The 922,746-nt window shown below is 36.7% G+C and carries 730 protein-coding genes, 5 tRNA genes, 3 other RNA genes and 5 pseudogenes (2 of these 743 running past the window's edge); 423 read left to right on the top strand and 320 right to left on the bottom strand.

Annotated features, from left to right (window positions below; genetic code table 11):
- The 8 genes from GSB9_00973 to GSB9_00966 all read right to left on the bottom strand — a co-directional run.
- Positions 1-216: the 5' portion of a four helix bundle protein gene (locus tag GSB9_00973; protein UKM64425.1), read on the bottom strand. It extends 150 nt beyond the left edge of the window; the window shows 216 of its 366 coding nt (coding positions 1-216); its start codon is at positions 214-216; the stop codon falls past the left edge of the window.
- A gap of 48 nt (positions 217-264) precedes the next feature.
- The gene (locus GSB9_00972; protein ID UKM64424.1) at positions 265-708 is read right to left on the bottom strand and encodes a molybdenum cofactor biosynthesis protein MoaE; all 444 of its coding nucleotides are present in this window, start codon (positions 706-708) and stop codon (positions 265-267) included.
- 13 nt (positions 709-721) lie between these two features.
- Complete coding sequence (locus GSB9_00971; protein ID UKM64423.1) at positions 722-1,798, bottom strand: HesA/MoeB/ThiF family protein; 1,077 nt, start codon at positions 1,796-1,798, stop codon at positions 722-724.
- A 125-nt stretch (positions 1,799-1,923) separates the two neighbouring features.
- Positions 1,924-2,157 carry a MoaD/ThiS family protein gene (locus GSB9_00970; protein ID UKM64422.1) on the bottom strand — a complete coding sequence of 78 codons (234 nt, stop codon included), beginning with the start codon at positions 2,155-2,157 and terminating at the stop codon, positions 1,924-1,926.
- On the bottom strand, positions 2,141-2,725 hold the full coding sequence (locus tag GSB9_00969) for a molybdenum cofactor guanylyltransferase (protein UKM64421.1): 585 nt from the start codon (positions 2,723-2,725) through the stop codon (positions 2,141-2,143). Before GSB9_00969 ends, GSB9_00970 begins: the two co-directional genes overlap by 17 nt.
- The gene (locus tag GSB9_00968; GenBank protein UKM64420.1) at positions 2,726-3,466 is read right to left on the bottom strand and encodes a sulfite exporter TauE/SafE family protein; all 741 of its coding nucleotides are present in this window, start codon (positions 3,464-3,466) and stop codon (positions 2,726-2,728) included. It abuts the gene before it with no gap.
- 1 nt (position 3,467) lies between these two features.
- Complete coding sequence (locus tag GSB9_00967) at positions 3,468-3,806, bottom strand: LysR family transcriptional regulator (protein ID UKM64419.1); 339 nt, start codon at positions 3,804-3,806, stop codon at positions 3,468-3,470.
- 1 nt (position 3,807) lies between these two features.
- Positions 3,808-4,986: a molybdopterin molybdotransferase MoeA gene (locus tag GSB9_00966; protein UKM64418.1), complete on the bottom strand. Its 1,179-nt coding sequence runs from the start codon at positions 4,984-4,986 to the stop codon at positions 3,808-3,810.
- Positions 4,987-5,157: 171 nt separating this feature from the next.
- On the opposite strand from GSB9_00966, the gene GSB9_00965 reads away from it, so the two are divergent.
- The 19 genes from GSB9_00965 (at position 5,158) to GSB9_00946 (ending at position 24,881) form a co-directional block, all read left to right on the top strand.
- A complete protein-coding gene (locus tag GSB9_00965; GenBank protein UKM64417.1) occupies positions 5,158-5,397 on the top strand; it encodes a hypothetical protein in 240 nt (79 codons plus the stop codon).
- A gap of 2 nt (positions 5,398-5,399) precedes the next feature.
- Complete coding sequence (locus GSB9_00964) at positions 5,400-7,727, top strand: molybdopterin-dependent oxidoreductase (GenBank protein UKM64416.1); 2,328 nt, start codon at positions 5,400-5,402, stop codon at positions 7,725-7,727.
- A gap of 2 nt (positions 7,728-7,729) precedes the next feature.
- A complete protein-coding gene (locus GSB9_00963) occupies positions 7,730-8,422 on the top strand; it encodes a nitrate reductase cytochrome c-type subunit (GenBank protein ID UKM64415.1) in 693 nt (230 codons plus the stop codon).
- Positions 8,412-9,041, top strand: coding sequence for a cytochrome C (locus GSB9_00962; protein ID UKM64414.2), 630 nt, complete (start codon positions 8,412-8,414; stop codon positions 9,039-9,041). Before GSB9_00963 ends, GSB9_00962 begins: the two co-directional genes overlap by 11 nt.
- A 38-nt stretch (positions 9,042-9,079) precedes the next feature.
- Complete coding sequence (locus GSB9_00961) at positions 9,080-10,207, top strand: 4Fe-4S dicluster domain-containing protein (protein ID UKM64413.1); 1,128 nt, start codon at positions 9,080-9,082, stop codon at positions 10,205-10,207.
- A gap of 229 nt (positions 10,208-10,436) precedes the next feature.
- Positions 10,437-11,666, top strand: a complete 1,230-nt coding sequence (nrfD, locus tag GSB9_00960) for a polysulfide reductase NrfD (protein ID UKM64412.1) — start codon at positions 10,437-10,439, stop codon at positions 11,664-11,666.
- Positions 11,667-11,813: 147 nt separating this feature from the next.
- Positions 11,814-12,119, top strand: coding sequence for a NapC/NirT family cytochrome c (locus GSB9_00959; GenBank protein ID UKM64411.1), 306 nt, complete (start codon positions 11,814-11,816; stop codon positions 12,117-12,119).
- Positions 12,120-12,444: 325 nt separating this feature from the next.
- Positions 12,445-13,203, top strand: coding sequence for a Crp/Fnr family transcriptional regulator (locus tag GSB9_00957; protein UKM64409.2), 759 nt, complete (start codon positions 12,445-12,447; stop codon positions 13,201-13,203).
- 268 nt (positions 13,204-13,471) lie between these two features.
- Positions 13,472-13,885 (top strand): globin domain-containing protein, encoded by a 414-nt coding sequence (locus GSB9_00956; protein UKM64408.1) that lies wholly within the window; start codon positions 13,472-13,474, stop codon positions 13,883-13,885.
- A 20-nt stretch (positions 13,886-13,905) separates the two neighbouring features.
- The gene (locus tag GSB9_00955; protein ID UKM64407.1) at positions 13,906-14,718 is read left to right on the top strand and encodes a DUF3365 domain-containing protein; all 813 of its coding nucleotides are present in this window, start codon (positions 13,906-13,908) and stop codon (positions 14,716-14,718) included.
- 87 nt (positions 14,719-14,805) lie between these two features.
- Positions 14,806-15,285 carry a hypothetical protein gene (locus tag GSB9_00954; GenBank protein UKM64406.1) on the top strand — a complete coding sequence of 160 codons (480 nt, stop codon included), beginning with the start codon at positions 14,806-14,808 and terminating at the stop codon, positions 15,283-15,285.
- A gap of 8 nt (positions 15,286-15,293) precedes the next feature.
- Positions 15,294-16,322, top strand: a complete 1,029-nt coding sequence (locus GSB9_00953) for a ferredoxin--NADP reductase (protein UKM64405.1) — start codon at positions 15,294-15,296, stop codon at positions 16,320-16,322.
- 12 nt (positions 16,323-16,334) lie between these two features.
- A complete protein-coding gene (locus GSB9_00952; protein UKM64404.1) occupies positions 16,335-17,042 on the top strand; it encodes a cytochrome c3 family protein in 708 nt (235 codons plus the stop codon).
- A 329-nt stretch (positions 17,043-17,371) separates the two neighbouring features.
- Positions 17,372-18,766, top strand: coding sequence for an ABC transporter substrate-binding protein (locus GSB9_00951; protein ID UKM64403.1), 1,395 nt, complete (start codon positions 17,372-17,374; stop codon positions 18,764-18,766).
- Between the two features lie 28 nt (positions 18,767-18,794).
- A complete protein-coding gene (locus GSB9_00950) occupies positions 18,795-19,901 on the top strand; it encodes an ABC transporter permease (GenBank protein ID UKM64402.1) in 1,107 nt (368 codons plus the stop codon).
- A 77-nt stretch (positions 19,902-19,978) separates the two neighbouring features.
- Entirely contained in the window at positions 19,979-20,824 is an 846-nt protein-coding gene (locus tag GSB9_00949) for an ABC transporter ATP-binding protein (protein UKM64401.1), read from the top strand.
- Positions 20,825-20,835: 11 nt separating this feature from the next.
- A complete protein-coding gene (locus tag GSB9_00948) occupies positions 20,836-21,663 on the top strand; it encodes an ABC transporter ATP-binding protein (protein UKM64400.1) in 828 nt (275 codons plus the stop codon).
- 200 nt (positions 21,664-21,863) lie between these two features.
- Positions 21,864-23,108, top strand: coding sequence for an alginate export family protein (locus tag GSB9_00947; protein UKM64399.1), 1,245 nt, complete (start codon positions 21,864-21,866; stop codon positions 23,106-23,108).
- Between the two features lie 237 nt (positions 23,109-23,345).
- On the top strand, positions 23,346-24,881 hold the full coding sequence (locus tag GSB9_00946; protein UKM64398.1) for a YifB family Mg chelatase-like AAA ATPase: 1,536 nt from the start codon (positions 23,346-23,348) through the stop codon (positions 24,879-24,881).
- A 112-nt stretch (positions 24,882-24,993) separates the two neighbouring features.
- Here the strand turns inward: GSB9_00946 and GSB9_00945 are convergent, their stop codons facing one another.
- Positions 24,994-25,518, bottom strand: coding sequence for a DUF5004 domain-containing protein (locus GSB9_00945; GenBank protein UKM64397.1), 525 nt, complete (start codon positions 25,516-25,518; stop codon positions 24,994-24,996).
- A 139-nt stretch (positions 25,519-25,657) separates the two neighbouring features.
- On the opposite strand from GSB9_00945, the gene pxpA reads away from it, so the two are divergent.
- The 3 genes from pxpA to GSB9_00942 are packed head-to-tail and all read left to right on the top strand — an operon-like array spanning position 25,658 to position 27,974.
- Positions 25,658-26,398, top strand: a complete 741-nt coding sequence (gene pxpA / locus GSB9_00944; protein ID UKM64396.1) for a 5-oxoprolinase subunit PxpA — start codon at positions 25,658-25,660, stop codon at positions 26,396-26,398.
- Positions 26,399-26,401: 3 nt separating this feature from the next.
- Positions 26,402-27,133: a 5-oxoprolinase subunit PxpB gene (gene pxpB / locus GSB9_00943; protein ID UKM64395.1), complete on the top strand. Its 732-nt coding sequence runs from the start codon at positions 26,402-26,404 to the stop codon at positions 27,131-27,133.
- Complete coding sequence (locus GSB9_00942; protein UKM64394.1) at positions 27,126-27,974, top strand: biotin-dependent carboxyltransferase family protein; 849 nt, start codon at positions 27,126-27,128, stop codon at positions 27,972-27,974. The genes pxpB and GSB9_00942 overlap by 8 nt, the downstream gene beginning before the upstream one ends.
- A 2-nt stretch (positions 27,975-27,976) precedes the next feature.
- Here the strand turns inward: GSB9_00942 and deoC are convergent, their stop codons facing one another.
- Both deoC and clpB read right to left on the bottom strand, forming a co-directional pair.
- Complete coding sequence (deoC, locus tag GSB9_00941) at positions 27,977-28,714, bottom strand: deoxyribose-phosphate aldolase (GenBank protein UKM64393.1); 738 nt, start codon at positions 28,712-28,714, stop codon at positions 27,977-27,979.
- 337 nt (positions 28,715-29,051) lie between these two features.
- The gene (gene clpB, locus GSB9_00940; protein UKM64392.1) at positions 29,052-31,658 is read right to left on the bottom strand and encodes an ATP-dependent chaperone ClpB; all 2,607 of its coding nucleotides are present in this window, start codon (positions 31,656-31,658) and stop codon (positions 29,052-29,054) included.
- Between the two features lie 239 nt (positions 31,659-31,897).
- Here clpB and ytxJ point away from each other — a divergent pair, with 239 nt between their 5' ends.
- The 5 genes from ytxJ (at position 31,898) to GSB9_00935 (ending at position 36,063) form a co-directional block, all read left to right on the top strand.
- The gene (gene ytxJ / locus GSB9_00939; protein ID UKM64391.1) at positions 31,898-32,287 is read left to right on the top strand and encodes a bacillithiol system redox-active protein YtxJ; all 390 of its coding nucleotides are present in this window, start codon (positions 31,898-31,900) and stop codon (positions 32,285-32,287) included.
- Between the two features lies 1 nt (position 32,288).
- Positions 32,289-32,684: a gamma-glutamylcyclotransferase gene (locus GSB9_00938; protein ID UKM64390.1), complete on the top strand. Its 396-nt coding sequence runs from the start codon at positions 32,289-32,291 to the stop codon at positions 32,682-32,684.
- A gap of 239 nt (positions 32,685-32,923) precedes the next feature.
- Complete coding sequence (locus GSB9_00937; GenBank protein UKM64389.1) at positions 32,924-33,544, top strand: hypothetical protein; 621 nt, start codon at positions 32,924-32,926, stop codon at positions 33,542-33,544.
- A 196-nt stretch (positions 33,545-33,740) separates the two neighbouring features.
- Positions 33,741-34,379: a hypothetical protein gene (locus tag GSB9_00936; protein UKM64388.1), complete on the top strand. Its 639-nt coding sequence runs from the start codon at positions 33,741-33,743 to the stop codon at positions 34,377-34,379.
- A gap of 244 nt (positions 34,380-34,623) precedes the next feature.
- The gene (locus GSB9_00935) at positions 34,624-36,063 is read left to right on the top strand and encodes a PQQ-dependent sugar dehydrogenase (GenBank protein UKM64387.1); all 1,440 of its coding nucleotides are present in this window, start codon (positions 34,624-34,626) and stop codon (positions 36,061-36,063) included.
- A gap of 904 nt (positions 36,064-36,967) precedes the next feature.
- Here the strand turns inward: GSB9_00935 and GSB9_00934 are convergent.
- Positions 36,968-38,146 carry a hypothetical protein gene (locus GSB9_00934; protein UKM64386.1) on the bottom strand — a complete coding sequence of 393 codons (1,179 nt, stop codon included), beginning with the start codon at positions 38,144-38,146 and terminating at the stop codon, positions 36,968-36,970.
- A gap of 124 nt (positions 38,147-38,270) precedes the next feature.
- A complete protein-coding gene (gene fahA / locus GSB9_00933) occupies positions 38,271-39,554 on the bottom strand; it encodes a fumarylacetoacetase (GenBank protein ID UKM64385.1) in 1,284 nt (427 codons plus the stop codon).
- 214 nt (positions 39,555-39,768) lie between these two features.
- Here fahA and GSB9_00932 point away from each other — a divergent pair, with 214 nt between their 5' ends.
- Positions 39,769-41,040: a serine hydroxymethyltransferase gene (locus GSB9_00932; protein UKM64384.1), complete on the top strand. Its 1,272-nt coding sequence runs from the start codon at positions 39,769-39,771 to the stop codon at positions 41,038-41,040.
- 261 nt (positions 41,041-41,301) lie between these two features.
- Here the strand turns inward: GSB9_00932 and GSB9_00931 are convergent, their stop codons facing one another.
- From GSB9_00931 to galK, 4 genes are all read right to left on the bottom strand, one after another.
- Entirely contained in the window at positions 41,302-43,116 is a 1,815-nt protein-coding gene (locus tag GSB9_00931; GenBank protein ID UKM64383.1) for a beta-glucuronidase, read from the bottom strand.
- A gap of 52 nt (positions 43,117-43,168) precedes the next feature.
- A complete protein-coding gene (locus GSB9_00930) occupies positions 43,169-44,731 on the bottom strand; it encodes a hypothetical protein (protein ID UKM64382.1) in 1,563 nt (520 codons plus the stop codon).
- 122 nt (positions 44,732-44,853) lie between these two features.
- On the bottom strand, positions 44,854-45,876 hold the full coding sequence (locus GSB9_00929) for a UDP-glucose--hexose-1-phosphate uridylyltransferase (GenBank protein UKM64381.1): 1,023 nt from the start codon (positions 45,874-45,876) through the stop codon (positions 44,854-44,856).
- A gap of 12 nt (positions 45,877-45,888) precedes the next feature.
- A complete protein-coding gene (gene galK, locus GSB9_00928) occupies positions 45,889-47,046 on the bottom strand; it encodes a galactokinase (protein UKM64380.1) in 1,158 nt (385 codons plus the stop codon).
- Positions 47,047-47,277: 231 nt separating this feature from the next.
- On the opposite strand from galK, the gene GSB9_00927 reads away from it, so the two are divergent.
- A tRNA-Arg gene (locus GSB9_00927) sits at positions 47,278-47,351 on the top strand.
- A 784-nt stretch (positions 47,352-48,135) separates the two neighbouring features.
- Here the strand turns inward: GSB9_00927 and GSB9_00925 are convergent.
- The 3 genes from GSB9_00925 to GSB9_00922 all read right to left on the bottom strand — a co-directional run bounded on the left by GSB9_00925 (position 48,136) and on the right by GSB9_00922 (position 60,374).
- Positions 48,136-49,119, bottom strand: coding sequence for a type IX secretion system membrane protein PorP/SprF (locus GSB9_00925; GenBank protein UKM64378.1), 984 nt, complete (start codon positions 49,117-49,119; stop codon positions 48,136-48,138).
- Positions 49,120-49,150: 31 nt separating this feature from the next.
- Positions 49,151-58,819 (bottom strand): T9SS type B sorting domain-containing protein, encoded by a 9,669-nt coding sequence (locus GSB9_00924; protein UKM64377.1) that lies wholly within the window; start codon positions 58,817-58,819, stop codon positions 49,151-49,153.
- Between the two features lie 466 nt (positions 58,820-59,285).
- Positions 59,286-60,374 carry a DUF1624 domain-containing protein gene (locus GSB9_00922; GenBank protein ID UKM64375.1) on the bottom strand — a complete coding sequence of 363 codons (1,089 nt, stop codon included), beginning with the start codon at positions 60,372-60,374 and terminating at the stop codon, positions 59,286-59,288.
- 588 nt (positions 60,375-60,962) lie between these two features.
- On the opposite strand from GSB9_00922, the gene GSB9_00921 reads away from it, so the two are divergent.
- The 3 genes from GSB9_00921 (at position 60,963) to acs (ending at position 65,036) form a co-directional block, all read left to right on the top strand.
- A complete protein-coding gene (locus tag GSB9_00921; protein UKM64374.1) occupies positions 60,963-61,217 on the top strand; it encodes a DUF4212 domain-containing protein in 255 nt (84 codons plus the stop codon).
- A gap of 6 nt (positions 61,218-61,223) precedes the next feature.
- Positions 61,224-63,017, top strand: a complete 1,794-nt coding sequence (locus tag GSB9_00920) for a cation acetate symporter (GenBank protein ID UKM64373.1) — start codon at positions 61,224-61,226, stop codon at positions 63,015-63,017.
- A gap of 111 nt (positions 63,018-63,128) precedes the next feature.
- The gene (gene acs / locus GSB9_00919) at positions 63,129-65,036 is read left to right on the top strand and encodes an acetate--CoA ligase (protein ID UKM64372.1); all 1,908 of its coding nucleotides are present in this window, start codon (positions 63,129-63,131) and stop codon (positions 65,034-65,036) included.
- A gap of 8 nt (positions 65,037-65,044) precedes the next feature.
- Here the strand turns inward: acs and GSB9_00918 are convergent, their stop codons facing one another.
- Genes GSB9_00918 through GSB9_00916 form a run of 3 tightly spaced genes read right to left on the bottom strand, consistent with a single transcriptional unit; the run spans position 65,045 to position 68,278 of the window.
- Entirely contained in the window at positions 65,045-65,716 is a 672-nt protein-coding gene (locus GSB9_00918; GenBank protein UKM64371.1) for a 3'-5' exonuclease, read from the bottom strand.
- A gap of 3 nt (positions 65,717-65,719) precedes the next feature.
- A complete protein-coding gene (locus GSB9_00917; GenBank protein UKM64370.1) occupies positions 65,720-67,639 on the bottom strand; it encodes a DUF294 nucleotidyltransferase-like domain-containing protein in 1,920 nt (639 codons plus the stop codon).
- 24 nt (positions 67,640-67,663) lie between these two features.
- Entirely contained in the window at positions 67,664-68,278 is a 615-nt protein-coding gene (locus GSB9_00916; GenBank protein ID UKM64369.1) for a fumarylacetoacetate hydrolase family protein, read from the bottom strand.
- Between the two features lie 139 nt (positions 68,279-68,417).
- Between GSB9_00916 and GSB9_00915 the strand changes: the two genes are divergently transcribed.
- Both GSB9_00915 and GSB9_00914 read left to right on the top strand, forming a co-directional pair.
- Positions 68,418-69,119: an NAD(P)-dependent alcohol dehydrogenase gene (locus GSB9_00915; GenBank protein UKM64368.1), complete on the top strand. Its 702-nt coding sequence runs from the start codon at positions 68,418-68,420 to the stop codon at positions 69,117-69,119.
- 81 nt (positions 69,120-69,200) lie between these two features.
- Entirely contained in the window at positions 69,201-69,425 is a 225-nt protein-coding gene (locus tag GSB9_00914) for a hypothetical protein (GenBank protein UKM64367.2), read from the top strand.
- Here GSB9_00914 and GSB9_00913 read toward each other — a convergent pair.
- The 8 genes and pseudogenes from GSB9_00913 to GSB9_00906 all read right to left on the bottom strand — a co-directional run bounded on the left by GSB9_00913 (position 69,422) and on the right by GSB9_00906 (position 83,436).
- Complete coding sequence (locus GSB9_00913; GenBank protein UKM64366.1) at positions 69,422-69,856, bottom strand: universal stress protein; 435 nt, start codon at positions 69,854-69,856, stop codon at positions 69,422-69,424. The genes GSB9_00914 and GSB9_00913 overlap by 4 nt on opposite strands.
- A gap of 75 nt (positions 69,857-69,931) precedes the next feature.
- A pseudogene (locus GSB9_00912) lies at positions 69,932-70,531 on the bottom strand (YdeI/OmpD-associated family protein).
- Positions 70,532-70,720: 189 nt separating this feature from the next.
- Entirely contained in the window at positions 70,721-71,308 is a 588-nt protein-coding gene (locus tag GSB9_00911) for a nitrite reductase (GenBank protein UKM64364.1), read from the bottom strand.
- A gap of 494 nt (positions 71,309-71,802) precedes the next feature.
- On the bottom strand, positions 71,803-74,229 hold the full coding sequence (locus GSB9_00910; GenBank protein ID UKM64363.2) for a DUF4982 domain-containing protein: 2,427 nt from the start codon (positions 74,227-74,229) through the stop codon (positions 71,803-71,805).
- A 157-nt stretch (positions 74,230-74,386) separates the two neighbouring features.
- Positions 74,387-77,149, bottom strand: a complete 2,763-nt coding sequence (locus GSB9_00909) for an alpha-amylase family glycosyl hydrolase (protein ID UKM64362.1) — start codon at positions 77,147-77,149, stop codon at positions 74,387-74,389.
- A gap of 181 nt (positions 77,150-77,330) precedes the next feature.
- Complete coding sequence (locus GSB9_00908) at positions 77,331-78,680, bottom strand: SusE domain-containing protein (GenBank protein UKM64361.1); 1,350 nt, start codon at positions 78,678-78,680, stop codon at positions 77,331-77,333.
- Positions 78,681-78,699: 19 nt separating this feature from the next.
- Positions 78,700-80,247 carry a RagB/SusD family nutrient uptake outer membrane protein gene (locus GSB9_00907; protein UKM64360.1) on the bottom strand — a complete coding sequence of 516 codons (1,548 nt, stop codon included), beginning with the start codon at positions 80,245-80,247 and terminating at the stop codon, positions 78,700-78,702.
- A 12-nt stretch (positions 80,248-80,259) separates the two neighbouring features.
- Complete coding sequence (locus GSB9_00906; GenBank protein UKM64359.1) at positions 80,260-83,436, bottom strand: SusC/RagA family TonB-linked outer membrane protein; 3,177 nt, start codon at positions 83,434-83,436, stop codon at positions 80,260-80,262.
- Positions 83,437-83,685: 249 nt separating this feature from the next.
- Here GSB9_00906 and GSB9_00905 point away from each other — a divergent pair, with 249 nt between their 5' ends.
- From GSB9_00905 to GSB9_00897, 9 genes are all read left to right on the top strand, one after another.
- Positions 83,686-84,759 carry a LacI family transcriptional regulator gene (locus GSB9_00905; GenBank protein ID UKM64358.1) on the top strand — a complete coding sequence of 358 codons (1,074 nt, stop codon included), beginning with the start codon at positions 83,686-83,688 and terminating at the stop codon, positions 84,757-84,759.
- A 132-nt stretch (positions 84,760-84,891) separates the two neighbouring features.
- On the top strand, positions 84,892-86,250 hold the full coding sequence (locus tag GSB9_00904; GenBank protein UKM64357.1) for an MFS transporter: 1,359 nt from the start codon (positions 84,892-84,894) through the stop codon (positions 86,248-86,250).
- A gap of 14 nt (positions 86,251-86,264) precedes the next feature.
- Positions 86,265-86,942, top strand: coding sequence for a beta-phosphoglucomutase (gene pgmB, locus GSB9_00903; GenBank protein UKM64356.1), 678 nt, complete (start codon positions 86,265-86,267; stop codon positions 86,940-86,942).
- A gap of 69 nt (positions 86,943-87,011) precedes the next feature.
- On the top strand, positions 87,012-89,318 hold the full coding sequence (locus GSB9_00902; GenBank protein ID UKM64355.1) for a glycoside hydrolase family 65 protein: 2,307 nt from the start codon (positions 87,012-87,014) through the stop codon (positions 89,316-89,318).
- Between the two features lie 14 nt (positions 89,319-89,332).
- Positions 89,333-91,444 carry a glycoside hydrolase family 97 protein gene (locus GSB9_00901; protein ID UKM64354.2) on the top strand — a complete coding sequence of 704 codons (2,112 nt, stop codon included), beginning with the start codon at positions 89,333-89,335 and terminating at the stop codon, positions 91,442-91,444.
- Positions 91,445-91,552: 108 nt separating this feature from the next.
- The gene (locus GSB9_00900; GenBank protein UKM64353.2) at positions 91,553-93,427 is read left to right on the top strand and encodes a glycoside hydrolase family 13 protein; all 1,875 of its coding nucleotides are present in this window, start codon (positions 91,553-91,555) and stop codon (positions 93,425-93,427) included.
- Positions 93,427-95,352, top strand: coding sequence for an alpha-amylase family glycosyl hydrolase (locus GSB9_00899; GenBank protein ID UKM64352.1), 1,926 nt, complete (start codon positions 93,427-93,429; stop codon positions 95,350-95,352). Before GSB9_00900 ends, GSB9_00899 begins: the two co-directional genes overlap by 1 nt.
- Before the next feature lie 10 nt (positions 95,353-95,362).
- On the top strand, positions 95,363-96,766 hold the full coding sequence (locus tag GSB9_00898; protein ID UKM64351.1) for an alpha-amylase family glycosyl hydrolase: 1,404 nt from the start codon (positions 95,363-95,365) through the stop codon (positions 96,764-96,766).
- Between the two features lie 24 nt (positions 96,767-96,790).
- Positions 96,791-98,452 (top strand): alpha-amylase family glycosyl hydrolase, encoded by a 1,662-nt coding sequence (locus GSB9_00897; protein UKM64350.1) that lies wholly within the window; start codon positions 96,791-96,793, stop codon positions 98,450-98,452.
- A gap of 35 nt (positions 98,453-98,487) precedes the next feature.
- Here GSB9_00897 and GSB9_00896 read toward each other — a convergent pair whose 3' ends face one another.
- The 9 genes from GSB9_00896 to GSB9_00888 all read right to left on the bottom strand — a co-directional run bounded on the left by GSB9_00896 (position 98,488) and on the right by GSB9_00888 (position 105,170).
- Positions 98,488-98,940 carry a pyridoxamine 5'-phosphate oxidase family protein gene (locus tag GSB9_00896; GenBank protein UKM64349.1) on the bottom strand — a complete coding sequence of 151 codons (453 nt, stop codon included), beginning with the start codon at positions 98,938-98,940 and terminating at the stop codon, positions 98,488-98,490.
- A 190-nt stretch (positions 98,941-99,130) separates the two neighbouring features.
- On the bottom strand, positions 99,131-99,718 hold the full coding sequence (locus GSB9_00895; GenBank protein UKM64348.1) for a CDP-alcohol phosphatidyltransferase family protein: 588 nt from the start codon (positions 99,716-99,718) through the stop codon (positions 99,131-99,133).
- A gap of 17 nt (positions 99,719-99,735) precedes the next feature.
- Positions 99,736-100,032 carry a chaperone modulator CbpM gene (locus GSB9_00894; protein UKM64347.1) on the bottom strand — a complete coding sequence of 99 codons (297 nt, stop codon included), beginning with the start codon at positions 100,030-100,032 and terminating at the stop codon, positions 99,736-99,738.
- 2 nt (positions 100,033-100,034) lie between these two features.
- Entirely contained in the window at positions 100,035-100,922 is an 888-nt protein-coding gene (locus GSB9_00893) for a J domain-containing protein (protein UKM64346.1), read from the bottom strand.
- 72 nt (positions 100,923-100,994) lie between these two features.
- Complete coding sequence (locus GSB9_00892) at positions 100,995-101,669, bottom strand: ABC transporter ATP-binding protein (GenBank protein UKM64345.1); 675 nt, start codon at positions 101,667-101,669, stop codon at positions 100,995-100,997.
- A 1-nt stretch (position 101,670) separates the two neighbouring features.
- The gene (locus tag GSB9_00891; protein UKM64344.1) at positions 101,671-102,933 is read right to left on the bottom strand and encodes an FtsX-like permease family protein; all 1,263 of its coding nucleotides are present in this window, start codon (positions 102,931-102,933) and stop codon (positions 101,671-101,673) included.
- Entirely contained in the window at positions 102,930-104,012 is a 1,083-nt protein-coding gene (locus GSB9_00890; protein UKM64343.1) for an HlyD family efflux transporter periplasmic adaptor subunit, read from the bottom strand. The genes GSB9_00891 and GSB9_00890 overlap by 4 nt, the downstream gene beginning before the upstream one ends.
- A gap of 27 nt (positions 104,013-104,039) precedes the next feature.
- On the bottom strand, positions 104,040-104,738 hold the full coding sequence (gene deoD / locus GSB9_00889) for a purine-nucleoside phosphorylase (protein ID UKM64342.1): 699 nt from the start codon (positions 104,736-104,738) through the stop codon (positions 104,040-104,042).
- 27 nt (positions 104,739-104,765) lie between these two features.
- Positions 104,766-105,170 (bottom strand): hypothetical protein, encoded by a 405-nt coding sequence (locus GSB9_00888; GenBank protein UKM64341.1) that lies wholly within the window; start codon positions 105,168-105,170, stop codon positions 104,766-104,768.
- 349 nt (positions 105,171-105,519) lie between these two features.
- Here GSB9_00888 and GSB9_00887 point away from each other — a divergent pair, with 349 nt between their 5' ends.
- From GSB9_00887 to GSB9_00880, 8 genes are all read left to right on the top strand, one after another.
- Positions 105,520-106,365 carry a universal stress protein gene (locus GSB9_00887; GenBank protein ID UKM64340.1) on the top strand — a complete coding sequence of 282 codons (846 nt, stop codon included), beginning with the start codon at positions 105,520-105,522 and terminating at the stop codon, positions 106,363-106,365.
- 10 nt (positions 106,366-106,375) lie between these two features.
- Complete coding sequence (locus GSB9_00886) at positions 106,376-107,206, top strand: universal stress protein (protein UKM64339.1); 831 nt, start codon at positions 106,376-106,378, stop codon at positions 107,204-107,206.
- A gap of 56 nt (positions 107,207-107,262) precedes the next feature.
- Positions 107,263-108,117, top strand: a complete 855-nt coding sequence (locus GSB9_00885) for a universal stress protein (GenBank protein ID UKM64338.1) — start codon at positions 107,263-107,265, stop codon at positions 108,115-108,117.
- 48 nt (positions 108,118-108,165) lie between these two features.
- Complete coding sequence (locus tag GSB9_00884) at positions 108,166-109,008, top strand: restriction endonuclease (GenBank protein UKM64337.1); 843 nt, start codon at positions 108,166-108,168, stop codon at positions 109,006-109,008.
- A gap of 7 nt (positions 109,009-109,015) precedes the next feature.
- Entirely contained in the window at positions 109,016-110,389 is a 1,374-nt protein-coding gene (locus tag GSB9_00883) for an MBL fold metallo-hydrolase (protein UKM64336.1), read from the top strand.
- Positions 110,390-110,498: 109 nt separating this feature from the next.
- On the top strand, positions 110,499-111,017 hold the full coding sequence (locus GSB9_00882) for an Hsp20/alpha crystallin family protein (protein ID UKM64335.2): 519 nt from the start codon (positions 110,499-110,501) through the stop codon (positions 111,015-111,017).
- A gap of 72 nt (positions 111,018-111,089) precedes the next feature.
- Positions 111,090-111,533 (top strand): hypothetical protein, encoded by a 444-nt coding sequence (locus tag GSB9_00881; GenBank protein ID UKM64334.1) that lies wholly within the window; start codon positions 111,090-111,092, stop codon positions 111,531-111,533.
- Between the two features lie 26 nt (positions 111,534-111,559).
- Entirely contained in the window at positions 111,560-112,201 is a 642-nt protein-coding gene (locus GSB9_00880) for a hypothetical protein (protein ID UKM64333.1), read from the top strand.
- Between the two features lie 117 nt (positions 112,202-112,318).
- On the opposite strand, the gene GSB9_00879 is transcribed toward GSB9_00880, so the two are convergent.
- Positions 112,319-113,209, bottom strand: a complete 891-nt coding sequence (locus GSB9_00879; GenBank protein ID UKM64332.1) for an AraC family transcriptional regulator — start codon at positions 113,207-113,209, stop codon at positions 112,319-112,321.
- 248 nt (positions 113,210-113,457) lie between these two features.
- On the opposite strand from GSB9_00879, the gene GSB9_00878 reads away from it, so the two are divergent.
- The 17 genes from GSB9_00878 (at position 113,458) to GSB9_00862 (ending at position 147,508) form a co-directional block, all read left to right on the top strand.
- Positions 113,458-114,522 (top strand): Gfo/Idh/MocA family oxidoreductase, encoded by a 1,065-nt coding sequence (locus GSB9_00878; protein ID UKM64331.1) that lies wholly within the window; start codon positions 113,458-113,460, stop codon positions 114,520-114,522.
- 254 nt (positions 114,523-114,776) lie between these two features.
- The gene (locus GSB9_00877; protein ID UKM64330.1) at positions 114,777-117,275 is read left to right on the top strand and encodes a right-handed parallel beta-helix repeat-containing protein; all 2,499 of its coding nucleotides are present in this window, start codon (positions 114,777-114,779) and stop codon (positions 117,273-117,275) included.
- The gene (locus tag GSB9_00876) at positions 117,276-119,543 is read left to right on the top strand and encodes an alpha-xylosidase (GenBank protein ID UKM64329.1); all 2,268 of its coding nucleotides are present in this window, start codon (positions 117,276-117,278) and stop codon (positions 119,541-119,543) included.
- 38 nt (positions 119,544-119,581) lie between these two features.
- A complete protein-coding gene (locus GSB9_00875; GenBank protein ID UKM64328.1) occupies positions 119,582-120,331 on the top strand; it encodes a phytanoyl-CoA dioxygenase family protein in 750 nt (249 codons plus the stop codon).
- 110 nt (positions 120,332-120,441) lie between these two features.
- On the top strand, positions 120,442-122,034 hold the full coding sequence (locus tag GSB9_00874) for a sodium:solute symporter (protein ID UKM64327.1): 1,593 nt from the start codon (positions 120,442-120,444) through the stop codon (positions 122,032-122,034).
- A 20-nt stretch (positions 122,035-122,054) separates the two neighbouring features.
- Positions 122,055-122,924 carry a hypothetical protein gene (locus GSB9_00873; protein ID UKM64326.1) on the top strand — a complete coding sequence of 290 codons (870 nt, stop codon included), beginning with the start codon at positions 122,055-122,057 and terminating at the stop codon, positions 122,922-122,924.
- A gap of 15 nt (positions 122,925-122,939) precedes the next feature.
- Positions 122,940-124,313, top strand: coding sequence for an MFS transporter (locus GSB9_00872; protein ID UKM64325.1), 1,374 nt, complete (start codon positions 122,940-122,942; stop codon positions 124,311-124,313).
- Between the two features lie 38 nt (positions 124,314-124,351).
- Entirely contained in the window at positions 124,352-126,481 is a 2,130-nt protein-coding gene (locus GSB9_00871; GenBank protein UKM64324.1) for an alpha-rhamnosidase, read from the top strand.
- Between the two features lie 9 nt (positions 126,482-126,490).
- Positions 126,491-129,346 (top strand): DUF4981 domain-containing protein, encoded by a 2,856-nt coding sequence (locus GSB9_00870; GenBank protein UKM64323.1) that lies wholly within the window; start codon positions 126,491-126,493, stop codon positions 129,344-129,346.
- Positions 129,347-129,422: 76 nt separating this feature from the next.
- Positions 129,423-130,565: a glycosylase gene (locus GSB9_00869; GenBank protein ID UKM64322.1), complete on the top strand. Its 1,143-nt coding sequence runs from the start codon at positions 129,423-129,425 to the stop codon at positions 130,563-130,565.
- On the top strand, positions 130,552-133,836 hold the full coding sequence (locus GSB9_00868; protein ID UKM64321.1) for a DUF4981 domain-containing protein: 3,285 nt from the start codon (positions 130,552-130,554) through the stop codon (positions 133,834-133,836). Before GSB9_00869 ends, GSB9_00868 begins: the two co-directional genes overlap by 14 nt.
- The gene (locus tag GSB9_00867; GenBank protein UKM64320.1) at positions 133,836-137,222 is read left to right on the top strand and encodes a DNA-binding protein; all 3,387 of its coding nucleotides are present in this window, start codon (positions 133,836-133,838) and stop codon (positions 137,220-137,222) included. Before GSB9_00868 ends, GSB9_00867 begins: the two co-directional genes overlap by 1 nt.
- A complete protein-coding gene (locus tag GSB9_00866) occupies positions 137,223-138,650 on the top strand; it encodes a sialate O-acetylesterase (GenBank protein UKM64319.1) in 1,428 nt (475 codons plus the stop codon).
- A 126-nt stretch (positions 138,651-138,776) separates the two neighbouring features.
- Positions 138,777-141,089: a DUF5703 domain-containing protein gene (locus tag GSB9_00865; GenBank protein UKM64318.1), complete on the top strand. Its 2,313-nt coding sequence runs from the start codon at positions 138,777-138,779 to the stop codon at positions 141,087-141,089.
- Positions 141,090-143,546: a T9SS C-terminal target domain-containing protein gene (locus GSB9_00864; protein UKM64317.1), complete on the top strand. Its 2,457-nt coding sequence runs from the start codon at positions 141,090-141,092 to the stop codon at positions 143,544-143,546.
- A gap of 147 nt (positions 143,547-143,693) precedes the next feature.
- Complete coding sequence (locus GSB9_00863; protein UKM64316.1) at positions 143,694-145,715, top strand: glycoside hydrolase family 127 protein; 2,022 nt, start codon at positions 143,694-143,696, stop codon at positions 145,713-145,715.
- A gap of 11 nt (positions 145,716-145,726) precedes the next feature.
- Positions 145,727-147,508, top strand: coding sequence for an L-fucose isomerase (locus GSB9_00862; GenBank protein UKM64315.1), 1,782 nt, complete (start codon positions 145,727-145,729; stop codon positions 147,506-147,508).
- 139 nt (positions 147,509-147,647) lie between these two features.
- Here the strand turns inward: GSB9_00862 and GSB9_00861 are convergent, their stop codons facing one another.
- Positions 147,648-149,117 carry a sodium:solute symporter gene (locus GSB9_00861; GenBank protein ID UKM64314.1) on the bottom strand — a complete coding sequence of 490 codons (1,470 nt, stop codon included), beginning with the start codon at positions 149,115-149,117 and terminating at the stop codon, positions 147,648-147,650.
- A 56-nt stretch (positions 149,118-149,173) separates the two neighbouring features.
- A complete protein-coding gene (locus GSB9_00860) occupies positions 149,174-150,088 on the bottom strand; it encodes a dihydrodipicolinate synthase family protein (protein UKM64313.1) in 915 nt (304 codons plus the stop codon).
- A 240-nt stretch (positions 150,089-150,328) separates the two neighbouring features.
- On the opposite strand from GSB9_00860, the gene GSB9_00859 reads away from it, so the two are divergent.
- The 38 genes from GSB9_00859 to GSB9_00821 all read left to right on the top strand — a co-directional run bounded on the left by GSB9_00859 (position 150,329) and on the right by GSB9_00821 (position 219,177).
- Positions 150,329-153,667, top strand: a complete 3,339-nt coding sequence (locus tag GSB9_00859; GenBank protein ID UKM64312.1) for a SusC/RagA family TonB-linked outer membrane protein — start codon at positions 150,329-150,331, stop codon at positions 153,665-153,667.
- A 17-nt stretch (positions 153,668-153,684) separates the two neighbouring features.
- Positions 153,685-155,667: a RagB/SusD family nutrient uptake outer membrane protein gene (locus GSB9_00858; GenBank protein ID UKM64311.1), complete on the top strand. Its 1,983-nt coding sequence runs from the start codon at positions 153,685-153,687 to the stop codon at positions 155,665-155,667.
- Positions 155,668-155,892: 225 nt separating this feature from the next.
- On the top strand, positions 155,893-157,596 hold the full coding sequence (locus tag GSB9_00857) for a polysaccharide lyase (protein UKM64310.1): 1,704 nt from the start codon (positions 155,893-155,895) through the stop codon (positions 157,594-157,596).
- A 26-nt stretch (positions 157,597-157,622) separates the two neighbouring features.
- On the top strand, positions 157,623-158,291 hold the full coding sequence (locus GSB9_00856) for a DUF3826 domain-containing protein (protein ID UKM64309.1): 669 nt from the start codon (positions 157,623-157,625) through the stop codon (positions 158,289-158,291).
- A gap of 43 nt (positions 158,292-158,334) precedes the next feature.
- On the top strand, positions 158,335-160,023 hold the full coding sequence (locus tag GSB9_00855) for a polysaccharide lyase (protein UKM64308.1): 1,689 nt from the start codon (positions 158,335-158,337) through the stop codon (positions 160,021-160,023).
- Between the two features lie 30 nt (positions 160,024-160,053).
- A complete protein-coding gene (locus GSB9_00854; protein ID UKM64307.1) occupies positions 160,054-163,209 on the top strand; it encodes a DUF6298 domain-containing protein in 3,156 nt (1,051 codons plus the stop codon).
- Between the two features lie 6 nt (positions 163,210-163,215).
- Positions 163,216-164,649 (top strand): glycoside hydrolase family 140 protein, encoded by a 1,434-nt coding sequence (locus GSB9_00853; protein ID UKM64306.1) that lies wholly within the window; start codon positions 163,216-163,218, stop codon positions 164,647-164,649.
- Between the two features lie 11 nt (positions 164,650-164,660).
- A complete protein-coding gene (locus GSB9_00852; protein UKM64305.1) occupies positions 164,661-166,238 on the top strand; it encodes a glycoside hydrolase family 28 protein in 1,578 nt (525 codons plus the stop codon).
- Complete coding sequence (locus tag GSB9_00851; GenBank protein ID UKM64304.1) at positions 166,238-167,167, top strand: glycoside hydrolase family 43 protein; 930 nt, start codon at positions 166,238-166,240, stop codon at positions 167,165-167,167. Before GSB9_00852 ends, GSB9_00851 begins: the two co-directional genes overlap by 1 nt.
- 10 nt (positions 167,168-167,177) lie before the next feature.
- The gene (locus GSB9_00850; GenBank protein ID UKM64303.1) at positions 167,178-169,028 is read left to right on the top strand and encodes an exo-alpha-sialidase; all 1,851 of its coding nucleotides are present in this window, start codon (positions 167,178-167,180) and stop codon (positions 169,026-169,028) included.
- Position 169,029: 1 nt separating this feature from the next.
- Complete coding sequence (locus GSB9_00849) at positions 169,030-171,813, top strand: glycoside hydrolase family 78 protein (protein UKM64302.1); 2,784 nt, start codon at positions 169,030-169,032, stop codon at positions 171,811-171,813.
- Between the two features lie 9 nt (positions 171,814-171,822).
- Entirely contained in the window at positions 171,823-173,247 is a 1,425-nt protein-coding gene (locus tag GSB9_00848) for an acetylxylan esterase (GenBank protein UKM64301.1), read from the top strand.
- Positions 173,231-175,702, top strand: coding sequence for a glycoside hydrolase family 95 protein (locus GSB9_00847; GenBank protein UKM64300.1), 2,472 nt, complete (start codon positions 173,231-173,233; stop codon positions 175,700-175,702). The genes GSB9_00848 and GSB9_00847 overlap by 17 nt, the downstream gene beginning before the upstream one ends.
- Positions 175,703-175,715: 13 nt before the next feature.
- Positions 175,716-177,278, top strand: a complete 1,563-nt coding sequence (locus GSB9_00846; protein UKM64299.1) for a glycoside hydrolase — start codon at positions 175,716-175,718, stop codon at positions 177,276-177,278.
- Positions 177,279-177,382: 104 nt separating this feature from the next.
- A complete protein-coding gene (locus GSB9_00845) occupies positions 177,383-180,130 on the top strand; it encodes a glycoside hydrolase family 78 protein (protein UKM64298.2) in 2,748 nt (915 codons plus the stop codon).
- 186 nt (positions 180,131-180,316) lie between these two features.
- Positions 180,317-182,251, top strand: a complete 1,935-nt coding sequence (locus tag GSB9_00844) for an exo-alpha-sialidase (protein UKM64297.1) — start codon at positions 180,317-180,319, stop codon at positions 182,249-182,251.
- Between the two features lie 60 nt (positions 182,252-182,311).
- Complete coding sequence (locus GSB9_00843) at positions 182,312-184,930, top strand: glycoside hydrolase family 20 zincin-like fold domain-containing protein (protein UKM64296.2); 2,619 nt, start codon at positions 182,312-182,314, stop codon at positions 184,928-184,930.
- A gap of 83 nt (positions 184,931-185,013) precedes the next feature.
- Entirely contained in the window at positions 185,014-188,526 is a 3,513-nt protein-coding gene (locus tag GSB9_00842; GenBank protein ID UKM64295.1) for a malectin domain-containing carbohydrate-binding protein, read from the top strand.
- A gap of 100 nt (positions 188,527-188,626) precedes the next feature.
- A complete protein-coding gene (locus tag GSB9_00841; protein ID UKM64294.1) occupies positions 188,627-191,044 on the top strand; it encodes a DUF4982 domain-containing protein in 2,418 nt (805 codons plus the stop codon).
- Positions 191,045-191,049: 5 nt separating this feature from the next.
- Positions 191,050-192,291, top strand: a complete 1,242-nt coding sequence (locus GSB9_00840) for a ribulose-bisphosphate carboxylase large subunit family protein (protein UKM64293.1) — start codon at positions 191,050-191,052, stop codon at positions 192,289-192,291.
- Positions 192,291-193,673, top strand: coding sequence for a hypothetical protein (locus GSB9_00839; GenBank protein ID UKM64292.1), 1,383 nt, complete (start codon positions 192,291-192,293; stop codon positions 193,671-193,673). The genes GSB9_00840 and GSB9_00839 overlap by 1 nt, the downstream gene beginning before the upstream one ends.
- Complete coding sequence (locus GSB9_00838) at positions 193,670-194,332, top strand: aspartate/glutamate racemase family protein (GenBank protein UKM64291.1); 663 nt, start codon at positions 193,670-193,672, stop codon at positions 194,330-194,332. The genes GSB9_00839 and GSB9_00838 overlap by 4 nt, the downstream gene beginning before the upstream one ends.
- A gap of 164 nt (positions 194,333-194,496) precedes the next feature.
- Entirely contained in the window at positions 194,497-195,753 is a 1,257-nt protein-coding gene (locus tag GSB9_00837; GenBank protein UKM64290.1) for a bile acid:sodium symporter family protein, read from the top strand.
- 95 nt (positions 195,754-195,848) lie between these two features.
- Positions 195,849-197,147, top strand: a complete 1,299-nt coding sequence (locus GSB9_00836; protein UKM64289.1) for a DUF1593 domain-containing protein — start codon at positions 195,849-195,851, stop codon at positions 197,145-197,147.
- Positions 197,148-197,201: 54 nt separating this feature from the next.
- Entirely contained in the window at positions 197,202-198,569 is a 1,368-nt protein-coding gene (locus GSB9_00835; GenBank protein ID UKM64288.1) for a glycoside hydrolase family 88 protein, read from the top strand.
- 21 nt (positions 198,570-198,590) lie between these two features.
- Positions 198,591-200,030, top strand: a complete 1,440-nt coding sequence (locus tag GSB9_00833; GenBank protein ID UKM64286.2) for a pectate lyase — start codon at positions 198,591-198,593, stop codon at positions 200,028-200,030.
- 39 nt (positions 200,031-200,069) lie between these two features.
- Positions 200,070-200,837, top strand: a complete 768-nt coding sequence (locus GSB9_00832; GenBank protein UKM64285.1) for a DeoR/GlpR family DNA-binding transcription regulator — start codon at positions 200,070-200,072, stop codon at positions 200,835-200,837.
- A 111-nt stretch (positions 200,838-200,948) separates the two neighbouring features.
- Positions 200,949-202,364: an L-fucose/L-arabinose isomerase family protein gene (locus GSB9_00831; protein UKM64284.1), complete on the top strand. Its 1,416-nt coding sequence runs from the start codon at positions 200,949-200,951 to the stop codon at positions 202,362-202,364.
- 18 nt (positions 202,365-202,382) lie between these two features.
- Positions 202,383-203,207, top strand: a complete 825-nt coding sequence (locus GSB9_00830; protein ID UKM64283.1) for a transketolase — start codon at positions 202,383-202,385, stop codon at positions 203,205-203,207.
- A 6-nt stretch (positions 203,208-203,213) separates the two neighbouring features.
- Positions 203,214-204,185: a hypothetical protein gene (locus GSB9_00829; GenBank protein UKM64282.1), complete on the top strand. Its 972-nt coding sequence runs from the start codon at positions 203,214-203,216 to the stop codon at positions 204,183-204,185.
- Positions 204,186-204,344: 159 nt separating this feature from the next.
- Positions 204,345-205,844 (top strand): glycerol kinase GlpK, encoded by a 1,500-nt coding sequence (gene glpK / locus GSB9_00828; protein ID UKM64281.1) that lies wholly within the window; start codon positions 204,345-204,347, stop codon positions 205,842-205,844.
- 126 nt (positions 205,845-205,970) lie between these two features.
- Positions 205,971-206,525 (top strand): RNA polymerase sigma-70 factor, encoded by a 555-nt coding sequence (locus GSB9_00827; GenBank protein ID UKM64280.1) that lies wholly within the window; start codon positions 205,971-205,973, stop codon positions 206,523-206,525.
- A gap of 96 nt (positions 206,526-206,621) precedes the next feature.
- Positions 206,622-207,809 carry a DUF4974 domain-containing protein gene (locus tag GSB9_00826; protein UKM64279.1) on the top strand — a complete coding sequence of 396 codons (1,188 nt, stop codon included), beginning with the start codon at positions 206,622-206,624 and terminating at the stop codon, positions 207,807-207,809.
- A gap of 177 nt (positions 207,810-207,986) precedes the next feature.
- Entirely contained in the window at positions 207,987-211,403 is a 3,417-nt protein-coding gene (locus GSB9_00825) for a TonB-dependent receptor (GenBank protein UKM64278.1), read from the top strand.
- 24 nt (positions 211,404-211,427) lie between these two features.
- Positions 211,428-212,909: a RagB/SusD family nutrient uptake outer membrane protein gene (locus GSB9_00824; GenBank protein UKM64277.1), complete on the top strand. Its 1,482-nt coding sequence runs from the start codon at positions 211,428-211,430 to the stop codon at positions 212,907-212,909.
- Positions 212,910-213,098: 189 nt separating this feature from the next.
- The gene (locus GSB9_00823; protein UKM64276.1) at positions 213,099-216,128 is read left to right on the top strand and encodes a TonB-dependent receptor; all 3,030 of its coding nucleotides are present in this window, start codon (positions 213,099-213,101) and stop codon (positions 216,126-216,128) included.
- Between the two features lie 11 nt (positions 216,129-216,139).
- A complete protein-coding gene (locus GSB9_00822) occupies positions 216,140-217,669 on the top strand; it encodes a RagB/SusD family nutrient uptake outer membrane protein (GenBank protein ID UKM64275.1) in 1,530 nt (509 codons plus the stop codon).
- A gap of 362 nt (positions 217,670-218,031) precedes the next feature.
- Complete coding sequence (locus GSB9_00821) at positions 218,032-219,177, top strand: T9SS type A sorting domain-containing protein (GenBank protein UKM64274.1); 1,146 nt, start codon at positions 218,032-218,034, stop codon at positions 219,175-219,177.
- 506 nt (positions 219,178-219,683) lie between these two features.
- Here the strand turns inward: GSB9_00821 and GSB9_00820 are convergent.
- The gene (locus GSB9_00820) at positions 219,684-220,010 is read right to left on the bottom strand and encodes a hypothetical protein (protein UKM64273.1); all 327 of its coding nucleotides are present in this window, start codon (positions 220,008-220,010) and stop codon (positions 219,684-219,686) included.
- A 9-nt stretch (positions 220,011-220,019) separates the two neighbouring features.
- On the bottom strand, positions 220,020-220,295 hold the full coding sequence (locus GSB9_00819) for a DUF2752 domain-containing protein (protein ID UKM64272.1): 276 nt from the start codon (positions 220,293-220,295) through the stop codon (positions 220,020-220,022).
- A gap of 192 nt (positions 220,296-220,487) precedes the next feature.
- Here GSB9_00819 and GSB9_00818 point away from each other — a divergent pair, with 192 nt between their 5' ends.
- Both GSB9_00818 and GSB9_00817 read left to right on the top strand, forming a co-directional pair.
- Positions 220,488-220,682, top strand: coding sequence for a hypothetical protein (locus GSB9_00818; GenBank protein ID UKM64271.1), 195 nt, complete (start codon positions 220,488-220,490; stop codon positions 220,680-220,682).
- A gap of 4 nt (positions 220,683-220,686) precedes the next feature.
- Positions 220,687-221,250 (top strand): DNA mismatch repair protein MutS, encoded by a 564-nt coding sequence (locus GSB9_00817; GenBank protein ID UKM64270.1) that lies wholly within the window; start codon positions 220,687-220,689, stop codon positions 221,248-221,250.
- On the opposite strand, the gene GSB9_00816 is transcribed toward GSB9_00817, so the two are convergent.
- Positions 221,247-222,170, bottom strand: coding sequence for a hypothetical protein (locus GSB9_00816; GenBank protein ID UKM64269.1), 924 nt, complete (start codon positions 222,168-222,170; stop codon positions 221,247-221,249). The genes GSB9_00817 and GSB9_00816 overlap by 4 nt on opposite strands.
- Positions 222,171-222,310: 140 nt before the next feature.
- Between GSB9_00816 and GSB9_00815 the strand changes: the two genes are divergently transcribed.
- On the top strand, positions 222,311-223,453 hold the full coding sequence (locus GSB9_00815) for a cysteine desulfurase (protein ID UKM64268.1): 1,143 nt from the start codon (positions 222,311-222,313) through the stop codon (positions 223,451-223,453).
- Between the two features lie 3 nt (positions 223,454-223,456).
- On the opposite strand, the gene GSB9_00814 is transcribed toward GSB9_00815, so the two are convergent.
- Positions 223,457-225,919 carry a carboxypeptidase-like regulatory domain-containing protein gene (locus GSB9_00814; GenBank protein UKM64267.1) on the bottom strand — a complete coding sequence of 821 codons (2,463 nt, stop codon included), beginning with the start codon at positions 225,917-225,919 and terminating at the stop codon, positions 223,457-223,459.
- Between the two features lie 12 nt (positions 225,920-225,931).
- A complete protein-coding gene (locus GSB9_00813) occupies positions 225,932-227,620 on the bottom strand; it encodes a M23 family metallopeptidase (GenBank protein ID UKM64266.1) in 1,689 nt (562 codons plus the stop codon).
- A 177-nt stretch (positions 227,621-227,797) separates the two neighbouring features.
- On the opposite strand from GSB9_00813, the gene GSB9_00812 reads away from it, so the two are divergent.
- The 4 genes from GSB9_00812 (at position 227,798) to rny (ending at position 230,212) form a co-directional block, all read left to right on the top strand.
- Complete coding sequence (locus GSB9_00812) at positions 227,798-228,088, top strand: hypothetical protein (protein ID UKM64265.1); 291 nt, start codon at positions 227,798-227,800, stop codon at positions 228,086-228,088.
- 15 nt (positions 228,089-228,103) lie between these two features.
- Positions 228,104-228,397, top strand: coding sequence for a cell division protein ZapA (locus tag GSB9_00811; protein UKM64264.1), 294 nt, complete (start codon positions 228,104-228,106; stop codon positions 228,395-228,397).
- Positions 228,398-228,450: 53 nt separating this feature from the next.
- A non-coding RNA gene (ssrS, locus tag GSB9_03270) (6S RNA) lies at positions 228,451-228,578 on the top strand.
- Between the two features lie 59 nt (positions 228,579-228,637).
- Positions 228,638-230,212 (top strand): ribonuclease Y, encoded by a 1,575-nt coding sequence (rny, locus tag GSB9_00810; GenBank protein UKM64263.1) that lies wholly within the window; start codon positions 228,638-228,640, stop codon positions 230,210-230,212.
- Between the two features lie 220 nt (positions 230,213-230,432).
- Here the strand turns inward: rny and xerD are convergent, their stop codons facing one another.
- The gene (xerD, locus tag GSB9_00809; GenBank protein UKM64262.1) at positions 230,433-231,329 is read right to left on the bottom strand and encodes a site-specific tyrosine recombinase XerD; all 897 of its coding nucleotides are present in this window, start codon (positions 231,327-231,329) and stop codon (positions 230,433-230,435) included.
- A 222-nt stretch (positions 231,330-231,551) separates the two neighbouring features.
- Between xerD and GSB9_00808 the strand changes: the two genes are divergently transcribed.
- From GSB9_00808 to aroQ, 3 genes are all read left to right on the top strand, one after another.
- Positions 231,552-232,058: a PorT family protein gene (locus tag GSB9_00808; GenBank protein ID UKM64261.1), complete on the top strand. Its 507-nt coding sequence runs from the start codon at positions 231,552-231,554 to the stop codon at positions 232,056-232,058.
- Positions 232,059-232,324: 266 nt separating this feature from the next.
- On the top strand, positions 232,325-232,930 hold the full coding sequence (locus tag GSB9_00807) for a PorT family protein (protein UKM64260.1): 606 nt from the start codon (positions 232,325-232,327) through the stop codon (positions 232,928-232,930).
- A 76-nt stretch (positions 232,931-233,006) separates the two neighbouring features.
- Positions 233,007-233,423, top strand: coding sequence for a type II 3-dehydroquinate dehydratase (aroQ, locus tag GSB9_00806; protein ID UKM64259.2), 417 nt, complete (start codon positions 233,007-233,009; stop codon positions 233,421-233,423).
- Between the two features lie 5 nt (positions 233,424-233,428).
- On the opposite strand, the gene GSB9_00805 is transcribed toward aroQ, so the two are convergent.
- The gene (locus tag GSB9_00805; protein UKM64258.2) at positions 233,429-233,911 is read right to left on the bottom strand and encodes a hypothetical protein; all 483 of its coding nucleotides are present in this window, start codon (positions 233,909-233,911) and stop codon (positions 233,429-233,431) included.
- Positions 233,912-233,974: 63 nt separating this feature from the next.
- Positions 233,975-235,351 (bottom strand): dihydrolipoyl dehydrogenase, encoded by a 1,377-nt coding sequence (gene lpdA, locus GSB9_00804; GenBank protein UKM64257.1) that lies wholly within the window; start codon positions 235,349-235,351, stop codon positions 233,975-233,977.
- A 106-nt stretch (positions 235,352-235,457) separates the two neighbouring features.
- Between lpdA and GSB9_00803 the strand changes: the two genes are divergently transcribed.
- Both GSB9_00803 and GSB9_00802 read left to right on the top strand, forming a co-directional pair.
- Complete coding sequence (locus GSB9_00803; GenBank protein UKM64256.1) at positions 235,458-236,741, top strand: NAD(P)/FAD-dependent oxidoreductase; 1,284 nt, start codon at positions 235,458-235,460, stop codon at positions 236,739-236,741.
- Positions 236,742-236,839: 98 nt separating this feature from the next.
- A complete protein-coding gene (locus GSB9_00802) occupies positions 236,840-237,775 on the top strand; it encodes a nuclear transport factor 2 family protein (GenBank protein ID UKM64255.1) in 936 nt (311 codons plus the stop codon).
- A gap of 48 nt (positions 237,776-237,823) precedes the next feature.
- Here GSB9_00802 and GSB9_00801 read toward each other — a convergent pair whose 3' ends face one another.
- Positions 237,824-238,375: a DUF1572 domain-containing protein gene (locus GSB9_00801; protein ID UKM64254.1), complete on the bottom strand. Its 552-nt coding sequence runs from the start codon at positions 238,373-238,375 to the stop codon at positions 237,824-237,826.
- 56 nt (positions 238,376-238,431) lie between these two features.
- The gene (gene msrB / locus GSB9_00800; GenBank protein ID UKM64253.1) at positions 238,432-238,908 is read right to left on the bottom strand and encodes a peptide-methionine (R)-S-oxide reductase MsrB; all 477 of its coding nucleotides are present in this window, start codon (positions 238,906-238,908) and stop codon (positions 238,432-238,434) included.
- Positions 238,909-239,060: 152 nt separating this feature from the next.
- Here msrB and GSB9_00799 point away from each other — a divergent pair, with 152 nt between their 5' ends.
- The 3 genes from GSB9_00799 (at position 239,061) to GSB9_00797 (ending at position 242,124) form a co-directional block, all read left to right on the top strand.
- Positions 239,061-239,879, top strand: coding sequence for a M48 family metallopeptidase (locus tag GSB9_00799; protein ID UKM64252.1), 819 nt, complete (start codon positions 239,061-239,063; stop codon positions 239,877-239,879).
- A 63-nt stretch (positions 239,880-239,942) separates the two neighbouring features.
- Positions 239,943-241,259 (top strand): MFS transporter, encoded by a 1,317-nt coding sequence (locus tag GSB9_00798; GenBank protein ID UKM64251.1) that lies wholly within the window; start codon positions 239,943-239,945, stop codon positions 241,257-241,259.
- A 34-nt stretch (positions 241,260-241,293) separates the two neighbouring features.
- On the top strand, positions 241,294-242,124 hold the full coding sequence (locus GSB9_00797; protein ID UKM64250.1) for a hypothetical protein: 831 nt from the start codon (positions 241,294-241,296) through the stop codon (positions 242,122-242,124).
- 81 nt (positions 242,125-242,205) lie between these two features.
- Here GSB9_00797 and GSB9_00796 read toward each other — a convergent pair whose 3' ends face one another.
- A complete protein-coding gene (locus GSB9_00796) occupies positions 242,206-244,752 on the bottom strand; it encodes an ATP-dependent Clp protease ATP-binding subunit (GenBank protein UKM64249.1) in 2,547 nt (848 codons plus the stop codon).
- A gap of 258 nt (positions 244,753-245,010) precedes the next feature.
- Between GSB9_00796 and gyrA the strand changes: the two genes are divergently transcribed.
- The 3 genes from gyrA to GSB9_00792 all read left to right on the top strand — a co-directional run bounded on the left by gyrA (position 245,011) and on the right by GSB9_00792 (position 249,554).
- Entirely contained in the window at positions 245,011-247,575 is a 2,565-nt protein-coding gene (gyrA, locus tag GSB9_00794; protein UKM64247.1) for a DNA gyrase subunit A, read from the top strand.
- Positions 247,576-247,591: 16 nt separating this feature from the next.
- Positions 247,592-248,842: a tetratricopeptide repeat protein gene (locus tag GSB9_00793; GenBank protein UKM64246.1), complete on the top strand. Its 1,251-nt coding sequence runs from the start codon at positions 247,592-247,594 to the stop codon at positions 248,840-248,842.
- A 226-nt stretch (positions 248,843-249,068) separates the two neighbouring features.
- A complete protein-coding gene (locus GSB9_00792) occupies positions 249,069-249,554 on the top strand; it encodes an N-acetyltransferase family protein (GenBank protein UKM64245.1) in 486 nt (161 codons plus the stop codon).
- Here GSB9_00792 and GSB9_00791 read toward each other — a convergent pair.
- Positions 249,551-250,108 (bottom strand): thioredoxin family protein, encoded by a 558-nt coding sequence (locus GSB9_00791; protein UKM64244.1) that lies wholly within the window; start codon positions 250,106-250,108, stop codon positions 249,551-249,553. The genes GSB9_00792 and GSB9_00791 overlap by 4 nt on opposite strands.
- A gap of 48 nt (positions 250,109-250,156) precedes the next feature.
- On the opposite strand from GSB9_00791, the gene GSB9_00790 reads away from it, so the two are divergent.
- Complete coding sequence (locus GSB9_00790) at positions 250,157-250,492, top strand: tRNA-binding protein (protein ID UKM64243.1); 336 nt, start codon at positions 250,157-250,159, stop codon at positions 250,490-250,492.
- A 74-nt stretch (positions 250,493-250,566) separates the two neighbouring features.
- Here the strand turns inward: GSB9_00790 and GSB9_00789 are convergent, their stop codons facing one another.
- Together GSB9_00789 and GSB9_00788 are read right to left on the bottom strand one after the other, a co-directional pair.
- Positions 250,567-250,953: a PUR family DNA/RNA-binding protein gene (locus GSB9_00789; protein UKM64242.2), complete on the bottom strand. Its 387-nt coding sequence runs from the start codon at positions 250,951-250,953 to the stop codon at positions 250,567-250,569.
- 161 nt (positions 250,954-251,114) lie between these two features.
- Positions 251,115-252,872: an ABC transporter ATP-binding protein/permease gene (locus tag GSB9_00788; protein ID UKM64241.1), complete on the bottom strand. Its 1,758-nt coding sequence runs from the start codon at positions 252,870-252,872 to the stop codon at positions 251,115-251,117.
- 199 nt (positions 252,873-253,071) lie between these two features.
- Between GSB9_00788 and nusB the strand changes: the two genes are divergently transcribed.
- The 5 genes from nusB (at position 253,072) to GSB9_00783 (ending at position 255,919) form a co-directional block, all read left to right on the top strand.
- On the top strand, positions 253,072-254,019 hold the full coding sequence (gene nusB, locus GSB9_00787; protein ID UKM64240.2) for a transcription antitermination factor NusB: 948 nt from the start codon (positions 253,072-253,074) through the stop codon (positions 254,017-254,019).
- Positions 254,020-254,099: 80 nt separating this feature from the next.
- Positions 254,100-254,576, top strand: coding sequence for a DUF1573 domain-containing protein (locus GSB9_00786; protein UKM64239.2), 477 nt, complete (start codon positions 254,100-254,102; stop codon positions 254,574-254,576).
- Positions 254,577-254,590: 14 nt separating this feature from the next.
- A complete protein-coding gene (yajC, locus tag GSB9_00785) occupies positions 254,591-254,890 on the top strand; it encodes a preprotein translocase subunit YajC (protein ID UKM64238.1) in 300 nt (99 codons plus the stop codon).
- A 364-nt stretch (positions 254,891-255,254) separates the two neighbouring features.
- Complete coding sequence (locus tag GSB9_00784) at positions 255,255-255,695, top strand: GNAT family N-acetyltransferase (GenBank protein ID UKM64237.1); 441 nt, start codon at positions 255,255-255,257, stop codon at positions 255,693-255,695.
- 32 nt (positions 255,696-255,727) lie between these two features.
- Positions 255,728-255,919: a hypothetical protein gene (locus GSB9_00783; GenBank protein ID UKM64236.1), complete on the top strand. Its 192-nt coding sequence runs from the start codon at positions 255,728-255,730 to the stop codon at positions 255,917-255,919.
- Positions 255,920-255,989: 70 nt separating this feature from the next.
- Here GSB9_00783 and GSB9_00782 read toward each other — a convergent pair whose 3' ends face one another.
- Complete coding sequence (locus GSB9_00782) at positions 255,990-256,478, bottom strand: hypothetical protein (protein ID UKM64235.1); 489 nt, start codon at positions 256,476-256,478, stop codon at positions 255,990-255,992.
- A 144-nt stretch (positions 256,479-256,622) separates the two neighbouring features.
- Here GSB9_00782 and GSB9_00781 point away from each other — a divergent pair, with 144 nt between their 5' ends.
- Positions 256,623-259,544 (top strand): FAD-binding protein, encoded by a 2,922-nt coding sequence (locus tag GSB9_00781; protein UKM64234.1) that lies wholly within the window; start codon positions 256,623-256,625, stop codon positions 259,542-259,544.
- On the opposite strand, the gene GSB9_00780 is transcribed toward GSB9_00781, so the two are convergent.
- On the bottom strand, positions 259,536-260,384 hold the full coding sequence (locus GSB9_00780; protein ID UKM64233.2) for a UDP-2,3-diacylglucosamine diphosphatase: 849 nt from the start codon (positions 260,382-260,384) through the stop codon (positions 259,536-259,538). The two genes, GSB9_00781 and GSB9_00780, sit on opposite strands and share 9 nt — an antisense overlap.
- A gap of 191 nt (positions 260,385-260,575) precedes the next feature.
- Between GSB9_00780 and aroC the strand changes: the two genes are divergently transcribed.
- The 7 genes and pseudogenes from aroC to GSB9_00772 all read left to right on the top strand — a co-directional run bounded on the left by aroC (position 260,576) and on the right by GSB9_00772 (position 270,886).
- On the top strand, positions 260,576-261,634 hold the full coding sequence (aroC, locus tag GSB9_00779; GenBank protein UKM64232.1) for a chorismate synthase: 1,059 nt from the start codon (positions 260,576-260,578) through the stop codon (positions 261,632-261,634).
- 170 nt (positions 261,635-261,804) lie between these two features.
- Positions 261,805-262,254, top strand: coding sequence for a hypothetical protein (locus GSB9_00778; protein ID UKM64231.1), 450 nt, complete (start codon positions 261,805-261,807; stop codon positions 262,252-262,254).
- Positions 262,255-262,480: 226 nt separating this feature from the next.
- On the top strand, positions 262,481-263,806 hold the full coding sequence (locus GSB9_00776) for a hypothetical protein (GenBank protein ID UKM64229.1): 1,326 nt from the start codon (positions 262,481-262,483) through the stop codon (positions 263,804-263,806).
- Between the two features lie 151 nt (positions 263,807-263,957).
- The gene (locus GSB9_00775) at positions 263,958-265,397 is read left to right on the top strand and encodes a gliding motility-associated C-terminal domain-containing protein (protein ID UKM64228.1); all 1,440 of its coding nucleotides are present in this window, start codon (positions 263,958-263,960) and stop codon (positions 265,395-265,397) included.
- Position 265,398: 1 nt separating this feature from the next.
- Positions 265,399-267,999 carry a PorP/SprF family type IX secretion system membrane protein gene (locus GSB9_00774; GenBank protein UKM64227.2) on the top strand — a complete coding sequence of 867 codons (2,601 nt, stop codon included), beginning with the start codon at positions 265,399-265,401 and terminating at the stop codon, positions 267,997-267,999.
- 181 nt (positions 268,000-268,180) lie between these two features.
- Positions 268,181-268,399, top strand: a pseudogene (locus tag GSB9_03265) (type IX secretion system membrane protein PorP/SprF).
- Positions 268,400-268,648: 249 nt separating this feature from the next.
- Positions 268,649-270,886 carry a TonB-dependent receptor gene (locus tag GSB9_00772; protein ID UKM64225.1) on the top strand — a complete coding sequence of 746 codons (2,238 nt, stop codon included), beginning with the start codon at positions 268,649-268,651 and terminating at the stop codon, positions 270,884-270,886.
- Positions 270,887-270,889: 3 nt separating this feature from the next.
- Here the strand turns inward: GSB9_00772 and GSB9_00771 are convergent, their stop codons facing one another.
- From GSB9_00771 to GSB9_00769, 3 genes are all read right to left on the bottom strand, one after another.
- Positions 270,890-271,906 carry a cytochrome d ubiquinol oxidase subunit II gene (locus GSB9_00771; protein ID UKM64224.1) on the bottom strand — a complete coding sequence of 339 codons (1,017 nt, stop codon included), beginning with the start codon at positions 271,904-271,906 and terminating at the stop codon, positions 270,890-270,892.
- Between the two features lie 2 nt (positions 271,907-271,908).
- Positions 271,909-273,213, bottom strand: a complete 1,305-nt coding sequence (locus tag GSB9_00770) for a cytochrome ubiquinol oxidase subunit I (protein ID UKM64223.1) — start codon at positions 273,211-273,213, stop codon at positions 271,909-271,911.
- 104 nt (positions 273,214-273,317) lie between these two features.
- Positions 273,318-274,352 (bottom strand): glutaminyl-peptide cyclotransferase, encoded by a 1,035-nt coding sequence (locus GSB9_00769; GenBank protein UKM64222.2) that lies wholly within the window; start codon positions 274,350-274,352, stop codon positions 273,318-273,320.
- Between the two features lie 89 nt (positions 274,353-274,441).
- Between GSB9_00769 and ffs the strand changes: the two genes are divergently transcribed.
- Both ffs and GSB9_00768 read left to right on the top strand, forming a co-directional pair.
- Positions 274,442-274,540, top strand: an RNA gene (gene ffs, locus GSB9_03260) — signal recognition particle sRNA small type.
- Between the two features lie 55 nt (positions 274,541-274,595).
- Entirely contained in the window at positions 274,596-275,402 is an 807-nt protein-coding gene (locus GSB9_00768; GenBank protein UKM64221.1) for an SDR family oxidoreductase, read from the top strand.
- A gap of 1 nt (position 275,403) precedes the next feature.
- On the opposite strand, the gene GSB9_00767 is transcribed toward GSB9_00768, so the two are convergent.
- The gene (locus GSB9_00767; GenBank protein ID UKM64220.1) at positions 275,404-276,822 is read right to left on the bottom strand and encodes a hypothetical protein; all 1,419 of its coding nucleotides are present in this window, start codon (positions 276,820-276,822) and stop codon (positions 275,404-275,406) included.
- Positions 276,823-277,039: 217 nt separating this feature from the next.
- Here GSB9_00767 and GSB9_00766 point away from each other — a divergent pair, with 217 nt between their 5' ends.
- Positions 277,040-278,665, top strand: coding sequence for an ATP-binding cassette domain-containing protein (locus tag GSB9_00766; GenBank protein UKM64219.1), 1,626 nt, complete (start codon positions 277,040-277,042; stop codon positions 278,663-278,665).
- 101 nt (positions 278,666-278,766) lie between these two features.
- On the opposite strand, the gene GSB9_00765 is transcribed toward GSB9_00766, so the two are convergent.
- The 12 genes from GSB9_00765 to uvrA (GSB9_00754) form a co-directional block, all read right to left on the bottom strand.
- The gene (locus GSB9_00765) at positions 278,767-278,997 is read right to left on the bottom strand and encodes a DUF2007 domain-containing protein (protein UKM64218.1); all 231 of its coding nucleotides are present in this window, start codon (positions 278,995-278,997) and stop codon (positions 278,767-278,769) included.
- Between the two features lie 65 nt (positions 278,998-279,062).
- Positions 279,063-279,293 (bottom strand): DUF2007 domain-containing protein, encoded by a 231-nt coding sequence (locus GSB9_00764; protein UKM64217.1) that lies wholly within the window; start codon positions 279,291-279,293, stop codon positions 279,063-279,065.
- A 79-nt stretch (positions 279,294-279,372) separates the two neighbouring features.
- The gene (locus GSB9_00763) at positions 279,373-280,218 is read right to left on the bottom strand and encodes a phosphatase PAP2 family protein (protein ID UKM64216.1); all 846 of its coding nucleotides are present in this window, start codon (positions 280,216-280,218) and stop codon (positions 279,373-279,375) included.
- A 6-nt stretch (positions 280,219-280,224) separates the two neighbouring features.
- Positions 280,225-282,651, bottom strand: a complete 2,427-nt coding sequence (gene pheT, locus GSB9_00762; protein UKM64215.1) for a phenylalanine--tRNA ligase subunit beta — start codon at positions 282,649-282,651, stop codon at positions 280,225-280,227.
- Between the two features lie 210 nt (positions 282,652-282,861).
- Entirely contained in the window at positions 282,862-283,725 is an 864-nt protein-coding gene (locus tag GSB9_00761; GenBank protein ID UKM64214.1) for a GIY-YIG nuclease family protein, read from the bottom strand.
- A gap of 107 nt (positions 283,726-283,832) precedes the next feature.
- Positions 283,833-284,303: a hypothetical protein gene (locus tag GSB9_00760; protein ID UKM64213.1), complete on the bottom strand. Its 471-nt coding sequence runs from the start codon at positions 284,301-284,303 to the stop codon at positions 283,833-283,835.
- Entirely contained in the window at positions 284,300-284,689 is a 390-nt protein-coding gene (locus GSB9_00759; GenBank protein ID UKM64212.1) for a DoxX family protein, read from the bottom strand. The genes GSB9_00760 and GSB9_00759 overlap by 4 nt, the downstream gene beginning before the upstream one ends.
- Before the next feature lie 16 nt (positions 284,690-284,705).
- Positions 284,706-287,117, bottom strand: a complete 2,412-nt coding sequence (locus GSB9_00758; protein ID UKM64211.1) for a thiamine pyrophosphate-dependent enzyme — start codon at positions 287,115-287,117, stop codon at positions 284,706-284,708.
- Between the two features lie 165 nt (positions 287,118-287,282).
- Positions 287,283-290,075, bottom strand: a complete 2,793-nt coding sequence (locus GSB9_00757) for a metalloprotease (GenBank protein UKM64210.1) — start codon at positions 290,073-290,075, stop codon at positions 287,283-287,285.
- Positions 290,076-290,257: 182 nt separating this feature from the next.
- Complete coding sequence (locus GSB9_00756) at positions 290,258-290,947, bottom strand: TIGR00730 family Rossman fold protein (GenBank protein ID UKM64209.2); 690 nt, start codon at positions 290,945-290,947, stop codon at positions 290,258-290,260.
- A gap of 102 nt (positions 290,948-291,049) precedes the next feature.
- Positions 291,050-291,217 carry a lmo0937 family membrane protein gene (locus GSB9_00755; protein UKM64208.1) on the bottom strand — a complete coding sequence of 56 codons (168 nt, stop codon included), beginning with the start codon at positions 291,215-291,217 and terminating at the stop codon, positions 291,050-291,052.
- Between the two features lie 110 nt (positions 291,218-291,327).
- On the bottom strand, positions 291,328-294,165 hold the full coding sequence (gene uvrA, locus GSB9_00754) for an excinuclease ABC subunit UvrA (GenBank protein UKM64207.1): 2,838 nt from the start codon (positions 294,163-294,165) through the stop codon (positions 291,328-291,330).
- A 109-nt stretch (positions 294,166-294,274) separates the two neighbouring features.
- Here uvrA (GSB9_00754) and GSB9_00753 point away from each other — a divergent pair, with 109 nt between their 5' ends.
- Positions 294,275-294,799, top strand: a complete 525-nt coding sequence (locus GSB9_00753) for a hypothetical protein (GenBank protein ID UKM64206.1) — start codon at positions 294,275-294,277, stop codon at positions 294,797-294,799.
- A 185-nt stretch (positions 294,800-294,984) separates the two neighbouring features.
- Here the strand turns inward: GSB9_00753 and GSB9_00752 are convergent, their stop codons facing one another.
- Positions 294,985-295,707: a hypothetical protein gene (locus tag GSB9_00752; protein ID UKM64205.1), complete on the bottom strand. Its 723-nt coding sequence runs from the start codon at positions 295,705-295,707 to the stop codon at positions 294,985-294,987.
- A 263-nt stretch (positions 295,708-295,970) separates the two neighbouring features.
- A complete protein-coding gene (locus GSB9_00751) occupies positions 295,971-296,567 on the bottom strand; it encodes an acyl carrier protein phosphodiesterase (GenBank protein UKM64204.1) in 597 nt (198 codons plus the stop codon).
- A gap of 78 nt (positions 296,568-296,645) precedes the next feature.
- Here GSB9_00751 and glmM point away from each other — a divergent pair, with 78 nt between their 5' ends.
- From glmM to GSB9_00747, 4 genes are all read left to right on the top strand, one after another.
- Positions 296,646-298,034 carry a phosphoglucosamine mutase gene (glmM, locus tag GSB9_00750; protein UKM64203.1) on the top strand — a complete coding sequence of 463 codons (1,389 nt, stop codon included), beginning with the start codon at positions 296,646-296,648 and terminating at the stop codon, positions 298,032-298,034.
- Between the two features lie 151 nt (positions 298,035-298,185).
- Positions 298,186-299,511: a dicarboxylate/amino acid:cation symporter gene (locus GSB9_00749; GenBank protein ID UKM64202.1), complete on the top strand. Its 1,326-nt coding sequence runs from the start codon at positions 298,186-298,188 to the stop codon at positions 299,509-299,511.
- A 6-nt stretch (positions 299,512-299,517) separates the two neighbouring features.
- A complete protein-coding gene (locus GSB9_00748; GenBank protein UKM64201.1) occupies positions 299,518-300,327 on the top strand; it encodes a sulfurtransferase in 810 nt (269 codons plus the stop codon).
- 29 nt (positions 300,328-300,356) lie between these two features.
- The gene (locus tag GSB9_00747) at positions 300,357-300,968 is read left to right on the top strand and encodes a hypothetical protein (GenBank protein UKM64200.1); all 612 of its coding nucleotides are present in this window, start codon (positions 300,357-300,359) and stop codon (positions 300,966-300,968) included.
- A gap of 3 nt (positions 300,969-300,971) precedes the next feature.
- Here GSB9_00747 and GSB9_00746 read toward each other — a convergent pair whose 3' ends face one another.
- Together GSB9_00746 and GSB9_00745 are read right to left on the bottom strand one after the other, a co-directional pair.
- Positions 300,972-301,388 carry a DUF393 domain-containing protein gene (locus GSB9_00746; GenBank protein ID UKM64199.1) on the bottom strand — a complete coding sequence of 139 codons (417 nt, stop codon included), beginning with the start codon at positions 301,386-301,388 and terminating at the stop codon, positions 300,972-300,974.
- Between the two features lie 62 nt (positions 301,389-301,450).
- A complete protein-coding gene (locus GSB9_00745) occupies positions 301,451-303,139 on the bottom strand; it encodes a tetratricopeptide repeat protein (protein ID UKM64198.2) in 1,689 nt (562 codons plus the stop codon).
- Positions 303,140-303,636: 497 nt separating this feature from the next.
- On the opposite strand from GSB9_00745, the gene GSB9_00744 reads away from it, so the two are divergent.
- On the top strand, positions 303,637-305,223 hold the full coding sequence (locus tag GSB9_00744) for a thiol-activated cytolysin family protein (protein UKM64197.1): 1,587 nt from the start codon (positions 303,637-303,639) through the stop codon (positions 305,221-305,223).
- Between the two features lie 68 nt (positions 305,224-305,291).
- Here GSB9_00744 and GSB9_00743 read toward each other — a convergent pair whose 3' ends face one another.
- The 3 genes from GSB9_00743 to recG form a co-directional block, all read right to left on the bottom strand.
- A complete protein-coding gene (locus tag GSB9_00743) occupies positions 305,292-307,460 on the bottom strand; it encodes a DNA mismatch repair protein MutS (protein UKM64196.2) in 2,169 nt (722 codons plus the stop codon).
- A gap of 248 nt (positions 307,461-307,708) precedes the next feature.
- Positions 307,709-308,716 carry a tetratricopeptide repeat protein gene (locus tag GSB9_00742; protein UKM64195.1) on the bottom strand — a complete coding sequence of 336 codons (1,008 nt, stop codon included), beginning with the start codon at positions 308,714-308,716 and terminating at the stop codon, positions 307,709-307,711.
- A 95-nt stretch (positions 308,717-308,811) separates the two neighbouring features.
- Complete coding sequence (gene recG, locus GSB9_00741; protein UKM64194.1) at positions 308,812-310,962, bottom strand: ATP-dependent DNA helicase RecG; 2,151 nt, start codon at positions 310,960-310,962, stop codon at positions 308,812-308,814.
- Between the two features lie 150 nt (positions 310,963-311,112).
- Here recG and GSB9_00740 point away from each other — a divergent pair, with 150 nt between their 5' ends.
- From GSB9_00740 to GSB9_00737, 4 genes are all read left to right on the top strand, one after another.
- Entirely contained in the window at positions 311,113-312,801 is a 1,689-nt protein-coding gene (locus GSB9_00740; GenBank protein ID UKM64193.1) for a histidinol-phosphatase HisJ family protein, read from the top strand.
- A 45-nt stretch (positions 312,802-312,846) separates the two neighbouring features.
- Entirely contained in the window at positions 312,847-314,802 is a 1,956-nt protein-coding gene (locus GSB9_00739) for a M1 family metallopeptidase (GenBank protein ID UKM64192.1), read from the top strand.
- Positions 314,803-314,987: 185 nt separating this feature from the next.
- Positions 314,988-315,890, top strand: coding sequence for a patatin-like phospholipase family protein (locus GSB9_00738; GenBank protein UKM64191.1), 903 nt, complete (start codon positions 314,988-314,990; stop codon positions 315,888-315,890).
- A 2-nt stretch (positions 315,891-315,892) separates the two neighbouring features.
- A complete protein-coding gene (locus GSB9_00737; GenBank protein UKM64190.1) occupies positions 315,893-316,804 on the top strand; it encodes a patatin-like phospholipase family protein in 912 nt (303 codons plus the stop codon).
- Between the two features lie 12 nt (positions 316,805-316,816).
- On the opposite strand, the gene GSB9_00736 is transcribed toward GSB9_00737, so the two are convergent.
- The gene (locus GSB9_00736) at positions 316,817-317,338 is read right to left on the bottom strand and encodes a hypothetical protein (GenBank protein ID UKM64189.1); all 522 of its coding nucleotides are present in this window, start codon (positions 317,336-317,338) and stop codon (positions 316,817-316,819) included.
- A gap of 6 nt (positions 317,339-317,344) precedes the next feature.
- Positions 317,345-318,925 (bottom strand): FMN-binding glutamate synthase family protein, encoded by a 1,581-nt coding sequence (locus GSB9_00735; GenBank protein UKM64188.1) that lies wholly within the window; start codon positions 318,923-318,925, stop codon positions 317,345-317,347.
- A 143-nt stretch (positions 318,926-319,068) separates the two neighbouring features.
- Between GSB9_00735 and GSB9_00734 the strand changes: the two genes are divergently transcribed.
- The 4 genes from GSB9_00734 to ettA all read left to right on the top strand — a co-directional run bounded on the left by GSB9_00734 (position 319,069) and on the right by ettA (position 324,022).
- On the top strand, positions 319,069-321,405 hold the full coding sequence (locus GSB9_00734; GenBank protein ID UKM64187.1) for a UvrD-helicase domain-containing protein: 2,337 nt from the start codon (positions 319,069-319,071) through the stop codon (positions 321,403-321,405).
- A 15-nt stretch (positions 321,406-321,420) separates the two neighbouring features.
- Positions 321,421-322,041: an L-threonylcarbamoyladenylate synthase gene (locus GSB9_00733; protein UKM64186.1), complete on the top strand. Its 621-nt coding sequence runs from the start codon at positions 321,421-321,423 to the stop codon at positions 322,039-322,041.
- An 89-nt stretch (positions 322,042-322,130) separates the two neighbouring features.
- Entirely contained in the window at positions 322,131-322,313 is a 183-nt protein-coding gene (locus tag GSB9_00732) for a CAL67264 family membrane protein (protein ID UKM64185.1), read from the top strand.
- Between the two features lie 17 nt (positions 322,314-322,330).
- On the top strand, positions 322,331-324,022 hold the full coding sequence (ettA, locus tag GSB9_00731; protein UKM64184.1) for an energy-dependent translational throttle protein EttA: 1,692 nt from the start codon (positions 322,331-322,333) through the stop codon (positions 324,020-324,022).
- Between the two features lie 34 nt (positions 324,023-324,056).
- On the opposite strand, the gene GSB9_00730 is transcribed toward ettA, so the two are convergent.
- Positions 324,057-324,302 carry a hypothetical protein gene (locus tag GSB9_00730; GenBank protein UKM64183.1) on the bottom strand — a complete coding sequence of 82 codons (246 nt, stop codon included), beginning with the start codon at positions 324,300-324,302 and terminating at the stop codon, positions 324,057-324,059.
- Positions 324,303-324,530: 228 nt separating this feature from the next.
- Between GSB9_00730 and GSB9_00729 the strand changes: the two genes are divergently transcribed.
- The 9 genes from GSB9_00729 (at position 324,531) to GSB9_00721 (ending at position 334,367) form a co-directional block, all read left to right on the top strand.
- Entirely contained in the window at positions 324,531-325,874 is a 1,344-nt protein-coding gene (locus tag GSB9_00729; GenBank protein UKM64182.1) for a microtubule-binding protein, read from the top strand.
- Positions 325,875-326,125: 251 nt separating this feature from the next.
- On the top strand, positions 326,126-327,190 hold the full coding sequence (locus GSB9_00728) for a hypothetical protein (GenBank protein UKM64181.1): 1,065 nt from the start codon (positions 326,126-326,128) through the stop codon (positions 327,188-327,190).
- A gap of 55 nt (positions 327,191-327,245) precedes the next feature.
- Positions 327,246-329,210, top strand: coding sequence for an AAA family ATPase (locus tag GSB9_00727; protein UKM64180.1), 1,965 nt, complete (start codon positions 327,246-327,248; stop codon positions 329,208-329,210).
- Positions 329,200-329,784 carry an NUDIX domain-containing protein gene (locus tag GSB9_00726; protein UKM64179.1) on the top strand — a complete coding sequence of 195 codons (585 nt, stop codon included), beginning with the start codon at positions 329,200-329,202 and terminating at the stop codon, positions 329,782-329,784. The genes GSB9_00727 and GSB9_00726 overlap by 11 nt, the downstream gene beginning before the upstream one ends.
- Before the next feature lie 2 nt (positions 329,785-329,786).
- Positions 329,787-331,034: a hypothetical protein gene (locus tag GSB9_00725; GenBank protein ID UKM64178.1), complete on the top strand. Its 1,248-nt coding sequence runs from the start codon at positions 329,787-329,789 to the stop codon at positions 331,032-331,034.
- Positions 331,035-331,073: 39 nt separating this feature from the next.
- The gene (locus tag GSB9_00724) at positions 331,074-331,430 is read left to right on the top strand and encodes a four helix bundle protein (protein UKM64177.1); all 357 of its coding nucleotides are present in this window, start codon (positions 331,074-331,076) and stop codon (positions 331,428-331,430) included.
- Between the two features lie 55 nt (positions 331,431-331,485).
- Positions 331,486-332,001: a hypothetical protein gene (locus GSB9_00723; GenBank protein ID UKM64176.2), complete on the top strand. Its 516-nt coding sequence runs from the start codon at positions 331,486-331,488 to the stop codon at positions 331,999-332,001.
- Positions 332,002-332,111: 110 nt separating this feature from the next.
- On the top strand, positions 332,112-333,806 hold the full coding sequence (locus tag GSB9_00722; protein UKM64175.1) for an energy-coupling factor transporter transmembrane protein EcfT: 1,695 nt from the start codon (positions 332,112-332,114) through the stop codon (positions 333,804-333,806).
- 69 nt (positions 333,807-333,875) lie between these two features.
- Complete coding sequence (locus GSB9_00721) at positions 333,876-334,367, top strand: hypothetical protein (protein ID UKM64174.1); 492 nt, start codon at positions 333,876-333,878, stop codon at positions 334,365-334,367.
- A gap of 85 nt (positions 334,368-334,452) precedes the next feature.
- Here GSB9_00721 and GSB9_00720 read toward each other — a convergent pair whose 3' ends face one another.
- Positions 334,453-335,472: a formimidoylglutamase gene (locus GSB9_00720; GenBank protein UKM64173.1), complete on the bottom strand. Its 1,020-nt coding sequence runs from the start codon at positions 335,470-335,472 to the stop codon at positions 334,453-334,455.
- Positions 335,473-335,582: 110 nt separating this feature from the next.
- Between GSB9_00720 and GSB9_00719 the strand changes: the two genes are divergently transcribed.
- Together GSB9_00719 and GSB9_00718 are read left to right on the top strand one after the other, a co-directional pair.
- Positions 335,583-336,467: a chromosome partitioning protein ParA gene (locus GSB9_00719; protein UKM64172.1), complete on the top strand. Its 885-nt coding sequence runs from the start codon at positions 335,583-335,585 to the stop codon at positions 336,465-336,467.
- A 221-nt stretch (positions 336,468-336,688) separates the two neighbouring features.
- On the top strand, positions 336,689-337,264 hold the full coding sequence (locus tag GSB9_00718) for a Crp/Fnr family transcriptional regulator (protein UKM64171.1): 576 nt from the start codon (positions 336,689-336,691) through the stop codon (positions 337,262-337,264).
- Between the two features lie 170 nt (positions 337,265-337,434).
- Here GSB9_00718 and GSB9_00717 read toward each other — a convergent pair whose 3' ends face one another.
- From GSB9_00717 to nhaC, 4 genes are all read right to left on the bottom strand, one after another.
- Entirely contained in the window at positions 337,435-337,692 is a 258-nt protein-coding gene (locus GSB9_00717; GenBank protein UKM64170.1) for a hypothetical protein, read from the bottom strand.
- Positions 337,673-337,987, bottom strand: a complete 315-nt coding sequence (locus GSB9_00716) for a thioredoxin family protein (protein UKM64169.2) — start codon at positions 337,985-337,987, stop codon at positions 337,673-337,675. Before GSB9_00716 ends, GSB9_00717 begins: the two co-directional genes overlap by 20 nt.
- A gap of 65 nt (positions 337,988-338,052) precedes the next feature.
- Positions 338,053-338,691 (bottom strand): peroxiredoxin, encoded by a 639-nt coding sequence (locus tag GSB9_00715; protein ID UKM64168.1) that lies wholly within the window; start codon positions 338,689-338,691, stop codon positions 338,053-338,055.
- Between the two features lie 194 nt (positions 338,692-338,885).
- Positions 338,886-340,367 (bottom strand): Na+/H+ antiporter NhaC, encoded by a 1,482-nt coding sequence (nhaC, locus tag GSB9_00714; protein UKM64167.1) that lies wholly within the window; start codon positions 340,365-340,367, stop codon positions 338,886-338,888.
- Positions 340,368-340,463: 96 nt separating this feature from the next.
- On the opposite strand from nhaC, the gene GSB9_00713 reads away from it, so the two are divergent.
- Entirely contained in the window at positions 340,464-341,486 is a 1,023-nt protein-coding gene (locus GSB9_00713; protein UKM64166.1) for a metal-dependent hydrolase, read from the top strand.
- Positions 341,487-341,489: 3 nt separating this feature from the next.
- On the opposite strand, the gene GSB9_00712 is transcribed toward GSB9_00713, so the two are convergent.
- A complete protein-coding gene (locus GSB9_00712) occupies positions 341,490-342,689 on the bottom strand; it encodes an aminotransferase class I/II-fold pyridoxal phosphate-dependent enzyme (protein ID UKM64165.1) in 1,200 nt (399 codons plus the stop codon).
- A 152-nt stretch (positions 342,690-342,841) separates the two neighbouring features.
- Between GSB9_00712 and GSB9_00711 the strand changes: the two genes are divergently transcribed.
- The 8 genes from GSB9_00711 (at position 342,842) to GSB9_00703 (ending at position 350,227) form a co-directional block, all read left to right on the top strand.
- Positions 342,842-343,303 carry an Lrp/AsnC family transcriptional regulator gene (locus tag GSB9_00711; protein UKM64164.1) on the top strand — a complete coding sequence of 154 codons (462 nt, stop codon included), beginning with the start codon at positions 342,842-342,844 and terminating at the stop codon, positions 343,301-343,303.
- A gap of 96 nt (positions 343,304-343,399) precedes the next feature.
- Positions 343,400-343,912 carry a hypothetical protein gene (locus tag GSB9_00710; protein ID UKM64163.1) on the top strand — a complete coding sequence of 171 codons (513 nt, stop codon included), beginning with the start codon at positions 343,400-343,402 and terminating at the stop codon, positions 343,910-343,912.
- Between the two features lie 716 nt (positions 343,913-344,628).
- A complete protein-coding gene (locus GSB9_00708) occupies positions 344,629-345,435 on the top strand; it encodes a histidine kinase (GenBank protein UKM64161.1) in 807 nt (268 codons plus the stop codon).
- 74 nt (positions 345,436-345,509) lie between these two features.
- On the top strand, positions 345,510-345,935 hold the full coding sequence (locus tag GSB9_00707; protein ID UKM64160.1) for a PaaI family thioesterase: 426 nt from the start codon (positions 345,510-345,512) through the stop codon (positions 345,933-345,935).
- On the top strand, positions 345,935-347,050 hold the full coding sequence (locus tag GSB9_00706; protein UKM64159.1) for a chorismate-binding protein: 1,116 nt from the start codon (positions 345,935-345,937) through the stop codon (positions 347,048-347,050). Before GSB9_00707 ends, GSB9_00706 begins: the two co-directional genes overlap by 1 nt.
- 52 nt (positions 347,051-347,102) lie before the next feature.
- The gene (locus GSB9_00705; protein UKM64158.1) at positions 347,103-348,863 is read left to right on the top strand and encodes a thiamine pyrophosphate-binding protein; all 1,761 of its coding nucleotides are present in this window, start codon (positions 347,103-347,105) and stop codon (positions 348,861-348,863) included.
- Between the two features lie 98 nt (positions 348,864-348,961).
- Positions 348,962-349,300, top strand: a complete 339-nt coding sequence (locus GSB9_00704; GenBank protein ID UKM64157.1) for a DUF2853 family protein — start codon at positions 348,962-348,964, stop codon at positions 349,298-349,300.
- A 96-nt stretch (positions 349,301-349,396) separates the two neighbouring features.
- Positions 349,397-350,227 (top strand): S1-like domain-containing RNA-binding protein, encoded by an 831-nt coding sequence (locus GSB9_00703; GenBank protein ID UKM64156.2) that lies wholly within the window; start codon positions 349,397-349,399, stop codon positions 350,225-350,227.
- Here the strand turns inward: GSB9_00703 and GSB9_00702 are convergent.
- A complete protein-coding gene (locus GSB9_00702) occupies positions 350,219-350,644 on the bottom strand; it encodes a hypothetical protein (GenBank protein ID UKM64155.1) in 426 nt (141 codons plus the stop codon). The two genes, GSB9_00703 and GSB9_00702, sit on opposite strands and share 9 nt — an antisense overlap.
- 206 nt (positions 350,645-350,850) lie before the next feature.
- On the opposite strand from GSB9_00702, the gene mnmE reads away from it, so the two are divergent.
- The 4 genes and pseudogenes from mnmE to GSB9_03255 all read left to right on the top strand — a co-directional run bounded on the left by mnmE (position 350,851) and on the right by GSB9_03255 (position 354,117).
- Positions 350,851-352,251 carry a tRNA uridine-5-carboxymethylaminomethyl(34) synthesis GTPase MnmE gene (gene mnmE, locus GSB9_00701; GenBank protein UKM64154.1) on the top strand — a complete coding sequence of 467 codons (1,401 nt, stop codon included), beginning with the start codon at positions 350,851-350,853 and terminating at the stop codon, positions 352,249-352,251.
- Between the two features lie 5 nt (positions 352,252-352,256).
- On the top strand, positions 352,257-352,430 hold the full coding sequence (locus tag GSB9_00700; protein ID UKM64153.1) for a hypothetical protein: 174 nt from the start codon (positions 352,257-352,259) through the stop codon (positions 352,428-352,430).
- A gap of 128 nt (positions 352,431-352,558) precedes the next feature.
- A complete protein-coding gene (locus GSB9_00699; protein ID UKM64152.2) occupies positions 352,559-352,957 on the top strand; it encodes a family 43 glycosylhydrolase in 399 nt (132 codons plus the stop codon).
- Positions 352,958-353,260: 303 nt separating this feature from the next.
- Positions 353,261-354,117 (top strand): annotated as a pseudogene (locus tag GSB9_03255) (family 43 glycosylhydrolase).
- Between the two features lie 110 nt (positions 354,118-354,227).
- Here the strand turns inward: GSB9_03255 and GSB9_00696 are convergent.
- Together GSB9_00696 and GSB9_00695 are read right to left on the bottom strand one after the other, a co-directional pair.
- Positions 354,228-354,608 carry a RidA family protein gene (locus GSB9_00696; protein ID UKM64149.1) on the bottom strand — a complete coding sequence of 127 codons (381 nt, stop codon included), beginning with the start codon at positions 354,606-354,608 and terminating at the stop codon, positions 354,228-354,230.
- Positions 354,609-354,672: 64 nt separating this feature from the next.
- Positions 354,673-357,444 carry an LPS-assembly protein LptD gene (locus tag GSB9_00695; protein ID UKM64148.2) on the bottom strand — a complete coding sequence of 924 codons (2,772 nt, stop codon included), beginning with the start codon at positions 357,442-357,444 and terminating at the stop codon, positions 354,673-354,675.
- A 164-nt stretch (positions 357,445-357,608) separates the two neighbouring features.
- Here GSB9_00695 and GSB9_00694 point away from each other — a divergent pair, with 164 nt between their 5' ends.
- The 9 genes from GSB9_00694 to GSB9_00686 all read left to right on the top strand — a co-directional run bounded on the left by GSB9_00694 (position 357,609) and on the right by GSB9_00686 (position 368,762).
- Positions 357,609-358,703: an N-acetylmuramoyl-L-alanine amidase gene (locus GSB9_00694; protein ID UKM64147.1), complete on the top strand. Its 1,095-nt coding sequence runs from the start codon at positions 357,609-357,611 to the stop codon at positions 358,701-358,703.
- 51 nt (positions 358,704-358,754) lie between these two features.
- Complete coding sequence (locus tag GSB9_00693) at positions 358,755-359,717, top strand: MlaD family protein (GenBank protein UKM64146.1); 963 nt, start codon at positions 358,755-358,757, stop codon at positions 359,715-359,717.
- A 12-nt stretch (positions 359,718-359,729) separates the two neighbouring features.
- Complete coding sequence (locus tag GSB9_00692) at positions 359,730-361,043, top strand: (Fe-S)-binding protein (protein UKM64145.1); 1,314 nt, start codon at positions 359,730-359,732, stop codon at positions 361,041-361,043.
- A gap of 110 nt (positions 361,044-361,153) precedes the next feature.
- The gene (locus tag GSB9_00691) at positions 361,154-361,948 is read left to right on the top strand and encodes a (Fe-S)-binding protein (GenBank protein ID UKM64144.1); all 795 of its coding nucleotides are present in this window, start codon (positions 361,154-361,156) and stop codon (positions 361,946-361,948) included.
- A 2-nt stretch (positions 361,949-361,950) separates the two neighbouring features.
- Positions 361,951-362,448 carry a zinc finger Ran-binding domain-containing protein gene (locus tag GSB9_00690; protein ID UKM64143.1) on the top strand — a complete coding sequence of 166 codons (498 nt, stop codon included), beginning with the start codon at positions 361,951-361,953 and terminating at the stop codon, positions 362,446-362,448.
- Positions 362,448-362,933, top strand: a complete 486-nt coding sequence (locus tag GSB9_00689) for an ABC transporter ATPase (GenBank protein ID UKM64142.1) — start codon at positions 362,448-362,450, stop codon at positions 362,931-362,933. Before GSB9_00690 ends, GSB9_00689 begins: the two co-directional genes overlap by 1 nt.
- A 115-nt stretch (positions 362,934-363,048) precedes the next feature.
- Entirely contained in the window at positions 363,049-365,967 is a 2,919-nt protein-coding gene (locus GSB9_00688; protein UKM64141.2) for a serine hydrolase, read from the top strand.
- A gap of 44 nt (positions 365,968-366,011) precedes the next feature.
- Positions 366,012-367,151 carry an N-acetyl-alpha-D-glucosaminyl L-malate synthase BshA gene (gene bshA, locus GSB9_00687; GenBank protein UKM64140.1) on the top strand — a complete coding sequence of 380 codons (1,140 nt, stop codon included), beginning with the start codon at positions 366,012-366,014 and terminating at the stop codon, positions 367,149-367,151.
- Positions 367,152-367,235: 84 nt separating this feature from the next.
- Positions 367,236-368,762, top strand: coding sequence for a GH3 auxin-responsive promoter family protein (locus tag GSB9_00686; protein UKM64139.1), 1,527 nt, complete (start codon positions 367,236-367,238; stop codon positions 368,760-368,762).
- Here the strand turns inward: GSB9_00686 and GSB9_00685 are convergent.
- From GSB9_00685 to GSB9_00679, 7 genes are all read right to left on the bottom strand, one after another.
- Positions 368,759-369,319, bottom strand: a complete 561-nt coding sequence (locus tag GSB9_00685; protein UKM64138.1) for a hypothetical protein — start codon at positions 369,317-369,319, stop codon at positions 368,759-368,761. The two genes, GSB9_00686 and GSB9_00685, sit on opposite strands and share 4 nt — an antisense overlap.
- 144 nt (positions 369,320-369,463) lie before the next feature.
- The gene (locus GSB9_00684) at positions 369,464-371,395 is read right to left on the bottom strand and encodes an OmpA family protein (protein UKM64137.1); all 1,932 of its coding nucleotides are present in this window, start codon (positions 371,393-371,395) and stop codon (positions 369,464-369,466) included.
- A gap of 60 nt (positions 371,396-371,455) precedes the next feature.
- Positions 371,456-373,381: an OmpA family protein gene (locus GSB9_00683; protein ID UKM64136.1), complete on the bottom strand. Its 1,926-nt coding sequence runs from the start codon at positions 373,379-373,381 to the stop codon at positions 371,456-371,458.
- A 12-nt stretch (positions 373,382-373,393) separates the two neighbouring features.
- Complete coding sequence (locus tag GSB9_00682) at positions 373,394-374,320, bottom strand: type IX secretion system membrane protein PorP/SprF (GenBank protein ID UKM64135.2); 927 nt, start codon at positions 374,318-374,320, stop codon at positions 373,394-373,396.
- Positions 374,321-374,422: 102 nt separating this feature from the next.
- Complete coding sequence (locus GSB9_00681; GenBank protein UKM64134.1) at positions 374,423-383,860, bottom strand: gliding motility-associated C-terminal domain-containing protein; 9,438 nt, start codon at positions 383,858-383,860, stop codon at positions 374,423-374,425.
- Between the two features lie 832 nt (positions 383,861-384,692).
- On the bottom strand, positions 384,693-385,598 hold the full coding sequence (locus GSB9_00680) for a type IX secretion system membrane protein PorP/SprF (GenBank protein UKM64133.1): 906 nt from the start codon (positions 385,596-385,598) through the stop codon (positions 384,693-384,695).
- A 21-nt stretch (positions 385,599-385,619) separates the two neighbouring features.
- The gene (locus GSB9_00679) at positions 385,620-389,372 is read right to left on the bottom strand and encodes a gliding motility-associated C-terminal domain-containing protein (GenBank protein ID UKM64132.1); all 3,753 of its coding nucleotides are present in this window, start codon (positions 389,370-389,372) and stop codon (positions 385,620-385,622) included.
- A 411-nt stretch (positions 389,373-389,783) separates the two neighbouring features.
- On the opposite strand from GSB9_00679, the gene GSB9_00678 reads away from it, so the two are divergent.
- From GSB9_00678 to GSB9_00675, 4 genes are all read left to right on the top strand, one after another.
- Positions 389,784-390,269, top strand: a complete 486-nt coding sequence (locus GSB9_00678; protein ID UKM64131.1) for a histidine phosphatase family protein — start codon at positions 389,784-389,786, stop codon at positions 390,267-390,269.
- Positions 390,270-390,392: 123 nt separating this feature from the next.
- Positions 390,393-392,465, top strand: a complete 2,073-nt coding sequence (ppk1, locus tag GSB9_00677) for a polyphosphate kinase 1 (GenBank protein UKM64130.1) — start codon at positions 390,393-390,395, stop codon at positions 392,463-392,465.
- A gap of 1 nt (position 392,466) precedes the next feature.
- The gene (locus GSB9_00676) at positions 392,467-393,372 is read left to right on the top strand and encodes a rod shape-determining protein (GenBank protein ID UKM64129.1); all 906 of its coding nucleotides are present in this window, start codon (positions 392,467-392,469) and stop codon (positions 393,370-393,372) included.
- Positions 393,373-393,555: 183 nt separating this feature from the next.
- The gene (locus tag GSB9_00675) at positions 393,556-394,143 is read left to right on the top strand and encodes a PorT family protein (GenBank protein ID UKM64128.1); all 588 of its coding nucleotides are present in this window, start codon (positions 393,556-393,558) and stop codon (positions 394,141-394,143) included.
- Here the strand turns inward: GSB9_00675 and GSB9_00674 are convergent.
- The 3 genes from GSB9_00674 to GSB9_00672 are packed head-to-tail and all read right to left on the bottom strand — an operon-like array spanning position 394,140 to position 397,028.
- Entirely contained in the window at positions 394,140-394,721 is a 582-nt protein-coding gene (locus GSB9_00674) for a tRNA-(ms[2]io[6]A)-hydroxylase (protein UKM64127.1), read from the bottom strand. The genes GSB9_00675 and GSB9_00674 overlap by 4 nt on opposite strands.
- Positions 394,722-394,732: 11 nt before the next feature.
- On the bottom strand, positions 394,733-395,299 hold the full coding sequence (locus GSB9_00673) for a hypothetical protein (GenBank protein UKM64126.1): 567 nt from the start codon (positions 395,297-395,299) through the stop codon (positions 394,733-394,735).
- Positions 395,292-397,028 carry a DNA polymerase III subunit gamma/tau gene (locus tag GSB9_00672; GenBank protein UKM64125.1) on the bottom strand — a complete coding sequence of 579 codons (1,737 nt, stop codon included), beginning with the start codon at positions 397,026-397,028 and terminating at the stop codon, positions 395,292-395,294. Before GSB9_00672 ends, GSB9_00673 begins: the two co-directional genes overlap by 8 nt.
- A gap of 280 nt (positions 397,029-397,308) precedes the next feature.
- Here GSB9_00672 and rnpB point away from each other — a divergent pair.
- Positions 397,309-397,621: RNase P RNA component class A (gene rnpB / locus GSB9_03250), an RNA gene on the top strand.
- 68 nt (positions 397,622-397,689) lie between these two features.
- On the opposite strand, the gene GSB9_00671 is transcribed toward rnpB, so the two are convergent.
- The 5 genes from GSB9_00671 to GSB9_00667 all read right to left on the bottom strand — a co-directional run bounded on the left by GSB9_00671 (position 397,690) and on the right by GSB9_00667 (position 401,227).
- The gene (locus GSB9_00671) at positions 397,690-398,403 is read right to left on the bottom strand and encodes a hypothetical protein (GenBank protein ID UKM64124.2); all 714 of its coding nucleotides are present in this window, start codon (positions 398,401-398,403) and stop codon (positions 397,690-397,692) included.
- A 54-nt stretch (positions 398,404-398,457) separates the two neighbouring features.
- Positions 398,458-398,976, bottom strand: a complete 519-nt coding sequence (locus GSB9_00670) for a nuclear transport factor 2 family protein (GenBank protein UKM64123.1) — start codon at positions 398,974-398,976, stop codon at positions 398,458-398,460.
- Between the two features lie 163 nt (positions 398,977-399,139).
- On the bottom strand, positions 399,140-399,679 hold the full coding sequence (locus GSB9_00669; protein UKM64122.1) for an RsmD family RNA methyltransferase: 540 nt from the start codon (positions 399,677-399,679) through the stop codon (positions 399,140-399,142).
- Positions 399,679-400,506, bottom strand: a complete 828-nt coding sequence (locus tag GSB9_00668) for a DUF3822 family protein (GenBank protein UKM64121.1) — start codon at positions 400,504-400,506, stop codon at positions 399,679-399,681. The genes GSB9_00669 and GSB9_00668 overlap by 1 nt, the downstream gene beginning before the upstream one ends.
- Positions 400,490-401,227 (bottom strand): hypothetical protein, encoded by a 738-nt coding sequence (locus GSB9_00667; GenBank protein ID UKM64120.1) that lies wholly within the window; start codon positions 401,225-401,227, stop codon positions 400,490-400,492. Before GSB9_00667 ends, GSB9_00668 begins: the two co-directional genes overlap by 17 nt.
- Positions 401,228-401,358: 131 nt before the next feature.
- Here GSB9_00667 and GSB9_00666 point away from each other — a divergent pair, with 131 nt between their 5' ends.
- The 6 genes from GSB9_00666 to GSB9_00661 all read left to right on the top strand — a co-directional run bounded on the left by GSB9_00666 (position 401,359) and on the right by GSB9_00661 (position 407,106).
- Positions 401,359-402,783 carry an AAA family ATPase gene (locus GSB9_00666; protein UKM64119.1) on the top strand — a complete coding sequence of 475 codons (1,425 nt, stop codon included), beginning with the start codon at positions 401,359-401,361 and terminating at the stop codon, positions 402,781-402,783.
- A gap of 20 nt (positions 402,784-402,803) precedes the next feature.
- The gene (locus GSB9_00665; protein UKM64118.1) at positions 402,804-403,379 is read left to right on the top strand and encodes a DUF4126 domain-containing protein; all 576 of its coding nucleotides are present in this window, start codon (positions 402,804-402,806) and stop codon (positions 403,377-403,379) included.
- A gap of 78 nt (positions 403,380-403,457) precedes the next feature.
- The gene (kdsB, locus tag GSB9_00664; protein ID UKM64117.1) at positions 403,458-404,186 is read left to right on the top strand and encodes a 3-deoxy-manno-octulosonate cytidylyltransferase; all 729 of its coding nucleotides are present in this window, start codon (positions 403,458-403,460) and stop codon (positions 404,184-404,186) included.
- Positions 404,177-404,881 (top strand): HAD family hydrolase, encoded by a 705-nt coding sequence (locus tag GSB9_00663; protein UKM64116.1) that lies wholly within the window; start codon positions 404,177-404,179, stop codon positions 404,879-404,881. The genes kdsB and GSB9_00663 overlap by 10 nt, the downstream gene beginning before the upstream one ends.
- 112 nt (positions 404,882-404,993) lie before the next feature.
- Positions 404,994-406,076 carry an iron-containing alcohol dehydrogenase family protein gene (locus GSB9_00662; protein UKM64115.2) on the top strand — a complete coding sequence of 361 codons (1,083 nt, stop codon included), beginning with the start codon at positions 404,994-404,996 and terminating at the stop codon, positions 406,074-406,076.
- A 289-nt stretch (positions 406,077-406,365) separates the two neighbouring features.
- Complete coding sequence (locus GSB9_00661; GenBank protein ID UKM64114.1) at positions 406,366-407,106, top strand: NYN domain-containing protein; 741 nt, start codon at positions 406,366-406,368, stop codon at positions 407,104-407,106.
- Between the two features lie 8 nt (positions 407,107-407,114).
- Here the strand turns inward: GSB9_00661 and GSB9_00660 are convergent, their stop codons facing one another.
- The 10 genes from GSB9_00660 to GSB9_00651 form a co-directional block, all read right to left on the bottom strand.
- Complete coding sequence (locus GSB9_00660) at positions 407,115-408,101, bottom strand: Gfo/Idh/MocA family oxidoreductase (GenBank protein UKM64113.1); 987 nt, start codon at positions 408,099-408,101, stop codon at positions 407,115-407,117.
- A gap of 51 nt (positions 408,102-408,152) precedes the next feature.
- Complete coding sequence (locus GSB9_00659) at positions 408,153-408,872, bottom strand: YebC/PmpR family DNA-binding transcriptional regulator (GenBank protein ID UKM64112.1); 720 nt, start codon at positions 408,870-408,872, stop codon at positions 408,153-408,155.
- A gap of 97 nt (positions 408,873-408,969) precedes the next feature.
- Entirely contained in the window at positions 408,970-409,260 is a 291-nt protein-coding gene (locus GSB9_00658; protein UKM64111.1) for a 4a-hydroxytetrahydrobiopterin dehydratase, read from the bottom strand.
- A gap of 45 nt (positions 409,261-409,305) precedes the next feature.
- Positions 409,306-410,145, bottom strand: a complete 840-nt coding sequence (locus GSB9_00657) for a sugar nucleotide-binding protein (GenBank protein ID UKM64110.1) — start codon at positions 410,143-410,145, stop codon at positions 409,306-409,308.
- Between the two features lie 23 nt (positions 410,146-410,168).
- The gene (gene gcvT, locus GSB9_00656) at positions 410,169-411,251 is read right to left on the bottom strand and encodes a glycine cleavage system aminomethyltransferase GcvT (GenBank protein ID UKM64109.1); all 1,083 of its coding nucleotides are present in this window, start codon (positions 411,249-411,251) and stop codon (positions 410,169-410,171) included.
- A gap of 329 nt (positions 411,252-411,580) precedes the next feature.
- Positions 411,581-412,282, bottom strand: coding sequence for an RNA pseudouridine synthase (locus GSB9_00655; GenBank protein ID UKM64108.1), 702 nt, complete (start codon positions 412,280-412,282; stop codon positions 411,581-411,583).
- A 34-nt stretch (positions 412,283-412,316) separates the two neighbouring features.
- Positions 412,317-413,024, bottom strand: a complete 708-nt coding sequence (locus GSB9_00654; protein ID UKM64107.2) for a hypothetical protein — start codon at positions 413,022-413,024, stop codon at positions 412,317-412,319.
- A gap of 70 nt (positions 413,025-413,094) precedes the next feature.
- Positions 413,095-413,913 carry a 3-methyl-2-oxobutanoate hydroxymethyltransferase gene (panB, locus tag GSB9_00653; protein ID UKM64106.1) on the bottom strand — a complete coding sequence of 273 codons (819 nt, stop codon included), beginning with the start codon at positions 413,911-413,913 and terminating at the stop codon, positions 413,095-413,097.
- 45 nt (positions 413,914-413,958) lie between these two features.
- Positions 413,959-415,257 (bottom strand): acetylxylan esterase, encoded by a 1,299-nt coding sequence (locus tag GSB9_00652; protein UKM64105.1) that lies wholly within the window; start codon positions 415,255-415,257, stop codon positions 413,959-413,961.
- A complete protein-coding gene (locus GSB9_00651) occupies positions 415,257-416,603 on the bottom strand; it encodes a glycosyl hydrolase family 28 protein (GenBank protein UKM64104.1) in 1,347 nt (448 codons plus the stop codon). Before GSB9_00651 ends, GSB9_00652 begins: the two co-directional genes overlap by 1 nt.
- A 124-nt stretch (positions 416,604-416,727) precedes the next feature.
- On the opposite strand from GSB9_00651, the gene GSB9_00650 reads away from it, so the two are divergent.
- From GSB9_00650 to GSB9_00640, 11 genes are all read left to right on the top strand, one after another.
- Positions 416,728-417,186, top strand: coding sequence for a nuclear transport factor 2 family protein (locus tag GSB9_00650; protein UKM64103.2), 459 nt, complete (start codon positions 416,728-416,730; stop codon positions 417,184-417,186).
- Positions 417,187-417,335: 149 nt separating this feature from the next.
- Positions 417,336-419,252: a molecular chaperone DnaK gene (gene dnaK / locus GSB9_00649; GenBank protein ID UKM64102.1), complete on the top strand. Its 1,917-nt coding sequence runs from the start codon at positions 417,336-417,338 to the stop codon at positions 419,250-419,252.
- Positions 419,253-419,383: 131 nt separating this feature from the next.
- Positions 419,384-419,908, top strand: coding sequence for a lipocalin family protein (locus tag GSB9_00648; protein ID UKM64101.1), 525 nt, complete (start codon positions 419,384-419,386; stop codon positions 419,906-419,908).
- Between the two features lie 83 nt (positions 419,909-419,991).
- On the top strand, positions 419,992-421,221 hold the full coding sequence (locus GSB9_00647) for a class I SAM-dependent rRNA methyltransferase (GenBank protein UKM64100.1): 1,230 nt from the start codon (positions 419,992-419,994) through the stop codon (positions 421,219-421,221).
- A 59-nt stretch (positions 421,222-421,280) separates the two neighbouring features.
- Complete coding sequence (locus GSB9_00646) at positions 421,281-422,231, top strand: nitronate monooxygenase (protein ID UKM64099.1); 951 nt, start codon at positions 421,281-421,283, stop codon at positions 422,229-422,231.
- 145 nt (positions 422,232-422,376) lie between these two features.
- Positions 422,377-423,369: a fasciclin domain-containing protein gene (locus GSB9_00645; GenBank protein ID UKM64098.1), complete on the top strand. Its 993-nt coding sequence runs from the start codon at positions 422,377-422,379 to the stop codon at positions 423,367-423,369.
- 390 nt (positions 423,370-423,759) lie between these two features.
- On the top strand, positions 423,760-424,746 hold the full coding sequence (locus GSB9_00644) for an aldo/keto reductase (GenBank protein ID UKM64097.1): 987 nt from the start codon (positions 423,760-423,762) through the stop codon (positions 424,744-424,746).
- Positions 424,747-424,761: 15 nt separating this feature from the next.
- Positions 424,762-426,423, top strand: coding sequence for a DUF5060 domain-containing protein (locus tag GSB9_00643; protein UKM64096.1), 1,662 nt, complete (start codon positions 424,762-424,764; stop codon positions 426,421-426,423).
- A gap of 43 nt (positions 426,424-426,466) precedes the next feature.
- On the top strand, positions 426,467-427,084 hold the full coding sequence (locus GSB9_00642) for a MarC family protein (GenBank protein ID UKM64095.1): 618 nt from the start codon (positions 426,467-426,469) through the stop codon (positions 427,082-427,084).
- Positions 427,085-427,286: 202 nt separating this feature from the next.
- Entirely contained in the window at positions 427,287-427,520 is a 234-nt protein-coding gene (locus GSB9_00641) for a thioredoxin family protein (GenBank protein UKM64094.2), read from the top strand.
- A gap of 90 nt (positions 427,521-427,610) precedes the next feature.
- Positions 427,611-428,588: a permease gene (locus GSB9_00640; protein ID UKM64093.1), complete on the top strand. Its 978-nt coding sequence runs from the start codon at positions 427,611-427,613 to the stop codon at positions 428,586-428,588.
- 70 nt (positions 428,589-428,658) lie between these two features.
- Here GSB9_00640 and GSB9_00639 read toward each other — a convergent pair whose 3' ends face one another.
- A complete protein-coding gene (locus GSB9_00639) occupies positions 428,659-429,372 on the bottom strand; it encodes a hypothetical protein (GenBank protein UKM64092.1) in 714 nt (237 codons plus the stop codon).
- 266 nt (positions 429,373-429,638) lie between these two features.
- Here GSB9_00639 and GSB9_00637 point away from each other — a divergent pair, with 266 nt between their 5' ends.
- The 3 genes from GSB9_00637 to GSB9_00635 all read left to right on the top strand — a co-directional run bounded on the left by GSB9_00637 (position 429,639) and on the right by GSB9_00635 (position 433,845).
- Positions 429,639-430,616 carry a hypothetical protein gene (locus tag GSB9_00637; protein UKM64090.1) on the top strand — a complete coding sequence of 326 codons (978 nt, stop codon included), beginning with the start codon at positions 429,639-429,641 and terminating at the stop codon, positions 430,614-430,616.
- Between the two features lie 30 nt (positions 430,617-430,646).
- On the top strand, positions 430,647-431,285 hold the full coding sequence (locus tag GSB9_00636; protein ID UKM64089.2) for a T9SS type A sorting domain-containing protein: 639 nt from the start codon (positions 430,647-430,649) through the stop codon (positions 431,283-431,285).
- A 1,009-nt stretch (positions 431,286-432,294) separates the two neighbouring features.
- A complete protein-coding gene (locus tag GSB9_00635; GenBank protein ID UKM64088.2) occupies positions 432,295-433,845 on the top strand; it encodes a hypothetical protein in 1,551 nt (516 codons plus the stop codon).
- 16 nt (positions 433,846-433,861) lie between these two features.
- On the opposite strand, the gene GSB9_00634 is transcribed toward GSB9_00635, so the two are convergent.
- Together GSB9_00634 and GSB9_00633 are read right to left on the bottom strand one after the other, a co-directional pair.
- Positions 433,862-434,926, bottom strand: a complete 1,065-nt coding sequence (locus GSB9_00634) for a hypothetical protein (GenBank protein UKM64087.1) — start codon at positions 434,924-434,926, stop codon at positions 433,862-433,864.
- A gap of 263 nt (positions 434,927-435,189) precedes the next feature.
- Positions 435,190-435,570, bottom strand: coding sequence for a LysM peptidoglycan-binding domain-containing protein (locus GSB9_00633; protein UKM64086.1), 381 nt, complete (start codon positions 435,568-435,570; stop codon positions 435,190-435,192).
- 337 nt (positions 435,571-435,907) lie between these two features.
- Between GSB9_00633 and rpsA the strand changes: the two genes are divergently transcribed.
- The 6 genes from rpsA (at position 435,908) to GSB9_00627 (ending at position 441,046) form a co-directional block, all read left to right on the top strand.
- Positions 435,908-437,740 (top strand): 30S ribosomal protein S1, encoded by a 1,833-nt coding sequence (gene rpsA / locus GSB9_00632; protein UKM64085.1) that lies wholly within the window; start codon positions 435,908-435,910, stop codon positions 437,738-437,740.
- 117 nt (positions 437,741-437,857) lie between these two features.
- The gene (pyrR, locus tag GSB9_00631) at positions 437,858-438,397 is read left to right on the top strand and encodes a bifunctional pyr operon transcriptional regulator/uracil phosphoribosyltransferase PyrR (GenBank protein ID UKM64084.2); all 540 of its coding nucleotides are present in this window, start codon (positions 437,858-437,860) and stop codon (positions 438,395-438,397) included.
- Positions 438,398-438,403: 6 nt separating this feature from the next.
- A complete protein-coding gene (locus tag GSB9_00630) occupies positions 438,404-439,333 on the top strand; it encodes an aspartate carbamoyltransferase catalytic subunit (protein ID UKM64083.1) in 930 nt (309 codons plus the stop codon).
- Positions 439,334-439,336: 3 nt separating this feature from the next.
- Positions 439,337-439,669, top strand: a complete 333-nt coding sequence (locus tag GSB9_00629; GenBank protein ID UKM64082.1) for a ribonuclease Z — start codon at positions 439,337-439,339, stop codon at positions 439,667-439,669.
- A gap of 1 nt (position 439,670) precedes the next feature.
- Entirely contained in the window at positions 439,671-440,144 is a 474-nt protein-coding gene (locus tag GSB9_00628; GenBank protein UKM64081.1) for a DUF3291 domain-containing protein, read from the top strand.
- Complete coding sequence (locus GSB9_00627; protein UKM64080.1) at positions 440,141-441,046, top strand: ribonuclease Z; 906 nt, start codon at positions 440,141-440,143, stop codon at positions 441,044-441,046. The genes GSB9_00628 and GSB9_00627 overlap by 4 nt, the downstream gene beginning before the upstream one ends.
- Here the strand turns inward: GSB9_00627 and GSB9_00626 are convergent.
- Positions 441,043-441,408: a hypothetical protein gene (locus tag GSB9_00626; protein UKM64079.2), complete on the bottom strand. Its 366-nt coding sequence runs from the start codon at positions 441,406-441,408 to the stop codon at positions 441,043-441,045. The two genes, GSB9_00627 and GSB9_00626, sit on opposite strands and share 4 nt — an antisense overlap.
- A 133-nt stretch (positions 441,409-441,541) precedes the next feature.
- Here GSB9_00626 and pdxH point away from each other — a divergent pair, with 133 nt between their 5' ends.
- Together pdxH and GSB9_00624 are read left to right on the top strand one after the other, a co-directional pair.
- A complete protein-coding gene (gene pdxH, locus GSB9_00625) occupies positions 441,542-442,189 on the top strand; it encodes a pyridoxamine 5'-phosphate oxidase (protein UKM64078.1) in 648 nt (215 codons plus the stop codon).
- Positions 442,190-442,346: 157 nt separating this feature from the next.
- Complete coding sequence (locus GSB9_00624) at positions 442,347-442,844, top strand: CAP domain-containing protein (protein UKM64077.1); 498 nt, start codon at positions 442,347-442,349, stop codon at positions 442,842-442,844.
- 200 nt (positions 442,845-443,044) lie between these two features.
- Here GSB9_00624 and thrC read toward each other — a convergent pair whose 3' ends face one another.
- The 3 genes from thrC to thrA all read right to left on the bottom strand — a co-directional run bounded on the left by thrC (position 443,045) and on the right by thrA (position 447,807).
- Complete coding sequence (gene thrC, locus GSB9_00623; protein ID UKM64076.1) at positions 443,045-444,337, bottom strand: threonine synthase; 1,293 nt, start codon at positions 444,335-444,337, stop codon at positions 443,045-443,047.
- Between the two features lie 7 nt (positions 444,338-444,344).
- The gene (locus tag GSB9_00622; protein UKM64075.2) at positions 444,345-445,268 is read right to left on the bottom strand and encodes a homoserine kinase; all 924 of its coding nucleotides are present in this window, start codon (positions 445,266-445,268) and stop codon (positions 444,345-444,347) included.
- A gap of 94 nt (positions 445,269-445,362) precedes the next feature.
- Positions 445,363-447,807: a bifunctional aspartate kinase/homoserine dehydrogenase I gene (gene thrA / locus GSB9_00621; protein ID UKM64074.1), complete on the bottom strand. Its 2,445-nt coding sequence runs from the start codon at positions 447,805-447,807 to the stop codon at positions 445,363-445,365.
- A gap of 343 nt (positions 447,808-448,150) precedes the next feature.
- Here thrA and GSB9_00620 point away from each other — a divergent pair, with 343 nt between their 5' ends.
- Positions 448,151-449,713 (top strand): NAD(P)H-hydrate dehydratase, encoded by a 1,563-nt coding sequence (locus tag GSB9_00620; protein ID UKM64073.1) that lies wholly within the window; start codon positions 448,151-448,153, stop codon positions 449,711-449,713.
- Positions 449,714-449,741: 28 nt separating this feature from the next.
- Here GSB9_00620 and GSB9_00619 read toward each other — a convergent pair whose 3' ends face one another.
- Together GSB9_00619 and GSB9_00618 are read right to left on the bottom strand one after the other, a co-directional pair.
- Positions 449,742-451,115, bottom strand: a complete 1,374-nt coding sequence (locus GSB9_00619; GenBank protein UKM64072.1) for a TlpA family protein disulfide reductase — start codon at positions 451,113-451,115, stop codon at positions 449,742-449,744.
- 115 nt (positions 451,116-451,230) lie between these two features.
- Positions 451,231-452,049, bottom strand: a complete 819-nt coding sequence (locus tag GSB9_00618) for a T9SS type A sorting domain-containing protein (GenBank protein UKM64071.1) — start codon at positions 452,047-452,049, stop codon at positions 451,231-451,233.
- A 955-nt stretch (positions 452,050-453,004) separates the two neighbouring features.
- On the opposite strand from GSB9_00618, the gene GSB9_00615 reads away from it, so the two are divergent.
- From GSB9_00615 to GSB9_00613, 3 genes are all read left to right on the top strand, one after another.
- A complete protein-coding gene (locus tag GSB9_00615; protein ID UKM64068.1) occupies positions 453,005-459,112 on the top strand; it encodes a T9SS type A sorting domain-containing protein in 6,108 nt (2,035 codons plus the stop codon).
- Positions 459,113-459,376: 264 nt separating this feature from the next.
- On the top strand, positions 459,377-461,953 hold the full coding sequence (locus GSB9_00614; GenBank protein ID UKM64067.2) for a T9SS type A sorting domain-containing protein: 2,577 nt from the start codon (positions 459,377-459,379) through the stop codon (positions 461,951-461,953).
- Between the two features lie 250 nt (positions 461,954-462,203).
- Entirely contained in the window at positions 462,204-471,983 is a 9,780-nt protein-coding gene (locus tag GSB9_00613) for a T9SS type A sorting domain-containing protein (GenBank protein ID UKM64066.1), read from the top strand.
- A gap of 73 nt (positions 471,984-472,056) precedes the next feature.
- Here the strand turns inward: GSB9_00613 and GSB9_00612 are convergent, their stop codons facing one another.
- From GSB9_00612 to GSB9_00607, 6 genes are all read right to left on the bottom strand, one after another.
- Positions 472,057-473,277: a hypothetical protein gene (locus tag GSB9_00612; protein ID UKM64065.1), complete on the bottom strand. Its 1,221-nt coding sequence runs from the start codon at positions 473,275-473,277 to the stop codon at positions 472,057-472,059.
- 72 nt (positions 473,278-473,349) lie between these two features.
- Positions 473,350-474,210, bottom strand: a complete 861-nt coding sequence (locus GSB9_00611) for a substrate-binding domain-containing protein (protein ID UKM64064.1) — start codon at positions 474,208-474,210, stop codon at positions 473,350-473,352.
- A gap of 12 nt (positions 474,211-474,222) precedes the next feature.
- Positions 474,223-475,092, bottom strand: coding sequence for a nucleoside phosphorylase (locus GSB9_00610; GenBank protein ID UKM64063.1), 870 nt, complete (start codon positions 475,090-475,092; stop codon positions 474,223-474,225).
- Entirely contained in the window at positions 475,082-476,023 is a 942-nt protein-coding gene (locus GSB9_00609) for a DUF1835 domain-containing protein (protein UKM64062.1), read from the bottom strand. The genes GSB9_00610 and GSB9_00609 overlap by 11 nt, the downstream gene beginning before the upstream one ends.
- 3 nt (positions 476,024-476,026) lie before the next feature.
- The gene (locus GSB9_00608; protein UKM64061.1) at positions 476,027-476,356 is read right to left on the bottom strand and encodes a translation initiation factor; all 330 of its coding nucleotides are present in this window, start codon (positions 476,354-476,356) and stop codon (positions 476,027-476,029) included.
- 17 nt (positions 476,357-476,373) lie between these two features.
- A complete protein-coding gene (locus GSB9_00607) occupies positions 476,374-477,324 on the bottom strand; it encodes an isopenicillin N synthase family oxygenase (protein UKM64060.1) in 951 nt (316 codons plus the stop codon).
- Positions 477,325-477,461: 137 nt separating this feature from the next.
- Here GSB9_00607 and GSB9_00606 point away from each other — a divergent pair, with 137 nt between their 5' ends.
- Positions 477,462-479,438 (top strand): dehydrogenase E1 component subunit alpha/beta, encoded by a 1,977-nt coding sequence (locus GSB9_00606; protein UKM64059.1) that lies wholly within the window; start codon positions 477,462-477,464, stop codon positions 479,436-479,438.
- Positions 479,439-479,548: 110 nt separating this feature from the next.
- Entirely contained in the window at positions 479,549-479,875 is a 327-nt protein-coding gene (locus GSB9_00605; protein ID UKM64058.2) for a hypothetical protein, read from the top strand.
- On the opposite strand, the gene GSB9_00604 is transcribed toward GSB9_00605, so the two are convergent.
- Positions 479,876-480,433 (bottom strand): biopolymer transporter ExbD, encoded by a 558-nt coding sequence (locus GSB9_00604; protein UKM64057.1) that lies wholly within the window; start codon positions 480,431-480,433, stop codon positions 479,876-479,878. It abuts the gene before it with no gap.
- Between the two features lie 798 nt (positions 480,434-481,231).
- Here GSB9_00604 and GSB9_00602 point away from each other — a divergent pair.
- Positions 481,232-481,903: a hypothetical protein gene (locus GSB9_00602; GenBank protein UKM64055.2), complete on the top strand. Its 672-nt coding sequence runs from the start codon at positions 481,232-481,234 to the stop codon at positions 481,901-481,903.
- Between the two features lie 31 nt (positions 481,904-481,934).
- On the opposite strand, the gene mgrA is transcribed toward GSB9_00602, so the two are convergent.
- The gene (mgrA, locus tag GSB9_00601) at positions 481,935-482,948 is read right to left on the bottom strand and encodes an L-glyceraldehyde 3-phosphate reductase (GenBank protein UKM64054.1); all 1,014 of its coding nucleotides are present in this window, start codon (positions 482,946-482,948) and stop codon (positions 481,935-481,937) included.
- 216 nt (positions 482,949-483,164) lie between these two features.
- On the opposite strand from mgrA, the gene GSB9_00600 reads away from it, so the two are divergent.
- The 7 genes from GSB9_00600 to GSB9_00594 all read left to right on the top strand — a co-directional run bounded on the left by GSB9_00600 (position 483,165) and on the right by GSB9_00594 (position 489,763).
- Positions 483,165-484,724 carry a DEAD/DEAH box helicase family protein gene (locus tag GSB9_00600; protein UKM64053.1) on the top strand — a complete coding sequence of 520 codons (1,560 nt, stop codon included), beginning with the start codon at positions 483,165-483,167 and terminating at the stop codon, positions 484,722-484,724.
- A 78-nt stretch (positions 484,725-484,802) separates the two neighbouring features.
- Positions 484,803-485,717, top strand: a complete 915-nt coding sequence (locus GSB9_00599; GenBank protein UKM64052.1) for an EamA family transporter — start codon at positions 484,803-484,805, stop codon at positions 485,715-485,717.
- Entirely contained in the window at positions 485,707-486,552 is an 846-nt protein-coding gene (locus tag GSB9_00598; protein UKM64051.2) for a DMT family transporter, read from the top strand. Before GSB9_00599 ends, GSB9_00598 begins: the two co-directional genes overlap by 11 nt.
- A gap of 76 nt (positions 486,553-486,628) precedes the next feature.
- On the top strand, positions 486,629-487,675 hold the full coding sequence (locus GSB9_00597; GenBank protein UKM64050.1) for a glycosyltransferase family 9 protein: 1,047 nt from the start codon (positions 486,629-486,631) through the stop codon (positions 487,673-487,675).
- 335 nt (positions 487,676-488,010) lie between these two features.
- Complete coding sequence (locus GSB9_00596; GenBank protein UKM64049.1) at positions 488,011-488,841, top strand: dienelactone hydrolase family protein; 831 nt, start codon at positions 488,011-488,013, stop codon at positions 488,839-488,841.
- A gap of 12 nt (positions 488,842-488,853) precedes the next feature.
- A complete protein-coding gene (locus GSB9_00595) occupies positions 488,854-489,273 on the top strand; it encodes an OsmC family protein (protein ID UKM64048.1) in 420 nt (139 codons plus the stop codon).
- A gap of 97 nt (positions 489,274-489,370) precedes the next feature.
- Entirely contained in the window at positions 489,371-489,763 is a 393-nt protein-coding gene (locus tag GSB9_00594; GenBank protein ID UKM64047.1) for a hypothetical protein, read from the top strand.
- A gap of 11 nt (positions 489,764-489,774) precedes the next feature.
- Here GSB9_00594 and GSB9_00593 read toward each other — a convergent pair whose 3' ends face one another.
- Positions 489,775-490,599, bottom strand: a complete 825-nt coding sequence (locus GSB9_00593) for a DUF1853 family protein (protein ID UKM64046.1) — start codon at positions 490,597-490,599, stop codon at positions 489,775-489,777.
- 111 nt (positions 490,600-490,710) lie between these two features.
- Here GSB9_00593 and GSB9_00592 point away from each other — a divergent pair, with 111 nt between their 5' ends.
- The 4 genes from GSB9_00592 (at position 490,711) to GSB9_00589 (ending at position 493,000) form a co-directional block, all read left to right on the top strand.
- Positions 490,711-491,271 carry a DUF4251 domain-containing protein gene (locus tag GSB9_00592; protein UKM64045.1) on the top strand — a complete coding sequence of 187 codons (561 nt, stop codon included), beginning with the start codon at positions 490,711-490,713 and terminating at the stop codon, positions 491,269-491,271.
- A gap of 122 nt (positions 491,272-491,393) precedes the next feature.
- On the top strand, positions 491,394-492,017 hold the full coding sequence (locus GSB9_00591) for a hypothetical protein (GenBank protein ID UKM64044.1): 624 nt from the start codon (positions 491,394-491,396) through the stop codon (positions 492,015-492,017).
- A 188-nt stretch (positions 492,018-492,205) separates the two neighbouring features.
- A complete protein-coding gene (locus GSB9_00590; protein ID UKM64043.1) occupies positions 492,206-492,634 on the top strand; it encodes a peptidylprolyl isomerase in 429 nt (142 codons plus the stop codon).
- A 165-nt stretch (positions 492,635-492,799) separates the two neighbouring features.
- Entirely contained in the window at positions 492,800-493,000 is a 201-nt protein-coding gene (locus GSB9_00589; protein UKM64042.2) for a CsbD family protein, read from the top strand.
- A 100-nt stretch (positions 493,001-493,100) separates the two neighbouring features.
- Here GSB9_00589 and GSB9_00588 read toward each other — a convergent pair whose 3' ends face one another.
- A complete protein-coding gene (locus GSB9_00588; GenBank protein UKM64041.1) occupies positions 493,101-493,493 on the bottom strand; it encodes a hypothetical protein in 393 nt (130 codons plus the stop codon).
- A gap of 214 nt (positions 493,494-493,707) precedes the next feature.
- Here GSB9_00588 and GSB9_00587 point away from each other — a divergent pair, with 214 nt between their 5' ends.
- The 4 genes from GSB9_00587 to GSB9_00584 all read left to right on the top strand — a co-directional run bounded on the left by GSB9_00587 (position 493,708) and on the right by GSB9_00584 (position 498,145).
- The gene (locus tag GSB9_00587) at positions 493,708-494,625 is read left to right on the top strand and encodes a mechanosensitive ion channel family protein (GenBank protein UKM64040.1); all 918 of its coding nucleotides are present in this window, start codon (positions 493,708-493,710) and stop codon (positions 494,623-494,625) included.
- Between the two features lie 72 nt (positions 494,626-494,697).
- Entirely contained in the window at positions 494,698-495,363 is a 666-nt protein-coding gene (locus GSB9_00586) for an FAD-binding oxidoreductase (protein ID UKM64039.1), read from the top strand.
- Positions 495,364-495,695: 332 nt separating this feature from the next.
- Positions 495,696-497,429 (top strand): prolipoprotein diacylglyceryl transferase, encoded by a 1,734-nt coding sequence (locus tag GSB9_00585; GenBank protein UKM64038.2) that lies wholly within the window; start codon positions 495,696-495,698, stop codon positions 497,427-497,429.
- Positions 497,430-497,545: 116 nt separating this feature from the next.
- Complete coding sequence (locus GSB9_00584) at positions 497,546-498,145, top strand: CDP-alcohol phosphatidyltransferase family protein (GenBank protein ID UKM64037.1); 600 nt, start codon at positions 497,546-497,548, stop codon at positions 498,143-498,145.
- 86 nt (positions 498,146-498,231) lie between these two features.
- Here GSB9_00584 and GSB9_00583 read toward each other — a convergent pair whose 3' ends face one another.
- A complete protein-coding gene (locus GSB9_00583) occupies positions 498,232-499,134 on the bottom strand; it encodes a DUF6268 family outer membrane beta-barrel protein (protein UKM64036.1) in 903 nt (300 codons plus the stop codon).
- Positions 499,135-499,337: 203 nt separating this feature from the next.
- On the opposite strand from GSB9_00583, the gene GSB9_00582 reads away from it, so the two are divergent.
- From GSB9_00582 to GSB9_00580, 3 genes are read left to right on the top strand one after another with little or no spacing between them, the layout of a single operon-like run.
- Complete coding sequence (locus tag GSB9_00582; GenBank protein UKM64035.1) at positions 499,338-499,838, top strand: MarR family transcriptional regulator; 501 nt, start codon at positions 499,338-499,340, stop codon at positions 499,836-499,838.
- Positions 499,825-500,562, top strand: coding sequence for a hypothetical protein (locus GSB9_00581; GenBank protein UKM64034.1), 738 nt, complete (start codon positions 499,825-499,827; stop codon positions 500,560-500,562). Before GSB9_00582 ends, GSB9_00581 begins: the two co-directional genes overlap by 14 nt.
- Positions 500,563-500,589: 27 nt before the next feature.
- Positions 500,590-500,979: a RidA family protein gene (locus GSB9_00580; protein ID UKM64033.1), complete on the top strand. Its 390-nt coding sequence runs from the start codon at positions 500,590-500,592 to the stop codon at positions 500,977-500,979.
- Positions 500,980-501,336: 357 nt separating this feature from the next.
- Here the strand turns inward: GSB9_00580 and GSB9_00579 are convergent, their stop codons facing one another.
- Together GSB9_00579 and GSB9_00578 are read right to left on the bottom strand one after the other, a co-directional pair.
- Complete coding sequence (locus GSB9_00579) at positions 501,337-501,717, bottom strand: hypothetical protein (GenBank protein ID UKM64032.1); 381 nt, start codon at positions 501,715-501,717, stop codon at positions 501,337-501,339.
- A gap of 19 nt (positions 501,718-501,736) precedes the next feature.
- Positions 501,737-503,863: an elongation factor G gene (locus GSB9_00578; protein ID UKM64031.1), complete on the bottom strand. Its 2,127-nt coding sequence runs from the start codon at positions 503,861-503,863 to the stop codon at positions 501,737-501,739.
- A 273-nt stretch (positions 503,864-504,136) separates the two neighbouring features.
- Between GSB9_00578 and GSB9_00577 the strand changes: the two genes are divergently transcribed.
- From GSB9_00577 to GSB9_00575, 3 genes are all read left to right on the top strand, one after another.
- Entirely contained in the window at positions 504,137-504,754 is a 618-nt protein-coding gene (locus GSB9_00577; protein UKM64030.1) for a VTT domain-containing protein, read from the top strand.
- Between the two features lie 77 nt (positions 504,755-504,831).
- A complete protein-coding gene (locus tag GSB9_00576; GenBank protein ID UKM64029.2) occupies positions 504,832-505,122 on the top strand; it encodes a DUF3817 domain-containing protein in 291 nt (96 codons plus the stop codon).
- Positions 505,122-506,366 (top strand): mechanosensitive ion channel family protein, encoded by a 1,245-nt coding sequence (locus tag GSB9_00575; GenBank protein UKM64028.1) that lies wholly within the window; start codon positions 505,122-505,124, stop codon positions 506,364-506,366. Before GSB9_00576 ends, GSB9_00575 begins: the two co-directional genes overlap by 1 nt.
- A gap of 16 nt (positions 506,367-506,382) precedes the next feature.
- Here GSB9_00575 and GSB9_00574 read toward each other — a convergent pair whose 3' ends face one another.
- From GSB9_00574 to GSB9_00572, 3 genes are read right to left on the bottom strand one after another with little or no spacing between them, the layout of a single operon-like run.
- Positions 506,383-506,835, bottom strand: coding sequence for a GNAT family N-acetyltransferase (locus GSB9_00574; GenBank protein UKM64027.2), 453 nt, complete (start codon positions 506,833-506,835; stop codon positions 506,383-506,385).
- Positions 506,836-506,875: 40 nt separating this feature from the next.
- The gene (locus tag GSB9_00573) at positions 506,876-507,502 is read right to left on the bottom strand and encodes a hemolysin III family protein (protein ID UKM64026.1); all 627 of its coding nucleotides are present in this window, start codon (positions 507,500-507,502) and stop codon (positions 506,876-506,878) included.
- Positions 507,503-508,186, bottom strand: coding sequence for a DUF4294 domain-containing protein (locus tag GSB9_00572; protein UKM64025.1), 684 nt, complete (start codon positions 508,184-508,186; stop codon positions 507,503-507,505).
- Between the two features lie 102 nt (positions 508,187-508,288).
- Between GSB9_00572 and GSB9_00571 the strand changes: the two genes are divergently transcribed.
- Genes GSB9_00571 through GSB9_00567 form a run of 5 tightly spaced genes read left to right on the top strand, consistent with a single transcriptional unit; the run spans position 508,289 to position 513,515 of the window.
- Complete coding sequence (locus GSB9_00571; protein ID UKM64024.1) at positions 508,289-509,377, top strand: M42 family metallopeptidase; 1,089 nt, start codon at positions 508,289-508,291, stop codon at positions 509,375-509,377.
- A gap of 40 nt (positions 509,378-509,417) precedes the next feature.
- Positions 509,418-509,972, top strand: a complete 555-nt coding sequence (locus GSB9_00570) for an NUDIX domain-containing protein (GenBank protein ID UKM64023.2) — start codon at positions 509,418-509,420, stop codon at positions 509,970-509,972.
- Positions 509,973-510,029: 57 nt separating this feature from the next.
- Positions 510,030-510,518, top strand: coding sequence for an acetyl-CoA carboxylase biotin carboxyl carrier protein subunit (locus GSB9_00569; protein ID UKM64022.1), 489 nt, complete (start codon positions 510,030-510,032; stop codon positions 510,516-510,518).
- Position 510,519: 1 nt separating this feature from the next.
- Positions 510,520-511,959, top strand: coding sequence for an acetyl-CoA carboxylase biotin carboxylase subunit (accC, locus tag GSB9_00568; GenBank protein ID UKM64021.1), 1,440 nt, complete (start codon positions 510,520-510,522; stop codon positions 511,957-511,959).
- A 5-nt stretch (positions 511,960-511,964) separates the two neighbouring features.
- Positions 511,965-513,515 (top strand): acyl-CoA carboxylase subunit beta, encoded by a 1,551-nt coding sequence (locus GSB9_00567; GenBank protein ID UKM64020.1) that lies wholly within the window; start codon positions 511,965-511,967, stop codon positions 513,513-513,515.
- A gap of 29 nt (positions 513,516-513,544) precedes the next feature.
- Here the strand turns inward: GSB9_00567 and GSB9_00566 are convergent, their stop codons facing one another.
- The 3 genes from GSB9_00566 to GSB9_00564 all read right to left on the bottom strand — a co-directional run bounded on the left by GSB9_00566 (position 513,545) and on the right by GSB9_00564 (position 515,579).
- A complete protein-coding gene (locus GSB9_00566) occupies positions 513,545-514,198 on the bottom strand; it encodes an acyloxyacyl hydrolase (GenBank protein ID UKM64019.1) in 654 nt (217 codons plus the stop codon).
- Positions 514,199-514,319: 121 nt separating this feature from the next.
- Positions 514,320-514,898: a YceI family protein gene (locus GSB9_00565; GenBank protein ID UKM64018.1), complete on the bottom strand. Its 579-nt coding sequence runs from the start codon at positions 514,896-514,898 to the stop codon at positions 514,320-514,322.
- 96 nt (positions 514,899-514,994) lie between these two features.
- Complete coding sequence (locus GSB9_00564) at positions 514,995-515,579, bottom strand: Crp/Fnr family transcriptional regulator (protein UKM64017.1); 585 nt, start codon at positions 515,577-515,579, stop codon at positions 514,995-514,997.
- Positions 515,580-515,679: 100 nt separating this feature from the next.
- Here GSB9_00564 and GSB9_00563 point away from each other — a divergent pair, with 100 nt between their 5' ends.
- A complete protein-coding gene (locus GSB9_00563; protein ID UKM64016.1) occupies positions 515,680-516,888 on the top strand; it encodes a multidrug effflux MFS transporter in 1,209 nt (402 codons plus the stop codon).
- A 21-nt stretch (positions 516,889-516,909) separates the two neighbouring features.
- Here GSB9_00563 and GSB9_00562 read toward each other — a convergent pair whose 3' ends face one another.
- The 3 genes from GSB9_00562 to GSB9_00560 form a co-directional block, all read right to left on the bottom strand.
- Entirely contained in the window at positions 516,910-517,431 is a 522-nt protein-coding gene (locus GSB9_00562; GenBank protein UKM64015.2) for a DinB family protein, read from the bottom strand.
- Between the two features lie 78 nt (positions 517,432-517,509).
- Positions 517,510-519,282 carry an ABC transporter ATP-binding protein/permease gene (locus GSB9_00561; GenBank protein ID UKM64014.1) on the bottom strand — a complete coding sequence of 591 codons (1,773 nt, stop codon included), beginning with the start codon at positions 519,280-519,282 and terminating at the stop codon, positions 517,510-517,512.
- Between the two features lie 58 nt (positions 519,283-519,340).
- On the bottom strand, positions 519,341-520,498 hold the full coding sequence (locus GSB9_00560; protein UKM64013.1) for a THUMP domain-containing protein: 1,158 nt from the start codon (positions 520,496-520,498) through the stop codon (positions 519,341-519,343).
- A 152-nt stretch (positions 520,499-520,650) separates the two neighbouring features.
- Between GSB9_00560 and GSB9_00559 the strand changes: the two genes are divergently transcribed.
- From GSB9_00559 to GSB9_00557, 3 genes are read left to right on the top strand one after another with little or no spacing between them, the layout of a single operon-like run.
- A complete protein-coding gene (locus tag GSB9_00559; GenBank protein UKM64012.1) occupies positions 520,651-521,382 on the top strand; it encodes a methyltransferase domain-containing protein in 732 nt (243 codons plus the stop codon).
- Between the two features lie 28 nt (positions 521,383-521,410).
- Positions 521,411-522,085 carry a ZIP family metal transporter gene (locus tag GSB9_00558; GenBank protein UKM64011.1) on the top strand — a complete coding sequence of 225 codons (675 nt, stop codon included), beginning with the start codon at positions 521,411-521,413 and terminating at the stop codon, positions 522,083-522,085.
- 5 nt (positions 522,086-522,090) lie between these two features.
- Positions 522,091-522,519 carry a DUF4268 domain-containing protein gene (locus GSB9_00557; protein UKM64010.1) on the top strand — a complete coding sequence of 143 codons (429 nt, stop codon included), beginning with the start codon at positions 522,091-522,093 and terminating at the stop codon, positions 522,517-522,519.
- Positions 522,520-522,532: 13 nt separating this feature from the next.
- On the opposite strand, the gene GSB9_00556 is transcribed toward GSB9_00557, so the two are convergent.
- From GSB9_00556 to GSB9_00550, 7 genes are all read right to left on the bottom strand, one after another.
- Positions 522,533-522,931: a T9SS type A sorting domain-containing protein gene (locus GSB9_00556; protein ID UKM64009.1), complete on the bottom strand. Its 399-nt coding sequence runs from the start codon at positions 522,929-522,931 to the stop codon at positions 522,533-522,535.
- A 136-nt stretch (positions 522,932-523,067) separates the two neighbouring features.
- On the bottom strand, positions 523,068-524,123 hold the full coding sequence (gene leuB / locus GSB9_00555; protein ID UKM64008.1) for a 3-isopropylmalate dehydrogenase: 1,056 nt from the start codon (positions 524,121-524,123) through the stop codon (positions 523,068-523,070).
- A gap of 19 nt (positions 524,124-524,142) precedes the next feature.
- Positions 524,143-525,660, bottom strand: a complete 1,518-nt coding sequence (locus GSB9_00554) for a 2-isopropylmalate synthase (GenBank protein UKM64007.1) — start codon at positions 525,658-525,660, stop codon at positions 524,143-524,145.
- A 30-nt stretch (positions 525,661-525,690) separates the two neighbouring features.
- Positions 525,691-526,290: a 3-isopropylmalate dehydratase small subunit gene (leuD, locus tag GSB9_00553; GenBank protein UKM64006.1), complete on the bottom strand. Its 600-nt coding sequence runs from the start codon at positions 526,288-526,290 to the stop codon at positions 525,691-525,693.
- Between the two features lie 12 nt (positions 526,291-526,302).
- Positions 526,303-527,703: a 3-isopropylmalate dehydratase large subunit gene (leuC, locus tag GSB9_00552; protein UKM64005.1), complete on the bottom strand. Its 1,401-nt coding sequence runs from the start codon at positions 527,701-527,703 to the stop codon at positions 526,303-526,305.
- A gap of 228 nt (positions 527,704-527,931) precedes the next feature.
- A complete protein-coding gene (locus tag GSB9_00551) occupies positions 527,932-528,318 on the bottom strand; it encodes an acyl-CoA thioesterase (protein UKM64004.1) in 387 nt (128 codons plus the stop codon).
- A gap of 18 nt (positions 528,319-528,336) precedes the next feature.
- Positions 528,337-529,224 carry a DUF72 domain-containing protein gene (locus GSB9_00550; protein UKM64003.1) on the bottom strand — a complete coding sequence of 296 codons (888 nt, stop codon included), beginning with the start codon at positions 529,222-529,224 and terminating at the stop codon, positions 528,337-528,339.
- Positions 529,225-529,398: 174 nt separating this feature from the next.
- Here GSB9_00550 and GSB9_00549 point away from each other — a divergent pair, with 174 nt between their 5' ends.
- Positions 529,399-529,815 carry a glyoxalase gene (locus GSB9_00549; protein ID UKM64002.1) on the top strand — a complete coding sequence of 139 codons (417 nt, stop codon included), beginning with the start codon at positions 529,399-529,401 and terminating at the stop codon, positions 529,813-529,815.
- On the opposite strand, the gene GSB9_00548 is transcribed toward GSB9_00549, so the two are convergent.
- The 6 genes from GSB9_00548 to GSB9_00543 all read right to left on the bottom strand — a co-directional run bounded on the left by GSB9_00548 (position 529,812) and on the right by GSB9_00543 (position 533,544).
- Positions 529,812-530,498 carry a DUF2461 domain-containing protein gene (locus GSB9_00548; GenBank protein UKM64001.1) on the bottom strand — a complete coding sequence of 229 codons (687 nt, stop codon included), beginning with the start codon at positions 530,496-530,498 and terminating at the stop codon, positions 529,812-529,814. The two genes, GSB9_00549 and GSB9_00548, sit on opposite strands and share 4 nt — an antisense overlap.
- A gap of 100 nt (positions 530,499-530,598) precedes the next feature.
- Complete coding sequence (locus tag GSB9_00547; protein UKM64000.1) at positions 530,599-531,498, bottom strand: mechanosensitive ion channel family protein; 900 nt, start codon at positions 531,496-531,498, stop codon at positions 530,599-530,601.
- Between the two features lie 39 nt (positions 531,499-531,537).
- Complete coding sequence (locus GSB9_00546; GenBank protein ID UKM63999.1) at positions 531,538-532,044, bottom strand: DNA starvation/stationary phase protection protein; 507 nt, start codon at positions 532,042-532,044, stop codon at positions 531,538-531,540.
- A gap of 245 nt (positions 532,045-532,289) precedes the next feature.
- On the bottom strand, positions 532,290-532,454 hold the full coding sequence (locus GSB9_00545; protein ID UKM63998.1) for a hypothetical protein: 165 nt from the start codon (positions 532,452-532,454) through the stop codon (positions 532,290-532,292).
- Positions 532,455-532,483: 29 nt separating this feature from the next.
- Positions 532,484-532,645, bottom strand: a complete 162-nt coding sequence (locus GSB9_00544) for a DUF1328 domain-containing protein (protein UKM63997.1) — start codon at positions 532,643-532,645, stop codon at positions 532,484-532,486.
- 122 nt (positions 532,646-532,767) lie between these two features.
- On the bottom strand, positions 532,768-533,544 hold the full coding sequence (locus tag GSB9_00543) for a tRNA pseudouridine(38-40) synthase TruA (protein ID UKM63996.1): 777 nt from the start codon (positions 533,542-533,544) through the stop codon (positions 532,768-532,770).
- A gap of 94 nt (positions 533,545-533,638) precedes the next feature.
- On the opposite strand from GSB9_00543, the gene GSB9_00542 reads away from it, so the two are divergent.
- Positions 533,639-534,058, top strand: a complete 420-nt coding sequence (locus GSB9_00542) for a hypothetical protein (GenBank protein UKM63995.1) — start codon at positions 533,639-533,641, stop codon at positions 534,056-534,058.
- 41 nt (positions 534,059-534,099) lie between these two features.
- Here the strand turns inward: GSB9_00542 and hisIE are convergent, their stop codons facing one another.
- From hisIE to GSB9_00524, 18 genes are all read right to left on the bottom strand, one after another.
- Entirely contained in the window at positions 534,100-534,693 is a 594-nt protein-coding gene (gene hisIE, locus GSB9_00541) for a bifunctional phosphoribosyl-AMP cyclohydrolase/phosphoribosyl-ATP diphosphatase HisIE (protein UKM63994.1), read from the bottom strand.
- Between the two features lie 43 nt (positions 534,694-534,736).
- Entirely contained in the window at positions 534,737-535,492 is a 756-nt protein-coding gene (hisF, locus tag GSB9_00540) for an imidazole glycerol phosphate synthase subunit HisF (GenBank protein ID UKM63993.1), read from the bottom strand.
- The gene (gene hisA, locus GSB9_00539; protein ID UKM63992.1) at positions 535,492-536,226 is read right to left on the bottom strand and encodes a 1-(5-phosphoribosyl)-5-[(5-phosphoribosylamino)methylideneamino]imidazole-4-carboxamide isomerase; all 735 of its coding nucleotides are present in this window, start codon (positions 536,224-536,226) and stop codon (positions 535,492-535,494) included. Before hisA ends, hisF begins: the two co-directional genes overlap by 1 nt.
- 48 nt (positions 536,227-536,274) lie before the next feature.
- On the bottom strand, positions 536,275-536,856 hold the full coding sequence (gene hisH, locus GSB9_00538) for an imidazole glycerol phosphate synthase subunit HisH (GenBank protein ID UKM63991.1): 582 nt from the start codon (positions 536,854-536,856) through the stop codon (positions 536,275-536,277).
- Between the two features lie 67 nt (positions 536,857-536,923).
- The gene (hisB, locus tag GSB9_00537; protein ID UKM63990.1) at positions 536,924-538,060 is read right to left on the bottom strand and encodes a bifunctional histidinol-phosphatase/imidazoleglycerol-phosphate dehydratase HisB; all 1,137 of its coding nucleotides are present in this window, start codon (positions 538,058-538,060) and stop codon (positions 536,924-536,926) included.
- A gap of 49 nt (positions 538,061-538,109) precedes the next feature.
- Positions 538,110-539,144, bottom strand: a complete 1,035-nt coding sequence (gene hisC, locus GSB9_00536) for a histidinol-phosphate transaminase (GenBank protein UKM63989.1) — start codon at positions 539,142-539,144, stop codon at positions 538,110-538,112.
- A 31-nt stretch (positions 539,145-539,175) separates the two neighbouring features.
- Positions 539,176-540,459: a histidinol dehydrogenase gene (gene hisD, locus GSB9_00535; protein UKM63988.1), complete on the bottom strand. Its 1,284-nt coding sequence runs from the start codon at positions 540,457-540,459 to the stop codon at positions 539,176-539,178.
- 31 nt (positions 540,460-540,490) lie between these two features.
- Positions 540,491-541,348 carry an ATP phosphoribosyltransferase gene (gene hisG / locus GSB9_00534; protein ID UKM63987.1) on the bottom strand — a complete coding sequence of 286 codons (858 nt, stop codon included), beginning with the start codon at positions 541,346-541,348 and terminating at the stop codon, positions 540,491-540,493.
- 325 nt (positions 541,349-541,673) lie between these two features.
- The gene (locus tag GSB9_00533) at positions 541,674-542,489 is read right to left on the bottom strand and encodes a prohibitin family protein (protein ID UKM63986.1); all 816 of its coding nucleotides are present in this window, start codon (positions 542,487-542,489) and stop codon (positions 541,674-541,676) included.
- Between the two features lie 11 nt (positions 542,490-542,500).
- Entirely contained in the window at positions 542,501-544,444 is a 1,944-nt protein-coding gene (locus GSB9_00532) for a VWA domain-containing protein (protein UKM63985.2), read from the bottom strand.
- A gap of 129 nt (positions 544,445-544,573) precedes the next feature.
- A complete protein-coding gene (gene fabG / locus GSB9_00531; GenBank protein ID UKM63984.1) occupies positions 544,574-545,320 on the bottom strand; it encodes a 3-oxoacyl-[acyl-carrier-protein] reductase in 747 nt (248 codons plus the stop codon).
- Positions 545,321-545,447: 127 nt separating this feature from the next.
- A complete protein-coding gene (gene sucD, locus GSB9_00530) occupies positions 545,448-546,320 on the bottom strand; it encodes a succinate--CoA ligase subunit alpha (protein ID UKM63983.1) in 873 nt (290 codons plus the stop codon).
- 95 nt (positions 546,321-546,415) lie between these two features.
- Entirely contained in the window at positions 546,416-547,351 is a 936-nt protein-coding gene (gene lpxD / locus GSB9_00529) for a UDP-3-O-(3-hydroxymyristoyl)glucosamine N-acyltransferase (GenBank protein ID UKM63982.1), read from the bottom strand.
- 3 nt (positions 547,352-547,354) lie between these two features.
- Positions 547,355-547,921 carry an elongation factor P gene (efp, locus tag GSB9_00528; protein ID UKM63981.1) on the bottom strand — a complete coding sequence of 189 codons (567 nt, stop codon included), beginning with the start codon at positions 547,919-547,921 and terminating at the stop codon, positions 547,355-547,357.
- A gap of 4 nt (positions 547,922-547,925) precedes the next feature.
- Complete coding sequence (gene lpxA, locus GSB9_00527; GenBank protein UKM63980.1) at positions 547,926-548,711, bottom strand: acyl-ACP--UDP-N-acetylglucosamine O-acyltransferase; 786 nt, start codon at positions 548,709-548,711, stop codon at positions 547,926-547,928.
- A gap of 2 nt (positions 548,712-548,713) precedes the next feature.
- A complete protein-coding gene (locus GSB9_00526; GenBank protein ID UKM63979.1) occupies positions 548,714-550,120 on the bottom strand; it encodes a bifunctional UDP-3-O-[3-hydroxymyristoyl] N-acetylglucosamine deacetylase/3-hydroxyacyl-ACP dehydratase in 1,407 nt (468 codons plus the stop codon).
- The gene (gene lpxD, locus GSB9_00525; GenBank protein UKM63978.1) at positions 550,111-551,133 is read right to left on the bottom strand and encodes a UDP-3-O-(3-hydroxymyristoyl)glucosamine N-acyltransferase; all 1,023 of its coding nucleotides are present in this window, start codon (positions 551,131-551,133) and stop codon (positions 550,111-550,113) included. Before lpxD (GSB9_00525) ends, GSB9_00526 begins: the two co-directional genes overlap by 10 nt.
- Before the next feature lie 50 nt (positions 551,134-551,183).
- Complete coding sequence (locus GSB9_00524; GenBank protein ID UKM63977.1) at positions 551,184-552,404, bottom strand: HD domain-containing protein; 1,221 nt, start codon at positions 552,402-552,404, stop codon at positions 551,184-551,186.
- Positions 552,405-552,537: 133 nt separating this feature from the next.
- On the opposite strand from GSB9_00524, the gene GSB9_00523 reads away from it, so the two are divergent.
- The 4 genes from GSB9_00523 (at position 552,538) to GSB9_00520 (ending at position 555,408) form a co-directional block, all read left to right on the top strand.
- The gene (locus GSB9_00523) at positions 552,538-554,085 is read left to right on the top strand and encodes a bifunctional response regulator/alkaline phosphatase family protein (protein ID UKM63976.1); all 1,548 of its coding nucleotides are present in this window, start codon (positions 552,538-552,540) and stop codon (positions 554,083-554,085) included.
- Positions 554,086-554,177: 92 nt separating this feature from the next.
- Positions 554,178-554,582 carry a tRNA (adenosine(37)-N6)-threonylcarbamoyltransferase complex ATPase subunit type 1 TsaE gene (gene tsaE / locus GSB9_00522; GenBank protein ID UKM63975.1) on the top strand — a complete coding sequence of 135 codons (405 nt, stop codon included), beginning with the start codon at positions 554,178-554,180 and terminating at the stop codon, positions 554,580-554,582.
- Between the two features lie 198 nt (positions 554,583-554,780).
- On the top strand, positions 554,781-554,924 hold the full coding sequence (locus GSB9_00521; GenBank protein ID UKM63974.1) for a hypothetical protein: 144 nt from the start codon (positions 554,781-554,783) through the stop codon (positions 554,922-554,924).
- Positions 554,866-555,408, top strand: a complete 543-nt coding sequence (locus tag GSB9_00520; protein ID UKM63973.1) for a hypothetical protein — start codon at positions 554,866-554,868, stop codon at positions 555,406-555,408. Before GSB9_00521 ends, GSB9_00520 begins: the two co-directional genes overlap by 59 nt.
- Here the strand turns inward: GSB9_00520 and GSB9_00519 are convergent.
- Positions 555,405-557,834, bottom strand: a complete 2,430-nt coding sequence (locus GSB9_00519; GenBank protein UKM63972.1) for a TonB-dependent receptor — start codon at positions 557,832-557,834, stop codon at positions 555,405-555,407. The two genes, GSB9_00520 and GSB9_00519, sit on opposite strands and share 4 nt — an antisense overlap.
- Positions 557,835-558,019: 185 nt before the next feature.
- On the opposite strand from GSB9_00519, the gene GSB9_00518 reads away from it, so the two are divergent.
- The 5 genes from GSB9_00518 (at position 558,020) to aroB (ending at position 562,588) form a co-directional block, all read left to right on the top strand.
- Positions 558,020-559,219 carry an alanine dehydrogenase gene (locus GSB9_00518; protein ID UKM63971.1) on the top strand — a complete coding sequence of 400 codons (1,200 nt, stop codon included), beginning with the start codon at positions 558,020-558,022 and terminating at the stop codon, positions 559,217-559,219.
- A 33-nt stretch (positions 559,220-559,252) separates the two neighbouring features.
- The gene (locus GSB9_00517; GenBank protein ID UKM63970.1) at positions 559,253-559,624 is read left to right on the top strand and encodes a DUF4258 domain-containing protein; all 372 of its coding nucleotides are present in this window, start codon (positions 559,253-559,255) and stop codon (positions 559,622-559,624) included.
- The gene (locus GSB9_00516) at positions 559,624-560,220 is read left to right on the top strand and encodes a sugar transferase (protein ID UKM63969.1); all 597 of its coding nucleotides are present in this window, start codon (positions 559,624-559,626) and stop codon (positions 560,218-560,220) included. Before GSB9_00517 ends, GSB9_00516 begins: the two co-directional genes overlap by 1 nt.
- A 94-nt stretch (positions 560,221-560,314) precedes the next feature.
- Entirely contained in the window at positions 560,315-561,379 is a 1,065-nt protein-coding gene (locus GSB9_00515) for a UDP-N-acetylglucosamine 4,6-dehydratase (protein UKM63968.2), read from the top strand.
- Between the two features lie 141 nt (positions 561,380-561,520).
- Entirely contained in the window at positions 561,521-562,588 is a 1,068-nt protein-coding gene (gene aroB, locus GSB9_00514) for a 3-dehydroquinate synthase (protein ID UKM63967.1), read from the top strand.
- Between the two features lie 85 nt (positions 562,589-562,673).
- Here the strand turns inward: aroB and GSB9_00513 are convergent, their stop codons facing one another.
- From GSB9_00513 to GSB9_00510, 4 genes are read right to left on the bottom strand one after another with little or no spacing between them, the layout of a single operon-like run.
- Positions 562,674-565,058 carry a polysaccharide biosynthesis tyrosine autokinase gene (locus GSB9_00513; GenBank protein ID UKM63966.1) on the bottom strand — a complete coding sequence of 795 codons (2,385 nt, stop codon included), beginning with the start codon at positions 565,056-565,058 and terminating at the stop codon, positions 562,674-562,676.
- Between the two features lie 18 nt (positions 565,059-565,076).
- A complete protein-coding gene (locus GSB9_00512; protein ID UKM63965.1) occupies positions 565,077-565,844 on the bottom strand; it encodes a polysaccharide export protein in 768 nt (255 codons plus the stop codon).
- 45 nt (positions 565,845-565,889) lie between these two features.
- Complete coding sequence (locus GSB9_00511; GenBank protein UKM63964.1) at positions 565,890-567,845, bottom strand: polysaccharide biosynthesis protein; 1,956 nt, start codon at positions 567,843-567,845, stop codon at positions 565,890-565,892.
- Complete coding sequence (locus GSB9_00510; protein UKM63963.1) at positions 567,842-568,975, bottom strand: aminotransferase class I/II-fold pyridoxal phosphate-dependent enzyme; 1,134 nt, start codon at positions 568,973-568,975, stop codon at positions 567,842-567,844. Before GSB9_00510 ends, GSB9_00511 begins: the two co-directional genes overlap by 4 nt.
- Before the next feature lie 632 nt (positions 568,976-569,607).
- On the opposite strand from GSB9_00510, the gene GSB9_00509 reads away from it, so the two are divergent.
- From GSB9_00509 to GSB9_00498, 12 genes and pseudogenes are all read left to right on the top strand, one after another.
- The gene (locus tag GSB9_00509; protein UKM63962.1) at positions 569,608-570,606 is read left to right on the top strand and encodes an SDR family oxidoreductase; all 999 of its coding nucleotides are present in this window, start codon (positions 569,608-569,610) and stop codon (positions 570,604-570,606) included.
- 38 nt (positions 570,607-570,644) lie between these two features.
- Positions 570,645-571,925, top strand: a complete 1,281-nt coding sequence (locus GSB9_00508) for a nucleotide sugar dehydrogenase (GenBank protein UKM63961.2) — start codon at positions 570,645-570,647, stop codon at positions 571,923-571,925.
- 27 nt (positions 571,926-571,952) lie between these two features.
- Complete coding sequence (locus tag GSB9_00507) at positions 571,953-573,461, top strand: oligosaccharide flippase family protein (protein ID UKM63960.1); 1,509 nt, start codon at positions 571,953-571,955, stop codon at positions 573,459-573,461.
- The gene (locus GSB9_00506; GenBank protein UKM63959.1) at positions 573,458-574,090 is read left to right on the top strand and encodes a CatB-related O-acetyltransferase; all 633 of its coding nucleotides are present in this window, start codon (positions 573,458-573,460) and stop codon (positions 574,088-574,090) included. The genes GSB9_00507 and GSB9_00506 overlap by 4 nt, the downstream gene beginning before the upstream one ends.
- A gap of 24 nt (positions 574,091-574,114) precedes the next feature.
- On the top strand, positions 574,115-575,266 hold the full coding sequence (locus GSB9_00505) for a glycosyltransferase (GenBank protein UKM63958.2): 1,152 nt from the start codon (positions 574,115-574,117) through the stop codon (positions 575,264-575,266).
- Positions 575,267-575,277: 11 nt separating this feature from the next.
- A complete protein-coding gene (locus tag GSB9_00504; GenBank protein UKM63957.1) occupies positions 575,278-576,384 on the top strand; it encodes a polysaccharide pyruvyl transferase family protein in 1,107 nt (368 codons plus the stop codon).
- Position 576,385: 1 nt separating this feature from the next.
- Complete coding sequence (locus tag GSB9_00503) at positions 576,386-577,495, top strand: glycosyltransferase family 4 protein (protein ID UKM63956.1); 1,110 nt, start codon at positions 576,386-576,388, stop codon at positions 577,493-577,495.
- Positions 577,492-578,613 carry a glycosyltransferase family 4 protein gene (locus GSB9_00502; protein UKM63955.1) on the top strand — a complete coding sequence of 374 codons (1,122 nt, stop codon included), beginning with the start codon at positions 577,492-577,494 and terminating at the stop codon, positions 578,611-578,613. Before GSB9_00503 ends, GSB9_00502 begins: the two co-directional genes overlap by 4 nt.
- Positions 578,614-579,044: 431 nt before the next feature.
- Positions 579,045-579,176, top strand: a pseudogene (locus tag GSB9_03245) (serine acetyltransferase).
- A gap of 13 nt (positions 579,177-579,189) precedes the next feature.
- Positions 579,190-580,278, top strand: a complete 1,089-nt coding sequence (locus tag GSB9_00500; GenBank protein ID UKM63953.1) for an EpsG family protein — start codon at positions 579,190-579,192, stop codon at positions 580,276-580,278.
- 10 nt (positions 580,279-580,288) lie between these two features.
- Positions 580,289-581,182, top strand: coding sequence for a glycosyltransferase family 2 protein (locus GSB9_00499; GenBank protein UKM63952.1), 894 nt, complete (start codon positions 580,289-580,291; stop codon positions 581,180-581,182).
- Entirely contained in the window at positions 581,179-582,267 is a 1,089-nt protein-coding gene (locus GSB9_00498) for a glycosyltransferase (protein ID UKM63951.1), read from the top strand. Before GSB9_00499 ends, GSB9_00498 begins: the two co-directional genes overlap by 4 nt.
- Before the next feature lie 114 nt (positions 582,268-582,381).
- Here the strand turns inward: GSB9_00498 and GSB9_00497 are convergent, their stop codons facing one another.
- Complete coding sequence (locus tag GSB9_00497) at positions 582,382-584,424, bottom strand: right-handed parallel beta-helix repeat-containing protein (GenBank protein UKM63950.1); 2,043 nt, start codon at positions 584,422-584,424, stop codon at positions 582,382-582,384.
- Between the two features lie 591 nt (positions 584,425-585,015).
- Between GSB9_00497 and GSB9_00495 the strand changes: the two genes are divergently transcribed.
- The 10 genes from GSB9_00495 (at position 585,016) to GSB9_00486 (ending at position 597,125) form a co-directional block, all read left to right on the top strand.
- Positions 585,016-586,182, top strand: coding sequence for a glycosyltransferase family 4 protein (locus GSB9_00495; protein UKM63948.2), 1,167 nt, complete (start codon positions 585,016-585,018; stop codon positions 586,180-586,182).
- A 281-nt stretch (positions 586,183-586,463) separates the two neighbouring features.
- Positions 586,464-587,084 carry a sugar transferase gene (locus GSB9_00494; GenBank protein ID UKM63947.1) on the top strand — a complete coding sequence of 207 codons (621 nt, stop codon included), beginning with the start codon at positions 586,464-586,466 and terminating at the stop codon, positions 587,082-587,084.
- Between the two features lie 45 nt (positions 587,085-587,129).
- The gene (locus tag GSB9_00493) at positions 587,130-587,771 is read left to right on the top strand and encodes an acetyltransferase (GenBank protein ID UKM63946.1); all 642 of its coding nucleotides are present in this window, start codon (positions 587,130-587,132) and stop codon (positions 587,769-587,771) included.
- 5 nt (positions 587,772-587,776) lie between these two features.
- On the top strand, positions 587,777-590,443 hold the full coding sequence (locus tag GSB9_00492; protein ID UKM63945.1) for a peptidoglycan bridge formation glycyltransferase FemA/FemB family protein: 2,667 nt from the start codon (positions 587,777-587,779) through the stop codon (positions 590,441-590,443).
- Between the two features lie 75 nt (positions 590,444-590,518).
- On the top strand, positions 590,519-591,199 hold the full coding sequence (locus GSB9_00491) for an acetyltransferase (GenBank protein ID UKM63944.1): 681 nt from the start codon (positions 590,519-590,521) through the stop codon (positions 591,197-591,199).
- A 97-nt stretch (positions 591,200-591,296) separates the two neighbouring features.
- Positions 591,297-592,556 carry a GNAT family N-acetyltransferase gene (locus GSB9_00490; protein ID UKM63943.2) on the top strand — a complete coding sequence of 420 codons (1,260 nt, stop codon included), beginning with the start codon at positions 591,297-591,299 and terminating at the stop codon, positions 592,554-592,556.
- Positions 592,557-592,570: 14 nt separating this feature from the next.
- The gene (locus GSB9_00489) at positions 592,571-593,731 is read left to right on the top strand and encodes a GNAT family N-acetyltransferase (protein UKM63942.1); all 1,161 of its coding nucleotides are present in this window, start codon (positions 592,571-592,573) and stop codon (positions 593,729-593,731) included.
- Positions 593,732-593,772: 41 nt separating this feature from the next.
- Positions 593,773-594,927, top strand: a complete 1,155-nt coding sequence (locus GSB9_00488) for a GNAT family N-acetyltransferase (protein UKM63941.1) — start codon at positions 593,773-593,775, stop codon at positions 594,925-594,927.
- Positions 594,920-596,107 carry a GNAT family N-acetyltransferase gene (locus GSB9_00487; GenBank protein UKM63940.2) on the top strand — a complete coding sequence of 396 codons (1,188 nt, stop codon included), beginning with the start codon at positions 594,920-594,922 and terminating at the stop codon, positions 596,105-596,107. Before GSB9_00488 ends, GSB9_00487 begins: the two co-directional genes overlap by 8 nt.
- Positions 596,108-596,171: 64 nt before the next feature.
- Positions 596,172-597,125 carry a hypothetical protein gene (locus GSB9_00486; GenBank protein UKM63939.1) on the top strand — a complete coding sequence of 318 codons (954 nt, stop codon included), beginning with the start codon at positions 596,172-596,174 and terminating at the stop codon, positions 597,123-597,125.
- Between the two features lie 175 nt (positions 597,126-597,300).
- Here the strand turns inward: GSB9_00486 and GSB9_00485 are convergent, their stop codons facing one another.
- From GSB9_00485 to GSB9_00483, 3 genes are all read right to left on the bottom strand, one after another.
- Positions 597,301-598,752 carry an MBOAT family protein gene (locus tag GSB9_00485; protein UKM63938.1) on the bottom strand — a complete coding sequence of 484 codons (1,452 nt, stop codon included), beginning with the start codon at positions 598,750-598,752 and terminating at the stop codon, positions 597,301-597,303.
- Positions 598,753-598,914: 162 nt separating this feature from the next.
- Positions 598,915-599,394, bottom strand: a complete 480-nt coding sequence (locus GSB9_00484; GenBank protein UKM63937.1) for a winged helix-turn-helix transcriptional regulator — start codon at positions 599,392-599,394, stop codon at positions 598,915-598,917.
- A 70-nt stretch (positions 599,395-599,464) separates the two neighbouring features.
- Positions 599,465-600,610, bottom strand: a complete 1,146-nt coding sequence (locus GSB9_00483; GenBank protein UKM63936.1) for a peptidase M14 — start codon at positions 600,608-600,610, stop codon at positions 599,465-599,467.
- 291 nt (positions 600,611-600,901) lie between these two features.
- Between GSB9_00483 and GSB9_00482 the strand changes: the two genes are divergently transcribed.
- Positions 600,902-601,297 (top strand): helix-turn-helix transcriptional regulator, encoded by a 396-nt coding sequence (locus GSB9_00482; GenBank protein UKM63935.1) that lies wholly within the window; start codon positions 600,902-600,904, stop codon positions 601,295-601,297.
- A 38-nt stretch (positions 601,298-601,335) separates the two neighbouring features.
- Positions 601,336-601,704, top strand: coding sequence for a DNA topoisomerase IV (locus tag GSB9_00481; protein UKM63934.1), 369 nt, complete (start codon positions 601,336-601,338; stop codon positions 601,702-601,704).
- A gap of 3 nt (positions 601,705-601,707) precedes the next feature.
- Here GSB9_00481 and GSB9_00480 read toward each other — a convergent pair whose 3' ends face one another.
- The gene (locus GSB9_00480; GenBank protein ID UKM63933.1) at positions 601,708-602,208 is read right to left on the bottom strand and encodes a hydrolase; all 501 of its coding nucleotides are present in this window, start codon (positions 602,206-602,208) and stop codon (positions 601,708-601,710) included.
- Positions 602,209-602,221: 13 nt separating this feature from the next.
- A complete protein-coding gene (locus GSB9_00479; GenBank protein ID UKM63932.1) occupies positions 602,222-602,983 on the bottom strand; it encodes an MBL fold metallo-hydrolase in 762 nt (253 codons plus the stop codon).
- Between the two features lie 93 nt (positions 602,984-603,076).
- Between GSB9_00479 and GSB9_00478 the strand changes: the two genes are divergently transcribed.
- Positions 603,077-604,540 carry a TonB-dependent receptor gene (locus GSB9_00478; protein ID UKM63931.1) on the top strand — a complete coding sequence of 488 codons (1,464 nt, stop codon included), beginning with the start codon at positions 603,077-603,079 and terminating at the stop codon, positions 604,538-604,540.
- Positions 604,541-604,599: 59 nt separating this feature from the next.
- On the opposite strand, the gene bcp is transcribed toward GSB9_00478, so the two are convergent.
- Positions 604,600-605,055 carry a thioredoxin-dependent thiol peroxidase gene (bcp, locus tag GSB9_00477; protein UKM63930.1) on the bottom strand — a complete coding sequence of 152 codons (456 nt, stop codon included), beginning with the start codon at positions 605,053-605,055 and terminating at the stop codon, positions 604,600-604,602.
- 126 nt (positions 605,056-605,181) lie between these two features.
- On the opposite strand from bcp, the gene GSB9_00476 reads away from it, so the two are divergent.
- Complete coding sequence (locus GSB9_00476; GenBank protein UKM63929.1) at positions 605,182-605,841, top strand: endonuclease III; 660 nt, start codon at positions 605,182-605,184, stop codon at positions 605,839-605,841.
- 228 nt (positions 605,842-606,069) lie between these two features.
- On the opposite strand, the gene GSB9_00474 is transcribed toward GSB9_00476, so the two are convergent.
- Positions 606,070-606,654, bottom strand: coding sequence for a sigma-70 family RNA polymerase sigma factor (locus GSB9_00474; GenBank protein ID UKM63927.1), 585 nt, complete (start codon positions 606,652-606,654; stop codon positions 606,070-606,072).
- A gap of 237 nt (positions 606,655-606,891) precedes the next feature.
- Here GSB9_00474 and uvrA (GSB9_00473) point away from each other — a divergent pair, with 237 nt between their 5' ends.
- From uvrA (GSB9_00473) to GSB9_00470, 4 genes are all read left to right on the top strand, one after another.
- Positions 606,892-609,675, top strand: coding sequence for an excinuclease ABC subunit UvrA (gene uvrA / locus GSB9_00473; protein ID UKM63926.1), 2,784 nt, complete (start codon positions 606,892-606,894; stop codon positions 609,673-609,675).
- 872 nt (positions 609,676-610,547) lie between these two features.
- Positions 610,548-614,588 carry a T9SS type A sorting domain-containing protein gene (locus tag GSB9_00472; protein UKM63925.1) on the top strand — a complete coding sequence of 1,347 codons (4,041 nt, stop codon included), beginning with the start codon at positions 610,548-610,550 and terminating at the stop codon, positions 614,586-614,588.
- Between the two features lie 291 nt (positions 614,589-614,879).
- The gene (locus tag GSB9_00471) at positions 614,880-617,525 is read left to right on the top strand and encodes a T9SS type A sorting domain-containing protein (GenBank protein ID UKM63924.1); all 2,646 of its coding nucleotides are present in this window, start codon (positions 614,880-614,882) and stop codon (positions 617,523-617,525) included.
- Positions 617,526-617,863: 338 nt separating this feature from the next.
- Complete coding sequence (locus tag GSB9_00470; GenBank protein UKM63923.1) at positions 617,864-619,033, top strand: hypothetical protein; 1,170 nt, start codon at positions 617,864-617,866, stop codon at positions 619,031-619,033.
- A 100-nt stretch (positions 619,034-619,133) separates the two neighbouring features.
- Here the strand turns inward: GSB9_00470 and GSB9_00469 are convergent, their stop codons facing one another.
- From GSB9_00469 to GSB9_00466, 4 genes are read right to left on the bottom strand one after another with little or no spacing between them, the layout of a single operon-like run.
- Positions 619,134-620,591 (bottom strand): polysaccharide biosynthesis C-terminal domain-containing protein, encoded by a 1,458-nt coding sequence (locus GSB9_00469; protein ID UKM63922.1) that lies wholly within the window; start codon positions 620,589-620,591, stop codon positions 619,134-619,136.
- A gap of 2 nt (positions 620,592-620,593) precedes the next feature.
- On the bottom strand, positions 620,594-621,874 hold the full coding sequence (locus GSB9_00468) for a glycosyltransferase family 4 protein (protein UKM63921.1): 1,281 nt from the start codon (positions 621,872-621,874) through the stop codon (positions 620,594-620,596).
- 50 nt (positions 621,875-621,924) lie between these two features.
- On the bottom strand, positions 621,925-624,354 hold the full coding sequence (locus GSB9_00467; protein ID UKM63920.1) for a YfhO family protein: 2,430 nt from the start codon (positions 624,352-624,354) through the stop codon (positions 621,925-621,927).
- A 31-nt stretch (positions 624,355-624,385) separates the two neighbouring features.
- Entirely contained in the window at positions 624,386-624,652 is a 267-nt protein-coding gene (locus GSB9_00466) for a DUF4834 family protein (GenBank protein ID UKM63919.1), read from the bottom strand.
- Positions 624,653-624,799: 147 nt separating this feature from the next.
- On the opposite strand from GSB9_00466, the gene GSB9_00465 reads away from it, so the two are divergent.
- Positions 624,800-625,813 carry a transporter gene (locus GSB9_00465; protein UKM63918.1) on the top strand — a complete coding sequence of 338 codons (1,014 nt, stop codon included), beginning with the start codon at positions 624,800-624,802 and terminating at the stop codon, positions 625,811-625,813.
- Positions 625,814-625,840: 27 nt separating this feature from the next.
- Positions 625,841-626,962 (top strand): GNAT family N-acetyltransferase, encoded by a 1,122-nt coding sequence (locus tag GSB9_00464; GenBank protein UKM63917.1) that lies wholly within the window; start codon positions 625,841-625,843, stop codon positions 626,960-626,962.
- A gap of 61 nt (positions 626,963-627,023) precedes the next feature.
- Here GSB9_00464 and GSB9_00463 read toward each other — a convergent pair whose 3' ends face one another.
- From GSB9_00463 to GSB9_00461, 3 genes are all read right to left on the bottom strand, one after another.
- Positions 627,024-628,283: an aminotransferase class I/II-fold pyridoxal phosphate-dependent enzyme gene (locus GSB9_00463; GenBank protein ID UKM63916.1), complete on the bottom strand. Its 1,260-nt coding sequence runs from the start codon at positions 628,281-628,283 to the stop codon at positions 627,024-627,026.
- A gap of 252 nt (positions 628,284-628,535) precedes the next feature.
- Positions 628,536-629,576 carry a cysteine synthase family protein gene (locus tag GSB9_00462; GenBank protein ID UKM63915.1) on the bottom strand — a complete coding sequence of 347 codons (1,041 nt, stop codon included), beginning with the start codon at positions 629,574-629,576 and terminating at the stop codon, positions 628,536-628,538.
- A gap of 77 nt (positions 629,577-629,653) precedes the next feature.
- The gene (locus GSB9_00461; GenBank protein UKM63914.1) at positions 629,654-631,714 is read right to left on the bottom strand and encodes a S9 family peptidase; all 2,061 of its coding nucleotides are present in this window, start codon (positions 631,712-631,714) and stop codon (positions 629,654-629,656) included.
- 85 nt (positions 631,715-631,799) lie between these two features.
- On the opposite strand from GSB9_00461, the gene GSB9_00460 reads away from it, so the two are divergent.
- Complete coding sequence (locus tag GSB9_00460; GenBank protein UKM63913.1) at positions 631,800-632,123, top strand: YbaB/EbfC family nucleoid-associated protein; 324 nt, start codon at positions 631,800-631,802, stop codon at positions 632,121-632,123.
- Between the two features lies 1 nt (position 632,124).
- On the opposite strand, the gene GSB9_00459 is transcribed toward GSB9_00460, so the two are convergent.
- The gene (locus GSB9_00459) at positions 632,125-633,141 is read right to left on the bottom strand and encodes an aminotransferase class I/II-fold pyridoxal phosphate-dependent enzyme (protein ID UKM63912.2); all 1,017 of its coding nucleotides are present in this window, start codon (positions 633,139-633,141) and stop codon (positions 632,125-632,127) included.
- 144 nt (positions 633,142-633,285) lie between these two features.
- On the opposite strand from GSB9_00459, the gene prfB reads away from it, so the two are divergent.
- The 4 genes from prfB to GSB9_00455 all read left to right on the top strand — a co-directional run bounded on the left by prfB (position 633,286) and on the right by GSB9_00455 (position 637,999).
- A protein-coding gene (prfB, locus tag GSB9_00458) for a peptide chain release factor 2 (GenBank protein UKM63911.2) occupies positions 633,286-634,396 on the top strand; the annotation gives its coding sequence in 2 pieces (ribosomal slippage) (positions 633,286-633,348 and positions 633,350-634,396; 1,110 coding nt in all).
- Between the two features lie 3 nt (positions 634,397-634,399).
- On the top strand, positions 634,400-635,020 hold the full coding sequence (locus GSB9_00457; GenBank protein UKM63910.1) for an HAD family phosphatase: 621 nt from the start codon (positions 634,400-634,402) through the stop codon (positions 635,018-635,020).
- Positions 635,017-635,358 carry an arsenate reductase (glutaredoxin) gene (gene arsC, locus GSB9_00456; protein ID UKM63909.1) on the top strand — a complete coding sequence of 114 codons (342 nt, stop codon included), beginning with the start codon at positions 635,017-635,019 and terminating at the stop codon, positions 635,356-635,358. The genes GSB9_00457 and arsC overlap by 4 nt, the downstream gene beginning before the upstream one ends.
- 88 nt (positions 635,359-635,446) lie before the next feature.
- Positions 635,447-637,999, top strand: a complete 2,553-nt coding sequence (locus tag GSB9_00455) for a TonB-dependent receptor (protein UKM63908.1) — start codon at positions 635,447-635,449, stop codon at positions 637,997-637,999.
- Between the two features lie 82 nt (positions 638,000-638,081).
- On the opposite strand, the gene GSB9_00454 is transcribed toward GSB9_00455, so the two are convergent.
- Both GSB9_00454 and GSB9_00453 read right to left on the bottom strand, forming a co-directional pair.
- Positions 638,082-638,261, bottom strand: coding sequence for a hypothetical protein (locus tag GSB9_00454; protein UKM63907.1), 180 nt, complete (start codon positions 638,259-638,261; stop codon positions 638,082-638,084).
- A gap of 94 nt (positions 638,262-638,355) precedes the next feature.
- Positions 638,356-638,997: a peroxiredoxin gene (locus GSB9_00453; GenBank protein ID UKM63906.1), complete on the bottom strand. Its 642-nt coding sequence runs from the start codon at positions 638,995-638,997 to the stop codon at positions 638,356-638,358.
- 211 nt (positions 638,998-639,208) lie between these two features.
- On the opposite strand from GSB9_00453, the gene fumC reads away from it, so the two are divergent.
- The gene (gene fumC / locus GSB9_00452; GenBank protein UKM63905.1) at positions 639,209-640,606 is read left to right on the top strand and encodes a class II fumarate hydratase; all 1,398 of its coding nucleotides are present in this window, start codon (positions 639,209-639,211) and stop codon (positions 640,604-640,606) included.
- Positions 640,607-641,303: 697 nt separating this feature from the next.
- On the opposite strand, the gene GSB9_00451 is transcribed toward fumC, so the two are convergent.
- The 3 genes from GSB9_00451 to katG all read right to left on the bottom strand — a co-directional run bounded on the left by GSB9_00451 (position 641,304) and on the right by katG (position 644,374).
- The gene (locus tag GSB9_00451; protein ID UKM63904.2) at positions 641,304-641,828 is read right to left on the bottom strand and encodes a histidine kinase; all 525 of its coding nucleotides are present in this window, start codon (positions 641,826-641,828) and stop codon (positions 641,304-641,306) included.
- Between the two features lie 4 nt (positions 641,829-641,832).
- Entirely contained in the window at positions 641,833-642,003 is a 171-nt protein-coding gene (locus GSB9_00450) for a hypothetical protein (GenBank protein ID UKM63903.1), read from the bottom strand.
- A 196-nt stretch (positions 642,004-642,199) separates the two neighbouring features.
- Complete coding sequence (gene katG, locus GSB9_00448) at positions 642,200-644,374, bottom strand: catalase/peroxidase HPI (GenBank protein ID UKM63901.1); 2,175 nt, start codon at positions 644,372-644,374, stop codon at positions 642,200-642,202.
- Positions 644,375-644,606: 232 nt separating this feature from the next.
- On the opposite strand from katG, the gene GSB9_00447 reads away from it, so the two are divergent.
- The 6 genes and pseudogenes from GSB9_00447 (at position 644,607) to ribB (ending at position 651,536) form a co-directional block, all read left to right on the top strand.
- Positions 644,607-644,759, top strand: coding sequence for a hypothetical protein (locus GSB9_00447; protein UKM63900.1), 153 nt, complete (start codon positions 644,607-644,609; stop codon positions 644,757-644,759).
- Between the two features lie 22 nt (positions 644,760-644,781).
- Positions 644,782-645,150 (top strand): diacylglycerol kinase family protein, encoded by a 369-nt coding sequence (locus tag GSB9_00446; protein UKM63899.1) that lies wholly within the window; start codon positions 644,782-644,784, stop codon positions 645,148-645,150.
- 107 nt (positions 645,151-645,257) lie between these two features.
- Positions 645,258-647,636 (top strand): DNA translocase FtsK, encoded by a 2,379-nt coding sequence (locus tag GSB9_00445; GenBank protein ID UKM63898.1) that lies wholly within the window; start codon positions 645,258-645,260, stop codon positions 647,634-647,636.
- A 14-nt stretch (positions 647,637-647,650) separates the two neighbouring features.
- The gene (locus GSB9_00444) at positions 647,651-648,292 is read left to right on the top strand and encodes an outer membrane lipoprotein carrier protein LolA (protein ID UKM63897.1); all 642 of its coding nucleotides are present in this window, start codon (positions 647,651-647,653) and stop codon (positions 648,290-648,292) included.
- Between the two features lie 96 nt (positions 648,293-648,388).
- Positions 648,389-649,807: pseudogene (locus GSB9_00443) on the top strand (LptF/LptG family permease).
- 568 nt (positions 649,808-650,375) lie between these two features.
- Positions 650,376-651,536, top strand: coding sequence for a 3,4-dihydroxy-2-butanone-4-phosphate synthase (gene ribB, locus GSB9_00442; GenBank protein UKM63895.1), 1,161 nt, complete (start codon positions 650,376-650,378; stop codon positions 651,534-651,536).
- On the opposite strand, the gene GSB9_00441 is transcribed toward ribB, so the two are convergent.
- From GSB9_00441 to GSB9_00438, 4 genes are all read right to left on the bottom strand, one after another.
- Positions 651,533-652,498 carry a hypothetical protein gene (locus GSB9_00441; GenBank protein UKM63894.1) on the bottom strand — a complete coding sequence of 322 codons (966 nt, stop codon included), beginning with the start codon at positions 652,496-652,498 and terminating at the stop codon, positions 651,533-651,535. The two genes, ribB and GSB9_00441, sit on opposite strands and share 4 nt — an antisense overlap.
- A 361-nt stretch (positions 652,499-652,859) precedes the next feature.
- The gene (locus tag GSB9_00440; protein ID UKM63893.1) at positions 652,860-656,744 is read right to left on the bottom strand and encodes a response regulator; all 3,885 of its coding nucleotides are present in this window, start codon (positions 656,742-656,744) and stop codon (positions 652,860-652,862) included.
- Between the two features lie 42 nt (positions 656,745-656,786).
- A complete protein-coding gene (locus GSB9_00439) occupies positions 656,787-657,983 on the bottom strand; it encodes a DegT/DnrJ/EryC1/StrS family aminotransferase (protein ID UKM63892.1) in 1,197 nt (398 codons plus the stop codon).
- A gap of 127 nt (positions 657,984-658,110) precedes the next feature.
- Positions 658,111-658,740 carry an NAD(P)H-dependent oxidoreductase gene (locus tag GSB9_00438; protein UKM63891.1) on the bottom strand — a complete coding sequence of 210 codons (630 nt, stop codon included), beginning with the start codon at positions 658,738-658,740 and terminating at the stop codon, positions 658,111-658,113.
- Positions 658,741-658,924: 184 nt separating this feature from the next.
- Between GSB9_00438 and GSB9_00437 the strand changes: the two genes are divergently transcribed.
- A tRNA-Ser gene (locus GSB9_00437) sits at positions 658,925-659,009 on the top strand.
- A 157-nt stretch (positions 659,010-659,166) separates the two neighbouring features.
- Here GSB9_00437 and GSB9_00436 read toward each other — a convergent pair.
- The 18 genes from GSB9_00436 to GSB9_00419 all read right to left on the bottom strand — a co-directional run bounded on the left by GSB9_00436 (position 659,167) and on the right by GSB9_00419 (position 675,806).
- On the bottom strand, positions 659,167-659,808 hold the full coding sequence (locus GSB9_00436; GenBank protein ID UKM63890.1) for a DUF6266 family protein: 642 nt from the start codon (positions 659,806-659,808) through the stop codon (positions 659,167-659,169).
- Positions 659,809-659,958: 150 nt separating this feature from the next.
- Positions 659,959-660,384: a hypothetical protein gene (locus GSB9_00435; protein ID UKM63889.1), complete on the bottom strand. Its 426-nt coding sequence runs from the start codon at positions 660,382-660,384 to the stop codon at positions 659,959-659,961.
- Between the two features lie 239 nt (positions 660,385-660,623).
- Entirely contained in the window at positions 660,624-660,920 is a 297-nt protein-coding gene (locus GSB9_00434) for a helix-turn-helix domain-containing protein (GenBank protein ID UKM63888.1), read from the bottom strand.
- A gap of 775 nt (positions 660,921-661,695) precedes the next feature.
- Positions 661,696-662,370: a GNAT family N-acetyltransferase gene (locus GSB9_00433; GenBank protein ID UKM63887.1), complete on the bottom strand. Its 675-nt coding sequence runs from the start codon at positions 662,368-662,370 to the stop codon at positions 661,696-661,698.
- A gap of 12 nt (positions 662,371-662,382) precedes the next feature.
- Positions 662,383-662,538, bottom strand: a complete 156-nt coding sequence (locus tag GSB9_00432; protein UKM63886.1) for a hypothetical protein — start codon at positions 662,536-662,538, stop codon at positions 662,383-662,385.
- Positions 662,539-662,678: 140 nt separating this feature from the next.
- Positions 662,679-663,608, bottom strand: a complete 930-nt coding sequence (locus GSB9_00431) for a restriction endonuclease (GenBank protein ID UKM63885.1) — start codon at positions 663,606-663,608, stop codon at positions 662,679-662,681.
- Positions 663,609-663,677: 69 nt separating this feature from the next.
- Positions 663,678-665,348: a hypothetical protein gene (locus GSB9_00430; protein ID UKM63884.1), complete on the bottom strand. Its 1,671-nt coding sequence runs from the start codon at positions 665,346-665,348 to the stop codon at positions 663,678-663,680.
- A gap of 24 nt (positions 665,349-665,372) precedes the next feature.
- Positions 665,373-665,774: a hypothetical protein gene (locus GSB9_00429; GenBank protein ID UKM63883.1), complete on the bottom strand. Its 402-nt coding sequence runs from the start codon at positions 665,772-665,774 to the stop codon at positions 665,373-665,375.
- A complete protein-coding gene (locus tag GSB9_00428; GenBank protein UKM63882.1) occupies positions 665,774-666,343 on the bottom strand; it encodes a toll/interleukin-1 receptor domain-containing protein in 570 nt (189 codons plus the stop codon). The genes GSB9_00429 and GSB9_00428 overlap by 1 nt, the downstream gene beginning before the upstream one ends.
- Positions 666,344-666,345: 2 nt before the next feature.
- Positions 666,346-669,648: a BREX-1 system adenine-specific DNA-methyltransferase PglX gene (locus tag GSB9_00427; GenBank protein UKM63881.1), complete on the bottom strand. Its 3,303-nt coding sequence runs from the start codon at positions 669,646-669,648 to the stop codon at positions 666,346-666,348.
- Between the two features lie 123 nt (positions 669,649-669,771).
- The gene (locus GSB9_00426) at positions 669,772-670,431 is read right to left on the bottom strand and encodes a hypothetical protein (GenBank protein UKM63880.2); all 660 of its coding nucleotides are present in this window, start codon (positions 670,429-670,431) and stop codon (positions 669,772-669,774) included.
- A gap of 86 nt (positions 670,432-670,517) precedes the next feature.
- On the bottom strand, positions 670,518-670,799 hold the full coding sequence (locus tag GSB9_00425) for a helix-turn-helix domain-containing protein (GenBank protein ID UKM63879.1): 282 nt from the start codon (positions 670,797-670,799) through the stop codon (positions 670,518-670,520).
- Between the two features lie 2 nt (positions 670,800-670,801).
- Entirely contained in the window at positions 670,802-671,098 is a 297-nt protein-coding gene (locus GSB9_00424; protein ID UKM63878.1) for a helix-turn-helix domain-containing protein, read from the bottom strand.
- An 81-nt stretch (positions 671,099-671,179) separates the two neighbouring features.
- Positions 671,180-672,076, bottom strand: coding sequence for a hypothetical protein (locus GSB9_00423; GenBank protein UKM63877.1), 897 nt, complete (start codon positions 672,074-672,076; stop codon positions 671,180-671,182).
- A 17-nt stretch (positions 672,077-672,093) separates the two neighbouring features.
- On the bottom strand, positions 672,094-672,825 hold the full coding sequence (locus tag GSB9_00422) for a hypothetical protein (GenBank protein ID UKM63876.1): 732 nt from the start codon (positions 672,823-672,825) through the stop codon (positions 672,094-672,096).
- 72 nt (positions 672,826-672,897) lie between these two features.
- Entirely contained in the window at positions 672,898-674,199 is a 1,302-nt protein-coding gene (locus GSB9_00421) for a site-specific integrase (GenBank protein ID UKM63875.1), read from the bottom strand.
- 238 nt (positions 674,200-674,437) lie between these two features.
- Positions 674,438-675,373 (bottom strand): L,D-transpeptidase, encoded by a 936-nt coding sequence (locus GSB9_00420; GenBank protein UKM63874.1) that lies wholly within the window; start codon positions 675,371-675,373, stop codon positions 674,438-674,440.
- Between the two features lie 25 nt (positions 675,374-675,398).
- The gene (locus tag GSB9_00419; GenBank protein ID UKM63873.1) at positions 675,399-675,806 is read right to left on the bottom strand and encodes a CBS domain-containing protein; all 408 of its coding nucleotides are present in this window, start codon (positions 675,804-675,806) and stop codon (positions 675,399-675,401) included.
- Between the two features lie 212 nt (positions 675,807-676,018).
- Here GSB9_00419 and GSB9_00418 point away from each other — a divergent pair, with 212 nt between their 5' ends.
- Both GSB9_00418 and GSB9_00417 read left to right on the top strand, forming a co-directional pair.
- Complete coding sequence (locus GSB9_00418) at positions 676,019-676,387, top strand: hypothetical protein (protein UKM63872.1); 369 nt, start codon at positions 676,019-676,021, stop codon at positions 676,385-676,387.
- Between the two features lie 73 nt (positions 676,388-676,460).
- Positions 676,461-678,092 (top strand): AarF/UbiB family protein, encoded by a 1,632-nt coding sequence (locus GSB9_00417; GenBank protein ID UKM63871.2) that lies wholly within the window; start codon positions 676,461-676,463, stop codon positions 678,090-678,092.
- A 203-nt stretch (positions 678,093-678,295) separates the two neighbouring features.
- Here GSB9_00417 and GSB9_00416 read toward each other — a convergent pair whose 3' ends face one another.
- A complete protein-coding gene (locus GSB9_00416; GenBank protein ID UKM63870.1) occupies positions 678,296-678,895 on the bottom strand; it encodes a hypothetical protein in 600 nt (199 codons plus the stop codon).
- A 167-nt stretch (positions 678,896-679,062) separates the two neighbouring features.
- On the opposite strand from GSB9_00416, the gene GSB9_00415 reads away from it, so the two are divergent.
- The 8 genes from GSB9_00415 (at position 679,063) to GSB9_00408 (ending at position 689,731) form a co-directional block, all read left to right on the top strand.
- Positions 679,063-679,827: an ABC transporter permease gene (locus GSB9_00415; GenBank protein ID UKM63869.1), complete on the top strand. Its 765-nt coding sequence runs from the start codon at positions 679,063-679,065 to the stop codon at positions 679,825-679,827.
- 7 nt (positions 679,828-679,834) lie between these two features.
- Positions 679,835-680,614 carry an ATP-binding cassette domain-containing protein gene (locus GSB9_00414; protein UKM63868.1) on the top strand — a complete coding sequence of 260 codons (780 nt, stop codon included), beginning with the start codon at positions 679,835-679,837 and terminating at the stop codon, positions 680,612-680,614.
- Between the two features lie 11 nt (positions 680,615-680,625).
- Positions 680,626-681,597 (top strand): MlaD family protein, encoded by a 972-nt coding sequence (locus GSB9_00413; GenBank protein ID UKM63867.1) that lies wholly within the window; start codon positions 680,626-680,628, stop codon positions 681,595-681,597.
- Between the two features lie 343 nt (positions 681,598-681,940).
- Positions 681,941-684,046 carry a bifunctional aldolase/short-chain dehydrogenase gene (locus GSB9_00412; GenBank protein UKM63866.1) on the top strand — a complete coding sequence of 702 codons (2,106 nt, stop codon included), beginning with the start codon at positions 681,941-681,943 and terminating at the stop codon, positions 684,044-684,046.
- A 173-nt stretch (positions 684,047-684,219) separates the two neighbouring features.
- Positions 684,220-685,500: a sugar isomerase gene (locus tag GSB9_00411; protein ID UKM63865.1), complete on the top strand. Its 1,281-nt coding sequence runs from the start codon at positions 684,220-684,222 to the stop codon at positions 685,498-685,500.
- Between the two features lie 13 nt (positions 685,501-685,513).
- Positions 685,514-686,884: an FGGY family carbohydrate kinase gene (locus GSB9_00410; protein UKM63864.1), complete on the top strand. Its 1,371-nt coding sequence runs from the start codon at positions 685,514-685,516 to the stop codon at positions 686,882-686,884.
- A gap of 97 nt (positions 686,885-686,981) precedes the next feature.
- Entirely contained in the window at positions 686,982-688,271 is a 1,290-nt protein-coding gene (locus GSB9_00409) for a class II aldolase/adducin family protein (protein ID UKM63863.1), read from the top strand.
- Between the two features lie 44 nt (positions 688,272-688,315).
- The gene (locus GSB9_00408; GenBank protein ID UKM63862.1) at positions 688,316-689,731 is read left to right on the top strand and encodes a hypothetical protein; all 1,416 of its coding nucleotides are present in this window, start codon (positions 688,316-688,318) and stop codon (positions 689,729-689,731) included.
- A 99-nt stretch (positions 689,732-689,830) separates the two neighbouring features.
- Here GSB9_00408 and GSB9_00407 read toward each other — a convergent pair whose 3' ends face one another.
- The 9 genes from GSB9_00407 to GSB9_00399 all read right to left on the bottom strand — a co-directional run bounded on the left by GSB9_00407 (position 689,831) and on the right by GSB9_00399 (position 710,817).
- Positions 689,831-692,704: a polysaccharide lyase family protein gene (locus GSB9_00407; GenBank protein ID UKM63861.1), complete on the bottom strand. Its 2,874-nt coding sequence runs from the start codon at positions 692,702-692,704 to the stop codon at positions 689,831-689,833.
- An 89-nt stretch (positions 692,705-692,793) separates the two neighbouring features.
- Complete coding sequence (locus tag GSB9_00406; GenBank protein ID UKM63860.1) at positions 692,794-696,126, bottom strand: hypothetical protein; 3,333 nt, start codon at positions 696,124-696,126, stop codon at positions 692,794-692,796.
- Positions 696,127-696,303: 177 nt separating this feature from the next.
- Entirely contained in the window at positions 696,304-698,094 is a 1,791-nt protein-coding gene (locus GSB9_00405) for a prolyl oligopeptidase family serine peptidase (protein UKM63859.1), read from the bottom strand.
- Positions 698,081-701,056, bottom strand: a complete 2,976-nt coding sequence (locus GSB9_00404; GenBank protein ID UKM63858.1) for a DUF4982 domain-containing protein — start codon at positions 701,054-701,056, stop codon at positions 698,081-698,083. The genes GSB9_00405 and GSB9_00404 overlap by 14 nt, the downstream gene beginning before the upstream one ends.
- A 7-nt stretch (positions 701,057-701,063) precedes the next feature.
- Complete coding sequence (locus tag GSB9_00403; GenBank protein ID UKM63857.1) at positions 701,064-703,964, bottom strand: glycosyl hydrolase 115 family protein; 2,901 nt, start codon at positions 703,962-703,964, stop codon at positions 701,064-701,066.
- Positions 703,964-705,568, bottom strand: a complete 1,605-nt coding sequence (locus GSB9_00402; GenBank protein UKM63856.1) for a family 43 glycosylhydrolase — start codon at positions 705,566-705,568, stop codon at positions 703,964-703,966. Before GSB9_00402 ends, GSB9_00403 begins: the two co-directional genes overlap by 1 nt.
- Positions 705,569-705,657: 89 nt before the next feature.
- A complete protein-coding gene (locus tag GSB9_00401; protein ID UKM63855.1) occupies positions 705,658-706,782 on the bottom strand; it encodes a glycoside hydrolase family 88 protein in 1,125 nt (374 codons plus the stop codon).
- 12 nt (positions 706,783-706,794) lie between these two features.
- Entirely contained in the window at positions 706,795-709,545 is a 2,751-nt protein-coding gene (locus GSB9_00400) for a glycoside hydrolase (protein UKM63854.1), read from the bottom strand.
- A 9-nt stretch (positions 709,546-709,554) separates the two neighbouring features.
- Positions 709,555-710,817 carry an oligogalacturonate lyase family protein gene (locus tag GSB9_00399; protein UKM63853.1) on the bottom strand — a complete coding sequence of 421 codons (1,263 nt, stop codon included), beginning with the start codon at positions 710,815-710,817 and terminating at the stop codon, positions 709,555-709,557.
- A gap of 447 nt (positions 710,818-711,264) precedes the next feature.
- On the opposite strand from GSB9_00399, the gene GSB9_00398 reads away from it, so the two are divergent.
- The 7 genes from GSB9_00398 to rhaM all read left to right on the top strand — a co-directional run bounded on the left by GSB9_00398 (position 711,265) and on the right by rhaM (position 721,601).
- On the top strand, positions 711,265-712,530 hold the full coding sequence (locus tag GSB9_00398; GenBank protein UKM63852.1) for an oligogalacturonate lyase family protein: 1,266 nt from the start codon (positions 711,265-711,267) through the stop codon (positions 712,528-712,530).
- A gap of 220 nt (positions 712,531-712,750) precedes the next feature.
- A complete protein-coding gene (locus GSB9_00397) occupies positions 712,751-715,720 on the top strand; it encodes a TonB-dependent receptor (protein ID UKM63851.1) in 2,970 nt (989 codons plus the stop codon).
- Positions 715,721-715,757: 37 nt separating this feature from the next.
- A complete protein-coding gene (locus GSB9_00396; GenBank protein UKM63850.1) occupies positions 715,758-717,350 on the top strand; it encodes a RagB/SusD family nutrient uptake outer membrane protein in 1,593 nt (530 codons plus the stop codon).
- Positions 717,351-717,540: 190 nt separating this feature from the next.
- Positions 717,541-718,869 (top strand): glycoside hydrolase family 88 protein, encoded by a 1,329-nt coding sequence (locus GSB9_00395; protein UKM63849.2) that lies wholly within the window; start codon positions 717,541-717,543, stop codon positions 718,867-718,869.
- Between the two features lie 14 nt (positions 718,870-718,883).
- Complete coding sequence (locus GSB9_00394) at positions 718,884-720,254, top strand: sulfatase-like hydrolase/transferase (GenBank protein UKM63848.1); 1,371 nt, start codon at positions 718,884-718,886, stop codon at positions 720,252-720,254.
- 13 nt (positions 720,255-720,267) lie between these two features.
- Positions 720,268-721,278, top strand: a complete 1,011-nt coding sequence (locus tag GSB9_00393; GenBank protein UKM63847.1) for a family 43 glycosylhydrolase — start codon at positions 720,268-720,270, stop codon at positions 721,276-721,278.
- Positions 721,278-721,601, top strand: coding sequence for an L-rhamnose mutarotase (rhaM, locus tag GSB9_00392; protein ID UKM63846.1), 324 nt, complete (start codon positions 721,278-721,280; stop codon positions 721,599-721,601). The genes GSB9_00393 and rhaM overlap by 1 nt, the downstream gene beginning before the upstream one ends.
- 61 nt (positions 721,602-721,662) lie before the next feature.
- Here rhaM and GSB9_00391 read toward each other — a convergent pair whose 3' ends face one another.
- From GSB9_00391 to GSB9_00378, 14 genes are all read right to left on the bottom strand, one after another.
- Positions 721,663-723,120 carry a T9SS type A sorting domain-containing protein gene (locus tag GSB9_00391; protein ID UKM63845.1) on the bottom strand — a complete coding sequence of 486 codons (1,458 nt, stop codon included), beginning with the start codon at positions 723,118-723,120 and terminating at the stop codon, positions 721,663-721,665.
- A gap of 124 nt (positions 723,121-723,244) precedes the next feature.
- Entirely contained in the window at positions 723,245-724,891 is a 1,647-nt protein-coding gene (locus GSB9_00390; GenBank protein UKM63844.1) for a T9SS type A sorting domain-containing protein, read from the bottom strand.
- A 93-nt stretch (positions 724,892-724,984) separates the two neighbouring features.
- Positions 724,985-727,972 (bottom strand): fibronectin type III domain-containing protein, encoded by a 2,988-nt coding sequence (locus tag GSB9_00389; protein UKM63843.1) that lies wholly within the window; start codon positions 727,970-727,972, stop codon positions 724,985-724,987.
- A gap of 199 nt (positions 727,973-728,171) precedes the next feature.
- Complete coding sequence (locus tag GSB9_00388; GenBank protein UKM63842.1) at positions 728,172-729,923, bottom strand: RagB/SusD family nutrient uptake outer membrane protein; 1,752 nt, start codon at positions 729,921-729,923, stop codon at positions 728,172-728,174.
- A gap of 35 nt (positions 729,924-729,958) precedes the next feature.
- On the bottom strand, positions 729,959-733,120 hold the full coding sequence (locus tag GSB9_00387; protein ID UKM63841.1) for a SusC/RagA family TonB-linked outer membrane protein: 3,162 nt from the start codon (positions 733,118-733,120) through the stop codon (positions 729,959-729,961).
- 22 nt (positions 733,121-733,142) lie between these two features.
- Positions 733,143-734,561: a fasciclin domain-containing protein gene (locus GSB9_00386; GenBank protein UKM63840.1), complete on the bottom strand. Its 1,419-nt coding sequence runs from the start codon at positions 734,559-734,561 to the stop codon at positions 733,143-733,145.
- 83 nt (positions 734,562-734,644) lie between these two features.
- Complete coding sequence (locus GSB9_00385; protein UKM63839.1) at positions 734,645-736,330, bottom strand: fasciclin domain-containing protein; 1,686 nt, start codon at positions 736,328-736,330, stop codon at positions 734,645-734,647.
- A gap of 12 nt (positions 736,331-736,342) precedes the next feature.
- The gene (locus GSB9_00384) at positions 736,343-737,821 is read right to left on the bottom strand and encodes a RagB/SusD family nutrient uptake outer membrane protein (GenBank protein UKM63838.1); all 1,479 of its coding nucleotides are present in this window, start codon (positions 737,819-737,821) and stop codon (positions 736,343-736,345) included.
- Between the two features lie 23 nt (positions 737,822-737,844).
- Complete coding sequence (locus tag GSB9_00383) at positions 737,845-741,129, bottom strand: SusC/RagA family TonB-linked outer membrane protein (protein UKM63837.1); 3,285 nt, start codon at positions 741,127-741,129, stop codon at positions 737,845-737,847.
- Position 741,130: 1 nt separating this feature from the next.
- Positions 741,131-743,374, bottom strand: a complete 2,244-nt coding sequence (locus tag GSB9_00382; protein ID UKM63836.1) for a fasciclin domain-containing protein — start codon at positions 743,372-743,374, stop codon at positions 741,131-741,133.
- A gap of 353 nt (positions 743,375-743,727) precedes the next feature.
- Positions 743,728-745,230, bottom strand: coding sequence for a rhamnogalacturonan acetylesterase (locus tag GSB9_00381; protein ID UKM63835.1), 1,503 nt, complete (start codon positions 745,228-745,230; stop codon positions 743,728-743,730).
- Between the two features lie 20 nt (positions 745,231-745,250).
- Positions 745,251-748,112 (bottom strand): beta-galactosidase, encoded by a 2,862-nt coding sequence (locus GSB9_00380; GenBank protein ID UKM63834.1) that lies wholly within the window; start codon positions 748,110-748,112, stop codon positions 745,251-745,253.
- 8 nt (positions 748,113-748,120) lie between these two features.
- Positions 748,121-749,419 carry a rhamnogalacturonan acetylesterase gene (locus tag GSB9_00379; protein UKM63833.1) on the bottom strand — a complete coding sequence of 433 codons (1,299 nt, stop codon included), beginning with the start codon at positions 749,417-749,419 and terminating at the stop codon, positions 748,121-748,123.
- A 90-nt stretch (positions 749,420-749,509) separates the two neighbouring features.
- Positions 749,510-750,556 (bottom strand): GntR family transcriptional regulator, encoded by a 1,047-nt coding sequence (locus GSB9_00378; protein ID UKM63832.1) that lies wholly within the window; start codon positions 750,554-750,556, stop codon positions 749,510-749,512.
- 172 nt (positions 750,557-750,728) lie between these two features.
- Here GSB9_00378 and GSB9_00377 point away from each other — a divergent pair, with 172 nt between their 5' ends.
- The 11 genes from GSB9_00377 (at position 750,729) to GSB9_00367 (ending at position 765,753) form a co-directional block, all read left to right on the top strand.
- Entirely contained in the window at positions 750,729-752,201 is a 1,473-nt protein-coding gene (locus tag GSB9_00377; GenBank protein UKM63831.1) for a glycoside hydrolase family 28 protein, read from the top strand.
- Positions 752,202-752,210: 9 nt separating this feature from the next.
- Positions 752,211-753,317 carry a PKD domain-containing protein gene (locus GSB9_00376; GenBank protein UKM63830.1) on the top strand — a complete coding sequence of 369 codons (1,107 nt, stop codon included), beginning with the start codon at positions 752,211-752,213 and terminating at the stop codon, positions 753,315-753,317.
- Positions 753,318-753,325: 8 nt separating this feature from the next.
- Positions 753,326-756,751, top strand: a complete 3,426-nt coding sequence (locus tag GSB9_00375; GenBank protein UKM63829.1) for a DUF4450 domain-containing protein — start codon at positions 753,326-753,328, stop codon at positions 756,749-756,751.
- Between the two features lie 102 nt (positions 756,752-756,853).
- Complete coding sequence (locus GSB9_00374) at positions 756,854-757,933, top strand: glycoside hydrolase family protein (protein UKM63828.1); 1,080 nt, start codon at positions 756,854-756,856, stop codon at positions 757,931-757,933.
- A 14-nt stretch (positions 757,934-757,947) separates the two neighbouring features.
- Positions 757,948-760,113 carry a hypothetical protein gene (locus GSB9_00373; GenBank protein UKM63827.1) on the top strand — a complete coding sequence of 722 codons (2,166 nt, stop codon included), beginning with the start codon at positions 757,948-757,950 and terminating at the stop codon, positions 760,111-760,113.
- A 161-nt stretch (positions 760,114-760,274) separates the two neighbouring features.
- Positions 760,275-761,141: an AraC family transcriptional regulator gene (locus GSB9_00372; protein UKM63826.1), complete on the top strand. Its 867-nt coding sequence runs from the start codon at positions 760,275-760,277 to the stop codon at positions 761,139-761,141.
- A gap of 156 nt (positions 761,142-761,297) precedes the next feature.
- A complete protein-coding gene (locus GSB9_00371; GenBank protein UKM63825.1) occupies positions 761,298-762,080 on the top strand; it encodes a glucose 1-dehydrogenase in 783 nt (260 codons plus the stop codon).
- Positions 762,081-762,105: 25 nt separating this feature from the next.
- Positions 762,106-762,963, top strand: a complete 858-nt coding sequence (locus GSB9_00370) for a fumarylacetoacetate hydrolase family protein (protein ID UKM63824.1) — start codon at positions 762,106-762,108, stop codon at positions 762,961-762,963.
- Positions 762,964-763,012: 49 nt separating this feature from the next.
- Positions 763,013-763,750 (top strand): (Fe-S)-binding protein, encoded by a 738-nt coding sequence (locus GSB9_00369; protein ID UKM63823.1) that lies wholly within the window; start codon positions 763,013-763,015, stop codon positions 763,748-763,750.
- Between the two features lie 32 nt (positions 763,751-763,782).
- On the top strand, positions 763,783-765,159 hold the full coding sequence (locus tag GSB9_00368) for a lactate utilization protein (protein UKM63822.1): 1,377 nt from the start codon (positions 763,783-763,785) through the stop codon (positions 765,157-765,159).
- A 3-nt stretch (positions 765,160-765,162) separates the two neighbouring features.
- Positions 765,163-765,753, top strand: coding sequence for a lactate utilization protein (locus GSB9_00367; protein UKM63821.1), 591 nt, complete (start codon positions 765,163-765,165; stop codon positions 765,751-765,753).
- Between the two features lie 12 nt (positions 765,754-765,765).
- On the opposite strand, the gene GSB9_00366 is transcribed toward GSB9_00367, so the two are convergent.
- The 23 genes from GSB9_00366 to rocD all read right to left on the bottom strand — a co-directional run bounded on the left by GSB9_00366 (position 765,766) and on the right by rocD (position 797,291).
- On the bottom strand, positions 765,766-766,107 hold the full coding sequence (locus tag GSB9_00366; protein UKM63820.1) for an L-rhamnose mutarotase: 342 nt from the start codon (positions 766,105-766,107) through the stop codon (positions 765,766-765,768).
- A 2-nt stretch (positions 766,108-766,109) separates the two neighbouring features.
- Complete coding sequence (gene fucP, locus GSB9_00365) at positions 766,110-767,426, bottom strand: L-fucose:H+ symporter permease (GenBank protein ID UKM63819.1); 1,317 nt, start codon at positions 767,424-767,426, stop codon at positions 766,110-766,112.
- A 40-nt stretch (positions 767,427-767,466) separates the two neighbouring features.
- The gene (locus GSB9_00364) at positions 767,467-768,258 is read right to left on the bottom strand and encodes an SDR family oxidoreductase (protein ID UKM63818.1); all 792 of its coding nucleotides are present in this window, start codon (positions 768,256-768,258) and stop codon (positions 767,467-767,469) included.
- A gap of 11 nt (positions 768,259-768,269) precedes the next feature.
- A complete protein-coding gene (locus GSB9_00363; GenBank protein UKM63817.1) occupies positions 768,270-769,097 on the bottom strand; it encodes an amidohydrolase family protein in 828 nt (275 codons plus the stop codon).
- Between the two features lie 28 nt (positions 769,098-769,125).
- Positions 769,126-770,136 (bottom strand): zinc-binding alcohol dehydrogenase family protein, encoded by a 1,011-nt coding sequence (locus GSB9_00362; GenBank protein ID UKM63816.1) that lies wholly within the window; start codon positions 770,134-770,136, stop codon positions 769,126-769,128.
- 22 nt (positions 770,137-770,158) lie between these two features.
- Positions 770,159-771,706 carry a family 43 glycosylhydrolase gene (locus GSB9_00361; protein ID UKM63815.2) on the bottom strand — a complete coding sequence of 516 codons (1,548 nt, stop codon included), beginning with the start codon at positions 771,704-771,706 and terminating at the stop codon, positions 770,159-770,161.
- Positions 771,707-771,726: 20 nt separating this feature from the next.
- Positions 771,727-774,279: a hypothetical protein gene (locus GSB9_00360; protein UKM63814.1), complete on the bottom strand. Its 2,553-nt coding sequence runs from the start codon at positions 774,277-774,279 to the stop codon at positions 771,727-771,729.
- Positions 774,280-774,291: 12 nt separating this feature from the next.
- Positions 774,292-777,441, bottom strand: a complete 3,150-nt coding sequence (locus tag GSB9_00359) for a DUF6298 domain-containing protein (protein UKM63813.2) — start codon at positions 777,439-777,441, stop codon at positions 774,292-774,294.
- A gap of 93 nt (positions 777,442-777,534) precedes the next feature.
- Positions 777,535-780,336 (bottom strand): T9SS type A sorting domain-containing protein, encoded by a 2,802-nt coding sequence (locus GSB9_00358; protein UKM63812.1) that lies wholly within the window; start codon positions 780,334-780,336, stop codon positions 777,535-777,537.
- 27 nt (positions 780,337-780,363) lie between these two features.
- A complete protein-coding gene (locus GSB9_00357) occupies positions 780,364-781,944 on the bottom strand; it encodes a pectate lyase (GenBank protein UKM63811.1) in 1,581 nt (526 codons plus the stop codon).
- Positions 781,945-781,958: 14 nt separating this feature from the next.
- Positions 781,959-782,597 carry a LamG domain-containing protein gene (locus tag GSB9_00356; protein ID UKM63810.2) on the bottom strand — a complete coding sequence of 213 codons (639 nt, stop codon included), beginning with the start codon at positions 782,595-782,597 and terminating at the stop codon, positions 781,959-781,961.
- A 144-nt stretch (positions 782,598-782,741) separates the two neighbouring features.
- Complete coding sequence (locus GSB9_00355; GenBank protein UKM63809.1) at positions 782,742-783,791, bottom strand: hypothetical protein; 1,050 nt, start codon at positions 783,789-783,791, stop codon at positions 782,742-782,744.
- 49 nt (positions 783,792-783,840) lie between these two features.
- Positions 783,841-784,287: a MaoC family dehydratase N-terminal domain-containing protein gene (locus GSB9_00354; GenBank protein UKM63808.1), complete on the bottom strand. Its 447-nt coding sequence runs from the start codon at positions 784,285-784,287 to the stop codon at positions 783,841-783,843.
- Positions 784,288-784,297: 10 nt separating this feature from the next.
- A complete protein-coding gene (locus tag GSB9_00353; GenBank protein UKM63807.1) occupies positions 784,298-786,577 on the bottom strand; it encodes an extracellular solute-binding protein in 2,280 nt (759 codons plus the stop codon).
- A 3-nt stretch (positions 786,578-786,580) separates the two neighbouring features.
- Complete coding sequence (locus GSB9_00352; protein ID UKM63806.1) at positions 786,581-787,720, bottom strand: CoA transferase; 1,140 nt, start codon at positions 787,718-787,720, stop codon at positions 786,581-786,583.
- Positions 787,721-788,869 carry a CoA transferase gene (locus GSB9_00351; GenBank protein UKM63805.1) on the bottom strand — a complete coding sequence of 383 codons (1,149 nt, stop codon included), beginning with the start codon at positions 788,867-788,869 and terminating at the stop codon, positions 787,721-787,723.
- Positions 788,870-788,873: 4 nt separating this feature from the next.
- Positions 788,874-790,013: an extracellular solute-binding protein gene (locus GSB9_00350; protein UKM63804.1), complete on the bottom strand. Its 1,140-nt coding sequence runs from the start codon at positions 790,011-790,013 to the stop codon at positions 788,874-788,876.
- A gap of 14 nt (positions 790,014-790,027) precedes the next feature.
- On the bottom strand, positions 790,028-791,188 hold the full coding sequence (locus tag GSB9_00349) for a four-carbon acid sugar kinase family protein (GenBank protein UKM63803.1): 1,161 nt from the start codon (positions 791,186-791,188) through the stop codon (positions 790,028-790,030).
- Positions 791,188-792,213 carry a 4-hydroxythreonine-4-phosphate dehydrogenase PdxA gene (gene pdxA / locus GSB9_00348; GenBank protein ID UKM63802.1) on the bottom strand — a complete coding sequence of 342 codons (1,026 nt, stop codon included), beginning with the start codon at positions 792,211-792,213 and terminating at the stop codon, positions 791,188-791,190. Before pdxA ends, GSB9_00349 begins: the two co-directional genes overlap by 1 nt.
- Positions 792,214-792,226: 13 nt before the next feature.
- Complete coding sequence (locus tag GSB9_00347) at positions 792,227-793,375, bottom strand: iron-containing alcohol dehydrogenase (GenBank protein ID UKM63801.1); 1,149 nt, start codon at positions 793,373-793,375, stop codon at positions 792,227-792,229.
- Between the two features lie 16 nt (positions 793,376-793,391).
- The gene (locus GSB9_00346) at positions 793,392-794,933 is read right to left on the bottom strand and encodes a sodium:solute symporter (GenBank protein UKM63800.1); all 1,542 of its coding nucleotides are present in this window, start codon (positions 794,931-794,933) and stop codon (positions 793,392-793,394) included.
- A gap of 31 nt (positions 794,934-794,964) precedes the next feature.
- Positions 794,965-795,813, bottom strand: coding sequence for a dihydrodipicolinate synthase family protein (locus GSB9_00345; GenBank protein UKM63799.1), 849 nt, complete (start codon positions 795,811-795,813; stop codon positions 794,965-794,967).
- Between the two features lie 200 nt (positions 795,814-796,013).
- Complete coding sequence (gene rocD, locus GSB9_00344) at positions 796,014-797,291, bottom strand: ornithine--oxo-acid transaminase (GenBank protein UKM63798.1); 1,278 nt, start codon at positions 797,289-797,291, stop codon at positions 796,014-796,016.
- A 204-nt stretch (positions 797,292-797,495) separates the two neighbouring features.
- On the opposite strand from rocD, the gene GSB9_00343 reads away from it, so the two are divergent.
- From GSB9_00343 to GSB9_00340, 4 genes are all read left to right on the top strand, one after another.
- Positions 797,496-798,671, top strand: a complete 1,176-nt coding sequence (locus GSB9_00343; GenBank protein UKM63797.1) for a mechanosensitive ion channel — start codon at positions 797,496-797,498, stop codon at positions 798,669-798,671.
- Between the two features lie 158 nt (positions 798,672-798,829).
- On the top strand, positions 798,830-800,242 hold the full coding sequence (gene rlmD / locus GSB9_00342; GenBank protein UKM63796.1) for a 23S rRNA (uracil(1939)-C(5))-methyltransferase RlmD: 1,413 nt from the start codon (positions 798,830-798,832) through the stop codon (positions 800,240-800,242).
- 15 nt (positions 800,243-800,257) lie between these two features.
- The gene (locus GSB9_00341) at positions 800,258-800,800 is read left to right on the top strand and encodes a DUF6452 family protein (protein ID UKM63795.1); all 543 of its coding nucleotides are present in this window, start codon (positions 800,258-800,260) and stop codon (positions 800,798-800,800) included.
- Entirely contained in the window at positions 800,766-801,545 is a 780-nt protein-coding gene (locus tag GSB9_00340) for a DUF6048 family protein (GenBank protein UKM63794.1), read from the top strand. Before GSB9_00341 ends, GSB9_00340 begins: the two co-directional genes overlap by 35 nt.
- Before the next feature lie 12 nt (positions 801,546-801,557).
- On the opposite strand, the gene cmk is transcribed toward GSB9_00340, so the two are convergent.
- The 4 genes from cmk to GSB9_00335 all read right to left on the bottom strand — a co-directional run bounded on the left by cmk (position 801,558) and on the right by GSB9_00335 (position 806,817).
- The gene (cmk, locus tag GSB9_00339; protein ID UKM63793.1) at positions 801,558-802,250 is read right to left on the bottom strand and encodes a (d)CMP kinase; all 693 of its coding nucleotides are present in this window, start codon (positions 802,248-802,250) and stop codon (positions 801,558-801,560) included.
- Between the two features lie 45 nt (positions 802,251-802,295).
- Complete coding sequence (porQ, locus tag GSB9_00338) at positions 802,296-803,315, bottom strand: type IX secretion system protein PorQ (GenBank protein UKM63792.1); 1,020 nt, start codon at positions 803,313-803,315, stop codon at positions 802,296-802,298.
- A gap of 223 nt (positions 803,316-803,538) precedes the next feature.
- On the bottom strand, positions 803,539-805,989 hold the full coding sequence (gene lon / locus GSB9_00337) for an endopeptidase La (GenBank protein ID UKM63791.1): 2,451 nt from the start codon (positions 805,987-805,989) through the stop codon (positions 803,539-803,541).
- A 177-nt stretch (positions 805,990-806,166) separates the two neighbouring features.
- The gene (locus tag GSB9_00335; protein ID UKM63789.1) at positions 806,167-806,817 is read right to left on the bottom strand and encodes a rhomboid family intramembrane serine protease; all 651 of its coding nucleotides are present in this window, start codon (positions 806,815-806,817) and stop codon (positions 806,167-806,169) included.
- A 54-nt stretch (positions 806,818-806,871) separates the two neighbouring features.
- Here GSB9_00335 and GSB9_00334 point away from each other — a divergent pair, with 54 nt between their 5' ends.
- Positions 806,872-807,750: a lysophospholipid acyltransferase family protein gene (locus tag GSB9_00334; protein ID UKM63788.1), complete on the top strand. Its 879-nt coding sequence runs from the start codon at positions 806,872-806,874 to the stop codon at positions 807,748-807,750.
- Positions 807,751-807,859: 109 nt separating this feature from the next.
- Here the strand turns inward: GSB9_00334 and GSB9_00333 are convergent, their stop codons facing one another.
- The gene (locus GSB9_00333; GenBank protein ID UKM63787.1) at positions 807,860-809,260 is read right to left on the bottom strand and encodes an ATP-binding protein; all 1,401 of its coding nucleotides are present in this window, start codon (positions 809,258-809,260) and stop codon (positions 807,860-807,862) included.
- A 133-nt stretch (positions 809,261-809,393) separates the two neighbouring features.
- Between GSB9_00333 and GSB9_00332 the strand changes: the two genes are divergently transcribed.
- From GSB9_00332 to GSB9_00329, 4 genes are all read left to right on the top strand, one after another.
- Positions 809,394-810,434: a GMP reductase gene (locus GSB9_00332; protein ID UKM63786.1), complete on the top strand. Its 1,041-nt coding sequence runs from the start codon at positions 809,394-809,396 to the stop codon at positions 810,432-810,434.
- Positions 810,435-810,626: 192 nt separating this feature from the next.
- Positions 810,627-813,956, top strand: a complete 3,330-nt coding sequence (locus tag GSB9_00331; protein ID UKM63785.1) for a transglutaminase family protein — start codon at positions 810,627-810,629, stop codon at positions 813,954-813,956.
- Between the two features lie 6 nt (positions 813,957-813,962).
- Positions 813,963-816,521: a circularly permuted type 2 ATP-grasp protein gene (locus GSB9_00330; GenBank protein ID UKM63784.1), complete on the top strand. Its 2,559-nt coding sequence runs from the start codon at positions 813,963-813,965 to the stop codon at positions 816,519-816,521.
- Positions 816,522-817,412, top strand: a complete 891-nt coding sequence (locus GSB9_00329; GenBank protein UKM63783.1) for a transglutaminase family protein — start codon at positions 816,522-816,524, stop codon at positions 817,410-817,412. It abuts the gene before it with no gap.
- Between the two features lie 12 nt (positions 817,413-817,424).
- Here GSB9_00329 and GSB9_00328 read toward each other — a convergent pair whose 3' ends face one another.
- Positions 817,425-818,393 (bottom strand): family 43 glycosylhydrolase, encoded by a 969-nt coding sequence (locus GSB9_00328; GenBank protein ID UKM63782.1) that lies wholly within the window; start codon positions 818,391-818,393, stop codon positions 817,425-817,427.
- 299 nt (positions 818,394-818,692) lie between these two features.
- Here GSB9_00328 and GSB9_00327 point away from each other — a divergent pair, with 299 nt between their 5' ends.
- Entirely contained in the window at positions 818,693-820,285 is a 1,593-nt protein-coding gene (locus tag GSB9_00327; GenBank protein UKM63781.1) for a BCCT family transporter, read from the top strand.
- Positions 820,286-821,095: 810 nt separating this feature from the next.
- Here GSB9_00327 and GSB9_00325 read toward each other — a convergent pair.
- From GSB9_00325 to GSB9_00321, 5 genes are all read right to left on the bottom strand, one after another.
- Positions 821,096-822,313, bottom strand: coding sequence for an ATP-binding cassette domain-containing protein (locus GSB9_00325; protein UKM63779.1), 1,218 nt, complete (start codon positions 822,311-822,313; stop codon positions 821,096-821,098).
- Between the two features lie 25 nt (positions 822,314-822,338).
- On the bottom strand, positions 822,339-823,199 hold the full coding sequence (locus GSB9_00324) for an N-acetylglucosamine kinase (GenBank protein UKM63778.2): 861 nt from the start codon (positions 823,197-823,199) through the stop codon (positions 822,339-822,341).
- An 82-nt stretch (positions 823,200-823,281) separates the two neighbouring features.
- Positions 823,282-824,283: a type I glyceraldehyde-3-phosphate dehydrogenase gene (gene gap, locus GSB9_00323; protein ID UKM63777.1), complete on the bottom strand. Its 1,002-nt coding sequence runs from the start codon at positions 824,281-824,283 to the stop codon at positions 823,282-823,284.
- Positions 824,284-824,300: 17 nt separating this feature from the next.
- A complete protein-coding gene (gene pfkA, locus GSB9_00322; GenBank protein UKM63776.1) occupies positions 824,301-825,287 on the bottom strand; it encodes a 6-phosphofructokinase in 987 nt (328 codons plus the stop codon).
- Positions 825,288-825,425: 138 nt separating this feature from the next.
- Positions 825,426-829,814, bottom strand: coding sequence for a translocation/assembly module TamB (locus tag GSB9_00321; GenBank protein UKM63775.1), 4,389 nt, complete (start codon positions 829,812-829,814; stop codon positions 825,426-825,428).
- 168 nt (positions 829,815-829,982) lie between these two features.
- Here GSB9_00321 and tsaD point away from each other — a divergent pair, with 168 nt between their 5' ends.
- From tsaD to GSB9_00313, 8 genes are all read left to right on the top strand, one after another.
- Positions 829,983-831,005, top strand: coding sequence for a tRNA (adenosine(37)-N6)-threonylcarbamoyltransferase complex transferase subunit TsaD (tsaD, locus tag GSB9_00320; protein UKM63774.1), 1,023 nt, complete (start codon positions 829,983-829,985; stop codon positions 831,003-831,005).
- A 308-nt stretch (positions 831,006-831,313) separates the two neighbouring features.
- Complete coding sequence (locus GSB9_00319; GenBank protein ID UKM63773.1) at positions 831,314-831,952, top strand: peptidylprolyl isomerase; 639 nt, start codon at positions 831,314-831,316, stop codon at positions 831,950-831,952.
- Positions 831,952-832,656 (top strand): 16S rRNA (uracil(1498)-N(3))-methyltransferase, encoded by a 705-nt coding sequence (locus tag GSB9_00318; protein UKM63772.1) that lies wholly within the window; start codon positions 831,952-831,954, stop codon positions 832,654-832,656. The genes GSB9_00319 and GSB9_00318 overlap by 1 nt, the downstream gene beginning before the upstream one ends.
- A 7-nt stretch (positions 832,657-832,663) precedes the next feature.
- The gene (locus tag GSB9_00317) at positions 832,664-833,305 is read left to right on the top strand and encodes a DUF4159 domain-containing protein (protein UKM63771.2); all 642 of its coding nucleotides are present in this window, start codon (positions 832,664-832,666) and stop codon (positions 833,303-833,305) included.
- 102 nt (positions 833,306-833,407) lie between these two features.
- Positions 833,408-833,905: a TrmH family RNA methyltransferase gene (locus GSB9_00316; protein UKM63770.1), complete on the top strand. Its 498-nt coding sequence runs from the start codon at positions 833,408-833,410 to the stop codon at positions 833,903-833,905.
- Positions 833,906-833,998: 93 nt separating this feature from the next.
- Complete coding sequence (locus GSB9_00315) at positions 833,999-835,087, top strand: AI-2E family transporter (protein ID UKM63769.1); 1,089 nt, start codon at positions 833,999-834,001, stop codon at positions 835,085-835,087.
- Between the two features lie 6 nt (positions 835,088-835,093).
- Positions 835,094-836,272: an RsmD family RNA methyltransferase gene (locus GSB9_00314; protein UKM63768.1), complete on the top strand. Its 1,179-nt coding sequence runs from the start codon at positions 835,094-835,096 to the stop codon at positions 836,270-836,272.
- 3 nt (positions 836,273-836,275) lie between these two features.
- Positions 836,276-836,632, top strand: coding sequence for a hypothetical protein (locus GSB9_00313; protein UKM63767.1), 357 nt, complete (start codon positions 836,276-836,278; stop codon positions 836,630-836,632).
- On the opposite strand, the gene GSB9_00312 is transcribed toward GSB9_00313, so the two are convergent.
- The 6 genes from GSB9_00312 to GSB9_00307 all read right to left on the bottom strand — a co-directional run bounded on the left by GSB9_00312 (position 836,629) and on the right by GSB9_00307 (position 840,288).
- On the bottom strand, positions 836,629-837,087 hold the full coding sequence (locus GSB9_00312; GenBank protein ID UKM63766.1) for an RNA methyltransferase: 459 nt from the start codon (positions 837,085-837,087) through the stop codon (positions 836,629-836,631). The two genes, GSB9_00313 and GSB9_00312, sit on opposite strands and share 4 nt — an antisense overlap.
- A gap of 253 nt (positions 837,088-837,340) precedes the next feature.
- A complete protein-coding gene (locus GSB9_00311; GenBank protein UKM63765.1) occupies positions 837,341-838,060 on the bottom strand; it encodes a pirin family protein in 720 nt (239 codons plus the stop codon).
- Between the two features lie 13 nt (positions 838,061-838,073).
- A complete protein-coding gene (locus GSB9_00310) occupies positions 838,074-838,946 on the bottom strand; it encodes a pirin family protein (GenBank protein UKM63764.1) in 873 nt (290 codons plus the stop codon).
- A 52-nt stretch (positions 838,947-838,998) separates the two neighbouring features.
- Positions 838,999-839,436: a MarR family transcriptional regulator gene (locus GSB9_00309; GenBank protein UKM63763.1), complete on the bottom strand. Its 438-nt coding sequence runs from the start codon at positions 839,434-839,436 to the stop codon at positions 838,999-839,001.
- 32 nt (positions 839,437-839,468) lie between these two features.
- Entirely contained in the window at positions 839,469-839,756 is a 288-nt protein-coding gene (locus GSB9_00308) for a GNAT family N-acetyltransferase (protein UKM63762.1), read from the bottom strand.
- Positions 839,734-840,288, bottom strand: coding sequence for an NAD(P)H-dependent oxidoreductase (locus GSB9_00307; GenBank protein ID UKM63761.1), 555 nt, complete (start codon positions 840,286-840,288; stop codon positions 839,734-839,736). The genes GSB9_00308 and GSB9_00307 overlap by 23 nt, the downstream gene beginning before the upstream one ends.
- Positions 840,289-840,498: 210 nt before the next feature.
- On the opposite strand from GSB9_00307, the gene GSB9_00306 reads away from it, so the two are divergent.
- A complete protein-coding gene (locus GSB9_00306) occupies positions 840,499-842,127 on the top strand; it encodes an acyl-CoA carboxylase subunit beta (GenBank protein UKM63760.1) in 1,629 nt (542 codons plus the stop codon).
- A 58-nt stretch (positions 842,128-842,185) separates the two neighbouring features.
- Positions 842,186-842,608, top strand: a complete 423-nt coding sequence (locus GSB9_00305) for a DoxX family protein (protein ID UKM63759.1) — start codon at positions 842,186-842,188, stop codon at positions 842,606-842,608.
- 44 nt (positions 842,609-842,652) lie between these two features.
- Here GSB9_00305 and GSB9_00304 read toward each other — a convergent pair whose 3' ends face one another.
- From GSB9_00304 to holA, 10 genes are all read right to left on the bottom strand, one after another.
- Positions 842,653-844,980, bottom strand: a complete 2,328-nt coding sequence (locus GSB9_00304) for a von Willebrand factor type A domain-containing protein (protein UKM63758.1) — start codon at positions 844,978-844,980, stop codon at positions 842,653-842,655.
- Between the two features lie 147 nt (positions 844,981-845,127).
- Complete coding sequence (gene sppA, locus GSB9_00303; GenBank protein ID UKM63757.1) at positions 845,128-846,888, bottom strand: signal peptide peptidase SppA; 1,761 nt, start codon at positions 846,886-846,888, stop codon at positions 845,128-845,130.
- Positions 846,889-846,940: 52 nt separating this feature from the next.
- On the bottom strand, positions 846,941-848,017 hold the full coding sequence (locus GSB9_00302; protein ID UKM63756.1) for an AMP-binding protein: 1,077 nt from the start codon (positions 848,015-848,017) through the stop codon (positions 846,941-846,943).
- 1 nt (position 848,018) lies between these two features.
- A complete protein-coding gene (locus GSB9_00301) occupies positions 848,019-848,978 on the bottom strand; it encodes a CPBP family intramembrane metalloprotease (GenBank protein ID UKM63755.1) in 960 nt (319 codons plus the stop codon).
- Between the two features lie 10 nt (positions 848,979-848,988).
- Entirely contained in the window at positions 848,989-850,035 is a 1,047-nt protein-coding gene (locus tag GSB9_00300; GenBank protein ID UKM63754.1) for an o-succinylbenzoate synthase, read from the bottom strand.
- On the bottom strand, positions 850,036-850,713 hold the full coding sequence (locus GSB9_00299; protein ID UKM63753.1) for a metal-dependent hydrolase: 678 nt from the start codon (positions 850,711-850,713) through the stop codon (positions 850,036-850,038).
- Between the two features lie 34 nt (positions 850,714-850,747).
- Entirely contained in the window at positions 850,748-851,650 is a 903-nt protein-coding gene (menA, locus tag GSB9_00298) for a 1,4-dihydroxy-2-naphthoate octaprenyltransferase (protein ID UKM63752.2), read from the bottom strand.
- Positions 851,650-852,489 carry a 1,4-dihydroxy-2-naphthoyl-CoA synthase gene (locus tag GSB9_00297; protein ID UKM63751.1) on the bottom strand — a complete coding sequence of 280 codons (840 nt, stop codon included), beginning with the start codon at positions 852,487-852,489 and terminating at the stop codon, positions 851,650-851,652. The genes menA and GSB9_00297 overlap by 1 nt, the downstream gene beginning before the upstream one ends.
- A gap of 637 nt (positions 852,490-853,126) precedes the next feature.
- Complete coding sequence (locus GSB9_00295; GenBank protein ID UKM63749.1) at positions 853,127-853,795, bottom strand: uracil-DNA glycosylase; 669 nt, start codon at positions 853,793-853,795, stop codon at positions 853,127-853,129.
- 8 nt (positions 853,796-853,803) lie between these two features.
- Positions 853,804-854,808, bottom strand: a complete 1,005-nt coding sequence (gene holA, locus GSB9_00294; protein UKM63748.1) for a DNA polymerase III subunit delta — start codon at positions 854,806-854,808, stop codon at positions 853,804-853,806.
- Positions 854,809-854,936: 128 nt separating this feature from the next.
- On the opposite strand from holA, the gene GSB9_00293 reads away from it, so the two are divergent.
- From GSB9_00293 to GSB9_00289, 5 genes are all read left to right on the top strand, one after another.
- Entirely contained in the window at positions 854,937-855,383 is a 447-nt protein-coding gene (locus GSB9_00293; GenBank protein ID UKM63747.1) for a type I restriction enzyme HsdR N-terminal domain-containing protein, read from the top strand.
- Entirely contained in the window at positions 855,380-856,369 is a 990-nt protein-coding gene (locus GSB9_00292; protein UKM63746.1) for a glycosyltransferase family 2 protein, read from the top strand. The genes GSB9_00293 and GSB9_00292 overlap by 4 nt, the downstream gene beginning before the upstream one ends.
- Positions 856,370-856,466: 97 nt before the next feature.
- Positions 856,467-857,303, top strand: a complete 837-nt coding sequence (locus GSB9_00291) for an OmpA family protein (protein ID UKM63745.1) — start codon at positions 856,467-856,469, stop codon at positions 857,301-857,303.
- 139 nt (positions 857,304-857,442) lie between these two features.
- Complete coding sequence (locus GSB9_00290) at positions 857,443-858,228, top strand: carbonic anhydrase family protein (protein UKM63744.1); 786 nt, start codon at positions 857,443-857,445, stop codon at positions 858,226-858,228.
- A 122-nt stretch (positions 858,229-858,350) separates the two neighbouring features.
- The gene (locus GSB9_00289) at positions 858,351-859,124 is read left to right on the top strand and encodes a DUF1080 domain-containing protein (protein ID UKM63743.1); all 774 of its coding nucleotides are present in this window, start codon (positions 858,351-858,353) and stop codon (positions 859,122-859,124) included.
- A 114-nt stretch (positions 859,125-859,238) separates the two neighbouring features.
- Here the strand turns inward: GSB9_00289 and GSB9_00288 are convergent, their stop codons facing one another.
- Complete coding sequence (locus tag GSB9_00288; protein ID UKM63742.1) at positions 859,239-860,186, bottom strand: phosphoribosylaminoimidazolesuccinocarboxamide synthase; 948 nt, start codon at positions 860,184-860,186, stop codon at positions 859,239-859,241.
- Positions 860,186-861,139, bottom strand: a complete 954-nt coding sequence (locus tag GSB9_00287) for a PhoH family protein (GenBank protein ID UKM63741.1) — start codon at positions 861,137-861,139, stop codon at positions 860,186-860,188. Before GSB9_00287 ends, GSB9_00288 begins: the two co-directional genes overlap by 1 nt.
- Positions 861,140-861,379: 240 nt before the next feature.
- Here GSB9_00287 and GSB9_00286 point away from each other — a divergent pair, with 240 nt between their 5' ends.
- The 6 genes from GSB9_00286 to dnaN all read left to right on the top strand — a co-directional run bounded on the left by GSB9_00286 (position 861,380) and on the right by dnaN (position 866,791).
- Entirely contained in the window at positions 861,380-862,273 is an 894-nt protein-coding gene (locus GSB9_00286; protein UKM63740.1) for an SAM-dependent chlorinase/fluorinase, read from the top strand.
- A 12-nt stretch (positions 862,274-862,285) separates the two neighbouring features.
- Positions 862,286-862,582 carry an antibiotic biosynthesis monooxygenase gene (locus GSB9_00285; protein UKM63739.1) on the top strand — a complete coding sequence of 99 codons (297 nt, stop codon included), beginning with the start codon at positions 862,286-862,288 and terminating at the stop codon, positions 862,580-862,582.
- Positions 862,583-862,639: 57 nt separating this feature from the next.
- On the top strand, positions 862,640-863,359 hold the full coding sequence (gene gldF, locus GSB9_00284; protein UKM63738.1) for a gliding motility-associated ABC transporter permease subunit GldF: 720 nt from the start codon (positions 862,640-862,642) through the stop codon (positions 863,357-863,359).
- The gene (locus GSB9_00283) at positions 863,356-863,841 is read left to right on the top strand and encodes a hypothetical protein (protein UKM63737.1); all 486 of its coding nucleotides are present in this window, start codon (positions 863,356-863,358) and stop codon (positions 863,839-863,841) included. Before gldF ends, GSB9_00283 begins: the two co-directional genes overlap by 4 nt.
- Entirely contained in the window at positions 863,834-865,501 is a 1,668-nt protein-coding gene (gldG, locus tag GSB9_00282) for a gliding motility-associated ABC transporter substrate-binding protein GldG (GenBank protein ID UKM63736.1), read from the top strand. Before GSB9_00283 ends, gldG begins: the two co-directional genes overlap by 8 nt.
- Before the next feature lie 171 nt (positions 865,502-865,672).
- Positions 865,673-866,791, top strand: a complete 1,119-nt coding sequence (gene dnaN / locus GSB9_00281; protein UKM63735.1) for a DNA polymerase III subunit beta — start codon at positions 865,673-865,675, stop codon at positions 866,789-866,791.
- A gap of 121 nt (positions 866,792-866,912) precedes the next feature.
- Here dnaN and GSB9_00280 read toward each other — a convergent pair whose 3' ends face one another.
- Both GSB9_00280 and GSB9_00279 read right to left on the bottom strand, forming a co-directional pair.
- On the bottom strand, positions 866,913-867,251 hold the full coding sequence (locus GSB9_00280) for a DUF4870 domain-containing protein (protein UKM63734.1): 339 nt from the start codon (positions 867,249-867,251) through the stop codon (positions 866,913-866,915).
- A gap of 106 nt (positions 867,252-867,357) precedes the next feature.
- On the bottom strand, positions 867,358-868,197 hold the full coding sequence (locus tag GSB9_00279; GenBank protein ID UKM63733.1) for a universal stress protein: 840 nt from the start codon (positions 868,195-868,197) through the stop codon (positions 867,358-867,360).
- A 377-nt stretch (positions 868,198-868,574) separates the two neighbouring features.
- On the opposite strand from GSB9_00279, the gene GSB9_00278 reads away from it, so the two are divergent.
- The 3 genes from GSB9_00278 (at position 868,575) to GSB9_00276 (ending at position 871,217) form a co-directional block, all read left to right on the top strand.
- A complete protein-coding gene (locus tag GSB9_00278) occupies positions 868,575-869,627 on the top strand; it encodes a M28 family peptidase (protein UKM63732.1) in 1,053 nt (350 codons plus the stop codon).
- Positions 869,628-869,696: 69 nt separating this feature from the next.
- Complete coding sequence (locus GSB9_00277; protein ID UKM63731.2) at positions 869,697-870,698, top strand: M28 family metallopeptidase; 1,002 nt, start codon at positions 869,697-869,699, stop codon at positions 870,696-870,698.
- A 207-nt stretch (positions 870,699-870,905) separates the two neighbouring features.
- A complete protein-coding gene (locus GSB9_00276) occupies positions 870,906-871,217 on the top strand; it encodes an antibiotic biosynthesis monooxygenase (protein ID UKM63730.1) in 312 nt (103 codons plus the stop codon).
- 73 nt (positions 871,218-871,290) lie between these two features.
- Here the strand turns inward: GSB9_00276 and GSB9_00275 are convergent.
- A tRNA-His gene (locus GSB9_00275) sits at positions 871,291-871,366 on the bottom strand.
- A 114-nt stretch (positions 871,367-871,480) separates the two neighbouring features.
- Entirely contained in the window at positions 871,481-872,197 is a 717-nt protein-coding gene (gene bshB1, locus GSB9_00274; GenBank protein UKM63729.1) for a bacillithiol biosynthesis deacetylase BshB1, read from the bottom strand.
- A gap of 292 nt (positions 872,198-872,489) precedes the next feature.
- On the opposite strand from bshB1, the gene GSB9_00273 reads away from it, so the two are divergent.
- On the top strand, positions 872,490-874,331 hold the full coding sequence (locus GSB9_00273) for an SLC13 family permease (protein ID UKM63728.1): 1,842 nt from the start codon (positions 872,490-872,492) through the stop codon (positions 874,329-874,331).
- A 246-nt stretch (positions 874,332-874,577) separates the two neighbouring features.
- Entirely contained in the window at positions 874,578-875,234 is a 657-nt protein-coding gene (locus GSB9_00272; GenBank protein ID UKM63727.1) for an HAD family phosphatase, read from the top strand.
- Here GSB9_00272 and GSB9_00271 read toward each other — a convergent pair.
- A complete protein-coding gene (locus GSB9_00271; GenBank protein UKM63726.1) occupies positions 875,226-875,678 on the bottom strand; it encodes a DM13 domain-containing protein in 453 nt (150 codons plus the stop codon). The two genes, GSB9_00272 and GSB9_00271, sit on opposite strands and share 9 nt — an antisense overlap.
- A gap of 116 nt (positions 875,679-875,794) precedes the next feature.
- Positions 875,795-876,247 carry a large conductance mechanosensitive channel protein MscL gene (gene mscL, locus GSB9_00270; GenBank protein UKM63725.1) on the bottom strand — a complete coding sequence of 151 codons (453 nt, stop codon included), beginning with the start codon at positions 876,245-876,247 and terminating at the stop codon, positions 875,795-875,797.
- A gap of 230 nt (positions 876,248-876,477) precedes the next feature.
- Here mscL and GSB9_00269 point away from each other — a divergent pair, with 230 nt between their 5' ends.
- From GSB9_00269 to GSB9_00265, 6 genes are all read left to right on the top strand, one after another.
- Entirely contained in the window at positions 876,478-877,080 is a 603-nt protein-coding gene (locus GSB9_00269; GenBank protein ID UKM63724.1) for a SatD family protein, read from the top strand.
- Positions 877,074-877,796, top strand: coding sequence for a DUF3307 domain-containing protein (locus tag GSB9_00268; protein UKM63723.1), 723 nt, complete (start codon positions 877,074-877,076; stop codon positions 877,794-877,796). Before GSB9_00269 ends, GSB9_00268 begins: the two co-directional genes overlap by 7 nt.
- A gap of 82 nt (positions 877,797-877,878) precedes the next feature.
- Entirely contained in the window at positions 877,879-878,049 is a 171-nt protein-coding gene (locus GSB9_00267) for a hypothetical protein (GenBank protein UKM63722.1), read from the top strand.
- Positions 878,046-878,300 carry an META domain-containing protein gene (locus GSB9_03240; GenBank protein ID UOR30065.1) on the top strand — a complete coding sequence of 85 codons (255 nt, stop codon included), beginning with the start codon at positions 878,046-878,048 and terminating at the stop codon, positions 878,298-878,300. The genes GSB9_00267 and GSB9_03240 overlap by 4 nt, the downstream gene beginning before the upstream one ends.
- A gap of 2 nt (positions 878,301-878,302) precedes the next feature.
- Complete coding sequence (locus GSB9_00266; protein ID UKM63721.1) at positions 878,303-879,112, top strand: META domain-containing protein; 810 nt, start codon at positions 878,303-878,305, stop codon at positions 879,110-879,112.
- Positions 879,113-879,173: 61 nt separating this feature from the next.
- Entirely contained in the window at positions 879,174-879,641 is a 468-nt protein-coding gene (locus GSB9_00265; GenBank protein ID UKM63720.1) for a DUF423 domain-containing protein, read from the top strand.
- A gap of 157 nt (positions 879,642-879,798) precedes the next feature.
- On the opposite strand, the gene ccsA is transcribed toward GSB9_00265, so the two are convergent.
- Positions 879,799-882,984 (bottom strand): cytochrome c biogenesis protein CcsA, encoded by a 3,186-nt coding sequence (gene ccsA / locus GSB9_00264; protein UKM63719.1) that lies wholly within the window; start codon positions 882,982-882,984, stop codon positions 879,799-879,801.
- Between the two features lie 179 nt (positions 882,985-883,163).
- Positions 883,164-883,571 carry a group III truncated hemoglobin gene (locus tag GSB9_00263; GenBank protein ID UKM63718.1) on the bottom strand — a complete coding sequence of 136 codons (408 nt, stop codon included), beginning with the start codon at positions 883,569-883,571 and terminating at the stop codon, positions 883,164-883,166.
- A 58-nt stretch (positions 883,572-883,629) separates the two neighbouring features.
- On the opposite strand from GSB9_00263, the gene GSB9_00262 reads away from it, so the two are divergent.
- The 18 genes from GSB9_00262 to GSB9_00245 all read left to right on the top strand — a co-directional run bounded on the left by GSB9_00262 (position 883,630) and on the right by GSB9_00245 (position 899,714).
- A complete protein-coding gene (locus GSB9_00262) occupies positions 883,630-884,397 on the top strand; it encodes a DUF2520 domain-containing protein (protein UKM63717.1) in 768 nt (255 codons plus the stop codon).
- Positions 884,378-884,908: an HAD-IIIA family hydrolase gene (locus GSB9_00261; protein UKM63716.1), complete on the top strand. Its 531-nt coding sequence runs from the start codon at positions 884,378-884,380 to the stop codon at positions 884,906-884,908. Before GSB9_00262 ends, GSB9_00261 begins: the two co-directional genes overlap by 20 nt.
- Positions 884,901-885,788 carry an energy transducer TonB gene (locus GSB9_00260; protein ID UKM63715.2) on the top strand — a complete coding sequence of 296 codons (888 nt, stop codon included), beginning with the start codon at positions 884,901-884,903 and terminating at the stop codon, positions 885,786-885,788. Before GSB9_00261 ends, GSB9_00260 begins: the two co-directional genes overlap by 8 nt.
- A 91-nt stretch (positions 885,789-885,879) precedes the next feature.
- Complete coding sequence (locus tag GSB9_00259) at positions 885,880-886,197, top strand: hypothetical protein (GenBank protein UKM63714.1); 318 nt, start codon at positions 885,880-885,882, stop codon at positions 886,195-886,197.
- Positions 886,198-886,239: 42 nt separating this feature from the next.
- A complete protein-coding gene (locus GSB9_00258; protein UKM63713.1) occupies positions 886,240-887,115 on the top strand; it encodes a geranylgeranylglycerol-phosphate geranylgeranyltransferase in 876 nt (291 codons plus the stop codon).
- Positions 887,115-887,705, top strand: coding sequence for a Maf-like protein (locus GSB9_00257; protein UKM63712.1), 591 nt, complete (start codon positions 887,115-887,117; stop codon positions 887,703-887,705). The genes GSB9_00258 and GSB9_00257 overlap by 1 nt, the downstream gene beginning before the upstream one ends.
- A gap of 37 nt (positions 887,706-887,742) precedes the next feature.
- Positions 887,743-888,672 (top strand): septum formation inhibitor Maf, encoded by a 930-nt coding sequence (locus GSB9_00256; GenBank protein UKM63711.1) that lies wholly within the window; start codon positions 887,743-887,745, stop codon positions 888,670-888,672.
- Between the two features lie 52 nt (positions 888,673-888,724).
- Complete coding sequence (locus GSB9_00255; protein UKM63710.1) at positions 888,725-889,279, top strand: mechanosensitive ion channel family protein; 555 nt, start codon at positions 888,725-888,727, stop codon at positions 889,277-889,279.
- Positions 889,280-889,292: 13 nt separating this feature from the next.
- Positions 889,293-890,357, top strand: coding sequence for a magnesium/cobalt transporter CorA (gene corA / locus GSB9_00254; GenBank protein UKM63709.1), 1,065 nt, complete (start codon positions 889,293-889,295; stop codon positions 890,355-890,357).
- 308 nt (positions 890,358-890,665) lie between these two features.
- Positions 890,666-891,028, top strand: a complete 363-nt coding sequence (locus GSB9_00253) for a potassium channel family protein (protein UKM63708.1) — start codon at positions 890,666-890,668, stop codon at positions 891,026-891,028.
- A gap of 30 nt (positions 891,029-891,058) precedes the next feature.
- Positions 891,059-891,250: a VOC family protein gene (locus GSB9_00252; protein ID UKM63707.1), complete on the top strand. Its 192-nt coding sequence runs from the start codon at positions 891,059-891,061 to the stop codon at positions 891,248-891,250.
- Positions 891,251-891,289: 39 nt separating this feature from the next.
- Entirely contained in the window at positions 891,290-891,727 is a 438-nt protein-coding gene (locus GSB9_00251) for a hypothetical protein (protein UKM63706.1), read from the top strand.
- Positions 891,728-891,755: 28 nt separating this feature from the next.
- Positions 891,756-892,931, top strand: a complete 1,176-nt coding sequence (locus tag GSB9_00250) for a P1 family peptidase (GenBank protein UKM63705.1) — start codon at positions 891,756-891,758, stop codon at positions 892,929-892,931.
- A 105-nt stretch (positions 892,932-893,036) separates the two neighbouring features.
- Positions 893,037-893,621 carry a cation transporter gene (locus GSB9_00249; GenBank protein ID UKM63704.1) on the top strand — a complete coding sequence of 195 codons (585 nt, stop codon included), beginning with the start codon at positions 893,037-893,039 and terminating at the stop codon, positions 893,619-893,621.
- A gap of 124 nt (positions 893,622-893,745) precedes the next feature.
- Complete coding sequence (locus GSB9_00248; protein UKM63703.1) at positions 893,746-894,234, top strand: hypothetical protein; 489 nt, start codon at positions 893,746-893,748, stop codon at positions 894,232-894,234.
- 159 nt (positions 894,235-894,393) lie between these two features.
- Entirely contained in the window at positions 894,394-896,919 is a 2,526-nt protein-coding gene (locus tag GSB9_00247) for a PIG-L family deacetylase (protein ID UKM63702.1), read from the top strand.
- A 117-nt stretch (positions 896,920-897,036) separates the two neighbouring features.
- Positions 897,037-898,731, top strand: a complete 1,695-nt coding sequence (locus GSB9_00246; protein ID UKM63701.1) for a sodium:solute symporter — start codon at positions 897,037-897,039, stop codon at positions 898,729-898,731.
- On the top strand, positions 898,728-899,714 hold the full coding sequence (locus GSB9_00245) for a Gfo/Idh/MocA family oxidoreductase (GenBank protein UKM63700.1): 987 nt from the start codon (positions 898,728-898,730) through the stop codon (positions 899,712-899,714). The genes GSB9_00246 and GSB9_00245 overlap by 4 nt, the downstream gene beginning before the upstream one ends.
- Before the next feature lie 93 nt (positions 899,715-899,807).
- Here GSB9_00245 and GSB9_00244 read toward each other — a convergent pair whose 3' ends face one another.
- Positions 899,808-900,314 (bottom strand): hypothetical protein, encoded by a 507-nt coding sequence (locus tag GSB9_00244; GenBank protein ID UKM63699.1) that lies wholly within the window; start codon positions 900,312-900,314, stop codon positions 899,808-899,810.
- A gap of 296 nt (positions 900,315-900,610) precedes the next feature.
- Between GSB9_00244 and GSB9_00243 the strand changes: the two genes are divergently transcribed.
- Positions 900,611-901,306, top strand: a complete 696-nt coding sequence (locus GSB9_00243; protein ID UKM63698.1) for a DsbA family oxidoreductase — start codon at positions 900,611-900,613, stop codon at positions 901,304-901,306.
- 72 nt (positions 901,307-901,378) lie between these two features.
- On the opposite strand, the gene GSB9_00242 is transcribed toward GSB9_00243, so the two are convergent.
- Positions 901,379-902,224: a DUF2911 domain-containing protein gene (locus GSB9_00242; GenBank protein UKM63697.1), complete on the bottom strand. Its 846-nt coding sequence runs from the start codon at positions 902,222-902,224 to the stop codon at positions 901,379-901,381.
- Positions 902,225-902,405: 181 nt separating this feature from the next.
- Between GSB9_00242 and GSB9_00241 the strand changes: the two genes are divergently transcribed.
- The 18 genes from GSB9_00241 to GSB9_00224 all read left to right on the top strand — a co-directional run bounded on the left by GSB9_00241 (position 902,406) and on the right by GSB9_00224 (position 916,170).
- Positions 902,406-903,062, top strand: a complete 657-nt coding sequence (locus tag GSB9_00241) for a TetR family transcriptional regulator C-terminal domain-containing protein (GenBank protein UKM63696.1) — start codon at positions 902,406-902,408, stop codon at positions 903,060-903,062.
- A gap of 7 nt (positions 903,063-903,069) precedes the next feature.
- Complete coding sequence (locus GSB9_00240; GenBank protein ID UKM63695.1) at positions 903,070-904,383, top strand: AarF/UbiB family protein; 1,314 nt, start codon at positions 903,070-903,072, stop codon at positions 904,381-904,383.
- Entirely contained in the window at positions 904,380-905,015 is a 636-nt protein-coding gene (locus GSB9_00239; GenBank protein UKM63694.1) for a flavin reductase family protein, read from the top strand. Before GSB9_00240 ends, GSB9_00239 begins: the two co-directional genes overlap by 4 nt.
- Positions 905,016-905,024: 9 nt before the next feature.
- The gene (locus tag GSB9_00238; GenBank protein ID UKM63693.1) at positions 905,025-906,455 is read left to right on the top strand and encodes an SDR family oxidoreductase; all 1,431 of its coding nucleotides are present in this window, start codon (positions 905,025-905,027) and stop codon (positions 906,453-906,455) included.
- Entirely contained in the window at positions 906,445-906,591 is a 147-nt protein-coding gene (locus GSB9_03235; protein ID UOR30059.1) for a DUF2256 domain-containing protein, read from the top strand. The genes GSB9_00238 and GSB9_03235 overlap by 11 nt, the downstream gene beginning before the upstream one ends.
- On the top strand, positions 906,561-907,871 hold the full coding sequence (locus GSB9_00237; protein UKM63692.1) for a DASH family cryptochrome: 1,311 nt from the start codon (positions 906,561-906,563) through the stop codon (positions 907,869-907,871). Before GSB9_03235 ends, GSB9_00237 begins: the two co-directional genes overlap by 31 nt.
- 1 nt (position 907,872) lies before the next feature.
- Positions 907,873-909,405, top strand: a complete 1,533-nt coding sequence (locus tag GSB9_00236) for a cryptochrome/photolyase family protein (GenBank protein ID UKM63691.1) — start codon at positions 907,873-907,875, stop codon at positions 909,403-909,405.
- Positions 909,395-910,894 carry a DNA photolyase family protein gene (locus tag GSB9_00235; protein ID UKM63690.1) on the top strand — a complete coding sequence of 500 codons (1,500 nt, stop codon included), beginning with the start codon at positions 909,395-909,397 and terminating at the stop codon, positions 910,892-910,894. Before GSB9_00236 ends, GSB9_00235 begins: the two co-directional genes overlap by 11 nt.
- 80 nt (positions 910,895-910,974) lie before the next feature.
- Complete coding sequence (locus tag GSB9_00234; protein ID UKM63689.1) at positions 910,975-911,403, top strand: hypothetical protein; 429 nt, start codon at positions 910,975-910,977, stop codon at positions 911,401-911,403.
- The gene (locus GSB9_00233; protein UKM63688.1) at positions 911,400-911,672 is read left to right on the top strand and encodes a TIGR03643 family protein; all 273 of its coding nucleotides are present in this window, start codon (positions 911,400-911,402) and stop codon (positions 911,670-911,672) included. Before GSB9_00234 ends, GSB9_00233 begins: the two co-directional genes overlap by 4 nt.
- A gap of 35 nt (positions 911,673-911,707) precedes the next feature.
- A complete protein-coding gene (gene folE / locus GSB9_00231) occupies positions 911,708-912,406 on the top strand; it encodes a GTP cyclohydrolase I FolE (GenBank protein UKM63686.1) in 699 nt (232 codons plus the stop codon).
- Positions 912,407-912,408: 2 nt separating this feature from the next.
- Positions 912,409-912,633 carry a hypothetical protein gene (locus tag GSB9_00230; GenBank protein UKM63685.1) on the top strand — a complete coding sequence of 75 codons (225 nt, stop codon included), beginning with the start codon at positions 912,409-912,411 and terminating at the stop codon, positions 912,631-912,633.
- A gap of 165 nt (positions 912,634-912,798) precedes the next feature.
- Complete coding sequence (locus tag GSB9_00229; protein UKM63684.1) at positions 912,799-913,014, top strand: hypothetical protein; 216 nt, start codon at positions 912,799-912,801, stop codon at positions 913,012-913,014.
- 22 nt (positions 913,015-913,036) lie between these two features.
- Positions 913,037-913,720, top strand: coding sequence for an SDR family oxidoreductase (locus GSB9_00228; protein UKM63683.1), 684 nt, complete (start codon positions 913,037-913,039; stop codon positions 913,718-913,720).
- A gap of 20 nt (positions 913,721-913,740) precedes the next feature.
- Entirely contained in the window at positions 913,741-913,917 is a 177-nt protein-coding gene (locus tag GSB9_00227; protein ID UKM63682.1) for a Lacal_2735 family protein, read from the top strand.
- Positions 913,904-914,368 carry a tryptophan-rich sensory protein gene (locus GSB9_00226; protein UKM63681.1) on the top strand — a complete coding sequence of 155 codons (465 nt, stop codon included), beginning with the start codon at positions 913,904-913,906 and terminating at the stop codon, positions 914,366-914,368. The genes GSB9_00227 and GSB9_00226 overlap by 14 nt, the downstream gene beginning before the upstream one ends.
- Positions 914,369-914,372: 4 nt before the next feature.
- Complete coding sequence (locus GSB9_00225; GenBank protein ID UKM63680.1) at positions 914,373-914,834, top strand: SRPBCC family protein; 462 nt, start codon at positions 914,373-914,375, stop codon at positions 914,832-914,834.
- Positions 914,835-914,865: 31 nt separating this feature from the next.
- Positions 914,866-916,170 carry a DNA photolyase family protein gene (locus GSB9_00224; protein ID UKM63679.1) on the top strand — a complete coding sequence of 435 codons (1,305 nt, stop codon included), beginning with the start codon at positions 914,866-914,868 and terminating at the stop codon, positions 916,168-916,170.
- A gap of 317 nt (positions 916,171-916,487) precedes the next feature.
- On the opposite strand, the gene GSB9_00223 is transcribed toward GSB9_00224, so the two are convergent.
- From GSB9_00223 to GSB9_00221, 3 genes are all read right to left on the bottom strand, one after another.
- Positions 916,488-916,562 (bottom strand) — tRNA-Pro (locus GSB9_00223).
- Positions 916,563-916,638: 76 nt separating this feature from the next.
- Positions 916,639-916,722, bottom strand: a tRNA-Ser gene (locus tag GSB9_00222).
- 98 nt (positions 916,723-916,820) lie between these two features.
- Positions 916,821-918,869 carry an HDIG domain-containing protein gene (locus GSB9_00221; protein UKM63678.1) on the bottom strand — a complete coding sequence of 683 codons (2,049 nt, stop codon included), beginning with the start codon at positions 918,867-918,869 and terminating at the stop codon, positions 916,821-916,823.
- A 119-nt stretch (positions 918,870-918,988) separates the two neighbouring features.
- Here GSB9_00221 and GSB9_00220 point away from each other — a divergent pair, with 119 nt between their 5' ends.
- Both GSB9_00220 and GSB9_00219 read left to right on the top strand, forming a co-directional pair.
- Complete coding sequence (locus GSB9_00220; GenBank protein UKM63677.1) at positions 918,989-920,167, top strand: acetyl-CoA C-acyltransferase; 1,179 nt, start codon at positions 918,989-918,991, stop codon at positions 920,165-920,167.
- A 9-nt stretch (positions 920,168-920,176) separates the two neighbouring features.
- Positions 920,177-920,926, top strand: coding sequence for a C40 family peptidase (locus tag GSB9_00219; protein UKM63676.1), 750 nt, complete (start codon positions 920,177-920,179; stop codon positions 920,924-920,926).
- Between the two features lie 96 nt (positions 920,927-921,022).
- On the opposite strand, the gene GSB9_00218 is transcribed toward GSB9_00219, so the two are convergent.
- Positions 921,023-921,955: a peptidylprolyl isomerase gene (locus GSB9_00218; protein UKM63675.1), complete on the bottom strand. Its 933-nt coding sequence runs from the start codon at positions 921,953-921,955 to the stop codon at positions 921,023-921,025.
- Between the two features lie 80 nt (positions 921,956-922,035).
- Positions 922,036-922,746, bottom strand: the end of a protein-coding gene (locus tag GSB9_00217) for an ATP-dependent DNA helicase (GenBank protein UKM63674.1). Its footprint extends 1,494 nt past the window's final position; the window shows 711 of its 2,205 coding nt (coding positions 1,495-2,205); its start codon lies off the right edge, out of view; its stop codon occupies positions 922,036-922,038.

The following is a 922,746-nucleotide window of genomic DNA, read 5'->3' as shown; positions in this document are numbered from 1 at the left end:
TGCTAAGGTTGTAAAATGTGCTTTGTCCTTGTTTGTATTTCTGGAGGTACCCTCTGCTAAATTCGAAGCAATGGAAACTGAAGCACGTCTTAGTTGGTTGATTAGGCCAAATTTTTCTTCGTCAGGAAAGGTTTTCGTAATAAGGTATATTTGCTTTATAAACTCTTTAGAATCTATCCAAACATTCAATTTTTCAAATGAAAATTTATATGCCATTTGCTTTCAGTTCAACTATTAAACAATTCCTCGATTAAACAAAAAAACTTATGTGTTTTTCTTCCATTGATGTGTTTCATCCTCAAAAATTTCCTTGCCAAAAACGGGAACGTGTGCTTTAATTTCCTCTACTATATATTCCAAAGCATTAAAAACGACTTTGCGACGTGGTGACGACACAAAAACAAACAGGCAAATTTCTCCAGCTTTTACCGTACCTAAACTATGGTATATGTGCATGCATGTCATATCGAATTTATCGAAAGCAGCTTCTCTGATTTCGTGGAATTTCTTATTGGCCATGTCTTCATAAGCTGTATATTCTATAGCGGAAACGGTTTTGCCGTCAATATCATCAGCACGAACCTGGCCTAAAAATATGTTGTGGGCACCAATACTGGTTTTGGTTTGGTGTTTGGCAATGGATTCTCCAATAAATGTTGAAGAAATAGCGCCTTCTTTAAATACGTTTTTTGGTTTTTTATCTGACATTTGTCGTGGTTTTTTACTGTGTTTTTAAATAATTATTGATTTCTGGTGCGCCTTCTTTTATGCTGAAACAATGGTCTATTTCCAAAGTTTTTAGCATCGAAACCGCTTTTTTACTGCGAATGCCCGATTGGCAAAAAATAAACTTTTCTTTGTTTAAATCTAATTTTTCAAGGCTGTGCTCTAATTCGCTTAACGGAATGTTGGTCACTTCTAACTTTGCGACTTTTGGAAGTTCATGCGGTTCTCGGACGTCAATAACCTGAATGTTGTTTTTTTCTAAAATATTCTGAATTGAAAATTCAACATTTGGGATGGCACAATTTTCTTCCATTCGCTTTTGGCTGAAATGGTCCTTTTCATTTAAAACTTTTGAAATTTCATTTTCCGACTTACTGATTTTCAAAACATGTGATTGTGCTGTCAACGCATTGTAGCAAAGTAGTTTTCCGGAAAGCGGATGACCTATTCCTAAAATAATTTTCAGGGCTTCGTTGGCTTGCATGCTTCCAATAATACCGGGAAGGACACCTAAAACACCAATTTCAGAACAGTTGGGTACGCTACCTTTTTTTGGTGCGCTGGGGAACAAACAACGATAGCTCGGCCCATTACTATAATTAAACACCGAAAGCTGACCTTCAAACTTAAATATCGCACCAAATACCAATGGCTTGTTGGTGATAACGCAGGCATCGTTCACTAAATATCGGGTTTCGAAATTATCGGAGCCATCTACTATAATATCGTAATTTTTAAACAAACCGACAGCATTTTGGTAGGTTAATTGTTCCGCGTAAGCAGTAATGGAAATTTCAGGATTTAAATCTTCCAAACGTTGCTTGGCTGCCAAGGCTTTATTCTGACCTAAAGTGGCGTTGCCGAACAAAATTTGACGTTGTAAATTCGATGTTTCAACCACATCGAAATCAATAATGCCCAAAGTACCAACACCCGCTGCTGCTAAATACTGTAAGATAGGACAGCCCAAACCGCCAGCACCAACGACTAAAACTTTGGCGTTTGAAATTTTATTTTGGCCCGCTTCACCAATTTCCGATAAAATAATATGTCTGTTGTATCTATTTGTCATTCTTATAAATTTTCGTCATTACTAGCGCAGTGAAGCAATCTTATTGTTATGATAGCAATCTTTTTGAAAGGTTGCTTCGTCGTTTCCTCCTCGTAATGACAATTAAGTATTGCGTCCAAATGTTTCTACCCCCCTGCAAAAGGTGGTAATAAGGCAATATCCTGCCCCGTTAGTTTTTCATTTTTTGAAACCAATTCTTGGTTTTGGGCCACTTGAAAATCTTTGGTTTTCAAAGCACCGTATTTTGAATGGAGCACATCCAGAAGTTCGCCAACTAAGTTTCCTGAAAACTCCAATTGTTCCTCGTTTTGCTGGGTGACTTCAACAATTTGTCCGAAATATTTAATGGTTATGTTCATTTTCAATTTGTTTGAATTCTTCTTTGGTGTTCACGTTCATGGTAGTTTTTTGTTCTTCAATATTTAATGACACCGTTTTAACATTAAAATGGGAAACAGCCACCCGTAATCGCCTTTCATCGGTTTGAAAAAGCGCGTTCAGTTTTCTGGCACAAGCTGTTTTGTACAGGGCGACTAAAGGCATCGATTTTCCGTTGCTTTCCGTTTGAACTATATCCGAGGTGCTATCAACCGCATCAACCAATTTTTTTAAGACTTCGGAAGTGATTAACGGAATATCGCAGCTCAAAATCAAATTGTACTCGGTTTTTGAATGTTGCAAACCAGAGCAAATTCCAGCTAAGGGACCTGCATTTTTTATATTGTCTGTTACTCGTTTTAATCCGAAAATATCATAGGCTTCGTGGTCTGAAACAATAATAATTTCAGAAGTTAAAGACTTTAGGGCATCAATACTGTGCTGAACAAAATGTTTACCGTTGTGAGACAGAAAACCTTTGTCCGTACCCATTCTTGAGCTTTTTCCCCCCGCCAAAATAATACCTGTTATGTCGTTTTTATCAATCATTTAAGTGAAAGCTAATTTTATGCATGCTATAATTAAAACGAACGCCAAAATATATCTTAGGTTTTTGTTGTTTATTTTTTTGCTTCCGAAGTAGCCACCTAAAATTCCGCCAATTAAGGCAATGCCAACCATAATGAATGAAGCACTTTCCAATTGCACTCCGCTACTTATTTGACCAATAAGTCCAGCGGCAGAATTCACCCAGATAAAAAGTGCCGAAACGGCTGCGGCTTCTTTCATTTTCCCCCAGTGAAAGAGTAAAATGATTGGTGTTAAAATGATGCCGCCACCAATACCAATGAGTCCCGAAAAAAATCCGATGATACCACCAACCAAAATACCTTGCCAGAGTTTAACCTCTCTTATGGCTTTGCTTTCTTTTCCAAAGACATTCAACATTTTTAAAATGGCGAACACCAATAGAACCGCTAGTATTTTTTTGTAAAAAGCGGCCTCGATTTCTAAGGTTCCACCTAGAAATGCTAATGGAATGGAAGTTAGCGCGAATGGCAGAAAAAGTTTTTTATTGAAAAAACCGCCTTTATAATAATAGAAAAACGATATGCCGGCAACAAATAAATTAAGTAGTAATGCCGTGGGTTTCATGGTTTCAGGAGGAAATGAAAACAGAGCCATTAGTGCTAAATAGCCACTAGCTCCGCCATGTCCAACGCTAGAATATAAAAAAGCAACAACGGGCAGCATAAACAAAAAGCCGTATAAGTTTTCGGTTTGGAGCATTTTACAGTTCTTTTATTTTAGTTAATTGTTGGTCTAAAAATTCCCAACAGTTTTTGTTGATATCGTCAAACGCAACAATTAGCGATTTTCCGTAATCGGTTAATTCAGCACCGCCGCCACCTTTACCGCCAATACTATTTATGGTTACCGGTTTTTTTGCAGATTTGTTAACCGAATCTATTAAGTGCCAAGCTTTTTTATAGGATAGGTTAAGGGACTTTGCAGCTTTTGAAAGTGATCCTGTTTCATCGATAGCTTTCAATAATTTTACACGGCCTTCGCCTAATAATACGTTGCTATCAGACTCAATCCATATTCTGCTTTTTATTTTGTAATCCATGTTAGACGGGTAATAATATGGTTTCAACGCTATCGTTAATTTCTATTTTAGTGACATGCTCTGGAATAAAAACCAGTGCGTTCGACAAGGCAAAAGTATGTTGTGTGGCCGAACTTTGGCCTTCCAATATCTCAACATTTCCTTTAATATAAATAGCCTTTAAAAATTGCGGGCGGTCTCCCTTTTTCTCAAAATTTGAAAGCGATTTTGCTTTCATATAGGGTAATTGATTGTTCTCGCGACCCATCATGTTTTGTAAAGCGATATATACGTAAACATAAAAACAGGTGAGGGCAGCGGCTGGGTTTCCGGGCAAAGCAAAGATATTGGTGCCCTCTTTTTTTCCAAAGAATAAAGGTTTGCCGGGTTTTTGTTTTACTTTGTAAAAAACTTCTTCAACAGCTAGTTCTTTCAAAGCTTTTCCCACATAATCATAATCGCCAACCGAAATCCCCCCAGTTATCATGACCATATCGTTTTGCTCAATGATGGTTTTTAGTTTTGAGAGGGTTTTTGCGTAATCGTCTGGAACTTTGTGTATTGAAACATCGTAAAATTTTAAGCTGTATAAGGCGCTCAATAACATTTTTGAGTTGCTTTCGTAAATTTTTCCGAAAGGCAAATCAAAACCGAGGTTCACAAGTTCGTTACCAGTTGAAACAATAGCAATGGACGGTTTTTTATATACCGAAACTTCTGAAATGCCCAGTGATGATAGATAACCAATGGCTGCGGGAGTTAACTTCGTGTCTTTTCTTAAAGCTAAGGCTCCTTTTTTTACTTGCTCGCCTAACGGACGTATATTGTATTCTGGTACAATTTGTTGTCCAATGTTAATTTTCGAACCGTTTACCAAAACTTTTTCCTGCATTATAACGGCATTGGCAGAGTCGGGTACGGCAGCTCCCGTGAAAATTCTAATAGCTTCTCCTGGCTTTAGAAAAAGTTGTTTTTCATCACCTGCTTTTATTTCACCTATCAAATGATAGTCTAAGTGGTCATGAAGGTTTAAAGCATAGCCATCCATTGCCGATTGCCTAAACGGAGGCATATTAATAGGCGATTGTATGTCTTCCATTAATTGGTAGCCACCTGCTTTTTCAATAGGTTTTGTTGTTACTCGTAATAGCGGTTCTATATGTTGCTTTACTAGTTGTATGGCTTTTTCAATAGAAATCATGAGTGGGCTTATCGTTATGTCTTTGCAAATATAACGAATTTAAGGTTTTTTTGTATTTTAAAGTATTGGAATTTCATCTTATTTAGATTTATTGTAAATAGTCTAAATATGACAATTGTCAGGTTTTAGGTTTTTTAAGTAAGATAGATTTGTCTTTATTAAATAAAATTTATGCCAATTACAAGTTATTTAGCTCACCCTCAGTTAGGAAGAAAGCATAGTCTTGTTAAAGCTTTGAGTGCTTTACGTAATTGTGAAGTTATCCCAGCCGAAAACGAAGATTTACTCATTGTTGTTACCGAAACTGATAATAAAGAACAAGAAGATAAATTAAAACAGACCATAGAAAGTCTTGATGACTTAAAACTACTGGCTATGGTTTCTGGTTTTTCCACAACAAAAGAAAATTAATTATGTACACTTCATTGACCAATAGAAGGAGTTTTATAAAAAAAATGGCCATAATGTCGGCCATGACGGCTGCTGCCAGCATGTTTCCGGGCATATTGTTTGCCGATGAACAGGAAAAAAATCTTCCGAAAGGTGGGAACTTAGATTGGAAAAAAACACCATGCCGTTTTTGTGGTGTAGGTTGCGGTGTTTTAGTAGGAATTGAAAACGGTAAGGCTGTAGCGGTAAAAGGTGATCCCAAATCGCCTGTAAACAAAGGGCTATGCTGTGTTAAAGGTTATCACTCGGTAATGGCGCTTTACGGAAAGGACCGATTAACTAAACCGCTCGTAAAAAAGAACGGTAAGTACGTAGAAACGTCCATGAAAGAGGCCTTAGATTTGATTGCTTCTAAAATGAAGGAAACAATTACCAATCACGGCAAAGACGCTGTTTCAATTTACGGTTCTGGACAGTGGACGATTCCAGATGGTTATGTCGCTTCAAAATTTTTTAAAGGTTGTATCGGTACTAATAATGTCGAGGCGAATGCCCGTTTGTGCATGGCTAGTGCGGTAACGGGCTTTTTAACTTCATTTGGAATAGACGAGCCAATGGGATGTTACGAAGATATAGACCATGCAAATGTATTTGTGCTATGGGGAAATAACATGGCAGAAATGCATCCAGTTCTTTTTTCAAGACTGTTAGATCAACGTTTGAAAAGAGGGGTTAAAATTATAGATTTTGCTACACGTACAACACGTACCAGCATGGCGGCCGATAAGTCCATTATTTTTAGGCCGCAAACCGATTTGGCAGTGGCTAATGCCATTTGTTACGAAATCATAAAAAATAGGTGGGTGAACAAATCCTTTGTAGAAAAACATTGTAATTTCTGCAAAGGGCTTACAGATATGGGGTATGGTATGGAAGACAATTATAAGTTTAGCGATAAGCCCGAAGGTATTTCGTTTGAAGGTTTTAAAAACTTCTTGAGTGATTATACTCCTGAAAAAGTAGAAAAAATTTCAGGGGTTTCTGCCAAGGACATTAAATATATGGCCGCACATTATGGCAACCCAAACACCAAAGTAATGTCACTATGGTGTATGGGTCCTAATCAGCACACCCGTGGCACCTGGATGAACAACCTTATCTATAATATCCATTTACTTACTGGAAAAATTTCAACCCCTGGAAATAGTCCGTTTTCATTAACGGGGCAGCCTAGTGCCTGCGGTACTGTTAGAGAAGTAGGAACATTAACCCATAAATTGCCACATGGGGTGGTGATGAATGAGGAACACCGTAAGCATGCTGCTGAAATATGGAATGTTCCCGTCGAAAACATTTCGCCAAAGCCCACATACCACACCGTTGAAATGTTCAGGGCTTTAGATAGAGGCGATATTAAATTTATGTGGATTCAGGTTACCAATCCTATGGTTACTATGCCCAAACTAAAGCGTTATCGCAATGCTACCAAAAAAGAAGGTCGCTTTATTGTCGTTTCGGATGTATATCCAACACCAACTACTGATATAGCAGATGTTATTTTGCCTTCTGCAATGTGGATTGAGCGTGAGGGGATGTATGGTAACTCAGAACGCCGTACACAATATTTTGAGAAAATGATAGAACCCGCTGGAGAATCCATGAGTGATACGTGGCAGCTTATTGAAGTGGCTAAACGTTTAGGGTTCGAAGAACAGTTTGCTTATAAAGAAGAAACCCACATTGAAGAAATTTATAACGAATATAGAAGGCACCACGAAGGCAAAAAGCACGCCATGGCACCTTTGGAAGTATTAAAATCACAACCTGGAGCACAGTGGCCTTACGTTGATGGCAAATCAACACAATGGCGTTTTAATGCCGAATACGATCCGGCTTGTAGCAACGGTGAAAAATTCCATTTCTACGGAAAACCAGACGGTAAGGCCGTAATTTGGCAGCGTCCTTACGAACCTGCTCCCGAAGAACCTGATGTGGAATACCCATTCTGGTTATGTACTGGTCGTGTAGTAGAGCATTGGCACACAGGTTCAATGACACGAAGGATTCCTGTGTTGCACAAAGCCATGCCCCATGGTTATGTGGAGTTGAACCCCGAACAGGCTAAGGATATGGGGATAAAAACGGGAGATAAGGTAAGAATATCGTCAAGACGAGGTGAAATTACCTTGCCGGCATCGGTAAACGAAAGAGGGGTGCCCGAAAAAAACCAGGTTTTTGTGCCGTTTTTTGATGAAAATATGTTGATTAATCAAGTTACACTCGATGCTTTCTGTCCTATTTCGAAACAACCTGATTATAAAAAATGTGCCGTTAAAGTAGAAAAGGTGTAATTATGAAGAGACTCGGAATTATATCCTTATTTATCATTTTGTTTGTCGCTTTTATTCTAGTTTGGAACATCAGTTATCAAACGGGAAAAGAAGAAGCTTATATTCCCATAGAAAACAAGAATCCGATAACTTTAATCCCTTCTGAAACAGGAGTGTTCAAACGTTCAGAACATGCTTTGGACTATGCTAATATGCCAGTAGACGAAATCCACCAACGTAGTTTGAAAACTTATTATAAAAATAGAGCGTTCCATGGGGCACCACCAAGTATTCCGCATCCCGTGGCCAATGAGAGAAGCATGGGTGAAGATGTGTGCTTAAAATGTCACCAAAATGGAGGGTTTGTTGCAAAGTTTGACGCTTATGCTCCAGTAACGCCGCACCCCGAAATGATTAACTGCCGCCAATGCCACGTAGCTCAAGTATCATCTGGATTATTTAAAAAGACAAATTTCGAAAAAATAAAAGCGCCAGAGGTAGGTGTGAATAATGCCATGTTGGGTAGTCCACCTGTAATTCCGCACCAAATACAAATGCACGAAAATTGTTTGTCTTGCCATGCAGGGCCAAGTGCACCAAAAGAAATAAGGGTAATACACCCCGAACGGGTAAACTGTAGGCAATGCCATGTGCCAAACAATAAAGAAACAACAGATATTGGAACTTTTAAAAGGGTGAGCGATTATGTACAGTAGCAAATTTTTTACAATAAAAAAAGTATGCCTTTTTATGGTTGTTTTAGGATGCTTGTCGTGCAAGCATGGTGAAGGTGAATATCATGGTGTTATGGACAAAATTGAAGCTGAAAGCCAAAATTATCATGGTACGTCGTTGACTTCTGAACCCTATTTTGAAGGTGTTGAAATGATTGAAATTACCGAAGGCGAGCACACATTCCTAATCCCTGAGCGTAAAGGTGAAATGAACATGTTTGCATGTGCCGAGTGCCACACCAAACCATTGGAACAAATGAAGAATGGTGATTTCCAAAAAGCACACTGGGATATCAAGTTGGACCATGCCAATCAAAACACGATGAATTGTATTACCTGCCACAACCCTGGTAATATGGATGATTTAAAAAGTTTAACGGGCAACCATATCGACTTTAACAACAGTTATAATTTATGCAACCAGTGCCACACCAAACAGTTTGAAGACTGGAAGGGTGGTGCACATGGAAAACGTATTGGTGGCTGGGCACCACCAAGAGCATCGATGACCTGTGTGAATTGCCACAATCCACACAAGCCTCACTTTGAGTCTAGATGGCCGGCACGTTTCAATACGCAAAAAGTAAAAGAAAGAGAATAGCTAGGTAAAATGCCTTTAACGATTTTAAAAATATAGGTATGAGCAATGAAAGGAAAAAATGGTTTTCGTTAAATCTTGGAAGAAAAAAGGAAGAGTTGTACTCAGCTTGCAGCTGTGGAAAAACTTCGGGAGGTTGCGGTTCAAATTCTGTTGAGCATCAAATGTCTGAAGAAGAATTTAACGAAGCTGCTATTAACGCTTCTATTGGAGAGGAACGGGTTAAAGACGGATTCGACCAAGTTTTTGATGTTAAAATGAGTCGTCGTTCAGCCTTTAAAAAACTCACCGCTAGTTTGTTGGTAGGTGCTGGGGCAGTAAGTACGTCGTGCAGTATTATTACTGGCGACGATACCAAGGAAAAAGCACAAATTGATTGGGAAGAACAGTTTAAGGGAAACTATAAACTGATGAATGATGATGAAAAAAAAGCAACGGTAGAGCGCTTGATGCGGTCCTATGAGTTGAGGACCGGAAAGAACATTAGTATGTCTTCCAAAAACGCAGAAGAGGATGTGTTGTATGGCTATGCATTCAATATATCGAAGTGCCAAGGATATATGGATTGTGTAAGTGCCTGTGTTGAGGAGAACAACCAAGATAGAAATTCGCAGATGCAGTACATTCGTATTCACGAAATGAAGGATGGCAAGGGCTTTAATTTTAATGAGGCTGACGATAATTATTATCATGAAGTGCCTGCGGAGGGTCATTTTTATATGGGTACGCAATGTTTCCATTGCGATAACCCGCCTTGCGTGGAGGTTTGTCCTGTACAGGCTACTTGGCGAGAAGATGACGGTTTGGTGGTAGTAGATTATGATTGGTGTGTAGGCTGCCGCTATTGTATGGCAGCATGCCCTTATGATGGGAGACGGTTCAATTGGAGTAAGCCCGAAGTACCCGAGGAAGAAATAAATAAAAATCAGCATTATTTGGGCAATCGCATGCGTAAAAAAGGCGTGATGGAAAAATGTACTTTTTGTGTACAGCGGTCCAGAGCAGGTAAAAACCCTGCGTGTGTTGAGGCTTGTCCAACAGGGGCTCGTATTTTTGGTAATCTCTTGGATCCCAATAGTACGATAAGGTGGGTGCTTGAAAATAAAAAGGTATTTAGGTTAAAAGAAGATTTGGGCACCGAACCTAAGTTTTGGTATTTTATGGATTAAGGCTGTATGGCGTTTGTTATAGGGTTGGAAGTTCTAAGCGCAGTGAGTGTTTGTGGTGGATAGTCTTACTGCAAGCTTAAGGTAAAATGCATAAAGAGGAAACGCACTAAAAGAAATGGATTATAAGAATTTATATGGAACACCCATAGATGAAATTCGATTAGTAAAAGTAAAGGTTGGATTAAATGCATGTTGTATATGGCCTTTTAAAAGTAATTAAAACGAACACATGAAACAGTTAAAGGTTTTTAAAAGTTTGGTAAAAGATAGTTTAGACACCGTTACCCGTGGGTCTTTAAAATACCATATTTGGATGGGGGCGCTCACCTTTATTATGTTGGTGGGCATGTATTGCTATTCCATTCAGTTGGAAGAGGGGCTTAGTGTAACTGGTATGACCGATAGAGTGAGTTGGGGTTTGTACATTTCTAATTTTACCTTTTTGGTAGGTGTGGCAGCTGCCGCTGTTATGTTGGTAATGCCCACTTATGTCCTTAAAGATATTGATTTTAAGCAAGCCGTTTTAATCGGAGAGGGATTAGCTGTTGCGGCATTAATTATGTGTTTGGCTTTTGTGGTAGCCGATATGGGAGGACCGTCGGTGTTGTGGCACATGATTCCAGGTGTTGGAGTATTTAATTTCCCGAATTCGATGTTAACCTGGGATGTTATTGTGCTTAATGGCTACCTATTTCTAAATATTACTATCCCGTTTTATATTCTGTTTAGACACTATCAAGGCAAGGAAGCCAAATCTGGTGTATATGTGCCTGGTGCTATTTTATCGGTATTTTGGGCGGTTGGTATCCACTTGGTAACGGCGTTTTTGTATCAAGGGTTACAAGCTCGTCCGTTTTGGAACAATGCGCTTTTGGGCCCTCGGTTTTTAGCTTCGGCCTTTGCGGCAGGTCCCGCGTTGATAATTTTGGTTTTAGCCATTATAAGAAATTTCACGGCGTTTAAAATTGAAGATAAGACCATAAAGAAAATAGCCATGGTGGTGACCGTAGCGGCACAGATTAATTTGATTATGCTTATTTCTGAATTGTTTAAGGAGTTTTATGCTCCCACCCATCACAGTGAAAGTGCTTACTATCTATTTTTTGGGCTTCACGGAAAAGACGCTTTATTACCTTGGATTTGGACTGCCATTCCTTTGAATGTTTTAGCGACAGTTTTGTTAACTTTTCATAAACTGCGTAACAATTTTAAAGTGCTTTTCTTTGCTTGTTTTATTTTGTTCGTGGCTATTTGGATTGAGAAAGGTTTCGGACTAATTGTTCCTGGGTTTATCCCAGGGCCTTATGGTAAAATTGCCGAATACACGCCTACATCAATTGAAATTGGTGTGACTTTGGGCATTTGGGCATTAGGGGCTTTGGTGTTTACTATTTTAGCTAAAACGGCTATTGGCATTGAATTGGGGGCAATAAAATATAAGAAAAATAACAAAGTTTAATGTGTGCATAACATTAAGGAAAGGTGATTTTTTTATCTTTAAAAAATGATAAATATCAGCATTTTTAAAGTAAAAATACTGGATTTTTGTTTGCGGTCGAGCCTTGAAATATTGCAAGTGATAGGAATATATTAAATAATATAAATTGTGAACCTTCAAAAAAACATACTTCCCGACAAAACATCAAGGTGGAGAACTGTAGCTGTTTTTTTAATTGCTGTTATTACTGGATTAGGTTTTTTTATGGCTAAAGAAGCTGAATTGGTGTCGTATATGTCCGATAATCCGCAAGCTTGTGTGAATTGCCACGTTATGACGCCTGTTTACAATAGTTGGATGCACAGTTCACATCGAGAATGGGCGAATTGTAACGACTGCCATGTACCGCACAATAATGTGTTTAATAATTATGACTTCATTTGGCGTCAACTATTATATGGCAGGGTTGCATAGTTATGCAGCTGGAGACCCGTTACCAATCCCTTCGTTTGTGTATGTACTCATGATTTTTATGGTTTTTGTGGCGATTGTGGCCTTTATTAGAAAACGTAATCTAACGGAAACTTTAAGCAAATAAATTTATTCGCAAGTGTTATAATTAGTTCTATTGGGTATTTCTGAATTTTCGGGAGCATTTTTATAAACGGAATTTATAAGCCGTAAAATTTAGATTCTACAAATTATATGATGCTTATTTTGTGAAGCTACTAAAAATAAGTATTTGTTTCTTTGAATTAAGTATTAATACTTATATTTGCTGCAGGTAATATTTCTTTAATTGCAAGCAAGCCGTTTACATACCGTTTCTTCATCCACCAGAAAGCGAAATTCTCTGGAGGTGACTTGCGATGTTTGTGAAAACAATAATTGTCTTATAAAAAGAAACTTAGCTTCGTTGGAAGAAAGCGGTTTAAACGTAGAAAAAAACAATTTGCGATGCAAAAAAGGACAACAGTTTATTATGGAAGGTGCTCCCGTAAACGGATTGTTCTTTGTGTTAAAAGGAAAGGTTAAGGTGTTTCGGACTGGGATAAATGGTAGAGAGCAGATTGTTCGTTTTGCCAAAGAAGGCGAAATTATTGGGCATCGCGGTTTCGGTACCGAAGAATGTTACTCTATAGGTGCTGTGGCACTCGAGGATAGCGTATTGTGCTATTTTTCGAAGGCTTATCTTCAAAACGCCCTTCAAAACAACCCGAAATTTGCGTACGATTTGATGCTATTTTATGCTAATGAATTGAATAAGAGTGAATCAAAAGTAAAGTCAATTTCCCAAATGGCGGTACGTGAGCGTGTTATCGACACGTTATTGTACATTAATAGAAAGTTTGGAAGCAATAAAGGTTTTTTGGATGTTCCTTTAAGCCGACGTGAATATGCCGAATATGCCGGTACTACAGAAGAGCAGGTCATCAGAATGTTTTCGGCACTTAAAAAGGAAAAACTCATTGTAACAAAAGGAAAAAAAATAGGTATTAACGACATTCAACTTCTTAAGAATGAAATTAGTGAGCATAACTTTTTTTTAGATAGTTAGCCCGCTTAAACTTCTTTTTTAAGTTAATTTTTCTTTAAGCCATACGTATTCTACGTATGGTTTTTTTGTTGCAATAAAATTTTAGTACCCTGATAAACATTTGTTTATATGTAAAACCTGTGTTTTGGCAGAATTTAGTGTGTGCAAAAAGATTATTTCGGGCTATCTTATTTCATACTTAGTTAGTTGTGCATCTTTTAATTTTGTCTCCACAATAAGTATTAATACTTAATTAAAAAAGAAAGCATAAATTTAATACATAAAACCTATGGAGCAGAAAACAATTGCCTTAGTACAAGATTCGTTCGAAAAAGTTAAGCCTATTGCGCCTACAGCGGCACAAATATTTTATTCCAAGTTGTTTGAATTGGACCCTAAATTGAAACCTTTATTTCCAACAGGAGATGAAGCTATGAAAACCCAGGGTAATAAACTCATGACCATGTTGGCGGCTGCAGTTGCTGGGTTGAGTAATTTGGATGCGCTAATACCCGTATTGCAGGATTTGGGAAAACGCCATGTGGCTTATAAGGTTGAACCTTCCCATTACGATACTGTTGGGGCTGCATTGATTGGAACACTTGAAGCGGGTTTAGGCGAAGATTTTACGCCAGAAGTGAAAGGAGCCTGGATTGATGTTTATGGAGTAATGTCTGGAGTAATGATAAAGGCGTCTTATTAATAATTAAAACTGCAATTACAATGAAATATTTTTACAATTTATCTATCATAGCGTTAAGTTCAATTATTTTAAACTCATGCGGAGGTGTTCCGGAGGAAAAATCGGAAGCCAATACAGCTGAGAAAGTGTTTTCTGTGGAAGAAGTTTTAGAAATGGTAGCCAAAGAAAATGACGTCACCAGAACTCTATATACCAAGGCCATTGTTGGAAAAGGAAAAGCACAAGGCATGAAGTTTGACGAAGACTGGAGGAAGGACGATGTTGAGGCGGGACCTTTGCCGGCTTTATTTTTAAGAGGGGTTGCGACAAGTATTAGAAAAAGCCCAGTGCCACTAGGTTTATATTTGGGTTCTGATTTTCCAGTAAATGCAGCCAATAAATTTGAAGGAAAACAGGCTGACTTGTTCAAGCAGATTAAAAAAGACCAAAAACCACAGTATTTTTATGATGAAGACCAAAAACTGCACACGGCTATGTTTGCCGATTTAGCTAGTGCTGGGGCATGCGTGTCTTGCCATAATAAGCATCCGCAAACAACTAAGTCTGATTGGAAATTGGGCGACGTTATGGGAGCTACTACCTGGCAATACCCAAAAGATTCATTGACTTATAAAGAGACCGTCGCTGTTTTAAGTTCTTATGCAAAAGGGACGGTAGATATTTATATGGAATATTTAGATGAAGTGTCGAAATTCGAGGAAAGTGAAAAACCGGTTGTGGGCGATAAGTGGCCAGAAGAGGGTAAGTATTTGCCAACGGCCGAAGTCTTTCTTGATAGCGTAAAGAAACTGTCGTCTTATGAAACCATGAAGCACTTGGTGGCCACAAAATAGTGGTGTTTCGATGTTTGACCTTAAAGGAATCATGAATACAATTCCGGTTTAAAACCAAACCTTCAAAAAAGAAATCTTAAAATATTTATGATAATCAATAATAAGTCTTCACTTGTTGGATTGATATTGCTTTCGGCGTTCTTTTTACAGTTTTTTTTAACCCTTCAATGGGACTGGCTGTTTCAGCTACAGCAGGAAGAAATGTATAAACGTTGGTCGGGGTTAGGGCTGGCATTGTTTATTGTTTTCCAATGGGTGCTAACGCTTACTAGAGTGCTCAAAAAGTTTAGAAAACACGCCATGTCTATGCAAACCATTCACAAATGGGTGGGAGCGCTCAGTCCGCTGCTTTTCTACATACACAGTATCTCTTTAGGGTATGGGTACTTATTGCTGCTTTCTTATATATTTTTTTCGAACACCATATTGGGATATTTCAACCTAGATGTCGTGAAAAATAGTAGCGACGCCTTTTTTAAAGGATGGATGATTTCACATGTGGCATTGTCAATAATCGTTACTATCATGTTAGTGTTTCATGTTTCGATGGTGTTTTACTATAAATAGTTCAATGAATGAAGTTAGAGATTAAGGAGATTATAGAGGAAACCAAGGATGCAGTAAGTATCTGTTTTAAGAATGGAAATTTATTTAGGAAAATAAAATACAAACCGGGTCAGTTTATAACCATTCATGTTACTATAGATAAGGTAGTTCACAAAAGAGCGTATTCATTTAGTAGCAATCCTTACACCGATAAAGATTTAAAAATAACCATAAAGCGTGTTGAAAACGGTTTGGTTTCAAATTATGTGCACGATGTTTTAAACAAAGGCGCCAAGCTTAAGGTAGAGGGGCCAGCTGGGTCTTTTTACGTTGCACCAGAAAAAAATTCCGCGAAGCAATACGTTCTGTTTGCGGGAGGTAGTGGGATTACTCCGGTATTTTCTATTTTAAAATCTGTTTTAACTGAAGAGCCTGGTTCTAAAGTGTTATTGGTATATGCGAATCAAAATATGGATTCAATTATTTTTCATGATGAGATTAAATCTTTAGAAAAATCATATCCCGAAAGGTGTTTTGTTGAGCACATTGTCGCGTCCGGTAAAGCGAATAAAGATAATTATCACGCCGGTTTAGCAACCAAGGAGTTGGTAGATAAAATCTTTCTAAAGCATGATTTGGACTATAAAGATGATGTTTACATGATTTGTGGGCCTTTTGGCTATATGGAAACGGTTAAAAGTATTCTTTGTGACAGTGGCGTAGCACGAGAAAATATTAAGGTAGAGGTATTCAAGCCGGCCGTTGTAAAATTAACTGGCGGTAAATTAATAAGCGATGTTACTATAAAATTAGACGGGCAACAGCACGAGTTAAAGGTTCGGGGTGACAAGTCTATTTTACAGGAGGCCATGTCACAAAATGTTGTTATACCCTATTCGTGCAGGTCTGGCATGTGTTCAACTTGTAAAGCAACATGTGTAGAGGGAGAAGTGAAAATGACGGAAGGTCATTTTCTTCCTGAAACTGAAGTTGATAAAGGTGCGGTACTTACCTGTATTAGTTACCCAGTAAGTGAAAAAGTGGTTTTAGAAATTTAAGATTCAATTTTAATGTTTAAAGTTAGTCCGTTACGTAAAAGGCAGTTTTGGGGTGGTTTGATAGGTGTTTTTCTGGGCGTTTCCCTGTTTTATGTATTAACATGGGATGCCACAGAGCAATATGTTTCCATCGGACCAATGAACACTGGCCACCAAGATTTGTCGTGTTTTGCTTGTCATGCCGATGCCAAGGGTAATTTGGTTCAGCAGGTGCAATCTAATATTTCGCATGCTGTCGGAATGCGAGAACACGGGGTGGATTTTGGGACCCAAGATGTTACTGTAGACAATTGTTTGCAATGCCACGACCGTCCAAACGATCGGCACCCTACGTATCGTTTTTCGGAGCCACGCTTTAAAGAGGCTGTACAGCATATTGATGCTACCACATGTATTACCTGCCATACCGAACATCAGGAAGAACGCGTTTCTGTGGCCTCCATTAATTACTGTATGAATTGCCATCAGGATTTGGAGGTGGAGGGCGATCCATTGGATATATCCCATAAAGACTTAATTGCAAAAGAAGAATGGTTTACCTGCATTCAGTGCCACGATTTCCACGGTAACCATAAATATAAGGTTCCGAATAAAATGGCGGATACTATACCCATGCGTGTAATTCAAAATTATTTTGACGGAGGTGAAGACCCTTACGGAAATGAAAAGAAGTACATAGCCTTATCTCAAGACGAGTGGCTAAAGACGTTGGAAGATTAAACTAACTCTCCTAGTGTTGTTCCTTAGTAAACTACGTAGTAATTCCAGCGTAGTTACAAAGGAATTTTTGTTAATACCTCATTATTTTCCAATAATAGTTATAAATCTAAGTAGTTTTTTGCCTGTTTAAGTAGTTTAAAATACTATAAATAAGTGTTTTAAGTTGCTGTAAACAAGTATTTTGTGTAGTTTTTATGTTTTTTAGCAGGTTTACTTGTGTTGTAAAAAGACGTGTGTACATGGGTAATGTCATAGAACAGAAGGTCGTCTACGTATATCTTTGTCAAAAAATAAGTATTACTACGTAATTAAAACAAAAAACGATAATTATGAAATCTCTACTAAAAAGAACAACTTTAATTTTACCGGTAGCCATATTGCTATTTGCGTGTGGTGGTAAGAAGGAAAAGAAAGACATAGCAGAAACTGTTGTGGCTGAAACTTCAAAAACAAAAACATTGGATATTGAAAAGCCACAATTAACTTTCGGTTTTATCAAATTAACCGATATGGCGCCTTTGGCCATTGCAAAAGAAAAAGGTTTTTTTGAAGATGAAGGCTTGTTTGTTTCTGTTGAAGCGCAATCGAATTGGAAAAACGTATTAGATCGTGTAATTGATGGTCAGTTGGATGGTTCGCACATGTTGGCTGGCCAACCCATTGCGGCTGGTGCTGGTTTTGGTCGCCAAGCCCAATTGGTTACACCGTTTTCAATGGACCTAAACGGAAATGGTATTACCGTTTCTAACGACGTTTGGTCTAAAATGAAGCCTAACGTGCCTGCCGATGAAGATGGAAAACCCATTCACCCCATTAAAGCAGATGCTTTAAAGCCTGTAATTAATGAATATAAAACTAGCGGTAAAGCCTTCAAAATGGGAATGGTGTTTCCGGTATCTACGCACAACTACGAAATAAGATATTGGTTGGCAGCTGCAGGCATCCACCCAGGTATGTATACTGCTGAAAACGTACAGGGGCAAATCGATGCTGAAGTTTTACTGTCTGTAACGCCTCCGCCACAAATGCCAGCAACACTTGAAGCAGGTACTATTTATGGTTATTGTGTGGGTGAGCCATGGAACCAACAAGCCGTATTTAAAGGTATTGGAGTGCCGGTAACCACAAACTACGATATCTGGAAAAATAATCCGGAAAAAGTATTTGTAATGACCAAAAAATTTGTTGAAGAAAACCCAAATACAGCTATCGCTGTTACTAAAGCATTGATTAGAGCAGGTAAATGGTTGGATGAACCATCAAACAGACCAGAGGCTGTAAAAATATTGTCAATGTCTCAATACGTTGGTGCCGATGAAGCGGTATTGGCCAACTCTATGACGGGAACCTTCGAATTTGAAAAAGGTGATAAAAGAGAAATGCCTGATTTCAATGTGTTTTACAAGTACAATGCCACATATCCATTCTATTCAGACGGTATTTGGTTCTTAACCCAAATGAGAAGGTGGGGGCAAATTCCAGACTCTAAGCCAGCGGAGTGGTATTCAGAAACTATTAAGGACATATACCGTCCAGATATTTGGAAAAAAGCAGCTAAGCTTTTAGTTGAAGAAGGGCACATCCCTCAAGAAGATATTCCAACGACTGATGGCTACAAAGCACCAACATCAGATTTTATAGACGGCACTACATACGATGCCAAAGACCCAATTGGATACATCAACAGTTTTAAAATAGGAAATAAAGAAGAAGCTGTACAATAATAAAAATAGGGCATAAAAATTATAAGTCATGAAGCAAAGTATAACATTAGGAAGAGTAACCAAATTTGTAGGATTGGGGTTTTTAACCTCTATTAAAGACCTATTCACAGGGAATCTAGGGAAGGAAGATTATAGAAATTTCTTGCGCAAAGTAGTCGTGCCGCTTGCTTCCGTCCTATTATTTTTAGGCCTGTGGCACTTAGGTGCAAGATCTTTGTACAACATAGAAGCAGAATATAAAATTGAAAAAGCACTTACAGACCAAGGTCCAGCAGCTGCCGATGCTATGCGCGAATGCATAGCATCGGGAGATGTAAGTTGTCAACCCAATACATTACCATCGCCAGCAAAGGTGTGGGAATCTTTTCAGTCTTTATTGAGAGACCATAACATTATTGCAGCAGATAAAGCGGCATTCGTCGAAAAAACAGCAGCGCTTAATGAAAAACGTATAGCAGAAGGAAAAGACCCTATTACTTACACGGGAAGACCCTCATTTGTCGATCAAATTTTCCGAAGTCTAAAAACAGTATTCGCAGGTTTTTTATTGGCGTTGATTATTGCTGTTCCATTAGGTGTTTTTATCGGATTGAGCCCTACTTTAAAAAGTGCGTTCAATTGGTTCATCCAAATATTCAAGCCAGTGTCTCCGGTAGTTTGGTATTTGTTGGTATTTATGATTGTAAAAACGCTACTTATTGATTCTAGCGAAGATAGTTCGTTCACCATTTCATTCATTAGTGTGGGGTTGTGTTCTATGTGGGCCACTTTAGTTAATACGGCTATGGGCGTGTCCTCGGTAGATAAAGATTATATAAATGTGGCCAAAGTATTGAAGCTGGGGTCGTTCCAAAAAATATTTAAGGTGGTATTGCCATCATCATTACCGTTGATTTTTACAGGGTTGAAAATTACCTTATCAGTAGCATGGATGGTATTAATAGCCATTGAATTATTGGCACAGAGCCCAGGTTTAGGATTGTTTGTTTGGGAGGAATTCCAAAACGGTGCGAACGACTCAAACGCAAAAATTATCGTGGCGATGTTTGTTATCGGTATCATTGGTTTCCTTTTAGACCGATTGATGCTAACCATCCAAAACACGGTATCGTTTGATAAAACCGATGCGATATAAATAATGTGGATTTGTTTAAGGGTTTAATCGTGCAAGCGAATAAACGCCTCAACAAAAAACAATAAAATACAAAAGAAATGGCATACTTAGAATTAAATAATATTCACAAAACTTACGGACAGGGCGATAATGCAACAGAGGTATTATCGAATATCAACCTATCTATTGAAGAGGGCGAATTTGTTGCCATTGTAGGTTTTACAGGGAGTGGAAAAACCACTTTGGTGAACTTGATAAACGGACTTTTAGAACCAACCAAAGGCGAGGTTTTGTTTAAAGGCGAACCTGTAACCGGAACCAGCCACGAGCGTGGTGTGATTTTTCAAAATTACTCACTGCTACCTTGGCTAACCGTTGGGCAAAATGTGTATATGGCAGTCAAAGAAGCCTTTCCGAAGAAAAGTAAAAAAGAACTGAATACATTGGTGGCTAACTATGTAGATATGGTAGGTTTAACGCCGGCCATTAATAAGCGCCCAAAAGAATTATCGGGCGGTATGCGCCAGCGTGTGGCCGTGGCAAGAGCGTTATCTATGAAACCAGAGATGATTATTATGGACGAACCGTTAGGGGCATTGGATGCTTTAACACGCGGAAATCTTCAGGATGAAATTTTAAATATCTGGGGAAAAGATAAGCGTACGGCTTTGTTGATTACCAATGATGTGGATGAAGGTATTTACATGGCAGATCGTATTATTCCGTTGCGCCCAGGGCCAAAAGCAACTCTAGGTCCCGAGTTCAAGATCGATATCGAGCGCCCAAGGGATAAAACTGAGTTGAACGATAATGCCAATTTTAAGGAAACTCGAAATGCTATTATCGAATATTTGATGGATATAGGAAACGAGCGAAAATCGGAAGCACAGGCCGTTTATGAACTTCCTGATTTGGCACCAAAAGATTTTGTTAATCAATTTTAAACTCACAACAGATGAATACTTTAGCAGCAAATAAAACAGAAAATTTTACTGATAATGGGTTGTTTCCCGCATCTGATGTGATGTTGGATTTAAAAAACCTTAAAAAAGTATACCCAACACCAAAAGGGGATTACACGGTTTTAGAAAACTTGAACCTTCAAATAAAAAAGGAAGAATTTGTTACCATTATCGGGCATTCGGGTTGCGGAAAAACCACCATGTTAAGTATGATTGCTGGATTGAATGAAATATCTGGAGGAAATATTTCAGTATTAGGAAAGCATATAAAGGGACCGGGGCCAGATCGAGGCGTTATTTTTCAGGCGCCAAGTTTGATGCCCTGGATGACGTCACTACAAAATGTGCTTTTAGGAGTAAACCAAGTGTTCCCTGATGCCACCAAAGCACAGCGTAACGATATTGCCAAATATTATCTTCAAAAAGTAGGTTTGGAAGATGCGTTCCATAAAAGAGCTTCCGAATTATCGCAAGGGATGCAGCAACGCGTGGGTATTGCAAGAGCATTTGCCATTAAACCAAAAGTACTATTGTTGGATGAGCCTTTCGGAATGTTGGATTCTTTAACCCGTGGTGAACTACAGGATATCCTCATCGAAATTTGGAACAAAGAAAAAATTACTGCGGTTATGATTACCCATGATGTGGATGAGGCCATATTTTTGGCCGACCGAGTGGTGATGATGACCAGTGGTCCACGAGCCAAAATTGGTGATGTTCTCGAAATCGATTTTGAAAGGCCCAGAACAAGAAAGGCTGTTTTAGAACATAACGATTATTACAAATACAGAAAACATTTAATTGACTTCCTGGAGCATTAATAAAATGACTTCGATTCTAATATTGTAAATAGGGAGTCAAAAATACAAATCAAATTTAGTGGTTCATTAGGGCTGTAAAACATGAGAAATGTCATAGCCATTGGTAGACTACAGCTATAAATTTGTACAAAAATTAAAAACAAAAACCAATCACAATTATTAACAAAACTCAAAAAAAAACAACTTAAAACGAGAAAACCATGAAAAAACAATATCTATTATTAGCACTTTTATTGGGGTGCTTACAATTTGCACAAGCTCAGTTTACACTAGAAGGAGAATTTAGACCGCGTAGTGAATATTTCGGAAATGGTGGTAATTTTACAGGAGGGAGTTTTCCGGCCCAAACAGCTACAGATGCTGATGAAGGTTTTATAAGAACCTCTGTAAGAGCGGCTTTAAAGGCTCAGTATGCATCGGAAACTTACACCTTGTTTACTAGCTTCCAAGAAGTATTTGTATTTGGAGATAGGCCTCAAATTGCTACTAACGGAAATGGTAACTTTAGAATTCAAGAAGCTTGGGCAGATTTAAAATTAGGAGAGTCTTCAAGTTTAAAAGTTGGTCGTCAGCCATTATCTTATGATGATCAGAGAATACTAGGAGGCCTAGGTTGGGCGCAACAAGCTAGAACACATGATGCTGCTGTGTATAAATACATGAAAAATAAATTTAGTTTAGATATCGGTGGTGCTTTAAACACTACAGCTGATGAGGTATACAATACTTCTGCATTATTTTCTTATAGAGATATGGTATTCTTGAGAGCAAATAGTAAAGGAGAAAAGTTCAATATTTCTTTTTTAGGATTAGTTAATACCTTTCAAGATTCTAATGTGGACGGTTCCAATAAGTCTAGCTTAATTACTGCTGGGGTTCATGCAGATTATAATGTAGCTGACTTGTCATTAGCCGCAAATCTATATCTTCAAGACGGAGAAAGATTAGGAGGAGTAGATGTTAAAGGTGCACTTTTGGCAAGTTTATTGGCTAAATATAAATTTTCTGATAAATTAACATTAGGAGCTGGTTATGAATCTATTTCCGGAAGAAAAGATGATTCTGCAGCATTTTTCCCGCTATACGGTACCAACCATGCTTTTAATGGTTTAATGGATAGATTTTATGTTGGAAACCACGGGAATGCTGGCGGGTTAAATGATTTGCAATTATCTCTTGCTACTAAAATCTCAGGTGTGGCGGTTAGTTTAACAGGTCATTACTTTACGGAAGTTGAGGATGTTGATGCTTTTGATGGAAAAGATTTAGGAACAGAAATAGATTTAGTATTAGCAAAAAAATTCAAGGAATTTAAACTGGTTGGTGGTTATTCTCATTTCTTCGAACCAAGTGAGATAGCTGATGTGCCAGGAGTGAAATCTACTCAAAACTGGGCTTGGGCCATGTTAATTATTAAACCAAAATTCTTAAACGGAACCAACTAAATAAAATTCGTTTATCTGGTTAATTGGAGAAATCATTTTCATTTTAATGTTAATTAGTTTGATTATCCAATTTCAACGGAATCCCACCATTGGTGGGATTCTTTTATGGGACGAAACTAAACAGAAAGCGTGACATTTAACACTAAAAAGAAAGGAAATCCGGCAATCTAATGAATATAATATGACAACGTTTAAAATACATTTCTTACATTTAAGCAGTAAAGGAATAGGAATGTTATGCTTAAAAAAGTTTTTGGAAGTGCTGTTTTTGGTGTTGAAGCGACAACGATTACTGTAGAGGTAAATGTAGATGGAGGTATAGGATACCATTTAGTCGGGTTGCCCGATAATGCGATTAAAGAGAGCAATTACCGTATTGCGGCTGCTTTGCAAAACAATGGTTATAAAATACCTGGAAAAAAAATTACCATCAATATGGCGCCGGCCGATTTACGAAAGGAAGGCAGTGCTTACGACCTCACTTTGGCCATTGGTGTTTTGGCGGCATCAAAACAGATTGAAGCCAAAAATTTAGAAAAATACCTGATTATGGGTGAATTGTCGCTTGATGGCAGTTTGCAACCCATAAAAGGCGCATTGCCCATTGCCGTTAAAGCCCGCGAAGAAGGCTTTAAAGGTTTTATTCTGCCAAGTATGAACGCCAAAGAAGCAGCTATTGTTAACGATTTAGAGGTTTATGGTGTTGATAATATCAAGCAGGTCATAAATTATTTTGATAAAAGCGAACCTCTAGAGCAGACCATAATCAATACGCGTGAGGAGTTTACCAAAAGTTTGGATTTTCCAGAATTTGATTTTTCTGATGTAAAAGGTCAAGAGGGCATTAAGCGCTGTATGGAAATTGCTGCGGCTGGTGGGCATAATATTATTTTGATTGGTCCACCCGGGGCAGGAAAAACGATGTTGGCCAAGCGTTTGCCAAGTATTTTGCCACCCATGACCTTACACGAAGCGCTGGAAACTACAAAAATCCATTCGGTAGTGGGAAGGGTAAAAGACACGGGGTTGATGGCACAACGCCCTTTTAGGAGTCCGCATCACACAATATCGAATGTTGCCCTTGTTGGCGGTGGTAGTTTTCCACAGCCTGGTGAAATATCTTTATCCCATAACGGCGTTTTGTTTTTAGATGAATTACCTGAATTTAAACGTGATGTATTGGAAGTGTTGCGTCAACCTTTGGAAGACCGTGAAGTAACCATTTCGCGAGCAAAATTTACGGTTACATACCCATCGTCGTTTATGTTGGTGGCTAGTATGAACCCGAGCCCTGGAGGCTATTTTAACGATCCCAATGTACCTGTAACATCAAGTCCTGCTGAAATGCAACGTTACTTAAGTAAAATATCCGGCCCCTTGTTAGATCGTATTGATATTCATATTGAAGTGACTCCTGTACCTTTTGAAAAACTCTCGGAAGACCGAAAAAGCGAATCGTCTGTTGAGATAAGAAAACGGGTAACCGCCGCACGACAAGTGCAAACTGAGCGTTTTAAAGATTCAGAAAATGTGCATTACAATGCGCAAATGAACACCAAGCAAATTCGGAAATATTGTGAATTGGACGATGCTTCTAAAGACTTGTTGAAAACCGCTATGGAACGGTTGAATTTATCGGCTAGAGCCTACGACCGTATTTTGAAAGTTTCTAGGACCATTGCCGATTTGGAAGGCAGCGAAAATGTAAACGGCGCGCATATTAGTGAAGCCATTCAATATAGAAGTTTGGACCGAGATGGTTGGTTGGGGTAAGTAAAAGAAGATTCAACAAATGAAAAGAGGCTATTCAAAAGTAATCTTTAATTTGTTTTCAATGATTAGCTTTTAAGAACAACCTCATTAGTTTTCTTCCAAAAAATACTTTTTATAGCGATTTACCAAAAGTAAATGTGGTATTGGTTGTAATGGTGACACCGTTAATATCAGTAAAATTATAAGTACCATCAAAAGAAAATTCGGTGTTTTCTTCGTTAATTTCTAGAGATATTAGTTGTCTGGAACAATTAGCTACAAGTACTAGGTTATTGGTTTCTCCCAATTGCCAAGTGCCCGAAGCTTCCTGTTGGTTATCGCAGTCGGTGGCTGTTTTTCCTAACGAATAATTGTAACTTCTGTCGGTTCCAAAAATATAAACTAAGTTGTTTTCGCAATCGCTAAACTGACTGTATATATCGGTGCTCGGGTTGTCTGTGTTGTCGTCAGTCAAGTCTAGTTCTTCTTCAGATACAATACTTTGCAAAGTCCATGTGCCGGCAAAGGTGTTTTCTGTGTCAGACAAAGCGCCAGTAATGGCTTCAGGACACTGAATATCGTCCGTTCCCGTATCACAACTTACAAACAAAATGCCCATGGCAATTAAACTTTTTACTAATAAAATAGTTTTTTTCATAATTCAATATATTTTTTTAAATCATGTATTAGATGTGAAAATTAAAAATAGTTGCGTGAAAAGGTTTATAATATTTTCTTAAAATAAGTTTTGCTGCTTTAATTCTTGAAATTCCCATTAGAATGGCTAAATTAGTTATGTGGAAAATCTAATTATCGATATTAATGTAGATGTGGGTGAGGGCATGGGCAACGAGGCGGAACTCTTGCCTCATGTATCATCATGTAACATTGCTTGTGGAGGGCATGCAGGGGATTTAAAAACAATGCGCCATGTCGTTAAGTTGGCCAAGCAGTACCGCGTTAAAATAGGAGCACATCCGTCATTTCCAGATAAGGAAAATTTTGGAAGAACGGTTATGGAACTACCCTGTGTTGCACTTTACACGGCAGTAAAAAATCAAATTAAAGATTTGGTTGCGGTTTTAAAGGAAGAAAACGCAACGCTGCATCATGTTAAACCGCATGGAGCACTTTACAATCTCGCCGCTACCGATGAAAAAACAGCGCACGTAATTGTTGAAGTGATGAAAGCCTTGGCAATACCAGCCGAATTGTATGTGCCTTATAATTCGGTGATGGCACGTGTGGCCATTGAAAATAATATACCTGTTTTTTATGAAGCTTTTGCAGACAGGAATTATAATGCCGACTTGTCGTTGGTTTCGCGAACCGATGATAATGCAATAATTCACGATATTGATGCGATGTTTCAGCAAGTATTCAATATTCATGAAAACCAAAAAGTAAAAACAGTTTCGGGAGCATGGGCAACATTAAAAGCCAACACATTTTGTTTACATGGCGATCATCCCAATGCCGTAAATATGGTAAAAAGGTTGTCGGAAAAATTACAGAACAAGGGGTACAAGATAAGATAATAAATGAATTTTCAACTTGTTTACAAGCCTTACGGGGAGCACGTCATTTTAGTGGAATGGCCAGCAGAAATTCGCGAAGATATTCTTACTGATTTATTGCGTTTTAAATCTGATTTAATGTGGTTAAATATTGAAAACATAACCGAGGTACGTACAGCGTATCACTCTGTTTTGGTTGTGTACTCGCATTTTGAAACAGGCCTTAAGGAAGAAATTGAGCGATTGAAGTCTATTTATTCAGCCAAAGGAAATAAGACAAATTTAAAAGCGACATTATGGAGAATACCCGTATGTTATGATGCTTCTTTTGGCATTGATTTAGAGATTATTTCAAAAGTCAATAAACTATCTGTTAGTGATATAATTAAAATGCATAGCGATGCTATTTATAGGGTTTACTTTATCGGGTTTTTGCCCGGGTTTTTATATTTGGGCGGTTTGAACGAAAAATTGAGCATAGGCAGAAAGGCAACGCCTAGGTTGAAAATAGAAAAAGGCGCGGTAGCTATAGGTGGTCATCAAACAGGTGTTTACCCTAGTGCAAGTCCGGGAGGATGGCATATTATTGGCAATTCACCCATCAATTTTTTTAATATGGAAAGCGAAACCCCTTGTTTTGCTTCAGCAGGCGATCAAATAAAATTCTACCCCATATCGATTAAAGAACATCAGGATATTAAAGCTTTGGTTGATGCCAATGTTTACCAAATAGAAAGCGAGGTGATTGATGGTTAAGGTTTTAAAACCAGGCATATATTCGTCTGTTCAAGATTTAGGGCGCTTTGGCTATCAAGAGTTTGGCGTACCGTATTCGGGTGTTATGGATAATTACGCGGCTAAAATGGTGAATCTGCTTCTAGGTAATCATGAAAATGCAGCTGTTATTGAAATGACTATGATGGGGCCTACTTTAGAATTTAAAAGCGATACTTTAATCTGTATTTCTGGTGCGGAAATGAGCCCAAAATTAAATAAAAAGGCTGTTTCAAAAAATGAAGTTATGGAAGTTTATAAAGGCGATGTGTTGTCTTTTGGTAAATTGAAATTAGGTTTTAGGTCTTATTTGGGTGTTTCGGGCGGGTTTAAAACAGAAGCCATTATGCAGAGCAGAAGTATGTACGAAGGCATTACTTCGGTTTCAAGACTACAAAAAGGAGAAGAGTTGCCTGTAGAACACAAAACTATAAGCAATTTGAATAAATATGCCCATTTAAAAGTTAATCAAGATTATTTAAAAACTGATACTGTTGAAGTTTTTAAAGGTCCTGAGTTCGGTATGCTGTCTAAAAAGCAACAAAACCTGTTGATGAAAACAGGATTTTCTATTTCAAAAGAAAATAATCGAATGGCCTACCAATTGGTAGAACCACTCGAAAATGATTTAAAACCCATAATTACTTCTGCCGTAATGCCGGGTAGTGTTCAGTTAACACCGTCGGGCAAACTTATTGTTTTAATGCGCGATTGCCAGACAACGGGCGGTTATCCAAGGGTGTTGCAGTTAACCGAAAATGCCATTAATGTTTTATCGCAAAAGTTTACTGGGCAAAACATTAAATTTAAAATTATCGAATAAAGCTATATGGTTTTTGTCGTAGCGTCTTTTTTGTTATTGCTTGTAGGGTTTGTCTTTTCAATGTAGTGTTTAAAAACCTCGGTGTTTCTTAAGCTAACACCATCATCATTAGGTGCTATTGTAGCCGAAGTGCCAATTCTGTCGGCACCAGCATCAATATATTTAAGTGCTGTTTCAAAGTCTCTAATACCACCAGAAGCTTTTATTTTAGCTCTGTTTTTTATTGTCTTTTTAATAATTTTTACAGCGGTTAAAGTGGCGCCGCTTTTAGAAAACCCTGTTGAGGTTTTTATAAAATCAACATTGGCATCCAAACAGATTTCGCAAGCTTTGATGATTTCGTTTTTACTCAATTCAGAAACTTCAATAATAACCTTTAAGGGGATGTTGCCGGCAGCCAATTTCACATCAGTGATATCTTTTAATACTGCCATGTAATTTTTGCTTTTAAGATAGCTTAAGTTGATAACCATGTCTATTTCATCGGCGCCATCCTCAATAGCTTTTTCTGCTTCGAAAACTTTTGAAGCGGTGGCCATAGTGCCTAAAGGGAATCCTACGGTAGAGCAGACTTTTACTGAAGTTGGTTCTAGCATTTGGCTAGCTAACGCGACATAACAGCTGCTCACGCAAACACTGTAATAATTTTGTTCTTTGGCAGTTTCGCATAATTGAATGATGTCTCGGCTTGTGGCCGTTGGTTTTAATAGGGTATAATCAATGTAACTTGAAATTGTCATTTTTTAGGGATTTTTTAATTTGATTGGTTACAGTAGAGAAAGGGTGTCTACTGTTGCTATTAATTAAATTAGTTAGACAACTAACATAGAAACTAAATTATGTAATTTTTGTTTAAGTTTTGAATGAACTTTTAATTTTTAGATTAACGGTTGCCAAACAATGTATTTAACAGATTTAATGGAAAATTATTTTATAATTAGGCAATTTTTTTTATTGACTAATAATAAAACAAAAAGCAACACGCATCCATAAATGGATTTGTGTTGCTTTTCAACTAACCAACCAAACTAATAGACGTCTTATAACTTAAAATGTTACAAAATGTGCTATTAAATTTTAAAGTTCTTCTTCTACAAGGTCGCCTTGGTTTCTAAAAACCAATTTATCGTCAAACGCATCCAATAAAATGATGCTGTCTGTGGTTACTTTTCCAGAGAGTATCTCTTTGCTTAATGCATTGAGCACTTCTTTCTGGATAACGCGTTTTACGGGTCTGGCACCATACTCTGGGTTGTACCCTTTTTCGGCTAAATAGCTTATGGCTTCCTGGGTAGCATCAAAAGTAATACCTTGTTTTGCAATCATTTTGGTTACGTTTTTAAGCTGTAGACCAACAATGTCAATAATGTTTTCCTTGCTTAATGGTGTGAACATGATTGTGTCGTCAATACGGTTTAAAAATTCTGGACGAACCGATTTTTTCAACAAGCCTAAAACATCAACTTTCGCACCTTCTGTGGCCGTTTCAATATCTTTTGTGTTGTCGAAATGTTGCTGTATCAATTCACTTCCGATATTGGAGGTCATGATAATGATGGTGTTTTTAAAATCGGCCACACGTCCTTTGTTATCTGTTAATCGACCTTCATCCAATACTTGTAACAAGATGTTGAAAGCATCGGGATGCGCTTTTTCAATCTCGTCGAGTAGCACCACCGAATATGGTTTTCTTCTTACCGCTTCGGTTAACTGGCCACCTTCATCATATCCTACGTATCCTGGGGGCGCACCAACCAATCTGCTTACCGCATGACGTTCTTGGTATTCACTCATGTCTATTCGGGTCATGGCGTTTTCGTCGTCGAACAAATATTCGGCCAAGGCTTTTGCCAATTCGGTTTTACCAACACCTGTAGTACCCAAGAACAAAAATGTTCCGATGGGTTTTTGAGGGTTTTGTAAACCGGCCCGACTTCTACGTACAGAATCACTCACGGCTTCAATAGCTTCTTCTTGTCCAACTACTCGTTTATGAAGTTCGTCTTCAAGCTTTAATAGCTTTTCGCGTTCGCTTTGAAGCATTTTGGTTACAGGGATACCTGTCCATTTGGCAACAACTTCGGCGATATCATCATAGGTCACTTCTTCTTTTATCAGTGAATTTTCACTTTGCTCCTGTAGCTGCTTTTGATAAACTTCCAACTGCTCTTGCGCTTGTTTTATTTTACCGTATCGCAGTTCGGCAACTTTACCGTAATCGCCTTCGCGTTCTGCTTTTTCAGCTTCCAATTTATAGTTTTCAATATCCTGTTTTGTGTTTTGGATGTTGTCAACGACTTCTTTTTCACTTTTCCACTTGGCATTGATTTCGTTGCGCTCTTCTTTTAAGTTCGCCAAATCGGAACGTAAACTTTTAAGCTTCGCTTCATCCTTTTCACGTTTAATGGCTTCAATTTCAATTTCAAGCTGCATGATTTTTCTATCCAAAACATCCAGTTCTTCGGGTTTGGAGTTGATTTCCATACGCATTTTTGAGGCCGCTTCATCCATCAAGTCGATGGCTTTATCGGGCAAAAAACGGTTGGTAATGTAGCGTTGCGACAATTCAACCGCACCAATAATGGCATCATCTTTAATACGTACTTTGTGGTGTGTTTCGTATTTCTCTTTAATACCTCGCAAAATTGAAATTGCACTTTCGGTATCGGGTTCGTTAACGGTTACCTTTTGGAAACGACGCTCAAGTGCCTTATCTTTTTCAAAATACTTTTGGTATTCGTCTAAAGTAGTCGCTCCAATAGCGCGTAACTCACCACGGGCCAGAGCCGGTTTTAATATATTGGCGGCATCCATAGCGCCTTGTCCGCCACCAGCACCAACCAAGGTGTGGATTTCGTCTATAAACAGCACAATGTCGCCATTGCTGCTTGTTACTTCTTTAATTACGGCTTTTAGGCGTTCTTCAAATTCACCTTTATATTTCGCACCAGCAATTAATGCGCCCATATCAAGGGCAAAAATTTGCTTGTCCTTTAGGTTTTCTGGAATGTCGCCATCAATTATACGATGCGCCAAACCTTCGGCAATGGCTGTTTTACCTGTACCGGGCTCACCCACCAAAATGGGATTGTTTTTGGTACGACGTGATAAAATTTGGAGAATCCTACGGATTTCTTCATCACGACCAATCACAGGATCCAACTTACCATCTTTAGCCAATTGGTTTAGATTTTTAGCGTATTTATTCAATGAATTATAAGTGTCTTCTTGGCTTTGCGAAGTAACACGTTCGCCTTGTCTTAGCTCATTAATGGCGGCTGTAAGGGTTTTTTCAGTTACCCCTTGGTCTTTTAGCATCTGCGCTATTTTACTGTTCGATTTAAAAACAGCTAAAATCAAATGCTCGATAGACACATAATCATCTTTCATTTTTTTAGCGATGATAGATGCTTCGTTAAGTGTTTTTCCGGCTTCACGAGATAGCATGAGTTCACCACCAGAAACTTTCGAGAAACTTTCTAGCTGTTTATCCAAAGCTTGTTGCAGTATAGAAACGTTAACATTCAACTTTTTTAAGAGGAACGGTAAAACGTTTTCATCAACCTCGAATATTCCTTTAAAAAGGTGTTCGTTTTCAATTTGCTGATGCCCAAAGCCTTGCGCAATTTGCTGCGCTTGCTGAATCGCTTCTTGCGATTTTATAGTATAATTATTCAGGTTCATATCTTTGTTTTTTTATGTTTTTATTCCTGCGTTTTAAACAGGACTATTTTTATTGTTTTACATTTACAACATGAATAAGTCAATTATCTTACCAACTCAATCAAGAAGACAAAATGTCTGCTAATTGCTGATTTATAGTGACTTTTTGTCGGTTTGTAAGTTTGGGTATTTGTTCCGACTTAGTATATTATTAAAAGAGATTGCCGCTTTTGCGGAAAAGAAAATAGAAATTAAAATTAATGGGATTATTAAATAAATTATTCGGTAATTCTGAGACGTCTAAAGAAGAAAAAACATTGTCTTGGATTGCCTTGAACGACTTAACTCAATTGGAGGATATTCAGCAAAAATCAACTGCCAAAACACAAGTCATTTTTAAGCATTCTACACGTTGCGGAATAAGCCGTATGGTAAAAAAGCAATTTGAAGGCGATTACAAATTCAGCGAAAATGAAGCCGATTTATATTATTTGGATTTGATTTCCTACCGAGATATTTCCAACGATATAGCCAATAAATTTCAAGTAAGACATGAATCACCGCAATTGTTGGTCATTAAAAATGGTACGGTAACAGTTCACGACAGCCATGGTGCAATTAACAATATTGATTTAAGCCAACATATATAAAATGGCAATCGATTACCTGTTTGTTTACGGTACGCTTCTTAAGGATTCCAAGCACGACATGGCCCAATTCCTGGAAGCACATTCCGAATGTTTGGGTGATGCTTATTTCAACGGGAAATTATATATGGTGTCATGGTTTCCAGGAGCTGTTTTGAGTGATAACCCATCCGAAAAGGTTTACGGAAGAGTGTTTAAGTTGAATAAAGACCCTAGTATTTTTGAAGCGCTAAATGATTACGAAGGTGTCGGGGAACACTATCCGGAGCCTAACCTATACCGTAAGGAGCGGGTGACCGCTTATTTAAGCGATGGGTCAGAACTTGCAGCTTGGGTTTACATTTATAATTTAAGCGTTTCTAATTTGAAACAAATTGCTTCAGGGAAATTTTTTGAATGATTAATATAAACGATTTGTTCTAAATATTGAAGTTCAGATGTTTGAGTAATCCATTCGTCATTTTAGCTGTTATTTCAAAAAAAACGACTGTACATCATATCTAATAAAACGGTGTTTTGTAAGATTTATAAATGTTTTTAGTAAGAAAATTTTAGTTTAGTGGCCTTTATCATGTAAACGCTCAAAAAGCGACTGTATGTAAAGTAAAAAAATAAAATAATAACCACTAAACAAAACGAATGAAAATTATTAAAGCTGCCTTTTTGTGTATTGCCATTATCTCTTTAACCAGTTGTGCCTCAGGTTACAAAATGATTTCGCCAGAAACTGTTAATTATGTGTCTGCGCACGAAACAGATAATGTAAAGCTTCAGTACAAGTATGATTTATTGGAAAAAAAGTATGCCAAAAAAGAAGTAAAAAAAGGCGTCAAGATTGTTGCGCTTAAAATTACTAATAATTCAGACAGAGATTTGGTGTTTGGTAAAGATGCGGTACTTGTTTATGGTAATGGCTCGGAAATTTATGTTATGGACAACGAGAAGGCCTTTAAAACGTTAAAACAAAGTGTGCCAACGTATTTATTGTATTTGCTACTAACTCCCGTAAACTTATATACCTACCAAACGAACGCTTATGGAGTTGAAGAAACAACCAGCTCAACGCCCATTGGACTAGTGGTTGGGCCTGGGATAACGGCTTTAAACATGATTGTTGCAGGTTCTGGAAACAAAAAGTTTAAGTCGGAGATGCTAAATTATAATATAAACGGAACCCTAATTAAAAAGGGTGAAACCAAATATGGTTTGATAGGAATAAAGACGGATTCATTTGACGCTTTGGAGCTTAAAATTAAATAAACTTTTTAGTGAGCCGACTAAAGCTCGGATAGTCAACAACAGTTTTTTAAAATATATTTAGCGTCCTTTTTGGGCGCTTTTTTATTGATAAAAATTAAAACATAGCTCAAAAAGGTGTAAAACGCTGATATTTATCATGTTTAAGGTTCTAACTATTAATTATTTTTATGCTTAGCGAGCCATAAACTACCTGGCAATGGCATTTTTAAAAACACTTAAAAACCTTGTTTATCCCGTTACGTTGTTAACTGGCATTACGTTTTTAAGTTTTGTTGTTAGCATAGACGCGATATACATCGGTTTTACTCACGAAAGCCCAGCTATTATTTATGCTGTTTTTGCCGTTCCAATTACTATTTTTATTATGAGTTTATACGCAGTAGACAGAATTCTGGTAAAAAAGATGGCCTATTACAAATTACTGATTTCAGAATTGGTAGTTCTGGTTATTATTGCTTTAGCCGGTTACTTTGTGCATAGCTATAACAATGTATATACCAATGTGCGGGTTTCTACCACCGAAGACTATATACTGGTACTGTTTGATACCGATGAAAAAAGTTTAGATAAATTTAGTAAAAAGGGCCTTTTAGGAAGGGAGCGCCTTATAGAGGATGCTAACATCGTCCACTTGGGTAAATCATTAGCTTCAAAACAAGATTTACGGGTTGTGCCACCAGATTCTTGGATGGGTACTTATAGAATCTACGGAACGTATCTGTTTCAAGGTGATTCTATCCATTATAGTTATATTTTAAAAGAAAATTCTGGCAATGATTTTGTACGTGCTTCCCAAGTTTATATTGATAGTTTAATAGCTGGGGCATTGCATTAAATGTATAGCAAATAAGATTCCAAGCACCTAATTCTTAATAGCGCTACGTATTTAATTTTAGCTAGAAAACTGTAACTCCGCTTAATTGTACTTAATTGGTTATAGTATTTATTAATAAAATGAATGTAGGCTAAATTTCATTTTTCTTCTGTGTAATAAGTCTGTTTTTATAAATGGGTCAATAATTATTCTTTATATTAGTCTTTTGTATCTATTGTATCTATATGAATTAACTGCTATGAATATGAATTCTCACTACAGTCATTCACGTGTTCAACGATTTTTTCTATTTTCTATTTTGGTGCTTTTTAATCTGTCTTTATCTTCCCAAGACTTTTCCAAAATGAAGGTAGCGGATATTTACAAGAATCTTTGTTCCAGTTGTCATGATTCAGGTGCTATAGGTGGTAGTTTAACTGATGGTATTTGGAAAAGCGAAAATAGCGACTATGCCATATTAAAGTCCATCAAATATGGTATTCCTGAAAAAGGAATGGTAGCCTTCAATAATACTCTTACAGATGAACAATTAAGGGCTATTGTGGTTTATATAAGAGAGCTGGAAGCCATGGGTGAAAATAATCCAGCCAATAAAAAAAATTATAGTGGTGCCAATGGTATCATTCGTACACAGTATCACACTTATAAGGTTAATAAATTGGTAGAAGGTTTTAGAACGCCATGGTCTATTGCTTTTCTTCCAAATGGTGGAAAGTTGGTGACGGAAAGATTGGGTCCTGTATATCTTATTAATGCAGATAATGAGCTTGATACAATTCCGATTGAAAACACTCCTAAGGTGATTTTTGATGGTCCAGAAGGAGGCATGATGGATATTGCTCTTCACCCTGAGTATAAAAATAATGGATGGATTTATTTAGCATTTGCAGATGGATGGCGGGATACAGATGGTAAGTCATGGTCGCAAACGGCAATAGTTAGAGGTAGAATAAAGAACCATAAATGGATTGACCAGGAATGGATTTATAAAGCAGATTCTAAATTTTATATGAGGTCTGGTGCTCACTATGGCACGCGTATAGCCTTTAAAAATGGTTATTTGTATTTTGTAATTGGCGAGAGGGGAGCTATGGGCCAAGCACAGGATTTAACAAGACCAAACGGAAAAATCATGAGGCTTCATGATGATGGCAAGATACCAACCGACAACCCGTTTATTAATGATGATAGAATACTAGACGCTATATGGAGTTATGGTCACAGAAACCCGCAGGGTCTGGTTGTAAGTTCAAAAGATGAGCTTTATGCCACAGAACATGGAGCGAGAGGAGGTGATGAGTTTAATCTAATAATTAAGGGCAAAAATTATGGCTGGCCAGTAATTACTCATGGAATTAACTACAATGGTCAACCTATAACTTCTAAGACAGAACAAGAAGGTATGGAGCAACCACTGATACAGTGGACGCCTTCAATTGCACCTTGCGGATTAACTCAATATCAAGGAGAAGTATTTCCAGACTGGGATAATGATTTTTTTGCTGGAAGCCTAAAAGCCGAAGAACTCCGTAGGATACGCATTAATGATGGTCAAGTAGTGGAACAAGAAATTATTCTGAAGGGTATGGGGCGTATTCGAGATGTTAGAACAGGGCCAGACGGTACAATTTATATATTAACTGATGATCCGGCGAGGCTTCTTCAGATGGTTCCGGTGAATTGAAATTATTCAGAGTTAACTGATTTTCTAATTTTGAGTAGTGCTACTTTTGAATTTTTTAGTAAGAAAAATCTAACTTAGTTTATTTGTCCTACAGGAGAGATTACCTTAGTGGTGATAGGGATTTTAATTGTACTGCAAGTGAATAACTGGAATAAGCATCAACAATAAAGGGAACTTGAAAAGAGATACTTCTTGAAATTCATAATAATCTTAAGAATGACATTATTACATTAGAGGATGACATGAACGGTTTTCGGAAAATAATGGAGACTGATTCTATCCTTATTAACCATTTTCAATCTAATTACCCATACACCGATTCCATAGGTGCACTTCTCCATGTCGCTTAAATGAGTCCTCATCTTGTCTCATTTAAGAGTAGTTACAAATTATTGGAATCTAAAGGGGTTGAGGTCATATCTGATAATTCGTTACGAATGTCAATCACGCATTTATATGGGTGGAATAAACCTTATTATGGCATCTATGGTGCGGAAAGATTCAATATCATGAAATCTATCATTCAACCCCATTGGGCAATAGCATTTCTACATTGAAGAATATAACAAATTTTATGGTTAAAAAAGGGTGCCAATAAATTATAATTCATTACTGGAAGAAACTGAGTTTATAGTGCTTATTCAAACCATTTTTTACAAGCCGAAATCATAATGGGAAATCTGTAAAACTATACCAAGAAATAGGAAACATACAAAAAAATCGAGGAATATATGGAGACATCTTTTGGTAATGACACTATAACATTGAATTGATGTTAAGCAATACAAATTTCATGTTAAGTATAGGTGAATTTAGAATAAAGGAATCTATGATGTTTTAAATGTAAAGAATAACAAAAGCACATAAAACGCCCAACCTAAGTTGGGCTTTTTTTATGTGTTTATCAATTCAAAGAATACGAATTCATAATATTTTTAAGCTGGAGCTTAAGGTCTTCTCCGGAGTCGTAAATCATTTGCTCTTCGGTTGGGAAGGGCACGGCACGGCGTTGTAAAAAAGGGAGTAATGTGGTTTCCAAAGCACGGCGATCGCCACGGGCATCGGCGTAAATATGTTCGAATACAAATTCGCTATCTACTGGAAAGGCATCGGTTAGTTGTTTGGTGTTTAAATTGTAGTATTCAACATTTCCGGTTACCTGTACGGCTTTAAATTGTGTAAACTCGTAAAACTCGCACCTAACTGTTTTTAGGTTGTCAACCTCAATGGCATTGCCCAAACTATCTTTAACCTGGTTGCCACGTTCGTCCAATAGCAATTTTTTGCCATCAACAATTTGCTTTTCCTTGATGATTTGGCGCTCCTTAACTTGTTCTGGTGAGGTGTTAATTTCACGTAGGTTTACGCGCATATTGTAATCGTATTTAACCGCTTTCGTTGGCGTGTTATGGTACACGGTCCAAAGATTGTTTAATCCGTAAGTGCTAAAGTTCAATAAATCGTCTTCCAAACGTTGTGGAATTACTTTTTGGGTATCATTAATCATTTCAACCAATACAAAATCGGTGCCTTTTTGGTGGGCAACATCCATTAGTTGACGCACATCTTTGTAGTTGGGATTAATGTTTTCAATTTCTTGAAATTGCTCGAAGGCCATTCTAAAATCTAGTTTGTTATTCGATTTTAATAATGCTACAGCATTGTTATAGATTTGGTCTGAAGCACTGTTTTTTGCCGCGATAATATCACTATGATAATTTGAGAAGTTAAAACGCACTTCACGGCCGTTGGCATAAAGCGGCAATATGGGTTTGATGCGTTCTTGCCTGTTATCTAAGTCTACATAAGCGTCGTAGATACGGATGTAATTTTCGGGATTGCTGTCTTTTTTTAGAAAGGCTATATTATCTAAATCTCTTGCTGTAGCTTTATTAAAAGCTTCCTGAAGCATAATAATAAATTCTTCTTTGCTCTTTTTGTCTTTGTTGGTGCGTAGTTTTCCCAAAGCATAAGAAATAGCTTGGTCGTAGTTGCCCACGCTCACCGCTTTTTCAATTTGTTTACTGGTGCTGCAGGCTAACACCGTAAGGGCCATAATACTGAAAAGTAAAAGTTTTTTCATCGGTTATAAGTTTTGGTTTATTTGGGTGTCGTTTCAATTTTGGTGCCAAAATAAACAAATAGCCGATGAAAAACTAATATATCCGATTAAATGAATTAAAAACTAATATTTTGTAAATTAAAAATTACTTTTTGTTAAAAACAGGAAGCAGTTTTGTAGAAACTTCACCAAAACCTATGCGGGTTCCGTCGTTTTCACAATAACCACGCATAATAACGGTGTCGTTATCGTTTATGAATTTACGTTCGCTGCCATCTTTTAGTTTGATAGGTTTTTCGCCTTTCCAAGTCAGTTCCAGCATAGAGCCGTAGCTATCTTCAGTTGGTCCTGAAATGGTTCCGCTCCCCATCATATCACCCGAATTTACTGGGCATCCATTAGCCGTATGGTGCGCTAGTTGCTGCACCATGTTCCAATACATGTACTTAAAGTTACTTTTGCTAACCACAGTTTCTTTAGCGCCATTGGGTTGAATAGATACTTCTAAATTAATGTCGTAGCTTTTTTTGCCTTTGTATTTTAAATAATCCAATTGCGGTTTAAGTGGTTTTGGACCGGCTACGCGGAAAGGCTCTAATGCATCAAGCGTAACGATCCAAGGTGAAATAGAGGTTGCAAAACTTTTGGCCAAAAACGGCCCCAATGGTACATACTCCCACTTTTGGATATCGCGGGCACTCCAATCGTTCATTAATACGAGTCCGAAAATATATTCTTCGGCTTCGGAAATAGGAATGGGTTCGCCCAAATCGTTAGCATCGGTAGTGATAAATGCCATTTCCAATTCAAAATCTACTAATTTACTCGGGCCGAAAACAGGTTCGGAAGCACCGTTTGGCAAGGTTTGTCCTTGTGGGCGACGAACAGGAATGCCGGATGGAATAATGGACGAGCTCCTGCCATGATACCCCACTGGGATGTGGAGCCAGTTTGGCAATAAAGCATTATCAGGGTCTCTAAACATACTGCCCACGTTGGTAGCGTGTTCTATACTCGAGTAAAAATCGGTGTAATCTCCAATTTGTACAGGCAGTTGCATTTCTATTTCATCTAGCCTAAACAAAACCGTTTCCTTGTGGCTTTTATTATTTTTTAAGATATCGTTGTTGCTATCGAATATTTCGGCAATACGGTTTCTAACGGCACGCCATGTTTTTCTGCCGTCGGCAATAAAGTCATTTAGTGTGTCTTGCAGAAAAATATCGTCGGTTAAAGCTATACCATCAAAATATCCCAATTGGTGCAGTGCGCCCAGATCTATGGCGGTATCACCAATGCGCGTGCCAATGGTTATGATATCATCACGCGTTAAAAACACACCAAAAGGAATGTTTTGAATTGGGAAATCTGAATTTTTATCAACGTGCAGCCACGAAGTTCTATCTGGGTTGTTTGCGGATAATGGCATGACTTTATTCTGTTTTATTTAGTGTTTGTTTTTATGTCTTGTTATCAAACCTACATAATTTTTTTATTTTAAATTAAAAAAACATGAAAAATATGAAGCGGAGAGAGTCGTTAATAAAGCCGTTAAAAACTTCCCACTAAATACTGTTTTTTTAGTGTGTTTAAGTAATCTATTTGTTATTTTTGCCGAATATTTAACAAGAACATAATATTATATGCAACGCGACGAACAAATTTTTGAACTTATACAGGCCGAAAAAGAGCGCCAATTACATGGTATTGAATTGATTGCCTCTGAGAATTTTGTAAGCGAACAGGTTATGGAAGCTGCAGGGTCGGTATTAACCAACAAATATGCTGAAGGTTATCCGGGAAAACGCTATTACGGAGGTTGTGAAGTGGTTGATGAAGTAGAACAAATAGCTATAGATAGAGCAAAAACCTTGTTTGGTGCAGCATACGTTAACGTTCAGCCGCACTCTGGTAGCCAAGCAAACACCGCTGTTTTTGCTGCTTGCTTGAAGCCAGGAGACAAAATATTAGGTTTCGACTTATCGCACGGTGGCCATTTAACACACGGATCGCCAGTAAACTTTTCTGGTAAATTGTACAACCCGGTTTTTTACGGTGTTGAGCAAGAAACAGGTGTTTTAAACTACGATAAAATTCAAGATATTGCTACCAAAGAACAACCTAAATTAATTATTGCTGGGGCTTCTGCGTATTCTCGCGACATCGATTTTAAACGTTTTAGAGAAATAGCCGATAGTGTTGGCGCTATTTTATTAGCCGATATATCGCACCCTGCTGGATTAATTGCTAAGGGTATTTTAAACGATCCGCTTCCGCATTGCCATATTGTAACTACAACAACTCACAAAACATTGCGTGGACCTAGAGGAGGTATGATAATGATGGGGCAGGATTTTGAAAATCCTTTCGGAATTAAATTAAAGAATGGCAACTTGCGTAAAATGTCATCTTTATTGGATTCTTCGGTTTTTCCCGGAAATCAAGGGGGGCCTTTAGAGCACATAATCGCTGCTAAAGCAATTGCTTTTGGTGAGGCTTTGACTGATGACTTTTTGAACTACCAATTACAGGTCAAGAAAAATGCTAGCAAATTGGCAGATGCCTTAGTTGAAAAAGGTTATAACATCATTTCTGGAGGAACCGATAACCATTGTATGCTGATTGATTTACGTAACAAAAATCTATCTGGTAAAGACGCCGAGCAAGCTTTGGTTAAAGCCGATATTACAGTGAACAAAAACATGGTGCCTTTCGATGATAAATCGCCATTTGTAACGTCGGGTATTCGTTTGGGGGTGGCTGCTGTAACTACACGTGGATTGATAGAAGATGATATGGTAATAATTGCTAACTTGTTGGATGAGGTTATTGCCAATTTTGAAGATGACGATACTTTAGAAGCTGTAAAAGGTAAAGTAAACGGTATGATGAAAGATAAACCTTTATTTGTTTAGGCTTAATTACATACATATAAAAACAGAAATCCTGCCATCTGGCAGGATTTTTTATTTTTATAGTTGTTAAAGATTACTTTCTGTTCAGTTATTAATTAATTGGAATATATCATCCCTATTTCAAACTAGGAACATGAGTAGGAATTTAATAATTATAAGATTTCTCATTGCTCGTGCTTCATGCTATCGAAATGACAAAACGTTATTTTTAGACTTTTGGAACAGAGAGAACAGCTTTGTACTTATTTAATCGAAGTATGGTTACTTGGTTTTATAGTAGTTCTGTAAAATAAAAAAAGCTTTTTTCTTTTGCCCTTTTTCAGAAATAAGACCTTTTCGATTCCATCCATCTTGAATGCCTCGCAATTGCCTGAGAGGCGACATAAAATCGACAAGAATCCACGGTGTCATACCAGCAAGACCGTCAATTTTATCAAACATCGCAATGCTTTCTTTGTAGTGGTATTCTTGAAATTCTTCACTCCATCGGGTAAATTTATCAGCATGAAAGCCTTGTAAAGCACCGCTGCCAAACTCACTTATTATAATAGGTTTTTCATAACCAGATGTAAACGATTTTTTTCTGGCTTCCTCGGGTAAACCACCATACCAACCCAGATATTCATTTAAACTGATAATATCCAGTTTTTCGATAAGTGGGTCGTTGTAAGTGTAAATGCTGTCTGGATGTCCATCCGTTTTTTGGTCTTTTTTTATGGCTGCGGAGATTAATCGGGTACTGTCTATATTTCTAACATAACTGGCCAGATCAGATAAAAAAGCAGTCCGCTGTTTATTTGGTGCTGTTTCATTGGCTATTGACCAAATAATGGAACTGGCACGGTTATAATCTCGGTTGATAAGTTCAGTATATTGTTTTTTTGCTTTTTTAAGAACTTCAGGGTTGTCCCATTCAATGCCCCAATACAAGGGCAACTCTTCCCAAAGTAAAATCCCTTTTTGGTCAGCAAGACGTACGATGTTTTCTTGGTGGGGATAATGGGCTAACCTTAAAAAGTTACACCCCAGTTGTTCGGCCCAATCCAGCATTAATTTTGAATCGTCAATACTATTGGCTCGGTCTTTTCTCAGTGGATTTTCATCGTGTAAACAAATGCCCTTTAAAAAAATGGGTTCGCCATTCAGTAAAATTTGTTTACCAACGGCTTCGATGCTCCTGAAACCAATTTGATCTTCGAGTGTGTCATTGCCAGCCTTTACAATCACTTGGTATAGTTTAGGATTTTCAGGCGACCATAATTCAATGTTTCTGGCTTCAATTGAAAAGCTCGTTACACCGTTTGGATTGGTTTTAATCATTTGGTTTACATTCAATTCAGGAATTTCTATTTTGAAACTTTCAGGAAAATGGTTGCCAACAAGCTTAATTTTACCTTCTAATTTTTTAGATTTTTTGTTAAGCGTGGTTTTATCAAGTGCTATAAAAAAATTCCCGATAAATGTTTTGGGTACCTCAATTAATTTAACATCTCTAGTAATGCCACCGTGGTTAAACCAATCTGTAACTTCAGCCGGTATATTATCTGCTTTTCGAGTGTTGTTAACTCCAATAATTAAAAAATTATCTTTTGCTCTAAGTAAATCGGTAATTTCAAATGAAAATGGCGTAAATCCGCCCTCGTGTTTTCCAATAATTTTACCGTTAAATGTAACGGTGGAGATGTAGTTGGCGGCACCAACATTTATGAAATAGCGTTTGTTAGGGGAGATGTCGGTTTTGTTAAATGTGCGTTTATACCAAATATTACCTTCATAATACTTAAACTCTGGTTTTTGGGAGTTCCAATTGCCGGGAACCCAAAGGGTTTGACTTGAATCAAAACTATACTCTATGCGGTCAGTCTTATCTTTAGGAGTTGCATTTTTGTAAATAGGCATAAAGCCTAGTCTTCCAGTTTGGTAGCGGTCAAGAATATATTCCCATTTACCGTTTAAACTGGTGTAGGTTCGGTTTTGAGTGTTTGAAATGAAAATATCTTGGGCTTCAACAGAGCCGAAAGACATTAAAATGAATAAGAAAAACAGGATTTTTCTTTGATGCTTAATAGATGCCATGAATATTCTATTTATGTTTGGTTAATGCCATACAGAACGTATTACATTATATTTATTCCTCAGGAAAAATAATATGTTGATAAGCTCCCAAGTCTGGCACACTGGTTCGGTCTATATTCAATATATCATAAGGTACTTGCGTAGCAAATGAAGCTATTCCTTTGTTTATAGCGGCAGATTCTTCGCCAATGATTAACATGTTTTCATTAGCATTTAAAAAATTTGGATCTTGGTTAAAAATATTGCCTTCGTAATGATTGGTGTCGTTTAAGTCGTAATTTGGTCCTGTTAAATTGGTATTTCTGTTATCAAATCGGATAAGGCAATTGGTAAACTTAAAGTTAAACTGAACGTTGTCGTCTTCTAATTCTTCCAACAAAATTTCGGGATTATCATTTCCATAAATAATGCAGTTATTGAAGTTGGCTTCGGTTAAATCAGCCAAGGCTGCATTATTTTCTTCATCTAAGACAAAATTGTTCAGTAATACTGCCGGGAATTGTCTCGCACTGGTATTCCAATAATTGGCAATAGTACTGTGTGTAAAATTGTATTTTCCGCCCAAAGTACCTGCAAAAGAAGATAAACCGGATTTGTTGATAACCACATTTTCGCCTAAAATGGAAGTGTTTCTCCCTATAATGCCAAAACTACTGGAATTATAAATTTGCGAATTCGTTATGGTTAATTTATCATTGCTTTCGTTGGGGTTGCCATCAGATAAAATGCCAATGGTGGCATTTTTTATGGTGGTGTAATTTATGGTGTTGTTTATACTGCCATCCAATAACCAAATAGCACCCCATTGGCCCGGTACATCGCTGTACAAGGGTTCTAAGCGGTCACCTTCAAAAATAACTTCGTTTTCAAGTAATTCTTGGTCGGTACTATAAGCGCCATTTACATTTATGGAAGCCCCGTTAGAAACGATAATGCCCGAGTTATCATGAAAATGAAGTCGCGCACCAGCTTCAATCGTCAATGTTTCACCTTCGGGAACAGCAGCAAACCCATAAATGACATAGGGTTTTTCGTTGGTAAAGATCAATTCTTCTGGAAGCAATTCGCGCCCCTGTAAATCGGTTTCTACCGATTCTCCTCCTATATTAAGCGTAAGCGTTTCAACAATTTTGGTAGTTTCGTCACGGTCAGGATAAATAAAAATGGCGTCTTTAACCAAAGTCACTAATTCAACTTTTTGCAGATTGCTACCAGCATCAAATTCAATTTGATCGGTGTATAAATACTCACCATTCGAATTGGGGAAATTGTTGATGTCGATTGTTGATTCAACAAAAATATACAAACTATCGTTTCCCAGAATTTCAATATTTTCAAAGGATTTACCAGCTATACCATCAACATTTAATCGGTAGTTTGAAGCTTCGCCTAGTGCCAACCGTAAGGAAGGAATGGAAATATCGTTATCACTTTTATTGTACACAGTTAAATTATAGGTGCTGGAGCCAATGTTAGTAAACACAGTATCGAGATAAACAGTATCTTTGGAAAACTCGAGTTGCCCGGTACTGGGAGAAAATTCAAAATCTTTTCGGCAGGAACTCCAAAGTAATAAAAAACTTAAAGTAAGTGTAAAGTAAAAGTAACGTTTCATTAAAGGCGTATGTTTTATAGGCTAAAAATATAACTTTTGAAGGGATGATTTATTATGGAAAGCTGTAAAAATTAAAAACCTGTTGCATTGCAACAGGTTTTTTAGATTATTAAGCTTGTCTTTTACAAAAGGTCCTGAATCATCTTTACAGCACTCTCGGCCGTAATATCGCGTTGTGGCGACCCAAACATTTCGTAACCTACCATGAATTTTTTAACCGTGGCGCTTCGCAATAGTGGAGGATAAAAACTCATATGCCAGTGCCAATGCTTGTTATCGTTTCCATCAGTTGGCGCTTGGTGGATGCCACTAGAGTAGGGGAACGAGGTGTTAAAAATTTTATCGTAGGCTTTGGTAATTATTGAAATAGCCTCGGCGTATTGATAGGCTTCAGCATCATCCATTTCTAAAATGTTGGTTTGATGTTTTTTAGGAACAATCATGGTCTCGAAAGGCCATACCGCCCAAAACGGCACCAAAACTACAAAGCCATCGTTTTCAAAAATGATGCGTTCCTGTTTTTCGAGTTCTTGTTTTAAATAGTCACCTAAAAGACTGGAGTTCTTTTTATTGAAATAATTGAGTTGTTGTGTGTGTTTTTTGTCCACTTCATTGGGCAGAGTAGATTGACTCCATATTTGTCCGTGGGGGTGCGGGTTGCTACAGCCCATAACGGCGCCTTTGTTTTCAAAAATTTGTACGTAGTTAATTTTAGGGTTATCGCCCAATTCCTTAAACTCATTTTGCCATGCCAAAACTACTTTTTCAATCTCTTTGGTAGTCATATCGGCTAAACTTTTCGAGTGGTCTGGGCTAAAACAAATTACCTTGCAAATGCCTGTTTCGCTCTCGGCGGTTAAAAGGCCGTCGCTGAGCGAAAAGGTTTTGGAATCATTTTGCAGTGCTGCAAAATCGTTGGTGAACACAAAAACATCGTTATATTTCGGGTTGACTTCACCATTAATCCTGGTGTTACCAGCACATAGGTAGCAGGATGTATCGTAAGTTGGCCGCTTTTCATTGGAAACCGTTTCTTTTTGTCCTTGCCATGGACGTTTGGCACGGTGTGGCGATACCAATACCCATTCGCCCGTTAAAATATTCAATCGTTTATGTGAGTAATCCTGTAAATCGGTATTTTTCATTGCTATGTTCGTTTAGTCTTGTTGGTTTACTACGTGCGTCCCATCTTCAAGGGCGATAAAATACACCGAGCAATCTTTGTCAAATTGTTTTTTGTATGCTTTTGAAGTTGTTTCGGCAAAATTTTCGGCTTCATCTTTGGCAATTAAATTGATGGTGCAGCCACCAAAACCACCACCCATCATTCGGGCACCGAGGACTTTTGAGTTTGTTTTAGCCTGATCAACTAAAAAATCCAATTCCTCGCAGCTTACTTTATATTGGTTGGAAAGCCCATTATGTGAAGCATAAATAAGTTTTCCCAAAGTATCTAAATCGTTATCTTCAATGGCTTTTGAAGCTTTAAGGGCGCGGTCGTTTTCTTGAATAACGAACAGTGCTTTTTGGAAATTTTCAGGTGTTACTTGGTTTTTGATTTTTTCTAAATCTGATTCAGAAGCATCCCTCAATGCTTTTATCCTAAGTAATTCTGCAATATTTTCACAAGCCGAACGCCTGTCGTTGTAAGCACTATCCGAAAGACTATGTTTAACGTTAGTGTTAATCAACATGAGTTGGTGGTCTTTAAAATCAATTTCGTAAGGTTTGGATTCAACCGTTCTGCAATCCAAGAGCAGTGCGTTGTTTTTAATACCAAACATACTGGCGTACTGGTCCATAATGCCACATTTTACTCCAACATAATTGTGTTCTGCTTTTTGTGAAATCAAAATCATCTCTTCTTTGGAAAGTTCCAAATCAAACAATTCGTTCAACCCAAAAACCACACTGTTTTCCAGGGCTGCCGAAGACGACATACCCGCGCCACCTGGAATATTGCCTTTAAACATGATGTTGAAATTGCCAACTATTTTGTTCCGGTTCTGTATTTCGGCAACTACACCAAAAACATAGTTTTCCCAACTGCCTTCTTTGGATGGCTTTAATTTCTTTAAATTAAACTCAATTTCACTTTCTAAATCCAAAGCATAAGCCACAGATTTATCGTCATCACTTTTTTGAATGGCTGCAGCTATGCCTTTGTCAACCGCGGCAGGAAAAACAAAACCGTCATTATAATCGGTGTGCTCGCCTATAATATTGATTCTTCCAGGCGAAAAAATAAGTATGGGGTCGGTTTTAAAATGCTTTTTGAAGTTAGTTTTCACTTCGTTGACAATAGCTCTATTCATTTGTTTAGCTGATTTCTTGATAATATTTGTGTTACAAATATAGGATAATTAAGCTTTAAAATTTTTCTAGATTTTGAAGATTAAACGGGTGTTAAAGGTGTGTTGTAAGCTTTTTTTAAGATTAAGTAAGTTAATGCAATTATTTATTTTAAAATTATAGCATTTCTTTTGGTTAGATTTACAGTTAATTTTTATATTTGCGCACCGGAAAATAAATGTATTTTTCAATTAGGTCGCGTAGCTCAGCTGGATAGAGCATCTGCCTTCTAAGCAGACGGTCACAGGTTCGAATCCTGTCGCGATCACTTAAACCCTTGCTATTTTAGTAAGGGTTTTTTGTTTTTGATAATTGTCACTATTCTTTATGAAACAATATTAATTAAACTGAAAATACAAGAGGTAACTAATTTCAACTGATATTCCTTGTTTTATATTTTAGAGTGATTTAAAGTTTTAGTTAATAAAATATATTATGGCATTAACTTCGTTTTATAGCTCTGTTTTTTTGCATTTTTAGATGTTTTCAAACTAAGATTCTGTGTAACTTGAAGGATTGTTTGATTTCTGGTATTTTTTCATTGGAAATGTTTTATAAATCCCTGTCCTTTTTCTTTTTTTTCCGCCAAACAAAATATAGAACCAATGCAGCAATTGGCAAGATAATAAACACAATAACATTAAATGGGTCTGTAAGGTCCAATGGTGCATTATCGTCAGGATTTCGCGTGCCAGGTGGTAATTGGAGATAAATATTTAATAAACTGAGTATTATCATGGTAATGTCATTATTTACTCTAAGATACGGAATTTATTATTTTTGTACTAACCGAAACTATGTTATAATGTGCTGCTAATTGTACTTTACATTTTCTATCAAAATGGAAAAGAGCATTGAATATAAGTAAAAGCGCAAGTTGAAAACCAAAAAAAGTTAAAAACCGCGCAAACGATATGATTTGCAAGGTTTTGTAGTTTTTAGTGGTAAAAAGAAATAATCAAACTCTTTTTTTAAAATAAGTACTCCAATTTTACTGCCCAATCATTTATTAAGTAACAGGACGGTGTTTTCCAAAAATAATGCTAGGAATCTTAATGGTGCACTGGGTCCTGTGTACATGGGCAGTTGCTTATGCCCTGCAGGAAGTCGAGGCCTATGGTGACCACGTGCGTTCCGGAGTTGTACCCCGATAGGTCGTTGGTTGTGACCTGGTAGGCGTACCCAAAATATAAAATGGATTTCTTGAATCCCACCATGGGGCCGATGTTGAGCGGCCTAAAAAACTGGTCGTTCAAAAAGCGGTACGATATGCCCGCCCAGTAATAGTCCCCATATCTATTGTATTTTCTGAACTTAAAATTCACGTCGGTACTTGATCGCTTGTCGCTGCTGAACATCTGCATGAACATGCTCGGCTCGAACTCGAGCCCGCTCTTCTTGGGTCCCCTGAAGGTGTACCCCGTGTAGAGCTGGTAGTTGAGCAGCAGGTTGGGCTCGAGCTTCCTCAGGGACTGGTCAAAATCCTTGTCCAGCACGTTGTTGGCGTTAAAGCTCAGGAAGTAGCCCTTGAGCCTGAACAGTGCGCCCACGTCAAAGTTATGGTTGGTGGTCCTGCGGTCGTCGGTCACGTAAGGGTCTATGGTCGGGTTCTCGTAGGTGGTGTTGAAGTTGTTGATGTCTATCCTGAAATTGTTCAGGTTATAGGATATGCCCAAAGACAGGTACATCTTGGAATAATAGTCCAAGATAAGGTGATGGGCGAAGGAGAACTTGGCCCCGGTCTGTATGGTGTTCCCGTTGCGGTCGTTGTAAAGAGACAGTCCCACGCCGGTACGGTCGGCGATCCTGATGTCGCCGTAGAACGACTGGTTGTCTGGGGCGCCCTTGATGCCCACCCACTGGGTGAGCCCGTTGGCCCTCAGCTTGAGGTTGTCGCCAATACCGGCATAGGTGGGCGATACCACAAAGTTGTTGTCCGCCAGGTATTGTGTGAATACCGGCAGGTTCAGTTCCTGGCCAAAAGTATTGGTCAGGGCCAAAAGCAGAAAATATACGGTCAATGTTCTTTTTTTCATCTTGTTCTTTTTTTGGGTCGCGCTGCTTTGATTATCTGTACAGTGTAAAGTGCCCTACGAAGTCACGGTCGTCGTTGGGGTCGTTGAGCCTAACCACGTACCAGTAGTCGCCCGTGGGCAGGTCCTTTCCGTTATAAGTTCCGTCCCATTTTTCATCGACGCCCAGTGTGGCTATCTTCCTTCCGTAGCGGTCAAAGATATCGAAGGTCATGTTCCGGTACTGTCCGGTACACCCGGGCCCCCAACCGCCGTTCTGCGGCACGAAGTAGTTGGGTATGCACACGTCGATGTACTCGAAATAGCGCGTTGCGCTTGCCGTACAGCCGTTGCTGTCGGTCACGGTGACCGTGTAGTCGCCCGATCGGTAGATGGCAAACGTGCTCTCGCTGCCGTAAGGCTCGCCGTTGAGCGTAAATTCATAAGGTTCTGCCCCACCGGTGGCCACGGCCACTATCTGGTTAATCTCCCCGTCATCGATGGCCAACTGCAGCTGTTCGTACTGTTCCACGTCAAAGGCCTGGGTACGCTGGATACAGCCGTTGGAGTGCCTTACGTCGATATAATGGCCCATGCCCGCCGGCACGTCCACAAAAACGTTGTTGGCCTGGTAGGGGGCTCCATTTAGCGAATAGTCCAGTTCGGCAGGGTCTACGGTCTCATCAACGGTAACGGTAACGGTATTGGTCGCTATGTTGTTGACACAATCGAAAACCACCTCTGCAACGGGATTTATCGCCACCGATTCGGGGAAGGTAATGTTCCATTCGGTCTCACAGCCCAGGGCATCGCGCACATAGACGATGTGGTCGCCACCGGCCAGTCCCGAAAAGTCAAATTGGGCCTGTGCTGCTCCACCCGTGGTGTACGTGCCCTCATAATCGTCCAGGCTGATACTGTAGGGCATGTTGCCCCCGGAGATCTCTATACTGAACTCGCCGTTCATATCTCCCGAGCATACTTCTGGGACAATGGAACCCGGTACAATGCTGAGCGCTACTGGAACGGCATCTTCAATGGTAAAATTGAAAAGCACGAAACAGCCCAGCTGGTCCTGTGCCATGGCCTGGTAATCGCCCGGGGCCAGGTTTTCGAAAACCGGTCCATCGAAGAACTGGTTCAACTGTGGCGAAATGGCATATTTTATAATGCCCGTTCCACCAGAGGCCGTAATTTCCAGCCTGCCGTTATTGGTGCCCGGACAGGTCACGTTGGTGGCCACAAAATTGGCCGTCAGCGGCGTCGAAGGCTCTGTTATTGTAACTTGTGCACTTGTAACCAAGCAATCGCCGCTCTCCACCTGCACTTGGTAGTTTCCAACGGGAAGCTCGGTGAACACCCCTGGGCTATCTTGGGTTACGGGATCGATATCGTTCCCGGAAGCGTCCTGGAGGGTATAGACATAATTGCCCAGGCCGCCCTGTGCCTCCGCTACGATAACTCCGGTAACATCGCCGGCACAGTTGATCGTGGCATTGGAGGTATCCAAGTCCACAACAAGTTCAGGCAGGGGGGCGATGGTGATTTCGTTGGAAACGGCTCCCGCACACCCGTTCGCATCGCGCACATAATAGACATAGGTGCCATCGGAGACCGGAAAGGTTACCGATGTTGCAAATGTCCCCAGGACAGTAGCAAAGTTCGCCGTACCGCTATATTCGTAACTGCCCGTGCCGCCCGAGGCGCTCAAGGTCAGTGAAGCGTCCGTTAAACAGGTTGCGGATGTTTCCTTTACCAAATCCACTTCAATGGGCGTCGGTTGGTCGATGGTGATATCGGCTGATAAAAATTCACAGTTATAGCCATCGGTGACCGTTACGCTATAAGTTCCAGCGCCCAGGTTATTGAACACCGGGCTGGTCTGTGGTCCGGAAGCGCTCACCGTTGGCGACACCCTGTTGAGCGTATAAGTGTAATTATCGCCCTGTCCGCCGGTAGCGCTTACCGTTATGGAGGCGTTGTCGTCCCCAAAACAGTCCAGTAAATTGGTGCTTGCGGTAACCGTAGCGTCGATTGGCGCGGGCAGATCTAGGGTAATGGTCTCTGAGACGATACAGCCACCGGCATCCCTTACGGTAACGGTATAGGTGCCTGCCGACAGGTTGTAAAATGTTCCGTTGGGGGAATACCCTACCATTGCCGCTCCAGTGAGTTCGTATTCATAGGAACCCCATCCGCCGTTGGCAACGGCCGAAATCGTACCTCTTCCATCATCACAGGTCACGTTGGAGGTCTCACTTAGTGTTAGATTTAAAGTGCTATTTGGTGAATTTATGGTAACAAAATTGGATCTTGTAGCACAAAAAGGACTATCTGTTTCTATTACTTCAACATAATAATTACCGCCAGGCAACCCTGAAATTACCAATGGGTTTGTTGAAGTATTGGTTGGGGTTGAAGCAATAACAGAAACATTATTACTATCAAATACTTCATAAGTAAAAGCACCCGTATATCCTGTTAAATTAATTTCCAGAGCGCCATCAGAATTACCAAAACATGTAACTTCAGTGGTTGCTGTAGCATCAACGTTAATAGTGTCAAATGGCACGACAGTAAAAACAGAAGTTGTAATCGTACAACCCGTGTCTAAATCATTCACTTGGAAATAATAATCTCCTGGCTCTGAAATACTGAAAGTATTCGAGGCTTGCGGAGTTCCACTTGGTAACATTTCATAAGTAAAATTGCCTGACCCTCCAGTAACATTTATGGTAATTGTACCTGTACCATTACAGTCTATTGGTGTAGCTATTGCTACAGATGCAGCATCCAAAGTTGGTAACGGATTAATGTTTACGGTACTTGTAGCCATACATCCGTTAGCATCAACAACATAGATGTCAATATTTTGAACACTGCCAGTGTCAATTATATCAAAAGTGTTTGATGTAAAATAGTTTGTTCCATTAATACTATAAGTGTATGGAGCTGTACCTCCTGCCTCAGTAATTGTTAATACTGACGTGTTTACAGAATTGTCGGCTGCACAACTGAAATTTGTAGCAACACCTGATACGGAAAGCATTGTGGGTTCTCCAATAACAGCATCATTAGTTGAAGAACAACCTCTGCCTGAATTAACTTGAACTGTATAAGTTCCAGCAGATAGCCCAGTAAATATATTAGAAGATTGTGGGGCAACAACAATTGGCGCTATAATTTCATAGGTATAAGGCGGATTGTCATTAGTTACGGGTAGATTAACGGTTATTGTTCCTTCATTACCTCCATTGCACACTACATCACTTGTGGTTGTTGTAAAGGTTACAGGTGTAGCAGGGTCTAAGGAAACAGGAGCACTTGTTGTGCAGCCTGTAATATCATCGCTAATAGTTATTGTAAAAGTTCCTGAGGGAACTCCAGAAAACACATTCCCTGCTAGATTAACTGACGCAGGATTCGGACTAATACTGTAAGTATAAGTTCCTGAGCCGCCAGATGCTTCTACTGTAACTTCACCGTCATTGTCTAGACAAGTAGTTAAAGCAGTTACTGAAGGTGTAACATTAAGTGGCGGATAAATTATAATATCATCTGTAGCCGTACAGCCATTACCATCCCTAATTGTTACAGTATAAGTGCCGCTAGAAGATACTATAAAAGTTGGGCTCGATTGGAAGCTAACTCCATCGATGCTATACATTACCGGAGTTACTTCTCCGCCTCCAGGTGTAGCGGTAAAGGTATAAGAACTACCATTTGATGAACACTGATCATCAGCCAATGTTGGTAAGGTTACTGAGGGTGCAGAATCTTGGTTGATTACAACATCAAGGGGCATGCTGATGTCGCAGCCGCTACTGTCTCTTACATAAACATCCCAATTGGTGTTGACGTTAACATCTAGATTGGCTAAATTGTTACTAGTCCAATTTCCAGGATTAGGCATTACACCATCTTCCACAAAGGCATACTCATAAGGAGGCGTGCCTCCACTCGCGTTAACAGCAACTTGGGCATTTTGATTACAATTTGCATTTGTATTGATAACTTCTGCAAGTAACAACTCGGTTGGTTGTACGATTTGGAAATAGACTATAGCTGTACATTGTGTTGAAGCTAAATCAGTTTCGGTTACCAATAAATAATAATCTCCTGGTGCTAGGTTTGCAATGGTATCACTATAGTCAGCTCCAGTTAAACCATTGGCTAATCCTGTTATGCCGGTTGATGCATTAGATAAATTATTAAAAACCTCCCAAGATAATTCATTACCATCATAACCAGACACGGTAAAATCGAATATGCCATCATTCAAACCAGGCACTTCATAACAAGTAACATTGGTAACTGAACCTGTCAAGTCAATGGCCGATGGACTATCAACTGCTGGGACTTGCTCTATGTAAGTACAATTTGTGCTAGTATCCAAAACTTCAAAAACATAACTCACATCAAATTGTAAACCTGTAAACTGATGGTTTCTTTCATTTGGTGAAATGTTTGAAGTTGGTAACCCATTAGGGGAAACTCCATCCCCTGGATTAAATACTGGGTTTCCATTGTAAATACGAATTCTAAATGGACCAGTACCATTAACAATACTTAAATCATAGGTTACACCAGCAATACAAGTTCCACCTCCATTGGCAAAAATGTCTAAGTTGTCAACATCTGAAGCCACCAAATATGGACCAAAATTAAACTCACAGCCATTAGCATCGACTATTCTTAAATAATAATTGCCAAAATTCAAGTCATTAAAAGTTACACTTGTGCTGGATGTTGGTCCTAAGGGGTTTGTAGAAGAGGTTGTTGCCAAATTCCCAGAACTATCTAATAATGTGTAGGTGTAATTTGGTGTTCCGCCAGATACATTTGTTAAGGTAATGGCTCCTAAAATGTTTCCAGATCCCCCACAGGTAATTGGTGTAATGGTCTCACTGTCTATATTTACTACGGTAGGCTCACCTACAACTACGCTTCCGTTAAATTCACAAGAATTACTGTCACGAACAATGTAATTATAGCTTCCAGAAACCAATCCATTATAAACTGTTTGAGAAGTAAATGCCGAGCCGTTAAAACTTATTGTATAAGGAGGCACACCTAAGTTTTCATCTATATCAATCGTTACAATACCACTATTGTCGCCATTACAGAAAACGTCAGTCGCAATGGCTGTTGCAGAAGGGTTTGTAATACCTTGAACGGTTACTACATTTGTTGTTGTAGTACAGCCCAACGAATCTGTTATTCTGTATTGATAAGTACCTGTTTGTGCATTATTATAGCTATATGGAGGGTTTCCAACTCCAGTATAGGCTCCTCCGTTATATGAGACTTCATAGTCATAAGGGGCTGTTCCACCATTAACCGCAATGTTTACTTCAGCATTAGGTGTCACTGAACAATCAAGTCCTTTAATCAAGGCTGCAGTAGCAGTAAGTTGATCTGCTATGGTTTGTGTTTGAATATCAAATGTACATCCAAAGGAGTCTCTGATAGTAATATTATAAGTACCTGGTCCTAGGTTGGCAAAGGTATTGCTGCTTACAAAAGTCCCACCATTAATACTGTATTCATAAGGAGGTTGCCCTCCTGTAGCATTTACGGTTATAGTTGCACCATTAGTAGGGTCAAAACAAAAATCAGAAGCTACATCAATAGTTGCTAAAGGGTTTGTAGGAGCGATAAGGTCTATTGTTGCAGACACAGAACAACCATTTACATCTGTTAAAGTTGCAGTATAAGTTCCTATTTGAGTTAATCCAGTAAAAACATTACTGTTCTGTGGTCCAATAATAGTAGCATCGGGTTGTTGTAGTTCATAAGTATAACCTCCCCAGCCACCAGTAGCATTTATGGTAATACTTCCAGAAGCAATGCAGGTTATAGGAGATGAAGCCAATGAAAGCCCTAAAGAAGCTGTTGGTTCATCGATGGTTACTGTATCAGAAGTTGTACAATTGGTTGTTGTATCGGTAATGGTTAAGGTATAATTACCAGCCCCTAAACCTGTTAGGTTTATTGGTGAAGTGCCAGACGTTGAGCTACTACCATTCACTGAATATGTAAAGTTTGTTGTCCCAGAAATTGTAAATGTAGCTTCTCCATCTGTAGTACCAAGACAGCTAATGTTACTGTCTACAATACCCAAAACTGTAATGGCAGGTAATGGGGTTATGGTGTAGGTTTCGCTATAAGTACAATCATTAGCGTCTCTTACTTGAAATGTATAAGTATCTGGAGCTAAATCGGTAAAAATATTTGATGCTTGATATGGCGTAGCTGAACCAGCAGGTGCAATGATTTGATATTCAAGAGGTGTTACCCCACCTGTTGTTGATAAAGTTACCGTTGAAGTATTTTCAGGACAGGCTAATGGTGAACTATTGAAACTTAAATCAGTTGGCGGGTCTAATGAATCGATTGTAATGGGAGCTAGAGCAATACTGCAATTATTAGAATCTCTAATAAACACATTATATGTACCATCTATTAATCCAGAGAAAGTATTGCCTGTTTGAAAATTAACGCCATCAATACTATACATATATGGTGCTGTTCCGCCCATTACGCCGTTAACGGTAATCTCACCGCTACCCGTACAGGTCAATGGTGCCGTTACCGATGCCGTGCCCGTAACCGGAGGGGCAGCGGTTATGGTCACCGCCAGAGGCGACGTTTCGCAGATATCAGGGCCCAGGGTGTAGCGCACAACAACGTTGTATGTGCCCGCAGTGAGCCCGTTGAACACCGGCGAGTCTGCGAAGGTCGCGCCGTTGTCGATACTATATTCTAGGGTATTGCCATTGGGGTTGGACACGTTGACCTCAATAGAACCAGAATTTGCTGCATCTGCACAGGCTATGTCCGTATGAGATACCGTGAAATCAGGGGCGGGAATCGACTCGACCGTGATTGAGGTTGTTGCAATACAGCTATTGAAATCGTAAACTGTAATATCATAAACGCCGGGTGCTGTAACTGTATAGACAGGAGTGTCCTGCGAAATAGAATTACTATTAATGAAATAGGTGTATGGCGGTGTTCCGCCAGTTGGGTATATCGTAATCTCCCCATTGGTACAGGTAAGTGGAGCTGTTAGAGCTGCGGTAACCTCTAATAATGGTGGCTGGATAATTTCTATATCTTCGGTGTAGGTACAGCCGTCTTCCGTGGAAACGTTTACCGTATAAAAACCTGGGTTCAGGTTTTCGAACCTATAATCGCTTTCTGTCACTGGGCCAATACTATTTACTAACGTAACGCCATTGTATATACTGTAATAATATTGTGGAAGCGCATTGTTTACTGCAAGCATAATAGAACCTTTGTCATCATAGCATACTGGTTGAATTACTGTTGATGTTACATTAAAGTCTCTTTGTCTTACGTAAACTTCAGGGGTTTCAAAAATACAAGGATTTGTTTCAACGCCAACTTGTCTAATAAATACAGAATAGTAACCAGCAGCATTAACTTCAAATATATTTGAAGTTTGCCACGGACCATTAGTGTCTAAGCTGTATTCATATCCAGAGGGTGTACCGCCAACAGTAATCTGGCCAGGTGTTGAACATAAAATGTCTTTAGCGCTAATTGTAGGTTCTAAAATATTGGTATAAACGTTAAAATAGAAAATATTAAAACATCCTCCAGGATAGTTGATTACTAATCTAAATTGTCCAGAGGTATTGGCAGTATAATTAGATCCTGTGGCCACTTGGTTCCATGTACAGGTATCGTTTTCGTTGGCACAATCTTCGACACCTACCGCAGGGCAGCTCGTTTCGTCTAGCTGTTCCCATATTATTGAAACGGCATCGCTAACCCCTGTGTTAATGACACGCTCATCATTTGCTCCACAAAGAAAAATGTAAGGTAGTACTTTACCATCGTTAGGGCAAACAGGAAGCAAATCAGCATAAGGTATTACAGGATTTGTTATATCATTGCCGTAGGTAATAACATTAAAAACTTCTTGAACTGAAAGACAGTCTGAATTTGTTGTATTTGTTACGTAGTAGGTTCCGGTTTCTGTAGCAGTGTATGACTGACCATTACCGATAACGGGTGAACCATTAGGGCTTGTAGACCAAGCGTAGGTATCGTAACCATCTAAGGCCGTTAATTCTACACTGTCACCACATAAAACTTCGGTTTGTTCGAAATTACAGTTTGAAATATCTACTAAGAAATTAGTTGGTGCTGGCTCGCTTAAACATTCTGTACTGGCGAAGCTACCTTCTTCTTCAATAATATTTGTGTTTAAAACCCCGCGATAAGTAGCAAAAGCCTGGTTTATTATTTTATTGCTACAAGCTTGAGCCAGATCATAGCAGTTGGGAACAACCTGAACCGCTAGTCGAATAACAAATTCAGGATCGTTTACTTCTACTGAACTATCTGGAACATTAAAAATTATGGTTCTTGTAGCAGGGTCGTATGATTGTAAGGTTGCGCCACCAGCATTGCTTAAATCGATATCTGTACTAGGGTCAAATATAATATTATCGGGTAAGATATCCTTAATGGTAAATTGCGTTACATTATCGTTACCAATACTTTGATAGGTAATTTCATAAAACACGCGCTGCCCTAAAATGACATCATCGCCGTCGATATTATTTCCATTTTCATCAAGTACAATTTTTGTCAATTCAATATCTGGAGCAATAATATCAACTGCAAAAGCAGAAAAAAAGGCAAAAATGGGGTCAGCTTGACCTCGAGCTACTTGTAACCTGAAATCAGCCGAAGTGTCATTGTTTTTAATAAACTCTGGTTCTGAGTTTTTAATTTCTAGAAAACCAGTGTCATAGCCCAAAGTATTTTCACTTGATGGGTTTCGGGGATATGAAACACCGTTATAGTTTTCTATTACAGAACCAAAGAATTTGTTGGCCGGTCTTAAAGGCGTTGTAACCTCTTTACCGTTAATTTCAAGTTTTGTTGCCCTTTTTGTTCTATCTCCGTCTAATGTGCCATAAGCAAACTGTAAGTCTATTGGCCCTGCAGGAGGGGTGGTAAACCCCGATACGGGAACGGTTTCTTGATGACCATCATAAATATGGCTAAAACCGTCATAAGTTGTAAATGATTTGGTGTGAAGGTTTGGGTCTTCGTAAATAACAATTAACGACCAACCAGCAGAAAGCCCTGTTGAATTATTAAAACCCAAACTAGAAGTTACATTGGCAACAGTATATGTACCTTCGATAACGGATAGATTGGATATTAAGTTGGTAACATCTGCATAGCAAGCATAGGGTGTATTACCTGGTTCGCCAGTTTCAGTAACAATTGGGGACACAATGGCATCATATATAATTTCTCCTGTGATGTCGTTATAAGTTGAACTACCGGGTAATTTAAATTTAATGTTGTTTATGTTTGAGCGATCTCCATTTTGTAAAACAGCGCCCCAATAAAGTCCTGCGTATGCAACACGATAACATGTGGTAGGGTCTCCATTTTCTTGCGGTTGTAACAATAAATCTGCATTACTTGAACTAAAAGTCGAGTTATCTCCATCAATATCAATGTATTGCATTGAAATATCTTGGTTGTCACGTGATAAATCGTTAAAAGGTTGGTTGTCTTGCCCTAAAATTGAATTACCAATGACAAGCATACTTCCTTTTACATCTATGTTTTCTCTAACTGTAAAAGGTTTGTAGGTTTGGGCAAAACTACTTATGCTAAGTAAAAAGACTAAAACGAGTAGCGTGATGACGTTAGTAGGTTTTTCCATGGAGATTATTAGCTTTATGAGTTCAAACTTTGATTTAGGGCAGTTTTCAAAACAAAAACTTTTTTCTACCTAGTTCGATAAAAAAATGGCTTCAATTTTAGTTAAACATGTTTTAGGCTCATCTTTTATTTTTTGAACTTCAGTGTTTCTTTTTTTAACAAACCCAAAACTACAATAAAATACGTTTAAAAGCTAATATTTTAGATGAAATACGTATTTATGTTATTTTTTGTAGGTTTTATTGTGTTAAAATTGATATTTAGGATATCTAAGTGTAGTTAAGGTGAATGATACCTATTTAGGGTTAATATAAATAATGGTTGTTTTAATTTTAAATGAAGCGTATTAATGTAGCGTATTATAAGCTAGAAAATGAGAAGTTTATTGGTAAACCTATAAACTACTGGATGAAAAAAACTTTTTCTATTTATGTTGTTATATCTTTTGGGATACGGATGATTTTTATTCAGTTTTTAAACCTATCAATTGCTTTTCTAGTTAGGTTATACACAAACGCATTTGTTTTGGCATAATGGAATGCAATAATGCATACCACAATCATAAATAGAATGGCACCTAAAATGGCCTCAGTTGGATTTAACGATTTGTTTAGAAAGCGCTTTAATCCATAACCTGTAAAGCTTCCGTACAACAGAATAAAATGAATAACGTAAATAGACAGTGTTTTTTCGCCAATTTTAACAATAATAGATTTTTTTAAAAATTGCTCGACAGCATAAAAAATACCAAATAAAATAAGAACATTGCCCAATCTTGTGAAGAGATAATTGTAGTCGGCACTTTGTTTAAAAAGTAAAATATCTGTTAGGTTGTAAAGCTTTGTTAGTAACCATGACGAATAATATATTAAAATATAACCAACTATTAAGAATGATGCCATTGTTATTATCTTAAAACGCTTTCGGTGCACATGCCTAAAAAAAATAGTAGATATAAAAGCGCCCAAGGCCGAGTAGCCAAACCAAGGAAAAATGGTGAAAACGGAACCATTTGACTTGGTCATGTAATTAGCAATAAGCTTTGGGACAGTTTCTAAGTTTAAATCTCTGTAAAGTGGTTCGGTTACAAAGCAAATACTGCCTATTGAAAACAAAATAACAGAAAAAATATAGCTGTGCTTTTTTAATAGGATGTGCAGGCATACCAATAAAATTAACGAAAGACCAATGCATTGCAGTACATCAATTACCAAAAAATATGAATTGAAATACCCGCTAAGCCAACTGAAAACATTAATTCTTAAGCTGTAACCAATTACTATTAAAAATAAGCCTCGGTAAAGTCCTTTTTTTATTCTGGTTTTATCGTCTCCTTTACGGTATGCTCGTAAGAGTAAATAAGTGAAAACTAACCCAGAAATTGTAAAAAAGGTAGGCGCTGTAATACCTCTAAAGTAAGACCAGACATTATAAGCCGTGTAACTATGGTCTCTAAAAATGGGAGCTAACAAAGTATCAATAAAATGACCTTGCAGCATCATTAAAATGGCAAAAGCTCTAACGGCATCAATAAAGTATAAGCGATTGGTTGGCAAAAGGGTTTGGAATTTATGCGATAAATATACTTTTAATTGCGAAAACCGACTGCGTTCAAAGCCATGTTTTTACATCTTAAATAACGTTTAATGACGAATCAATAAAAATTTTTCAGATTTTTTCTGGTTTATACCATTGGTGGCTTTCCTGATAGGAGGTGGCTTGTATCTTTTGGTATCAATTAAGTTTTTCCATTTTTATATTTTGTGCATGGCATTGATGTACTGTGCGGAAAGTATGATGACTAAAACAGTAGGGAAATTATATGATTCATGGGTATTGTCTTCCTAAGCACGACTTCTAAATATTAGTTTTAGTAAATACATGTGCTGGGGATAAATAATCAATAGCGATTGATTTTAACAATCTAAATGTTATATTAGCATTTTAACACCGAGTTTTTGTTGAAGTTTTTAATTTTTCAAGGAATTATTTGTCATAATGACCCAGTCTCAAGCAAGTAGCAATTTAAGTAATATTGATGCTTGGTGTAAGAAGCCAGGTACATGCATGAAAAATCTAAATGGAAACATCTAAATTAATACTTAAAAAAACAACCAATTAAATATCAACTAAACTAAACTAAAATGACTAAAAACAATGCAAAGGCCTATTGGAAAGAAAACCTTAGGTATTTATTTATCCTTTTATCAATTTGGTTCCTCGTGTCTTTTGTGGCCGGAATTTTATTAAAAGATGCCTTAAACGAAATAAAACTAGGCGGCTTTAAACTAGGATTTTGGTTCGCGCAACAGGGAGCAATTTACGTATTCGTAATACTAATTTTTGTATACGTAAGATTAATGAATAAACTGGATAAAAAATACGGATTTGATAACTAATAGATTATGGATGCACAATATTTAACTTATATATTTGTTGGAGTAACATTTGCACTTTACATTGGAATAGCGATTTGGTCCAGAGCGGGATCGACAAAAGAATTTTACGTTGCCGGAGGCGGGGTTTCTCCAATTGCGAACGGAATGGCCACAGCGGCAGATTGGATGTCGGCCGCTTCGTTTATATCCATGGCCGGTATCATTTCATTTTTAGGCTACGACGGCTCTGTTTTTCTTATGGGCTGGACAGGCGGTTATGTGTTGCTGGCATTATTGCTTGCGCCTTATTTGCGGAAATTTGGAAAGTTCACGGTTCCCGATTTTATTGGTGACCGCTATTATTCCAATACGGCCCGAAGTGTTGCAGTTTTCTGTGCTTTAATCGTGTCGTTTACCTATATAGCCGGACAAATGCGCGGTGTAGGTGTGGTGTTTTCCCGTTTTCTTGAAGTCGATATCAATACAGGGGTAATGATTGGAATGATTATCGTATTATTTTACGCTGTCATGGGAGGTATGAAAGGAATAACCTATACGCAAGTGGCGCAATATTGTGTTCTGATTTTTGCATTTCTTGTACCCGCTATTTTCATTTCTATTCAAATGACCAATAATCCTTTGCCAATGTTGGGCATGGGTGATACTCTGGCCGATGGTTCGGGAACCTATATGTTGGATAAGCTTGATGGATTAAGTCAAGAGCTAGGTTTTAACGCCTACACAGATGGTTCTAAAAGTATGATTGACGTTTTCGCAATAACCTTAGCTTTAATGGTAGGAACTGCAGGGTTACCCCATGTTATCGTTAGGTTTTTTACCGTAAAACGAGTAAAGGATGCAAGAAAATCGGCGGGTTATGCTTTATTGTTTATCGCTCTTTTATATATCACGGCACCGGCTGTTGCGGCTTTTGCTAAGCTTAATTTAATGGAAACCGTTAACCAAACGGAGTACAAACAATTGCCAAATTGGTTTAATACTTGGGAAGACTTAGGCTTAATCGCTTGGACCGACAAAAATCACGATGGAAAAGTACAGTATTTAGGTCCTAAATTAGATGGCGGTCCTGCACTTTCTTCTAAATCTCCAGAATTTACTGGTGAAGTTGGTGTGCATGGCGAACGTTTAATTTCAAATGCTTCAGATAATGCCAATGAGTTGTATGTAGATCGTGATATTATGGTGTTGGCAAACCCAGAAATTGCCAATTTACCTAATTGGGTTATAGCACTTGTAGCCGCAGGTTGTTTGGCGGCAGCGCTTTCAACGGCAGCAGGTTTGTTGTTGGTTATTTCATCTTCCGTATCTCACGACCTGATTAAAAAAATGATCAATCCCAATATTTCTGATAAAGGCGAATTAATAGCGGCGCGACTTTCGTCGGTAGTAGCAGTAATTGTTGCTGGATATTTTGGTATAAATCCTCCAGGGTTCGTTGCCGCTGTGGTAGCCTTGGCCTTTGGTTTAGCTGCCGCTTCATTTTTTCCAGCAATTATTTTAGGAATTTTTTATAAAAAAATGAACAAAGAAGGTGCTATTGCGGGTATGGTGGTTGGTGTAATAACAATGCTTCTTTATATGGTGAAATTTAGATTGGGCTGGTTTGATGATGCGGTGCCCGACGAAAGCGAATGGTGGTTTGGCATTTCGCCAGAAGGCTTCGGAACCGTTGCTATGGTGCTAAATTTTGTGGTTTCTATTGTCATTATGCAGTTTACTCCAGATCCACCAGAAGATGTACAAGAAATTGTTGAAAATATTAGAATACCAAGTGGAGCAGGAGAGGCAACGCATCATTAATTAGCAAGAAGCTGTTTAACCATTGAGTAACCATTAAAAAAACTTTGAATTAAATTTATAAAACCTATAATTTAGAGTGCTTTATTTTAGGTTGTTTAAAATTATACAAGAATGAGTAATTATCACATAAAACATTTAGAAGAATATTATCAAGTTTATCGAAAGTCTATAAGAGAACCTGAAAATTTTTGGGAAGAAGTCGCCGAAGAACACTTTATGTGGCGAAAAAAATGGGATAAAGTTTTAACATGGGATTTTAATAAACCCGAAATAAAATGGTTTGAGGGAGCCCAACTGAATATCACCGAAAATTGTATTGATAGGCATCTGTCCACACGAGGAGATAAAACGGCTATTTTGTTTGAGCCCAACAGTCCAGAAGAACCTTCAGAACATATTACTTATAACGAATTATATAAGCGTGTTAATAAATTTGCTAATGTTTTAAAGGCTCAGGGCGTTAAAAAGGGCGACCGTGTTTGTATTTACGTGCCCATGATTCCTGAGTTGGCCATTTCTGTATTGGCTTGTGCTCGAATAGGGGCTATACACTCCGTTGTTTTTGCTGGTTTTTCATCTAAAGCATTAGCGACCCGCATAAACGATTGCGATTGTAAAATGGTTATTACGTCAGATGGATCTTACAGAGGTTCCAAAACAATCGACTTAAAAGGTATTGTTGATGAGGCTTTAGAGCAATGTCCGGGTGTAAAATCGGTATTGGTGGCTAAACGCATCCAGTCTGATATTTCAATGAAGGAAGGGCGCGATTTATGGCTGCAGCCCTTGCTGGATGAGGCTTCAGATGATTGTAAGCCAGAAGTTATGAATGCTGAAGACCCACTGTTCATTCTTTATACTTCAGGTTCAACGGGTAAGCCCAAAGGGATGGTGCATACTACTGCCGGATATATGGTTTACACGGCTTATACATTTAAAAACGTATTTCAGTATCGCGAGAACGATGTGTACTGGTGTACTGCAGATATTGGGTGGATTACAGGCCATAGCTATATTGTTTACGGGCCATTGGCCAATGGCGCCACCTCGGTAATGTTTGAAGGCGTACCCAGTTATCCTGATTTTGGGCGGTTCTGGGAAATTGTTGAAAAGCACAAAGTCAATCAATTTTATACGGCACCCACTGCTATTCGAGCTTTGGCGAAGCATGGTGTAGAGTTGGTTGAAAAATATGATATTTCATCCTTAAAAGTACTGGGCAGTGTAGGGGAACCTATAAATGAAGAAGCTTGGCACTGGTATAACGATGTAGTGGGCAAAAATAGAAGTCCGATTGTAGATTCATGGTGGCAAACCGAAACAGGTGGTATTATGATTTCGCCTATACCGTTTGTAACGCCAACAAAACCAACTTACGCTACATTGCCGTTTATCGGCATTCAGCCAGCATTGTTGGATGAAAGTGGGCAAGAACTTAAAGGTAATCAAGTAGAAGGCCGCTTGTGCATTAAATTCCCTTGGCCATCAATAGCGCGCACCATTTGGGGCAACCATGAGCGCTACAAAGACACCTATTTTTCTGCTTACGAGAATAAATATTTCACTGGTGATGGTGCTATGCGCGACGAAGTGGGCTATTACAGAATAACAGGACGTGTAGATGATGTTATTATTGTTTCTGGCCATAATTTAGGTACGGCACCAATAGAAGATGCTATTAACGAACACCCAGCAGTGGCTGAATCAGCAATTGTAGGTTTTCCTCATGAGGTTAAGGGAAGTGCCTTATATGGCTACATAACTCTTAAAGATACAGGGGAATCTAGAGACCATGGTAACCTACGTAAAGAGATTAATCAATTGATTTCAGATCGTATAGGGCCTATAGCTAAGTTGGATAAAATCCAGTTTACACAAGGTTTACCTAAAACACGCTCCGGTAAAATTATGCGTCGTATTTTACGTAAAATAGCTAGTAAGGATACCAGTAATTTGGGCGATACCAGTACACTTTTAAATCCAGAAGTTGTACAAGATATCATGGATAAATCGTTATAATTTTTATTTTACTTATTCAATAAATACCCCCAATTTAGGTGTTTTCTTTTATCTAAACGGGTCAATAATTTTAAAAATACAAGAGCCGTGATAAGCGCATCGCCCGTGGCGGTGTGCCTATCAATAGGCTGTACATTTAATTCTTTGCATAAATAATCTAAGGTGTATGGCCTTGTGTGGTCTTTGTAAATGATGTGCAGCGATTTTTTGTAGAGCACACCCGTATCGATAAATCTATTTTTTAGTTTGCCTAGGCCATGCCTAGCGAGCATATTGTTAATCATATCTCTGTCAAAACTGGCATGATGGGCAATTAAAACGGCATCTTTAACATAATCTAGGAAAATTTTTATAGCTTCAAGTTCAGTTATTTTTTTTTCAGTTCCCGTCTTTATAATACCGTGTATTTTTACGGTTTCTGGTTTAAATACATCTTGCTTTAAATAAACTTCCAATGTATCGTTTACAGGAATTGTTTTTCCTGTTAAAGCTACGGCACCGATTGATAATACGCGATCTTCTTTTTTATCAAAACCCGTAGTCTCTGTATCAAAAGCAACGAATCTTGTATTTTGAATTTCAGATTTTTTCTTCTTTTTCTTTTTAAATAAGGAAATATAATCTAACCAAAAATCAGGAAGATTCTTTTTCTGTTTTTTAAATGGCCATTTGAACTTCATGCTTTAAACAAAGTTTTTTAAATCAAACCTAACTTTTAGCACTTCCTGAATCTCATGTATGGGTTTAAAGCAACGACGCAGCTTAAGTTGTTCTTCTTTGGTAAGGGTTTCAATTTCTATAAATTTACCTGTGTTGTTATGTAAAAGTCCTTGTTTGGTTTTAAATTTGGACAGCGCCTTGAATGAATACGCACAGGAATGATAGAGTTCTTTGTTACTTGGATCTAAATCGGCCAATTTTTCAAAGCGGTCTGCAGTATTATTAACACCCTTTATCTGTTTTTGTAAAATGAGCAGCCTGGCAGCATCAACCAGAGGCATAATGGCCCTGTTTTTAATATTGAAAAGATCTTTTTGTTCGTTGTCCTTTTCAACAGCAAATTGCTTGAAAAATCCTAATGGCGGTGGGTTTTTTAGAGCGTCTCGACCTAAAAACTTAAAAAATATTGAGGTTTGCCCCAAGGTTTTATAAATAGAGTCCGATAGCTCGGTAACCAAGGCTTTTTTTCCATAAATATGGTTGAAGTCGAAAAATATGGAAGATAACAAAATAGCTTTGTCGTCAGTATTTAAAATCCAGTCGTTAAATTGAGCTTTCCATTCGGTAATGCTTTTGCACCAATCTGGATTACTGGCCATCATATCTGCTTCGCAATATTCAAACCCTATTTTGTTTAGGGATTTGCTAACCAATTTGCCTAATTCTAAAAAATAGGCTTGGGTTTCTTGGTATTGGTTTTCGGGTACGTCTTCAAAAATGATGGCATTATCTTGGTCGGTAAATAATAACTGCTCTTTACGGCCCTGACTGCCCAGCGCAATCCAAGAGAACTTAACCGGCGGTTTGGTAGGCATCTTTTTTAATGCAATTTCTATGGCACGAACGGTTACGGCATCGTTTATCTGTGAAATAATTTTTGAAATATGCCCCAACGGAATATTTTGTTCTAAATAGCTTTTTAATAAATGATTGGCTTTAATTCTGGCAGCTCTTAGCTTTTTTGTGCGTTTAACACGTTTAATTTCTTTTAAAATAACGGTTGGGTTATTCCCCAAAGTAGCCAAAACATCATGATGCGTTAATACGCCCACAAGTTTAGAGTTTTCTGTACCATCTTTAGTAATGCATAAATGCCCAATATTATATTGAATCATTTTTAATTGACCTTCGGCTACGGTAAGGTCCTTTTGGCAAGTAATCACCGGTGCGCTCATAATTTTGCTTACACAGGTTTCAATAGGAAACATGCCCGTCGCTATTTTGTTTTTAATATCGCTGTTTGTAATAATACCGACAGGTTTATTACTTTCGTCAACCACAATGATACAACCAATTTTATGGTTCTTCATTTTTATAGCGGCTTCTTTTAACGACGACTCATGGCTACAGGTAATGGGATTTTTGGTATAGTTTGCCGTTTGAAAATTAACAATATCCTGTGAGGTGTTCGGTAGATAGTCTACAAAAATTCTTTTGTTTTCCTCGGCCGTATAAGGGTCAAATGCATTGGTGGCAAAAGCCATAATCAAAAACTTTGAAACCTCTGTATTGTCTAAGCTAACTTCCCTAAAAATATCAATGGGTATGGCATAAACAATAGACTCTTCGTTGGCCTTTGCAGTAAGTTTATAGGCTTCTTGAGCAATAAGTGGCCTAACACCAAACACATCGCCGCCATCACTAATATTAACAATATGCTGAACATTGTCGTCTGCAGTGTGGTAAAGTGTTATAGCACCATTTCTAACCATATAAAAAACACTTCTATAGTTGTCCCCCTTGGTAAAAACAGCATCGCCCTTTTCGAGATAAATTATTGAAACTTCTTGGGAAATTTTAAGTAAATCATCTTTCTGTAAAAGGTTGAAAGGCGGATAGTTTTTTATAAAATCATAAACGCGATATGCTATAGAGTTGCTCATTGTTGGTCGATTTGTTCTGTTGGATTATATCATTTTAAAATCCAAAAGCAACTCTCCTTCAATAGAAGCTTGCAAATGGTCACCTTTATGGATTTCACCGGTTCCAGAAGCTGGGGTTCCAGTAAAGATAAGGTCTCCAGGTTCTAAAGTCATGTATTGCGAAACAAAAGCAATGATATCGTTAAAGTTATAAATCATCAAGCTCGTGTTGCCAACCTGTTTCTTTTCGCCGTTTATAGACAAATTAAAGTTGATATTGCTTAAGTCTGTAAAATTTGAAATGGGCAAAAAGTTAGATATTGGTGCGGCACCATCAAAGCCTTTTCCTAAATCCCAGGGGCCTTTGTTTTCCCTGCTGGCATTAAAGACATCTTTAGCCGTATAGTCAATGCCAATAGCTATTTCCGAAATATAGGACGCAGCGTCACTTAATGGAATGTTTTTCCCTTTTTTTCCAATTTTAATAACCAATTCGGCTTCGTAATTCAACTGTTTTGTAAAACTTGGGTACACAACATCTTGGTTATTTTTAACAAGACTGGTTTCAGGTTTGGAAAATATAATTTGATTGCCTGTTTTGTTAGCGCTTATTTCATCTTTGTTGGCAACGTAATTTTTGCCAATAGCCAATATTTTCATGATTTAGTTTGTGTTAAAGTTAGCGGTGTAAATTTAATAAAATTACCACGTTAAAAATGTTATTAACTCACCAATCTTAATTAATAAAAGCACGACTTTTTTCGTATCTTCTCTCAAACTATTCAAAAACCAAAAACCCATGAGAAAAATTCACGCATATGCTGCCAAAGAAGCGGGAGCAAAGTTAGAAGCGTTTGAATACGAGCTTCCCGAAATAGGAAAAGAAGAGGTCGATATTAAAGTCCATTATTGTGGTTTGTGCCATTCCGATTTAAGTATGATCAACAATGACTGGGACATGTCTGAATTTCCGCTTGTACCGGGCCATGAAATTGTTGGCGAGGTGTTGGCCGTAGGAAGTGATGTCCAGGGATTAAAAGTAGGTGATAAAGTGGGAATGGGGTGGAACTCTGCGTCCTGTATGCACTGTAATTCATGCCTGGGTGGTGACCAGCATTTATGCGGTAATGCCGAAGCCACCATTGTTGGAAGGCATGGTGGTTTTGCCGATGCCGTAAGAGGGCATTGGTCGTGGGTAATTCCACTTCCTGAAGGTTTGGATATTAAAAAGGCAGGGCCTCTATTTTGCGGCGGTATTACTGTTTTTAATCCCATTGTGCTTTCTGGGGTTCAACCAACCGACAAAGTAGGTGTTATTGGCATTGGAGGATTGGGCCATATGGCTATAAAATTTTTAAAAGCATGGGGGTGTGAAGTTTACGCATTTAGCTCAAACCCTAGCAAAAAAGATATGATTCTAAATATGGGGGCACATCGTGTTATAGATTCAACCAAACCGGAAGATTTGGAAGGCATAGCGGGCTCATTAGATTTTATTTAAAATACTACAAATGTCACTTTAGATTGGAACTCGTTTTTAACCACTTTAGCTCCAAAAGGAAAACTGCATACAGTTGGCGCTGTGTTAGAACCAATGGCTATTCCGGCTTTTAGTTTAATAGTTGGAGAAAAATCGGTTGGCGGCAGCCCTATTGGGAGCATTGCGCTTACGCGGAAAATGTTGGAGTTTTGTGTAAGGCACGATATTTACCCGACGGTAGAGGAATTTAAAATGGAAGATGTTAATAAAGCATTGGAACATTTAGAGGAAGGGAAAGCGCGTTTTAGGTTGGTGCTTAAGGCTTAATCTAAAGGCACGATAAGTACGGGAATTTTCGATTCCTTGATAATTTGCTTGGAAACACTACCAATTACGGCATTGTAAAGAAAACCGTGGTCGTTGTAACCCGCAATGATTAAGTCTATATTTAGGGTAGAGGCCTTTTCCATAATGGTTGAAACAGTAGTACCTTGAATAAGTAACGCTTCTGAATTAATCCCTTTATTTTTGAGTAATGTACTGTACTCTTGAATTTGTTTATGTTCGTCTCTCAACTTATTGGCGCGAAAATCACGTTCTTGTTGTGGACCTGCTTCGTAGCCTACAAAATCAGGGTTTGGTGCGGCAATATGAATGACCCAAACTTTAGAGTTGAATTTTTCAGCAAGTTCAACGGATTTGTCCAAAAGGATTTGTTCATGGCCGTCAAAATCTATGGTAACCAATATATTTTTCATAAAACAGTTTTAAATGAAATGCTAAATAAAAGATACGAATTCTTTAGTTTGAAAGAAAGCACTAATTAACTAAAATTAGCAGTTTTTGTACTTATCGTTTAAACCGATACCTTTAGAAATCAAAGGCGTTATTTTATCGAGGCGCTTTTGTTTGGTTGTTTCGCGTTTTGCGCTGTTGATGTATTCACAATACTCGCGTTGCTTGTAAGGTGTTAAATTTTCAAAAGCTTTTTTTAATGTGTCATTTGAATTTAAAAGTTTTTACAGTAATTCTGGTATAACAGTTTTCTTTTTACTGTGGTCGGGTTTTAATTCCTTGCCCAATCTTTGATTTTCAATAGCTTCCTTTACGTAGGTTAAAACCTTGTTCCTATCGATATCTTCAATCGATTCAAAGCGCATTTGCCGTAGTGCCTTAGTTTTGTTTTCTTGGGCGTTAACCAAAAGGTTGTGTTCGTCTTTTAAAAACACACCGTTAAAAAACCAGATGTCAAAATGGTGTTTAAAAGCCCCCAAACCTAACACATTTTTTCCGTTAACAGTATAAACCGGTGCACCCCATTTTATAGTTTCTTCAACTTCAGTAGAAGCGATAATATCTCGCAGAAGCGTGAATGCGTCATTGAATTTGGAGTGGTTTTCTATATATTCTTCAACGGAACCGAATTTTTTCATTTGAAGTAGTTTTTATGATTTAGTTCTAAATGAAGTTTTGAAAGTGTTCGTTTAAAGGCTCGTTTAACCGTCAGTTACGGGTTTATATGCGTTAATTTTCGTTTAAGCACTGACGCTCGCAATTCCGAGTGGATTCGGACGTAGTCGAATCCGCCGTAATTGCGGTTATACATTGTTGCCAATAGTATTTTATTCAACTGTTTTTTCAATTAGTTTTAATTCTCCGTTTTCAACTTTCCAATGTTCATAATATTCTTTGTCCTCTGAATTATGTCCAATAACAAATCGTTCTATCAGTTTTGGAATTCCGTTTTTCAATTCATAAATATCTCGACCGTGTTCACAGCAACCGTTTCTCCAAGTCGAATTAATTTGCTTTTTTTCGTAATCAAATTCAGGTGATGTTATTTCTCCGTAATCTTTGTTTTCCTCAAAGAGTTCATTTGTCGGATTATAAATCCAAAAAAGAAAAGGAACATTCGGTCCAGCTGGAAGAAACTCCATTAGCTTAAAATCCGTTTTTCCGTCAAAATTCATATCCTCTATTGTAAATAATTGGTCGTTTGGAAAAGTTTTACTGAAATAGTTTTCGCTCGGTTTTATAGTTTGCGTTATGATTCCATTTTTCAGAACCTCAATTTTAGTTATTTCACAGTCATTTTCTCCGCATTTTTTGGTCAGACAAAATTCAAATTCCGCATTCGAAAACTTAATAATTTCTTGTGAATAAAGTTCAAATGAAAGCAGAATTGTTAATATCAGCAGAGTTTTTTTCATATTACTGGCAACTTAAAGATATAGACTTTTTCAATTGTCTATATAGATAGTTAAACGAAGTTCGCCATTTTTTCTCACAAAATCAAATAGTCGTTTAAAGCTGGTTTGTAAACTTATAGGCAGTGTGGTTGGATAGCTATGTGCAAAAGATTAAATAAAAAGTGTTAGTATTTAGCTAACTATTTAAACGGTAGAAAAGCCCTTTTCTTATATTTTAAATTTATGCTTAAGATTAAATAATGGTGTACTGTTCTCAACTTCAAGATGTAATTCGGCAATTGTTTTCATAGAAAAGGCTTAGTTTTATTGTAGAGAAGGTTTTTTAAACTTTTAATTGAATGTTGATAATCAATAATAAAGTTCGATGTCAACCTGAACTCGTTTCAGGTTCTCACCATAAAACATCAACCTTTAAAGTTGTTATGGGATGCTGAAACGAGTTCAGCATAACAGAAAAGGTAACATTTTTACACAAAACGGACAATCAGAAACTTTTAGTATTTTGAAGTAATAGCTACTTCTCCTTTTTTTAAACCTTTACCCATTACAGTTAATTTTATGTCGCCAGGTTCGTTTTCCGATTGTACCAGCACAACCAATTTTCCACTAAACAGTTTCATGGTGGGTAAATGAAATAATTCCAATGATGTGGCATCACCATTACATGCTGCTCTATAAGTTCCCTTTCCAGATACTTTAAATTTTAGCTGATTGTTTGCTGTGGGACAGGGAATGTCATTTTTATCAACTACAGATACTTCAACAAAACTAATGTCCTTACCACTAGCTTTTATGGTTTTTCGGTCGGGCGACAAAACAATTTTATATGGCTTTCCAGCGGTTTTCATGCTTTTTTCTGCAACAGGATTTTGGTTGTCATCAAAAGCTACGACTTTAACGGTGCCCGGCTCATACTTTATGTCTGTCCACATCAATCGATAACGGTGTTGTGGCGATTCATTTGTTTTCTTTTGAACGCCCATGCTCTTTCCGTTTACAAACAATTCAGCACTGTTGTAATTGGTGTACACAAAAATGGGAGTGGTTTCGCCTTCTCGGCCTTTCCAGTTCCAATGCGGTAAAATATGTAAAGTTTCGTCTTTAGTGTTCCATCGGCTTCGGTATAAATAAAAGCGGTCTTTTGGCAGTCCGGCCAAATCTGAAATCCCAAAGTAAGAACTTCGCGACGGCCAATACTCATCGTAGGGCGTAGGTTCGCCCAAGTAATCAAAACCGGTCCAAACAAATTCGCCAATCACCCAAGGTTTATCGTCCTGTAATACGAAATCTTCATCGGGAACATTGCTCCAGCTGCAGGCCTCCAAATCGTATGACGAGCATTGTAGGTCGTCATACTGTTTCATTTTTGCCTGTACTACAGGGAATTTATAAACTCCACGAGAACTGACCGTTGATGCTGTTTCTGAACCTAAAATAAAACCTTGAGGAAATCTATTGTAAGCTTCTTCATAGAGATGAATGCGATAGTTAAGCCCAGGGACGTCGAGTAAGGCTCCAAAGCCCGATTCCATCACTGCTTTTACACGGTCCATGCCCACAGTTACGGGGCGGGTGGGGTCTTCTCTATGAAAAATATCCTGAAGCCATTTAGCCCTTTTTACGCCAGCAGCACCATGTTGGTCGGGTACTTCGTTGCCCGAACTCCACATGACTATGCACGGGTGATTTCTTGTAGCTCTTACCAGATTAACGATATCTTTCTCGGCATATTCATCAAAAAAACGATTATAGCCGTTTTCTACTTTGGGTTTTTTCCATTCATCAAAACTTTCGGCTAAAAATAAAAAGCCCATTTCATCGCAGAGTTCCAATTGTTCCAATGAAGGCATATTATGAGCACTTCTAATGGCGTTGCAACCCATATCCTTTAAAATGGTGAGTTGACGTTTTAATGCAGCTTTATTTACCGCCGCCCCTAGCGGGCCTAAATCGTGGTGTAAACAAACGCCTTTAAATTTGGTGGTTTTGCCGTTTAAACTAAACCCTGTTTTTCGTTTATATTTTATGCTTCGAATACCGAATCGCGTTGAAATTTCGTCTTTTAACTCGTTGTCAACATATAATTTGGAAATGGCGGTGTATAAATACGGGGTATCTGGGCTCCAGAGTTTTGGGTTTTTTACTTTAATATTTTGGTCGTATTCATTGCCAAAAGTGGTGGTTGATTTTAAAGAAGCGACCTCTTTTCCGTCGGCATCAAAAACGGTAGTGATTAAATACCCATTTGTATTTGAAACTTTAGTTTTTACGTTCACTTTGGCAATACTATCGGAAATATATGGAGTTGTAATAAATGTGCCCCACTGGTTGATGCTTTCTTGGTTTTTAACAATGAGGCTTACTTTCCGGTACAGCCCGGCACCAGGATACCAACGCGAAGCAAATTCCCGATTGGTAAGCTTTACCGCCAAAGTGTTTTCGCCTTCTGAAATCAATTCGGAAACATCAAAATAAAAATAACTGTAACCGTAACCCCATTCACCCACTTTTTTACCATTTAAATATACTTGGGGTTCGCTCATGGCACCTTCAAAAAGCAAAATTATTTTTTTATTTTTTTCGGTTTGGGTAATGTTAAATACATTTCTGTACCAAGCCGTGCCAACATGCGGAAGGGCACCGGTACGTCCTGTTTTTTCGGTGGCTATTTCTTCGCCGTTTTGCACAATGGCTACAGTTTGCTTGTCGATTTCTTTATCGAATGGACCGTAGATGGCCCAATCGTGAGGTACGCTTACGGTTTCCCATTTGGAATCGTTAAATTGTATTTTAGAAGCATTTTCATGGTCTCCTTTTTGAAATTTCCAATTGGTGTCTAGGGTTTTTACCGTTCTGGTTTGTGATTGGCTGGTTTGAATAAAACCTAAAAGTAGGATGAATAATAGTTTTAAAATCTTCATTTTTAATTTTTTGAAATTGATTTCACCAAAGCGATGGCCTTCCATTTTTTTAGTGATATCCAAATATAATTTTTTTAAGCTTACCCAAGTTCAAAGGACAAAAAAAAGCCCCTTTTTTACGGGGGCTTTCAACAAACTAAACTAAACAAACTGCAATTTAGAACTTCACAATTTTTTTTGTGATTTTTCTATCTCGATCAGTCGTTATTTTAACTAAATACAAGCCTTTGGGCAATTCTGAAATATTAAAGGCTTGATGTTTTTGCAAGTTCCCAGTAAAAGTTTTTACCAGTTTTCCGGTAACATTATAAATACTGATAGCATCAATCGGTTTGTTGATTGAAAATGTATTATTAACCGGGTTGGGGTATATTTTCATGGTGTTGGAAACTACTGAGCTGGTGCTTAAATTTTCCGTTTTTGCATATAGTCTGTATTCCCCAGGCTGTAAACTTAAAGATGCCGTTGGATTGGTGACGTTAATTGATGTCTCAGAAAATTGCTCGTACCATGTTCCGGTTGATGGGAAGTTTGGATTTACAGATTGTGTGGTTACATCAAAATTGGCCACTATAACCACGTCTAAACTACCAACGTTGTCATACAAATTGATGCGTTTAATCAGGCCGCTAACACTTAAATTATAATTATCCGTATTGAATGTTGAAGGAAACTGTTTTTTCATGGCAATCATTTTGGCGGTAACCTCTTTTAAATCCAAGCGGTCAGCATCATTGTTGTACCCTAGCGTCCATGCTACGGGTTTTTCGTCTAGCCTGCAACTGCCATCATTAATATCATCATCGCAGTTAATGCTTTTGTCGTAACCCAATTCGCCAAATTGCCAAATCATTTTTGGGCCAGGAATGCCATAAAAAACTACAGAAGCCGCTTCTTGTCTATCAAGGCTCGTGGCTAAATCCTTAACGTTATATCCGCCGTTTGAATTCCCGTAAGCCAAATTTTTCACCATTAAGCGCTCTTCGTCGTGGCTTTCCATATAGCCAACAATGTGTGGGTTGTTCCATCCTCTGTTTTGATAAGATAGCCACGATACATCGGCTCCATCGCTATACCCCATAGTATTTTGGTTAAAACTGTGGTTAAGGTTTCCCCAAAGCATAATACCGTAATTGGCCAGTTCGGTTTCTTCGTTGTTATCTGACAAATGTTCGAAAATCACATAAGCTTCATTGCCAGGGTTGTTAGCCCAAACATGGTCGGCATAGGCTTTAAGGTTTTCAATTCTATCGGCATCATAAGCGCTGGCCCAGTTGTTGGCACCCGTATAAATGGTGTTAGAAAGCCCTTTGGTAAAATCGAAACGGAAACCGTCTATTTTGTATTCGTTCATCCAAAAACTCAACACATCGTTAAAGAAATTTACAGTATATGAAGATTCGTGGTTGAAATCGTAGCCCCAATGCGCCGAGGTGTTGTCCACCAAATTATGGTTTTGGTTGTAGTACGGACTATCGGCTGCCGGAATGTTATTAGTGCTGTCCCAATACATTTGTAAAAGTGGCGATTGGCTGTACGAATGGTTAAAAACAACATCGGTTATCACGGCCATACCGCGTTGGTGGCAGGCATCAACAAACGCTTTTAAATCGTTGTTCGTGCCGTAGGCCTTATCCAAAGCCATGTAAAATGAAGGGTTGTAGCCCCAGCTAATATTGCCTTCAAATTCATTAATGGGCATGAGTTCAATGGCATTGACTCCCAAATTTTCCAAATAATCCAAATGCGTCATGGCATCTTGATAGGTGCCATCTTCGGTAAAATCGCGAAGCAACAGTTCATAGATTACTAAGTTTTCTTTGTTGGGTTTGATGAACGAGGTGTTCTGCCAAGTATAATCTGTTTCATTAATTTTAAAGGTTGAAACAATTCCTGTGGTTTCGCCCTTAGGGTATGGCATTAAATCGGGATAAGTAGAGGAGGGGATGTACTGGTCGTTATTGGGGTCCAATACTTTTTTTGCATAAGGATCGGCCACCTTTATGGTGTAATCAATAACGTACTGGTAGGCGTATTCGGAATTGGCATCCAGTCCTGAGACGGTAAGCCAAAAATGGTCGCCATCCTTTTTCATTTGATAGTTTTCACTCAGTTCCCAATTATTAAATCCGCCAATAAGAAATACATCAGTTTTGCCGGGCGCTTCTAAAACAAACGTTACCGTACCATCTTCATTATCGTTAAAGCCATTTAAAATTCCCGTTGGCATCGTGGCGTTTTGGGTGGGTGTTTTTACATATACCGAAACACTTTCCTGTTTGGTTTCGCCACCTTGGCTGGCCGAGGCCTCAATGGTATGTATTCCCGTTGAAGTAAAGGTGTAAGATGTTGAAATAGAAGTTGCATTTGTAGCCGTTTCCACGGAATTTGAATTGACTTTCAATTCTAAATAGGCATTAATGCTCGATGCTGCACTAATGGTAATATTGTCGTTTAAATTAAAAACAGAGTCATCGGAAGGATTTGTTATGTTAATGTTTAAACCTTCAGCATAAATAGGAATAAAAATATCGGGTCTGGATTGGGCATTCCCGGCACTGTTACGAAAAACTATAGCAATGTTGGTAACGACTTCACCAGCAGTGGTTCCGTAATACGTTGGGATATTGGGGGTAATGTTCAATTCGTAAGTATTGGTTCCCGTTCTGTTGAGTTTGGGTTGTGTGGTGTTATTTCCCCAAGATCCAATAACGTGTTTCCAATCGGTGTTGCTAGTTGATGCCGTTGTAATAACTCCTGTATGGGCGTAAACGTCTCCGGTGTAGCCTTCCAATTCTGTTCCAGTGGCATTAAAAAAGATGGTAATGGCATCTGCTTCAGTTGGAATGGCCGGAGAGGTGTTAACCTGACCAAAGGAAAGGGCAGAAGCCAGTAAAAAAAGTAAGTATATGTTTTTCATTTTTTGTTGTGATATTTTTAATTGCTAGATAAAACTTGGAATTCAATCATATTGATGAAGAACCATTTTCTTAGTTCTATTAATGGTTTTTTTATGAAAAGAGGTTGCATTATAACACAACACAACCTCTCACCAATCATTTTAGTTTACAAGTTTTATAAACTTGTGCAGCACTTGCTTTCTATCTTTTTCCTAGATAGTATGCAGGCCCAGAAGGATCGTTAAAATCTATGCTTATAACATAATTTCCAGCTTCAACCGCAATGTTGTTGTCGGCATCTTGGTCCAAAATATTATCGCCATTGGCATCACCGTAATCGCCATTCCACTCGTTGTTAGGTCTGAATTTAAGTTCGCCATCAACTAGCGTTACATTTTCAGCAAACCAAACCCCCGGTTGAATTTCGGTTAAACTGGCATCAGGCGTTTCACCCCAGTTGTTGTATCCAGAGCCTACGGCTCCCCAAACGGTTGCCGGTTCAATGGAATAGGAGTTGTCTTTTAAATCGACGGTAACCAAATAATGTCCTTCGGTAACTGCAATATTGTTGTCGGCATCGGCATCTAAAATACCATCACCATTAGCGTCACCTAAATCGCCACCCCATTCGTTGTTCATTCTAAATTTAATTTCGCCATCAACAAGTCTTACACCAGCTTTAAAGGTGTCGGTTGTGTAATCATAGTAGAGTTTGGCATCAGGCGTTTCGCCCCAATTGTTATAGCCAGAGCCCACAATACCCCAAGAGAAAGGTTCGATGGAATATGAATTGTCATTGGTGTCAATTGTTATTTTGTAATCTCCAGCGGTAACAGCAATGTTGTTATCTGGATCGGCATCTAAAATACCATCGCCATTGGCATCACCTAAATCGCCGCCCCATTCGTTGTTTTCGCGGAATTTAATTTCACCATCTACTAAGTTTATATAAGAAACGATAACACCAGCTGATGAGGTTGTATAGAATTTTCCATCAGCAAAAGCACCCCAATTGTTGTAGCCTGAACCAACAACGCCCCATGATGCTACTTCAAAAGCCCCACCACCTTCAACTATTTCAGGTAAAATAATCGTGAGGGCCTCAGGGCTTGAAAATGTTTCCAGTCCTTCGGTACCTACAAAGGCTTTAATTCTGAAATAGATTTCTCCCGTGTTTGGGTTTTCGGTATTTGGGTCGTTATCTAAACCGGCAGCTTCAGCAAAACTTAACATTTCCCCAATTGTAATTGCCAATTCATTTCCGTTTGTAGTTCCTAATGAAGTAGCATCGGAGAAGTCTCCTGAAACAGAATTTTGCAATTCATAACTAACATTTGTTGGGACACCAAAATTGGCATCTTCCCAAGTAAAGCGTTCACCTATGTTATTGGCTGTGGCGGCGGTTAATGTATATTCAGCTAAAAATGAGTTTGAAAAACTTATACCTTCAGCAGGTTTTTGAGCCGTAAAAACTAACTCGTCATCTTGCTCGCAAGATACAAGGCCGATTACAGCAATTAATAGTAACGATAAAATTTTGATATTTTTCATAATAGTGATAATTAGTTTTTTAATAACCTGGATTTTGAGTTAAGTTGGGATTGGCCTGTAATGCTGAGGCTGGAATAGGGTAAACATTGTATGTAGCTGGAATTGATGCTCCATCTTTTACGCCACCTTTCCAAGGCCATAAGTAGGAACTTCCTGTGAACCTTCCAAACCTTATTAAGTCAGTACGTCTGTGGCCTTCAAGATTTAATTCTCTTCCGCGTTCATCAATTATAAAGTCAAGGGTTAAATCACCTTGTGAAACCGTACTAGCGTTAGATCGTGTTCTAACGGCATTTACATATTGCACTGCAGTTCCCATATCTGTTCCGGCTGCATTTCTAATTGCGCACTCTGCATACATTAAATACGCATCTGCCAATCGGAAAAGGGGAAAGTCGGTATTGGCAAAGCTTGTGGGAGTAGACCCTCCAGAAGAATTGGTATTTCTAAATTTAGTTGATGGGTAGCCGTCAATCCAGGTTTTGTAATCTTCCATTTCGTAGTTGTGCCCTTCGGTCCAAAACAAGCTGGCTCTTACATCTGTTGAAGTTTCTAAATCTCCAAACAAACCATACCAGGCTTTAGATGACCTGTGGCCGCCCCAGCCTTCTGTAGCTCCAAAATCAGCCAATGGCATAGTAGCAGAGTTTAAACTACCGTTGATAATGTAAGTGGTATTTCCAAAACTTTGGCTAACCGCAGCATCTGCAATTAGCGGAAATATAATTTCTGGCGAGGTATCGTTGTCTGCTGAAAAGTTTAAAACAAAATTTGTAGCTAACGAATAGTTGCCGTCTGTTATTACTTTATTGGCATATGTTGCGGCGGCGGCGTATCTAGGTGTACCAGTGTATACTTCGGCGTTTAAATATAGTTTTGCCAAAAGCATTTGTGCAGCAGCATTTGTTGCTCTGCCATAGGTGTTGGTGCTTGGCAAAATGGGCTCGATGGCTAGAAGTTCACTTTCAACGTAATCGAACAGTTCTTGTCGTGAAGCTTCGGGAAGTGATTCCGACTGACCAAAATTGTCTTCGGTAGCCAAAACGCCTTTGCCAAAAACGTCAATTAAATAAAAGTAGGCTAAAGCCCTGATATAACGGACTTCTGAAACAACTTCTTCTTTGTTGTTAACATCTACGTTTGGTAAAATAGATAGCAGATTGTTACACTGCGGAATTGTAAAAAATATCCTGTTGTAAAGGTATCTAAAGAATTTGTTCTGGTCGGTCCAGTCTGTTGTAGTGGTTAACTGATCTAACCCATTGTCTCCCCAGCGGTTTTTCATGGCGTCTGCCGCAAAATCCTGTAAGTTTACAATTCCTCTTAAAAAAGGTGATTCGCCGGCATCGTCACTAATATCTGAACTGCCCGAACCTTGGGCGCCAGAAAGCGCAAACGAACCGTAAAGCCTAGAAAGAATACCTTCTACTGCTTGAGGGTCTTCTGCCAAAAGTTCATCGAGAGAGAGTTCAACCAATGGTTTGGTGTCTAAATCGCTGGTACAGCTTATGGTAATTGTACTGAATACTGCCAATCCTAGCATTAATTTTAATATCTTATTTTTCATCGTTTTCATAGTTTAAAAATCAATATTTACACCTAGGTTATAAATTGTGGCTCGAGGGTAGAAGTTCTTGTCTATTCCAAAAAAGTTTTCTGGATCTTGCCCTGAGTAGTTGGTAATAATAAATGGATTGTTAACCGCTCCATAAATTTTTAATCTGGCATTCTTTATAACGTTAGAAAGTGTGTGGCCCAATACTATGTTTTCGCACCTAAGGAAAGAAGCGCCTTCAATAAAATAGTCTGAGTATTGAACGGGGTCTACAATATCTGTAAACACAGGGTTGGCTTCTCCTGTAAAGAAATTCAACTGGTTAAAGAATGAATTTCCGTCTAGAGATTGGGCGTTCTCAATCGCACCCTGCGACAACCTTCTGGAGTTGTATATGTAGCCATCCAACTGGCCTCTTAGGCTAGCACTTAAATCCCAGTTATTGTAATTCATTGTAAAACCAAATCCGAATGTCCAGTTTGGCTGCATAGGCTTGTAATATCTGTCAGCCTCAGTAATTCTTCCGTCATCGTTCAAGTCTACAAAAGCCCCCAATATTGGGTTTCCTTCTTCGTCATAAACTTGTTTGTGCACATAAGCTGACCCGGCTTGTTCTCCAATGGCATGTCTCAAAAGGAAGTTGCCTGTCCCTATATCCAGTCGGGCTTCATCCTTGTTTACCGTAATTTGTTCAACTCCTTTTAAATCGGTTACTTCGGTAATATTGTACGACAGGTTTCCGTTTAAATTCAAGTTGAAGTTTTCATTTTGGACAGGGTTCAGGTTCAGGTTCAGTTCGAAACCTTTACTTTCTGTTGTCCCCACGTTTTGAATGATTTGGTCACTTAAGGCCTGCCCCGGAGGAACACCTGTTAGTACTAATAAATCTCTGGTGTCTCTTTTAAAAATATCAAACGATCCAGATAAAAAGCTATTCGCAAAAAAGTCGAAATCAACACCAGCGTTGTATGTGGTTGTTTTTTCCCAAGTTAGATCGGGATTAAACTCTTTGGCGTTGTAAAGGTTAACTCCGCTAATGTATTGGCTTTGTTGCGAGCCAATTTCGAACAATGGGATGGAGGGATAAAAACCAACTTGCCCAGAAATATCTTGTTGACCGGTTTCACCCCAACCGATTCGTATTTTAAAATCGTTTACAAAATTGACATCTTTCAGAAAGTTTTCTTCCTTAACCTTCCAAGCTACAGCAGCTGAAGGAAAATAGCCCCATCGGTTTTCTTCTGTGAAGAAGGACGAAGCATCTGCTCTAAATGATGCTGTTAGCAAGTATTTATTGGCCAGATTAATGTTAGCTCGTCCAAAAAACGATTGTAAGTTTAGCTCGTTAAAGTACCTGTTGGTCGGGTTGTTTGGGTTAATATTCCTTACGCGATCTCCAGTAATACCATCATTATCTAGGTCATAAGTTTCACCTTGCGTGCCATCTGCACTAAATGCAGGGTCGGCGGTAAATTCATCTTTGTAACCGTCATTTTTAAAGTTTTGGTACGAATAGCCGGCTTGAATGTCGAAATTATTAATAAAAAAATCATTAAATTCCTTACGGTAGGCTAAATATGATTCCATCGTAGTATTTGTTATATGTTGGTTTTCGCCAAAGCTTTTTCCTGGTTGGATAATGTAAGTGCCGTTTGGTAGTGGGTTATCTGGATCGGCACTGCTTACTTGGGTGTAGCTGTTTACGGCTCCATCAGTAAAACGTTCTTCAATCTCTGCACGAGAGGCTTCCAATCCTAAATTTACAACAGCCCTTAATTCTGGTAGAAAATGGAATTTATAATCCAACTCAAGGTTTCCTAATAATCTTTTAACCTTTTCGGGACGCATTCTTTGAAGCAATACGGCCAATGGGTTTGTTGCCCCTATTCGCTCATTGGGAGCATTCGGGTCGTCATTGGGTCTTAGTTGCTGGTAAAAACCGCCAAAAATAGAATTGCCATCATAAATAGGTTTTGTAGGATCCATGGAGACCGACCCACCAATTGCAGCACCTTCGTCTACCGAGTTTTTATCAACGGCCGTACCTTTTGCGTTTAAATCAATTTTTAAGTGGTCGTCAAAAAGTTTTGGAGATAATCTTACCGACGCTGTAATTCTTTCGTAATCGTTAGTTTTTACAACACCTTCAGTTTCATTGTAACCAACAGAGGCTCTAAAAGGTATTTTTTCGAATAAATTAGCGCTTACACCAAAGTTGTAATCTTTTGTAATGGCTGTTCTGTAAATAGCATCTTGCCAATCGGTGTTATAAATAGCACGATCTCCATTTGGAGTGCTTATGATTTGTGCGGGTGTTTCATTTGTGTCTACACTTCCAACAGGTACTCCTAAACTGTTATAACCATCTGGAAAGTACATGTTAATAAATTTTGCGAAAGTAATACCGTCCATGACTTGGACTTGGTCGTTGGAACTTACGCTACTTAACGATGTTCTCGCCGAAAAATTAAATTTAGCCTCGCCAGAAGTTCCTTTTTTAGTAGTGATAATAAGAACTCCATTTGACGCTCTAGACCCGTAAATGGCAGTTGCAGAGGCGTCTTTTAAGATACTGAAGCTTTCAATGTCGTTAGGGTTAATCAAGCTCAAAGGGTTGCCTACTCCAGCAACACCTCCGTTATCTAGTGGAACGCCGTCAATTACAATTAAAGGTGAGTTGTTTCCAGATAATGAAGAACCACCCCTAATTCTAATGTTTGGGGCAGCATCTGGTTGTCCGCCAGCACTTGTAATCCTTACACCAGCGGCTTTACCCTGGAGCAATTGATCTGGCGATACAACAGCCCCTTGGTTAAAATCTTCAGAAGATACTACGTCAACCGATCCAGTAAGGTCTTCTTTCTTTACGCTACCGTAACCGATAATAACAATTTCTTCAAGTTGTGCGGCATCTTCCACTAATACCACATTTAATGTTTCTTGTCCTGTATAGGTTATTTCCTGAGGTTGATACCCCACAAAGGAATATACAAGAACGTCTCCGTTACTAACTTCAATTTCGTATAGTCCATCAAAGTTTGTTGCCGTACCATTAGCGGTACCTTTTACAACAACATTAACTCCAGGTAGTGGAAGGGAGGTTGATTGCTCAGTTACCGTTCCTTTTAAACTATTCTGCCCAAACATAAATGCGGGCAAGGCTAGTATAAAAAACAGCAAACTTTTAGTAGTTGTTTTCATATAATTTTGTTAAATAATGAATTAAATAGTTTAGTTATATTTTCACTTCTCGCATCAAACGTATGTAAAGAAATCGTTAAGAAATAATTTTATATTACGAAATTTTTAACGAAAACGTTTTCGTGTTGAAAACTTTTTAAATAAAAACCTTAAAAATGATAAAAACGTATAATTAAGCGTTATTAAAAATGTTGTCATAACTTTATAAAATGAAGTAAATAATCGTTATTTTTCGATGAATTTTATCTCATGAAAAAGAAAATAACATTAAAGCAAATAGCGAAGGAACTGGATGTTTCTGTTTCAACGGTGTCTAAAGCCTTAAGCGGAAGCAAGGAGATAAGCGAAGATACCACCCAAAAAATAAAGGCTTTTGCGAAACTCTATAATTATAAGCCCAACAATATTGCGCTGAGTTTAAAGAATAGAAAGACCAAAACCGTTGGTATTTTAATTCCTGAAATTGTACACCATTTCTTTTCAACCGTAATTCGAGGCATAGAACGCGTAGCCAATAGGCGCGGGTATAATGTGATTGTAGGCTTATCTAATGAATCGTTTTCCAAAGAAATAATAAATATGGAAATGTTGGCCAACGGCAGTATTGATGGTTTTATTCTTTCTATTTCAAAAGAGACTTTGCTAAAACAAGATTACCACCATTTTCATGCTACCATAAACCAAGGTATGCCTATTGTTATGTTTGATAGGGTGGTAAATGAGGTAGATTGCGATAAAGTAATTGTTGACGATTTTAATGGTGCTGTAAAAGCTGTTAATAAGCTCATAGAAAACGGGTGTAAAAATATAGCTTTGGTTACCACAATGGATTACGTTAGCGTAGGGAAACTAAGAACACAAGGCTATCTTCAAGCTTTAGAAAACCATAATATAGTTCCAGATCCTAACATGATATTAAAAATTGATGATAGCCTAAATGTAGAAAACCATGTAGAACTTCTTGAAACTGAAATCGCCCAATTTATTCAAACCAACTCCACAATTGATGGGATTTTTGCAGTTAATGAGCTATATGCGGTTACGGCAATGAAAGTAGCCAAAAAACTAGGATATCATGTTCCCGACGATATTCAAGTTATTGGTTTTACCGATGGTGTTCTGTCAAAACACTCCACTCCAAGTTTAACAACCGTAAGCCAACATGGTCAAAAAATGGGAGAGCAGGCAGCAAATTTATTGATTGATCGATTGGAAGCTGATGACGCCGAAAGTGAACGATATTTCAGTAATAACAATCAAAAACGCGACTTTATCAAGGTGGTTATAGAGACCGAAATTATTGAAAGAGAATCAACTAAATAAAAATTTATTTGGAAGAATAAAAATCTTTTCTATATCTTTGATGCGAAATCAAAACTTATATTTTCACTTCTCACGTAAGTTTTGATAAGTAAATATCGCTTATCAAATAGTATTAACAAAACATACTATTTAATGGAAAAGCGTAAATTAAGTTTCTGGGAAATTTGGAACATGAGTTTCGGATTTCTAGGGATTCAGATGGGTTTCGCCCTACAAAATGCCAACGCCAGTAGAATACTTCAAATTTTCGGTGCCGACGTTCACGAGTTGTCGTGGTTTTGGATTATTGCACCTTTAATGGGATTGGTTGTTCAACCCGTTATTGGACATTACAGCGATAAAACTTGGGGGCGATTGGGTAGGCGTAAGCCGTATTTTTTAATTGGAGCAATTTTAGCTTCAATTGGATTAATACTCATGCCCCAGGCCGATATGTTCATTGCATTTTTGCCTCCCCTGTGGGTAGGCGCAGGAATGCTAATGATAATGGATGCTTCTTTTAATATCGCTATGGAGCCATTTCGTGCTTTGGTTGGTGATAATTTAAGAACAGACCAACGAACTTTGGGTTTTAGTGTGCAAACGGCGCTTATTGGTTTTGGTGCTGTAATTGGCTCGTGGTTGCCATATGCATTGGCGAACTGGTTTGGAGTTTCAAATGAAACTTCAGCCGGAGCCGTTCCTTCAAATTTAATCTGGTCTTTTATAATTGGGGCTATTATTTTAATTGCCTCCATTTTAATTACTGTTTTAACAACCAAAGAATATTCTCCAGAAGAGTTAGCATTTATTGAAAAGCAAAAGGCACAATCCGACGAAATTGAAGAAGTAGTTCAAGAAGCAGAATCTAGCTTACTGGATATTTTTGAAGATTTTAAAAAAATGCCCACAACCATGCGCCAATTAAGTTGGGTGCAATTCTTTTCATGGTTTGGTTTGTTCGGTATGTGGGTATTTGCAACACCGGCCATAGCACAACATACTTACGGTTTGCCCTATACAGATAGTAGTAGTGCGGATTACCAAAATGCAGGTGACTGGGTAGGTATACTTTTTGGTGTTTACAATTTAGTATCTGCTTTTTATGCCTTCGCTTTACCGTACATAGCCAAAACATTAGGAAGAAAAAAAACCCATGCAGCGTCTTTAGTTGTAGGGGGGGTAGGCTTGCTTTCCATTTACATTATGCCCGATAAAAACTGGCTTATTGTATCTATGATTGGTGTGGGCATTGCTTGGGCCAGTATTTTGGCCATGCCGTATGCCATTTTAGCGGGATCAATCTCTCCAAAAAAAATGGGGGTTTATATGGGTATTTTTAATTTCTTCATCGTAATACCACAAATTATCAATGCTTTAATCGGCGGTCCGCTTGTCAAATATGCCTATGGTAATCAAGCTATACTGGCTCTGGTAATGAGTGGTTTAAGTTTTTTAATCGCGGCATCTCTTGTCTTTAAAGTTAAGGATGTTGATGATGTTGTACAATAGAATAACAAAATAGAATGGATAACAAAATAGGAGTCATTTTCGATTTAGATGGCGTCATTGTCGATACGGCAAAGTATCATTATTTAGCGTGGAAAAACCTCGCAGACAAATTGGGTTTCGAGTTTACCGAAGAGCATAACGAATTGCTCAAAGGGGTTAGCAGAGTTCAGTCTTTAGAAATATTGCTAAGCATAGGAAATGTTCAGCTTTTCGAAGAAAAAAAGCAAGAATTTCTGATAAGTAAAAATGAAGAATATCTCGAGTATATTCATAAAATGAATTCTGACGAAATTCTTCCAGGTGCAGTTGAACTGCTAGATATTTTGGACGAAATGGGCATAAAATATGTGCTTGGCTCTGCCAGTAAAAACGCACCACTTATTTTAAAACAAGTTGGTCTTTTAGAACGGTTTGCAGGAATTGTTGATGGCAATAGTGTTTCAAAAGCAAAACCAGACCCCGAAGTATTCCTTATAGGGGCAAAAAAGCTAAAACTAGAACCAAAGCAATGTATTGTTTTTGAAGATGCCATTGCAGGAATTGAAGCCGCGAATACTGCAAATATGATGTCTATTGGTATTGGCGATAAAATAACACTTGCTGCGGCCGATTTCAATTTTGAGAATTTAACGGAGGTGACCACCGATTTTATTAAGACGTTAGTAAAAGGAAAAAAGCAACAAAAAGTTTAAAAGAGAGAAAAACGGGTCTGTAACCAGAGCCGTGATTTTTCAAAAATAGACTTTCATATCCTAAAAAATATGAATCAAGATTATATAAAACCAGACAACTGGTCTATCATAGAGGAAGGTTTTGACACAAAGCGTGTAAAGTCTTCCGAAAGCCTTTTTAGCATCGGTAATGGTGCCATGGGGCAGCGAGCCAATTTTGAAGAACAATATTCTGGCGATACGTTTCAAGGAAGTTACATCGCTGGAATTTATTACCCTGATAAAACCCGTGTTGGCTGGTGGAAAAACGGGTACCCCGAATATTTTGCCAAAGTGTTGAATGCACCTAATTGGATTGGTGTTAACGTTACGGTTAATGGTGAAATACTGGATTTATTTACGGCAAAAGAAGTAGAAGGATTTCGCAGGGAATTGAATATGAAGGAAGGTTGGCTATCCAGAAGTTTTACGGCAACACTTCAAAATGAAACAAAAATACAGGTTGAGGTTTTACGGTTTTTGAGTTTGGATTTAGATGAATTGGGAGCCATAAAATATAGTGTCACGGCTATAAATAATGATGCTGAGATTGAATTTCAACCTTATTTAGATAGTGGAATTACAAACGAAGATACCAATTGGGACGATCAATTTTGGAGCACTACAAACATAGAAACATCCAAAAATCAAGCGTTTATAGAAGCGCATACCATGAAAACCAATTTTCATACCTGCACATTTATGGAAACGAGCGTTTTTATTGAAGCAGACCAACAAAACATAAAACCCGAACAAACAACAACTCAAACCTTAGCCGCCTATAATTACAATTTGAAGATTGAAAAGGGGCAAACGGCGACCTTAATCAAGTTTGGAGGCTATACGGTTAGTAGAAATCACAAGAAGTCTAAACTTATTGATGCCGCAAAAGCCGTTTTAGCAAAAGCAAATGATATAGGATTTTCTGGTCTGTTAAATAATCAAAAACAGGCCTGGGCTAATATTTGGAATATGTCCGATATCACAATTGAAGGTGATGTTAAGGCTCAACAAGGCATTCGTTTTAATATCTTCCAGTTAAACCAAACGTATTTGGGTAAAGATTCCAGATTAAACATAGGCCCCAAAGGATTTACTGGCGAAAAATATGGCGGTAGCACTTATTGGGATACCGAGGCTTATTGCATTCCGTTTTATATGGCTACAAAAGACCAAAATGTAGCAAGAAACCTTTTGGAATACCGTTACAGCCATCTAAATAAAGCCATTGAAAATGCTAAAAATTTAGGGTTTAGAAATGGTGCAGCACTATTTCCCATGGTTACCATGAATGGCGAAGAGTGCCATAACGAATGGGAAATCACTTTTGAAGAAATACACCGAAACGGTGCCATAGCCTTTGCTATTTACAATTATTGTCGCTACACTGGTGATTACAGTTATATTCCTGAAAAAGGACTTGAAGTTTTAATTGGTGTCGCACGATTTTGGCATCAACGGGCCAATTTTTCAACTAAGAAGAATCAATACGTCATTTTGGGAGTAACTGGGCCAAATGAGTACGAAAACAACGTAAATAACAATTGGTATACCAACTATTTGGCCAAATGGTGCATTAATTATGCGATTGAAAGTATCAGTAAAATAGAGGAAGATTATGCTTCAGATTTTACGAGAATAATGAACAAAGTAAAGCTTTCAACTTTAGAACTGGCCGAATGGAAAGCAGTTGCCGATAATATGTACTTTCCATTTTCAGAAAAACATCAAGTTTACTTGCAGCAAGATGGGTTTTTAGATAAGGAGCTCATTACGGTTTCTAGTTTAGATAAAAAACAGAGACCCATAAACCAAAAGTGGAGTTGGGATAGAATTTTGCGTTCACCCTATATAAAGCAAGCCGATGTGCTTCAGGGATTTTACTTTTTTGAAGACCAATTTACGAATGAAGAACTAAAACGCCATTTTGATTTTTACGAGCCCTTTACCGTGCATGAAAGTTCGCTTTCGCCTTGTGTTCATAGCATACAGGCAGCTAAATTAAATAGGATGGAGCAGGCCTATAAATTCTATTTGCGTACTTCTCGTTTAGATTTAGACGATTACAACAAAGAAGTGCACGAAGGCCTTCATATAACCAGTATGGCCGGAACTTGGATGAGCATCGTAGAAGGCTTTGGCGGTATGCGCATTCAGGATAATCAATTGGCATTCAATCCAAAAATACCAAAAGAATGGAAGGCATTTTCGTTTAAAGTGAATTTTAGAAACCAAATTCTAAAAGTACAGGTTTGCCATGCCGATACTAAGTTTGAATTGGAAGGGGATAAAGAATTACAGATTTTAGTCAATAACGAACCCATAAACCTTACCCCGAATTGTTTGCTAACGGTATAATAAAGAATAAAAAAATGAAAATAATAAAATTAATTATTGCACTTGTATTAACTGTGTCTATTGCAAGTGCACAGGAGTTAGTATCGCCAAATGGCAACTTAATCATGCAATTTTCGTTAGATGCTGGCGGTATGCCCACCTATAGTTTAGCATATAAAGGAAAACCGGTTATAAAAACCAGTAAATTAGGTTTTTACTTAAAAAATGACGAAAAATCGTTATTGGATGATTTCAAGGTGTCACAAACCGAATCAGCAACTTTTAATGAAACTTGGCAACCTGTTTGGGGAGAAGAAAAAAAAATCTTAAATCACTATAACGAGTTGGCTGTTTCATTGTTGCAAAATGAAACAGAGCGCAAAATGCTGGTACGTTTCCGGTTGTTTAATGATGGTTTAGGGTTTCGCTACGAATTTCCAAAACAGGAAAAGCTCGTTTACTTTGTTATAAAAGAAGAAAGAACACAGTTTGCCATGACGGGCGACCATAAGGCTTTTTGGCTTCCGGGAGATTATGATACACAAGAATACGATTATACGGAGTCTAAACTATCCGAGATTCGAGAAAAATTCGATACAGCAGTAACCCATAACGAATCGCAGGAACAATTTTCAAAAACGGGTGTTCAAACAGCCTTGATGATGAAAACAGAAGATGGCCTGTATATCAATTTGCATGAGGCTGCACTTGTTGATTATTCTTGTATGCATCTTAATTTGGATGATGAAAATTTTGTTTTCGAATCGCATTTAACGCCAGACGCAGTAGGCGATAAGGGGTATATGCAAGCACCATGTAATACGCCATGGCGAACCATTATGGTTAGCGACGATGCTCGTGACATACTAGCTTCACGAATAACTTTAAATTTAAATGAACCTTGTGAAATTGAAGATACATCATGGATAAAACCTGTAAAGTATATGGGTGTTTGGTGGGAAATGATTACAGGAAAAAGTACTTGGGCCTACACCGACGAGCTGCCAGCAGTACAATTGGGGGTTACCGATTATTCTGAAATAGAGCCTAATGGAAAGCACGCCGCTAATACTGCACAGGTTAAGCAGTACATCGATTTTGCTTCAAAACATGGTTTTGATGCACTTTTAGTAGAGGGCTGGAATGAAGGTTGGGAAGATTGGATAGGTAAATCAAAAGATTATGTTTTCGATTTTGTCACACCTTACCCAGATTTTGATGTAGTTGAGGTACGAGAATATGCAAAATCAAAAGGTGTTAAAATAATTATGCACCACGAAACATCTGGTTCCATTAGAAATTATGAACGCCACTTAGATAGCGCCTATCAATTTATGAAAGACAATGGATACGATGCAGTAAAAAGTGGTTATGTGGGTGATATTTTGCCTAGAGGTGAACGGCATTATAGTCAGTGGGTAGTTAATCATTATCAATATGCAATAGAAAAGGCGGCCCACTATCAAATTATGGTCAACGCCCATGAGGCGGTAAGGCCAACGGGGATTTGTAGAACGTATCCCAATTTAATAGGTAACGAGTCAGCTAGGGGAACCGAATTTCAAGCCTTTGGAGGGTCTAAGCCCAACCATGTTACGGTATTGCCATTTACTCGTTTAATAGGTGGACCTATGGACTATACGCCAGGTATTTTCGAAATGGACATAAGCAAGTTAAACCCAAAAAACAATTCACATGTTAATAGCACGATAGCCAATCAATTGGCACTTTATGTTACCATGTACAGTCCTTTGCAAATGGCTGCCGATTTGCCTGAACATTATGAACAGTTTATGGATGCTTTTCAGTTTATAAAAGACGTTGCTGTAGATTGGGATAAAAGTATTTACCTGGAGGCAGAACCTGGGTATTACCTTACCGTAGCCAGAAAAGAAAAAGGCTCCGAGAATTGGTTTGTGGGTAATGTTAATGGTAATGAAGCAAGAACTTCAAATATTATACTCGACTTTTTGGATGCGGGTAAAACCTATAAAGCCACTATTTATGCTGATGGTAAAGATGCGCATTACAAAACCAATCCGCAGGCTTACACTGTCAAAAGCAAAATAGTAACCAATAAATCGAAACTTTCGCAATGGTCTGCTCCTGGTGGCGGCTATGCTATTTGCATTGAAGAAATGAAATAATATACCACCATGATTTATTTAAAAAGACATAATAAGCATTACAAGCTTCTTATTTTTATTATAATGGCTGTATTTACTTTAAATTTAGCCTGCAAAAACAAGAGCGAAATGGGAAATAATAAGGTTCAAACCAACGCATCAATAGAGGAGCGTCATGATATTGAGCGTATTGAGCCATCCAATTGGTGGATAGGTTTTAAAAACAAAAATCTGCAACTTTTGGTGAAGCATCCTAGTATTTCGGAATATACTCCCGAGATGTCATATAAAGGTGTTTCGTTGTTAAAAATTAACAAAGCAGACAGTCCCAATTATTTGTTTCTTGATTTGAATATTTCCGAACAGGCTTCAGCAGGAAAATTTAATATCGTCTTTAAGCACGAACACAAGGAAGAGCTCGTTCAAACATATGAATTAAAATCAAGGGACAGGCCCGCAGTAGATTATATCGGTTTTGACAGTAGTGATGCCATTTATTTAATCACGCCAGACCGTTTTGCCAACGGAAACCCTGATAACGACATTATAGAATCGCTTAACGAAAAAACCATCGACAGAAACGATAATTATGCCAGGCATGGCGGGGATATTCAAGGCATAATAAACCATTTGGATTATATTGAAAATTTAGGGTTTACTGCCATTTGGCCAACCCCCTTGCTTACAAACAACATGTACCACGGTTCCTATCACGGTTATGCTATGACTGATTTTTATCAAATAGACCCGCGTTTTGGTACCTTGGAGGATTACCTCGAATTATCATCAAAAATGACCAATAGAGGAATGAAACTCATAATGGATCAAGTTGCCAATCATTGTGGAATTGAGCATTGGTGGATGAAAGACTTACCGTTTAAAGATTGGATTAACCATCAAGATAACTATCTGGAGAATTTAGAAAAGTGGGAAGCCAGTAAAAGCATTACAACGAACCACAGGCGTACCACCAACCAAGATATTTATGCTTCAAAAATTGATAAAGATAATATGAGTCAAGGTTGGTTTGTACCTGTTATGCCAGACATGAACCAACGTAACCCCTTCATGGCGACTTACACCACTCAAAACAGTATTTGGTGGATTGAAACTGCTAAATTGGGAGGTATAAGGCAAGATACTTATCCGTATCCCGATAAAGATTTTATGAGTAATTGGGCTGGGGAAATTATGAATGAGTACCCTAACTTCAGTATTGTAGGAGAAGAATGGACAACAAACCCGTTACTCATTGCATATTGGCAGCAAGGCAACCCCAATAGAGATGGTTATAATTCCAATTTAAAATCACCCATGGATTTTGCCATGCAAGACGTTATCGCAAAAGGATTAAACGATGAAGAGGGGTGGAGTTCTGGTTTTGTAGAAATTTACAAGGGACTTGCCAACGATTTTGCCTATGTATCTCCGAAAGATATTATGGTTTTTCCAGACAATCATGATATGAGCAGGATATTCACCCAACTGCACGGTAATATTGAAAACACAAAAATGGCTTTGAGCTATATCTTGATGATGCCGCGAATCCCACAAATTTATTACGGCACCGAAATTTTGATGGAAGATTTTGATAACCCGGGAGACCACGGTTTAGTAAGAAGTGATTTTCCTGGTGGTTGGGAAGGTGACAAAATAAATGCGTTTACGGGGGAAGGTATAAGCGATTCCCAAAAAGACATGCAATTGTTCTTAAAGAAAATATTAAACTACAGAAAAACAAGCCGAGCCATACACGAAGGTAAAACAGTGCATTTTGTTCCAGAAAATGGTATTTATGTATTGTTTAGGGTGATGAATGATGAAACCGTTGTATTAATCCTGAATAAAAATAAAGACGAGGTGGAATTGGATTTGAGTCGTTTTGATGAACTTAAATTAAATAACATAACGGTAAAAAATATTATTACCGGAAATCAATTTAAATGGAGTGATAGTTTGCTCCTTTCAGAGAAAGGAAGTGTTATTCTTACCACAAAAATCTGATGAAAAATTCTAAAAATATAAGTTTTTTATCTCAGTGTAAGGGGGTAAATAAGTTTCTGCGGTTATTGTTGGTCTTTTTGCTTGCCACATCTTTCGCATGTAAAAAAGGGAATGAACCCAGGAAACAAGTAGAACCTAAAAGTGTTGACCTTCCTAAAAAGCAGGTCGTTTATCAAGTGTTTACACGTTTGTTTGGTAACACCAATACTACCAACAAACCCTGGGGAACCATCGAAGAAAATGGGATCGGAAAATTCAATGACTTTACAAAAAAAGCATTAAAAGAAATAAGGGATTTGGGCGCTACCCATATTTGGTATACGGGAGTGCCGCATCATGCCGTAATTCGTGACTATACAGAATATGGCATATCAAATGACGACCCCGATGTCGTGAAAGGTCGGGCTGGATCACCATATGCAGTTAAGGACTATTACAACGTAAACCCAGACTTGGCAGTAAATATTGAAAATCGGTTGGGGGAATTTCAGGATTTAATCGAACGCACCCATCAAGCAGGACTAAAGGTTATAATTGATATTGTACCCAACCACGTGGCCCGAAATTATAAAAGTAAGTCTAAACCAAACGCCGTTAAAGATTTTGGTGAAGCTGATGATACCACGATTGCTTACAGTCCAAACAATAATTTTTATTACAATCCGGGAGAAACTTTTAAGGTGCCCGAATGGGAAAACGGTTACTCGCCTTTAGGAAATGAAAAGCATCCTTTGGAAGATGGCAAGTTTTTAGAAAACCCTGCTAAATGGACGGGCAATGGCTCGCGGTTATCAAAACCAAAAATGGATGATTGGTACGAAACGGTTAAAATAAATTATGGTGTTGCACCTGATGGTAAAAAAGATTTCGAATCACTTCCCGAAGGCTTTGAAAACGAAGACTACAAAACGCATTTTGAGTTTTGGCAAGATAAAACCGTTCCGGACTCTTGGGTGAAATTCAAAGACATTGCCTTGTATTGGCTAGAAATGGGAGTAGATGGCTTCCGTTATGATATGGCAGAAATGGTGCCGGTGGAATTTTGGAGTTACCTGAATTCGGCAATAAAAGTAAAAAACTCCAATGCTTTTTTATTGGCAGAGGTTTACAATCCGAAACTGTATCGCGATTACATTAAAAAAGGGAAAATGGACTATCTGTATGATAAAGTTCAACTTTACGATACCATAAAAAACATTATAAAAGGCCACGGAAAGACTGATAATATTCCGCAAATTTTAGATGATTTAAAGGACATAGAGCACCACATGTTGCATTTTCTGGAAAACCATGATGAGCAACGATTGGCGAGCCCAGATTTCGCAGGTAAAGCTGAAAAAGGAAAACCGGCAATGGTGGTTTCGGCCACCCTATCAACATCGCCAACCATGATATATTTTGGGCAGGAAGTAGGTGAGGACGGCTCAGAAGATCCAGGTTTTGGAGCCCCAACACGTACATCAATTTTCGATTATGTGGGCGTGCCAGCACACCAGCGGTGGGTAAATAACAAACAATTTGATGGTGGGCAGTCTACCGAAAGAGAAAGTTCTCTAAGAGATTTTTACAAACGCTTGTTAAATTTCACTATTAATAGCGATGCTTTAATGGGAAACTATGCTGGCATTCACCTTTATAACCGGAAAAATTCTAAAAATTATAATGACAAAGTATTGTCTTTTGTTCGTTGGAGCGATAGTGAAAAGCTACTTGTAGTTTCAAATTTTGATGCTGAAAATAATCAAGAATTCCAATTGAAAATACCTTCAGATATTATTGCAAAATGGAATGCTGCAGATGGAAAATATAAACTTGAAGATCAACTTTATAATCAATATAATACCGAATTATTTGTGGAAAATGGAGTAGCTAGTGTAGCTATTCAATTAAAACCATTGGAATCTTTTATCTTGAAACTAAACTAATTCAAAAGCTATGTGTAAGATTTATTTTTTTATTGGAACACTTTTTTTAATACTGGCATGTAAAGAAGAAAATAAAAAAACATTAGAAGTTTCTATCAAAACTGAAAAAGAAGATGTATATACTCCGAAGGAATACGTAAAAATTAAACATCCAGAATGGTGTAAAAATGCCTCGATCTACCAGTTAAATACTAGGCAGTTTTCACAGGAGGGTACATTTAAATCTGCCCAAACCCAACTGCGAAGGTTAAAAGAATTAGGAGTTGATATTATTTGGTTAATGCCTATTCATGCCATAGGGGAGAAAAATCGAAAAGGTAGTTTGGGTAGCCCATATGCTGTAAAAGATTATTATAGTGTAAACCCTGAATTTGGCACCTTAAAAGACCTTAAAGATTTTGTTAATGAAGCACACGATCTAGGAATGTATGTTATTTTAGATTGGGTCGCCAACCATACATCTTGGGATAATGTTTTAGTTGACAAACATCCTGAATGGTATAAACGTGATTACAAAGGTGATTTTAGACCCACCCCGTGGTGGGATTGGGATGATATAATCGATTTGGATTATTCAAAACCAGGTTTAAGAAAATATATGACTGAAGCTTTCAAATACTGGGTGAAAGAGGTAGATATTGATGGATATAGATGTGATGTGGCAGGTTTCGTTCCTATTGATTTTTGGAATAATCTTCGCAAGGAATTGGACGCAATTAAACCTGTTTTTATGCTTGCAGAATGGGAAGCACGCGATTTGCATGCAGAAGCATTTGATATGTCTTATGCTTGGGACTGGAATGAAAAACTGCACAATATATGCATGGGTAAAGCAGATGTAAATCAACTTTTTATATACTATTCGTGGAATGAAAGTTTTTTTCCTGAAAATTCTATTCGAATGACATTTGTAAGCAATCATGACAAAAATTCTTGGGAAGGCACCATGTGGGAGCAATTCGGTGAGGGTTTGGAAGCCTCAATAGTATTATCCGTTGTGGGTGATGGCATGCCTTTAATATATAATGGTCAAGAAGCAGGTAATACAAAACGTTTGGAATTTTTTGAGAAAGATCCAATTAAATGGAAAGAACATCCAATAGGAGATTTATATTCTAAACTATTTAAACTAATGAAAAATAATACGGCGTTGTGGCATGCCAAATGGGGCGCTACAATGATAAAGGTTCCCAATGATAAACCTAAGGATATTCTTAGCTTCGTTCGTGAAAATGATAAGGATAAAGTATTTGCTGTATTCAACTTTTCTAATGAAAAGCTTTCGGTTCAATTTCAAGAAACGCTTTATCACGATAGCTATATTGATTTTGAAAGCAACACTGCTGTTACCTTGGATAATAAAACAAGCTTATCATTGGACCCTTGGGGATACAAAGTATATATAAAAGAATAGGTAGATTATTATAACAATTTAGAAATGAAATATAGTATACTCATCGCTTTAATAGGATTGTTTTTTTTAGGATGTAATAAAAAAAGAGAGTCCAATGATGTTGAAGAAAAAATAGAGATTCCATTTGTTTGGGAAGGAGCCAATATCTATTTCATGCTGACCGACCGTTTCAACAATGGCGATATTTCCAACGATATCAACTTTAATAGAACAAAGAAAACAGGGAAACTGCGCGGTTTTGAGGGTGGCGATATTAAAGGAGTGACCCTAAAAATAAAGGAAGGCTATTTTACAGACTTAGGCATTAACGCTATTTGGATGACGCCCATCGTGGAGCAAATACATGGAGCTACAGACGAAGGAACGGGGTTAACCTATGCTTATCACGGTTATTGGACCAGAGATTGGACAGCCATAGACCCCAATTTTGGAACAAAGGCAGATTTACATGAGCTGGTGGAAGCTGCGCACGAAAAGGGAATACGTGTTTTATTGGATGCCGTTATTAACCACACTGGTCCTGTTACGGAAATTGATCCCGTTTGGCCAAAGGAATGGGTGCGCACCGAGCCGCCATGTAATTACAAATCTTTTGAAAACACCGTAACTTGCACACTGGTTGAAAACCTGCCAGACATAAGAACGGAAAGTAACGAAGTAGTGGATTTGCCGCCGCAATTAATTAAAAAATGGAAAAATGAAGGACGCTATGATAAAGAATTATCCGAACTCAACGCATTTTTTAAGCGAACAAATTATCCACGAGCACCACGTTTTTATATCATGAAATGGCTAACCGATTATATTGCTGAATTTGGTATTGACGGATATCGGGTCGATACGGTTAAACATACTGAGCCTTATGTTTGGCAAGAATTTAAAGATGTGTGCGATTTTGCTTTTGCCGAATACAAAAAGGAAAATCCAGAAAAGGTATTAGACGATAATGATTTTTATTTAGTAGGTGAAGTGTATAATTATGGTATTTCGGCAGAAAAGTCTTTTGATTTTGGAGACAAAAAAGTAAACTATTTTGATGATGCTTTCAATAGTTTAATAAACTTTGAAATGAAGTGGAATGCGGCTCAGCAGTCCTTGGAAACTATGTTTGAGAGGTATTCTTATGTGCTGCATAACGAGTTGGATGGTTTTGGTCTTCTAAATTATTTAAGCTCGCATGATGATGGTCAACCATTTGATGAGAACCGTGAAAAGTCTTTTGAAACGGCAACCAAACTATTATTGTGTCCTGGCGCGTCGCAGGTTTATTATGGCGATGAATCAGCTAGAAAATTAACAGTTGAAAGTGCTCAGGGAGATGCCAATCTGCGCTCGAAGATGAATTGGAACGCAATTCATGAAAATGAAAAAACAAAATCTGTTTTAAGACATTGGCAAAAACTGGGTCGGTTTCGCGCAAAACACCCAGCTGTTGGAGCCGGAACCCATCAAATCTTAAACGAAAGCCCTTACGTGTTTTCAAGAAGTTTTAAAAAAGATAATTATATCGACAATATTGTGATTGGTTTAAGTTTGCCAAAAGGAGTGAAAAAGATAGATGTTTCAAAAGTATTTGCAGAGGGAAAAGTGCTTTTAGATGCTTATTCTAATTTGACTTTTAAAGTAATCGAAGGGCATGTTAATATAGATTCACCTTATGAAATTGTTTTGTTGGAGGCGAATTAATGCCACAAAATTTATGTTCTCTATATGTTTGGCAATTAGCCCCTAGATTTACCAGTAATTTCCTCGATGTTAATCCTGTAAACAATAGGTTGCGATTCTGGGTGTGTTTTATCTGAAAATTGAGGGATAAAATGATAGTCTTTCTGCTCTTGTTCTGAAATCAAGTCTTTTACAGCAAGTGCAAATTGATGCAGTTCATACTTGGCATCTGGACCTTTAAGTTCTTCGTAAGTACCGTGAACCAAAACGGTTTCCCAATGGTCAATGGATAAAATATTTGCCACTTCTAAGGCAACTGATTTGTTTGATTCAAAAGCTTTTGTTTTATGACCTTCGCCCGTGTAACCAATAATAGCGTTGCTTTTTTTATCGTAGTAATAGGTTATTGGAACCACAAAAGGTGAGTTTCCATACACATAGGCCAAATGCCCAATGTAGTTGTTGGCTAGTATTTTTATACATTCCGTTTTACTTATGCTTTTTATCATGATTTCTATTGTATTTGGTTAGTACAAGGTTATGCTGACGAAATCAGCGGCCTTAGGGGTTGTATATTAAAAAAAGGTATACTGGAGCTGTTGTCCCTTCTTAGAATATCATGATTAAAACTCCTAAATCAACAGTAAATTTATTGTAAGTTGCACGTTAAATAAATGATATTGATCAGTTAGTATAATTTTACTGTTGTTTTTTGTACCGTTTATCTTTTAACGCCCAATAAATACCTTTTACATCAGAAACCCATTTTTGGTGCATAAAAATTAAAGTGATTTCTTCGATGGTTTCTAATATACCAATGACTATCATAATGTAAAAAAGTATGTATTCAGGAGAAAAGAACAGCGACCATAAAATAAATATGCTCTGAATGACTGCAGATGTTTTGGCAAGATAAGTGTGGAATGCTGTTGCTTTTCCATATTTAATGTAAGCTATTAGCATTTGCACGATATATGGGATGAAGGCAATGATGATTAAGGTCGAATTGGTTTTAATAAAATCGGTTTCAAAGTATAGAAGTCCTGCCAAACCAATTATTAAGGTCATTTGGTCTCCAAAGGAATCAAGTTGCGAACCCCGAGCGCTGGTAATATTTAATTTTCTGGCCAAAAAGCCATCAATGGCATCGGTAGCATAACTAATGGCTAGCAAACAGGCAAAAACCAAACGCCAATCTAAGAGAATAAAAACAAACAAAATTGGTGCAGCAATTATCCTGTAAAACGAAAACCAATCGGCAATATTGAAGTTTTTAAAAGTAAGCATAAATGGTTTGGCTATTTTTATAAATCTTCATACAATCGAAGTCTGTTGTGTAAGTTTCGAATTTCTTGTTTCAGTTCTTCTACTTGGCCTAATAAGTTATAGATGGCATCAATCCCTTCTAAATTAATATCGAGGTCGTAGTGCAAACGCGCCATCTTTTCTACTTCTGTCAACTGGGTTTTATGAATGTAACACTCTTCGCTTTCAACGGTCAATTCTATCAGTTCAAATTCCTGCAACGTATTTAAAAAGGAAGCAGGAATATTGTAATGCTTGCAAATTAATTTTATGGGTATTAAATCTCTTGTTTCCATCTTTAACGTTGTTTTTGTAGCTCCTTGATTAATTCTTTTTCTTTGTTAGAAAGTCTTGTGGGTATTTTTAGCTGATAGGTGATGTACAAATCTCCAAATTGTCCTTCTTTTTTATAAACGGGAAAGCCTTTGCCTTTTAGTTTTACCGTAGTGCCATTTTGGGTTTCTGGTTTTATGTTTAGTTTTACTTTTCCATCAAAAGTATCGACCAATAATTCGCCACCTAGGAGGGCTTTGTAAACATCTAAATCGACGTTGGTGTAAAGGTTGGCTTTATCTCTTTTGAATTTTGAGTGGTTTAGTATTGAAAACTGAATGTACAGATCGCCATTGGGACCACCGTTGATGCCTTTTCCGCCGTGTCCCTTTATTTTAATGACTTGTCCGTTTTCAACACCGGCAGGAATAGTTATCCTAATGTTTTTGTCGTTAACTGTTAAAGTGCGTTTGTGAGTGGTATACACATCCTTAAGGTCTAGTTGGAGTTCGGCGTTAAAATCCTGTCCTCTAAATTTTACCTGCCTGCCACTAGTACCGCCCGCTGCACTACCAAACATATTTTCGAAAAAATCGGAGAAATCTTCGGCCGAATAGCCACCAGAAGAACTTTGGTAACTTCTTTGTTGTTGTCCTTGCTGTTGTTTGGCTTTTTCAAAATCTTCGGCATGTTCCCAGTGTTCGCCGTACTGGTCGTATTTTTTACGGTTTTCGGCATTGCCCAAAACTTCGTTAGCTTCATTGATTTCCTTGAATTTTTTTTCGGCAACTGCATCATTAGGGTTGAGGTCGGGGTGGTACTTTCTGGCCAATTTTCGGTATGCCTTTTTTATATCGTTTTCCGAAGCATCTTTAGGAATACCCAATATTTTGTAATAGTCTATAAAAGCCATTTTATATGTGTTTTAGCAGTAAGTTAATGTCCATATAAGATAAAAAAAATGACATAAATCATGATGTAATAATCAAACTAAAATTTTGCCATCGGCCATATCTATAATGCGGTCTGTTTTATTGGCGAAATCTTCGTCGTGTGTAACAATCAATAGCGACAAACCTTGCTCTTCACAGAGCTGTTTAAAAATATTGAAAACGTTTTTGGAGTTGTGGCTGTCAAGGTTTCCAGTGGGTTCGTCGCCCATAATAATTGATGGGTTGTTGATTAATGCCCGAGCAATGGCAATGCGTTGTTTTTCACCGCCAGAAACTCTTGAGGCTCGTTTTTTTGCCAAATGTTGAATGTCCAGTATTCTAAGTTTTTCGTAGGCATCGTGCTCTATTTCTTCAACTGTTTTTTCAGCCAGTTTTTTTGCTGGTAGCATTACGTTTTCTAAAACCGAAAATTCAGATAATAAATAATGAAACTGAAAAACGAAACCGATATGTTTGTTTCTAATATGCGAAAGATGGTCTTTATTTTGCCCAGAAACGAGTTGGTTGTTTAAAAAGAGTTCACCTTCATAATTGGTATCCATGGTTGAGAGAATATAGAGAAGAGTAGATTTTCCACAGCCAGACTTACCCATAATAGAAGCAAATTCCCCTTTTTTAACTTTAAAAGTAACGTCTTTTAAAACATGGAATAATACCGGTTTCTTAAAGTATTTATTGATATGTCTGGCTTCTAAAACAATACTCATACTACTGGCCTCTTATTATTTTTACAGGATCTATTCGTTTTGCTTTTTTGGCAGGCAAGTAGCCAGCCAAAAATGTTGAAAGCATGGCAAACGCAAACCCAATAATAAAAAATACTGGATTTAAATTTATGGGGTAGGTTTCAACGGTTGGTAAGGCTTCAGTTTTAAAAGGGATATGGTCGATAATGTTAACTAAAATAAAGCCAATTATTAAGCCTAAAACTCCACCAACAAAACCAATAATCATAGCTTGGCTCATAAAGATATATTGAACATCTTTTCCAGAAAAACCTGTGGCTTTCAAGATGGCTATATCATTCATTTTTTCATAAATGAGCATATTTAAAATATTATAAATGCCAAAACCAGCTACTATAAGTAAGGTTATTGAAACGGCGTAAGTAATAAGATTTCTAATGGTTGTGCCCGTTTCGAATTGGGCATTGGCCGTTTTTATGTCAATGGCCGTTAAATTGAATTGTTGTTCAATTGTTTTTGATAACGGAACCGCTTGTTCAATATCAAATAGCTTTACGTTTATATCGGTCACATAATTATTAGCTTTGCCTAAAATACGTTGTACCGTTTTGATGTCTGTAAAGCTTTGGATGGCATCTAAATCGGCTATGCCACTTTGGTAAAACCCAACTATTTTTAGAGGGAAAACCCCGCCATTTATAGGGCTTACTTGTACACGGTCACCAACTTTTAGCGACATTTTTTTTGCAATACCAATACCGAGTAAAATACCGTTTTCTGTAGTCTCCAGTGCTTCTGCCGAGCCTTGTATGATATAGTCACCCATGTTGAACAATCTGGCTTCATCAATGGGGTTTATTCCTGTTAGGTTACCACCGAGCTCTATTGACCCGGCCATATAGAAAATTTGTGTTTTTATTTGTGGAAGCGCTCCACGAACTTTAGGGTCTTTTTTTAAATATTGTATTATAGGCAGCGCATTGTGGATTTTCTTTTGTGTTAATTTAGGCTTAACCGAATGCACTACATTAAAGCTCCCACTTGTGTGTTTGTAAAGGGAAATAGGTTGTTTTTCAGAGGGTTCAATCTCGTTGTAAATGTGAATATGAGGTGTTTGGTTAAGTATTAAATTGTCGAGCATAGCGTTTAAGCCCGTCATAAAACAAACTAAAGTAATATAAGCCCCAATACCAAAAGTGACGCCTAGGGCAGCTGTGGCCGTTTGCTTTATTTTGGTCAGCAAATGGGTTTTGGCGATGCTTAATATTACAGTCCAATTTATCATTGATTTGGTTTGTAAATAGGGGTGTCTTTTGTTATTCCGGAGCGTATTTCGATGTGTTCCATGTTTTGCAAACCAGTAGTTACTGCTGTTAGCCCGTTATCAGTTTGTACTTTGTCACCATCAATCAAATAGATTTTAGGTATTGTTAAAACACTATCTTTTTCGGCTATGATTAAATTGGCTTCACCAGATAGCCCAGGATATAAAACTTGGGGAGCATCTTCAAAAACAGCTTCAACTTTAAAGGTTTGGTTGCGCTCATCTTTTTTCGGAAATATTTTTGATACTGTTCCCTTAAAAACCTTTTCGGGGTATGCATCTAAGTGAATGACGACTTTTTGTTCTTTTAAAATCCGTACAATATCAACTTCATCAACCAACATTTCTATTACAAAATTGTTGGCGCTACCAACAGTGGCTAAAGGTTCCATTGTGGTGACAATTTCGCCAGGTTCTTTGTAAAGGGCGTACACTTTACCATTGATTTTACTTTTTATTGTAAAATCCCTTGTAGCAATTAATGCTGTTTTATAGTTGTTTTCGGCTTGATTTACGGCTATTTCCAGTTCGTGCCTTGTTCTGTTGTATTTGTTCTGTAAAAGGCTCAAATTATTTAAAGCTAATTCGTAATTGAGTTTTTGGGAGTCGTAAGCTGATTTCGATCCTATTTTTTGTTCCCAAAGTCGTTTTTGTCTAAAATAATTAATGGAGTCGTTAGTGTATTTTAGCTTAGCCGCAATGATTTCTTCTTTAATACTGCTTAAGATGGCTGAACTGCCAGAGTAATTTTCTTTTGAAAGATCTAAAGCTAGTTTCGCATTTTTAGCATTGAGTTCTGGGGTGTTATTGATAATTTGAATAAGTGGTTCACCTTTTGAAACCATAAGGCCTTCTTCTACCAAATTATTATCTAAAATACCCGAGACGATAGCATAAACCTGATATAAGCTATCGGGTTGGATGGTTACCGAAGAATAAACAGATTCTGTTAAATTCCTTATTTCTGGCATCCTTTTATCCTGATTGTTTGAACAGGATATGGCTAAAAAAAGTAATATTGAAAGTCTGAAAAACTTCATATGATGAATAATTGTTTATAGAATTGGCTAAACTGAGTTTAGAGCGATTTCTATCATAGTCTTAAAGGATCTTTCCCTTTCATTGGCAGTGGTGCTTTTATTGGTAAACAAAGAATCTGAAACGGTTAAAATAGATAAGGCCTTTACGTTGAATTTTGCAGCAATAGTGTAGAGCCCGGCAGTTTCCATTTCAACACAAAGTACACCGAATTCAGCCCATTTTTTATAGGCTTCTTTGTCGTCTTCGTAAAATTCATCAGCTGTTAACACATTACCGGCTTTAATTGGAATGTTGTGTTCTTTGGCGTAAAGCGCTGCTTTTAAAAATAAATCGAAATTTGCCGTTGGGGAATAATCGGCATTTATAAACCGTGAGTTGTTAATGCCCGAGGTTGATGAAGCCGCCATGGCAATTACAATATCACGTAATTTAATGTTTTTTTGATAAGATCCTGCGGATCCAACCCGAATAAGGTTTTTAACGCCATAATCTTTAATAAGCTCATGACAATAAATTAGTGCCGATGGTACGCCCATACCTGTACCCTGCACAGAAACCCTTTTGCCGTTATAAAATCCCGTAAATCCCAACATGCCGCGCACTTTGTTATAACATTTATAATTTTGTAAATAGGTTTCGGCAATCCATTTGGCACGCAAAGGGTCACCAGGCAATAAAATCGACTCAGCAATATCTTCTTTTTGGGCTTCTATGTGTATGCTCATGGACTTTAAAGGATTTTTTGTTGGTGTTTACTTCTTTAGCTCTATTTCGAGTTTTGCCAACATAATTAATTCTGATTTGTTTAAACTTGAAAATGAATTTGCAATGGCGCTTGCGGTTTTTAAAATAAGGTTTATAATGTCTTCACTAAACAGATTGGTATTGTTTTTTTTATAAGTGATAAAATCATTAAAGTAGTGATTTGGGTCATGGTCTTCTTTGCTGATTAAAGCATCAAAACTTTTTTCAATTTGTTTTTTTATTGTTTCATATGGTTTGCTGTTATTGTTTGGTTTTGGCCATTCATTATTTATAAACGTTTTTAATGCATCAATTTCCACTTGTTGTACATGCCCATCGCTGGCTGCTATAGCGTAAAAAAGTTTAGCAAGGTTTTGTGAAAGGCTTGCATAAAGATGTGTTTCAGTTTTCATTGTTGGCCAAAATTCAATAGAATAAAATTACACAATTTATTACTATGGGTTTATGATATAAATCAGTCAATATCAACTCTGAATGCCATTTTTCCCATTTAAGTGTTTTTAAAAGTTACACCTAAATAGTTTCAATAAAATCACTCACTTAATTTTCAAAAGTGACGAATGTCATTTCTCAAGCGATAAAAATTACGTAAGTTATGGGACAATAAAATCAAGGTATGAGATACAAATTGTTGCCTAAATACTCTTCAGTCAGATTCTGGCGTGTTATCAATTTTTAGAAATATTCCATGTTTTTATGACTGAAAATTTAAGAGGCGTTAACCGTTAAAAAATTAGAGTCATGAAAAACATATTACTTCCCACAGATTTTTCAGATAATTCATGGAATGCCATAGAATACGCTTTAAAGCTTTTTAAGGATGAACCATGCAAATTCTATTTACTACATACGTACACACCGGCGGTTTACCATGTGGAGTATGTGTTGGTTAGCCCTGCTCAATTTGGTTTGGGCGATGCCATTAGGGAAAACGTACTTAATCAGTTAAAAACCCTTGAGGAAAAAATAAAAACAACTTTTAAAAATCCTCAACACATTTTTGAACGTATTGCCGCATTCAACACCTTAATACTAGAGATAAAAGATATTGTTCAAGAAAAAGCTATAGATTATGTGGTAATGGGCACCAAGGGGGCATCGGGCGTTAAGGAAGTTTTGATGGGGTCTAATACTGTGCATGTTATTAAAAATGTTAAGTGTCCCATTATCGCCATACCAGATGCTTTTGATTTTGAGAGGCCTAGCGAAATTTTGTTTCCAACAGATTATGAGATTGTTTATAAAGACCATCATTTAAAGCCATTGGTAGATATTGTTTCAATGTATAATTCTAGGGTTAACATCTTAAATGCTTCTTACGGTTATGATTTGTCTGATATTCAAAAAGAAAACAAAGACATTCTGGAGAACTACTTTTCTAAAAGTGCACATTTATATCACAGTGTAAGCAACCAAGATGTTACCGAGGCCATAACCAATTTTCAGTTGAAAACTAAAGTAAATTTGTTGGTTATGATTAACAATAAGCACTCCTTTTTCGAGAATTTGTTTTTCAAGTCGACCATTAACCATATTGGGTTTCATTTAAATATTCCCTTTTTGGTAATCCCAGCAAAAAACACTTAACACGCTAACCATGTTACGTAAAATATTATTACCAACAGATTTTTCAGATAATGCATGGAATGCAGTCGTCTACGCACTTAAATTTTTTAAGGATGTTGAATGTCAGTTTTATTTTTTGAATTCAACTTACATTAAGGTTTCTATGCTTTCAAACCTTTCAAACAGATTATTGAAAAGCATGAAGGACGACGCCATGAAAGAATTGATGGCTTTAAAAACCTTAGCCGAAACCTGTGATGCCAATTCAAATCACGATTTTCAAATCATACTCAGTAGTCGGTCTTTAAAGGAATCCGTTAAGAATGTCGTCACGGAAAAGGATATAGATTTAGTTGTTATGGGAACTCAAGGAGCCACTGGGGCTAAAGAATTTTTCTTTGGCACTAACACCATTCAAGTGATTAAAAACTTAAAGTACTGTCCTGTTTTGATTGTTCCTGAAGACTACGATTTTGTTGAACCTTTGCAAATAGCCTTTCCAACAGATTATAATAGATTTTATAGAGAAAATGAACTTGACCCCATACGGCAATTTGCTGATTTATATGATTCTAAAATCAGGATTGTACACATTTACGATAGGGAAGAACTCAGCAAGATTCAAAACTATAATTTAACAATGTTGCAAAGCTATTTGGACGATTACGAACACAGCTTGCATTGGATGCCAAAATATGCGCAAAAAGCAGTAGAAATTAATGACTTTATTGAAGAATTGGGGGTTGATGTTTTGGCTATGGTAAATTACAGGCACAGTTTTATTGAAAAGATACTTAGAGAACCAGTAATTAAAAAGATTGGGTTTAAAACTAAAATTCCATTTTTGGTCATTCCCGAATAGGGTTAAGCGGTTCTAAAAAGTTGGTGTAGATATTTAAATAGTAAATAAAAAACATCATGAAACGTAAAATATTGTTACCCACAGATTTTTCCAAAAACGCATGGCACGCTATAAATTATGCTGTGGAGCTCTTTAAAAAAGAACACTGTGTTTTTTATATCGTAAATGTATTTTCTGGTTTTGGCGATGTTATTAGTAATTTAATTAACATGGAACCAGGCAGTGAAGTGTATGAAACAGCTAAGCTGGAGTCCGAAAATGGTTTGGCCAAAACTCTAGACATGCTGGCTTTTAAAGATCACAACAACCAAAAACACCATTTTGAAACCATTTCGATTTACAACAATGTGTTAGAAGCCATTAAAAATGTGGTAGAAGAGAAGGATATAGAAATGATTGTTATGGGAACAAAAGGTAAAAGCACATCACAATCTGGAATGTTTGGTAGTGTAGCTATTGAGGTTATGGAGAAAGTTAGAAACTGCCCAGCTATAGTCGTTCCGGAGGAGGCCAAGCATAATTTGCCTAAAGAAATAGTTTTTCCAACCAGTTTCAAAACCCATTTTAAAAGAAGGGAACTCAGCTATTTGGTCGATTTAGCATTAAACTGTAATGCGGTAATTAGATTTTTGCATGTTTCAAAAGAAGAGTGGTTGAGCGAAAAACAAGAAAATAATAAAACCCTTTTAAAGGAGTATTTTAACCGGGTGCCCCATTCATTTCATACACTGAGTAATACAGAAATACCTGTTGCCATAAAATGTTTTGTAGAAAGCCGAGATAGCGATATGGTCGCCTTTGTTAATAGGAAGCATAGCTTTTTTGAAAGTATTTTGACGCATCCGTTGGTTAAGGATATTGGAAGCAATTCCAAAGTTCCTATTTTGGTTATGCACGATTTAAGAAATTAAGATCTTTATAAGATAATTAATGGCGTATTTAAATTAAACAAATAAGCTATGAAAGCTGCTCAAGTAGATGTTTTGAAGTCATCAGGGAAAAAAGTAAGATTTTCACTAGACAAGTTAAGAGCTTCATTGAGGCATACAGGAGCCAATGAAAAAACCATAAACTTTATACTTAATAATGTAAGGGAGGAATTGTACCAAGGTATTTCTACTAAAGAAATTTACAATAGAGCATTCGCGTTGTTAAAAAAGGAAGGAAGTTATTTAGCTTCAAAGTATAAGCTTAAAAAAGCCATTTATGAATTGGGGCCAACCGGGTTTCCTTTCGAGCGTTTTATAAGTGCTATACTTAAATATTCTGGTTACAAAACAGAAGTCGGTAAAATTTTGCAAGGACAATGTGTTTCACACGAAGTAGATGTAGTGGCCCAAAAAAATAGAGAAACTACAATCGTAGAATGTAAATTTCATAGTGAAGCAGGCTTGAACTGTAATGTAAAGATTCCGCTGTATATAAATTCGCGTTATAACGACATAAAAGCACATTGGCACTCAAATCCTAAAAATACATCTAAATTAACAAATGGCTGGGTGGCAACAAACACACGTTTTACCGAAGATGCCATTAATTACGGCAAATGTTCGGGGTTGTATTTGCTAAGTTGGGATTACCCTAAAAATGATGGTTTAAAAGACCGTATTGATCGTTTGGGGCTTTACCCAATTACAGTTTCAACCTTATTGACAAAACGAGAAAAGCAGTTTTTGTTAAGTCGCGATATTGTGTTGTGCAGAGAGCTAATTGGTGATGCTTTTTATTTAGACCACCTTGGTGTCTCAGAGATTAGAAAAGAAAAAATTTTGAACGAAATAAATAGGCTATGCTCTAACTAGAATATTGATGGACAATTTTTGTAAAATAAACTTTTTGGGTGCAGCCGGAGTGGTCACAGGCTCTAAATTTCTTATTGAAACTTCCGAAAAAAATATATTGATTGATTGTGGAATGTTTCAAGGACTAAAGGAGTTAAGATTGCTTAATTGGGAAAACTTGCCTGTTAATGTCGAAACGATAGATGTGGTACTTTTGACTCATGGTCATTTAGATCATGTTGGCTATTTGCCAAGATTATTAAAACAAGGCTTTACAGGGAAAATTATTGGAACAGCACCTACTTTGGCCATTGCGGAAATTATTTTAAAGGATAGTGCCAAAATTCACGAAGAGGAAGCTAAAAAAGCCAACAATGAACAATATACCAAACATAACCCTGCATTGCCGTTTTATACCGAGTTTGAAGCCGAAAAAACCATTGGGTTGTTTCAAGTTGAAATGGCCGATAAGTGGTTGGCGATCTCAAAAAACATATCCTGCCGTTTTCAGTATAATGGCCATATTATTGGCGCTACGTTCATAGAATTGGATGTTAACGGGAAACGATTTGTGTTTTCTGGTGACATAGGTAGGTGGAACGATTATTTGCTTGATGACCCCAAAAGGCCAGAATGGGCTGATTTTTTATTTGTTGAAAGCACATATGGCAATAAGTTGCACCCAAACGAAGATGTAGAAGGTATATTATCAAACCTTGTTAAGGAAACGATTTTAAAAAAAGGAAATCTAATTATTCCAAGTTTTGCAGTAGAGCGTTTGCAAACCATCATGTATTTGCTCTGGAGTCTTTTCAAAAAGAATAAAATCCCCAATATTCCCATTTTTATTGATAGTCCTATGGGGAACAATGTTTTAGAAGTTTTTAAACGGTTCCCAAAATGGCACAAACTATCTGAGGCAGATTATAACGCCATGTGTAACCATGTTAACATTGTACAATCTTATGCAGAAACCTGGAAAACAATTGATGATAAGCGCTCAAAAATTATAATAGCCGGCAGCGGCATGGTAACTGGAGGTCGTGTGCTGACTTATTTACAGCAATTAATTGATGAACCCTCAACAACGGTGCTTTTGGTAGGGTATCAAGCTGAAGGCACTCGTGGGAGGCAGTTGCAGGAAGGTGCCCACGAAATACGCTTTTTTGGAAAGTATTATCCCGTTAAGGCAAGGATAAGGCATATTGAAAGCCTTTCGGCCCATGCCGATCAAAACGATTTGTTGAACTGGCTGGGAAACATAAAGAATATTCCAGAAACTGTTTATTTGATTCACGGCGAACCAAATGCTTTAGATGCCTTTAGGCTAAAGATTAAGGATACTTACAACTGGATTGTTAAAATGCCTAAACTTTCAGATGTTGAAAAAGTGGTGTTATAATGTGAAAATTTTTAAAAAAACTGTAACTAGCTGATATTTATCATTGTATAATGTTTTTTTAGTGCTTAAATTCAAAAGGAATTTAAGTTTAATCCAAATGCGAAATATTATGGAAACACTAGCAAAACACAGAAAGCGTAATAGGTTATTTCCATTTGAAAACCAATTACCAACCCCATGGAGTACAAACATTTTAAAACCTTGGGGGAACAGGCTATTTAACTCAAGATTAAACAATCTATTAGAGTTTGACAACATTATTAACAACGATTTTTTGGAAGAAGATAGTTTAATGCCAGCAATGAATATCCAAGAGCATGAAAATGATTTTGAGATTGAATTTGCGGCACCTAGCTTTAAAAAATCAGATTTCGAGGTTTTTATTGAAGACGATGTGCTTCATGTACGAGGCCAAAAGGAAACTGAAGAAAATAAAGAAGAGGAAGGCTATTCCCGTAAGGAATTTAATTATAGCTCTTTTGAAAAGTCTATGGTGCTACCGTCTTATGTAGATTTAGAGCAAGATGTAAAGGCCGTATATAAAAATGGCATTTTAAAAATCAAGTTGCTTAAAAACGAAGAACCGTTAGAAGACAAAACATCAAAAAAAGTCATTAAAGTTGAATAGCGTAATCACTATAGCAGAAAGCGATACCGCTGTACTGCTTTCTGCTTGTTGTTAATCTTAAAAATGAAAATCATGAAAACGAAAGAAATTAATGTAAAATATCAGCCTTGGTTAAGTGCTGAAATTATGCATCGCGATTCGCTTGGGTGGTTGTCTGAACTCAATTTTATGAAAGATGAGCAGTTGTTTTTTGATGATTTGGTTAAATCGTACACGCTTCAGCTTATAGATTCTGCTCACTTTTCAGAAAGTAAAAACATAATAGCCCGGTTAGGCGATTCACAAAAGAAAACAGCGTCTTTGTTGAGGATTGTAAAAAAACACGAAAAAGGATTGAAAATAATGGTCGACGGCAAAGACCAGCTCGAAGAGGAAGACGCTTATAAAAACGAACACGTGGAACTTATAGCCAAGGTAACGAAGTTTACCGAGGATTATAAATCACTTAAATCACAATTATTTGGATTGGTAAAAGGTATTATAAAAGAAGGCAAACAAAAACGATTATTACAGTAGCAATGAAATGGGTTAAAATCTTTATTATGGCTATACTTGTATCGGGTTGTTCTTCAACAGAGTTGGTAGAACACTGGAAAAACCCCGATATAGAATCGTACAACCCTAAAAAGGTTTTATTGATAGGCATGACATCCAATCTTAAGGCTAGAAAACAGTTTGAGGACTATTTGCAAACACAATATGCAAATAGAGGAGTAGAATCTGTAACAAGCCTCAATTTTTTTGGAACCTCATTTTCTGAAGAAAGAAAAACAGGAGAAGACCTTAAAAACATAGAAAACATGTTGCTGTCTGAAGGTTTTGATACGGTTTTGTTTACAAAAGTTTCGGGTGTTGAAGATGTAATAGCCTACAAAGAAAATTACGATGGCTATGATGAGACCTTTAAAAAGTTCAAAGAAGATTATTTAAAATACCAAGATGCCTATTATAATCCAGATTATTATAACGAATACACTGTATATCATGTTGAAACTTCAATGTATTGTATTTGTCCAGAAAATGAGCGTGAGTTGATATGGAAAGGCTATATAGATGTAGTTGATCCGCAATCAATGAGAGAAACAATAAATAGTTACGTAAATCTTGTTATTGCAGTTTTGGAAGACCAAAAACTTATTGGAGCAAAAGTAGTGGATGAATCTGCAATCGATAAAGTCATTTAACCATCAATTAAAATTGAATAAATTCAATATCTATATTTGCAAAACAAGAAGTTAAACACTGTAAAGCGTAGAAAAGAGTTGCTGTGCCGTATTATAATTACAAAGGTGCAGCAATTTTTATTTTTTATGGTTTTTGTATTTACCGGGGCTAGTACCTATACGTTGCGAAAATGTAGATGTAAAATGCTGGAGAGAAGAAAATCCACAGGCATAGGCAATATCAGACATGTTAGATTCATCTTTCATAATCATTTCAATAGCCTTTTCAATTTTAAGGTTAATGATAAAGCTATTCGGCGGATATCCTGTTAAATTCTTTACTTCGTAAGTGAATTTTGTTTTTCCCATCCCAAATTTGTAGGCAAGATCGTCTATAATCCACTTTTTGTTTAAATCTTGCATAACCAATTGGGTAAGGTTTTCTATAAAATTGTTTTCTTCATGAATTTTTTGTTTCCTGAACGATAAGTTCCTGTGCAGATCAATAAAAAAGTTTTCAATTATATTGCCAACCATTATTTCAAAACCTGGCTCTTTATTACGAAGTTCATTTTCTAGTTCAATAAAGTATTTTTTAAACAATTTAGCTTTTTCAATTACCAAGTTGTTGTCGTCAGCAATCATGGCGCCCAAACTTTCTTGGAATTTAGGAGATAACTTGGTCCAAGAACCGAGATCTAAAGGTGTTGTTTTAGAGTATTGTTTTGGTTTAATAACCATCCAATTTATTTGTCCAATATCCATTTTTCCGGTTGGGCTTCCGTTGAGTTGCCAGGGTGCCGTAATACATAAATTGTCTGGCAATAACTCAATCTCTTTGTCATCAACCACCCATTTGTATTTGCCGCTGTTAACAAAATGTATTTCAATACCATCATTAAAGTGCGGACGCATGGTTTCATCCAGCCTTACTTTTGAAAACTTCATACTGCCAAATTGAATTATAAAAGGCAAGTTCTCTAAAGGGCCGGGGTTTTCTTTGTGCCACCAAATACCAGGATTGCTCATCTTCTTAGGGTTTTAAGCACGCCGTTAATGTGTGCTTTTTGCTTTTTAAAAATTAGGTTTGAATTGGTTAAGTATTCTGCGATTTTAAACAAAAAAATCTACATGACAAAGGGAAATTTATAAAATTGACCATCGCTTAAAATTAATATAATTAAAATGTAAAAGTGTTAATTTTATGTTTAAATAATTACCATTGCCACATACTAGTATGTGGCTTGTAAATCTTCATTTTAAACTGAACTGAAATTATGTTGAAAATAGCTATACTAGGTCTTGGTGAAGGGCGTAGTACCATGTCGGCCGCATTAGAAAGTAATAAATTAGAATTGGTGAAAGTTTGTGATTTAAACCAAGAACTTTGCAAGTTAAGGGCTAAGGAGTTTGATTTTAATAACTGGACTACTAATTATCAAGAGATATTGGATGATGCTTCAATAGACATCATAGCGATTTACACGCCCGATCACCTCCACGCTACACATGTTAAGCAAGCGCTTATACATGGTAAACATGTGGTTTGTACAAAACCATTTATTGATGATTTGTCAAACGCCAAAGCGTTGTTGGAATTAGGAGAAAAAACAGGGAAAAAGGTTTTTATCGGTCAGAGTTCTAGATTTTCAGAGCCAATGAAGCGTCAAAGGAAAGATTTTGATAACGGAGATATAGGAAACTTAATTACTGTTGAAGCGCACTACCACGCCGATAACCGCTGGTTTTTAAAGAAAGATTGGTCGTTGTTGAAATCTTTTAAGTGGTTATACGGTGGGTTGAGCCACCCAGTGGATTTCGTGAGATGGTATCTTGATGATATAGAGGAAGTGATGGGCTATGGTATGATAAGTGAAAACGGAAACGAAGCTGGTTTGAAGAACGAAGATACGATGCACTTTATTTTTAAAGCAAAAAACGGCCATATAGCTAGGGTTAGTGGCGTGTATTCGTCTCCAACACAACCAACAAAACGAGATAGTACATTGAGCTGTATTTTGCGTGGAACTAAAGGTGCCAGTCAAGCTGATTACCATGAACTTAGGTATTCGCTTACCTCAAAAGATGGTGAAGAAAAAATTGTGTATTGGGGCGACGAAAAGCTTAAATATTACTACCGGTTTGAAGGGCAATCACACCATGCTGGTGAATACCAAAACTATTTGGAATATTTTGTTGATAGCATCGAGCAAAACTTTACCGCCTACCCAAATATGACTGAAGGTATAGGTACGATAGCACTTTTACAAGCTATGGACAGAAGTTTGCAAACAGGAAAGCCCGTTAAAATTGCCGATATCAAATCAGAGTATGGATTTTAGTAATAATCTTTATAAAATTGACCGACGCATAAAAATAACATTCTTTTAGTGTTAAAAAGTCAATATTAGCCAATTGTAATAGTTGAAAATGCCAATTTGCCTTTGGTACAGGTTCAATACTATTATTTTGTTTCAGAAATAAATTTTTCAACTGTAATTTATTAAATTAACAAACTTGTTTTTTTGTAAGCATTAGGATTTCAATCTGTTGTTAGTGAAACAAAGCCAAACTGACTATAATTTTAGACATTAAAATGAAGATAAATAACAATCTTAAATGGAGCATTTATCTGTTCTTTTTCTGTGTTGCTCTTGGAGGTAATGCACAAAATATATGGGTGAGCAACTCGGGAGACGATACAAATTCAGGGGAAGAGAATAGCCCGCTTGCTTCAGTAAATATGGCTTTAAGAAAAGTCAGGAACTTGCGCCGCCTAAATAATCCCAAGGTGCAAGGAGGTGTTAAAATCATTTTAAAAGAAGGTAATTACCAACTTGAAGAACCTATTTTTATTAGGCCGGAGGATGCTGGTACTGCGGAAAGTCCAACCACAATCATGGCACAAACGGGTACAAATCCGATTATAAGTGGTGGTGTGGAAATTACAGACTGGAAAAAAGCAGGCGCCATAAATGGACTTAGGGCTGGAGAAGTTTGGGTAGCCGATGCGCCAAGAAAGGCTGGGGCTATATTAGATTTTAGGCAACTTTGGGTTAATGGCTCAAAGGCTGTTCGGGCTAAAAGTACTTCAGGTGATAAAATGGACCGCATTTTATCGTGGGACAAAAAATCAGAAACGTGTTGGATTCCTTTCAAGGACAAATCGATAAAGTTCGAACCAGGAATGGAAATGTTTATTCAGCAATGGTGGGCCATTGCCAACCTTCGTATTAAAAACATGGAAGTAAAAGGCGATAGTGCCAAGTTGTACTTCCACCAACCGGAAAGCCGCATTCAAAGTGAGCACCCTTGGCCAGCGCCTTGGATTTCTAAAAAAACTGGAAATTCAGCGTTCTATTTAAATAATGCTAAATCACTTTTAAACGAACCTGGAGAATGGTATTTGGATAAAGAAAATGCTAAAATTTATTACTACCCTAAAAAAGGAGAAAAATTACGATCACTAGAAGTCGTAGCACCCATTTTAGAAAGTTTAGTTGAAATAAAAGGAACAGTTGATTTCCCCGTTAGTCATGTCTATTTTAAAGGCATTTCGTTTCAATACAGCAATTGGCTACGTCCGTCGCAACAGGGGCACGTACCCATTCAAGCAGGGATGTATCTTTTAGATGCCTACAAGCTTAAAAACCCTGGAACGCCCGATAAAGCTGGACTCGAAAATCAGGCATGGATTGGAAGGCCACGTGCAGCCGTTGAGGTTAATTTCGCAAATCATTTGCGTTTTCAAGATTGTAAGTTTCAGCATTTATCATCTACAGGTTTAGACTTAAACAAAGGAACCAATAACAATTTGGTTCAGGGCAATTTGTTCAAGGATATTGGTGGAAGTGCCATAAATGTTGGTGTTTTTTCAGAAGAAGCCTTTGAAACCCATTTGCCATACAACCCCAAAGATGTGCGAGAAGTTTGCAACAACGAAACTATTATTGATAATTTAATAACTGATGTGACGAACGAAGATTGGGGCTGTGTAGGTATAAGCGCTGGCTTTGTTAAGAATATAACCATAGCGTACAACGAGATTTCCGAAGTCTCATATACCGGTATTGGTTTAGGTTGGGGTTGGACCAAAACGATCAACGCCATGTCGGGCAACAAAGTAATAGCCAACAACATTCACCATTACGGGAAACACCTATACGATACGGCAGGAATTTATACTTTATCTGCCCAACCAGGAAGCGTTATAAAAGAGAATGTAATCGATAGTATTTATTTTAATCCTTATGCCCATGATCCTTACCACTGGTTTTATTTGTATACCGATGAGGGTTCGGCTTATTTAACGGTGAAAGATAATTGGGTGCCAGCCGAAAAATTTCTTCAAAATGCCAATGGTCCCAATAACCTATGGACTAACAATAATGCTTACGTAAGTGATACCATCAAAAAAAATGCTGGTATTCGTAAGCCCTATAAACATTTATTAAAACACGTTATGGTTGATAAAGATTGGCCTATGCAAGAAGTGCCTCATTTTGCCGCAGTAGAATTGATTGGAGAGGGCTTTGATACTGCCGAGATAAAAAAAGTAGCAAAAACCAATGGTGTTATCGATGCGCAAGTCTACCAATGGAAAAACCACACGGTTTTATACGCAAAAATGAACCATATTGGGCATTTAAAGAACGAATTAGCTTTGGTGTATCCAAAGGCTATGATTAAAACCTACGATAAACCTGTTTATAACTTTAACAAATTTGATCGCTGTGAGGATAAGCAGTTGGCTAACGAATGGGAACATGTGCTTTTAACGGCTAATTTGGTTGAAGATGAAGCCCTTCAGAAAGAATATTTACAATACCACAACACTCAATTTGAAGAATGGCCAGAAGTAGCGAAGGGTTTTTGTAATGCTAATTTTCAGCGACTGCAAGTTTTTAAAAATGGGCGGCAGTTAATATTGGTCATCAGTATTCCAAAAGGGGCCAATTTAGATGAGTTGAACCCCAAAACGACAGAAAATAATCCTCGTGTAAACGATTGGAACGAACTAATGAAAAAATACCAAACAGGAATTGAAGGCACTGCAGCAAACGAAACTTGGGTGTTTTTAGAGAAAATACAATAAATGAAACAGACTAACCATCAGTTTTTCGACTTTCTAGATTTTAATACCGACCTCGAGCAAGAGGAAGGTGTTTCTAAACTTTGGAAAGCATGCAAACCCACAGATATTAGTAAAACGGGCTTGGGAGTGGTATTGACTGTGCCTTTTCAATGCCAGTTGCTATCTAACGAAATCGCTCCAGATAAAGAGGTAGCACGAAAAGAATTTCAGCTTTTTGTTAGAGCATTTGGTGACAAGATTTTAAGAGTAAGCATTGGCTTTGAACAGGAAATAGACCAAACATCGCCCATGCTTGAATTGGCACATGATATAGAGGAACAACAGCTTGTTGTCGAAAAATCCGAAAGCGAATGGATAGTAAAAGATACAGCAGATGTAACACGCGCAGTTTTCGATTTATCGGATCCAGAAATAGACCATTGGAGTGACCTGTTGCCATATCCCGAAGAATCAATGCAGGCTACGTTTTACCCAGATGGTAAAAAAGCGATTAAGGTAAGTGCTTACGATCAGTTTTTTCCGGGCAGAATGGATGCCATGTGCTTATCTTTTATTGAGCAACATAGTGAACCGCGTAAGGCATCCATCTCATTTCATGCCAAACCCGACGAAAAATTTGTGGGCACTGGGGAGCGTTTTGGTAAAATGGATTTATCGGGAAACACGTTCCAAATGAGAAATCAAGATGGGCAAGGTGTTAACAACAAACGTACCTATAAAAATATTCCTTTTTATCTTTCCAGTGAAATGTACGGTTTGTTTTTGCATACATCAACTTATTGTAAATTCTCAATGGCCGATTTTTCTACCCGGTCCGTACAATTGCTAGCAGAAGAGCCTGTGTTGGATATATTCCTAATAGGCGATGATACACCAGACAAAATTATCCATCAATATAAAAAAATTACTGGGTTTCCTACGGTTCCACCACTATGGAGTTATGGCGTTTGGATGAGCCGAATGACCTATTTTTCAGAAGAAGAAGTCAATACCATTTGCAATAGATTAAGAGAAGAAGATTATCCTTGCGATGTAATTCATTTAGATACAGGTTGGTTTAAAACCGATTGGCTGTGTGAATGGAAATTTAATGCCGAACGCTTTCCAGACCCTAAACGCTTTGTTTCTAATTTAAAAAAGAATGGCTATCGTGTTAGTTTATGGCAAATGCCATACATTTCTGAAGATGCCGAGCAGTATGAAGAGGCAAAAGCCAATAATTACATTGGAAAGTTAAATGCCGAAGTGATGCGAGGCGGTTCTAATTTTAGTAATCTCGATTATGCAGGAAGTATTGATTTTACGTTTCCCGAGGCCGTTGAATGGTATAAAAATTTGTTGCGCGAACTTTTAGAGATGGGCGTAACTTGCATAAAAACCGACTTTGGTGAAGAGATACATTTAGATGCAAGTTACCATAATATGTCGCCCGAAAAACTCAATAACCTGTATGCGCTATTATATCAAAAAGCAGCTTTTGAGGTTACCGAAGAAGTAACTGGTGATGGTATTGTTTGGGCACGTGCAGGATGGAGCGGTTGCCAGCGTTACCCCATTCATTGGGGTGGTGATGCCGCGGCCTCTTGGGATGGTATGGCCGGCTCGCTAAAAGGTGGATTGCATTTAGGCTTGTCTGGCTTCGGATTTTGGAGTCACGATGTGCCCGGGTTTCACGGCGTGCCTAATTTCATGAATTCTGTAATTCCGGACGATTTATACGTGCGATGGACACAGTTTGGTGTGTTTACCTCGCATATCCGTTATCACGGAACATCCAAACGGGAACCTTATTATTATCCAAATGTAGCCAATATCGTTCGTAAATGGTGGAAGTTGAGGTATGCTCTATTGCCGTACATCTTGCAAGAAAGCGAAAAAACCACATCTTCTGGGTTTCCGGTAATCAGAGCATTACTAATGCATCACCCAAATGATAAGATGGTTTGGCATATTGACGATCAGTATTATTTCGGAGATGATTTTTTAGTGGCGCCGATGATGAATTCAGAAAATAAAAGAGATGTCTATCTGCCTAATGGGAGTTGGATTAACTTTTTTACTGGTGAAAAAATTGTTGGCGGACGCTGGTTGAATGATTTTGAATCACCTATGGAAGATATGCCCGTTTGGGTCGTTGAAGGTGCTGAAATTCCGCTGTACCCAGAGCATGTAAATTGTACAGACGATATGGATTTAGAAAAAACAATAACCATTAAAATAAACGATGATTTCAAAGGCATTTGGGAGCATCTGGATTTTATAAAATAACAAAAACACCAATTAAATAATTAAAAAAACTAGAAAAGATGAGTGCAGTTATAACCGATGAGCAATTAGCCCAGTTTAAGGAAGATGGGTTTTGCATTGTAAAAAACGTAATTCCACAAGAACTTATAGAGCGTTTGCGCGACGAATGTCAAAGATTCATAAAGGAAAAGGATGATGAAATGGATCGTAAAGGCGTTGAGGTTGACGAAATAAACCACAAAGGTAAACGCTATTTTATAGCGCTTCGATACAAAGACAGTGAAACCATGCAAGACCTGATTTTTGGTAAGGAAATGGAAGAAATTACCCGTAAGGTTTTAGGTGAAGAGGTGTATTTATTTTTAGAACAATTTGTGGTAAAAGCGGCCGACAAAGGCATGACCTTTTCGTGGCACCAAGATTCAGGATATTTAGATTTTGATCATAAACCATACCTTTCTGTTTGGTGTCCATTGGACGATGTAACCGAAGAAAACGGAACCGTTTATTTGTTACCTTACAAAGAAGCTGGAACAGATAAGAGAATAGACCACGTATTACAGGAAGGCACTAATGATAAAATTGGATATTTTGGAGACAACCCTGGTATTCCTGCGGTTTTAAAAGCAGGTGATGTAGCCTTATTTTCAAGTACATGTTTTCACCGTAGCGGTTCAAATACCACAAACAAATCAAGACGCGTACTGCTAATTCAATATTCAGCAGAACCCATACTAAAGGCCGAGAAAGAGCCATTGTATTGGGCAGAGCCTTTTTTAAAAGAAGGCAATAAAGTAAGCGCCTACTAACGTATTTTATAGTACCCTAATGCATTGTTTTTTTTAATGTATTTTGGGTGCTCGTTTGTATAAACACCAACTAAACCTCTTCCACTAAACTAAAATTAAGCTTTGTAAACATGAATATATATGACCAATTAGATTTTCTTGATTTTGCCGTAGTAGGCTTGTACTTAATAGTTTTAATCGGCCTCGGTGCTTGGTTTAGTTTAAGAAATAAAAGAGGAGATGATGAAAATTACTTTTTGGCAGGTAATTCTTTGAGCTGGAAAAGTATCGGTTTTAACATGTGGGGTACCAATGTTGGGCCATCTATGTTAATTGCCAATGCCAGTATTGGTTATACAACGGGTATTGTTGCCGGTAATTTTTCGTGGTATGCCTTTATATTCATTTTCCTGTTGGCAGTGGTCTTTGCACCGCGATACCTAGGGGCAAGGGTGCAAACACTACCAGAGTTTATGGGTAAACGTTTCGGGAACTCTACCCAAAATATCTTGGCATGGTACACGATTGTTACCGTATTGTTGAGTTGGCTGTCCTTAACCTTGTTTGCAGGAGGTATTTTAATTCAGCAGATATTAAATTTACCCATGTGGCTTTCGGTAATCGTTTTATTGCTCATTGCGGCATTTTTTACCTTGGCGGGAGGATTAAAAACGATAGTCTATACCAACGTGATTCAAATGGTATTATTGATTATAGTATCATTTGTGCTTATGTGGGTAGGGCTTGATAAAGTTGGTGGTTTCGGGCAACTGGTCAGCGAGACGCCTTCAAACTATTGGAATCTGTTTTTACCGGCAGATGATGCCAATTATCCTTGGGTAGCCATCCTTTTGGGGTATCCGGTTATGGGGGTTTGGTTTTGGTGTACCGACCAATCTATGGTGCAATCTGTTTTAGGGGCTAAAAGTGTAAAAGAAGGACAATTAGGTGCTAATTTTACCGCTTGGTTAAAAATTATTGATGTACCACTGTTTATTCTGCCCGGTATCATGTGTTTTGTTTTGTTTCCTACTCTAGAAAATCCAGATGCAGCTTATATGACTATGGTAACCGAACTCTTTCCAACAGGAATGAAAGGCTTGGTAATGGCTGTTTTAATTGCGGCTCTTGTAAGTACTATCGATTCGTCCTTAAATGCATTAAGTACTGTTTTTACCATGGATGTTTATGTGAAAAAATTTAAGCCCAAAGCAAGCCAAAAACATATTGTAAAAGTTGGGCACATTGTAACTGTAGTTGGCGCTATCATATCCATTTTCATCACCCTTGCCATTGATAGTATTAAAGGTTTAAACCTGTTTGATGTTTTTCAATCGGTGTTAGGGTTTATCGCACCGCCAATGTCTGTTGTGTTTTTGTTTGGTGTACTTTGGAAAAAAACAACTGCAAAAGCCGCAAACAGTATTTTGGTTTTCGGTACCTTGTTCAGTTTAACAATAGGAATTCTTTATTTGTGGGTATTCCCCAATGACCCCGAGAGCGCCGTAAAAATATGGCCGCATTTCTTATTGCTGTCGTTTTACATTTTTGTGTTCCTATCTGTTGTCATTGTCGTTATCAGTTTATTGGATAAAAATAGTAAGCCATTTAAGTCAACTTTAGATTTTAGTAACTTAACTAAAGTAGCTCCAAAAGTAAAAATATTATGGGCGGCACTTTTTGTTACCATGATAATATTGTACCTATATTTTAATGGAAATTAATTGAAAATAATAAATTTAATATGATAAAAAATACCAACGATGGCAGCAACAATGCACCATCATTGCGAATTGACATAAATTACGGGACATGTGAAGATTTACCATCGTTTTCAACAGGACCAAAGCGCAGCGATAGAGAAAAACATGAGGCTATTGCCAATGCCGGTTTTAGTGGCATACAGGATGGCGACCCCAAATTATGTGAGGAGTTTGGTTTGCAGCTAACGGCACATGCCCGTATCAATGAAGTTGGCGATTTAGATGATTTGATGCCCATTTGGAAAAGCGGAAACTATAATTGTGCTTCCATCCACTTAGGATGGGGTATGGAGTCTGACGAAGAAGTTGATGCCTTGGTACAGTATGTTATGGAAACATCTGAAAAATTCGATTTTCCTATTTACATAGAAACCCATCGTGCTACTATAACCCAGGACTTATTTAGAACGGTGGAATTGACAAAACGTTTCCCTGAAGTGCGGTTCAATGGCGATTTTTCACATTGGTACACTGGGCAGGAAATGGTTTACGGTGGTATTGAAAATAAATGGGAGTTTATTCAGCCAGTGTTTGATAGAGTACGTTTTATGCATGGCAGAATAGGTAATCCGGGCTGCATTCAAGTCGATGTAAAAGATAAAAACCATAGTTATGTTCAGCATTTTAAAGAAATGTGGAAACGGTCATTTTTAGGCTTTTTGAAATCGGCAAAACCAGGAGACTATATTAGTTTTACTGTTGAATTGCTTAAAGCTGAAATATTTTACGAAAGAACAGTTTTAAATGCGGATGGTGCCGAACAAGAAGAAGGCGACCGTTGGCAACAAGCATTATTGTACAAAGAAATTATTCAAGAATGTTGGGAAGATGCCCAAAAGGAATTAGTTTAAAATACCACAAAAAATATGGAACAAAAAAAAGGAAGTTTAAAAAGCACGATAACGGTATCGCTTACTAATTATCTAGACGCAGGTGCGATTGTTGCCGGTGCCAGTGGATTAACCCTTTGGCAAAATTACCTCGGACTTACAGAAGGGCATCTTGGTTGGCTTAATGCCATTAGTGCCAACGCTTTTGGAGCTGCCATTGGCGCAATCATGGGTGGTTTTCTTGCCGACAGATATGGAAGAAAAAAGATTTATACCTACAATATGCTGGTATATATGTTGGGGGTTGCCATTATTATGTTCACGGTAAATTTCCCGATGTTATTAACAGGATTTTTAGTTACTGGAATATCCGTAGGAATTGGTGTTCCGGCGTCATGGACCTATATTTCCGAAAATTCTGAAGTGAAAAACCGCGGTCGCAACATGGGGATTTCGCAGTTTGCCTGGGGTGTGGGGCCAACCATTATTTTAATTTTGGGCATGTTATTGGCACCGGGCATAGATGATGCTTCAGCAGGTGTGTTGTTCAAATATGTAAAAGATATTGCAGCATTGTTCATAGGAAGCGATGCGAGTATTGAAGCTGTTAATGTTTTCAGCAGCAGAATTATTTTTGGTTCATTATTTATCGTCGCTTTTATAGCATGGAACCTTCAGCGTAAGCTGGATGAATCAAAAGAATGGTTAGAAGCCAAAGAAAAGCAAAAACAAAGCCAAGAAAAACTGCCCAGTGTTTTTGCATCATTCGGAACACTTTTTACTAATAAAGTAAATGTTCGAACGATGCTTTTTCTAGCTGGAATTTATGTCACTTGGAACATGGTGGCTTCCGTAATGGGCTTTTTTCAACAACATATTTATGAAACGGCGGGCGGACTTTCCAATGAAGCTGCCAATATGGTATCGGCCATTCAATGGCTTATCATTATTGCAGTAACGTATTTTGGTTTTTCGATGCTTATTGATAAAGTGAATCAACGTATGTTATATTTTTTTGGTACGGGAATAGGGATTGTAGCTTGGGGTATCCTCATTTTTATCGGTATTAAAAATTATGTCGCCTTGTGGGCTTTTACCATTCTGTGGGGCATTCATGCCGGAATAAGTGTACAGGCTTTCTACGCGCTTTGGGCTTCAGAACTTTTCCCGGCCAAATACAGGGCAGCTGCGCAGGGCGTTATGTTTTTTGCGGTTAGGGCTATAGCTGCAATCTGGGGATTTGGTTTTGTATTCATTTATGGAGAACACGGCGAAGGATTCCACATGGCCGCTTATGTTATGATAGGATTGCTTATTGTGGCTTTAATAATAGGAACAATTTGGACGCCAAAAACACAAGGAAAAACATTAGAGCAAATTACAGAAGAACGTTACGGAGACGATATTTAAAACAATATTCATATAATTAAAAAAAGAAGTTGAAACAGATGGAAAAATCAAAACTACCGCATACCGATTCTAATGCAACATGGATTTGGTATCCGGGCGATTTCGAAATTTGGTTGAGTAATAAAATGCAAGTACGACGTACTGAGCGCGAAGCGGTTTTTCCACCGCTTTGGCGGTATTACAGTCCGTACCCTTTGGTAACTTTTCAAACAGAGGTCGATTTGCCCGAGGAAGATGATGTGAAAATATATTCTGAAGGGCCTTTTCAATTATTGATTGATGATGTTCAGATTTATGGACAACCTAAATCGATTAAAATTTCTGCTGGAAAACATAAAATTTCCTTTAAAGTATATAACCAAGAAGTGTTGCCAGCCATTTTTATTGATGGCAAATACGTGAAATCGAATGCGTCTTGGAACGTAACTAACGAAGATAAACTTTGGATTGACGAAGAAGGTAAAGCACAACAATCTGGTACACCGTGGGTGCCCGTAGGATTATGGAATTTTAATAAACCAGAAGCTAAACCTTCCGAATTTCAATTGACCACAGAACCTTGGGAAGCCAAGTCCACCGAAAAAGTCAATGGTGCTCAGTTAATCGATTTTGGAAGGGAGACCTTTGGTTACATAAAAATACATGGGCTAAAAGGTCAGGGGAAATTAACTTTGTATTATGGTGAATCGCGCGAAGAAGCATTAAGCACAGATAAATGCGAAACCCTCGATAATTTGTATTTTGATGGTAACCAATCGGAAACCTATACATTAGAAAACTCAAAAGCATTTCGTTACGTTCAGGTGCAAAAAGACGATTCAGTCGAGTACGATTCCATTTCCATGTTGTATGAGTATCTACCACTGGAGTACCGTGGCAGTTTTAAGTCTTCTGATAATTTACTGAACCAAATCTGGGATGTTTCGGCTTATACCATGCATTTAACTACACGCGAATTTTTTATCGATGGTATTAAGCGCGACCGTTGGATTTGGGCCGGTGATGCCCACCAAAGTTATTTAATGAACTATTACTTGTTCTTCGATTCGCCTTCCGTAGAACGTACCATTGCAGCACTCCGTGGAAAAGAACCTGTTACGGCGCATATTAATATTATTATGGACTATTCGCTGTATTGGTTCATAGGTATTTACGATTACTACCTGTATACTGGCGATACTAAATTTATTAAAACGTTCTATCCACGCATGAAAACCTTAATGGACTATTGCTTGGGGAGACGAAACGAAAACGGATTTTTAGAACCTTTGGAAGGCGACTGGGTGTTTGTGGATTGGGCCGATGGTTTGCCTAAAACAGGCGAAGTGAGTTTTGAACAAATGTTATTGGCTAAAAGTTTGGAAGCCATGGCCGTAAGTGCAAAAATTGCAGGTGAAAGGGAAGATGAAAATAAATATCAGCAATTGGCGGTCAATTTAAAAACAAAACTCTTTGATGTATTTTGGGATGATGATAACCAAGTGATGAAACATCAGCGCATTGATGGCAAAATACAGGATATCGTTACCCGCTATGCAAATATGTTTGGTATCTTTTTTGATTACTTTAATGATGCCCAAAAACAAAGCGTAAAAGACAAGGTGTTGTTGAATGATGATATTTTAGAAATTACAACCCCATACATGCGTTTTTACGAATTGGAAGCCCTTTGTGCCATGGGCGAACAAGCGTTTGTTTTAGATGAAATCCGTGATTATTGGGGCGGTATGATAGATTTGGGGGCGACTTCATTTTGGGAAAAATACGACCCTAAACAAAAGGGCACCGAGCATTTAGCAATGTATGGCAGACCTTACGGAAAAAGCCTTTGCCATGCCTGGGGAGCAAGTCCTATTTATCTGTTCGGAAGATACTATTTAGGTGTTGAGCCCACAGCGCCAGGTTATTCAGAATATGCCGTTAAACCCAATTTAGGCGGATTGGATTGGATAGAAGGTAAAGTGCCAACGCCAAATGGAGCGGTGGAGTTATACGTAAACACAAGCGAAATAAAAGTAAAGGCATCAGAAGGTGAGGGCACGCTAATTATCAATAGTGAAACTCAGCCTTCAACAAATAACGGAACGGTATCGGCATGTGGTGAAAATAAATATCAACTCACCATTAAACCAAACACCGAATACGCAATCAAATACAAAGTACTATAAATTTTTATAATGAATACGTTTTTCAAGAAGTTATCTTTTCTATTAGTTTTTACGGGGTTGACTGCATTAGCACAAAACACCGAAATTAAATATTTATCGGGTACGGGATACCAAGACACCAAAGAGTGGGAATTTAAAGTTTCCGATGGCCGTAAAAGTGGCGAGTGGTCAACCATCAACGTGCCATCCGTTTGGGAACAGGAGGGTTTTGGAACTTACCAATACGGTATCCGTTTTTACGGAAAACCGTTTCCCGAAGGTATTGCTGACGAGGTAGGTTATTACAAATACACCTTCGAAGTGCCTAAGACTTGGGAAAACAAACGCGTTAAAATTGTTTTTGATGGCTCCATGACCGATACAGAGGTTCGTATCAACGACCGCTCAGTTACTGGAGACATACACCAAGGTGCTTTTTACCGGTTTAAATACGAAATCACCGATTTGCTGAAATACGGTAAAGAAAATTTACTAGAAGTTACCGTAAGCAAAGAATCTAAAAATGCTGGCGTAAACCTAGCCGAACGTCGCGCCGATTACTGGAACTTTGGAGGTATTTTTCGTCCGGTATTTTTAGAAGCCCTGCCTGCTACGCATATCGATTATGCGGCTTTAAGGGCAGAAGCTGATGGTACTTTTGAAGCTAACTTATTTTTAGGAAGTGGCGCAAAAAACATTGCAGCTGAAATAACAATTACGGACGAAAATGGAAAAAAATTAGGGGCAACAGTAAAAGCAGAAGGTGTTGATGGTGCTGATAAAATTCATTTAGCAGAACACTTCAAAAATGTGAAGCAGTGGACGGCCGAAACGCCAAACTTATACAAAGCAGAAATTAAACTTCTCAAGGAAGACGAAGTCGTGCATCAAATCACGGAAACCATTGGTTTTAGAACGATTGAAATCCGTAAAGGCGATGGTATTTATGTCAACGGGCAACGTGTCTTGATGAAAGGGATTAACCGCCATAGTTTTTGGCCGGAATCAGGCAGAACATTAAACAAAGAATTAAACTACGCCGATGTTCGTCTAATTAAAGAAATGAACATGAATGCGGTACGATTATCGCATTATCCGCCAGACCCAGAATTTCTTCAAGCCTGCGACGAGTTGGGCTTGTATGTGATGAACGAATTGGCCGGGTGGCACGGACATTATGATGATGCCGTTGGAAAAAAGCTGGTTAAGGAAATGGTAACGCGCGATTTAAACCATCCGAGTATCATTTTCTGGTCCAACGGAAACGAAGGCGGTTGGAATACCAATTTAGACAATCAATTTGATATTTGGGATTTACAAAAACGTCCGGTGCTTCATCCACAACAAGAGCACAGTGGTGTAGAAACCATGCATTACCGTTCGTATGGGGAAACCTTGGAATATTTTAGAGACGATAATATTTTCATGCCTACCGAGTACCTTCACGGACTTTACGATGGTGGGCACGGTGCCGGTTTCTACGATTATTGGGAAGTGATGCGCAAACACCCACGCAGCGGTGGCGGTTATCTTTGGGTATTCGCCGATGAGGGAATTGCTCGTACCGACCAAGATGGGCGTATCGATAACCAAGGGAATTACGGTGCCGATGGTATTGTAGGACCACATCATGAAAAAGAAGGAAGTTTCTTTACGGTAAAGGAAGTTTGGTCTCCCGTAATGATTATGGAAAAACGTGAATTACCAAACGATTTTGATGGCACATTTACCATTGAAAATCGTTACGATTTCACGAATACCAATACCTGTACGTTTACTTGGGAATTGGTGAATTTTGCATCATCGCTTGATGGTAAGGAAGCACGTAAAACCTTCAGAAAAGGAACGCTTAAAGCGCCGAATATTGAACCGCACGGAACTGGTGAACTTAAATTGAATTTACCTAATAATTGGCAAGATGCCGACGTACTTTACGTAAAGGTAGTGGATAAAAACGGACATGAACTTTGGACTTGGGATTTCACTTGGGATAAAAAAACGGGAAGAAAATTAGAATCTGGTAAAGTGAAATTGGAGGAAACCGATGAATTCTACACCGTTTCAGCGGCAAAAACCGAAGTGAAATTTGATAAAGCTTCCGGAAAATTAGTTGAAGTAAAACAAAACGGAAATACCATCAGTTTAACCAACGGACCAAAAATCATCATGGCACGTCGTGGTGATAGAACGTTGGACGGAACGGTTAACCCTGATTTCCTCAAAGGTGAAGACCGCATTTATAAGGAATTCGATTGCTGGGATGAAGAGGTAAATTGTTCTGAAAACCTATTGAATATTTCGGCTAAAGAAGAAAAAGGAAGAGTGGTTGTTGAAGCCAATTACCACGGTATTCTTCAAAAAGTGGTTTGGACGATTGATGCGGAAGGTTTAATCCAGTTAGATTATGAATACGAATACAACGGCGTGGTTGATTTGGCCGGTGTATACTTTGAGTATCCTGAGGAAAAAATGAGACATAAAAAATGGTTGGGCGATGGACCATACCGTGTGTGGCAAAACCGTTTAAAAGGAACCACTTTAGATATTTGGGAGAATGATTACAACGACCCTATTCCTGGTGAATCGTTCAATTACCCGGAGTTTAAAGGGTATTTCAATAATTGGCAGTGGGCTGAGTTTACCACCGACGAAGGACAGATTTACATCGAAAATAAAGATACCGACACGTACTTAGGGGTATATTCACCGCGTGACGGTCGCGATGCACTGCTATACACGATTCCAAATACAGGGATTGCGGTTTTGGATGTTATACCGCCTGCTAGAAATAAGGTGAACGCGACAGATCTGGTAGGCCCATCGTCGCAACCAAAATGGTTAAGTGGATTACAAAAACGTACGGTGTATTTAAAGTTTGATAAATAAAATGTTGATCTAGCTTGTCACACTAAGTGGAGTCGAAGTGTTTTTGTGTAAGTTATTATGAAATAAAATTTTCAAAATGAAAACTAAAAATATATTACAATTTGGTGCTGTCATTTGCTTGTTAGTGTCTGTAATAGCTTGCGTTTCTAAACCTGAAAAGTTAAAGAAACGTGAGATTACCGATGCTGTAATGCAAGAGATTTACAACGAAATTAAAACACCATATAAATACGGTTTGGTGATGGTGCCAACCGACAATTCCTATAAAATGGATTGTCCGAGTATCTTCCAAAAAGATGGAAAATGGTACATGACCTATTTAATTTTCGAAGGCCGTGGTTACGAAACCTGGTTGGCCGAAAGTGATGATTTGCTACATTGGAACCACTTAGGAAAAGTGATGTCGTTTTCAAAAGACACCACAGAATGGGATGTAAACCAAAAAGCGGGTTACATAGCCTTGCAAGACCCAACTTGGGGTGGTTCGTACAAGTGGAAAACTTACGATGATAAATATTGGATGAGTTATTTTGGCGGGAATACTACGGGCTATGAAGCCGGAATTTTATCCATGGGAATGGCTTACACCGAAAAGTCACCAACCGAACCGCACGAATTTAAAAGATTACCAAAACCGGTATTGCGACCAAATGACGATAAAGCCAAATGGTGGGATAACAGTACCATGTACAAAAGTTCTGTGATTCGTGATGTGGAAAAAGAAACCGGACACGAATTTATTATGTATTACAACGCCCGTGGCGATAGTATCAATCCTGCTAAAGGTGCAGAACGCATTGCGATGGCGGTTTCAGATGATATGAGAAACTGGAAACGTTACGGCGATGCCCCGTTAATCAATCACCATAGAGGTATTTCTGGTGATGCTTACATTCAGCGCATCAACGATACCTGGGTGATGTTCTATTTTGGTGCTTTTTGGACGGGCTGGGACCAAGGTGCCTTTAACCGCTTCGCTGTTTCTAACGATTTAATCCACTGGAAGGACTGGGAAGGCGATAATTTAATTGAGTCCTCAGAACCTTACGACGATATGTTTGCGCACAAATCATTTGTTGTAAAACACGATGGTATTGTGTATCACTACTATTGTGCGGTTAATAAAGCTGGGCAACGCGGTATTGCTTTAGCCACCTCAAAAGATATTGGAAAAAGTGACATGCATTTTGTAGCACTACCAGAAGATGAAGAAAAGTAGAATTTTTATACTAATCATAATTAGTTGCATTGGGGTTACTCAAGCACAAACAGTAACGGGAGAACCTGCAGGAATTCCTGAAGTACCTAAAAAGTATAGCTATGCGCCGTGGGAAAACCCGTTGGTGACTAGTATAAACCGGCAGCCAGCGCGTGCCACGGCGTATTCATATAAAACCGTTGCCGATGCTTTGGAAGGAAACCGAGACAAAAGTCGATTGGTAATGCTTAATGGTACCTGGGATTTTAAATATTCGGTGAATTTAGACCAAGTACCTAAAGAGTTTTTTAAGACCGAAGTAGAAGGCTGGGATAAAATCGAGGTGCCATCTAACTGGGAATTGAAAGGGTATGATATTCCGATTTACAAAAGTGCGGTATATCCATTTCGACCAATCAATCCGCCGTATGTACCTAAAGATACCAATGGTATTGGCTCGTATCAACGTAAGTTTAAAGTGCCAAAAGCGTGGCAAAAAGACATGACCGTAACGCTTCATTTTGGTGCTGTGAGCTCGGCATTTCAAGTGTGGCTAAATGGTGAATTTCTGGGGTATGGAGAGGATAGTTTTTTGCCTTCGGAATTTAATATTTCACCCTATCTAAAGGAAGGTGAAAATGTATTATCGGTACAGGTGATGCGATATAGCGATGGTTCTTATTTAGAAGACCAAGACCATTGGCGTATGAGTGGGATTCAACGTGAGGTGTTTATTATGGCCGAACCCAAATTGCGTATTCAGGATTTCTTTTACCAGACCAAACTAGATAAGGATTATGAAGATGCCGTCTTTCTGTTACGTCCGAAATTAGAAAACCTTACGGGTGATTCAATAAGAAACGCATCGTTCGAGTTTCAGTTATACAATGATAAAAACGAAGCGCTTTTTGAAAAACCAATAGATACTTTAGCCAAAGCGATTGTTAACGAAAGTTATCCGCGCTTGGATAATGTACGCTTCGGTTTTTTTGAAAAGAAAATTGAAAACCCTAAAAAGTGGAGTTCCGAAGAACCGAACTTATATACTTTGGTGATGACTTTAAAGGATGAAAACGGAAACATTTCCGAAGTGAAATCCTGTAAAGTAGGTTTCCGTTCTATCGAGTTTTCAAAAGAAAACGGCAAACTGTTAATCAATGGTAAAGAAACGTACATTTATGGGGTTAATCGTCACGACCATCACCCGGTTCGCGGCAAAGCTTTGACTCGTGAAGATATTGAGCAAGATGTAAGAACCATTAAGCAATTTAATTTCAATACCATTCGTACCAGCCATTATCCAAACAATCCCTATTTTTATGAATTATGTGACGAATACGGGATTATGGTCATGGATGAAGCGAATCTCGAAACCCATGGTTTAGGTGGGAAATTAAGCAACGACCCCAGTTGGACACATGCTTATGTAGAACGTATGAACCGTATGGTGGAACGCGATAAAAATCACCCGAGTGTGATTATGTGGAGTTTGGGTAACGAAGCGGGTAAAGGACCAAACCATGCGGCTATGGCAGCGTGGACCGATAATTTTGATATCACCAGACCCATACACTATGAGCCGGCTCAAGGTAATCCAAGATTGGATGGGTATATTGACGAGCGTGACCCAAGGTATCCATCAACGGGCGACCACTCGCACCGTTTCGAGAACCCACAAGACGAGCCTTATGTGGATATGGTGAGTCGCTTTTATCCTGGGGTGTTTACGCCTCAGTTTTTAGTGGATAACAAAGCCGATACACGACCTATTCTATTTGTGGAATATTCACATTCTATGGGAAATTCAACAGGAAACCTTAAAGAACTTTGGGATGAATTTAGAAGGCTTCCAAGAATTATCGGCGGTTGCATTTGGGATTATAAAGACCAAGGTTTATTAAAGGTTGACGAAAAAACGGGACAGCAATTTTATGCTTACGGCGGTGATTTTGGTGAAGTACGTCATGATGGTAATTTCTGCATCAACGGTATTGTGGCTTCTAATGGACGCCCAAAAGCAGCGATGTATGAAAATAAATGGGTGTACCAACCGGTAACGTCTCGTTTAGATGGACGTCAAATGACAATTAAGAATAGATATGCAACAAAATCTTTAAACCATTTAATTCCTGTTTTAAGAATAACCTCGAATGGTAAAATCTTTGATGAATTTACTTTGGAGCCATTTGCTTTAAAACCTGGTGATAGTACGGTTTTGGATTTGGATAAGTATATGCCAAGGTTTAAAACAAATTCAGATATTTTTGTTGATATTGAATTTAAACTTTCTCAAGATAAACCGTGGGCCAATAAAGGGTTTGTCGTTGCGAGAGATCAATTTTTAGTAAAGGAAAAAGGTGAGCTTACATACAATTCAGAAGCAAAAAACAGATTAAATTTAGAAGAATCTAATACGGATTATCAAGTAAACGGAGCAGGTCTCAGCATCAAGTTCAGCAAAGAAAACGGAGCCTTAAGTTCTTTTGTGTTTAATGGAGAAGAACAGGTCTTTGCTCCTTTATTACCAAATTTCACACGCCCGTTAACCGATAACGATGCTAAAGGTTGGAAGCCACATAAGAATTTGAAACAGTGGTATGATAATGAATCCAAATTGCTTTCGGTGAGTACTAAAACTTCCAGAAATGATGTTGTAATTGTTTCAGAATATGAAATAATAAAAGATAGTGCTAACGTACATATCACTTACAACATTAAACCCGATGGCGTTATAAAAGTAGATTACGAATTAAAAGCCTCAACCGATTTGCCAAACATTCCAAAAGTGGGTATGCAAATGGGAATAAATAACAATTTTAGGCAAATTTCTTGGTACGGAAAAGGCGAATTGGAGAACTACGTTGATAGAAGTTCTGGTTTCCCAGTTGAACGTTATAGCTTGACTCTAAAAGATTTTATAGAGCCTTATGTAAGGCCACAGGAAAACGGAAACAGAACCGAAGTACGTTGGTTGGCGAGTACTACAGAAAATAAAAATAAAGGTGTTTTAGTGGTAGGAAATCAGCCGTTGAGCATGAGTGTTTGGCCTTACACGGAGGAGAATATAAATGATGCTAGGCATACCTACGATTTAAAAAATCCAGGATATTTAACACTTAATATCGACTTGAAACAAATGGGTATTGGAGGAAACGATAGTTGGTCACCAGTCGGAGCCCCTATCGAAAAATACCAAATACAGGCTAAAGATTATAAGTATAGTTTTTACTTAGTGCCTTTTAACTTCAATAAGGGTGGTTTAGACAGAATACTTGATAAATTTCAGTACTAATGCATTTCAAAATAAAACATATTATTCTGTTTTTTATAGTACTTACTACATTGTCATGTAAGAAAGAACAAGAAGCAGAAATAACTTATTTCCAACCTACCGAAGATACCGCCAAACCATGGGTATATTGGTACTGGATGCGAAGTGCTTATTCTAAAGAAGGCGTTACCGCCGATTTGGAAGCGATGAAACAAGCGGGTATCCGTGGGGCATATTTAATGACCATTAAAGGACCAGGAGAAGAACCGCTAATGGATCCACCTGTGATTCAATTAAGTAAAGAATTTTGGGAATTGGTGCATTGGGCGTTGCAAGAAGCCGACCGATTAGGCTTGAAAATCGCGTTTCATCCTGCCGATGGTTTTGCCGTGGCCGGTGGGCCTTGGATTACTCCAGAAATGTCAATGCAAAAAGTGGTTTGGACCGATACGGTGGTACATTCGTCCGATTTAAGAAACTTGAAATTACCAGTTCCAAAGCATTATAAAGATTACTACAAAGACATTGCGACCTTTGCCATTCCTGTTGAAAGGGCTTTTAAGACATCGTTAGAGATTCAGCCAAAAGTAACAACATCGAATGATGAAAATGCCGATTATTTAACGGACAACTCCACAGAAAACACGCAATTCAGAATGCGCGAACCTGGTTATATTCAGTATAAATTTAACGAACCGTTCGATTGTAAATCCATTCAAATTGAAACCCAAGGCAACAATTATCAAGCCCATCGCATGTTAATTGAGGTAAGTGACGATGGTGAACATTTTACAAGTTTAGGACGTTTGGAAACGCCGCGTTCGGGTTGGCAGGATACCGATGCATTTTACACGCATAGTTTATTAGCGAAAGCGAAATATTTCAGATTTGTTTACAACCCAGAAGGCTCTGAGCCTGGTGCTGAAGATTTGGATATGGCCAAGTGGAATTCCTATTTAAAGGTTACTAAAATTATCCTTTCCGAAGAACCGTTGATTGATAACTACCAAGGGAAATCAGGTGCCGTTTGGCGTGTGAGCTCTAGAACGACTGAAAAACAGATTCCAACTTCCGATTGTGTTGCTACAGATCAAATGCTTAATATCTCAGAATTTGTTGATGCGAATGGAGTTCTCAATTGGGACGCTCCAAAAGGACAGTGGCGTATTATGCGTTTCGGTCATACGTCTACTGGTCATGAAAATGCCACAGCTGGTGGTGGCCGCGGATTGGAAGTCGATAAATTTAATGCCGATGCGGTTAAGTTTCAATTAGACCATTGGTATGGCGAAATGCGACGTGCGGCTGGCGAAGAACTGGCCAATAAGGTTGTAGAAATCTTGCACATGGACAGTTGGGAATGCGGTAGTCAAAACTGGTCGCCCGTGTTTCGAGAGACTTTTAAAATGCAACATGGTTATGATATTGTAGATTATTTGCCTGTGATGGCCGGAATTCCGTTAGATTCTGCTGAAAAATCAGAACAGATTTTATATGATGTTAGAAAAACCATTACTGAATTAACAGTTGAAAATTTCTTCGGAACTTTAAAAGAAGAAGCTGTAAAAACAGGTGTGAAATTCAGTACCGAAAATGTAGCCCCAACCATGACCAGCGATGGCTTGTTGCATTTTAAATATGTGGATTATCCGAGTGGCGAATTTTGGTTTAGAAGTCCGACGCACGATAAACCCAACGATATGCTCGATGCTATTAATGGCGGACACATATACGGGCGCGATATCATTCAGGCGGAAGCCTTTACCCAATTACGCATGGATTGGGATGAGCATCCAGGAAATTTAAAAACCATGGCCGATAGAAATTATGCCTTGGGAATAAACCGGTTTTTCTACCATGTATTTATGCACAATCCGTGGTTGGATAGAAAACCAGGAATGACTTTAGACCCAATTGGTACATTTTTTCAACGCGACCAAACATGGTGGGAACCTGGACGAGCGTTTTTTGAGTACTGTAAAAATGTACAGTTCCAGTTGCAAAAGGGACAACCAGTTATTGATTTTGCGGTGTTTACGGGAGAAGATATTCCATCACGTTCGGTATTACCCGATCGCTTAGTACCGTTTATGCCAAATATTTTTGGCGCAAACCGTGTAGCTTCCGAAGCTATTCGGCTTAAAAATGAAGGCCGACCCTCGACGCGTATGCCAAAAGAGGTAAAATACACTAAAAACAGCACCGATTTATCGGAATGGGTGAATGCTTTAAACGGGTATAAATACGATTCGTTTAACAGTGATGCGTTGCTGAATGCTAAAGTTGTTAATGGCAACGTTGTCTTTAAGGATGCGCTGACCTATAAATTTTTAGTATTTCCAGACCAAAGGAAAATGATGCCAACACAAATCATGTCTGTAGTAGTGGCTCAAAAAATAGTAGATTTAGTAAAAGGAGGTGCTACGATTTTTGTGGGTGAAAAACCAAAGGAGATTGCTGGTTTTGAATCCGATAGTGCGCAATGGCAAAGTCTTGTTGATGAGATATGGTCAGGCAACGGACAAAAACAATGGACTTTGGGTGAAGGAAAGGTGATTCAGTTACCGTACCTGGGAAATGATTTTTCAGGCTTAGGGGTTGTTCCCAATGTTTTAGTTGATAAAAAAGAAGCCAGTACTTTGGCGTGGACACAACGTCAATATGCCGGTGAAGCTATTTACTTTTTGTCCAATCAAGAGGAAGAAATACGGCAGTTAGACGTGTCGTTTAGAATGTCTGGAAAACAACCTGTGTTGTACCATCCGGTTTCAGATAAAATTACCGTTTTGGAAAATTGGAAAGAAGAAAATGGTAGAACGATAGTGCCTTTAAAATTACATCCTAATGAAGCTTATTTCGTAGTTTTTAAAGAAGATTCGAGTAAAAAGTCTGCAAGAGGAAAACCAAACTGGCCAACTTTCGAAACTGTTGAAACACTAGATGAGAATTGGACGCTTCAGTTTGATAAAGCATTTAGCGGACCATCAGAGCCGATTCAGATTAATCAACTCTTCGATTGGACAATATCGACCAACGATAGTATTAAATACTATTCAGGAACGGCGAGTTATATCAAAACCTTTAATTGGAATTCAACGACAACAGGTGATTTATATTTAGCCTTTGACGAAGTAAATTGTATTGCTGAAGTGATTTTAAACGGAAAAAACTGTGGTGTGGTGTGGACCTATCCTTATCGCACCAGTATTTCCAAAGCTTTAAAAACAGGCGAAAACAGATTAGAAATAAAAGTGACCAATACTTGGGCTAACCGATTGATTGGAGATGAAAAATTACCTGAGGAAGACCGTTTAACTTGGACAACCGCACCGTACAGGCTAGATGATACCATGATGGTGAAATCAGGATTATTAGGAGATATTAACATTATAAAAGAAACCGAATAAATGAGAAAATTAGTTATAGCTGTAATATGTGTTTTTAGTGTGCTAACCATACATGCCGAAATAAAATTACCAGCCTTATTTACCGATAACATGCTGTTGCAACAACAAAGCAATACACCTATTTGGGGCTGGGCAAATAAAAATGAACGTGTAACTATTACGACCTCCTGGGATGGAAAAAACTATGAGGTAAAAGTCAACAAAACTGGTAAATGGAATACAAGTTTGCAAACGCCAAAGGCAGGTGGGCCTTTTGAGATTACGGTGTCAACGGAAAATGAAAGTAAAATCATTCGTAATGTTTTAATTGGTGAGGTTTGGCTGTGTTCGGGGCAATCAAATATGGAAATGCCATTAAAGGGGTTTCCAGGGCAACCTGTAAAAGGCGGAAATGAAGCAATTGTGCGTTCAGCAAATAAAAATATTCATTTTATAACGGTGCCCAGAGCCACGGTTTTAGAACCAAAAACTGATTTTGAAGGTCAATGGGAAGTGGCAGGACCACAAACTACAGGTGATTTTAGTGCCACAGCATGGTACTTTGGTTCGTTTCTTCAAGAAGTTTTAAATGTGCCTGTAGGTTTAATTGAGGTATCTTATGGGGGCTCAAATGTAGAAGCCTGGATGAATGAGGAAATGTTAAAAGACTTTGATTTGGAATTAGAATTACCCAAAACCGAAGCGGATTTAAAAAGTAGCCCTAACCGTGTACCAACCACCTTGTTTAATGGCATGTTGTCGCCTGTAATTGGTTACGGTATCAGGGGAGCTATCTGGTACCAAGGAGAGTCGAATTATGTGCGTCCGTTACAGTATACCGATTTATTCAAAAAAATGGTGGACTCATGGCGCGAGCTATGGAATCAGGGCGAGTTTCCGTTTTATTTTGCTCAAATAGCCCCGTTCGATTATGCCCGTTTTCACCCAAATGATAATAAAACCGAATACAATTCAGCATATCTAAGAGAAGCCCAGTTAAAGGCTTCCAAAGTTATAAAGAACTCAGGTATGGCCGTGCTATTGGATGTCGGGGAATTTGGAAATATACACCCTGCCGATAAAGAAAAAGGCGGACAGCGTCTAGCATTCCAAGCCTTAGCTAAAACCTACGGTATCGATGGATTTGAATACGAAAGTCCGGAGTTTAATGCCATGGAAATAAAAGGAAGTACGGTAACCGTGTCGTTCAACAACGTACCAAACGGAATCACTTCCTATAATAAAGAGGTGGTTGGTTTTGAAATTGCTGGCGCGAATAAGGTGTTTTATCCGGCCAAGGTACAATTGAGGAGAAAATCGGTAGTATTGTCGGCACCACAAGTCGAAAAACCAGTAGCAGTACGTTATTTGTTTAAAGATTTTACCAAAGCTGAAATTTTTAGTACGGGAGGTTTACCAATGTCGTCGTTTAGAACAGATGATTGGTAAGTTTTCGCGACAACGATAAAAGAGTTGTTGACACCCTGAATTTATTTCAGGGTCACATATAGTTTATACAGAAATTAAAAGATGCCGAAACAAGTTCGGCATGACAAAAAATAGTTAATAAGAAAATTGAAAAATTTAATATCCTATATATTTCTTTTAGTAGCTTTTTTTTCTGCAAAAGCACAACTGCCTACACTTAAAAATTACAATCAGGTGTGGACGACCCAAAGTAAAAACGCCTCAGAATCTATGCCCTTGGGAGGTGGTGATATAGGTGTGAATGTTTGGGTAGAGCAAGGAAGTTTGTATTTCTATTTTTCAAAAAGTGGCACCTTCGACGAGCATAATACCTTATTGAAATTAGGACGTGTAAAAGTTGAATTGACTCCAAACCCATTCAAGGATAACGACGGTTTCCGTCAGGAATTACATCTTGAAGATGGTTATGTTTCTGTGTCGCAAAATAGTACTGAAATCAAACTTTGGGTCGATGTGTTTCACCCAGTAATTCATGTCGATGTAAAGGGCAAACAGCCTTTGAATATGAAAACGTCTTATGAAATTTGGCGCTATAGAAACCGAAAAGTAGAAGGCCGAGCCAATAATGCCAATTCTTATAAATGGGCACCGCAAGGCGATATCATTACCTATCAAGATTCTATTTCCTTCAACAATAGTGCAGTTGAATTCTATCACAAAAACCGAGAACATACGGTGTTTGATGTTGCCGTGAAGCAACAACAACTGGAATCAGTAAAAGAGCAGATGATGAACCCTTTAAAATACCTGACTTTTGGAGGTGTGATGGGTGGAAAAAATTTGATTTCAGATGGAACATATCAAGGTGTTTATCAAGATACCGACTTTAAAGGTTTTCGATTAAAAAGTAAAAAATCGAGTATACATCACAGTTTAGAATTGTATTTGCACACGGTTCAAAATGAAAATATCGACGTTTGGAAAAAGGGTTTACAAGACTTGATGTCTACATATAAACCAAAAGAAAAGGAAACAAAACAGTGGTGGAATAATTATTGGAAGCGCAGTTTCATTTTTACGCATGCAGAGAACGATTCCGTAAATCAAATTGGTCAGAATTATCAGTTGTTTCGTTTTATGTTAGGGGCAAATGCCTACGGAAAATACCCCACAAAATTTAATGGGGGCTTGTTTACGGTCGACCCAGTTTATATTAAGGAAGACCATACCTTTACACCTGATTTTAGAAACTGGGGCGGTGGCACCATGACCCAACAAAACCAACGACTCGTTTATTTTCCGATGTTCAAAAGTGGTGATTTTGATATGTTGCCATCGCAACTGGATTACTATTTAACGCTTCAAAAGAATGCAGAGCTACGCAGTCAGGTGTATTGGAATCACAGGGGAGCCGCATTTACTGAACAATTGGAAAATTTTGGTTTACCGAATCCAGCCGAATACGCATGGAAACGTCCGGCAGATTATGACCCTGGTATGCAGTATAACGCCTGGCTAGAATACCAGTGGGACACCGTGTTTGAGTTCTGTAAAATGATGTTGGAGCAAAATGAGTATGCCAATGTAGATGTTGAAAAATACAACGATTTTATTTTAAGTTGTTTACGTTTTTTTGATGAGCATTATCAATACTTAGCCAAAAAACGTGGCAGAAAGACTTTAGATGCCAATGGGCATTTAGTGCTGTATCCGGGTTCGGCTGTAGAGACTTACAAAATGGCATACAATGCCAATAGCACGATTTCGGCGTTAAGTGTAATTACAGAAAAGCTGCTAAAAGTGTCTTCCGGAGATTTATCAACAGAAGATGTGGAATATTTAAAAGGGTTTAAAAAACGTATTCCGCCGTTAAACTTTAGGGAAATTGAAAACCAAAAAGTCTTAGCGCCAGCAAAATCATGGGAGCGCATCAATAATACCGAAGCGGCGCAGCTATATCCTGTATTTCCATGGAAATTACACGGTTTAGGAAAACCCGATTTAAAAGTGGCACAAAATACCTATCTTTTAGATGAAGATTTGAAAAAGTTTAGAAGTCACGTTGGGTGGAAGCAAACCAATATTATGGCGGCTCGGTTGGGTTTAACCGATGAAGCTGCAAAATATACCTTGCTGAAAATGGCCAATTCGGGCCGACGCTTTCCGGTATTCTGGGGACCTGGTTTCGATTGGGTGCCAGACCATAATTGGGGCGGTTCGGGTATGATTGGGATGCAGGAAATGCTCATACAGGAAGTAGATGGTAAAATCTTATTGTTTCCCGCATGGCCAAAAGACTGGAACGTACATTTTAAATTACACGCCAAGCAAAACACAACTGTTGAAGCTAAGCTGCAAAATGGTAAGGTGGAGATTATAAAGGTCGTTCCCAAAGCAAGAGCTAAGGATATTCAAAACTTGTTAGAATACACATTAATTGAAAAAATAAATTTAAAGTAAATGAGACGAATAAAACACACATTGGGTTGCATGATATTATCTGTGGTTACCTTTTTAAATGTGCAATGTCAAAGTAATAATAATACTGAAAAACAGACCGTAAAAGTCGATTTCGATTTTTCTGGTCGACGCCTCGATGAGGTTCACGATCCTTTATATCAATCTTGGGTAATTAATGAAGGCACGGCAGATGAAAAGACCTTTAAAGACGTTACTGTTAAAGTTAAAGGTGATTTTTCTTCGGGTTGGGTGAAAATAGGTATGTCGGCACCTCATTATGCACAATTGGAGAGCGATGGTTTGGTATCGGAAGCGCCACTAGAAATGGTAATTAGTGGCTTAAAACCTGGTGAGCATTCCTTGTTAACCTTTCATAATACTTTTAGTAATTTAAGAGGAAGAACGCTAACCCCTGTTAAGGTTTATCTGAATGGTGAATTAGTGGAGACCATTCAACCAAGTAACCGAGCTTTTACAAAAATAGATGCAGCTACGGCATATTTAAATTTTGAGGCTAAAGCGAATAAGGATGTCGTTCTTCGTTTTGAAGGTGAAAATGGCTATGATATTTCTCAATTTGTAATCAACGGATTTGAAATTGACACGCCAAATTTAAAAAAGCAAGCCCATTCACCACAACCCGAAAATGCCAACGAGCATGTTGAGGTCGGTGAAACTTTAAATTTAGAATGGCAATCGCCAGAAGGCACAGTTGTTCACCATGTGTATTTTGGAGAAGACAAAGCAGCAATGCAAAAAGCTGATACATCAAGTGATGTTTATAAAGGAGAACAAACAGAGAATACTTTTCGGGTAGGCGATTTATACAGCATGAATACCTACTATTGGCGAGTAGATGAAGAAGATGCCAACGGAAAAATTACAGCGGGCAATGTGTGGTCGTTCAGACCTGCACAATTAGCGTTTCCAGGAGCCGAGGGTTACGGTCGTCATGCCATTGGTGGTCGTGGAGGAAAAGTGATTGAGGTAACCAATTTAAACGATGATGGCCCCGGAAGTTTCCGAGATGCTGTCAATCAGGAAATAGGTCCAAGAACCATAGTATTTAATGTGTCAGGAAATATCGAGTTAAAATCCAGATTGGTTATCAATCAGCCTTACATTACAGTAGCTGGACAAACAGCACCTGGTGAAGGTATAACCTTTACCAGAGCACCTGTTGGCTTAACGGGCGATGAAGGTATAGCTCGTTTTTTAAGAGTTAGAATAGGTGCTGGAAGAACTTACGATGGTATGGGGCTTACAGGAGCGAACCATAGTATCTTAGACCACTGTTCAATTAGTTGGACTATCGATGAGTCGTTTAGTTCAAGAGGTGCACATAATATCACTTTACAACGTACTTTAATTTCTGAAGCCTTAAATGTGGCAGGGCACGGTAAGTACGAATCAGGAAAGATGCACGGTTATGCAGCGACTATCGGTGGCGATATTGGTAGTTTTCACCATAACCTATTAGCACACAACTACGGACGTAACTGGAGTATGGGCGGTGGATTAAATGGCGATGGTTATTACTCTGGACGTTTAGATATTAGAAATAACGTGGTGTATAACTGGGGGCATAGAACCACCGATGGTGGTGCCCATGAGGTTAATTTTGTAAATAACTACTACAAACCAGGTGGTGCTTCAGATATATTCTTTGCATTAACAGCGAGTCACGAGGGGGTAGGTAAAGGCAGTCAGCGCTATTACTTTAAAGGGAATGTGATGCCAGGTCATTTTGATGAAAGTAACCAAGAAAAAGGCCGCCGATCAATCATTACCAATAATGAGATTGTAGATTATGAAACTTTTGTTGATGAGCCATTTTTCCCATCTTTTGTGAATACGCAATCGGCAAGAGCAGCTTACAAAAATGTATTGTCTGATGTTGGTTCTACACAACCATTTTTCGATAAACACGATCAACGTATAATAGAGGAAACCTTAAAAGGAACCTATAGTTTTAAAGGAAAGAAAAGTAAACTGCCTGGAATGATTGATACGGAGATGGATACTGGAGGTTTTCCAGATTATGCAAGCGAAACGCGTCCTGAAAATTGGGATACTGATCACGACGGGTTGCCAAACTGGTGGGAAGAAACTCATGGTTTAAATGTAAATTCTGCAGCTGGTGATTTTTCAGAATCTAATGCAGATGAAGATAAAGACGGTTTTACACAGTTAGAAGACTATTTAAACTGGATGGCACAACCGCATTATTTTATAACTTCAGAAGATAGTTTTGATTTTAATATAGCCGATTATTTCAAAGGCTATCAAAATAGTCCTGTTTACAATTTTTCAGAAGTTAAAAATGGTGAGATTGAGTTAAGCGGAACCACTATTAAATTTGAGCCTATAGCTAAAGGCTTAGCGTCTTTCAATATAACCGTTAAAGATGCGGAAGGCCATAGTATGACAAGGTTGGTGAACGTATTTATTAAATAGAGCAGTTTCGTCACCCTAAACTTGTTTCAGGGTCTCGTCCTAAAATTATGATTTCCAAAAAAAATATGAGATGCTGAAACAAGTTCAGCATGACAAAGAAGCGTTAAAATTAAAGTTGATTACTGGGTAATTAATTAAATAAAAGACATGATAAAGAACAAAATTTTATTAGGGGCATTGGTGACGTTTAGTACAGTTGCTTTTTCGCAAAACAAGGGCCTCACAGCGAATGCTGAAAGTCCACATACCAAATTAAAAAGTCTCGATTTACAAGATGTAGTTTGGACTGGTGGTTTTTGGAAAGAACAGTTTGATGTTGAAACGCAAAAGACCCTGCCGTATATGTGGGAGCTATACCATAATGATAGCGTGAGCCACGCATATGCCAATTTTAAAATAGCAGCAGGTCTAGAGAAAGGGAAACATGCAGGGCCTTCATTTCACGATGGTGATTTTTATAAAATCATGGAAGGCATGGCCTCGGCCTACGCGGTAACAAAAGACCCCGAATTGGATAAAAGAATGGATGAAGCCATTGCGATGTTCGATAAAGTACAACGTGCCGATGGCTATATCAACACCCCTGTTTTAATTGAAGAGCGCTGGGGAACTTTGGGCCCCGAAGAACTTAAAAAACAATTAGGTTTCGAAAAATATAACATGGGGCATTTAATGACGGCTGCCTGTGTGCATTATCGTGCTACTGGAAAAGAAAACTTCTTAAAAGTAGCCAAAGGGGTGGCCGAATTTTTATATGATTTTTATAAAAAAGCATCGCCCGAGTTGGCCAGAAATGCTATTTGTCCGTCGCACTATATGGGTATTGTAGAGATGTACCGAACCATAAAAGATCCGAGATACCTTGAATTGGCTAATAATCTTATCGATATCCGTGGAACCACAAATGATGGTACCGACGATAACCAAGACCGTATTCCGTTTCGTGAACAAACTACAGCCATGGGGCACGCGGTAAGAGCTAATTATCTTTATGCAGGAATAGCCGATTTATACGCTGAAACAGGAGAAGAAAAACTTATGGATAACCTTAAATCTATTTGGGAAGATGTGGTTTACCGAAAAATGTACATAACAGGAGGATGCGGAGCATTATACGATGGTGTTTCTCCCGACGGAACTTCGTATAATCCTAAGGAAGTACAAAAAATACATCAGGCTTATGGGCGTCCGTACCAATTGCCAAACGCTACAGCACATACAGAAACTTGTGCCAATATTGGTAATGTGCTTTGGAACTGGCGTATGCTCCAGCTTACTGGCGATGCCAAATATACTGATGTTATGGAGTTAGCTTTCTACAATAGTGTACTTTCTGGGGTAAGTTTAGAGGGAACCGAGTTTTGTTACAACAACCCGTTAAATGTTTCGGAAAATCTACCATTTAAACAACGCTGGGGGCATGAGCGCGAAGGTTACATCGCTTGGTCAAACTGCTGTGCGCCTAATGTTACCCGTACTTTAGCTCAAGTGAATAATTATGCTTACAATATTTCTGAAGCTGGTTTACATATCAACCTTTACGGAAGTAATCACTTAAAAACCGAAACTTTAAAAGGTGATAAGTTAGAAATCGAACAGCAAACCAATTATCCTTGGGACGGTAAAGTAACACTTAATGTTAAAAAAGCACCAAGAAAGCAATTTTCAATTTTTGTAAGAATTCCGGGTTGGAGTGAAGGCACTACCATAACAATTAATGGAGATGCTTTTAATGGGAAATTAGATTCGGGAAGCTATGCTGAATTAAGTAAAAAATGGAGAAAAGGTGATGTTATAGAAATTGATATACCGATGCCGGTAACTCTAATGCAAGCCAACCCTTTGGTTGAAGAAACCAAAAGCCAAGTAGCAGTTAAACGAGGACCTATCGTGTATTGTTTAGAGACGGCCGATCTTCCCGTGAAGGCAAATATCAATAACATCGCTTTAGATGTAAATTCAGAATTTTCTACAGAAAAATTCAACCTAAAAGGCAAAGAAGTCATAGCTGTAAAAGGCAAGGCATTTGTAGAAGATACAAATTGGGACAAAACAACGTTATACAAGCCTTTAAATCAAGATAAAAAACAAATAGATATCCAATTAGTCCCGTATTTCTCATGGGGAAATAGAACCGATGGTGAAATGACCGTTTGGATGCCGTATTAATAAATAAAGCAATGAAATTTAAAACGTTAATAGGCGAATTGCCTAAAATAGGAATTAGGCCAGTTATTGATGGCCGTTTAGATGGTGTTCGTGAATCGTTGGAAGATACTACGATGAACATGGCAAAAAACGCTGCCAAATTTTTATCCGATAATTTAAGACATGCCGATGGTAGTCCAGTGGAGTGTGTTATTTCAGACACTTGTATTGGGGGAGTAGCAGAGGCTGCTGCTTCGGCTGACAAATTTTCAAGAGAAGGCGTAGGTGTAAGTTTAACCGTTACACCTTGCTGGTGTTATGGTACAGAAACCATAGATATGGACCCCACTATGCCCAAAGCCATTTGGGGGTTTAATGGCACAGAACGCCCTGGAGCTGTATATTTAATGGCCGCACTAGCGGGGCATAACCAAAAAGGTCTTCCGGCATTCAGTATCTACGGAAAAGATGTTCAGGATAGCGACGATACATCCATTCCAGAAGATGTTCAAGAGAAATTATTACGCTTTGGAAAAGCAGGATTGGCCGTGGCTACCATGAAAGGCAAATCATATTTGTCGATGGGCTCGGTGTCCATGGGTATCGCAGGTTCGATTATTGATGCCGATTTCTTTGAAAGTTATTTGGGCATGCGTTGCGAAAACATCGATATGTCTGAATTCATACGAAGAGTAGAACAAGAAATTTACGATAAAGACGAATATGAAAAAGCATTGGCTTGGACGAAAGCGAATTGCAAAGAAGGAAAAAACTATAACCCTTCAGAAAAATTAAAATCAAGGGAAGCACTTGATAAAGATTGGGAGTTTGTTGTGAAAATGGCATTGATTGGCCGTGATTTAATGATAGGGAATCCAAAGTTGAAAGAAATTGGTTATGCAGAGGAAGCACAAGGAAAGAATGCCATTTCAGCAGGGTTCCAAGGGCAGCGTCAATGGACCGATTATTTCCCTAACGGTGACTTTATGGAAGCCATTTTAACCTCGTCTTTCGATTGGAATGGCACGCGTCAACCGTTTATGTTAGCTACCGAAAATGATAGTCTTAACGGTATTTCAATGTTGTTTGGGCACTTGCTTACTGGAGCCGCACAGATTTTTAGTGATGTGCGGACCTATTGGAGTCCAGAGGCGGTAAAACGGGTTACTGGTCATTCTTTAACCGGCGATGCAGCCAATGGTTTTATCCACTTGATTAATTCAGGTGCGTCGGCTTTAGATGGTACGGGTCAGCAAACTATTGATGGAAAACCAGCCATGAAGCCCTGGTGGGACATTACAGACAACGAAGTAGAAAAGTGTTTGGAACAGACCACATGGGGGCCTGGGATGCTTGAATATTTTAGAGGAGGAGGTTATTCATCAACCTTTAAAACTAAAGGCGGTATGCCTGTTACCATGTGTCGTATCAATTTGGTAAAAGGTATAGGTCCAGTATTGCAAATTGCAGAAGGGCAAACCATCGAGTTGCCAGAAGACGTTCATAATACGTTAAACGAACGTACCAACCCGACTTGGCCTACTACTTGGTTTGTGCCTAATTTAACGGGTAATGGGCCGTTTAAAGATGTGTATAGCGTTATGGCCAATTGGGGCGCCAACCATGGTGCTTTTACCTATGGGCATATTGGAGCCGATTTAATCACTTTAGCATCTATGTTACGTATTCCAGTGAATATGCACAATGTTTCCGAAGATAATATTTTCAGGCCAAGTGCTTGGGCATCCTTCGGAATGGATAAAGAAGGCGCTGATTATCGTGCTTGTGCGACTTATAAGGCACTTTACGGTTAAAAAGCTGTCATTTTTGAGCAGAGCAGCCTTTACTGAGCTTAGTCGAAGTGAGGCATTCTCATAATGGCTTTTAATCTCAATATTAAATAAAAAAGTGGCTTTCAATTATTTTGAAAGCCACTTTTTTGTTTAAATATCTTTAAGATTTCGGCTTCATCAAAGTAGACATTAAAAAGCCCACCAAGAAAATAGCAATAGTACCAAAAACAATTGTTAAATACGTATGGAAGGATGCGCCAATACTGTCTGGGCCAAAGATTTGTTCTGAAATGGTAAGCCATAAAATAACCAAAACACCAGCAATCATCCCAACAACTGCCCCTGTTGTATTTTTGCTCTTAGTGAAAATACCCAATAGAAAAAGTCCTAACATACCACCACTAAAGATGGATGATAGTTTCCACCAAGCATCTAGAGCACTTTTTACATTAATCATGGCAATGGCAATGGCAATACCTATAATACTAATGGTTATAGAGGAAATGTAAAGCACTTGCATCCGCTTTTTTTCTGAAGCATCCTGTTTAAAATACTTGTTGTAATAATCAGTTAAAAAAACGGTGGCCGAACTATTAAAACTCGTGGAAATGGTGCTCATTCCGGCAGCAAAAATTGAAGCTATAAGTAAACCTGTTATGCCAGCCGGGAGCGCATTAACAATAAAATGCGGGAAAACACGGTCTGCTTTTCCAGCTTCCTGTAATGCTTCCGGTAAAACTTCAGCCGAGTTATAGTAGGCAAAAAGCGAGGTTCCTATAAAGAGAAACAGTGCAGAAATAGGTAAATAAATTAAGCCACCAATTAAGGCCGAGCGTTGCGCTTCTTTATCAGATTTTAAAACCATGTACCGTTGTACATAATTTTGATCTATACCAAAATTTTGGAGGTTGATGAAAACCCCATAAACCAAAACCACCCAAAACGTAGGTTTGTTCAGTTCTAAACTAAAGCTTCCTAAGCTAAATTTGTTATGTTCGGTGGCTATCTTGAAAACCTCTGAAGGCCCTTCAGGCATGCTAAAAAACATAAAAGCGATACAGACCACGGCACCTACAATCAAAATAATGCCTTGAATGGCATCGGTCCAAAGCACTGCACTAATACCGCCAAGCATCGAATAGCCTGCAACAATTAGGCCTGTAAAAACAATTATGGTTGCAATGTCCCAACCGGTAATAGCATTTAGGGTAAGCGCCAATAAATAAAGAATTGTGCCAATGCGCATAAGTTGCGTAAGCAAGTAACATATCGAAACATAAATGCGTGCCCAAGGTCCAAAACGCTGTTCCATAAAGGTGTATGCCGACGGACTATTGATTTTTCTGTACAAGGGCACAAAATACTTTACAGCAATTAGCGTGGCTATGGGAAGGGAAAGACTAAACACCAAAGCGTTCCAATTTGACTGAAATGCGTTTCCGGGAAGGGCCAAGTAACTAATGCTACTCACAAAAGTGGCAAAAATAGACATGGTTACCACCCAACTGGGAATATCTTTGTTTCCTAAGGTGTAAGAAGACGATGTTTTGTTTTTTTTAAAGAAAGAGCCTCCAAAAAGGGCAATACCTCCTATGTAAACAAAAAACACAATAATATCTAGCGTATTCATTAATAATGGGTGTTTAGTTTAGTAGGTCAATTTCATAAAAGAGTGGTGGTGGCACTCTAAAGCACTTCGGCTATTTGCTTTTCAATTTCCTTTATATTTTGTTTTACGGCATTCAATTCTTTTTCGTCAAAACAATGGAACGGCGGGGCGATATGTTGGTCTATAATACCCAATACAGAAAGCCCAGCCTTCATGCCTTTTAAATAACTGGAGCCAAAAGATCCCAAGCTGTAAATTTTAGTAGATATTTCCATAACCAAATGTTGAAGCACATCGATGCGCTTAAAGTCCTTTGAAATGGTCGCATTGTATAATGCCACGTAAAGTTCCGGAAACATGTTGGCACCGCCATTAACGCCTCCATTTCCGCCCATTAAAACCGTTTGGGATGTCACTTCTTCCGGTCCTACCAAAAGAGAGAAATCAGTTTTGCTTTTGAGTAAATGGCAAAGTTTTTGAAAATATACAATATTGGCCGAACTATCCTTTAAACCAATAATATTGGGGTGTTCTGAAAGTTTTACGGCAGTATCTAAATCTATATTTATCTTGGTATGCGAGGGCATATTATATAAAAACAGAGGAAGTTCAACTTGGTCGGCCAAACTCCAATAATATTTATATAATTCAATTTGACCAAGACCATAGTAAAATGGTGGCGCAGCAACCAAATAGGAAGCTCCAGCTTTTTTGGCAACTTTAGCTAGTTTAATGCTCTCTTCAATAGAAGTGTCTGAAATACCTACAAAAACGGGAACCCTTCTATTAACATTAGCACAAGTTTCCCTGATAAGTTGCTCTCTTGTTTTGTAGCTTAAACTTGTGGCCTCACCAGTGGTTCCAAGAATAAATAATCCATGAACACCTCCAGAAATTATATGATTTATTAAGTTGTGAACGCCTTTAATGTCTAATGAAAGATTGTCGGACAATAATGGTGTTACCATTGGTGGAATAATTCCATTTACCATTTTAATTTTTGTTAAGTTTTGAATGAGTGATAGATAACACGAAAAGGTCAAAATTTTTATTGACCATAGTCTTTGTCAAAATTGCACAAATAATAAAAAAAAGGTTTATAAAATTGGTCGACGTTCAAAAATTACAGTGAATAATTGATAATTTCAGGAATTTAGCTTAATATTAACTTTCTTTAAATAACAATAGATGGGTGTTACCATCAACTAAATTAATAAACTAAATAAAATAGTATGAAAAAAGCAATTTCTAATGCTTTGATTTTGTTGCTTTTTAGTGTAGTGACCCTCTCGGGTTATTCGCAAGAAACTGGCAACAAAAAAGTTGTAACGGGTGTTGTAAAAGATGATTCCGGTGTGCCGTTGCCAGGTGTTAACGTCATTGAAAAAGGGACTAATAATGGTGTGGTTACCGATTTTGATGGTAACTACAGTTTAAAAGTGGAGTCAGAAAGTGTGATTGTCTTTTCCTTTATAGGAATGAAGACCCAAGAAAAGTTGGTTGGAGACCAAACCACAATAAACTTGGTGCTCCGCGAAGATACAGAGTCTTTAAGTGAGGTAATTGTTGTTGGATATGGAAGCCAAAAGCGAGAGGCGGTAACCGGTGCGGTTGAGAGCATAAAAGGTGAGGAGATTGAAGAGTTGCCTGTGGGTAACATAGCTTCGGCGCTTGTAGGTCGTGTTTTAGGGGTTAGTATATCAGGGGGTGAGTCAAGGCCTGGTGCTCCAGCTCGTATTCAAATAAGGAATCCTGTAACTGGAAATAATATTAGGGCAAAGGACAGGTTGTCAACAGAGCCGTTATATGTTATTGATGGTGTTATGCAGATTGATCCAAACACAGGTTTGAGTGATTCAACTATTTTTAACACGCTTGATGCATCACAAATTGAGAGTATTTCGTTTTTAAAGGATGCTTCTGCTGCAATTTATGGTGCTAGAGCTGCTCAAGGTGTTGTTTTGGTTACGACAAAAAAAGGTAAAAAAGGGCCTGCACAGTTCTCTTACTCTGGTAATTTTTCTGTTGCTGATGAAACTTACAGACACAATATGCTGAATGCTTATGATTACGCACGAGTAATAAACACATTAAATGGTCCTAACGGTCGTAATGAAGCATATGACCCGACAGATCCATTTCCAAATACGCGATGGTTCTTTTCTCCAACCGAGTTAGAGCATTTTAAAACTAATTCTTACGATGCGCTAGATCAATATTGGACTTCCGCATCAACCAAAAGGCATAATCTTAATATGACGGGGGGGACTGAAGACGCGACCTATTTTGGAGGGATTTCATATTACTCGGCTGACGGTAATCTAGGAACATTAGATTATGATCGTTGGTCGTTTAGAGCTGGTACCAATGTTAATTTAGCAAAGGGTTTCAAAGCAGATTTTCAAGTATCTGGTTACTTTACCGGAGAGAGTAAAACAACAAGCAGTGTAGGTAATTCTAATGAAGAAAACGATTTTAGGCAATTACAAAATCGTGCGCCATATTTACCTATGTATATAAATGGTTTGCCAGCCGTTCAGAATGGTTCTAATGCTAATGGATTAATTGGATATCATTTTGGTGAAATACAGCGTTTACAAAATTTAAGAGAAAACAGAGATAATAATGTTTCTGTTAACTTAAATGTAGAATATGAGGTGCCTTTTGTTGAAGGATTAAAACTTAAGGCAAGTTACGCACGTCAAGAATCTGGTGGTAGAGGTAGCCAAATAGGTACCGAATATGAATTGTATGAATTTTTCGGAGCTGATCAGTTAGAAAATAGTGATGTTGGACAGACTTTTATATATTACGAAAATGGTGAGGGGCCTTTGGGGACTAATGATATTAAGCAAATAAATGTTGTTGAGAATGCCGATAGATTGCTTCTAGATAATACCAGTTCTAATAATGAACAAATTCGATTACAGGGTAGTTATGACAGAGATTTTGGGAAGCACAGCGTGTCTGCTTTGCTTGCATACGAAAGATCAGAAAGAGAAGGACGCCAAGAACGCATCATTAAATTTGGTGTGCCAGATTGGGCTGACGGTATGATTTGGCAAACTACAGGAGGCTTTGACACGCAAAATACTTACAATTGGAGGTATGAATCGGCTGATTTAGGTTTAGTAGGTAGATTTAACTACAATTATGATTCTAAATATTATGCTGAATTCCTTTTTAGAAGTGATGTGTCCACCAAATTTGCACCAAAGAATTATTGGGGTGATTTTTATACGATTTCAGGAGGTTGGATTATTTCTAAAGAGGATTTCTTTAAGTCTAATACGATAGATTTTCTAAAGTTTAGAGCCTCTATTGGTATAACGGGTAAGGATGATACTAGGCCATGGCAATGGCGCCAAAATTTTGAGTATGACCAAGGAGATAATAATGGTGCTGTTTTTGGAGGCAATAATGGCCTGTCGAGTGGTTTAACACCAAGTAGAGCGGCAAATCCTGATATTCGTTGGAGTAAGGAGCTAAAAACCAATTTTGGTTTTGAAGCTAGATTTCTTGATAATAGATTATCGGCAAGTGCGGAAACATTCTACAATATAGGTACTGAGTTGTTGATAAATTTAAATGACGGAGTACCTTTTACAGTTGGCGGTTCTTCTCCGGCTTCTAATACGGGTAGAGCCGATACATGGGGTACTGAAATATCTCTAGGTTGGAATGATGACGTTGGCGACGATTTTAGTTATGGCGTAAATTTCAACATTGGGTGGTACCGACAAAATTTTATCGATGCTAATTTTAGAAATGAAATGTTTTGGAGACCATGGGAAACGAATCAGCCAGGTAACCCAAATCGCGGATGGTGGGGTTATGATTACATGGGCATGTTTAGAACGCAAGACGATATAGAGTCCTATTTAGCCGAAACAGGAGTTACACAAATATTTGGAATACCTGCTGCAGAATTAAGACCTGGGATGTTGTATTACAGAGATGTACGAGGCGCTTGGGATCCAGATACCAGAACCTTTGGAGAAAAAGACGGCGTTATTGATTCAAACGATCAAATACAACTAAAGAAAGCCCCTAAAGGGCCACAAGGGTTTGCCACAAATCTTAATTTGCGATATAAACAATTTAGATTAAATACAGTTTTACAGGTCGGTTGGGGCGGTTATAGAGAGGTAGGTAGCGCTAAATCTCCTTTTGAAACAACTGAAATAACAAAGAACTACGAAAACAGACCCGCATTTTGGGGCAATATGTACGACCCACTTACAAACCCTACGGGTACGTTGCCAATTCTTGAACGTTCAATAAACAACAGAGCTGACAACGATGCAGGCGGAGGCATTAATACGGTGAGCTCTAAATTCTGGCAAGTGAGCAGTTTTAGTTTGGTTATGCGTAACATTAATTTAAGCTATTCGTTACCCAAATCATTAACGGAAAAAATGGGGGTTAGAAATTTCAGACTTAATTTAGTGGGTATCAATCCGTTTATTTTATTTAACCCCTATAAAGATTACGGGTTGAGTCCTTACGGTGGTTATAATAGTTATCCAGTACTGCGTACCTATTCATTAGGTTTAAATATTGGATTTTAAAATTTAAAATGAAGAAGATGAAAAATATAAAATTAAATAGGCTATTTATTCCCTTAGTTGCTACTTTGTTGTTAAATAGTTGTGATACGGATTTTATCGAGGAAAAGAAAAATTTTCAGCAAGTTGATGTTGAAATTTATCAAGAAGAGTTCTTGGCAACTTTGTTTGTTGATAATATATACTTTCTTTTTTTACCGGGCGATGATGCGAATATGGCCATGTGGTCCAAGTCGGCTAGAGATAATTCCGATATTCCAGGAAGAGGTGATGCCGCTTTCTTTTCTAAAGCGACAGACGAAGTTGCCGGTGAAGTAGATATCAATACTGAATGGGCTAATATTTCCCCATTAAATAATCATTGTATAAAAACTTTGGGACAGCCCATTGAAACGAATCAACAAAATGATGCTTACACAAGAATTCGTTACTGTAACATATATCTAAACAATGTTGACAATTACTCAGGTCTGGACGAAGATTTTAAGAACCAAGTTAAAGGCCAGTTGTATTTTTGGAGAGCTTGGCAATATTTTGAACTGGTTAGGTTGTACGGTGGGGTGCCTATTGTTTTAGAAGAGCAACCGTTAACAGCTAATTCTCCTGTAAACCAGACCCCTAGAAGTACTTCTGAGGAGGTATTTAATCAAATTGTTTCAGATTTAGATATGGCAAAAACCATGCTAGAAAATGCTAGGCCATATACTGCCGATGAAGCAGGACGAATAACGGCATCAGCTGCGGTAGCCTTAAAAGGTAGAGCATTGTTGACTTGGGCTAGTCCACAATTTAACAGAAATGATGACCAAGCGAGATGGCAACGTGCCTACGACGCTAACAAAGAGGCCTATGATTATTGTTTGGCCGCAGGAAAAGGCTTAGATCCAGATTGGAAAAATATGTGGTTTACTGATAATGGCATGGAGTCTATTTTTGCCTTCGGTTTTAATAATTTTGTAACCAATTCTAATGGTGTACCAAAAAATAATGGAACAGAGAATAGATCAAGGTCTAGAGATCAAGATGGTGAAGGTAGTATATCTCCAACTAAAAATATTGTTGATGCCTTTCCAATGGCTGATGGTACACCTTACAACCCTGATGGTAACTTAAACGAGTTTTACAGAAACAGAGATCCACGTTTCTATTATACCTTTGCTTACAATGGCAGTATTTGGCCGTTTAAAGAAAACCCAAACTACAAACATTGGTCGTACTATTGGTATCCGTTGGAAGCTGGTGAGGATAAACCAAAAATAAGGACTTTCCAGGCAAATAACAATAGTGGTATTTATTTGAAAAAGTTTACCAATGATAATTCGAGCCGAACTTACTCTTTTAATGATAGTGGAGCTGATTACATGGAAATTCGTTTTGCTGAGGTTGTGTTAAATTTAGCAGAATCGGCGATTGGTATCAATAGTCTTGCAGAAGGTAAGGGGTATATTCAGGATATTCGTGAAAGAGCTGGGGTTATTAACAACGATGGTCAATATGGATTGTCTTCAGTAACCACAAGAGACCAGCACTTTGAAGCCGTTATCAATGAAAGAAAAGTTGAGTTTGCTTACGAAAATAAAAGATTCCATGATTTAAGACGTTGGTTGCTCTATAACGATGATTTTGGAACTTGTACGAGGCTAAATCAAGAGCCTATTGAAGGAACAAGGAGACAGGGCTATATTATTTTTGTTAAACAAGATGCAAATACCATTTATGAAAATGGACTCGGTCTTGACCCTTTAAAAGGGCCAGGTGCACCTCTTATCAACAGAGATGCGACAACCTATCCTGATGGTGTAAGTACCTATGAAGAGTATGTGGACTATTTATATGACAATCATTTTGAAGTAAGAGTAAAAGATGATGTTGACCCTAGTGACTTTTCTTTCAAATGGTATAATGAGTATTATTTCTTTGGCATTTACCAACAATTGTTTGAGTCGGCACCATATCTAAGACAAACGCAAGGTTGGGGTGGTTCTTTTAACCCACTTAATTAGTATTTAATGGTTTAAAAAAATTACCTGCGTTTATCTTAAGTGCAGGTAATTTTTTTTTGGATAGATTAAACCATCGTAAATAATTACAGTCTTATATATAAGTGTAATAAAAACATTTGTTAGAATATTTTTGTCTAATCAAATGTAAAACCACTTAATAGAAAGTTAACTCGAAATAAACTTTTGAGTAAAGAATAATTAAAGAATTACAGAAATTAAAAACACATGAAGAAGTTAAGTTTGTCTATTTTATTTCTAACCGTTTTGGGTATTTGCAATGTTTATGCGCAATATCCATCACTTACAGAGGAAGATAGAGCAAAAGAAAAGGCAATTAAGGAAGAGGCCTACAAACATTCAGATGAAGCTTGGGAAAAAGCAAAAATTATTGTTGAAAAGGAAGCTAGAGAGGGTAAACCTTATATTCCTTGGGCTGGCCGTCCAACAGATTTACCACAAGCAGAAATACCGGCTTTTCCAGGAGCTGAAGGTGGTGGCATGTATTCCTATGGTGGCCGTGGTGGTAAAGTAATAACCGTTACCAGTTTAGATGACGACGGACCAGGAACTTTACGTGAAGCATGCGAAACCGGTGGAGCGCGAATAATTGTTTTCAATGTTGCTGGAATCATAAAATTAAAAACACCATTAATTATCCGTGCACCCTACATTACTATTGCAGGACAAACAGCACCTGGTAATGGCATTTGCGTGGCAGGTGAAACCGTTTGGATTGACACGCACGATGTTGTTATCCGTCATATGCGATTTAGAAGAGGAGAAACTTTTGTTGGGCGAAGGGATGATGCCATAGGTGGCAACCCCGTTGGAAATATCATGTTAGACCATATTTCTGCAACATGGGGGCTAGATGAAAATATGTCCATTTACAGACATATGTTTAGCCCAGGAGCTAATTATAAAGACAAGAAATTACCAACCGTAAACATAACTATTCAAAATAGTTTATTTGGCGAAGCGCTTGATACGTATAATCATGCTTTTGGTAGTACTTTAGGAGGAGAAAATTGTTCTTTCATGCGCAACATGTGGGCTAACAATGCTGGAAGAAACCCATCAATAGGATGGAATGGTATTTTTAATTTTGTTAACAATGTGATGTTCAACTGGGTACACAGATCTGTTGATGGTGGCGATTACACAGCTAAATATAACATTATAAATAACTATTATAAACCTGGACCGTTAACTCCCGAAGGTCAACCTATCAGCTATCGTATATTAAAACCAGAGTCTGGTAGAAGTGATTTAGATCATGTTGTTTTCGGTAGGGCTTATGTAACAGGAAACGTCATTCATGATAACTCCAAAATAACAAATGATAACTGGGCTGGAGGTATTCAAATGGAAGGTAAAGATGGTCAACTAATGGAGTTTGAAGAAGCTAAACCATACTTTAGTTTTATGAAATCTAATCGTCCTTTCCCTATGCCATACATTGGCAATATCATGTCGGCTGAAGAGGCTTTCGATTACGTTGTAAAAAACGTTGGAGCTACTCTGCCTGTTAGAGATGTTGTTGACGAAAGAATTGTTAGAACCGTAAAAACAGGTCAGCCCGAATATGTTAAGGGGCTAGATCCAGAATCTTTTTATCACTTTAAACACAGAAGGCTGCCCAGAGATTCATACAAAAAAGGAATCATTACCGATATCGCACAAGTTGGCGGTTATCCGGAATATAAAGGAAAATCATATAAAGATTCAGATGGTGACGGTATGCCAGACAAATACGAAAAGAAACATGGTTTCAACCCAAAAGATGCTTCTGATGCCAATGAAGATTCAAATAACGATGGTTATACCAATATTGAAGGCTATATCAATGGCATAAACCCAGAAACAACTATTGATTGGAAAGATCTTTCAAACAACAAGGAAACACTTAATGCGCCATTGTTGAAATAGAAGAAATAAATTTAAAAAACAAAATAATGTTTTCAAAGAAAATAACCATAGGCTTAATGTTTGTCATATTAGTTGTGACTACCACAAATGCACAACAGCACTTAGACCCTGAATACATAAAAGTGACGGAGCAAAGAGCCGGAGCAATAGTTGAAGGTATGGGTCTTTCGGGTTCAGAAAAAGCCCATGCTGTCACTCAAATTATTGCCAAGCAATACCAAAATTTAAGCAAGTTCCATGATGCGATAGATGCTAAAGTGGATGCAATAAAGGCTGAAGGTTTTGAAGATGCCAAGGAAGAGAGAAAAATTGCTAAGGCAAAACAGATATCAGCAAAAAAAATTAATAAATTACATAAGTCTTATTTAAAGCAGTTAGACAAACATTTAAACGAAACGCAAATGGATGCTGTAAAAGATGGCATGACTTATGGTGTATTGCCTAAAACTTACACAGCTTTTTTGGAAATGATTCCAAGTTTAACCGAGCCCCAAAAACAATACATTTACGACAACCTAAAAGAAGCCAGGGAGCATGCTATGGATGCTGGTTCGTCAAAAGAAAAACATGCTTGGTTTGGTAAATACAAAGGAAGAATAAATAATTTCCTTTCGGCTGAAGGTTATGATTTAGAGAGGGAGAGAGACGGTTGGTACAAACGTATCGAAGAACAAAAAAAACAGTCTAAAAAATAATCTCCTTAAAAAAAGGTAACTAATAAAATTTAATATCCGCTTTATGCAATATTTAAAATCCAACTTTTTTAAACCATTGTTATTGTTAATTACCGTATTTGGAACACTTCAAACGGTATGGGCGCAATACCCAGAGATCCCACATGAGTTACAAGATAAAACGGATGTGGCTTTAGCTAAAGAAGAAGCCCGACTACAAAAAATCTGGGATGAGAACTACCATATTATACTTGAAGAATCCAAACAAGGAAGACCTTATGTGCCATGGGCATCTTATCCTGCCGATTTGATTAAAGCAGAAATCCCTGCATTCCCAGGAGCCGAAGGTGGTGGTGCTTTTACTCCAGGAGGCCGTGGTGGTAAAATATTTGTGGTTACCAGTTTAGAAGACAGTGGAGAAGGTACTTTAAGAGAAGCATTAGAAGCTGTTGGGGCACGAACCATTGTGTTTAATGTTGCAGGAATCATTCAATTGGAAAAACCTATAAACATCCGTGCACCTTACGTAACTATTGCAGGACAAACGGCACCAGGTGATGGTATTTGTGTTGCTGGAGAGTCTATTCTTATCGATACACATGATGTTATTATCCGCCATATGCGTTTCAGAAGAGGCGAAACCGATGTAACCAGAAGAGATGATGCCCTAGGTGGAAATGCTGTAGGTAATATAATTATAGATCATTGTTCGGTAAGTTGGGGACTGGATGAAAACATCTCATTGTACCGCCACATGTTTAAAGCAAATGAACGTTCTAAAAGAGAGAAGCTGCCAACGGTTAATATTACCATCCAAAATACCATTTCGTCAGAAGGACTGGATACTTACAATCATGCTTTCGGTAGTACTATAGGAGGTTTGAATAGTACTTTTGCCAGAAACCTTTGGGCAAACAATATTTCCAGAAACCCTTCAATAGGTATGTATGGGAGTTTTAATTTTGTAAACAACGTGCTGTTCAACTGGTGGAACCGCTCTTTAGATGGGGGCGATTACCGTTCCATGTTCAATATTATAAATAACTATTTTAAGCCTGGTCCAATAACGCCGGCCGATAAGCCAATAAGTTACAGGATTTTAAAGCCTGAAACAGGATATTTAGAACCTAGAAGCTATGGTCGTGCTTATGTGTCAGGAAACATTACAGAGGCCAACTCTGAAGTTACAGCCGATAATTGGAATGGGGGAGTTCAAATTGGCGATAATGAAAAGCTTCAATATATAAAACAAGAAAAACCTTTTGAAATGGCACCAGTTACCATTATGGAAACCCAAAAAGCGTACAATTTTGTTTTAGACAATGTTGGAGCTACTTTACCAAAACGCGATGATGTCGATAAACGTGTCATCAAACAGGTTAGAACAGGAGAAATTAAGTACCCAGATGGTTTGGATAACACAATAGGGAAAGAATTTGTGAAAAGGAGGTTGCCTGATGATTCGTATAAAAAAGGAATATTAACCCATCCTAGTCAAGCGGGCGGTTACCCAGAATACAAAGGAAAACCTTACAAAGACTCGGATGGCGATGGCATTCCAAATAAATGGGAAAAGAAATACGGATTGAACCATGAGGATGCTTCCGATGCCAATGAAGATTTAAATGGCGATGGATATACCAACATCGAAGCATATTTTAACAATATAGATCCGACCGAAAAAGTGGATTGGACAAACCTTGAAAATAATACCGATACACTGGCCGAAGTAGAAAACGGATTGTTACAATAGTCTTATAATTTCCTAAAATCATTAAATAAATTGAATTCAATACTAGGAAACCATAATGCATGCCAAGCAGCTCATAAAATTTTAAGCTGTTTGGCATACGTATTTTTTATAACAGGTTTAAGTGCGCAAAACAACTTCCCCGATATAAAAAAAGATAAAAACGGAAAAATTGTACGTGTTGCCGATAGTTTAGGAAATCTTATCCCTGATTTTTCGTATGCAGGCTACAAGGCTTCAGAGTCGGCTATCCCAATGGTTGAGGCCAAAGTTTTTGTGCCCCAACAAAATGAAGATGCCACAGAAACTATCCAAAATGCTATTGATTACGTAGGGGGCTTAAAACCCAACCATAATGGATTTAGAGGTGCCGTACTTTTAGATAAAGGTATTTTTAAAGTAAGCGGAACACTTTACCTTAAACATTCGGGTGTGGTATTGCGTGGTAGTGGAAACGCGGAAAACCAAACACTTATTTTAGGAACAGGAATAAAACGCGAAGCCATAATTCGTGTTTTGGGTAAAGACGATAGAACATATTCCGATACCTTAGCTCTACGTGATAAATTTGTACCGCTAGGTGCCCAAACACTTCATTTAGAGAGTGCTGAGCCCTTGCAAGTTTCCGATGAAATTATTATCAAAAAACCTTTAACAGAACGATGGATTGAAAAGCTTAAAACAGGTTATTTTGGAGGAGAAAGTGGTTGGATTGGCTGGAAAACCAGAAGTTGGGATATCCGTGCCAATCGTGTTGTTTCTAATATTCAGGGCAATAGCATTACCTTAAATGCGCCCTTAACTTTTGTATCGGACGATTACAGTCAAATAGAAGTTATAAAATATAGTTGGAAAGGCCGAATAAATAACATTGGTGTCGAAAATTTAAGTATCCAGTCCACCTATAACAACTCTAATCTAAAAGACGAGGAGCACCGTTGGTTTGGTATTAGCATGGAAAACGTAAAAAATGCGTGGGTGCGCCAAATAAACTTTAAACACCTGGCAGGTGGAGCGGTTTCATTACTAAAAACCGTACAACAAATTACGGTTGAAGATTGTATTTCAACAGAACCAATTTCAGAAATTGCCGCGCATCGAAGACAAACCTTTTATACTGAAGGCCAACAAACCTTGTTTCAGCGTTGTTATTCAGAATTTGGATACAACGATTTTGCTGTTGGCGGCTACGGTACCGCTGGACCAAATGCTTTTGTACAATGCGAATCATATTTATCGCACAGCAGTAGTGGTGCCATAGGAAGCTGGGCAACAGGCGTGTTATTTGATGTGGCTTATATTGATGGTGCCAGTATTAATTATAACAATCGAGAACAAGCCGGAAGAGGCGCAGGATGGACGGCAGCAAATAGTGTGATTTGGGAGTCTTCTGCTTCAAAAATAGCGTGCTACAATCCGCCAACGGCTCAAAACTGGGCATTTGGTGTTTGGGGTGGTATTATGACGGGTAATGGGCATTGGGATAATGTAAATAACCATATTACGCCCAGAAGTTTGTTTTATGCACAATTGGAAAACCGAATGGAAAAATTACCATTAAATCCATTTGTGTACGATATGGGGTCAGAACCTACCTCGAGTCCAACGGTTAAGCAAGCTGAGCAACTTACGCAAGAGGCGGTTTCGCCCAAAACAACTACAAAAGACTGGATTTATCAGGTTTCAAAAGAAAATAAAATTCCTGTTAATTCAAATAAACTTAAATCCGTTAATGATTTAAAACATAAATCGTTCGGCGGAAGCGAAGGTAAAAAACAAGTTGAAATAAAAAACGGTTGGTTAACTTTCAACGGAAAAGTCATTACAGGTAAAAAAGCCCCCGTAATGTGGTGGCGAGGTAGTTTGCGCGACCATGATGTAAATCGTGCTTCGGCTCATGTTACGCGTTTTGTTCCAGGAAAAACTGGAAAAGGCTACACAGATGATTTAAAAGAAGTTATAGAAGAATTTAAAGAAAATAACGTTGCGGCCTTAGACCACAATTACGGCCTATGGTATGAACGCCGAATGGACGACCATGAGCGTGTTCGAAGAATTGATGCCGATGTTTGGGCGCCATTTTACGAACAACCTTTTGCAAGAAGCGGAACCGATTTGGCTTGGGACCATTTAAGTAAATACGATTTAACTGAGCCCAATAAATGGTATTGGCATCGATTGGGGACATTTGCCAATTTGGCCGAAAAAGAAGGCCAATTGCTCATCCAACAGCAATATTTTCAGCATAATATTTTAGAAGCGGGTGCCCACTGGTCGAGTTCACCATGGCGTTCAGCAAACAACGTAAACGCTACCGATTTTCCTGAACCAGTGCCTTATGCTGGCGATAAGCGTATTTTTATGACCGAACAGTTTTACGATGTTACCCATCAGCACAGAAAAAAATTACACCAACAATTTATAAGGCAGTCTCTAGATAATTTTGAAGACAATAGTAATGTCGTCCATTTTACGAGCGCCGAATATACCGGGCCGCTTCATTTTATGGAATTTTGGTTGGATGAAGTCAAAAAGTACAAAGACGAAACTTCAGGAAACGGTATCATTGGTCTAGGTGCAACAAAAGACGTGCAAGATGCTATTTTGAATGATGACAAAAGAGAACCTGTTGTCGATTTGATTGATATCAAGTATTGGCATTACAGAGAAGATGGGTCGGCTTACGCTCCTGAGGGCGGAAAAAACCTAGCGCCACGACAGCATGCCCGTAAAATGAAAACAGGCAAAGAAACCGAAGAACAAATTTATCGCGCTGTTAGAGAATACCGTCAAAAATTTCCAGAAAAAGTTGTATTTTATTCTACCCATGCAGCACCACGATTTGGGTGGGCCATTTTAATGGCAGGAGGCTCTTTGGCTAATATTCCTAAAATTGATATTTCAGGATTTTATGAGGCTTTAACTTCTATGAAAATGGATAAGAATGAAACCTATAAAAGTGCATATTGGACCTTAAAAAACGATGGTGATTCATATCTTTTTTATTTGAAAGGTACAGATAATGTAAACGTAGACTTATCCAACTACAATGGAAAATTTGAAGCTTATTGGATAAAACCAATCAATGGAAAGGTAATAGAAACATCCACTTTAAAAGGGAAAACCAAACAAATGCTTTCAAGCCCAAACGGCAACAAAGCACTTCTATTTATAAAAAGGAAAAACTAAACAAACATGATTAAAACTAAACAATTTTTTGGCGTTTTGGCATCACTGTCCGTTTTAATGGTTATGGTGTCTTGTAAGGAAACGAAGAAGGAACAGGCAGAAGTTGAAGCCGAAAATGTAGAAATGGCAGGTATGCCCAAAATTGAAGTTTCAGAAAATGGACATTATTTTCAAACCGAAAATGGAAAACCGTTTTTTTGGTTGGCCGATACCGGTTGGTTGGCCTTTAACAAATTGGATAGAAATGAACTAAAAACATATTTCAAGGACAGAAAGGAGAAAGAATATAATATTATTCAAATCATGACAGTGCACTCGTTGGATGTGGCAAATGTTTATGGCGATTCGGCTTTGGTTGCTAAAGATTTGTCGAAACCATTGGTAATCGAGGGCAGCGATTTTAACAATGAAGAAGCCTATGATTTTTGGGACCATGTAGATTACGCTTTGGATGTAGCCGAAGAAGAAGGACTGTTTTTGGCCATGGTTCCCGTTTGGGGTTCGCCTGTTAGCGCTGGCGAAGTAACTTTGGAGCAAGCTAAAGCTTATGCTAATTTTTTAGCAGAGCGCTATAAAGACCGAGAAAATATTATTTGGCTGAATGGTGGCGACACTTTTGGAAATGAAAACACCGAAATATGGAAAGCCATTGGTAGTATTTTAAAAACAGCCAATCCTGAGCGTATGGTAACATTCCACCCAAGGGGAAGAACCGATTCATCTGATAATTTTCATAATGAAAGCTGGTTGGATTTTAATATGTTCCAATCGGGCCACCGTCGTTACGATCAAGACGATACCGAGCGTGCGTACGGTCAGGACAACTACAAATATGTAAAAGTCGATTTCAATTTAAAACCAACCAAACCAACGGTTGATGGCGAACCTTCTTATGAAGGTATTCCACAAGGACTACACGACACGCTTCAACCGCTTTGGAATGATAACGATTTACGTCGCTACGCCTATTGGTCGGTTTTTGCGGGTGCAGCTGGTTTTACTTACGGTAACAATCACATTATGCAAATGCACGAAAATCACAATAAACCTGAGGCCTATGGTAGTAAAAAATATTGGGTTGATGCTTTAGATGATCCTGGCGCAGGGCAAATGAAGTATTTAAAAAACTTGATTTTGGAGTTCCCGTATTTTGAACGTATTCCAGACGAAAGTTTAGTAGCCAATCAAGGTGAAAAATACGATTACAAAGCAGCCACACGAGGTGAAAACTATGCTTTAGTTTACGTTTACAACGGAAAACCTGTTTCAGTAAATATGGGTAAAATTAAAGGTGAAGAAGTTGATGCTACTTGGTTTAATCCAAGAAATGGCGAGAAAACAAAAATTGGAACATTTAAAAATGAAGGCGTTCAAGACTTTAAACCTTCGGGTGATGAAGTTGACGGTAACGATTGGGTATTGATTTTAACCACAAAATAAATTTTTTCAGCATGAAAAAGGTAGTATTAGTATTAATTATAGTTTTAACCTCGGCTTGTGCATCTGTTAGTTCTGCATCAAATGGCTGGTTTAATATATTAGAGCACGGAGGAAACAACAAAGGGGAACTTTGTACCGAAGCCATTCAAGGAGCTATAGATAAAGCAGCTAGTCAAGGTGGCGGAACCATTTATTTTCCAGCAGGTGAATATTTAACTGGCGCTTTAGAATTGAAGAACAATATTGTTTTACATATTGATGCAGGAGCGCTTTTGAAATTTTCTACTAATTTCGACCACTATTTACCATTTACCGAAGTACGTTGGGAAGGTACGGTTATTCAAACCTTTAAGCCTTTATTGCATGCTCGAGATGTCGAAAATATTACTATTACTGGAAGAGGGACTATTGACGGACAAGGGGAAGCTTGGTGGAAAGAAATTTGGAGAATAGAATCGGCTAAGGAAAAATTAGAGTTGACCAAGTATCAAAAAATGACACAAGAGGCCAATAAAGATGTTAAAACGGCCGATTATTACAAACGTACCAGAAGTTATTTGTTCCACAGGCCACCATTGTTTCAGGCTTTTAAGTGTAAAAACATAACCATTGAAGGCGTTACTATTCAAAATTCACCATTTTGGACGATAAATCCAGCGTTTTGTGACAACATAACCGTGGATAATGTCACTATTTTTAATCCATATTCACCAAATACCGATGGTATTAATCCAACGTCTTGTAAAAATATGCACATTTCAAATTGCCATATTAGTGTTGGCGATGATTGTATTACCATTAAATCGGGGCGTGATGCCGATGGTAGAAAATGGGCCACTCCAACCGAAAATGTAACCATTACCAACTGTACCATGTTAAGTGGTCACGGAGGTGTGGTAATAGGGAGTGAAATGTCAGGAAGCATTAAAAAAATCACCATTGCCAATTGTGTTTTCGATGGTACCGATAGAGGGATTCGTCTAAAAGCAGCACGTGGTCGTGGAGGAGTAGTTGAAGATATTCGTGTTAGTAATGTGGTGATGAACAACATACAAAAGGAAGCCTTTATGATGAACTTGTTTTACGACAAAAATACGGTTGAAGGTCCTGTTACCGAAGAAACGCCTATTTTCAGAAACATTCATATTAGCAATGTAACGGCTACCAATGTGAACACAGCGGGGCGGATTTTAGGAATTCCAGAAATGCCTATTCACAACATCACCTTTTCAGATGTGGATATCGATGCCAAAGAAGGGTTTTCAGTTCATACAGCAAGAAATATTGAATTCCACGATGTGAAAATCAATACCACTTTAGGTTCCGCCTTTAAAGTGGAAGATACCGAACAAATTATTTTAGATAATGTCGGCACATCGAAACCAATAGATGGAAAGTCAGTAGTGCATTTTAAAAACGTAAAAACTGCGTTGTTGGGCAACAATTTCCCTATGGTGCCAACCGATACCTTTTTGCATGTTGAAGGGGATGAAACCGAAGCTATTTATTTGAAAAATAATGTGTTTAAGAATGTAACGTTTCATGTAAAATCTACAAGTGCCATTCAAAGTAAAATAACTGAACAATAATGATGCAAATTAAAAACCTATTGGTTATAGCTATTTTGGTGAGTATGTTGAGTTGTGCACCAAAAAAAGAAGCTTATTTGTTTACCTCGTTTAGGGAGCCTGCAACAGATGGCCTCTATTTGGCTTACAGTAAAGACGGTTACCATTGGAACGATTTAAAAGGGCCATACTTAAAACCTAAAGCCGGATCGAGCAAAATTATGCGCGACCCTTCCATTGTTCGCGGTAAAGACGATACCTACCACATGGTTTGGACTACCGATTGGCGAGGAGGTAATGGGTTTGGTTATGCCAGTTCCAAAGATTTAATCCATTGGAGCGAACAGCAATTCATTCCGGTAATGGCACACGAACCCGATGTAGTGAATGTTTGGGCACCAGAGATTTTTTATGATGAAGACGAAGACCGGTACATCATTATTTGGGCATCTACTATTCCTTTTCGGTATGATAAAGGCGAGGAAGAAGAGAAAAATAACCACCGTATGTATTACACAACCACCAAAGATTTTAAAACGTTTACCGATACTAAATTGTTTTTAGAACCTGGTTTTAGTGTTATCGATTGTGTGATTGTAAAACGCGGTAAAGAGGATTATGCTTTAATCATAAAAGATAATACGCGCCCAAATAGAAACCTAAAAGTTGGTTTTGGAACCTCACCAATAGGGCCTTTTAAAAACATTTCGGAACCTTATACCGGGTTTCTTTCTGAAGGGCCAACGGTAATAGAACAAGATGGAAAATACATTATCTATTATGATAATTATGGGGAGAAAAATTACAAAGCGGTTCGTACTTCGGACTTTAAAAATTTTGAAGATATTTCCGCTGAAATTTCACTTCCTGAAGGACATAAACATGGCACGATTACTACTATTTCACAGGATGTTTTGAATGGTTTAATTGAAAAAAGTAAAGAAAAGTAAAGATAAAAATATGAAGCTAGGATTTAAATCACTAATTATAACAGCCTCTTTTTGTGCGGTTTCGGTTTTGAATGCACAACAGGATACTATAAAGTATGTTGGTAAAACCTTATCGAATATCAATTACCACCATGGTATGTTGGCCCCTGCGGTTGGTGTACACGCTACACAAATTATGAGAGCCAGTCGTGAGCATCCTAATAAATCGGATGGGTTTGGGTGGACTTACAACCATGCACCGAATATCGCGTATTGGAACGACACCTTTTTTGTTCAGTATTTAAGCGACCCTGTTGGAGAACATATTCCGCCTAGCCAAACTTTCATGTTAACCTCAAAAGATGGTGAAAATTGGAGTTTTCCGCAGGTTAGTTTTCCAATTTACAATATCCCCGATGGTTATCAAAAAGAAGGTGTTGAAGGTGTTGCCAAAAACTTAAAAGCTACCATGCACCAACGTATGGGCTTTTTTACCTCATCAGACAACCGCTTTTTTACATTGGCCTTCTATGGCATCTCTATGAACGAAAAGGACAGTCCCAACGACGGCAATGGCATTGGTCGCGTAATTCGTGAAATTTATAATGATGGCAGTTTAGGACCTATATATTTTATTCGATATAACCACGGTTGGAATGAAAAAAACACGAATTATCCATTCTATAAAAGTAGCAAGGATAGAGGTTTTAAAAAGGCTTGCGAAGAATTACTGTCGAAACCGCTGTTAATGCAACAATGGGTAGAGGAAGCCGATAGAGACGACCCGTTAATTCCGCTCAAAAAGCAATACAAAGCCTTTAGTTATTACGAAATTCCTGATGGCCGTACCGTTGGATTATGGAAACACGCTTTGACTTCAATTAGTAACGATGGCGGGAAAACATGGGAATATACGCCCACACGAGCACCTGGTTTTGTAAACAGTAATGCCAAAATTTGGGGACAAAAAACATCCGACGGGCGTTATGCTACGGTTTATAATCCTTCGGAATTCCGTTGGCCATTGGCGGTATCTACCAGTGAAGACGGTTTAAATTATAACAACCTGCTTTTGGTACACGGCGAGCTTTCACGAATTCGTTACGGAGGTAATTATAAATCGCACGGTCCACAGTACGTGCGCGGTATTATACCGGGTAACGGTACACCTCCGGATGGCAATATGTGGTTAACTTACAGTGTGAATAAGGAGGATATTTGGGTGGCTTCGGTGCCCGTTCCTGTTAAAAGTACTGTTGAGGACGATGTAAATGACGTTTTCAACAATTTACCCGATGGTGAAGAATTAAAGTTTTGGAACACTTACGATTTACAATGGGCCACAGCGAATATTGAAAAGAAAGATGGTGTTAAGTGGCTCACATTGCGCGACCAAGACCCATTTGATTATCCACGTGTGGAACGCGTTACGCCTTTTGCTGAAAAAATGGAAGTAACTTTTACGGTAAAACCCGAGCAGAACGACCACGGCGTGCTTCAAGTGGAATTACAAAACAAACAAGGTTTACCTTCGGTTAGATTGATTTTCGATGAAGAAGGTAACTTAAAGCAAAAAATGGGTTACCGATTAAGAAATATCATGCCTTACGAAGCAGGAAAGGAATACACCATCAAATTGACTGTTGATGCCAGTACACGTTTGTACGATATTAACGTAAACGATGAAAAAGAAACTAGAGGTATCTTCTTTATGCCCACCGATGGGATTTCGCGTGTCATGTTCCGCACCGGAGAGCAACGCCATTACCCAACTGTTGATACGCCCGTAGATACACCAAATTATGACGATGTGCCGTTTACAGGAAAATTTATTCCAGAGGCGGTATTTTATATAAAATCATTGATTACTAAAAAGCTATAAATTGAAAATTCTAAAAAGCATATTCATTTTTGTTTTAGTGTTTTCGGCGTGTCAATCTGCTGAAAACACCAAATCTGTTTCGGTGACTCAACTCACTTGTAACATGATTACTAACCCGTTGGCTGCTGATAAATATCCAAGGTTTAGTTGGAAAATTCAATCGGAAGGTTTCGATATTTCACAAAATGGTTATCAGGTTTTAGTAGCTTCTTCCGAAGAAAACTTAAAGAATAATAACGCTGATATTTGGGATAGCGGGAAGGTTGAATCTAGCCAAAGTCATTTAGTAAATTATGGCGGTTCCGATTTAAAAAGCGAAATCAAATATTTTTGGAAGGTTAAAATTTGGAATCAAAACAATACGGCATCCAATTGGAGTGAAACAGCTTTTTTTAGAGTTAAACCGAAAACCGAAAGTTTACATCCTACTTGGATTGGGGCCATTACCAAAGCCGAGAGTAATTTGCCCGAAGGTCGCCATTACCACACGGCGTCTTTTAAAAAATCGAGACGACAGGAAATTATTGATGCTTCACATCCGTTATCGCGCCAAAGTATTATGCTTCGTAAGCCGTTTTCGGTTGGTAAACCTATAAAGGAAGCCGTGGTTTATATTTCGGGATTGGGACATTACGAACTGACCATTAACGGTGAAAAAATTGGAAACAGTGAATTTGCGCCTTTGTGGACCGATTATGATAAATCGGTAAATTTTAACACTTATGAAATTCCCGAAGACCTTTTGAATGAAGGCAATAATGCCATTGGCGTGATGCTGGGTAACGGCATGTACAATACGGTTCAGGGACGTTACACCAAATTTTTTGTGAGCTTTGGTCCGCCAACATTGTTTTTCAAAATGAAGTTGACTTTTAACGATGGTACGGAAGAAATTGTGGAATCTGACGATTCATGGACATACAGTGAAAGCCCAATTACCTACAACGGTATGTTTGGTGGTGAGGATTACGATGCAAACTTAGAACAGCCCGGTTGGAATACCCCTGATTTTAGTAATCAAAACTGGAAACCCGTTGTAGTTCAAGAAGCACCACAAGGCGCTTTAAAAGCGCAATCGGCACCGCCTGTTACTATTCAAAAGAAGTATGAGGTTAAGGAAGTGACCAAACCCAACGAAAATACTTATGTGTTCAATATGGGGCAAAACTTATCGGGTTTCCCAACCATAAAAGTAAAAGGCGAAAAAGGACAAAGAATAAAACTTTGGACTGCTGAAAGCTTAAAAGACAACGGTACCATCCGTCAAGGCCGTTCTGGAAAACCCTATTATTTTGAATATACTTTGAAAGGCGATGGGGTTGAGGAATGGCAGCCAAAATTCAGTTTTTATGGTTACCAGTATATTCAGGTGGATAGCATCAATTATAAAGAAGCAACAAATAACAAGTTTCCAACGCTTTTGGAAGTGAGCTCAAATTTTGTATACAACTCTGCAGGAGAGGCCGGTTCTTTTGAAAGCTCAAACGCCATTTTCAATAAGGCCCACGAGTTGATTAATAATGCGATAAAGAGTAATTTTCAAGCGGTATTGACGGACTGTCCGCATCGTGAAAAATTAGGCTGGTTGGAAGAAGCCCATCTTAATGGCCCGGGGTTGATGTTCAATTACAACATGCAAACCTTTATTCCGAGTATCATGGAAAACATAAAGGATGCCCAACGAGACAATGGAATGATTCCAACTATTGCGCCCGAATATGTTGTTTTTGGAGGCGATTTTACCGATTCGCCAGAATGGGGCGTTTCTGGGGTTATCCTGCCATGGATGTACTATGAATATTATGGCGATGATACCTTGATTTCAGAGTATTATTCGGTAATGAAACGCTATGTAGATTACCTCACTTCAAAATCCGACAATTATATTGTATCTTATGGTTTGGGCGATTGGTACGATTACGGCGAGCATGCAGCGGGATATTCAAAAAATAGTCCAATAGCGCTTTCGGCAACCAGCCACTACTATTTTGCAGCCAAATTAATCGCAAAAGCCGCCAGATATTTAGGTAAAACCGAAGACATTTCAACGTACAATACATTGGTTTCAAATATTAGAAAAGCGTTTAACGACGAATTTTTTAATGCTGATACCAAGCAGTACGGTACTAACAGCCAATTTAGTAATGCCGTGGCCATTTTTATGGACATCGTTAAACCTGAACACAAAGCGGCTGTGATGCAAAACCTGTTGGACGATATTAAAAATAGAGGATACCGATTGACCACTGGAGATGTGGGCAATCGCTACTTGTTCCAAACTTTGGCACGAAATGGAGAGAATGAGGTGATGTACAGAATGAATAACCATTACGATACGCCGGGTTATGGCTTTCAAATTAAATTCGGACTCACTACTTTAACCGAGCAATGGGACCCAAGAAAAGGAAACTCTTGGAACCATTTTATGATGGGACAAATAGAGGAATGGTTTTACAGAAGTTTAGCTGGAATAGTGCCCGATACAAAGAACCCGGGGTTCAAGCACTTTTTTATTCAACCAGAAGTGGTGGGCGATTTGTCGTTTGTAAAGGCTAGTTATGAATCCGTTTACGGAGCTATCGTGTCCCATTGGGAAATAAAACAAGGTACATTCGTTTTAAACATTGAAATTCCTGCGAACACTACCAGCACCGTTATCCTTCCAACGGCAAAGGTAGAAACGATTACTGTAAATGGCTCGGCTTTTGATGCGGTTAACACTAAAGCAGAAAAACCATCACTTAAACTTGGTTCGGGAGTTTATACTATTGAATGTGCATTATAAAAAGAGTCTATGTGTAAAATAAACAAACATATAATTGGTCTGTTGTTACTTGTATTTTGCTTCAAGCAAATATTAGCACAAACTTCAGATACTAATTTTACGGTTCCAGTTACGGAAACCATCAAAAAAATTGAAACCATTTTTAATATTAAAGTTAAGGATAACGACCAATTGCTTAAGGATAAGGTTTTGGAATACGGCGATTGGCGTATTCAACAAAGTAATTTGGAGGTCAGCCTGGCTAATGTGTTGGCGCCTTTCAATTTAGTCGCTTTTAACGATGGTAGAGGTGTTTATGAAATTAGAAAATTTCAAGCCCACCGGGTTTCAGAAGATGTCGCCGAGGAGCGTTTGTCGTATTTGTCGCATTTATATCACGATAAGGTAGAATGGAAAGCTCGCAAAACCAAACTCAAATCGTGCATGATAAGTGCCTTTGGCTTGGATAAAGCACCACCCGCACCCAATACAGCGCCTATTTTAACCGAAAAAAGGATTTACGACGGTTATAGCATTGAAAATATCGGATTGGAAATTCTTCCCGGAGTTTACACTACGGGTTCTATTTATAAACCGTATCCACAAATTGAAAAATCAGCTATTGTAATTACCCCTAACGGCCATTTTGGTAATGGGCGTTACCGAGAAAGCGAACAAATACGTTGCGCAATGTTGGCCAAAATGGGAGCCATTGTGATTAATTACGACTTGTTTGCTTGGGGTGAATCTAGGTTACAATTTCCGTCGTGGGCCCACCGAAACAGTATTGCATCAACTATTCAAGTATTGAGCGGTATGCGTTTGTTGGATTATGCCACAATCTTAGAATTTGCTGATAGTACTAGAGTTGGCATTACCGGAGGCTCTGGTGGTGGTTCGCAAACCATGTTTTTGTCGGCCTTAGACGATAGGGTTTCCGTTTCGGTTCCCGTAGTTATGGTATCGGCCAATCATTCGGGTGGTTGCCCATGCGAAAGTGGACGTGGCATTCATTTATGTGCTAATGGGACCAATAATGCAGAAATAGCTGCCATGGCTGCACCAAAGCCTCAATTGATTATTTCTGACGGAAAAGATTGGACAAAAAACGTACCCGAAGTGGAGTTTCCTTTTATAGAGAGAATCTATAGCTTTTACGATAAAAAGGAGGTTTTGAAAAATGCCCATTTTAAAAATGAGGGGCACGATTACGGACTTTCAAAACGATTGGCTATGTATCAATTTATGACTAAGCATTTGAATCTGGATTTGAAAAGAGTAACCAATAAGCAGGGTAAAATTGATGAATCATCTTGCGAAATTGAACCCTATGAAAACTTATACGTTTTTGGAAACAAAGAAGAAAACTTGCCCGAAAATGCCATAAAAGACATTGATAAATTATACGCGCTATTTGGAGAGAAAAATTTAAGAGAACATGACAAAAAAGACTAAGCTATTTTTTTATTTTTTCATACTTACAGTAGGAATTCATACGGTTTCTGCCCAATTATCTAAAGAATTAAAACTTTGGTACGATGAGCCGGCCGAAATTTGGAACGAAGCTCTGCCATTGGGCAACGGTCGTTTGGGGGCCATGGTTTTTGGAGACCCTGCGATAGAACGATTGCAGCTCAACGAAGAAACCATTTGGGCGGGTTCGCCAAACAGTAATGCACACGACAAAGCCTTGGTGGCGTTGCCTAAAGTACGCCAATTAATTTTTGACGGCAAGTATGCCGAAGCACAGGCCTTGGCCACGTCCGATATTCGTTCGCAAACCAACAACGGCATGCCGTACCAAACGTTTGGAAGTGTGTTTATTTCCTTTCCGGGTCATCAAGATTATACCGATTACTATCGCGATTTAAATATTGAAAATGCCTCAGCTAAAGTTAAATATACTGTGGATGGTGTTACATTTACACGCGAGATTTTAACCGCTTTTGAGGATGATGTCATTGTGGTTCGATTGAGTGCCGATAAACCCGGTCAGATAACGTTCAATACCTTCATGAACAGTCCGTTCGATAAAACCAAAACAACTACTGAAGACAATCAAATCACACTTTCCGGGGTGTCCAGTACGGTAGAAGGTCAAAAGGGGCGTGTTAAGTTTCAAGGGCGTATGACGGCTAAAAACAAAGGCGGAACAATAGTGGTTAGAAACGGTATTTTAAGCGTTGAAAATGCCGATGAAGTCACATTATACATTTCAATCGCCACTAATTTTGTAAACTACAAAGATATATCGGCAGATTATGTTGCCAAGAGCAAATCGATTTTAGATAAAGCCATTGAGAATGATTTTGAAAGTATAAAAAAGGCGCATGTAGCCTATTATCAAAAATTTTTCAATCGTGTAACGCTGGATTTAGGAATTACGGATGTTTCAAAAGAAACAACAGATAAGCGTATCAAAAAATTCGATAGTCAATTCGACCCGCATTTAGCAGCCATGTATTTCCAGTTTGGTCGTTATTTACTCATTTCCTGTTCGCAACCCGGTGGTCAACCTGCTAACTTGCAGGGCATTTGGAACGATATGTTGTTTCCACCATGGGAAAGTAAATACACGATGAACATTAATGCTGAAATGAATTATTGGCCATCAGAATTAACCAACCTTACAGAAATGCACGAGCCGTTCATCCAATTGGCACGCGAAGTGGCCGAAACGGGAAAGGAAACGGCAAGAATTATGTACGATGCCGATGGTTGGGTGCTACACCACAATACCGATATTTGGCGCATTACCGGCCCCATTGATATGGCAGCATCAGGTATGTGGCCTACCGGAGGAGCCTGGGTGTGTCAGGATTTATGGGAGCGTTATCTGTACACAGGAAACAAAGCCTATTTAAAAGAAATTTTTCCAATTTTAAAAGGCGCGGCAGAGTTCTTTTTAGATTTTATGATTAAAGACCCTAATTCGGGGTATTTAGTTATTGTGCCTTCAAATTCTCCGGAGAACACCCATGCAGGCGAGGACGGAAAATCCACTATTGCAGCTGGAACCACTATGGACAATCAGTTGGTTTTCGATTTGTTCACCAATATCATGAAAGCCACGAAAATTCTTAATAAAGATAAAGATTTCACCAAAAAGCTTCAGAATGCCTTAGATAAAATGGCACCAATGCAAGTTGGTAAACACGGTCAGTTACAAGAGTGGCTCATAGATTGGGACGACCCCGAAGACCACCATCGTCATGTTTCTCATTTATATGGTTTGTTTCCGAGCAATCAAATTTCACCGTTTAAGACTCCAGAATTATTTCAGGCGGCCAAAACCTCTTTAATGTTTAGAGGCGACGAATCCACAGGTTGGTCTATGGGCTGGAAAGTGAACCTCTGGGCGCGATTGTTGGATGGCGACCATGCTTACAAATTACTCCAGGACCAATTGCATTTGGTATTGCCAGACCAAAAAGATGGTGGCGGCACCTACCCGAATATGCTCGATGCACACCAACCGTTTCAAATTGATGGTAACTTTGGCTGTACGGCTGGCATCGCCGAAATGTTAATGCAAAGTCATGAAAGTGCCATTCACTTACTACCAGCATTACCGAGTGTTTGGAGCCAGGGCGAAATTACTGGCTTAAAAGCTCGAGGTGGATACGAATTGGATTTATCGTGGAAAAAGAATAAAGTTTCTGTTTTGAAAATCACCTCGAAATTTGATGGTAATTGTCGATTACGTTCTGAAAACCCGTTGACATTTTCAAATGGAAAAGCATTGAAACGTGCCAAAGGGAAAAACCTAAATCCGTTATTTTTTGAAGTGGAGGTAAAAAAACCGATTATTTCGGAAAAAGCCGATATCGAAAAACTAAAATTACCAAAGTATTATGAGTACGATGTGCCCATGAAGACCGGAGAAACGTACACATTTTACGGAAAATAAATTTAAAAAAGCTATGACGTTTAATTCAATTTATATCAAAATATCATTCTTAATTTTTACAATCGCTTTGGTGGGGTGTGGTTCAACTTCAACAAAAAATGACCACTCCGCGCAAATTCTAAACGTTGAAGACTACAAACATTATGTAGATTATTTCAACCGAATGGAAGATGAAAACATCGCCAAAGCTGTGCCGAACGACAGTGCTTGGAGCTGGGTGAAGAAAAATATTCCGCTTTTCGAATGCCCGCAGGATAATTTCGAGGAAATGTATTATTACCGTTGGTGGAGTTTGCGCAAACACATTACCGATACGCCGCAGGGTTACGCCATTACCGAGTTTTTGGTTGAGCGGTCGTATGCCGATAAATACAACCTGATTGCCTGTGCATTGGGGCACCATATTTATGAATTCCGTTGGGTGCACAATCCAGAATATATTGAGCAAAATGTGCATTTGTGGTATCGCGGAAATGAAGGTGGCCCCATGGCGCGTTTGCACAAATTCAGTAGCTGGACGCCCGACGCCCTTTATAACCGATATTTGGTAAATAAAGACGAAGACTATTTGCTGGATATGTATCCCGATTTGGTTGAAGATTACGCTAAATGGGAAGAAGAGCGCCAACGTCCCGACGGATTGTTTTGGCAGCACGATGTAAAGGATGGCATGGAAGAATCCTTAAGTGGTGGCCGTCATGTACAAAATGCAAGACCAACCATTAACAGCTATATGTACGCTAATGCTGAAGCCTTGTCTACAATGGCAAAAATGAAAGGTGATGCCGATAAAGCAGCCTATTTTGATGCCAAAGCCGATACGCTTAAAAACTTGGTTGAAACCAAATTATGGAATGAAGGCGATGCGTTTTTTGAAACGCTCACCGAAAAAGATACCTCGGCCAATGTACGTGAAGCCATTGGATTTATTCCTTGGTATTTTAATTTGCCATCAGAAGATAAAGGTTTCGAAAAAGCTTGGGAACAGTACAAAGATGAAGAAGGGTTTGCCGCACCTTTTGGTTTAACAACGGCCGAGCGTCGTAGTCCAAGATTTAGAAGTCACGGTACAGGAACCTGCGAGTGGGACGGTGCAGTTTGGCCTTTTGCCTCCTCACAAACCTTAACCGCTTTGGCCAATCTTATAAATAATTACGACCAAGATATTGTTGGTAAAGATGATTATTTCAAACAAATGAATTTGTACGTGGAGTCGCAATATTATCGTGGTCGACCCTACATTGGTGAGTATTTAGATGAAACCACTGGCTACTGGCTTATGGGCGATAGAGAACGAAGCCGTTATTACAACCACTCAACCTTTAACGACTTGATTATTACAGGGCTTGTTGGTTTACGTCCGCGTGCCGATGAAAAAATAGAAGTAAACCCTCTAATCCCAGAAGATAAATGGGACTGGTTTTGTTTGGACAACGTGCTCTACCACGGTGATATTATAACCATTTTATGGGATAAAACAGGAGAGAAATATAATCGCGGACAAGGATTACGTGTGTTTAGAAATGGTGAAGAAATCGCTTCATCCATGACCTTGGAAAAAGTGATTTCTGAATAACCAGGATTTGTAAACCTGAAAGCGTTTCAGGTTCTCATTAAAAGACGAAAAAATCATTTTATTTTAAAAAAATGCAAAAACTAAATAAGATTCAACTATATAGTATGGCAAAGTTACTTTCAATAGCATTTGCCTTTTTAATGTCGCTTTCGGCTTTTGCCCAAAAAGATATTAAGCTTAATAACCTTCAGTGCGAAATGCTTAACAACCCTCTGGGAATCGATGTGTTAAATCCAAGGTTGAGTTGGCAATTTGATACCAACCAAGTAGAAGTGGAGCAAACCGCTTACCACATTTTAGTGGCGTCTTCTGCAGAAAAATTAAAAAACAATATAGCTGATTTATGGGATTCGGGCAAAGTGGAAAGTAATGCTTCCATTAATATCGTTTACAACGGCGAAGTCTTGGATAGCCGGGATGAAGCCTATTGGAAAGTGAAAGTATGGACCAACAAAGGAGAAACCGAGTGGAGCGAAGCGGCTTTTTGGACAATGGGTATTTTAAGTTATGCCGAATGGAAATCAACACGATGGATTGGTAATAATCACTTGTTTGAAGGGGATAGTATTGGGCAGTTTTCACGACTTTCGGCGCGCTATGTTCGAAAGCAAATCAATCTAGAAAAAAAGGTAAAGGAAGCCAAAGTCTATTTGATGGGCATGGGCCTTTATGAACTATATATTAATGGTAAAAAAATAGGAGACCAAGTGTTGGCTCCCGTGCCTACCGATTATACAAAAAATGTTAAGTACAATGTTTTTGATGTGACTTCGCAACTTCAAAAAGGAGAAAATGTCATCGGTACTATTTTAGGTAACGGACGTTATTTCGCTATGCGACAGGAATACAAACCTTATAAAATAAAAACCTTTGGTTTTCCAAAAATGGCCATGCAGCTATTTGTAGAATATGAAGACGGCTCTAAAGAGCGCATAAAAACTGATGAGAGTTGGAAGTTTACTCCTTATGGGCCCATTCGCGCCAATAATGAATATGATGGCGAGGTTTACGATGCCCGAATGGAGATGCCCAATTGGAACAAAGTAGGCTTTGATGATAGTGATTGGATAAACATGATGTGGGTGCAAGAACCAGGAGGTTTTCAAGAAGCTCAGATGACACCCAATATGAAGGTGATGGATACTGTTATGCCGATTTCAATTACAGAAACTCCAAAAGGTAGCTATATTTTAGATATGGGTCAGAACATGGTAGGCTGGCTACAAATAAAAGTAAAAGGTAAGCGAGGCGATAAAATCACCATGAAATTTGCCGAATCCTTAAAAGAAGATGGAACGCTTTATACAGCAAATTTGCGCGACGCCCGAGTTACAGACGAGTACATTTTAAAAGGTGAAGGTGAAGAAATGTGGGAACCCACTTTTGTATTTCATGGTTTCCGTTTTGTGGAAATTTCTGGATATACTTACAACCCCAGTTTAGACGATTTTACAGGAAAAGTAGTTTACGATAATTTAAAAACTACCGGTTCATTTGAATGCTCAAACGAAACAATGAACCAAATTTTTAAAAATGCGTTTTGGGGCATCAACGGAAATTACAAAGGCATGCCTATTGATTGTCCGCAAAGGAATGAACGCCAGCCTTGGTTAGGCGACCGAACCACCGGTGCTTATGGTGAAAGTTTTCTCTTCGATAACCAAACGCTGTATGCCAAATGGCTGGATGATATTAAATTTTCACAAACGCTTGATGGTGGCATTCCCGATGTTGCACCTGCATTTTGGCGTTATTATGGCGATGGCGTAACCTGGCAAGGGGCGTATATAAAAGTGGCCGATATGTTGCATCAGCAATATGGCGATAAAAGAGGTATTATCCATCATTATCCGTTTATGAAAAAATGGGTGCTGTATATGGAGCAACAATACCTGAAAAACGATTTAATGACGAAGGATAAATATGGTGATTGGTGCGTACCGCCAGAATCATTGGAAATTATCCGCTCAAAAGACCCATCGAGATTGACCGATGGTGAGGTGTTATCGAGTGCGTTTTATTACCATTTGCTTCAGTTGATGAAGAAATTCGCTAAAATAGCCGATGCAAATCCGCAGGATATCAGCTATTATGATGCATTAGCAGAGCGTGTAAAAACCGCCTTCAACAATAAATATCTCAATAAAGAAACCTACAGCTATGCAAACAATACGGTAACGGCCAATGTGTTGCCTTTAGCTTTTGGAATGGTTCCTAAAGATTTGGAGAAAAAAGTTTTCGAAAATATGGCTTACCAAGTCGAAGTGGTTAAAAATGGCCATGTCAGCACAGGCGTTGTTGGCATACAGTTTTTAATGCGCACTTTAACCGAGTTTGGTCGTGGCGATTTGGCTTTCAAATTGGCATCGAACAAAACCTATCCAAGTTGGGGCTATATGGTGGAAAATGGTGCCACCACCATTTGGGAATTGTGGAACGGCAATACGGCCAATCCCGAAATGAATTCGCAAAACCACGTGATGCTTTTAGGTGATTTATTGATTTGGTATTACGAAAATATGGCCGGAATAAAAAGTAGCACTGACAATCCAGGTTTCAAGGAAATTATTATGAAGCCCGATTTTGATGCAGGGCTAACTTTTGTAAATGCATCCTACGAATCGAGCCACGGTACTATAAAAAGTCATTGGAATAAGAAGAGAGACAAACTAGATTGGGAAGTAACCATTCCGCCTAATACAACAGCTGAAATGTACTTGCCAACTGATTCGGCTTCAAAAGTAAAAGTGAATAAAACGAAATTGGAAAAAGCTGAGTTGAATTTTGAAAACGAAGCAGGTATGGTGGTTTTAGAATTGAAGTCGGGCACCTACTCAATTGAAGTTAATTAAAAAATGAATACCTGAAGTCACTCATAAAATTACTTGTCGCCCTGAACTTGTTTCAGGATCTCATTATAAATTGTTCATTTACTAATGTGGTGAGATGCTGAAACAAGTTCAGCATGACAAAAAAGAATTTATGATTGTAATTAGAGAATAACAATTAAGAATCAAAACTAACAAATCATATCAAAAATGAAAATATTCCAATCAGCTTTAATACTATTAAGTATCACCGTTTTAGGAAGCTGCAAACAACAACCTAAGCAGGAAACACCACAAATCGCTTTAGCCGATAAAACTTGGCGTGAAGGTATTGTAGTGGATGAGTTTATTTACGACAAAGCACCATACCCATCCTGCCATGCTTCAACCATTGCTGAAACCACAGATGGCGAATTAATAGCATCGTGGTTTGGTGGTACGCACGAACGTAATCCTGATGTTTGCATTTATGTAAGTAAACGCAAAAACGGCCAATGGACAGAGCCTGTTGAAGTAGCCAATGGGGTTCAAAATGATACTTTGCGTTATCCTACATGGAATCCTGTGTTGTATCAAGTTCCTAATGGCGATTTGTTGTTGTATTATAAAGTTGGACCACATCCTTCAACATGGTGGGGCATGTTAAAACGTTCGTCGGATGGCGGTGAAACTTGGTCGGAAGCAGAAAAATTACCCGACGGATTTTTAGGTCCTATTAAAAATAAACCCGAGTTGTTGGACGATGGCACTTTGTTGTTACCATCAAGCGTTGAGGAAAACGGATGGAATCTTCGTATGGAATCGACGCCAGATTTTGGTAAAACCCATAGCATGCAAGATACCTTACCTAAAGGGTCGCAGGATATTAATGCCATTCAACCAAGTATTTTATTCCATGGCAATGGAAAACTGCAACAGATCGGTAGAACCAGAAACCGACACTTATTCACCACTTGGTCTGAAGATAACGGAAAAACGTGGTCGCCATTGGAATTGTTGAATATGCCCAATAACAGTTCGGGTACTGATGCTGTAACGATGGAAAACGGCAAACACGTGTTAATTTACAATCATGTTTGGCCAAATGAAGATATGAACAAAAGTTACCGTAGCCCTTTAAATATTGCTGTTTCTGACGATGGTATTAACTGGAATGCTGCTTTGGTACTTGAAGATTCTCGAATCAGTCAATATTCATATCCGTCTATTATCCAAGGTTCCGATGGCATGTTACACTGTGTGTATACGTGGCGACGACAAAAAATTAAATACATAAAAATAGATCCTTCAAAATTGGTGACTTTCCCCATTAAATATGGCGTTTGGCCAGGACCTCAAAAAGAGCGCTATAAAGTTGCCGTTTGCGATTGGATGATTTTAAAACGCCAAAAATTAGGTTCTTTTGAGCGAGCCAAAGAAATTGGTGCCGATGGTATTGAAATGGACATGGGCGGTTTGGGCGACCGGGAAACTTTCGATAGTAAATTTGTAAATGGCGATACCGCCAGCATAAGAGTGTTTAAAGAAAAAATGGCTAAAACAGGTGTTGGTATAAGCTCCGTAGCCATGTCCGGTTTTTATGCCCAATCTTTTGCCAAGCGCCCAACGGTTAAACGTATGGTTAATGATTGTATCGAGGTGATGAAAATTTTTAATGTTGAGGTTGCCTATTTACCATTGGGTACACAAGGCGATTTGGTTAAAAATCCAGAGTTACGTCCAGCTATTGTTGAGCGTTTGCGTTGGGCAGGTGAGCAGGTAGATAAAATTAACGGCATTATTGCGGTGGAGACCTCACTTTCGGCTTCCGAAGAGAAAAAACTGTTGGAGGAAGTTGGCAACAGAAATATAAAAATAGCCTTCAATTTTGCCAATGCCATCAAAAACGGACGAGACATTTCAAAAGAATTGAAAACTTTAGGTCGTGATAATATTGGTGAAATCCATGCGTCTAATACCGACGGCCAATGGATTGAAAACGACCCAGCCATCGACTTACCAAAAATTAAAGAAACATTGGATAAGATGCACTGGAAAGGTTGGTTAATTGTGGAGCGTTCGCGCGATACTACAGATGTGCACAATGTGGTTAAAAATTATGGCGCCAACGTAAAATATTTAAAAGAGATTTTTAAGGGCGAGTAAATGAAGCATTTGGTTTTCTTTGTAGCGGCGGTTTTACTGTTTTCTTGTTCAGAAAGGAAAATGGTTTTTATTGTCGGCGATAACAGTATTTCGCGTATAGCTTTTGCTAAGAAGAAGCTTTCAGAAACCCTTTCGGAATTGGATTTTGATATATCGTTAACTTCAAGTCAACCAGAAAATTTCAAAGGGAACATTATTGTCATTTCAGAAAAAAATGATAAAAACAACAAAGAAGGTTTCAAAATAGGTACTTTGGAAAATATCATTTCTATTGAAGGTGCTGATGCCACTGGAGCCTTATACGGTGCTTTGGAACTTTCCGATAGAATTAAAGCTTCAGGCAAGATTCCTTCAAATTTAAATTTTCAAGGTAAACCAGAAATGGTTTTGAGGGGCACCTGTATCGGACTTCAAAAAACCGAGTATTTGCCTGGCCGAACCGTTTACGAATACCCATATACCCCAGAAAATTTTCCGTGGTTTTATGATAAAGCCCATTGGATTGAATATTTGGATATGATGGTGGAAAACCGATACAACTCGTTGTATTTATGGAATGGGCACCCTTTTGCATCGCTTGTTAAGCTAGATGATTATCCATACGCTGTTGAGGTTGATGAAGAAACATTTAAAAAGAATGAAGAGATTTTCAAATTCATCACCGAAGAAGCCGATAAGCGCGGTATTTGGGTCATTCAAATGTTTTACAACATTCTTGTTTCAAAGCCTTTTGCTGAAAAGCACGGTATAAAAACTCAGGAGCGAAGCCGCCCGATAACGCCTTTAATTGCAGATTATACGCAAAAATCCATAACTGAATTCATTAAAAAATATCCCAATGTTGGGTTTTTAGTGACTTTAGGCGAAGCGATGCACACTATTGACGATGATGTTGAATGGTTTACTAAAACTATTATTCCCGGCGTTAAAGACGGCCTGAAGCAATTAGGGCTAACAAACGAGCCGCCCATTGTGTTGCGCGGTCATGATACCGATGCCGAGCGCGTTATGGAAGCCGCTTTGCCGATTTACAAAAATTTATATACCACTTTTAAATACAACGGGGAGTCGCTTACCACATACCAACCACGCGATGCTTGGGAAGCAATCCCCAAAGCGTTGAGCGAATTGGGGTCGGTACATATTTCAAACGTGCATATTTTGGCAAATTTGGAGCCTTTTCGATATAGCTCCCCAGATTTTATTCAAAAAAGTGTGAAAGCGATGCACAATGTTCAGGGTGCTAATGGACTTCATTTGTATCCGCAGTCCTCGTATTGGGATTGGCCATATACCGCCGATAAACCCCCCGAACGATTAAAACAAATAGATCGCGATTGGATGTGGTACGAAGCTTGGGCGAGATATGCCTGGGATTCGAATCGCGATAGAAATGAAGAGATCAATTATTGGTCCGATGTTTTGGGTGATTATTACGATTGTGGCGAAAATGGAAAAGCTGTTTTGGATGCCTACGAGCAAACCGGAGAAATCGCTCCGAAACTTCTTAGAACCTTTGGTATTTCTGATGGCAACCGCCAAACCTTACTTTTAGGTATGTTTATGGGCCAGTTGGTCAATCCGTTTAAATATCACGTTTACAAAAACTTTTTGTCGTCAAACGGCCCCGTTGGCGAAATCCTAATTGATTATGCCGAAAAGGAATGGAAAGGAGAGCCGCACGTTGGTGAAACGCCGCCACAAATTATAGAAGAAGTGGTTGCTCATGGAAAACAGGCTGTAAAGGCTATCGAGAAAGCTTCGGTTTCCATTGGAAAAAACAAGGACGAATTTCAGCGTTTAAAAAATGATGTATATTGCTATGATGCCTTTGCCAATTTTTTTGCCGAAAAAGTAAAAGCGGCCATGTTGGTTTTAAATTATAAATATTCCAATGACATTACTGACCTCGAAAAAGCAATTCCGCATTTAGAAAAAAGTATCGCGTATTATACAGAGTTAACCAATCTTACAAAAGATGCTTACCTGTATGCCAATAGTATGCAAACGGCACAACGCCGAATTCCGATAACTGGGCGAGATGGTAAAAATAAAACATGGGAAGAATTGTTGCCGCACTATCAAAATGAATTGGATGTTTTTAAACGTAATGTGGTCATGTTAAAATCTGAGAAGAATGGTGATAAAAACAATAAAGAATTTAAGGTTTTTGAGCCTGTTGAGGTTACCATTCTTAATAAAGACGTGAAGCGTTTTCCGTTAAAAAAAGGACAAAGTGTTTATAATGATAACGATGCAAAAATTGAAGAGGTTGCCGACGAATTGAAGAACCTCTCTGGCGTACAATTTTCAGATAAAACCCAACAGGAAAAGGGGACTGTTTTGCATTTTGAAACCGAAAGACCTGTAAAAGTATTAGTCGGATATTTTAACACCAATAGTTACACGGTTTTAGAGCCCCCAACATTAGAGACCAACGCCTATGCCAATGATAGAGGGCAGGCCGATATAAAGATTGCCAATGCCATGCTAATTCCTGGTTTGTATCCTGTGAATGTTTACAGTTATCGCTACGAACCTGGTGAACATAAATTGGTGCTAGGCAAAGGCCGCGTTTTAATTTTAGGATATATTGATGGCGATGAAGACATTGTTATTCACGATGCCAGAATTACCAATACCGAAGATGGTATGGCCGTCGATTGGTTGTTTTATTGATTTTGTCATGCTGAACTGTCACCCTGAGCGCAGTCGAAGGGTCTTTTCACCATCCCATAATTAGAAAGTTGAATTTTATTTTAATGATGCAGAAGTTTAAATACATAGTTCTTATAGCCTTTTTTGGCTTTGTTTCCTGTAACACCAACACCGATGTTTATACGGTTAGAAAGGAAATTTCTCTTAACGATAATTGGGAAACCGTCCATTTGGATAGTTTAAAACAACCCGAAACAGAATTTGTAAACAATTTACAAACTGATAGCGTTTGGAAATCCGTTTCCGTGCCTCACAATTGGGACCAGTATTATGGTTACCGCCGTATGAAACATGGAAATTTGCATGGTACTGCGTGGTATAAAAAAGCGTTGTCACTGGATAAGGCGAATTCCGAAAAACAACACTTTTTATTTTTTGAGGGCGTGGGAAGTTATGCTACGGTATGGGTCAACGGACTAAAAGTAGGCAGCCACAAAGGCGGCAGAACGACGTTTACCCTTAATATTTCTGAAGCTATTAATTTTGATTCAGAAAATACCATTGTTGTAAAAGCAGAGCACCCCGCATTTATAGCCGATTTACCTTGGGTTTGTGGTGGGTGTTCCGGTGAATGGGGCTTTTCGGAAGGTTCGCAACCTATGGGGATATTCAGACCTGTTTCTTTAGTGGTAACCAACGATATAAGAATCGAGCCGTTCGGGGTTCATGTGTGGAATGACGAATCAACTTCAAAGGAGAAAGCACTGGTTCATATAACGACTGAACTAAAAAATTACAGTAATTCAGAAAAAAATATCACCGTTGAAAACACCCTTTTAAATCGTGATGGCGATAAAATAACTTCAGTGGAAACGGAAATTAAAAACCTTTCCGGTGTACAGGAATTAAAACAAACGTTACCCGAGTTTTCCAATCCGGAACTGTGGTCGCTCGAAAATCCGTATCTCTATAAGCTTTCAACAAAAATTTATGAAAACGGAAATTTAGTTGATGCTTTAACGACACCTTTTGGTATTCGTTGGGCCAGTTGGCCAGTGACACGAGAGGGTGAAGACAACCGTTTCTTTTTAAACAATCAGCCCATTTTTATAAACGGTACCTGCGAGTACGAACATTTAATAGGGAAAAGCCATGCTTTTTCCGATAAAGAAGTGAAAACGAGAATCGAGCAAATTAAGGCCGCTGGTTACAATGCGTTTAGAGAAGGTCACCAACCACACAATTTACGCTATCAGAAGCATTTAGATGAGGAAGGTATTTTATTTTGGAGCCAATTTTCGGCACATATTTGGTACGATACGCCCGAGTTTAAAGAAAACTTCAAAACACTTTTACGGGAATGGATTAAAGAACGAAGAAACAACCCGTCTATCGTGATGTGGGGATTGCAGAACGAAAGTACCATCCCAAAGGAATTTGCCGAAGAGTGCACACAAATTATTCGTGAACTCGACCCAACCTCGGCCAAGCAACGCATTGTTACGACCTGTAATGGCGGACAGGGCACGGATTGGAACGTGATACAAAATTGGTCGGGGACCTATGGCGGCGACCCGTATAATTACGGTGAAGAAATGACCGAGCAATTGTTGAATGGCGAGTATGGCGCATGGCGTTCGGTTGATCTGCATACAGAAGGCGAGTTCGACCAAAAAGGGAAATACAGCGAAAACCGTTTTGCCCAATTGATGGAAATAAAAGTCCGTGAGGCCGAATCGGTAAGCGATAAAATTGTGGGGCAGTACCATTGGTTGTTATATTCGCATGAAAATCCGGGGCGTTCGCAAAATGGTGAAGGTTATCGTGACATCGATAAAGTAGGCCCTGTAAATTACAAAGGCTTGTTTTCTATTTGGGGTGAACCTACCGATGCTTTCTATATGTACCGCGCCAATTATGTGGATAAAGAAAAAGAACCCATGGTGTACATTGTATCCCACTCTTGGCCTAACCGTTGGAATAAAGCAGGAGTTAAAAATGGCATCGATGTCTATTCTAATTGTGATGAGGTGGAACTGTTCAACGATTTCGAAAATGCTTCGTTAGGAAAACTGAAAAACCCTGGTTTAGGAAAACATTTCCAATGGAATAATGTTAAGGTAAACCACAATGTGCTGTATGCATTAGGTTACGTAAACGGAAAAGTGGTAGCAAAAGATTATGTTGTTTTAGATAATTTACCAGAAGCTCCAAATTTTGGAAAATTAGTAAGTGAATCCAATGAAATTTTAAAACCTGAAACAGGGAACAATTATTTATATCGTGTAAACTGTGGTGGTCCTGACTATACAGATGCCAATGGGAACATTTGGTTGGCCGATGTCCACAAAACAGACGATAATGCATGGGGGTCATTATCGTGGACGGACGATTTTGAAAACCTTCCAGCTTTCTACGCTAGCCAAAGAACTATTTACGACCCCATTGAAAACACCCAAGACTGGAAGCTTTTCCAAGATTTTCGATATGGTGCTGATAAACTAAAATATGAATTCCCAGTGTCTGATGGTGATTACCTAGTGGAACTATTTTTCGTTGAGCCTTGGTATGGCGCTGGTGGTGGCATGAATTGTGATGAATGGCGTATTTTCGATGTAGCAATAAACAACGAAACGGTTGAAGAAAACATCGATATTTGGAGCGAAGTGGGGCACGATACTGCTTTAAAGAGAGTTTACAATGTAAAAAGTAAAGACGGAAAAATAGTCATCAATTTTCCAAAGCAGGCCTCTGGGCAGGCGGTGATTTCAGCTATAGCCATTTCAACAAGAAACCAAGAGGCAAAGCCGGCACAATCTTCTTCAAAAAACATTTTGAATGTGTCTGCCAACGGAAAATATGAACAAGCATCGTGGTTGAATATCACCGATAAGCAATATGTAGGTTCTGACATTAGTTTTATAAAATTACCGCCCGAAGTTTATGGTGCTGATTATTTACGTTTTTCAAATTCAGAAAAAACGAGTTCAGGGTCATTCACATTAAGACAAGATTCAAATGTTTATGTGTTTTCTGAAACTTCATTGCCTTGGCTAAAAGGATTTGAAAAAACAGCAGATACAGTAAAGAATTCGTCAGGTACAAATTTTAATGTTTTTACAAAAGAATTGAGTAAAGGAGAAAAATTTAGTTTGGGGCGCCAAGAAAATGGTAAGATGTATTCTATTGCCGTTGTACCAACCTATTCCATGGAAGAGCAGGACAATAGGCCTATTGTAAAACTTGAAGCTGAAAACACTATAACTACTGGAAGTGGTGTTAAAAAGGCCTTTTTTAAGAAAAGCGATTACATCGAGTTTACCGAAAATACAGAAAACAGTATTACATTTACTGTAAATCCAGGGGTTGCCAATATTTATTTAATGCGTTATCGCTATATGAATATGAACGACCACCCTGTAAAAGTGCGGTTGAAAATTGAAGATGCCAATGGCATTTTGTTAAGAAATGACGATATAGAATTTCCAGTGAGAACCAACAAATGGAAATTGTTAAATACAACCTCTGGCGGGTTTATCAATGCCGGAACCTATAAAATTACTTTAGAATCTAACCAAATGAAAGGCTTGCGAATAGAATCGTTTGAATTTCAGTAAAAAGAATAAAGATGCCAAAACGATCCCGATAGCTATCGGTGCGGCATGACGAAAAATAATAGTGATTATAATAGACAAAAAACAAATTGAATAAAATATAATGAGGCGATATTTATTAATACTAAGTATTCTAACTTTAATAACTGGCTGTAACAAATCCGAAGAAAAGGAAGTTAGGATTGTTGAAGATTTTAATTTCGATTGGCAATTTAGCATTGGTGATTTTCCAGAAGCCATCGATTCCACTTTTAATGCTGAAAATTGGCGTACGCTAAATTTACCTCACGATTGGAGTATTGAAGGCGAATTTAGTGAAGGCCATCCTGCAAAACCTGAAGGAGGGGCACTTCCAACGGGGGTTGCTTGGTACCGAAAGACGTTTAAACTGCCCGCCGATTATAAAAATAAGTCCATTTCTATCGAGTTTGACGGTATTTACCGAAAAAGTGAAGTGTGGATTAATGGCGAATATTTGGGCATACGTCCCAACGGCTATATTTCGTTTGCTTACGATTTGTCGGAGCATTTAAATTTCGGAGAAGCGAAAAACATCATAGCCGTTAAGGTTGATAATTCCGAACAGCCCAATTCGCGTTGGTACTCCGGGTCGGGTATTTACAGAAATGTGCGTTTGGTAGTTGCTGAAAAACTGCACGTAGCGCATTGGGGCACTTACGCCACAACTCCGGAAGTTTCAAAGGAAAAGGCCACTGTTAATTTGGAGGTAACGCTTCAAAATGATACTGGTTCTGAAAAAGATTTTAAAGTAATAAGTTCAATTTTAAATGCAGATAACATTGAAGTGGCTCAATCACCCTATCAAGGTAAAATAAAAGGGCACGCTTTTGTGAAAATACCTCAAAATTTTGAAGTCTTAAATCCGGATTTATGGGATACCAAAAACCCGTATTTATATAAAATTGAAACCAAGGTTTACGAAAATGATAAGCTGGTTGATAATTACGAAACACCGTTGGGCTTCCGTTACTTTAATTTTGACCCCGAAGAAGGTTTTTCTTTAAACGGTGTTCCAACAAAAATCCACGGGGTGTGTTTGCACCACGATAATGGGGCTTTGGGCGCTGTAGCCAATTATGCGGCTATTAAACGGAAACTTCAAATAATGAAGGATATGGGCGCTAATGCCATTCGCGTGTCGCACAACCCTTCCTCTTTGGAATTGTTAGAATTGTGCGACGAAATGGGCTTTATCGTTCAGGTGGAAGCGTTTGATGTTTGGAAAAAGAAAAAGGTAAAAGCCGATTACAATATGTATTGGGATGATTGGCATGAGCAGGATTTGAAGGATTTTGTGAAGCGCGACAGAAATTATCCGTCGGTAATGATGTGGAGCATTGGTAACGAAATCCGCGAACAGTTTGACAGTACAGGAATTGCCCTGACCAAAAAATTGGTAAACATTGTAAAAGATTTGGACAAAACCAGACCCGTAACTTGCGCACTGACCGAAAATGTGGTGGAGAAAAACTTTATTTACCAATCCGGTGCGTTGGATTTGTTGGGCTTCAATTACAAACACAAAGATTATTACGATTTTCCCGAAAAGTTTAAAGGTGAAAAAATATTGGCTTCAGAAAGTGTTTCTGCGCTAGAAACCCGTGGCCATTACGATTTGCCTTCCACAGAAATTAAACGTTGGCCACCAGCCCACAACGAACCGTTTGATGGCAATGACGATTTAACCGTTTCAGCCTACGACCAAGTGTCGGCTTATTGGGGTGCTACCCACGAAGAAAGTTGGAAAACGGTTAAAGAACTGGATTATATGGCAGGAACTTTTATTTGGACAGGTTTCGATTATATTGGCGAGCCTATTCCGTATCCGTATCCGGCGCGCAGTTCCTATTTTGGAATTGTCGATTTGGCTGGTTTCCCGAAAGATGTGTATTTCATGTACCAAAGTGAATGGAGTGATAAGGATGTGCTGCATATTTTTCCACATTGGAACTGGAAACAAGGTCAGGAAGTTGATGTTTGGGCTTATTACAATAATGCCGATGAGGTGGAATTATTTTTAAACGGTAAATCTTTAGGGACAAAATCAAAAGAAAACGACGATTTGCACGTGATGTGGCGTTTACCTTTTGAAGCAGGAAAGCTAAAGGCTATTTCTAGAAAAAACGGTAACGTGGTTTTGGAAAAGGAAATCCATACCGCAGGAGCAGCTTCAAAATTAGAAATGAAAGCGCATAAGGAGAGCATTAAAAACGACAACTACGATTTGGTTTATATAACCGTAAACGTATTGGATGATGTCGGAAATTTAGTGCCAAAAGCAGATAACCTTGTTAACTTTGAGATTTCTGGTGGCGGAAAAATTGTAGGTGTCGATAATGGTTACCAAGCCAGTTTAGAGCCTTTCAAAACCAATTACAGAAAAGCTTATAATGGAAAATGCTTAGTAATCATACAATCTAACGGAAAGGCAGAAAATATTAAATTGGTAGCGTCATCCGAAGGGTTGCCGTCAGAAACCATTGAAGTAACAATGAATTAAAAGTAATGGAAAGAATTTTTGCAGAATATTATATTGAAACACCGTACGATGTAGAACATGCAGCAGCGGTTTTGGCCGGCGAACAATCGTCGGGCACCTTTGTTTCCGTTCCAGGTGAAACGGAAGAATTAAAGCAACGTTTTGCGGCGCGTGTGGAGGATTTACAATTGCTTGATGTAGCCGATAATCCTTCCATCCCCGGAAATAGTATCCTAGGGAAAAAATACCAACGGGCTAAAGTTAAGGTGAGCTGGTCGATTGAAAATTTTGGTTACAATCTGCCTGTTATGGTAAGTACCTTACAGGGTAATTTGTATGAAATCAGTCAGTTTACAGGATTAAAATTAATGGATTTAGACGTGCCAGATTCGTTTAAAAAACATTATTCGGGGCCAAAATATGGAATAAAAGGGTCAAAAGCATCCTGTGGTGTTGGCGATAGACCGATGATCGGAACGATTATCAAACCCAGCATTGGTATGTCGGTCGCTGAAACAGCCAAATTGGTAGGTTCGCTTATTGAAGCCGGTATTGATTTTATAAAGGATGATGAGTTGATGGGCTCGGCGGCCAATTCACCTTTTGAGGAGCGTGTAAAAGCTATCATGAAAGTGATTTGTGATAGTGAGCAGAAAACAGGAAGAAAGGTGATGTATGCCTTCAATATATCAGATGAAATCGACCAAATGCAACGTAACTATGATACGGTTGTAAAGGAAGGCGGTAGTTGCGCCATGATAAGTATCAATAGTGTAGGCTTGGCAGGAACAAAAAAAATATGCGATAGAGGTGAACTCGCCATCCACGGACACCGTAATGGTTGGGGTATGTTGAACAGGCACCCATTGTTGGGAATTGAGTTTCCAGCTTACCAAAAAATTCAGCGATTGGCAGGGGTAGATCAACTGCACGTTAATGGTATTCAAAATAAATTTTGGGAATCGGACGATTCGGTAGTAACCTCCATAAAATCATGTTTAATGCCGATGTTTGGCGATGATAAAATTTTGCCAGTGGTATCTTCTGGTCAGTGGGGTGGACAAGCATTTGAAACTTACAGACGAACACAAACTACCGATTTGCTCTATATGGCGGGTGGCGGCATTTTAGCGCATCCTATGGGGCCAAAAGCAGGAGTAACGGCCTTGCAACAAGCTTGGAAAGGCGCAGTGGACGGTTTGTCTCTAGAGGAAACCGCAAAAAAACATGAAGAATTTGCTGCTTCGGTAAAGAAATTTTCTAAATAATGGCAAACAATAACGACTTATTATTAGCCTATTATGGTGACGACTTTACGGGCTCTACGGATGCTTTGGAATTTTTGACTTTAGCCGGAATAAACACTGTTTTGTTTTTAAAGAAACCGTCTTCTAAAGATTTAGATAAGTTTCCTGATATCCAAGCGGTAGGAGTGGCAGGCAAAAGTCGTTCTATGTCACCAAAAGCGATGAAAAACGAGTTGTTTCCTGTTTTTAAGACTTTGAAAGATTTCGGCCCAAAGCATGTTCACTATAAAGTGTGTTCCACTTTTGATTCTGCACCACACGTGGGCAATATGGGAAAAGCCATAGAAATAGGTAGTGACGTGTTTGAGCAAAAAACAGTTTTTGTATCGCCGTCAGCACCGCATTTAGGGCGCTATTGTGTTTTTGGCAATTTGTTTGCTAAAATGGGAACGTCGGGCGATGGTGAAATCTATAGAATAGATCGCCATCCCTCCATGAGTAAACATCCCGTTACACCAGCTTTGGAAGGTGATTTAAGATTGCATTTGGCCAAGCAAACTTCAAAATCGATAAGTTTGGTTAACGTAACAAAAATTGAAGAAGGGAAAATGCAAGTGATTTCTAAAGTTAATAATAACGATTCAGAAATCTTATTTTTTGATGGTTTGAATACATCACATTTAGAAACCATTGGTCATGTTTTTAATGCATATGCAAACGAGAAGCCCTTGTTTTCGGTGGGGTCTTCCGGAATAGCCATGGCACTTGGGTTGGCATGGAAAAAGGAAGGTGTTATTGATGGAGAAAAACAATTTGACAACCGTGGAGAGAATGGGCCTATTTTAGTGCTTTCGGGCAGTTGTTCGCCAGTCACTCAAGGGCAAATTGAATTTGCGGTGGATTCTGGTTTTGAAGAAATTGCTTTGAGAAGTAGTGCCGTGAGTACTTCCGTTCAAAATAAAATTATAAATGAGACGGTAGACAGAATAGAGACGCATGTCAAAAATGGTAAAAGTGTGGTTTTACATACCAGCAAAGGTCCTGATGATCCAAGAATTTTAGAAACGGAACATATTTTTAAAGTACAAAATGTGCCTTCCGAAGACATTCAAAATGCTTGTAGTTCTAACTATGGTTTTGTTTTAGGGCAAATCACCAAGCAGGTTTTAAAGAAGGTTTCTTTAAAACGCATTTTGTTTGCTGGAGGCGATACATCGAGCTATGCAGCTTCAGAATTAAATATTTCAGCATTGCAAATGATAGCGCCATTGGCACCAGGTGCCCCGCTTTGTAAAGCCATTTCGGATGACGATTTGGTAAACGGACTCGAGCTTAACTTTAAGGGCGGTCAAGTAGGAACAAAAGATTATTTTATAAAAGTATTAAAAGGAGAAAAATTATGAAGGGAAAAACATTAGGATTTGTGCATACATCGGCAACATTAGTGCCTTTGTTTCAGCAACTAACTAACGACTATTTAAAAAACGTCGACACATTCAATATTGTTGACGACAGTTTGATTAAAGATGTTATTAAAAAAGGCGAATTAAAGCCCAATACAGCAGCACGTGTGGTTCAGCACGTGCAAGCGGCCGAAGACGCCGGTGCCGATGTTATTTTGGTAACCTGTTCGTCTATTGGCGTTGCCATTGAAACAGCAGCTACTTTGAGTACGGTACCTGTAATTCGCGTGGATCAAGCGATGGCTGATGAAGCCGTAAAAACCAGTAATAAAATAGGAGTGATAGCAACATTGCCAACCACTTTAGAGCCGACCACCGATTTGGTAAAGCGCAGAGCGGAATTGGCTGGAAAAAACGTTAACATTACCTCTAAATTATGTGATGGTGCCTTTGAAGCGTTAATGAGCGGAGACGGTGCAAAGCATGATGAGATGGTAGCTTCTGCTTTAAAAGAATTAATGAAAGAGGTCGATGTGATTGTTTTGGCGCAAGCCTCGATGTCTCGTGTAGTTGATGGATTAAGTGACGATGAAAAAGTCGTGCCTATTTTGGCCAGTCCAGCCATTGCCATGAAAAAACTGTCGGAAGATTATTTTTAATGCCTGTTTAAAAAAACGTCATTCCGAACAGCGTGAAGGAATCTTTAAAAATCAAGATTCTGATTATGTGATTGCTTAGAAATAAAATTTCTCGCAATGACGTTTATTTGTTACTTTTTAGACCAATTCGTCTCAATAAAACCAAACCAACTAAACTAAAAACTATGCGTAAATACGTCTTCTATTTTGCTATTCTTTTAATTTTCACTTCTTGTATTGGATGGCTTTTGGACGTCGTTTGGCTCAGTAAACTGGGATTGGTTTTAGGCTTGTCTTGTCTTTCTGTAGGTGTAGGTGCTTTAAAATCGCTTTCTGGTTACCAATATACGTTTTGGATTGTTACTGCTGTAGCGGCAGGACTGGTCTATCCCAATACTTTTTTAAATATTGGTGGCATCGATTTGCGTAATAAATGGCTCATTTTAATAATTATTCAATTAGTAATGTTTGGAATGGGCACCCAAATGAGCATTAAAGATTTTGTGGGCATTAAAAAGTCAGGCCGAGGTGTTTTGGTAGGCTTGCTTTGTCAGTTTACCATTATGCCCATCGTTGGTTTTATAATAGCAAAAGTATTTAGTTTTGAACCAGAAATAGCTGCAGGAATTGTGCTTATTGGTTCGTGCAGTAGCGGATTGGCTTCTAACGTAATGACCTATATTGCTAAAGGTGATTTGGTTTTATCGGTTACGGTTACGGCCATTTCAACGTTAACGGCACCACTTATGACGACATTTTTGATGAAAATGTTCGCTGGAACCTTCATTGAAATTGATTTTTTCAGCATGATGATGAATATAGTAAAAATCGTTTTGGTGCCATTAACGGCCGCTATGATTCATGATGCCTTGAAAATCTATGGACATAAGATTCAAAATACTATAAAAACGATTTCCATTCTTTGTGGCTTATGGTTGTTGTTTATGATATTCTTTGGCGCCAATATTATTGGAGAAGCCAATGCAGGCATCGAAATTTTAAACTTTCTATGCGCTGCTTTTGTAGTAGGGGTTCTTTATCATTATTTATACAAAGAGCTACCCAAGGTTGACGATTTTATGCCGTTGTTCTCTATGTTTGGTATTGTTTATTTTACTTTGGTCACTACGGCGGCAGGCCGGGATAATTTAATCGAAATAGGTGTTTTACTATTTTTTGCAGCTATACTTCATAATTCTGCTGGTTATATCTTTGGGTATTGGATAAGTCGTGCCGGTGGTTTGGATAAAAAACAAAGCCAAACCATAGCTTTTGAAGTAGGTTTGCAAAACGGTGGAATGGCTTCAGGACTGGCAGGAGCTATGGGTAAATTGGCTACTTTAGGCTTGGCTGCTGCGGTGTTTAGCCCGTGGATGAACATTTCTGGGTCTGTATTGGCGAATTATTGGCGGAAGCAACGCGAGAAAAACACATCAGAATAAAAAGTATTAATTTTTCGTTTGTTTTCATTTATTTTTATTTATTTGTGTTTGTGTAAGTGTTTGATTTGCTTTCCGATACCAATAAACTAAACAAAATGAATAATTTTATTAAGCAACAATCTTTTCGGATTGTGGTTTTGATTTTCTTCGGAATGCTGTATGGTTGTGGGGAAACTCAACCTAAAAAAGCTCAACCTCGAATTTTAATTAGTACCGATATTGGGGGTACGGACGCTGACGACAATCAGTCGATGATTCATCTATTGATGTACGCTAACGAATTTCAAATTGAGGGATTGGTGTCCACTTCTTTCCAAACGGGCACTACTAATAATATTTTTGAAATGATTAATCTTTATGAAAAAGATTTTCCGAAGTTAAGAGCACATGCTCCAGATTTGCCCAATCCAGATGACTTAAGGGCTGTAACCAAACAAGGCGCCACTAAAGAGGCACCGTATAAAGGGTATCGTGAATCTTCCGAAGGATCGGATTGGATAATTAACTGCGCGAAAAAGCAAAGCGACCAACCGCTATGGGTGCTGGTTTGGGGCGGTATTGAAGATGTGGCCCAAGCACTGCACGATGCTCCTGAAATTGAAGATAAAATAAGGGTGTACTGGATTGGCGGTCCGAATAAAAAGTGGGGAGCCAATGCGTATGCCTACATTGCCGAAAATCATCCGAACCTTTGGATGATTGAAAATAACGCCACGTATCGGGGCTGGTTTATGGATTCGGAATCTCCAGAACACTTAAAGGCCAATGCCTTTTTTGAAAACCATATTAAAAATGTGGGCAACATGGGCACCGATTTTATGAATTACTACGAAGGGCGTATTAAAATGGGTGATACACCGTCATTGGCCTATGTTATGAGTGGGAATCCCGATGATCCGACTACCGAAAGTTGGGGTGGTGAATTTGTTAAAATCAACCACAGTTCGCGTACCATTTTTGAAGGTAAAAGTACGATTGCTGATACCGTAAAAGCGTACGGCATTCAAGAATGGCGTTTTAAAGGGCCAGAATTGGATATTCCTCAGGATTCTGTATGCTTTACAATGGAAATTTCAAACCAAATTTGGCCTGGGTATTATTTGGGCAACGGTGTTTACGCCACCAGATATTCATCCAAAAAACCAGAAACAGCCAATTATAAAACCTCGAGTACCATCCCTGAATTGGATGGCCATACTGGACAATATGTAAGCATCAAACCATGGCCGGGTAAAAAAGATAAGGACGATTATGTTTTGGGTGAAAACTGGTATGGTGACCGCCCAGACGATGATTTATTTTTAAAAGACCAGCAAGGGGCGAAAACCATTTCGAAACATCGTGAAGCCTTTTTAATGGATTGGGCAAAACGCTGGAAATGGCTTAACAATTAAAGTAATTACTGCTCTTTTGAAAACTAAATAGTCAAAAATTTAAATAAATTAAAGATGAAAAGACATTTCGTAATAAACCTTGTGTTAATTATTGTTTTTACCACAACAATTTGTGCACAGCAAAAATTAAGTGGTAGAATTCCTGAATATGAAATTCCGTATACCATGCCGAGTGTTGAGATTGTGAAGGAAGTGCTGAACAAGATAAGAGCGTATTATGAACAATCTAGTAATCAAACTATAATCAACTCCAAAACTGGAAATCAAATAACCGATTTTAAATCGTTCAATATTAATGCTGTACCGTCAAAAGGATTGTCTAGTGAGTGGTCTTATACGCATGGTGTGGTGCTTTCGGCTTTTGAGTATATTGATAATGTACTTGACGACGATGCGTTCTTCAGTAACAATATAAAGTTTTATGACTATGTAGTTGATAATTTACCGTATTTTAAGGAAAATAAGGGCAAGATTCATAAAGAAAAAATTGGAGGGTGGGGTAGAATTTTAAATTTCCATGCATTGGATGACTGTGGGTCTATTTCTGCGGCCATGATAAAAACCTATTTAAAACATAAAAACAACAAATACTTGCCTTTAATCTACCGTACGGCAGATCATATTTCAAACAATCAATACCGTTTGGATGACGGTACTTTGGCTCGAAACAGGCCGCAATATCAGTCGGTTTGGGCAGACGATATGTATATGAGTGTCCCGTTTTTAGTTAACATGGGTGTGCTTACTGGAGACCACAAATATTTTGACGATGCGGTAAAGCAGGTGCTTCAAATGGCAAGTTATCTGTATATTGAAAAAGAAGAAATTTTCGACCACGGATGGAATGTTACTTCGGGAGATTACGACCCTCGATTTTATTGGGGGCGCGCCAATGGATGGGTGTTAATGTCTATGGCAGAAGTTTTAAGTGTATTGCCTGAAGGGTATAAAGGACGCGAAAAAGTGTTACACTTGTACCGTTCTATGGTTCGTAGTTTAGCCAATCTCCAAGATGGAACGGGCTTTTGGCATAATTTATTGGATAAAACCGACACCTATTTAGAAACCTCATGCACGGCCATGTTTACGTTTGCTATAGCCAAAGGGATTAACGAAGGTTGGATTAATTATGTTTACGGTCCAATAGCTTTAACTGGTTGGAATGCTACTCAGACAAGGGTTTTAGATAATGGCGCCGTTGACGGTACTTGCGAAGGCACTACATTTGCCCACGATAACACCTATTATTATCATCGTGGAAGAAGTGTTTACGCTACCCATGGTTATGGTCCGGTACTTTATGCGGGGGCCGAAATTATTCGTCTCATACAAAACGATAAAATAGAAATAAAACCAACAAAAAGTAATTCGCGTAATAGTACGTTTCATTTTCTTTTAAAAAGTGAATGGCCAAAAGAATAATTGAATCTAAACAAACAAAAGGTGAAAAAACTAATTTTCAATGTGATGCTTTTAATGGTAATGGTAGCGTGTCATTCAAATAAGAAAAGTCAAAAAGCAGATTATGACGATATTGCTTTGGCTGATGTTAGGCAAAAGGGGCAATTGGCTTTTCCATCGGCAGAAGGCTATGGTAAATATACCAAAGGTGGAAGAGGTGGTGATGTTTATGAAGTCACTAATTTAAATGACAATGGTAAAGGAAGTTTAAGATCGGCTGTTGAGGCAGAAGGGCCACGTACAGTTGTTTTTAGGGTGTCTGGGAATATAGAGTTGGAAAGCCCAATCCGGATTAAAAACCCTTACATTACCATTGCTGGTCAAACCGCACCGGGCGACGGTATTTGTTTTAAAAACCACCCTTTAAGCATCGATGCCGATGAGGTAATTATTCGTTATATTAGGATAAGGCCGGGCGATGTGTCTGGTAAAGATTACGATGCGGTATCTTCAAGATATGTTAACAACATTATTTTAGACCATGTTTCAGCAAGCTGGAGTATTGACGAATGCATGTCTATTTACCATTGTAGTAACATTACAGTGCAGTGGTGCCTTATTTCCGAAAGTTTAAGCGGCTCTAATCACGAAAAGGGCGCTCATGGTTTTGGAGGCATCTGGGGTTCTAATTATGGAACATATCATCACAATTTATTGGCCCACCATTCCAGTCGTAATCCTCGAATGGCATCAGGTTCTGGATATACCGACTACAGAAATAATGTAATCTATAATTGGGGGTATCAAAGTTTATATGGTGGAGAGGCACACCAAAAGGGCAATGAAAAATTCAATTTCTCAACCTTCAATATTGTAGCCAACTATTACAAACCGGGGCCTGCTACAAAACCGGGTGAAGTCTCTTATAGAATTGCCAATCCAGGTTTTAGGAATAAAATTGATGATTTTGGTAAATGGTATGTTGCAAAGAATATGGTAGAAGGAAATGAAATGGTTTCAGCCGATAACTGGAATGGCGGTGTACAAACCGATATTGTTTTAGATAGTGTTAAAATCGATGCACCTTGGGATGCCATGCCCATAAAAGAACAATCTGCGGAAAAGGCTTATGGACTCGTGTTGCAGGAAGCTGGTGCAAGATTACCTAAAAGAGACCCGCTAGATACTCGTATAATTGAAGAAGTTAAGGGTGGTTTTGCAACTTATGAAGGAAAGGGATATAAAAATATTGTTGAAGCTGTTAACACTTCCGAAAAGACAGGAATCATTGATTCGCAAGAGGATGTAGGAGGCTGGCCAGAGTTAAAAAGTGAACCGGCCCCAAAAGATTCCGACCATGACGGCATGCCTGACATGTGGGAAAACAAAAACGGGCTCGACCCAAATCATGCCGAGGATAGAAACTATACAGGCAAGGATGGGTATACTATGCTAGAATTATATTTAAATAGTGTACGTTAAAGTTGTTTTTATTTTCGATTATTTTCGTTTATTTGTATTATGGCTTTGTTACCTAATAAAAGAAGAGAAAAAATAATTGAACTACTGAACGAAGATGGTTCTGCAAAAGTTGTGGATTTAGCCAAGTTATTCAAGGTTACAGAAGTGACTATTAGGCAAGATTTAGAGAAACTAGAATCTAAAGGTTTGATAATCAGAGAGCATGGAGGGGCGTTTCTAAAGGATATTGAAGATAGTGTAAAGAACTTTTCATTAGTTAATCAAGAGAATTTAGAGCTCAAAGAAGCCATAGCTTTAAAGTGTTTGGATTTTATTGAAAGTGGCGATACCATTATTTTAGATTCAGGAAGTACTACAACAGAAATAGCAAAAAAGTTAAAGGGGTATACTAACTTAACCGTGATAACCAATGCCTTAAATATTGCATTGATGTTGGGTACAGAACCGGGCATTGATGTTATAATGACTGGCGGTGAATTTAAGCCGCCAACCTTATCACTAACAGGGCAAAAAGCAGCCGATTTTTTTGAGGGGTTAAATGTTCAGAAGTTGTTTTTAGCCACTGCCGGAATATCGCTCAAATCAGGGTTAACCTACCCCAGTATCAGCGATTTGGTGGTAAAGAAAGCAATGATTGATGCTGCAGAAATAACGTATTTGGTTGCAGACAGTACCAAAATAGGCAAAACAGCTTTGGCCAGTCTTGGTGCCTTGTCGCTAATTGATTATCTTATCACAGATTTCACCATAAAGGTAGAAGATAAAAACGTATTTAAAAGACATGAAATTGAAGTGGTTATAGCTTAATGAAGAACTACTTTATATAATCGACCAGCGTTTAAAAGTAAATGCAGATGATTATTTGTTTACTAATTTTAACGAAATATAAAAAAATATAAATAAACTAAAATAAATAACATGCCAAAAGAAGCATTAAGCATTGGAGTAATAATCGGAAATCGCGATTTTTTCCCAGATAGTTTAGTTGAAAAAGCCAGAACAGAAATTATCGAAGTTTTTGGAAAATTGAACATTAATCCCATTTTGTTGGAAACGACAGATACAAAGTTGGGTGGTGTTGAAACGTACAAGGATTCTCAAAAGTGTGCCGAACTGTTTAAAAAACACAGCGAAGAATTGGCAGGTGTTTTAGTGTTATTGCCCAACTTTGGAGATGAAAGAGGTGTGGCCGATACTTTAAAATTGGCTAATTTAAACGTGCCTGTTTTAATTCAGGCCTACCCAGACGAATTGTCTAAAATGAATGTGGCTAACCGTCGCGATTCATGGTGTGGTAAAATTTCAGTTTGCAATAACTTGTATCAATACGGGATAAAATATTCATTAACAAGTCAGCATGTGTCATTTCCTTCAGAGGAAGCATTTCAAAAAAATTTAAAAGACTTTTTAGCTGTTTGCCGCGTTGTAAAAGGATTGAAAAATATTAGAATTGGAGCTATCGGGGCACGTCCAGGCGCATTTAATACGGTACGTTTTTCAGAAAAAATATTACAAAGAAATGGCATTACTGTAGTAACTGCTGATTTATCTGAAATTCTTGGAAAGGCAGAAAAGCTTTCAAAAGACGATGCCTCGGTAAAACAACATATCGAATCCATAAATGCTTATGCGCCAAAGGGTAAAACGCCAGATGCTGCAATGATTCAAATGGCAAAACTGGATGTGGTTTTAAAAGAGTATGTTGAGGAATATCAATTGGATGCCACAGCAATTCAATGTTGGACGTCGTTACAGCAAAATTATGGATGCAACGTGTGTACCAGCATGAGTATCATGTCTGAAAACATGTTGCCATCGGCTTGTGAGGTTGACGTAACAGGTACTTTGAGTATGTACGCCATGCAATTGGCTTCGGGTTCACCAAGTGCCTTGGTAGACTGGAACAACAACTACGCTAACGACCCAGAAAAATGTGTGCTTTTCCATTGCGGAAACTGGGCAAAATCATTCTTGCCGGATATCGAGATAAGTAATGCGCCCATTTTAGGAACCTCGGTAGGTGTTGAAAACACTTACGGAGCGTTGGACGGACGAACTCCTGCCATGCCTTTGACCTATGGAAGAATAAGTACCGATGACCCCAAAGGTATTATTAAAGCTTATTTTGGAGAAGGTGAATTGACCGATGACCCTTTAAACACTTTTGGTAACCGAGCGGTTGCGCAAATAGGAGATTTACAAGGTTTGATGAACCATGTTTGCCGAAACGGTTTTGAACACCATGTGGTAATGAATGCTTCAAAAACAGGAGCTATTCTTGAGGAGGCGCTAGGTAACTATATGGGTTGGGAAATATACAACCATAAAGGATAACGATTAATCATTTTAACAATGACAGATAAAGAATTACAGTTAAAATCGGTTTTTCTTCGGAAAAGCCTTTTAAAATATATTTATAATGCCAAGGCGGGACATACAGGAGGAAGCTTGTCGTGTGTTGATACATTGAACGTGCTTTATAACCGTGTTTTGAATATTGATCCGAACGACTTTAAAAATCCAGATAGGGATAGGTACATTCAAAGTAAAGGACACTGTGTTGAAGCGCTTTTTGTCACCTTGGCAGATAGGGGGTTTTTCCCGATGTCCGATTTAGAAACCCTGTGCCAGTACCAATCGCATTATATTGGTCACCCTACGAAAAAGGTGAACGGTGTAGAGCAAAACACGGGTGCTCTTGGCCATGGGCTGCCTATTTGTGTTGGTGAGGCTATTGCTGCTAAATTAGACGGTAAATCGCATCGCGTCTTTACGCTCTTGGGTGATGGTGAGTTGCCCGAAGGCTCCAACTGGGAAGCTTTTCTTTCGGCTGCGCATTACAAATTGGATAACCTTTACGCTATTTTAGATTATAATAAACAGCAGATTACAGGAGATAATTCTGAAGTGATGAACACCGATTCGGTTCGTGAAAAATTGGAGGCCTTTGGTTGGGCGGTTAAGGAAGTTGATGGCCATAACCTTCAGGAATTGGAAGCAGCTCTAAATAATGGTCCGTTGGAAGAAGGAAAGCCCAATTTCATCATTGCCCATACTATTAAAGGAAAAGGGGTAAGCTATATGGAGCGTAATATAAAATGGCATCACGGTGTACCAAGTCCAGAACAATACGAAAAGGCACTTTCAGAATTAAACGAGGTAGAAGCTTCAATCTAAAAAATTATGGAATTAGATAAAATAGAAGAGAAAGATTTAAAAATGGGTGAGGCCAACCAAATCGTTTTTTCAGAAACGATGCAAGCTTTGGCTGAAACTGATAAAGATATTATTGCGGTAACCAGCGATTCGCGTGGCTCAGGAAAATTAGTGCCATTCGGACAAAAATTTCCGAAGCAAATTGTTGAGGTTGGTATTGCCGAACAGAATTTAGTTGGTGTGGCTGCGGGTTTGGCTTCCGCAGGAAAAAAAGCCTTTGCTGTATCTCCAGCTTGCTTTTTAAGCGCGCGTGCCTTAGAACAAATTAAAAATGATGTCTGTTATTCAGACAACCCTCTGGTTTTAGTCGGAATCAGTTCTGGGGTGAGTTATGGTGCTTTAGGTACTACGCATCACAGTTTACACGATTATGCAGCTTTACGAGCCATAAACAATATTACAATTGTAGCACCTGCCGATAATTTTGAAACTGAACAGGCTGTGCGTTTGGCAGCCAAACACGGTAAGCCTGTTTATATGCGCTTTGGAAAAAAAGCGATGCCGTTTTTAGGCGAAGACAATCAATCTTTTGAGTTTGGAAAGGGCCGTGTGGTTAGCGAAGGTGACGATTTGGCTATTGTGGCATGTGGTGAAACCGTATACCCGGCGTGGACTGCGGCTAAAAAATTAGAAGACGAGCATGGCGTTAAAGCTACTGTGGTAAGTATGCATACCATCAAACCACTTGATGTAAAATTATTGGAGGAATTGGCTGAAAACGGCCGACCAATCATTACGGTTGAAGAGCATATGGTAAATGGCGGCTTGGGTGAAGCTTGCGCTTCTCACCTATTTCAAAATGGTTATAAAAATCCGTTTAAGATTATGGGGATTCCCGATGAGTATACCGTTACGGGTTCTCAGGTTGAAATCTTTAATCACTACGGTATTTCAACGGAAGGTATTTTTGAAACTGGTAAAAAACTGCTTAAAATTTAATCGTTGCTGATTAAAGCAAAAAAAATATTGATAGAAGGTTAAACAACGGTTTTGTTACTGAATGTTTAGCCTTTTGTTACATAGCTTAGATCTTTATCGTTTTACATCGAATAAAAGCCCTCAAATAACATCAATTGTCCGTTATTTCAAATTAAAAAAATGTCGAAAAAATATATTTTATCCATAGACCAAGGTACTAGCGGTACAAAAGCCATAATTTTTGATGAATCAGGAAGCGTGGTTATTAAAGGCACTGCACCTTTAAAATCGTATTATCCAAAATCCAGTTTTGTAGAGCAAGACCCTCAGGAAATATATCAGAGTGTTATAGAGGCTGTAAAAACATGTATTTCTGAATTTCGTGCACAATTTCCAGGTAAAGAAGACCATATTATTTCTTGTGGGATTTCTAATCAGCGAGAAACTTTTGTGCTTTGGGATAAAAATGGAACTCCGTTGCACAATGCTGTGGTTTGGCAGTGTAAACGTTCAAATGCTATTTGTGAAACACTTAAAGAAAAGAATTTAGAATCGAAAGTAAACGCCAGTACAGGGCTTACAATCGACCCTTATTTTTCAGCGACAAAAGTTATTTGGCTAAATGAAAATAATGCTAAAGTTAAAGAAGCCATTGAAGCTGGTAACGCTTATTTTGGAACAGTTGATACTTGGTTGCTATACAAATTGACTAACGGCAAAAGTTATAAAACAGATCATACCAATGCCTCTCGCACATTGTTTTATAATATTTATGATTTGGATTGGGACCAATCGCTTGTAAAGGATTTTAACCTTGAAAATCTGAATTTACCCGAAGTTACTTTTTCTTCAGACCATTTTGGTGATTCCAATTTTGAAGGTGTTTTTGCAAAACCATTGCCCGTTACAGGAATGATAGGCGATTCACAAGCCGCATTTTTTGGCGAGGCATGTTTTGTAAATGGCACGGCCAAGGCAACTTTGGGAACGGGGTCGTCAATTTTATGGAATGCCGAAAAATTAGAAAAACAAACCGAAAATGGTATGCTCACCACTATAGGATGGAGTATTGATGGTCAAGTGAATTATGCCCTAGAAGGTGTTATTGTGAGCTGTGGCTCTACCATAGAATGGCTAAAAAACCAATTGGACATTTTTTCTTCATATGATCAAATAGAGGTAATGGCCACTTCGTTACAGGGTAATGAAGGCGTGTATTTAATTCCTGCGTTTAGTGGCATGGGTGCGCCTTATTGGCAAAAGGAATGGAAAGCCTCTATTCATGGCTTAACCTTTGGAACAAAAAAAGAACATTTAGTTCGTGCAGCATTGGAGTCTATTGCCTTTCAAATAAAAGATGTTATTAAATCGATAGAAGAAGAAACTCAAACAAAACTTAAAGAATTAAAGGTTAATGGTGGCATAACTGCAAACCAGTTTTTAATGCAGTTTTTGACCAATTTATTAAAAACGCCAATCACCAATATGGGTATTACCGATGTGTCGGCATGGGGTGCAGCTTTAATGGCCGGTTTAGGTGCAAAACATTGGAAACGGTTTGAAGATTTTCCAAAACCGTCTTCAGAAGTATTAAAAAGTTATCTTCCGGATAAAAATGGGGCGGACGTAGATCAATTTTATTTAAGTTGGAGTTCTATTTTACAAGACAAAAAACGGTAACGACAAACTAAAACCAAAGTTATTTGATTAGAGCAATTTTATAGAAGGCATAGTATATTTTTTTTTTACAGTTTTAGGTATATAGATGGATGTAATGTCCAAGAATTAGAAAATAAGGTTTTCTGGATGAATGAAAAAGATTTAATTATACTTCACAATTTAAAGCAAGGTAACACAGGTGCCTTTAGGGAGTTGTTCGATTTTTACTATGTACCGCTAACCACATACGCTTTAAAATATTGTGATTCTTTTGATTTGGCCGAAGATATTGTTCAGGATTTGTTTGTTAAGTTTTGGGACGAACAATTGTACATAAAACTAGAAAGTGCTTTAGGGCCGTACCTTTTTACTGCGGTTAAAAATAACACCCTGCAAATATTAAAGAAAAAATCAAAATATCGTTTTGAAGAAATAGAAGAGCAGGCTTGTAGTTTTATTCAAGAGTTTGATTTCGATAAGTCTAATTTAGAAGCGGAAAAGAAAAAACTGCACAATCAAATAGAAGAATTACCACCAAAAAGCAAAGAAGTTTTTAAAGCGATTGTGCTAGATAACCTAAAATACAAAGAAGTTGCGTTACAGTATAATATTAGTGTTAATACTGTGAAAACTCATTATTCACGGGCCTTAAAGCAACTTAGAAACTCTATTGGAATTATAATATTGATACTTTTTTCATAAAAAGTTCATTTTTTTGTCACCCATTTTTTAGTTTTTGCAATTATGTTAATATAGTATATGTATGTATTAATATAGAACATATTATTTATTGCAATAATGAAAAGCACCCCTGACATACCCAAACTTATCTCATCTTATTTTAATAAGAGCATTTCAGAAGACCAATTCAAGCAGTTAAGCGATTGGATTAATGCTTCTTCGGAAAACAAAGAAATATTTACTGAATATTTAAGAGTCTACAAAACCTCGAGTAAATTACGGTTTTTAGAAACCGTTGATGAAGATTTGGCTTGGAAGCAAATAGTGTCTAAAACAAAAAGGCATTTAGGTACTGAAACTCCCAAATCAACGACAAAGACAAAATATTTAAGCATTGGATTTCCGTTTGTTAAATATGCTGCACTAGCGGTTTTGTTTTTGGGTATAGGCTACTTAGTTACCCGTAGCAGTTTTTTTAGTTCAAATGAAGAAACAGTTGTTCCTCCTGGAAGTATTGTACTTGAAATGGAAAACGGCGATATTAAAATTTTAAATGCAGAAGCAAATAACCAGCTTACCGATGGTCAAGGTAATGTAATAGGCTTGCAACATGGTAAACAATTAACCTATGATGATGAGCAGAAGCATAGGGCTCTTGTGTATAATACTTTAACTATACCTTATGGTAAGCGTTTTAGTGTTAAACTATCTGATGGAACAACTGTTTTCCTAAATTCTGGAACATCGTTGAAATATCCGGTAAAATTTATTAAAGGACAAAAACGAAACGTTTACTTAACCGGTGAGGCCCATTTTGATGTAACAAAAGATGCTGAACATCCTTTTGTTGTAACTTCCAATAACATACAAGTTCAAGTATTGGGAACCACGTTTAATGTTTCGGCATATCCAGAAGATAATTTATCGGATGTTGTTTTGATTGAGGGTTCTGTGAAAATGTCTGCCAATAAGGAATCGGTAAACCAAAGCACAACGCTTGTTCCGGGAATGAGAGGCTCGATAAACAAAGGAACCAAGAGAATTTCAACCCAAAAGGTAGATACTACTATTTACACCTCATGGATGCAAGGCGAGCTCTTTTTTAGAAATATGCCTTTTGAAAATATTGTTAAAAAGCTTGAACGTCATTACGATAGGAAAATAGTTATTTTAAATAAGGCACTTAAAGAAGAAAAATTTAATGCCAGTTTTAAAGAAGAACCACTAGAGAATGTGTTGAGCTACTTTAAAGAAAGCTACAATATTGAATACAAAACTAAAGACAACATAATTTATATCAACTAACTAAAAACTTTTAAAACAACTAAACAAAATGCGACATTGAAAAACCACACTACAGAAACAATCACTTATACACCTTTTTTATAAAATAAAAACCGGAAAATGTTGCAGCATTTTCCGGTAGGTATTAAGTGAACAACTAAAATTAATCAGTCAATCACAATTTAACAACGCAAAAATATGAAAAAACTTCATGTCAATGAGGGCTGGTCATGCCCTTTCCTAAAATTTGACTTAAAGATGAAACTAACTACACTTTTAATTTTTGCATCCATCATAGGTATGTTTGCGAGCGAGGGGTATACCCAAACAATTTCATTAGATGTAGAGAATGAAACGGTATTGAACGTTATTGATAATATTGAAGCTACCACTGAATATAGGTTTGTTTACAATACAAAATTTGTAGACTTAAAACGAAAAGTGTCAATTAAAGTAGAAGACGAAAAAATAGAAAAGGTTTTAAAAAACCTATTTTATGACACGAACACTAAATTCAAAATAAGGAATACTCAAATTATCTTAAAGAAAAAATCGATTGCTAAACCTGTAGAATCGTTTTCTGTAGAAGAGACTCTTGAAATACAAGGGGTTGAGGTGACCGGTACGGTGACCGATGTTAATGGACAACCGTTGATGGGAGCTAATATATTGGAAAAGGAAACATCAAACGGTACCCAGACCGATTTTGACGGTAAATTCGCCCTAACCCTTAGAGGCACTGAAGCGACCTTAGTGATTTCTTATTTGGGCTACCTTACAAAAGAGGTGAAAGTAACCGGACAACAAAATTTAAACATTGTTTTGCAAGATGATGCTGCTAGTTTAGATGAGGTGGTTGTGGTAGGCTATGGGTTGCAAACCAAAAGATCGGTAACCGGATCGGTTGCTACGGTAGAGGCCAATCAATTAGCTGAAATACCATCTAGCCAAATAACACAAAAATTACAAGGGCAAATAGCAGGTGTTCAAATTAATCAGCAAACAGGAACACCTGGGCAAGGTATGGCGGTCCGCATTCGGGGGCAAGCCTCTATATTGGCTAATAGCAACCCTTTGTATGTTGTTGATGGCTTTCCAATTTCATCCGATATTAATGCTATAAATCCAGATGAAATTGAAACCGTAACAGTATTGAAAGATGCCTCGGCTACGGCTCTTTATGGTTCCAGAGGAGCAAATGGTGTTGTTTTGATTACTACCAAAGGTGCTAAGTTGGGGCAAACCAATTTTGGCGTTAATATGTATTATGGTTTTCAGCACGTTCCAGAACGAGGCAGGCCAGATATGATGAACGGTACAGAGTTTGCTCAGTTTAAAAAAGAAAGTTATGAAGCTAAAGGCTTAGAAGTCCCCGAAGTTTTCCAAAACCCAGAGCAGTATGGAGAGGGTACCGACTGGTATGATTTGTTGTTAAGAGAGGCTGCGCCAATTCAAAACTACAGTATTTCTTATTCCAAAAGGGATGAAAAACACGGTGTGTCCGTTATTGGAGGATTTTTCAATCAAGATGGTGTGGTTTTAAACTCAAACTATCAAAAGTTTTCACTTAGAGCCAATACCAGTTTCAATATAACAGATTGGCTAAGCATAGGTGCCAATGTAGCACCTTCTTATACTTTAGAAAATAGATTAGATACAGACGGGTTGTTTTTTGGAAGTGGTGATCAAATCTTAGCGAGTGCATTACAGGCTTGGCCTATAATACCGGCTAGAAATCCTGATGGCTCCATTTCTTCAAGTGCATTTATTCCAGGAGTAAGTGCTTTTTCAACCCCCAATTGGTTGTACACGATTAACAATATTACAAGAGATTATAAAACAACTACTTTATTATCTAATGCCTATGTTGAGGCAGAGGTTATTGACGGACTACGCTTAAAGTCTACAATAAATGCAGAAATTGGGCATGTAGACAATAAGAATTTTACACCTTCGTATGTGTCCACAAGCTGGAACAATTCGCCACCTAGAACTGCAGTTGGTGTTTATTCCAACAGTAACTACCTTACTTGGCTAAATGAAAATACGGCAACTTATAATAAGTCTTTTGGGGAACATAATTTTGAATTATTGGGTGGACTTTCTGCTCAAAAATATAGATTTGAATCTACCGTTATCGAGGCGTCAAATTATCCAGATGATCGTATTTCAACCATCCAGTCTGCTATAAACGTTAATAGGAGCGATTCTGGTAACGACATCCAAGAGTGGAGCTTGCTTTCTTATTTTTCAAGACTTAATTATAATTATGCAGGTAAATATCTATTCTCTGCGTCTTTTAGATCAGATGGGTCTTCTAGGTTTGGTGTTAACAATCGTTGGGGAAACTTTCCTTCAGTATCTTTAGGTTGGATTGCATCTGACGAAGAATTCATGAAAGATATTGATGCCGTGTCGTTTTTAAAGCTAAAGGCTAGTTATGGTGTTACAGGAAACAACAACATTGGTAATTATACGCAATCTCCTAACGTAAGCTTAACAGCTAATGCCATATTTGGTTCAACAATAGCCAGTGGAGCCGCCTTATCGTCTTTAGGAAATCCTGATTTAGGTTGGGAGAAAACGGCACAAACTAACGTGGGCTTTGAACTTGGTGTTTTAAATAATAGAATTCAACTTTCATACGATTTTTATACTAAGAAAACCACCGATTTACTATTTAACTTAGAGGTACCATCGGCATCTGGTTTTTCAGAAATAACGTCAAATGTCGGCGAGCTTAAATTTTGGGGACATGAAATAGGGATTAAAGCCAATATTCTAAAAGGCGACTTTACATGGAATGCCAATTTTAATATATCCGCAAGCGACAATCGTGTTGAAAAATTATCAGGACTTACAGACGAACTTATTTTTGGGGATTCTGGGCGTGGTACTACCATAACTAAAGTAGGCGGACGTATTGGACAGTTTTATGGATTTATTCAAGACGGTGTTTACGACAACCAAGAGGAGTTTGACAATTCACCAAAGCACCCAAGATCAGGTGTGGGTACCATTAAATTTGTTGATATTAACGGAGATGGTGTTATTACGGAAGATGGTCCAGACTCCGACCAAACAGTAATAGGAAATCCCTTTCCTGATTTTATTTATGGTTTAACTAACAATTTTGAGTACAAAAACTTTGATCTATCTATAGTAATGTCTGGGGCTGTTGGTCACGATATCAATAGAAGGTCTGACGAGGGTACGGCCAATCTTGATGGTGTGTTCAATGTTCTCAAAGAAGTTAAAGATAGATGGCGTTCCGAAGATGATCCAGGAGCTGGAAAATATGGAAGAACCGATGGCGATACTGGTTTGGAAAGAGGTAGAAACCACACACGTTTTATACATGATGGAAGCTATTTAGCTATAAAAAACCTAACATTAGGCTATAATGTTCCGCTAAAAAACACCGACTTTTTTAAAGCTATTCGCCTGTACTCAAGTATTCAACAACTATTAGTTATTTCTAACTACAGCGGTAACCCAGAGGTTAGTACGCGAGCAGGAAATGGTGAGAGTACCGCGCTTACTCAAGGTATAGACTTTTCAGCATATCCTATTCCACGAACTATAACTTTTGGGGTTAATTTAAGTTTGAAATAATAGTTATTCTTTATTCTAAAAATTATGAAAACAAAAATAATATATCTAGCAATCTTTGCAGCCTTTTGGTCTTGCAGTGACTTCCTTGAAGTAGATTCAGAAACCGAACTGAGTGACAACGCTTTTTTTGAAACTCCAGAAGATTTCGAAAAGGCCATAAATGGCGCTTATGCACCACTTAGGGATGCATACGATAAATCGGCCTACGTTATGGGTGAAATGCGGTCCGATAATTCTTATTACGACTATAATGCTGATAACCGTGGGCAAAATCCTCCGGAGTTTATAGCCGATTTTGTTGAGCAATCTTCAAACGAAAACATACAGGCAAAATGGGATTACAATTATTTCGTCATTTCTAGAGCAAATAAAATACTTAATGAGATAGATAATGTAGATTTTTCAGAAGCCAATGTAAAGGATAACATTACCGGTCAGGCTCATTTTTTAAGAGCACTTGCTTATTTTGATTTGGTTCAATTTTTTGGAGGTGTGCCTTTGCACTTAGACCCAGTAACTACTCTTGAAGGTACAGCTTTGCCCATTACAGCGCCGAGCTCGATTTATGATCAAATTATTGATGATGCCCAACAGGCTATAGCAACACTACCTAAAAAAGCAGATCAAGAGCCGGGTAGGGCTACTCTAGGTGCAGCGAAAACCCTATTGGGAAATGTTTATGTTGTGTTAGAGAAATGGCCAGAAGCTCGTGACGTATTGAAAGAAGTTGTAGACTCAGAAGAATATGATTTAATGCCTACTTATGCTGATGCTTTCAACCCGAATAATAAAAACAACCAAGAGTCGGTTTTTGAAATTCAATATAAGGAAGGGCCAGAAGGATATAACAGTGATTTTATTTATCAGTTTATGCCCCAGCCTATAACAGCCGATGAAGTTGCGGAAATCACCGGATTGCCAGATGGTGTAGCGCAAGGACTTACGGTTGAAGGGTTCAATTTGCCTACACCAGACCTTATAGCGAGTTATGAGCCTGGAGACCCAAGGTTAGATGCAACGATACAATATATAGACCTCTCGGCTTCTGGTAAGCTCACACCTTACGTAAACAAGTACAATCATGCGCACGCTCAATTTCAAAATACAAACGATAACTGGCCGGTATATCGCTTTTCTGAAGTATTACTGTTGTTGGCCGAAGCGATGAACGAATCTAATTCGGGCGATCCATTAATGTATTTGAATAGGGTAAGGGCGCGAGTAGACTTAGATCCTATAACAACGACGAATACAGACGAACTTCGTGATATTATTTTACACGAACGAAGAGTTGAATTGGCTTTTGAAAATAAAAGATGGCTGGATTTGGTACGTACAGGTAATGCCGAAACCGTAATGAAGGCTTTTGGTGCCAATGTTATAGCTAACCCACAAGAATATTATTTTCCTGAAGGTACAGGGCCTATTCCATCAGCCTATGGCACTATTAATACGTTATTTCCTTTGCCTTCAAGGGAAACTATTTTAAACCCAAATTTAAATTAACAAGTTTTTAGATTGTTGAACAGAGATTTGCCTTTCTGTAATAACGGTTAATTCTGTTCAAATGCCTCCTTTAGAAGTAATATTAATAAAGGAGGCAATGCCGCAGAGTATACTGTTGCCTTAATATCAACCTACTTGTATAGCTAAAAATTTAACAAACTAAACTATATAATTAACAAAAATTCAATTATGAAGAAAAAACGAAATAGAGCTTTTTTCAGCAAATTAAGTTCTACAACTAAACTATATTTTTTGTTGCCTTGTGTTACGGCACTTTGGGTGAATACAAGTCATGCAAGCATTAGTTTTGAGAAGACAACCAGTGAAACAGGTACAGTTTTAAAGGTGAAACCAACAAGTACGGTCCAACAAACTATTTCTGGTACAGTAACCGATATTAACGGACAACCGTTGTTGGGAGCCAGTATTTTGGAACAAGGAACATCTAATGGCACGCAAACCGATTTCGATGGTAATTTCTCCTTAACACTAAAAGGTTCTAGTAGTACCATAATAGTTTCTTATTTAGGGTTTGTAACACAGGAAATACAAGTTTCCAACTCACAAAAATTAAACATTGTCTTAGAAGAAGATGCTGCTAGCTTAGATGAGGTTGTAGTTGTTGGTTACGGTTCTGTTAAAAAGAGAGAATTAACAGGATCTGTAGCCTCAATGAAACCAGAAGATTTTAATGAAATAGCAGCTCCTGATGCCATGCAGCTTATACAAGGGAAAGTAGCTGGTTTGAGTATTACACGTACCAATGGCGGCGACCCAACACAAGGGTTTGAAATCCGTTTGCGAGGGGCTTCAAGTATAAGCGCTAGCCAAGAACCTCTTGTAGTAATCGATGGTATACCTGGAGGAAATTTAAATGCTTTAGCTCCTGAGGATATTGCTTCAATGGACATATTAAAAGATGGTTCGGCGGCAGCTATTTATGGAACGCGAGGAACTAATGGGGTTATTTTGATTACCACCAAAAAAGGAAAAAGTGGTGCAGCGCAGGTTGAGTTTTCATCAAAATATACGGTACAATCTATATTAAATAATTTAGATGTCCTAAATGCCAATCAGTATAGAGCGATGAAAAGTAAAATTGAAGCAACACATCCAGAAGTAGCAGCATCAATGATTGATTATGGTTATGACACAGATTGGTTTGATGAAATTACAAGATCGCCTCTAAGTCACATACAGCACTTGTCTTTAAGTGGAGGAAGTGAAGAAACCACATATCGCTTGTCTTTGTACTATACCGACCAGCAGGGTGTGATGTTAAACTCAAGTATGGATGAATTGCGTGGTAATTTAAACTTAACACACCGCACTTTAAACGACCGTTTAAAATTCAACGTGCAATTAGGACTTTCAGATAGAAAGGAAAATCCTGTTAATTACGATGCATTCAGACAAGCCACAAAAAGAAATCCAACAGAGCCTGTTTATAATGAAGATGGAAGCCTGTTCGAAATTCAAGGTTGGCAATACGAAAATCCGGTAGGTCAATTATTGGAGCGAACACGGGATAATAGTGCGTCATATTTTTTCGGAAATTTAGGTTTAGAGTTGAAGATAACCGATTGGTTAAAAGCAGGTGTAATTGGTGGACTTCAAAAAAGAAGGTACTTAAATGGCTATTACGAGCCAAGTTACTCGCTTCCACAAGAAACCAGTGGAAGAACAGGTACGGCAAGCCGTTCCGCAGGAATGGAAGAAACCAAAACTTTGGAAGCCACTATTGATGTCAATAAAACTTTTGATGCTCACGTATTCAATGTTACGGCAGGATATTCATTTCAGGAATTTATAGCCGAAGGGTTTGATGCAGAAAATTCAAACTTCATTACTGATGATTTGTTGTACAATAATATAGGTTCTGGAACCTTCTTAACTTCAGGTAATGCAGATATGGGGTCGTTTAAAAACAAAAATCGTTTGGTTGGATTCTTTAGTCGTATAGCGTACAACTACGATGGCAAGTATTTTTTATCTGCCAGTATCAGAACAGAAGGGTCTTCAAAGTTTGGAGCTAACAATAAGTGGGGAACATTTCCTGCAATTTCTGCTGCTTGGGACATTACCAAAGAAGACTTCTTTGATAGCTCAACCTTCGATTTACTTAAAATCCGTATAGGTTATGGTGTAACCGGTAATCAAGGTATAGACCCTTATTTGTCGTTGTCTAGATTATCAGAAACAGGATTTTTCTTCTATAACGGGAATTTTATACCAGGATATGGGCCAGACAGCAACCCGAATCCGAATTTAAAATGGGAAACCAAAAAAGAAACCAACATCGGTTTAGATTGGGCTGCCAAAAATGGAAGAATTGGTGGTACTATAGATTATTATGTTAGAGATACCGAAGATCTGCTTAACTTATACGATGTGCCTGTTCCTCCAAATTTATATGAACAAACAATGGCCAATGTTGGTTCTATGCGTAACTCAGGTTTAGAAATAACCCTTAATGCGGTACCAGTAAGAACTAAAGATTTTAACTGGAATCTAGATTTTAATTTTGATTATCGTAAAAATGAGCTATTGTCACTGTCAAACGACTACTATTCTTTAGAATACCGTAATGTTGGTGCAATAGGTTCTCCGGGTGTTGAGGCATGGACGCACCGCTATTATGAAGGTGGTTCAATTGGGAATATCCACGGGTATATTTATGAAGGTTTAACTGACGAGGGGCTTTGGATATTTAAGGATACCGATGGTGTAGATGGTATTACTATAGAAGATAGAACAGATATAGGTAACGGTATTCCTGATTTTTATGCAGGTTTAACGAACGCGTTTAAATACAAGAATTGGGATATGTCTTTTATGTTCCGTGGTATGTTTGGGCATCAAATTATTAACCATAAACGTATTTTTTACGAAAACCCAAGTTTGTTGCCTCTAAACATTTTAACCTCTGCAATGGATACAAACCTTTGGGATAGCCCTAATTTTTCAAGCTACTATGTTGAAAATGGAGATTTTGTAAAATTGGACAACCTTACCGTGGGTTATAACATACCATTTAAAAACACAGATTTAATTAAATCGGGTAGAATTTTTGTAACAGGAGCCAACTTATTTGTAATAACGGGCTATAAAGGGATAGACCCTGAGGGTGCTATCGGTGGATTAACACCAGGCATAGACTCTAGGAACGATTACCCGAGTACAAGAACTTTTACCTTAGGTTTCAACGTTAAATTTTAAAAAAAATCATTATGAAGAAATTACTTATCATATTAACTGTATTTGGGCTATGGTCTTGTACAAATCTAGATGAAGAGGTTTACGACACCATTGTAACCGATCAATATTACCAAACAGAAAAACAAGTGCTTTCTGCAGCTGGGCCGGCCTATAAAGAATTAAGAGGCCTGGTACAAGTTGGAGCAGCCTGGGGGCTTAATCAATTGTCTTCCGATGAAGAAATACTGCCTACCCGCGGTATTCACTGGAACAATGGCGGTATTTACAGACGTTTACAACAACATACATGGACAAGTGAAGACGGCATTATTAACGATTCCTGGAAGTTTGTTTATAATTTAGTTTCAAACTGCAATAGACTTATCTATCAATTTAATTTAATTGAAGATAAAAGTGAAGCATTAATTACCATTACAAATGAATTGAGAGCCCTTAGAGCTTTTGCATATTTTTATGGTATGGATGCCTTTGGGAACATTCCTATTGTAGATAAGTTTGATGTTCCTAATGGATACGCACCCTCAACGAATAGTAGAAAGGAAGTTTTTGATTTTGTGGTTAGCGAACTGGAAGAAACGTTACCTAATTTAAGTAAAGAAAAAGACATGACTACTTATGGGCGAATGAACTATTATGTTGTACAGTCGTTGTTAGCTAAAATTTACTTAAATGCTGAAGTTTATGTTGGGGAAAGTATGTTGGATGAATGTCTCACTGCTTGTAACGATATTATAGAAAACGGTGGCTTTTCTTTGGATAACAACTATTTTGCAAACTTTGCTATAGAAAACCAAGGATCGCCAGAGAATATCTTTGTTATTCCATTTGATGATACCTATACTACCGAATGGGGGTATATGAATCAATTTCAATACTGGACATTACATTTTACGGCAAACCAAACATTTGGAATGGAAGCTGGTGGCTGGAATGGGTTCTGTGCTGATCCTGCATTTTACAGATCTTATGATGAAGACGATTTGAGAAGAAATGTATGGGTGGTAGGCCCTCAATATTCAACAACGGGTGAGGTTGTATATTGTAACCAAGAGTTGGCTGGAAAACCCTTGTCTTATAGTATCGATTTAACTTCTTTGGAAGGCTCATTTGAAGATGAAGGAGCTCGTTTAGCAAAATACGATTACACAGGTGCTAAAAACTGGACGGTTTCGTGTGATTTTGCGGTTATTAGATATGCCGATATTTTACTCATGAAAGCAGAAGCGCTGATGAGAAAAAATGGAGGCGCAGCAACTGCTGAAGCCGTTAATTTAGTTAACGCTGTTCGTAATCGAGCATTTGCAGATACAACAGGGAAATTATATACAACCAGTACACTGACATTGGAAGCCTTATTAGCTGAAAGAGGTTGGGAGCTTGCCGGAGAAGGGTGGAGAAGAAACGATCAAATTCGTTTCGGTACGTTTACCTCAGGTGAATGGACTTTCAAATCTGCGTCTCCAGACACCCGAAATTTGTTTCCAATTCCTCAGGCTCAAAGAAATGCAAATCCTAACCTAGATCAAAATCCGGGTTATTAACTTATAGAGTTTGTTTAGTTAAAAAGCGGGATGTTTAATTTATAACATACCGCTTTTTTTATATAAAAATATAACGGATGGATATATTTTTTAGTTTTATTTTTAACTCTATGAAAAGAGTCGCTGAGTACATGGAGTAATGGTAAAAAGTAAGCCTTTGAGTGAAGTTTTTACTGTAACGCTTTTAAAATAAAATAAAATTTATTAACTTTTCAAGTCAAATATAAGCTATTAAATTTTGTTACAAAATTGACCATCGTTCAAAAATAGTTATGAATGAAATTATATTTTGTCAATTTGCTTAATTATTAGTGAATAATATCAAGAAAAATAATTATTAACAACTAAAAACTATTTAGAAAATGGAAAAAAAATTACTATTAGTGCCAATATTACTTTTTACATTAGTGCTAAACGCACAAAATGTTAAGTATTGGGATTTTGGCGCCAAAGAATTAGGCGCAGGTTATGATAACATGATGCCTTTACAATACCTAAATGCCTTTGCAAATTATAATCGCCAAATAGAGTTAACTTATGAAGACCAAGTTTACACGCCTAATGAAGGTTTTGTAAATGAAAGTGGAAAGAGTGCGCCTCTTATTTATGCTACAACGTTTAACGCGAATTACGCAGGTGTCAATTTTGAGGTAACATCCAAAGGTTCGGCTTCAGATCCGGGAGGAACTTTGTTAAGTGGGGGCAGTGAATTAACTAAACCTAAAAACTTACCAGATTTAGATGGGGCTACTGACTTTATTTTCAAAAGAGATAGTAATAGTGATCGAATCTATACGGTTAGAAATGACATCACCCGTTATGATGAAAGAACAGAGTTGTTCGATGGTGTTAATGTGGAGGAGTTTCCTGGTTGTTTACAGTATACGACACCTGGTGAAAAGCGATATGACAGACAAGGGGGAAGAGGTTTCCAAATGCAATTAGAAGCTGGTCAGCATGTTTATGTTATGGGAGCAGGTCAATATACGGATATTGAAGGTGATGGGACTTTAGGTTTCAGTACTGGTTATTTTCAGTTTATATATGAAGGTACTGGTACACCAGTTGATGAGGTAGATGTAGGAACAGGTACTGGTGATCCAAATGGTCCAATCGACAACCCAAATTCAGGAGATGAATCTTTCAGAGTAATGAAGTTTCAAGCCGTGGATGCTGGTCAATATAGCTTAATTAACAGAGGAGGAAAAATTAGAGTGTACAGAGTTTATATTAGTGACACAGATATTAGTAGCGAACTTGAAGCATTGCTTAGTGTTGATGATAAAATCGCTTCTCCTGTTTCTACTGATATTAGAGCTATTGGAAACAGAGTATATGTTTCAAACGTTAAATCAAACACTGAAATTAACATCTATAGCATTACTGGAGCGTTAGTAAAATCATTAAAAACTGATGTTAACACAGAATTTGAATTTAACTCCGGTCTTTACATTGCAACTATTAAAACTGCTGAAGGACAAAAATCTGTGAAGTTTGTTACAAACTAGAAACCTATAAATAAACAATCTGCTATTATCGGATTGTAACTTGATAGGATATAATTTAAAGCCTCTTGATTAATTAATCAAGAGGCTTTTTCTTTTAAGATAGATGTTGTTTGCTTTCCGGAATAAGTATAGCTATTGTGATAATAAATGCCAAGTTAAACGATTTATTCTGTGCAATTCAGGTATAAATTAGTTTATGAAGAAATCAATATTAGCTTATAACAACAGTAGAGGTTTGTTAGCTTTAAAAAGCTTTAATACTTTATTTGTACACATTTAAAAGAATTCCTCGACTCTCTGTGTCTGGGTTTCCTTTGAAATTGTTATTCCCGAGAAATCGGGAATTTAAACAACAGAATTTCGGTTTTTGACCCAAATGGTCAAAATGAAACGAGTGAAATACACTATGGTTCTGCCTCGGGGATAGTTCGTTTCAAGAAATTCTTTTATTAAATAAAAAAGACGACCATCAAGGTCGTCTTTTCAGTATTATAAAGGATTAATATTTATTGGTTTTGCATTTGCTCCATCATTTCTTGAGATTGCTCCATTAGTTGGTCCCAGCCAACAGTAGATATTTGATAAATTGTATACACAAGATAAAGAATATTGATAATGGCTATGATTAAAGCAACAGTTTTGGCGGTGTTCATAGCTTTAACACTTGAAGCCTCAAAGTTTTCAGGATTTGATTTTACAGCATTTAATTTGCTATTTGCAATAAAAAAAGCAATTGCAGCCAAGATAACACCGGCACCCCCAAAACAGCAGCATAAAAGTCCTAAAATAGCTAAAACGTAAACAAGGGTTGGGTTGAGTTTTTGTTGTTCCATATTTAATTTTTAATTGATTAGTTTAATACAATAACTTACCACAATTGTTGCTATTGATATTATGGTAAGGGTTCCAATAACGCTATTGGAATGTTTAAATTTAAAGAAAATATTTATACCTATACAGAAAAAAAGCACGATAAGGCTATATACGGCCGGATACATTTTAAAAGCCGCTACAAATTCACCTTGAAAAACTAAGATAACAGCACGTTGTAAACCGCAGCCCAGACACTCAATACCTAGTAGTTTTTTATTAAGACAAGGAAGCATGTACTTTTCCATAAATATTTATGCTAATAACATTTTAGCGAAGTTACTAAAATGCCTTAAAAATAATAAAAACAATTTGTCGACTTATGGTTTCAAACACTGATTTGGTTCTTGGTTGTTTTAAGTTAGTTGGCAGTATTTTGTTGAATAGAGCATCGGAATACTAAATTTAATGTAATTTGCGACCGATTATTACATTTTGAAATGAAATACTTAAATTATATTTTAATAATTATCGGGGCTTTTGTCGCTATTTATGCTAAAGCTGGAGCTAGGCAAAATCAGATGGTATTAATACTTGGTATTGTAATGCTTATGATTGGTGTTTACAGGATTTCTAAATCCATACCTAGTAGAAAGAGCGACGATAACGATTCCGGTAACGCTGAAAACGAATAATGTGATGGCTTTTAAAGTTGGCGATTTTGTTTTGGTTATAGATGAAGAGCTCTCGGGAATAGTGAAAGCTATCTCTGGAAATACTGTCAAAATAGAAACTGAAGAAGGTTTTTTGCTTGAATTTGAAAGCGAAGAATTGGTTAAAAAGCAAAGTAAAGAATCTATTAACTCACAATTGTTTTCTCACTCGAGCATCAATTCGGTGATTTCTGAAAAAGAACAGTCAAAACGAAAACAATCTACAAAAAAGAAGCCCAAAGAACGCTATACGCCACCCATGGAAGTGGATTTGCACATTAACCAATTGGTGAAATCAACTCGTGGAATGACCAACCACGATATGCTAACACTTCAGTTGGATACGGCAAGGCATAAATTAGAATTCGCCATAGCTAACCGTATTCAAAAAGTAGTGTTCATACATGGAGTAGGTGAAGGGGTGTTAAAACTAGAGCTTGAGTACTTATTTGGTCGCTACAACAATGTGAAGTTTTACGATGCCAACTACCAAAAATACGGTTTAGGTGCCACCGAGGTCTACATTTACCAAAATGCACCCAAACACTAATTAAAATCAGGGGTTACCTTTCTGTTTGTTGATAGGGCATTGTTATTGAGCGTTCCGAAATTAAAAAAATCTAGGGAGATTAAAGTTAAATCTACATTTTCAATAACTAAAGTCACCTTGAAGGTTTGGTAAATGGTATGTTCCCTAAATGAGGTAGCTGGAGGTGTTCCATCCTCGGCAACATCTTTGTTTAAATAGTCGGGACCTATTTCGCTGTTAGTAATATCGTTTGCCGGGTTATTGTCTTGCGAATCGTTTTCTTCGTCTCTGGTGTCAATTAGGTCTCCATCGTCATCTTTATCTAAATAATCAGGTATGCCGTCTTCATCAGTATCTTGTGCATCATCAAAAATACCATTATTGTCTGGGTCGGGGTTTTCGTCTTTGGTTAAAATGTTGTCGCCGTCGTCATCGGCATCAATATAGTTAGGTAAACCATCCCCGTCGGTATCGTCATTTTCTAAATTGCCATCTCCATTAATGTCTTCTAATTCTGCGGGAATGCCATCGTTGTCGTCTTCGGTTAAAACCGTTTTTAAAAATGCAGTCCCACTATTGGCCTCAATATCTTCCGTTAGTTTTATTTCAGAATTGGGTATGGCATTGCAAAACAAATCGTTAAGGGTAGTGTTGCTATAAGTTCTGTAGTTAAACGGGTTGTTATCGGTTATGGTAATGGTGTTTTCATAAATGCCATTTTCATCGACAACTAAGATTTCATCTACTGAAAGACCGGTAACTTTTAAAGATAAAGATTCAGAAGGGTCACTTTTGGTCTTGTAAAAAACCAAATCATCACCACTTTCGCATACTTGAAAAGTGTCGTCAAAATCCAATTCCACAGTTATAACATCGCCGTCATCACAAGAATTAAGGGGCAATAAACTTAAGGCTATAAAGGCAAAAAATAACTTACGCATTGGCTTTCGGTTTTAGGCAAAAATAACAGAATTGTTAATTATAACGTAGCTTATTGATAATAATTTTATTTCAAGTACTTTTGAATTTTAATTAGGGCAATAAGTTTTTTTGTAACTCAAACTTATGAAGTTAAAATAATATGAAACAGGTGTATTTTGATAACGCAGCAACCACAGCCATGCGCCGTGAGGTGGTAGATAAAATGGCAAAAGCGATGCTTGAAAATTACGGAAACCCTTCATCTTCACATGGTTTTGGTAGGTCATCTAAAGTTTTAATAGAAAAAACACGTAAAAATATTGCTGCCTATTTTAAAGTGGCAGCGAGTGAAATTATTTTTACTTCTGGAGGTACTGAAGCTGATAATTTGGTGCTTAAAAGTGCTGTTAAAGATTTGGGAGTTGAGCGTATTATTACCTCTAAAATAGAGCACCACGCTGTTTTGCATACTGTGCAACAGTTGGAGTTGGATTATAACATAACGGTGAGTTATGTGAATCTTACCGAAAAAGGCGATATCGATTACGGGCACCTGAAAGCTTTGTTGGAAACAAATGAGAAAACATTAGTGAGTTTGATGCACATTAACAATGAAATCGGTAATGTTTTAGATTTAAAACAAACGGCCGATTTGTGTAAAGAACATAAGGCGTTATTTCATACCGATGCCGTACAATCTGTTGGGCATTATCAATTAGACTTGAATGAAATTCCAGTAGATTTTTTAGCCGCCTCTGCTCATAAATTCCATGGGCCAAAAGGTGTTGGCTTTGCTTTTATTAGAAAAAATACTGGCTTAAAACCCATGATTGTTGGTGGGGAGCAGGAGCGCGGTTTGCGTGCTGGTACCGAAAGTGTACACAATATTTTAGGTATGGATTTAGCTTTGGAAATGGCGTATCAAAATCTAGAAGAGGAAAGACGGATGGTGAGTGATTTAAAACAATATTTTATTGATAAAATCAAGACTGAAATTCCAGCTACGATGTTTAACGGGTGGTCTTCAAATTACGAAAAAAGTACTTATACAATTGTTAATGTTTGTTTGCCTGTTTCTCCCAAAAAGGCAGCCATGCTATTATTTCAACTCGATTTAAAGGGTGTTGCCTGTTCTAAGGGTAGTGCTTGCCAAAGTGGGAGTTCGCAAAACTCACATGTTCTATCCGAAATTTTAAGCACTGAAGATTTGCAGAAACCTTCTATTCGTTTTTCATTCAGTATTTTTAACACCAAAGAAGAAGTTGATTACGTGATTGAAGTTTTAAAAGCTTTTATAGATTAGTTTTTAAAACTTCATAGTCGTTCTAACGTTAAAAACACGAGGTGTTAAATAGTTTGGAATGGCATATTGACGCTTGGTGTCGACGTCCCTAACCCAGGTATTTGTAATAGAGTTTTGCACATCAAAGATGTTGAATATTTCAAATCCGAAGGATAGTTCCTTAAATGGCTTTTTCCAACCTCTATTGAATTGCTTTTTGGCATCAACCAAAACAAATTGTATTCCTAAATCAGCACGCTTGTAGTCGGGGAGCCTGTTTTGGTAAACATAAGGGTCGGCATAACTTGGCGAACCACCCGGTAAACCTGTGTTGTAAACCAAATTCAAATACATTTTCATGTTAGGTACATTAGGCACGTAATCTTGAAACAACGCAGCAAATTTTAAACGCTGATCTGTTGGGCGTGAAATATAACCTTGGTTGTTTATGTTTTCTTCGGTTTTTAGATAGCCAAAGCTAAACCATGACTCTGTACCAGGAACAAATTCTCCATTTAAACGCATATCCAATCCGTAGGCATAAGCTTTAGCGCTGTTGTTAGCGCGGTAACGAATACGAACATTTTCAAGGGTATAGGGGTTGACATCACTGAGGTTTTTATAATAAATTTCAGAGGTTAATTTAAAAGGTCGTTCCCACATTTTAAAACTGTAATCGTTACCTAAAACTAAATGAAATGATTTTTGCGCTTTTACTTTTGGTTGTACAACGCCATTAGCATTACGCAATTCGCGATAAAACGGTGGTTGGTAGTACATACCTGTAGCAACCCTAAACAACATATCCTTTTTCCAATCAGGTTTTATGGTGAATTGAGCTCTTGGACTATATATGGTTTGTGAAGACGATGCGATATCATCACCGCTAACCGACCAATTATGGGCTCTAATCCCAGCATTGTACCAAACATCGCTTCTGCCTAAGGTGCTGCGCTTACTCCATTGTGCATAGGCCTGAAAACGGTTTATAGTCGTGTTGTTGGTAGCCCTAACGTTATTGTATGGTTCTAACGGACCATAGAACGGTACGTAAGGTTGCTCGTTAACCGAGGTTTTTGGGGGTCTTAACGAAAAACCTGCCGAATCGATAACTTCCCATTCCACCAAACGGTCGCGTATATTTTCGTTGGTGTATTTTACCGACCATTCAATACGATTGTTGTCAATTTTAAGATCACCTTTATGCTCAATGTTCGTTATCAGGGCGTCAAGATCGTTTCTTCCGTGGGTAAGTTGACTGCCAATACCTTCACTAAATTCTACTTCGCCCAAGTTTTCATCACCTATATTATTGTTTACCTCTCCAAGTCTATATTGGGCAAAAATATCGAAGTATTCCTCTTCGGTAGTGTGGTAAGTAGAAGCAGTAAGTTTTAATGTTAAGTCGTCATTGACAAAATAAGAGCCATTAAAGGCCCCAAAAAGCGTTTGATAACGGTCTTTTTCTTGTCCTTCATAAAAAACCACGAGCGCTACAGGGTCAGCCAAAGTGCCAAAATTAGTTTGGCGCGTTTGCGGCTGGTAGTTGTATTTATTGAGAGCAGCATTTCCTAAAAAACTCAAATGGAATTTATTCGAAAATTTATAGGTAAAAAATGCTTGTGCATCAGCAAATACAGGTTGAAAGTTGGTTTTAGTCTCTTTGGCATCAACCAAAAGGCTGTTGTCGCGGTAGCGGAGCCCTATGATACCTGTTAATTTTGAATCTTTACTGATGTTTTCAACAGAAAGGCTACCGCCCAAGAGACTTAAATCGGCATTAGCTTCAAATTGATATGGGGTTTTGTAGGTGATATCTAAAACAGATGAAAGCTTGTCGCCATACTTAGCCTGAAATCCACCGGCTGAAAAATCAACATTTTGCACCAAATTTGTGTTTACAAAACTTAAGCCTTCTTGTTGGCCCGAACGCACCAAAAAAGGCCTGTAAACTTGTATGCCGTTTACGTAAACTAGATTTTCGTCGTAATTGCCCCCGCGAACCGAATATTGTGTACTTAACTCGTTGTTATTACTTACGCCGGGTAAGGTCATCAATAAATTTTCAACGCCTGCGTTGGCACCCGGAATTTTCCTGATGGCTTCGGGCTTTAAAGTAATAATGCCTTCAACTTCTTTGCGTCTGTCACCACTAACTACAACAGCTGCTATTTGTTCAACCGAGCTGCTCATTACGGGGTTAAATTCGTAAACTTCACCGTTTTTTAAATTAAAGGAGCTCTCTATTTTTTTGTGCGAAATATGGGTAAACCGTAATGTTACATCTTGGTTTATAGGAATATCAATAGTGTAAAAACCATTTTCATTGGTTTTGGTTCCGCTGTCTTTATTTGTTTTGATGTTAACGTTTTCAACCGGTAGATTGTTTTCGTCCAGAATAATTCCTTTTATGGTAGCTGTTTGAGAAAACCCAATGGTTATTATTGAAAAAAGTAAACAGGTGGTCAGTAAAAGTTTTGCTTTCAAAGATGTAAAAGTTTATTTGCGATAAAATAACGCTTCAAAAGTAGAATTATTTCCAACATTATCGGTAACAATCACTTTTAAATTGTTTTTAGTGTCGGTAATCACCCCATCATTAAAATTATGCGTTAGGGTTTTTGTTTTGTAGTCGTACTCCATTAAAATCCATTTTCCGTTTACCGTAGCTCTGTAATTTGAAATACCAGAACCCTCGTCATCTATTTTAACCTTTAAGTAGCGGTAATTGCTCATCCATTGGCCATCTTTAAAATTAGAAGGCCAAATGGTTGGCTTAACTGTATCGGTCGCCAAGATATAAAGCCCCAAGGTTCTGCTGCTCGCGGTTAAAAGGTTGCCTTTGCGTTTGGTGTTCGTGTATGCAGGAAATTTACTGTAACCAACAAGTCGGGCTATGTAAAGCTTATCAATATCTTCAGAGTTATACTTGCTAACATCAAAATGTATTGAAAAATTCTTATGGCATGGCACCGTATCATCATGCAGCTTTAGCGTATCATTCTTTACTTCAAAATCCATGTAAAAATCATCGTAAAACGTGTTTTTGTAAAAATCAACATTTACGCCGCCTTGTTTTAAGTTGGTGGTTTGGTTTGCTTTGATGAAATAAGGTGTGGTTTGGGGTGTTTTTAACACTTCTGGTTTACTGTTTTTTGTGCCTTTTACCTGAATGGTAACCCAAGATTCGTTGTTTTTAAAATCGGCGACCCTTATTTTATATACAGATTGTGTACTGTCTTTAACAGTGACTATACCATCATTAATAACCGGTTTTATGATACTCAACGGATTATTTTTTTTGAATAGTTTTTGAATGCGCTCTCTGTTTGTTGAATAGTGTTCGTAGTCTATAAGTTGATTAAGGTGTCTGGTTTCACTAAACGAAAAGCGCTTAAAGTCCAACTCAAAACACCTACTGCCATTAATAAACGTTTGGATGTTGTAAACACCATTGGAATTGGCTGCGTAATCTTGGCGGTCTATGGTTTCAATGCCAAAGCCAATTTTTCCTAGAGCTTCAATGTTTTCTGCAATATAATCGCCGTTTTGCAAGGGGGTTAACCGCAACCTTTGTTTGTCTTGCGATTTATTGATAAATGAATTTTTGTCCAAAGGATAGGCGTAAAGCGATTTCACAATAGGGAAAGAGGTGTCTTTAATGTCAATACCGAAGAGCATAGGGTTCATGGGGCGTTCTTGTTTGTCACGAATTTCAAAATGTAAATGTGGACCGCCAGAACCTCCAGAGTTGCCACTGTATCCAATCAAGCTGTCTTTGGTAATGGGTAGGGTTTGGGCATTAGGAAACACTTCAATCTCATAAGTTTCCTTTTCGTATTGATGTTTTTTAATGTAACGTTCAATATCAGGCGAAAATTTTTGTAAATGCGCATAAACCGTTGTGTAACCATTGGGGTGCGTTACATAGAGCGCTTTGCCGTAACCATAATGTGATATTTTAATGCGACTTACAAATCCGCTCGCCGATGCTTTTACTCTGAGCCCTATGCGTTGCTGGGTTTTTATGTCCATGCCCGAATGAAAGTGGTTGGAACGTAATTCTGCAAACGTACCGGAGAGTATTAGTGGAATTTCCAACGGACTTCCAAAATAATCTTGGGGGTAATTATTTTGAGCATTGGAGGCTATCGAGAAAAATAGAATAAGTAGAGGTAAAAAGCGCATAAAAAAGTATTGTGCTAAAATATTAATTAGATATCAAAACGCAAAGGTTTGGACAAAAATCGAGCCAATGTTTTGGTATAAAGAAGCATGACTTGCAATTTTTAAATTTTATGAAAAAACAATTGTTATTTATGGGAAGGTATGTTAACTTTGTGAGATAAGTATTGACATTTGCAAATGAGTAATATTGAGGATATTGTAGATTCTTTAGAAAACAAGATTAGTAAAGTATTACACAAATTAGAGCTTTTAAAGCTTGCTAATGCCAAATTAAAGGAAGAATTAGAAGTTTCTAAGCAAGAAATCCAGACCCAAAAAAGGCATATAGCCGACTGGGAAGAAAAGTATGAAGCTCTAAAAATGGCAAATACAATACTTGGTAGTGACGATAATAAAAGAGAAACTAAGCTTAAAATAAATGCATTAATTAGGGATATAGATCATTGTATTGCACAATTATCCGATTAATGTAAAATTGAATCTATGTCAGAAAAGCTTAAAATAAAGCTATCTATAGCTAATAGAGTTTACCCTTTAACCATAGAGGCACGACAAGAGGAAGGGTTGCGCAGAGCGGCTAAGAATATAGAGGCAATGATTAAGCAATTTGAGCAAAGTTATTCTGTTCGAGATAAACAAGATGTGTTGGCCATGTGTGCCTTACAATTTGCATCTCAGTTAGAACAGAAGTCCATTGATAAAGCAAATGTAAGTGAGCATGTAGAAGAAAAACTTATTGCCCTTAACGATTTGTTGCATTCGCACTTGGTCTCTTAACGTTCTTTAAAATAAAAAAGGTTACTGCCTACATTGGTTATTTTTTTTGATAAACTCAACGTTAATTCTTTAAAAAGGGTGAGTTTAAGTTGTAAAAGCAGGCTGCATGTATAGACTTAGTTTCTGTACCTAGCAGATCCTTGATCAGCTTGTTAGCCCTAAACTTGTTTTTAAGGAGTTTATACAAAACTTTATACTGGTGTAGGCTTTTTTTATATATATAATTTAACTAAATTAATGATGGACAACCCAATTATATTTGTAGTAGGAGGTGTTATTTTAGGGCTAATAATAGGCTTTATCATAGCTAAAGTACTCGAGAAGAACAACGCTTCAAAACTTGTAAAGGAAGCAAAGAAAACAGCTGGCTTAATATTAAAAGAAGCTAAAAGCGAAGGCGAAAGCATAAAAAAAGATAAAATACTTCAGGCTAAAGAAAAATTTATAGAGCTCAAATCTGAGCATGAAAAAGTTATAATGTCGCGGAATAAAAAGATGGACGATGCCGTTAAGCGTACTCGCGATAAAGAGTCCCAAGTTTCCAGCGAACTTTCCAAAACGAAAAAATTAAACGAAAGTCTTGAGGGTAAAATAAGCGATTATAACCACAGGCTAGATGTACTTGATAAAAAGCAAGAAGAGCTTGATAAATTGCATAAAAGCCAAGTACAGCAGTTAGAGGTTATTTCAAGCCTTTCGGCAGAAGAGGCTAAAGAGCAGTTGGTGGAATCCTTGAAAGGGGAGGCTAAGAATGATGCCATGACATACATTCAAAGCACATTAGAAGAGGCAAAACTAACGGCTGAACAAGAAGCCAAAAAAGTGATTATAAATACCATTCAGCGTATCGGGACAGAAGAAGCTGTTGATAACTGCGTGTCTGTTTTTAATATTGAATCTGATGACGTAAAAGGTCGTATAATTGGTAGAGAAGGACGAAATATTCGTGCTATTGAAGCCGCAACAGGTGTAGAGATTATTGTAGACGATACCCCGGAAGCTATCATTTTATCTTGTTTTGATTCTGTTAGAAGAGAGGTAGCGCGATTGTCACTTCATAAATTAGTAACAGACGGAAGGATTCACCCTGCACGTATTGAAGAGGTTGTTAAAAAGACCAAAAAACAAATAGAACAGGAAATTATAGAAGTCGGTAAACGCACTGTTATCGATTTGGGGATCCATAATCTAAACCCTGAGTTAATTAAAATGGTAGGTAGAATGAAATACCGTTCTTCTTACGGACAAAACTTATTGCAACACTCGCGTGAAGTTGCTAAGCTTTGTGGTGTGATGGCAGCAGAACTTGGTTTAAACCCCAAGTTGGCAAAACGCGCCGGTTTATTGCATGATATAGGAAAAGTGCCAGATGCAGAGGCAGACATGGAAACGCCTCATGCTATTTTAGGTATGCAATGGGCAGAAAAGCATGGCGAAAAAGCAGAAGTTTGTAATGCTATTGGAGCGCACCACGACGAGGTAGAAATGAAATCATTGTTAGCACCAATTGTGCAAGTTTGTGATGCTATATCGGGAGCTAGACCTGGAGCTCGACGACAGGTTTTAGACAGCTATATCCAACGTTTAAAAGATTTAGAAGATATTGCCTTTGGATTTACGGGGGTTAAAAAAGCTTATGCTATTCAGGCGGGTAGAGAACTTAGGGTAATTGTTGAAAGTGAAAAGGTGGACGACCAAAAGGCGGCCGACTTGTCATTCAACATTTCTCAGAAAGTTCAAACCGATATGACTTACCCAGGACAGGTTAAAGTAACTGTAATAAGGGAAACTCGAGCGGTGAATATCGCTAAATAATGTCCTGTCATTCCTGCGAAGGTAGGAATTCATAACAAATATTAAAATCCAGTTTAAACATAAGCTGGATTTTTTTGTTTCGACTGTTAAGTTGCTGGCTGACTCTTTTATATTTGTTGTTCTCAATTCGGTCTATGGTAGATTTCAAGAATGTTTTATGATATCAAATTAGGAACGGATTGAGGCATCACATAACGAAGGGGCTATTTAAAATTTAACGCTATTTCCTCGGGTGAAATTGCTCAACAACGTTTGTTAAATGGTTCTTGTCTAAATGCACATAAATCTCTGTTGTAGTTATACTTTCATGTCCTAACATGAGTTGTATTGAGCGGAGGTCGGCATTGTTTTGCAGTAAATGGGTGGCGAATGAATGCCTAAAAGTGTGTGGCGATATGTTTTTCTTAAGTCCGATTTTTTCAGCCAACTGTTTTATTATCGTGAAGATCATAGCTCGGGTTAGCTGTTTGCCGCGTCGGTTTAAAAATAGGGTGTCCTCAAAACCAGGTTGTATTTTTACGTGTGGCCTAACCGATTTAAGATAAATGTTGATGTATTTTTGTGTTAAGCTTACAATAGGAACAAAGCGCTGTTTGTTTCCTTTTCCCGAAACTTTAATGAAGCCCTCTTCAAAAAACAGGTCCGATATCTTTAGGTTTGTAAGCTCGCTTACGCGGAGCCCACAGCCATAAAGTGTTTCCAGAATGGCACGGTTTCTTTCGCCCTCAGGTTTGCTTAAGTCAATAGCTTTAATGATTTGGTCAATCTCTTCTTCAGACAATGTGTCCGGTAGTTTTCTGCCCGTTTTAGGCGATTCGATGAGTTCTAGTGGGTTGTCTTTTCGGTAATCTTCAAAAACTAAATAATCAAAAAAACTCCGTAACCCCGAAATTAACCTAGATTGTGACCGCGCATTAACCTTTTTTGCCGTATGATAAATAAAATTTTGAATAGTAGCTGTGTGAATATCAATTGGCGATATGGTTATTTCATTTTCTTCAGTAAACGAAATAAGTTTTTTTACATCTAGCGCATAATTGGAAATAGAGTTGGGCGATAGGCCGCGTTCTATTTTTAAATAGAGTTGGTAATCTTTTAGTGCATTTTGCCATTTCATCTGGATAAAATTACAGAATTATAGATTATAAATGGGGTAATATGAATACGTATTTATACGTATTTTTCAAACAAAATGTTAATAACTTTTATTTTAAATAATTGATATTTAAATATTTGCGTTAAAATGTTAATAAAAATGTTAATAACATAGTGCTCTTTATGGTTTTTGTCAAAAAAATAGCGTTAATTTGTTGAAATCAAACTAAAAACATTATTTATTATGAAAAAATTATTTTTACTATCGATTTTTGCGATATTCGCAATTGGGAGTGTTAATGCGCAAAATTTTGGAGTTAAAGCGGGAGCTGATTTTGCTTCAGCCAAAACTAAGGGAGACGGATTTAGTGTGTCAGTTTCTGAAACAGGGTTCTATATTGGTGCTTTTGCAGAAATAGAAGTTTCTGAATCTTTTAACTTTCAACCAGAGGTGCTTTATGTTTCTATAGAAGACCTTGATCAAATCCACATTCCATTGATGGCTAAATTTCCTATTTCTGAAGAATTCAACATTCTGGCAGGTCCGACTTTAGGAATCATGCTCGATTCTGAAGATGGTATGAGCTCTTTAAATTATGGTCTTGAGGCTGGTGCATCTTATGATATTTCTGAAGAATTTTTTATTGAAGCAAGATACAACTTGGGTTTAGCTAATCTTATTGAAGATGCACCAAGTGGCTATTCAGTTAAACTAAGTGGTTTGTTTGTAGGATTAGGATATAAGTTTTAATATTCCTAATTTAACAAGAATTAATATGAAAGGGAAGCTAATGGCTTCCTTTTTTTATGAAACTTTTTTGACGTGGGGAGTAGGTTGTCTTAGAAACCTTTTTAGTATTTATACTTCAATAATATAATTTTATTGTATCTACCTGACTATTAGTTAAATAAAGGTTTAACATAATTAAAAGTAGTAAATTGAGGAATTGTTCTGTAGTTTTTGTCTTAAAAATAACTTTTATTTGTAATAATTTTAAACTAAATATTTTAATTATTATGAAAAAACTAGTACTGTTATTGATTTTATCAGTTTTTACAATTAACGGCATTAATGCTCAGAACGACTCGGGAGATTTTACCTTAGCACCTCAATTGGGGCTAAACTTATCGAATTATTCAAGTAATGAAGATTTGAGTAACAAGATAAGAACAGCCTTTAATGTTGGTGTGTTGGGAGAATATTACTTTAACGACCGATGGAGTTTGCGTTCGGGGTTACTATATGATTCAAAAGGAACAAAGCTTACACAGTCGGGTAACGATTATATTGACAAATTAAATTATGTCGCATTACCACTTCACGTTAACTGGCATTTTGGATCATCCAGAAATTGGTTTCTTAATTTTGGACCTACTCTAGGGTTTTTGGTTAGTGCAAAGGCAGATACCCCAGATGGTGAATTTGATATTAAAGATCAATTAGATAGTACTTTCGATATAGGTTTAGGTGTTGGTATTGGTTATAAGTTTTATGTTTCTAATGATACTGAGTTTTATATTCAATATCAAGGTTACAATGGTTTTATCAATATTATTGATGTCGATTTTAATCTTACAAATGCCACTTCAGCATTTAATATCGGTGTTATATTTATGCCATAAGTAAAACAATAAATATTATAAAAAACCGAAGCTTAAGCTTCGGTTTTTTTATTTCATTATTTTATATATTTACTTTATGAAAAAAATAATGATTATCAATGGGCCCAACCTAAATTTATTAGGTAAACGTGAACCCAATATTTATGGCAGCCTGACCTTTACGGAGTTTTTTGAAACTATAAAAGGCAAATTTTCTAATGTTGAGCTTAGTTACTATCAATCGAATATAGAGGGCGAAATTATTAATAAATTACATGAAGTTGGGTTTAGCTACGATGGTGTTATTTTAAACGCAGGTGCCTATACGCATACTTCAATTGGTATAGGAGATGCCATTAAAGGCATTGAGACTCCAGTTGTAGAGGTTCATATTTCAAATACGTTTGGCAGAGAAGAATTTAGGCACCAATCATATATTTCGCCAAATGCTAAAGGAGTTATTTTAGGATTTGGATTGCAGAGCTATGAGTTGGCGATTCAGAGTTTTTTATAGGCGTACTAAAAGCATACGCCAAGCGTAATGCCCCAAATAAAACCACCAACGGCTTGATTGTCTACCAATGCTACACCACCACCAATATAAGGGTCTAATGTAATCGAGTTGCCAATTATAAATTGATGGCCTAAAATACCATCAATCTCGAAACCAAAAGCGCTTGGTTTACCGTTATACCATGACGTGTCTTTTGACTGAGCGTAAACAGCTAAAACCCTTGGGCCCAAATGGAATCCTTCTGGGGCTGTTTGGTTTAGGTAGTAACGCGATTGAATACTAACTCCGTAAAGGTTTATATCGGGCTCTGAACCGAAGCCTAAACCAATTTCAATTGAACTGTTGTCTTGAATATTAAATTCATAGCCTAACTGATAAAAATTGTATTCTGGAACACCGGAAAAATCAGCTTTTATAACACCTTTTTTTTGGCAGTACGCATTTAAAGTGATTGTAAAAAAGGCTATTAGAGCTATACTATGTTTCATAGAGAAAAGGCAAATAAAAAATGCAACCCAAAAGAGTTGCATTTTTTTACTTTGTATTATATTTTAAATATGAATCACTTCATCATAAGCAGCAGCAACGGCTTCCATTACGGCCTCACTCATAGTTGGGTGCGGGTGAATTGCTTTTAATACTTCATGTCCCGTAGTTTCAAGTTTTCTACCCAAAACGGCTTCAGCAATCATATCGGTTACTCCAGCACCAATCATGTGGCATCCTAACCATTCACCATATTTTGCATCAAAAATAACTTTAACAAAGCCTTCCTTGTTTCCACCGGCACTGGCTTTACCTGAGGCTGAGAATGGAAATTTTCCAACTTTTATATCGTATCCTTTTTCTTTGGCTGCTTTTTCAGTTAAACCTACACTGGCAATTTCTGGTGTGCAATACGTACAACCGGGAATATTTCCGTAGTCGATAGGTTCAACGTTATGGCCTGCTAATTTTTCAACACATAAAATACCTTCGGCAGAAGCAACGTGGGCTAATGCTTGACCAGGAGTAACATCGCCAATGGCGTAGTATCCGGGAATGTTGGTTTGGTAAAAATCGTTGACAAGAATCTTGTCACGGTCTACTACAATACCAACGTCTTCCAAACCTATGTTTTCAATATTGGTTTTTATTCCAACCGCACTTAAAATAACATCGGCTTCTAAAACTTCTTCACCTTTTTTAGTTTTTACGGTAGCTTTCACTCCTTTTCCAGAGGTGTCTACACTTGTAACTTCGGCAGAAGTCATGATATTTATGCCGCTTTTCTTAAACGAACGTTCCAATTGTTTTGAAACATCCTCGTCTTCAACAGGAACTACATTGGGTAAATACTCAACAATGGTAACTTCGGTTCCCATGGAATTGTAGAAATAAGCAAACTCAACACCAATTGCACCAGAACCAACAACAATCATTTTTTTAGGTTGTTTTTTAAGGCTCATAGCTTCACGGTAACCGATTACCTTTTCACCATCTTGTGGTAAACTTGGTAATTCACGAGAGCGTGCTCCGGTAGCGATTATAATATTATCAGCACTGTATTCTGTGCCGTCAACATCAACTTTTTTGCCTGGTTTAATTTTTCCGTAGCCTTCAATAACGTCTATTTTGTTCTTCTTCATTAAAAACTGAACACCCTTGCTCATACCATCGGCAACACCGCGGCTTCGTTTTACAACAGCATCAAAATCGTGCTTAGCGTCTTTTACATTTAAACCATAATCATCAGCATGTTTCAGGTATTCAAATACTTGAGCCGATTTTAAAAGGGCTTTTGTTGGAATACACCCCCAGTTTAAACATACGCCTCCAAGATTTTCTTTTTCAACTATAGCGGTTTTAAAACCCAATTGTGATGCTCTAATAGCTGTTACATAACCACCAGGCCCACTTCCAAGAACAATAATATCGTATTTACTCATCTGTTAAAATTTAGGCTACGAATTTACGAAATCGATTTTTAATAAAGAATTTAGAGCCCCTTAAATTTGCATCTTTATGCTACCTTTGTGTTGCAATAACAGATTTATGAATATACCAAAAACAAGTTATCCGCGAATTGTTATTATTGGTGGCGGTTTTGCAGGTGTTGCATTGGCAAAAAAATTATCGAAACAAGAAGTTCAGGTAGTACTGCTAGATAAACATAACTATCATACTTTTCAGCCTTTATTATACCAGGTTTCTACAGGAGGGTTAGAACCAGACTCTATTGCATATCCCATTAGAAAAATATTGAAGGATTTTCCTAATTTTTATTTTAGACTTGCTAATGTAGAGGAAATAAATACGGAAAAAAATAAGGTAGTCACCAATATAGGTAAACTTAAGTTTGATTATTTGGTAGTGGCTTCGGGGTCTAAGACCAATTATTTTGGAAATTCTCAAATAGAAAAGCACAGTATGGCCATGAAAACCATACCACAATCTTTAAATTTAAGAAGTTTAATTTTAGAGAACTTTGAGGATGCGCTACTAACATCCGACCTTAATGAGCGCAATGCTTTAATGAACTTTGTTATTGTGGGAGGTGGACCTACAGGTGTTGAACTTGCTGGAGCCTTGGCCGAAATTAAAAAAGGTATCCTTCCGAAGGATTACCCCGACTTAGATACCCGTATGGCTCAAATACACATTATACAGTCTGGTGATTGTATTTTAAAAGGGATGAGCGATCAAGCTTCGCAAAAAGCTGAAGACTTTTTAGAAAAATTAGGGGTTCAAATATGGAAAAACGTTAGGGTTACCAATTATGACGGAAAAACCGTAACAACAAATACCGACTTAACTTTTGAAGCAGCCACGGTTGTTTGGGCTGCTGGTGTGGAAGGCGCTACCATTAAAGGTTTAGATGCTAATGAATTTGTAACCCGTGACAATAGGGTTTTAGTTAATACGTTTAACCAAGTTATTGGGTTCGAGTATATTTTTGCCGTAGGCGATATTGCTTGTATGGTTACCGAAGAATTTCCTAACGGGCTGCCAATGATGGCACAGCCCGCTATTCAGCAGGGGGAACAGTTGGGAGATAACCTGCTCAGGCTTATTGAAGAAAAACCTATGGTGCCTTTTAGTTATAAAGACAAAGGCTCTATGGCAACTATTGGCAGGAATAAAGCCGTAGTGGACCTAAAACGATTTAAATTTCAAGGGGTGTTTGCCTGGTATGTTTGGATGTTTGTACACCTGTTTTTTTTAATTGGATTTAGAAACCGTATGGTTGTTTTTGTAAACTGGGTATATAACTACGTGCGTTTCGATAGAGAAGCCCGACTCATTATTCGTCCGTTTAAAAAGCAGTTAAAATCCTAACTATTGAAGTTTCGTTATTATTAGGGTAATATAAATCCTTGTTATTCAGATATTTTGGTTACATTTAAATTAATTAATTAACCAAATAACTATTAACAATGAAAAAACATGTCATTATTATCATGATGATGCTCTCAATCGTCATGTATTCCCAAAAGGAAAAAAACGGAAAAATTTATAGCGAGCATCCTGCAATAACCGCGGTTGAAGCCATGCAGCAAGCCTTTATAAAGGGCGATACCGTAGCACTTGCTGATTATTTGCACGACGACTTCAAAGCATTTAACGGGATGAACGATAATCCAGATTCCAAAGGCGTATCGAAGGAAGATATGTTGAAACAGTCTGCTTTTTGGGTAAATAATGCCTCCTATTTAAGCCTTGAAAGATCAAAAGGCGCTTATCCTGATGCCCTGGAATACGATAAAAGTGGTGTTTGGGTTCAAACCTGGGATCAACTTAAAGGCGTTCATAATAAAACAGGGGTTAAACTAGATATGCCAATCCATAGGTTGTTTAAAGTTGATGACAACAATAAGATTTTAACGATGATAACCTATGATGATGGAACGGTTTTTCAAGAATTAAGACAAGGATTTTCTACCAGAACAAACGGAAAACTTTACGATCAGCACGAATACATTAATACTGTTCGTAACATGGTTGCTGCCTTAGAACATGGAGATACTGAAAAAGGTTTCAGCCTCGATTATTTTACAGAAGATGCCAAATTCACTAATTTAGATATGGAGCTCGATGCTTTCAATACTTTGGAAGAGGAAAAGGAAAATTTCACAAAAATGTTAGAGCATTGGGATATTGAATCTATTGATGTTCGCGGATATCCTGATTATTTAGAGTACGAAAGGGATAATGGAAAAATTGTTCAGTCTTGGTGGCGTTTTAGGGTAAAAAGAAAATCTGATGGTAAAAAAATAACCGTTCCTGTGATGTTTGTTCATAGCTTTAATGACGACGGAAAGATTTTTCATGAAGCAGGTTATTATACTGCTGCAGCCATGATGAAGAAATAAACTCAAATAAAACTAGCGAAAAGAGGCTTCATACTATTGAAGCCTTTTTTATAAATCATCGGTAAAATGGCGTTTATCTTTTTTATTTCTGAATTTTTCTTGGTTATAACCAGAAGATTTTCCTTTGGGAATAGAGAGCGATTTCCAATCGTTTCCTTTTAAAAGTTTCCCCAAAAACACAATCTGCCCAACATGATAAGCATAATGTGCCAATTGCCTGTTTATGGCTTCCAAAACGGTGTGTCCGCCATTTCGAATATAAATAATCTGTTCTAAATCTTTTTCATTTAATGGCGCTAAAGCTTTAAAAAGACAATGCCAACCACTTTCCCACGACGCTACAAGTTCTTCTTTACTTAAGTAACTGGAAATAAATTCATCATCACGATTTCGCCACGATTTTTCACCATCTTCAGTTAAGAAATTGGTCCATCTGCTCAACATATTTCCTGCCATGTGTTTTACAATAATAGAAATACTATTAGAGTCTTCGTTAGCCTGCCATTGCATGTCTTCAAAAGAAAGCTGGCTAAAAGTTTTGTCGCCTAAACTTTTATAATACTCAAGCTGCTTTATAATACTGGATAAGTAACTTTTCATTTAGCAAATATATATGAAAATAAGTGATGCTTAAGTGTTTGTGATTTGCAAAATATTCATTTTTCTTTAGGAATAAAATCAAGGGCAACACCATTAATGCAGTGGCGCTTTCCTGTGGTGTTTTTGGGGCCGTCATTAAAAACGTGTCCCAGGTGCCCGCCACATGTTGCGCAATGTTCTTCTGTACGGGGGTAGCCTAACTTTTGGTCTGTAGAAAACGCTACATTACCCTTAATTTCTCTATCGAAGCTTGGCCACCCAGATCCCGAGTCAAATTTGTGTTCGCTTTTAAATAGCGGCGTTTGGCAGCCCGCACAAACATAAGTGCCTGCACTGTAGTTTTTGTTCAACGGACTTGAAAAAGCGGGTTCGGTACCAGCTTTTCTTAAAACATAAAATTCCATTTCGGTTAGTTCAGATTTCCACTCGGTTTCGGTTTTTGTTACCTTAAATTTTGGGGTTTTCTTTTTTTGTGTATTACCCTCGCAATTCAGAAACAAAGATAGTAGGGCAAATAGAGCTATTCTTTTCATGATATCGTTTTGGGAGTAGTCGTTATAAGATTATAAACATAACACCTAATGAAAGTGAAGTCGTGATTAAAAGGTGACCGATTATTATTAAAGGGGTCTTAATATTAAGGTATGATTTTTGTATTTTTATCTTAAATTAAAACTATCAAACAATGAAATTAAAAAACACTCTAATAATAATCGGTATTGTAGCACTTGCATTGTCATGCGCCACTAATCCTTTTACGGGTAAAAAAACGATGGCTTTAGTGCCAAATTCCCAATTGTTTCCTACAGCATTTGCTCAGTACGACCAATTTTTAAATGAAAATAAGGTTGTAAAAGGTACGAAAGAAGCCGAAATGATTACCCGAGTGGGGCAGCGAATTGCTGTGGCTGCAGAGCGGTGGTTAAATGCCAATGGGCATCAAGGATATTTAGCAGATTATAAATGGGAGTATAATTTAGTTGATGATAAAACTGTTAACGCTTGGTGTATGCCAGGAGGGAAAATAGTCTTTTACACAGGCATTTTACCAATAGCTGAGAGTGAAACTGGTGTAGCCGCAATTATGGGGCACGAGGTAGCACATGCGTTGGCAAACCACGGGCAACAACGCATGAGCGCCGGAATGCTACAGCAATTAGGGGCTGTGGCTGGAAATGTAGCCATTCAGGATGAGCAATCAAGAAATGCATTCAACCAATATTATGGCGTAGGGTCTCAATTGGGCGTAATGCTGCCTTTTAGTAGAGCCCACGAAACTGAAGCAGATAAAATAGGCTTGTATTTGATGGCCATTGCAGGCTATAACCCAAATGAAGCAGCAGAATTATGGAAGCGTATGAAAGCCAATAGTGGAGGGCAGGCTCCACCAGAAATTTTAAGTACCCACCCGTCAAATGATTCACGTATAGCTAACCTGGAGGCATTAGCGCCGAAAGCAATAGCCGAGGCAAAAAAATTCGGAATCACATCGTTTAGGGAATAACGTGTTCAGAATAAAAATATTTGACTACTTTAGAAGCTGCTAATAAAAAGGCAGCTTTTTTTTATGGACAATTTAAAAAAGGGAAGTAAAAAACTTCTTAACGCATGGGCTTTTTATGACTGGGCCAACTCGGTATATACATTAACCATTGCATCTTCAATTTTTCCTATTTTTTACTCGGCTTTGTTTGTTTCAACGGTATCTGAAATTAAAACCGTATGGGCCTTTGGTTTTGAGTTTAAAAGTACGGCACTTATCACTTTTGTTACAGCGTTTACCTTTTTGGTGGTTTCGGTAATGTCGCCTTTGCTTTCGGGTATTGCCGATTATGTGGGAAACAAAATGAATTTTTTGAAGTTTTTCTGTTATGTGGGTAGCGTGGGGTGTATTGGTCTTTATTGGTTTGATATTTCTCCCAGCGGTATACATTTAAGTTTGCTCTTTTACTTTATGGGGCTTATAGGCTATTGGGGGAGTTTGGTGTTTTATAATTCTTATTTGCCAGATATAGCGTTTCCCGAGCAGCAAGATAGTATCAGTGCCAAAGGGTTTTCAATGGGCTACATAGGCAGTGTAATTTTGCTTCTTATCAACTTGGGTATGGTGATGACGCAAGATGGGGGCGAAGCAAAAATGCAAATGATGCGCTATTCGTTTATAACCGTCGGTATTTGGTGGGCGTTATTTAGTCAATATACTTTTTATTATTTGCCCAAAGGAACATCTTCAGGACATAAAGTAACCTCAAAAGTTGTTCTTAACGGTTTTAAAGAATTGAAACAAGTTTGGAGGCAGCTAAAACAAAACTTAAGGTTGAAGCGTTATTTGTATGCCTTTTTTGTGTTCAGTATGGCTGTACAGACTATTATGCTTGTTGCCGTTTATTTTGGAGAGGAAGAAATTTCTTGGGCTAATACAGATGAAAAAACAACGGGGTTAATAACAAGTATTTTGGTTATTCAATTATTGGCAATCCTTGGTGCTATTTTAACATCCAGGGCATCAGCAAAATTTGGAAATATAAAAGCGTTAATAGGGGTAAACTTTATATGGATGAGCTTGTGTTTTTACGCTTATTTTATGAAAACTCCTATGGATTTCTACATAGCAGCTGGAATTGTTGGTTTGGTGATGGGCGGCGTACAGTCTTTGGCGCGATCTACATACTCAAAGTTTTTGCCTGAAACAGATGATACCACTTCTTATTTTAGTTTTTATGATGTAGCCGAAAAGATAGGTATTGTTATTGGTATGGTGATTTTTGCATCTATAGACCAAATAACTGGGACCATGCGTAATGCCATTCTGTTTTTGTTTATCTTCTTTCTATTTGGGATAATACTCTTGTTTAGGGTCCCAAAAAATGCGTCAGAAAAGTAATGTTATTACTATATTTAAAAAAAACTTTTTAAACATGAAACTTAACCAGTTTAAACCCTTTTTGGCAGCCACTCTGTTGTCTTTTGTTGTATCGTCTTGTAATATAGAACCTTATGATGGCGATTTGACCGAGAGTTCAACTAATGAACTCCAGGCCTCTTGTGAAGATGCTATCATAAAAACTTCAAATGAGGCATTGAACTATGCAAATGCTAACCCAGAAGACCTTAATTTCCCCGAATTGTGTATTGCCTATAAAAACGCTTTGGAAAACCAGATAACGGTCTGTGGAGATGTTGATGGTAGCATTCAAACAATTATTAATGCTTTAGGAGATTGTTCGACAGATATTGGTCAAAATGGTGATGGACATGCTTTTATGACTGCGAATTTAAAAGGTAAGCAATTTAATGATTTAAAACCCACTGGTTATTTTTTCAATGGAGTAGCTGTATCCCTTGATAACTTTTTTGTTGAAAATGAAAAAATTAATTATTTGAAAGTTCAAGGTGGGACAAATATTTTTCTTATTGATAACCTAACTGAAATAAATTTATATATACCAGAAAACAATTGGGAGGTTGGAACTTATGATTTAAATATTGACCCTAGAGCATATGATTCTGATTCAAAGGAAATACCGACACCTTTCATTTCTTTGGTTTTAACCGAAGGGCAATTGAATTATAATGCATTAGAAGGTGGAAAAATAACAATTACTGAGTTTAATCTAGTAGAAAGGGTGATAAAAGGGACATTTGAGTTTCCTTTTGAGGAGGTTTCGGGGAATAGTTCTGGAACAGAAATTTTTCAATGTAAAAATGGAACTTTTGATTATTCTCTAGATGATGAATATTTCGACTAGTTAAAAAATAAGACTATTATTAAAAACAAAAAATCCCACTAACAGCTTAGTGGGATTTTTTTGTTAGGAGACCTTCTATGTTTATGACTCCGTAGGCTTTTCGGCCTTCTTTATCGTAATTTTTAACTCCTCAGATTTTTTATCCAAATCAATGTTTATTTCATCACCTTCTTGCAGGTTTGATGCTACAATTTCTTCGGCTAAAGCATCTTCAACATACTTTTGGATGGCACGTTTTAACGGACGGGCACCATATTGTTTGTCGAAACCTTTTTCAGCTATAAAATCTTTTGCTGCATCAGTAAGTGTTAATTGGTAACCGAGACCTTTAATTCTCGCAAGGAGTTTTTCTAATTCTATATCGATGATTTTGTTGATGTCATCTTTTTCCAAAGGATTAAATACAACAACATCGTCAATACGGTTTAAAAACTCTGGAGCAAACGATTTTTTCAAGGCGTTTTCAATAACACTTCTAGCGTTCGCATCTTCTTGGGCTTTTTGTGAAGCGGTGCCAAAACCAATACCGGTACCAAAATCTTTTAATTTACGAGCACCAATATTAGACGTCATGATTATAATAGTGTTTCTAAAATCAATTTTTCTTCCTAAACTATCGGTTAGGTAACCGTCGTCAAGTACTTGTAACAACATATTGAAAACATCTGGATGCGCCTTTTCAATTTCATCTAAAAGAATTACGGCGTAAGGTTTGCGGCGTACTTTTTCAGTTAATTGACCGCCTTCTTCGTAGCCCACATATCCTGGGGGCGCACCAATTAATCTAGAGATGGCGAATTTCTCCATGTATTCGCTCATGTCTATTCTTACTAAAGAATCTTCGCTATCAAATAGTTCGCGAGAAAGCACTTTAGCCAATTGGGTTTTGCCAACACCAGTTTGCCCTAAGAAAATAAACGAACCAATAGGTTTGTTGGGGTCTTTAAGTCCGGCACGGTTACGTTGAATGGCTTTTACCACCTTTCCAACAGCTTCATCTTGACCGATAACTTTTCCTTTGATAAGTTTAGGTAATTCCGCTAATTTGTTGATTTCGGTTTGTGCTATACGATTAACAGGAATCCCAGTCATCATTGAGATAACATCGGCCACATTGTCTTCGGTAACAATCTCGCGATGTTGTTTGGTGTCTTCTTCCCATTTTTCTTGAGCTATAGCCAATTCTTTTTCGAGACGTTTTTCATCATCCCTGAGTTTAGCAGCTTCTTCATATTTCTGCTTCCTAACAACAGCGTTTTTGGTTTCTTTAATGGCTTCCAATTCTTTTTCAAGCTCAATAATTTGTTTGGGCACATCAATATTGGTGATGTGTACGCGAGAGCCAGCTTCGTCTAAAGCATCAATGGCTTTGTCGGGAAGAAACCGCTCAGTCATGTAACGGTTTGTTAATTTTACGCAAGCTTCAATGGCTTCTGGCGTGTAATCAACGTTGTGGTGTTCTTCGTATTTAGATTTGATGTTATTGAGAATTTCAATGGTTTCTTCAACCGTTGTAGGTTCAACAATCACTTTTTGGAAACGTCGTTCAAGAGCACCATCTTTTTCAATATACTGCCTGTACTCATCTAACGTGGTAGCACCAATGCATTGAATTTCGCCACGCGCCAATGCGGGTTTAAACATGTTTGAGGCGTCGAGACTTCCAGTAGCGCCACCGGCACCAACTATAGTGTGTATTTCATCAATAAACAAAATAACGTCATCGTTTTTTTCCAATTCGTTCATCACGGCTTTCATGCGTTCCTCGAACTGTCCACGGTATTTTGTTCCGGCTACTAAACTGGCTAAATCGAGTGTAACTACGCGTTTATTGAATAGTATACGCGACACTTTCCGTTTTACAATTCTAAGCGCCAAACCTTCAGCAATGGCCGATTTACCAACGCCCGGTTCACCAATTAAAAGCGGATTGTTTTTCTTTCTTCGGCTTAAAACCTGTGAAACGCGTTCAATTTCTTTTTCTCTTCCAACCACAGGGTCTAGTTTTCCTTCTTCGGCGAGGGCGGTTAAATCACGCCCAAAATTATCCAAGACAGGGGTTTTTGATTTTTTGTTGCTCTTGCCCGAAGGGGAATTAAATATGTCTTTAGAAGAGTCGTCGCCTGTGCTAGTATCATCGTCTTGGAATGATTCTGCTTTGGGCTCTATATAGTCGTTATCGTTTGTAATCATAAGTTTGAATTGTTCTTTAACATTATCGTAGTCAACTTTAAGCTTATTTAAAAGCTTGGTAGTGGGGTCGTTTTCATTCCGTAAAATACAGAGTAAAAGGTGTGCTGTATTGATAGAAGTACTTTGAAATAATTTGGCTTCTAAAAACGTTGTTTTTAAAGCGCGTTCTGCTTGTCTTGTTAAGTGCAGGTTTTTCTTTTGATTGGAAGTCACGGCAATATTTGGGTTTGCCGGGCTTAAAATCTCTACTTTGCGCCTTAAGTGGTTTAGGTCTATTTCAAGGGCATTCAATATATTTATAGCTTTGCCATTGCCATCGCGTAAAAGTCCAAGCATTAAGTGTTCGGTACCTATGAAATCATGGCCCAAACGCAAGGCTTCTTCTTTGCTGTAAGCAATAACATCTTTAACTCTTGGTGAAAAATTATCATCCATATCCTTATCCTTTCTGCATTAAAAATAGTAAAACATTTTACTAAAGGCAAAAACTATACCTTAAATTGTCAATGAAATGCTAATTGACGAAAAAAACTTAATAAAATCAAAATTTACGAGTTCTTATTTATTAACTAAAAAACACCTGAAAATTGTTAATAAAAACATGAAAAAATACCGTTGAACGGCTTACCACTACTGATGAAATACTTATATTAGCATGTTTTGAAAAACTGATTAAATTAAATTGAAATATTTATGGCAGAAGGAGAAAAATTGATCCCTATTAATATTGAGGATGAAATGAAATCGGCCTACATTGATTATTCAATGTCGGTCATTGTGTCACGTGCTTTACCAGATGTTAGAGATGGGTTAAAACCCGTACACCGTCGTGTGCTTTATGGAATGCACGAATTGGGTGTTAGAGCAAACACGGCACACAAAAAGTCTGCTAGAATAGTAGGGGAAGTTTTAGGTAAGTATCATCCACATGGTGATACTTCGGTCTACGATGCTATGGTGCGTATGGCTCAGGAGTGGAGCTTGCGTTATATGTTGGTCGATGGCCAAGGTAACTTTGGCTCTATTGATGGAGACAGCCCTGCGGCAATGCGTTATACAGAAGCACGTATGCGTAAAATATCTGAAGATATGTTGGCCGATATTGAAAAGGAAACGGTTGACCATCAATTAAATTTTGACGATACATTAAAAGAACCAACAGTATTACCTACCAGAATACCAGGGCTTTTGGTAAATGGAGCTTCAGGTATAGCGGTTGGAATGGCAACTAATATGCCTCCGCACAACCTTACCGAGGTAGTCAATGGAACCATTGCTTACATTGATAATAATAATATAGAGGTTGATGAACTTATTCAATACATAAAAGCTCCAGATTTTCCAACTGGGGGTACTATTTATGGTTATGATGGCGTTCGTGAAGCATTTCAAACTGGTCGTGGACGTATTGTAATACGTGCAAAAGCTAATGTAGAGGAGGTAAATGGGCGTGAGTGTATTGTGGTTACTGAAATTCCTTATCAAGTGAATAAGGCAGATATGATTAAGAAAACTGCCGATTTGGTTAATGAGAAAAAACTAGAAGGCATTTCTTCTATAAGAGATGAATCTGATAGAAAAGGGATGCGTATCGTTTATGTATTAAAACGTGATGCCATCCCAAACATCGTGTTGAATAAATTGTTTAAATATACAGCGCTTCAATCATCTTTTAGTGTTAACAATATTGCTTTAGTTGATGGACGTCCGCAGTTATTAAATTTAAAAGACTTAATCCATTATTTTGTAGAGCACAGGCACGATGTGGTTGTTCGCCGTACCAAGTACGAATTGCGAAAGGCTGAAGAACGTGCTCATATTTTGGAAGGGTTGATTATTGCTTCAGATAATATTGATGAAGTAATCGCATTAATTAGAGCGTCATCCAATGCCGAAGAAGCACGTGAAAAATTAATAGAACGTTTCGAACTTACCGAAATTCAGGCAAAAGCCATTGTTGAAATGCGCTTACGCCAATTAACAGGCCTGGAGCAAGATAAATTGCGTGCGGAGTATGAAGATTTAATAAAAACCATTGAAGACTTAAAAGATATCCTTGACAAGAAAGAAAGAAGAATGGATATTATCAAAGAAGAGTTGGAAGAGGTTAGGGATAAATACGGAGACGAACGCCGTTCAACAATTGAGTATGCTGGTGGCGACTTAAGTATTGAAGATATGATTCCGGATGAGCAAGTGGTTATTACCATTTCGCATGCTGGTTACATAAAACGTACGTCGCTTAATGAATACAAAACCCAAAATAGGGGAGGTGTTGGCCAAAAAGCTTCAACAACAAGAAATGAAGATTTCCTTGAGCATTTGTTCGTGGGTACCAATCATCAATATATGTTGTTCTTTACCCAAAAAGGAAAATGTTTCTGGATGCGTGTTTATGAGATTCCGGAAGGAAGCAAAACTTCAAAAGGAAGAGCCATTCAAAACCTAATAAATATCGAACAGGATGATAAGGTTATGGCGTTCATTTGTACGCAAGACCTTAAAGATGAAGACTACATCAACAGCCATTACGTAATAATGGCAACTAAAAATGGTCAAGTTAAAAAGACATCTTTGGAGCAATATTCACGTCCGCGTACCAATGGTATCAACGCGATCACTATTAAAGATAATGATGAATTGTTAGAAGCCAAATTAACAACTGGTAACAGTCAAGTGATGTTGGCTTTAAAATCAGGTAAAGCTATTCGTTTTGAAGAAGCAAAAACACGCCCAATGGGAAGAAACGCTTCAGGTGTTCGTGGTATTACTTTGGGCCACGATAACGACGAAGTAATAGGTATGATTACCGTTGAAAACCCTCAAGAAGAATCGGTATTAGTGGTTTCTGAAAACGGTTACGGTAAACGTACTTATGTAGACGACCCCGAAGATGGAGAACCAGTTTACCGAATCACCAATCGAGGCGGGAAAGGTGTTAAAACGATTTCGATTACCGAAAAAACAGGCGGTTTGGTTGCCATAAAAAGCGTTACCGATAAAGATGATCTCATGATTATCAATAAATCTGGAATTGCCATTCGTATGGTCGTGGAAGATTTAAGAGTTATGGGTCGCGCTACCCAAGGAGTTAAATTAATCAATTTAAAAGGTAAAGATTCTATAGCTGCTGTTGCGAAAGTTATGCATGATGAGGATGATGTTGATGTTGACGAAACTACCGGAACCACTAACGCTCCCGAAGGTGGCACAACTCTTGATGTTAATAATGAAGAAAACAATAACACTGAAAGTTAAATTTAATATTACAAAAATGAAAAAAGGAATTCTTTTAGCTTTGGCAGTTTCAATTAGTGCATTTTCATTTGCGCAAAAAAAGGAATTGAGAACTGCAGATAAAGCTATTAAATCAAACAATTTTGCAGAAGCTAAGTCTGCATTAAACCAGGCCAAATCTATGATGTCCGAAATGGACGAAAAGTTAAAGGCTAAATACTATTATTTAAAAGCTCAAGCACTATATGCTAACGGTAAAGGATCTGATGCCGATATCGATGAGTCCCTAGAAACCTTAAACATGGTTAAAGGTGACTACGAGTCTGAAGTTGCTGAGTTAAAGCAAACCATGGTTAACAACATGATAACCGTTGGTAACGAGGCTTACGAAGCCCAAGATTTTTCTAAAGCTTCAAAATATTTCGAAAGATCTTACCGCGCTTCAAAAAAAGATACTTTGTTCCTTTATTATGCCGCGGCTACAGCTGTTAACGTTAAAGAATACGACAGAGCTCTTGAGTTATATGAAGAACTTAAAGACATGGGCTACACGGGTATAAAAACCGAGTACTTTGCAACAAATGTTGAGTCTGGAGAAGAAGAAGTTTTAGACAAAAACACGAGAGATCTTTATGTAAAAGCCAAAAGTCACATAAAGCCAGGTGAGCGTAAAACAGAGTCTAAAAAGCCAGAGATTGTTAAAAACATTGCGTTAATTTATGTTAGCCAAGGCAATGATGAAAAAGCACTTGAGGCTATTAAAGATGCCAGAAGTGAAAACCCTGAGGATATCAATTTAATATTAAGTGCTGCCAATATTCACTTTAAATTAGGAAATACAGAAGAATTTACAGAGCTTCTAAAAAAGGCTACCGAAATGGACCCTCAAAACCCAGAGTTGCAATATAATTTAGGTGTTGTAGCGGCTGAAGCTAAACACTATGAAGAGGCAAGGGCTTATTATGAGAAAGCTATTGAATTAGACCCTAGTTACGTAAACGCTTATATTAACGTTGCGGCCCTTATTCTAGAAGGTGAAAAACCAATTATTGAAGAAATGAATGGTCTTGGTACGTCTTCTGCTGATAACAAACGTTATGATGAGTTGAGGGAAAAACGTCAAGACTTATATAAAGATGCAGTACCGTTTTTATCTAAAGCCCTAGAAATTGCTCCTAAAAATATTAATGCAGCAAAAACCTTAATGAACATCTATAGTATTTTGGGTGAAACCGAAAAAAGAAATGCATTAAAAGAAAAAGTAGAGGCTCTAGAAGCTGGAAACTAAGAACAACAACAAAGTTAAGTGCTGATTTTTTGTATATTGATTCAGCAGGTTAACTAAAAAACAGTTTACGCCAAACAGGATAATCGAAAGTTTATTTTGTTTGGCGTAAATATTTATGTTTGGTTAGTTTCATTTCTTAAAACTATTTGTGTACAACAATTAATTTTACTTGAGTTTTTATCAAAATTTTTAATATTCATCAACAATAAAAAATCGCATACTTTAAATGATTCGGTCAGTACATATAAACGACGCAAAAGCACTATTGGAAATCTACAACTATTACGTTTTGCATTCTGTAGCTACTTTTGACAATCAGCCATTAAGTTTACAAGTATTCATAGATAAATTAACCCAAATTAATGCTGAATATCCTTTTTTGGTTTTTGAATACGAAAACGAAATTTTGGGTTATGCCTACGGAAGTAAATTTAGACCCAAACCCGCTTATAAAAATACCGTTGAAACCACGGTTTACGTAAAACAAAATGCTCACGGAAAACAAATAGGGAGTAAGCTTTATGCTAAATTATTAAAGCAATTAAAAGCACAGAGTTTCCATATGGCGCTTGGGGTTTTAACATTGCCTAACGAAGCCAGTGTAAAACTGCACAACAAATTCAATTTTACCCAAGTGGCCTACTTAAAAGAAGTAGGCTTTAAGTTTGGTAAATGGTTGGATGTAGGAATATTTGAGCTAAAACTCAACTAAGATTTCCATTTAATATTACAACCTAAGCTAGGTTTTTGTAAGGTCTTGTTTTCTTTATTTTCAATTAAACAATCTAGTGCATGCCTTAAATCTTCACCAGTTAAAGGTATTCCGTTTTCAGGTCTGGAGTCATCTAGTTGCCCCCGGTAAACCAATTTTAAATTTTCATCAAAAACATAAAAATCTGGAGTACAGGCTGCATCGTAAGCCTTTGCTACTTCTTGTGTTTCGTCGTATAAATACGGAAACGGATAGTTGTTTTCTTTGGCATGAGCTTTCATTTTTTCGGGCGAATCTTGAGGATAATTCACAACATCATTACTAGAAATAGCAACAAAACCAAATCCTTTTTCGACATAAGTATTGGCCACATTCACTATTTCTTCGTTAACATGAATTACAAAAGGACAATGGTTACAAATAAACATGACAACGGTACCCTTTTTGCCTTTAACCGTATCTATATTTATAAGTTTATCATTAACCGTGTCCGGTAATTCAAAATGAGGTGCTTTTGTGCCTAACGGAAGCATATTTGAAGGTGTACGTGCCATAATTTAAAAGTTTATTCCAAAGTTCGTGATAATTTGTATTTTTAAAAAATGAATGACAAGATAACTTTTGAAGACTTCACGAAAGTGGATTTACGTGTGGGAACTGTAATAGCGGTAAACGATTTCCCGAAAGCTAGAAAACCGGCATATCAACTTGTTGTGGATTTTGGCAGTTTGGGGATAAAAAAAACATCGGCGCAAATTACAACGCGCTATAGAAAAGAAGGTTTATTGAACCGACAGGTTTTGGCTGTGGTTAATTTCCCTAAAAAACAGATTGCTAATTTTATGAGCGATTGTTTAATTGTAGGAGCAGTTGACGGAAAGGATGTTGTGCTTTTAAAGCCCGAACAAAACGTTCAAAACGGAGCAGTAGTAAGCTAATAAGCGCATAAAAAAAACCGTAACATTTAATGTTAAGTGTTACGGTTTTTTTATGTTTTATGATAGAAAGAGGTTTAAATATCTTCAAAGTCAATATCTGTGAAACTATCAGTGCTTTTCAGTTGATCTTCGGTAACACGTTCGTTGTTGTTGTTGTATTCTTTTTTGAAGTCTTTTTGGTGACGTTCGCTAATAACTTCGTTACCTTTTTCTCGTATGATATAATCTGTAGTTTCAGCTAGAATTTCTTTAAACTCATCAAAATCTTCTTTGTAGATGTATATTTTATGTTTTTTGTAATAAAACGACCCATCGTCATTAGTAAATTTTTTGCTTTCGGTTATCGTCAAGTAATAATCTTCTGCCTTTGTAGCCCTTACGTCAAAAAAATAGGTGCGTCTTCCTGCTCTTAATACTTTCGAAAAAATTTCCTCTTTCTCCATCATACCGTTGTTATTCATTGTGTATTTAAATTTTGTTTAGAAATCAATGGTGTATCAAAAATCTAAAAAAAACAGATACTAACCAACATTTTTTAAAGTTTCTTTTTAAAGTCTCTGATTTTGATAAATTTTATTGAAAAAAATAGAGTTTTCGTTTGTTACTTCTAATTTTTAATAGGCTAATCTTCAGTTGTTTCACTTAATTGTTTTAAGTAGAGGCTTTTGTAATACCCTTCTTGATTTATAAGTATTTCGTGTGTGCCTTCCTGAATAATTTTACCGTTATCGAGAACAATTATTTTATCGGCATTTTTAGCTGAAGACACCCGGTGACTTACAATGACCGATGTTTTACCTCTCGAAATTTTACCGAGTGTTTTTAATATTTTTTCTTCAGTTTCGGTATCTACAGCAGAAAGGCAATCGTCGAACAACAGAATTTTTGGTGATTTGATAATGGCACGTGCAATAGAAACCCGTTGTTTTTGCCCGCCAGAAAGGGTAATGCCGCGTTCGCCCAAAACAGTATCGTAGCCTTTGTTAAACTTTATGATGTTTTTATGAACTTGAGCATTTTTCGCAGCTTCAATAACCTCTTGATCGGTAGCTTCTTGTTTTCCGAATTTGATATTGTTCTTAATAGTATCTGAAAACAAAAACGCATCTTGGGGTACATATCCAATACTATTTCGCAACGATGTTAAATGGTGTTGGTCTATATTAATGTCGCCAATGGTTATTTGGCCTTTTTCAATATCGTAAAGCCTGCCAATTAGATCTAAAATAGTAGATTTTCCAGAGCCAGTTTTTCCTAAAATGGCCAATGTTTCACCTTCTTTAATATTGAAACTTACGCCTTGTAATGCTTGGATGTTGGTGTCGTCATAAGTAAAATAAACGTCTTTAAAGGTAATATTGCCGTTAATTTCGGTTTCTGTTTCAACAGTGTTTTTAATCTCTGGTTCAATTTTTAAAAATTCATTGATTCGTTTCTGCGATGCTTCTGCCTGCTGTACAATCGAAGTAACCCAACCTACTGTTGCTACCGGCCATGTAAGCATATTTACATATATGATGAATTCAGCTATGGTTCCAATGCTTTCAATTTCACCATTTATATATTGCATGCCACCAATGTAAATAACCATGAGGTTACTTGTGCCAATAAGCAAAATCATGATAGGAAAAAACCAAGCTTGCACTTGTGTTAAATGAATTTGTTTTTCCTTACTGCCTTCGGCAAGCATTTTAAAGTTGACAGAGGTTTGTGGTTCTATGCCATAGGCTTTTATAACCGAAATCCCACTAAATGATTCTTGGGTAAACGTAGAAAGTTTGGACAGGTATTCCTGAACGATTGTACTACGCTTGTGTATTTCTCGACTTAGTTTGTAAATGATAACCGATAGTATGGGTAGGGGTACAATCGTGTACAATGTTAGTTTTGGCGATGCATTTACCATATATATGATAACAATGGTAAATAATGTAAAGGTATTAATGCTGTACATAAGTGCGGGGCCAAAATACATACGTACGCGGCCAACGTCTTCGGTAATGCGGTTTATTAAATCGCCCGTTCTGTTTTTTTTGTAAAAATTGAGCGATAGTTTTTGGTATTGTTCATAAACTTCATTTTTTAAATCAAACTCAATATAGCGTGATACATTAATAATGGTTTGTCTCATGAAAAAGGTAAGTATGCCTCCAATAATTGCAGCTCCAATAATGTACAATATCACTTCGGTAAGTTCTGCCTTTATCGTGGCTTTGCTTACACCGCCATCCATGTAGTTTTCAATAACAATAAATATTTGCTTAACATATCTTGGTGTAAACAACAAAAATATACGGGCAACAATGGTTATTATAATACCTAAAATAAGGTGTGTTTTGTACTTAAAAAAGTATTTGTTTAAGTGCTGTAGTTCTTTCATTATGGATATAAAGATAGAAAGGCAAATATAGGGTTAAAATAGTAATAAGCATTACTGCTCTGTTAAGCGAAGTGTTAAAAATAGTTTAAACCTTAAAAGGAATTAAAGTAAATTAAAAGTATGTGGTTTTTAAATATAGTCTTATTTTTGCCGCGTGAAACCGAGATATATTTTCATCTTTTAAAAAGAGTTCTTTGTAATGATGTTGAGCAGGCGACATATTCGTGTAAAAGTAATGCAAACGCTTTATGCCTTTAAGGGTAGTGAAAGTGATGATTTTAGTAAAGACCAAAAGTTTTTGCTCTTTAGTGTAGACAATATGTACAATTTGTATTTGTTGTTGATTTCGTTGTTGGTCGAAGTACAGAAAAAGGCTGAAACCGATTTAGAAAAAAAACAAAAAAAGCATTTAGCAACAGAAGAAGACCGCAACCCCAACCGTAAGTTTGTTAACAACGAAGTTTTAAACTTGTTGTTAGAAAATGAGCAGCTTAAAGAAGCTTTTAAAGCGCATAACACAAATTACTGGGATATGGATGATGAGTATGTTGAGGTAATCTTTAAAGCTGTTGTTTCTAGTGATTTGTATAAAGAATACATGAAAACAAGGGTGTCTAATTTTAAAGAAGACAAGGAATTTATTGTCGATATTTTTAAAGAAGTCATTGCTCCAAACGATAAACTTTACGATTATTTAGAGGACAAGAACCTTACTTGGTTAGATGATTTGCCTACAGTAAACACCACTATTTTAAAACTTTTAAGAAAGGCAAAGCCTAAGGTGGCTGATAATTACTTTACCCCAAAACTTTATAAAGATATTGAAGACAAGCGCTATGCCATAGAGCTTTTTAAAAAAACATTGTTAAACCGCTCGGCTATAAACAAGGAAATAGAAACCAAAACCAAAAACTGGGATGCAGACCGTATTGCGGCTATAGATTATACCTTGTTACAAATGGCTATTTGCGAACTTAAAAACTTCCCTTCAATTCCAGTAAAAGTAACCATTAACGAATATTTAGAAATTTCAAAAGAATACTCAACGCCAAAAAGCAGTATATTCATTAACGGTATTCTGGATAAATTGGTAAAAGAATATGAAACATCGGGAGTTTTGAATAAAGTTGGCCGTGGGCTTATGTAATTTTGTTAAGAAAGCCTGAAAAATTTTTAATCGGTTAAATAATTGCTATTTTTGTTCACCTTAAAACTAATATGTCTATTATGAAAAAAATAATTTTAAGCCTAAGTGCCTTATGTTTGGTGGCTTTTACTTCTTGTAAAGAAAATGCCGCTAAAAAAATAGAAGAGAGCAATGTGACTGCCGCTGCAGAAAGAGATGCTGTTGCATCAAAATTTCCAGTTATTGAATTTGACAAGACCGAGCATGATTTTGGAGAAATAGAAGCCAAAACACCGGTACAAACCGAGTTTAGTTACACTAATACAGGAGATGCTCCTTTGGTAATTACAGATATTAAAAGTTCATGCGGATGTACTGTGCCACAAGATTGGAGTAGAGAACCGTTGGCACCAGGAGATTCTGGGAAATTTACTGTAAAGTTTAACGGAAGTGGATCTAACAAAGTGACAAAAACTATTACAGTTACTGCAAACACCGAAAAGGGAAGCGAAATTGTAAAAATAACAGCGTTTGTAAAACCAGATCCAAACAAGGCAACAGCAGCTGCTGCTCACTAATTAAATTTAAACAAATGGGAGAAGGAGGAATAGGTGGTTTTCTACCGATAATATTAATGTTTGTTGTGGTATATTTCTTTATGATTGCACCGCAAATGAAACGTGCAAAAAAAGAAAAGAAATTTGCTGCAGAGTTAAAACGTGGTGACAAAGTGGTTACCAAAAGTGGCTTGCATGGAAAGATTGCAGACTTAAACGATAAAGACAACAGTTGCATTATTGAAACTTTAGCAGGAAAACTTAAGTTTGATAAATCTGCTATTTCGATGGAAATGAGCAACAAACTTAATGCACCAGCCAAACCGGCAAAATAAAATAAACGTATTTTTTATACAAATAAGGGCTTTCTTTTTAAGGAAGCCCTTATGTTGTTTAACATAGTTTTATGATTATAATAAAGCCTCTAATTTGCTATTGGAGTGGTGTTTTCGTAATTTTGCAAAACATGGGTAAAGGAATTCAAAAAAAACAAAATTATAGGGTCTTCAATTTTAATTATTTGGTGTTCAGAAACCAGTCCGAAAAATTTATACCTCCTCCATCAAAAATTTTAATATAAACAGAAATTGCTTTTCTGGCTGTGCGCTATATTTTTAGTGCTTAAATTAGTTTCACCCTATTCATTTAAGTTTACCCTAATTTCATCCTTTTTAATTAGGCTGACAATAAATATTTTACATGACAATTAAAACCTATGATGCTTTTTCAAGGCTATCAATTATTGACATAAATCGTGTTACCAACTTTTTGTTTCAAAATTTTGACAAGTTTAGAGATTCTAAAAGCGCAATAAGAAAATCTTTAATGTACGCAGCCAAAGAAACGCCTGGTTTGGGTGGCTACGTATTTGTTTTGGAAGAAAAAGATGAAGTTCTTGGCGCAGTAGTGGTCAATAGAACGGGAATGAACGAATACCTTTCTGAAAACATTTTGGTTTACGTGGCCGTAAAAAAAGAGCACAGAGGAAAAGGCTTGGGCAGAAAATTAATAGAACACACCATTAAGTATTGTAAAGGGGACATTGCCATACATATAAATCAAGACAACCCTGCCATAAATTTATTTAAGGATAAAGGGTTTAAGCCAAGAAATATTGAGATGAGGTTAGAACGACCTTAAGCCTATATTCAAACCCTAACAAAAGAAAATACATGAAATTACTATATATAAAAAGAAATACAAAGTATGAAAAACGATATACCCTTAAAATGGGAGAATTAACAACGCGAATCACTTCCATAAAACGCTATGTTTTTGGTTTGCCAATTCAAACCCTGCATGAGCGAAGACGAACCTACTATGGTCAAGTTAAGAATTACGATGATCGCATGTTGTTTGTTTAATAAAGATATTGTTTTAAACATAACAAAAAAGCACCCAAAATGGGTGCTTTTTTTTAGTAATTATATTGTTTTAAAATTGGTAACGAATACCAAGCGCGACATCAAAATCTAGGTCATCTCTATAATCTCCAAAACCAAATTCAGGTCTGGCATCGATAGAAATTTGAAGCGGAATGTTGAAATTATATTCAATTCCAATGTCTCCAGCAGCAAAAATAAAGGTTTCGCTATTATCATCATACCCGACAAAATCGCGATCAAAGCTGTAAGAACCTAAACCGCCACCAACACCAGCGTACCAATTAAAGTCGCCATCCAATAGCCAAACCCACTGGTAGATACCCGCAAGTTTAAAACCATCGTAGCCATTTCCACTTCTAAGCCCTAAGTCAACTTCCAATCGATTGTTGGCGCCTAAAGCACGTTGATAAGAAATTTCAGCTCCAAACCCATCACTGTCACCTAAACGTAAACCAATGGCATTTTCCGAAAAATCTTGGGCATTCGATGTTAAAGCGAATCCAAATACTGCAACTGATAATAAAAATAATTTCTTCATAAAGTATAAGTTTTTGTTAATTAAATATACGATCTTTTTGAATAAAAAGATCATTTTTGTTCAAAGTGTTATTTCACAAAAATAAAGCCAATATTGTAATTATATTTGTATGCCACATAATTTTATAAACAATATCTCCGTTTCATGACGTTAACATCACACTTACAGGAACTAAGCAAAAATCTTACTGGAGAACTATTTTTTGATGACTTAATAAAATCTATTTATGCCACCGATGCTTCTGTATACAGAAAGTTGCCACTTGCCGTTGCATATCCTAAAAATAAGGAAGATTTAAAGTTGCTTATAGCTTTTGCAACAACACATAAAACGTCCTTGATTCCTAGAACGGCAGGCACTTCTTTGGCGGGCCAATGCGTTGGCGAAGGTATTGTTGTTGATGTCTCAAAATATTTTACTAAGATTATAAGTTTTGATGAAAAGAGAAAAACAGTTACCGTCCAGCCGGGTGTAGTGCGCGATGCTCTAAATAATTACCTAAAACCTTACGGCTTGTTTTTTGGGCCCAACACATCAACATCAAATCGGTGTATGATTGGTGGAATGGTAGGGAATAATTCTTCAGGAACCACTTCCATTCAGTACGGCGTAACGCGCGATAAGATTATTGAAATGCAAACCATTTTGAGTGATGGTAGCGAAGCTGTTTTTGGCGAATTAACCTCGGAAACCTTTCAGCAAAAAACAAAACAAAAAAATCTTGAAGGGCAGATTTATTATACGATTTATTCTGAACTGGAATCAGAAGCCGTTCAAAATCAAATCAGGGACAATTTTCCAAAGCCAGAAATCCACAGAAGAAACACAGGTTATGCTATTGACGAACTAATTAATACTGAAGTATTCACTAAAACCGATGAAAAGTTCAATATGTGTAAGCTACTTTCGGGAAGTGAGGGCACCTTGGCCTTTACCACGCAAGTTACATTGAAATTAGATGTATTGCCGCCTCCCGAAGCTATTGTCGTTGCCATACATTTCGAGAGTATTGAAAAATGCCTAAATGCTGTAGCGCTCACCATGAGCCACAATTTGTATGCTTGCGAAATGATGGATAAAACCATATTAGATTGCACCATGCAAAACAAAACACAATACGAAAACCGACAATTTATAGTTGATGACCCCAAAGCCATTTTAATGTGCGAAGTTCGTGCCAATACACTAGACGAAGTTACTACTTTGGCCGAAAGTTTGATAAAAGATATCGAAGCTTCAAATTTAAGCTATGCTTACCCAAAATTGGTAGGCGATGATGTAAATAAGGCTAACAATTTAAGGAGTGCTGGATTGGGGCTTTTAGGCAATATTATTGGTGATAAAAAATCGGCCGCATGTATAGAGGATACAGCTGTTGCCTTACCAGATTTAGCCAATTATATTTCAGAATTTTCAGCGTTGATGAAAGGCTATAATCAAGACGCTATTTATTATGCTCATGCTGGAGCTGGAGAACTGCATTTACGACCCACGTTGAATTTAAAAAAGTCTGAAGATGTCGCTCTGTTCAGAAAAATAACGACCGATGTGGCACATCTCGTTAAAAAATATAATGGCTCCATGAGTGGCGAACATGGCGATGGTATTGTGCGAGCAGAGTTTATTCCGTTAATGATTGGTAATGAGAATTACGACATAATAAAACGAATAAAAACGGCTTTTGATACGAACAACATTTTTAACCCTGGGAAAATTGTTGATGCCTATCCTATGGATAAGTCCTTGCGTTACCAACCCGACAGAAAAGAGCCAGAAGTAGAAACGCTTATGGATTTCTCAAAATCGCTCGGTATTTTAAGGGAAGCCGAAAAATGTAACGGCTCTGGCGATTGCCGAAAGCTGCCTGAATTTGGAGGCACCATGTGCCCAAGTTATCGCGCCACAAGAAATGAAAAGGACACAACACGCGCCCGGGCCAATGCTTTGCGTGAGTTTTTAACCAATTCAGATAAAGCCAATAAATTTGATTATAAAGAATTAAAAACGGTTTTCGATTTGTGTTTAAGCTGTAAGGCTTGTGCTAGCGAGTGCCCAAGTAGTGTTGATGTAGCTGCATTAAAGGCAGAGTTTTTGTATCAATACCAAAAATCGAATGGGGTGTCCTTGCGCACCAAGTTATTCGCATATAACAACAAGGTAAATAGGTTAGGAAGTATATTACCAAAACTTACCAATTTTGTGTTTTCAAACGGTGCTACGTCGTCCTTTTTAAAAAAACGTTTTGGAATAGCACCAAAAAGAACTTTACCGTTGATTTCTGAAAAAAGCTTAAGTAAAGAATACAAAAGTAGAAGCTCAGACTTGCCTAAAAATAACACCATCAAAACTGTGTACCTGTTTAATGATGAGTTTACAAATTATTTAGACACACCTATTGGGGTTGATGCTATAGAGTTATTAACCATACTAAACTACAAGGTTAAAATTATTGGTCATGCCGAATCCGGACGCTCGTTTTTATCAAAGGGGTTATTGGAACAGGCCAAAGCAGTAGCCAATAAAAACATTTCAATTTTTAAGGATTTGATTGCTGAAGATACACCGCTTTTGGGAATCGAGCCATCGGCTATTTTAACCTTTAGGGACGAATATTTAAAACTTGCCGATGATAAAGCTTCGGCTGAAACCTTATCAAAAAATTGCTTTTTGATGGAAGAGTTCATTCAGCATGAAATAGAATTGGGAAACATTACACCCGAACAATTCACCACCGAAGCAAAAATAATAAAACTCCATGGGCATTGCCATCAAAAATCGTTGAGTAATCAACTCTCTAGTTTTTCGGCATTAAATCTTCCCAAAAATTATAAAGTAACCATTATTCCTAGTGGCTGTTGCGGCATGGCCGGAAGTTTTGGATATGAAAAGGAGCATTACGATGTAAGTATGAATGTTGGCGAGCAAACGTTATTTCCTGCAGTAAGAAAAGCTTCGCCCGATACTATAATAGCGGCCAACGGAACGAGTTGTAGGCACCAAATAAAGGATGGAACCGATAGAGATGCTAAACATCCTGTAACAATTTTAAGAGAAGCTTTAGCTTGATTTTTTGTTATGCTGTTCTACAATAGTTATGGCAGCGATTAAATCTTTAACTTCCATGTCAACAAAGTCATCTTCAACCACAAAAGGGGCGAGTTTGTCTTTGTTGAAGTTATAAATTTTCCAGCGCTTGAATTGATATTCCAATGCTGTGAAGTTTTCCACCCAATCACCAGAATTGAGGTACATGGTTTGCCCCAGTTTATTTTCTTTATAAACCATTTTAGGTTGATGAATATGGCCACATATTACGTAGTCGTAACCGTTTTCAATGGCTAAATCAGAAATTACGGTTTCATAGTCTTTAATGTATTTAACGGCACCTTTTACACCATTTTTTATCTTTTTGGACAATGAGTAGCGCTCTTTTCCACGTTTTTCCAAGTACCAATTTACCATTCGGTTTAATAGAATCAAAAAGTCGTAACCATAGCCACCCAATTTAGCTAACCATTTGGCATTTTGAATGGAAATATCGAATACATCACCATGAAAAAACCAAGCCCGTTTTCCGTCGAGTTTCAAAACCGCTTTATCTACAATAGAAATGTTGCCAATAGTAGTATTGCTAAATTTTCTAAGCATCTCATCATGGTTACCTGTAATGTAAATTACCTCTACACCATTAGAAGCCATGGTCATTATTTTTTTTATGACCTTTAAGTGTGGCTTAGGGAAGTATCGTTTGCTAAATTGCCAAATATCTATAATGTCGCCATTCAGGACAAGTTTTTTAGGTTCAATACTGTTTAGGTAGGTTAATAGGTGCTTGGCATGGCAACCGTAAGTTCCTAAATGAACATCGGATATTACAGCAACTTCTAATTTCCTTTTAATCTTCAAAATGCGTGGTGATTCGTTTTTTTACAAATTACACCAATTGTTATTATGTGAACATTATCTGATAATTATTTATATATCAGTATATTGTTAAGCAAACGTTATGTTATGCAGGCAGTTGTTAATATGAACTATGTTGATTTTCATTTCCTAATTTCTAGGAATAGCGTTATTTTAGCCAAAAATTGAAACTTATGGCTGGAAATTCCTTCGGAAAACTATTTAACCTAACAACATACGGCGAATCTCATGGTCCTGCACTGGGCGGTGTTATTGATGGTTGCCCACCGGGAATCGAGTTAGATTTTGAAGCGATACAAAATGAATTGGCAAGGCGTAAACCTGGTCAATCGGCTATTGTAACACAACGTAAAGAACCCGATGCCGTTAAGTTTTATTCTGGAATTTTTGAAGGAAAAACTACGGGAACACCCATAGGTTTTGTTATAGAAAACACCAACCAAAAGTCTCATGATTATTCGCATATAAAAGATAGTTACAGACCAAGCCATGCCGATTATACCTACGATAAAAAATACGGTATCCGTGATTATCGAGGCGGCGGCAGAAGCTCAGCACGAGAAACGGCTTGTAGGGTAGTGGCAGGTGCTATTGCTAAACAGGTTTTGAAAGATATCGATATTAAAGCTTATGTGTCCTCTGTTGGAGCCATGAAACTTGATAAGCCTTACAACGCGTTAGACCTTACTAAAATAGAATCTAATATTGTGCGTTGTCCTGACCAAAAAATGGCGGCAGAAATGGAGTCTTATATAAAAGAAGTAAGAAGTAAAGGCGATACTGTAGGAGGTATTATTAGTTGTGTTATAAAAAATGTACCTGTGGGATTGGGCGAGCCGGTTTTCGATAAATTGCACGCTGAACTTGGTAAAGCCATGCTTTCTATCAATGCCGTAAAAGGTTTTGAGTATGGTAGCGGTTTTCACGGAAGTACCATGTACGGTAGCCAACACAATGATGCTTTTAATAATGATGGTTCTACAAAAACAAATTATTCTGGAGGTATTCAAGGCGGCATAAGTAATGGTATGGATATTTATTTTAATGTAGCGTTTAAACCCGTTGCAACCTTAATCCAAAAGTACGAAACGATAGATAAAGAAGGGAATACTGTTGAAATGCAGGGTAAGGGCCGCCACGACCCCTGTGTAGTGCCAAGAGCCGTACCTATAGTTGAAGCTATGGCTGCATTAGTTTTAGTCGATTTTTATTTAATTAATAAAATCTATTAAAAGAAAAAGCTTTTAAACATACTCTTTTAGAGGGTTTTACAATTAAGACCATACGCATATTTTAGGTGTATGGTCTTTTTTTTTACAAAAAAACTTAAAAAAATCGACAAAGCGCTTGTTTTTAACGATAAATTGCATAGATTTGTGCTTTAATCCCTTAAATCTAAACCATGAAATTAAAAATTTTCCTTATCAGTTTCGGACTGTGCTTAATAACAGGCATGGGGTTTGCCCAAAAAAAGAAAGAGGCAAAGAGCATTATTAGCGAAAAGGTTACCATAAAAAAATACCATAACAAAGAGGAGCTGGACCGCATGCAAAAAGGAGAACTAATAGACCTTTACACAGAGCGTAATCAGGTTTTAGTAAGAACTTTACCTTACATAGCTTTTGCTACAAAACCTGGTGTAACAATGTCTACTTTAGGAATTCCTAATGATTCAGATAACAGAAAGGCTTTAGAAGATCAGTTTGAAAATACCGACGATTATCTAGAAAACACTACAGAGTTTCATAAAGTATATCTTCCATATTCTGATACAAAAAATCTAATTGCTGCTATTTTGTTTTATGAAGAAATCATGAAATCCTTACATCAATACAGCGAATTTAGGCAATAAGTAATATTTAAATTTTAGCAACAATTCTAAAAGTCTTAATGTTATAATGTCTTGATTGTCTAATTTTTTCTTTGAAATTTCGTATTTCATCGACGATTTTAAGATTATATTTTGTTAAAAAAGTGTATTTCATCGAAATAATTGGTATTTCATAGGGTTTTTTATATATTTGAATTGTGTTAATAAAGAAAAGTCATAATAAGTAAAAAAAGTAAAATAGATTACTATGAAGAATTTCACCCAAATCATTTTCATATTTCTTTTTGTAACTGGTAATCTTTTTTCCCAGCAAGAAAAAGGTATTGTAGGTTCAGAGAATTGGCTTAACAATTGGACTGATTTTAAACCTACCCAAAGGGATTATGGAGAGCCTACTAAAATATTAGCTGGTAATATTGCGGAAAATACAACACTTATCAAGAGTGAAGTTTACTTGTTGTTGGGTAATGTATTTGTTACCAATGGAGCTACACTAACTATAGAGCCAGGTACCGTTATTTTGGGCGATTATAAATCTAATGGCTCGTTAACCATAACAAAAGGAGCTAGAATAATGGCTTCTGGACTTCAAACGGACCCTATTGTTTTTACATCTAACCGTTCTGTTAAAAGAGCAGGCGATTGGGGTGGTATTATAATTTTGGGAGAAGCGCCTTCAAATAAGTTTGGAAATGGTTCTGCTGCTAAATTTTACCCAGAGCTCGTGCCGTCAAGTTATGCCAATGCCAATTATGGTGGAGATAAAATGGATGATAATTCGGGTATTTTAAAATACGTACGAATTGAGTTTGCCGGTAAGCGAATATTTAATGCAGGGAATTTTAATGGCTTATTGTTGGCTGGTGTTGGCGATTCAACCATTTTAGAGAATGTAATGGTCTCTTATTCTGCTGGAAATGCGTTTGAAGCTTGGGGCGGACAACTTAGTATGCTTCAAATGATATCATATAGAGCTAACAACAACGATTTTAAATTTAACTTTGGTGTACAATGTAATTTAAACAACTCGCTCGCTGTAAGGTCGCCTTATGTTTCTAATAGCGAAGGGTCTAGGTGCTTAAATGTGGCGTCGTACAATAAAAAAGAAGAAATCGATTTTTCAAAAAAGGCAACTTCGGTAGTGGCCAAAAACATAACATTTTTAAATGATAGCCAGGATTTAGAAACCGACATAAAAATGGGGCTTGTAAAAGCAGCGGTTTATGTGGGAGACTATGCATCATTAGATATGAATAAAAGTGTTATTTCTGGATTTAATCCTGCCGTTATTTTGGAAGATAAAATCAGTATTAACCAAGAGAATCTAGAAAAAATTAAGTTTACCTCAATGTATTTCAATAATTGTAATGGAAATATTTTTGTTGAAAACAACTCGAATAACGAAGATCTAGAAAATTGGTATGGTAATAACGCATTTTTTAATGTGTATTCGAAGAGTCCTAATGATGAAACTTTTATCGATTTAAAAAACGAAAGAAGACCGGATTTTAGGTTACGGATTAATAAAATTATTGCTTCTAACGAGGTTGACCCAGATTTAAGATTAGATTAAAAACCTTTTTTACAAATAAAGCTGAATGCCCGCAAATCTACTCTACTTCCTTTTTTGTTTTCTTTCATGAATTTGGAAATTCTTTATAGCCCTAAAATGGGGTTGAACGATAGTGTTTTTGGGTGTTTTATGGATAATAAAATAATATCGAATGAAGAATTTTACTATCGTCACATTTGTTTTTCTTTTGTTCTTTTCATTTGTGGAAAAGTTACATACGCAAATTGTTATAGCAAAGCCTAGCTTGGGGTTTACACAAGCTTGTGCTAGCCCTTCATTCAATACCTATAATGTTACGTTCTCTTTTTCGCCTGATACTGCGCTAGAAAGTTCAAACCAATTTATAGTTGAATTGTCTGATGAAACTGGCGATTTTTCAAATCCCACAACCGTTTTCACTTCAAATGCAGGCAGTATTACAACTTCACCAGCAACCATAAACTTTGCGGTACCAACAACCATTTCAGGGGAAGGGTATAAAATAAAAATAAGGAGTACAGCTCCTGCAGCGTCCAGTTCACCTTCAAATCAGTTTGCTGCCTATTATAAAATTCAAGATACACCATTTACGATTAACAACTTAATTGCAACAGGCGCCTATTGTTCTGGAGGAAGCTATTTGTTGACAATAGACAATCCTGGCGATGAGAATAACGATTCTCCACTTCAATACCCATCCCTTACGTTTAAGTGGTTTAAAGAAACGGGTTCCACAACATCGGTTTTTGTTGCAGACGGACCAAGCCTTTCGGTTAATGAGCCCGGTACTTATTTTGTTGAAACCAATTACGGTACTTGTACCTCAAATTCATTTTCAAACCGAGTTACTATAAGTGAGGCGACCACGCAAAGTACATTTGAAATAAATTCGAGTAAGGGTAATCCTTTTTGTTCAGCCGAAGGGCCTAGTGTTTTAAGTGCCGTAAACGGAAATAGCTACCAATGGTATAAGGATGGAGGTGCAATAGAAGGAGCAACACAACAAATGTATGAAGCCTCCGAATCTGGTAATTATTCTGTAACGGTCGATTTAGGAGATTGCTCAACCAGCGCTTCTATAGATTTGGATAGTACGGGGTTTTCAAGTTCGATTGATGTGGAAGATGTTGAAATGATTGATGAAAATGAAACCTTAACGGCAACAGTTACCACAGATGCCAAAAATCCAGAATTTAAATGGTATTTAAATGACAATTTAATAGCAAGTGCAACCACAAATAATTTTCAAATTACGCAAACCGGAAACTATAGAGTAGAGATCAACCAAACAGCAGATTGTTTGGCTTCAACAGAATTCAGTTTTGTGGTTCAAGAAGCTTTTCCCGATGTGCCAGAAATTCCAAATTTAATTTCTCCAAATGGCGATGGGGTAAACGATACTTGGGTTATTCCTCAACAATACGTTGATGGTTCTAATACAGAAATAACAATATTAAGTAGCCAAGGTAAAGTAGTACTTAAAACGAATAACTATCAAAATAACTGGCCACAAAATCAAATTAATTTTATAGACGTTAACCCAGTCTATTACTATATAATAAAACCAGCTGGTGGAAGTGAAAAAAAAGGTTCCATTACAGTTGTTAAATAACATGGCAAAACGAATAGTACATATTATCTTAATTTTCTGTTTTGTACAGTTGTTCTATCCCCAAACGGGTGATGGAGTTGTTGCGTTCGATATACCGGTTCGAAATTCGTTGAAATTCAATCGCCACATCATAAACCCAACTTTTAGTTTCGTTAGGGAGCAAAACAAATATTTGAGCTTTAACAACAAAAGGGAATGGGTGCAGTTTGATGATGCACCACAAACGTATTTGTTTGGCTATGCTGGTCGGTTTGGTGAAAACATGGGAGCTGGTTTGTCTCTTTTTCAACAAAATTATGGGGTAATGACCACCTTTGGCGGTGTAGCCAACTTCGCTTACAATGCGGTGTTCGATAGAGAAAGCAATTTAACCTTTGGGATAAATTTAGCGTTCTATAAAAGTGGAATAAATCAGGGAAATGTCGTTACCAATTTTCCAGATTCATCATTGGATGATGTGCCTTCAAATTCATTAATAACGGTTAACCCAGGAATAAATTATGGTACTGGTTTTTTTGATTTTGGAGTATCGGTAAACAATTTAGTGTCTTATAATTTAACTGAGTCTAAAATGATTGAAGAAAACCCTAAACAAGCCATTCAAGGCCATATCATGTACACAGGGTATGTAAACAGTCGGGGTTTTTTTGACGAAAGTAAGTTTACCAGTTTGTTGCGATCAGAATTTAGAAAGGACGAAACGGTTATTTCTGCTATCGCTATGTTAACGGTGCCAAAAGGTATCTGGGGACAAGTTGGGTATAATACACTTTATGGCATGTCTGCTGGAATTGGGTTGAACATTACAAGTCAAATAGCTATAGAATACAACTATGAAAAGGCTATGGGAGATTTGTCTTCTTTCGGAAATTCGCACGATATTACTTTGGCATATAAGTTTAAAAATAGATACCGTTATAACTACAGTGGAGATGATGACGAACAAGCTTTGTTGATTCCTGAAAAAAGAAAAACATCTAGAATCGCAGGTAGAAGAACAATTCCGAGAGCAAAAACGGTTAAAAAGCCACAGGAAAAAGTGGAAACCGAGGCGGTTCTTGAAAAAAGCGAAGAAGTTGTAACAAATCAAATTGCCGAACCTGAAAACGAGGAAGATGTTTCGAAAACAGTCGATACCCAAGAAGAAATAGCTGAGGAAGCCACAATCAAGGCTGAACAGGAAGAGCAGGCTAGATTAGCAGAAGAAGCCAGAATCAAGGCTGAACAGGAAGAGCAGGCTAGATTAGCAGAAGAAGCCAGAATCAAGGCTGAACAGGAAGAGCAGGCTAGATTAGCAGAAGAAGCCACAATCAAGGCTGAACAGGAAGAGCAAGCTAGATTAGCAGAAGAAGCCAGAATCAAAGCTGAGCAAGAAGAGCAAGCTAGATTAGCAGAAGAAGCCAGAATCAAAGCTGAGCAAGAAGAGCAGGCTAGATTGGCAGAGGAAGCCACAATCAAGGCTGAACAAGAAGAGCAAGCTAGATTGGCAGAGGAAGCCAGAATCAAGGTTGAACAAGAAGAGCAAGCTAGATTGGCAGAAGAAGCCAGAATCAAGGCTGAACAGGAAGAGCAGGCTAGGTTAGCAGAAGAAGCCAGAATCAAAGCCCAACAGGAAGAGCAGGCTAGATTGGCAGAGGAAGCCAGAATCAAAGCTGAACAGGAAGAGCAAGCGCGATTAACGGCCGAGAAGGTTTCTGAGGTTTCAGAAAATGATATGGATATACCAGAGCCAACAGACGCTAATACAGATGCGCTCAGTACGATAACAAAATTAGCTTTAGAAACACAAAACAATCAAAAGCAATTGATGATTCAGTTGAATGAAGTTTTAGTTGTAAAAGAAAAAGATTTAAAAGATTTAAAAGAAGAAAACGATTTAAGTGAGCAAGGTATTGTTAGTGCCCCAAAACCATTTAAAAGTGTAAGTGCAGAAAATGCTAAATTAGAATCTATTAAAACACAATTGAACGAAGAGATAAAATCTCAAGATCAAAAAATAGAAGAGTTAGAAGAGCTTTATAGCGAGAGACTTAAGAATGTAAGAGACAAACGAGATGAAACCAATAAGTTCTACTTTAAAACAATCAATACTCTAAAAGAAAATCAAACTCAGGCTATTCAAGCTCGTGCAGCTATACTCGCCAAATTTAATAGAGTAAAAGTAGCTACAGAAATTGAACGTAAACGTAGAATTAAACGTGCGTTATATGATAATCAGGAAGACAGGTACAATAAAGACAGAGCAGCATTAGAGCAAATAAAAACGATTACGCAACCAACTTCAAAAACCTTAACACCAGAGGATTTTGATCATGGTGAAGAATTAAGTAATATTCAAATTGTTAAAGGAAGTACCCATGTCGACGAAGGTTATTACCTAGTGGTAGCCGTTCATGCAGACGTAGATAAAAGAGACGAATTTTTAACTAAAGCTGTTTCGGCTGGTCGTTCAGATATTGATTTCTTCTTCGATGTAAACACCAGTAAATATTATATTTATTATCAAAAATTTGATGATATAAATCAAGCGAGGTCAGCACTAAGTAAAAAAGGAACCGAACCCTATAATAGTAAAATGTCAATGGTTAAAATTGAAAAATAAATGATATAGAATTACAGACTACATTTCTTTTTGAAAAGCCCCAAGTAAAAAAGAAATCTTAAATATAACTGCCATGAAAATGCCTACTTTAAAAATGGGGAGGTTACTTTCTTTCTTTTGGTAAGTATGCAAACTTTTGGACAAAACCTTGTTCAATTATATGGACTATTACTGTGCGGTCATATCGTACCGCTTTTTGAACGACCAGTTTTTTAGGCCGCTCAACATCGGCCCCATGGTGGGATTCAAGAAATTCATTTTATATTTTGGGTACGCCTACCAGGTCACAACCAACGACCTGTCGGGGTACAACTCCGGAACGCACGTGGTCACCATAGGCCTCGACTTCCTGCAGGGCATAAGCAACTGCCCATGTACACAGGACCCAGTGCACCATTAGTTGAGTTTTCAATGCAAATAAAAGTTGCCCGTGCCTCTTGGCTCGGGCTTTTTTAACCATTTTTCAGAGGTTTTTTGGAACTGTTTAACCATTGATAAAGAATATATTTGCATAAATTTTTAAAAATTTAAAACCCTCGAAAAGTTTTTTTCGTAGGTACTTTAAAAACTAAGCCGAAGTCAAAATTTATTGACTTTGTTTAACTTTAAAATTAAATTCATCGTGCAACCATTCCAAAAAAGACTTCAAATGCTACAAAGCAGAATACTTTTAGTTCTGTTTTTATTTTCCATCTCAATTTTAAGTGCCCACGAAATAAGTGGTAGGGTTATTTCAAAAGAAAAGGGCTTGCCTATTCAGGGTGTTGGCGTTTATAATAAAACCAACGGAGCCTATACTTACACCAATATTTCTGGATATTTTGAGCTGGACGACGTGGCGTTAAATGATGAGATTTTTTTTTATAGCTTGGGTTACGAAAACACATCAATTGTAATAACGGAAATCGAGTTGTCAACAAAATTTATCGTTGCACTAAATGAAGCGCCAGCCTCTTTAGATCAGGTTTTGGTTGTATCGAAAGCTAATGTGCTGAGTACCTTTTTGAACGTCGATTTAAAAACAAATCCCGTAAAATCTTCACAAGAAATACTTCATAAAGTTCCGGGACTAATTATTGGTCAGCATGCGGGTGGTGGAAAAGCCGAGCAGATATTTTTGAGGGGCTTCGATATCGATCACGGTACCGATATAGCCATAAATGTTGATGGCATGCCCGTAAATATGGTATCACATGCCCATGGTCAAGGCTATTCAGATATGCACTTTATCATTCCAGAAACCATTGGCAATATTGATTTCGCCAAAGGAAGCTATTACGCTAATAAGGGTAATTTTAATACGGCTGGTTATGTGGATATTGGTACCAAAAAAACAATAAAAAACAATTTGATTGCGATTGAAGCAGGACAGTTCAATACCCTTAGAACATTGGCAATGACAAAGCTTTTTGAAGAAGAGTACAGTAGCGCTTATATGGCTTCAGAGTTGATGTTGTCCGACGGTGTTTTTGAGTCACCACAAAATTTCAATCGATTAAATATCATGGGGCGATATCACTTTAATAATCATCAAGATCAGGAATTTAATTTATCGGTATCCCATTTTCAAAGTAAATGGGATGCCTCGGGGCAAATTCCTGTTCGGGCTGTGGAGCAAGGTTTAATAGGCCGTTTTGGAGCCATAGACGATACTGAAGGTGGCAATACCAACCGTAGTAATGTTTGGATAAATCACACCAAACAATTGGATGCGCATTCTAAAATAAAAACCAATGCTTACATATCTAAATACGATTTTGAACTGTTTTCAAACTTTACCTTTTTCTTGGAAGATCCTGTAAACGGCGATCAAATACATCAAAAGGAAAATAGGACCATTATTGGCGCTTCGTCTGTTTACGACCATACAATCCATTTGAAAAACAATAATTCACATTTAAGATATGAATTAGGAACAGGATTTAGATACGACGATGTTAATGATGTGCAGCTTTCAAAAACTATAAATCGACAAACCATTTTAGAACGATTGGCCTTTGGGAATGTTGATGAGTTAAATGCCTTTGCCTTTGCTAACTTAAACTATAAAATAGGAAATTGGACGCTGAATCCGGGCGTAAGATTTGATTATTTTAAATTTGATTACGAAAATTTATTAACAGAAACCTACGACAATCAAAGTGAAAATAATATAAAAATAAGCCCCAAATTAAATGTGATTTATGCAGCTTCATCAAAATTACAGTTGTTTGCCAAAACGGGATTGGGGTACCATTCCAACGATACTAGGGTAGTGGTTGCCAATAAAGGGGAAGAAATATTACCAACTTCTTTTGGCTGCGATTTAGGGGTTATTTACAAGCCGCTAAACCGGTTGGTGTTTAATGCTGCCCTTTGGAACTTGTTTTTGCAACAGGAATTTGTTTATGTTGGCGATGCTGGAATTGTAGAGCCCAGTGGAAAAACGGAACGCTACGGTGTTGATTTTGGTATGCGCTACCAATTAAACGATTGGCTGTTTTTTAACACTGACCTCAATTATACTTATGCCAGAAGTAGTGAGGAACCCGATGGAGAAAACTATATACCTTTAGCGCCAGACTTAACTTCTTCAGGTGGGTTAAGCATTAAAAATTGGAAGAATTTATCTGGTGGAATAAATTATAGGTTTATTAAAGACCGACCTGCAAATGAAGATAATTCTATTATTGCCGAGGGGTATTTTGTGACCGATTTAAACCTGAATTACACACTTAATAATTGGACTTTTGGTGTAATAGTTGAAAACCTTTTTGATACCGAATGGAACGAAGCACAATTTGCTACGGAAAGCAGATTATTTAATGAGCCCAATTCTGTAGAAGAAATTCATTTTACCCCAGGGGCGCCTTTCTTTTTAAGAGGAAAAGTTGCAGTAAGGTTTTAATAATTATTCCAAAATTTTTATCATCTTAAACGACTTAAAAAGGTGAAAAACCCCCGGAAGAATAATGAGACCACCAATTATTAGCGAAATTCCCAAAACTTTTATTGTGCCCTGGGTAGCAACAGTTTCAATAATACTCATTTCGGTATTTGAAGCAATTATCAAATAAGGATAATGTGTAATTAATGCTGCAATTATAATCAAAACCACCTGTAACCCGGCTAAAGTTCTACTTACTATACGTCTGGCTTTTTTTATACTTCGCATAAGCGGAAAAATCAATATTCCAGAAAGTATAATCAGGCCAATTGTATATGGGTTTTTAAGAAAATCGGTAACAAAAACAACATCATACATAAGCCCATAACTTAATACCACAAAACCAAGGATGATGACCGAAACCGTGGCTATTCTTGATTTTCTAACATAAATATGACGGTTTACACTTGTAGTTTCTCCAATAAGAAGAATAGAGGTTAAAAACGCACATAAGGCCGCAAAAAATAAACCTACCCAAATTGAAAAACCATTTAACCAAGGGTTGATAAATAGTTCGGCAAACGTAAAATTGCCATAATTTTCTGTAATAATCAATTCACCAGAAACCATGGCTCCAGCTGTCATTCCCAAAAATACAGGGGTTACAAAACTAGATACTCTAAAAAGCCAATCGTAAACTATTTGAGATTTATCTTTATAAGCATCATAATGCCTAAATACAAAAGCGACACCTCGTAATGTAATGCCCAAAAGTACCAAGGTTAATGGAATGTGTAAATAAACTACAAGTACATTGTAAAAACCAGGAAATCCAACCCAGAGAATTACAACCAAAATGATAATCCAAATATGGTTGGCTTCCCAGACAGGACCCATAACACTGTAAATGGTTTTTTTCGTGATTTTTTGGTTTTGTTCAGAAGAGAACAATTCAACAATACCAGCACCAAAATCGGCTCCAGCTAAAATAACATAAAGTAATAGCGATACTAATAAAAAAAGTATAACAACGTAAAGCATATTTAAGCGGATTTAGGATTGTTTAGTGCTTTTACTTGTCTTGTCATCAACCAAGTTACCGACACGGTAAGCATTCCGTAAAGCAATAGATAAAAATAGAAACTATAAATCATTCCTGGCATGGGAGTAACGGCATCTTTGGTTCGCATAATGTTATGAATAATCCAAGGTTGCCTGCCTACTTCGGTAACAATCCATCCGGCTTCCAAAGCCATAAAGCCAAACGGTGCAAGTATGGCAAATAATAACCAAAACCAATTTTTTTGCCACCACGATTTTCTTTTTAAACTGATAAAGAATAACATACCAGCTATCATAAGCAAGGTACCGATGCCCACCATAATTTGAAAGGCATAATGCACTGTGGCTACATTGGGTTTAACATCATCAGGAAAATCGTTTAGGCCTTTTACCTCGGCATTAAAATCGCCAAAAGCTAAAAAAGACAATGCTTTGGGGATTTCAATTTTATGGGAAACCGTTTTGTTTGTTTGATTGACAATACCACCTATATATAGTGGTGCACCATTGGTAGTTTCGTAATGGGCTTCCATAGCGGCCAATTTAACAGGCTGGCGTTTGGCAACATCTTTTGCTGAAAGGTCACCGCTTATAGGTTGTATGATAGCAGCAATTGCACCAAATGTTATAGCTATTTTAAATGCTTTTTTGTGTAATTCTATTTGCCGTCGCTTATAAATTTGAAAGGCGTGAATACCTGCCACGGCAAAGCTTGTAGCTGTAAACGCGGCTAAAGTCATGTGCAGTGCTTGTGTAAACCAAGCTGGGTTGAAGAGGGCCTTAACAGGATCTATATTTAAAAATTGTCCATTTATATAATCGAAACCAGAAGGTGCATTCATCCAACCATTGGCAGATACTACCAAAATGCCAGATGCTACTCCAGAAATGCCAACTATAACACCTGTGAACCAATGGAACTTTTCAGGGATTTTATCCCATCCATAAAGATAAAAACCTAAAGCGATGGCTTCTACAAAAAAAGCAGCTCCTTCCAATGAAAAGGGCATCCCAATTATGGGACCGGCATACTTCATAAACTCAGGCCATAACAAGCCTAACTCGAAAGACAATGCTGTGCCTGAAACAGCTCCTGTAACAAAGAAAATAGCGACACCTTTTTGCCATGATTTGGTGAGTTTTAAATAAATAGGGTTGCGTGTATTTAGCCATTTTTTATGTGAAATAACCATAAAAAAGGGCATAACCATTCCAATACAAGCAAATACAATGTGAAAAATAAGGGTAAATGCCATTTGTAACCTGGCGGCATCTAAATTGTCCATGAAGGAAGCTTTAAAAAGTAATGTTACAAAGATACTTTATAAAGCTTAAAAAACTTTGTAATAATGATTACAAAAAAGTAAATAAACTATCCGGTATCGATATTTTATTTCTCAACTATTTCAACTTCAAACAATTTATCCCAACGTTTGCCCGTAACGAATATGGTTTTTGTTTTTGGGTTGTAGGCAATGCCGTTAAGCACATCCAAACCTTGATGTTGTGTTACTTTGTTTTTTAAAGGTGTAAAGTCTATAACGCCTTCAACAGCTCCATTTTTTGGATTAATAATAGCAACCCCATTTTTTTGGTAGCGATTGGCATATATTTTTCCTTCAATCCATTCCATTTCATTGATTCCAACTATTTTTCCTTTGTTGGTACAAACTTGAATGTAATCTTCTTCAACTAAAGTTTCAGGATTCAACATCCAAATTTTTTCTGTCCCATCGCTTTTGTATAAAATATCGTCATCGTTGCACAAACCCCAGCCTTCTTTACTGTTTCCGTATTTGAAGCTGTCTAGTTTTTCAAAAGTATTTACACTATAAACAAAACCAATTCCTTTTTGCCATGTAAGCTGATACACTTTGTTGTTTAAAATCGTGAGACCTTCGCCAAAATATTCGTTGGCTAAATTTAGGTTTTTTATTATTTCACCTGTTTTATAATTTACTTTTCTCAGTTTAGATTCTCTGTATTGGCCTGTACTTTCATAAAGCGTATCGTTAAAAAACTCAATACCTTGGGTATAAGAAGTAATGTCGTGTGGGTATTCATTAACGATTTTATAACCGTAAATTTTAGGGACTTCACTATTTAAAATAGTAATGGGGTAGGTGGTTTCTTGTTTTTCGCCATTGAAATGTACCGTCGCTTTAATGGTGTGCTCTCCTAATTTTATATTTTTCAAAACGGTATTAGCTTTAATTCTTTTTCCGTTTAGGGTGTAAAGAACCGAATCAATAGTATGCCCTTTTTTGTTTTCTAAAGACAATTTTAAGGTTTCATTATTGGATATGTTGCCTTTTTTAGCATTGGTTTTAATGCTAAAATCACTTTTTTTACTACCTGTGTTAGAGCCGCAACTAAAAGTAAGGGCAGTTAAAAATATGATTGTTAGATATTTGATGGTACTCATTGTTGAAATTCTAATTTTGGGCAAGATATTTATTAAAAATCAGTTTAAAAAATCATTGTCAAAATTTTAAAAGTTCGTAACTTTGCACCTGGCAAGTCCTACACAACCAGCTCCTGTTGAATCCTCCAGGTCGGGAACGAAGCAAAGGTAAACGGTCGTAGCGGTGTGATGTAGGTAGCTTGCCTTTTTTTGTGCCTTTTTGTTAGGTAAATCTTACTATCTTTAACCGCAAAATTTTTACAGATGTCTAAAGTTGTTTTGATAACGGGAGGTTCTTCTGGAATAGGAAAATCTATTGGCGAATTTTTAACCCAAAAAGGTTTTAAGGTTTATGGTACGAGCCGGAACCCTGAAAAGTACAGTGGTAGTAGGTTCCCTATTTTAGCTTTGGATGTAAAAAAGGTCGATACCATAAGGCATACGGTTTCTGAAATTATTTCAAAGGAAAACCGACTTGACGTACTTATAAATAATGCAGGTGCCGGCATTACAGGACCTATTGAAGAAATCCCTGAAGCGGAGATAAAAAACAACTTTGAGACTAATTTTTTTGGTCCTATAAATGTTATAAAATCTGTATTACCCCAAATGCGTAAACAACAATCTGGCTTGGTTATTAACGTTACTTCAATTGCTGGCTATATGGGGTTGCCTTACCGTGGTGTTTATAGTGCTAGCAAAGGCGCTTTAGAGCTTTTAACCGAAGCCTTTAGAATGGAGTTGAAAGACTTTAATGTTGAAATGACCAACGTAGCACCTGGCGATTTTGCAACCAATATAGCTGCAGGACGTTACCATGCGCCGCTAAAAAATGATTCGCCATATCATAAGGTTTATGGTAAAACCCTAGAATTAATGAATGAGCACGTTGATGGAGGAAGTAATCCGGATGTGATGGCAGAGGCGGTCTATAAAATTATCAATACGCCAAAACCTAAAGTACATTACAAAGTAGGGGAATTTATGCAGAAGTTTTCTATTGTGTTAAAACGTATTCTACCCGATAAAATTTATGAAAAATTACTAATGAACCACTACAAAATCAAGTAGTTTATTTATTGATCAAGCCCAATAATTGTTCTTCAAAACGAGAAGAAAATATATTGGAAGCACTATTAACAATCCTTGAATCTTTATCCAATATAATGGTTTTGGTCATTGGGTGTACGGCTAGAATTTCTTTACCTTCTTTTGGGTTTTTAAATTGGTATTCGTGGGTTTGGTCGAACCGATGACTAGCCAATATAGTTTTACATTTCTCGATATCGAAGTCGTCAATATTAATGGTAATGAAGTTTATTTCTGGGTATTTGGTTTTTAATTCATTAAGCTTATTATGTGAATCTTTAAAATGGTCATAGTATACCTGAGACCAAAAAGTAATAGCCGTTGGCCTGTGGATTAACGAGTTGATATCAACGACTTTATTTTCATGATTCACAACACTAACTTTCGGTAATTTTAAACCTTCTTTTAAGCTATTAATAGATTTAGTATACCGTACCACAATGGCTTTGTTCTTTTCATTACCACTTTTGGTTAAAAAAGATTTTAAGATGGTATTGTTATCTGCTTCATTTTTGCTCTTTGATAAATAGCGCATTGTGAAATAGTATAGTAGATCATCTTTTGTTGCTCTATTTTCAACTAGGCTATCGATTAAATTTAATCGGTCCAAATTGAAGCACAGCGCTCTGCGGTCAAACAAATTGTCTTCAGAATGGTCATCGTGTATTTTTAAAGACATATTGCTAAAGTTATGCCTTAAAAATGTATTATAATTGTAATAGGTACTTAAAAATTCATCATTGTAATTTATGTTTTTTCTGTAGGCATAAAAATCTTCAGGTACCGATTTTAAATTGGCAGCCTTGTTTTTGCCATAATGCACAAATGGATAAACTTCTTTGTTTGAGTAGTAATTGTAATTTATGTTAGCCTGTGCTATCTTAAGGAAAAGATCGGAGGGTTTATGCTTACTCTTAAAATGCTCTAGGTGATTAACTTTAATCGTTTTTAGGGAGTCCACATGTTTTTCGTAGGCGTTTGGGCTAAGTTGGCATAGCCTTACTACATGCTTTTCTTCTTTTTCGTTTTCTAAAAACTCATTGATAAGGTAGTTGTTCTTTTTATCGCCTACCCCTGTAAAGACCAACGATTCGTCAAAGTCTAAAGTGTTCAGTCTAAAAAGTACACTGTCTTTGGGTTCCAATAAAATCATTTGGTATTCACCACCATGTCTAAAGGTATAAAGCCCTTGCTCTAAACCTTCAATTTTGTACAGAAACCTATTTCTACCATCTAATTTAATGGTATCTATTACGGCCTCATTTTTAGAAAGTACAACATAGTTGGTATTGGGATTTATGATTTCCCCACCAAAATAAGCATAATCGGCTGTATTGTCACTTTCTTCTTTACAGCCCAATAAAGCGAGAAAAACAAAAAATAAAGTAATGTTAAACTTCATAAATCCTACTGAACGTTTTCTTAAAACAAAAGTATAGCTTGTATTTATAAACTCTTGTTAAGGCGTTGTTAAATGTTTCCTAATCAAAGCGGTATAAAATGACATTAAAATGCATGTAAATTAAACAATTTTGTGGCTTGTAAAAAATTAAAGGTCAACAAGGTTTCGACTTACCGATGTAATTCTCTACTTTTGCAAAAAAATTAAAAGATTCTTTATGTTATCAGTATCAAATCTTTCGGTTCAGTTTGGAAAACGCGTGCTTTTTGATGAAGTAAACACCACATTCAACAACGGTAATTGTTACGGCATTATTGGTGCGAATGGCTCTGGAAAATCAACTTTTTTACGAATTCTTTCAGGAAAACAAGAACCTACTTCCGGACATGTCTCGCTTGAAACCGGAAAACGTATGTCGGTGCTGGAGCAGGAGCATAATTTGTACGATGAACATACGGTTTTAGAAACGGTGTTGATGGGGAATAAACCCTTATTTAAAATTAAAACCGAAATTGATGCGCTTTACGCAGATTATTCTGATGAAAATGCCGAGAAAATAGGAGAACTTCAGGTAGAATTTGAAGAAATGAATGGTTGGAATGCCGACAGTGATGCGGCGGCTCTACTTTCTAATTTAGGAATCAAAGAAGATTTGCACTACAGCATGATGGCCGATTTGGATGGTAAACAAAAGGTACGCGTGCTTTTGGCTCAGGCTTTGTTTGGTAATCCGGATGTACTAATTATGGATGAGCCAACCAACGACCTGGATTACGAAACTATATCGTGGTTGGAAAACTTCTTGGCTAATTATGATAATTGCGTGATTGTAGTATCGCACGACCGTCACTTTTTAGACGCTGTTTGTACACATATTTCAGATATCGATTTTGGCAAAATAAATCATTATTCGGGTAACTATACGTTTTGGTACGAATCGTCGCAACTTGCGGCCAAGCAACGTGCACAGCAAAACAAAAAAGCAGAGGAAAAGAAAAAGGAACTTGAAGAATTTATTCGTCGTTTTTCTGCCAACGTAGCCAAAAGTAAGCAGGCTACCAGTAGAAAAAAGATGATTGATAAATTGAATATTGAAGATATTCGTCCTACCAGTCGTCGTTACCCAGCAATTATTTTTGAGCGTGAACGTGAAGCGGGAGACCAAATTTTAAACGTTGAAGGTCTTGCTGCTTCGTTGGATGGTGATGTGTTGTTTAAGGATATTGATTTAAATCTAGCAAAGGGTGACAAAGTTGTTGTGTTTTCTAGGGATTCGAGAGCAACTACAGCATTCTATCAAATTTTAAATGATAAGGAAAAGGCCGATGCCGGAAAATTTTCTTGGGGTGTTACCACTACACAATCGTATTTGCCTTTAGACAACAGTGAATATTTTAATAACGATTTAAATTTAATTGATTGGTTGCGCCAATGGGCAAAAACCGAAGAAGAACGCGAAGAAGTAAATATTCGTGGCTTTTTGGGTAAAATGATTTTTAGTGGTGAAGAAGCTTTTAAAAAGTCGTCAGTATTATCTGGAGGCGAAAAAGTAAGGTGTATGCTCTCTAGAATGATGATGCAAAGGGCCAATGTTTTACAACTCGACGAACCTACCAACCACTTAGATTTGGAGAGTATTACGGCGTTCAACAATTCACTTAAAAACTTTAAAGGCACTGTGTTGTTTACCACGCACGACCATGAGTTTGCGCAAACCGTAGCGAATAGAGTAGTGGAGCTTACACCAAATGGGGTAATAGATCGCTATATGAGCTTTGATGATTATATGCAAGACAAAAAAATAAAAGAATTAAGAGATAAAATGTATGCGGTAACGGCTTAAAAATACGGCAACTAAAACTAAGAAATCCTCGAAAATTAATTCGGGGATTTTTGGCTTTAATTCAAGTTGTTTTATTCTTCCGTTTAAGAATGTTTTCAGTTTTATTCCTTCAACTCCGATGTCAGTTCCTCAACAAGAGGCAAGGCTCTCTTAAGTTCGTCTTTATGAACATGTATTTCTTGAAGTCTTCGGCCTGGATAGCCAAACCCAGCTAGTCTGGCCGATTCAGATTCATCTTTTATGATGGCGCATATATTTATTTTTTCCAATTCACTGAAAATGTGTTGAACTTCGTTGAAATTTCCCGAGAATACTTTAATATAATTAGACATGACATTTGATGTTTTGTGGTGACTTAATAAACCAGTTAAAACTTTTGTTTTAAAGTTATATAGAATTAAGCTTCAAGTTCTGAAGTTAATTTTTCAACAATAGGCATAGCGCGTGCTACTTCATCTTTATGTACCAAAACTTGTTGAATGGATCCGCTTTCCCCACCAAAAAGAGAGGTTAACCCTGAGTCGGTTCTATCTTTAACCACAGGAATAATGTCTTCATTTTCCAGAGCAGCAACAAGGCGTTGTGCTATGGCGTAAGCTCCCGTAAATACATTAATGTAGTTTGTCATGGTATTTAGCTTTATTGGTTTCCTCTCTAATTTACTAAAAATTATTGAAAAATGATTGAGAAAATAACGCTAAAGTGCATTAAAATGTACCAACAAACCCAACTTGGTTTGGTTTAACCGATAAATGCCATGAAATTTTCTTTGGTGCCTTTTTAGTGGCGTAGGCGCGAGTTGAATTTAAAAACTTATCGATGGAGTCTACCACCATAATGCTCAATACTGTAATAAATACCGTATCGGTAAGCCAATGGGCGTTGGCGGTAAGTCTTGAAAGTGGAATAATAGAACCTAAGGAATAGGTTGCTATTTTAGCCCAATTGCTTTTAAATTGTTTGGCTATGGCGTGCGACATGGTTGCGGCTAAAGCAGTATGCCCTGAAGGAAACGAATGAAATGCGCCTTCGCTGGAAAAAGGTCTAAATTCAAAAGCACCATAATCAGCACCAGGTCTTGCGCGTCCTACCGCATTTTTAAGAATACTTTGTATTAACCCAGTGGTTACCGATGATGAAATAATGAGGACACTGGTTTTCCTAATGGGCTCACTTTTGGTTAATAGGCCCACGCCGTATAATCCGGCATTAACCATAAAAAAGTTTTGTGGACTCCCAAAATACCAACCAAAATCTTTGGCTAACTGAGGTGCTTTGGCGTCTTGCCTTTTAAAAAACTGGTTGGCCGGTTCGTCTATAGACGATAGTGCGGCTGTTCCAAAAACTAAAATGCCTAAGTTTTTAAAATCTTTACCGTTCCAATGTGCCGGTTGACTAAAAGCATGTTTGACGCCTTGCCAGGTGTTTTTTGCATCGTATTTTAAAAGGCTCCACCTAGAAAGGCTATCCGTGGACTTTTTAAAAGTTGTGCTTTGTGCTGAGGTCAAAACACAAAAGCACATTACAACAACATTAAAAACTAGCCTTTTCATTAAAATTTACCTTAGTTCGGCACCAAGCTGCTTTTCAAAATTGCCTTGTAGTTTGCCCATTATTTTATCGATTTGCTTATCGGTTAAAGTTTTGTTTTCGTCTTGTAACGTAAAGCTAACCGCGTAACTTTTTTTACCTTTTGGTAAGTTTTTACCTTGATAAACATCAAATAGATTAACCGCTTTAAGCAACTTCTTTTCACTTTGTTTGGCGATGTTGTAAATCGACTCAAAGGTTACGTTATCATCCAGTAATAGTGCAAAATCGCGTCGTACTTCTGGGTATTTAGGTATTTCGGTAAATTTGATTTTATTGTGTTTTACCAAATCTAAAACCGTATCCCAGTTGAAATCGGCATAAATTACCTCTTGCGAAATATCAAAATGTTTCAGGACTTGTTTTTTTACCAAACCAAAATCTGCAATTTTGTTTTTGCCTAAACTTAGCGTTAAACCTTCGGAAAACAAATCGTTTGAAATGGGTGACTCTTTAAACCTTGAAATCCCCAAGCGTTCCAGTACAGAAACGATTAGGCCTTTCATCAAAAAGAAATCACTTTTTTTATTCGTACCGTGCCAGTTTTCAGTATTTTGATTACCGGTTATAAATAACGAAAGATGTTTAAATTCCTCACGTTTATCACCAAAGTCGTGATAGGTTTTTCCGAATTCGAACAGTTTTAAATCCTGACGCTTACGGTTGATATTAAACGATATCGCTTCCAAACCAGAAAACAATAACGATTGTCTTAAAACCGACAAATCATTACTCAGTGGGTTGAGCATGGTAATATTATGCTCGTCCTTTAATTGCTCACTTAAAGCCACATAATTTGGTGTGGTAAGCGAGTTGGACATAATTTCGAAAAAGCCTTGCGATACCAATTGGTTGCCCACAACATTTTGAACTTTATAGTCTTCAAAACGTGATATGGCCGAAATGGAGGCGTTCAACTTTTCGGTGGTCTTGATGTTATTGTATCCGTAAACTCTTAAAACTTCCTCAATAATATCAGCTTCACGCTCTACATCGTTTCGATAAGCAGGAACAGTTAGGCCTAAACCTGTTTCGGTAACGTTATTAACTTTTATCTCCAACGAGGTTAAAATACGTTTTATAACTTCTTTTGGAATTTCTTCACCAATCAACTTTTTGGCGTTTTCGAAGCTTAAACGCACCTCGAAATCTTGTATCTTTTTCGGGTAAAAATCCACTATATCGCTGGTGACTTCGCCTCCGGCCAATTCTTGAATTAATAGGGTGGCTCGTTTTAAAGCGTATTCAGTAATGTTTGGGTCAATACCGCGCTCGAAACGGAATGATGCATCGGTATTCAATCCATGGCGCTTAGCCGTTTTACGAATACTTACCGGGTTAAAATAAGCACTTTCTAAAAAGATACTGGTCGTGTTTTCGGTAACACCCGAATCAATGCCGCCAAAAACACCTGCAATACACATCGGTTTTTCGGCATTGCAAATCATTAAATCGTCTTCGTGCAATTCACGTTCCACACCGTCAAGTGTCGTGAATTTTGTTCCCGATTTTAGCGTTTTTACTTCTATTTTGTTGCCTATAATTTTGTTGGCATCAAAAGCATGTAGTGGTTGCCCCAAATCGTGAAGCACATAGTTTGTGGCGTCAACCACATTGTTTTTAGGTTCAATACCAATAGCCTTTAAGCGGTGCTTTAGCCAAGCGGGCGATTCTTTAACACGTATTCCCGAAATGGTAACACCACAGTAGCGTGGCGCTAAATCTTTATTGATAACATCCAAATCCATTTTAAGGGTGCGGTTATCGACACGAAATGCACTGACCGACGGCGTAATGAATTCCAAATTTATATCTTTTTGTACCAAACCAGCTCTTAAATCGCGTGCCGTTCCCATGTGGCTCATGGCATCGGCACGGTTTGGGGTCAATCCGATTTCAAAAACATGGTCGTTTTCTATATCGAAAATATCGGCAGCTGGCGTTCCAGGTTTTAAATCGGCATCGAGTACCATGATACCGTCATGCGATTGGCCCAAGCCCAATTCGTCTTCAGCACAGATCATACCATGACTGGCCTCGCCTCTAATCTTTCCTTTTTTAATGGTCCATGCTTCGCCTTCGGGGGTGTAAAGCGTAGTGCCAATAGTAGCAACGGGCACTTTTTGTCCGGCCGCTACATTGGGGGCGCCGCAAACAATTTGTAGTGGTTCGCCATTACCAATATTTACAGTGGTTACTTTTAATTTATCGGCATTGGGGTGCTTTTCGCAAGTAAGCACTTCGCCCACAACAATGCCTTCCAGGCCGCCTTTTACAGATTGATAGTTTTCCAAGCCCTCTACTTCAAGGCCTAAATCGGTAAGGAGTTCGCTGGTTTGTTCTGGTGTCCAATCGGTTTTAATAAATTGCTTTAACCAGTTGTATGAAATTTTCATGGATTATGATGCTATTTGAAAGGTGCAAAGATAATAGATTGCTTTAAGCATTCAAATAATGTTTGATTAAAACGACGTTTGATTTAAACTTAAATATGTGATGCTTCAAATAGGTGTTTTATGAATTCGTTGCAGTTTGTTTTAAAGGAGTATTTCTCCGTTTTCGTTTTAGCCACTCATTTAAGGCCAACGCTGTCTTGGATTCTTCATTTAATCTTCAGATTCAACAGCTTTTAAAATTCTACCATCATTAAGTTTCCATTCAGTAAGACCATTTGCACTTCTGCCCATTACTATAGCGGCGGCAGCTGATGGACTTGAAAATAAATAATCTTCTTTTAAGATAAGCTTGTTGTCTATTTGAATTATAATTTTATCGTCAATTAAACTTTGTCTTGTATTTTTCCAGTTTGAAGGAAAAGAATTTGTAATTGAAGTTGCAAATTCAGAATCTTTTAAAACCACAAACCCTTCGTTGGTCATTTGGCCTTTAGCTTTTGCTCCTCGAGCGGCATTTATATAAAATGTATTGCTAATTTGTTCTTCTATTGTTTGTTCTTTCCTTAATTCTTCAAATATTTTGAAGCCCAAGGCATTCACAAGAAGTTTTATATTTTCTAAAAACTCTTCCATTTCTGCCTGATCAGATTCCGATATGGACGAGCGAGCAGGTGTATTACCATTCTCAAGATCATATCTATTTACTTTCAATGCTATTTCGTGTAACCTGTTTTCCAGATATTTTATATGAGCTTTATTTAAATTTTCATCCTTACTCACAAAAACCAGCGCTTCATTCCAGAAATCTTTTGCTGATAAGTGCTGGTTTAATCTTTTGTAGATACCTTCAGCCTCACCGATGTAAGCTAATTCTTTGTTTTCTGATTTATTTGATTTCCCAAATAAAATATATACGCCCGTATTTTCTAATTCAGGTCTATCGGATGACTCTTTTATTTTTTTCCTTGGAATTTTTAAAGCTTTACCTGTCCAGTTTGACAATTCACACGTCATTCTACCGTTGGGCTCACCATCTACCAAAAATATTTTTATGGTTTTACCAAAGTTTTTCATAAGCAATTCGATTCAGAATTTAATTATTGTATTATTTTAACACTAGTCGAAAAATACTTCAAATTAGAATGCGTTGAAAGAAAAGTTGTTAAGAGTTTTAAACAAACTTATAGGTCTTCCAGCATCACATTATAGTCATACTGGAGGTCTTCGTGCAGTTTGGCAATGGTTTTTTTTGCCAAAAGGAGTTGGCGCTGGTACGTGTTTTGCAATTGGGTGCTGCGTTTTATGCTGGGTTTAAAATCGCGCAGTTTTTCACAAAAGTAGAGGAGGAGTTCTACTTCGGTTTCTTTTTTTAAGGAGTATCGAATGTATTTTTTAACGTTACGCAATATTTTACGAACACTTTTTCGGATATAAAAATAGCTTTTGGTATTTATTTGCTCAAACTCGGCATCCATATAGCGTTTTATACTGGCTACATAGTTGGTTTCGTCTTCGGCTTCAAACAACAAATAGGTAAGGAGCTCTTTGTTTTCCTTTTTAAATTTGGACAGGCGTAGGCAGATATCGAGCAGCTCGTCGCGCGATTTGTACTTTAGTTCTTTTTTTATGGTAACAACCGATGCTGCTTTCAATGGAGGTGCTTTTTTATGCCATCGTATGAGTAATGCCCCGGGCCAGCAATAAGAATAGCCACAAAAGCTATTAAAAACAAAATGGACTTTTCTTTGGTGCCTAAGGGGTCGTTTAGATGCACCACAAAAGCGGCAACCAGCATGGTAATAATGGTGGGTAAGGTGGCCCATTTGGTTTTAAAGCCAACGAGTACTAAAATAGGAGCGACCACCTCGCCAATAAGTGTTAAAATGAGTGATGGTGTTTCGCCAAGCCCAATGGGGTCGGCAAATTTTATAGGACTTTCAAAAAGTCTGCTAATCTTTGGAATACCGTGCGTAAGCATCATGCCTGAAAAGCCTACGCGTAGTATCAACAGGCCTAAGTCTACAGGTTTTTTTATCATTTTTTTGCTATTAATCTTATCTGAGTTTAGGGAAATCTGAAGGGTTGTATTCGTGCATCACGGCGTAAACGGCTTCAAAAATATCTTCGGCCGATGGTTTTGAAAAATAGTCGCCATCGTTGCCATAAGCAGGGCGGTGCGGTTTGGCCGTAAGCGTTTTTGGTGCGCTATCCAGATACTGAAAGGCGTTTTGTTTATTTAAAATTTTATCTAAAATATAGGCCGATGCCCCACCAGGTACATCTTCGTCAATGACCATCACTTTATTGGTTTTGGCGATGCTCTTAACGATATCATGATTTAAGTCGAAAGGCATTAACGATTGCACATCAATTATTTCAACATCAATGCCAACAGCCTGTAATTCTTTGGCCGTTTGCTCCACAATGCGTAGTGTAGAACCGTAAGATACCAAAGTGATGTCGGTACCCTCTTTAATGGTTTCTGCCACACCAATAGGTGTTTTTAGTGCCCCCAAATTGTTAGGCATTTTCTCTTTTAATCGGTAGCCGTTTAAACATTCTACCACAATAGCGGGGTCGTCGCCCAATAACAGCGTATTATAGAATCCTGCAGCTTTCGTCATATTTCGTGGCACGAGCAGGTTAATGCCTTTTACCAAATTTAGAATACCGCCCATTTGCGAACCGGAATGCCAAATGCCCTCAAGCCTATGGCCACGTGTACGGATAATTAAGGGTGCTTTTTGCTTGCCTTTGGTGCGGTAATGGGTGGTGGCTAAATCGTCGCTTATAATTTGAATCGCGTAAAGGATATAATCTAAGTACTGGATTTCGGCAATGGGGCGCAGACCACGCAATGCCATGCCTATTCCTTGCCCAACGATAGTAGCCTCACGGATGCCGGTATCGGCCACACGAAGTTCACCGTGTTTTTCCTGTAGGCCTTCCAACCCTTGGTTAACATCTCCAATATTTCCAGTGTCTTCACCAAAAATAAGAGCTTCAGGATAACGGCTGAAAATAGCATCAAAATTATCACGCAGGATAATACGACCATCTACTTGTGGTGCATCATCGTTGTATGATGGTTTTATTTCTTTTATTCGCGTGTTGGAACCTTGGGTTTCAGAATACAAATGCGAACTGAATTTAGGTTGTGCTTTTTCGAAAATGGCATTGATCCAACGCATTAATTTGGCTTTCTCGGGTGTGTTTTCACCAAGCAAATAACGTAGCGCTTTGCGGCCATGCGATAGGATATCCTTTCTAGTAGGTTCTGAAATTTTACTTAAACCCTCTCTGATTTTTGAAAGGAAAACACCATTTGGACTAGTGGTTTCAACTTGTTTTAAAATGGAAACAAGCTCGTCTTGCTCATTCTTAATGGGCTTTAAAAACGTATGCCAAGCGTTGTTTTTAGCTTGCCTAACTTCACGCTTTGCTGTGCGTTCAATATCAAGTAAATCTTCATTCGTGGCAATACCGTTTTCAATCATCCAATTGCGCATTCTGGTGTTGCAATCGTGCTGGTCTTCCCACTCTAAGCGTTCAGGAGTTTTGTATCGCTCATGCGATCCCGAGGTGGAGTGTCCTTGGGGTTGTGTGAGTTCGGTAACATGAATTAAAACAGGAACATGTTCCTCGCGGGCAATGGCTCCAGCTTCTTCGTATGTTTCCATGAGTTTGGCGTAATCCCACCCTTTGACGCGTAGAATTTCGAACCCTTTATTTTTTTCGTCTCGCTGAAAACCACTAAGTATTTCAGATATATTTTCTTTTGTTGTTTGGTACTTGGCGTGTACCGAAATGCCATATTCGTCATCCCAAACGCTAATAACTACAGGCACCTGAAGCACGCCAGCAGCGTTTATGGTTTCAAAAAACAGGCCTTCACTGGTACTGGCGTTACCTATAGTACCCCAAGCCACTTCGTTGCCTTCAACAGAAAAATTAGTGGTATTTATGCCTTTAACTTCCCTGAAAATTTTTGAAGCTTGTGCCAAGCCCAAAAGCCTGGGCATTTGCCCAGCAGTAGGAGAAATATCGGCACTTGAATTGTATTGTTTGGTAAGGTCTTTCCAACTGCCATTATCGTTTAAACTATGTGACACAAAATGCCCGCCCATTTGTCGACCGGCCGACATGGGTTCAAGTTTGATGTTGGTATTGGCGTAAAGTCCTGCGAAAAATTGCTCTGGAGTAAGCTCGCCCAAGGCCATCATAAAGGTTTGGTCGCGATAATACCCCGAACGCCAATCACCTTTTTTAAAGGCTTTGGCCATGGCTAACTGCGGTACTTCTTTACCGTCGCCAAAGATACCGAATTTAGCTTTTCCGGTTAATACTTCCCTGCGTCCCAACAAACTACATTCTCTGCTTATTACCGCAATTTTATAGTCGTTGATGACTTCGGTTTTAAAATCTTCAAATGACAGGTTGTTTTCCAAATCGGTTAGGGTGTGCATCTAGTGTTAGTTTAGCTTGCGCAAAAGTAGGCAATTTTTAGCTTTTTTGCAATGATATTAGGTGTTAAACCTATGTGAAATATATAAAAAAATGTGTTTTTGCGTCTAAAAATTACGAAAAATATATCGAATAATTAAATTTAATGACAATTATTCAAAACAGAATTAGTACCAGCGTCTTCTAAACAGCCCTAAAAGTGACTGAGGATCTAGGGTGAATTTAAAGCGTATTTTTTGATCGTAGTGCGGTTGACCAACTTCCCAACCTAAGTTGGAGTAGATAGGGAAATAAATTTCAAAGTAATCGGTTACTAAATTGACGCGAATACCAGAATCGTACACAAATTTGGTGGGGTTGTGTTTGTTTTTTACTAGGCCTAAATCTCCATAAGCCAAGATGTATTTCCAAAGGGTTGTACTGGCGTTAAAAGTGGTTATCCATTGATCGGCGAATTTAGTATCTAATTTTGACTTAAAGCCGCCTTCGGCTGTAATGTATTGTTGGCTAAAAATCCCTGTTTCTTCAGACCTTCCAAGGTAATTGTAATCAAATAAATAATCAGTTGGCCGATCTAAAGCAAAGCTGAAATAATTAGAACTGGGATCGGTATTGTTCTTTAAAAAGGCCCCTGCAAACATGCGTAAATTCAATTGCCTGTTACTTTCAAATAGCTTGCGGTATTCGAAATTGAACGATACCTTGCTGAATTTTTTACCCAACTGAAAATCGGTGTACCATTTACTGTAGTTAATTAGATTATCGTTAGAATTAATATAGCGCGCATTGAAAATACTGTAGTTAGGTTCGGAAGACGTGAAAATATTGTTTTCGTCTTTATCTCTTTTGATATTTACATACCTAAACCTTAGCATATCGCGTTTGTTAGATCGTAAATCATCGCTTTCACGAAACATAAAGGTAAGCGATGGTGTTATTTGGGTAACAAATAAATCGGGTGCATAAGATGAATATCCACCCACTATGCCATAGTTTAATAAATAAAGGTCGCTGTTTTCAAAATAATGCGTTTTGGACATTGATGCCGAACCCGTTAAGGATTTCGATTTGAGAGCATAAACAGGCGTTATTTTGTAATTAAATGTTTTTCTTAAAACAGTTGTATTGTAAGCCTTAGCTCCTAAGGTTATACCGTCGTATATGTTATTGAACTCGGCAATGGGCATAAGGAATACTTGATTATAGTAGGGGTCTTCAATATCTTTAAACAATCTAAACTGTAAGGGCTTGTTGTTAAAAAAGAAGCCTTTTAGCGATTTCCAGTTGTCGCGGAGATTGATTTCGGGAATCGTATTTTCGTAATTTAGTACCAGTTTATTGGCACCATCACGAGGAATAGTTATGGTTTTGCGACCATCAATGTTTTCAACCCAAGTTTTGCGCACAATTTCGTCATCATACAAACTATACAATGATACCGGCATGTTATTGTCTCGTTTGTTTTTAATGGTTACGGTTACCGAGTCTTCAGTTTTTTCAACGTTTTTAATTTTGAAATCTATCTTTTTTCGGGTTTTTAGATAGTCGTTAAAAAACCAATCGATGTTTTTTGACGCTTTTGATTTGATGTATTTTTCAAAGGCTTTGGCCGAGGTATGCTTTAGTTTGTTTTCTAATATAAAGGATTCTACGCTATGCTCGACAATGTCGTGGTTTACAAAATCATCTAAATATTTTAGTCCAACCCCAGCTTTGTATTTGTTGGCTATATTGTGGTTAAATTTCAGCAATGAATCTTTGTGCATGGCCAACGGTTGGTCGCGGTTGGTGCGTGCCATGAGCATAAAAGCTAAAATGTATTTATCGTTAAATTTCATATCGGCCGCATGAAAGGACCTCACGCCCCAAAAATCTGCAATGGTCCCTAAAAATTTCATGTTGGGATAATGTTGGTCCACATAATTTATTAAGTAATAAATTTGGATACCGTCGAGAAGCCATTGCTCTTTACGAGGATTTATAAGTAGGGTATTTTCCAAATAATTGTGCAGCGCAATTTTTAAAACTTTTAACTCATACTGAAAATGGCTGGGATAAGGTTTTACAAAACTCGGCAAGAAATTTAATCCGTAAATGGGATCCTTGTCGTTGTCTATTTGTGTCAGTAATAGTCTGTTGTGCGGGTACCCTCCAAAGTTGTCGAAAATAAAGTTTTTGATTTTTTCAGTAATCAAAACTTTATCGATGACTTCAAGGTCTTTGTCTTCGATATTGGAAACAATAGCATAATCATCGGCTTGAAGCGTTGTAAAGGTTGATTTCCTGCTTAAAAAAAGTTTATTGTTTACACGGTCTTTTCCAGATAAAGTAACGATTTGTTTGTAGGGGAGTTGTTCAATATTCTCAGTGTTAAGTTCTGATGTGAGCACATAGCCGTTGGGATGTTCAATCTCTAATGTAACATCAGATTTAGGGATATAGAGATCATCTAAATCCTTATTGCTATAATATTGCCACTCGCCATCGAAAACGGCAGGTGTAATATACCAATATCTTAAATTAAAATTCCCTTGATCGGTAATACCATAACTGGTGAATTTAGCATGAGGTACTTGCACTGTATATTCTAAATCTATGGCGTAAGCCTCGTTTGGTTTTAAAGGTGAATCAAGTTCAACTTTGATAATATCGGTTTGGTTTTTTAATTGATTGAATTTTAGTTCGGTACCATTTTGTTTTATAGATGCTATAACTGAAAACCCTCGGTCTTCATTCTTCGCTAAATGAAAATCGTTTTTGTATTCATCTGCCATTCTAATGGCTAATGGTGTTTTTTTTGTAGAATAACTATTGCTCCAATCGTTTAAATAAATGGTATTTAACGCGTGGTTGGTTGTATTGTGATAAACAATGGTTTGCGAAATTTTAATTTGTTTGTTTTCAACATCAAATACAGCTTTTAGGTCAATTTTATTTTGACTAAAGTGAAGAAGGGGCATTAGTAAAAAAAGGATAAAACTAAAAAGACGTATTTTCAATTTTAAATAGCATTAAGGTTAGCAATTTCATGTAAGGCGCTGCAAGATAATAAAATAAATTAGGGCTTGTACGCTTTAGGCCAGTTATTATGCATGCATAGGTAATAGTGTCCTTTAGAAAAATACTTAACTCTAGTTTTAAGTTAAAAGTTAGGACTCAAACGGGAGTTTTTATAGAAGTTATCCAAAATATCAATAACCTCGTCTTCGGTATCAATAAGATGAATAAGGTCGAGGTCTTTAGGGCTAATATTTGAAAATGAATCCAACAAAGTCGTTTTTATCCATTCAATAAGGCCTTTCCAAAAGTCTGTTCCTACTAAAATAATGGGAAATTTTCCAATTTTATGGGTTTGTATTAAAGTAAGTGCTTCAAAAAATTCGTCTAATGTACCAAAACCACCAGGCATAACCACAAAGCCTTGTGAGTATTTTACAAACATTACTTTTCTAACAAAAAAGTAATCGAAATCTAAACTTTTATCGGGATCTATATAAGGGTTGTCGTGTTGCTCAAAAGGTAACTCTATATTTAGCCCTACCGAAGTTCCGCCGCCAAGATGCGCACCTTTGTTGCCAGCTTCCATAATTCCTGGGCCTCCGCCAGTAATAACGCCATAACCTGCTTCAACTATTTTTTTGGCAATATTCTCAGCAAGTTGATAGTACTTTTGGTTGGGTTTGGTACGAGCCGATCCGAATATTGATACACACGGCCCAATTTTACTTAACTTTTCATAGCCATTAACGAACTCGCCCATAATTTTAAATATGGCCCAAGAATCGTTGGTTTTTATTTCGTTCCAACCTTTGTGGAGGTGTTCCTTTCTCATTATTCTAAACAAATTTGTAATTAATGGTACGCAAATTAATATTATAAAATGAATAAAAAAAGCAAACCAAAAGGTTTGCTTTGACTTCATTTTGAATTTATTTTACAATGGTTTTCGGCCACTAATTACATTGTAAAGAATAACAATAATTGCAATAACGAGCAATACGTGAATCAGACTGCTGGTGCCCAAGCCTGGTATAATGCCCAAAAGACCTAATAACCACGCTATAATACAAATTACGGCTACTAACCAAAGAATACTTTTCATAGTGTTAACGTTTTATGGTTTGTACTTAAATATACGAAAAAACACTATATAAAGTTGAAAATAAAGACAAAGGGTTGGTTGTTAGCATAATTAATGTTGGTTAGCAACACTTAATTTTGCTTAAATTCTTTTTTTAAAAACTTTGCTGTGTAGCTTTTTTTGTGGCTAAGTATGGCTTCTGGTGTGCCTTCTGCAACAATTTTTCCACCACCCTTTCCACCTTCATAACCAATGTCGATAATATGGTCTACCGTTTTAATAACGTCTAAATTATGCTCAATAATTAGTACGGTATTACCTTTGTTTACTAGTTTATTCAATACTTGCATAAGTACCCTTATATCTTCAAAATGAAGTCCGGTAGTGGGCTCGTCTAGAATATAAAAGGTGTTGCCGGTATCGCGTTTGGAAAGTTCGGTGGCCAGTTTGATGCGTTGTGCTTCACCACCAGAAAGCGTGGTGCTTTGTTGACCGAGTGTGATGTAGCCCAAACCGACATCTTTAATAGTTTTTAATTTTTTATGAATTTTCGGGATATGTTCAAAAAATTCAACGGCCTCGTTAATCGTCATATTCAGTACATCACTAATGGATTTTCCTTTATAACGAATTTCGAGGGTTTCACGGTTAAAACGTTTCCCTTGGCAGGTTTCACAATCAACGTAAACATCGGGTAGAAAATTCATTTCAATAACACGTAAGCCAGCGCCTTGGCAAGTTTCACAACGTCCGCCCTTTACATTAAAACTAAAGCGTCCGGGTTTGTAACCACGAATCATAGCCTCTGGGATTTTAGCAAACAAACTTCTTATTTCACTAAATGTGCCGGTGTAAGTCGCCGGGTTACTTCGCGGTGTTCTACCAATTGGCGATTGGTTGATGTCGATAACTTTATCGATATGCTCAAGCCCTTTAATACTTTTGTAAGGCATCGGTTTTTTTACACCGTTAAAATAGTGGGCGTTTAAAATAGGGTAGAGTGTTTCGTTGATTAATGTCGATTTTCCACTTCCTGAAACACCTGTTACTCCAATCATTTTACCCAAAGGAAATTTAGCCGAAACATTTTTAAGGTTGTTACCTGTACACCCTTTAAGTTCTAAAAAATTGCCATTGCCTTCACGGCGCTTTTGTGGTATTTCGATTTCTTTGTTGCCGTTTAGATAATCGGCAGTAAGCGTATCGTGCGTTTTTAATTCATCAGGATTACCAATACTAATAATATCACCACCATGCTTGCCTGCTTTGGGGCCAATATCGATAACATAGTCGGCACGTTCTATCATATCTTTGTCATGCTCAACAACAATAACAGAATTACCGATATCGCGAAGCGACACTAAAGAGTTGATAAGTTTTTCGTTATCCCGTTGATGGAGTCCTATACTGGGCTCGTCTAAAATATAGAGGACACCCACCAATTGCGAACCAATTTGTGTTGCTAATCGTATACGCTGTGCTTCGCCACCCGATAAGGATTTTGAACTACGGTTTAAGGATAGGTAATTGAGCCCTACATCGAGCAGAAATTGCAAGCGGGCTTTAATTTCCTTAACAACCTCTTCAGCAATTTTAAGTTGCTTTTTTGAAAGGTGTTTGTGGAGGTTATTGAACCAGTCGGCCAAATCAACAATATCGGTATTGGCCAGTTCGGCAATATTCTTTTCGTTTATTTTAAAGTAAAGCGATTCTTTTTTTAGTCTTGAGCCTTCGCAAACAGGGCACTGCACTTTATCCATATACTCTTTTGCCCAGCGTTTTAATGATCTCGATTCGGCTGTTTTGTATTGGCTTTCAATAAAATTGGCAACACCTTCAAAATCAATTTTGTAGTTGCGGGTAACGCCCAAGGTTTTACTTTCTACCGAAAACTTTTCGTTTCCGCCGTAAAGAATCATCTGTTTGGCCGCTTCGGGAATGTCTTTGTAGGCATCCGATAATTTAAAATCGAACCGTTGCGCTATAGTGGCCAGTTGTTTAAAAATCCAACTGTTTTTTTCAGGACCATGTGGAGCCAAGGCGCCATTTTTAATCGATAGGTTATCGTTGGGAACAATCTTTTTTTCATTGATTTGGTACAGGGTGCCGATACCATTGCAATTGGGACAGGCTCCTTTTGGGGAATTGAATGAAAAATTGTTTGGCTCTGGGTTGGGATAAGAAATTCCGCTTGACGGGCACATTAAATTTCTGCTAAAATAACGCGTTTCACCTGTATCTTGGTCAATTACCAAAAGTACATCGTCGCCATGGTACATGGCGGTATTTATGGTTTCGGTAAGTCGTTTATCATTATCAACCTCGTCGTTAATTACTAAACGGTCAATTACAATTTCAATATCGTGGGTTTTATAGCGGTTAAGTTTCATGCCCTTCACAAGGTCGCGTATTTCGCCATCGGTACGAACCTTTACAAAACCCTGTTTAGCAATTTGCTCGAACAATTCACGATAATGCCCTTTTCTTGAACGAATTACTGGAGAAAGCACATTAATACGCTTCCCCTTAAAATCTTTGATGATGAGCTTCTTAATTTGTTCATCACTGTAACTTACCATTTTTTCACCGGTATTGTAACTGTAAGCATCACTGGCCCTAGCAAATAGCAAACGCATAAAATCGTAAATTTCGGTAATGGTGCCTACGGTAGATCGTGGTGACTTGCTAGTGGTTTTTTGCTCTATGGCAATAACGGGTGATAGGCCATCGATTTTATCGACATCAGGACGTTCCAAACCTCCCAAAAACTGTCGTGCATAAGCTGAGAAAGTCTCAATGTATCGACGTTGCCCTTCCGCATAAATCGTATCAAATGCTAATGACGATTTTCCACTTCCGGAAAGGCCGGTAATCACGACCAGTTTTTCTCTGGGAATCGAAACATCTATGTTTTTTAGGTTGTGTACGCGTGCACCCTTAACTTCAATAAAATCGGTAAATTCACTCATAAAATGGCAAAAGCGCAAAGTTACAATTTTAGTTGTTAAATTGTTGTGAACTTTCGTTTCGGATTTATTATAATTGTGGAAGAAAAATCAACTAAACTAAAACATAAAGATGAAATTATTAGGAATAGGCTCTCGCATTAATCATTCAGAATACGGAAAAGGTGTTGTAACCAACGTAACATCGCAGCATTATTGGGTTACTTTTATAGAAGAAGGTTTAGAAACCATTGATTTGGATAGCGATTTTGAAGTTATTGAAGCTGCCGATGGCGACGTGGACACGGTTAGTTTTTCTGAAGTTGAAAGTAGTTTGGTGCAAATTTTAAAGCGGTGGAGCGATGTGAGTGAAGTTGTGCCAATAGCCGATAAGTACAAAGGCGGTACGATTATTATGCAACCTGCCGATGAAACCTTAAAACCATACGAATTGCCTATTGAAAAGTTCTTCAACAAAATTATTATGGTTCGCGACCGATTACGAGTTATGGAGCAACGTATTAATGCCAGTGATTTGGATGAACATCAAAAAATAGATTTACAGCAGTACATTACAAGAATTTATGGTAGTTTAACCAGTTTTAATGTACTGTTTAAATCGAAGAGCCATAATTTTGTTGGGCAACGCAGTAAATAGTTTAGTAGCCTTTAACTAAAATATAAACAAGAAAAACCAAAGAAGTGACGAAAAGGGAGACGCTCAAAATTTCTTGATAGATTTCAAGTTTTAAAAAAGAGGCAATAGAGCATGAATACTAAGTAAAAAAGTAAGGCTGCATCGAAAAATAAAGCAGAAGTCATAAAACTTAAAACACGTGTTAACTATTTGGTACCCTTTATACCGTTCAGTTCCAAACCAAAAAAAAGAAATTTATGGAATGTTGGTAATTTAGCGCCACTTTCGGTTGTCGTCCAATCGCTCCAAGTTGCTTCAAGACCATCGATGGGTAAAATATTGACCCACATTTGGAAACTTGTTGGCATACCGTTTTCATCTAAGTGCCACAAATAAGAATCTCCCGGTGTTGAGCCTCCCAAAGTATAGGTTACCAGTAACGCATCTTTGTCGTCTTCGGTTTTTACCAATTGGCGTTTTGTGCCTTTGTCGAATATTTTATAAGGAGCTACTACCCAAAACGAATCGTTTTCAAAATACCCAATGGCTTTATCGATTAAACCATCAACCATGTCGTTTTCACTTCTAAAATTATGGATGAACACCTTACTTTTGGAGTAATCGCTTAAATTGAGCACCACTTTGTTTTCTTTCCAGTATACCGTACAGGTATTGTCTTCTTTGTTCCATTCGTAATGGCGACGGTTTTTAAAGGTCCACTCTAAATAATTGGTTTTTTGATAGGCGTCAAAATCTAGCGCATCCAACATTTTATGAGCAAGTTCTTCAGCCTGTTGGCCTTCAATACCAACGGGTAGGTCTTCGTCGTATTTTATATAAAGGAAACCAAAAAAAAGCAGACTAGGAAGCGTGAAAAATACAATAACACCACCAATAATTTTTAATATTTTTTTTGATTTTATTTTCATTGTTTCCTGAAAAAATCTTCTAAAGAAGCATCTAAAGTATTAAATGTAGGGCTTTAACAAAAAGAAAACTGCTAAAAACCGACAGTAGTATCATCCCCTCGATAATCGGTGTCACCATCATACAGCTTATCCGATAAAACGAGTATTGCGTCGAAACGACCGATTGCAGTGGCTTCATCTTTGGTAATTTGGTTAATGTTAATTTAAGGGTTTGCTTGGGAATTTTTTTATTATTTAATGCTTTGTTTGAGAAAATTTGTGGTTTAAATAGTTTTGTTTAATTCAAATAATTTTTCTTTTGAAAAGGCAATGAGTTCGTCAAAAAACGCTGAAAACTCACATTCAAATTCAGCATAAAATGCTTCAAGTTCAACTACAGCTTCGTTCATACTTGAGCGATGCTTTGTTCGGCGATTCATGCCGTCCAAAACACGTGAAATGCCTTCGATAGAGGCATAGCTCACCAACCAGTTGTCGGCTAGCATGTAAGGCATCATCTTTTGTACGCGCAGGGGCAATATTTCATAATGTTCTTCAAGGGAATCATAAAACGCTTCTACATATTCTTTTAGAGGTATTTCGGAATATTCATGCCAGTTTTTAGCCAAAAAGTGGTCGTATAAAATATCTACTATAATACCGGAATAATGTCCATATTTTTTGTGGAGGCGCTTCGTGCTAATTCTAACCGTTTTGTGGGCGTCTGTAAATGTATCAATATGCCGGTGCAAAAGAATGCCAACCTGAATAGCTTTGGGGTAAGTTTTGTATTTTTTTCCTTTTATGCCATCTGCGATAAAATTTCCAATAGTTACTAAATCATTCTCTCCAGAAAGGTAAATATGCGCTAGGTAGTTCATGGCTGAAATTTACAAATTCCGTTTTAAGAAAACCCGTTTTGAAATGCTATATTTGTCTTTTAACTTATTAAAAATGTTATGACACTTATAAAATCTATTTCGGGAATTCGCGGTACTATTGGCGGACAAGTAGGTGAAAACCTTACCCCTATTGATGCTGTAAAGTTTGCTTCGGCCTACGGAGTTTGGTTAAAACAACAACGTGAAAAGGAAAGCCACAAAGTGGTGGTTGGCCGCGATGCCCGCATATCTGGTAAAATGATTCAGAATTTAGTGATGAATACCTTAATTGGAATGGGTATTGATGTGGTTGATTTGGGACTTTCTACAACACCAACTGTTGAAGTTGCTGTGCCCATGGAACATGCTGATGGCGGTATTATTTTAACAGCCAGCCACAATCCAAAAAAATGGAATGCACTTAAACTCCTAAATGAAAAAGGAGAGTTTTTGGATGCGGTTGAGGGCGGAAAAATTTTGGATATCGCCGAAAGTGACGCTATGAATTTTGCCGATGTGGATAGCTTGGGCAAAATCACCAAAAATAAAGCTTATATCGATTTGCATATTATTGAAGTCCTTGATTTAGATTTGGTCAATGTTAAAGCCATTGAGGAAGCTAAATTTAGAGTGGTAGTTGATGGTGTGAATTCTACTGGAGGTGTTGCTATTCCGTTGCTTTTGGAACGTCTTGGTGTTGATGTGATAAAAATTTATTGTGAACCTAACGGACATTTTCCTCACAATCCAGAGCCTTTAAAAGAGCATTTAACAGACCTTTCTGAAGCTGTAAAAAAACATCATGCTGATTTAGGAATTGTAGTAGATCCCGATGTAGACCGTTTGGCTTTTATGGACGAAAATGGCGAGATGTTTGGCGAAGAGTACACATTAGTGGCTTGTGCCGATTATGTGTTAAGCAGAACACCAGGTAATACGGTAAGCAACATGAGTTCTACAAGAGCCCTTAAAGATGTTACCGAAAAATATGGTGGGACTTACGAGGCTAGTGCCGTTGGGGAAGTTAATGTTGTAAAACTCATGAAGAAAAACAACGTGGTTATTGGTGGTGAAGGTAATGGTGGTATTATATATCCTGCCTCACATTATGGTCGCGATGCTTTGGTTGGTGTGGCCTTGTTTTTAAGTCATTTGGCCGATAAAAACATCAGTGTGAGTGCCCTTAGAAAGACTTATCCGAGTTACTTTATGGCCAAGAAAAAAATAGAGCTAACCCCTGGTTTGGATGTTGATGGTATTTTAAAAGCTATGGAAGAGCGTTATAAAAACGAAAAGCTAACTACCATTGATGGTGTTAAAGTCGATTTTGCCGAAAGTTGGGTGCACCTTCGTAAAAGCAATACCGAACCCATTATTAGAATATACACCGAAGCGAAATCGCAGGATGAAGCCAATGCTTTAGGTGATAAGTTTATTGAGGAAATAAAAGAAATAGCTAATTTGTAATCAGTTCATTTACAGAAACAAATAAAATTTAGGTCATCTCGTCTTAATCATAAAAATCGGGATGATTTTTTTTGAGTATTTTTAAGCCAACAACGGTAACTTTTTTATTAATAATTAATCAAAAAATCCTTTAAAAAAAGGTATTTTATATATGAAGAAATTGGCACTGCACTGGAAGATTATTATCGGCATGATATTGGGAATTATATTTGGTTTTATCATGAACAATGTAGAAGGTGGAAAGGGATTTGTTACCGATTGGATCTCTCCTTTTGGAACCATTTTTATCAATCTTCTTAAACTCATTGCCGTGCCATTAATCTTAGCATCATTAATTAAAGGTATTTCAGATTTAAAGGATATTTCTAAAATAAAATCGATGGGACTGCGTACCATTGCTATTTATATTTGTACAACTATTGTGGCTATTGTAATTGGTTTGGGTATTGTAAACACACTAAAACCAGGTGTTGGCATGCCTCAGGACACTATTGAAAAAATTAAACTTAAATACGAAAACGATGCCGGTGTAACCGATAAAATTACAGAGGCTACTGCTCAAAAAGATGCGGGACCGCTTCGGGCACTGGTTGATATTTTCCCGAGCAATATATTTCAATCATTTGCCGAAGCCTCCATGCTTCAGGTTATATTTTTCGCCCTGTTCGTTGGAATTTGTTTGTTGTTAATTGGCGAAAAAAAAGCCAAACCTTTAATCGATTTTTTCGATTCCTTGAATGAAGTTGTTATGAAAATGGTCGATTTAATCATGCTTTTCGCACCTTATGCTGTTTTTGCATTGTTGGCCAACGTTATTATAGCTTTTGATGATACCGAAATTTTAATCAAGCTGCTTTATTATGCCTTGTGTGTGGTAGGCGGCCTTATTTTAATGATTTGTTTTTATTTGCTTTTGGTTAGCGTTTATACCAAAAAATCACCATTATGGTTTTTACAACAAATTAGCCCCGCGCAATTATTGGCATTTTCAACCAGTAGTAGCGCGGCGACATTGCCGGTTACTATGGAACGCGTTGAAGAACACATAGGCGTAGATAAAGAAGTATCGGGTTTTGTGCTTCCCGTTGGGGCCACCGTTAATATGGACGGTACCAGTTTGTACCAAGGTATTGCAGCCGTGTTTATTATGCAGGTTATTTGGCCCGAGGGGCTTACTTTTACCAATCAATTGGTAATTGTTTTGACAGCTTTATTGGCTTCCATTGGTAGTGCCGCTGTGCCTAGTGCCGGTATGGTAATGCTCGTGATTGTACTAGAATCAATAGGGTTTCCAGCGGAATTGTTACCGATTGGCTTGGCCTTAATCTTTGCAGTAGATAGGCCGTTGGACATGTGTAGAACCGTTGTAAATGTAACTGGAGATGCTACGGTATCCATGATGGTAGCCAAATCGTTGGATAAGCTTCACGATCCCAAACCTAAGGAATGGGACGATCATTATGAAGAAGTTAAATAATAAGTTATGAAATTAAAATCGCCTATCGTATCAGTTGAATGGCTCAATAACCATTTGAAAACTGAAAACCTAATAGTTTTAGATGGCACCATAAATAAAACGTTTGATGTATCACAACAACAAATTTTAAATGCTCGATTTTTTGATATAAAAAAGAAATTTAGCAATACGGCCAACCCATTTCCCAGTGCATTTCCTTCCCAAGAACAATTTCAGAAAGAAGCTCGAGAATTGGGTATTAATAAAGACAGCGCTATTGTGGTGTATGACGATAAGGGTATTTATTCAAGCGCCCGGGTTTGGTGGCTGTTTAAAGCTTTTGGTTTTAATAATATTGCTGTTTTAAACGGAGGTTTTCCGAAGTGGAAGACAGCAGGGTTCCCTGTAGAACCTATGAAAATATATTTGGGAAATCGAGGGGATTTTGAAGCCAAGTTGCAACCAGGTTTTATGCAGTTTTTTGAAGATGTTAAGAAAGCTTCAAAAGGAAAAACACATACCATTATTGATGCCCGCTCTGCTGGTCGGTTTAATTCCTTAGAACCCGAACCTCGCGAAGGTTTGCGGATGGGAAACATTCCAAATTCAAAAAACTTACCATTTACCGATTTGTTGGAAGGTGGCGTTATAAAATCAAAATCTAATTTAGAGAACTTGTTTACACCACTTGCCAATAAAGACGAGCCTATTATATTTTCGTGCGGTTCGGGTATCACCGCTTGCGTTTTGGCTTTGGGAGCCGATATTGCCGATTATAAAAATATTTCGGTGTACGATGGCTCATGGACCGAGTGGGGGAGTTTAACTAAAGCATAGCGTAATTCGTAAAGCCTAATTTATATAAAATGAATAAAGTTATTTTTCTGTTTTTGATTTGTTTGCTTGGTCAGGCACAAAACATCAAATTGCAAAACGGCGATTTAATATTTCAGTCGATTAACTGTGGGCCGTTATGTGACGCCATTAATCAGGTTACCGAGGGCTATAATGGTCTTGATTTTAATCATGTAGGGATGGTGGTCAGTAAAGATGAAGAGGTTTTTGTATTGGAAGCTAGTGGAAAAACGGTTAAGCTAACACCTTACAACGATTTTATTTTAAAAACGGATGCGCCAATGTATGTTGGGCGTTTAAAAAAGCGTTTTAGAAGGCTAATTCCAAAGGCTGTTTCTTTTGGTTTAAAACAATTGGGAAAACCTTATGATAGCGCTTATATCTACGATAACGGAAAGTATTATTGCTCTGAATTAATATATGATTGCTATTTGGAAGCAAATGGGGCGCCTGTTTTTAAATTATATCCCATGACGTATAAAGCACCTGGTTCAAATGAATATTTTCAGGTTTGGGAAACCTATTTCGAAAAATTAAACATGGAAGTTCCCGAAGGTAAATTGGGCTGCAATCCAGGTGGGATTTCAAAATCAAGAAAAATCAAGATTTTAGGTACAATTTAAAAATCAATCCAAAAATCTATTTTTTAATTCTGGAGTTGGGATCATGCATGATTCCTGTTTCCCATACCATTTGTATCGGTTTCGGGCAATAAAATCGTAAACCCAATTCCTTATAAAGCGGGGCACTATAAAAAATACACCTATTAAATTCCTGGGGAATCCCAACTTTAAAGCAATTTTTAAAGCAGCTGTGCTCTTGTAATCAATACCTTTTTCGGGGTTGTATAGTAGAATGGAATCCGTTTTAGAGGTGTCAATATTATAGTGTTCAATAATTTTTTGCCCAACATCACCTTGCAATGCCGTAAACAAAAACATATTGTTCTTATCGTGTTTTATAACATATTGAACACTGCTGTTGCAAAGGTTACAAACACCATCAAAAAGGATAAGTTGTTTATTTTTGGGGAGCTTTACCATATTTTATTTGAAAAGACTGCCAATGCTGAAAACGCTTGCAATAGCAAGACAAAGATACTCTTTTAAAGGCTATCTAAAAAGACGGTTAAATCGGTCTCGCGGTCTAGTTTTAGTTTCTTTTTTAAACGGTATTTACTTTTTAGAACACTGTCTGGCATCACGTTGAGCATGGATGAGATTTCTTTTGTAGAAAGCTTCATGCGTAGAAATGAGGCCAGCCGAATTTCCTTTTCGGTAACTTCGGGATAAATGGCTTTTAGTTTGTTGTCAAAGTTATTGTGCACTTCTGAAAAGTAAGACTTAAATACTTCCCAATCTTTATCTTCGGCGCTTTCTCTTTTTAGCAACATTACCAATCTCCTAAATTCAACTTTAAAAAGTTCGGGGGACTTTTTAATTTTTTCAAGATTCTCTTTCAATTCTTGAATGAAGGTGTTTTTTTGTACTAAATGCAAGGTTTGTGAGGCGAGTTCTTTCTTTTTGAATGCTATTTCCTGTTTGTAGATTTCCTCTTGTTTTTCACGCTGAATTTTGTTCTTTTTAATACGTTGCTTGAACCCGAAAAACATCAATCCGGATATTGCCAAAACCGAAAATAGACCTATACTGTAAAGCGATTTGGTGAGTTTGTCGTTTTTAGCTTGTGCATTAAGCGTTTTTATTTCTTCGTTTTGAATTGCTATGGACGATTCCTTTTTTTCTAAGTCAAAAAGAGCCCTTAATTCCTCAATGGTCTTAATTTTTTCTTTATCAAGTATAGTGTCGCTTAATGTTTTAAATTCCTTGAAGGTATCAAAGGCCATACGGGTTTTGGCTTGCTTTTCGTATGCTTTGCTCTGGCGTTTTAAAGCGGTTCGTTTTATGGATATGTTGTCATTTTTGTCTGCATAACTCCATGCATTTTTTGCGTATTTTAAGGCAACATCCGGTTCGTTTTTTAGATTATAAACTTTAGCCAGATTGTTTTCAGCTATGGCAATTCGCCGTAAAGCATTAATTTTTTTTGAAATTTCAATGGAAGTATTGAGATGCTTAATGGCGGTATCGTATTCACCCAATGCTATATGGGTTTTTCCAATATTTGATTCAGCAGCAGCTTGCAATGACTTTGCCTTTGTCAATTTGCTTTTTTCTAAGCTTCTTTTGAAGTAGTCTAGGGCTTTTTCTTCTTGTTGCAATAAATTGTACATCACTCCCAGGTCGTTTAAAACTTGGGCCTGATAATAAATATCGTTATGGTTTTCATAAATTTTAAGAGCCTTTTCGTTATAAATAATTGATTTGTTAAAATTGCCTAAGTTGTGCTCAATGGTTGCCAAGTGGTTATAGCAGTCTGCAATTCTAATTGAATCGCCTAGTTTTTCAAAAATGTTAAGACCTTTCAAGCCATTAGACAAAGCAATAGAATAATAGCCTTTATTTTGATTAATTGTTCCCTTAAAATCATAAGCAAGCGCGATTCCAATAGAATCATTGTGTTTTTGGGCATGAATTAAGTCCATATCATTGATGCTATCGGCTTTATTTAGGTTGCCTTGCGAAAATTCAATAATAGCTAGCCCTCTATATATTTGGGAAATGTAAACTGGGTTTTTAAGCTTTTTAGCAATTTTAAGACTTGAGGTGTAATAATGTTTTGCAGAATCTAAAGCATCAAAATTATTATAAACAACCCCCAATTGATAAAGCGCTAAACTTTTTCCAGATTCATAGTTAATCTCTTTTGATAGTTTAAGGAGGTTAAAGGCCATTTTTTTTGCCTTTTTGGGAGAATGGTACATATAATAGTTGATAATATGATTTGCCGTTTTAGCTTTCAATGTATCGTTAAGTTGGCTCTTGTATATACTTAGAAGACTATCGATATTCATTTTATTTTGAGAGCTTGCTAAGTAAAAAAGGATTAAACACAAAGCGAACAGTTTGTTTTTTAGTTTCATATGAAAATGATTTGCTTTACTAAATTAAGCATAAAACTCTGTTTTTGAAACTAATTAAAACGTCTTGGAACTCTTGTTTGTCTATATTCTGTCCATATCTAGTTGATTGATTTGTTTGTGTTTTTCATATTTAATATACGGTAAATCAGTTCTTTATGAGTTTATTTGTGTTTCGGTTTATAAGTGGTGTCCATATATGAAATATCTGTAATATTTGATTTGTGTCCATGCTTTGTCCATACCAAAAATTAGTTTTCAGACGTGTTCATCTATAATTTTAACATGTTGAATCACAAAACAAAGAAATTATGAAATCACAGCTATTAACAAGGGGAAAGTTCGCTAGGGGACTTCTTTTATCAACTATTTTATTGGTATTATTGGGGTGCAGTTCAGAAAGTGTTAACGACAGTCCAGTTTCAGAAGAAACCATTGAAGAGGTTAACCAGTTACTTTCGAGCTTAACCAATTTTGCACAACCGGAAGAATCTGGACAGGAATTTATTGAAGAAGTAAATAAAGAACGAGAAGGGCTAACGGATGAATGCGTAGTCAAAAAATACAAAATGTCCCCAGGCTTTAGTGAAATGACATTATTAGACCCAACCAGTGATGTTATTTATCCTGGAGCCATGTTAAAAGGCGAATCAATCCCTACGGGAGAATATATTGAAATTACAGGTGGCCGAACGCCAATAACATTGTCGGTTTCTTTAGAAAATTTAAATGGTAAACCGTCTACAGTTATAGCAAATCCCAATTTGGCAACTGTTAGAGAGGGCGTGAAAAATATGTTGCAACAGGGGCTTACGGGTTCGGCTTCGGCCGAGGTGCTTTTTACAACAGAAGAAGTGTATTCTGAAGAGCATTTAAATGTGGCTTTGGGTGCCAGTTATACTAAAGGGAAAAATAGTATTTCTGGTTCTTTCAATTTTAGCAGTTCAGAGAAAAAATATAAGTATGTTATTAAATACTTACAAGTTTATTATACCATTGATTTAACTGTTGAGGATAAGCAAAACCCTGGTGAACTTTTTAGTGAATTGCCAAGTTTCAGCTCTATAAGCCCGGTTATCGTTTCCTCTGTTAAATATGGTCGTATGCTTATCTATACAGTTGAAACCAATTCTAAATTTACCGATACACAAGCCGCCTTTAATGCTGCTTTTAGTGGCGGAAATGCAGGCGGCGAAGGGCAATACCAATCGTTTTGGGATAGTTCAACGGTAAAGGCTTTAGTTATTGGTGGGTCGTCTGGTGATGCGGCAAAAGTAGTCAGCGGCCCCCAAGGGGTTTATGAGTATATCACTGAAGGCGGGGAATATTCTTCCGATTCTCCAGGAGCCCCACTCGGTTATACGCTTAGGTACATTAGGCAAGGTTTCCCAATAGCCAATGTGGTATTGTCCAGTGAATATAACATAAGAACCTGCTACCCGGCTTATCAAAAATTTGGCATACAGCTTCATGGATTAAGAATGGTTGATAGTAATGGCGACAATGATATTAAATTACATGGTAATATGTATGCAGCCATTTATCAAAATGGTAATCGTAAGGGGTTTGTATCGTACACACGCACAACCAATAATTATATAAATGTGGATGAAGATACATTTTGGGCTATACCATCTGATGATGATACGCGAGAGATAGAGTTGTATATGCCAGACTTAGAAACGGATTATATTATTTTATCAGCAGAGTTTACCGAAGATGACAGATTTTCTGCAAACGAATATTTAGGCAAAAAAGAAGAGAAGATTCTTTTGAAGAACGTTCAAAAAGGTAAGGATAAAGATGGGGATGGTGATAATGATTATATTAGGCTAAACCTAACAGAAGACCCAGATATTGATATGCGTACTTATTTTTACGCATGGCGTATTTACTAACAGGTATGTTTTATTAAAAGCAGTCGGTACCTCAAGTGTTGTTAGATTCAACAACTTGGTGCTGGCTGTTACTTTTTTATGGCCTCAACCAATTCCAATTGGTCTAAACTCACGTTGGTAGTAAACATGCCATAGTTTACAACAGCTTTGTCTTTTTCAATTTTATCGATGCTGCCAATGGCACGTCCGTCTTCCAGACGTACACGGTCGCCCACTTTTAGTTTAGGTTTTGGCTTGGGAGCAGGTATGTTTTTTTTCTTCTCTTCCTTTTTCTTTTTTCTAATAACCTCTACCTTCTTTTTAACTTCTTGAACAACCTTTTTCTCTTTTGCTTTTTCAGCGCGTTTTTGTTTTGCTGAAACACGTTTTCGTTTGGAGTTTTCAATCTGAACTAACTTAAAAAGTTCAGACATTAGTATTTTTTTCTGCTTATTTTCAAAATATTTTTCGGCCAAATCGTTCACTTTTTGCCCCAGGTAAATTAAGCGCTGGTTGCTGTCGTAAAGTTCTTGGTAGCTTTCTAGTTTCTTTTGTATGCGATTGTTTATTTCCTCTAGTTTTTCGGCTTCCTCACTTTTTTTCTTTTCGTTGGCTTTTAGTGACTGACCTGTTTTTTCAAGTTTACTGCGTTCTTTTTGAAGTTTGGCAATAGTGCGATCAAAACGTACCTTACTGCGTTCAATCTTCTTTTTGGCACGATTAATCAAACTAAAAGGGATGCCGTTTTTTTGTGCCACCTCGAAAGTAAAACTGCTTCCTGCTTGACCGATAACGAGTTTAAAAAGGGGTTCTAAACTGCGCTCGTCAAACAGCATGTTGGCGTTTTGCATAAAAGGCATTTCATTGGCCAACATTTTTAAATTGGAATAGTGGGTCGTGATAATGCCAAAAGCCTCACGGTGGTAAAACTCTTCTAAAAACGTTTCGGCCAAAGCACCACCTAGCTCGGGGTCACTACCGGTGCCAAATTCGTCAATTAAAAACAAGGTGTTTTTATTGCACTTTTTTAAGAAGTAGTTCATTTGTTTTAAGCGGTAGCTGTAAGTACTCAAGTGATTTTCAATAGATTGGTTGTCGCCAATATCGCTTAAGATTCTATCAAATATACAGACTGAACTGCGCTCATGAACGGGGATTAGCATACCGCTTTGCAACATGGCCTGCAACAAGCCCACGGTTTTTAGGGTGATACTTTTTCCGCCGGCATTAGGGCCCGAAATAACAATAATCCGACTTTCGTTTTCCAATGAAATGGTTTGCGGAAAGGTTTTTTCGCCTTTTTCTAAGTTATTCAAATAAAGCAGTGGGTGATACGCATCGCGCAAATACATGCTTTTATCATCGGCAATTTCAGGAAGAATGGCATCCATCGATTGGGCGTATTTCGCTTTCGCGGAAATGACATCGATGTTGATTAAAAATTCTTGGTAGTCCACTAACAAAGGTGAAAACGGACGGATAAAATTGGTGACCTCCTTTAAAATACGAGTAATTTCTTCCTTTTCTTCATATTCCAGATTATTAAGCTCTCGCGTGTGCTGAATAGTGGTTTCAGGTTCAATGTAAACGATACTTCCCGTTTTGCTCCCACCCATTATCGAGCCTTTCACTTTGCGGCGGTACATGGCTTTCACTGCCAAAACACGTTTGTTGTCTACCACTGTTTCTCGAATATCGTCTAAATATTCAAGGCCATGGTATGTGTTTAAAGCTGTTGAAAAACTCGCGTTAATCTTTCCTTTTACTTTGTTGATGGACTGTCTAAGCTCATACAATAGTGCTGAAGCATTATCTTTTATGTCTCCAAATCGGTCAACAATTCCGTTAATTTTTTCAATGAGTACTTTAGTAACTTCAATATGCGAAGCAAACGTATTGAGATGCGGGTAGTATTCTTCAAACTTTTTTAAAAAGCTAACCAATTCGTTTACAGTGGCCGACATGGCCGTAATTTTTTTTAAACCATGAACTTCTAAAAATGTATTTTCGATTTTTAGTAGTTTGATTTCTTTGGCAATTGTATCAAAACCATGATTGGGTATGCGGTTATCGTTATAAAACGATGATACATATTCGTTGGTTAGGTTAAGTGAAAATAGCAGTTTTTCCTTGGTTCCGTAAGGCGATAATTCTAAAGTCCGTTCATGGCCTAGCGGGGTGATACAATGCTCGCTTACCTGTTGTAAAACGGTAGGAAACTCTAAATCCTGTAATGTTTTTTTGTGAATGTTAATCATGGTTATGCTCGACATCAGCGTACTTAAAGTTTGCAAATTTAGTTAATCTGATCGAGACCTGTTAATTTAAAATAAGTTCTTAATAAATAGTTAATTAACAAGGCGATACGATTCTTTAACATATCGATAACATCTGTCGGTTTTATTTCTGGCTACCTTGAAACACAATCAATCAAACTACAACAGTAATTCTAAGCTCAACCAGAAATGGTTGAGTTTTTTGCATTAACTATGAAATATTTTTTAAGTTAGATTTCTCTGCGCTGTCTTCTTAATAATATTTTTGCATAATCTCGGGCTAGTTTGTCACCATAATCTTTGTAAGCACATTGTGCCCATTGTAATGCTAAATTGGTGTTGCCCAATACTTCATGGGAAACGGCTATATTTAATGCTGCGCGGCCAGCGGATTTACTTCGTGGGTATTCATCAACAAGGTGTTTCCAAGCTTCTATGGCCTCATTCCACTTAGCGACTTCAGAAGCGCGCCACCCCAAATCGAATAAATCTTTATGGTTTCCTTTACCTTTTTTGTACATGTCTCTTTTTATACGATAATAGCTAGGCAAAAAACGGTTAATGTAATCTAAACCAGAGGCATAGGCTGTTTCTGAAAGTGCATTGATTGGGGGCGCGCCATTAATCAAATCGAAATTTAAATAGTGTGTTTGCTGATATTGGTCGATAATTGTTTTGGTGTAAGGGTCGTATAACCGCCAATAGCTTTTTACGTTCACACGGGTTCGTGTTGGTACTCTTGGGCTTGGTTTTCCGGTGGTAATAACGGCATTAACTTGGTCGACTACGGCAGCTTTAATAATGTCGGAATTAGAGTCGAAGGTTTCTAGTGCCAATAAAACATCAGCATTTGCCGATTTACATATATCAGAAACTTTATCCCAGTTTATTAGATCAGGCATAGATCGTGTGCCTGTGCCATACATTCGTAGTGAATCGGGAATAATAATTTTGATATAGCCGTGGTTGTTTATTCCGTCGAATACACCTTTTATAGCCTCATCGGAAGCTAATTTGTCGGAGCCCATTATTTCGCCTGTTGTAATAGCTTCAATACTTTCAGATTTTTTGTCTTCCTCTTTTGTTAAAGAACGGTTAACTAACACAATGTTTGAGATATTTTCCGGAAGCGAAACCTGAGGTTCCTGCGGGTAATTTAAATACACATAGCCAGAGCTTCCGCAGGATGTTAAACTGAGGACTATGATGGCTAAGAAGAAAAAGTAATAGTTTTTCATGATAAATTAGATTTGGTTATGGCTTTTAAACAACAAGTGTGCCATTTGTGTTTTTAACTCCCGTTTTTCTAAGGGCTCTTTAAGATAAACAGAGATTAGCTAATGTAATTCCAAATGTTTTTAAACTTACTGAGTTGCTTGTAGGTGTGTAAAATTACTTGGTTTTCGTTGGACGAAAGACTGGGGTCTTCGTTGATGGTTTTTTTTGCAAAATGTCTTGCTGCTTGTAAAATATTTTTGTCTTTTACAATATCGGCTATCTTTAGGTTGAGTACGCCGCTTTGTTGGGTGCCCATAATATCGCCCGGGCCACGGAGTTTCAAATCGACTTCGGCAATTTCGAAGCCATCACTGGTATTCACCATGGTTTCCAAGCGGGTTTTACTATCAGCATTTAATTTATGCCCCGTCATTAAAATGCAATAACTTTGTTCGGCTCCTCTGCCAACGCGCCCGCGCAATTGGTGAAGCTGTGACAAACCAAAACGTTCGGCACTCTCAATAATCATTACAGAAGCATTAGGTACGTTTACGCCTACTTCAATAACGGTAGTTGCTACCATAATTTGGGTTTCTCCCTTTATGAACCGCTGCATTTCATAATCTTTGTCCTCGGGTTTCATTTTGCCGTGTACAATAGAAATTTGATAATCGGGCATTGGAAAATCCCTTGAAATGCTTTCATAACCATCCATCAAATCTTTATAATCCATTTTTTCGCTTTCCTGAATCAAAGGATAAACAATATAAATTTGTCGTCCTTTGGCAATTTCATCCCTTATAAACCTGAAAACGTTTAGCCGGTTTTTATCGAAACGGTGTACCGTTTTTATAGGTTTTCGACCAGCAGGTAATTCATCAATGACCGAAATATCCAAATCGCCATAAACCGACATGGCCAAAGTGCGTGGAATAGGGGTAGCGGTCATAACCAAAATATGGGGTGGGATAGGAGACCCTTGATTATTGTTTGAAGAATTTTCGGTAGACGATTGAGGTGGCCCCTTATGCCATAATTTACTTCTTTGGGCTACGCCAAAACGATGTTGTTCATCAATAATAGCTAGACCTAAATTTTGAAATTTCACTTTATCTTCGAGTAGGGCGTGGGTGCCAACAAGTATCTGTAAATCGCCATTTTCTAAATTTTCATGAATAATTTTTCGTTCTGAAGTTTTAGTTGAACCTGTTAATAGTGAAATACTGATATTTAGAATGTTACATAGTTCGAACAATCCGTTATAGTGCTGAACTGACAAAATTTCAGTCGGAGCCATTAAGCAAGCTTGAAAACCATTGTCAAGTGCCATGAGCATTGACATGAACGCTACTATGGTTTTTCCTGAACCCACATCGCCCTGTAAAAGGCGGTTCATTTGGGCTTGGCTGCCTAAATCGGAACGGATTTCTTTCAAAACTCGCTTTTGTGCGTTGGTTAATTCAAAGGGTAAATGGTCTTTAAAAAAGGTATTGAAGTAATCGCCAACATGTTCGAAAGTAAGCCCTTTTATTTTGCTTTTGTGTAGACGATTTTTAATAATAAGTTGTAATTGGATGTAAAACAACTCTTCAAATTTTAGTCTGAATTGTGCTTTAGCGAGTAGCTCCTGACTTTTCGGAAAATGCACATTAAAAAGAGCTGCGCTTTTTGAAATTAGTTTTAATTCGCTGCGAATGGGTTCCGATAATGTTTCGTAAAAACGCCCTTTGGTTTCAATAAAAAGCTGCTGGATGATTTTAATAATCACCCGATTTGTAATGCCTTTATTGGATAGTTTTTCAGTAGATGGATATACGGGCTGCATGGCCGAACGAATATTTTTTTCGTGTTCGTCTTTTAGCTCTAGCTCTGGATGCGGCATACTGAATTTGCCATTATACCAATTGGTTTTTCCAAAGGCCACGTAAGGTTTATTGGGTTTTAAGTTCTCGCGTATCCATTTATGTCCACGAAACCAAACCAGCTCCATAGTGCCTGTGTCGTCCTGAAACGTAGCGACCAAACGTTTGCCCCGTTTTTGTGCCACTTCCTTAAAAGCTACAATTTTGCCAATCACCTGTACGTCGGCATTGCTTTGTTGCAGTTGGTTGATTTTGTAATAACGCGTTCGATCGATATATCGGTTGGGAAACAGGTTGATTAAATCTTGATAGGTGTGTATGCCAAGCTCCTTGCGCAGTAAATCTGCACGATTGGGGCCAACGCCTTTTAGGTAATCGATGGGTGTTTGAAGGTTAACCGACATGTGGGCGAATTTACGTAATTCAATCAAAATATATCAAGCCTCGATTTTTCATTTCTAGCTGTTAGGCTTAAAAACCGAAACATTTTAGCCCAAAATTATTTTTCATTAGTTAAATTTGACCTTTTTAAGGATAATTAAGTTTATTGACTGATGAGAAAGCTGAACGAATTTATTTGGGAAACACACGGAATTCATGCCGGAACAGAGCAAGACCACGTAAAACACGGTATTGACAAGTTGGAAGATATTATTGATAAGGCGATTGAAGCAAGAAACCCAAGTATTACGTTTATTATTCATTCGCCGCGATTGACCAACTTTAGGTATATTGCTGAGCGCGATACCAACGTAAAATTTATTCGTGGTAACCGCTCCTACTTAAATTACCCGAAGCGTATTGCTAATCTTCGTAAAAAATATGAAGGGCAAATTAATATAAAATACGGTGTTGAGTTAGAATGGATGGGGCCAGATTTAGGTTTGCAATGGAGTCGTTCTAAAATATTCCAGGCTGAAGATGCCGATTATGTTATAGGTTCTGTACACTTTGCACCTGAAGGTTTGCCTTATGATGGTTCTAAAGAGGAAGCTGAAGAACTGCTTAAAATTCGTGGTAGCCTTGAAGCCTATTGGGACGGGTATTTCAATGAAATGATTCAGATGATTGAATGTTTTGGTGATATGATTCAAATTATCGGTCATATTGATTTACCAAAACTGAATGTCGATATGCCTGAAGCCTTAGTGAACTTTGAAACCAGTGCACATCCGTTGGCCAATAAATTCAGAACGCTTTTAGAGTTGATTGCTGATAGAAATTTGTCGCTCGATGTTAATATGGCTGGTAAATTTAAAGGCGTTGGTGTGTACCCAACCCAAAATATTTTGCGCCGTGCCAACGAATTGCAAATACCAGTTTGTGTGGGTACCGATACACACCACGTACGTTATTACGGTTTAAATTATAAGGAAAGTTTAGAATACATCCAAGAAGCAGGTTACGAAAGTTATGTGAGTTATTCGAAATTGATTCCTGAAAACCGTACTATATACGACGACCACGAATTAAAGGTGAAATATACTATTTTGAATAAGGGGATTGAGTTGCTTAACCAAAGGTTGGATGATACGCACCGCCGAATAATCCCTGATTTTTCTTTCGGTGGTTCTTTTTCTGAGTTTTTGGATATTTATAATAATTCCACTGGAATGGGGGATTATAATGCCATTAGAATCAGAAAATGGGGTAAATCCATTACGGTTACCGATGAAGCACCCAGAAGACCAGATAGAAAGGTAAATGGACTCTTTTCTGAGCATATGGATATGCCTGGCGTTATTTCGTCGTTGTTCAATACTTTGGCTTCCGAAGGCATCAATGTGGAGACGGCACGCTTAAAATCAAATCATGATGGTACCGCCGAAGCATTTCTGTCTATAGATAACAGAAATGGTAATATTCAAAGTGCCATAGATTTTATTAATGGTACCGATTCTGGTCTTTTTAAAAACCTAACTTACAAGGAAGATGCACTATTACCGCAATATAACAATGGCGGCGTGTATTTACTTGAAATGGACGGTGTGCGGTTAAATTTGGGGTTAAGTGAAAAAGTAATTCTTACCAAACACCACAATGCTCCAGGAGTTCTGTTGATTTTATTGTCGGCATTGGCTTCAAAAAATATTAATATAAAAGATTTGCGACTCGGTAAACTTAACGAAGTAGGTTACTCGGCTTTGGCCATTGATGGCGACAGTAATGTGGTTAGAAATTTGCTGTCTAAATTGGGCGACCAATATTACGAAGCCAATTTAATTGAGTTTCATAGTTTCTAACTTCTTCTTTTCGTTTTTGGACTAATCTTTGTTATCTTGAAACGCATGAAACGTTTCAGTTTTTTGTTATGCCTTCTTGTAGCCTTTTCTTGGGGGCAACAAACGGATGTTGTTGATTTTAAATCAGCAAATGTTTGTGTGGCTTTTGTTCCCGACTCTTCGAAAGTGAATGGAATTGTCAACTATAAATTTGATATTCTAAAATCAGTAGATTCCATTTTTTTAGACGCTGTTAACATGGATTTTAACCAGGTTTCAATTAATAAAAAGTCTGTAAAATATAGCAATAACGGAACGCAACTTTGGATTAAAAATCATTTTGATGCTGGTAAAACATATCAGCTTGATTTCAAGTATTCTGCTAAACCCAAAAAAGCGCTTTATTTTATTGGTTGGGAGTTCAAAGAAGGAAACAAACAAATCTGGACTCAGGGGCAAGGCAAATACACTAGTAATTGGTTGCCTTCAATCGATGATATGAACGATAAAATTGAGTTCGATTTATCCATTACTTTTGATAAAGGTTATGAGGTTGTTTCCAACGGGACGCTTAACAAAAGAGAAGAGGCTTTTGAAAAATCGGTTTGGCATTACGATATGAAACAACCCATGAGTAGCTATTTGGTGGCTTTGGCCATTGGTAAATACAATAAAAATGTTGAGTATTCAAAAAGCGGCATTCCTTTGGAAATGTATTATTACCCCGAAGACTCACTGAAAGTTGAGCCCACATATCGCCACACAAAACAAATGTTCGATTTTTTGGAAGAAGAAATAGGCGTGCCATACCCGTGGCAAAACTACAAACAAGTGCCGGTTAAAGACTTTTTGTATGCCGGAATGGAAAACACGAGTTGTACCATCTTTTCAGATGTTTTTGTGGTCGATTCTATTGGTTTTGTAGATAGAAATTATGTTAACGTCAATGCCCACGAATTGGCACACCAATGGTTTGGCAATTTGGTGACCGAAACTTCCGGAACGCATCATTGGCTCCAAGAGGGCTTTGCGACGTATTATGCTTTGTTGGCCGAGCGCGATGTTTTTGGCGACGATTATTACTATTGGCGACTTTACGAGTACGCCCAAGAATTGATTGAACAGGATAAATCTGGCCAGAGCACATCGCTTTTAGATCCAAAATCCAGCAGTACCACGTTTTATAAAAAAGGCGCTTGGGTGTTGCATCTGCTTCGTGAAAAAGTAGGAGATAAGGCTTTTAGGGAAGCTGTTAAAAACTATTTGTTGGAGCATCAATTCAAAAATGTTGAGACAGATGATTTTATTTCTGAAGTTGAAAAGGCAAGTGAGCAGGATATGGATGAGTTTAAAGAAAAGTGGTTTATCTCAAAAAAGCTGTATTATGATGAAATGGAAGAGCGGCTTAAAAACGAATCGAAATATATTAAAGATTACTTAAGTGTTAATTGTGAGTTAAGCTGCTACAAGTTTATTCGAAAATCTAAACATGATAATCTAAGGATTAAAATTGTCAACCAATCCATGCATCCTCCTTTTAAAGAGCTAAAAAATGTTGAAAACATAAAAGTACGACAAGCTATAGCTTTATTAAACTCCAATTGGTTAAGAAAATATAAAGAAGATTACGAAACCCTTTTAAACGATAAATCATACGTTACTATTGAAGCGGCTTTGTTCAATCTTTGGAAAAACTTTCCGCAAGAGCGAAAAAAATATTTAAACCAAACCAAGGGTGTTATCGGATTCAACGATAAAAACATAAGAATCCTTTGGCTCACTTTAGCTTTGATTACAGAAGACTTTGAGCTAGAAAATAAATCAGTGTATTTTGATGAGCTTACGGATTATACGTCACCAAAATATGGTTTCGAAACACGCATGAATGCGTTTCGGTACCTAACCCAAATTCAAGCTTGTCAAGAAGATTGCCAAGAACACTTAAAGCAAGCTGCAGGGCATCATAATTGGCGCTTTGTAAAATTTGCAAAAAGCCTAATGCAAGCTCAAAAAGAGAATTAGTTGGTCTCTTGCTTGATGTGGAAGTAGGTGTTATTGAATTTTCAATACTTTACAGCTAAAAGAACAAAAAACACCGTGGAATGAGTGTTTAGCTGATAAACTTTGTGAAGCAGTGCGTATTTCTAGTGGTATTTGTTAGAAAATAATATCTTTATACAACAATTAAACTAGCCCTATCAAATTCAATGAAAGCATTAGTCATTTCTGGCGGAGGAAGCAAAGGCGCTTTTGCCGGTGGTGTAGCCCAATATCTTATTGAGGACTTAAAACGCGACTACCAATTATATATTGGTACGTCTACTGGAAGTCTATTGGTGTCTCATCTGGCCTTAAATAAAATGGATAAAATTAAAGGCGTTTATACAAACGTTAACAACGACAGTATTTTTAGTGTTTGTCCGTTTGTTGTGAAAAAAAAACATGGCACACAGAATATTGCTATAAACCACCTTAACGTTGTTCTAAACTTTTTAAGGGGCAGTAAAACTTTTGGTGAGAGCTTCAACCTGCGTCAATTGATTGAAAAAACACTAACTGAAGTTGAGTTTGTTGAGTTGAAAAAAATGGACTTGGATGTTGTTGTTACCGTTTCCAATTTATCACTTAACCATGTGGAGTATAAATCTATAAAAGATTTTGATTACGACGAGTTTTGTGATTGGATTTGGATATCTTGTAACTATACGCCTTTTATGACACTGGTTAAAAAAAATGGCTGCGAGTATGCCGATGGCGGTATGGGTAACATGGTACCTATAGAAGAAGCTATTAATCGCGGGGCAAAAGAAGTGGATGCCATTATTTTACAAACCGAAGTAACCCAACTAAACCGAATGCCTTCAAGAAACCCGTTTTCATTAATAACCAATATGTTTGGGTTTATGTTAGATCGAATAGAGACACAAAATATTAAAATTGGAAAATTTGTAGCTTCCCATAATAATGCCATTATAAATTTCTATTACGCACCTACCATATTAACAACAAATTCCCTGATATTTGACAAAGAAAAAATGACCCAATGGTGGGAGAACGGTTATAATTTTGCAAAATTTAAGAATAAAGAAACCAGTCAGTTAGAAAATTAATTATGAAGGCACTTGTGATTTCAGGGGGGGGCAGTAAGGGCGCTTATGCAGGAGGTGTAGCGCAATATTTAATTCAAGAAGAGGGTAAGAACTACGATTTGCTTTTAGGGACGTCTACGGGAAGTTTATTGGTACCCCATATAGCCGCGGGAAAGATAGAAAAGATTCACAGCGTATTTACCAACGTGAATCAAAGCAATATATTTAGTGTTAACCCATTTGTAATTCGTAAAAAGGGCAATCGTGAATTTGTTTCCATAGATTTTTTGAATTCCCTTTGGCAGTTTATAAAGATGAAACGCACTTTTGGAGAAAGCAAAGCCTTGAGACGATATATAAGAAAGCACTTTACTTACGAGGAGTATCAATTAATAAAGGAAACCAAAGAAGATGTTGTTGTGACAGTCTGTAATCTTTCAAAAAATGGTGTGGAATATAAATCGATCAAAGATTTTAGTTATGATGAATTTTGTGATTGGATTTGGATTTCGTGTAATTATATTCCGTTTATGTCTCTGGTAAAAAGAAACGGTTTTGAGTATGCCGATGGCGGGTTGGGGTGTGTCGTGCCTATCCGTGAGGCTATTTTGAGAGGTGCAACAGAGATTGATGCCATTATATTAGAATCCGAAAATATGGAGTACAATAAAGTTTTGGGAAAAAATCCTTATTCTTTAATGATAAATTTGTTTGGGCATTTGTTGGATCAGGTAGAGCGCAGCGATATTTTAATCGGAAAATTAGCAGCAAAAAATAAGGGTGTTAAGTTGAATTTGTATTATACGCCTTCTAAGCTTACTGAAAACTCGTTGATATTTAATAAAAAATTGATGACCGAATGGTGGCAGCAGGGGTATTTCAATGCCAAGCAAAAATTTGAAGAGGCGCAATCAAACGAATTCCGTGTGGAGTAACGCCAGTGCTTTTTACCAGATTTCAGAAACCTCCTTTTTTATAAAAGATAAAGCGGCATCGCTTGGTGAGCGGCGTTCCATCATTTCGGTTAAAACAATTTCCCTAAGTTTGTTAGCAGTTTCCGCTTTTTCCTGCATATTGGCTTTTCTTATGAGTTGAATAGTTGCGTTTTTAGCAGTAGTTATAATATTCCAGCATTTGTCGCTAATATAAATTTGTTGTGATAAGTTGTGTTCGTATTCTTGTTCAATGTTTTGTATAAGTAATAATTCATAATCTTCTTTATTTGAAGTCATTGGCTGAACTCTAACTAGAAGTTTTGATGGGGCAATGCGTTCTAAAAACAGAGCCATGCGTTCGTAGGCTTGTAACCGTAAAGGCATCGCATTTACTTGCAGGTCTTTTTTTAATAAAAACCGACGCCGACCATCTTCATTTTTAGTGTGTTCCCTAAAAAAATAAAAGGCAATGACACCCGTGATTAATGCAGGAATAGCAAATAAAAATAAATCAATGATTCTGGAAATTTCCATAGGAGGTTAAGTGTTTTTTAGATTGGTTTCAATTTGTTTACCTCCCAAATATAAACAATCTTTTAATTTTTGCATACCATTAAAAGGAACCGTGGTTTTTTCATACATGTAAGTTCTGTTTAATTCCTTGGAAAGGTTATGGTCGTCTACATTCATCTCGATGTCCCGCATTGTAAACTGGCAAGGGTGCTCGTATCCTGCAGCATGGGTAATTTCAATAAATTCTTTTCTAAAGGTTTTGAAATATTGTGCCAAACGAGCTGATTTTAATGTTGTGTCAATACCATTTTGAAGCCATTTGTTTTGCGTCGCAACCCCGCTGGGGCAACGATTGGTATGGCAAATTTGAGCCTGTATGCACCCAATGCTCATCATAGCTTCACGAGCAACATTTATACAGTCGGCGCCCATTGCAAATGCCATAGCTGCTTTTGCAGGAAACCCGAGTTTTCCACTACCAATAAAAACAATGCGTTCTGTTAATCCGTGGTTTTGAAAAAGCTTGTAAAGGTCACTAAAACCGTAAACCCATGGCAACGATACGTGGTCGGCAAAGCTAGGCGGAGCTGCTCCAGTGCCGCCTTCACCGCCATCAACGGTAATAAAATCAGGACCTTTTTCAGTTTTTAACATGATACTCGCCAGTTCTTCCCATTGGTCTAATTTCCCTATAGCGGCTTTTATGCCAACTGGAAGGCCTGTGGCCTTGGCAATATCTTCAATAAAATTAACCATTTCCTCAACAGTAGAGAACGCAGAATGGTTAGATGGCGATAACACGTCCTTGCCTACTTCAACACCTCTTGTCATGGCAATTTCGTGAGATATTTTGGCTCCAGGTAAAACACCGCCTTTTCCGGGTTTGGCCCCTTGGGAAAGTTTCACTTCAATGGCTCGTATAAAAGGGTTGTCATTAACAAGTTTTATTAATTTATCCATTGAAAATTCTCCATTACCGTCGCGAACACCAAAATAGCCCGTGCCAAAATGAAAAATAACATCGCCGCCATGGCTGTGGTATGGCGATAAACCGCCTTCGCCCGTGTTGTGGTAAGCTCCTGCCATTTTAATCCCTTTATTTAAAGATTCTATAGCTTTTGCCGATAGCGACCCAAAACTCATGGCCGAAACGTTAATTACAGAGGCTGGTCTGTATGGTTTCTTGCGTTTGTTGAATTCGCCCATTACTTTGGCGCAAGGTAAAAATGTCTTGTCTGTTTTGTTTGGGTGGTTTTTGGACATTTTAAACGGCATCATGGCATTGTTGACAAAAATGTGTTGATGCGCATAAATATCTCTATCGGTACCAAAACCTTCATAGTTGTTTTCTTTTTTTGCCGATGCATAAATCCAACTCCGCTCAATTCTGTTAAAAGGAAGCTCTTCGCGGTTATTGGCAACAAAATATTGACGCATTTCTGGTCCAATGCCTTCGAGCAAATAACGTAAATGGCCTATAATAGGAAAGTTGTGGCTTATAGTGTGTGCTTTTTGGATGAATATATCTCTAATGGCAATTAAAACTAAAACAATAAAAATCCATCCCCACCAAGGAATGGTTGATAAAAATGAGAAAATAGAATCCATTAAAATAGGTTGTTTAGAGTTTAAATATATTCAAAATATGTTAATGCTAAATAATCGAGGTTCATTGTTTATAATTATTAATAAATCAAATGAAATAAACGCCCATTATTGGTTAATTTCACGTCGATAAAATTGATGATGATTTGGAAAAGTATTTAAGCCAGTTGAACGATGCACAGTTAGAGCCAACCATACAAATTGAAGGCCCCATGATAGTTATTGCGGGGGCCGGATCAGGAAAAACGCGTGTACTTACTTTTAGGATAGCTTATATGATGAGCAAGGGCATAGACCCTTTTAATATTTTAGCTTTAACGTTTACCAACAAAGCAGCGCGCGAAATGAAAGAGCGTATTGCGCAAATTGTTGGTGCCAGTGAAGCCAAAAATCTATGGATGGGAACGTTTCACTCCGTATTTGCCAAAATATTACGTATTGAAGCCGATAAACTGGGGTATCCTAGCAACTTCACCATTTATGATACTCAGGATTCCGATAGGTTAATTCGAGATATTATCAAGCAAATGAACCTTGACAAAGATGTTTATAAATATAAGCAGGTGCGTTCTAGAATTTCCTCCTACAAAAACAGTTTAATAACGGTTCGAGCCTATTTTCAAAACCCCGAATTGATTGAAGCCGATACCATGGCCAGAAGGCCTAGGTTGGGCGATATTTACAGAGAATATGTAGATCGCTGTTTTAAGGCAGGGGCTATGGATTTCGATGATTTGCTGTTAAAAACCAACGAACTGCTCACCCGATTTCCGGATGTATTGGCAAAATATCAAAACCGGTTTAAGTATATTTTGGTTGATGAGTATCAAGATACCAACCATTCTCAATATTTGATAGTCCGCGCGTTGTCTGATAAATTTCAAAATATATGCGTTGTGGGCGATGATGCGCAGAGTATTTATGCTTTCCGAGGAGCGAACATCAACAATATTTTAAATTTCCAAAAAGATTATGATGACGTTAAAGTGTTTAGGCTTGAGCAAAATTACCGTTCAACCAAAAACATTGTTAATGCGGCAAATTCCGTGATTGATAAAAACCAAACAAAGCTTGATAAAGTGGTTTGGACGGCCAATGATGAAGGAGGAAAAATTAAAGTGCACCGGTCTCTTACAGATGCCGATGAAGGCCGTTATGTAGCCAGTACCATTTTCGACAACAAAATGAACCATCAGTTGGGTAATAGCGATTTTGCAATTCTTTATAGGACCAATGCACAATCGCGTTCTATAGAAGATGCTTTGCGTAAACGGGATATTCCTTACAGAATATATGGAGGAACCTCCTTTTACCAGCGTAAGGAAATCAAGGACGTACTTTCGTATTTGCGTTTAATAATTAATCCAGCAGATGAAGAAGCTTTAAAACGTGTTATCAACTTCCCGCCTCGGGGTATAGGCCAAACAACTATAGATAGATTAATTGTTGCTGCTAATGGTTACAAACGCACCATGTTTGAGGTAATGAAAAACATCGATAAAACTGATGTTAAGGTTAATTCGGGCATTAAGAATAAACTTCAAAATTTTGTAACACTAATTGAAAGTTATCAAGTGCTGAACCAAACCGCCGATGTTTTTGAACTTGCTGAACATGTAACACGAACTAGCGGACTCATAAAAGAATTCAATAAAGATGGTACACCGGAAGGCGTGGCCAGGATGGAAAATATTGAAGAGCTTTTAAACGGTATGAAAGATTTTGTTGAAGGCCAGAAGGAGTTGGCAGATGCTACAGGGTCTTTGGCTGAATTTTTAGAAGATGTGGCCTTGGCAACCGATATGGATAATGATAAGGACGATGGCGATAAAGTAGCATTGATGACCATTCACCTTGCAAAAGGTCTTGAGTTTCCCTATGTTTATATTGTTGGTTTGGAAGAAGATTTATTTCCAAGTGCGATGAGCATGAATACGCGGAGCGAGCTGGAAGAAGAGCGAAGGCTGTTTTATGTGGCATTAACACGTGCCGAAAAACAAGCCTATTTAACCTACGCTCTGTCACGTTATCGTTGGGGAAAACTGGTAGATTCAGAACCCAGTCGTTTTATTGAAGAAATAGACGAACAGTACCTAGATAATGTAACACCTGTTGAAGAACGACGAATAAACCCAATGCTTTCTGCCGATATTTTTGGAGATGTAGAACCCAATAAAGTGCGTTATAAACCAGCTAAACAGGCCCCAATGAAAAAGGGCAGGCCAAAAGGGGAGCAAGAAAAATTTCAAGTGTCAACTCCTAAAAAGCTTAAGCCTGTTTCGCAAACTAATGGTAGCGGAAATACAAATTTATTTGACGGTAAACTTGCTGTTGGAAATATGGTAAAACACGGTAGGTTTGGAACAGGCGAGGTGTTAAAGATAGAAGGTGCAGGAGCAGATACAAAGGCTGAAATAAAATTTCAGCATGGCGGCGTGAAGAAATTGTTGTTGCGTTTTGCTAAATTAGAGGTTGTAGGATAGTATAACATTGAGTGTATGGCTGAATTTATTAGAATTTACGAAGAAAATCCAAACCCGAAAGAAATTGAAAAGGTAATTTCGGTTTTAAAACGTGGGGGACTTATCATTTATCCTACCGATACAGTTTATGGTTTGGGTTGTGATATTACGAACGTAAAGGCTTTAGAACGAGTGGCTAGAATTAAGGGCGTAAAACTTGAAAAGTCTAACTTTTCATTTATCTGCCATGATTTAAGCAATTTAAGTGATTACGTAAAACAGATAGACACCTCTGTATTTAAAATTCTCAAACGGGCGTTGCCTGGGCCATATACGTTTATATTGCCGGGCTCAAAATCGTTGCCCAATCCGTTTAAGAAAAAGAAAACGGTAGGTATTCGTGTGCCAAACAACAACATTGCCCTAGAAATTGTGAAACAATTGGGTAACCCTATTATTTCCACATCCATTCGTGATGAGGATGAGGTTTTAGAATATACAACCGATCCCGAATTAATTTTAGAAAAATGGGATAATTTAGTTGATTTAGTTATCGATGGCGGTTATGGAGATAATGAACCTTCAACAGTTATCGACCTATCTGATGGCACTCCAGTTATAGTTCGTGAAGGTAAGGGAGGACTTGAAATTCTTTAAGTTTTTTTAGATTTCATTTTATAAAATAAAGAGAGTTTTGTTCAAAAAAAACGATATTTGCGATTAAACTAATCAAAAGAAAATAGATTATGGCGATGAATAAAAATACGGTATTAGCGTGGGCTACATGGATTATGATTTTTGTTGGCCTAGGGCTAATAGCTATGGGAGCTTTTAAATACCAAGAAGTTGCAGGATGGGGGTTTGCTGCCGTAGGTTTAGGCTTTTTTGCAGTAGCTTGGGTTTTTAATGCTTTAAAAGGACGTGTTTAATTAATTTAAAGTAAACTATGAGCGACGATAAGAAAATTATATTCTCTATGTCTGGTGTTACCAAGACATTTCAAAGTGCAAATACTCCGGTACTAAAAAACATTTACTTAAGTTTTTTCTACGGTGCCAAAATAGGAATTCTTGGGCTTAACGGTTCGGGAAAATCTACTTTGTTGAAAATAATTGCTGGTGTTGATAAAAACTACCAAGGGGATGTCGTGTTTTCGCAAGATTATTCGGTGGGATATTTAGAGCAGGAACCGCAACTTGACGACGACAAAACAGTTATGGAAGTGGTACGTGAAGGTGCCGCCGAAACGGTTGCTATTCTTGAAGAGTACAACAAAATAAACGATATGTTTGGTTTGGAGGAAGTGTATTCCGATTCTGATAAAATGGAGAAGTTGATGAACCGTCAAGCGGAACTCCAAGACCAGATTGATGCGACCAATGCTTGGGAACTCGATACAAAACTCGAAATCGCTATGGATGCATTGCGTACCCCAGACGGTGACAAAAAAATTGGGGTTCTTTCTGGTGGTGAACGCCGCAGGGTGGCCTTGTGCCGTTTGTTGCTTCAAGAACCCGATGTATTACTGTTGGATGAGCCCACTAACCATTTGGATGCCGAATCGGTACATTGGTTGGAGCATCATTTGGCGCAGTATAAAGGTACGGTAATTGCCGTAACACACGATAGGTACTTTCTTGATAATGTGGCTGGTTGGATTTTAGAACTCGATAGGGGTGAAGGTATTCCTTGGAAAGGCAATTATTCCTCTTGGTTAGATCAAAAATCTAAGCGTATGGCTCAAGAGGGTAAAGCGGCTTCTAAACGCCAAAAAACTTTAGAGCGTGAGTTAGAGTGGGTTCGTCAAGGCTCTAAAGGCCGTCAAACAAAACAAAAAGCACGTTTAAAGAATTACGACAAACTCCTAAGCCAAGACCAAAAGCAGTTAGATGAAAAATTAGAAATCTATATTCCAAATGGACCAAGGCTGGGTACTAATGTTATAGAAGCAAGAGGAGTGAGTAAAGGTTACGGCGATAAGTTGTTATATGAAGACTTAAACTTCAATTTACCCCAAGCAGGTATTGTTGGCGTAATTGGACCTAATGGTGCTGGTAAAACCACGATCTTTAGAATGATAATGGGCGAGGAAACGCCTGATAAAGGTGAGTTTATCGTTGGCGAAACAGCTAAAATAGCTTATGTAGATCAAAGTCACTCCAACATAGATCCCGAAAAAACCATTTGGCAGAATTTTAGTGATGAGCAAGAGTTGATTATGATGGGAGGGAGACAAGTTAATTCCCGGGCCTATTTAAGTCGTTTTAATTTCAGCGGAAGCGAACAAAATAAAAAAGTTAAATTACTCTCCGGAGGCGAGCGAAACCGTCTGCATTTGGCCATGACTTTAAAAGAAGAGGGTAACGTATTACTTTTGGATGAGCCTACAAACGATTTAGATGTTAATACACTTCGAGCCTTAGAGGAAGGTTTGGAAAATTTTGCGGGATGTGCCGTGGTGATATCGCACGATAGATGGTTTTTAGATAGAATATGTACACATATTTTGTCCTTTGAAGGTAATAGTCAAGTCTATTTCTTTGAAGGTAGTTTCTCTGATTATGAGGAAAACAAAAAGAAACGATTGGGCGGTGATGTGATGCCGAAACGAATCAAGTATAAAAAACTAGTAAGGTAATTATGGGAGACGCTCACTGAAAAGTGGGCGTTTTTTAGTTGTCACCCCCGTAAATATGGCCTTCGGTAAAATCTCGGTAAGGTTTATCTTCTTCCTCAGCTATTTTATTGTTCATAGCTTCCAAGCGTTCATTCTCTTTTTTTAGTTTGTAAGATTTTCTTAAGCCCAAAAGCAATAGAATGGCAAAAAACGCACCTACAGTAATAAGGACTGTGGTGGTTATGGCTCCAAAAAACAAAGCTGTACATGGCAGGCCTGAAATGGTTACATTAGCGATCATAGCGGTGCTATAATTGATTAATAGCTGTTCAAATATAAGGCATTTTATTGATCAAAAATCGAAATCTATCATAATATTATTCGGCAGATTGTTAAAATGTTTAATAATTTTTGTAACAAATAAAACCTCCGTCATACATATTTTTAGAGCATTTAAAATTTTGAAATTCATATTTTTTAACGAAATTGCTTGTCCGTAATTTTTTTCAACTTAAAAACTAAACATACCATGTCAGATGATTTTGATTTATTAGAAACCTCTTCAAACGAAAAAACAGAAAAAGTAGATGTTAATTGGGGCAAAGCCATAGACACGATGAAATCTAAGTTGTCGCAAGAAGACGATCCAGAAGTGCGTCAAAAAATATTGAATGCCACTTTAGATGATGTTGTTCACATGGCCGAAAAGGACCGCACAACGCTTCTTGATGCCATTAAAGATTTAACCGATTATCAAGATGAGGTGGGCATTATTTTCGAGAAATTCTCTTCCTTAAATGCCACAGAACAAAAAGTTATCGACGATGCCCAAAAAGCATTGGAGCGTGCTAAAATAGAGTTGGAAGATGCAGAGGCAAAACCTGATACTTGGTGGAACAATCTTTGGGGGCGTAAAAGTAAAATTAGAAAAGCTCAGGAAACCTTGAAGGCCGCTGAAAAAACAAGAGCAGCTGCCGACAATAAAGCCAAAGCGATGTTTCAAGAGCGTATTGAAAGTGCAGATGTGCAAACGCTTTTAAGAGAGTTGTCTTACAAATCGCAGGCTGCGGTATCGCGTTTAAAAAACCGTGAGGTTGAAATTAAAGAAGTTGAAGATAAATTGCAGGAGGCCATTGTTGAGGCCACAAAGAATCACACTAAGGCTTTAGAAAAGAAAAAAGAAGTAGAAACCAAACTTGAAGAACAATATGCACTGTTGAAACAGGCTCGACAGGAACTGGAAGATATTGCAGACAAGCAATCTGCCGAGTATGCCCAAGCCATTGGAAAAGTAACGGAGTTAGAACAAAAAGTAGAAGAATTGGAAGGTCTAAAAAATGCCTACACGACTTTGGCGGCGAGTAAGGACAGTTTTGTTCACAAACATAATTTAACCATAAAAGTACTGACTTCTTTACGTAGTAACCTGCAAACACATCGTGCTAAATTAAAAAGTGATACCGAAGAAAGGCTAAAGTATTATGATGGCTATGTAGTGGCCTTAAAAGCCAGAACCGACCAAGAATTTGCTGCTATTTTAGAACATTTGGGAGTTAAAACCGATGAGCATATCGGGGAAACTTTAGCGGCGATGCATACGGCAAGTGCTAAAGCCCGACAAGATATGATGGATAATATACCTGTACACGAAAAAGTGATGCAAGGTGTTTATGGTAGTTATGCTGAAGCTTTACAGGAAATAAGGGCTAAAGATGGTGAAATACAAAAGAATTTTGCCGATCGTTACGGTATTGATATGAAAGAGCTTTTTGAAGATTATTATAAAGCCGATGCTAATAAACCAGCAGGTGATGGTGGTAAACCCACTGGGAAACCTAAGCCTGAAGCTGGATCTGATGATTTGTTGAGTTAATTATTGTGTGACGGAATAACGTCACAACTTTTGTCCGTCGCCAAAGTATTCCGCTAGTGTTTAGGGATTATGGAGGCTTCAGCGTTAGGGATAATAGTGAAAAGCCCACAGTGACGCAGGAGCGAGGACTTGTAACGGATAGCCCGAACTCCCGATAACTATCGGGGAGGTAAAGCCCAAATAATTAAATAAAAATATTACTGTGCTTTGGTGATACTGTGCACTGAGTACTACAACCGAATACTGAATTAATGTCCATAAATCATATTGTTACACCTCTCGATTCTGCTGTTCTTGATTCTAAGGAGCAATATATTTTTTATCATAAAATGATAGATTTTGCTCTTAAAGAATTGATAGTGGCCGTACAAAGACAAAAGCTTTGTAACGAGCAGGAAGTGTTGCTTTTTAAGCAATATTGCGATTTGCTTCTGTACTCCATTGAAGCCATGCGTATAAAATACATGTACGATGATGAAGATAATATGAAAGTGGATTTAACCGAATCTGGTTTCCCCAACTATTTGGAGTTCCGGTATCTGTTCAACGATTTGGAATTACGTGATGAATACATCGGAAAGCTTACACCCATTGCAAAGTTAAAAGAGGAGTTTTTGCATACCCTAATGCATAAAAAACAACCAATAAAAAAGAGTAAATTATTTCAGGCGGCTTCGATTGTGTATTATACTTCGGTAAACAAACAATACATTTTTAACCGTTTTGTGCAGGGCAAGATTATTAATGCGCCAGAGGAGGTTGAAACAAAATATATGACGAGTTGGAGTTTTTATGATGTATCGCATAACCGTCCGTTTATCTGCTTTATGTATTTTGATTACAGCGGAACAGATGCGAGGGAGCATAAAGAAGATATTTATGAGGTTTTAAAATCCGTCGCCGACCGAGACATGAGCTTAGATATGATGGCGCATACCATTGACAGGAAATTGCCAAAAGTATTTCCGAAGCTAATAAAGCGTATTGATTTAGGACCTATCCACAATGTTTTTGCAAAAGATGAAAACCAATTAACACACGCTATTTTAGAAAGTATTGGCAAAAAGGAAGTTCCGCTTGAATCGTATGCTATTTCTTTTAAAATGGATGAGGTGAAATCGGAAAGTGAATTTAAGGAAGGTGGGTTTTTTAGTAGACAAACTTTGCAAAAATGGGACGATGTTTTGAAACAAAAGTATGTTTTTGCACCGCATAGAATTATTCAATTGTTTTATAATAAAACCCCAGAATTGATGAATGGATTGGCTGAAGTGCCAATTGAGCTTACTGAATTAAAAATAGATTTAAAAAAGTGAACATTCGCAGTCACAGTATGCAGTTTTGTAAACTGAGACTGAAAACTAAAAATACATGGAACACAACTCGACATTCCCTATAAAATTAACCGAACTCGATATGCTTCGTGATGAAGCGACGTCCTACTTAAAAAGTGTACAATGGGAGCAAGGTGCCCGTGCTAAAAACAGAGATAAAGAGGCCAAGGATGAATCCATTTTATTGTATTTGTCTCGTGCTAACAACGGAACAAACACCGCTGAAATCACGTCTGTTTCAAAAACCATTTTGGCACTAAAAAAACGCTTGTTACCAGATTCGGTCGCCATTCCTGTTAAGTTAAACAAAGCCCTCTTTGCGGTGCAGGAAGGTATAACTTTGGGTATTTGGATTAAGGACAGTTTTTACGATTCTTCGGGCCTATCCAGTTTAAATGAAAATAAATCGGCATTAGACAACAGGGGTAAACGTGAGTTCGAAAGCAAAATGCACACCGCTACGGCCTTTATGTTGTTTGCTACGGCTTATAAAATTTTACATGATTTAAAACCTCATGCTTCCGATGATTTAAGTGTGATGAAGCAAAAGTTTGCCGGTATACCAGAGGTTTCTTTTATGTCGCCCATAAAAGGAATTTCGTGTGCTTTATTTTATTACGATAAGTACTTAGGGCATCCCGAAATAATAAAATCTGATAAGGATGTTGTTGATTTTACGGTGGTTTATTTTGATGCTTTAATTGGTGAAATCCAATTACGAAAAAGCACCTTGGAATATACTGAAACCCTAGAAGACAGAACCTATAAATTAGAAAAATCGGAATTTGCCGTTTCCGGATGGAATAATGTGTTTCAGGGAGCTGCTAAGAGTGTGGAGTTCAACAAAATCCAATTTGAGCAAATTGTGGGGAACCGTGATGCGAAACATTTTGCGCGTCGGTTAACCGAACGTTTATTGAGTTACGATTTTACGGCTAAGAAAAATCCTTTTCAGGAGCTCGGTGGTTTTATGCCGGTGTTCATGGGTTACGGGATTCCCGGTACGGGAAAAAGCATGTTAATTGCCGCCATCGCTACGCGTTTGAAAGAGCATTGCGATACTTTGGATATTCCGTTTTTGTTTCATCCTATGCCCGATACATTGATTTCCACCTTTCAAGGGGGGTCGGCCGAAAAAATGGTAGAATGGATGAAACCCATGCAAGACCCCACCAAACTTATTTTTGCGCCCATTGATGATGCCGAAAACAACTTGCAAGAACGAACAGCACAGGGTGTTTCGGCCGGAGTAAAGGAAGTTATTGGTGTGTTTTTACGATATACTGAAGGCGCTTATGCGGTAAATTACGGAAACAGTTCCATTGGGCTCTTTACAAATTTGCCCGAAATGTTGGATAAGGCGGTGATTTCACGTGTTCAGGGGCGTTTTAAAATAGACGGTGCCCGTACCGAAAACGATTTTTTAGACCAAGACCATTTGTGGTGGCGTAAGTTTAACGATACCATGCCTGATTTTGTGAATATGCAAGGGCCGGAAAACTATAGTTATTTGCAGGGCCAAGGTTTAGCCAAAAATATGGGGGAAATCTTAAATCTAACCGACAAACCAACTGAAGAACGTGTTCATGAGATTTACGGCAAGGTGGAGAAAAAGTTTAAAACCAATCAACATTTATTTTATGCCCATTTGTATAAAAACATGCAGGAAGCCTTTCCGTTTTTTTCTTCAAGAGATGTGCGTAATATTCAAAGTGCCGTTTCATTACGTTTAACCGATTTTGATTTGGAGGAAGATTGGTTTGAAAACCCCGAAATCTATTTCAAAAAAGACTACGAAACCAAGTTTAAGATGCTTCAGGAATTGATGCGAGCCAATATGAAAGGGCTTGATTTTTCAGAAATACGTCGGCAGGAAGTAGTGCGCTATTTGGACAATGTGGCCACGATTGCCGATACCGATTTTAAACGAAAAGTAGATGCCAGAGTGAATCAATTAAACATTGAAACCGAAGCTAGAAAAACGTTCGAAAATGAGCAATAAGCATATCAAAAATATAGAGAAGCAACTGCTTTCAGATAACTATTACATACTTAACCGCGTAACGTTCGACTATTTAATGAGCAGTGGCCAATGGGTCAACCAAATGCGTGAGGTTTACGATAGGGGTGATGGTGCGGGAATTCTGTTGTACAACAAGACAAGAAAGACGGTTATCTTAACCAAACAATTTAGAATGCCAACCTTTATGAATGATAACGAAGATGGTTTTCTGGTTGAGATTGCGGCAGGTATGTTGGACAAAGACAATCCGGAAGCTTGTATTATTCGTGAAACCGAGGAAGAAGTGGGCTATAGACTTAAGGAAGTAAAAAAGGTTTACGAAGCGTATTCATCCCCTGGGGTTATGACCGAAAAAATGCATTTTTTTGTCGGCGAATATACCGACGACATGAAAGTTGATGAGGGCGGCGGATTGGATAGTGAACACGAAGATATTGAGGTTTTGGAAATACCTTATAAGGTAGCAATAGACATGCTTAACAGCGGTCAAATTGAAGATACCCGAACCATTGTATTGTTACAATACGCGCAAATCCATAACTTATTGTATTAAAAATGGATAAATTAAAAGCGGCCAATTTATATAGAAGTGAACTCATTCCCGTAAGTGGGAAGCAGGTTGAGCGATACAATAAATGCTTGGTTAAACTGGGCTTTACTGAAACTCAATTAAAAACGTTTCATATAGACGGTAAAGGTTGGAGTCCAGAAATAGCAGAAGAAAAACAAGATGACCATTACCTAAATAACGGCGAAGCCAACCCGCACGGCATCATTATTTCACCGTTACAAAAAGGTAAGCCGGTGTATTGGCCTTTCCATAGTTTTGATAAGGATATCATGACTTTTATATTTAAAATTCATGGAGAAAAAATAAAGGACATTACCCGCGATTGTGCCATTTGTCTAGATTTTGAACAAGGTATAGATGTGTTTTACGAACCATTGGACGTGTTGAAATATGATAAGGTAAATATTCATTTTCACCTGATAAACGATTTAGATAAAATTCAAAAACAACAATTAGAATTGGTGGATTGTTTTAGTCAGGGTAATAATTTTATTGATGAGAATATCCATCAACAATTATTGGATTCTGCCAAAACATTTGGCGATTTAAGATTTCGTGATTTAGAGCTCCATGAGTTACATTACACTACAAGTTCATTTTATACCAAGTCATTCGGTGGTGTTTATCTATTGCGCGATTTTATAATGCCTATTGTGGTTTTTGAAAGTGAAAAGTGGTACAAGGAAGCTATAAAGGACACCACTCACGATGTGTTGATTTATCACATTCAGCAGCCCGAACTACTGGATAAATTGCGCGACCACGTTATTATTGAATACGATTTAGAAAAGGTTGTTAAAACCTCAAGATACGACCGAATTAAAAAATTTGAATTGGCGCAGCATTTAAAAGATACAAAGCATCCTGCAAATGATATTTTATCTGATGCCATTCTTTTTAAAAGCTATCTTAACAAGTTGGATATTGAATCGAGAAAAAAAGTAATGTGTGTGGAGCTTTATCTTGAAAAGCTTGAAATTAGCAACGCCTATAAGATTACAGATATTATCGATTTAAAAATTTTTGAGGCGCTGCATCAACCACATTCATCACTAGAACCTGGGCATCAAGATTTAATTTGGAAGTTGCTGGTTAACATCTCGCAGAAAGACGTGTTATTTTGGTATTGGTACGATAAGGAAGATTTTTATAAAAATTTTAAAACTTGGGACGAATCCTTCAAGGAATGGGTCATTGAGACGATAAGTATAAATTTAAAGAAAGAAGCTTGAAGTTAGAAGTGAGAAGTTTTAAATTTAGCCTATTTACATATGAAGTTTAAATTTGAAGATTTAATTATTTGGCAGAAGGGAATGGATTTGGGTGAAGAGATGAATACTCTGGCAAGTAAATTTCCTAAGGATGAAACTTACAATCTGTCGTCACAATTAAAAAGAGCTTCAGATTCTATCGCTCTAAATATTTCCGAAGGTTCAATTTTGCAATCCGGACCCGAGTACAGAAAATTTTTAGGCTATGCTATTAGGTCATTGGCAGAAGTAGTAACTTGTTTGCATAAAGCTAAAAGGAGAAATTATATTGAAGAGCATGTTTTTATGAAATTCTATAAAGAGTGTTTTGATTTGATGAATATGACCATAGCTTTTAGAAAAAAAATAAAAAATTAAGTACAGTAATAAGAAGTTTAAAACTTCAAACTCCGTGCTTCAAACTTTAATATTTATGACACTAGAATTAATCATTTTTATCGCATCCATATTGTTTGGGGCGCTCATATATTGGCGCGAATCGCAAAGCAATCGCTTGTATCGATTTTTTAATAAAATTATGTATTCCAGAAGTTTACAAATGAAACCTGCCGACAAAACGGGTTTTGTATATCAGCAAAAGTTTCTAGTCAGGTTGGTGTTCATCGGTTTTTTGTTCCTTATCGCTATTGTGGTTGCTCGTTTTTTAATTCCTATTGATGTTGCTACAATATCTATTTTTGCATCTATGATTGTGGGTACTTTGCTTGGTACGTATTTAGCGAATTTTGTATTTAAATCCAGTCAAGTTATTGATGAAAAAAGTGAATCTTTAGAAGGCATGATGCATGATACCATTGAAAAAGGAAAAGATTTTATCGAAGATTTAAAAACCAAAGATGCTGAAATAATAGAAGAACAACCTAAGGAAACACCCAAAAATGAAGAAAAAAGTGCTCGTGAGCGTTTAAAAGATAAAGGGTTGTTGTAAACGTCATTTCAAGGGAAGTATGACGAAGTAATCTTTTCAATTTAAGCAATTATATTAATAGATTGCCAAACTTTGATTTAGATAAGTTTAGCAATAACAAAATATAAAAAATGATAAAAAACTACTGGAATAAAGGAAAAAAGCAAAAGACAGTTACCATAATTGTTTTATTAATCTTATTTATTGTGCTTTTTGTTTTAAGAGACGATTATCAACCCGCATTGTTATTTTTAAGAAAATACGTTTTCGTTATTCTTTTGAGTGTTCTCGTGCTATTTTTTGGCCTAAGAAAATTCCGAAATTCGGCAAGTATCTTAGGGAGATTGGGGATTTTAGCATTATTGATTTTCTTTTTCGGCATATTATATGCTGTTGGATGGCACTTCAAAATGTACGAATACATGAAAACCTATAACGTATTCAATAATTTGAACAAGCTCGAAATTAACGAATTGCCATTAACGCAAAATGAGCGTATTCAGCCCTTACGAAATATCTTCTCTATGGCTAACGAAAGTGTTGGCGAAACCAAAGATGTATCATTACCGCACCTAGTAAGGATTGGAGATGAAAATAAATGGACTATGGCCATTCAACCTACCGAAAAATATATGTGGCAGGGCATGACTGATAATACCGAAGAAGTATTTGCCGTTTCAAGTACAACGCCATTTCCGCGATTTTCAAGCGAAAACAGAATTCCAGTTACCTTTTCGATAGGTGAATCGTTAAAATTCAGTCGAAACACTTATAATGCCGTAGTACAGCGCTTTAATTTTTTTCAATTGTTTACCATGGAGCCTAGCGACACGTATTATATGCAAAATGATTCTGGGCAATGGGTAGAGGTAGTAAGCTTAATTAAATGGAAAGGCTTCTTGTTTCCGTATCCAACTTTTGGTGGCGTTATGGTCATTGACAATGGAGAGCACAATTTTCAGGATTATATGGAACGCATATTAATAGGAAAAGGCACGTATATAAGTCCGGAAGAAATGAATAACCATCCGTTTTTAACACGTCAAAATACCTTGGCCGAAAAGGTGTCTAGGCTACAGGCCGAATCATTGAAATTCTTGGGAGGTTTTAGTGACCCCTTACCATGGAACATGGAAACAGCAGTTAAGATTCCAACCATGCCAAAAGACCAAAACCAGCAACCTTATGTAACCGATTTTGATTTTTCAGATACTAACGTGAATGCATATAGCGGTTTGTACCATTGGTTTGGCTTAGAGCCCGTAGGCGAGGAGCGTACCAGTTTAAGCTTTAGCGTTTTTATTCCAGCCGATGGAACCGATAAGCTCTATTATTACAATCACGCTGCTAAAAAGCAGGGGTATGCAGGAGTTTCGGCGATGCCCTTAAAGGTACAGGAATCGCGTAAGGAGTACGATTGGACGGCGAATACGCCGGTAGAATTTCGACCATATATAAAAAATATTGCAGGCAAAAAGCGTATGTTTTTTATGGGAACAGTTTCGTCCATTAGTAAAAAAAATGCCAATCAGTTTGATGGTTCGGCAACTCCCGATTTGGTGCTGGTAGATAGTGAGTACCGCGATGTGGTTTGGATAGATGTAAAACACCCCAGTCAATGGGACAAAACTGTTTATGATCAACTGCATGAGGCATGGCGGGCCAGTGAAGGTATTGGTTACTATTTTGTTGAAGAATCAAAAACAATTGATTTGGGCGAAACGGTCCAAGATTCCATTACAAAGGTCATCCCTGTAAAAGATGAAAAGGCAGCGTTATTGGAAAAACTTCAAAAGCAAATAGATTCATTGAAAGGAGCTAATTGAAGCTTGTTCTCGTTCTATATTAGTTGTAACAAAACCTCAAAATTTTAGACCTATAAATAAAGGTTTATTATGGGGTATATGGGTTTTGGCATGCAAAAATGGATTTATTCAAGAAATCCAAGAAAAAAGCTATTCGAAAAAGATAGAATACCTTCTTTTAATGCCCTTCCTAAATATTCAAGAACATTTGCAATACAGGCTAGTAAAAGGGAAAATAAAAGGCCGGTTGGCATACTTACCATTTTAATTATCGTTGCAGCGGCATTTATTGTGTTTTGTGCTTTAAACAGTTACAGTTTATATGAGAAAAAGCATGCTCAACAAATCATGCAGTATCATAATTATCAAAATGACAAAACATTTCGCTTTTTAATGACATCTGGAAAAGAGCGTTTACGTGATAAAAGGCCACTGGCAGCATATTCAGAATTTAAATTAGCTCAGAAAATTTATCCCAACCATACAGAATTACAACAGGTTTTAACCGAAACCTTAACTGTGCTTTGTGATAAGGAGAGTAAGTATTGTAAAGAGTTAGATGAGGCTCTGAAAAGTAATTGAATAATAGGCCAAATTTAATGTCGCTTTATCAAAATAAATAGTATCATTGGCTATTGGCTATTGGCTATTGGCTATTGGCTATTGGCTATTGGCTATTGGCCTTTATAAAATCGGTTATTAAATAGGTGATTAGTTTACCAACCTGGTAAGCCGTTCTTTTAGATGGTGCCGCTTCACAGATATGAAGATATGCCGCATTTTCATGCCCGCCAAAAAAGTTTACAAACTGTCTGACTTTGTTCACCGAAAAACCACTTGGTGTCATGGCGCTACTGGGTATGTTCTCAATAGCATCACAGTCTATTTCAATACCAAAAGGGTTATCTGAAACATGATTTAAAGCGCGTTTCATTTCTTTTTTTAAGCTACTTGTTTTTCTGATTTCTATATCTTCAAAAGCGTTGTATTCAATAGTTTTCTCTTTATCAAGGATGTTGATTATCTTATCGGAAGTGTAGTTTTCATGAAGCCCGAATGCAAAATAGTTCCCTAAAAAACCTTCGTTGAAAGCATAGGTAAAGCCGTTTCCGCTGTGGCGTCCTTCTTCGTCCCTAAAATCAGAATGGGCATCAAAATTAACAGCATTTATCGGGGTATTAAGCGCCAAGCTTGTACCTTTTAGGTTTCCGTAAGCATTGTTGTGGCCACCCCCAATAATAATGGGCTTTTTTCCAGCCAATACGATTTGATGGATAATGAAAGCCACTTTAGAATCAATCTGTTCAACAATTTTCCTAGCTTTTAAAATATCCTTTTTCTTTGTGGGTTTTAATTTTGAAATTTTATCCAGTTCATCTGAAAAGTCCAAATGCCCCAAAACCAAAACGTCCTTAGCTTTTGTAAAAACATTGCTTTGTATGTTTAACAAAACTTTAAGTGTGGCTTCCCAAGCTGCAGAGGAGCCAGTGTTTCCATGGTTTGCAAATACCCCAACATCTTCCGGAAAGCCTAAAACAACATACCTAACGTCCAAATTACCAAGCTGTTCGTATATATTGGAAATGCTGGTTAATATTTGAACATGTTGGCCAAATTTGGATTCACCAGAGCGTTTGTTTAATAATTTATTGCGCAGCGCATTGTTAAATAAAACGAGTTTATCCATCTGTTACCAAAAAATGATTTCATTATTAAAAATACAGCATTATTTGTTTATAGCATTAAAAAACTATAGATTAATCAAAAATTTAACCTTAACACATTAAAACGGAAATTATGGAAAACAATAAAAGCAACACTGGCCTTAAGGTAGCATTGGGCATTGCCTTGGTTTTATTTTTAGCAACGGGTTTTTATACAATGAACCTGTACAAAAAGAGTAACGAAACAGAAAGAGAACTTACTGCTGAAAAAGAATTGGTTATGAAAGATTTAAATGCTATGGCCAAACAGTACGACGAGGCTATAGGGGAAAACGAAATTGCCAATGCAAATTTAGTTGAAGCTAGAGGCCGTATACAGGGACTGATCGATTCGCTAAAAATATCGGAAACTAATGTAAAAAGTTTATGGCGTTACAAAAGCAAGTATTTGTCGCTACAAAAAGAAATGGATGTATTGTTAAAACAAAACGATTCATTGCGAGTAGAAAACACGTATTTGGCAACCTCGTTGGATAGTACGCGAGTGCGCTTGGAAGAACGCACCATTTTTACAGACTCGCTTTTAGTGCAAAATAATGCTTTGGCTGAAGTTGTAGAAAACGCATCAATCTTAAATACGGTTGGATTAAAAGGGTTTGGTGTTATAGAACGAACATCGGGAAAACTAATTCCAACCGAAAGAGCTCGTCGAGTAGACAAAATTAGGGTTTGCTTCACCGTTGCAAAGAACGCTTTGGTGTCTGCTGGAGACCAAGAATTGTATGTACAGGTCATTGGGCCAAAAAACAATGTTTTGGGACTGAACGAACAGGTGCAGTTTGGAGAAAAAATGTTGAACTACAGTGTTATAAGTAAGTTTAATTACGAAAACGAGAGTCTTAATATTTGCGAATTTGTAGCTTCGAAAGGAGACGATAATTTTGAAGATGGACGTTATGTGGTAAACGTATTTAATGAAAAAGACTTAGTATCAACATCAGAATTTACTTTAAAGTAGGTTACTTATATATTCACTTAAGGTTTATGGAGCCCCGGACTTATGTTCGGGGTTTTTTAAATTATATAATTACATTTGTATATACAACTAAGCCATTTTTATCTGCAAATTATAGATTATTTAATGGTAAACTGTTAAAAGATGTTATTTTCGATTAGCAAAAAAGTTGAAGCCCTAATTCGTTAAATCCAGTTTTTTCTACTAACATTTAAAACCAATACATGAATAGTAGTTTCGAATTTTTAAATTCTATCGGAAAAATTTCAGAAGAATTATTCAATGAATTAAAACAGATAAGTGAGCTGAAAACAGTTCCGCCAGGAAACCAAGTTGTAAAATTAAACGAGGTGCCCACTAAAGTTTACCTAATAAAATCGGGTGTTATTAGATGCTATTTGTGTACAGAATCTGGTAAAGAGTTTAATAAGAGTTTTTACTTTCCAACTTCTTTTATGGGGGCGTTAACGGCCTTGGTAAAAAATAAACCTTCTGCATTTGTTTTTGAAACCATAACCGAATGTAAACTTTATGAGGTAGATTATGCTGGGTTAATGAAGATTTACCAAAGAAGTGATGCGCTTAAAAACCTTTATGCTAAAGTTTTAGAATCTGTTTACATACAATACGAAAAGCGTTTGGTAGATTTAATTTCGCTTGATGCTACCCAGCGTTATTTAGAACTTAAGAAACAACACCCCGATATAGATCGCTTAATCTCTCAATATCATATTGCTTCCTATTTAGGAATAACTCCTGTACAATTAAGCAGGATACGCAAAAAAATAGGGGGGAATTAACATTTGTTATTTATTTATACTTCCCTAAACAATATATTTGACATGGCTTCCTTTAATTGAAAGAATTAAAAGAAAGGATTGATAGCTAACCAACCAAAAAAACAGGTAAAGTACTTTACCTGTTTTTTTATAAACTGTATTAGAGTTTTAAAAAGTTAAAATCTATTTTTCTACTTATCGATAGACCCTAAAACTCTAGACATAAATGTATTTAAAGCTTCTTTTTTTGGCGTGCCATCTTTTGTCATTTTGTTGACTTCCAAGGCACCATACATGTTAGAGATAAGTTCTCCAATAACGTCGAGTTCTTCATCTTTTAATGACGAAACCTCGGTTAAGGATTCTAGGGTTTCAATGGTTTCAATTATAAAATCTTCGTCGTTATCTTCAATAAACTGGGTTAAATGTTTAATTACTGGTAACTTCATTTACTAAGTCTTTTAAAACATCAAACTTGTTGGTTTGAACTTGGTTAACAAACGCCCCATTTTTGAAAGTAGCGAAAGTTGGTAAATTATCAACAGTAGCTAATTTTCGAGATTCAGGAAACTTTTCGGCATCAGCGATTACAAAAGATACGCCTTCGTTTTCTGAAGCTAATTTTTTAAACTTCGGCTTCATAATTCTACAATTACCACACCAAGTAGCAGAGTACTGAACAACAACTAAATCGTTGTTGGAAACGATTTCTCCTAAACTGTCTTTTTCTAATTCTTGTACCATTTTTTTGTATTTAAAAACCACTGCCAATCCATTTATAAAGGTTTGGCAGTGGAGATATAAAAATTTTAGTGACTTGCTAAATATTCAGCAGTTGCTTTGGAATTGGCGTTCATGGCCTCTTTGCCTTCTTCCCAGTTTGCAGGGCATACTTCACCTTTTTCCTGAACGTGCGTTAGAGCATCTACCAAACGGATGTACTCGTTTACGTTTCTTCCTAAGGGCATGTTGTTGATGCTTTCGTGCTGTACAACACCATCTTCATCGATAATGTAAGTTGCTCTGTAGGTTACGTTGTCACCTTCAACTTGCACAGTTCCTGTAGCCTCGTCGAAAGTTTCATTGGTAATATCTAAAATACCTAAAATGCTAGAAAGATTTCTGTTACTATCTGCAAGAATAGGGTAGGTTACTCCTTCAATTCCACCGTGGTCTTTTGCAGTGTTTAACCATGCAAAATGTACTTCGGGTGTATCGCAAGATGCGCCAATTACTACAGTATTACGTTTTTCAAATTCTGGCAATGCTGCTTGAAATGCGTGTAATTCTGTTGGGCAAACAAAAGTAAAGTCTTTAGGGTACCAAAATAATACTACTTTTTTCTTATTGTCTCTTGCTGTTTCAAGAACATTTAATTTAAAAGTGTCGCCCATTTCATTCATTGCGTCAACATTTAAATCTGGAAATTTTTTTCCTACTAGTGCCATATTTTAATTGTTTTTTTAATGATTAATTTGATGACAAATCTAGCTGAATAATACACTTAACAAAATAAAGTTTGATTATAAAATTTTATATAACCATAAAGGTTGTGAATAGTGTGAAATTAAATGCTTTTTGTTTATTGAATATGCAAAAACGGAAGTTTAAAAATAAATAATTGTTAAAATATGGCTGTTAATTATGCAAACTTTTTTGAGGCGGTTAATTGCTTTATTTTTATTTGAAATGCTGCGAAGAACAATGTTGTAAACGGACTTAACCAATTAAAAATGGCGTAAAAGAAATATTCACTAACACCAACACCCAAAACACCCGACTGGTAAGCGCCACAACCGTTCCATGGAATTAAAACCGACGTTACCGTTCCGGAGTCTTCGAGTGTGCGGCTTAAATTTTCAGGAGCTAGGCCTTTATCATCAAAAGCTTTTTTGAACATTTTTCCAGGTATAACAATAGCTAAATATTGATCGGAAGCAATTACATTAAGACCGAAACAACTAATAACGGTACTCGCAAAAAGCCCAAAAACAGAAGAAGCAACAGATAATAATACTTTTGTTATTCTTGCTAATGCGCCAATACCATCCATAACGCCACCAAAAACCATGGCAGAAATAACAAGATAGATGGTCCATAACATTTTGTTCATACCACCGGAGGTAAAGAGCTCGTTAAGTTTTTCGTTATCAGTGGCAACTTGCGTATCAGTTAATATGGCAGTAACCACAGCATTAAATTTTGAGTCACTTAAGTTGGTTAAAACATTAGATTGAAAAATATAGGCAAAAACAATGGCCAGAATAACACCAACTGCTAAAGCGATCAAGGGTTTGGTTTTGAATAGAATCAATACAATCACTGCCAATGGTACTAAAAACAACCAGGGTGTTATGTTAAAGCTTGATTGAATGGAATTTAAAAGATTGGTGATATCAACATTACCAGTTGAATTTGCTGTAGCGCTTAAAATCCCAAACACAATAAGCGTAATTAAAATGGTAGGCACTGTTGTAATGCTCATGTACCTTATATGGGTAAAAAGGTCTGTGCCCGCAACAGCAGGTGCGAGGTTGGTCGTGTCGCTAAGTGGAGACATTTTATCGCCAAAATAGGCACCTGAAATAACCGCTCCGGCAATCATGCCAGTATTAACACCCAATGCAGTACCAATGCCCACTAAAGCAATGCCTACAGTAGCAGAAGTGGTCCATGAACTACCTGTAGCTATTGAAATGATTGAACAAATAATTACACAAGTTGGTAAAAATATAGTTGGGCTTAAAACCTTTAGCCCGTAGTAAACCATAGCAGGAATAACACCACTAATGAGCCAAGTGCCCGCTAGAGCGCCTACCAAAAGTAGTATTAATATGGGTACAAAAACACTTTTTAAATTTTCCCATACTTCGGCAAGCATTATTTTTAAAGGAACTTTGTTAAAAAAACCAACAACAGCTGCTATGCCTGCTGCAATAAGTAATATAAATTGATTGGTGTAAGGACCTAGCATTTCTTGGTCGTCCACAAAAAAGATATTGTATGCTAAAAGCCCCATTAAAATAAAAACAGGAACAAGAGCTTCCCATATATTGAGTTCGTTGTTTTCAATTATGTTTTTATTATCGGATTTAAATTTCGTAATATTCTTATCGTCCTCCATTTAAGAATCTTTTTAGAAATGTAATGTTACAACTTTCGTGTATGCTATGCAAATGCTCGTAGTTGCTTACATTTGTATTGCAATATTCAGTTCTTAATGGATTCATTAACTCAAATTGTTCTTGGAGCAGCCTGTGGTGAGGCTGTTCTTGGGAAAAAGATAGGCAACAAAGCTTTGCTTTTTGGAGCTATTGGCGGTACAATACCAGATTTGGATGTATATGTGGGGAACTTACTTTATGGCAACGAAATTGATGCCATGTTGTTTCACAGAGGTTTTATGCATTCCATTTTGTTTTCTGTTTTAGGCGCTTTTGTGCTGGGTTGGGGTGTGTTTAAACTTTATAACATAGGAAAACGTTTTGGAACCACAACCATAAGGGACTGGATATCCTTGTTTTTTTGGTCTTTATTTACACATACTATTCTCGATTCTTTTACGCCTTACGGTACACAGATTTTTGCCCCATTCAGTAATTATAGGGTGGCTTTAAACAATATTGCTGTTGCCGACCCGATATACACGGTACCATTTTTAGTTTGCCTGATTGTTTTGATGTTTTTTAAGCGAACCTCACCCAAAAGAACGCTTTGGCTTAAATTGGGTTTGGGGATTAGTTCTGCTTATTTGTTCTTTACATTGGGCAACAAACTGTATGTGGACTCGATTTTTAGGAAATCGATAAAATTAGAAGGCATTACAATAGAACGGTTTTCAACGCAACCTGCTATTTTCAATAATATTTTGTGGTATGCTATTGCAGAAACAAAAGATACTTATGTTGTTGCCGATTATTCTCTTTTAGACCGTAACAACCACTTTTCAAATTTTAGGGAAGTACCTAAACAACGCGATTTATCTCCAGTTGAATATAAGGAAGTTAAAAATTTAGCATGGTTTAGCAATCGGTACTATAGTATTTATAAAATTAGTGAAAACGAATACCGTTATAATGATTTGCGATATCCGCTTATAGATTCAAGGAATCCAAACAGTTCGGTATTTAGTATGTTGCTTTTTGTTGAAGGCAACCGTTTGAACATGAAGCCTTTTGAACCTAAGTTTGAAAACATTGAAACGGTACTTGCTTCGCTTTGGCACCGTGTTAAAGGAATTTAGAACTTACATAATATTTAATTCCTTCATACATTTTTTCATCATTTGGTAAGTGCGTTCAATATCGGCATCCAATCCTATTGAAAAACGTATCAAGCCATCGCTCAGACCGATTTCTTTTTGCTCATGTTCAGGGATTTCAGATGATGTAGAACTTCCTGGAGCACTAAACAAGGTTTTATAAAATCCAAGACTTACAGCTAAATAGCCCAAATTTCTGTGCTGCATAAGCTCCATAAGTTCGTTTGCTTTTTTTAAACTGCCAACATCAATGGTTAGCATACCGCCAAAACCGTATTCTTTATTCATCATAGATTTAAACAGATTGTGCGAAGGGTGTGACTGCAATCCGGGATAAACCGTTTTTAAACCATCAGATTCAAATTTTTCAGCGAGAAACGATGCATTTTTGCTATGCTGTTGCATTCTAACGTGTAGCGTTCTCAAGTTTTTTAGAACAGATGCTGCACGCAAACTATCCATTGTCGAGCCTAAAAGCATCGAAGCCCCATCGTTTACATTTCTAAGTGCATCTATAAAAGTTTGCGCCCCACAAACCACACCACCTACCGTATCGCTGGAGCCATTTATAAATTTGGTTAAGCTATGCACGGTTACGTCTGCTCCCAATACCGAAGGGGAGATAGATAAAGGGGAAAAGGTATTGTCTACCACTAATTTTAAGTTGTGTTTTTTAGCTATTTGGGTAAGGGATTTTATATCGGCTACCTCTAAAAGTGGGTTGCTTATCGATTCGCAGTAAATAATCTTGGTTTTTGGTGTAATGGCAGCTTCCACGTTATCCAAATTTGTAATATCTGCAAAGGTTGTTTCAATATTAAATCGCGGAGCAAAGTTTTTAAAAAAAGCATACGTGCCGCCGTAGATGGTTCTGCTTGATATAATGTGGTCGTTTGCTCCACAAATTTGTAAAATTACGGCGGTAATAGCTCCCATTCCAGATGCAAAAACACTGGCCGTTTCGGTGCCTTCCATGGCAGCTAAGGCCTGACCTAAATATAGATTTGATGGCGAAGAGTGCCGCGAGTATAAATAGCAGCCATCAGCGTTGCCTTCAAAAGTATCGAACATGGTTTTGGCAGAGAGGAACGTATAGGTAGAAGAGTCTGAAATGGAAGGGTTAACACCTCCAAATTCACCAAAATATTGAAGGTCCTGGATCTTGTTTGCTGGTTTAAAAGTCATAGTGTTTAAATTTTATTAAATTTACAATTAACTAGTCTTTTAGTCAATATATTATGATAATTATAGATAATAAATCTATTTTTGTTAGAATATTAAGAATAAATAATTACACGTTAATCCTAAAGTCGCATTAAGGTGAAAAATTTTCAAATATGATTTTTGATAAAACAGATAAAAAGCTGTTGGAATTATTGCAAACGGATAGTAAGCAGACCAATAAAGAATTGGCAAATAAGCTAAATCTTTCGGTTACGGCGGTGTACGAACGTATAAAAAAGTTAGAAAGAGAGCGATTTATTGAAGGCTATACGGCTTTGGTAAACAAAGAAAAAATCAATAAGAATTTTGTAGTTTTTTGTCATGTGAAATTGTTGCAGCACAGTCAAGATTACGTTATCAGTTTTGAGAAAGAAGTCAAAAAATTAAACGAGGTTTTGGAGTGTTGTCACGTTAGTGGCGATTACGACTATTTGCTGAAAGTTTTAGTGTCCGATATGGTCTCGTTTCGCGAATTTATGGTCAAAAAGTTAACAAGCATCAGTCACATAGGCAGTACCCATAGCATGTTTGTGATTAACACCGTAAAGCATACAACGGTTATTAATTTTGATTAGTTATGCCCTGTCTATTTTAGATGCATTAGTGTTAAATAATACAAATAAAATCTTTTTACTATTTTAGTCGGGCTATTGTTAATCAACATCATAAATATGAAGAAACTATCTTACGTTATTTTAGGCTTTTTTATTGGTGCGCTACTTACTTATTTTTTCTCTCCAAGAAATTGTGAAGTGGAAACTATAGAAACCAAAATTGTTAAGCCAAATGGCGTTATTTCAATTGAAAAGGCCAAAATTTTAAATGATAATTGGACTAAATACAGACAAGCTGCTGTTGATTCCGCAGCAAAAAAGCAAGGCAGAAATAAAGACGATCGTTCAGTACATTGGTCTTTAAAAGATGTCAAGGATTACCTAGCCTATGCCGAACATTATTCCGATAGTATGGGGTATGAAATGACAGGCGTTCAGGTGTATTTGGGTGTTTATGGCAAAAATGCAGGCCAGACAAAAAAGAATTTAACCACCATGTTTATTGCACCAACTGGTAAAAAGAAAACGGATTCACAAGGAAGTGCCATACCTTTAAAACTGAGTAAGGATGAAAATCCACCCGTACCACCGTTAAATGATGGAACAGGGGGTAATGCAGGTTATCCATGATAATTAACTCTTATTGTTGTGGTTGAATTCCTTTTAAGTCATTATTCACTTTTTACACATATTTTAGAGTTTTTAGCGGCTTTTACGGGCTTCCTATTCTATAAAAAATACAAAAATACTCCTGTTAAATATTTTATTTGGTTTCTTTTGGTGGTCGCCATTTGCGACTTTTTAGGGATTTATGCGTATCAGGTTAGACCAGATGGAGCATTGAGTTTTTTAATTGGCACTAAAATCCAGAAAAACATTTGGTGGTCAACACTATATTGGAGTGTAGGTGCCATTTTGTTTTATGCATTTTATTTTTTTAAAATATTAAAAAATAGTTTATTTAAGAAAGCCACTAAAGTGTTAGCCATAGTATTTTTTGTGTTTTCAATTTTCTACATTGGTTTTTATTGGGAGAATTTTTTTAATCAATTTTTTAAATTGATTAAACTCTTAGGGGCAATAATCATCTTTATCTGTACAATATTTTATTTCATAGAAACCCTAACGGGAGACAAAATATTGGTGTTTTATAAATCGATAAATTTTTACATTAGTGCCACTATTTTTATCTGGTGGCTGGTAATTACGCCCTTAACATTCTATGATATTTATTATTTTTACGAAATAGGCAAAGCCCATTACGATCAAAATTTTGCAATGATTAGAAAGCAAATTTATTTATTTGCAAATATATTCATGTATTTAACCTTTACTTTTGCCTTAATATGGTGCAAACCGGAGAACGATTAGCCAGCACCGCTTCAGAGCGGTATTTATTAGGATATATGATAGCCGTTTTGGTTATTGTAAGTGCCTTGATTGTGGTATTTTTTGTGGTGTTTTTAAAACGGAAAAACAAACTGCTGCAAGAAAAAATGGAACAGCAACGTGCGTTTGAGGCAGAAATAGCCCAAGCCCAAACCGAAACCCAAGAACAAACCTTGAAAAACGTAGGCTGGGAGTTGCACGATAACGTAGGGCAATTGTTATCATTTGCCAATATGCAGCTCAGTATATTAAAAATGCAAATGGCAGACGATGTAAAGGAAAAGTTTAAAGATACTACCGATGCCTTAAAAGAAAGTTTGGCCGAAGTCCGTGCCCTTTCAAAAACATTGAATAACGATGTGATTTTAAATAATGGGTTTGAAAAATCTATTGCCAATGAATTAAACCGGCTTCAAAAAATGAAATTTGAATCGGCCAACCTCAAAGTCATAGGTAATAAAGTGCCGTTTCCAGACCGAAAACACGAAATTATTGTGTTTAGAATTATCCAAGAGTTTTTGTCTAATTCAGTAAAACACTCTAAAGCTAAAAATATTGAAATTGTTTTAGATTACCAACCTAAAGTACTGTATATTAAAGCATCCGATAACGGCCAAGGGTTTGATGTTAACGATGTTGAAAATGGTTCGGGATTGATTAATATGAAAAGTCGCGCTGCTTTAATAAACGCCCAATTAGATTTAAAATCGCAGCCCGACCACGGCACGACGCTTTCTGTAGAATTCCCATTGAATCGCCAATAGGTTTTAACAACACTTTACCATCTCAATTTAGTGCTGTTTTGTACTTTTACGGTCGGAAAAACAATTTAAAATTCATGAAATTATCAAAAAAGGCTGTTTTAGAACAAGCCAATAAAGTGTGCAAGAACACTTTAATGGAAACCTTAAACATAGAAATGATAGATTTTGGTAAAGACTTTTTAGTGGCTCGTATGCCAGTAAATTCAAGAGTTTATCAACCCGACGGTGTTTTGCACGGTGGTGCAACTGTGGCCTTGGCTGAGAGCGTTGGGAGTTTTGCTTCTAATATTTTTGTGGATACCGATAAGTTTTTTGTGCGAGGAATAGAAATCACAGCCAACCATTTAAAAAGTGTAAAAGAAGGCTATGTTTATGCAAAGGCCGCGTTTTTGCACAAAGGCAGGACTACTCAACTATTGGATATTAGAATAACCGACGACAATGATAATTTAATCTCCATCTGTAAACTATCAACCATTTCCTTGCCCAAAGAACAATAATGACCTCCGAAGATTTTTTTGAGCGCATAGCAGCGCAATATCGCACAAAGCACCCCTTTGTAGTTTACAGAAAACCGAACAGAAACGAGGTGAAGAGTTTGCTTCAGGGTAATGATGAATTATTTTTTTCGAAAGACTTTTCAGAAAAAGGGTTTTTGTTTTCTCCTTTTGATGATGCTGAACAATCGGTTTTAATGCCTTCTGAAAATTCAGAAATCATGGTTACTTCTTATGTCAATGAAAGCGAAGAAGAACCATCCAAAGTTATAAATATTAACGGTGAGATTGAGAGGGAAAACCATATCAATTTGGTAAAAAAAGGAATTGATGCCATTAAAAATAATACGTTTAAAAAGGTCGTTCTTTCCAGAAAGGAATCTGTTCCTATTTCAAATTCTAACCCAATAAATACATTTAAAAGCCTGTTAAATGTTTATCCATCGGCATTTGTTTATTGTTGGTACCACCCCAAAGTAGGCCTTTGGTTAGGCGCCACCCCAGAAACCTTGATAAAAATTGAAGGGTCTCAGTTTTCCATTATGGCTTTGGCTGGGACGCAAGATTATAAAGGCTCGTTGGATGTGGATTGGCAGGAAAAGGAAAAACAGGAACAGCAATACGTTACCGATTTTATAGTCCATAATCTAAAACCGTCGGTTGAGCATTTGCAAATTTCTAATGTTGAAACCGTAAAGGCTGGTAACTTGTTGCATTTAAAAACCATAGTTTCTGCGAAGTTAAAAGGGAATGCTTCTCTAAAAAACGTTATTAAAGCTTTGCACCCTACACCAGCTGTATGTGGATTCCCAAAAGAAGCAGCAAAACAGTTTATACTAAAAAATGAAAATTATAACAGGGCCTATTATACAGGGTTTCTCGGTGAGTTGAATATGGAGAAAACAATAAAATCGCGTTCCGAAAGGCGAAATATTGAAAACAGGGCATATGCTATATCCAAAAAAAGTACCCAGCTTTATGTTAATTTGCGCTGTATGCAAATTAAAGAGGGTAATGCCGTTATTTATGTTGGAGGTGGCATAACTGAAAGTTCAAACCCTGAAAAAGAATGGCAGGAAACCCAACTCAAATCTTTGGTGATTAAAAACATTTTATAAGCATTTTAATTCGCCTTCTAATTTCTTATTTTTGGCTATTGAAACGAATTAAATGACGTATCCAAAAATCCCCCTTGCCCAAACCATTGTTAAGTTGTGCGAGGCTAAAGGCATAAGGCATATTGTAATCTCACCCGGTAGCAGAAACGCCCCTTTAACCATAGGTTTTACAAATAACGAATATTTTAAATGTTACAGTATTGTCGACGAGCGTTGTGCGGCGTTTTTTGCTATGGGCATTGCGCAAAAACTACAAGAACCAACAGCCGTGGTTTGTACTTCGGGAAGTGCTCTACTAAATTATTACCCTGCCGTAGCCGAGGCGTTTTATAGTAACATTCCGTTGGTGGTGCTTTCGGCCGATAGACCAAAACATTTAGTTGGAATAGGGGATGGGCAAACCATAAATCAGAAAAATGTGTTTGAAAACCATATTCTGTATTCGGCAAATTTAAAACTTGATTTAAAGGATGAAAAAAATGTGCCCAGTCACGAAGAATTGCCAATTTTTAAAAATCTGGAGGATAAGTTCGAAAGGTTTTTAGGGCTTCAAAAAGATATTCAAACCTATAATGAAGAAGAGATTAATACGGCCATTAATTTTTCTAGATTTAAAAAAGGGCCGGTACATATTAATATTCCACTTGATGAGCCACTTTATGAAATTGTTGATAAACTTTTGGTTAACCCAAAACGTATTGAAGAAACCCCCAAGCGGCAAGATATCGAGGATTACGTGATTAAATCGTGTTTGGAAGATTGGGGCACGGCTGCAAAAAAAATGGTTTTGGTGGGTGTAAACCAGCCTAACACCTTAGAAAAGAAATGGCTGGACGAGTTGGCCGAAGACGATAGTGTTATCGTGCTTACTGAAACGACGTCCAATTTGCACCACCCTATTTTTTTTCCAAGTATAGACCAATTAATTGCGCCACTTACGGAAGAAGAAAAAAAAGAATTGCGTCCTGATATTCTAGTTACTTTCGGCGGATTAATCGTTTCTAAAAAAATCAAGCAGCTATTACGAAAATTTCAGCCCAAAAGTCATTGGCACATTGATCCTAAAACAGCTTATGATACTTTTTTTTGTTTAGAACATCATCTTCAGGTTACACCTAATAAGTTTTTTGAAACCTTTTTGCCAAGGGTTACTCACTATGTAAAGAGCGATTATAACACAACATGGTCTGCCATAAAGCAGCGCCGATTGAGAAAACATAGAGATTATTTAGAACAGATTCCATTTTCGGATTTTAAAGTTTTTGGGGCCTTGCTAAAATCGATTCCCAACCATTCTGTTTTGCAGGTAGGGAATAGCTCTACCATTCGGTATACCCAATTATTTAAGCTTGATAAAACGTTGGAAGTATATTGTAACAGAGGTACTAGTGGTATAGACGGAAGTACTTCTACAGCTATTGGTTTTGCCGTTGCCAGTGAAAAACCTACCGTTTTTGTTACGGGCGATTTAAGTTTTCTGTACGATAGCAATGCCCTTTGGAACAACTATATACCTAATAGTTTCAGGATAATTGTGGTTAATAATCAAGGAGGTGGTATTTTTAGAATATTGCCTGGTCATAAGAATACCGAAAATTTCGACAGGTATTTTGAAACCAATCATAAACACACGGCAAAACATTTGTCTGAGATGTACGGCTTTGATTATAAATCTGTTTCTGACGAAAGCTATCTAAATGAAGCTTTAAAATCGTTTTATTCTAAAAGTAAGTCGCCAAAATTATTAGAGATTTTTACACCAAAACATATAAACGACGAAATTTTATTGCATTATTTTGAATTCATTAAGTAAAATAAGTGACCCACAAAAATTTTACGGGTCTAAAAAAATAGTTACCTTTAATGCAGTTATTAACTAACTGTTTACTAATACTTAAAAATAAAATAATTATGAGTAAAAGAGACGAACTTATTGCAAAATATGCTGAAGATTTAAAAGAAAAGTGCGGTGTAAACGCCGATATGGATTTATTAACCAAAGTAACCATTGGCTGTGGGCCATCAATCTACAATGCTGATGCTTCAACGGTATCAGGATCGGACGAATCAGAATTGGCTACCGTAAAATCTAACTTTTTAATTAAAAAATTAGGATTGAGTAATGGACCAGAATTAGATAAGGGCATACAAGCCGTTATGGATCAATATGGTCAATCTAACCGCAATAAATATAGAGCCGTTGTTTATTATTTGCTCACTAAACATTTTGGAAAAGAATCGGTTTATTAAAAACAAATTGATATAATTATAAAAGCGTTGCACATTTGTAACGCTTTTTTTGTTGGTTTTTGTGAAAATAAAAACAGCTATCGTTACCTTTGCAGTATGATAAAATTAGGCGAAATAAATACCATGGAAATACTTCGTGAAACCGATCACGGCGTATATTTGATTGACCAAGATGACGAAGAAGTACTATTGCCAAATCGTTACGTACCAGAACGTTTTAAAATTTGGGATAAGCTCGATGTTTTTATCTATTTGGATAACGAAGAACGCCCTGTAGCTACAACGGAAACCCCTCATGTTATGAAAGGTGATTTTGCTTTGCTAAGATGCAACCAAGTCACAGATTATGGGGCTTTTTTAGATTGGGGATTGGTAAAGGAGTTGTTTTGCCCTTTTAAGGAACAGGCGTTTAAAATGAAACCGGGCGGTTGGTATTTGGTATATTGCTATTTGGATGAAAAGACAAACAGATTGGCCGCATCAAGCAAGACCAATCGGTTCTTAGATAATAAAAAACTGACTGTCAAGGAATTTGATAAAGTAGATTTAATTGTATCCCACCCATCAGATATTGGGATGAACGTTATTGTTAACAAAAAACACTCCGGCTTAATTTATAAGAATAATATTTTTAAGGATTTGAGTGTTGGTGACCGATTGAAAGGTATTATTAAAAAAGTTCGCCCAGGCAATAAATTGGATATATCACTAGAACAAATTGGCTATAGAAATATAGAACCCAATGCCGAAAAGGTGCTTCAAGAACTCGAAGATAATAGTGGTTTTTTGCCTTTAACAGACAAGTCGTCACCAGAAGTTATCAAGGAAATGCTTCAAATGAGCAAAAAGAACTTTAAAAAGGCCATTGGAAATTTATACAAACAGCGAAAAATTGATATTAAAAACGACGGTATCCATTTAGTTTAAAGAAATGGACCCTCTTTTAACTCTTTCGCTTACTTTTTCGATAGCTTCAGAAATTGTGTCGTAATCTATTTTTTCAGAAAGACAAAAGCTGTTTTCTACTTCGGCATTCATTTTGCCCGCAAGATCATGGCCAATTACGCCATAAGCTTTCATATTTTTAACCTGTTTTTTAAAATATGGAGCGTCCATAAGGTTTACCGAGTAAGAGTTTACTCTGTTGGCAACAACGCCGTATGGTTTTGAATCGCCATAATGAGCACGCAACTCATCGATGATAGGAGCTGAATTATTCATGTCAAAATGAACCCCTTCATTAAGCTCAACAACAGCAATATCTTCAAAGAAAAAGATATTCCCTAAACTGTTCTTTACAGTCTTTAAAATATTTTTTGAAAAATCAGAATCTATAATCTTCATTATATATTGCTATTTTAAGTCCGGGTTAAATCATTGTCTTTTAAAGAATTACTTTAAATTGAGCGCGCAAATTTACTGTGTATGCATAATAGTTTTAGTTAATTTTTAGTTAAATGTTATTAGGGTCTATTTAACAGCAAAGAAATAAGGTTTTACAGTTCCAAATTTGTTAAGCTCTCCATTTCTATTTTAGTATTTTTGCAGATATGATTAACAACGATACCATAGTGGCCCTTGCCACGCCCTCGGGAGCAGGCGCTATTGCAGTAATTAGGCTTTCTGGTCCCAAAGCTATTGCTACTGCCGAAATATGCTTTAAGTCTGTAAAAGAAGGAAAACAGATAAGCAAACAAAAAACGCATACCATCCATTTGGGGCATATTGTAGATGGCTCCAAAACCATTGATGAAGTTTTACTGTCAATTTTTAAAAATCCAAATTCCTACACTGGTGAGGATGTGGTAGAGGTATCATGCCATGGGTCAAATTATATTCAACAAGAAATCATACAGTTGTTTTTGCGAAAAGGCTGTCGTATGGCTTCTGCCGGAGAGTTTACTTTGCGGGCGTTCTTGAATGGAAAATTAGATTTAAGTCAAGCAGAAGCGGTGGCCGATTTAATTGCGAGTGATAATGAAGCATCGCATCAATTGGCTATGCAGCAGATGCGCGGAGGATTTTCTTCAGAAATAGCAAAACTAAGAGAGGAACTCATGAATTTTGCATCGCTCATTGAATTGGAACTGGATTTTGCTGAAGAAGATGTAGAATTTGCTGATAGAACGCAATTTAAAGATTTAATTGAACGTATAGGTTTCGTTTTGAAGCGTTTGATTGATTCTTTTGCCGTTGGTAATGTAATTAAAAATGGTATTCCGGTAGCGATTGTTGGTGAACCCAACGTAGGGAAATCTACACTTTTAAATGCGCTTTTAAACGAAGAACGTGCCATAGTTTCTGAAATTGCGGGAACAACGCGTGATACTATTGAAGACGAAATTTCTATTGGCGGTGTTGGTTTTCGTTTTATCGATACTGCTGGAATACGCGATACCAAAGATGTTGTAGAAAGCATCGGAATTAAAAAAACCTTTGAAAAAATAGATCAAGCCCAAGTTGTGATTTACCTGTTTGAGGCTGATGCTATTTCACGTAATGACGATAAATCGAAAGCTATTAAAATTGAATTAGAAAAAATTAAAAATAAATATCCCCAAAAACCTCTAATTGTTCTAGCTAATAAAATGGATAAGATTAGTGAGTACGACGTTTTAAAACTAAAATCTGAAATTGAAAACATTCAATTGTTGTCGGCGAAAACAGGTGTTGGTGTCGAGCAATTAACAAACAGCCTGCTTGAGTTGATAAATACAGGTGCATTGCGCAACAACGAAACCATAGTCACAAATACGCGCCATTACGATGCATTGCTCAAGGCTTTTGAAGAAATACAGAAAGTAAAAGAAGGTATTGAAACCGGCTTGTCAGGAGATTTGCTCGCCATAGATATTCGTCAAGCCCTTTACCATTTTGGTGAAATAACAGGCGAAATAACCAATGATGACCTACTTGGTAATATTTTTGCTAATTTCTGTATCGGAAAGTAAACTTTATGAAAACATCGTTAAAAGAAAAATTGCTTGCTTTACTCGTTGTAGTTTCTGTTTTTAGTAAAAACCTAAATGCTCAAGTGAGAAAGGAAATAATAGAAAAAGACTTTGCAGGGTATTTGTTTGCTTACTTTAGTGGTAACAAAAAAGAGCAAGAACAAGTCTATTTTGCCTAAGCACAGACGGGTACAATTACAAAGCTCTAAATAACAATCAACCCGTTTTAGACTCCAAAAGAATTAGCTTAAATGGAGGCGTAAGAGATCCACATATATTAAGAGGCAAAAATGGTAGTACTTTCTACATGGTGTTAACGGATATGGTGAGTTCAAAAGGCTGGGACTCAAATAGAGGGTTTGTGATGCTGAAATCTCATGATTTAATTAATTGGACACATGCCACTATCAATATCCCTCAAAAGTATGAAGGATACGAAAACTTAAAACGAGTTTGGGCCCCTCAAACTATTTATGATCAAGAGGTTAAAAAATATATGGTGTATTGGTCAATGAAACACGGAGACAAAAATGACATTATTTTTTATGCTTATGCTAATGATGATTTTACAGATATCATCGGAGTGCCAAGGCCGCTTTTTATACCCAAATCTGGCGATTTCTGTATTGATGGAGATATAGTATATAAAAATGGCTTTTATTTTTTGTTTTACAAAACGGGTACATCAACTAATAATGGACTCTGAATGGCCAGAACAAAATCATTGAGTTCTAATAACTGGACAGAATACAATGATTTCATTGAAAGTACAAAGGAGGATGTTGAGGGGTCAGGAATTTTTAAGTTAAATAATTCCGATGACTATATTTTGATGTACGACGTTTACAGGAAACATAACTATCAGTTTACAAAAACATCAGATTTTAAAAACTTTGAAGTAGTTGATGGTCATGTAAGTATGGATTTTAATCCGAGGCATGGAAGCGTAATCTCTGTTACAAATGAAGAACTAAAAAAACTAATTGAAAAGTGGGGCATGCCCACAGGAATGCACATAAATAATAATCCCGTTTTACAAGGCTATTATGCCAATCCAGATATTTTGTATTCTCACAAAAAGAAAAAATTTTATATGTATCCTACTTCAGACGGTTTTGATAATTGGTCGGGAACATATTTTAAAACTTTTTCATCAGAAAATTTAGTCGATTGGGAAGATGAAGGCATTATTCTGGATTTAAAAGAAGATGTATCTTGGGCTAATAAAAATGCTTGGGCGCCATGTATTATTGAGAAAAAACACCTTTTTGGGTATCGATACTATTACTATTTTACAGCTGAAAAATTTATTGGTGTGGCAACAGCCAAAAATCCAGATGATGCCTTTACAGATTCTGGAAAAAGAATCATAGATAAAAAACCAAAGGGTACCAATAGAGGAATTGAAATTGACCCCGAGGTATTTAATGATCCAGTTAGCAATAAGGATTATTTATATTATGGAAATGGCTATATGGCGGTGGCTGAGTTGAAAAAAATATGACCGAAATAGATACATCCACTATAAAAATCTTACGCCCAACAAACTACAGAGAGGGAACAACAGTATTTTACCATAACGGGAAATATTACTTTTTATGGTCTGAAAATGATACGCGTCACGTCGATTATCGGGTGAGATATGCTATTTCTGATAGCCCAACTGGACCATTGAATATACCATAAAGTAATATTGTAATCGCAAAAGATGAATCTAAAGATATTTATGCAACTGGTCATAATTCAGTAATTCAAATTCCAGGAAAAGATGAATGGTATATTGTTTATCATCGATTTTCTTATCCTAATGGTATTAAAATGGGAAGAGCAGCTGGATACCATCGAGAGGTTTGTATAGATAAATAAGAATTTGATGCTGAAGGGAAAATAAAGCAAACTAAGCCAACACATACTGGCATAGAACCGATTAATTTGAAAAAATAGCGAAAAGATATAATTTTGCTAAAAGCTCTGAGCTATTCTACTGCAATCATACTAATCTCAACATTTACGTATTTAGGCAGCTTAGCCACCTGAACCGTTTCGCGGGCGGGAGCTGTAGCTTCATCAAAATAACTGCCGTATACTTCATTAATTTCGCCAAAATCATCCATATTGGAAATAAATATCGATGATTTTACCACATTTTCAAAAGTCATTCCTGCACTTTCCAAAATCGCTTTTAAGTTCTGCATAACTTGATATGTTTCTTCCTTTATGGTATTTAAAATCAAGTTTCCTGTTTCAGGGTTTAATGCAATTTGCCCTGAAATATATAGTGTGTTTCCACTTAAAATCGCTTGGTTATATGGGCCAATAGGTGCAGGGGCATTTTTGGTAGCAATCACTTTTTTCATAATTCGGTAATTTAGAACATAAAAATAGATGTTCTTATTGTAAACCAAAAAGAAAAATGAGTTTTTACAAACGTATATCTGGTTGTCTGCGCTTTTCGTATTTAAGATCTTTGAGTAGGCTGGATTTTATACCTATAAAGAAATTCCACGACTTATAGGCACCAAATGGAGTCCAGCTAAAATTCATGCGCCAACTCAATAAATCGCGTTCAAAGCGCAATTGGGTTGTTGTAAAGCCTAGGTTTTTAAAATCATAACCAGATGATGCACCAACCGACCATTTTTCAGATAGTTTGATGTCGCCTGAAAACATTAGCGAATGCGATGAAATTTCGCTTTGGCGTCTTTGGTTGGCGTAGTTAACGGCATAGGCTAATCTCAAGCTCCAGGGTATTTTATAATTGTAAAACGCGCTCGGGGTTTGGCCTTTTTTATCCGTGTCTTCCTCTTCTGCGTATTGTTGGTCTGTAAAATCTTCAGAAACGCCAAATAAGTCGTCTGCACGTCCGCCACCTCTTAAATTTTCATCAATATTTTTGTCTTTTTTGTCTTGACTTCCACTTTTACTGGAAAACGACCAACTGGCATTAATATTTCCTCCGGCCAATCTAAACAGGCTTCCGCCGTTATTAATGTTGAACTTGTCTATCCTTCTGTTATTATTGTCTAACGCATACGGATCCAATGTAGCGCTAAAGTTAATACTCAGTTTGTTTTTGAATAATTGGGTGCCCCCGTTCATCCTAACTGTACTCCATTTTAATGAGTCTGCAGCAAAGTTATAAGCGGTGCTGAAGTTTAGGTTGTTCAACAGAATGATTTTCTTAGGTTCGGTAGCCGTGCTGTCTTTATCGCGTACTTTGGCTTCTAAATTGTTTGACACCGAAATACCCATGGAACTTGAAAAATTCTTGCCAGGTGTACTAAAAAGTCCGCCTTCAAAGCGCGTATACTCAATAAGTTCACGTCTTGTAGTGCCATCGGCATCGATAACTTCATCGCCTTCAATAGTATCATAATATTGGTTGAATGCTGGGTTGATATTATAACTAATTGAAGGCCTTATAATATGGCGGATCGCTTTTATCTTTCGGTCTTCTCCTTCTTTTTCAAAATTTTTGGTACCGTAAATGGTGGTTCCTAAACTGGTACTGAAATTATAGGTTCTAAACGAATCGAAGCCATTAATGGTTTCGTTGACGGGGCGGTCTTCTTCAAGGTCATAGGACTTCTCAATGGTTTTAAACGTCCAAACCTCATTAAAATTAGTACTAGCACTAACACTAAAATATTTGAAAAGTTTAAAGTTGGTGCTCAGTGGTATCGTGTGCTGAAAGCCGGTTTTGGCACCATCGAACATTTCTTTTTTAAAGAATAACGAATCTGTGGTTTGAATGCGGTTTTCGCCACGTATATTGTATTGAAGATTTATATTTTGAATAAGCCCTTTTTTCGATCCTGTCTTAGAAGCAAAAGGATAAATCCTGCCCACACTACCTTGTAACGTTGGCAGCGTCATGTTAATGGATTGGGTTTGTGTGTTTTGTGAATGTGTTGCCGTTAAACTAACGTTTACTTGCGGTTCCCCCTGAAAGGTTTTAGAGTACGATACCGAAGATTGTAGTGTGTTATTTAGCCTATTACCCACGTTAACCTGGTTGTTTGAAGCTTGATAGTAATTGCTGCTACCTAAGTTTACAGAGGCCGAAAAACGGGAGTTTGGACTCGATTTGGAATCTTGACTGTGCGACCACCTTAAATTGTAAATGGTACTTTTGCCGTAATCGGGGAAACCGCGCTCGCTACGTATTAAGCTTTCATATCTAAAACTAAAGCTGCCATTGAATTTGTAGCGCTTTTTATAGGCACTTTCTAATCTTATACCGTAACTGCCATTGGTGTAATAATCTCCTAGAGCAGCCAGGTCAACATAATCGCTAATAGCAAAATAATAACCGCCGTTTTGTAAAAAGTAACCGCGGTCGTTTTGTTCGCCAAATGTTGGGATAATAATACCAGAGGTGTGTTTTTCACTCTGCGGAAAGAAACCAAAGGGTAAGCCTAAAGGCGTGGGTACATCATAAATAAAGAGGTTGGCCAAGCCGGTTACAATTTTTTTTCCGGGTACGATTTTGGCTTTTCGCAATTTTATATAATACTCTGGATCTTCAAGGTTTTCGGCCGTGGTGTATTTGGCATTCTTTAAAAAGTAAACCGAATCGTTTTCTTTTTTCGTTACCGAGGCTATAACCGTACCTTCGCCTTGTTCGGTTTTAGAGTTGTAAATTAAAGCTTTTTTGGTTTCGGTATTAAAAACAATCGAGTCGGGCTCTACAACATTGGTACCTGAGGTAAAAACGGGTTTTTGTGTGTATTCGCCAATACTGTCGGTAATACCTTTGGCGTAAACGGTATTTTTATTGTAATCTATGGTGATGTCGCCAGCCGAAATATTCATATCACCGTAATCAATTGTTGCTAGATTGTAAAGGTATAATTTTTGTTTTTTTTGGTCGAAACGTGTATAGTCATCAGCATGATAGGCAACCGTGTGTTCCAAAAGCTCTTTTTTTGGTTTAATAGAATCGGTTGTGGTTGAATCTTGCTCTTTTTCTGTGGCTATTTCAACAGGTACAGTTAAACTATCTGCCTTTATAACCGCTGTTTGCTGCACCGCGGGCTTAATGGAGTCTTGGGGCTGTTTAATATCTTGGGCGAAGCTTAACGTGTTCATAAACACTGTAAAACTTAATGCAAAAAGTATTTTAAAGTTGTTTGTGTGCAACGCTTTTAAATGTATTTTTGTAAAAGTATGGCTCGGTTTTTGAAATGCCAAAATTACATATATTTTTCTGGGATTGATTTAATATTCAATTAAAAAATTCAAAATTAAAAACCTGTTCATTGTTATTGCGAAATAAAGCGATTTAAATGACCGTTTAAACTTTAGCAGTACACATTGAAAACGGGTTTGCGCCGTTCAAAATTATACTATATCAAATGAAAACGCATCACATATTACTTTTCGTATCTTTTATAGCTGTCTTAACATTTTCTTCATTTAGTGAAAATATAGACAACGACAGCAAAAAATTTGTTGTGGTTCTTGACGCTGGACATGGCGGAAAAGATCCTGGCAATATGGGGAATGGCTTTAAAGAAAAAGACATTGCTCTAAAAGTTGTTTTGGCAGTAGGAGAGGCTCTAGAGAAATACCCAGGCATAAAGGTAGTTTATACACGCAAAACAGATAAATTTATAGATTTGTTTGTTAGAGGAAAGATAGCAAACAAAGCTAAAGCCGATTTGTTTGTTTCTGTACATTGTAATTCACACAATTCGAGTGCCCACGGAACGGAAACCTTTGTTTTAGGAACACACAGGAACAAAACTAATTTTGAAGTCGCCAAAAAGGAAAACTCGGTTATTTTCATGGAAGATGATTACGAGCAAAATTATGAAGGCTTCGACCCCAATTCGCCAGAATCTGTAATGAGCATCCTTTTGAGCCAAGAAGAGTATTTAGACCAAAGTATTTTATTGGCCAGTCTTATTCAAGATAAGTTTACAAATACTTTGAAACGTAAAAATAGAGGGGTTAAGCAGGCTGGTTTTATAGTGTTGCACCAAACGGTTATGCCAAGTGTATTGGTTGAAATGGGGTTCTTGACTTATAGGAAAGAAGGAGATTATTTAAACTCAAAACGCGGACAAAATGAAATAGCAACGTCTATCGTTAACGCTATTTTAGAATACAAAAATGGCTTAGACACCCATGTGGGGAGTGAAGTGCTTTTAAGAGAACAAGGAACAAAAACAGCCGTTTCAAACGATATTACATTTAAAGTGCAAATTGCCGCCAGTTCAAAATCGTTGGATACAAAACCTTATAATTTTAAGGGTTTAGAACAAATTTCAAAAATAAAAGAAGGCAGTCTTTTTAAATATTTTTATGGGCAATCCTCTAGTTATAGCCAAGCGCAACAATTTGAAACAGAGGCCAGAAAAAAAGGTTATGGGTCGAGTTTTATCGTGGCGTTTAAAGATGGTAAAAAGATAGCCTTGGCAGAAGCCCTAAAATCAACTGCAAATTAAAGCCTGTTCTTTTTAAATTTATATTAAATTTGTTTACCAAATTCATATATTTTGAAAATAACCAGAGAAGTAAAAACAGGTATATTAGTCGTATTAGGAATTGCACTCTTCGTTTTCGGGTTTAATTACCTAAAAGGCCAAAACTTATTTGATAAATCAATAACACTTTACACTACGTACGATAATGTTGAAGGGTTAACGCCTTCAATGCCCGTGACCATTAACGGTTTAAGCGTTGGAAAGGTTACAAATATAACCTTTAAAGACGATGGCTCGGGTAAGCTAATGGTAGAACTGTTGGTAAACAGCGATTTTCCTTTTTCAAAAAACAGTAAAGCCGAACTGTACGAAACAGGGCTTATCGGCGGTAAGGCCATAGCTATCGTGCCAGCATTTGATGGTGCCGAACAGGCCAAAAATGGCGATTTACTTAAGGGTAGCACCAAAGATGGCCTATCTGAATTGGTGAACCAAAGGTTAACGCCATTGCAAGAAAAGATTGAAAAAATGATGGTGAGCGCTGACGGTGTGTTAACTAATATGAATGATGTATTTGACGAAAAAACCAAAACAAATTTAAAAAATAGCATCGCTGAATTAAGTTCAACTATTAAGTCATTTAAAGGCACATCAGAATCTATAAATGAAATGGTTGAGTCAAACAAAAAGAATATTGACAGCGTGCTTTCAAATGCTAATAAACTTACAGTTAATTTAGCGGCCATTACCAATAAAGTATCCGAATCCAATCTAGATAAAACGATAGCAGATCTTGAATCGACCTTGTCCAATTTCAATCAAATTATGGGAGGCATGGAAAACGGAAATGGGTCTTTGGGCAAATTGTTAAAGGATGAAGGGTTGTACAACAACCTTGAAGGCGCAACTTTGCAATTAGAGCAGTTGTTGCAAGACATGAAATTAAACCCGAAACGTTACGTACATTTTTCTTTATTTGGAAGAAAGGCTAAACGCTATGATGCCGAGGGTAACGAAATTGAAGACGATAAATAATCCATTTTTGATATGAATTATCTACCCAACGTAATTTTTGCTGTTGTACTTATACTTGGTATTGGCTATTTCGCAAAAAATGTAAAAAGATTGATCCGGAATATTAAGCTGGGTCAAGATGTAGATGTAAGCGATAATAAACCAGAACGTTGGCGTAATATGGCTCGTATAGCTTTGGGGCAGAGCAAAATGGTTAGACGTCCTGTTGCTGGCATATTGCATGTAATAGTTTATATTGGTTTTATTGTAATCAACCTTGAGGTTTTAGAAATTATTATCGATGGTATTTTTGGAACCCATCGTGTTGGTCTAAAGGTATTGCCTAAATCGGTTTACGGGTTTTTAATTGGTGTTTTTGAGATATTGGCCATTTTGGTTTTTGTTGCTGTTATTGTTTTCTGGATACGCAGAAACATAATAAAATTAGCGCGCTTTTGGAAAAGTGAAATGACTGCATGGCCTAAAAACGATGGTAATTTCATCCTGTATTTCGAAATGGTTTTAATGGTGCTGTTCCTCATTATGAACGCCACCGATGTGGAGTTTCAGCAATTAAATTCAGGAAATATCATCAGCCAGTATATAGCGCCTTGGTTTGCCGGTGTGTCAGAGTCGAGTTTGCTTGTCATCGAACGTGCCGCTTGGTGGCTTCACATTGTAGGGATATTGATATTTTTAAATTACCTATATTTTTCTAAGCATTTACATATTTTATTGGCTTTTCCAAACACATATTACGGCAAGTTAACCCCAAAAGGTCAAATGAATAACCTTGAGGCCGTAACCAATGAGGTTAAAATGATGATGGACCCCAATGCCGATCCCTTTGCGGCTCCGGCTGAAGGCGAAGAAGACGAAATGCCTGCAAAATTTGGAGCTAGCGATGTTCAGGATTTAAATTGGGTACAGTTACTTAATGCTTACACATGTACCGAGTGTGGGCGATGCACCAGCGAATGCCCAGCCAATTTAACAGGAAAAAAATTATCGCCTCGAAAGATCATGATGGATACGCGAGATAGGTTGGAGGAAGTTGGTAAAAATATGGATGCCAACAACGGTGAATTCAAAGACGACAGCAAACAGTTATTGGACGATTACATCACCAGAGAAGAGCTTTGGGCTTGTACTACTTGCAACGCCTGTGTGGAGGCTTGTCCGGTTAGCATAGACCCGCTATCCATTATCTTAGAGATGCGACGTTACCTCGTTATGGAGCAAAGTGCCGCACCAGCCGAACTTAATAACATGATGGCCAACATCGAAAATAATGGAGCGCCTTGGCCATACAATCAAATGGACCGATTAAACTGGAAAGACGAATAAAAAAATAATTTTGGCGTTACCCAAAGGGTCGGGCTTTCGGCAGTCGCGCTCTGTAAGGCGCTCCAACAAAGTCTCAATCCCTAACGCGAAGCACAAAAAAACGGTTATTTATGAGTGAAATACTAAAAGTGTCAACCATGGCAGAATGTATGGCAGAAGGGAAGCAGCCTGAAATTTTGTTCTGGGTAGGGTCGGCTGGAAGCTACGACGAAAGAGCAAAAAAAATAACCAGGGCCTTTGTTAAACTGCTTAACGAAGCCCAAGTCGATTTTGCCGTTTTAGGAACCGAAGAAAGTTGTACCGGCGATGTCGCCAAACGTGCCGGTAACGAATTTTTATTTCAAATGCAGGCTGTTGCTAATATCGAAGTTTTAAATGCTTACGAAGTAAAACGCATCGTTACAGCTTGTCCGCATTCGTATAACACCCTGAAGAATGAATATCCCAGTTTAGGCGGCAACTACCAAGTGCAGCACCATACACAATTCATCGAGGAATTGATAAACTCTGGGAAATTAAAAATAAAAAGTGATTCGGTATATAAAGGTAAGCGCATTACGTTTCATGATCCCTGCTATTTAGGAAGAGCCAACAGTGTTTTTGAAGCACCAAGAAATTTGTTGAAAATGCTTGGTGTCGAATTGCAAGAAATGAAACGTAATCGCAGAACAGCTTTGTGTTGTGGAGCTGGAGGTGCACAAATGTTTAAAGAGCCTGAAAAAGGTGATAAAGACGTTAATGTATTGCGAACAGAAGATGCCCTTCAAACCAACCCTAATGTAATCGCAACGGGGTGTCCATATTGCAATACAATGATGACCGATGGCTTGAAAGCTAAAGAGAGAGAAAATGATATCAGCGTTATGGATGTGGCCGAGTTAATTGCTAATGCACAAGATTCATAAATATGAAAAATTGCCCTGCCTGCAAAAACGTTAATGAAACGGATATTGATTCTTGTGTTAGATGTGAGTTTCCATTTAATGGATCGGACAAAGAAAAATCAATTCACATAGGTAAGTTTATAGGTCAAAAAGGAATAATAACAGATTCTGAAGATTCTTTAACTAAAAGCCAAAATTTTTTATATTTAGCCGCGGCCTTTTATTTAGTTGGAGTAATTGTAAATTTTCAATATTTAAAGCAAGATATTTTTGCATTATCGTTTAGTGTAATTGTAATTTTGGTAATTTTGATTTGTGGATTTTTAGTTAAAAAATCTCCTTTACTTTTTTTGAGCATACCTTTGGCTTTATTGCTTTTTATTTACACAATAAATTACCTTATTGACCCAAGGACACTATTTCAAGGAATTATTTTTAAATTATTAATTTTGGGAAGTTTAATTTATAGTATTTATAATTATAAATTATCTGAAAAGTTTAAGAAAAAATACAACATTTAATGTTAGTTGATTTTAATACATTACCGGAGGAATCAAGAGTTTGGATTTATCAAGCGAGTCGTTCTTTTACACTAGAAGAAATAGAAGAGATTAAGCAGAGGTTAGATACGTTTATAGAAAACTGGACAGCCCATGGAAGTAATTTGCAAGCTGGATATGTTATTAAATATAAGCGCTTTATAGTTATTAGTGTAAATCAAAACTTAAATAGTGCATCAGGGTGCTCAATTGATGCTTCGGTACGATTTATCCAAGAACTTGAAAAAGACTACAACGTAGATTTAATGGATAAAATGAACGTATCTTACAAGCAAGGCGATTTTATAGCTTACAAACCGCTTTCTGATTTTAGGAAAATGGCTAAAGATAAAGCAGTATCAAAAAATACAATTGTTTTTAATAATTTGGTTACCAACATTGCGGAGTTTAATGAAAACTGGGAAGTACCCGCGTCCGACAGTTGGCACAGTCGATTTTTAAAGTAAGCTTTGGTGATCTTTTCTTTATAAATCTATCTTAAAGTCTTTTTATCTTCTTTTTAAAAACATTATTTTGGCACGATTATTAGTGAAACTAATAATTCCCCTTAATAAATATTTTATGCGTCGAATCTATTTAGGTTTTTTTCTTTTCTTTTTGGTTTCATTTGTTCATTCACAAGTTGGAATAAATCCATTGTTGGCTGATGATGTAAATGCTCAAAAAAAATGGGTTGACAGCGTATATTCGTCACTAACGTTACAAGAAAAAGTTGGACAATTGTACATGATTCAAGTCATGTCCAATCAGAATTTAGCCTCAAAAAATAAAACGGTAAAGCTTATTACAGATTATCACATTGGAGGTATAATTTACTCCAATGGTGGACCTTTCCGACAGGCAAAACTCAATAATGAATTACAGGCCGCTTCAAAAATTCCGTTGCTAATTGGTATGGATGCCGAATGGGGCTTAAGCATGCGGCTAGATTCTACTTATGCCTTTCCGTGGAATATGACACTTGGCGCCATAAAAGACAACAAACTGGTTGAGCAAACGGGACGTCAAATAGGTGAGCACTGTAAGCGGCTTGGGGTGCATTTTAATTTTGCTCCTGTGGTAGATATCAATACTAACCCCCAAAACCCTATAATTGGGAATCGTTCGTTTGGTGAGGATAGGGATAACGTTACCGAAAAGGCTTCAGCATTTATGAAAGGGATGCAAAGTGCAGGAGTTTTGGCCAATGCGAAACATTTTCCGGGGCATGGCGATACCAATCAAGATTCACATAAAACTTTACCTACAATTGGTTTTAGCGAAAAACGAATCGATTCCATAGAACTTTATCCGTATAAGAAATTAATAAAGGAAGGTCTGTCCAGTGTTATGGTAGCCCATTTGAATGTGCCAAGCTTGGAGTCTCGCGAGGGCTACCCGTCATCACTATCAAAAAATGTGGTAACCCATATTTTAAAAGAAAGACTAGGTTTTCAAGGGCTTATTTTTACCGATGCACTTACCATGAAGGGCGCGGCTAATTTTGATGAAACCGGTGAAATAGATTTAGCAGCCTTTATGGCGGGTAATGATGTTATGCTGATGTCTGAAGATGTTGGCGTGGGGATATCAAAAATTATTGATGCTTATAACAATGGCGATGTCAGTGAATCTCGATTAGAACATTCAGTAAAAAAAATATTAATGGCAAAGTACAAGGTAGGTTTACAGAATTACAAACCTATTGGAATGCGCAATTTGTCAAACGATTTAAATCGAATTAAAGACGATGCTTTAAGTGAAGAACTATTTGAAAACGCCATCACTGTTGTAAAAAATGACAACGATTTGGTGCCATTTAGAGATTTAGAAACCAAATCAATCGCTTATGTGAAATTTGGTGATGCTGATGGTACGCCATTTTACGACGAACTGAAAAAATACGGTAAAGTCCATTTAATAGAAGCCGATAATCTATTTGGTTTAAAAGGGAAATTAAAACCGTACAATACGGTTATCATTGGTTTTCATCGTTCAAATGAAAGCCCTTGGAAAGCTTATTCGTTTTCTAAACAGGAATTGGTTTGGATAGATGAAATTGCCAAGAATACGACCGTTGTTTTAGATGCATTCGTTAAACCTTATGCACTTTCAGATTTAAAAAATATTGATAATATCTCAAGTATTATTGTAAGTTACCAAAACAGCAAGGTAGCTCAGCAAAAATCCGCGCAATTAATATTTGGTGCCATTGAGGCCAAAGGAGCGCTTCCCGTTTCCATAGAGCCTTATTTTAAAGCTGGATTGGGCATTAGCTTAAACGCAATTGAAAGGCTTGGCTATACCATTCCGGAACGTGTTGGCATGAGTTCATTAAAATTAAAACATGTCGATTCTTTAGCGCAAATCGCTGTGGATTCTATGATGACACCTGGAATTCAATTGTTGGTAGCCAGAAAAGGAAAGGTGATTTACAATAAAAATTTTGGAAAGCACACCTATGAAGGAAAAGAAAAAGTAGCTTTTGACAATATCTATGATTTAGCTTCGCTCACTAAAATACTGTCAACCTTACCATTACTCATGGAACTTGAGGAAGAAGGTATCGTTTCTTTGGAAACAAAACTTCCCGAAATTTTGCCAGAGTACAAAGGGTCAAATAAAGAAAACATCACCTTAAAAAGTATGCTTTCGCATTATGCACGGTTACGCCCTTGGGAACCGTTTTATTACCGCACTTTAGATTCTGTAACTAAACGCCCAAGCCCTAAATATTACAGAACCGAACGCAGTGATGATTTTAATGTTGAGGTCGCAAAAAACCTGTACATGCGCACAGATTATCAAGACTCAATCCCTGAAATCATAAAAAATTCTGAATTGCTATCAACATTGCGCTATCGTTATAGCGACTTTCCGTATTATATTCTAAAGAAATTTATTGAATATCATTACGACAGAACTCTAGAACAATTAACGCAATCTCATTTTTATGAGCCTTTGGGAGCCAATTACACAATGTATAATCCCTATCATAAAGTAAGTAGCAAAAAAATTGTGCCTACCGAAGTAGACGATTATTACAGGTACCAAGTGGTGCATGGCTATGTACACGATATGGGGGCTGCTATGCAAAATGGAATAGGAGGGCATGCCGGGGTTTTTAGTAATGCCAACGATGTCGCCAAAATAATGCAAATGTATTTGCAAAAAGGGTTTTATGGCGGAAAACGATTTTTTAAACCCGAAACCATCGAAAAGTTTAATAAATGTTACTACTGTAGCAACAATAACAGAAGAGGAGTTGGTTTTGATAAACCACAATTGGGTGAAGCAGGACCAACTTGTGGATGTATTTCCATGACAAGTTTTGGGCATTCGGGCTTTACAGGCACTTACGCTTGGGCCGATCCCGAAGAGGAGATAGTTTATGTGTTCTTGGCCAATCGAACTTATCCAACTGCAGGAAAGAATTTATTATTGAGAAAAAACATTAGAACAGAAATACAACGACTTATTTATGAAGCAATAGTTGATTAAAATGGCGTAATTTCGATATTAGAATAAAAGCATAATTTTTAAAGATGAAAATAGGAATAGTTTGCTATCCAACTTTTGGAGGTAGTGGTGTAGTTGCTACAGAATTAGGTATAGAGCTCTCTAAGCGCGGGCATGAAATTCATTTTATTACCTATAAACAGCCCGTTAGGTTGGAACTTTTAAGCAACAATGTGCATTACCATGAAGTTAATGTTCCCGAATATCCTCTGTTTCATTATCAGCCCTATGAATTGGCCCTGTCAAGTAAACTGGTAGATATGGTCAAGCTTCATAACATCGAAATATTGCACGTACATTATGCTATTCCACATGCATACGCTGCCTTTATGGCAAAAAAAATGCTACAAGAAGAAGGTATTTATGTGCCTATTGTAACAACACTGCACGGTACCGATATAACCTTGGTGGGCAACCATCAGTTTTATAAACCAGCAGTAACATTCAGCATTAATAAATCGGATGCTGTAACGGCAGTTTCACAGAGCTTAAAAGACGATACCTTACGTTTGTTCAACATAAAAAATGACATTCATGTCGTACCTAATTTTATAGATTTGGAAAAGTATAAAATGGAAGGTTTTAGCGATTGTCAGCGCGCCATTATGGCAAAGGATAATGAAAAAATTATAACCCATATTAGTAACTTAAGACCCGTTAAGCGGGTTCAGGATGTAATAAGCATTTTCTATAATATCCAAAAGGAAATGCCAGCAAAATTAATGTTTATTGGTGAAGGGCCGGAAAAGGAAAAAATAGAATTACGCTGCCAAGAATTGGGCATTTTAGATAAAGTGGTGTTCTTCGGAAAAAGTAATGAGATTGATAAAATTTTATGTTTTAGCGATTTGTTCTTACTGCCTTCACAAACCGAAAGTTTCGGATTAGCTGCTTTAGAAGCCATGGCCTCAGGAGTTCCCGTTATTTCAAGTAATACAGGAGGTATTCCAGAAGTTAATGTCGACGGTGTTTCTGGGTTTTTAAGTTCGGTAGGAGATGTCGACGATATGACAAAAAACGCACTGTACATTTTAAGTGACGATAAACGATTAAAACAATTTAAAAAGAACGCAAGGCAAGAAGCTTTAAAATTCGATTTACATACCATTGTTCCAAAATACGAAGCCATATACCAAGATACCCTATCTAAGTGTTTAGTAATTTAGCGACAAGAGTGTCGTAATAATATTATGTTTTTTGAGGTGTAATTGATAGTAAATGTTTAATTTAACCTAAACAAATTAAATGAAATGGCTATTCTAGGTAACATCATCAAAGGCGTAATAGATTTAACTGGATCAATCTCATCAGAAACAGATCATCATCAAGCACAAAAAGAAGTTTTGTCCCACTTGCTTGAAACCGCAAAGAACACCCAATTTGGTGAATTTTATGGATTTACAGACATCTTAAATTCAGATAATATAGGGCAGTCATTTGCCGATAAAATACCTTATTTCGATTATAATAAAATCAATGAAGCGTGGTGGCATAAAATTAAGGATAATGAAACCGATGTGACTTGGCCTGGGGATTTGTCTTTTTTTGCACTAAGTTCAGGCACAACGGGAAAAACAAGTAAGCGTATTCCTGTAACCAGCGACATGCTAGAGGCCATAAAAAAATCAGGAATAAAGCAAGTATTATCATTAAAAAACTTCGATTTACCGGCTGATTTTTTCGAGAAAGAAACCATGATGCTTGGAAGTTCTACAGATTTAGAAGAGAACGATAGCTTTTTGGAAGGAGAAATAAGTGGTATAAGTGCCAGTAATATTCCCTTTTGGTTCAAAGGCTATTACAAGCCTGGAGAAGATATTGCTCAAATTGATGATTGGGACGATAGAGTGCAAAAAATAGCAGAACGTGCCAATGACTGGGATATAGGAGCGTTGAGTGGTATACCATCTTGGGTAGAATTGATGCTTCAAAGAGTAATCGAGTATAATAAGTTAAATAATATTCATGATGTTTGGCCCAATCTTCAGGTTTATACATCGGGAGGCGTTGCTTTTGGTCCGTATGAAAAAAGTTTTAATGCTCTAATGGGTAAGAAAGTTACCGTAATTGATACATACTTAGCTTCAGAAGGTTACATTGCAACACAGGTTAGGCCAGAAACAGATGCTATGCAGTTAAATACAGAACATGGTATTTATTTTGAGTTTGTTCCGTTTAAACCAGAATATATAAATCAAGATGGTTCCTTAAAACAAGATGCGCCTTCATTTACTCTAGCTGATGTAGAGTTAGATCAAGATTATGTTTTGATTATTAGTACGGTAAGTGGAGCATGGCGTTATCTAATAGGTGATACCATAGCATTTACGGATATTGAGCGTGCCGAGATAAAAATTACAGGCCGTACAAAGTTTTTCTTAAATACGGTCGGTTCACAATTATCCGTTAACAAAATGGATGATGCCATGAGCGTTCTGGAAGACGAGTTTTCTATAAAAATTCCTGAATATACCATCTGCGCCAAACGAGGTGATGATGATGAATTTTATCACTTTTGGTATTTGGGCACCGATAAACAAAACATTGATACAGATAAGATTTCAGAATCTCTAGATAAGGCTTTAAAATCGGCAAATAAAAATTATAAGGTGGCAAGAAGCAAGGCTCTAAAAGGTGTTAAGGTTAAATTGGTAGATTCCGAAGTTTTTCATGAATGGAATGCAAAAAACAAGAAAAAAGGCGGGCAAGTAAAAATGGAACGCGTAATGGGCGAGGATAAATTTGAAGAATGGGAACGTTTTGTTAACGATTTTTAAAAAGCATCCATAGATTCTTTTCGGTTTACTAACTCCATGATTTCTTCTGGCGATAAATAATACTTTTTAATGCGCGTTTTGTAGTTAGTCGATATGTTGGCGTGGTTTAAAATAAAGTTTTTTGTTTTCAAAATATAGCTTGCCATGCCATTATTAACGGCAAACGTGTCAGCTGTGCGTTCGGCTTCAACAACATGGCTTTCTAAAAATAGATACTTTAGTCCAAACAAAATAAGATTGAATTTACTTCTATTTTGATAATCCATAATATGGCCTAATTCATGGCCAATCCAACCAATAAGTATGTCAGGCGGAATATGTTTCGTTAAGAATTTATTGTTCGAAATCTTAAAGGATTCACTAATGAGAATAACATAACTTCTACGGGATCTGTCTTTAAAAAAACTACTAAACTTAGGTTGTGCTTGCATAGTAGACTTTTTAATGTTTTTTTTAAACTTGAGTTCTATGTGTGTATGTTTTAATTGCGGAAAATAGCTCAAAGCTTTTAAGGCTTCTTTTTCTATTATTTGGGGTATAATGTGAGGTGAACTCATGTATTGGTTTTTTAACTGTAACTATAATTGTGTTATAATTTAGTGAATCGAATTATAAAATAAAAAAGTAACTCGTACTAAAAACAAACCCACAAAAGAAATTTTGTGGGTCTTTAGTTTTATCTAAAAATGTAATTATTTTTTTTATTTAACCTTTATAACGATAAAGTTGGTCCTTCTGTTGAGCGCGTGCTGTTTTTCGGAGCAGCTTACGGTACCGTCACATCCGTTGACCAGCTCTTGCTCACCTAAGCCTTTATAGGCCACAATTCTTTTCGGGTCAATACCGTTTTCGGTTAGATAATCGAACGTTGACTTAGCTCTTCTTTGTGATAGTACCAAGTTGTAGGCTTCAGATCCACGGGAGTCCGAATGGGATCGTATCTCGATAGCCATATCGGGGTATTTGTTGATCATCAAATCCACGATACGGTCGAGCTCAGTAGTCTCACTGATTCTTATGTTGGCACTGTCGAAGTTGAAATAAATAGGACCAAGATCGGTAATGGGCTCCTGCATTTTTGGTTCGGGTACAGGTTGTATTGCAAAATCAACAGTGATGCTATTGATGTTAGGGGCGAGGCCTTTTGAAGTTACCTGAGTGGTCTTGTCCAGATATCCATCTTTGGTTACTTTGATAACAAAATCATTATCCTTGTCGATATTGGTGGCGTAGTTTCCATTTTCGTTAGTCTTAAAAGTCTCTATCTGTTTTCCGTTGGCATCCATCAATTCAACAATGGCATTAGCAAGCGGGCTGCCGCTTTCAGCATCATAAACGGTACCTTCTAGTTTTATGCTTTTTAACCTGTTGAAAGCGTATATATCGTCACTTCCTATGCCTCCGTCCCTGTTGGACGCAAAATAACCCTTTGTTCCATTTTCATCCATAAAGAATGAAAAGTCGTCCTTACTTGAGTTTACTGGCACGCCGAGGTTTAACACGTTAGCGAACGAACCGTCATCTCCGGTAACGGCAACAAAGATGTCTAATAATCCCAGACCATGGTGCCCATCGGAAGCAAAGAACAATGTGTCCTCGCTGTTTATGAACGGGAAGCGTTCATTTTCTTGGGTATTGACCGTTTTTCCTAAGTTCATAGGTTTTCCGTAGGATCCATCGGAATGGATGTCAACATAATAAAGGTCGGTTCCGCCAACGCCACCCGGCATATTGGAGGCAAAGTACAATTTGCTCCCGTCCTGATTCAGTGCTGGGTGTCCGTTTGAATATGAATCACTGTTAAAGGGCAATTCTTCGATATCGGTCCATTTGCCGTCCACCAAACTTGCTCTATATATCTTAAGGTTGGAAATGCCCATTTTATCACGGCTCAAGTTGTTATTGATAAAATTGGTTCGAGAAAAATACATGGTTTCTCCATCCTTGCTAATGGATACGGGACCATCATGGAAGATTGAGTTCACCTTTCCTTTTACTTTGTAGGTATTGTCTACCGTTACAGAGTCCAAATCCTGTTTGTTCACGGCATATACATCAAGAAAAGGCTCTTCGTTCCAGCCATACTTGCGTTTTATGGCCAAACCTTCGTCCCTTGATGAGATGAAATAAAGTGTACCGTTGTTCTCATAGGCCCCAAAATCGCTAAACTTTGAGTTGAAGTTAACATCTTTCAAAAAATATTGGTGCTCTGCTTTGAAAATGGTGTTTAGGAACTCACTGTCCTTAGAAAACTTATCCTTACTGATTTTACCACCTGAGCTAAAGAATTTTTCCAGCCAGATTCTTGAGGCTTTGTAATCTTTGGTACCTCTTAACGCTTGGGCGTATCTATAATAATATTCAATAGGTACATTATCCTGCCTTACCGATTTTTCGTAGTAATAAACGGCTGCATCTGGATTCCTCATAAGGGCATAGCAATCGGCAAGTTTACGTGTGGCGTGTTCAACGAATTCCCCTTTTTCTATAAGTTTTTTGTAAGACTTGGCTGCATCCACAAAAGCGTACTTGTTAAACTGGGCGTCGGCCCTTTTTAACGTGGCATCCTGTGCGGTTATTTTAAAGACCGATAGCAGCAAGCAGAACGTTATGATATGTTTTTTTAATTCCATGGTGTTTCATTAAAAGTTTCCGTAAATGAACGGGTTAACCGAAGACTCTCGAATTAAAACCTATTCCATTTTGACCACGATAAATTGTGTACGCCTGTTGAGCTGGTGTTGTTGTTCTTCACAGTTTACACCGTCCTCGCAGCCATTAGTAAGTCGTCGTTCTCCAAAACCTTGATGTTCGGTGATTCGGGAAGGATCTATACCTTTAGATACTAAGTATTCGTAAGTGGCATTGGCCCTGTCAATGGACAGTTTATCGTTGTATGATAGGGCTCCTCTGGAATCGGTGTGCGATTCGATACGGATAACCATTTCAGGGTAATCGTTCTGCATCAGGTTTATAATTTTGTCGAGCTCTACGGCAGCATCCTTTCTTATGGTATGCTTGTCAAAATCAAAATAGATGGTGTTCAGGTCCAATTTGGCCAATTTGACAACGTCTTGTACGGGGTTGAGCAATAAATTGGCATTTATGGTAGTAAGTTCGGTTTGTATGTTCTTTGACGTAAAGTTCCTATAATCATCAATATACTGTTCCTGGCTAGCCACGATTTTGTAGTCGCTGTTTCTATCTATATTAATTTGGTAATGGCCATTTTCGTCTGTCAACATATAGGCCACTTGTTCTCCCTTTTCATTAAAAAGTGTAATCTTAGCATCAGGAATTGGCTTTGAGTTGATGGCATCGGCCACAATACCTTCAACGTGTAGTTCAGGTTCTCTATGGAATGCATAGATATCGTCACTGCCACGGCCGCCAAGTCGGTTGGAGGCAAAATATCCTGTAATGCCATCGGCATTCATAGTAAACGCGAAATCGTCATAGTTGGAATTTATGGGAATTCCTAGGTTGATGACATCCACTATGGTCTGGTCTTCATCGTCATTAATAGTGGCAAAAACATCCAGTAGCCCGAGTCCTGTATGGCCGTCTGAAGAGAAGAACAGTACACCCTCGTTGTTGATGTAAGGAAAACCTTCTGCTCCTTTGGTGTTCACCACATTCCCCATGTTTTTTATGTTTTCTAGACTGCCATCCGGTAAAATGTCAACCACCCAAATATCAGAACCGCCAACGCTTCCGGGTCGGTCTGATGAAAAATAAAGTTTTGTATTGTCCTTGTTCAGTGCAGCATGTTGCGTCGAAAAATCATCGCCGTTTATGGATAGGTCCTCGATATTGGTCCATATGCTATCTACTAATGTAGCACGATATATTTTCATGTTGGTAAGTCCCTTTTTACTTTTTATTTCGACATCATCCTTAAAGTTGTTTCTCGAAAAGTACATGGTTCTGCCATCGTTAGTGATGGTCACCGGCCCGTCGTGAAAAATAGAGTTAACCTCGCCCTTGAGTTTCGCGGTATGGTCAATGTTTCGTCTTGTACCGGCTTCGGCAACATAAACGTCCAGAAATGGCTGTTCGTTCCATCCGTATAAACGCTTTACGGCAACACCTTCATCACGGGCAGAGGCGAAATAAACCTTTCCCTCATGCTCATAGGCACCAAAATCACTGTATTCTGAATTGAAATGTACACGGTCCAAAAAGTATTGCTGTTTGGCACCAAACACACTGGAAATAAAATTAACGTCTTTAGAAAAGTCATCGGCATCTACAACGCCACCAGAATCTTTAAAGCGCTGCAGCCATGCTTTGGACTCGTCGTATTTTTTCATCCCACGTAAAGATTGTGCATATTTATAGTAATATTCAACAGGAACGTTTTCCTGTTGCACTACACTTTTGTAATATCTGGAAGCGTTTCTTGGGTCCCTCAACAGGGCGTAACAATCAGCTAACTTTCTTGTAGCGTAATCTTTATTGTAATTTTTTTGAATAAGCTCTTTATAAACTTCAGCCGCTTTTACAAAAGAGAACTTGTTGAATAGCGTATCAGCCCTTTTTTGTTTTCCTTGTTGTGGAAAAACGGAAAGGCTCATCAAAATTGCGATAATGACTACTATGTATTTTTTTGTGTCCATGGAAAATCAGTATTAGAAATATCTAGGAGACTTCAGTTTAGAGTTTATGAACTTAAATTCATAAATGAGCAGGATTTCATGGGTTCCTGATGTATAATCTGCAATGTCCGAAATAGGCTTTTCATAGGCATACCCAACACGTAGTTGTCTTGATACCTGGAAATCGGCAATGCCCCCTATGGCAGCGGTATATTCATTAATCCTATAAGACCCGCCAAGCCATAGCTTTTCATTGAATAGGAAGTTGGCTGTTAGGTCATACGAAACTGGTGCTCCGTTTGTTGCTTTTATTAGTCCGGCAGGCTTAAGTTTGACAGACTTGCTAAGGTCGATGACACCACCAACGGTGAAATAATAGCTTATGCGCTCTAAGGCCTCAAATTCGCTTTCATTATTTAGGTCGTTGTTTAGGACTCTTGGGGCTGACAGACCAGCATAAACCCTGTTGTTGCTCCAGTACACACCGGCACCGACGTTTGGCGACCATCTGTCTGATGTCCCATAGATTAAGGGGTCGTTCTGGTTGGCCTCGTCCAGTCTAAAATCAGTATCAAAGCTAAAGTGGGTAAAGCCTCCTTTAACTCCAAAGGCCAGTTTACCGTCCCAAGCCGTTGGAATCGAATATGAAAAATCGGCATATAGGTATGAAAAGTTTTGTGGACCCAGATCGTCTTCAATAAACGATAAGCCCAAGCCAATTCTATCGTTTCTCAAGGGTGTGTGAATGGACAGGGTTTGTGTTATTGGCCCCCCCCTGAACCCTACCCATTGGCTACGATGTAAGCCAACTATACTGAGTGCCTCCCTGCTACCTGCATAAGCAGGGTTAACAGAGATGGTGTTGTACATGTACTGTGTAAATTGCGGTAACTGTTGTGCCGCTCCAAAAACACAGCTGAACAGCGCCATAGCGATTATATTATTTTTAATAAATTTCATCTGTTTAAGTTTTACGTTCTTGATTTTTCAGATGTCATTCGCCATAACAGCCATTTCGGACGATTGTGAAATACCGTTAGGGCTCATTTCATAGGTTAATGTTTATTTGGTTCCTAAATATACGGGACCTGTAAGAGGACTACGTCCGCTGTCCCTTAAATTTATGATATAATAATATGTGCCGTTCGGAAGTTTACCAGCACTTCCGAATGAAGAACTCGGTGAGCTACCATCCCAGTCGCCTTTGGAGCCGGTGGTATCCATGCTCCCCAACGTGTAATTGTTGGACTCGAAGACTAGTGCACCCCAACGATTAAATATTTTTACTTCAGCCACAAAACCACAGAGGTCTATGCCAGCAATATCAAAAGTATCGTTGTAACCATCACCATTTGGAGTAACTGCTTTAGAAATGATTACAGTATCTTCTCCACAAGGTAGTACCTTACACTTGGCGTCTACAACCATAGTAACATCAGTTATGTTGATACATCCATTTTCCAATCCGGTAAAGCGGAGTACATAGGTAATGCCTTCGGTGTTCGGGTTGAACTCTTCGGTAAAGGCATCCTCTAAGTTCGTAGGGTCGAAAATATCGCCATTTATTGTAGCTATTGGGTTGCCCTCAATGATTTCCCAGGTTCCGTTCGAAGTGTTATCCGAAAGGAAATTTCTAAGGTTAACTGTGCCATCATCAAAGCATCTAGGGTCTTCACTGGTATCAATCTCTGTATAAACTTCATCCAAAGAGACATTTACGGTCTGTGTATAGATAGCTTCGTTGCTACAGGCATCACTAACTGTCCAAGTCCTGATAACTTGGTAATCTGCTAATACGGTCTCATCGAACGTATTGATTTCTTCAAACTCAACGGTTACGTTGGTCGAACAATTATCGGTAAACTCTAGTTCGGGAGCGTTTCCAATGTCGATACAGCTGGTGTTGATGGTCTCTTGAAAGGCGGTTGTCGGTACAGGTGCCGTTGTATCCTCCACAGAAATGTTCTGTGTGTGTGTTGTTGTTAATCCACATTCGTCGGTAGCCGTCCATGTGCGTACAATGATGTAAGTGTTCGCACAATTGCCGTTGGTCCTAGCATCGCTTACTGTTACCGTGGCATTGCCGCAGTTATCTGTGGCCGTTAAGGTAGTGGCTTCAGGAATCGCATCGCATTCCACGGTGATGTCCCTTGGTAATGCCTCAACAAAAGTTGGAGGCGTGGTATCTTGTACAGTAATGATTTGTGTGTGTGCTGTTTCCAGTCCGCACTCGTCGGTTGCTGTCCATGTACGTGCAATGGTGTAGGTGTTCGCACAATTGCCATCGGTTCTGATGTCACTTACCGTAACCGTTGCTGTTCCACAGTTATCTGTGGCGGTCAGTGTTTCAGCAGTAGGCACCGCATCACATTCCACAGTTGTATCCGTTGGAAGTGCTTCAACAAAAGTAGGAGCTGTTGTGTCTTGAACAGTTATAGTTTGAGTATGTACGGTTTCTAAACCACATTCATCAGTAGCCGTCCAAGTTCTCTCCAGTGTATAGTTAGAAGGACAATCGCCATCGGTTCTTACTTCATTGAAAGTTACCGTAGCAGTTCCACAGTTATCTGTGGCGGTCAGTGTTTCAGCAGTAGGCACCGCATCACATTCTACAGTTGTGTCCGTTGGAAGCGCTTCAACAAAAGTAGGGGCGGTTGTGTCTTGAACAGTTATAGTTTGTGTATGTACGGTTTCTAAACCACATTCATCAGTAGCCGTCCAAGTTCTCTCCAGTGTATAGCTAGAAGGACAATCACCATCGGTTCTTACTTCATTGAAAGTTACCGTAGCAGTACCACAGTTATCTGTGGCGGTCAGTGTTTCAGCAGTAGGCACCGCATCACATTCCACAGTAGCATCAGCAGGTAGCGCTTCAACAAAAGTAGGAGCTGTTGTGTCTTGAACAGTTATAGTTTGTGTATGTACGGTTTCTAGACCACATTCATCCGTAGCCGTCCAGGTACGAGCTAACGAGTAGCTAGAAGGACAATTACCATCGGTTCTTACTTCATTGAAAGTTACCGTAGCAGTACCACAGTTATCTGTGGCGGTCAGTGTTTCAGCAGTAGGCACCGCATCACATTCCACAGTTGTATCCGTTGGAAGCGCTTCAACAAAAGTAGGGGCGGTTGTGTCTTGAACAGTTATAGTTTGTGTATGTACGGTTTCTAGACCACATTCATCCGTAGCCGTCCAAGTTCTCTCCAGTGTATAGCTAGAAGGACAATCACCATCGGTTCTTACTTCATTGAAAGTTACCGTAGCAGTACCACAGTTATCTGTGGCGGTCAGTGTTTCAGCAGTAGGCACCGCATCACATTCCACAGTAGCATCAGCAGGTAGCGCTTCAACAAAAGTAGGAGCTGTTGTGTCTTGAACAGTTATAGTTTGTGTATGTACGGTTTCTAGACCACATTCATCCGTAGCCGTCCAGGTACGAGCTAACGAGTAGCTAGAAGGACAATCGCCATCGTTTCTAACTTCATTGAAAGTTACCGTAGCAGTACCACAGTTATCTGTGGCGGTCAGTGTTTCAGCAGTAGGCACCGCATCACATTCCACAGTAGCATCAGCAGGTAGCGCTTCAACAAAAGTAGGAGCTGTTGTGTCTTGAACAGTTATAGTTTGTGTATGTACGGTTTCTAGACCACATTCATCCGTAGCCGTCCAGGTACGAGCTAACGAGTAGCTAGAAGGACAATCACCATCGGTTCTTACTTCATTGAAAGTTACCGTAGCAGTACCACAGTTATCTGTGGCGGTCAGTGTTTCAGCAGTAGGCACCGCATCACATTCCACAGTAGCATCAGCAGGTAGCGCTTCAACAAAAGTAGGAGCTGTTGTGTCTTGAACAGTTATAGTTTGTGTATGTACGGTTTCTAGACCACATTCATCCGTAGCCGTCCAGGTACGAGCTAACGAGTAGCTAGAAGGACAATCGCCATCGGTTCTTACTTCATTGAAAGTTACCGTAGCGGTACCACAGTTATCGGAAGCCGTAAGCGTTTCAGCAGTAGGCACCGCATCACATTCCACAGTAGCATCAGCAGGTAGCGCTTCAACAAAAGTAGGAGCTGTTGTGTCTTGAACAGTTATAGTTTGTGTATGTACGGTTTCTAAACCACATTCATCCGTAGCCGTCCAGGTACGAGCTAACGAGTAGCTAGAAGGACAATCGCCATCGTTTCTAACTTCATTGAAAGTTACCGTAGCAGTACCACAGTTATCTGTGGCGGTCAGTGTTTCAGCAGTAGGCACCGCATCACATTCCACAGTTGTATCCGTTGGAAGTGCTTCAACAAAAGTAGGAGCTGTTGTGTCTTGAACAGTTATAGTTTGTGTATGTACGGTTTCTAGACCACATTCATCCGTAGCCGTCCAGGTACGAGCTAACGAGTAGCTAGAAGGACAATCGCCATCGTTTCTAACTTCATTGAAAGTTACCGTAGCAGTACCACAGTTATCTGTGGCGGTCAGTGTTTCAGCAGTAGGCACCGCATCACATTCCACAGTAGCATCAGCAGGTAGCGCTTCAACAAAAGTAGGAGCTGTTGTGTCTTGAACAGTTATAGTTTGTGTATGTACGGTTTCTAAACCACATTCATCAGTAGCCGTCCAAGTTCTCTCCAGTGTATAGCTAGAAGGACAATCACCATCGGTTCTTACTTCATTGAAAGTTACCGTAGCAGTACCACAGTTATCTGTGGCGGTCAGTGTTTCAGCAGTAGGCACCGCATCACATTCCACAGTAGCATCAGCAGGTAGCGCTTCAACAAAAGTAGGAGCTGTTGTGTCTTGAACAGTTATAGTTTGTGTATGTACGGTTTCTAGACCACATTCATCCGTAGCCGTCCAGGTACGAGCTAACGAGTAGCTAGAAGGACAATCGCCATCGGTTCTTACTTCATTGAAAGTTACCGTAGCGGTACCACAGTTATCGGAAGCCGTAAGCGTTTCAGCAGTAGGCACCGCATCACATTCCACAGTAGCATCAGCAGGTAGTGCTTCAACAAAAGTAGGAGCTGTTGTGTCTTGAATTGTGAAAGTCGCAGTGGTTTCAGAAGTGTTACCGCAGGCATCTTTAGCTGTAAATATCACCGTTGCGGAACCTGTGTTACCACAATCATCAATTAAAGAAGTGAAGTTGTTTGACCAGGTGATTGTTGAACAATTATCAGTTGCTGTTGCACCTCCATTTGAAGTTAACCAATCATTTAATTCTTGAGTATTTCCTGAACCATCACATTGAGTTGTGTATGCAGAGGCCTCAGTAGTTATGTCTGGAGCCGTTGTATCTTTTATAATATAAGTTGCAGTAGTTGAGCTTGAGTTATTGCATGCATCAGTAGCAGTGAAGGTTACCACAATTCCGTCACCATCACAATCTACAGCTGTGTTTTGACCGTAATCATTAGTCCAAGTTATCTCACTACAGTTATCAGAAGCCGTTGCACCACCATTATTATTTAACCAGTTTTGAAGTGCATCAGAATCTGTAACGCCACATTCGATTTCGATGTTGGTTGCCGCAATATCAATAGTAGGGTCGGTGGTATCTTCAATAGTAAATGTTGCCTGGGCAGTAATATCGTTACCGCACTCATCAGTTAGAGTGAAAGTCACGGTTTCCGAACCGGTAGCCCCGCACAGGTCGCTAAGACCGGCACTGTTATGTGTTACGGTAGCGTTACCACAAGAGTCAGAACCAGAGAAGCTGGTGAGCCAAGCGGCAAAAGCACCGCTAGGGTCAGCGGTACCGTCACATTGTACGGTCATATCGCTAGGGGCCACGTCCCAAGTGGGGTCGGTGGTATCTTCAATAGTAAATGTTGCCTGGGCAGTAATATCGTTACCGCACTCATCAGTTAATGTGAAAGTCACGGTTTCCGAACCGGTAGCCCCGCACAGGTCGCTAAGACCGGCACTGTTGTTTGTCACGGTAGCGTTACCACAAGAGTCAGAACCAGAGAAGCTGGTGAGCCAAGCGGCAAAAGCACCGCTAGGGTCAGCGGTACCGTCACATTGTACGGTCATATCGCTAGGGGCCACGTCCCAAGTAGGGTCGGTGGTATCTTCAATAGTAAATGTTGCCTGGGCAGTAATATCGTTACCGCACTCATCAGTTAGAGTGAAAGTCACGGTTTCCGAACCGGTAGCCCCGCACAGGTCGCTAAGACCGGCACTGTTGTGTGTCACGGTAGCGTTACCACAAGAGTCAGAACCAGAGAAGCTGGTGAGCCAAGCGGCAAAAGCACCGCTAGGGTCAGCGGTACCGTCACATTGTACGGTCATATCGCTAGGGGCCACGTCCCAAGTGGGGTCGGTGGTGTCTTCAATAGTAAATGTTGCCTGGGCAGTAATATCGTTACCGCACTCATCAGTTAGAGTGAAAGTCACGGTTTCCGAACCGGTAGCCCCGCACAGGTCGCTAAGACCGGCACTGTTGTTTGTCACGGTAGCGTTACCACAAGAGTCAGAACCAGAGAAGCTGGTGAGCCAAGCGGCAAAAGCACCGCTAGGGTCAGCGGTACCGTCACATTGTACGGTCATATCGCTAGGGGCCACGTCCCAAGTGGGGTCGGTGGTGTCTTCAATAGTAAATGTTGCCTGGGCAGTAATATCGTTACCGCACTCATCAGTTAATGTGAAAGTCACGGTTTCCGAACCGGTAGCCCCGCACAGGTCGCTAAGACCGGCACTGTTGTTTGTCACGGTAGCGTTACCACAAGAGTCAGAACCAGAGAAGCTGGTGAGCCAAGCGGCAAATGCACCGCTAGGGTCAGCGGTACCGTCACATTGTACGGTCATATCGCTAGGGGCCACGTCCCAAGTGGGGTCGGTGGTATCTTCAATAGTAAATGTTGCCTGGGCCGAGATATCGTTACCGCACTCATCAGTTAGAGTGAAAGTCACGGTTTCCGAACCGGTAGCCCCGCACAGGTCGCTAAGACCGGCACTGTTATGTGTTACGGTAGCGTTACCACAAGAGTCAGAACCAGAGAAGCTGGTGAGCCAAGCGGCAAAAGCACCGCTAGGGTCAGCGGTACCGTCACATTGTACGGTCATATCGCTAGGGGCCACGTCCCAAGTGGGGTCGGTGGTATCTTCAATAGTAAATGTTGCCTGGGCAGTAATATCGTTACCGCACTCATCAGTTAATGTGAAAGTCACGGTTTCCGAACCGGTAGCCCCGCACAGGTCGCTAAGACCGGCACTGTTGTTTGTCACGGTAGCGTTACCACAAGAGTCAGAACCAGAGAAGCTGGTGAGCCAAGCGGCAAAAGCACCGCTAGGGTCAGCGGTACCGTCACATTGTACGGTCATATCGCTAGGGGCCACGTCCCAAGTAGGGTCGGTGGTATCTTCAATAGTAAATGTTGCCTGGGCCGAGATATCGTTACCGCACTCATCAGTTAGTGTAAAAGTCACGGTTTCCGAACCGGTAGCCCCGCACAGGTCGCTAAGACCGGCACTGTTATGTGTTACGGTAGCGTTACCACAAGAGTCAGAACCAGAGAAGCTGGTGAGCCAAGCGGCAAAAGCACCGCTAGGGTCAGCGGTACCGTCACATTGTACGGTCATATCGCTAGGGGCCACGTCCCAAGTGGGGTCGGTGGTATCTTCAATAGTAAATGTTGCCTGGGCAGTAATATCGTTACCGCACTCATCAGTTAGAGTGAAAGTCACGGTTTCCGAACCGGTAGCCCCGCACAGGTCGCTAAGACCGGCACTGTTATGTGTTACGGTAGCGTTACCACAAGAGTCAGAACCAGAGAAGCTGGTGAGCCAAGCGGCAAATGCACCGCTAGGGTCAGCGGTACCGTCACATTGTACGGTCATATCGCTAGGGGCCACGTCCCAAGTGGGGTCGGTGGTGTCTTCAATAGTAAATGTTGCCTGGGCAGTAATATCGTTACCGCACTCATCAGTTAGAGTGAAAGTCACGGTTTCCGAACCGGTAGCCCCGCACAGGTCGCTAAGACCGGCACTGTTGTTTGTCACGGTAGCGTTACCACAAGAGTCAGAACCAGAGAAGCTGGTGAGCCAAGCGGCAAAAGCACCGCTAGGGTCAGCGGTACCGTCACATTGTACGGTCATATCGCTAGGGGCCACGTCCCAAGTGGGGTCGGTGGTGTCTTCAATAGTAAATGTTGCCTGGGCCGAGATATCGTTACCGCACTCATCAGTTAGAGTGAAAGTCACGGTTTCCGAACCGGTAGCCCCGCACAGGTCGCTAAGACCGGCACTGTTGTTTGTCACGGTAGCGTTACCACAAGAGTCAGAACCAGAGAAGCTGGTGAGCCAAGCGGCAAAAGCACCGCTAGGGTCAGCGGTACCGTCACATTGTACGGTCATATCGCTAGGGGCCACGTCCCAAGTAGGGTCGGTGGTATCTTCAATAGTAAATGTTGCCTGGGCCGAGATATCGTTACCGCACTCATCAGTTAGAGTGAAAGTCACGGTTTCCGAACCGGTAGCCCCGCACAGGTCGCTAAGACCGGCACTGTTGTTTGTCACGGTAGCGTTACCACAAGAGTCAGAACCAGAGAAGCTGGTGAGCCAAGCGGCAAAAGCACCGCTAGGGTCAGCGGTACCGTCACATTGTACGGTCATATCGCTAGGGGCCACGTCCCAAGTAGGGTCGGTGGTATCTTCAATCGTGAAGGTTGCAGTAGTTTCACTAAAGTTTCCACATTCATCAGTTGCTCTAAAGGTTACTACAGCAGCACCTGTTATTCCACATTCATCAGAAATAGTATCACCAACTTTAGTCCAGGTTACCGATCCACAAGAATCTGATGCGGTTGCTCCGCCATTGTTGTTCAACCAATCTGAAAATTCAGTGCCATTAGAACTACTGCATTCTACTGTACTATTACTAGCTTCAGTAGTAATTGTAGGGGCAATATTATCTTCAACGGTAATGGTTTGAATAAGATCTGTTGTGTTCCCGTCAGGGTCGGCTAAAGTGTAAGTTCTAGTTACAATATAAGGGTCACCAACGCAACCAGCACCACCATTGTTACTATCATTTACGGTTACTGTTACAGTACCACCACAGTTATCAGCTTCATCGGTTATTTCTTCAATATCGGCTACAGGAATATTATCTATACACTGTAGGTTAGAAATATCACTAGGAGCTGTGCCTGTTGGGGGGGTATTATCATTTACCGTTACATTAAAACTACACTGTGTAGAATTTCCGCATGAATCGGTAACTTCATAAGTTACTACAGTATTTCCTATTGGAAAGGTGGCGCCAGATGGTAATCCAGCTATTAAAGAAGTAGAAACACCTGAGGTTGTTGAGGCACCAACAGGTGTTGTGTAATTTACAATAGCATTACATGTTCCAGAATCATTATTTACTGTGATATCACCTGGACAAGTAATAGTAGGTTCTTCATAATTAAGAGTTATTGACTCATTAATTGTAAGTTCATTACAGGGCACAATGCCATCAGGATCAATAACTGTTAGTGAATAATTATAGGTGCCATTAGCTGCATAAGTATGAGTTGGGTTTTGTTCATTACTAACAGGGGTGCCATCTCCAAAATCCCAAGTATAAGTTGTATTTGGACCAGCATTACTTGCGCCTGCCTGAAAATCGACAGATAACCCACAATTATTTGAAGTACTTGGGGTTGTCGTTACAGGTGTTGATGTTACACCTTCTTTAAAACTAATTTCAACATCAGCGTAAACATCAATAGTTGTTTCCTCGCATGCAGTACTTAAAGGTACGGAAACGTTAATTCTTAACACATAATCACCTGCAACATCTACATTAATTGTAGGGTCTGGTACATCGGTTGCAGAAAAAGTAACCGTACCAGGACCTGAGATTTGCTCCCAATAGTAAGTTGGACTTCCATCTACAAACCCATTCAGTTGAATATTTAAATCAGTCGGGCCAACACAAACTTCATTATCAGATCCAGCAATAACATCAAAATCTGGATCTAATTGAATGGTGCCACCAGCTTCGATAACTTCTTCGAAGGTCACACATACGTTTCCTCCGCCTGAACAGGCAGCATATTCAGTAGTGCCTATAAATATTCTTTTGGTATTACTACACGAGCTGGTGGTAGAACCTATAGCGCCTGTAGTACTTCCTATGTCAGTTGTGTTTTCAATTTCAATCGCCGTATTTGGAGCTAAAACCAAAGACACATTATTAGCTGTCCATAATATTTGTCCACCATCTTCAATAACAACTCTGTTAATCGCATTTGGAATAGTTGTATCGGCATACAATAAAATTTGTGTGCCACTAGGAATGGTTAAAGTCCCAGAACACCCCGTATTATTAATCCAGGTAACTAATTCTGCTCCTGATATGGTACCGTTATTATCAAGATCGGTTGCTGATGTAACAGTACAATCTGCACTAGCCCTTGAAAGCCCCATGAACAAAAAAACTATAAGTAATAGGTATAGCTTTTTAGGCGAGCTTACTTTTATTAGACGATTAAGAGTAATTTTTTTCATAATTCAAATAGATTACAGCTAATTCACAAATATTTTAGATATCTATGAGCAACAAGTCATAAATAAATTTTTAATTGTCACAAAGTCCTTGGAGGGAAAGAACAGAAAGGGAATGCATTTACAGTAAATGCGGTTATTTAGGATTAATTTTCGATTTTGGGACATAATGTTAAATTTAGTAGGTGATAATTATGTAAATCTAAATATCTGTTGAATATTTTTTAATCAAATTTTTTGACCTTTAGTACTATTAATGAACTAATTTGCCTAAAGAATGGTTGTACCTTTGATACTTCCAACTTTGACAGTAAGTACTTTGGCCGATTAACATATCAACCTTTAAAAGAGTTGTAGAAAGAAAAAATCGAATAAGTAAGGCATTGAATTTCAACGCTACTTTTAATTGAGAAATTAGATTTGGGGTCATAACTTTAAGTATTTGTAGGTAAAACAAAAGAACAGATATATCTAAAACTGTTCAAAATTTAATGGTCAATAGCTTAAAAATTCGATTAAAAGTATTCTTTCAGTCTTTTGTCGGGTATTATTAGTTTTATAACGGTTACCAATTCATGTCAATTAAATATTTTATAAATAATAATTTGAACTTTTATTTTATAATAAATTAATTTTCACACGCTTTACAGAGCAAATAAATTGAATTTTATCGATAAAAACAACTTTTTATCGATAAAAAACTCTTTTTGTCGATAATAAACGCATTTAATCGGAGACTGTAAAGACATTAATTTTAGTTAGACATGCCAAATCTTCAATGAAACATGATGTTATTGACCAAAATGTTCATAAAGTCACAGTGCTTTTTAATCACTTAAAAGATGTTAGGGCAATTGCACCTTGGCCTAGGAAGTTTAAATTGATAACTCACAAAAATTTCATGTGACCCTGAGCTGTAGACTCTTAGGTTAGATGTATTGAATTCGTAGGAATAGCCAAATCGCAGGGCGTCAGAAGCTTTTATGGTAACATAGCCACCCATAGCATCATTAATGCGATGTGCTACACCTAGCCATAACACTTCATTTATTAAAAAATTAGCTGTTAAATCTAGTGAAACAGGTGAGCCATTAGTATATTTTAACATGACTGTAGGCTTAAATTTTACTTGCGGATTAAATTCTAACATATAGCCACCAGCCAAATAATAGCTAGCTCTTTCAATAGCTTCGTATGTGATATCTGTTTCATTTGTATAGCTAATTATCCGAGGAGATGACAAGCTTATAAACAACTCATCTGACCTTAAATAGAATCCAACTCCAAAATTGGGCTTCCATTTATTAAATATTTTATCAAGATATTCGTCGTTAGCAGCAGATTGGTCCATTAATAAATCGGAATCGAGCCCATATTTACTCATCCCACCTTTTAAACCAAAGGAAAATCGATAAAAATCATTGAGGATAATCATATAAGATGCATCGGCATAGACATATGTTGTGTTTTCGTAACCAAGTTCATCTTTAATAAGTGAGAGCCCTAATCCTAAATGGCTTTTAGGAACTGAAGAATCTACAGCAAGTGTTTGTGTTATTGGTGCACCGCTAACACCAACCCATTGGTTTCTGTTTAAAAAAGTTACAACCATGGCTTCTCTACTGCCAACATAAGCAGGGTTAATAGAGGTTGTATTGAACATATATTGGCTAAATTGTGGTAATTGTTGGCCTGCAACCAAAAAAGGAAGTAAAATTAAAAGTAAGTAGAAATTTTTCATTTGATTACTCTTTACATTTTATTATTTCGTCCCGAAATAAATATATCCTTGAATGGGTTTTAATCCGCTATTAATTAAGTCAACAATATAATAGTAGGTTCCTGTAGGTAGTTTTTCAGCATTGCCAGATGCATTTTTTGGAGCCGTACCTTGCCATGTATTGTCATAGTCGTTTGATTCAAAAACTTTAGTACCCCAACGATTGTATATCTGAACTTTTACTTTGATATCACAAGTACTTAAATCGTCAATAGCTTCATTTAATTTGTAAAAAACATTAAAGGTATCATTGCGTAGGTCGTTATTTGGAGTTAATATTTTTGAAATATCGACATCTTCAGTTGAACTTATACATGAATAAACAATACAGTCATCATTTAAATCAATATTGAATTGGTTGATGATTTTACAGGAGTTGTTTGTTGTTGTATAAGAGAATACATAGTTTCCTTCTGGAACAGTATTGGGGTCAAAAACGTTTACGTTAAGAACAGTCATGTCTGAACCCGTCCAGTTGCCATTATCACTTGTGTTTATCAAACTATTTAAATCAATAATAGGGTCGCTAATACAGACATTCAAAGCGGTGGTTGTTGTTTCATTATATGAACTCATGTGTATTACTTGCTCAAATGAATTTGTATTATTACACATATCGGTAGCAGTCCAAGTCCTTCTTATATCATAATTTTCAGAATCTATAATAGTTTTTTCTTCATTAAATGTAACAGAAACATTTGATGTGCAATTATCAGAAAAGGTTACTGCAGGTGGAGAAGGCTCAACGGCACAGTTTAAATAGATTTCAGGGTCTAATTCAACATCTATCTGTGGTTTTATATCATCAATTATAAATATATTATGGTTTACATCCTTATAGTTGCCACAGCCATCGGTAATACGATATGTTCTTATAATAACATCGTCGCAATTTTTAGTGCCAGTTTCTTCAGTTAAAAAAGTTATGGAAAAATCTCCGTTATTGTCTGAAGCAACAGTTACAACATCAGGGTTTATAAGAGGTATATCATTAACGCAACTAACTATTGTGTCTATAGGATTGTTGCCGGTAGGGGGTACGTTGTCTATTATTTCAATAATATGGTTAACATCAGTATAATTACCACAGCTATCTGTAACGCGATAAGTTCTTGTAATTATTTCACTACATGTTTCGTTGTTTGACGTTTCATCGATATAAGTAACCACTGGGACACCACAATTATCATCTTCATCTGTAACAATTAAAGGGTTAGGTTTGGGTATACTATTGGTATCGGGTACTACTGTTTTTTGGGGATTGCTTGCCGTAGGAGCAATGGTATCATGAATTATTATTTGCTGTGTGATGTCTGTAAAGTTTCCACAGGCATCAGATACTCTATATGTTCTTGTTATGGTTTCGGGGCATGATAAGCTGTCAGAGACATCAGAAAAGTATACTACTGTTGGTGAGGTATAATTATCAGTGGCGTCTGAAACTAAATTAATATCTGGGCTAGGAATATGGTTATTACAGGTTAGTTGTATGGCAGCTAAATTACTAGCTGTTGGGGGTACATTATCATTTATAACGATATTATGACTAACATTTATTGAGTTTCCACAGGCATCAGTAACACTATATATTCTTGTTAGTATTTCTTCACAAGTATTTTGGGTTTTCGTTTCAGAAACGAAAACAACAGTAGGAACCCCGCAATTATCTGCTTCGTCAATAATAATAGTAGGGTCCTGAGCAGGAATTGCATCGTTGTTATCTAGATAGGTGGTATCAGGATTACTAGCAGTTGGAGGCGTGTTATCTTGAATGGTTATTTGTTGTTCTAATTCTATATAATTACCACAATCATCGCTAACACGATAGGTTCTTGTTATAATTTCGGGACAGGTTTGCCCGTTGCTAACATCTGAAATAAAAGAAACTACTGGGATTGAGCAATTATCTTGAGCATCAGATATTACATTGCTATCGGGTTCAGGTATATCATCGATACATTCAACTTGTATAGCATCTGGCGCACTTGCGGTTGGCAATGTTGTATCTTCAATCGTAATAGTTTGTATTAGTAGGGTCTCATTATTGCAATCGTCGGTAACACTATAGGTTCTGGTGATGACCTCTGAGCAAGAATTGGTGGTTGCTACATCTGAAACAAAAGCAACAGCAGGGGTTGAACAATTGTCAGCCGTTTCAATAATACTATTTGGGTCGGCTTCGGGAACCAGGCTGATACATTGGTAGTTTGCATCAGGGGGAGCAGTTCCTGTAGGTGGTGTCGTGTCATGAACTGTTATAATTTGTTCTAAAAAAATAGAATTGTTACACGAATCGGTAACACTGTAAGTTCGGGTAATGGTTGTCGGGCATGAATTAGCATCGTTATTATCTGAAACCCAGGCCACTTGAGGCGTTCCGCAATTATCCATTTCATCCGTAATAATATTTATATCGGCAGGAGGCACATCTTCAATACATAGCACAAACACAGGTTCTGGGTTTGTTGCTGTTGGGGCAATATCGTCATTAATAATAATGGCTTGTTTAACATCAATATAATTTCCACAATCATCAGAAATACGATAAGTTCGTGTGATGGTTTCCGGACACAGCCCACTATCAGAGACATCGGAAACCCATGAGATTGTTGGTGTAGAACAATTATCTATTGCATCGGTTACAATAGTTGTACTAGGGGCAGGGATGTCTGATGCACACTGTATATTTATAGGGTCTGGATTACTTGCAGAAGGAGGTTTGGTATCATTTATTTCAATGGTTTGTGTGGCAGTCTCTGATTTGTTACAACTATCAACAACTGTAAATGTTCGTGTTATTGTTAAAGGACAGACTCCTGAAACCACGTCGATATAAGTAAGAGATACCAAATCGTTGAATAAGACAATACTTCCTCCTATGCTATTAAATTCAGCTTCTGTGATATTTACAGCACTAGAGCTAAACGTTAAAAGCGGTATATCTGTTGCACTACAACCTTCGATACTACTATTGGATGGTGCATAAATCTCTGGTGGAAAATTCGAATTAAAACTAGGTATTGCTATTTCGTGAGTATCATAATCTTTGGTATCGCTTACTGTTAAACTAACTGTATAAGGCCCGGTGCTTTCATATGTATGCGATGGGGCTTCTAATGAACTTGTAGCACCATCACCAAAATCCCATAAAAAAGTATAAGTATATGGAGGCACTCCACCTCGAGTAGTTGAAGTAAAATCTAGAGTATTGGGAGTAGAACAACTTGAACTGTATTCAAAATTTGTGATTAAAGGCCCTTGAACATCTATGGATGGAATTTGGTAGCATTTAGCACCATTACACCCACAGCCTTTGCTTGCGTTTGGTTGCCAGGACATGTAAAAATCTTTAAGAACAATTTGATCACCACAGCCCCAGTTAAAAGTGTATAAATTCATTAGAATGTCAGTGGGAACACTTTCGTACTCGTAATAGCAGCTGTCAACCGTTTCCATAAACGTCCCATTTATGTAAACATTAAAATGAATATAAAGCGAGTATCTGTCGGCAGCACTATTAGTTATAAAGTTTGTCCAAATATGTGTTTCTAGGTTTAAGCCCAAGTCGCAATAACCAGGTGAGTAAGGGGTGCCATTTTCGTCACCTAAATAAAAATAATCTAATGTATAATCATTTGCTGTACATGAGGCTTTTTCACAGACCACCGTTTGGCCATTGATTACATAGCCAATGATAAAAACGACAAGAAATGTTAGGGTTGGTTTAGTTTTCATTAGGTTAAATTTAGATTTGGGGCTAATTTATCCTGTTTGTGTTTTTGTCAGTTTTTTAGATTTCATTTCATAGCTTTAATTTAAGAGCTAAAGATATAAAAAAATCTTTAAAAAGACATAAAAACACGATGAAATGCATTTTTTGTAAATTTATTCTTATTTGTTATACTCGTTTTAAACTGTGTTTTTAAGTAATTCAGTTTTAAAAATTGTAGATTTCGGTCAAAGTATGTAAAATACGTTAAGTCGCTAAAAATCAAAAACCAAAGCGTTTTATCTTATTTTTAATCAAACTTTATGAGGTTTAGAAAGTTTAATTTGTAAATAATATATTTATGATCAACAACTTGTAGTTGTTTACGTAAATTTACAGTAGAAAAAAAGGAAATAAAAGTTATTTAATTAAGCAAGATGAAAAAACTAATTTTAATTAGACACGCTAAATCATCATGGGAACATAATGTTATTGATCATGAAAGACCCTTAAAGACAAGAGGTTTTAACGATGCTGATATAGTTTCAAAGAATATAAAAAAAAAGAATTTCAATATAGACTTTGTGCTATCTAGTGATGCTCTACGAGCAAAAACAACTGCTAAAATATTTATTAAAAACCTTGGTATTAAAGAGAATATTATTGAACTGAATCATGATTTATATGATTTCTCTGGAGAAAATCTAACCCAAACTATTAAAAACTGTGATGATATAGTAAATAGCCTCATGGTCTTCGGGCATAACCATGCCATAACTGCTTTTGTGAATACCTATGGAGACCAATACATTGTTAACGTACCAACTACAGGTGTTGTGGTTTTACAATTCGATATAAAAAAATGGGCAAATCTTAAACCAGGAAAAACTGTAATGACGCTATTTCCCAAAGATTTAAAATAAAAAGGCTTATATATTCGAATAATTAAAAGCTTATTTAACATTATGTTTATTAATCATTTTAGATTAAATTTTTGGATGAAATAGAATATATTTGTTTTTTGACAAACACAGAACACTTTTTTGATGGCTAAATTGGAAATTCCTACAGATAATAAATATATAAACAGAGAAATTAGTTGGCTACAATTTAATTCTAGAGTACTACAAGAAGCTGAAGATGAAACAGTTCCACTTATAGAAAGATTAAGGTTTTTAGGTATTTTTTCAAATAATTTAGATGAATTTTTTAAAGTACGCTATGCTACCGTTAAACGAATTGTTGAAGCAGGAAAAGGGGGCAAGAGCGAATTAGGAGGTATTAGGGCCGAAGAGCTTTTAGAAATAATAACCCAGATTGTAATTAAACAACAAACAGAAAGTTTACGGGTTTTACAAGCCATAAGAATAAAACTTAAAGAAGAGAATATTTATGTTATTGACGAAACACAAATAACTAGTTCTCAACACGATTATATTAAAGAGTATTTTCTCAAAACGGTAAGTCCGGCACTGGTAACCATAATACTTAACGATTCTGTAGTGCTTCCTAATTTAAAAGATAGTGCTGCATACCTGGCTGTAAAAATGTTAATGCCAGAAGGCAAAAAACAATTTGCGCTCATCGAAATACCCAAAACTGTAGATCGGTTTGTTGTGCTCCCAAAACAAGGCGACAAGGACTATATTATTATGGTTGATGATTTGTTGAGGCATTGTTTAAGCGATATATTCAACATTTTCGAATACAAAAGTATTAGTGCGCACATGATAAAAATCACTCGAGATGGCGAATTAGATTTCGAAAGTGATTTAAGTAAAAGTTTTATCGAAAAGATCTCCGATAGTGTAAAGCATAGGCAGGTTGGCGAACCGGTGAGGTTTGTTTACGATAAAACCATAAATAAAGAAACACTGCAATACTTAATGAATAAAATGGGTATTGATAGTACAGATAGTATCATTCCGGGTGGGAGATACCATAACAGAAGGGATTACATGGGCTTTCCTAGTTTAGGGAGAAACGATTTAATGTATGAAAAGATAGAAGCCCTCCCTATAAAAGGACTAAGCTTACAGGACAGTATATTCAAAGCCATAGCCAAAAAAGATTATTTGCTACACGCGCCTTATCAAACGTTTTCTTATGTTGTTAAATTTTTAAGGGAAGCAGCCTTAGATCCTACTGTAAAAACAATTAAAATAACGATTTACCGATTGGCCGAAATTTCACATATCGCCAGTTCTTTAATTAATGCTGCCATAAACGGAAAGTCGGTTACTGTTTCCATTGAGCTGCGAGCCCGATTTGACGAACAAGCCAATATCGATTATGCGCAACAGATGAAAGATGAAGGGGTTAATCTTATTTTTGGTGTACCAGGGCTTAAAGTACACAGCAAAATGTGCGTTATTGAACGTGAGCAAGGAAAAAACAAAAAGCTAAAGCGTTATGGTTTTATAAGTACAGGAAACTTTAATGAATCTACAGCAAAAGTTTATACAGATTTTACCTTGTTTACTGCAAACCAAAAGATATTAAAAGACGTCGATAAAATATTTTTATTTTTTGAAGCCAACTATAAAATTAACCGATACAAACACCTCGTTGTTTCGCCACATTTTACCAAAAAGGCCGTTTTTAAATTAATCGACGACGAAATAAAAAAAGTGAAACAGGGTAAAGAAGGCTTAATCAGGCTCAAAATGAACAGTATTTCCAGTTACCCGATGGTCGATAAACTTTATGAAGCAAGTAGAGCAGGTGTAAAAGTTCAAATGATTGTAAGGGGGCTGTGCTGTTTAATACCTGGTGTTGAAGGAATGAGCGAAAATATAGAAGTTATTAGTGTTGTTGATAAATTCTTAGAACATTCCAGGATATATATTTTTGGTAAAGACGAAGAAACGAAGCTCTACATTTCATCTGCTGATTGGATGACCAGAAATATTGAAAATCGAGTAGAAGTAAGTTGTCCCATTTATGATGAAGCGATTAAGCAGGAAATTATCGATACATTTAATATAAGCTGGAACGATAATGTAAAAGCAAGATGGCTCAACGACGGTCAGAAAAATGAATATCGCATTAACGATAAACCAAGAATTAGGTCGCAGTTTGCTACTTACGACTATTACCAAAAAAAATTAGAAGATTAACATGCTCTCAATTAAAAAATTTGCAGCTATAGATATTGGTTCTAATGCTGTTAGGTTATTAATTTCAAACATAATAGAAGAAAAAGGAAAGCCTGTAACATTTAAAAAAAATTCGTTGGTGCGTGTTCCTATTCGTTTGGGAGCAGATGTTTTTGTTAAGAATAAAATTTCTAAAGAAAACACAGAACGCATACTCGATACCATGTTGGCCTTTAATCTTCTTATGAAATCCCACAAAGTGGTAAAGTATAAAGCTTGTGCCACTTCTGCTATGCGCGAATCCTCTAACGGACAAAAAATTGTCGAACAAGTTTTAGAGCATTCGGGTATCAGTATTGATGTAATTGGAGGAGAAGAGGAAGCAGCAATAATCGCCGCAACCGATTTAGATAAATACATCGATCCCAACAAGACCTATCTTTATGTAGACGTTGGAGGTGGTAGCACAGAGTTTACCGTTATAGACAGAGGAAACCAAGTAGCATCTCGGTCTTTTAAAATAGGTACGGTACGTTTATTAAACGATATGGTTAAAAATGAATCTTGGCAGGAACTCAGGGAGTGGATTGGAGAAAACGTTAAAGATTACGATAAGATTTCGGTTTTAGGTTCTGGAGGAAATATTAACAAAATATTTAAAATTTCTGGAAAGTCAATAGGTAAGCCACTTTCGTATTTTTATATGACTTCGTATTACAACACGCTTCAATCGTATTCTTACGAAGAGCGTATTACCGAGTTGAGTTTAAATCAAGATAGGGCAGATGTCATTATTCCTGCCATGCGAATCTACCTTTCAGCTATGAAATGGAGTGGCGCTAAGAACATCTATGTTCCAAAAATAGGACTGGCAGATGGTATCATAAAAAGCATATACTACGATACTGTTTCGAGCAATACACAGTAAAATTTTGCACTTCAGCCTTTATTGTTGCTGTTTTTTAAATTTATAATATATATTCGTGGTTGTTAATTGCTTATTATTAATTGTAACCCAAATCTATTAATAATGAATTAAGCCAATAATTAATCTGCTTTAATCAAGGTTAAAATGGCTAATCACATCTGATAGATTTAAAAAAATACACAGATGAAAAAAATTTTACTCTTAACAGTACTTAGTTTGTCCTTTTATGGTTTTTCTCAAAATCAAGAGTTGCTTAGCGTTAGTTCCACAGTTGAAACCAATGAAAAAGGTTCTACCTTTCAAGGTGTAAAATATGGCGTTAGGGCTGGTTATACCATATCGCATTTAGATTTTGATGGTGTGCCAATCATGGAAAATAAACACCGAAACAGTATGTATATTGGTTTTTTTGCTAATATTGGAATGTCTAGAACATTATCAATTGTGCCCGAGCTTCAGTTTTCTGCTGAAGGCGCCAAAGCTGAAGTTTTAAATTTAGATTATATACAAATGCCGGTATTTTTCAGGTTTAGATTCAGTGAAAAATTTCATGCTGGTTTAGGACCACAGATAGGATTGAAAGTGCATAAAGAAGACGACGGCATGAAAAACCTTGGCTATTCTGGTGTAGCTGGTGTCGAATACAAAATAAATTATGCGTTATACGCTGAAGCTAGATACATTTATGGTCTATCCAATGTTTTTGATGATGGCACAGGCGTAACGGCCAAGAATCGAAACATACAACTAGGTATAGGTTATAAGTTTTAACCGTGTACGGTTTCACTTTTACTTAAGCCTTTCATAATTTCAGCCTCATATTCAAGAAGTTGGTTCCATTTTTCATCAACTTCTTTTTTATTGCCATACTTTCTGGCAAAGCCCAAAAACATAGTGTAGTGGTTAGCTTCGCTCACCATAAGTTTTCTGTAAAATTCGGCTAGTTTTTTATCTTCCAACTCTTCAGAAAGTAACCTAAAACGTTCGCAGCTTCTGGCTTCAATTAATGCCGCATAGAGCAAACGGTGTACTAACTGGTTGGTTCTGCTACCTCCTTTAGGAAAGAATTTCATAAGCTGCACTACATAGTCGTCACGACGGTCTCTTCCCAAAGTCCACCCACGCTCGATAATAATATCGTGTACCATTTTAAAATGGCTGATTTCCTCTTTTACCAAAGCCGTCATTTCTTGTACCAATTCGGTATATTCTGGAAAGGTTACTATTAACGAAATGGCCGTGCTGGTTGCCTTTTGTTCGCAAAACGCATGGTCGGTTAATATTTCTTCAATATTTTTTTCTACAATATTTACCCATCGTGGGTCTGTTGGTAATTTTAGTCCGAGCATAATATATAATTTTAAGAGACTATTCTTTTAATAAAATACTTCCCGCTTTTATTAATTTTTAACATGTAAGCTAAACCATCCTGGTTATCTGGGAAAATGATATTTGTGAACAAATAAACATGTTCATTGTTATTGATAAAATCAGACTTTAATATGGTGCCTGATTTAATAGCAGTAGTTTTCAGGCTAGCAAACACCTTATCATTTTTAATTAAAAATAAATCATCAATAGTTTCACTAAAAATCAATTCGCCGTCTTTTTCTACCGTGACTTCAGACACCCAATCTCTGTAAATATCAGTACGCATTGTAAAACTATCTGTTTGGTATTGATGTGATACCGAATTTTCCATATCGGTATAATTTTTAATTTTTATTACAAAACCGTTGCTTAAAATAGTATCGGTTTTAACTTCGGAATAGGTTTTCGGAATATATTCCACAATTTCGATGGGTGTAATGGAATCCTTAAATTTTTGAATCGATTCTTTTAAGGCATCCCTTTGGGTTTTTCTTCCATCGCAATTTGTTAGCGTTAAACCAAAAACCAAAATTGGTATGAAACTTATTTTATACATCCAAATCGAAGGTTTTTCTTAAAACATCAATATTAGGGTTTTTTTCCTTCAGCTTTTCAAACTTTTCTAAAGGCGTATATGCGTATTGTTTTTCCTTAACGTCATTTACGGTAATAGATAAGTTTATGTCGTAATTATTAAGCGCTTTCCGAACATAAGCCAAAAGCTCGTACTGCTGGCGTTCAAGTTCCAACTTATTGGTTTCATTAGGAAACTCTAAATGCGCAACGGTACCTATTACCTTGGGTTCGTCGATGGATAAAATGGAGGCTAAATTGTGTTTGCCGCTTTTGGTGAGGTTTTCGGTGTAAGTCTTCCAAATATTGAGGAATTCTTTTTCGGTAAATGGTTCTTTAGGCAGTTCTTCTTCATTAACCACCACTTCCATCTGTTTTATTTGGTGCTCCTTTTTAGCTCTTATGCTTTTTAACGAAAGTCCAGAAGTACGTTTGCTTTGCGCATTTAAGTCAATCTTTGGAGGTTCTTTTACTTGGAAGGCTTCAGCCGATTTATTTGCATCAGACTTAAATGTATTGGGGGTTTGTTCAGTAGTTTCTTCAGAATTAGTTGTTGCTTCTTTCTTTTCTGGAGTCTTTACCGGAATAGGAGTAATGCCCTTATTTTTAAAATAGGAAGCCGGAATTATGTAATGTTTGCTATTTTTTTTTTCTCCATCGAAAGTGATAGAGGCAAGTTGCATAAGGCAAAGTTCAACGAGTAACCGCTGATTTTTACTGGTTTTGTATTTGAGGTCGCACTCGTTGGCGAGATTGATGCCTTGCATTAAAAATTCTTGAGAAGCCTTTTTCGATTGCTCTAAATATTTGGCTTTGGTTTGTTCGCCAACTTCTAAAAGCGGAATGGTCTGTTGGTTTTTGCAAACCATTAAATCCCTAAAGTGAGATGCCAATCCGGAGATGTAATGGTGCCCATCAAAACCTTTCGATAGCGTATTGTTGAATAGTAGTAAAAGCTCCGGAATTTTATTTTCTAAAATAAGGTCGGTGCTTTCAAAATAGGTTTCGTAATCGAGTACGTTTAAGTTTTCGGTAACCGCTTGACGTGTTAAGTCCTTTCCAGAAAAACTTACGACACGGTCGAAAATAGAAAGTGCATCACGCATAGCACCATCGGCCTTTTGGGCAATAATGTGCAACGCATCGTCTTCTGCACTTATGCCCTGTTCTTCGGCAATGTATTTAAGGTATTCTTTGGCATCATTAACCGTTATGCGTTTAAAATCGAAAATTTGGCAACGCGATAAAATAGTAGGGATTATTTTGTGCTTTTCGGTGGTTGCCAGAATAAAAACACAATGTTTGGGAGGTTCTTCCAAGGTTTTTAAAAAGGCATTGAAAGCAGCTTGCGAAAGCATGTGAACCTCATCAATAATATACACTTTATATTTCCCTATTTGCGGTGGAATACGAACTTGGTCGGTAAGGTTTCTAATATCGTCTACCGAGTTGTTCGATGCGGCATCCAACTCAAAAATATTAAACGAAAAATCTTCGTCTTGTTTTTCGCTGCCGTCACTGTTAATCATTTTTGCCAAAATACGGGCACAGGTGGTTTTACCTACGCCACGTGGACCAGTAAACAGCAGGGCTTGTGCCAAATGGTTATTTTCAATGGCATTCAATAACGTATTGGTAATGGCCTGTTGCCCCACGACATCTTTAAATGTTTGGGGTCTGTATTTACGGGCCGATACAATAAAATGCTCCAAAGTTTACTGAATTTCTGTTTTGAAATATTATCAAAAAGCAGCATTTTTTAAATGCCAACAATAAAAAAAACAAAAACAAAGTTAAACATTCAATTTATAATTGAAAATTCAAGATATAGAATTTGCTAGTAGTTATTAACAAAAATAAAGCAGAGTGAAGCGATAAAGGTACTGCATTATTGACATAACATCTTCAGAGTAGTAAACGTAATTAGTTTGTGCTTACATCAAATTATTAATAAAACCTAGATTTTAAGCAATTTCAATTGTACTTTTGCAGTAAGTAAATCGCCTTATCGCTGCTAATTTTATAGTGGAGGAAAGTCCGAACACCGTAGTGCAACATAGTGGTTAACTGCCACCGGCCGTGAGGTTAGGAATAGTGCAACAGAAAGAATGTACAGGTTAAGCTGTAGTGAAATCAGGTAAACTCTATGAGGTGCAATGTCATGTAAACCAACGCTTGAGGGCGGCACGCTCGATTGTTGGAGGGTAGACAGCTAAAATGTACTGGTAACAGTGTATTCAGATAAATGATAAGGGTTGCGTCACTTGGCGTAATACAGAATTCGGCTTATAGATTTGCTTGAAAATAAACAACCCTTCTTATTAGCTTAAGAAGGGTTTGTTTTTTTTTAATGTTTCCCAGATAATTAATTATTTACTTCGGAGAGTAGGATAGATCCCGTCTTATCTTACCATCATAAGATTCGAATCTAGATACATATTTCATCATATTACCAAAAACTTCATGTCTCATATCTCCTAAAACTTCATTGTTTTCTTTAGATTTGATAGCAGCATCAACATCATCTTTAGATGAAATGGCAACCAAATAATAACTTTCTGGGTTTCCAAAACCGCTATTATAAATACGATAATATTCTTTAGAATCCTTACTCGTATACATCTCTTTTACTGCTTTTAGAGCATCGTATAATTTTTTTTGGTTTGAAGGGGTATAATAAAGAAAATAATATTCTCTGTTATCCATTCCTTCTTGCGTTTGAGAGAAGCCTTCTGGCATATAGGTTAAACTCTTTGAAAGAGAAATAACGTAATCTGTATGCGAATCATAACACTTATCGAAACGGGTAAACATATCTGTAAATTTATCACCCATCTCTTCTGCCATGGCTTTAAATGGACGTTCGTCTAGTTCTGAAAAACTATTCAATGGACTCACGTACATGTATTTAAAGTCATTCGTTACAGAGGTAATCCATTTTACAGCGGGGGAATGCTCTTCACAAGCTTCAATAAATTCTTTAGAAATTTGCTCGTATTCAGCAACCATTGATGGTTTAACGTTATCTAAATGAATTCGATACATTTGTTGTGATTGTATAGTAGTAGGCCACACACATAGCAGCAAAACTGTGATTATTAATTGTTGATAGGATTTCATAATTTCTTTAAGTTTAGTTGGTTATTCTTCAGATGTACTTTCCTCGGCTTCCATCTTTGATATCTCTATAGCTTTTAGAGCTTTTGTAATGGGAGCAGTGTCGTAATACACATATTCTTCAACGATTTTACTGTTTATAAATTGAGCCGTTAAATGTACTGGAATCGCTATTTTTTCGCTATTTTCCTTAAGGGTACCATTCCAGATGCCCCAATAGTTAACCCAGGTTTCACCATCTTTGTCAATAACCATTTCAGAAAAAGCCCCTTTGTCTTGAAATCCATAGGAAGAGAAATTGGAATTCATATTTTGAAGGTTAACCAAATTTTCTTCTGGAGATATTGGTTTTATGCTATTGTGATGAATTTTAGCTGTGTCGACAAAGTTAGACTTCCAACTATTCCAATCTTGAGCCTCATAGGCTTTAATGCCGGCTTTTAAAATGTCAATTTCTGGTGATGACTCGAAGTAACGCTGTGGTTTGTTTTGGCATGCAATAAATATGGTTATTGCCAAGCCTAGTAAAAAGAACTTTTTCATTTGATTTATGGTTTTAAAGGTTAGTGTTTCTTAAATAAACCATAAACAAATCCAACAAAAAAACCTTGTCTTTTATTGATGTGAAGTTATCTATGAGTAGAGCCAGGACTCTTAAGGAGAATTCTAATTTACTGAAAAAAAATGAATTAAGTTGCGGTTTTGGTTAATCTTTTTCAAAAAAGCTAAAAACACTACCGCCATAGCTTTTGGAATAATTGAAATGTTCTTCTTCAGACAGGTTGGTGTGTTTTGAGTGCTCTACAACCAAAGTACCTTCTTCTAATAAAAAATTGTTTTTAAAAACCAATTCGGGGATTTTCGCAAATTGCTCATCGGTAAAATTATAAGGTGGATCTGCGAAAATAATATTGGCTTTCATAGTGGCTTTTTCTAAAAACTTAAAAACATCCGATTTAATGGTTTCTATAGGCATATTAAAAGTTTCGGCCGTTTCGTTTATAAATTTTAAACAGCCAAAATGTTGGTCAACACTAGTAATGTTTAATGTGCCTCGCGAGGCAAATTCGTAGCTTATATTGCCAGTGCCAGCAAATAGATCTATAACTGAAATTTCATCAAAATAGTATAAATTATTTAGTATGTTAAATAGCGATTCTTTGGCCATATCGGTTGTTGGCCTGACTGGTAAATTTTTTGGTGGCAGTATTTTTCTGCTTTTGTATAATCCTGAAATAATGCGCATTAAAAGCTTTTTATTATGGCGTAATTACTGTGAGGGCGAAATGGTTGGGCAAAGCTTGCATACTTGTAATTATCTTCGCGATGCCCTAAAAATACAAACCTGACATATTTATAAGTAATAATGTAAAGGTCGTCGGTAGCATCAATTTCTCCCAAAAAGATAAGGTTTATGGTTTCTGGGTTTAGTTTTAATTGTTCAAAACAGAACAAAATATAATAAATAAAATCTTCTTTTGTTCTGTAAACAAATGAGTTGTACAATAGCAGTGATCCGTTTTTTACAATAAGAATTTCAAAATGGCCCTTGCTAACGTTAATATAGGCTTTTGTTGTTTCAAGGTTTTTTTCTGACTTTAAAACCTCTTCTATAAGCACCGTAGAAACATGATTGAAGGTGAAATCGCCAAATTTTTCGTAAATGAAATTGTTGATGTTGATATAAGGCACATATACATTAACGCTTTGGTTTATAGAAATAGTGTCGTAAGTAATATAATCAGACTTTAAAATTTTAGAATTGAACTTGAGGTAATCGGCCAAGTAATTTTCGTTAAATAAGGCTTTGGGGACAAGGGTGGACAAGTTGTTGTCGTGAATAACCTTAACGTCTTTAAAAGGCTGCTGTAAGGCTTCTTCTGTATCAAAACATCCTTTTAAAAAGTCGAGGACCTCAAAAGGGATGAGTTGTTTTTCAAAATCGTGTGTTTTTAAAAAACTTATGGTTTGTGTTTCGTTATTTAATATACAAAAAGAAAGTCCACTCAAACTTATTTGAATGGACAGTTCTAGATTGTTATGTTTCTTATTTTTATTATTCGTTGGCACCATATGTTTTAGGCCAGTTTCCTGCTGTATTAACCTCTTCCATGGATCCTACTTTTAAGGCGTCGCCATTAACACCGTCAACAGAAACAACTTGGTTTTCTTGAACCAGTAGGTCTTTGTTTTGGTCGTAAAGAATTACATCTTTTTTAACAGAGGCTTCAAATACGGGGATGTATAATTTGTTTTGTTCTATGTGTGAAGCATCCATTTTAAACTTAGCTCCAGGCTCTCCTACAGGAACGTTCATCATAGTTTTGTAACGTCCAGTATTGCCAAAAAGCGAATCTTTAACAGGTACAAAGCCTAGAGTGTCAATAATTACAATGTCTTTATAAGTATCAACGCCGTAACGTCTTGTCATTTCCTCATCAATAATACTCGAATCGCGTCGTTGGGTAATGGTAAACTCTGCGGTATCAACAAATTTGATTAAATTATCAAAGTTTTTAGCGAACTTACCAGTTACTTGTTTGTGCGCCAATTGAGAGTTTCTAATGTCTTTTAAGCTTTCAATTACTTGTAAGTAGCGCTTGTTCTTTACTTTGTTAAATTGTATAGGCTCATAAATAGACATATAGGTTTTGTAACCCAAAAATACTATGAGTACCCATAGCAGGATGTTTAAAATAGGTTTAAACTTAGGCGGTATAAATTTGTCGACCAGCTTCACTAAGCCAATTGTAACTAAAATTACTGCAACAGCAATAAGAATAAAATTTAACATAGTCTGTTATTTAATTAAATAAAGTTTATTAACGGTATTTAGCAAATCTACAACTTTTTTTTAATCGTAAAAACAATGTTCGAGAAAATCATTTTTATATTTGGATAAAATATAAAAGAGGCCAAATATTAATGACAACTTCCGAATTCTATTCACTTTTAAAACAGCAGTTTCCGTTTCAACCTACCCTAAAACAAAATATTGTACTGCAACAATTATCAGAATTTATTTTTACTAAAAGGCCTAACTCACTTTATCTTTTAAAAGGTTATGCCGGTACAGGAAAAACCACTATAGTTAGTACTATTGTAAGCAATTTATGGAAGGTAAAAAAAAGTGCCGTGCTAATGGCACCAACAGGAAGAGCAGCCAAAGTAATTGCCAATTATTCGGGCAAAGAGGCGTTTACCATCCATAAAAAAATATATTTTCCTAAAAAAGAAAGGAGTGGAGGAGTAAAGTTTGTACTCCAGCCCAATAAGCATAAAAATACCATTTTTATTGTTGATGAAGCCTCAATGATTCCAGATACACCTGGTGATTCTAAAATTTTTGAAAACGGGTCGCTTTTAGACGATTTAATGCAGTACGTCTATTCTGGGCACCAATGTAAATTGTTGTTAATTGGCGATACAGCACAGTTGCCCCCTGTAAAACTCGATTTAAGTCCGGCGTTAAACGAAGATAACCTTAGTTTAAACTACAACAAAGAGGTTACAAAAATGGAACTCGATGAAGTAGTGCGTCAAGAAAAAGATTCGGGTATCTTGGCCAACGCGACGGTTCTGCGGGAATTACTTTTTAATGAGATTTATGATAATTTTAAATTCGATTTAGCTCCGTATTCAGATATTGTACGCTTGGTTGATGGCTACGAAATAATGGATGCCATAAACGATTCATACAGTGAGCAGGGAAAGGAAGAAACCGCAATAATTTTAAGGAGCAATAAACGCGCTAACTTGTACAACCAGCAAATTAGAAATCGTATTTTGTTTAATGAAAATGAGTTGACTACCGGAGATTTTCTAATGGTTGTTAAAAACAATTATTTCTGGATAAAACCTACCACCGAAGCCGGTTTTATAGCAAATGGCGATATTATAGAAGTGCTCGAAATCTTCAAAATACAAGAGCTCTACGGGTTCCGTTTTGCGGAAGTAAAAATTAGAATGGTTGATTACCCCAAAATGCGCCCGTTTGAAACGGTTTTGCTATTAGATACCATTGTTGCCGAAACGCCATCGCTCTCCTATGAAGATTCAAATCGATTTTATCAAGAAGTGCTGAAAGATTTTGAAAACGAAAGTAGTAATTATAAAAAGTTTTTAAAGGTTAAGGGCAATAAGCACTTTAATGCCCTGCAGGTTAAGTTTTCGTACGCTATTACCTGTCATAAATCGCAAGGCGGGCAATGGCAAACGGTTTTTGTTGAACAGCCTTATTTACCCAACGGTGTTGATAAAGATTATTTAAGATGGTTGTACACGGCCGTAACCAGAGCAAAGGAAAAATTGTATCTTATAGGTTTTAAAGATGAGTTTTTTGAAACCTAGTTTTTTAAATCCAACATTTTATGACAGTAGAAACAATTATTAGTGTTTGCTTAGGTGTAGGTTTGGCGGCATCTGTTGGTTTTAGAGTTTTTTTGCCATTATTTGCATTAAGTTTAGCATCTTATTTTGGTGTTTGGGAACTAAACGATTCTTGGCAATGGGTTGGTAGTACGGCGGCGATGATTACACTGGCTGCAGCCAGTGTGGTTGAAGTATTTGCTTATTTTATTCCTTATATCGATAACCTATTAGATAGTATTGCGGTACCATTAGCAGCATTAGCAGGCACAGCCATAATGCTTTCAACTATTGCCGATTTAAGTCCCGTAATCACTTGGTCGTTGGCCATTATTGCAGGAGGAGGAACGGCTGCTGCCGTAGCAGGTACGTCGTCTACAACACGTTTGGCATCAACCGCTACAACAGGCGGTCTGGGTAATCCGTTGGTTTCTGCTTTAGAAACCGGCACATCGCTAGTGATGTCTGTTGTTTCTATTTTTCTGCCTATTTTGGCAGCTATTTTATCGGTTTTGATACTATTTGTCATTTTTAGGCTTTACAAAAAGTTTAAATCGCCAAAAGCTAAGAACCTTTGATTTTTATAGTATTTTTGAAGCCAAAACATAATTAAGGGCATTTTAATCATTTAAAATGGCATATTTAGAATAACACCAATGAAAATAATTTCAATGATACCTGCACGTTACAGTGCCACACGATTCCCGGGAAAGCTCATGCAAGATCTTGGGGGGGAGCCGGTTATTCGCCGTACATACGAAGCTGCTGTAGCCACAAACCTATTTGATGATGTGTTTGTGGTAACCGATAGCGATGTTATTTACAACGAAATTGTAAATCACGGAGGCAAGGCCATTATGAGCAAAAAGGAACATGAATGCGGTAGCGATAGAATTGCCGAGGCTGTTGAATTTATGGATATCGATATCGTGATAAATGTGCAGGGCGATGAACCTTTTACAGACAGGGAATCGTTATCTAAGCTCATCGATGTTTTTAAAAACGATCCCGAAAACGAGGTTGATTTGGCGTCGTTAATGGTTGAAATTACCGATGAAGAAGAAATCAAAAACCCTAATACCGTAAAGGTTATTGTCGACAAATCTAATTTCGCCCTTTATTTTTCTAGAAGCCCTATTCCATATCCTCGTGCCAGAAATGTAGGGGCTAAATATTTTAAGCATAAAGGTGTCTATGCGTTTAGAAAGCAGGCTATTTTAGATTTTTATCATTTGCCAATGCTGCCATTGGAAGCTTCCGAAAAAATAGAATGTATTCGTTATCTTGAGTACGGCAAGCGTATAAAAATGATTGAAACCGACAGTGAAGGGGTAGAAATTGATACGCCAGAAGATTTAGAACGTGCCAAAAAAATATGGAAATAAATTACAAGAATATTAAAGTTATCGGTTTTGATGCCGATGATACGCTTTGGGTAAACGAAACCTATTTTAGGGAAGCCGAAGCGCAATTTTGCAAATTACTTTCTAAATATGAAACGCCAAACAAAATTGACCAAGAGCTGTTTAAAAAAGAAATAGAAAATTTAAACTTGTATGGTTACGGCGTTAAGGCTTTTACACTATCTATGGTTGAGTCGGCTTTAGAGCTCTCAAATTATCAAGTGTCCACAAAAACCATTGAAGCCATCTTAAATATCTGCAAAGACATGCTCAATAAACCTGTAGAATTGCTAGATGGCGTAGAGGAGGTGCTTAGCACATTATCTCAAAAATACCGGCTTATTTTAGCCACAAAAGGCGATTTGCTTGATCAAGAAAGAAAATTGGAAAAATCTAACTTAACCAAATATTTCCATCACATTGAGGTGCTAAGCGATAAGAAAGAAGCCAATTATTCTAGGTTGTTAAATCATTTGGATATTAACCCCTCAGAATTTTTAATGGTAGGTAACTCCTTAAAGTCTGATGTTTTACCTCTGGTAAATATAAAAGCGCATGCTGTCCATGTGCCTTTTCATACAACATGGGCACACGAAGAAGTTTCAGAAGAAGAGAAAAACGGTAAGGCCTATAAAACAATAAACACGTTGTTGGAATTAGTAAACATCTTGAAATAAGTGTATTACAAAAACCGTTTGTTCATAATAATATTTAAGCTTTTTTTAAAGGAGCAAAATTTAAAATAATAGTACTTTTGCTTTTTGTGAAGAAAAAAGAAAACTAACTTAAATGAGTCATAAAAACTTTCCAATGGTGCCAAGAGTTATTTTTGGCAGAGGTAGTTTCAACCAGTTAAATGAAATATTGACCCCAAAGCGTTTAAATATTAATGCGCCGTTCATTTTTTTGGTTGATGATGTTTTTAAGGGCAATACATCATTAGTATCCAGAATTCCAACAGCTTATGACGATAGAATTATTTTTATATCGGCTGACGAAGAGCCTAAAACCAGTCAGGTAGACGAACTTGTTGAGGATATTATATTAACGTCTAAAGAACGCCCGTCTGGTATTATTGGCATTGGTGGCGGCACGATGCTCGATTTGGCTAAGGCAGTATCTATTATGCTGACTAATGATGGCGAATCTAAAACTTACCAAGGTTGGGATTTAGTTAAAAACTCGGCCGTTTACCATGTTGGAATCCCAACAATTTCTGGTACAGGTGCTGAAGTATCCCGGACCACTGTTTTAACTGGTCCAGATAGAAAATTGGGAATCAATTCTGATTACACGCCTTTCGATCAGGTTATTTTAGATTCTGAACTTACTAAAGGGGTGGAGCACAATCAATGGTTTTACACCGGTATGGATTGCTATATACACTGTATTGAATCGCTTAGCGGATCTTATCTTAATACGTTTAGCCAAAGCTATGGCGAAATGGCGTTCCAATTGTGTAAAGAGGTGTTTTTAGATAACAACCTCTCCGATATCGAATCTCGTGAAAAATTAATGATGGCATCTTGGCACGGTGGCATGAGTATAGCTTATTCACAAGTAGGTGTAGCCCATGCTATGAGTTATGGACTTGCATATTTATTGGGAACAAAGCACGGCATTGGCAATTGCATTGTTTTCAACCATCTTGAGGAATTTTATCCAGAAGGTGTTAAGCTTTTCAAAGAGATGAAAGAAAAACACAATATAGTTTTGCCTAAAGGGATATGTACGGATTTAAGTGATTCAGATTTCGATGTTATGATTAACATAGCAATGAGCCTAACTCCTCTTTGGGAAAACGCTCTCGGTAAAAACTGGCAAAAAATAATTACCAAGGAAAAATTGAAGGTTTTATATAAAAAAATGTAGTTAAACAATAAGATTACATAAAGCCTCTTTATTTTCTTGTTTATAGTATTTTGTGCTATTTAAATAAAATAAGTTTTATTTTTAACATGAAATTATTTGGCACGAATTTTGTTTTACTTTGGATGAGTAAATGAAACATAAAGTAAACAATTATTTGTCCCTAAAAAGAAACATATGCTCTTAAACAAAAGCTACTCCAACAGGAAGTAGCTTTTTTATTTTGTGCAATAGGGAAGCTTTTAGTATTCCTTTTAGTAATGGTTGGTATATTTCACTATATTTATCGAATATGATAAAAGACATAAAAATTGCCGTATTGATTGATGGAGATAACATCCCGTCTAAGTACATCTCAGAAATGATGGAAGAAATTACTAAATACGGTACACCAACCATAAAAAGAATTTACGGTGATTGGACTAAACCACACCTATCAAAATGGAAAAAAGTGTTGCTTGAAAATGCGATAACGCCGATTCAGCAGTATGGTTACACTACCGGCAAAAATGCGACCGATTCGGCTATGATTATTGATGCCATGGATATTTTATATTCCGAAAAAGTAAATGGTTTTTGCTTGGTATCATCAGATAGTGATTTTACCAAACTTGCCACCCGTTTGCGCGAGGCGGCCATGGTAGTTTATGGTATGGGTGAGAAAAAAACCCCTGATCCGTTTATTGTGGCTTGCGATAAGTTTATTTACTTGGAAATTCTAGGTGGCGACGATAACGAAAAAGATGATAAAGGAGCCAAAACGAAAAAGGCCAATCTTTATAATATCACACCGAAAGTTATCAGACTATTAAAAAATTCGGTGGATGATGCTGCCGATGATGATGGATGGGCATTTCTAGGTGACGTTGGTACGCTTATTATTAAAAAGCAACCCAATTTTGATGCCCGTAACTTTGGATTTCAAAAGTTAACACCACTATTTAAATCATTGCCTCAGTTTGAGTTGGAAGAACGCAACCAATCCAATTCGAGGTTTAAGCTAATTTACGTTAGAAACGTTACTACTAAATAAAAACAGGCTTAAAGGTTTCCAAGAATTTTATCCATTACCCAACTGGCGTGCAGGGCTGTTGAACCTGTCGAAGGGTGCTTGGCTTTATTAAAAACTAAATCGTCTCTCATATTTTCAACATGATATTGTTGAATGTGCTTTGGGTTTTCAATAAATAATTCCTCGTTTTTATTATCACTTTTTAAAACAATAGGTTTTTCATGAAATACAGAGAACTCAATTGTTCCCTTGCTGCCGTAAATAGTAGTTTTATCTAAATGATCGTTACAACCAAAATTCCAAACGCCAGAACCTGTAACTCCCGATTCATGCAACCACGATGCTGTTACGGCGTCTTTTGCGGTGTATAATTTTTGTTGGTTTAAACTGATGCCATTAGCTTCTTTAAAGTTGCCCAAAAAGAACGCAAACAAATCTAAGCTATGGCTAGCCAAATCATCAAAATAACCAGCAGGAGCAATGTTCGCATCGGTTCTCCAATTGTATTTTTTAGATAAATCGGTTTTACTTGCTGGTTTGGTTAAATTTGAATTAATGTGTCTAACATTACCAATATAACCCGCATCCAGCCATTCCTTTATCTTTAAAAAACGTGGTAACGAACGGCGATAATAGGCTACGAACAACGGTAAATTTTTGCTTTTAAAAACCTCATAAATTTCTAAACTGTCAGCATAACTTGGACTCAATGGTTTTTCAATACAGCATGGTTTTCCTGCTTCTGCCACCTTTAAAGCATATAGTTTATGTGTATCTGGTGGTGTGGCAATATAAACGGCGTCAATACTATTATCGTTGATTAGCGCATCGGCATCGGTATATGTAGTTTCGATTTTATGGCGTTTAGCATAGTCTTTCAACTTAACTGCATCTCTACGCATAACGGCTGATAAGGTAAAACCATCAGTTAATTGGTAAGGTGGTCCACTTTTAACTTCAGTTACGTCTCCACAGCCAATAATGCCCCAGTTTATATTTTTTTTGTTTTCCACCATTACGATAGTTTGTTATTTAAAAAAAGAGCGTAATTAAACGCTCTTTAAAATTTATTCTGTAGTTTCTTCCATCGTGTGATATACGTTTTGTACATCGTCATCTTCTTCAAGTTTTTCTAGAAGTTTTTCAACATCTTCAGCCTGTTCTGGGCTAAGAGGTTTAGTAACCTGTGGAATGCGCTCAAAACCAGAAGATAATATTTCAATATCACGCCGTTCTAACTCAGCCTGTATGGCACCAAAGCTTTCAAAAGGCGCATAAATTAAAATGCCATCATCATCAGCAAAAACCTCTTCAGCACCAAAATCTATAAATTCCAGTTCTATTTCTTCAGGGTCTAATCCATCAGCATTGATTCTAAAATTACAAGTATGGTCAAACATAAAAACAACAGAACCCGATGTGCCTAAACTGCCATCACATTTATTAAAATAGCTACGCACGTTAGCTACTGTTCTTGTGTTGTTATCAGTAGCGGTTTCAACCAAAACGGCAATACCGTGCGGTGCATAACCTTCAAAAATCACTTCTTTGTAATCGCCTTGATTTTTATCACTGGCTCGTTTTATGGCACGTTCTATATTGTCTTTAGGCATATTAACAGCTTTTGCATTCTGTATAACAGCTCTCAAACGTGCATTACTATCGGGGTCTGGACCGCCTTCCTTTACGGCCATTACTATATCTTTACCTATGCGCGTAAAGGCCTTGCTCATAGCGGCCCAACGCTTCATTTTTCTTGCTTTTCTAAACTCGAAAGCTCTTCCCATAATTTAAAACCTATTTAATCGCTTATATTCAATATAAAACAGCGAAAATTATTGTTTCGCAAATTTAAAAATAAGCCGACCAAAAACAAATCAAATATTATTCCTCTGGCTCAACAATATTTTCTATCGCTTCTGCAAGCTGGAAATCTTTGTCTGTTACTCCTCCGGCATCATGTGTTGATAGTGAAATTGTTAATGTGTTATAAACGTTACTCCAATTGGGATGGTGGTTAAGTGCTTCACACTCAAAGGCAATACGGCTCATAGCACTAAAACAATCTTTAAAATTGCCAAACTCAAAAACGGCATGCAGGGCATCATCAAAATATTCCCAATCAGGAAATCGAAGTAGTTTTTTTTCTATGTCTTGTTCTGAAAGTTTACTCATGTTATTTTATGTTTTTTTAAAAGATAGTGATTTAACAGCTTAAAATCAACTTATTTTTAATTCAGTTAAAATATCTTGACTGAAAAGTTGAAGATGCTTGGGTAGTTTATTGGTTTTAGGTAAAACGGCAAGGTATCTTTCGTCGTTGGTAGTGTAAACCTGCTTGAAAACAGGAGCTTTTTTTACTTCAAGGTGTTCAATTATTTCTTTTATAAAATCGTCGTGATGCACCAAATCGTTACTTCCTAAATGAAAAATTCCGAATTTATTCCGGTTAATAATATAGTGGATTTGCTGCGTAACTTTGGAATCGGTTGTTACATTCATTATTAAATTTGGAAAGACCTCAACGGGTTCGCCCTTGTTTATGTTTTGAACAATTTCCTGAACCCTGGGCGATTGTGCACCAAAAACCATGGGAAGACGTAAAATGGCTACCTGTTTTTTGGGAAGGCGTAGCAGCATATTTTCAATTTTTATTTTAAAATGCCCATAAACACTGTTGCTATAGGTTTTGTCATCTTCGTAACTTGGATATTTTGAATACGCATCAAATACATTGGCCGACGAAAGAAATAATAATTTTATCCTGTTTGCGAATACATATTCAGCCAAATGCTGATGTACCAAAACCTGTTTTGAAAAATCGCCACGTAGCGAAGAAATTATAATGGTGGGTCTAACCAAATCAAGAATTTCATAAATATCGTCTTCTTCAATATTGTACTGAAAAAAATGCTGGTTTTTTTCAAAATTCTTGTTGCTGATATTGTAAGTGGCAAAAGTGTTAAAATAGGGGCAGAGTTCTTTGTAAATGGCGCCACCCACAAAGCCACTGGCGCCTAAAATTAAAATTCTATGTTTGTTGTTTTCCCTACTTCGCATATTCAATCACGATAAGCAATAGTTTACACTTTGTAAAATGGCAGCTTTACAACTGTTGCGGGTATGGTTTTTTTTCGAATTTGAATATTGATTTTACTGCCTACTTTGGAAAATACTGCAGGAACATACCCCAAACCAATGCCTTTTCCTAAAGAAGGTGACATAGTGCCCGAGGTTACATTGCCTATGGTTTTTCCATTGTCATCAACAATGTCATAACCTTGGCGCGGAATACCTCGTTCATCCAACTCAAAAGCGATAAGCTTTCGCTCTGGCCCCTGTTCTTTTTCGGCTTTTAAAGCTTCAGAATTCGTGAATGGTTTAGTGAATTTGGTAATCCAGCCCAATCCAGCTTCAATAGGGGAAGTGGTATCGTCAATATCGTTACCATACAGACAGTATCCCATTTCCAAGCGCAGGGTATCGCGAGCCGCTAATCCAATGGGTTTGATGCCATAATCTTTTCCAGCTTCGAAAACCTTGTCCCAAATTTGTTTAACCTCACTTTTTTTGCAATAAATTTCAAATCCGCCACTGCCCGTATATCCAGTTGCAGAAATTATAACATGCTCAATGCTGGCAAAATCGCCAACAATGAAATTATAAAACTTTATGGCTGATAAATCATGACTGCTTAAAGGTTGCATTGCCTCAACTGCTTTAGGCCCCTGAATGGCCAATAACGAATAGTCGTTGCTTAAATTTCGCATTTGTGCACCAACTTCGTTTTTAGATTCAATCCAATTCCAATCTTTTTCAATATTGCTAGCATTAACAACCAACAAATAGGTGTTTTCTTTTATGCGATAAACAATTAAGTCGTCAACAATACCTCCATTTTCGTTAGGTAAACAACTGTATTGTGCTTTGCCAATAGTTAATTTTGAAGCGTCGTTACTCGTTACTTTTTGAATGAGTTCTAAAGCGTGTTCACCTTCAATCAAAAACTCGCCCATGTGTGATACATCGAAAACGCCAACCGCATTTCTAACGGTTTCGTGTTCGGCGTTTACACCTTCATATTGAACAGGCATATTAAACCCTGCAAAAGAGACCATCTTTGCGCCAAGCGCTTTGTGTGTTTCGGTTAAGGCTGTATTTTTCATTGCTATCTATTCAAAAATTTGAATAGCAAATGTATCGAAATTTTAGCGACTGGGGTTTTACGAAAGGTTAAATTATGTTATAGGCTTGTCTTATTTTTAGTTCGTATTTATATAGGCTTTCTAAAATCCCCTTCACTATATTGAGCATTTTTGTCGTAGCAAACCCTAATGAAAGGGGAACCATTCACGACTCCAATAATGGTTTTTTATTTTACAAAAAGGGCAAATTTCTATTTATTTGAAGTATTTTAAAAAAGCTTCAAAGCTAATTAAAAGCTGTTGCTTTAATAGTATCTAATCGAGCAATTATTTTTTTAAAATAGAGAGGATTATCCCAAACAGGCATTCCAAATAACGTCGTTTGGTGGCGGGGCAGACACAGATACGGGGTTCTTTTTTACAGGGTGGTTAAATTCAATATGCTTGGCATGAAGATGTATGCTGGCATCTTTGTTGCTGCGGTCGAAACCGTACTTTAAATCACCTTTTATGGGGCAACCAATATTTGATAGTTGAGAACGGATTTGGTGGTGGCGCCCCGTTTCTAAATTGACTTCCAAAAGAAAATAATTATCTAATTTTTTAATTAATTGGTAATGAAGTATGGCCTTTTTACTGTCTTTTATTTCCTTGGAATGCGCAGTAGATTTATTGTTTTTCGGGTTTTTCTTTAGCCAGTTAACTAAAGTGTCTGCGTTTTTTGGAGGTTTATTTTTTACAACCGCCCAATAGGTTTTCTTGATATCTTTTGAAAGGAATAATTTGTTGAGACGAGGCAATGCTTTACTTGTTTTTGCAAAAATAACCAAACCTGTTGTTGGCCGGTCCAAACGGTGAACGGTGCCCAAATACACATTGCCTGGCTTATTGTATTTGTCTTTTATGTATTCCTTGACCACATCGCTAAGGGGTTTGTCGCCGGTTTTATCACCCTGAACAATATCGCCTGCACGTTTATTTACGATTATAATGTGGTTGTCTTCGTAAAGAACCTGGAGATTGGATTTGTTAGAAAGTATTTTGTTTGACACTAAGTTTATAGATTTTTAAAAATGATGTGATTTGTTAAGACAAAGTTCTTTCTTTTATAATTTTCTTAGCCAAAAAAACAGCTTTAGGCTGGTACTTACTTTTGTTTTCGATTATGTAATTTAGTTCCTCAATTGTTTTTTGGTTAAAATTGCGCCTTAGTTTATCACTACAGATTTTATTATGAGTTTTTATAGGTTTGAGGTCAACACCATTATCTTTGTGTTTTTTGTCTATGTAGGGTATAAGTCGAAAACGATATTTAGTGTTTTTGACTTTATCTTCGTCTAATAAAAAGTCATGAAGTAAGGTTGTTAAAAAATATCGATCTCCATTTTTAAAGGTTAAATCCCAATATCCAAATTCAGAGAATAAAGTAGGAATTCGAAAATTTTTATCTATTGCATTTTTATAATATATCCCAATGTTATAAATAGAATATTTTACATCTTCAAAATTATAAATTTTTTGGTTTTCCCTTTCTGTAATTGTAATCACCCTCAATTTTTCATCAATTGAAAACTCAGTATCTTTATTGTTTTTATAATAGTTGAATAGCAAATAAATTGCAGGGCCATTATAAAGAGCAATGAAATATATTGACACAATGAGTATGACTTTGTAATTATCAATTTCTTGGTTAAAATATTCAAGTAGAATGTATACAAGTAAAATTACTGCTAGATTTGCTTTCAACAAACTTACAACAGATTTGAAATTCAATTTATAGGTTTTCGTTTCCAAATTTCTAGTTCCTTGAATTTGTACATAACTTAGCTAATCTAAGAAATCTAATTTACCTAAAAGCTTTAGATTAATACTGCTCCTCATCATTGGGGAAATCCCTAGATTTTACATCGTCTACATATTGCGAAATAGCCGAAGTCATATCATCATATAAATTTAAATAGCGACGTAAAAATCTGGGGTGGAACTCGTGTGTCATACCTAGCATATCGTGTAGAACCAAAACCTGTCCATCTACATCGTTTCCAGCTCCAATACCAATAATTGGGATTTTTACACTTTCGGCAACCTTTTTGGCCAAAGCGGCCGGAATTTTTTCTAAAACAATAGCAAAACACCCAATTTTTTCGAGCATTTTGGCATCATCCATTAAGCGTTTAGCCTCGTCTTCTTCTTTGGCACGCACGGTATATGTGCCAAATTTATAAATAGACTGTGGTGTTAATCCCAAGTGGCCCATTACGGGAATTCCTGCATTTAAAATACGTTTTATGGAGTCCTTTATTTCTTTTCCGCCTTCCAGTTTTACTGAATGGGCACCGCTTTCTTTCATTATTCGAATGGCCGATCTTAGCGCTTCTTTGGGGTCGCTTTGGTAGCTTCCAAAAGGTAAATCGACTACCACCAAACTACGTTCTGCAGCCCTTATTACCGAAGATGCATGGTAAATCATTTGGTCTAAAGTAATGGGCAGCGTAGTTTCATGCCCAGCCATAACATTACTTGCAGAATCACCAACTAAAATGACATCAATTCCAGCACCATCAACAATTTTGGCCATGGTATAATCGTATGCCGTAAGCATAGATATTTTTTCGCCATTAGCTTTCATATCAACTAATGTTTTTACGGTTACCCGTTTGTAATTTTTGTTTGCTACAGACATGATTTTTTTAATGTTATTTTGTGAGGGTGTAAAAATACTAAATAGTTAATCGATACCGCATTTTTGCTTCAGCCAATTCAAGGAAGTATCATTGGTTTCGCTAAAACGCCAATGGCCAGAAATAGGGGTGATAACAATTTGTTTTGGTGCAGAAATAGCGTTAAAAGCTGAAAAAACAGAGGTTGGCGAACAGGTATTGTCGTTATATCCTGTAGAATAAAATCCAGGCACTGTTATTTTTTTTGCAAAATTAACGATATCAAAATAAGCAGCTGTTTCAATTTTTTTTGAACTGTTATGCGCATAACGATTACTAAACATATGTGGCCAACCACCCGGCCTGTTGTTTAAATACCCAGTATTATCACTCAATGCTGGATAAAATGAAGCCAAGGCAGATACTCTTTTGTCCAAACCTGCGGTTACAATGCTTAATGCGCCACCTTGGCTACCACCGGTTACAACAACATTTTTATCATCAAACTCAGGTAAACTGGTTAAAAAATCTATGGCTCGCGAGCAACCTAAATAAACACTTTTGTAATAATAGTTGTCTTTGTTGTCTAGGTTTAGCGCCCAGTAATTTTTTAAAGCCTGTTTGATATCATCATAATTTTCTTTGGATATCTCAGGCGAAATACCATGAATTTCGCTAATAAAACTTATAAAACCAGCTTCGGCAAATGCATGAAAAGGTTCAATTTTTTTAACTCCAGCACCGGGCGGATGAAATAAAACAGGATGTTTTTTATTGTCACGTGGTTTACACAAATATCCATAAAGGTGTTTGGCTTTACGGTAATTTTGTAGCCGTACTAAATAAACTTCTACTTTGGTATTAGAGTATTCAGGCATGAAAGTAAGCTGTGGATTAAGCGGAATTTTTTTGTTTTCTTCCAAGGCTTTCTCCCAAAAGGCATCAAAATCTTTGGGCATTTTTACAGTGGGTTCAATAGCATAAGGATTAAAACCGAGTTTCACCTGACCTCGATACGTGTACCCGTCAACAGTAACCTTTACAATCAATTGTTTAAATCCGGGTGATTTTAAAGTGCCGATATTGATTTTCCCGGTTCCATCTTTTAGGAAAAGGTTTCCATTTTGTTCTGGCGCCATCAGTTCGGGGCCATATTGATAGCGAACATCAATATTTTTTATGGGCACACCATACTTGTGCACCATGATATTTACGGTGGCTTCTTCATTGAGTTTGTAAGTCCAATCCGCATGGTTGGGCGTTAAAACAAACTGCACCAGTTTGATTGGTGCAGGTGAGTTTTGGGCTTGTAAATTAAAATTGAAACAAAGCCAAAAGGCTATGCATAGTAAGACAGCTCTTTTCATTATTCAATTAGTTTGCCGTTTACTTTTACATTATTAAAGGTGACGCCATCAATAATGCTTTTATCATAAGTAGCATCTTCGGCTTCAACATTTATATTTTCAAAAGTAAAATTGGAAAGCTTGTCGTACTCGGTAATTTTCATATCATAAAAAACATCACATTTTAAATCGATGTTTCTCATGGTGATATGCTCTGAATAGGAAAGTGGCACATCTTCGCGACCTTTTAAATCGAAAAACTGTGTCCAAGGTTTAATGTATATAAAGCTTCTGGCGTGCCCTGTAATATTTTCTACAGTAATGTATTCGTAATGCTGTGGGGTGTCTGGTCGCATTTTTAGCCATAACAAACGTTTAGCGTCCTTGACTTTACAATTCCTCATCAATATGTTTTTATTATGAAGCGATTCGCTACCGTTAGTTAATGCCGAGTGGCAAAAACCAAACTCGCAGTCTTCAATAATAATATTGATGTTTTCACCGTTACTGGCATTTTTTAATGCCCAAGGGCCTTTACCGCCTTTTAAAGCAATGGCATCGTCGTTAACCGCCATATAGCAGTCTTTTACCAAAACATTTGTACACACATCAATATCAATGGCATCGGTGCTTGGCGCTTTAATGGGCTCGTGTGGTGAGGTTATGCGAAGACCAAGAATTTTTACGTTGTTACATTGGTAGTAATGGCTCGACCAAAAACCAGAATTGCGTAAATGTACATCTTGCAATTGCACATCATTACTTTTCCAGATAAAAACTAGTCTTGGGCGCGATACTTCTAAATTGGTGCACTTCGGGTTTTCCTTTCGTCTTTGCCAAAATGCTTTCCAGTATTTTAATCCGTTACCATCAATAATGCCATTTCCTGTAATGGTAAACCCATCTACCCCAAAGGCATTGACCAAGGCGGAGAAATACTCAATACTTTGCCCTTCCATTCTAGAAGGTTTAAAAGGATAATCGGAAATATCATCAGACCCTTTTAAAACACCTCCTTTGGTAACATGTAAATGGGTGTTGGGCCTAAAAAACAACGCACCACTTAAAAATGTGCCTTCAGGAACTACAACTACGCCGCCGCCATTACGGTAGGCTTCATCAATAACATTTTGGATGGCTTCGGTTTGCACAACCGTGCTATCGGTACTTACGCCAAAATCGGTAATCGTGTAGAATTTCCCTAAATCCTCTGGGTTTATTTTAGAGTCGTCCTTAAACCACTCAGGAATTTCGGTGCCGTCAGGAAAGACTTCTTTGCTGGCCGTTTCAGAATCTTGCGCGGATTCGTTTTTTTGCTGGCAAGATAAAAATAACGTTAAGGATAATAGTAATAGAAAATGCTTCATTATAAAGTTTTGTTTAGTTTTCGGTTTTCCGTAAAAGTAATAAAATATGAAGATACTGTTAAACTTTTCTTTAAAAGCGGTTTAGATTGCTGAGCAACAGTTACTTTAGTCTAAAATCAATAAAATGATGCGCTCAATTCTATATCTCACCTTATTAATTACAAGTACTGTTTTCGGGCAAACAAAGGAGGAACAAGCAGTAAAAGCTGCCGTTGATACTTTTTTTGAAGGGTTTCATAAAGGCGATACCTCGTTGATAAAAGCGGTAATGACGGATAAGGTTATTTTACAAACATCTTATAAAAATAAAGCAGGCAAAGATACCTTGGTTAAAGGAGAATTTGAAAAGCTTATTAGTGCGATTGCCAACAGACCTGCCAATCAAAAATGGGATGAGCGTTTGTTGGATTACACTATTCAAGTTGACGGAAACATGGCGAATGCCTGGACGCCTTACGAATTTTGGTTTAACGATGAGTTTAGTCATTGTGGTGTAAATTCATTTCAGCTATTCAAAAATAACGGACAATGGAAAATCATTTATTTGATTGATACAAGACGGCGCTCTACTTGTGGAAAATAAGAACATTTTACATATTTGACATTTAAATGCTGACACTGTGTCAGCATTTTTTTGTTGGCATAATGATTGACTTAAACAAATCGAATTTAAAAATGAACACAGCGTTTCCGCGCTAGCGGAAATATATAAAACACAAATAAAGCATAGTTATGAGTAAAATTATTGGAATTGATTTAGGAACAACAAACTCTTGCGTTTCGGTAATGGAAGGTAACGAACCTGTTGTAATCCCAAATGCTGAAGGTAAGCGCACTACACCATCTGTAATTGCGTTTGTTGAAGGCGGTGAGATTAAAGTAGGGGATCCTGCAAAACGTCAAGCAGTAACCAACCCACAAAAAACGGTTTATTCAATTAAGCGTTTTATGGGGAATAAATATTCTGAATCTAAAAAAGAAGCAGAGCGTGTACCATATAAAGTGGTAAAAGGCGATAACGATACCCCTCGTGTGGATATTGAAGGTCGTTTGTACACGCCACAAGAATTATCGGCTATGATTCTTCAAAAAATGAAGAAAACTGCCGAAGACTATTTAGGAGCAGACGTGAGCAGAGCGGTAATTACCGTACCAGCTTACTTTAACGATTCGCAACGTCAAGCAACTAAAGAAGCCGGAGAAATTGCTGGTTTAAAAGTGGAGCGTATTATCAACGAGCCTACAGCAGCAGCTTTAGCTTACGGATTGGATAAAAAAGGAAAAGACCAAAAAATAGTAGTATTCGATTTTGGTGGTGGTACGCACGATGTATCGATCCTAGAATTAGGTGATGGTGTATTTGAAGTACTTTCTACCGATGGTGATACTCACTTGGGTGGTGACGATGTAGACGAAAAAATCATTAACTGGTTGGCAGATGAGTTTAAGGCTGAAGAGAGCATGGACTTACGTAAAGACCCAATGTCGCTCCAACGTTTAAAAGAAGCTGCCGAAAAAGCTAAGATTGAGTTGTCATCTTCATCTCAAACCGAAATCAACTTACCATATATTACGGCAACGGCCAGCGGACCAAAACACTTGGTGCGTACACTAACACGTTCTAAATTCGAGCAATTAATCGACGATTTAGTAAAGCGTACAATCGAGCCATGTACATCAGCACTTAAAGCAGCTGGTTTGAGCAAGAGCGATATCGACGAAATTATATTGGTAGGTGGTTCAACACGTATCCCTGCTGTACAAGAAGCCGTTGAAAAATTCTTCGGTAAAAAACCAAGTAAAGGGGTTAACCCAGACGAGGTAGTATCTCTTGGTGCTGGTATCCAAGGTGGTGTATTAACTGGTGATGTAAAAGACGTTCTTTTATTAGACGTAACGCCATTGTCATTAGGTATCGAAACTATGGGTAATGTATTTACCAAGTTAATCGAAGCCAATACAACCATCCCGACTAAAAAATCACAGGTATTCTCAACAGCGGCCGACAATCAGCCTTCTGTAGAAATCCATGTGTTGCAAGGGGAAAGAGCTATGGCAGCCGATAACAAAACCATTGGGCGTTTCCACTTAGATGGTATTCCGCCAGCACGTCGTGGAACACCACAAATTGAGGTGACTTTCGATATTGATGCCAACGGTATCATTAAAGTATCTGCCGAAGATAAAGCTACAGGAAAGAAACAAGATATCAGAATCGAGGCTTCATCTGGGTTAACAGAAGAAGAAATCGAAAAAATGAAAGCTGATGCTGAAGCAAATGCTGAAGCGGACAAAAAAGCGGCCGAAACTGCTCAAAAATTAAATGAAGCCGATTCTATGATTTTCCAAACTGAAAAGCAATTGGAAGAGTTTGGTGATAAATTATCAGACGATAAGAAACAACCAATTGAAGCTGCTTTAGAAGAGTTGAAAAAAGCTTATGAGACTAAAGATTTGGCACAAATCGAGCCAGCTTTAGAAAAAATAAACGAAGCTTGGAAAGTAGCTTCTGAAGAAATGTACAAAGCACAAGCCGAAGCCCAGCAACAAGCTGGTGGAGCTGAGCAATCTGGACCTGATGCGAGCCAAAATGGGCAATCAAACGAAGGTAGCGACGTTGAAGACGTAGATTTTGAAGAAGTAAAATAATTTGTCATTCTGAACTCGTTTCAGAATTTAAATTCATAAAAAACGCAATCATTAATTTGGTTGCGTTTTTTTTATTGTTATAAATTATTTCTTACTATCATTGCGTAATTAATTTACAAACAAACCAAACCATGAAAAAATTACCTCTTTTGTTTACTTTGCTAATTGCAATTATGACTTCTTGTTCAAGTGATGATTCAACTTCTGAAATCACAGCTGATATAGTAGGAACCTGGGAAATGACAGATTACGATTATACGGGAACAACCAAAACAACCTTTGAAGGGCAAACTTACAGTGCTGATTATGTAGGAGAGGCGTTTAATATTGATTACAGAATGACTTTTAATGAAAACCCCAATACCATTGAAACGGAAGGCTCATTTAGCTTAGAGTTGACGACAACTGCATTTGGAGAAACTTCAACTCAAGTTGTTAATACTGATGATGTAGAAACCATTAATGCGGGAACTTGGGAAATACAAAATGGAAATCTGGTAACTCAAGCTGATGGAGGTATTGAAGCTACCTATAAAATTGAAGAACTTACTGAAACTTCTTTGGTCTTATCTTTAAATCAGGAAGTTGATATATCACAATCAGGAGTTACAGCAAAGACGACTATTAATGCCAAAATGTTTTTCCAAAGGCAATAAAAAAAACTAGTTTTAGGAAAACGCAATCAGAAATGGTTGCGTTTTTTTATTTTTAAACATTTACTTTTACATCAAAATTTACCATGTCTTTTTCCGCCAAAATAAAACCCAATTATCAACCCAAAAGACTGGCCGTTAAACTCAATGCCAAAGGTGAACAGTTTGTTTTAAAAGGTCATCCTTGGGTGTTTTCGAACAACATTGTTAAAATAAATGACGATGCCAAAACAGGCGATTTGGCCATAATTTTCAGTAAAAACAAAAACAAGGTGATTGGTTTGGGGCTTTACGATGCAAATTCTCCCATTCGAATAAAGATGCTCCACAGTGGTGTAGAAAAGGCAGAAATAAATAAAGTTTTTTTTCATAAGAAAATACAAAAAGCATATGCCAAACGTAAAAATCTTTTAAAAACAAACACAAATAGTTACCGTTTGTTGTTTGGAGAAAACGATGGCTTTCCAGGTTTGATAGCCGATGTTTATGCTTCTGTTCTAGTGGTAAAACTGTATTCGGAAATATGGCTACCCTATTTGGAAACCGTTATGAACAGCTTACAGCAAATAGCAAATGCAGAAACCATAGTTATACGTCTAAGTCGTAGTTTAGAAAATTCATATGCACATCAACTTAAAGATGGCGATGTGGTTTTTGGCCATCTTAAAAATGAAGTTGTAGAATTTATAGAGCATGGTGTAAATTTTTCGGCCAATGTGATAAAAGGCCATAAAACGGGTTATTTTTTAGATCATCGTGCCAACCGAAAGCAGGTGGGCGAGTGGAGCAAAAACAAAACCGTTCTGGATGTGTTTAGCTATGCCGGGGGCTTTTCTGTTCATGCTTTGGCGAATGGAGCAAAAGAAGTTACCAGTTTAGATATTAGCAGTCAGGCCTTGGAAATAGCAGTCCAAAATGGAAAATTGAACAAATATTCAGGAACCCATAAAACCATTGCTGGTGATGCTTTTCAAGAAATGAATAAGTTGATTAAAGCTAAACTTACATTCGATGTGGTGGTTATTGACCCGCCGAGTTTTGCCAAACAAGCATCGGAGATTGGCTTAGCTAAAAAGAAATACGCCCAACTCGCCGAACTGGGAGAAAAACTAACCGCTAAAAAAGGGTTGTTGGTATTGGCATCATGTTCGTCAAGAGTTGTTTCACAGGCTTTTTTTGATATTAATGTACAAACACTTGCACGTTCAAACCGGGAATTCAAATTAACCCTTAAAACAGATCATGATGATGATCACCCCATTGGTTTTCCTGAAGGGGCTTATCTAAAATGTGGTTATTATCTGTTTGAAAGTTAGCAAACACAACTTGTTATGCATGCATAATAATTTGTTATATTTGTTAAAACTCGTTTAAAATGACCGATACTAAATTAACCAAGTTGCTAAATATTAAATACCCTATCATTCAGGCGCCCATGTTTTTGGTTTCGAACGTTGCCATGGTAAAAGAAGCTATGTTTTGCGGTATTGCGGGTTGTATTCCAGCATTGAATTATAGAACATTGGATGAATTACGCATAGCAGCAAGAGAACTTAAAGCAGCTAAACCACCAAAAGGAGCATTTGGTTTCAATTTAATTGTGAATAAATCAAACGTTAAATATAAAGACCAATTGAATGCTATTTGTGAAGAGGGGTGCGACTTTATCATCACCTCCTTGGGAAGTCCGCAAGAAACTATAAAACGTGCCCATAAGGAGGGGATAAAAGTATTTTGTGATGTTACCGATTTAAAATACGCACAAAAAGTTGAGGCTTTGGGAGCCGATGCACTCATTGCTGTTAACAACAAAGCTGGTGGCCATCGTGGCGAGTTATCTCCTAAAGAATTGATTAAAACATTACGTAAAAATTGTAACATTCCCATCATTTCAGCTGGTGGTGTAGGTCGTAGAGCAGATGTTGAAAAGATGCTCGAATATGGAGCCGATGGTGTTTCTGTTGGTAGTCCGTTTATAGCATCAGAGGAAGCTCAGGTGACCGAAGAATATAAACAAGCCTGTGTTGACTATGGTGCCGATGATATTGTAATGACCGAACGTATTTCTGGCACCCCTTGTACGGTTATCAATACGCCTTACGTTCAAAAAATTGGCACGAAGGCCACTTGGTTAGAATCCATTTTAAACAAGAACAAGAAGCTTAAAAAATGGGTAAAGATGATTCGTTTCGCCATTGGGATGAATGCAACCAGAAATGCAGCTACTAAAGCAACCTATAAAACGGTTTGGGTTGCAGGGCCAAGTATTGAATATACCAAGCGCATACTTCCTACCAAACTGATCATTAGTCGTTTGGTTAATTAAATTCATTTCTTTTTTCTTACAATTTAAGTCTTTAATAGGCTTTATTTAACCGTTTATCTTTTTGTTTAAATATTATTTTAAAATATTAAACAATTGTATTATGTTTAATTAAATCTTTAAAAAATTAAACAAAAAAACCAGCGAAATGAAAACAACAGTCCATTTTTTGAAACCCCAAACTTCTACTTCATTGCTTTCCATGCTACTTCTTTTTGTTTTATCAATTTTTACATTTTCTTGTAGCAACGAGGAGGTAACAATTCAAGAAGACCTTGCACAATCCTCATCAATTGTAGATGTTTTAAAAAATTACGAATCTACACCTGCAAGTTCCTTAAAATCTAACGATAAGAAAGAAAAGAAACCAACATTTAAGACCTTAAGCGTTGCTTTGGCAAAAACCAAGTTGGCTGGTACAGTGTCTTCCAATCAATTAACTGTTTTTGCGCCCACCGATGCAGCTTTTGCCAAATATGGATTAGACCAAAAGAACATAGGTTCATTTCCAGGTATAACAGATATTTTGCTTTATCATGTTGTTGCCGGAGAGGTGTATAGTACCGATTTAGCTAACGGCTTTGTACCAACCTTAAACGGTGCAGCTGTTCAGGTAAACTTAGATTCTGGTGTAATGATTAATACTTCTAATGTAACAATAGCAGACATTGAAGCTCGTAATGGTGTTATTCACGCTATTGACGATATTTTATTCCCGCCAAGTCAAAATTTAGTAGAATTGGCTAGTAGTTACGCCCCAGAGTTTTCGGTATTATTAGCAGCAGCTACTCAGGCTGGTTTAGCAGACGTACTGATGAATGATGGCCCTTTTACCGTGTTTGCACCAACTAATCAAGCGTTTATAGATTTTCTGGATGTAGCGTCTGCAGAAGAAGCTATTGAGGTTATTAATACATTGTCTGCTGACGATTTAGCTCCTATTTTATTATATCACGTTGTTGAAGGACGCGTTTACTCAAGTGATTTATCTAGTGGTACAGTTACCACGTTAGGTGGAGATTTCAATTTAAATCTTGAAACTTTAACCATTGATGATAGTGCTATGCTCGTTCCATCGTTGTTAAACGTTCAGGCTACTAATGGTGTTATTCATGTCATTGACGCCGTTCTTACGCCATAGTATTTTAATATTAGTTAATAGCAAAAAGCATGATAGAGGATAACAACTATCATGCTTTTTTTATTAAGTGATTTCTTTTTTTGAATAAAACACTACCATAGTTAACTAAAGCGGCAATTTTTCTTTCTATTATTATCAATAAATAAACTTATCGCGGGCTTAAATGAATTGGGCAAATCAAAAATGTATAAAGAAATAATAGTAATAAAAATGGAATAACTCTTTTCATGTTTTTATATTTATCACCTCATAGCACAAAAACAATATTTTTGTATTGAAATGGACTTAATTTCCCTTTGTTATTTTGTATAATTACAGGGAAGGAGAGAACTCATGGAGTTTGTCCAGTTGTAAAGAAATTACTTGATATAGTGAAAAGATTTAATTGAAATGATAAACAGAACATTAGGGAAACCAGGATTTGAAGTTAGTGAAGTCGGTTTAGGTTGCTGGCAATTAGGTGCCGATTGGGGCAAGGATATTTCAAAAGATACGGCCTTTAATATATTAAATGAAGCTGTAAAAAAGGGGATAACCTTTTTTGACACAGCCGATGTTTATGGTAACGGAAAAAGCGAAACCTTAATAGGTGAATTTTTAAAAACCTGTGATACACCTATTCGTGTGGCCACCAAATTTGGGCGTGCTGCCAATGCTTTTCCCGACAAATACTCGAAAGATATTTTGCGACAAACCGTTGAAGGTTCTCTCAATCGATTGCAAGTTGAGGCATTAGACTTATTGCAACTACATTGTATTCCCACTAAGTATTTAAAGGAAGGTGAAATATTCGATTGGCTGCGTGAATTACAACAAGAAGGCTTGATAAAGCATTTTGGTGCCAGTGTAGAAACGGTAGAAGAAGGCCTCATTTGTTTGGAACAGGACGGCTTGCTTTCCTTACAGGTTATATTTAATATCTTCAGACAAAAATTGATAACCGAGCTATTCCCAAAAGCAGAAGAAAAAGGCGTTGGTATTATTGTACGCTTGCCATTGGCGAGTGGTTTGCTTACGGGAAAATTTGATGCCAGTACGACTTTTGCTGAAGATGACCACAGAAACTTCAACAGAGATGGCGAAGCCTTTAATGTGGGAGAAACCTTTGCAGGCCTTCCATTTGAAAAAGGCTTGCAATTTGTTGAAACCATAAAAAACAATATTTTGCCCCAAGATTTAAACATGGTGCAACTGGCACTCCGTTGGATTTTAGATCACAATGCGGTTAGTTCCATTATTCCAGGGGCGAGTTCTTCAAAACAGGTTATTGCTAATGCGTCTGTTTCCAATATTGAAAAACTAACACCCGAAGTTCATGAAAGGTTAAAGGCCTTATACCAATCAAAAATTCACGGTGCCATCCGTGGTGGCTATTAATTCTGATATAAAATTATGAAAGTTAAACTGTTTGGCATTCTGGTGCTGTGCTTGTTTTTCATTAGCTGCAATACGCCCAAGCCACTCATTGAAGTAGGGCTATACGCTACTTTTGAAAAGCAATTGGAAAATAAAAAGCCGTATTCCAATAAATTTACCGACGTTGAACTCAGCACAACATTTGTATCACCTTCAGGAAAAACCACCACCTTTTATGGATTTTATGACGGAGATGGACAAGGCGGAGGAGATGCTGTTTCTGGAACCATTTGGAAAATACGTTTTATGCCCAACGAATTGGGGAAATGGACATACACATGGCGTTGGAGTGATGACACAATAGGAGGCGAAGGCGCTTTTTTATGTACTGAAGCTAATGCCCGAAAAGGTATTTTAAAAGCTTACAAAGAAAACCCAAGATGGTTCGCTTACAATGGTACTGAACCTGTTTGGCTAAAATCGTATTACGAAAGTGGTCATGCTTCTATAGCTCAACCGTTTAATTGGATAACTGAAAATGTTTACCAACCAATTATAGACCGCGGTTATAACCATTTGCAGGTCAATTGGCTATTGTCATTGTGTTGTTTTGAACAATATTATCACGACGGACCAAAACCTACAACTCAAAATTTAACGCTTTATGAAGAAGGTAAAGCATCGAGTACCATGCGCCTGGATGTTTGGAAAATGATGGAAATGCACGTAAGGTGGCTCAACAAAAAAGACATCGGTTTACACATGTTTTTAGGGTTTGATGGCAGTAAAAACGATGGACCCAAATGGATCAACCTAAACGATACCGAAAAAGAATTTTATGTTCGCTATGTGGTATCGCGCTTAGCTCCCTATGCCAATATTGCCGGTTGGGGGTATGTTTGGGAAGTACCGGGCAATAGAGTAGAAGAGGAGTTAGGCTGGGCGCAATTAGTAAAAAAATACGATGTTTTCAACCACTTGCGAACCTATGAAGACGAGCATCCGGTTAAAAATGAATACCATCGTGATGCCTATAATTTTGCAGCTGTTGAAAATCATTCCATTTTTTCGGAAGACCGAGATACCGACCGCCCACATTGGAAAGAGCCTTGGACGCATCACGACGCTTGTTTAGCAGGCTATGTAAAAGGTAAACCGGTTTATATGATTGAAGGTAATGCCCTATGGCGGCGTTTTTGGCAAAAGCGAACCGAGGCTACATTAGAGGATTTACGACAGTCGGCTTGGGCATGTGTTACTGCAGGTGCTTCTTTTAATTGGTGTGGCCATGCGGGAGAAGAAAGTTTGGTAGCCTTTGGCGATGAGGGCTTGCCGTTTTTTGGCGTTGAAAATCCATATGCGGCATCGGCAAAACAATTGGATATTTTAAGTACTGTTATGACTAAACATTTTGAGTTTTTCAAGATGCAACCTTCGGATACTTTACTGTCTAATCACAATCTTAAAAAAGTATGGTGTTTGTCTGAAGAAGGTAAACAATATTTAGTCTTTTCATCTAACGGCAATCCATTTTCGTTACAGTTACCAAACGGAACCTATAGCTCAGTAAAATGGTTGGATGCCAAAACAGGAAGTGTTGAAAAAATAGCTCCTATCTTAAACCATAAATTGGGCGATGTTTCTTTTTCGCCACCGCACACTAAAACCGATTGGGTTTTAATTTTAAAAGCTGAGTAAATCTATTATTTTCGCAATTAGAATTAAATAAGCATTTAAGTAAATGGATCATATTTTAGCATTTTCAATAACCGTATTTACAGGTTTTTTCGCTATTACCAATCCCATTTCCAACATGACCATTTTCATGTCGTTGGTTGGTGATGCCGAAGAGCAAGAAAAACGCATTATTAGCAAAAAGGCAGCGTTTGTGGCCTTTATAATCGGGTTGGTTTTTATTATTTTAGGAAAAACCATTTTTCAATTGTTTGGCATTACTGTTCCTGCTTTTAAAATAACAGGCGGCATTTTAATCTTCTATGTGGGATTTGAAATGCTGCAGTCCAAAAAATCTAACGTTAAACATTTAGGTAAAACTAATGTTGATGAAAATATCGCTATTTCGCCATTGGCAATTCCCATAATTGCGGGACCGGGTACCATTGTTACGGCTATGAATTTTGTTGCCAATGCTAATTATTTCAAAATAGGTATTGTTGTTTTAATATTTGCCTTTATGTGCTATCTCAATTATGTAGCCTTTAACTTAAGCGATTTTATCGTAAGAAAATTAGGAAGGAACGTCATATCGGTTATTGGTAAGATTATGGGGTTAATTATTGCCATTATAGGAACCAGTATGATTATTCAAGGCATAAAAATCTCGTTCAATTTACCTTAAAGTGCTATTCATGCCACGTTTTCTTGACTTATAAACGGTCGGTAAACGGAAAAAACCTTATTAACTTTTCACAACGAAATGCATTATTTTGCTTTCTGCCATTTAATTAAGCAGTATAGGTTATAAACTTTCAGAAATGTAACAAAAATCACATTTTTTGAGAATCCACCGTCATACCTTTGTACTAATAAATTTAGGTAAAATGACTTTAATTAAAATATTAGGAACAGGTTGCCCTAAGTGCAAGGCAATGACCCAGGTTGTTCAAGATGTGCTTTCTGAAAATAACATTGATGCAAGTATTGAAAAAGTTGAAGATATTGCGGAAATTATGAAGTTCAAAGTTATGACCACACCCGCTTTAGTAATAGGCGATGCTATAAAAATTAAGGGAAGAGTACCTTCAAAAGATGAAATATTGGCCCTTTTAAACTGAAGGAAGCCATTATGAATCGCCTAACAGAGGTTATTTTTACCTTAGGTTAGGAAAGAGCAGTTACTCTATTTGTTATTAGCATTTCAGGACATGTTTGATTGGTTACAACATATTGCGGATTGGTTGGTATATGACGCTTTTAATTTAAACAAAAATCAACATTTAGCTGAAGCACTAAACTTTTTCATCTACGATACGGTAAAGATTTTAATTCTACTTTTTGTTGTCATCTTTATTATGGGAATTGTTAATAGCTACTTCCCCATAGAGCAGGTGAAAAATTATCTATCAAAAAAGAAATTGTATGGGCTTGAGTACCTTATGGCAAGTCTTTTTGGTGTTGTAACGCCTTTTTGTTCTTGCTCCTCAGTGCCATTATTTATTGGTTTTGTAAGAGGTGGCATTCCATTGGGTGTCACCTTTTCTTTTTTAATCACTTCGCCCTTGGTTAATGAAGTGGCCATAGGGCTTTTTGTTGGGTTGTTTGGTGTAAAAACAACCATTATTTATATAGTTAGTGGTGTATTATTGGGGACTGTATCGGGGATTATTCTTCAGAATTTAAAATTAGAACGTTTTTTAACCACTTGGGTAAAAGAGGTGTTGGCAAATGCTCAAAGAGAGCAAGGTACATTCCAAGGGAAAAAACAAAGCTTTAAGCAGCGTTTGCCAATAATTTTTACCGAGGCAGGAAAAATCCTTAAAGGGGTTATACCTTATGTCATTATCGGAATTGCCGTTGGCGGATTGATGCATGGCTATATTCCAGAAGGGTTTTTTGAAAAGTATATGGACAAAAACAATTTCTTGGCTGTGCCATTGGCAACGGTCTTAGCCATTCCCATGTATTCGAACGCATCGGGGATACTTCCGGTAGTTCAGGTTTTGGTGGCCAAAGGTATTCCTTTGGGTACAGCCATAGCTTTTATGATGGGCGTTGTGGGGTTGTCGTTACCTGAAGCGATGCTTTTAAAAAAGGTAATGACGTTAAAGCTTATAGCCATTTTTTTTGGTGTCGTAGCACTTTGTATCATGCTTTCTGGTTATCTGTTTAATGTCATACTTTGAATTTATGCAAAGCTTTTTATAAACAGGCGCTTCTTAAATCTTTATTTTCATTTAATACAAAAAGTAAACGTTAACGATTAATATAGCGGCTATTCCAAATGGCCGAATTAAAATTCTTGCCACGGCTAACGCCAAAGAAAATGAGGCAAAAGCCAATCACCTTAAACCAAAAGAAGCATAAAAAAATAAACTGTGTGGTTTTATAATCGGGGTGAAAGTAACTTTTGGGAAAACTTAAGGCCAATAGAAATGCCGCTAAAACTGTGCTAACAATAACGGTGTCCAAGTTTCTAAACGGGTACATCAACCATTTTCGACAAATACTTAAATCGTTGCCCCATCGGTGTATTAAATAGTAATAGCCGTTACCCATGGGCGCAAATAGCAACGGGTCGTCGTAATTTTCAAGTCGGAAGAGTTTACTGGGCGCCATTAGTTTAAAACCGTCTAGTTTGCAATGGTGGTCTTTTTCAAGTTGCTTAATTTTATGGATGGCCTCATGTGGGATATCGCCTTTAAACAACTTGCTATCCAAAAACCGTAAGCGGTAGGCGATGCAAATTTTTTTAATATCGTCGATATGGAAAATTTTGTTGCTTTCCAAAAGGTCGAGATTAAATGGGGTGTGGTTAACCGTAGTATCACCATGCAACAAAGTTGCCAAAATACCATCTTCATATTGATCATCATCGGTTAAAACATGTTGTACCTGCTGCAAAATATCAGCTTCCGGGGTGCGTTTATTTCGCTGTTTTAATAATTGCTGCTCTATATCAATGCGCATCACAATAAGGGGTTGATTCCTTAAATTTAATAAATATTTTATTGATTTTTTGGATTGTGGAAAACTTCGTCATAAATTTTGTAAGAAACCATGGCCTTGCTAGTCTTAAAATTCTAACTTCGCTTACTCGTGCTGAACTTGTTTCAGTATTATTTGATAAAATTAACTGAAACTGCATTTTATTTTTACTTTGGGTGTAACTTAAATAATAATATTGCTTACCAATTAACGAGGATCATTACTAAACTAATTTCAAAAAATTAAAAATGAAAAAAATTATATTTATTATTCTATCTGTATTTTTATTAGCAAACTTGCATGGACAAACGCTAAAATTTGAGTGGGTAGAATCTCCTCAGGGTGAATCAGAATCTTATGCATTTAAAACTGCAACAAACATATCAGGAGATAATTATGTTAGCGGTCAATTCAGTTCAGCAACACTGACCCTAGGATCTTATGTTTTAAATAATCCCACGAATAATTTACGTCAGGTATATTTAGCAAAATATAATAGTCAGGGGACAGTCATTTGGGCAAAGCATTATTCCTGTCCCGGTGAATCACACATTGATGGAATGACAATAGATGCAGATGAAAACCTAATTATAATGGGGCGATTTTCACAAACGATTACTTTCGGAGCAATCACATTGTCCAATGTAAATCCATATAATCTCTCTGTGTTCATGGGAAAAATTTTTCCAACTGGAGAAGTTATGTGGATGACTGGACTTGGAAATAGTTCAACCACTTTAGTTACTTCTTTCGCTTATGACTTAGCTTCAGACAATACGGGAAATATATACATAGCAGGCGATTATACGCAAGGTGATTTTATTATAAATGATTCATTAACGTTACCAAACACTGGCCCCAATAATTATTTTGTTGCCAAATTCAATTCGGAAGGAATTCTACAATGGGCTAAAAATGGGCATACTTCTGCAACTATAGGAAGTCCTGGTTGGGAAAGTACTATAGATGTTGATACATCTGGAAATGTTTACTTAAGTGGCCCTTTTAATTCTAGTATATCTTTTGATTCAACGGGTGTTTCTAACACTAATTCTGGAATCAGAACATTCCTTACAAAATTTAATTCTGATGGTCAGCCCCAGTTTGTAACTCAATTTGGAGATACTGGATATGTTTACCCTAAAGACCTGAAAATTGATTACAATGATAAATTATATCTACTCGGGGGGTTTGGACAAACGGATCTCCTTTTAGGAAGCACCTAACTTTCAACATCTGGATATTCAGATATTTTTTTGACAAAAATCGAAGACAATGGCACAGTTATTTGGGCTAAAAAAATCGGAGGCATGTATAATGATACAGGAAATTGTTTAACCATAAATGATAAGGCATTATATGTTGCAGGAGAATTCAACTCTCCAATGCTGACCATTGGAACTATAACTCTAATCAATGAAATTGGCACGACTCCAATAAATAATGAAAATGGTTTTTTGGCCAAATATTTACTCGATGGATCTCCTGTTGGAGCTATTGCACCAGAAAATACTGGATTTAATTCATTCAAGGATATTTCTTCAGGAAATGGAACTTTATACACTGCTGGTTACTTTAAAAATAGTTTTATATTGGGCAATGTGACTTGGTCATCTGAAACGTATAAAATGTTTGTGGGCAAAATAAATCCGGAAACTTTAGGTGTTTTAAACCCTTCAATAGGTGCATTCTTAATTTATCCAAATCCAGCTATAAATGTACTTACAATTCAATCAGAATACAACCTTAATTCACATTATCAGATAAATAATATTATGGGACAAACAATAAAACATGGGATATTGGAAAACCAGACAATTGATGTTTCTTCCTTACCTCAAGGCATCTATATTATTTCAATAGGAGGTTTTAATGTAAAATTTATTAAAAAATAAATCAGTAGTATGAAGTAATAAAAACAAGCTATATATAGCACCATGTAAAAATAATTGTTTGGCATTAATGTGTTAAGAAAATTCATATAAATGCACCTAGTTAAATAGCTTGCACTAACCAAACTCCAAACCTTCAAATAAAAACTATTATGTTTAACGAGTAAACAAAATATTATCTTAAATATAGGTACTTGACTGTAATTGATAATGAAAATCACAAGTGGTGTTTTAACTGTACAAATCGTTTCTCCAAATATTATGGAGGATGGAAACCTAGCCAAGGAGCCAAAAGCTTAGAAAAGTATAAAACTGAGGTTTGTATACCTTTTTCAAGTAAAGATGTTGAAGTATTGTGGTTCCAAATAACAAGAAAACAGAAATAACTAGTCCATCGAAAAAGCAAATTATAAGTAGAGCTTATTTAAAGGATGGATTTCAATTGGATAGAGGAGGGTTCACGGCGTGGGGTTTTCGTCAATATAAAATGTATTTAATAGGGCTTTTAATACTTTTGGAAGTATAGCTTAATTGCATTTATCATCAATTTGTTTGAATAATATAGGACACTGTCATTGCGAGGCACGAAGCAATCTTATAAATTAGAACTTGATTAAAACTGATTACTTCAGTCATACTTCCCTCGTAATGACGACATATATATAGCCAAACAAAAAAAGCGAAACCGTAACAAGAGTTTCGCCTTTCAGTTTCTTTTAAAATGGTATTCTATAAATTCGGAATAATCAACTCTTGATCGGGATAAATTAAATCTGGGTTTTTCAAAATATCCGCTAATTTGTTGGGCTTGTTGTGGTGGGTTAATAATTTTTGTTAAGCGTCCATTGATGAATTACTCCTGTATTGTTAAAAACGCGTTGCTAAATTTTAGAGGAAACAGTTTATTCTTGGTAAGAAAAATTCTAAATTGTGTTTTAATAGATAAAATGCTTAAATTTCTTTTTTCTTTACTTTGTGGACCTTAAACCAACAAAAAAATATAGAATCTAATATGCGAATATTATACCAATTTTACCTTTTCCTAACCTTATTTATGTTGATTGGTTGTTCTAAAGATGATGCGGAAGTTATTCCAGAAGATTATCCGTTGGAACGTGTTGTTTTGACAAAGGTTGAAGTTGTAGAGGGAAGTATTTATCTTCATTGGAACCCCATTAAACATTTTAATTTTAATTGGGCGACATTAATTGTTCATGGATCACGTGGTGTTAAGCAAATTACGCTATCTAACGAAACCTTAAAATCACAAGTTTTTAATGATAATTTTAGTACAGGATCTGTTTTAGAATATAAAATTGAATTAAAAACCGAAGAAGAAAGCACATTAAGCAATGTGTTAACTTTAAATACCGAACCCATTACCATTTTAGAATCGTATGTTGGATTTAATAAACTAAAAGTAAACTATTCAAAACACCCTCTTTACAATAATTTTGAACATTACAATTACGAATTTGGCTATTATAAGCACTCAGAACCTTTAAGTCCGCTAGGAGGAGATTTTATTATCGATTACCCCATTGTTTTTGGCTCAAGATTTTCGGCCAACACCTATACCCATCTATTTAGAACTTTTTATCAATCTGGCGACATCGATATAAACGGCGAAATAATAAAAAGATTTCCCGTTGGTGTTAAATTCGGACAAGACTTTTACTACGATTTTGTTTTTGATTCTACTAATAACAGGTACGTAGCACTAGGTTTTAACCATACTGAGCAAAATAGCGAATTGTATTTGTATGCATTTAATGCCAATGATTTATCGCTTGAGTTAACCAAATCTTTAATTTCTTTAGATGGTTCTTATCACAATTGGCAATTAACCTTTGATAAACACACCGGTAAATTGATTATAGATTTTCCAAAAAAATCCTTAATTATTGATGGCAGTGATTTTAGTATTTCAAAAACTTGTAATTGCCAAGATTATATAACAGATGTAGACAATACCTCTTCCTATATTCCGACTTACAGAAATAATGTTTTGGTTTGTAGAGAATCAGGGGGAACTACACATTTTTTTAACGCAGAAACCAAGCAGGAAATAGCATCTTTAGCATCGTCGGGTGGAGCTTTTAGAATTTCTGATGATGCAAAATATATCTTTTTAAATAATAATTTTTACGAATTAACACTTAACAATGCTCAATTACTTATGTCTAGCGATTTAGCCGAAGATATAATAAATATGGTATTGGTTTTTAACCCAGTGAATAAAACAAGCATAATACTTTCATCAAATCATTCACCTTATAGATTTAATTTTGAAACAAAAACAAAGGAAATTATAAATGAATTAGTAAATGCTGAATATATCGATTATAACGAACTGAAGAATGAGTATATTTACGGTGAATATCATCAGTTTTTTGACAATTATAGTGATGCCTCTTTCATCACATTGTGGCATGTTGATACCAATGAAAAGCGAAAGATAGAGGTTCATGATGACCACTATTCAGGAATATATAAATATGTAAATGACAAAATTTTTTACTCTTTTGGTCATTGTTTAGACGAAAGTTGGCTAAACTATTAATCACCACTTCTAAAATTTAATCCAGGAAAACTATTTTTTTAGCATTGGAACCTGTTACGGTTGCCCTAAGTAAATCAGTTTTTAAATCAAAAAGGTGAAAGCTATCTTTTGTTAGATAGTATATTAAAGAATTCCTTAATTGTAAAAATTCCTCGGGGTTATAAGTTGGTTTTAAATTTTTTAAGGGGTCAGACAATTCCCAAGTTGTTTTATTTAAAATTCTTGATTCAGTATCAGATGGGTGGAATCTGTCATGTGATTGCATAAAAAGGAACAAACCATTATCGTAAGTGAGGTTGTATGGATATGAAAATCCTGTTGATACAATTTGATCCACATTCCCATTAGTAGTATTAATTTTTATGATGCCATGAGTAATTGCAGGGTTAATTAGCTCATTTTTATCATAAGTAAATTCACTTTTTATGGCAGATAAGTATATACCGTCTTCTAATGGAATTATCGAATTAACCAATGGACCTATATTATAAGAAATAAGGGATAGGTTGTTTTTTAAATCTATTACGTGAACCTTACCAAATGCATTATTAGTAGAAAAATATATTTTATCGTTAAACATCTTGATATCTGAAATAATACCCGTTAAAGCATCTAATTTTTTGGAAGCGGTAATTTCTTCACTGTTGATATTTATGGTGAACAAATAAAAATCTTCAGTCACGACATATACATTTTCCGATGTTAAAAAAGCAGCAATAGCATTAGAGGAATTTAAAATTATTTCCTTTTCTTTTTGCATCGTTAATTTATCCGTAATGATGAGTCGGTCATATTCATCTCGAGACAAAATGCAGGCTTTGTTATTACTAATAGACATATCTAACAAAAACCCTGGGATTTTTTCATCATTCACCAACGAAAAAACATCGGTAAAGTAGAATTTTTCTATTTGTTCATTTTCGTAATGTTGAAAGTATATACTAGCGCTTTCTCCTGAAGAATAATTTCCTGAGTTTATGATAAAAAACCCATTTTCAAATTTTATTTCTTGAGTATCTTCATCTTTGTTTGAGCAAGAGATGATAATACTTAATAATACACACGCTAATATTTTCTTCATGAATTTAATATCATTTTTATCTTTTACAGAAAGAAGAGGCTTTCTAAAGTTAAACACCCTTGTAATAGCAAATCTAATATTTTTTAAAATAAAGCTTCACTTTAGCCTGTTTTGAACATTACAATCTCCGCTCGTTGCGAACTTTAGGCTAGTAGCTTGTCTTGAACTAAATAAGAAAGGTTCTGATTGGCGGCCATCGATCAGCCACAAAAAAAGCGAAACCCAAACGAGTCTCGCTTTTATTATAGCGTTTAAATTCGTTATTATAAATTCGGAATAATCAACTCTTGGTCTGGGTAAATTAAATCAGGATTTTTTAAAATATCAGAATTAGCTTTAAAAATATCCTGATATTTTGCGGCATTGCCATAGTACTGCTTAGCAATTTTTCCCAATGTTTCTCCGCTTTGTACCGTGTGACGTGCATAAACCGAAGTATCGGCCACTTTAATATCGGCCATAATATCGCTGGGGCTTTCGCCTCCAATTTCCTTGATTTTATCCCAAAGCAGGTTTTTTTGGTATTGGTATTTTGTAGTGCCCCATACTTTTAATTTTCCGTTATCGACTTCAACCTTGCCATCGGTAACGTTAAGTTTTTCGCCCAAATCCAAAACGGGTTGATATTTTTCTTTTACTGCCATAATGATGAATTATATTATTAAGTTAACAATATATAAATTTCTTGTGTTAAAAGTATGATTTTAACTTTAAGATTTCTTCTGTTAATAAGACACCAAATTGGTAAAAAAGTTACAGTTTATTTATTTTCTCATTTTTAGGTATTTAGAATAAAATTGTGTAATTTTGCACTCCTTTTAGCGGAATCGGAATGATAAAAGGAACAGTTTAAAAATCAATTTATAACACTTCTGTGTGTTGACGCTTAAATCTTCCGAGACATACAGAATACAAATCCTAATGTGATTACGATTCTGCAACAGGCAGAAATTTGTAAAAACATTGAAGTAATTAGCATAAATGGCTGAAAACGAAAAACAAGCTGAGGTTGAAGCAACTGAAGCAAAAACTGCAGAGGCTCCAGTGGTATCCGAGGCTCAAAAAAACCCTGAAAAATTCTTAAAAGAGTTTAACTGGCACAACTACCAAGAAGGTATTGATGAAGTTGACGACAAACAATTACAAGAATTTGAAAAATTAGTTGCAGAGAACTTTGTAGACACTTTAGATGATGAGGTGGTTACTGGTGAAGTGGTGCACATTACAGACCGCGATGCCATAATCGATATCAACGCAAAATCAGAAGGTGTAATTTCTTTAAATGAGTTCCGTTACAACCCAGATTTAAAAGTAGGCGATAAAGTAGAGGTATTAATTGACGTTCGCGAAGATGCAACTGGTCAATTGGTATTGTCTCACAGAAAAGCGCGTGTAATCAAAGCTTGGGATCGTGTAAACAAAGCACACGAAACTGGCGAAATCGTAAACGGTTTTGTAAAATGCAGAACTAAAGGAGGTATGATTGTAGATGTATTTGGAATCGAAGCCTTCTTACCAGGTTCTCAAATTGACGTGAAGCCAATTAGAGATTACGATCAATATGTAAACAAAACTATGGAATTCAAAGTGGTGAAAATCAACCATGAATTCAAAAACGTAGTAGTTTCTCATAAAGCGCTTATCGAAGCAGATATTGAAGAGCAAAAGAAAGAAATTATTGGTCAGTTAGAAAAAGGTCAAGTACTAGAAGGTGTGGTTAAAAACATCACGTCTTATGGTGTATTTATCGACCTTGGTGGCGTAGATGGATTAATACATATTACAGACCTTTCTTGGTCTCGTATTAACCATCCGAACGAAATCGTTGAATTAGACCAAAAACTTAATGTGGTAATCCTTGATTTTGATGAAGATAAATCAAGAATCCAATTAGGTTTAAAACAATTGAGCAAACACCCTTGGGAAGCACTTGCTGAAGAGGTGAAAGTTGGTGACAAAGTAAAAGGTAAAGTTGTTGTGATCGCAGATTACGGTGCATTTATCGAAGTTGCTGATGGTGTTGAAGGCTTAATTCACGTTTCTGAAATGTCTTGGTCTACGCACTTGCGTTCTGCTCAAGATTTCGTTTCTGTTGGAGACGAGGTTGAAGCAGTTATCTTAACTTTAGACAGGGAAGATCGTAAAATGTCGCTTGGTATTAAGCAATTGACTCCAGACCCATGGACTGATATTACAGCAAAATACCCAGTTGGTTCTAAGCACACTGGTATTGTACGTAACTTTACAAATTTTGGTGTTTTTGTTGAATTAGAAGAGGGTATCGACGGGTTGATTTATATCTCTGATTTATCTTGGACCAAGAAAATTAAACACCCATCTGAGTTCTGTAACGTAGGCGATAAGTTAGACGTTGTGGTTCTTGAGTTGGATGTTGAAGGACGTAAACTAAGTTTAGGTCACAAACAAACAACAGAAAACCCTTGGGACAAGTACGAAACTGAGTTTGCTTTAAACACAACGCACGAAGCTGAAATTGCTGAAATCGTTGACAAAGGTGCTACAGTAGAGTTTAACGAAGATATCGTTGCTTTTGTACCGGCGCGTCACTTAGAGAAAGAAGACGGAAGTAAACTTAAAAAAGGAGAGAAAGCTGAGTTTAAAATCATTGAATTCAACAAAGAATTTAAACGTGTTGTAGCCTCTCATACTGCTGTCTTTAAAGCTGAAGAAGCTAAGATTGTAAAACAAGCTGCTAAAAAAGCTGAAGCTGCTGCTGCAGAAGCAAAACCAACTTTAGGTGATGCTAACGACGCTTTACAAGCACTTAAAGATAAAATGGACGGGAAGAAATAATTTTCCCTAAATGATAATCTTAAAAGCCTCGCAGAAATGCGGGGCTTTTTTTATACTATGGTTTCAACTTCTAATTTTTTGCACTACCTTTGCTTACCAGATACGTTTGGATTAAATATGAGTCAAAAAGTTTTACTTAACGCAAAAGAGGTAAACATCATTCTTCACCGTTTGGCTTGTCAACTTATTGAAAAACACAACGACTTTAACGATACCGTTTTAATTGGTTTGCAACCTCGTGGCGTGTTTTTAGCCGATAGATTAGCGAAAATTTTAAGGGAAGATTATAAAGTTAAAAATATCCAATTGGGATATTTAGACATTACCTTTTTTAGAGACGATTTTAGGCGTGGCGATAAACCACTTGAAGCCAACAAAACAAACATAAATTTTTTGGTTGAGGATAAAAACATTGTTTTTATTGATGATGTTCTGTACACTGGTCGCAGTATCAGGGCGGCCTTAACGGCTATTCAATCATTTGGTAGACCAAATGAAATTGAACTATTAACACTTATAGACCGTCGTTTTAGCAGGCATTTGCCCATTCAACCAGATTACAGGGGGCGACAGGTAGATGTAATTAATGAAGAAAAAGTTAAAGTGAACTGGGAAGAACACGATAAGGAAGATTCGGTTTACTTAATTGAAAAATAATAACCAATGAGCGAATTAAGTGTAGATCACTTATTAGGGATAAAATATCTTAATCAAAAAGATATTCAACTTATTTTTGAAACAGCTGATCACTTTAAGGAAGTGATTAATAGACCCATTAAAAAAGTACCGTCGCTTAGAGATATTACAATAGCTAATCTATTTTTTGAAAACTCTACCCGTACTAAACTATCGTTCGAGTTGGCAGAGAAACGCCTATCGGCCGATGTGTTGAATTTTTCGTCGGCGCAGTCTTCAGTAAAAAAGGGAGAAACGCTTATCGATACGGTAAATAATATCCTTTCGATGAAAGTCGATATGGTAGTCATGCGGCATCCCAATCCTGGCGCAGGCGTATTTTTGTCAAAACACATCAATGCACGAATTATCAATGCTGGTGATGGTGCGCATGAACACCCCACACAAGCCTTGCTTGATTCTTATTCCATTCGGGAAAAATTAGGCGAAGTTAAAGGAAAAAAAGTGGTGATTGTTGGCGATATTTTGCACAGTAGGGTAGCGCTGTCAAACATTTTTGCCTTGCAGTTGCAAGGAGCAGAGGTGATGGTATGTGGCCCTAAAACACTATTGCCAAAATACATTGGAAATCTTGGTGTAAAGGTTGAAACCGATTTGCGTAAAGCCCTAAATTGGTGCGATGTAGCTAATATGCTCCGTGTTCAAAATGAGCGTATGGACATTAGTTATTTTCCATCCACACGCGAGTACACCCAGCAGTTTGGGGTAAGCAAAGAATTATTGGATTCTTTAGATAAAGAGATTACCATAATGCACCCTGGACCAATAAATAGAGGTGTTGAGATAACCAGTGACGTTGCCGATTCAAACCAATCTATTATATTAGATCAAGTGCAAAATGGTGTTGCCGTTAGGATGGCCGTTATTTATTTACTGGCTTCAAAAATAAAACAGTAGGTTATGATTATAGACCAAAACGAAAATGTTTCTATCATTACGCAAGAAAAGGCTACAGTGGTAGAATTGGTAAGAAATCTTCAGAATAATTACGCAAAGCTTAAAAACAGTAACATTATAGTTGTGTTAACGTCTTTAAATACCTTAGGGTTAAGCGATATCGTAGAGTTTTTGCAAATTTCTAATACGCACCGAGCATCAAAACAATCTTTTGTTATTGTAACCAATAAAATAGATTTAGATAGTGCTCCTGATGAAATTGTTGTCGTGCCCACTTTGCAGGAGGCTTATGACATTATAGATATGGAAGAAATGGAGCGCGATTTAGGATTTTAACATGAGTAATAGCCATCTTGCACAAGTAAATATAGCAGAGCGTTTAGCGTCTATGGACGACCCCATAATGCAAGATTTTGTTAAAAATGTTGATCGGATAAATGCCATAGCCGATAACAGCCCAGGATTTATTTGGCGTCTGAAAGACGAAGATAAAGAAGAGGCCGTTCGTGTTTTTAATAACGATAAATTACTGATAAACATATCTGTTTGGGAAACTCCTGAAGCTTTATTTAACTACATTTATAAATCCAACCACATTAAAGTTTTAAAACGTAAAAAAGAATGGTTTAATAAAGTTAAGATGGCACATATGGCGTTTTGGTTCGTTCCCGCGGGTTATAATCCTACTTTTCAAGATGCCAAAAACCGACTGGATTACCTAAACAAACATGGAGAAACACCTTTTGCTTTTTCGTTTAAAAGTAAATTTACTATTCATGATTCATTAAACTATAAACAGCTTACAATATGAAATTAACCATTTTAGGCTGTTACAGTGCCACACCACGAACTTTAAACAATACCACGTCCCAAGTTTTAGAAATCAATAACCATATGTTTTTAATTGATTGTGGTGAAGGTACACAAGTGCAATTGCGCAGACATAAAATTAAATTCAATCGTATCAAACACATTTTTATATCGCATTTGCACGGTGATCATTTTTTCGGACTGGTGGGGTTAATTTCAACGTTTCGCTTGCTCACGCGAGAGGCCGATTTGCATATTTATGGCCCTAAAGGCATAAAGGAAGTTGTAACGCTTCAGATGAAATTAGCAGATTCGTGGACTAATTATAATCTGATTTTTCATGAGCTGACTTCAAAAGAATCAGAACTTATTTTTGAAGATGACAAAGTAGAAGTGCGTACCATTCCTCTAAATCACAGGGTATATACCAATGGTTACCTATTTAAGGAAAAGGAAGGTTTGAGAAAGCTTGACGTAAAGGCTGCTGAAAAGGCCAATATCAACGTGGCCTATTACCGTAAACTCACCCAAGGCTTTGATGTTGAAAATGAAGATGGCGTAGTTATAAAAAACGAAACGGTAACATATCCAGGGCCAAAGCCAAAAAGCTATGCTTTTTGTAGCGATACGAAGTACAAAGAAGATATTGTACCGCTAATTAAAAACACCGATGTATTATATCATGAGTCTACGTTTTTAAACGAGCATGAGCATTTGGCTGTGAAAACTAAACATTCAACAGCACAACAAGCCGCTACTATTGCAAAAAAAGCTAACATTAAAACCTTGGTTCTTGGTCATTATTCAACGCGATATGCTAGCTTAAAATACTTTAAAGAAGAGGCTCAAGAAGTTTTTGAAAGTGTACAATTGGCTGAAGATGGAAAAACCTTTGAATTTTAAGCTTTAGGTTCTTGTTTAGATAATGTCCATTCTATAGCTTCTTTTAAAGTCCGGCATCGCTTTATCTTAATTGGTGTGAATCTTTTTTCCAGACTAGCGTTAATCGACATCATTTTATTGTAATAAACAATAGCACCAGTTTGTAAAACTCTATTATAAACCCGGTCAACCAAATCCCAGGTCTGTGGATCCATCGAGTAGGAATTGACCCGGTTTGAAATATAGCCCAATTGTACATCCTTACCATAATGGTCAATCACCTTAATCATCACGGTATTTACCATTTCCCAATCAAAATGAATGCCTTCGTTCAATTCTGAAACCAAAAAATTGTCGCACAGATAAAAGTTTCCAAAGGGCATTTGTAACTTATGCGGATTTAGTTTTTTATAACATGTCGACTCTTCGAAAAGCATAGTGAATTAATTAATCAAAAATAATGAATTCGTAAAATACTACGATAGCCGCTCATAAATTTTTCGTTAATTTGTACTTATGGAAAAGGATTTGAGCAATTATAGGAAGTCTTATGAAAAGGCCGAATTAAGACTTTCAGGAGTACCCGATAATCCTCTGGAATTGTTTCAAAAATGGTTTTATGAGGTCGATAGTCATTTTGATGATATTGAAGCAAATGCCATGACGATGTCAACTATTGGATTAGATGGATATCCAAAAAGCAGAGTGGTTTTGCTTAAAAGGTTTACCTATGAAGGTTTTATTTTCTATACCAATTACAACAGTGAAAAAGGGAAGGCCATAGACGCAAATCCTAATGTGTGTTTGTCCTTTTTTTGGCCAGGAGCAGAACGGCAGATTATAATAAAAGGGAGGGCAGAAAAAATTGCTGCTAATTTAAGTGATGGTTATTTTGAATCTAGACCCCGAGGCAGTCAATTAGGAGCCATGGTTTCCAACCAAAGCGAAGTAGTTGATAGCAGGGAAGTTCTTGAGTCCCAGCTGTCAGCTCTCGAATCAAAATTTGAAGGTAAAGAAATTCCTCGGCCCTCGCACTGGGGGGGCTATATTATTAAGCCCGTTGAAATAGAATTTTGGCAAGGCCGCCCCAATAGATTACATGACCGTATTCGTTACCAACTTCAGAAGGACTATAACTGGCAAATAGCCAGGCTAGCTCCATAAAAAAGAAGTCTTTATCTTACTTAAATTTCCATTTTGTCGATTAAAAACACTAAATGCCGATTAAATACGTGTTTTTAATCGATTTTAACATTTCTTTAACTATTTTTTAGCATTAGGCTAATAATTTTAGAGTCCCAAACCAAAATAACTTAACCTAATGAAATCACCAATCAAACTGCCTGTATTGGCATTATTGGCCTTGCTATCGTTTGCTTCATGCTCAACAAACAGCATTGAAGATGAAGCCGAAGCACTAGAACTTAAACTAGTTTCTCAACAGGCCAAAGTCATCGAGCTCGAAATTTTAAATCTAATTAACGATCATCGCTTGTCGCAAGGCTTAAGCCCTTTAGAAGACATGAGTATAGTTAAATCTGTTGCATTTAGCCATACCGATTATATGGTTGATAAAGATGAGGTATCGCATCATAATTTTTATACTCGAAGTAATTATTTAAAGGCCAATGCGGGAGCACAACAGGTATCTGAAAATGTGGCTTATGGTTATAGTTCTGCTGAATCAGTTGTTGATGCTTGGATAAAAAGTGAAGCTCACAAAGACAACATTGAAGGTGACTTTACGAATTTTGACATTTCTGCCGAGAAAAATGAAGAAGGTAGGTGGTTTTTTACCAATATCTTTATAAAAAAATAACAGAATACTAATTCCAAAAACAATATTGAAGGTATCCTTTTTGATTTAACGATTAATAGCAAAACAAATTAATTAGGACAATGATAACTTAATAAGTTATTAATTTTAGTATGAACTAAAATCCCCTTGTTTTAAAACAAGGGGATTTTTATGTTGTAATAGGTTGTTATTGTTAAGTTTACAAAACCAGAGTAATGGGTTTATTTTAATAAAAAAAGTTTCAAATCATCATAAGATGAAATTACTGTAGATTCTTTTTCTTTACCCATCACTGATTGTATTTGTTTAGGCAAAGGTTGTTCTTCTTTTACAACGTCCTCAACAACATCTAAAAACTTAGTGGGGTGGGCGGTTTCCAAAAACACACAATGAGCATTTGGGCGCTCCTTTAAGTGTGCTTTACAGCCTAAATAACCCACAGCACCATGTGGGTCGGCCACATAGTTGTAATTGTTGAAAATTTCCAGCATAGCTGCCTTAGTTTCTTTATCCGTAAAACTGTACGACGAAATATTCTCTTTTAAGGTTTCAAAATTGTTTTTGTAAATCTCCTGAATACGAATAAAGTTACTTGGGGCTCCAACATCCATAGCGTTACTAATGGTTTGGATGGAAGGTTTGGGCTCATATAATTGTGATGTTAAATAACGGGTAACAACGTTGTTAACGTTGTTAGAAGCTACAAAATGCTTAATAGGTAAACCAAGCTGTTGCGCCATCATGCCGGCACAGATATTTCCAAAATTACCGCTAGGTACAGAAAATACAATATCGTCGTATTTATTGTGTAGCTGCTTATAAGCAAACATAAAGTAGAACAACTGTGGTAACCAGCGCGCTACGTTTATGGAGTTTGCTGATGTTAACTGCATTTTACTGGTTAAGCTTTCATCTAAAAATGCTGTTTTTACCATAGCCTGGCAATCATCAAAAGTGCCATCAACCTCAAGAGCTTTAATGTTTTGCCCCAGTGTGGTTAATTGTTTTTCTTGAATTTCGCTCACTTTGCCACTTGGGTAAAGGATAACAACATTCACCCCTTTTACGCCTAAAAAGCCATTGGCTACGGCACCACCGGTATCACCCGATGTGGCCACCAAAACGGTTACTTCTTTATCGTTGTCTTTGTTAAAGTAGCCCAAGCAGCGTGCCATAAAACGTGCACCTACATCCTTAAATGCCATAGTTGGACCATGGAAGAGTTCTAGGGTAGAAATGTTGTCGTTTAACTTCACCACAGGAAAATCAAAAGACAATGTTTCTTTCACAATCGTTTTTAAGATGTCTTCTGGAATTTCGGGTGAAACAAATTGTTTAATGGCTTCATAAGCCAATTCAGGATTTGATAAATTATCAATATTATCGAAAAAAGATTTAGGCAATGGCGTGATGCTTTCTGGAAAGTACAAGCCTTTATCGGGTGCCAAACCTTTTATTACAGCATTTTTGAAAGTTGAGTTTGGAGCTTTTCGGTTTAGTGAATAGTAATTCATTGTAATGTTATTCAATTATTTTAACGCCTTGGGTGTTAATTTTAGAGACATGAATATCAAAATCTATATTTGTTTTTGAGTAGATTTCTTTCATGGCATCAGACACGCTTTTAGATATTTCCAATCCTATGTTTAAAGTAAATATTGAAGGTCCTGAGCCCGATATACAAGCACCAAGTGCACCGGCATTTAGCACGGCATTTTTGACTTCGGAATAATGCGGAATAAGTTTGCTACGGTGTGGTTCAATAATAACATCGTGCAATGAGTCTTTTATTAAATTGTAATCGTTAATATGTAGCCCATGTACCAAACTTCCTAAGTTAGACCATTGTGTAATGGCATCTCCCAGAGGGACTTCTTTAGGTAAAACCGCACGAGACTCTGATGTTTTTATTTCAATTTGGGGATGAATAATGGTGGCATATAAATCATCAGGGCATGGGATTTCCAAAATTTTTAAAGGCGATACACTTTTCACCAAGGTAAACCCGCCAAAAAGGGCAGGAGCCAAGTTATCGGCGTGTTCGCACTTACTCGCTAATGCTTCACCTTTTATGGCAAATTCGGTTAATTGTGTTTTATTGAACGGTCGGCCCAAGAGTTCGTTCATTCCAAAAACGCTGCCCACAGCACTGGCGGCACTGCTGCCAATACCGCTTCCGGGTTTAATTCTTTTATATATTTCAATTTCAAAACCAAAATCGACATCCATGGCATCGTACATGGCTAAGGCAGACACCCCAGCTACATTTTTTGCGGTTTCGTAAGGCAAATCAAAACCTTCAATATGTGAAATAAAAATGCCTTTTTTGTCGATTTTCCGAATCACCATATCGTCACCAATACTGTCTAAACAGAATCCCAACACATCAAAGCCACAAGCCACATTGGCAACGGTAGCAGGCGAAAAAATTTTTATTTCGTTCATTTTATCTATTAAATAATTTTCTGCTGCGCTTGAACAGTAGCTAGAACTTTTTTTATACAGTGTCATGTTTTAATTTTTGTGACCACTTAAATTTTTACTCGTTTCCAACTCTAATGATATCGGCAAATAAACCAGAGGCCGTTACATCGGCACCAGCACCAGCTCCTTTTATAATCATGGGTTGTTGCGCATAGCGTTTGGTATAAAACATAACGATATTATCGCTGCCTTCAAGATTATAGAATGGGTGTCCTTCGGGAATTTCCTGTAAACCTACATTAGCCTTACCGTTATTGAATTGCGCAACATATTTAAGTTGACAATTTTTTTCTTTTGCCGAAGCATATAATTTTTGGTAATGGGCTTCATCGGTTTTTAAGGTTTCGTAAAAATCTTCAACCGAATCACTCTTTAAGCCAGCTTCCGATAAAAAGGGTAGGTTTTCAATGTCTTCCAAATCCATTTTAGAACCACTTTCCCTAGCAAGGATTAAAATTTTTCTAGCCACATCAACTCCGCTCAAGTCAATTCTTGGGTCTGGCTCGGTGTACCCCTCGGCTCCAGCTTGTTTAACGACATCGTAAAACTTGGTTGTATCGTTGAAATTATTAAACACGAAGTTCAAACTTCCTGAAAGTACCGCTTGAATAGAGGTTACTTTATCGCCAGATGCAATTAAATTGTTTAAAGTATCAATAATAGGCAATCCAGCACCAACATTGGTTTCAAACAACAGCGGAGCGTTGTATTCCAACGACAAACGTTTTAATAAACTATAATTTTCAAAATCACTCGAACATGCAATTTTATTACAAGCCACAACACCAATACTTTGTTTTAGGTATTGCGCATACAAATCGGCTACATCTTTATTTGCTGTAACATCAACAAAAATACTGTTGCGTAAATTCAGTGACTTAGTTTTTTCAAAGAAGCCTTGTAAACTAGCCTGTTCGGCATCAGTCAACTGTTCTTTCCAGTTATTTAAATTAATGCCTTCTTCATTGAACAACATTTTTCTTGAATTGGATAAACCAACAACTCGAAGTTTTATTTTTAAATTGTCCTTTAAATATTTTCTCTGTTGCTTTATTTGCTCGACCAAACGCTCGCCAACATTACCAACACCAGTAATAAACACGTTAAGTTGTTTGGTTTTGGTTTCAAAAAATTGCTCGTGTAAAGTATTAAGTGCTTTTTTTACGTCGCTTTCCAAAATAACTGCTGAAATATTTTTTTCTGAAGCCCCTTGTGCAATGGCTCTAATATTAATATTATTTCGTCCTAAACTGCTGAACATTTTACCGCTTATCCCTTGATGGTTTTTCATATTGTCGCCAACCAAAGCAATAATGGCCAAACCAGTTTCAACAATTAGAGGATCTATTTTATTCAATGCAATCTCATTTTCAAAAACCGTATCGATGGCAGTTTTAGCTGCCTCGGCATCTTTGGCTTCAATACCCAAACAAATGGAATGCTCTGAAGACGCCTGGGTAATTAAAATCACATTGATTTTTTCTTGGGATAAGGTTTCGAACAAACGTTTTGAGAACCCTGGAATACCAACCATGCCACTACCTTGTAAGGTCAATAAAGCAATGTTATTGATGTTACTGATGCCTTTTACAGGACCATTGGCACTAACGGGATCGTTAGAGATCATCGTACCATCTGCTTCGGGCTCTAAAGTATTCTTTATATGAATAGGAATACCCAAAGTCAATACAGGTTGTACCGTTGGTGGATACAATACTTTGGCTCCAAAATGAGATAACTCCATCGCTTCTTGATACGATATTTTTTTAATCGGGTAGGCCTGTCTTACCATTTTTGGATTGGTAGTGAACATGCCGCTCACATCGGTCCAAATTTCAAGCTGGTCTACTTTTAATGCCGCTGCAATAATGGCTGCGGTAAAATCTGAACCGCCACGCCCTAAAGTGGTTTGCTCTCCCGATTTCGATTTTGAGATAAACCCAGGAAGAATCGTGATGCTTTGCGGAGCCGAATTAAAATATTCCTGAATATTTTTGTTGGTGATGCTGTAGTCAACCTCTGCTTTTGTGAAATTGGAATTGGTAATAACAAGTTCTTGAGAATTTTTTCTATCAGCCGACAATCCACGATTTTTCATGGTCTCGGCAATAATGTAAGATGAAAGCAATTCGCCAAAACCCACTAATTTATCTGATGTTTTTGGAGACAATTCATTAATTAAATAAATGCCCTCCAATAGGCTTTTAAGTTCGTCAAGCTTTTCGTCAACATAACTTATAATGCCCTCGTTGTTGCTAGAGTTTAATTCATTTATTATGTTGAAATGAATGTTTTTTATGGTATTGAACGTTTCGGTAAACGCCTCATCTTTGGTTTGGGCTTGTTTTCCGGCCAAAAGCAATTTATCTGTAATGCCGCCAACAGCCGAAACCACGCAGGCAATCGTATCGTTTTTACCGTAATCTTCTAAAATGTTTATAACTTTATTTATGTTGTTTGAAGAACCTACTGAAGTTCCACCAAATTTTAAAACCTTCATGTTTTAATGCGTTGAATAATTAAAAAAATAATTGATTTGTTGTAATTATTGAAATTACAAAGATAGCCCGAAGAATATATAACTAGCAACCCCAAAGGGTTGTAATGTTTGTGGTTGTACCAAAAAAAGTGATGTTTCCTTTTAGAGAAAAAGAAGCCGACTTTGTAGTGTTTTGGTTTAAATAATTCATTGCTGTTATATAATACACCTCAAAAGTATTACTTTTAGCCTAATAAAAAAACTAAAACTTTCTTTTTATAGTATTCTTATATTGTTAGGCATTTTGCAGAAAAAAAACGACTAAGCCCAATAAGTATTGAAAAATCTATAAACGATTTAAAACATGAAAATCTTTTCAAAAGAACAAATTTATAAAGGCGACCGATTAACTGCCGAAAGACAGCAAATTTCTTCAACAGATTTAATGGAACGTGCCGGCACCCAAATTTTCAATTGGCTACATGCTCGCATGCAGGGTGCCCAGGTGCCCATTCACGTGTTTTGTGGTATAGGTAACAATGGCGGAGACGGTTTGGTACTTGCACGGCATTTGGTAACGCACGGTTATAATGTAAAAACTTATGTTGTTAATTATAGCGATAAGCGCTCCAAGGATTTTTTGATTAATTATGATCACATTAAAAACGTGACCAAAGCATGGCCAATCTTATTAAAAAGTGAAGACGACTTTCCTGAAATAAAACAAGAAGATATTATAGTTGACGGTGTTTTTGGTATTGGATTAAACCGCCCCGTTCATGATTGGGTAAAAGCCCTTTTTGTTCATTTTAGAAAAACGAAGGCTTTTACGCTGTCCATAGATATTCCTTCTGGGCTGTTTACAGACAAGCCTGTTGAAGACGAAGATGCTGTGGTTTGGGCCGGATTTACATTAAGTTTTGCTTCGCCCAAATTGGTATTCTTTTTACCTGAAACAGCCAAGTATTCGGTGCAATGGGCGGTATTGGATATTGGTTTGGATCAAGAATTTTTGCATACTACCGAAACAGAAGCCGAACTTATTGGAAAACATGAAATATTGCCCAATTACATGCCTCGCGAAAAATTTGCCCACAAAGGGCAATTTGGTCATGCTTTGGTTATTGGTGGTAGCTTCGGAAAAATAGGAGCGGTAAATTTGGCCTCTCGGGCCACACTATCTGCTGGCGCCGGTTTAGTTTCTGCTTATGTGCCAAAATGTGGCTATGTGCCTTTGCAAACAGCTTTCCCTGAAGCTATGGTGGTTACCGATATCGATGAAAACATTATTACCAAAATTAAATTCGATATCGACCCTAACGTAATCGCTTTTGGTATTGGGGTTGGTGTTGACCCTAAAACAGAGAAGGCTTTTAAAAACTTTTTAAAGAACAATAACTCGCCATTGGTAATTGATGCCGACGGTCTTAATATTATATCCAATAATAAGGAACTATTAAAGTTGCTGCCAGAAACACCAAGTGTTTTAACGCCGCACCCAAAAGAATTAGAGCGGTTAATAGGAATTTGGAGAGATGATTTTGACAAACTGAAAAGAGTGAAAGACTTTTCGAAAAAACACAATGTAATTGTTGTGATAAAAGGTGCGCACACAATCACTGTTTTTGATGAAAGACTTTATGTGAATACCACCGGGAATCCAGGTATAGCCACAGCTGGAAGTGGCGATGTGTTAACTGGAATCATTACGGGTTTAATCGCCCAAGGGTATCATCCTGTGGTAGCTTCAATCTTTGGAGTCTATTTACATGGACGCTCGGCCGATATCGCTTTAGAAGATTTTGGTTACCAAAGCTTGATTGCCAGCCACATCATTGAGTATTTAGGCGAAGCCTTTCTCGATTTATTTAAACAACCTGAGCAACGACAACAACAAGAAAATCAAGAAAAAACTGAAAAGCAATAAAAAAGGCCGCAATTAAGCGGCTTTTCTTTTAAATATCTAAGGTGCTAAATAATTCTATTAGCTTAGGGTCTGAAGGACGCGGTGCATTTACACTTACAATCTTGCCTTCTGGGTCGAGCAAAATGAAACGCGGGATGCCTTTTATGCCATAATCTTGTACGAATTGCGAATTCCAATCGTTATCTGCAAATAATTGCACACCCTTTAACTCCTTGTCGCTCACCATAGTTTTCCATTTTTCAAAATCTGAAGCTTTATCAATTGAAATACTCACAAACTCAATATTCTTATTATGGTATTGGTTTTCTAGTTTTTTTAGTGCTGGGATTTCTCTAATACATGGTCCGCACCAAGTAGCCCAAACATCAATGTACAGATATTTTCCTTTTAAGTCTTCTAAAGACGTTGTGCCACCTTCATAATTTTTGTAGTTAGTGAACTTAGGCGATGGTTTGCCAACATTAAGCGCTGTTATTTTTTTGTACTTTTCTTCAATGATTTTATTGTTTTCCGTATTGGTAGAATTTTCAGAAAATACTTTGTAAAACGTATCAACATACGAGGTGCGGGAGATAGCTATATTAGCAAAATCAAAAAGCAATCCATTTTTTATTGTTTGGTTTTCAACGTTTGAAACCAATTTTAAATAGGCCAAATCCATTGGTGAATTTTCTGCTCTTGCAAGACTATCGGCCGTCTTTTTATAATATTGCGATACTAAAAATTTATAGTGACTCGAAAATTCGAAATCTTCCTCGTTGTTATAATCGAGTGTATTCAATTCGTTTAAAAGGTCGTTTGAGGCTTTAAAATTAGGCTTTCGGGCTAACTCTTTATGTGCTTGTTCATAAACAGCAATTTGTCTTAAATAGGTATAATGGATATTTCTTTTTTCTTTTTCGATGTAACTTTTGGGTATATTATCGTAATCTTTTAGAAGCGTTTCAATTTCGTTTTTCATCGAATTGATTTTGCTTTTGAACTCAGCCTCATCAAGCGCATAAGTAATTCGAGCGTTACCAAATAATTTCTGCTCCAGTTTTCTTTTTTCGGCCAAATAATTACTGATTGCTGCGCCATTTCCAGAAATTTTCAATGAATTCACGAAGTTTTGTGCGTCATAATTAATATTCAGTTCGTAGCCTGGTTCAATATGAAGAAATACAGGGTTTTTTCCGTCAAAAAGCACATAATTGTTTTGGTTGGTTTTTAAGGTGTCTTTAAAACTGCCATCTTCTGATATATTAACCACTTCGCTAAAACTTTGATCGTAGGTATTGATTGTGAGTTCGTTGGGAAGTCTATTGGTTATTTTTCCTGAAATTACGGCGTAATCGGGTTTTGTTTGTTCTTTACAACTTAATACAGATATGGCTAGGGCCAAAAAAACTAATCTTCTCATTATTCGCTTTTAATTTTCGGTAAAAGTAAATAATAATGAAAGCAATTTTTAATTTTTAACAATAGTTTAGAGCAAACATTACTATCGTTTAGTGCGAAGCATATGCTGCTTGCTTTTAGTTAAGAACTACTTTGATAAGTTTCGTAGCATTATCGGTATTAACTTTTGTAATGTAAGCACCAACAGCCAGACGGTCGGTGTCAATTTCAATATTTTTTTGGTTGGTGTTTTTATGCATAAGTTTTTTTCCTGAGGTATCGTAAAGGTCAATACTCTTTATGTTTATAGAAGACTTAAAATGTAAAGCTTTAGTACTGTGGTTTTGCCAATATTTAAGTCCGTTTAAAGCAATATCTTCTAAGCCCAAAACGGTTTCAGCTTCAACTAAAACATCATCAATGCTTATAGTGAAACCTTCGTCTGGTACTGCGTTATGGTGCCTAAAAGCTACATACAAATTTGGTTCACCGGCAAATGCAGACAGGTCAATAGTCTGTTCTGTGAGCACGTTAATACCGGTTAAATTATAACTCATATAAGTACCACTTTCTAAGTCATTTGTAGCAGGCGAAGTTGCTATGTAAACCGAGTAGTTTTCATTGTCAAATTCAGTGTCAGGTGCCGCGGCTTTCCACTTTAAAGTAATTGTGCCACTTGCCTTAGATAAATCGATACTAGGAGAAATAGCCCAATTATCTGGAGTTAAGTTGACATCACCATTTAAATCATACGATACGGATGTCAAGACTTCTTCATTTACATTTGGATTAGCCTCAAATTGAGCGTTCCAATCAAAACCATCGTCAGTGGTTTCGGTATTAGTGATGGTCCAATCAGAAATATCTAAATCATTAAAATTATCAGACCAAACTACTGTTTGGGAATATGCGGCGTGAAAAGCCAAAAAGGAAAGGATAAAAGTAATTTTTTTCATGGTAAACGGGTTAACAAATTATACATGTCTTAATTTACAAATAATAACCATAAGCCATTTTTTTTTTAGATGAACGTTCAAAAATGTATTATGATGTGTTACTTGGTTTTCTAAATTTAATGTTTAATGGTAACAAACTTAAATTTTAAAATTTGTTGTAATCGTTTGTTTTTGAGTGTTTTTGTCCATTTCTTTTTAAAGGCATCCAAAACGTGAAATTAATGGTAGAATAATAAACACATCGCCCTTATGATACAAAAAGCATGTGTGTCGGGAGCGCTAGGCATCAATAAAGAGAAATTAGTGGGAGGTATTAGTGTTTTTCCAAACCCTACTTCCAATAAACTTTTTATTAAAAAGTAGATCAAATATTTCAATCCGTAAATATTACTATCCAAATATTACTGGAGCAAAATACGTAATATTAAAAGCGATAATAGTCTAATACAACCTATCGATTTAAGTAGCTTAATCCTAGGGTATATTTTCGGGAAATGAATACAGAATCACGTGTCCGAACAGATAGAATATTGGTTGCTAGGTATTTGATTTTTAATATTTTACAAAGTGTAAAGCAAAGACTCTATGAGGATGTTTTTTAAAAAATATTGTAATACATCGGTATTTTAAGTCGCACAGCTAAAAAATAAAAATTGACATTAAAATCTTTTCTTTAATCCAAAATATTTACTACTTTTAGGGAAAGCCAAACAAATTTAAAAAAACTAACGAACACAATTTATAATATTCTTTCCACGAGAATCATTTAGTTAATAGCACATTAAAATGATTAAAGCATTTGATTAATAGCAATTATTGAATGCCCAATTCTTCTATAGTACTTACGTACCTTGTAGTGTGTGTTTTATTGAAAAATAAAATATAAACACTCTTTCTATGACTTACTTTATTGTTATGTAAACTCATTTATTAACTTAATTTAAATGCTATGTTTATGTACAAAATTACGAATAACGACTTTATTGACTTGGTCAGTAAATCGTACAAGACATTTGTATTGTGTTGTTTGTCCTTACTCTGTTTCGGACTTTCAACACAATCTTTTTATGCACAGGATGTAGGTTCATCTACGGTTCAGGCCAATTTTGGTGTTGAAGCGGATGTCTATTCAGGGGTATTACAATTTCCGAATGTTGGAAATCCGGTTGATCTACTTCCAGGAGATCCTTCAGGAATTGATGACTGGTTCGAGGGGCCCTCGGGCTTAGGAGTAATCGATGAATTTGGTAGTGCTAATGGCGGTAATCCAGATTCCGATCCTGACGTTCCGAACGATACCGATAATGTTGCGATTGAGCTTAGACAATCGGTATGGAACCTTAATGTGCCAGGACTACCTTTTCCAGTTGTTTTGGGGAATGGAACCCCTTATTTATGGCTGGATGCCGTTTACGGGCGTGATACCTATACATCTGGTGGTAGTGCTGAAACCTCTTATTTTGCAGGAGGAGCGGATAAAAATTCTAATAATCCAGCTAATTGGACTATAGGTACTATGGGAAGTGTGCCTCAAAAAACGGATATTGTGGATGTGTATGCACATTTGCGAGGTACTAATCCGCATGACCCTACAACCAATCCTGGTTTTCCTCTAGATGACAGACCTTTTGATGAACTTTTCGCATATGCAGGTGCTTCATTAGCGGTTACCAACGGTAACAAGCATCTGGATTTCGAATTTTTTCGAGTAGGATTAGAAACGGTTGCAGATCTTAGTAACCCAGCTAAACTCGGCCCTGATGCCGGACGTACCGCCTGGACTTTCGATCCAGACGGAGCTGATAATGCTCCCGGAGGTGGTGACGATGGAGAAATTATGATTCCAGGGACCATTATTGTCTCGGTGGATTATATTAACGGAGGAAATGTGCCTTCTATCAGAATCAGAGTTTGGATGAGCGAAACTACTTTTAATAATTATGATAATACCTGGGATGGCAGACCTTTTAATGTTGACAAAAATGTCGCGTTTGAACAAGAGGGAGACTCAGGTGAATTTGGTTACGCCGCTATTAACCCTAAAGATCCAACTGTCACTAATATGTGGGGTAGAGCTAATGATAATTTTGTTGATGCAGCTGGATCTACCACATTAGGACCACCATGGGGTACCTTTGAAGGATCTGGACCAGATTGGGTTACAGATTATGAACGCTATCAATTTGTTGAAATCGGTCTAAATTTGACGGCTTTTGGATTAGACAGAAGAGGGGTTCAAGATCCTTGTTCTAATATATTAGGTAGTTTATTGGTTAAAACCCGTAGTAGTGGTGGTGGGCCAAATGAGAGTGCCTTTGGTTCTGAGTTAAAAGACTTTGCCGGACCTTATTTGTTCGGATTTCTTGGTGGACCACCGGAAATTGCTGCAGATCCGCTAACATCTTGTGAAGATGGCGATGATCAACATGCATTTGACTTGACAACAGCTATTGATGAAGCGAATAGTACACCAGAACCTGATACGACAAGAACATTTCATGAAAGTGAGGCTGACGCAGATAATCTTATGAGTTCAGGTATTGGTACTCCAGGAAGTTATAGTGTGTCCGTTGGTGACAGTCCAAAAACAATTTGGATACGTAGTGTTCGTACTGGTAGCCAATGTTATAGTAAAACTTCTTTTACCGTTACTGTTTATGACCAGCCAACAGCGGGAACAGGTCAAGATGATTCTTATTGTGAGACCGAAGATGTTTCAAATGTAGATCTGTTTGCTTTATTGACAGGTGAAGATGCAGGAGGTCAGTGGACTGATGCCAATGGCAACGTAAGCAGCCCAATCGATTTGAGTGGTTATGCATTGGATACCACCCATACGTTTACTTATACAGTAGGGGCAAACGGTGATTGTCCAGGTGACAATGAGTCTGTGGATATCATTATTTACAGCCAGCCAACAGCGGGAACAAGTCAAGATGATTCCTATTGTGAGACCGAAGATGTTTCAAATGTAGATCTGTTTGCTTTATTGACAGGAGAAGATGCAGGAGGTCAGTGGACTGATGCCAATGGCAACGTAAGCAGCCCAATCGATTTGAGTGCTTATGCGTTGGATACCACCCACACGTTCACGTATACAGTAGGGGCTAACGGTGATTGTCCAGGTGACAATGAGTCTGTGGATATCATTATTTACAGCCAGCCAACAGCCGGAACAGGCCAAGATGATTCTTATTGTGAGACCGAAGATGTTTCAAATGTAGATCTGTTTGCTTTATTGACAGGAGAAGATGCAGGAGGTCAGTGGACTGATGCCAATGGCAATGTAAGCAGCCCAATCGATTTGAGTGCTTATGCGTTGGATACCACCCACACGTTCACGTATACAGTAGGGGCAAACGGTGATTGTCCAGGTGATAATGAATCTGTAGATATCATTATTTACAGCCAGCCAACAGCCGGAACAGGCCAAGATGATTCTTATTGTGAGACCGAAGATGTTTCAAATGTAGATCTGTTTGCTTTATTGACAGGAGAAGATGCAGGAGGTCAGTGGACTGATGCCAATGGCAATGTAAGCAGCCCAATCGATTTGAGTGCTTATGCGTTGGATACCACCCACACGTTCACGTATACAGTAGGGGCAAACGGTGATTGTCCAGGTGATAATGAATCTGTAGATATCATTATTTACAGCCAGCCAACAGCCGGAACAGGCCAAGATGATTCTTATTGTGAGACCGAAGATGTTTCAAATGTAGATCTGTTTGCTTTATTGACAGGAGAAGATGCAGGAGGTCAGTGGACTGATGCCAATGGCAATGTAAGCAGCCCAATCGATTTGAGTGCTTATGCGTTGGATACCACCCACACGTTCACGTATACAGTAGGGGCAAACGGTGATTGTCCAGGTGATAATGAATCTGTAGATATCATTATTTACAGCCAGCCAACAGCCGGAGCAGGTCAAGATGATTCTTATTGTGAGACCGAAGATGTTTCAAATGTAGATCTGTTTGCTTTATTGACAGGAGAAGATGCAGGAGGCCAATGGACTTATATGGGCGGCAATGTAAATAGCCCAATCGACTTGAGTGCTTATGCATTGGATACTACCCACACGTTCACTTATACAGTGGGAGCCAATGGCGACTGTCCAGGCGATGATGAGTCAGTGGATATCATAATATACGGTGATCCAACAGCCGGAACAGGTCAAGATGATTCTTATTGTGAGACCGAAGATGTTTCAAATGTAGATCTGTTTGCTTTATTGACAGGAGAAGATGCAGGAGGTCAGTGGACTGATGCCAATGGTAACGTAAGCAGCCCAATCGATTTGAGTGCTTATGCATTGGATACTACCCACACGTTCACGTATACAGTGGGAGGCAACGGCGATTGTCCAGGCGATGATGAGTCAGTAGATATCATCATCTATAGCCAGCCAACAGCCGGAACAGGTCAAGATGATTCTTACTGTGAGACCGAAGATGTTTCAAATGTAGATCTGTTTGCTTTATTGACAGGAGAAGATGCAGGAGGTCAGTGGACTGATGCCAATGGTAACGTAAGCAGCCCAATCGATTTGAGTGCTTATGCGTTGGATACCACCCACACGTTCACGTATACAGTAGGGGCAAACGGTGATTGTCCAGGTGATAATGAATCTGTAGATATCATTATTTACAGCCAGCCAACAGCCGGAACAGGTCAAGATGATTCTTACTGTGAGACCGAAGATGTTTCAAATGTAGATCTGTTTGCTTTATTGACAGGAGAAGATGCAGGAGGTCAGTGGACTGATGCCAATGGCAATGTAAGCAGCCCAATCGATTTGAGTGCTTATGCGTTGGATACCACCCACACGTTCACGTATACAGTAGGGGCAAACGGTGATTGTCCAGGTGATAATGAATCTGTAGATATCATTATTTACAGCCAGCCAACAGCCGGAACAGGCCAAGATGATTCTTACTGTGAGACCGAAGATGTTTCAAATGTAGATCTGTTTGCTTTATTGACAGGAGAAGATGCAGGAGGTCAGTGGACTGATGCCAATGGCAATGTAAGCAGCCCAATCGATTTGAGTGCTTATGCGTTGGATACCACCCACACGTTCACGTATACAGTAGGGGCAAACGGTGATTGTCCAGGTGATAATGAATCTGTAGATATCATTATTTACAGCCAGCCAACAGCCGGAACAGGTCAAGATGATTCTTACTGTGAGACCGAAGATGTTTCAAATGTAGATCTGTTTGCTTTATTGACAGGAGAAGATGCAGGAGGTCAGTGGACTGATGCCAATGGCAATGTAAGCAGCCCAATCGATTTGAGTGCTTATGCGTTGGATACCACCCACACGTTCACGTATACAGTAGGGGCAAACGGTGATTGTCCAGGTGATAATGAATCTGTAGATATCATTATTTACAGCCAGCCAACAGCCGGAACAGGTCAAGATGATTCTTACTGTGAGACCGAAGATGTTTCAAATGTAGATCTGTTTGCTTTATTGACAGGAGAAGATGCAGGAGGTCAGTGGACTGATGCCAATGGCAATGTAAGCAGCCCAATCGATTTGAGTGCTTATGCGTTGGATACCACCCACACGTTCACGTATACAGTAGGGGCAAACGGTGATTGTCCAGGTGATAATGAATCTGTAGATATCATTATTTACAGCCAGCCAACAGCAGGAACAGGTCAAGATGATGCATATTGTGAGTCAGATTCAGGATTATCATCTGTTGATTTAGATGCTTTATTAAGTGGTGAAGATGCAGGAGGCCAATGGACTTATATGGGTGGCAACGTAAGTAGCCCGATTGACTTGGGTGCTTATGCCACAGGAGATCATACATTTACTTATACAGTAGCTGCTAATGGTGATTGTCCAGCTGATGACGAGGATGTGGTAATTACTATTAACCCTAATCCAGGGTGTACCGCAGCCAATTCATCTGAAGGTCTTGAACTTGGTTTATGTCTTGGTCAAACACTAGGTCTTAGTGTAACACCAGCAGATACTAATTTATATACCTATCAATGGACTAGTAATGGTAGTGCTATAATTACTAATGCTGATATGCCAAATGCCACTGCAGATAATGTGGCCGATGGTGAAGTGTTTACAGTAAGAATAACATCTAAAACTGCTCCAACATTTTGTTATTCAGAATGTACAACAACAGCGAGATACTACGATTGTGCACCTAATTGTGAAACAGCCTTTGGTGTAGAAACTATGGGACCTGATAATGATGGTTTTTATAGTGTAAATCCAGATGTTAGTAGTTGTTTCCGAAATGATGGCTTTAGACGTTGGGGTTGGACCAACAAAATCACAGAAGAAGGAACTTATGAATTTGAATTATTTAGAGGAGCCGGACGTTGTGACTTAAGTAAGGGTACGCATGTTGGTTGGGTAAGACTTTATTATGGTGAAGGATTAGCTGAACCAGGAGAAGTGGTAGTGGAATACGACTTATTTGGTGATGGTGAAACCTTTGTGATTTCAGAAGCCCATGTTTGGGTTGGCTGTGATCCTTATCCAAAGACTAAAAGTGGAGCCTATACAGTGGCACCTGGACAATACAGTTTTAATTCAGGTGATTTAGGCTATGTTGATGATAAATTAATCACTCCGCCAATTCAAGCTTCAGGTGATTTCTATTTCATAGCTCATGCCGTAGTATGTGATTATGATGTGCCTAACGGAGCAGAGTTACCTGGCTTAGCGAACACCTATGAATTCGATATGCCTAATGCTCCATTTAATGAAGCTGAGTGTAATGTTAATACAGATGGATGGGGTAAAAGCAGTGGAGATAAAGTAAGTTTTACGGCTTACCCAGTACCATTTGAAAATGAAGTGAACGTTGGTTATAAATTTGAGTATGATACCAATGTAAAAATCGATGTATACGATATTAAAGGGGCTTTAATAAGACAAGCTGAAAATAACAGTTATATTAAAGGAACTTATGATACGACCACCATTGATTTATCAAGAACAGATGATCAATTATACTTCATCAAGTTGAGTACTAGTAAAGAAATACTTGTTAAGAAAATTGTATCCTCAACAGAACAATGATCATATCATTGTATAGTTTACCTATTATAAAAGAGGGCAGCTTAGGTTGCCCTCTTTTTTATATGAATAAATTAAGTGATATATACTACTTATAATTGTTCCATAAGCCTATTTGATGGTGTCCTAATTTTAAAATTCAAAATACACCATTTTTAAGGGATGTGATGATAACAGATCATCAATTTTTTTTGCCATATATCTTCATTATATGTATTTACCATAATAATGTAATATATTTATGATAAGCCACTTAACCTTTTGATGATGAAAAAAATCTATCTTTTAACACTTATCTTTTTTTTAGCAAAAAACATATACGCTCAAAATTGTAATAGTAATACAACAAATGTACCCAGTTATACGGCTAAAAACACGGAAGATGTGGAGTTGGTAACTGGCTCCATCTTTGCCGGAGAATATGTAACGGTGACCAACATTTTAGAAGAAAAATATACGTTTACGTCCGAGTATCTTAACAACAACGATTTCATAACGATAAGAAACGCTTCTGGAAGTGAGGTTTTGGCCGAAAGTGTTTCACCTTTAACTTATACCTTCCAGTCAGCTGATATTCCCACGGGAGAAATTCGGGTAATCATTCATTTAAGCAATAGCTGTGATAGTGACAGTAATACGCATACCGTTAATTTACAAAAGGTACCAACTTGCTACAAACCCGAAGCCCCAAGGGTAAGCTACTTGTCCAACACAAAGTTGGATTTTTATTGGAACGCGCCAAGTACCGGGCCAAGCCCTTCAGATTACGATTGGGAAATTGGTAAAACTGGATTTACTCCTGGAACAAACGACCACGTGGTTAAAGGATCGACGGGAGGGGTATTGGAGGCTTCCTCAGGTGAAAATGCATTGATGGCAAACACCACTTATCAGGTGGCTATCCACTCCAATTGTGGATCGGGAGATTATAGCAACTTTTTAATTTCACCAAATATAACAACATTATCAGCAGACCCGCCGCCTAATGATTTTTGTAGTGGGGCCATAGCCATAATTGAGGAAACTGGTGTTGCTGACGCAACTTCGGCAACCGAAATTGTTGGGTCTGTTTTAGGAGGAGCAGGAACTGATATTGGTGCCGAGACGTGTAATGTTAAAAATGCTAATGCCCGTGATGATGTCTGGTACTGGTTTTTGGCTCAAACAACCGATATAAATATTACCTTGGAACCCTTATTTGATGGCAGGTTAAGTTTATTTTCGGGTGATTGCAATGGACTAACATTTTTGGATTGTAGTGATAATAATGGTGGACTTTCCCCAACTACCGAAGCGATTAACTTTAATAATTTAACCATTGGCCAAACCTATTATTTTAGGGTATATTCACAAGGGTTTTCTGCTACTAATCCTGACTTTATAGTAAAATTGTGGTCTAGTACTGAAACTACTGATGCTGATGGCGATGGTTATGGTAATAATCCTGCTGTTGATTGTAATGATGGTAATGCATCCATTTTCCCTGGAGCTGAAGAAATATGTGACGGGTTAGATAATAATTGTGATGGACAGGTTGATGAAGGACTTAGCTTTACAACCTATTACGCCGATAGTGATGGTGATGGTTTTGGAAATCCTAATGTGTTAGAGTTTGTCTGTGATGGCCCCTTACCAGGATATGTGATAAACAATACAGACTGCGATGATGATGATCCTGATGTGAATCCGGGTGCAACAGAAATACCTGATAATGGTAAAGATGATGATTGTAATCCTTCAACTTTGGATAGCTCGGCTGATGTGGATGATGATGGTGATGGTTTTTCGGAAAATCAGGGTGACTGTGACGACACTAAAAATTATATTTACCCTGGAGCGACAGAAGTACCGGATAACAATATAGACGAAGACTGTGATGGTAGTGATATTAAAACCTGGTATCGAGATGCTGATGATGACGGCTATGGCGATATAAACCAAACCACACTTGCTAATACCAAGCCTAATGGCTATGTGGCAAATAGTGCAGATTGTAATGATAATACAAATGCGGTTAACCCAGGCGCTACCGAAGTGGTAGCCAATGGTATTGATGAAAATTGTGATGGTTTATACCAGTGGTATCAGGATAATGATGACGATAATTATGGCTCATTAACCATTATTCAGTCGGATAACAGCAGTCCGGGCTTAGGTGAATCAGACAATGCCTTAGATTGTAATGATAGTAATGCATCCATAAACCCTGAAGCAACAGATATTGTAGCTAATGGTATTGACGAAAACTGTGATGGATTATATCAGTGGTATCTGGATAGTGATGAAGACGGTTATGGTTCATCAACTATAGTAGAGTCAGTTAATAGTAGTCCGGGTTCTGGTGAGTCTAATAATAATTCTGATTGTAATGATGGAAATGATACCATATATCCAGGAGCACCAGAAATCTGTGATGGATTAGATAACGATTGTGCAGATGGCATACCTAATAGCGAGGTAGACAGTGATTCTGATGGGGTATTGGATTGTGAGGATAACTGTCCGGAGGTTTCTAATCCTGGACAAGAAGATAGTAATGGAAATGGTATTGGTGATGCTTGTGAAAGTCTATCGGTACAAACATCATCATTATTGAAAAACATTTTAATAGAGCCAAACCCATTCAAATCAAGTTTTAATTTGCACGTACAACAAAAACCAAATAACCAGAAAATCGGTATAACATTATTCGATTTAAACGGACGTTTAATTTATAACAATAACCATACTAATAACAATGGCGTTATAAGAATCAATTATTTTACGCATTTACAAAAAGGAATATACTTCTTAAAAATTTCATCTCATTCTGAATTTACGATTAAGCAAATTATTAAGCTTTAGAACTATTTAGATCTTAAAACTAAATTACAAAATCTAGATAAGTTTTGTCATAAGATACAGGTATACGGGCTTTTCTTTTAATCGATATTTTAAGTGTTTTATCTGTTTTAAATGCTGTTGTAATAAATAATAAATAACTTTAAAGTAACTCCAAAGTATTTGTGAAATTTGACCTAAATGTATTGGTTTTTAAGTGTTAAACACTCCTGATTAATAGCAATAGTCTTTAATAAATTTAAATTAGAATAGCATGAATAAAATTACATGCATTGGTCTTCTATTTTTTACTATATGGTCTAATGCTCAAAATTGTAATAGTAATACAACAGTTGTACCCAGTTATACGGCTAAAAACACGGAAGATCTGGAGTTGGTAACGAGCTCAATTTATGCCGGAGAATATGTAACGGTGACTAACATTTTAGAAGAAAAATATACGTTTACATCCGAGTACCTTAATAGTAACGATTTCATAACGATAAGAAACGCTTCCGGAAGTGTGGTTTTGGCCGAAAGTGTTTCACCTTTAACTTATACGTTCCAGTCAGCTGATATTCCCACGGGAGAAATTCGGGTAATCATCCACTTGAGTAATAGCTGTGATGGTGACAGTAATAACCATACCGTTAATTTACAAAAGGTACCAACTTGCTATAAACCCGAAGCCCCAAGGGTAAGCTACTTGTCCAACACAAGGTTGGATTTTTATTGGAGTGCGCCAAGTACTGGGCCAAGCCCTTCAAATTACGATTGGGAAATTGGTATAACCGGTTTTACCCCTGGAACAGGTAACCACGTGGCTAATGGATCGACAGGAGGGGTGTTGGAGGCTTCCTCAGGTGAAAATGCATTGATGGCAAACACCACTTATCAGGTGGCTATCCGCTCCAATTGTGGGTCAGAAGATTATAGCAACTGGTTAATTACACCAAATATAACAACATTATCAACAGACCCTCCATCGAATGACATTTGTAGTGGAGCGACACTTATAATCCAGGAAACGGGAAAGGCGATTGACGGTAGTGATGCCACCTCCGTACCTGGAAGCGTTTTGGGAGGAGCAGAGACCAACGAGGATGCTGAAATATGTAACGCCAAAAGTGCCAATGCTAGGGACGATGTTTGGTATAGGTTTTTGGCCCAAACGACCGATATTAATATTGCCTTGGATCCTTTATTTGATGGTAGGCTAAGTTTATTTTCGGGTGATTGCAATACACTATCACTTTTAGATTGTAGTGATGGTATAACCGGTACAGGAGACGAACAAATTACTTATAATAATTTAACCATTGGCCAAACCTATTATTTTAGGGTGTATTCACAGGGGTTTAAGGCGACCAACCCCAATTTCACATACAAACTATGGTCTTCACAATCCATAACCGATGGTGATGTTGATGGTTATTCAACAGACGGAGGGGATTGCGATGATTTTGAATCTACTGTTTACCCAGGAGCCCCTGAAATCTGTGATGGATTGGATAATGATTGTAACGGACAGATAGACGAAGGGCTAGCGAAGGTTGATTACTATCCCGATAACGATGGCGACGGCTATGGGGATTCGAGTGCCCCGGCTACGAGTGTGTGTTCGGCATTACAACCCGTCAACACGGTTACCAACAACACAGACTGTGACGATAATAATGCAGGCATCAATGTGCCAATCACTTACTATGTGGATGCTGATGGCGACGGTTTTGGCTCGACCACTACGGAAGATTTGTGTGAAACCTCGGCACCAGTGGGCTATTCCGAAAACAATACCGATTGCGATGACGGTGATGTTAACCTTAACCCGGATACGACTTGGTATGCCGATAGTGATGGCGATGGTTATGGCAACAATGCAGTTACCCTGACACAATGTGAACAGCCCGCCAACTATGTTTTGGATAATTCTGATTGTGATGATAGTGATGTTAACCTTAACCCGGATACGGTTTGGTATACCGATAGTGATGGCGATGGCTATGGTGATTTAAACGTTGCCCAACTGTCCTGTAATCAGCCATCAGGCTATGTTTCCAATAGTTTGGATTGTAACGATTCAAATATTAATATTAATCCCGATGCTGCTGAAGTTTGTGACGGTATTGATAATGATTGTGACGGTTTAATCGATGACGCCGATGACAGTATAGCTGGTCAAGACACTTGGTATGCCGACAATGATGGTGACGGCTATGGCGATTTAAACGTTACCCAACTGTCCTGTAATCAGCCATCAGGCTATGTTTCCAACAGTTTGGATTGTAACGATTCAGATATTAACATTAACCCCGATGCTGCTGAAGTTTGTGATGGTATTGATAATGATTGTGACGGTTTAATCGATGACGCCGATGGCAGTATAGCTGGTCAAGACACCTGGTATGCCGACAATGATGGTGACGGCTATGGCGATTTAAACGTTACCCAACTGTCCTGTAATCAGCCATCAGGCTATGTTTCCAACAGTTTGGATTGTAACGATTCAGATATTAACATTAACCCCGATGCTACTGAAGTTTGTGATGGTATTGATAATGATTGTGACGGTTTAATCGATGACGCCGATGGCAGTATAGCTGGTCAAGACACCTGGTATGCCGACAATGATGGTGACGGCTATGGCGATTTAAACGTTACCCAACTGTCCTGTAATCAGCCATCAGGCTATGTTTCCAACAGTTTGGATTGTAACGATTCAGATATTAACATTAACCCCGATGCTACTGAAGTTTGTGATGGTATTGATAATGATTGTGACGGTTTAATCGATGACGCCGATGGCAGTATAGCTGGTCAAGACATCTGGTATGCCGACAATGATGGTGACGGCTATGGCGATTTAAACGTTACCCAACTGTCATGTAATCAGCCATCAGGCTATGTTTCGAACAGTTTGGATTGTAACGATTCAGATATTAACATTAACCCCGATGCTACTGAAGTTTGTGATGGTATTGATAATGATTGTGACGGTTTAATCGATGACGCCGATGGCAGTATAGCTGGTCAAGACATCTGGTATGCCGACAATGATGGTGACGGCTATGGCGATTTAAACGTTACCCAACTGTCCTGTAATCAGGCATCAGGCTATGTTTCCAACAGTTTGGATTGTAACGATTCAGATATTAATGTTAACCCCGATGCTACTGAAGTTTGTGATGGTATCGACAATGATTGTGACGGTCAGATTGATGAAGGTGTTAAGAATACCTATTATGCCGATACAGATGGCGATGGTTATGGAGATGCCAGTGCTAGTATTTTAGCCTGTTCAGCACCAGAAGGTTATGTTAGCAATAACACAGATTGTAATGACAATGAAGCCAACGCTTACCCAGGTAATGTAGAAGTCTGTGATGGCATTGATAACGATTGTGATGGTCAGGTTGACGAGGGTGCAACAAACAACTATTATGCCGATAGTGATGGTGATGGTTATGGAAATGCCAGTGCTAGTATTTTAGCCTGTTCAGCACCTGAAGGATATGTCAGTAATAATACAGATTGTAATGACAATGAAGCCAACGCTTACCCAGGTAATGTAGAAGTCTGTGATGGCATAGATAACGATTGTGATGGTCAAGTTGATGAAGGCGTTAAGAATACCTATTATGCCGATAGTGATGGTGATGGCTACGGTGATTTTGGAAATAGTCAATTGTCCTGTAACCAACCGCTTGGTTACGTTTCTAACAGTTTAGATTGTAATGATGCAGATGTTAATATTAACCCTCTGGCTATTGAAATCTGTGATGGTATTGATAACGATTGTGATGGTTTGATTGATGATGCAGATGACAACATAACGGGACAGGATACTTGGTATGCTGATAACGATAATGACGGATATGGTGATTTTACCAATAGTTATTTGTCCTGCAATAAGCCCATAGGTTATGTTTCCAACAGTTTGGACTGCGATGATACGGATGCTAATATTAATCCCAACGCTACAGAAATATGTGATGGCATTGACAATGATTGTGACGGACAAATAGATGATGCGGATAATGATATTACCGGACAATATACCTGGTATGCCGATAGTGATAATGATGGTTATGGTGATTTTGAAAATAGTCAATTGTCCTGTATCCAACCCTTAGGTTACGTTTCTAACAGTTTGGACTGCAACGATACTGATGTTAATGTTAACCCTGCCGCTACAGAAATCTGTGATGGTATTGATAATAACTGCGACGGTCAGGTTGATGAAGATGTAAAAAACACCTATTATGCCGATACAGATGGCGATGGTTATGGAAATGCCAGTGCTAGTATTTTAGCCTGTTCAGCACCTGAAGGATATGTCAGTAATAATACTGATTGTAATGACAATGAAGCCAACGCTTACCCAGGTAATGTAGAAGTCTGTGATGGCATAGATAACGATTGTGATGGTCAGGTTGATGAAGGCGTTAAGAATACCTATTATGCCGATACTGATGGGGATGGTTACGGAGATTCTGGGTCTAGCATTTTGGCCTGTTCAGCGCCTAACGGTTATGTTAGTGATAATACAGACTGTGATGATACAGAAGTAGATGCGTACCCAGGTAATACCGAAGTTTGTGATGGCATTGATAATGATTGCGACGGTCAGGTTGACGAGGGTGTAACAAACACCTATTATGCTGATAGCGATGGCGATGGTTTCGGAGATGCAGGGTCTAGTATTTTGGCATGTTCAGCGCCTAATGGTTATGTTAGTGATAATACAGACTGTGATGATACAGAAGCTGACGCTTACCCAGGTAATTTAGAAGTCTGTGATGGCATTGATAACGACTGCGACGGTCAGGTTGACGAAGGTGTTGAGAACACCTATTATGCTGATACTGATGGCGATGGTTATGGCGATGCCAGTGCTAGTATTTTAGCATGTTCTGCACCTGCAGGTTATGTCAGTAATAATACGGACTGTGATGATACAGAAGCAGATGCGTACACTGGTAATGTAGAGGTTTGTGACGGTATCGATAACGACTGTGATGGTCAGGTTGACGAAGGCGTTAAGAATACCTATTATGCCGATACTGATGGGGATGGTTACGGAGACATGAATAACGCTCTAGAGGCATGTTCTCAACCAGCAGGATATGTTACGGACAGTACCGATTGCGATGATACTGATGCGAATATCAACCCGGGCGAGGTTGAAATCCCAAATAATGGTACAGATGAAAACTGTGATGGTACCGATGCTAGCTTATGGTACCAAGATTTGGATGGCGATGGTTTTGGAAACCCTAATATTAGTCAGCAGTCTAATACCCAGCCTGCAGGGTATGTTGGTAATAACACGGACTGTAATGACAATGAATCGGCATCTTACCCAGGTAATGTAGAAGTCTGTGATGGCATTGATAACGATTGTGACGGTCAGGTAGATGAAGGTGTTAAAAATACCTATTATGCAGACACTGATGGGGATGGTTATGGTGATGCCAGTGCTACTATTTTAGCCTGTTCAGCACCTGAAGGTTATGTTATTGACAATACAGATTGTAATGACAATGAAGCCAACGCTTACCCAGGTAATGTAGAAGTCTGTGATGGTATTGACAACGACTGTGATGGTCAGGTAGATGAAGGTGTTAAGAATACCTATTATGCCGACACTGATGAGGATGGTTATGGTGATGCCAGTGCTACTATTTTAGCCTGTTCAGCACCTGAAGGTTATGTTATTGACAATACAGATTGTAATGACAATGAAGCCAACGCTTACCCAGGTAATGTAGAAGTCTGTGATGGTATTGACAACGACTGTGATGGTCAGGTAGATGAAGGTGTTAAGAATACCTATTATGCAGATACAGATGGAGATGGCTACGGAAATGTTGGCGCTAGTATTCTGGCTTGTTCAGCACCAGAAGGTTATGTTAGCAATAATACAGACTGTAATGACAATGAAGCGGCATCTTATCCAGGTAATGTAGAAGTCTGTGATGGCATTGATAACGACTGTGATGGACAGGTTGACGAAGGTGTTGAGAATACGTATTATGCTGATAGTGATGGCGATGGTTATGGAGATGCAGGGTCTAGTATTTTGGCCTGTTCAGCACCTAATGGTTATGTTACTGATAATACAGACTGTGATGATACAGAAGCTGACGCTTACCCAGGTAATTTAGAAGTCTGTGATGGTATCGATAACGACTGCGACGGTCAGGTTGACGAAGGTGTCAAGAACACCTATTATGCTGATACTGATGGGGATGGTTATGGAGATGCCAGTGCTAGTATTTTAGCCTGTTCAGCACCTGAAGGTTATGTTATTGACAATACAGACTGTGATGATACAGAAGCTGACGCTTACCCTGGTAATGTAGAAATCTGTGACGGTATCGATAACGACTGCGACGGTCAGGTTGACGAAGGTGTCAAGAACACCTATTATGCTGATGCTGACGGGGATGGTTACGGTGATGTTGGGAACACTCAAGAGGCATGCTCACAACCAGCAGGATATGTTACGGACAGTACCGATTGCGATGATACTGATGCGAATATCAACCCGGGTGAGGTTGAAATCCCAAATAATGGTACAGATGAAAACTGTGATGGTACCGATGCCAGTATTTGGTATCAGGACCTGGACGATGATGGATTTGGAAACCCTAATATTAGTCAGCAGTCTAATACCCGGCCCGCGGGGTATGTTGGTAATAACACGGACTGTAATGACAATGAAGCGGCATCTTACCCAGGTAATGTAGAAGTCTGTGATGGCATTGATAACGACTGTGATGGTCAGGTAGATGAAGGCGTTAAAAATACCTATTATGCCGACACTGATGGGGATGGTTATGGTGATGCCAGTGCTAGTATTTTAGCCTGTTCAGCACCTGAAGGTTATGTTATTGACAATACAGACTGTGATGACAATGAAGCTGACGCTTACCCAGGTAATTTAGAAATCTGTGATGGTATCGATAACGACTGCGACGGTCAGGTTGATGAAGGTGTCAAGAATACCTATTATGCCGATACAGATGGAGATGGCTACGGAAATGTTGGCGCTAGTATTCTGGCTTGTTCAGCACCTGAAGGTTATGTTATTGACAATACAGACTGTGATGATACAGAAGCTGACGCTTACCCAGGTAATTTAGAAATCTGTGATGGTATCGATAACGACTGTGACGGTCAGGTTGACGAAGGTGTTGAGAATACGTATTATGCTGATACCGATGGTGACGGATACGGTGATTTGGGGAACACTCTAGAGGCATGTTCTCAACCAGCAGGATATGTTACGGACAGTACCGATTGCGATGATACTGATGCGAATATCAACCCGGGCGAGGTTGAAATCCCAAATAATGGTACAGATGAAAACTGTGATGGTACCGATGCCAGTATTTGGTATCAGGACCTGGACGATGATGGATTTGGAAACCCTAATATTAGTCAGCAGTCTAATACCCAGCCCACGGGGTATGTTGGTAATAATACAGACTGTAATGACAGTGAATCCGCATCTTACCCAGGTAATGTAGAAGTCTGTGATGGCATTGATAACGACTGTGATGGTCAGGTAGACGAAGGTGTTGAGAATACGTATTATGCCGATACCGATGGTGACGGATACGGTGATTTGGGGAACACTCTAGAGGCATGTTCTCAACCAGCAGGATATGTTACGGATAATAACGATTGTGATGATACTGATGCGAATATCAACCCGGGCGAGGTTGAAATCCCAAATAATGGTATAGATGAAAACTGTGATGGTATCGATGCTAGCTTATGGTACCAAGATTTGGATGGCGATGGTTTTGGAAACCCTAATATTAGTCAGCAGTCTAATACCCAGCCCACGGGGTATGTTGGTAATAATACAGACTGTAATGACAGTGAAGCGGCATCTTACCCAGGTAATGTAGAAGTCTGTGATGGCATTGATAACGACTGTGATGGTCAGGTTGATGAAGGTGTTAAAAATACCTATTATGCTGATACCGATGGTGACGGATACGGTGATTTGGGGAACACTCAAGAGGCATGCTCACAACCAGCAGGATATGTTACGGACAGTACCGATTGCGATGATACTGATGCGAATATCAACCCGGGCGAGGTTGAAATCCCAAATAATGGTACAGACGAAAACTGTGATGGTACCGATGCTAGTTTATGGTACCAAGATTTGGATGGCGATGGTTTTGGAAACCCTAATATTAGTCAGCAGTCTAATACCCGGCCTGCGGGGTATGTTGGTAATAACACGGACTGTAATGACAATGAATCGGCATCTTACCCAGGTAATGTAGAAGTCTGTGATGGTATCGATAACGACTGTGATGGTCAGGTAGACGAAGGTGTTGAGAATACGTATTATGCCGATACCGATGGTGACGGATACGGTGATGTGGGGAATACTCAAGAGGCGTGCTCGCAACCAGCAGGATATGTTACGGATAATAACGATTGTGATGATACTGATGCGAATATCAACCCGGGCGAGGTTGAAATCCCAAATAATGGTACAGATGAAAACTGTGATGGTATCGATGCTAGCTTATGGTACCAAGATTTGGATGGCGATGGTTTTGGAAACCCTAATATTAGTCAGCAGTCTAATACCCGGCCTGCGGGGTATGTTGGTAATAACACGGACTGTAATGACAATGAATCGGCATCTTACCCAGGTAATGTAGAAGTCTGTGATGGCATTGATAACGACTGTGATGGTCAGGTAGACGAAGGTGTTGAGAATACGTATTATGCTGATACCGATGGTGACGGATACGGTGATTTGGGGAACACTCAAGAGGCATGCTCACAACCAGCAGGATATGTTACGGACAGTACCGATTGCGATGATACTGATGCGAATATCAACCCGGGCGAGGTTGAAATCCCAAATAATGGTACCGATGAAAACTGTGATGGTACCGATGCTAGCTTATGGTACCAAGATTTGGATGGCGATGGTTTTGGAAACCCTGATATTAGTCAGCAGTCTAATACCCAGCCTGCGGGGTATGTTGGTAATAACACGGACTGTAATGACAATGAATCGGCATCTTACCCAGGTAATCTAGAAGTCTGTGATGGTATTGATAACGACTGCGACGGTCAGGTTGATGAAGGTGTCAAGAATACCTATTATGCCGATACTGATGGTGACGGATACGGTGATGTGGGGAATACTCAAGAGGCGTGCTCGCAACCAGCAGGATATGTTATGGATAATAACGATTGTGATGACGGTGATTCATCTGTAAACCCTGGAGCAACAGAGATATTGGACAATGGCAAAGACGACGACTGTAACCCAACGACCTTGGACAGTTCTGCTAGTGTGGATGATGATGGTGATGGGTTCTCTGAAAACGAGGGTGACTGTGATGACACCAAGGTTACTATCAACCCGGATGCAACAGAAATCCCAGACAACGGTATTGACGAGGACTGCGACGGTTCGGATTTAAGGACCTGGTACCTTGACGGCGACGGCGACACATATGGAGACCCTGGCATGAGCCAAACGGCAAACTCACCCCCGCCGGGCTATGTTTCGGACAGCACGGATTGTGACGATGGCGACAGTACCGTTTACCCGGGAGCCATGGAACTTTGTGACGGCAAGGACAACGACTGTACGAATGGAATACCTATTGATGAAATTGATACTGATAGTGATGGTATACCAGATTGTATAGATAATTGCCCTAATATAGCTAACCCTAATCAAGAAGATAGTGATGGTAATAATATTGGAGATGCCTGTGAAGGACTTAACTCAGAAGAGTTTAGTTTAACGGAAATATTTATCAAGCCTAATCCTTTCAGCTCTAAAATTACTGTTTTAATGCCTTCAAATCTTAATGGTGAATTATTTACAATAACATTATATGATATTAGAGCAAGGATGGTTGTAAAACTGCATACAAAATGTAAAAATGGAGTCATTCAAATTAATAATTTAGACGTTTTTGATCAAGGTGTGTATTTACTTAAAATAGCTTCAATGGATAATAAACAATACTTTAAGCGCTTAGTTAAAATATAGAAAAAAGAGGCTGTCTAAACTTTTCAAACAGCCCCTTTTTTAATGAGTTAATTATTATTAATTTTAAAAAAAATTATGCTATTTTTTCAAGTAAAAGTCCTGTTGCCGTTAGTCCTGGACCAAACGCAATGGCTATAATTTTGGTACCTGTCTTAATGTGAGAATCATTAATGATTTTATCAAAGATATGAGGCAAGGTGGCTGAAGACATATTGCCATTATGTTTTAGTATTTCATACGACCAGTGTGCTCTACTATTGTCAATTTTTAATTCCCTAACTACATAGTCGATGATTTTTGGTCCGCCGGGATGAATAGCATAGTATATTGAATCCTTTTCAGCTTCAAAATCTAATCCTATTTTGTCACACATGTTTACAACAAACTTCTTTATATTTTTTCTAATAAAGACAGGGACTCGTTTAGATAATGTCATTAAAAAACTATATTCTCCTAAATCCCAGGTCATATCTTCTAAGCTGTCAGGTATTATGACTTCATGTGAAGCCAGAATTTTTAATCCTGCTTTATTACTTTTGATACCTTCTTCATAAAATAAGTTTTCATCATATAAAGAATAACCAATAAACCCATCAGAGAATAAGGAACAAATCATAGTGTTTGCGGCTGAGAATTCTGTTAGGTTTAAATGGACAGAAAGTAATTCTGTATGTACAATATCTACACGACCTTTAATCTTGCTTAATGACAGTAAACCTGACCCTGTTCTAATAGCTGGGAAAGCCCCATAGCAGCCCATGTGGTAGGAATGAGTAACTTTTACATCATTCCAATTTCTATTTATTACGGCTTCCTGAGCTAAACTAGGAGAAGAATAACCAGAACAAGTCACATGAATTAGATGTTCTGGTTTGTTTGGGGTATGTTCGTAGAATTTGTCGAATACATACCCTAATTTTTTTTTGAACCAATCCATTCGCATCTCTATTTTAGGTCCGTAATGACTATCTGGAAGAAACTCAAATCCTTTTGGAAAAATATAATTTGATGGTGTTGTATTTGCCATCTCATTTACTATAAAGGGCTCTATTTCATCAAATAGTAAAACCTGACGCTTTTCTATGCTTTTTGAAGGAATGGCATATTTATTTACATGATCTGAAACCGCACTAAAGTTAATTTCTTTTTTGTCTAACTCTAAATGCTTCTCTTTTTGTAATTTGAAGTTTTGAAAAAAATGATATAAGAATTTTGTGTATTGATTGATCAGGTTTTGATCAATCAATTTTCCAACTAATATGGGATGAAAATTAGAGAGGATAATATCATTCATTGTAATAACAATTACCTTATTATTACAAAGTTAAGCATTTCAATCCAGCTTATGAAGTTAAAACATTGATATTTAGCTGTATAAATTAGAAACTATCTTTTTGTAGCTTACCGTTTTAGGAATAATATTAAGGGTGAAAAGCTCATTTTGTACTCTTTCAATTGTTGCTTTATCAATAACTTCTTGAGACCATTCGGTAAGTTTTAGCCATTCTTGAACATCTTCTAACTTTTGTTCGTACCTGTTTGCAATAGTTTTGTCTATGCTCGGAATGGTTTTAAAATCGGCAGTAGTGTTGTTTATAGTGTCTAATATTATTTTTAAATCTTCGGTATTGGATTTAATAAAATCTACGCGTGCAGCGATGACAAAACAAGGCCAAGGGGAGGGGCAATCGCCAATGCGTCTAAATATTCCTTTATCGACGATAGGTTTGGTCATAAATTTTTCCCAAAGAAAATAATCGGCTTCGCCATTTGTTAACCCTTCCACAGCGCCTTCCAAGTTGTTAATCACTTCAAAATCTAAATCTTTATCAAGATTCCAATTATTGTCTTTTGCATTTATGTAGGCCATTAAATGCGAACCAGACCCAAAGCGACTAATAGCTGCCTTAGTGCCTTTTAAATCTTCAATAGTTTTATAGGGTGAATGCTGTGCCACATGAACGCCCCATACCAAAGGTGTTTGAACAAAAGTTTGTACAATTTTACTGGGGTTACCAGCAATGATATCTTTGGTGATGCCTTCGGTTAAAATTACAGCAATATCAATATCGCCATCCCTAAGGGCTTTGCACATAGCACCTGTGCCGCCTAGATAATCCTGCCAGCGTAAGTTGATACCTTTATTCTTGTATTCGCCGTCTTTTATAGTTAAATACCAAGGCAGGTTAAAATGCTCTGGTACACCACCAATCTTAACTGTATTCATCAATTTATAATTTTATTCTACTAATTTTTTAAGGGTAAATGTTATCAAGTCATCCACCGTTTGTTTGGGGGTTTTGCTAAAAGTTCCGTTAGGTCGGTTAGCTATAATGGCGTTCAAAGAAATGGCCTCGTGGCCCAAAAGTTTTGCCAAACCATAAATGGCAGAAGTCTCCATCTCTAAGTTAGTGACTTTTATGTTGTTATAATGAAAACTATCTATATTAGAATTTAAATCGGCATCTTGAATTTCTAACCGAAGTACACGCCCCTGTGGTCCATAAAAACCTCCTGCCGTTGCAGTTAGCCCGTTATGTATTTCTCTATTTTTAAACTTATTGAATAGTTTTTTACTACAATCCACTACAATAGGCTGTGACTTAGCTTTGCTCCAATTGGTATGCTTGATAAAAGCTTGTTCTATATCTGGGTTCGAAATAGAATGGATTTGATAGGCGTGCAACAAACCATTTAAATCTAGGGCAAATTGACTTGCCAAAAAGGAATCAACAGGAATATTTTTTTGCAAAGAACCAGAAGTTCCAATTCTGATAATATTTAAGCTGGTAAGTTGCTTTTTTACCTTTCTACTTATAAAATCAATGTTAACAAGAGCATCCAATTCGTTTAAAACGATATCTATATTATCAGGACCAATACCTGTCGATATTACTGAAATCCGTTTTCCTTTGTATGTCCCGGTATGAGTTTTAAACTCCCGTTTTTGGGTTTTAAATTCAATGGCATCAAAATGAGAGCTCACTCTTTTAACTCGATCTTGGTCTCCAACTAAAATAATGGTTTGTGCAACATGCTCGGGTCTTAAATTTAAATGATAGATGCTACCATGGGGGTTTAAAATAAGTTCGGATTCTTTAATTGGCATTAAACACAGATTTTATGAGTTTATTTTTCTTTTTACTGAATAAAAAATCTATTTTTTTTACACCACCAAAAACCATGTTATTATCAATTTCAAGGGAAAAATTTTGTTGTTTCAGTAGCGCTTCATGGCCTTTTCGGTTTAATTCCAAACCATTGTCACTAATAACGTAAAACACATCGAGTTGGTCAATAATACGAGACAATTGGAGGTCTCCATAACCATAATAGCCTTGATAATTTAAGGCATATCCTAATAAATGGTGTTTTGAAGTAATACTGTATTTATTAATGATTTCCAGTATGTTTCTTTCAAGGGTGTTGAGACCATCTATAGAATCAGGAAAACGCTTGAGGTGTGCTTTTAAGCAATTACTCAAATAATCAAATGAAGAAGATTTTACAATAAAAGGCTTTAATAAATTATGGTCTAGGCCACAATAAACACCCCAAATGGTTGTGGCCATTTCTATGTCGTCTTCGTTGAGTAACTTTTTAGATTTATAGTGGGCTTTTAATTCTTTTGAAGATAACTCTGCAAGCCCTTTGAGTCCTTTAATGCCTTCAATGCGTCCGCTACAGACCAAATACACCGGTAAATCTATCTTTTTTTGTTGAATAAGACTGATAACGGCAACCATGTTGATGTGGCAAAACAGGTCGTATTCAAACCAAAGCACAATTTCAGAGTAGTTTTCAGAATCGTTAAGTTTTTCCAACTCTTGTTTTACCTCTTTGGTATTGACCTCTACATCGTAAAAATCACTTAGAAATGCATTTCTAACTTTTAAAAATTCAGGGGAGTCAATATGCTCAATGGTTGGCCCTTCGCACAGCATTTCTTGCCATGTTAAGATTTCGCCTTTAACTTCTAATTCTTTCAAATAATTAGTTAAAACACTACCATTGGTAATATGAAGGGGCGTTTTTTCCATGTTTTAGCCGCCAACACGTTTTACATTAAATCCTTTTCCTTTCAGAATTTCCATAATTTTATCGCGATAATCGCCTTGAATGATAACCTTTTCGTTTTTGAAACTACCGCCAACACCAAGTTCTGTTTTAATTTCCTTGGAGAGAATTTTAAAATCTTCTTGGGCTCCATTGTATCCCTCAAGAATGGTAACAGGTTTGCCTTTTCGTTTTTCGTATTTACAAATTATGGGGTCGTCCTGTATCCAGATATTGGGTTCATTTGGTGTTTCAGAAGTGTTTTCCTCTTCAACATGTTCGGGGAACAAGTTTTTTAACTGGTCTTTTAAATCCATCTTATTGCTTTTTTGAACTATTTTTTTATCAAGCCAAGTTCAATCAACCGTTCATTTAAAAATTCACCGGCCGTAATATCTTCGTAAAGTTTTGGGTGTTCTTTATCTATACATTCCTCTAAGACATCCAATTTCATATCACTTATCGGATGCATAAAAAACGGAATGGAATACCGCGAGGTGCCCCAAAGTTCTTTTGGAGGATTAACCACACGGTGTATTGTAGATTTAAGTTTGTTGTTGGTGTGCCTAGACAACATATCACCTACATTTATCATGAGTTCGTCGGATTTGGCAATAGCATCAATCCATTCGCCTTTGTGGTTTTTAACTTGTAAGCCTTTGCCTTGAGCACCCATTAAAAGGGTAATTAAATTGATGTCGCCATGTGCTGCTGCACGTACAGCTTCTTTAGGCTCTTCTTTAATTGGTGGATAGTGAATTGGGCGCAGAATAGAATTACCGTTATGAATGTAACCGTCAAAATAGCTTTCTTTTAGGCCAATGTGCAATGCCAATGCCCGAAGCACATATCTTGCTGTCTTTTCCAGCATTTTATAGGCCTCTTTTCCAACTTTGTTGAACTCTGGCAGTTCTTCAACTACAAGATTTTTGGGGTACTCGGCATTTAATTTATCATTATCTTCAACGTACTGTCCAAAGTGCCAGAATTCTTTTAAATCACCTTCTTTTTTGCCTTTTGCGCTTTCTTTTCCGAAGGAAACATAACCACGCTGACCTGCAATTTCGGGGATTTCATATTTCTGCTTCGTTTCTAACGGAAGGTTGAAAAAATTCTTGACCTCGGCATAAAGCTTCTCAACCAATTTGTCATCTAAAAAATGACCTTTTAGCGCAACAAAACCAATCTCTTCGTAAGCTTTTCCAATGGCACTAACAAAATATTGTTTTTTATTGGAATCATTAGAAAGGAAGTCTTTTAAATCAACACTTGGTATTGTATTCATACGGATTAATTTTCGTGAGTGGTAAAAACAAATGTACAAAAACATTGTAAAATCTAATACATTAGAATACGTATAAGTTTACAGTCTATTAGCCTTTTTATGGTATATTTGATAGAGGGAATCATTTTGGTTTAGACATGGATTACAAAACATACAACTTGGACAAAGCCATAATGCTTGAGCTTTATAAAAACCTATTAAAGCCTAGGATGATTGAAGAAAAAATGCTTGTTTTACTTCGGCAAGGAAAGCTAAGCAAATGGTTTTCAGGTATTGGGCAAGAAGCTATCTCTGTAGGCGTCGCTATGGCTATGCAAAGCGACGAGTATATTTTGCCCATGCACCGAAATCTTGGGGTGTTTACAACACGAAACATACCATTGTACCGTTTATTTTCGCAGTGGCAGGGCAAAGCTTCAGGTTTTACCAAAGGACGCGATAGGTCGTTTCATTTTGGAACGCAACAATACAAAATCGTTGGTATGATTTCGCATTTAGGGCCTCAATTGGGGGTTGCTAACGGTATCGCTTTGGCTTCAAAATTGAAAAATAAAAATCAGGTTACAGCTGTGTTTACTGGAGAGGGCGGTACAAGTGAGGGCGATTTTCACGAAGCCCTTAATATTGCATCAGTTTGGCAATTGCCCGTATTATTTTGCATTGAAAATAATGGTTATGGACTTTCCACCCCAACAAACGAGCAATACCAATGCGAAAATTTGGCCGATAGAGCTCTAGGCTACAATATGGAATCCCATATTATTGACGGTAACAATATTTTAGAGGTTTACAGTAAAGTGAAGGCTATTGCCGAAAGCATTCGTAAAAACCCGCGTCCTGTATTGTTGGAGTTTAAAACCTTTAGAGTACGCGGACATGAAGAGGCAAGTGGCACCAAATACGTTTCGAAATCGCTTATAGAGGCATGGGAAGCCAAAGATCCTATTGTAAATTTTGAAAATTATTTAAAGGAAAACAACCTGTTGGATTCTGTAGAAGTAGAGACTATTAAAGCTTCTATTTCAAAAGAAATCAATGAGCATTTAGAAGTTTCTTTTGATGAAGATTCAATATTATTCAACAAAATTAATGAGTTAAATGATGTGTTTCAAGAGTTTTTTTACCAAGAAATTAATAAGAATTCGGATTGTGTTGAAATCCGATTTGTGGATGCGGTTTCCGAAGGCTTAAAGCAAAGTATGGAGCGCCATAACAATTTGATTTTGATGGGGCAGGATATTGCCGAGTATGGTGGCGTTTTTAAAATTACCGAAGGTTTTGTTGAAACCTTTGGAAAAGATCGCGTTAGAAATACGCCAATTTGTGAATCTGGAATTGTTGAAACGGCCATGGGGCTTTCTGTTGCTGGTATAAAAAGTGTAGTTGAAATGCAGTTCGCAGATTTTGTTAGTTCGGGATTTAACCCCATTGTAAATTATTTGGCTAAAGTGCATTACCGTTGGGGGCAAAATGCCGATGTGGTCATAAGAATGCCTTGCGGTGGCGACGTAGGTGCTGGACCGTTCCATTCACAGACCAATGAAGCATGGTTTACAAAAACGCCAGGTTTGAAAGTGGTTTACCCAGCGTTTCCTTGTGATGCTAAAGGGCTTTTGGCTACGGCTATTAACGATCCTAACCCCGTTTTGTTTTTTGAACATAAAGGGTTATACCGTAGTGTGCGCCAAAAAGTACCGACGGGTTATTATACCTTGCCTTTTGGCAAAGCTGCCCTTTTAGAAGAAGGTAACCAAATAACCATTGTTAGCTATGGCGCAGCAGTACATTGGGTTTTAGAGGTTTTAGAAAAACACCCTGATATTTCTGCCGATATTATTGATTTAAGAACGCTTCAACCTTTGGATACTGAAACAATTTATAAATCTGTAAAAAAGACAGGAAAGTGTATCATCCTTCAAGAAGATTCGTTGTTTGGAGGCATAGCTAGTGATATTTCAGCTTTGATTATGGAGCATTGTTTTGAATATTTAGATGCCCCAGTTAAACGTGTCGCTAGCCTGGAAACACCCATTCCGTTTGCCAGTGCTTTAGAGGAACGGTATCTATCAAAAAGCCGGTTTGAAGGCGAATTACTGAAATTGGTCGCCTACTAATTTTTTCTTTTTATATTTAGCTAAACGGTTTCATTTTGAGATTTCTTTTAATTACAACGATTTTAGTGCTTTTTAGTTGCAATGGACATAAGCGTTTTGAGGATAATTATATTTGGGATTCTGTAAATGTTACCGCAACGGCATACAATTCGTTGGCATATCAAACCGACTCCGACCCCAATATTACAGCCTTTGGAGACAGTTTAAAACCAGGGTTAAATTATATAGCTGTTTCAAGAAACCTGCTTAATAAAGGCTTAAAGCACAATACCCCCGTTAAAATTGAAGGTTTAAAGGGGATATGGTGGGTTAAAGATAAAATGCATACCAAATGGGTGAATCGCATTGATATTTACATGGGTGTAGACGTAAAAGCAGCAAAAAAGTGGGGCAAAAAAAAGGTTTGTATAGAGTACGGGATTCCCAAAGCAGATTAACTATTTTGTTTCAGCTTCTGATAGTATAAAAGGATAAGCAGTTTTTGCTTGTTTTAACTCCTTGTCCGAGAGGTTGTCTGTAGACTTTTTAAGGATGTTTAAACTATACAATTGGCGTAATTCATAATAAGCTTTTGTTAATTCATTTTGAACCGCAATGTATTGTCCGTAGGTTGTTTGTTGCCCGTTTTGAAGTGAAATTACTGCCTTTTTGGGGTTATCGGATGCATAACTAAGCTGTTCCCCGTTGCAATAATTACAAGAGCCATCGCCATTATTATCTAAGAATGCTTTGGTAAGGTCTTTTAAATCTTCTATTTCAACAATATCATTTTCAACTAAAATATCATTATTATTGTTAATTACAATACGCAAAATATTACGTTCTGGCTTAATACTACTGCAATCCACTCCGGGAGGGCATTCTGCGGGCAGTGTACGGTTAATGCCTGCATCAGAAGAAATAGTTGCAGTTACTAAAAAGAAAATCAGTAATAAAAAAGCAATGTCGGCCATAGAGCCGGCATTGACCTCTGGAATTAATTTTGAATGTCTCATGATTATAGTTTTTAAAATGTTAATAAAAACTTAAATCACAAAAACGATACCATAAATTATTCGTTATCAAATTAATGAGCGTAACGTTTGGCGCCACTCCAAACCGTATAATTAAGATTATGGTATGCAACGATGCGCTTGTTTGAGTAGAGATTTTCTTGGGTAATTTGGTTTATCCGATTGGTTATTTTGTTAAAAGGTTTCATTATTTTGATGGATTAAAATTTTGATTGATGAAAGTGTTTTGAGGAAAAGACGCTACTATCTGTAACGTCTTTTAGTGTTCCATTCGTGGCTTTTCGTGCCAGTTAAAGTGCCTGATAACTGATTGCTGTTTAAAGTTCTCATGATTATATTTTTTTTTGATTGATTAATGAAATTTTGATTGATCTAAGTGTTTGGTCAAAAATCCGTTTTATCTATAACGTCTTTTAGTATTCCATTCATGGCTTTTTGTGCCAGTTAAAGTGTCTGATAATTGATTGCTGTTTAAAGTTCTCATGATTATAATTTTTTGATTGATTAATAAATAACTGTTGTTTTTGATTGATTATACTAGATAGACGACAGAAGAATGATTTTGTTACAGTACTATGCATTACATAGTAATAAATTAACAGTTTTTAACAAATTCGTCCGGTATTCACCATTATTTTAACGATTTGTGAAGTATGATAAGTTTAGGTATGGTTATTGCTAAAATCTTCATAAAAGATTAAATAGGGCTAAGATTTTTAAAAGAAAAAAATATCTTTGAAACTGAATATTAGCCCTTCAAACGAAAAACATATAAGATTAATGAAACCTTATATTCTTTTATTGGCATTGTTACTTTCATCAATATTAGCACAAGCCCAAATCGATAGTAGAAAAAAATCAATAGGCATTCCTGCTATTGAATCCAAAACCGATTCTATAGATGCTAGTCCAATTACCCCATCAAAAACCATTGAGAAGCAATCAGATTTTGAATTTAACATGCCTAAAGTAACCCCTAAATTAGAAATGCCTAAAAAAGAGTTTTCTATGTTTCCTGAAGAAGACTTTGGAAACCCAGGAGAGCTTTACACTAAAAAATTAGATAAAATAGAAAAGGAGTTTTTACCTGAAGGGCATGGTGAATATGCCGGGTTAAAAGAAGATGCTTATTGGGGCGATTACACAACCACTTCAGAATATGTTGTAGTGCAATACAGAGATAGCGGGAGGGAAGATGGCGACTTACTTGGTGTTTTACTGGATGATGATTTTATAAAAAGTAGAGAACTGCTCTCTAATGCATATAAAGGCGTTAAAATAAAATTAAAGAAAGGTTTAAACAAAATTGAGTTTTTGGCACTTAACGAAGGTTCGTTAATACCAAATACTGCGCAGTACAGAATAATAGACGATAAAGACAAGGTTATTACTGGGCGCATTTGGGGACTTTCATCTGGTGTAAAAGTGACAGTGATTATTGTGAAAGAATGATTTTGATTTGTCGATGGTACAAATATTAGATTTAACCAACAACCATATCAATCAACTTTAATTCTTCGTCAGTAAAACTTAAATTATCAAGTGCTTTTACGTTATCTTTTAACTGATTGGATGAACTGGCACCAATCAATACAGACGCCACTTGCGGTTGTCTTAAAATCCAAGCAATGGCCATTTGCGATAATTTTTGTCCACGTTCCTTAGCCAAAGCGTTCAACTTCTTAATTTTATTAATATTGTTGGTTACAGTTTCTTTCTCTAAATAGCTCAAGTTTTTTGCCGCTCTAGAGTCTTCAGGAATACCGTTTAAATATTTATCGGTAAGCATTCCTTGTGCCAAAGGAGAAAAGGCTATGCAGCCCACACCATTTTTTTCTAAGGCATCTAAAAGCCCTTGTTCAACCCAACGATCAAACATCGAATATCTAGCTTGGTGCAAAATAAATGGAACCTTCATTTCTTTTAGAAGCTTAGCTGCCTTTTGAGTATCCTCGGGCTGGTAGTTAGAAATACCTACGTACAGTGCTTTTCCTTGGCGCACAATATCGGCCAACGCTCCCATGGTTTCTTCCAAAGGTGTTTCGGGGTCTGGACGGTGGTGATAAAAAATATCGACATATTCCAAACCCATCCGTTTTAGGCTTTGGTCTAAGCTCGATACTAAATATTTTCTCGAACCCCAATTTCCATATGGTCCAGGCCACATATCATAACCTGCTTTGCTGGAAATAAAAAGTTCGTCTCGGTAAGGTTTAAAGTCATTTTTAAAAATCGTTCCAAAGTTTTCTTCTGCCGAGCCATACGGTGGGCCGTAATTATTGGCAAGGTCAAAATGGGTAATGCCCAAATCAAAAGCGGTCCTTAAAATATCGCGACCATTCTGTAAACTATCAACAAAACCAAAATTATGCCATAAGCCTATAGATAATGCAGGAAGAAGTATACCACTGTTCCCTGTTCTATTATAAGTCATAGCGTCATAGCGCTGAGGGTCTGCTAAATAATTTTTTACTTCCGATTTATCGTTTATCTGCATTGTGGTCAATTTAATTTTGGTAAAAATATAAATTTCAAAAAGAGCTTGCTATTTAATTACCATTTATAAAATCTAAAATTTCACCAAAAAAAACTTAACAGGGTTTTAAAATTAGGTAAATAATAGCAATTGTTGATATCACTTAATAATTTTAATGCTAAGAAACTTGATAAACCCTATAAAGATGTTATTTTTGCACGTTGCAAAATTTAAGGTATGTCCGTTACAAAAGCAGAATTAGAATTAGAAGAGCGCTCAGAAGGGAAAAAACTATACAGTTACCAAAAGGGAGCGATAGACAAAATATTTACGGCATTTGAAGAATCGCCAGAAGATTATCATCTACTGTACCAGTTACCAACAGGTGGTGGAAAAACCGTTATTTTCTCTGAAATTGTTAGGCAATACCTCAAGCATCACCAAAAGAAAGTTTTGGTGATGACGCACCGTATAGAGTTGTGCAAGCAAACCTCAGGTATGTTAACTGAATTTGGAGTGGTCAATAAGGTGGTTGACAGTAAGGCAAACCTAGACGACCAAGCCGAATATAGTTGTTTTGTGGCTATGGTTGAGACTTTAAACAACAGACTAAATGACGATAAGCTTGATATTTCTGATATTGGTTTGGTAATTATTGATGAGGCGCACTACAATTCGTTTACAAAGCTTTTCAAATTCTTTAGTCAGTCCTTTATTTTAGGGGTAACTGCTACACCTTTAAGTTCGAGCATTGAATTACCAATGACCGATAACTACGACGAATTGATAGTTGGTGAAAGTATAGAATCGCTTATAGAAAATGGTTTTTTGGCTCGTGCCGAAATGTTTACTTATAATGTTGGGTTAACCTCTTTGGTAGTAGGTGCCAATGGCGATTATACTGTTAAATCTTCTGAAGACTTATATACAGCCGACGATATGCTTTCAAAATTGATGCAAGCTTATGAAGAACGCTCAAAAGGAAAGAAAACGTTAATTTTTAATAACGGTATTACAACCTCGTTACACGTTTATGATACGTTTAGAAGAGCCGGTTACCCTATTGCGCATCTCGATAATACCAATACCAAAAAAGAACGTGCCCTAATATTAAAATGGTTTAAGAAAACGCCTGGAGCAATTTTAACTTCGGTAAGCATCTTAACAACAGGGTTTGACGAACCGTCGGTTGAAAGTATTATTTTAAATAGGGCCACAAAATCGTTGACCTTATACTACCAAATGATTGGTCGTGGTTCTCGTATTTTAAAAGACAAAAAAACCTTTACGGTAATCGATTTAGGAAACAATTTCCACAGGTTTGGACCATGGGGCGATGATCTTGATTGGCAGCGTATCTTTAAATCACCAACTTATTATTTGGATTCTATATTAAGTGATGAAGAACTTGAAAGTAATTTTAGATATGAAATGCCCGATGAGTTGCGAGCTGAGTTTTCAAATTCAGAAGAAGTTTATTTCGACATTCAAAAAACTTATGTAGACTCAATACGCAATGGTGAATCATCAAAAGTGGTTTTAGAACGTTCTATTGAGCAACATGCTAAAATTTGTATTGAAAACAGTGAAGATGTTTATGATGCATTGGGATTGGCTAAAATGTTAGGTGATGATATAGACTTCAGAATAGGCCGATATACAAAATGTATTAGTAAAAGCACCTATAACTTTGTAGAATGGCTTAAGGGTGATTACAGAAAAAAACTCAATTCGTACCTGCGCTCAAATTTCGATGACGTTTTTGAAGAAATCCATGGCTATCCACCAGAGGATTAATTAAAACATTTTGCACATATTTCTAAAGCCTTTAAATAAGGTTTATATTTACCGTTTAATGCCGTAAAACAACCATTTATGGGGCTTACTCGTAAAAACTTAACTATTGCACTGGCATTTTTTGCGATTTATGTTATCTGGGGGTCAACCTATCTGTTAAACAAAATTGCAGTTTCAGAACTACCTCCTTTAAAATTGGCTGCCATTCGATTTTCAGTTGCGGGCATATTAATTTTTTTTATTGCAAAACTGTTAAAAGTCAATATCTCTATAACCCGAGAGCAACTAAAAAATACGGTTATCGCCGGTTTTTTGTTCTTAACCTTTGGTAACGGTGTAGTGGTTTGGGCTTTAAAGTTTGTCGATAGCGGTTTTGCAGCCCTTGAGATTTCGGCACAACCTCTGGTCGTTCTTGTTTTAATGCGTATTCTTCAAGGAAAAAAAATAACATCTATGGCTTATATAGGTGTTGTTTTAGGGTTTTTTGGCATTTACCTGTTGGTAAGCCAAAAACAGCTTATCAGTCAAGACGGACAAATTACAGGCATGTTAATGATTTTTGTTTGCATGATAAGCTGGGCGTATGGTAGTCTATTTGTCGGAAAGGCCAATTTACCATCAAATTTCTTTGTTAATACAGGTTACCAAATGCTTTTTGGAGGAATAATGCTAGGGTTTGCAAGCTTGTGTTTTAATGAAAGTTGGTCGTCGCCAACGGCATGGAGTAGCGATGTATTATGGGCTATGTTTTTGCTTGTTGTATTTGGAAGTATTATTGCATTTACATCCTTTAATTTTCTGTTAAAGGAAGTATCACCCGAAAAAGTTGCCACTAACACGTATGTAAATCCTATTATAGCCTTAATTTTAGGTTGGTATATTTTAGATGAAACCATAACGGGCCAATCTGTTTTGGCAGCCATCGTTTTACTTACAGGGGTTTATTTTATCAACACCAACCGCATTACAAAACCTAAAAATATTGGACGCTAAAAAAGCCATAAAATATATGTTGATTAGTACCATGGCCTTCGCCTGCATGAATGCCACGGTAAAATATTTAAGCAACGTAAACTCGTATCAAATTGTTTTTTTTCGGTCTTTAAGTTCGTTGTTTTTTACCTTCGGTTTTTTGATAAAAAACAAAATCCCCATTATTGGTAAAAATAACGCTTTGCTCATCCTTCGTTCGGTAACAGGCGCTACATCTATGTTGCTGTTTTTCATGTCGGTTAAATACCTATCGGTGGGCACAGCAGTTTCACTGAGGTATATCGCACCTATCTTTGCCGCTATTTTTGCTGTTTTTATTTTACGCGAACGTGTAAGGCCTTGGCAGTGGGTGTTCTTTACCATTTCATTTATTGGAGTTTTAGTACTCAAAGGTTTGGATCGTGAGTTGAATACCAAAGGACTCATATTGGTGCTTATTGCTTCTGTTTTAAGCGGTTTGGTTTATATCATAATTAGTAAAATTGGGAATCGCGAGCACCCTGTTGTAATTGTTAATTATTTTATGGTAATAGCCACTGTTTTGGGTGGGGTACTATCTATTGGACACTGGGTGACACCACAAGGCACGGAATGGATATTCCTTTTCAGTTTAGGTGTTTTTGGTTATTTTGGACAAATATTTATGACCAAAGCGTTTCAAACGGCAAGTACCAATTTAATTGCACCCATAAAGTATGTAGAAGTTATTTTTACAACCTTAATAGGTATTTCGGTTTTTAATGAAGTTTACACCTTTTGGAGTTTGCTTGGCATTACTTTAATTATAGGTGGCATGGTGCTTAATGTTTGGTATAAGTCGAAATTTAAACGCTAAGACCAATACTTAATCCTTGTCCAGCATGATTGGTATTTGTATTTTTGCTCACTTTTAAAATGAGCATTTTTAAAATATGAAAGTTTCAGGACGCGTAAATAGTATTCGAAGACGAATAATGCACAACATCACCAAAGGTGTTGGAAGTTCGTATAAAGAACCTAAAAAAGGGTCGGTTACTAAAGCGGATATAAAAAAAGTGCTGATTATACGTCCCAACCATAGGCTGGGTAATCAATTATTGTTAACGCCCATTGTGCAGGAGGTCGAGACTACTTTTCCAGATTGTGAAATCGATTTGTTTGTAAAGGGAGGTGTGGCGCACCCCGTATTTCAAAACTACAAAAGTATTAATCAAATTATAAAGTTGCCTAAAAAACCATTTAGTAATATTTTAAAATACATTGCGGTTTGGTTTAAGATTAAAGCGAAACGTTACGATTTGGTTATCAATGGTGATAAAGATTCTTCATCCGGAAGGTTGTTAACGGCATTGTCTAGAGCCAAACTGAAAGTTTTTGGAGATGTGCATGAAAATATTACATCAAAGCACGACGATTACGAGCATATTTCAAAATATCCAATTTATAATCTTCGCTATTTTTTGGATAAAATAGGTGTCGAAAAAAACAATGCACCGCTACCGCTTTTAAATATTAAATTGGATGAAAATGAATTAGCCAACGGAAAGCTTATTCTCGATAAGATCACAAAAAATAGGAAAAAAACAATTTGTATTTATACCAATGCAACGGGGCACAAGTGCTATTCTGAAAGCTGGTGGGAAATGTTCTATGCCAGACTTTTAAAAAACTACCCAGATTACAACATTATTGAAATGCTTCCCATTGAAAATATTTCAAAAATAAATTTTAAAGCGCCCAATTTTTACAGCCAAGATATTCGAGAAATGGGAGCCATTATTAAAAGCACTTCAATATTTATCGCAGCAGATAATGGTGTTATGCATTTGGCCAGCGCATCGCTTACACCAACTGTAGGGTTCTTTTCGCGCACCAACCCTAATGTTTATGGGCCATATGGGAATAGCAGTTTAGCACTACATACCGAAAAAACGTCCATAAACGATTGGATGACCGCAATTGATAATATTCTAAAATAATATAGCCCAATATTACATCTTCAATAAAAGCTTAATTATTTTGATAACTCTTCAAAATATATTAAGTTGGTAAAGGATTACATAAATAAGCATCTGTTTTATTTTTGCAAAAGAATTCCTCGACGCTTTGCGTTGGGGTTTCCGTTGAAATTGTCATTCCCGTGAAAATGGGAATCTAAATGTAGAATTTCCGTTTTTAATTGTAAATTCTAAACAAAACGATCGAAATACCACTCTGGCCTTGCCTTGGAGGTAGTTCATTTCAGTAAATTATTTGTTGAATAAACAGATTAAAAGACTATTGATATTGCCATTTAAATAATACGCTTAAATACATGAAAAACATCGTTTTAACTTTAATTATTGTTTCGGGGTTGATGGTATCCTGCAAAGACCAAAAAAAATCTTCCGAAAAAGTAGAACTCAAAACCCAAGAGGTTGAACTTGAAGCTAGAGAAGTTACCTATAGTTCTGATTCAATAACTATGAATGGTTACATTGTTCACGATAAAAATTTAGACAAAAAACGGCCTGGCATTATCGTAATACACGAATGGTGGGGGCATAATGATTATGTGCGTAAACGTGCCGATATGCTTGCCGAATTAGGTTATACGGCCATGGCCATAGATATGTATGGAGATGGAAAAGTAGCCGCACACCCCGAGGATGCAGGTAAATTTTCAAGTGTAGTGAGAAATAATGTAACTTTGGCTTCAGCAAGATTTGATGCGGCTTTAAACGTATTAAAAAATGCTGCATCGGTAAACCCAGACCATATCGCAGTAATTGGTTATTGCTTTGGAGGAAGCATGGCACTAACGATGGCCAATACCGGAAAAGATATTGATGCTGTAGCAGCTTTCCATAGTGGGGTTCAATTACCCGTAATGCCTAATGATAAGCTAAAAGCTAAAGTTTTGGTAGCCAATGGTGGTGCCGACCCATTTATTCCAAAGGAAAGTGTTGAAGCGTTTAAAAGCGCTATGGATAGTATAAATGCTGATTATAAGTATATCGAATTCCCAGATGCTTTGCATGCCTTTACCAGCAAAGGGGCTGATGCATTGGGCGAAAAATTTAAATTACCTTTACAGTATAATGCCGAAGCAGATGCTAAATCTTGGGAAGCATTAAAAGAATTATTAAATGAAACGTTTAACTAAAAAATTATAATTATGAAATTTACAAGAAAAGCACATGCCGAATGGAAAGGAAGTGGAAAAGAAGGTGGAGGCACATTAACTTCTGGAAGTAAGGTACTCGAAAACACTCCATACTCGTTCCATACCCGATTTGAAAACGGTGAAAAAGGCACAAACCCTGAAGAATTAGTTGGTGCCGCGCATTCCGGTTGTTTTGCCATGCAGCTTAGCTTTTTATTGGGCGAAGAAGGTTTTACACCCAACAGCCTAAATGTTGATGCTACAGTAACTTTTGAAGACGGTAGTGTTACGAAAGTTTTACTCGATTTAACAGGAGATGTTCCAGAAATTGATAGTGCTAAATTTGAAGAAATAGCGAATAAAGCCAAAGAAGTTTGTCCAATTTCTAAACTATTGAATACTAATATCGAATTACAGGTTACTTTAGCTTGATTAAATTTTTAAGTGCTTTATGGTTTAAATTTAAAGGTTTGTTTTTCCGCAGTAAAATTACTATTTTATAATAAGTAGATTAAAAGAGAAAAACAACATGAAATATTTAGTAAGCTTAATACTTTGTCTTTTGGCATTGCAGATCAATGCGCAAGACCCTTATTTACAGAACGACCATGAAGCACTTGAAGATATAGCCAAGAAAATTACAATGCGTTATAACAAAGAACTTGCTTTAAACGGAAAGCAACCTTTGCTTTTCCAGAAAAAGGTAGAAGAGTTTTTAATTCGTGAAAAAAATATAAGAAAGCGTTTTTCAGGAGAGGTGATGCTGGATTTAATTTATAAACTTAGAGTTACTGAAACAGGTGAAATGGCCAATATACTCACAAGACAACAATTAAATCTTTATAAAAGGATTAAACCCAGCATCCAGCCCCTTCAGGTTGTTAAGGCTAAAAGCAAAACCGACAAAACAGAAAAAAAGTAGCCTTACAAATTTTATGTATAGTTCCACCAAACAACAAAACACTTTTTTATCTCTCCATTTTTAAATTTCACCCAGCATAAGGGAGCAGATTTTTTTTCAAAAAAAATCTGCATTGTTTCCTCAAATAAAATGTAGTTCATCCAGTCGACCAGATTTATAGGTTCAATGAGCCAATTATATTTATTGGGTATGTAAAATTTACAGTCTTTAAAATGCTTTAAGGCTTCAAAATGAATGTAAAATCCAGAAACACAGTTCGGGTTTAATTCGGCCAAATCATTAGTGTCACATTTATAGGGCAAAAACAATTGAGCCTTAAAATAGACCTGCTGTTTAATGTCTTCGACATGTAGATTTAAGGCTTCTAACATAGATTCTGTGTATGGATTGTAGAGTAGGGGAAGTTGTTTGGTTTTTAGTTTGTTCAGTTTTTTAACTAAGCTATCCCGTTTGTTTGGACCAATCCAATGTTCGAGGGCATTTCCGTTGCGTTTAGGGTCGTAGAGATAGAATTTATAAACAATTTCCAAATGAACAGGAGTTTCTTCAAACTTCAGAATACAATCCAACTCTCCTAAGGTGGTCTTTTCTTTTTGGATTTGTACATTTTCGCAACATATAGTAATTGAATTATGGCGTTTTAATTCTGCACCCACAAAACGCTCAACCCGTTTTCCTAATCTTAAATTATTAGGTAGCGGTTCGTTAAAAATAAAATCAGGAACTAAGGGAAGCGAAATTTGGTCTAAGCCAAAAACATCATCATTTTTCCAGAGTTGGGGTGTATTCAAAAATCCTTGAAATTGAAGTTGTATGTCCTTATAATTTAAATCCATCAATAACGAAAATACATGATTTTTTTTCGATTTTAAAAAGCATTAAAATTGAATTGTTTTTAGGCGATTATGGAACGTATTTTGTAACTTACTTGTAAAAGAAAATACATTATGAAAATTAGCAAATTTAAATGGGGGATAGTGGTCATGATATTATTTTTGTCTTGCGGTGTATCAAAAAATCCGCCATCGGAAGCTGAACTCGCAACACTTAACGAATTAGTGAACAAAAGGGATTTTACAATTGAGTCCGATTGGGCCTACCCTCAGGCCACTATGGCTATGCAGCAGGTTATGAATTCTGGTTTAATGTTGCCCGGTGATAATGCCGCCAATATTAGTTTAGTTGGTAATTATAATTTTTTAAAGATAAAAGGTGATAGTATTACATCACACTTACCTTACTTTGGTGAACGCCAAATGCAAGTGGACTATGGAGGCATGGATAGCGCCATTCAATTTAAAGGCCTTATGGAAAATTATAAAGTTGAAAAAAACAAAAACCATGGCTACAATATTTCGTTTAGCGCGACAAGTAACCGCGAACGTTTTAATGTTTTAATAGCTGTTTCGCCAAGTTTAAAAACCAATATGGTACTTAACGGAGTTTCTCGATTTCCCATTAGGTATTCTGGTACAGCTAGCTTAATTTCTGAAAAAAATAAAGAGTAATTCAATAAAAGTAAAAAATTGTACTTTATCTATTCATCGTAAAAATTTAGGCTTCAAACGATTTTTTTTATTTCAATGGGTATAGTTGTTTAATTTTGAATGTATTAAACAATTAAGTCCCCATGAAAACAATATTCACTTTCGCTATTTTAGTTGGTTTATTTATCGGTAATCAATCTGTTAAAGCTCAAGAAACTGCTCAAGTTTTAGATGAAAAGCCTTCAAACTTTAAAAAGCGTAGCCCTATTTACGATTACAAAGAAAAGCAGCTTAATAATGTAGATACCATCCCAGATTTTGCTTCGAGAACTACCAAGTTAAAAATTACGGGTACTATTTATGAAAGTGATGGTATAACACCTGCAAAAAACGTATTGCTTTTTATCCATCAGGCTGATGAAGATGGTAATTTTGAATTAAAACGAGAAAATAAAAAACGATATGTACGCCACAGAGGCTGGATAAGAACTAATGAAAATGGCAAATATACATTCTATACGTTTGTGCCGGGTTCATACATTTATGGCAGTGAATTAAGGCAAATTTTACCTATTTTAAAAGAACCTGGCAAACCAGAATATGCTATTGAGAGTTTTGTTTTTGATAACGACCCATTATTAAAAGACAAGTGCCGCGAAAGAATAGAGGCTACAAATCCAAACCGAATTCTTAAACTTGACAAGAAAGAAGGTTTATTTGTAGCGCACCGCGATATTATTTTGGGAAAAGAAAACGCAGAATATTAAATTTGAATATCTTCAATACTTAAAAAAACGCCAAAACTTTAAAGTTTTGGCGTTTTTTGTTACTTTTTTATGTTTTTTACTAAACATTTTTAGATTAAATAACCAAAATGTCAAAGAAATTCAAAATAATTCTTTTAACCGTTTTATGAATCCTACCTTTGCATCAATTTATAATTTAAAAAGATATTATGAGTAAAGTAAAAGCTAATGATACAGTAGAGGTACATTACACTGGAAAATTGGTAAACGGACAGGTTTTTGACAGCTCTGTAGAAAGAGAACCGTTACAAGTACAATTAGGCCAAGGGCAACTTATTCCTGGTTTTGAAAAAGCATTGGTTGACATGGCTGTAAACGAAAAGAAAACAGTAACCATCGCTAAAGAAGATGCCTATGGCGAAGTACACGATCAATTGTTCCAAAAAGTTGCAAAAGACCAACTTCCTGAAAGCATAAAACCAGAAGTAGGTATGGCTTTGGTAGGTTCAAGACCAGATGGTGGTGAGCAACAGTTTAGAGTTTCTGAAGTAAACGAAGATCATATTGTAGTTGATGCTAACCATCCTTTAGCAGGACAAGATTTAGTTTTTGACCTAGAATTGGTTGCTATTAAATAAGCAAATACTATATATAAAAAAAACGCCTCAGTTTTTGCTGAGGCGTTTTTTTTATACCATATTGGCATGTTTTGTGGCAAAACCTTTGTTTTTTAGATTATGAAATGTTATATTATAGATAATAAACCGATAGTGGTTTATATAAATTTAAAAAAATACATAATGATGAATAATCCATGGCAAGATAAAGCAAAAGGCAATTGGAATATTGCTAAAGGAAAATTAAAACAAAAATGGGGTGAACTAACCGATGATGACTTAGATTACCAAGAAGGTCAGGAAGATGAGTTATTAGGAAAAATCCAAAAGCGTACTGGTGAAACAAAAGAACGCGTTAATGAGTTTTTAAATGAATTGAAGTTCTAATTTTTACTGATCTATTTAGGTCAAAAAATCCCGTAAAAACGGGATTTTTCACTTTACAAAGTGTTAGCTAGTACTTTGGAGTTATTTTTTTTCAAATCTATTATTTATAAGGTTTCGGTATATTTCCAGAGTCTCCATCTATAAAATCCAAAACGGTTGATGGGTTTTTTATCTGTTTGGCTTTATATTTAATAAACACAATAGCGCCATTAAGGGCTTTAGGGTTTTCTCTTAAAATGGTAATGCAATCGTCTATATCAAAGTCGTTAATATCACCATCCACTTCATTTTCATTAATTATCTCGCGCAAATTGACTTCCAGCCGAGAAGAAAGCTCTACCCACTGTGTTCCCGTTAATTGCTGCTTAGTTATATCAATTGATAACAAGTCCTTTTTTGAGGCTTTCAAATACGCCAAGGTCTGTTTGTCTGTCTTATCGTTACCGTTATAAATACAGGTAATTTCTCTACTGTCATCGCTAAATACGCCCATAATCAATAGTTTTTAATTTCTAACTTAATTTTATAAGAAGCACTTACTAACTAAAAATAAGCATAATTTAGAAAACAAATTGGCTCATACGATTTTTATATTTATTTTAATACATCATTTTAAATGAAAGCACTATCCCTAACGAGTTTTAAGTTGAATGTTGATGTAGCCAAACTTTAACCCAGTAATAAATCATTAACAACAAAATACGCTTATGATGATAACATTGCAATCTACAACAGACGTTATTACCAATTCAGTAAAGACTTATTATGAAAGTTTTATTGAGCTATTACCAAGAATTGCCCTTGGTATTATGGTGGTAATTTTAGGGGTTTTAATCGCCCAACTCATTACAAATATTTATAAGAAACGCATCTTAAAAAAGGCTGAAGATCCTTTAATGGCAAGGTTTTTAGCCCAAGCCATTAAGTTGGTTCTTATTATTATCGCCGTATTGCTTGCCTTAAGAATTGCTGGTTTAAATGGTGTTGCTACGGGTATTTTAACAGCTGCCGGAGGTGCGGCCATAGTATTGGGATTTGCATTTCAGGATATTGGTAAAAACTTTTTAGCAGGTATTATTTTGGCATTTAACCGTCCGTTTAATGTTAACGACACGATAAAGGTTGGTGATTTTTTCGGAAAAATTAAAGGTTTAAACTTTAGGTACATGCATATAAAAACCTTTGACGGGCGTGATATTTATGTGCCCAATAGCGATGTACTAACTAAACCTGTAGAAAACTATACTGCCGATGGCTTTTTTAGAAATGAATTTGTCGTTGGTATTGGTTATGAAGATGATATCGAAGAAGCTAAAAAAATCATTAAAGACATTTTGGATAAAAATATCTATATCGTTCACGATAAAGAACACGATAATTTTGTATTTGAAGACGAACTGGCAGTGAGCACGGTAAACCTTAAAATATACTTTTGGGTAGATACTTTCGATTATAGAAAATCCGCTATTATAATTCGTGGTAATCTTATTAGGGAAATAAAAGAAACTTTAGAGAACAGAGGTTTTAATTTGCCGGCTGACATTAAAGAACTTAAGCTTTATGGTAACGAAGATAATATTCCGTTACGTGTAATGCAAGATTCTGGAAACAATACAAATTCATAAATAATTTAGGAGGAATGAAGATGATGCTTTAAATTATGAGCTCATTATAATCAAAAAATTTTTAAAACAATCATGGAACATAAAGTCACACTTAAAAAAATTGAACATATAAATCATAATGTCTTGCATTTGGTTACTAACAAACCGAAAAATTACCAATTCACTCCCGGTCAAGCCACAGAAGTCTCTATAGATAAACCTGGTTGGAAAAAAGAAAAACGACCTTTTACTTTCACAAATTTACCCGATGATAATGAATTGGAGTTTACCATAAAGGTTTACCCATCCCATAGTGGTGTAACGGAGCAAATTGAAAAGTTAGAGATTGGCGACCATTTGTTGATAGGTGATAGCTGGGGTGCCATTAAATATAAAGGCAAAGGCTCGTTTATTGCAGGTGGAGCAGGGGTAACTCCTTTTCTTGCCATCTTAAAAGATTTAAAACAAAAAGGAGAATTAGAAGGCAACCATCTTTTTTTTAGTAATCATGAAGAACGCGATATTATTTACAAGAAAAATTTGGAAGCTTGGTTGGGTGATAACCTTCATGTTATTCTTTCAAAAGAAGACCATAAAGACTATACGCACGGTCTTATTAACAAAGAGTATTTGGAAAAACACAGCCTAGAAGTATCCAAGCCTGTTTATCTCTGTGGCCCACCAGCTATGATGGAAGCAGTAGAGTCTGACCTTTATAAAATGGGGTTGCCTAAATCACAGTTGATTGTGGAGCAATAGTAAAGTTTTTACAACATATTAAAAAAAGATTTAAACGTCTCAGTAAAAACCGAGGCGTTTTTTTGTAAAAATTAAGTTTACTTTAAAATAAAAAAACTAAATTTAATGGAGATATCTTTCAAATGGCTTTTAATGACGTTTAACATCTCCCCAAAATAGTAGGCTTATATCCGAAAAAGTCGTTCAAAGAATATATAGGACTATAAACTTATTTATAGATACTAGTTTCACTAAAAAATGTCTAATTTATAATCTATTCGTTCGTCATGGCTATTTCAGTAGATAATCCCCAGGCTTTTTATCAGTTTTTTTATCTTTTAACGTTTGTTTTTATGCTTTTTATAGTTGTTTACAAAAGCATAAAGCGCAGTTATCATTTACGATCAGTATTGCTCATGTTTACTACCATTACTCTTTTTACGGTTATTGGTACTAGGCTTTTTACAATTCCAATAGAGGATTGGGTTAACGTAATAAACATAAAGACACCTGAGTTCAATAATAGATCATCAATAGGCGGGTTGCTGTTTGGTTTAATGGGACTTTTAATTTCGCAGCGCTTATTTGGGTTTAAAAGGCCTATGTTAGATTTATTTGCTTGGCTAGTACCAATAGCTATAGGTATTGCAAAATTTGGCTGTTTGTTTAATGGGTGTTGCTACGGCCTTCCTTTTGATAGTTCATTAGGAATACAATACCCTGTCGGAACCCATGCGCATTTTAACCACTGGTTCACTAACGGTATTGCAAATGACTCCATACTCTCATTAACAGTACACCCCGTTCAGTTATACGAAAGCCTAACCTTGTTTGTAATCGGTTATGTGGTTTGGAAAACCAATAATTTATGGAAAAAGAATTTAAGTGCCATGCTGTTTGCTCTGTCCTTAATCTTTACCCTGCGATTTGGAGTTGAATTTTTCAGAGACCACAGTGTATCGCAATTTAGTACAGCCTATTATTTAGGTATATGGTCTTACCAATGGGGCATGTTAATTTTAGGGCTACTATTAGCTGTGGTGTTATGGTTTTATGAAAAACGAGCTAAAACAGAAATCACAAAAGGACGCCAAAACTCACCGTATATCCATGCAGAATTTATATATATTGTCACCCTATCGGTTATCATATACACTTTCAGAAACCTACTTAATGCTTTCGAGTTCAACGTGGTTTGGATCATGTTCGTCCCTGGCATTATACTATCGTTATTTTATCTTTTTACCGATACTAGATTAAGAAACCAACGTAAACTCATTGCTGTATTACTACTCGCTCCTTTTTATGTACTGGCCCAAACTATACCCAATCAAACATCTAAAATTAAGCAATATAACCGTATAGATATTGGCAGCTCGTTAGGTAATTTCATAAATGAGGTGAAATTTAACCCACAAGAAACACAAAATGCTTGTGGAACAAGCAATACGTCTTACTCGACGGCTCACTTCAAGCAGGTCTATCAAATAGCGGGAGCAGGGTATTCACAGGTTACCATAGAAGGCAATAAAACCAAGACTTTGGGAATTAATCTTTCCGGAGGTAATATTAAAAGCACCATTTTAGAAACGAATGATTCGCAGTCTGAATTTATTTTTGCGGTAAACCCTTATATGAAGTGGGATGGTAAATGGATAGGTGGTGGCTTGGGGTTACAACTAGGCAAATTACACATTAATAAAGATGAAACTATAGATATAGGCGATGTAGAAGATGGCCCGAAAGACTATTATATTAGGCCTGAATTTTATTTGAGGTTTGGGCAAAGAAAATACCTGGATGTAGATTATAATTACGGATTTATGATGCCATCAGCGTATCCAACATTATATTCAAGGTCAAGCATAGGTAGTGCATTGGGGCTTAGTCAAGACTATAGTTTTAGATATGGCCATATCTGGAATTTAGATTCCGATTTTGTTTCTGCAGAAGCATTGCTTACCGATCAGTTGGGCGTTAATCTCATGTATGTTTTTAAGGAAAACAATTTTTCATCTCTGGATGACGAAGCTTCAGGAAAATTTGTGTTTTCACTAAACTATCGCTTTGGGAATAAAACAAAATAATAATTTGAAATCAATAATAGCGTTGCAGAACAATCAAACACGAGCTTTCTGGACACATAAAAATAGACTTTGTATTTTAGACGAATATATGATGTTATCCCAAAAGCGATTTTAAAATGAACATACCCATTTTATTGATACTGTTCCGGTTATTGTTGGCGCCCATAATTTTGGCATTAGCCTATTTTAATGGGGAAAGTGCCAAAACCATAATTTTGGTACTCATGTATTTAGGGCTCATTTCTGATATATTAGATGGCATAATTGCAAGAAAACAAGATATATCATCAGCTAAATTAAGGCGAATGGATAGCCAGACCGATATGATATTTTGGCTGTCCATTGGTTTTGCTACATGGATTTTACACCCAAAATTAATTTCGGATAACGCCATTGTAATCTGGACAATCTTGGGTATGGAAATAGCTTGTTATGTAATTAGTATCATAAAATTTAAACGAGAAACCTGTACCCATGCCATTCTTTCTAAAATTTGGGGCATAACCTTGTTGGTGGCCTTTACGTCTTTAATAGGGTTTAACCATGCCGGAATTCCGTTTGCTATGGCCATTATTATGGGATTGATTTCACATGTCGATAGAATACTAATAACACTTATTTTACCCAAATGGACACACGATATTCCCAGTGCTTACCATGCATACTTAATAAGAAAAGGGATAAAAATTAAGCGGAACGTGTATTTAAATGGCTAAATAATATTATTCAAGTTGGCAATATCCTTTTTTAGGTATAGGAGAGGAGCTTTTGGTTTCTGCCGTGTTTACAAAAATGTTAGTGCTTATTTGAAGTGAAATCGATAAAATAATTCAATCCTAAAAACAGCACCGTCTCTAAAGCGTTCATTAAGTTGGGTTCGGTCGTCACCAAAGTAAATGGAGGCTAAAGATAAATCTATTTTATCGTCAGAATCAAACACCCTATAGTTTCGAATTATGGCATAGCCCGCTTTGGCATTTACATACAGCGATTTACTTAGCTTATATCTAAAGTAACCAACCAATTCATTGGAGGTTTTAGAAACATAAGCCCCATTATCACTATAACTCTGATCATTTAAGTTATACGTGGTTCCAAGTCCATCAAACCGCATGCCTGCCCAAGATTTTTCATTTATTTTATAATTAATATCGCCATTAATAGGCAAGTATAAATTAGCTTCAAATTTCTTGTTATTACTCAAATAATACACTCCAAAAATGGGCACAACAATCCATCCATAGTTTTCGGTATTTGCATATAGACCATATTTATATTTTAAATCGCTACGCTTTGTTTTTGTGAATAATGATAACAATGCTAGCTGATGGTTGTTTTTAGAAAGCTTAAGTTCGTCAGACGCTATTTTAGAAAACACCATAAAAGTGGCGGACCATGATTCGCTTAATGTTTTATTAATACCAAGGTTTAATCCTAAAACATTTAAGTTACGGCTTGGCATGTTGGCATCTAGTCTTACTTTGGTTTTATTGGTAAAAAAACCTGTTAACAGCGAGGTTTTCTCATTAATAACAATTGGAAAATTAAGTTCTAGTGCTAATTCTTCAACGGTGGTTTCTGATTCGGAAACTTCAAAATGGTTTGATGGCGTATTGGTGTAACTTATATGGGCGATATCAAAATAGTTTTGTGTCAATCCTTGACAACAAAAAAGAATCATTAAAATATACGCTATATACTTCATGTATTTTTATTTGGGTTACAATTTACATAATTAAAACCCTTAGTGTCCATCAAAATACCTTAATACTTCTATTATACTTTCCGATTTAGATAAAAGAGCAGTATAAAGCTTTATGAAGTAAAAAGTGTTCAATTAAAAATTATTTAATCAACTATGTAGTTAGCTAGCTATATTTATTATCTTTGTTATATTAAATTTTACAAATGGAAATAGATTTCATAAAAGAGCAAGGTTACAGGGCTTTAGACAATAGGTTAAAACGTATTAGTGATAGAATGTCTCACGATACAAGAAAATTCTTTAAACAAGTTGATATGGATGTTGAACCAAGTTGGCACTTAGTATTCAAATTATTAAGAGACTACAACATGTTAACTATGGTCGAAATGGCTCAACAGCTAGGTTATACCCATCCATCTATGGTAGTTATGCTCAAAAAAATGGCTGCTAAAGGATATATCGTTTCTGAAAAAGATACTACCGATAAAAGAAAACAAAATATTAAACTCACCCAAAAATCTTTTGATCTACTCCCTGAATTAGAACACATATGGAATAGTTGCGAGGATGCTATATATAAAATATTAAAAAAAGACGTATCTATTCTAAAGCATCTTGATGAAATAGAGGAATCTTTAAAAAACACACCTCTTAACGAACGCTTTTATAACGAATACAAAAACCAAAAAAATGAAAAATCTTAAAAATACAGATCAAAGAAGCCCAGAGATTACTAGAAGAGGTATGATAAGAACTTTAGGATTGGGGTTAAGTTTTGCAGCACTTCCTTCCTTCATGGCGCCTGCAATAACAGAAGTTCCCGTAGATGCTTTAGACCATGGAGAGAAAATCATCCCTGTTAAGGAAATGGAATTGATTGAAATGCAAAAATTTATAGAAGATTGTATTGCAGCCAATAAAGATTCTAATCCACAAGGCGCGGTAAAAGAAGCATTAGCCAGAGGTGTTTCCGATCATCAAGCTATGCTAAAAGCAATTGGAGAACCTAAAGAAGCAGGGTTGAAGGTATTTTTGCGTTCAAAAGACTTAACCATTTTCGCAGCTTCATGGACACCTCAAATGAACTTAATGCCACACAACCACCATATGTGGGCAAATATTGGAATATATACAGGAAGAGAAGACAATATCATTTGGAAACGAAATAAGGGCAGTTTAGAAGCAGATGATGTTCGATGTTTATTTGCTGGAGATGTGGCAACATTAAATACAAGTGCCATTCATTCTGTAACAAACCCACTTCCTAGATTTACAGGAGGATTGCATATTTACGGAGGTGATTTCTTTGCTACTGAACGTAGTCAGTGGGATCCAGAAACACTTACTGAAGAACCTTCTAATGGTGATATCATCAGAAATATTTTCAAGACAGCAAATGAACAAATGCGTAGAATGAAAAACGATTGATTTTATTTACATCTAAAAATATAAGGTATGAAAAGAAAATTAATTTCAAGTGGTAGTCCTTATGAAGATATTGTAGGATTTAGTCGTGCAGTTCGGGTTGGCCCATATATTACAATAGGAGGAACAGCACCTATGGATGCCAATGGAAACACCGTAGGCATTGGAGATATTTCTTTGCAAACCAAACAATGCTTGGAAACGATTAAACTGGCTTTGGAAAAAGCAGGCTCAAGCTTAAATGATGTGGTTAGAACACGAATGTTATTAACTAATATAGACCATTGGAAAGCTGCTGCCGAAGTAAGAGCGTCGTATTTTAAAACCATAAAACCTGTGGACACTATTATGGAAGTATCTTGCTTTATTAATCCAGATTGGTTGATTGAAATTGAAGTAGATGCTATTTCTACATCTTAATAGATCAGTAAGGATATTTTAGGGCATTGATTTGAGTCAGGGAAAATTTTATACTCTTGTGGCAAACTTACGAAGGATGTCCTAGAAAATGATTGTTTTAATTATGAATCATCCACTGGATAATCCATAATTAAAAGTGTACTATAATTTACATTATGTAAAATAGTATTTTTGTGACTTACCTTGTTTATTAAAGATGTAGGAACTAAATCTAAATGGTATTATGGGGTTGGTAATAAATAAGCATAATATAAAAGTAAAATAAAACACGGCCATAAATATTTAGTTGGTTCCTGTTTTTACAGCAGCCGCGTTTATTTGACTAAAAAAAATTGAATGATAATTTTTAAATTGTAATTACAGCCATTGCGAAAAGAAATCCATCATGTCTTCCTTAAGGTCGTAATGCAATTTTATGTACTGGCGCATATCGTCTTTTAACGGTTTTTGTTTGTGCAATAAACTTCCATCAATCGATTCATTTAAATCTAAGGCGTGCAAATTGTTCATTTTGCTTTTACAGCGGTGCATTAATTTTGATATTTCGTTGCGTTCTATTTCTATTCTATTTTGAAACTGTTCTATTTGTAACCTAGCCCGTTTATCAAATTCCCTAGCGGCAATTTCTTCTAACTTATCTTCAAAGGTGTCCATTTCATTAAAATGAAAGCGTAATTCTCTTTTCCAAGTTTCTAAATTGAACTTGAGATCACTTAAATATGATACTGTCGTCTGCATGTCTTTTGGTTTTATATAATTAAACTTCTAATGTTTCTAAATGGGTTTGTTTCATTAATTCGGCCTGCACATTTGATGGTACGGGTTCGTACGAGGCAAATACCGAGCTAAATGTGGCCCTGCCCTGTGTTAACGACCGTAAGGCCGTGGAATAGCCATAGAGTTCTGCTGCCGGACAAGCACATTTTAATATTTGATATGACCCTTCGCTCTCTATACCCTGTATAATGGCGCGTCTGGATTGTAAATCGGTCATCACACTACCAACCATTTCTTCTGGCACTTTAACGGTGAGTTTGTTGGTGGGCTCCAATAACTTGGGATTGGAGTTTAAGAAAGCCGATTTAAAGGCGTGTGCCCCGGCTATTTTAAAGGAAATATCGTTTGAATCTACCGAGTGCATCTTCCCATCGTAAACCATAACACGTACATCACGAATGTACGATTGTGTTAAAGGCCCCGCTTCCATAACTTCCAAAACGCCTTTCATCACCGATGGTAAAAAACGTAAATCTATGGCGCCACCAACAATGCAGTTATAAAACACTAAGGTGCCGCCCCATGGTAATGCAACCACTTCTTTACCTCTTATATTAAAGCCTTCGGGTTCTTCAATACCTTCGTACCATGGTTCTATTTTTAAATGTACTTGCGCAAATTGCCCCGATCCACCAGATTGTTTTTTATGACGATAATTAGCTGTTGAAGAGCGTTGTACAGTCTCTCTATAAGCTATTTTAGGCTGTTTGAATTCGGCTTCAATGTTATAAAGGTTTTTCAGCATCCATTTTACCGTGGCCAAATGCAGTTCGCCCTGGCAACCCAGTAACAATTGTTTGGTTTCTTTTGAAAAATTAATGACAACCGTAGGATCCTGACTGTGAATTTTCTTCAAAGCCTCACTCAGTTTTTCCTCATCGTTCTTATTGTTCGTATAAACCACCTTTGTTATACGTGATTCAGGATATTTGATGGGTTTCATGGTAACCTCAAAATCCTTTTCAGCTAAGGTGTCTCCCGTTTCAGTGTGTTTAAGCTTAAGGGTGGCACCAATATCCCCAACGGCCAACTGGGTTATACTATTTCGGCTTTTACCATCCATAATAAACAGCTGGTTAAAGGTTTCAGTTTCCCCATTATTGGAATTGATAAACTTATCGTTAGCGTTTACTGTTCCAGAATTCACTTTAAAAAATGTAATCTGGCCTAAATTAGGCTGATGGAAAGTTTTAAAAACGAATAATGAGGTTGGTGCATCCTTTTTATGTTCAACGGCCTTCCCTTCTATGCTTTGTTCTGGTTTTAAGTCGACGGTTGACGGCGCTACATTATCGATAAAGCCCATTAAGCGGCCACTCCCCATATCATTGAGTGCAGAAACACAAAAGGCAGGAAATAAATCGTGATTTAACATTCCTGCCTTAATACCTTGACGCATCTCATTTTCGTTCAATGTGCCTTTTTCGAAGAAGAGTTCCAAGAGTTCTTCGTCGTTTTCGGCAGCCTTTTCAACAAGTTCGTTGTGAAGTGCATTGGCTTTTTCTTTTTCAGAATCCGGGATTTCCAATTTTTCGGGTTTTCCACCTTCTGGCCCAAATTTATAGAGCTTCATTTTTAAAACATCTATAATGCCTTGAGCGCCATCAACTTTTATAGGATATTGAACTTTTATCACATTATTGCCAACCAGCTTTATTAAACTTTGGAAACTTTGTTCGAAATCGGCACTTTGATGGTCAATTTGGTTAATAACAAATACCATGGGTTTATGGTACCTGTCTATATAGTTCCAAATGATTTCTGTACCAATTTCACAACCGTGTTTGGCATTAATTACATTAACTACCGTATCGGCCACTCTAATGGACGAAATGATTTCACCAATATAATCGTCGAGTCCCGGAGTGTCAATAATGTTGATTTTGTAATTGCGCCACTCGGTATGCAACGGTGTGGCAAAAACCGATGTACCTCGCTCCTGCTCTATGTCGTGATAATCGGAAATGGTGTTCTTTTCCGCTATGGTTCCCCTTCTGTTTATTAAACCAGCTTCAAAGAGCATGGTTTCAGATAGTGTTGTTTTTCCGCTGCCATGGGCTCCCACAAAAACAATATTTTTGATGTGTTTTTCGTCGTATATTTTCATGTCTTATCGTGTTTTGGTTTTTTAGTCTTCATTTAACACGCTTGTAGTCAACAAAATAAATGACCAAGTATTGTAGGGGATAATTAAATGCGTGTAATTCTGTCATTAAATGTAGCAACAATAAACAGGGTATAATATGACATATGTCAAACTTTTGTAATTGTGCTTCATAACGTTATAATTCATTAAAATCATGTTAAATAATCGAAAAAGTATTTAATTAAAGGTGTAATCTATTATTTTCGCATTTCCCTTTTTTAAGGCCCCAAAAGCATGAAATCGAAAGAAAAAACAAAATCATCAAAGTCTAGACTGCAATTACTGCATCAGTATTACAGCTATACCGGTTTTTATTCGTTTGTTTGGCAAGCTGTTAAAAAAGCTTTACCGTACATTATTGGTGCTGTTGTTATTATTTACGTGCTCAATCATTTTTTTGATATTAATTCAGGACTAGCACATCTTACCGAAATATTGCCGGCTTACGGTGTATTGAGTTTCTTTTTTGTTTCAGAAACGCTTTTAGGTCTTATTCCACCTGAGATTTTTATCGCATGGGCGGGTAAAATGTACGCACCATGGTTATATCTAATACTTTTGGCCTTGCTGTCTTACAGTGGCGGACTCTTGTCGTATTGGATGGGGCGCACCATTACTAATATTCCTAAGGTTCATAATTACATGGAAGTTAAAATGCAAAAGCAATTGAAAAACTCCAGAAAATGGGGCGGTTTTCTAATTGTCGTTGGTGCCTTATTGCCACTACCCTTTTCAATTTCATGTATTGCGGCGGGCATCATCAATTTTCCGTTTAGAAATGTGATGCTTTACGGTGCATTACGATTACTCCGTTTTGCAATTTACGGCCTATTAATTTTTAATGTCGTTTAAAACAGTTTCCATAAAAAAGTCATAAAACGTATCGCTTTTTGAGCCTTGTAACATACTTTTGCACTAAACAAATAAACATGTTTTCATTTAAAAATATATTCCGTCTTGTGGCGCTTCTTGAAGGCGTTTCCTATATTCTTTTGCTTTTTATAGCAACACCTATAAAATATTTTGGAGACGACCCCCAATATGTAAAATTACTGGGCATGCCACACGGTCTTTTATTTATTGCCTATATCGCTATGGCCGTAATAATCAGAAAGGATTACAACTGGAACAACAGAACATTTTTGGTGGTTTTAATGGCTTCGGTTATTCCTTTCGGAACCTTTTATGTAGATAAGAAATTCCTAAAAACCTCAAAATAATGGAACGCATAAAGCATTTATTATACGATTATTTTATCAGTTTAGGTACTACCGAAACCGTAGCAAAATATATGAATATGCTAGTGCTTTTAGTAGGTTTATTCATTTTACTCTTTATAGTCGATTTTATTGTTAGAAAGCTGCTCATTGGCATGTTTTCGAAATTTGCGTCTAAATCTAAAACCAATTTTGATGATTTAATGGTTGCCAACAAGGCGCCTAGAAACATTGCACACATTGTTCCGTTGCTTATTGCTTTGGAATTTGTCCCTATTGTACTTACTGATTTTCAGTACTATGAAAAAATTACCGAAAAGGGATTGATAGTATTTGGTATTGTACTTGCTTTATGGATTGTGCGTAGTTTATTGCATACAGTAAAAGATTACCTGAAGACCCTTAAGCAGTTTAAAGACAAGCCTATAGCGAGTTACATTCAAGTGTTTATGATTTTTGCTTGGGTGATTGGCATTTTTTCGTGTTTGGCTATTATCACCGAAACCGATTTTATAAAGTTCATCACCGGGTTGGGGGCCGCTTCTGCGGTAATTATTTTGGTATTTAAGGATACTATTTTGGGTTTTGTGGCGAGCATACAAGTATCTATTAACGATATGGTTCGCATTGGCGACTGGGTGACTTTTGAAAAATATGGCGCCGATGGTGATGTTATTGAAATTACTTTAGCTACAGTTAAAGTCCAAAATTTTGATAAAACTATTACGACGATCCCTACTTACGCTTTAATTTCCGACTCGTTTAAAAACTGGCGTGGTATGACCAATTCGGATGGCCGTCGCATAAAACGGGCTCTGTGCGTCAAACAAGATGGCGTTAAATATTTAACCGATGCCGATGTTGAAAAGCTGAAAGACATTCAATTGCTAACTTCGTATTTAGAAACCCGCCAAAGCGATATAAAATCGTATAATACCGAAAATAACATCAATAAAGGATTGCTGTTAAACGGTAGAAACCTGACTAATTTGGGGGTTTTCAGAAAATATATTGATTCATATTTAAAACAGCACTCGGCCATTAATAAAGACATGATGATTATGGCCCGGCAATTGGCACCAACAACTCAAGGTATTCCATTAGAAATCTATGCTTTTAGTAGTGATAAACGCTGGGAGAATTATGAATATATCATGTCTGATATTTTTGACCATTTGATTGCGGCACTCCCCTATTTTGAATTGGAAATTTTTGAACTGCCCAGCAATACAGTGTTTAAAAAGTAATTAACTAGAAAAAGGATTAAACGCTTTTCACCAATTGGTAATCGTCCATAATAAATCCATTGCCTATTTCGGTTACCAAAGGTCCTATATTTTTAAAACCAAGCTTTTTATAGGCTTCAATAGCTTTCTTGTTGTACTTGTTAACGGTTAACCGAACTTGCTCTAATTGATAGTTTTGAGCCTTTTTTTCAACAAAATGCATAGCGGCTTTTCCTATTTTTAGGCCGCGATAAGCACTTAAAACATAAATTTTGCTTAAAAACAAGGCATATTCCTCTCGTTTTACAGAAATATACCCCACATGTTTTTGGTTGTATTTTAATAGGAAATACTCAAATCCGTTAGCTATTTGGTCTTTTATAGCTTCTTCCGACTGAAAATTTTCCAACATATAATCTATCTGTGGCTTTCCTACAATCGGGATATAGTGTTCTCGCCAAATAACATCGGCTAGTTCTTCTATTTTCAAGAAATGGGGACGGCTTTTTGCAGGTACAATTTCAATCATATTAAATAACATAAAAATAAATCATGAAAAAATGAAAAATAGCGCCAGCTAAAACAAATAAATGCCAAATAACATGATTATATGGTATTTTTTGAATGACATAAAAAACAATGCCCAAAGTGTAGGCCAAACCCCCAGCAAATAATAACAAAATACCCTGGCTACCTATAATGTCTGCCAAATTTGAAAAATCAAAAACAATTAACCACCCCATCACCAAATACAGTAATGTTGAAAATATTTCAAACTTTCCGGTATAAAAAAGCTTTAAAACCACTCCAAACAAGGCAATACCCCAAACCGTAAAAAATAATGGCCACCCTTTGCTTTCTATCAACGAAATAAGTAAAACAGGGGTGTACGTACCAGCAATTAAAAAGTAAATACTAATGTGGTCGATAACCCTAAAAATATGTTTTCGCCGTTCGCTTTCTGCTGTGTGGTAAAACGTCGAGGCTGTAAATAACACAACAATTGAAACTCCATAAATAATAACACTAAATAAACTCCAATCGGTTTTGTTGGTGTTCTTAAAAATAAGTAGTATTAAGGCAACGATGCCCAATAGAGCGCCTAAGCCATGCGAAATGGCGTTTAGTTTTTCCTCTAATGCCGTTTGTATTCGCATTTAATCTGTACTGTGCTTTTCAGAAAACACCCATTTATTGGTCAACTCGTAAAAATCAAACTTTACCGCTGGTGTTTGTCGTTCTATGCGTCCACTTTGAAAATTTCGCTGTAAAATATCTTCAATAAGGTAATCTTCCTTAACATTCATAGGGTCAAATTCACGTTTCAGGGAAATATCGAACATACTAGCGGTGGTGTTGTACCAAAAGGCCCGCCAACCACTTCTTAGTTTCTTCACCAAATCGAAAGCTGTCGTTCCTGTTTGGCGGTGAATTAGTTTAACGAGAATCTGTCCTTCGGTACGGGTCATCTTTTTTAGTTCTTCCGAAAATTCCCCTTCAATATACTTTTGTACGCGCCTTGTGTATCGTCTTTTATCTCGGTTACGTTTTAGCGTGGCCATACGCTTGTTCATAGAATCCAAACGTTCGGCAGCTAACTTGGCATAAGGGTAAACTTTTATGGTTTTTCGTCGAAGAATTAAATACCGGATACGATCTTTTCTGCTGTCAAATTTCAACTTATGCAATAGCATGACTTCATCTAAGTCAATAGCTGTTCTAGGCACCGAATCCCCTTCTATTATTAGATATTCAACACTGGTAGAATCAGTTTCGACATCATTCACCTGAGCTACCACAAAAGCAGGGATAAGGAGGAATATATATCTTAAATAATTCATATGTATAACATTGGAGCATTTAGTATGCCAAAATTAAGAATTTACAGGCTGTAAAACATTTTTTTATATAGATATTATTATTTTAGTGCAAAACTTTAATACATGGCGAAAAAGAGCATACTTAACAAAAAGTCGATGGACTTTTTAAAGAAATATTTAAACAATGCCGCTCCTACGGGGTATGAGTGGACGGGGCAAAAATTGTGGATGGACTACCTTAAACCTTATGTGGATGAGTTTATTACAGACACCTACGGAACAGCGGTTGGGGTGATAAATCCAAAAGCAAAATACAAAGTGGTTATTGAGGGGCATGCCGATGAAATTTCATGGTACGTTAATTATATTTCTGATAACGGATTAATTTATGTGATTAGAAATGGCGGTAGTGACCACCAAATAGCACCGAGTAAAGTGGTGAATATCCATACCAAAAATGGTATTGTTAAAGGCGTTTTTGGCTGGCCAGCAATACATACCAGAGATAAGAGTAAAGAAGAAGCACCAAAACCAGATAACATCTTTATTGATTGTGGTTGTGCCAATAAAGAAGAAGTAGAAAAACTAGGCGTTCATGTGGGCTGTGTCATTACCTATCCCGATGAATTCCATATTTTAAATGACGATAAATTGGTTTGCCGTGCCATCGATAACCGTATGGGCGGGTTTATGATTGCCGAAGTAGCACGATTGTTAAAAGAAAACAAAAAAGAACTCCCTTTTGGATTGTACATAACCAATGCTGTGCAAGAGGAAATTGGTTTGCGCGGCGCCGAGATGATTACCCAAACCATAAAGCCTAATGTAGCTATTGTTACCGACGTAACACACGACACCACAACCCCAATGATAGAACAGAAAAAAGAGGGGCTAATGGAAATGGGTAAAGGACCCGTAGTAGCGTATGCGCCTGCGGTTCAACAAAAATTGCGCGATTTAATAACAGAAACTGCCGAGAAAAAGAAAATCCCGTTCCAGCGTTCAGCCTTATCAAGGGCCACGGGTACCGATACCGATGCTTTTGCTTACAGTAATGGTGGTGTAGCTTCTGCCCTAATTTCATTACCGTTACGTTACATGCACACCACGGTTGAAATGGTGCATAAAGACGATGTAGAAAACGTTATTAAACTGATTTACGAAACCTTACTTCGAATAAAAGAAGGTGAGAAATTTAGTTATTTCGAATAAAATGTTTGATTCCCGCTTTGTGCGGGAATCTTTTTTAAATATGGATGAATACATTGATATAGCTGACCAAAAAGGGAAACTTTTAGGACGTGCAGAACTAAAATCGGTTATCCACCAAAAAGGTTATTACCACCATACGGCACATATTTGGTTTTATACACAAAATGGTGAAGTTCTTTTATCGCAACGCTCTGCAAAGAAAACAATCTGTCCGTTAATGTGGGATGTTTCCGTGGCTGGCCATATCGATGCTGGCGAAACTGTTGAAGAAGCTGCTATTCGAGAAACAAAAGAAGAAATTGGATTAACCATTTCTAAAAGCGACTTGGAGAAAATAGGTGTTTTTGAGTGCTTTCAGTCTTATGGAAATGGTATTCAAGACAATGAATTCCATAATACATTTATAGCTAAATTAACGTGTCCTATTTCTCAGTTAACGCCACAAGAAGATGAAGTCGAGTCATTACGGTTAGTGAGTGTTCAGGAATTTCAATCGCTTATAAACAATATAAACGACGACAATAATCACTTCGTGGCTTCAAATAAAGCCTATTATCAGTTCGTTATCAATGAAATAAAAAATATGCTTCCATAAAGTCCATTGAAACTACAAGGTAAAATTCTTATATTTACTACTACCAATTTTTAAAGTATGAGTAAGAATTTTAAGGTCAATGTGAATTCAGATATCGATTTTGATATTTCAGAGCAAGACATTTCTGAATTAGATGTTTTGCAAACTTCCAAAACTGAATACCACATAATCCAAGAACACAAGTCATACCAGGCTAAAATAATGTCTTCTAATTTCTACGATAAATCCTATCAAGTACAAATTGGTAACGACACCTTTAACGTGCTGATTTCTGACGATTTGGATGTCTTGATTAAAGATATGGGCTTTGCTACTGGTGATGCAAAATTAGTTGATTCCATCACAGCACCTATGCCGGGGTTAATTTTAGAAATTAATGTTGAAGTGGGCCAAGAGGTTAAGGAAAACGACCAACTTTTTATTTTAGAAGCCATGAAAATGGAAAACAGTATGGTATCGCCTAGAGATGGCGTTATCAAATCTATCGCCATAAAGAAAGGTGATGCTGTTGAAAAATACCAACTACTCATAGAATTTGAAGCATAAAATGAAAAAAATTTTAGTAGCAAATCGAGGCGAAATTGCGGTTCGTGTCATGAAAACAGCTCGAAAAATGGGCGTTAAAACCGTGGCCATTTATTCTACTGCAGATAGAAATGCACCTCACGTTAAATTTGCAGACGAGGCAGTTTGTATTGGAGAGCCGCCATCCAGCGAATCGTATTTACGCGGCGATAAAATTGTTGAAGTAGCTAAAAAATTAAATGTTGACGGTATTCATCCCGGTTACGGTTTTTTAAGTGAAAATGCAGCTTTTGCCGAATTGTGCGAACAAAATAATATCACGTTTATTGGTCCGCGATCTAAGGCCATTAAAATAATGGGAAGCAAACTCGCCGCCAAAGAAGCAGTAAAAGAGTATAACATCCCTATGGTGCCGGGTATTGATCAGGCTATTACCGATGTCATTAAAGCCAAGACAATAGCCCGCAACATTGGTTTTCCAATTTTAATAAAAGCTTCTGCTGGCGGTGGCGGAAAAGGTATGCGTGTGGTTGAAAAGGAAAGCGATTTAGAGTCTCAGATGAAACGTGCCATCAGTGAAGCTAAATCGGCTTTTGGCGATGGCTCCGTGTTTATTGAAAAATATGTAACTGCTCCCCGACACATTGAAATTCAAGTGATGGCCGATAGCCATGGGAACTATTTACATTTCTTTGAGCGTGAATGCAGTATACAGCGACGGCATCAAAAAGTAGTAGAAGAAGCGCCATCTTCTATTTTAACGCCCAAACTAAGGAAACAAATGGGAGAAGCAGCCATCAAAGTGGCTAAATCGTGTGATTATTTAGGCGCCGGTACCGTAGAATTTTTATTGGATGACAACCACAATTTCTATTTTTTAGAAATGAATACTCGCCTTCAAGTAGAACACCCCGTTACGGAATGGATTACCGGAGTCGATTTAGTGGAACTCCAAATTAAAGTGGCTCGAGGCGAAAAACTTAATATAGAACAAGACGATTTAGAAATTTATGGTCATGCTTTAGAATTACGCGTTTATGCCGAAGATCCGTTGAACGATTTTTTACCAAGTGTAGGACATTTAAGTACTTATAAAATACCTGAAGGTGATGGTATTCGGGTGGATAATGGTTTTGAAGAAGGTATGGATGTGCCTATTTATTACGATCCCATGCTTTCAAAATTAATCACTTATGGGAAAACCCGAGAAGAAGCCATTCAATTGATGATAAAAGCCATCGACAATTATAAAATTGAAGGTGTCGAAACTACGCTTCAGTTTGGGAAGTATGTCTGTGAACATGATGCTTTTCGCTCTGGACACTTCGATACTAATTTCGTAAAACTTCATTACGCCCCTGAGCACATAAAAATTCAAATGGAAGACAAAGCTAAATTAGCTGCTATGATTGGGCTAAAACAATATTTAAAAGACCGTAAAATTTTACGACTACCTCAATAATTACTATGGAATCTAAGCAAGATAAGATTGATAAACTAAATAAATACATTGACCAAGCCCATTTGGGAGGTGGCCAAAAGCGTATTGATAAACAACACGCCAATAAAAAATTAACGGCTCGTGAGCGTATTGACTATTTATTGGATGAAGGATCGTTTGATGAGATTGGAGCTCTGGTGACGCACCGAACGACAGACTTTGGGATGGCCGACCAAAAATATTTTGGTGATGGTGTAGTAACGGGTCACGGCTCCATTAATGGTCGATTGGTTTATGTTTATGCTCAGGATTTTACGGTTTTTGGGGGCTCACTTTCTGAAACCCATGCCGAAAAAATATGTAAAATCATGGATTTAGCCGTAAAAGTAGGTGCGCCCATTATTGGGTTAAACGATTCAGGAGGGGCACGTATTCAAGAAGGTGTGCGCTCACTTGGTGGCTATGCCGATATTTTTTATAGAAATGTTCAGGCCTCAGGGGTTATTCCCCAAATATCGGCTATTATGGGACCCTGTGCTGGTGGGGCTGTGTACTCTCCTGCCATGACTGATTTTACGATAATGGTTGAAAATTCCAGCTACATGTTCGTTACCGGTCCTAATGTGGTAAAAACCGTAACCAATGAAGAGGTTACCAGCGAAGAGTTGGGTGGTGCATCTACTCATGCTACTAAATCTGGGGTGGCGCACAAAACATCGTCTAATGATGTACAATGCTTAGAGGACGTAAAAAAATTGTTGAGCTATTTGCCTCAAAACAATAAAGAAAAACCAAAAAAGGAACGTATTGAATTAAATGATGAAATATGCGATGTGCTATCGGATATCGTTCCCGATAATCCCAATAAACCTTACGATATGCATGCTGTTATTTCGGGAATTATAGACAAGGACTCATTCTATGAAATCCACAAAGACTTTGCGGGTAGCATTATTGTTGGTTTTGCCCGTTTAGGAGGGCAAAGTGTTGGCATTGTGGCCAATCAACCCATGGCCTTTGCAGGTGTTTTAGGCGTTAATAGTTCCAGAAAAGCGGCGCGTTTTACACGTTTTTGCGATTGTTTCAATATTCCGTTATTGGTTTTAGTTGATGTTCCCGGTTTTTTACCTGGCACCGACCAAGAATGGAACGGTATTATTGTTCATGGAGCAAAACTGTTGTATGCTCTAAGTGAGGCTACTGTTCCCAGAGTCACTCTTATTACCAGAAAAGCTTATGGTGGTGCATACGATGTGATGAACTCAAAACACATTGGAGCCGATTATAATTATGCATGGCCAGGAGCTGAAATCGCTGTTATGGGTGCCAAAGGTGCCAGTGAAATTATTTTTAGAAAAGAAATAGCCCATTCTGATAACCCTGAAGAAAAATTGGCAGAAAAAGAAGCCGAATACGCCGAAACCTTTGCTAATCCCTACAGAGCTGCACAGCGTGGTTTTATTGACGAAATTATACTTCCTAAAAACACCAGAAAGAAACTTCTTAAAGCTTTTGCTTCATTAGAGAATAAAAGCGTAGAAAGGCCGAAACGGAAACATGGTAATATTCCGCTATGATAATACGTTCTTTGTTTAATAACAAAAACTTATAATTGATATAGAATTGAAAACTCGGTGTTCGTGGTATTATGTCCACTGTTTGGGTACTTCATGTCTAGATTGGACGTATGCCTGATGGAATACCTAAAGCCCAATTGCCATTTTTCTATTTGGTAAGATACCCCAAGGCCTAACACATCCGAGAAGGCATACCCTTTGGCTAGCCGTTCGGTAGCTTTGTCGGAAATCATAGGGCCAACACTACCTATAACATAAGAACTGAAGTTTTTTATAATAGTATATCTAACAGCGAAACCGAAATTTAGCACATATTCATTTATGGATCTTTTTTTTAGGAAGAGCTCCTTTTTTTCCTCATAATTTTTGTAATCATCCTCTTTGACAAACCATTTATTTAATAACTGATGTTCTATAGTATTAAACCCTGGCTCTATATGGAGTTCGTAAGCCCACCTTCTTTTCTCTTTTAAAGTGAAGTTGATTTGTCCTTTATAAAATAAAATCTCGTGTGTGTAATCGCTCTGGTTAAAAGGGTATCTACTTTGCGAACCGACGCCTGATGCAAAGCCTATTTTAATATGTTCCTTATTTATCTGTGTATGTACTTGATCAGGAAGAAACATCAAAACGCATAGCGTAACGCAAAAATAGCTTATTTTACTATAAATTTTACTTAACATTTTGATTTTCCGATACAGGTCAACAGGGCGCAAATATAAAGATTAAACTAACAAGAAGAGCACCTGTTTAGGTGCTCTTCTGCTATTAATCAATCTTAATTTTTCTTTTTCAAGCAATTAATTAGAATTGCAAGTCTGCAATTAAATCGAATTCATCATAAATAGCTTTATCTTTTAAATTATCGAAAAAGCTGGTTGAACCGTAGCGTACATCATATTTGCTTCGGTCTATTTTTAAATTAGCCGTTGCTTTATTACCATAAATTGAAATAGTAAAACTAATTGGGTTTGTTTTTCCTTTTATAGTTAAATCTGCATTTACATTATAGGCGTTTTTACCTGAAGCTTCAACCTTTTTGAAAACCAGTTTTGCTGTAGGATAGTTTTCTACACCAAAAAAGTCATCAGATTTTAAGTGCCCATCTAATTTTCCTTTGTACTCGCCCTCTAAATCTGTAGTATTGATGGTTGTCATATCTATAACAAACTCACCGCCTATTAATTTATCATCTTCGAAAGCTAAAGAGCCAGATTTAATTTCAATGGTACCCTCGTGAGCTCCTGTAACTTTGTAACCCTTCCAAACTACATTGCTCTCTTCAATTTTCACCTCTTTATTAACAACATTGATTTCGGTGAATGAAAAAGCTGCAAATGCAACGATAACCATTAAGCCTAATTTTTTAACTGTATTTTTCATTGTTTTTGTTTTTTTATTCTACAGTGCAAATATCAGGAAGGGTTCTGGTTTGGGAAATGAAGTAGTTTAACAAATGATGTTAAACTAGATTAACATTTATCGCTCTAGGGCAATTTCGTTTTTAATTTTAGACAGAAACTCTTTGGTAATGCCCAAGTAAGAAGCAATCATATACTGCGGGATACGTTGCTCTATTTCTGGATATTGGCTGTTAAAGTACAGGTACCTGTCTTTTGCTGAAAGACTAAAATTTCTAACAATACGTTTTTGTGAGGCGGCAAAGGCACGTTCTATTATTTTTCTGAAAAAACGTTCCAGCTTGGGTATTTTGGCATAAAGTTCTTCAATGTAATCATGGTGAAACAGAATCAATTCGGTGTTCTCGATACATTGCACATTAAAATCGGATGGCGTTTGGGTTATAAAACTTCCCATATCCCCGGTCCACCAATTTTCAATTGAAAACATGACAATGTGCTCCTGCCCTGCTTCGTCCATGTGAAACATTTTGGTACACCCCGAAACTACAAAACATTCAATTTTACAAACATCACCTTGTTGGACTACATATTGGCCTTTTAAATACTTTCTATAATTTACTTTAGATTCTAAAAAAGCTTCCTCCTCTTCTGTTAGGTCAACGTTGTTTCCAATATATTCTAAAAGTGGCTTTATGTTCATGCTTTGCGTATTATTCAGTCATCAAATTTAACAATAATAGCATTGTGTTAATAAATGGTTAATCGGTTTTTTAAGAATTTAAATCATGTAATTTTGCCGCATGGATAAACCCCAACATTTCAAGTTTGAATTTGTAGCCTTAATGGCTGCTTTAATGTCTATTGTAGCCCTTTCTATCGATGCCTTGTTACCTGCATTACCAGAAATAGGAGCATCTTTAGGTGTTACGAGTGTAGCCAACAACCAATTACTCATCACTATGATTTTTTTAGGTATTGGATTTGGACAGTTAATTTTAGGGCCTTTGTCGGATAGCTTTGGAAGAAAACCATTGGTATATACCGGATTCATTATTTTTATAATAGCCAGTATCATTTGCGTAAGTACTACGAATTTCGAGTTAATGATTGTGGGTAGAACGTTGCAAGGTTTTGGATTAGCTTCAGCCAGAACTATTAGTATTTCGATGGTTAGGGATGAATTTAGTGGCGATTACATGGCTAAAATAATTTCTATAATTGTCATGTTTTTCCTCTTAGTCCCTGTTATAGCCCCCACCCTTGGGCAATTTTTGATGCAATTTTTTAGTTGGGAATCTGTATTCTATTTCAACTTGATTTTTGGTATGTTGATTATGTTCTGGTTTTGGTCCAGACAACCAGAAACCCTCGAAAAAGAAAAGCGCATTAAATTTTCGTCGAGCCTGTTTGTTGATGGTACAAAAGAGTTCTTCAAAAACAAAGGCGCCATTGCTTTTACATTAATTTCAGGATTTATTACTGGTTCTTTTATGGTGTATTTGAGTACCTCGCAGCAAATATTTCAAGAGCAATACAACCTTGCAGAAATGTTCCCCTATATTTTTGCAAGTCTGGCTATTTCTATCGGTTTGGCGACTTTTATAAACAGTAGGCTTGTTGTTAAATTTGGTATGATGCGTATTGCGTTTACCGCTTGTATAGCCTATGCCCTAATATCTGTTTTTTATGTTGTTTTATTCTGGTCTGGAAACAACCCGAGCATTTACATTTTATTAGGCTTTTTTGCACTACAATTTTTTGCAGTCGGTTTTCTTTTTGGAAATTTAAGAGCATTGGCCATGCAACCTCTTGGACACATAGCCGGTATAGGAGCTGCAATAAATGGTTTTTTATCGACGGTTTTGGCTGTACCAATAGCCAACTACATTGGAAGTTTCATTAAAACATCCGTTTTACCCTTGTTTGTTGGATTTTCTGTTTTTGGAATACTTTCATTACTCGTATTTATTTTTCTAAAAAGACAGAAACCAAGTGTGAGTTTGGCATAAATCCATTTTATGCTTTTATGTTTATAAATAGCGTTTACTTATGATGTCTATGTGCCATAGATAATGTCCTAAAACAATAAAGGCAGCAGCCCGAGCAGACATGGCATTACCGCTCACATTTCCAACGGATTTTAAATCGCTATCGTTCAAAGACTCCAGCAAGGTTAAAAAGCTTAAGCGTACTGTTTTAAACTCTGCAACAAGCGCATCCATACTTTTGTTCTTAGCTTCTGATGGTACTATATAATCATCTTGATTAAAACCGGGTAAAGGCGTTTTGTCTTGTCTAGCTATGCAAAAACAGCGGTATTGAAAAATACGTTCGGTATCTATTAAGTGCTGAAAGACTTCTTTAACGCTCCATTTTTCGTGGGCATAGGCATAATTCAATTTAACAGCGGGAATGTTTTCAAAGAACTCGAACACACTGTGGAACCCTTTCTTAAAGCCTTCAATTAACGTGGTTTCTTTCGGTACCAAATCCAGATAATTGGCGTAATAATTTGCATATTCGGTTGTATTTAGATCGGTAATGTTCATCATATATGTCCTTTATAGTTATAAACAAATTTAAACTAATATCGACAAACTAAGGTGAATATGTTAGGAAGCACAAAACCATTAAATTTTCGCTTGGTAGGTGTACAGATCAAAATACCTTCCAGCATTTGCCATAAGCTCATGGTGTGTGCCACGTTCAACAATACGCCCCGCTTCAACTACTAAAATTTGGTCTGCTTTCCGAATTGTACTTAAGCGGTGCGCGATAACAATGGTTGTCCTGTTTTTAACAAGTTCGCCTAAACTTTTTTGAATGAGTGCTTCACTTTCGGTATCTAGATTAGAAGTAGCTTCATCTAAAATAATAATTTTCGGGTTAGCTAGAATAGCACGGGCAATAGCCAGGCGTTGCCGTTGTCCGCCAGAAAGTTTAACGCCACGTTCACCTATTAAAGTATCAAGTCCGTTTTCAAATCTATCTGTAAACTCGTTAACAAATGCAGCATTTATGGCATCCTGAAGTTCCTTTTCTGAAGCATTGGGCCTTGGAAACATAATATTCTCCCTTATGGTACCTTCAAATAAAAATTCATCTTGAAGAACCACACCAAGATATTTACGGTAACTCTCCAGTTTTATTTGAGATAAATCTTGATTGTCGATGGTCACTTTTCCTGATTTAGGATTTAAAAACGTAGCCGATAACCCAGCTATAGTCGATTTTCCAGAGCCTGAACTTCCCACCAAAGCCGTAACGGAACCAGCAGGGGCTTTAAAACTAATGTTATGAAGCACCTCTTTATCGGTCTCGTAGGCAAATGAAACGTTATGGAATTCTATATCGCCGTTTAGATGTTCCAATTCAATAGATCTTTCAGTATCATCGGCTTCTGCAGCCATGTTCATTAATTCTTCGGTTCTATCTAATCCTGCTAAAGCTTCGGTGAGTTGGCTGCCAATATTACTCATTTGAACAATAGGTGCAATCATAAACCCTAGAATTAGAGTGAAAAACAGAAAGTCACCCGTAGTCATTTCATCATGCATCATATAATACCCACCAATGCCCATGATGCCTGTGGTTGCTACGCCTATTAAAAATGTTGAAGAAGAGGTCATAAGCGCCGTAGCGGTCAAGCTTTTTTTAACGTTTTGGTAGAGTTTATCTACCCCTTTTTCAAACACTTCATTTTCTTGATTTTCAGCATTAAATGCTTTTATAACACGCACGCCAGCTAAAGTTTCAGTCAGTCGGCCTTTGACTTCGGCATTAATTTTTCCGCGTTTTCTAAAGATGGGCCGAATGTATTTAAACGCCCGTAATGCGATATACCCAAAAATAGAAAGTGGCACAAATACAAAAAGCGTCATCCACGGATTTAGTTTTATTAAAATTATTAATGAAACAATCGCAGTTACCGTGCCGCCAACCAATTGTACCAAGCCCGTGCCAATTAAGTTTCGAACACCTTCAACATCTGTCATTATTCGAGAAACCAAGGCTCCGGACTTGTTATTGTCGAAAAAACTAATGGGCAAAGACAACACTTTTTTTTGTACTTGAGCACGCAATTCGCTGATGAGATACTGTGCCTGAACACTTAAAATGCGCGTTAAAGCAAACGATGTAACAGCCTGTACAAAAATAGCCATTAAGACAATGGCTACTAAGTTGTAAACTTGACTTAGATCTTTACTTGGCACAACTTCATCTAACAAAACTTTACTTTGCCAAGGCAATATTAATCCCGACAAACTCCTAATAACAATTAAAATAAGACCAATAAAAACTAAATTCCGCCGAGGCCAAATAATAGTTTTGAAGGCTTGCGCCATGGTTACCTTGGATTTAGAATCGTTTTGATTTTTATTAATTGGTTTTGAGGCAGACATCAATAAATTATTAAGAGGAAATTTTAATTGTTAATAGTTGAAAACTAGAAATACAGCATTACTTTAAATGCTTACTTTTCTTGCTTCCCTCGTACATAACGTATTTAACTAAACGCGAATCGAGTTTTGCATTATATAATTGAATTTTTTTTGAAGGTCGCAACCCTACATATTTCAATGCATCCAAATTACTGGTTATAAACCAAGCATCTGTACCCGGATAATTTTGTTTTAGGGTATCTCCAATTTTGGCGTAAAATTTTTCCATTTCAATATTTAAGCGTTCGCCGTATGGCGGATTAAACACCATATGCAGCTTATTGTCTCCGGTTTTTGGGGTTTTGAAAAAATCTTCACGACGTATTTCAATAAAATCTTCCAATTGTGCATTTTTAACATTTTCTGTAGCTTTAAAAACAGCACTCGGAGCTTTATCGAAGCCTATTATTTTGTAATGGAAATCGCGTGTTTTTTTTAACAGCGATTCTTCAATCTTTTCAAAAAGGTCTACATCCCAATCTGGCCAACGTTCAAAAGCAAACTCTTTACGCATCAGGTTTGGCGGAATATTACAGGCAATCATGGCCGCTTCGATAAGTATGGTACCACTTCCGCACATTGGGTCCATAAAGTCGCACTGGCCATCCCAACCAGAAAACATAACCATTCCAGCCGCCAGCACCTCGTTTATAGGTGCAATATTGGTAGCCGTTTTGTAACCGCGCTTGTGAAGAGAATCGCCCGATGAATCTAACGATACTGTAACACGATTCCTATCTACATGCAAGTTTATTTTAAGATCAGGAAACTTTAAATCAACATTAGGTCGCTGCCCTGAAGCATCACGAAATTTATCCACTATAGCATCTTTTGTTTTTTGAGCGATGTATAACGAATGCGAGAACAAATGCGAATGAATAGTAGCATCTACGGCCAAAGTCCCCGTTGGCTTTAAATACTTACTCCAATCCATGGCGTAAATTTTATTATAAAGGTCCTTTTCGTTGTTAACGCTAAAGGAATGAATGGGCTTTAATATTTTTATTGCGGTTCGTAACCCCAAATTAGCCTTGTACATAAACCCTTTGTCACCAACAAAAGCAACGTTTCTAACACCCTTTTTTATGCTTTGCGCTCCAAGTTGTTTAAGTTCGTTTTCTAGTAAATCTTCAAAGCCAAATAAGGTTTTGGCGACCATATTAAAATTTTCTTCCATTTTTTTAGTCTGATACCTTGCAAAAATAATGTAATTTTGCGGTTAAACATCAGCAAAAACATTTAATGGGTTAAGAGATTTAGGCTATATCCTTAACAAGTAATGGTGACCTGAATCTACCTCACTTAAAAGGGTGGCCCTAAAAGCAGTTTATGATAAAAAACACTTCTAAATGGTTTACTTCGTGGTTCGACACGCCGTTCTACCATATTTTATATAAAGATCGAAACGAAACCGAGGCGCATGCCTTTATGGATACACTTACCAATTATTTAAACATTCCAGAGCACGGTAAAATTTTGGATTTAGCTTGTGGAAAAGGGCGACATGCAAGGTATTTAAATAAAATTGGTTATGATGTTACCGGTGTTGATCTAAGCGAAAACAGTATAGCCTTTGCCAAAAAATTTGAAAATCACCGCTTGCATTTTGATGTTCATGATATGTGCAAACCTTATCACAAACAGTTTGATGCCGTTTTTAATCTCTTTACAAGTTTTGGGTATTTTGAAAATGATGCTGATAATTTAAACACTATAAAAGCCATAAAAGCCGATTTAAACGAACATGGTTTCGGAGTTATTGATTTTATGAATAGTGAATTTGTTATTGATCATTTGGTGCCAGAGGAAACAAAAACAGTTGAAGATATTGAGTTTCACTTAAAACGTTACGTTGACGGGCAATACATTGTAAAGGATATTAGGTTTAAGGTTGGTGATAACGATTACCATTTTCAGGAACGTGTTAAAGCGTTTACTTTAAAGGATTTTGAAAACCTGTTTGAACAAGCTAATGTGTATTTATTGGATGTTTTTGGCGACTACAAATTGCGTAAGTTTAGCCCCAAAACTTCTGAGCGCTTAGTCATGATTTTTAAATAAGTAGTTTAGTATTTCAATAGTAAATTAAATGAACAAGTTTATTTTTCCAATATTGGCGGTTATTTTTGGTTTTTTATTGGCTTTTGCTACCAAAAAGCAAAAATCTTGGAACACCAAAATCCTACTCTCTTTCAGTGGTGCTTTTCTGTTAGCCTTAACACTATTTGAATTGTTGCCGGAAGTGTACCATCATTTAGATGCCAAACGTACCGGTTTGCTCATTATGTGTGGTATTTTGCTGCAAATTGTATTAGAACTTTTTTCGAAGGGCGCAGAACATGGGCATGTGCACATTCATAATAATAAAACCGTTTTTCCGTGGTTGCTATTTATAAGTTTGTGCATTCATAGCTTTTTAGAAGGCTTTTCAATACACGACCATAACGATATGGTTTATGGTGTTTTGGTACATAAAATTCCCATAGCATTGATCATTACACTTTTTTTAACCCAAAGCAATTACAATAAATTACAAATTGCTTTATTTTTAATTGTATTTGCCTTTATGACGCCTTTGGGCACATATATATCAAATAGTTTTAATGCCATTGCCCATTATGTGGATGCTGTAAATGCCGTAGTTATTGGTATCTTTTTTCATATTTCAACAACCATTCTATTTGAAAGTGGCGAAGGCCACAAGTTTAATCTATCGAAATTCATTTCAATTATTTTAGGTGTTGGAATTGCTTATTTAATTTAATTGCAATGTTCAGTAAAGAAGAATCTCGATTATTACGACAAGAATTTTGGACGAGTTTTGGAAAATCATTTCCCAGAAAGTGGATATTGTACAATACGAAGTTGAAAGGCTTAAGTTTTAAATTTCATTTCGACACCAAAAAAGCTTTAGTTGCCTTAGATTTAGAAGACGATTTAGAACAACGCATCATATATTGGGAAAAATTAATCGCAATAAAATCAATTCTACAGGACGAGTACTTGCCCGATGCTGTATTTGAAGAAGAATACTTTTTAGATAATCAAAAAGAAATTTCCCGAATTTATGTGCCTTTAGAGCAAAAAGTGTCTATCCATAACAAAAATACCTGGCGTGATGTCATGGAATTTTTTAACGAAAAAATGATGCTTTTCGAAGTTTTTTTTGAGGAATATAAAGATATTATTGAAGGGTAATACGCTTAACGAGTTATTCCAAAATTAGGCGTGTGGTTTTCTTATTATTAATTTGAACGAGGTAGATACCTGTGTTTATTGATTTTAAGTTTAATTCGGCCGATTTAACCTTTTCAAAATTTGAATTTATAAGTTGTTTACCAAGTACAGAATAAATCTTAATGTTTTGGATAGTCTTACTACCGGAAACAGTTAAAACCCTTGATTCCCTCAAAGGATTTGGGTATAATTTAAATTCATTGTTTACTGGAATAGACTCGACGTCTTGTTGGTTATTTTGATGTTGTGGTACTAAACCCATAGCGGTATTATCATCATTAAGTATTGATGTAAACTCTTCTTTGTTTTGAGCATAACCCCATTGAAATCCGCTAAATATGATGACAAAAGTGAAGCGTAGAAATGTTGCCATAGTTTTTAAGTTTGAGATTATCAGTAATTTACAAAAAACTTCAATTACAGACAATACTTGTTAATAAATTGAAAATAAAAAGCCCTGTGAAGGGTAAACTTCACAGGGCTTTAATTTTATCTATTTATAGTTTAAACTATATGTTAGCTGCTAACCAATCTCCAACTTCGGTCGTGCCATAAGCTTTATTTCCATCCGCTAGATCTTCAGTAACGATACCTTGATCTAATGCTTGATTTACAGCTTCTCTAATAGCTTTTCCTTCGTCAGTTAGACCAAAATTTTCAAACATCATGGCTGCCGATAATACCGTAGCCATTGGGTTTGCTATGTTTTTACCTGCTGCCTGTGGATAAGACCCATGAATAGGTTCAAATAATGAAATGCTGGTTCCTAAAGAAGCCGAAGGCATAAGGCCCATCGATCCAGAAATTACAGATGCTTCATCTGTTAATACGTCACCAAAAAGGTTTTCGGTAATCAACACGTCGTAATCTTTTGGCCATTGTACCAAACGCATGGCAACGGCATCTACAAACTCGTAAGACACTGTTACCTCCGGATATTCTTTTTCTAAACCTTGCACAGTTTCTCTCCATAAACGAGAGGTTTCCATAACATTAGCCTTATCTACACAACATAATTTTTTAGAACGTTGCATGGCCGCTTCAAAGCCTTTGCGTGCTAACCGAGTAACTTCTTCTTTGGTGTACATATTTGTGTCATAAGCCGTATTACCATTATCTTTTCTTCCTTTTTCACCAAAATAAACACCAGAAGTTAACTCACGGAAAAATACCAAGTCGGTTCCTTCTATTCGCTCTTTCTTTAAAGGCGATTTATCCAATAATGAAGGAAACACAAAAGTAGGGCGCACATTGGCAAATAAACCTAATTTTTTGCGCATTTTTAACAAGCCTTGCTCAGGTCTTACCGGTGCAGAAGGATCATTATCAAATTTTGGATGACCAATGGCCCCGAATAAAACAGCATCAGAAGATGCACAAATGTCGTGCGTTTCATCTGGGTAAGGTTCACCCACAGCATCAATGGCCGCCGCTCCGGTTAGAGCTGGTTTCCATGTAATTTCGTGTCCAAATTTTTTCGCTACGGCATCACTCACTTTTACCGCTTGATCTATTACTTCTGGTCCTATACCGTCTCCGGCTAAAAGGGCTATGTTAAATTTCATGTGTTTGTATTTATGTGTCTTAATTAATAATAATATTTAGCATTTTTTCGGTCGCTTTTATGGCAGAAACCGTTTGGTCTGAATCTAAACCTCGGGTTTTAAATTCCTTTTCAGGCGATTTCCAAGTAATAATAGTTTCACACAAGGCATCCGATCGGCTTCCTGGGGGAATTCGCACTGCATAGTCTATCAAATCGGGTAAAATACCGCGTTTTTGTTTTTTAAAAATGCTTCGGATTGCATTCATAAAAGCATCAAATTGTCCATCGCCCTGTGAAATTTCCTCAAAAGTATTGTTCTCTATCGTTAAAGATACTGTTGTGGATGGTTTAAGGCCTTTGGCATGATTTAAAACGTAAGTATTAACTTTTACTTTTTCTTCGTAATCGTAATCTAAAACATCAGAAATGATGTAAGGCAGATCTTCTTTGGTGACAACTTGCTTTTTGTCGCCCAGCTCAATAATGCGCTGGGTTACTTTTTTTAAGTCTTCGTCGTCAAGCTGAAGACCGAGTTCCTGTAAGTTTTTCTGAATATTAGCTTTACCTGAAGCTTTACCTAAAGCATATTTTCTGGTTCTACCAAAACGCTCAGGCATTAAGTCGCTAAAATACAGGTTCTTTTTATTGTCGCCATCGGCATGGATGCCAGCTGTTTGGGTAAATACATTAGCTCCGATTATGGGTTTGTTGGCAGGAATTACAACACCAGAAAAACTCTCAACAAGTTTACTAACGGTATAAAGTACCTTTTCGTTTACCCCAATTTCAACGCTGGGCATATAATCGTTAATAACAGCAATAGTACTTGCCATTGGTGCGTTACCTGCACGTTCGCCCATTCCGTTTACCGTTAAATGCAAACCGTCGGCCCCACCTTTAAGTGCTTCTATAGCATTGGCCACTCCTAAATCGTAATCATTATGCGCATGGAAATCGAAATGTAAGTTTGGGTACTTGTCTTTAATTTCTTTTACAAAATTGAAAGATTCGTTAGGCGTTAAAACCCCCAAGGTATCTGGAAGCATGATGCGTTTTACGGGCTGCGTTGATAAAAACTCTAAAAACTCATAAACATAGTCTTTGGAATTTCTCATACCATTGCTCCAATCTTCCAAATAGATATTAGTTTCAATACCTTTAGAAGTCGCTAAAGCAATAGTTTCGGTTATCTCTTTAAAATGCTGACTTGGTGTTTTTTTAAGTTGATGGGTTAGATGATTTAACGAACCTTTAGTTAATAGGTTTTGTACCTTTGCCCCCGCCTCTATCATCCAATCGATGGAAATGCCTTTATCGACAAAAGTCAATACCTCAACTTGGTTAATATAACCATTTTGTGAAGCCCATTGGGTAACGTCTTTTACGGCTTGAAATTCACCTTCAGAAACTCTAGCTGAAGCAATTTCAATGCGATCAACTTTTAATTCTTCAAGTAAAAGTTTAGCTATGGTAAGTTTTTCAGAAGCTGAAAACGACACGCCCGAGGTTTGTTCACCATCGCGCAATGTCGTGTCCATTATTTCTATCTTCTTCATTAAAAGTAAACGGGCTTAGGTTATTTTTAATTAAAAAGGTCTGGTTTCACCAAATTCGGCAACCTCATCTTTCATGTTCTGTAAGTAATCGATATCATCGAAACCATTAAGCATATTGCCTTTTTTGTAACCATTGATTTCGAATGACTCTGATTCGCCAGTGGCCAATAAAGTTACTGTTTGGTTTGGCAAATCTACTTTTATTTCTGTTTTCGGATCGGCTTCAATGGCATCAAATAACTTTTGAGCAAATGCAGCAGAAACCTGTACTGGCAAAACACCAATATTTAAACAGTTGTTTTTAAAGATATCTGCAAATGCCGATGAAATTACACAACGTAATCCAAAATCGTAAACAGACCAAGCGGCATGCTCTCTTGATGAACCTGAACCAAAGTTTTTACCACCAACTAATATTTTAGAACCTTCATATTTTGAATCGTTTAAAGGAAAGTCTGCAATTGGATTTCCTTCAGAATCATATCTCCAATCTCTAAAAAAGTTATCGCCAAATCCTTCACGTTTTGTCGCTTTTAGGAAACGTGCCGGAATAATTTGATCGGTATCTACGTTTTCTATAGGTAAAGGGTAAGCTGTACTTGTTAAAACTTCAAATTTATCGTAAGCCATTATGTTTTCTTTTTATGCGTTAATTAATGTTCTTGGGTCTGTTACTACACCTTCAACTGCGGTAGCTGCAGCTACTAGTGGCGAGGCCAGTAATGTTCTTGATCCTGGACCTTGGCGACCTTCAAAATTACGGTTAGATGTCGATACTGCTAATTTTCCGGCAGGCACTTTGTCATCGTTCATGGCTAAGCAAGCTGAACAACCTGGTTCTCTTAATACAAAACCAGAGGCTTCCAAAATTTTATCTAAACCTTCTTCCTTTATTTGGTCGACAACTTTATGCGATCCTGGTACCAACCATGCCGTGATGTTTTCTGCTTTTTTGCGTCCTTCAACAATTGAACAAAATGCTCTGAAATCCTCAATGCGTCCATTGGTACACGATCCTAAGAATACATAATCAACAGGTTTACCAATCATGCTATCGCCTTCATTAAACTTCATATAGCTTAATGATTTTTTATAGGTATTGACATTGCCGTCTACATCTTCTGCTTTAGGAATAGAATTTGTTACACCAAAGCCCATACCTGGGTTTGTTCCGTAGGTTATCATGGGTTCGATGTCGGCTGCATCATAAGTAAATTCAGCATCAAAAACAGCATCGTCGTCTGTTTTTAAGGTTTCCCAATACACCATGGCTTTATCCCAATCGGCGCCTTTTGGTGTATGCTTTCTTCCTTTAATGTATTCAAATGTTTTTTCGTCTGGTGCAATCATTCCACCACGTGCTCCCATTTCAATTGAAAGGTTACAAACCGTCATACGGCCTTCCATAGACATGTCTTCAAAAACATCGCCAGCATACTCAACAAAATAGCCTGTAGCTCCTGATGTAGTTTGTTGGGAAATAATATAAAGCGCTACATCTTTTGGTGTTACCCCAAAACCTAATTTACCATTTACGTTAATACGCATTTTTTTAGGCTTTGGCTGCATAATACATTGCGTTGACAAAACCATTTCTACTTCAGAAGTACCAATACCAAAGGCTATGGCTCCAAAAGCACCGTGTGTAGATGTATGTGAATCGCCACAAACAATAGTAGAGCCAGGAAGTGTGATGCCGTTTTCTGGACCTACAATATGAACAATACCGTTGTTTCTGTGCCCTAATCCCCAGTGTGAAATACCATATTCGGCAGCATTACTGGCCAATGCCTCTAATTGGTTTGCTGATAAAGGATCTGCTACTGGCAAATGCTGATTCCAAGTTGGGGTATTATGGTCAGCTGTTGCAAAGGTTTTTTCTGGGTACATCACGCCAATACCTCGGCTTTTTAAACCTACAAAAGCCACAGGACTGGTAACTTCATGGATAAAATGGCGATCTATAAAAAATACATCCGGACCATCTTCTATTTTTCTAACAACATGCGAATCCCACACTTTGTCAAACAATGTCTTACTCATAATATGTTTTAATTTAATTTTATTCTTTAAAAGGATTTTTGGCCAAAGCTTAAATTGCCAAAATGCTGGCAAATTTACGAAAAACTGCTTGTTTTTTCAGTATATAACAAAAATTAAGCCCTCGACTTATTTATTTTTACAAAATTACCAATGGATTCTAAAATAATCTATGATTTTTTAATAGAATAGCAGTATGGTTATAAATTTTAAAGCGAATCAACATCAGTCTTAATTTAACCTATCCGATACATACTCTACTTCTGTTTTTCCATGGGGCTTTGCTTTACCGTCTGGTCCCAAATTAACCATTACAATATTTGAAATGGTTATGATTGTTTCATGGGTCATTTTATTTCTAACTTCAGAACTCAAAACTAACGATGCTTTGCCAAATTTCACCACTTCTATGCCTATTTCAACAATATCACCTTGTTTAGCAGAAGCTTTAAAGTCTATTTCACTCATAAACTTAGTAACTACTTTTTGGTTTTCAAGTTGAATAATTGTGTAGAGTGCCGCTTCTTCGTCAATCCACTCTAACAAACGGCCTCCAAACAATGTTCCGTTAGCGTTTAGATCTTCTGGTTTTACCCATTTTCTGGTATGGAATCTCATATTTTATATTTATTAAGGTTAAAAGAGTTCTTGTTGATTATCTTCGTTCGGTATTTTAAGGTTATATCCCAATTCTTTATTCAGTTTTTTTATGAAATAAGCAGAAAGCAAAGGCGATTCTTTTTCAATATTTTGATGAATGAAAAAGTCAATTTCCTTAATGCCCTGGTTTTTCCAAATTTTCAAACGCTCCACCCAATCGTCCAATCTACTATAATCGCTATCATGGTTTGCGCCCACATAGCGAACAAAAGCAGTAGGGTTTGTTAAGCGCATATGCATTAAATCTCGCCGTCCTGCGGTATCTACAATAATATTTGAAATATTATTTTCTTCTAAAAGCTGGTATAATGCTTCTGCAACGGTTTTGTCGTTGTACCAATCGGTATGTCTAAACTCTACGGCCAAAGGAATTTCTTTTGGCCAACTTTCTACAAAAGCCACAACCCTATTAAAATCTTTGGGAGCAAAATTATTATGCATTTGCAAAAAAACTGTTCCTAACTTTTCTTTTAAGTTGGCCGCATTGTTCAAGTAGTTCTCAACAACTTCTTGAGTTTCATTTAATCGTTTCCAATGGCTGACTTCCTGATTCAATTTTGGGAAAAATTTAAACCCTTCAGGTGTTTTATCATACCATTTTTCAAACTGATCGGCAGAAAAAATCCTGTAAAACGTAGCATTAAGTTCAATGGCATTGAATTGTGACGAATAATAGGCCAATTCGTCTTTAGTGCCTCTGGGGTAAAATCCTTTTAAATCTGCCCGGTTCCATTTTGCGCAACCTATGTAAATTTCCGGAACGTTATCGTCCTTAACCCGATTTAAAACCTTTTTAGTTTTTGGGTGATCCTTGGGCAAGGTGAAATTGATGTCTTGCGGATTTGTTACACTACCAAACTTCATGTTATTGTACCTGGTTTACTGTTTAAAAAGTTAAAATTAACGCCAAAAAACGGCATTTTTTTAAGAGAAGATAAAAGTAGAAAATTCAAAATGTTAATAACCTCGTTGATAATAATAAATTACGATGTCCAAATAGCCTTTTATAATACTTAATTTTATTAAAAACTTTCCGAAATGAACACTAGAAAATCCCAAATTAAAAGTATTCGTCCAGAAATTTTAAGCAACACTATTAACGACAACATGAGTAAAGACGAACGTTTTCAGAACATAGTATTGCGTCCCGTAATTAAGCTTCAAAATGATTTATTTATTGAAGTTTTTAGAAACTATATCACCAAACATAAGTCTGTTTTTTACGACCTTTCTTTGGAAAAAAGACAGTTGTACATTGAAAATGCGATACAAAAGGACATGAAGCTTAGAAACTCCATGAAAGGTATGGTGATTGGCCAATTTACTGTTGAAGAATATTTACTTTACATTGAAAATTCATCTGCCTTGAATAAACGTATGATGAATTTGGTAAAAGACCGACTTTTAAGTCAAATTCAACTGTTTGAAAAGCCCGAGTTTAGAGAGGCTGTTTAGTCGTCTATCAGCGAAACACCATTTAAATCGGTTGTTAGTACGTCACTCATATAATCGAAGAATGGCCTAACGGCTATAAACGCATTATCAATTTCATCTAAAAAATTAGAGGCCAACACATCTTTATCACTAATTTTTTTAGTGAAAATGTATTGTTTCTTTTTAATTAAATCGATAGCCTTGTGCTCCCGGCCGAAGCCTTTTGGGGCAGTTTTTACTTCGTCGCCTTCAAAAGTATTGCCCCAAACCGTATTAAAGGTTCTGTTGGCCAAAATGTCGCGTATTTCGGCATCGTCCATTTCAAATTCCTTTCTTATGCGTAGTAAATCTGCTGCGTTAGGTTGCCAAAATCCAGTTGCCAAAAAACTTTGATTATTAGGTTGAATGTGAAGATAATAACCGCCCCTTAGTTTAGGTTTTGCACGGTGAAAAGCCCCACCAAAATTAGTTTTATAAGGCATTTTATTTTTCGAAAAGCGCACATCACGATATATTCTGAACATCTTTAATTTTTCTATATCATCATGCTTGTTTAATCTTTCAAAAATGGCATTATAAAACATTTTTACTTCCTTTTCAATAGCTTTAAATTTTGTTTTATTATTATTGAACCAATCGCGATTATTATTTTTTTCAAGTTTGTTTAAAAATGTAAGTGCTTCTTTCGGTACAACTAAGCCCATAATTATAAAATTAAAATTGTAGATTCCTAAAATACGAAAAGTCTCGATGGATTCGAGACTTTTCGAAAAATCAATGTATTAATAGTACTATTACTTTAAACTAATTATCTGAATGCTTATTAAACGATGTTTCATCCAATGTCAATTTATTGTTAAACTCCAAGGTTCTAATTGGAAACGGAATATTAATTCCTGCCTTGTCAAAGGCCTTTTTAATTTCGATAATAACGGTTGATTTTGCTCTTAATTTTTCGAGAATACTTTCGGCATCAATCCAAAATCTACACAAAAAATTAATAGAACTATCGCCAAACTCTGTGTAATAAAATTCAACATCGTTAGTCGATTTCACTTGGTCGAACGATTTAGCAACGGTTTCTTTGGTTAAAGTTTTCACCTTTTCCAAGTCTGACTCATACCCCACTCCACATTCCAAAGCTACACGCATGCGTGTGGTGAGTGAATAGTTTTTTAGAGGGTTTTCTAAAATCATCCTATTTGGAATGACCACTAAATTGTTGTCGGCCTCTTTTAATGTAAAGTCTTTCAGGTTAATATCCATAACTTCTCCCGAAAAACCATTGGTTTCAACCCAATTGCCTATCTGTACTTTTTTTCGAAATGACAAAATGACACCTGCAAATGTATTGGACAAAGTACCCTGAAGCGCTAAGCCTACAGCCAGTCCAGCCACTCCCGCACCAGCTAATAATGATGTAAGCATTTTGCTTAGGTTCATTATCCCCAAAGCTAGAAACAGCCCCGAAATTACAACAATAACCGCTGCTATTTTGGCTATCATGTTACTAATAGATTCTTGACTAACTCGTTTTGCAACGAGTTTAGAAACTATCTTTCTGGTGTACTTCGCTACAAAATAAGCAACAACCATAACCACAATAGCCAAGATTAAGTTGGGTATGTTTTGGATGATGGCAGTTAACCAACTTTCTAGTTTTTCAATCAAGCTATTAAAAGCCTCATGTAACGTGTTTTTCATGTTTCATTAGTGTTTATTTACAGTTAAAGCTTTTGTTTGTTACGACATTTCTATCATGCTTTCTTTAAGTGATGCCGTAGTATCTTTACTCCAAGCATCGAGCATCCAGCTGTATTTTTCTAATTCTCTTATGTAGGCTCCTATTAAATCTATAGTACCTTCATCGGATACACTATTGGCGACTTCTATTACTTTAGACATTTGAGCCAATATTATCTTATGGTCTTTTAGAGTTTCTTCAATCATGGCTTTATCGGACTTTAAGGGAGCTGCTTCCGTAATGGAAGATACTTTTAAGTAGTCTTCAAGTTTGCTCATGGGATGATACTTTAAAGTTAATATACGTTCGGCTATTTCATCAATTTTAACTCGGGCATCGGTATACAGCTCTTCAAACTTTAAATGCAAATCGAAAAAGTTTTTACCTAAAATATTCCAATGATTACTTCTTAGTTTTTGATAATAAATGTGGTAATCTGCCAGTAAGGTGTTGAGTTCTACAACAACTTTCAACAAATCTTCATCTTTAATATTTAAATAGTTCATAATCGTTTTTTTTTATTAGTTAGACTAACGATAAACTACGTTTAGAACTGAAACTTGTCAAGTGCTTTAACGGGATTTAACGGATTGCGAACTTCTTTAACTTAATTTTTTGTTAAAAAAAAAGCGAATGTTAAAAGTTTTTTTAGGTCAATAGTAAGCTTTGATAAGGTTATTGAGTCACTGGTCTTTTAACAACAAAAAGCCCATGATAAGGGCCTTTCGATATGTATTGAAATTATTAGATGTTAATCAAAGGCATCTTCAACTTCATCTGCTGCATCTTCCATTCCATCTCCAACATCATCAACAGCGTCTTCTACTTTTTCTCCAGCACTTTTTTCATCTCTGCACCCTACAAATACTGTTGATACTGAAAACAATAATGCTAATGTTAAGAATACTTTTTTCATAATTTTTGATTTTAAATGGTTAATTAATACTATTTTTTCATAAAACCTCTTATAAGGGAGATTAAAAAAAGTGCTAAAAAGATATAGAAACAAATTTTAGCGATACCAGCTGAAGCACCAGCAACCCCTCCAAAGCCTAAAACTCCAGCAATAAGGGCAATGACTACAAAGATAATTGTCCAACGTAACATAGTTTAGTGTTTTTTAGTTTGACTCAGATAGTAATATAGGAATAAAATGTCATATTTAAAAGAAAAACTTTATATCAATCAACTTATTTTCATACAAATAAAACATGGTTTTAGTTTAAATGCTATAAAAAATCGATGTTTTTGAGAATCAAGCCAGATGCTGGAGCGATGTAGTTCATTTTAATATTATTTTGAGGCTCTAAGCTCGCCTTAATATCGTCAAGCGATAAATTGCCTTTTCCTAAATCGATAAGTGTGCCCATCATCAACCGAATTTGATTGCGCATAAACCCTTTGCCCTGAACCCTCAGTATATAAGATTTTTCAGGAAAGTAACTTGCTGTATAAATTGTGTTTTCGACCAATTCGCAAGTTAAAATAGTACGATAATAAACGCCGTTTTCCGAAGGTTTATAACAATAGGTTTTTAAGTAATGTTCACCCTCAAACAGTTTTGCGCCTTCTTTCATAACATCGATGTTTAAATCGTCCAGAATAGTTGTCATGATGGGGGCGCAAAAGGGGTGGCATTTTTGACCATAAGTAAACAAATAAAGGTATTCCTTTATTTTTGAGTGGTTGATTATGTTGAACTTCCTATCAACTTCCTTAATGCTTAAAGCTCGAATATCTTGTGGGAGGTTATAGTTAAACCAATCTAAAAAATAAGCTTGATCTTCAATGGGCTCCTCCAAAAACAACTCGAAAGCAGCATGCTCTGCCGATACCATGGCATCCGTTCTTCCAGAACTTAGGCTTTTAAACGGCTTACCTTCTAGAATGTAGTTTAACGTTCTGTCTACCATTAAATGAAGTGTTTTAACGGTAGGTTGCTTTTGCCAACCATGAAAACGATAACCCAAATACTGGATATCGATGACGTAGAAATACTTTTTCATTAAAATTTTATTCTGATGGCAAAGTAAGTTATTTATCAATTATCGCAAAAAAATCATAAATTGTTTCCTTATTAATCAATTAAAACTAAATATTATGAATGCAACTTCTAGGACAAAACCTCCTCTTTGGTTTTGGATTGTAAGTGTTATCGCTTTACTATGGAACGCTATGGGTGTGAATCAATATATTGGGCAAGCCTATAAAACAGAAACCTGGCAATCTGCATTAACACCAGAGCAAATTGAAACGATTTCAAACTACCCGGCTTGGTTAACGGCTGCTTTTGCCATAGCAGTTTTTACTGGCGCTATTGGAAGTATAGGGCTGTTGTTAAGAAAAAAATGGGCGTACTCACTTTTGGTTTTATCGCTATTCGCTGTAATTGTACAAATGGGATATATATTAACTCAAGGCCATTCAGACAATATGGGAATGACCATCAGTATAATTGTTTTCTCTGGCTTTTTGGTATGGTTTTCCAAAAAATCATTATCCAAAGGTTGGATTTCGTAGTTTAAATAAAAAAGCATTGAAAACTTCCAATGCTTTTTTATTTATTTATGTCTGTTCTTGAGCTCCTCTTCTATATCCTTTAATGTAAACCCTTTGGCCTGTAACAGCATTAAGTAGTGGAAAAGCAAGTCTGCAGATTCGTATAAAAACAAATCATCGTTATTGTCCATTGCTTCAATCACGGTTTCAACAGCTTCCTCACCTACCTTTTGAGCTATTTTATTGATGCCTTTTGAAAACAGACTGGCTACATACGATTTAGCGGTATCTTTATTGGCTACACGTTCAGCAATAACGCCTTCTAAAGTTGAAAAGAACCCATAAGACGTGTTGTTTTCTTCCCCCCAGCAATTGTCTGTTCCCTTGTGACATATTGGCCCAACTGGATTAACACGAACTAAAAGCGTATCTTTATCGCAATCGTTTTTTATATCTACTAGGTTTAAAAAGTTTCCGCTTTCTTCACCTTTTGTCCACAAGCGTTTTTTGCTTCTACTGAAAAAGGTCACCTTTTTAGTTTCAAGGGTTTTGTTGTAGGCTTCTTCGTTCATATAGCCCAGCATCAATATATTTTTTGTTGTAGCATCTTGAATTATTGCTGGCACTAAACCATGTGCGTCGTATTTAATTTCCATAAGTTATGTTTATGAGATACCGAGATGAAAATCGGTATAATTATCAAAGTCGGACTTCGATATTATGTTTTTTTAGTTCTGTTTTTAATTCTGGAATTGGTATTTCACCAAAATGGAAAACACTGGCAGCTAATGCCGCATCAGCCTTTCCTTCCTTAAAGGTATCAATAAAATGCTGAACATTTCCGGCGCCACCAGAGGCAATAATAGGAATATTTAATTCCCCAGATAACTTAGCCAAAGCTTCATTGGCAAATCCGTTTTTAGTGCCGTCATGATTCATGGATGTGAACAAAATTTCACCAGCACCACGTATTTCAACTTCTTTAGCCCACTCAAACAAATCAATATCTGTTGGAATGCTTCCGCCAGCCAAATGTACTTTCCAAGCACCATCAACTTTTTTGGCATCAATAGCCACAACAACACATTGGCTTCCAAATTTATCGGCCAACTCGTTTACCAATTCTGGTCGTTTTACTGCCGATGAATTAATGGAAACTTTATCGGCTCCGCATTGCAGAAGCGCATCGACATCTTCAATTGATGATATACCTCCGCCAACGGTAAATGGAATGTTAACTTGTTCCGCGACATGCAATACCATATCTAAAGTCGTTGCACGGCCTTCTATAGTAGCCGAAATATCCAGAAAAACCAATTCGTCAGCCCCATAATCGGCATATTGTTTGGCCAACTCAACAGGATCTCCTGCATCACGAAGGTCGACAAAATTAACGCCTTTAACGGTACGTCCGTTTTTAATATCCAAGCAAGGTATAATTCGTTTTGTAAGCATTATACAAATTTTTCTAATTGCTGTAAACTAATTCTATTTTCATAAATAGCCTTTCCTATAATAACACCCTCACAGCCAATCTCTTTTAAAACAGGCAATTCTTCTATGGCTGAAATGCCACCTGAAGCAATTAGTTTTATAGATTGCCCATTGCTACTGTTGCTGCAATCGGAGATGATTTTTTTGTACAAGTCGACCGATGGACCTTCAAGCATGCCATCCTTTGAAATATCAGTGCAAATCACGTATTGGATGCCTTTTTTTTGATACTCTTTTATAAACGGAATTAAGTCTTCGGTGCTATCTTCCTGCCATCCACTTATAGCTATTTTCCCATTGTTACTATCGGCCCCAAGAATTATTTTTTCACTTCCGTATTTGCTTAACCAACCTTCAAAAATTTTAGGGTTCTTTACAGCGATACTTCCTCCTGTAATTTGGCGAGCACCAGAATTAAAGGCAATGTGCAGATCTTCGTTAGATTTCAATCCGCCGCCAAAATCAATCTTTAATTTGGTTTTTGAGGCAATTTGCTCCAATACTTTGTAATTGACTATATGCTGTGCTTTAGCACCATCCAAATCAACTAAATGTAAATATTGAATGCCTGCGGCTTCAAACATTTTGGCCACTTCTAAAGGGTTTTCGTTATATACTTTTTTGGTGTCATAATCGCCCTTAGTTAAACGGACACACTTACCGTCAATAATATCAATAGCTGGTATAATTCTCATTTCATTATTTATTTGTATTGGCTATTATATTTAATAACCAAAGCACATTTATAACTCTAAAAAGTTTTGTAAAATTTTAGCTCCTGCTGTACTGCTCTTTTCGGGATGAAACTGAACGCCATAAAAATTGTCGTGCTTAAGCGCAGATGCATAATTAATGCCGTAATCAGTTTTAGCTATGGTTTGGTTACAATGCTCCGCATAATAGCTGTGTACCAAATACATATATTCATTCTCTTTAATGCCGTTAAACAAATCAGATTTTAGTTCTTTAATAACATTCCAACCCATTTGTGGCACTTTTACAGTATCAGCAAAACGCTTTACATCGGTATCAAAAACACCTAGGCCCATTGTATTGCCTTCTTCTGTATACCTGCAAAGTAACTGCATGCCTAAGCAAATACCCAAAACAGGTTGCTTTAAGGTAGGTATTAAAGTGTCTAAACCACTTTCCTTTAACATGTTCATGGCAGAGCTTGCTTCACCTACTCCTGGAAAAATAACTTTGTCTGCCGACTTTATTTCCTCTGGATTATTAGACAAAATTGCGTCATACCCTAACCGCTTAAATGCAAATTGGATACTTTTAATATTCCCTGCTCCGTAATTTATAATGACTAATTTCAATTTATAATGTTTTGAATTTAGACATTAGAAGTAAAAATGCATAACTCCCAATGTGTTAATTTTCAATTTATAACATCCCTTTTGTTGAAGGTAAAAACATTTTGTTGGCATCGCGTTTTACCGCCATTTTCATGGCTTTGGCAAAAGCTTTGAATATACCTTCTATCTTGTGGTGTTCATTAACACCTTCCGCCTTAATATTCAAGTTGCATTTCGCTCCATCAGTAAACGATTTAAACAAATGATAGAACATTTCGGTAGGCATATCGCCAATTTTTTCACGCTTGAAATCGGCATCCCATTCCAGCCAATTTCTTCCGCCAAAATCAACCGCAACCTGTGCTAAACAATCGTCCATAGGCAAACAAAAGCCATAGCGCTCAATACCTAACTTGTTGCCCAAAGTTTTGTTGAACAATTCGCCAAGAGCTATCATGGTATCTTCTATGGTATGGTGTTCATCAACTTCTAAATCGCCGTTTACTTTTACGGTTAAATCCATGGCGCCATGACGCCCAATTTGGTCGAGCATGTGATCAAAAAACGATAAACCCGTGTCGATTTCATTTTTGCCTGAACCATCTAAATTTAATTTAATATATATCTGTGTTTCATTAGTGTTACGAGTAATTTCTTCAACTCTATCTTTAAGTTTTAAAAACTCATAAATTTCTGCCCAATCGGTGCTCGTTAACACTACACCATCTAAAATTTCCTTTTTTGAAGTTTCAATTTCATCAGCTCCCAGTTCAGGGTTTTCAGAAAGATAAATGCCTTTAGCACCTAAATTTTTAGCCAGTTCCATATCAGTAATTCTGTCGCCTAAAACAAACGAGTTTTCCAAATCGTATGCTTCAGAAAAATACTTGGTCAACAATCCGGTTTTTGGCTTTCTTGTTGGTGCATTTTCATGAGGAAATGTTTTATCGATCACAATTTCTGAAAACACAACACCTTCATTCTCGAAGGCTTTAATTATTTTATTTTGAGCCGGCCAAAACGTGTCCTCAGGAAAAGACTTTGTACCTAAGCCATCTTGGTTGGTGACCATTACCAATTCGAAATCCAATTCGTTGGCTATTTTGGCCATATACTGAAATACTTTAGGGTAGAACTCCAATTTTTCCAAACTGTCCAATTGGTAATCAACGGGCGGTTCTACCACCAAAGTGCCATCGCGATCTATAAATAATACTTTTTTCATTTTTTTGGCTTTCGGCTAAAGGCTTTTGGCTATTTACAAAAGCGAACACCTATATTTCTTTTAAAGTTTTTATCAATTTCTTGTTCTCCTCTGTCGTCCCTATAGTTAATCGCAAACAATTTTCGCAACCGGGTTGCGTAGTGCGGTTTCTAATAACAATTCCTTTTTCAATTAATTGGCTGTAACGTTTTGTAGCATCATCAACCTTTACCAAAACAAAATTTGCATCGGACGGATAAATTTTAGAAACAAAGGCAATACTTTTTAATGCTAAAATCAAATTGCCCCGTTCTTTCAGAATGTGCTCTACTTCAGCTTTAACATCATTTGGTCTACTTAACCGCTCAATAGCTCTTAATTGTGTTAATTCATTAACATTATACGGTGGTTTTATGCGATTTAAAACCGAAATGATTTCTTCGGAAGCATAACAAATTCCTAATCGGATACCAGCCATACCATAAGCTTTTGAAAGTGTTTGTGTTACTATTAAATTAGGAAATTCACTTAAACGGCTTGACCAACTTTCTTCATTTGAAAAATCGATATAAGCTTCATCGATTACAACAATTCCTTTGAAAGACTTAATTATCTTTTCAATAGAAGCCGACTCAAAACTATTCCCTGTTGGATTATTTGGTGAACACAAAAACAATACTTTAGAGTGGGCGTCAACCGTATTTAAAATGGCATCAACTTTTGGCTGAAAACAAGCATCAAGTTGCACTTCTTTAACTCCTACCGCATTTATATTGGCCAACACACCGTACATACCATATGTAGGTGGCAAGGTAATAATGTTATCTTGATTGGGCTCACAAAACACCCTAAAAATTAAATCCAGAACTTCGTCACTACCATTTCCCAACAGAATGTTTTGTACGCTAATTTTCTTGCTTTCTGCCAGCAAAGATTTTACTGAACGCTGCAATGGATCGGGGTAACGGTTAACGCCACTTTCAAATGGGTTTTCGTTAGCATCTAAAAAGACCATTTGATGGGTATTGCCCTGAAACTCATCTCTTGCTGAAGAATACGGTTTTAGCGCTTTTATATTGGGCCTTATTAAGTCTTGAATATTCATTAATTGGTATTGCTGATTGAAATTTGGTATTTTACTTTAAGTCCTTTAACCTGATGCTTACTGCATTTTTATGCGCCTGTAATCCTTCAGCAGCCGCCATCAATTCTATGGTCCCACCTATATTTAAGATACCTTCTTTAGTTATTTTTTGAAAGGTCATGCTCTTTTGAAAACTATCTAAATTCACTCCAGAGTAAGCCTTGCTAAACCCGTTTGTTGGCAATGTATGGTTGGTGCCTGATGCGTAATCTCCAGCACTTTCCGGAGTGTAATCACCAATAAACACAGATCCTGCATTGCTGATTCCGTTGATGTACAAATCTTCATTTTTACAACAGATAATAAAATGTTCGGGTCCGTATTCATTGATCATTTGGAGTGCCGTTTCTTCATTTTCAACAAAAATTAATTTTGAATTGGAAATCGCTTTTTCGGCAATCGCTTTACGCGGAAGTACATTTAACTGCTTTTCAACCTCTTTTGAAACCTCGTTGATTAAGGCTTTTGATGTCGATACTAAAATCACTTGGCTATCAGCGCCATGCTCGGCTTGGCTCAACAAATCGGATGCAACATAAGATGCATTGGCCGTTTCATCGGCTACAACCAATAGTTCACTTGGTCCCGCAGGCATATCTATAGCAACACCGAACTTGGTTGCTAATTGTTTTGCTACGGTAACAAACTGATTGCCAGGGCCAAAAATTTTGTATACCTGTGGTATGGTTTCAGTACCAAAGGTCAACCCTGCTATGGCCTGAATACCTCCAACCTTTATGATTTTAGTAACCCCACACAGATTAGCTGCGAATAAAATTTCGGGCGCTAATTCACCTTTTCTATTTGGAGGTGAACACAATACAATTTCTTTACATCCCGCAATTTGAGCAGGAACGGCCAACATTAAAACGGTTGAAAACAAAGGCGCAGTTCCTCCTGGAATATATAGACCAACTTTTTGGATTGGACGTTTTTCCTGCCAGCACAAAACCCCTTTTGCCGTTTCAATTTCCACTCGCACAGTTTTTTGAGCTTTGTGAAATGCTTCAATATTGGCTTTTGCCTGTTTAATAGCTTTTTTAAGGTTATTTGGGACTTCCTGAATAGCCTTTTGAATTTCCTCTTCTAACACTAAATTGGTTAGTAAAGAAACCCCATCAAACCGCTCGGTATATGTTTTTATGGCATCGTCCCCATTTTGACGAACATCTTGAAAAACCTCATTTACAGCTCCTTCAATATCATCTATGGTTTGGGTTGGACGTTTAAGGGTATCTAGCCAATCTTCTCTATTTGGGTTATCAATTATTTGCATTGCATTCTATTTGTGGCTCCAACAATTTATATTACAGTACCATTTTTTCGATAGGGCACACCAAAATACCTTGGGCACCTTTTGCTTTTAGGTCGTCAATAACATCCCAAAATTCATTTTTATTGATAACGGAATGTATAGAGCTCCAACCTTCTTCTGCCAATGGCAACACTGTTGGGCTTTTCATTCCTGGCAAAACGTTTATTATGTCCTGAACCTTATCGTTTGGCGCGTTGAGCAAAACATATTTAGAATTTCGTCCTTTTAGAACAGATTTTATCCTAAACTGGATTTTATCTAAAATAGCTTGTTTTTCTTTGCTTAAAACGGGAGAAACTGCTAGTACGGCTTCAGATTTTAAAATGGTTTCTACCTCCTTCAAATTGTTTTTAAACAAGGTGCTTCCGCTAGAAACAATATCAACAATAGCGTCTGCCAGCCCAATATTAGGGGCGATTTCAACAGAACCGTTGATGATATGTAAATTGGCATTTACGTTATTTTTATCTAAATACATCTGTACCGTGTTTGGGTAAGATGTCGCTATGCGCTTACCTTCCAAATCTTTAATACCTTTATACTTAGCGGATTTTGGCACGGCAACACATACACGGCAACCAGAAAATCCCAGTTTTTCAACTACGTTTATGCCCTCACCTTTTTCAACTAAAACATTCTCTCCAATAATAGCAACATCAACCACGCCATCTTTTAAATACTGTGGGATATCGCCATTTCTTAAATAAAACACCTCTACTGGAAACCCCTTAGCCGAGGCTTTAAGTTGGTCTTTACCGTTATCGATATAAATACCAACGTCTTTTAAAATCTGCATCGAGTCTTCGTTTAAACGTCCCGATTTCTGCACTGCAATTCTTAATTTACTCATTGTCTTGTTTTTATGAGTTTGAAACAATCTAGCTTGTTTTAATTAAAAAAACCCGTTCGATTGTCTCAAACGGGTTTAAAATATATGTTGAATTTATTCAATACATTTTCACTTCGCTTGAGGGCCAATTTGAAAATGATGATGGGTATGAATAAATAGCATTCTTAACTTATTTTTCGTTTCCTGCAAATATCAAAAATTTCTACCAATAATTCCAAATATTGAAAGTAATTCTTGGAACATTTTTTCAAAACTGATGTTTATATTAAAAAAAATCAATAATCATTAATGAATACCCAGAAAACTTAAGTTTTTTATTTTTTCGTTATTGATTTCCTAAAATAATGGGCATACCACTATCACCAGAACCAATTACAACTACCTTACTGTTATTTGATTCAGATAATTTAATTGTAGCATCAATACCTTTATCCTGAAGAATCTTATCGGTCAATGAGGCACTTAAAATTCTATTAGCATCTGCTTTACCTTGCGCTTCAATACGCACTTTTTCTGCCTCCTTAGCCGCGGTAACCAATCTGAATTCATACTCAAGCGATTCTTGTTCTTGCTTTAATTTACGCTCAATAGCATCCTTAATAGTAGGAGGCAAAGTTACGTCACGTACCAAAACTTCGTTTAATTGAACAAATTGACTTTCAACTATTTTTTTAGTTTCTTCAAAAATTTCTTGTTGAATAGCATCTCGTTTGCTGGAGTATAATTGTTCTGGAGTATAGCGCCCTACCACGCTTCTTGCAGCAGAACGGATAGCAGGAAGCAAAACACGCTCTTTATACATTTCACTTTTCTCTTGATGTAACCTTCCTAAATTACTAAAATCTGGTTGAAACCAAACTGATGCTTCTAGTTTAATATCCAATCCGTTTGATGATAAAACATTCATTTTTTCAAGAATCTCTTGTTGGCGAACTTCGTAAATAAATACTTTGTTCCAAGGCGCTACAATATGAAACCCCTCTCCCATTGCTGGCTCATCAACCACAACACCTTCTCCAAAGGTTTTAAATAAAACACCAGCTTCACCAGATTCAATGGTTACAGCAGATTTTGTTAATATGATCACTAATACAATTGCTCCTATTATAAGGGGCAACGCTACTTTTGGTAATTTTTCCATTTTATTTTTATTTATATTAATCCGTTATATTTTCTCAGAAACCACTCAAGACCTAAGCTAATAGTAATAATGGCCAAGAGGTATTTCCAATCAATCAAAGATATGCTTTTTTTTACGCTTTTTTGAACCGGAACAAAACGATTATCGTTAATCAAGTCGGTAACCAGGTTTTTTGTGTTTGCAATAAAATAAACCCTTCCAGAGCTGTTTTTTGCCAACTGGTTCAATTTGTTGACATTAGCATTTAAAAATTGTTGTTCAACGTTATATTCTAAAATTTGAAAACTCCCTGATTTGGCCAAGTTTTCTTTTGTTGCGCGAACAGTAAACTTATAGCTAGAAGCCGGTAAACTACTTAAATCTACTTGGTAGTTATTGTTTTTCAAAACCATTGGATAGGTCTTTGAAGCGTCTGAAGCTTTGTCGGTAACCGTAATGTTCAATTTTTCACGAGCATCAAAAACATAGTTTTTATCAAAAAACTCCGCTTTTACTATAACATTGTTACTTCCGTTGTAAATAGATTCATAATCAACATTTAATCGGCTCTTTGATTTATTTGAAGCCAAATATTGAATGAGTTTACCCAAAAAGGTATCAAATTCAGCAAATGATTTGGAGTTAAGGAAACTACTTGCGCGCCATTGCCAAATGCCTTCACCAAACAAAACGGCATGTCGGGTATTATTCAGTTCAAAAGTGGCCAAAAGTGGCTCTTGAACCGAAACACCGTTTAACGATTTATTCAAAATTGTTTCAATGGGTACCGAAAATTTAGTCGAACCATAATTGGACAACAATGGCGGAAAGGATTCAAAGTTGATATCCTGAACTAAAAACGGGGTGTAATTCCTGTTCAGTTCGGCTTGGTAATTTTCTGGTTGATTGGAGATTTCTATGGTATAGTTAGACTGGATTCGATTTAAAAAATCTAAGTCTGTTTTAGGGGCAACTATTGTAAAACGGTTCTTTTTTAATACATCTAACCGCTTCCATAAATCATTAAACTTATTGTTGGGCTGATACAATATAAATAACTCATAATCTTCAATTTCACTTAAAATATTTTTAGAGTTAACTATAATGACCGAACGTTGTTCGTTACTCTCAACACTCTTTTTTAAGGCTCCCAAATCTGGATGCCAAATATCACTTACAATAGCTATTTTTGTTTTTTGGTTAATAACTTCAACAATAAAATTTTTGGTATTGTTGACTTTATTTTTTTCTTCATCAAGAGGCCTTAGCACAGCTCTGTAAGAACCAGTTCCTGTTATATTAGCGGGCAACGTAAGGTTTAAAACTTTTGAGTTTTTGGATTTTGAAAAATCAATTTCTTCAGAATAAACGGTAGTATTGCCGCGGGTGATTACAAAATTTGTTTTGACGGGCGCATTGCCATTATAAACCAAAATGGCTTCTACCGGAAATTTATTTTTATGGTAAGCGTATTTATTAACATTTAATTGTTGGATTTTCAAATCGGTATAACTAACGGTATCCCCCAGAATAATTGGAAAAATGGGCTGTTTATATTGCCGGTTAGCAAAAGTATAATCGGCACCAAAAGTTTGGTTACCATCCGTGACCAGCACTGTTGGTGAGTTGGTTTGCTTATAAATTTGGTTTAACTGGGTAAAAACTTGATTTATATTAGTTTGACTTTCGGAAAACGTAACCGAATCTACTTTCTTTAGAGTTTCGCCAAACGTGTAAAGCTCTAAATTAAATTTCTCATTTAAAGCTTTATCTTGCTCTAAACCCGCAATGAAATCTTCGGCCTGTCTATTTTGCTTGAGGTGCTTAATAGATTTAGAATTATCGATAGCGACAACTAAATTTGGCTTTTCAACGAATGACGACACTTTATCAAACATTGGGTTTATTAAAAGCAACAATACCGAAAAAACGGTTAGGAACCTTAAAAAAGCAAAAAGCATGCTCCATTTAAACATGCTTTTCGTTTTAATTATATATTGAAAAATTGCAACAAAAAGTGCAACTATTCCAGCTAATATGATGTATAATAGCGTTTCTGAATTCATTTAATCGATTTACGTCGAATTTTATTTGATGGAGTGATGTTATGTTAACATTCCGCCGTCAACATTTAGCGTTTGACCAGTTACATAAGCACTTAAATCACTAGCTAAAAACACACAGGCATTAGCAACATCTTCAGGTGTCCCGCCTCTTTTCAGAGGAATTCCTGCACGCCATCCTTTAACCACTTCTTCGTCTAATTTGGCTGTCATTTCAGTTTCAATAAAACCTGGTGCAACCACATTACTTCTAATGTTTCTAGAACCCAGTTCGAGTGCCACAGATTTTGAGAACCCTATAATACCAGCTTTTGATGCAGCATAGTTAGTTTGACCAGCATTACCTTTAACACCAACTACTGAACTCATATTAATAATTGAGCCATTACGTTGTTTTAACATGGTGCGTTGTACCGCTTTGGTCATGTTGAAAACTGATTTTAAATTGACTTCAATTACTTTATCGAAATCTTCTTCGGTAATACGCATCAACAAATTATCTTTTGTTATCCCCGCATTATTTACTAAAACATCGATACTCCCAAATTCTTTAACAACCTCGTTGGCCAACGTTTGCGCCTCATCAAAACTAGCGGCATTACTTTGATAACCTTTGGCTTTCACCCCTAAACCGTTTAATTCTTTTTCGAGTTCGTTAGCGGCCTCAACTGAAGAACTATAGGTAAAAGCTATATTAGCACCCTGTTGTGCAAACGTTTGGGCTATCCCCTTTCCTATGCCACGGCTAGCACCGGTAATTATGGCTGTTTTTCCTTCTAATAATTTCATTTTTATAGTGTTAGTTTTTTCAGTTTAAACGAAGATTTCTATTTATTCAAATATAACAAATACAGATTGCTTCAAATAAAAAAACCTCACAAAATGTTGTGAGGCCTTTAGTATAAATTTTTAGTGATTAGCCTAAAACTTCAGCAACTTTTTTGCCAATTTCAGCTGGAGAATCAACAACGTGTATACCACAAGCTTTCATAATTTTCTTTTTGGCTTGTGCTGTATCGTCACTTCCGCCAACAATAGCTCCGGCATGCCCCATGGTACGTCCGGCTGGAGCTGTTTCACCAGCTATAAAACCTACAATAGGTTTTTTGCTTCCACTTTCTTTGTACCAATTCGCTGCATCGGCTTCTAATTGACCTCCAATTTCGCCAATCATTACAACAGCTTCTGTTTCTGGGTCGTTAATTAATAACTCTACAGCTTCCTTTGTTGTGGTTCCAATAATTGGATCACCACCAATACCAATAGCTGTGGTAATACCTAAACCTTGTTTTACAACTTGATCAGCAGCTTCATAGGTTAAAGTTCCCGATTTAGATACAATACCTACCTTACCTTGTTTAAAAACAAATCCTGGCATGATGCCTACTTTAGCTTCACCTGGCGTAATAACACCTGGACAGTTAGGTCCAATAAGTCTGCAATCTCTATCTTTTATGTAATTTGAAGCCGTTATCATATCGGCAACAGGAATACCTTCAGTAATTGTTATAATCACTTTAATACCTGCATCGGCGGCTTCCATAATGGCATCAGCAGCAAACGCTGGTGGCACAAAAATAATGGTTGTATCGGCTCCAACTTGTTCAACAGCTTCAAGTACTGTATTAAAAACAGGTTTGTCTAAATGGGTTTGCCCACCTTTACCTGGTGTTACGCCACCAACAACATTGGTTCCGTATTCTATCATTTGGCTGGCATGAAATGTACCCTCACTACCAGTAAATCCTTGAACAATTATTTTGGAATCTTTATTTACTAAAACACTCATAAGTGATTATTTTTTATAATTAGTTTATGCTGTACGCAAAAGTAATTTTTTGAATTAGAATTTTAAAGCAAAACTAAACTTTTATTTTATGGGATTTATTGTTTTTTAAGTTTTTCCAATATTTCAGGAATTCTTTTAATAGAGGCCAATTCTTTGTACTTTGTACGAACCTCTTCAGCCGGAATACCAAAATAGCCTTTACCTCCTTTTAGCGATTTACTTACACCTGCTTTGGCCAAAATAATAGCTTTTTTCCCAATGCTTATACCACTTGTAACACCTACCTGTCCCCAAATGGTTACTTCGTCTTCAATTATAACGCAGCCTGCGATACCTACTTGGGAAGCTATCAAGCACTTCCTCCCTACGACTGTATCATGGCCAATTTGTACTTGATTGTCAATTTTTGTGCCTTCGCATATTCTGGTATCAGCTGTAACGCCTCTATCAATCGTGCATGCAGCACCAATATCGACATGGTCTTCTATAACGACACGGCCACCCGATTTGAGTCTATCAAAACCGTCCGGTCTATTTTTATAATAAAAAGCATTAGCTCCTAAAACCGTACCTGCATGTATGGTTACGTTATTCCCTAAAATGGCGTCATCATAAATGCTAACATTGGAATGTATTATACAATTATCGCCAATAGTTACATTGTGACCTATAAAGCTATTAGGTTGAATTATTGTGTTTTTTCCAATTTTCGCTGAGGAAGCAATTAGCTTATCCGAATTTACAAAAGGTTTAAAATAATCTGTAAGCTTATTAAAATCCCTAAAAGGGTCGTCGCTAACCAACAAGGCTTTTCCTTGTGGACATTCAACTTCTTTATTAATTAGAACAATTGTAGCCGCCGATTGCAAAGCCTTGTCGTAATATTTAGGGTGGTCTACAAATACTATATCTCCAGGCTCAACAACATGAATTTCGTTCATGCCCAAAACCTGGAAATCGTCATCACCAATAAATTTACAGTCAATTATTTCTGCAATTTGTTTTAGCGTATGTGGAGTGGGAAACTTCAAGAATTATTCTTTTACGCGTTCTTTATAAGTTCCCTTTTCGGTCTCTACTTTAATTTTATCACCTTCATTAATGAACAACGGTACATTGACTTCGGCTCCCGTTTCAACAGTTGCAGGTTTGGTAGCATTAGTTGCCGTGTTACCTTTTACACCTGGTTCTGTATGGGTTACCTCTAAAATAACGCTAGCTGGCATTTCAACTGAAAGCGGTGCATTGTCTTCTGTATTGATTAATACTGTCACAACCTCACCTTCTTTCATTAAATCCGGTCGGTCTAAAGCGGCTTCAAGTAGGCGGATTTGAGTGTAATCGGCTTCATTCATAAAATGATAGAATTCACCGTCGTTATATAAATATTGGAATTTATGGGTTTCTACGCGAACATCATCCAATTTGTGTCCGGCTGAAAATGTATTATCGATAACCTTTCCTGTCGTTACACTTTTTAATTTTGTTCTAACAAAAGCTGGGCCCTTACCTGGCTTTACGTGTAAAAATTCTACTATTTTATAGATATCGTTATTATATCTTATGCATAATCCGTTTCGAATATCTGATGTTGTTGCCATGTATTTAATTTGATTTAAAATATCCTTTCATTATGCCACGGTGCGAATTTCTTATAAATTGAAGTATTTCATCGCGTTCTGGTGTGGCTTCCATTTCGGCTTCAATGATTTCAGCCGCCTGTGTATTATTATAATTTTTTTGATAGAGAATCCTGAAAATATCTTGAATTTCCCTGATTTTTTCGGTTGTAAATCCACGTCTGCGTAAACCAACGGAATTAATTCCAACATATGAAAGTGGTTCGCGTGCTGCCTTTACATAAGGAGGCACATCTTTTCTTACCAAAGACCCGCCAGTTACAAAGGCATGGTTTCCTACGGAAACAAATTGATGAACAGCCGTCATACCTGCCAACACCACATAATCACCAATGGTAATGTGCCCTGCCAAAGTACTATTGTTGGAAAAAATACAATTATTACCTACGACACAATCATGTGCTATATGGCAATAGGCCATTATTAAACAGTTGTTGCCTACCACGGTTTTCATACGGTCTGCTGTACCTCTATTTATGGTAACACATTCGCGAATGGTCACGTTATCGCCAATCTCTACGGTTGTTTCTTCGTCGTTATATTTTAGGTCTTGGGGCACTGCGGAAATCACAGAACCTGGAAAAATATTACAGTTTTTCCCAATACGCGCACCTTCCATAATGGTTACGTTACTGCCAATCCAGGTGCCCTCGCCTATTTTTACATTGTTGTGTATGGTGGCAAAAGGCTCAATAACCACATTTTTTGCAATCTTGGCACCAGGGTGCACGTATGCTAAGGGTTGATTCATATTTATTTAACTTTTGAAATTTGTGCCATTAACTCTGCTTCTGCACAAAGCTTTCCGTTGGAGTATGCATACCCCTGCATATGGCATATACCGCGACGTATTGGTGTGATTAATGTACAATTAAATATTAGCGTGTCGCCAGGCATTACTTTTTGTTTGAATTTCACATTATCCATTTTCATGAAAAATGTTAAATAGTTTTCTGGGTCAGGAACCGTATTCAGCACCAAAATACCACCTGTTTGTGCCATAGCCTCTACAATTAAAACGCCGGGCATTACTGGAGCACCTGGAAAATGTCCTTTGAAGAACTCTTCGTTCATGGTCACATTTTTTGTGGCTATAACGTGTTTTTCAGACAGTTCGAAAACCTTATCGATTAGCAAAAACGGCTGACGATGCGGTAACATAGCCATGATTTGGGTAACATCCATTAGCGGAGGTTGGTTCAAATCTATGTTTGGTACATTGTTACGACGCTCGTTTTTAATTATTTTAGACAATTTTTTGGCAAACTGTGTATTTACAAAATGCCCTGGCTTATTGGCTATAACTTTTCCTCTAATTCGAGTGCCAACTAAAGCTAAATCACCTAAAACATCAAGTAGTTTGTGTCTGGCAGCTTCGTTGGGATGGTGAAGAGTTAGGTTGTCCAATATTCCATTGGGTTTAACGGCAATATTATCTTTTTTGAAAGCCACCCTTAACTTATCCATCGTTTTGGGAGATAACTCTTTATCAACATAAACAATGGCGTTATTTAAATCACCTCCTTTTATTAGGCCATTCTCAAGTAGCATTTCAATTTCGTGTAGGAAACTAAACGTTCGGGAGTTAGCTATATCCTTTTTAAAGTCTGAAATTTGATTGAGTGTTGCATTTTGTGTGCCCAAAACTTTTGTTCCAAAATCTACCATGGTAGTGATTTGGTATTCCTTTGCGGGCATAACCAATATTTCACTACCTGATTCTTCATCGACATAAGATACAATATCTGTTATTTCAAACTCTTCACGGAAAGCTTCTTGCTCTTCAACACCTACTTTTTCTAGGGCTTCAACAAAAAACTTAGAAGAACCATCCATAATTGGTGGTTCGGAAGCATTCAGTTCGATAATAACATTGTCTACATCCATTCCTACTAACGCAGCCAAAACGTGCTCTGAAGTTTGTATTACAACACCGTTTTTTTCAATGCATGTACCACGCTGGGTGTTGGTAACATAATTGGCATCGGCCTCAATAACTGGTTCGCCCTCTAAATCAATACGTTTAAAGGCTAATCCAAAATTTGCTTCAGCAGGCTTAAAGGTTAGGGTTACATCTTTTCCTGTGTGCAATCCAACTCCCGTTAAAGAAATTTCTTCTTTAATGGTTTTTTGTTTGATTTCAGTATTAATTATTCCCATTTATTTTTTTCTAATTCATTTATATTTTTTACAATATTTGGTAAGTTCTTGAAATGAACATAAGATTTATTATAATCGCTAAGTTTTATAGCTGGCGAGCCTTGTAAAATTTCATTGTCTTTAACATTTCGTCCTATACCAGATTGGGCCTGTACCCTTACATTATCGCCAATAGTAATATGACCAACAATACCTACTTGCCCTCCTATTTGGCAGTTCTTTCCTATTTTTGTTGATCCCGCAATGCCAGTTTGGGCTGCAATTACTGTGTTTTTTCCAATTTCAACATTGTGGCCAATTTGAATTTGGTTATCCAATTTTACCCCTGTTCTAATTATAGTTGAACCAAATGTAGCACGATCGATAGTTGTAGCAGCACCAACATCAACAAAATCTTCAATTATTACATTTCCGGTTTGCGGCACCTTACTGTAACTACCATCTTCATTGGGGGCGTAACCAAAGCCATCGGCTCCGATTACCACGCCTGCATTAATAATACAGTTTTTACCAATTACAGTTTCCGAATAAATTTTGGCACCTGAAAAAACAATGGTGTTATCGTTTAACACCACATTATCGCCTACAAAACTATTGGGAAATATTTTAACATTGTTGCCAATTACTACGTTTTCGCCAATATAACTGAAGGCTCCTATATAAACGTTATCACCGTATTTTGATGATTTTGAAATAAAAGAAGGCTCTTCAATTCCAAATTTATTGAGTTTGACGGCGTTGTAATACTCTAAAATTTTAGAAAATGCTAAATAGGCATCATCAACTTTTATCAATGTGGTGGTTAGGCTGTCTTCGGGGCTAAAAGTTTTATTAACGATGGTTATTGAAGCCTTGGTTTTGTATATGTGTGGTGTGTATTTGGGGTTAGCCAAAAATGTAAGCGAACCCTCAAAACCTTCTTCTATTTTAGCTATTTTAGATACTTCTACCTCAGGGTTTCCAACTACATCGCCTTCTAATATCCCCGCTATTTGCTGTGCTGTAAATTTCACACTAAAAAAGTTAGATGTTTTTTTGAATACGCAAAAATAGCAAAAATGTGTTAAAGTTTACGCTTGGGATAACATATATAATATTTGGTTACTGGTTTTGACAGTGCTTTTAGGTTAAGTTGATCGGACGCCTTAACGATATCTTCAATTTTACCCGATTTGTGCAAAATGTTTATTCCTTTATGTTTTATATGATATGCTTGATTGGAAATATTGCCTGTAAACACAAAATATCGCGCCAGTTCTTCAGTTATTTTATATTTGTCCACTAACGCCTTAACGTGCTTGTTTAGGCTACCTTCCTTAGCTGGTTTCTTTTTAACTTTTATTTTTAACAAGTCTCTGTTAATAATCATTTCGCACAAATTACTGAGCACAAAATCGTCATGGTCTTGCCAGCCCTTCATAGCAGAAATCACATCAAAATCATCAAGTCGGGAGAATACATCTAATGTTTGATTATCAAAATTTTCAATAGTTATTTTATTTTCAAAAAAATACAAAAGAGCTTTGCTGGCCGCCAATTGTTCTCCAGAATCGTAGAGTTCCTTAGCTCTTTTTAAAACCCTTATAAGCAACTGCTCTGCCACTAAGCCAGTTTTATGCAAATATACCTGCCAATACATTAAACGGCGCGCCACCAAAAACTTCTCAACACTGTAAATGCCTTTCTCCTCAACAACCAATTCGTCATTCACTACATTTAACATTGTAATTAAGCGTTCGCTATTTATATTGCCCTCGGCTACACCGGTATAAAAACTATCACGTTTAAGGTAATCGGCGCGATCCATGTCGAGTTGACCAGAAACTAATTGGCACATAAACTTTTTGGGGTATTTACCCTTGAAAATTTCGATGGCAAGCGTTAAACTTCCGTTAAATTCTTCATTTAAACGCTGCATGAAAAACAACGAAATTTCTTCATGCGACACATTATTTACAATACTGTGTTCCATGGCATGCGAAAATGGCCCATGCCCAATATCGTGTAATAGAATGGCGATATAAAGTGCGTTTTCTTCGTCTTTAGAAATCGCAACACCCTTAAAACGAAGTATATTCACTGCTTGTTGCATTAAATGCATACAACCAATGGCATGATGAAAGCGAGTATGATGGGCACCCGGATATACCAAATAGGACATCCCCATTTGGGTAATTCTACGTAAACGCTGAAAGTATTTATGCTGTATTAAATCAAAAATTAACGAATTCGGAATAGTAATAAATCCGTAAATTGGGTCGTTTAATATTTTAAGTTTGTTCAAACTTTTATTTTTTGTTTTACTAATACAAATATAGCGATATGCGCCTATAATAGTATTTGAAACGGAAAGGTTTTCAAAATAAACGAGTTATATTCTAAATAACACTTTTAATAATACAATAATAAGACTAAAAATGATAAAAATACTTTGGGTTGATGACGAAATTGATTTACTAAAACCACATATTTTATTTCTGGAAAAAAAAGATTATGCAGTTACCACCTGTAAAAGTGGATCGGAAGCTATCGATGTGCTAGAAGATGAAAATTTCGATATCGTATTTTTAGATGAAAACATGCCCGGGCTCACAGGCTTAGAAACCCTGAATGCCATTAAAGAAAAAAAAGACAGCCTTCCGGTGGTGATGATCACCAAAAGTGAGGAAGAATATATTATGGAAGAAGCCATAGGCAACAAAATTGCCGACTATCTCATAAAACCTGTTAACCCTAACCAAATCCTATTAAGTTTAAAAAAGAACTTAGACCACTCGCGTTTAGTTTCAGAGAAAACCACCTCAAACTATCAGCAAGAGTTTAGGAAAATTGCCATGGATATGGCTATGGTAAATAGTTACGAAGAATGGGTTAACCTTTACCAAAAGTTGATTTATTGGGAAATCCAACTTGAGGATATTGAAGATGTGGGCATGTTTGAAATTTTAGAATCCCAAAAAGTAGAAGCCAACATTCAGTTTGGAAAATTTATAGAGAAAAACTATGCCGACTGGTTTCAGTCCAACAACGATGCCCCCATAATGTCGCACACGCTTTTCAAAGAGCGTGTTGTTCCAGAAATAAGTAAAGAGCAACCCACACTTTTGGTTGTTATTGATAATCTGCGTTATGATCAATGGAAAGTTTTCGAACCGATAATCAACAATTATTTCAAAAAAGAAAACGAAGAAGCATTTTTTAGCATTTTACCAACAGCTACACAATACGCAAGAAATGCTATTTTTTCTGGTTTGATGCCAAGTGATATGGAAAAACTGTTTCCTCAATTTTGGAAAAACGACACCGATGAAGGTGGAAAAAATTTGCACGAACAAGATTTTCTGGATACTCAAATAAAGCGCTTAGGGCTGACCCAACTGGAATACGAATATCACAAAATAACCAACCTTAAGACAGGAAAAAAATTAGCCGATAATTTCAATGCGCTTAAAAAGAACGATTTAACGGTTGTGGTTTACAACTTTGTTGACATGCTATCACACTCTAAAACCGAAATGGAAGTTGTTAAAGAATTAGCATCCAACGATAAAGCCTATCGATCATTAGCCCTAAGTTGGTTTAAAAACTCACCGCTACTGGAAATGATTCAGCAAGCGCAGCGTTCGGGGTTTAAACTTATTTTAACTACCGACCATGGGACCATAAATGTTAAAAATCCGTCAAAAGTTATTGGTGATAGAGACACCAGTTTAAATTTAAGGTACAAAACAGGTAAAAGCCTAACTTTCGACAATAAGGATGTTTTTGTTTCTAAAAACCCTAAAGAACTGCATTTACCAAGCATAAACATGAGCAGTTCTTATATTTTCGCAAAAAGCGATTTATTTTTTGCTTACCCCAACAATTATAATCACTACGTAAGTTATTACCGGAACACCTATCAGCATGGTGGCGTATCGTTAGAAGAAATGATAATTCCCTTTGTGGTGCTAAGCCCTAAATAAATCCATAAAAAGCACATAAATCCGACGAAATGCATTATTTTTTAGGTTTTATGAAAATTAATTAGTAATATTGTCATAAAATAAAATTGAAATTGAAAATTTGTTACAGCCTAATCGAAATTGAGCACGTTGCTGAAAAAATTATAAAAGATTCTAAATCAAAAACGTTGCTATTTTATGGTGAGATGGGCGCTGGTAAAACAACACTCATTAAAAACATTGTAAAAGCTTTGGGCAGTAATGACGAAGCCAGTAGCCCTACTTTTTCAATTGTTAATGAATATAAAACTAAAAATGATAAAATTTATCATTTCGATTTATATCGAGTTAACGATTTAGAGGAGGCTTATAATTTTGGAATTGAAGATTATTTAGAATCTGATTATTGGAAGCTGATTGAGTGGCCCGAAAAAATTGAGCCGATCTTAGATGCTTCGCACAATAAAATAAAACTAGAATTAGACGCAGAAAACCATAGGGTTTTAACTCTTGAGTAACGTACTATAACCCTAAAAAAACAACAGCCAATGCCTATAAAATAACTTGCTAACCTATATTTTTTTAGTTTTTACGGGAAACCCACAACTAATAATTCAAAAAACAATGCTTTTTAACATTATTTTAACATTTTCCAAAATCTTGAAAGCTACTGTTTATCTAAATTTGAGTAATTAATTAATTAAATCCCTAAAATTATGAAAACTAAAAAGTATTTAATTGCCTTTGCAATTTTTGGAGGTATGTTATTTTTGGCTCAAGCTGCAAATCAATATAATGTCGATGAGCAACAAACAGCTATCAGAAAAGACGCCATTACAAAAATACCCTCAGCAGGATAATAAGAGTCTGCTGGTAGGGAGTATTGTTGCTACTTTAATAGCAATAACTCCCTATTTATTTTACTTATATGAAAGTGTTCCAGATAAACAGGTTTGGGACACTTTTTTGTTTACTTATAATAGTGGCTTTTTTGAAAATGCCAATACGGCCATGTGGATTTTAACAGGTAAAATGGTTCCCTTATACCTTCTTTTTATTTGGTTTTTTACTTGTAGACATTGGTGGTACCATGTTTTAATAGTACCTATCGCAATGTATAGCTATCAAGTCATTGTGTCGTTAAATGATGATTTGAATTATTTTGATTCCAATCAATTGATTATTTTAATTCCAATAATGGCAATAATAATACCTACTATTTATTTGATTAGAGCGCAAATGTTTAATAAAGTAAATTCTGCCAATAAATCCATGGAGGAACTGGAAGATGAATTTAAAATGTCTCCCAAAAACTTCTGGGGTAAAATAAAAGATTATTTTTAATTTTTTTCTCTCAATCTTTCCCGTTCTTTGAGTTCGATATTCTTTTGAGTGTTCTTTAAATTAAAATTTCCGAATTTATAGTTAAATCCCAAAGTAAACAACCGGTTCTCTAACCTAGAGTTGATAGTTACATCTTGATTTAAATATCTATTGGTTTGGGTTACATATTGTGAATTAAACATATCGGTAATACCAGCAGATATAGAGGCTCTATTGTTCCACAATACTTTTCTTAAATTAAAATCTAAACTCGACAAGTCACTAATTGTTGATGGACCATCAGCAATTGATGATATGTAGTAATAGGATAATTCTGCCGTTAAACTGTGGTCTTTTAAAAAACTAAAATAATTATCTATTCTACCGTAAAACGACCATTTACTATTAGATTCCAATTTATTGCCACTTTCTGCAGCATAAAAATAATTGTCATAATAAAATAAGGATGAAAGCACATAAATGCTCCATCGTTTTACAATCGCTGTATATGTTGTAAAATCCAATCCATAAGACAAGCTTTTGTCGATATTGGTATTTATATATTTTAAAATATTCTCATCATTGTCTTGAAATAAAATCTCTATGGCAGGATTATTTTCATATCGATAAAAAGCTTCTAATGTGTACTTTTTGTTCAAGGTATATCCCAAAATAAAACTATCATCTACTTGTGGTTTTAAATTAGGATCACCGGTTACATATACATTGTCATTTAAGAAATACTTAAATGGGTTTAACTGACCGTACCTTGGTCGATAAATACGTTTGTTATAATTAAAATAAACTTCATTTTTTTCATCTAATTGATGTGAAATGTAAACCGAGGGAAAAAACTTGGTATAATTATTTTTATTAACTATTCCTGAAGATATGGAATTCCCCTTCACTTCTGTTAATTCTGTTCGCAGCCCTAATTTTAAACTCCATGTCTCCCAATCTTTTGCAAAACTCGCATAAAACGCATAGTTTGCTTCATCGTAAAGAAAAGTATCTGAATTTTCGAAATCCTCAAACCTCACGTCATTTTCAAAAGCATATTGTGTTAAAATGTTTTCAGAACTAATATTAGAATATTTTAACCCCGCCTCAAAAAGTCCGGAGTTTTTTATAGGTAAAACATAATCTGCTTGCCCTGTATAAAGTTTTATTTCTTTGCTGGTAAAGGTTTGAAACCTATTGGTTCTAATTAAAGATTCATCTGGAAACAAATAATCGGTATCTACATTTTGGAAATTAGAAAAATCGTAATTTGTATGGTGCGCACTAATCATTAATTTTTCGCCTTCGGTTTTAAATTTATGAAGGTAATCTAGGGTAAATGCAAAGTTGAATGTTTCGTCAACAATTCGGTTTGTCGTTAAAAAACTTGAGTCTAATACTTTATTGGCATCAAAAACATTCGTATTAGAGTAAGCGAAAGTCTTGCTATTTTCTCGTGGTGCTAATAACATGCTTGTAGAAAATGCTAAACTATTATTATCATTAAATTCATAATCAATATTGACATTGATATTTTGGTTTGCCTTTTCGCGAATACGCTTATAATCCGTTTCCCAACTGGTTACTATTTGTTCATTTTCAATAAAATTGACATACTCGTCATTGTTTCTATAATCTTTTCGCGGACTTATACTGTAATTTAAATAGGTATTCAGTTTTTTGGTTTTAAAAAAATGACTGGTACCAAACGTATATTTAGGAAACTCCTTACCTTGCTTATAATTGCCAAATAAACTTCCGTTATACCCGGCAACTAAATTTTTATTAGTTACAATATTTAATACCGAACCACCCTCTGCTTCATATTTTGCTGGGGGATTTGTAATCACCTCAATTGATTTAATATTTGTAGCCGAGGTCCCTTCCAAAAGTTGTTGGATTTCATTAATAGAAAGGTGCACCCGCCTATCGTTTATATAAACGGTTGGTGTAGTTTGTTTAACGGTAATTTTATTGTCGTTGACTATAACGCCTGGAGTATGTTTTAAAACATCCAACGCATTTGTATTAGACAATGTTGAGTTTTCAACATTAAAAACCAAACGGTCTACAAGACGCTTAACCGTAGGCCTTGTTGCCATAACCGTTACCCCATCTAGCTCCTGTAAATTTTCTTTGAGTACAATGTTACCCAAGGTTATATTTTTACTTATTAACGCTTCTTTTGAAAACGCTTCATAACCCAAAAACGTTATTTGTAAAAGATAACTTCCCGAAGCTATTCCATTAATTTCAAATTCACCCAAATCGTTAGTGGTGACACCCATATGGGGTTCACTTCCTTCATTAACCAATAAAATAACATTGGCAAAGGCAATAGGGTTGTTATCTGAATCTTTAACGCTACCCGATATACTGTAATATTCTTGAGAGAAACCTAAAACAGAGACTAATAACCCAAAAAACAAAAGAAGGTGTTTGGACATAAAGCAATTTATAAAACAAATTTATGATAATAAATTAACATACACATGGGGCTAACCCATAAAGATTTTGTGTGATTTTCTTACTTACAGTTAATCGTTTTTTGAATGTGAAAATTCAAAAAAAATGACACTTTATATTACTTTTATAAAAAAAATTGTAATTTGAATAATTTAACAAACTAACCATGGCCAAATCACTTTCTCCTTTCACAAAGCAACAGCTTTTGCCCCAGGAAGAAACATTAGAAATTTTAAAAAAGAAAGGTGAATTATTTATAGGAATTCCAAAAGAAACGGCATTTCAGGAAAAACGGGTTTGCCTAACTCCAGATGCCGTTTACGCCTTAACAAGTAATGGCCATAGGGTTTTAATGGAATCTGGTGCTGGAGAAGGCGCTAATTTTAGCGACAAAGATTACAGTGAAGCTGGAGCACAAATAACGAAAGACACCAATAAAGTTTTTTCATGCCCAATGATTCTTAAAGTTGAGCCACCAACGCTTGAGCAAATAAAACTTATTAATCCACAAACTATCTTAATTTCTGCCCTGCAATTAAAAACACAGTCTAAAAAGTATTTTGAAACACTAGCTTCAAAACGGATTACGGCTTTAGCTTTTGAATTTATCAGGGATGCCGATGGTAACTACCCCGCAGTAAAATCCTTAAGCGAAATTGCAGGTACAGCTTCTGTTTTAATTGCTTCCGAATTAATGGCTAACCCAAACAGCGGTAACGGGTTGATGTTCGGTAATATAAGTGGTGTTCCCCCTGTTGAAGTGGTTATTTTAGGGGCAGGAACGGTTGGTGAGTTTGCCACCCGTGGAGCTCTCGGTTTGGGTGCAGGCGTTAAGGTTTTTGATAATTCTATTACTAAATTAAGGCGGCTTCAATCTCATTTAGGACGTTCTATTTTCACCTCTACCATTCAACCAAAAAATTTGAAAAAAGCCCTTAGGCGATGCGACGTTGTAATTGGAGCTGTACGTGGTGTTAATCGCGCTCCTATTGTGGTAACGGAAGATTTGGTCCAATCGATGAAAAAAGGCGCTATCATTATTGATGTCAGCATTGATATGGGAGGCTGTTTCGAGACTAGTGAGGTCACTACCCATAAAAACCCTACCTTCATAAAACACGAGGTGGTACATTACTGTGTTCCCAATATTCCGGCCAAGTATCCCCGAACCTCTTCGGTTTCAATAAGTAATATGTTTACGCCTTATTTATTACAAATTGGTGAAAATGGCGGCATTGAAAATTCTTTGAGATTTGACAAGGGTTTAAAAAATGGGTTGTATTTTTACCACGGCATTTTAACGAACAAATCTGTTGCTGAATGGTTCAATCTCGACTACAGCGACATTAACTTGCTCATATTTTAATTTCTTTTTTAGGTTTTTATAATTTAATTACACATGAAACTAATACAACGTATTGGCTATTATCTGGGCGGCTTTGCCATAGGATTAGTTGTTTTGGCTTTTTTTTTAAGCGGAAAAAAAACGTCGTGCAGTTATGGACCAGAAGCTCGGGTTATAAAAAATATTAGTACTAAAAAATTAGCTTATAGCAAAGCTGTTAACAGTGCGATTGAAATAAACAATATTGATTCCGTTGAAATAAGAAAGATATTAAAAACAGGTGATATTAACTTCTCCAAAAGCAATCCACGCCAAGAACCTTGTGGGCTCTATTTGATTGAAAGCGAATTAAACAATACTGCCGTGTATTTAACCGTTGAAAACTGCGATAGCATAGCAACCATTCAAACTATTGAAATTAAATAGTGGTCATTAAACGGATTTTTGATATTTTATTTTCTGCCATTGGGTTGGTTGTCCTTTCCCCCCTACTTATCATTATTGCTATTTTAATAAAACTAGACTCGAAAGGGCCTGTCTTTTTTATTCAGGGACGAGTTGGCAAAAACAATAAAGATTTCAATATTTACAAGTTTAGGACTATGCGAACAGCGTCTGATAAAAAAGGCTTGTTAACCTTGGGTAACAACGATTCGCGAATAACCAAAATAGGCTATTTTCTACGACGCTACAAAATTGATGAATTTCCGCAGCTAATCAATATTTTAAAAGGCGACATGAGTTTCGTTGGGCCAAGGCCAGAATTGAGATATTATGTAAATTTTTATAACGAAGACGACATGAGTATCTTTCAAGTGAGGCCTGGCATAACAGGGCTTGCATCTTTAAAATACCGAAACGAGGTAGAATTGCTTAAAGCGGCTAAAAACCCCGAAGAATTCTTTATAAAAGCCATTATTCCCGATAAGTTAAAGTTTAATAAAGAATACATAAAAAAACGAAATTTCTTCTTCGACTTAAAACTTATTGGACTTACTGTTATTAAGGTTATCACAAAATAAATCAGCATTAAAATAAAGTTTGGAGTAAACCTAAATATTCATACTTTGCAAAATGAATGTGGCGTTAAAGTCTTATTTTAAGGAAACCAAATCAATGAACACGACTACAGCCCATCAAATAGATCAACTTTTAATTGATAGTGGTTTATTCCAAACCCAGCAAAAACCTACAGTTTACAAAGAGGATTTCAATTTTGAAAATGATACCATTTTAATAACTGGAGCTGCTGGAACTATTGGAAGCGAACTTTCCAAACAGGTAATAAATGGTCGATTTAAACAACTTGTTTTAGTTGATATGGCCGAATCGCCTTTGTACGAATTGGTTAAGGAATTTGAATTTAAAGATAATATTAAATTTCACCTGTTAAATATTACCGATAAAAAATCGTTAGGTTTTCTATTTGAAACTTACAAACCTTCGTTAGTTTTCCATGCGGCTGCCTACAAACATGTTCCGTTAATGGAAGACCATCCGTTCGAGGCTGTAAAGACCAATATTTTCGGTACTAAATGGCTAGCAGACTTATCTATTGAAAATCAGGTGAAAAAATTTGTTTTTATTTCTACAGATAAAGCAGTAAACCCCGTAAGTGTTATGGGTATGACCAAACGCATTGCAGAGCGCTATCTTATCTCCTTAAATTCCCGACAAAAAACAGCCTTTTTCAATGCAAGGTTTGGTAATATTTTGGGGTCAAACGGTTCTGTTGTACCGTTATTTATAAAACAATTTGAAAACCATAAGCCTATAACAATAACGAGGAAAAATATTTCCCGATACTTTATCTGTAAGCGAAAAGCCTGTAACCTAATTTTAAAAATAGCCCTATTTGACAAAATAAACGCTGGCAGTTTTACTTTTAACATGGGGCAACCTATTAAAATAGAACACTTAATAGAGCGCTTAGCTAAGTGTTTCGGTAAAGACATTAACGATATTAAAGTCATTTATACAGGCTTGCGCCCGGGTGAAAAGTTTTTTGAAGACATTACCACAAACAACGAAATATTAACACAAACTACAGAAAGTGACATACTTTTCATAAAAGAGAAAAGCCATCAAAAGATAACTGAAATCGACTTTTCAACCTTCAGTCAAATAACACCGTTTGCATCACATACCGAGGCTAAATCTGTTTTAAAAAACTATTTTTAAACTTCACAAAACTGGATTTTATGTCCTAATCAATCATTAAATCTAATCTCCGTAAAATTTATCGAAATATAATGATGTTGTAATTATCATTTTTTATAAAATCTCCTTAATTTCACGGCGTTAAAAAACACCGATATTTTTATGGATTCTATAACGGCAAATGACAGTGTTATTCATTTCAACGAAACATGTTATACTGCATTAAACCAACATCTTAAAGCGCATAATTTTTCTAAAATATTCATTTTGGTTGATGAAAACACACATGAGTTTTGTTTGCCAAAATTTTTAAGTAAGGTTTCTACCGATGTTGATATTGAAATTATCGAAATAGAATCGGGTGAAATAAACAAAAACATAGATACCTGTGTTGGCGTTTGGAACACCTTATCTGAACTCAATGCAGATAGAAAAAGTTTGTTGATAAATATTGGTGGTGGCGTTATTACAGATCTCGGCGGGTTTGTAGCCTGTACATTTAAACGTGGCATAGCTTACATAAACGTGCCCACTACCCTGCTCTCTATGGTTGATGCTTCGGTTGGTGGAAAAACAGGGGTTGACCTCGGCGCCTTAAAAAATCAAATTGGTGTTATTAGCAATCCGCATCTAGTTTTGATTGATACCGAATTTTTAAACACTTTGCCGCAAAATCAAATGCGTTCGGGTTTAGCTGAAATGTTAAAACACGGCTTGATTACAGGTGAAGGTTATTGGAATAATTTTTTAAACCTATCCAATCTATCGCTTGATGATTTAGATAGGCTTATTCACGAATCGGTAATCATTAAAAGAAATGTTGTAGAAGAAGACCCTTTTGAAAATGGTTTGCGCAAAACACTAAATTTCGGGCATACTCTTGGGCATGCCATCGAATCTTACTTTTTAAGTCATCCCGAAAAACCAACGCTCTTACATGGTGAAGCCATAGTTATTGGAATGATTTTAGAATGCTACATTTCATCAAAGCTTTTAGGTTTTCCTGAAAATTTAGTCCATAACATAAAAGATTTATTTATAAGTTATTATGGAAAAGTAACGATAAATAAAGGTGACTATGCTCCAATTATAGAATTGCTTAAATACGATAAAAAGAATAGCCACGGCAGTATTAACTTTGTGCTTTTGGAGGCTATTGGAAAACACAAATTAGACTGCACTGTAGACGAAAAATTGATTATTGAATCGTTTGAATTTTATTCAGAGTAGTAAATAAAGTTCGATATTCCTAAACAAAAAAAAGGTGAAATCTTGAATGAATTCACCTTTTTTGTTTTACTTATTATTTCATTACTTAAGAAAATAACCGTTTGAATAAACCTTTATTATCATTTGGCCCATAATAACCATATCGGGCTCCATAACCAAAATTAGCTTGGTCGACATCGTTAACAACTAACATCATACCATTTAGTTTGTTTTTCTCGTGCAGATCTTTCGTAAAATTCAAAATCGACTTTTCGGTATAACCTCCTCGAGTTAAGTAAATGGTGTGTCCGGCATACTGACTTATCAACAACGTATCGGTTACCAACATGGAGGGTGCTGTGTCAACGATAACAAAATCGTAATCAACAGACACTTGATCAAATAGCGGTTTCATTCGGTCGCTCATTAGCAGTTCGGCTGGATTTGGTGGAATCTTTCCTGCTAAAATCATATCCATTTTATTGCCATCTAAATCATAGGTATTAATAATGTCATCCATTTGGACAGATTCATCGTTTAAATACTCAGTTAAACCAATTTGAGAATTTGATCCAGATACCATTTTGGACTTAATGATATTCGTATTTGGGTTTCTAATATCAGCTCCAACTAGCAATACCCTTTTATTTGTATTGGCTAAAGTTAAAGCAAAATTCGTACTGAAAAATGATTTCCCCTCACCATTAACGGTTGAAGTTACAAAAACCACATTATCGTAAGCCTTTACATTTCTGGCACGGCGTACATAATCAAAATTAGTCCTTATAATCCTGAATGATTCCGATAGTAATGATCTATCATTTCGTTTAACGTAGGCCTTATCTGCATTTTTAAGTCTAGGAAGCTCACCTAAAATAGTAATGTCGCTAATTGCTTCCGCTAAATCTTCACGGTTATGTATTTTATTATCCAATAAATCACGAACATAGATAACACCGAAAGGAATAAGCAAACCCAAGAAAACAGATGCTATATAAATAAAATCTTTATCTGGTGAGATAGGAGCCGGATAACTATAAGCGCGTTCAACAACAACAGCATTTGGTGAAGTAGCCGTTAAAGATATCGTAGCTTCTTCTCTCTTTTCTAATAAATAAAGATACAATTGTTCTTTTGTGCCTTGCTCGCGTTCTATATCGCGTAATTCTCTAGTTTGCCCAGGTACTGAATATAGCTTAGAATTAATTTTAGTTAACTGACTTTGCACGCTATTCATTCTAAGTCTAACTGCTTTCGCAGAATTGTCTAAACTTTGTTTCAAACTATTTCTTAACGTATTAAGCTGCTGATCTAAATTAACAATAATTGGATTCTTTTCACTTGAGCTTTTTAGCCTTGTTTGGCGGACAGACAAAAGTTCATTATACTTTGCAGCCGTTGCACCCACAGATCCATCACTAAGCCCTAGATTAGACGGCAAAGGTTCAAAAGCATCATCAGCTCCTCCTAACTGACCTTTCATAAAATTGATTGTGTTCAATTCGTTTTTGATAGCATTTAATTCTTGTTCACTTTGAGTACTTGCTCCTAAATACAAATTGGCTTCAGCACCTATATCGGTTAGTTTATTGCTGGCTTTGTAACTTTCAGCAACATCGTCAACTTCTGCTAAATCAGCTTCTATAAGTTTTATACGGGCATCAATAAAGTCTGCTGTGTTTTTTGATTTTATATTTTTTTCTAGAATAGTATTTTTGTTATAGGTATCGATTAAAGTATTTATAAAATCGATAGCCCTGGATTTTACAGGGTCTTGCATGGCTATTCTAATTATCCTGGAATTTACTTCAATAGGTTCGAGTAGAATTTTTGATTTATAGTAAGGTACTAAACTCGAAATCGGGTTAATCTCAACCCTAATTTCTTTACCAATAAAGCTCGAAACATCCTCTCCTTTTGGAGTTATTACGATGCCTCCTATTCTTGTCTCAATTTTTTCACCGAAGGATTTTTTTCTAGAAATGTCTTCGTTATTAATTTTAAATTCAAAATCTACGTCAGAAAGCACTTCAACATTAAAACTCAACCAAGAATTTTTAATTAAAGAATCTGATTCTATAAAATTGATGTTAAATGGCGGATTGTCATATAATTCAGATTCATAAACTCTTCCTTGCACAAAATATTGAACATTTAAATCAAGTTTATCTATAACATCTTCAAGCGTTTTTCTTGATGTAATTATTGCTACTTCATCTTCAATTCTGGCGCTTTCAGCATCAGAAAACATAGGCAAATCTTTAAAGACGGCATTTGCGCTAGTACCTTCATTTTCGCTCACTATTTTAACTTTGGCATAGGCCTCATATTGAGGTGTTGTATATCTAATATAAATATAGGCTATCGCTAGAGCTATTAGTAAACTAAAAACAAACCACAACCATTTTTTTGTATATGAAGACAAAACCTTTTTTAGGTTAAATTCTTGAGAAGGTGCGGGGTTTGAAAAAGGATTTTTATTTGGTTCCATGATTGATTGATAAATAAATTAACGAGTAACAAGAACTACTATACCTAAAACAAATGAAGAAATGGATAATATAGTGCCCAGTCTCGCATCAACAAAATAACCCGAAGATGCTGAATGATTTGGTTCAACATAGACAATATCGTTTTGGGTTAAATAATAAACGGGTGAATTAAAAAGTTCTTTATTGGTCAAATCTACACGTGTATATGTTTTTGTTCCTTTAAAATCTCTAACAACCAAAACATTGTCTCTTCTTCCTTTTATAGTTAAATCTCCGGCATTTGCTATAGCCTGCATAAGCGAAATGCGTTCTCCCGAGATAGTAAACGTACCCGGATTATTGACCTCTCCAAGCACAGAAACCTTAAAATTTAGTATTCTAACTATAACCACTGGATCTTTTAAATATCCATCTTCTAATTTTTTCTGAATTAAATTTTTAGCCTGGCTAACGGTGAGTCCAATTACTTTGATTTTTCCTAATACGGGAAAATCTATATTGCCTTCAACATCAACCAAGTAATTGATGATTTGTCCACTAGAACCAGCTTCCCTAAATAAATTAAAGGGTTTTGCTGCTTCCATATCAAAAGTTGTAACAGAAATACTTAAATTATCATCAACTTTTATTTTGGGTTCAAAAGTATCTGTATCTACAATGGTTTCAAAATTCTTGGCGTTTTGAAAATATGCAACTTCCTTTTTAGGGGAGCAGGAAAATATGAATAAAATACCAACCATACATAACGAGATTAATATTTTATTGACGAATAGTTTTACACTCATTAGATTAGAAATGAATTTGGGGTGGAAAGTTAATAAATTTAATATTTATAGATTAATAGGTTTTGTTTCTACGTTGTCCTGAGTAAGTCCTTTGGCCTTTTTATAAATTAGAACACGTTTATCAAACCTTTCATAGTCAGAGTTATTAGATTTATATTCTGGAATTAATTGTTTCATTTTCAAAACTATGTTATTGTTTTGAAAACGGTTTGTAATACACAGTTCTTCAATTTCAGTCTTAATATTAGCAAAATCCATTTCTCTTGTTTTGCTTATCATAATTTTTTTATGGTAAGTCGATAAGGTATTTTCTCCATTAGCGAGTAACTCTTCGTATAATTTTTCGCCAGGACGTAAACCTGTTATTTTTATATCAATATCTTCTGGGAAACGTAAACCAGAGAGTTTAATCATATTTTTGGCGAGATTATAAATCTTAACCGATTCGCCCATATCAAAAATAAAAATTTCTCCTCCTTTACCCATTGTTGCTGCCTCTAACACCAATTGAGAAGCTTCTGGAATGGTCATAAAGTATCTTGTGATTTCTTTATGGGTTAATGTTAAGGGCCCACCATTTTCAATTTGTTTTTTGAAAAGAGGAATAACTGAACCGTTTGAACCTAATACATTTCCAAAACGAGTGGTAATAAACTTAGTTTTACTTTCTTTTTGAAGGCAGCTAATGTACATTTCTCCCATACGCTTTGTCGCTCCCATAACACTCGTGGGATTAACAGCTTTGTCTGTCGAGACAAATACAAACTTTTTAACATTATAACGCGAAGCCGCATCGGCTAATAATTTTGTTCCATTTACATTAATTTTTATTGCCTCATACGGAGATTGCTCCATTAAAGGTACATGCTTGTACGCAGCTGCGTGAAAAACGATACTTGGTTTATGGTTTTGGAAAATAGTGTCGATTCTCAAGCCATCTCTAATATCAGCCACAATGGCTGTGTAATTTAATTTACCAGCACGTTTCAAGTCTTGTTGCACATCATAAAGTGCAGACTCTGCTTGGTCAACAAGTATTAAATGCTTAACATTAAAATGTGACAATTGATTTACTAATTCACTGCCAATAGAACCAGCAGCTCCAGTTATCAAAACGGTTTCTCCGTTAAACTCATCTAACAAGTTGGGGTTGTCAATTTTAATCGGAGAGCGCCCCAAAAGGTCTTCGATTTGAAATCGTTTTATTTGGTTAGTACTTAACTCTCCATTAATCCAACTCTCTATAGGGGGCACCTTTGTTATTTTTGTTTCGGCTTCGGCTAATTTATCAATCAAAGCCATAATCCTATTTTTATCAACAGTTTGGGAAGCTACAACAATTTCATCTATGCCATTTTTTACTACGAAAGCAGTATCTATTAATGCACCGTGTATTATGGGCGTACCGTTTATTAATTTTCCTTGTTTTTTAAAGTCATCATCAATAAAATACACAACATTGTAACTAGTAGACATATTATTGACTAAAGCGTTATAGGTGATAATTCCAGAGTCTCCCGCACCATAAATCATAACCCGTTTGGATTTGGCAAATAATTCACAACTTAAATACCTGTAAATGATTTTAAAAAGCAACCTACTCGAGCTTAATAAAACAAAACTTAATAACGCATGAATTACAATTATTGAAAGAGGTATTGTAAATTCTGGTACTACTTTAAGCGAACGGTTTATAAGCACAAAAAAGCTAGTCGCCAAAGTCATAACCACAACAAACTTAAACACATTAATGACATCGGCAAAACCTGTATGCCTAATAACACTTTTAAACGACCCAACAATTAATAAGCTAAATACACTAACCATTAGAACAAAAGGTATCTGGATTAAAAACTGTCTGATGTCAAAATCCAAAGTGAAATTGAATCTAATAACATAAGCAGTGAAAAATGCTGACAAAACTATGGCTATGTCAATTGCAAAAACCAACCATTTAGAAGCGTATTTTTGTGATAAATAAGAAAAGTAATTATTGATCATGTGTTTTTTGGGGTGTTTATTATTTTGCTTAAGATCCTTTCTAAATCATCTTGGGTTAAGTTGGATCCACTAGGTAAACATAGGCCTCTCTCAAACAAATCTTCTGAAATGCCATTAGTATAATGCTCACAACCTTTAAATACAGGCTGTAAATGCATGGGTTTCCATAGCGGTCTAGATTCAATGTCATCTTCCAATAAATGTGAACGAATAGCTTCTCTCATCTCGAAAGAACTGGTCGTTATACAGGTAATCCAACGGTTTGAAAACATGTTGGGTGGCTCTTCTAAAAATGAAATACCATCAACTTCCGAAAGATGTTTTTTATAAAACTCAAAATTTTGACGCCTTGCAGCTATACGTTTATCGAGCACTTCCATCTGCCCTCGTCCTACACCAGCCAAAACGTTACTCATTCTGTAATTAAATCCTATGGAAGAATGTTCGTAATGTGGAGCATTATCTCTAGCTTGGGTTGATAAAAACACCGTCTTGTCCTTTAGGGCTTTCGTATTGACTACCAATGCTCCTCCTCCAGATGTTGTTATAATTTTGTTGCCATTAAAAGAAAACACGCCCATATCGCCCAAGGAACCACAATAAGAATCGTGATATTTACTACCCAAAGCTTCAGCACTATCCTCAACTACTGGAATATCATACTTTTTTGAAATAGCACTTATTTCATTGGCCTTATAAGGCATACCATACAAATGCACCGCAATTATAGCTTTCGGTTTTTTATACTTTTGAATACGATCTTTTATCGCGATTTCCAATAATTCAGGAGACATGTTCCAAGTTTCAGGCTCACTATCCACAAAAACTGGAGTAGCACCTTGATAAACAATTGGGTTGGCTGAAGCAGAAAAGGTAAAACTTTGGCAGATGACTTCATCGCCTTTTTTAACGTTTAATAATTGCAACGCTAAATGAATGGATGCTGTACCGGAACTTAAAGCTGCAACGTACTTGTTGCCTCCTATGTAATTCTTTATATCCTGTTCAAAACCGTTTACATTGGGTCCTAAAGGCGCAATCCAATTACTTGTAAAGGCTTCGTTTACAAACTTTTGTTCGGTGCCTCCCATATGTGGTGATGATAGGTAGATTTTGGTTTTGGTCAACATTCAAATTATTTTAAAATTCCGCACAAAAAGCTATTGCTATAATGCTTGGATTATAACTGTTACAAGTATTAATAAGTATAGTGGTGAATACTTCCTTTTAATCATGTAACAAAATTATTGTAACTAATAACATCATTATAAACGAAACATTTTAAAACACATAACAGGTAGTTTTTAAAAGGAATTAATATTTTCTGTAGAGAATTTAACTACGTATTAAAATGTTTTAAATTGTTTTATCTCAATTAAATTAACAATGCTATTAATCAATTCAATTTTGTTAAACACAATGTAAATTTAATAATTGTTTTTATTCACATGGGGGTGTTTCTAGGTTATTTCGCTAAAAGCGCTATTTAAATCGGTTAAATACATTGAGGCTTTTTTTTCACAATAAAACCTAGCAGATCGTCGATACCGAAAATTTAAATTAACTCTTAATTTTATCATGAATTGGTTAACATCAAGACATCGTCGTTTTAAACATAAATAATAAGTATTTACTAAAACCTATATTTTAGCTTATTTTTGTGTTTCATCGGAAAAAACTTAACCTTGATATAAATAGTGCCAATTCTTAATTATTTTTTACAATATTTGCCTAAAACAAACTGAAACCCAAATCTTAAATAATGACAATAGAGCAAGTCAATACATTAGTTAATAAAAAAGTATTAGTAACAGGTGGTGCAGGGTTTATAGGTTCTAACCTTGTTGAAACCCTACTAAATAATGATATATCTGTTATTTGTCTTGATAATTTCTCAACTGGTAAACGAGAAAATATTGAGCCTTTTCTTAACAATGGTAATTTCAAATTAATTGAAGGCGATATCCGCAATCTCGATGACTGCCAAAAAGCCTGCACTAATATTGATTTTGTATTGCACCAAGCAGCATTGGGTTCTGTTCCGCGGTCTATAAAAGACCCCATTACTACTAACGATGTTAATGTGTCAGGCTTTTTAAACATGCTTGTCGCTGCACGTGATGCAGGTGTTAAACGTTTTGTTTATGCTGCCAGTTCATCTACGTATGGTGACCACGAAGCCCTGCCCAAAGTAGAAAATGTTATTGGCAAACCGCTATCGCCCTATGCCATCACTAAATATGTAAACGAACTCTATGCCGATATTTTTCATAAAACATACGGATTGGACACAATTGGTTTACGATACTTTAATGTTTTTGGAAGACGTCAAGATCCCAACGGTGCTTATGCAGCCGTAATCCCTAAATTTGTACAACAATTTATTAGTCATAAATCGCCAATGATTAATGGTGACGGAAGTTACTCTAGAGATTTCACCTATATTGATAATGTAGTACAAATGAACCTGAATGCCTTAACCACGAATAACGAACAAGCGTTGAATACGGTTTATAATGTAGCTTATGGCGAACGAACCTCTCTTTTGGAATTAGCTACTTTGTTGAAAGAATACCTTTCAGAGTTTGATAGTACCATAAAAAACATCGAAATCAAACACAGAGAAAACCGCGTTGGTGACATACCGCATTCGCTCGCTTCTATCGAAAAAGCTAAGACCTTATTGAATTACAACCCAAAATATGATATTAACAACGGTTTAAAAGAAGCCGTAGCTTGGTACTGGGAGAATTTGAAATAAAGCTTAATAAGTATATCATCAAACTACATTTAGTAAAAATGGATAAGACTAAAATTGCTGTTATTGGTTTGGGTTATGTTGGCCTACCTTTAGCCCGGTTGTTCGCAACAAAATACAATGTTGTTGGTTTTGACATCAACCAAAATCGTATAGAGGAGCTAAAATCAGGTACGGATACAACCTTAGAAGTTGAAGATGCTGTTTTACAGGCTGTTTTAAAAACCAAAAATGACGGGGAAACAGGACTGTTTTGTTCTTCAAATTTAGAAGCTATTAAAGCTTGTAACTATTACATCGTAACCGTTCCTACCCCAATCGATAAAAACAACCGCCCCGATTTAACGCCACTTTATAAATCAAGTGAAACGGTAGGTAAAGTGTTAAAAAAAGGTGATATAGTCATTTATGAATCGACCGTTTACCCCGGAGTTACTGAAGAAGAATGCATACCTGTTTTAGAACGTATTAGCGGTCTGAAATTCAATCAGGATTTTTATGCAGGCTATTCGCCAGAACGTATTAACCCAGGAGACAAGTTGCATACTGTTGATAAAATATTAAAAGTTACCGCTGGATCGACACCCGAAATCGGAAAAAAGGTAGATGCATTGTACGCTAGTGTTATAGCAGCAGGAACCCACCTTGCTCCTAGCATTAAAGTTGCTGAGGCCGCAAAAGTCATTGAAAACTCGCAACGTGATATCAATATTGCTTTTGTAAACGAATTGGCTAAGATTTTCAATTTAATGAATATTGACACCCATGCCGTATTAGAAGCTGCGGGCACAAAATGGAACTTTTTACCATTCAAACCCGGTTTGGTTGGTGGGCACTGTATTGGTGTAGACCCTTATTATTTAGCCCAAAAGGCCCAAGAAGTGGGCTACCACCCTGAAATCATTTTGGCTGGACGCCGTGTAAATGATGGTATGGGACAATATGTCGCATCAGAAGTCATTAAACTCATGGTAAAAAATGATATTCGTATAAAAAATGCCAAAGTATTGGTTTTAGGTGTCACTTTTAAAGAAAACTGCCCTGATGTAAGAAACACCAAAGCCGTTGATGTAATAAACCAACTTAAAAGTTATGGTACTGACATAACTATTTACGACCCCTGGGCAAAACCGGAAGAGGTGATGCAGGAATATAATCTAGAAACTACACAGCAACTGCCAAAACAGGCTTTTGATGCTGTTGTGCTTACTGTGGCCCATAAAGAGTACTTGAACAAAAACCTAAGACAGCTTCTTTCACCCAAAGGCATTTTATATGACGTAAAAGGGGTGTTAAAAGAAACCGTTGACGGTAGACTTTAGTCCTAAAATAAATTAACCCCTATTATTTTGAGCCAACTAAAAAAAGGAGCCATACTAAATTACGTAACCATATTTTTAACAAATGTGATTGGGCTTTTTATTACTCCTTTTATTTTAAACCACCTAGGTAAGGCCGAATATGGAGTTTATACGGCAATTGGCGCTTTGGTTGGAACAATATCTATACTGGATTTAGGACTCAACAATACCATTGTACGTTTTGTGGCTAAATACAGAGCTGAAAAAAACCGAAAGGGCGAAGAAAACTTTTTAGCCACCTCAATGATTATTTATTGCGTGATTTCAAGTGTTATTGTGTTTCTTGGTATTCTGTTTTATGGGCATATCGACACTTACTTTACCAAAATGAATACTGAGGAAATAGAAATTGCCAAAACCATATTTATCCTTTTAATTTTTAATTTGGCCATAGGTTTACCTGGCGGTAGTTTTAAGGCCATTTGCTTTGGCTATGAGATTTTTGTGTTTCCTAAAGCGATTAATATTATTAGGTATGTACTAAGAACGCTTACGGTTGTTGCTGTTTTAACTATGGGAGGAAAGGCCATTGCATTGGTGGCCATAGATACCTGTTTCAATATTATCTTTTTATTAGTAAACATTTATTATGTGTTTATTAAGCTAAAAGTCAGGTTTAAACTTTATGAATTTAATTTTAAATACTTAAAACAAATTTTTAGCTACTCTATTTGGATTTTTGTCTACGGAATAGTTGCCCAATTCCAATGGAAAGCTGGTCATATTGTCTTAGGTAATTTTGCATATCCAGAAGTGTTGGCTATTTACTCTATTGGTTTAACTCTTGGCAGTTATTACGGTGCTTTTTCTTCTGCTATAACAGGTGTGCTTTTGCCAAGAGCCACACAAATGACTGTTAATAATGCTTCTTCAAAAGAACTTACAGACATGATGATAAAAATAGGTAGAGTTTCATTCATTGTATTAACGTACATTTTAGGTGGTTTTATACTTTTTGGCAGTCAATTTGTAAACTTATGGGTGGGAGAATCATTTTTTGATTCATACATAATAGCTCTAATGATTATGGCTGCTTATACCATACCTTTAGTACAAGGATTCACTGGTCCTCTTATCGAAGCCCAGAACAAAGTGGTATTTAAATCGATTACATATTTAGTTTTTTTAACTTTAGGAACATTGATAGGGTATTTTCTAGCAATGAAATACGGAGCTGTAGGAATGATTTCTGGCACCATCATGGGGTGGATAATTGCCCAAAATATAATGAATATATTCTACCACAAGGTTCTTAATTTAAATGTTTTAAGGTTTTTCAAAGAATTATTTAACAAAACTTTATTGGTCTTTTTAGTTATTTTAATAATCGGCTATTTCATTAGTTTAGCTCCTGGGATTGGCTGGTTCAACTTCATTTTCAAAGGGATTTCTTATTCAATTGTTTTTGCCTTTTTGATGTTAAAATTCGGTATGATTCCTTATGAAAAAAAATTATTTTCTGAAGTCTTTTTGAAATTAAAAAAAAGGGATACATGAGCTTATTAAGAAAGTATTTATGGCGTATTTTGGGAGTAAGCTATAATCAAGCCCTAAAAGTACATGATTACGTTTTTTTAAAAAACGACAAACATACTATTATTGGTAATAAAACATATGATAACGGAGCATTGGTTTGGAGGTGGACTAATGCCAAACTAACCATTGGGAAATATTGTAGCATAGCCAATAACGTAAGGTTTATTGTGGATGAAGGCTATCATAACGCCTCAACAATAACAAACTTTCCTTTGGTTAATAATTTATTTAAAGACGAGTTATTAAAAGCAGAGAAATCCGTCGCTCAAAACATCTTTAAGCAAGTGCGTCAAAAAGAAGGCATTACAATAGGAAATGATGTCTGGATTGGCATGGGTGCCTACATAATGCCTGGTGTCTCTGTAGGCAATGGAGTGACAATTGGAGCAAATTCAGTCGTAACTAAAGACGTACCAAGTTATTCCATTGTAGCAGGATCTCCTGCAAAAATTATTAAGTTTAAACATAGTGAAGAAGAGATAAAGGAACTCAATAAAATTGCCTGGTGGAATTGGAAAGAACAATTAGTTAAAGAAAGAATAAAAGATTTTTATAACGATGTAGATTTGTTCATTGAAAAATATAAATAGTTAATGATTAAAACTGAGGTTAAATTGAAAAATATAGTTTTTATAATAGAATCCTTAAATTGTGGAGGAGCTGAAAAAAGTTTGGTTACATTGCTCCAAAACTTTAACTATGAAAAATACAATGTAGATTTGGTTTTATTTAATAAAAATGGGGATTTTGAGAAATTTGTACCTAATGAAGTAAACATTTTTTATATTAATTTATACAATAACACTCCTAGTTTTAGGCTATTCCTCTATCGTTTTAAATTTTGGTTATACAGAAAGTTAAAAAAACGAAAATTTCATAATGCCCAACTGCACTGGAAGACTTACCATAAACAGATCAATAGATTAAAAAAAACATATGATATAGCCATCGCTTATAATCAAGGTTTACCTACTTATTTTACTGCTGAAAAAATTGCTGCAAAGAAAAAGTATGCATGGTTGAACATTGATTATAAACTAGCTGGATACAACATAAAATTCGACATTAACAAATACATTAAATTTAACAAAGTTGTTGTTGTCTCACAAGAAGCTGAAAACGGGTTTTTATCTGAACTAAGCAAAGTTGAAGAAATGATAAAGACTATAGTTATAAAGGATATAACAGACGAGAAAATTGTAGTTAAATTAAGCGAAGAACACACCGGCCTGACAAAAAATACTAGCACAATAAATATATGCTCAGTAGGAAGGTTAGCAAAACAAAAAGGTTGGCATTTGGCTATTTACGCTTTATCAATACTTTTAAAAAAAGGTTACAACATAAAATGGTATATTATTGGGGAAGGCCCTGAACGGAAAAGTTTAGAAAAAATCATTAAACACGAAAAATTAGAAAACAATCTTATCCTTCTAGGTTATAAGGAAAACCCATATCCCTATATCAAATCATGTGATATTTATGCTCAAACCTCATTGTTTGAAGGTTTAGGGCTTACTGTTATTGAAGCTGCCGTTTTACAAAAACCAATAGTTACAACTAATTTTCCTACTGCGTCAACAATAATAACAAACAACAAAACAGGCTTAATTTGTAGTATGAATGCCAAAGATATAGCCACATCTATAGAAAAATATCTCAAAAACCCTGAATTGATGAATGAAGTATTAAATAATTTGTACAAACAAAAAAACAATGATAAAGAACGCTCATTGACAAAAATTGGCGAGTTACTTAATGCTTAAACTTCTTTTTTATGAAAATAAAAACCATTACCTGTCATGAGGTTTACAATCACGGAGCTAGCCTACAAGAATATGCTTTGCTGAAATATTTAGAAAATATGGGGCATGAAGCAGAAGCCATACATTACAAGCCAAGCTACCTGAGTAATCATTTTAATCTCTTCAGAATAAGTAACAGCTATTTTGAAAAAAACTTGTTATTAAAAATTTTATATCTAGGGTTAAAACTCCCCTCAAGACTAAAAAACTTAAAACGTAAAAAAAAATTCGATAAATTTTCCGAATCTTACATAAAAAGTACGACTAAGTTATACAAAACCAATGACAATTTGAAAGCTGACCTACCTGATGCGCAAGCTTATATTTGTGGGAGTGATCAAATTTGGAATTCGTTTTTCGAAAATGGAAAAGACCCTGCCTTTTATTTAGATTTTGTACCAGACAACAAACTCAAAATTTCTTATGCTGCAAGTTTTGCCATTGACAAACTAGAAAAAAATATTAGAGACTTTGTTAAAGAAAAAGTTAGTCGGTTAGATCATATTTCTGTAAGGGAAGAATCAGGTAAAAAAATCTTAGAAGATTTAAATGTTCAAAATGTGAGGCAAGTGTTAGACCCTGTGTTCTTATTGGAAATAGATGAATGGGATAAATTAATAGAGGCTGAAAAGGAAAAAGCAAAGTATATTTTTATATACGATTTCGACTCGAATCCGCTTATTAAATCCATGGCAGAAAACTATAAAAAACAGTTTGGATGGAATATTATTACAGTAAATGAAATGATAAATTATGCGGATAAAAACTACTTTTTTGATGGCCCCTCTAAATTTTTAACCTTGGTCAAGAATGCAGAATTTGTAATCTCTAACTCTTTTCATGCAGTAGCCTTTTCCATTATTTTTCAAAAAGACTTTGTGGTATTTAATAGACAATACAAAATCAATACCCGAATGCGTGATTTATTAGCCTCACTTGGACTTAGCCAGTTACTTATTTCAAATGAAACCATGGTTGACAATCATCAACTAAACAATATTAATCTAGATAAAGTTCAAAAGAAATTAACGCCGCTTATAAAATCTTCTAAGGAGTTTTTAATGAATACTTTAAGGTAGTATGAAAAGACTTTTATACATAACCAATCAAATTTTCGGCCCAGGAGGCTTAGAACGGGTGCTTTCTATAAAAGCCAGTGGTTTAGCTGAGGATTATAACTATAAGGTTCACATACTTACACTTAATCAAAACAACAAAAACCTCTTTTACAAGTTTAGTAAAAAAATTACTTACCATAATATTGAGGCCAATGGGCACCCTATTAAATACCTAAAAACCTATAGAAATGGTATTAAAAGTATTATAAAAAAAGTTGCTCCAGATATTGTATTGGTTTGTGATGATGGCCTAAAAGGCTTGCTTTTACCTTTAATTATTGGCAAACCTTGCCCCATGATATACGAGCGGCATGTTTCCAAAAACATTGAACTTAAATTTAATCGGCTAAATTTGATCGAAAAAATAAAAGCGGAATTTAAGTTTAAGCTAATGGATTTTGGGGCTTCTCTTTTTGATGCATTTATAGTTTTAACACAGGGTAACACTAAAGAGTGGCATACTAAAAATTTACACGTTATTCCTAATCCATTATCTTTTTATCCAAAGGAACCGAGCAGCCTTAAGAATAAGAAAGTTATAGCTGTAGGAAAACAATGTTTCCAAAAAGGCTACGACCGGCTCCTAAAAAGTTGGAAAACTGTTAATGAAAAACATCCCGATTGGATATTGGATATTTATGGCACGATTAATAAAAATGAAGGGTTAAATATACTAGTCAATGAATTGGGTATTTCAGAGTCAGTCAATTTTTTTGAACCAGTTAGGAATATTACGGATAAATACAAAGAAGCTTCTATTTACGTGATGTCTTCTCGCTATGAAGGTTTTGGTATGGTATTAACAGAAGCCATGGCATATGGTGTGCCCTGTATTTCTTTTGACTGTCCACATGGTCCTTCTGACATTATAAATAATGGCGCGGATGGTTTTTTAGTCCCAAATAGCGATATTAATGCATTAAGTGATAAGATAAACCTTTTAATTGAACACGAAGCACTAAGGTTTGATATGGGGGAAAAAGCTCGGGAGAACGTTAAACGGTATTTACCAAAAACGATTATGAATCAATGGGATGCTTTGTTCAAACATATAATGATTAACAGGAAATGAAAATCGTTTTTATCATAGACCAATTGTATTTACACGGTGGCATTGAACGCGTATTGTCTATTAAAGCCAATTACTTTTCATCCATAAAAGAAAATACGGTACATATTATTACTACCGAACAAAAACAAAAAGAGGCCTGTTACAATTTTAATTCAAATATCATTTTTAAAGATTTAGGGATTAACTATTGTAGGGAAAAATCGTACTTTAATCCTGAAAATTTACTTAAAGTTCCGGGGCATATTTTTAAGCTAAAAAAAACACTAAATAAGATAAAACCAGATATCGCCGTGGTCTGTAGCCATAGTGTAGACACCTATTTTGTCCCTTTTATAAACAAGATCATTCCTAAAGTCAAGGAGTTCCACTATTCAAAATTCATTGAGATTGACAAACGGCAAAATCCTTCAAGCCGTTTTAAAAAATGGTTTATTCAGTTTGCCGATTATGTAGAAACCAAATATGACGCATTGGTGGTGTTAAACCCAGATGAAGCCAGTTATTACAATTCAAACAACACCAAAATAATTCCGAACCCACTTACTTTTTATCCAGAAACCGTATCAAAATTGGATAACCCTATAGCTATAGCAGCTGGAAGAATTGCCCCTGTAAAACGCTATGACGTTTTGATTGATATTTGGGCCTTGGTACACAAGACCAACAAAAATTGGCAACTTTATATTTATGGTAATGGTGAGGAAAATTTTATAAAAAATCTTCAAATGAAGATAGACGATTTAGAATTGACACAGCATGTTTTTCTTAAAGGCCCCACAAACCATATACAGGAAAAAATGTTGCATTCATCGCTTTTTTTAATGACATCTGACAACGAATGCTTTCCTTTGGTATTATTGGAAGCCCAAGCTTGTGGTTTACCCATCATATCGTTCGACTGTCCACATGGGCCTAGAAATATTATAAGTGATGAAAATGGTTCATTGGTAAACATGAAAGATCTAAAAGTGTTTTCTAAAGAAGTTTTAGAACTAATGTCCAACAGCAATAAGCGCATTCAATTAGGTACAAATGCTCGAAACAATGCCAACAATTATAGCGTTGAAAAAATAATGCCCCTTTGGAAGGATATGTTCAAAGGTCTAATTAATACTTGATTATGAGGCAGTTCCTTTTTTTATTATATAAATTACTTTTAATACCACATGTGTTGCTTTATAAAACAAGCAATAACAAAGCAATTATTGACCAAGATTTACAACGTTGGGCCATCGAAAAAAACATTTCAAAAAATAAAAATGGATTGTTGCTCTATTTTTTAACGCACTCCAAAGATTTTAGAACCATATTCTATTTTAGAATCCAAAACCCTTTAAAATATGTATTGAAAATGTATTGCAAAGGCGAACGAAATTTTACCATAGATACAACCACTAAATTAGGCGGTGGCATTTTAACAGGACACCCATATTGCACGATTTTAAATGCCGAATCGATTGGTGAAAATTTTTATGTAAACCACTTGGTAACTGTAGGTGAAGTAAATGGCAAAAGACCTAGAATCGGAAGCAACGTTTCCATTTATACAGGAGCTATTGTTATTGGGGACATAACTATTGGTGATAATTGTAAAATAGGCGCCGGTGCCGTGGTTGTTAAAGATGTGCCTTATAATAGTGTAGTCGTCGGAAACCCATGTAAAATTATTAAACATAATTAATTTTAAGTGAATTATGATGGATTTAATTCCAGGAAAGTACTTTTATGATATATATATATATACCTGCCTATTTAGTATTCTCTGTATATTACTTCATGCTTTTGCTCTTGATATACATGATAAAAAAAATTTACGCTTTATAAATGTGATGGGAATATTTATACTCATTTTTATAACTTTATTAATTGGTCAAAGACCCATAACCTCACGTTTTGGTTTTGGAGATACTATAAATTATTTCAAGGCATTTAGGGCTTATAGCAATGGTGGGCAAATTACAGAAAGCACTGATTTGGGTTGGCATTTTTTCATGAAAACATTATCAAATATTGTTTCTGTTCATACCTTTTTTACTATCTGCGCTTTTCTTTACATTTTTCCTATGTATAAAATTTCGAAACAACTATTTCATTCTTACTGGTACTATGTATTCTTTGCCTTTATCGTTTCGTTTTCTTTCTATACCTATGGAGTTAATGGGGTTAGAAATGGTGTAGCAGCTTCGTTGTTTCTTTGGGGACTTTGTTTTAGGCATAAAAAAATTATTATGGGCCTATTTTTTATATGGGCTATATTGTTTCATAAAACCATTATGCTTCCTGTACTCGCGTATTTATTAACCTATTTATATAATCAACCTAAATTTTACCTTAAAGCTTGGGTTATATGCATACCTCTATCATTAGCTATGGGGGGCGTTTGGATTTCAATTTTCTCTAGTTTAGGCTTTGGAGAAAGATTATCAGGCTATCTTTCTGGTGATTTAGGAGGAGGCATCCCTGGATTTCGCTGGGATTTTTTGTTTCATAGCTTTTTTGCTGTGTTCGCTGGTTGGTATTTTATATATAAAAAGAAGTTTAAGGATGCCTTTTACAATCAATTATTAAACACTTATCTTATTTGTAATGGTTTTTGGGTTTTGATAATACGGGCTAACTTTTCCAATCGGTTTGCTTATTTATCCTGGTTTATGATGGCCATTGTTATTTTTTACCCATTACTTAAACAACCGATGTTTAAACATCATCACTTAATGCTCGTCAAAATTATGGCAGTATACTTTTCTTTTACATTTTTAATGTATTTTGTTTATTATTCTTAAATTATAATTAATGGAGACATTAACCATATTTACTCCGTCTTTCAATCGTGCTTATTGCTTATACCAGTGTTACAATAGTTTGATCGCTCAAACCAAAAATAACTTTATTTGGTTAATTATTGATGACGGATCAATTGACAACACAAAAGAACTAGTTAATAGTTGGATGCAAGAAAACAAAATCAACATCCAATACCACTACCAAGACAATCAGGGTATGCACGGGGCCCATAATGCCGCATACAGATTAATAAAGACCGAACTAAATGTTTGTATAGATTCTGATGATTATATGCCCAATGATGCCGTTGAAAACATTCTGAATTATTGGAATACACTAAAAAACAAACCTAAGGACCTTGCTGGTTTTATTGGTTTAGATGCGTATAAAAATGGAAGTGTTATTGGACATTCCATACCTGATAGTATAAGTTTTACAACATTGGAAGATTTGCATAACAAGCATAAGGTTACAGGAGATAAAAAACTCGTATTGCGCACCTCAATCGTGAAGCAGTTCCCTCCTTATCCAATATTTCCGAACGAACGCTTTGTGCCGTTAGGTACGCTATACCTGCAAATTGACAAAAAATATAAACTAGGATGTTTAAATAATATACTTTGTATTGTTGAATATTTAGAAGACGGTTCTTCAAGAAATATTGTTAAACAATATTACCGACACCCGAAAGGATTCCGATATGCACGTGTTAATGCTTTAAAACATTCAAACTATTTAAAAGTACGTTTAAAAAATGCTATCCATTACGTGTCACATTCTATTCAATTAAAGGATTTTAAGTTTTTAAACAAAAGCCCCAAACCTTGGCTTACATTATTTTCTGTACCTTTTGGTGCTGCTCTTTATTTATATGTGCTTTATATTAACAAGTTAAAAAAATGAGAATTCTTCAAATAATAAATTCTTTAAATTCTGGAGGTGCAGAAAAATTAATAGTTGATACCTGCTTAAAATATTCTAATAAAGGTTTAAAAGTAGATATTTTACTCTTAGACGGGGTCAAGACTTCTCTTTACCACAAACTAGAGAAGAATAAGGCTATATCTATTTACTGTTTAGGTGTGAAAAATAATATTTATAATCCACTATTGGTTTTTAAAATAAAATCGTTTCTTAAAAATTATGATATTATCCATGCGCACTTATTCCCCACCATATATTGGGTAGCGTTTGCCAATTTATTAAGTATTAAAAAATATAACATAGTTATAACAGAACATAATACTACTAATAGGCGAAGGAATTTAATCTTGTTTAAACTAGTAGATAAAATTGTTTATGGACAGTTTAAAAAAATTATAACCATTTCTGATGCTGTAGACGATAACCTAAAAACTCACCTAGGAAATTCATTTAAAGGCAAACTTACTAAAATATATAACGGCATAGATTTAGAAAGTATAAATGAGGCAAAGCCTTACAACAAAAAAGATTTAGGTTATCTTGATTCGGATATCCTTATTATTCAGGTATCCAGTTTTACCCCCCAAAAAGACCAAAAAACCCTTATTAAAGCAGTTAGTGTACTGCCCGAAGCGTATAAATTAATCTTGGTTGGCCAAGGGCCTTTGGAAAATGAGTGCAAACAATTAGTAAAAGAGTTTGGGGTTGCAAAAAAAGTACAGTTTTTCGGCTTAAGGAGCGATGTTCCAAGGTTGTTAAAAACTGTGGACTTTATTATTCTTTCGTCTTTTTTTGAAGGCTTATCACTATCCAGTATAGAAGGGATGGCTTCTGGGAAACCTTTTATAGCCACAGATGTACCTGGTTTGACAGAAGTAGTAAAAGAAGCTGGTTTATTATTTGAACTTGAAAATAGCAAGCAATTATCGCAAATGATAATTCAATTAAATAATGATTCATATTACAACGATAATATAAAAGCTTCTTGTTTAAGAAGGTCTAAGCTATTTAATATTGAAATAATGACGACAAAGTATATAAAACTATATTCGAAATTACTTTAATAGTTTTTTATTAACCAACCCTAACCAGTTAACAAAATAAAAAAGCTCAGAGCAAATTAAATCTAACCCTGAGCTTTTTGATAGTAGAAGTGATTTTTTTTCCTCTATCACTACCTACCTTTCTATAACTGTATTATTCTCTAAAGCAACCGTACTTGACAAATTCAATCCAGTCTCATAATCTACTGCTGAAATTTCCAAAGGCGTTTTGGAAGTATAAATTATAATTGTATTAAATTTAAATGATGAGTTAGGACAATCTGCATTGAAGAATAAGCCATTCTTGTTAATTTCTGCATCTATTTCATTACCAGTAAATGTTGTATCCTCACCTCCAGTAATCTGTACACAACCTAACTTATTATTGGTAACAGAAATAGAATTCGCACCAATAAGGCTAGTATGAGCGCCAGTGTCATTTGTCTTGGAACCCGTAACAATATTGTTATTTACTATAAAATTAGCATCTACCTCACCAGACCATGAGTTATAAAGGTTTAGGGCAAAAGTACTTCCTGAGAGCATTTCTATGGAGTTTTCTTCTATCAATGTGTTTTTTGTAGTATTTATTGCCATTATCCCTCGTTGGCTTGCTCTTATAGTATTGTTTTTTATTATACAATTAGAAACTCCTAAACTTTTATTTTTTGCTCCTGCACCTAAATAAATACCAATATCTCCCTCAATATCATTATCTCTTATTGTTACACCATTACCTCCCACTATAATCCCACCAAATACCATGTTGCCATAAACCTCATTGCCAAAAACAAAGTCAACCCTATCGAAATTAGAAGGATTACCTGCTTTAATATTATCTTTTACTAAATTATTTCTTATTATAACACCCTCAGCAGTAGTATAAGATACCGAAGAGTCAATTTCATTATTTTCAAATATTATTGGCCCGTTACCATGAGAAACATAAAACCCTCCTCCTGTTTCTCCAGTCAACAACCCCTTATTGTTGCTCATGTAAACATCGTTAACTCTTTCGTATTCTACGAGTTCACCATTATTATCCCAATGCCTAACGGGCTCAATATTAAATTGGCAAGAAGGGGCAGTTCCTTTTGAATTAGGCATATCAGCACCTCCATCGATAAATTCGTTGTTTTCTATAAAAACTTGTTCACAATTTACCAAGGTTAAGTTAATCCTTCTTGCTCTGATAAAACGATTATTCTTGACATAAATATATTTTGACCTGATGTGTCTAGAATCAAAATAAAAATACTTACTTGAAATATGCAAGCCATCTCCTGTGGCATCCTGAAAGGTTACACCATCAATAGTGATGTTTTGCCCTCCTTTAATAGCCATAGTATTTACCCATTCATGGTTATCTCCAGAAGAACCATCAGAATCAATAAAACCAGAGTCATAATTATGCTCTTCTCTGTCTCCGTGTAAAAACCCTCCACTGACAGTTACATTTTTGGCATTATAGATTGCTAATAAATTAGCTCGAAAATGGCCATTAGGTTGCATTCTTAAGTGAGTATTAGTGGACATAATTAGATTAAAATCAGAAGGAACATTGATAGCATGTAGCTCTGGAGTCCCCATATTCAAGGGCCCATCAACTTTAAAATAAGCATCCAACTTGTCAATTTTAAAGGTATTGACGCCCATATCTTTAACTTTTTCCATCATACTCTCAATAATATCTCTATTATTTAGTGCGTCTTCGTCTGATACTTTACCTTCAACAATCCCCCATCGTTCTGGGACAAAATCAAAAACAGTGTCTTTCAGTAATGGAATAGAACCTGTTGTGGTCAAGGTCATATTCAACAGATTACCATCAATAGTAGTGTTATCCGAAAAATTAAGTGTACCGTTAACAATTTCACCGCCTTCATACAATAAAGTAACATCAGAAGGCAAGTTTATCGTAGCGCCTTCTAAATCCATTACACAATCAATTACTACCGTATCACCGGCGGATAAGGTCGTTAAATCAAAATCACAGGGCAAACTGTTGTCGGTATTCGTATCTTCATTTGAGTTTTCGTTGTTAGTTACTTCAGTATTTCCGTTTTCAGTATTATTAACTACTTCGGCTATCGGTTCTTCAACAAAAAGTTCTTCGTTATTGCATGAACATAATAGTGTCATGAACATCATGACCAAAATCATAGATTTAAACATCATTTTCATAAGTTTTTCGATTTGGGGAATCTTTCTCTAACAATATTAAATATTAATTTTAGGATTGCCGACAAACAGCCGTTTATTTCGACAAAATACATGTGTGCCTTAAAAAATTATCGTTTAAAATCATATTTAATCGTTAAAAAGCATTTCAAAAGCTTTAAAACCTATATACGATTAATTACAACATTTAGACGTCAATCTGTATTATAAACCACGCGAAAATACATAGATAGGACTGTGCAACTAACTACCTGTTAATAAGTAATAACAACTTTTGCTTAGGAATAAAATTAGCATGATTTACATTAAAAAAGTTATTCGACAAGCTGTTCAATTAACTAAATTAAACCATCACTCAACGATAAGCACAACAAGAGAATTCAATAAATATTACCAACAAACAGAAAGCCCAAAAGCCTTAATCACTAAAAATATTAACACAAAGTTGTTTAGTTGATTCTTTAAATTTATTGTATAAACTCGATGTATATAACTTTTATCCAGTCAACTGGTATTTCAGTATTAAAAAGACATATTATCTACCATACTAATGACTTTTCTATATTTGCCCCAGAAACCATATCTATCATGAAGCAAAAAATCATTAGGGTTACCACCGTCCCTATGTCACTAGCTAGTCTGTTAAAAGGTCAATTAAACTATATGAGCGCCCATTTTGATATAATTGGCATATCTGGTTCCGATGACGGATATCTAGAAGAAGTAGGTAAACGGGAAAACGTAAAAGTTATCCCTGTTACAATGACTAGAAAAATAACCCCTTTTAAAGATTTGATTGCTGTTTATAAACTCTACAAAATTTTTAAAAAAGAAAAGCCATTAATTGTGCACTCTCACACCCCAAAAGCTGGAACTTTATCTATGATTGCAGCTAAATTTGCGCATGTTCCCTATAGGTTACATACAATTGCAGGTCTCCCACTAGTAGAAGCCACCGGTTTGAAACGGGTTGTTTTAAATTTAGTCGAAAAAATCACCTATAAATGTGCTACCAAAATCTATCCTAATTCGTATGGTTTGGTTGATATTATTTTGGAAAATAATTTTACAATAAAAAACAAATTAAAAGTATTAGCAAACGGAAGCTCTAACGGTATCGACACGTCTCATTTTGACCCAAAACTATATGATAATAAGTTTAAATGCGAATTACGATCAAGCCCTGAGCTAAAACTGAAGGACAACGACTATGTTTTTATTTATGTAGGACGCTTGGTAAAAGATAAAGGTGTTAATGAGCTTATTGAGGCCTTTAACTTAATTGACAATACAAACAACAATATAAAGCTGCTGCTTGTTGGTTGGTACGAAAACGAATTAGATCCCTTACTACCAGAAACAAAAAAAAACATTAAAGACAATGACAATATTATCACGACTGGTTGGGTTGTTGACGTAAGGCCTTATTTTTCTATTGCGAATGCTTTGATTTTCCCTAGTTACAGAGAAGGCTTTCCTAACGTAGTTTTGCAAGCAGCTGCTATGGGACTACCTTGTGTGGTATCAAATATTAATGGTTGTAATGAAATTATTGAAAATAACCTTAACGGATTTGTTATTCCTACAAAAGATCATAAGGCTATACATGAAAAAATGTTGCTTTTGCTAAATAATAAGAGCAAAGCAGAAACCATGGCAAAAAATTCAAGACCAAAAGTAATTTCAAAATACGAACAAAAATTGGTATGGTCTGCTATTTTAAACGAGTACAAAGCTCTAGAAAAAAGTATCTAAGCAATCTGTATTAGTAGTTAACCACATGAGCATCAACACTCTAGAGTTTTATACTTCAAGGATGGTTATATTGGTTGTATCTTTAGGTTTTCTACTTTAAAAAAGGTAAAAATCAGCGATAAAGTTTTTATAGTATAACCCCTTAACGAAAAAAACATTAAAGTCAACGGAATTGTAAAGCGGGAGCTTTTTTTTATTATGGATAGCTTTATCTTTGATAGGCTTTAAAAAGTCTCCCTTTTATTTTAAAGATAAGAAACATAAAACCTACTTTTATTGTAATGAGTTACAAAACTACATTAAAGCCTTTTTTAGATTTTTTTGCTGCATTTTTTGCACTTGTTTTACTTTCACCTGTTATTATTATTACAACGCTTTTACTATTTATAGTTAATAACGGTAAACCTTTTTTCTTTCAAAAAAGACCTGGAAAAAATGAACAAATTTTCACCATTATTAAGTTTAAGACGATGAATGATAAAACAGATGTCAACGGAAATTTGTTATCTGATTACGAAAGATTGACCCGTGTTGGACTTATAGTCAGAAAGGCATCTATTGATGAAATACCTCAATTATTCAATGTGTTAAAAGGCGATATGTCTATTATCGGCCCTAGGCCTTTACTGCCTAGGTACCTGCCATATTATACCAAAGAAGAACGAACAAGGCATGATGTTAGACCTGGAATTACCGGGTTGGCACAGGTAAACGGAAGGAACTTTTTAGATTGGGAGCCTCGATTGAAATTAGACGTTGAGTACGTAAAAACAATATCTTTAAAAACAGATTTTAAAATTTTAATAAAAACCATATATAAGGTTTTGGCATCAAAGGATATTGCAACAGATGCCACAAAAGCACAACCCTACTTAGACGAGTTAAGAAAAAATACAAAATAAAAAACGACCAACACTATTTTCAAAATACTTAAAAAAGCAGAACAAATGAGTCAACTAAAAGAAGTCAAAAAGGTTCGCATTTATGGTGCTGGGGGACATTCACAAGTAATAAAAGAGGTATTAGAACAAAATGGCTATACCGTTACCGATACGTTCGACGACAAACCGGATCAAACCCACAAGGCGTCAAAAAATGTGGCTATGGGATTGAGGAAAGATGTAGATAATTTTCCACACAAGGGCGCCCCTGTTATTATTGCCATTGGAAATAATGCTGAACGTGCTGAAATCGCAGACTTTTTGAGATCTGAATTTGAAATAACTATACATCACTCAGCAATAATTTCTCCAACATCAAAAATTGGAGAGGGCTCTGTAATTTTTGCTGGAGCCATTATCCAATCCAATACCATAATTGGGAAACATGTTATTATAAACACTGGTGCTAGTATAGACCATGATAATATTATTGGCGATTTTGCCCATATATCCCCTAAAGCTGCTCTATGCGGACATGTAGAGGTTGGTAAAGGCTCCCATATAGGTGTAGGCGCTATAGTTATACCAAAAATTAAAATTGGTAAATGGTGTAAAATTGGTGCTGGATCGGTAATTATTAAGGATGTTCCAGACTATTCAACCGTAGTCGGGAATCCTGGAAGAATCATTAAGACAACAAAGCCCTAATTATTTTGAAAAACCTTATAACTATATCAGACATTACTTTTATTGGTTCTGGAATTTCAACATCATTCTCAATAATAAATTTCTTGAAATTGTTGGAGACTGATGAAACGATAAAAAAAAAGGTTCGAATAACTGTAATTGAAAAGTATTCTGAATTTAACACAGGTATTCCCTATGGAAAAAGATCAGGGTTTTCAACATTATTGATTACCAACCTTAAAAACTTTCTTCCCGAACCAGAATTGAAGCCATTTATAGAATGGCTGAACATCAATAAAGATTGGTTGCTTGAAGAAATGAAAAATGAAGGCGATACGCTTACAGAAAAATGGTTGTCTGATAATATAGAATCCATCAACAATGGTGATTGGGAGGAGCTTTTCATACCTCGTCGTTTTTTTGGACTGTATATTAACCACATGTTAAATAGTAAAATTAACTACTTAAAAAAGCGAGTTGATGTAAACTATGTGACAGCTACTGCTGTAGATTTATTTAAAAATAATAATATATATAATATAACTTTAAAAAACGGCAACTACTTTCTATCCAAAAAAGTAGTTTTATCAGTTGGCTCTTTACCCACAAGAATGTTATACAAAAATAAAAACATCTTAAAGCGTAAAAACCTAATGTTGGTAAACACACCTTATGTCCCCAACATTAATAAAAATTTAAAAAAAATAAATGAATTTTTAACGAAAAGGTCTAAAAACAAGGAAACAAATGTTCTAATTGTTGGTGCCAATGCAAGTGCTTTGGAAATGCTGTATAAATTAAATGACAACAGCAAAAACAGGGCTCGACCAATAAATTATGTTTTTCTATCAACCCAAGGTCGAGCACCAGATGCTTATATTGACGATGAGCGCAAAGAAGCATTTCAACCCGTTAATTTATTAAATTTAAAGGATGAAAAGGAATTATCGGCAAAAGCGATAGCTGATGCTGCATTTGAAGATATTAATCTTTCAGATTCCATTCAATTGGGAGCGGCCTCTACTATAGAAAAGATATCCTCTGCCTTCGGCGATTTGTTAAATAAGCTCAGTGAAGATGAATTACATAAGTTTGCTTGCAATTATGGTAATCAAATAGGCCAAAAGCAACGTTGTGCAGGCATGCACTACTCAAATACTATAAAGTGGTTAAAGGATCGTGACCGTTTCAACCACTTAGCTGGCAGATTTATCGATTTAAAAAAAGACAAAGAAACTTTAGAGTACAAAGTTCAATTTTTAAACACAGAAACACAGCAAGAGGAAATCTACCCAAAAAACTTTCATTTGGTTATCAATTGTATTGGCGGTAAAAATTTAAAAAGTAAAAAATTACCACCGCTAATAAATAATTTAATAAAAAACAAATACTGTATACCAAATAAATCAAATATTGGCTTTAAGATTAATAAAAAACTTGAGGCTCAAAACGACTTACATATTATGGGGCCTTTACTGGCTGGGAATGTTATCAACAACTCTCCTGTCTGGCACGTCGAACACTGTGGAAGGATTATTTGGATATCAAAATTATTGTCCAAGATTATTTTTAAGGATTTGGCCAGTCAAGACAGATTTGAAAATCCCGAACAAATCAGCCATATTAAGTTTTTAGAGAACGGTAAAAGTAAATTAGAAGCCATTACAGATGAAAAAAACTGGAATGACTGTATAACAAAATCAAACATATACGATTTTTATCACACCTATGGTTATCATCAAATTGCAAGGTATCGTAATGAAACTCCTGTTTTACTAAAATATTCAACAAAAGACTATATATTGGCATTACCCTTATTAGTCAGAGACATTCCATGTAGCGACTACAAAGACGCGACTTCTGCCTATGGTTACGTGGGACCTGTTGTTATTGGTAACCTGCCCACAAATTTTAACAATTCTGACTTTATAAAAGAAATATTAGATTATTTTAAAATCCATCGTATTATATCAGTATTCGCTAGACTAAATCCTTTTATCGATTCACAAAATAAAATATTGGAGAATTTTGGTGAAACTATTCAGCAAGGAAAAGTTGTTTTTATGGATTTAAACCAAAAACCTAATACACTCAGGGCTAATTATAGAAGCAGACTAAAAACACACATAAACAAGGCAAGACGGCATTGTTCAATTAAAACAGGAAACTCGTTAGAGGACATAAATACATTTATTGATATATACTATGAAAATATGGACCGGGTAAATGCCAAAGAATCATACTACTTTAGTCGCGATTATTTTCATAAGCTTGTTAAAAACAAAAACTTTAAAACTATTATATTATCAGTTGTACATCATGAAACACAGGAAACCATAGCTGCAAGCATGTTTATATCAGTGGGGCCGATAATCCACTACCATCTATCTGGCTCAAAAACAAAGTTTTTAGATTTGATGCCTACCAAACTATTAATTGATGAGATGCGAATTATTGCTGCAAAAAAAGGTTATACTTTTTTTAATTTAGGTGGTGGCCTAGGGGGACGAGATGATGATTCCCTTTTTGATTTTAAATCGTCATTCTCCAAGGATTTTAAAGATTTTTATTTATGGAAGCTTATTGTTAACCCTGACATTTACAAGGAACTCGTTCAAAAAAAAGGTGTGAATGTAGAGTCAGATTACTTTCCATTATATAGAATATTTGATGATTTGATTGTGAAACTATAATTGTAAATTTCTAATGGTTGTAAAAAAAAGAGCATTAATAATAAAAAAGATACTAACACCCCTTAAAATCGTAAAATGGCAATTTATAAAAACAAAACCAATGTAGTAATTATAGGGGCATCGGGTCACGCTAAAGTTGTTATTGATATAGTTGAACGACTAAATCAATATAGCATTGTTGGCTTAATTGATTCCTTTAAACCCATAGATAGCAGTATATATAATTATCGTGTTTTAGGTAATGAAAATGACATACCGCGTTTAAGTAAATCTCATAATTTCAAACTAGGTATAATTGCAATTGGCGATAATTGGACGCGTAAATTAATCTATGAGAAGATTAAAAAAATAAGTCCAGATTTTGACTATATATCAGCAATTCATCCAAATGCGGTGATTGGTAAAAACGTAAAAATAGGTAAAGGAACAGTTATAATGGCCGGTGCTGTTATAAATAGTGATGCTAATATTGGTAAATTTTGCATTGTTAACACTAAAGCTTCTTTAGGACACGATTCAATATTAAAAAAGTATGCTAGTTTGGCCCCAAACTCAACTATTGGAGGAAAAAGTACGATAGGTGCTTGTAGTGCTATATGTATGGGAGCAATTATAATTCAAGATATTTCCATAGGAAAGCACTCAATTATTGGAGCTGCGGCATTGATAAATAAAAACATCAGTGATTATAAAATGGTCTATGGTATTCCGGGTAAAATAATAAAGAGTATAAGTGAAGGAGAAAAATACTTTTAACATGATGACATTAATTAGACAAACAATATATTTTATAAAAACAAATGTCATTACCCATAGGTAAAAAAGTAAATTTAAATAGTGAAAACCATTGTTTGTGATACGTGAAAACCCTTTTACATCTAGAACTTTTTCTGAATCATGGTCTAAACATTTTTTAAAGAATGCCAAAACTAGCAATCTTAATTCTATCAATGGGCTCTCATTTTACAAAGCCTATAAATTACTGTCAATATACATCAATGTTGGCAAAAACTTAACAAAAGGGATATCCTATAGTTTTAACAAAAATAATTCAACAGATGACTTTAAAAACAAAACGTTTTTGATATTCGATGTCCCTCAGTATTTTAAAACGCCTGGCGACAATGCCGAAATCAATAACTTAAGCTTAAAAAAAGTCAAGCAATACCCGGGATTCGCTATAAAACTTGATAATTACAAAGACCTTAATTCATATTTAAAAGCAACATTCAGTAAAAGCAGTAACCAAAAACTCAGACGCTATTCGCGTAGGCTCGAGTGTTGTTTTAATATTTCTAGCAAAATGTTAATAGGAACTATTGACAAAGTTGAGTATGATTATGTCTTTAGTCATTTTTATGAGCTATTAACCAAACGCTTTGACGACAAAAAAACAACCAACAACAATTTAAACCCTAGTGAGTGGCAATTTTATCGAGACGTGGCTTATCCTCTTATTTTAGAAAAAAAAGCAGCTTTACACGTTATCTACAACAATCAAACTCCTATCAGCGTTAGATTATTGTATTTTTCGGAATCCATAATTTTTGATGCCATCACCGTTTTCGATATAGATTATACTAAGTTCCATATTGGTAAAATTTCAATAATGAAAATGTTAGACTGGAGTTTTAATAGTTCCTATAGTATATTTGATTTTTCAAAAGGTTTTTTTGATTACAAAGAAAGCTGGAGCGACACAAAATATGATTTTGAATATCACATATATTATGATAGAAAGTCACTTGTCGCCAACATTCTGGCTACTACCCTATCTAATTTCTACAAAGTAAAACAGGTTTTAAGAGAAAAAGAAGTCAATAAAAAATTGCACAATCTTAGTTTTCTTTTAAAAAACCAAAAACACAATTCAATAGCTCAAAGTATAGAAGAAATTGACGAGGGCACCATTAGCTATAATGAAAACATGCTTGTTGAAATAGACTTTTTGAAAAGGGAGTATTTGTTTTTAAGAAAGCCTGTATTCGATTTTTTATTTTTAAGCAGTGAGCATTTAAGCAACCTTAGAACCTATAAGATAAATACATTAAAAAAAGACTGTTTTCTGCTCCAAACCCCTAACAAAACATGCATTATTGGCACAACCGATTAACATGCTATAAAATCATGATCAAAAATAACTTTTATTCTGATTTATTTGAAAAAGACAAGGTTGCTAGTGCATATAAACGTTTACAACTTTCGTTTAACAATGAGACCATATTTCAATCGGATAAAAAATTAGATGGTTTTAACAAAGTGTATCAGCAAACATTAGTTCCTAGCTACTTGGATGTAACGCTAGATCCTTCCCTGCAGGCCCAGAATATTTTTAACAAAAAAGGATATGCTATTCGCGTTAGAGAGATTGATAACATTGATACCTATTTAAAAAAACATGCTGGCAACAATTTCAAAAAAAACACTTTAAGAAGCCTTAGAAGACTAGAACAGTGTTTTAACATTAGCTATACCATGTTTTTTGGTGATATTGAGAGTGAAACACATTCGATTTTAATGGAAAAGCTTATAAGCATGATAAAAGCCCGTTTCCAAGAGCGTGAAGGGAAAAACCGCGTTATTGAAAATTGGGATTACTATACTGATATCGCGTACCATTTAATTAACAAAAAAAAGGCGTCCCTTTTTGTTATATATAGCGATGACTCCCCTATCGAAATCTCATTGAATTTTCACCAAGGATCAATCATGTATAGTGCTATTTCATCTTTCGACCTTAATTTTCACAAATTCAGTTTAGGAAACATTGAAATTTACAGACAATTAGAATGGTGCCTTGAAAATGATATTTCACTTTTCGATATGGGGTATGGCAGTTTTGACTACAAAATTAAATGGAGCAATTTTATCTATGATTTAAATACGCAAGTAATTACCACAAAAAAAGGTTTTTTAAGCAAATTGTATGTTCATTTTTTAAAAGCAAAGTATAAATCTGTTGATTATTTAATTAAGACAGGAACCGTAGACACCATCAGGCATTTTGTATCCTTCATTAAAAAGAATGACCACAAAGAAAATAGCCAAACGGACTATACTTTAAAACCCATTAACGAAGATGAGTTCAACAATGCCAATAAAATTGAAGTTTCATGTTTGCAGACCCCTTATGTGCAAAAACCTTTGTACGAGTTTTTATTCAGTCAAAGCGAACACATCAACAATGTTAAAATATTTCAAATTAAAAATCAAAAAAACCTATTTATATTCAAAAGCCCAAACAAAAAAATACAATTAAGTTTTGTAAAAAATTCTCAATTTAAATAAAACAGTACTATTTAATTAAATCTTACCCCATAATTAGCCATATGTCCGTTTTGAAAAAAGATGATTTCTACAACAGTTTATTCCTTGAAAATCGAATTTCTGAATGCTACAACGAAATCAAATTAAACAATGGTATTTCTTACTATAAAAAACCTGATGGGCCGAGTTCAAAAGCATTATCCAATTCCTACGCCATAACTTTATTTCCTGATTATTTCACATCTGAAATTTTAGAAAAAGATTATGCCGAAAAAAAAATCGTGCAAAGAAAACTTGTTGGTTTTGCCATTAAATTAGATGGCATTAAAAATGTAGAGAATTATCTAAAAGACAACTTAAAATCACAATCCAGATCGCAAATAAAAAAAAGCTTAAAACGTTTTAACTTATGCTTTAATGTAGAATTCCAAATTTATTTTGGTCAAATATCCGAGCCAGTTTACAATAAAGCTATAACTGTTTTAAAAAGCTTTTTAGAAGTTCGGTTTAATGAAAAAAACGACACCACAGAAATTTTAGCAACATGGGACAATTTCCGAAAACGCACCTACAATCAGATTAATAATAAACAGGCCTCCATGTTTATAACTTATGCCTCTGGTGAAATAGTAACAGTTGGAATTAATTATCACGCCAATAAGATTTTAAAAGCCCATGTTATTGGTTATGATATAAACTACTCCAAATTCAGCTTGGGCAATATTATGGTTTACAATGTTTTAGAATGGTGCTTAGACCACAAATACAATTTGATGGACATGGGAAATGGTTACTTGCACTATAAAAAAGTTTGGAGCAATCTCAAATATCACTACCATTATCACTTTATTTATAAAATAAAATCTGTTGCAGGAACTCTATCTGCAATTAAGCAAATGGCTATAGTTAAAGCTAAAAATTTCATAAAAACCCTAAAGTTGTATGAACGATTTAAGAACAGTTCGTATAGTAAAAATAGCAGTGCCAAATTAATGACACGTTTAAGGTACAACATCAAAGATACCAGAAAAGAAAAACCTAAAATGATTAACATCGTAGACTTTAATGCCAAAAATTACAATTTTTTAAAAAGGCCCGTTATAGATTTTTTGTATTTAACGCAAGAGCATATTAGTGATACAAAGGTTTTTAAATTGAACGAAAAGAGTTTCCTCATCATGGGACGTAAAAACATTCGAAAAGTTATATTTGAATAAGCAAACATTTAAAGACCTTATGTTAAGTCTTGATTTTTACGCATTGATTACAGAGCATAGCAAAATCCCCGCTGCTTACAGGACTTTAAGCTTTATGAGTGGTGAAGTTATTTATAATTCAGAAGGTGAAGGACTTGAAGAAACAAACCAAGCAACTTCAATAAAATTGTTTCCACTGTACTTAAATCCCCGTTTTATTAGTGACAAAACCCTCGTTATTAATAAAGTTCCTCAAAAAAAAATAACAGGTTATGCTATAGATATTAAAGACACTAACAATATAGAAAACTTCCTAGCACAAGAATACAGCAAAAGTTTTCGGTCTAATATCAGGCGTTTAAAAAAGCGGCTCGAAACATGTTTTACAATTAGTTACCGTATGTTTTTTGGTTCTATTAGTCAAAACGACTATAACGATTACATGAATGAACTGCACAGAATGTTAACAATTAGGTTTGGTCAAAGGAACGAAAACAACGATATATTAAACAATTGGGATTTTTATTTCAATACAACTTTTGAGCTCGTTAACTCAAAAAAGGCATCTATTTTCGTTATTTATGAAAACAATATTCCTATATATATTTGCATAAACCATCACTTTAATAACATTTTGTTTGTTTCTATACCTTCTTACGACATCGATTACTCTAAGTTTGCCTTAGGCAACATCTCTATTTACAAACTTTTAGAATGGGCCATAGACCACAACTACAGCATGATCGACATGGCTTATGGTACACTCGAATATAAAAGACGTTGGAGCAATTTAATCTATGATTTTGAACATCATATTCTATTTGATAAAAACCAATGGAAACAGCGTATTTTCAGCGCTCTAGAAATTAAGAAAATCCAACTTAAAAATATTTTGAAACATTATAATATAGACGACATTGTAAAAAAAATAAAAAGTCGCAGAAGAAGACAAAATTCACCCGATATTACACACCAAGTATATTATAATATAGAAGAACTTCATAATTTTAGCACAGATAATATTTCTGTTGTGGACATATATAAAAGTCACCAGCCAGGTTTAAAACAAATGGTTTTCGAGTTTCTTTACGCTCAAAAAGCTCATATTAAAATGGTAGAAATTTTTAAAACTACTACCAGTGGCAAATACGTTATAAAGCTGAAAGATAGGTGCTTTTTTGCAAAAATAACCTCAAATTAAGAAATCTAATAGGCCATATATATGGTTAAACAACTAACTTTGAAGCATAACAACTCGTAATGTGATGATAAAATTAATCGGTAAAACAATTATTTTTAGTATTCTAATTCTCATTTGCTTAGAAGTACTCGTTAGGGTTTTTCATTTGTATTCTCAATACCCACCCTACCAGCTTAACGATTTAGATGTCGAGATCAATATGCCAAACCAAGAAGGCTATTACGTTACGGGCAACAGAAGAATGAATTTTGCGCAATACCACATTAACAGTGACGGATTTAATTCATATAGGGAGTTTAAACCTAACGAACAAGATAAAGAGATTGCCTTAATAGGAGATTCCTTTATTGAAGGATTTCACCAGAATTACTATGAATCTACAGGTAAAAAAATAGAAGTACGCCTAAAAAACCAAGTGAAGGTTTTTGAATACGGCTATTCGGGCTACGATCTTGCAGATCAATTGCATTTAATAGAAGCTTACAAGGATAAGTTTCAATACATAGACTATACTTTTATTTATATGAAATTTTACACCGATTTAGAAAGGGACAATTATAAACCAAATTTTTTTCGCGTGAATCTGCAAGACCGTTTAACATATAAAATAAAGGATAATATCAAATTAATTACCTATGCACAAAATATCGGCGTTTTTAGAGCTATTACTCAGCTGAAAAACAAACTTTTAGGAATTAAACATAAAGAAAAAAAATATGTAGATGATTATGCTTCCGAAGAAGACACCCAAAGATATTTACAAAACTTTAAAACACTTACCAGTAATTTTACTGTTGACAAAGAAAAGACAGTATTTTTATTAAATTCAAATAAAACAAGCGATTTATTTTTGAAATACTGCGACTCTGTTGGCTACAAATACTTAGATTTTGGCCCAGCTATGGAAGCTTCAAAAAAACCAACCACTTTGATATACGACCAGCATTGGAACAACAACGGGCGGAATATTTTAGCCTCTGTTATTGCTGACTATATAAAAAACAAAACGTCTCTATAAAAGAACATAGTGTTTTGTCGTTCTTACCGATCTGCTTTAAAACAACACACCATTAAAAACCAATACAATAAAACGTTTTTAGGGCCGAATTGTTAATCGAACTGAGGTCATGAATTTTCAATTCCATGTAAACCCAGATACAGAATATCGCAGAATTCTTTTTGATTAGACCACTCTAGAATTGGAAGTAAATAAATGATCTATCAACGCCATCATCATAAAAGAGCATCATCAAAAATATAACTAAGGTGTAAATGGCAAACCGTAAATATTTCGATTTAAACTTAAATGGCGAACGTTCATCTTTTCGTATGCGATACTCATAAAGTACAAAAACAGCAATCAGGATATAATAATCAATCATACGATACCCTTGTGGGTGCATATATTCACCATATGAAAAATCGGAAAAAATACGTTTAATAAAACCAAATGCTGCTGTAATGGATTCCGATCTGAAAAATATTCTGGAAAACGTCACAATGCCAAAGGTTAAAATAAGCTGGCCTATTTCTACAATAGACGGAAAAAGTGAATCTTCTCCAACCACACTATTCTTATAAATGGTATTCCGGCCCAATAAAAAAACCGGAATAAAAGCTACAGCATGAAAGGCTCCCCAGAAAATAAACGTCCAATTGGCACCATGCCAAAACCCACTGACCAAAAATATGATGGCAATATTTCTAACCGACTTTAGTTTACTAACACGAGAACCTCCTAAAGGAATATAAAGATAGTGCCTAAACCATGTTGATAATGATATGTGCCAGCGCTGCCAATACTCGGCCACATTTCGTGAGAAGTTAGGGAACTTAAAGTTCGACATCAATTCAATGCCGAACAGTTTAGCCGTGCCAATAGCAATATCTGAATAGCCACTAAAATCACCATAAACCTGAAAACTAAACATAGTAACTCCCAAAACCAAGGTAGATGCTGGGTACGTTGTATAATTTGCAAAAATATCGTCAACAATGGGCGCTAAAGAATCAGCTATTACTATTTTTTTAAACAATCCCCATAATATAAGTTTCAAGCCGCTTACGGCCTGATTATAATCAAATGTTCTTTTTTCGAGAATTTGCGATAATAAATTTGAAGCTCGTTCAATGGGGCCAGCAACCAATTGTGGAAAAAAGCTCACAAAAGCAGCAAACGATAAAAAATCTTTTGTTGGCTTCAACCTTTTGTAATAAATATCAAACGAATAAGACATCGTTTGGAAGGTGTAAAACGAAATACCTACTGGAAGAAGCACCCTTAGAGTCCATGTACTCTTTATTTCATAACCAAACATGGCTACCGCATCTATCCACGAGTCGACAAAAAAATTGAAATATTTGAAAAAGCCCAATAAGCCTACGTTAAAAAAAATACTGACCCACAACCACCTTCTTCTAGTTTTCTTGTTTTCATTACGGTCTATAGCTATGCCCACAAAATAATCAACAACGGTACTTAAAAGAATTAGAGACAGGAAGCGCCAATCCCACCACCCATAAAAAAAGTAACTAGCAACAAGCAATAAAATATTCTGCCCCTTGGTGTTTTGTTTTAATGGAATCCAGTAAACAAAAAACACCAACACAAGGAATATGAAAAATTCAAACGAATTGAAAACCATAAGCTAGACTTATTTCGTCTTATTAATTTTTGTATCTGCAAACATGAAGTAATAAACTGGAATTTTCAAATAAAATTTGTGAAGTGTTGTTTGGGCACATACTATAACACAAAAAAGCCCTCAAAGAAGGGCTTTATTATATTTGCTAAACCTATGAAAGGTTTACATATCATTAAAAATTGAATGCATTAAACGCTTTTTGTCGTTTATGCTCTCCTCTAAAGAAATCATGGTTTCTGTTCTGTAAACACCATCAATATCGTCTAGTAAAAATATCACTTCCTTGGCATGTTCGGTGCTACGCGCCCTAATTTTACAGAAAATATTGAATTTACCGGTAGTTATGTGCGCTACTGTTACATAAGCAATTTCGTTAATGCGTTCTAAAACAAATTTGGTTTGAGAAGTATTGTTTAGGTATAAGCCAACATAAGCAATAAATGAATATCCAAGCTTTTTGTAGTCTAACATTAAAGAAGACCCTTTTATTATTCCAGCTTCTTCCATTTTTTTTACACGAACATGAACTGTACCTGCAGAGATTAACAATTTTTTTGCAATGTCCGTAAACGGAATCCTAGTGTTATCAATCAACATATCAAGAATTTGATGATCGATTTCGTCTAATTTAATTTTCCCCATAATTAACTATTCTTAAATAAAAAGCAAAATTAATACATTTTCTTTAAAAATAATATATAATTGATAGGCTTTATTTTGAAAATAATAAGATTTTTTCATTTTTCAATACAACGAAAACGTTTTCGTAGTCTATTTTTAATGGCCTACCCGCTTCATCGACCACCTCATTCCCTTGAGCATCAATCTCTTTGTGTCCAAAAAAACCATTTAGTGGTTCAATTTTCACAACCTTTGGCATAAATTCTACTTTGCCAGCAATTAATCGTTCTTGAAATTGTATGGCTATATCGAGTAACTCACCGTTAAACAGGGCATTTCTTATAATCACATCGAAAAAGCGTTTTTCGTTTTCGGGAATACCGAAATAAGACTCATAAAATTGTCCCGAAATATCGTTTTCGGAAATGTAATTCAAAGACGTTAAATAAGAGATGAATATAAGTTCTCGTGTTTGTTCACGAGCATAATCATTTGGGTAATGTCCTGCCTCAAAAAGTATTGTAGGCACATTTGTGCTCTGAAACGTATCGCCAACACAATTTATGTTAAAAGCATCATCGTAAACGCCTACGTGGTCTGGAATAACAGCCTGCAAGGCTTTATTCATTACCATAATAATTTCCATTGACACCTTTCGGTTGGCAGTAACCGTACATTCTTGGTCTTGTGCGGGCGATAAAAACGATACGATAGCCGATTTATTTCGCTTTCCAGCACTAAAAATAGTGCGCTGTCCATGCAAGTTATAACAAAAATGGGGCTTAAAACTTTCAAATGCACTCTTTAAAACCATGCTTTCTGGCTGGGTAAGGTTTTGCGCATCACGATTTAAATCAACCTCATTAGCGTTAATTCGAGTGTAGGCTTCAGCACCATCAGGATTTAAAATAGGAATGATAAACAACGTGCAGCTATCCAGTATAGAACCTATTCCTTCACCACCACGCAATAGGGTGTTTATTAAGTCAAAAAGCGCTTTAGTGGTTGTAGATTCGTTACCATGCATTTGCGACCACATAAGCACACGCTTTTCACCGTTTCCAATTTTAAGACCATAAATAGGTTTTCCTAAAACGGATTTTCCTAGGGTCACAACGGACAGGGTATCTTCTAATTTATTTAGTAAAGGAACAATATTATCGTTGGTAATATAACGGTGATATAGAGTTGTTTCTTTATGCTTTGAGTGCAGTGCTTTTATTTGTGAGACTTCCATGTGCTTTTGTTTGTGACAAATGTAAACATTTACAATTTTACAATTGTAAACAACAAATTAAAGTAAAATGTTTACAGTTGTAGCCAAAACAAAGTACCTAATAGCTTATTAAATCAATAAAAACACTTGACAAGTCACAAATACGATTAAATAATTGCTATTCAGTGAACTAAACACCTCTACCTTAAGTTAGGCTTTAATATATGTCGCAAAAACAAAGTGTTTAAGATGTATTATCAACATTAAATTGTTACATTTGTAACCAAACATATTTTGACCGCCCCCTTTACAATGATAAACACTGAAGATTTTATAGAAAGACTACAAAAAGTAATGGATTACTACGGAGAATCGGCCTCTTCCTTTGCGGAAAAAATTGGGGTGCAGCGCTCCAGTATTTCACATATCTTATCCGGAAGAAATAAGCCAAGTTTAGATTTTATCTTAAAAATTCTTAACACCTTCCCCGAGGTAGATTTGTATTGGCTTTTTAACGGCCGTGGACATTTTCCTTCTGAAGAAAAAATCGAAACCGCTAGAACTGAAATTAAAACAACCGAAACAAAAGCAACCAATAAAGACAATGTGTTGGTTGAAAATTTAAAAACAGAAAATGCTGACGGAAAGACTATCGAGCGCATTGTTATTTTTTATTCGGACGGAAGTTTTAAAAACTTCCAAAACTAAGCGCTTACTTTACTAAATTTGCTCCAAAATATAGTTTTATGCGTTTTTTGATTCTACTTGCTTTTGTTTCTCTTTTTAATTGCTATGAAGCCCAAAGAAATTGTAAAGATTTCAAAACTGGTAAATTTTATGGTGAAGTTGAGATTGACGGCGTTGTTTATAAATCTCATTTCGAACGAACAAAAGGCCTCCAGGTTGAAACCTACAACAACAAGATAGACTCCGCTAAATTAAGATGGATTAACGATTGCGAAGTCATTTTTAAAACCATCAATCCTAAAACCATGGCTGAAAAAAAAGACGTCCACCTTAAAATACTAACTACAACCGACTCGTCATACACTTACGAATACTCGTATGTAGGGGAAACAAAAAAACAAAAAGGCGTAGCGTATAAAACGGACTAAACTTTAATCAAAAGGATAGAGAAACGACTCCACTAAATTAAATTGCACATCCCGTTCGGGCGAAACCTGGTAAGTTAAGAAAACCTCGCCCCAATACTCACCATCTGAAAAATCGGCAATAATCCATTTGTGATTAAGTATTTTTACGGTATTTATCATCATTTTTCTACCTTCGCTGGACGAATAAGGAATGATTGGGTGCTGCCCTTTTACCGCATTTGTTTCGTAGAGTTTGTCTTTCACATATGGAATTAAGGCACCTACATCGTGGCCGTCGCTTTCAAAATAGCTGATGGCATCCTCGTTTCTGACTAGGTTAAAATGCGAAAGCTCTACAATTTGGTTTTCTAAAACAGAAACGGAATCTTTATACTTAGCGGCTTCTGCTTTGTAAGCCTCTAGTTTTTTGTTCATATCTTCAAAAATGTGTTTGGAATTCATATACTGAAATAACACCAACAGTATTGAAAACACGAACAAATACATAAATATTTTCTGTTTCATTTTTTATAACTTTTTAAACGGTAATTTGCAATTCATCATAAGCCAAAAAAACATTCTTGGGCAATTTTTTTTCAACCTCGTCGTGAAATCCCAACAAATGGCTAATATGGGTTAAGTAGGCCTTTTCAGGATTAACACGCTCGATAAACCGTAAAGCTTCCTCTAAATTAAAGTGCGAACGATGTGGCTCAACACGTAAAGCGTTAACCACCAAAACCTTTACATCTTTTAGCTTTTCAACCTCAATATCTGAAACGGTTTTCATATCGGTTAAATAAGCAAAATCCTTAAATCGAAATCCAAAAACTTGCAAATCGGCATGCTTACCTTCAACAGGAATGACCTCCATGTCTTTCAGTAAAAAAGGCTTGTTTTCAATTGGGTTTTCAATGACACTGGGTGCTCCAGGATACTTATTTTCTGTTTCAAAAAAATATTGAAACCTATTTCTTATCTCTTTCAAGACGCGTTTGTGGGCATAAATAGGAATATCTCCCTGCCTAAAATAAAACGGACGAATATCATCCAAGCCCAAAACATGGTCGGAATGCTCGTGAGTGAACAATATCCCATCAATCTTGCTTACGTTAGCCCTTAGCATTTGACATCTAAAATCCGGCCCACAATCTACAACATAAGCATGGTCACCCCACTCTACTAAAACCGAAACCCTCAACCGCTTGTCTTTTGGATTTTTGCTTAAACAAACTGGATGATTGCTCCCAATAATAGGGATTCCTTGCGAAGTACCAGTACCGAGAAAGGTTATTTTCAAAATATCGTAATTTTAAGCCAAAAATAAGGTTATTTTTTCGTTTCATATAGTAATTTAATATCTTTACTCTTTATTGAATTCAACGTGAAAAGCATGGAAATTACTATAAAAGGAGATAAAGAGTTTGACGACATCCCATCGTTAAAATCTAAAGCATTGCGAATCAACTTAAACGAAAATATTTACGGTACTTTTGCCGAAATTGGAGCCGGCCAAGAAACATGCAGGCATTTTTTTAGAGCTGGCGGCGCATCAGGAACCATTGCCAAAGCCATGTCGGCCTACGACAAAGATTTTAGTGACGCCATTTATGGCGCTGAAGATGACGGACGCTACGTAACACAGCCGCGTTTACGCAAAATGTTGGCACACGAAATGAACCTGATAGAAAATAGGCTAACACGCGAAAAAAACCCGAATAAAATATTCTTTACCTATGCCAATACGGTAGCGACTATAGATTTTGCAAAACAATTTAAAGGTCATGGTTGGGTTGGCATAAGATATCAGGTCGAAGCAGGTGGCGATTACAACGAAATTATTTTGCACCTACGATTTAAGGAAACCGATGCCAGACTACAACAGGAAACTTTGGGTATTCTGGGAACAAACCTAATTTACGGAGCTTTTTATAAATACAATCAGCCTAAAAAATTGCTCCGCTATTTATACGATCACTTAGACAAAGACCAATTAGAAATTGACACTATAAACTTTGCAGGGCCAGTGTTCAAAAATGTGGACAACCGACTAATGAGTTTGCAGCTGGTTAAAAACGGCATGACAGATGCCGTAATGTTTGGACCCGATGGAACCAATGTTTTGCCAGCTAAAGTGTTTTATAAAAAGAATATTTTAGCGCTTCGCGGAAGCTTTAGGCCTGTAACGAGGGTGAACATGGAAATGTATGAGAAATCGTATGAGATGTTCATAAACGAAAACAAAGTAGATAAAGATAAAACTGTTACAGTATTTGAAATCACACTGTCAAATTTAAGAGCCGAAGGCGAAATTGACGAACAGGATTTTATAGACAGAGCTGATTTGTTATGTTCTCTAGGACACTCGGTTATGATTTCTAACTTCCAAGAGTACTTTAAAGTAGTTGAGTACTTCTCGAAATACACCAAAGCCAGAATGGGATTGGCCATGGGAGTAAGTAATTTAATTGAGATTTTCGACGAAAAATACTATCGACATATTAGTGGAGGTATTTTAGAGGCATTTGGAAAACTGTTTTTTAAAGATTTAAAAGTTTACCTTTATCCAATGCTCGACCCTAAAACTGGCGAACTTGTTAACAGCGAAAACTTAAAAGTGTATCCGAGAATGAAGGAACTTTACAAGTTCTTTAAGTATAACGGAAAGGTTATAGACATTAAGGATTACGACCCCGATATTATGAATATTTTTTCGCGCGAAATATTGCGTATGATAACCGAAGGTGAGCCCGGTTGGGAAGATATGGTTCCAGAGGGCACTGCTGAGTTGATAAAAGACTACCGCCTTTTTGGTTACACCCGAAAACCTTTAACCTTAAATCGAAGAAGAAAATAAACAACACAAAAATCCAGTTTGAAATCAAACTGGATTTTTTTACATAATTATTTATTAGCTCAATCTTCTAATATTTGAGCCGCGTGGTCTTTAGTTTTCACTTTATCAATAACGCCTTCTACAATGCCATTTTCATCAACAATAAACGTTTTTCGGTGTATGCCGTCGTATTCACGGCCCATAAATTTTTTAGGCCCCCAAACACCAAAAGCATTAATTACGATTTTGTCCTCATCGGCCAATAGCGGAAAGGGGAATTCATATTTATTTTTAAAATTCGACTGTCTTTTCTGACTGTCTGCACTCACACCCAAAAGCTCGTAACCCTGTTCCTGAAGAACTTTGTAATTATCTCTTAAATTGCAAGCTTCGGCAGTACAGCCTGGCGTACTGGCTTTCGGGTAAAAAAACACTACCAGTTTTTTTCCTTTGTAATCATTTAACGTTACCGTATTTCCTTGTTCGTCTTTTACCGAAAAATTTGGCACGGCATCACCTTGTTTTAATGTTTTCATTTGGAATTTTAATTTGATAAGTTGGTCAAATGCAATTCACTTAACAATAATTTTTATTACGATTAAAAATTATTAGTTATGCTCATTTCATAGTCTTAACTTTGATTTTTATCAAAAATACAACTTATGACCAAAACAGAGCGGGTTGAATTTGTTATAAATACCTTAAATAAACTTTACCCAGACATCCCCATACCATTAGATCACAAAGACCCATATACGTTATTAATTGCCGTACTCATGTCGGCACAGAGTACCGACGTTAGGGTCAACCAAATTACGCCACTTCTTTTTGAAAAAGCCGACAACCCATACGATATGGTAGATCTTACGGTTGAAGAAATTAGGGAGATTATAAAGCCTGTAGGCCTATCGCCCATGAAAAGCAAGGGTATTCATGGTTTATCGAAGATACTTATTGAAAAACACAACGGAAAAGTTCCACAAAACTTTGAAGGTTTAGAGGCCCTTCCTGCTGTTGGGCATAAAACAGCAAGTGTAGTGATGTCACAAGCTTTTGGCGTGCCTGCTTTTCCTGTGGACACCCACATACATAGGTTAATGTTTCGTTGGAATTTAAGCAGCGGAAAAAATGTAACCCAAACCGAAAAAGACGCAAAGCGACTGTTTCCAAAGGCGTTATGGAACGATTTGCACCTTCAGATTATATGGTACGGCAGAGAGTATTCGCCAGCAAGAGGTTGGGATTTAGAAAAAGATGTTATTACGAAAAAAATCGGCAGAAAATCAGTAATAAACGAATACTACAAAAGAAAAAAGTCCTGATTAAATCAGGACTTCCTCAAACTCAATTTTGAAGTGCTTCAAACTTCAAATCATTACAACTTATAACACTTAAAGCTTTAGAATAGTTTAGAAGAAAATTAACCGTTTCTTCCCTCGGTTGTAGTTTTTCTATTTTATCAATAGAATTCTCAGAGTAAATTTTTGCCATTTTATCAATTTAAGGATTATTACAAATCAATAACGCAGCAAATTTTACTTTATTGTATGTCAATTAGTCAAAACGATATTGTGCTTATCAATAATCTTACGCAGATTAATAAGGGCATAGCGCATTCGGCCAAGTGCTGTATTAATACTTACCCCTGTTCTTTCTGAAATTTCCTTAAAACTCATGTCTTTGTAGATACGCATCAACAACACTTCTTTTTGGTCTTCAGGAAGTTCGTCAACCAATCGTCTTACATCATTTTCTACTTGCTCTTTAATTATCGTTTTTTCGGCATTCAAACTCGAATCACTCAAAACGGAAAAGATACTGAACTCACCCGTATTGTCAAATTTTGGCATCCTATTATTTTTTCTAAAATAATCGATAACCAAATTATGCGATATGCGCATTACCCAAGGTAAAAACTTACCTTCTTCATTATAAGCGCCGCGTTTTAACGTACGGATTACTTTAATAAAGGTATCCTGAAAAATATCTTCAGCGACATCTTTATCATAAACTTTTGAATAAATGAAGCTATAAACTTTTTGCTTGTGCCTTCCTATTAAGATTTCTAGAGCAGCCTCATTGCCTTTTATGTAGTTGCTAACCAAGGTAGCATCGGTAATAAGTTCGTGTTGCATAATATTCACTTTTAGCGCATAGATAGCCTAGGCTTCTTTGCTTGGGGTTACATGTTAAAAGTAAAATTATGCTATAGGCGTAAGTTGATTTAATTGCTGTTAATACTCCAAAGATAACAACAATCGTTCCCAAAATACAAAAATTAACAGCTTTTTTTAACGTTTCATAAGGCAATAATGCATTTTTTAGGCTCGATTTGTTGTAGTATCTTTGCGCAATTATTGCCTTAAAAGCCTATGAACACTAGCATTAACGAAGCAAACCCGAAAGATAGCATTATTATAAAAGGTGCAAAACTGCACAACTTAAAAAATATTGACGTTGTGATACCACGCAATAAACTCGTGGTTATAACGGGACTATCGGGCTCGGGAAAATCCAGTTTGGCCTTCGATACCCTTTACGCAGAGGGGCAACGACGATACGTTGAAAGTTTGTCAAGTTATGCCAGGCAGTTTCTTGGAAGATTGAATAAACCAAAAGTTGACTATATAAAAGGTATTGCTCCAGCTATTGCTATCGAGCAAAAGGTGAATTCTACTAATCCACGCTCTACAGTTGGCACAACCACCGAAATTTATGATTATTTAAAATTATTGTTCGCCAGGATTGGAAAAACATATTCGCCTATTTCTGGTGATGAAGTTAAAAAAGATACGGTTACAGATGTTTTAAACTACTTAAAAACCTTCCCCGAACGGGAAAAACTCCTGCTTCTCGCCCCTATCCATTTAGAAGAAGGGCGTTCTATGGAAAATAAAGTAAAAACACTTTCACAACAGGGCTATGCTAGGTTAAAAGTAAACGGTTCGGTAGTACGAATTGATGAAATTGAGTCGGTGTCAAAGAAAGATGATATTCTTTTGGTCGTTGATAGAATTATAACTAAAGACGACGAAGACTTTTACAATCGTTTGGCCGATGCCACCCAAACAGCTTTTTTTGAAGGAAAAGGCGAATGCATTATTGAAACCCTGTCTGACGGCAAACAGCGTCATTTCAGCAATAAATTTGAATTGGATGGCATTAACTTTCTCGAGCCTAACATCCATTTATTTAGCTTTAATAATCCTTATGGAGCTTGCCCTAAATGCGAAGGCTATGGCGATATTATTGGTATCGATGAAGACTTAGTGATTCCAAACACCGGGCTTTCGGTATATGAAAATGCCATTTTTCCATGGCGCGGCGATAGCATGAGTTGGTACAAGGACCAATTGGTGAACAATTCCCACAAATTTGATTTCCCTATCCATAAACCTTACTTCGAGCTATCCGATAAACAAAAACAACTTATCTGGGATGGCAACAAGTATTTCGAGGGCTTAAACGCTTTTTTTGCAGAGTTAGAATCTAAAGCTTATAAAATACAAAACAGGGTAATGCTTTCGCGTTATCGTGGAAAAACAAAATGTAAAACCTGCAACGGCAAGCGCTTACGCCCCGAAGCCAACTACGTAAAGGTTGCAGGTGCCACAATTACCGATTTGGTTGAAATGCCGCTTAACAAACTAACTAAATTTTTCAATCAATTGGAACTGAACGATTACGATTTAAAAATAGCAAACCGCCTATTGAAAGAAATCAACAACCGCTTGTCCTTTTTGGCGAATGTAGGTTTAAATTACTTGACCTTAAACCGAAAATCGAACACTTTATCTGGGGGCGAAAGCCAGCGTATTAACTTAGCAACATCGTTAGGGAGCAGCTTGGTAGGCTCCATGTATATTTTGGACGAACCCAGTATTGGTTTGCATCCAAAAGATACAGAACGGTTAATTTCAGTGTTAAAATCGTTACGGGACTTAGGCAACACCGTGATTGTTGTTGAGCACGATGAAGACATCATGAAAGCCGCCGATACAATAATTGATATCGGTCCCGAAGCTGGTACACTTGGCGGAAACATTGTGGCCGAAGGCAGTTACGCTGATATTTTAGCAGCACAATCCCTTACTGCAAAATACCTTAATGAAGAATTAAATATTGAAGTCCCTAAAAAACGTAGAAGCTCAAAATACCACGTTGATATTATAGGCGCTCGCGAAAATAACCTAAAGAATATTGATGTTCGTTTTCCGTTAGGTGTGCTATCGGTAGTAACAGGTGTGTCCGGCAGCGGAAAAAGTACATTGGTAAAGAAAATTTTATTCCCTGCACTACAAAAACAGCTAACAGATTTTAGTGACAAACCAGGGCAATTTTCAAAAATTGAAGGCAACTTTAAAAACACACAGCACATAGAGTTTGTAGACCAAAATCCAATTGGACGGTCTTCTCGATCTAATCCCGTAACCTATATAAAGGCCTATGACGACATAAGAGCTTTATATTCAAAACAAAAATTAAGCAAAATAAGAAACTACCAACCCAAACATTTTTCTTTTAACGTAGATGGCGGACGCTGTGAAACTTGCAAAGGCGAAGGTGAAGTAACTATTGAAATGCAATTTATGGCCGACGTGCATTTGGAATGTGAAACCTGCAAAGGGAAACGCTTTAAAAAAGAAGTGCTCGAGGTTACTTTTGCCGATAAAACCATCGATGATATTTTAAATATGACCATTGATGATGCTGTAGCTTTTTTTGAAAACAACAAACAAACTAAAACAAAAAACAAACTCAAACCACTACAGGACGTTGGCTTAGGCTACGTGACCTTAGGGCAAAGCTCTTCAACTCTATCTGGTGGAGAAGCTCAGCGCATTAAGCTAGCTTCGTTTTTAGGAAAAGGCAACAATAAAGAAAAAGCACTTTTTATTTTTGACGAACCCACTACCGGCCTTCATTTTCACGACATTAAAAAACTATTGAAATCTTTTGATGCCCTTATTGAAAAAGGCCATTCCATCATTGTCGTTGAGCATAATATCGACCTTATAAAGTGCGCTGATTACATTATCGATTTAGGACCCGAAGGTGGAGAAAACGGTGGCAACCTCGTTGCTTCGGGCACTCCTGAAGATATAGTGAAAGTAAAAGATTCTGAAATAGGAAAATATTTGAAACCAAAGCTTTAACATTAGTTTTTAATACAAAAGGTAAGGCCCTGAATGGACTTTTATTACTGTAAACACATCAATAGGCACAAACCCTGATATTTACTCCTCGACAGTAGTTGTTTCTAGAAATCACATTGAAAATAAGCCAGATAATTACCGAAGCAACCACCAATGCACATCAACAACCTGCCGAAAGGATTGGTGTCACAACCGTTTCATTTAATATTTTTTTAATTTAAAAATTTCACAAAGCCAGCAAGCGTATGTTTATTACAAACATACGTTTCCAACAGCTGCCGAACGAAAATCGAGCAGACCGTATAAACACAATTCTTTTGCTTTTTATAATCAATAAAAATTTTGACATCTTTGGAAATGATTCTGTACTTTATTCGGTAAGAACAACAAACTTTATAAGTGCAATAAATTAAAATCTAACGAAATTGACACAAACACTTTGAGTTTAGGTAAAATCCAGGTTTATTAAACACAACAAATAATATTGGAAAATCAAATCTGCTGGTACGGTTGAAAAAACATCTATTGCGCCCCCAAGCTTACCAAACAAGCTATTAAGCAAAAATGTTATAGATGAGCTAAGTAATTACAAATTACCAAGTTTAGCTAAATATCTTAAAACGGTATTTTTACCTAATACAATTGAAAGAGATTTATTTTTAAAACCATTAAATAGGTTTAAGGAATAACTTAATAACATTTTAACCAACCTACAGTATGTTTTATATTACAAATTATTTTTTTTGAAAAAAATATCTTAAATAAAACTTATAGGATTGTTCGTTGTTCAAAAATACTATCGATTTATTATTAATTCGTTAAATTTATACTTCTTAAAACGAATATTAACTAAACCTAAAATTCATTAAATTATGAAGAAAATTACAAGTATTTTGGTTTTTATGCTTTTAGCTGCATTAATTCCAAATAAAATTGAGGCTCAAAAAAACGTCTTGTATGTTATCCAGGATGGCACCAATGACGAAGGCAACGGTAGCTCTGTGCCTGGAAACGACGCCATAACCAGGATGTTGGAGTCTGACGCCAATTTCACCGTTTCATGGGTTAAAATAGCAAATGCAGATTTCACAGTTACCGAAATGGGGACTCAAGCAGTTGGAAGTAATGCCATTTCTAGTCCAGTTGATTTTACTGGCTTCGATTTAGTTATTGCCACCGAAAGTTTGGCATCATCCAATGCTATTTTCAAGGCTGGCAATCCATTACACCCTGACCAATTAACTATTCCTGCTATTTATGCTAAATCCTATGCTTTTAGAGGCAGTTCAACCGCATTGGTTACGTCTTCCTCTGCTGTAACACGAACTCAAGAATTATCTATGAGTGTTGTAGATGCAGCAAGCCCTATTTTTAGTGGTATAGATGTTTCTGGAGGTAGTGTTGAATTTTTTAGAACCACTTCAGACGATAAGGGTGGTATAGGGCCTTATGCAGTAGATGTTGTTATTGATCTTGAAATATCATCTAGCACCACTTTATTGGCTTCTGTACCGCACATTACTGATAATGCTACTTCTGTTGGAATTAACTACTTCCCTTCAGGGACTCAAGTAGGCACAACTGCTGATGGTGCATTTGCTCAGGATGCCATAGCATTCCCCTTCAATTTTGGTGCTACACGTAAAATGGACGGGGGCAACGTAACTTCAGAATTTTTAACCGTTTGGAGAAATGCTGCCTACATGTTAACTGGGCAAACTGTTCCAACAACATTACACGTAAATCCTGATTATGACAAATACGAAATTGTTGAAGAAACAACAGTTTACGATTTTAGAGATGGATCAATCATTCCAAACCATACAGATGGTTACGTACTTCAAGGGTCTGATGAAGCAAATGCTCAACCTCAAACAGATAGATTTAAAAGTGCGGATGGTAGATTGGATTACAGACATGCTCCAGGCGATAACTATCACAATGCTGCTTATGGACTAGATATGAAAAATAGCTCCAGAGTACTTTTAAAACCATTAGGAACTTCTGTTGTTAAAGTTCCATTATCACAATTTTCAAGTTTAGACTTTGATTTTAAAATGCCAAATAACAACAATAAGTCATGGGTAAAAGTCAATGGAAACTCATCTCCTGATGGTACGTACCAAGAAATTCTTAATGCCACAGCTGCTGATGGACAAGATTTAAACGAGTTTATCACTATAGAATTTTTTGCCACAGTTGGTAACTCTCAAAATTTAGAATTTTTGGCATCTAATGTTAACGGAGGTTCTGATATATACTTACCATACCTTGAGGTAACATACGAAGTATTAAGAAAAACACCTACAAAGATACTTTATTTAAACAATGCCAACTCATCTGATGAAGGCGGTACTATTTCTGCCCCTGGTAATGACGCCATCACTAGAATGCTAAATTCTGATGAGAATTTTGAAGTTACTTCTGGCACCATTGATGGAATTGGCACGATTACACCTTCAGACCTGAGTCCTTACGACCTAATCATCATTCAAGAGGATGTGTCTTCTGGATCTAGCGCTTTTAAATCTAGTGCAGATGGCCCATTGGCACCTAAAAATCTAACGGTTCCAGTAATTTATTGTAAGTCAGAAGCTTTTAGAGCTGACAAAGCAACTGTTTCAACAGCTGCAGCTATTGCTAGCAACAAAAGTGATATATCGGTAACGGTTCCCTTAGCTAACCAAGATAATCCTATTTTCAGTGGTATTGATTTTACTGGAGGTGATGATGTACGCTTATTCTATACCGCTACAAACGGCAATGGCACAGGCACAGGCAATACAGCTCTAAAAGTTTTAAATGGTTTAGAAATGGATCCAGTTGCTGCGACATTGGCAACTACTCCAGAGGTTATTGACCCTAATTCTTCAATAGTTATTAACCATATCCCATCAGGAACAAAGCTAGGTACTGATGCTGGCGACGTTTCAACCCAAGACATCGTTGTTTTTGCTTTTGGTTATGGCGCTCAAGTTAGAGGTGATGGTAGAAATATGACTTCTGAAGCATTAACTATTTGGAGAAATGCTGTTTATATGCTTACTGGTAAAGAAGTTCCAACCAACCTTTATGAAAACGGTCAAGCATATAAACAAATACTTTATGTAAACCAAATTGGTGTTGGTCAAGGCGAAGGAGCTTCTGCCCCAGGTGCAGACCCTGTAATTAACATGTTCAATGCCGATGATAATTTCTTTGTAACTTATGTTGAAACACCTTCTGACGGTAGTGCAATACCTGATATTTCTGGTTTCGATTTAGTTATTGCTCAAGAAACCATTAGCTCTGGAGCAGCATTGTTCCAACCAGGTGGTGCATTAGGTATAAAAGATGTTACAACACCTATTATCTACAACAAAACCTGGGCCTTTAGGGATGGCAGAGCTGTTACCGATGCTGATGCTTCAGTTGAAGCAACCCAAAATGTTTCGGTTACAGCAACCAATAAACTTCACCCTCTATACAATGGTATTGATTTTACGGGAGGAGATGATATTAGAATCTTTAAGTCGGCAACTGCTCAAGACGATGGCAGCACTGGCGGTAACAAGGCTATTGATGCCCTTATCAACATCGATATTGCCGCAACTATAGCCGGAACAGCAAATTCATTGGCAACGGTACCAGAAGCTTCAGACCCAAGCAGTTCTTTTGTTATTAATTATTTACCTGCTGGAACACAGTTAGGAGAAGCTGCTACCGATGTTCTTGGCGTTAATGCTGTAGCATTATCGTTTAGCTACGGCGCTACAATATTAGGTGACGGAGCTAACATCACCCCTGAAGCATTGACTATTTGGAGAAATGCCGCTTACATGCTTATTTATGGTCCTGCCGAAGTACCAACTACACTTGTTGAAAATCCGGCTTACATGGCTCCTGCAAAAGTGCTTTACGTAAACCAAACTGGTGTTGGTCAAGGCGAAGGAGCTTCTGCTCCAGGTGCTGACCCCGTAATTAACATGCTTAACGCAGATACTAATATTGAGGTATCATATGTGGAAACACCTTCTGACGGAAGCGCTATTCCAGATATTTCTGGTTTCGATGTTGTAATTGCTCAAGAAACCATTAGCTCCGGAGCAGCATTGTTCCAGCCAGGTGGAGCATTAGGTGTAAAAGATGTTACAACACCTATTATTTATAACAAAACTTGGGCCTTTAGAGACGGTAGGGCTGTTACTGATGCTGATGCTTCAGTTGAAGCGACTCAAAATGTTTCGGTTACGGCAACTAATACGCTTCATCCATTATTCAGTGGTATTGATTTCACTGGAGGTGACGATATTAGAATCTTCAAAGAAGCTACTGCTCAAGACGATGGCAGCACTGGCGGGAACAAAGCCATTGATGCGCTAATTAATATTGATATTGCAGCGACAATAGCTGGTACAGCGAATTCTTTGGCAACAGTACCAGAAGCTACAGATCCAAGTAGTTCTTTTGTTATCAATTACTTGCCTGCTGGCACACAATTAGGTGAAGCTGCTACTGATGTTCTTGGTGTTGATGCGGTTGCATTATCGTTCAGCTACGGCGCTACTATTTTAGGTGATGGTGCAAACATTAGTCCAGAAGCTTTAACCATTTGGAGAAACGCAGTATACATGTTAGCATTTGGACCTACTGAGGTACCAACTACCTTGGTTGAAAATCCAGCGTTTACTTTAAGTATTGATAAAGCCGGAGAGGTATCTAACGTATCTTCAAACGTAAGAGCCATTGGAAACAGGGTTTATGTTTCTGATGTGAAATCTTCAACTGAAATTAATATTTATAGCATGACTGGTGCTTTGGTAAAAACTATTAAAACCAACACCAACACAGATTTTAACTTCAGCACAGGTCTTTGGATTGCTACGGTTAAAACTGTAGAAGGAACCAAAGCTGTAAAATTATTAGTTAAATAGTATTTACAACTGTAAACCAAAAGCTATTTTAAAGGGATGCCAATTGGCATCCCTTTTTTATTTCTAAAAATCAACCAATCAACTTTTGTGCAAAGCAAATACTCTCCTAAAAATTAATTTAAATTTTTAATGAATTTTAAAATTATTACAGAAAGTTAGTGCTTGTGAAATCGACCAATGATCAATATTTTGAACAAATTATTACCAAATAGTTAATTTTAAGGGTTTATTTTTAAAAGAACCACAGTTTTTTCTATAAAAACACTAAAACCCAATTAAACAAAAACTAACATGAAACAACAAAACTTAAGACTTTTTCTCTTTATTATACTAGGAATTGTTTTACCTATTCAACTGAATGCTCAAGCCAAGCAGGTTTTATATGTAAATCAAACAGGTGTAGGAGCCTCTTCATCACTACCATCTGACCCTGGCGAAGATTTTGTAATTAAAATGCTACAAGAAGACCCTAACTTTGATGTAACATACATTGAAACGAGCCAAGATGGAAGTGATTTACCAGAAATTACCGGATTTGACTTGATTATTGCTCAAGAAAATATAGTTTCGGGTGCCGACCTTTTTAAACCAAATGGTTTATTAGGCATAAAAAATGTTACTGTACCCATTATATACAATAAATCAGGAGCCTTCCGAGATGGCAAAGCTGTTACTGATGTGGACGCTGTTGCTGAGAGCACTCAGAATTTGTTTATTACCGTACCTCAAGCTAATCAAGACCATGATATTTTCAGCGGTATTAACTTTTCAGGAGGAGAACAAATTAGAATACACTACGAACTGTCTAATGGTGATGGATCTGAATTAGGTAATAACTCCATTGAGATTATCAACTACTTGGACATTTCTGATCCAAATACATTGTTAGCAACGGTTCCCGAGATTATAAATCCAGAAAAGGCAATGGCAATAAACTATTTTCCCGCAGGAACGCAATTAGGCGAAAACCCTGATGACCAGTTACTAGTTGATGCGGTTGCCTTACCATTTAAATATGGCGCTTTAGTTAGAAATGACGGTAAAAATATATCGTCTGAAGCTCTAACTATCTGGAGAAATGCTGCATATCTATTGACTGGTCTAGTTGTTCCAGAGGAATTATATTACAACCCTGAAACAGCAATGAACGTACTTTATGTAAACCAAACTGGTGTTGACCCTGGTGATGGTGGAGGTTCAGCTCCAGGTTACGACCCCGTAGTTAGAATGTTGGAGTTTGACCAACATTTTACTGTTACTTACGTGGAAACGCCTGCCGATGGGAGTGCTATACCTAACGACCTTACAGAGTTCGATTTAATTGTAGCTCAAGAAACCATTAGCTCTGATGCCGGATTATTTACTCCTGAAGGGCCACTTGGCGTAAAAAACGTATCTGTTCCCATCATTTACAATAAAACATGGGCCTTTACAGATGGTAAAGCTGTTACCGATGCTGATGCAGTAGTATCAGCTACCCAAAACTTTTTTATTACCGTACCTGAAGCCAACCAAGGCCATGATATATTTAGTGGTATTGATTTTTCAGGAGGAGACCAGGTTAGAATTACTTATGAATTGGCAAATGATGATGGCTCTCCTGGCGGAAACAAAGCTATTGATGTACTTAATGATTTAGAAATTTCTACGCCTAACACTTTATTGGCTACTGTAAACGAAGTTACCGATCCACAAAAAGCCTTTGTTGTCAATTATCTTCCTGCTGGGACCCAGTTGGGTGAAGCAGCAACAGATCAGCTTCAAGTTGATGCCGTGGCCTTATCATTCAGCTATGGAGCTTTGGTAAAAGGAAAAGGAACCAATATAACGGCCGAGGCACTTACCATTTGGAGAAATGCAGCTTATATGTTAACAAACGTGCCAATTCCCAACGAATTATATGATAATCCAGCGTTACACAAACAAGTTTTATATCTTAACCAAAAAGGTGTTGACGCACCTACCCCAGAGGTATCAACACCCGGTGATGACCCTATAATTAGGATGCTTGAAGCCGATGGTAATTTTGAGGTGACTTATATTGAAACTTATAATCATGGACTTCAAATTATTGACCCTGGTTTTTTCGATCTTGTAATTGCACAAGAAACGCTAAGTTCAGGAGGCGACTTTTTTAAGCCAGGTGGGAAACTTGGGGTTAGAGATATACAAACACCTATTATCTATAACAAATCTAGCACCTTTAGAGACAGCAGGGCTGTTACAGACGCTAATGCCATTAATGTAGACACTCAAAACCTATCTGTAACAGTATTACCAGAAAACCAAAACCACGATTTATTTAGTGGAATTGATTTTAATAGCAGTAATCAAATTAGACTATTGGCAGAAACTTCACAAAGCGATGGTACAGATGGTGGCAACAAAGCCATTGAAATAATAAATGAGCTAGACATCTCTACCTCCGGCTCTTTGCTAGCAACGGTTGATGAAGTTTCAGTTGCTGACAAAGCCGTAGTATTTAATTTTTGGCCAGAGGGAACTCAATTAGGAGAAAACCTTAACGATGTTCTTAATGTTGATGCTTTCGCATTTTCATTAAGCTACGGTGCTATTGTTAACGGTGACGGCGAAAACATATCTTCGGAAGCACTAACTATGTGGAGAAATGCAGCCTATATTTTGACAGGCTTAGAAGTTCCTACAGATTTATACGTTAACCCAGATTATACGCTGAGCATAGATAAAGCCGGGCAAGTTTCAAAGGTATCTTCAAGCGTTAGAGCTATTGGAAATAGAATTTATGTTTCTGATGTAAAACTTCCAACCGAAATTAATATTTACAGTATTTCGGGTGCTTTAGTGAAAACAGTAATAACATATACCAACACCAATTTTAACTTTAACACAGGCCTTTGGATAGCTACGGTTAAAACAATAGAAGGCACCAAAGCTGTGAAATTACTAGTTATGTAACATTAAAAACTAACAAAAAAAGGGGCAATATTGCCCCTTTTTTAATCCATATTAGAAATACCACACTTGAACTTCTCAAAATAAAATTCACATCACTTTCACACACATCTTCACAAAAAAATCTATTTTTTTATAATATAAAGATGAATCTCACTTAATAATCTCAATTTCTTTTATGGGTAGTGTCTTTCGTTATTAATTATTTGAAGACAAACCTATACACTGAATTTTAAAACTACTAACAATCATCATCTTAAAGCCCAAAAACAACGTATTCTTATTTTTGGCACGCTGTTTGTAAATTATTAAGCGAGTTACATTTTTAAAACACAATTATTATGAAAAAGTTTATATTCTTATTAGTTGGGCTAATCCTTACGGGGTTTACCGCTAATGCAGCCACAACGACCAATTTAGACCATTCAAAAACCACCTTTTACAACCGGGGTTATGGAAACTCTTTCATATTTGTTGAAAACGGTATTGAATTTTCAGTTTTTCCAGATGGACAATTCGATTTTAATATTTTAAGAAACAATTCGCACTTAAGCGTTTCTATTGGCTCGCCACATGTTAACATTAGTTTTAATTCTGGTTACGATTATAACGCGTATGTACAGTACGACGAGTTTGGAGCTATTATCCAAATAGAAAACACCCCTATTTTTTATGATTATTACGGACGTATAAGTCAGGTTGGAAACATTAACATCTACTACAATAATTTTGGTTACGTGTCTCGTGTAGGCGGTCTTTATGTACATTACAACAGACGTAACATATTTTCCCATTGTACTGGCTATATAAACGTTTACAACAGAAGCTATATATACAGGCCATGGCACAGATACTATAGCGTTCCAGCTTATGATTATTGTGTGGTTTACAACAGACCTTACAGACGCTATTATACCCCTGTACGATATACTTACCGCAGACCGTTTCACAACAATTACAGACCTAGAACTTCTGTATCAAGAAGAAGAGGGAATACCATTGCGAGAAACCGAAGCTACGCCACAGTAAACCGAAGCAAGCGCAACATAACAAAAGTTAACAGAACTGCTGTTTCAAGGCGCCATACCACTCAAGGTAAAACCGTAAGGCGTAATAACAAAACCAATAAGCGCAATAATACTCCTGTAAACCGTAATGTTACAAGGAGAAACAATAAGGTTACGCAATCACCTACTAACAGAACTTATTCTCGAATGAGTAATAATAAAACAACAAGAGAAAATGTTAACAGAAGGATTAACAGAAACAATGATGATAGATCAAAAAATAATAGGATTTCGCATAAACCAAAAACATCAAATAGACGTACATATAATACAAGCACTAACAAAAAAAGAAATACTCAAGTAGCTCATCGACAAGTAAAAAGTTCAAAATCAACTCAAAGACCAAACATAAAAAGAGCTACACAAAATAGAAATATTAGAGCCGCAAGAACAAACAGCTCCACAAACAATACAAGATCGGTAGTTAGCAGAAGACGATCATAACAATTTTGGTTGGTTAGTTTGGAAAGCCCTGCGATAAGTTTGCCTCAAAGCAACATCGTGGGGTTTTCTGTTTTTAGAAACATTTCAAAAAAAAACATATTTATTTCATCTTCAAATAGCGTTTTATTACCGCTGATATATCTTCTGAAAAATTAAATTTTAAAACCATAAAAACATAGACCAAGGTTATTAAACCAGATTTTAAAGCTATGTTTACGAACGGATGAAACGGAAAGTCCCAAAAGTAAAACAACAAAAGGCTCATTAAAATCAAAGCACCTATTTTTAGAGTAGATACTGTAAAGGGAAAAATTTTAAACTTAGTATAGACAAAATAGAGCTTAATCGAGTTGTATATAAAAACAGCCAAAAAAGTTGCAAGCCCGGCCCCATTTATGCCAATCCACGGAATAAAAACCATATTGAGCAACACCATTAAAACAACAAGAAAAACACCCAAAACAAGCACCATCCTATAATAATCACTATTAAACAAAATAGCATTGTTGCTCCCCAAAAGAGAATCATATAACTTAGAAATGCTAATAATAAAAACAACAAACATTCCGCCACTAAATTCCTCAGGAATAATGCGGTACAATTGATCTACATTCAGCACAATCAATAAAAAAATAAAGCCGCCCACTACAAATAGGTTAAGTGAACTTTTTTTATACAAATCATCTAACGCTTCAAAATCCCGCTCATTTAAATATTTAGCCGATAACGGCAGCAATATTTGATGCATTGCTCTTTGTGGCACAGCAATAACTGCCGAAATGAATATAGCAACATTATAGTAAGCAATCTGTTCGATATCAATATACTGCCCCAACATAACCTTGTCCACATCTAAAAGTATAGTCGCTATAGAACCGGCAATAATAATTAAAAAAGAATATTTTAAAATACCGCTAAGGCCATTAATTTTGTTGAAAGTAAGCACCGGAAGCCGAATACTAAAAGCATATATCTTCATTACCAACATTCGCAAGACATAAACAATAACCAAACCTACCATAAATTGTTCGACGCTTATAATTTCTAAGTGAAGCGCAAAAAGAAGCACCATTACTCCTGCCCTATGGAAAACCTCTTTCATAAAGTTACCGAACACGGTTTTCATTTGCACCTTTGCCCAAGCAAAAAACACCTCAAAATAAGCCAAAGCAATAGCAATGATAACGGTATGCCACAAATAACTTTTTATAATCGCATTGGTTTCAGACAAAAACCCACCAATTACGTCGTAAGAGAAGTAAGTAATCGCCACCAACGGAAGAATAACACCAATAGGCAAAAGCAACATTAATGTTAAAAAACTGTTTAAAGACAGGCGTGTTTTAAAAGACGAATAAAACTTCACCAAAGTGTTATGAACCCCAAAAGCCATAAGCGGCATAATCACATAAGCCAAAGACAGCATATAGCCAACCATACCATAATACTCATCACTTAAAAATTTTGTATAAAGAAAAAGGGTGTTAACGGCTCCTATAAAAAAACCTAAATACGTATACACAACGTTTTTAAAGGACTGTAAAGCAACTATACCCATTACTATAATAGCTTAGATAAAGATTGGGTTAGAAATCTACGGTGGTATTTTTGAAGACCGATGGGGTGCGACTGCAAGGACTTGTTTTTATATGATTTATAATGACCTAATATAAGGCTTTTTAAAGAATCGTAATCGTTGTAACCGAAGTAATCCCCGGTATTTGTTTCCTTAAGAATTCTTTTTACATCTGACCCCTCTGGCCCCAAAGCAATTATAGGCCGGTTTGAAACCATATATTCAAATAGTTTTCCTGGAATAATGCATTTAGTTTCTTCTGAATCTATCTCGATAAGCAACAATAATTGAGACTTTTTTTGAAATTTAATCGACTTTTTATGAGACACATAACCAACTTCATTTAAATGATTTTCTAAACCATTATTTTTTATCGATTTTATAACACTTTCGCTAACAGCCCCAATTAAATTAAGCTGAAAATCTTCTGAAAACCCATTGTTTTCCTTTATTAATTCCGAAAAAATACGCCAGAGAACCTCTGGATTTCTTTTGGATAAAAGCGAACCAATATGCGACACAGAAAATTTGTTATCCATTTTAAAGTCCAACACCCCTTCATCATCATAGCCATTGGTTATTACTTCAATAGGCTTATCCGTAATTTGCCCAAACTCCAGCTTTGTAACAAAGCTCGTTACCACAATTTGATCCGCAGTGCTCAAAACAAGTTTTTCAAGGTTTTTATGCTTTTCTTCAGAAGCCTTTGTCAATTTTAATCGCTTGTGGTAGCCAATAGTGGTCCATGGATCTCTGAAATCCGCCAGCCATTTAACAGCAAGTTTTTCTTTTAAACGAAGCCCAATGAGGTGCAAGCTATGTGGTGGACCGGTAGTTAAAATGGTTTTTATACCTTCCTTTTTAATGTATTCACAGAGATAGTATACCGAGGGCTCCACCCACCCTACTCTTGCGTCTGGTATAAAAAAATTACCACGCACAAAGAGCAATGTTTTATCAATAAAGGATTGCTTTTTTTTATCGGGTATTATTCCCTTGCTAATCGTTTTTGAAGATTTTTTTGAAAATAAATTCGCAATCTTGTATGGCTCTCTTATCGGGTGCTTTAAAATAGTTAACCCTTTTGGCACTTCAGCATTTAAGCTTTCGTCTATTATTGGATAGCTGGGGTTTTCTGGCACATAAACAATTGGTTCTACCCCAAACTCTGGCAAATACTTAACAAACTTTAACCAACGCTGCACACCAGGACCTCCGGCAGGTGGCCAATAATACGCTATTATTAAAACTTTGTTTTTGCCCATTTAAAAACCTAAAAGAATAAATTAATACGCCCGAACTCCCTTAAACCAGTCTACTGATTTTTAAACATATAGAACAAACCCACTAAAAGCAACACCCCAAACACTATAGACCCTGCTAAGGAAATTGCACTTCCGGTTTTCACAACATCTGGTTCAAATTTAAACTCAATAACATGCTTACCTTTTGGAACAGGCATACCTCGCAAAATATAGTCTACACGCATGTGCTCAACTTCTTTACCGTCAAGAAATGTTTTCCAACCCTTTGGATAATACACCTCTGAGAACACAACAAACCCATCGTTTTTATTTTTAGACTTATACTTTAAATAATTTGGCTCAACCTTTTGAATTTCAACTGACGATAACGTGTCAATTAAAGCAAACTTCTTTTTTATGCCATTTATTTTTTCGAGTGCTTTATGAGATGAGTAAACCGCACTTTTTTTATTATCCAAACTATCTAAAGCTATAATTTCTTCATCAGCAGAACCAACCATTATCAGCTCCTCAACAAACCAAGCGCTTCCATTAGCTTTGTCGTTTTCATAAGGAAACGTATTACCTTTTTCATCTTGCGCCACAATATATTTTGTATTGAGCATATTGAGTACATTGATGTTATTTTTAGAAATATAAAAATCGAAAACCTCACTGTAACGCCTCAATTCTGCTGCATTGTACCCATTTAGAGAATTATGGAAATAAGAGGGTTTTGATGGCCCAGAGACCATATCGAAAACCCGATAATACCCTTTATCATTTAAAATGTGTTTATCGATCTCTGTAGCATTAAAAGGCTTGCTCATGGCAATGCTCGACACAAAATCATCATTATTTACATAACGCCGGTCAACTCCAATCAAATCAAACAAAATCAATATGGCAAAAGCTGCCACCACCCATTGTTCTTTCCATTTTTTCTTTAAAAACATAAAAATAGCGCCTGCCGATAGCAACACTAAAACCAAACTCCTCAATGTGTCTTGAGTGAAAAGCGTTTTTCTATCTGTTTTTAAAGCATCAACAAAAGCCTGACCGTAATTTTGGCGATAATAACCATCATTAGCACCAACAAAATCAAAAAGAGACGACTTAAACAGCAAAAACAACAAGGCTAAACCTCCAGAAATAGCCGTTGCATATTTTAGTGCTTTAAGTTTTTCTTCATTTTTTTCGTAGTTGTTAAAAAGCTTCATCAACCCAAAAACAGCTAAAACCGGTACGCAAAGTTCCAATATAACCTGGATGGATGTTACGGCTCTAAACTTATCGTATAGCGGCACGTAGTCAATAAAAAAGTTGGTTAAAAACCCTAAATTCTTTCCGTAAGACAAGAGTAGCGAAAACACCGTTCCTCCAACAAGCCACCATTTCAATCGTCCTTTCACCAAAAACAAAGCAAAAACAAACAAGAACAACACTACAGCCCCAATGTAGGCTGGCGCCTCAACAATAGGTTGGTTGCCCCAATACATGGGCGCTCTCTTAGCCTGCTGAGCAGCCTGGGTTGTTGTTGCCCCTAATTTTCTAAACGCCTCATAAGTTGCCGAGTCTTTACCAACGTCCTCGCCATTTCCGCCCCCCATAAACCTTGGGATAAACAAGTTAAACGTTTCGGCAAACCCATAACTAAACTGTGTTATATAATCTTTACTCAACCCCGAAGTTACATTCGGTTTCGGTGTACCATCAGCATTAATAGTAAGCTCACTTTTACTTCTCTTGCTTTCCTTAACATACTCACTGGTAGCCATAATATTGGTCGCGTTTAAAGCAATGGAAAGCACTACGGCGCCAACCATAATAGCAACCGATTTAAAATAATGAGACAACAATCCTTTTTTATAGGCATCAATCAAGTAGGCGATTCCTAAAATAATCACCAAAAACATTAGGTAATACGTCATTTGAAAATGATTCGCGACTAATTCCAAGCCCATGGCTATCGTAGTCAACAAAAAACCGAGAAAATACTTCTTTCTAAATACCAAAACGATTCCACTAATCACTAATGGCATGTAAGCAATAGCATGCGCTTTACTGTTATGCCCAACACCCAAAATAATAATCAGGTAGGTGGAAAACCCAAAAGCCAAAGCTCCTAAAACTGCTAATTTAAAATCAACTTTTAGTGTAAGTAGCAAAATGTAAAACCCTAAAAGGTAAAGAAATAAATAATCTGCTGGACGTGGTAAAAACCGCAATGCAAGATCAAATTTTTTAATATAATTATGCGGATACCTAGCTCCCAATTGATAGGTTGGCATACCTCCAAATGCAGCGTTTGTCCAGTAGGTTTCTTCGCCCGTTTCGGCTTTGAAATCTTTTTGCTGCTTGCTCATGCCAATAAACTGAACAATATCGTTTTGATATATGGCTTTGCCTTGCAAAACAGGATTAAAATAAGCCAAAGCGATGACTACAAACCCTAATAAAACTAAGATGTGTGGAAGTAATCTTTTAAAAGAAAATTGCATGGATTTTTATTAAGAAAAATGAAGTCGGAAATTAATCAATTTCTTCGTAATCCACATAGTCTCCCACATTTTTATTTGAAGTTTTTGTTTGTGGAATTTTATCTATGGTAACTTCACCCTCTTTTTTTGGAGGCTGCTTTTGGTTTTTTCTTGACTGAAAATCACCAAATTGCCCCCCAAAACGTTGTTCGGCCTTTTTAGCGGCATACTTTACCAAATAAGGTGCGAAAATGCGTGATAATATTTTAAGGCCGTAATAAACTAATGCTATTATAAGTATGGTTCTTAATAAACCCATTTTCTACTATAATTTGTTATTCAATACAAAAATACGATTATGTGCGTTTAATTGAATGCGAAAAATGATAAAAAAACTATAAAATATCTATATTTGGGAATGCTTTTAACCAAATTCCTTAAATGTTTTAGCAAACCTACTTGTATTATGAATACATTAAAATCTACATTATTCTTGTTATTGAGCTTTGTTACTACACAAGGCTTTTGTCAATATACTGAAGTTATAAACTCTAATCGGCCGGGCGTTTCACGAAGTGCTTTCTCTGTCGGCACTAATGTGGCCCAACTTGAAATAGGCCCCTTTATTTTAAAAGAAGAACGCACACCCAATCAAGCATATGAAATTTCTGGTTTTGGTATTGATTTTGCCGCGCGTTACGGTCTGTTTTTTGAAGAACTTGAACTGAACATTGAAGGCACGTACCAAAACGACACCAAAACGTTTGCCTCAAATTTTAATGCCGAAGAAGACCGTGCCAATTTTAGGTTTGCAGCTATTGGCGCCAAATATTTGCTCTACGACCCCTACAAAAATGCCGAAGAAGACAAGCCCAACCTCTACAGTTGGAAAGCCAACAGGCGGTTTAAATGGAAATCGCTTATTCCTGCCGTTTCTATCTATGCGGGAGCAAATTACGATACTAAAAACAACCCTTACACCGCTCCGGGCATTGAAGGATTTAGCCCTAAAGTGATGATTGCAACGCAAAACAATTTTTCTGGCGGCTGGGTATTTGTTATGAATTTAATTAAAGACAGGATTGGCACAGACCAATCTGACTTTCAATATATTTTGACACTAACACACTCATTCAGTCCAAAATGGGTTATTTTTGGCGAAACACAAGGTATTAAAAGTGATTTTTATGCCGATAACCTGTTTCGTTTTGGAGGCGCATATTTGTTAGGTAAAGATTTTCAACTAGATACCGCATTGACGTTTAACACCAAAGACACGCCTTCGGTTTTTAATGTAAGCCTAGGCGCTTCTTATCGTTTGGATTTCCATAAAGACAAAGAAATTGACAATGGCACCTCTGCCAAAGATGCTCTGGAGCGCAAAAACAATAGAAGTGGAAAAAACAGAAAAAGGAAAAACAAAAGTAAAACAGACGATTCTTTGAACAGAAGAAGAAAAGCCGATATAGATTTCAACTAAACCAACCTATAAGCTATTGCCTTAACCATGGTAACACTAAAAGAAGTACAGACAAAAAAAGACTTAAAAGCTTTTGTTAAATTTCCATTTAAACTATACAAAGGTTCAAGATATTGGGTGCCTCCCATTATAAGTCAGGAAATAAAGACCTTTGACAAAACCGAAAACCCCGTTTTTAAAGATGCTGAGGCTAGACTGTTTCTAGCCTATAAAAACAATGAAATAGTTGGCAGAGTTGCCGCCATTGTTAATTGGCTTGAAATAAACGGACAAAACCAAAAAAAAATGCGTTTTGGCTGGTTTGACTTCATTGATGATTTGGAAGTTTCGAAAGTTTTGTTTGAAAAAGTTGAAGAAATTGGCAAAGCACACAACTTAGAATATGTTGAAGGCCCTGTTGGATTCTCTAATTTGGATAAGGTAGGCGTTTTAACTGAAGGATTTGATTCTATTGGTTCGATGGTAACATGGTACAACCATCCATACTACATAAAGCATTACGAGGCTGCAAACTACAAAGTTGAAAAATCATATTGCGAAAGCAGATTCCCTTTTTCCAACGTAAAGCCTGAGTTCTTTCGCAAAGCCAACGAATTGATAAAAAAACGGTACAAATTAAAACCTCTTAATTTCACTTCTACTAACGAGGTTATGCCTTACGCCGACAAAATGTTTGATTTGTTTAACGACAGTTACGCCAAACTATCATCATTTGTTGCCATTAACGATATCCAAAAAGCCTATTTTAAAAAGAAGTTCATAAAATTCATCAACCCCGAATACATAAAATTCGTGGTTGACGAGAACGACAACATGATAGCTTTTGCCATAGTAATGCCATCATTCTCAAGAGCGTTGCAAAAAATGAACGGTAAATTATTTCCTTTCGGTTTCATACATATTTTACGAGCCAAAAAACATAATAAAGAGGCTATTTTTTATTTGATAGGCGTACATCCAGACTACCAAAACAAAGGTGTTCACGCCGTGATATTCAATGAATATTACAATACTTTTAAAGAAAAAGGTATGGAAACCTGCTACAGAACCCCAGAACTAGAAGACAATGAAGCGATAAGAAAAATTTGGAAACACTTTGACCCTAAAGTCGTTAAAAGACGGAAAACCTTTAGAAAAGATTATGCATAAAAAAAAAATCCGATTCTATTAAGAATCGGATTTTTTGTCTTTATGTGAACTTACTGAATTATTACTCTCCCATCGCAGCCATAACTGCTGCAGAAAGGCGTTTGTAAGTACCGTTTTGTAATCGCTCTCTAATCGCATCAAATGCATCTAAAGTTTCACGAACATCTTCTAAGGTATGTGTTGCCGTAGGGATTAACCTTAGCAAAATCATTCCTTTAGGTATTACTGGGTAAACAACTATAGAACAGAATATGCCGTAATTTTCGCGTAAATCTTTAACCAAAGCCATCGCCTCTGGGATACTTCCTTTTAAGTATACAGGAGTTACACAACTTTGGGTAGTACCTATATCGAAGCCACGTTCTTTCAAACCAGACTGTAAAGCGTTTACATTTTCCCAAAGTTTAGCTTTCAACTCAGGCATGGTTTTCAACATTTCCAAACGCTTCAACGCCCCTGCTACCAACTGCATTTGCAGTGATTTGGCAAACATTTGTGAACGCAGGTTATACTTTAAATAATCTATTATTTCTTGATCACCAGCAATAAAAGCACCGGTACTGGCCAATGATTTAGCAAAAGTCGCAAAATAAACATCAATTTCGTCTTGAACACCTTGCTCTTCTCCTGTTCCTGCACCAGTCGCTCCTAAGGTTCCAAAACCATGGGCGTCATCTACAAATAACCTAAAATTGAATTTTTTCTTAAGCGCAACTATTTCTTTTAATCGTCCTTGCTCACCGCGCATGCCAAAAACACCTTCAGAGATTACCAAAATACCACCTCCAGTTTGCTCTGCCATTTTAGTGGCACGCTCAAGATTTTTTTCTAAACTTTCAACATCATTATGCTTATAAGTAAATCGTTTCCCCATGTGCAAACGAACACCATCAATAATACAGGCATGCGCATCTACATCGTAGACAATTATATCGTCTTTTGCTACAAGCGCATCAATGGTCGAAACCATGCCTTGATAGCCAAAATTTAAAAGGTAAGCCGCTTCTTTATTTACAAAAGCCGCTAATTCGTTTTGAAGTTTTTCATGTAAATCGGTGTGGCCAGACATCATTCGTGCCCCCATCGGGTAAGCCGAGCCATACTGTGCTGCCGCTTCAGCATCTGTTTTTCTCACCTCTGGGTGGTTAGCAAGTCCTAGATAATCATTGATACTCCAAGTGATTACTTCCTTTCCTTGAAACTTCATTCGATTTGAAATTTCGCCCTCTAATTTAGGAAACACAAAATATCCTTCTGCCTGAGATGCCCATTTTCCTAATGGCCCTTTATCCTTGTAAATCTTCTCAAATAAGTCTTTCATTTATTATAATCTTCTTATTGCTATTAAAGTTAAGACGTAACTATTACCAAATAAATGCTTTAAGGGAATAACAACACGATGTGTTTAGCAAATTCAAAGAAAGCCTTTAGCTCTTAGTTAGTTGGTGCAAAATTAAATATTTATCTGCTCTGAACATAATTTTTAATGCTCAATTATTGACAAAATAAAAAAAGAGACAATATTTTGTTATTTACACAAATATTATCTCTTTTTAAAGTTTTTAAGCCTTGTTTACTTTATATACTGTATATCTTGTGCCGCAGCTTCATTAACGCTATCAAAAAAGCCTTGTTCTTTCATCCATTTATCACTATACACTTTGCTCATGTATCGTGCTCCGTGATCTGGATAAATAACAACGACACAGTCGTCTTTTTTAAACTGGCCTACTTCGCCCAATTGCAACAATGCTTGTGTTGCTGCTCCAGACGTATAACCTACAAACATGCCTTCTGTTTTGGCAATTAATCGAGCGGTGTGTGCACTATCTTCATCAGTAACCTTTACAAACTCGTCAATGACATCAAAATCGGTGGCTGTGGGAATTAAATTTTTACCTAAGCCTTCAATTCTGTATGGGTAAATTTCCTTTTCGTCAAACTCACGGGTTTCGTGATACTTTTTCAGAACAGAACCATAAGCATCTACGCCTATAATTTTAATGTCTGGGTTTTGTTCCTTTAGGTATTTCGCCGTACCAGAAATAGTTCCTCCTGTTCCACTACAAGCCACAAGATGTGTTATTTTACCTTCTGTTTGCTTCCATATTTCGGGTCCTGTGGACTTATAATGCGCATCAATATTCAATTGATTAAAATATTGATTGATATAAATCGAACCTTTCATCTCTTCGTGCAAGCGTTTAGCCACCTGGTAGTAAGATCTTGGGTCGTCTGCGCTTACATGTGCCGGACACACATAAACTTTAGCCCCCATGGTTCTTAGCATATCTATTTTATCGGGAGAGGATTTTGAACTTACGGCCAAAACACAATCGTAACCTTTAATAATACTAACCATAGCTATGCTAAAACCGGTATTACCAGAAGTTGTTTCGATTATGGTATCGCCAGGCGAAAGAATACCTTTCTTTTCAGCCTCTTCGATAATGTAAAGTGCTATTCTGTCTTTGGATGAGTGTCCAGGGTTGAAGGATTCTACCTTTGCATAAAAGTCGCCTTCAAATTCGGAAGCTATTCTATTAAGTTTAATAAGCGGAGTGTTGCCCACTAAATCTAATAAACTATCAAATACTTGATTTTTGTGTTCCATAAAAACTATTTACAGGCCGCATTTTACGTGTGCGAAATGCAACCTAAAATCGGACAAAAATAAAACTTTTTTTTTTATTAACCATGAATTCCCTCCAAATCTAATAAAAAGGCATACTCTAAAGCGACATCCTTTAAGCTTTCAAAACGGCCTGAAGCCCCACCATGTCCAGCATCCATATCGGTATGTAACAATAATACGCTATTATCTGTTTTTAGCTCTCGTAATTTTGCCACCCATTTTGCGGGTTCCCAATATTGCACTTGCGAATCGTGAAGCCCTGTGGTTACCAACATATTAGGATAAGCTTTGGCTTCCACATTATCATAAGGCGAATAGGATTTCATGTAATTATAATATTTAGCTTCGTTAGGGTTTCCCCACTCGTCATATTCACCGGTAGTTAAAGGAATAGAGTCATCAAGCATAGTCGTAACAACATCAACAAAAGGTACAGCCGCCAAAACGCCATTATAAAGCTCCGGACTCATGTTTATTATAGCACCCATAAGCAATCCGCCTGCAGAACCTCCGTAAGCATACAAATGCTTACTTGACGTATATTTTTCTGAAATCAAATACTTTGAACAATCTACAAAATCGGTAAACGTATTTTTTTTAGTGAGTAATTTTCCGTTTTCGTACCAATTTCTTCCCAAGTATTCTCCACCTCTAATATGGGCAATGGCATAAATAAACCCACGATCCAATAAACTTAACCGAATAGATGAAAAAGAAGGGTCTATTGTTGAACCATAAGAACCGTAAGCATACTGCAAAACTGGATTTGAGCCGTCTAGTTTTATGCCTTTTTTATAAACTATTGACATTGGTATTTTAACCCCATCTCTAGCTGTTGCCCAAATTCGTTTTGACTCGTAGTTCTCTTTTTTGAAGGTTCCTCCTAAAACTTCCTGTTCTTTTTTTATTTCGCTGGTTCTGGTTTCAAAATTATAGTCAATTACAGCTGTTGGCGACGTTAACCCATTGTACACGTAACGCAATACGGGGCTTTCAAAATCTGGGTTGTTGCCCATATAAGCGGTATAAGTTTCCGACTCAAATGGCAAATAATAATCTTCGGTACTGTCCCATCTCATAATTCGTAAATTATTGAGTCCGTTTTCACGTTCGTTCACCACCAAATAATTTTTGAATATTTCAATATCTTCAAGAAGCACTTCCATTCGGTGTGGAATAACATCGCTCCAATATTTTTTTTCGGTCGTATTTTCGTTGGTTTTTGAAAGTTTAAAGTTAGAAGCTCCCTCTGCATTAGAAAGCACATAAAAACTATCGCCATAATGTGAAATGGAGTATTCTAAATTACTTATGCGGTTTTGAAACACTCTAAAATCGCCATCGGGGTTATCGGCATTTAAAATTCTATACTCTGAAGAAAGCGTACTTGAAGAACCTATAATTATATATTTTTTAGACTTGCACTTATAAACAAACGTATGGAAAGTTTCGTCTTTTTCATGATAAACCTCTTTGTCTTTACTTAAATCATCTTCCAGTTTATGCTTAAAAATTTTGTGTGACCTCAGAGTCACTTCGTCTTTCATGGCATAAAACAGGGTTTTGTTATCGTTTGCCCAAACCACGCTTCCGGTAGTATTCAATATTTTATCGGTGTAAATCTCTCCTGTTATCAAGTTCTTTACTTGAATATTGTACTGCCTCCTACTTACCGTATCGATAGAAAAAGCTGCCATGGTATTATCTGGACTAATGGCAATGCCTCCCATATTAAAGTAGGCATGCCCTTTTGCCATTTCGTTACAATCAAATAAAATTTCTTCAGGTGCGTCTAAAGTTTCTTTTTTTCGAGCATAAACCGGATAATCCTTACCTTTTTTAAAACGGGTTACATACCAATAACCATTAAGTTTGTAAGGCACAGAGGTATCATCCTCCTTAATTCTAGCCTTCATTTCTTCAAATAACTGCTTCTGCAACGGTTCGGTATGCTGCATCATCAGCTTGGTGTAATCATTTTCGGCATTAAGGTAATCAATAACCTCTGGGTTTTCCCTTTCATTAAGCCAATAGTAATTATCAACCCTTGTATCGTTGTGAATACTTATTTTTTTTGGTATTTTTTTTGCAATTGGTGCCTGAACTGTATTTTTCAAAAGTGAAGGTTTTATTCTTAAATTTTAAGGGCTCAAAAATAGAAAAATTAAATAGTTTTGCATGATAACATTAAATTAAAAAGATATGTTTGGAGATATGATGAATATGATGGGCAAACTTAAAGAAACCCAACAAAAAGTTGAAGAAACCAAAAAACGATTAGACTCCGTTTTAGTTGACGAAACGAGTAACGACGGCAAACTAAAAATTACCTTAACTGCCAACAGAACCATAAAATCCATTGAAATGGACGACGAATTGCTCGAAGACAAAGAACAACTTGAAGATTACCTAATCTTAACCCTAAACAAAGCCATTGAAAAGGCTACAAAAGTAAACGAAGCCGAACTGGGTGCTGTTGCCAAAGCTGGCATGCCAAATATTCCGGGGATGGATTTATTTAAATAAACTATAGCGATTTTAATACTTTTAAGAGTGTTTCATGCATTTTATCGGTATAATCAAGATGTGTTACCATACGTAATTTCCCTCCACCCATTGAAATAATATGTATGTTTTTGTTTGCTAATTTTTGAACAAAGGCTTTTTCATCAATGTTCTCATTAACTTCGAAAACAACAATATTGGTTTCAATGGGTTCTATGTTTTTTATAAAAGGTAAATTTGCCAGAAGGTCTCCTATTTCTTTCGCTTTTTTATGGTCCTCTGCTAATCTTTCTACATTATTATCCAGAGCGTAAAGCCCGGCAGCAGCCAAATAACCAGCTTGGCGCATGTTGCCACCAAACAACTTTCGAATTCTAATGGCATTTTCCATAATGTTTGAATCGCCTATTAAAACCGAACCAACGGGACACCCCAAACCTTTACTCAAACACACCGATATCGTATCAAAAACGTCACCATATTGCTTAGGCGTTTCGTTCTTTGCCACCAAGGCATGCCACAAACGGGCACCATCTAAATGAAATCCTAAACTATTTTTATCACAAACCGTCTTAATTTTAAGTATTTCATTAAAATCCCAGCACGCTCCACCACCTTTATTTGTGGTATTCTCTATTTCAACCAAACTGGTTTGGCTGTAGTAGTAATCATCGGGGTTTATGGCGTACTCAACTTGATTTGCAGAAAACATACCTTGCTTTCCATCAATTAATTTGCAGGACACGCCACTATTAAAAGAGGCACCACCCGACTCGTAATTATAAATATGTGCATATTTATCACAAATTACTTGTTCGCCGGGCTGTGTATGAAGTTTTAAAGCCGTTTGGTTGGCCATAGTACCGCTAGGAAAGAACAACGCCTCCTCCTTACCAAACATTTTAGCTATTTTACTCTCCAACGCATTTACGGTAGGGTCTTCCTTAAATACATCATCTCCAACTTTGGCTTTCATAATTTCCTCCAACATGGCTTTGGAAGGTTTTGTAACGGTATCGCTTCTTAAATCTATTTTTATCATTCTTGAAACTATTGCAATTTCGGCAGGCTAATTTAATTTTTTGAAAATAACTGTAATTAAACAAAGGGCAAAACAAGTCGTGGTAAAACAAACCAAATTTCACATTAAAAATACTATTTTTGCTAAAAATAATTCTGCGAAATGATAACATCCGATCAAATTAAAGATCTTAATACCCGCCTAGACAAACTTAGGCACTATCTTTGACATAGATGCCAAACTTATAGAAATTCAAAACGAAGAAGAACAAACGTTCGACCCCAATTTTTGGAACGATTCCAAGCAAGCCGAACAGGTTATGCGTTCCATTAGGGAGAAAAAAAGTTGGGTTGAAGACTATAATAATTCAAAAACATTAGTTGAAGACCTCGAAGTCATTTATGAATTTTTTAAGGAAGATGAGGCTACTGCCGAAGATGTTGAAAACCGGTACGCCAAAGCCCTTGACCTTATTGAAAAATTAGAGTTTAAAAACATGCTTTCTGATGAAGGGGACACCTTGAGCGCTGTACTCCAAATTACTGCGGGCGCCGGTGGTACAGAAAGTTGTGATTGGGCAAGTATGCTCATGCGCATGTACTTAATGTACGCCGAAAAAAATGGCTTTAAAGTAAAAGAACTCAACTTCCAAGAAGGCGATGTCGCCGGTATAAAAACCGTAACCTTAGAAATTGAGGGCGATTTTGCCTTTGGGTGGCTAAAAGGCGAAAATGGCGTGCATCGCTTAGTTCGTATTTCTCCGTTCGACAGTAATGCCAAACGACACACTAGTTTTGCTTCAGTGTATGTTTATCCACTTGTTGACGACTCCATAGAAATTGAAATCAACCCTGCTGATATTGAAATTACAACAGCACGCTCCAGTGGTGCAGGCGGACAAAACGTAAACAAGGTTGAAACCAAAGTGCAATTGACGCATAAACCAACGGGAATTCAAATTTCATGTTCCGAAACACGCTCACAACATGACAACCGTGCTCGAGCCATGCAAATGCTTAAATCACAGTTATACGAAATTGAGCTACAAAAACAAATGGAGCATCGCGAAGATATTGAAGCCAGTAAAATGAAAATTGAATGGGGCAGTCAAATTAGAAACTATGTGATGCATCCCTACAAACTCGTAAAAGATGTTAGAACGGGACACGAAACGGGTAATGTTGACGCTGTGATGGATGGCAATATTGATGAATTTCTAAAATCGTATTTAATGATGATGGGACAAAAAGAAGAAGACTCCTCCACCCTATAAATTATGAGTAAAATAGATACCATTATTTTTGATTTGGGTGGCGTTTTAATTGATTGGAACCCAGAGTATGTTTTTTTAAAAGCCTTTAATGGCGATAAACAAAAAACGAAATGGTTTTTAGAAAACATCTGTACCAGTGATTGGAACGAAAACCAAGACGCCGGTTACCCGCTGGCTAAGGCCACCAAAGATTTGGTCAAAAAATTCCCAGAGTACGAAGCATACATCAAACTGTTTTATGGCCAATGGGAAGAGATGCTTGGTGGAGAAATTAGTGGCACCGTAAATATTCTAAAAAACCTGCTTGAAACACCATTGTATAAAATTGTTGCCTTAACCAATTGGAGCTCAGAAACATTTACTATTGCGGTAAATCGATTTGAATTTCTGCAATGGTTTGAAGGTATCGTGGTTTCAGGTGAAGAAAAAACCAGAAAACCTTTTAGGGAAATCTACGACATCACCTTAAAGCGTTTCAGCATAAATCCAGAAAAAGCGATTTTTATTGACGATAATTTAAGAAACATTGAAGCAGCCAATGCCTTGGGTATTCATGGCATTCACTTTAAAAACCCCGAGCAACTAAAAAAAGAATTAAAAAACTTAAATATAAATTTACAATGATCACAATATACCACAATAATAGATGTACAAAATCCAGACAAGGCTTAGCCCTTATTGAAGATTCCGGAAAAGACTTTGAAATTGTAAAATATTTGGAAAATCCACCTTCTGAAGGCGAACTCAAAAAAATAATCGCACTATTGAATATCAAACCAATTAATTTAGTGCGAAAAAACGAAGCCATTTGGAAAGAAAATTACAAAGGAAAAGAACTAAGCGATGCCGAAATTATTACCGCAATGGCACAAAACCCTAAACTTATAGAACGCCCGATAGTTATAAATGGAAAAAAAGCGGTTATAGGCAGGCCAACAGAGAAAATTCAAGATATAATATAACAAACCCTCTATTTTTCTTTAACTTTTATTTAACAGGTTCAGATTAAACTTTGGTTTGCCTTTAAGGTCTAAAACTTAAAAACTGACCATGCCGAAAACAATCATTACGTCTTTTGTGTTTTTTATTTTTTTAAACACTATACTTGCTCAACCTAAAAATCCTGGTTTACCAAACGATCGCAAAATAAACATAACAGGGAAAGTTATTGATAAAGAAACCCAACAGCCGTTGGAATACGCCACAGTAGCATTTTTTAGCAAAAAGAAGAGTGAAATTGTTGAAGGCGGAATAACCGACATTGACGGCAAGTTTAATATTTCGGTACCTAGTGGGCTTTACGACATTACTTTCGAATACATCTCTTATAAAAAAATCACGCTTCAAAACAAAAGCTTGTCGGAAGACATAGATTTGGGCACCATTCCTTTAGAAATAAATTTGGAGGCTCTTGATGCCGTTGAAGTTATTGCCGAAAAAACAACCGTTGAAATAAAACTCGACAAAAAAATATACAACATTGGCAAAGACCTTACCACTGCTGGTGGCACAGTAAGTGATGCACTTAACAATGTCCCATCGGTTGCTGTCGATATTGAGGGTGGTATTAGCCTAAGGGGTAACGAAAATGTTAGAATTTTAATAAACGGAAAACCTTCGGCCATGGCAGGTTTTGGCGACACCAATGTTTTGAGTCAGCTACCAGCCGAAGCCATTGAACGTGTAGAAGTCATCACCTCACCTTCTGCAAGATACGATGCCGAGGGTACGGCAGGTATTTTGAATATTATTCTTCGGCAAAAGGAAACTTTAGGGTTTAACGGCTCGTTAAACTTAACGGTTGGTAACCCTGATAATGCAGGGGTTTCTGCAAACCTAAATTACCGTACCGAAAAATTCAACCTGTTTTCTAACTTAGGGTTTAGGTATTTTGATTCTCCCCGAAATAGCTTCAACGACACTGAATATTTTGATAAAATAGAAGATGGTGTGGTAACATCTCCTGATTATGAAAGGATTGTAGAAGATCAAAAAGTAACCCGTTTAAATAGAAACTACAATGCCAGTTTTGGTATGGAGTATTTCCTTTCAAAGAAAACCTCTATAACTGGTAGTATATTTTACAGATATGGTGAAGATGCCGATTTATCAACCAATACTAGCGAACGCTTTAATGGCGGAAGCATTGTTGAAGAAACTTTGAGAAAGGAAAAACAAGACGAAGCCGGTAACAACTACCAATTTGCACTTAACTACATTACAAAATTTGATAATTCTGGTCACGAATTAACGGCTGATTTTCAATATGAAACGGGTTCGGAAGAACAGATAACCTCGATACATGAAGATTATATTTTTACCGACCAAACAAACCCCACACCCTTTAAAGACGAAAAAATAAAAGAAATTGAAGATGAAAAAGAATATTTGTTTCAAGTAGATTATGTATTGCCTATTGGCGAAAATACAAGGTTTGAAGCAGGTTACCGCGGTAATTTTGAAAACGACCTAAGTGACTATATCTTGCAACAAGAAAATATTGATAATAATAGCTTTTTTGTAAACGATACCATTTCCAATATTTTTGATTACTCCGAAAATGTAAATGCGCTTTACTCTCAATACGGCACCAAATTTGGAAAGTTTTCGTTCCTATTAGGTTTACGTTTAGAGCACACACAGTTAAAAGGTAAGATTGATTCCAAACTAACAGACCAACAATTAGAAGACTATTACGAGTTTCCTATCGATACCGATTTCGACAAAAACTATTTAGGCCTCTTCCCTACTTTGAATCTCATTTATAACTTAGGAGGAAACGACACAGATTCAGAGGAAAGTATTACGTTAGGATACAACCGAAGAATTAACAGGCCTCGTGGCTGGTTTATCAACCCATTTCCGTCGCGTTCCAGTAGGACAAATGTATTTCAGGGTAACCCGAACCTAAACCCGGCATTTGCTAGTGCTTTTGATCTGGGCTATCTAAAACGCTGGGATAAATTGACGCTCACCACTTCTGTTTATTACCAACATGAAACCGATTCATTTGAATTTATTTTGGAAAATACTGGGCAACAAACAGATGATAAAATAGATATTGTTAGAAGAATTCCAGTTAACCTTTCCACTAAAAAAAGAACAGGTGGCGAATTTGGTATACTTTATAACCCCAACAAATGGTTGAGATTAAACTCCAGTTTCAATGTGTTTCAATTTGAAAACGAAGGCGAATTTAATGGACGCGATTATGGCTACAAAAACACCAGTTGGTTTGCACGCTTGAGCAGCAAAGTAACCTTACCCGCTAAAATCGATTGGCAAACTAATGCCTTTTATCGAGGTGCAAATGAAAATGCCCAAAGCGAGAATAAAGGCATCCTTTCAATTGACTTAGCTTTTAGTAAAGAAGTTTTTAATGATAATGCCACCATCTCACTTAACGTAAGGGATTTATTAAACTCACGAAAGCGAAAAAGTTTAACCACCGAAGAAACATACCAAGTTTATAACGAATCGCAATGGAGGCAGCGCCAGGTAAACTTATCGTTTAGATACCGATTTAACCAACAAAAGCAACGCAATGGCCGTAGAGGTGACCAAAACGGTGGCGGCGATGATGATATGGAGTTTGGACAATAAATGAAAAAGAAAACCTAAAAACAAAAAAAAAGGAAGTTCAATTTTGAACTTCCTTTTTTTATATCTAAAAAGTTAGTGTTATTTAATGACCTGCTTCACGCTTAGCTTTTTTTTCTTCCCTAATTTCTTTTAATCTTTCAATTAAAGAACCTCCAATCCAATAAGGAATTACAAAGGTTAACAAAAATATCATTAACCAAAACCCTATAGTTAAGATAGTTAAGAATGCTAAAAAGCCTAAATATTGGTCAAAATCAAACATAATTATAAGTGTCTTTTAAAAAATCTTACGCAAAGATAATGCAAAGGCTGTACTTATACAATATCATTGTTAAATTTATTAACATAGTTTTCCACTAATCTAAATTCGGTTGTGGTGTCATGCGTAAATATGGTTTAACCTCTTTAAATCCTTTAGGGAATATTGCGGGAATATCTTTGGTCTCAACAGCAGGAACAACAACGCAATCATCACCATTGTTCCAGTTTGCAGGTGTGGCCACTTTATGGTATGCTGTAAGTTGTAATGAATCGATAACACGTAAAAGTTCATCAAAATTTCGTCCTGTTGAAGCTGGATACGTAATAATAAGTTTCACCTTTTTGTCATCCCCAATAACAAAAACCGAACGTACCGTAGCATTACTATCTGCGTTTGGGTGAATCATATCGTAAAGGTTGGATACCTTTTTGTCTTCGTCTGCAATAATAGGGAAATTCACTGTGGTATTTTGGGTTTCATTAATATCATTAACCCATCCTTTGTGCGATTCCAGTCCGTCAACACTAAGTGCAACAACTTTAACGTTGCGCTTGTCGAACTCATCTTTATACTTGGCCACTGTTCCCAATTCGGTAGTACAAACTGGTGTATAATCGGCTGGATGCGAAAATAAAATACCCCAACCATCACCTAACCATTCGTGAAAATTTATTTCGCCTTCGGTAGATTGCGCAGTAAAATTTGGAGCTTCATCTCCTAATCTAATTGTTGCCATAATATTTTGATTATTTAGTTAAAGTTACTATTTCATTTATTGCTCAAATTCTTTGAACTCTAGTTAAAGCTAATGTAATTAATTATGGGCAGTTTTTAAACTTATAACCGTTATTTATATGTTAAAAACCTCTAATAAAAACTAACAAAAATCAATAGACAAAGCTGTTAAAAACATTAACTTAGCAACTTTAAATTTAACTACCTAAAAGATGAGTTACAGAATAGAAAAAGACACCATGGGTGAGGTAAAAGTACCTGCTGATAAACTTTGGGGCGCACAAACAGAACGCTCTAGAAATAACTTTAAAATTGGCCCAGCGGCATCCATGCCATTAGAAATAGTTTATGGTTTTGCTTATTTAAAAAAAGCTGCAGCTTACACCAATTGCGAATTGGGTGTTTTACCTGTTGATAAGCGTGACTTAATCGCAAGTGTTTGTGATGAAATTTTAGAAGGCAAACACGACGACCAGTTTCCTTTGGTTATTTGGCAAACAGGTTCTGGCACACAAAGTAACATGAACGTTAATGAGGTTATTGCTAATAGAGCGCATCAGTTGGCCGGAAATGTTATTGGCGATGGTGAAAAAACAATACAGCCTAATGATGACGTTAACAAATCGCAATCATCAAACGACACCTTCCCTACTGGCATGCACATTGCCGCTTACAAGAAGATTGTTGAAACTACCATTCCAGGAGTTAAGCAATTGCGCAATACACTCAACAAAAAATCTGAAGCCTTCAAAAATGTGGTGAAAATTGGCAGAACCCATTTAATGGATGCTACGCCCTTAACTTTAGGCCAGGAACTTTCTGGCTATGTGGCCCAGTTGAACCACGGTCTAAAAGCACTTGAGAACACCTTACCGCACTTAAGCGAATTGGCTCTTGGAGGCACTGCTGTTGGAACAGGTTTGAATACCCCAAAAGGTTACAGCAAGCGTGTTGCAGAATATATCGCAGAATTTACTGGTTTACCTTTTGTAACTGCCCCTAATAAATTTGAAGCTTTGGCCGCACACGACGCCTTAGTAGAAACACATGGCGCATTAAAACAACTGGCCGTTTCATTAAATAAAATAGCCAATGATATTAGGCTGATGGCCTCAGGCCCGCGTTCTGGTATTGGTGAGATTATTATACCTGCCAACGAACCAGGAAGTTCAATCATGCCAGGTAAAGTAAACCCAACACAATGCGAAGCCTTAACCATGGTTTGTGCCCAAGTTATGGGTAACGATGTTGCGGTTTCGGTTGGTGGCCTTCAAGGACACTACGAACTTAACGTATTCAAGCCCGTTATGGCTGCAAATGTGTTACAATCTGCTGAATTAATAGGTAATGCTTGCGTTAGTTTTGAAGAAAATTGTGCCGTTGGTATTGAACCTAATCACGAGGTTATTACCAAATTACTTAACAACTCATTAATGCTGGTAACGGCCCTAAACACCAAAATAGGTTATTATAAAGCTGCCGAAATAGCGAATACAGCCCATAAAAACGGTACAACCTTAAAGGAAGAAGCCATTAATTTGGGGTATGTTACTGCCGAAGAATACGACGAATGGGTAAAACCAGAAGATATGGTTGGAAGCTTGAAATAAGCTAACCTAATAGCGGCTATAATACTTACTTGTTAAACTATAATATATAACCCCTTGAACATTAAACCAAATGTTCAAGGGGTTTTATTTTGCTATATTTTATTGTACTTAATCTACTTTAAAACGATCCATACAATTAAAAAAGGTGGTTATAAAATATTATTTCTTTCGTGCCGATACTGGTATTTTTTTACAGTTCTTTAAATGGATGGTACCCGATTTTTCATATTTATCGATATGTTCTAAATTCACCATATAAGATTGGTAGGGGCGGACAAAACTTGCAGCGAAAGCTGTTCTCCAAAATCCTTTAAGGTTTTTGAAACAATATATTTTTTATTCCCAACATAATAAAAGGTTGTATATCCTTTATCTGATTCACAATAAAACAATTCAGGCAGATCGACTACCTAAAAACTATCATGAAGCGACAATATCAACTTAGGTTTACCACCAGAAAATACCTGCTATACAAGCTTAATCTGCTCCTTTTGTTTTGCTACAGGAATTTTTTCTACTTTATTTAATGCTATTTCAAGCTCCTCTAAATCGACAGGCTTTAGGAGGTAATCAACTGCTCCAACTTTAAGCGCCTTTAATGCATATTCCTTATAAGCTGTTATAAAAATGACTTTGAAGCTTAGGTTTTCTGTTTGCTCTAAAAAATCAAGAGCATTACCATCAGTGATGTTAACATCTAAAACACTAAACCTGGCTTACATGCCCGAGCGACTACTACGGCTTCTTTAACACTTTTATAGCTATTAATTCCTGCGATAACAAAAACCATTTTTTCTCTTGAGTTTTCCAATGTTATGCGCAACAGTTTTAAGAATTTAGAGAGATAACGAATCGACTTTGTTTCTTCTTTATTTAAAATCATCCCCTGAAAAACAGATAAGGAATTAAATATAAAATGTGGGGTCATTTGCGAGCGCAATAATTTCTGTTCCATAATGGCGTGCTGCGTTTTGGATTTTTCGTTTATTAGCTTTTCATAAAAAATAATTGAACCTAACAAGATTGAAACCAAAAGGACACTTATAATGGCCCATAAATAATTACGTTGGGTTTTTGCTAAGCTTTTATTGACTGCGGTAACTGTTTTCTTTAGTTGCAATTCTCTAATGCTTGTAGAATCCAATGCTTGTTTGTATTTATACTCGTATTCTAACCGGGAATTTTTTTCGATATTCTCCTTATTAAAAAGGCTATCGCTCAACGTTTTAAATTGCTGATGGTATTGTAACCGGGATACCGCCAGCATTGTTATAATCGGTTATTTCTACCGTATTAGAAGAAGTAACATTATAGGTAATAAAATTTTCGGGAAAGGTTTGCGAATAGCCTATCGCAACCAAAAATAATGTGATTAGAAAAAGTAGATTTGTTTTCATGTTTTTAGATTATTTTGGGTTAATAAGCAGCCAAAGTAATCTTAATGCCCGCATCTATAAATAGGGAATTTTTATTTGAAGCTTTTCAAGCAACAAACGTTAGAGTTGAGTCCATTTTCGTTTCTACTACTGGTAAAAACAAAAAAAAACCACTTCAAGAGAAGTGGTTTTTTTATGAACAGGTTTTTATGGACTCTTATATGTCAAAGCGGTCGGCATTCATCACTTTAACCCAAGCAGCAACAAAGTCGTTTACAAATTTTTCTTTGTTGTCATCTTGAGCATATACTTCGGCGTAAGCCCTTAAAATAGAATTCGAACCAAAAACAAGGTCTGCCCGTGTGGCCGTCCATTTAACTTTTCCTGTTTTTCGGTCTATGATTTCATAAATACCATTATCGGTAGGTTTCCATTTGTACGACATGTCGGTAAGGTTAACAAAAAAGTCGTTGGTTAAAGCGCCTTCGGTTTCTGTAAAAACACCGTGTTTAGTACAACCATAATTTGTACCCATAACACGCATACCACCGACCAATACAACCATTTCAGGTGCCGTTAACCCCATAAGTTGTGTGCGGTCCAATAATAATTCTTCCGGACTTACTAAATACTCTTTTTTCTGCCAGTTTCTATAGCCATCTGCCAAAGGTTCTAAGGGTTCAAAAGACTCTACATCAGTCATTTCTGCTGTTGCGTCACCACGACCAGGCGCAAATGGTACCGCAATGTGCATTCCGGCATTTTTAATGGCTTTTTCAAGCCCAACATTCCCTGCCAAAACAATGGTATCTGCTATGCTAATTCCAAACTCTGAAGCTATGGGCTCTAAAACAGATAATACTTTTGATAATCGTTCGGGCTCATTGCCTTGCCAATCTTTTTGAGGCGCTAAACGAATACGGGCACCATTGGCACCGCCTCTATAATCTGATTCTCTAAACGTTCTAGCGCTATCCCAAGCGGTAGATACCATTTCTGAAATACTCAAGCCTGAATTTGTAATTTTCGATTTTACGACATCTACATCATAACCTTTCTTTCCTTTGGGAATAGGGTCTTGCCAAATTAAATCCTCTTTCGGGACATCAGGACCAAACCAACGGTCTTTAGGTCCCATATCACGGTGTGTTAACTTGAACCAAGCGCGGGCAAAAGCATCTGAAAATGCATCAAAATCGTCTTTAAACTTCAAAGATATCTCTTTATAAACCGGATCCATTTTCATAGCCATATCTGCATCGGTCATAGCAGGGTTATGTCGAATTGAAAAATCCTCAACATCTACGGGCTTGTCTTCGTCTTTTATGCTTACGGGCTCCCATTGCCACGCTCCTGCCGGACTTTTACGAGATTCCCATTCGTGGTTAAAAAGCATTTCAAAATAACCATTATCCCATTTTGTTGGGTTAGTTGTCCAAGCACCTTCAATACCACTGGTAACAGCATCACGACCTTTACCCGTTCTCGTGGGATTAGCCCAGCCAAAACCTTGCTCCTCTACTTGAGCGGCTTCTGGATTAGGCCCTAAAATACTAGCATCGCCATTACCGTGCATTTTACCAACCGTATGGCCACCTGCCGTTAACGCAACCGTTTCTTCGTCGTTCATAGCCATGCGCTTGAAAGTTTCTCGAACTTGAGCGCCAGTTTTTAATGGGTCTGGTTGACCGTTAACACCCTCAGGATTGACGTAAATTAAGCCCATTTGTACAGCTGCCAATGGATTTTCCATAGTTTCTGGGCTATCAACATTTTCATAGCGCTCATCACTCGGTGCAAGCCATTCTTTTTCTGCTCCCCAGTAAATATCTTTTTCTGGGTGCCATATATCTTCGCGACCAAAAGCAAAACCATAGCTTTTTAGTCCCATACTTTCGTATGCCATAGTTCCGGCCAAAATGATTAAATCGGCCCAGCTTATTTTATTTCCATATTTTTTCTTGATTGGCCACAGTAAACGCCTGGCCTTATCTAAACTCACATTGTCCGGCCAAGAATTAAGTGGAGCAAAACGTTGGTTACCTGTACCGCCGCCACCGCGACCATCAGAAGTTCTATACGTCCCTGCAGCGTGCCATGCCATACGAATCATCAACCCGCCGTAATGACCCCAATCGGCAGGCCACCATTCTTGGCTATCGGTCATTAAATTTTTAAGGTCGTTTTTTAGGGCTTCAACGTCTAATTTTTTTAATTCCTCATGATAGTTGAAATCTGTACCTAGCGGATTAGTTTTAACATCGTGTTGGTGTAAAATATCGAGATTCAATCCGTTAGGCCACCAGTCTGTGACCGATTTTTTATTTTCAGTATTTCCTCCATGGTGGAACGGGCATTTGCCCATAGACGAACCGTTTGCTTTATTCTCCATTATTATTTTGATTTAAAAAGTTTGTAATTTTTATAAATTTAATAATTTTAGAACGCAATTTGTAGCAATTTCATTTATTTAAATTATTATTTAATCGATAATAATTATAAAACCATAACCATTAATAAGCCCACTAAATAAATAATTAACTTACAAGTAAAATTTAGTTTTAATAATTTTATTACGGGACAATCAATAATCACTATTTTTATCAAAAAATAAAACAATTTATATGGCAACAGTATCGTTAAAAGGATCTCCTATAAATACATTGGGAGCACTTCCTAATTTAGGAACAGCCGCTCCTAATTTTGAATTGTCTCAAATAGATTTAACTGATGCCACCTTGTATGATTACAAAGCCGCCTTACAAGCCTTAAACTAAAAACACCATACTTATAACTTTAGTGCAAAAAAAAGACCCTTTCTTAATTAACCGGATAAAAAGCGTTGGCTACGCCCTTAAAGGCGCAGTGCTGTTGATAAAGACCGAGCCAAGCATAAAAATTCAATTTTTTATTGGGCTTATCGTTACGGCTGCCGGTTTTTACTATAATATTTCAACGACTGAATGGACGATACAAATATTGGCCATTGCTTTGGTAATGAGTGTTGAAGGCGCCAACACCGCTATTGAAGAAATAGCCAATTTTATACACCCAGAGTATCATATTAAAATAGGAAAAATAAAAGACATTGCGGCCGGGGCAGTTTTTATTGCCTCTGTTTTTGCTGTTATTGTTGGCCTCATCATTTATATTCCTAAGATTTTTTAAAATAATATATCCTTTAGGATAAACGTTAGTAATTTGTATTTTTGCTGAGTTAAGATACGTCGTTACAATTTATAAATTTAAGAACTTCAATTCCACACCCTTTATTAATGGCCAAAAGGAAATCCAAATCTAATAAATCATCAAAAAAGCGGTTTAGCCTACCTAAATTCAAACTAAACAACCAACAAAAATTAGTTTGGGGAAGTTTCTTGGCAATTTTAGGCTTGCTACTATTTATTTCTTTTGTCTCCTTTTTATTTACAGGGAAAGCCGATCAAAGCACACTTAGTGAATTTGCATCGCGCGACGTAGTAACGCAAAATTGGCTAAGTAAATCTGGAGCATGGCTTAGCGATTTTTTTATTCAGCGTGGGTTTGGGCTATCGTCATTTATTTTCTCTGTATTGATATTCCTTTCCGGTGTATTTGTCCTCATGAACCTTAGTAAATCAAAACTTAGAAAACACTGGTTTTGGGGTATCGTTATTATAATATGGATCTCCATTTTATTAGGTTTTTTTGGTGACAAAAATGATATTTTAGGTGGCACTATCGGTTTTGAACTCAACAGTTTCCTTCAGGATTATATTGGAAAAACAGGCACTGCCCTATTGTTGTTGTTTGGATTGATTACCTATTTGGCCGTTCGGTTTAAAGTGACTTTTGATAGCTTTACCAAGGTTTTTAAATCGGCTAAAAAAGACATTAAAAATGAACTTTCGGAAATGAAGGAAGACGTTATTGTTCCACTAGACAATAATCTCTCTGAAGAAGCAGAAGCCATTAAATCGGCTTTTGAAATTCCGTTAGAAGACAAAAAAGCCCCTTCAGAGCCACCAAAAAAAGAAGAGCAATCTGCTCCTTTAGAGGTAAACGTTAGTAAAAATGACGACAATGAAAAGGAACTCGAAATAAAAGTTGAAGAAGTTAAAGAAGAAACCTCCGAAACCGATAATTTGGCCAATAAACTAGTTGAGGATTTCGGACAGTTCGATCCTACCTTAGAATTGGCTAAATACCAATTTCCAACCCTCAATCTGCTAAAGAAATATGATACCGAGGGCATAAAAATCAATCAAGAAGAACTAGAGGAAAACAAAAACCGTATTGTTGAAACCCTTAGCAACTATAAAATAGGAATTTCCAGTATTAAAGCGACCATTGGCCCAACAGTAACACTTTACGAAATTGTTCCGGAAGCTGGTATTCGTATTTCAAAAATTAAAAACCTAGAAGATGATATTGCGCTGTCGCTTTCAGCATTAGGCATTCGGATTATCGCCCCTATTCCAGGAAAAGGTACAATTGGAATTGAGGTACCAAACAAAAATTCTACTATCGTTTCCATGCGCTCGGTAATTGCATCGAAAAAATTCCAAAATTCTGAAATGCACCTTCCTGTTGCCTTAGGAAAAACCATTAGCAATGAAACTTTTGTAGTCGATTTGGCCAAAATGCCTCACTTGCTCATGGCCGGTGCTACAGGCCAAGGTAAATCGGTTGGGTTGAATGCTGTTTTAACATCATTACTTTACAAAAAGCATCCTGCCGAAGTCAAATTTATTCTAGTCGACCCTAAAAAAGTTGAGCTGACACTTTTCAATAAAATTGAACGTCACTATTTAGCTAAACTCCCCGATAGCGAAGATGCCATTATTACCGATAACACAAAGGTTATCAATACTCTAAATTCCCTGTGTATTGAAATGGACAACCGCTATGAACTGCTGAAAAATGCCATGTGCCGTAATATCGTTGAGTATAATGCCAAGTTTAAAGCGAGAAAGCTTAATCCTAACGACGGACATCAATTTTTGCCGTACATTGTTTTGGTAGTCGATGAGTTTGCCGATTTAATCATGACAGCAGGTAAAGAAGTAGAAACACCAATAGCGCGTTTGGCACAATTGGCTCGGGCTATTGGTATTCATTTAATTATTGCTACCCAGCGTCCGTCGGTTAACGTTATTACGGGTATTATTAAAGCCAATTTCCCGGCACGTATAGCTTTTAGGGTGACCTCAAAAATAGATTCACGTACCATATTAGACGGCTCTGGCGCCGACCAACTTATTGGTCGTGGTGACATGCTTTACACGCAGGGCAACGATTTAATTCGTGTGCAGTGTGCTTTTGTTGACACGCCAGAAGTAGAACGTATTACAGACTTTATAGGCTCGCAAAAAGCGTATCCTGATGCTTACTTGCTTCCTGAGTATGTTGGTGAAGAAAGTGGCACAGGTCTTGATGTAGATATATCGGACAGGGATGCGCTGTTTAAAGACGCCGCAATAGTTATAGTAACGGCTCAACAAGGTTCTGCTTCATTATTACAGCGAAAATTAAAATTGGGGTATAACAGGGCTGGAAGATTGATTGATCAATTAGAGGCCGCTGGTATTGTAGGCCCTTTTGAAGGAAGTAAAGCCAGACAAGTTTTGGTTCCCGATATTACCGCCCTTGAAAAACTTTTAGAAAACGAATAACAACACAAAAAAACATGAAAAAACTATTTGCGATTTTATTGATTTCCTTCTCAATGAACACCTTTGCTCAAAACGAAGCCAAAGTACTGTTAAACGAAGTTTCTGAAAAAGTAAAAAGCTACGAAAATATTTCGCTCGATTTTAAATATATATTAGAGAATGTTTCAGAAAACATAAAACAAGAAACCAAGGGTGATGTTGTTTTAGAAGGTGACAAGTACCGTTTGAATATTTTGGGCGTTACACGACTTTTTGATGGAAAAACCCTTTACAGCATTAGCCCAGAGGACGAGGAGGTTACTATTTCATCACACATTGAGGACGAAAATGAAGCTATAACCCCAAGTAAAATGCTATCGTTTTACGAAGATGGTTATACTTATGCTATCGATATTCAACAAAACATAAAAGGCAGGAAAATTCAGTACATAAAGTTAACACCTATCGATTCTAATTCTGAAATAAGAAACATTCTTTTAGGTATTGATGCCAACACCAAACACATTTACAATTTAATACAAGTTGGGAATAACGGCACCAAAACAACGTTAACTGTTAATTCTTTTAAAACAAATATCCCCATTCCAAAAAGCTTATTTACTTTTGACGCCAGTAAGTACAAAGACTATTACATCAATAAAATTGATTTAGACTAAGCTTACATGGTAAATCCATTAGATATTGAAAGCTTTAAAACATCAATAATTTCGGGGGAAACTTCGTTTAATTAAATCTTGATTATCGAGTAACGAGTGAAAATACTAGACCGCTACATATTAACTACTTATCTAAAAACTTTTTTCAGCGTGTTTGTTATACTCATGCTGATTTTTATTTTACAGACTATTTGGCTTTATATTAAAGAACTGGCGGGTAAAGATTTAGACCTCATTATAATTGTTAAGTTTTTGGTTTACTTTATGCCAAAGCTTATTCCTTTGGTGCTGCCGTTAACTATTTTGTTATCGTCAATAATGGTATTTGGTAGCTTTGCCGAAAACTATGAGTTTGCCGCAATGAAGTCTACCGGAATCTCCCTCCAACGTGCCATGTCGGGTCTAAGTATTTTTATTGTTGCGTTGGGCATAATAACTTTTTTCTTTTCTAATAACGTTATTCCTTGGGCCGAACTTAATTCTTACAACCTAAGACGTAATATTGCCAAATCAAATCCTGCATGGGCTATCGCCCCAGGGCAATTTAATGACATACCTGAATCTGATTATAATATAAAAGTTGAAAAAAAGATTGGGGAATACGATCTTGAAGGAGTTACAATTCATATAAAAGGTAAAAATGGCCTGAAGAATACAACGGTTATAAAATCGAAAACGGGTAAATTTGTAAGTAATGAAAACTCAAACGTTCTAAAACTCATTCTAAACGATGGGAATCTATACAAAGATGTTGAAACAAATAATATAAAAACAAGAAACCGAAAACCTTTTGCCAAAAGTACTTTTGAAAAGAAAATAATCAACATTGATTTATCAACCATGGAAGATGTTGATTTTGACGAACAGTCGCAAACTGACAAATACAATATGTTGGATGTAGTTGATTTGGACAAAACCATCGATTCGCTCGTTAAAAAAAGTGAAACCGATCATGAAACCTTTTCAAACAACTTAAATGTAAGGTCTGGCTTGCCACAAATACAAAAACCTGAGCCCACTACCGATAACACCAACAAACCGGAATACACTGATAACCTTTTGGACATATTCAGTACACAAAAGAAAATAGAACTAGTAGAATCGGCTCTGCGAAACATTTCTTCATCTCAACAACTTATTCAGTCAAAAGAAACAACCGTAAAAAACTCAAAGTCTTGGCTTAATAAACATATCATTTCCTTTCATGAAAAGTTTGCACTTGCCTTTGCTTGTATCATTCTATTTTTTGTGGGTGCCCCGTTAGGAGCATTAATTAGAAAAGGCGGTATTGGCTTACCCATGGTCATTGCTATTTTATTATTTTTAACCTATCACTTTATCGGTATTTTCGCTACCAATAGTGCAAAAAATGGTGGTTTTAACCCCATATTGGCCAGTTGGTTTTCTACTTTAATTATGCTTCCCCTAGGCATATTTTTAACCAAAAGAGCTACAGCAGATCGAGGGCTTTTTGATTTTGATAGTGTTTTAGAACCTTTAAAGCGCATTTTAAAAATAAAAGAGAAAAGCTCGGTTGACTATAAATTTCTTTCTAACCTAAAAAATGATGAACTCGTAGATATCGTTAACAATTTTGAGTCACTTGGTCACAAAGAATCTGTTCGATTTGAAGCTATAAAACTGTTAAAATCAAGAGGCATTGAAACAAATCAACTCAGCGAATTAGGCATTCCCATCAATAAAAGCTACCTTAAAACCGAGCAGATAGCTAAACAATACTTAAACCATGCGAAGTTTGCAAAAATACTGTACATTGTTGGGGTTGCACTGTTAATCTTATTTTTTGTTTTTAAAAATAACAACTTAACATCATTGGCAAAATATGGTATTCAGCTAAGTGTTGTTGCATTAGTTATCTACCTATTCTATTATTTAAAATCGATCAAAAATAGCTTTCAATTCTACAAGCACATCAGCAAAACCCGCAAACGCCCTAAAGTTTTTACATTAATTCTAGGCTTGCCTTTTTACATCGTTACTTATCTCTTTCTAAATCAAAAAATAAAGGAAGACTTAAAACAAAATTGTTTAAATTCTTTAAAATAAGCAATATCTTTGCCACATGACAGCAGAAACCATGACACATAAAAGCAATTCTGAAATAAAACTGAACACCATTCAAGAAGCAATTGACGATATTAGGAATGGTAAAGTTATTATAGTTGTTGATGATGAAAACCGTGAAAATGAAGGTGATTTTTTAGCTGCGGCGGATAAGGTAACTCCTGAGGTTATCAATTTTATGGCTACCCAAGGTCGCGGACTTATTTGTGTACCGTTAACCGAAACGCGTTGCAACGACCTGGAATTAGATATGATGGTACGTAACAACACAGACCACATGGAGACTGCTTTTACTGTTTCTGTCGATTTAAGAGGTAATGGTGTTACCACTGGGATTTCTGCTGCAGATCGAGCAAAAACCGTTAAAGCTTTAATCGATCCTGACACTAAACCTTTTGAATTGGCTAGACCAGGCCATATATTTCCTTTGGTAGCAAAAGAAGGAGGTGTTTTAAGAAGAACCGGACACACCGAAGCTGCTATTGATTTTGCACGTTTGGCAGGGTTAAATCCTGCCGGTGTTATTGTTGAAATTATGAATGAAGACGGCTCAATGGCACGCTTACCTCAGCTTTATGAGGTTGCTAAAAAACTAAATCTAAAAATTGTTTCTATTGAAGATTTGGTTGCCTACCGCATGCAACACGACTCACTGATTGATAAAAAAGAAGATTTTGACATCGAAACCCGTTTTGGAAGTTTTAGGTTAAGAGCTTACCAACAAACCACTAACAATCAAATACATATAGCCTTAACAAAAGGCCAATGGAAAGACAATGAAGAAGTACTTACCAGAATAAATTCTACTTTAGTTAATAACGATATTCTGGGCACCCTTACCAACAATGCCGATCAGCAATTAGACAAAATGTTTAAGGTTGTTAATGATGCCGGAAAAGGTGCTATAATCTTCATTAACCAAGAATCGCAATCTACAAACATTCTTAATAGATTATCGTTTTTAAAAGAAAACCAAAAAGAAGGCACAATCACTAAAGCACCAAAAATCAATATGGACAATAGAGATTTTGGTATTGGTGCTCAAATCCTTCACGACTTAAATATACATAAATTACGTTTAATTTCGAACTCTGGACAAACCAAACGTGTTGGACTTATTGGTTATGGTTTAGAAATTGTTGACTATGTAAATTATTAATCTACTACCTCAAACGTTTTTAAAAGCCCTTTTTCATTGGTATTGGGCACCTCAGAAATGAAGGCATATTTCCCTGGTATCAAATCGGCATAAAAATAACCTGTAGAACCCTCTGGCATATCGTTAACGCCACCTAAAAAAGTCACCCCGTTTGGAACTGGTGTAATTAAACCTTTTGGATCCGACCAATCCATCCATGCTTCTAGGGCTTCGATGCTGGCATCATCAGTTAACTTTACAAGGTTAATATCATGCCAAATAAAATTTTCATGTGGTTTTTGATCTTTAACAAACACCGAAAAAATTTGCTTGCCTTTGGTTATCGTTCCTTCATAGCTTATACCCTCTTCTCCTGAAAGCGTAATGTTAATTGTCGCTTCCGGTGGTAGGTTATCACTATCTTGCTCTACTACAATTATGGGTTTGGCCATTCCCATTAGCGTATGGAATTTTCCATTTGGCATTTTAACGTAGCATTCCATGATGTAATAGCCAGGATCTAGCTTTACAGTTGTTATTGCGGTATGCTTTGGGGCGATTAACCCCGAACCACCCGAAAAGACTATACTCCCGTACCATTCTGGTAGCTTACCAAAAGCTTTAAAACCTTCCTCAGCTTTACCAGCGTTTATCAAGTCCATACCCTCTTCAAAAATAGGCGCTATTTCTGTCATCGCATTTTCTGCAGTTTTACCCTCAGGATATTTGTCGAGTAAAAAGAAATGTGTTTCGTTCGATAAATTTTGATATTTAAAAGTGTTCCAGCCCGAAGGTATTGTATCAACACTTTGAAATTCCATACTTCGTGTTACAATATCTATAACATTCGTTGGTTCTTCTACAACATTATTAGCCTCTTTTATTTCCTCTTTTACCGGATTCGTTTTTTTTTCATTCTTACAACCACATAAGGTTATTGCCACTAAAGCTAAAAATACTGAGCAAAGAATTCTTGTTTTCATAATTTAGTTATATTAAAAATAGGGAAATAGCGCCAAGTTTTTCTTTTTGTTATTTCCCTATTTAAGGATTGATTAATAGCCTCTTTTATTCTTTTGTTATCTCTACGATTTTTACAACTTCATTTTTTAATAAAATATGTAAAGTATATGTACCTTTATCTAAATGGTCTATACTCATGTAGATTTTATCTTCTTTCTTATCTGCCGTAGAATTGACCATCTTTAAGATACAACAATTACTTCTGCTGCTAAATTAAAAGAACAAGCCCGACATGGATATAAGATATGTTTCAGAGTATGCAAGATATGTTCCAACAATAAAAAAAACAGCAAAACATCAATTTTAACTTAAAAAACGTATTTAATCGATGTTGGTGTACTCGTTAGGCGTGCATTTGTAAACCTCTTTAAAGCATTTTATGAAATAAGAAGGTGTGTTAAAACCTACTTGATAAGCTATTTCTGAAACCGTGGAATCTGATTTCTTCAACAGTTCAACAGATAGTTTTAAGCGTTCCAAACGGATAAACTCTGAAGTACTTTGCCCTGTAATAGCCTTTAATTTTCGGTGCAACTGCGTTCTGCTCATACCCATAGCGTCGGCAAACGCCACGCTAGTAAAATCGGGGTTGATTAAATTTTTACCCAAAACGGATTTCAAACGCTTTAAAAAATCTGCTTCGGTTGATGAGATTTTTATCTCCGGTCCAACATTAAAACTCTTACTCTTGCTGAAATGCTTTTGGAGCATTTTACGGTTTTCTATTAATTTTTCTACTCGAAGATTAAGTGTTTCTGGGTTAAATGGTTTTGTAACGTAAGCATCCGCTCCTGTTTTCAAACCTTCTTTTTTCTGAGCCTCGCTTACCTTAGCTGTTAAAAGTATTATAGGAATATGGCTCGTTAGCTCATTATACTTTAACGTGTTGCATAGATAAATACCGTCTGCAACCGGCATCATGACATCGCTAATAATTAAATCTGGTATGTGCTTTAGCGCTTTTTCTACCCCAATTTTTCCATTAACAGCCTCAATAATTTTGTAGGAGTTCTTAAAGATAGAAGCAATAAACAAACGAATATCCTTGTCGTCTTCAACGATGAGCAATGCTGGGCTATCATCATTTAAACTACCTTCAAAATGGTTTTCGCTGGACAACTTATCTTCCTCCGTTTCAGAATCATCAATTTCTGATGGTTTAAAAGCATTTTTACGAATGGGCAATGTCACTGTAAATTGAATTTTATTTGTATCGATACTATTTACAAGAACCCTCCCGTTTGAAAGCGACACCAATTCTTTAACAAGCGCCAACCCAACACCAACACCTTCGGCAGTGGCATCATCTTGATAAAAGCGCTCGAATAATTTTCCTAAATCCTTTTTTTCAATCTCGTTGTTTGTATTTATAACGGAAAGCACCAACGCATTGTCCTGTTTATTAGCATCAAAAATAATATCACTTGATTTGGGCGCATATTTTATAGCATTTGACAATAGGTTTGAAGTTATTTTTTCAATAACATCGGCATCGTACCAAACCTTATTTAAATTTTCAATGGAGCTATTAATCTGAATATGTTTTTCGTAGGCTTTGTATTGAAAAGCAGAAACAATTTGAGTTAATAGCACGTTTAAATTTCCTTGAGTTACTTTTAACCTGGCTTGGCCAGAATCTATTAAAGACAAATCGACCATTTGATTTACTAAATTAAGCAACCTATTTGCATTTTGCTTTACCAAACCAAGTTCTTCGCGGTCTTCGGGTTTTAAATGTTCTTTAGACAGCTGATGGTCTATAGGACCGGAAATAAGTGTAAGTGGTGTTCTAAACTCATGTGAAATATTGGTGTAAAGCTTGGTTTTAAACTCGTCTAATTTTTTTAAACGTTCGGTTTCAGCATGTTCTAATTGCAGTTGTGTTTTTACATTCCACCTAAATTTCAAATACCTATAAATACCCAAAAGGAGTAAAAAAAACAATAAAACGTAAAATACTCTCATACCTCCCGTTAAGTACCATGGTTTTAAAATGGTAAAGGTAAACGACGCTGGATTATCGTTCCAAACACCATCATAATTGGAAGAAATAACCTGAAACGTATAAGTATTTGGTGGTAAATTCGTGTAATGTGCAAAATTCACATCCTTAGGTGATACCCAATGATCTTCATAATTTAGAAGCCGATATTTGTATTGGTTTCGTTCTGGTTGCGCAAAATGTAGGCTAGAAAACGTAAAAGTAACAGTATTTTGGTTATACTTTAATTCAGAATGATTTGCCAAGGGGCGTTCTTTAGAAAAAACTTCAAACTTCGATATTATGGTTTTAGGTTTTTCCTTGTTGTAAGTCAGTTTTTCTGGATTGAACCAATTGAGCCCTTCAAGCCCACCAAAATAGAGCGTGCCTCTAGCGTCTTTAAAATAAGCTCCGGTATTAAACTCGGTATCCTGTAAACCATCATCAATAGTAAAGACTTCAATACCTTCATTTTTTGGATTAAAACGGCACAAACCGTTATTTGTACTCAACCATAAATTTTTATCGCTATCGGGTAAAATACCATAAACCACCTGATTGGGGAGCCCGTCTTTTTCGGTATAGGTTTTAATGGTTTTATCTAAAATATTATACTTTTTTAAACCAGCGCCAAAGGTACCAACCCATAAGGTTTGATTTTCAAAAAACAATGACTTTATTTTATTATCCAGCCCTTTTATTTTTGAAACTTTGTCTATTCTGTTATCAAGTTTAAAAACCCCCTTATTATCGGTACCTATCCAAAAATCATCATGTTCGCCCTTAATAAAGGCACGTATATTGTTTTGTGCCAACCCTGAATTTTCGGAATTAAATTGCTTAATAATACCATCATTTTTATCAAACAAAATGACTCCATGGCGTTCTGTTGCTAACCATCTACGGTTTTTTGATTCTTCTAAAATCCGCCAAATAGTATGATTTTTCAATTCAGGAAAGTCTTTGTAATTACCTGAACCATCTATAATATTAAGTCCATAGCCTTGATGGCCCACCCAAAGCTCATCCTCGAAATAGTTTAAACTTATAATGCGGCTACTGTTTAAAGGGGAATTGTGGTTGGTGAATGTTTTAAAAGTTTCGTCTTGCGCGTTGTAATACGTTAAACCTTTGCCTGATGTACCAATCCAAAAATTATGTTTTCTATCTGTTGTAAAACTCCTTATCATATCAACATTGACATTCCGCGGTACCTGATTATTGGTCAGGATATTAAATTTAATTAAGTGCTCGTCGTAATAACTAGCCCCTGTGCCATCAGAACCAATCCATATTAAACCAGTAATATCTTCATACAAACACAACATATCGTTGTAATGTATTGCAAACGGATTATTTTTGTTAGCTTTAAAATTCTTGACCGAATTGGTAGGGAAGTCTATTAAATATACGCCATCGCTATAAGTCGCAATCCAAAGTCGGTTTTTACTATCTATGAGAAGGTCTTCTATGTTTAAATCGTTAGGCAAGTTTTCATGGCTGTACCTTATAAACACATTACTGTTTTCGGACATATAAAACAAGCCATTACCATAAGCCCCTAACCAAAAACCACCTGCGCTGTCTTGTTCTAGCGTACTAAAATTGGTTTCTTTATTGGTTTTTACATCTACTTTGGCATATCGGCCATTTGCATAAACTTTATAAACTGCTCCTGAGGCAGCAACCATAATTTCTTTTTCGGCCTGTACAATATTGTAAACCGTACTTGATTTATCGGTGTTTTTAAATATAGATACCGTATCTTTTGTCTGGGCATCAACTTTAAAAAGTCCGTCGCCATAAGAGCCTATGTATAAATTTAATTGCTCGTCTTGAAAAACAGTACTTGCCCGAAATGGCAGGCTCATGCTTTTGAAATCGTCAGTTTTTGGCTGATAAAGCTCTAATTGACCAGAATGCGTAATAATCCAAAGTCTATTTTGCTTATCAAAGTAAACCTTGCCTAAATTACTGAAAGTAGCGCGGGTTATATCTTCAAATTGCTTGTTGTATTGCTTAAATGTCCTACCATTATACCTGTTTAGTCCATCTTGGGTAGCAAACCACATGTACCCAATAGAATCTTGGGCCATACTTATAACACTGTTCTGCGACAAGCCTTGCTTTACCGTTAAACTCCTAAAAGCCATTTGTTCTTTATGGCTTTGCGCTAAGGCTGCAAAGGACAATAAAAATATAAGAATGGTTTTTAAATAATTCATTTACAGGATTTACCCATAAACTTACAAAAATGTTCCGAACATCTAACTCACAATCCTTGCGATAATTTCAGACATTTTTTGTGCTCTAGCTTTAACCTCCTCTTCTGTCCACGATAATTTTATTAAACAGGAAATATTTCGTCCAATATAATAATCTGATTTTGAAAAATCCTTATTTAGCAGGTATTGCAGGCCTTCCTTAACTTCATTGGAAATTGGAAAAAGTGATTTTAGGTTTTTTAAGTGATCCCATTTACGAATGTAATGCCAATTATTATCGAAATAATTCCAGCAAACATCAACGCCTTCTTCCTTAAAAGCCTGAATAACTTGCCTTGCGGTCTCTAAGTTGGGTAAGAAAAAATTAAAAAAGGCACCACTTTCCTCGCCCCCTTCAGGTACTGCTCTTAGGGTTACTTCTGGAATTTGGGATAAGGTATCCTGAAAAATCTTAAGATATTTTCTTTGAATTTCTAAAAATTCGGGTAAGCGTTTTACCTGTGCCAAACCTACAGCGGCATGCAATTCAGATATTCTGAAGTTATAACCTAAAAACGGATGTGTTTCGGCGCCTCTATCATTTCCAATGTGGTCATGACCGTGGTCACTATAGTGGTCGGCATTCAAATAATAATCCTTGTTGTTGGTTACTACGGCACCGCCTTCACCGCAAGTTATGGTCTTTACAAAATCGAACGAAAAGCAACCTAAATCACCAACACTTCCTAAAGGTTTTCCCTTATACGCGCCTCCAATTGCCTGGCAAGCATCTTCAACCAAGAGTAAATTATGCGCGTTACAAATATCTTTTAAAGTGTCCATATTAGCCATACTCCCACACATTTGAACAACCATTACGGCTTTTGTTTTTGGGGTTATGGCTTCTATTACAGCATCGGGATTTAAGCCTAAAGTATCGTCGATATCTACTAAAACAGGGACAGCACCAAGCATCATAATAGCCTCGAAACTGGCCACAAAAGTAAATGTTGGCATTATAACCTCATCGCCTGCTCCTACACCCGCCGAAGCCAAAGCCACAGAAACCGCTGCTGTACCACTGGATACCAATTGAACGTGGTTGGACTGAAACGTATTTTGCAACGCTGCTTCGAGTTCTTTGGCTTTCCAATGACCATTTCGCATACCATCGAAACCATAGCGCATAAGCACACCATTGTCTAAAACATCGTTAACTTCTTTTCTTTCTTGTTCTCCAAATAGTTCAAATCCTGGCATAATATATTTTTGTTCTTTCTTTGTTTATATAGTTGGGTGGCGTTAGGGATTGCAGTGACATCCTTTTTTGAGGCACGAAAAAAAGATATAGCGTAAAGCCCGACCCTAGCGGTAACGCCCAAATTATTTATATTTCTATTACGGCTTCCTTTATTGGTTTTCTTACCTTTTTAAATGCGGAAAACATATCGTCGTCGGCCCGGTAACCTATGGGAAGCAGCAACACCGATTTGAGTCCCTTTTCTTCTAATTTTAGGATGTCGTCGTATTTTTCTGGAACGAAACCTTCCATTGGGCAAGAATCGATGCCTTCGATGGCACAGACGGTCATTAGGTTGCCCAAAGCGATATAAGCTTGATTGGTTGACCATTGCTGGCGTTCTTTCACCGACATTTTTTCAATCATTTCTATAAGACTTTCTCTGTACGGCTTTAAGATGCTTTCTGGAGTCTTTCGTGTATCTTTTATATTATTATAGTATTGTTTGACATCGTTTTGCAAAATATCTTTTTGAATGCAAATAACTAGCAAATGCGAGGCATCTACCACCTGTTTTTGATAGTATGCGTGCTTTAATAATGGTAACCTTAAATCTTTATCTTCAATAAGAATAAGTTTTATGGTTTGTAGTCCAAAGGAAGTAGCCGTAAGATTAAAGGCTTGTTTTACTACATTTAATTTGGCTTCTGAAAGTTTTTTTTCAGCATCAAACTTTTTGGTTGCATAGCGCCACTTTAACTGTTTAATCGTATCCATTCTTACACGTAATTTTGTGCAAAAATAAGATTTGTGATTTTGTTTTTACCCATTGTAGCAAAAAATATGTCCTTTTACACATTGAAAATTTCTTTTAAAAAAATCGTGCTTTTATTTGAAAGAATTAAAAAAGGATTCTATATTTGCACCCGCATTCAAGCAAATAGCTTGATGAGGCACTCAAGGAGAAATGGCAGAGTGGTCGAATGCGGCAGTCTTGAAAACTGTTGAGGGTCACACCTCCGGGGGTTCGAATCCCTCTTTCTCCGCTTATTAAAACCGTAATCGCTTAATTTTAAAGCTTTTGCGGTTTTTTGTTTGTCACATTTCCCCACATAATCCCCACATAATTTTATTATAAAAATGTATAAAAAAACCGCTACAATTAAATGTAACGGTTTTTAAAACAATTATTTAGGATCACTTTTAAGATGCCGTACCACTACCTAAATAAACGCTATTTGAAAGCTGTGAACCATCCTCAGAAATGAAAGCCATAAAAAGCTCTACATTATCTCCGGTATAAGTTGCAGGAATATTTACTATTTCAGTACCTACTGTCCTAGCAGCTCCTTCCAATTGAGATATAGACTCTTTTTTCGTTGGATTATAAACTAATAACATCGCTTTATCAGTTGCATTTGCATTACCTTCCGTTGAATTATCATCCCAGGTAAATGTAACTTGACCTGCTGTTGTTAAATCTGTTCCAGGGTTTAAAGCACTCGATAAATTACCTCGACTTAATAAAGCTGTTGCATAATCCACATTAAAATTAGGTTCAATACCAGTAATTGCATTATTCAAAACATAAGACATCGCTGCATTAAACTCTGTTTTTTTAACAGCATAATTCTTATACCCTTTTTGAATAAAGGCAATGTTAGGTTGCAAATATTCTAATGTTACAGCAAACTTATTTCTTTGATTTACCTGTCCTACTGTTCTTGGATTAGCAACACTAGAAGGCTTAATTCTTAAATAATCAATTCCTTTCCAGCTACCACCAATAACATTACCTACTTTTCCTGATAATCCTCCTAGGATTCCTTGGGCTATTTTTCCCATAACTATAATAATTTTAAATTAATACTCATTCGGAGTTGGTACGGACTTAATATAGAGTCAACCCCTATTTGGATTAAATTCTTATTAAATATACCGTATAGACAAAATTTAAATCTTCTTTTAGGTTTGTTTACCTCCACTTTCTCTCTTTTACCTTGATTTAAAATATGCTTGTATATAGGCTTTCTTTAAATCTGTTAATTTAGATAGTGTACTTTGTAGTTGAATTTGCTTTTGATTAATAGCTGAAAGTATTTCTACCTGTTTTTTCAAGTCTTGATCTTGACGAGTGCTATTATCTAAGCCTTGTTTTAAGACCTGCAAACAATCATTTATAGAAATGAATGGAATAACACTCCCTTTTAAATAGTAGGTGTAAAAACCGGCTATTTGCAGCATCATACACAACATGAAAATGGTTTCTTTATCGGCTGTGGTGGGTGTGGTAACGACAAAGCAATTAGGACAAGCCGTTTTTAAAGGTTTTCCGCTATTAAGCCCTTTGTTTAAAATAAAAAAATGTGGCTGGGTATAGGTTCTTCCGGAGCGATGGGTTTTCATTTCAAAAGTTTGCATAGCTATCCAATTTAAAATTGCTTCGCTACGCTTCGCACCATTAATTTTTTTAAAAAGAAAAAAAGATAGCTTCTATTGTTGTGGCGTGGATGAGGCTGTCAAGGTTTTTGGATAAAAGTTTTTTGAATTAAAATGTTTAATGAAATAGAAGAAGTAATTTGAAAAAAGTTTTATTCAAAACCCGTAGGGCTTGACCTTTATAGCCTTTAAGCGTTGGCTTTAGTAGCCACATATATTTGCTACCTTTTTTTATTTATTGTCTTCTGTTCTAAAACATCTAATATGTCTTGCTTTTTATAAAAAATTCTGTTGCCCATACGAATTGGTTTTAAAATACCGCATTTATTCCAGGAATGTATTGTTACTAAACTTATCTTTAAATAATCGGCTACTTCTTGTCTTGTAAGTATTTCATCATTTTTCTTTTTAGATAAGTCTTTAAGGTAATTTTCAATTTTGAGCATTAATTTATCTGCTACTTTATCAGCTAATTCTTCTACTGTGACTTCAGTGATTTGAATTGTTTTTGTAATCATCTTGGTTTCTTCTTTATTAATTGATTATCTCTTTTTGGGGTATTAACTCTTAAAAAAATAGGTTATTGCAAAATTGAGTGTTGGATAAAGCGTTTGTATGGGTAGCGTTTAAATAGTTGTTTAAAAAACAGCATTTAATAGGCTACTTATACAGGACTTTTAGACAATAGCTTATTACTTTTTTGAGGTACGATAAAAAGTAATGTGCTATGGCGTATTACTATACTTTTTAAATCTATTTTTTTATAACCGCTGACTTGGGTGGTGGGGAAAAGTGGTCTTTTATATTTGTTAACGAAATGAAACAAACAAAGACTTGAGGTAAGGAATACTTGGACTTAACGATCGTTTTTTGCAGCTTGAATGAGGTAACGAATAAGTATCATTTTAAGTTTAAATTTCAAATGACAATTGTTTCAGGTTAGTTCGGATTTTTATTGAAAGTCGGATGTGAGCGTGGAAAAGCGGCTATTTTACATAATGGCGTTATAACTACAGCTTCGGTGATGCAGTGGGTCTATCCGCTGCTATTATAACTACCCGTTATGTAAACATAGCTTGGGGTAGTTTTTGGTATGGACGTTGGCAATAGCTTTTTACTTTTTTATGTACCTATTTATTAAAATGTAACTGTTTAAATAAAACAAGTAATATGCTATGTGAGGGTTGGTAACCAAAAATTACAAGAGCGTTGGATAGCGGAACAAAACAAAAGACAGAGGATTTTTGTGATAACAATAAACTGGGTTTTGTTTTGTGGGGAATTAATGAAATATTATTTTTTAAGTACAATCAAATCAAAAAACATTAATCTTGATGATAACTTTTCTATTTCAATTAATGGTAGTTTAAAAAACTTTCTAACCCTATTATAAAAAATCTGCCTTTCATTCAACACAGATTTCATTCCTGTAAATTCTCTTTCTTGTTCTTCAGTAGTAAATAAGCCTTCAAAACCATTTTTAGCATAATATCTTAATGCTCTAGGTTCATTATAGGAATCAACAACAATAAATCTACAACCTGTTTTATTAGCACCATCAATAAACCAAGATTTAATAAAATCCATTAATTGCTTACCTGTATTATCTGTTTCACCTACAATATTTCTATAATCTTTATGAACACCTAAACGACCGATAAGCACAGCAGGATAACTGCGCATATGTTTTGGTCTTGGAATTTCCTTTATTACTCTCTTTTTTCTTGAATTAGGTAGATGAGTTGTTTTGATACTATCATTTGAAATAGTAAATGCACATACAATTATAGTAGGGTCTGCATCTAAAGTAAAACAGTATGTTTTACCTAAAAGTTCTGTAGAATAATTATCTACATCATTTGTGAAAAAATCGTTTAAATCTTGATGGTCACAATCAAAAGGCTGACAAGCATCTATTATTTCTTGATTAAAAGGCTTAAGTGTGCAGCTATCAAGTAAAAATCCCAAAGCTAGTATTTATTACAGTTTAGCCTTCTCCAAAATTTTAGCAGCAACAGAAGATTGCTTAGAAAAATCAATAGAAGAACGCTTAGCAGAGTTTTCAGTTATTTTAGTAGTAAAACTAGCTGCTGCCTTATCCTTTAATACAGGTATTGATTTAATTGCTATTGCCATAATCTAGTTAATATGGGAACAAATGTAAGTATATATTTATACATTACAAATATAATAACAAATATTAACAATTTTATTAACTTGATAGTTAGACGTTTTATTTAACGACTCATTACTAATTTTAATAAAACAACTATTCATTACTCTTCAAAGTAGTCTAAATCAATCTTTTTAATTTGAATGGTTTCTGCTACTTGTACACCCAAATTATATTCTATTGCCAATTCTGTTAGTTCTTTACCGTCTATCAATACTATTTTTTGTTGTTTGCTATCTTGTGCTGTTTGAATTGCACTTGCCGAGAACCTACTTGTTGTTAAAAAAACGCCTTTATTTACACCTTGTAATGCTAATGAGCCTATAAAATTTCTTATTTCCGGAGAACCAACCGAATTATTAGTAAAACGTTTTGCCTGTATATAGACATTTTCTAAGCCTAACCTATCTTGTGATATGATACCATCTACTCCATCGTCTCCACTTTTTCCAGTATGTTGAGATGCATCTTCTCTAAATTCACCGTACCCCATTTTTTGCAACAGCTGAATTACAAAGTTTTCAAAGTACTGAAACGAATTTTCCTTTAGTTTATCTAACAACTCTGTGGCTAACTCATTTTTTAATTCGGTTACTGTTGCTGCTAAAACTTCTTCAGGTGTTTGGTCTAAAGTGTTTACAACTTCCTTCTGTTTTGTATTAGTACCGTTAAATGTTTTGCGCCATTCTTGATATTTAGGAAACTGCTCTAATTGTTTCATGCGTAATTTAGCAGGATTAGTTGCTAAGAACTTTTTACCCTCTTCGGTTATTTGATAAACACCACGTTCGGGGTAAAAAATTAGCCCTGCCTTTTTTAAATAACTGCGCGTCCAACCAATGCGATTTCTAAACAACCCCATTTGACCACTAGGCACTTTTATTTTAAGATGCTCTGGTGTTAGCTTAAAATGTTGCGTCAAGACCTGCATGACCTCATTTAATGTTTTTGAGTTACCATCTGCCAATAGCTGTAACATGGGCAACATAACGGTTTGAAAATCTGGTATCTGGTCTTTTAAATTTGTAGCCATGTAACAATTTAATTTATGTCGTTTTACTTTATTTGATCCTTAAATTCTTCTAAAAACCAATCTAAGGTTTTACCTTGTTTTCCAAGTTCCCTTTCTAAAAAGCTCTCGTGCTGATTGATAGCGCTGTTCTTTGCTTTTAGCATTAACGAAATCGTTTCCCACTCTTCGAGCTTCCAATATTGAGCTAATTCCTTTGGATAGTTCTCTGGGGGTATTTTCGATTGCTCTATAAAATTCGTCTCTAACTGTTGTCTCAAGATTACTTTCTTCTTGTTCAAGTCTTCTTGCTTCTGCTTCAAAATGGCTTCGTTCTTCAGCTTCAAGCTCTCTAAATTCTCGTTCTGAGTTTGCTTCAAGTTCTCCAAATTCAACTGGAAGGTTTCTTTCTTCTGCTTCAAGTCTGTTTCCTGCTGATTCAAAAGCGTATTGTTTTTCTGCTGCAAGTCGTCTAAATTCGTCTGGAAGGTCTGCTTGTTCTTTTTCAAGTTCTGTAATGTTTGCTCTTCGGCTTTCAATATCTCTTGAAATAGCATCTCTTCCTGCGATAAAGTCTCGTTCCAATTTTTCTGTTTCTCTGATAAAATATTCCCTAACTTCAGCTTCAGTTCGTTTGTCTTTGCGTTGCTGTTTTTCAAGTTTATCAATTGATTCTTGCTCGCCTCTAATATTTTTATGTTTAGCAAGGTATCTTCTTTCCAAGTCTGCTTTGTACGCTCGAAACTCGCTTTCGTCTTGGTTAAGTTGTTCTTCTTGGAATTCAATTGCTTGAAATTCACCTGCAAGTTGTACTCGAATTTCGTTTTCAATTCTTCTTTCCATATCTTCCAATCCCGATTTCTCTGCTTTTGTAGCTGTCTCAACTCTTGATATTTCTGATTCAAACTGGTGTTCAGCTCTTTTGTACGATTCTGAGTCCAAAGCTCTTCTAACTGATCGTATAAGATTGCTAATTTGGTTTGCTCTGCACTTATAAGATTCTTCGAAAATGCCTCTTTGCTCGTCATCAATTTCCCATACTCCGTTGTTAGTTGAGTAGGGAATGTATATGTAGTTGGTGTTTGCTTCGATTTCATTATATACCCATTTTACTTTAGATTGTGATTTTAGTGCTTTTTCTATTTCCGGTTCAGGTTTCTTAGGAATGATTATTTGAACGGTGTTTAAGCCTAAACGTTTTAATTTCACCCTTTTCTCATCATCGATTTTATGAGTGACTACAAATTCAATAAGCAGAATAGGTTCATTTTTTTCATTAAAAAAGGTGATGTCAGGTCTTATAAGCAAATACCGCTCATTAATATTAGGGTTTTGACCGTACTGTACTATGCAATTTTCGTCTTCATAAAAAGTAAGTTCTGATTTTACACTATGCGCTCTAATTGTTTGAGCATGTATTAGTTGATTTGGTAAACCATCTACATTTTTAGGCGGAAACTTATATACTGCCGGTACTTTTATTTCTTTTAACCTGTGTAAGATGTCGCGAGCGAGAAGTTCTCTATATTTTCTGTTTGCTCTAACACATTCTGTAGTGTCTTTATCTACATCTACAGCATGATGTCTGAAATAATGCTCTCTAATTTTGCCTTTAGCAGCCTGCATTTCTTTTTTACAACCTAAACAGAAATAGCCATTTAAACCACTTTTAGCATCTGAAATATGGATGTATTGTGTAAAGTCGTCATTAAACGCCCAATCGGTCTGATAATCTGTATTTTTTACATTTTTATATGCTGACATTCTCTTCTTTCTATTTGTTTAAGATTATATCAAAAAGGAAAAATAAATGATGCTAATTGACAATAAAATAATCTCTGTCAAATATATAGTCCAGATAGTAGGTCTAAATGCTATTGTACAGATTTTGATTTCTTTCTTGTAGTTTGAAATATCCATTGACATTGAATTAACTTGTTTTTTTAGCACAGAATCATATAATAGCCTAAAAGCTGTTTCTAGCCATAAATAATGAGCATCTAAATACCAAAAAAGAAAAGACACAGGATAACCGATTATAAATATTTTGAAATCCGCTTTATCGATACCAAATGCCATTAATGCCGTAATTGCTGTAATGCTCCAACCTTTTACTAAGAAAGATTTGTGAGATAACCTATCTATAACGCTGTGAATAAGTTCTAAATGCTTTATTCTTTTTTCTTTCATTAGTTAGATTTTAACCATTCTACAAAGTCGATTTTTTCTCCATTCGGGTAAACAACAGTATAATCATCGTCCCATTCCAAAGATTTATACTTTTTATCTACATAAGGATACAAACGTAAATACTCATTTCCAATCCATTTTCCTGAGTTATCCGCTACAGGTAGTAAGGCTATATTTTCTATATACTTGTGCACGTCTCCAATTCCTAACTCCCAATTACACCATTTGGATTCAATTCCTTCGTTTGTAGCAAGTAGAATAAATTTTTTATTGGCACTAATCATGTTTTTTATTTTAATAGCCGTTTTAGCTGTTGGTGGATATGATAATTCTTCATCCATCCAATCTACATAAACATCTACTTTTAGTTTAACCAATAAAGAAACCAAATATTCTACTAAATCTCCATTTTTGTGACTATGACTTATAAAAACACTTGACTCAAATTGTTCTCTTTTTTTTAATGCATTAGATAGTTTAGCTTCAAATACTGAAAATAGTTTTGTTAAACTGGCATCATTTTTTTCGATAGATTTTTTTAATTGGTTTACAGTAATAAAATCAGACATATCTAACTATTCTCTACAATTTTTATTTCTTCATCGGTTAATCCATATAACTCATATACCATAGCATTTATTTCTGCATCGGTTTGATTAATTTGGTTTTGTAAGTCTTGTGCTTTTTGTTTGTTTTCTTCAAAGAGGTCTAGCCACTCAAACTCGTCTTTTTTAGTTAATGGTACACCACCAGCTTTTTTAATAGCTTTATTGAGTTCTTTTATAAAGTCTGCAAAGTCTAATTCGTAACAGTTTTCGAGTTTTTTAGACAGTTTTTCTAACTGAAATTGAGAGATTAAATACTTTATGAACTTAGCATTATACTTTTGAAAACTTTTATTATTTTCTAATTGCAGATTAACCTTATCTATTATTTCTTGACTGTTTCCTGAAATTTCGGGAAGTGGAAAAGGTTTTAAATAATTAGTTTTAAACCTAAAATAACCACCGCGTAACTCCGTTCCAGTATTTTTAAGGAAAAACCACATTACTTTAGAATTTAATATTCCTAAATAGTATTTATCATCAACTTTGAACTTATCATTTTTAACAAAGGAATAAATAGTTGTAGGATGATAAAACTCTCCATTCTCATCATAAGTCATATTACAACCTAAAGAGATTTCTTGAGTCATTATTTTAGGCAATGGAAATTTTTCGTGATTCTTTTGATATATATATGAATACCAACCATCTACCACATCCATTTTACCCTTTTCTCTTCCTCTAATATCTTTTTCAAAATGTTTCAAGTAAGAATAAGTCTTAGGAAGATTTTCTTTAATATAACTTTCCTGAACTAGTGACGTTCCATCTTTTTCATAAGGAAATAATACATAATGTTTGTTTTGCAAGGACTTATATTTAGAAATTTCGTTTCCTTTAATAAAAGGTCTCACTAATTCTTTTTCGATTTGAAATTTAAAGTCGTACTTGACGTTATAAGCTTCAATTAAACCGCCTTTTTCAACTCCTTCAAAAACATAAACAGCATCTAAACTTGTTTGCATTCCTACAAATATTTTACTGAATACATTTTCTATTTTATAAGGTTGTTTTTTTAATTTAATAATAAGGTCTAAAATTTGTTCACTTTGCAAATCCCAATTCGCATACTGTAAATTATTATATGACATTGTATCCCAAACAAAAGGTTCAAATATTTGTTTAGGTAAGAGTTTTTTAAACTTAATTTTTTCCTTTTCCGTTTTAGTTAAATCTATGATACAAGTATAAGTTGATGCCTCTTCAAACACTATTTCAGAACCGAAATGGACTAAATTTTCTACAGCGGTATTATCTTTAAAAAACTGCCTAATACCAACTCCAAAATCAGCAACTAAAAACTTATGAGGTAAAATGAAAGAAACTACACCCTTGCTGTTAATTAAAGAATAACACTTTTCCATGAATAAGGCGTAAATGTCATAATTTGCCGTTGCAGATTGGTATTTCTTTTCATAATACTCACACATTATAGGGTAATGCTCCATTAACCCCTGTTTTCGTACATAAGGCGGATTTCCAATCACCACATCAAACCCTCCTTTTTCAAACACTTTAGGAAATTGTTCCTGCCAATTAAATGCTTTATCTCCTGCAACGGTTTTACTATCTATTAAGCTGTTACCACATTTAATATTACTGCTTAAATCGTTTAGTTTACGACGTGGCTGTGCCGTACGTAACCATAACGATAGTTTGGCAATTTCTACAGATTCTTCGTTAAGGTCTACCCCGTAGATATTGTTTTCTAAAATGGTGTTTTCAATATCAGGAAACTGTAAACCGCCTCCTAATACTTTGGTTTTAAGCTCATCTATATAATGGTGTTCTGCTATTAGAAAATTGAGCGCCTGGTTAAGAAATGCACCGCTACCACACGCTGGATCACAGATGGTAAGTTGTAGTAACCAATCTCTATAGCTATCTAAAATTTCTACTAATTTTTTAATGGTTGAATCTGGTCTCTTCTTCCCATTTACTTTACGTCCTTTAAAATATTCCTCTTCTTTAAAGCCTAATTGGGCTTTCTTTTCTTCGCAAAGTTTACCAACGGTATTTTCTACAATGTATTTGGTAATGTATTTGGGGGTGTAGAATACCCCATCTTTTTTACGTTTACTTTTTTGCTTATCGAAGTCTGCACCTTCAATTTCGGCATTAACGCTTTCAATTTCGTTTAATGAGTTTTCAAAGATATGTCCTAAGATATTTACATCTACCTGACTCTCGAAATCGTAAGCTGCTAATTTACTGGTGTGTTTGTATAGGAACTCGCTATCTATGTCTAAACTATCGAGAATCGTGTCTTCTTTAAACAAGCCCCCGTTATAGGCATAAATTTCGGCTCTGTTGGCGGTTCCTGCCCTACCTTGGTCTAGGAATTTAAAATATTGTTTGAACAAATCATACAAAGGCGTATCGTTACCAAAATCGACATTAGATTTCCAATGATTTAATATTTGTTGCGTGCTGTTTGGTGGCAGTAAGCCTCTATCTTCAGCAAAGAAAATAAACAGGTAGCGGTCTATTAGTTTTTGTGATTTTTTAAAGAGGGTTAGCTTAACGTTTTTCTCTAATTTAATTAACTCTGCTTTTTCTTCTTCGGTGTGATGAGATTCTGAAACAAGTTCTGAATGACGATTATTTTTTAAAGTTTTAGCATTACGCCTTACCAAATCTCTATAAAGTTCGCGTTTAAAAATTGAGTAATCTTTATAAAATTGCTTAGTGATTTGCTCTTCTTCGACTACCGATGCCTCTTTTATTTTAAGCGGCAGATTGTTTAATATATTGTCTTTATGTAAACAGATGTATAATAAAGCAAACTGCTCTGGGGTAAGTTGAAATAAATTAAACTCTTCAAACTCGGTAGCATCATTAATATAAAAACGTAACTTCTCGAAATTTGATGTTATTACATATACACATCCTTTTTGATTGGCTTTATAATCGAATGCTTGTTTACGTATACTTTCTAAGTCTTTGGTATTAGTTCCTTTTAATTCTATTACACCTAATGCTATATCGTTATCTAATATAGCTCCGTCAGCCTTACGTGCATTGTTTTCATTTTTATACTCGGCAACCAGATTATAATTTGCTTTAGGCTTTAATGTATAATCTAAAATATTAACAAATAGTTCGGTTAGGAATATGCCCTGATATTCTTCTTCTTTAGAACTACGTATGTTATCCTGTATTGTTGGGTTAAGGAAGTACTTGGTGTATTTTTTATAAGCTTTAGTTATGGCATCACTATCTTGTAATTTTAAATAGTGCTTAAGAACTGATGATTGGTATAACGACATTAATAGATTTAATTTAGGTCTTTAAAAATATAAATATAACTTGACTTAACATTAAGGTTTTTCTTATTTAATAATAATTTATGTCTTAGTTTCACTTTCCCTTATATATCCCTTTATTTATGTTTACAGAGATTTCCGCTTAATAAAATAAAAAAGAGGGTAAACCTCGTCAATATGTTGTAAATGATAATTACCCTTATGGTAGACTATATTTTGCTTCATATCATTGTAATCAAGATAATCTTGCATGATTTTTTTATTGACCGGCTTTTGAGAATAATTCTTTTTTAATTTAATTAACCCTGCTTTTGATGCTTCGCTTTTTAACCTGGAAGCGGTTGCTACCGATATATTAAATAGCTGCTCTACCCCATTAACAGAAACAGGAGCGAATTGCTCTTTATAGTTAAATTTAGGTGACAAAAAATGATAGGTACTTCCCTTTAATTGTACGCTTTTTTGTTTCTTAACTTTTCTCCAAAAATCTTTATGGAGATAACTATAAATTACTGCTCCTGTAACTGCCTTTATTTTATAATAGTTATTAAAGTCTATCTGAAATGCTAACCTTACTAACCAGTTATTTTCTTTTCTAATTCTATCGAAAGACTTGAATACATAAAACTGTGTTTTTTGATTGTAAACTATCCAGCCTATCTCCATCAAAAAATTGAGATACTTTTTTAGGGTTTTCCGACTATTAATACACTCAACAAACTGAATAAATTGTAATGCTTCGTTATCTAACTGTGCTTTACCGCTTGGGTATATTAGCTTTAACAATAAAAAGTATTGTAATTCCCTTGAATAGTTGCAGCATTGTGCATCAATAAACATTTCTATTGGTACACTAATATGCTTTGCGACTGTTATTTTTTTTTAACAGAATAATGATTGTCTATAATATTATGAATATCTGAAAGCTTGTAATACAACTTACCTTTAATTTGAGAATAGGGCAAAATGCCTTCTTCCCTCCAATTTGATGCCGTTTTTGGGCTTATTTTAAATAGTTGTAAAACATCGGCATTATCTAAAATGACGTATTTAGGATCTTGAACATTTTTAAGTTCACTTTGCTTAACAAGATATTCTAAACGTTCTAATATCTTATTTAAACTATCGTTTATGGGGTGTTTGAAAGCTGTCATAATTAGCGTTTTTTATTATTAATACTAATTAAGGCTTCTTCTAATTCGGAGCGTTTATATCTGATTAAATTACCTAATCGATAAGGTTTAAGTACTCCTTTTTTGTTCCAGTCTGTTAGGGTTACTAAAGATACTTTTAGGATTTTTGCTACTTCCTGGCGTGTAAGATATTCGGCAGGTTTGATAGGTTGGAAATTTTGAGCTATTACATTTAATTCCGCTCTTACATCGTTAATGATGTCTTCTTTTAATTCGGCAGGTGTTATTCCGAAAACTTGGGTTATTTTACTTTGTTCCATCGTGATACGTGTTATGGTTCGATGGTGTAAAATTAAATCAGAGGTGTTTAAGTAAGCGTACCGGAAGGTACTCGAACGGTATTAGTTTACTTCTTTTTTGTGAGGTATATTAAAGTTTGCTTTATCGAAATTTCGTTCTGTTTCCTGTGCTTTTTCAGTAGTTGTATTAAGATATTTTGAAAGTGTATTTTCAGTAGTCTTTACATCAAAAATATTAAATACTTGTTTTGCAAACTGTGTATAATTGATATCTCCATTCTTTCGTTTAGGTGCATTTATGTACTCTAAATCAGCAAGCATTCCCATTAAATAACCTAAATGAGCTGGTTTAGAATCCCAGTTAATTTTCATATCATTTATAGATTGTTCATTCTTTTTATGATTAATTATCGCTTCTTCCAATTCATATAAATCTTTAAGAAAAGCGTTTCCAATATTAAACAAAGAAAATGGCAGTAAGCTTACCAATTTAAACCTATATGTTGAATAAAGTCTTAATTCGTCTTCAAAAGGCATTTTAGAAATATCGATATATCCATCCTTTATAAATTTGTGATTTTCCTCTAAAAAATTTTTATAAGCCTGAGTTAGTGAAACCGATATAAAATATTCATCGAATTTGGAATAATATCTTGACTTCTGGTCGTCTATATAAAAATCATTTTTTATTAGGTTTAAATTTACAATTAGTGCCTTAATGGTAAATGTGACAAAGTTTTCTAAATCATTATAATCCGTTTTTGAAAATTCTAAATATATTTCACTTTTAGCCTTATAATACAATTCATATACATTAGATAAAATATTCTTTATTATTGCTTTTATTTTAACAACATCAAATTCATATAAAGATTTATCCTTATAGATTACCGGAGTATATTCTTGAGACATATCAAATTTATCATCGTCAATATCAATCAAGAACTTGAGATAATAATTTTGAGAAAGAGCATTTAAAAATTTGGATGTAGATTTCAAACAGAATAGTTTATAATTTAGCTTACTTCTTTAACATCTGGTATCAAAAAATCTTTAGAATTGAACTTTCTAAAAGTCTCCTGCCCTTTGTCGGAATCTAAATTCAAGTATTTTTCAAGAGTATTATTAGTAGTTTCAGCGTCGAATGTTCTTAAAACGTCTTTAGCAAATTGGCTATAATTAATTTCTCCATCCTTTTTTCGAGGAGCTTCTATATACCCTAATTGCGCTAGAGTTGAAATGATAAATCCTAATTGTGAAGGCTTACCACTCCATTTGAGTTTAGAAACGTGGTCGGTAGTGTCATTTGTGTTATCATTATTTTTTAAATCTTCAATAAAATCCAGCATGTTTTGGGCTTCTTTTTTTGCGAAATATTTAAAGAAATTTATTTGCAATTCAGTTAGTGTAGAGTTTCTAAAATCTGGTCTAAAAAGGCTAGACTCTACTTTTAGATCCTGTATTAGTTTAGGATTTGAAAACTTCGGAAATTCTGAAATATTTACTTCATATTCAGAAAGATATTTATTCAATAAATCATCATCATAATTCAAAACATACAATTGCTTGATTTCATTGAATAAATAGGAATAATAATATTTGTGATTTTCTATATCTGAATTTGCCAGATTACTAAAAATCTCAGACTTCAAACTATCTACAGCGTTCTTGATTTCAGCATAAGCATTAAAAAAGGATTTCATTTTAAGAGCATCAGGATTAGTAACAACTTCCTTAAAATTTAGCATAGAGGATTTATTCATAAAGATATAGCCAACAGTAAATATATAGTTAAAACTCTAAATTTAGTAAACCTTATCTTACTTTACCTTTTTCAAAGGAACTTTTTCGTAATTATTTTCTTTATTTTGTTTCAACCAAAACTGTTGTAACATTTTCGCATTTTCTTTAGGAGTAATTTTAATATACTTTAAAAACTGAGCCTCAGTTTGATGTCCTGTAATCGCCATGATAACCATATTAGGCAATTTACCATACAGATTGGATGCGAAACTTCTACGGCATATATGGGATGATACCAATTTATGCATAGGGTAAACTCCTTTTTCTTTACGCTTAGTTTTAGGATTTATAAGGCTACCTTCAATCTCTTGTTTGAAACCAGCTTCTTTACACACATCTTTAATATGTAAATTAAACTTTTGGTCGGATACACTTCTTGGGAAGCCGTTATGTTTTTCCAGTATTGCTTTTACTTGTGGATGCATTGGTATAACAACGTTTTGCCCTGTTTTCTGCGTTTCTACTTCAATAAAACCTTCCTTGATATTAGTATCTTTTAAGCGCAAGAAATCTGACACTCTTAATCCTGTTCGCAGACCAATTATAAAGAGGTCTCTAGCGTTTTCCAGACGTTCAACACCTTTGTAGTCATGGTTGTATATTTTATTTATATCAGCGTCTCTAAGATAGATACTATCGACTTTTACTTTAGGCGCAAAGAATTTAGGGTGATTGATATGCTCATGAACCGGAAGTCCTTGTAATTTAGCGTCTCTCGCAATTGTTTTAATAGTACCAATATAGTTACCCACAGTTCCTAAGTTTATCTTTTGTTCCTGAGTAAGATAATTTACAAACCTATCGTAAAAAGTAAGGTTTAAATCAGTAAACTTTATTTTGGTTTTAAATTTGGTTTCGTATTGTTCTAATTTCTTTTGGGTAGTACCATACTTGGTAATCGTTGCTGAACTTACAGGCTTATTCTTTCCTTTAATTATTCTTGAAGGCGCTAACTCTATAAAGCGTTTTACAAACGGTAAGAAAAACACCTGATCTATAGCGTCATCGTTTACAGGTCTATTGAAATGTTTGGCTATTTTGGTTTTAAGCCAATCTCTATCTATGAAGATACCTTGTGAATTATCAGAGTTAAATTCAGATATTATGAAATTCTCTAGGTTGAATAAATGGTCGTTTACTTCGTCCTTATAGGTTACACCAGAGATATTTTTTACCCTTTGCTTTGCAGTACTCCAATAATTAGGTTGAATTTTTAAATCGGTAGAAGCGGTATAATCGAATTTTCTACCGTTCTTGAAACGTACAAGAATATTAGTATATCCCTTAGTACCCTTGACAAGGAAATTGATGGTAGCCATAATATAAACATCTTAAAAGTGAGCTTTATAAAGATACAAAACAATCCCCACATTATCCCCACAATTACCATATTTATGGCTTATTCACTTAATTATTTTTTGATTGAAATATTACAAAATTCCTTTATTTACAAGGATTTCAAGAGGTTTTAGACAAGCATGTATTATATAGAAAAAGTGTTGGCGGGTTCCTCTTTCTCCGCTATAAAAGCTCGTAACAGTAATGTTTACGGGCTTTTTATTTTTTGTAACCATATATATCTTTCAATATTATCGTATCTCCGTTTTCGGCTGTAATATCCAAATCGTACCGAACGTTTATTTTAGTCCCAATAGGCGCATAATAATAAATAACCCAAGCATCGTCCTCTTTAACGCCTATACAGCCATTAGAGTAAGCCTTGCCAAGTGTGTTGGGGTTTGTTGTGGGGTGGATAAATTGACCATACCGTAAACCATTAAGTTCAGTTTCTATAAAAGGGATTTTAGGCACCAAGGTTATTTTACCATCATCTCTTTTAGTTACTTTATATTCATGGTTGTTAACGGGATTGGCATATCTCGGATTTTTAACATAACCAATTATAATACCTGTTCCTGTTTTTGTTCTTAAGTCTTCTACCCTATTTGACATTTTTAGGTATTTTTTTTCAAATCTTCCCACACGAATTGGAAATTCAAATAGCTTCACTGAGTTTTCATAAATACGAAGTTTAAACTCCGGAATATTAACATCGATAGTCGTATTTTTAAATGAATTTTTAAGCGAAATAGCTTGAATAGAGTCTGGAATTAGTATGTAGTTTCCTCGTGGAAGCGCAATCATTTTCTTTTGATCATATACAAACGAATCTCTTAATTTCATTCTGTAATAATCAGTGTTTTGAAGTGTATCAATAATCCAAGGGTTGCTTCTCACTATAAGGTGTTCTGTTAGTATATATGGGGTTTGAGTGTTATACATCCTTACTAATGAATCCAAATATTGAAAATATGCCCGAATAGGAACATCTTTTTTAATTTTGATTTTTATGGGAAGGGAATCATGAGCTAAATTTACAGCTGGAATTGGATTTTTAAACCTGTTTAAGCTACTTACGCTTTTAGCACTAAAGACCAGCATTGCCAAAATCGAAATTAACACCAAATGCGATAGTGATTTAGATGTTTTCATTTTATCAGTAGTTTACCAATAGCTCTTAAACGGTTTTTTTAAGATAATAATTAATGATATCTGCAGTAGAAACAATTCCAACCAACTTAGTATTCTCTAAAATAGGAATGGCATGATAATACTCAGTCGACAATACTTTAGCGGCATCTTCAACACTTGAACTTGTGGTTAAATAAAACGGTTTTGTAGTCATGATATCTTTTACTGTTAGTTTTCTATACACCTCATGGCCATCATCAATGCCAGCACCTACAATGTTGTACATAAAATCTATTAAACTAACCATGCCGACTAATTTTTCATTTTCTAAAACAGGAATATGGTGATGCCATTTCCTTTTTTCATAAATATGTTTTACATCCAGTAGCTTTTGATCTGGCGACACCGTTACCACATCTTGCGTCATTATTGATTTTATAGAATTGGTTTCCATGACCTAAAATTTTTCTCTATCAAACACTTAAAATTAACTTATTAGGCTCAAAATTAACATGATATATATCATGTTAAATACGCAAAATTGTTAATATTTTTAATACAGCAACAGTATGTACTAAATAAACGTTAACCGTTTTTGCCATCAACATTAATATTCAGCGTAAACACTATTCTTTTTTTGAATACAACCCACTAAAAATAAAAGACATGAAAACTAAAACCATAATAGAGTTGCTCACGTTAAGTTCCAGTATTTATGTTTTAGCCAGAGATACAAAATTCTTAGAAAAACTAAATGATTTTTCTGAAAAGGGTATGGAAAACATAAATAAAGCCATGGCCGAAACCCAACTTGACGAAAACGGGAACGAACTGGAGTTTATAGACAAAGTGCTTTTAAAAACCCATGAACTTAAAGTGGAACTCGACCAAAAAATAGAAGAATTAGTGGCTAAATTCTATAAAAAAATAAATATAGCCCATCTAGATGAAATTAAAGCGCTCAACGAAAAAATTGAAAAGCTGGATAAAACTGTTGCATTACTAGAAGCTAGACTTAACAAACTTGAAGCTTAAAATGGGCATTGTAACCGACATAGTAAAGGGTTATAGATCATTCTCAAGGTACAATCAAATTCTCAAAGTTTTGATGAAATACGGATTTGATGATTTGGTGCAATACCTTGAGGAAAACAGACACTACGCCTTTATTCAAAAATTTATTCCAAATGCTACCAAAAAACGAGTTGCTAAATATAGCAAATGGGCCAAAATGAGGTTGGTTTGCGAAGAACTTGGGCCTACTTTTATAAAGTTTGGCCAGATTTTAAGCAATAGACCAGACCTTGTGCCCTTAGAATTAACTTTTGAATTAGAAAAGCTTCAGGATAACGTTCCACCCATGAGCGAAAATGAAGCCAAACAAGTTGTTGAAACCGAATTAAATGGTAAAGTTGAAAACCTATTCGCATGGTTCGAGCCAAACCCTTTTGCTTCTGCCTCCATGGCACAAGTTCATAAAGTTACTTTACATTCCGGTAAACGTATTGCTCTAAAAATTCAACGGGCTGGTATTTATGATATCATTATTGAAGATATTAAGGTAATGTACAAAATTGCACATGTTCTAGAACACAGAATACCGTCCTTAAAAAGTTTTGACCCCGTTGGTCTGGTTAAAAATTTTGAAGCTTCACTTTTAAAAGAACTTGATTTTATTCACGAGTCGATCAACGTACAACGGTTCTATAATAACTTAGCTAAAGACCATTCTTTAGAACAGTTTGCTCAAGCTCCAAAAGTATATCAACAATTTACAACCCCAAAAGTATTGGCTTTAGAGTTTGTTTCTGGTATTAAAATAGATAGAACGGACGAGCTAAAGTCTAAAAATATAGATACAAAAGTTATAGCCCGAAGGTTAAGCATAAGTTACTTTAAACAGGTTTTTGAGTATGGTTTCTTTCACGCAGACCCCCATCCTGGAAATATATTAGTGCTCCCAAACAACCATATTTGCTATTTAGACTTTGGTATGATGGGCAGTATGCTTCCTAGGGATATAACCATATTTGGCAAATTATTTATAGCTATAACCAATAAAGACGTAAAAAAAATAATTAAGGCGCTACAATTGCTATCTAACAACGCCCCCATTGTTAATAGAAGGGATTTGGAATTTGACATCAACGAGTTTGTTGAAAAATATTATGTTCGGGATATCCATAAAAATGAAATGAGCACCGTTTTGTTAGAACTAAAAGACATTATTATAGCACACGGTTTAATGGTGCCTACTTATTTTTTCCTATTTGCCCGGTCTTTGGTAACCATCGAGGGTGTTATCGAGAAGCTAGACCCGACATTAGAGCAGTTCGATATTGTAAAACCTTACCTAAAAAAGAGTGCTACTAAAAAATACAATCCCATAAAAATAGGCACAAAAGTTATTAATTCTATTGTAGAGTTTACCGATTATATCGAAGACCTACCCCAGGATTTACAAAATGCCATCCGGAAAATTAATTCTGGAAAAATAAAGGTTGACATAACCCACAAAGGGATAGACCCCGTTGTACATACCTTGCAACGCATAACAAAACAATTAATTACAGCGTTCATTGTGGGAGCTCTTGTTATAGGAGCTTCGTTGTTTATTATTTTCCAAATACGTCCTCTTTGGAAAGGCATTTCATTATTGGGTATAATAAGCTTTTTAATAGCGATAATTTTAGCTTTTGGAATGTTGAACAACATCAAAAAAGGTGATTATGACTATTAATTTTTACTGATTGACAGATAAGTAAATCAATAAAAAATTGCATAAAAAAACGTCATTACGATTTTAGTTAGCGACCGAAGTAATCTGTTCGATAGAAGTCCCGTTCAAAAGGTTACTTCGTCATTTCTCCTCGCAATGACGGGTGCAAATATTCATTTGTAATTATAACGCAAACTGTTATTGTTATAAAATAAAGAATACGCTCAAGGTTTAGAAAATGCTTTTTTAAAGTGGCCAAAAGCTTCTGAAATCTCATTTTGGAAATGTTCCAGTTGGGTTTCCTCCTTTTTTGGGGCGTATTTTCCTCTAAGCTTATCGATAAACGAATTAAAATCCTTTTTTCCTCGTTCAAAGGCCGATTTTGCTTCAGACTTATCTTTCTTGAATTTTTGTTCTAAAATCTCCAGTTGTATTTTAAATTGTTCTATTTCAATTAGCGTTAATGCATACATTCTATTTAAAGTTTCATTAGTTTTTATCTTTACTTCAATATCATGTAATATTGAGAGCAACTGTTTTTTTTGTTTTTTAAAAACCTCTTTGGTCTCTGCTTTTCCTAATGCTAATTGCACGCGAAGTTCGTCAAATTTTGTGTGTAATTCTTCAATTTTTGCTTTCACATCCTTGACCTTAAACTCGCTATCGTGAATAAATTGGTTGAATTTTTTCTTAACCTCCTCATATTTATCTTGAGCTTCTGCTTTTCCCAAAGCGGCTTGCACCTGAAACTCTTCAAGTTCTGTTGCCGATCTTTTAAGGGCCTCTATAACCTTATCGACAAAATGAATATCCTTGTTTTTCATGACGCTTAAATTTATAGTTCTATTAAATATCGGAACAAAATAAGGCTTGCACAATGACTTTTATCAGTTTTCAATAGCCCCGGCTTGAAATAAACCGAAAAAGACATGATTTTAATCATTTTATATAAACAAACACTGTAATAACTTTAAATTCATAACAATATGTCATGCTAAGCGCATTAAAAATAAAGTCTTTTTTCTCTGAAATTGGCGAACTAGCATATTTTACAAGACGGTTTCTTAAAGAGCTTTTTAACAAACCTTTTGAGTTTAACGAATTACTAAAACAGTGTTATAATGTAGGTTACCGGTCTGTTTTACTCGTTGGTGTAACCGGCTTTATTATAGGGTTGGTAATTACATTGCAAACAAGACCTACGCTAGAAGAATTTGGAGCCGAATCGTGGATGCCCTCTATGGTTAGCATTTCCATTATTAGAGAAATTGGACCAGTAATTATAGCTTTAACATTTGCGGGGCGCATCGCTTCTGGAATTGGGGCAGAATTAGGATCTATGCGTGTTACAGAACAAATTGACGCCATGGAAGTTTCAGGTACCAATCCGTTTAAATTCCTTGTCGTTACCAGAGTACTGGCTGCTACTTTAATGCTTCCCGTTTTAGTGATTTTAGGTGATGCCATAGCGCTTTATGGCTCATATATTATTGAAAACCTAAAAGGCGATGTGTCTTTTCTGCTGTATTTTAACAAGGTTTTTAACGCCTTAGAATTTGGTGATATTATTCCTGCTACCATAAAAACCTTTTTTTTCGGTTTTGCAATTGGTTTGGTGGGATGCTTTAAAGGGTATTACTGCGAAAAAGGAACGGTAGGCGTTGGCTTAGCGGCTAACTCAGCCGTAGTTTTTTCATCTATGCTACTATTTATCATCGATTTTATAGCCGTATTTATTACCGACTTATTTTTTTGAATTAAAAATGAAAACACCTTTTGGCATATCGAACGAAACAAAAAAAGCGGACAATAGGCAGCCTATTCTTGAAATCAAAGATTTAAAAAAGTCTTTTGGTAACAATCATGTTTTAAACGGATTCAATCTTCAACTTTTTGAAGGTGAAAACCTGGTTATCATGGGAAAATCCGGTTGTGGCAAATCTGTAATGATTAAATGTATGGTGGGCTTGATCGCGCCCGACTCTGGTTCAATAAATGTTATGGGAAAAGATATCAATACCTTAAACCAAATAGAACTGGATAAACTACGAACAGAAATTGGCTTTCTGTTTCAAGGCAGTGCATTGTATGATTCTATGACCGTCAGGGAAAATTTAGAATTTCCTTTAAGACGGCATAAACACAAATTTGGAACTATTACCGACACAACGCCTTTGGTTCTTGAAGCTCTGGATAATGTTGGATTAGCCAATACTATAGATTTAATGCCTGCCGAATTATCCGGAGGCATGCAAAGACGTGTGGCATTAGCAAGAACTCTGATTTTAAAACCTAAAATCATTTTATATGATGAACCTACAAGCGGATTAGACCCCATAACATCAAAAGAAATCATTGAACTCATGCGGCGCATACAACAACAGTATAAAACATCTTCGCTCATTATTACGCACGATGTAGATTGTGCACGCGTAGTATCTGAGCGTATCATTCTACTCGTTGATGGCATTAATTACGCAGAAGGTACATTTGTAACCCTAAAGGCATCAAATGACGAAAAAGTAAAAGCATTCTTCAAATAAATATGAGCGTTATGAAAAATACAAGCAATCACAAACTTAGGTTGGGCATTTTTGTCGTCGCAAGCCTAACCCTATTTATAGTTGCGATATATTTAATTGGCAATCGTCAAAACATGTTTGCAAAAACATTTTCAATTAGTGCCAATTTCAGAAACGTTAACGGCCTAATGCAAGGTAACAATGTTCGGTACTCTGGTATAAACATCGGTACGGTAAAAAATATTTCAATGTTAAACGATTCTACCATTAGTGTTAATATGGTCATTGAAGAAAAAATGGTAGAACATATAAAAAAGGATGCTATCGCAACCATCAGTACCGATGGTTTGGTTGGTAACATGATCGTAAACATCATACCGGGCAAAGGTGATGCCGAAACTATTTCTTCTGGCGACATTATTGAAACCTATACCAAAATTGGAACTGGGGAAATGCTAAGCACCTTAAATGTAACCAACGAAAATGCTGCTTTATTAACAGCCAAATTACTCAAAATAGCAGATGCCATGTCTAACAGCCAAGGCACTTTTGGCATGCTTATAAACGACACCATTGTATCCCACAACCTTAAGCAAACCGTTATTCAATTGAGGATTATGAGCATTGAGGCCAATAAAGCTATGAAAAGTTTGAATTCTATTATTGATTCCATCAATTTTAACGAAAGTGTTGCAGGCAAATTACTTAACGATTCTATAGAAGCCCAAAAAGTAAGCGTTGTGCTAACCAATCTTGAAACCTCAACTAATGATATAAAAACGGTAATTAACAATTTAAACGAAACAATAACCAATTATAAAAACGGTAATGGTGCAGTAGAATACCTTTTTAAAGATGAGGATTTTGTAAAAACCCTTGAGCAAACCATGAAAAACATTAATGATGGAAGCCATAAGTTCAACCAAAACATGGAAGCCTTAAAACATAATTTTTTAACGCGTAGATATTTCAGGAAATTGGAAAAAAAACAAAAAAATAATTGAGTTTAGGCTATATTGGAACCATCTATTAAAATACAAGTAAATATCCCAACCTTATAAAATTGCAATAGCTAAAATTCAGAAACTTTTTCTCTCAAACATCTGTTTCCCTACAACTTAATTTTTTTCCCTTATCAAAACCAATATGAAGCACCTTTTTAATTTTCTAAAAACTTATTTATTTAAACGATTAACCATAGCATAAACTGCTATTTTTTGTAACTTTGCTCGCATGCATTTTAAAGAAAAAACAATTAAACTACAGAAAGTAAAAATTACAGTACAGTACAGGATAGAATCGTTTTAACCTTAATATATATTTGTAGAATAACTTTTTAAAAATAACATGAGTACAGCAACAAAAAACTTTAAATACGTAGATTATCTTTGGGATAACGATAAAGCAGAAAGCTTAGGAGACGACCAAGTAGCCTTATTTTTATATCGTTCCAATATTTTAGGAGCAGATTTAAGAATAACTAATTATGGTGGTGGTAATACAAGTTGTAAAACCATAGAAAAAGACCCTTTAACCAACGAAGAGGTTGAAGTAATGTGGGTGAAAGGCTCTGGTGGAGATATCGGGACCCTTACGCGTTCAGGAATTGCTGGACTTTACACAAACAGATTACGTGATTTAAAGAATGTTTATGGAGGTCTAGAAGATGAAGACCGTATGGTAGGTTTATTTAACCACTGTATATATGATTTAGATAGTAAAGCACCGTCTATCGACACCCCTTTGCATGGTTTACTCCCATTTAAGCATATTGACCACTTACACCCTGATGCACTTATCGCTGTTGCTGCTGCAAAAGACAGTGAAAAAGTAACCAAAGAGATTTGGGGAGATACTATGGGCTGGGTACCATGGCAACGTCCTGGTTTCGATTTAGGATTACAATTAGAGAAATGTTTAGCTGAAAACCCAGGCATTAGAGGTATCGTATTAGGAAGCCACGGTCTGTTTACTTGGGGAGATACCTCTTACGAATGTTATATAAATAGTTTAGAAGTTATTGAAAAAGCTTCTGAATACATCGATAAAAAAATTGCTGAAAAAGGTTCTGTTTTTGGTGGTCAAAAAGTGGAAAGCTTACCAAAAGAAGAGCGTTTAGAAAAAGCTGCACAATTAATGCCGTTGTTAAGAGGACTTTGTTCTTCTGAAAACCAAATGATTGGTCACTTTTCTGATACCGATGTGGTTATGGAGTACATAAACAGTAATGATTTGGAAAGATTGGCCCCAATGGGAACCTCTTGCCCAGATCACTTCTTACGTACTAAAATTCAACCTTTAGTTTTAACTTTAGATGCGAATGAAGATTTATCAGATGCTGAAGCTGTTCTTAAAAAACTAGAACCCGCTTTTGAACAATACAGACAAGAATACGCAGATTATTATAATACTTGCAAAAGAGACAACAGTCCTGCAATGCGCGACCCTAACCCAGTAATCATTATTTATCCTGGTGTTGGTATGTTCAGTTTTGCCAAAAACAAGCAAACAACACGTGTTGCCAGTGAGTTTTACATCAATGCCATCAATGTAATGCGTGGTGCCGAAGCAATCTCAGCGTACACTTCTTTACCAAGACAAGAAGCTTTTGATATTGAATATTGGTTATTGGAAGAAGCCAAATTACAACGTATGCCAAAAGAGCAACCATTATCTCGTAAAGTAGCCTTAGTTACTGGAGCTGGTGGCGGTATTGGTAAAGCTATTGCCGATAAATTGGCTGCTGAAGGTGCTAATATTGTTTTGACAGATATTAATGAAGACAGCTTAAAAGAAGCGCACGCCACTTACAAGCGCGATGTCTCTACTTATGTGGTATGCGACGTTACCAATTACGAATCTATCGTTAATGCTTATAAAAAAGCTTGTGTTGAATTTGGTGGCATAGACATTATTGTACATAGCGCCGGATTGGCCATTTCCAAACCAATTGAAGAAACTACCCAAAAAGATTGGGATCTGCTTCAAGATGTATTGGTTAAAGGTCAGTTTGAATTGGCAAAAGCAGGCGTAGAAGTAATGCGTAAGCAAAACCTTGGTGGAAACTTTATTAGTATTGCCAGTAAGAACGGATTGGTTTCAGGGCCTAACAACGTGGGGTACGGTACAGCTAAAGCTGCACAACAACATATGTCGCGTTTATTGGCTGCTGAATTGGCAAAAGATAAAATCCGCGTAAATGTAGTAAACCCAGACGGTGTTATTGTAGGAAGTAAAATTTGGGAAGGTGCTTGGGCTGAAGGCCGTGCCAAAGCTTATGGCATTACCGTTGAAGAACTTCCAGCACACTACGCTAAAAGAAACTTATTAAACGAAATTATCTACCCAGAAGATATTGCCAATGGTGTATTTTCTTTAGTAGGAATTTTAGATAAAAGTACCGGAAACATTATTAACGTTGACGGCGGAATGGCAAATGCATTCGTAAGATAGTTATTAGAGTTAGTTTTAGTTAAAAAACTTCCATAGCATATTAATTTATATATGGGAGTTTTTTTTTAAAACAACGAACCTTCAACGAGCAATTGGCCTTATGGGCTTTTTTGTAAAATGTAATCAGTAATAAACAAATATTGAACAATCCGTTATTGTAAAAATTTAATCAGATGAAAATAGAACAAAACCACATACAAGATACCAATAAAGAAGACCTTCAATCGCACCAAGAACAATTTGATTTTTTATCAAACAACTTAGCAAAAAAAGGTGCTGATATAAAAGGTATAATAAATAAACTTAAAGACTTTCAAGTCGCTATCCCTAGTTGGGCTTTGGGTGCTGGAGGTACGAGGTTCGGACGTTTTTCGTTTTATGGTGAACCTTCTAGTTTAGAACAAAAAATTCAGGATGTTGGTATTTTGCATGCACTTACACAAACGGCGGGTGCGGTTTCGCTTCATATTCCATGGGATATTCCCGAAGATTACTACGCTATAAAAGATATAGCAAACGGATTGGATATAAAATTCGATGCTGTTAACTCTAACACCTTTCAAGATCAAAAAAACGCCAAAGAGAGTTATAAATTTGGATCTTTAAGTAATACAAGTGAAGCGGTTAGGCAACAAGCCATTCAACATAATTTAGATGTCATCAATATTGGTGACAAACTGGGCTCAAAAGCATTAACGGTTTGGTTGGCCGATGGGTCTTCTTTCCCGGGGCAAAACAACTTTCAAACAGCTTTTCAAAATACACAGGACAGCTTAATAGAAATTTATAAAGGTTTGCCAGATGACTGGAAAATGTTAGTAGAATACAAGCCCTATGAACCAAACTTTTACAGTACGGTAATTCAAGATTGGGGGGCTTCATTAATGTTGGCCAATGGCTGTGGCGATAAAGCCTATACTTTAGTTGATTTGGGACACCACCTGCCAAATTCAAATATTGAACAAATTGTTTCTATTTTGCAATTAAAAGGTAAATTAGGCGGTTTCCATTTTAATGATAGCAAATACGGTGATGACGATTTAACCGTTGGAAGCATTAAACCTTATGCCCTATTCCTTATTTTTAACGAGTTGGTTTATGGAATGGAAAACAATCCTAACAACCCAGATTTAGCTTGGATGATTGATGCCAGCCACAATATAAAAGACCCGCTTGAGGATTTAATCCAGTCTTTAGAAGCGATTCAAGAGGCCTATGCCAAAGCGCTTTTAATTGATCAATCTGAATTGAAAGCTGCTCAGTTGGACAACGATGTAGTAAAATGCCAAGAAATTCTTCAAGGAGCCTATAGAACTGATGTGCGTCCATTACTTGCCAAGGCAAGATTGGAAAGTGGCGGTGCTTTAAGTCCAATAAACGCATATCGCTCGCTCGAAGTGAGAAATCAACTAACAAAAGAAAGAGGTAAACACACTGTAGCCACAGGACTGTAATTAATTTTTTGAGATGATAGATGTAACGGCGGTATTTGATATAGGAAAGACCAATAAAAAATTCTTCCTTTTTGATAAAGATTATAAAGAAGTGTACAAAGAGTACACAAAATTTGATGAAATTGAAGATGAAGACGGGCACCCAACAGAAAACTTACAAGCGCTTCAAACATGGTTAAAAAGTGTTTTTGAAAACATCTTGGAGAATTCTGAATACAATGTTGAAGCCATTAACTTTTCAACCTACGGTGCTAGTTTTGTCCACCTCGATGAAAATGGCGAAGTATTAACGCCGCTTTATAATTATACCAAACAAATAGACCAAAATATCATTGATTCCTTCATTGAAAAGTATGGACCAAAGGAAGATTTTTTAAAAACTACAGGTTGTTTTGATTTGAGTCTTTTAAATTCTGGCTTGCAGTTGTATTGGATAAAACACACCAAACCTGAAGTTTTTAAAAAGATCAGATACTCGTTGCACCTACCTCAATACTTAAGTTATATTTTTACAGGAATTCCACTTAGTGAATATACCAGCATTGGTTGTCACACCGCGCTTTGGGATTATACAAAAAAAGATTACCACAGTTGGGTGTACAAAGAAGAATTGCATAAAATATTGCCTCCTATAGTTTCAACCGAAACAAGCATCAACATGAACTATAATGGAAAACGCATCAAAATTGGCGTGGGTATTCATGATAGTTCTTCAGCACTGTTACCTTACGTTCGAAGTGTAAAGAAAAAGTTTGTTTTAGTATCTACTGGTACATGGAGCATTACATTAAACCCGTTTACCGACCGCCCAATTGTTGATGATACTGATGCTAAAGATTCCATAAATTACATGAGAATTAATGGAAAACCTGTAAAGGCAACACGCGTATTTTTAGGCAATGAGTACAAAATACAGGTAGCCAAACTAAGCGAGCATTTTGGTGTTGATGAAGATTATCATCGCCATGTTAAATTCGATTATAATGTGTATTCTGAAATTATGCACGATTTTAAACACATGTTTAAGTGGGAAAGCATAAATGACGAAGACATGCCCGAGCAAACCAATATTAGCTACAATGAATTTGACCATGCTTACCATCAATTAATGACAGAACTTGTTCTGTTACAAGTAAAAAGCATAAAGGATGTTGTAAGTGGTGAAAAAATAAAGAGATTATACGTAGATGGTGGTTTTAGCGATAACGACCTTTTTGTAAAATTACTATCCCATCATTTTAGAAATATGAAATTGAGGACTACCGATTCTTCATTAGGTTCGGCTCTTGGAGCTGCAATTTCAATTTCAGATAAAAAACTAAATTCAAAATTTTTAAAGAAAAACTATTCATTAAAAAAGCATGTCCCATTTATCATCAGCTAAATATCAGTAATTTGAGTTAGTCACTAATTCTAATAATTCCGTAAAAACTGGTGTTAAGTTCAACACGCTTTACATTTTTAACCTATACCCTATACAAATGTCTAAGAATCACAAATTAGAGCACCCCAGAGACCAGATTACAAGAATTATCAGTAGAATTTACAAAAGGGGAATGACCACTACTTCTGGTGGTAACATTTCTATTATAGATGATAATGGTGATATATGGGTTACACCTTCAGCCATTGACAAAGGATCATTAAGAGCCTCTGATATTATCTGTGTAAAAAAAGATGGCTCTATAGTTGGCAAGCACAAGCCTTCATCAGAGTTTCCATTCCACAAAGCTATTTATGAAGCAAGACCCGATATAAAATCGGTAATACATGCGCACCCCCCTGCCCTAGTATCATTCAGTATTGTTCGCCAAATACCGAATACCAATATTATTTCGCAAGCCAGACACATATGCGGCCCAATAGGTTACGCCAAATATGAATTGCCTGGTAGTGATAAACTAGGTGAAGTTATTGCTGAGGAGTTTAAAAAAGGCTTTAAAGCGGTAATTATGGAAAATCATGGCACAGTATTGGGCGGAAGCGATTTAACTGATGCTTTTGAGCGGTTTGAGATGTTGGAATTCTGTGCCCGAACTATTTTGTACGGTTCTCAAATAGGTACGCCAAATTATTTAACCGACGACCAAATAAGCAATTTTGAAAAACAGGCGGCACACATGCTTCCAGAAATGGAAGAAACAATCCACTTACCGGAAGAAGTTGAAAAACGCTTACAAATATGTAACATCGTTAAACGATCTTGCGAACAAGGCTTGATGATCAGTTCATACGGCACAGTTTCTATGCGTCTTGAAAACAACGACTTTTTGATTACACCTACAGATGTTAGCCGATGGGACATGAACCTTGAAGATATCGTTCAAATAAAAGACGGTAAAAGAGAAAAAGGAAAGATACCCAGTAGAGCGACTTGGATACATCAAGAAATTTATAAAAACAATCCTGGTGTCAATTCTATAATCATGACGCAATCGCCATACTTAATGGCGTTTGGTGTGACTAAATCATATTTGAACGTTCGTACTATTCCCGAAAGTTGGATTTTTCTCCAAGATATTCCATCGGTAAAATATGGCACGCACTTTAAGTTTAACAACAACTCAGAAATTGTTGAAAATTGTACTACCGCTTTAATTATTGAAAACGATTCGGTTATTATTACTGGCGATAAATTATTACAAACTTTTGATTATCTTGAGGTCGCAGAATTTAGTGCGAAATCTATAGTTTTAGGAGCTTCATTAGGAGAAATGGTTCCAATAAACGATAACCAAGTAGAAGAATTAAGACAAAAGTTTTTAACATAAACATAATTTACTAACAACTAAACAAACTAAAATCTAACTAACATATGGCATTATCCCACATAGAAGAAGAAGTAATTGAAGACATAGCAGGCGGAGAATTTGAAAGAACTCCTGTACCTAAATCGAATTTAAAAGGTTGGAAAAGTTTTTTGGGTATGTATGCTGGAGAGCATGCAGCTGGTACCGAATTTATGATTGGTCCATTATTTTTAACCGCTGGCGTAAGTGCCTTCGATTTATTGGTTGGCCTTTTGCTCGGTAACTTATTGGCCGTTTTATCCTGGCGGTTTTTAACTGCCGAAATCGCTGTAAAAAATAGGCTTACACTATACTTTCAACTAGAAAAAATAAGTGGAAAAAGTTTAGTTACAGCTTACAACTTAGCTAACGGTATACTCTTTTGCTTTTTAGCGGGATCTATGATTACGGTATCGGCCACAGCCGTTGGTATTCCATTCGATATGCCTATGCCAAAATTAGACGATACCATGCCAAATGGTATGACATGGATTGTTATTGTTATTCTAATCGGCGCAGTGATTTCTATCATAGCCGCCCGTGGTTACGATACGGTTTCAAAGGCTGCCAATTGGATGTCGCCCGTTATAGTATTGGCTTTTGTAGCTTGTGGCATTGTTGCTTTGAGTCAATTGGGTGTTTCAAGTTTTTCAGATTTTTGGGATATTTGGGGCGAAGGTGGCGAGCCTTTCCCAGGACAAATAAAATATACGTTTTGGCATGTTATGATATGGTCGTGGTTTGCCAACAGCGCCATGCATATTGGTATGTCTGATTTGTCTGTATTTAGGTTTGCAAAAAAAGCGAGTTCAGGATGGACTACAGCTGCTGGAATGTATGTTGGCCATTATATGGCTTGGATTGCAGCCTGTTTATTATACGCAGTTTATTTAAAAACACCGGAAGCCCAAGCTTTTTTAACAAACGGCGAAGCACCTCCTGTAGCCCCAGGACCTTTAGCAAATAATGCCATCGGTATTTTTGGAATTATTGCTGTGGTTTTAGCTGGCTGGACAACAGCCAACCCAACAATTTACAGAGCTGGTTTAGCATTTCAGGCCATTTTACCTAAACTATCAACCGCTAAGGTTACTATTTTAGCAGGAACCATTGCGACCATTGCTGGTTTGTTTCCTGCATTTGCCATGAAACTTTTAGGTTTTGTAGCGCTGTACGGTTTTATTTTAGCCCCGGTTGGTGCTATTATAGTTTTTGAGCATTTCTTTCACAAAAAATTCGGTATTGTGAAAAATTATGCTGAAAAAGCTAATATTAAATTTAATAAATCTGTGCTTTGGGCCTGGGCCATTAGTTTTGGTATTTTCTACTTTATATCGGTACAATTTGATGTGTTTTTATCGTTTGTAACCCTACCGGCTTGGTTGCTTTGCGGTATATTATTTTTAATATTCAGTAAGCAGTTTCAAAAGAAAAACAACTAAAATGATTAATATATCAAAAAAAGCTTCCGTTAAAAATGGAAGCTTTTTTTATTTCTATCATACATGAACTTAAAGTTAAATTAGTTATTAATAGTACTGCTATTTCTTAATTATCCTAACCATCACTTTCTTTTCTTCCATAATCCTCAAGAAATAAACACCATTTGGTTTATTTGAAATATCAAGTGTTAATCTATTTTGAATATTGCTATGTTTTTCAGAATAAATCAAAGCACCGTTGATGCTATACAGGTCTGTTACAATTTCAGTTATCTCTGGAGGTAGGGTTATATTGAAAACACCTTTTGTTGGATTTGGGAAAATATGATAAGTAAATTTCTTTTTGTTTTTACTATCATTATTTAAAACAACATTTACATCACCTTCCAAGCTAATATAATCGTACATAAGGTGACTATTTCCTGAATTTGAAGGCATTAAAAAGGTTAATGTATTTTCTCCATCTACTTTGAATAAATGATTTGGAACTTCAAAGGTTTGAATACCGTACTTAGCACGATTAGATTGACGTAGCCAAGCGTTTCCACCAGAAGGCGTTTCAGGATATCCTTGATATATGCTAGTACCATTAAAATCTATCCAAAATTGTGCATGGTCTGCACTGGCAAAAGCTACAGTTAATTTAGAGGAACCACTTGGAGGCAGGCCCTTTGTTTTAAAATTAAAGTTCCAGTGCCAACGGTTCCAACTTCCATCAGACATTTTAATGTATTTAGTATGCACATAGGGAATCACTTCAGACCAATTTTTATCTGAAATATTGTATTCTATGGGATTAGGAAAAGTATTTTCAAATTTTTCTTCTACAAACCCTTCACAATACTCAAAATCACCAAGTTTAAATTCAGCTGCAGTTCTATTTGGGATACCGATTTCCCAAAGCAATTTTCCACTATCACGAGGAATAGTCCAATTTAGGTTTCCAATGTTGGTTGTGTTACTGGCTAACACTTCTACATTTTCCATTCTAAAATCACTAATTGCGCCGCTTTTAAAAGCAAATAAGGTATAAGTTCCTGGACGCACATGTTTGATGTTAAAATCACCATTCATATCAGTTTTGGCCCAATATTGGTAACTCTTGCTTTCAAATTGCCAATCGCCACCAGAAGCTGGGTTTAATTGGGTTACCCCAATCCATGCATTACTTCCATCTAAATTGGGCTTTTCAGAATCTGTTATTGAAAAATTTCCTGTTATATTACCACGGCCGTCGGCCCGAGGATATTCTGGAGTGTTTGTTAACCAAGCATATGGCCATTTAGAACTTTCTTGATCAGCCCTTAACTTAGCATCTTGCCAATTGTTATCACCTGTATCTTTTAAGGAAGTATAGATTAAATACGGACCGTAAATTTTAGACCACCTTTCACCTTGTGGTATCGTAAACCCTTTGGAGTTATAATGCACCTGATTAAATAACACATGAATAATACCGGCTGCCGCATTTAATTCATGACTTGTTGGACCTTGCGGGAAGTATTCATGATTCCCAAAAACAGCCCATGTCCCTATATGGTTAACATCACTGGCATGCCCCCAAACTGGGAGTTCGTAATAATTCTCAGAATATTGGTATTTACCATCATATTTACCCGCTCTTACACCTGTATTTAGCTTAACTATTTCCTTTATTGCAGTAGATGATGCGTTTTGATAATCGTATACAGAAGGCATTTGCCAACTTTTTTGTTCAGTAACATAGATTTTTTCAGCTAAATAATCGGTGCCATCATTCGCAATCCATAATACATGTCGCCATATCCCTAAGTCGAAATCTGGATATTCAGGTAAGTGATCTAAAATATTGTAAGAGTAAAGTGCAGTGTCATCTTTTTTAAGTACAAAATGCACATCAACATCAATGGTTGGTTCTAAATTATCTTCAGAATATTTTCTTTTAAAAGAAACATCTATAAAGTCGTCACTTTCTGCTTTTATTGAAAACTTACAATTTGAGAGCCTTGTATAGCCGTATGGACCATTGAAACTAAAGTAAGCTCCTACCCTATCGTTGTGGCTGTAATTGGTTTGTGCCAATGTTTCAACTCCATTAACTTTCAAAGACATAATATTAGCTGTAAACTTGTCAATAGTAGCTTGCAAAATACCATTATCTAAAACCACATAAGTGCCATATTCTTTGAGTAAACGATTAGGGTCTTGGCTAATAGAAACTATCGTTTTACTTCCGTCGAAACTCACATCTAAACTATCACCATCAGGTTTGGTGATTTTACCATCCAAAATATAATTGTTTAACACAGCGGTATGATCGCCATTGACGATTAGAGCTCCTACATCAGAAATATGGATAGTACCATTGGTTCCTATTAACACGCCATTTGCTACATCTACAATACCACCCGAAACATTTAAAGTTCCAGTTGCATTATTATTGTTACCTACGTGAAGATAGGTTCCTGCATATAATGTACCTCCTAAAATATTGGCTTCAGCGTTTCCGTTAAGAGCATAACCAATATAAAACTCATTCTTACTGTGTATGGCTCCACCGTTTAAATTTAGTGTGGCATTATAAGCATTTCCTAAATATACAGCACTTCTAATATTTAAATCTGCTGGAGCATTTAGTGTTATGTTTCCTTTTAAATAACTGCTATTCCATGGTAATAATATACCGTTGAACGTGGCATCTGCTACCTCATTTAAATCTGAATAAATATTCAAAGTACCAGGACGGTAATTTATGTCTCCAGAGTTACCTCCGGTCTGAATAGGGTTATATGGGTTACCGGCAACTATAATTAGAGAAGCGTCTTGTATATTAGAAAAATCTATTGATGGATCACTCCAGTTGTCTGGATTGTAAAAATCTGAATTCACATCGCCTTCCCAGACAATGGTCTGTGCGTATGAATTCCCTATAAAGGTTAGAAGAAAAAATACAAGTGTGACAAAAAAACGTATTATAGAAATTTGTGTTTTCAAAGCTTTAATTTGATTAAAAAAATAAGGGTGCGTAAAATACGCACCCTTATAATTTAACTTGAATGTTGTTAATTTACAACATTTACTTATTATTTAACTAATAACTTAACAGCTTTAGTTCCTTCTAAAGTTTTAACTGTTGCGATCCAAAGACCAGAGTTAAAACTAAAGTTAGTATCAGTATTGGTTTTAATAGTTTTCACTAAAGCACCTGTCATACTGTAGATATTAACTTCAGTAGAAGATTTTACGTCAGAAACATAAATTCTGCTTCCAATAGCTCTTACGTTAGATGATACATTAGAAAACGCTCCTGCTTTATCAATGCCAAGTGTAAAATCTGGATTAGCTACTAATGAGCTAGGAACTGGTTCTCCAGCAAGCATATATGCTGCATTTCTCCAGATAGTTAATGCTTCAGGAGAAATGTTAGCTCCATCACCTCTAATAATGGCTCCATAATTAAAGGCAAAAGCAACCATATCCGCCTTAGTTAAATCAGCAGCGTCAGTACCTAGTTGTGTTCCTTCAGGAATACTGTTTATTATAATAGAAGTATCAGGAGAAGTAGTAACATCAGCAACCGTAGCAAGGTTTGTACCCGTAACGCTTATTTCAAGGTTATTCAATACGTCAATAGCGTTCGACCCAGCTGCACCTGTATTATCGGCCAACTCGTTGTAAAGGATAACATCATTCCCTCCTGAAAAATCAATTCCATTGAACAACATGTTGGATTGATTACTTGGATCAATAGAAACTTTAGTTTCTGCAGAAAGCTCAACAATAGCACCAGCTGAAGAAATCGCTTTACCATCTCTTAAAGCCCATGATTTATTCATTATAAAAGGAATTGTAAGATTTTTAGGAGCTAAAGGTCCAGTCCAAATACCATCGCCAGAACCAAATGTTTCTTGAGCGATAACTAAATCATAACCTGTTAAGTCTAAACCAGTACCATCTGCATCAGTTTCAATTACGGTAACATTAAAATTATCGTCAGCTTGAAACATTCTGATAATAGGGTCGTTTGTAGAACTTGACGCACTTGCATCACTTGTAAAGCCAGCTTTTTGTACATAAGCTAAATCAATTACAGGAGCAACATAATCAGGATTCACATATAACTCATCCGGTGAAATCATACCAGTTAAATGGTAAGCTGCATTTCTCCAGATTGTTAACGCTTCAGATGAAAGGTTAGCACCATCGCCTAAGGCAATTGCACCGTAGTTCATAGAAAAAGCGATAACTGGAGCTCCTAATACATCCTCTGTGTTTTCTCCTAATTGAACTCCTGGACGTAATTCGTTGAATACTATAGCAGCACTTGGAGTAGTTACATCTGGAACTTGAGCATGCAAAGAACCTGAAGAACCACCAATAGTGTTGTTAACAATGTCTAGATCATTTAAGATTTGAAAACCAGTACTTCCACCAGGCGTTCCATCATCGTTTGCCAATTCAGCAAAAATTCTTACGGAATTTCCTTCAGAGAAATCAATACCACTAAATAACGGGTCAGATCTTCTTTCACCATGAGGCACATCAATTGAAGTTGCTGTTGACGCAACAATATTTGCATCTGTTTCTGTAATTCCAGCCTTGCCTGAATTCCAAGCATAAGTTTTATTGAAAATTGTTGGAATACTAATATTTTGAATAGCCGCTGAACCAGTACCACTAAAAATAGCACTACTAGAACCAAAAGTTTCTTGAACAATAGCTAAATCGTATCCAGAAAGATCAATATCGGCAGCTGGATCAACTATTACAGTAACGTTAAAGTTAGGGTCGGCTTGAAGCATTCTGATGATGGCATCGTTATCGACGGCAGAAGCACCAGCTCCCATTGTTTTAGACGCTGTTAAATAAGCAACTTCTTTTGCAGGAGCTCCAGCACTTGCTGTAATAGTTGTATTTGTAAAATCAAAAGCAGGAGCATCAAGGGTGTATCCAGGCGCAACCTTAATTTTACCATCTGCAACCCAGCCATCAACCAATCCTCTTTGGTCTCCTCCAAGTATAAGGCTACCATCACTAATTGTGATATGTCCAGCTCCTGAACGATCTGCACGCACGTCAAAATCATAAGCTCCATTAAGTTCTAATGACCCAGAAGTAATATTTACCGTTCCATAACCACTATAACCACCAAGTAAAATACCTTGTCCTGTAGAAGTATAGCGTCCTCCATTGATGTTTAGAGTAGCATCACCACCATCAGCTAAAATTAAATAGTTCTTAGAGTTAATAAGACCACCATTTACATTAATGGTTGTAGCGGGTCCTTGACCAAAACGTGCTTGATTTCTAATATTAACATCAGCACCTTCTTCAATGTTTAAATCACCACTAAAGAAGTTTCCTCCACCGGCCCACATGGCCAAAGGAGCAGCTATCGTAATAGGAACACCAGGTGTACCTGTCATATGGCTAACCGCGCCTTGCAAGAAATTGTTAGCAGGATCAACCGATCTTAACGAAACGCTTAAAGTTGGTGCGTTTGGTGCATCAGGATCAACTGATACATCATCTGATCCTTCTGGAATAATACCTAAATCCCAGTTAGCAGGGTTTGTAAAGTCTGTATCAGCAGCTCCAGTCCACATGATGGCATCACCTGGATCGTAGGAAACCACAAAAGTTTCGTCAGCACCTTCGTCATACTGCGCTCCAATTAATCTACTTGGTCTTGTTGTAATTTTACCTGCAGCTACATAATCGTTAACAACAGTTGTTTGATCTCCTGCAAGGTAAAGCGTACCTCCGTTAATATATAACTCACCAGTACCTGCTCCAGCCTCGTTAATAGCAAAACCTCCAGCAAGGTGTAATTCTCCTCCGGTTAGATTGATTTTACCGTTACCAGCATATCCACCTAAAATCAGACCATTAAGCGTTGAAGTTACCATACCACCCTGAATATTCAAAGTAGCATCACCACTTTCACCAATAATCAATTGGTTTTTCGAGTTTAACACAGTTCCTTCTTTAACCGTTATTGTTGCTGGGTTGTCCACAAGACCAAAACGCGATTGACCTCTAATATCGAGACTACCACCCGGGGTATCAGGAATACTGTCGAGTACCAAATTACCACCAAAATAGTTAGTCCTAGCGACCGTCATTAAACCCCATATGGTTAACGTTGAGTTAGAACCATTCAACAAGTTAACATTGTCATTAGCATTTCCTGCTTCAGATAGTGTTGTAATGTAGTGAGGCAAATTGGTGGCATCTGCACCGATGGTAACATCTGATGTTGCATCCGGAATTCCGTTAGGATCCCAGTTTGCTGGATTGACAAATACTGTGTCCACAGCTCCTGTCCATGTTACTGCATTTTGCGCGCTTAAAGTCCCCACAGTGAAGACTAAAACACAAAACGCAGCAAATTTACTTAGTAAAGTTGTTTTCATAATTTTAGTAAAGTTGTTTAATTAATTATTTTTTAACACTATGAATATATTAAATTTAATTGAAACCCCATAGCATTAAGATTTTCTAAATATAAAAATGAATACAAGGATTGCTATCCTGCACTTACCTGTAATTAATATTAAGTTGGATAAAATACATATTTTAGCGATGTATGGCTATTCTTTTAGTAGCTTTCGCAATAGCGAAGCAGGCACTTTAAAAATAGTGCCATGTCTGATGCCTTTTGGAAATTCAATTTTATCTGAAATATCTTCCCAATTTTTTAAGTTGGAAGATTGTACGGCACCGTATTGATGATTAGTGTATTTGTCGAAATACACAATCCATTTATCATCAATTTTAATGGCTGTTGGTCCTTCTGCCCAGTATTTTCCGGTAATGGGTGCACTGGCTTTACTGTATGGTCCTTCCAGGTTGTCACTAAACGCTACTTTTAAGTTCTTTTGAACCGGTTTTTTCGTTTCGTCTTTTAAGAACATCACGTATTTTTCATTACCGTATTTTTGAATGGTAGCATCTATTACGTTAAAGCCTGGTTCATAAAATAGCTTGGTAGGTGTGAAGGTTTTAAAATCTTTTGTTTTGGTGTAATACATGCGGTGGTTATAACCGGCGTCTTCTTCGATTTGAGTTTCCGGGAATTTTCCCGTAATGGTACTAGCCCAGTAAATAATGTATTCTTTGGTGTTTTCATTATATGTAATTTCTGGAGCCCAGGTATTTCTGGTGCCTTCTTCATGTGCCATAACCGGAATGAATTTCTGTTCAGACCAATGTATTAAATCTTTGGAGTTCGCGTACCCAATACCTTTATCGGTCCAGCTAACGGTCCAGACCATATGATAGAGCCCATCGTTACCTTTTATAATACAAGGGTCGCGCATGAGCTTATCTTTACCAACTTCTGGTTTTAAAAACGACTTGTCATCGTTTAACGCTTTCCATTTAAAGCCGTTTTTACTATAAGCTAAATGCAAACCATCTTCTCCATTTCCTTTAAAATAGGAAAACATATAAACTTCTTTTTCTGGAATAACATCATTGGCAACCAACCAATTTTCGCAAGCGTTTGGCCAGTTTAAATGAGTTCCAAATCGCCCTAAACCAAAGCCATGACCACCATTTTCATAAATATGCATTTCGGCAGGCACTTTATTTTCTTTTAGAGCCATATAGTAATTTATACTGTTTTCAACGGGTACAGAATAATCATCAGTTGCATGAATTAAAATAGTTGGAGGTGTATTGCCATTAACTTGTTTTTCATTTGAATATTTTTCAATGAGTTCTTCTGAAGGATTTTTACCAAGCAAATTTACTCTGGAACCGTTATGGGTAATACCTTCTTCCATAGAAATAACCGGATAGATAAGCATCGAGAAATCTGGTCGCGCACTAAAACCATCAGCTTTATAAACCTTGTCGTTATAATGCGTTGAAGCGGTCGACGCTAAATGGCCACCGGCCGAAAACCCGATAACACCAATTTTACTGGGGTCTAAATGCCATTTTTCAGCTTGTCTCCTTACGGTTCTAATGGCTTCCTGTACATCTTGAAGCGGACCAATGGTTTTGTTTTCCATGATACCATCATTTGGTAATCTATATTTCAAAACAAAAGCTGAAATACCAATAGAATTTAACCATTCAGCAATTTTATCGCCTTCTTTGATATGTGATAGCACACCATAACCACCACCGGGACACACAATAACTGCCGGATTTTTGGAGTTGTTATTATCAACTAAAAACGGCTTGATTGTTGGAATTGATACTTTACGTATCGCATTGGGGTCCCCATTTTTATCTAATCTGAATTCCTCTTTGTAATCTGTATTTGCTATGGCGCCAGGAATATTGTTCCAAAGCGGAATTTCGGTTTGACCATAGCTGTGGCTGAAAAGTGCTATGAAAAGTAAGGCGAAAAGCGTGTTAGTTTTGTTCATTTTGTGTGCTATAAAATTCTACTTCTACAATACGTAAATGACCTTTTTGGTCTGCTACGGTTTTGTCTTTATATAAATCGAGTTCTTTATTGGGATCTACTTCAACGATTTCATTAAATGCATCGTTTTCAGTTTGAGCACCAATGAGTTCAATGGTAATTTGTTGTGCTAAAACGGGTTTTAGAGGCAAAGTAACATAGCCTAAGCTTTGTGGCGTATTGCCTTTGTAAACAACAGTTTGGTCTGCTAAAATACGAATTGGATAGCTTTTAGAACGCCATCCGGTAAATTTAGCCACACATTGATTCACTATAGCAGGTTTAGCTAAGGTATACCTTATTTGCGCTGTACTCATTTTGCCATCGTTTCGCCATTCGGTCAATTCGTTATCATCATAGCTAAAGTAAGCTTCCTCAATATTCGATACCGTTTCGGCATGCTTAATATACAGTGGTTCTCTTTTTATGGTGTAAGAAGGCGTTTTAGGCGTTGGTCCTCTGCCTAAATAGCTTTCTAACCCCGAATCTGGTAATTGTGTTGAAAGTCCGTTAGTCGTTTCAAAAGGTACCGTTTCTAAGGTTATTTTTGCGGATTTTAATCCATGTGATGTCGCATTAATTTTAATCTTATCAGCATTGGAACCAGATCGAATCATAATGCGATTGATGCCATTTTCAACAGGTAAAGATTTGGATAGAATGTAATTATCAGGCCCTTGAGCAATACCTCCTAACCAAGTGGCATCACCTTGAATTGAAAAGTTTATAAGACTATTGTCAATAGGGCATCGGTTGCCTTCCCGGTCAATCACTTCAATATCAACCAGAGCAACATCGGCGGCATTTGCTTTGAAGCCTGACGGATTGGTGTGTGGTGTTAATTTTATAGCGTAAGGTTCACCGGCCGTTATTTTTTCAGCTTCACTAAGTTTATTGCCTTCGTTATCGTAGCTTATGGCTTTGATCGTGCCTTTTTCGAATTTAATATCTTCAAAAGTAAACAAAAACTGTTTGCTTTGTTTTCCGTAACCTTGAGATACGCCATTAATAAATAGTTCGACCTTGTTACCGGTAGATACGACATAGATGTTTTTAACCACTTTATCTGTGTAATTCCAATGGCCTAAAATATGGGAGCGGTGGTTTTCAATATCTACCCAGCCATCCCACATGACCTGATGGGCAAAAAAGCCATCTTTGGGGATACGCATCGGGTCCACCTCACCACTGGTTCTGTAATTCGATTCGCCTCTATGGTGGGTGTTGGTATCTGAAAATATAATATTTACTCCACCAGAACTCACACGATTTCCAGTGCCTGGACGTTCTCTAAAATAGTCAAACCATCGGGTAATGTCTTCAATGGCATGGGCATCCTGATTGTGGTTGTAATCGGTGGCTGGTTTCCCTCGGTATAAGGGGCCGTCGCCTTCTTTATGGTAAGGCGGTGTATATTCATCCCAATATTTTCGTAAGCCTTCATCTCTGGAGTATTCAGTAGCCCAAAGGGGTTTGCCTGCACTTTTGTTAATATAAAGCATTTCGCCACCGTATTCGGCTTCTCGACTGTCCAGCATTTCACGCGAACCAATAGCGCGACCACCATGAGGGTCGTAAGTGTTTCTTATGCTTTTCATTTCATGCATGTGAGGTTCGCTAATAACCTCGTTTCCGCATTCGTAAAAAATAATGCTAGGATTATTTCTGTTGTAAATAATAGCGTCACGCATCAAGTTTACCCGTTGTTTCCAGTGGTCGCCTTGCGAGTCTTTTTCGGCATCTCCTGCCGGCATAGCTTGCATCAATCCAACACGGTCGCAAGATTCAACATCCTGTTTCCACGGGGTCACGTGCATCCAGCGAACGGTATTTCCATTACCTTCAACAATCATACGGTTACTAAAATCACTCAACCATGCGGGAACAGACATACCAATGGCTGGCCATTCGTTACTTGTACGTTGTGCATAACCTTTTATTTGAATGACTCTATCGTTTAAAACGACTTCCCCTTGTCTAAATGCAGTTTTTCTAAAACCAGTTTTGGTGACGACCTTATCGGTAAGCTTGTCATCTATTTTTAAGAAGCTTTTTACCGTGTACAAATAACCATAGCCCCAACTCCAAAACTGTAAATCGTTAAGGAGCTTGTTTGTTTTTAAAGTTGTTGTATTCCCAGGTTTTACAGTTGAAGGTATAGAGGTAAATTCAGCGACTTTGGTGTTGTTATTATCAAAAATTTCAACGTGTAAAGCTACTGTTTTGTTATTATTGTCTTCATTTTTTATTTCGGCTTCAACATGAATATCCGCACTTTTATTGTTTATATCAATATCCTTAGCATACACGTAAACCCCTGTTGTTCCTAGATTGGAGTACAGCGGAAGGGTTTGATAGACTTTATCGGTAATATGTAAATACACGTTTTTAGGAATCCCGCCATAATTAGCGTTAAAATTGATGTTGTTCCAGCGGTAGGTGGCGTTAGTCACCGTTTCTCTGTATTTCCAGTCGTTATCTATACGCAAGGCAATGGTATTGTTGGCCGGGAAAGGTTTTACATACTCAGAAATATCAAATCCAAAAGCCATAACGCCATTTTCGTGCATCCCGATTTTTTCTCCGTTCACATAAATAGTTCCACCTTGGCGGATGCCTTCAAATTCAACAAACACTTTTTTATCGATGGTATGTTGAGGAAGTTTAAAAGATTTTCGGTACCAAACAATACCCGTGGTTAAATCTGCAATGTCTTTTAAAAAGGCTTCACGCTGGTTATAAGCGTATGGTAAAGTAACCTTTTTCCAGTTCGAATCATCGAAAGTTTCTTTTATGGACTCCTCATGATCACCAGTTTTAAATGTCCAATCGGAATTGAAATTGAATTTTGTACGATCAAAATCCTGAGCCAATAAGGTGCAAGAACAGGTTATTAGTATGGCGAATATGGTATTGATTCGCATTGGTCTCTTAGAGTTTAGTTTCACGTTCTAAATGATATGGGTTTTCAATAGTGTTGGTAGTATTCAAAATAAAATAATCAAGGACCAGACCAGCATCCAGCATATAAATTTTTAAGGTTTGCTTGCCTTTATTTTCAATAGGAACCTGAATTTGTTTTACAGCAGTATTGCTTAATACGTTTTGTTTCCAGGTTCGGCTTCTGCCTTCGGTTTTAAAGTCAATTATCTCAATAGGGTTATTGTTCCATTGCACAGCAACTCTAACACTACCATCGGTTGTTATTGGGTGTGTTGGAAGTGCATACAGACTCAAATTAGCATGAGTTGTCATGGTTTCTGTGTAAATATCATATTCTAAAATAGGTGCGTTTTTATAATCTGAAAATGAAGTTGCATTTAAAGGTCTTGCTTGTAGAGCATTTTCAGAGTGGCCCAAGCCCTTTAAAGGCTTCCAAAAGACTTTATTTTTGGCTTCGTTTTTACTGAAACTGTTGGCATACCAAACGGCTAACCCGTTTTTTTCGATAATGGTTTCTTTAGACAGATTAGTATAACTTTCTGAAACATTAATTTGAATATCTTTTTTGAAGTTTTTAGCTTCAATTGTGATGACATCTGAAGTCGCCTTTCCATGTTTAGCCCATGAATCCCAGTCGATTGAAATCAGAATTCGTTCTTCTAGTAATGAAGAATCACTGTTAAGATACCCAGATTGGCTTGAAACCTTAATCCATTCAGGGATATTTGTAAATGACCATTTGGTATGAGTATTAGATTTTAAGAAGATATCTATAAAATGTGTGGCTGAATTATTCACATAAAAGGTTGGCAGTTTACTTAAACCTTCTGTGGTTTTTAAAGTGTCTTCTATCGAAACACCCAAAATATCGTCTGATGTATATTCAGAAAGCATAATTTGAGGGTTTTGATACACCGGTAGATTTCGAGGTTTCATATGCATAATGCCGCGCCATTTTCCATCAGAGAGCGTATTGTATTTTTCAGTTAAAGCTACAATCTTGTCATAGGCCTGGTGAGATTGCGCTTTGTAATTTGATGCACTTTTTCTGTTTTCTTTAGCATATGCTAAAGCCTTATCTCGGTACAGGAATTTTTTATTCATGTTTGATGCGCCCTCAACGGGGTAGCTTACTAATTGAACAAAAGCTGATTTTAAATCTTCCGGAAGCTCTATTTCTATGGCTTTTACTTTTTTTTCAATATTATGATAGGCCGCAATACGGTTTTCAATTTCATCACCAAATGAAAATGTGTTATAATCCGAAGTATAAATTGGGGTTGTGGGTTCGGTTTGACTCCAGCCCATAAATTCCGGTTTACGTTCAAAAGCTAAGTGGTAATAGGTGTTTTTAATTCCAGCAATGGTTTTACCATAATCTTCCCCGAAAATGTTAGTAAAAAAGTCTTGCTGATGCTGGGTAACCGCATCAATGTCTTCAAAATTTGAGGCATCGTAAGCCATGTCCAAAAATAACTGTGTGTTGTATTCGGCAGGTTTTATATCGCCAACATTTAAAATCCAGATGGATTTGTTTTTTAGCGTGTAGGCTTTCATCATTTCTTCCCAAATGAGGTACGGACTCGTAGTGTTCAACCATAAATAATCGTGCGGTCTGCCCCAGTAAGACACATGGTAATATACACCAGCACCTCCCGAACGTTGTTGCTCTTCGGTATTGCTAAGCGCACGAATGTAGCCGTAGTTATCGTCAGTCCATACTAAGGTAATATCATCAGGGACTTCTAATCCATTTTTATATAAATCTAACACTTCTTTATATACGGTAAAGGCCTGTGGTACTTTGGTAGGGTCGTTATTAATGTGTTTTTTTATAAGTCCTCTTTGATCTTTAATAATGCCGTCTAAAAGTTGTACAGCTTCATCTTTACCTTTCACGCCTTCCATACCACTATCATGAACTCCACGCATGCCCATCGTATAAATAGCATCGATATTTTGCGCCTGTTTAACCCGGGTTTCCCAGTAATGATAAACTTGGTCTTTATTAGTTTTGTAATTAAAAGCTCCGAATTTCTTTTTATTCCATTCATCAACATTGTTTCTTAGCATAGGTTCTGCATGAGATGAGCCTATAACAATGTTATAAATATTGGCCATTTTAACATTGCCCAGATAATGAAAAAAGGCTTTGGTACTGGGGTGCATGGCTGGCCAAATGGCGTTGGCATTTAAACGGAGTAGGAGCTCGAAAATTTTGGAGTAGGTTTTCGGGCCTATGTCCCCCGTTTCGGATTCAAAAGTTTTAGCTGCCCAGGGTTGGAGGCCCCAGTCTTCGTCGTTTAAAAAGATGCCGCGATACCTTACCGATGGAGCTTTACTAAAATAATCTTTCTGATGTAAAATAAGTTCGTTTTGCTTTTTTATAGGAACATCGGCCCACCAGTACCACGGATTTACACCTAATTGTTTTGAAATATTAAACACACCATAGGCTGTTCCACGTGGATTGGTTCCAGCTATAATAAAGGCTTTTTTTATATGCTTTGTAGGGTTTTGTGTAGTTTTGTAAAGGAAACTTTCCCATTGGTTTTTAAAAACAGAGCTGTAATCGTTTTGGGATAGAAATTGATTGACTAATTCGGAATCAAGTTCTCCGATGACAATAACAGAACCTTTAACCTTTTTAAAGTCGGTTATCACTTCTGGTCTGTAATTGGTGATTTTATAGATATCCTCTGAAAGTAAATGGGCCGCAATAGAATCTAGAGCAGCGGCATCCTTATCATATAAGATAGCGGTTTGGTGTTTTGAGGTATAAATTTCAAATTTATTAGAAGCCTGATAGCTACAGTTAACAGGAAATCCCAATACCGTAAAAAAAAGGCATACCAGAACAATAAATATATTTTGTTTTGGATTCTTCATTATTCGGACTCCCTTATTAGGATAACATCGTCTATCTGGCAACTAGAATGGGCTTTGGCATCGGCATAAAATCCTATTTCTATTTTACCATTTTTTACTGGTATATTTCTTAGGGAGATTGTACTCCAGTTTCCAACCGTATCATCTATGGATTTGTTATTTTTAATTCCACCACTTTCGGCATACATTTCTAGTTTATTAAAACCTCCTTGACTTCTAATTTTTGCCGATAAGTGATATGTGCCATCCGGTAATGTAACATACGGACTAGACTCAATAATCTGATAAACTTTTCTTTTAAAATCTATACTGTCTGAAATATTTAAGCTTTTTTCTCCAATAACATATTTACGGTCTGACTCTGTATTAAAATGGTTTAAAACAGGCGAACTATCATCTTCTATCACAATAACATTACCCTGAAGTACTTGAGAATGCCATGCCAATAATTGTTCTTTAATTGGTTTAACGGGACTTGGGATATGCCTACGGTCTGCTTCAAAACTGGGGTTTTTCACGTAATTATTATCGTTAGAAACAGTCCATTCGCCTGTAGTTTCGTTGAGCTTCCAAGCATTTAAGGAGTTAAAATATGGCATTTCATCATCAAACGATAAGGGACACCATTGGTTGTAACCTAAACCATTTCCAGCAAAATCAGCCCATCGGTCGCCACAAAAAATAACTGTTTCTTGTTTTGAACCTTTTACATTGACGAAAAATCCTGTTTGCGTAATATGTGAATAATCATCCATACTTCCCGGAGTAATCAACATTTTATTGGTTGGGGTATAAGGTCCTCTAATGTCATCAGCGACCAGATAATAAGCATACGATGAATCCCATCCGTATAAGTTTGAAGCGTACAGATAATACTTTCCTCGATATTTAAACATGCAATTGCCTTCGCGTCCTTTTCCTCTAAAAACTTGTGTACAATCTAAAAGATTTACCATGCCGTCTTTCACACCAATTTCAGAGATATAAATCTTGTTGCGACCTCTGCCATAGGAATATACTAAATAGGATTTTCCGGTATCGTAGTCGGTAAACACGGTTTGGTCGCCTGTATTAGGGGTTCCAATTCTATCGGTCATGTCCAAGCGGTTGTGCTTTTTAAAATTTCCGACAGGTGAATCAGAAAGCGCTATTAAAACACTGTTATTATGTTGAATAAACAAGGCATATTGTTTCAATTCAGGTACATGAACTACGCCCATACGGCCTAACCACCCGGTACGTCCTTGGTTTTCGACTTCTTCTTTTACAAGCACGTTATTCTCAAACGTCCAATTCACCAAATCGGTTGAACTGTAACAGCTTACCGCAACAAAATGATTTCTTTCGTGTGTTATGGCTGGGTTTTCCCGGTATAATTCGGCTTCTTCATAATGCACACCGTACCAATAGTATTTTTCTTTTCCGGTAAATGGGTCGTTAAATTTAAAAATACCTCCTCCTTGACTATAGATAGGTTTGCCATCAACGGTATTCCAAAATTGGTCGTTTTTAATCTTATTGAGTTGAGCAAAAAGTGAACAGTTTACCGAAACTAACAACAAAACAACTGAAAAGCCTGATAGTATTGTTTTTCTCTTAATCATTATAAATTTCTTATTCTATAGCAACAATAAAAATTAAGCATTATTGTTTTAAACCAATGTGCTTTATATTATTTAAAATCTAAGTAATTTTATTGTATTCTATAAATTTCGGCACCCGCCAAAAGAAAACATCCTAAACCGTAATCTTCAAAATCGGGAACTTTATCATAAGATAGCGGTTGCCCATCCTTCGGTTCTTTTCCTGTAGATTGTAAATAACCTAAAAAACCATTTTTATGCAAAGCGTCTTTTATAATGGCATTCCAGCCTTTTTCAACAACAGGCAAATAGGTCTCTTTGTCCAAAATACCATTGTTAATACCATAAGCCATAGCATAGATAAACAAAGCTGTTCCAGAGGTTTCTTTGCCGCCAAAATGTGTTGGATCGTGCAAGCTAACGTTCCAAAAACCATCCTTTCTTTGAATAGGAACCAATGCTTTTGCCATTGATTTTAAATCGATAATATATTGCTCTCTGTGAGGCGCATCCTGAGGTATAATAGAAAGTGTTCTTGCCAAGGCCCCTATTACCCAACCGTTACCACGGCTCCAATACGAGTCTTCACCATTTGGTTCTGTGTATGGCGGGTCAAAATCGGCATCGCGCCACCAAAGCCCGTCTTTTGGATTGTAAAGTCCACTCTCTCCGTGTTTATCTCGTGTGTACATGTACATTCTGTACATTTTTTCAAAATAACGTTCATCATTTTCTAAAACCCCCATTTTAGCAAATACAGGCATGCCCATTTGAATAGCATCAATCCACCACCAATCATCAACTTGAGGCGTATTAAGAAGCATATTCATACACGCTTTTGTGCTTTTAAGTTTTTTAGAATCGGGTACTAATTTGTACAAATCGATATAAGTTTGTGCTGCACAATAGTCGTCTGCATTGCGATTTGCTGCTCCATGCCTAAAATTCCAATCGTGAAATTCAGCCCAATCATATGCGTATTGGTAATATTCTTCTTTTGGGTAAATCTCGTGCAAAGCCATTAATCCTTCATAATACACACCACGGGTCCAGATATTGCTTGGTCGCTCCTTGTTGGTTACTATAGTTTTGCCTACATCTGGCCATTTTTCCATAAAATATTTATTGGCAAGCTGCATGCTATTCAAAACCTCTTCCCTATTAAAAGGCGTTTGTGCCATACTAAACCCTGATACAAATAAGGCTAAACAAAAGAGTAACAGATTATTTTTCATTGTTGTATATATTTAATTTTTAATTGCTTTTAAAGGTATTAAGTTTATTGGGCCTAAAAGTCCCGAAGGCATTGGCTCCCATTTTGTGGCATCAAACTTTTGATAATCTTTGTTTACCATGTTTATTTCATAGAAATTTTTCCATTCTTCACCACGCAATTCTTTGGCTCGAACCCTGTTGGCCGAAAGGTTGGTAACTTCAATTTCAATTTGGTTAAGCCCTTCTTTTAATTCGCCAATATTTATTTCAAATGGATTTGCCCAAACCGCACCTATATATTTACCATTTAACCAGACTTTGGCACTCTCGCGCACGTCACCCAAGTTAAGTTGCCAATTTTTGACCGTACTATCTGGATTTTCAAATTTAATGCCATATTTTGCTGTTCCTGAAAAACCTTCAGCAGCTTGGCTTAGATTGGTCCAAGATTCTAACTTGACTAGGTTAGCGTTTTCCGGTAACGTTGGCCCTCCTCTTAAGAAAGAAATATTCCAATTCCCATTGAGTTTGTAAGATGCGCCTGAGGGCTCTAAGTATTCCCAATTTTTTAAACGTGATATTGGCGTACTCTTTAAAAACAAAGATTCCCCAGGTTTTATGGAAACCTTAACCCATGTTTTACCATTTTCGACTTTAGTAAGTGCTTTTCCAGATTTATCTTGGTTAGCATCATAAAGTTCTACTTCTTTTTCAACAATTTGGGTTGGAATATAACCTTTAACCAAATTAGCCGTATGATTTACTAAATAATATACTTTCTCGCCATCAATGTCCCGTCTAATATATTTCAGCCCCGTTTCTACCAAAGTTTCCGGTAGAATACCCGCTATATCTAAATCACGATAAATATCTTTTGAAGGAACGAGCATATTAGAATTTTCTGCAATCAACTTATGCATGCTTTCGTTTTGTGCTTTGTAGTTGTGAAATCCAGGAACGGTCTCCGGAAGATCTTCAAAAATAATATGTGCACCTTCGTTTTTTAGTGCTAACAGTTTTTCGAGTGTAGCCAATGGCATATTTTTACAATCCGGTACTACAAGTGATTTGTATTCGCCTCCTGGTAATTTGATTTTTCCATCTGAAACCGTTGCGTTGTTAATGAACTCATCTGATATAAAATCGGTAGCATACCCATTAGCCATAAGGTTCTTAGTGGTTTTATAAAACGGTTCGTGATGCAACCACTCTTCTAATGAATGTATTTTAAACTGAAAGAACAAACTCCCCTTAAGATAGGTATTCCAAACATCATAAATTGGCCAATATAGTAATGTTTCATTATCGGGTTTACCTGATTGCAAGTACTTTTGACAGTTGGCGATATATGAAAATAATTCAGCTTCATCTTCGCCTATAGCCAAATTAGGATTAAAATTTACAGAAGCATAAAATTTCCAACCTGGCCAATCTGCACGCTTAGGCGAGTAAGTTGTACCATGTAAAAAAATGTGATTAACACCATTTACAAATAAATCCTCCAATTCAGGTTTACACTGCGAAAGCGCCACTTTAAAATGGTCACGAAGCCAAGTAAAGGTTTCTGATGACGTTAAAGGCTTTCCTGCAATATGCGCTGCAGAAGAAGAGAATTTAAGCATCACTGGATCGGCGTCACCTTCGCGAATATCTTCTTGTTCGCGTCGTAAACCCGGTATATCGTAAGGCATCGAACCAAAGGTTTCACATTCTGGTATATCGGCAGAGGCATATAAATCGATTAAATTTCCGGGAGAACCGTGTGCCTGTAATCGGGATTTAAAATTGTGTTTATTGGCCCAAGCCGTCCATGGTTTATCAAAATCATTTAATAATAAATCCGACAGCGTCTCCCTGTAATCGCTCTTTACACGGTTGCCTTCTTCGGTATCTTCATCACTCAATAACAATGGTATATAAGGCTTTAAATCATAACCTCGGTATTGTTCAAAAGCTTCGAAAAAATTAGGCGTAAAATTGGTTCCGTAAACTTCATAACTATCATTAAAAATAGAACGAATATTACCATCAAAACCTATTAAAGCTTCACCAAAACGCTGTAGGTAAGCGTTTAACGCTTCTTCAGAATAATGATCTAGCGTAAAGCCAGAACCACCAGGGGCGGCACGTTTAACTTTTTGCCCTGTTTTACCGGTAAAAATGGCATAAACCGTATAATCATCATCTTTAGCAATCCAATTAATTTGGTTTTCATTTACCTGCTCGGTTAAGTCGATGTAATTTCCTTTATCACCAAAAGCAAGAAGAAATTTTAACGTAGCCGGACGCTTTTCTTTTGGATTTTCAACCTTTATTTCTTTAGAAAAAGAAGCTCCATTTTCTACGTTATAGGTTTGGGTGATAAGTTTTGTGGCAGCGTGTTTTGGCGTTACCTGAGGGCCGCCATAAGGCCAACCTGTACCGAGAGTTAAATCAACTTGCATACCCAAACTATCGGCTACTTTTGTAGTATAGCTTAACATGTTCATCCACTTTGGAGAAAGATAATCTATAAAATTATCTTCCTCGCCTTTTACACCATAAATAGGTGCAATCTCTACACCTCCAATGCCTACTCGATGTAAATCTATTAAATTTTGCTTTATGTTAACCGAATCGACTGCACTGCCCATCCACCACCAACGTGTCCAAGGTTTTTGTTGACTCTCGTTATTTTTGAGGTTTACGCTTTTGGCTTCAAACAAATCTATTTTCTCGTTCTCACCACAAGAAAATGTGAAGCTTACTAATATTACTAAAACAATTAAACTCTTTTTTTGCATGATATTTTATTAGTGTTCTTTTTTTATATCCACGGCGTAAATTTGTGAAGTACCCTCAAAATTTGCTCTAAAGATAATTTGTTTTCCATTTGGAGAAAAATGAACATTGGGTTCAAGGTCATAATCGTGATTTTTCATGTTGACCAATTTTCGCGAAACTAGACTATCTCCCTTTGGCGTAAAATGATAAATCCACATGCCGTCTTTGGCTCTTGCTACTTGACCAGAGTCTCCTCCATCTCCAGCAAATGTTTTTTGGTCTGGTGAGATATTAAAATGTATAGACCACTCATCCCGTTTTAGAGCATATCTCGTTTCTTCACCAGAATCTAAATGTTTTCCTGCAAGATAAAATGTAATGCTCCTTGGAATTTGAAGGTCAAACCAAATGGTGGTTCCATCATGACTAAAAAATTCATGACCAGCAATTTCTCTGTCAACCGTTCTTTTATGCATCAACTGATTTTGCCTTGTTTTTATATCAATCGTCCAAATTCTATCCACTTTATGCCAAGGACCTTCGTGGCAATACATAAGCAAATTGGGATTTGTTGGGGAAAATTGAATATGGTTGAGCCATGCATTTTCTGAATATATATTATTTAACTGCTTTGTTTCCAAATCGATAGTTATCAAACTTCTTTCAAGTTTTGCTTCATATATCTTATCAAAATAACTTGACTTAGAGGGGTTTCTCTTGAATATTTCGTTTTCTTCTTTGGTTATAAGCGCACCTCCCAAGAGGGTTTCATCTGCATTTAGCGTAGACACCGATCCAATGACCTCGCTGTCGAACTTGTAAATAAACTCGGTTTCGTGCGTATCAATATGGGTTGCAAAAACACTATCTTTTACCATATAGAATACTTTACGGGTTTTAGCACCTACTATCTCTCCTCTTTTCCTACCGGGTTTATCTGTTATCTGATCAACTGTTTTGGTGTTTAAATTGATTGAAAAGTATTGACTGCCAGTTTCAGAACTTCCCGTAAAAACCATCAAGTCGTCTTTTCCGTCTTCCGATTTTAAAAACGGATTATTATGAAAGTAAAAACTTCGATTACTACCTGCTCTATTAACAAGCTTTTCGATTTTATGCCCAGTGGTAGAATCAACCCAGACTTTAGCCAATGAGCTTTCTTTTCCAGTTTCCATAACGAGAGGATGTTCCATTTTGGATGTATTGGAGCCAGAAGCAACCTCATTAGTCTTGCTTTTACAAGCAATACAAACAACAGCTAGCCATAATATCGTCTTACTTAAAAAATTCATTTATTATTTTTTATAAAAGTAAAATCAATTGCCCGTTCTCCTATCCTGTTGCATCCTGTTAGTTGTAGTATTAAGGTCAAACTACATTAATCTGCCTTGTAGTTTATAACATTTAATTGAATAGTTTTTGTACCCAAAGACGAATCGACAGTAATATTTTTTTAGAAGCATCTGTTTAATTTGGCAACTCCTCTTGCAATAGAATTCAAAATAGAGACTGTAATTTTTTAACTTGCTTACTGGTAATAGTAAATAGCTAAAAAGGGCGAATAAAGACTTGTATTTATCGTAGTAACGATTTCATTTTAGTTTTGGATAAAATTACTCAGTTTCTATACTGTTGAATCCTGATAAAATATCATTTTAAAATCTATCTACATGTAAGAACAGGATGGAATTAATTTTTTTAATAAATATTTTCCATGAGACTAAACATTATAATAAGACATGAAAGATTTAAAAAAAATTCCAGTGGGTGTCGTTTGCATATTCCTATATTGCCTCTCAATGAATGCTCAAGTAGTTGAAGGTAAAGATTACTCTTCCCTTTCAGATGTCGACCATACCTTCGATATGGCTGGCGATGATATTTTCGGCCAACGGTTTCCATCGGAAAACTATACATACAAAGATCCTGTTACTGGGTTTACAGTAAACGCATTAACAACATCTAGGCACAGTAATTCCAAAATGTACCAGACTCACCCACAATGGACTGCAGATGGAAAGTATATTATTTTTTCATCAAACAGAACTTCCACAAAAGAAAACAGAGACCGTCAATACTATGCGGTTTCAACGACTAATTTTGAAATTGTTCAAATCACTACAGGAAATAAGGGTAAAAACCTACATTTAGGATGGCATAAAAATGTTGCTTACGTTATTAAAGACAATAGCTTAGTAGAATTGAACTTAAGTAAACTTTTAAGAGATAGTGAAACCAAGGATGTTAAAACTCCCCAACATTACGAAAGAACCATTGCTCAAATACCTGATTCCATTAAACCTTCAGGTATAGGTTTGGATGCTAAAGAAGAATCTATTTTCTTTTCTTCAAGAATAAATAAAAACAAGCATGCCATTTATAAGTTAGATTTTAAAACTCAGCAAACAACAAAAATTATTGAAGTCCCATTTCGCATAGGCCATTTGCAAAATAACCCCTATGTTTCTGAAGAACTCATGTATTGTTGGGAAACCGGTGGAGACTCCCCTCAACGCATGTGGGTATTATCTATTGATTCTAAAGGAAAGGTTACGAACAGACCTCTGTACGAGGAAAGAAAAAACGACTGGGTAACACATGAAGTATTTATGGGACCAGATAAAGTTTTATTCCATTTAATGGGACATATTGATCGCCTTCAAAAAAACCAAACAGGAATATACTCAATAGATTTAAGAACCAACGAACTTAAATTCCATGGACAAACAGGTGCCGGGGGCTATTGGCATTGTAATGCAACTCCAGATGGCAAATGGATTGCTGGTGATACATTTGATGGTAAATTATATCGTATAAACGCATCCAACCTAAAGGACACTATATTGCTAACCCAAGGGCATCGCTTATTAAGTAAAAGTCCCTTTTCTGATGAAGCGCACATGCATCAATCCATCAGCCCAGATGGCAAATGGGTTTTGTTCAACTCCAGTCTTTTAACAAGGAGCGATATTATGATTATTCCGTTAAGTCCCCTTAAAAATTAGTTATTGAATTTTAAATAAATGGGTGTCTATACATAAACCCTTTAAGCTCTTTTAAACAATGATTTAATCGTTAAATTTTTAAAATTGACCAGTGTTCTATTTTAGAAAAAACAGGAAAGCACAGGATACCAAATTAAAATTATAACTGTTTATTTGACATAACAAAACATCTAAACCTCTCTCTTTTAGATGCTTAAACAACAACTAAACTAAATTATTCATGAAAAACAAAACAACCATTTTATTGGGCTTACTTGTGTTTGTGTTTACGCACACCATAGGTTATGCTCAAGAAAAAACAGTGTCGGGAACAGTCACCGATACATCAAACATGCCATTACCTGGAGTAAATGTATTAGTAAAAGACTCTAACAGGGGTGCTAGTGCCGATTTTGATGGCAATTACACTATATTAGTATCTCCAGGAGAAACGCTCGTATTTTCTTATGTTGGTTTTAAATCAACCGAAGTTCTAATAGGAAGTGATAATGTATACAATATTGCTTTGGAAACCGACAATGCGCAACTTGACGAAGTTGTTGTAATTGGTTACGGAACCCAAAAACGTAAAGATGTAACTGGTGCCGTAGCATCCATTAAATCTGAAAATTTTATTGATGCGCTTCCTGTACAGCCGGAACAATTATTACAAGGTAAAATTGCGGGTGTAAATATTGTTCAAAGCAGTGGCCAACCCGGAGCTGCTTCTACCGTTAGAATTAGAGGAACAAGTTCGATATCTGCCGGAAACGATCCGTTATATGTTATTGATGGTGTACCGTTACAGTTTGGTAGTGCCAATAATCAAGTGAGAACAGTAACTTCTGGATCTTCTCCGCTTTCAGAAGAAGCAATTAATCCATTGAGCTTGATAAACCCTGCTGATATTGAAAGTATTGATGTTCTAAAAGATGCTTCGGCAACAGCTATTTATGGTTCTAGAGGAGCAAATGGTGTTATCGTTATAACCACTAAAAATAAAGGAAAATATGGTGAGTTCTTAACATACGACACTTATTTAGGAGTTTCTGATGTACCTGAATTACTACCTTTTCTATCTGCTGATGAGTACAGGGATTATGCAAATAGCAACGGGTTACCTTTTTCAGACTTAGACGCTAATACCAATTGGCAAAAAGAAGTTTTTAGAACAGCTATTACACAAAACCACAACATTTCTTTTGCTGGTGGATCTGAATCTACTAACGTAACAGGTTCTTTAGGATACAATAACCAAGAAGGTATTTTGTTAAATTCACAACTTAAAAAATACACAGGAAGGTTAAACGCTAACCATTCCGCAATTGATGATAGGCTAAAAATTGGCATCAACCTTACTTATGCCAGTATTGATGACCAAAGAGCTGCATTAAATTCCAATATCGCAGACGAGGGAGGTAACATTTTAAAGGATGCTCTGCGTTGGGCGCCAACTCTACCTGTGAGAAATGAAGATGGAAGTTATTACCAAATTGGAGCTTTAAGGGTTAATCCAGTTTCATGGGTAGATGTTTCTGATGAAAGCGACAGTTCTTTACTTCTTGGCAACTTAAGTGCATCTTTCCAATTAATGGATGGGTTAAAACTTTCAACCAATATTGGTCACTCTAACGAAAATGTTAGCCGGTTTACTAATATTCCTTCAACACACCCAGCTGGGGAAGGACAAGGAGGTACCGCTTCTATAAGTAAATATAAGAACACTAACATACTAGCTGAAACAAACCTTACTTATGACAAGCAAATAAACGATGACAACCACATTTCTCTTTTAGCAGGGTATTCTTATCAAAGATTTGTTACCGAAAACACATTTACATCGGCTAACAATTTTGTATCAGATGCTACCCAATGGAATTTAATCCAATCTGGTACTATTCAATCTAATACCTCATTTAAAGACGCCAATCGTTTATCATCATACTATGGTCGTATTAACTACAAGTTAAAGGAAAGATATTTACTTACCTTTACCCTAAGACGTGACGGCTCCAGCCGATTTGGTGCCAATAACAAATGGGGTACATTCCCATCTGGAGCATTAGCTTGGAATATGGCGGATGAAGATTTTATGGCCAATTCTAAGATTAGTAATTTAAAACTAAGGCTTGGCTATGGTATTACTGGTAACCAAGAAATACCCAATAACCTTTATAAAGAACAACTATCTATCGCCGGTTCTGCCATTTATGTTTTTGGCGGAGAGGCTATACCTAGTGTCCTTCCAACAAATTACCAAAACCCTGATTTAAAGTGGGAAGAAACTAGTCAATTAAACTTAGGTGTTGACTTTGGTCTATTTGGTCAACGTATAACGGGTTCAATAGACTACTACATGAAGAAAACTACCGATCTATTATTAGAGTTCTCAACTGCAGCACCATCAGTAGTACAAACACAATGGGCTAACGTAGGCGAGGTTGAAAACAAAGGTTTTGAGTTTAATTTAAGTTCAGATATCATAAACAATGAAAATTTAACATGGTCAACCAATCTTAATTTTTCAACCAACAAAAATGAGGTAATATCATTATCTAACGAAAACTTCCAAAGAGATGAAATCAGAACCACATCTGGTTCTGGTGTTGTAGGAAACAATCTTCTAACCAAAATTATCAAACCAGGTCTACCATTAAACACTTTTTATGGATGGCAATTTACAGGGTATGATAACGAAGGTATGGAAACTTACCTTGATGAAAACAATGACGGTAATGCAGACGAAGTGGTTATTGGCGATGCAAATCCTGATTTCACTTTTGGCTTCAACAACAACTTTAAATATAAGAAATTTGACGCTACGTTAAATTTTAGAGGTGTAGTAGGTAATGATATTTACAACAATACGGCTGCAGAGTTTTCATATGTAAGTCAAACACCAGGCGTAAATGTACTAAAGTCTGCATTAAATACAGGAGCTAGTCGAGCACAAACTGCTCAATACTCTTCACAATGGATTGAAGATGGAAGTTATTTAAGATTAGATAATTTAACCATAGGATACAATTTTGATGTTAACAAGGTAAATTTCCTTAAAAAGGCAAGAGTTTACTTAACAGGAACAAATTTATTTGTAATTACAGGTTATTCCGGATATGATCCAGAAGTTAGAACCCGGTCTGTTGGAATAGACTATTTAGTTTACCCAAGACCTAGAACTTTCCAAATAGGAACAAGCATAACATTTTAAAAATAAAAATTGTTAACATTTAAAGAAATTATAAAAAATGAAAATTATAGAAAATTTAAAAACAAAATTAAAACTACTAAGCGTATGTCTTACGATAGTAATTTTAGCAGGGTGTAGCCTCGAAGAAGAGGTGTACTCAATTTACACACCCGAAACGTTCTATTCTAACGAAAAACAAGTTCTTTCCTCGCTTTCTGGGATATATAGAAACTTTGCAAGGACTACCGGTATGGGGGTAGAATACAGATGTTTGGAACTTCCAGGAGACCAAGTTGTAGTTCATGAAAAAATCCAAGGATGGTGGGGAGGCGCCAATTTTGCTGAGTTGATGGAACATAAGTGGACACCCAGTCATGCTTATATAGCAGGAACTTGGGACTCCTACTTTAGGACTGTTGGCCAAACCAATGCACTCATTGCCTCTTTAGAGAATTCTGCACTTTCTGAAGAAGAAATCGCAGGCCCTATTGCAGAATTACGTTCCCTTCGTTCTTATGCCTATTTTTTCTTAATGGATTTATTTGGTAATGTACCTATTTTCACTTTACCAAAAGTAGACCCGTTAAATTTACCAGAACAAAACACAAGAACTGAAGTCTTTGATTTCGTTACCTCTGAATTAATAGCTGCTGCAGAAAACCTACCTACAAAGGCAGAAGCTGGCGATAGTTATTATGGAAGGTTTACAAAAGAAGCTGCTTACGGATTATTGGCTACCGTTTATCTCAATGCTGAAGTTTACACTGGAACTCCACAATTCGACAAAGCGTACGATTATGCTCAATTAGTAATTGATTCTGGGTCTTATAGCTTACTACCTGACTATTTTGACAATTTTACATACAACAATGACAACAATGCCGAATTTATATTTGGAGCTATTTACTCTCCTGACATTGCTGGTGGTGTTGGACATCCGTTGGTACAAAAAGTGCTTCCAGGAATACAAGGAGGCTTATTTGGACTTCCCTACACGCCCCAAAACGGATTTGGCACCAGGCCCTCAGTACTTGCTCTGTATGAAGATGGAGATGATAGAAAAAATCTAATCATTCCCTACGGTAATCTTATAGATCCTAGAAATGGAGAAACAGTAATGGTAGAACGTATAGTACCTGATAATAACTCAAAATTATACGATCCAGCTACTTCTACGGAAGGTCCTGTTCCTTATGAAATTATTCCGGCTACTGGTATCCGTCTACAACCTATGAATGCAGGTTTAAAATGGATTAAATGGGGCTTAGACCCTAACACGAATGGCGGAAACGCTGGTAACGATATCGCTTTTTTAAGGTACGCTGATATTCTTTTAATTAAGGCAGAAGCCTTAGCTAGAGGAGCAAAAGGTGGCTCCCTTGAAGATGCCAGGATTATTATTAATGAGGTTAGGGCTCGAAGTAATGCTGCTCCATTGCCCTCAATTACTTTAGACGATGTACTAGACGAAAGAGGAAGAGAACTGGCTTTTGAGATGCATAGAAGACGGGATTTAATACGTTTTGGAGAATTTGGAAATGCTTGGGAATTTAAAGAACCATCTGAATCATACAGAACAATTTTCCCAATACCGTCGACTGCCCTAGGTTCAAACCCTAATCTAGAACAAAACCCTGGTTACCCTAATTAACGACTAAGGTTTTTAATATAAAAACGCTAAGGCATTAAACCTTAGCGTTTTTTTTTACCAGAATATAACAGTATAGCACAGGATACAGTAAAAACAATAAATAAATATATTTGGTTATCACAATAACACTAAACTACTAATGAAATACTTTACAAACACAAAAAGAACAATATGCCTTAAAAATGTAATTATGTTCTTTTTTTTATTGGCTTTTACAACTACAGGGGTTACCCAAGAGCCGACAAATGATGTAACCACTCCCCTGCATGCGCTACAACCAGACTACCCCGTACCTTATGCACAGCCATCTCAAGAAGAAATAATCAAAACCGTAGATAGGGTTTATGATTTTCTTGAAAATAATACGGCCTCAAAATTAATAGACTCACGAACTAACAAGGAGCTTACGAAACTAAAAAACCTAAATCAGTTTATTGTTTTTGAACCTGGTGCTTTTAGACTAACAAGCTATGAATGGGGTGTTACCTACTCAGGGATGCTTCATTTAGCCACAGCTACTGGAAATAAAAAATATTCAGATTATACTCAAAAAAGACTAAAGCTAATTTCAGACATAGCTCCTTTTTACAATAAAAAGTTAGACGAAGACAAAAATTACCCTTCACCAATAATTCAGTCATTACGTCCACATGCATTGGATGATGCCGGAGCAATTTGCGCAGCCATGATTAAAGCAGAAAGGGCTGGATTAAATACCAACCTTCAACTACTTATAAATAACTTTATTGATTATATAAGCCATAAACAATTTAGATTAGAAGATGGTACCTTGGCAAGAAATAGACCCCAAAAGAACACACTATGGCTAGATGATTTATTTATGAGCGTACCTGCTTTAGCCCAAATGGGGAAATTAACAGGTAACGATAAGTATTTCAATGATGCAGTGAAGCAAGTCTTACAATTTTCCGAAAGAATGTTCAATAAAGAAAAAGGGTTATACATGCATGGTTGGGTTATGGGCATGGATTACCATCCTCAGTTCCATTGGGCCAGAGCCAATGGTTGGGCTGTTATGTCATTGGTAGAATTATTAGATGTTTTACCCAAGGCACATTCGGGTTACGATAAAGTGCTAAAACAACTTCGCCAACACATCGAGGGACTAATCACTTATCAAGATGGAACAGGTTTTTGGCATCAACTAATAGACAGAAACGACACGTATTTAGAAACTTCTGCAACAGCAATTTACACTTATTCAATTGCAAAAGCGATAAATAATGGTTATATAGATAAGTTAGCTTTTTCTCCAGTTGCCTTATTAGGTTGGAATGCCATCGCTACAAAAGTGAATCAATTAGGCCAGGTTGAGGGCACTTGCGTTGGCACGGGTATGGGGTTTGATCCTGCCTTTTATTACTATCGCCCTATTAATATTTATGCGGCGCACGGTTATGGCCCTGTTTTATTGGCTGGCGCTGAAATTCTCAATTTGCTGAAGAATAATGAATTTGAAATTAACGATAGCTCTCTTCAATTAAAAGTTAAAAATTAGAATACATTATTCATATGCTAAAATTTAAAAAATATAAGATTTTTTTAGTTTGTGCTTTAGCTATTGCATGCAAACAAAATACTAAGAAAAATGATAAAATCTTCCCACATCCAAACATACTTTTAATAATTGCCGATGATGCAGGTTGGAATGATGTGGGTTATAACGGTTCTGAAATTAATACCCCTAATATTGATTGGTTAGCGAAAAATGGCGTACAGCTCAATCGGTTTTATGCAAATCCTACCTGCTCACCATCAAGAGTTTCTATTTTAACAGGAATGCCAGCTAGTAGAATTGGTATTGTGGCTCCTATTAGCGGGAAAAGCAATAAAACTTTACCAGATTCTATCACAACACTGCCTCAAGTTTTGAAACAGCACAATTATGAAAATGCGCTCTTTGGTAAATGGCATTTAGGCTTAGATATTTCTAACGGTCCAAATGCTTTTGGATTCGATTATTCGTATGGGTTCCTTCATGGGCAAATAGACCAATATACGCACCGATATAAAAATGGTGATGCCAGTTGGTACAGAAACGAGCAAATGATCGAAGAAGAAGGCCACACTACAGATTTGGTGACCAAAGAAGCTATTGAATGGTTAACCCAAAAACGGGACACTACAAAAAATTTCTACGTTCAACTAGCGTATAGCGCGCCTCACTTTCCCCTACAAGAAGAGGACAAGTGGAAGGCACCCTATTTAGAAACCATAGCTGATAGTTCTAGACGCGATTTCGCTGCGGCCATGACACACATGGACCGTAGCATTGGTAAAGTCCTTGAAACCCTCAAAAAAAATGATTTAGAGAAAAACACTTTGGTTGTTTTTATGAGTGATAATGGAGCCATGGAAAACTGGTACCCAACAACGCAATATAACGGTGCTCACGGTCCAAATCCTGTTTTGGGAAGTAATGAACCGTTACGTGATTGGAAAGCTTCAAATTATGAAGGTGCGGTTCGCGTACCAGCTGTTTTTTATTGGAAAAACCATTTGAAACCTGAAATTAATGGGAATTATATATCAGTTTCAGATATAATGCCTACTATACTTTCTTTGGTTAACGCTGAAAAACCAGAAAATGTTGAAGGTAGCAATGTGTGGCCAACCATAGAAAATTCAAGTGTTGAGACGAAACATGTTATATATATTCGTGGCCATAAGCAAGAATGCCTCATTCAGAAACCATGGAAAATAGTTAGAAAGCGCTATAAAGATAATTCACCTCCTTTATATGAACTTTTTAATATTGAAGAAGACCCAGAAGAGCAACACAATTTAATCGATAAAGACTCTGTGATAAGCAATAGTATGAAAACACTTCTTCAAAATCAATTCAAAAAAGACGATAAAACCGTTAATGTTGAATTAAAATAAACGCTGTGTCTTGATGAGACTTAAATTAACATACCTCATTATTTTATTATTAAGTTTTTCGTGTAAAGTCACCGATAAAAATACAAATACATCATATCTGGCCGATAAACCCTTATTTAAAGACCCCGTTTTTGATGGTGCTGCAGACCCATCCATAATTTGGAATAAAGCCCATAAAAAATGGTATATGTTTTATACTAACAGGCGTGCCAATGACACTACCGCTAATGGGGTAGCATGGGTACATGGTACAAAAATTGGGATTGCTGAATCTAAAAACGGAGCACACTGGACCTATAAAGGTACGGCAAACATAAACTATAACTTAAAAGACGTTACCTATTGGGCTCCAGATGTTTTGGAGCACCAAGGGGTTTACCATATGTATTTAACCATTGTACCTGGTGTTTTTGAGGATTGGTACCATCCTAGACATATCATTCATTTGACCAGCAAAAATATAACAGATTGGGAGTTTCAATCAAAATTAGAATTGGCATCAGAACGCTGTATTGATGCCGATGTTTTTCAATTACCAAACGGTACTTGGCGCATGGTCTATAACAATGAAAATGACGGTAAATCTATATACTATGCTAACAGTCCAGACTTATTTACGTGGACAGACAGTGGTAATAAAATCATTAAAGATCGTGGGGAGGGCCCCGTAGTTTTTAAATGGAAAAACAAAAACTGGATGATTAATGATGCATGGCGCGGCTTGGGTGTTTATTCTTCTAATGGTTTTGAAAACTGGAAGCGTCAAAAAAACAATATTTTGAAAACAGCTGGCACAGGAATCGATGATAAGGTAAAAGGTGGTCACCCCGATGTTGTTGTTCAAGGGGACAAAGCCTATATATTCTATTTTACCCACCCCGGAAGAATAACAGAAAATGAAGGACTAGACGCCTACGAAACGAGAAGGAGTTCTATTCAAGTTGCCGAATTAGAATATGTAAACGGAGAAATTATCTGTAATCGAAATAAGCCGGTTTACATTAACCTTAATCCATCAAACTAATGAGCGATAATATAAGAAATGCATTTAAAATGAAATTAAAGCCTGGATTTGAGGCTGAATACAAAAAACGGCATGATGAAATTTGGCCAGAATTGGAAAGGTTGCTTTCCGATTCTGGCATTCAGGATTACAGCATTTTTTTAGATGAAGAAACATTAACCTTGTTCGCTGTTCAAAAAATTTCAAAAGACTTTGACATGGCCTTTTTACCTAATCATCCGTTGGTAAAAAAATGGTGGGCCTACATGGCTGATATAATGGATACCAATGAGGATAACTCGCCTATTGAAACTCCTCTAAAAGAGGTTTTTCATATGGATTAACCGTAAAAAAAAGCAGACCGAAATTATCGGCCTGCCTTATAAACTGTAGTTGGTTTAATATCTATTCGATGATTATCAACTTCGAATATTTTTGATTGTTACTATCCTTTAAAATCAACATATAACTTCCCGAGCTTAATTGGTTTCTATTTAAAATAAACGAATTGTTTCCTGCTGTAAAAGCTTTTTCCTTTGAACTTAAAACTTCTACTCCCATTAAATTATAAACACTCATTTTAATTTTTGTAGCTTGTTTAAGATTAAAAACTACATTGGTTTGATTTGAAAATGGGTTTGGGTAATTATTTAATCCATCTTTAACAATAAGGTCTTCGACACCCAAGGTTCCTGTTTCAAGATACCCTAAATCTGGTGCTGACCCATTATATGGTAAACCAATATCAATTCCGGCATCAATAAGATCACTTCCGGCAACTAAAGCCATAAAGTCTACATTTGGTAAACTTCCGTCTGCCTGACGTGGAGCCGTCATCAGTTCAAAAATATCTAAACTCTCGAAATCTGCTGCATTGGCTACCAGGCCGTTTTGCCAACTGTTATTAGTAATATCGCTATTAGTGGCGTTAAAACTATCATTACTTCCACTAGAAACAGAAACCGAATTTTTTATAGTAAGAGAATTAGCGATATTTCCACTTCCAAAGCTTATATTTCTGCCATTGCTGTAGGCCGAGCAATTATAAATTTCTATATCACCACGATTACTATTATGATCAAAGCCATCATAAACGTTGCCTGCAGCAATACAATTGTAATAAATGGCATTATGTTTTAGTAATTTATCGTCGCTTCCACCAGTTTTAAAACCGTTTCCATCACCTGCTCCTATAGTACCGGTTTTTAAATATCCGTTTCTTATAGCCCAGCAATTTTCATAGGTTGTTGTAATGTTATTGGCGCCACGAAGGTAGCCATCCCAGCCATCATCCAGATTTTGCCATGCCCTACAACCAATAAACTTGTTGCCTGTACCCACATCTAGCTTAGCTGCAAAACCATCGGCATTTTCTAAAGAAGAATCGGCATTGTTAAAAGAGTCGCAATTTAAAACCGTGTTGTTTGATGCGCCGTTTCCCATTTGAAGTCCGGAATCCTTACATTCACTAAATGTGCAAAACTCTATTAGGTTATTGTGACCACTAATAAACATACCGTTGTCGCCAGCACCAAAAATATCAATGCCTTTTATATGCCAATAAGATCCAGATAGCGATATGGCACGATTAGATGAACTTTCAGACATAGATGAAAAATCAAATAGTGGACGTGAGGTGTTGTCTGGATGCGGTAACAGTGAAATTAAAATTCCATCGGTTCCATTTCTGTTAATAGAAAACTTAGAAGTAAAATTATATGTACCTTCTTGAATGTAAATAACATCTCCTGCATTAGCACTCGAAAGTGCAGTGAGAAGCTGTTGAGGTGTACTTACGTTGGTTTGTGTAAAACCAAAAAAGTAATTAATTAAAATAAATGTTACAAGTAATATTTTTTTCATTGAAGTAGATTTTTTACAAAGATATTCTTTATTTATGATTTTAAATTTATTCCTTTGCTATTTTAAACAAAAAAGTGGACAGAACAATCAATTCTACCCACTCATCTATAAGTTTTATATTTCTCTATTTAGCTGTTATAATTTTTATCAATTTTTGATTATTGCTTCCTTTTAAGATAAGTAAATAATTACCTGAAGCTAATTCATTGCGTTCAATCTTTAACCTGTTTTCACCAGAGTAATATGTTTTCGTTGGTATTTGTAACACTCTAACGCCCATTAAATTATAAATGGACACCTCGATATCCGTATTACGTTTCAAATTGAAAACTACATTAGTTTGATTGGAAAATGGGTTTGGAAAACTTGATATCGTGTTATAAAAATCATTTTTTTTTGTACTTAATGTAGAAAATTCAGAATATCCTAAATCCGGTGCAGAACCACTATATGAAAACCCAACATCATACCCTGCATCAATAAGATCACTTCCCGAGGCTAATTTTAAAAAATCCGTATCGGGTAAACTTCCATCTACATTCCTAGGAGCTTTTAATAATTCTATATCGTAGGCTATAAAATCTTCTGGTGTAACGGTTACATCCAAATCAAAGTAATTATTATTGAGCGTGCATTCAGCCTCATTTATGTTTGTTATTTCATTTGAAGGAGAAGATGCTCCTGCTCCTAAATTATTCGCCATAATGTGCCCCCATCCTGGAACATCTGTACCATAAGCTTCGGGGGTTAAAGCCTCACAGTTTAGCATATTGTAGTTTTCTGGGTTTTGAAAAGCTGTATTGTTGTACCAATAATTTCCATTAAGATGGTGATTAGCATAAAACCCTCTTAACCTATTTTTTGCCGCAACACAAAACTGAATGGTGTTCATAGGTATTGGTGCATATCGATCTACCACCTGTTGATAAGTTTGAGCAGATTTACCATAACCGCCGGCTTTAAAACCGGTACCGTCACCACGAGATACTAAGTCGTTACCCGTACCTGAAGCCGATGAATAACCATTGTAAAAGGCCCAACAATTTTCAATCAACACAGGTTCTGCTGAATTAATGAGATCGAAACCATCATCACTATTAAGCCAAGCACGACATCCTCTAAATACGTTTCCAGTATCACCGTTTCGAACATGACATCCAAAACCATCTACATTTCCACCACGGCCACCTTGTGAAACAGAATCCCAATTTTCGTAGGCATCACAATTTAATATCAAATTATTGGAACCTCTTAAAATATACACACCAATAGCCATGTTGTTGTGCATACTTATATTTTCAAGTGTATTATTGCTGCCTTTTATTTCAAAACATTCCGATTGGGTATGGGTGGTTATAGTTACTTGAACTCCAACAATTTCTATCCCTTTTATATGAATGTTATCTCCAGTTAAGTAAAATGCGAATATTCGCTTATCGGCCGGCTTAATATTTGAATAATCAAAAACAGGTTTCTCATCTTGATAGGCAAAATAGTTAATGCCATTTTTATTCAGCTCTGTGACATAAGCCCAGATACTTTCATACCTTTGAATTTGGTCTTCACGCATGGTATATAATCCACCACGAATAAAAACGGTATCTCCCCATGAAGCGAGTTCTTGTGCCCTTTTGATTGATTCTACCGGATTGGCAAAACTACCATCATTAGCATCATTACCATCTGGAGCAACATAATAGTCTGCTGCAAATGAAAACAGACTTAAACAAGAGAAAATTAAAACGGTTATATAATTTTTTGTAATGGTCATTTTTTATTAAAGATACTTATTTTAAAATTATTTCTGTTTAGAGCTGCCAGCATTATATTAAAACTATGCTGATACAGTAATTTATTATCACTGTTATTCAAAAACAAGTTTTAAATTCTTGTTTAAATTATTTCCCATAACATTCAAAATGTACATACCGTGAAGTTTTTTGTCTTCAAAATTTAGTATAAAACGCCCTTTTTCAATAGCATCGACATTTTTCTTTAACACTAATTTTCCTGTAATATCTGATAATGTTACCATCATTTTTTTATTTGAATAGGAATCAATCTTAATGTTTATTTCTTGACTTGCCGGGTTTGGAAAAACTTGTACTGCATTGTTATAGTCAAATGTTTTAACACCTAGTGAACCATTTTGGTATAGACTGGCTACCTCGGTAGCGTTTAAAGCATAGTTGAATATTTTAAGCTCGTCTAACTGCCCTTTGTAAGGCGCTGGCGATGTACCATTTTGAAGCTCTAATTCACCAATATTTCCAAGTATTAGATTACTCACCTCTGCGATGTCAGAAACTCCGGTTTCATCCAAATCACTAACAAAGGTACCATTTCTATATAGCCTCAATTTGTGCTGTTCAATATCGCGCAACACAACAACATGTACCCATGAATCATTGAAAAAATTTGATGCTCCAGTTGAAAGTTCCTTTTTAGTTACGTTATCATCAATAGCAAAACGCAATTGGCTATCTTTAAATTCAATATTATACCTTTTTCCAGTTGATCCTGTTGAACCGTTTACAGTAAAGGACCCTTTACACAATAAATAAGCACTATTAGAGCCCGTAGGCATTAAGCTTAATGGAGCTTTCATCCACAATGAAATAGAAAAGGAACTATTGTTTAGGTAAATTTGGTCTGCATTTGGAATACTAACGATAAATGTTTCGTTTGGTGCGGTTGAAAAATCGATAGCATTGTTTTCTTTTCCTGCTACCCTAACGTTCGCATTGTCGTAATTTACATCCAACACGCCATGATTACCGTAACTTGATCCATCGGTAATTTGTGCTCCAGCTAGAGGCGCCTCGTTGAACGCCCAATAACCTACCATTTCCTTTGGCACATTAGCTATGGTTCTAAACTGCCATGTATCACCAGGAACTAATCCTTTGTTGTTAGAAGCGTCAACTCTCCAATAATAATCAGTATCTGTATTCAAACCGCCAACTTGATACGACGGACTTGCTGAATAAGGCACGTCTGCTACCTTTGTAAGGTTTGATGCGTCCTCTCCAAAATAAACTTCAAAATTTTCTGTATTGTCGCTACCGCTCCAAGATAACATTACGATTCCTGCAGAGAGTTCTACAAAATTAAACCCATTGGCCGGCATGGGATCTATTGGTTTGTCTGGTGCCGAAGGAACGGCCAGTGTGGTTATAGATGCATTGGCATACGCCGAAGCTTCGGCGCTATTTACGGCCTTAACTCTATAGTAATATTTAGTATCAGGTTCTAAATTCGTATCGTTATAGGATTCTACATTTGCACCTACCTGGGCTATTTCTGTAAATGTATTACCATCAGTTGAACGCTCGATAATATAATTATCTTCATTATCGGCGTTGTCTTTCCAATTAATAGTTAAAGAACTACTTGGTGGCACTTCTATAGTATTTACATTAGTAAAGTTTAAATTTGAAGGCGGTATTAAAAAATCAGGTGGCGTTTGGTTTACCAAATTATTAATATAAACCTCTATGTTTAAATAAGGTGCATTCGAAACACTTATAGCAACAGCATCCGATGGGTTGTTTTTATCTAGACCGTTAGCGTCTTCCCAATCATCTGGCATACCATCAGCATCAGAATCTTGAGGAGAAGGTGCACTATAAACATGCCCTACACCTCCATTTTCAAAAGGTAAGTCTGTTTCTCGATATACATAAAATGCTTTAGTACCTTTTGATGTTAAGTCGGCTATCATCAAACTATCAACTTGATCTCGTTTAGGGTAAGATGCTCCTACACTCACAACAATATTATCAAAAGCTTGTTGAGCTGTTAAGGGGGCGTTTTTTACCGGATAATCATAAGGCTCAGCCAAAAGTGTATTAGCGTCTCCCGTAGGATAACCTGTTAAATCTTCAGATACCAGACTACCATCTAAAACTCCATTTTTATTGCTATCGAAATAATTACCCGAACCATATAAAAAGAAATTGGCATTACCTCTGTTAAAAGGTGTTGTTACATCGTCTCCTGTATGAGGTCCACTGATAAAATAATTATTGATAATGTTTACGTTAGAAATACCCTCAGAATCGCCGCCCATAATATAAGCATCACCAGACTCTGTGTGTCCATACGTATTACCATAGTTACCCCAGTTGTAAACCACATTGTTTACAAATTCGTTAATGCCTTTTACTTTTGGATTACGCGTTTTATTACTGATGTATAAATTGCCAATTAAACTAATTTTTCCATCTGAAGGTTGTATAAGCCCTCCAGCTGAATGGTTATGCCTGTGCAAACCATGACCGATAATAGAATTTTGAACCGTGATATTATCAGGGCTAGTTCCCTTATTGTCCCAGTTAACCGAAAAAACCTCGTCTGTACCCCAAGTAAATGTCATATGGTCAAAAATCATATTTGAACCATTCGAAACACCCGAGGCATCTTTATTTTTAGCCCAACCTCCAAAACGTATTCTTAAGTAACGAGCAATTGTATTACTAGCACCGGAAAACATGACACGTTGGCCATAGAAAACAATACCTTCTCCTGGTGCAGTTTGACCAGCAATAGTTGTATTTCTTGGAACGACAATATCTGAACTTACATTAATTATACCACCAACAGTAAATAGTATGAAACGTCCTTCTTGACTTACAGCATCTCGAAACGATCCTGGTCCACTATCGTTTAAGTTTGTAACTAGGTATACCTCAGGATTAGCAGCTCCTCTAGCACCTGTTGTATAACGTCCAAAACCTGTAGCTTCTGGAAATGCTAATGTTTGCGAATTAATGCTTAAATAACTTAAAAGCATCAAAGTTATAGATAACACTTTTAGAACAAACCTTATTGACAAAACTTTGTTTTTCATAGTTTAATAATCTTATTACCCGAAATTGTTTTACCTCGTTGGACCTATAAATGATTTTTTAATTCAAAAAATGATAGCTATTAATCTAAAAAAGGTCTTAACTATAACATATTAAGACCTTTTTCATAATAAATTATTTATAAATTAATCTTATTCTGTTTTTTTTTGAAACATTGAAACAGAAACAAGTTAGTTTACATTATTCCTCTTCTTTCCAAATAAATGGTAAATACCAGTTTTCATTATTCATCAACCTACTTCTTACTTCATCTGCATTGGCATTACCTTCTTTCGAAAGTTTTTCATAAATTTTATCGGCCAAGAAACCAGGGTCATTCCTTCTAAGCGCTATACGCACCAAATCGCCCCATCGGTTGCCCTCAAAAGCCAATTCTAATGCACTTTCTTCAATCAAATCGTTTTCAATAGAAATTAAACTGTCTCCAACTACTTCTTTGAACTCTACGTAGGCACGGCCTCGAAGCCCTTCATTACGATGCCAATCACCTCTATAGTATGGAAAATCGCCTTGCCTTGCATCAAAATTATAAGGAAACGGTAAGTTGGTTTGTTCTATATCGGTTACATCTGTTTCTCCAGGAACCCCATATTCACTTTGCAAACCATTATTTAACAATGCATAAGCCAATCTATGTTCTCCGTCACGATTAGCAGCTTCTGCAAAGCGTAAATGAAGTTTTGCTGCACGATATAAGAACCAATCGCCATCTCTTTCAAATTCATCAACAGGCATGAAATTCGTAAAGTCTAAATAATTAAAAAGATACTTCACAATCACCTCTTGGTCATTTATAATATTATATGAAAATCTTTCTCCACGTGCGTCATAAGGAATATCATTACGCTGCGTTTGGTCTTTCCATAAATCTATGGCTCGCTGAGATGGTTTAAGTAAATAATTTCCGCCTTGGTTTGAAAATAGGTCGATAAATGGGTTTTTAGGTGCAAAATTACTATCAAAAGGTAATGACCAAATCCACTCAGTATTCCATCTGGCATCCTTCTCTCTGGCAAATATTGAGCGCCAACCTTGAGAATTATTATCTACTAAACCGGTGGCATCTTGCTCTCTAAAACGTATATACCCCACACTCAAGTCATCGTTTGTAGCAACATTACGGGAGCCTAAACGGTAGGTATCAAAAAGCACACCTATATCACCACTGCCTGTACCGGTTTCCATAACATTTTTATAATGTATTGCAGCTTCTAAATAATTCCCTTTCCAAAGCTGTAAATCACCCAAAAGACATCCTTTGTTAATAAAGAATTTTGGAGTATTGTACCCATCAACACTAATAACCAAAGAACTACTTTCGCTATATAATTCTGTGTAAGGTAAGCTTTCAGTAAATTCAACAAGTTCATCGATTAACTGTTCCAATGGAATTCTTTCAAAATTACTGGGATTACCAATATCATCAATATTTTCAATAGGCTCTGTAATATAGGGTACTGCTCCGTAATGCATTCCTAATTGCAAATACAACCAGCTTCTTAAGGTTCCTATATCAGAATAACGTTCGTTGAACTCATCAGTATCCAATCTAAAATCTGCACGCATCAGTTCAAAATTCTTAAGAACATCGTTGCACATATTTATTACTTCATAAAAATCCTTAGGATTTGCATATGGGTTATCGGCAGTTACCGAATGCTCACTTAACTGTCTTAGTGTTAAATCTGCATTATCAGTTGGGCTTACCAAATCGGCACGCAATTCATTCAATACAACATACTTTCTTGCCAGTTCCATAAACTTACCGTAAACACCTACTACAGCAGCATCGGCATCAAAAACATCTCGGTAAACTTGGTCTTTGTTCAACTTATCCTGTGGCTCTACTTCCAAAAAATCTTGACATGAAGTAAAAGCAATGGCCGCCAAGAGAGTTAAAATAAAAGCTCCTTTAATATTATTTTTAATCATTGTTTTCATTTTTCTAAATCTAAACATTTAATCAATTATAGACCTAGGCGTAGCCCAAGTTGAACTGTTGTAAATTGAGGCATAAGACCAAGATCGGCGCCTTGTCCAAATATGGATTGTGATGCACTAAACTCTGGATCGTAGCCCAAATAATCTGTGATGGTAAATAAATTATTCCCTGAAGCATATACTTTTACATATTTAATGATTGCAGGATCTATTTCAATATCATAAGATACAACCAGTGTTTTTAGCCTAAAGAATGAGCCATCTTCAATCCACCTACTTGAAAACGAAGCATTACCAAGTGGATCGCCCCACATAGCTCTGGGAATAGAGGTTTGCTGACCCTCAGCTATCCAGCGGTTTTCTATTGCTCTACTTTGGTTTTCATAGCCGCTCATTTGTTCTAAACTTCTACGTACACCGTTGTATAAATCGTTACCTACAGAAAAGTTAAACAAGCCTGAGACACTTAACCTTTTGTATTTAAATACTGTGCTTATACTACCCGTAAAATCTGGGTTAGGGTTACCAATTACTGTGCGGTCGTCTTCATCTATAACATTATCGCCATTAAAATCTTCAAAAATAATGTCACCGCCACTAAAAGGCATCAAACTTCCATTTTCCATTCTTCGAGACAACCCATCTGCATTAGCTTGAGCAGTAGTACTGTAAACACCGTTAGCTTTATAACCATAAAACAAATTGGCATCTTGGCCTTCATCAGTTATATAAGTTGCTCCGCCAAATTCTGTAAGAATGCGGTCGTTTGGTAAGCCTAAAATTTCGTTTTGATATTTTGATAAATTAATACCCAAATCGAATTTTACATTTGGTGTTTGTACCAACCTTGTATTTAATGCTAATTCGGCACCTCGGGTTTGCATATTTCCGCTATTGGAAACAATATAATCGAAACCACTTGTGGTATTTAATGTTTCGTAAGTAATCATATCTGTGGTTTCGTTATTGAATACATCGATAGACATATTAAGTCGCTCATTGAACAGTCCTAAATCAGCTCCAACATTTAGCTTTCTTACACTTTCATGCTTTAGATCAGGATTTCCTATGTTAGCCCTAACCAAACCTTGAATTCCCAATAAATTTTGGGAAACATAAAGCTGTTGTGCCGTGTAGTTTCCTATATCATCATTACCACTTACGCCAACACTCGCTCTAAGTTTAAACAAATCAATTCCAGAATCTTTCATGAAATTCTCAGAGGACACCAACCAAGCGGCAGATAGCGACCCTAATGCTCCAAACTTTACATCTTTTCCAAAACGACTAGAACCATCATAGGCTGTATTGGCCGTTAAAAAGTATTTGTTTACATAATTATATTCAAGACTCATATAGGCATTAACCCAATTCCACTCACCAAGAGCTCCTCCTACTTGTCTTAAGAGGTTGCTACCGGCACCAACAGTTGTAAAATCGTCTGTTGCGGAATTGAAGCCTAAACCAAGATCGCTTTCTGATTCGTTTGATTGTGTTCTAAAACCTAGTCTTGTATTGAAATTATGTTTGTAGTCTAAACTCTTTTTAAAAGTTAAATAAGCATCGGTGTATAACGAGTATAATTTCTGAACCTCACTACCACTTCTATTCTTTCCAATGGCAGTTGGCAAAACAATATCGGCTACACCAAAATCGGGAATAAAAAATGTTTCGCGTTCTTTATTATATGTTAGACCTGTTAGTAGGTTTGCGGATAAGTTATCTGTAAAATCATATTGGAAATTTAAATTACCGAAAAAGCGGTAGTTCTTGTTTATGCCAATGCCGTTTTCGATAATAGCTGTAGGGTTACTTACGTCAAAAATATCAACATCAGCTAAGTTTGGAGAAACTTCTCCTGTTTCATTTATTACATTTAAAGCAAGGAACGGTGCCTTGGTAAGCCCCAAGTATAACGGACTAGTTTTATAAGCAAGCCCTTGATGATTTTGGTTTTCTGTGTTATAAGTAAATGAAAGATTAGCATCTACCGAAAGTTTGTCTGTAAGACGCAATGCCGCATTGAGTCTAGTACTATAACGCTCCAAGTCAGAATTCCCTGAAACACCTTCACTGCTTAAGTAACCTACAGAAATTCCATATTTAGCAATTTCATCACCACCTTTAATTTTTAAATAGTAGCTTCGGTTTTGGCTACTCTTAAACACTTGATCCTGCCAATCGGTATTATTATGGTACTGATAATAAACGCCACTATCTCTGTTATCGAGCATCCAAGGCATATTTGCAATCTGCTCTTGAGTATCGCCTCTAGTAGCAACCAATTGTGACAAATATGTCCTGTAAGAAGCGGCATTCATTACTGGCATTGGTCTAGGGTCTTCGTTTATACCACCATGCATAGTAAAGTCTATTTTTGTACTTAAATCCACTGGACGCGTTGTTGTAATGATTATTACCCCATTTGCTCCTTTGGTTCCGTATATAGAAGATCCATCTTTTAACACCGTTATATCTTCAATATCTTTTACTTCTAACATGGCAAGTGGCGACGATGTGTTATACTGTATAATGCCAGAACCATAATCTTCATCATCATAAATCATCCCGTCTAAAACTATCAATGGTTTATTTGTTGCATAGAGTGAATTAAACCCTCTAATTGTTAAACGTGCACCAGAACCAGGAACTCCCGAATTGCCTACACTGTTTAATCCTGCAATACGCCCTTGTAGAAAATTGCCAACAGACTGGTTAACAGGAACCCCCCATTGTTCTTGCTCAAAGTCTAAAACTTGAGCAGCTTTTGGACTATTGTACTGTAATTCCTCATCGTTACCCGGCAGATTTGAAGTTTGATAGAATTGAGAATAACTCTCTTCATAAAGTATTATTTCTAACCCACTTTTTCTATTATTAAGTGGGTAAACTTTATTTTGATAGTCTTGTCCGCTTACAATTAATAGAGCATTTAGATGCGGTACATTAATAGAAAAGCTACCGTCTTCCTCTGAAATTGCAGCCGAAAAATCAGCCACAGCTATATTAATACCTGAAATACCTTCACCAGTTAAAGCATCAATTATAGATCCTGTAATTTTTATACCCTTTTTGCTCTTGGTATCAACTGCTGTAGAATCCGTTGGATTTTGAGCATAAAGATTACTATCAATTCCACCGAATAACAGTATGCAGAGAAGACTGGTTAGTTGTAATATTTTGTGCATAATAAGTTGGTTTAAAAGATATTTATTTTATGAGTGGAACTAATTTTAAATAATCTAAAGTAATGGTGTTTTGTCCGTTACTACCTGTATTAGCTGCAACAACAGACAACATATAAGCCCTAGCTTCTTCAAGCGTGAACTCACCAACATAAACGTCTTCATAAACAGAGCGTTCAACTTCCGTTTCCAATTCTGCTATAGGATTGATTACAGCTCCTTCAGTAGGATCAAAAGTGCCACCTACTCTTAATGACTGATTAAAATCGTTACCTTGAACATCATTTATCGCTCTCCAATATACTTCGTAAGTAGTACTGTAAACGTTTCTGCCAATGTTATAATTAACGGCCAATTGAGGAACACCGTGATTTTGAACCATAATATCATTAAAGAAAACGCCATCTGGATCTTCCTTTTCTCTATAAAACGTACTTGATCTAACATTTTCACTAAAACCAATGGGCTCTTCGCCTTCAATATGTGTTGTTAGTAAACGTGTTTCTAAAGGAATATCCATAGCATCCATCACATAAACAATACCATTGCTCAATATAATTTCTTCAGCGATATCATCTTGATTTATAGGCACTTTAACCCCAAAAGAAGACACAAGTGTATCTGGAAGGTTTTCACGTGCAACGGCTTTATGAAACGCCAAGTCTCTTGTTGCAAAGTAACTAGCATAAATAGCCGTAGAATCTGAATCTACGGTAGTTTTTATTTGATAAGGCTTTAGTTTTTCAACTTCATCATTAAAAGCACTATTCTTTAGCATGAAAAACGTGTACTTGTTTTTCTCGTTGTTGAGGTTATAAACATTATTTAAATATGAATTCGTTAGAGAATCTGCGTATAGTTCATGAATTTCTGGTTCACTAGCTTTAGCTATACTATCTGATTGATACAAATCAAACTGTTTTAATGATAGCAAGTAGTCACTCATGTTATTACTTCCTGATTGACTATTGATGTACTGCCAAATATTTTGTTTTGGCTCTATGGCTTCACTTATGATATGGAATAAACCATTTGAAGCATACTGGTCTACTGTTACCACATTTGATTCAGCCATTACCGTACCATTTTTAAACTGGAAATACTTATTTGAAAGCATTTGAATTGTAACAGTATCAGCTTCTGTTACGGACGAAAATGCCGTAAGCGCAATATGGTTTCGTACAAACAATCTTTTTTTAGCCAAGTCACTTAATAACGTTGGGTTAACCTGTGCCATAGCATCATTATTTGGAGCCCAGACCGTATAAGTCTTAGAGCTGGCAAGCAGCCCAGAAAGCCCTGTCTCTTCTAAAAGTTTTCCAAACGCACTGGTTTGTGGCGTACTCTCTATGCGCTCAGCAAGATTTTGTGTTAGATTTGGGTCAACCTTATCAATTCGGTCATCCCAAGGGTCTGAACAAGATATTACAGCAACAAGGGCCATAATTGCTAATAAGCTTTTTAAATATATTTTACTTGATATCATCCTTAGTGGATTAGGTTTAACTTTTATTATAAATTTATTTTTTATTCTTCAATTAGGCCATCTCCCCCTGATTCGAATTTTGGATATAACTGATCCATATCAACCGGCCTAAATTCAACCACATCTAACCATGTCTGGCCATTTCTACTATCCTGTACAGCCTCAAATGTTAGTTTATGCCTACCTGTTGTAGGTACTTCAACAATACCAACAAGTCTACAATTAAATCGGTTGGTAAACGGTTCTATATGCCTTTTATAACCTTGCGATTCTAATACACGTTCTGGCTCGCTGGTGTTACCGTATTCAGTAAAATTCACTTTTCTGGCAAAAGGAATACCGTTAAGGGACACCTCACATGAAGGTGACGATCTACCATTTTGTCTGTAAGACACCCAAACTTTATACTTTCCTTTAATAATCACGGGTGTTGTAAACGTTATAGGATCAAGGTAACCATTTCTAAAACGGAATAACTCAACAACATCGCCATGCCAAGCTCTGTCTAGATAAGCACCATCTCCAATATCTGCTGCCAGATATGTTAAAGGCTGATCATCTGGCCAATCGACATCTCTAAGTTCACTTTTTCTTAGGGATACAAAATTTCCAGGTTTTCTAAAAACAGAGCTCAACTGTCTGATTTCCGGCTGATCGCCTAAATCGAAATAAACAGGTGCGGGGAATCTCTTTTTGATAAAGAAATTGTCTTTCATTAAATGCAAAACGCCATTTGATGCTGTTATATCGCTCTCCTCTCGATTAATTTCAACACCTTTCTCTAAAATACCATTGAAAGTTACTTCGTTTATTAACAACGAGTCAGAGGCTAGAGTTACCGTAAGTACCTCTAAAGGTGCTTTAGTCAATATTGCAGGAGTAATTGCTAAATCTGCCATATAATTTAACCCTGGTAAAATTCGATAGGCCACGAACAAATTAAGACTGTCTTCAGGATTCATAGGGTCTCCTAAATGGCTGTATCTAGCTTTTAAATCATCTAGATTGCTAAAACCTGCCTTTTGAAACACAGCATCAGTTTGTGCTAGCACTGTAAGATGACTGGAAATACTATCTTTATCATAAGTGACTGGTTCGTCTAATTTGTCATACCATCCTGTTGCTTTTAATGCTTCAGTAAAGAGAGCTAAAGATTCATCGCTTTCAATGGTTTTTGCTAAAGTTTTGTCAGCGACCCTAAGCACTTTATCCAAAACATGAATTATTCCATTTCCAACTTCAATATTAGAACTTATGATACTAGCTTCTTTATTTATTGTAATACTTGAAGCGCCATCTACAAAGGCCGCTCCAGTTATTAAAAACTGTCCTTGTAAGCTCGGACTTGGAATTTTACCATCGGTAAAAGAGACTGTTGAAACCTTTTCTGGTAAAATATGTAATTTGGCTAGTTCCTGAAGGTCTTCTAAAGGAATATCACTCACAGCGTTTGCTCCATAATCATCTAATAATTTTAAAACGGCATCATTAGTTGGTAAGAACATGGTATAGGTTCCGTAAGTGTTCATAAATGCAGAATATCCTGTTACATCTAAAATTTCCAGAAACAAGGAATACTCTTCATTAGCTCTTAAATACTCGGTAATGTTTAAAGTCTCATCTGTAGACTCTTTATACTTTTGAGACGTACAGTTGAGCACAACAATAGTCACTAACGCCGTAAAAGCGAGTCTCATCAAATTTTTTAGATTAAATATTTTTTTCATGACTACAATTTTTTATTTGTAAAATGGGTTCTGAACAAGTTGTTTATTTGTAAACAACTCATTCTCGTTAATTGGGAGGTAGTGGCTGTTAGAGTCTTGCAATTTAGCTAAAATACTCTGTTGTTGATTAGCAGGTGCACTTCTTAAAGCTACAGCCAACAAAATGTCTAAGTACGCATAGTTTTCTTTTCGGGCATTACGCAAAACATCAAACCATCGTTTTCCTTCAAATGCAAACTCTCTTGCCCTTTCGGCAAGTATATATCGTCTAATTCCAAATTGGTCGTTAACTCCTGGCTGTTCTTCTGTAAGGCTAATTGCTGCACGTTTTTCTCTAATTAAATCAATAATCTCTAAGGCCTCTCCACCTCTATTAAGCTCATTAAGTGCTTCGGCTTTCATAAGCAAAACATCGGCATATCGATATATAAACCAGTGTGTATCAAATTCTTGTCGGGATTTACGTTGTTCTTCGTTAATACCAGTGTATTTATAGATTTCGTTGGTACCGGGCACAAGTGAAGCCCGTTCGCCTCGGACATCTTTATTTTCAGGGTCTTCAAAATCGATTCCAAAAACACTTTCCATTACTGTTGGTGCAGCTAAATATTCCGGACGCTCAAACAAGATAAAATAAAAAGGGTTTGTATTTTGAGTAGTATATTGAAGTTCGAAGATGCTCTCTGATGAATTTCCTCTTGCAAAAACTTCAGTAAACCATTGTGGACTAGCATCTATTAATTGGTATTCACCTGAATTAATAACCTTATTTGCAGCGGTAAGAGCTGCTTCATAATTCTCTTGCCACAAGTAAACATCTGTTAACATGGCGTTTATGGCATTTTTTGTGACGCGTCCCTTATTTGATGCAATATCTTCATAGTCTTCTACAGCATAACCTTCGGCCATTGTTAAATCGGTTACCACTTGTGCAAAAATATCTGCCTGTGGTGTAACTGGTAACTGAAAATTATCTTGGTCAGAAAGCGTTGCCTCCAATTTTAAAGGTACATCTTTAAATGTGCGGGCCAGTGTGAAATATAAATACGCTCTAATGGCCAAGGCTTCCGATAAATAATTATTTAATTGTGTTTGCGTAAAGGTAGGGTCGTTCTCTAAAACTCCCGGTGCTAGGTCAATTACAGTATTACAATAATTTATAATTCTGTAAAACAAATACCAATTCGTCAAACTATTTGCCGGTAGTATATTAGAGGTAAGCAGTTCAATTTGCTCTTCAGTCATCCTAGGGCCAGGAGCTACCATGCCCCCTCTAAGCTCACCATAAGCAAACATATATTCCGCTAGTGTTGCATCTGTTCTTAACATAGCAGAATATATTCCAATCACCGCAGATTGCACATCTTCCTTGGTTTGCCAAAATTCTTGGCGAATAGTACCATTTTCAGGCTTAAGATCTAAATAGTTATCGCAAGAAAAATTAACTGATACTATTAAAAAAGTGAGTGTATATAAAATTTTTGTTCTCATAAGAGTCAAATATTGTATTAAAATTAAAATCTGGTTCTTAGACCTATTGTAAATCTACGCGTTGGTGGTGTTCTGGAATAATCTATGGCTATCCCAAAAGGGTCTCCTCCTCTCATACTCTGCTCCGGATCCTGTCCTTTGTATTTTGTAAATGTCATTATATTATCTGCTGTGAAATAGACACTTAAGTCATCTAACTTTATTTTCTTCAGGAATTCTTTATCAAATTGATAACTAAAAGTTGCTGATCTCCAACGTAAAAAAGAAGCATCTTCAACATAACGGTCAGACCCCAACCAGTTGTATGCTGCACCGTATACCGCACGTGGCATATTGGTGATATCCCCTGGGTTTCTCCAACGAGATAAGGTTGCCGAACTTTGGTTGTCAAAAGAATACATATTGGTTGTTACCATATCTGTTCCATTAATGATATCATAATCTAATCTATAAGTGAAGAACAGCATGAGTTTATACTTTTTGTCAAAAGTTATGTTAGGTCCAAAACCTCCTGAAAACTTAGGGTTACTATTACCCAAGTAAACGACATCTCGACTATCGATATTACCGTCCTTGTTAATATCTTCATAAATGGCATCACCCGGCTGAAAAACATAATCTATACTTGGGTAGTTAAAACGCATGTAAACTTCCTCACCGTTAGGACTAAGAATAACATCTCCGTTAGCATCTCTCGCTCTAGTAGAAGCCAAATCTGGATAAACACCTTTAAAACGATAGCCATAGAAAGAGCCAAATGGGTTATCGGTTTGCAAGAACCTTTTGTAAGACCCATTACTTGAAGCATTTCCACTTTCGCTAGGAAAAAACTCAGAAATTTCGCGTATAATGTTTTCATTTCTAGAAATGTTGAAATTGAAATCAACTTTCCATTTATCTGTTTTAATTGGCGTAGTAAACAAACCTACTTCCCACCCTTGATTATCAAGTGTACCAACATTTTGGTCAGATATTCCAGAGTAACCAGATATTGTTGGAATTGCTAGGTTTCTAAAAAGAAGGTCTTTTGTTCGGTTCTGATAAACATCTACATCAATCTGGAAACGATGATCAAACATTTGCAAGTTTAATCCTAAGTTTTTTCCTGTTAAAGTCTCCCATCTCAAATTAGATAATTCCATATTCGCTGAGAACACACCATTCTGACCTAAATACTCAGTATCAAAGTTTCCATAAATATTAAAGTATCTATAATCGTTACGAGGTGTTCGGCCTGATTGCCCTAAACTAGCTCGAAAACTAAAATCATCTACAAACTCAACATCGTCCATAAAAGGTTCTCCAGAAACCCTCCAACGTGTAGAGACAGAAGGGAATAGTCCATATCGGTTATCTGGCCCAAATTTAGAACTTCCATCACCTCTAAGTCCAACATTTACTATATAACGATCTAGTAAACTGTACTGCGCATTAACAAGCGCAGCTACACTTCGTGTCTGACTGTTTCCATTAAACAATCTTAATTCTGAATTTTGCGTTCTAGAAGGTACAGAAGGATCGGTTAAAAATACAGAAGCCGTATTTGATGTTAAGGCCTCATGTGATGCAAACCTAGAATCATTGGTTTGTATAGATAAAATTGTTTGTAGTTTATGGTCTGAACTACCTAAATCTGGTGTATAGATAAAATTTGTTTTCGATTGTACACTAGCTCTATCGATATCAGAATCTGATGCGCGGTTCACTACCGTTTCTGTAAATGGACGACCTGTAGCATTTTGAGGCAAGAACGATTTCGCCTTTGTACTACTGAAATCAAACTGTAAATCAAAAGTAGAAATTAATTTACTAGGAATTAAATCTATTTTTAATTGAAATTTAGGAACAATTCTAAATTCTGTTTGCTCGTTGGTGGCATACTCAGCCAACGCAACAGGGTTATACGTGTTAGGATATCGCCCTTGAATATTTTGTGACGGAGAGAAATAATTTGGTGTGATATCGCCTAAATCATCATATTCATAAATACCCATATTTGGCATTTTAGAATAGGCTACACTTCTTAACCTATCTCTATCGCTAGAACCAAAGGTGTTTACATAGTTTCTTTGGGTTACAGAATTGGTATAAGCAACATCGGCCTTAAACCGTATGCGGTCTGATACCACATAATCTAAATTTAAACGACCAGAAACACGCTCAAAACCAGTTCCCTTGGTCACACCTTTAGAATTATAGTATCCAACAGAGGCAAAATATCGAGCTCTATCACCACCACCTTGTAAAGACAAATTATGGTCTCCAGTAATACCAGTTTGCGAAATTGCGTCAACCCAGTTGGTATTGTTTCCATAATTTTTGTACCAATATACTTCTTGGGGATCGTATTGAAATTCTTTTACAGTTAGCGTATTTAAAGGCGTTCCTGTTCGGTTCATGAACGCTTCAGGAATTAAAATTGAATATTGGTCACCACTCAACATTGGAATTGTTCTAGGCAATTTAGAATAGGTTCCTATAAAGTTGTAACCTATTTTAGGTTTACCTACTGACCCCCTCTTTGTATTGATAATCAATACTCCGGCGGCTGCACGTGCTCCCCACATCGCTGTCGCAGCGGCATCTTTTAAAATGGTAATACTCTCAATATCACTAGGAGCTACATTTAAAAGGGCAGCATAGCCTTGTTCATCAGCAGATCCAAAGTTAAAATCTTCGGGTATGGCTGTTTCAAAAGGCATACCATCAACAACCACTAATGGATCGGAAGATCCTGTAATTGAAGACGTACCCCTAATTCTGATTTGCATACCGGCTCCAGGGTCACCAGAATTGGCCGTTATGTCAACTCCGGCAATTCTACCTTGAAGCGCCTCATCAATAGATGCCGCTTGCGTATTTTCTACATCGGAAGCACTAATTGTAACTGCGCTAGTAGTTAAATCTCTCGCTGCGATATTTAAAAGACCACTTTCTGGTGTTTTGGTAGCACTAATTACAATTTCTTCTAAGCCTTCAATGTTTTCAACCATATTTACTACAAAGTTTCTTTTAGACCCTATGGTTAATGTTTGAGGTGTGAATCCCATTGAAGAAACAACTAATTTATTATTAGTGTTTTTAACTAAAATTGCAAAATTCCCATCAAAATCGGTTACAACACCAGTAATTGTTCTATTTTCTGCATCTTGCTCTATCACGGTGGCTCCTGGAAGCGGTTGCTTGCTAGCAGCATCCAATACCTGCCCTCTTATTACGTCTGAGTCTTGGGCAGCAAGCTGCAAAGTCGACATAAAAATTACGATAAATGAAAAACGGTAAAATAAGTTGGTAATGTTATATTTCATTTTATTCCGTGTATAAAAGATAATTATCTACTAAGTGAATTAAACTGCGGTCAGCTAGATTGTTGCTTACGCTAGATATATAGGCTGCTTCTCGGTTGGCAGAGTCTATAAAACTCAATTCACCGGGAGCACTCACTATATTAATATATGTTTTATTGCCTTCGAAATCTCTACGCAAAGTCTCGATTTGGCCATTGACTAATCCGTCATCAGAAGCTGTACGAGTTGCCAATATATGATACTTTATGAAAGATTCTACTTGCTCTTTTTCTTCTGGAGATGATGGGTTATTGTTTGCTGGCAACACACCATCTGCAACAGCTTGCGCCATAGCTGCTTGATTAGGAATGACAAATGTATAAGATGTACCCAATTCTACACCATCAATGGCGCCTGTAGTTTGATCAAATAAAGAAGAACTATACAGGTAAAAGAAGAAACTTAAATAATCTGGGTTTTTTAAGGCCAGATCAAATAACTTAAACCCTGGAGGAACTTCTGTAAATTCAATGATATCATCAATATAATAAGTCCTCCCGTTGCGTTGATCCTCATATCCTAAGACATTAACTCGTTTTTCCTCTTGAAGAACTTCTCCTCCAATAATTTCAATCTTTTCATTACCTGCAGCCCAAACTTGGTTATTTTCCCACTTAATGTATTCCCCAGCTAAATCAAAATCTCCTGTTCGAATAACGCCTGAACCAGATAGATCATTCATTTCATCGTTAGGTGTTGGCACAATTCCGTTATACATTATACGCAACATGCGAGACCTAGCCAATGTGCCCGAAACCACATTTCCAGTTTCTGGATCTGTGTATACCCATTCTTCTCTATTAATATTGTAATCATAGCCATGCTCGAGCAAAACTTCGTCTGACGGTAAAAACAAGGTATATCTACCTCCAAGATTACTTATAATTTCACGGTAACCAGAACCATCGTTATAAAGACGCGTGGCCAAAGTAAAATCGGGATCCAAATATGCCGATGTATAAACGCTAAAGAATAAGTTAGACTCCTGCACTTTACTTGTACCATAGAAAAACCCGTTACTCAACACTTCTGCTTCTCTTATATCGGCATTTAAATCGAAACGCATATCTTCTTCAAGACCATTACTGTAAGTAGACAACTGAGATGGCCATGCGGCATTTTGTACCATATGCGCATTGAAAAAATCTTCGTAAACGTACTTAGGCAATTTATCTAACGCTGGGTAATTTTTCAACAACACCTCATCTACAAACTTTTGAAGTACTGTATTTTCAGGAGCGAACAACGTATAAGCATCACTTTGCCCATCATTATCAGCTTCTTTTATATAATTTTCGTTGTTTGGTGAGAAGAACAATGCGGGGTCATAAACCTTAACATAAACTTCGTCTGATTTTCTTGTGAAATTTCGGTAAGTATCGGTAGCGTCTTGATCAAAGACGTATTCTACTAAATTGTCTTCGAGCATCTGCCTAAACAAACTGTAGTTTGAACTCTGCTCTAATTTTTGATCTAAGTTAACAAGAGGCAAAGACACTTTATCGACCTCGTGAATAATTCCATTTTCGGCTACAATATCGGCCTGAACTGTTGCCGCCCCCAAAACATTAAAACCTGTGTAGGTTTCGTCTGGATAGAAATACTGATAATCAAATGCACTTAAACCTAAAGCATCCATATACTCGGTCACAAAATAAGATATGTACTTATTATTGTTGTCACCAGGGATATAATAATCTGCACCAGGCTCATTGTTACGGTTAGAACCAGCAACTACTATTTCACTGCCATCTACTGTTTTGGTTTGGAAACCATCGTAGTAAGCCGTTCTCCTTCTAAAGGCATTATCTTCTTCCCAACCTATTCTAGATTGGTAATCAGAGAGCCTTTCAGTACGAAAAGCATTATAAATCAAGGCGAACCTTACTATTTTTGAGGCCGTTGTGGAGTCAATACTGGTTATACCAGATATACCTTGTTCTTGAAAAAAATCTTTAAAAGCCTCATCATTAGGCGCCATCATGGTCCAATAACCTGATTTACCTAAAATATCCTTGTAACCCGCCTTTTCTATTAAAGCCGTTAAGTTGGTGAAATTACCTCGCGCTTCTAACTGCTGAAAAATAGGCTGCTCAAGATTATCTGGTCTTGCGTAATATGCATCGAACTCTTCTTTGCTACTACAACTAGCAAGAAAAAAAACAAGAGGCAAGTAAAACAAATAATAAAGTGTTTTCTTATTCATTATGAGTAGAGTTGATTTATTTATAAATGAAGTATGTTAGTTGTTTAGTTTAGTGGTTGTCAAATTAATGTTTTTTTAAAAAGATTTAACATCTTCTTATAAAAAATTTAACACTCAAAATTATTATTATGTCGGAAAAGCACCATCCTGCTCCATCCTGTTAAAACCAATGTTTTTTATGAATACCCGGAACTAAAACCACATAAACCCCAACAAAACAATATGTTAACGCGTTTGAGACAATCTGACGTTTTTCTTTAAAAAGAATTAACAAAACATATTTTACTATATCTAGGTTTAAAAGCAACTTTCTATTGATCTTAATTCACAAGGTTAGTTGCGCATACATTTCGTTAATAAGATGGATATACGGCACCCCTTAAGCCAATCTGTTTATGCTTTTTTAAAATTTCTGCTAGAGTGTTAGCTGTAAACGTAGCGCCCTCCAGCCCTGTATGTGTATGATCTTTAGGAAAAAAATCTTTCACCTTGTCTTTCCCCAATTCTTGATATTTCTCTGCAACGGCATTACTTAAATCTATAAAAATAGCATCTTCAGCTTCAGCGGCTTCCCGAGCCCATTTCACATAAGTATCATGGCGCTGCTCAACAATACCGTTTGGCCATTCGTTTCTGGGGGTTAGACTCAATACTACGGGTAGTGCTCCTTTTTCTTTAACATCATTTATCATCTTTTTCATGTACCATCCATATGTATGCACTATTTCGGTTATACTATCTCTATTCACTTCTTGCGTCTCGTCTCCCATGCCTTTTAACGAGCCTCTATATTTCTTTTTATCAATATTGCCCGCGTCATTGTGCCCAAATTGTATAAATACGACATCACCCTTTTGGAACTCTTTTTTAGCTTCATCCCACAATCCTTCGTAAATAAAAGTTCTTGTGCTTCTGCCTCCTCTAGCCTTATTGATAACGTTTACCTGCATAGTGTCACAAAATTTAGGAAATGCCATACCCCAACCAATAGTATTTGGGTTACTGCTGCTTGCCATGGTTGAATCGCCTATTAGAAAAATATTCTTTTTTTCGGGTAATTTAATTTCAGGATTCCCCAAAATGTAATCTTTTAAAGAATTTTCACTTTCTTTTAAACCTTCAGTTATTAATGATGCTGCCATTACAGCGCCTCTAGCCGACGTATGGGTATGGTCTCGTTTGTAAAAATAAGTTCCCGTAACCTTTTGTTCTCCAAAACGCTCTAGTTTTGAAGCCATTTTATCGTTTAAATCTATAAACGTAACGCCGTTCCTTTCAGCAATTTGTTTTGCCCAAAGCCCATAAGATTTATTATTTCTTGGCACCATTCCATTTTTCCAATCATTTCTTGGTATTGGTGACATAACAACAGGAATTGCTCCTTTTGCCTTAGCGTCTTTAACTATTTTTTCAATATACCAACCATAGCTATGCACAATTTCGTGTTCACCGGTTATCATATTATCAATTTCTTCGGTTTCCTCACCAATCCCTTTGATCGTTCCTCTAGCTCTAATCGTATCGTTAACAGGTCCGTTATCGTTATGCCCAAACTGAATGAGCACATAATCGCCCTTTTTTAGCTTATTGTTAACCGTGTCCCAAAGCCCAAGGTTTTGGTAGGTTCTACTGCTTGTCCCTCCTAGTGCATGGTTCTCAACTTTAACTTTGGTTGTGTCTAAAAACTGGCCTATAAAATCGCCCCAGCCCCATAGACCACCATAACCATCTCCTCGTCCGTTTTTAACGGTGGAGTCTCCAACCGTATAAACCGTTGGTTTGGTCGTACTTTGCTGTGCGCAATTAGAAAATGAAATCGTTAGAAGTAGAAGTGTTAAGTATTTTATAATCTTCATGAAAATTTATTTAGTTGTATTTAGTTGTTTCTAAAATCGAACCAGAGCGTCATAGGTATGCCGTCGTCTCCATTTTTTATTCTAATATTGGTAGGCTGACTTTCTGGACCTTGGTGCTCTAAAGGTTTAAATGCTCGCATAGCTGGTATTTCGTACATAAACGAAAGGTTACCTTCGGGGAAACGCGGTTGTGGAAAGGTTTTGGATACCGCATTTTTTGGCAAATCGGGTGTAAATAACCTTAAAAACAACTTATCGTTTTCACTGAAAAATTTAAAATCACCATGCTTTGTTTTTAAGTTGCCTGCAATAAAATTGGCGTGATACCCTTTAAACTCAGGATAAACTAGATTTTCAAAACTTTCACCTGTAATGGTATTGTTGTAATCTTTCTCCCAAAGACCTAGCGTTGTACCCTTTATTCTATTTTTCCAAACATGGTAAGGCCCATTACCAAACCATTTTAAGCCTTCAACCCCCTCTTCAGGAAAATCAAAAGTTATTCCAAATTTATTAATAGCTCCTTCAAAAAAGGCGCCATCGAAACCACTATTCCTTCCAGCATTTTTTAATAAAATCAATTCTAGTTTTAATCTTCCATCACTAAATAAAGTCCACGTTGCCGTATCAATACCACCTACATACTTTATAATGCAAATCGCCGCATCGTCAGTATTTTTAACAAAAACCGATTCCACTTCTGCTTTCATACCTATAGGCTTTGGACCATTTACAAAAGGTACATTGCCGTTTTTGTTTTCTATGTTAACAATCTCACCTGTGGATGTATTTAACTTAACAGAAACCAACTCGGATTCTAATAAAACCTCTGTGTCTGCTTTTGAAGCTTTGGCCGATTTTCTCGATTTAGCTTTGGAAATGAATTTATTGGCGTAATACGGTGCCCTGTGAATTGGCCATGACCATGTGTAGATTTCTCTACCATATTTATCATGCGCCGTAATTTCCAACCAATCACCTTCAAAAAAATTACCTGGTAAATCAAAATTTATTTTTCTGGTTTCCCCTGGTTCTACACTTTTAACATCAATAAAGTTTCCCGCAATAATATTAGCATTTCCTTCTGAATAAATCGCATTTTCCGGAGATTGTAAAACTCTATACTCCAACTTACATTCATTAAGATTCGTATAAATGTATTCGTTAGTAATTAAAAACGAACCATCAAATTTGGAAGTAATCATTTTTGGCTGAAACTGAATGGGCGACCAAACTTCTTTTACGGTATAAAAGCTGCCTTCTTTTTCTCTGTGAGGTCCCAAAACGCCATCAGCAGCCAGATTACCTTTAGAGTCGTATTTTTGCTCCCCTGTCCAATCGGTTCTTAATACGGCCTCATCCAACATGGCCCAAAGAAATGAACCGGCGAACAACGGACTTTGTTTATAGCGCTTCCAAAAGTCTTCCAATCCTGCTCCAATCCCGTTATCGTAGGTACCGTGCATGGTTTCTGTAGGAAAAAATACGCTTTCACCGTTGTTAAAACGGTGCATGCCCGTTAAGTAGGTTGGGTAGTGATGTGTGTCCCAGCCGTTAAAATCGGCCCACGGATGAATAACTATACGTTTTTGTGGGTCGTAAATATGAAATACATGGTCTATCTCATAATTCCAGCCGCCTTCATTGCCATGATCCCAAATAATAACCGATGGATGATTGACATCTCTTTTAACAGTTTCTTTTATAAGTTTTGTTCCTGTTTTTGTGTCGTATCCGTTTTGCCACCCTGCAACCTCGTTTAAAACAAAAAGACCAAGGGAATCGCAAACTTCCAAAAAATGGTCGTCTGGAGGATAATGAAAACGCACCGCGTTCATATTCATATCCTTCAATAGATTGACATCTAAAACACTAATGTCTTTATCGGTGCTTCTTCCCGACTCTGGCCAAATGGTATGGCGATTTATGCCTTTCATCAATATTTTTTTGCCATTCACATAAATACCGTCTTTTTTCAAGAATTCAAGTGTCCTGAAACCTATCTTTGTTTTACTTGTATGCAAAACATCTCCATTCTGTTTTAAGGACAAGGTTAATGTGTATAAATTAGGAGATTCTGGACTCCATGGTTTTACGCCTTTCCATTGTGCGTTTAAAGTTTGAAAAATTTCATTTTCTTTTAGGTTAAAAATGAAAGTCTCAAATTTTTGATCGCTTCCTATTGGTGAGATACTAGCTTCAATAGTGGTGTTTTTCAGTATGTTTACTAGGTTTAAATCAGCTCTTAACGAACCATCCATTTTGGCATCAACCGCAACATGGTCTATATATGTTTTGGGCGAAACCTCTAACCAAACAGGGCGATATATTCCACCAAACAACCACCAATCGGTTTTCCGCTCTGCATTATTAACCGAATTGTTTGCAGAGTGTTTTGATACATGTACCTCTAAGATATTTTCTGAACCGTACTTTAAAAGGTCACTAATGTCATACTCAAACTCATAAAATCCACCTTGATGAATTTCTCCTGCAAGTTTTCCGTTTATTTTCACTTCAGTATCGGTCATGGCTCCACCAAAAACAATTTTTAAGTTTTTGCCATTGTAACCTAACGGAACATTAAACTTATATTTATAAAACCCTTCTTCCTTACTCGGTTCTTTTTGGTCCAGTTCTTTATACCAACGCCCATAGGTGTATTCACCAAAACCTTCCAATTCCCAGTTAGAGGGTACATTTATGGTGGTCCAAGTATTACTGTTACGACCACCGCTACACATAAACTCCCACTTAACGGGATTTTTAAAATCTTTTCCAGAAAGGAATATTTTTTCAGTTTCTTGTGAAATCACACTAAAACTATTCAAAGTAATAAAAAGAAAGAATAGTGCCTTAAGTTTTTCGTTTAGTCTAGTCATATTTATATTTAATTTCCTTCTGGTGTTTCTATTTTAAATCTTGAGCTCATAGGCAAAGTCCAATTGCTAAAATCATCGGGGTTTTGCGGATTGTAATTTGGAATATTGGCACGTAAATATTTTACAATTTCTAAATTCAAATCCTTTACACCTTGCACTACACTTTTGGCTATTTCATTGGCTCCAAAACTATTAAAATGGGTGTTATCGTTCAAAGGTTTGGGCTGACCTGGAAATGTATTGGCAGGATATTGCACAAACGCTTTTCTTGAAGGTTCAACCCCCCAAGATTCGTACATCTGAGTGGTCATTTTTGTAACATCAATTAAAGGAACGTTTTTATCTTCGGCCACTTTTCGCATTGCCAAAGGATAATCGCCATGGGTAGGCTTTAAAGTTCCATTTTTGTTAAAAGCCCTTCTTTGTGTTGGGGTTACCAAGATGGGGTTACCACCGCGGTTTCTAACCTCACTAATATACTCTTTTAAAAGTTGCGAGTAAGACTGCCATGCCCCAATGCCTTCACCTTTTCGTTTTTCATCGTTATGGGCAAATTCTATAAACACATAATCGCCCTTTTTCATTAAAGATAATATTTTTTCTAAACGCTTACCCCCCTTAAAAGCACTTAAAGACGAGCCCGACTCGGCATAATTTGCCACAACAACCTGATCGTTCAGGTAATTTGTAAAAAACTGCCCCCAGGATGCCCACGGTTCTACATCCTGATCGGTTACTGTAGAATCTCCGGCAAGAAAAAACGTTTTTACATTATTTGCTGGTGATATTTTTATATGCCTTACGGCCGGATTTCCAAGAAATTCCAAGGTAAGTTTGTTGTCCCAATTTAATTGGTCTTTATCTCTATCTTTTATTTTTATATACGACGATTCGCTAATTTTTGGAGACCTTACGTTTACAACAAAGGAATAGTATGCTTCTTCATGCTTTCCTAGTTCCTTTTCCTTTAACATTAACCGCCTAGACTCTGCTTTAACGGTTGTATTTGAACACTTACTTCCTCCCAAAACCAGCTCCACCCTGTAATTTCCTTCGGGTACTTTTACTGAAAAATATAAGGATGAATTTTTACTCGAAAAACAATGTTTCTTCAACTTCAAGTTGTTTTCAGAGGCTAAGTCAAAACCATAGCCTACATCTTCACTGTAAATCGAAGGGCTGTTTATTACAATTCCCGAATTATTCTTAATATTTTTTCCAAAATAAAAGCTCTTCTCTTGGGCATAAACAGTACAATACAACATAGCACAGAGAAAAAGCAAAACAGGTTTGTTAACTAGCGTCATGAATTAATTTTTGACCAAAATATCTTCAAAATAAAAAAAATCCATCCTGTACTATGATGAATCCTATTTATTTTTTTCATAAGAGCGTTTTTAAACTGAATTGCGTTCTATGTATTCAAATACATTTTTTACTTTTTCCTTTTTGTTGTTAAGCACTAAATAAGCAGCTGTTTCACCCATAGCCTTAAAGTGCGTACTTACAACGTTAATTCCCAAAAGGTCCTTTAATGGCGTGTCGTTATAAGAGATGATTCCTACATCTTTTCCCATTATCAAACTTTTCTTCCGTACCTGCCTTACCAAGTTAACTAGATCGTTCTCTTCAATTACAATGTATACATCTTTACTATCTAGCTCCATATCGTCATAAATCTCATCTAAAATCTCAAAATCAAAATTATTTTTCGAGCAAAACTTCATAAATCCCTGTACAATTCTCTTGGGATATGGGTAAACTGTTTTTGATGGATAAACTAAAACAAGCTTGTCGTATTTTTTGAGATTATTCAAGCCTTCGGTTAAAGCTTGATAGATGTCCTCCTTAAAATCCTGAAAAACCGCACCATATTCGCCTTCAATTTCTATCTTTTGGTTATCCAAAATTATCAACCTATCGTTCGATATTTTTTGAATTGTTTCTTTTACGCTTATGGTTGTACTGACATGATTGGAATCTTCAGACTTAAAATGGGGCATTATCACATAATAATCAAAAGCACCTAGGTTTCTTTCCAAGGTTTTAATAAAAATAGATTCTTCGCAGTGATAAACCGATAATGTGACGTGAGCGTTAATACCCAGTTCTTTTACAAAAGAATTGAAAATCATCATTTTGTATGAGCTAAGCTTATTAACCATAAAAAAAACATTTATTTTCGATATTAAATCTGTTTTGGTTATATAATAGCCTTTACCCTTAACCGAAACGATGGCTTTCTGCTCTTTAAGCAATTTATAAGCCTTTTCTACAGTATCTCTCGATAAGTAGCAAGACTCGCTTAATTCGTTTATTGAAGGTATTTTTTCGCCAACTTTTAATTTTCCCTTAGATATATCATGTACTATAGAATCTACAATTTGCTTATACTTTGGGACACGTGATGACTCATTGATTTTAATTTCAATTGATTGAGACATATAATTGAAAAGAATGTAATTAGTTTTAGTTAAGTGAATATAGCAAAAAAACAACAATAACTTCAGAAAAGGAGCATGAAACTTAGGTTTTTTAAATATTTTGCCAACATGATTGTACAGGACACAGATATTTTTCTTTTATCATAATTTTACTTTTTATCAAAACTCAATCATGAAAAAATTCAAAAGTCTTTTATTTTGTGCTATTTGCTTAAGTTTTATGGCATGCAAACAACAAATGAACTCAACTCCAACTAACGGCCAACAAAAACCCGATTGGACAGAAAAAGTGGGCGCTAAAAACTTTGAAATTATTAACAAAACTTATTACGTAAACGATTTTGGTGCTTTTAATAACGGAACGACTTTAAATACTGAAGCAATACAAAAAACCATTGATGTTTGTGCTAAAAATGGTGGCGGAACGGTTACTTTTAAACCAGGAGACTACTTAACAGGATCCATTTTCATTAAAAGCAATATAAAATTTGAAGTGCCTAAAGGTGTGAAAATATTAGGGAGTGAAAATATTGAAGATTATAAAGAAATAGACACCCGAATTGCAGGTATCGAAATAAAATGGCCAGCAGCATTGATTAACGTGAGAAACCAGAACAATGTAATTCTTGATGGTGACGGTATAGTTGATGGGCAAGGCAAAGTATTCTGGGACTACTACTGGGATTTACGCAAAAATGATTATGAACCTCGAGGATTGCGTTGGATTGTGGATTACGATGCCAAACGCCCCAGAACCTTTTTGATTTCAAATTCTAAAGATGTATTTATGAAAAACTTAAACATTCAACGTGCTGGATTTTGGACGGTTCAAGTTTTATATTCGGAATATATTACTGTTGACGGGTTAACCATCAAGAACAACATTGGTGGCCACGGGCCAAGCACCGACGGTATTGATATCGATTCATCAAAATGGATTTTAGTTCAAAATTGCGATATAGATTGTAACGATGACAACTTCTGTTTAAAAGCTGGTCGTGATTGGGACGGTCAGCGGGTTAACAAACCAACCGAATATGTGGTTATTAAAGATTGTATTGCCCGACAAGGCGCCGGACTGTTCACTCTGGGCAGCGAAACCGCTGGGAGTATTCGTCATGTTTATGTATCGAATATTAAAGGCATGGGCACCAAGAATGGACTGAATATAAAATCAGCCATGAACAGAGGTGGAACGGTTGAAGATATTCATATGGAAAACATTAAAATGGATAGTGTTGGTGTATTTATGAAAGTAGGGATGAATTGGAACCCAGCTTACAGTTATTCCCAATTACCTGAAGAATTCAACGAAGAAGACATTCCAATTCATTGGAAAAAAATGCTCAAAAAAGTGGAACCTGAAAAAGGCATCCCCACATTTCGAAATATTACGGTCAACAACATTGATGTAAAAGGTGCAAAAACCGCTATAAACGTTAGTGGTCTAGAACAATCTATAGTTGAAAATGTTACATTGAATAATGTCTATATCGAAGCAAAAAAAGCAGGACAAATAAATTACAGTGCCAACTGGTCACTAAACAATGTAAAGATTATTGCAGAAGATAGTTCTAAGGTCGCTTTGAAAAACACTTCTAAAATTGAATTTCCTAAAACGGTCTATATCAAGAACAACAATTAATTCCACTAAATGTTATACATAAAAAATTTAAAAACAGTTTTTCTGAATCTCCCAAAAGCCCTGTTTTTTGTAATCATCTTAACAATCAATTTTAAAATTGAAGCGCAAGAAACACGAAGCTTTAAAGTATTTCAATTTCCAGCAGACAAAATTCCAACTATCAATGGTAATACAGACGATTGGAACATCGTTCCCGAAAGCTATACCATTGGAATGGATGAACTTTGGGACGATAGCAAAAAACAGCCTAATGCAAACCCAAAAAATTTGGATGTAAAAGTTAAAGTAGGTTGGGTAAAAGGGCTAAACCGTATCTATTTTTTATACGAAGCCTATGATGATTATTGGGATTTTTCGCAATCTGATTTACATAACGACACCTTTGAGGTTGTAATTGATGCCGACCAGTCTGGAGGACCATTCATAGACCGCTTTCACCCCAACAAAAGTTTGAACATTATGGAGGCCTTCTATTCATATCATGGTGTCCATGCACAAAACTATCACATTTTCACTCCTGCAAAGAACAAAGATTGGACTATGGTTTGGGGTAGTCAACCATGGATAAAGGATTTGCCGTATGCCAATGCCGCCTATAACTACAATTTTAAACCAGGTGAAAGTGGTAAGCTCATTTTAGAATTCTGGATTACACCTTTTGACTATGCAGGAAACAGTCCAGATAGAGCCATAACATCCATTTTAGAAGAAAACAAAAACATTGGCCTTTGTTGGGCTATTATTGATTACGACGATGTCAACAAAAAAGAAAACAATGGTTTTTGGAACCTTTCAAAAGAACACACCATGTACGGCAACGCATCATATTTATTGCCTTTTAAATTAATGCCCATTGAAAGCGCATTCACCAAGGAAATTGATGCCCGATGGTCATTTGAAATTCTGAACATTAAAAACAGAATAGTGGCCTTCAATGATGAATCAAGCGGTGAAATCAATTCGTGGCATTGGGATTTTGGAGACGGTACTATTTCGAACGAACAAAACCCTGTGCATCGATATGATGAAGCAGGAAAATATGTTGTGATTTTAGAAATAAAAGGCCCCAAAGGCTCTTCAAAATTGTCGAAGGTTTGGGATGTTGCCATAAAATAAATTCAAAAATGCTCCCATTAAAAAATTTAAATATTATTCAAAGTATCATAATAGTACTCATATGCTCAATAGGCTGCTTTGCTCAAGACAAACAGGGAACACAAGAACAAAGAAAAGTACATTATACTCCTAAAGGTGAAAGTTTTGTCTTAGAAAATGGCACTCGAAAATTTAACAGGGCTCTTTACGGAACAAATACAGGTTTTAGGGTTGAAACTGGTGATTTGCCCGAATTTGCACTGTACTTAAAAGGCATGGGTGGCAATTTAAAATTGGGGATATCAAACGGCTATGAAAGTAAATGGTTATCGGTTGCCAATGCCATTTCTACAACTTACAACCCTGGCACCATGATTTACAACATTAAAGATACCATGCTAAAAAATGGTTCCATTAGCCTGCAAGTAGTAGCTCATGCCAAAAAGGAAGCCTTAATTTTAAAAGTTGAAACGAATAACTTACCGAAAAACATCGTCTTATTATGGCTTTACGGTGGTGCCAATGCGAAAAAATTTCATCGCGAGGGCGATATAGGTGCCGACCCCGAATCGGTATTTTATCTTCAGTCAGAATATTGTATCAATAACGAATACAGCATCGATAAAACCAATTTTGTTTTAAAATTTGGTTCAGAAACCAATAAACAAAAAACGGGCAACAATCGTCAAATTGTGGGGTATTTTCCAAAGTCAAGCACCAAACTGGTTGAAGCTTCAGTGGATGGTTCCCCGATTAAAATATCAAACAGAAAAGCCGAAAATCATCCGGCCTTAATGGGGCAAATCGAATTGGGTTCTGAAAACACGTTTTTCTGGAAAATCGAAAACGAAGGCCAGCTTGCAAGAACCTCACAAAAAGATATTCAAACCGAATTTCAACAAGCACTTGAAAAGACTGAGCGCTTAAAAGACCGTGTAAAATTAAACACTCCTGACGAATACTTAAACACATTGGGCGGTGCGCTGGCCATTGCTGGTGATGCCATTTGGGAAAGTCCAGCCTATTTACACGGTGCAGTGGCGTGGCGCATGCACTTAAATGCTTGGCGTGGCGCCTATGTGGCGCATCCATTAGGATGGCACGATAGAGCGCAAACGCATTTTGAAAGCTATGGCAATTCGCAGGTTTTAGAGCCCGAAACGGGCCCAGTGGTTTTAGATAGTTCCAGAAATTTTGCCCGCCAAAAGGAAGTTTTGGGCACCGCTATGTTTAGTCGGGGTTATATTAGCCGACGACCAAACAACAATACCATAGCACACCATTACGACATGAACTCGGTTTTTATCAATCAATTACTTCGCGGGTTCCAGTGGACAGGCGATTTAAAATTCATGAAAAAAATGTGGCTCGTTGTAAAGCGTCATATCGCCTGGGAAAAGCGAAACTTTGATGCTGATGACGACGGACTTTACGATGCCTATGCTACCATTTGGGCTAGCGACGCCCTACAATACTCTGGTGGTGGTGTGGCTTATTCATCGGCATATAATTATTCTGCAAACCTTTTAGCTGCCAGCATTGCTAAACTTTTAGGTGAAAACCCCGAACCCTTTTTAAAAGAAGCCAAGCTCATCAAAAATGCTATTAAAAACCATTTATGGATTTCCGACAAAGGCGTTTTCGCTGAATACAAAGATTTGCTCGGAAATCAATTGTTACACGAAAACCCAGGCATTTGGACCATTTACCATGTTTTGGATGAAGATATTGCAGATGAATTTCAAGCCTACCAAGCTCTGAGATATATCGATGCCGAAATACCACACATTCCCGTAAAAGCAGAGGGTTTACCTTTTGATGATTTGGAATTGATTTCCACCAGCAATTGGCAACCCTATACTTGGTCAGTCAACAATGTGGCTTTGGCCGAAAACCTACATACCGCTTTGGCCTATTGGCAGGGCAACCGAAAAGAGGAAGCCTATAAACTATGGCAAAGTGCGTTGATTGAAAGCATGTATTTGGGAGCTTCACCTGGCGGCTTTCAGCAATTGTCGCATTACGATGCCATTCGTGGTGAACTATACCGCGATTTTGCCGACCCCATCGGTATGGCTGCACGATCGTTGGTAGAAGGCTTGTTTGGTATTCAGCCAAATTCAATTGATAGCACACTTTATATTGAGCCAGGTTTTCCAAAAAAATGGAACGAAGCCGTATTGGATATTCCCGATATTAAAATAGATTTTCAAAAATCAGAAAAAATTTCAAAATATAGTATCTATTCAAAGTTTAAGAAGAAAATGAAACTCCAACTGGACATTGATGCCGAATTTGATGCTATTGAATTTATAAAAATTAACGGGAAACATGCTGTTTGGAAATTCGATAAAAATGCTATTGGCAACCCCAAAATTATAATTGAAAGTCCATATCAAAAACATTATACCATTGAAATTAAATGGAATGGCGAAACTTTGGAACACCCTAAATTTCAATTTGATGCCCAAAAAAATGATGAAAGACAATTCCATATTTCAAAAGCAGAAATTGTTCAAATTTACGATCCACAAAATTCATTTTCAGTAGTCAACAAAACATCCAAAGAACTTATTTTTAAAGTTGATGCAGAAAACGGAAACAAAACGTTTTTTGTGCAGTTACACCAAGGTGATATGATTTGGTGGCAACCCATTCATTTAGAGGTTTCTAAAAAAGAGGAAGCTTCAAAATTTCATAATTGGGATGAAACATTTTCAGAAGACACCAGCTTTGAAAAGGTTGATTTACAAAACATTTTCAATAGTAAAGTCACCAATATTTTTAAAGAAAATTATTTAAGTCCGCGACCAACTTCCCCTACCCTTCAACTGCCCACTCAAGGCATTGGAAACTGGTGCTACCCTTACGTAAAACCAGAAATTGACGATTCTGGATTACGGAAAAAAGCGGGTCAGGATAATACGATTTTAAGTCCGCAAAATATTCCTTTTGAAACACCTTCAAATGAAAACGAAAACAATATCGCATTCGTTTCCATGTGGGATAATTTTCCAAAAAGTATTAGCGTTCCCCTTTCTGGAAAAGCCTCACATGCTTTTTTTATGATGGCTGGCAGCACTAACCCGATGCAAAGTAGGTTTACAAACGGTGAAATTGTTGTAAATTATACCGATGGCAGTTATGAGGTTCTTGAGCTAAAAAACCCAGAAAACTGGTGGCCTATCGAACAAGATTATTTTATTGACGGCTTAGCCTTCACTACTGGTGCACCAAAACCACCAAGAATATATTTTAAGACAGGTGACATCACAAGAACCTTTAGCAATTTTAAACCCATTAAAGGTTTTAGCGATTACGGTATCGAAGGTGGTGCAGGGACCCTTTTGGATTTATCGTTAAACCCTGAAAAAAACTTAAAAAACATGGAAATTAAAGCCATTGCCAACGATGTGGTGATTGGATTGATGAGCTTAACGTTAAAAAGAGACTAATGAAACCGACATGCTTAAAATAATAGTTAAACACACAGCGAAATGATAATTTTAAGCATCAAAGGTTACATGTGACCATTGAAAAACAATAAAATAAAACACATGAAAAGACGGGATTTTATTGCTACATCATTGCTGGCCTCTGCGTGTTCGTATTTACCGTTTCAAGCGCAATCGTTTTTAAACTTCGAAGGAGACAACCCGAAGCTATCCGACTTCGAAAAAAGCCTAACGCCCGTTGGCCGAGCTTTGGAATTTGAAGATTATTATGTGTGGTGCAATAGCCCTATTGAAGGTCCTGATGGAAAAATCCATGTGTTTTTTTCGAGGTGGCCAAAAGCAGAACGTATGAGCGGATGGACTCATGCTTCTGAAATTGCCCATGCCGTAGCCGATAAACCCGAAGGCCCTTACGAATATGTGAGTACCGTTTTAGCACCAAGGGGCGAAGGTTTTTGGGATGCCACCACTTGCCACAACCCAAGCATCCATTTTGTAGACGGCAAATATGCACTGTTTTTTATGGGAAACTCCAATGGAAAACTGAATACCCAACGTGTTGGTTTGGCTACTGCCGATTCCCTTTACGGTCCTTGGAAGCGCCCCGATTCCCCCTTATTGCTTCCCGGGAAAACTGGTGATTGGGACGACCATTGCACCACCAACCCATCATTTTTTAAACACCCCAATGGCGAGTATTGGCTCTATTACAAATCGTTTGACACAGAAGGATATATTCATCCAAAATTTAAAATTAGAGGCAACAGAAAGTACGGCTTGGCAACATCGGAATCACTTTTCGGTCCTTATAAAAAATACGAAAGCAACCCTGTAATTGACTACCACAACATGGGTAATAACCAACAATGCGAAGATGCTTACATGTGGTACGAAAACGGTAAATTTAAGATGCTGGCCAGAGATTTAGGCGTCTATGGGATTGATGTGGGTTTGTATATAGAGTCGGAAGACGGAAAACATTGGTCGGAACCACAAATTGGCTATCAACAACTTAATAAGTATATCAAACAGCCACCGGCACCCAAACATTTAAACCGCTACGGTCGTGCCGAAAGACCACAAATATTGTTTCAAAACGGAAAGCCAACATACCTTTTTACAGCTTCGCAAGGCGGAACATATGAAACGGCCTCAAGTTTTATTTTTAAAATCAACAATTAAATACACTCTAAATAATGAAGAAAACTAACCTCTATTTACTCTTACTATTATCAATGTCAATGATTTTTTCATGCAAGGAAAAAGAAAAAAAATCAGAACCAACAGATAAAATAGACCGACATGCCGTGGTAACCCGGCATAACGTAAAAATTTTGGAAATAGACACTTTGGGTTCTCTAAATGTGGGCAATGGAAAATTTTCGTTTACCGTTGATGCTACTGGGCTACAGTCCTTCCCCGAGTTTTATGGCTTGGGCGTACCACTGGGCACCCAATCGGAATGGGGATGGCACACCTTTCCCAATACCGAAAATTTCAAACACGAAGAAACCTTAAAAGCTTACAATTTTAATGGTAACCCGAATAGTTTGTACGCCATTCAAAACCGTGCGGATGATCGTGCCATGGCTGCCGCCGATTATTTTAGAGCCAATCCACACCGACTTCAACTCGGAAATTTCGGTTTGCAAATTTTAAAGGAAGATGGCACTTTAGCTACCCCTAATGATATCGAAAACATCAACCAACAGCTCAATCTGTGGACAGGGAAAATTGAAAGCCAGTTTACGATTGAAGGTAACCCCATTAAAGTATTCACTTATTGCAATGCTGCAACCGATGCGGTATCAACTAAAATAGAATCACCTCTATTGGCTGAAAATCGTATTAAGCTAAAATTCAGGTTTCCCTATCCGACCAACAAATTTTCAGACCGCGGCATCAATTACAGCAATAGCGAAAAACACGAAACTACCGTTGATAATGAGTCGGGTAAATCATTTGTTTTTAGCAGGAGCTTGGATAACGACCAGTATTTTGTAACCGCCAATTTATCTTCAGAAGGCGAAGTTTCAAAAATTGAAGACCATTTTTATATCATTTCGCCCATGGCCAAAGATGCGTTTGAAACTACCGTTCTATTTTCAGAAGAAAAACCAGAAAACGCATTACAGGATTTTGCAACAGTTGAAAAAAATAGCCAGTTGATGTGGGAAACCTTTTGGGAATCGGGCGGTGCCATTGATTTTTCGGAATGTACCGACCCTCGTGCCTTCGAGTTGGAGCGTCGTGTGGTGCTTTCGCAGTATTTAACCCGTTCGCAGTGCGCCGGCAGTTATCCTGTTCAGGAAACTGGATTAACCTACAATAGTTGGTACGGCAAGCCACACATGGAAATGTACTGGTGGCACGGGGCACACTATCCGCTTTGGGGACGTACCGATTTATTGGAAAAAAGTATAGGGTGGTATTTTGAGGCTTTTGATAGCGCAAAGGAAATTGCGCAAAGGCAAGGCTATGAAGGCGTGCGTTGGCAAAAAATGACTGATCACCAAGGTGGTGAGGCACCATCAAATGTGGGGTCGTTCTTAATTTGGCAACAACCGCACGTTATTTATTTAGCAGAGTTAATTTACAGAAACAACCCCACCCAAGAGAATTTGGAAAAATACAAAAACCTTATTTTTGAAACAGCCGATTTTATGGCGTCTTTCCCTACTTACGATGAAGAAAACGACAGATACAACCTCGGTAAAGGCGTAATTCCTGCACAGGAATGTTTTGATAAAACAGAAACTTACAATCCGCCAATGGAATTATCCTATTGGAAATGGGCCTTGGAAAAAGCGCAGGAATGGCGTACAAGATTGAATTTAGAACCAAAGGAAGACTGGCAAAAAATTATTAATAAATTATCGCCAATGGCTGAAAAAGATGGCGTGTATTTAGTGGCCGAAAGTGTTCCGAATTCGTATTCTGAAACCAGCGAACACAAAATTGACCACCCTGCCGTTCTGGGGGCTATTAGTTATTTACCTCATAACAATTACATTGACATCTCCACCATGAATCGAACCTTCGATGTGGTTGACGAAGTTTGGAATTGGGGGCATACATGGGGTTGGGACTTCCCATTAGAAGCTATGGCTGCAACACGTTTAAACCGCCCTGAAGATGCTATAAAAGCATTATTTAGAGACGAAACAACCAATACGTATTTACCCGGAGGGCATAATTACCAAACCCCGAGATTAACACTTTATCTTCCAGGAAATGGTGGTTACCTATCGGCAGTAGCATTGATGTGTGCCGGATTCGACGGCAATACGGTTGAAAATCCCGGTTTTCCAAAAGATGGTACCTGGAATGTAAAATGGGAAGGTTTAAAACCGATGCCTTAATATATACTATTTTTGCCAATTAACTGATTTTTAGTTAAATTTGGGCTAATAAAAAGTATTCTGTTTTAAAATATGAAATGAGTCATAACCATTCTTGATACCAATCGAATTGTTTAATGACGAATTACATCTAACCTATTTAAAACAATGAAAACAGACAGATGAAACTTCACTTTTTAGACCGAAGTAATCTCAGTAACAGTTCGTTTGCAACCAAAGTTAACGAGTACCCTTACTTTTTAAAAATTTGGCATTACCATCCAGAATTGGAACTGGTAGTAGTTTTAAAAAGTGAGGGTACTTGCTTTATTGGCGACAGTGTTGAAAAATTTGGTATTGGCGATGTGGTTTTGATAGGTGAAAATTTGCCGCATATGTGGCAAAATGATGAAGATTATTTTAAACAAACTTCAAAACAAACTGCTAAAGCTATCGCCATTCATTTCAAGCAAGATTACTTGGGACCAAAGTTCTTTGAAACCCCTGAGATGATTCACATTTTAGAGTTATTTGAACGTGCCCGTTTTGGACTCAAGTTTTTGAATATTGACCATAAACTCATTTCAGATATTCAAGGTATGCTGGAATTAGAAGGTTTTGAAAAAACGATGGCCTTTTTAAATATTCTTAACGCGCTTGCCAAACATAAGGAAACCAAACGCTTATCCAGCCAAGGTTTTGTAAATTCTTTCCAAGCTTCAAAAAGCGATACCCAAGACAATGTACAAGCCTATATTTTTAAAAATTTCAACCAAGAGATTTCACTCGATAAAGCTGCCGAAATAGCCAACATGAATCCTTCGGCTTTCAGCAGATTTTTTAAACGTGTAAACAAAAAAACATTTTCAAAATACGTTACAGAAATCCGAATTGGCTATGCCTGTAAATTACTTTTGGAAAAGAAATTCAATATTTCTACCATCTGCTACGAATCAGGTTTTAATAACATTTCTAACTTCAACAGACAGTTTAAACTGGTTATGAACTGTACCCCTTCAGAATACCTAGAAAAGCGCAAAGACATTTAGATAAAATCATGATTTAAATTGCTTCGCAGCATCACTAAAGACATAAAAAAGCAAAAAAAGTATCATAATCAATCAAATATTAGGAAGATTGATACTTCAATAATCTGTAATTTTGTTTTCGCTCGAAAAATAGAGTGTATTGAAAACTAAACGATAATGACAAAATTCAGTTTAAAAAACAAAGTAGCATTAGTGACTGGTGGCGGTAGTGGCATTGGTGAGGCCATTTCGCTAACCTTCGCTCAACAAAATGCTAAAGTTCATATTCTTGATTTCAACCTAGAGGCCGCTCAAGGTGTTGTTGCTAAAATAAAGAGTGAGGGCGGACAAGCCGAAGCCCATAAATGCGATGTTGCCAACCAAAAGAATGTTTTCGATATTGTCAATAAAATTTCAGAAAGCGAAACCATCGACATTCTTATAAACAATGCCGGAATTGCCCACGTTGGAAATATTGAAGCTGTTGAAGAAGCCGATTTAGATCGCCTGTATAATGTGAACATAAAAGGCGTTTACAACTGCATAAAAGCGGTTATTCCGTTTATGAAAGAACAGCAAAACGGTGTTATTTTAAATTTAGCCTCAATTGCATCAACCGTTGGCATCAACGACCGCTTTGCATATTCAATGACCAAAGGCGCCGTGCTTACCATGACTTACTCTATTGCAAAAGACTACATTAACGACGGCATTCGTTGCAACTGTATTGCTCCTGGTCGCGTTCACACTCCATTTGTAGATGGTTTTATTAAGAAAAACTATCCTGGAAAAGAGGAGGAAATGTTTGAAAAACTTTCAAAAACGCAGCCTATTGGCCGTATGGGAAGCACACAAGAAATGGCCGATTTAGTACTCTTTTTATGCTCTGATGAAGCTGGATTTATAACGGGTTCAAATTATGCTATAGACGGCGGATTTGTTACTTTAAATGGAAATTAATCAACTAAAAAACACAAAATAACATATGAAATTAATACGATTTGGTGCTGTAGGTGAAGAAAAACCAGGAGTACAATTAGCAAATGGTACACGAATTGACGTATCTGCTTTTGGTTCAGATTATAACGAAGAGTTCTTTGGAAATAACGGCATTGAAAAACTAAAAACTTGGTTAGATAGCAATCAAGATAGCTGTCCGGAAATTGACGATAGTGTTCGCTTGGGAGCACCTTTAACACGTCCTTCAAAAATTGTTTGTATTGGTTTGAACTATGCACAGCATGCTGCTGAAGCTGGGATGGAAGTTCCAAAAGAGCCAGTGTTATTCTTTAAATCGACCTCTGCTATGGTTGGGCCAAATGACGATATTATGTTGCCAAAAGGTAGTACAAAAACCGATTGGGAAGTAGAACTTTCAATCGTTATTGGAAAAAAAGCATCTTATGTTGAAGAAGACGATGTTTTTGACCATATTGCGGGTTACGTATTGCACAACGATGTAAGTGAACGTGCTTTTCAAATTGAACGTTCTGGTCAATGGTGTAAAGGAAAAGGTTGCGATACGTTCGCTCCTGTAGGGCCTTTTATTGCCACAACTGATGAAATTGAAGATCCCAATAACCTTAATTTATGGTTAAAATTGAACGGTGAGGTGATGCAAAATAGCTCAACTTCCGATTTTATTTTTAACGTGCAACAATCCATAAGCCATATCAGTCAATTTATGACACTTCTTCCTGGTGATATCATTTCAACCGGTACCCCTTTTGGTGTTGGTTTAGGCTTAAACCCTCCTGTATACTTAAAGGCTGGTGATGTTGTAGAACTAGGCATTGAAGGCTTAGGAACATCAAAACAAAAGGTTGTACCTTTTAAGAAATAATAAGTCTGGTAAAGACTAAAGCAAATTTTAAAAATTAAGATGATTTAAAATGAAAGTAGGCTTATTCATTCCGTGTTATATTAACCAATTGTATCCGCAAGTGGGCAAAGCAACGCTTGAACTCTTGGAAAAGCTGAACGTAGAAGTGGTTTATCCGTCTGGGCAAACTTGCTGTGGCCAACCCATGGCAAATTCTGGATACGAATCAGAATCTATTGGAGCTTGTAACCATTTTGTAAATAACTTTAAGGAATTCGATTATATTGTAACACCTTCAGGAAGTTGTGCCTACCACGTAAAAAAGCACTATGACATTATCCCCCAGACAGATGATGTGACTAAAGTTAGAAACAACGTTTACGAACTTTGTGATTTCATTTTAAATGTTTTAAAAATTAAAGATTTAGGTGCTTCATTTCCGCATAAAGTTGGGGTACACAAAAGTTGCCATGGTTTACGTGGGCTTCGTTTGGGGTCCTGTTCAGAACGCGTTACACCTGAATACTCCTACATTGAAGAACTTTTAAAAGAAGTTAGAGGAGTTGAGCTTATGCCTGTAAAACGAGGCGATGAATGCTGTGGCTTTGGGGGCACCTTTGCTGTTACCGAAGAAGCCATTTCTGTGAAAATGGGCAAAGACAAAATAAAAGACCATTTGGAAAGTGGTGTTGAAGTGATAACAGCCACAGACACTTCCTGTTTAATGCATTTGGAAGGTTTGGTTACCCGAAATAAACAGCCTTTAAAAATTCTGCATATTGCTGAAATTTTAAACAGTAATATTTAAAATGTGCCGTTAAACTTTACAACAAAAAAACTATGAGTCACGCGAAATTAGCAAGCATATTTAACAAGGACGAAAAAAAAGTTGACTGGCACGATAAAGCCTTATGGTTTGTGCGCCACAAACGTGATAAAACCGTTCACCATGTAAAAGGCTGGGAAGACCTTAGGGATTTAGGACACGGCATCAAAGCACATATGCTCTCCAACCTCGACACCTATTTGGAAGACTTTGAAGCTAATGCCAAAAAGAACGGCGTTGAAGTACATTGGGCTGCTGATGCGCAGGAGCATAACCAAATTGTTCATAAAATACTCAAAGATAATAATGCCAAAAAGGTGGTTAAAAGTAAATCGATGCTTACTGAAGAGTGCCATTTAAATCCTTTTTTGGAGGCCGATGATATCGAGGTCGTCGATACCGATTTAGGCGAACGTATTGTGCAATTAGCCAAAGAGCCTCCCAGTCACATTGTATTACCCGCCATTCATAAAAATAAACACGAAGTAGACGAACTCTTTCAAGAGCATTTAGGCACAAAACCTTGCGACGGTGACCCACAATATTTAACTGGTGAAGCCAGAAAACATTTGAGACAAAAGTTTATTGAGGCAGATGCCGCCATTACAGGCGTTAATTTTGCTATTGCTGAAACTGGTGGATTTGTGGTTTGTACCAACGAAGGAAACGCCGATATGGGGGTGCATTTAGCACCCGTTCATATTGCTTGTATGGGTGTGGAAAAAATCATCCCTAAACAAGAGCATTTGGGTGTGTTTTTAAGGCTGTTGGCACGATCGGCTACCGGACAACCGGTAACAACCTATTCATCGCACTTTAAAAAGCCACGTGAAGGCAAAAAAATGCATATTGTTATTGTAGACAACGGTCGATCAGAACAATTAAGCCGACCTGATTTTAGGGCTTCATTACATTGTATTCGTTGTGGAGCTTGTATGAACACCTGCCCTATTTACAGACGAAGCGGAGGCCATAGTTACGATGCCACAATTCCAGGACCTATTGGTTCTATTCTGTCGCCTGGTAAAGATTTAACCAAACATAGCACACTACCCTTTGCATCTACCCTTTGCGGTTCTTGCAGTGATGTATGTCCAGTTAAAATTGATATTCATGCTCAATTATATAAATGGCGTCAAATTATTACAAAAAACACACCACAGCCTTTTGTAAAAAAGAAATCGATGCAAATTATGGGCAGTATATTTGCCAAACCTAAAAAGTTTGAAAAAGTGGGCAAAATAGCACGGTGGTCTTTAAGGAATTTACCTAAATCGGTCATTAATTCTAAACCCAATACTTGGGGCAAAACACGTGATTTGCCAACAGGACCAAAACAGAGTTTTGACGATTGGTATAACGAAAGACAGCAAAACAAAAAAAACGATTAAGCCATGGGAAGCAGAGCACAAATACTAGCCAAAGTAAAAGCCAACAAACCAGAAAGCCTCAATTTACCAAATATTGATACGTCGATATTTGACGAAGACTTAAACCTTGTAGAGGAGTTCACCAAAAAAGTAGAAGTTGTTGGTGGAAATGTTTATCATGCCACATCTGGCGCAGATGTTGTATTACAAATAAACAAGATGCTGCCCAATACCAAAGTTAATTTTTCGACTTTGGAAGGTACATCGGATTTTAACACTATCGATTTAAACGGCATAGAGAACCCTAGTGAATTAGAAGATCTTGATGTTTTAATTTTAGAAAGCCCTATGGCTGTTGCCGAAAATGGAGCCGTTTGGGTGCAAGACCAAGACTTGCCTATTCGTGTTTTACCTTTTATTACAAAACATCTTGTTTTAGTGCTTTCAAAAGAAAATATTCAGCCTTATATGCATCAAGCATATGAGAAACTTACCAATAATCAAACCGATTTTGGTGTGTTTATTTCGGGGCCTTCAAAAACTGCTGATATTGAACAATCGCTGGTTATTGGAGCACACGGCGCATTGAGTTTGACCGTGTTTTTGACCGAGTAAACAATCTCTAATTTAAAGCTTAAAAATACGCTCTAAAGGAATCCACTTTTCGCCATCTTTAGCCCATGGCAATGCCTGTTGGTAGTCCCACATCAAGTTTTCCCATTCTTGTACCTTTGGGTTTTCGGCGTCCATTTTGGCTTTTTGTTCAGCACTAAAAGTATCATCAACTTCCATAATCATAAACATACGATTTCCCGTTAGGTAAATCTCCATATCTACAATACCCGAATCCCTAATGCTTTGGTTGATTTCTGGCCATGTGTTGCCTTTTGCATGATGCTTTTTGTAGGCTTCGATAAGTTTAGAGTCGTCTTTTAAATCGCAAGCGAAACAGTGCCGTTTGGTTTTCATAATTATTTAAATTTATTTCTATAAACGCCAATACCATAATAGGCAATAACCACGAAACAAAAGGCTGGAAGTATAAATGAAAAATTCACTTCAGGCACTCCTAAAATAAGCGTATCGGTATAACCTGTCCCGCCCAAATCCAAAATCAAGCCTTGCAAAGTTGGCATTAAAGCACCACCAACAATTGCCATGACCAAGAAGGCAGCTCCAAATTTAGCGTCTTCGCCTTGCCCCTCTAAAGCAATTCCATAAATAGTTGGGAACATAATCGACATGAAAAATGAAATTCCTACCAAAGCATAAAGGCCAACCATACCCGTTACAAACATTGTTATTGCCGTGCAAAACAAAGCTCCAATAGAAAAATAGAATAATAATTGACCGCTATTAACATATTTTAGGAGCGCTGTACCTACCCAACGCCCGAGTAGAAAAATAACTAATGCACTAATGCCATAAGTTACAGCAGATTGGTTATCTATACCTATAGACTCTGCATATTGATATAAATACGTCCAACACATAATTTGAGCCCCCACATAAAACGCTTGAGCAATGACGCCCCAAACAAATTTTGGTGATTTGAACAATCTTCCTATAGAATTTCCAATATGTACCCGACTTTCCTGTTCTTTATTTTGTGGCATTTTCATGACGGCTATAAGCACAAAAAAGCCAATAACCACTAAACCTAAAATAACATACGGATTACGGATTACTTGCAAATCTGAGGTACGAACAACGGTCTTGGCGGCTTCATCTAAAGTTTCATAAACTGAAGTGCCGTCTGGATTCAAGTCGTCGGATTGCAACGACCCTAAAATAAATTTTTGCGCTACAATTAATCCTCCCAAGGCTCCAATAGGGTTAAATGCCTGCGCCAAGTTAAGACGCTGAGTTGCGGTACTTTCGTCTCCCATGGAAAGGATATACGGATTGGCCGTGGTTTCCAAAAAAGCCAAGCCAAACGTTAAAATGTAAAGTGCCGCCAAGAAAAAACCAAAGGCCTCAAAAGCAGCGGCGGGATAAAAGAGTATTGCTCCAACCGCATAAAGCGCTAAACCTAATAAAATACCTTTTTTATACGAATAGCGATTCACAAAAATGGCTGCTGGCAAAGCCATGGTAAAATAGCCCCCGTAAAATGCCATTTGTACTAAGGATGCTTGAAAGTTATCGAGTTCCAACACTTTTTTAAATGCCGACACCATCGGGTTTGTTATGTCATTAGCGAAGCCCCAAAGAGCAAAAAGTGAGGTGATTAAAATAAACGGTACTAAAACCGATTTAGCTACAACCGGTGCTTTGGTTTTGTTCATGGTTCGTTAGTTTAGTTGATTGTTAGTTGTAAAATTATGCTTATTCGGTTAAAAGAGACCTATCTAAATGCACGTAGCCGCCGTCAACCGTGATAAACTGCCCAGTGGTATGCGACGCTTTATCTGAAATGGTAAACAAACATTGGTCTGCAATTTCGGCGGGTGTAGTCATTCTATTTCCTAACGGAATTTTTTTAACGATAGATTTCAACTTCTCTTCGCCGTTTTCAAGTGTTTTTATCCAATTGTCATAAGCCGGTGTCCAACTTTCTGCTATGACAATAGCATTGCAACGAATACCTTCTTTGATTAAATCTACCGCCCATTCGCGCGTTAAGCCGTAAACACCGCCCTTTGAAGCAGCATAGCCAGACGTACCGCCTTGACCTGTAATACTTACTTTAGATCCTATATTTAAAATATTTCCTTTAACCTTTTTTATCATGGGTAAGCAATATTTGGTCATCGCAAAATAGCTAACCAAATTAAGCTTAATGGAATACATAAAATCGTCCATCGAACTATCTAAACCAGCACCGTCGTTTACGCCTACATTATTAATGAGCGCATCTACCCTACCATATTTTTCCTCGATTTTCTTTGCCGCTTTTTCTATCTGCTTGTAATCGGATAAATCAGTTTTTATGAATATGGAATCAATGCCGCGCTCTTGAAGTTCCTTTTCATAACCATAGCCACGGTCATTTCGGCATACAATTACAGGCGTAGCACCTTCATTCGCCAAATGCTGAACGATAGTTTCGCCAATACTACCTTTTATACCAGCCGCACCAGTTACAACAACTACTTTATTTTTTAATCCTAAGTCCATTAATATTTTGTTTATAAATTGTAAAATTGAATGGCATTTTTGCCCATTACTGCCTTTTGCTCTGTTTTTGAAAGGCCATTGATAAAATTAGTGATAATAGTCTTTACTTCGGAATAATTCCCTGCCACCAAACAAACAGGCCAATCGGAACCAAACATAATTCGTTCCGTTCCAAAAGCACTAAAAACCAAGTCTAAATAAGGCTTCATTTGTGCTTCTGTCCACGATTTGTAATCGGCTTCGGTAATCATTCCCGAAACTTTGCAATATACATTGCTTTGTTTTGCAATTTCTTGCATCATTATTGCCCATCCATCAAAAAACCCATCTTTTATATAAGGTTTGGCGATATGATCGATTACAAATTTAAGGTTCGGAAATCGCTTTACAAATTCTAAAACCGCCCCCAATTGATGAGGAAACACCAAAATATCGTAGGTAAAATTGTGTTTTTCCAAAGCCTTAATGCCGTTTAAAAAACTAGGGCGTAACAAAAAATTGTGATCAGGTTCGCCCTGCACCACATGCCTGAACCCTTTTAACTTTTGAGAACCACTATATTTTTGAAGCATATCCTCAATATTATCGGCACGAAAATCTACCCAACCTACAACGCCTTTAATAAAATCATTTTTTGACGCCAAACCCAATAAAAAATCGGTTTCTTTCAAAGTTTGGTCGGCCTGTACGGCCACACAACCTTCAACACCATTTTCATGGTAAACTTTTTTTAAATCGGAAGGCAAAAAATCCTTTCGAATAACAGCCATTTCTTCATCAATCCAACTGTGCTTTAAAGGTTCGTAGTGCCAGAAATGTTGGTGTGAATCTATAATCATTTTAGTTTTTGGTATTTGGTTTCTTAAATTAACTAAAACTCACCGTTGCTTTTATCACACCTGTTTCGGGCTTTAACCAACTATCGAAATGCTGAATCATTTCAGTAAAATCAACCGCATGCGTAATGAACGAATCCGTTGGAAACTGATTAAGCACACTAATAACATGCTCGAAATCTTCGGTAGTGGCATTTCTGCTGCACATTAAAGTCATTTCCTTTGCATGGACTGCAGGGTGGTTATAGGTTAAATCGCCTTTTGACAGTCCCACCAAAATAAAACGTCCGCCGTGCGACATATAACTTGGGCAAGCCTCTAAAGCAAATTTATTTCCAGAAGCATCAAAAACCGCAGTACATAAATCGCCGTTTGTGATTTTTAAAATATCTTCAATAGCATAATCTCCAGCCTTAACTACATAATCAACACCTATTTTGTCTTTCGCGTAAGCTAAGCGTTGCTCGTTCATATCGATAGCAATAACTTTGGCTCCGGCTATTTGTGCTAATTTCATGATGCCGATTCCGATTGGTCCACAGCCTACCACGGCTACAGTTTCTCCATTTTGGATATTAGCTCTCCTAATGGCATGGGCACCAATAGCCAAAGGTTCTACTATGGCCATTTCGTTATCTGAAAGATTGTTTGCTGGCAACAAGATATTATCTGGTACGGTAATTTGCTCCTGCATACCGCCATCGGCATGAACCCCTAAAACTTTAATATTGGTACAGCAATTGGTTTTTCCGTTTGTGCACGCTATACATGTTCCGCAACTTACGTAAGGCATCACCACAACCTTATCGCCTGCTTTAATACCATTTTCGTTATCATCTATTTCTAAAACTTCGGAAGCCAACTCATGGCCTAAAATTCGCGGGTAGGTAAAAAAGGCCTGATTACCACCATAGGCATGCAAATCGGTACCACAAATCCCTACTTTTTTTATTTTTAAGAGAGCTTCTCCCTTTTTTCGTTTTGGAGCTTCTTTTTCCTTGAGGATAAATTCTCCTGGTTTCTCACAAACTATGTATTTCATATATTTTTTATTAATGCTAAAATTAATCGAGTGTTTGATATTTAAAGTTGTCAAATTTAACACTACCATCGCCAAAAGCAAACAATCCGGCTCGCAAACTTAAAAATTCGCCAAAAACGTTGTGGTTAAAGCCACTAGCCTCAATACTACGTTCTACACGAGTCCAGTTTTGGGCATCTTCGCTAAAATAAAAACTCACTTCGTTTTCGTCGTTTAAAATTCTTAAATAACCATGATTGCCCAAATTGTTCTTGTCACTGATCTTTCTTCGTTGGCGGTTATAAACGCTGAAGCGGTCTTCTTGAACAGAAATGTGCATGTTGGCCGTTTCGTTATAATACAGACACAGCCCCACTTCCACATCACCTTCAAACGTATATTCTACCTGAACTTCGTATCTTCTATCTCCACTATTTACCAAAATGGGCGAACTATCAACAAACGATTTTCCTTCGGCTTTTAATACTAATGCATCGTCTTCAAAATCGATACGTTCGGGATTGTAATCTTTATAAAATTGCCATTGAAGGCTCAACTTTTCGTCGTCAAAATTATCACTTAAACCATGGGCACGCTCTGAAACAGGCAGATTTGGAGAAGTAATATCGTTAAAAGCTTTTACGCCATCGGGCACTTTAAACCAACCATTTTCAGTCCATTCTACAGGCAGCATCAGTGTTTGTCGTCCTAATGTTTGATAGTATTTTTCATAGCCGTGGTACATAATCCACCAATTACCATTTACGTCGTCAACCAATGTGCCGTGCCCTTGATTCCACCAACGTTCACTTCTATCTTCGGTGTGGACAATAGGGTTGTACGGTGAATTTTCAAAAGGTCCATAAGGGGATTTCGATCTCGCTGAAACCACCATGTGCGCCGTTGCCGGGCCTGCCGTACCGCCTTCGGCCGTGGTTAAATAATAATAGCCGTCCTTAACGGTAGATTTTGGTGACTCCAAACAAAAACATTCGGTACTCCATTCTTTTGGAAATTGCCAACCCTCGTAGTTTTTAACGGGTTCTTCAGCAGTTGACAAGCCATCATCGGTCAGTTTTACCACATAGCCATGCGAGAGGTATAAATAGCGATTGCCTTCATCGTCAACAACATGACCGGGGTCTATATACCCGCTTAAATTCAAATCGACGGGTTCGCTCCAGGGACCTTCCGGCGAATCGGCATAAACGACCCAATTGGTTCCACCAGCTGGAAAATAGATATAATATTTGTTATTTACATAAACCAAATCGGGTGCCCAAACTGAACCTACATATTTGGTTAACCCATGCGAAACGCGTTTCCAGTTAATTAAATCGGTTGAGTGCCAAACCAACAACCCGGGATAGTAATTAAATGACGAATGCGTCATGTAATAGTCTTTGCTAACCCGAACGATGGAAGGGTCTGGATAATCGCCCCCTAAAATAGGATTTGAAAATGTCGGTTCTTCTGTTTTGGTTTCTGCTTGTGCCTTATTATCCTCAGTATTTTTGCAATTAGTTAATGCTAAAGCCATCACCAGTGTGCAACTAAAAAGTAAGGCTTTTGGTAATTTTTTTTTATTCATAGTTAGTTTTAGTTTATTGGCTAATAATGCCATTCTATTTTTAAATCTTTTATTAAAGTAGCTCCACCGCGAACGGTTCCTGTGTGCTGAAAACTCACTCCTCCATAAAGGCTAGATGAAATTTCAGCTTCCAAATCGACTACTCTGGCCACTTCAGATTCATCGTGTTTTGTAAAGTAGTCTGAAGTGTTTTCTGCATGAACTTTTAAAGTCTTCCCGATAACCTTTATTGTGATTTTACAATGGCCACGATAGCAGGATGCTGAAATCGGCTTGCTAATAGGCGTAGCGTTTCCGTTTTCGTATTTCATTAAAATAAAATCGATAGCATCGCTGTATTTGGTGGTGCGTATTAATCGCAGCGCATAGCCATTCATATTGTCGATATCCATTTTAATACCGATGTCCATGTACTGCATTCTGGCACTGCTAAAACCTTGCCCGGCTGTTTTTGCTGGTACTGCCGTAAAACTAATTGTCATATCACCAAAACCATCACCAACGGGTTTGTACCGCATACGCGCTCCTTTGATGTTTTGCACAAAACCTTTTGTACCCGAAGCGCCGTTAATGCCTTCACCATAATACCAAGGAGCCTGTGAGTTGTCTCCCTCCCAATTAAATGCTTTGGTATCGACTGGAGCATAACTATCCAATGTCCAAAACCCTGGAAGAACTTTTGGTTGATAGGCTCCAGACATATTTTCAAGATTAGGAATCAAAACATTGGGATTGCCTTTGAAATCCTTTGCTTTTATTATTTTGCCGAAAACCATAGGTTTAGGAGTTCCGGGGTGGCAACGTAAATGGTTGGGTGACACACTTACTTTTATAAAATAACCGATATCACCTTCGGAAATGGTATAGGTCTTCATGGGCTTGTTGAACCTTGAAACGGCAATTTCAATCGGGTTGCTCCCTTGAGCGTCTTCACAACGATACCAAGTGATTAGCGATTCATCTTCAAAGTCCATGTCTAAAACGTAATCTACACTTAACTTGCCATTTTTTTTACTGATTTTTGGAACTTTTAAAAATGAAGGCGGTGGCAAAAATGAAGGTGAAATTTTAAAAACAGACGCCGCTTCCAAACCAGAAACTGTTGAAGCCGTGACGATAACCTGTTTGGTTTGGTTTTCGTTATTAGTAGGGATTACCCAACACGTGCCATCTGCATTTGGTTTTAATTGAACATAAGGTTGAAATTCTTTCGAAATATTCCATTTTACTGGTATTCTAGAGACTTCATAATTACCAAATCGATTTACAGTTGTTTTTAAAAGTAAACTATCCTTGCCTGTTTCTAATTTCCTTTTAGTTGGAGCAATTTTTAATTGTGTCGGTATTTCAGTTAAATTTCTTCCGATTTCCTTTTCAGCTTCTTGAACTGTGAATTTAATCTCCATTGGGTCCCAATCATCATTTCCACGAAGTAAATTATAGGTGTTGTATACCGTTTTTCCATTGTAATTAAAACGATAGGCGTCGAGCACTTGTTTGTTCGACATATCAACGGTAGCGTAAGGATGTTCTTTACCTATGTACAAAGGGGCATTATTTAAACGGACTTGATATTGATAGTTTCGTGCCTCTAAATCGGGTTTATCACGCCATCCAATATAGTTCAACTCGTCTGCTGAAAACTGCGTATCAACTGCTGCTACTGGCCCTCCAGCTTTGGTGAAATATTGATTGCCTCGGGTAAATACACGAATATCACAATTTAAAAATACGGATCCCGTACCATCAGTTCTGTAAAATGGTTTTGAGGAGTAAAAATCGAACGTACAGTTAAGGTACACCGCACTTCCGTTAAGGGCATCGTCGGTCATTTCAAAATGACAATCTTCAAAAAGCGTGCGTTTGCTTCCCCAAAACGGCCCTAAATTCAAGCGACTAACAAAGCGTGAATTTTTCACAAAAACCTTATCGCCGTTGGAAAACACCAACTGTGCCTGCACGATAGCCGACCCTCTTTTTTCTCGGTTCAATTCTGGGTTTAGCGGATACACTAAATCGATGTTGCAATAATTCCCGAATGTGATGTTTTCGACTTTTGTGCCATCGCCTTTAATATTCAGCATGGTAAAATTGCCTTTCGCACCCATGGTTTGTCCACGGTTTGAAGCGATAACAACATCTTCGGGGTTGTCGGAAAGTCCATAGAATTTTAGCCACTCGCACGATATTTCTAAACCGAAAGGAACTGGGTTGCCAGGTTTTGGAACTCTTATTTTGGGGTTGTCAGGATTATCAATCCAGTAAACCCAGGGCGCTATGAATAATATCATTGGCGCAGTTTCGCTGCCGTCTGTTAAATGTTTGGATGCTTCGTTTATGGAATTAAAAACAAATGGATGTTTTGAGACTTCTTCATCTGTTAACTGTCCGTCAATAAAAAAGGCTTTGGAACCCAACTGTATTTTTTTTCCTTGATAAATAATATGGTCATTGTTGAATTCTAAATTATCATATAAATCCCCAATGTGGGTTTGGGAAACACAACAAGATAATGCTCCAAGAAAAAAAATGGTAAACAATATGTGGGGGTTAGTTGGTTGGCATTTTAACATATCTAACTCATTTTATTGTTTTCGAAGCCATGCCACTATAAGGCCTTCGTTTGGAAATTCCAGTTGTTTAACTGAACTATTTATAACGGTTTCGGTGGGTGTTATTTGGCCCGTTTCGGGATTGATCCAAAATAATCGGTAATCTTTTTTATCGTTTTTTAAATCAATTTGAACTTCCTTTTGCTCACTGAAAATAATATAACCAAGCCCTTTTTTTCCTAACACGTAAGATTTCGAATGATTGTTTTCCACCGAATAACTTTCCATGTTAGCAGCATCTTTATAAAATTGGTTGTCTTTAACTCCTGGCAATGATGCCAACGAGCCTCCAGCCATAAATGTGGCCCAATTAGAAAACGGAGCGCCCCGCTGTGAAAATACTACTGCCTTTTTAGGGTATTTGGTTCGATATTCTGATACTGCCCTATAAATTTGCTCAAAAGTCGTTTTACCGGGATTCATTATTCTTGCATATTGACGCGCTGCCAAACTTACCCCGCCCGGAGGTGCGTATAATGTACCATCATCTCTATATTTCCATTGAATAATATCTATAATATCTACCAATTTAGAACGTTTTGCGTCTGATAAAATAGCGTCCTGTATGTCTTTCGTTCCAGGCAACATGACCAAAACATCTGTGCTATTTTCCTTTTCCCAAGCGGCTATTTCATCCAACCAAAACTGAACAAAATGAACAGGCCCCGTGTATTCCCATCCCAAATGGTGAATGATATTGGTATTATCTTTAAACTCATCCAAACTTTTTTGGATATATTGCTTATGCAATTGTTTCCTAGCTACATTAGTGGTATCGTAAAACGCCTCAGCCATGTAAATACGCTTGTCTCCAGCATAATGCGGGTTTTCAGCAAATTGCGTGTTATTTATATTATTGGCGGTTCGCCAAGGATAATCGGTCCAATGCGCACCTTCTTCAATTATATTGTGTTGCAGGTAATGTTCTTGAATGAATATTAATCCATTTGCGTCGGCTAAATCAGTAAATTGCTTTAACCTTAACCAATACCACGTGTTCCATTTGGTTAAATCGTATTTGCTCAAACGATCAAAAGCCTCGCCTTCTCCACTTCGACTGAACGGCTGTTCATAAAACGGTGCCCACACATCGGCATCGGCACGTCGTGTCCTGGCGTGATCGTCCCTTCTTCTTTCATACCAAAGTGATGGAAAATTTTGCATTACCGAGGTATTTTTTATCTGCATATCGGCTACCAAAGTATCTAAATTATCGGTTAATCCACGTCCTTCCCTTCCAGGAACAAACCGCACTAAATTAGGTCGGGATCGTTTTAACTGCGATGGCCTTGTGGAGCCTCTCCATAATGAAGTTCTGTCTCTTCCATTAGAAACTATTTTATCGTTAATTGTGATTTTTCCATTTTTAATTGCAACGGGGAAAGTTGTTTTCTTTGGTTCCCTTTTATTCAGAATTTTACTTTTGTCCCATTCTAAAGCATCGGAAGTATCAGAAACAATAGGATATTTTTCAATCATTTTATCAATCCAAACGTCCATTGTCAAGTCGGGTGATTTAGACAGTCCACTGTACTCTTTAGTCAATTCTGTTATGGGTGCCGTGGTACTACTCGTTTCATAAACCATAATTTTATCTTCCTCAATCGATTTTTCACCTGTACGGGCTTCTAATTGGGCATAAAACAAACTCTCTGGTTTTATAAAAGTGTGCTGCAATTCGTGGTGTCCGTCGCCGTAACCTTGTCCCCAACTCCCATAAGCCCAATTTTGTGCTTCGGGCGGTTTTGATAAGTGAATTTTAGCTGCTCGAGTTTGCCAGCTAAAAGAGTTTGCGGTGCTCCAACCTCCGCCCTGCCCGTCAACATCGCGATAATCAAAACTAATGCTACCACCATCAACAGTCATTTTATCAAACAAAATACCACTTGACCAACCGCCAATAGCACCACTAAAATTATACGGCAAGTAAGAGTAGCACTGCACAAATGCATTGGGTCCCGGCGTTGTGAAGCCTACTGAAAAGGCATGATAGCCATATTCGGCATAACAACGTTGAAACAGTATTTGCTGGCCTTGTGTTTGAAATGCATACCGGCGGTAATTGCCAATTTCGCCAACTGGATTTAACGATTTACAATCTTCAACGGTAATACGCTTGGCGGTGTCCCAAATCGCAACTGCCGAACTCACAAAGTTTTTTGCAGTAACGCGGCGTACCCAAGAATCGTAAACGTTTTCCATACTAATGGCCATCCAGCGGTGGTTTTCATCTTTTTTATTGGGCTCATTAAAGGTGGAAACACATTGTAGGTTTTCAATGCCAACATTGTTAATTCGACCATCCCAATTATACTTAGAAACGGTTGATTTTCCGTATTCGGGATTTAATCCATTTGTTAGAGGCGCATCAAGCCTTATGGATTTTTCAGTAACGGCAACCACCTCTCTATCCCAATTCATGTCGAAATCTCCTGGCTCCCAAACTGTAAGCGGATAATCAACATAAGCCCCAATTTTACCGGCTCCAATGCTTTCGATCCATTCTTTGGTTGATGGTCGGTTTATAATAATCTTATCGCCTACCTCAAAATTGTGCTTATCTGTAAAGGTTAGAACCGAAGTGTTTACAGGAAAGTATTTTTCTTCAAGTTCAACAGGTTGATTTAAATTTTTATTATTCTTACCTATAACCCGGATTAGTGTTGCCCTGTCTATTCCTGTTGCCAAAAGTCTGGTGCCGTTTTCTCCAGAGTCACTTCCTCTTAACACCACACCACTTGTGGACATTTTTAGGCTACCACTTATTTTGTAAGTACCTGGTTTAAGTAAAATTGTTCCTCGAAATCCATGGTTATTTAAAGGTAAATTGGATACATAATCAATCGCCGATTGTATTAACCGTGTGGCATCTTCATTTGTTTCCTCAATTGCCAAAACCACAGGAATATTGGGTATGGAGCTTTCTGAAGCTTTATAGCCACAGTAAGAATAATCTGGAACGCGGTCGCCGTTAGCTTCAATTTTATATTCTAACTGACCTGTTTTGGTAATATGTATTGGTGAGTTCTTTGTTGTAGTAAAATGGACAAACGCAATAGATGGGCATGCTAGAACAAATAACAAAACACAATGTTTTATATGTTTTGTCCATCGGGTTTTCATAGAGTGGAGTTTAGCTTTTTTAATGTATTCATTACATAAAACAATACACACAACGGCTTTTTTAAAACCCGTTGTGTGCACTGGTATTTATTTTTATTTAACAATTATTTTTTGGGTATGTAATATTTGTTTTGATTTTGAATCGATAAGCTTCAAAACAAAAATACCTTTTGAACTAACGTTTATTTCGTTAGCTTGATTGGCTTCAATAATTCCGTTGGAAATCTCTTTTCCTAAAACGTCAAACAATTTAAATTCTGACTGGTCGAAATCACTTTTCATTCTAATTGAAAACGTTCCGTTATTTGGTATTGGCCAAATTTTTAGGTCTTCAATGATTTTCTCTTCAATCGCCAAAGCAACATCAAAACCATTTAGAATATTAACAGTTCTTGTCATGCTATCATTTTCAGAATCGGTTACTGTAAAATCAAAAGATGCTAACCCTTCTGCATTGGGCGTAAACTCTAAAATATTACCATTTAAGTTTATGCTACCATTTACAACATTTGAAACTTCATACGAAGGACTACTCTCAAAACCTCTAGATAATTCATGCAAATCTATATTGATGGTTTCTCCACTTACTGAATTATAGTGTGGTAAAGACATCCATTGCAAATAATCATCAAGATTGGTGTAACCGTCCAAATCTCCATCGTTATTAGCATCTGAAAAATCGCCAACAGGAGAATTTAAGTTAGTCCCAATTATTGTTTCGTACCAGTTAGGCAAACCATCACTATCAGAATCCCAATCAGCCGGACGCGTTATAAACGGATAGTTTTCGTAGCCACCAGAGTCGGCCTCACGATCAGGGAATCCTTTTTTACCTGTTACGCTACCTGTAACCGAATATGTTCCCGCTAAAGTTTCTGTAACCATCCTTTTATCGTGGTCATCCATAACCGGTTGCGTACAACCAACATCAGATAATACCAATTTATAAGCATGATCTACTGATTGTGTTTCTACATAAGAAGGAAAAAATGGGCTATTAACAAAAGTTTCATATTGCGTATCAGCGCCATTAGAATCTCTAGAGAGCCTTCCTGCTTCTTGATTAGTTTCGTCAAAAACCCCGAGCATTTTATTACCTTCAAAAAAAGCACGTTGCATACCTTCTCCAACATTTTCATGATCCATGATTAAAGCATACTGTTTTTTTTCTGTACCAGGTCCAGGTTTGTAATAGTTTCCAACAAAATTAACTTCCTTGGCACCTCCATCAGTAGTTCTTGAACCCCAATTATATACTACGTTATTGGTTATATCTAGATATCCTTTATAGAAACCGCCGCCATCTAATCCACCTGCTAAACTCCAGTTACGACCGTAATTGTGAGCCAATAAATTATGGTGAAAACTACCTGTGCCACCTCCAATTGAAGCGGCATAACCGTGTTCTGTACCAGAAGGATAATTTAAATGATCTGCAGCGTTTAATGCTTCAGAAACCAAAGAATGTTGAAACGTTACGTTACCGGCATCACGAGAACTAATAGCCTCATCCACGGTCCAACTAATAGAGCAGTGGTCTATAATATTGTGGTCACCTTTTAGACCCATACCGCCCATATCGGCATTCCAATTATATCCCAAACGTACCCTTATATTTTGCACAATAATATCGTGGCTTCCTAAACCTAAAGAACTTCCTTTAATGGTAACACCTTTTCCAGGAGCCGTTTGGCCAGCAATGGTTATATATGGTGTATTACAAACTAAACGTGAATAAAGCTCTATAATTCCAGAAACATTAAAAACAATAGTTCTAGGCCCCGTAACGTTTTCGACGGCATATCTCAAACTACCAACACCACTATCATTTAGGTTAGAGACCACCACTACTTTTCCGCCACGACCACCACGAGCAAAACGTCCATAACCTTCTGCACCTGGAAACGCCAATTGTGCTGGCCGAAAACGCCAAACATTACCTTGTGTAACCTCTCCACCCGAGGTTATTTGGTCTATTCGCCAAAAGTATGTTTCTCCAGTATACAAACTGTTCACTTGGTATGAATCATTTCCTACATATTGATTTCCCATGTATTCTGATGAAGTGGTGTTAGCATTCGCAACAGCTATTTCATCGGTACCAAAATAAATATTCTGAGAAATAGCACTATCAGCTGGAGTCCATTGCAATAAAATACTACCCGAGCTCAATTCAGCATGTTCATTGTTGTGGGCAGGAATAGGATCTGTCGCTTGGTTAAAAATGTTTGGTGTATTGAGTTCAAAACCATTTATCATTACATTTTTTACATCTTCTGAGCCAGAAGTTTCGGCTGAAAATAAAATAACCACATCATTACCAGAGGTAGCATCAAACGTTAAATATGCAGATGCTGAGCTAGCTGGTGTTAATGCCCTAACAGTTGGCACAATATTATCCTCAACCAAATTACCATCAACAGAAATATCGATTGGACTATAAGTGTAGACATCGCTGCTAACCTGATTTAAAAATACAAGTAGAGAATGTGTGCCTTCAGCCAAACCACTAATACGAAGTTCCAATTGTCCTCCATCGTTTGCTGTACCGCCGTCTACTTTGGCACCATCACCTACTAGCTTGGCATCGTTGGGAGATTGAATTCCTTCTTTCCACCAACCCGTTCCTAAACCATCACCGAAACTTCCGAATTTAGAAAGGGTAAAGGTTATTCCGCTTTCGGAAACAGAAGATGTACTGGTAACAACCCACGGCGTGTAACCAGGTTCACCTACCTCTGATGTTTGCCTTCCTCCTTGGTCAAAATCAATTTTCACTACAGGATTTTGGGCAAAAACACCTAAAAAACAAGTAGTAAAAAACATAAATGTTAGGCTAAGAAAAGGCATTAAAAACCATCTACTTAATACTCTTGGGGTATAATTTTTTTTCATTGGAATAATTGTTTGTCTGTTTTTAATTTAATTCGAATTCATATAATTGATTAACAGTTTCATATTTCGTATGTACGTACCTGTTGCTATGTATTTTTGATCTGTTGTACTTCGGTAAGGTGATGTATCGGTTTCATCTCCAACCATTGTTGTTGCGTATTGATCGGTTTCATCTGTCTTCGTCCCATCTCCAAGGTACGGATTACTAATGTATGCCCGGTCTGTGAGCCATCTATTTTTGTCGTCTAACTGGTTAATTACCTCTTCCACCCTAGATTCATCTACCCTAAAATTATTGACATGTCTGTTTAAATTGTAATATCTCTGTGGGGTTTCTGCAAAGTTAAACCTTTTGGGTGTAAATGGCGAATCTGCAACAACCTCTTCCTTAGTGAGTTCTAGAGTTTTTTTATATTCATATTTTAGTTCGGTTAAACGCACATGAGCCTTACCATAATAATGGGCAAGTAAATTTTTGTCGTCATCATCTGTATAATAGCGCCCATATTTTACATTAGATCCTTTTCTATGCACATATATAGGCTTGTTGGTTTTGGCGTCTACAAATGTTGGATGTGTTCTGTGACCTTCTCGTTTTTCTTCCGGAAGCATGTTTTCTTCCAACCATTTTATAGCTTTTGGAACACCTTCAAGAAATTTTTTATTGCCAGTTATCTTATAAAATCTAATTAACAACAAGGCATTTTCGCATGTAGCACTTGGCAAAAAAGCTTCGGGCTCATATGTTCTAGCACTAGCTGCTTTCATTTCCATATTAATCTGTTGCCCCCAAGCCCCGCAACTATCCTGTGAAATCTTATAAAAATTCATTCCTTTATAGATAGGTTTGAGAAAACGCGCCTCTCCCAACACGAGGTAACATTGCGTAAGGAAATTGATATTTTCCCAAATAACATCGTCATTAAAAGTATAAAAGGATGTATAATCTGGAAAGCCTTGTTTTTCAAAATCGAAGCGCAAGGGATAGCGTTGTGGCCAACCTCCATTTGGATATTGGCTATTTAGAATAAATTGAATGGCCTTATCTAAGGCTGGTTTGTATGTCGGATCCATTTTTTCTAAATACATACGCAATAAAAAACGTGCAGCATCAGAAGTAACGTCATCATCAAAAGTTGAGTTTCCATAATAATGCTGAAACTCTTCAAGTCGCCAACCATTTTTTCCTATAGTATCATACCAATGCCTAAGCGAACGATCGCCCGCAAAATCAATCATGTAATTCCATCCGCCTTCATGACTTTGCCCCCAAATAATGGCACGAGCCGCTTTTTCGGCAGCTACGTAATAATAGTTGTTTCCTGTGGCTCGGTAAGCATCTAAAAACACGTGGCCCATACTAATGGTTCCAGGATGTTGCAACCACACCATTGTTTTGTAAGCTTCCATTTCGCCCCACTGACGAGAGAAGTCTGGCATGTAGTACCAAACATAACCACCGTTATAGCTTACTTCTTCCACCATAAATTCAGTAGCGTTTTGCATGGTTTTTAAAACGGCATCTTTTAAGGTTTTATTCTGTGATTCGGTATTTAGCCCTAAGAGCAATAGCGAAATAAGCAATAATTTATGGTGCATGTGCTTCATAACAGTTAGAGTTTTTAAGGCCCAATGTCCATAAAACTTGTTGGCGCTAGTTCCTTTGGAGTTACTTTTATTTTATAAATACTTCCTTTAAACCAAGATCGTTTATTTAACCGAACACCAAATGATGTTTTTCCTGTTTGGATGGGCTTAAAATTATAGGGTTCAAACAATTCTTTTTTTCCGTTAACATAGGTAGCCAAACTATTAGGTTTTACTACAAAGGCGACATGATGCCATTTGCCTAGTGGGTGCGTTAACGTTGAATCGATCAATGCTTTTTTATTATCGTTTGATGCTGCGAAACCATCAAAGTACCACTGCCCGTCTTTTGCTCTTATTTCAAGCAACATCCGATCGCCAGACACTTCGCCCATGTGCACTATGCGTTGTTCGAAATCACCATCGACAGCTGGGTTAAAAATCATTTCTACTGTAAACTCTTTATAAGTTTTCAAAGGATTTTCTTCCAGAAAAATAGCATCATCAACGCCATCAAAATAAACAGATTTTCCGTAAGGCGAATCTATAACTTGGGGGGTTCCGATAACTTTGTAACTATTTGAGTTTTTATCCAAAAAGTCAGCTAGAAGCCATTGGCTACTTTCGTCCTGCTTATGTTTACATGCCACGAGCAAACTTAGGCCTACAGCCAAAACTATTATTTTACGATTGAATTTAACCATTAAAATGTAATCGATTACCCAAATATATCACAAAAAACAATGTGCTCATGTTAAAAGTTATAATTATGACCGTTATATTGCCAAAAAGTTTAATTTGCCAATTAGTTTTTTATTCTAATAACTACCGTAACTTGTGACGCAAAACGAAAAAATTAAAACTGCTAAGCCTAGAATTAGTATAGTGTAGGTCTCTCTTTTTACATTTTTCCATTCCTTCATAATTACACCAACTATATAACTAAAGAAAATAAGCATAGACATATGCAAAACCCAACTAGCAAATTGGTAATCGCCCATTCTTACATGCCCCAATCCATAAAAGAAAAATTGCATGCACCACAGCGTCCCTGTTAACGACGATAACAACCAATTTTTTACAAGCCTATTTTTGGTTTTATTTTTTTCCTCTTTATTTGGCAAGAACTCTTTTAAAGTGTTTTGTTTATACCCAGCTATTACATACCAAATGAGGTTAACCACAAAACATCCAAACGTTGAAACTACAAGCTTAGCGTTTCCTTCAAAATGACCAGCTCCATTTTGGGCAGCCATATCTGCAATGGGCTGTCCATACTCTAACGATAGGTTAAAAACCCCTGAGAGTACCCCGGCAACAATGGTTAATGCCAGCCCCAACATCATATTAAACCCGGTTTTATTTAATTTTTCAGCATCTAAATCTTTCTCTTTTTTAAAGCCTGCCCAGCCACAAATGGCCACACCAACTATAGACAAAACCATTCCCAATAGTACAATGGTACCGCCTGGTTTTGTAAAAAAATCACCTAAGCCTCCAAAAACCATAAGTGGCATAATTGTACCAACAACCGCCGAAATCCCAATAGCCAGCGTATAAGTCAACGAGTAACCGATGTGGTTGATAGCCTTACCAAACGACATCCCGCCAAACCCGTATACAGCACCCAATAAAAAGGCCATCCAAAATGGTTTTGAAGGGGCATTAGCTATAATGGAAAAGAAATTGGGTACCGTAATCCATGCCAACAATAATGGTACAACCAACCACGCAAAGAGTGATTGGGTAAGCCAATAGGTGTTCCATGACCAACCTTTGGTTTTTGTACTGGGAAGATAACAACTAGCAGCAGACATACCCCCTACAGCATGAAGAAACGTACCTAATATGGAATTGGGTGCACTCATTTTATTGATGTTTTTAAATTAATGGTTTAGTTTGGTTTGAGATTGTAAATTATTTAGTCTTGCGTTTTACAAGTAGTAAATGATCGCAAACCAAAACGACTTCTCCTTTTTGGTTTATAATTTCAACATGTTCGGTTACCGTTCCCATTTCTGGCCTTTTGGCATCGCCTTTATTTGAAATGGTAATTTCAGAATGAATGGTATCACCTATATGTACCGGCTTAACAAAACGCATGCGGTCGTAGCCTTTTGAAAATGCTTCAGGATTAATCTCCGAAGCCGTTAAACCAATCCCAATACTAAAAATCATGGTACCATGCGCAATGCGCTGTCCAAAAGGCTGGGTTTTGCACCACTCTTCGTCCATGTGATGTGGAAAAAAATCTCCAGTATGTCCGGCATGCATTACAAAATCAGTCTCTGTAATAGTTCTGCCTAAGGTTACTCGCTTATCGTTTAATTTATAATCTTCGAAAAATATGGATTTAAAATACATTGTTTTTGTTTTATAATTCTGTTAATGATATACCTCCTTCGCTATTGCTCAAATAACACGCTTCAACCACTTTCATGGTATGCAAGACATCCTGAACACTTGTGTATAGTTCGTTATCGGTTCCTTCCTTAAAGCGCATAAGGTTAGACATCGTTCCAATAAAAGCTTCTGGGAACCAAGAACCCTCCAATTCGAGTGTTTTCCATTCAGGTGCTTTACCATCTTCAACTATTACATATTGAAACTCATCAGGCAACCCGTCTGGGTAGTTCATCAATAAGCCCATTTTAGCTTTAATTGCCCCTTTTGTGCCTTCCCATTTAATATAGCTTTCTTGATTTTCTGTACCGAAATCATGATCATGATTGGTGTTGATTTTAACACTGATTTCATCGCCATAATCCATGATAATTGTTGAACGACACGAAGACAAATCTTTCTTTGGATGTTTTGTTGTACGTGCCATAACCCGTTTTGGATTCCCTAAAAATGAACGGATACAATCGATATAATGCACACTATGAAAAAGGATTTCCAAGCGTGGGTGTTGTTTAATAACCGGAAAAAGTTCCCACGGTGTTTTCACACTAACCTTGAATTCCATGTCGTACAAATCACCTATTAATCCTTTATCAATAATGTTTCTAGCCGCACTAACAAACGAAGCAAATCGCAGCTGAAAATTTATAGCTGCTACCAAGTTTTTACGTTCGCATACTTCAACAATTTCTTTGGCTTGTTTATAATCATTGCCCATTGGTTTTTGAATAAGTACGGCTGCTCCATCAGGCAATTGTTCTAAAATTTCCACATATTGGTCGGGTAACACCGTTATATCGTAAACCGCATTCTCTGGTGCGTTTTTAACCGCTTCTGCAACATTTTTAAAAACATGTGGGATATTGTGGTCTTCAGCCATTTTATGGGCTTTAGAAATGGTTCTGTTTGTTATGCCATATACTTTAAAACCCGCCATTTTGTATGCCGGCAAATGGGCATCCTTTACTATACCGCTTGCTCCAATAATCATAATGGGTTGCTCTGTTTCGGGAAGTAAGGGTTTATATTCAAAAACTTCCTGTATTTTATTTTGTGTAGTTTTTAAGAGCAAAGGTGTGGGAACATGGCTAGTTATCGCCTGTAAGACCATTTTGTCTATGAGTTCTGCTACTTTTGGCCAAACAGGTGTTTGTGGCAGTGTTAGGGCATTTTCATGCAGCATACCCAATTTATGGTAGTAAGGAATGGTTTCATTTATTTCATCATCATTCCAAGTTGATTTTCTGCACCCAATACCGCCTTCATTTGTTAATAATTTATCGCTTTCGGGTCTTGTTGCAAATTTCAAGAATTCGTAAGCAAGAGCTTTATTTTTACTACCAGAGCCTATGGTATAAAGCCAGTATACATTTAGTGATGCAGCTTTACACCCAGCATCGTGTGGCAGCTCTGCAATATCAACTTTTCCTTTAACTTTAGAAGCTTCAATTACCTCACCCATAGACGCAAAGCCAAACCAATTTATGGTCATAGCCGCTTCACCCTTTGCAAATGCCATTCCGGCTTCAACCGACTCAAAATCTTCAGATCCAGGGTGGGTGGTTTTTTCGTTGTTTACAATCGCTCTGTAGAATTCTAATGCTTTTACAGCTTCTGGAGTGTTGATATTTATATTGTTATTTGAATCCAATAACGACCCACCGCGTGTCCATAATTGTAATGAAAAATCAAAAACCATATTATGCGCGTCGGGATAATTGGCGAACACGCAACCGTATAGGTTTTCATCGGGCCTATTAAAAAATTCTGCAATCTGAGTAAACTCATTCCAAGTTGTAGGAGGTTTTAAATCGTAGCCATATTGTTTTTTGAAATTTGCTTTCTCGGTAGGGTCTTCGAATAAATCTTTTCGGTAAATCAAACATTCTGGGCCATCATGAAATGGAAGACCGTAAACATTATTATTAATTTCTTGAAGGTGGAGTAAAGAATTGTGCCAACCATCTGGGAAGTCTTGTGGCGGATCTTTTTCTAAAAACGGCGTTAAATTTTCTACAGCGTTTCCGTTTACGGCATCTAAAATCCAATCTGTATTGATATGCGCTATATCCCAATCGCCATTTTGCAAACCTTTTTTTATAAGTATTTCTTCATACAGCTCATGAAGTTCCATTGGAACCATTTCTACATCAATGTTCAAATTATTTTCTAAACAGAAAGCATCCCAAAGCTTTTTTAAGGTATTTTCAAAAGGCTCAAATTTCCTTACAGCTATTCTAAATTTTCCCATGTCTTAGTTGTTTATTAATTCCAATATAATTTTCTCGTTGTGCTCACCAAGTTTTGGTGATGCTTTTATTGATTTGAATACTTCTCCGTCAATTTTAATGGGGCATCGCGTTGTTTTGTATTCATAGCCGTCGCCCATGGTTACGCTTTGAACAAAATGCAAAACTTTAAACCCCTCTTCCTCAAAAAGCTCTTGATAATTTAAAACTTTGGCGCACCAAATATCAGCGGGCTCTAAAATGTTGAGCCAAAAACCGGTTGTTTGTGTTTTAAGGTGTTTTGCCAGTATTTTTTTAATTTTATCCCGTAATTCGAATTTATTTTCTGGAAATTTAAGCAATTCGTTGCACTTCAATAAATCGGCCAATACCGGTATCGACCCCATTGCCAGTGCTAAAAATCCATCTTTAGTTCTATAAATACCATAGGGAGCCCCCAAATAAGCGTGAGCGTTGTTGGTTTTTGTCCTTACGGGGAGTTCACCTCCGTCATTAAAAAAAGTGGTGATCGTTTCAAACTGAAAATCGATTGCCGATTCCAACATACTTACTTGTACCAAAGCACCAACGTTTTTAACCGTTTTTCTGTAAAGTGCTGCTAAAATACCTTGTGCCAAATGTGCACCGGCCAGCATATCTACAATAGATAGGCCCATTGGTACGGGACCATCATTTTGGTTGCCCGTTAGCCATGTTAGTGCCGTTAGAGACTGTAACAACAAATCCTGACCCGGTTTATCAACCAAATCAGGGTGGTTACCGTAACCTGATATTTCGGCATAAACCACTTTTGGATTTATTGCTTTTACATCGTCGTAACTCAACCCTACACGCTCCATCACTCCTGGGCGGAAGTTATGCATAACCACATCGGCCTTTTCAATTAAAACTTTCAATTTTTTAAGGTCTTGTTCATCTTTAAAATCGGCGGCAAACGATTCTTTGTTTCTATTAATTGTATGAAAAATAGACGATTCGCCGTTCATTATTAAATCGGAAGTATAAAGCGTTCGGCATATATCACCAAGACCGGGTTTTTCCACTTTTATCACTCTTGCTCCCAAATCGGCCAAGCGTAAACTTGCCGAAGGCCCTGATAAGAACTGGCTAAAATCAATTATTAAATAATCTTCTAAGGGCTTCATTTAGTTCGTTAAAAATTGTTCGTTAATAGCATTATTATCTTCCCCTACCTGAGGTGCTGCTTTATCATCCAATAAAAGCTCGCCGTCAATTTGAATAGGGCTTCGTGTAGTTACCATGGTTTCCCCCTTTGAGTTTTTCACGGTTTGCTTTAACTGCAAATCGTCCATAAAAGGCCGACCGTTTAAATCTTGATAATTCAGTACTTTTTCGCACCATAATCCTTTTTCCCTTAAAACACCAATCCAATGATCCGAACTTTTGGTTATAATTCTTTTTGCTAAAATTTTTCTAATTGCTGCGCGCGAACGAAACCATGTTTTCTTATTCGTATACTTTCCTAAATCGACCTCTAAAACTTCAGCCATTAGCAATAAATCGCCCATGGCTAAAGCCAAATAGCCATCGTTGGTTTCGTAAATACCGTAAGGTGCACTTAAAAAAGCATGCGCACTACCGCGAACATTTCCCCTATTGGCCAATTTTCCGCCATTGTTTAAAAATATAGTGAGCGCTTCAAACTGCACATCTAAAATCGATTCCAGTAAACTGACTTCAACCAAAACGCCTTTTCCTGTTTTAGCACGTTTAAGCAATGCGGCCAAAATACCTTGCACAAAATGGTTCCCACACATTAAATCGGCCACTGCCAATCCAAAGGGTACAGGACCTTGTATACTCTTTCCGCTTAACCAAGTTAACCCAGAAAGCGATTGTACCAACAAATCCTGCCCCGGTTTTTTAGCCCATGGACCTTCGCTACCGTAACCCATAATAACACCATAAATGATTTTTGGGTTTATGCTTAGTACTTTTTTAAAGTCTAAACCAATTTTTTCCATAACGCCAGGGCGGAAATTATGCGTCATAATATCTGCTTTGGCTATCAGCTTTTTTACTTGCTCTAAATCGTCAAGATCCTTTAAATTGGCTGCGAAAGATTCTTTATTTCTATTAATGGTGTGAAATAACATACTACTATCGTCAACAAACAAATCTTTGATACTAAGCTGACGACAAGCTTCGCCTTTTACAGGCCGTTCAATTTTAATAACACGGGCTCCCAAATCAGCTAATTTTAATCCAGCCGATGGTCCTGCTAAAAACTGCGAAAACTCCAATACCAATAAACCGTCTAATGGTTTTACCATGTATTTAATGCGTTAGGGATTCTTTATAAATTTCGTTCATTTTATCGACCGCTGCTTCAATACTTACTTTTTCGGTTATGGCTTCGTAAATAACAGGACTTGCTTCATCCTGAAAATGCATATAACCATAGTATTGAGGTCTTAAAGTCGCTTCATCCAAAGTTTGTAAGGTGTCTTTGAAAAAGTTTTTACATTGGCTGTTAACTTCTTCACTTAACCATGATTTTCTATGGCCCGGTTGCCCACCAAACTCAAAATAAAGTCCGGATTGCACTTTTTCAGAAGCGGTAAACTCAGCATATTTCATAGCCATTTCAGCATGTTTTGTTTTCGAGGAAACCGCTATACCGGCACCACCCAAAGTTGAGCGTAATCGTTTTCCGTTGAAGGTTACCAATCCACCAGCTTTTAATGTATGCTCAACATAATTTTTCTTGGAGTAATTGGAGTATCCATAATTAAACGGACTGTAAACAATATCGTTGTTTATCGTCATGTGCTCAGCCATTCGTATCGGATTCATTTCCAGACAATAAGACGGAATTAAATCCACCAATTGTTTATATGTTTTTATGGCTTCAATCATAACGTTACGTGGAGCCACTTCAGTTTTACTTTCAAAAACTTCAGCTCCCAAAGCAATACACATCATGTAATGGTGCATTAATGTATCAATAGGAATAGACGCAAAACCTACTTTTCCAGTTTCTGCCAAAGCCATTAATTCTTTCCAAGTTTTGGGAATTTTAATGTTTTGCTGCTCAAGTAAATCTTCACGCCAAGTGGCAATAGGTGCTGCAGCATCGGTAGCTAGCGTCCATTGTTTGCCATCAACGTTATAACTCGCATTCGATTTTCCGACGGTATTATCTGCTAATTCCTTCAAAAAATCGGCACTTAAATAATCATCGAAAGGCAAAAGCACCTTATCTCTTGCCGCAATAGAAACGTGTGGATTATCCATTATCAACAAATCGTAATTTGCTGTTAATTCACTTAACGTAGCATCTGCAAAAGCTTGCAATGAACGCTTTTCCCAAATGATTCTAACATCGGGGTTTAACTCCTCAAAACGTTGTGCCGTGGCCACTACCGAGGTAAATCCACGGGTGTGGTTCCAGGCTATTCCTTTTAATATGATCATTTATCCTTTTATTTTTAATATATCAATCCTTTTGGCCATTTGTAGCTCCCAGGTTTTAACGTTATATGTCTACGCTTATCTCGATTATTTTGCATCCGCAAAACTCCAGGTGCCAAAGCCTCTGTCGGTTTAAAACTGTTCCAACTTAATGCATTTAAAATATCGTAAGCACTGGCACCGCCCTCAATAAACAGTTCGTTAACATCTATTGCGGAAAGCAAAGCATCAACAACCAAACTCAATCTGTTTTTAAGTACAGTTGAACTGTTTTCAAATTGAATAATTTCATCTGAAATTCTAACAATCAACTTCCTTTTTTTCTTGTAAACCTCAACAACTTGTTTCGTAAACTCCTGAATATTTGCATCACTACAATCTTTTTTCAATAATTTTACAGGAAAACTTAACAACGGACAACCTTGTTCTTCAAGTTGTTTAGCAAAAGCGACACTTTCTGGGTGCGTACTTCCTGAAACCAAAACGTAGTTTGCCGTAAAGCTAAGATTTTTGATGTCTTTTTTAACTGAAATAATGCCCAACTTTTTTAAAAATTGCTCAAAAAAAGCGGCACTTCCACCAATTAAAATATTTTTGTTATAAACGTTTAGGTTTTCGACCAAATCGGTTTCACTTTCACAATCAGGAACATGAATACTTTCTGAAGAAAGGTGTTCAATATCACCCGTTTTTACCGAAAGAAGGTTTTCTTCTGAAGTTCTACTGACCAATAGCGCTTTAACCGATGACATTTTAGCCGGAAAATCGGGATCGGTAGCAAAACCGGTATTTTCAATTTTTTGGCCATCGACATAATACACGCCATTTTTAATACAGCGGTTTGTAATGGGATTTGATGGTTGCAATAAAACCGTTGACTTTCCAGTAGCGTCAATCAAGGCTTTTATTTCAGTCAGTACATGGCCACGCAATACCGAATCGCATTTTTTAAACACAATGGTATCGGGTGTCATTTTTAATTTTTTTTTTATAATTTGCTGATGCGTATTGTAAGCTTCGTTAGCTCCCAAAGAGCGTGAATCTGTAGCAACAACAGCCACTTTCGCCAATTGTTCGGGCACCTTATCTATCCCAAGAGAAACACCTACGCCGTAGCGTAAACAAACTCCAGCAATTTCAGCTGCTCCCGTTATATCATCAGCAATTACGGTTATCATTAATTGTTGTGTTTGGCCATTAAAATAGCATAATCGATAGCTACCAACATCGCATCGGAAGAAGCTATACCTTGACCCGCAATTTCAAAAGCAGTACCGTGGTCAACCGAGGTTCTAATAATGGGCAATCCCAAAGTGATATTCACACCCTTTACGCTTTTCATCGTTTCCTTTTCGTTATCCCATTTAAAGCCTTCGAGTTTAAACGGAATATGCCCTTGGTCGTGGTACATGGCCACACAGCCATCAAATTTCCCTTGAACGGCTTTTACAAACATGGTATCGGGAGGAAAGGGGCCTTGGGCATCAATACCCAGTTTTTTGGCTTGTTCCATAGCAGGAATAATCTCATCAACTTCCTCATCCCCAAACAGTTGGTTTTCTCCAGCATGAGGGTTTAATCCAGCAACGGCAATGCGCGGTTTTTCAATGCCGAATTTTTTACAAGCGTCATTCAACAAGGTTATCACTTCAAAAACACGGTCTTTTTTACATAAATCGCACGCTTGACGTAACGATACGTGTGTACTAGCATGAATCACCCTAAAATTCTCATCGGCCAAAAGCATGGCGTATTTTTTGGTTTTTGTGTACTCGGCATAAATTTCGGTATGCCCAGAATATTTGTGCCCTGCCTTATGAATCGATTCTTTGTTTATGGGAGCCGTAACAGTTGCATCGATATCTTTAGCCAAAGCCAATTCTATATTTTTAATAACTGCCTCGAAAGCTGCCTTTCCAGCCATAGCGGTTACAACTCCCGGTTGCAACGCATCGGCATCAACGTTTTTTAAATCAAAAACATCAATAATACCATTTTCAAATTTGGCCTCAGCAACACTTTGGATGGCGTTTATTTTTAATGAAGATTTTAATGCATTAACTTCGTTTTGCATGGTTACTGCATCACCAACCACCAAGGGACTGCATCGTTCGTAAACATCCTTAAGTGCTAATGTTTTTATGATAATCTCTGGACCAATTCCGGCCGGATCACCCATTGAAATTCCTATTTTGGGTTTCATCTAATTTGAGTTTTTAAAGCAGTTTTTTGTAAATATTAATGGCATCCTGGCGGGTGACTTCTCTTGGATTATTTTTGAGCAATCGAGTTACTTTCATGGCTATATCGGCCAACTCGGGCAAAACTTCTTTTGTTATACCAATTTCTGAAAGTTTTTGAGGAATGCCACAAGCATTAGAAAGCGCTTCTATTTTTTCGATACCCAAAGCGGCTATGTTTTCATCACTTCCATTCCAGGTTATGCCTAATGCACGAGCCACTTCGGCATGTCGTTTTGGATTAGCCGAAAGGTTGAAGCGTAGCACTTCAGGCATTAAAATGGCGTTTGAAAGCCCATGCGCTATATGAAACTTCCCGCCCAAACCATACGATAAAGCATGCACCGCTGATGTATTGACCGGACCTAAACAGAGACCACCATACATAGAGCCTAAAAGCAATGCTGAACGAGCCTCAATATCGCTGCCATCTTGGTAAGCTTTTTCAAGGTTATCTGATATCAGTTTAATACCTCTCAAGGCATAAGTATCTACCGTAGGGTGCGCAAATTTGTTTGTGTAAGCTTCAATACAATGTGACAGGGCATCGATACCTGTTTCAGCTGTTAATTTAGATGGTAAACTGACCGTAAGCACGGAGTCAAGATAACAGGCATCTGGCACTAAAAACGGACTGATAATGCCACTTTTGGCCTGGGTTTCTTCATTTAACAAAATGGCATTTGGCGATACTTCGCTACCTGTACCAGAGGTTGTAGGAACACAAATTAGTTTTATATCCCTTCCTTTTAAAAAGCCAATACCAACTACATCTTCTAGCTTTTGGGAATTGTTAATTAATGCTGCTAAAAGCTTGGCGCAATCTAAAACACTTCCTCCACCTACTCCAATAACACAATCTGGATTGAAGTTTTCATAATCATCTAGTAATTGGTTGAACTGTGAAAAAGTAGGTTCCCCAACAAATTTATATTCTACAAGAAGGACTTCCTTTCCTTTATTTTGAAAGTTTTTTACTGTAGCTTCAACGGCATTTAAAATAGGTGTAGCCACCAAAAACAAGATGCGTTTTGAACTTTCTAAAATAGCATCGTTACCAAGCTCGTTGATTGTGTTTTCGCCAAACATAATCTTTCCTGGCTGCAACAGCGTAATTGAATTCATTTGAAATATATCGTTTTTATTTTTTTTCTTTTAGTTTAAAATAGCCAAAAATGGTCAGTTCTTCATCTACCGGTTCTGATTTGAAAAATAAACTCGCTACATAACCAACAACCAATACAATTAAATGGCTATAAACCCCCAACATATACTTGTGGTGTGGAAAATTATAATCACCAAAATCGAGAATTAACGAACCATTTATTTCGGTGGTTGTTAAAATAGCATAAGCGGTAAACAAAATACAAGTAATTATACCAATATGCAAGCCTTGTTTGTTTGCTTTTCTTGAAAATAATCCGAGCATAAATATCCCCACAATACCAGCTGAAAATATGGCGTAAAGTTTAAACACGACACCAAGTACGCCTTGTCCGTCCCAAGCGGCATAAAGTAAAGCTACAATGGCCATGGCGATTCCCGAAAACAAGACCAGCAAACGACCAACCCTCAACCGTTGTTTATCGGTACAGTTAGGGTTAAATCGTTGATAAAAATCTTCAACGCCAATGGCTGCCAAACAGTTCATATCGGAATCTAGACTCGATACGGCCGCAGCAATAAGCGCTGCCAAAACCAAACCAACGGCTCCAACGGGTAATTCGGTTCCTATAAAATAAGTAAAAGCCTGGTCTGTTGTTAGTCCTTCGGGCAAAACGGCACCACCGGAATTATAAAACACAAATAATAACGAACCGATGAGCATAAACAAGGCCCAAACCGGTACACTGGCCAAAACACCAATATAGGCCGCTTTTTTGGCATCTTTATCGGTTCTTGCGGTTAAGTAACGTTGCACAATAGTTTGATCGGTACCGTATTTTTGCAATGCATAAAATGCTCCGTTAATCACCAAAACCCAAAATGTGAGTTCGGTAAAAGTAAAATCGTAGGGACCGAAATCTATTTTTTTCATGGCGAAAGCTTCATCAATCATAAAGCCAGGCCCTCCTTCAGATTTAAACAACAAAACCCCTATACATAAAAGACCACCTCCAATGAGTAAAAATCCTTGAATAACATCCATCCAAATTACAGCTTCAATACCGCCCAATAGCGTTAATATCAAAATAATAACCGTAAGAGATATAATATAGGTCGTTACATCAATACCGGTTAACGTCGCTAAGGCTAAACTAACAAGATAGAGTACCGTTCCCATTTTTGAAAAATGCGTTAAAATAAAGGCAATAGAACTGTACATACGGGCAAAAGGACTGAAACGGCGCTCAAAATACTCATAAGTACTTAAACGGATTACCTTTCGGAATAAGGGCACGATTACCCAAATGAGACCAATTAAAACAATGGGCACCATAAGACCTTGAACCAATAGAATCCAGTTGGATTTATAAGCCGCAGCAGGGTAAGCCAAAAAGGTAACACTACTAATTAAGGTTGCAAAAATGGAAATACCAATGGCCCAAGCCGGTATGTTTTTACTTCCGGCAAAATATTGATCTGAACTCTTTTGGCGGTGCGCGAAATAAAATCCGGCACCCAATGTAAAGGCCACGGAAATAACGACAATAACAATGTCTATCCAGTGAATGTTAAGCATAATGATTTTAGTTTAGTTAGTCGGTTTTGAATTAGTCCACCTCGGTTAATGGTGGCATCATGGTTTTATGGCATAATCCTTTTTTGTTCATTAAGGCTTTTAAAACAGCCAAAGATTCGCCTAAAGTTCTATCTTTTTGATATTGTTGAGCAATGGTATCGGTTTCGTTTTGCCATTTTTCGCATGCGTCCCAATCATTGTTTAAAGCAGCGGCATAGAGCTTTTTGTACATTTCTGGCACATAATTGCCTGTACTTGGCACAATACCATCAGCTCCCATTTTAAGGCTGCCAAAACTTTGTGCTCCCCATCCGCAGAAAAAGGAAAAGTTCTCATTGTTTCCGTAACGGTCAATACAGATTTGCATACGCTCTAGATCACGTTCAGAATCTTTTAAGCCCCAAATATTTTTATGGTGTGACAAGGCCTCTACAACCTCCAACGGAATAGACATTTGCGTTGTAGCCTTAATATTATACATCATTACCGGACCAGAAATGTTATCGGCCAAATTGGTATAAAAACCTGCCATTTGTTGTGGTGTTAAACCGTAATATGATGGCAAGGTAGCCACCACACAATCGGCTCCCAACTCTATGTATTTATTTCCTCTGGAAATTACATCGTCAACTTGGTTCCCTACCAATCCGGCATAAATGGTTTGGCTTGCTCCTTTTGCTTTTACAGCAGCTTTAACCAGTTTAAGGCTTTCGGTTTCATTAATGGAACTCGATTCGCCCGTGGTTCCTAAAACCAACGGATGTATACCATTTTCGGAAAAACGTTTTACTATTTTTTCAACCGCTTTAACATCTACAGAAAAATCGGGATTTAAAGGTGTAATCATCGGTACAACAACACCGGAAAAACGTTTTTGCATAAGTATATTTTTAAAAATTGCAACATGCAATATGTTTAATTAAAAAATACTTCGGTGTTACTATTGCCCGACGAACGATTTTATAAAGCAGAAAAGCATTAAGCCACACAAGCTTTCAAGATAAAATTAATTTCAACATTCTTTTTGCGATTAAAGAGATTTAGTTGGATTTCTATCGCTATGCTCTAACCTTAAGTCCTTCATTCAAATGACTTTAGCGTTTTTTTGATAATATCTACACAATCTAACAACTGTTCACGATTCATCACTAGTGGCGGAGCAAACCTAATAATATTACCATGTGTGGGTTTAGCTAACAAACCGTTGTCTCGCAAGGCTAAACAGATATTCCAAGCCGTATCGCTGTCTTCGTCATCATTAATCACTATGGCATTGAGCAACCCTTTACCACGAATGAGTTTAACAATTTTACTAGTCTCAATAAACTTGTTTAATTCTTCTCTAAAAAGCTCGCCCAAAGCCTGAGCATTTTCAGCCAAATTTTCATCACGAACCACTTCTAAAGCTGCCATAGCAACGGCTGCTGCAACGGGATTACCACCAAACGTACTACCGTGGCTTCCAGGCTTTATAACATTCATAATAGGGTTGTTTGCCAAAACAGCAGAAACTGGGTACACCCCACCACTAATGGCTTTTCCTAGAATTAAAATATCTGGTTTCACTTCTGGGTTTTTAGAGCAATTTTTATGCTCACATGAACAGTTACCACAAGTGGCCAATAACCGACCAGTACGCGCAATACCCGTTTGCACTTCGTCGGCAATAAACAACACATTATATTTTTCACAAAGTGCTTTTGCTTTTAAAAGGTAGTCTTCGGAAGGCACATAAACGCCGGCTTCTCCTTGAATAGGCTCCACCAAAAACCCAGCAACATTAGGATTGTTTTTCAAAGTATATTCCAAGGCCTCCAAATTATCATATTCAATTTTGAGGAATCCTTTGGTATAAGGCCCAAAATTATTCCGAGCTACGGCATCGTTAGAAAACGAAATAATCGTGGTGGTGCGTCCGTGAAAGTTATTCTCGCAAACCACAATTTCCGCTTCATTTTCATCAATTCCCTTTACTTCGTAAGCCCATTTTCTGCAGATTTTCAAAGCTGTTTCTACAGCCTCTGCACCAGTATTCATTGGTAATAATTTATCGAAGCCAAAAAACTGACAAGCAAACTTTTCAAACTTGCCCAACATATCGTTATAAAAAGCTCTGGAAGTTAATGTTAGGGTTTGTGCTTGCTGCATCATTGCACCAACAATTTTGGGGTGACAATGCCCTTGGTTTACTGCAGAATATGCCGATAAAAAGTCGTAATATTTTTTACCCTCTACATCCCAAACATATACACCTTCACCTTTTGTTAACACTACGGGTAACGGATGGTAGTTATGAGCTCCATATTCGTTTTCTAAATCTATCGCTTGTTGCGAAGTCAATTGGTCTAAAACAGCCATTTCATTAAAATTTAAAATTGAAAAAAACAACTATTCCTTCTGTACCTTTATTCTTTCGAGGTCCCGACGAGCATCGGGATGAAAAAGCAGCGTGGGAGAGAAATCATCCTTTGATAGCTGCAAATTACTCAAAAAAACCAAAAATTGTGTCTTTTCGATATTTTTTGTGTCTAAATTATAACAACCATCTAAAAATATAACATTATGGACTATTTATCGAATCTTTTAGACAGTATCACAGAAACATTGGGCGCAGACCTATCGAATGCGCTTGCTGCCTTAATTATTGTAATAATTGGTTGGTTTGTGGCTCGATTGTTAAAACGACTGGTCTTGAAACTATTTAAGAGCACAGGAATAGACGAAAAGCTGCATAACTCTAAAATTAGCCTTTCAAAATTCATTAGTAAGCTGGTATATTTTTTGATTATGATCTTCGTTTTTAGTTTAGCCTTAGAAAAAATGGGCATGAGCAATGTTCTTGACCCATTAAAAAATATGCTTGACGATTTTACAAGGTTCTTACCCAATATTATAGGCGCTGGTTTAGTTTGCTATATTGGCTATATGTTGGCTACCATTGTTTCTGAACTGGTTGAACTCTCAGGTGATTCCATTCAAAAACTTGTTCGAAAGTTGAGGATGCCCGAAAATATTGACCTAGTGGACGTTGTTAAAAAGGTCGTATTTATTTTAATCTTTATCCCACTACTTATCTCGGCGTTCAATATTTTAAACTTGGATTCTATTTCAGAGCCTGCAACAGCAATGCTCGGCAATTTCTTTGATGCCGTTCCGAAAATTATTCTGGCTTCTTTAATATTAATTCTATTTGTAGTTGGCGGTCGTTTTCTAAGCGAACTGATTAAAGATTTACTTAACAGCATCAACCTCAATAATTTTTTCAACAAAGCAGGTTTAGGCTCCATAACAGGCAATTACAATCTTGTAGGCATTATTGGGAATCTTATTTATTATTTTATCATTTTGTTCGGAATCACTACTGCTGTAGAAAAGTTGGAATTTGCCCACCTTTCTGATATTCTGTACACGATTACAAATTATTCGGCCAAAATATTATTCGGCCTAGTGATTTTAGCCATTGGTAATTGGTTAGCCAACATAGCCGCTACTAATTTCTCTAAAACAGACAAGAATGGTTTTGTGACTTCTGTTATAAGAGTTGCCATTATCGCTATTTTCTTGGCAATTGGCATGCGCTCCATGGGTATCGCCGACGAAATTATTAATCTGGCGTTCGGTATCTCTTTAGGAACCGTGGCTTTAACCATCGTTCTTTCTTTCGGATTGGGCGGTCGTGAAGCTGCTGGAAAACAAATGAGCAAAATATTAGACAAGTTCAACAATAAACAAAACTAAGTTTTACTGTTTAGTAAAACCACAACTTTTTAAAGAATAGAGCTGTTTGGAAAACCCAAGCAGCTTTTTTTATATACACCTATACCATAAAAAACAGCCGTTTTAAAAACTTAAAAAAATAAAGGCTTTTATATTTTTGCTATTATTACTTTTGCAGTATGTCAAGAAAAAAATCCAGAAAAAAAATTTTTGAAAGCTTAGAGGTTATAGATGCCGGAGCCAAAGGCAAAACCATTGCAAAAGCACCAGATGGAAAAGTTGTTTTTCTGTCTAATGCCGTACCAGGAGATGTTGTTGATGTTCAAACCTTTAAAAAGCGAAAAGCATATTACGAAGGTAAAGCCACAGTTTTTCATGAACTATCGGAAAAAAGAACCGAACCTGTTTGCGAGCACTTTGGCACTTGTGGCGGTTGCAAATGGCAAAATATGGCCTACGAACACCAATTGTATTACAAACAAAAGGAAGTTACCAACAACCTTACCCGTATTGGACATATCGAATTACCCGAAGTGACCCCTATTTTAGGTTCCGAAAAGCAATATTTTTACCGTAATAAAATGGAATTTTCGTTTAGTGACAGCCGTTGGCTCACACTAGACGAAATTCAGTCGGGTGAAGATTTGGACGATAAAAACGCTTTAGGTTTCCACATTCCGGGCATGTGGGATAAAATTCTGGATGTGAAAAAATGCCATTTACAACAAGCCCCTTCAAATGCTATTAGAAATGGGGTGAAACAATTTGCCATTGATAACAATTTGGAATTTTTCAATACCCGTAATCAAACCGGGTTGTTACGAACCATGATGATTCGTACATCCACGACCGGCGATGTAATGGTGCTTATTCAGTTTTTTAAAGAAGATGAAACCAAACGCAAATTATTGCTCGATTTTATTGATGAAACGTTTCCGCAGGTAACAGCGTTACTCTACGTTATAAACGAAAAAGGCAACGATACTATTTACGACCAAGAAGTGATTTGCTACAAAGGCAACGACCATATTTTTGAAAATATGGAAGGCTTGAAATTTAAAATTAACGCCAAATCGTTCTACCAAACCAACTCTGAGCAAGCTTACGAACTCTACAAAATAACACGTAATTTTGCAGGTTTAACCGGAAATGAATTGGTTTATGACTTATATACCGGCACTGGTACGATTGCACAGTTTGTGGCTAAAAAAGCAAAAAAAGTGGTTGGCGTTGAAGCCGTACCAGATGCCATAACTGCTGCAAAAGAAAATGCACAATTAAACCAAATAAATAACGTTGACTTTTTTGTGGGCGATATGAAACATGTTTTCAATACCGGGTTTATAAACAAACACGGGCAGCCCGATGTTATCATCACCGACCCTCCACGGGACGGCATGCATAAAGATGTGGTTCAACAAATTTTAAATATTGCACCAAAACGTGTGGTTTATGTGAGTTGTAACAGTGCCACCCAAGCCCGCGATTTGGCCTTGATGGATGCCCAATATAAAGTTGTTAAAACCCAAGCGGTTGATATGTTTCCACAAACTTTTCACGTTGAAAATGTGGTGCTTTTGGAACACCGATAAATGATTTTATAAAAAATGAAATACTTTAAAACCCTAATCATTCCCCTGATCTTGCTCATTGTACTATCTATCAGCTGCGAGCGCGATGATATTTGTCCGGCAAGCACACCTACAACACCGCGGTTAATTATCGATTTTCTTGATGTAAAAAACCCCGACAACAAAAAGGACGTGGTTGATATTGTTGTTGCAGGTTTAGATAACGAAACGATTCTTGGAAATTATAACTTTGTTCGTACCTCATCGCTTTTACTTCCACTAAAAACTGATGACAACACCACGCAGTTTATCGTTATTAAAGAAGCTGAAATTGATGATAATGACACCCCAGATGATACTTCAGACGATACCATTACCGGCAATCAAGATATTATAACAATAAATTACAGTAGAGAGCAGGTATTTGTATCACGAGCCTGTGGCTACAAAACCATATTTAAAAACGTAACGCTCACCATCGAGCCCGACTCTGATAACTGGATGCTTTCCAGACAACCGTTAACCGATAATCAATCTGTAGAAGATGAAACAACCACGCACTTTAACATTACGCATTAGCAGTCTTCTTGCGGTTTTACTATTGGCAACCGTTACAGAGGCCCAAAATGATAGTATTGCTAAGGCTACAAGCGATACAACCCGTGTAAAACTAAAATATGGCTTAAGGGTTGGCGGCGATATAGGAAAACTTATTCGGTCATCGCTCGACGACGATTATGCTGGTTTTGAAATTCAAGGAGATTATAGATTAAAAAAAGACCTTTATATTGCCGGTGAAATTGGTATTGAAGAAAAAAATACTGTAAACGATTATCTGGATATTACCAGCAAAGGCTCATATCTTAAAGCAGGAATTGATTACAATATGTATGAAAACTGGTTGGATATGGACAACATGATTTATGCCGGATTTAGAATTGGCGCGGCCACATTTACCCAAGATCTAAACAGTTTTACAGTATATAACACCAATCAATTTTGGGAGCAATACACTTCTACCGAAACGGAATCGTTTAGTGGTTTAACAGCCATTTGGGCAGAAATAATTCTTGGTATTAAGGTTGAATTGCTCAACAACCTTTATTTGGGCTTAAATGCGCAATTAAAGCTTAAAGCTAACGAAACCGAACCCAATAATTTCCAAAACGTTTATATTCCCGGTTTTGGCAAAACTTATGATAGTACTGGTATTGGCGTAGGTTATAGTTATTTCCTATCCTATCGAATCCCGCTTTACAAGAAATATAAAAACATTGAAAAAGTTAAAGCTGATGACGAGATTGAAGCTGAAACAAAAAACTAGCACATTAAACTATTAACCGCTTTCAATGACTTTTTTGACTAATTGAAGGATTTTATCAAATTGCTCTTGAAGCGTCATTTTAGAGTTATCGATTTCAATAGCACCTTTAGCTTTTACCAAAGGGGAATCTTCTCGGTTAGAGTCGATGTAATCACGCTCTTCCACGTTTTTTAAAACGTCTTGATATTGTATTTTGTCTCCTCGATCTGTCAATTCTTTAAAACGGCGTTTAGCACGAGTTTCGGCAGTAGCCGTCATAAACAATTTTAACTCGGCATCCGGAAAAACCACGGTACCAATATCCCTGCCGTCCATAACAACACCTTTATCGGCTCCCATTTTTTGTTGCTGTTCCACCAGTTTTTTGCGCACCTCAGAAATAGCGGCCACTTTACTCACAAAACTGGAAACTTCCAAGGTGCGTATGTGCTTTTCAACATTTTTCCCATTTAAATAGACTTCTGCGAAACCTAAATCAGGATTAAACTTAAAACTTATATGTATTTCCGGCAAACGTTCAATTAAAGCCGCTTCATTAAAATGATTGGTATCGATTAACCCTTTTTGCATGGCGTATAGCGTAACCGCTCGATACATGGCACCCGTATCGACATACACATAGCCCAAATGCTTGGCCAATTGTTTGGCAACTGTACTTTTTCCTGTTGATGAAAACCCGTCTATGGCTATGGTAATGTTATTCATGTTTGAATGTTGGATTGTAAAATGTCTAAATTACTTAAAACATTTTTATTGTAAATCAATTTGCAAGCCGAAGAAGTTGGAGTTGGCAGCACTGGTATATTTAGCATGCGTGTAACTAAAACGCATTTTGTTCATTTTAATGGAAATTCCTGCTGAAAGACCAGAAAAGTTTCGCTGGTTGAGAATTCTCAAATCTTCACCTCTTCTAAAGTTATAACCAACTCTGATATTGAAACCACCTTCGGGGAAAATCTCTGCCCCAACAATGGCATGGCGAATTACTTGACCAATAAAGCCTATTTTTTCATCGGATGTATTGCCTGATAAATCGCTGGTTGATCGCGCCGGATTTGGCCTTGAAATAGGCCATTGCTGTAGATTTTCCAAGGTTACATGCCAACGGATTGGAACATTTTCTAATTTTTGGGACATTCCAAAAGCCACTTCAAATGGTAAAGGTTCACTTAAGCCTGCGTAAGTTGTTATTTGCGAGCCTAAATTCCTAACAACCAACGCCGCATTGAAATCTAAATTTTCATCAATAAAAATAAGTCCTAAATCAACTGCCGCACCAAAAGAACCGTATTGTTCCAATTTTGAGGTAATCAATTTTAGGTTTCCACCGAAATAAAAATCTGAGTAGCCAATTTGTGTAGCATACCCGAGCGACAATGCTGTTTCGCTTCCGCTAAACGTTCCTGTGGAATTACCGTTTTCATCATAACCATCAAACGAACCATAATTTATATATGTTATCCCTCCGTGAAAGGTTTGTGCATGCCTGTCAATAGTATAAGCATAAGCAGCTGTACCGTATCCAATACCGCCCAAATAACTAGTGTAGTTTAGGGCCAATTGGTTATCCATTTCTACATTTATGGTCGCAGGGTTTAATAAGGCTTGGGTAACATCATAATCTACATTTGTAAAGACCTTTCCGCCCAATGCGGCCTGACGCGGCGATGAAACCAAGTTTAAAAATTGGTAGGTATGCTCTCCACCCACTTGGGCCGTAGCTAAGGTTGTTAAAACGAAACAAAAAAATGGGAAAATTTTTTTTAGCATATTTACAAGCGCAAAGAAAGCAAATCTATCTTAAAACGGCAGCAAGTCTATTTTATTTTAATAACAAAAAAACAGGTGGTCTAAAAAGCCGTGTACAAATGCCATTAAGAGAAATTAGTATTTCGAAGTAATCTTATAATCATCGATTTGATTATTCTAAGATTACTTCTCCCGATAGCTATCGGGAAAAGGAATGACAACTTTTTAGACCGCCTTCTTATTTTTATATGTCTTTGGCGTTTTTAACTTTTTGATTGGTGATGGCTATTTTTATAACCTCACTCATTTCAGATACATAATGGAAGGTCAAACCTTTTAAATATTCAGGTTTAATTTCCTCAATATCCCGGCGATTATCTTCACATAACAGAATTTCTTTAATTCTGGCACGCTTGGCTGCCAAAATCTTTTCTTTAATTCCGCCCACCGGAAGTACTTTTCCGCGCAATGTAATCTCACCCGTCATGGCTAAACTTTTCTTCACTTTTTTCTGTGTGTACAGTGACACCAAAGAGGTAAGCATCGTAATCCCTGCACTTGGACCATCTTTAGGCGTTGCGCCCTCTGGCACATGGATGTGAACATTATATTTATCGAAAGCGGCAGGATCTATTCCAAATTCCTCTGCGTTCGATTTAATATATTCCATGGCAATGGTAGCCGATTCTTTCATCACTTTACCTAAATTTCCGGTAACCGTCAAGGTTCCTTTTCCTTTTGATAAAATTGACTCAATAAATAAAATGTCACCACCAACGCGCGTCCAAGCCAACCCGGTAACTACGCCGGCCACATTATTGTTTTCATATTTATCGCGCTCAAGTTTTGGTCCACCTAATACATCAATAATATCTTCATTAGTAACTTTAATGTTGTAATCTTCTTCCATGGCTATATTTTTAGCCGCATGACGTACCATTTTTGCGATTTGCTTTTCCAAGCCGCGAACACCTGACTCGCGGGTATAACCCTCAACAATTTTCTCGAGTTGCGGTTTGCCTATTTTTAGATCTTTTGTCGATAAACCGTGCTCTTTAAGCTGTTTGGGTAACAGGTGCTGCTTGGCGATTTCTACTTTTTCTTCAATAGTATACCCTGTTACGTTTATAATTTCCATACGGTCCAATAAAGCGGGCTGAATGGTTGACAAGCTATTGGAAGTAGCGATAAACATAACTTTTGAAAGGTCGTATCCCATTTCCAAAAAGTTATCATAAAACTCGCTATTTTGCTCGGGGTCCAAAACTTCAAGCATGGCAGACGATGGGTCACCTTGATTTGAGGTGGCAAGCTTATCGATTTCATCCAATACAAATACAGGGTTCGATGTCCCTGCCTTTTTCAAGTTTTGAATAATTCGGCCCGGCATAGCACCAATATATGTTTTACGGTGCCCTCTAATTTCGGCTTCATCACGCAAACCACCCAAAGACATGCGCACATATTCGCGCCCTAAAGCCTCGGCAATAGATTTACCCAAAGAGGTTTTACCAACACCCGGAGGGCCGTACAAACACAAAATGGGCGATTTCATGTCGTTACGCAGTTTTAACACTGCTAAATACTCAATAATGCGTCGTTTTACGTCCTCCAACCCAAAGTGATCCCTGTTCAATATTTTCATGGCACGTTTTAGATCGAATTTATCTTTACTAAACTCGTTCCACGGTAAATCTAAAAACAGCTCTAAATAATTACGCTGGATGGAATACTCGGCAACCTGAGGGTTCATACGTTGTATTTTGGCAATTTCCTTTTCAAAATGCTTGGCTACTTTTTCGTCCCATTTCTTCTCTTTGGCCTTAATGCGCATTTCTTCAATTTCGGTATCGTGGCTAACACCGCCCAGTTCTTCCTGAATGGTTTTCATTTGCTGATGAAGGAAATATTCGCGCTGTTGTTGGCTCATATCCATTTGCACCTTCGATTGGATGTCGTTTTTGAGTTCCAATTTCTGAAACTCGACATTCATATATTTTAAGGTGGCCAAAGCCCGTTTTTTTAGGTCGTTGATTTCGAGCAGCTCCTGTTTTTCGGCAACCGAAAGGTTCATATTTGAAGACACGAAATTCACCAAAAACGAATTACTTTCAATGTTTTTAATGGCAAAAGAGGCTTCACTCGGGATATTTGGGCTTTCCTTGATTATTTCGAGCGCTAAATCTTTAATAGAATCAATTATGGCCGTAAACTCTTTGTTTTTTTGGCCCGGGCGTGCTTCCGGTATATCGCGAATGGTTGCGTTCATATAAGGCTCTTCAGTAATTACCTCGGCCACCTTAAAACGCTTTTTGCCTTGAATAATTACAGTAACGTTGCCATCGGGCATTTTTAAAACCCTTAAAATTCTGGCTACCGTTCCCGTTTCATGGATATCCTTTGCAGTTGGCTTTTCAACATTTTCATCCTTTTGGGCCACTACACCAATCACCTTTCCGCCTTTATTAGCATCGTTAATCAGTTTTATGGATTGGTCTCTGCCAGCCGTAATAGGAATAACTACTCCTGGAAACAATACCGTGTTGCGTAACGACAAAATAGGCAAGGTTTCTGGTAATTCTTCGTTATTAATGGCTTCTTCATCTTCGGGTGTCATTAACGGAATTAACTCTGCATTTTCGTCAAATTCCTGTAGTGACAAACTGTCAAGATTCATAATATTCGATTTCTTCATATACTATATTAAGTCAATCTGTCATTAAAAACAGATCGTTATGTTTTTAGGTTTTTCTATAATCGTTTTAAATACGTTGAATACAGGCGGTTTAAACCAATACACCTGTCTTCATATAGATAATAAATTCAATTGCCGTGCCATACTGATAATGGTAAGTTATAATTACAACTTAAATTACATCTTCCGCATTTTCTTCAATATAAAAAGCAGTGCAATAGGAATGGCCAACAAAACCACCATTAATAAATTAGTTTGAAATAACCATGGCGATAACCCCAAAGTGATAATATATCCACCAATGGCACCACCAAAGTGGGCATCGTGGCCAATGTTACCAATACGGTTTTTCATACCATAAATAGAATACAACAAATAACCAATACCAAAAATATATGCCGGAATGGGTATAGGCACAAAAAACAAGTACAAACTCATGCCCGGTTGCAACAAAATAGCGGCATAAATAACGCCTGAAACAGCACCACTAGCCCCAACAGCACTGTAATGGTATTCATTTTTATGAAAATATAACGACAACAAATTGCCCAATAACAAACTGCCCACATAAATAAGAACAAACTGCGTAGTATTTAACAAGGCAATAACCACATCGGCAAAAAAGTACAGCGTCAACATATTAAACAACAAATGCTGCGTATCGGCATGTAAAAACCCCGAACTAAACAAACGGACTTGCTCTCCACGTTTTACCGCACCCACATTAAATTTGTATTTTTCGAAAAACGAATAATCTTGAAATCCTTTGTACGAAATAATGACGTTGGCTGCAATCAGCACAATGGTAATTATATCTATTTTGCCCATGAGAATGAGGTTTAAGTTTGAATTAGTCTATATTTGCAAATCTAAAATTAATTCATGCAATTTCTAGCTTATATTCTAGTTTATCCGCTTTTGTGGATGGTTTCGGTTTTACCATTCAGATTGCTTTATTGCGTTTCAGATGGTTTATATGTTCTACTCTTCTATATTATAGGCTATCGAAAAAAGGTTGTAGAAAACAATTTAAAATTAGTGTTTCCTGAAAAATCTTTAAAGGAAATTACCACCATTAAAAAAAAATTCTATAAGCACCTCTGCGATATGTTTTTAGAAATGGCTAAAACCATGACGATTTCTGAAAGAGAATTAAAAAAGCGCTTTAAAATAACCAACCCAGAAGAACTAAAACGCTTGGAAAAACTCAACAAAAGCATTATTTTAATTTTTGGGCATTATGCCAGTTGGGAATGGTCTATTGTACTGCAAAATTACATTAACTTTAAAGGTTTTGCAGTTTATAAAAAACTAGCCAACAAACATTTTGATAAATTGGTTCGTGATATTCGTTCTAAATTCAACACCACGCTTATTAGCACCAAAGAAACCATAAACACCATTACGCAAAACGAAAACGAGGGCAGCAGAACCATTACGGGTTTTTTAAGTGACCAATCGCCAAGATTAAGCAAGGAAGTGTATTGGAGCTCGTTTATGGGTATTAAAGTGCCTTGCTTTACCGGAGCAGAGCGTTTGGCAAAAAAATTAGATTTTTCAACCGCCTATTTAAAAGTGAACAAGGTAAAACGCGGCTATTATGAAGCTGAAATCATTACACTTGCCGAAGATTCAAGAATTTATAAAGACTACGACCTAACCGATATGTTTTTAAGGGAAGTTGAAAAGCAAATTTATGAAGCACCAGAATATTATTTCTGGACCCATAAACGTTGGAAACACAAGAAATCAAATAATTAAGCTAGTTTTGGTTTTGTATAAAAGACCGTTATCCATACAATTTTTTGACACTAAAAACTACTCGAACTGATGCTTAAATTAAATAGGTTTTTAAAGCAGGGCACAGCATTTAAGCGCTTTTTTTTGAATGTTTCAATAGGAGTTTATTCAGTTTTTTTGCTTCAATGGGTTTGGCTAAAAAATCGTCAATACCGGCGAGTTTAGCATTATTGATATCTTCTTCAAAAGCACTGGCAGACACCGCAATAATTGGTGTTTGTTTTACTGCGTATTTATCGGTTTCCTTAATAAATTTTGTGGCTTGATAACCATTCATATCGGGCATATAGATATCCATAAAAATAATATCGAAATCTAGTATTTTGTATAGTTCAACAGCTTCTAGCCCATTTTTCGCAAAAGTGCAATCGGCACCTTGTTTTTCCAGTAAGAACTTAATAACTTTTTGGTTGGTTCTATTATCTTCAGCCACCAATACGTTAAGCTTTTCCAATAATATGGGTTTACTTATTTCTTCTTCTACCTTTAAGTTTAGTGTTTTTTTAAGCTGCAAACTAAAGTAAAATGTAGAGCCTTCATTCTCCTTACTTTCTAACTTTAGCTGTCCTCCCATTAATTTTACTAATTTATTAGAAATGGACAACCCAATACCTCTTCCCCTGTAATCCTTTAAAGCTGGTTGATTTATTGGTTCAAACACCTGTTTTGCTTCATTAGGGCGCATTCCAACACCTGTATCCTTTACGTAAAAAGATATAATCTGTTCGTCATTTATTCCAACCGTTTGATCTACGATTACTGATATCTTTCCTATGTTGGTGAATTTTATGGCGTTATTTATGAGGTTAATAAGTATTTGCTGTATTCTTGGCGAATCTCCGATAAGTAAAAATTTATCATTTTGATCGGGCAAAAACTTATATTCGAATTCCAATCCCTTTTCCCATGCTTGATATTCAAAAACCTTAAAGAGCTTTGTTAAATCCGATTTAATATCCATGGCGCCCATTTTGAGTGTTACATCACCAGACTCGACATTTGAGTTGTCTGTTATCATATTTACTAGTTGCAACAAATGTTTGGAGGAATATTCGGCAATTTCAACCTGTGCTCTTTGATGGTCACTCAAATCGGTTTGTTTCAGCATGTTTATCATACCTAAAACTGTACTTAATGGCGTTCGAACCTCATAACTCATATTGGCTAGATAAACCGATTTTTCATTGGCCAGATTATCGGCATCCGCCAATTCATTTTTTATTTCCTCAATTCTAAGCTTTAAATTCGATTTTATCACTTCATTCTTTAAATGGCTTTTTAAAAAATATTGCAATCCGAAAACTTGAAAACTAGCAATAATGAAAAGAAAAAGTGCGGCACTGTTGGCGTAAATCTTATCGTCTAGAACAGCATAACCAACAAACAAAATAGCCGTAATGGATATAAAGATAAAAATAGACAACTTCTTTTTTACCTTTAAGGATTTTATAAATTTTGACAGGAAATTCATTAGACTGGCGCTTTCAACAAACTTATTTATAATTAAGGAAAATCACAAAACAATTATATGCTAATACTTGGGGTAAATATTTTAAATTTATTTACTTTTAAGCTTAAGAAACCCTACACTTAATAACGAATACATGAGGATAGAATACGATATAAAATTAGGATTTAAAGATGTTATGATTAGGCCCAAACGCTCTACTTTAAAAAGTAGATCTGAGGTAACCCTAGAACGTGAATTCAAATTTTTGCACAGCCCTTTATTGTGGGAAGGCATTCCTATCATGGCAGCTAATATGGATACCGTAGGAACTTTTAATATGGCCCGTGCCCTATCAGAACAAAAATTATTCACCGCCATGCACAAACATTATTCTTTAGAAGATTGGCGTGAGTTTTTTAGCAATTTGCCAAATGGCGCAGAAAACTACATAGCCGTTAGTACAGGCATCAGCGAACAAGACTCAAAAAAACTAGCTCAAATTTTTGAAATCAATCCGAATTTAAAGTTTATCTGTATTGACGTTGCCAATGGCTATTCGGAGCATTTTGCAGAATTTGTAAAACAAACCAGAGCACAATACCCCGAAAAAGTTATTATTGCCGGCAATGTGGTAACAGGCGAAATGGTTGAAGAACTTTTATTATCCGGAGCCGATATTGTAAAAGTAGGCATCGGTCCAGGTTCGGTATGTACCACGCGTGTTAAAACAGGCGTAGGCTACCCACAACTGTCGGCCATAATTGAATGTGCAGATGCTGCACATGGACTTGGCGGACAGATTATAAGTGATGGTGGTTGCACTTCTCCAGGTGATATCGCCAAGGCTTTTGGTGCTGGAGCCGATTTCGTTATGCTTGGTGGAATGCTAGCTGGCCATGATGAAAGTGGTGGCGAAATGATTGAAAAAAATGGCAAGCCTTTTCGCAAATTTTATGGAATGAGTTCTGCAACTGCCATGGAAAAACATGTGGGCGGCGTTGCCGAATATCGCGCTAGCGAAGGCAAAACCGTTGAAGTACTCTACAAAGGTTCTGTTGAAAACACCCTACAAGACATTCTTGGTGGATTACGCAGTACTTGCACTTATGTTGGCGCAAAACGTTTGAAAGAACTCACCAAACGCACTACGTTTATAAGGGTTAATGAACAAGAAAACAGGGTTTACGATTCCTAAATAAAAAAAGGGTGCAAACTCTTTTCTTTGATGATTTAAAAAAATTATCGACAAAAATCACGAATATTATTATTTTGAATTAGAAAATTTTAAAATCTAAATAATAATTTAACGAAAAAGCTATCCATATAAAATATGCTAAAATTTAGTGTATTTTTATAAGGTATATTTCCAAATAAACCAATTCTCAAAATGGCTTTAAAAATTGTTATCTCACACAAAACCTTATATAAATACGACCGTTTAGTTTCCCTATCGCCACATATCTTTCGGCTTCGACCGGCACCACACAGCCGAACTCCCATTGAGGCTTATTCCATAAAAATCAAACCTGAAAATCATTTTTTCAATTGGCAACAAGACCCTTTTGGAAATTACTTGGCTCGGTTGACTTTTCCAGAAAAAACCAAAGAACTTTCAGTAGATGTTGAAATTATAGCCGATTTAAAAACCATTAACCCGTTTGATTTTTTCGTTGAAAAATATGCTGAAGATTATCCCTTTAATTATCTTGAAACAACAAAAAAGGAGCTTCTACCCTATTTGGAAGTTACCGATAACGGACCCCTTCTTCAGGAATTCCTGAAAACTATTGACCGTTCTCCGCGCAAGACCATTTATTTTTTAATCGATATTAACAGAAAAATAAATGAATTTTTAAATTACAACATCCGCATGGATCCGGGCGTACAAACATGCGAACAAACGCTCGGCCAAAAAAACGGATCGTGCAGAGATTATGCTTGGCTTTTTGTTCAGGTTATGCGTCATTTGGGTTTTGGCGCCCGTTTTGTTTCCGGCTATTTAGTGCAATTAAAATCAGACGAAAAATCGTTGGATGGTCCTTCTGGTCCCGAAGAAGATTTTACCGATTTACATGCTTGGGCCGAAGTTTATATTCCTGGTGCCGGTTGGATTGGTTTTGATGCCACTTCTGGCCTTTTAGCTGGTGAAGGCCATATTCCATTGGCTTGCACGCCTTCCTTTGAAAGCGCTGCGCCCGTTACGGGAATGACCGATATTTGCGAAACCGAATTCTTTTTTGAAAACTCGGTTAAACGCATTTTTGAATCACCTCGCGTAACAAAACCTTACTCCGAAAAACAATGGAAAGCCATTTACAATCTCGGATTCAAGGTTGAAGACGAATTGCAGAAAAACGACGTGCGACTAACTATGGGAGGTGAACCCACCTTCGTTTCGATTGATGATATGGAATCGCCTGAATGGAATACCGATGCCGACGGCGAACACAAACGGAAACTGGCTAAAGACCTCTCAGCAAGATTATATGATGAGTTTGGAAAAGGCGGCGTTTTGCATCAAGCACAGGGCAAATGGTATCCGGGAGAGCCACTTCCACGTTGGTCTATAGAAATTTGTTGGCGAAAAGACGGTAAACCTGTCTGGAACAACAAGAAACTTCTTTCATTGTTTTCAAACCATGAGAAGCTTCCGGAAAATACCGATAAAACCTTCTTGAAAACACTTACAACCTATTTGGGTTTAAGCGACAAAAATATAAAACCCGCTTACGAAGACAGTTTTTACTTCCTTTGGAAAGAAGGAAAAATGCCAGTAGATATCGATCCCACTAAAGAAAATGGCAATCTATTAGTAAAAGACAAACTAAAAGAAATATTAAAAGACGGCACCTCAAAACCCGTTGGCTATGTATTGCCGTTAAACAATTCTGAAGGCACTTGGTACACTTGCGATTGGGAATTTAGGAGACAGCACGTTTTTTTAATTCCGGGCAACTCACCCATTGGTTTGAGGTTACCGCTGGATTCGCTGATTCAAAAACCTAAACAGAAAGAGTTTCCAAAGTTTGAACCTGATCAATTTTCAGAACAGGATGCCTTACCTTTATATTCCGACAAGGTTGAAAAACGACGCAAAAAGACGCAACGTAACAGCGAAAAAAAAGTTGAACACGAATACTTTGTTCGTACAGCCCTTTGTGCTGAACTTAGAGATAATCAACTTTATTTATTTCTGCCACCCTTGGATGCTGCCGAATTTTATCTCGACCTTATTGCGGCCATTGAAGCGACATCAAAAAAATTAAACATTCCTGTTGTTTTTGAAGGCTACGACCCACCGCATGACAACCGTTTGGAGTCCTTGAAAATAACACCCGATCCGGGCGTGATTGAAATTAATGTGCAACCAGCAAAAAACTGGAAAGAACTCACTAGTAACACCTTAAAACTATACGAACATGCCAAACACTCACGTTTAGGCACTGAAAAGTTTATGTTGGACGGCAAGCATACAGGTACGGGTGGCGGCAACCACGTTACTTTAGGCGGTGTAACACCTGCCGATAGCCCACTGCTACGCAAACCTAGCTTATTGCGAAGTTTATTGACCTTTTGGCAACACCACCCGGGGCTTTCCTATTTATTCTCTGGTGCCTTTATCGGCGCTACGAGCCAAGCGCCGCGCATCGATGAAGCAAGAATGGAAAACCTTTATGAATTGGAAATTGCATTCAATAAAATTCCGAAAGATGGCGATGTTCCTTTTTGGTTAACCGACCGTTTATTTCGTCATTTACTAACCGATTTAACTGGAAACACCCACCGGGCCGAATTCTGTATAGATAAACTGTACTCACCCGATTCTTCATCGGGGCGTTTAGGTATTTTGGAGCTACGTGCCTTCGACATGCCACCACACCCACAAATGAGCCTGATGCAGAATTTATTGGTGAGAACGCTGGTGTCTTGGTTTTGGAAAGAACCCTATGAACACGATTTGGTACGTTGGGGTACTGAACTACACGACAAATATTTAATAGAGCATTTTGTTCGCCAAGACATCAAAAGTGTTGTAGAGCAGATTAACCATGCTGGTTACGAATTTAAGGAAGACTGGTTCAACCCATTTTTTGAGTTTAGGTTTCCGCTTTATGGAATGACTACAATCAACGATATACATTTTGAATTACGGGCAGCTATAGAACCATGGAATGTTCTGGGCGAAGAGATGTCGGGCAGCGGAACAGCCAGATATGTTGATTCCTCATTGGAACGTGTTCAAATTAAAGTTTCTAATTTCACCGCTAAAAGATATGTTGTAACTTGCAATGGTGTAAAAGTGCCTTTAACCAGTACCGGTATAAAAGGTGAATATGTTGCCGCTATTCGATATAAAGCCTGGAACCCATATTCAGCGTTACACCCCACAATAGGCATAGATGCGCCATTGGTTTTTGATATTGTTGACACTTGGAACAAACACTCGATGGGTGGTTGCACATATTTTGTAGGGCACCCAGGTGGGCGCGCCTACGAAACCTATCCTGTAAACAGCCTCGAGGCCGAATCTAGACGCATTAACCGTTTCTGGGATTTTGGGCATACCCAAGGCGATATTGTTGAAGATAAAGGAGGAATGATTAACGAAAAGGAGTATAGCCAAATAAAAAAACAATACTGTTCCAAAAAATTTGACTACAAGGAATTGCCACTGAATGCCGAATTTCCTGTAACCCTAGATTTAAGAAAAAAATAATAACGCATGTTTATAGATTCAAATACCTTATTTAAAAATTATTTTTCCGATTCCAGGAATTATTATGAAGTATTAAAATCTAACATGGCCGTAAATCCCAATTGGGAGCAATTACTTCACAACTTAACCCAAATGGACTCCGAAAGCCTATTGGCGAAGCAAGTCGAAATCAATTGGCTGATGGAAGAAAACGGGGTTACGTATAATGTTTACAACGACCCCAATGGCATGCGACGTTCTTGGCGTTTAAACATGGTTCCTTTTTTAATTCATGAAAATGAATGGAAAACCATAGAACAAGGTATTGCTCAACGTGCTGAACTATTAAACCTTATTTTAAAAGATGTTTACGGTGAACGCGAATTGATAAAAAATGGTATTATACCAGAGGAAATAATTTTTGCCCACCGCGGTTTTTTAAGACAATGCGACCAAATTCAATATAAAACCTCGAAAAATTTATTAATCTACGCATCCGATTTGGCTCGGGGCCCAGACGGGCGTATGTGGGTAGTTAGCGATAGAACGCAGGCACCTTCGGGGATGGGTTACGCGCTAGAAAATCGATATGCACTCAGTAGGGCCATGCCCAACATCTTTCAAAACATTAATGTTTTACAACCCACAGCATATTTTTATGAGCTAAACCAAATGCTTATTGATGCCGCTCCGCAAAATAAGAGCACCCCAAATATTGTTATTTTAACTCCTGGACCGCATAACGAAACATTTTTTGAGCACGCTTATTTGGCTTCCTTTTTTGGATATCCCTTGGTATCCGGTAACGATTTGGTTGTTAGGAACGGTAAACTTTGGATGAAAACCCTAAAGGAATTAAAACAGGTAGACGTCATTTTACGACGTGTTGATGATGTTTTTATGGATCCCTTAGAACTACGTGAAGATTCCTATTTAGGTGTTGCCGGACTCTTGGATGTAATTCGTGAGCAACGGGTTGCCGTTGTCAACCCAATCGGAAGTGGCATTCTTGAAAATTCTGGATTAATCCCATTTATGAACGCCATCTGCAATTATTTTTTAGGTGAAGATTTAATCTTACCGCAAATTGCATCATGGTGGTGTGGCCAAGAAAAAGAACGAAATTATGTTTTAGACCATTTAAAAGATTTGGTTGTTAAACCCATAGATCGCTCTAATCGTGAAAACATTTATTTCTGTGAATTTCTAGATGATAAAGCCCTTGAAAATCTAAGAAAAGAAATTCTCCTAACACCCTATAAATTTGTGGCGCAGGAAAAAATATCGTTTTCAACCGCACCAGATTTTAAAAACGGAACCTTGGAACCCCGAAAAGTCATTTGCCGAACATTTGCCATAGCTAAAAACAACGATTACCAGGTTATGCCCGGTGGTTTGGTTCGTGTTGCCGCCGAACGTGAAACGCTTTTTGTTTCCAATCAACGTGGTGGCATAAGTAAAGACTTTTGGGTGATTTCAGACCATGAGCAAAACCATATTCAAAATTATTCGTGGAACAGTTCAAGTAAAATTTCAATTTCTGACATCAACGATTTACCCAGCAATACAGCCGAAAACCTATATTGGTCTGGCAGGTATTTAGGGCGTGCTTTGGTTACCGCACGTTACTTACGCATGGTGCTCAATAAAATGAACCAGGAGCAATACAACATCCGTGGCTCTGAGTCTGAAAGCCTTTTGGAACTTTATAAATCCGTAACCAATATCACATCAACCTTTCCTGGATTTGTGGGCAAAGGCGCTTCAGAAACCTTAAAAAACCCATTGAAGGAAATCGTTTCGTTAATGACCGACGACAAACGTTTGGGTAGTTTGGCCCAAATAATGCAGAGTTTCAGTAATTCATACTATACACTCAGAAGTTTATGGTCTAAAGATATGTGGCGTGTATTTGATGGTATCTATAGGCTATGGTCTAAATTCTTGGGAAATGATGACCGATCGATTACCGAACTTTCAAAACTATTAGACCGTATTATAACAAGGCTAATTGCTTTTATGGGGCTTATTGAAGAAAGCATTTTAGTTAATCAGGGCTTGTTGTTGTATTTTATTGGTTTGCAAACCGAACAGGCCATGATGAGCATAGCCAAATGCCGTTCGTTACTTGTTTTTGATTATAATGAACATTTACAGTACGAGATATTAGAATCCTTGTTAAGCAGTCATGAGAGCTTAAACATTTATCGATATAGTTACCGTTCGTATTTGAGCTTAGAAAATGTGATTCAATTGATTTTGCTGGACAAAGAATACGCTAAATCGCTCGCCTATCAAGTAGGAAGAATAAAAAAGGACATTACAAGATTACCGGAAACAAAAGGAACCAGTACCTTCCTGAAATGCCAAGAAAACATTAACGAAGCCCACGAATTGATTGATAATGCCAACCTCGCCCATTTATTGCAAATGGATTCCGATGGAAAACACCGAAAAAACCTGGACGATATGCTATCAAAAATAAGTGATTTACTTCATGAGACGTCTATGGCCGTTTCCGATACGTATTTCAATCATACCTATCAGCAAAAACAATTGTTCACCCAAAATTTTCCGCTAGCCTAAATGATTTTTCAAATATCGCATAATACAAGCTACGAATATGATAATGGCGTAACCTTTTGCCATAATATTGCTACCATAAAACCAAAGAATATGCCTGGGCAATCTGTTATAGATTACAATATTGACATTAGCCCTACCCCTGCCGTATTTTCAGAAAAATTAGATTTTTTTGGCAATACCATTACCCGCTTTTCTATACAGCAACATCATACCAAATTAGAAGTTACGGCGAAAAGTAAGGTGTTAAGAGATTATACTTTAGCTCCTAATATTTATGATTCCAACGACGGACAAAATATAACTTTAAATGATGCACTTTCTGCATTGAAGAGGTTTAAGCCTGAGTTTATTGAAGCAAAACAATTTATTTTGGAATCGGTTTTGATTGCCAATATTTCTCCTGAAATTAGAGCTTACGCTGAAATATCTTTTAAGCCCAACCGCCCGATTTTTGAAGCTGCCCATGAATTAATGCAACGCATTTACACCGATTTTGAATTTAACACTAAAGTCACCAATGTGGCCACCCCCATTCATGAAGTTATTAAGCAAAAAAAGGGTGTTTGCCAAGATTTTGCACAAATAGCCATAGCATGTGTGCGCTCGGTTGGGTTGCCCGCCCGATACGTTAGCGGCTATATTGAAACATTACCGCCACCAGGTAAAGAAAAATTGGTTGGTACAGACGCCTCTCATGCCTGGTTTTCGGTTTTTATACCACATTTTGGCTGGGTTGACTTCGACCCAACGAACAACCAAATACCAAAAAATCAACACATCATCGTATCCTACGGGCGAGATTATTACGATGTTCCACCTCTAAAAGGCGTTATTTACAGTACTGGAAAAAACAAAATGAAAGTCGCTGTAGATATTAGGCCTGCTGTGTAAAAACCAACCTTATTATTTTTTGGGTTGAGCCGATAAGCCTGCTTCTGTTCTTTTTACGGATTGAATCGTGCCATCTTCATTAAAATAAATGTATTCTGCACAAATATGGCGTTGCCTTTCCCGGTTATCACAAGCATCACCCGTATCCAGCCATCGGTGGTAAAACAAAATCCATTGTCCATTGTATTCCACAATGGAATGATGGTTATTACTTTGGTGTTCCTGCTCCATGATAACACCTTTGTACATCCAAGGGCCTTTTGGAGAATCAGCCATATAATAGGTTAACACACGATTACCTTCAGGCATAGTAAAATAATATTTATCATTTCTTTTAAAAATCCAAGGCCCTTCCATAGAAGGTTCGTAACCGCCCATGTCCATTTTATAAAAATCACCTTTTACAGATTTCATATCGTCAGTAAGCTCTACTACTTTATAGTCCGCCCCACTACCATGTGCATACACATATGGTGTACCGTCATCATCAATAAATAAACACGGGTCGTTAGAGTAAGGCTCTGTCCATAATGGCGCCCCAGTATGGTCTTCAAAAGGCCCTGTTGGCGATTCACTAACTGCAATACCAATGCCCATCCACTTCGTACTATTTTCTGGATTAACACGGTCTTTATGCCCTGTACCTGCTGGAAAACAGAAATAATATTTTCCGTCTTTATAAGCACAATCGGGCGCCCAAGCATAGTTATCGGCCCAGGTTAAACTATCCACCGACAAACAAGCACCGTGGTCTGTCCAATTAACCAAATCGTCTGATGAAAACACATGCCAATCTTTCATCCAAAAATCTTCCTGACATTCTTCATCATGCGATGCATAGATATATAATCGTCCGTCTTGCCATACATGAGCTGAGGGATCAGCTGTTCTGATATCGCTACCAAAATCTAGCGGGTTTTGCGTAAATGCCATTAATGATAAGGTCAAAAATAGGGTTGAAAATACTGTAGTGCGTTTCATTTCTTATAGTTTAATTTTTTACCATTTTAATATAGCAAAATACATATTCAATACAAGCAAACTCCAGCGCTAAATAAAAATACGGTTTTGTTTTTATAACACCGCTAGGTTTAGCCTTTTAAGTGCTATTTTGTTCATCCCACCAGAAATGGCTACATTTATTGTTTAACCCCCCTTAAAACAACCACAACTTTTTAAAGAATACCTTGTTTGTGTTTTAAAAGTTTCGCATTAATATTAAGGTAGTAATTATACTTTTCAACATTAAATGATTACTATTAAAATAAGCCATTTTAATTGTGAAAAAATCCAAAAAAGTTTTTGACTTTCATTATCCAGTCTTCATTCCTGCCGCCATTGTTATACTTTTATTTGTATCGTTTGCAATCATATTTGGAAAACCCTTAAGCCATTTTTTTCTTGAATTTAGAAACCTTCTTTACGATAAAATTGGGTGGTTTTTTATTCTTACGGTGAACATACTTTTGGTGACCGCCGTAATTTTGGCTTTTAGTAAATTTGGAAAAATAAAATTGGGCGGACGTAACGCTACAACAGATTTTAGTAATTTCTCCTGGTATTCCATGTTGTTTTCTGCCGGTATGGGAATAGGCCTTATATTTTATGGTGTTGCCGAGCCTATTCAACATTTTAGTACCCCTCCTATTCCTGTTAACGGTGAGGTTGATGCGGCAAAACAAGCCTTTCAGTTTACTTTTTTACATTACGGACTGCATCCCTGGGCTGTATACGGCATGATTGCACTAGCCTTTGCTTTTTTTACATTCAACCGAAAGTTACCACTTACCGTCCGGTCGCTGTTTGCTCCGCTTTTGGGCAAAAAAATTTATGGTGTTTTTGGACATTTAGTTGATACTTTGGCTGTAATTGCTTGCTTATTTGGTTTAGCGACTACTTTAGGTTTTGGTGCCCAACAGGTAGGATCGGGGCTCAATTTCTTATTCGACATAGAAAACTCGGTAAAAACACAGGTGATTTTTATAACGCTTACTACACTACTCGCCACTGCTTCCATTGTTTCTGGTCTAGATAAAGGTGTAAAGCTATTAAGCGTGCTAAACATCCGTATTGCTGCAGTATTTATGCTGCTTATGCTCATTATTGGTCCAACCGTTTTCCTCTTAGATTCTTTTATTGAAAATATAGGGCTTTATTTTCAAAATCTTGTTGAATTAGGAACTTATACAGAAGTATATTCTGAAACCAAATGGCAAAACAATTGGACCGTATTTTATTGGGCTTGGTGGATTGCATGGAGTCCGTTTGTAGGTATTTTTATTGCCAGGATATCCAAAGGCAGAACCATTAGAGAATTTTTAACAGGGGTTGTTATTTTACCCACACTCTTTTCGTTTTTATGGTTTACCATTTTTGGGTCGTCAGCCATATATTTGGAGCTAAACCAATTAGCCGATATCTCTAGTGCGGTAACTTTAGATATTTCTACAGCACTATTTGAAATGCTTAAAAACTATCCATTTAGTGCCATTTTAAGCTTAGTCGCCATTCTGTTGGTCATCAGTTTTTTTGTTACCTCAAGTGATAGCGGTTCTTTAGTCATAGATTTTATTACCACCGGAGGCAAACTTGACGCTCCCGTAGGCACTCGTGTTTTTTGGGCTTTGGTTGAAGGCTTGCTGGCCATTTCGCTACTTATTGGTGGCGGACTAAGTACACTGCAAACCGCTGTAATGCTGGCGGCATTCCCTTTTGCCATTATCCTACTTGTTATGACATTTTCTTTAATAAAAGGCCTTAAAAGGGAACGCATAAAACACTTGCGATATCGTGTTAAAAGAAATGTAAGAGTACAATCTTCACAATTTGAAAAGCTTATTGAAGATATGGATGACGACTTGGAAAACGATTAATGACATCCGAAAAACTTTTTTCGCTTTTCGATACAACGGTCTGGACTATGGTTTCGGTGCGTGAAAACACGTAAGTATTTTCTTCTGTAATCCGAAGACAGTAAATTTTCGAGGACTTTCAGCGAGTAAAGTAAGAAGCAATGAACTATAGCAGGTGTTGTATGCCGTTTCTATAATTTTTATTCAATTTTTTCAAATCAATCATTATGTTTAATACGAAATTATGTTTATTCATTCCGTCAAAGTCTTTGTTGGTTAGGACACCAAATCCAAATCCGATTTCAGGTCTAAATCTAACCGTATTTTTGGCAAATTCCATATAGTTTATTAAATTCAAATAACAAATTAAGTCCGCTTGTCCCCCCAATCCAAACTCCAGCTTTAAGTCCCCAGATAGAATTTATCGTTTTATTTGAGTTCGTTTGATATTGTATAAATAATTGTGTTTGGATGATGTCCAACAATTTTATCTTCTTTTATTCTAATTCCAATTTCTGAAAAATGATTTTTATGGATTTGATATCCGGTTATTAAAGTCAAATCTTGGTATGGTAACTTTGAATATTGGTTGAATCCTTTGCATTATTCGTGTCGGTTTGTCTATATATCTTTATGGCTAGAAATATAAAAATCAAAAGCAGTAAATATGATTTTGGTTCGTTCATTCAAATGGCATACAGCGTATTATATTCAAACTTTATTACGTTAATCATGCTAATAAATAAGGAGATTAAAAGTTTTGTTGCTGATATCATATAAATGTAAAATTTTAATTGTGTAATACACTTAAACAATAACAAGTGTTTTCACCTAAACAACTTTGCCCGTAGAACCTTGGTTATTTGGTGTAAGTTGGTAAGTAAAATTAGGTTTTATATGGTCTTCCTTTCGGTGCGAGACATATAAAATAGCCGTTCGGCTTTCGTTGGCAATTTTATTAATGAGTTGGGCAAAAAGTTGGGCATCGGCATCATCCAATCCGTTAGTGGGTTCATCTAAAATCAATAAGGGGGGATGTTTTACCATGGCGCGCGCAATGAGCACCAAACGTTTATGACCGGCAGATAAAGACAAGAAATCTTTGTCTTTTTTATCCAATAGTCCCAAAAGCTCCAACCATTCGTGAGCTATAAAAATTTGCCGTTCGGTAGGGTATTTATAAAGTCCGATAGAATCGAAAAAACCAGAAAGTATCATTTTTTCAATAGAGTCCAACCGCCTAAACCCTCTCAACATTTCAGAACTGTAGTGTCCTATTTTGTTTTTAATATCCCAAATGGTTTCGCCACTGCCCTTTTGCTTACCAAACAACACAATATCTTGATTGTAAGCCTTGGGATTATCGCCAGAAATTAAGGTAAGTAACGTGCTTTTACCCGAACCGTTTGGCCCTATAAGTTGCCAAAATTCGCCCAATTTAATTTCCCAAGAAATATCTTTTACAATAGGGCGACCGTTATACGAAACATTAACTTTATTAAATTTTACCAACGGATTATAACTCTCGGTTGAAACATGCTCCGGATTTGGCAAATCCATTACAAATTGATTTTTGCTATGTGCATTATTCCCATCAATTCCTTCTTTATAGTTTCCGTTTTCTGAACTATAAATGGTTTTAATAAAAGGAAGTATATCTCGCTTTCTATTGGTAATTTGAACGATATGTTTCGTAGCGCTTAATTCTTCTAGTGTTTTACTAATTTCTTCTTGGGTGGCCGTATCTAAACTATCAAAAACATTATCGACCAAAATATAGTCAGGGTTTTGCTTAACAATATGTTTTAAAAGTGCCTTTTTACGTTCGCCTTGCGAGGAATTTTGAAGACTGTTTTTTGTAGCCGTAACAACGCTAAAATCGTCGTGCCTAATTTCCTCTTCAATGAGTTTATTGAGGGTTATTTCAGAAAAAAGCGCCCCCTTTAAACCTGAAAGTTTTGAAATCTTGCTTCCAGATATTAATTCGTCAATAAGCTGTTTCTTATTGTCTTTATTGGAAATGTAATAGGCTACTTGCGTTAGCGACATATTAGCTTAGAACGCTTTTAAAAATTTATAAATCTTTAGTGTGGAAGGGCACCAAACCATCTATTGGGCGACGCACAAAATTCCCAACTTTAAAGCCCATTTCTTCGGCAACTTCACGTATTTCTTTCCTAGCAAAATAAGCAATAGAACCTGCAAAATGAACCGGTACCGATTTTAGTTCTTCTTCGTACTGAAAAATCATGTTTTTTGCAAAAAGCCTAATGCCATCTTTAATAAGGTTAATGGTATACTCTGAATCTTTATGTAAAAACATAAACTCGGCAAAAGTGGCCAAATAAGCGTTAGGGCTGGGTTGTTTGTATAGGTTATATTTTATAAAATCGGTTTCCATATTATACTTACTACCAAATGCTATTTTTACATTTTCGGGCATGTGGTTAAAGTAATAATCCCTAATGAGCTGTTTGCCATAATAGTTTCCAGAGGCATCGTCCATTAAAATATACCCCAGAGAATTTACACGTTGGTGAAGGGTTTTACCGTCGTAGTAACTACAATTAGACCCTGTGCCCAAAATGCAAACCACTGCGGCCTCATCTGAGGTATTAATTGTAGAGTAAACAGCTGCTAATGTATCTTCATTAACTTCAACATGGGCATTCACAAAAATCGCTTCAAGCACCCCTTTTAAGATGGCTCGAGCGTTTTCGGTACCGCACCCAGCGCCGTAAAAAAACACATGCGTAACCGCCTCGCTATTGCTCTTTAGCTCTTTGCTTTTGTTAATGATCTTAATTAATCTCTTATCCGGTAAAATGGCTGGATTGAGCCCTTTAGTTCGGATTTTTTCCATTAACTTATTTCCATTATTATCTACCGCTAACCAATCTGATTTGGTAGAACCACTATCTACAATTAAAACCATAAGTTTAAAACTAAAAAAACTCCACAATACCTAATAAGATTAGGTAGTGTGGAGTAATTAATATTAATTATATATTCCCAAATTATATTTTGCTTATATGTTGAGCAAGATCAATTAACTTGGTTGAGTAACCAAACTCGTTATCATACCAAGATACTAATTTAAGGAAATTGTCGTTTAGCGCAATACTTGCTCCAGCATCAAAAACACTAGTTAATGATTCTGAAACGAAATCTTGAGATACAACAGATTCTTCAGTGTATCCTAACACGCCGTTTAATTCGTTTTCTGAAGCCGATTTTAAAGCTGCTTTTACTTCGTCCCAAGACGCTGCTTTTTCGGTTCTTACGGTTAAATCTACTACAGATACATCTGGAGTTGGTACTCTAAAGGCCATACCTGTTAATTTTCCGTTTAATTCTGGAATTACTTTACCTACTGCTTTTGCAGCTCCAGTTGAAGACGGGATAATGTTAGCTAATGCACTACGTCCACCTCTCCAGTCTTTTCTAGAAGGGCCATCAACAGTCATTTGAGTAGCTGTTGTAGCGTGTACAGTTGTCATTAGACCTTCAACTATACCAAAGTTATCGTTAATTACTTTTGCTAATGGTGCTAAGCAGTTTGTTGTACAAGAAGCGTTAGAAACAATAGTATCTTCAGCAGTAATCTTGTCGTGGTTTACACCCATTACAAACATTGGAGCATCAGCAGAAGGTGCAGAAATAGCTACCTTTTTAGCTCCAGCTTTAATGTGTGCTTGTGCTTTATCTAAAGTTGTGAAGATACCAGTACAATCTAAAACAACTTCGGCTCCTACGGCATCCCATTTTAAATCTTCTGGGTTACGCTCTGCAGTAATTCTAATTTCGTTTCCGTTAACAACTAAGTTACCGTCTTTAATATCAACAGTACCATCAAAACGCCCGTGTACTGAATCGTATTTTAATAAGTATGCTAAATGCTCAACATCCAACAAATCGTTGATTCCTACTATTTCAATCTCAGGTCTAGAAGCTGCTACTCTAAAAGCAATTCTACCTATTCTTCCAAATCCGTTAATTCCAATTTTTAATTTTGACATAATCGTGTTTATAAATGTTAAGTGCTCATGATATCTGAGACACGCAATAATTCTAAATTTATTTTTGTTTTTCCTTTAATAGCTTGCTCTAATGGTGTAAGCTGCATTTTACTGTTTATAAGCCCCACCATATAGTTTGTTTCGCCATTTAGCATAGATTCAACGGCCTTAACCCCCATTCTACTGGCCAAAACGCGGTCGAAGCAAGAGGGTGCACCTCCACGTTGCATGTGCCCTAGAACAGAAACACGTACATCGTAACCTTCCATATTTTCATCAACATAGTCTTTAAGCTCAAAAATATTTTTACCTATTTTATCACCTTCAGCAACTATAACAATACTGGACGATTTTCCAGATTTTTTACTTTTATTTAAAGACTCTACCAATCGGTCTAACCCTAAATCCTCTTCAGGAATTAAAATTTCCTCGGCACCACCAGCTATCCCGGCATTAAGAGCAATATGGCCCACATCACGCCCCATCACTTCCACAAAAAACAAACGGTTGTGTGAACTGGCCGTATCTCTAATTTTATCGATAGCATCGACTACCGTATTCAAAGCCGTATCAAATCCAAGCGTGTGGGTTGTACCAAAAATATCATTATCTATAGTTCCTGGAATTCCCATAACTGGAAAACCAAATTCTTGATTGAATATAAGTGCGCCAGTAAATGAACCATCACCACCAATAACAACCAAACCGTCTATTTCGGCATTTTTTAAGTTTTGGTGGGCTTTTTGGCGCCCTTCTATTGTTCTGAATTCTTTAGATCGTGCCGATTTTAATATCGTCCCTCCCTTATTGATGATACCTTTTACACTACGGGCATCCAAGTATTCAAAGTCACCTTCAATCAAACCTTCATAACCTCTATAGACTCCAAAACACTCTACGCCGTGATAGGCACATGACCTTACAACAGAACGTATTGCTGCATTCATTCCAGGTGAATCTCCACCAGAAGTTAATACAGCTACTTTTTTTATAGTTTTAGGCATTCGTTTATTTTAAATTTTTGAAGCGTAAAATTAATAAACAAATACCATATATCTAAAGCATTTTTGGCAATTTAATACTTTTTTAAAACTATAACGTTTTAGTATGGCCATTATTCGGAAAACATCAAAAGTGCACAATTATTTGGAGGCCGATTTGATAGATATGTAATCTGGCAATACGTTGGCGTTTTCGTTTTCGGGCTGTTCTTCTATTATGACGTCTTCCCTTTTTTTAGGTTTTGCCAATAATTTTTTCAGAAGTTCTTTAAAGGTGTCGAAATCTACACTATAGGAAAGACCAACACCCTGGGTATAGCCGATGGCTTCTCCAAAATTACGGATACTGTTTTCTCGGTTGAACACTTTAGCCGTGAGTGTTCCTTCTTCATTCAACAGAAAATCTATTTCAACATCGCCGGCAACCACCGTTTCGGTTGCTCCGCCCACAGGCACCCCTACCTTACCGTTTATTAATACGCGATCGCTTATCTGAGTTTGTAGGGTAACCCCAAAACGGTCATCAGTTTGATAATCGGGCCTATTCTGTCCGGCTTCATAATTCAAACCAATATTTATTTTACTGTCGCCGTTGGTAAATATACCGTTAATAATACCATTTAAACGCTCGGCAATAGTACCTGAAAAATTAAGCTCATTCAAGCCTCGTGAAAACGACCCGGTGGAAATTAAGTACAGAGCTTGATTTTGCTTATCGTCTGGAGACTCCAAACGATATTGAAGCTCAGATTTTATGGTTGAGTTTACATTTGGAAATTCAAAACTAAACTCGGGGTTGGGCTGTTCTAAATCTCCTGTCAGTTCAATATTCAATTCAACAGGAATACTTCTATTTATAGGGTTATCCAATAATGGTGAAGGGTTGGCTTGTGTTTTATAAATGGCCAACATATCTATTTGTGCTTTAAGCGGGTCGCCGTCCCAAGCTATTGTTCCACCAGGCTGAACAATAAATTCTTTTTGAATCAAGCCTCCGTAAGCAAAATTGTAAACGCCTTCAAATACCGCAAAATCTCCCCACATATCAAATTTACCATTGGTATTTATTTCTACTAAGAGCCCGCCTCTACCTCGTCCTTTCAATGAGTGTCCGGTTTCTTTGTCAATAATAATTTCTACTTCGGCATCTTCAGTAACATCAAGGTCAAAGTCCATTTCTAAACCTTGTATTTCTTCAAAAACAACTTCTGTTCCTTTTTCCCTGGCCTCTTTTTCTTCTTTTGTTATAAAATGAATAAATGAATTATCGCCAAACGACTCGGCATCACTCAACGGAATTTTAAATACTGTGCCGCGTTTTGTTTCTCCAACAACACTTATAACTAACTGCTCTGTGGGGCCTGTTAAGCTCGCCCGTCCACCAACAAAGCCTGTACCGTAATATAGTGCATCATCGGTGGCTTTGGTATCAAGCACCAACAAACGTGGTGTTGCAATATCAAGTCCCAAACGCCATTTAGAAAAGTTAAAATGGCTAATAGAACCGTTCAACACCCCTTTGGAATTGTAATTAGTATCGGTTAGCCTAATATTATTGAATACAAACGTTTGGTTTTTTAAGGTCACCGAAGCATTGTTATTAAAATCGTAATCGACATTTAAATAAGGGATTCCCAAACCGCCGCTTTTTACTATTAAATCGCCATTAATATCTGGTCGTTTTAAATTGCCTACAACATTTACAGCACCCGAAACCGCTCCTCTTATATTGGTTAAAACTCCTTCTAAAAGCGGATTTAACGGTAAAAGATTGAATTTATCGAAATTGAGCGCCACATTTATTGTGGATTGGTTGCCCAATACATTTATATCGCCCTTGGCACTAAATGATTTTGAAGTATCGTCCTTTATTGTGGCATCGACTACATAGTTTGTAAGCGTTTCATTCCCGGTAACAGTTGCATCAAAAGAACCCAACAAAAAGTCGTTGACCTTAAAATTATCGATTACTATGGTTGAATTTGGCAGATAGCTTCCGTTTTTTTGCAGAATATCCAACTTTCCGTTTACATTTCCCGCTAAAGATAAACTATCAATATCGGGTGTTATTTTTTCGAGATCTACATTAGTAAAATCTAGTTTGATATCTTTTTGGGTAGAGTCTTTTAAAAAGCCCGAAAGTTTAATCTCTTCGTTTTTGTGATTTATTTTAAACTTATCGATATCCAATTTTGTCAATTTTTTGTCGAATGAAATTTTATGGAACTGGTCTTGCGCCTCGTTTATGAACCATTTGTTGTTTTTTATTGTAATATCAGATTTCTTAAACCCTAAAACGGATTCATTTTCTTCATTTATGGTATGATAAAAACTTAAGTTATAAATATCTTGGCTGCGTTTTCCGCCGTTAAATTCCGACCTCATAAACAACGTATCGTTAACCGTTACGTTAATTAAATTAAAATCGGAAACTTGATAGTATTTGGCATCTAAACTATCAACCTCAACATATGTATTAAAAAGTGGATTACTGTTGTCTACTTGGAGTTCTAACCCCTCTGCGTAATAGTCAAGAAGTTTTATTTTTGGCGATTTAAACGTTAGCTTAAAGTTTTCTTCTTCACTCTCTACCCGTCCACGAATAAATGTGTTTTTACCTAATTCGATATCTGGAAAAACGACCTCAACAATTTTATTGTAAATTTTAAAATTGAAATCGATGCTCTGATCGGTTTTTACTTCATGCGGAATGTAATTGGTGTAAATATAGCCAATGGAGTTTTCGAATAGTTTTTTTAAATCTTTTAAGAAAAAACGCCCCTTTAAACTTCCTTCAATAATATCAGGCGAACTGAATTCAACATACCTAATATTATTATCAAATCGCGACGATACATCAAACTTATCGAAGTAATACGTATCGTGTTCATTTTTATAAACTGTATTTGTAAAGGCTATTTTTCCGTAGGCATCGTCTAGACTGCTACTGTTCATATTCATTTTCACCCGACTTGTAAACCTAGAAACGCTATCTTGTTTTACGAAATTAAGCGTATTTAAATCTGCATAATCTACTACGGCTTCAAAATCATACTTTTTAACAACTTCTGAGAAATCTACCAACCCGTTAAAATTCATACGCAAGTTTTGATCGTTAACAATCAGGTTTCCGTCAAAAATTTTATTTCTTACGTTTCCGGCTACTTTTATGTTTTGGTAATTGTAGTTGTTATAGATTAACTGATACACCTCTCCTTTTACCTGTGTGTCTATCATTTCAGCTGTAAACCCTTTACCGTTCACATCAAAATCCAACGATCCGTTTCCAACTTTGGGGTCGTCTAAAAAAGTACCAAAATCAAACTCTTTAAAAACAATTTTACCTTTGTAATCGGCATTATCGATGTCGTTTATTTTAGTGATTTTAAGATTGGAATTCGCCAAGCCCAATTCGGTATCAATTTTAATATCTGCCAAAACTGTCGATGACGTTACTTGCGAATTACCCACTATGGTGAACTTACCCAGCCGTTCGAACGAAGATGGTATGGCCTCACCCAAAATGTTTGGCAACAACGCTCTTAAATTGCCATAACTGGACGATAAATTTCTAAAGTTACCATTCATGTAAAAGTTATTAGGCGCTTTGTTCAATAAGTTTTTAAAGGTAAGGTCGCCATAAACTTGTGTTCGGCTGCTGGTAGTGAGTCTTAAGTTATCTGCCTGTAAATTATTTAAAGTTCCAGAGAGCGTAACATCAAATCTGGCCGATTGATTGTTTCCAAACTCATTGTAAAAAACGTTCAATTCATCCAACGAAATGGTTGAACCTTCAAAATTGGCTTTTAGTTGTACCTTATCTTCAAAATACTGTAAATCTTCACGCTTATACAAAAACTTTAAATTGCCTTTTAGGTTAGATCTTGGTGTTTTAATCTCTAAGTTCTCAAAAGTCATGTCGGTTAAGGTATAGCTGAAATTGGTCATTAAATTATCAACAACCACGCCTCTGCTATCTTCAAATGCCAAGGTGTTTATTCTAGCACTAACCTCACTTCCGTTAATTAAAAAATTAGTGGCATTAATGTTTAAATCGTTAAAATGGAGTCGTTCTTTGGTTTCCCTGTTTTCGTCAGATAACAAAAACGTACTGTTGTTAATCGTAACGTCGCTCGATGATAATAGAAAATTACCTTTTTTTTCGCGCGGATTATTACTTTCAAACTTTCGCACAAAAACATCTAGATTGGTATCGCTAGCGCCTTTATAGGTTTTTATGTTGAACAGCAGGTTTTCAATATCAATATCGCCAAAAACCAAACTACCACTGGCCAAATTGGTAAAACTTAATATAGAAGTGTTTAGCTCTTGAATACTTATTAACGTATCTTTTTTGTAATCTTCAATATAAATGTCCTTTAATTCTACATCGCCATTAAACTGTAAACTTACCCTATTGATGTTTATATTGGTCTTGAAATCCTCGTTTAAGCGCTTGGTGGCATATTTTCCTAATTGTGTCTGAACGTAGGGAATAGTGAGCACCAACACCAAAATGATGAACAACAATAGAAGAATACCTATTAACTGTAACAGTATTTTTAGTCTTTTTTTGATACGCTTAACCTTATTATTTTTGTTTTTAATGAATTACTTTTGCAACTACGAGTAATCGAAAATGTTCAGAGCCTTTTATTCGTTTTCAAAATTAACAATTATTGTGCCTAATTTTTATTAATGTCCTCACAAAATATTTACATCCTCGGAATTGAGTCTTCATGCGATGATACCGCGGCTTCTGTTATGCATAACGGTCGTATTTTAAGCAATGTTATTGCCAGCCAAAAAATACACGAAGAATATGGCGGTGTGGTGCCCGAACTGGCATCACGTGCACACCAACAAAATATAGTTCCTGTGGTACACCAAGCTCTTAAAAAAGCTAATATTACCAAGGAAGAACTTAACGCTATTGCTTTTACCCGCGGCCCTGGTTTAATGGGCAGTTTATTGGTGGGCACGTCATTTGCCAAATCGTTGGCCTACGGGCTCAATATTCCATTAATAGACGTAAACCATATGCAAGGCCATATTTTAGCTCATTTTATCGATGAAGAAGGCTACGAAAAACCACCATTACCCTTTTTGGCCATGACAATTTCTGGTGGCCATACCCAGATTGTTAAGGTTAAAGATTACTTTAACATGGATGTTATCGGTGAAACTATTGATGATGCCGTTGGTGAGGCCTTTGATAAAAGCGGGAAAATTTTAGGCTTAGGCTACCCTGCTGGTCCAGAAATAGACAAACGTGCCAAATTAGGAAACCCAAAAGCGTTTAAGTTTACCAAACCGAAAGTTGACGGACTTAATTTTAGCTTTTCGGGATTAAAAACGGCCATTTTGTATTTTGTTCAAAAGGAAACCAAAGCCAACCCTAATTTTGTTGAAGAAAACTTAAACGATATCTGTGCATCCATTCAACACACCATTATTGGCATTTTAATTGACAAATTAAAGAAAGCCTCGAAAGAAACGGGCATTAAGCACATTGCCATTGGCGGTGGCGTTTCTGCAAACTCTGGGATTCGGCAAGCTTTAAAAGACGGTGAAAGCAAATTTGGCTGGATTACTTATGTACCTAAATTTGAATTCACCACAGATAATGCTGCCATGATTGCCATTGTTGGTCATTTAAAATATTTGCAGCAGGATTTTGCCCAGCAAGATGTAGTAGCTTCGGCGCGGTTGAAAATTTAAAAATGAACTTAAAACTGCACCATTTTTTATGGATAATTACAATCTTAACGCTATTAGGAAGCTGGTTTTATTATAACTCAAACGAAACATTAGCTTTTAACATCAAAGACAATTATTATGTTATCACAACATTCAATTACTCCATTTTAGTTTCACTACTAACTTTCATTTTTGGCTTGCTTTTTTTCCTCTTCTTCAAAAGTTAAAAAACAAGTTATAAACAATATATTCTTAAAAACTTATTTTTACTTGGCGCGATTACATTTTCAATAGGTTTAAATTTGAAATCGAATTAAAAAACCTACGTTATGAAAAACCTTTTACTTTTTACTCTGTTATTCTCTATTCCCTTATTTTCTTCAGCTCAAACCTCCATCGAGCAAGATTTGGACAGTATTTCAACCCCAGAACAAATTGAACATTTTTTAGAGTACAGAAATTCCAAAAAGAACAAATTGGTAACCTTTAACGAAGAAAAACACAAAACCAGACTTACAAAAGCATTGTTTAAACTTGGGCTTGGCGGTACTAAAACCAGTGAAAACGAGTTTGAAAAAACATACTATAAAGTGGTTGACAAAATCCAAAACACTTATCATCGTGCCGCCTATATTTTTTTAGACGGCAATAAATACGATGTAAAAAACATTAATGCTTTAAGAGATAGAATAATTGCTAAATACCGTAGCGGTGCACCTTTCGACTTTCTTGCCAAACAGTATTCCATGGACGCAAACGCAAAAAAAGGTGGTGATTTAGGTTGGTTTACAGAAGGCACACTGCATCCTGATTTTGAAAATGAAATTATACATGGTAACCACCAAATAAATGATATTTTTACAGTTGATATTCCGTCGAAAAAATGGTATTATGTAGTTTTAAAAACACACGCCTCAAAAAACATTTCAGAAATTGAAGTTTTAAAAATTGTTGAACCCAAAGAATAATGCAGCTTTTTTACAGTCCAGATATAGATGAAAGCACCAAAACTTTCACATTCAATAAAGATGAAAGTCGGCATATTGTAAAAGTATTGCGTAAATCGGCTGGCGACCCCCTACATATCACCAACGGTAAGGGTTGGTTGTTCACCGCTGAAATTTCTGTGCCAAAAATCAATAAATGTAAAGCGCTCATTGTTTCGAACCAGTTTCACCCTAAACACCAATACAGTTTGCATTTAGCGGTAGCTCCTACAAAAATGAACGACCGCTATGAGTGGTTTTTAGAAAAAGCGACCGAAATTGGCATCGATTCCATTACACCTATTATTTGCGACCACAGTGAGCGTAAAGTTGTGAAAATAGAGCGTTTTGAGCGTATTTTGCAATCGGCCATGAAACAGTCGTTAAACAATTATTTGCCAAAATTAAACGAGGTTGTAACTTTTAAAGATTTCATAAGCAGAGATTTTACAGGTCAAAAATTCATTGCCCATTGCGAAGAAACCGATAAAAAATCATTAAAAAGCCAGTTGATGCCTGGTAGTGAGATTACGGTTTTAATTGGTCCGGAAGGCGATTTTTCAGCAACCGAAATAGACACCGCACTAAAAAACCATTTTATTCCCGTAACTTTGGGCAAAACACGTTTGCGCACCGAAACGGCCGCCATTGTAGCTTGCCATTCAGTAGCATTTACCAATGAGTGATTTGCATATGAAAAACACCTTTTTACTTTTTATTTTTTGTCTTTCCACTTTTGCTTTCTGCCAAAATCTGGCCGTTTTAAAGTACAAAGGTGGAGGCGATTGGTACAGTAATCCTACGGCATTGCCCAATCTTATTGCGTTTTGCAACCAAAATATAAACACTAAAATAAACTCCAAACCTGAAACCGTCGAAACGGGTAGTTCCGATATTTTTCAATATCCATTGTTGCACATGACAGGGCATGGCAATGTATTTTTTAGTGAAAACGATGCAGAAAACCTAAGAAATTACCTGATATCTGGCGGTTTTTTACACATTGACGATAATTATGGTATGCAGCCTTACATTACCGAAGCACTTAAAAAAGTGTTTCCTGATAAAGATTTGATTGAATTACCCGTTAACCACCCCATTTTTAGTGCCGCTTTCAAGTTTCCTGAAGGGCTACCAAAAATTCACGAACACGATGGCAAACGTCCGCAGGCTTTTGGCATTTTTTATGAATCACGATTGGTTTTACTCTTTACTTATGAAAGCGACTTGGGAGATGGCTGGGAAGACCCCGAAGTACACAACGACCCTGCCAATGTTCGAGAAAAAGCCCTTAAAATGGGCGCCAATATTGTAAAATATGCTTTTGAAAATTGATTGGTTTCTCGCTAAGGCACAAAAACACAAAAGGATACTAATCAAATAGTTTTATTTTCTACACAATACCGAAACTGAATACTACTAACTGCTAACTGCAAAATGCAACTCACTCACTACAATAGCCGCTTTTCGAAACGCAATTTTTCAGTTACTCTGGTTTGCGACAACGTTACTAACGCGCCAAATATTGGTAGTTTGTTTAGAATTTGTGATGCCTTTGGTGTTGAAAAACTTATGCTTTGTGGTGATGTTTCTTTGGGCAGAAAAATGACTAAAACATCACGGTCTACTGAAAAATCGGTGCCTTTTGAAATTCAACAATCGGTATCAAAAGTTATTAAAGATTTAAAACAAAATGGCTATCAAATTATTTCTCTAGAAATCACTAATTCGAGTATCCCAATTCATACATTTAATTTTTCAGCAGAACATCCAATAGCATTAGTTATTGGCGATGAAAATTTTGGCGTTTCCGAAGCTATCCTGCAAAATTCGGATACCATTCTTCACATTGAAATGTTTGGTCGAAACAGTAGCATGAATGTGGTACAGGCAACCAACATAGCGCTTTATGAAATAACAAAACAGTTGTTTTAGGTTATAGGAATTAAAGCATTTTATCGCATAAAAACCGTACAATTTCTTACTTTCATTCTAAATGACTAGATTTACTAAACAAAACATCATCCATTGAATTCAAAAATAATTTCAAACGGTATTTTACGGGCAGTTGCCATTGTATTAGGTGTTGCTCTAGTTCTGTTTTTTTTATACCAAGTACGTTCGGTTATTGGCTATATCGCTATTTCAGCTGTCATTTCTTTGATTGGTCGACCCATAGTGCGGTTTTTAAACCACCGATTAAAATTTAAAAACACTTTTGCAGTAATTGTTACTATGGCGCTTTTATTAGGTGTTTTTATAGGTTTGGCTGGGCTATTTATTCCACTAATTATCAAGCAAGGACAGAATTTATCGTTATTAAATATTGATGAATTACAGCGCAACATTGAAGATTTGTACACAGAAATCATCACGTATTTCGATTTGCATCAAATTGATGTAGAACAATCGCTAAAAGAAACCGATTTACTTTCAAAAATGGATCTATCACTTATCCCAAACTTTTTAAATTCCATAGTAAGCGGATTGGGCAGTTTTAGCGTAGGCCTATTTTCAGTGCTTTTTATTTCATTTTTCTTTTTAAAAGATAGCCGATTGTTTGAAAACGGTATTCTTATTTTTATCCCAGAAAATAAAGAGAGCCGTTGGAAAACTTCCTCAACTAAGATTAAGGATTTACTGTCTAGATATTTTGTTGGGCTAATTTTACAAATTTTGGTGCTCTTCATCATCTATACTATTGGCCTTTTAATTATTGGGGTTGAAAACGCTGTAGTCATAGCCTTTTTATGTGCTTTGATCAATTTGATACCATACGTTGGCCCGATAATTGCCGTGTTTTTAATGATGCTTCTAACCATGACCAGTAATCTGGGTGAAAGTTTTAGCAATCTTATTTTACCTAAAACACTTTGGGTTTTTGTTGTTTTCGCTATTGGCCAATTGATAGATAATTTTGGTAGCCAACCTATTATTTTTTCAAAAAGTGTAAAGTCGCATCCTTTAGAAATATTCTTGGTTATTTTAATTACAGGTATCTTGTTTGGAGTTATTGGTCTTATAATAGCCATTCCGGCTTACACAGCCATAAAAGTGATTTTAAAAGCCTTTTTATCTGAAAACAAGATTGTTAAAAAACTAACAAAGAATTTATAGTTTTACTTGAATAAATCAATTTTAAATACTGAAATTCAGAAATTTATAAACGACAATTTAAATTCTGAAATTACGACAATTCTACTAAAGGGAACACCGTTTTCTGCTGTTGACACCAAAACCATTACCGAACAGATTGAAGCAAAAAAACGTTCGGAAAAAAAGCTTCCAACGTGGTTTAAAACTGAAAACATTTACTACCCTAACAAGCTTAATATTGAACAAACCTCTTCTGAAATTACAGCAAAATATAAATCCGAACTCATTAAAGGCGAAACCATAATTGATCTAACAGGAGGCTTTGGAGTAGATTGTTTTTATTTTTCAAAACAGTTTCAGAAAGTAACGCACTGCGAAGTTAACCAAGACCTTTCTAATATCGTTTTACACAATTACAAGCAGCTTAATGTTGAAAATATTAAAACAATCAACGAAGACGGTATTGTTTACCTTAAAGACTTTAAAACCAACTTTGATTGGATTTATATCGATCCCTCACGCCGGCACGACATTAAAGGCAAAGTGTTTTTTTTAAAAGACTGTTTACCCAATGTACCCGAACATATCGAAACACTTTTTAAAAACACCAAAAATATAATGATAAAAACCTCGCCGCTACTTGATTTTTCGGTAGGGTTAGATGAGTTAAAACATGTAAAAACCATCCATGTTATAGCTGTTAACAACGAAGTGAAGGAGCTACTTTGGATTTTAGAAGCAGGCTTTATTGGGAAAATTTCAGTGGAAACGGTAAACCTAAAAAAATTAAATAATGCGTATTTTTCATTTCATTATAAAGATGAAAAAAATACAATTTCCGCTTACAGCCAACCGCTTTCTTTTTTATACGAGCCTAATGTGGCTATTTTAAAATCTGGCGGATTCCATTCCATCGCCAAACAATTCAATGTTTTTAAAATCCAACAGCATACTCATTTATATACTAGCGAGCATTTAATCAATTTCCCCGGTAGAGCTTTTAAAATTGAAAAATGCTTACCGTATAACAAAAAGAACTTCAAAAAGCTAGGGATAAACAAAGCCAATATTACAACGCGAAATTTCCCGGAAACGGTGCAACAAATCCGAAAAAAATTCAAAATAAAAGATGGCGGCCATTTATATTTGTTTTTCACAACCGATATAACCAATCGAAAAGTAGTTATTATCACTACAAAAGCATAGCAAATGACCGTAGAAGACCTCATTGGAGAATACAACATAATGGGCAAAAACCAAGATTTGGAAGCCACAGAATACAACGGAACACTAAAACTTGCGCTGAATGAACACAACCGCATCGAGGCCAGTTGGACTATTGGTAACGACCAAAAGCAATTCGGCACTGGTTTTTTTAAAAACAATATTTTAGTGATTAACTTTTATTACAAAGCGGCGCATTCTATATTTAGAGGCGTTGCCGTTTACAAATGTCTAACAAAAGATATTTTGGAAGGCTTTTGGTCTGAAAAGTACGGCGACCCCAATTTTATTGGCGAAGAACACTGTTTTAGAAAAGGAAGCCATAAAGAAACGGTAAACTAACTTCGTGGTTTACTAAGCTGTCTGTCGTACATAACGATACTGCCCGCTACCGAAACATTCAAACTTAATTGGGATTTAAATTTCACCAAAAAATGCGATTTTTCAATGGCTTGCTTGGAGAGCCCGTGATCTTCGGCCCCCAGCAAATATACGCAACGTCTCGGGTGTTTGAAGTTTTCTAAATTTTCAGCTTTATCATCTAGCTCAACCCCTACTATTCTGGCTCCTTTAGGTAAATTATTAAAAAATTCTTCGAAGGTTTCATAATGAAAGTACGGCATCGCTTTAACCGCATTGTGGGTATCACAGGCTTGTTTGGCGTATCTATTACCGATGGTAAAAATAAAACTCGCGCCTAAGTTTTGGGCAGAACGCCAAAGCACGCCCAAATTTTCTGGGGTTTTACCATTTTGGATGCCAATTCCGAAAAATTCGTTTGTAAAATTATCGTTCATAGGATGGCAAAAATATGAAAGATTTAGGAAGAACCTATTTTAAAAAAAAGCATACCTGAATAGAGGAATGCTTTAATAAGTTATTAGATTGTCTGCTTATAATCACAAACCTTGGTTTTGTCATGCTGAACTGGTTTTAGCTTATCATCTTGTTTGTAAGTCACAATTTTATGATGAGCCCCTGAAACAAGTTCAGAGTGACGAACAAGAGTATGATTGGAAGCGAAAATTATTTAAAATAATTTGGTGTTTTCTAGACCAACATCGGCACTTCAATAATTATAAGTTGAGACGGTTTAAGGGCTTTAATTTCTATTTTTGAAATTTCATAAAGGCCAATGGCATCGCGAGCGTTCAAATTTGTTTCCGCTACTTCAATGTCGCCTTCAACCACAAAAATATAAAGTCCGTTGTTATCTTCTTTCACTTTTACTTCAATGGCCTTTTCTGCATCCAGATTAGTTCGGTAAATATAAGCTTGCTGACTAATAGGCAGGGCGTTACCTTCCAATTTAGCTTTGGGAGCTACAACGGTTTGTAATTTGTTTTTTTGCTCCGACCAGTCGAACTTTCGCTGTTCGTAATTGGGCGTTACGCCTTTTTCCTCTGGAATAATCCATATTTGAAGAAAATTGACTTCATCGGTTGCACAGTCGTTAAACTCAGAATGAGTCAAGCCCGTTCCGGCACTCATAACCTGCACTTCACCAACTTCAATAGACCGTTTGTTATCCATACTATCTTTGTGCGATAAAGCACCTTTTAAGGGAATGGAAATAATTTCCATATCTTGGTGCGGATGCGTGCCAAACCCCATTTTAGGCTGTACCACATCATCGTTTAAAACACGAAGCATACCAAAATGCATCCGTTCAGGGTTTTGATATCCTGCGAAACTAAACGTGTGATGCGATTTTAACCAACCGTGATTGGCAAACCCACGCGTATCTGATTTATGAATGACTTTTTTCATAGCATTTTTTAAGTTAATTGGCCGGAAGGAACCCCATTTTACCGGATTGAAAATCGCGCATGGCTTCCAGAATTTCGGTTTGGGTATTCATAACATAAGGACCATAAGTGGCTACGGGCTCGTTAAAAGGTTCCCCGGAAACCAATAATAATTTTGAATCAGCATTAGCCTTTAATGAAATACCATTGCCATCTCGGTTAAATTCTAAAATTTGAATGGCATCGAGTTTTAATTCCTCAGAATTATTTACCCTAATATCACCACTTAATAAGTACAGCAAAGCATTGTGCGATTCCGGAATTTCGATTTCGGTTTCTCCACCAGATTTGGCATCAATCACGAACGCATTAACCGAGGTTTGAGTTTTAATACGTCCGTGAACACCATCTAATTCTCCAGCAACAATTTTGGTAATTATGTTTTTATCTTTAGATGTTACCACTCTAAAGTCGTCGTGTTTTTCGTGTTGGTAAGCTGCTGGAATCATCTTTTTTTCCGCAGGTAAATTAAGCCAAAGTTGAATACCTTCGATATACCCACTTTGTTTTACGAAAGCTTTTGTGGGCGCTTCGGCATGAATGATTCCACGACCAGCAGTTGTCCATTGGACGTCACCAGCTTTCACCACACTTTCATTCCCCAATGAATCGCGGTGCAGCTGCTCGCCTTGAAACAAAAAGGTAACTGGTTCGAAACCACGGTGCGGGTGCGGCCCCAAATCGAACGGGTTGTGCGCTTCAGAGATATGATAGGGTCCATAATGGTGCAACAAAATAAATGGATCAACCATGTCTATTTTACGTGTGGGTAAAGGCTGTCTTAACCTAATATCGCCCATATTCACAAAATGGCTGGCACCTCTGTTTTTTATTGTATTTAATTTCATTTTAAAAATCCTTTCTTTTTATTTCCATAGTGAAATTTTGATAAAAAAATTCTTACCGCATTTTATCGAGTAAATAACTTAGTTGTTCGGCTTCTTCTTCATTTAAATTTTCAAGCAATTTGCTATTAAAATCATCTGGAATGTTTTCCAGCAAAGCCAATCCTTCATCGGTAATGGCTATTTTTACGATTCGGCGATCGTACTCGCAAGGCAAACGCTCTATAAACTGTTTGGCGCAAAGTTTGTCCATCAACCGAGTGGCGTTGGGCGACCGTTCAATCATTCGACTTTTAATGGTTTGTACATTTAATGGTTTACCAGCACCACGCAAAATTCTTAAAATATTGTATTGCTGTGGTGAAATGCCATAGCTTTTAAAAAAATCGTTTTGATACCCTGTAATCCAATTGGCCGTATAAACGATATTAATCAACGCCTTGACGCGGTTGTTTTCAAACTTTGAATTGATATCTTTAGAGAGGTCTCCCATGATATTACACTATAATTTCTTTTTTGTTTAGTCTATTGCGATAGCACATCGGCATACGCTTCCTGTTTCTTCTTAAAAACAGCATCAGCGAACAGACACATTGGTTTAATTGTTAACTGGTTATCTCTAGCATAATGCACAGACGCTTCAACCAATCCATACCCTATCTCCTGACCTTTTAAGCTCGGGTCAACCTCGGTGTGCTCTATTATCATTTTATGCTTATTAGTCATGCTAACAGTCATTTCGGCTTTAACCTGCCCATTTAACTCCAAGTAAAATAGGCCTTTAGTTTTATTAAACTTGTGTAGTATTTGCATTTTCTAAAATATTTTCGAAGGCTTCCACTTTCCGTTTCAAATCGATATTTAATTTATCATCTATAATTTCTCCAGCTTCAAAATTATCACCAAAAAAGGGTAATGAAAACACTTCAACGATTTCAGCATTATGGAATGGAAACCTACTTTGGGCTATCTCCAGAACCGATGCCCCGCCTCTACCCCCTGGTGATGCTGCCATAAGCAACATGGGCTTACCAAAAAAGGTTTTACTTTCTATTCTCGACATCCAATCGAATAAATTTTTAAAAACCGTTGAATAGGCGCCATTATGTTCGGCCAAGGACAAGAATATGCCATCCGATTCTTTAATCAAGCTTAAAAACTTGTGTGCGTTTTTAGGAATACCTGCTTCGTTTTCTAAATCGATACCGTAAAGCGGTAATTCAAAATCATTCAAATCGAGTAATTCTACCTTTGTGTCCTCCAATAAACTCGAGGCATAAGTTACCAACTGTTTGTTAATGGAATTTTTACTGTTACTTCCTGCAAATGCAATTATCTTTTTCATGTGTTTTTTATTTTAAACATCTTCTCGAATATTTCTCTTTCTTCGAAATTTTTACTGAGATGTTATTATCTTTCTTTTAACACTTCAAAAGTACAAAAAATAAATTTATTTTCCAAGGAATATATTTCCATGTAATATTATTTAGCATTTCATTAACATTCTACAATTAAATTTTGAAACTTTTGTACTTTAGCGACAAACTCATACTAGATGGATATTAACTTCAATAAAAACGAAGACCACAATAAGCTTTTAATTTCAGAATTAAAAAAGCGCCTAGTCAAAGTGAGCCTTGGCGGCGGAAAAAGTAGAATTGAAAAATTACACAGTAAAGGTAAAATGACCGCGCGTGAACGCATTGAGTTTTTACTGGACGACAAAAAACCTTCCATAGAAATTGGTGCCTTCGCTGGTGAAGACATGTACCCAGAACATGGTGGTTGTCCGTCGGGTGGTGTCGTTGTAAAAATGGGTTATATCCAAGGCAAGCAATGTATAGTTGTGGCCAATGATGCTACGGTAAAAGCCGGTGCTTGGTTTCCCATTACAGGTAAGAAGAACCTACGCGCTCAGGAAATAGCTATTGAAAACCGATTGCCAATTATTTATTTGGTGGACTCAGCTGGAGTGTATTTGCCTATGCAAGACGAAATTTTTCCTGACAAAGAACATTTCGGTCGCATTTTTAGGAATAATGCTGTAATGAGCAGCATGGGCATTACCCAAATTGCTGCTGTTATGGGCAGTTGTGTTGCTGGAGGCGCCTATCTACCTATTATGAGTGATGAAGCTTTAATTGTGGACAAAACTGGTAGCATTTTCCTCGCGGGAAGCTATTTGGTTAAAGCGGCTATTGGCGAAACCATTGACAATGAAACCCTGGGCGGTGCCACCACCCATTGTGAAATCTCTGGAGTTACCGACTATAAAGCCAAAGATGATAAAGATGCTTTAACCACTATAAAAAACATAATGGGCAAAATTGGGGATTTTGATAAGGCTGGTTTTAACCGTATTGAAACAAAAAAGCCTACCGAAAACCCAGAGGATATTTATGGTATTGTTCCCAAATCTCGAGCTGACCAATACGATATGTATAAAATCATAGAACGATTGGTAGATAATTCGGAATTTGATGAATATAAAGCGGGCTACGGACAAACGATAATAACTTGTTATGCCCGTATTGATGGTTGGGCCGTTGGTATTGTAGCGAACCAACGTAAACTGGTAAAAACCCAAAAAGGCGAAATGCAATTTGGCGGCGTTATTTACAATGATAGTGCCGACAAAGCCACCCGATTTATTGCCAATTGTAACCAAAAGAAGATTCCGTTGGTATTTTTACAGGACGTTACCGGATTTATGGTGGGCAGTAAAAGTGAACACAGTGGCATTATAAAAGATGGTGCCAAAATGGTAAATGCTGTGAGTAATTCGGTAGTGCCAAAATTTACTATAATTATTGGTAACAGTTATGGTGCAGGTAATTACGCTATGTGCGGAAAAGCATACGACCCACGACTTATTGTATCCTGGCCCAGTGCCGAGCTGGCAGTAATGAGTGGCAACTCAGCTGCCAAAGTATTGTTGCAAATCGAAAAAGCTTCCTTGGAAAAACAAGGTGAAAAAATCACCAAAGAAAAAGAAGCCGAATTGTTCGATAAAATTAAAAACCGATACGACAACCAAGTGTCTCCATATTACGCTGCGGCACGAATCTGGACCGATGCCATAATCGACCCTTTGGACACCAGAACCTGGATTAGCATGGGTATTGAAGCGGCTAATCACGCACCTATCGAAAGGCGTTTTAACATGGGGGTTTTACAGGTTTAATTTCTAAAACTGCGCATTTTTTTGTATCTTATAGATTGAAAACCAACAACTTTCAATCATGGAAACAATAAAAACCCTAAATAAGTGGGCCAATAGGCACACTTATTTGCCCATTGACTTATTACGTATTGCTCTGGGTGCCTTTTTGTTTTTTAAAGGCATCAACTTTATGTCTGATAGTACCATGCTCATGGAACTTTTTAAACCCATGCAAAATATGGCCGGAGGCATGATTATAGTACACTATGTTGCTCCTGCTCACTTTATTGGCGGACTTTTAATTGCTTTTGGGCTACTAACACGTTGGACTATCGTTGCGCAGCTTCCTATTTTGATCGGCGCTGTAGTTATTAATTTTGTTGGCGAAATGCACAGCGGTAATTTAATTTTAGCATTAGTAACACTTTTAGCTTGTGCTTTTTTCTTAATCTATGGTTCTGGAAAACATTCATTAGACTATTATTTTAAGATGGAGAAATAAAATTAAAAGAGAGCAACTTTTAATTTGCTCTCTTTTAATTTCCCTTAAAGACTTTGGCAAGAACGTACTAGCCTAATAAACTCTGCCCTATAACCATCTTTATCTTCACCTCTTCCTGCTTTGGCTAAGGACAAAACACGTTCTAAATTTGAATTGTTATGGTATTTAGATTGTCTTAATTGCATACCAAACAAAGCTACGGCCGAAGCAAACTTAAAATCGGCAGAGGATTCAGAAATGTCATCATTTTGAATATGGACGATTTCCATACTTTTATCCGCCTCTGGTTTTTTGTATCTGAATTTTACGGTAAACAATTCATTTGAATAATTATTTAAAGCCTGTGTTTTAGAATATTTTAACTCTGAAACCGCTTTCAAGTAATCTGTTTGTACTGCTTTTGGAATAATCTCATACAACGCTGTAACGGTATGTCCGCTCCCTAATTCGCCAGCATCTTTTGTATCGTCTATAAAATCTTCATCCTTCAACATTCTGTTTTCATAACCAATAAGCCTATAACCTTGTACTTTGTTTGGATTAAATTCTATCTGAATTTTAACATCTTTTGCTATGGTAAACAGCGTTCCTCCAAACTCTTTACCAAACACCTTTTGGGCTTCCTGCATATTGTCAATATAGGCATGGTTTCCATTACCTTTGTCGGCCAAGGTTTCTAACTTAGAATCTTTATAATTTCCGTACCCAAAACCTAAAACCGATAAAAACACGCCTGATTTTCGTTTTCTCTCAATTAATTTTTCCATAGCACTATCGCTTGATGCACCTACATTAAAATCGCCATCGGTAGCTAAGATAACTCGATTATTACCGTGCTTTTTATAATTTTCTTCGGCAAGTTTGTACGCTAGTTTAATGCCTGCCCCACCAGCTGTAGAACCACCGGAATTTAATCTATCTAGAGCATTATTTATTTTTTGTTTGTGCATACCAGAGGTTGGCTTTAAAACCACACCAGCAGCACCAGCATATACCACAATTGACACCTTGTCCTTTTCGCGAAGCTGATTTACCAATAGTTTAAAGGCCTTTTTTAAAAGCGGTAATTTGTTTTGCGAACTCATGGAGCCCGATACATCGATTAAAAATGTCAGGTTTGATGGTGGTAACTCTTCATTCAAAAATGTTTTTCCCTGAAGCCCTATTTTAACTAATTGAGTTTGGTTGTGCCATGGTGTTTTTGCCACTTCGGTATGTATTGAAAATGGATGCTCACCAACAGGTTGCGGATAGTCATAATCAAAATAATTAACCATTTCTTCAATTTTAACAGCATCAGGAGTCACAGACTCGCCTTTGTTTATCATTCTCCGCACGTTACTGTAAGAGGCTTTGTCTACATCTACAGAGAATGTTGAAAGCGGCGATAGCGATGTGTTTTCAAACCTGTTTTCTTCAATAACAGCATAGCTTTCATTGTTTTTTATTCTAAAATTTCCTTGGTACGTTGTAATTACGGTACAACCGTTTTTAGCTATTTTACCAAACTTCTTTTTAGCTTCTGCTTTAGTGTAATGTGTTCGGGAATCAATATCAGACTTATCAAAACTTTCAACAATATAGTTGTTTTCCTTTTTTATCGGAATGCCATCAACAATGTACAATGTATTGTTTTTATGAGCGTATTTCCCATTTTTTGTAGAAACCAAAACAACACCATTAGCGCCCCTGCTACCATAAACGGATGTCGCACTAGCGTTTTTTAAAACATCAATAGCATTAACCGAATGGACCTTTAATTGCTCCAGTTTTTCATAAGAAGAAACTACCCCGTCGATAACCACAAGTGGCTTTTTACTATTGGAAACCGAGGAAACTCCTCTTATTTTAATTTGTGAACTCGTTTTAGGAGCCTTGGAATTTGTTGAAACTGAAACCCCAGCCAACTTTCCTGCTAACGCAGTTGGTGCTGACTTCGATTCAATTTGACTCGCCAGTTTATTATGGTATGCCTTTTGTTTTTGGCGTTTTATCTGAGAAGCTGAAATAGAGGAAACCGAACTTGTAACAACTCTTCTTCGCTGGCTTCCGTAGCCTACTATAACTACTTCATCTAAACACGCCACATCGGGTTGTAATGAAACTGAAACCGTATTTAGCACACCTATTTTTTGCTCTTTAGTTTTATACCCCACAAAAGAAAACACCAAAGTATCGGTATTTTTCGCTTTAAGTTTATAGAGCCCGTCAAAGTCTGTTGATGTGCCCGTGGATGTCCCTTTGATTAAAACCGCAACGCCCGGTAAAGGTGTTCCGCTTTCATTTGAAACTGTTCCAATAACTAAACGTTCCTGTGCTTGAACATGGATAGCGACCATGAAAATAAAAATGACTTTTACTAGTGTTTTCATAATAGTTGATTTTTAAGTTTAGCATAAACCTATAACCAACACTCCTTTAAAAAAATCACTATTGAGCCAAATACCCTTTTCGATGAGCAAACAATCAAAAAAGGCCGAACACAATGCTCGGCCCTGTGATGTATATTTATAAAAACATTATTTTATTTCAGTTGAAAATGGGAACAACAACTGAATACCTTTTTTCTGTGACAAAGCTTTAATTTTATTCAACAATTTGTAGTTTTCCTCGCCCAATTCCTCTTTTAAAATAGTCTCCTTGGTTTTAGTCAAACCAAATTTCTCAAGCATTTCCTCTATGTTTTTTCTAAACACAGGTAATTCTTCAACTTGATAATCTTCAATTCCTGCCATTTCAGCTGCATAATTCAACGCTAAATCCAATCCACCCAATTCATCAACCAAACCAATATTTAAGGCATCACTACCCGTCCAAACCCTCCCTTGTGCAATGGATTCCACCTCTTCTGAGGTTAATCCTCTTCCTTGCGACACACGTTTAGAAAAAAGTTGATAAGTATCTAATATCTCCTCTTGTATAAATTGGCGTTGTGTATTACTTAAAGGTTCAAAAAAACTATAAGTTACAGCATTAGTATTAGTGGCCACTTGCTCGGCATTAATGCCCATGTTTTCGGCCAACTGTTTGCCATTGGGCAATATACCGAATACACCAATGCTTCCTGTAATAGTTGTTGGTTCAGCAATAATTTTATCAGCGTTACAGGCAATATAATACCCACCGGAAGCCGCAAAATCGCCCATTGACACAATAACGGGCTTAACCTGCTTAGTAAGTGCTATTTCGCGCCAAATAAGTTCACTAGCCAATGCGCTACCCCCAGGAGAATTAATTCGTAAAACAACGGCTTTAATTTTATCATCTTCCCGGGCTTCAACAAGCGATTCACTCATAGTGCCCTGACCAACAACGCCCAAATCGCCTTCACCATAAATAATATCGCCTTCGGCATAAATAACTGCTATTTTGTTTTTATTATAGCGGTTTACCTTATTGGAGGCGTATTGCGCATAGTCTTCAAGTGTGACGGTTTGCAACTCTTCATCAATGGCGATACCAATGGCATTTTTAATACCATTCATATATTCATCGTAATAACCTATTTTATCAATGAGTTTAGATCTTTTTGCCAAAACAGGGTTACGGGCCAATAAACTATCGGCTATTGTATTTAACTGTGCTATTGGAATGTTCCTACTTAATGAGATATCGGCTTTCATATCGTTCCAAAGCGAGTTTAAATATGCCGTAATTTGTTGCCTGTTATTTTTGCTCATCTTATTATCCAAAAAGGGTTCTACCGCACTTTTGTATTTACCCAAACGCACCACTTCCATTTTAAGTCCGGATTTTTCCTGAAAATCTTTAAAGTACAAACGTTCGGAATACAAACCTTTAAACTCCATTATACCAACGGGGTTTAAATAAATAGTGTCTGCCACAGAACTTAAATAATAGTCTTTTTGTGTATAAATATCGGAGTAAGACGTAACAAATTTCCCAGATTCCTTGAATTTTAAAAGCGCCCTACGCAGTGCTTTGGTTTGTGAAATACCAGCATCTATAAAATGATTATCAATTGAAATACCTTTAATTTTATCATCGGTTGCTGCATAGTTTATCGCATCGATAAGGTTGAAAAGACCATTTTTTTCGCTTTCATTTAAAATGGGGTACTCTTCAAACTCAATTTTTCCAGCATAATCCCTTATGGGAAAATCGAGCCTAAGTTCAAGTACTGAATTTGGTTTTACTTTTATCGTTTCATTGGGGTCACTGCCAAAAAGTGCTCCGATGATAATCAAACCAAAAAAACAGATTGTTAAAAATACTATTATCCCCACTACGGTGGATAACACACGTTTTAAAAAATTCATAGCTCAATTTTACAGATAGGTAACCAAAACACCCAAAATGTTACAGCGGTATTTAAATATTTAGAAGTTGTAATGTTTTTTTACGGTGGATTTTTCCTGATGATGTTTCTTTAAATTTAGGGACCGTAAATATTTCTTTTGGTTTTTCGTATTTATCCAAAACATCAAAAACAGCCCTGTTTAAATTGTCTTCTTTTCTCTCAAGAATTAAAACCAGTTTCTCCCCTAATGTATCATCTGGTTTGGATGCAATAAAAAACTCACCTTCAATTTTGCTTTGCAGTTTCTTTTCAATTTGCTCTGGGAATAGTTTTATGCCTCCTGAATTTATAACATTATCAAATCTGCCCAACCATTCAAAACTGGTATTGGAGTGGATTTTCACGATATCGTTTGTAACAATTTTGTCATCGGTAAGATGCGGAGCATCAATAACCAGACAATTTCTATCATCAGTTGAAACGGTTATATCTGGCAAGGTGTGGAAATATGATGTTTCAATAGATTCTCCTTCCCCAAAATTATTAAGTTTTTTAACAGCTATGTGCGATACAGTTTCGGTCATGCCATAAGTTTCATAAACTTGGGGCTTCTTGTCTTTAACCATTTCAATAATTGGTCTTGAAACCATTCCGCCACCTACAATTACGGTTTTGATACTTTTTAAGTATTTGGCAAAACTTTTTAATTGCATTGGAGTAAAAGCACAAAAATCATAGTCCTTCTCATAATCGATTAATGGTAATACAGCGGGTTCTGTCATATCTAATTCCAGCCCCAAAATTATTGCTCTAACAATCATCATTTTTCCGGCAATAAAGTTGGAAGGCAAACAGTTTAACACTTTATCGCCAGGTTGCAAGTTAAAAAAATCGCCAGTTGCAATGGCTGAATTTACCATGGCTTGTTTTTTAATTTTTACGCTTTTGGGCCTTCCGGTAGACCCAGATGTTTTAACGGTTACATAATCGTGTTGATCTAGCCAATCCAATAAAAAATTACCTAAATCCTGTTGGTATGGCAGTCCTTCTTTCACATAACTGTAGGCAACCTCCATAAGTTGGTCGTATTTATAACTTAGTCCATCCAACTTAAACTTTAAGTGTACATTCGTGTAATTTGGTATCATATTATTCTAAAATTTTATAATCTTCGTTAGGTGGTTCGGTAACAGTTCCCAATAGTTTTTCGCTCCAGTTGTTCCATTTGTATTTTTTAGACAGAATAACCAATAAAATGGGAAAAACCACAAAAACAGGTACAAAAATATCCATCAAAGCCATTTCGGTTGGATCGGATAAATCTTTTAATATGGAATCGGTTTGAAAAGCGGTCCAATCTGCAGTGACCAAAAGCGCCGTAAACAGGTTATTGGCCACATGAAAGCCTAAAGCGAGTTCCAAGCCTTCGTCCATGAGAGTTATAATACCTAAAAACAGCCCCGTACCTATATAATACACCATGATGATGTACCCCATTTTTTCGACTTCTGGATTGGCCATATGCATTAAACCAAACCCCATAGAAGTTATTAAAAGTGGTACCCACTTATTCTTAAAAACAACACCAACCCCCTGCATTAAATACCCTCGAAAAAAATATTCCTCGAAACTGGTTTGCAATGGAATCAACAATATGGCAATAGTTGCCAAAACCAAAAAAGGCTGAAGTTGAAAGTTGAATAGATAATCTTCCGGGCTTAAAACATAATCTAAAATCACAAAACCGCTGGACAAAACGCCCCAAAGTATAAAAATAAACCAAAACCGTTTCCAATCTATTTTATTCCTGGTGGTCGTTAAGCTTTTTATGGACTGTTTATGCAATACTTTCGCCGAAACAAAAACACCTATAAGCCCGAAAGCGAAAGAAATCAGCATCAAAAATAAAAACAGATTGCTGCCCAACAAATCTATCATATTTGGGATATCTGTTGGTATTTCAACTGAATTGCTGCCTAATGTTTTTACGACAATAGCCATGCCCAACGGCACCATGCCCACAAGTTGCCATGCACAAAATATTATCATTACGCCCAACAAATAGCGCCACCAATCGTACAATCCTTTAAACGCTTGAGCTATATACATGCTTTACTTTTTAATTTTTTAAAATTTCGAGGTTCCAAACATCGTTTTTTCGATATCGCAATTTACCATTTTTAACTTGTAATGGACTACTAATATTATTTGTAAATAAACTTCCTGTCCCTAAACCTTGGGGCATCAAGTTCTGCTTGCTATATGTATATTGTGCAATAGCATTCAAACCAATATTGCTTTCCAACGCACTTGTTATCCACCAGCCTATTTGCTGTTTTTCAGCTTCAGCTATCCATTGATCGCTACCCGCTATACCACCAACCAAACTAGGCTTTAAAATAATATATTGCGGTTTTATGGTTTGCAATAATGTTTTCTTTTTCTCTAAGGAAAACACACCAATAAGTTCCTCGTCCAAAGCAATGGGCAATGGTGTCGTTTCGCATAAATTTGCCATCTGTTCCTCTTGCCCTTGCTTAATGGGCTGTTCTATGGAATGCAAATTATATTCTGAAAGTATTTTTAACTTTTCTAAGGCATTTTCCGGTGAAAAAGCGCCGTTGGCATCTACCCGCAATTCAATATCTTTTGATGAAAATTCATTGCGAATAGATTTTATCAAATTAACTTCCGTTTGAAAATCTATGGCACCAATTTTCATTTTTAAACAATTGAAACCTTGCTTGATTTTTTCTGTAATTTGTTGCTTCATGAACGCCTCACTTCCCATCCAGATCAACCCGTTTATTGGAATGGCAGCTTCACCGTCACAAAATTTTGACGGAAGCAACTGAAACATATCCTGACTTTCCAAAGATTTAAAAGCCATTTCTAAACCAAACTGAATGCTTGGATATTTGGTTAATGCTTCTAATAAATAATCTAAACCAGAATTTATATTTTGGCACACCCATTTCAACTTATCTTCGTAGTTGGGCACATCATCGGCAGAAAGCCCCCTAAACAGGGCACATTCGCCTATACCCATTTTATTTTCAGAATGTAATATGAGAAAATAGGTATCCTTTGTTTTTAGTACGCCACGCGAGGTACCACTAGGCTTTTTAAAATTTAAGGTATAGGTTTTAATCGAGGCATTTATCATTTACAATTCTATATGGTCTCCTATTTCAAGCAGCATTAAATCTTTGTTCTTTTCAAAAAACTTGCGTTTAGCTTCCTCGTGATCTATTTCAATATAGCCAAAGGTATCGTAGTGATAGCCTAAAACCTTATCACATTCAACAAAATCGCTTGCTAAAATGGCGTCATCTACCCCCATTGTAAAATTATCGCCTATAGGCAAAATAGCCAAATCCAATTTGGTTTGCAACGGAATTAATTTCATATCATGAGTCAATGCCGTATCGCCAGCGATATAGATGTTTTTATGTTCACCTTCTAGCACAAACCCGCCGGGTTGGCCACCATAACTCCCGTCAGGGAAAGATGAGGTATGTATGGCATTAACATACTTAACGGTGCCGAACTCAAATTCCCATTTACCGCCATGGTTCATTGGATGGCCCTCAATTCCTAATTTTTCAAAATGACTTACAATTTCAAAATTCGAAATTACAACAGCTTTAGTTCGTTTAGCAATCGACTCAACATCAGCTATGTGATCTTGATGTGCATGGGTTAGCAGAATATAATCGGCTTTTAAATACTCAATGTCTATACTCGAGGCTTTCGCGTTTGGTGTAATAAATGGATCGACTAAAATATTTACATCACCAACCTCAATACCTAGGGAAGCATGACCGTAAAATGTGATTTTCATAGGGTTATTTTTAAACCATGAATTTACAAAAAATCTATAATAAATGCCCCACTCCCATTAATATTGCCAACAAAACTGTTGTAAGCGCCAATTTTTTTAATTCTGGATCCAATTGTTTTGGAATGGTATTTTTGTTTACTCGTTTTAAATGAAGAATTAAAGGTATGTAAGCCACAATAAACATTAAATTAAATGGTGAGGTATAATACAAAACACCAAACAAAGCTGAGGTTACTATAGCCATTGTAATTAATGCATTATGGTAAGTTTTAGCTCTTTCCCCCCCCAACTTAACAGCCAACGTTATTTTGTTCGACTTTTCGTCCGACACTCTATCCCGCATGTTATTAAGGTTTAAAACTCCTGTACTTAATAACCCTACGGTTATTGCCGGCAAATACACCACGTGGTTTACCTGTTTAGCATAAAGCACATAACAGCCAACAACACTAATTAAACCAAAAAAAACAAAAACAAAAACATCGCCCAAGCCTCTATAGCCGTATGCTTTTGCGCCAATGGTATAACGCAAAGCTGCTGCCACGGAAGCGATACCTAATAAAAAGAAAAATAAAGTTAACCAGAAGTGGCTTACCCCAAACGACCAAAACACCAGAAAAAATGCCAATCCAATAGATACTAAAATATTTATTTTTATACCATTGAAAAGTTCTTCAGGTGTAATTTTTCCTGACTGGATGGCACGTTCGGGACCAATTCTATCATTATTATCAGTTCCCTTTATGCCATCGCCATAGTCGTTTGCCAAATTAGATAGTATTTGAAAACTTAAAGTCGTTAAAATTGCCAATGTAAAAATGCCCCAATCGAAAACGCCATCATAAGCCGCCAAACAGGATGCCAATATGATTCCTGAAATAGACAATGGGAGCGTTCTTAACCGTATAGCAGAGATCCAAACTGAAAATTTCTGCATTATGGAATCCATTTTTTATCGAAGTTAGGCTGTCTTTTTTCAAGAAACGCATTTCTGCCTTCTTTAGCTTCATCGGTCATATATGCAAGTCTTGTAGCCTCTCCTGCAAAAACTTGCTGCCCCACCATACCATCATCTGTTAAGTTCATAGCAAATTTCAACATTTTTATAGATGTTGGTGATTTAGCTAATATTTCCTGTGCCCATTCGTAGGCAGTAGTTTCTAATTCATTATGCGGCACCACGGCATTAACCATGCCCATTTCGAAGGCTTCTTGTGCCGAATAATTTCGTCCTAAGAAAAAGATTTCACGTGCTTTTTTTTGGCCTACCATTTTTGCGAGATACGCCGAACCGTAACCGCCATCAAAACTGGTTACATCGGCATCGGTTTGTTTAAATATTGCATGTTCTTTGCTAGCCAATGTAAGATCGCATACTACATGTAAACTATGCCCACCACCAACAGCCCATCCTGGTACAACGGCTATTACAGCTTTAGGCATAAAACGAATTAATCGTTGTACTTCCAAAATATTTAAACGGTGGTAACCGTCTTCACCAACATAACCTTGATGCCCACGAGCCTTTTGATCGCCACCACTGCAAAAAGAATATACACCATCTTTTGTTGAAGGACCTTCAGCCGATAATAGCACCACCCCAATGTTTACATCTTCATTCGCATCGTAAAAAGCGTCATATAATTCACTAGTGGTTTTAGGACGAAAAGCATTTCTAACGTTAGGTCTATTAAAAGCAATTCGAGCAACGCCATTGCACTTTTTATAAGTAATATCCTCGTAATCTTTGGCCTTGACCCATTTTGGTTCTTCCATAGTCATTAGTTATTTGCGTCAAAAATAAATTTTATTTCATAAATTTTAACGATTAACAAGGAAGAATACTTTACAAAATTTAAAATTTAAGAATTCATCAAAGTATGTTACTGATTCATGAACTTATTTAATGATTCCATCTAAAACTTAAAATTTTTCAACCCTAAAAATTACAGGTGCCTTAAATCATATTTTCATTTCAATAAAAATACAGTTAACTTTTTATTGATTTATAAATATTGTACTGAAGAATTTAAACAGCAATAAAAAATAAAAATTAAGTGTAACTCTTATCGATTTGTAGTACTTTTGTTATTAATTTTACACAAAAATAATATTAATATTACATATTTTTTACAACAAAATTGTTTTTCGTCGTAAAAAAATGCAATTTACCGGTTATTGGTAAATAAACTCCAAACTCTATGTATTTAACAATTACTCTGATTATTTCTTTTTTAGTCTTAGTGAATTTTTTGTTGCTTAAATTTAGTTGTAATAAAGAAGCAAAAAAGGCTTCAGCAAAACAATTTACTATGGTTAAATTAAAGAGCGAAACGAAAATTCTTGCACCAACTGGCAGCTAAATGTTATTTACATCAATTATTTTCCATAACAGTCTTGTTATCAATACTTTTTAACTCCAATCAATTGGGGATTTCCCTGAGGATTCCAACCACTTATTAGCTGCACTAAAATGTTTATTTCCAAACCAATACCCTCTATTAGCACTTAAAGGAGAAGGATGACCTGAATTTAAAATGGTATGCTTTGCTTTATCGATTAGCTTCACCTTTTTTTTAGCAAATCCGCCCCACAACAAAAAGACCACATTTTCCTTTTTTGTACTTATTAATTGAATAACGGCATCGGTAAATGTTTCCCAGCCCTTGTTTTGGTGACTACCGGCTTGATGCGCTCTAACCGTTAGAGAGGCATTGAGCAATAACACACCTTGCTTGGCCCACCGCTCTAAATTACCGCTTTGAGGATATGGAATCCCTAAATCGTACTCAACTTCTTTAAAAATATTTATTAGTGACGGTGGGTGGGTTATTCCATCCGATACAGAAAAACATAAACCATTGGCTTGATTCGGCCCATGATAAGGGTCTTGACCAATAATAACCACTTTAACATCTTCAAAATGACAATGATTAAAGGCATTGAATATTTTATTCCCAGGCGGGTAACAGGTATGGCTTTTGTACTCAGATTTTACAAAATCAACCAAGTTATTAAAATAAGGTTTATTGAATTCTTCTTTTAAATAGGGTTTCCAACTGGAGTGAATGCCGACATCCATAACATTAATTAGTTTAAAATGCGTACCAAAAGCTCTTTCAACAAATCGCCTTGCGGCACCGCATTTGCACCAACACCTTTACCCTTTACATCAAACTCCCTAAGGGTTGCAACCACAGCACTCACTTTACGCATCGGATAGTTTCTTGCGGCACCAATGTATTCGTTAACAAAGTAAGGATTGATTTTTAGGGCCGAAGCTACACTTCTTGGCGATTTATCTTTTAGGCCATGAAATTGGAGTAATTGAGAAAAAAAATTAAACAATAAAGAAACGGTAACAACCATAGGATTATCCTTTGGGTTTTCACCAAAATACTTCACAATTTTAAAAGCTTTGGTAGCGTTGCGTTCACCAACCGCTTTGCGTAACTCAAAATTATTGTAGTCTTTACTTATTCCTATATTCTCCTCAATATGCTCTGGTGTGATTTGTGTGCCTTTTGGTAATATAATTTTAAGTTTTTCCAGCTCGTTGTTGATTTTACTTAAATCGGTACCCAAAAACTCAACCAACATTTGGGCCGCTTTTGGTGATATATCATATTTTTTTGGCGAAAGCACACGGCGTATCCAATCAGCCACCTGATTCTCATAAAGCTTTTTACTCTCGTAAACCACCCCTAATTTCCTAATGGTTTTGTAAAGTGATTTCCGCTTATCTATTTTTTTATACTTATAATTGATTACCAAAACCGTTGTTGGCTGTGGATTTTCGGCATATTTGGCCAATTTTTCAATGGTACGCGATAAATCTTGAGCCTCTTTTACAATAACGACTTGCCGTTCGGACATCATCGGATAGCGCTTGGCATTGCTTACAATGTCCTCTACGCTTACATCTCTTCCGTAAAGCACCACTTGGTTAAAACCTCGCTCTTCTTCGGTTAAAATAGTATCTTCTATAAAATCGGAAATCTTATCAATATAATACGGTTCTTCCCCCATTAAAAAGTATATGGGTTTTATGTTACCGCTCTTAATATCTGTAACTAGCTGTTTTACTTCGTCCAAATCTTCTTTAAATATTTGAGGTTATAAGCGCAAATTTCCAAAATTTATAAGGTTGTCTACAGAATTTATATTTTGAAATTGGTATTTGTTATTTTGTGTTTAACTTTGAAGAATAAACGAAACAAGCTTTGCAGGCACTTAATTTTCCAAAGTATTCATTCCGTTTCAAAAATAAAGAAAATAAAGTTTCTATTTTTGATAGTATCCGTAAAAAATTCGTTGTTTTACAGCCCGAAGAATGGGTAAGACAACACTGTGTACAGTATTTAATGGATGAAAAAAAATACCCCGCTTCGTTGATTAACGTAGAAAAAGAACTGACCCTCAACGGTTTAAAAAAGCGCTACGATATTGTTGTTTTCAATTCTAACGGAAGCATATATTTAATTGTAGAGTGCAAAGCGCCACATATACAAATAGACCAAACCACTTTTGATCAAATTGCGCGGTATAATTTAAAGTTGAATGCCACCTTTTTAATGGTTACCAACGGAATAAATCACTATTATTGTCAAATGGATTTTAAAAACGAGCGTTACAGCTTCTTAAAAAACATCCCTGAGTATACCCTGTGAATATTGCCATCGTCATACTAAACTGGAACGGAAAAGCCCTATTGGAGCAATTTTTGCCATCGGTTATTAAATATTCTAGCGAAGCAACAATTTATTTGGCCGATAATGCCTCAACAGATAGTTCCATAAAATTTGTAGAAACGCATTTTCCTTCAATAAAAATTATAAAAAATAAAGAAAATGGTGGATACGCAAAAGGTTACAACGACGCCTTAAAACAAATTGATGCCGATATTTATTGTTTGCTTAACAGCGATGTAGAAGTAACCGAAAACTGGATTCAGCCTGTTGTTGAGCTCTTTAATATAGAAAAAAATACTGTCATTGTTCAACCAAAAATACTTGATTACAAAAAGAAGAGTTTTTTTGAATATGCCGGGGCTGCCGGTGGTTTTATTGATAAATACGGCTACCCATTTTGCAGAGGACGCATTTTTAACACCATTGAAAAAGACTATGGGCAATACAATGATATAACAGAAATATTCTGGGCCTCTGGAGCTTGCTTGTTTGTGAGAAGTACTGTTTTTAAAGAATTGAATGGTTTTGACGAGCACTTTTTTGCCCACATGGAAGAAATCGATTTGTGTTGGCGGGCAAAAAACAGAGGCTATACCGTTCAATATGTAGGGCATTCAACTGTATTTCATGTTGGTGGCGCCACGCTTAGCAATTCAAACCCTAAAAAAACCTTTTTAAATTTTAGAAACAGCCTATTTGCACTCACCAAAAATGCGAGTGGCCCAATATTCAGCAAACTTTTTACCCGTCTTGTTTTGGATGGCATAGCAGCATTTAAATTTTTGTGGGAATTTAAACCAAGACACATCGCTGCCATAATAAAAGCCCATTTTAGTTTTTATTTTCACTTAAAGAGACTTCTTAAACAACGGAGAGCACAAAAAAACAAGATAAATTATTACCAAAAACCGTCTATTGTGGTCGACTACTTCATAAAAAGAAATTGTTATTACAAAATTTCATAAATAGTTCGTAAAAGTTTTGTTAAAATGCTTAAAACGGTAGATTTTTATATATTTTTGTGAGAACAATTAACACGAAACATTAATCCTTTATTAAATTATGAAAAAAGTTTTATTGCTTAGCTTATCGTCCATGATATTTTTAAGCTCATGTGTATCTAAAAAACTATATACCGATCTTCAAGCAAAACAAAAAGAAACTCAAGATTTATTGAATTCTGCTACTGTAAAATTGAACTCTTGTTTGGAAGACAGAGCTTCAGCTACAGCAAGAGCCACCGCTTTAGAAGAGCAAGTTGAAGACTTAAGAAACTACAACGAAAACCTACAGGTACTATCTGCCAAAGGTGCTTCTAACATCGAAAAAACGTTAGAGAGCATGAAAGAAAAAGATTTAAAAATCACACGTTTACAAGATGCCCTAACCAAAAAAGACAGTGTAACTTTAGCGTTGGTAACAAGCTTAAAACGTGAAGTAGGCATCAATGACCCAGACATTGAGGTAAATGTTGAAAAAGGCGTTGTATTTATTTCTATTGCCGATAAATTATTATTTAAAAGCGGAAGCTATACAGTAACATCAAGAGCTAAAGAAGTTCTTGCTAAAGTTGCCAAAGTAGTAAACAGCAAACCAGATTTTGAATGTATGGTTGAAAGCCACACAGACAATGTACCATATAGAAAAGAGCCTTTACTGGACAACTGGGACTTAAGTGTAAAACGTGCAACTTCTGTTGTAAGAGTTTTAGAAGACTTAGATGTTAACCCACAACAATTAATTGCAGCAGGACGTGCAGAATATGTACCGTTAGTGGAAAACAACACAGCAGAGAACCGTGCTAAAAACAGACGTACGCGTATCGTGGTTATGCCAAAAATCGATCAGTTCTACGACATGATTGAAAAAGAAATGAAAAACTTAGAAGCAGGTAACTAATCTGTTGATAATACTAAATTTAAGAATCCCAATCCTTTTTAGGATTGGGATTTTTTTTGAACAAAAAATAGCAAAACTGACAAAAGTTAGGATTTAAAATCTTGTTAAGCTCTAATTTTATCCCACATAAAAATTAGAGATGAAAACTAGCCTCCCTTTACTACTTGCAGTTACAATGCTTTTTTCGGCCTGTAAAAATGATAAGAAAACAGCCCACAACAATAAAACCCAACACCGTCAAAACCACTGGAGTTATTCAGGAGAAACGTCGCCCGAACATTGGGTTGAAATTGAAAAAAATTCAGATTGTGGTGGCAATTATCAATCGCCAATAAACATAATTCATAAAGACACCGATTCTGTAGCTTCAAAAGGTGATTTGAAAATTAAATACACCCCAACAACATTAATTAAAAAGGTTGAAAACAACGGCCACTCCATCCAGTTCGATTTTGAACCTGGCGATTCTATCAATTATAAAAACAAAACGTATTTTCTAAAACAAATACATTTCCATGAACCATCGGAACACAAAATAAACGGCATTACCTACCCTATAGAAATGCACTTGGTACATGTAAACAAAGTAGGAGTAATAACGGTTTTGGGCATTTTGGGAGAGGAAGGTGACGAAAGTCAACTTTTTGAATTTTTTGAAAGCTTTTTGCCACTTGAAAACGGTGCAGAAAAGGAAATTCACCAAAACATTGATTTATCGGAGCTGTTTTCAAAAGACAAACATTTTTATTCCTACAGTGGCTCCCTAACCACCCCGCCATGTTCAGAAAATGTTAACTGGATTGTCTTTAAGGAACCCATTGTACTATCAGTTGAAGAAGTAATGAAACTAAAAAACAACATGCCTATTAACAATTACCGTAACGAACAATCGCTAAATGGACGCGTGGTAATTTTCAATAATTAACACAAAAAATCACATTAGTCCCTTTAAATAAGGGTATAAATGCGTAATCTTTTTGCTTTGACGCTCTTATTTTTATACTTATGATATTTTTAAGTAGATTAGGAGTATTAAAAACAAAAAACATGTTTCATAATAAATGTAGCTTTACCAAAATATTGATGGTTGTGTTCATTTTTTTAACTGTACTTGGTTGCAAAAATAAATCTGAAACAAACACATACGGCTTTATTAGTATTTTCAACGGAAAAAACCTTGACAACTGGGAAGGTAACCCTATATATTGGAGCGTAAATAATGGTAGTTTGATTGGTGAGGTCACTCCTGAAACACTGCTAAAAAGAAATACATTTATTATTTGGAAAGGTGGCACGCCTTCAAATTTTGAGCTTAAATTAGACTTTAAAATTTCCGATAAAGGCAATAGCGGAATTAACTACCGTAGCGCATTTATTGATTCACTACCACATGCCTTAAAAGGGTTTCAAGGCGATATCGACGGTAGAATGCGATATACCGGCATGAACTACGAAGAACGGGGAAGAACCACATTGGCCAGCCGAGGTGAAAAAACAATTGTGCATCCACAACCTAAAGCGCTAAACCCAGACTCCCTGAAACTTAATATAAAAAACAATAGATGGCAAAGTTTAGAAGTTATTGAATCTTTGGGCAATCCCGATGATTTGGCCAAACATATTAAACCAAATAACTGGAACAGCTTTCACATAATTGCCAACGGCAATAGGCTAAAGCATTTTGTGAATGGCATCCTTATGAGTGATGTTACCGACAAAAATCCTGAAAACCATTTAAAATCCGGTTTTATCGGCCTCCAAGTACATACTGGCCCTCCAATGAAAGTTGAGTTTAAAAATATAAGACTTAAAGAATTATAGGGTATCTTTGTGATATTTCTTCCTACTCTTTTTTAAATTATATTTCTGTAAACAATTACGGTTTAAACACAACAACACTTCAACGAAGCGGTTAGCAGTGTTTTTTGTTAGTGTTTATTTTAAATACGCCAAAACATTAGCCTCTATCCTACTTTGGATATTTGAAACATCTGCTTTTTCAAAAGTTTCCCCAGTTATGTTTTCATAAAGTTCGATATAACGTTCGGACACGGACTGAATATACTCATCGCTCATGTAAGGTACCTTTTGTCCTTCCAAACCTTGAAAATTATTACTGATTAACCATTGGCGTACAAACTCTTTTGACAATTGTTTTTGTGGTTCACCTTTTTTCTGACGTTCTTCATACCCATCGGCATAAAAATAACGCGAGGAATCTGGAGTATGGATTTCATCAATCAACACAATCTTTCCGTCTTTGGTTTTTCCGAATTCGTATTTGGTATCAACCAAAATCAATCCACGAGAGCCTGCTATTTCTGTTCCTCTTTGAAATAGTTTACGGGTGTAATCTTCCAAAACCAAATAATCTTCCTCTGAAACAATACCGCGTTTTAAAATATCTTCCCGAGAAATATCCTCGTCATGGTCGCCTTGTTCTGCTTTTGTTGCTGGCGTAATTATAGGTTCTGGAAATGCATCGTTTTCTTTCATACCCTCTGCCATAGGTACGCCGCAAAGCATTCGTTTTCCTGCCTTGTACTCACGAGCTGCATGCCCAGACATGTAACCACGAATAACCATTTCAACTTTAAAAGGTTCACACAGATGTCCAACGGCCACATTGGGATCAGGTGTGGATGTTAGCCAATTGGGCACTAAATCTTCGGTAGCGGCCATCATTTTGGTGGCTATTTGGTTTAATATTTGCCCTTTATAAGGAATTCCTTTTGGCATAACGACATCGAAGGCCGAAAGCCTATCAGTGGCAATCATAACCAATTGCTCATCGTTAATATTATAAACTTCTCTTACTTTTCCTTTATAAACATTTTTTTGTCCTGGAAAATTAAAATTGGTATCTATAATTGTATTACTCATTATTCTCTATTCTCTATGCTTTTATATGCAGCTATCACTTTTTTAACCAGTTTGTGACGGATAACATCTTTGTCGTCTAAAAATATTATCCCAACACCTTCTACGTTTTTTAAAATTAGAAGTGCTTCTTTTAGCCCAGAAATGGTTCGACGTGGTAAATCAATCTGCCCTGGATCGCCCGTGAGCAAAAACTTGGCATTTTTTCCCATTCGGGTCAAAAACATTTTCATTTGGGCATGAGTGGTATTTTGCCCTTCATCTAAAATAACAAAAGCGTTATCTAACGTGCGTCCACGCATAAAAGCCAACGGTGCTATTTGAATGGTACCATTTTCGATATAATGGGCCAGTTTTTCAGGAGCGATCATATCACGCAATGCATCGTAAAGGGGTTGCATGTATGGATCTAGCTTTTCTTTTAAATCACCAGGCAAGAACCCTAAATTTTCACCTGCTTCTACGGCGGGACGTGTTAAAATAATACGCTTAACCTCTTTGTTTTTAAGAGCTTGTACGGCCAATGCTACACCTGTATATGTTTTACCTGTTCCGGCAGGGCCTATGGCGAAAACCATATCGTTTTTTCTAACCAATTCCACCAATTTACGTTGATTGGCGGTTTGTGCCTTTATCAATCTACCTCCTACGCCATGAACAATAACTTCTCCACTTTGCTTCGAGGTGGTATAATCGTCACTACTTTGACTCGTTAGTACACGTTCTATAGTGTTCTCATCGATTTTGTTGTATTTTCCGTAATGCTTAAAAAGCATGGTCATACGGCGGTCAAACTCTTCTAACAGTTCTTCATCGCCAAAAGCTTTTATTTTATTACCACGGGCTACAATTTTTAACTTGGGGAAGTACTTTTTTAAAAGTTCAATATTAGCGTTTTGTGCTCCAAAAAACTCTTTTGGAGTAATCTCTTCGAGTTCAAGAATGATTTCGTTCAAAGGCTTATAATTATTTTTTAAATACTATATTATGTTAAATGCTATGGCATTTTGAAAACAGACGATCTAAAGGTTTTTTTAGGAAATCTATTTTCGTATTGTTAATAACCCCACAATTTTTCATTTATAATATTTAAAACGAAAACAAAATTTGTGTAGGTTTGTGTTACTATTTACTAAAACTCAAAAATACATAAATTTGGGTAAGCTTTTACTAAAAACATATCAACAATTTTGCCAATGGCAATAATTACTTTAACAACCGACTTTGGAGAAAAAGACCACTTTACTGGGGCTACGAAAGGAGCCATTCACAGTGAATTGCCAGAAGTGAAAGTTGTTGATATCTCACATTCTGTATCGCCTTTTAACATCTCTGAAGCGGCTTATATTATCCAAAATGCTTATAACAGTTTCCCAAAAGGCACCATACATATTATTGGCATTGATTCTGAGTTGAATCCAGAAAACAAGCACATTGCCATAAAGTTGGACGACCACTACTTTATTTGCGCCAACAACGGTATTATGAGTATGATTTGTTCTGAAATTGCCCCTCAAAAAATTGTTGAAATAAACATACATGACAGAATACAGAGCAGCTTTCCTGTTTTAGATGTGTTTGTTAAAGTGGCCTGCCATATAGCTCGCGGAGGCACTTTAGAGGTAATTGGCAAAAACATTTCGGAAATAAAGCCCATAAAAAATATTACTCCGTTTGTCAACGACGACAAAACACAAATTATTGGCAGTGTTATTTATATTGACAATTACGGAAATGTCGTGACCAACATAAAACGCAGTTTTTTTGAAACCATTCAAAAAGGCCGGAATTTCGAAATTTCTGCTCGCAATTATACGTTTAAAAAAATCTATGAAAAATATAGCGATATTGTAAATTTTGAAGTGCCCGAAAACAAAAGGCACGACGAAGGTCGCAAATTAGTGGTTTTTAACTCTGGAGGTTTTTTAGAAATTGCTGTTTACAAAAGCAACAATAGTACGGTAGGTAGCGCATCTACACTTTTAGGGTTGCGGTTAATGGATGCCGTGAGTATAAATTTTATAACATCTTCGGTTATTCCAAAAGGCGTTGAAATTTCTAAGACCATACCTAATATAACCGATTATTAATAAAAGACATTTATGTTAGTTAGAATAGTAAAAATGGGGTTTTATAAACAGAATATTGAGGTGTTCCTCGATAATTTCCATAAGACCAAAAATGAAATTCGAGCATTTGAAGGCTGTTCGTTTTTAGAATTGTACAGAGACCATAACAACCCGAGCGTATTTTTTACTTACAGCTATTGGGAATCTGAAGAAGCTTTGGAAAATTATCGAAAATCGGAACTTTTTAAAAGGGTTTGGGGCAAAATAAAACCGCTTTTTAGCATCCGCCCTGAAGCTTGGAGCGTTGAAAAGCTAGAATCATTAAAATAACGATTATCTTTAAGCCGATAATAAAAGGCTACTTTTTTTAACTTTAACGAAAAATTAATGTTTGCCATACTTAAAAAAGAAATAAACTCATTTTTTGCTTCACCAATCGGCTATTTGGTAATTGGTGTTTTTCTGGTGTTAAACGGTGTATTTCTTTGGTTATTTAAAGGCGATTTCAATATTCTCAATTATGGTTTTGCCGATTTATCGTCGTTCTTTTTATTGGCGCCTTGGATTTTACTGTTTTTAATCCCCGCGGTAACCATGCGCAGCTTTTCGGACGAAAAAAAACAAGGCACCCTAGAATTGCTGCTTACTAAGCCCATATCGGTTTTCCGTATTGTTTTAGGAAAATATTTTGGTGCGTTCATTCTAATTATTTTCGCACTTATACCTACACTTCTCTATGTCTATACAGTTTACGAATTGGGCAATCCAATTGGTAATCTAGACATGGCCAGCACTTGGGGCTCGTATTTTGGACTTTTGTTTTTAGTAGCAGCCTACAATGCCATTGGCGTATTCGCATCAACACTTTCCGATAATCAAATTGTAGCTTTTATTACGGCCGTTTTTATATGCTTTATTTTTTATATTGGATTTGAAGGCATAGCCGATTTTGCCTCCAGTAATTTTATAGAACAATTAGGTATGAATGCCCACTATAAAAGTATGAGCAGAGGTGTTTTGGATACCCGCGACATTGTTTATTTTCTGAGTGTAACACTGTTCTTTTTAATATTAACCAAGTTAAAATTAGATAACGAGCGCAAATGATTATAACGACAACTTTTATAATTTTAATGATTATTGTTTTTATTCTCGTTTGGCTATTTATCAATACCATCGATAAACGAAAATGGCTTACTTTTTTAGTGAGTTTGGCTTTGGCGCCAATAGTTTACTTTTACGTTTTTTATCCGTTGTTAAACATTTTTAGCAGCTATCATCACAAAAAGCATTTCAATGCCGAAGCTTGGAAAGAAAGTCCGGGGCTACGTTACGAAATGAGCGATAATATTTTAAACGACAGTGTTTTTATTGGAAAAACAAAAACCGAAATAGCACAATTTTTAGGAAAAAGTGAATGGTACGGTTGGGATGATACGTTAAAAACCAACACGCCCAATAAATGGAATTACAATTTGGGTTTAAAACCGGGAGCATTCAACAACAAACAAGAATGCATAGAAATACAATTTGAAAAAAATAAAGTTAAAACAGTTAGTCAATACCAATTAGAACGATCTTTTGAATAAATTTTTAAAACATATTGTCGTATTAACTATTGTATTAATTGCACTTAATTTTTTAAGCAGCAAAATATACAAACGCTTCGATTTTACAGCCGATAAGCGCTATACACTTAGCGAATCTGCAGTCGATGTCATTAAAAACGTCGACTCTCCCATAGTTATTGATGTCTTTTTAGAAGGAGAAGGGTTTCCGTCAGAATTCAGAAGGCTTCAAAACGAAACCCGACAATTACTTGAAGAGTTTCAAGCTGAAAACGGTAATATCACTTTTAAATTTATCAATCCTCTTGAAGATGAAACTAACCGCGACCGTAACATTCAACAATTAACACAGCGTGGACTAACCCCAATGCAACTCAGTGTTCAAGAAAATGGTAAATCTTCGCAGGCTGTAATTTTTCCATGGGCTCTGGCAAGTTACAACAATCAAACGGTAACCATTTCATTGGTTAAAAACAAAATTGGAGCCAATCAACAGGAATTGGTTTCTAACTCTGTACAGCACCTCGAATATGCTTTTGCCGATGGCTTTAGTAAACTTACCAAGCCCAAGCGTCGAAAAATAGCGATTTTAAAAGGCAATAAACAACTTGAAGACAAGTACATTGCCGATTTTGTAAAAAAACTGGGCGAATACTACTTTATTGCGCCTTTTACCTTGGATAGTGTAGCTGCCAATCCGCAAAAAACACTTAAGGAAATTGAAGGTTTCGATTTGGTGATTTCGGCTAAACCTACCGAGGCGTTTACTGAAGACGAAAAATTGGTGTTGGACCAATATATCATGAATGGCGGTAAAAGCTTATGGATGGTCGATGCGGTAGTTATGGAAAAAGATAGCCTATACAATGCAGATGGAAAAAACTATGCTATTGCACGCGATTTAAACCTTACCGATTTTTTCTTTAAATACGGTGTACGCATCAATCCCGTTATGGTGAGCTCACTATACTCTGCCCCCATTACTTTGGCCATGGGCAGCGGTAACGAATCGCAATTTCAGCACTTAAAATGGCCTTATTCCCCGTTAGCCAGTAGCAACAGCAACCATCCCATTGTAAATAATTTAAACTTAGTGAAATTCGATTTTGCCAACCAAATCGACACCTTAAAAAATAACGTTGAAAAAACCATTCTTTTAGAATCTGCTCCATACACAAAATTAGAAGGCACGCCTCGGGAGGTAAACCTAAACATTGTTACCAAAAAGCAAAATCCCGAATTGTTCAATACTGGCAACCAAACACTAGCGGTACTATTGGAGGGTGCATTTCATTCGGTCTATGAAAACCGTATAAAGCCTTTTAAGCTTTCAGAAGTAAAAAATCTAAGCCACCCCACTAAAATAATTGTTATCGCAGATGGCGATGTGGTGAAAAACGATTTGGTGAGAAATGTACCCCAAGAATTAGGCTTCGACCGATGGACAGGGCAAACCTATGGCAACAAAGAATTTTTGCTTAATGCCGTAAATTACCTTTTAGACGACAACGGACTTATAAACATTCGTTCTAAAGAAATTGCCGTGGCATTTTTAAACCAACAAAAAATCGCTGAACAAAAAACTAAATGGCAGCTTATAAACATTGTGTTTCCGTTAATTTTACTGGGTGTTTTTGGTTTGCTTTTCAACGTCTTTAGAAGGAAAAAATACACCTCCTAAATGTTAATAAGTTTGTTTCGAAATAAATAAGGTTTCGAATATATTTGTAGGTAGTAAAATTTCAATTTAAACTAATTCGTTGGGCAAAATAAAATGGGTTTTTACAATCCTACTTTAGTGTTCTGCTAAAATTTTGTTTGACCAACCCTTGAAAAACAATAAATCCTTCAGATGAAATTTATAGTATCAAGTACTTATTTATTAAAACAATTACAAATATTGGGAGGCGTAATAAATAATTCGAACACCTTACCCATTTTAGATAATTTTCTATTTGAACTGAACGGAAATCAACTTACCGTTTCTGCCAGTGATTTAGAAACGACTATGTCTTCGACCTTAGACGTTGAAAGTGACAGCGAAGGAAGTGCAGCCCTGCCTGCCCGCCTTTTACTCGATACTTTAAAAACATTTCCGGAACAACCATTAACTTTTGTTGTTGAAGACAACAATACCGTTGAAATTAGCTCCAACCATGGCAAATATGCCTTAGCTTATGCCGATGGAAACGAATTTCCTAAAGCTGTTGCTCTCGAAGACCCTAGTAAAACCGTTGTAACGGGTGATGTTTTAGCAACAGCCATTAGCAAAACCATTTTCGCTGCCGGTAACGACGATTTACGTCCGGTGATGAGTGGTGTATTTTTTCAATTTTCAACCGAAGGGCTAACATTCGTTGCTACAGATGCCCACAAGCTTGTAAAATATACTCGAGCAGATATTACCGCCAATCAGGTGGCTGAATTTATCATGCCCAAAAAACCATTAAACTTATTAAAAGGTATTTTGGCAACCAGTGAAGATGATGTTACGATAGAATACAACGAATCTAACGCTAAATTTACTTTTGAAAATTCTGAATTAATCTGTAGGTTAATTGACGGAAAATATCCTAATTACGAAGCTGTAATTCCAAAGGAAAATCCTAACAAATTGGTTATTGACAGAAACCAGTTTTTGAATTCCGTTAAACGTGTAAGTATTTATTCTAACAAAACAACGCATCAAATACGATTAAAAATTGCTGGTGCTGAATTGAATATTTCTGCCGAAGACATTGATTACAGTAATAAAGCCGAAGAGCGTTTAACCTGCGATTATCAAGGTGACGACATGCAAATTGGCTTTAACTCCCGTTTTTTAACCGAAATGCTAAACAACCTAAATGCCGATGAAGTTCAGCTAGAAATGAGTATGCCAAACAGGGCTGGTATTTTAACCCCTGTAGATGGTTTGGACGAAGGCGAACAAGTTACCATGTTGGTTATGCCGGTAATGCTTAACAATTAAATATAAAAACAGCAAACTACTAAACTAAGCTAAACAAGTCGTTGCCCAGGCAACCAACTAAAAACGCCCACTAAAACAAGTGGGCGTTTCTTTATTGTTTTAATTTACTGTTGAAGTTTTACTAGTTTATAAAATTAAAGGTAAACGGGTAAGTTGGAATTTCGCCCTTACTTGCTTTTATAGCATTTACAATAGGAAATACGACAGCTACCAGCCCTAAAACCATAAACCCTAAAAGGCCTAAACCAAACAACAATATCAACGGTACGCATATAATGCAATATACTATTAAACTCAGTTGAAAATTAATAATGTTTTTGCCGTGAGCATCCATTTGGTAAACCTTGTCTTTTTGCGTAAGCCAAAAAACCAATGGCAAAAGTAAACTGCCAAAACCTATAACTAAGGTAATAAGTTGGCTTAAGTGTGTTATAACTATCAGTTGATTATCTTGTCTCATAACGCTATGATATTTTGATTGATACTTTACCCATAAGACGCACTACTCTCAAAAATGTTACACATTTTCCTTAACAAAAAGTAACTTCATGTTGCAAAACATCACATTAATCCACCGGCATAACCAAAAAAGGGATATCAATTTTAAATGCAAAAGTTTCTACCGCGTGCCTAGTGAATAACCGTTCTAAAAATGAATGTTTTTTACTCATCATGGCCAGCATTTTTATATTGTTGTTTTCAATGTAGCTGTAAACGACATTAAAAATATCATGGCCAGTAACGTCTATAAACTCATGATTCGCATGAGGGAAATAAACCTTAAAAAAACCTTCATTTAAAGTTTGATTTTGGGCTAAATGGTTTTCGTCTGCAACATGAAGTATATTTAATTTAGAATTGTGTTGTAATATTATATCGCTAAGAGCCTTCAACTCTCGCTGTTTAAATACTTTTAAATTATTTGTTGTAAAGGCAACCGAATTTAACTGAATAAACTTACACCCCGTTGGAATAGCCAACACAGGTATTGGGCAGCGCTGCATTACACGTACCGTATTACTGCCAAAAAGTAACTTCCCGAGCCCAGACGCACCGTGCGTACCCATTATAATCAAGTCGATATCTTGATTATCACAAACTTGATTTATGGAGTCTACAAAATTATCATAATCTACTATGGTGTGAAATTGATGCTTTCTGTTTTTATATTTCTTTTTAACAGTAGCAATTATATTCTGCATCGATTTTTTTGAGGCATCAACCAAAGTCTTATAAACGGTGGTTGAAGAATTGACCACCATGAGGTCATCTGTTATGAACGATGACGCCTTCTGAACATTTAAAACATAAAATTGACAATACTCAGCTTTAAGCAATTCCATAGCGTAATGAATAGCGTTGATGGAATTTTTAGAAAAATCGGTAGGCAGTAGTATATTTTTCATCTGTTTACAAGCTTTATTTAAAACAAACCCTGATGATTACTGAGCAAACGGGCTATTATAATATAAAAAAATAATTTTTAAAAAACTGACTGTTAAGTAAATATAAAGCACTACCCCAACTAAAACTATGATAAAAATCAGTTGTCCGCCCCAAACCTAAATCTTATAAAAGCATAAAAACTTGAAGGTCTTAAAATTGGGAACTTGAACACTGACGAAGACAAATAGGAAGATATTCCAATAGGGCAGTAAGTATTTTCTCTTTTTTCATATATTTGTTGTTGATTTTTTTATGAAACTCGAACAATAAATAATTTTCCAGCCCCAGAGAATGTTTTGATTGTAAGTTACATGGGATTAAACCTATATAAACACAAATGAAAACCCTTGCTATTCTCTCTCTATTTACGTTAGTTGGTACATGTGCTACCCCAAAATACACGGCAAAAATTGAAAACCTTAAAAACAGCATCACATTTAACGATAGTATTTTGGTAAGAAAATATGCCAATACCATAACCGCCAATGAGCTAAAAACGCACCTCTACAAATTTTGCGACACTAATTTTGAAGGCCGGAAAATTGGCGAACCAGGACAAAAAAAAGCTGCCTTATTCTTAAAAAACTATTATCAAAGCGAAAACATTGCTTCGCCCATTAGTGGCAACCAATATTTTCAAACGGTTCCGTCTAGTTTCATGGAGAACCAATATAACAGTTCAGAAAATGTGTTGGCCTACGTTAAAGGCACAGAAAAGCCAGAAGAGGTCATTATCATTTCTGCTCATTTAGACCATTTGGGCATATCAGAAAACGGCAAAGTATTTCAAGGAGCCGACGATGATGGTTCGGGTAATGTTGCCCTAATGGAAATGGCCCAAGCCTTCAAACTTGCCAAACAAGATGGGCATGGCCCTAAAAGAAGCATCCTGTTTTTACATCTCACGGGAGAAGAGATTGGTCAACGCGGATCAGAATTTTATGTAAAACACCCCGTGTTTCCCCTAAGCCAAACACTTACCAACCTTAATATAGATATGATTGGGCGTGTTGACAATGTTCAAAAACCAAATGAGAACTACCTTTACCTTATAGGGTCTAATCGACTGAGCAAAGAATTGCACTACATCTCAGAAAAAGTAAACAGCACCTATTTCAATCTTAAAATAGATTACAGGTACAACATTGAAGATGAGGAAAACAACTACTATGCGCGTTCAGACCACTATAACTTTGCTCTGCAAGGTATTCCTGTTATTTTTTACTTTAATGGTGAACATGACGATTACCATAAGGTAACTGATACACCTGACAAAATAAACTTCGATTTTTTAGAAAAACGTACGAAACTCATTTTTGCTACAGCTTGGCAAATTGCAAACCAAAATCGCAGACTTTCAACCGACGATCAAAACGAACTGTTAAAATAGACTAAAGTTAAGTTAGCCTAACTACATTTTTTGTATTATAGTACACCAAAAAAACTTATTGCATTGAAAATCTTAGCTCTATTTATATCTGCTATTGTATCTATATCGTCTTGTAGCTCGCAAGACAAAACCGCAAAAAACAAAACCGCTGCACCCGAACATTATGCCAAAACTATTACGGCTTCAGAACTTAAAACTATGCTCTATACGTATGCATCCGATGATTTTGAAGGACGTAAAACTGGTGAACCTGGGCAAAAAAAGGCGATTGAATTTATAAAAAAGCATTACGTTGAAGCAGGTATCCCATCTCCCATTGCTGATGGGGACTATTTTCAGGAAATTCCGGCGTCCTATTTTCCAAGCGGCATCAAGGATTCCGAAAATGTTTTAGCTTTCATAAAAGGCAGTGAAAAGCCAGAAGAAGTTATTATCATTTCGGCTCACCTCGATCATATTGGTATTACAGGAAACGACCAAATAAATAATGGCGCAGACGACGATGGTTCTGGTACCGTTGCCATAATTGAAATTGCCAAAGCTTTTAAGGCCGCCCAAGAGGCTGGACATGGCCCAAAACGAAGCCTTTTATTTTTACACGTAACAGGTGAAGAACTTGGCCTTTACGGATCGCGTTATTACACCGAAGTTGACCCCATTTTACCCTTAAAAAACACGGTTGCCAATTTAAATATTGATATGATTGGTCGCGTTGATCAAAAACACGAAGGCAGCGATAACTACCTATACCTTATCGGGTCGGATAAATTGAGTACCGAACTGCACAACCTTTCTGAAAAGGTCAATAAAACCTATTTTAATTTAGAATTTGATTATACTTATAACGAAGACGACGACCCTAACCGTTTTTATTACCGATCTGATCACTACAATTTTGCAAAGCACAACATACCTGTCATATTTTATTTTAACGGAACCCATGCCGATTACCACAAACCAAGCGACACACCCGATAAAATAAATTATGAGTTTTTAGAAACCAGAGCGCGTTTAATTTTCCATATGGCTTGGGAACTCGCCAATAGAGCCGAGCGAGTAAAGTTGGATTGAAAATTGGAAGTAGAATGTTTAAAATATAATTATTCTTTTCTGCAGTTTATCCAATAACTTATTATTTTCAGAAAAAACAAAAAGCTAAACCTTTAACATCCTTAATGCATTACAACTCATTTTCTTAAATGAAATTAATCATGTTTTAGCTATATTTAGACTATTGTCAAGAAAATAAACCAATTTCCTATTAAATCTACTTTTCTAATGATAGCGCATACACCCCAACCACCTTATTACGCAGTAATTTTCTCTTCCATAAAATCGGGAAATGACGATGGCTACTCCCAGATGTCAAATTTAATGTTTAATCTAGCCAGTGAGCAACAAGGTTTTCTTGGTTTAGAAAGTGCCCAAAACGATTTAGGCATAACCGTTTCGTACTGGGAAGATTTAGAATCTATAAAGCAATGGAAACAACACACCGAGCACCAATACGCCCAAAAAGAAGGAAAGGCCAAATGGTACAAAGATTACAAGGTGCGAATTGCAAAAGTTGAACGCGACTATAGCTTTTAACCTTAAATACAACTAACTTGACTCCTAAAACAAAAAAAGCCCTTCAATAAAAATTGAAAGGCTTGGTCTTTTTGGGTGGAAGATCGGTCTCGAACCGACGACCTCCTGAACCACAATCAGGCGCTCTAACCAACTGAGCTACAACCACCGTGTTTAACGCATCATAAATGCGAGTGCAAATGTAAATGTTTTCTATGGTATCTACAAAATCTTTTTTTAATATTTTATGTTGGAATTAAAATAAAAAAAGGGCAAAAATACAATTACTTCAAAACGAATAGACTATCAACCGCTACATGACGCTCTACCGTAAAACCTTCGGCATACTCCACCCCCACTAAACGACCTAAATCTCGTGCTCTGTAAATAACACTATCCGTAAAGTTTTTGCTCGAAATAGGGGTTTGTGGCTCTTTACTACTCTGGTTAAAAAATTGGGTTTCGTACGCTAAAACCGAAGCCATTTTTTTATTGGAAAATCCAGTAATATCAACTACTACATCAGGCTCTAAATTTCTCCATTGTATGTAGTGGTACACTTGTTTTGGCCGCCAAGGCTGTTGCAATTCTCCGTTTAATTTGGTTTCAATCTTAACCAAGCCACTTAAAAAACAAGCATCGCTAGTCAACTTGCTAGCTTTACCATGATCAATATGCCTATCGTCAACCGCATTACATAATACAATTTCTGGCTGGTACTTTCTAATTTTTTTTATAATTTCCAATTGATGGTTTTCATCGTTTATAAAAAAACCATCGGCAAACCTTAGGTTTTCCCTTACCTGAACCCCAAGTATTTTAGCTGAGCGCTCGGCTTCTTCATCTCTAGTTTCTGCCGTACCGCGTGTGCCCAACTCGCCTCTGGTTAAATCAAGAATGCCTACCTTTTTTCCGTTGGCCACTTCTTTTGCAATGGTCCCGCCACAACCCAATTCAACATCATCTGGGTGAGCGCCAATCGCCAAAATATCTAATTTCATAGTTGTTTAATTTCAGTTTTTATATCCTAAACGCAGTCGTTTCTCAAAAATAATTGATAAAATATTCGATAATCGTAATATATACGATAACGAAAACGTATTCGATAACGCTTTCTTCATTTTTTACATTCTAAATATAACAATAATTGAAAAATGTCATGAATTGGTCAAGTATGACATAAATCATAATTAAGAATTTATTACCAAAGTAATTTTACACCATCAATTAAGAACGATTTTTCTTGAAAACGACTTATTTTTAAAATTCAAAACTAACAAAGAAAAACAAGATATGATTTATTTAATGCTCTTCATTTTAGTTGTTACCATAGCCCTTTTTGTTTGGGGTAAATTTACACCAGATATTGTGGCTCTAATATCGATGTTAAGTCTATTTTTAACAGGTATTTTAACCGCTGAGGAAACTTTAAGCGGGTTTAGTAACCCTACCGTTATTATGATTGCGGCACTCTTTATTATTGGTGAAGGCATCGCCCAAACAGGCTGGACCGCCATGGCCGGTAAAAAGTTTGTAGAATGGGCAGGCAACAGCGTACCTAAATTACTAGCCATAGTAACCTTGGGAGGCGGAATTTTGTCTGGTTTTGTAAGCAATACCGGTACGGTGGCTACATTAATGCCTTTAACCATTTCTTCGGCCTGGAGTATTGGTACATTTCCATCAAAAATGCTCATGCCTGTAGCTTTTGGCTCAAATACTGGCGGGCTACTTACATTAACGGGCACACCTCCAAATATTATTGCGAGCAATGCGCTTGTCGAGAATGGATTTGAAGGGTTTTCGTTCTTTGAATTCGCATTAATTGGAGCACCATTGCTCATTATTGCCATTCTATATTTCAGATTTATAGGTTACAAATTATTACCTAAAAATAAAACCAACAACAAACCAATCAATATTGAATCTACCCTGCACAACTGGATTGAATCTTATAAAGTAGATAATGGCTATTACCGTTTAAGAGTAAGATCTATTTCACCGCTATTGAACACCAAAATAGAAGCTTGGCAATTTGAAAAAAACTACAATGTTTCTATTATTAGAATAAAAAGAAGGCATCCCAACCTATTGAAACAAGTACCACAATTTATTGAGTTTCCAGACCCAAGCACAGAGTTTCTTTATCATGATATTATTACCGTGAAAGGCGACACGGAAGCCATAAATAAATTGATGATAACCTTCAGGCTCGGTCTATTACCTTTAGACCCCATTGCAGACGAACTAAAAAACAACTTGATAAACCAAGAGGTTGGCATGACCGAAGTTATCGTTAACCCAAACTCTATATTAGTTGGAAGAAAATACAAATTAGGCGACTATTTTAAACGATTTGGCATTCAGCTTTTAGCAGCATCTAGAGACAAAGAAGCCTTATTGGACAAGGAAATTACGGTTAAGGCTGGCGATGCATTTCTAATTCGAGGTACTTGGGAGAATATTGAAGATTTAAAAAAACAACATGAAAATTTAGTTATTATAGGTAGTCCGGAGGGAATGGCCAAAAATGTTGAAAAACTAAACCACAAATCCTTTATTGCCTTAGGGGCACTTATTTTGATGATTATATTCATGGTTTTCAAAATAGTTCCCGGATCTATTGCTGCATTAATTTCTGCTGGAGTCGTTTTATTAACAGGTTGTGTTCCTATCTCTAAAGCTTACAAGGGCATCAGTTGGACAAGTGTGGTTATGATTGCGGCCATGATCCCTATGGGCATAGCACTGCAAAAAACCGGTACGGCACAAATTATTGCTAACGGATTGGTTGATTATTTAGGAGCAATACACCCTGTAGCACTTTTAGGAGGCGTATTTTTATTAACTACAACCTTTAGCCAGGTTATTAATAATTCGGCTACAGCCGTACTTATGGCGCCCATTGCTATTTTGGCCGCTAGTTCGCTAAATTTATCGCCCGAACCTTTTATGATTGTAGTTGCCATAAGTGCATCAACAGCATTTTTAACACCAATAGGCACTACCACCAACGCTATGGTAATGACGGCCGGCGCATACAAATTTATGGACTACCTAAAAGTTGGCGCTCCACTCCTGCTCATATTTTTCATAATAACTTTACTATTAGTACCAACCATATGGCCATTATAAAAATTGTACTCTCAGCATCCAAACAAATTACTGAAGGTGGTCCATTAATTGATGAACACCATCACTTACATGAGCACTTTTAAACTTGGGTTCTTTTTGTTGTGAGAGGCTGTTTTAATAATAATGAAACAGCCTCTTTTTTTATTTTCTAGCTAGATAAAAGCTTAAAATTCTAACATGACCTTAACAAGCATTTTTTAAGCATTGCTAATTAATTCAATATATTCGCAAAAAAAAAAAAGAGAGATGCTAAAAGCAGTTATTTTTGACATGGACGGTGTTATAATTGATAGCGAGCCCATGCACAACAAAGCCTACCACGATCTGTTCGATGAGATTGGTATTGAAGTTTCACCAAAACTTTACCAATCGTTTACAGGGCAATCTACTATAAACATTTGTAAGCGCTTACAAGATCATTTTAATTTGCAACAATCGCCTGAAAGTTTGGTAGCTCTTAAACGTAAACACTATAAGCGTTTTTTTGATTCTGATTCTGACCTTACCCTAATTGACGGTGTTTTAGACCTTATTAAAGATTACCATAGCAATGGATTGACCTTGGTCTTGGGGTCTTCGGCTTCTATGGACGGCATCAATCAAATTTTTGAGCGTTTTGACCTAAACCAATATTTTAAAGCAAAATTTAGTGGTGGTGACTTAAAACAGTCGAAACCACATCCTGAAATTTTTATAAAATCGGCTGCTGCAACAGGTTTTACAAGAGAGGAATGCATGGTTATCGAAGACTCTACCAACGGTGTTGAAGCAGCAAAAGCTGCAGGTATTTTTTGTGTTGGCTACGACAGTTTTCATTCAAAAAACCAAGACTACAGTAAGGCCGATATGGTAATAAGCGATTTTAAGGATATTGCTTACCATAAAGCAAAAACCTTACTCTAAAACGGCGTAGCCAAAATTAACCGAAAACTCAACACACCATATAATAACATGGTTGTAGGTGGTATAGTCTATATTTTCGGGTAAATCGTATTGGTAATCGCCTTTAATGCCTTTTAGTTCACCCAACGAAATAAAATCAGATGCATTTGTATTTGTAGCGAGGTATACTTCTAAAAGTGGACCATCGTCCGTACTAAAATTTTTGAATAATAATTGGGTTTTGTCTTTGTTGACAGTAGCTATTCCCGACGTAGGATGGTTTACTGAAACAAAATCTCCAGAATAAGCACTTCCCATGTCTGCTTCTTCGCTATTCCCACTGTTCTCTTCCATGTCCATACGGTCATCCATCTGCATATCTTCTTTTTCAGGAATAGTGTCATTTGACTCCGAACAGGCTTGAAACATTAAAACCATTAAAAAAAGCAGATAAAAGGTTCTCATATCGTAAGGAATTTATATTTATAATCGTCGAGAATAAAATTGACTAATTACAATTAATCAAAAAAAAATAACGTTCTATTATAAACGGAAACTTTTGTCCATTAAAAAACCAAATCTTATTTATATTTCTGGCTTGTCTTTATAAGCTTATTTTGTTCTTTCATAAGCTCGTTCAAGTTCGTTAGCAATTCTATATCTTTTGGCGTGGCCACGGTTTTATCTTTAGAATCGTGTGCTCTATTTTTAAGTCGGTTCATAAATTTCACCACAATAAACACGGTAAAACCAATAATTAAAAAATCGAGCATTACTTCACCTAAAGCACCATAACCTATGGCAACTTCATCGATTAAAACACCACCTTCTGCATCCAGTACAGCATCTCTTAAAATAATACGACGCTGCTCAAAATTAACACCATTTGTCAGTAACGATATTGGTGGCAAAAACACTTGCTTTACCAAAACATCAATCACTTTGTTAAACGAAGCACCAATGATAATACCAATGGCCATTTCTATCATATTACCTTTTACGGCAAATTCTTTAAACTCTTTTAATAGCTTCATAAATCTTGTTTTTAATTGAACTGCAAATATATCAGAACATGATATTAGAAAACACCGCCAAAATCTTAAATTATTTGAATTTAAAATCACCCACATTAATTTATTACCTTTAAAAATGATATTTTAATTTATTAGTCTTTTAGTTAATATTTTAATTTATTAGTCTTTTAGTTAATATTTTTGGAGTTATCATAGAAAGTTTATACATTTGAGTACCTATTACAAAACAAATGACCAGTATTATAACCGGCGACATTATCAATTCACAAAAAACCTCTCCAGATAAGTGGTTAGAAACGCTTAAAGCTATTTTAAGACACTATGGAGACGCGCCATCGGCTTGGGAAATTTATCGTGGCGATAGTTTTCAACTGGAAGTTAGCCCTGCAGAAGCCCTAGAGGCCTGCTTATTGATAAAATCGGGCATTAAACAATTTAACCATGTTGATGTACGTTTGGCCATTGGAATTGGCGAAAAAACCTATCACTCTAAAAACATTACGGAGGCCAATGGCAGTGCTTTTGTAAATTCGGGAAAATGTTTTGAAAACTTAAAAAAAACTACCTTGGCGATAAAATCGCCGTTTGCAGACTTTGATAGCGCCATAAACCTAATGCTGGAACTCGCGCTATTAACCCTAGACAACTGGACCAACAACTCTGCTATGTTGGTAAAAACCGTCTTAGAAAACCCTGAATTAAACCAAAGCCAGATTGCTGAAATGTTACAGAGAACGCAGGGCAATATAAGCCAAGGGCTTAAACGCGCTGGTTATGACGAAATTTCCAAATTATTGCTTTATTTTAAAACGCAAATACAGACCTTATGCTAAGTTTTGCCCTTAAACTATTGTTGGCCCATTTAATAGGCGATTTTTTGTTTCAGCCCCAAAAATGGGTACAGCATAAAGAAGAACACCGATACAAATCGAAGTTTTTATATTGGCACGTTTTGGTGCACGCCTGTGTGCTGATATTGGTGCTTCAATTCAATTTTAAGTATTGGCTGGGCATGCTTATAATTATTCTATCGCACTACGTTATTGATCTTGTAAAACTTCAATTAAAACCTAAGGTTAATAATCGGTTACTATTTGCCCTAGACCAACTGGCGCACCTTATAATCATTGCCGTGGCCATCAATCTATATTTCCCATTAAAAGTAGATTTAAATACCCTTTTCGGTACAGGAACCCTGCTTTTTATAACCTGCATTTTGGGCGTAACTCAGGTCTCTTCTATAATTATGAAAACCTTAATATCTAAATGGGACGTTTCAGAATACACCGAAACCGACTCTTTAAAACATGCCGGTGCTTACATAGGCATCCTTGAGCGTTTGTTTGTTTTTATGTTTATCATCACCAATCACTGGGAAGGTGTAGGTTTTTTGATTGCTGCCAAATCTGTATTTCGTTTTGGCGACCTATCAAAAAGCAAAGACCGAAAACTTACCGAGTACATTTTAATTGGCACACTGCTTAGTTTTGGTTTGGCCATTGTATTTGGCTTGGGATTTAATTATATTTTACAACTCATTGAAAATTAAATAATTCAACTTATTTTCAGTTAAAATTTGTGTGTATTTACGTATATTTGAGTACGTATTACAAATATTAACATTTTAAATTATGAAATCAACGCTGGTTTTATGCATCGCTCTTTTGAGTTTTATTGTTTTTTCTTGTAATTCCAACAAAAGCAACAGCGACAAATTGTACAACACTACTTGGGAACTGGAGTATATTTCTGGGCCTCGTATTGCTTTTAAGGGTTTGTTTCCTAAAAAAACCCACAAATAACGTTTAATGAAACATCTAAAAATGTAGCGGGAAATAACAGTTGCAATGCCTATTCGGCGCCTTTTAAACTTGAAGGGGAAACCGTTTCTTTTGGAGAACCGCGCATTACAACCATGATGTATTGTGGCGAAGGTGAAAAGGTGTTTTTAAACACGATGAAAAAAATAAATAAGTACAGCTTTGATGACTATGGGAAACTAAACTTAATGGTCGATGATATCCCCATGATGTGGTTTCATAAAATCCAATAGATATGAAAAAGGCTACTATATTCGTACTGGGTATTATCTTATTAGTTTCTTCATGTGTTGATAAGAAACCTAAAGTAAGTAATACTGTTAAACCAGTTGAAAATATACTATCAGACACTACCTCACAAACCACCCAAGCTTCTAAAAAAGTAAATCCGAGCGATGTATATTTTAAAGCCAGTGGTACCGAACCGTTTTGGAGTTTAACCATATCTCCGAAAATAATTAAACTAAACACCATAGAAGACTCCATTGTAACACCGCATACAACACCCAATCTTGCTCAAGACAGCAATGTAAAGCAATATGCACTACATACCGAAATGGCACAAATGAATATTCAAATTAGCCAAACTGAATGCACAAATGCTATGTCTGGTGCAATCTCACCCTATGTTGTTAAAATCAATAAGAAAACAGGTAAAGACAAAAAATTTACCTCTTTAAAGGGTTGTGGCAAATACGTAACCGATTACCGCTTGCACGACATCTGGGTTTTAGAAGAACTCACTGAAAAAAAAGTAAGTGAAGCACCCTTTGAAAAGGAACCTCCTTATATGGAAATCAACGCTAACTTAAACTCATTTAAAGGTTATGCCGGTTGTAATACAATGAATGGCAAACTGTTTTTTGAACCTGGCATTTTACGATTTACAGATATTACCACTACCAAAATGATGTGTCAACAAAATAACCTTGAAAATCAATTTTTAAACGCTCTAAAAGTCGTTACCGATTATAAAATAGAAAATAACAGGCTGTGGCTATCCAATCCGTCTAAAAATCTTATGGTTTTGATAAAGATAGATTAGTTTAGGCTGGTTACAAGCTTAAAAAATTAATTGGTTAGTTGTCCTCTAATAAAATAACAATATGAAAAAATGGCATTTTAAAACAAAAAACTCCCCCAAAACCATCGGTCAAAGCATGGAAAACGCACTTAATTCTGTAAACGGTTTGGTATTTAATATGAAGAAAGGAGAAAACGATTCGGTTATGTTTAACTTCCGAAAAAGGATTCTTTACCCTTGGTACTTATTCTTTCTAAACAGTTTAGTGGTTCGTGGAAAATTAACAAAATCAGAAACTGACTATGAAACCCACGTAGAAATTTCGTTTAAACAACATTTTTTATGGGTTTTAGTCATATTTACAAACATGATTGTTGGGTTGGCTGTTTTAATTGCAGTGATTTCAGAAAAAAACAGTAGCACCTATGTGTATTTAATAGGAGGATTGATAATAACTATTGGAATTATATTGTGGATTAGAATTCAGAAAAAATATGTGGCCAACATACAAGAATACAAGGATTTGATTTCTAAAATATTTGGGGTTTAGAAAGGAAAATGCTTGGTAATAACGTGAATAAAAAAATTTTCTTGCAGTTTTAAACCGTGTTGCTCAATTTAATGTATCTAATTTGCCATAAGAAAAACTTCACATTCAAACACGTAACCTTCCAAAACAGAATACCAATAAAAATACGAATTCAACCTTACTTTTTATAGTGTTTCGCATATCCGCGATAAGCGAGAAAGCCAAGAATAGCAACAAGTACACAGGCGATACCAATAAACTTTACACTTACAATTTGGTCACCACTAGCATAGCTATGTAGTCCGGCCAAATAGAAATTCACCCCAAAATAAGTCATCATAATACTGGCAAATGCTATAATCGACATCAGGTTAAAAAACCATCGGCCACGCAATCCAGGCACCAAACGCGCATGTATAACAAAGGCGTAAACCATAATACTGATAAGCGCCCACGTTTCTTTAGGATCCCAGCCCCAATAACGCCCCCAACTTTCGTTGGCCCACATACCGCCTAAAAAGTTCCCGATGGTAAGCATCACCAAGCCCACTGTAAGCGCCATTTCATTAATAATAGTCAGCTCTTTAATATTCAAATCCATTTTAGCTTTGTTAGCTTTGGTGGTAAAAATCATCAATAGCAGCGATACCACACCTAAAATCATTCCCAAAGTAAAGGGGCCGTAACTCGCCACTATTACCGCCACATGAATCATAAGCCAATAACTGTTTAAAACAGGCTGCAGATTGGCAATAGCAGGATCCATCCAGTTCCAATGGGCAATCATTAAAATCATAGCAGTAACAAAAGCTGTAGATGCTAAGGTCAAATCACTTTTTCTTCCAAAGGCCAAACCAAAAAACATAGTGGCCCATGCCACATAAATCATCGACTCGTAGGCATCACTCCACGGCGCATGTCCAGAAATGTACCAACGCGCTATAAGCCCTGCGGTGTGCAGCACAAAAAGTCCTAAAATGATAAACTTAAATACTTTTATGGAGGTGTTTAAAGGCCTGCTGTTGTCTTTAAAAATCTGAACAATCAACAACACGAACATAAAAAAACCGGCATACAAATACCAACTGAACAGTTTCTTAAAAATATCGTATTTGTTATAAAGTATTTCGGTGTTGATTTTTTTATCGCTAAGCATCACCTCGCCACCGTAACGGTGTTGTGTTTTTTTGAAAGCTTCAAGTAATTTTTCGGGTTCTGAAAAATCACCCGTTTGCTTGGCTTGGTTTAAGGTGAACAAATAGGTCCTGAATCCATTTTTTACAAAATTAGCATACAACGAATCCTTGATTACTGAAGGCTTTTTTTGGTAATCGTAGGTTGAAATCCATTTATTATTGCCGTCTTCTGGAATAGGAAAAATTTTTAGCGACATACCCTCAATCGTATTGTACAATAAACTCACGCGCTGATCGGTTTCCTTAAACTCTTTTTGAAATCCGTTAGGCACTTGCGCTTTGTAAGCTTCATCTAAAAACGGTGCTAATTTGTATTCGCCACTATTGGTGAAAAAATCGGCCAATGCCACATAATTTTCAGATTTTGGAATATTGATAAGCGACCTAATAGAATCGCTTTTCTTCGGTTTTAAATAAATGATAGGAACGTTATACCACAACATCGGGCTTTCCTGAATGGAAAGAAACACTTGATTGGCATCAAAATCTTCGTAAGTATCATGTTTACTAAGTTTACGAAGCATTTCGGAAGCATAAGTATTCAATGGCATCATACGACCGCTAAGATCCTGAATCACCAAATGTCCAAATTTATCGGCATGTGTTTTTGGTGTTATATTGGCTTTCAAAATAGAATCGATTTGCGCTTTGGTGGTCTTTGTGTGGTTATGCCCATCGTTAGCAGAATGCTCCTGTGAAAATCCAGACAAGGCCAAGAAAAACATCAAAATAGTTAAGGCTTTCGCCTTTTTTGCTTTTACTTTTTCAAGAAACTTTTTAAGCTCGCCAAAACGTGAATGCTTACTGAATAAAATAGCCATCAACCCAAAATAGAGCATAAAATAACCTATGTACGTAATTAAAGTGCCCCAATAATCGTGATTTACAGAAAGGATGGTCCCTTTTTCGTCGGGATCGAAACCAGATTGAAAAAAGCGATAGCCATCGTGATCTAGGATATTGTTCATGTAAATTTTATAATCAAAATTATCGGTTCGTTCATCTAAAACCGTCACTTTGCTGGAATATGCCGAATAGCCACGCTCGGTACCGGGGTAGCGTTCAGCTTCAAAATCGTTTAACTTTATCGAAAACGGCAACTCCAACGCTTTGCTTCCGTATTTAAACGCAAAATCCAATCCACCAACTTCAACTTGCTTAAACTCGCCATTAGTTCCTTTCCCTCCAATTATTCCTACCTGTTTGGTTTCACCGTTGGTTGTTACTTTAAGTACCACACCGTCTTTGTCGTTTTTAAGCATTTGAGATGTTTTAACCACATCAAAACGTCCCTTAATTACGGGTTTTGGAAACACCATTTGCATGTTACCGATGACATAACGCGAGCGTAAATGCAGGGGCTGAATACTATCTTTTAACAGTTTGCCTTGTGCCCTGGTCGCCATGGTCATGTATTCGCCTTCAAAGGGTGAATTTATGGTAAGTGAATCGCCTTTATAGGTAATATTAACAGCGCCATCGGTTGGTTTATTCAGTGCAAAAAGTATACTATGAATGCTACTTACCTGCCCTACTTTTAAAAAGTGATTATGTGGTCCAGATTGTCCGGCTTCAACAATTTTAAGATATTCTTCGCCATTATCATCAGGCACGATATCTTCTTCGGCACCAACAATAAACTTTTCCAATTCAATCTTAACGGGCTGCTGGTCGTATTTAGTTTCAATTTCAAAATCGTTTTCCATTCTGCCAGAAAAATCCACTTCACGTTCAATAGGCAAACGTTGTGGCACACCATCAATCATATAATCTCCATCAATGTATGTGGTGAGGTATGTTTTTTGAGAAAGGAACGTGTTTTCCGTAGCGCCTTCCCTAATGGCCATCATACCTTCAAAGCTTACATAACGCGTTATAAAAGCGCCTAAAAGAATAAAAATAAAGGCAATATGCAGAATAAAGGTGGCCCATTTTTCTTTTTTGTAAAGCCTGAATCTAAAAATATTGCCAACAAAATTTATTACAAAAAACACCATAATGGCCTCAAACCACCAGGCGTTATAAATCAAATTTCTAGTGTAAGGCGTGGGCGATGTGTCTTGTCCGGCATCTAAAATAGTACCTGTTGCCATAGCAGCAGCAAAAACAATAAACAATACGGCGGTAAGCTTGGTTGAAAAGAAAATATTGGCCAACTTTTTTTGCATAATATGTGCCTATTTTAAGGTCGTGCAAATTTAGGGATTTAAGTTTATTTGGACGTGTTAAAGTGTTATAAAAAAAAGAAGGCATAAATTCGAAGACCGAAGTTTGAAACAGGAACCCTTTACACTTGTAAAGACATTAGGTTCAAAAATGCAACAGCCAATGCTGCTGTGGCAGAACACTACACCCTACTACTCCTAGACTGAAAAATATTCATGTATAAAAACGTGGCCATTTTACGGGCACGGCGTTTGGCATTTTCGGCAGTATCACCCTTAAAGAGTTCATCGATGGTTTGTAACCAAAGGTTTAACCAAATTCCGAAATGCATTTCCGTAATGCTATGATTATTATCGGCATCTACTTTTACGTGGGCCTTTAGAGGGTTTCCGATATATTTTTTTTCGAGTTTCCGTGTCATAAATAAACTACTTTCCCAAAAGGTTGTCAATAGCTCTAAGTGCTCATCCCAATTATCAATAGCGTTATTGAAAATTGGCCCTAAAACATTATTTTTTCTAACTTTTCCGTAAAAAGTCGATACCAAAAGAAAAACATCCTCGCGCGTTTGAATATCTTTTTTGCACATATTGCACAAAGATACAGCTTAGGTTTTTAAATCGGGCATTATTAACTATTTTAGCCCTATGATTTCAGTAGTGTTAGTTGGTGCTGGCAATGTGGCCACCCATTTGTTTAAAGGTTTAAAAAAGACAGAAAACATCTCTGTTGTTCAATGGTTTAACAGAAATTTAGACCGTTTAACCCCATACAAAATTGAAGTTGACATCACCAATAATTTAGACGATTTAAAAGCGGCCGATGTCTATATTTTGGCAGTTAGTGACGATGCCATAAGTGAACTTTCAAGTCAGTTACCTTTTGAAAACAGGTTGGTGGTTCACACTTCGGGATGTGCCAATGTTCATGAATTGGACAAAAAGCATAAACGCGGGGTGCTTTACCCGTTGCAGACCTTCAGTAAAGATGCTGAAATGGATTTTGCCAATGTGCCAATCTGCATTGAAACTATTGATAAAAAAAGTTACCCGTTATTAAAAAAATTGGCACAAAGTTTGGGAAGCCCCATCAAGCGTATTAACAGCAACCAGCGACGCGTATTGCACTTAGCGGCTGTTTATGTAAACAATTTTACCAATCAGCTATACCGAATTGGGCACGAAATAACGGAAAGCGAAGGCGCCGAATTCGACATGCTTAAACCGCTGATTTTAGAAACAGCCAAAAAGGTACAAGACATGTCGCCTTACGTGGCTCAAACAGGCCCAGCCAAGCGCAACGATCAAAAAACAATAAACAGTCATTTAAAGCTTTTAAACAACCATCACCACAAAGCGATATACGAACTGCTAACCACCTCGATACAACATACCCATGGAAGAAAAAAGTTATAAAGAATATTTAGAGCACATTACCACCTTTATTTTTGACGTTGATGGCGTTTTAACCGACGGTTCTGTAACCATAACCACCAACGGTGAAATGCTACGCACCATGAATACCAAAGACGGTTACGCCATTAAAACCGCCTTAAACCAAGGCTTTAATGTTTGTATTATTTCTGGAGGAACCAATGAAGGTGTGCGCGTTAGGTTAAACCATTTGGGAGTAAAACATGTATTTCTAGGTTCGGACAATAAAATTGAACAGCTTAACCAATATTTTAGCGATAATAATATTAAATCTGAAAACACACTATACATGGGTGATGATATTCCCGATTATCCAGTAATGAATTTGGTTGGTTTGCCTTGCTGTCCTCAAGATGCCGTTCCAGAGATCAAGAGTATCTCAAAATATATTTCTCACAAGCAGGGCGGCAAAGGTGCCGTGCGCGATGTTATTGAGCAAGTACTTAAAGTTCAAGGAAAATGGAGTAGCAATTATGGTGCAAAGTATGATTAATATAAACATTGGCGGCGCAATAAAGAATCTCACCATTGTTTTGTTGTACTTTACATTTAACGCTTTATTTTCTCAGAACATTTCGAATAAAATCCTTGATGGGTCATGGAAAGTCATTGAGGCCAATATAGATACTTCAATATCTAATTTCAACAAAAAAGAGATAGATGCATTACATTCCTTTTTTAAAAGCACAGCATTTATTTTTAACAAAAAAGGGATTGTTTTCATTAAAACCGACAAATCCATACCCAAACCTTTTAACAATAACATATTCAATAAAGCCTTGTATTTCTATACCGCCAACAATACTATTAACATTGGCAACAGTAAAAAAATGTCTAATATCCTGTATGTTCAGGCTCAGCAAAAAGAAAACAGCCTTTTATTAAATTTCAATGGCGCCCAACTCGAATTAAAAAAAATAGGAAAAAGCACTAAACTTAAAATAGATAAAGAAGCGCTGCTATCAACCGGCCGATTTTTAGAAAACAAACCTTTGATTAACGATACCATAGAAGAAATCATCGAAAACAATCTAGATGCATTTAGCACAACCTATAATTGCGCCCATTTAAAAAACAAAAGCGAGTTAAAAAAATGCGTGTCGCAAACTGTTATGGGCTTTTTTATGCGGAAATTTAATACTGAAATAGCATCTAGCTTAGGTTTATCTGGCATGTTTAAAAGTGATATTGAATTTATAATAAATGACAAAGGCCATGTAACAAACATAAGTGTAGAATCCAATAACGAAGGGTTAAGCGATGAAATTATAAGAACGGTAAATAGGTTTCCCAGATTCATACCTGCCATAAAAAACAACAAATATGTAAATTCAAAATACAGTTTCCCATTTGTTTTTCAGGTGCAAGATTAATACTTTTAAAGCACTCCCTGTAGAGTGAAAATTAACAATGACGTTTTTTATGAAATAAAGAAAATAAAAGTATCTAACCACATTAAACACTTTGAGCAGAAACAAAAGGCGACATAGTACAGGTTTTGGTTATATAGGTTTTGGCAATAACCAAAGCGTATTTAACCAATCGGCTAACAAAAGCTTTTCGGCTTTAAAAGAAAAACTAAATGAAGAAACCCACTACCACCATCAACTTAATTTTCTTCATAAAAAACTGTCGAAAGAAGAAAAGGAAACCATAAAAAACAACATAAGAAAAGCCGAAAAAATGAGAACCCAAAAAACGATTATAGCATTTTTGTTAATAACAATTCCGGTTGGGTTTTTCATTCGGTTTTTAATAATAAAACTAGCTTCTAATTTTTAAGGATTGTATTTTCTAAGCCTCATTCGATGGAAAAACCTATTGATGATTGCCCTAGTGCAATGGCTTATTAAATACGCCCTTTTAGAACCTTTTGGAACGCATTCAAGCCTAGACGGTTTCAGTTTTTTTCTTTTGGTATTTTCAAGCCTCTGCATAGCTGCCGCAGGTAACATAATAAACGATATTTATGATATTAAAACCGATACCATTAACAAACCGCAACGCGTTATTATTGACAAGCACATGTCAAAAAACAAGGCTTACACGGCTTTTATGGTTCTCAATATGGTTGGCGTTGTTGCTGGTTTCTACTTATCGCACCGTGTGGGCAAGCCATCGTTTTTTTCGGTTTTTATTTTAATTTCATTTTTACTCTACCTGTACGCCGCATACCTTAAGCAAACGGTTTTGGTGGGCAATGTGGTTGTTTCGATTTTAGTCGCCATGAGTTTAATTGTAGTTGGTATTTTTGACTTAGTACCGATGTTAACCCCATCAAACCACTCCTTACAACTGTTGTTTTTTAAGGTGATTTTCGATTATGCCCTGTTTGCGTTCACCATTAATCTACTGCGCGAAATAGCCAAAGACCTTGAAGATATTGATGGCGATTACGGTTCCGGAATGGCAACACTCCCTATATTTCTAGGAAGGGCACGCACCAAAAACATTTTAGTTTTTTTAAACGTTATTACACTTGCCGGAATCATTTACTACTTAAACACCAATCTTTACAAACAGCCTATAGCAATAGTTTATTTTCTGTTTTTTGTGGTAGGGCCGCTTATTTACATTTCCATTAAAACCTTTAATAGCAAAACAAAAACCGATTTTGCTCATTTAAGCACCATGTACAAACTGGTTATGTGCTTCGGGATGCTTTCACTACTTTTATACAAATATGTTATTTTAAACTGATGCTAAGAAAGAAACTGAAAAACCACCATATTATTTTGGCCTCGGGCTCCCCCCGGCGACAGGAATTTTTTAAAAATTTAGGACTGAATTTTGAAATCCGATTAAAACCCGTTAAGGAAGAATATCCACCGCGACTCACTCATTTTGAAATCAGTAATTATTTGGCTCAACTGAAAGCTCTTCAATTTAAGGATGAATTGCAGAACAACGACATTTTAATTACCAGCGACACCATAGTTTGGCATAACAACAAAGCCTTAGGCAAGCCTCAAAGCGATGCTGAAGCCTTCCGTATTTTAAAATCGTTGAGCAATTCAACCCACGAGGTGATCACTTCGGTTTGTTTTACCACATCCACTTTTGAAAAAACCATACACGATATTACCAAAGTAACCTTTAGGGCATTAACAGATGAAGAAATTTCCCATTACATAAAAACCTACAAACCTTTTGATAAAGCTGGGGGTTACGGTATACAGGAATGGATTGGACAAATTGGCGTTACCAAACTAGAAGGATCATACTATAATGTTATGGGCCTGCCCGTACACCTTGTTTACAAAACGTTAATGACTATTGCGAATCAATAATTTGTTCGTAATTTTAAAAAAAACAACTTCTCTTAAAATGATTTCAAAAGTTCAAATTTCAGTTTGGATTTCCCTATTTGTTTTTCTGGCTTCCTGTAAAAAAGAAAACCAAAAAGCAATTGCCCACAAATGGGAAACAGATTTTAAAGTGGTACAACCTTTTAAAAACACTCAACTTCCCGAAACTTTTAAAAAATATTGGTATTCTGGAGAGGCAGAAATATCGTCGTACAAATTGGAACAAGCCCGTTATGGAGAAATTCGCCAGGGAACCGCTGTTTTAGTTTATGTAACCGAAGATTTTTTGCCAGAGCTACAAGTTAAGGCCAACAACCAAAACGCCAATAATATTTCTGTTTTAAAGCTAAACGCCACCAAAAACTTTAATACAGGCATTTACCCCTACTCCATTATGCAGAGTACATTTTATCCGGTAGCCAATAACCAGCATGCGCTAAAGGCATCGAGCTCAATACAAGAATGGTGCGGCCATGTTTATGCTCAGATCAATAACCGCCAAAACTTTGAAATTATGTCGCATTCATACTTTCAAAATGAAGCCGATCAAGAATTTGAATTAAGTAAAGCCATATTAGAAAACGAGCTTTGGGTGCAACTGCGCATAAATCCGAAATCGCTACCGGAGGGTGAATTAAATATTATTCCTTCGTTAGAGTTTACAAGGCTAAAGCACATTCCCATAAAAGCTTATAAGGCCCAAGTTAGCCTAACGAAAAACGAATATACTATTAATTATCCCGATTTAAACAGGACATTAACCATTCATTTTAATCCCAATTTTCCGTATGACATTTTAAGCTGGGAAGAAACTTTTAAAAGCGATTTTGGAGCATCGGCAAAGGTTTTAACTACCAAGGCCACTAAACTTAAAACCATAAAATCGGCTTACTGGAAAAAGAATAAAAACAAAGATGATGTTTTTAGGGAAACCTTGCGTTTAAATTAAATTTATTTTTCTTTTTGAATGTATATTTGTCTTAACAACTAACCCTTAATTTATGTTTATAGAATTTTTAAAAAGTTACCAAAATGAAGTAATAATCAGCGCCATTATTCTGTTGTCTCTTTTTGTCATTAGATATGTCGTTCATTTTACCATAACCAAAGTAGCGCGAAAAAATGGTATAAACGATGCTAGAATCAGGCTTATTAGAAGATACATTACCGTTACCTTCCTCTTAATAGCTTTACTTTTGGAGTCGTTTGTGTTTGGTACCGAGTTTAAGGAAATAGCCGTTGTTTTTTCATCGGTATTTGCGGTTATAGGTATTGGGCTTTTCGCCATTTGGTCTATTTTAAGTAATGTGACCTCGGGCATTATCATGTTTTTTAATTTTCCTTATAAGGTTGGTGACAAAATAGAGATTCACGATAAAGACTTCCCTATTATGGCCATTATTGAAGATATTAGAGCGTTTCAACTGCTATTACGATTAGATAACGGCGATCTGGTTACCTATCCCAACAACCTTATGTTACAAAAGGCGGTAACGCTCATACAAAAAGATGCTATTGCCGACGACCTATCCGACGACGGTTCGGCTACCGTTTAAAAACCACAATTATATGGCAAAAACCAGGCGACATACCTCAAAAAAAGTTATCGGTCAAGTTCCGGGAAGTATTATTTATACGGGCCAAAAAGATTCACAAAAGCTATTTATTGAATCGTTTGATTACAACAAAGAACAATGCGTTGAAAAAGTGCTGCACGATGTAGAAGAATGCTTTAGCTTTGAAGAAGGCACCATCACCTGGATTAATATAAACGGACTAAACCACGTTAATGAGATAGAGAGAATAGGCGAACATTACGAACTGCACCCCTTGGTGTTGGAGGATATCGTAAACATTTCGCAGCGCCCCAAAATTGATGAATACAACGAGTATCTGTTTGTGGTGCTAAAAATGCTTTATTATGACGCCAACGAAAACATTGTTTCAGAACAGGTCAGTTTTGTGCTGGGCCCCGATTATGTACTAACTTTTCAAGAAGCCGAAGGCGATGTACTCGATAGTGTTAGGGAACGCATAAGGCATGCCAAAGGACGCGTACGCAGCATGGGCGCCGATTATTTGCTCTATGCTTTAATTGATGCGATAACAGACCATTATTTTAGTGTTATTGAAATACTTGGCGACAAAATTGAAGATTTTGAAACCTCCATTTTTTCAGGCGATGTAGATGATGACATTAGCCAGAACATACAAAACTTAAAACGTGAAATATTACGTGTTAGACGTGCTATTTTTCCGCTGCGCGACATTATAAACCGCATTGAAAAAAACGAAAATAGCCTGATACACAAAAAAACGATAACCTATTACAAAGATGTTTACGATCATTTAATACAGGTTACAGAGAATATTGATATTTACCGTGAAATGATCTGGAGTTTAATGGACATGTACATGACATCCATTAGCAACAAAATGAACGAAGTAATGAAAGTACTTACCATTATGGCTTCTATTTTTATCCCCTTAACCTTTATTGCTGGCATTTACGGTATGAATTTCGAATATATACCTGAACTTCGGTACAAGTACAGTTATTTTATACTTTGGGGCATTATGATCTTACTTTTTATTGCCATGCTTATTTATTTTAAGCGGAAAAAGTGGTTGTAAACACATCTTAACACAGCACTTCCTTATATTTAAACAAATTAAACAGAGAGAAAAAAATTTAACCTATTTCAGGATATTTACATGCTATCCCCAATAATAAATATACATACAAAAATTCGTCTTATCTGGATTAAATTGAACTACAAAGAACAATAAGAAACTTCAAGATTAAGTAATGTAGCTCTGGTCAACACAATAAAGTTCGCCATGGGTTTTCTTTCTGGTTTGCATTTGCTAAATTAGGTACTTAAACAACACTAACCATACCAATTATACCTGCCAGAAAAATAAATTTATAACCAAAACATATGTTCTCATTTTTCTTAAATGTATATCGATTTGCCAAAATTATTTTTAAAGGCATCAAAGAAGATTCAGAATTTCGATTTTTATTTCTATTTGTTATTTTCCTGCTAATCGGTTCAACTCTTTTCTATTACCAATATGAAAATTGGCTTGTTATAGACGCTTTATATTTTTCAGTCATGACGATGTCTACTGTTGGTTATGGCGATTTTGTTCCCAATACCGTTACCAGTAAAATATTCACTATTATTTTTACCTTCTTATCTATAGGCGCCTTTGTTGCTTTAACTGCCAATATGATACAGCTAAGCATTGATAACAGTCATAAAAAAGTTTGGAAAAGAAATAAATCGAAAAAACAATAAAACCGTTAGCTAGGTGCTAAACCAAAAACCATGAAAATTAAAGCACTCAAAATATACACTCAAAATTTTTCAAAACAGATTGATTTTTATTCGAACATCATTGGATTAAACTTGATTGAAAAGTCAGAAAACCAAGCAATTTTCAAAATAGGAAAATCAAATCTTGAAATTGTAAAAAGCAATACGTTTCAGCCTTACCACTTTGCAATAAACATTCCTTGAGATAAAGAAAATGAGGCTTTAGAATGGTTAAAAAAACGTGTGGAAATCTTAAAAATAGACAAAGAAAAAATTCAAGACTTTGATTCTTGGAACGCCAAGGCCATCTATTTCTACGACAACGACAAAAACATTGTTGAATGTATTGCTCGAAAAAATTTAAAAAATGAAAACCCAGATGATTTTAGTGTTGATTCATTACTTGAAATTTCTGAAATCGGCATGCCGGTTAGTAACATAGAAACAACATACAAAACGCTAAAAAAGATATCTAATATTGATGTATATGATGGTGGATTTGAAAAATTTTGTGCTATCGGAGACGAAAATGGATTGTTCATATGCATTAATAAAAAACTTAAAGATTGGTTTCCTACGGGTGACAAGGCTTTTTCTTCTGAATTTAAAATTAAGTTTAAAGAGAAAGAACTAGAATATATAATAGAATTTGTGAACGAAGAAGTTAAATTGGTAACTTAATACTTTTACAAGCTAAAATCCCATAAATATGAAAACAAGAATTCCACTGCTTTTAGTAATGCTCATTTGCACGCAGTTACACAGCCAAAAACCAAGAGCAAGAGATTTAGGTATTCCTTTTGTGGGAAGTACAGGAAAGTTTAATGCCATTACCGATGTAGAAGGTGTAGAAGTTGGATACAGCACAATCATTTCTGGCGAAGGCGAAAACATTTTAGGCAAGGGCCCAATACGAACTGGGGTTACGGCAATTTTTCCTAGAGGGAAAGCCAAAAAATTCAATCCGGTTTATGCCAACTGGTATAGCCTTAATGGTAACGGAGAAATGACCGGAACAACATGGGTTACCGAATCTGGGTTTTTAGAAACCCCTATTATGATAACAAACACCAATAGTGTTGGTGAGGTTAGGCAGGCTGTACTAAAATGGTTTGTTGATACAGATTGGTACAATGGCGAAAGCTGGTGGTACACCTATCCAGTGGTAGCCGAAACCTATGATGGATTTTTGAATGATATTTATGGGTTTCATGTAAAAGAAGAACATGTTTTAGAGGCCATTGAAAATTCTTCAAGTGGTAAAATAGCTGAAGGTAATGTTGGCGGCGGAACGGGCATGATGTGCTTAGGCTTCAAAGGAGGAACGGGAACCGCTTCAAGAGTTTTTAAAATTAAGGACTCAACATATACTGTTGGCGCCATAGTGCAATCCAATTTCGGAGCTAAACGAAACTTATCAATAGCTGGTGTTCCGGTTGGAATTGAATTAAAGGACACTTTAAATTACGAATATAAATCACCTCCAAAATCAAGACGCCAGGAAGGAGACGGTTCCATTATCGTTATAGTTGCAACAGATGTTCCATTATTACCCCATCAGTTAAAAAGGGTTTCCCAAAGAATACCTTTAGGTGTGGGTATTGTTGGCGGCCGAGGAAGTAATGGCTCTGGAGATATTTTTTTAGCGTTTTCAACAGCAAATGAAGAAGCATTTAATCGTAATGAAATGACAACCGTACAAACCATGTCAAACGATTTACTAATGCCTGTTTTTGAAGCAACAGTTCAAGCAGTTGAAGAAGCCATAATAAATGCCATGGTAGCTGCAGAAACTATGATAGGGATTAATGGGAATAAAGCATACGCCATTCCACACAATCTACTTATTGAAACTTTAAAGAAATACAATCGGATAACAGAATAAACTAATCTCTTAGCTAGCTTTAATCGAAATAGTCAAAATAATCGAAAATACATAAATACACCTAATGGCAACAAACAACTATATAAGATTGCTTTTGGTCTTGCGTTGTTCACCATAATCTACAACATAGCAGAAGATCTCATTTCTACCTACCTTGGGTTTGAAGACGAAAGCTTGGTGCTTTTTGGTTTTGGTTCAGATAGTTTTATTGAAGTGATGTCTGGTCTTGGCATTGCCCATATGATTTTAAGAATTCAAAACAACCCAAACAGTAAACGTGATAATTTTGAACGTACCGCACTTAGAATTACCGGAACGGCTTTCTATATACTGGTTTTTGCCTTAGTGATAACAAGTATATATAACATTTGGACGACGCATAAACCGATCACTACATTTTGGGGCGTGGTTATTTCAATAATTTCAATTCTTACTATGTGGATTTTGGTGGCTTGGAAAAGGAAGGTTGGAAAACAGCTAAATTCCGCTCCAATTTTAGCCGATGCCATCTGCACCATGGTTTGCGTTTACATGTCTATTATTTTGTTAATCAGCAGTGGCATTTATGAACTTTTTGGAATTGCTTACATAGACAGTCTTGGCACGTTGGGGCTTTCTTATTTTGCTTTTAAAGAAGGGAAAGAGTGCTTTGAAAAAGCGAAAAGCGATAAAAATTGTTGTTGCGAATAAAAACAAGGCCTGCCTCCTTCTGCCAGTCTGACATTTTAACAAAACCATATCATTTAACAAATTCTATTGGTACATTTTTTGCTGTTTAAGAAGCGAATTTTAGTTTAATTTAAAAGTATCTGTTATGAAAACGCTTAAAATTATACCATTGTTCTCTTTACTTATTTTTTTTAATTGCTCAGGTCAAGAAAAACAAAACAAAATCGCGCAAAACAGCACTATTCCCGATGAAAACATTACCGTAAACAAAGAATACGATGAGAATGGTAATCTAGTAAAGTATGATTCCATTTACTCATACAGTTATTCGTCCAGCGGAAAACTAAACGATAGTTTAAAAATGGAATTCGAAAAGCACTTTAAAAACAAAAACATGTTTAATGATGCGTTTTTTAATGACTTTTTTGGAGAAAAGACAAATCTTCAAGATTTCAACCCTGATGATTTCTTTCAGAAAGGTCTTATGGAGCATGATGAGCAAATCAAAAAGATAATGCAACGCATGGATTCGCTTCACCAGTTGTTCTTCAATGAGCGTTCGCAGCCCATTATACCTGCCGAACCAGATAAACCTGAACCCAGCACCCAAAAAATGAACCTAAAACAAATTTAAAAGAAACGCTTTAGGTCATTTTTATCTAAGATAAGCAGATAGATTCAAAACAACGACAAATATTAATTGCTAACATTTCTATAACCGTTAAATAAAAATTAAAACCAGCATTATCGCTGGTTTCTTTTTTATATTTGGATTTTTGCTAACACAACCACTATGCGCAAAATCTTTTCATACGTATTTATTTTCATATTAATTTGCTCAACAGTACAAGCTCAAAAACCAAAAACACCTTCATCTGCAGAGATTTATAAAGCCCTAAAAAAGTTAAACTTTTTAGGTTCTGTTTTGTACGTGGCTGCACACCCAGATGACGAGAACACAAGGTTAATTTCATACCTCTCAAATCAATTAAATGCACGCACAGCCTATTTATCCCTAACGCGAGGTGATGGCGGTCAAAACCTCATCGGACCTGAAATACGGGAACTTTTGGGTGTTATTAGAACCCAAGAGTTGTTGGCGGCACGGCGTGTTGATGGTGGCGAACAACTATTTACACGAGCCAACGATTTCGGCTACTCGAAGCACCCCGACGAAACCCTTGATATTTGGAACAAAAAAGAAGTTTTAAGTGATGTGGTTTTGGCCATCAGGAAATTTAAACCAGATGTTATCATAAACCGTTTCGACCACCGTTCTCCAGGAAGTACACACGGGCACCATACCAGCTCGGCCATGTTAAGCATGGAAGCCTTCGATTTAGCTAACAACAAATCTGTTTACCCCGAACAACTCCAACAAACCAGTGTGTGGCAACCAAAACGCTTGTTTTACAATACAAGCTGGTGGCGTTATGGCAGTAGAGAAAACTTTGACAAAATAGATAAAAGCAATATGCTTATTTTTGATGTTGGCATGTACTACCCTATAAGCGGCACATCAAACAACGAAGTCGCCGCCCTAGCTAGAAGCCAACATTTAAGCCAAGGATTTGGCACCTCGCTGCAACGTGGCAGCCAAAACGAATATATTGAGTTTTTAAAAGGCGAACCTCTAGAAAACAATCAAAATATTTTTGCTGGAATCGACACCTCTTGGAGCCGTATAAAAGGGGGAGAAGCTATTGGTGATATTCTATGTAAAATAGAAAAGAATTTTAATTTTAAAAACCCTTCGGTGCATATTTCAGAACTTATTGAAGCTTACAAATTACTTCAAAAAGTTGAAAATAAGCATTGGAAAACTCAAAAAACAAAAGCCTTAAAATCTATTATTGAAATGTGTGCTGGCCTGTATTTGGAAGCATCAGCAGAAACCCACATAGCGGCACCTTCAGAAACAGTAAATATAAACATTGAAGCCGTTAACCGAAGCGAAACACCTATAACCTTAGTAAGTTTAACCAATACCGATGGTTTGAATATTTTGAAAAATATTTCTCTTAACAACAATACCAAATTCAGCTTTAAAGAAGCCATTAAAATTAAAGATGATGCTCAACCCACTTCCCCTTATTGGTTAAACAGCAAAGGCACTTTGGGTATGTATAAAGTGGAAAACAAAAACCTCATTGGTTTGCCTGAAACACCCAGAATTCTAAAATTCAATTTCAATCTACTCATTGAAAACTATCCAATTTCGTTCACTAAAAACATCATTCAACGCTATTCAGAACCAGACAAAGGGGAGCTTTATCGACCTTTTGAAATTATTCCTGAGGCCTCGGCAAAAATCACTAAAAAAGCCATCATTCTAAATAGTGATAAACAACACGATATAACCGTTTTAGTAAAAGCTGGTCGCGATAATTTGGAAGGTTCAGTTGAAATTTGCCATCCCGAAGACTGGCATGTTTACCCAAAGACCCAAAAAGTTTCCATTACCCATAAAGGTGAGGAGCAAACCTTGGTTTTCACTTTGATTCCACCTAAAAACCAAAGCGAAGGATATATTGGTCCTATAGTTCATATTGGCGATAAAGAATATACCAAAGAGCTCATTGAAATTGAATATGAGCATATACCAAACCAAATTGTTTTATTGCCCAGTGAAAGTAAAGTTGTTCGGCTGGATATTAAAAAACGCGGTGAAAACATAGCCTATATTCAAGGTGCGGGAGATACGGTTCCCGAGAGTTTGGAACAAATTGGTTATAATGTGAGAACGATTACTCCCGATGAAATTAGTCCAGAAACGCTGAGCCTATTCGATGCCGTAGTGGTTGGTATCAGGGCATATAATACTTTGGATAATTTACAATTTAAGCAACAACAACTTTTTGATTTTGTTGAGCAAGGTGGCAACATGATTGTACAATACAGCAAATCCTACGGGTTGAAATTTGATAATATAGCTCCATACGACTTAAAGTTATCACATGACCGTGTTACAGATGAACATGCCGAAGTCCGTTTTTTAACCCCTGAGCACCCCGTACTAAATTACCCTAACAAAATCTCCAAAACCGATTTTGCAGGCTGGACACAAGAGCGCGGCTTATATTTTCCTAATGCATGGGGCAAAGAATTTACCCCCATATTATCCATGAATGATAAAAACGAAAGTCCGAAAGAAGGCGGTTTGTTGGTCGCTAAACACGGAAAAGGCTATTACATTTATACAGGTCTAAGTTTTTTTAGGGAGTTTCCTGCTGGAGTTTCTGGTGCCTACCGATTGTTTGCCAATATGCTTTCCATTGGAAAAGAGGACCTAAAACAACACGCCCAATTAAACGACTAAATTATGGAAGAAAACGAACCACCTAAGCACATATGGTTAAAATGGTATTCCATCGTTTTAATAGCTAATTCGATTTACTTTTTTGTGTTTTACCTCATCACCAAATCCTTTTAAAACATGCAAATTTTAAGCTGGATTGATTGGACGGTTTTAGCCATCACACTAATAGCCATTGTAGCTTATGGAACATGGCAAACCCGTGGCAGTAAAAATGTAACCGACTATTTGCGTGGTGGAAACACCTCAAAATGGTGGACCATAGGTTTATCCGTAATGGCCACCCAAGCCAGCGCCATAACATTTCTTTCTACACCAGGCCAAGCTTTTAACGACGGCATGGGCTTCGTACAATTTTACTTTGGCCTTCCCATTGCCATGATTGTTATCTGTATGGTTTTTATACCCCTGTTCTATCGTTTAAAAGTTTACACCGCCTACGAGTTTTTAGAAAATAGATTCGACTTAAAAACAAGAACACTTGCCGCCATTTTATTTTTAATTCAACGCGGGTTAGCAGCAGGCATTACCATATTTGCGCCCGCCATTATTCTATCGGTAGTTTTGGGCTGGGATTTGCTAACTCTAAATATCGCCATAGGAGTGTTGGTCATTATATATACCGTTTCGGGCGGTACGCGTGCGGTAAACGTTACACAAAAGCACCAAATGCTGGTTATTTTTATCGGAATGCTCGTAGCGTTCTTCTTAATTTTCGATAAGCTTCCGCCCGATATCACGTTTAAAAAAGCCCTCGATATTGCCGGAGCAAGTGGCAAAATGCAAGTATTGGATTTTTCATTCAACCTCAATAATCGCTATACGTTTTGGAGTGGTATTATTGGCGGAACGTTTTTAATGCTGTCCTATTTTGGGACCGACCAGAGCCAAGTACAGCGTTATCTATCAGGAAAATCGGTTAAAGAAATGCAACTAGGGTTAATTTTTAACGGGCTACTTAAAATACCCATGCAATTCTTCATTTTATTGGTTGGGGTGATGGTTTTTGTGTTCTATCAGTTTCACGAAGCACCGGTTAATTTTAACCCAACCGCTACAGAGCTTGTTTTAAATTCGGAATATTCAGACGAATACAAAGCGCTTCAGCAAGAACAAAAAGCTGTTTTTAACGATAAGCAAACCATTATAAAATCGTTTATTACCTCTGAAACCCCAAACGCTTCAAATTATATAGCCATTGCCAACGAAGCCCAGAACGAAATCAGGGCCGAGGCCAGAAATTTAATCGATAAAGCTTCAGAAAAACAAGATATAAAAGTTGAAAGCAATGATAAAGATTATGTTTTTATCCACTTCATTTTAAACAACCTACCCCGTGGATTAATCGGACTGCTTTTAGCCGTTATTTTAAGTGCCGCCATGTCCAGCACCGCCAGCGAACTTAACGCACTAGGCTCGACGACCACCATCGATTTATATAAAAGAAATACGACCGAAAAAAGCGAGGAACATATGGTTAAAGCCTCAAAATGGTTCACCTTTGCTTGGGGTATCATGGCGATAGCTGTAGCTTGTGTTGCGAATTTGGCTGAAAACTTAATACAGTTAGTAAACATTATCGGATCAATCTTTTATGGTAACGTCCTAGGCATTTTCCTATTGGCGTTTTTCGTTAAATTTGTAAAAGGTCACGCCGTTTTTATGGCTGCTTTAATGACACAAGCAGCAGTGATTGCACTCTACTTTTTAAACGAATTCGATATTATAAATTTACCGTTTTTATGGCTTAATTTCGTAGGATGTATCATAGTAATGGCTTTGGCTTGTTTAATTCAAATAACGCAAAGAAAATGACCAAACAGAAAGAAATAAAGACCATAAAATGGGGCATTATTGGTTTAGGAAGAATTGCCAATAGTTTTGCAACAGACCTAGCCACAATTAGTGATGCAGAATTGTATGCCGTAGCCTCGCGCTCGCAAAATAAAGCAGACGATTTTGCTAAAAAACATAACGCTAAAAAGGCATATAACAGTTATGAGGCATTAGCAAACGACAACAATATTGATGCCGTATACATTGCCACGCCACACAGTTTACACAAAGAAAATGCATTAATGTGTTTAGAAAATGGCATTGCTGTTTTGGGAGAAAAGCCGTTTGCCATGAACGCCAATGAAGTTAAAGACATGATTGCCAAAGCGAAAGAAAAAAACGTGCTTTTAATGGAAGCGCTTTGGACCTACTTCTTACCACATTACCAATATGTTTTAAGGGAACTAAAAAATAAAACCTACGGCAAAATTATTAAACTGGAAGCCGATTTTGGTTTTAAACGCCCTTATAACACCAATACCCGTCTTTTTGACAAAAAACTGGGTGGCGGTAGTCTTTTAGATATCGGTATCTACCCTATTTTTGCAGCGCTTTCTACGCTTGGCATACCTAAAAATATAGTGGCCAATGCCACTTTTTTTGAAAATGGAGCCGATAGCTCCTGCAATATGGAATTTAATTATAGTGGTGGTGTCAAGGCATTTTTAAAGAGTTCGCTTATCGAAGAGCTACCAACACAAGCCATTTTTGAATGTGATAAAGCGACCATAAAAATCAATACACAATTTCATGCGCCTTCTAATGTGTCAATTATAAAAGATGGTAAAGAAGAGATTAAAGACTTCAGCTACAACACCATAGGCTACAATTATGAAACGATTCATTTTAACAATCTGCTTCTTGAAGGAAAAAGAGAAAGTGATGTTATGACTTTTGATTTTAGCAAAAACTTAATAGAAACCTTAGATAAGGTTAGAAATATTATCGGACTCGATTACTAGTTCAAAAAAAGCAAAATCCCAATAATTCCAGAGGGATTTTGCTAATAAAAATTACTAAAATATGACATATTAATTGTTTTTTTCTTTTACTTACTAGTTTATCATACCATTAGAATCTACTTTTAATTTTTTCTTTTTACCTCCCTTTTTTAATAATAACTTATAAGTCTTCTCTGTGTATTTATCTTTATCATAAAATACAACGTAAAAAGAACGATCAACCAACCACTCAGGAAATTCAATAAAAACCGAGTTACGAATATGCTCTGGAAGCTTGATATTTTTATATTTTTCCAGAGTGCTTAAAATTACACCATCTTTGTTATAATAAGCATCTATAAATCCTTTAGACCCTATAAATCTTGATCTAAAAGTCTCATCTCTCCCATCATATAATGAGGAAGCCGATATATCATGCTTAGATGCAATATGTTCTAAGTTCTTAACACTTTCAGCTACATCTTTATTTTGTACCTTATCGAGATAGTCTCTATTAATATTGTTTAATACGACATCTTCTAATTGTACTTCTTGAGTAACTTGGGAATACCCTAGGCCGGTTACACCTATAATCAAAAAACCGAATAATAAATTTTTCATGACTTTTAATTTTAAAGGTTAATATATAATTCCAAATTTGAGAAAAAGGACAACATCATACTTAATAAAGGGGTTTCAATTGGTATAAATTTCGCCACGACATAATTTATACCATACAACTTATGTTGCCATATTTTAATATATGTCTCATTTTAAGGAACTGCTCCTGAAATTCTCTACATTTGCAACGCTTATAAAAACAGCTTATATTTTGAATGAGTCATTTTTATTATACTAAAAATAACCTGAAAGTTTTTATAAGCTACTGCGTCTAAGACTTCAAATTAAAATAATGTATGAACATAAAAATATGGTCTGATATACGCTGCCCCTTTTGCTATATTGGAAAAAAACATTTTGAAACCGCTCTAGAGCATTTCCCTCACAAAGACAAAGTAACAGTTGAATGGAAGAGTTTCGAGTTAGACCCTAACTTGCAAACTACTACAAATGTTGATGCTATAACCCATTTTGTTGAAACCAAAGGTATTGACAAAGAACGCGCAAAACATATGTTTAATAATGTTACGGCTATGGCCGCTAATACAGGGCTTGATTTTAAATTAGAACAATCTGTTCCTGCAAACTCATTAAATGCGCACCGTTTGTTGCACATAGCCAAAGAAAAAGGCTTAGCAAACCAAGCCAAAGAAGCCTTATTGAAAAGCCATCTTTCCGAAGGAAAAAATATTGACGACTTAGACGTTCTTGTATCTCTAGCCAATCAATTGGGTATGAACGCAACAGAAGTTAGAAAAACTCTAGAATCTGACGACTACACTTATGAAGTTAGACAAAACGAAATGGAAGCTAGAAACTTAGGAATTAATAGTGTACCGTTTTTTGTTCTGGATAACAAATACGGTATTTCTGGAGCACAACCCGTTGAAGTATTTACAGAAACGCTTGAAAAAGTCTGGAAAGAGAGCCAAAGTAAATTGGAAATTATTTCTACCAGCAACACCTGCGATGTAGATGGTAATTGCAACTAAGTTAAAAAAAGAAAAAAGCACAAGATTTAAACCTTGTGCTTTTGTATAACTATACGTTAATAAAATTACAACTTACATCGCCCCCCATTCTTTAAGCGAATCTTCATTCATTTTCACATAATCGGCATTTTCTGCTGCTTCAGCTCCAGCTAAGGATTTTTTAGCTGCTGCTATAGCCGCTTTTTTATCTCCTAGTTTAGCATAAATTAAAGACTGTTGTCTCAATTGCCAAAAGGCTGGTTTTTCTATCATACCCATAGCCTTTTCAATATATTCTTTAGCCCGATCTAAATTTTTACCTTCCTGTGAATAATAAACTGCAGCGGAATAATAATCATTAGCTCTTGGTCCACTTAAAGCTTTATCGATTGAAGCCTGAACTAAATCGCTAGTAGGCAATGTAAATGGTACACCAGCATAAGTGTTTTCCCAGATAAACTCAATTGTTGCACCATTGTTAGAAATACTGTTGATATCAATAGTGAAAGTTTCAACATTAAACGGCACCTCATGCGTTTTTACAGTAGTTTTAGCCGCTACTTTACTATCGTCCCAATTTCTTGGTGTACCCCAATTTTCGGTATCGCTGTAAAAGTAAACCTCCCAAGAATCCTTGCTAGGCTTAGTAAAAATAGCATAACTACCGGCTTTTAAGGTTTGACCATCAATTGTGGCATCGGTGCTAAATGTAATCATGGTGTTTTTGTTCGCTCCTGTTCTCCAAAGCTTTCCAAAAGGCACTAAATTGCCAAAAATGGTACGCCCTTTCACGCCAGGCCTTGAGTATTCTAAAGTAATATCAGTTAGCCCCACTTTTTGCTCAACCTTACTTGCCGGGCTTGGCGCGGGAGTCTCTACCTGAGCGTTTGTGGTATAAACCATGGTAAACGACAATAAAATTAATACTAGTCTTTTCATGTTGTTGATTTTTTTAATGTTTCGGTTAATTTTTAGTTCTAAAATTACGCATCGAAATGCTGATTAATGTTAACAAAAGCTTAAAATAAATTCATTATGAATCTACTTTCTAATATTTTGTTTAACTTATTATATTAATAGTTAAACATTTTGTAACTTTGTTAGAAACAACACAGTAATTATGGCAAAGAAAAAAAACATATCGAACGATGACATTATAAGTTTCTACATGGATTACATCCTTGAAAATAGTGAAAATCCAAAATCGATATACGCCTTTGCAAAGGCTAACAATTTTGAGGAAACTAAGTTTTACGAACACTTTGCTTCGTTTGAGGCCGTTGAAAAAGCCGTTTTTGAAGCTTTTTTTACAAATTCTTTGAAGGTACTCAACAATAGTGAAGACTATCAAATATTTGATGCTCGAAACAAATTACTCAGTTTCTACTACACTTTTTTTGAGAATTTAACGGCAAACAGAAGTTATGTGGTTTATGTGCTTAACAGCTACAAAAACAATCTAAAAGGACTAAAGGCTTTATCTGGTCTTAAAAAACATTTCTCTGAATACATCCACAGCTTAGGCATTCAAATGTTGGATTTGAAAGAAGAACGATTAGAAAAAATCCAGCAAAAAGCACTTAAAGAATCTGCATGGCTGCAACTTATACTTACCATAAAGTTTTGGCTGGACGATAGCTCTCCCGCATTTGAAAAAACCGACATATTTATCGAAAAATCGGTAAACACCAGTTTTGATGTTATCAATGTCGCCCCTTTACAAAGTGTTATGGACTTGGGCAAATTTTTATTTAAGGAAAAAATACATATGAACTAAAATGCCCATGAAAACTATAGACCATATTCCATCAACTAAAATATCTCGCGCCACCAAGCTCGTTTCAACGGGCGCCAAAGTGGGCGTAAACTATTTAAAATATTACGGAGACAAGATTGTATCTACCCCAGAAAAAGCGCGCGAACGATTAAACCAAAACAACGCGGCCGATATTTACGATAGCCTAAAACAACTTAAAGGCAGTGCTTTAAAAGTCGCACAGATGCTAAGTATGGAAAAAAGCATTTTACCTCGAGCTTATGTCGAGAAATTCTCACTGGCACAATTTTCGGTTCCACCCTTATCGCCGCCTTTGGTCATCAAGACCTTCAAAAAATATTTTGGCAAAACACCAGAAGATTTATTTGACAAGTTTAATGCGACTTCGGTAAATGCTGCCAGTATCGGTCAGGTTCACATCGCCGAAAAAGCGGGTAAAAAGTTAGCCGTTAAAATACAGTATCCGGGTGTTGCCGAAAGTATTGCTTCAGACCTTGCTATGGTAAAACCGGTAGCCATGAGCATGTTTAACATCAAAGGCAAAGACTCCGATGAATATTTTAAGGAAGTTGAAAATAAACTTATCGAAGAGACCAATTACATCCTAGAATTGCAACAAAGCGAAGAAATAGCAGCGGCTTGCTCGCACATTTCAAATTTAAAATTCCCAAATTATTATAAGGATTATTCATCTGAGCGCATTATTACAATGGACTACATGAAAGGTGAACACCTCTCGGAATTTACAGCCCATAACGCCAATAAAGAAAAAGCAAACAAAATTGGGCAAGCCCTTTGGGATTTTTACATGTTTCAAATTCATAAATTAAAAAAAGTACATGCCGACCCACACCCTGGGAATTTTTTGGTTTCTGAAGATGACGAATTGATTGCACTCGATTTTGGTTGCATGAAAACGATTCCAAACGACTTTTACAAACCCTATTTCGAACTTGCAAAAAAAGAGAACATTAATAACCATGATTATTTTGTATCAAAACTTTACGAACTCGAAATATTAAAGCAAGACGATACAGAAGAAGAAACAACGTTTTTTACTGCCATGTTTCATGAGATGTTAAGCCTATTTACGCAGCCTTTCCACCAAGATACTTTCGATTTTTCCAATGCCGATTTTTTTGGAAAAATAGCGGATTTAGGTGAGCGCTATTCAAAAAGTACAGAATTAAGAAAAATGAATGGCAACAGAGGCTCTAAACATTTTATTTACATCAACCGAACCTTTTTTGGCTTATACAACCTCATGTTCGACTTAAAAGCCGAAAACATAAAAATCGATAATTATTTAAAACTATCATGATCCATTACAGTAAAACAGACATAGAAGAATTAAACCACATTTTTAAAATCAACCTAATTAACAGTTGTTCGGGCTATAAATCGGCCAATCTTATTGGAACAACCACAAAAGCGGGTGTTGAAAATGTTGCCGTATTCAGTTCCATTACCCACATTGGGTCGAGTCCTGCTATGCTCGGTTTATTTTTAAGACCCACAACCGTAATAAGAAATACATACGAAAACATAAAATCTACTGGGTTTTACACCATCAACCACATTCATGAAAATATTACGGAAGCGGCTCACCACACCTCTGCAAAGTATGATGCCTCCATATCAGAATTTGATGTAACAAATCTAACGCCCGAGTACAAAAACGACTTTTTTGCACCATTTGTAGCGGGTTCGCCCATACAATTAGCTATGGAATTTGTTGAAGAATACCACATCAAAGCCAACGATACCATACTGGTAATAGGAAAAATAAATGGACTTTATGTTAACAATGGTTTAATTGAAAACGATGGTTTTATAAATCTTTCCCAAGCTAATGTAGCCGCTATAAATGGTTTGGACGGTTACGTAATTCCAGAAAAAAGGGTGCGTTTTGGTTACCAGCGCCCTAAAGATTTAACCCTAGAAAGCAAATAAAATAATAAAATGACAATTCTTGTAACAGGAGCAACAGGCTATATAGGCAAACGCCTTATCCCCTTTTTAATAAACGAAGGTCATACCGTTGTTTGTGTTGTTAGAGACCGTTTGAGAGCAGACAAAACCTATTTGGAAGAAGAAGGCATTTACTTTATTGAAGCCGACTTTTTAAAACCAGAAACACTTAAAAATATACCCAACGATATTGATGTGGCCTATTATCTTATACATTCCATGTCTAATTCGTCTAAAGATTTTGAATCGCTCGAAGCCCGTTGTGCCAAGAATTTCAAAACATATATTGAAAAAACCAACGTAAAACAGGTTATTTATTTAAGTGGTATAACCAACGAAGACAAACTTTCAAAGCACTTGCGCTCACGTAAAAATGTAGAAAGTATACTAAAATCGAAACGCTATGGGCTTACTATTTTTAAAGCTGGTATTATTGTGGGATCAGGCAGTTCTTCGTTTGAAATTATAAGGGATTTAGTTGAAAAACTGCCCTACATGATCGCTCCAAAATGGCTCAACACCAAAACCCAACCTTTAGCCATAAGAGATGTGCTTGCGTTTTTGTCGAGGGCTGTTGGTAAAGCCGAATTATACAACAAAACCTTCGATATTTTTGGGCCAGAAATCATTACCTACAAAGATATGCTACTTCAATTTGCAGAAGTAAGGGCGTTAAAGCGCTACATTCTAACCGTCCCCGTAATGACACCAAAGCTGTCATCTTATTGGTTGTATTTCGTAACTTCAACTTCTTACAAATTAGCTACTTCGTTGGTTGATAGTATGGGCGTTCAAATTATAGGAAAGCCAAGCGACATCAATAAAATTTTAAAAGTTAACCCCATAACCTACAAAGAAGCCGTAAAATTGGCTTTCGAAAAGATTGAGCAAAATAGTATTGTATCTAGTTGGAAAGACTCCATGGTAAGCAGTGGCAGGCTAAGAAACAATTTGCACAAATATATTAATGTGCCCCAATATGGTTGTTTTAAGGATTACAAAGAACGACGTGTAACCGATGCCAATAAAACCATCGATAAAATTTGGAAAATTGGCGGAAAAAACGGTTGGTACTACGGTAACTTTTTATGGCGCATAAGAGGTTATATCGACAAGTTTTTTGGCGGCATCGGCCTTAGGCGCGGACGAACCAGCCCTACAGATTTAGATGCCGGCGATGCACTTGATTTTTGGCGTGTTATTTTTGCAGATAAGCAAAAACGAAAACTACTCCTTTATGCCGAAATGCGCTTGCCTGGGGAAGCATGGCTCGAATTTAAAATTGAAAACAATCTATTAAAGCAAACAGCTACGTTTAGGCCACGCGGACTCTGGGGTCGCTTGTACTGGTACAGTGTACTGCCATTTCACGGATTTATATTCTCAGGAATGATTAACAAACTTGTAAAAGTTGAGTCATAAAAATAAACATTTACCACAAAAAACATGTCCGGTTTGCAAGCTTCCCTTTAGCTGGAGAAAAAAGTGGGAGAACAATTGGGAGCATATAAAATATTGCAGCAAACGATGCAGAGCGATAAGAAAAATACAGGATTAGTTTGGTTTAGAAACGATTTACGGGTTCGAGATAATGCTGTTCTCAATCTTGCCACCCAAAACCACGAGCAAATTATTGCCGTTTATTTTTTCGACCCTAGGCTATTTGAAGTTTCAAACTACGGGTTTAAAAAAACAGAAAAATTTCGGACCAAATTCCTTATTGAAACGGTTATAAACCTAAAAACAAACCTACTTAAGCTCAATATTGAACTTTTTGTTTTTTTCAAAAAACCAGAAACTGAATTCAACAGCTTTATCTCTAACTTCAACATCAAGAATGTCTATTTGCAAAAAGAATGGACAAAAGAAGAAAAACAAATTTTAAACTCTGTAAAAGCTTCCGTAAAACAAACTATCCAGTTTTACGAAATTTTTGACCAGTTTTTATACCACCCCGATGACATTAATATACCTTTCAAAAGCATTCCGAAGGTGTTTACAAATTTTAGAAAGACAGTTGAAAAAAACTGTAAAGTTAGGCCAATAGTTCAGAATACTTCAGCTGCAAAAAAAACCGACATCGCCAACAACACGACAATACCAACTTTAGAAACGCTTGGTTTTGAATATTTTGAAACCAACTCAAATTCAGCCTTCCCCTTTGAAGGCGGCGAAACAACCGCACTGCAACGCTTGATCTACTACGTTTTCGAAACCAAAAAACTGGGGTTTTATAAAAAAACACGAAACGGTTTAGTGGGCACAGATTACAGCTCAAAGCTTTCGCCATGGCTTGCAAATGGCAGTATTTCCGCAAGAACCATTTACTGGGCGGTTAAGCAATTTGAAAAGGAGCACTTTAAAAACCAATCAACCTACTGGCTCATTTTTGAATTGATTTGGCGCGATTATTTTAAATATATTTCATTGAAGCATGGCAACTCCATTTTTAAAATTGGCGGTATACTTGAAAAAGATTATGAATGGAACACTGATGAATATCTCGTAGAAAATTGGATTAACGGCAAAACGAGTTCAGCATTCGTTAATGCTAACATGGTAGAGTTACAAAAAACGGGATGGATGAGCAATAGAGGGCGACAAAATGTGGCTTCGTTTTTTTCAAGAGATTTACTCCTAGACTGGCGCATTGGCGCTGCTTACTTTGAATCGCTTCTTGTAGACTATGATGCACATAGCAATTATGGCAATTGGATGTACGTAGCCGGCGTTGGAAACGACCCTAGAGACCGAAAATTTGATACCGCTTTACAGTCGAAACGTTACGATTCGCTTGGTACTTTTCAAAAGCTTTGGTTACAAACAACTTTATTTTAAAATGAAAACACTTCGACTCATACTTGGCGACCAGCTAAACATAAAGCACTCTTGGTTTAAGGAAACAAACGATGAGGCTATTTATTGCCTTTTCGAGATGCGTCAAGAAACCGATTATGTAACACATCACATTCAAAAAGTCATCGGTTTCTTTGCTGCCATGCGCCAGTTTTCAGAAGATTTAAAAACCCTAGGCCATCAAATCATTTACCTCAAAATTAATGACGATAATAATCGGCAAAATTTGACTGATAATCTTTCCGAAATTATAAAAAACAAAAGCATTGAAAAGTTTGAATACATCTACCCCGATGAATATCGCTTAGATGAGCAATTAAAACAGTTTTGCAGTCAATTAAATATTGAACATAAAGTTTTTTCAGCGGAGCATTTTTATACAGAGCGTTTAGACCTCAAAACCTTTTTTCAAGGTAAAAAGCAATTTCTGATGGAAAATTTCTATCGAAATATGCGTAAAAAACATGACATTTTAATGATTGGCAATCAACCTGAAGGTGGTAAATGGAATTACGATAAGAGCAACAGGAACAAATGGAATGGCGATGTAAACATTCCACATTACAAATGGTTCAATAATGATGTTTCTGAGGTTATAGAAGATATCAAGATTACCAACATAGATACTATTGGACGTTTTATTTCCATGACATTTTCGTACCCCATTGATAGAAATCAAGCCTTAGAGCAGCTAAAATATTTTTGTGAAAATCTACTGGTTCATTTTGGCGATTATCAAGATACCATGCATACCGATGAAACCTATTTATTTCACTCAAGGTTGTCTTTCGCGATGAATTTAAAACTTATTTCTCCCAAAGATTGCGTTACCACCGCACTGAACTATTACATAAAACATGGCGACAATATTCACATTTCGCAAATCGAAGGCTTTATTAGGCAAATTATTGGTTGGCGTGAATATATGCGAGGCATGTACTGGGCCTTTATGCCTGAATACAAAACCCAAAATAAACTAGGGAACAATAATGCTTTGCCCGATTTTTTCTGGACTGGAAGCACCAAAATGAACTGTTTGAAACAGTCCATAACGAATTCACTAGACAATGGCTACGCGCACCACATACAACGCCTTATGATTACTGGAAATTATGCACTTTTAACACAAACAAACCCTGATGAGCTTGACCAATGGTATTTGGGCATTTATATTGATGCTCTTGAATGGGTACAATTAACGAATACCAGAGGAATGAGCCAGTTTGCCGATGGCGGAAAAATAGCTACAAAACCCTATGTTTCTTCTGCCTCCTACATACATAAAATGAGTAACTATTGCGATAGCTGCCATTACAATAAAAACAAAAAAACTGAAGATAATGCCTGTCCGTTTAACAGTCTATATTGGAATTTTTTAGATGAAAAACGAGAGCAACTCGGGAATAATTTCAGAATGAAAATGATGTATAGCATACTTGATAAAATGGATAGTTCAAAACTACAAAGCATTAAAAAAAGAGCGCAGCATATTATAAACAATCAAGATGCATACTAAGTCCGAAATACATTTAGTTTGGTTAAAACGTGACCTACGGCTGCAGGATAATGAAGCCATAAATAACGCCCTAAAATCTGGCGGTAAAGTTCTATTATTTTATTGTTTTGAACCCCTACTTTTAAACGATCCACATTATAGTCAACGTCATTGGGATTTTATAAAACAATCACTAACTGATTTAAATAATACTTTAAAACCATACAATTCGAAAGTACTCGTTGTACAATCTGATGTCATTGCAGCTATAAATCAGATTTTATCCTTTTACAAAATAAAAAACGTGTATTCGCACCAAGAAACGGGTTTACTTGTGACCTTTAACCGCGACAAATCATTTAAGCGTTTTTGTAAAAACAACATTATTAATTGGCACGAAAACATTAATAATGGAGTTCAACGCGGGTTAAAGGACCGTGCAAAATGGCTAGAGATTTGCGATGCTTTTTACGATATGGAACCATTGCCGTTTTCACCTAAAGACAACCAATTATTGGATTTAAGCTCCATAAATGAACTCGAAAAAAACTTAAATGTTCCCAACTTGAAAACGGATTTACATACGCCATTTCAAAAAGGTGGCCGCACCACAGGACTACGCTATTTAAAGTCATTTTTAAACGGCCGCTATGAAGATTACATGTTCAACATTTCCAAACCAGAATTGAGCCGAGCATCGTGCAGTAGGCTATCACCCTACATCGCATGGGGAAATTTGTCGGTTCGAGAAATCTTGCATAAAACAAACGATGTAAAGCAAGCAATAAAAAACAAAAAATCACTCAATGCCTTTATATCTCGTTTAAGATGGCAATCTCATTTTATTCAAAAGTTTGAAATGGAGCATACGATGGAAAAAGCGAGTGTTAACAAAGGCTATCACAAATTAAAAAAGCGCATTTCTTTAGAGTATCAAGAAGCGTGGAAAACTGGAAAAACAGGGTTTCCTTTAGTTGATGCCTGTATGCGGTGCTTAAATGAAACTGGTTACTTAAACTTTAGGATGCGTGCGCTTGTCGTATCATTCTTTACACACAACCTTTGGCAACCTTGGCAAGAAGCTACAACACACTTATCACAAATGTTTCTTGATTTTGAACCCGGTATTCACTTTCCCCAACTCCAAATGCAGGCAGGCGAAACAGGAATTAATACGCTTCGTATTTACAATCCCATAAAAAACAGTATTGAATACGATCCCGATGGTACTTTTATAAAAAAATGGGTGCCAGAACTTAAAAAACTGGAATTACCTTTTATTCACCAACCCTATTTAATGACAAAAATGGAACAACAATTTTATGATTTTAATTTGGGTGTAGATTACCCAAACCCTATCGTAGATATTGATGTTACCAGAAAAAAAGCATCAGACACACTTTGGAACCTTCGAAAAAACAGCCTAGTAAAACGCGAAAGTAAAAGGATTTTAAAGAAACATACTTTAGCGAATCGTAACAATTTTAAAAATCACGATAGCAAAGCTTAGCATACTATCAATCCATTAAACGTATATTTTTGTTTAACTTATTTTAATAATAATTAAACATTTTGTACCTTTGTTATCATATGGTTTTAGATTCTACTTATTACAACAAAGAGCATAAAGAAATAATAACCGATTTAGTTGGGCGGTCTTTCACTTTGTTGGAAATATTCAAAATGCGCGGTATTGGTTCCAAAAGAATGATTATTGGAGAAGTAAGCCCTAATCTAAAAACTTACATGAACACGGTTTCGGATGTAAATTATGGAAATATTGAATTAAGAAAAAACGGTATTCTTATTTACATTAACAAAGGGCTTAAAAATTACACTTGGATAATTCCCTATTATCAGCTTGTACTGTACAAAACAAATGGTATTAGTATCCATGCGCAAGGCAAATTCATTCATTTTATAAACAATAAAACCTTCAGGGAAAACAGAACTTTTTTCAAAAAATTGATGGAAGAAAAATTACGCTTTGATGAAACACATAAATTTCAAAACGCATGACTTTATCTGATTATGACATAGATAGAGTTATTGAAATGGCTTGGGAAGACCGAACCACTTTTGATGCTATTGCATTTCAATTTGGCTTAAAGGAACAAGATGTCATCACCATTATGCGTAATAAACTAAAAGCCAATAGCTTTAAGCTTTGGCGCAAACGGGTTCAAGGCAGGAAAACCAAGCATGAAAAGCTAAGGCGTTTTAAAAATGGACGTTTTAAGTGTTCAAGGCAAAGACAAATTAGTAACAACAAAATCGCAAAACGCTAATCAGTTTAAATTATCATCAAAAAATTGCATAACATATGAAAATAGAATCAGAACATACCAAAACCAACGGGCGTAAATTAAATGGTTTTTCCGTTGATGATATCGGTGACGACCACTTATACACAGGTCTTGAAACACCATTAAAAAAAGATGCGTTTAAACTCACAGACCAAGAGAAAAAAGAGCGTATCGCGATTTTATTCGAAGAAATTATGGATGTAATGGGTATGGATTTAAGAGACGATTCTCTTCGCGGCACTCCCAAGCGCGTCGCCAAAATGTACATTGACGAAATTTTCTCCGGACTAAATCCAAAAAACAAGCCCAAAGTGGCGCTTTTCGACAATAAATATCAGTACAACCAAATGTTGGTTGAAAAAAACATAAGCTTTTATTCCAATTGCGAGCACCACTTTGTTCCCATTATTGGTAAGGCTCATGTGGCATACATATCGTCTGGAAAAGTTATTGGCTTATCAAAACTTAATAGAATTGTCCAGTACTATGCCAAACGCCCACAAGTTCAAGAAAGGCTCACTAATCAAATAGCTCAAGAACTAAAAAGTATTTTAAAAACAGAAGATGTTGCAGTTATTATAGACGCTAAACACTTATGCGTGTCCTCAAGAGGAATTAAAGACGACACATCATCCACTACAACCTGTTATTATGGCGGAAAGTTTAACGCGCCACAAAAAATTGCAGAACTTCAAAATCATATAAAATTGGACTAATTATGGAATTAATGGAAAGTGCTTTAAAATTAGAACAAAGGAAAATGAAATCGCTATCTACGAGCGACCGAGTAAAAATATCTAGAGAAGCCAAGTACCTTATTTTAGGATTAAATGAGGTTTACAAGAAAACGAAAGATGACAATTTAATGGATATGATGAAAAGATTGACCGCTTTAAAACGTAAAGTAGAAAAACGCCTAAAAGGTGCTCCCCTTACGATTTAAGGCTTGATACTTTTTAAAAAATCGATATCCAACAATAAACCATATTAAAGTTTTTATAAAAAACATTGACAAAAATCATAAATATCATAGATTTTACTATATTGTGAAATTGAGGAAATACTACATATTTCGTTTAATAGCAATTTTAGAATAAAGATCAAAACTATGGAGATTATTGACCGAGCTTTAGAATTCGAGCAACGCAAACACACCTTTAAAACCACAAGTGAGCGAATCGAATCTTCTAGAGAAGTTAAAGACTTAATACTGAGTTTAAACAAAATATACAAAAAAGATAAAGATCCTGAAATTATGGATCTTATGAAACGCTTAACAGCAATAAAACAAAAAATTGAAAAACGGCTAAAGGGCAGGCCATAAATTCTAAGATGCCCTGAAACCTATGAGAACAATAATTATAATTGGTGGCAGTAAGGGCATCGGAAACACCATTCTAAATAACCAAATCCAATCCTGTAATATAATCAATATTAGCAGGAACGCTCCCGAACAAGAGCATCCTAATTTAACGCATCACACTTGTGATATTTTAAAGGACAATTTACCAGAGATTGAAACTGCAGATACTTTAATCTACTGCCCAGGAAGTATCAACCTAAAACCTATTTTGCGATTAAGCGCTGAGGATTTCCAAAATGATTTCGATATTAATGTTCTTGGCGCAGTAAAAGCTATACAAAAGTATCTTCCTATTTTAAAAAACGGTGACCAACCATCAATCCTACTTTTCAGTACCGTTGCAGCCAAATTGGGCATGCCATTTCACGCTAGTATCGCAACAGCTAAATCTGGAGTAGAAGGTTTAGTAAAATCACTTGGTGCTGAGCTTACACCTACTATTCGTATTAACGCCATTGCTCCAACGGTAACCAATACCCAATTGGCGTCTAAGCTTCTGCGGAACGATAAAATGATTGATAACATTACCGAAAGACACCCTCTAAAAAAGTATTTAGAACCTCAAGAGGTAGCCGACATGGCGTCATTTTTAATTTCAGATAAATCGGCGTCCATTTCTGGCCAAATTTTTGAAATGGACTGTGGTATTGTGAGTTTCAAATTATAAACACTAAAACAAAAATAGCGATGTTTAGTTTTTTCAAGAAAAAATCAAAAAAAGAAAAGTTAGAAGCACAGTTTAAAAAATTAATGCAAGAGTGGCATGAACTCTCCTCAATTAATAGAACAGCTAGCGATCAAAAATTTGCTCAAGCGCAAGATATTGCTAATATTTTAAACAGAATGAAACATGAAGCTGCTTAAATACATTATATTTTTTTTAGTGATAAACTTTGCTGGGCTAGCTATTGGCACATGGTTAATGGATAACGGTCCGCAAACGGTATGGTACCTGAACTTGAACAAAGCCCCATGGACACCCCCTGGCTGGGTATTTGGCACAGCTTGGACTACCATAATGCTGTGCTTCTCTATTTACATGGCATTTTTGTACAAACGACTACCCGGAAGCACTACACTAATAGCGCTTTTTACTCTTCAATTTATTCTTAATGTGCTTTGGAACTATATCTTTTTCAACAAACATTTTATTGCCGCAGGTTTGGCATGTATCATTCTGCTAACACTCGTCATATTCAAATTTATTTTTGATTACAAAGGTATCATGAACAAAAAAACCATTCTCATACTCCCCTATTTTGTTTGGTTGTGTGTAGCTACATCACTTAACGCATACATCCTATCTAACAATTAAAGGCATGAAAATATACAGGTTACACAAAAAACAAAATTTACCCATTTCAGCATCACAGGCATGGCATTTTTTATCAGACCCCAAAAACCTAAAAACCATAACGCCAGATTATATGGGGTTCAACATACTTTCTGGTGCCGATAGACCCATGTTCGCAGGGCAAATTATTCAATATACCGTAACACCTGTTTTGGGTATAAAAACCAAATGGGTAACCGAAATAACCCATAGTTTGGATCAAAAATACTTTGTTGACGAACAAAGGTTTGGCCCCTATGCACTGTGGCACCATAAGCACTTTATAAAAGAAATTGAAGGCGGTGTAGAAATGGAAGACATTATCGATTACAAACTCCCTTTCGGTCTTATCGGTCAAATGGTTCACCCTTTTATTGTTAAGCCTAAATTAGAAGAAATTTTTAGCTATAGACGCAAAAAACTTGAAGACATTTTTGGTAAATACTAAAGCCATGACCTGAAAAAGCATCAACTAAAACATGAAACAACCTTTAAATATATTTTGGTTTCGTCGCGATTTACGATTAGATGACAATGTTGGCTTTTATGAAGCCCTAAAGAGCGAAAACCCTGTCTTGCCAATTTTTATTTTCGATAAAAATATTCTTGACAAGCTCCGCGAAAACGATGCACGCGTCACCTTTATTTATAACACTTTGCAGAGTATGCGGAATGAGTTGCAACAAGAAAGAGACAGTAGCATTGCTATATTTTACGGAAAACCTGAAAGCGTTTTTGAAAATCTTATTAACGATTACGATATTAATACAATCTACACCAACCACGATTATGAACCTTATGCCAAAGAACGTGACTCTAAAATAGCATCACTTTTAGAACAGCATAGCATTTCGTTTAAAACGTTTAAAGATCAGGTTGTTTTTGAAAAAAACGATGTACTAAAAAGTGACGGAACACCTTACGTGGTCTACACACCGTACATGAAAACCTGGAAAGAAAAGTTTAAAAACCACAGCCTAGAAATTTATTACACGAATAGCTATTTAAATAATTTAGTAAAACATACCAGGCTACCCAATGTTACTTTGGCCGATATGGGCTTTAAAACGGCATCACAAAAAATTGAAGATTACACAGTAACCCCTACCCTTATCAAACAATACGAAAGCAAACGGAATTTTCCTGCCAAAGACGCTACTTCAAAACTAGGTCCACACTTAAGGTTTGGTACAGTAAGTGTTAGGAAAATGATAAAAAAAGCCATTGCCGAAAAAAACGAAATTTTTTGGCACGAGCTTATTTGGCGCGAATTCTTCATGCATATTTTATGGCATTTTCCGCACACGGCAACAAAAAGTTTTAAACCTAAATATGACCGTATTGAGTGGCGCAACAACGAAGATGAATTTAAATTGTGGTGTGAAGGTAAAACGGGCTATCCTTTCGTAGATGCCGGCATGCGCCAACTTAACCAAACGGGGTTTATGCACAACCGCGTGCGCATGCTTGTGGGCAGTTTTTTATGTAAACACCTATTGATTGATTGGCGCTGGGGCGAAGCCTATTTCGCCGAAAAACTGCACGATTACGAAATGGCCAGTAACGTAGGCAACTGGCAGTGGGTGGCTGGCTGCGGTGTGGATGCCGCACCATATTTTAGAATTTTCAACCCAACCACACAAATTGAAAAATTTGATAAAAACTTAGAGTATATTAAAACATGGGTACCCGATTTTCAAGAGCTCACTTACCCTGAAAAAATGGTAGACCATAAAATGGCTCGCGAACGCTGCTTACAGGTTTACAAGGCTGCTTTAAACTAGTATTTGTTGCAAACTAACACATGAAGGTTTACCGTTTACTGCTGTTTAAACAGAAACTTGATTGTTAATTTTACGTGGAGTGTTACAGAAAACAACAAGCTAAAGAGCATTTGCGACTGTATAGTTGTCGTCTTTTAGTTTGCGAGACGAAAGTCAAATCAACTAATCCAATTGCATTGTTTTAAGCATGAATTTGGTTTACACTTTTTACTTTGTTATCTGTAAACGGAACTTAACTATTATGATGGCCTAAAAACACAAAAACTTGATAATTATTCGATTACCAAGTTTTTGATGCTTATTGATTTGTTAAAAAGTCGGGGTGGCAGGATTCGAACCTGCGACCTCCGCGTCCCAAACGCGGCGCGATAACCGGGCTACGCTACACCCCGAGCTGAGCGTTAAAAAATATCTTGAAGACATTTTTAGCGAAAAAACCAGCCGGGGCATGGCTTTTCTAAACTCTAGCGGAGAGACCGGGATTCGAACCCGGGCAACACTTACGCGTTGACAGATTAGCAATCTGCTCCATTACCACTCTGGCACCTCTCCTAAATTTTTTAAATAAGAACCTGTGCAATAAAATTGCGGTTGCAAATGTAATTCATACCTAAGAAGCACACAACTATTTTTAGACTTTTTTCTGAATTTTATTCGGGATATTCAATTCTTAAATGATAAATGTTTGCTAGCTTGTGCTTTAGCACTTTCTTTATCGATTCAATCTCTTTAAAAGTAATGTTGGCATTTAAAAATTGCCCCTCTTCAATCTGCTTATTTATAATATTCTCTACAAAAGCTTCAATTTTAGTTGAATTAGGTTCTTTTAAACTTTTCGATGCCGCTTCAATACTATCGCACATCATTAAAATAGCAGTTTCTTTACTAAATGGTTTTGGCCCTGGATAACTAAAATCTTTTCGGTCAACTACCTCAAAATCTTTTTTCTCCTTCATATAAAAATAGTAAACCAAACTGGTGCCATGGTGTGTTCTTATGAAGTCAATCACCCTATCGGGCAAATTGTTTTTTCGTGCTATTTCAATGCCGTTTAAAACATGATTGGTTATAATACGGGCACTTTCCTTCGCAGAAAGTTCATCGTGAGGATTGATTCCTGTAGATTGATTTTCGGTAAAATAGGTTGGGGTTTTCATTTTACCGATATCGTGGTACAGTGCACCTACCCTAACCAACATCGAATTTGCTCCAATTTCATTTGCTGAAGCTTCAGCTAAATTGGCTACATTAAGCGAGTGGTGAAATGTACCTGGGGCCAAATTAGAAAGCTCTTTGAGTAACTTTGTATTGGTATCGGACAACTCTAAAAGTGACACATCTGACACTAAACCAAATAGCTTCTCGTAGGCATAAATTAATGGCTGTACAAACAATGTGGCCAATCCGCATAAAATAAACCAAATGAAGGTTTGCCAATGTAAAGCTTCAACACTTCCTTCGTGAATTACAAAAAAAGCAAAGTAAGCAATAATGTAAATTAGTGTTATCTGACCAACCGAAATAAACAAATTAGCACGTTTATACAATTCTGATACAGTAAGAATGGTTACAATTCCCGCTATTATTTGAAGAAAAACATATTCAAAACTATTGGGCACAATAAACCCCAAAAGTAATACCGTTAATACATGGGCAAACAGCCCCAACCTGGCATCAAAAAACGCTTTGAACACTAACGGCAAAATACAAATAGGGACAATATAAATGTACTTGGCATCATAATTTACAACTAACGTTGTGATAAAAATGAGCAACGAAATGTTAAAGAATATAAAGGTTACCTTAGTATTGTCTTCAAAAACTTTAGGCCTGTATTTTCGTAAAAACAATAACAGCATAAGCAGAGCCAAAGCGACAAGCAGTGTATAAGCAAACAAAATCCAATTATAGTTAGACTTACTCCAAACCTGGGATTCGTATTCAGATTGTAAAGACTTTAAGATTTGATACTTGCTGCCTTCAACCACTTCTCCTTTTGATACGATTAAGGTTTCTTTTGCTACACTTCCTTTGGTGTATGAAATTTTACTTAGGTCGTCCTGCAGAACATTATCTGTTATCGTTTTATTGTAAGATAAATTAGGTTCGACCAAATCAAAAAACATGGATACAAAAGCGGTTTTATAACCAGAGAGATTATTTTTTCTAAGAATTTGCTCAATTACCTGGGTTACACCGTCTTGCTCTACCAGGTTTGAATAAAAACCTTCTTTTATTTTTTCGCGTCCGTCGAGTATAGCTATCCGCTTGTTTTCAGAAAACTCATGATTTTCACTCGGTATTCCATAATCGTATAGTTGTGAGATTATTGCCGTTCCCGCCTCCTTCAATGTATTCGAAACGTTTCGGGATAACGAATCTGAAAGGGTCGCTCTAAATTGAGTTTTGTAACGTTCCCTCACCTGTTCTTCAACCGATGTATCGATATCAAAATACAAAACGGCATTATCAACAATTTCCTTTTTTTCGGCAGCAATTTCGTCTTCGGTCTTTTTTATAGCAAAATCAAATGGCGCCTGTAAGCTTTCAGACTGCCAAGGTTTTCCTTTTTCAAAATTATACCTAAACTTTCCGCTTTTCGGAAACAAATACACAATCAAAATTGTTGTACCTAGGAACAGTAGGGCCTTATAGATTAAGGAGTGGTTTCTATATAGCGTATTTATAAAGTCTTTCATCTAGAAATCAAATGTAACAAATTTATGGGTGTTTAGGATATTTTATAATGGAGCAATCGTTTATATATCTGTCAAAAAATCGTTATTTTCGCAAGTACTAAAGTAAAGATTTTAAATTAATGGATAACGAAGTCGTTATTGTTTCTGCAGCAAGAACACCAATTGGCAGTTTTATGGGTGCTTTATCTACCATACCTGCACCTAATTTGGGAGCCATTGCCATTAAAGGGGCGCTAGATAAAATACACCTAAAGCCCGAACTTGTAGAAGAAGTTTTAATGGGCAACGTGGTGCAAGCTGGCACTGGGCAAGCCCCTGCAAGACAAGCCGCCATTTTTGCTGGCATACCCGATACTGTGCCATGTACAACCGTAAATAAGGTTTGTGCCTCTGGCATGAAAGCTGTTGTGCAAGCTGCTCAAGCTATAGCGTTAGGGGATGCCAATATAGTAGTTGCTGGAGGCATGGAAAACATGAGCTTGATTCCACACTATTATCATGCGCGAACTGCAACAAAATTTGGGCCAGCTACTTTAATTGACGGGATGCAAAAAGATGGTTTAGTTGATGCCTACGACCATAATGCCATGGGCGTTTGTGCCGATGCTTGTGCTACGGAATATAAATTTTCAAGAGAAGAACAAGATGCCTTTGCGGTTCAATCTTACAAACGGTCTGAAGCGGCTTGGAAAGCGGGCAAATTCAACAACGAAGTTGTTCCAGTTGAAGTCCCACAACGGCGCGGAGAACCTATAATAGTAGTTGAAGACGAGGAATATAAAAATGTAAGAATGGATAAAATTGCGCAATTACGTCCTGCGTTTTCAAAAGATGGCACGGTTACGGCAGCCAATGCCTCTACAATAAATGATGGTGCAGGCGCTATGGTTTTAATGAGCAAAGCAAAAGCCAATGAAATGGGTTTAAAACCGCTTGCTACCATTAAAAGTTATGCCGATGCCGCCCAAGAGCCAAAATGGTTTACAACGGCTCCAGCAAAAGCACTGCCAAAAGCATTGGACAAAGCTGAAATAACCATTAACGAGGTCGATTATTTTGAATTTAACGAAGCTTTTTCAGTAGTGGGCCTCGCCAATATGAAAATTCTAGGGTTAAATGATTCTAATGTAAACGTTAATGGTGGCGCAGTATCTTTGGGGCATCCGCTTGGTTGTTCGGGCGTTAGAATTTTAATCACTTTACTTAATGTTTTAGAACAGAACAATGCAAAAATAGGTGCAGCCGCTATTTGTAATGGTGGTGGCGGTGCATCAGCAATGATTATTGAACGGAATTAAAAGTATTTAATGCAATACGGAATTTGTAATTTAAGCATTGTTCCCTTAAGAAACGAGCCCACAGACACCAGCGAACTTGTTTCGCAAGTACTTTACGGCGATTTTTTCAAAGTATTGGAACAGCGTAAAAATTGGAGCAGAATACGTCTTTCTTTTGACAAATATGAAGGATGGATTGATAACAAACAGTATCTTGAAATTAATGAAGACCAATATAAAGGCTTGGTAAATAAACCTCTTAAGCTATCAACCGATTTGGTGGAGTTTATTGAAGATACAACGCACCAAATATTCCCCATTCCCATAGGTTCCAATCTTAGTGGCCTTTCATTGCTAAGTCATGGTTACGACGGACAATCAACTGAAAAGCAAAACGACAAATCAAACATTATAAAGAGCGCTTTTTTGTATTTAGGCGCTCCCTATTTATGGGGAGGAAAAACGCCTTTTGGTATTGATTGTTCAGGTTTTACACAAATGGTCTACAAACTTAATGGCTACAAATTGCTCCGTGATGCCTCGCAACAGGCCACTCAAGGCGAAGCACTTAGTTTTATTGAAGAAAGTGAGCCGGGTGATTTAGCCTTTTTTGATAATCAGGAAGGGATTATTACCCATGTCGGCATTATTATGAAGGACAACTACATTATCCACGCCCATGGAAAAGTTCGAATTGACCGATTGGACCATTCTGGAATTTACAATACCGATAGGCGAATGCACACGCATAAACTTCGCGTCATAAAGAAAATTATCTAAACGCTTTAATTGCCCTGCTCTTCCTTCATTAAACAGCAAACAAAAAGCACCTAAAAAATTAGATGCTTTTTAAAGATTTGTTATTGTTAGTAATTATTACTTCACGTTCATCAACTCAACATCGAACACCAAAGTTGCATTAGGTGGAATAACACCTCCTGCGCCACGGCCTCCATAACCTAAATGACTTGGTATAACCAAACGGGCTTTATCGCCTACTTTTAAAAGTTGAATGCCTTCGTCCCATCCTGGAATCACTTGACCAACACCTATTGGAAACTCAATAGGCTGATTGCGTTTATAAGAAGAATCGAAAACCGTACCATCCGCAAGTTGACCTTTGTAATGTACTGAAACCGTTTTACCTTTTTCAGCTTTAACCCCGCTCCCTTCTTGTATAATTTGATAGCGCAAACCACTGTCTGTTTTTTTAAAACCTGTCGCTATTTTATCAAGTTCGGCTTCTGCAGCTTTTTTTTCTTCCTCAACACGTTTTTCTCTGGCTCCTTCAAACACTCTAAATGCTTCAACTGCGTTAAAATTTTCAGCCTCATCTCCAACGCGTACAATTTCCAAAGATTCAATTTTATCACCTTGCGCAATAGCATCAACTACTTCTTGGCCATGTTCTACTTTTCCAAAAACCGTATGTTTATTATCTAACCAAGGAGTTTCAACGTGGGTTATAAAAAACTGGCTACCGTTGGTTCCTGGGCCTGCATTGGCCATAGACAATACACCTGGGCCATCGTGCTTTAAATCTGGATGGAACTCATCGTCAAACTGATACCCTGGATTTCCGGCACCCGAGCCTTGTGGGCAGCCCCCTTGAATCATAAAATCAGGAATAACCCTGTGAAATTTTAGACCATCATAATATGGTGTGCCTTGGGGTTTTGCTGAGTTTTCTAAATTTCCTTCGGCTAAAGCTACAAAATTACCGACTGTTCCCGGTGTTTTTTTGAATTCTAAAGCCACTAAAATCTCTCCTTTTGAGGTATTGAATTTTGCGTATAATCCGTCTTGCATGGTTCTAATTTTTAAGAAAGTGCAAAGATAGGGAATGATGCCCTAAGACGGAAGTTTAACATTAGATTGTTTAAAAAAAGTTAGTTCGCTACTTCACTAATAAATTTGATGCGGTACAGACGCAATTCTTCATCATCGTAATCGCCATCAAACTCATCAATTGCCGTTTTTATGTCGTCAGATTCGGACTCCATAAAATATTCATGGATTTCTTCTTGTTGGTCTTCATCTAAAACTTCATCAATCCAATAATCTATGTTCAGCTTTGTTCCCGAATAAACAATGGCTTCCATTTCCTTTATAAACTCTTCCATAGTCATACCTTTTGATGAAGCAATATCATCCAAAGGCAATTTTCTGTCTACATTTTGAATAATATAAAGCTTATTTGAAGAGTTCACACCTGTAGATTTCACAACCAAATCGTCTGGTCTTACAATATCATTTTCTTCAACGTAATTAGCTATTAAGGCAACGAAGTCCTTGCCATATTTTTTAGCTTTTCCGTCACCAACACCATGCACATTACTGAGCTCAGAAATGGTTGTTGGATATTTTAAAGCCATATCTTCGAGCGACGGATCCTGGAAAATAACAAATGGCGGCACACCTAGCTTTTTTGCATTTTTCTTTCGCAAGTCTTTAAGCATCATCATTAATGCTTCGTCGGCAACGGCCCCACCTCCTTTAGCTGCAGTTATAATAGAGCCATCTTCCTGTTCGCCTTCGTAAACATGGTCTTCGGCCATCATAAACGACTTAGGGTTTTTAATAAAGGCTTTTCCGTCTTC

It is taken from the genome of Flavobacteriaceae bacterium GSB9 (genome assembly GCA_022749295.1).
Classification (GTDB): domain Bacteria; phylum Bacteroidota; class Bacteroidia; order Flavobacteriales; family Flavobacteriaceae; genus Flavisericum.
This window is presented reverse-complemented; position numbering and strand designations above follow the sequence as displayed.

Excerpts from the sequence above, each read along its gene's own strand:
- GSB9_00311 (UKM63765.1), bottom strand. The coding sequence starts at position 838,060 with ATGAAAAAAGTCATTCATAAATCAGATACGCGTGGGTTTGCCAATCAC.
- GSB9_00853 (UKM64306.1), top strand. The coding sequence starts at position 163,216 with ATGATTAAAACTAAACAATTTTTTGGCGTTTTGGCATCACTGTCCGTT.
- GSB9_00613 (UKM64066.1), top strand. The coding sequence starts at position 462,204 with ATGAATAAAATTACATGCATTGGTCTTCTATTTTTTACTATATGGTCT.
- GSB9_00368 (UKM63822.1), top strand. The coding sequence starts at position 763,783 with ATGAGTCACGCGAAATTAGCAAGCATATTTAACAAGGACGAAAAAAAA.
- GSB9_00346 (UKM63800.1), bottom strand. The coding sequence starts at position 794,933 with ATGCTTAACATTCACTGGATAGACATTGTTATTGTCGTTATTTCCGTG.
- accC (UKM64021.1), top strand. The coding sequence starts at position 510,520 with ATGAAAAAAATTTTAGTAGCAAATCGAGGCGAAATTGCGGTTCGTGTC.
- GSB9_00837 (UKM64290.1), top strand. The coding sequence starts at position 194,497 with ATGCGTAAATACGTCTTCTATTTTGCTATTCTTTTAATTTTCACTTCT.
- GSB9_00428 (UKM63882.1), bottom strand. The coding sequence starts at position 666,343 with ATGTCTGATTTTATTACTGTAAACCAATTAAAAAAATCTATCGAAAAA.
- GSB9_00867 (UKM64320.1), top strand. The coding sequence starts at position 133,836 with ATGCATTTCAAAATAAAACATATTATTCTGTTTTTTATAGTACTTACT.
- GSB9_00925 (UKM64378.1), bottom strand. The coding sequence starts at position 49,119 with ATGAAAAAAAGAACATTGACCGTATATTTTCTGCTTTTGGCCCTGACC.
- GSB9_00874 (UKM64327.1), top strand. The coding sequence starts at position 120,442 with ATGAATATATATGACCAATTAGATTTTCTTGATTTTGCCGTAGTAGGC.
- GSB9_00882 (UKM64335.2), top strand. The coding sequence starts at position 110,499 with ATGGAAACACTAGCAAAACACAGAAAGCGTAATAGGTTATTTCCATTT.
- porQ (UKM63792.1), bottom strand. The coding sequence starts at position 803,315 with ATGCTAAAAAAAATTTTCCCATTTTTTTGTTTCGTTTTAACAACCTTA.
- GSB9_00890 (UKM64343.1), bottom strand. The coding sequence starts at position 104,012 with ATGAAGTTTTTCAGACTTTCAATATTACTTTTTTTAGCCATATCCTGT.
- GSB9_00234 (UKM63689.1), top strand. The coding sequence starts at position 910,975 with ATGGTTTTAGATTCTACTTATTACAACAAAGAGCATAAAGAAATAATA.
- GSB9_00373 (UKM63827.1), top strand. The coding sequence starts at position 757,948 with ATGAAGAAAACTAACCTCTATTTACTCTTACTATTATCAATGTCAATG.
- mscL (UKM63725.1), bottom strand. The coding sequence starts at position 876,247 with ATGAAGCTATTAAAAGAGTTTAAAGAATTTGCCGTAAAAGGTAATATG.
- GSB9_00283 (UKM63737.1), top strand. The coding sequence starts at position 863,356 with ATGATTATAACGACAACTTTTATAATTTTAATGATTATTGTTTTTATT.
- GSB9_00911 (UKM64364.1), bottom strand. The coding sequence starts at position 71,308 with ATGAAAAAAACTCTGCTGATATTAACAATTCTGCTTTCATTTGAACTT.
- GSB9_00592 (UKM64045.1), top strand. The coding sequence starts at position 490,711 with ATGAAAATTAGCAAATTTAAATGGGGGATAGTGGTCATGATATTATTT.
- GSB9_00436 (UKM63890.1), bottom strand. The coding sequence starts at position 659,808 with ATGGGAAAAATAGCCCAAGGAATCCTAGGAGGATTATCAGGAAAAGTA.
- GSB9_00765 (UKM64218.1), bottom strand. The coding sequence starts at position 278,997 with ATGTCTAATTATATTAAAGTATTCTCGGGAAATTTCAACGAAGTTCAA.
- GSB9_00432 (UKM63886.1), bottom strand. The coding sequence starts at position 662,538 with ATGGCAATAGCAATTAAATCAATACCTGTATTAAAGGATAAGGCAGCA.
- GSB9_00733 (UKM64186.1), top strand. The coding sequence starts at position 321,421 with ATGGCTGAATTTATTAGAATTTACGAAGAAAATCCAAACCCGAAAGAA.
- GSB9_00566 (UKM64019.1), bottom strand. The coding sequence starts at position 514,198 with ATGTTAAGTAAAATTTATAGTAAAATAAGCTATTTTTGCGTTACGCTA.
- GSB9_00611 (UKM64064.1), bottom strand. The coding sequence starts at position 474,210 with ATGAATACAGTTAAGATTGGTGGTGTACCAGAGCATTTTAACCTGCCT.
- GSB9_00580 (UKM64033.1), top strand. The coding sequence starts at position 500,590 with ATGAAAAGAAAATTAATTTCAAGTGGTAGTCCTTATGAAGATATTGTA.
- GSB9_00350 (UKM63804.1), bottom strand. The coding sequence starts at position 790,013 with ATGATCATATTAAAAGGAATAGCCTGGAACCACACCCGTGGATTTACC.
- GSB9_00351 (UKM63805.1), bottom strand. The coding sequence starts at position 788,869 with ATGGTAAAACCATTAGACGGTTTATTGGTATTGGAGTTTTCGCAGTTT.
- GSB9_00767 (UKM64220.1), bottom strand. The coding sequence starts at position 276,822 with ATGAAGTTTAACATTACTTTATTTTTTGTTTTTCTCGCTTTATTGGGC.
- GSB9_00675 (UKM64128.1), top strand. The coding sequence starts at position 393,556 with ATGAAAAAAATTTTACTCTTAACAGTACTTAGTTTGTCCTTTTATGGT.
- GSB9_00596 (UKM64049.1), top strand. The coding sequence starts at position 488,011 with ATGAAAAACATCGTTTTAACTTTAATTATTGTTTCGGGGTTGATGGTA.
- GSB9_00952 (UKM64404.1), top strand. The coding sequence starts at position 16,335 with ATGTTTAAAGTTAGTCCGTTACGTAAAAGGCAGTTTTGGGGTGGTTTG.
- GSB9_00728 (UKM64181.1), top strand. The coding sequence starts at position 326,126 with ATGTCCATAAATCATATTGTTACACCTCTCGATTCTGCTGTTCTTGAT.
- GSB9_00692 (UKM64145.1), top strand. The coding sequence starts at position 359,730 with ATGAATTATCTACCCAACGTAATTTTTGCTGTTGTACTTATACTTGGT.
- GSB9_00662 (UKM64115.2), top strand. The coding sequence starts at position 404,994 with ATGAGTCATAAAAACTTTCCAATGGTGCCAAGAGTTATTTTTGGCAGA.
- GSB9_00521 (UKM63974.1), top strand. The coding sequence starts at position 554,781 with ATGAAAACTAAAAAGTATTTAATTGCCTTTGCAATTTTTGGAGGTATG.
- GSB9_00331 (UKM63785.1), top strand. The coding sequence starts at position 810,627 with ATGGCTTTAAAAATTGTTATCTCACACAAAACCTTATATAAATACGAC.
- GSB9_00707 (UKM64160.1), top strand. The coding sequence starts at position 345,510 with ATGAAATTATCAAAAAAGGCTGTTTTAGAACAAGCCAATAAAGTGTGC.
- GSB9_00626 (UKM64079.2), bottom strand. The coding sequence starts at position 441,408 with ATGCCCTTTGGAAACTTTTATCTGTGCGACAATTTTTTGGTTTCAGAA.
- GSB9_00271 (UKM63726.1), bottom strand. The coding sequence starts at position 875,678 with ATGAGAACCTTTTATCTGCTTTTTTTAATGGTTTTAATGTTTCAAGCC.
- GSB9_00354 (UKM63808.1), bottom strand. The coding sequence starts at position 784,287 with ATGTATTTTAAATCCATATTTTTCGAAGATTATAAATTAAACGATAAG.
- GSB9_00743 (UKM64196.2), bottom strand. The coding sequence starts at position 307,460 with ATGATTAACATTCACAAAAAAACATTACAGGATTTAGAGTTTCCTACC.
- GSB9_00792 (UKM64245.1), top strand. The coding sequence starts at position 249,069 with ATGATTCGGTCAGTACATATAAACGACGCAAAAGCACTATTGGAAATC.
- GSB9_00385 (UKM63839.1), bottom strand. The coding sequence starts at position 736,330 with ATGAAAAAAATATTTAATCTAAAAAATTTGATGAGACTCGCTTTTACG.
- GSB9_00920 (UKM64373.1), top strand. The coding sequence starts at position 61,224 with ATGGATGCACAATATTTAACTTATATATTTGTTGGAGTAACATTTGCA.
- GSB9_00595 (UKM64048.1), top strand. The coding sequence starts at position 488,854 with ATGAAATTTACAAGAAAAGCACATGCCGAATGGAAAGGAAGTGGAAAA.
- GSB9_00300 (UKM63754.1), bottom strand. The coding sequence starts at position 850,035 with ATGATAAATGCCTCGATTAAAACCTATACCTTAAATTTTAAAAAGCCT.
- GSB9_00340 (UKM63794.1), top strand. The coding sequence starts at position 800,766 with ATGAAACAACCACGCACTTTAACATTACGCATTAGCAGTCTTCTTGCG.
- GSB9_00602 (UKM64055.2), top strand. The coding sequence starts at position 481,232 with ATGAAACCTTATATTCTTTTATTGGCATTGTTACTTTCATCAATATTA.
- GSB9_00557 (UKM64010.1), top strand. The coding sequence starts at position 522,091 with ATGTTCAGTAAAGAAGAATCTCGATTATTACGACAAGAATTTTGGACG.
- GSB9_00280 (UKM63734.1), bottom strand. The coding sequence starts at position 867,251 with ATGAGACAAGATAATCAACTGATAGTTATAACACACTTAAGCCAACTT.
- GSB9_00868 (UKM64321.1), top strand. The coding sequence starts at position 130,552 with ATGAAGAAAAGTAGAATTTTTATACTAATCATAATTAGTTGCATTGGG.
- GSB9_00968 (UKM64420.1), bottom strand. The coding sequence starts at position 3,466 with ATGCTCCAAACCGAAAACTTATACGGCTTTTTGTTTATGCTGCCCGTT.
- GSB9_00504 (UKM63957.1), top strand. The coding sequence starts at position 575,278 with ATGAAAATAAAAACCATTACCTGTCATGAGGTTTACAATCACGGAGCT.
- GSB9_00844 (UKM64297.1), top strand. The coding sequence starts at position 180,317 with ATGAAAATATTCCAATCAGCTTTAATACTATTAAGTATCACCGTTTTA.
- GSB9_00663 (UKM64116.1), top strand. The coding sequence starts at position 404,177 with ATGGAAATAAATTACAAGAATATTAAAGTTATCGGTTTTGATGCCGAT.
- GSB9_00894 (UKM64347.1), bottom strand. The coding sequence starts at position 100,032 with ATGGAAACAAGAGATTTAATACCCATAAAATTAATTTGCAAGCATTAC.
- GSB9_00411 (UKM63865.1), top strand. The coding sequence starts at position 684,220 with ATGAAAATAGAACAAAACCACATACAAGATACCAATAAAGAAGACCTT.
- fahA (UKM64385.1), bottom strand. The coding sequence starts at position 39,554 with ATGCCATTATCCGCAAACAACCCAGATAGAACTTCGTGGCTGCACGTT.
- GSB9_00420 (UKM63874.1), bottom strand. The coding sequence starts at position 675,373 with ATGAAAACATCTAAATCACTATCGCATTTGGTGTTAATTTCGATTTTG.
- GSB9_00845 (UKM64298.2), top strand. The coding sequence starts at position 177,383 with ATGGCAAAGTTACTTTCAATAGCATTTGCCTTTTTAATGTCGCTTTCG.
- GSB9_00355 (UKM63809.1), bottom strand. The coding sequence starts at position 783,791 with ATGAGTGCACCCAATTCCATATTAGGTACGTTTCTTCATGCTGTAGGG.
- leuC (UKM64005.1), bottom strand. The coding sequence starts at position 527,703 with ATGAGTAAGACATTGTTTGACAAAGTGTGGGATTCGCATGTTGTTAGA.
- GSB9_00759 (UKM64212.1), bottom strand. The coding sequence starts at position 284,689 with ATGATAAAAAAACCTGTAGACTTAGGCCTGTTGATACTACGCGTAGGC.
- GSB9_00523 (UKM63976.1), top strand. The coding sequence starts at position 552,538 with ATGATAAAAATACTTTGGGTTGATGACGAAATTGATTTACTAAAACCA.
- GSB9_00790 (UKM64243.1), top strand. The coding sequence starts at position 250,157 with ATGAATGACAAGATAACTTTTGAAGACTTCACGAAAGTGGATTTACGT.
- GSB9_00624 (UKM64077.1), top strand. The coding sequence starts at position 442,347 with ATGAAATCACCAATCAAACTGCCTGTATTGGCATTATTGGCCTTGCTA.
- GSB9_00295 (UKM63749.1), bottom strand. The coding sequence starts at position 853,795 with ATGGATGTCGGCATTCACTCCAGTTGGAAACCCTATTTAAAAGAAGAA.
- GSB9_00705 (UKM64158.1), top strand. The coding sequence starts at position 347,103 with ATGACGTATCCAAAAATCCCCCTTGCCCAAACCATTGTTAAGTTGTGC.
- sppA (UKM63757.1), bottom strand. The coding sequence starts at position 846,888 with ATGAATTTTTTAAAACGTGTGTTATCCACCGTAGTGGGGATAATAGTA.
- GSB9_00901 (UKM64354.2), top strand. The coding sequence starts at position 89,333 with ATGAAAATAATAAAATTAATTATTGCACTTGTATTAACTGTGTCTATT.
- GSB9_00440 (UKM63893.1), bottom strand. The coding sequence starts at position 656,744 with ATGAATTATTTAAAAACCATTCTTATATTTTTATTGTCCTTTGCAGCC.
- GSB9_00619 (UKM64072.1), bottom strand. The coding sequence starts at position 451,115 with ATGAGAAGATTAGTTTTTTTGGCCCTAGCCATATCTGTATTAAGTTGT.
- GSB9_00807 (UKM64260.1), top strand. The coding sequence starts at position 232,325 with ATGAAAAAACTAGTACTGTTATTGATTTTATCAGTTTTTACAATTAAC.
- GSB9_00380 (UKM63834.1), bottom strand. The coding sequence starts at position 748,112 with ATGACTAGACTAAACGAAAAACTTAAGGCACTATTCTTTCTTTTTATT.
- GSB9_00947 (UKM64399.1), top strand. The coding sequence starts at position 21,864 with ATGAAAAAACAATATCTATTATTAGCACTTTTATTGGGGTGCTTACAA.
- GSB9_00481 (UKM63934.1), top strand. The coding sequence starts at position 601,336 with ATGCGTTTTTTGATTCTACTTGCTTTTGTTTCTCTTTTTAATTGCTAT.
- GSB9_00784 (UKM64237.1), top strand. The coding sequence starts at position 255,255 with ATGACAATTAAAACCTATGATGCTTTTTCAAGGCTATCAATTATTGAC.
- GSB9_00319 (UKM63773.1), top strand. The coding sequence starts at position 831,314 with ATGAAAAACCTTTTACTTTTTACTCTGTTATTCTCTATTCCCTTATTT.
- GSB9_00971 (UKM64423.1), bottom strand. The coding sequence starts at position 1,798 with ATGACAAATAGATACAACAGACATATTATTTTATCGGAAATTGGTGAA.
- GSB9_00586 (UKM64039.1), top strand. The coding sequence starts at position 494,698 with ATGGAACATAAAGTCACACTTAAAAAAATTGAACATATAAATCATAAT.
- GSB9_00499 (UKM63952.1), top strand. The coding sequence starts at position 580,289 with ATGGAGACATTAACCATATTTACTCCGTCTTTCAATCGTGCTTATTGC.
- GSB9_00415 (UKM63869.1), top strand. The coding sequence starts at position 679,063 with ATGCTAAGCGCATTAAAAATAAAGTCTTTTTTCTCTGAAATTGGCGAA.
- GSB9_00610 (UKM64063.1), bottom strand. The coding sequence starts at position 475,092 with ATGCCAATTAAAGAATCCGAACTTATTTTAAACCCCCATGGTAGCATC.
- GSB9_00879 (UKM64332.1), bottom strand. The coding sequence starts at position 113,209 with ATGAGCAATCCTGGTATTTGGTGGCACAAAGAAAACCCCGGCCCTTTA.
- pdxA (UKM63802.1), bottom strand. The coding sequence starts at position 792,213 with ATGAAACCCAAAATAGGAATTTCAATGGGTGATCCGGCCGGAATTGGT.
- GSB9_00713 (UKM64166.1), top strand. The coding sequence starts at position 340,464 with ATGGATTCATTAACTCAAATTGTTCTTGGAGCAGCCTGTGGTGAGGCT.
- GSB9_00600 (UKM64053.1), top strand. The coding sequence starts at position 483,165 with ATGTCCGTTACAAAAGCAGAATTAGAATTAGAAGAGCGCTCAGAAGGG.
- mnmE (UKM64154.1), top strand. The coding sequence starts at position 350,851 with ATGATTAACAACGATACCATAGTGGCCCTTGCCACGCCCTCGGGAGCA.
- leuB (UKM64008.1), bottom strand. The coding sequence starts at position 524,123 with ATGAAATTTAACATAGCCCTTTTAGCCGGAGACGGTATAGGACCAGAA.
- GSB9_00494 (UKM63947.1), top strand. The coding sequence starts at position 586,464 with ATGAGTTACAAAACTACATTAAAGCCTTTTTTAGATTTTTTTGCTGCA.
- GSB9_00454 (UKM63907.1), bottom strand. The coding sequence starts at position 638,261 with ATGTTTGATTTTGACCAATATTTAGGCTTTTTAGCATTCTTAACTATC.
- GSB9_00637 (UKM64090.1), top strand. The coding sequence starts at position 429,639 with ATGAAAAAAATTATATTTATTATTCTATCTGTATTTTTATTAGCAAAC.
- GSB9_00921 (UKM64374.1), top strand. The coding sequence starts at position 60,963 with ATGACTAAAAACAATGCAAAGGCCTATTGGAAAGAAAACCTTAGGTAT.
- GSB9_00334 (UKM63788.1), top strand. The coding sequence starts at position 806,872 with ATGCAATTTCTAGCTTATATTCTAGTTTATCCGCTTTTGTGGATGGTT.
- GSB9_00482 (UKM63935.1), top strand. The coding sequence starts at position 600,902 with ATGATAAACACTGAAGATTTTATAGAAAGACTACAAAAAGTAATGGAT.
- GSB9_00744 (UKM64197.1), top strand. The coding sequence starts at position 303,637 with ATGAAATCACAGCTATTAACAAGGGGAAAGTTCGCTAGGGGACTTCTT.
- galK (UKM64380.1), bottom strand. The coding sequence starts at position 47,046 with ATGAATAGAGCTATTGTCAACGAAGTGAAAACTAACTTCAAAAAGCAT.
- GSB9_00291 (UKM63745.1), top strand. The coding sequence starts at position 856,467 with ATGAAAAAAGTTTTATTGCTTAGCTTATCGTCCATGATATTTTTAAGC.
- GSB9_00858 (UKM64311.1), top strand. The coding sequence starts at position 153,685 with ATGAAAAATATAAAATTAAATAGGCTATTTATTCCCTTAGTTGCTACT.
- pgmB (UKM64356.1), top strand. The coding sequence starts at position 86,265 with ATGGATAACAAAATAGGAGTCATTTTCGATTTAGATGGCGTCATTGTC.
- GSB9_00503 (UKM63956.1), top strand. The coding sequence starts at position 576,386 with ATGAAAAGACTTTTATACATAACCAATCAAATTTTCGGCCCAGGAGGC.
- GSB9_00485 (UKM63938.1), bottom strand. The coding sequence starts at position 598,752 with ATGGTTTTCAATTCGTTTGAATTTTTCATATTCCTTGTGTTGGTGTTT.
- GSB9_00578 (UKM64031.1), bottom strand. The coding sequence starts at position 503,863 with ATGAAAATATACGACGAAAAACACATCAAAAATATTGTTTTTGTGGGA.
- GSB9_00878 (UKM64331.1), top strand. The coding sequence starts at position 113,458 with ATGTTGAAAATAGCTATACTAGGTCTTGGTGAAGGGCGTAGTACCATG.
- GSB9_00949 (UKM64401.1), top strand. The coding sequence starts at position 19,979 with ATGGCATACTTAGAATTAAATAATATTCACAAAACTTACGGACAGGGC.
- GSB9_00422 (UKM63876.1), bottom strand. The coding sequence starts at position 672,825 with ATGCTAAATTTTAAGGAAGTTGTTACTAATCCTGATGCTCTTAAAATG.
- nrfD (UKM64412.1), top strand. The coding sequence starts at position 10,437 with ATGAAACAGTTAAAGGTTTTTAAAAGTTTGGTAAAAGATAGTTTAGAC.
- GSB9_00770 (UKM64223.1), bottom strand. The coding sequence starts at position 273,213 with ATGGACAATTTAGATGCCGCCAGGTTACAAATGGCATTTACCCTTATT.
- GSB9_00313 (UKM63767.1), top strand. The coding sequence starts at position 836,276 with ATGACCGTAGAAGACCTCATTGGAGAATACAACATAATGGGCAAAAAC.
- GSB9_00229 (UKM63684.1), top strand. The coding sequence starts at position 912,799 with ATGGAGATTATTGACCGAGCTTTAGAATTCGAGCAACGCAAACACACC.
- GSB9_00547 (UKM64000.1), bottom strand. The coding sequence starts at position 531,498 with ATGAAAAACACGTTACATGAGGCTTTTAATAGCTTGATTGAAAAACTA.
- GSB9_00860 (UKM64313.1), bottom strand. The coding sequence starts at position 150,088 with ATGGTAAATGGAATTATTCCACCAATGGTAACACCATTATTGTCCGAC.
- GSB9_00545 (UKM63998.1), bottom strand. The coding sequence starts at position 532,454 with ATGAAAAAAGTATTCTTAACATTAGCATTATTGTTTTCAGTATCAACA.
- GSB9_00414 (UKM63868.1), top strand. The coding sequence starts at position 679,835 with ATGAAAACACCTTTTGGCATATCGAACGAAACAAAAAAAGCGGACAAT.
- GSB9_00349 (UKM63803.1), bottom strand. The coding sequence starts at position 791,188 with ATGATAACCGTAATTGCTGATGATATAACGGGAGCAGCTGAAATTGCT.
- GSB9_00821 (UKM64274.1), top strand. The coding sequence starts at position 218,032 with ATGGAAAAAAAATTACTATTAGTGCCAATATTACTTTTTACATTAGTG.
- GSB9_00766 (UKM64219.1), top strand. The coding sequence starts at position 277,040 with ATGTTATCAGTATCAAATCTTTCGGTTCAGTTTGGAAAACGCGTGCTT.
- GSB9_00742 (UKM64195.1), bottom strand. The coding sequence starts at position 308,716 with ATGAAAAACTATTACTTTTTCTTCTTAGCCATCATAGTCCTCAGTTTA.
- GSB9_00694 (UKM64147.1), top strand. The coding sequence starts at position 357,609 with ATGAAAACGCATCACATATTACTTTTCGTATCTTTTATAGCTGTCTTA.
- GSB9_00520 (UKM63973.1), top strand. The coding sequence starts at position 554,866 with ATGAGCAACAAACAGCTATCAGAAAAGACGCCATTACAAAAATACCCT.
- ettA (UKM64184.1), top strand. The coding sequence starts at position 322,331 with ATGAGCGACGATAAGAAAATTATATTCTCTATGTCTGGTGTTACCAAG.
- GSB9_00375 (UKM63829.1), top strand. The coding sequence starts at position 753,326 with ATGCTCCCATTAAAAAATTTAAATATTATTCAAAGTATCATAATAGTA.
- GSB9_00881 (UKM64334.1), top strand. The coding sequence starts at position 111,090 with ATGAAAACGAAAGAAATTAATGTAAAATATCAGCCTTGGTTAAGTGCT.
- clpB (UKM64392.1), bottom strand. The coding sequence starts at position 31,658 with ATGAACCTGAATAATTATACTATAAAATCGCAAGAAGCGATTCAGCAA.
- GSB9_00710 (UKM64163.1), top strand. The coding sequence starts at position 343,400 with ATGAAGAAACTATCTTACGTTATTTTAGGCTTTTTTATTGGTGCGCTA.
- gcvT (UKM64109.1), bottom strand. The coding sequence starts at position 411,251 with ATGAAAAATACAGCCTTAACCGAAACACACAAAGCGCTTGGCGCAAAG.
- GSB9_00847 (UKM64300.1), top strand. The coding sequence starts at position 173,231 with ATGACAAAAAAGACTAAGCTATTTTTTTATTTTTTCATACTTACAGTA.
- GSB9_00822 (UKM64275.1), top strand. The coding sequence starts at position 216,140 with ATGAAGAAATTACTTATCATATTAACTGTATTTGGGCTATGGTCTTGT.
- GSB9_00587 (UKM64040.1), top strand. The coding sequence starts at position 493,708 with ATGATGATAACATTGCAATCTACAACAGACGTTATTACCAATTCAGTA.
- menA (UKM63752.2), bottom strand. The coding sequence starts at position 851,650 with ATGCAGAAATTTTCAGTTTGGATCTCTGCTATACGGTTAAGAACGCTC.
- GSB9_00308 (UKM63762.1), bottom strand. The coding sequence starts at position 839,756 with ATGCAAATACTACACAAGTTTAATAAAACTAAAGGCCTATTTTACTTG.
- GSB9_00465 (UKM63918.1), top strand. The coding sequence starts at position 624,800 with ATGAATACATTAAAATCTACATTATTCTTGTTATTGAGCTTTGTTACT.
- GSB9_00888 (UKM64341.1), bottom strand. The coding sequence starts at position 105,170 with ATGAAAACTGAAACACATCTTTATGCAAGCCTTTCACAAAACCTTGCT.
- rpsA (UKM64085.1), top strand. The coding sequence starts at position 435,908 with ATGGCTGAAAACGAAAAACAAGCTGAGGTTGAAGCAACTGAAGCAAAA.
- GSB9_00398 (UKM63852.1), top strand. The coding sequence starts at position 711,265 with ATGAAAGATTTAAAAAAAATTCCAGTGGGTGTCGTTTGCATATTCCTA.
- GSB9_00362 (UKM63816.1), bottom strand. The coding sequence starts at position 770,136 with ATGAAATACATAGTTTGTGAGAAACCAGGAGAATTTATCCTCAAGGAA.
- GSB9_00670 (UKM64123.1), bottom strand. The coding sequence starts at position 398,976 with ATGAAAAAGTTCTTTTTACTAGGCTTGGCAATAACCATATTTATTGCA.
- GSB9_00546 (UKM63999.1), bottom strand. The coding sequence starts at position 532,044 with ATGAACTATTTAAATATTAAAGATGAAGATTTGTTGAAAGTTGTTGTA.
- GSB9_00434 (UKM63888.1), bottom strand. The coding sequence starts at position 660,920 with ATGATTACAAAAACAATTCAAATCACTGAAGTCACAGTAGAAGAATTA.
- GSB9_00329 (UKM63783.1), top strand. The coding sequence starts at position 816,522 with ATGATTTTTCAAATATCGCATAATACAAGCTACGAATATGATAATGGC.
- GSB9_00257 (UKM63712.1), top strand. The coding sequence starts at position 887,115 with ATGCTAAGAAAGAAACTGAAAAACCACCATATTATTTTGGCCTCGGGC.
- GSB9_00735 (UKM64188.1), bottom strand. The coding sequence starts at position 318,925 with ATGGATTCTATTTTCTCATTTTTATCAACCATTCCTTGGTGGGGATGG.
- GSB9_00318 (UKM63772.1), top strand. The coding sequence starts at position 831,952 with ATGCAGCTTTTTTACAGTCCAGATATAGATGAAAGCACCAAAACTTTC.
- GSB9_00306 (UKM63760.1), top strand. The coding sequence starts at position 840,499 with ATGGATATTAACTTCAATAAAAACGAAGACCACAATAAGCTTTTAATT.
- GSB9_00379 (UKM63833.1), bottom strand. The coding sequence starts at position 749,419 with ATGACGCTAGTTAACAAACCTGTTTTGCTTTTTCTCTGTGCTATGTTG.
- GSB9_00836 (UKM64289.1), top strand. The coding sequence starts at position 195,849 with ATGAATAATTTTATTAAGCAACAATCTTTTCGGATTGTGGTTTTGATT.
- recG (UKM64194.1), bottom strand. The coding sequence starts at position 310,962 with ATGTCGGTTAACCTTCAAACACCCATCGATTACCTAAAAGGCGTTGGC.
- GSB9_00463 (UKM63916.1), bottom strand. The coding sequence starts at position 628,283 with ATGAAAGACTTATTTGAGAAGATTTACAAGGATAAAGGGCCATTAGGA.
- GSB9_00360 (UKM63814.1), bottom strand. The coding sequence starts at position 774,279 with ATGTTAAAATGCCAACCAACTAACCCCCACATATTGTTTACCATTTTT.
- GSB9_00805 (UKM64258.2), bottom strand. The coding sequence starts at position 233,911 with ATGAAACATAGTATAGCTCTAATAGCCTTTTTTACAATCACTTTAAAT.
- xerD (UKM64262.1), bottom strand. The coding sequence starts at position 231,329 with ATGAAATGGCAAAATGCACTAAAAGATTACCAACTCTATTTAAAAATA.
- GSB9_00630 (UKM64083.1), top strand. The coding sequence starts at position 438,404 with ATGAGCGAATTAAGTGTAGATCACTTATTAGGGATAAAATATCTTAAT.
- GSB9_00571 (UKM64024.1), top strand. The coding sequence starts at position 508,289 with ATGGCGAAAAAGAGCATACTTAACAAAAAGTCGATGGACTTTTTAAAG.
- GSB9_00634 (UKM64087.1), bottom strand. The coding sequence starts at position 434,926 with ATGAAGAAAATATTAGCGTGTGTATTATTAAGTATTATCATCTCTTGC.
- GSB9_00965 (UKM64417.1), top strand. The coding sequence starts at position 5,158 with ATGCCAATTACAAGTTATTTAGCTCACCCTCAGTTAGGAAGAAAGCAT.
- GSB9_00389 (UKM63843.1), bottom strand. The coding sequence starts at position 727,972 with ATGAAAAACAAAGTTTTGTCAATAAGGTTTGTTCTAAAAGTGTTATCT.
- GSB9_00513 (UKM63966.1), bottom strand. The coding sequence starts at position 565,058 with ATGGAACCAAATAAAAATCCTTTTTCAAACCCCGCACCTTCTCAAGAA.
- GSB9_00696 (UKM64149.1), bottom strand. The coding sequence starts at position 354,608 with ATGAAAAAAGTGATTGCTACCAAAAATGCCCCTGCACCTATTGGCCCA.
- GSB9_00276 (UKM63730.1), top strand. The coding sequence starts at position 870,906 with ATGATAGCGCATACACCCCAACCACCTTATTACGCAGTAATTTTCTCT.
- GSB9_00811 (UKM64264.1), top strand. The coding sequence starts at position 228,104 with ATGTCAGAAAAGCTTAAAATAAAGCTATCTATAGCTAATAGAGTTTAC.
- GSB9_00445 (UKM63898.1), top strand. The coding sequence starts at position 645,258 with ATGGCCAAAAGGAAATCCAAATCTAATAAATCATCAAAAAAGCGGTTT.
- GSB9_00396 (UKM63850.1), top strand. The coding sequence starts at position 715,758 with ATGAAAATTATAGAAAATTTAAAAACAAAATTAAAACTACTAAGCGTA.
- GSB9_00483 (UKM63936.1), bottom strand. The coding sequence starts at position 600,610 with ATGGAAGTCTCACAAATAAAAGCACTGCACTCAAAGCATAAAGAAACA.
- GSB9_00808 (UKM64261.1), top strand. The coding sequence starts at position 231,552 with ATGAAAAAATTATTTTTACTATCGATTTTTGCGATATTCGCAATTGGG.
- GSB9_00824 (UKM64277.1), top strand. The coding sequence starts at position 211,428 with ATGAAAACAAAAATAATATATCTAGCAATCTTTGCAGCCTTTTGGTCT.
- GSB9_00951 (UKM64403.1), top strand. The coding sequence starts at position 17,372 with ATGAAATCTCTACTAAAAAGAACAACTTTAATTTTACCGGTAGCCATA.
- GSB9_00863 (UKM64316.1), top strand. The coding sequence starts at position 143,694 with ATGATAAAGAACAAAATTTTATTAGGGGCATTGGTGACGTTTAGTACA.
- GSB9_00369 (UKM63823.1), top strand. The coding sequence starts at position 763,013 with ATGAAAGTAGGCTTATTCATTCCGTGTTATATTAACCAATTGTATCCG.
- GSB9_00618 (UKM64071.1), bottom strand. The coding sequence starts at position 452,049 with ATGAAAAAAATTACTTTTATCCTTTCCTTTTTGGCTTTTCACGCCGCA.
- GSB9_00764 (UKM64217.1), bottom strand. The coding sequence starts at position 279,293 with ATGACAAACTACATTAATGTATTTACGGGAGCTTACGCCATAGCACAA.
- GSB9_00931 (UKM64383.1), bottom strand. The coding sequence starts at position 43,116 with ATGGCATCTATTAAGCATCAAAGAAAAATCCTGTTTTTCTTATTCATT.
- GSB9_00419 (UKM63873.1), bottom strand. The coding sequence starts at position 675,806 with ATGGAAACCAATTCTATAAAATCAATAATGACGCAAGATGTGGTAACG.
- GSB9_00256 (UKM63711.1), top strand. The coding sequence starts at position 887,743 with ATGATTTCAAAAGTTCAAATTTCAGTTTGGATTTCCCTATTTGTTTTT.
- GSB9_00261 (UKM63716.1), top strand. The coding sequence starts at position 884,378 with ATGGAAGAAAAAAGTTATAAAGAATATTTAGAGCACATTACCACCTTT.
- mgrA (UKM64054.1), bottom strand. The coding sequence starts at position 482,948 with ATGCAGATAAACGATAAATCGGAAGTAAAAAATTATTTAGCAGACCCT.
- GSB9_00567 (UKM64020.1), top strand. The coding sequence starts at position 511,965 with ATGGAATCTAAGCAAGATAAGATTGATAAACTAAATAAATACATTGAC.
- GSB9_00721 (UKM64174.1), top strand. The coding sequence starts at position 333,876 with ATGGGGTATATGGGTTTTGGCATGCAAAAATGGATTTATTCAAGAAAT.
- GSB9_00438 (UKM63891.1), bottom strand. The coding sequence starts at position 658,740 with ATGGATACGATTAAACAGTTAAAGTGGCGCTATGCAACCAAAAAGTTT.
- GSB9_00333 (UKM63787.1), bottom strand. The coding sequence starts at position 809,260 with ATGAATTTCCTGTCAAAATTTATAAAATCCTTAAAGGTAAAAAAGAAG.
- GSB9_00948 (UKM64400.1), top strand. The coding sequence starts at position 20,836 with ATGAATACTTTAGCAGCAAATAAAACAGAAAATTTTACTGATAATGGG.
- GSB9_00512 (UKM63965.1), bottom strand. The coding sequence starts at position 565,844 with ATGAGTGTAAAACTATTCGTCAATAAAATATTAATCTCGTTATGTATG.
- GSB9_00497 (UKM63950.1), bottom strand. The coding sequence starts at position 584,424 with ATGATGTTTAAATCTATGATTTTGGTCATGATGTTCATGACACTATTA.
- GSB9_00715 (UKM64168.1), bottom strand. The coding sequence starts at position 338,691 with ATGGCACTAGTAGGAAAAAAATTTCCAGATTTAAATGTTGACGCAATG.
- GSB9_00413 (UKM63867.1), top strand. The coding sequence starts at position 680,626 with ATGAAAAATACAAGCAATCACAAACTTAGGTTGGGCATTTTTGTCGTC.
- GSB9_00689 (UKM64142.1), top strand. The coding sequence starts at position 362,448 with ATGTTAGTTGATTTTAATACATTACCGGAGGAATCAAGAGTTTGGATT.
- hisA (UKM63992.1), bottom strand. The coding sequence starts at position 536,226 with ATGAGAATTATACCAGCTATTGATATTATTGACGGTAAGTGTGTCCGT.
- GSB9_00642 (UKM64095.1), top strand. The coding sequence starts at position 426,467 with ATGGATCATATTTTAGCATTTTCAATAACCGTATTTACAGGTTTTTTC.
- GSB9_00661 (UKM64114.1), top strand. The coding sequence starts at position 406,366 with ATGATAAAAGACATAAAAATTGCCGTATTGATTGATGGAGATAACATC.
- GSB9_00286 (UKM63740.1), top strand. The coding sequence starts at position 861,380 with ATGGCAATAATTACTTTAACAACCGACTTTGGAGAAAAAGACCACTTT.
- GSB9_00429 (UKM63883.1), bottom strand. The coding sequence starts at position 665,774 with ATGAAAGAAAAAAGAATAAAGCATTTAGAACTTATTCACAGCGTTATA.
- GSB9_00846 (UKM64299.1), top strand. The coding sequence starts at position 175,716 with ATGACGTTTAATTCAATTTATATCAAAATATCATTCTTAATTTTTACA.
- GSB9_00590 (UKM64043.1), top strand. The coding sequence starts at position 492,206 with ATGAGTAAAGTAAAAGCTAATGATACAGTAGAGGTACATTACACTGGA.
- GSB9_00723 (UKM64176.2), top strand. The coding sequence starts at position 331,486 with ATGACACTAGAATTAATCATTTTTATCGCATCCATATTGTTTGGGGCG.
- GSB9_00964 (UKM64416.1), top strand. The coding sequence starts at position 5,400 with ATGTACACTTCATTGACCAATAGAAGGAGTTTTATAAAAAAAATGGCC.
- GSB9_00583 (UKM64036.1), bottom strand. The coding sequence starts at position 499,134 with ATGAAGTATATAGCGTATATTTTAATGATTCTTTTTTGTTGTCAAGGA.
- GSB9_00236 (UKM63691.1), top strand. The coding sequence starts at position 907,873 with ATGAAAACACTTCGACTCATACTTGGCGACCAGCTAAACATAAAGCAC.
- GSB9_00745 (UKM64198.2), bottom strand. The coding sequence starts at position 303,139 with ATGGCCTTTAACCTCCTTAAACTATCAAAAGAGATTAACTATGAATCT.
- GSB9_00401 (UKM63855.1), bottom strand. The coding sequence starts at position 706,782 with ATGAAAAATAATCTGTTACTCTTTTGTTTAGCCTTATTTGTATCAGGG.
- GSB9_00478 (UKM63931.1), top strand. The coding sequence starts at position 603,077 with ATGGAAATTACTATAAAAGGAGATAAAGAGTTTGACGACATCCCATCG.
- GSB9_00498 (UKM63951.1), top strand. The coding sequence starts at position 581,179 with ATGAGAATTCTTCAAATAATAAATTCTTTAAATTCTGGAGGTGCAGAA.
- GSB9_00771 (UKM64224.1), bottom strand. The coding sequence starts at position 271,906 with ATGCTTTACGTTGTTATACTTTTTTTATTAGTATCGCTATTACTTTAT.
- GSB9_00548 (UKM64001.1), bottom strand. The coding sequence starts at position 530,498 with ATGGGCTTAGTTGTACCGAAAGAAGCACTTACATTTTTAAACAAACTT.
- GSB9_00500 (UKM63953.1), top strand. The coding sequence starts at position 579,190 with ATGATGGATTTAATTCCAGGAAAGTACTTTTATGATATATATATATAT.
- GSB9_00720 (UKM64173.1), bottom strand. The coding sequence starts at position 335,472 with ATGGATAAACTCGTTTTATTTAACAATGCGCTGCGCAATAAATTATTA.
- GSB9_00302 (UKM63756.1), bottom strand. The coding sequence starts at position 848,017 with ATGATACCAAATTACACGAATGTACACTTAAAGTTTAAGTTGGATGGA.
- GSB9_00353 (UKM63807.1), bottom strand. The coding sequence starts at position 786,577 with ATGGGAAAATTTAGAATAGCTGTAAGGAAATTTGAGCCTTTTGAAAAT.
- lpxA (UKM63980.1), bottom strand. The coding sequence starts at position 548,711 with ATGAATCAACCCTTAGCATACGTGCACCCTGGTGCCAAGATTGCAAAA.
- GSB9_00581 (UKM64034.1), top strand. The coding sequence starts at position 499,825 with ATGAAAAATCTTAAAAATACAGATCAAAGAAGCCCAGAGATTACTAGA.
- pfkA (UKM63776.1), bottom strand. The coding sequence starts at position 825,287 with ATGCCTAAAACTATAAAAAAAGTAGCTGTATTAACTTCTGGTGGAGAT.
- GSB9_00582 (UKM64035.1), top strand. The coding sequence starts at position 499,338 with ATGGAAATAGATTTCATAAAAGAGCAAGGTTACAGGGCTTTAGACAAT.
- corA (UKM63709.1), top strand. The coding sequence starts at position 889,293 with ATGGCAAAAACCAGGCGACATACCTCAAAAAAAGTTATCGGTCAAGTT.
- GSB9_00488 (UKM63941.1), top strand. The coding sequence starts at position 593,773 with ATGTCCGTTTTGAAAAAAGATGATTTCTACAACAGTTTATTCCTTGAA.
- GSB9_00406 (UKM63860.1), bottom strand. The coding sequence starts at position 696,126 with ATGAAAACAACTTTACTAAGTAAATTTGCTGCGTTTTGTGTTTTAGTC.
- GSB9_00942 (UKM64394.1), top strand. The coding sequence starts at position 27,126 with ATGGTTAAGGTTTTAAAACCAGGCATATATTCGTCTGTTCAAGATTTA.
- GSB9_00725 (UKM64178.1), top strand. The coding sequence starts at position 329,787 with ATGGATAAATTAAAAGCGGCCAATTTATATAGAAGTGAACTCATTCCC.
- GSB9_00435 (UKM63889.1), bottom strand. The coding sequence starts at position 660,384 with ATGCAAACTTTTGAAATGAAAACCCATCGCTCCGGAAGAACCTATACC.
- GSB9_00781 (UKM64234.1), top strand. The coding sequence starts at position 256,623 with ATGACGTTAACATCACACTTACAGGAACTAAGCAAAAATCTTACTGGA.
- GSB9_00502 (UKM63955.1), top strand. The coding sequence starts at position 577,492 with ATGAAAATCGTTTTTATCATAGACCAATTGTATTTACACGGTGGCATT.
- GSB9_00908 (UKM64361.1), bottom strand. The coding sequence starts at position 78,680 with ATGAAAAATATCAAAATTTTATCGTTACTATTAATTGCTGTAATCGGC.
- GSB9_00827 (UKM64280.1), top strand. The coding sequence starts at position 205,971 with ATGAATGAAAAAGATTTAATTATACTTCACAATTTAAAGCAAGGTAAC.
- hisD (UKM63988.1), bottom strand. The coding sequence starts at position 540,459 with ATGCAAATAATTGATAACCCAAATAGAGAAGATTGGCTAGATACCCTT.
- GSB9_00235 (UKM63690.1), top strand. The coding sequence starts at position 909,395 with ATGCATACTAAGTCCGAAATACATTTAGTTTGGTTAAAACGTGACCTA.
- GSB9_00457 (UKM63910.1), top strand. The coding sequence starts at position 634,400 with ATGAGTAAAATAGATACCATTATTTTTGATTTGGGTGGCGTTTTAATT.
- GSB9_00643 (UKM64096.1), top strand. The coding sequence starts at position 424,762 with ATGAAAGTTAAACTGTTTGGCATTCTGGTGCTGTGCTTGTTTTTCATT.
- GSB9_00678 (UKM64131.1), top strand. The coding sequence starts at position 389,784 with ATGAAAAAACTAATTTTAATTAGACACGCTAAATCATCATGGGAACAT.
- GSB9_00840 (UKM64293.1), top strand. The coding sequence starts at position 191,050 with ATGGAAAGAATTTTTGCAGAATATTATATTGAAACACCGTACGATGTA.
- GSB9_00297 (UKM63751.1), bottom strand. The coding sequence starts at position 852,489 with ATGGAAGAACCAAAATGGGTCAAGGCCAAAGATTACGAGGATATTACT.
- GSB9_00511 (UKM63964.1), bottom strand. The coding sequence starts at position 567,845 with ATGATCAATAATTACTTTTCTTATTTATCACAAAAATACGCTTCTAAA.
- GSB9_00394 (UKM63848.1), top strand. The coding sequence starts at position 718,884 with ATGCTAAAATTTAAAAAATATAAGATTTTTTTAGTTTGTGCTTTAGCT.
- GSB9_00966 (UKM64418.1), bottom strand. The coding sequence starts at position 4,986 with ATGATTTCTATTGAAAAAGCCATACAACTAGTAAAGCAACATATAGAA.
- GSB9_00669 (UKM64122.1), bottom strand. The coding sequence starts at position 399,679 with ATGCGCATTATTTCAGGATTATACAAAAGCAGAAAAATACTGCCACCA.
- GSB9_00647 (UKM64100.1), top strand. The coding sequence starts at position 419,992 with ATGTCTTTTTCCGCCAAAATAAAACCCAATTATCAACCCAAAAGACTG.
- GSB9_00472 (UKM63925.1), top strand. The coding sequence starts at position 610,548 with ATGAAGAAAATTACAAGTATTTTGGTTTTTATGCTTTTAGCTGCATTA.
- GSB9_00560 (UKM64013.1), bottom strand. The coding sequence starts at position 520,498 with ATGGAAGAAAATTTTAATATGGTCGCCAAAACCTTATTTGGCTTTGAA.
- GSB9_00646 (UKM64099.1), top strand. The coding sequence starts at position 421,281 with ATGACCGATACTAAATTAACCAAGTTGCTAAATATTAAATACCCTATC.
- GSB9_00335 (UKM63789.1), bottom strand. The coding sequence starts at position 806,817 with ATGGGCAAAATAGATATAATTACCATTGTGCTGATTGCAGCCAACGTC.
- yajC (UKM64238.1), top strand. The coding sequence starts at position 254,591 with ATGGGAGAAGGAGGAATAGGTGGTTTTCTACCGATAATATTAATGTTT.
- glpK (UKM64281.1), top strand. The coding sequence starts at position 204,345 with ATGTCGAAAAAATATATTTTATCCATAGACCAAGGTACTAGCGGTACA.
- GSB9_00393 (UKM63847.1), top strand. The coding sequence starts at position 720,268 with ATGAGACTTAAATTAACATACCTCATTATTTTATTATTAAGTTTTTCG.
- GSB9_00910 (UKM64363.2), bottom strand. The coding sequence starts at position 74,229 with ATGAAGATTTTAAAACTATTATTCATCCTACTTTTAGGTTTTATTCAA.
- GSB9_00470 (UKM63923.1), top strand. The coding sequence starts at position 617,864 with ATGAAAAAGTTTATATTCTTATTAGTTGGGCTAATCCTTACGGGGTTT.
- GSB9_00797 (UKM64250.1), top strand. The coding sequence starts at position 241,294 with ATGAAACTTAACCAGTTTAAACCCTTTTTGGCAGCCACTCTGTTGTCT.
- GSB9_00658 (UKM64111.1), bottom strand. The coding sequence starts at position 409,260 with ATGAGTAAACTTTCAGAACAAGACATAGAAAAAAAACTACTTCGATTT.
- GSB9_00719 (UKM64172.1), top strand. The coding sequence starts at position 335,583 with ATGGAAAACAATAAAAGCAACACTGGCCTTAAGGTAGCATTGGGCATT.
- GSB9_00819 (UKM64272.1), bottom strand. The coding sequence starts at position 220,295 with ATGGAAAAGTACATGCTTCCTTGTCTTAATAAAAAACTACTAGGTATT.
- GSB9_00945 (UKM64397.1), bottom strand. The coding sequence starts at position 25,518 with ATGAAAAAAACTATTTTATTAGTAAAAAGTTTAATTGCCATGGGCATT.
- arsC (UKM63909.1), top strand. The coding sequence starts at position 635,017 with ATGATCACAATATACCACAATAATAGATGTACAAAATCCAGACAAGGC.
- GSB9_00850 (UKM64303.1), top strand. The coding sequence starts at position 167,178 with ATGAAGCTAGGATTTAAATCACTAATTATAACAGCCTCTTTTTGTGCG.
- GSB9_00856 (UKM64309.1), top strand. The coding sequence starts at position 157,623 with ATGTTTTCAAAGAAAATAACCATAGGCTTAATGTTTGTCATATTAGTT.
- GSB9_00572 (UKM64025.1), bottom strand. The coding sequence starts at position 508,186 with ATGAATTATTTAAGATATATATTCCTCCTTATCCCTGCTTTTGTGGTA.
- GSB9_00857 (UKM64310.1), top strand. The coding sequence starts at position 155,893 with ATGAAGAAGTTAAGTTTGTCTATTTTATTTCTAACCGTTTTGGGTATT.
- GSB9_00263 (UKM63718.1), bottom strand. The coding sequence starts at position 883,571 with ATGTGCAAAAAAGATATTCAAACGCGCGAGGATGTTTTTCTTTTGGTA.
- panB (UKM64106.1), bottom strand. The coding sequence starts at position 413,913 with ATGTCTGTAGCAAACAAAAATTACAAACGGGTAACCGTAAAAACATTA.
- GSB9_00772 (UKM64225.1), top strand. The coding sequence starts at position 268,649 with ATGCTACAAAGCAGAATACTTTTAGTTCTGTTTTTATTTTCCATCTCA.
- GSB9_00892 (UKM64345.1), bottom strand. The coding sequence starts at position 101,669 with ATGAGTATTGTTTTAGAAGCCAGACATATCAATAAATACTTTAAGAAA.
- GSB9_00852 (UKM64305.1), top strand. The coding sequence starts at position 164,661 with ATGAAAAAGGTAGTATTAGTATTAATTATAGTTTTAACCTCGGCTTGT.
- GSB9_00963 (UKM64415.1), top strand. The coding sequence starts at position 7,730 with ATGAAGAGACTCGGAATTATATCCTTATTTATCATTTTGTTTGTCGCT.
- GSB9_00862 (UKM64315.1), top strand. The coding sequence starts at position 145,727 with ATGAAATTTAAAACGTTAATAGGCGAATTGCCTAAAATAGGAATTAGG.
- GSB9_00384 (UKM63838.1), bottom strand. The coding sequence starts at position 737,821 with ATGAGAACAAAAATTTTATATACACTCACTTTTTTAATAGTATCAGTT.
- GSB9_00238 (UKM63693.1), top strand. The coding sequence starts at position 905,025 with ATGACAATTCTTGTAACAGGAGCAACAGGCTATATAGGCAAACGCCTT.
- GSB9_00563 (UKM64016.1), top strand. The coding sequence starts at position 515,680 with ATGGATAAACCCCAACATTTCAAGTTTGAATTTGTAGCCTTAATGGCT.
- thrA (UKM64074.1), bottom strand. The coding sequence starts at position 447,807 with ATGAAGGTTTTAAAATTTGGTGGAACTTCAGTAGGTTCTTCAAACAAC.
- GSB9_00746 (UKM64199.1), bottom strand. The coding sequence starts at position 301,388 with ATGGTAAAGCTCCCCAAAAATAAACAACTTATCCTTTTTGATGGTGTT.
- GSB9_00577 (UKM64030.1), top strand. The coding sequence starts at position 504,137 with ATGAAATCGAAAGAAAAAACAAAATCATCAAAGTCTAGACTGCAATTA.
- aroC (UKM64232.1), top strand. The coding sequence starts at position 260,576 with ATGGCTGGAAATTCCTTCGGAAAACTATTTAACCTAACAACATACGGC.
- GSB9_00404 (UKM63858.1), bottom strand. The coding sequence starts at position 701,056 with ATGCGAATCAATACCATATTCGCCATACTAATAACCTGTTCTTGCACC.
- kdsB (UKM64117.1), top strand. The coding sequence starts at position 403,458 with ATGAAAATAATTTCAATGATACCTGCACGTTACAGTGCCACACGATTC.
- GSB9_00866 (UKM64319.1), top strand. The coding sequence starts at position 137,223 with ATGAGAAAATTAGTTATAGCTGTAATATGTGTTTTTAGTGTGCTAACC.
- GSB9_00345 (UKM63799.1), bottom strand. The coding sequence starts at position 795,813 with ATGCAAAAACGTTTTTCCGGTGTTGTTGTACCGATGATTACACCTTTA.
- GSB9_00629 (UKM64082.1), top strand. The coding sequence starts at position 439,337 with ATGATTATAGACCAAAACGAAAATGTTTCTATCATTACGCAAGAAAAG.
- GSB9_00245 (UKM63700.1), top strand. The coding sequence starts at position 898,728 with ATGACCAAACAGAAAGAAATAAAGACCATAAAATGGGGCATTATTGGT.
- GSB9_00703 (UKM64156.2), top strand. The coding sequence starts at position 349,397 with ATGATAAAATTAGGCGAAATAAATACCATGGAAATACTTCGTGAAACC.
- GSB9_00802 (UKM64255.1), top strand. The coding sequence starts at position 236,840 with ATGAAAAAACATGTCATTATTATCATGATGATGCTCTCAATCGTCATG.
- dnaN (UKM63735.1), top strand. The coding sequence starts at position 865,673 with ATGAAATTTATAGTATCAAGTACTTATTTATTAAAACAATTACAAATA.
- GSB9_00447 (UKM63900.1), top strand. The coding sequence starts at position 644,607 with ATGGCAACAGTATCGTTAAAAGGATCTCCTATAAATACATTGGGAGCA.
- GSB9_00905 (UKM64358.1), top strand. The coding sequence starts at position 83,686 with ATGAAAAAGAAAATAACATTAAAGCAAATAGCGAAGGAACTGGATGTT.
- rny (UKM64263.1), top strand. The coding sequence starts at position 228,638 with ATGGACAACCCAATTATATTTGTAGTAGGAGGTGTTATTTTAGGGCTA.
- GSB9_00875 (UKM64328.1), top strand. The coding sequence starts at position 119,582 with ATGAGTGCAGTTATAACCGATGAGCAATTAGCCCAGTTTAAGGAAGAT.
- efp (UKM63981.1), bottom strand. The coding sequence starts at position 547,921 with ATGGCAACAACATCAGATATTCGAAACGGATTATGCATAAGATATAAT.
- GSB9_00324 (UKM63778.2), bottom strand. The coding sequence starts at position 823,199 with ATGGTTTTAATTGTAGATAGTGGTTCTACCAAATCAGATTGGTTAGCG.
- GSB9_00756 (UKM64209.2), bottom strand. The coding sequence starts at position 290,947 with ATGAGAAAGGAACACCTCCACAAAGGTTGGAACGAAATAAAAACCAAC.
- GSB9_00273 (UKM63728.1), top strand. The coding sequence starts at position 872,490 with ATGATTTATTTAATGCTCTTCATTTTAGTTGTTACCATAGCCCTTTTT.
- GSB9_00615 (UKM64068.1), top strand. The coding sequence starts at position 453,005 with ATGTACAAAATTACGAATAACGACTTTATTGACTTGGTCAGTAAATCG.
- GSB9_00659 (UKM64112.1), bottom strand. The coding sequence starts at position 408,872 with ATGGGAAGAGCTTTCGAGTTTAGAAAAGCAAGAAAAATGAAGCGTTGG.
- GSB9_00835 (UKM64288.1), top strand. The coding sequence starts at position 197,202 with ATGAAAAGACATTTCGTAATAAACCTTGTGTTAATTATTGTTTTTACC.
- hisIE (UKM63994.1), bottom strand. The coding sequence starts at position 534,693 with ATGGAAATTAAATACGACGCACATGGTTTAGTGCCAGCAATAATTCAA.
- GSB9_00509 (UKM63962.1), top strand. The coding sequence starts at position 569,608 with ATGACAATAGAGCAAGTCAATACATTAGTTAATAAAAAAGTATTAGTA.
- GSB9_00510 (UKM63963.1), bottom strand. The coding sequence starts at position 568,975 with ATGTTGACCAAAACCAAAATCTACCTATCATCACCACATATGGGAGGC.
- GSB9_00377 (UKM63831.1), top strand. The coding sequence starts at position 750,729 with ATGAAAAAATTCAAAAGTCTTTTATTTTGTGCTATTTGCTTAAGTTTT.
- GSB9_00902 (UKM64355.1), top strand. The coding sequence starts at position 87,012 with ATGAATCAAGATTATATAAAACCAGACAACTGGTCTATCATAGAGGAA.
- GSB9_00412 (UKM63866.1), top strand. The coding sequence starts at position 681,941 with ATGAGTACAGCAACAAAAAACTTTAAATACGTAGATTATCTTTGGGAT.
- GSB9_00272 (UKM63727.1), top strand. The coding sequence starts at position 874,578 with ATGCTAAAAGCAGTTATTTTTGACATGGACGGTGTTATAATTGATAGC.
- GSB9_00761 (UKM64214.1), bottom strand. The coding sequence starts at position 283,725 with ATGAAAAACTTTGGTAAAACCATAAAAATATTTTTGGTAGATGGTGAG.
- GSB9_00904 (UKM64357.1), top strand. The coding sequence starts at position 84,892 with ATGGAAAAGCGTAAATTAAGTTTCTGGGAAATTTGGAACATGAGTTTC.
- GSB9_00402 (UKM63856.1), bottom strand. The coding sequence starts at position 705,568 with ATGATTAAGAGAAAAACAATACTATCAGGCTTTTCAGTTGTTTTGTTG.
- GSB9_00737 (UKM64190.1), top strand. The coding sequence starts at position 315,893 with ATGAAGGCACTTGTGATTTCAGGGGGGGGCAGTAAGGGCGCTTATGCA.
- GSB9_00776 (UKM64229.1), top strand. The coding sequence starts at position 262,481 with ATGAAGAATTTCACCCAAATCATTTTCATATTTCTTTTTGTAACTGGT.
- GSB9_00515 (UKM63968.2), top strand. The coding sequence starts at position 560,315 with ATGAACACGACTACAGCCCATCAAATAGATCAACTTTTAATTGATAGT.
- GSB9_00312 (UKM63766.1), bottom strand. The coding sequence starts at position 837,087 with ATGAACGATAATTTTACAAACGAATTTTTCGGAATTGGCATCCAAAAT.
- GSB9_00471 (UKM63924.1), top strand. The coding sequence starts at position 614,880 with ATGAAACAACAAAACTTAAGACTTTTTCTCTTTATTATACTAGGAATT.
- cmk (UKM63793.1), bottom strand. The coding sequence starts at position 802,250 with ATGAATAACATTACCATAGCCATAGACGGGTTTTCATCAACAGGAAAA.
- GSB9_00462 (UKM63915.1), bottom strand. The coding sequence starts at position 629,576 with ATGGAACACAAAAATCAAGTATTTGATAGTTTATTAGATTTAGTGGGC.
- GSB9_00660 (UKM64113.1), bottom strand. The coding sequence starts at position 408,101 with ATGGTGGAAAACAAAAAAAATATAAACTGGGGCATTATTGGCTGTGGA.
- pxpB (UKM64395.1), top strand. The coding sequence starts at position 26,402 with ATGAATTTTCAACTTGTTTACAAGCCTTACGGGGAGCACGTCATTTTA.
- GSB9_00685 (UKM64138.1), bottom strand. The coding sequence starts at position 369,319 with ATGAGTTCACCTCACATTATACCCCAAATAATAGAAAAAGAAGCCTTA.
- GSB9_00620 (UKM64073.1), top strand. The coding sequence starts at position 448,151 with ATGAAAATCTTTTCAAAAGAACAAATTTATAAAGGCGACCGATTAACT.
- GSB9_00668 (UKM64121.1), bottom strand. The coding sequence starts at position 400,506 with ATGGTGCCAACGAATAATAAAAATAAGAAACATAACAATCTAGAACTG.
- GSB9_00749 (UKM64202.1), top strand. The coding sequence starts at position 298,186 with ATGAAGAAATTGGCACTGCACTGGAAGATTATTATCGGCATGATATTG.
- GSB9_00381 (UKM63835.1), bottom strand. The coding sequence starts at position 745,230 with ATGAAGATTATAAAATACTTAACACTTCTACTTCTAACGATTTCATTT.
- GSB9_00774 (UKM64227.2), top strand. The coding sequence starts at position 265,399 with ATGGCAAAACGAATAGTACATATTATCTTAATTTTCTGTTTTGTACAG.
- GSB9_00468 (UKM63921.1), bottom strand. The coding sequence starts at position 621,874 with ATGGGCAAAAACAAAGTTTTAATAATAGCGTATTATTGGCCACCTGCC.
- GSB9_00464 (UKM63917.1), top strand. The coding sequence starts at position 625,841 with ATGGTAACACTAAAAGAAGTACAGACAAAAAAAGACTTAAAAGCTTTT.
- GSB9_00316 (UKM63770.1), top strand. The coding sequence starts at position 833,408 with ATGCAACTCACTCACTACAATAGCCGCTTTTCGAAACGCAATTTTTCA.
- GSB9_00718 (UKM64171.1), top strand. The coding sequence starts at position 336,689 with ATGAATAGTAGTTTCGAATTTTTAAATTCTATCGGAAAAATTTCAGAA.
- GSB9_00359 (UKM63813.2), bottom strand. The coding sequence starts at position 777,441 with ATGAAAACCCGATGGACAAAACATATAAAACATTGTGTTTTGTTATTT.
- GSB9_00564 (UKM64017.1), bottom strand. The coding sequence starts at position 515,579 with ATGAACATAAAGCCACTTTTAGAATATATTGGAAACAACGTTGACCTA.
- GSB9_00883 (UKM64336.1), top strand. The coding sequence starts at position 109,016 with ATGGACAATTTTTGTAAAATAAACTTTTTGGGTGCAGCCGGAGTGGTC.
- GSB9_00753 (UKM64206.1), top strand. The coding sequence starts at position 294,275 with ATGAAATTATTAGGAATAGGCTCTCGCATTAATCATTCAGAATACGGA.
- acs (UKM64372.1), top strand. The coding sequence starts at position 63,129 with ATGAGTAATTATCACATAAAACATTTAGAAGAATATTATCAAGTTTAT.
- GSB9_00872 (UKM64325.1), top strand. The coding sequence starts at position 122,940 with ATGGAACAAAAAAAAGGAAGTTTAAAAAGCACGATAACGGTATCGCTT.
- GSB9_00861 (UKM64314.1), bottom strand. The coding sequence starts at position 149,117 with ATGAATACGCTAGATATTATTGTGTTTTTTGTTTACATAGGAGGTATT.
- GSB9_00900 (UKM64353.2), top strand. The coding sequence starts at position 91,553 with ATGGGAAATAATAAGGTTCAAACCAACGCATCAATAGAGGAGCGTCAT.
- GSB9_00317 (UKM63771.2), top strand. The coding sequence starts at position 832,664 with ATGAAAAACACCTTTTTACTTTTTATTTTTTGTCTTTCCACTTTTGCT.
- katG (UKM63901.1), bottom strand. The coding sequence starts at position 644,374 with ATGGAGAATAAAGCAAACGGTTCGTCTATGGGCAAATGCCCGTTCCAC.
- GSB9_00332 (UKM63786.1), top strand. The coding sequence starts at position 809,394 with ATGAGGATAGAATACGATATAAAATTAGGATTTAAAGATGTTATGATT.
- GSB9_00681 (UKM64134.1), bottom strand. The coding sequence starts at position 383,860 with ATGAAAAAAATTACTCTTAATCGTCTAATAAAAGTAAGCTCGCCTAAA.
- GSB9_00855 (UKM64308.1), top strand. The coding sequence starts at position 158,335 with ATGCAATATTTAAAATCCAACTTTTTTAAACCATTGTTATTGTTAATT.
- GSB9_00233 (UKM63688.1), top strand. The coding sequence starts at position 911,400 with ATGACTTTATCTGATTATGACATAGATAGAGTTATTGAAATGGCTTGG.
- GSB9_00325 (UKM63779.1), bottom strand. The coding sequence starts at position 822,313 with ATGTCGCTAACGCAAGTAGCCTATTACATTTCCAATAAAGACAATAAG.
- GSB9_00950 (UKM64402.1), top strand. The coding sequence starts at position 18,795 with ATGAAGCAAAGTATAACATTAGGAAGAGTAACCAAATTTGTAGGATTG.
- GSB9_00288 (UKM63742.1), bottom strand. The coding sequence starts at position 860,186 with ATGAGTAATACAATTATAGATACCAATTTTAATTTTCCAGGACAAAAA.
- GSB9_00798 (UKM64251.1), top strand. The coding sequence starts at position 239,943 with ATGGACAATTTAAAAAAGGGAAGTAAAAAACTTCTTAACGCATGGGCT.
- GSB9_00953 (UKM64405.1), top strand. The coding sequence starts at position 15,294 with ATGAAGTTAGAGATTAAGGAGATTATAGAGGAAACCAAGGATGCAGTA.
- GSB9_00825 (UKM64278.1), top strand. The coding sequence starts at position 207,987 with ATGAAAAAACTTCATGTCAATGAGGGCTGGTCATGCCCTTTCCTAAAA.
- GSB9_00543 (UKM63996.1), bottom strand. The coding sequence starts at position 533,544 with ATGAAAAAGTATTTCTACGTCATCGATATCCAGTATTTGGGTTATCGT.
- GSB9_00683 (UKM64136.1), bottom strand. The coding sequence starts at position 373,381 with ATGGACACAAAAAAATACATAGTAGTCATTATCGCAATTTTGATGAGC.
- GSB9_00305 (UKM63759.1), top strand. The coding sequence starts at position 842,186 with ATGGAAACAATAAAAACCCTAAATAAGTGGGCCAATAGGCACACTTAT.
- GSB9_00450 (UKM63903.1), bottom strand. The coding sequence starts at position 642,003 with ATGAAAACAAATCTACTTTTTCTAATCACATTATTTTTGGTTGCGATA.
- fabG (UKM63984.1), bottom strand. The coding sequence starts at position 545,320 with ATGAAATTATTAGAAGGAAAAACAGCCATAATTACCGGTGCTAGCCGT.
- GSB9_00648 (UKM64101.1), top strand. The coding sequence starts at position 419,384 with ATGAAAAAATTACCTCTTTTGTTTACTTTGCTAATTGCAATTATGACT.
- GSB9_00640 (UKM64093.1), top strand. The coding sequence starts at position 427,611 with ATGTTTGATTGGTTACAACATATTGCGGATTGGTTGGTATATGACGCT.
- GSB9_00474 (UKM63927.1), bottom strand. The coding sequence starts at position 606,654 with ATGCAACACGAACTTATTACCGATGCTACCTTGGTTAGCAACTACATA.
- bcp (UKM63930.1), bottom strand. The coding sequence starts at position 605,055 with ATGAAAACATTAAAACAAGGTGATGCCGTGCCAAATTTTTCGGTAAAA.
- GSB9_00358 (UKM63812.1), bottom strand. The coding sequence starts at position 780,336 with ATGAAAAAAAATTATACCCCAAGAGTATTAAGTAGATGGTTTTTAATG.
- GSB9_00561 (UKM64014.1), bottom strand. The coding sequence starts at position 519,282 with ATGTCTGCCTCAAAACCAATTAATAAAAATCAAAACGATTCTAAATCC.
- GSB9_00467 (UKM63920.1), bottom strand. The coding sequence starts at position 624,354 with ATGCAATTTTCTTTTAAAAGATTACTTCCACACATCTTAGTTTTATTA.
- GSB9_00880 (UKM64333.1), top strand. The coding sequence starts at position 111,560 with ATGGCTATACTTGTATCGGGTTGTTCTTCAACAGAGTTGGTAGAACAC.
- GSB9_00972 (UKM64424.1), bottom strand. The coding sequence starts at position 708 with ATGTCAGATAAAAAACCAAAAAACGTATTTAAAGAAGGCGCTATTTCT.
- GSB9_00558 (UKM64011.1), top strand. The coding sequence starts at position 521,411 with ATGAACAAGTTTATTTTTCCAATATTGGCGGTTATTTTTGGTTTTTTA.
- GSB9_00667 (UKM64120.1), bottom strand. The coding sequence starts at position 401,227 with ATGTTAAATTTTATTCTTATTGCTGTTGCAGTAATTTTAGTTACAATT.
- GSB9_00645 (UKM64098.1), top strand. The coding sequence starts at position 422,377 with ATGAAAACAACAGTCCATTTTTTGAAACCCCAAACTTCTACTTCATTG.
- GSB9_00607 (UKM64060.1), bottom strand. The coding sequence starts at position 477,324 with ATGAATACAATACCAAGTGTTGATTTAAAAGACTTCCTTTCTAATGAT.
- deoD (UKM64342.1), bottom strand. The coding sequence starts at position 104,738 with ATGAGCATACACATAGAAGCCCAAAAAGAAGATATTGCTGAGTCGATT.
- GSB9_00370 (UKM63824.1), top strand. The coding sequence starts at position 762,106 with ATGAAATTAATACGATTTGGTGCTGTAGGTGAAGAAAAACCAGGAGTA.
- GSB9_00371 (UKM63825.1), top strand. The coding sequence starts at position 761,298 with ATGACAAAATTCAGTTTAAAAAACAAAGTAGCATTAGTGACTGGTGGC.
- GSB9_00961 (UKM64413.1), top strand. The coding sequence starts at position 9,080 with ATGAGCAATGAAAGGAAAAAATGGTTTTCGTTAAATCTTGGAAGAAAA.
- GSB9_00650 (UKM64103.2), top strand. The coding sequence starts at position 416,728 with ATGATGCGCTCAATTCTATATCTCACCTTATTAATTACAAGTACTGTT.
- GSB9_00699 (UKM64152.2), top strand. The coding sequence starts at position 352,559 with ATGGTGTTAACGGATATGGTGAGTTCAAAAGGCTGGGACTCAAATAGA.
- glmM (UKM64203.1), top strand. The coding sequence starts at position 296,646 with ATGACACTTATAAAATCTATTTCGGGAATTCGCGGTACTATTGGCGGA.
- GSB9_00400 (UKM63854.1), bottom strand. The coding sequence starts at position 709,545 with ATGCAAAAAAAGAGTTTAATTGTTTTAGTAATATTAGTAAGCTTCACA.
- GSB9_00221 (UKM63678.1), bottom strand. The coding sequence starts at position 918,869 with ATGAAAGACTTTATAAATACGCTATATAGAAACCACTCCTTAATCTAT.
- GSB9_00818 (UKM64271.1), top strand. The coding sequence starts at position 220,488 with ATGAAATACTTAAATTATATTTTAATAATTATCGGGGCTTTTGTCGCT.
- GSB9_00769 (UKM64222.2), bottom strand. The coding sequence starts at position 274,352 with ATGAGTACCATCAAATATCTAACAATCATATTTTTAACTGCCCTTACT.
- GSB9_00946 (UKM64398.1), top strand. The coding sequence starts at position 23,346 with ATGCTTAAAAAAGTTTTTGGAAGTGCTGTTTTTGGTGTTGAAGCGACA.
- nusB (UKM64240.2), top strand. The coding sequence starts at position 253,072 with ATGATGTTGAGCAGGCGACATATTCGTGTAAAAGTAATGCAAACGCTT.
- GSB9_00606 (UKM64059.1), top strand. The coding sequence starts at position 477,462 with ATGGATTACAAAACATACAACTTGGACAAAGCCATAATGCTTGAGCTT.
- GSB9_00383 (UKM63837.1), bottom strand. The coding sequence starts at position 741,129 with ATGAAATATAACATTACCAACTTATTTTACCGTTTTTCATTTATCGTA.
- GSB9_00666 (UKM64119.1), top strand. The coding sequence starts at position 401,359 with ATGACAACTTCCGAATTCTATTCACTTTTAAAACAGCAGTTTCCGTTT.
- GSB9_00813 (UKM64266.1), bottom strand. The coding sequence starts at position 227,620 with ATGCGCTTTTTACCTCTACTTATTCTATTTTTCTCGATAGCCTCCAAT.
- GSB9_00378 (UKM63832.1), bottom strand. The coding sequence starts at position 750,556 with ATGTCTCAATCAATTGAAATTAAAATCAATGAGTCATCACGTGTCCCA.
- GSB9_00395 (UKM63849.2), top strand. The coding sequence starts at position 717,541 with ATGTTCTTTTTTTTATTGGCTTTTACAACTACAGGGGTTACCCAAGAG.
- GSB9_00954 (UKM64406.1), top strand. The coding sequence starts at position 14,806 with ATGATAATCAATAATAAGTCTTCACTTGTTGGATTGATATTGCTTTCG.
- GSB9_00266 (UKM63721.1), top strand. The coding sequence starts at position 878,303 with ATGAAAAAGGCTACTATATTCGTACTGGGTATTATCTTATTAGTTTCT.
- GSB9_00864 (UKM64317.1), top strand. The coding sequence starts at position 141,090 with ATGAGACGAATAAAACACACATTGGGTTGCATGATATTATCTGTGGTT.
- GSB9_00425 (UKM63879.1), bottom strand. The coding sequence starts at position 670,799 with ATGACAGCTTTCAAACACCCCATAAACGATAGTTTAAATAAGATATTA.
- GSB9_00310 (UKM63764.1), bottom strand. The coding sequence starts at position 838,946 with ATGAAATTAAATACAATAAAAAACAGAGGTGCCAGCCATTTTGTGAAT.
- GSB9_00896 (UKM64349.1), bottom strand. The coding sequence starts at position 98,940 with ATGATAAAAAGCATAAGTAAAACGGAATGTATAAAAATACTAGCCAAC.
- hisB (UKM63990.1), bottom strand. The coding sequence starts at position 538,060 with ATGAAAAAAGTATTATTTATAGATCGCGATGGCACTTTGGTGGTAGAA.
- GSB9_00712 (UKM64165.1), bottom strand. The coding sequence starts at position 342,689 with ATGACTTTTAAACCAGCAAACAAGATCCAGGACCTTCAATATTTTGGT.
- GSB9_00688 (UKM64141.2), top strand. The coding sequence starts at position 363,049 with ATGCGTCGAATCTATTTAGGTTTTTTTCTTTTCTTTTTGGTTTCATTT.
- GSB9_00565 (UKM64018.1), bottom strand. The coding sequence starts at position 514,898 with ATGAAAAATACAGTTAAAAAATTAGGCTTAATGGTTATCGTTGCATTT.
- GSB9_00550 (UKM64003.1), bottom strand. The coding sequence starts at position 529,224 with ATGAAGTTTGGTAGTGTAACAAATCCGCAAGACATCAATTTCACCTTG.
- GSB9_00278 (UKM63732.1), top strand. The coding sequence starts at position 868,575 with ATGAAAACCCTTGCTATTCTCTCTCTATTTACGTTAGTTGGTACATGT.
- GSB9_00240 (UKM63695.1), top strand. The coding sequence starts at position 903,070 with ATGAAAACTATAGACCATATTCCATCAACTAAAATATCTCGCGCCACC.
- GSB9_00262 (UKM63717.1), top strand. The coding sequence starts at position 883,630 with ATGATTTCAGTAGTGTTAGTTGGTGCTGGCAATGTGGCCACCCATTTG.
- pdxH (UKM64078.1), top strand. The coding sequence starts at position 441,542 with ATGGAAAAGGATTTGAGCAATTATAGGAAGTCTTATGAAAAGGCCGAA.
- pyrR (UKM64084.2), top strand. The coding sequence starts at position 437,858 with ATGAGTCAAAAAGTTTTACTTAACGCAAAAGAGGTAAACATCATTCTT.
- GSB9_00887 (UKM64340.1), top strand. The coding sequence starts at position 105,520 with ATGAAAAACATATTACTTCCCACAGATTTTTCAGATAATTCATGGAAT.
- GSB9_00758 (UKM64211.1), bottom strand. The coding sequence starts at position 287,117 with ATGCACACCCTAACCGATTTGGAAAACAACCTGTCATTTGAAGATTTT.
- GSB9_00727 (UKM64180.1), top strand. The coding sequence starts at position 327,246 with ATGGAACACAACTCGACATTCCCTATAAAATTAACCGAACTCGATATG.
- GSB9_00877 (UKM64330.1), top strand. The coding sequence starts at position 114,777 with ATGAAGATAAATAACAATCTTAAATGGAGCATTTATCTGTTCTTTTTC.
- GSB9_00576 (UKM64029.2), top strand. The coding sequence starts at position 504,832 with ATGTTTTCATTTAAAAATATATTCCGTCTTGTGGCGCTTCTTGAAGGC.
- GSB9_00307 (UKM63761.1), bottom strand. The coding sequence starts at position 840,288 with ATGAAAAAGATAATTGCATTTGCAGGAAGTAACAGTAAAAATTCCATT.
- GSB9_00684 (UKM64137.1), bottom strand. The coding sequence starts at position 371,395 with ATGGAATTAAAAAAACATATCATAACGTTCTGCTTGCTGCTATCGGTC.
- GSB9_00786 (UKM64239.2), top strand. The coding sequence starts at position 254,100 with ATGAAAAAAATAATTTTAAGCCTAAGTGCCTTATGTTTGGTGGCTTTT.
- GSB9_00763 (UKM64216.1), bottom strand. The coding sequence starts at position 280,218 with ATGAAAAGGCTAGTTTTTAATGTTGTTGTAATGTGCTTTTGTGTTTTG.
- GSB9_00935 (UKM64387.1), top strand. The coding sequence starts at position 34,624 with ATGAATTCTCACTACAGTCATTCACGTGTTCAACGATTTTTTCTATTT.
- GSB9_00651 (UKM64104.1), bottom strand. The coding sequence starts at position 416,603 with ATGAAGCATTTTCTATTACTATTATCCTTAACGTTATTTTTATCTTGC.
- GSB9_00739 (UKM64192.1), top strand. The coding sequence starts at position 312,847 with ATGAAACGTTTCAGTTTTTTGTTATGCCTTCTTGTAGCCTTTTCTTGG.
- GSB9_00676 (UKM64129.1), top strand. The coding sequence starts at position 392,467 with ATGCTCTCAATTAAAAAATTTGCAGCTATAGATATTGGTTCTAATGCT.
- GSB9_00789 (UKM64242.2), bottom strand. The coding sequence starts at position 250,953 with ATGAATAACAACGGTATGATGGAGAAAGAGGAAATTTTTTCGAAAGTA.
- GSB9_00591 (UKM64044.1), top strand. The coding sequence starts at position 491,394 with ATGAAAACAATATTCACTTTCGCTATTTTAGTTGGTTTATTTATCGGT.
- GSB9_00937 (UKM64389.1), top strand. The coding sequence starts at position 32,924 with ATGAAAATTATTAAAGCTGCCTTTTTGTGTATTGCCATTATCTCTTTA.
- GSB9_00421 (UKM63875.1), bottom strand. The coding sequence starts at position 674,199 with ATGGCTACCATCAATTTCCTTGTCAAGGGTACTAAGGGATATACTAAT.
- GSB9_00740 (UKM64193.1), top strand. The coding sequence starts at position 311,113 with ATGAGAAAGCTGAACGAATTTATTTGGGAAACACACGGAATTCATGCC.
- GSB9_00219 (UKM63676.1), top strand. The coding sequence starts at position 920,177 with ATGCAATACGGAATTTGTAATTTAAGCATTGTTCCCTTAAGAAACGAG.
- ccsA (UKM63719.1), bottom strand. The coding sequence starts at position 882,984 with ATGCAAAAAAAGTTGGCCAATATTTTCTTTTCAACCAAGCTTACCGCC.
- GSB9_00460 (UKM63913.1), top strand. The coding sequence starts at position 631,800 with ATGTTTGGAGATATGATGAATATGATGGGCAAACTTAAAGAAACCCAA.
- GSB9_00226 (UKM63681.1), top strand. The coding sequence starts at position 913,904 with ATGAAGCTGCTTAAATACATTATATTTTTTTTAGTGATAAACTTTGCT.
- GSB9_00597 (UKM64050.1), top strand. The coding sequence starts at position 486,629 with ATGAAAGTTTCAGGACGCGTAAATAGTATTCGAAGACGAATAATGCAC.
- GSB9_00556 (UKM64009.1), bottom strand. The coding sequence starts at position 522,931 with ATGGCAACATTTCTACGCTTCACTTTTGTCATCATATTTAGCGGATTT.
- GSB9_00608 (UKM64061.1), bottom strand. The coding sequence starts at position 476,356 with ATGGATTTAAAAGACCAGTTAAAAAACTTGTTCCCCGAACATGTTGAA.
- GSB9_00391 (UKM63845.1), bottom strand. The coding sequence starts at position 723,120 with ATGAAAAAAATATTACTTGTAACATTTATTTTAATTAATTACTTTTTT.
- GSB9_00929 (UKM64381.1), bottom strand. The coding sequence starts at position 45,876 with ATGAAAAATACCGATTTACAGGATTACTCACATAAACGATTGAATATT.
- GSB9_00775 (UKM64228.1), top strand. The coding sequence starts at position 263,958 with ATGAAGAATTTTACTATCGTCACATTTGTTTTTCTTTTGTTCTTTTCA.
- GSB9_00829 (UKM64282.1), top strand. The coding sequence starts at position 203,214 with ATGGAATTAGATAAAATAGAAGAGAAAGATTTAAAAATGGGTGAGGCC.
- GSB9_00633 (UKM64086.1), bottom strand. The coding sequence starts at position 435,570 with ATGGCAGTAAAAGAAAAATATCAACCCGTTTTGGATTTGGGCGAAAAA.
- GSB9_00247 (UKM63702.1), top strand. The coding sequence starts at position 894,394 with ATGCGCAAAATCTTTTCATACGTATTTATTTTCATATTAATTTGCTCA.
- GSB9_00755 (UKM64208.1), bottom strand. The coding sequence starts at position 291,217 with ATGAAAAGTATTCTTTGGTTAGTAGCCGTAATTTGTATTATAGCGTGG.
- GSB9_00899 (UKM64352.1), top strand. The coding sequence starts at position 93,427 with ATGAAAAATTCTAAAAATATAAGTTTTTTATCTCAGTGTAAGGGGGTA.
- sucD (UKM63983.1), bottom strand. The coding sequence starts at position 546,320 with ATGAGTGTTTTAGTAAATAAAGATTCCAAAATAATTGTTCAAGGATTT.
- GSB9_00724 (UKM64177.1), top strand. The coding sequence starts at position 331,074 with ATGAAGTTTAAATTTGAAGATTTAATTATTTGGCAGAAGGGAATGGAT.
- GSB9_00382 (UKM63836.1), bottom strand. The coding sequence starts at position 743,374 with ATGAATAAGAAAACACTTTATTATTTGTTTTACTTGCCTCTTGTTTTT.
- GSB9_00871 (UKM64324.1), top strand. The coding sequence starts at position 124,352 with ATGGAAAAATCAAAACTACCGCATACCGATTCTAATGCAACATGGATT.
- GSB9_00374 (UKM63828.1), top strand. The coding sequence starts at position 756,854 with ATGAAAAGACGGGATTTTATTGCTACATCATTGCTGGCCTCTGCGTGT.
- GSB9_00679 (UKM64132.1), bottom strand. The coding sequence starts at position 389,372 with ATGAAAACTAAACCAACCCTAACATTTCTTGTCGTTTTTATCATTGGC.
- hisG (UKM63987.1), bottom strand. The coding sequence starts at position 541,348 with ATGAGTAAATTAAGAATTGCAGTGCAGAAATCGGGACGTTTAAACGAA.
- GSB9_00387 (UKM63841.1), bottom strand. The coding sequence starts at position 733,120 with ATGCACAAAATATTACAACTAACCAGTCTTCTCTGCATACTGTTATTC.
- tsaD (UKM63774.1), top strand. The coding sequence starts at position 829,983 with ATGTCCTCACAAAATATTTACATCCTCGGAATTGAGTCTTCATGCGAT.
- GSB9_00722 (UKM64175.1), top strand. The coding sequence starts at position 332,112 with ATGATAAAAAACTACTGGAATAAAGGAAAAAAGCAAAAGACAGTTACC.
- GSB9_00955 (UKM64407.1), top strand. The coding sequence starts at position 13,906 with ATGAAATATTTTTACAATTTATCTATCATAGCGTTAAGTTCAATTATT.
- GSB9_00778 (UKM64231.1), top strand. The coding sequence starts at position 261,805 with ATGAAATTAAAAATTTTCCTTATCAGTTTCGGACTGTGCTTAATAACA.
- bshA (UKM64140.1), top strand. The coding sequence starts at position 366,012 with ATGAAAATAGGAATAGTTTGCTATCCAACTTTTGGAGGTAGTGGTGTA.
- GSB9_00542 (UKM63995.1), top strand. The coding sequence starts at position 533,639 with ATGAATGCAACTTCTAGGACAAAACCTCCTCTTTGGTTTTGGATTGTA.
- GSB9_00453 (UKM63906.1), bottom strand. The coding sequence starts at position 638,997 with ATGGCAACAATTAGATTAGGAGATGAAGCTCCAAATTTTACTGCGCAA.
- GSB9_00224 (UKM63679.1), top strand. The coding sequence starts at position 914,866 with ATGAAACAACCTTTAAATATATTTTGGTTTCGTCGCGATTTACGATTA.
- GSB9_00237 (UKM63692.1), top strand. The coding sequence starts at position 906,561 with ATGCAGAGCGATAAGAAAAATACAGGATTAGTTTGGTTTAGAAACGAT.
- GSB9_00220 (UKM63677.1), top strand. The coding sequence starts at position 918,989 with ATGGATAACGAAGTCGTTATTGTTTCTGCAGCAAGAACACCAATTGGC.
- GSB9_00431 (UKM63885.1), bottom strand. The coding sequence starts at position 663,608 with ATGGCTACAAATTTAAAAGACCAGATACCAGATTTTCAAACCGTTATG.
- GSB9_00376 (UKM63830.1), top strand. The coding sequence starts at position 752,211 with ATGTTATACATAAAAAATTTAAAAACAGTTTTTCTGAATCTCCCAAAA.
- GSB9_00738 (UKM64191.1), top strand. The coding sequence starts at position 314,988 with ATGAAAGCATTAGTCATTTCTGGCGGAGGAAGCAAAGGCGCTTTTGCC.
- GSB9_00330 (UKM63784.1), top strand. The coding sequence starts at position 813,963 with ATGTTTATAGATTCAAATACCTTATTTAAAAATTATTTTTCCGATTCC.
- GSB9_00752 (UKM64205.1), bottom strand. The coding sequence starts at position 295,707 with ATGAAAATAAAATCAAAAAAAATATTAAAAATTATTGGTGGTGTTATT.
- GSB9_00729 (UKM64182.1), top strand. The coding sequence starts at position 324,531 with ATGTCAGATGATTTTGATTTATTAGAAACCTCTTCAAACGAAAAAACA.
- GSB9_00230 (UKM63685.1), top strand. The coding sequence starts at position 912,409 with ATGGAATTAATGGAAAGTGCTTTAAAATTAGAACAAAGGAAAATGAAA.
- GSB9_00575 (UKM64028.1), top strand. The coding sequence starts at position 505,122 with ATGGAACGCATAAAGCATTTATTATACGATTATTTTATCAGTTTAGGT.
- GSB9_00702 (UKM64155.1), bottom strand. The coding sequence starts at position 350,644 with ATGAAGATTATAGATTCTGATTTTTCAAAAAATATTTTAAAGACTGTA.
- GSB9_00736 (UKM64189.1), bottom strand. The coding sequence starts at position 317,338 with ATGGAAATTTCCAGAATCATTGATTTATTTTTATTTGCTATTCCTGCA.
- GSB9_00815 (UKM64268.1), top strand. The coding sequence starts at position 222,311 with ATGAAACAGGTGTATTTTGATAACGCAGCAACCACAGCCATGCGCCGT.
- ribB (UKM63895.1), top strand. The coding sequence starts at position 650,376 with ATGACAGCAGAAACCATGACACATAAAAGCAATTCTGAAATAAAACTG.
- hisF (UKM63993.1), bottom strand. The coding sequence starts at position 535,492 with ATGCTTACAAAACGAATTATACCTTGCTTGGATATTAAAAACGGACGT.
- GSB9_00408 (UKM63862.1), top strand. The coding sequence starts at position 688,316 with ATGGCATTATCCCACATAGAAGAAGAAGTAATTGAAGACATAGCAGGC.
- GSB9_00873 (UKM64326.1), top strand. The coding sequence starts at position 122,055 with ATGATAAAAAATACCAACGATGGCAGCAACAATGCACCATCATTGCGA.
- GSB9_00820 (UKM64273.1), bottom strand. The coding sequence starts at position 220,010 with ATGGAACAACAAAAACTCAACCCAACCCTTGTTTACGTTTTAGCTATT.
- GSB9_00832 (UKM64285.1), top strand. The coding sequence starts at position 200,070 with ATGGCTTTGTTACCTAATAAAAGAAGAGAAAAAATAATTGAACTACTG.
- GSB9_00801 (UKM64254.1), bottom strand. The coding sequence starts at position 238,375 with ATGAAAAGTTACTTATCCAGTATTATAAAGCAGCTTGAGTATTATAAA.
- dnaK (UKM64102.1), top strand. The coding sequence starts at position 417,336 with ATGAGTAAAATTATTGGAATTGATTTAGGAACAACAAACTCTTGCGTT.
- GSB9_00782 (UKM64235.1), bottom strand. The coding sequence starts at position 256,478 with ATGAAGAAATTATTTTTATTATCAGTTGCAGTATTTGGATTCGCTTTA.
- GSB9_00783 (UKM64236.1), top strand. The coding sequence starts at position 255,728 with ATGAAATTACTATATATAAAAAGAAATACAAAGTATGAAAAACGATAT.
- GSB9_00680 (UKM64133.1), bottom strand. The coding sequence starts at position 385,598 with ATGAAAAATTTCTACTTACTTTTAATTTTACTTCCTTTTTTGGTTGCA.
- GSB9_00397 (UKM63851.1), top strand. The coding sequence starts at position 712,751 with ATGAAAAACAAAACAACCATTTTATTGGGCTTACTTGTGTTTGTGTTT.
- GSB9_00788 (UKM64241.1), bottom strand. The coding sequence starts at position 252,872 with ATGAAAGAACTACAGCACTTAAACAAATACTTTTTTAAGTACAAAACA.
- aroB (UKM63967.1), top strand. The coding sequence starts at position 561,521 with ATGGATTCTATAACGGCAAATGACAGTGTTATTCATTTCAACGAAACA.
- GSB9_00730 (UKM64183.1), bottom strand. The coding sequence starts at position 324,302 with ATGATCGCTAATGTAACCATTTCAGGCCTGCCATGTACAGCTTTGTTT.
- GSB9_00817 (UKM64270.1), top strand. The coding sequence starts at position 220,687 with ATGGCTTTTAAAGTTGGCGATTTTGTTTTGGTTATAGATGAAGAGCTC.
- GSB9_00444 (UKM63897.1), top strand. The coding sequence starts at position 647,651 with ATGAAAAAACTATTTGCGATTTTATTGATTTCCTTCTCAATGAACACC.
- GSB9_00934 (UKM64386.1), bottom strand. The coding sequence starts at position 38,146 with ATGAAAAAACTTTTACTTTTCAGTATTATGGCCCTTACGGTGTTAGCC.
- GSB9_00803 (UKM64256.1), top strand. The coding sequence starts at position 235,458 with ATGAATATACCAAAAACAAGTTATCCGCGAATTGTTATTATTGGTGGC.
- leuD (UKM64006.1), bottom strand. The coding sequence starts at position 526,290 with ATGGCTTACGATAAATTTGAAGTTTTAACAAGTACAGCTTACCCTTTA.
- GSB9_00768 (UKM64221.1), top strand. The coding sequence starts at position 274,596 with ATGTCTAAAGTTGTTTTGATAACGGGAGGTTCTTCTGGAATAGGAAAA.
- GSB9_00290 (UKM63744.1), top strand. The coding sequence starts at position 857,443 with ATGAAAACTAGCCTCCCTTTACTACTTGCAGTTACAATGCTTTTTTCG.
- GSB9_00519 (UKM63972.1), bottom strand. The coding sequence starts at position 557,834 with ATGTCCAAACACCTTCTTTTGTTTTTTGGGTTATTAGTCTCTGTTTTA.
- GSB9_00518 (UKM63971.1), top strand. The coding sequence starts at position 558,020 with ATGGCCAAATCACTTTCTCCTTTCACAAAGCAACAGCTTTTGCCCCAG.
- GSB9_00635 (UKM64088.2), top strand. The coding sequence starts at position 432,295 with ATGCGAATATTATACCAATTTTACCTTTTCCTAACCTTATTTATGTTG.
- GSB9_00936 (UKM64388.1), top strand. The coding sequence starts at position 33,741 with ATGGCATTTTTAAAAACACTTAAAAACCTTGTTTATCCCGTTACGTTG.
- rhaM (UKM63846.1), top strand. The coding sequence starts at position 721,278 with ATGAGCGATAATATAAGAAATGCATTTAAAATGAAATTAAAGCCTGGA.
- GSB9_00843 (UKM64296.2), top strand. The coding sequence starts at position 182,312 with ATGGTTTTTATTGTCGGCGATAACAGTATTTCGCGTATAGCTTTTGCT.
- GSB9_00495 (UKM63948.2), top strand. The coding sequence starts at position 585,016 with ATGAAGCAAAAAATCATTAGGGTTACCACCGTCCCTATGTCACTAGCT.
- GSB9_00427 (UKM63881.1), bottom strand. The coding sequence starts at position 669,648 with ATGTCGTTATACCAATCATCAGTTCTTAAGCACTATTTAAAATTACAA.
- GSB9_00357 (UKM63811.1), bottom strand. The coding sequence starts at position 781,944 with ATGAAGCACATGCACCATAAATTATTGCTTATTTCGCTATTGCTCTTA.
- GSB9_00898 (UKM64351.1), top strand. The coding sequence starts at position 95,363 with ATGTGTAAGATTTATTTTTTTATTGGAACACTTTTTTTAATACTGGCA.
- GSB9_00673 (UKM64126.1), bottom strand. The coding sequence starts at position 395,299 with ATGTATAAAATAAGTTTCATACCAATTTTGGTTTTTGGTTTAACGCTA.
- GSB9_00285 (UKM63739.1), top strand. The coding sequence starts at position 862,286 with ATGTTAGTTAGAATAGTAAAAATGGGGTTTTATAAACAGAATATTGAG.
- lpdA (UKM64257.1), bottom strand. The coding sequence starts at position 235,351 with ATGAGTAAATACGATATTATTGTTCTTGGAAGTGGGCCTGGTGGTTAT.
- GSB9_00674 (UKM64127.1), bottom strand. The coding sequence starts at position 394,721 with ATGCTCGGACTAAAATTACCAACAGACCCACGATGGGTAAATATTGTA.
- GSB9_00424 (UKM63878.1), bottom strand. The coding sequence starts at position 671,098 with ATGGAACAAAGTAAAATAACCCAAGTTTTCGGAATAACACCTGCCGAA.
- GSB9_00700 (UKM64153.1), top strand. The coding sequence starts at position 352,257 with ATGAAAACATCGTTAAAAGAAAAATTGCTTGCTTTACTCGTTGTAGTT.
- ppk1 (UKM64130.1), top strand. The coding sequence starts at position 390,393 with ATGGCTAAATTGGAAATTCCTACAGATAATAAATATATAAACAGAGAA.
- GSB9_00246 (UKM63701.1), top strand. The coding sequence starts at position 897,037 with ATGCAAATTTTAAGCTGGATTGATTGGACGGTTTTAGCCATCACACTA.
- fumC (UKM63905.1), top strand. The coding sequence starts at position 639,209 with ATGAGTTACAGAATAGAAAAAGACACCATGGGTGAGGTAAAAGTACCT.
- GSB9_00258 (UKM63713.1), top strand. The coding sequence starts at position 886,240 with ATGATTGCCCTAGTGCAATGGCTTATTAAATACGCCCTTTTAGAACCT.
- GSB9_00269 (UKM63724.1), top strand. The coding sequence starts at position 876,478 with ATGACCAGTATTATAACCGGCGACATTATCAATTCACAAAAAACCTCT.
- GSB9_00796 (UKM64249.1), bottom strand. The coding sequence starts at position 244,752 with ATGGATGATAATTTTTCACCAAGAGTTAAAGATGTTATTGCTTACAGC.
- GSB9_00218 (UKM63675.1), bottom strand. The coding sequence starts at position 921,955 with ATGCAAGACGGATTATACGCAAAATTCAATACCTCAAAAGGAGAGATT.
- GSB9_00241 (UKM63696.1), top strand. The coding sequence starts at position 902,406 with ATGGCAAAGAAAAAAAACATATCGAACGATGACATTATAAGTTTCTAC.
- hisC (UKM63989.1), bottom strand. The coding sequence starts at position 539,144 with ATGAATATTCAAGACTTAATAAGGCCCAATATAAAAGCGCTAAAACCG.
- GSB9_00641 (UKM64094.2), top strand. The coding sequence starts at position 427,287 with ATGACTTTAATTAAAATATTAGGAACAGGTTGCCCTAAGTGCAAGGCA.
- ytxJ (UKM64391.1), top strand. The coding sequence starts at position 31,898 with ATGGGATTATTAAATAAATTATTCGGTAATTCTGAGACGTCTAAAGAA.
- GSB9_00859 (UKM64312.1), top strand. The coding sequence starts at position 150,329 with ATGAAAAAAGCAATTTCTAATGCTTTGATTTTGTTGCTTTTTAGTGTA.
- GSB9_00533 (UKM63986.1), bottom strand. The coding sequence starts at position 542,489 with ATGGAAAAATTACCAAAAGTAGCGTTGCCCCTTATAATAGGAGCAATT.
- GSB9_00907 (UKM64360.1), bottom strand. The coding sequence starts at position 80,247 with ATGAAAAATAAGATATTAAAATTAATGCTAGGATTGGCAGTATTCAGT.
- GSB9_00439 (UKM63892.1), bottom strand. The coding sequence starts at position 657,983 with ATGCCAGGATTTGAACTATTTGGAGAACAAGAAAGAAAAGAAGTTAAC.
- GSB9_00924 (UKM64377.1), bottom strand. The coding sequence starts at position 58,819 with ATGGAAAAACCTACTAACGTCATCACGCTACTCGTTTTAGTCTTTTTA.
- GSB9_00918 (UKM64371.1), bottom strand. The coding sequence starts at position 65,716 with ATGAAGTTCAAATGGCCATTTAAAAAACAGAAAAAGAATCTTCCTGAT.
- GSB9_00970 (UKM64422.1), bottom strand. The coding sequence starts at position 2,157 with ATGAACATAACCATTAAATATTTCGGACAAATTGTTGAAGTCACCCAG.
- GSB9_00517 (UKM63970.1), top strand. The coding sequence starts at position 559,253 with ATGAAACTAATACAACGTATTGGCTATTATCTGGGCGGCTTTGCCATA.
- GSB9_00893 (UKM64346.1), bottom strand. The coding sequence starts at position 100,922 with ATGGCTTTTATAGACTATTACAAAATATTGGGTATTCCTAAAGATGCT.
- GSB9_00869 (UKM64322.1), top strand. The coding sequence starts at position 129,423 with ATGAAAACTAAAAATATATTACAATTTGGTGCTGTCATTTGCTTGTTA.
- GSB9_00388 (UKM63842.1), bottom strand. The coding sequence starts at position 729,923 with ATGATTAAAAATAATATTAAAGGAGCTTTTATTTTAACTCTCTTGGCG.
- aroQ (UKM64259.2), top strand. The coding sequence starts at position 233,007 with ATGAAAAAAATAATGATTATCAATGGGCCCAACCTAAATTTATTAGGT.
- GSB9_00917 (UKM64370.1), bottom strand. The coding sequence starts at position 67,639 with ATGAGCAACTCTATAGCATATCGCGTTTATGATTTTATAAAAAACTAT.
- GSB9_00895 (UKM64348.1), bottom strand. The coding sequence starts at position 99,718 with ATGCTTACTTTTAAAAACTTCAATATTGCCGATTGGTTTTCGTTTTAC.
- GSB9_00416 (UKM63870.1), bottom strand. The coding sequence starts at position 678,895 with ATGAAAAACAAGGATATTCATTTTGTCGATAAGGTTATAGAGGCCCTT.
- GSB9_00304 (UKM63758.1), bottom strand. The coding sequence starts at position 844,980 with ATGAAAACACTAGTAAAAGTCATTTTTATTTTCATGGTCGCTATCCAT.
- GSB9_00532 (UKM63985.2), bottom strand. The coding sequence starts at position 544,444 with ATGTTTAAATGGAGCATGCTTTTTGCTTTTTTAAGGTTCCTAACCGTT.
- GSB9_00682 (UKM64135.2), bottom strand. The coding sequence starts at position 374,320 with ATGAAATTTATTAAAAATAATATAATCGCTATGGCGCTGTTCAGCTGT.
- gyrA (UKM64247.1), top strand. The coding sequence starts at position 245,011 with ATGGCAGAAGGAGAAAAATTGATCCCTATTAATATTGAGGATGAAATG.
- GSB9_00812 (UKM64265.1), top strand. The coding sequence starts at position 227,798 with ATGAGTAATATTGAGGATATTGTAGATTCTTTAGAAAACAAGATTAGT.
- GSB9_00409 (UKM63863.1), top strand. The coding sequence starts at position 686,982 with ATGTCTAAGAATCACAAATTAGAGCACCCCAGAGACCAGATTACAAGA.
- GSB9_00554 (UKM64007.1), bottom strand. The coding sequence starts at position 525,660 with ATGAAGAAGATAGAAATAATGGACACGACATTGCGCGATGGTGAACAA.
- GSB9_00390 (UKM63844.1), bottom strand. The coding sequence starts at position 724,891 with ATGACCATTACAAAAAATTATATAACCGTTTTAATTTTCTCTTGTTTA.
- GSB9_00267 (UKM63722.1), top strand. The coding sequence starts at position 877,879 with ATGAAATCAACGCTGGTTTTATGCATCGCTCTTTTGAGTTTTATTGTT.
- GSB9_00299 (UKM63753.1), bottom strand. The coding sequence starts at position 850,713 with ATGAAAATCACATTTTACGGTCATGCTTCCCTAGGTATTGAGGTTGGT.
- GSB9_00489 (UKM63942.1), top strand. The coding sequence starts at position 592,571 with ATGATCAAAAATAACTTTTATTCTGATTTATTTGAAAAAGACAAGGTT.
- GSB9_00708 (UKM64161.1), top strand. The coding sequence starts at position 344,629 with ATGGTGCAAACCGGAGAACGATTAGCCAGCACCGCTTCAGAGCGGTAT.
- GSB9_00838 (UKM64291.1), top strand. The coding sequence starts at position 193,670 with ATGAAGGGAAAAACATTAGGATTTGTGCATACATCGGCAACATTAGTG.
- GSB9_00639 (UKM64092.1), bottom strand. The coding sequence starts at position 429,372 with ATGCGCATTGATATAGAGCAGCAATTATTAAAACAGCGAAATAAACGC.
- GSB9_00644 (UKM64097.1), top strand. The coding sequence starts at position 423,760 with ATGATAAACAGAACATTAGGGAAACCAGGATTTGAAGTTAGTGAAGTC.
- GSB9_00612 (UKM64065.1), bottom strand. The coding sequence starts at position 473,277 with ATGAATGATATTATCCTCTCTAATTTTCATCCCATATTAGTTGGAAAA.
- GSB9_00665 (UKM64118.1), top strand. The coding sequence starts at position 402,804 with ATGACAGTAGAAACAATTATTAGTGTTTGCTTAGGTGTAGGTTTGGCG.
- GSB9_00830 (UKM64283.1), top strand. The coding sequence starts at position 202,383 with ATGACAGATAAAGAATTACAGTTAAAATCGGTTTTTCTTCGGAAAAGC.
- GSB9_00399 (UKM63853.1), bottom strand. The coding sequence starts at position 710,817 with ATGAATTTTTTAAGTAAGACGATATTATGGCTAGCTGTTGTTTGTATT.
- GSB9_00506 (UKM63959.1), top strand. The coding sequence starts at position 573,458 with ATGAGCTTATTAAGAAAGTATTTATGGCGTATTTTGGGAGTAAGCTAT.
- GSB9_00826 (UKM64279.1), top strand. The coding sequence starts at position 206,622 with ATGAAAAGCACCCCTGACATACCCAAACTTATCTCATCTTATTTTAAT.
- GSB9_00466 (UKM63919.1), bottom strand. The coding sequence starts at position 624,652 with ATGGGTTTATTAAGAACCATACTTATAATAGCATTAGTTTATTACGGC.
- uvrA (UKM64207.1), bottom strand. The coding sequence starts at position 294,165 with ATGAGTGAATTTACCGATTTTATTGAAGTTAAGGGTGCACGCGTACAC.
- GSB9_00366 (UKM63820.1), bottom strand. The coding sequence starts at position 766,107 with ATGAAAACCAAACGGCACTGTTTCGCTTGCGATTTAAAAGACGACTCT.
- GSB9_00243 (UKM63698.1), top strand. The coding sequence starts at position 900,611 with ATGAACATAAAAATATGGTCTGATATACGCTGCCCCTTTTGCTATATT.
- GSB9_00343 (UKM63797.1), top strand. The coding sequence starts at position 797,496 with ATGGACTATTTATCGAATCTTTTAGACAGTATCACAGAAACATTGGGC.
- GSB9_00493 (UKM63946.1), top strand. The coding sequence starts at position 587,130 with ATGAGTCAACTAAAAGAAGTCAAAAAGGTTCGCATTTATGGTGCTGGG.
- GSB9_00526 (UKM63979.1), bottom strand. The coding sequence starts at position 550,120 with ATGGGAATAATTAATACTGAAATCAAACAAAAAACCATTAAAGAAGAA.
- GSB9_00430 (UKM63884.1), bottom strand. The coding sequence starts at position 665,348 with ATGTCAGCATATAAAAATGTAAAAAATACAGATTATCAGACCGATTGG.
- GSB9_00441 (UKM63894.1), bottom strand. The coding sequence starts at position 652,498 with ATGAAAACAAGAATTCTTTGCTCAGTATTTTTAGCTTTAGTGGCAATA.
- GSB9_00614 (UKM64067.2), top strand. The coding sequence starts at position 459,377 with ATGAAAAAAATCTATCTTTTAACACTTATCTTTTTTTTAGCAAAAAAC.
- GSB9_00484 (UKM63937.1), bottom strand. The coding sequence starts at position 599,394 with ATGGGGAAAATTAAATTAGACGAAATCGATCATCAAATTCTTGATATG.
- GSB9_00405 (UKM63859.1), bottom strand. The coding sequence starts at position 698,094 with ATGAACAAAACTAACACGCTTTTCGCCTTACTTTTCATAGCACTTTTC.
- GSB9_00559 (UKM64012.1), top strand. The coding sequence starts at position 520,651 with ATGATAAAAAACACTTCTAAATGGTTTACTTCGTGGTTCGACACGCCG.
- GSB9_00253 (UKM63708.1), top strand. The coding sequence starts at position 890,666 with ATGTTCTCATTTTTCTTAAATGTATATCGATTTGCCAAAATTATTTTT.
- GSB9_00361 (UKM63815.2), bottom strand. The coding sequence starts at position 771,706 with ATGAATAAAAAAAAATTACCAAAAGCCTTACTTTTTAGTTGCACACTG.
- GSB9_00309 (UKM63763.1), bottom strand. The coding sequence starts at position 839,436 with ATGGGAGACCTCTCTAAAGATATCAATTCAAAGTTTGAAAACAACCGC.
- GSB9_00711 (UKM64164.1), top strand. The coding sequence starts at position 342,842 with ATGATTTTTGATAAAACAGATAAAAAGCTGTTGGAATTATTGCAAACG.
- gldF (UKM63738.1), top strand. The coding sequence starts at position 862,640 with ATGTTTGCCATACTTAAAAAAGAAATAAACTCATTTTTTGCTTCACCA.
- GSB9_00228 (UKM63683.1), top strand. The coding sequence starts at position 913,037 with ATGAGAACAATAATTATAATTGGTGGCAGTAAGGGCATCGGAAACACC.
- bshB1 (UKM63729.1), bottom strand. The coding sequence starts at position 872,197 with ATGAAATTAGATATTTTGGCGATTGGCGCTCACCCAGATGATGTTGAA.
- pheT (UKM64215.1), bottom strand. The coding sequence starts at position 282,651 with ATGAAAATTTCATACAACTGGTTAAAGCAATTTATTAAAACCGATTGG.
- GSB9_00579 (UKM64032.1), bottom strand. The coding sequence starts at position 501,717 with ATGCAGACGACAGTATCATATTTAAGTGATCTCAAGTTCAATTTAGAA.
- GSB9_00915 (UKM64368.1), top strand. The coding sequence starts at position 68,418 with ATGAGAAAAATTCACGCATATGCTGCCAAAGAAGCGGGAGCAAAGTTA.
- GSB9_00594 (UKM64047.1), top strand. The coding sequence starts at position 489,371 with ATGAAATATTTAGTAAGCTTAATACTTTGTCTTTTGGCATTGCAGATC.
- GSB9_00967 (UKM64419.1), bottom strand. The coding sequence starts at position 3,806 with ATGGATTACAAAATAAAAAGCAGAATATGGATTGAGTCTGATAGCAAC.
- GSB9_00891 (UKM64344.1), bottom strand. The coding sequence starts at position 102,933 with ATGATAAATTGGACTGTAATATTAAGCATCGCCAAAACCCATTTGCTG.
- GSB9_00417 (UKM63871.2), top strand. The coding sequence starts at position 676,461 with ATGAAATACGGATTTGATGATTTGGTGCAATACCTTGAGGAAAACAGA.
- GSB9_00352 (UKM63806.1), bottom strand. The coding sequence starts at position 787,720 with ATGAAGCCCTTAGAAGATTATTTAATAATTGATTTTAGCCAGTTCTTA.
- GSB9_00799 (UKM64252.1), top strand. The coding sequence starts at position 239,061 with ATGAAATTAAAAAACACTCTAATAATAATCGGTATTGTAGCACTTGCA.
- GSB9_00691 (UKM64144.1), top strand. The coding sequence starts at position 361,154 with ATGAGTGAAATACTAAAAGTGTCAACCATGGCAGAATGTATGGCAGAA.
- nhaC (UKM64167.1), bottom strand. The coding sequence starts at position 340,367 with ATGGAGGACGATAAGAATATTACGAAATTTAAATCCGATAATAAAAAC.
- GSB9_00480 (UKM63933.1), bottom strand. The coding sequence starts at position 602,208 with ATGAAACAGAAAATATTTATGTATTTGTTCGTGTTTTCAATACTGTTG.
- GSB9_00469 (UKM63922.1), bottom strand. The coding sequence starts at position 620,591 with ATGGGTATAGTTGCTTTACAGTCCTTTAAAAACGTTGTGTATACGTAT.
- GSB9_00410 (UKM63864.1), top strand. The coding sequence starts at position 685,514 with ATGATAGATGTAACGGCGGTATTTGATATAGGAAAGACCAATAAAAAA.
- GSB9_00227 (UKM63682.1), top strand. The coding sequence starts at position 913,741 with ATGTTTAGTTTTTTCAAGAAAAAATCAAAAAAAGAAAAGTTAGAAGCA.
- GSB9_00751 (UKM64204.1), bottom strand. The coding sequence starts at position 296,567 with ATGAACTACCTAGCGCATATTTACCTTTCTGGAGAGAATGATTTAGTA.
- GSB9_00627 (UKM64080.1), top strand. The coding sequence starts at position 440,141 with ATGAAATTAACCATTTTAGGCTGTTACAGTGCCACACCACGAACTTTA.
- GSB9_00403 (UKM63857.1), bottom strand. The coding sequence starts at position 703,964 with ATGAAGAATCCAAAACAAAATATATTTATTGTTCTGGTATGCCTTTTT.
- GSB9_00386 (UKM63840.1), bottom strand. The coding sequence starts at position 734,561 with ATGGCCCTTGTTGCTGTAATATCTTGTTCAGACCCTTGGGATGACCGA.
- GSB9_00252 (UKM63707.1), top strand. The coding sequence starts at position 891,059 with ATGAAAATTAAAGCACTCAAAATATACACTCAAAATTTTTCAAAACAG.
- GSB9_00584 (UKM64037.1), top strand. The coding sequence starts at position 497,546 with ATGAACATACCCATTTTATTGATACTGTTCCGGTTATTGTTGGCGCCC.
- GSB9_00841 (UKM64294.1), top strand. The coding sequence starts at position 188,627 with ATGAGGCGATATTTATTAATACTAAGTATTCTAACTTTAATAACTGGC.
- GSB9_00885 (UKM64338.1), top strand. The coding sequence starts at position 107,263 with ATGAAACGTAAAATATTGTTACCCACAGATTTTTCCAAAAACGCATGG.
- GSB9_00839 (UKM64292.1), top strand. The coding sequence starts at position 192,291 with ATGGCAAACAATAACGACTTATTATTAGCCTATTATGGTGACGACTTT.
- GSB9_00593 (UKM64046.1), bottom strand. The coding sequence starts at position 490,599 with ATGGATTTAAATTATAAGGACATACAACTTCAATTTCAAGGATTTTTG.
- thrC (UKM64076.1), bottom strand. The coding sequence starts at position 444,337 with ATGAATTACTATTCACTAAACCGAAAAGCTCCAAACTCAACTTTCAAA.
- GSB9_00573 (UKM64026.1), bottom strand. The coding sequence starts at position 507,502 with ATGCGAATACAAACGGCATTAGAGGAAAAACTAAACGCCATTTCGCAT.
- GSB9_00268 (UKM63723.1), top strand. The coding sequence starts at position 877,074 with ATGCTAAGTTTTGCCCTTAAACTATTGTTGGCCCATTTAATAGGCGAT.
- GSB9_00364 (UKM63818.1), bottom strand. The coding sequence starts at position 768,258 with ATGGACTTAGGATTAAAAAATAAAGTAGTTGTTGTAACTGGTGCGGCT.
- GSB9_00956 (UKM64408.1), top strand. The coding sequence starts at position 13,472 with ATGGAGCAGAAAACAATTGCCTTAGTACAAGATTCGTTCGAAAAAGTT.
- GSB9_00239 (UKM63694.1), top strand. The coding sequence starts at position 904,380 with ATGATCCATTACAGTAAAACAGACATAGAAGAATTAAACCACATTTTT.
- GSB9_00791 (UKM64244.1), bottom strand. The coding sequence starts at position 250,108 with ATGGCACGTACACCTTCAAATATGCTTCCGTTAGGCACAAAAGCACCT.
- GSB9_00831 (UKM64284.1), top strand. The coding sequence starts at position 200,949 with ATGCCAAAAGAAGCATTAAGCATTGGAGTAATAATCGGAAATCGCGAT.
- GSB9_00870 (UKM64323.1), top strand. The coding sequence starts at position 126,491 with ATGAATACGTTTTTCAAGAAGTTATCTTTTCTATTAGTTTTTACGGGG.
- uvrA (UKM63926.1), top strand. The coding sequence starts at position 606,892 with ATGAACACTAGCATTAACGAAGCAAACCCGAAAGATAGCATTATTATA.
- GSB9_00897 (UKM64350.1), top strand. The coding sequence starts at position 96,791 with ATGAAATATAGTATACTCATCGCTTTAATAGGATTGTTTTTTTTAGGA.
- GSB9_00569 (UKM64022.1), top strand. The coding sequence starts at position 510,030 with ATGAGTAAGAATTTTAAGGTCAATGTGAATTCAGATATCGATTTTGAT.
- rlmD (UKM63796.1), top strand. The coding sequence starts at position 798,830 with ATGTCAAGAAAAAAATCCAGAAAAAAAATTTTTGAAAGCTTAGAGGTT.
- gap (UKM63777.1), bottom strand. The coding sequence starts at position 824,283 with ATGTCAAAATTAAAAATTGGAATTAACGGATTTGGAAGAATAGGTAGA.
- GSB9_00628 (UKM64081.1), top strand. The coding sequence starts at position 439,671 with ATGAGTAATAGCCATCTTGCACAAGTAAATATAGCAGAGCGTTTAGCG.
- folE (UKM63686.1), top strand. The coding sequence starts at position 911,708 with ATGAAAATAGAATCAGAACATACCAAAACCAACGGGCGTAAATTAAAT.
- GSB9_00476 (UKM63929.1), top strand. The coding sequence starts at position 605,182 with ATGACCAAAACAGAGCGGGTTGAATTTGTTATAAATACCTTAAATAAA.
- GSB9_00589 (UKM64042.2), top strand. The coding sequence starts at position 492,800 with ATGAATAATCCATGGCAAGATAAAGCAAAAGGCAATTGGAATATTGCT.
- GSB9_00748 (UKM64201.1), top strand. The coding sequence starts at position 299,518 with ATGAAATTAAAATCGCCTATCGTATCAGTTGAATGGCTCAATAACCAT.
- GSB9_00328 (UKM63782.1), bottom strand. The coding sequence starts at position 818,393 with ATGAAACGCACTACAGTATTTTCAACCCTATTTTTGACCTTATCATTA.
- GSB9_00916 (UKM64369.1), bottom strand. The coding sequence starts at position 68,278 with ATGAAAATATTGGCTATTGGCAAAAATTACGTTGCCAACAAAGATGAA.
- GSB9_00244 (UKM63699.1), bottom strand. The coding sequence starts at position 900,314 with ATGAAAAATTTATTATTCGGTTTTTTGATTATAGGTGTAACCGGCCTA.
- deoC (UKM64393.1), bottom strand. The coding sequence starts at position 28,714 with ATGACAATTTCAAGTTACATTGATTATACCCTATTAAAACCAACGGCC.
- GSB9_00341 (UKM63795.1), top strand. The coding sequence starts at position 800,258 with ATGAAATACTTTAAAACCCTAATCATTCCCCTGATCTTGCTCATTGTA.
- GSB9_00717 (UKM64170.1), bottom strand. The coding sequence starts at position 337,692 with ATGAAGTTACCAGTAATTAAACATTTAACCCAGTTTATTGAAGATAAC.
- fucP (UKM63819.1), bottom strand. The coding sequence starts at position 767,426 with ATGAACAAAACCAAAGCACCGGTTGTAGCTAAATCGGTTTTAGTACCG.
- GSB9_00599 (UKM64052.1), top strand. The coding sequence starts at position 484,803 with ATGGGGCTTACTCGTAAAAACTTAACTATTGCACTGGCATTTTTTGCG.
- GSB9_00930 (UKM64382.1), bottom strand. The coding sequence starts at position 44,731 with ATGAAACGTTACTTTTACTTTACACTTACTTTAAGTTTTTTATTACTT.
- GSB9_00932 (UKM64384.1), top strand. The coding sequence starts at position 39,769 with ATGCAACGCGACGAACAAATTTTTGAACTTATACAGGCCGAAAAAGAG.
- GSB9_00652 (UKM64105.1), bottom strand. The coding sequence starts at position 415,257 with ATGAAAAGAGCTGTCTTACTATGCATAGCCTTTTGGCTTTGTTTCAAT.
- GSB9_00491 (UKM63944.1), top strand. The coding sequence starts at position 590,519 with ATGGCAATTTATAAAAACAAAACCAATGTAGTAATTATAGGGGCATCG.
- GSB9_00886 (UKM64339.1), top strand. The coding sequence starts at position 106,376 with ATGTTACGTAAAATATTATTACCAACAGATTTTTCAGATAATGCATGG.
- GSB9_00657 (UKM64110.1), bottom strand. The coding sequence starts at position 410,145 with ATGCGAAGTAGGGAAAACAACAAACATAGAATTTTAATTTTAGGCGCC.
- GSB9_00704 (UKM64157.1), top strand. The coding sequence starts at position 348,962 with ATGAGTAAAAGAGACGAACTTATTGCAAAATATGCTGAAGATTTAAAA.
- GSB9_00279 (UKM63733.1), bottom strand. The coding sequence starts at position 868,197 with ATGAAAAATATACTACTGCCTACCGATTTTTCTAAAAATTCCATCAAC.
- GSB9_00508 (UKM63961.2), top strand. The coding sequence starts at position 570,645 with ATGGATAAGACTAAAATTGCTGTTATTGGTTTGGGTTATGTTGGCCTA.
- GSB9_00716 (UKM64169.2), bottom strand. The coding sequence starts at position 337,987 with ATGGTACAAGAATTAGAAAAAGACAGTTTAGGAGAAATCGTTTCCAAC.
- GSB9_00913 (UKM64366.1), bottom strand. The coding sequence starts at position 69,856 with ATGAAAAATATATTGGTTACCATAGATTTTGACGGCCATGAACAAATC.
- GSB9_00250 (UKM63705.1), top strand. The coding sequence starts at position 891,756 with ATGAAAACAAGAATTCCACTGCTTTTAGTAATGCTCATTTGCACGCAG.
- GSB9_00757 (UKM64210.1), bottom strand. The coding sequence starts at position 290,075 with ATGCCCCTTCTTCACTTTAGTCAAAATAAAATTGACCTAAAAGCTGTA.
- msrB (UKM64253.1), bottom strand. The coding sequence starts at position 238,908 with ATGAAAAGAATAGCTCTATTTGCCCTACTATCTTTGTTTCTGAATTGC.
- GSB9_00562 (UKM64015.2), bottom strand. The coding sequence starts at position 517,431 with ATGATGAACATTACCGATCTAAATACAACCGAATATGCAAATTATTAC.
- GSB9_00747 (UKM64200.1), top strand. The coding sequence starts at position 300,357 with ATGAATAAAGTTATTTTTCTGTTTTTGATTTGTTTGCTTGGTCAGGCA.
- lon (UKM63791.1), bottom strand. The coding sequence starts at position 805,989 with ATGAAGAAATCGAATATTATGAATCTTGACAGTTTGTCACTACAGGAA.
- GSB9_00418 (UKM63872.1), top strand. The coding sequence starts at position 676,019 with ATGAAAACTAAAACCATAATAGAGTTGCTCACGTTAAGTTCCAGTATT.
- GSB9_00686 (UKM64139.1), top strand. The coding sequence starts at position 367,236 with ATGGCTATTCTAGGTAACATCATCAAAGGCGTAATAGATTTAACTGGA.
- GSB9_00455 (UKM63908.1), top strand. The coding sequence starts at position 635,447 with ATGCCGAAAACAATCATTACGTCTTTTGTGTTTTTTATTTTTTTAAAC.
- GSB9_00823 (UKM64276.1), top strand. The coding sequence starts at position 213,099 with ATGAAGAAAAAACGAAATAGAGCTTTTTTCAGCAAATTAAGTTCTACA.
- GSB9_00549 (UKM64002.1), top strand. The coding sequence starts at position 529,399 with ATGAACACTAGAAAATCCCAAATTAAAAGTATTCGTCCAGAAATTTTA.
- GSB9_00363 (UKM63817.1), bottom strand. The coding sequence starts at position 769,097 with ATGATTATAGATTCACACCAACATTTCTGGCACTACGAACCTTTAAAG.
- GSB9_00372 (UKM63826.1), top strand. The coding sequence starts at position 760,275 with ATGAAACTTCACTTTTTAGACCGAAGTAATCTCAGTAACAGTTCGTTT.
- GSB9_00486 (UKM63939.1), top strand. The coding sequence starts at position 596,172 with ATGATAAAATTAATCGGTAAAACAATTATTTTTAGTATTCTAATTCTC.
- GSB9_00690 (UKM64143.1), top strand. The coding sequence starts at position 361,951 with ATGAAAAATTGCCCTGCCTGCAAAAACGTTAATGAAACGGATATTGAT.
- GSB9_00248 (UKM63703.1), top strand. The coding sequence starts at position 893,746 with ATGAAAACGCTTAAAATTATACCATTGTTCTCTTTACTTATTTTTTTT.
- GSB9_00260 (UKM63715.2), top strand. The coding sequence starts at position 884,901 with ATGATTAATATAAACATTGGCGGCGCAATAAAGAATCTCACCATTGTT.
- GSB9_00842 (UKM64295.1), top strand. The coding sequence starts at position 185,014 with ATGATGCAGAAGTTTAAATACATAGTTCTTATAGCCTTTTTTGGCTTT.
- GSB9_00544 (UKM63997.1), bottom strand. The coding sequence starts at position 532,645 with ATGTTACGTTGGACAATTATCTTTGTAGTCATTGCCCTTATTGCTGGA.
- GSB9_00884 (UKM64337.1), top strand. The coding sequence starts at position 108,166 with ATGAAAGCTGCTCAAGTAGATGTTTTGAAGTCATCAGGGAAAAAAGTA.
- GSB9_00906 (UKM64359.1), bottom strand. The coding sequence starts at position 83,436 with ATGAAAACAACTACTAAAAGTTTGCTGTTTTTTATACTAGCCTTGCCC.
- GSB9_00622 (UKM64075.2), bottom strand. The coding sequence starts at position 445,268 with ATGAACGAAATAAAAATTTTTTCGCCTGCTACCGTTGCCAATGTGGCT.
- GSB9_00255 (UKM63710.1), top strand. The coding sequence starts at position 888,725 with ATGTTTATAGAATTTTTAAAAAGTTACCAAAATGAAGTAATAATCAGC.
- GSB9_00301 (UKM63755.1), bottom strand. The coding sequence starts at position 848,978 with ATGTATATAGCTCAAGCGTTTAAAGGATTGTACGATTGGTGGCGCTAT.
- GSB9_00816 (UKM64269.1), bottom strand. The coding sequence starts at position 222,170 with ATGCGTAAGTTATTTTTTGCCTTTATAGCCTTAAGTTTATTGCCCCTT.
- GSB9_00551 (UKM64004.1), bottom strand. The coding sequence starts at position 528,318 with ATGAGATTCCATACCAGAAAATGGGTAAAACCAGAAGATCTAAACGCT.
- GSB9_00876 (UKM64329.1), top strand. The coding sequence starts at position 117,276 with ATGAAACAGACTAACCATCAGTTTTTCGACTTTCTAGATTTTAATACC.
- GSB9_00848 (UKM64301.1), top strand. The coding sequence starts at position 171,823 with ATGTGTAAAATAAACAAACATATAATTGGTCTGTTGTTACTTGTATTT.
- GSB9_00588 (UKM64041.1), bottom strand. The coding sequence starts at position 493,493 with ATGGGCGTATTTAGCGATGACAGTAGAGAAATTACCTGTATTTATAAC.
- GSB9_00265 (UKM63720.1), top strand. The coding sequence starts at position 879,174 with ATGAAAAAATGGCATTTTAAAACAAAAAACTCCCCCAAAACCATCGGT.
- GSB9_00706 (UKM64159.1), top strand. The coding sequence starts at position 345,935 with ATGACCTCCGAAGATTTTTTTGAGCGCATAGCAGCGCAATATCGCACA.
- GSB9_00609 (UKM64062.1), bottom strand. The coding sequence starts at position 476,023 with ATGGAAAAAACGCCCCTTCATATTACCAATGGTAGTGTTTTAACTAAT.
- GSB9_00367 (UKM63821.1), top strand. The coding sequence starts at position 765,163 with ATGGGAAGCAGAGCACAAATACTAGCCAAAGTAAAAGCCAACAAACCA.
- GSB9_00726 (UKM64179.1), top strand. The coding sequence starts at position 329,200 with ATGAGCAATAAGCATATCAAAAATATAGAGAAGCAACTGCTTTCAGAT.
- GSB9_00851 (UKM64304.1), top strand. The coding sequence starts at position 166,238 with ATGATGCAAATTAAAAACCTATTGGTTATAGCTATTTTGGTGAGTATG.
- GSB9_00604 (UKM64057.1), bottom strand. The coding sequence starts at position 480,433 with ATGAGACATTCAAAATTAATTCCAGAGGTCAATGCCGGCTCTATGGCC.
- GSB9_00242 (UKM63697.1), bottom strand. The coding sequence starts at position 902,224 with ATGAAAAGACTAGTATTAATTTTATTGTCGTTTACCATGGTTTATACC.
- GSB9_00289 (UKM63743.1), top strand. The coding sequence starts at position 858,351 with ATGTTTCATAATAAATGTAGCTTTACCAAAATATTGATGGTTGTGTTC.
- GSB9_00347 (UKM63801.1), bottom strand. The coding sequence starts at position 793,375 with ATGAATTCAATTACGCTGTTGCAGCCAGGAAAGATTATGTTTGGCGAA.
- GSB9_00570 (UKM64023.2), top strand. The coding sequence starts at position 509,418 with ATGGATGAATACATTGATATAGCTGACCAAAAAGGGAAACTTTTAGGA.
- GSB9_00938 (UKM64390.1), top strand. The coding sequence starts at position 32,289 with ATGGCAATCGATTACCTGTTTGTTTACGGTACGCTTCTTAAGGATTCC.
- GSB9_00793 (UKM64246.1), top strand. The coding sequence starts at position 247,592 with ATGAAAAAAGGAATTCTTTTAGCTTTGGCAGTTTCAATTAGTGCATTT.
- rocD (UKM63798.1), bottom strand. The coding sequence starts at position 797,291 with ATGGCTGTTTTAGACCAATTGACTTCGCAACAAGCGATAGATTTAGAA.
- GSB9_00969 (UKM64421.1), bottom strand. The coding sequence starts at position 2,725 with ATGATTGATAAAAACGACATAACAGGTATTATTTTGGCGGGGGGAAAA.
- GSB9_00732 (UKM64185.1), top strand. The coding sequence starts at position 322,131 with ATGGCGATGAATAAAAATACGGTATTAGCGTGGGCTACATGGATTATG.
- GSB9_00585 (UKM64038.2), top strand. The coding sequence starts at position 495,696 with ATGCTTTTTATAGTTGTTTACAAAAGCATAAAGCGCAGTTATCATTTA.
- GSB9_00909 (UKM64362.1), bottom strand. The coding sequence starts at position 77,149 with ATGAAAAACATATACTTACTTTTTTTACTGGCTTCTGCCCTTTCCTTT.
- GSB9_00962 (UKM64414.2), top strand. The coding sequence starts at position 8,412 with ATGTACAGTAGCAAATTTTTTACAATAAAAAAAGTATGCCTTTTTATG.
- GSB9_00225 (UKM63680.1), top strand. The coding sequence starts at position 914,373 with ATGAAAATATACAGGTTACACAAAAAACAAAATTTACCCATTTCAGCA.